We start from the raw sequence: 920,156 nt of genomic DNA on the forward strand, positions 1-920,156 counted from the left end.
ACGCGAAGACGGGCGTCTATGCGCCCGAATGGCTGGAGCAGGTCGAGCCGTCCGATTTCTCGCTCGTCGGCTACCGGCATCATGAGCCGCTGACCGCGCCGATGGCGGTCTGATCGCGCGGCCGGGGCCGCGCGGCTTCATCGATTCGCACCTGCAAAAAGGCTCGACCGGCTGATACCGGTCGAGCCTTTTTGTTTCATGTTTGCTGCACCTACTGACGATGCCGCTCCTCGTGGCCGCCCTGCGGCGGCGGATTGCCCGGACGCGGCGCCTCGACGTGCGGCGCCGGCTGTGGCCGTGGCTCCATCCGGGGCGCGGGCATCGACAGGCGCGGTTCCATCCGGGGCGCCGGCTGGGGTTGAGGTCGCGGCTCCATGCGCGGCGCCTGCGGCTGCGGGCGCGGCATGTCATGCACGGCGGGCGCCGGCGGGCGGTACTCGTTCACGCGCGGCGGCGCGACTTCGCGATGGGGCGCCGGTTGCGCGAAGTCCTGGCGCGGTTGCGGCGCGGGGGCGGCCCGTTCGGGCTGCGGCTGCGCTTGGCGGGCCGGCGTCGGGAGATCGGGGCGCGGACGCGGTTGCGGAATCTGCGCGACATGGTCCGACTGCGGTTGCGGTTGCTGCTGCGCGCGCGGCGTTTCGTTCCGGCCGCCGGGTTGCACACCCTGCGGTGTCGGCACGCCGTCCGGATGCGGTACCGCCGCGCTGCGCACGGGCGGCAGCGCATTCTGTCCTGCCGCGTGCAGCGCAGTAGGCGGCGCGGCGCGCTGACGCTCCATCGGCGTGTGCGGCTGCATCCACGCGGGCGACGACGGTGCGCCGGCTGCACGTGCATTGCCGATGCCCGACGGAGCGTTGTTCGCGCCCGGCGGATGCGGAACGCCGTTGCCGGGCGCGAACGCCTGATGCGGGATCGGGTTGCCGGGCGCCTGCGGCGGGCCGCCATTGGTGAAACGCGGTGCGTTGGGGTTTTCGCCGTTCGGCCGGGCGCCGTTCGGCATGCCCGGCGTCGGTACGCCCGGCGTCGGTACGCCCGGCCGGCCCGCCTGCTCGGCGGCCGGCTGGCCTTCACGCGGCGCGCGGCCCGGCTGCACGACGGGGCCGTGCGGGTTCACGAGCTGCACGTTGTGCATCGCCCAGGCGCCGCCGCCCGGCTTGCCCGGAACGCGGACCGGACGCGCCGCATAGTCGGCCGGCACATTCGTCTTCACGACCGGCGCGCCGGCGCCCGGTACGCGCCCGCCTTGCTGCGCGAGGTGGGCGGCGGCCTGGTCGCGATACGCGGGCGGCACGGCAGGATTGCGCGTCGCGACGTACGGGTGTTGCGCGATCGCCGCCGGCGGACGGTAGCTGGCAGTGCGCAGCCCGCCGGTGAAGCTCTGGCGGACCGGCGCGATGCCGGGCGTGCCCGGCGTGACGTGCGCGTTGCGCCATTGCTGCGGATCGACGTGTTGCGAGAAGTGCGCGACCGGCTGGCCGTGCACGAACGCGGCGGCCGGCACGGCCGTGATCGCATGCGGCGCGCGGAAGTTCACGTACGTCTTGTTGATGTTGGTGATATTGGTGATGTTCGTCACGTTCACGGTCTTGTTCACGTTGACGTTGTTCACCACGATGTTGCGGTTGACGCGGTCGTAGTAGTGCGGGCTCCAGCCGCCCCAGCCCGGATGCCACGGTTCGCCCGGACCGAGCGCGAACCACGCGCAGCCGGCCGCGGCAACGCCGCCGACCGTGAGCGCGACGCTCCAGTCGGAACCGCCGCCGCCCCCGCCGCCGACGAACGCGACGAGCGCCGGCGCATAGACGGGCGGCTGGCTGACGACCATCGGCCCCGGCACCCAGGCCCAGCTGTCGTCCAGGTACGCCCAGCGGCCGTAGTGATAGGGCGCGAAGCCCCACGGCGCGTCGTCGACCCAGGTCCAGCCCCACGGCGCCTGCCAGATCCAGTGGCCGTCGTGATACGGCGCCCAGTCGGCCGGCGTGTCGTTCGGCACCCATACCGCGCCGTAATTCGGGGTTTCGCGCCACGTGCCGTTCGCGTCGAGATCCTGGTAGCCGGGCATGTCGCGGGACACGTAGCGGGCCGACACCGAGCGCGCTTCGGCCGCGTCGCGGCTGGCGGCCCACTGGTCGAGCGCGTCGGGGCCCGGTGCGGCCGATTGCTGCGCGACCTGCAGGTCGGTGCCGGTGAATACGACCTGCTGCCCGGGCGACAGCGGATACTGCCCGTTGCTGCCGTAGACGGTCGCGCTGCCGCTGCGCACCGTCACCGTCGTGCTCGCGCCGTTCGGCGCGACATCGACGCGATAGTCGCCGGGGCCCGTGATGCCGAGCGCGAGGTTCGGCGTGTCGATTTCGTACGATCCGCCGGCCGGCAGACCGCGCACGTGCGTCGAGACGGTGCCGAGACCCACTTTCAACTGCGTCGTCGTGTCGTCGAGGTTCAGCACCGACAGGCTCGTCGATTCGCCGAGCCGCACCGCGGTCGAGCCGATGTGCAGTTCCGAGCGCGCGCCGGCATCGTTCCACAGCTGGTCGCCGGTCGTCAGCGGCCGGTTCACCGCCGCATACGACCAGGTATCGGTGCCGGCCGGTTCGGTCGTCACGGCCCCCGACAGGTAATTGAGCCGGGCGACGCGGCCGGGCGGATCGCCGCCGGGTTGCCGTGCCGCGGCTGCAGCCGGCGGCGCATCGGCAGATTGCGCGAAGGCGGGCGGCAGCGCCGCCAGTGCGGCGAATGCGAGCAGCGTGTAGCGGGCGGTGCGCTTGAGCGCGAACAGGGAGGCCATGGTGAGCGTCATCGTTGTGATCGCGGCGCGTCGATTCGTGCCGTCCCGTTCACGATATCCGCTTGGCCTGTTTCAAGGCACGGTGTTTTGTAAGTCGAATGGCACGCGGTGTAACAAAACCTGTCCATCGCGCGCCGTTGTCGTGCAGCTGCAATGCCGGCGTCAAGCAGACGTAAGCCACGCGTCGAAAACCTGCTGCCCGGGCACCGTGACGCGCAGCACGCGCGGTCGGGCCGCGCGCTCGATCCAGCCGTGTGCGCAGAAGCTGTCGAGCAGCGCCGCGCCGAGCGCGCCGCCGAGATGCGAACGCCGCTCGCTCCAGTCGAGACAGCCGCACGCGAAGCGGCGCCGGCGCGCGCGCTGCTGCGCGACGTCGATGCCCCATTGCGAGAGCGCCTGCGTGCCGCGCTCGGTGGTGTCGATCGCGTCGCCGTTGGCGAATAGCCAGCCGCGCGCGGTGAGGCCGTCGAAGATGCGCACCGCGAGCTCGCCGGCCATGTGGTCGTAGCAGGTGCGTGCATAGCGCAGTTCGGCCGGGACCGTGCGCGACGGCGGCGGAACCGGGCGATGCGGCGCGGCCGCGCGGGCGACGTTCGCGAGCGCTTCGAGCGACGCCGCGATGTCGGCCGACGCAATGCGGTAGTAGCGATGCCGGCCGCGCACGTCGAGGGCCAGCAGCCCGCCCTCGGTCAGGCGCGCGAGGTGCGCGCTGGCCGCGGACGGCGACAGCCCCGCGATCATCGTCAGTTCGCCGGCCGGTCGCGCGCTGCCGTCCATCAGCACCCACAGCATCGCGGCGCGGCCGGGATCGGCGATCAGTGCGCCGATGCGGCTCAGGCCCGGAAAATGGTGGTCGTCTTGATCGGTCATCGTCGTGTCTCGTCGAGCGGGTTGGAGGGCAGTGTAGTCCGCGCGCGCATTCGATGTTTCGTTTCCGGATGAAATGTCGGATACGGCGGTGGCGCGCTGGCGCGGACCGGACCGCGGCCCGTTGCAGGGCACGCGTAGAATGGCCGGACGCGGCGGCAGCGGGCCGCCGCATGTGACGCGATGCAACGATGAAGACGATTTTCTGTGTGTTGGCGGCCGCGCTCGTGTGCGCGGCCTGTGCGTCCGGCGGTGCGGGCGCGACCGGCGAGCGCAGCGGCAGTATCGAGATGTACGGGACGATCGACCAGGGCATCACGGTGCGCCGCTGACCGACGCCGGTCGGCGCGCGAGCCGGCATGGCCGCCGCAGCCCCGCTAGGCGGGGCTTGCCGCGACGCATTGCCGCAGTGCAACGTATAATGGCCCGATTACAGCGCCCCTGCCGCCTGGAGCCACAACAATGCCCCAACCGTCCCCCGTGCCGGCCGCTCTCGACCGCACCGAAACCGTATTCCGCTTCCTTGCCGAGCCTTCGTCCGTGAACTTCGGCGGCAAGGTGCATGGCGGCGCGCTGATGAAATGGATCGACGAGGTCGCGTATGCGTGCGCGGCCGTCTGGTCGAGCCGCTATTGCGTGACTGTCAGCGTCGGCAACATCCGTTTCCAGCGTCCGATCCTGGTCGGCAATCTGGTCGAGCTGAAGGCGCGCGTCGTCGCGACGGGCCGTACCAGCATGCACATCCACGTGTCGGTGCACGCCGGCGATCCGAAGGGCGGCGTGCTGCGCCAGACGACCGATTGCCTCGTCGTGTTCGTCGCGGTCGACGAGAACGGCAACCCGGTGCCGGTGCCGCCGTTCGTGCCCGAAACCGACGAGCAGAAGGTGCTCGCCAAATATGCGGCCGACGTGCGGGCCGCGCTCGACAAGATCGTCGAGATGAAGCCGGAAGAGGTCGCGAAGGGCACCGTCTGAGTGCCGCGGGCGCCGCGCTCGACGCGCCGCGCCCGTCGTCCTGCCGTTACCGCGTCCCGATCATCTGCTCGGGGCGTACCCATGCATCGAATTCCGCCTCGGTCAGGTAGCCGAGCGCGAGCGCGGCCGCCTTCAGCGTCGTGCCTTCCTTGTGCGCCTTCTTCGCGATCTGCGCGGACTTGTCGTAGCCGATGTGCGGATTGAGCGCCGTCACGAGCATCAGCGATTCGTTCAACAACAGGTCGATGCGCGAGCGGTTCGGCTCGATGCCCACCGCGCAGTGATCGTTGAAGCTCTGCGCGCCGTCGGCGAGCAGCCGCACCGACTGCAGCACGTTGTGCGCGATCATCGGCCGGAACACGTTCAGCTCGAAATTGCCGCTCGCGCCGCCGACGTTGACCGCGACGTCGTTGCCGAACACCTGGCAGCACAGCATCGTCACGGCTTCCGACTGCGTCGGGTTCACCTTGCCCGGCATGATCGAGCTGCCCGGCTCGTTTTCCGGGATCGACAGCTCACCGAGCCCGCAGCGCGGCCCGCTCGCGAGCCAGCGCACGTCGTTCGCGATCTTCATCAGGCTCGCCGCGACCGTCTTCAGCGCGCCGTGCGCGAAGACCAGCGCGTCGGCGGCCGCCATCACCTCGAACTTGCTCGGCGCCGTCACGAACGGCAGCTTCGCGAGCCGGCCGATCTCGTCGGCCACGCGCAACGCGAATTCCTGATGCGCATTCAGCCCGGTGCCGACCGCGGTGCCGCCGAGCGCGAGTTCGTACAGGTGCGGCAGTGCCGATTCGACGTGACGGATGCCCTGGTCGAGCTGCGCGACATAGCCGGAGAACTCCTGGCCGAGCGTGAGTGGCGTCGCGTCCTGCAGGTGCGTGCGGCCGATCTTCACGATGTCGGCGAACGCCTTCGACTTCGCGTCGAGCGTCGCGCGCAGCGTGCGCAGCGCCGGCAGCAGGTGGTTGACGATCGCATACGCGGCCGCGATGTGCATCGCGGTCGGGAACACGTCGTTCGACGACTGGCCGCGATTCACGTCGTCGTTCGGATGAACCTTGCGCGCTTCGCCGCGCTCGCCGCCCAGCAGCTCGCTCGCGCGGTTCGCGATCACCTCGTTGAGGTTCATGTTGGTCTGCGTGCCGGAGCCCGTCTGCCACACCGCGAGCGGGAATTCGCGCGGATGCTTGCCGGCGATGATCTCGTCGGCGGCTTCGATGATCGCGTGCGCCTTGTCGTCGGCGAGCACGCCGAGCGACTGGTTGACGGCCGCCGCGGCCCGCTTGACGATCGCGAGCGCGTGGATCAGCTCGGGCGACTGCTTCTCCGTCGAGATCCGGAAATTCTGCAGCGAGCGCTCGGTCTGCGCGCCCCAGAGCCGGTCGGCCGGCACGGCGATCTCGCCGAACGTGTCGCGTTCCATCCGAACTGCTTCATTCATGATGCACTCCTCCTGGAAAGGGGAAAGGCCGCGCGTCGTCGCGCGGCGTCAGGCGTAATCAGACGTATCGTGAGGCAGTCGCGCCGCTGGCGCGGCGTCTCGAGCGGTTCAGCCGACAAGCATAGCGCCGGCCGCGATTTCGCGTCGTGTCGTGCCCACGGCGCGTGACGCGCGCAAACCGGCGCTAGCGCGCCGCCGCGATCAGCGACGCGGTCTTGCGGTGGAAGCGCCATGCCATCAGCACGGCGACGCTCGCGAGGCCCGCCGCGAGCCCCCACCACAGGCCGCGCGCGCCCAGGCCCGCGTGGAAGGCGAACCAGTAGCCGGTCGGGAAGCCGATGCCCCAGTAGCCGAGGGTCGCGGCGAGCATCGGGATGCGCGTGTCCTTCAGGCCGCGCAGCGCACCGGACCCGACGGTCTGCATCCCGTCGACGATCTGGAACACCGCGGCGATGCCGAGCAGCGACGCGGCGAGCGACACCGTGGCCGCGTTGGCCGGGTCGTCGAGGTGCAGGTACAGGCCGACGATCGTATGCGGCGCGACGATCATCACGAGGCCGGACAGCGACATGAAGCCGACGCCGAGCGCGAGCGCGACGAAGCCCGCGTGCCGCGCGGCGACGGGCGAACCCGCGCCGATCCAGTAGCCGACGCGCACGTTGGCCGCCTGGCCGATCGCGAGCGGCACCATGAACGACACCGACGCGACGTTCAGCGCGATCTGGTGCGCGGCGAGCGACGTCGCGCCCAGCACGCCGACGGTGAGGCCGGTGGCGAGGAACAGCGTCGATTCGACGCCGTACGTGATCGCGACCGGCCAGCCGATGCCGATCAGTTCGCCCATCACGGGCAGCTTCGGGCGCGCGGCGGTCACGAAATGGCGAAAGCGCTGCCGGCCGTGCAGCAGCCAGATCAGCGCGAGCGCGGTGAGCCAGATCGTGATCGTCGTCGCGACGGCCGAGCCGAGAAAGCCGAGGCGCGGCAGTCCGAATGCGCCGTGGATCAGCCCGTAGTTCAGCACGCCGTTGACGCCGACGCCGCCGATCGATACCCACAACAGCCGCCGCGCGGCACCGATCGCTGGCAGGAACGCGCGCATCAGCCCGACGCCGATCAGGCTGCCGAGCGCCGCGAAGCGCAGGATGCCCGTGTATTCGCCGACGTGATGCGCGAGCAGCGGCGGCTCGTGGAACATCAGCAGGATCGGTTCGGCCAGCGACAGCGCGACGATCGCCGGAATCGCGAGCAGCACGGACAGCGCGAAGCCCGTCCAGTAGATGTGCGGCACGCGCTCCTCGGCCTGCGCGCCGCGCGCGTGCGCGACGCTCACGCTGACCGACGACAGCGCGCCTTGCAGGATCGTCACGATCACGAAGAAGAAGTTCGCGCCGAGCCCGCCCGCCGCGAGCGAATCGGGGCCGAGCGAACCGAGCAGCACCGTGTCGGTGACGCTCATCGCCATCTGGGACAGTTGCGCGATCGCGAGCGGCGCGGCGAGGCGCGCGGTATCGGCGGCATGACTGGACAGGGACGGCGGCGCGGCGGCCGTCCGCGTGAGACCGGAATGCGACATGGAATGGGCGCTCGCGCGGGTGCGGGCCCGCGCTGTATGTCGTTATTTTGAGAGACGGCTAGCTTACGGCTTTATTCGTACCGTGTCGAACGCGTGCGCCGATGGCCATGTCGCGGGCAGGGGAACGGCCAGGGCCTGCGCAAGCCCGTTATCAGCGTGAACGGGCGCTATGCCTCGCGTACCGCGATGCGCGTGTCGCCGAGCAGTACGACCTGGCCCGCGCGGATTTTGCAGGTCTTGCGCAGCTCGACCGCGCCGTCGACTTTCACCGCGCCGGACGCGACGATCAGTTTCGCGGTGCCGCCGCTGTCCGCGAGGCCGGTGATCTTGAGAAGGTTGTGCAGCTCGACGTATTCGCCGGTCAGCGTGAAATCCAGATTGGGCATGACGAGGAAGGTGCGCGGTGCGCGGGAGGAAACGCTCCGCATCATACGGCACCGCGGGCCGGCACGCGAGCGCGGGCCGCCGCCGCACGTTGTAAAGGACTGTGAGCGATTCGTCAGCAAATGAAACGGTGGGTAACAGTCTGAGAGATTCGCGAACCGGCCGCGTGGGCCGCGGGTCTTCTGTCGTACCTGCTGCGTGTTGCGGCGGGAACGCGACGGTCCGCATCGCTGCGGACCGGGCGCACAACTTCTTGAGGAGAATTGCCATGTCCAAGATTCGTACGATGCTGATCGGTGCCGCGCTGACGGCGTTCGCCACTTCGGCCGCATTCGCCCAGACGGGCACGACGGCGCAAGGCGCGGCGGGTGCCGGCGTACAGACGCAGGCTCCGGCGGCAGGTGTCGGCGCAGGCGTGCAGGGTGGTGCCGGCGCGAACGCGTCGGGCAATGCGACGGGCGGCGCGACCGATGCGGTCGGCGCGGCAGCCGATGGCGCGAAGGATACGACGTCGTCGGCCGTCCATTCGACCAAGAAGCACACGAAGCATGCGGCGAAGTCGGCCAAGAGCCATGCGGGCTCGGCCAAGAAGAAGGCCGACGACGCGACCGAAGGCGGCGCCTCGGTCGGCGCGCAGGGCGGCGCATCGGCCCAGGGCGCCACGCAGTAAGCAGTGTCCGGCGCCGTCGCGACGCGTGTTTTCGGACGGCGCGTCGCGACGGGCGATCGTCCGGCGGCCCGGTTCGCTTTGCGCGAATCGGGCCGTTTTCGTGGGGTAATAAGCGGGACGCGTACTTACGGCCGGCGCTGGCCTTGCCCCTGGCCCTGGGCCGGCCGCACCGCAGCCGGCGTGAATACGCTGCGCAGCCACGCGGCGAGGCGCGCGAAGACGTCGTACGGTTCCTCGACGAAGATCTCCGGCTTCAGCAGCCGCAGGTATTCCATGATCTGCTGCGCTTCCTGCTTCTGGAACGAGCCGTGCGCGAGCCCGAGCCGCAGCAGCCCGCGCAGTTCGCCGAGCTTGTCGCGCGCGGTGCTGCCGACGCTCATCTCGCATGCGAGCTTGGCCTCGTAGATCCGCTGCCGCAGCGATTCCGCGAGCCGCCACGCGGGCGTCTGCATCAGTTCCTCGAGCGTCTGGATGTCCTGCGCCGCCGCCTTGATCTGCGACGCGAGCGGGTCGATCAGCGACGCGTCGCCCTGTGCTTCGGCGACGATCGCCTTCGCCCAGTCGCGGCATGCCTTCGCGAGCTCGTCGGGTGTCCATTCGGAGCGCGACGCGAAGCCGAAGCCGAATTCGCCGGCCTGCCGCATCAGGATCGCGACGACGTCCGGAAATTCCTTGTCGAGCGTGCGCTTGGCCCATGCGTACTGGCCGCCCTGCAGCATCCGCTGCACGGCGTGCTCGGTCAGCGGCACCATGTTGTCGAGCAGCTTGGCGCGCAGGAAATCCTCGAACGACGGCGTCGCGAATTGCGGGTCGAGTTTCAGCGATACGCGCACGAACGCGTCGTAGTCCTTGCGCAGGGACTCGAGCGTGTCGTCCTTGAGGGAAAGGGTGATCTGGCCCATGAATCATCTCGATGACGGCCCGCGCAAGCCGGCGCCGGCGCGGCGCACCGGAGCGGGCGCCGCGTCGACTGACCGATGCGCGCCGGGGCCGGTGGCGGGTCTTCCTCTCCTATATCGGCGGGCCGCGCGGAAACTTGAGCGCGCGCGATGGAGCGTGCGCTCAGGCAGGCGGCCAGTGCGGGATGACGACCCCTTGCCACAGGAAGAACACCGCGAGCCCGGCCGCGATGGTGACGAGCGGCCGGCGGGTCGCGGCCGACACGAGCACGGCCGCGAGCGCGCCGACGAGCTGCGGATTGCGCCACGTCAGCTCGGCCGTGCCGCCGTGCGGCGAGACGGTCATCGGCACGATGATCGCGGTCAGCACGGTGACCGGCACGAAGCCGAGCGCGGTCCGCACGAGCGGCGGGAACGTCAGCCGCTCGCCGAACAGGAACAGCGTCGAGCGGATCGCATACGTGATGACGGCCATCCCGAGGATCAACAGCGCGTAGTTCACGATGCGGCCTCCGGGCGAGAGCGGGCCCGCGTGCGATCGTGCCGCAGCGTGAGCACGACGCCGATCGCGACGCCGGCGGCGACCGCGCCGAGCAGCCCGAGCTTGTACGGCCAGCCCTGCCAGAAGTACGCGAGCGTGCCGGCCGTCGCGGCCGCCGCGAAGTAGCGCAGCGTGCCGAGCTGCGGGACGACGATCGCGATGAAGGTCGCCGCCATCGCGAAGTCGAGGCCGAGCGACTGCAGGCCCGGGAACGCCGTGCCGAAGCCGATGCCCGCGAGCGTCCAGACCTGCCAGTTCAGGTACATCGCGAGCCCGGAGCCGAAAAAGTAGTGGGGGCCGATCGTGCCGGGCGGGTAGTGCCGGTAGTGCCCGTAGGCGACCGCGAACACTTCGTCGGTCATCAACGCGCCGAGCGTCGCGCGCCAGCGCAGCGGCAGGTGTGCGACATAGGGCGCGAGCGTCGCGCTGTACAGCAGGTGGCGCAGGTTCACGATCAGCGTCGTGGCGAGCACGACGGCGAAGCTCGCGCTGCCGGCGATCAGGCCGAGCGCGATGAACTGCGCGGACCCCGCGAACACGGCGAGCGACATCAGCGCGCCATGCCAGGCGGCAAGCGGGCCGCTGCCGACGAGCGTGCCGAAAATCACGCCGAACGGCGCGGCGCCGATCATCATCGGAATCGTGTCGCGCGCGCCATCGAGCCATTCGTTGAGCGGGCGGCGCGGGGGTGAGGCGGGTGTCTCGTTCAAGTAGCGCTCCTCCATGAGCTGGAGGATAGCGGGCCGGTGGCGGGCCGGCTTGTATGTTCTTGCGCTCGCGGGAGCGGGGTCGGTGCCCGAGTGTCGGCCGGCGCGGCGGGTCGCTGCGCGGTGCGGTCCGACCGACGACGGCGGGAAGCCGTGCGTCAGCTTGCCTGCCAGCGCCCGGGCGGCACGCCGAACATCCGTTTGAAATGCCGCGTGAAGTGGCTCTGGTCGACGAAGCCGCTGGCCGCGGCGACATCGGCGACCGGCACGCCCGCGCGTAACGGTGCCAGCGCGCGCTGCAGCCGCAGCTGGTTGCGCCACGCATGCGGCGGCATGCCGGTCGTACGCGTGAACAGACGCGCGGCGTGGAACGGCGACAGGCCGACCGCCTGCGCGACGTCGTCGAGCGTCACCGCGGACGTCAGATCGGCGGCGAGCCGCTCGCGCATCGCGTCGACGCGCGGTTCGTCGGCCGCGAGCGGCGCCGGTTGCGGCCGCACGTCGGCATGGCGCACGATCAGCGTCGACAGCCCGTCGAGCATCGCGGTTTCGGCGGCGAGCGGATCGTAGACGCGCGGCGCGTCGGTAGCCGGACCGTCGGCCGCATGCGACGACAGCGCGCGCTCGCTGCCGGCTTCCAGCATCCGATGCGCGAGCGTGAGCCGGGCCGCCAGATCGGCGTCGCGGATCACGCCGGGGGCGAACCATGGCGGATCCTGCGGGCGGCCCGCGACTGCACTCGCGAGTTCGCGGATGAATTCCACCGGCATGTAACTGACGCGATAGCACCAGCCCTCGTCGGCGGCACGCGACCCCGTATGCACTTCGCCGGGATTGATCACGGGCACGGTGCCCGTTTCGGCGACATAGCCGTTGCCGCGATAGGTGAAGCGTTCCGCGCCTTCGAGAATCACGGGGATCGTGTACGCATCGTGCCAGTGGGGCGCGAACGCGTGATCGCGATAGGTGGCCGTGAGCAGGTCCGCGTCCGGCACGAGCGGCGTGCGCCAGTAGCGTGCGGAATCGGGAAGGCGGGTGGCGGACATGATCGGGCGCGGGAGCGGTCGAACCGACAGTGTATCGCTCGCGCCCCCGGCGGGTGCGGGCTTACTTGACCGGAATCGTCGTGCCGGCCGGCATTGGCACCGCGGTGACGGCGTTCTTCGGGCTGCCGCTGACGATGCGGTCGCTGTAGGTCAGATAGACGATCGTGTTGCGTTTCTTGTCGACCACGCGCACGACGTGCAGCGTCTTGAAGATGAACGACATGCGTTCGCTGAATACGTCGGCCTGCTGCTTGAGCGGTTCCTTGAAGCTGATCGGGCCGACCTGCCGGCACGCGATCGACGCTTCGCTCGGATCCTCGGCGACGCCGAGCGTGCCCTTGATCCCGCCGGTGCGCGCGCGCGACACGTAGCAGGTCACGCCGTTCACGACCGGATCGTCATAGGCCTCGACGACCACGCGATCGGAACCCGTGACGCGGAAATGGGTGTTGACGCTGCCGACTTCCTCCGCGTGCGCGAGCGGTGCGGCGGCGACGGCGGAGAGCAGGAGGGCGGCGGGGGCGAAACGGAGGAGGCGATGCTTCATCGACGGAACCGGATGCGGATGCGGGACAGAGACTCTAGCATGCGCATGACCGGGTCACGCAACGCAGGAAGGCGGACAAGGGGGCCGGAAAAACAAAAGGCCCGTCGAATGACGGGCCTTTCGCTATTTGGCTCCCCGACCTGGGCTCGAACCAGGGACCTACGGATTAACAGTCCGGCGCTCTACCGACTGAGCTATCGGGGAATAAATCGGTACATCTGCGTGCTATGTTTTCCAACAAAAAACCCGTCCACTTTCAACGGGCTTTTGCGTTTTTGGCTCCCCGACCTGGGCTCGAACCAGGGACCTACGGATTAACAGTCCGGCGCTCTACCGACTGAGCTATCGGGGAACAAACAAGCAACAGCAGAGAAACGAGATTGTATGGAGTGTTCGCTAACCTGTCAACACTTCGAAGCCGCGACGCATGAAATTTTTTGCGGTCGCCGCCGTGCGATCAGCGCTCGAGCAGGTGCAGCTTGTCCTGCACGTCCTTCCATTCGTCCGCGTCGGCCGGCGCCGGCTTGGTCTTCGTGATCGACGGCCAGTTCTTCGCCAGCTCGGCGTTCAGCTCGGTGAACTGCTGCTGGTCGCCCGGAACGTCTTCTTCGGCATAGATCGCATTGGTCGGGCATTCGGCGACGCACACGGCGCAGTCGATGCACTCGTCCGGATCGATGGCGAGAAAGTTGGGACCTTCACGGAAGCAATCCACCGGGCACACATCCACGCAATCCGTGTATTTGCACTTGATGCAGCCTTCGGTCACAACGTGAGTCATTAAAACGCTCCTGCTTGGCGGTATATGGGGTGGCGTTTGCGCCAAAAGCGGCATTGTAACTGAAGCGCCAAACCCGCATGACGAGGTCGGCTATCCGGCTTATATCGTTTCGTGATTAGTTTATGGGGCGCGCGACACGGATACCCGTACGCCAGGCACCGGCACGATACGGCAAGGCGGCGGCCGGTTTCACGATGGTCGGGCCCGCATTCGGGTAACATGGCCGACAGACCGGGCGGCGCGCGGTGCGCCGGTGCCCTGTCACGATATTGGCGCTGCCGTCATCATGATCATCACTTCGCTGCTGGACACGGATCTCTACAAGTTCACGATGATGCAGGTCGTCCTGCATCACTTTCCCGCTGCAAACGTCGAATACCGGTTCCGCTGCCGCACGCCCGGCGTCGATCTCGTGCCGTACATCGACGAGATTCGCGACGAGGTGCGCGGCCTGTGCTCGCTGCGCTTTTCCGACGTCGAACTCGACTACCTGCGGCGGATGCGCTTCATCAAGAGCGACTTCGTCGACTTCCTCGCGTTGTTCCACCTGAACGAGAAGTACATCTCGATCACGCCGTCGCCGAAGGGCAACGGCGAGATCGACGTCGTGATCGAGGGGCCGTGGCTGCACACGATCCTGTTCGAGATCCCGGTGCTCGCGATCGTCAACGAAGTCTATTTCCGCAACACGCAGCGCGAGCCCGACTATCGCGAAGGGCGCGAGCGGCTGCGCGAGAAGATCAAGCTGCTCGGCGCGAAGCCCGAATTCGCCGACTGCAAGATCGCCGACTACGGCACGCGCCGGCGCTTCTCGAAGGTCTGGCACGAGGAAGTCGCGCTCACGCTGCGCGACGGGCTCGGCCCGCAGTTCGCGGGCACGAGCAACGTGCTGTACGCGATGAAGCACGACATCACGCCGCTCGGCACGATGGCGCACGAATACCTGCAGGCGTGCCAGGCGCTCGGCCCGCGGCTGCGCGATTCGCAGATCTACGGCTTCGAGATGTGGGCGAAGGAATATCGCGGCGACCTCGGGATCGCGCTGTCGGACGTCTACGGGATGGACGCGTTCCTGAACGACTTCGACATGTATTTCTGCAAGCTGTTCGACGGCGCGCGCCACGATTCGGGCGATCCGTTCGACTGGGGCGAGCGGATGCTGCGCCACTACGAGGCGAACCGCTGCGACCCGCGCACCAAGGTGCTCGTGTTCTCGGACGCGCTCGACATCCCGAAGGTCATGCAGCTGTACGAACGGTTCCGCGGCCGCTGCAAGCTCGCGTTCGGCGTCGGCACCAACCTCACCAACGATCTCGGCTACGTGCCGCTGCAGATCGTGATCAAGATGGTTCGCTGCAACGGCCAGCCGGTCGCGAAGCTGTCGGATTCGCCGGGCAAGAGCATGTGCGACGACAAGGCCTATCTCGCGTACCTGCGCCAGGTGTTCGGCATCGCGCAGCCGGTCGAGGAAGACGCGTCGAAGTAGGCGTTGGCCGTTCGGCCGAAGGTGTGTCGCGGCAGGGGGGGCCGGTATAATCCGACGTATTGCACGCCAACGTCACGAGGACCGTTCATGGACACTTCCGCCGCCCGTCGCCAGATCCTCGCGCGCATTCGCGCGGCGCAGGGGCGCGCGGCCGAACCCGATGCAGCGGAGCGCGACGGCGTCGCCGACTATCTCGCGCGGCATCCGCAGGGCCCGCGCCCGCCGGCGCCGGCCGACCTCGTCGCTGCTTTCGTCGACGAAGCGGGGCGCCTGTCGACCACGGTCGACGAAGTCGCGACGCTGGCCGACGTGCCTGCTGCTGCCGCCCGCTATCTTGCCGCTCAGGGTCTGCCGACGCAGGCCGTCGCATGGCGCACGCTGGCCGATTTCGACTGGGCCGGCGCCGGCCTGTCGGTCGAGTGCCGCAAGCCGCGCGACGGCGATCTCGTCGGCCTGACCGGCTGCTTCTGCGCGACCGCCGAAACGGGGTCGCTGGTGCTGCTGTCCGGTCCCGACACTTACGCATCGGCCGGTCTTTTGCCGGAAACCCACATCGCGATCGTGCCGGCGTCGCGCATCGTCGCCGGTCATGAAGACGCGTTCGCGCTGATTCGCGCGGAGCGCGGCGAGCTGCCGCGCGCGGTCAATTTCGTGTCGGGCCCATCGCGCACGGGCGACATCGAGCAAACGATCATTCTGGGCGCACACGGCCCGTACCGCGTGCACGCGATCGTCGTACGGGGCGCATGACGCGCCTGCCGCATTCACAGTCACTCGAACAAGGAAGTTCCGCATGAAACGACATGCCGCCTGGGCGGGCATGGCGTCGGGAATCGCGCTTGGCGCCACTCCCGCGCTCGCATCGGCCGCCACGCTCGACGGTGCCACGCTGTCCGCGCTCTGGGGCATCCCGTTCGCCGGGATCCTGCTGTCCATCGCGCTGTTCCCGCTCGTCGCCCCGGTGTTCTGGCATCACCACTTCGGCAAGATCGCGGCCGGCTGGGCGATCGTGTTTCTCGCGCCGTTCGCGGTCGCGTTCGGCGCCGGCGCCGCGTTCGGCACGCTCGTGCATGCGCTGCTCGAGGAATACATTCCGTTCATCGTGCTGCTCACCGCGCTCTATACGGTCGCGGGCGGCATCTGCGTGAACGGCAACCTGCACGGTTCGCCGAAGCTGAATACCGCGATCCTCGCGCTCGGCACGCTGCTCGCGAGCGTGATGGGCACGACGGGCGCCGCGATGCTGCTGATCCGGCCGCTGCTGCGCGCCAACGACAACCGCAAGCATGTCGTGCACGTCGTGATCTTCTTCATCTTCCTCGTCGCGAACGCGGGTGGCTCGCTGTCGCCGCTCGGCGATCCGCCGCTGTTCCTCGGCTTCCTGAACGGCGTGAGCTTCTTCTGGACGACCACCCATCTCGCGCTGCCGATGCTGTTCATCTGCGCGGTGCTGCTCGCGCTGTTCTTCGCGCTCGATACGTACTTCTACCGGAAGGGCGGCGAGGAGCGGCCGGCCGCGCTCGATCCGACGCCCGACGGCGCGGCGCTGTCGATCGACGGCAAGATCAACTTCGTGCTGCTGGCGGCCGTGATCGCGCTCGTGCTGATGAGCGGCGTGTGGAAGCCGGGCATCTCGTTCGACGTTTGGGGCACGCACGTCGCGCTGCAGAATCTCGTGCGCGACGTCGCGCTCGTGGTCGTGACGCTCGCGTCGCTCGCGCTGACGCCGCGTTCCGCGCGCGACGGCAACGCGTTCAACTGGGCGCCGATCGAGGAAGTCGCGAAGCTGTTCGCGGGCATCTTCGTGACGATCGCGCCGGTGATCGTGATCCTGCGCGCGGGTGCGGACGGCGCGTTCGCGCAGATCGTCCATCTCGTCACGGGCCCCGACGGCAAGCCGGTCGACGCAATGTACTTCTGGGCGACCGGCATCCTGTCGTCGTTCCTCGACAACGCGCCGACCTATCTCGTGTTCTTCAACCTCGCGGGCGGCGACGCGCAGACACTGATGACGACCGGCGCGTCGACGCTCGCCGCGATTTCCGCCGGCGCGGTGTTCATGGGCGCGAACAGCTATATCGGCAACGCGCCGAACTTCATGGTGAAGGCGATCGCCGAATCGCGCGGCGTGAAGATGCCGAGCTTCTTCGCGTACCTCGGCTGGGCGCTCGTCGTGCTGATACCGGTATTCCTGCTGACGTCCTGGCTTTTCTTCACGGCGTAAGCTGACGTTTTTCAACCCCGAGCGGGCGGCTCCGGCGGCGCATCGCGCGCCTCGATCCGTCCGCGGTATGCGGAGATGGCGATGCAGAAGATCCTGGTCGCGCGTCCGATCTTTCCGGACGTGATCGAACGGCTCAAGCAGTATTTCGACGTCGACTGGAACGACGGCGATGCGCTCGCGCCCGACGCGCTTGCCGCGCGTCTGGCCGACAAGGACGGCGCGCTGACGGCCGGCGACCCGGTCGGCGCGGCCACGCTCGCGGCGGCGCCGCGCCTGCGGGTCGTGGCGAACATGGCGGTCGGCTACAACAACTTCGACATGGCCGCGTTCAACGCGGCGAACGTGCTCGGCACCAACACGCCCGACGTGCTGAACGAGTCGACCGCCGATTTCGGCTGGGCGCTGATGATGGCCGCCGCACGCCGGATCGCCGAATCCGAACACTGGCTGCGCGCCGGTCACTGGCGGAAGTGGGCGTACGACGGCTTCCTCGGCACCGACATCTACGGCTCGACGCTCGGCGTGATCGGGATGGGCCGTATCGGCCAGGCGCTTGCGCGCCGCGCGCGCGGTTTCGGGATGCAGGTGATCTATCACAACCGGTCGCGCGTCGCGCCCGAGATCGAGGCCGAGCTGGATGCCGAATACGTGTCGAAGGATGCGCTGCTTGCGCGCGCCGATCATGTCGTGCTCGTGCTGCCGTACACGAAGGAGAACCATCACACGATCGGCGCGGCCGAGCTCGCGAAGATGAAACCCACCGCGACGCTGACCAACATCGCGCGCGGCGGGATCGTCGACGACGCGGCGCTGGCCGCCGCGCTGCGCGACGGGACGATCGCCGCGGCCGGCCTCGACGTGTACGAGGGCGAGCCGAGCGTGCATCCGGCGCTGCTCGAGGTGCCGAACGTCGTGCTGACGCCGCATATCGCGAGCGCGACCGAAAAGACTCGCCGCGCGATGGCCAATCTCGCCGCCGACAACCTGATCGCCGCACTGGGCGAAGGGCCGCGTGCGGGGCAGCCGCCGAATCCGATCAACCCTGACGTGATCGGGAAGCCGCGCGCATGACGACGACGTTGTTGCTTGCGGCGGTCGTCGTGCTGGCCGTCGCGCTCGCGGTGGCGATCGTCGCGCTCGTGCGCGGCGGCGGCCGCCACGACGACGCGGCCGTGCTCGGCGACCAGATCGAGGACGCCGCGCATGCGCAGGCGCGCGCGGTCGAGCGGCTCGAACGCGAATTGCGCGGCGAGATCGTCGAGACCGCACGCGGCTCGCGTACCGAGCTGGCCGGCAGCTTCGCCCAGTTGCAGCAGACACTCGCCGCGCAACTGACGAGCGTCGCGACCGTGCAGAACAACCAGATCGAGGGGTTCGCGCAGCAGCTCGGCAAGCTCGTCGCCGGCAACGCGCAGCAGTTCGACGCGATGCGCGAGAGCGTGCAGCGCCAGGCCCAGCAGGCACGCGAGGAGCAAACGGGCGCGCTGCGGCTGTTCGGCGACACGCTGAACCGGCAGCTCACGCAACTGACCGAGGCGAACGACCGCCGGATCGGCGAGGTGCGTGCGACGCTCGAACAGCGGCTGAAGGAAATCGAGACGAACAACGCGGCGAAGCTCGAGGAGATGCGCCGCACCGTCGACGAGAAGCTGCACGCGACGCTCGAGCAGCGGCTCGGCGAATCGTTCAAGCTCGTGTCGGACCGGCTCGAACAAGTGCATCGCGGGCTCGGCGAGATGCAGACGCTCGCGGCCGGCGTCGGCGATCTGAAGAAGGTGCTGACCAACGTGAAGACGCGCGGCACCTGGGGCGAAGTGCAGCTCGAGGCGCTGCTCGAACAGATGCTTACGCCCGACCAGTACGCGAAGAACGTCGTGACGGTGCCGAAGCGTACCGAGCGCGTCGAATTCGCGATCCGGCTGCCGGGGCGGGACGCCGGCACGCGCGACGCGTCGCCGGTGTGGCTGCCAATCGACGCGAAATTCCCGCGCGAAGACTACGAGCGGCTGATCGACGCGCAGGAGCGTGCCGACGCGGTGGCCGTCGAGGAGGCGGCGCGTGCGCTCGAGGCGCGGGTGCGGATGGAAGCGCGCACGATCGCCGAGAAGTACGTCGCGCCGCCGTACACGACCGATTTCGCGCTGCTGTTCCTGCCGACCGAGGGGCTCTATGCGGAGATCCTGCGCCGCCCGGGGCTGACCGACCTGCTGCAGCGCGACTATCGCGTGACGGTCGCGGGGCCGACCACGCTCACCGCGCTGCTCAACAGCCTGCAGATGGGGTTCCGCACGCTCGCGATCGAGCAGCGTTCGAGCGAGGTGTGGCAGGTGCTCGGCGCGGTCAAGACGGAGTTCGGCAAGTTCGGCGACGTGCTCGCGCGCACGAAGGCGCAGCTCGAAACGGTCACGCGCTCGATCGAGTCCGCCGAGCAGCGCACACGTGTGATGAACCGCAAGCTGAAGCAGGTCGAGGCGTTGCCGGGCGATACGGCGGCCGGGTTGCTCGGCGCGGAAGAGGCCGAAGGCGCCGACGCGGACGACGCGTGACGCGCGTTGCTGGCAACTGTCGGACAGAAGAAACGGGCGCCCGTTTTCCTTTGCAGCGGTCACCGGCGCAGCCGGCTCGCGTTCAATGCGCGGCGAGCGTGTCCAGCGCGTCGCCCGTCACGCGCACGATGCGCCACTCCGGCAGCACGGTCGCGCCCATCTTCTCGTAGAAGTCGATCGCCGGCTGATTCCAGTCGAGCACCGACCATTCGAAGCGCGCGCAACGGCGCTCGACGGCGAGCGCCGCGAGATGGCGCAGCATCGCGGTGCCCAGGCCCGTGCCGCGCTGCGACGGCTGCACGTACAGATCCTCGAGATAGAGCCCGCGGCGGCCGAGGAACGTCGAATAGTTGTGGAAGAACAGCGCGTACGCGACGATCGTGCCGTCTTGTTCGGCTACGCGTGCCTCGGCGGCAGGATGCTCGCCGAACAGCGCGTCGGCGAGATCGGCTTCGGTCGCGACGAACAGCTCGGTGAGCTTTTCGAACTCGGCCAGCTCGCGCATCAGCGCGAGGATCGCGCCGACGTCGCGCGTGTCGGCCGCGCGGATCAGCGGCGTGCCGCTCACGCTTCTTCCGGCGGATCGGACAGCACGATCTCGATGCCGCCGAAGCGCGATGCGACCCAGTTGTACGCATGGCACGCGATCCACAGCAGCACGAAACCGAGGATCGCGTTCAGCAGCAGTGCGCTCAGGATCGTGCTCAACTCGACCATCCCGTAACGGATATACGCAACGAGAATGCCGAGCAGCACGATCGGCACGCTGAACGTCAGGTAGACGAGGATCAGCGCCTTGGCGGTCTGCCCCGCGGCGATCGACGAGATTTGTTTCTTCATGTGCGGATTGCCCCCGTAGAAATATACCGATTGGAATTCAGATCAGGCCGTCGAGCGGCAGGATGTCGACCGGGGCGCCCGCGTCGACTGCCGCGGAATCGTGGCCCAGGACGATGAAACAGTTGGCGGCCGCGAGACCGCTCAGCGACGCCGAGCTTTGCGATCCGACCGGTACGACGTGCCATTGACCGTCGGCGGCGCGCGTCGCGATGCCGCGCAGGTAGTCGGTGCGGCCGGGGCGTTTCTTCAACGGTTGCGTGCTGAGCGCCGTGTACATGGCCGGCGGCGGCGTGCGCGCGCCGGCCAGCGTCAGCAGCGCGGGGCGCACGATCGCATGGAACGTCACGGCAGACGCGACCGGATTGCCGGGCAAGCCGAAGAACAGCGCGTGACCGGCGTCGTCGGCCGCGCGGGCGAGCGTACCGCACGCGAGCGGGCGGCCCGGTCGCAGCGCGAGGCTCGCGAACGTCACGTCGCCGAGCCGGGCCATCACGTCGCGCGTGAAATCGGCTTCGCCGACCGACACGCCGCCGGACGTGATCACCGCATCGGCCTGCGCGGCGATGGCGTCGCGCAATGCGGCTTCGAGCGCGGCCGGGTCGTCGCGGACGATCCCGAGATCGATCGCGTCCACGTGCAGCCGTTCGAGCATTGCGATCAGCATCCCGCGATTGCTGTCGTACAGCGCGCCGCGGCCGAGTGGTTCGCCGGGCTCGCGCAACTCGTCGCCGGTCGAGAACACGGCGACGCGCACGCGCCGGCGCACCGTGACGTCGACGATGCCGAACGACGCGAGCAGGCCGAGATCGGACGGCCGCAAAATGCGGCCCGCGGCGAGCGCACTGGTGCCGCGCGCGAGATCCTCGCCGGCCTTGCGGCAGTTCGCGCCGCGCGCGACGTCGTGCGCGGCGAAGCGAATCGCGTCGCCGTCGACGCGAACGCGTTCCTGCGGAATCACCGTGTCGCATCCGGCCGGCATCGGCGCGCCCGTCATGATGCGCACGCATGCACCGGCCGCCACGGCGCCGTCGAACGGATGGCCGGCGAACGCGGTGCCGACAACCGTCATCGCGACCTCGCCCTGCGCCGACGCGAGTGCCGCGGCTCCGCCGTCGAACGCATAGCCGTCCATCGCCGAGTTGTCGTACGCGGGAATGTCGAATGGCGCGCTCACGTCGGCCGCGAGCACGCGATCGAGCGCCTCGCGCAGCGCCACCGTATCGCACGCGTCGACGGGCACCGCGAAGCGGCACGCGAGTGCCTGCGCGTCGGCGAGCGACAGCGGGGCATCGGGGTCGGGTGCGGTTCGGGAGGCGGGCGAGGATTGCGTGATCATCAGTCGGACTGCGCCGCAAGGCGTATCGGGTTCGTGGCCGGTGGCGCGAGGAGGGTGCCGGGGCGCGGGTTTCGCGTGCGGCAGACGCCGGGCGGGAACGGCGCGGGGCCGTCAACGGCGGGCCAGCGCGGCCAGTTCCTGCCAGGAATTGGCATTGTAAAACGCACGCTCGTCGCGAAACTCGACTTCGACCGTCGTGTGGCGTGCGTACCACGCACGCATCTTGCGGTCGCCGGCCGCGAGTCGGGCGGCGAGGTCGTCCGCCAGCGACGTGCGCAGCAGCGCGAACGTCGGCTGCGGCGAGCGCATCTGCTGCGCGTCGACGGTGACCGCCATCGCGATATCGGCCTGTTGCGCGTCGAGCGCCGCATGCAGCCGTGCGACGAGGTCGGCGGGCAGATAGGGCGTATCGCACGGCGAGCACGCGACCAGCGGTGCGCGCGCCGCGCGCATGCCGGCAAGCAGGCCCGCGAGCGGCCCGGGGAAGTCGGGTGTTTCGTCGGCGACGATGCGCGCGTCGAACGGCGCACCGAGTTCGGCATAGCGATCGGCATGGCGATTCGCGCTGATCACCGTCTCGTCGACCTGCGGCGACAGCCGGCGCAGTACGTGCAGCGCGAGCGGCGTACCGTCGAGCAGTTGCAGGCCCTTGTCGACGCCGTCCATGCGCGTGGCGCGCCCGCCCGCGAGCAGCAGGCCGGCGATCGACGGGGAGGCGGGAGCGGGCATCGTGCGCGGATGGACAGAGCGGCGTGCGTCAGCCGCCGATATACGACATTTCGACGCGCTTGCCGGCGCCGTCGGGCGCGCCGTCGGCCAATGCGCTGCCGCGCAGTTGCGAATAGCGGTCGGTGCGCGCGTGCCAGATGCGGGCGATCGCGGTCGCGATCTCGGCATCGGTCGCGCCGCCGCGCACGAGCGCACGCAGATCGTGCCCCGTCGACGCGAACAGGCACAGGTACAGCTTGCCTTCGGTCGACAGCCGCGCGCGCGTGCAGTCGCCGCAGAAGGCCTGCGTGACGCTCGAGATCACGCCGATCTCGCCGCTGCCGTCCGCATAGCCCCAGCGCTGCGCGGTCTCGGCCGCCGTGTGCGGCTCGAGCGGCACGAGCGGGAAATGTTCGGCGATGCGCGCGACGACGTCCGCCGACGGCAGCACCTCGGTCATGTTCCAGCCGTTCGACGTGCCGACGTCCATGTATTCGATGAAGCGCAGGATCACGCCGGTGCCGCGAAAACGCTCGGCCATCGGCAGGATCTCGCTGTCGTTGGTGCCGCGCTTCACGACCATGTTGACCTTGACCGGCGCGAGGCCCGCGGCCTGTGCGGCGAAGATGCCGTCGAGCACGTCGGCGCTCGCGAACTCCGCATCGTTCATGCGCTTGAACAGCGTATCGTCGAGCGCATCGAGGCTGACCGTGACGCGCGTGAGCCCGGCGTCCTTCAGCGCGCGCGCCTTGCGCGCGAGCAGCGAGCCGTTGGTCGTCAGCGTCAGGTCGAGCGGGCGGCCTGCGTGCGTCGTCAGGCGCGCGAGCCGCTCGATCAGGAATTCGAGGTTCTTGCGAAGCAGCGGCTCGCCGCCCGTGATGCGGATCTTTTCGACGCCGTGTGCGACGAAGAGCCGCGCGACGCGCTCGATTTCCTCGTGCGTAAGCAGCGCGCTGTGCGGCAGGAACGGATAGTCCTTGTCGAAGACCGCGCGCGGCATGCAGTACACGCAACGGAAGTTGCAGCGATCCGTCACCGAAATGCGCAGGTCGCGCAGCGGCCGGGCGAACGTGTCGGCCAGCGTGCCGTCGGGGGCATGCGCGATGCCGGAGACGTCCGGCATCCCGCTGACGTCGGCGAGGGGAATGATGCGTCGGGACATGTTGGAAGAAGTGCGAACCAGACTGCTATTTTAGCCGCAACCGGCCGGCGGGGCCGGTGGGCGGAAACCCGCAGCGCGGACGTGAAAAAGCCCGCCGGAGGCGGGCTTTTCCTAGGTCGTGCGATGCGCCGTTCAGTGGTGCGTCGTTTCGACCTGCTGCATCGGGGCCGTATCGGCCGGCGGCAGCACCTTGCGTTCGCGCGGCACGCGGGCCGGGCGCGGGAGTCGCGATGCGGCTTCCTGCGCGGCCGCGAACTTGTCGGCGTCCGTGTTCACCCAGACGAGACCGGCCTGCTCCAGCACGACATCCAGGCTCGCCGAAGCGGGCGCGGCTGCCGGTTGTGCGGGAGCCGGCGTCGGTGCCGGTGCGGCGACGGCCTCGACCGGTGCTGCGTCGACAGGCGCTGCTTCGACCGGTGCCGGTTCGACTGCCACCGGAGCGGCTTCGATCGCGACGGCCGGTGCGGCTGGCTCGACCGGTGCGGCTTGCGGCGCCTCGACAGCGACCGGCGCGGCTTGCGGCGCGTCGACAGCGACCGGAGCGGCCGCCGGCACTTCGAACGCATCGGTCGGCGATACCGCGACCGGCGCCGGGCCCGCTTCCGCGACCGCCGGTGCGACCGGTGCCGGTTCTGCTGCCTGGACGGCGACGACGGGCTCGACCGGGGCGGCCGGAGCCGCTTCGGCGTGTGCCGGCGCCGGCTGCGCTTCGACAGCGGCTGGTGCGGCATGCTGCTCGGCGACGGCTTCCACGGCGACCGCGCTGGCCGCGGCCGCGACGACTACCGGTGCGGCAGTGTGGGCCGGTTCGGCCGCGACCGGCGTCACGGCTTGCGCCGCGACTTCGCCTTCGGCGCCTTGCTCGGCCTGGTCGACCGAGCCGTCTTCCTCGCGCTCGCGACGACCGCCGCGGCGGCCGCGACGGCGACGGCGGCGTTCTTCGCCGTCACGTGCGCCGGCTTCCGCATCGGCTGCCAGTTCCGCGCCGGGCAGGGCTTCTGCAACAGCCTTGTCGGTTTCCGGTTCCGGATGGTTTTCGCCGCGGGTGACGGTTTCGAGCGTGGCCGCATGCTGGGTCGGCTTGCGGCGTTCGCCGCGCTCGCGACGCTCGCCGCGTTCCTGGCGCTCGCCACGGCCGGCTGCTTCGACGCCTTCCGGCTGTTCGCCGCGCTCGCGCGGTTCGCGGTTTTCCCGCGGTTCGCGCGGCTCACGGGCTTCACGCGGCTCGCGACCTTCGCGCGGGCCACGGCCCTCGCGGCCTTCGCGACCCTCACGGTTTTCACGACCTTCGCGGTTTTCGCGACCCTCGCGGCCCTCACGCAGCTCACGACCCTCGCGCGGCTCACGGCCTTCACGCGGTTCGCGCACTTCCTTGCCTTCGCGCTCCTGGCGTTGCGGCTGGCCACGGCCGGCGGCTGCCTGGTCACGGCCGCCTTGCGCCTGCTGGGCGCCGCCGCGACGGTTGCGGTTGCGATCGCCGCCGCGCTGCTCTGTCTTTTCGTTGCGCTCGCGAGCCGGGCGGGCTGCCTGCTCCTTCGCCGGGGCTGGCGCGACCGGTGCGGGCGCCGGTGCCGGCGACACGCCGAACAGGCCCTTCAGCCAGCCGATGAAGCCGCCGCTTGCAGCGGCGACGGGCGCCGGGGCGGGGGCCGCAACGGGTTCGACCGGACGCTGCGGCGCCGGGCTCGGTGCCGGACGCTCGGGCGTGATGCCCTTGACCGCGGCTTCCTGCTTCGGCTTCACTTCGGCCGCACGCTTGCTGTAGCCGGTTTCCGACTCGAGCTCGCGGGCCGCTTCCTCGGCCATCTTCCAGGATGCGCGCGGATCGTCGAGGCGCGCGTCGTCGTGACGCAGGCGCTCGAGCTTGTAGTGCGGCGTATCGAGGTGCTTGTTCGGGATCAGCACGATGCCGACCTTGAAGCGCGACTCGATCTTGTTGATTTCCTGACGCTTTTCGTTCAGCAGGAAGGCGGTCACCTCGACCGGCACCTGGCAGTGGATCGCCGCGGTGTTTTCCTTCATCGCTTCTTCCTGAATGATCCGCAGGACCTGCAGCGCGGACGATTCGGTATCGCGGATGTGGCCGGTGCCGTTGCAGCGCGGGCACGTCACGTGGCTGCCTTCCGACAGCGCCGGGCGCAGGCGCTGGCGCGACAGCTCCATCAGGCCGAAGCGGGAGATCTTGCCCATCTGCACGCGCGCACGGTCGTGCTTGAGCGCGTCCTTCAGGCGCTGCTCGACTTCACGCTGGCTCTTCGCCGATTCCATGTCGATGAAATCGATCACGATCAGGCCGCCGAGGTCGCGCAGGCGCAGCTGGCGGGCGACTTCGTCGGCCGCTTCGAGGTTCGTGCGGGTGGCCGTTTCCTCGATGTCCGCGCCCTTGGTCGCGCGGGCCGAGTTCACGTCGATCGCGACGAGCGCTTCGGTGTGGTCGATCACGATCGCGCCACCGGACGGCAGCGGCACCGTGCGCGAGTACGCGGTTTCGATCTGGTGCTCGATCTGGAAACGCGAGAACAGCGGCACGTCGTCGTGGTAGCGCTTCACCTTCGCGACGTTGTCCGGCATCACGATGTCCATGAACGCACGGGCCTGATCGTGGATTTCGTTCGTGTCGATCAGGATTTCGCCGATATCGGGCTGGAAATAGTCCCGGATCGCGCGGATCACGAGGCTCGATTCCAGATAGATCAGCATCGGCTGGCCGGCGTTGCCGCTTTGCGACGCCGCTTCGATCGCGCGCCACAGTTGCAGCAGGTAATTCAGGTCCCATTGCAGTTCCTCGGCGCTGCGGCCGATGCCCGCGGTACGGGCGATCATGCTCATGCCGTCCGGAATCTGCAGTTGCGCCATCGTTTCGCGCAGTTCCTGGCGCTCGTCGCCTTCGATCCGGCGCGACACGCCGCCGCCGCGCGGATTGTTCGGCATCAGCACGAGGTAGCGGCCGGCGAGCGAGATGAAGGTGGTGAGGGCGGCGCCCTTGTTGCCACGCTCTTCCTTCTCGACCTGGACGATCAGCTCCTGGCCTTCGCGCAGCGCATCCTGAATGCGCGCGGAGCGCATGTCGATGCCGTCCTTGAAGTACTGGCGGGCGACTTCCTTGAACGGCAGGAAGCCGTGGCGGTCTTCGCCGTAGTTGACGAAGCACGCTTCGAGCGACGGCTCGATACGGGTGATGACACCTTTGTAGATATTGCCTTTGCGCTGTTCGCGCCCGGCGGTTTCGATGTCGATGTCGATGAGCTTTTGCCCATCGACGATGGCGACGCGCAGCTCCTCCTGCTGCGTCGCATTGAACAGCATGCGTTTCATGAACGACTCCAGGCGGCTCCGCTGCCGGCGCCTCGCGGTTGTCAGTCGCGAGGGCGGGAACGACGGCAGGCCGCACCTTGTTGTGTTGTCACGAGCACGCTGGAGCGGGAACGCTGGCGGGGAGAATTGCCTGAAGAGGCGCTTGGGCCCGAAAGACGGGGCCGGCGGCCATAGGGCACCTGCGAATACGGCTTCAAAGCACGGCGTTCACACACCGCACGCTGCAAAAGCGCGCTAAGCCTGTCCGGGCATTGCCACGGGCGCGCGCAATGCGTCGCGCGCGCCGACGGGCGGCAGATGCTGCGGCTTGGGCCGCAGCGGGGAGTATCGAATCCAGCCCGACTTTCCCGCTTGGGGTGTACTTCCCTGGTTTGACGTCGCCAAGCCCCGCACGCTTCGCGGGGCCAAATCGGGCGCAACGCCGTAATTTTCGCAACCGGCAGCCTGCGGACGCACTGCGCGCCGTCGGGCTGCCGATCAAATTCTTTTCAACCAACTTTCCGTTACCGCGGCGCCTTGCCGACCGAATCCGCCTGTGGGCGCGATCCTTGCCGACGGGCGGCGCCGTGCGTGCAACTTGCTGCATCTCTTTGATTAGGGGCGAGCAGCGGACCCCCGGCGCAAGTAAAATAGCGGTTTGCGCTTGCGCCTTGCCCAATTCAGCCGGGGCCGGCCGATCAGGCCACCCACAACGTCAGGCTGGGCAAAATTATATTCAGTATGAATGAGTTAGGCAAAATATCCCAGAATTCGGTCGCAAGCGGCCAGGTATCGATGATCGAGATCGACGAAAACTCGGCCGGTCAGCGTATCGACAATTTCCTGTTGCGCGTCTGTAAAGGCGTGCCGAAAAGCCATATTTACCGGATCCTGCGCAGCGGCGAAGTGCGCGTGAACAAGGGCCGGATCGACGCGCAGTACCGCCTGGAACTGGGCGACCTCGTCCGCGTGCCGCCGGTGCGCGTGGCCGCGGCCGACCTCGCACGCGCCGACACGCCGGTCGTGCCGCCCGCGAATTTCGACGTGCTGTACGAGGACGACGCGATGCTCGTGATCGACAAGCCGGCCGGGGTCGCGGTCCACGGTGGCAGCGGCGTCGCGTTCGGCGTGATCGAGCAGATGCGGCAGGCGCGCCCGCGCGCGAAATTCCTCGAACTGGTGCATCGGCTCGACCGCGAGACGTCCGGCATCCTGATGCTCGCGAAGAAGCGCACGGCGCTCGTCGCCCTGCACGAGCAGATCCGCGAGAACCGGATGGACAAGCGCTACTTCGCGTGCGCGCATGGCGAATGGCAATCCGACTGGGGCCGGCGCCGCGCGGTGAAGGCGCCGCTGTTCAAGTATTCGACCCCGGAAGGGGAGCGCCGCGTGCGCGTGCAGGACGATGGGCTGGCCTCGCATACGGTGTTCAACCTCGTCGACCGCTGGTCCGACTATGTGCTCGTCGAAGCGGAACTCAAAACGGGTCGGACCCATCAGATACGGGTGCACCTCGCGCATCTCGGCTTGCCGATCGCCGGCGACGCGAAGTATGGCGATTTCGCACTGAACAAGGCGCTGGCGCGCGCGAACGCGCAGCCGTCGCTGAAGCGGATGTTCCTGCATGCGCACCGCCTCAAGCTCGCGCATCCGCTGACCGGCGAGGCGCTGCAGTTCGATGCGCCGTTGCCGGCCGAATGCCGGCGCTTCCTCGATCAACTCAGCGCATTGCGCGATACCGCCTGAACCGCATGGCTCGACAGCAATTTGACCTGATCGTCTTCGACTGGGACGGCACGCTGATGGATTCGACTGCGCACATCGCGCACAGCATCCAGGCCGCATGCCGCGATCTCGGTCTGCCCACGCCGTCCGACGAGGCCTCCCGCTACGTGATCGGCCTCGGGCTGCGCGACGCGCTGCAGATCACGGCTCCGACCCTCGATCCGTCCGACTATGCGCGGCTGGCCGAACGCTACCGCTATCACTATCTGCTCGACGACCAGCGCATCCAACTGTTCGCCGGCGTGCGCGAGCTGCTCGCCGAACTGCGCGACACGGGCTACCTGCTCGCCGTCGCAACCGGCAAAGGGCGGGTCGGGCTGAACCGCGTGCTCGACCAGTCGAAACTGACGAGCTGGTTCGATGCGACGCGCTGCGCGGATGAGACGTTCTCGAAACCGCATCCGGCGATGCTGCACGAGTTGTCACGGGAATTGGGGCAGGACCTGTCGCGCACCGTGATGATCGGCGACACCACGCACGACCTGCAGATGGCCGCCAGCGCCGGCGCGGCCGGCGTCGGCGTCGCGTACGGCGCGCACCCGGCCGATGCGCTGGCGGCGCTCACGCCGCGCTTCGTCGCGCCGGACGTCGGCGCGCTGGCCGCCTGGCTGCGGGAGCACGCATGAGCGCGGCGCCGGACGCCGTGCGCGTATGCGCGTCCGACGCGCTGACCGACGGCGGCGTCGGCGTGCGCGTCGACGCGACGCTGCGCGGCGAGCAGGCCGTCGTGTTCTTCGTGCGTTACGACGGCCGCGCGTACGGCTACCTGAACCGCTGCGCGCACGTGCCGATGGAGCTTGACTGGGCCGAAGGGCAGTTCTTCGAGTCGTCGGGCCTCTATCTGATGTGCGCGACGCACGGCGCGATCTACGCGCCGGATACCGGCAAGTGCGTCGGCGGCCCGTGCCGCGGCGGCCGCCTGCGACCGGTCGAGGTCGACGAGCGCGACACGCCCGACGGCCGTGCGGTATTCTGGGTGCCCGATGCGGACCTGCATCCTGCCACTTCCGCCACGACCGATTGACGACACTACTGCATGGCCGACCAACCGAATTCCCCGGATTCCTCCTCCCGTCCCGACAGCCGTGAACCGAGCTGGGAGCGCGCGGCGCTCGAGCGGATCGCGCTCGCGGCCGTCAAGGAGCAGCGCGCGGCACGGCGCTGGAAGATCTTCTTCCGCTTCGCGTTTCTCGGCGTGTTCGTGCTGTTCGCGTTTGCGCTGATCGATTTCTCGAGCGATTCGAAGTTTTCGGCGAGCGGGCGGCATACGGCGCTCGTGACGATCGACGGCGAGATCGCGGCCGGCGTCAACGCGAACGCCGACGACATCAACACGGCGCTCGACGCCGCCTTCGACGACGACGGCACGGTCGGCGTCGTGCTGCGGATCAACAGCCCGGGCGGCAGCCCGGTGCAGGCCGGGATGGTCTACGACGAGATCCGGCGGTTGCGCGGCAAGTATCCGGACAAGCCGCTGTACGTCGTCGTGACCGACATGTGCGCGTCGGGCGGCTATTACATCGCGTCCGCCGCCGACAAGATCTTCGTCGACAAGGCGAGCATCGTCGGGTCGATCGGCGTGCTGATGGACGGGTTCGGCTTCACCGGGCTGATGGGCAAGCTCGGCGTCGAGCGGCGCCTGCATACGTCGGGCGAAAACAAGGGCTTCTACGATCCGTTCTCGCCGGAAACGCCGAAGATGGACGCGCACGCGCAGGCACTGCTCGACCAGGTGCATGCGCAGTTCATCAAGGCGGTGAAGGATGGCCGCGGCAAGCGGCTGCACGAGACGCCCGACATGTTCTCGGGCCTGTTCTGGACCGGCGAAAAGAGTGTCGAACTGGGCCTCGCCGACGGCTACGGCACGACCGACACGGTCGCACGCGACGTGCTGAAGGCGCCGGATCTGGTCGACTACACGGTGAAGGAAAGCCTGACGAATCGCGTCGCGCGCAAGTTCGGCGCGGCCGTCGGCGGCGCCGCGATGAAGGCGCTGACGGCCGGCGGCGCGTCGGTCAGCCTGCGCTGACGGCTGGCGGCAATCGGCGGGCCGCGACGGCCCGCCTTTCATCTGGCTGGCGGATCGCCGTTCGCGGCATCAATTCGCGAGCAGCAGGAAGATCGCGGGGCGCTTGTGCAGATTCGGCGCAGGCGCTTTTTTCCAGTCGGCCACCGTGCGGCTCGCGATCGTTTCGGTCGCGAGGGTCAGGTCGGCCGCGACGCAGATCTGCGTCGACGGCGCGCAGGTCGCGACCAGCGTGTCGAGCATCGCGTGATTCCGGTACGGCGTTTCGATGAATATCTGCGTCTGGCGCGCCTTGCGCGACAGTTGCTCGAGTTCGCGCAGCCGTTTCGCGCGCGCGGCCGCATCGACCGGCAGATAGCCGTTGAACGCGAAGCTCTGGCCGTTCAGGCCCGACGCCATCAGCGCGAGCAGGATCGAACTCGGCCCGACGAGCGGCACGACCTTCACGCCGCGCTCGTGCGCGCGGCGCACCAGCAGCGCGCCGGGGTCGGCGACGGCCGGGCAGCCGGCTTCCGACACGAGGCCCGCGTCCGCGCCGGCCAGCACGGGCGCGAGCAGCCGGTCGATGGCGCCGGCCGGCGTATTGACGTTCAGCTCGCTGATCTCGATTTCCTGGATCGGCCGCGTCGTGCCGATCTTCTTCAGAAACGCGCGCGTCGTTTTCGCGTTCTCGCCGATGTAATAGCCGAGCGTGCCGGCGCGCGCCTGCACGGCGGCGGGCAGCACGGCGGCGAGCATCGATTCGTCGCCTTCGCCGAGCGTGTTCGGGACCAGATAAAGCGTGCCGGCGGTCATGCGCGGTCTCCTCGGGTGGTGGCAAACAGCGGATAGTCGGCGGCGCGCAGCATCCGCGTGAGGGCGATCAGCGGCAGGCCGACGAGCGCGGTCGGGTCGTCCGAGTCGATCGCGTCGAGCAGCGCGATGCCGAGCCCTTCGGACTTCGCGCTGCCGGCCACGTCGTACGGTGTTTCCGCGCGCAGGTAGGCGTCGAGTTCGGCTTCGGGCAGCGAACGGAAGCGCACGTGCGTGACGATGTCCTCGACCTGCGCGTCGTCGGTGCGGCTGTCGTACAGGCAGAGCGCACTGTGGAATTCGACTTTGCGGCCCTGCATCGACATGAGCTGCGCGAGCGCGCGCTCGTGCGTGCCGGGCTTGCCGATCTGGTGCCCGTCGAAGGTCGCGACCTGGTCCGACCCGATCACGAGCACGCCGTCCGGCGCATCGATCGTCGCGGCCACGGCCCGCGCCTTCGCGCCGGCGAGGCGCAGCGCGGTCGCGGCCGGCGTTTCGCCGGCGAGCGGGGTTTCGTCGAGGTCGGGCGACACGACGTCGAAGGGCACGCCGAGGCGCTCGAGGAGCGCGCGGCGGTAGCGGGAACTGGAGGCAAGAATCAGCCGCGGCGGGCGGCAAACGGTATCCGGCATGGTCGGTTGGATCGGTGAGTCGTCAGGTGTGGCGCGGCGTTGCGCGGACGCAAGCTTAAGTGATTGACCGCAAAAGGTAAAACAGGTATGCTTTCCCGCTTTTCGTCGGCAGGCTTTCGTTGTGGTGGCGCCTGCCGGGTCTTCGGAAGTAAAGTACGTCATCCTTCGATGAGCCGTACGCGAGCGGTGCCAAGCCGGATCCGCAAGTCAGCCTGTAGGCAGGAGCGCACATGAACACTTCTTCTGGCAAACCTGCGGCGGCGCTCGATCCGCACGCGGTCGACCTGTTCGAGTTCGCCCGCAGCGGGCGGCAGGCAGCCGGGGCGGTGCGCCTCTCGCAACTGCCGCGCATGTTAAACGAAGTGCCGACGGACGCGCCAGATCGCGACACGGTCTTCACGTGGCAGGCGGAAGGGTTCACGCAGAAGGAGTTGCAGGACGACGGCGCCGACGGGCAGCAGCCGTATCTGCGCCTCGCGGTGCACGGCCATGCGTGGCTCACGTGCCAGCGCTGCGTGACGCCGTACGATCAGACGTTCAACGTCGACATGACGTACCGGGTCGTCGCGACCGAAGAAGAAGCTGAGGAATTTCCGCTCGACGACGATGAAGCCGATGTGATCGTGGGCTCACGCCAGTTCGATCTCGTCGACTTGATCGAAGAGGAATTGCTGCTTTCGTTGCCGCTCGTGCCCAAGCACGAGGTTTGCCCGGCAGTTCACGAAAGCCTCGTGTCGGGCGCGAGCGGTCCCGCGGAAGCGGCGGACGAGGAGTCCGACGAAGCCGGGGACGAAGGCAAACGGCCGAATCCGTTCGCAGCGCTGCAAGCGTTGAAGAAGGACGGTGACGGCACCAAGAAACACTAAGCAGTTGTGGCGCGGGAAGGCGTAGGGCTTTGGGCCAGGGTAGTTAAGCGCCGGATCGGGCTGTGTTAGAATCCGGAAAATTATTTAGGAGTTAGTCATGGCAGTCCAGCAAAACAAGAAGTCGCCGTCGAAGCGCGGCATGCATCGTTCGCACGATTTCCTGACGGCAGCGCCGCTGGCAGTCGAGCCGAGCACGGGTGAAGTGCATCTGCGTCACCACGTCAGCCCGAACGGCTACTATCGCGGCAAGAAAGTCGTCAAGACGAAGAACGACTAAGCGTCAAGTCACGCGTTGCGCGCTACGCTCGCCGTTCGCGTGACAACTGGTTCGCTTGACACTTTCCTGGCTCAACAAAAAGGCGGCATTCAACTGCCGCTTTTTTGTGCCTGAAATTCGTCGCATTCCATGACCGTAAAGCTCACAATCGATTGCATGGGAGGCGACCACGGCCCGTCCGTGACCGTTCCCGCGGCAGTCAAGTTCGTCCGCGCGCATCCCGATGCGCACCTGATGCTCGTCGGCATCGAAAGCGCGATTCGCGCTCAGCTGAAGAAGCTGAAAGCCCTCGACGATCCCGCGTTGACCATCGTGCCCGCCACCGAAGTCGTGGCGATGGACGATCCTGTCGAAGTGGCGCTGCGCAAGAAGAAGGATTCTTCGATGCGCGTCGCGCTCAACCACGTCAAGGAAGGCGCGGCGCAGGCCTGCATCTCGGCCGGCAATACCGGCGCGCTGATGGCCGTTTCCCGTTACGTGCTCAAGACGCTGCCCGGCATCGAGCGGCCCGCGATCGCGTCCGCGCTGCCGAACCCGACCGGCTACACGATGATGCTGGACCTCGGCGCGAACGTCGACTGCGAGCCGCAGCACCTGCTGCAGTTCGCGGAGATGGGGCACGCGCTCGTGGCCGCGCTCGAAGGCAAGGAGCGCCCGACGATCGGCCTGCTGAACATCGGCGAAGAGGTCATCAAGGGCAACGAGACGATCAAGCGCGCAGGCGAGCTGCTGCGCGCCAGCACGCTCAATTTCCGCGGCAACGTGGAAGGCAACGACATCTACAAGGGCACCGTCGACGTGATCGTGTGCGACGGCTTCGTTGGCAACGTCGCGCTGAAGACGTCCGAAGGGCTCGCGCAGATGCTGTCGAACATTATCCGCGAGGAGTTCGGCCGTTCGCTGATGTCGAGGCTGATGGCGTTGCTCGCGCTGCCGGTGCTGATGCGTTTCAAGAAGCGCGTCGACCACCGCCAGTACAACGGCGCGGCGCTGCTGGGGCTGAAGAGCCTCGTGATCAAGAGCCACGGTTCGGCCGACGCGTACGCGTTTGAGTGGGCGATCAAACGCGGGTATGATGCCGTCAAAAACGGGGTGCTGGAGCGCCTCGCGCGCGCGATGGCGGATAATTCAGTGTCGCTCGGCGATGGCGGACACAACGCGGGCGGCGCGGGCCAGGCAAGCCCGGCCGCAGGCCATCACGCCGAACCTTCCGCTGCGCAATCCTCTAAAGCATAAATGGCCCAATCGACTCTCTATTCCCGCGTGCTCGGCACGGGCAGCTACCTGCCGCCCGACCGCGTCACGAACCAGCAGTTGACCGATCGTCTTGCGAAGGAAGGCATCGAGACCAGCGACGAATGGATCGTCGCGCGCACGGGCATCCACGCGCGCCATTTCGCCGCACCCGACGTCACGACGAGCGATCTCGCGCTCGAGGCGTCGCGTCGTGCGATCGAAGCGGCCGGTATCGATCCGCAGTCGATCGACCTGATCATCGTCGCGACTTCGACCCCCGATTTCGTGTTCCCGAGCACCGCGTGCCTGCTGCAGAACAAGCTCGGCATCAAGAACGGCGGTGCGGCATTCGACGTGCAGGCCGTATGCTCGGGTTTCGCGTATGCGATGGCCACGGCCGACAGCTTCATCCGCAGCGGCCAGCACCGCACCGCGCTGATCGTCGGCGCGGAGACGTTCTCGCGCATTCTCGACTTCAAGGACCGCACGACCTGCGTGCTGTTCGGCGACGGCGCGGGCGCGGTGATCCTGTCCGCGTCGGAAGAACCGGGCGTGCTCGGCAGCGCGCTGCACGCGGACGGCAGCTACTCGAACATCCTGTGCACGCCGGGCAACGTCAATCGCGGCGTGATCGACGGCAGCGCATTCCTGCACATGGACGGGCAGGCCGTATTCAAGCTCGCGGTCAACGTGCTCGAAAAGGTCGCGATCGAAGCGCTCGCGAAGGCGAATCTCGCGCCCGAGCAAATCGACTGGCTGATTCCGCACCAGGCCAACATCCGCATCATGACCAGCACCTGCCGCAAGCTCGGCCTGCCGCAGGAGCGCATGGTCGTGACGGTCGACCAGCACGGCAACACGTCGGCGGCGTCGATCCCGCTGGCGCTCGACGCCGCGGTGCGTGACGGCCGCATCCAGCGTGGCCAACACGTGCTGATCGAAGGCGTCGGCGGCGGCTTCACCTGGGGCGCGTCGGTCTTTCGCTTCTGATCCGCGGCGCGCGACAAGCCGCGCGCGGATCCCGTCGGCGCGCCGTTCGTGCGCGCCGTCCGAATCGATTCAATTGGGGACGATATGAAATTTGCATTCGTTTTTCCGGGGCAGGGCTCGCAAGCGATCGGCATGCTCAACGCATTCGCCGATCTGGCCGTCGTGCGCGAGACGCTCCAGGAAGCGTCCGATGCGCTCAATCAGGATCTCGGCAAGCTGATCGCCGAAGGTCCGGCCGAAGAGCTGAACCTGACCACCAACACGCAGCCCGTGATGCTGACCGCCGCATACGCGTGCTACCGCGCGTGGCAGCAGGCAGGCGGCCCGGCGCCGTCGATCGTCGCCGGCCACAGCCTCGGCGAGTACACGGCGCTCGTCGCGGCCGGCGCGCTTGCGTTCAAGGACGCGGTGCCGCTCGTGCGCTTCCGTGCGCAGGCGATGCAGACGGCCGTGCCGGTCGGCCAGGGCGGCATGGCCGCGATCTTGGGCCTCGACGACGACACGGTGCGCGCGGTGTGCGCCGAAGCCGCGGAAGCGGGCGTCGTCGAAGCGGTGAACTTCAATGCGCCCGCGCAGGTCGTGATCGCCGGCAGCAAGGCCGCGGTCGAAAAGGCATGCGAGATCGCGAAGGCGAAGGGCGCGAAGCGCGCGCTGCCGCTGCCGGTGTCGGCGCCGTTCCATTCGTCGCTGCTCAAGCCGGCGTCGGACCAGCTGCGCGACTATCTCGCGAACGTCGACGTGAAGGCGCCGCAGATTCCGGTCGTCAACAACATCGACGTCGCCGTGGTCAGCGATCCGGCCGCGATCAAGGATGCGCTGGTGCGCCAGGCCGCAGGCCCGGTGCGCTGGGTCGAGTGCGTGCGGCACATCGCCGGCACGGGCGTCACGCACGTGATCGAATGCGGTCCGGGCAAGGTGCTGGCCGGCCTGACGAAGCGCATCGACGGCAACCTGACGGGTGCGTCGGTGTTCGATCCGGCTTCGCTCGACGAAGCGCTCAAGCTCGCGACCGCCTGACGCGACGCCTTTTCCCAAGCAACGGATATTCGATTCATGGACAAGACTCTCGATAAACAGGTTGCGATCGTGACCGGCGCGTCGCGCGGCATCGGCCGTTCGATCGCGCTCGAACTCGCGCGCCTGGGCGCGACGGTGATCGGCACGGCGACGAGCGAATCGGGCGCCGCCGCGATCACCGCGGCGTTCGCGGAAGCGGGCGTCACGGGCCGCGGCGCGGTGCTGAACGTCAACGACGCAGCCGCGGCCGAGGCACTGATCGATGCGACCGTGAAGGAATTCGGCGCGCTGAACGTGCTCGTCAACAACGCGGGCATCACGCAGGACCAGCTCGCGATGCGGATGAAGGACGAGGACTGGGACGCGGTGATCGACACCAACCTGAAGTCGGTGTTCCGCCTGTCGCGTGCGGTGCTGCGCCCGATGATGAAGGCGCGCGGCGGCCGTATCATCAACATCACGTCGGTGGTCGGCTCGGCCGGCAATCCGGGTCAGGTCAACTACGCGGCCGCGAAGGCCGGCGTCGCGGGCATGACGCGGGCGCTCGCGCGCGAGATCGGCAGCCGCGGCATCACCGTGAACTGCGTGGCGCCGGGCTTCATCGACACCGACATGACGAAGACGCTGCCGGAAGAACAGCAGGCCGCGCTCAAGACCCAGATTCCGCTCGGCCGCCTCGGCAGCCCGGAGGACATCGCCCATGCCGTCGCGTTCCTCGCATCGCCGCAGGCCGGTTACATCACCGGTACGACGCTGCACGTGAACGGCGGCATGTACATGTCGTAACGGTTTTCGTTTACCATCCGCGCCGTATCCCGTTTTTCAGGCGGACCGGCGCTTGATCGACCATCAAGCCAACGCGCGTTTTGCCGTCAGCAAACCTGATAAAATGCGCGCACTTGTAAATCTGAACTTTCCCTCGGAGGGGTAATGGACAACATCGAACAACGTGTCAAGAAGATCGTCGCTGAGCAACTGGGCGTCGCGGAAGCCGAGATCAAGAACGAAGCTTCGTTCGTGAACGACCTGGGCGCCGATTCGCTCGACACGGTCGAACTGGTGATGGCTCTGGAAGACGAGTTCGGCATGGAAATCCCGGACGAAGAAGCAGAGAAGATCACGACCGTTCAGCAAGCGATCGACTACGCTCGCGCAAACGTCAAGGCGTAAGCGCCTTTCGCGCTTGTCCGCCACGTCGCCGCGATCATCGCGATTGACGCGCCATCCTGCCGGCTCCGCGCCGGACGGACTAACAGCCACAGGGCTCGCAGGGCTGGTTCCTGTGGCCACTGTGGCTTTTGTTTTTGTCATCCAATAATGGAAAAGAGGTTACCGTGAGCCGCCGTCGTGTTGTCGTTACAGGCCTGGGGCTGATTTCGCCTGTTGGCAATAATGTTGCCGACGGCTGGGCCAATCTCGTCGCCGGCAAGTCCGGTATCGCCACCGTCACGAAGTTCGATGCGTCGAACCTCGCCTGCCATTTCGCGGGCGAAGTGAAGGGTTTCAGCGCCGAGGAGTACATCCCGGCGAAGGAAGCCCGGAACATGGATACGTTCATCCATTACGGCATCGCCGCCGGCGTCCAGGCCATCCGGGACAGCGGGCTGGAAGTGACCGAAGCCAACGCGGAACGCATCGGCGTGCTGGTCGGTTCCGGCATCGGCGGCCTGCCGATGATCGAGGATACGCACCAGACCTACGTCGATCGCGGCGCGCGCCGGATTTCGCCGTTCTTCGTGCCGGGTTCGATCATCAACATGATCTCGGGTCACCTGAGCATCATGTTCGGCCTGAAGGGCCCGAACCTCGCGGCCGTCACGGCCTGCACGACCGGCCTGCACTCCATCGGCCTCGCCGCGCGCCTGATCCAGGCCGGCGACGCCGACGTGATGGTCGCGGGCGGCGCCGAATCGACGGTCTCGCCGCTCGGCATCGGCGGTTTCGCGGCAGCACGCGCGCTGTCGACCCGCAACGACGATCCGGCGACCGCGTCGCGTCCGTGGGACAAGGACCGCGACGGCTTCGTGCTGGGCGAGGGTTCCGGCGTGATGGTGCTCGAAGAGTACGAGGCGGCGAAGGCGCGCGGCGCGAAGATCTATGCGGAAGTCGCAGGCTTCGGCATGACGGGCGACGCGTACCACATGACCGCGCCGAACATGGATGGTCCGCGCCGCTGCATGGTCGCGGCCCTGCGCGACGCCGGCATGAATGCCGACGAGGTCCAGTACCTGAACGCGCATGGCACGTCCACGCCGCTGGGCGACAAGAACGAGTCCGACGCGGTGAAGGCGGCGTTCGGCGAGCACGCGTACAAGCTCGTCGTGAACTCGACGAAGTCGATGACGGGCCACCTGCTGGGTGGCGCGGGCGGCCTCGAATCGGTGTTCACGGTGCTGGCGCTGCACAACAACGTGTCGCCGCCGACCATCAACATCTTCAACCAGGACCCCGAGTGCGATCTCGATTACTGCGCGAACACCGCGCGTGACATGAAGATCGACGTGGCCGTGAAGAACAACTTCGGCTTCGGCGGGACCAACGGCACGCTGGTGTTCAAGCGCGTCTGACGTCGAATCGCTTGACGAGTCCATTCGATGCTCCGGCCGGGCGTCCGCAGCGCTTTGCGTTGCGGGCCTCGGCCGTGTCGTATCTCGTGCTGGCCGCGTTCGTCGCGTCGGCTGCCGCATCGGCGTACCTGTTCTGGGCGCCGCGCGCGGGCGCTGCCGCCGGCGCAGGCGTGGCGGCTGTGACGGCGGCGCTGCTGGCCGTATGCGCGGCGCGGGCTTGCGCCCGCCGGCTGCCGGCCGAGCTGCAAATCGATGCGTTCGGGGAGATTGCGGCGTTTGGCCGCACCGGGCGCTTGCTGGCCCGCGGCCGTGTGACGGGCCATGCGCACTGGAGCAGCCTGCTGCTGGTGCTGTCGGTCGGGCAGGGTGCCCGGCGCGCGCGGCCGCTGCTGATTCCGGCCGACGCGCTCGATGCCGCGTCGTTCAGTGCGCTGTCGGTGCTGGCGAGAACGGCCGGGGCGGCGGCGCGGGCATGACGGCCGCGCGGTTACCGACCGTAACCAGCGGCCGGCGCCGGAACGCTACAATAACGCTCCGCGTTGCATCCCTAGTTAACGGATTTGTCAGGTGAGTGAAAAAGAAATCGATCAGGCTCTGGTCGAGCGCGTACAGAAGGGCGACAAGGCAGCGTTCGAACTCCTGGTCTCCAAATACCACCGCAAGATCATTCGGCTGATCTCGCGCCTCGTGCGGGATCCCGCCGAGGTCGAGGACGTGGCCCAGGACGCGTTCATCAAGGCGTATCGTGCGCTGCCGCAATTCCGCGGCGAATCGGCGTTCTATACGTGGTTGTACCGAATTGCCGTCAACACGGCGAAGAACTACCTTGCGACGCAAGGCCGCCGGGCGCCGACCTCGACCGAGGCCGATGCGGAGGAAGCGGAAACTTTCTCCGACGCAGACCAACTAAGGGATATCAACACGCCTGAGTCGATGTTGATGAGCAAGCAGATTGCCGAGACGGTCAACGCTGCAATGGCTCTGCTGCCCGAAGAACTGCGCCAGGCAATCACGCTGCGCGAGATCGAGGGCCTGAGCTACGAAGAGATCGCGGAAATGATGGGCTGTCCGATCGGGACGGTCCGGTCGCGGATCTTCCGCGCGCGCGAAGCAATCGCTGCCAAATTGCGTCCGCTGCTCGATACGCCCGAAGGCAAGCGCTGGTAAGCGCGACGGGCGGAACGACGCGGGTCGGGGTCTAGTTACGGATAGAGTCGTGAAGTCACGACGGGGTGTGCAAGATGGGGAGCATCATGGGGTCGGTCAATACGCAATCGCAAGCGTGCTCGCGCGGCGAGCGCCTTTCCGCGCTGGTCGACGGCGAAATGTTCGATGGCCCGGATCACGGGCAGTTTCTGGCTGAGCTCGACCGCGCGGATCGCGCCGTGTGGGCCCATTACCATCTGATTGGCGATGCGCTGCGCTCGGACGAGCTCGCGCTGCCGCCCGCGCTGAGCGTCGCGTTCACCGCGCGCATGTCGGCGGCGCTCGAAAGCGAGCCGCACCTGCTGGCGCCGGCGGCTGCACCGGTCGCGCGCAAGCTGCTGTCGCTGCGCCGCCGTGTCGTGCCCGCGTTCGCGGTGGCCGCCGCGGCCGCCACGCTGACGTGGATCGTCGTCCCGCAGATGCAGACGGCCGGTGCGCCGGGCGCCGTTCAGGTCGCGTCGGCAGGCGCGCCGCAGAGCGGCAACCTGCAGCGCGTGACGGTTGCGCAGGCATCGGCCCAGCCGGGCCTGCAGGACGTCAACATCATTCGCGACGCGAGCCTCGACCAATATCTTGAAGCGCACCAGCAATTCGCGCAGCAGCCCGTCGTCACGGGTTCGATGCCGCTGATCCGCGCTGCCGTGACCACCACGCCAGGCCAATAAACCCGATGCGGACATTGCAGTTGAATCACGCCATCTCCGGATGGAAGCGGCTGCCGGCCCTCCTGCTTTGCGCAGCCGCCCTGTTGTCCGTTCAATCCCTTCCCGCCAGCGCCCAGCAACCGGACGATCCCGTCGCGACCCGCAAGGGCGCCGCGGACTGGCTCGACCGCGTCCAGCAGGCCGCGCAGCAGCAGAGCTACGAAGGTACGTTCGTCTACCAGCGCGGCGGATACGTGCAGTCGTCGCGCATCGCGCACGTCTCGTCCCGCGACGGCGAGTTCGAGCGGATCGAAACGCTCGACGGCAAGCCGCGCAAACTGCTGCGGCACAACGACGAGTTGTACACGTTCGTGCCCGAGCGCAAGCTGTGCGTGGTCGAGCGCCGTCAGACGCGTGATTCGTTCCCCGCGCTGCTCGGCGCGAGCGGCGAGCACGTGATGTCCGTCTACGATGCGAAGTCGCTCGGCAAGGACCGCGTGGCCGGGATCGACGCACAAGTCGTCGAGCTCGTGCCGAAGGACGCGTACCGTTTCACGTACAAGCTGTGGGCCGACGCGCGCACCGGGCTGCTGCTGCGTTCGCAGACGCTCGACGCGAACGATCGCGTGCTCGAGCAGATCGCGTTCTCGCAAGTGCAGACGGGCGGCGCAAGTGGCGACAAGGCTGCGATCGCAGCGGGCATGCGCAACCTGGGCGGCTGGACGGTCGTGCGTCCGCCGGTCGCGACGGTCGACATGGAAGCGCAGGGCTGGCAGCTCGCGCCGAGCGTCGCCGGCTTCCAGAAGATTCGTGAAGTGCGCCGGCCGATGGCCGCGCGCGATGCGGGCGATCCGCCGATCCCGGTCGACCAGGCCGTCTTCACCGACGGCCTCGCGACGGTCTCGGTCTTCATCGAGCCGGCCGAGAAAAACACGCGCAAGGAAGGCGCGGGCAGCACCGGCGCCACGCACGTTCTCGTGAAGCGCCGCGGCGACTACTGGATCACCGTGCTCGGCGAAGTGCCGCCGGCAACGTTGCAGCAGTTCGCGTCTGCCATAGAATACAAGGCTTCCAAGTAACGCTACGGCTCCCGACATGACGAAACTCACGCTGCGCAAAGTGCTCGCGGCGGCGGCGCTGTGTGCCTGCCTGCCGCTCGTCCCGCAAACCGCTGTCGCTGTCACGCCTCCCGCTGCCAGCCTGCCCGATTTCGCCGACCTCGTCGAAAAGGTGGGCCCCGCGGTCGTGAACATCCGGACCACCGCGAACGTGCCGGTACCCGGCCCGCGCGGCGTGCTCCCGCCCGGCTTCGACAACGGCGACATGTCGGAATTCTTCCGGCGCTTCTTCGGCATTCCGCTGCCGCAGGCGCCCGGCAACGGCGGCGGCAACGGCAGCAACCCGAAGAACGCGCCGGCGCCGGACAATGGGCCCGACACCGAGCAGAACCGCGGCGTCGGCTCGGGCTTCATCGTGTCGGCCGACGGTTACGTGATGACCAATGCGCACGTCGTCGACGATGCGGACACCATCTACGTGACGCTGACCGACAAGCGCGAATTCAAGGCGAAGCTGATCGGCGTCGACGACCGCACGGACGTCGCGGTCGTCAAGATCCAGGCGTCGAACCTGCCGGTCGTCGCGATCGGCGATTCGAACAAGGTGCGCGTCGGCGAGTGGGTCGTCGCGATCGGTTCGCCGTTCGGCCTCGACAACACGGTCACGGCCGGCATCGTCAGCTCGAAGAGCCGCAACACGGGCGACTACCTGCCGTTCATCCAGACCGACGTCGCCGTGAACCCCGGCAACTCGGGCGGGCCGCTGATCAACATGCAGGGCGAGGTGATCGGCATCAACTCGCAGATCTACAGCCGCACTGGCGGCTTCATGGGCATTTCGTTCGCGATTCCGATCGACGAGGCGATGCGCGTGGCCGACCAGCTGAAGGCGACCGGCAAGGTCACGCGCGGCCGGATCGCGGTGGCGATCGGCGAGGTGACGAAGGACGTGGCCGACTCGATCGGGCTGCCGAAGGCCGAAGGCGCGCTCGTCAGCAGCGTCGAGCCGGGCGGCCCGGCCGACAAGGCCGGCATCCAGCCGGGCGACATTATCCTGAAGTTCAACGGTCGTCCGGTCGAGGCGGCGTCGGACCTGCCGCGCATGGTCGGCGACACGAAGCCCGGCACGAAGGCGACGGTCAGCGTGTGGCGCAAGGGTCAGGCACGCGATCTGCCGATCACGATCGCCGAGACGCCGGCCGAGTCGACGGCGAAGGCCGAGCAGCGCAAGAACGCGCCGCAGAAGCCGCGTCAGGCCAATTCGCTCGGCCTGACGGTCAGCGACCTGACGGCGGAGCAACTGAAGACGCTGAAGCTGAAGAACGGCGTGCAGATCGATGGCGTCGACGGCCCGGCCGCCCGTGCGGGCCTGCAGCGCGGCGACATCGTGCTGCGCGTCGGCGACATCGATATCGCGAACGCGAAGCAGTTCGCCGACGTGACCGCGCAGCTCGATCCGCAGAAGGCGGTCGCGGTGCTCGTGCGGCGCGGCGACAACACGCAGTTCGTGCCGGTGCGGCCGCGCGCGACCCAGAAGTAACGCGCCGATGTTCACGCTCTACGGCCGCGGCTGGTGCCACCTGTGCGACGACATGCGCGACGCACTGGCGCCGGTGGCGGCCGAATTCGGCGTCTCGGTCGACTACGTCGACATCGACACCGATGCGGCGCTCGTCGCGCGTTACGACGAGGACGTGCCGGTGCTGCTGCTGGACGGCGCGGAAGTGTGCCGCCACCGGTTCGACGACGCCCGGGTGCGCGGCGCGCTGGCGGCCCGGCGTTGAGCCTGGCTTGCCGCGGGCCCGTGCCGCTTCATACGGGGTTTGATCCGGCGGGCGCGCCGCCGGCTCCCGCGGGGCGGGCGTCCGAAATCCCGCCCGGCGTAAGCCTTTTCGGCTAAAATAAGCCGTTTTTTCACCGACTTACACAAGGCGTGCTCCGCAGTCGTCGAGCGCGCCTTTTTCGCTTGATCGGCACTGAATGGATCATATTCGCAATTTCTCGATCATCGCGCACATCGACCATGGCAAGTCGACACTCGCGGATCGCATCATCCAGGTATGCGGCGGCCTCGCCGACCGTGAAATGGAAGCGCAGGTGCTCGACTCGATGGACATCGAGCGCGAGCGCGGCATCACGATCAAGGCGCAGACGGCCGCGTTGTCCTATCGCGCACGCGACGGCAAGGTCTACAACCTGAACCTGATCGACACGCCGGGGCACGTCGACTTCTCGTACGAGGTCAGCCGTTCGCTGTCCGCGTGCGAAGGCGCGCTGCTGGTGGTCGACGCGAGCCAGGGTGTCGAGGCGCAGACGGTCGCGAACTGCTACACGGCGATCGAGCTCGGCGTCGAGGTCGTGCCGGTGCTGAACAAGATCGACCTGCCGGCCGCGAACCCCGAGAACGCGATCGAGGAGATCGAGGACGTGATCGGCATCGACGCGACCGACGCGACGCGCTGCAGCGCGAAGACGGGCCTCGGCGTCGAAGACGTGCTCGAGTCGCTGATCGCGAAGGTGCCGCCGCCGAAGGGCGATCCGGCCGCGCCGCTGCAGGCGCTGATCATCGATTCGTGGTTCGACAACTACGTCGGCGTCGTGATGCTCGTGCGCATCGTCAACGGCACGCTGCGCCCGAAGGACAAGATCAAGATGATGGCGACCGGCGCGCAGTATCCGGTCGAGCACGTCGGCGTGTTCACGCCGAAGTCGCGCAATCTCGAGTCGCTGTCGGCCGGGCAGGTGGGCTTCATCATCGCCGGCATCAAGGAACTGACGGCCGCGAAGGTCGGTGATACCGTCACGCACGCGACCAAGCCCGCCGCCGAGCCGCTGCCGGGCTTCAAGGAAGTGAAGCCGCAGGTGTTCGCGGGGCTGTATCCGGTCGAGGCGAACCAGTACGACGCGCTGCGCGAATCGCTCGAGAAGCTGAAGCTGAACGACGCCTCGCTGCAGTACGAGCCGGAAGTGTCGCAGGCGCTCGGCTTCGGTTTCCGCTGCGGCTTCCTCGGGCTGCTGCACATGGAAATCGTGCAGGAGCGGCTCGAGCGCGAATTCGACATGGATCTGATCACGACCGCGCCGACGGTCGTCTACGAGGTCGTGCAGAGCGACGGCTCGACGATCATGGTCGAGAACCCGGCGAAGATGCCGGAGCCCGGCCGCATCGGCGAAGTGCGCGAGCCGATCGTCACCGTGAACCTGTACATGCCGCAGGATTACGTCGGCTCGGTGATCACGCTGTGCGAGCAGAAGCGCGGCTCGCAGATCAACATGCAGTATCACGGCCGTCAGGTGCAGCTCACGTACGAGATCCCGATGGCCGAGATCGTGCTCGACTTCTTCGATCGCCTGAAGTCGGTGTCGCGCGGCTACGCGTCGATGGATTACGAGTTCAAGGAATACCGTTCGTCGGACGTCGTGAAGGTCGACATGCTGATCAACGGCGACAAGGTCGACGCGCTGTCGATCATCGTGCACCGGTCGCAGTCGCAATATCGCGGCCGCGAAGTCGCCGCGAAGATGCGCGAGATCATTCCGCGCCAGATGTACGACGTGGCGATCCAGGCCGCGATTGGCGCGCACATCGTTGCGCGCGAGAACATCAAGGCACTGCGCAAGAACGTGCTCGCGAAGTGCTACGGCGGCGACATCACGCGGAAGAAGAAACTGCTCGAGAAGCAGAAAGAAGGTAAGAAACGCATGAAGCAGGTGGGTTCGGTCGAGATCCCGCAGGAGGCGTTCCTCGCGATCTTGCGCGTCGAAGACAAATAACAGGACTGATCCTTTTATGAATTTTGCGCTGATTCTTTTTGTGCTCGTCGTCGTGACGGGCGTAGCGTGGGTGTTGGACAAACTGGTGTTCCTGCCGCGGCGTCGCAAGGCGGCCGACTCGGCGATCGAGGAGTTCGATCGCCAGCAGTCGCGCATCGACAAGCGTTTCGCGGACGAAAACGCGACGCAGACGCGGTCGAAGCTGCGTGACGAAAAGCTGCGCCAGCCGTGGTGGCTCGAGTACACGGCAAGCTTCTTCCCGGTGATCCTGGCTGTGTTCGTCGTGCGTTCGTTCATCGTCGAGCCGTTCAAGATTCCGTCGGGCTCGATGGTGCCGACGTTGCTCGTCGGCGACTTCATCCTCGTCAACAAGTTCGAGTACGGGCTGCGCCTGCCGGTCACCAACACGAAGATCACGCAGGGCAGCCCGCTGTCGCGCGGCGACGTCGTCGTGTTCCGCTATCCGAAGGACGAGTCGGTCGACTACATCAAGCGCGTGATCGGCCTGCCGGGCGACACGGTCGCGTACCAGGACAAGCAGCTGACGATCAACGGCCAGCCGGTGCCGGAAACGCCGCTGCCCGATTTCTTCGACGACGAGCGCCAGAATTACGCGAAGCAGTTCGAGGAAACGATCGGCACCAAGAAGAACGCGATCCTCAACAACCCGGCCGTGCCGCCGTTCGTGATGGGCGCATACGACTATCCGTATCGCGACAACTGCACGTACAACAGCCGCGGCGTGATCTGCAAGGTGCCGCCCGGTCATTACTTCATGATGGGCGACAACCGCGACAACAGCGCGGACAGCCGCTACTGGGGTTTCGTGCCCGACCAGAACATCGTCGGCCGCGCGTTCTTCATCTGGATGAACTTCGGCGACCTGAAGCGCATCGGTTCCTTCAACTGACCGCCTTCGATGTACACGCACGACGCGACGCACGGGCCGCGTCGCGTCGTGCCGAACGACTTTAAGAACCGGCGGTAACACCGCCTCGTCACGCCTTTTCGTGTCCGGCCGTGCCGTTTCGGCCCGACCGGGCGCCCGCGTTATACTCCTGCACATGCCCTCATCCCAGTTGGAAAGCCGGCTGCGCTACGAATTTCGCAATGCGGAATTGTTGCGCCAGGCTTTGACCCATCGCAGTCACAGTGCCACGCACAACGAACGGCTCGAGTTTCTCGGCGATTCCGTTCTGAATTGCGCGGTGGCCGCCCTTTTGTTCCAGCGGTTCGGCAAGCTGGACGAAGGTGACCTGTCGCGCGTACGCGCCAACCTCGTCAAACAGCAGTCGCTGTACGAAATTGCTCAGGCCCTGAATATTTCGGACGGCTTGCGGCTGGGCGAGGGCGAGTTGCGCAGCGGCGGGTTCCGCCGCCCGTCGATCCTCGCGGACGCGTTCGAAGCCATCATCGGGGCCGTATTCCTCGATGGCGGCTTCGAAGCCGCCCAAGGGGTCATCAAGCGCCTCTATATCCCGATTCTCGACCACATCGATCCGCGCACGCTCGGCAAGGACGCGAAGACGCTGCTGCAGGAATACCTGCAGGGGCACAAGATCGCGCTGCCCACCTATACGGTCGTCGCGACGCATGGTGCGGCGCACAATCAGCAGTTCGAGGTCGAGTGCACGGTGCCGAAGCTGGACGTGAAGGTATCGGGTTCCGGCGCGAGCCGGCGCGCGGCCGAGCAGGCCGCCGCGAAGAAGGCACTCGACGAAGTGATGGCGGCCGCGCCGATGCTGGCCGCGAAGCCGAAGCGCTCGAAAAACGCGCGTGGGTCCAAGCATGTCGAACCCGAGATCGTGCCGGGTGTGAAGGGCGTGCAGGAAGCGCTCGACCTGCGCTCGCCCGAGCGGAAGGAACGTGCGGCGGCGCGCGAGGCCCGGGCGGCCGGCGCGGTGCCGGCGGTAACCGTTGCGGCTGCTACTGCGGCTGCGGGCGTCGAGCCGGCCGTCGCGCCGATGGCCGCGATTCGCGCGGCGCATGTCGAGCCGGCAACGGACAAGGGCGAACGGGCGGCGAAGCCGGCGACCGACAAGGTGGCCGACAAACCGGCCGAGCGGGCCGACAAGGCCGCGGAAAAGCCCGCCGAGGCCGCGCCGCGCGCAGCCGACAAACCGGCCGGCCATGCGGCCGATCCGGCATCGTCGTCGGCCGACAAGCCTGCGGCGGGCGCCGATTCCGCCGCGCGCGCGCCGGCGCGCGCACGCGATGCCGCGGCGCCCGACGCCGACACGCCGCCCGGCGGCGCGAGCCTGGCTGCCGCGCAGGCGCGCGTGGCCGATGCCGACCACTGAATTGCCCATCGATCGTGCCGCGCGCCGCGCGGCCGTTTCCGAACCTGTCTCCCAAACGATATGAACACTCCCGCTCCTACCGGTTTCCGTTGCGGCATGATCGCGATCGTGGGCCGCCCGAACGTCGGCAAGTCGACGTTGATGAACGCACTCGTCGGCCAGAAGATCAGCATCACGTCGCGCAAGGCGCAGACGACCCGTCACCGCATCACCGGCATCAACACGTTCGACGACGCGCAATTCGTGTTCGTCGACACGCCCGGCTTCCAGACCCGTCACAGCACCGCGCTGAACCGTTCGCTGAACCGCGCGGTCACGTCGACGCTGACGTCGGTCGACGTGATCCTGTTCGTGATCGAGGCCGGCCGCTTCGGGCCCGACGACCAGAAGGTGCTCGACCTGATCCCGCCCGGCATGCCGACGCTGCTGATCGCGAACAAGATCGACCGCGTGAACGACAAGGCCACGCTGTTCCCGTTCATGCAGAAGGTGAGCGGGTTGCGCGAGTTCACCGAGCTCGTGCCGCTGTCCGCGCAGAAGCCGGAAGACATCAAGCGCCTGCTGGACACGATCAAGCCGTACCTGCCGGAAGGCGAGCCGATCTACGGCGAGGACGAGCTGACCGACCGCAGCTCGCGCTTTCTCGCGGCCGAAATCCTGCGCGAGAAGGTATTCCGCTGGACCGGCGACGAGCTGCCGTACACGAGCACCGTGCTGATCGACAAGTTCGAGGAGGAGGGCCGCCTGAAGCGCATCTTCGCGACGATCCTCGTCGAGCGCGATTCGCACAAGGCGATGGTGATCGGCAAGAAGGGCGAGAAGCTCAAGCAGATCAGCACCGAGGCGCGGATGGACATGGAGAAGCTGTTCGACGGCCCCGTGTACCTCGAGACCTTCGTGAAGGTGAAGAGCGGCTGGGCCGACAACGAGGCGGGGCTGCGTGCCTATGGGTACGAATGACGCGCTGACGTCGACCGAAGACGCGGTGACGGCCGGCGCGAACGACGCGCCGCTGCCGGCACCGCCCGAACCGCCGCGCAAGGCGCGGCGCGCGACGTCTCGCACGTCCGATTTCCGCGTCGCCGAGCAGCCGGCGTTCGTGCTGCACAGCTATCCGTATCGGGAAACGAGCCTGATCGTCGACGTGCTGACGCGCGACCACGGCCGGCTCGCGCTAGTCGCGAAGGGCGCGAAGCGCCCGCACTCCGCGTTGCGCGGCGTATTGCAGACCTTCCAGCCGCTGCTGCTGTCGTGGTCCGGCAAATCCGAGGTGCGCACGCTGACGGGCGCCGAGTGGGTCGGCGGGATGCTGCCGCTCGGCGGCGACGGGCTGTTGTGCGGTTTCTACGCGAACGAGTTGCTCGTGAAATTCTGCGCGCGCGAGGATCCGCAGCCGCCGCTGTTCAATCATTACGTGCTGACGCTCACGCGTCTCGCGCACGGCGAGCCCGCCGTGCAGGTGCTGCGCTCGTTCGAGCGCGTGCTGCTGCGCGAGACCGGCTATGCGATGGCGCTGAACCGCACGGTCGCGCGTCGCGCGGTCGAACCCGAGCGCCGCTACGTGTTCGATCCGGAGCGCGGCGTGCGCAATGCGGACGACGACGTGCCGTCGCACTGGCCGGTCATCACCGGGCAGACGTTGCTCGACATGGAGCAGGACGATTACCATCGAGCCCAGACGGTCGCGCAGAGCAAGACGCTGATGCGCTTCCTGCTGAACACCTATCTCGGCGGCACGCCGCTTGCCACGCGTCAGATCCTGATCGACCTGCAAAACCTATGAGCTTCTTCCTGACCACGCCCACCGCCATCGACCTCGGCGTGAACATCGACCACGTCGCGACGCTGCGCAATGCGCGCGGCACACGCTATCCCGATCCGATCCGCGCGGCGCTCGCCGCCGAAGAGGCCGGTGCGGATGCGATCACGCTGCATTTGCGCGAGGATCGTCGTCACATCGTCGACGCCGACGTGCGCGAACTGCGCCCGCTGCTGAAGACGCGCATGAATCTCGAATGCGCGGTGACGGCCGAGATGCTCGACATCGCGTGCGAAGTGCGTCCGCACGACGCGTGCCTCGTGCCGGAGAAGCGCGCGGAACTGACGACCGAAGGCGGTCTCGACGTGGCCGGCCACTTCGAGGCCGTGCGCGCGGCGTGCAAGCAGCTCGCCGACGTGGGCGTGCGCGTGTCGCTGTTCATCGACCCGGACGACACGCAGATCCGCGCCGCGCACGAAGCCGGCGCGCCGGTGATCGAGCTGCATACGGGCCGCTACGCCGAAGCGCACGACGAAGCGGAGCAGCAGCGCGAATACGAGCGTATCGTCGCGGGCGTGCAGGCCGGCGCGCGGCTGGGCCTGAAGGTCAATGCGGGCCACGGGTTGCACTACACGAACGTGCAGCAGATCGCCGCGATCGACGGCATCGTCGAACTGAACATCGGCCACGCGATCGTCGCGCACGCGATCTTCGCGGGCTGGGACAACGCGGTGCGCGAGATGAAGGCGATCATGGTCGCCGCACGCGTCGCCGCGCTGCACGGCGGCGCACGGTGACGATGCGAGGCTGCCGCGCCCCGCACGCCGTGTGCGACGCGCCTGACCCGGGCTCGCCGGGCCACTCCGGCGGAGACTGACATGGCGATCTACGGCATCGGTACCGACATCGCGCAGGTGAGCCGCGTCGCGGCCGTGCTCGAACGCACGGGCGGCCGGTTTGCCGAGAAGGTGCTCGGCCCCGACGAACTGCGCGTGTTCCACGCGCGGCGCGCACGCTCCGAGGCGCGCGGCATCGCGTTTCTCGCGACGCGCTTCTCCGCGAAGGAAGCGTTCTCGAAGGCGATCGGGCTCGGCATGCACTGGCCGATGACGTGGCGCGCGCTGCAGACGCTCAACCACCCGAGCGGCGAGCCGTACGTGGTCGCGTCGGGCGAGCTGGCCGACTGGCTGGCCGCGCGCGGCATCACGGCGCGCGTGACGGTCAGCGACGAACGCGACTACGCGGTGTCGTTCGTGGTCGCCGAGACGGACGCTGAAACGGCCGCTGAAACGGCCGCCGCGCGTGCCCCTGCACCTGTTTCCCGAACCTCCTCCTGACGGAATTCCCGATCTGATGAAAACGACTCCCGGCCCGGTCATGCTCGACGTCGTCGGCACGAGCCTGTCGCGCGACGATGCGCGGCGCCTCGCGCATCCGAATACCGGCGGCGTGATCCTGTTCGCGCGGCACTTCCAGAATCGTGCGCAACTGACCGCGCTGACCGACGCGATCCGCGCGGTGCGCGAAGACATCCTGATCGCCGTCGATCACGAGGGCGGGCGCGTGCAGCGGTTCCGCACCGACGGCTTCACGGTGCTGCCCGCGATGCGCCGCCTCGGCGAACTGTGGGATCGCGACGTGCTGCTCGCGACGAAGGTCGCGACCGCCGTTGGCTACATCCTCGCTGCCGAATTGCGCGCGTGCGGGATCGACATGAGCTTCACGCCCGTGCTCGACCTCGACTACCGGCACTCGAAGGTGATCGGCGATCGTGCGTTCCATCGCGATCCGCGCGTCGTCACGCTGCTCGCGAAGAGCCTGAACCACGGGCTGTCGCTCGCCGGCATGGCGAACTGCGGCAAGCATTTTCCCGGGCACGGTTTCGCGGAGGCCGATTCGCACGTCGCGCTGCCGACCGACGACCGCCCGCTCGATGCGATCATCGAACAGGACGTCGCGCCGTACGACTGGCTCGGGTTGTCGCTTGCCGCGGTGATTCCGGCGCACGTGATCTACACGCAGGTCGACAAGCGGCCGGCCGGATTCTCGCGCGTGTGGTTGCAGGACATCCTGCGCGGCAAGCTCGGCTTCACGGGCGCGATCTTCAGCGACGACCTGTCGATGGAGGCTGCCCGCGAAGGCGGCACGCTCACGCAGGCGGCCGACGCCGCGCTCGCCGCCGGTTGCGACATGGTGCTCGTGTGTAACCAGCCGGACGCGGCCGAAGTCGTGCTGAACGGATTGAAGGCGCGGGCTTCGGCCGAATCGGTGCGGCGCATCAAGCGGATGCGCGCGCGCGGCAAGGCGCTGAAATGGGACAAGCTGATCGCGCAGCCCGAGTATCTGCGGGCGCAGGCGCTGCTGAAGAGCGCGCTGGCGTAAGCGGACAGGGATGGCGCGCAGCGCCGTTCCGGTCGCCGGAATGAATTTGAACGCAACTAACGGTCAGATCCGACCAGCGCCCGTATTCAGGCGCCCGCCGCTCAGTTCACCTTCATCCGCTGCAACTTGTTGTACAGCGTCTTCGGGCTGATGCCGAGCAGCGTCGCCGCACGGTGGCGCGTCCCGCCGACCGCGTCGAGCGTCGCGCGGATCAGCAGATCCTCGACGTCCGACAGCGGCGTGCCGACCTTGATCTGCACGCTGCTGCCGTTCAGCGCGGCGCCGGCGGAGAAGCTGGCCTCGCCGGCACGCAGCGTCTCGATGAAGTCGCCCGATGCGTCGTACGCGAAACGCACGCGTTCCTGCAGTTCGCGCACGTTGCCCGGCCATTCGTACGACAGACAATCGCGCACGAAGCCTGGCGCCGCGCGCTTGTCGGTCGTGCTGCGGCCGGTCGCGCGCGCTTCGCGGTTCAGTTCGTCGATCTGCGCGTCCGCGATCGCGAGCGCATCGCCGTCGCGCTCGCGCAGCGGCGGCATCGTGATCGACGCCGCGTCGAGACGCAGCCACAGATCCTCGCGCAGCGTGCCGTTCGCCACCGCTTCGCGCGCCGGACGGCGCGTGGCCGCGATCAGCCGGAAATCGCTGGTGATCGAACTCGTGCCGCCGATCCGCATGAAGTTCTGCGAATCGAGCGCGTGCAGCAGCGCTTCCTGGAGCACGAGCGGCAATGCGGTGATTTCGTCGAGGAACAGCGTGCCGCCGCCGGCCTGCTCGAACAGGCCCGATTCGCGGCGTTCGGCGCCGTCGAACGCGCCGCGTTCATGGCCGAACAGCACGCTGTCGAGCGACGCGCCGTGCCGGCCGGCCTGCGCGAGCATCCGGCAGTCGAACGAGACGAACGGCCCCTTGCGGCGCCGGCTCAGTTCGTGCAGCGTGCGCGCGGCCAGCTTCTTGCCGGTGCCGGCTTCGCCCGAGAACAGCACGGCCGTTTCGGTGCGGGCGTTGTGCTCGATCATGTCGTACACGTGCTGCATCGCGTCGCTGCGACCGACGAGCGCACCGAAGCGGCCGAGATGGCGCAGCGACGCACGCAGCGACTGCACTTCGTCGATCAGTTCGTACGGGCGGGGAATCCGCGCGAGCAGGCTGCGCAGACGCGGGATGTTGATCGGCTTGAGCAGGTAGTCCCAGATGCCGTGACGCAGGCCCTCGATGGCGCTCTCGACCGTCGCGTTGCCGGTCAGCACGATTACGGGCAGCGAGCCGTTCGGCTGTTGCTGCGGCAGGTGCTGGAGCAGGTCGAACCCGCTGCCGTCCGGCAGGTTCAGGTCGACGAGCACGACGTCGGGGATCGAGCGGCCGAGCGCCGTGCGCGCTTCGGCGAGCGACGTGGCCGTGTCGACCGAGAAGCCGTCTGCGGCGAGCAGCGCGGTGAGGCCTGACAGGCTGTTGGGATCGTCTTCGACAATCAGGGCGTGTGGCATGGTGGACGCGAGTCGAGTCAAGAGAGGCGGGCTGTCGGCCAGCGGACCGCAGCCGCATGTCGGATTAAAGACTGATTTTATGCCCCACCGAACGCGTCACGCGCATTATTTCTCCGGCGCTATAAAACAGTTACCGATGATACAAATTGAATATCTTTACCGGTGGCTTTTGTGCTGCTTCCGGCGCCGAGTTGTGGCAGCTGTTGACGCCAGACAAACAAAAAGCGCCCCGAAGGGCGCTTTGTTCGATGCGGGTATCGCCGACGATTACGCGCGGCTGCGGTATTCGTTCGTGCGCGTATCGATTTCGATCTTGTCGCCGGTGTTGCAGAACAGCGGCACTTGCAGTTCGAAGCCGGTCGCCAGCTTCGCGTTCTTCAGCACCTTGCCCGACGACGTGTCGCCCTTCACGGCCGGTTCCGTGTAGGTGATTTCGCGAACGAGGATCGTCGGCAGTTCGACCGAGATCGCCTTCTCGTTGTAGAACACGACTTCGCAAGCCATGCCGTCTTCGAGGTAGTTCAGCGCTTCGCCCATCATTTCGGCTTCGACTTCGTACTGGTTGTAGTCGGCGTCCATGAACACGTACATCGGGTCGGCGAAGTACGAGTACGTCACTTCCTTGCGGTCGAGCACGACGACGTCGAACTTGTCGTCAGCCTTGTAGACCGATTCCTGACCTGCGTTCGTCAGCAGGTTCTTCATCTTCATCTTGACGACGGCCGAGTTACGGCCCGACTTGTTGTATTCCGCCTTTGCGATGACCCATGCTTCGCTGCCGATCTGCACGACGTTGCCTACGCGGAGTTCCTGTGCGGTCTTCATAAAAACTGTCCTGATCCAATCAAATAAATAGGTGCCTGAGCGTTGCGCAACGGCTGACGGCGCAAGCGGCGGGGCGTTCCGGGGGGCGCCAAGCGCCCAAACGCGAGCGCTTGCGTGGTCAGCCGTCGGATAACCGCTTATTTTAACTGAGATTTTGCGTATTCCGCCAGCTTTCCCGCGAGATCGCCGACGGCCGAGAGCGCGTCGGCCCAGCGGCGTGCATTGGCGTGCAGCGCGGCGCGATGTTGCCAGAAATCGGCCCAGTCGGGCGTGCCGGCGCCGTTCCATGCATGCCAGAACCGTTCGAGCGCCACGCGCGGCGCATCGGCGAGGCCGGCCGACAGGTGCGCGAGCGCGGCGTCGAGCTTGGGCAGGTGCACGTCGTCGGCCTGCGGGTAGATGTGCCACACGAACGGCTTGCGCGCCCATTGCGCGCGCACGAACGAATCCTCGCCGCGCACGAAATTGAGATCGGCGACCCACAGCAGCGGGTCGTAGTCGGCCTGCGGCACGAACGCGAGGCCATGGGCGGTCAGGTTGCCGCTGTGCACGTGGGCGCCCGCCTCGAACGCTTCGACCCCGAAAAACCGCGCGACGGCGGGCGACAGCCGCCCGACCGGCACGAGCGCAACGACCGTCGACGGACCGTCGCGCCACTGCGCGAGCAGTGCGTCGACGGCCGGGTTCTCGTAGGCGAACAGGCTGACGACCGTCGTGCCGGGCGCCGGCGGCGGGCCGCCGGTCGCGCGCTGCCACCACGCGGCGCGCGCTGACGGATCGGCGTCGAAGGCCGCGCGGCGCGTGTCGAGGTCGCGCTCCTTCGGCACGCCGCCGGTCCCGGCCGACAGGCCCGGGAAGAAGAACGTCTTCAGCAGCGGGTAGCGCGGATGCGGCGACGGCCGCAAATGGAAATCGGCGACCCAGTCCTCGGCGCTCAGGTACTCGAGGTTGATCCACACGGGGCGCCGCGCGCGCCGCGCCATCGCCGCGAGATACGGGCCGGGCAGTTCGCACGCGAACGCCTCGATCACGACATCGGCGATGTCCAGCGCGTCGCCGACTTCCGCGTGCCAGTGCTCGATCACGATCGCATCGACCGTTTGCCGCCCCGCGTCGGGATCGACTTCGGGCAGCAGGCGCGCGAACGTGTGCAGGTCGTCGACGAACAGCCGAACCTGCCAGCCGTGCTCGTGCGCGAGCTGGCGCGCGACGCGCCAGCACACGCCGATGTCGCCGAAATTGTCGATCACCGTGCAGAAGAGGTCGCAGGCGATCGGTTCGCCCGGCGCGAGCGGGACGGCGGAGAGGGGGGCAGCGGCGGGGTGTGGCATCGAAGCGGGCGGGTGAATGCTCTAAACTGGCGATTCTAATAGACCCGTTCCGCGTTACAAGGCGCCCGGATCACGCATGACATCCCCAGAAGCCTCCGATACTCCGTTCGAACCGAAGAAGATCCTTGCGCAGTTGCCGCACATGCCGGGCGTCTATCGCTATTACGACACGGCGGGCGCCGTGCTCTACGTCGGCAAGGCGCGCGACCTGAAAAAGCGCGTGTCGAGCTATTTCACGAAGACGCAACTGTCGCCGCGCATCGCGATGATGGTCACGCGCATCGCGCGCATCGAAACGACGGTCACGCGCTCGGAAGCCGAAGCGCTGCTGCTCGAGAACAACCTGATCAAGGCGCTCGCGCCGCGTTACAACATCCTGTTTCGCGACGACAAGTCGTATCCGTACCTGAAGCTCACCGCGCACCGTTTTCCGCGGATGGCGTACTACCGCGGCTCGGTCGACAAGCAGAACCAGTACTTCGGGCCGTTCCCGAGCGCATGGGCCGTGCGCGAGAGCATCCAGATCCTGCAGCGCGTGTTCCAGTTGCGCACCTGCGAGGATTCCGTCTTCAACAACCGCACGCGGCCGTGCCTGCTGCATCAGATCGGGCGTTGCACGGCGCCGTGCGTCGGCGCGATCTCCGGCGAGGATTACGCGGTCGACGTGTCGAACGCCGCGCGGTTCCTGCTCGGCCGGCAGTCCGAAGTGATGAAGGAACTCGAGCAGAAGATGCACGCGTTCGCGGCCGAGCTGAAATTCGAGCAGGCGGCGGCCGTGCGCAACCAGATGAGCTCGCTCGCGACGGTGCTGCACCAGCAGGCGATCGAGGTCGGCAGCGACAGCGACGTCGACATCCTGGCCGTCGTCGCGCTGGGCGGACGCGTGTGCGTGAACCTCGCGATGGTGCGCGGCGGCCGGCACCTCGGCGACAAGGCGTATTTCCCGACGCATGTCGAAAGCGCACTGACGCTCGCCGAGGGCGGTCTCGGCGAAGAGGCCGAACCGGTGGAGGCGGTCGGTGCGACGGTCGGCTCGACGGTCGATGCGGTGCCCGATCAGGCTGCGGAAGAGGCCGGCGGCGCGCGCGGCGCGGCCGCAGCGTCGGTCGAGGCCGAGGTGCTCGATGCGTTCATCGCGCAACACTATCTCGGCAACCGCGTGCCGCCCGTGCTCGTCGTCAGCCATGCGCCGGCGAGCCGCGACCTGCTGGAGCTGCTGTCCGAGCAGGCCGGCTACAAGGTGTCGCTGGTGCGGCAGCCGCAGGGACAGCGGCGCGCGTGGCTGTCGATGGCCGAGCAGAACGCGCGGCTCGCGCTCGCGCGGCTGCTGTCCGAGCAGGGCTCGCAACAGGCGCGCACACGCGCGCTGGCGGACACGCTCAGCTACGACAGCGACGATCTGGCGACGCTGCGGATCGAATGCTTCGACATCAGCCATACGATGGGCGAGGCGACGCAGGCGTCGTGCGTCGTCTATCACCATCACAAGATGCAGTCGAGCGAATACCGCCGCTACAACATCACGGGCATCACGCCGGGCGACGATTACGCGGCGATGCGGCAGGTGCTCACGCGCCGCTACGAGAAGATGGTCGAGCAGGCCGCGCAGGCGGCGGCCGCCGACGAAGCGGCCGGCATCGACGGCGAATCGACGCGCGAGGCCGAAGCGTCGAGCCTGCTGCCGAACATCGTGCTGATCGACGGTGGCAAGGGGCAGGTCGAGATCGCGCGGCAGGTGTTCACCGAGCTCGGCCTCGACACGTCGATGCTGGTCGGCGTCGCGAAAGGCGAGGGGCGCAAGGTCGGCCTCGAGACGCTCGTGTTCGCGGACGGCCGCGCGCCGCTCGAACTCGGCAAGGAGAGCGCCGCGCTGATGCTCGTCGCGCAGATCCGCGACGAGGCGCACCGCTTCGCGATCACCGGCATGCGGGCGAAGCGGGCGAAGGCGCGCCAGACGTCGCGGCTCGAGGAGCTCGAAGGCGTCGGCGCGAAGCGCCGGCAGCGGCTGCTCGCGCGCTTCGGCGGGCTGCGCGGCGTGGTGGCCGCGAGTGTCGAGGAACTGGCGAGCGTCGAAGGCATTTCGCGCGCGCTCGCCGAGCAGATCTACAAGCAGCTTCACTGACGCGGCCGTGCGGCCGGCGGCGTTGCCAGCGTTCTTGTGGCAGGCCGGTCGACACGGCACAATTGCGAATCCTTTACTGTCCCGCATGCCATGCCGTTCAATTTCCCGATTTTCCTGACGTGGGTACGGATCGTGCTGATTCCGCTCGTCGTCGGCGTGTTCTATCTGCCGGACACGGTGATGGGCGGCGCGCACCGCAATCTCGCGGCGGCGGCGATCTTCATCCTCGCCGCGCTGACCGACTGGTTCGACGGCTTCCTCGCGCGCAAGTGGAACCAGACGTCGTCGTTCGGCGCGTTTCTCGACCCGGTGGCGGACAAGCTGATGGTCACGGCCGCGCTGCTGATCCTCGTGCAGATTTCGCGGGTCGACGCGGCGATCGCGCTCGTGATCGTCGGTCGCGAGATCGCGATTTCGGCGCTGCGCGAATGGATGGCGCAGATCGGCGCGTCGAAGAGCGTCGCGGTGAACCAGCTCGGCAAGTTCAAGACCGCGTGCCAGATGGTCGCGATTCCGATGCTGCTGTTCTACGGGCCGCTGCCGCTCGGCATCGTGACGATCGATACGCGCGTGTGGGGCGAGTGGCTGATGTACCTGGCCGCGGTGCTGACCATCTGGTCGATGCTGTACTACATGAAGCTCGCATGGCCGCAGATTCGCGAGCGCGGCGGCGCGTGACCTGCTGCGCCGGTTCGGCAGCGGTTTTTGTAAAAAGGGTTGGAAAAGCCCTTGACACACGAATGTGCCTTCGACATAATCTCGCTTCTCCGCTGCACGACGAATTAAGTGTGTGACGGGGAAGCAGTAGCGCAGCAATACGCGGGAGTAGCTCAGTTGGTAGAGCGCAACCTTGCCAAGGTTGAGGTCGCGAGTTCGAGACTCGTCTCCCGCTCCAGATTTTTTTCTGGCAGCGTGTTGGTTGGCAAAGCGCTGCAGATGCAGGACACATGCGGGAGTAGCTCAGTTGGTAGAGCGCAACCTTGCCAAGGTTGAGGTCGCGAGTTCGAGACTCGTCTCCCGCTCCAGATTTTTCTGGCAGCGTGTTGGTCGGCGAAGCGCTGCAGGTGCAGGACAATGCGGGAGTAGCTCAGTTGGTAGAGCGCAACCTTGCCAAGGTTGAGGTCGCGAGTTCGAGACTCGTCTCCCGCTCCAGTAATGGGGAAGCCACGCTTCCCTTTTTATTTGATGGACTTCCGGTCCTCGAATAAAAATCTGCCGCTTGCCTCACGGCATCCGGACAGTCCGCTTTTGGCGCGATAGCAAAGCGGTTATGCAGCGGCCTGCAAAGCCGTTTAGGCCGGTTCGACTCCGGCTCGCGCCTCCAGGTAGAACGAGATAAAGCCCTGATTCGTCAGGGCTTTTCTTTTTTCTGCGGCGCTTTCATTCTCGTAAGTAAATCACCCGGAGCAATACAAAGCCGCCTCGAACCACTCAAGAGGCACGCGTAACCACGCCTGCAGGCGAAGCATCGGCTCGGGCATGGTCAGGAACGGGCACCGTTCTTCACCGCATCGGGTTTCAGGGTTACTGGGCGGACGTAGCGACACCAGTCGTCGCGTTACCCGAGCCGACGTCGGGACGACCAGGATGCGATCAGCGTCGCTCCGCACGCGGTTTTCATGCCATCGATGGCGATTTTTCGGCCGTCGAACGTGTGAGGGTAATACCGCCCCGTGGCCGCAGGATCGGAACGAGGGCTTCGTACTGCGGGGAGGAGTGGTACTTGCGGCCGCCGCCGGTAATGGGCTTTCCATCAATGGTGGCGGTCGCGCTGCCCTCCGGCTTCGGGCGCACATGCAGAGTTCCGGCACGAAGCGCTGTTCGAGCGTCATTTCTTGAAAGTGGCTGCGCTCCAGCCGCCGCGCAACTCGTCCAACCCGTTTGGAAGGTCTTTCTATGGCAGGGCCCGACCGTGCGACCGTAATATCGGAAGACACTAAAAAACCCCTGCCACAACGAGGGAAGTGGCAGGGGGCTGCGAGCGCACCGTTTAGGCACGAGATAAAGATGCGCCACAAATATAAAAGCAGTCGTTGGGATGTTAAATAACTACGCCATTCTTCCTGCTATTGCATCGTCCGGGCAGGCAGTGTGATTTTGAGGGGCGATTGACCGTCGATCTCGTCGCGATGGATTGCTACGTGTCAATCGACATAGGCGGTATCGACAGAAAATCTCCGAATAACCAGGGCGGTTCACAGGAGAATTCCTTTGCCGACGGGTTCGGTCCGGCAAAAATGTCGGCATCGTCGAAATTCGTGCAATCACGTCTGAAGTCGTCCCTCAATACCAAGGCCCGTCAATCGTTTACGTTCTCACAGCTCTTCGGGCCGTCGCCCCAGCTCTTTCCTCCACCGTTCGTGCACTGGCGCTTGGTATATTGCTCGGGCAATTGACCTTTCGGCAGTTTTCCGTCGGCAGGGCAATTGTGATGGTAATAGCAAAAGGATTTTTCGGCGGCGCCGGCTTCTCCGTTGAACACAAGGCAGGCCATCAAGGTCGGAAAGAGAATCTTGGCAATGGTTCGCATATCAATTGTCCACATCGGAAAATTTTGTGTAACAAGACAGGCGCCGTAACGGCGCCTGTCCCTCGCATGACAAGAGCACGTAGCCGTTTAGTTGCCGTACTCGAGCAAAATCCCTGATCGCGTCGGTTGCGCAGCAATGATTCTGTCCACCACACTATTTTCGACGGCCACTTGCTGGCCATATGTGACGTTGAGCTTGATCGTGTTGCCGTCCATGTATGCATTGACGGTTGCGAGGTTCTGCCCGCTGGGATAAGACAGCTGTAGCGGACCCACGACGACGTTGCTCGAGATCACTTCGCCGAGGACGAGTGAATTGAACAAGCCGACCCAATAAGTCGGTGTCACCTGGAACTGAGCCGATGCGCCGCTGACCACGCCCTTCTTGAACACGGATCCCTGACCGCTCATGCCGATACCAAGGTTCGCGAGATTGGTCGACTTGTTGTTGATCAGGACGGAATCCGGAGGTACGGAACCGGACCCCGGCACCAATTGCTGGACGTTGTCTTTAAAAATGCAGTCCCATGACGTCCCCAATTCCGTCGTCAGCGTCTGACTGGCTTTGTAGACTCCGATGCCGCCAATCTGCTGGTAATTGGCAATGGCGACGTTATAGAAAATATCCCACGTCACACCGCTGGCGCCACTTTGAGGAACGGTCGTTTGCTTCCACGACACGCTTTCCAATCCAATGGAACTCGGCAGGGTCTGATATACAGCCATGGTCCAGGTTTGCTTGGTGTCGTTGTTGAAGTCGACATAATAGGAAGTCATTTTCGGTCTCCACGATGAAAGATGGATTTGGTGTTTCGCCACACTCGGTTCATGGATGGCTTGATTTTTTACATAAACGCCTCCGCAATCTGCGATTGACGATCCGATACTCTTTGGCAGGCAAAATTCACGGCATCTGCGATTCGGGCTGTATATTTTCGGCAATGTTCAGCGTTCGCGCCCAGAAAATGTTTTTTCGTCGGCAATAGGTCTTTCTGCCCTGTCTGCGGCCGCCAGGGGTCTTGGTGAAATTTCCCGATAATTTTAAAAAAATGGTGCCGTAATGATTTTCATGTGGCAAGCAATAATCAGATCTGTAGATCCCCGTCAGATCATATTAGGAAATTTCCTTAAATAAGGTGTGACAAGCTATCTATCGTTTACCCCTAGTAGTTGATTTGATGATTTCATATCCAATTAAATTGAATGTTTCTCCATTGGGAATGAAGATTATTTTTGTCAGCACTGGGCGTTGTAGTTTCGGCTTCGAATTCAGGTGCAGATCACGATATCTGCATCAGACGTGCTTGCGTGGACGATCTCTATTGCGCATTTAAAGACGGTTGCCGCAGTAAATGCTAGCCGCCGCATCTTGCGTCGATTATATTTCCACGTAAAAGAAGGCGGCATTCAAGGTGAATGCCTGATAAATAAAAATACGGCTGCCGTTGCCGCTCTGCTGAAAATTGCCCGTGCCGCTCGCGCGTCGTTACATAGTGGGTCGAGAGACTGGTCGGAAGAGAGCGTCCGGTGGCAAAACGATGCGGGTAGGGTGGGGTAAGTCTTGGCGTCGATTTATGCGCCGGCCGCAAAGCAATTACCCATCCACCGGCTGCACCGGCGTCTCGAGCTTCAGTTGATAGAACGCCGCATCGAGCCAACGGCCGAATTTGAATCCGGCCTCCGCGATCGTGCCCGCGTGCTCGAACCCCAGTTTCGTATGCAGTGCGATGCTGCCGGCGTTGGCCGCGTCGATGCAGCCGACCAGCACGTGGACCTGCGCTTCGCGCGCACGCCGGACCACTTCGCGCAGCAGCAGTTCGCCGAGCCCGCGACCGCGCTGATCGTTGCGCACGTAGACGCTGTGCTCGACCGTGTACTTGAATGCCGGAAACGCGCGGAACGTACCCCAGCTCGCGAAGCCGAGCAGCGTGCCCGCCGCGTCGACGGCGCCGATGATCGGAAAGCCGCCCGCGCGCTTCGTCGCGAACCACGTGATCATCGCTTCCGGCGGGCGCGGCCGGTAGTCGTACAGCGCGGTCGAGTTCACGATCGCGTCGTTCAGGATCTCGAGAATGGCCGCCGCGTGTTCGGCCTCGCTGCAATCGATCAGGCGCACGTCGTCGCGCTGTGTCGGGGAATTCATACGTTTCCTTCCTGTTTGGCTAAACCGGTTGCACACACGGCGCGCGCATTACGCGCCGCGCATGCCGGCGGCGGATGCATCGCAAATCGCGACGATATAGCGCGCCGCATGCGGCGACGGATTGCTGAAAATCAGCGGCTGGTCGAGCCGCATCGCCAGGCAGTCGCCTTCGCGAAGTTCGTGAAGCGTATCGCCGAACGTGACGTCGACGCGGCCGCTGATGATCCACACCTGCTGATGCAGCGCGCTTTCGCGCCCGCCGCTGTCGTACGCGACGCGCGCGCCGGGCGGGAAATCGACCTCGACGAGCTGGATCGGCGACGGCCAGCCGGCCGGCGACAGGTTGCGTCGCACATAGCCGGACGCCGGATCGCGCCATTCGGCCTGCTGCGCACGCCGTGCGAGCGGCTGGGCGGGCGCGTCGTCCCGGTCACCGCCGAACAGCCCGGCCAGCGACACGCCGAGGCCGGCCGCGAGCTTGTCGAGCACGACGGCCGTCGGGCTGGCCGCCGCGCGTTCGATGAGCGAGATCATCGAACGGCTGACGCCGGAACGCGCGGCCAGCGCGTCGAGTGTGTAGCCTCGGACGGTGCGCAGGTCGCGCACGCGCCGGGCAATGCGCTCGTTGATGCCGGTATCGTCGGCCGCGGTGATCGTTGATTCTTTCATGATGGATTGATTTTCCAGCAAACTGGAATTTGATGTCAACGGCATTTCCGGCCGCAGGGCGGCGGGAGGCGGGCGCGAACGGCTTGCCCGGTCGTCGTGCACGGCGTAATATACAAAACAGCTACGTTTCGTTTAATTGGGGATATATGGGCATCATCAAGATTTCCGAGCACATGCATGAACGGCTGCGCTCGACGAGCACGGCGCTGAGCCGTTCGATCAATGCACAGGCCGAACACTGGCTGCGCGTCGGGATGCTGGCGGAACTCAATCCGGCGCTCTCCTACGGCGACATCTGCAAGATGTTGATCGAGGCCGAGGCGCGGGGCGGCGACGTGGGGCCGGCCGAGACGGTCGCGCAGAGCATCGAGCAGGTGGCGTAATGGCGAAACGCGAAATTCCGATCCGCGGTGCCGCGGAAATCGCCAAGTCGCGCGAAGCCGCGAAGCTCGCGTCGCAGGTGCTGACGATGATCACCGAGCACGTGAAGCCGGGCGTCACCACCGACGAGCTCGACGCGCGCTGCCGCGAATACATCGTCGACGAACTGGGCGCGATCCCCGCGAACATCGGCTACCACGGCTATCCGAAGACGCTGTGCACGTCGGTCAATCACGTGGTCTGTCACGGCATTCCGACGTCGCGGCCGATGCGTGACGGCGATATCGTGAACCTCGACATCGCGGTGATCAAGGACGGCTGGTTCGGCGATACGAGCCGCATGTATTTCGTCGGCGAACCGAACGAACTCGCGCGGCGGCTCGTCGCGTCGACCTACGAGGCGATGCATGCCGGCATCCGCGCGGTGCGTCCCGGCGCGACGCTCGGCGACGTCGGCTATGCGATCCAGCAGGTCGCCCATCGCGAAGGATTCAGCGTGGTGCGCGAGTATTGCGGACACGGGATCGGCGACGTCTATCACGACGAGCCGCAGGTGCTGCATTACGGTCGCCCGGGCACCGGCCTGCCGCTGCGGCCGGGGATGATTTTCACGATCGAGCCGATGCTGAACGCGGGCAAGCGCGACACGCGCATGCTGGCCGACGGCTGGACCGTCGTCACGGCGGACCATTCGCTGTCCGCGCAGTGGGAGCACATGGTCGTGGTGACGGAAACGGGCTTCGAGGTGTTGACCGAGGACGCGAAGCCGCAGGGGTTCGCCGCGCTTTCGGGCACGCACGCAGCCTGACGCCGGTCGTGCGCCGCAGACGGCGGCGCGGCATTGCAATGAAACGGGCCCCTTCGCGGGGCCCGTGTCGTTCGGCGGCCAGCGCCGCGGCGCCGCGACGCCTAACCGCGCGCCTTCTGCCACGCGTGTTCGACGAACACGCGGCACAGCGCTTCCATCCCTTGGCGGTCTTCGTCGTCGAAGCGCGCGGCGACCGGGCTGTCGACGTCCCATACGCCGATCAGCGTGCCGTCGGCGGCCACCAGCGGCACGACGATTTCCGATTCCGACGCCGCATCGCACGCGATATGGCCCGGGAAGTCGTGCACGTCGCGCACGACCTGCGTCTCGCGCGTTTGCGCGGCCGTGCCGCACACGCCCTTGCCGAGCGCGATCCGCACGCACGCGGGCTTGCCCTGGAACGGCCCGACCACGAGCTCGGTGCCGTCGAAGAAGTAGAAGCCCGCCCAGTTCAGGCGATCGAGCGAGTGATACACGAGCGCGGAGAAATTCGCGGCGTTCGCGGTCAGGTCGCGTTCGGATTCGACGAGCGCGCGTGCCTGCTCGACGAGCGTCGCGTATTGATCGGCCTTGGAGGCGGTAGGGTCGTTGGACAGCGTGAACATGGCGGGAAAGCGATAGGGGTTGTGAAAATGCGCATTGCGCGTACCGCAGTCTACGGCACGCGCGCGCGGTCTGCAGCGCACGGTTGTGCGTGATGCGGCGCGTTCAGTCGGGTTCGAGTTCGGCGAACCGCTCGGCCAGGAAATCGAGCAACGCCCGCACCGCGGGCAGCAGCCCGCGGCGCGACGCGAACACCGCGTGCACGATTTCGCGGCGCGGCGCCCAGTCGGGCAGCACGGTGACCAGTTCACCGCGCGACACCTCGTCGCGCACCATCATCGTCGGCAACTGCACGACGCCGACGCCCGCGGCGGCCGCCGCGCGCAGCGCGAGCATGCCGCCCGTCACGAAGCGCGGCTGGTGATGGATTTCCGCGTGCGCGCCGTCGGGCCCGCGCAGCCGCCACACGTGCGTGGACTGCGGCACGCCGTGATCGAGGCTCGGCAGGCGCGTCAGATCGGCGGGAACGGCCGGTACGCCATGCTCGCGCAGCAGCGCGGGGCTCGCGACGAGGCACTGGCCGCGCTCGGCGAGCACGCGCAGCGCGAGATCGCTGTCCTCGAGCGGCGGCGGCCGCACGCGGATCGCGACGTCGATCCCTTCGCCGACCACGTCGACGCGCCGGTTGGTAGCTTCCAGGTGAATCTCGACGCGCGGGCACGCGGCCATGAACGCGGCGATCATCGTGCCGACCAGCGAATCGAGCAGCACGATCGGGCAACTGACGCGCACGATGCCGCGCGGCTCCTCGTGCAGCAGCGCGATCGCCTCGTCGGCGGCATCGGCCTCGACGAGCATCGCGCGGCAATGCGCGTAATAGGTCTGCCCGACGTCGGTGACCGTGAAGCGGCGCGTCGAACGCTGGATCAGCCGCATCCCGAGCCGCGCCTCGAGCAGCGCGATACGGCGGCTCAGCTTCGATTTCGGCATGTCCAGCGCGCGCCCGGCCGGCGCGAAGCCACCATGTTCGACGACCTGCACGAAGTAGTAGAGATCGTTCAGATCCCGCGCTTTATCGTTCATGAAATGGAACGCTGAGTGCGATTTCGGCAGTCTACCGGATCGATCGTTCCATCTCTATATTGTCGCTCAAGGATGCGAAACACGGGTTTCGCCGCAATTCGGAGAAGGCAAATGAAGAAGATCCAGGGTGTGTACAGTGCGCCGCGCGGCCATTGGGTCGGCGACGGTTTCCCGGTGCGTTCGATGTTCAGCTACCAGTCTCACGGCACGCACCTGAGCCCATTCCTGCTGCTCGATTACGCCGGTCCGGCGACGTTCGAACCGGCGAGCGCGCCGCGCGGTGTCGGCCAGCATCCGCACCGCGGGTTCGAAACGGTGACGATCGTCTATGACGGCGAAGTCGCGCACCGCGACTCGACGGGCGCGGGCGGCACGATCGGCCCGGGCGACGTGCAGTGGATGACGGCCGCGAGCGGGATCCTGCACGAGGAATTCCACTCGGAGGCGTTCACGACGCGGGGCGGCCCGCTCGAGATGGTGCAGCTGTGGGTGAACCTGCCCGCCGCGGACAAGATGGGCGCGCCCGGCTACCAGACGCTGCTGAACGCCGATATCCCGGTGGTCGAGCTGCCGGACGGCGCGGGGCGCGCGCGGATCATCGCCGGTGAGTTCGACGGGCGGCGCGGCCCGGCCCGCACGCACACGCCGATCGACGTGTGGGACGTGCGGCTCGTGGCGGGCGGCCATGCGCGGTTCCCGGTCGCCGAAGGGCGCACGCTCGCGGTGGTCGTGCTGAGCGGCACCGTGCTGGTGAACGGCGAGACGGTGGCGCGCGAAGCGCAGTTCGTGCAACTCGGCCGCGACGGCAGCGACGTCGAGATCGAAGCGAACGGCGACGCGAAGCTGCTGATCCTGAGCGGCGAGCCGATCGACGAGCCGGTCGTCGGTTACGGCCCGTTCGTGATGAATTCGCAAGAGGAAATCCGGACCGCGATCGACGATTTCAACAGCGGCCGCTTCGGCCAGATGCCGGCATGACCGCATGACGAGCAGGCCCCGCGCGATGCGGGGCCTTTTTTTCGCGCGCGGGCAGGCGGTCGCGCGCGACGCGTGCTTCGAGGCATAATCGACGGTTGCCGCGCGCCGGCCGGCGCGCCCGAATCAGGACCGCACATGAACGCCTCCGCACCCGCCGCATCCCCGAGCGCCGCCGATCTCGACTGGCGCTGGAAACCCTTCGACGCGCTGACGGCACGCGAAATCTATTCGATCCTCGAAGCGCGCAGCGCCGTATTCGTCGTCGAACAGAACTGCGTGTATCGCGACATCGACGATGCGGACCAGGCCGCGTGGCACCTGGCCGCCTTCGATCCGGCCGGCCGCCTGGCCGGCTATCTGCGCGTGTTGCTGCCGGACGCGCAGCACACCGACGTGCGCATCGGCCGCGTGCTGACGACCGCCGCGTTTCGCGGCGCGGGCCTCGGCAACGGGCTGCTGTCGCGCGCGCTCGAGCATATCCGCGCGCAATGGCCGGATACGCCGGTGAGCCTGCATGCGCAGGCCCACTTGCAGCGTTTCTACGGGGCATTCGGCTTCACGCCGAGTTCGGACGTGCACGACGAGGACGGCATCCCGCACGTGTGGATGAGCAGCGCGCGAGCATGACGCGCGCCGCGCGCCGCGGCGGTCAGTGCGCGGTGCGTGCGACCGGCGGCTTGTCCGCGCGCTGCGCGACCCGTTCGCCGATCAGGCGCCCGCGCGCGGACAGCCGCAGCCAGTGCCGCAGTGCGATCAGCGCGCCGATCACGCTCATCATCGAGCCGGGAATCCACAGCAGCAGGCCGCCGATCTGCTGGTCGCGCAGCGGGCTCAGCCACGTGAACGCGCGGCCGCAGATCGAATAGATCGGATACAGCTCGTGCGGCGTGAAGAAGATCAGCGCGCCGAGCGCGATCTGCGGCGGGATTGCCGCGACGACGATCAGGATCCGGCGGCCCGGCGACAGTCGCGCGGGCGGCGCGGGGCGCGGATCGACGACGAGCCACCAGAACAGCAGCCCGTCGATCACCATGCTCCAGTTCATCACGCGATAGAGGCGCCAGTCGAGCATCGCGATGAAGTGGATCGGCGACAGCAGCCAGAAATAGATCAGCCCGACGAACAGCACGACTGCGACGACCGGATGGAACACCACGTCGAGCGTCGCCCGCACCGGCGCCCACGCGAGCGCGGGGCGCACGAAGCGCTGCCGCCAGCGGAACGGAATGCCCGCACGGATCGCCGCGCCCGGATAGGACAGCGCGATGAAGAACGGCCCGAGATGGTGCAGCACGAGGTGCTGCGCGCGGTGCAGGAAGAATTCGTGCTCGAAGAAGTAGTCGAGCCGCGTGTGCAGCGCGATGTAGAGCGCGGTCAGCCCGAACCAGAACGAGAACTGCCGCAGCGGCGACACCTTCGCCTTCCTCGCGCCGCGCACGAACAGCACGGCGGCCGTCAGCACCGCGATGACCACGGTCGGCGACGGTTCCCACGGATCGAGCCAGTACAGGACGTTCATCGCGCGCGCATCACTTCGTCTTGGCCGGCGATTTCACGGCGAACGGCGCATCGACCGTTTCGCCGTCGGAGAATTTCAGGCGCAGGTGCACGGTGTCGCCGGGCTTGATCGCGTGCTTCGGTTCCTCGAGCATGAAGTGATAGCCGCCCGGCGCGATGTCGACCTTGCCGCGCGCGGGGATCGTCAGCTTGTCGACCATTTCCATCTTCTGCGTCGAGCCGTTCGACACCGTCTGGTGCAGCATCGCCATCCCGTAGTCGGGGCTGTCGACGTCGACGAGGTCGATCGGCTTGTCGCCGGTGTTCACGAGCGTCACGTAGCCGCCCGCGGGCAGCTTGTTCGGCAGCCAGCGCACCCACGCGTTCTGCGCGCTGATCGCGCCGGCGGCATACGCGTGCGCGCCGGCGCACAGCGCGGCGACGAGGGCGAACGTCTTGAAGGTCGTTTTCGTGTTCATGGCGGAATTCAGGTCGTGGAGGCAGCGTCGATGATCCGGCGCACATCGGCGGCGATGGCGTCGGGCGAATCGCGATCGGTCGCGAGCAGGCGTGCGCGGCCGGTCGCGTCGAAGACGTAGACGGCCGAGCTGTGCGTCACTTCGTAGCCGCCGGACGGATCGCGTTTTTCCATCTGGTACGCGACGCGATAGCGCTTCGCGAGCGATTCGATCTGGCCGTCGGTGCCGGTCAGGCCGCGCGCATGCGCGGCGTCGAACGCGGCGACGTAGGACTGCATTGCCTGCGGCGTATCGCGCGCGGGGTCGACCGAGACGAACAGGATGCGCACGTTGTCCGCCTGCGGGCCGAGCTTCGCCAGCACTTCCATCAGCCGCGCCAGCGTTTCGGGGCAGACGTCGGGGCAGTGCGTGTAGCCGAAGTAGACGAGCGCGACGCGGCCGCGGAACGCGTCGGCGTCGACGGGACGGCCGTCGCCGCCCGTCAGCTCGAACGACAGGTCGGGCAGGTGGCCGGTGACGTTGGTCAGGTTCCAGCGCGGCTCGTCGTGCGTGCACGCGGCGAGCGCCACGGCGGCGGCGAGGGCCGCGGCCGTGCGGATGAGGCGGGAGAGGCGAGACGGCATCCTGGGGCTCGATCGGGCGAAATGGGTGACCGGCCGGCGCGATGCCATGCGTCGCGCGGCAGGCGGTTGCGACTGTAGCGCAATTCGCGCGCCTGCGTCCTTTTGAAACCGGTACGGGGCCGGCGAGCGGGGCAATATGTCGCAGTTGACGCGGCGGGCGGCGCGACGTCCGCGCTGCCCCGGTTTCGCCCATCTGGGGGCGCAGGCGCGGTAAGATGCGCACAACTCCATTCGCGCAGTGGCGGCCTGCGTTTTGCCGGCCGGCCCTCAGACTATCGAATCGATGCAATCCGTTCCGGCTTCCCTGTCCCTGACCGATACCGCGTTCTTCTTCGACTTCGACGGCACGCTCGTCGAGCTGGCGCCGACCCCCGACAGCATTCACGTTCCGCCGTCGCTGCTGACGCTGCTCGACGAGTTGTCGCGCCGCTCGCACGGCGCGGTCGCGATCGTGTCCGGACGCGGGATCGACAACCTCGACACGTTCCTGAAGATGCCCGGCCTGCCGATCGCCGGCCTGCACGGCGCGGAGCGCCGCGACGCGAACGGCGACACGCAGCGCATCGGCTTCAACGACGAGCGCCTGCTGCGCATCGAGCGCGAGCTCGCAGGCGTGGTCGATCGCCATCCGGGCATGCTGCTCGAAATCAAGGGTGCGGCCGTCGCGCTGCACTTTCGCAATGCGCCCGAGCGCGAGGCGGTGGCGCGCGAAGCGGCCGAGCGCCTCGTCGCCGACTATCCGGATGCGTACGTGCTGCAACCCGGCAAGATGGTGTTCGAGATCAAGCCGAAGGGCGTCGACAAGGGGCGCGCGCTGGCCGCCTTCCTCGACGAGCCGCCGTTTGCGGGCCGCGTGCCGCTGTTCGCGGGCGACGACCTGACCGACGAGAAGGGCTTCGCGGTGGTCAACGCGCGCGGCGGCCTGTCGATCAAGGTCGGCGCGGGCGAGACGTCCGCGCGGATGCGGCTCGATTCGGTCGACGCACTGCATGAGCAGATCGCACGCTGGCTCGGCGCGGGGCAACCGCACGCATGAGCCGGCTCATCATCGTTTCAAACCGCGTCGCACCGATTTCGGAAGGCGAACCGGCGGCGGGCGGCCTCGCGATCGGCGTCTACGACGCGCTGAAGGAAACCGGCGGCATGTGGTTCGGCTGGAGCGGCGAAGTGGTCGCGTCCGGCGCGCCGCAGCCGCAGATCCGCATCGAGGAGCGCGGGCCGGTGACGTTCGCGACCGTCGGGCTGTCGCGCCGCGATTACGACCAGTACTACCGCGGTTTCTCGAACGCGACGCTGTGGCCCGCGTTTCACTACCGCGCGGACCTGATCCAGTACGATCGCCACGAATTCGACGGCTACCGCCGCGTCAACGTGTGGCTCGCGCAGCAGCTCGTGCCGCTGCTGCAGGACGACGACGTGATCTGGGTGCACGACTATCACCTGATTCCGTTCGCGCGCGCGCTGCGCGACGCCGGCGTGAAGAACCGCATCGGCTTCTTCCTGCACATCCCGTTTCCGGCCGCGCAGGTGCTCGTCAACGTGCCGCCGCACCGCGAGCTCGTCGAGTCGCTGTGCGCGTTCGATCTGCTCGGCTTCCAGACCGAGCCCGATCTGCGCGCGTTCTGCGACTACATCGCGTTCGAGGCGGACGGCGAGGTCGAGCACGACGGGCACACGGCGCACGTGCGGGCGTTCGGCCAGACGCTGCGCGCGGCCGCCTATCCGATCGGCGTGTATCCGGACGAGATCGCGTCGCTCGCGCAGGCGGGCGAGCACGGCAAGGCGGTGCGCACGCTCGCGACGTCGCTGCGCGGGCGGCAACTGATCATGAGCGTCGACCGGCTCGATTATTCGAAGGGGCTCGTCGAGCGCTTCCGGGCGTTCGAGAAGCTGCTCGAGCATCAGGCGTCGATTCGCAACCGCGTGTCGTTCCTGCAGATCGCGCCGTCGACGCGCGCGGACCTGCGCGCGTATCAGGACATCCGGCTGCAGCTCGAAGCGGAGTCGGGGCGCATCAACGGGCGCTACGCGGAGCTCGACTGGGCGCCGATCCTCTACATTCACCGCCAGTACGACCGGCAGCTGCTGGCCGCGCTGTACCGGCTCGCGCGCGTGGGTTTCGTGACGCCGCTGCGCGACGGGATGAACCTCGTCGCGAAGGAGTACGTGTCCGCGCAGAATCCGGACGATCCGGGCGTGCTGGTGCTGTCGCGCTTCGCGGGCGCCGCGCGCGAGCTCACGGGCGCGCTGATCGTCAATCCGATCGATATCGACGGGATGGCCGATGCGCTGTCGCAGGCGCTGACGATGCCGCTCGCCGAACGGCGCGCACGCTATGCGGACATGATCGCGCAGCTTCGCGAGAACAACGTGTCGGTGTGGCGGGACAATTTTCTGCGCGATCTGCAGCAGGTCTGATCCCGATCCATTGCTGCCGCTGCAATTGAAAAAGCCGCCGTGCGAGCAAGCACGGCGGCTTTTTCGTTGGCCGGATGCCGACGCGCGTCAGGCCACGCGTTCGCCGGTCGGCGTGTTGCCGTCGGTGGCCGCATGATGGCGGCCGTGCTGCTTCGCGAGCAGATCGCGGTACAGGCCGGGGCGGCTGCGCAGCACCTCGGGCGGGCCGTCGTCGATCACCTTGCCGTTGCTCATCACGATGATGCGGTCGAAGTTGCGCAGCGTCGACAGGCGGTGCGCGATCGCGATCACCGTGCGGCCGACCATCAGTCGGTCGAGCGCGCTCTGGATCGCTTCCTCGGATGCGCTGTCGAGCGCCGACGTCGCTTCGTCGAGCAGCAGAATCGGCGCATTCTTCAGGATCGCGCGCGCGATCGCGATGCGCTGGCGCTGGCCGCCCGACAGCTTGACGCCGCGGTCGCCGACGATCGTGTCATAGCCTTCCGGCATCGCCTCGATGAACTCCGCGCAGCGCGCGTCGCGCGCTGCGGCGAGCACTTCGTCGCGGGTCGCGTCGGGGCGGCCGTACGCGATGTTGTCGTAGATGGTCCGGTGCAGCAGCGAGATGTCCTGCGGCACCAGCGCGATCGCGTGGCGCAGGCTGTCCTGCGTGATGGCCTTCACGTCCTGGCCGTCGACCTTCACGACGCCGTCCTGCGTGTCGTAGAAGCGCTGCAGCAGCGCGAGCACGGTCGATTTGCCCGCGCCCGACTTGCCGATCAGGCCGACGCGCTGGCCCGGCTCGATATGCAGGTCGAAGTGGTCGAGGATCGCGCGGCGGTGCGGGTACGCGAACGTCACGCGCTCGAAGTCGACGCGGCCGCCCGTGGCCGACAGCGGCTGCGCGTCCGAGCGGTCCGGCATCCCGTGCGGCTCGAGCAGCGTCTTCACCGCTTCGGACAGGCGCGCGACGTGCTGCGTGACGTCGACGAGCGCGACCGCGAGGTCGCGCGTGCCGTGCAGGATCGTGAAGCCGAGCGAGCTGACGAGCACGATGTCGCCCGACGTCGCGCGGCCCTGATCCCACAGCCACAGCGCCCAGCCAAGCAGGCCGGCGGACAGCATCGCGGTGATCACCGCGTGCAGGAGCCGCAGCTTTTCGAGATAGAGCAGGCTCTGCTGGCGTGCGTCCATCTCGGCCTTCACCGTCGCGCTGAAGCGCTTCTGTTCGCGCAGCGTCATCCCGAACGCGCGCACAAGGCCCATGTTGCCGATCACGTCGACGAGCTCGCCGTCGACCGCCGCGGCCTTCGCCGCGAACGCGTGATGGCGTGCGGAGCCGCGGCCGGCGAGCTTGAACAGGATGACGGACAGTACGGCCGAACAGCCGAGCAGGCCGGCCGCCATCAGCGGATTGACGACGATGATCATCAGGATCGCGCCCATCACCGCGATGCACGGCGGCAGCACGTTCCACGCCATCGTGTTCTCCGACGTGTAGACCGCGTTCGACGTGGCCGTGATGCGGCTGGCGAGCGTGCCGGGCTGCTTCTCCGAGTAATACGTCGGCGAATGGCCGATCAGGTACTGGAACAGGTCGCGCCGCAGGTCGCCGGTGACCGCGACGAACGTGTGCGCGGCGACCCAGCCGCCGACGCGCCACAGCAGGTTGTCGGCCGCGATCAGCCCGACGAGCAGCGCGAACGCGCTCCACAGCGGGCCCGGGTGATGGCGTCCGGTCGCGAGCACGTCGATCAGGTGCTTGATCGCATATTGCGAGCCGAGCGCGCAGCCGACGGCGGCCAGCACGCTGCAGAGCACGACCAGGTGCGCGACGGGGTGGAGGCGGATGTAGCGGAACAGGAACGCGATCGGCCGATGCGCGTAGCTCGACAGCTTCGCGTTGTGGGCGTTGCGCTGGGCGGGGGTGAGAGATTCCAAAATATGGGTGCGGTGATTCGGTGATTGAGCGGGGCGGCTGGGTCGCAGGCCGGCGTTCGCCCGGACTGAATAATCCGGCATTGTAAACAACGCCGCGCGTCGCGCTGCGCGAATCTTGCCTTGGCCAGGGGCTCGCGCTCGATTTTGAGATAAAATCCGGCATCCCGTCCTGCGTGCCGGAATCACGCTGCCGGCAGCTGCGGGTTAACAAGGATCGCCAAAACGGCCTTCCACTCTAGAACGGACGCCCGAGTCCGCGGGTTGCAAAGTGTTGCGCCTTTGTAACAAAGTAAAGTGTTTGAAATGTCGTGCGCCGTATCGGGAATAACCCTAGATAATCGGCTCCGGGTTCGATTCCAGGTTTTTTTACGAACCCCTGTCAACGGGTCTTCGTTTCAAACGTTCTATGCCTGTCGCGTCGCCGACGCTCCTTGAGCAGCGCGGGTTCGACGCCCCCGGCAGGCTGATTCGTCCGAGGTTCGGACGACATGTTTCCAGCCCGGACCACCGGCAGGTTGCCGACCCATACCTGGTTTTTTGCCGATTTTTTAGGAGTTACGCATGCGAATCGCCCAAATCGCTCCGTTGCATGAAGCGGTGCCCCCGAAACTGTACGGCGGTACCGAGCGAGTGGTGTCCTATCTCACCGAAGCACTCGTCGAGATGGGGCATGACGTCACGCTCTTCGCGAGCGGCGATTCGCAAACCTCCGCGAAGCTCGAAGCGTGCTGGCCGCAGGCGCTGCGCCTCGACCCGACGATCCGCGACGTGATGGCCCCGCACATGCTGCTCCTCGAGCAGGTGCGCCGTCGCGCGGAAGAGTTCGACGTCCTGCACTGCCATATCGACTACTACCCGTTCTCGCTGTTCTCGCGCCAGCCGGTCCCGCATCTGACGACGATGCACGGCCGTCTCGACCTGCCGGAACTGCAGCCGATCTTCAACGCGTTCAGCGACGTGCCGGTCGTGTCGATCTCCGACAACCAGCGCATCCCGCTGCCGCAGGCGAACTGGCTGTCGACCGTCTACCACGGCCTGCCGGAAAACCTGCTGACGCCGATCCCGAACGTGAAGCCGAGCTACCTCGCGTTCCTCGGCCGCATCTCGCCGGAGAAGCGCGTCGACACGGCGATCCGCATCGCCGAGCAGGCCGGCCTGCCGATCAAGATTGCCGCGAAGCTCGACAAGGCCGACCGCGCGTACTACGAAGAGAAGATCAAGCCGCTGTTCGCGCTGCCGCACGTCGAGTACATCGGCGAAATCAGCGAGTCGGAGAAGACCGAATTCCTCGGCAACGCGCATGCGCTGCTGTTCCCGATCGACTGGCCGGAGCCCTTCGGCCTGGTGATGATCGAGGCGATGGCCTGCGGCACGCCGGTGATCGCGTTCAAGCGCGGCTCGGTGCCGGAAGTGATCGACAACGGCGTGTCGGGCTTCGTCGTCGAAGACGAATTGTCGGCCGTCGCCGCGCTCAAGCGTCTCGATACGCTGCCGCGCGAGAAGGTTCGCGCCGCGTTCGAAGCCCGTTTCTCGTCGAAGGTGATGGCGCAGAACTACGTGAAGGGCTACGAGGAACTGCTGCGCCAGAAGCGCCGCACGGTGCTCCGCGAAGTCAACGCAAGCTGATTGCGGGCCGCCGCCGCGCGGCCGCCACGACGCCCCGTCCGGGTTTTCCGGCGGGGCGTTGTCACATCTGCGGCGCGGATCTGTTGTATTCTCGCCGCGCCCGACGCTGCGAACGGCCTCCGAAGCGGCCCGGCACACCATCCTGCCGTCTGTCCAGACGGTAATGTCCCTATAATGGCCGTGCCGTGAAATCCGGCCCGGTACGACTATCCAGAGGAGAGCAGTCTTGGCGAGAACGAAAACCACGCGCGCAGCGCCGGCCCCCGGCGCCGGCGTGATCTTCGCGTTGCGCGCGATCGGTCTCGTGCTGCTCGCGCGCTGGCTGTTCTCGATGTCCCAGATGGGCTATCGCTCGTCGCTGTCGGCGATGGTGTCGTCGCCGTGGGCATTCCTCTACCTCATCCTGATCTTCCTGCTGCTCGCGCTGCCGGGCGCCGCCGCGCGGGCCGAGCGGCCGTTCCATCCGCTGCCGCAGTGGCTGCGCCAGGCGCTGCGCGTGTTCGCGCTGATCGGTTTCCTGTTTGCCGCGTGGTCGATCGGCGCGTTCACGTGGGCGGCCGGCTGGCGCCGCGCGCTGCATGCGGTGACGGCGACCAACGGCTGGCTCGTCGCCGCGCCGGCGCTGTACGCGGCGATCGTCTGGATCTGCCGGCCGCGGCCGCTGTGGCGGACCAACGTGGCCGCGCGCCGCTTCGCGGTCGGCCGGTATGCGATCTCGCTCGACGTGCTGACGCGCACCGCGATCGTCTGGATGGAAAGCCGCAAGGTCGGCCAGTACGACGCGCGCGAACTGTCGGTGCGCTGGCCCGGCCGGGTCGCACCTGCCGCGCCCGCCGCGGGCGAGCAGGGCGCGCAGCAGGCGGTCGTGCCGCCGCGTCGCGGCAGCCTGTTCAATCGGCCGAGGGTGGAACTGCTGTGGGATTCGCCGGCGGCTGTCGGCCACAACCGGCAGGTCGTGATGCGCACGCCGCTCGCGACCGAAGGGGACCGCGTCGCGGTGCTCGCGCTCGACGCGGCGCTCAAGCAAATCGTCTGACAGGCTCGCGCACCGGGCGCGGGCGACAAGGAGGCGCGATGATCGTCCGTTGGTTGCTGGCTGCCATTCACCTGAGTGCGTTCGGCGTCGCGTTTGCCGCGATCGCGGCGCGTAACCGCGCGTTGCGCCGGCTCATCGCATCCGCGCAGGCGGTCGATTTGCCCGGCGTGTTCAAGGCCGATGCGGTCTGGGGCGTGTCGGCGCTCGTGCTGATCGCGACGGGCGTCGCACGCGCGTTCGGCGGTTTCGAGAAAGGCACCGCGTACTACCTGCACGAACCGCTCTTTCACCTGAAGATGACCGCGCTCGTGCTGATCCTGCTGCTCGAGGTCGTGCCGATGCTGGGGCTGATCCGCTGGCGTGTCGCCGCGCGGCGGCAGCAGATGCCCGATATCGGCCGTGCGCGCACCTATGTGCGGGTCGGTCACTGGCAGGCGGTGCTGGTGATCGTCATCGTGTTCGCCGCGTCGGGGATGGCGCGGGGGATTGGCGCAGGCGGCTAGGGACGCCCGGTTAGGGACGCCCGGTTAGGGGGCGGCAGGCCAGGGGATCCATCAGCGGGCGACAGGCTAGCCGCGCGCGCGAATCCCGCTTTTGCTTCGCCGGCCTTTCCCGGCCGGCGATCGCCAATCCACCGGCGAACCGCATCATTCCGTCCGACCGGGCGGACCTGCCGCCCGGTTCGTCGCCCCCTCAACGCACGAGGCACGGGCGCTTGTTGTTGAACGTCCAGCCCGGGATCAGATACTGCATCGCCGCCGCGTCGTCGCGGGCGCCGAGGCCGTGCTGCTTGTACAGCTCGTGCGCGAGCGCGACCGCATCCATGTCGATGTCGATACCGAGCCCCGGCCGCTTCGGCACTTCCACCAGCCCGTTCTCGATCTTCAGCGGCTCGCGCGTCAGCCGTTCGCCGTCCTGCCAGATCCAGTGCGTATCGATCGCGGTGACCTGGCCCGGCGCCGCGGCCGCGACGTGCGTGAACATCGCGAGCGACACGTCGAAGTGGTTGTTCGAATGCGAACCCCACGTGAGGCCCCAGTCGCGGCACATCTGCGCGACCCGCACCGAGCCCTGCATCGTCCAGAAATGCGGATCGGCGAGCGGGATGTCGACGGCGTGCAACTGCACCGCATGGCCCATCTGCCGCCAGTCGGTCGCGATCATGTTGGTGGCCGTCGGCAGCCCCGTCGCGCGGCGGAATTCGGCCATCACCTCGCGGCCCGAGTAACCGTTCTCCGCGCCGCACGGATCTTCCGCATACGCGAGCACGTGATGCTGATCGCGGCACAGTCGCACGGCCTCGTCGAGGGACCATGCGCCGTTCGGATCGAGCGTCACGCGCGCGTCGGGGAAGCGCTCGGCGAGCGCCGTCACGGCTTCGATCTCGCTCGCCCCGTCGAACACGCCACCCTTCAGCTTGAAGTCGTTGAAGCCGTAGCGCGCATGCGCGGCTTCGGCGAGCCGCACGACGGCTTCGGGCGTCAGCGCGGCGTCGTCGCGCACGCGGGTCCAGTCGTCGGTCGCGCCGCGGCCGTCGCGATAGGGGAGCGCCGTCTTCGTGCGATCGCCGACGTAGAACAGGTAGCCGAGCATTTCGACCCGCTCGCGCTGCTGGCCTTCGCCGAGCAGCGCGGCGACCGGCACGCCGAGATGCTGGCCGAGCAGGTCGAGCAGCGCGGCTTCGAGCGCGGTGACCGCGTGGATCGTCGTGCGCAGGTCGAAGGTCTGCAGCCCGCGGCCGCTCGCGTCGCGGTCGGCGAAGGTGCGGCGCACGTCGTTGAGCACCGCGTGATAGTTGCCGACCGGCTGGCCGACGACGAGCGCGCGCGCGTCGTCGAGCGTGCGGCGGATGCTCTCGCCGCCCGGCACTTCGCCGACGCCCGTGCGGCCCGCGCTGTCCTTCAGGATCACGAGGTTGCGGGTGAAGAACGGGCCGTGCGCGCCGCTCAGGTTGAGCAGCATGCTGTCGTGGCCGGCGACCGGAATCGCTTGCAGGTCGACGATGCGCGGCGTGTCGTGGGAAGGCGAGGCAGTGACGGCGTTCATGGGCGGCGATGGCGAAAAAGTAGGCGATGCCGTGCGGCAAAAGCTTTGCCGCGCGCGGCGTGAGGTGCGATCATTCGACAACCGACGTGCGCGGCGCGCAAGCCCCGCATGTCGACGCAACCCGAACACGGGGTGGAAGCGACAACCGGGCCCATGGAGCGCAGCGCGCGAACACGGGTCGATCGATCGTTACGCACGGGACCAGGCGGGACTGAACAGCCGACCTGAGTCGACAGGAGACTGTGCGCCGATCATCAGTCGTCGGATGACTTGTGACGCAGTATAATGAATCATCGGCTTTCGCTCAAACCCCGCGTAAACCCTCGGCTCACATTACGATCATTCAAAAAGGAACCGGCCACATGTCCGTGCCTACGCTTCCCGCAGCGCCGCGCCGTCGCGCACGCAGCCTCGCACAAGATGTCGTCGACGCGCTGACCGCGCAGATCGAAAACGGCACACTGCGTCCCGGCGACAAGCTGCCGACCGAAACCGAAGTCATGGCGGCGCAGGGCGTGAGCCGGACGGTCGTGCGCGAGGCGATCTCGCGGATGCAGGCGAGCGGCCTCGTCGAGACGCGCCACGGCATCGGCAGCTTCGTGCTCGAGCCGTCGCGCCGCCAGACGCTCGGCATCGATCCCGCGACGATCACGACGCTGCGCGACGTGCTCGCGGTGCTGGAGCTGCGCATCAGCCTCGAAAGCGAGTGCGCGAGCCTCGCCGCGCAGCGCGCGAACGATGCCGACCTCGCCGCGCTGCGGCGCGCGCTCGACGCGATCGCGACGGGCGCGGGCGGCGGCCGCGACACCGCGCAGCTCGACTTCCAGTTCCACCTGCAGATCGCGCAATCCACCGGCAACCGCTATTTCGTCGACATCATGACGCAGCTCGGCACGTCGATCATCCCGCGCACGCGCGTGAATTCGGCGCGCTTTGCCGGCGACGACCTCGAGCGCTACGTCGGCCGGCTGAATCACGAGCACGAGGACATCTACGAGGCAATCGCGCGCCACGACCCGGAAGCGGCCCGCGCCGCGATGCGCACGCATCTCACGAACAGCCGCGAGCGGCTGCGCCGCGCGCACGAGGCGGCGGAGGCCGAAGCCGGCTGACCGCCGGGTTGCGGAGCCCGCGCGGCTGCGCGCGGGTGAAATCGCTTTAACATCAGTCGTCATATGAGATCGGGGTGATTCCGCCGATCTTCACGGCCGGGCGGCGTGCCCGCCGCCGGCCGCCCGCCTCGCCGATCAGCCTCCCTTCGTCACGATCGTCTTCCACGCGCCGTTCTTCACCTGGTACAGCGTCGACATCCCGCTCTTCAGCGAGCCGTCGTTCGCGAACGAGATGCGGCCGGTCACGCCTTCGAAGTCGACTTTCTTGAGCGCCGGGCGATAGGCCTTCGGGTCGGTCGAACCGGCCGCCTGCATCGCCTTGATCGCCGCCCACGCCGCGTCATAGCCGAACTGCGCGTACGACAGCACGTCGACGCCGAAGCGCTTCTTGAAGCGCGCCTCGAAATCCTTGCCCTGCGGCAGCTCGTCGAGCGGCCGGCCGTATTCCCATGCCATCGCGCCTTCGGCGGCCGGGCCCGCGATCTTGATGAACTCGTTGTCCTTCACGCCGCCGCCGCCGACGAACTGCGCGTTCAGCCCGAGCTGACGCATCTGCTTGATGAAGTTCGCGGCGAGCGAATCGAGGCCGCCGAAGAAGATCAGGTCCGGGTTCTTGCCCTTGAGGCTCGTGATCTGCGCGCGGAAATCGACGGCCTGGTTGTTGGTGAACTCGCGTCCGATGATCGTGCCGCCGGCAGCCTTCACGGCCTTCTCGAATTCGTCGGCCTCGCCCTGGCCGAACGCGGTGCGGTCGTCGATGATCGCGATGCGCTTCGCCTTCGTCACGTCGACCGCGTACTTGCCCGCGTTGCCGGCGTTCTGGCCGTCGGTAGCGATCACCATGAACATGTTCGCGAGCCCGCGCGACGTGAGCGTCGGGTTGGTCGCGGCCGGGTCGATCACCGGAATGCCGGCCTTGTCGTAGACCACCGACGCCGGAATCGTCGTCCCCGAGTTGAAGTGGCCGACCACGACCGACACGTTCTGGTCGACCAGCGCCTGCGCGGCCTGCACGCCGATGCGCGGGTCGGCCTGGTCGTCCTGCACGACGAGATTGAAGCGGGCGGGCTTGCCGGCGATCTGCACCTTCTGCGCGACCGCATCGTCGAGCGCGAGCTGCACGCCGTTCTGCAGATCCTTGCCGTAGCCGGCGTTCACGCCCGTGAGCGGCGCGGCGAAGCCGACCTTCACGTCGGTTGCGTCGGCAGCGTGAGCAGCCTGTTGCGAGAGGAGGGCAAGCGCGGAGGCAATGGACACCGACAGCAGGGAATGACGGAATTTCATGTTGTTCCTCTTGTTCGACACCGGCGAGTGGGTACCGCGCGCGTCCGGGCGGGCCGGGCGCGTGCGACGGGCGGGCGGTTCGACCGCTTCTCGGAATCGGGCGGGGAGGTCGGCAGCGTGATCCTCGGAAACATCTCCCGTCAGGCTCCGTGAAGAGCCCCGATTGCTTCGATATATAGGTCGCCGATATGCGCGGGTCTTGGAAATTTGTCGCGCATTCGATGCGGATTTGCGCATAGCTTCCGCGCGAGCGCGGGCGGCCGGTATCGGGAGTTTCCCGTCGCGAACGGAACGGGCGCAGAGGGGGGAGTGCTGCGGGGCAAAGACGCGGCGCAGCCCGCCGGGGCCGCGCCGCGCGTGGGTCGACGTCAGTCGGACAGGGCGTCCGATACGGCTTCGGCGTCGTCGTGCGACGCGGTCGTGCGGATCAGCGGGTCGCTGGTGCTCGGGCGGCCCGTTTCGACGTGGCCCGCGAAGCGGCGCAGGAAGCCGAGCTGGCGGCCGTCGCTGACGGTCAGGTCATACCAGCCGTGGCTGCCGCGCAGTTCCCAGTAATCGTCGACGTGCGCGCCCGGCGCGAGGTCGAACGTGCGCGCGTGACCGTGGCCGTACGCGTTCGTGACCTTCAGCCGCACGGCCTTGTGGCCGCGGTTCATCAGGCGCAGCGTGATGTTGCCGTTCGCGACGTCGTAGCCGTAGATCACTTCGGGGTTCACGCTCGCGCTGCCGACGCCGGTCGCGAACGGGCCGCGGAAATGGCAGTAGAAGCCGTTCGGGCCGTACACGTCGAGGTCGTACAGGCCGAGCGACGCGGCGGCGCTCCACGTATCGGCGATGCGTTTGCCGGCTTCGACCGTGTACGCCCACGGGCCGTCGACGCGGTTGCGCGACTGGACCTGGAACGCGGCGCCTGCGCGGCCCGTGTTCGCGAAGGTCAGCCGGAACTGCCCGTTCGCGGCTTCGACGCGGCCGTGCACGAACAGCTCGTACGGCAGCGCGCGCGCCGGACGCAGCCCGGCTTCCTGTTTCGGCAGCTTCTGCAGCACCGGCGGCACCGGGATGTAGTCGGGATGGCGCACGCGGTCGGGCGGCGCGTAGCCGCTCGTGTCGGGCAGCGTCGGCCACGCGGCGTCCACGGTCGCGAACTCGAACGCCGACGTCAGGTCGCCGCACACCGCGCGGCGCCACGGCGACACGTTGGCGGCCGTGACCGGATACTGCGCGCCGAACCGCGCCTCGATGAATTGCAGCAGCGACGTGTGATCGAAGGTCTGCGAGCAGACCCAGCCGCCCTTGGTCCACGGCGACACGACCAGCATCGGCACGCGCGGCCCGAGCCCGTACGGACCGGCCATGTGCGACGCGTCGCCGGCATAGACCTCGTTGGTCGTCGCGACCGTCGACAACCCGTTGTCGCGCGACTGCGGCGCGAACGGCGGCGGCACGTGATCGAAGAAGCCGTCGTTTTCGTCATACGTGATGAAGAGCGCGGTCTTGCTCCACACGTCCGGATTCGACACGAGCGCCTTCAGCACCTGCTCGATGTACCACGCGCCGTAGTTGGCCGGCCAGTTCGGGTGCTCGGAATATGCTTCCGGCGCGCAGATCCACGATACCTGCGGCAGCGTGCCGTTCTTCACGTCCTGCTGCAGCACGTCGAACAGCGTGCCGCCGGCGCTGATGTTGGTGCCGGTGCGCGCCTTGTCGTACAGCGGCGTGCCCGGCAGCGCGGTGCGGTACTGGTTGAAGTAGAGCAGCGCGTTGTCGCCGTAGTTGCCGATGTACGGGTTGGACGTCCAGCCCCACGAACCCTTCGCGTCGAGCCCCGTGCCGACGTCCTGGTAGATCTTCCACGACACGCCGGCCTGTTCGAGCACTTCCGGATAGGTCGTCCAGCCGTAGCCCTTTTCATCGTTGCCGAGCACCGGGCCGCCGCCCGTGCCGTCGTTGCCGACGTAGCCGGTCCACATGTAATAGCGGTTCGGGTCGGTCGAGCCCGGGAACGCGCAGTGGTACGCGTCGCAGATCGTGAACGCGTCGGCGAGCTGGTAGTGGAACGGGATGTCGTCGCGCTTCAGGTACGCCATCGTCGTCGTGCCCTTGTTCGGCACCCACTGGTCGTAGCGGCCCTTGTTCCAGGCAGCGTGCATGTCCTGCCAGCCGTGCGGCAGGTCCTGCAGGAACTGCAGGCCGAGCTTGTCGGCGCCCGGGTGGAACGGCAGCAGTTCGGCCGGGCCGACCGGCTGGTGAAACACCGGCTTGCCGTTCGCGAGGCGCAGCGGGCGCGGGTCACCGAAGCCGCGGACACCGCGCATCGTGCCGAAGTAATGGTCGAACGAGCGGTTCTCCTGCATCAGGATCACGATGTGTTCGATATCGCGGATCGTGCCGGTACGGCGGTTCGCGGGAATCGCGAGCGCATCGCGGATCACGGGCGGAAACAGGTTCAGCGCGGCGGCGCCGGCAGTGCCGGCGGCGACGCGCAGGAAGTCACGACGGTTCGATCGGGTCATGGTCGTTATCGTGGGGTAAAGAGGGAGCCGATTGGCGGGACCTGCGGAAAGGGCGCACACCGGGTCGCAGGATGCGGCTGCGCCGATGCGTGCCGCCGCGAGCATAGCGAGGAATCGGTGTCATTCATGTGAAGTCCGGAAACGTTTGCACGCGTGGACCGGGTTGCAGCCGGCGGTGCGCCGCCGCACGGACTGCGGGGCAGCGGCAACGGGCGAGGCGGGTGCTGCGCGGCACGCGGACAGCGGGAACAGCGAGGGAGCCGCAGGACGGCCGAGGTGCGGCAGCAGGCAGCCGCGGCGAGCAGGGCGATGCGCACGCGTCAGGCGTCGGTCACCCACGCGCCGAACCATTCGCTCGGCCGTGCGATTTCATCCTGCGCGGCGACGAGCTCGAGCTCGTAGCGGCGTGCGTCGTAGGTGGCCTTCACGACCGCGTGCACGGCCGCGAGCGTGTGTTCGAACGCGGCGCGCACCGAGTCGCCGCGCAGCCGGCACGCGACGAAGATCGCGCTGGTCAGGTCGCCGACACCGACCGGATGGCGCGGAAACGCATACAGCGGCCGCTGGCCGATCCACGCTTCGGTTTCGGTGACGGCGAGCATGTTGAAGCGGTCGGCCGGGCTGTTGCGGTCGTGCAGGTGCTTGACGAGGATGATCTTCGGGCCGCGGCGGATCAGCGCGCGGCACGCGTCGACGGCTTCCGCGACGGTCTCGATGCGTCGCCCGGCGAGCTTCTGCAGTTCGGTATGGTTCGGCGACATGCCGTCCGCGAGCGCGGGCACCTCCTGCACGATGAATTCCTCGACGCCGGGCTCGGGCCGGACGCCGCCCGTCTGGCCCATCGCCGGATCGCAGAAGTACCACGCGTTCGGATTCATCGCCTTCACCGAGCGTACGATCTCGACCGCCGCGCGTGCCTGCGGCGGCGAGCCGAGGAAGCCGGACAGCACCGCGTCGCAACGCTTGAGCGCGCCGATGGCGGCGATGCCGTCGACGAGCTGTTCCATCTTCGCGGCGTCGATCGCGCTGCCGGCCCAGTGGCCGTACTGCATGTGATTCGACAACTGGACGGTGTTGAGCGGCCAGACGTTGACGCCGAGGCGCTGCATCGGGAACACGGCCGCGCTGTTGCCGGCATGGCCGTAGATGACGTGCGACTGAATGCTGAGGACGTTTTTCATGGGAATTCGCCTGCACGCGTTTCAGGGTCACGTCACACGATACCCGAGTTCGTCGTACGCGCGGAAGTCGCGCGGCGTTGGAGTGTTGCGCGCCGTCGTCACGCGACCGCGTAGAATCGCGGGGCGCGAGACAGCTCGAGACAGCCCGAGACAGCCCGAGACAGCCCGAGACAGCCCGAGACAGCCCGAGACAGCCCGAGACAGCCCGAGACAGCCCGAGACAGCCCGAGACAGCCCGAGACAGCCCGCGGCAACCCGGCAGCCCGCGCGCGTCCCCCCATCACCGTGACCGCCATGCTTTCGATTTGCAAGATCCTGTCCGCCGCGCGCGCCGCCGTGCTCGGCGCGAGCGCCGCCGCCGCGTGCGCGATGCCCGTTGCGAGCGTCGCCGCGACGCCCGCCGCCAACGACGGGCCCGCGTACGGCCCGCGTCTGGAAGGGTTCGCGTATCCGGCGCCCGTGCACGAATACGCGTTCGTGTCGCAGCGCGAAACCCTCGAGATGGCGTACCTCGACGTGCAGCCCGCGCATCCGAACGGCCGCACCGTCGTGCTGCTGCACGGCAAGAACTTCTGCGCGGCGACCTGGGAGGACACGATCGGCGTGCTGAGCCGCGCCGGCTATCGCGTGATCGCGCCCGACCAGATCGGCTTCTGCAAGTCGTCGAAGCCCGAGCGCTACCAGTACAGCTTCCAGCAACTCGCACGCAACACGCACGCGCTGCTCGAATCGGTCGGTGTGAAATCGGCGACGATCGTCGGCCACTCGACGGGCGGGATGCTCGCGATCCGCTACGCGCTGATGTATCCGAAGGCGACCGACCAGCTCGTGCTCGTGAACCCGATCGGCCTCGAGGACTGGAAGGCGCTCGGCGTGCCGCCGCTGTCGGTCGACTACTGGTATGCGCGCGAGCTGAAGACCAACGCCGACGGCATCCGCCGCTACGAGCAGGCGACCTACTACGCGGGCAAGTGGGCGCCGTCGTACGAGCGCTGGGTGCAGATGCTCGCCGGCATGTATCGCGGCGCCGGCCGCGACGCGGTCGCGTGGAACTCCGCGCTGATCTACGACATGATCCTCACGCAGCCGGTGGTCTACGAATTCGGCGCGATTCGCGTGCCGACGCTGCTGATGATCGGCGACAAGGACACGACCGCGATCGGCAAGGACGTCGCGCCGCCCGACGTGCACGCGAAGCTCGGCCGCTATCCGGAACTCGCGAAGCGCACGCAGGCCGCGATTCCCGGCGCGCAGCTCGTCGAATTCCCGGCGCTCGGCCACGCGCCGCAGATCCAGGACCCGGACGCGTTCCACAAGGCGCTGCTCGACGGGCTGGACGCCGTGCGCCCGCAGTGATGCGGCGCGGGCGGCCGGCCGCGCGCGGTCGTGCCGTCAGCTTGCCTCGTTCGCGAGTTCGTCGCGGATCTGCGCGGCCAGTTCGAACGAGCGCAGCCGCGCGGCATGATCGTAGATCTGCGCGGTGATGATCAGCTCGTCGGCGCCCGTCTGCGCGATACGGTCGCGCAGCTTGTCGCGCACCGTGTCGCGCGAGCCGACCGCCGCGAACGACAGCGAATGCGCGACGGTCGCGAGTTCGAGTTCGTTCGCCTCGAGCGCGTCGACGGGCGGCGGCAGCTTGCCCGGCGTGCCGCGCCGCAGGTTGATGAACTGCTGTTGCAGCGACGTGAACAGGCGCCGCGCCTCGTCGTCGGTCTCGGCCGCGAACACGTTGACGCCGACCATCGCATGCGGCTTCGGCCACGCGGCCGACGGCCGGTACTGCGCGCGATAGATCTCGAGCGCCCGCATCAGATAGTCGGGCGCGAAGTGCGACGCGAACGCGAACGGCAGCCCGAGCATCGCCGCGAGCTGCGCGCTGAACAGGCTCGAACCGAGCAGCCACACCGGGACGTCGAGCCCTGCGCCAGGCACCGCGCGCACGCGCTGGCCGGGGACCGGCTCCGCGAAGTAGCGCTGCAGCTCGGCGACGTCGTCCGGGAACGAGTCCGCACTGCCGATCAGGTCGCGGCGCAGCGCGCGCGACGTGGTCTGGTCAGTGCCGGGCGCGCGGCCGAGGCCGAGGTCGATGCGCCCCGGATACAGCGACGCGAGCGTGCCGAACTGCTCGGCGATCACGAGCGGCGCATGGTTCGGCAGCATGATGCCGCCCGAGCCGACCCGGATCGTCTGCGTGGCGCCCGCGACGTGGCCGATCACGACGGCGGTGGCCGCACTCGCGATCCCCGGCATGTTGTGATGCTCGGCCAGCCAGTAACGCCGGTAGCCCCAGCGCTCCGCGTGCTGCGCGAGATCGACGGTGTTGCGGAACGCCTGCGAGGCGTCGGCGCCGGCCGGAATGGGCGCGAGATCGAGTACGGAAAACGGTGTCATCGGAAGACCTTCGAAACGAGGTGGCGTGGTGATGCGCTGACGCAACAGACGCCAAGGATTTTGCCAAAGGGTTCCGGAACGTGCTGGCGGCGCGCGGATACCCATGCGCCTTACAGGGGCGCAGGGTTGCTTGCGACGATCGTTGCGAAAATCAATCTAATCGCTGATTAATTACCAAACTTTACGGCGATTGGAAGTGAAACCGCATCGACATACAAATTTGCACGAAACGTTTGATTTTAAAGACTGCAATACGCCTGCAAAGTGCTTACGCTAATGTGAACGTGGCCGGGCCGATCAGGCTCGTCGACCGCTCAGCTTTGCCGGAATTGCACTAGTCCGTTTCGCGTAGCACCGCGCGCGGGGGGGCGCAGACTGCTAAAATCCGCCGCCTGCCCATCTTGTGCCGATGGAGCCATTCGAGTCTTCCCGCATGCCGTCCGGGCGCTGCGCGGGGATACGCCACGCGAAGCCGGGCATGGCCGAACCCGAACAACGGGTCGCGCCTTCCCCTTACAGACGCTGCTGGAACAAGGAGTCGGGTCGTGCCCGCGTTCGTCGTTGTCGGAATACCGCATCACGCTCAATCACGCTCAAGCGTTTGCCATGGCGCCCACGTCGCCGGGAGGCATCGCACATGACGCCCACCGCCACGCTGCTCGACTGGCTCCTGATCGCGTTCACGCTGGCCGCGGCCGGCTATGCGCTCGTCGCGGCCTTCGCGCCGCGGCCGCGCACGCCGCGCACGACGGTGCGCGACGGCTTCGAGCCGGTCAGCGTGCTGAAGCCGCTGTGCGGCGCGGAGCCGCACCTGTATGAAAACCTCGCGACCTTCTGCGCGCAGCGCCATCCTCGCTACGAGGTGCTGTTCGGCGTCGCATCGTCGGCCGATCCGGCCGCGGCCGTCGTCGAGCGGCTGCGCGCCGATCATCCGGATTGCGACATCACGGTCGTGATCGACGCGCGTGTGCACGGCAAGAACCTGAAGGTCAGCAACCTGATCAATCTCGCCGAGCGCGCGAAATACGGCCGCATCGTGATCGCGGACAGCGACATCGCGGTGCAGCCCGACTATCTGGAGCGCGTGACGGCGCCGCTCGCGGACCCGTCGGTCGGGGTCGTCACGTGCCTGTATCATGCGCGCAGCGTCGGCGGCTTCTGGACGCGGATCGGCGCGCAGTTCGTCGACGCGTGGTTCGCGCCGTCGGTGCGGATCACCCACCTCGGCCGCTCGAGCCGCTTCGGCTTCGGCGCGACGCTCGCGCTCACGCGCGACACGCTCGACCGGATCGGCGGTCTCTTCGCGCTGAAGGACGAGCTGGCCGACGATTTCTGGCTGGCCGAGCTGCCGCGCCGCCTCGGGCGGCGCACCGTGCTGTCCGAGGTCGAGGTCGCGACCGACGTGATCGAACCGTCGTTCGGGCCGCTGTGGCACCGCGAGACGCGCTGGCTGCGCACGATTCGTTCGCTGAACCCGGCCGGCTTCGCGTTCCTGTTCATCACGTTTACCGCGCCGTGGCTCGCGATCGGCGCGGTGCTGGCATTGCGCCTCGACGGCACCTTCGCCGGCACGCTGGCGGGCGGGGCGGCCGCGGTCGGCGCATTCGGGCGGCTCGTGCTGCACGCGCGCGGCGAGGACGGCTGGCGCGCGTTCTGGCGCGACCTGCCGCTCGTCGCGGTGCGCGACACGCTGCTCGCGCTCGAGTGGCTCGCGGCCGTGTTCGGCACGCAGGTCGTGTGGCGCGGCGCCAGGATGACGGTCGTCGGCGGCGAACGCGCGACGGCGGCCGTGGAAGCAGTGGACGGCCGCTAGCGCCGTCGATCGAACCCGGCCCGCGGGCCGAGACGCGTCGCACGGCGAAGCCGCGCGGCGCGACATGACAGAGAGGCGGGCGCCGGCAGGGCGGCCCGCGGTTTTTTGACTGAATCGTTGTAACGAAACGAACTATGCAGGCTACCGGAGCATTCATGAAAACGCTGTTCTTGCAGGCCCCTTCGTATGACGGCTTCGACGGCGGAGCCGGTTCGCGCTATCAGGCGAAGCGCGAAATCCGTTCCTTCTGGTATCCGACCTGGCTCGCGCAGCCGGCCGCGCTCGTGCCGGGCAGCCGCGTCGTCGATGCGCCGGCCGACGGGCTGTCGGTCGAGGAAACGTTGAAGATCGCGAACGACTACGACCTCGTGATCATCCACACGAGCACGCCGTCGTTCCCGACCGACGCGATGTTCGCGCAGGACCTGAAGAAGATGAAGCCGTCGATGCGGGTCGGCATGGTCGGCGCGAAGGTGATGGTCGATCCGCACAACTCGCTGACGGCGAGCGACGCGATCGACTTCGTCTGTCGCGAGGAATTCGACTACACCTGCAAGGAAATCGCCGAAGGCAAGCCGTTCCCCGAAATCAAGGGTTTGAGCTGGCGCGCGAAGGACGGCTCGATCGAGCACAACGAAGCGCGTCCGATCCTGGAGAACATGGACGAGCTGCCGTTCGTCGCGCCCGTCTACAAGCGTGACCTGAAGATCGACAACTACTTCATCGGCTACCTGAACTATCCGTACGTGTCGATCTACACGGGCCGCGGCTGCAAGTCGCGCTGCACGTTCTGCCTGTGGCCGCAGACGGTCAGCGGCCATCGCTACCGCACGCGCTCGGTCGAGAACGTGCTCGCGGAAGCGAAGTGGATCCGCGACAACATGCCGGAAGTGAAGGAACTGATGTTCGACGACGACACCTTCACCGACGACCTGCCGCGCGCCGAAGCCATCGCCATCGGCCTGGGCAAGCTCGGCATCACGTGGTCGTGCAACGCGAAGGCCAACGTGCCGTACAAGTCGCTGAAGATCATGAAGGACAACGGCCTGCGCCTGCTGCTGGTCGGCTTCGAATCGGGCGACGACCAGATCCTCGTGAACATCAAGAAGGGCGTGCGCACCGATTTCGCGCGCCGCTTCAGCGCGGACTGCAAGAAGCTCGGCATCAAGATCCACGGCACCTTCATCCTCGGCCTGCCGGGCGAGACGCAGGAGACGATCAGGAAGACGATCGAGTACGCGAAGGAAATCAACCCGCACACGATCCAGGTGTCGCTCGCCGCGCCGTATCCGGGCACGACGTTGTACAAGCAGGCCGTCGAGAACGGCTGGATGGAAGAGAACAAGACCATCAACCTGGTCAGCAAGGAAGGCGTGCAGCTCGCGGCGATCGGCTATCCGCACCTGTCGCGCGACGAGATCTATCACCATCTCGAGCAGTTCTATCGCCAGTTCTACTTCCGCCCGTCGAAGATCTGGGAAATCGTGCGCGAGATGCTGACGAGCTGGGACATGATGAAGCGTCGCCTGCGCGAAGGCGTCGAGTTCTTCCGTTTCCTGCGCGCGCACGAGGCCTGATCCGTGACGACGCAGCGGGCGGCGCGGGCGCTGATCTTTACCGCGGACGACTTCGGGCTGCACCCGCGCGTCAACGCGGCGGTCGAGCGTGCGCATCGCGACGGCGTGCTGAACGCCGCCAGCCTGATGGTCGGTGCGCCTGCGGCGCAGGATGCGATCGAGCGCGCACGGCGGCTGCCGTCGCTCGCGGTCGGCCTGCATCTGGTGCTCGCGGACGGGCCGGCCACGCTGCCCGCGCACGAGATTCCCGCGCTCGTCGGCCTTGACGGGCGCTTCGGCGACGCGATGGCGAAGGACGGCTGTCGCTTCTTCTTCCTGCCGCACGTGCGCGCGCAACTGCGCCGCGAGATCCGTGCGCAGTTCGACGCGTTCGCGGCGAGCGGCCTGCCGCTCGATCACGTGAACGCGCACAAGCATTTCCACCTGCACCCGACCGTGCTGTCGATGATCGTCGAGATCGGCCGCGACTACGGGCTGCGCGCGGTGCGGCTGCCGTACGAAACGAGCGCGCCCGCGCTGCTCAAGCCGTGGATCGCGCTGGTGCGCGCGCGGCTCGACCGGGCCGGGCTCGCGCACAACGACTACGTGGTCGGCATCGAGCATACGGGTGCGATGGACGAGGCCGTGCTGCTCGACGCGCTCGCGAAGCTGCCGCCGGGCGTCGGCGAGATCTACTGCCATCCGGCCGAAGCCGGCGACGGTCCGATCACGCCGACGATGGCCGGCTACCGACCGGTCGACGAACTGGATGCGCTGCTGTCGCCGCGTGTCGCGGCCGCGCTGAAGGCGGCGGGCGTCGCGACCGGCGGCTTTGCCGACGTGTTCGGCGGGCCCGCGGCCCGGCGCGGCGCGCATGCGTCGCGCGCACCGGGAGCGCAGCCGTCATGAGCAAGTGGATCAAGTGGCTCGGCTGGCCGATCGGCATCGGCATCCTGCTCGCGCTGGGGCTGCACGAAGGCGTCGGCGACGTGTCGCAGATGCTCGCGCGCGCCGGTTACGCGCTGCTGTGGCTCGTGCCGTTCCACGCGCTGCCGCTGCTGCTCGATGCATACGCGTGGCACCAGTTGCTCGACCGGCGCGCGTCGCTGGCGTTCCTGTGGTGGATCGCGACCGTGCGCGAGGCCGTGAACCGGCTGCTGCCCGTGGTCGGGATCGGCGGCGAGATCGTCGGCATCCGGCTCGCGCGCTGGCAGGTGCCCGACGCGAGCCGCGTGACCGCGTCGGTGATCGTCGAGGTGCTCGTGACGATCGTCGTCCAGTATGCGTTCGCGGCGCTCGGCCTCGTGCTGCTGCTCGCGACGACCGACAACATGGGCGGCGGCACGATCGGCCTCGCGCTGCTGCTGACGCTGCCGTTGCCGGTGCTCGGCGTCGTGCTGATGCGGCGCGGCGGCATCTTCCATGCGATCGAGCGTTTCGCGGGCCGCCTGCTCGGCGATTCGCACCGGCTGCTGCAGGGCGTCGACGGCCGCCGGCTCGACGCCGACATCGATTCGCTGATGTCGCGCACGGGTCTGTTGTTCAGCGCGTTCTTCTGGCAATTGGCCGGCTACGTGCTCGGCGCGCTCGAGATCTACTGGGCGCTCGCGCTGCTCGGCCATCCGGTGTCGATCGGCCGCGCGATCGCGATCGAGGCGATGACGCAGGCCGTCCGGCATGCGGCGTTCATGGTGCCGGGCGGGCTCGGCGTGCAGGAGGCGACCGTCGTGCTGCTCGCGCAGATGTTCGGCGTCGACCGCGAGACGGCGCTGTCGCTCGCGGTGGTCAAGCGTGGCCGCGAAGTGCTGTTCGGCTGCCTCGCGCTCGGCTCGTGGCAGCTTGCCGAGCTGGTGCGCACGCGCGGCCGTCCGGGCGCGCCGCCGAGTGGGCCGCGCCCGGCGCCGCCGGCGAATCGGGCGTCCGAAGCCCGGACCGAAACCGAAACGACGCATTGAACCTCCGACAGGCCGCGCGGCCCGTCTCGCGCTTTCGGCGCCGCGCGGGTATCCTTGCCGCGTGTTTCTCCACGCGCCATTCTTCCGATGATTTTTCGTTTCCGGCTGCTTTCCGTGACGATGCTGGCCGCCGCGCTGGCGCTGACCGGTTGCGACGACCAAGGCCATCTCGACGTGCAACGTATCAGGGACTTCTTCAACGCGATCAAGCCCGCGCCGCTGCTGCTGAAGGGGCTGAAGGTCGGCGAATCGACCGAGGCCGACGTGCGCGGCACGATGGGCAAACCCGAGACCGAGCGCACGTTCACCGACGGCTCGAAGCGTCTCGAATATCCGCGCGGCCCGATGGGCAACCAGACGTGGTTCGTCGATCTCGACGCGAACGGGCGCTACACGGGCGCGACACAGGTGCTGACCGCCGAGAATTTCGCGAAAGTGCGCCCGGGGATGGACGAGGACGAGGTGCGGCGCCTGCTCGGCAAGCCCGGGGACGTCGCGCAGTATCCGCTGAAGCCCGAGACGGTCTGGAGCTGGCGCTGGCTCGAGGACGGCGTCAACACCGACGCATTCTTCAACGTCCATTTCGGCCCGGACGGGCTCGTCTATACGACATCGCGCTCCGATATCCTGAAAGGGCGGTGACGCTCACCCGCGGCGCTTCTTCAGCCAGCCCGCGCAGCGCGTCGCGGGCATGAGCGAGCAATTGTGTGGCGTCGGTCCGGATCTGCCCATTCGGCCTGACGGCCAAGCCGGCGCTATATCGAAAAAGCGACCGGAAAATTGCAAAAAGCCCGCTTCCCGGCGCGTCATCGGACTGTCAGGAAGCGGGCTTTTTCCTTTTGAAACAGCGACGTAGGCCGTGCGCATAAATGATGGGACGAATTGTTGCGACGCAGCAATCGCGCGCACGGTGATTTGAGGCAAATAATTTCGCTTGCGACTATCCGCGTCAGCCCGGCGCGGGACAGGCATACGCGTCGGCATTCATTCAACTCTGGAGACGCGCGTGTTCCTTTACGGCTTTGGTCCCGTCCTCTGGGCCGGCACCGTGCAGACCATCGAGCTGTCGGTGCTGTCGCTCGCCACTGCGGTGGCGCTGGGGCTGATCGGCGCGGTGGCGAAGCTGTCGCACAACCGGGTGCTGCGAGCGATCGCGACCGGTTATACGACGCTGATCCGCTCGGTGCCCGACCTTGTGCTGATGCTGCTGCTGTTCTACAGCATCCAGATCTGGCTGAATCAGTTCACCGACCTCGTCGGCTGGAACCAGATCGACATCGATCCGTTCGTGGCCGGCGTGCTGACGCTCGGCTTCATCTACGGCGCGTACTTCACCGAGACGTTTCGCGGCGCGTTCCTGTCGGTGCCGCGCGGCCAGCTCGAAGCCGGTTCGGCTTACGGGATGAGCGGCGCGCGCGTGTTCGCGCGGATCATGTTTCCGCAGATGATGCGCTTTGCGCTGCCGGGCATCGGCAACAACTGGCAGGTGCTCGTGAAGGCGACCGCGCTGGTGTCGATCATCGGTCTCGCGGACGTCGTGAAGGCCGCGCAGGACGCCGGCAAGAGCACGTTCAACATGTTCTTCTTCATCCTCGTCGCGGCGCTGATCTATCTCGCGATCACGACCGTCTCCAACCTCGTGCTGATCCAGCTCGAGAAGCGTTATTCCATGGGCGTGCGGCACGCAGAACTATGATCGAGATCCTCCAGGAATTCGGCAAGGCGTTCCTTTTCTGGGACGGCCAGCGCCTGTCCGGCCTCGCGGTGACGCTGTGGCTGCTCGTCGCGTCGATTTCGCTCGGCTTCGTGTGCGCGGTGCCGCTCGCGGTCGCGCGCGTGTCGAGGAACAAGTGGGTGTCGATGCCCGTGCGGTTCTACACGTACGTGTTCCGCGGCACGCCGCTCTACGTGCAGCTGCTGCTGATGTACACGGGCATGTACAGCCTCGAGTTCGTGCGCTCGCACTCGCTGCTCGACGCGTTTTTCCGCAGCGGTTTCAACTGCGCGATCCTCGCGTTCGCGCTGAACACCTGCGCGTACACCACCGAGATCTTCGCCGGCGCGATTCGTGCGATCCCGCACGGCGAGGTCGAGGCGGCGCGGGCCTACGGGATGTCGCCGTTCACGATGTACCGCCGCGTGATCCTGCCGTCGGCGCTGCGCCGCGCGCTGCCGCTGTACAGCAACGAGGTGATCCTGATGCTGCACGCGACGACCGTCGCGTTCACCGCGACCGTGCCGGACATCCTGAAGGTCGCGCGCGACGCCAATTCCGCGACCTACATGGCGTTCCAGTCGTTCGGGATCGCCGCGCTGATCTATCTTGCGGTATCGTTCGCACTCGTCGCGGCGTTTCGCCGCGCGGAGCGCCACTGGCTCGCGTATCTCGCGGCCGCCCGTCATTGAATTACTTCGAGGAGAGCCAGTTGGCCGAGATCACTCAAACGAGCGCGTCCGCTTCCGTCAAGCTTGCCGCGGTCGACATCCACAAGCGCTATGGCGACAACGAGGTGCTCAAGGGCGTGTCGCTGAACGCGAAGGCCGGCGACGTCATCAGCATCATCGGCGCGAGCGGCTCGGGCAAGAGCACGTTCCTGCGCTGCATCAATTTTCTCGAGCGGCCGAATGCGGGGCAGATCGTCGTCGACGGCGAGGCCGTGCGCACGAAGACCGACCGCGCCGGCGCGCTCGAAGTCGCCGATCACAAGCAGTTGCAGCGCATCCGCACGAAGCTCGCGATGGTGTTCCAGCACTTCAACCTGTGGGCGCACATGAACGTGCTCGAGAACGTGATGGAAGCGCCCGTGCACGTGCTCGGCATTTCGAAGAAGGAAGCCGAGGAGCGTGCGCGCGAGTACCTGGAGAAGGTCGGCCTGCCGCCGCGCGTCGAGAAGCAGTATCCGTCGCATCTGTCGGGCGGCCAGCAGCAGCGCGTGGCGATCGCGCGGGCGCTGGCGATGCATCCGGACGTGATGCTGTTCGACGAGCCGACCTCCGCGCTCGATCCGGAACTGGTGGGCGAAGTGCTGAAGGTGATGCAGAAGCTGGCCGAGGAAGGCCGCACGATGATCGTCGTCACGCACGAGATGGGTTTCGCGCGCAACGTGTCGAATCATGTGATGTTCCTGCATCAGGGGCGGACCGAGGAAGAGGGCGATCCGAAGGAGGTGCTGGTGCGCCCGCAGAGCGAGCGGCTCAAGCAGTTCCTGTCGGGCAGCCTCAAGTAACGCGACAGGGCAGGTTTCAACGTGGTACCGGTGTCTCGTCCCGCAGGCGCCACCCGCACGACGCAGGTGGCGATCGTTGCATTGCCGCCCGTGTCGATGTCGGGCGTGGGTCCGATCGTCGATGCGCTGAATCTCGCGAACGAGATCGACGGACGCCTGCTGTATCGCTGGCAGGTGTGTTCGTGGGACGGTCGGCCGGTGCCGCTCGCGGGCGGCGCGCAGTGGCATGCCGATGCGGCGTTCAACGATGCGATCGCGTGCGACTGGGTAATCGTCGTGTCCGAGCGGTTTCAGCAGTTTGCCGATTACCGGTTGTTTCTCGCGAGTCTCGCGCGGGTCGGGCAGCGTACGCCCGTTGTGACCGGCATTCATCACGGCGTGTGGTGGCTGGCGATGGCCGGGCAGCTTTCCGGGTATCGCGTGAGCGTGAACTGGGAGACGTATCAGCAGTTCGCCGAGCAGTTCGAGCGGTCGATCGTCACGCAGCAGATCTTCGAGATCGATCGCGATCGGGCCACCTGTGCCGGTGGGCAGGCGACCGTCGATTTCATGTTGGCCATGATTGGCCGGGAACATGGGGTGGATCTCGCGGAGCGGATTGCTGATGCGCTCGGGGCCGGGACGCTGCGGAGTGGTGAGGAGCGCCAACGGATTCCTTTTGTTACCGCGCCCGGTGAGCGACATCCTCGGTTGAATGATGCTTTGCTTTTGATGGAAGCCAATATCGAGGATCCTTTGACGACCGATGAGATCGCCGGGCTCGTGGGCGTTTCACGCCGGCAACTGGAGCGGCTCTTTCGTCAGTATCTCGGGGCAATGCCCTCGAAGTATTACCTCAATCTTCGGTTGCTCAAGGCAAGGACGCAGTTGCAGCGGACCAGCAAGTCTGTCGTTCAGGTTTCTCTCGCTTGTGGGTTCTCTTCTGCTGCGCACTTCTCTAACGCTTATCGCGAAAGGTTTGGTGTTACGCCTCGGGAGGATCGAAGAGCGTGGCTCGAGAAGCAGACCGGCGGCGGCAGCGAACCTCGGGGTGGGGCGCTCGTCGAGCGCGGGAAGGATTGAGATCCGGGTTTGACTTGGTTTGGTTGGCGGTCCGCCCGCGGTTGGCGTGAAGCACCTGTGATCGTGTCGGTCTATTAGCGTCGCCCCTCCGCGGGGCAGCGGTCACTTTTCTTTGTCTTGCCAAAGAAAAGTAACCAAAAGAAAGGCGCTCGGATAACGCATGACTTACCGGTGCCATCGCCAACAGAGTGGTCCGCACAAAAGTGTCCGCGCCAGTCAGGAATCCGGAGTGGTTCGAGCAATGGTTCTGACATCTCTCGCTACCCCACGGAGTGGTATACCGTCCGCTAGCTCCATCCTCGCTACGCTCGGCTGCAAGGTACTTCCGGGCGGGGGGCGTTCTTGCTTCCTGCATGAACTGTCGACTGCCAGGCACTTTTTCTGCTCTCCGCATTTGTATGTCCGGATCGTTTGACGATCGATGTCTGCGCGAGACGATGTATTTGTGTCCCCCATTTTTTTCACGGGCAGAGCAGCGAATTCCCGTTTATCGAAAGTAGAGCGAGTGCCTTGCAACGGGCGGAAGATGGCGGCATTGGCCGGGATGGACCTATCGGCCGAGCGAAGCGAGGACGGAGCTAGCGAGCGGTATACCGCTCCGTGGGGCAGGCAGTGGTGTCAGAACCATTGCTCGAACCACTCCGGATTCCTGACTGGCGCGGACACTTTTGTGCGGACCACTTTGTTGGCGATGGCACCGGGAGGTTATGCGATATCCGAGCGCCTTTCTTTTGGTTACTTTTCTTTGGCAAGACAAAGAAAAGTGACCGCTGCCCCGCGGAGGGGCGACGCTAATAGACCGACACGATCGCAGGTGCTTCACGACCCGGGGAAGCCGACCCCAGACGAGCGAGAAAAAGCCCCAAAATACCGACACGGCGTAGCCGCCCCGGCCAGCCCGAAAGGGCAAAACCAAAACCTTCCGATAGAACCCGTCGCAATTCCGCAAGACGCTTGCGTCACCCTTCCCTAAACTTGATCCTGTTGAACCCTCTTACGAAACCGAAAGGAACGACCATGACGACCTCGACCGTGACCCGCCAGACATTCGACGAAGTGATGGTGCCGGTATTCTCTCCCGCGCCGTTCGTGCCGGACCGTGCAGAGGGCTCCCGCGTGTGGGACACGGCCGGCCGCGAGTACGTGGATTTCGCGTGCGGCATCGCGGTCACGTCGCTGGGCCACGGCCACCCGGAACTGCTGAAGGTGCTGGACGAACAAGGCCGCAAGCTCTGGCACATCGGCAACGGCTACACGAACGAGCCGGTGCTGCGCCTCGCGAAGCGCCTCGAATCGCTGACCTTCGCCGACCGCGCATTCTTCGCGAACTCGGGCGCGGAAGCGAACGAAGCCGCACTGAAGCTCGCGCGCCGCGTCGCGTTCGACCGCCACGGCGCAGACAAATACGAAATCGTGTCGTTCGTGCAGTCGTTCCACGGCCGCACGTTCTTCACGGTCAGCGTCGGCGGCCAGCCGAAATACTCGGAAGGCTTCGGCCCGGTGCCGGAAGGCATCAAACACCTGCCGTTCAACGACATCGAAGCCGCGAAGGCCGCAATCGGCCCGAAAACCTGCGCCGTGATCGTCGAGCCGGTGCAAGGCGAAGGCGGCGTGATCCCCGCCGATCCGGCGTTCCTGAAGGCACTGCGCGAAGCGTGCGACGCCAACGGCGCACTGCTGATCTTCGACGAAGTGCAAACGGGCGTGGGCCGCACCGGCCAGTTCTACGCCTACATGGACACGGGCGTCACGCCGGACATCCTGACGACCGCCAAGGCGCTCGGCAACGGCTTCCCGATCGGCGCGATGCTGACGACGAACGAACTGGCCGCGCACTTCAAGGTCGGCGTGCACGGCACGACGTACGGCGGCAACCCGCTCGCATCGGCGATCGCGGACAAGGTCGTCGAACTGATCGGCGACCCGGCGCTGCTCGAAGGCGTGCGCGAACGCAGCGTGCGCCTGAAGGGCGCACTCGAACGCATCAACGCGCGCTTCGGCATCTTCAAGGACATCCGCGGCAAGGGCCTGCTGGTCGGCGCGGAACTCACCGCCGCATTCGACGGTCGCGCGAAGGATTTCGTCACCGCCGCCGCCGAGAACGGCCTGATCATGCTGATCGCCGGCCCGAACGTGCTGCGCTTCGTTCCGTCGCTGGTGATCCCGTTCGACCTGCTCGACGAAGGCGTGAAGCGCTTCGAGAAGGCGGTCGAACAAGTGCTTGCCGCACAGGAAGCCACCGCGCGCTGATCGGCGCCCCCATCGCAGACAGGAACGACGATGCTATTTGTTCGCCCCGGCAAACTCACGGATCTCGATGCGCTCGCGCACATGGCGCGCACCGCGCAGCCGGTCCTGCACTCGCTGCCGCACGACCGCGCGGCGCTCGAAGCGCGCGTGGCGCTCTCCGAGGATTCGTTTCGCGCGGACGTCGACTTCGCCGGCGAGGAGTTCTACCTCTTCGTGCTCGAGGATTCGACAACCGGCAAGCTGCTCGGCACGGCGAGCATCGTGGCCGCGGCCGGCTACTCGGAACCGTTCTACGCGTTCCGCAACGACGCGCTGATCCACGCGTCGCGCGAGCTGCACGTGAACCGCAAGATCCACGCGCTCACGATGTCGCACGAGCTGACCGGCAAGAGCCGGCTCGCGGGCTTCTACGTCGATCCGTCGCTGCGCGGCGACGCGGCCGCGCACCTGATCTCGCGTGCCCGGATGATGTATATCGCCGCGAACCGCCGCCGCTTCACGCCGGAAGTGTTCACGCTGCTGCTCGGCGTGAGCGACGGCAACGGCGCGTCGCCGTTCTGGGAAGCGGTGGGCCGCAAGTTCTTCGGCCGCGACTTCACCGACGTCGACATCGCATCGGGCGGTCGCAGCCGCACGTTCATCGCGGAAGTGATGCCGGCCTATCCGCTGTACGTGCCGCTGTTGCCGGAAGCTGCTCAGCGCGTGCTCGGCGAGCCGAACGAAACGGCATTGCTCGCGTACGACATCCATCTCGAGGAAGGCTTCGAGCCTGACCGCTTCGTCGACATCTTCGACGCGGGCCCGGTGCTGACCGCGCAGGTCGACCGCACCGCGTGCGTGAAGCAGGCGTCGGAGCGCGTCGTGCGCGAGGCCGCGCATCAGCAGGGCGACGTCGCGTACATGGTGTCGACGGGCAGCGGCGAATCGTTCCGCTGCGTGCTGGTCGACTTGCCGGGCGACACGGCCGATGCGCGGAGCACCGAGGCGCCGCTCGCCGGCGACGTGCGCGCGGCGCTCGATGTGAAGGAAGGCGATGTCGTGCGCTGCGTGCCGCTGCATCGCCGCGACGATGAAGATTTGAAGGGAGACGCAGCATGATCGTCGTTCGGGTCGTACAAACGGGCGACGTCGACGCGCTCGTGTCGCTCGCGCAGGAAACCGGGCCGGGCCTGACCACGTTCAAGCCCGACCGCGACGCGCTGGCCGCGCGCATCGAACGCTCGCGCCGCACGCTCGAAGGCCACGCGGCGCCCGGCGAGGCCGGCTACTTCTTCGTGATGGAAGATTCGAAGACGCGCGACATCGCAGGCGTGTGCGGAATCGAGACGCAGGTCGGCCTCGAACAACCGTTCTACAACTATCGCGTGAGCACGGTCGTGCATGCGAGCCAGGAGCTCGGCGTGTGGACGCGGATGTCCGCGCTGAACATCTCGCACGACCTGACGGGCTACGCGGAAGTGTGCTCGCTGTTCCTGAGCCCGCGCTATCGCACGGGCGGCGTCGGCGGCCTGCTGTCGCGCTCGCGCTTCATGTTCATCGCGCAGTTCCGCGACCGCTTTCCGGAACGCATCTGCGCGGAACTGCGCGGCCACTTCGACGAGGACGGCACGTCGCCGTTCTGGCGCGCGGTCGGTTCGCACTTCTACCAGATCGATTTCAACGCGGCCGATTACCTGAGCTCGCACGGCCGCAAGTCGTTCCTCGCGGAACTGATGCCGCGCTACCCGGTGTACGTCGACCTGCTGCCGCAGGACGCGCAGGACGCGGTCGGCCTCACGCATCGCGACACGCTGCCGGCCCGCAAGATGCTCGAAGCGGAAGGGCTGCGCTACCAGAATCACGTCGACATCTTCGACGCGGGCCCGGTGCTCGAATGCCATGTGAACGACCTGCGCACGGTGCGCGAGAGCGTCGTCGTGCCGGTTGCGATCGGTGTGCCCGACGCGCGGGACGACGCGCGGGGCGGCCATCCGCCGAAGTCGCTCGTGTCGAACACGTCGCTCGGCGATTTCCGCGTCGGCGTCGCGCCGGGCGTGGTTGAGAACGGCGCGTTCGTGTTGTCGGCCGACGATGCCGCCGCGCTCGACGTGAAGGCCGGCGATCCGGTCCGCGTGCTGCCGCTCAAAGTCAAACAGGGATAAACGAATCATGACGGAACTCTTCATCGACGGCGCCTGGGTCGCAGGCTCGGGCCCCGTCTTCGTGTCGCGCAACCCGGGTACCGATGAAATCGCATGGCAGGGCGGCAGCGCATCGGCAGCGGACGTCGACCGTGCGGTCGCGAGCGCACGCCGCGCATTCGCCGGCTGGTCGGCGCTTGACTTCGAAGCGCGCTGCGAAATCGTCAAGCGCTTTGCCGCGTTGCTCACCGAACGCAAGGAAGCGATCGCGACCGCGATCGGCCGCGAGACCGGCAAGCCGCTGTGGGAAGCGCGCACCGAAGTCGCGGCGATGGCCGCGAAGGTCGGCATCTCGATCCAGGCCTATCAGGAACGCACCGGCGAGAAGCGCCAGGACATGGCCGACGGCGTCGCGGTGCTGCGTCACCGCCCGCACGGCGTCGTCGCGGTGTTCGGCCCGTACAACTTCCCCGGCCACTTGCCGAACGGTCATATCGTGCCGGCGCTGATCGCCGGCAACACCGTGGTGTTCAAGCCGTCGGAGCTTGCCCCGGGCGTCGCGCGCGCGACGGTCGACGTGTGGCGCGAAGCCGGGCTGCCGGCCGGCGTGCTGAATCTCGTGCAGGGCGAGAAGGACACCGGCATCGCGCTCGCGAATCACCGCCAGATCGACGGGCTGTTCTTCACCGGCAGCTCGGATACCGGCACGCTGCTGCACAAGCAGTTCGGCGGCCGTCCGGAAATCGTGCTCGCGCTCGAGATGGGCGGCAACAACCCGCTCGTGATCGGCGAGGTCGAGGACATCGACGCCGCCGTGCATCACACGATCCAGTCGGCGTTCCTGTCGGCCGGCCAGCGCTGCACGTGCGCACGCCGCATCTTCGTGCCGCAGGGCGCGTTCGGCGATCGCTTCCTCGCACGCTTTGCCGACGTCACGTCGAAGATCACGGCCGACGTGTTCGACGCCGATCCGCAGCCGTTCATGGGCGCGGTGATCTCGGCGCGCGCGGCCGCGAAGCTGGTCGATGCGCAGGCGCGCCTGGTCGAGCAGGGCGCGAAGCCGATCATCGCGATGACGCAGCGCGATCCGCGCCTGGGTTTCGTGAACGCGTCGATCATCGACGTGACGGGTGTCGCGAACCTGCCCGACGAAGAACATTTCGGCCCGCTCGCGCAGATCGTCCGCTACGCGACGTTCGACGAAGCGATCGAGCGCGCGAACGACACGGCGTTCGGCCTGTCCGCGGGCTTGCTGGCCGATGACGCCAACGCATGGGATCACTTCCGCCGCACGATCCGCGCCGGGATCGTCAACTGGAACCGCCCGACCAACGGCGCATCGTCGGCCGCGCCGTTCGGTGGCACCGGCCGCTCGGGCAACCATCGGCCGAGCGCGTACTACGCGGCCGACTATTGCGCGTACCCGATGGCGTCGGTGGAAAGCACGCAACTGACTTTGCCCGCGAGCCTGTCGCCGGGCCTGCATTTCTGATCGAGGGAGCGACGATGAACGCACAAGAAGCCAATTTCGACGGGCTCGTCGGCCCGACCCACAACTACGCCGGGCTGTCGTTCGGCAACGTGGCGTCGCTGAACAACGAGAAGTCGGCCGCGAACCCGAAGGCCGCCGCGAAGCAGGGGCTGCGCAAGATGAAGCAGCTCGCGGACCTCGGTTTCGCGCAAGGCGTGCTGCCGCCGCAGGAGCGGCCGTCGCTGCGCCTGTTGCGCGAGCTCGGCTTCTCCGGCAAAGACGCGGACGTGATCGCGAAGGCGGCGAAGCAGGCGCCCGAACTGCTCGCCGCGGCGAGCTCGGCGTCGGCGATGTGGACCGCGAACGCGGCCACCGTCAGCCCGTCGGCCGACACGAGCGACGGCCGCGTGCATTTCACGCCGGCGAACCTGTGCAGCAAGCTGCATCGCGCGATCGAGCACGAAGCGACGCGCCGCACGCTGTCGACGCTGTTCGCGGACCCCACGCACTTCGCGGTGCACGAAGCATTGACGGGCACGCCGGCGCTCGGCGACGAAGGCGCGGCGAACCACACGCGCTTCTGCGCGGAATACGGCAAGCCGGGCGTCGAATTCTTCGTGTACGGCCGCGCCGAATACCGCCGCGGCCCCGAGCCGAAGCGCTTCCCGGCACGGCAGACCTTCGAGGCGAGCCGCGCAGTCGCGCATCGTCACGGGCTCGCCGAGGAAGCGACGGTCTACGCGCAACAGGATCCGGACGTGATCGACGCGGGCGTGTTCCACAACGACGTGATCTCGGTCGGCAACCGCGACACGCTGTTCACGCACGAACGCGCGTTCGTCAACAAGCAGGCGATCTACGACACGCTGACCGCCGCGCTCGACGCACGCGGGGCGCGCCTGAACGTGATCGAGGTGCCCGACGCAGCGGTGAGCGTGAACGATGCGGTCACGTCGTATCTGTTCAACAGCCAGCTGCTGTCGCGCGCGGACGGCTCGCAGGTGCTCGTCGTGCCGCAGGAATGCCGCGAGAACGCGAGGGTCGCCGCCTATCTCGATCAACTGGCTGCCGGCAACGGCCCGATTCACGACGTGCTCGTGTTCGACCTGCGCGAAAGCATGAAGAACGGCGGCGGCCCCGCGTGCCTGCGTCTGCGCGTCGTGCTGACCGAAGCCGAGCGCGCGGCCGTCACGTCGAACGTGTGGATCAACGACACGCTGTTCGCGTCGCTCGACGCGTGGATCGACACGCACTATCGCGATCGCCTCGCCCCGGAAGACCTCGCCGATCCGGCGCTGCTCGACGAATCGCGCACGGCGCTCGATGAGCTCACGCAGATCCTGCGCGTCGGTTCGCTGTATGACTTCCAGCGCTGAGGCACGGATGCCGGCCGCCGCGCTGCTCGACGACTTCCTCGCGTTCACGTTGGCCGGTGGCGCGCCGGCCGAACGGGACGGCGCGTGCGCGGGCGGCGCGGTGCGCTGGCGCTGGCTCGGCGACGGGCTGCTCGCGTTCGAACCGGCAGCCGCCGACACGGCGGCGCGCGCGAGCGTGCTCGTGTCGGCCGGCGTGCACGGCGACGAGACGGCGCCGATCGAGCTGCTGTCGATGCTGGTGCGCGATCTCGCGGCGGGCGCGCTGCCGCTCGCGTGCCGGCTGCTGGTCGTGCTCGGCAACGTGCCGGCGATGCGTGCGGGCGAACGCTATCTCGACGACGACCTGAACCGCCTGTTCAGCGGCCGTCACGCGCAGGTGAGCGCGAGCCGCGAAGCGCCGCGCGCCGCGCAGCTCGAGGCGGCGGCCGCCGCATTCTTCGCGGCCGCGCCGGCAGGCAGCGCGCGCTGGCACATCGACATGCACACGGCGATTCGCGCATCGGTCTTCGAGCAATTCGCGCTGCTGCCGCATACGGGCACGCCGCCGACGCGCGCGATGGTCGAATGGCTCGGGGATGCACGCATCGCGGCCGTGCTGCTGCATACCGCGAAGGGCAACACGTATTCGCATTTCACGGCTGAGCAGTGCGGCGCGCTCGCGTGCACGCTGGAACTCGGCAAGGTGCGGCCGTTCGGCCAGAACGACCTGACGCGCTTCGCGCCGGCCGACCGCGCGGTGCGCAAGCTTGTGTCGGGTGAGCGGCGTGACGTCGACGCCTCATTGCCGCGGGTGTTCACGGTGATCGATCAGATCACCAAGCAGAGCGATGCGCTGGAGCTGTTCGTCGCGGCCGACGTCGCGAACTTCACCGCGTTCGCGCGCGGCACGGTGCTCGCGCAGGACGGCGACTACCGCTATACGGTGAAGCACGACGAGGAACGCATCGTATTTCCGAACCCGACCGTGAAGCCGGGTTTGCGCGCGGGCCTGCTCGTCGTCGATACGACGCGCGACACGCTGGCGGCGCTCGTCTGATCGACGTGCAATCGTGCGGACCGCGCATCGTCCGGCAGTCGATTCATTTTTTGCGATGACGCCCGCCCGCTGCGCGGACGGCGCGCTTGCATATTTGCGACACCGTCTTGCAAGTTCGACGGGTCGCGCGGCGGCCGCCGTGCGCGCAGCGCAGCATCGCGCACCGGCGGCCGCTTTGCCGTATCGGGCCGCGCGGATTGGTACAATCGCGGCCTTGCGGCTGTTGCGCCGCATCACGGCGCCGCGTGGGCATTGTCGGTGGCATTCGACCCTGCAATGATGCATGCGTCCGTCGTTCCGGAACATTCGAGTATCGAGGAGAACACCTGATGAAGTTGGATTGGCGTAAAGTGGCCGCGCACGCGGTGGTAGCGGCATCGGCGGTGGCGGCAGGCAGCGCGTTTGCCGCGGATCTGAAGGAGATCCGGTTCGGCGTCGAGGCCTCGTACGCACCGTTCGAATACAAGACGCCCGACGGCAAGCTGACCGGCTTCGACATCGACATCGGCAACGCGGTGTGCGCGAAGCTGAAGACGAAGTGCGTGTGGGTCGAGAACGACTTCGACGGCCTGATCCCGGCGCTGCAGGCGCGCAAGTTCGACGCGATCAACTCGGACATGACGATCACCGACCAGCGCAAGCATGCGATCGCGTTCACCGATCCGATCTACACGATTCCGAACCAGCTGATCGCGAAGCAGGGCAGCGGCCTGCTGCCGACCCCGCAATCGCTGAAGGGCAAGCGCGTCGGCGTGCTGCAGGGCACGATCCAGGAAGCGTACGCGAAGAAGAAGTGGGCGCCGGCCGGCGTTGATGTCGTGCCGTATCAGACGCAGGATCTGGCGTATGCCGACCTGAAGTCGGGCCGTCTCGACGCGACGTTCCAGGATTCGGAAGCGGGCTCGAAGGGCTTCCTGACGAAGCCGCAAGGCCAGGGCTTCGCGTTCGCGGGCGGTACGGTCAGCGACGCCGAGATCCTCGGCTCGGGCGTCGGCTTCGGCCTGCGCAAGAACGACGCGGCGCTGAAGACCGCGCTCGATCAGGCGCTGAAGGACCTGAAGGCCGACGGCACGATCGACAACCTCGCGAAGAAGTACTTCAGCGTGCCTGTCACGCTCAAGTAAGCGCCTCGCTCGATCGCACGATGGTAAAAAACCGGCTGCTGATGCGGCCGGTTTGCTTTTGGGGAGCGAAAACGACGGGAGGCTGGCCCGCCGTCAGCCGGGCTGCGCGGCGAAGAACCGTCCCAGCTCGCGCGCGAGTTCGTTGAGCACGGCCATCTCCTGCTGCGAGATCTTGCGCGCGGGTTGCGCGCCGGCCCAGTCGCCGTACAGCAGCGCGACGCTCGTCGTGCCGACGCGCACGGGCAGCAGCACGAACGCACGCGCGTCGTCGAACGCGTCGAGATACCACGCGGGCAGGCGCTTCGTCATCTTCGGGTCCTGCGCCTGCTCGATGAAGATGCCGACCGAGTTCGAGATCGCGAGATGAAACACGTCCGGCTCGAAGCGTTCGTCGAAATGCAGCCGGTCGAGCGCCGTATCGACGCCGGGGCCGAAGCCCAGGCGCGCGGCGAAGGTGCCGTCGTCGTGCCGCACGAACATCACGGTGCGCGTGAACGCGAGGCCGGCCAGCAGGCTTTCCGACGCGAGCGCGAGCACCGGCGTCAGCACGTGCTCGGATGGCAGCGCGCGCAAGTCCGCGAGGCCGGCTTCGAGGCAGGCCTCGGGCGCGGCCTGCGCGCGCGCGATCGCATCGGCGTTCGCGCGCAGCTCGACGATCTCGCGCATCATGGTGTCGCTCGCTTCCTCGCGCGCGAGCCGATCGGCGATCTCGACGAGCGCGTCGGCCTCCATGTCGAGCTCGGCGCCGTAGTGCTGCGCGAGCGCCGCGATGCGCGCGTCGCGCTGCGGGCTCGCGGGCATGACGAGCGCGCCGGCGACGTCGGTCGAGCAGCGGCTCACCGCGCGCAGCCAGCGGATGCGATCGGCCGAGCCGTCGTCGCCAGCCGGGCCCGCGTGGCGGGCGTCACCGTCTTCGTTGTCGAACGCGTCGGCGCGGGTGGCGCGATCGTCGTCGGCCATCCCGCCGCAGATCACGTCGGGCAGCCTCCAGCGCGCGGCCGCTTCGACGCCGATCTCGTCGAAGCCGACGCCGAGCACGTCGACGCAGGCGGCCGCTTCGTCGCCGTTCAGCTCGGCCGCGCGGCGGCGGATGCGGTCCCATTCGCTGTCGAGATAGCAGACCACCAGCAGTTTGCCGACCTGGCGCATCAGTGTGCAGACGATGGCTTCCTCGCCGCCGCGCAGTTCGGCGTGCTCGGTGAGCTTGCGCGCGACGCAGCCGGACAGCAGCGCACGGTTCAGCTCAAGCTTCGCGTCGATGCGTCGCGGCGTGCTCTGATGGAAGTGGTCGACGAGCTTCAACCCGACCACGAGATGGCCGACGGCGTCCATGCCGAGCACCATCAGCGCGCGGGTCACGGTGGTGATGTTACCGCCGAACGCCATGTACATCGCGGAGTTCGCGAGCCGCAGCACTTTCTGCGTGAGCGCGAAGTCCGACAGCACGACGCGCACGAGCGCGGTGAAGTCGAGGTCGTCGTTCTTCATCGCGGCCATCGTCGCGCGCAGCGATTCCGACAGCAGCGGGAAATCGCCCCGCTCGTTCATCCGGGCCCACAGCTTGTCGAGCAGCGCGGTGCGGGGCAGGTATTCGGTGGTTGACATACGGATCTTTCGGTTCGCCGCGCGCGTCAGGCGGCGGCGTGCAGGTGCAGCTGCTGCGCCTCGAAGCGCCGCGCGAGCTCCTCGGACGGCAGCGCCTGGCAGACGAGCCAGCCCTGGATGTGATTGCAGCCCATCTCCGTCAGCAGCTCGCGCTGCGCCTCGGTCTCGACGCCTTCGGCGACGAGCTCGAGATCCAGTGTTTGCGCGAGGCCGACCACCGCCGACACGATCGCGCGGTCGTTGCGCGACGTCAGCAGGTTTTCGACGAAACTGCGGTCGATCTTCAGCTTCGCGAGCGGGAAGCGCTGCAGATAGGCCAGGCTCGAATAGCCGGTGCCGAAATCGTCGATCGCGAAGCGGATGCCGAGACCGGTCAGCTCCTCGAGCAGCATTTTCGCGTGCGCGGGATCGTGCATCAGCAGGCTTTCGGTGATTTCGAGCACGATGCGGCGCGGGTCGATGCCGGTCAGCGCGATCGCCTCGCGCACGCTCTGCGTGAAGCGCGGGTCGCGGAACTGCTGCGGCGACACGTTGACCGCCACGTATTGGAGCGCGAGGCCCTGGCCGTCCCACGCGACGAGCTGCATGCACGCGGCCTTGAGCACCCAGTTGCCGAGGTAGTTGATCAGGCCGATCGATTCGGCGAGCGGGATGAAGGTGGCCGGCGGCACGAGGCCATGCACCGGATGGCGCCAGCGGATCAGCGCCTCGACGCCGACCACCGCGCCCGACTGGCTGCGCGTGATCGGCTGGAAATGCAGCGAAAACTCGCCGTTGCGCACGCCGTCGTACAGGTCAGCTTCGAGCTTGAGCCGTTCGGCGTCGGCCGGATCGTCGACGGGCGCATGGAACGCGAGCGCGTTGCCGCCCGATGCCTTCGCCTGGGAGAGCGCGTGGTCGGCGCGGCGCAGCAGCGGGCTGTGATGCTGCGCGCGATGCGGCGCGGCGCGTTCGTCCGGATAGAGCGCGATGCCGATGCTCGCGGACAGGTGCACGGTCTGCCCCTGGAACACGTAGGGCTCGCGCACCGCGGCCTGCAGCCGGCGCGCGAGCGAATCGGCAGCATGGCTCGCCTGCGTGCGGTCCGGTGCGCCCAGCACGACCGCGAACTTGTCGCTCGCGACGCGCGCGAGCTGCTCGTCCGGCGTGACGAGCGCCTTCAGCCGCTGCGCGGTCTCGCGCAGCAGCATGTCGCCCGCGTCGTAGCCGAGCGCGCGGTTGATCCGCTGGTAGTCGTCGAGGTCGAGCAGCAGCAGCGCCGCGCAGGTGCCGTCCTCGTCGGCGGTCTGCTGCGCGCGCATCAGCGCCGGCACGAGCGCGGACAGGTTGTCGAGCCCCGTCATCGGGTCGTGGTGCATTTCGTAGGTCAGACGCGCCTCGAGCGCGCGCCACGACGACACGTCGAACGCCGCGATCGCGAAGCCGTCGACGCCGTGGTGGCGGCTCTTGAACGCGCGGACCTCGACGTCCAGCGGGTAGGTGAGCGACTTGACGATGCACATCGTCGCCTTCTCGACCTGGCCCGACCGCGCGGCGCGAGCGAGCAGGCCTTCGAGCGCCGCGGTATCCTGTTCGGCGATCAGGTCGCGCAGCGTCAGCGTATGCAGGTAGTCGCGGTGGTAGCCGATGAAGCGCAGGCTCGCGTCGGACACGTACAGAAAGCGCAACTCGCGGTCGACGTGGGCGAGGAAATCCACCGTGCCGACCGTCTGTTCCAGCCAGTTGCGCACGGAGTCGTCGCGTCGCGGCGCGACCGCGCGCGCGGGCATCAGCGCGCCGCCCGACCGAGCGAAGCGGCGCAGCGTATGCAAGGCGCTGCGCCAGGAGCCCTTGCGTGACGTCTGTTTCCTGTTGGCTTCCATGTTTCTCGCTGACGTGAAGGGCTGGAACCGGTTGTCCGGAAGGAATAACGGCAGACTGTGCGAAATCTTTAACGGACCGGCCCCAGGCGGCGCTGCCGCCGGCCGGATCTTCCACACGGATGTTCGGCAGGCGAACGCCCGCGTGGCCTGTATCGAGGCCGACTTTATAAGAAATGAGGACGCAGATGAAGCGAAAACTGTTGCTGGGCGCCATGGCGGCGCTGGTGGCCGGCCATGCGCTCGTGGCGCAGGCGGAACTGAAGCCGGGCGCGGCCGCGCCTAATTTCACGACGCAGGCGTCGCTGGGCGGCAAGACCTACACGTACGCGCTCGCGGACGCGCTGAAGCAGGGGCCGGTCGTGCTGTATTTCTATCCGGCGGCGTTCACGAAGGGCTGCACGATCGAGGCGCATGCGTTCGCGGACGCGGTCGACCGTTACAAGGCTTACGGCGCGACGGTGATCGGCGTGTCGGCCGACAACATCGACACGCTGACGAAGTTCTCGGTGAGCGAGTGTCGCAGCAAGTTCCCGGTGGCGGCCGACCCGGATGCAAAGATCATCCGCGAGTACGACGCGAAGTTGCCGGCGCTCGACCGGGCGAACCGCGTGTCCTACGTGATTTCGCCGGAAGGGAAGATTCTCTACGAATACACGAGCCTGTCGCCCGACAAGCACGTCGAGAACACGCTCGCCGCCGTGAAGGCGTGGGCCGACGCGCATCCGAAGCAGTAAAACGGCTGGCCCGCGCGTGAAAACGGCCCGTCGTGCGGGCCGCGGGCACGGGAACGCGCCGCCTCCCGGCGGCGCACAGCGGGCCGTTATGCGCGCAGCGCCTGTTCGATCGGCACGCTGCCGCCGACGAAGCCGACGACCTTGCGCGAGATGCCGAGCTTGATCGCCTCGATCGCGGCCCATGCCACATCCTGGCGTGACACGGGCGGCGCGGGCTCGAGCCACGTGTCGGTCAGCGCGATCTTGCCGACGCCCGGATCGTCCGTCAGCGGGCCCGGGCGCAGGATCACGTAGTCGACGCCCGACGCGATCACGCGATCGTCGCCTTCGCGCTTCATCCGTGAATAGTGGTGCAGCGCGTCGGGCCCGTGCTCGGGCCGGTAGGCGGACAGCGAGCTGACCACCACGAGCTTCTGCACGTTGAACGCGAGCGCGTAGTCGGCCGCGCGGGCGACCGCATCGCGGTCGACCTGCTCCTCTTCGGTCGCGCCGTCCGATTCGGCCGAGCCGGCCGCGTAGATCACGTGCGTGATGCCCTGGAAAGCGTGCGAGAAATCGTTCGTCAGATCGGCCTCGACGACCCGTGCGCCCGCCAGCGCATAGCCGTGCCGGCGCACGAGCGCCGTGACCTCGAACTCCGGCTGCTTGAGCAGCAGATCCGCGCAGGCCTGGCCCGTCCGGCCGGTCGCGCCAATCAGCAGTACCTTCGTCGTCATGAAACCGCTCCTTGCTCGATGCGTCATCCGTGCAGATAGGGACGGACGACCGATAACTCAAGTGTAATGTCGAATCGCCCCGACGGTGCGCACGTAATAAGGGGCGTACCGGCATCGGGCGTACCGGCATCGGGCGTACCGGCGTCGGGCGTACCGGCTTCGGCGTACCGGCTTCGGCGTACCGGTGCCGGGTACCGGCGTTCATTCGTTCACACGGATGCGGGAATGACGCGCCGACCGGCTATCATGTGCGCGATGCATTTTTCGCCGCTACGCGTGCATCACGCGTCGGCCCACCGGTTGGAGTACACATGGCATTACCCCTGGACAACGTCAGCATGGCCGTGTTCTGCGACTTCGAGAACGTCGCGCTCGGCGTGCGCGATGCGAAGTACGAGAAATTCGACATCAAGCCCGTGCTGGAGCGCCTGCTGCTGAAAGGCAGCATCGTCGTGAAGAAGGCCTATTGCGACTGGGATCGCTACAAGGGCTTCAAGGCGTCGATGCACGAAGCGAGCTTCGAGCTGATCGAGATTCCGCACGTGCGCCAGTCGGGCAAGAACTCGGCCGACATCCGGCTCGTCGTGGATGCCCTTGACCTCTGCTACACGAAGTCGCACGTCGATACGTTCGTGATCATCAGCGGCGACTCGGATTTTTCGCCGCTCGTGTCGAAGCTGCGCGAGAACGCGAAGAAGGTGATCGGCGTCGGCGTGAAGAAATCGACGTCGGATCTGCTGGTCGCGAACTGCGACGAATTCATCTTCTACGACGATCTGGTGCGCGAGCAGCAGCGTGCGCTCGCGAAGCGCGAACAGCAGCGCGCGGGCAACGGCGGCGCGAAGCGACCGGACGAGCCGTCGCGCAAGCACGACATGGATGCGCGCAAGGCCGAGGCGATCGCGCTGGCGGTCGAGACGTTCGACGCGCTCGCGTCGGAGCGTGACGACGTCGGCAAGATCTGGGCGTCGGTGCTCAAGAGCGCGATCAAGCGTCGCAAGCCGGACTTCAACGAGTCGTACTACGGGTTCCGCGCGTTCGGCAACCTGCTCGACGAGGCGCAGGCGCGCGGCCTGCTCGAAGTGGGGCGCGACGACAAGTCGGGCGCGTTCGTGTCGCGGGCCCGCCAGTCGGCCGCGGCCGAGCACGTCGCGGCGGGCGGTGACGGTGGCGCGGCGCACCACGGCGCGCGCGCGGCGGAGCCGGCACCGGCCGGCCGCGACGCGCACCGTCGCGGGCAGCGCGCGGAAGCGGTCGTTCACGAAAGCGTGCAGTTCGACGCGGAAGAAGCGGAGTTTGCCGAGGTCGCTGATGCGGCGCCGGCCGATACGGCCGACGCGCCCGATGTGACCGACGCGCACGACGACGCGAAGGATGGCCGCAAGCGCGCGCGCAAGAGCGCGGCCAAGAAGACCGCCGCGAAGAAGGGCGCGGCCGCGAAGGGCGCCGGTCGCCACGCGGCCGGCAAGCCGGACGCCGCCGTGCAGGGCGATACGACACACGGTGGCGAAGCGCACGTGCCCGGCCGGCATGCGGACGAACCGCACCGCGACGCGGCGCATGACGAGCGGCACGCGGCGGCGGCGGCCGAACCGGCGGCTCGCGCGTCCGACGCTCGGGACGAGGCCGTGCAACCGTCGCACGACGCGGCACTCCCCGAAGCGGCTGCCGAAGCCCCGGCCGCCGCCAAGCCGAAGAAACCGGCCCGCAAGGCGGCGCCGCGCTCGCGTCGTCCGCGCAAGACGACGGCTGCCGCCGAGTAACGGCAGCGGGCGACAGTCGGACAATCGGCCGGGTCTCGTCCGCAACCGGGCGACACCCGCGCCGCGCATGCCGGGCCGGCGCCCCGCCGGCCTGCCGCGCTACCCGTTCAGCACATACGGCTGCGTCATCACTTCGAGGAAGTGGCCGTCCGGATCGTCGAAGTACACGCCGCGTCCGCCGTTGTGGCGGTAGATGTCGCCGGCTTGCCGCTTCGCCGGATCGGCCCAGTGCGGCAACCCGCGTTCGCGAATGCGCGCGAGCACGCGGTCGAAGCCGGCTTCGTCGATCAGGAACGCGTAATGCTGCGACCGGATTTCCCCCGCCTGTTCGTAAAAATCGAGCGACACGCCGTTGTCGAGCGCGACGACCAGCATTGCGCCGAACGGCGTCGGCGGCGGCAATTCCAGCAGTTCGGTGACGAAGCGGCTCGACGCATGCTTGTCGCGGCACCAGACGATCGTGTGATTGAGCTGGACGTTCATGGCGGGTTCCCGGGAAGGCGCGGCGGTGGACATGGACACACGATAGCCGATCGCGGCCGGCAAACAAGCCCGGCAACCGAGCCCGCCAATCAAGCGCAAAAGACGGCTGCCCGAAGGGCAGCCGCTTTCCGTCACTCGCCGGCGACCGCCGGCCCGCCGGTATTGCCGCGGCGGTTGCGGCGCTTCTCGCCCCATACGCGGAACCGGTCCATGTACAGGTAGACGACGGGCGTCGTATAGAGCGTCAGCACCTGCGACATCACCAGGCCGCCGGCGATCGCGATCCCGAGCGGCGCGCGCAGCTCGGCGCCGTCGCCGCTGCCGAACGCGAGCGGCAGCGCGCCGAGCAGCGCCGCCATCGTCGTCATCATGATCGGGCGGAAGCGCAGCAGGCACGCCTCGTGGATCGCGTCGAACGACGACTTCCCGTTGTTGCGCGTCTGGTCGATCGCGAAGTCGACCATCATGATCGCGTTCTTCTTCACGATGCCGATCAGCAGGATCACGCCGATCAGCGCGATGATGCTGAACTCGGTCTTGAACAGCAGCAGCGCGAGCAGCGCGCCGACGCCGGCCGACGGCAGCGTCGACAGGATCGTGATCGGGTGGATGTAGCTCTCGTACAGGATCCCGAGCACGATGTAGACGGCCAGCAGCGCCGCGAGGATCAGGATCGGTTGATCGTTCATCGACTGCTGGAACGCCTGCGCGGTGCCCTGGAAGCTGCCGACGATCGTCGGCGGGACGCCGATCTGCGCCATCGTCTGATAGATGATCTGCGTCGCCTGCGACAGCGACACGCCCGGCGGCAGGTTGAACGAGATCGTCGTCGCGACGAACAGCCCCTGGTGGTTGACCGACAACGGCGTCGTGCTCGGCCCGAACGTCGCGATCGCCGACAGCGGGATCATCGTCGACTTCGACGTCGACACCGACGCGCCCGACGACGCGCTCGACTTGCCGCTCGCCGCGATCGCGTTGAGCGCCTGGTTGCGCGCGGAGTCGGACGCGATCGCCGCGGCGCTCTGCGCGGCCGTGCCGGCGCTCGACGTGCCGGCCGAGGTCGCGACGAAGGTGCCGGCGGCCGCGTTGGTGGTCTGCGAGCCGTTCGCGCTGCCGCCCGACGTGCTGATCCACACCTGGTTGAGCATCTCCGGGCTCTGCCAGTACTTCGGCGCGACCTCCATCACGACGTGGTACTGGTTCAGCGGGTTGTAGATCGTCGAGACCTGGCGCTGGCCGAACGCGTCGTACAGCGTGTTGTCGATCTGCGCGGGCTTGATGCCGAACCGCGCGGCCGTCGCGCGGTCGATCGTCACCATCGCCTCGAGGCCGCCTTGCTGCTGGTCGGAGTTCACGTCGGTCAGCTCGGGGCGCTTCTGCAGCGCTTCGGTCAGGATCGGCCCCCACTTGTACAGGTCGGCGCTCGAATCGCCGAGCAGCGTGAACTGGTACTGCGCGTTGCTCTGCCGGCCGCCGACGCGGATGTCCTGCGCCGCCTGCAGGAACGTGCGCGCGCCCGCCACGTCCGCCAGCCGCGGGCGCAGCTGCTGGATCACCTGGTCGGCCGACAGCTTGCGCTCGGTGCGGTCCTTCAGCGTGACGAACATGAAGCCCGAGTTGGTCTGCGTGCCGCCGGTGAAGCCCGCGACGCTCTTCACGTTCGGGTTGCCCTGCACGATCCGCATCATCTCGGAGAACTTCAGCTTCATCGCCTGGAACGACGTCGACTGGTCGGCCTGGATGCCGCCGATCATCAGCCCGGTGTCCTGCTGCGGGAAAAAGCCCTTCGGCACGACGACGTACAGGTAGAGGTTCAGCCCGATCGTCGCGAACAGCGTCAGCAGGATCAGCAGCGGCCGGCGCAGCGCCCACGACAGCGAACGCTCGTAGCCGCGCTGCATGCGCGCGAAGCCGCGTTCGAGGAAGCGCCCGAAGCGGCCCTCGCTTTGCGGGTCGTGTTGTTCCGGCAGCAGGCGCGCGCACATCATCGGCGTGAGCGTGAGCGACACCGCGAGCGACACGGCGATCGCGAGCGACAGCGTCAGCGCGAACTCGCGGAACAGGCGCCCGACGATCCCGCCCATCAGCAGGATCGGCAGGAACACCGCGACGAGCGAGATGCTCATCGACAGCACCGTGAAGCCGACTTCGCGGGCGCCGTCGAACGCCGCCTGCATCCGCGGCTTGCCGTTCTCGATGTGCCGCGAGATGTTCTCGAGCACGACGATCGCGTCGTCGACGACGAAGCCGGTCGCGACGATCAGCGCCATCAGCGACAGGTTGTCGATCGAGAAGCCGAGCAGGTACATCGCGCCGAACGTGCCGACGATCGAGATCGGCACCGCGACGCTCGGGATCAGCGTCGCGCGCCAGTTGCGCAGGAACAGGAACACGACCATCACGACGAGGCTGATCGCGATCAGCAGCGTGTGCTCGGTGTCCTTCAGCGACGCGCGGATGGTGGTCGAGCGGTCGAGCACCGGCGTGACCGTGATGTCGGCCGGCAGCGACGCGGTGAGCTGGGGCAGCGCCGCGCGCACGCGGTCGAGCGTCTCGATGATGTTCGCGCCGGGCGACCGGTAGAGGATCACGAGCACCGCGCGCTTGCCGTTCGACAAACCGAGGTTGCGCAGGTCCTCGACCGAATCGACGACGTCGGACAGGTCGGACAGCCGCACGGCCGAGCCGTTGCGGTACGCGACGACGAGGTCGCGGTATTGCGACGCCTGGGACGCCTGGTCGTTCGTATAGAGCTGGAAGCGCTGCGGGCCGAACTCGATCGCGCCCTTCGGCGCGTTGGCGTTCGCGGAGGCCAGTGCGGCGCGCACGTCCTCGAGGCCGATCCCGTAGTGGAACAGCGACTGCGGTTCGAGCTCGACGCGCACGGCCGGGTTCGCGGAGCCGCTCACGGTGACCTGGCCGATCCCGTCGATCTGCGACAGCGACTGCTGCAGCACCGTCGACGCGGCGTCGTACACCTTCGCCGGCGACGCCGTTTCCGAGGTCAGCGCGACGACCATGATCGGCGAATCGGCCGGGTTGACCTTGCGGTAGGTCGGGTTGCTCTTCAGCGCGGCGGGCAGATCGGCGCGCGCCGCGTTGATCGCGGCCTGCACGTCGCGCGCGGCGCCGTCGATGTCGCGGTTCAGGCCGAACTGCAGGATGATCCGTGCATTGCCGACCGTGCTCGTCGACGTCATTTCGGAGACGTCCGCGATCGAGCCGAGGTGCCGCTCCAGCGGGCTCGTCACGCTGGTCGCGACCGTTTCCGGGCTCGCGCCCGGCAGCGACGCCTGCACCGAGATCGTCGGGAAATCGACCTGCGGCAGCGGCGACACCGGCAGCTTGATGAACGCGAACAGGCCCGCGAGCGCGACGCCGAGCGCGAGCAGCGTCGTCGCGACGGGGCGGGTGATGAAGGGACGCGACAGGTTCATGTCGGCACTCGCTGGGCCGCCCCAAGGGTGCCGACCGCCCCCGTGGGGGGCAGCGAACGAAGTGAGCGTGGGGGTCGTTTCATTTACGCATCCGTGCGCGTGCCGGCTTGCGGGCCGTGGCGTTCGAACCAGCCGCGCACGCGGCGCGCGAGCGAGTCGAAGCCGAGATAGATCACGGGCGTCGTAAACAGCGTCAGCACCTGCGACACGATCAGGCCGCCGGCGATCGCGATCCCGAGCGGCTGGCGCAGCTCGGAGCCCGCGCCGGAGCCGACGATCAGCGGCACCGCGCCGAGCAGCGCGGCGAGCGTCGTCATCAGGATCGGCCGGAAGCGCAGCAGGCACGCCTGGTAGATCGCCTCGCGCGGCGGCTTGCCTTCGACGCGTTCGGCCTCGAGCGCGAAGTCGATCATCATGATCGCGTTCTTCTTTACGATGCCGATCAGCAGCACGATGCCGATGATCCCGATGATGTCGAGGTCGTGCCCGGTGATCATCAGCGCGAGCAGCGCGCCGACGCCGGCCGACGGCAGCGTCGACAGGATCGTGATCGGGTGGATGTAGCTCTCGTACAGCACGCCGAGCACGATGTACATCGTGACGACCGCCGCGAGGATCAGGAACAGCTGGTTCGACAGCGACGCCTGGAACGCGAGCGCCGCGCCCTGGAAGCGCGTCTGGAACGAGCCGGGCAGGCCGATGTCCTTCTCGGCGGCCTCGATCGCCTTGACGGCCTCGCCGAGCGACGCGCCCGGCGCGAGGTTGAACGAGATGGTCGTCGACGGGAACTGCGACAGGTGCGCGACCAGCAGCGGCGACGGCCGCTCGTGGAACGACGCGATCGACGACAGCGGCACCTGGCCGCCGCCGGCCGACGGCAGGTAGATGTCGTTCAGCGATTGCGCGTAGTGCTGCTCCTTCGGCTCCGATTCGAGAATCACGCGGTACTGGTTCGACTGCGTGAAGATCGTCGACACGATGCGCTGGCCGAACGCGTCGTACAGCGCGTTGTCGACGGTCGCCGGCGTGATGCCGAAGCGCGCGGCGCTCGCGCGGTCGATCTCGATGTACACCGACTGGCCGTTGCTCTGCAGGTCGGTCGCGACGTCGGCGAGCGACGGCTCCTGCTGCAGCCGCGCGACGAGCTTCGGCACCCAGGTCGCGAATTCTTCCGAGTTCGGGCTCGTCAGCATGAACTGGTACTGCGTCGGGCTGACCGTCGAATCGATCGTCAGGTCCTGCACCGGCTGCATGAACAGCGAAATGCCGGTGACGTTCGCGACGCGCTGCTGCAAGTCGCGGATGATCTGCGCGGCGGTTTCGGTGCGTTCGTCGCGTGCCTTCAGGTTGATCAGCATCCGGCCGCTGTTCAGCGTGATGTTGCTGCCGTCGACGCCGATGAACGACGTTAGGCTGTCGATGTTCGGGTCCTTCAGGATTTCGGCCGCGAGCGCCTGCTGGCGTTCGGCCATCGCGCCGTACGAGATCGACTGCGGCGCCTGCGTGATCGCCTGGATCACGCCGGTGTCCTGCGCGGGGAAGAAGCCCTTCGGCACGAACACATAGAGCAGGGCGGTCAGCCCGAGCGTCAGCAGCGCGACGACGAGCGTCGAGCGCTGGCGGTTCAGCACCCATTCGAGCGCGACCGCGTAGCGCGCGATCACCCAGTCGATCGCGCGGTGCACGCGCGCCTCGAAGCGGTGGCTCTCCGGCGGCGGCGAATGGCGCAGCAGCTTCGCGCACAGCATCGGCACGAGCGTGAGCGACACGATCGCCGAGATCACGATCGTCACCGCGAGCGTGATCGCGAATTCGTGGAAGAGGCGGCCGACCACGTCGCCCATGAACAGCAGCGGGATCAGCACCGCGATCAGCGACACCGTCAGCGAGATGATCGTGAAGCCGATCTGCCGCGAACCCTTCAGCGCGGCCTCGAGCCCCGTCTCGCCTTCCTCGACGTAGCGCGCGATGTTCTCGATCATCACGATCGCGTCGTCGACGACGAAGCCGGTCGCGATCGTGAGCGCCATCAGCGACAGGTTGTTCAGCGAGAAGCCGGCCATGTACATCACCGCGAGCGTGCCGATCAGCGACAGCGGCACCGACAGGCTCGGAATGATCGTCGCGTAGACGTTCGCGAGGAACAGGTACATCACCAGCACGACGAGCGCGACCGCGAGCAGCAGCTCGAACTGCACGTCGCGCACGGCCGCGCGGATCATCGTCGTGCGGTCGGTGACGATCTCGACGTCGAGCGCGGCCGGCAGCGTTTCCTGCAGCTTCGGCAACTGCGCCTTGATCGCGTCGACGGTCGCGATCACGTTCGCGCCCGGCTGGCGCTGCACGTTCAGGATGATCGCCGGGTCCGCATTCACCCATGCGCCGAGCTTGGTGTTCTCCGAGCCGGCGACGACCGTCGCGACGTCGGTCAGCATCACCGGGCGGCCGTTCTTGTACGCGACGACCGCGCTGTTGTACTGGTCGGCGCTCGTCAGCTGGTCGTTCGCGTTGATCGTATACGCGCGCGTCGGGCCGTCGAAGTTGCCCTTCGGCGTGTTGACGTTCAGGTTCGAGATCGTCGTGCGCAGGTCGTCGAGGTTCATCCCGTACTGCGCGAGCGCGGTCGGGTTCGCCTGGATCCGCACGGCCGGCCGGTTGCCGCCCGACAGGCTCACGAGGCCGACGCCGGCGATCTGCGAGATCTTCATCGCGAGGCGCGTGTCCGCGAGGTCCTGCACCTGCGTGAGCGGCAGCGTCTTCGACTTGACGGCGAGCGTCAGGACCGGCGCATCGGCCGGGTTCACCTTCGCGTAGATCGGCGGGGCGGGCAGGTCGGACGGCAGCAGGTTGCCGGCCGCGTTGATCGCGGCCTGCACTTCCTGTTCGGCGATGTCGAGCGGCAGGTCGAGCGAGAACTGCAGCGTGATCACCGACGCGCCGGCCGAGCTTTGCGACGACATCTGGTTCAGCGACGGCATCTGCCCGAACTGGCGTTCGAGCGGCGCGGTGACCGACGACGTCATCACCTCCGGGCTCGCGCCCGGATAGAAGGTCTGGACCTGGATCGTTGGATAGTCGACTTCGGGCAGCGCGGCGAGCGGCAGGAAGCGCAGCGCGACGAGACCGGCCAGCATGATCGCCGCCATCAGGAGAGCGGTGCCGACCGGCCGGAGAATGAAGAGGCGGGATGGATTCATCGAGCGGCCCGCGCGTTACTGGGCCGCGGGGGCCGCGGCCTGCGACGCGCCGTGCTTGTGTCCGCCGCGATGACCGGCCGCGCCCGAGGCCGCCGAGGCGCCCGACGCCGCGCCGGCGCCGTGCGCGCCCGACGCGCCTTTCGGCTTGTCGGCCGGAATCGAGATCTTCGCGCCTTCGCGCAGGCGGTCCGAGCCGTCGGTCACCACGCGCTCGCCGAGCGCGACGCCGCTGACGATGCTCGTGCGTTCGCCGTCGACCGGCCCGATCGTGACCTTGCGCACGGTCACCGTATCGTCGGGTTTGACGACGTAGACGAACTGGCCGATCGAGCCCGTCAGCACGGCGGAGGTCGGCACGATCGTCGCGTTGCGCATCACGTCGACGAGCAGCCGCGTGTTCACGAACTGATTCGGGAACAGCATGCCTGCCTTGTTATCGAAATTCGCGCGCAGCTTGACCGTGCCGGTGCTCGTGTCGATCTGGTTGTCGAGCGTCGCGAGCGCGCCCGTCTCGAGCGGCACCGTGTTGTTGCGGTTGTACGCGGTGACCGACAGCTTCTGGCCCGCGTTCACCTGCTTGAGGATTTGCGGCAGGTTGTCTTCCGACGTCGTGAAGATCACGCTCATCGGCTGCAACTGCGTGATCACGACGATGCCGTTGGTATCGCCCGGCGTCACGTAGTTGCCGGGGTCGACCTGGCGCAGGCCGACGCGGCCCGACACCGGCGCCGTGATGCGCGCATACGTGAGATTGAGTTTCGCGGAATCGATCGCGGCCTGGTCGGTCTTCACCGCGCCTTCGTACTGCTTGACGAGGGACGCCTGCGTATCGACGGTTTGCGACGCGATCGAGTCCTGCGACAGCAGCGTCTGGTAGCGCTTCAGGTCGAGGCGGGCGGTCGCGAGCAGCGCCGCGTCGCGCGCATGCGTGCCTTCGGCGTTCTCGAGCGCGACCTGGTACGGACGCGGGTCGATCTGCGCGAGCACGTCGCCCTTCTTGACGAGCTGGCCTTCCTGGAACGACACCGACTGCAGGTAGCCCGACAGCTGCGTCTTCACCGTCACGTTCGCGAGCGGCGTGACCGTGCCGAGCGCGGACAGCACGATCGGCATCTCGCCCTGCGTCGCGGTCGCGACCTGCACCGGCTGCGGCATGTTCGCCATCGCGGCGGGGCCGCCGCGGCCGCGATGGCTGCCCGCGGCGGCGCTGGCGCCCGCGCCTTTCGCGGTGCTGCCTGCCGCCGGCGTGCGGTTCCACGGGTGCCACCACAACAGGCCGCCGATCACGACGACCGCGGCGGTGCCGATCAGCAGCGTGCGGCGCGGGCGCCGGGCGACGGCGGGCGCGGGGTCTTTCGAAGGGGGCGTGGGCTTTTGTTCGTTATCCATCGTGTTCTGTCAGGAAGACGGCGCGGCGGGCCGGAAATCGGGCTGCTCGGCTGCGCGTGGGCGTGCGGGTGACGGGACGGGGCGGCCCGGCTCGGTCCGGGGCCCCGCCGATCCGCGCGGGAAAAGAGCGGTGCGCACCGCGAATGCGGCGCGACGATGGGCATGATCCTACGTGCCGTCCCCGTTACAGTCCAGCGGTCTATCTTTCAACGGGTTACGGTCGTTACACAACGCGACGGCGCGATGACGAAACGGTTACAGGCCGATGCGCCGGGCCGGCGCGCCGCCGATTTCGCGGGTGATTTTCGTGATGCATTCCTGCAGCGCGGGCACCACGTGCTGCTGCAGCCATTCGGGCGGACACTGGTGCGACGCGCCGCCGCAATTCACCGAATAGCGCTGGCCCGACGGGCCGACGAAACCGGCCGCGACCGCATTCAGGCCTTCGCGCCATTCGCCGATCGCGATCGCGTGGCCGTCGCGCATCGCTTCGTCGAGCGCGGGCGTCAGGCGGGCGGATACGTGCGGCCAGTCGTCGCCGGCCGTGGTGCGCAGCGACTCGAGCAGCTGGCGGCGCTCGTCGTCCTCGAGCGCGGCGAGATACGCGCGGCCCACGGCCGTACGCGCGATGTCCATCCGCGAGCCGATCTCGAGGCGCGTGACGAGCACGGCCGAGCGCGGGCGGATCACGTCGATCGCGACCATGTCGAGCCGGTCGCGCACCGCGAGGTGCACGGACAGCGACGTGCGCTCGGCCAGCTCGATCATGAACGGCCGCGAACGCGCGCGGATGTCGAAGTTGCGCAGGAAACCGTGGCTCAGTTCGAGCACCGACGCGGTCAGCACGAAGCGCTCGCTGTCGGGCAACTGGAACAGGAAGCCGGCGCTGACGAGCGTCGCGGTGATGCGCGAGACGGTCGGCTTCGGGATGCCGGTCAATTCGGTCAGTTCGCGGTTGCTGACGGGCGCGTCGGCAGCCGCGATGCGGCGCAGCACGGCGAGGCCGCGGGCAAGGGCGGTGATCTCGTCGGGCGACGATTCACGGTCCCGCGACGCGGGAGAGGTTACAGGTGTCGACACGAGGGATTCTCTCTAATTCCGAAACTCGATTTCAATTTTGTTGGTATTGTAGGACTATTGTCAAAGGATGCATGTTCCGCGGGCAAACCGGTCATTGGATGAGATTTTACGGGTTCACCCTTGGTTTATTAGGAAAACGCTCAAAGGAGCATTGCCGGAAAGTGCATGAACCGGTGCAAATACCGCTTGACTTGTCGGGCGGAAACGGAAAGAATGTCTCACGTTTTCGAAACATCGTTTCAAGAGTTTAACCGGCAACGATGTTTCGCGCAGTCTCTCAGGTTCTAGCACGGCCCTCGGAATGGCTAGAACTTTTTTAGCGCCACGGTCTCCGTGGCGCTTTTTTTTGCCTGTCTTTCCGACCGTCCGCCCGGACGCGTCAGGCCCGTATTATCCCCCGATCGCCGCAAACGCCCCGTCCTGGCGGTTTCGCGCCTGCTTGCGCGTGCCGTTTGCGCCGCTTGCACGATTCGCCCACGCAAAAAAAAGCGCGATGCCCGCAGTGGGCATCGCGCGTGAAACGGCGTGGAGCGCCGACGAATGAACGATGATGAAGAAAGGGGCCCGGTCGGGCGTGCCCGGCTGGCGAGCCACGCCCCTCGTGCGTGGCCGGTCAGCCCTTCGCGAGCTTGATGCTGGTCTGCTCGGCCGTCAGGTAGCCGACGCTGGCGCCGAAGCGATCCTTGTAGTTCGCGCGCACGAGCGGGTCGAGCGTCGGCTTGACCTTGTCGTGCAGCGGCGATTCCCAGTCGCCCACGTGCTGGAAGTTGCTCATGATGTACGTCCAGCCGTTGATTTCGTCGACCGCGTGCAGGCCCGTCGATTCGGCGCCGGCCGGGCACGACAGCACGCGCGCGAGCGACTTCGTGTCGACGTTGTAGGCCCACAGGAAGTTGTTCACGTGCATCCCCGAGTCTTCGCCGATGAACAGCGTGCGCAGCTTTTCGGAGAACTTCAGATTGTCCGGATTCGCGATCTTGTCCGGGTTCGCGAGGTTGCCGAGCGCGTCGGCCGCGGCGAGATCCTCGCCGACCAGCGCGGCCGGCGCGCCCATGTCGACCGGCACCCATTCGCTGTCGATCGCGGCGCCCGTCGTGTCGCGCTGGCCGGCCTTCAGGTTGAGTGCGTAGACGGCGCCCGCGGCGATCTTCTTGTCGACCGCGACGTCGCGCGACACCGCGTTGCCCTTGACCATCGACGTCTCGATCCGCGACATCGCCGTGTAGACGATCTTGTCCTTCGCGTTCACGGTCGTGCCTTCGAGCTTCGTGAACGCCATGCTGCCGCCGATGAGCGCCGCGTAGCGGTGCGTCTCGAGGAACGCGGCCGCCTTTTCCATCCCCGGCTTCACGCGCATCCAGTTGAACTTGCCGCCGAAATGGATCTTCGTGTAGCTCGCATCGTTCGGGTCGACGGTCGCGAGGTCCATGATGTCCGACGCCTTCAGCGTGTTCGCGAGCGCTTCGATCTCGCTGCTGGTCGCGTGGCCGATCCTGATCCACGTGAGCGTCGCGGTGCCCGCGCCGGCGGACGACGTCTGCGTCCACTTCGCGACGTACAGCGTGCCGGCCGACAGGTCGGCCGCCTTGTCCGCGACGAACATGAACAGGCCGCCGTTGGTCGCGTCGTCGCCCATCATCACGGTGCGCTGGTCCGGCATCACCTGGATCAGCTCGTGCGAGATGCGGCCGAGGCAGTAGTGCTTCTTCACGGTGCCGGTGCCGTCCGGATTCACGGTGATCTCGGGCAGGTGGCCGTAGTGGTAGGGGTTCGCCTTCGTCTCGTCGCCGAACGTGTTCTTGCTGAATGCCTTGAACTGCGCGTCGGTCGCGGCCTTCGTCGCGTCCGGCTCGTATTCCTCGCTCGACAGGTGCGTGCCCCACGGCGACAGGCTCGCGCCGCAGGTGATCCACAGGCCGTGCGCCTTCGACGTGTCGACGTTGTGGTACTTCACGACCTTCAGCGCGCCGGTGGCCGGGTCCTGGTCGAGCGTGATCACCGCGATCGGCGACGGCAGCTGGCCGTACTGCGATGCGCTCGCCTGGTCGCGCGTCGTGTATTCGAACTGCACGACCGCGAACACCGCGTTGCCCTTCACGCCGGGCACGGTGGCGTTCTTCAGCGTCAGCAGCGAGCTGCCGTCCGGGCAGTCGGAATAGAACTGGCGTTCCTTGCCGGCGACCGAGCGATCGATGATCGGCTGGTTGTTGATGTCGTAGTAGCCGCCCGCGAGCGTCGTGCCGCCGTTGCCGTCCGGCACCATGTCGCCGGTCACGAAGAACGGCTTGTACGCGAGCTTGAAGTTGCGCGACGAGCCGTCCGAGAACGACACCGCCAGCGTCGAGCCAACCGTCGTCGTGGCCATCGCGGCCGCGTTGTCGAGCGTCGGCGCGGCCATCGCCGAGAATGCCGCCGACGTATAGGCGGCGGCGACCGGCGTCGACGCGGGATCGTCGTCGCCGCCGCAACCCGTCAGCAGGGCCGGCAGCGCGAGGCCGGAAAGGGGAAGCATCGGCGCGCCGGCGAGGATCTTCAGGGCCTGACGACGGGAAGCATTGGGCAACGCGGGCATGTGGAGTCCAGTTTCGGTTGTTGGAAGCATGGCCTTCGCGAAGCAGGCGAGCGGCAAGCTTCGTGAAGGCGGATTGAAAACTGGACCGAAGTGTAAGGACGCTAGATGAAAGTTTTTTGAATCGGAAACGTAATGATGCGTCGGGCGTCCGTTCGGTGAGCTGACGGACGCCGGTCGCAAGCGTTTGCGCTCAGTCGCGCTCGGGCGTGGCCGAGATGCGGTGGATCGACAGGTCCGCGCCGTCGAATTCGGCTTCGCGATCGAGACGCAGGCCGACGGTCGCCTTCAGCACGCCGTAGACGAGCGTGCCGCCCGCGGTCGCGATCGCGATGCCGCCAAGCGTGCCGACGAGCTGCGACAGGAACGACACGCCGCCGAGACCGCCGAGCGCCGGCAGCCCGAACACGCCGGCCGCGAGGCCGCCGAGCGCGCCGCACATCCCGTGCAGCGGCCAGACGCCGAGCACGTCGTCGATGCGCCAGCGGTTCTGTACGCAGGTGAACATCGCGACGAACAGCGCCCCGGCCGCGGCGCCGGTGACGAGCGCGCCGATCGGGTGCATCACGTCGGAGCCCGCGCAGACCGCGACGAGGCCCGCGAGCGGCCCGTTGTACGTGAAGCCCGGGTCGTTGCGGCCGGCCATCCATGCCGCGAGCGTGCCGCCGACCATCGCCATCAGCGAGTTCACCGCGACGAGGCCGCTGATCTTGTCGAGCGTCTGCGCGCTCATCACGTTGAAACCGAACCACCCGACCGCGAGCACCCACGCGCCGAGCGCGAGGAACGGGATGTTCGACGGCGGATGCGCGGCGATCCGGCCGTCCTTCGCATAGCGGCCGTGGCGCGCGCCGAGCAGCAGCACGGCCGGCAGCGCGACCCAGCCGCCGAACGCATGCACGACGACCGAGCCCGCGAAGTCGTGGAACGGCGCGCCGAACGCGTGCGTGAGCCACGCTTGCACGCCGTAGCGCTCGTTCCACGCGACGCCTTCGAAGAACGGATAGATGAAACCGACGATGATCAGCGTCGCGACGAGCTGCGGATTGAACTTCGCGCGCTCGGCGATGCCGCCGGACACGATCGCCGGGATCGCCGCCGCGAACGTCAGCAGGAAGAAGAACCGCACGAGCGCGTAGCCGTTGTGCTGCGACAGCGTGCCGATGTCGTCGAAGAATTCGACGCCGTACGCGATCGTGTAGCCGATCAGGAAATACGCGAGCGTCGACACCGAGAAGTCGACCAGGATCTTCACGAGCGCGTTGACCTGGTTCTTCTTGCGAACCGTGCCGAGTTCGAGAAATGCGAAGCCCGCGTGCATTGCGAGCACCATGACGGCACCGATCAACAGGAACAGTGTGTCGACGCCGGATTTCAGACCATCCATGCCGTGGCTTCCTTGCGCAAAAAACGGGCGAGGAACGCAAGTATCGAGCCAACGTGGTGAACGGCTGCGTGGAATTGGTGCCGGGAGACCCGCGCGATGCGGCATTCCGGTGAATCGTGCACGGGATCGGGGCGTGACCGCCGCCGGCCGCGCAGCGCGTCGGGTGCACGTGCGTGGTGCGATGCGTGCCGAACTGGTGCGTATGACGAATGAAGCGGTGCGCGCCGGCGCGAGGCGCGCACCGATCTGGCGCGTCAGTGGCGCTCGAACAGCGTGGGCGGCCGGCGCAGCCGCAGCGCGCACGCGGACCAGTAGGCGGCGACGGTCGCCAGCCCGAGCGCGGCGAACGCGAGCGCGGCGAAGCTGGCGAGGGACTGCCCGTCGCCATCGGCGCCGAGGATGCCTTGCGCGACGATCAGCGCGGCCGTCCAGAAGCCGATCACGGCCTGCGCGAGCAGGCGCGCACAGGCGATGCGGCGCGGCCGCCCGGATGCGGCGAGGCGGCGCGCCGACGGCGCGCGCAGACACAGGAACAGGGTGGCCGCGAGCAGCGCGGCCAGGGCGATGAGCCAATCAACGAGGAAAGCCATGACGAGGGAAAGGGGCACGTACGAAGCGGATCGAAGCGTGCCCACTTTAGAGGCGTGGCGCGTGCGATTGAATCAGACGAGTCCGAAATTGAAAGGCATTTTTAATGGTGGGTCGTCATTGGGCCTGTTCCACAGGCGGTATCATCAACCCCGGTCCAACCACGAGGTCGCGCCATGCGCGGCCGGAGATTGCTGATGAACATGAAGACATCGCGGGCGCGTCGCGCGCCCGGGTTCGTGCTGGCGGCCGTGGCCGCCGGTGCGCTGCTGTTGCTCGCGGGCTGCGAGAAGTCCGGCACGCCGGCCGCCCAACCCGATACGGCCGCCAGCGCGGCGGCCGACGCCGCGAACCATGCGGCCAAGGCGCTCGACCAGGTGGCAAGCACCGTCAATCAACAGATCAACGCGGCGAAGGCCGGCCTCGCGTCCGCGGCGTCGGCCGTGCCGCCGTTGTCCGCCAGCGGCCTCGCGTCGGCCGCGCAGGCGCAGATCGACGCGGCGGCGTCCGCGGTCGTCGCGCATGCGGCTTCCGAAGCGGGCGCGAAGATCGCCGAAGCCGGCAAGAAACTCCAGCAGTGGAGCCAGCAGGGCGCCTCGGGGACGAAACCCGCGAGCGGCGAATGACGCGGGCTTGCATGATCCGCGAATTGTAATTATGATGGTTACATATGTCGCCGGTTGCGGGTCGGGCCGGCGTCGCCGAGTGAGTCACGAATGAATACCAGCAGCCGGTTCGCGTTTGCCGTCCACGTGCTCGCCTTGCTGTCGATGCAGGAAGGCGTGCCGTTGTCGTCCGACATCATCGCGGGCAGCGTGAATACGAATCCGGCGCTGATTCGCCGGTTGTTGTCGATGCTGGCGGCCGCAGGGCTGACGACGTCGCAGCTCGGCGCGGGCGGCGGTGCGCTGCTGGCGCGCGAGCCGAGCGAGATCACGCTGCTCGACGTGTATCGCGCGGTCGACGATGCGCAGCTGTTCGCGCTGCACCGCGAGGCGCCGAATCCGGCGTGTCTCGTCGGGCGGCACATCCAGGGCGTGCTGACGGGCTATATCGGCGACGCGCAGCGCGCGATGGAGGCGTCGCTCGCCATACGCACGCTCGTCGACGTGACGGCCGACATGCTGGATCGGGAGCAGCGCACGCAACGGGCGGCGCGCGCCGGCGGGTAATCGATGGCGGGTGCCGACGGCGATTGACCGTCGGCAGGCAGGGCAGGAAGCCGGACGGCGCGTACGCGCGGCGATCGGCGCAACGGGGGCTTCGCCCCGTTTTTTTTCGGTCTTATATGTAATTAATTGTGTTACATATTTTCAACTCTGGAGAATCGATATGACGCAACGTTCGTTGAATATCGCGCTGTTCGGCGCCACCGGCATGATCGGCTCGCGCATCGCGGCGGAAGCCGTGCGGCGTGGCCACCGTGTCACGGCGCTGTCGCGCCATCCGGGCGCATCCGGCGACGGCATCACTGCGAAGGCGGCCGACCTGTTCGATGCGGCCAGCATCGCGGCCGCGCTGCCGGGCCATGACGTCGTCGCAAGCGCGTACGGCCCGAAGCAGGACGACGCGGCGAAGGTCGTCGCGGTTGCGAAGGCGCTGGTCGCCGGCACGCGTCAGGCCGGTTTGAAGCGGCTCGTCGTGGTGGGCGGTGCAGGTTCGCTCGAAGTCGCGCCGGGCAAGCAGCTCGTCGACACCGAAGGTTTCCCCGAAGCGTACAAGGCGGTCGCGCTCGCGCACCGCGACGCGCTCGACTTCCTGAAGACGGTCGCCGATCTCGACTGGACCTTCTTCGCGCCGGCCGCGCTGATCGCGCCGGGCGAGCGCACGGGCACGTTCCGCACGGGCGTCGGCAAGCTGATCGTGGACGCGCAAGGCAACAGCAAGATCTCGGCGGAAGACTACGCGGTCGCGTTCGTCGACGCGCTCGAGCAGGACGGCTTCGTGCGCGAGATCGCGACGGTCGCGTATTGAGCAGTATTTGAGCGGCATGACGGCCGGCCGCGTGTGAGCGCCGGCCGGGGCGCGCGCGACGCGCAAGCCGCGACGCGCCGGCAAATTCAGGCGATTCCGCCCTGTCGGGTGGCGTCGCCTGTTTCTTTGGCGCGGCGACTGCGTGACGGATCGGTATTTACACCGGTCGACGCGCCAAGACAGTTTTCATATCGTTCCCCGTCGGGCAGGATGAATAGAATAAATTTCTATCGACGAGGGAATGGAGAAATGGACGCCATCGATCGCAAGCTGCTGGAGCTGCTGCAGGCGGATGCCACGCTGCCGATCGCGGAGCTGGCACAGCGCGTGAACCTGTCGCAGACGCCGTGCTGGAAGCGCGTGCAGCGGCTGAAGGAAACCGGCGCGATTCGCGCGCAGGTTGCGCTGTGCGATCCGCGCAAGCTCGGGGTCGGCACGACCGTGTTCGTCGCGATCCGCACGAACCAGCATACCGAGGAGTGGGCGCAGCGCTTCACGCAGGCGGTGCGCGACATGCCGGAAGTAGTCGAGGTCTACCGGATGAGCGGCGAGACCGATTACCTGCTGCGCGTCGTCGTGGCCGGCATCGACGACTACGACCGCGTGTACAAGCAACTGATTCGCACGGTGCCGCTGTTCGACGTCAGTTCGTCGTTCGCGATGGAGCAGATCAAGTATTCGACCGCGCTGCCCGTGCGCGATCTGGCCGAGCCGGCCTGACGGGCACGCCGCCGCGCCATCGCGTCGGCGGCGCGGCTTCAGCGGCCGCGCGCCAGCGCGCGTGCGCGTTCGTCGGCCAGCGCGTCGCGGCGCACGAAATCCGCGACGAACGGGCTGGCCGGATGATGATGCAGCGCGTGCGGCGTATCCCATTGCGCGAGTTGGCCGTCCTTCATCACGCCGATCCGGTCGGCGATCGCGAACGCTTCCGCCTGGTTGTGCGTGACGAGGATCGCGGTGTGGCCCGTACGCTTCAGGATGTCGCGCAGCTCGAACGCGAGCCGCTCGCGCGTATCGACGTCGAGGTTCGAGAACGGCTCGTCGAGCAGCAGCAATTCCGGCGACGGCGCGAGTGCGCGCGCGAGCGCGACGCGCTGCTGCTGGCCGCCCGACAGTTCGTGCGGATAGGCGTCGCCGGCATCGGCGAGGCCGACGAGGTCGAGCAACTCCGCGACGCGCAGGCGCCGTTCGGCCTTCGGCATGCGCCGCAGTCCGAACGCGACGTTGTCGGCCGCGCTCAGGTGCGGGAACAGCGCGTAATCCTGGAACATCAGGCCGATCCGCCGTCGCTCGGGCGGCACGTCGAGCGACGGCGCCGCGACCGGCGTGCCGTCCAGCACGATACGCCCCATGCGCACGGGCTCGAAGCCGGCGATCGCGCGCAGCACGGTGGTCTTGCCGCAGCCGGACGCGCCGAGCAGGCAGCCGATCTCGCCGCGCGGCAGCGCGAGGCTCAGGCCGTCGACCACGGTGCGGCGGCCGTGCGGCGTGTCGTAGGCGATGCAGAGGTCGTCGAGTTCGAGCAGGTTCACGGTGTCAGGCTCCGATCTTGTGGCGGGTGCGGGCGAGCAGGATCACGGGCACGAGCCCGGCCACCACGATCGCGAGCGCGGCGACCGCGCCTTCTTCATAGGTGCCGCGCGCGGCTTCCGCATACAGCCAGGTCGCGAGCGTGTCGAAGTTCAGCGGGCGCAGCAGCAGCGTGGCCGGCAATTCCTTCATCGCGTCGACGAACACCAGCAGCGCGCTCGTCGTGAGCGCGGGCCGCAACAGCGGCAGGTGGACGCGGCGCAGCGTGCCGCCGGCCGTCTCGCCGAGCGAGCGCGCGGCCTGTTCGAGCGACGGCGGAATGCGCGCGAGGCCGGCCTCGATGCCGCCGGCCGGGATCGCGAGAAAGCGCACCGTATAGGCGATCGCGAGCGCGGTGGCCGAGCCCATCAGCAGCAGCCCGTCGCGGCCGAGCGCCGCGCCGAACAGCCGGTCGGCCGCCGCGAACGGCATCAGCAGGCCGATCGCGAGCACGGTGCCCGGCACCGCGTAGCCGAGGCTCGCGATCCGCGCGCACAGGCGGGCAGGGCCCGCGCGGGCGCTGTCGCGTTGCGTGCGCGCGGCCCACGCGACGACGAGCCCGCACGCGAGCGTCGCGGCGGTAGCGGCGGTCGCGATCGTCAGCGTGTTCGCGAGCCCCGTCATCAGTTGCGCGGACACGCCGCCGACGACGTGCAGCCGCTTGGCCGTTTCGACCGCGAGGTATGCGGCCGGCGCGCCGAAACCGAGCAGGACGGGCAGCCAGCCGAGCACCGCGGCGCCCAGCGCGGCCGGGCCGGTCAGGCGGCGCGGCGCGATCGGACGCATGCGCCGGCCGTGCGCGTAGCGCTGGCGGCGGCGCCCGTAACGTTCGAGCGCGATCATGCCGACGACGATCGCGAGCATCGCGAGTGCGATCTGCGCGGCGCCGGCGAGATCGGAGCGCGTGATCCACGTCGTATAGACGGACACGGTCAGCGTCTGCACGCCGAGGAACTCCGACGCGCCGATATCGTTCAGCGTTTCGAGCAGCGCGAGGCTCACGCCGACCGCGATTGCCGGCCGGGCGAGCGGCACGACGACGCGCCAGAACGTCGCGACGCGGCCGGCGCCGAGCGTGCGCGCGGCTTCGAGCAGGCTTGCGGATTGGGTGACGAACATCGCGCGCGTGCTCAGATAGACGTACGGATACAGTACGAAGCCGAGCACGAAGATCGCGCCGGGCAGCGAGCGCAGGTCGGGCAGGCGGAACTGGCGCGGGCTGTCGAAGCCGAGCAGCCAGCGGATCGCGCCTTGCACCGGGCCGATCGGATGCAGCAGGTCGAGATACGCGAACGCGACGATGTAGGTGGGGACCGCGAGCGGCAGCAGCAGCGCCCAGGTCAGGATCCGGCGGCCGGGAAAATCGTACGCGGTGACGAGCCATGCGCAGCCGGTGCCGACGATCGACACGATGGTGCCGACCCCGGCGAGCAGCAGCAGCGTATTGACGAGCGCCTGCGGCAGCACGAATTCGGCGAGATGCCGCCAGTGCGCGAGATCGGCGTCGAACGCGGCGGCCACGAGCACCGCGAGCGGCGCCGCGACCGCCGCGGCGATCGTCAGCGCCGCGAGCAGCCACAGGCTGCCCGCGCGCGGTCGCACGCGCGGTCGCGGACCGCGCGGCTCGCGACAGGCGCGGGCAGCAGGCGATGCGTCAGTTGTCAAAGCCGACCTTGTCGACGAGCTGGCTCGCCTGCTTGCGATGCTTCGCGATATCCGCGAGCGGCAGCGGGTCGACCTTCAGCGTACCGAAGCTCGCGATCACCGGGTCGAGCTTCACGTTCGCGCGCACCGGATATTCGTAGTTCGCCTGTGCATACAGCGCCTGCGCCTCCGGCGACACCAGGTATTCGAGCAGCTTCACCGCATTGGCCTTGTGCGGCGCGTGCTTCGCCACCGTCGCGCCGCTGATGTTCACGTGCGTGCCGCCGCTTTTCGCGTTCGCGAACGTCGGGCGCACGACCTTGATCGCGTCGCCCCATTTGCGCGCATCGCTGCCGGCTTCCGCATTCTTCATATGGCCGACGTAGTAAGCGTTCGCGAGGCCGACGTCGCAGATGCCGCCGAGGATGTCGCGCGCGACGTCGCGGTCGCCGCCGGTCGCCTTGCGCGCGAGGTTGGCCTTCACGCCGCGCAGCCATGTCTCGGTCGCGGCCTCGCCGTCGTGCGCGATCATCGCCGCGACGAGCGCGGTGTTGTACGGATGCTGGCCCGAGCGGATGCAGACCTTGCCCTTCCATTTCGGATCGGCGAGATCCTCGTAGCGGAACGCATCGACCTTCAGGTCCTTTTCGACGTACAGCACGCGGTCGCGCAGCGACAGCGCGTACCAGTCGCCGTTCGCGCCGCGCAGGTTCGCGGGAATCGCGTCGTCGAGCGCCTTCGAGCGCACCGGTTGCGTGACGCCGCCGTCGACGAGGTCGAGCAGGTTGCCGACGTCGACCGTCATCAGCACGTCGGCCGGCGACTGCGCGCCTTCCGCCTTCACGCGCTCGAGCAGGCCGTCCTTCACGAACACCGTGTTGACCTTGACGCCGCTCTGCTTCGTGAACGCGTCGATGAGCGGCTGGATCAGCTTCGGCTCGCGGGTGGTGTACAGGCTCACTTCCTCGGCCGCGTGGGCAAGCGGCGCGAAGGCGGCCGCGGTCAGGGCGAGGGCGCCGGCGAGCGGCAGCAGGCGGGTGCGCGGATTCGACATGGAGACTCCGGTGCGGCAGGTGGACGAGGGAGCGTTCCGCGGCGCGCCTGCCGCCCGCGCGACCCGAAACATTACAAAATGAAAGACGCTGGATTCTAAATCGAAATGGGAATGATTAACAAACGAAAGCTTGCGGAAAGCCGGAGAGCGGCCGGCGGCGGGGACCGGCGAACGGGGCGGCGCAGCGCGGCGCCAGCGCGTAGAATGCCCGCTTCGACGAATTTGACGGAGCGGCACCGACCATGAACGATCAGCGCAAGAAGAACCCTGTCCGCAACGTGAGCATCATGATCGTCGTGGCCGTGCTGCTCGTGATCGGGACGATCCTGTACAACGCGATTTCGCAGAAGCACGCGTACGACGAGGCCCATCCGGCCGAGGCCGCGAGCGCGGCGTCGCACTGACGCGCCGGTGCGCGGCCCGGCGGGTCGCGTGCGGGGCATGTGAACGGAGTCGATCCGCGGTTGCCGGCGCGACGGGCGCCGCGCGGAACCGGGACGGCAGAAGACGCGCCGGAACCGGCGCGCCGCATCGGCAGCTCAGCCGTGCGTCAACGTGACGCAGCGGCGAATTTCGGGCGGATCCGTGCGTAGAACACGGCCGCGAGCAGCGCGAGCCACGCCGCGCCCACGTAGAGCGCGACGCGCGTATCGTCGAACCAGCCGAGCATCACGATCACGAAGCCCATGAAGGCGATCGTCAGCGCCGGCGCGACGGGCCACAGCGGCACCTTGAACTTCAGCGCGGCGACTTCGGCGTTCGACAGCCGGCGACGCATCGCCACCTGCGACAGCAGGATCATCAGCCAGACCCACACGGTCGCGAACGTCGCGATCGCGGCGACCACCAGGAAGACGTCCTTCGGCATCAGGTAGTTGAGCAGCACGCCGACCAGCAGCGCGCCGGCCATCACGAGCACCGTGACCCACGGCACGCCGTGGCGCGACGTCGTCGTCAGCACGCGCGGCGCCTGGCCTTGCCGCGCCATCCCGAACATCATCCGGCCCGCGCCGAAGATGTCGCTGTTGATCGCCGAGATCGCCGCGCTGATCACGACGAGATTCAGGATCGTCGCGGCCGACTTCACGCCGAGCGCCGAGAAGATCTGCACGAACGGGCTGCCGTCGCTGCCGACGCCGGTCCACGGGCTGATCGACATCAGCACGACCATCGTCAGTACGTAGAACAGCAGGATCCGCGCGGGCACCGCGTTGATCGCGCGCGGAATCACGCGTTCCGGGTCCTTCGCCTCGCCGGCGCTCATCCCGATCACCTCGATCCCGCCGTACGCGAAGATCACGACCGACAGCGACGCGATCAGCCCGCCGACGCCGTTCGGGAAGAAGCCGCCACGGTTCCACAGGTTGGCAAAGGTCGGCACGTCGGCCGAATGGCCGAAGTGCATGCCGGTCAGCAGGATCGCGACGCCGCCGCCGATCATCGCGACGATCGCGCCGACCTTGATGATCGACAGCCAGAATTCGAGCTCGCCGAACACCTTCACGTGGCACAGGTTCAGCCCGCAGATGACCGCGACGACGCCGAGCACCCAGATCCATTGCGGCACGTCCGGAAACCAGAAACCCATGTAGATGCCGAATGCGGTGATGTCGGCGATCGCGACGATCACCATTTCGAGCGTGTAGGTCCAGCCGGTGACAAAGCCCGCGAACGGGCCGAGGTTCTCGGTCGCGTAGTGGCCGAACGAGCCGGCGACGGGTTCGCGCACGGCCATCTCGCCGAGCGCGCGCATCACCATGTAGACGGCCGCGCCGCCCAGGATGTACGCGAGGATCACGGCCGGGCCCGCGAGCTGGATCGCGGACGCCGAACCGTAGAACAGGCCCGTGCCGATCGCCGAGCCCAGCGCGAGAAAGCGGATGTGCCGCGCGCTCAGGTGGCGCTGCAGGTTTTTCATCAGAATTTGCTCCGCGAAACTCCGCCATTGATGGCGGGAAGGAAAGGGGTGCTGTTGACAGGTAGCTTCTTCCACGGGTTAGGATCACCGGCATGATCCTTGTCTACCGCTACCGGGTGAAATCGCTCAACGGACTGCTTAACAAGCAGAGCCGCGCGGTGAACTACGTCTGGAACTTCTGCAACGACACGCAGAAGCACGCGCTCAAGTGGAGCAAGAAGTGGCCGACGGGATTCGACTTGAACGTGCTGACGACGGGGAGCAGCAAGGAATTCGGTATTCATTCCGGTACGGTCAACGCGACGTGCGAGCAATACGCGAAGTCGCGCAGCCAGCGCCGTCGGCCCTACCTGCGCTATCGCGGCAGGAAATCGCTGGGCTGGGTGCCGCTGAAGGGGCGTGACCTGAAGCGCGAGGGCGGCGCGTTTCGCTTTGCCGGAAATACTTTTCGGGTGTTCAACAGTCGACCGCTTCCCGAAGGCAAGATTAAGGATGGAACCAACTTTGCGCAGGATGCGCGCGGCAATTGGTTTCTCAACATCGTGATCGAGATGCCGGATGTTCAGGCTCGCCCGGTCCGTTCCGGTGTGGGCATTGATCTCGGCCTGAAAGACTTCGCCACACTTTCGACCGGCGAGAAACTGCCCAATGACCAGTTCGGTCGACGAGCGGCGGAAAAGCTGGCGAAAGCGCAACGGGCGCGAAAGCACAAGCGACATATCGCGAAGCTGCACGCCAAGATCGCGAATGCCCGAGCCGATTTCCAGCACAAGCTCGCGCTCGAGCTGGTGTGGCGTTTCGATTACATCGCGGTCGGCAACGTGTCGGCAACCAAACTCGCCAGGACCAGGATGGCGAAGAGCGTCTACGACGCATCCTGGTCGTCTTTCCGAAACAAGCTCCGCTACAAAGCGATCGCGCACGGGGCCACGTTCGAGGAAGTCGACGAAAGCGGTTCGACCCAGTCCTGTTCGTCGTGCGGGTCGAAAGACAGCACGACGCGGCCGAAAGGTATCGCGGGACTGCGAATAAGAGAGTGGGCCTGTAGTGACTGTGGTGTCGAACATGATCGAGATACCAACGCTGCGTTGAACATTCTCCGATGCGGACGTGCATCGCCAGGTGTGGGAATCTTCCGCCTTTAGGCGGGAGAGGGCGTCAAGGAGTCTCCGATATCGTTATGCGACGAACCTGGCGAGCGGGGCCGGTTCGAATGCGTCAAGTTGTCTATACAACTTGAATGTGAACGAATGATAACAAGCCGGAGCCGGTGACCGGAATCGGGTATTCCCTGACTGGCGCGGCGAGCAGAACGGGGCGTGGGGCGGTCGCGCGCTGAATGCGCGGTGGAGCATGCTTCGGGAGAGGGTTGAATCGAAGCGCGCCGGTGGCCGAGCCGCGGCGTGCGCGGGCCGGCCTGCCGGCGTGGACATACGGAGGTCAGGCAGGCAGGCGGATCACGCTCGCATCCTTGCGGATCAGCAGCGACGACGCGAGCATCTGCTTGCACTGGTGCGCGAGCACCTTCAGGTCGTGCGTGAGCTCGGCGCCGACCGCATCGGATTTTTCCGCGGACACGACCATCGTATCGAGATCGCGCGTGATCTGCTTCGACGCTTCGAGCTGGTCGGCGGGCGGCGGCTCGCCGGCCTCGGCCTTCTCGAGATTGTCGAGCACGGCGGCGAGGCCGCGCTGCAGCGCGTCGTCGTGAACGAGGCCGCCATCGGCCGCGCATGCGCTGCGGATCAGCGGCGCGGCGGCCGTGATCTGCGCGCCGAGCACGTGCGTCTGCACGAGCAGGTCGTTCAGTTCGGGCACGAAGCGCTGGTGCGCCTTCGGCTCGATCATCATCCGCTGGAACGCCTGCCCGAGGTTCGCGAACGCGATGTGCACGTCCTTGCGGGCGAGGCGGTAGCGGTAGTCGTCCTCGAGGCTGGCCGTCGGCGACTCGATCGCGGCCGCGACGCCCGCGACGACGGCAGCGCCGTCGGCGGTCGGCACCGGCGGCGGCGACATGCCGCGCCCGGCGCGCCATACGGCCTCGAAATACTTGCGGGTGGACGTCAGCATGTCGGTGACGAGCTTGCCCATCAACCGGTATTCCCAGTACGGGAACAGCCGGCTCGCCGCGATCGCGATCATGCAGCCGACCACCGTGTCGATCGCGCGCTCGCCGATGATCCGCATGCTGCCCGGCGCGAGCAGGTGGAACATCAGCAGCACGTATGACGACGTGAACACGACGCTCGCCGCATAGTTGAACAGCAGCAGGCTGTAGCTCATCACCATCGACCCGAACATGATCGCGATCAGCAGGTGCGTATCCTTGACCGTGTAGATCAGCGCGACGCTCGCCGCGCAGCCGATCAGCGTGCCGACGATACGCGCCGCGTTGCGCTGCTTGGTCAGCGAGTAGCCGGGCTTCAGGATGATGATGGTGGTCATCACGATCCAGTACGCGTTCGTGAGCGGCAGCAGCCGGCCGATCCAGAAGCCGACCGCGACGGCGATCGTCACGCGCAGCGCATGGCGAAAGCTCGGCGAGCGCATGTTCAGGTTCGAGAAGATCAGCAGCGGCGACATGCGGCGGCGCTGCAGGAAGCGCGTGAGCGCCTTGTCGATCTTCAGTTCGGTTTGCTGCGGATCGGCACGGCCCGACAGGTTGCGGCGCATCCGGTCGATCAGGCGCGTCGCGCTCCAGATGCGCCGGAACGTCGCGAGCACGGCCGCATACGCTTCCGGGTTGGTGGCCGCGAAGTTCTTCTTGCGCATCAGCTCGATCTCGTACTCGATCGCGCGCAGCTCGGCCTTCACGCTGATGTGCGAATGCGGCGCGCGGTTTTCGAGCACCGCGAGGCCGACCTCCTCGAGATCGGCGGCGGCCTTGCGGATCAGGTCGCGATAGAAAATGATCAGGTCCGTTCCGCCGAACGTGTTGCGCACGAGCGGATAATCGGTGTGCGCGCCGACGAACAGCTCGTGCAGGTCGACGCTGTTGATGAACAGGTTGTACATCGTCGTGCGGCCGGGATCGAGCTTGCCGCGCCGCAGTTTCGGCAGGTTGCGCAGCACGATGTCGCGCGCGGTTTCCTGCGTTTCGACCGCGGTGATCTGCTTCGCGACGAGATTGCGGTAGCACTCGTCGAGATCGGCGTCGAGATCGTAGAACTGCGCGCGCGCGAGCAGGTAGTCGGCACAGGCGAACAGGCTTTCGGCCAGCGCCTGCTGCTCGATCCGACGCGCCTGCCATTGCGACACGAGCGTGGCCCAGTACGTGTACCAGAGGCCGCCCGCGAGAATCCAGCCGGCGTTGACGAACGCCTGCAGCGGCGTGAATTTCTCCTCGAGCGTCATCACCATCATGAACAGCGTCGCGAAGCTGATCTGCGGCCAGCGGTTGCCGTAGACGACGATCAGCGACAGCACGAACGTGAGCGGCACGATCGTGAGCCACAGCGCGAAGATGTTCGGGGTCGCGAGGCCGGTGGCGAGCGCGGCGAGGAAGCCGATCACGCTGCACGCGAGCATTTCGTTGTGCTTGTACTTGAGCGGGCCCGGCATGTCGACGACGCACGCGCCGAGCGCGCCCGTCGAGATCGTGAAGCCGAGCTCCCGGTTGTGAAACACGATCAGGCACAACACGGCCGGCAGCGACACGCCGACCGCGATCCGCAGGCCGCCGAAAAAGTACTGGCTGTAGAAAAACTTTCTGATTTCGACCGAATAGCGCATCGATGAGCTGAATGACAGACGAAGACGCCCGGGGCGGCGTATTGACTGGCGACGAGTCTATCGTATTTCGCGTCTCGTAAAAGCTGGCTTTCCGGCCGAGGTTCGCGGCGGCGGCCCATTTGCTATCCTTGGTGATCCTGTTCGCCCGGCCCCGCCGGTGCGAGGTTCCGACGCCCGCTTCATGCTCCATCTTTTCTATTCGAACCGTCACGAAACGCTGGCCGACGCGCTGCTCGAGGATCTGGCCGCGTTCCCGGCCCGCAACGGCCCGTGGGCGCCGCAACAGGTCATCGTGCCGAGCGCGGCGCTGCGCCGCCGCCTCGAGCTCGACATCGCCGCGCGCAATGGCGTGTGCGCGAACGTCGAGTTCACCTATCTCGCGCAATGGCTGTGGGCGCAGATCGGCCGCGTGCTGACGGTGCCCGCGCGTTCGCCGTTCGCGCCCGACCGGCTCGTGTGGCGCTGCTACCGGCTGTTCGCGCAGCCGGCAGGCGACGCGCCGTGGCTCGCGTCGCCGCGGCTGGCCGCGTATCTGTCTGCCTCCGACGACGCGATGCGCTACGAACTGGCCCATCGCGTCGCGGCCGTGCTCGATCACTACCTGACCTATCGCCCCGAATGGCTGGCCGCGTGGCAGGCCGGCGAATCGGTGCTCGCGGGCGACGCCGCGCCGCGCGGGATCAGCGACGCCGCGCGCGACGACGAACGCTGGCAGGCCGCGCTGTGGCGTGCGCTGCTGGCCGAGCTGAGCGACAGCGGCACGCCGCCGGCGCACCGTTTCCTCGTCGAGGCGCGCCATCTCGATGCCGAGGCGGTCGCACGCGCCGACTGGCCCGAATCGGTCAGCGTGTTCGCGCTGCCGACGATGCCGCCGCTGCACGTCGCGCTGCTGCGCGAACTGTCGCGCTGGATCGACGTGCGTGTCTACGCGCTGAACCCGTGCCGCGAATTCTGGTTCGACATCGTGACCGCCGCGCACGCCGAGGCGCTCGATGCGGCCGGGCGGCGCGACTACCAGGAAGTCGGCCATCCGCTGCTCGCCGAATGGGGCAGGCAGACGCAAGCGCAATTGCACATGCTGCATGAGCTGACCGAAAGCGCCGCGTCGGGCGATGCGTCGCGTTTCGTCGAAAATCCCGCATCCACCTGGCTCGCGCGCGTGCAGAACGCGATCCTCGAGCTGCAGCCGGAAGCCGAAATCGGCGACACGCCGGTCGAGCGCGGAATCGAGGTGCACGTGTGCCACAGCCTCGCGCGCCAGCTCGAGGTGCTGCACGACCGGCTGCTCGCGTGGTTCGACGCCGATGCGAGCCTGCAGCCGTCCGACGTGCTCGTCGCGGTGGCCGATCTCGCCGCGGCCGGGCCGCTGATCGACGCGGTGTTCGGCACGGCCGGCGCCGGCGGCGCGCGGGTGCCTTACCGGATCACCGGCCTGCCGCCGTCGCAGGCGAACCCGGTCGCGCGCGTGCTGCTCGACTGGCTCGCGTTGCCGGAGCGGCAGGTCGGCGCGCCGGAGTTGGTCGAATGGCTGCGCGTGGATGCGGTGGCCGCGCGCTACGACATCGACGCGGCCGCGCTCGAAACGGTGCAGACCTGGCTCGCGGCCGCCGGCGCGCGGCGCGGGCTGTCGCCGCTCGCGAGCGACGACGCGGCCGTGCCCGCGCCGCGCCATACGTTCTCCGATGCGCTCGCGCGGCTCTTTCTCGGCTATGCGATGCCCGAAGGCGCGGCGCCGATCGGTGCATGGCTGCCGATCGAGGCGGCCACCGGCAGCGAGGCCGAACTGCTCGGCCGGCTCGCGCGCTTCACCGACGATCTCGACGGCTTCGCGCGGCGGCTCGCGGAATCGCACACGCCGCGCGGCTGGAGCGAACTGTTTGGCGACACGCTCGCGCGCTTCTTCGATTCGGGCGCCGCGTATGCCGACGCGCTGGCCGGTGTGCGCGACGCGCTCGACGCGATGCTGGCCGCGATGACGGAGGGCGCGCCCGACGAGGCGTTGCCGGCGGCCGTCGTCCGCGCGGGGCTCGCGGCGGCGCTCGACGATCCGGCCCGCGGCGGCGTGCCGTGGGGCGGCGTCACGTTCTCGTCGCTGACGAGCCTGCGCGGGCTGCCGTATCGCGTCGTCTGCCTGCTCGGGATGGACGACGGCGTGCTGCCGAGCCTCGCGCGCGCGGACGAATTCGACCTGATGGCCGTGCTGCCGAAGCTGGGCGACCGGCAGCGCCGCGACGACGAGCGCAATCTGTTTCTCGATTTGCTGCTGGCCGCACGCGACCGCTTGCTGATCGCCTATACGGGCCGCAGCATTCGCGACAATGCGCCGTTGCCGCCCGCGGCGCTCGTCGACGAACTGCTCGATCATCTGGCGGACGTCACGGCCGGGCCCGGCGCCGCACCGGACGCGGTCGACGCCGCGCGCCGCGCGTTCATCGTCGAGCATCCGCTGCAGCCGTTCGCGGCCGCGTATTTCCAGCCGGGCAGCGACCTCGTTTCGTACGACGCCGAGCGGGCGACGCTCGCGTCGCTGCTGGCTGCCGAAGCGTCGCGCGACGGGCCGCGCGAGCAAGCTTTCTTCGCGCAGCCGCTGCCGGCCGAGCCGGTCGAGCCCGTCGCGTTCGGCGAATTCGAACGTTTCTGGCGGCATCCGGCGCGTGCGTTGCTGCGCGGCCGGCTCGGCATCGTGCTGGCCGACGCGCAGGCCGAACTGCTCGATACCGAGCCGTTCGCGCTCGACTTTGCCGGCAGCGACGCGCTGGCCGAGCGCGTGCTGCCGCTGCTGATCGAAGCAGGCGACGGCGGCGTGCACGATCACGCGCTGCGCATTGCGGACGCGAGCCCGGAGTTGCCCGGCGGCGCGACGGGCGCGGTGTGGCGCGACCAGGCGCTCGGTTCGATGACGCAGCTTGCGTCGAACGTGCGCCGTGCGCTGGCCGACGGCATCGAGCGACGGCCGTTCTCGCTCATCGTCGTGCCGAAGTGGCCCGACACCGAGCAGGCGCTGTTCGGCGCCGACGACGCGATGCTGGCGGCCGATGCGGTGCGCGCACCATTCGAATTGCACGGCACGCTGAACCGGCTGACACCGGCCGGGCAGGTCATCTATCGCTATGCGCGGCCGAGCGCGCGCGACTACCTGTCCGCGTGGCTCGCACATCTCGTCTACTGCGCGATCGAGCCCGGCGGCCCGCGCCGCACGCTGTGGTTCGGCAGCGGCGGCGCGTTCGAGCTGACGCCGGTGGCGGCGCCGCTCGACCGGCTCGCGCCGCTGGCCGCGCTGTTTCGCGCGGGTCGACGCATGCCGCTGCGGTTTTTCCCGCGCAGTGCGTGGGCGAGGGTATCCGACGGCGAGGCCAAGGCCGCGAGCGTGTGGATCAACGAGCGGGTCGTGAGCGAAGCCGACGATCCGGCCATCGCGATCGCGTGGCGCGGTGCGCATCCGTCGCTCGACGAGCCGTTCGGCACGCTCGCGCGGCTCGTGTTCGAACCGCTCGTCGAGCATCTGAAGGAGGTCGCATGAGTGCCGTGTCGCAGCAACCGGCGCTCGAACTCGACGTGTTCGCGTGCCCGCTCGACGGCGTCAACCAGATCGAGGCGTCGGCCGGCACCGGCAAGACCTGGAACATCTGCGCGCTGTACGTGCGCCTGCTGCTCGAAAAGGATCTCGGCGCGGACGAAATCCTCGTCGTGACCTTCACGAAAGCGGCGACGGCCGAGCTGCACGAGCGGATTCGCAGCCGGCTCGCACAGCTTGCGCATGCGCTCGACACGGGCGACGACGGCGGCGATCCGTTCATCGCGCGCCTGCTGGAGACCACGCTCGGCGAAGGCGGCGCGCTCGACGCCGAGACGGCCGTGAAGCGGATCCGCCGCGCGCTGCGCGCGTTCGACCAGGCCGCGATCCATACGATCCACGCGTTTTGCCAGCGCGCGCTGCAGGAAGCGCCGTTCGCGGCGGCGATGCCGTTCGCGTTCGACATGGAGGCCGACGATGCGTCGCTGCGCTTCGAACTCGCGGCGGATTTCTGGCGCACGCGCGTCGAACCGGCGGCCGCGCGCTGGCCGGGCTTCGCGACCTGGCTCGTCGAATCGGGCGCCGGCCCGGCCGCGCTCGATGCGCAGCTCGCACGCCGGCTGAAGAAGCCGCTCGCCGCGCTGCGCTGGGACGGCGTGACCGAGCCGGACGAATCGGCGGAAGCGGCGGCGGCCGAATGCTTCGCCGAGGCGGCGCGGATGTGGGCGGCCGAGCGCGACGCGATCGATGCGTTGCTGCATGCCGCGCAGCCGGCGCTCAATCAGCGCTCGCACAAGCCCGATGCGGTCGCCGATGCGCTCGCCGCGTGGGCCGTGCATTTCGAGCAGGGCGACGCGACGGCCGCGCTGCCGAAAGCCGCGTTGAAGCTCACGCAAACCGCGCTGACCAAGGCGACCAAAAAAGGCGGCGCGATACCCGCCCACGCGTTCTTCGACGTGGCCGACGCGCTCGAAGCGGCGGTGGCCGCCGCCGAGGCCGCGCAGCGCGCGCGCTGGCTCGCGCTGATCGCCGAATGGCTCGACATGGCGCCGGGCGAGCTGGCCGAGCGCAAGCGCACGCGGCGCGTCGTGTCGTTCGACGATCTGCTCGCGAACCTGTATCACGCGCTGCACGCGCATCCGTGGCTCGCCGAGACGCTGCGCGCACGCTATCCGGCCGCGTTGATCGACGAGTTTCAGGATACCGATCCGTTGCAGTTCGCGATCTTCGACCGGATCTTCGCGCCGGGCGGCCCGCTGTTCCTCGTCGGCGATCCGAAACAGGCGATCTACAGTTTCCGCGCGGCCGATCTGCATACCTATCTCGCCGCGCGCGCGCGGGCGAGCGCGTGCTACACGCTCGCGGTGAACCAGCGCTCGACGCCCGCGATCGTCGACGCATGCAACCGTTTCTTCATGTCGAATCCGCGCGCGTTCGTGCTCGACGGGCTCGACTATTACGCGGTGCGCGCCGGCACGCGCGTGCGTGCGCCGTTCGTCGACGAAACCGATCCGGGTCCGGCCGGCGATTTCCGCGTATGGGCGCTGCCGGGCGGCGAGGGCACGCTGCACAAGCGCGATGCGCAAGCGCAGGCTGCCCAGGCTTGCGCGGCCGAGATCGCGCGGCTGATGCGCGGCGCGCGGGACGGGCGCGTGCGGCTGGGCGACACGCCGCTGTCGCCGGGCGACATCGCGGTGCTCGTGCAGACGCACCGGCAGGGCAGTCTCGTGAAGCGCGTGCTCGCGACGTGGGGCATCGGGAGCGTCGAGCTGGCGCAGGCGTCGGTGTTCTCGACCGGCGACGCCGAGCAGCTCGAACGCGTGCTGGCGGCGATCGATGCACCGGGCGACCTGCGGCGCCTGCGCGCGGCGCTCGCGTCCGACTGGTTCGGGCTCGATGCCGGCGCGCTGTGGCGCATGGAGCAAGGCGACGGCGATGCGCCACCCGGTGCATCGGCGGCCGACGGCGCCGACGCGATGAGCTGGGTCGAACGCTTCTCGCGGTATCGGCTGCTGTGGCGCGAACGCGGCTTCGCGGTGATGTGGCGCACGTTCACGCGCGAGCTGCGGATCGCCGAGCGGCTGATGGCCGGTGCGGACGGCGAGCGCCGCGTGACCGACATCAACCATCTGGCCGAGTTGACGCAGGCGCGTGCGTCCGCGCAGCCGGGCATCGCGCCGACGCTGCGCTGGCTCGCCGCGCAACGGCTCGACGGCGGCGGCGAGGAAGCGCAACTGCGGCTCGAATCCGATCGCAACCTCGTGCAGATCGTCACGGTGCACAAGTCGAAGGGGCTCGAATACGCGGTCGTGTTCTGTCCGTTCCTGAACGACGGCGGCCTGCGCGAGCCCCCGTCGTCCGCGCTGCCCGATGCGCGCGAGTATCACGACGACGCGGGCGATGCGGTGCTGCATTACGGATGCGACGACGAAGCGGCCGCGCACGCGGCGCGGCAGGCGTTGCGCGAGCAGGCCGCGGAGCGCGCGCGGCTCGTCTACGTGGCGCTCACGCGTGCGGTGTATCGCTGCTATGTCGTGGCCGGGCCCTACCTGTCGTCGCGCTCGACGCGCGAAGCGCGGCGTAGCGTGCTCAACTGGCTCGTCGCGGGCGCCGGCCTTGCGTTCGATGCGTGGCTCGACGAGCCGCCCGACGAAGCCGCGCTCGATGGGGCGTGGCGCGCGCTTGCGGGCGGCCCCGTGAGCGTCGCGCCGTTGCCCGTGCCTGCGCGCCGCGAGCGTCTCGCGGCCGGGCACGACGCGTCGCAGACGCTCGCGGCGCGTCATGCGACGCGCGTGCTGCGCGATGCGTGGCGAATGGCGAGCTTCAGCTCGCTGACCGCGTCGATGGCGCGCGAGGAGGCGGGCGTCGCGGCCGTGCCCGACGACGAACTGCGGCCCGATCACGATGCGCTGGCCGCGGTGACGCCGGACGGCGAACCGATGCTGGCCGATATGGTCGCGGCCGACCCGCCGGACGACGACATCCTCGCGTTCCCGCGCGGCGCGGCGGCCGGCGAATGCCTGCACCGCCTGTTCGAGCTCAGCCGGTTCACGGCGCCCGAAACGTGGCACAAGGCCGCGCTCGGCGCGCTGCACGACCGGCCGGTGGAGGCCGGGCCGGCGCTTGCGACGCGCCTGCCGGCGATGATGGTGCAGTTGGTCGACGACGTCGTTCACACCGAGCTCGTGCCGGGCATGCGGCTCGTCGATCTCGATCCGGCGAAGCGGCTCGACGAAATGGGCTTCCTGTTCCCGACGCCGTCGCTCGACCTGCTGGCGCTGCGCCGGCTGCTGGTCGCGCACGGCTATCCGGACGTTGCACTGGAGGCGGGTACGCTCGCCGGTTTCATCAAGGGTTTCATCGACATGATCGTCGAACACGACGGCCGTTTCTGGATCGTCGACTGGAAGTCGAACCACCTCGGCACGACGCCGGATGCCTATGGCCCGCGCGCGCTCGACGTCGCGATGGCCGATCACGCGTATCACCTTCAGGCGCTGCTCTATACGGTCGCGCTGCATCGTTACCTGCGCGGCCGGCTGCCCGATTACGACTACGACACGCACATCGCGGGCTACCTGTACCTGTTCGTGCGCGGCGTGCGGCCCGGCTGGCGCAGCGGCGGCGAGCCGGCCGGCGTGCATGCGCGGCGGCCCGCCCGCGCGCTCGTCGACGCACTCGACCGGATGATGGAAGGGGGCCGCGCATGACCGCGTCCGACGACATGCTCGAATTCACCGGCGGCCTCGTCGCGCGGCTGCCCGAGCCGGCCGATTTCGGCATCGCGCTCGCGGAGGGCTTTGCGCGCCGCATCGGCGACCTCGCGCGGCGAGCCGGTGCGCCGTCCGCGTCGGCGCGCTGGGCGGCGCGCGCCGCGTTCGCGACGAGCCGCGCGACCGCCGGCGGCCACGTGTGCGTCGCGCTTGGCGCGCTCGCGCAGCGCTACGAAGCACCGCTCGACGAAGTGCGCGCCGCGCTCGCCGCGAGCGGCGTGGTCGCGTTCGGCACGCTCGCGCGCGGCGACGAGCGGCCGCTGATCGTCGATCGGCTCGATCACCTGTACCTGTCGCGCTATTTCGATTACGAACGGCGGCTCGCCGATGCGCTCGTCGCGCAGGCCGGTGTCGCCGCGCCGGACGAAGGCCTGTCGCCCGACCGCTTGCGCGACAGTCTCGCCCGTTACTTCGGGCCGGCTACGGGCGAAGTCGACTGGCAGCGCGCGGCGGCGATCGTCGCGCTGACGGGCCGCGTGACGATCGTCAGCGGCGGGCCGGGCACGGGCAAGACGACGACCGTCGTCGGCGTGCTGGCCTGTCTGCTCGACGCCCATCCGGGGCTGCGCATCGCGCTGGCCGCACCGACCGGCAAGGCCGCGCAGCGGATGCAGGAGGCGCTGCACGCGCGCGCCGGCGATCTGCCGCCCGAGCTCGCGGCGCGCCTGCCCGACACGTCGTACACGCTGCATCGGCTGCTGGGCGGCGGCGGGGCGGCCGGTTTCCGGCATCATCGCGACAATCCTCTGCCGTACGATCTGATCGTCGTCGATGAGGCGTCGATGATCGACGTCGCGCTCGCCGCGCATCTGCTCGACGCGCTCGCGCCGGGCGCGCGGCTCGTGTTGCTGGGCGACAAGGATCAACTGGCCGCGGTCGAGGCCGGCGCCGTGTTCGCGGAGCTGAGCGCGCGGCCGGCGTTCACCGCCGCGGCGCGCACGCGCATCGCGCACGCGCTGGGTATCGACGAGGCGGCGTTCGTCGCGGCGTTGCCGATGCCGGACGAAGCTGCGCCGGCGGCGGCGATTTCGGCCGCGCATCCGGTTCCTGCTTCCGCACGTGCTCCGGCGTCGCCATCGGCGTCTGCTCCCGTTTCACGCAGATCGGCGCCTCGGTCGTCGAAAGTCGATGCGCGACAGGCGTCGCTCTTCGACGACGAACCGCAGGATGACGAAGTGTCGTCGACGGCCGACATCGCGCCGCCACAGCCCACCGAGTCGGCACCGGCCGATGCCGGCGCACCAGACAGCAATGCGCCGGCCTGGATCGAGGCCAACGACCTCGCATGGCTCGACGCCGTCGAGCTACCGCCGTTCGACGCGGACGACGCGGCACTTGCATCGGCAGTGGCGATGGCAGCCGCATCGCCATTGACCGGCGAAGCCGCTGCCGCGTCCGCCGGCACGCCCGCAGCGGCGTCGGCGCCGCTCGCGGACTGCGTCGTGTGGCTCGAACGCAATTACCGCTTCGGGCTCGATTCGCCGATCGGGCGGCTGTCGCTCGCGATCCGCCGCGGCGACGTGCAGGCGGCGCTCGATGCGCTGCCCGCCGACGACTCGGCAGCCGCATCGTTTCACGACGATGCGGGCGACACGCTGGCGTCATCGACGGTCGAGCGGCTCGCACGGCGCTTCGGCGCCTACCTCGACGCGTTGCGCGACGCGCTGGCCGCGCCGGCGCCCGATCCGCTGCCGCTGTTCGACGCGCTCAACCGGTTCCGGATCCTGTGCGCGACCCGCAGCGGTTCGCGCGGCGCGGAACACGTCAATGCGCTGGTGGCCGCGCACATGCGGCATGCAGCGCGCGTGCCGCTCGCGGTCGGCGCGCACTGGTTCACCGGGCGGCCGATCATGGTCACGCGCAACGACTATGCGCTGGGGCTGTTCAACGGCGACATCGGCATTGCGCTGCCCGACGCGCACGGCGTGCTGCGCGTGTGGTTCCGGCGCGCGGACGGCTCCGCGCGCGCGGTGTCGCCGGCTGCGCTGCCGCCGCACGAAACGGCGTTCGCGCTGACGGTGCACAAGTCGCAGGGCTCGGAATTCGACGAAGCGGCGCTCGTGCTGCCCGCGTCGTTCGGCCGGGTGCTGACGCGCGAGCTCGTTTATACGGCCGTCACGCGCGCGCGCACGCGCGTGCAGGTGATCGGGCCGCGGCGCGTGCTGGCGCAGGCGGTCGCGACGCGCACGCAGCGCGATTCGGGGCTCGCTGCCCGCGTCGACGAGGCGCTCGCGCGGCGCCGCATGGAGGCTTCGCGATGATGATCCGTTACACGCTCGATCCGGCCGACGTCGAATGGACGGCCGTGCGCGCGCAGGGCGCGGGCGGGCAGAACGTCAACAAGGTGTCGAGCGCGATTCATCTGCGCTTCGACATCCGCGCGTCGTCGCTGCCGCCGGTTCTCAAGGAGCGGCTGCTCGCGCTGTCCGACCAGCGCATCACGCGCGACGGCATCGTCGTGATCAAGTCGCAGGAATATCGGACGCAGGAGAAGAATCGCGAGGCCGCGCTCGCTCGTCTCGATGCGCTGATCGGCAGCGTCGCGTACACGCCGCGCGCCCGGGTCGCGACGCGGCCGACGCGCGCGTCGAAGGAGCGGCGGCTCGAGCACAAGTCGCGCCGCAGCGTGGTGAAGTCGGGGCGCGGGAAGGTGGTCGACTGACGAACGAAGGGTCGGTGCTTGTCGCAGGCGAGCGAACGTCCGCCGTGCGCGCCGGCTACCGCATCACGGTTCCGGCGCTGTCGAGCACGAAGTCGACGCAGAACACGACGAGCCGGCTCTGCGCGCGGATCGCGACGGCGGCCGTATAGCAGTCGCGGCCTTCCGTCAGCGAGAAGTGCGGGCCCATCAGCGCGACGCGGCCGGGGGCGGCGATCGCGCGCTGGAAATACGGGCGGCGCGACCAGTTGCTGTGGGTCTCCGGGAATAGCGGGGCGAGACGGGTGACGCTTGCCTGGCTGTCGTCGGGCGGTGCGCCGATCGACGGCAGGAACTGTTCGCCGGTCTCGTCCGTCACGAACACGCGACGCGCGGCCGGCACCGCGAACACGCGTTGCGCGGCGTCCTGCAGGTTGCCGCTCGCCGAAAACGCGGCCGCGCCACTGAGCACGAGCCGTTCGATCGCGTCGAAGCCCGGCTGCTCGGCGGCCACCGGCGTGTGCCGGCGGGCGATGAAGCGCCGCCATGCGGCGTCGAGCATCGCGGGCGCCGCCGCGCTCGCGTGCGCGATCGATGCGTCGGGCTGGCCGAACTGGAAACCCTGCACGAAATCGATGTCGGCTTCCATCAGCGCCTGCAGTGCGTCGTCGCTTTCGACGCCTTCGGCCAGCACCATCGCACCGGCCTGGTGCAGCATCGACACGAGGTGATGCATGATGCGGCGATCGTCGGCCGAGCCGGTCGAACGCTCGACGAGCGAGCGGTCGAGCTTCACGATGTCGGGCCGCGCCCGCCACACGCGGTCGAAGTTCGAGAAGCCGGTGCCGAAATCGTCGATCGCGATCAGGAAATCGCGATGCTGGATCATGTCGATCGTGCGGGCGAGCGCGGCTTCGTCGCGCGCCGGCTGTTCGATCACTTCCAGCACGATGCGGTTCGGCGGCAGTGCGAAATGCCGGCACAGCGCCTCGACGAACTCGCGCTGCACGAGGCCCGTGTCGAGCACGCGCGGCGTCACGTTCAGGAACAGCCAGCCGTCGCCGATGCCTTGCGTGACGAAGTTGGCAGTGTGCAGGCAGCGCGCGAGCCGGTCGAGCAGCAGCGCGTCGGCGTCGCCGCGCGTCTTGTCGAACAGGGCGGTGGGCGACACCAGCGCACCGTTCGCGTCGACGACGCGCAGCAGCGCCTCGTAGCCGACGACGCGCTTGTGCGTGATCGACAGCACGGGCTGGAACACGCTGCGCAGTGTCGTGGTGCGATAGGTGGCGAGCCAGCCGTGGGGTGTCGGCGTGAGGCGTTCGAGCAGGGCGTCGAGCGACAGGTCGCGAGCGGGCTTCATGTCAACGGTGCCCGGAAGCGGGCGGCGGGGCGCCGACGCCCCGCCACGCCGATGCAGCCGCATGCGCAGGCGGACGCGAAAGAACGTGGGGCATCGAAACGCCTTCTGCGGATAAGTTTTCCGAGTGTAACGGGATTGCCGCGGCGCGCGTATCAGGGTAACTCCAGACGCAAACGGTACACCGCGATTCCGCCCGTGCGCAGCGGTGCGTCGACTGGCGCCGCGTGCATGCGTCCGGTGCATGACCGTCGCGAAACGAAGCGTGTGACGGCGGAGATGACAATCCCGGCAGCGCGGCGGCATGACCGTGCGTCGATGCCGCCCGATGCGCAGGCGGGTACGGGAAATTCCGGCGGCCAACCGCCGCCGTCAGACGAATGAAACGAATGCCCGCGCACCGCGGTGCGATCGGTGGCGCATCGGCCAACCCGCGTCGCGTCGCCACCGGCAGCGCCGCGCGACCGGCGGCGGTCCGTGCGCGCCCCGCGCGCCGATCGTCAGGTCGCCTCGCCGCCGCGCGGTCGGACGCCCGGAATCCGCTTGATCACGCCGGTGGCGAGCGCGGTGCCGACGAGCACGATCACGCAGCCTTCGATCATTACGGCCGACACGTGTTCGCCGAGGAACAGCGCGCCCCACAGCAGCCCGAACACGGGAATCACGAACGTGACGGTAATCGCGCGGGCGGGCCCCACATGCGCGATCAGGTAGAAGAAGATGAAATACGCGATGCCGGTGCACGCGACGCCGAGCGCGAGCACCGCGCCCCATGCGTGCACGCCGACCGGCGCGGCCGGCCACGTCGCGATCGCGAACGGCAGCAGCAGCACGGTCGAGCCGATCATGCTGCCGGCTGCGTTGACGAGCGGATCGACGCCGCTGAGCTTGCGTTTCGTATAGTTGGCCGCGATGCCGTACAGCAGCGTCGCGCCGAGTGCGGCCGCCGCGGCGAGCGCGGTCGCGCTGGCGCCCGTGTCGCCATGCGCGTTCGCGACCTGGTTCCACACGAGCGTGAGCACGCCGGCAAACCCGATCACGAGGCCGAGCGCGCGTGGCAGCGACAGCTTGTCTTTCAGCCACAGGTAAGCGACGAGCGCGCCCCACAGCGGCGTCGTCGCGTTGATCACCGACGTCAACCCGGCCGACAGCGTCAGTTCGGCGAACGCGAACAGGCAGAACGGGATGCCCGAATTCAGTGCGCCGACGACGAACAGCGGCCACGCATGACGGCGCAGCCGGGCGCCGAGATCGGCGGGTTTGAAGCGCGTCAGCGCGAAGCCTGCGAGAAACAGCGCGCCGATGCCCACACGCAGCGCCATCAGCGGCGCGACGCCGAAATCGACGACGCCGACCCGGATGAACAGGAAGGATGCGCCCCACAGGGCGGCTAGCACGGTCAGCAGGAAAGCGTTCTTGGGCGACATCGATCGGCGAGGGCGGGGACGGGATGCGAGGAATCTTACACCGCGCGACCGCGCCGTCGTTTCATGATCGGATGAAACGACAAGAAACGGGAATTTCGCCGGTTTGCCGCCGGGCGGCGGCCGGCCGACCGCGTGCGGCGCGGCCGGTCGGATCAGTGATGACGCCAGCCGCCGCGTCCGCCGAAGCCGAAATTGAGCGACAGCGCCGGGCCCCAATAACCGCCCCATGCCGGCGCATACGCAGGCGCCGGATAGTAGTAGGCGGGGGCCGGTTCGACATACACGGGCGCGGGCTGTACCGGCACCGGCGCCGCCGTGTAATAGCCGCCCGGATAATAGCCGTACGGGTAATAGCAGCCGGCAAGCGTCGTGCAGGCAAGCGCCGCGGCGACGAAGGTCCTGTTCATGATGTGTCTCCGGCGGAGCCGGCTATCGGCAGATGCTTGTAGCTTAGGCCGAGTACCGATGACACGGCATGAAAAACGGTAACCGATCATTTCCGGGCGCAGCGGCCGCGCCGGTTCCGGCAGGACATACGAAAACGGCGCTTCCGCACCGCGGAAACGCCGTTGGACCGGCCGGCCTGCGGCTGGGCGACGACGCCCAACCGGCCGATGTCGGACTCGTTACTTGCCGACCTGGTTACCGATGATGCCGCCGGCCGCCGCGCCGCCCAGCGTCGACAGCGCGTTGCCGCCGATCGCCGCGCCGGCGACGCCGCCGACACCCGCACCGATTGCCGTATCACGCTGGCGTCGCGACATCGAATCGCAGGCCGACAGGCTGGCCACCGTCGCGACGAGGAGCGCGCATACCCCAAAACGCCGAATCGAGTTCATGATCGTTGTCCTTGTGGTAGTGAACGGAAGGCGCACGACCGGCTGGCGGCCGCGCATGTCCCCAATCTACGCGCCGCCCCGCGCTGCTGCTGTAAGGACTTGTTAAGGCTCTCGCGGTTTCGTAATCAATTGTTTCGGGTCCGCCGGCAGGCACACGGCATGCGCAAAAAAGCCCGCTCGAAAGCGGGCTTCAGGCATCGCCAAAGGGGCCGGTGCGGCCCGCTGCGCGCGCTTACTGACGGTGATAGATCTCGGCGCCCGTCTTCACGAACTCGACCGCCTTGACCTCCATCCCTTTCTTCAGCGCCTCGGTTTCCGACACGCCCTGCTGCGCCGCGAATTCGCGCACGTCCTGCGTGATCTTCATCGAGCAGAAATGCGGGCCGCACATCGAGCAGAAGTGTGCGACCTTCGCCGAATCCTTCGGCAGCGTTTCGTCGTGGAATTCGCGCGCCTTGTCCGGATCGAGACCGATGTTGAACTGGTCTTCCCAGCGGAACTCGAAGCGCGCCTTCGACAGCGCGTTGTCGCGCACCTGCGCGCCCGGGTGACCCTTGGCGAGGTCGGCCGCGTGCGCGGCGAGCTTGTACGTGATGATCCCTTCCTTCACGTCGTCCTTGTTCGGCAGCCCGAGGTGTTCCTTCGGCGTCACGTAGCACAGCATCGCGGTGCCGAACCAGCCGATCATCGCGGCGCCGATGCCCGACGTGATGTGGTCGTAGCCCGGCGCGATGTCGGTGGTCAGCGGCCCGAGCGTGTAGAACGGCGCTTCCTTGCACCAGTCGAGCTGGAGATCCATGTTCTCCTTGATCAACTGCATCGGCACGTGGCCGGGGCCTTCGATCATCACCTGCACGTCGTGCTTCCACGCGATCTGCGTGAGCTCGCCGAGCGTCTTCAGTTCGCCGAGCTGCGCTTCGTCGTTCGCGTCGTAGATCGAGCCGGGACGCAGGCCGTCGCCGAGCGAGAAGCTCACGTCGTACGCCTTCATGATCTCGCAGATCTCTTCGAAGTGTTCGTACAGGAAACTTTCCTTGTGATGCGCGAGGCACCACTTCGCCATGATCGAGCCGCCGCGCGACACGATGCCCGTCATCCGGTTCGCGGTGAGCGGCACGTACTGCAGGCGCACGCCCGCGTGGATCGTGAAGTAGTCGACGCCTTGTTCGGCCTGTTCGATCAGCGTGTCGCGGAAGATTTCCCAGGTCAGGTCCTCGGCCTTGCCGTTGACCTTTTCGAGCGCCTGGTAGATCGGCACCGTGCCGATCGGCACCGGGCTGTTGCGGATGATCCACTCGCGCGTTTCATGGATGTGCTTGCCGGTCGACAGGTCCATCACCGTGTCGCCGCCCCAGCGGATCGCCCACGTCATCTTGTCGACTTCCTCGCCGATCGACGACGTGACGGCCGAGTTGCCGATATTCGCGTTGATCTTCACGAGGAAGTTGCGGCCGATGATCATCGGCTCGGATTCCGGGTGGTTGATGTTGGCGGGGATGATCGCGCGGCCGCGTGCGATTTCGTCGCGCACGAATTCCGGCGTGATCTCGGCCAGCGCGTTCGCGCCGAAGGCCGCGGCGCCGAACGCCTGGCCCGGGTGCTGGCGGCCCATCATCGCGGCGAGCTTCGCGCCGTTCGGGCCGCTCGACTTCAGGCTCTCGATGTATTCGGCGCGGCGCTGGTTCTCGCGGATCGCGATGTATTCCATTTCCGGCGTGATGATGCCCTGGCGCGCGTAGTGCATTTGCGTGACGTTCTTGCCGGGCTGCGCGCGGCGCGGGTTGCGGTGCAGGCCCGGGAAACGCAGGTCCGCCGTGGCCGGATCGGCCGCGCGCTCGAGGCCGTACTGGCTCGACAGGCCGGGGAGCACCTCGGTGTCGCCGCGTGCTTCGATCCAGCGCTGGCGCAGTGCGGGCAGGCCCGCGCGGATGTCGATCTTCGCGTCCGGATCGGTGTACGGGCCCGACGTGTCGTACACGTAGATCGGCGGATTCTTCTCGCCGCCGAAGCCGGTCGGCGTGTCGGCCTGCGTGATCTCGCGCATCGGCACGCGGATATCGGGCTGCGAGCCGGTGACATAAACCTTTCGCGAATTGGGCAGCGGCGCGACGGCAGCGGCGTCGACGTGCGCGTCGGCAGACAGAAACTTCGGATTGGCGTTCATGCAATCTCCTGTGCGGGCGCCGGGCAGGCGCGTCGGCGCTTGCCCGGAGCCCTTGACGAATGTGGGGCTCGAGCTAAGCAGGAGACGAGGCTTGGTGAGGCGGCGGATTTCGTCAGAAGGATGGCGGCGAAATCCGTACGCTTCCCTGCGCTGGCATTATCCAGATCAGGTTCAAAGGGTATTTCTCACCCGCAATGCCGGTTGTTTGACCGAACGCATTGCAGGACCCCCGCGTTAGCAAGGGCACACGATACACCGGCTTGGCGGCGGTTTCAACCGGGTCCGAAGCCGATGTCGGCGGGCAGCGGGCGGGGCGCGGACGCCGACGCCGACGCCGACGCCGACGCGGTGCGCCGCAGCAGGCGCGGCCGTCTATCCGCCGTGGCGCCCGGAACAGAAGGAGCGGGCAGTGCAGCATTTCCGTCCGTTGTTTCCCGTTTCGAAAAAATTTTCGACATCGCTGTCATTTCCGGCGGCGTCCTCCGTCTATTCGGCTCCCAAACCCATGTATCGGAGAGATGTCATGAAAAACGTATTCCTTGCCGCCTGCGTCGCCGCACTTGCCACGATCGCAACGGGCGCCCATGCGCAGAACGATGCGATGTCGAAGGACGGCATGTCGATGTCGAAGGACGCGATGGGCCACGACGCGATGGCGAAGGACGGCATGAAGAAGGACGGCATGAAGAAGCATGCGATGAAGAAGGATGCGATGGGCCACGACGCGATGAAGAAGGGCGACGCGATGAAGAAGGACGCCATGAGCCCGTCGAACTGACGAATGCGTGCGGGGCGCGGGCGGCCGGTCATCGGCGCGCATCGCGTCCCCTCGCCTCATTCCGGGAGTCATCATCATGCAAACGGTTCCTGTCACCGATCGTGCGAGCGTGCCGCCGCCCGCGCCGACGACGATCCATCCGCGGTGGGTGCGCGCGAGCCACTGGCTCAACGCGCTCGCGGCGATCCTGATGGCGCTGTCCGGCTGGCGCATCTACGACGCGTCGCCGATCTATCCGTCGTTCACGTTCGCGCACGGCATCACGCTCGGCGGCTGGCTCGGCGGCGCGCTGCAATGGCATTTCGCGGCGATGTGGCTGCTGGTCGGCAACGGGCTGTTCTACCTCGCGATGTCGATCGCGACGGGGCGCTTCGCACGCAAGCTGCTGCCCGTGACGCCCGCGTCGGTGTGGCGCGACGTGCGCGCCGCGCTCGGCGGGCGGCTGTCGCACGACGACCTGAGCGTCTACAACGCGGTGCAGCGTGCCGCGTACCTGACCGCGATCGTCGATCTCGTCTTGTTGGTGCTGTCCGGGCTCACGATCTGGAAATCGGTGCAATTCCCGTTGCTGCGCGAGCTGTTCGGCGGCTACGACAACGCGCGTATCGTGCACTTCTGGGCGATGGCGCTGCTCGTCGCATTCGTCGTCGTTCACGTCGCGATGGCGTTGCTGGTGCCGCGCTCGCTGCTCGCGATGCTGCGCGGCCGCTGACCCGCTTCGCGGGCGAAGGAAATCATCATGTCGGAATCCGAAAAATCCCGCGGCGAGCCGCGCTGGACGCTCGACCGGAAGTCGCTCGAGCTTGACGTGCGCCGCGAACTCGAGATGCCGTCGCGACGGCTCTTCAACCGGCGCGTGCTGACGCTCGGCGGCCTTGCGATGCTGACCGGCTGCACGCTGCAGGATGATGCATCGGTCAACACGTTTCTCGAAAAAGTGTCGCGCATGAACGATCGCGTGCAGGCGTGGCTGTTCAACCCGAACCAGCTCGCGCCGACCTACACCGAAGCCGACATCACGCGGCCGTTTCCGTTCAACGCGTACTACGGGATCGACGAAGTGCGGCACGTCGACGCGTCGACGTACCGGCTGGTGCTGTCGGGCCGCGTGACCGGCAAGCGCGTGTGGACGCTCGACGAGTTGTATGCGCTGCCGCACGCGGAACAGATCACGCGGCACATCTGCGTGGAAGGGTGGAGTGCGATCGGCCGCTGGGGCGGCACGCCGTTCGGCGCGTTTCTGGCGCGCGCCGGTGCCGATACGCACGCGAAATACGTCGGCTTCAAATGTGCGGACGACTACTACGAGAGCATCGACATGCCGACCGCGCTGCATCCGCAGACGTTGCTCGCATTCGAGTACGACGGCCATCGTCTGCCGCCGGAATACGGCTTCCCGATGAAGCTGCGGATGCCGACCAAGCTCGGCTACAAGAACCCGAAGCACATCATGGAAATCTTCGTGACCGATACGTTTCCGGGTGGCTACTGGGTCGATCAGGGCTACAACTGGTTCGGCGGATCGTGAGCGATGCGCGGGGCATGCGCGTGCGTCATGCGGATTCGCGCACCTGCAGATCGACGCGCAGGCCGACGGCCGCGGCCATGTTCACGAGCGCGTCGAGCCCGAACAGGTTGATCTTGCCGCGCATCAGGTCGGACACGCGCGGCTGCGTGACGCCCAGCTGCTTCGCGGCTTCGGCCTGACTCAGTTCGAGCCGCGCGATGCGCTGCTTGAGCGCGATCATCAGTTCGGAGCGCAGCTTCATGTTCGCGGCCTCCGCTGGCTCGCTTTCGATTGCGTCCCAGACGTTCGCGTAACGTTCATTGGTCATTGTTTCAACTCCATCATCAACGACCGGTACCGGCGGGCGGCGAGGTCGATATCGGTCTTGTTCGTGCGCGACGATTGCTTGCGGAAGCAGTGCAGCACGTAGACGGCTTCGGCGAACGTCGCGACGTAGACGATCCGGAAGGCGCCGCTCGCATCGCGCAGGCGAATTTCCCGTACGCCGATGCCGATGGTGCGCATCGGTTTCCAGTCGTCGGGCGCGAGGCCACGCTGCACCTGGTCGATCTGGTGGCCGGCTTCGCGCCGCGCGGGCAGCGGAAAGTCGCGGAGATCGGCCAGCGCGGTGCCGACGAAAACGACCGGCTTCGGCGGAAGAATATCTGAATTATACAAAATCTTGTATGGCGGTGTGAGTATCGGAAAGAGGCTGCTCACGGCAATGCGCGAGCATGCCGTCCGTCACGATAGACGCGCCGCGAAGCGCCGGCGCACTTGACTGGTCGTCCGGCCGATGCTGGATCAACGGCTGCGAATGGCGACGAGGCGGGTCGCCCACGCGCCGGTTATCCGCCCTCGCGTATCCGGCCCCGCATTTCACCCGTCCTTCGCGCGAAAAATGTCGCGCCGAAACATCAGTCGATATCTTTCAGACAGGTCTGACGATGCTTTCGAATCCTTGATGCCATAATGCCGAGCGTGTGCAGCCGCGCGGTTGCGCACGTTTTTTTTGCCCCGTTTTTGCCCTTTTGCCGCCGCTTGCCGGTTCTCTTTCGTCGCCGTTCGCACTGCCATGTCGTCCCGCACGTTCGCTCTGCCTTCCCGGTCCCGCATGGACCGTTTGCCGGCATCGCCGGCGCCTTTCAGCGGAGCACGCGGCGTGACGTGCGAGCGGGTGACTCGATGACGCCGCTCGACCGCCTCCTCGATTTCCTCGCCCGTTTTTCGTTCCGGATCCGCCTGCCGCAAAGCCGCGGCGGCCGCGTGGCGCTCGCGCTCGTCTTCATCTATTTCGTCTGGGGTTCGACCTACAGCGGGCTGCATTTCGCGCTGCAGTCGTTCCCGCCGCTGCTGCTGTCGGGGTTGCGCAACCTGCTCGGCGGGATCGGCCTGTTCATCTTCGCGCTGCGGCGCAAGCCCGAGTGGCCGACGCTCGTGGAAATCCGCAACTCGGCGATCGTCGGCACGATGCTCGTCGCGCTGTCGTCCGGCACGATCGCGCTCGGCATGCGCACGGTCAGCAGCGGGTCGGCCGCGGTGATGGTCGCCACTGTGCCGCTGTTCGCGACCGTGATCGCGGCGGTGGCCGGGCGGCCGGTGACGAAGGGCGAATGGGCGGCCGTCGCGCTCGGGATGGTCGGCATCGTCGTGCTGAATTCGGGCGGCGCGCCCGCCGCGAACTCGGCGCTCGGCACGATCTGCGTGCTGGCCGGCGCGCTGTTCTGGGCGGGCGGCGCGCATCTCGCGACGCGGCTCAAGCTGCCGTCGGACCTGTTCCTGTCGACGTCGCTGCAGATCGGCCTCGGCGGCCTGATGTCGACGATCGTCGCGTGGCTGCTCGGCGAACGCGTCGAACAACTGGCCGTCGGGCCGGTGTTCGCGTTCGTGTACCTGATGGTGTTCTGCACGATGGCCGCGTACGTTGCGTACGGCTACCTGATCCGCCACACGAGCCCGATCATCGCGAGCAGCTGCATGTACGTGAACCCGATCGTCGCGGTCGCGCTCGGTGCGCTGCTGCTGGGCGAACCGGTGACGATGGCGACCGTCGTCGCGACCGTCGCGATCCTCGGCAGCGTCGGATTGTCGTTCGTGTTCGACCCGGCGCGCCGGCCCGCGGCGGCCGCTGCTGCCGGTTCGCCGGCCATGGCGGCCGAGCAGGCGGTGACGGCGGACGGTTCGCCTGTCGCCGAGCCGGTCGCCACGCAGGAGGCGGCGCCGATCCTCGCGCCTTCCGCCGTCCCGCTCGCGGTGCCAACGCCCGCGGCAGTGATGGATCCCGCCGCGGTGATCGACCCGGCCCCGGCGTTCGCGCCGCCGCCCGTCGCCGCGGAGCCGGCCGCGTCGCGCACCGACGCGTGACGCCGCGGTGGCCCGGTCGTGCTCAGCCGCGCCTGCCGCCGCGATGGTGGGACCAGCCGGCGAGCGCGGTAAACAGCAGGCCGGCTGCGCACATGCCGGTCCAGCCGAACGCGCGCCATGCGGCGACGCCGGCCGACGAGCCGAGCGCGCCGCCGATGAAATAGCACACCATGTACACCGTGTTCACGCGGCTGCGCGCGTCGGGCTTCAGCGCATAGATGCGCGACTGGTTCGAGATCTGCGCGGCCTGTACGCCCACGTCGAGCACGATCACGCCGATCACCAGCCCGACGAGGCTCGAACCCGACAGCGCGAAGATCACGAACGACAGCGCGAGCAGCGCGATCGCGAGCGAGATGATCGCGCGCGGGCCGCGGGTGTCCGCAAAGCGGCCTGCATACGGCGCGGCGAGCGCGCCCGCGGCCCCGACGATCCCGAACAGGCCGGCGGCCTGCGGGCCGAGATGGAACGGCGCGCCGGCGAGCAGCAGCGTGAGCACCGGCCAGAACGCGCTGAACGCCGCGAACAGCGCGGCGCCCGTCAGCGATGCCTCGCGCAGCCCGCGCAACTCGACGGCCAGATGCCACATCGAGCCGAGCAGCTTGCCGTATGACAGCGTCGACGTCGGCGAGCTGCGCGGCAGCCGCAGCACGATCACGATAGCGAGCGCGACGAGCGCCGCGACCGACGCGGCGAACACCGCGCGCCAGCCGAAATACTCGGCGACGAAGCCGGCGGCGGTACGCGCGAGCAGGATGCCGAGCAGCAGGCCGCTCATCACGGTGCCGACCGCGTGGCCGCGTTCGGCCGGCGGCGCGATTTCGGCGGCGAACGGCACGGCCTGCTGCGCGATGGTCGCGAGGATGCCGATCGCGAGGCTCGCGAGTGCGAGTACGACGAGCGACGGCGCGGCGGCCGCCGCGATCAGCGCGATCGACAGCGCGGCGATCTGCAGCAGGATCAGCCCGCGGCGATCGAAGCGATCGCCGAGCGGCGCGAGCAGGAACATGCCGGCCGCATAGCCGAGCTGCGTCGCGGTCGGCACCACGCCGATCCATGACGCGCTGTCGGGGAAGGACGAGCGGAAGCTGTCGAGCAGCGGCTGGTTGTAGTAGATGTTCGCGACCGATACGCCCGCGATCGTCGCAAGCAGCAACAGCAGGCCGCGCGAGTAGTGGGGCGAGGGGGCGTCGGTCGGACGGTCGGTCGAGGCAGTGGACATGGCGGCGGCGACGGAGTGGGGCGGCGCGGCAGCGGCGCACGCGTCGGGTGCGCAGTCAGGCCGGGCGCCGGTCGAGGCTGCCGATCATACCGGAGCGACGCGAATCCTGCCGGCCGCATAACCGGTATAACGGGCACAACCGGCCGGCCGGCCCCCGTCACGGCACGCGCTTCACGTCGTCAGTCGACCAGCTCGCCCGTCGGCTCGTAGAACGGATACGGTCCGGCGCCTTCGTCCACATAGACGTGATGCGACGTCATCCCCGTATCGGGCGCATGACGATGGACCGCGAACGCCGGCGGTTCGAGCCGGAATGCGGACGGCCCATCAACCCGCAAGTCGAAGGCGACCTGATGCGCGGGCGACGGCACCGCGCACGCGAGCGTGCCGCCGAAGCGCGTGAACATCGTGCGGTGCACGTGACCGCACAGCACGCGCTCGACGTTCGGATGGCCGCGCAGCAGCGCATCGAGTTTCGCGGCGGCGGCGGGCGCGAGACGCAGCTTGTCCATGTGCCCGATGCCGGACACAAACGGCGGGTGATGCAGCGCGACGATCACCGGCCGGTCGCGCGCGGCGTCGAGCTGCGCGGCGAGCCACGCGAGCCGGGCGTCGCACAGGTCGCCGTGGCTCGCGCCCGGCACCTGCGAATCGAGCGCGAGCACGCGCACCGCGCCGACGTCGAGCGCGTACTGCACGAATTCGCCGTCCTGCAACTCGGCGCGATCGGCGAATGCGCGGCGCAAACCGGCGCGGTCGTCGTGATTGCCGATCATCAGGTAATACGGAATCTCGAGCGCGTCGAGCAGCCCGCGCAGGTTGCCGTACTCTTCGTCGTGGCCGAAGTCGGTCAGGTCGCCGGTGACGAGCACGGCGTCGGGGCGCGGCACGAGCGCGTTCAGTTTCTCGATACAGCGCGCGAGCGCGGCCGCCGTGTCGACGCGCCGGTACGCGAGCTGGCCCGGCCGCTTGATGTGGAGATCGCTGATTTGAGCAAGCAGCATCGTCGTTCCTCGGAATCGTCTGGTTGTTGTCGCGGCGGCGGGCGCCGCGTGGGGTGCTGCGTGGATGATGCCCGATCGACGGCTTACGCGCCGAGCGCGATCAAGCCTTCCGGCGCGATCGTGAGGCCGACCGCCGTGCCGCGCGCAAGCGCGACGCGGCCCGGCACGTCGATCACGAGCGCGTCGGGCGCCGCATGCTCGATCGTGAGCCGCGTGCGTTCGCCGAGGAACGCGCACGCACCGACCGCACCGCGCAGCGATGCATGCACAGGATCGGCGAGCTGCGCATCCTCGGGGCGGAAGAACCATTCGTCGGCCGCATGCGGCGTGGCGATCGCGCCGCCCGTCGTTTCGAGCGCGCCGTTGCGCCACTGGCCCGCGAGCCGGTTCAGCGTGCCGATGAACTGCGCGACCGTGCGGTTCGCGGGCTGGTAGTAAATCTCGCGCGGCGTGCCGATCTGCTCGATGCGGCCCGCGCCCATCACGACGATCCGGTCGCCGAGCTCCATCGCTTCGGCCTGGTCGTGCGTCACGTAGACGGTCGTCACGCCGAGCTCGCGCAGCAGCGCGTTCATGTCGCGACGCAGCACGTCGCGCAGCTTCGCGTCGAGCGCGGTCAGCGGTTCGTCGAGCAGCAGCACGCGCGGGCGCACCGCGAGCGCACGCGCCAGCGCGACGCGCTGCCGCTGGCCGCCCGACAGTTGATCGACCGGCTTGTCCGCATGGGCATCGAGCCGCATCATCGCGAGCAGTTCGTCGACGCGCTCGCGCAGCGTACGCGGCTCGGTCTTGCGGATCTTCAGCCCGTAGCCGACGTTGCCGCGCACCGTCAGGTTCGGAAACAGCGCGTAGTTCTGGAACACCATGCCGACTTGCCGGCGTTCGATCGGCAGTGCGGTGACGTCGTCGTCGCCGAACGCGATCGTGCCGCCGGCGTCCGGCGTGTCGAGTCCCGCGATCAGGCGCAGCGTGGTCGTCTTGCCGCAGCCGGACGGCCCGAGCAGCACGAGCGTTTCGCCGGCGCCGATCGACAGGTCGAGCGGTTCGAGCACGCGTGTGCCGCGGAACGTCTTCGCGCAGCCGGTCAGGGTAATGGGAGTGGAATCGAGTTTCATCAGAATTTGCTCCGAGAAACCCCGCCATTGATGGCGGGAAGGAAAGGCGTGCTGTTGACAGGCAGCTTCTTCCACGGGTTAGGATCACCGGCATGATCCTTGTCTACCGCTACCGGGTGAAGTCGCTCAACGGACTGCTCAACAAGCAGAGCCGCGCGGTGAACTACGTCTGGAACTTCTGCAACGACACGCAGAAGCACGCGCTCAAGTGGAACAAGAAGTGGCCGACCGGTTTCGACCTGAACGTGCTGACAACCGGCAGCAGTAAGGAACTTGGCATCCACTCCGGCACGATCAACGCGACGTGCGAGCAATACGTGAAGTCTCGCAGTCAGCGCCGTCGGCCCTACCTGCGCTATCGCGGCAGGAAATCGCTCGGCTGGGTGCCGCTGAAGGGCCGCGACCTGAAGCGCGAGGGTGACGCGTTCCGTTTCGCCGGCAACACGTTTCGCGTGTTCAACAGCCGAGCGCTTCCCGAAGGCAAGATCAAGGACGGGACCAACTTTGCGCAAGATGCACGCGGCAACTGGTTTCTGAATATCGTGATCGAGATGCCGGATGTTCAGGCTCGTCCGATCCGTTCCGGTGTTGGCATCGATCTCGGCCTGAAAGACTTCGCCACACTTTCGACCGGCGAAAAACTGCCGAATGACCGGTTCGGCCGACGCGCGGCGGAAAAGCTCGCGAAAGCGCAACGGGCGCGAAAGCACAAGCGGCATATCGCGAAGCTGCATGCCAAGGTCGCGAATGCCCGTGCCGATTTCCAGCATAAGCTCGCGCTCGATCTGGTGCGGCGGTTCGATTACATCGTGGTCGGCAACGTGTCGGCCGCGAAGCTCGCCAGAACCAGGATGGCGAAGAGCGTCTACGACGCATCCTGGTCGTCCTTCCGGAACAAGCTCCGCTACAAAGCGATCGCGCACGGAGCCACGTTCGAGGAAGTCGACGAAAGCGGTTCTACCCAGTCCTGTTCGTCGTGTGGGTCGAAAGACAGCACGACGCGGCCGAAAGGTATCGCGGGACTGCGAATAAGAGAGTGGGCCTGCAGTGGATGTGGTGTCGTGCATGATCGTGATATCAACGCTGCGCTGAACATTTTCCGATGCGGACGTGCATCGCCAGGTGTGGGAATCCTCCGCCTTTAGGCGGACGAGGACGTCAAGTCTGCGAAAATTTCAGCGCGGGCGCTTCTTCAGCGCGCGCGTACCGGACGGATCGACGCCGAGCCACTGCATCGCGACGAGCAGCGGCAGCGTCATCAGCAGGAACAGGATCGTGTACGCGCTGCCGACTTCGAGGCGCAGCGATGCATAGGTATCGGCGAGCCCGACCGGCAGCGTCTTGGTGTCGGGCGTATGCAGCATCCACGTGAGGTTGAACTCGCCGATCGACAGCGTGAGCACCGCGAGCGCACCGGCGACGATGCCCGGCCGCAGGTTCGGCAGCACGATCGTGACGAAGCGCGTGACGAACGATGCGCCGAGGCTCGCCGCGCCTTCCTCGAGCGTGCGCAGGTCGGCGCCGGCCGCGACGGCCGCGACCGCGCGCACCATGAACGGCAGCGTGAACACGACGTGGCCGACGACGATGAACCACAGGCTCATCCGGAACGCGGTGAAGCCGCCGTACACGACCAGCAGCGCGAGCGCCGAAGCCAGCCCCGGCAGCGCGACCGGCAGCACGAGCGCTTCCTCGATCGCCCGAGCGATGCGACTCTTGCTGCGCGCGAGCGCATAGCCGGCCGGCACGCCGACCGCGAGCACGATCGCGAGCGTCGCGAACGCGACGTAGAGCGACAGCGCGACCGAGCCGTGATACTGCTGCCACACCTGCTCAAGCCAGCGCAGCGTGAGGCCGCTCGACAGGCCGCGGAAATAGTTGACGGTCAGCCCCGCGAGCACCGACGTCACGACGGGCACGATCAGGAACGCGCACAGCAGCAGCGTGACGCCCCATTGCAGCGCGGCGATCGCGCGCGCGCCGGCGACCCGCGGCGCATGCCGGGCGGCGCGTGTCGCGTGCAGCGGCGCTGGAGCGGGTGCCGGTGACGGCGTGGAAGAGCCGGAAAGCGATTGCATGCGTAAATCCTCAGGCCGCGGCGGCGGCGGTGTGACCGGTGAAGCGACGCGCGAGCGCGAGCACGGCCCAGGTGACGATGCCGAGCACGATCGACAGGCCGGCCGCCGTCGCGATGTTCGCGTTCAGCGTGAACTCGGTATAGATCGTCATCGGCAGCACGTTCAGGTCGGTGGCGAGCGTGAACGCGGTGCCGAACGCGCCCATCGCGGTCGCGAAGCAGATCGCGCCGGCCGCGACCAGGCCCGGCGCGAGCGCGGGCAGCACGATGTCGACGAAGATGCGCCATGGCGACGCGCCGAGCGAACGCGCGGCTTCCTCGAGCGACGCGTCGAGCTTCGACGCGGCCGCGATCACGGTGACGATCACGCGCGGAATCGAGAAGTACAGGTAGCCGATGAACAGGCCGGCCACCGAATACGCGAATACGAACTTGTCGCCGGTGAGTTTCGCCGACAGCATGCCGATCAGCCCCTGGCGCCCGGCGAGCATGATCACCATGAAGCCGACCACGACACCCGGGAACGCGAGCGGAAACGTGAGCAGCGCGAGCAGCACGCGCTTGCCGGCGAATTCGCGGCGCGCGAGCAGCAGGCCGGAGATCGTCGACAGCGCGAGCGTCGCGAGCGTGACGCCCGCGGACAGCGCAACCGTCTCGCCGAGGCTCTTCATGTAGCGCGCATTGCCGAGCAGCGCCGCGTAGTGCGAGAAGAAGGCGCCGTCCGCGGATACCTGCACGAGCGAAGCCATCGGCAGCAGCCAGAACGCGGCGAATACCGCCAGCGCCGGCGCGACGAGCGCAATGCGCCAGCGCAGCGGAAAAGTCAGGTCGAGCATCGGTTGCGTCCCGCGGCTTACTGCATGATCTGCAGGTACTGCTGGCCGAACGCCTGCTGGCCGGCCGCCATCTTGCCGAAGTCGACCGGTTTCGCCCGCGCGTATTCGCTCGCCGGCAGGAACTTCGCGGCGATGTCGGCGCCGAGCGTCTGCGCACGCACCGGGCGCAGGTAGGCATTGGCCCACAGCTTCTGGCCTTCGTCCGACAGCACGAAGTCGAGCACCTTCTTGCCGTTCGCGTCGTGCGGCGCGCCCTTCACGAGGCTCATCACGTACGGCACCGCGATCGTGCCTTCCTTCGGAATCACGAACTCGACGTTCGCGTTGTCCTTGTATTTCGCGCGATACGCGTCGAAGTCGTAGTCGAGCAGGATCGGAATCTCGCCGGACAGCACGCGTGCATAGGCCGTTTGCTTCGGCACGATCGGCGCGTTGGCCTTGAGCTTGCGGAACCAGTCGAGGCCCGGCTTGAAGTTGTCGAGGCTGCCGCCGAGCGCCTGGTTGACGGCGACCGCGCCCGCATAGCCGACGAACGCGCTCGACGGATCGAGATAGCCGACCATGCCCTTGTATTCGGGCTTCAGCAGGTCGGCCCACGAACGCGGCACCGGCTTGCCGTCGAGCGCGTCCTTGTTCACGAAGAAGCCGAGCGTGCCCGAGTGGATCGCGAACCAGTAGCCTTGCGGGTCCTTCAGGTTCGCGGGGATGTCGTTCCAGTGCGCGGGTTTGTACGGCGCGATCACGCCCTTGTCCTTCGCCTGGAATGCCGACGACACGCCGAGGTAGACGACGTCGGCCACCGGGCTCTTCTGCTCGGCGATCAACTGCGCGATCGCCTGGCCCGAGTTCTTGTTGTCGGACGGCACGCGGATGCCGGTCTTCTGCTTGATCGCGGCGATCTGCGCGGCCCAGTCGGCCCATTCGGGCGGGCAGTTGTAGCAGATCGCCGTTTCGTCGGCATGGGCGGCGGGAGCGCCGGCGACGAGCGCGGCGAAGGCGAGCGGCGCGGCAAGCGCGCGCAGCAGCGAGGTCAGGCGAAAGGACACGGTGAATCTCCGGGCGAGTGGTGTGGTACGGGGTGATCGGTTGCGTCGCGCGTGCGTGTTGCGATCAGGCGTTGCGCAGTTGCAGGTCGGTGGCGGGCGGAGCAATCGTCGCGCCGTCGCGCACCGCATGCGGCAGGATCGTCGACGTGCGGTCGATCGGCGCGCCGCCGATGCATTCGACGAGACGCTGCCACGCGTGGCGGCCGATGTCGCGGTTCGGCGTCGCGACGCTCGCGAGCGGCGGCGCAAGCAGCTCGCCGATCGCGATCCCGTCGAAGCCGAGCACCGACAGGTCGTCCGGAATCGAGAAACCCGCGCGGCGCAGGCCGCGCATCACGACCATCGCGAGCAGGTCGTTGCTGCAGAAGAGGGCGGTCGGGCGCGTGGCGTGCGCGGTGAGATGCACGAGCACCGCATCGGGCAGCTCGGGCGCGTTGAAGTCGACTTCGACGGGCGGCAGCGGCGCCACGCCGACTTCCTCGAGCGCCTGCGCATAACCGAGATGACGCTGGCGCGCGCGATCCGACGCGGCGAGCGAACCGGCCAGCATCAGCACGCGGCGATGGCCGTGCGCGGTCAGCCGTTGCACGCCGTCATACGCGGCGCGGCGGTTGTCGACCGACACCGACGGGCGGCGCTGCGTGTCGTTGTGCATCAGCACGTAATGCGGGCCGTCGCGGTCGAGCATGTCGAGCAGCGGGTGCGTGTCCGCATCGGCGACGGTGAGGATCAGCCCTTCGACGCGCTGCTCGCGCAGCGTCTCGATCGCATGACGCTCGCGCGCCGCGTCGTATTCGGTCGTCATCAGGATCAGCTTGAAACCGGCCGCGGTCGCGAGTTCGTCGATGCCTTGCAGGCAGTCGGCGAACACCGGGTTCGACAGCGTCGGCACGACGACGCCGACGAGCCGCGTGCGCTCGCCGCGCAATTGCCGGCCGAGCGGGCTCGGGCGGAACTGCAGCGTGTCGATGGCGGTGCGGATCGTCTGCAGCGTGGCGGGGCTGACGGTATGCGGCGCGTTGATCGCACGCGAAACGGTGGCGATCGAGAAGCCCGCGAGGGCGGCGACGTCCTTGATGGTCGAGGTCATGAAGTCATGCGATGTAAACGTTTTCGGCCGGGGAATTATCGAAAACGTTTGTGACTTCGCGATGACGCACGCGACGCTTGTTTCGCGAGAAGCACGATACAAACGTCAGACCGTTGGGGCCGTGGGACGACGCGCGGTCGATTGTATCGGGGCAGGTCGCGGGGCGGGACGAAATCGGCGGGCCGTGTGGAGTCGGTGTCGTATCGGCGTCGAACGCTGAGGAAGAAGCGATGCGATGACGGCCGGTGTCGCGATGCGGCACGGCGGAATAAGGGAACGCATGCGCCAAGCAATGGTAGAATCGCGTCCGCCCTCTTGCCGGGGTGATGAAATTGGTAAACATAGCGGACTTAAACGATTGAGTGCCCGGCCGGAAACGGTCGGTGCAGAACCCTTCAAATTCGGCGAAACCCCTGATGTGCGCATCGAGGCAACGCCGAGCCAAGCCTCGCGGCATCCGCGAGGAAGGTGTAGAGACTAGACGGGGGGCGCCTAAGGCGCATGGGCAGCGGTCATGCCCGCGCGCGACGGTGAAGGCATAGTCCAGCGCACGAACGGCTCGCGTACGCGACGCCGGCTTTGAAAGAAGCAGTGTGACGAAAATCCGCCGCCTTAACTGGCTTGCCGGTTCGAGTCCGGTCCCCGGCACCATCGATTGCGTCGACGCGATTCGATTCAACGAAGGCGTAAAAAACCCGCGAGAAATGCAGCGCTCGCGGGTTTTTTATTTGGCGCACGCACATGCAGCGGCGCGTCCGCGCCGCTCACGATGCGCTTCACTGCGCCGAAAACCGCGCCATGTGATACTGGTACGCACGTCGCACCGGACGCTTGCGTCGCCACCGGCCAACGCGTCCCGCCGACAGCCTTCACATCGTTTGCCTCTCGCAAGACCATCCGTCATGACCGAATCGACCCATCACTATTACGAGCCGTCGCAAGGCCACGGCCTGCCGCACGACCCGTTGAACGCGATCATCGGCCCACGCCCGATCGGCTGGATTTCATCCCGCGGCAGCGACGGCACGCTGAACCTCGCGCCGTACAGCTTCTTCAACGCGTTCAACTATCGGCCGCCGATCATCGGCTTTTCGAGCACCGCCGCGAAGGACAGCGTGCGCAACGTGCAGGAGACCGGCGAGTTCGTGTGGAACCTCGCGACGCGCGATCTGGCCGAGCGGATGAACCAGACCTGCGCCGCCGTGCCGTACGACGTGAACGAGTTCGAACTCGGCGGCTTGACCGCGGTGCCGTCGCGCCTCGTCGACGTGCCGCGCGTCGCGGAAAGCGGCGTGAACTTCGAATGCAAGGTGACCGACGTGATCCGGCTGCGCGATCACCACGGCGTCGAGACGCCGGCCACGCTGGTGCTGGGTGAGGTCGTCGCGGTCCATATCCGCCATGACCTGCTGAAGGACGGCATCTTCGACACGTTCGGCGCGGGCATCATTCTTCGTGCGGGCGGCCCGTCGGCCTATGTACACGTGACGCCCGACAGTCGCTTCGATCTGTTCCGTCCCGACGCGTGATCGATCGCACGCCGCAGTAAGCCGGCAACCGGGCGCACGAGCGCCCGCATCCGACGAAAGACCTCGCGACGATCCAGGATTTCGCGGGGTCTTTTGCTTCGTACCCTCACATGATCGGGACGACACCGATCCGTCCGTCCCTCGATGCCCGCTCGTCGTCGCCGCCAGCCCAGCGACGATGCGCTGCAGCAAACACGTCCTTCGCCGATCGCCACCATGGCAAATCTGCTCACCACGAACGAGCGGCTTGGGCATCGACGCCCGCCGCTGCCAGGCATAGATTTCCAAGGTTGACGTGCTTATCCGCGCGTCAGCTCGCGCGCAGGCCGGCAACCGGCCCGCGCGTTCCCAAACAGCGTGAGACACAATCGAGCGTGGAGACGACACGATGAGCCTGTCAGAGCCATTGCGTCTGCATGTGCCGGAGCCCACCGGGCGCCCGGGCTGCAAGACGGACTTTTCCTACCTGCATCTATCGCCGGCCGGCGCCGTCCGCCGCCCGCCGATCGACGTTGCCGCGGCGGACACCGCCAATCTCGCCCGCAGCCTCGTGCGCGTGCTCGACGACAGCGGCAAGGCCGTCGGCCCGTGGGCCCCCGATCTCGACGATGCACGGCTGATCGCCGGGCTGCGCGCGATGCTCAAGACCCGTATTTTCGACGCGCGCATGATGATCGCGCAGCGTCAGAAGAAAATCTCCTTTTACATGTTGAGCCTCGGCGAAGAGGCGATCGGCACCGCGCACGCGATGGCGCTGCGCGACGGCGACATGTGCTTTCCGACCTACCGGCAGCAAAGCATCCTGATCGCGCGCGACGTGCCGCTCGAGCGGATGATCTGCCAGCTGATGTCGAATGAAGGCGATCCGCTGAAGGGGCGCCAGCTTCCGGTGATGTACTCGGACCGCGAAGCCGGCTTCTTCTCCATTTCCGGCAACCTCGCGACGCAGTTCATCCAGGCGGTTGGCTGGGCGATGGCGTCGGCGATCAAGGGCGACACGAAGATCGCGTCCGCGTGGATCGGCGACGGCGCGACGGCCGAAGCCGATTTCCACACCGCGCTCACGTTCGCGCACGTGTACCGCGCGCCGGTCGTGCTGAACGTGGTCAACAACCAGTGGGCGATCTCGACGTTCCAGGCGATCGCGGGCGGCGAGGGCACGACGTTCGCCGGGCGCGGCGTCGGCTGCGGGATCGCGTCGCTGCGCGTCGACGGCAACGACTTCCTCGCGATCTACGCGGCCTCCAGCTGGGCCGCCGAACGCGCGCGTCGCAACCTCGGCCCGACGCTGATCGAGTGGGTGACCTACCGTGCGGGCGCGCATTCGACGTCGGACGATCCGACCAAGTACCGGCCGAGCGACGACTGGTCCCATTTCCCGCTCGGCGATCCGATCGAGCGCTTCAAGCGTCACCTGATCGTGAAGGGCATCTGGTCGGACGGCGCGCACGACGCGTTGACGGCCGAGCTCGAGGCCGAGGTGATCGCCGCGCAGAAGGAAGCGGAGAAATACGGGACGCTGGCCGACGACCGGATTCCGTCGCCGGCCTCGATGTTCGACGACGTCTACAAGGAGCTGCCCGCGCACCTGCGCCGTCAGCGCCAGGAACTGGGAGCGTGATCATGGCGCAACACGAGACAGGGACGGCCACGCAGCCGATGACGATGATCCAGGCGCTGCGCTCCGCGATGGACGTGATGCTCGGGCGCGACAGCGATGTGGTCGTGTTCGGGCAGGACGTCGGCTATTTCGGCGGCGTGTTCCGCTGTACCGAAGGACTGCAGAACAAATACGGGAAATCGCGCGTGTTCGATGCGCCGATCTCCGAAGGCGGGATCGTCGGCGCGGCGGTCGGGATGGGCGCGTACGGATTGCGGCCCGTCTGCGAGATCCAGTTCGCCGACTATTTCTACCCGGCATCCGACCAGATCGTGTCGGAAGGCGCGCGGCTGCGCTATCGCTCGGCCGGCCAGTTCACCGCGCCGATGACGATCCGGATGCCGTGCGGCGGCGGCATCTACGGCGGGCAGACGCACAGCCAGAGCCCGGAAGCGATGTTTACGCAGGTGTGCGGGCTGCGCACGGTGATGCCGTCGAATCCGTACGACGCGAAAGGGCTGCTGATCGCGTCGATCGAGAACGACGATCCGGTGATCTTCCTCGAACCGAAACGGCTGTACAACGGGCCGTTCGACGGCCATCACGAACGGCCCGTCACGTCGTGGCTCAAGCATCCGGCGAGCGCGGTGCCGGAAGGCTACTACACGGTGCCGCTCGATACGGCCGCCGTCGTGCGGCCCGGCAACGACGTGACGGTGCTGACGTACGGCACGACGGTGCACGTGTCGCTCGCCGCGGCCGAGGAGACGGGCATCGACGCGGAAGTGATCGATCTGCGCACGCTGTGGCCGCTCGATCTCGACACGGTCGTCGCGTCGGTGCGCAAGACCGGGCGTTGCGTCGTGGTGCACGAGGCGACGCGTACCTGCGGCTATGGCGCGGAGCTCGTGTCGCTGGTCCAGGAACACTGCTTCTACCACCTCGAAGCGCCGGTCGAGCGCACGACGGGCTGGGACACCCCGTATCCGCATGCGCAGGAATGGGCGTACTTTCCGGGGCCCACCCGGGTCGGTGAAGCGTTGCGACGCGTGATGGAGGCGTGAGATGGGGATTCATGTCATCAAGATGCCGGATATCGGCGAAGGGATCGCCGAGGTCGAGCTGGTGGCCTGGCATGTGGAAGTCGGGCAGACGATCAAGGAAGACCAGCCGCTCGCCGACGTGATGACCGACAAGGCGGCGGTCGAGATTCCGTCGCCGGTGACGGGCAAGGTGATCGAACTGGGCGGCCGGATCGGCGAGATGATGGCGGTCGGCAGCGAGCTGATTCGGCTGGAAGTCGAAGGCGACGGCAACCTGAAGGCCGCGGCACCGGTGCGGGAAACAAAGGTAGCAACCGCACCGGTCGCGGCGGCGGCGCCGGCGAAGCCGGTGGCGGACGTGCCGGCCGAGCCGCCGGTGCAGCCCGCCGCGCATCGCGCACCGGCGAAACCGCGCCGCGACGAACCGGCCGCGCAGCCGCGCGCGGCGCTTGCGCCGGGCGAACGGCCGCTCGCGTCGCCGGCCGTGCGCCAGCGTGCATGGGACATGGGCATCGAGCTGCGCTACGTGCGCGGCACCGGCGAAGCCGGGCGGATCCTGCATGAGGATCTCGATGCGTATGCGCGCACCGGCGGCGGTTCGGCGCGAGGGGCGCAACCGCGCGGTTACAACGAACGCCACGACGAAACCGAAGTGCCGGTGATCGGCTTGCGGCGCGCGATCGCGCGCAAGATGCAGGAAGCGAAGCGCCGCATTCCGCACTTCAGCTACGTCGAGGAAATCGACGTGACCGAACTCGAATCGTTGCGCACGGAACTGAACCGCCGCCACGGCGACACGCGCGGCAAGCTCACGCCGTTGCCGCTGCTGATCCGCGCGATGGTGATCGCGCTGCGCGACTTCCCGCAGATCAACGCGCGCTTCGACGACGAAGCGGGCGTCGTCACGCGCTACGGCGCGGTGCACATGGGTGTCGCGACGCAGACGGACGGCGGCCTTACGGTGCCCGTGCTGCGTCATGCGGAAGCGCGCGACGTGTGGTCGATCTCCGCCGAAATCGCGCGGCTCGCCGACGCGGTGCGCGCGAACCGCGCGCACCGCGACGAGCTGAGCGGGTCGACGATCACGATCTCGAGCCTCGGCGCGCTCGGCGGCATCGTGTCGACGCCTGTGATCAATCATCCGGAAGTGGGCATCGTCGGCGTGAACCGGATTGTCGAGCGGCCGATGATCCGCGACGGCGCGATCGTCGCGCGCAAGATGATGAACCTGTCGTCGTCGTTCGATCATCGCGTCGTCGACGGCGCGGACGCGGCCGAATTCATCCAGGCCGTGCGCGCGGTGCTCGAACGCCCGGCGCTGCTGTTCGTGGAGTGAGCCGATGAAGAACGAACACACCACACTGCTCGTCATCGGCGGCGGCCCGGGCGGCTACGTCGCCGCGATCCGCGCGGGTCAGCTCGGCATTCCGACCGTGCTCGTCGAGCGCGACCGGCTCGGCGGCACCTGCCTGAACATCGGCTGCATTCCGTCGAAGGCGCTGATCCACGTGGCCGACGCGTTCGAACAGGCGTGCGGTCATGCCGGCGAAGGCGCGCTCGGCATCCGCGTGCGCACGCCCGAGATCGACATCGCGAGAAGCGTCGCATGGAAGGATGGCATCGTCGATCGTCTGACGCGCGGCGTCGGCACGCTGCTCAAGAAGAACGGCGTGCGCGTGCTGCACGGCGAAGCGCGCGTGATCGACGGCAAGACCGTCGAAGTCGTCGGCGGCGGCCATACGGTGCGGATCGGTTGCGAACACCTGTTGCTCGCGACCGGTTCCGAACCGGTCGAGCTGCCGTCGATGCCGTTCGGCGGGCACGTCGTGTCGTCCACCGACGCGCTGTCGCCCGCGACGCTGCCGAAGCGGCTGGTCGTCGTCGGGGCCGGCTATATCGGGCTCGAACTCGGGACCGTCTATCGGAAGCTCGGCGTCGACGTCAGCGTCGTCGAAGCGGCCGAGCGCGTGCTGCCTGCGTACGATGCCGAACTCGTGCGGCCGGTGGCCGATTCGCTCGCGCGGCTCGGCGTGCGGCTGTGGCTCGGCCACAAGGTGCTCGGGCTGGACGCGCACGGCGCGGTGCGCGTGCAGGCAGCCGATGGCGCCGAGCAGACGTTGCCGGCCGACCGCGTGCTGGTCGCCGTGGGCCGTCGGCCGCGCGTCGACGGGTTCGGGCTCGAGACGCTGATGCTCGATCGCAACGGCCGCGCGCTGCGGATCGATGACGAATGCCGCACGTCGATGCGCAATGTCTGGGCGATCGGCGACGTCGCGGGCGAGCCGATGCTCGCGCATCGCGCGATGGCGCAAGGCGAGATGGTGGCCGAGCTGATCGCGGGCCGGCGTCGCGAATTCACGCCCGCGTCGATCCCGGCCGTGTGCTTCACCGATCCCGAGATCGTGACGGCCGGCTGGTCGCCGGACGATGCACACACGGCTGGCGTCGATTGCCTGAGCGCGTCGTTCCCGTTCGCCGCGAACGGGCGGGCGATGACGTTGCAGGCGACCGACGGATTCGTGCGCGTCGTCGCGCGGCGCGACAATCACCTGATCGTCGGCTGGCAGGCGGTCGGGCGCGGGGTGTCGGAGCTGGCCGCGGCGTTCTCGCAGTCGCTGGAGATGGGCGCGCGGCTGGAGGACATCGGCGACACGATTCACGCGCATCCGACGCTCGGCGAGGCGCTGCAGGAAGCGGCGTTGCGCGCGCTCGGACATGCGCTGCATGTCTGACGTAATTGCCTGACGGGGCGCCGCCGGTACGTCACGCACGTATCGGCGGCGCTTGCGGCGTCTGATGAACGTCATGTTGTTTCAGTCGACATTCGGTCGCGCGGGACCGCACCCGACAGCGCCGTAATTTTTCGAGACGAGCGGAGGGTTGTCGACGCCACGTCAGCCGACGATCATGTCGATAGCCGGAAACCGGGCCGCTTCGGGTCCGCCAACGCAGGCTCCACACGGAAGCACGAGACATGAAACTGCTGCTCGTCGGCGCGACCGGACTCGTCGGGCGCCACGTTCTCGACGTCGCGCTGGCCGATGCGCGGGTCGACCAGGTGATCGTCCTCGCGCGCCGGCCGTTGACGCCGCATCCGAAGATGCGCGCACTGGAGGTCGATTTCGACCATCTGCCCGACACGGGCGACTGGTGGCACGCGGATGCCGTGATCTGCACGCTCGGCACCACGATGCGGGCCGCCGGCTCGCAGGCGGCCTTCCGGCGCGTCGATCACGACTATCCGCTCGCGGTCGCGCGGCTCGCGCACCGGCACGGCACGTCGACCTACGTGCTGAATTCCGCACTCGGCGCCGATGCTGCGTCGCGCATCTTCTACAACCGCGTGAAGGGCGAGGTCGAGCAGGCGCTCGCCGGCGTCGGGTTCGATTCGCTCACTTACGTGCGGCCGGGCCTGATCGGCGGCAGCCGCGACGAATTCCGGTTCGGCGAGCGGCTGTTCGCGTTCGCGCTGAGCGCCGCCGCGCCGGTGCTGCCGGCGAAGTGGCGCGTGAATCCCGCGTCGCGGATTGCGCGCGCGTTGCTCGACGCGGCAATCGACGCACGGCCGGGCGTGCAGGTCGTCGCATCCGACCAACTGGTCTGATACGGCGCGGACGGGTGCGCCCGTCCGGCCATTCGTCTGCGTTTCCGTCGAGCGTGCCGAACTGCTCGGCGAGCGCGGCGTGCACGATGTCCATCCCGGCAGTCATTTCATCCAGCGCCTGACCTTTCATTTTTCCAACGCCAGACTTGCGGCGAAATCGCCCGGACGTGCACGGATCTCTCGGACGATTTCGAAAATCGATTGATTCCGGGTAATCACCGATATCTCGCAAGTTGTATATACAAGATCATCCGCTGGCAATGTCGGCACACGTCGTGCCGCTTGCGCGCCAGCGTGCAGATCGTGCGTGCGTGGCGCATGCCGGCGATCCACGGCGCCCCGCATCCGTCGAGCCGAAAGGGCGGCTCGCAGCTTCCTGTCCTGTTCAAACCCTGTGTGGTCCTGAGTATTTTGGAGATTGACCCGTGTCAACGAATTCCAGTGGAAAAGCCGGCGGACTGATCGAGGTACGCTCGATCGACTTCATTCCCGACGCCGAGCGCCACGGCGGCCTGCTGAGCCAGTTCACGCTGTGGCTGTCGGCGAACATGCAGATCACGGCTATCGTCACGGGCGCGCTCGCGGTCGTGCTCGGCGGCGACGTGTTCTGGTCGCTGGTCGCGCTGCTGCTCGGCCAGCTCGTCGGCGGCGCGGTGATGGCGCTGCACGGCGCGCAGGGGCCGCAGCTCGGGCTGCCGCAGATGATCTCGAGCCGCGTGCAGTTCGGCGTGTATGGCGCGATGATCCCGATCGTGCTCGTGTGCCTGATGTACATCGGCTTTTCCGCGAGCGGCTCGGTGCTGGCCGGGCAGGCCGTCGCGCAACTGCTGCACGTCGACGACGCGGCCGGCATCCTGCTGTTCGCGGCCGTGATCGTCGTGCTGACCGTGTTCGGCTATCGCGCGATCCACTTCGTCGGCCGGATCGCGAGCGTGGTCGGCATCGTCGCGTTCGTCTACATGTTCGCGCAGCTGTTCGCGAACCACGACGTCGGCGCGCTGCTCGCGAACAAGCATTTCTCGCTCGCGAGCTTCCTGCTCGCGATGTCGCTGTCCGCGTCGTGGCAGATCGCGTTCGGCCCGTACGTGGCCGACTATTCGCGCTACCTGCCGCGTTCGACGTCGTCGGTGGCGACGTTTCTCGCGGTCGGCCTCGGTTCGGTAATTGGCGCGCAGGCGGCGATGGTGTTCGGCGTGTTCGCGGCCGCGCTGGCCGGCAGCCAGTTCGCGCACCATGAGGTGTCGTACATCGTCGGCCTCGGCTCGACGGGCGCCGTGGCCGCGCTGCTGTACTTCAGCATCGCGTTCGGCAAGGTCACGGTGACTGCGCTCAACGCGTACGGCAGCTTCATGTCGATGGCGACGATCGTCAGCGGCTTTCGCGGCAAGGGCGCGGTATCGTCGAAGAGCCGCCTCGTGTACATCTTCGGGATGATCTGCGTATCGACGCTGATCGCGCTCGCGGGCCGTCATTCGTTCCTGAAGGAATTCACCGCGTTCATCCTGTTCCTGCTCGCGTTCTTCACGCCGTGGAGCGCGATCAACCTGGTCGATTACTACTGCTTCACGCGTTCGCGCTACGACGTGCCGGCGCTGTCCGATCCCGACGGCCGCTACGGTCGCTGGAACGTGATGGCGATCACGATCTACGTGGTCGGCATCCTGGTGCAACTGCCGTTCATGTCGACGCACATCTACACGGGGCCGCTCGTCGATGCGCTCGGCGGCACCGACATCTCGTGGATCCTCGGCCTCGTCGTGCCGGCCGTGCTGTATTACGTCGGCGCCCGCGCGTCGCGACGCAGCATTCCCGAACGCCTGATCCTGCCGCTCGAACGCGGCGAGGTCTGACACCGACGTATCACGTCGTTCGTCGGGCCGGTCTGCCGCCGGCCTGAGCGGCCCGACGCGCCGAACCGGCGCGACCGGCAACCGCACCGCACATCCTCTTCGTTATCCGCGATGCCGGCATGGTGGACCATCGTGCCCGGCGTCGTTCCATTCTCCTTTCATTGAATAGCAGGACTAATAAAATGAACGCACGAGGACATCGTTCCTGGGCGCGACCGGTGCATGCCGGTCTTCGGATGGCCGTCGCGGCCGCTTGCGTCGCCGGTTCGGACGCCGCGCTCGCGCAGGACGGCGTCACGCTGTACGGCGTGATCGACGAATTCGCGCAATACGTGAACACGGGCAACGGCTATACGGCCGCGATCAACTCGGGCGGCCAGTGGGGCAGCCGGTTCGGGCTGAAGGGCGGCGAAGAGATCGGCGGCGGCCAGAAGATCGAGTTCGCGCTGGAAAACGGCTTCAACCCGAACGACGGCTCGCTCGCGAGCGCCGGCACGATGTTCAACCGGCAGGCGTGGGTCGGCATCGCGGGGCAGTGGGGCAAGGTGCGCGCGGGCCGGCAGAATTCGCCGCTGTTCAACGACCAGGGCGGGCAGGATGCGTTCGGCGGCGTCACGCAGGCGTCCGGCATGGACAACCTGACCGTGTTCGCATTCCGCACGAGCAATACGCTGTCGTACCAGAGCCCGGAGATGGCCGGTTTCCAGGGCGGGCTGTACTTCGGGTTCGGCGACGCGGGCGGCGTGCGCTCGGCCGGCTCCAGCCGGCAGTTCGACCTGACCTACGAACACGGCCCGTTCGGCGCATTCGTCGCGGGCCAGTGGTTGAAGAACGCCGCGGCGACCACGACGGATCGCACGATCATGGCCGGCGCATCGTACGCAATCGGCAAGGCCACCGTTTACGGCGGGTTCTCCGCGGTGAAGTGGGCCGACCTCGGAATCGATTCGCGCGTGTACGGGCTGTCGGTCAAATATCAGATCAACCCGGCGAACGCTATCGCGCTCGGCTACGCGTACCTGCACGACCAGTCGTCGCAACGCAATAACGCGGACCAGCTCGGACTGATGTACGAGTACGACCTGTCGAAGCGCACGAGCTTCTACGGCGCGCTGTCGTACCTGCGCAACCGCAACCAGGCCGACTACACGCTTGCCGGCGCGGCAAACCCCGGCCTGCCGCTCGCGTACCCGGGCGCGAATGCGCGCGGCGTGCAACTCGGCATCGTGCATCGCTTCTGACGCACGCAATGCGCCGGGCCGCGTGCGCCCGGCGCGTGCATCGGGCGCACCCGCGTCATCATTTCCCCAGCCGCTCCGCGAGCGAGTAGCGCTGCATGCAGCGCTCCATCGCGTCGAGAAACGCATGCTCCGCCGCATTCATCTTGCGGTCGCGATGCCACAGCAGGAACACGTCGACATCGACGAGCCCGTCGTCGGGCGGCAACCGCCACAGCCGTTGCTGCGCGATGTCGTCACGTACGATGTGCTCGGGCAGGCAGCCGATGCCATAGCCCGCGAAGATCAGCCGCCGCACTTCGTCGAGGCTCGGCGACGACGCGACGATGCGCCCCGTGAAGCCCTTCTGGTCGCGAAACACGGTGAGCGGCGACAGGCTGTCGCCGATCTGGTCGCTCGTGAACGACACGAAATTCTCCGCGAGCAGATCGTCCATCCGCAATTGCGTCTGCCCGAACAGCCGGTGATGGCGGCCGCAGTAGATCGCATAGCGCTGGCGCAGGAAGCAGCGCATCTCCAGCTTGTCGTGCGGCGTGCGGCACAGGCCGAGCCCGGCCGTGGCCGTCTTCTGCAGCAGCGACGACAGGATGTCCGACGAACGCATCACTTCGATCTGCAGATCGATACGCGGATACGCGCGATGGAAATCCGCGAGGAATTCGTCGTAGACGGGCGATTCGATGCGGCTCACCGTCAGCAGCCGGATCGAGCCGGTCAGGTCGGCGGTGCTGTCGTCGATTTCGGTTTCGAGGCGCGAGATGCCGCCGTAGATGTCGCTCGCGATCCGGTACACGGCTTCGCCGGCCGGCGTCGGCGCGAAGTGCGCGCCGCGCCGCTCGATCAGCCGGCGCTCGAGCGTCTCCTCGAGCCGCCGCAGCGCCTGGCTCACGGCCGGCTGCGTGACGTGCAGGCGCGCGGCCGCGCGGCTCACGCTGCGCTCCTGCATGATCGCCAGATAGGTGCGCAGCAGGTTCCAGTCGAGGCGATCGTTGAGGAACGGGGCGAGGTCGGGGCGCATCGGGTCTCCGGGCGGGCGACGGGCAGGCATTAGTTGAATTTATATAGAGAATAATAACTTGAAATTTGACTAATGATTTGCGGCCACCGATAAAGGGGGGCGCCGCAGCGTGCGGCGCGAGGCCGCGACAGACGGCCGTCCTCACGATAGTGCGTGCCGCTCCGCCGCGGCGCGCGTCAGGAGCCCGCATGACTCAGTCCCTTCCTTCCGCCCGCCAGCCGGCACGCGCCGCGACGGCCGCGTTCATCGGCACGATGATCGAGTGGTACGACTTCTACATCTACGCGACCGCGGCCGCGCTCGTGTTCGGCGAACTCTATTTCCCGTCGCACGACCCGTTCGTCAGCACGATGGCGTCGTTCGCGACGTTCGCGGTCGGCTTCTTCGCGCGTCCGCTCGGCGGCGTGATCTTCGGCCATCTCGGCGACCGCATCGGCCGAAAGAAGGCGCTGATGACGACGTTGATGATGATGGGCGTCGCGACCGTCTGCGTCGGGCTGCTGCCCGCCTATTCGAAGGTCGGCGTCCTCGCGCCGGTGCTGCTCGTCGCGCTGCGGGTCGTGCAGGGGATCGCGGTCGGCGGCGAATGGGGTGGCGCGGTGCTGATGGCGGGCGAGCATGCGCCGCAGGGGCGCCGCACGTTTTTCGCATCGTTCGCGCAGCTCGGCAGCCCGGCCGGGCTGATCCTGTCGCTGATCGCATTCCGCGCGGTCACGTCGATGGACAAGGCCGACTTCCTCGCGTGGGGCTGGCGCCTGCCGTTTCTCGCGAGTTCGGTGCTGCTCGTGGTCGGCATCCTGATCCGGCTCGGCGTGAACGAGTCGCCGGAGTTCGCGCGGGTCAAGGAAGCGAACCGCACGGTGAAGCTGCCGGTCGCGGAAGTGTTCCGTTCCGCGTCGGGGCTCGTGCTGCTCTGCATCGGCGCGAACACGATCGGCATCGCGGGCGTCTATTTCACGAACACGTTCATGATTGCGTACACGACGCAGTACGTCGGCGTGTCGCGCTCGCTGATCCTCGACAGCCTGTTCGCGGTCGCGATCATCCAGTTCTTCGCGCAGCCGCTCGCCGCGTGGATCGCCGAGCGCATCGGCGGCGCACGCTTCCTGAAGCTCGCGGCGCTGCTCGCGATGCTGTCGCCGTATCCGATGTTCATGCTCGTGCAGGGTGGCACGTCGGCGTCGCTGATCGCCGGCATCGCGCTCGCCGTCGTCTGCATGGCCGGCTTCTATTCGGTGATCGCGGGCTTCGTCAGCGACGTGTTTCCCGCCCACGTGCGCTATTCGGCGATCTCGCTCGCTTACCAGATTTGCGGCGCGATCGCGGGCGGCCTGACGCCGCTCGTCGGCACGTGGCTCGCGCATCGCTTCACGGGCCAGTGGTGGCCGCTCGCGGTGTTCTACACGTGTCTCGCCGGCATCTCGCTGCTCTGCATCGTCGCGCTCGACGCGCGCCGCGCCGCGCAGCCGGCCGCCGCCGAAGCGCTCGGCTCGCATTGAACCTCAACGAACGAATCGATCCGGAATCCCAATGAACGACCTGCTGGAAATCGACGGCGCCCGCCTGTGGCAGAGCCTGGCCGACATGGCGCGCGTCGGCGCGACGCCGCGCGGCGGCGTGCGGCGTGTCGCGCTCACCGATGACGACCGGCGCGGGCGCGACCTGTTCGCGCAATGGTGCCGCGACGCGGGGCTGACGGTGAGCGTCGATGCGGTCGGCAACCTGTTCGCGCGTCGCGACGGCGCCGATGCGCAGGCGGCTCCCGTGCTGATCGGCAGCCATCTCGACACGCAGCCCGAAGGCGGCCGCTTCGACGGCGTCTACGGCGTGCTCGCCGCGCTCGAACTCGTGCGCACGCTGAACGACGCGGGCATCGCGACCGACAAGCCGCTCGAGATCGTGTCGTGGACCAACGAGGAAGGCGCGCGCTTCGCGCCGGCGATGCTCGGGTCGGCCGTGTTCACCGGCGCGCTGCCGCTCGACGACGCGCTCGCGAAGCGGGACGCCGACGGCGTCACGCTCGGTGCGGCGCTCGACGCATGCGGCTATCGCGGCACGCGCGCAACGGGCGGTGCGGTCGACGCGTATTTCGAGGCGCATATCGAACAAGGGCCCGTGCTCGAGGCGAACGGCACGACGATCGGCATCGTCACGGGCGGGCAGGCGATCCGCTGGCTCGACGTGACGGTGACGGGCGTGGCTGCGCACGCCGGCACGACGCCGATGCCGTATCGCAAGGACGCGTATTTCGCGAGTGCGCAGATCGCGCTCGAACTCGAACGGATCGTCGCCGCTTATGCACCGCGCGGGCTCGCGACGATCGGGCAGGTCGGCATCCGCCACGCATCGCGCAACACGATTGCCGGCGAGCTGACGTTCACGGTCGACCTGCGTCATCACGACGATGCCGAAGTCGATGCGATGGAGCGCGACCTGCGCGAGGCGTGCGCCCGCATCGCCGCCGCGCGCGGCGTGCAAGTGGCGATCGACACCTGCTGGCGCAGCCCGGCGACGCCGTTCGATCGCGATTGCGTGGGGCTGGTGGCGCAGGCCGCGGCTGCGTTCGGCTACACGCACGAGCGGATCGTGAGCGGCGCCGGCCACGATGCGATCCTGCTCGCGCGTCGTTTCCCGACCGCGATGGTGTTCATTCCGTGCGTCGACGGCCTGTCGCACAACGAAGCCGAGGATGCGTTGCCCGACGACGTGACGCGCGGCGCGAACGTGCTGCTCCATGCGGTGCTCGCGCGCGCGGGCATCGCGGCGCGCATCGACGCGGCTGCCGCCGCGCACGGCGCCTGATCCGGCTAATCGACGAGGACGACGATGAAAACCTATTTCCATCCCGAACAACTGCTGCACCATCCGCGCAGCTACCTGTCGCGCGGCCAGATGCGCGAACCGCAGGAAGTGCCCGAGCGCGCGGCGCGGCTCGTCGCGGCCGTCCGGTCGCTCGACTTCGACGTGCGCGAGCCGACCGACCGCGGCACCGCGCCGATCGCGGCCGTGCACGACATGAACTACCTGCGCTTTCTCGAGGATGCGCACCGCGACTGGAAGCAGATGCCCGACGACTGGGGCGACGAAGTGATGTCGAACGTGTTCGTGCGCGATCCGAACCCGTTGCGCGGCGTGCTCGCGAAAGCCGCGCGCTATCTCGCCGACGGCAGTTGCCCGGTCGGCGCGAACACGTGGCGCGCGGCGTACTGGTCCGCGCAGGGCGCGCTGGCCGCGGCGGCCGACGTCAACGACGGCGCACGCGAAGCCTACGCGCTGTGCCGGCCGCCCGGCCATCATGCGCGCCGCGACGCGGCGGGCGGCTTCTGCTACCTGAACAACGCGGCGATCGCCGCGCAGGCGCTGCTCGGCCGCCATCGCCGCGTCGCGATCCTCGATACCGACATGCATCACGGGCAGGGCGTGCAGGAGATTTTCTACGGCCGCGACGATGTGCTGTACGTATCGATTCACGGCGACCCGACCAACTTCTACCCGGTCGTCGCGGGCTACGAGGAAGAGACGGGCGCGGGCGCCGGCGACGGCTTCAACCTCAACCTGCCGATGCCGCACGGCGCGCCGGAGTCGACGTTCTTCGCGCGGCTCGACGACGCGCTGCGCGCGCTCGCGCGGTTCCAGCCCGATGCGCTCGTGCTCGCGCTCGGCTTCGACATCTACAAGGACGATCCGCAATCGCAGGTCGCGGTCACGACCGACGGGTTCGGCCGGCTCGGCCGCGCGATCGGCGCGCTCGGGTTGCCGACGGTGATCGTGCAGGAAGGCGGCTATCACCTCGAGAGTCTCGAGGCGAACGCGCGCGCGTTCTTCGGCAGGTTCGCCGCGGGACGCTGATCGGGCCGTCGGAACCGGACCGCGCGCCGGAAACGACAACGGCCGCATGGCGCGGCCGTAAAAATGCGTGCGGACGGTTCCCGGTAGTCCGGGCTTCCCCGCGCTTACGAATTCGCGGTGGCCGGCGAGCGGCGGCGCTGCGTGACCTGCAGCATGACGAGGGCGAGCCCGGCGGCGGCGATCAGCGCGCCGACGAGCGGCACCGCCGCGTAGCCGAACCCGGCCGAGATCGCCGCACCGCCGGCGGCGGCGCCGAACGCGTTGCCGAGGTTGAACGCGCCGATGTTGACGGCCGACGCGAGGCCCGGCGCTTCATGGGCCGCGCGCATCACGCGCATCTGCAGCGGCGGCACGACCGCGAACGTCGCGATCCCCCAGACCAGCAGCGTGACGGCGGCGCCCGCGTGGGTCGCGGCGAGCAGCGGGAACGCGGCCATCGTCGCGATCAGCAGCAACAGGAAGCCGATCAGCGTGCCGTCGAGCGAGCGGTCGGCGAGGCGCCCGCCCGCGATGTTGCCGATCGAGAAGCCGACGCCGATCAGCACGAGCATCGCGGTCACGAAGCCGGGCGTGGCGCCCGTCAGGTGGGCGAGCGTTGGCGCGACGTACGTATAGAGCGTGAACATCGCGCCGGCGCCGAGCACCGTCGTCGCGAGCGCGCCGAGCACGACCGGGCGCGTGAGCACGGAGAGTTCGGCGCGCAGGTCCGGCATCTTGCCGGCTTCGCCCTTCGGCAGCGCGGCGAACAGGCCGGCGATCGCGACCAGGCCGAGGCCCGCGGTCGCCGCGAACGACATGCGCCAGCCGATCATCTGGCCGAGCCAGGTCGCGGCCGGCACGCCGCCGACGTTCGCGATCGTCAGCCCCATGAACATCGTCGCGACCGCGCTGGCCTGCTTGTCGCGCGGCACGAGGCTCGCCGCGACCACCGAGCCGAGCCCGAAGAACGCGCCGTGGTTGAGGCTCGTCACGAGGCGGGCGAGCAGCAGCGTCGTGTAGTCCGGTGCGGCGGCCGACAGCAGGTTGCCGATCGTGAAGATCGACATCAGCGCGATCAGCGCGGAGCGGCGCGACCAGCGCGCGAGCAGCAGCGTCATCAGCGGCGCGCCGACCATCACGCCGATCGCATACGCGCTGATCAGCATGCCGGCTTGCGGAATCGACACGTGCACGCCGTCGGCGATCACGGGCAGCAGGCCCATCGGCGAGAACTCGGTGGTGCCGATGCCGAACGCGCCGGCGGCGAGCGCCAGCAGCGGCAGCGCGGCGCTGCCGCCCGGACGGGACGGAGAGGAAGTCGTGGGGTTCACGCGGCGGGCTCCTGTAAGCGGGGGACAACGGCACGAAGCCATTGAGGACAGCCCGAAGTGTGCCTGCATTACTTTTGCGGAAAAAGCCGCATCCGGACGAAATTATCTTGATTTCATGTCAATAATGCGGCGTGTGTGGGGCGTGACTCGACGCGCAACAGGAAAAAAGCCCCGACCACAGGGGGTCCGTGGCCGGGGCGGAAACGCATCCTCTCTTTGGCACGAGGAATTGGATGCGCGGGCAGTATATTTCGGGCCAGGACGATTCGAATCGGCGTTAAACGGCCGTTTTGGGTGTCAATTTGAAAATAGCGGCGTCGTGACGCCGTCCGTCGGCGTTCTGAAAGATTTTTCGGTGGCACGGCGGCGTCGTTCAGTGCTCAAAAACAGCGAAAACGGCGAAAGCGGCGAGATCGCGGAGGGCGATTCCGTCCAGCGGCCGGCGCTGCAAGTTGCATCGCCCGATCGCGCGGCGAGGCATCCGGCGTACGTTCAGCCCGGTTCGCCGGCCGCGTCGCGGACCGCCGCGAGAAACCGCGCCACGACGGGCGACGGGGCTGCCGCCGCGCCGTCGAACACGAACTCGATGTCGAAGCGGCTCGCGAGCGCGTCGAGCGCGACGAGCCGGACCGTGCGCGGGCAGGTCGGCGACGCGCTTTCCGGCACGAACGCGCAGCCCATGCCGGCCGCGACGAGGCCGATCAGCGTCGGGATGTCGCTGCCGACCTGCGCGATGCGCGGCGTGAAGCCGGCCTGCTCGCACTGCGTCATCAGGAACCGGTGGTGCGCGGCGGAGCGCTGCGCATCGAACCAGACGAACGGCTCGTTCGCGACGTCGGCCAGCGTGCGCGGCGCGACGAAGCGGCCGCCCGGCGGCGCGGGCATCGCGAGCACGAAGCGGTCGCTCAGCAGCCGCACGCCCGTCAGGTGCGGCGCTTCCTCGCGACGCCACGCCATGATCCCGGCGTCGAGCTGGCCGCGCATCAGCGCGCTCGCCTGTTCGGCCGACAGCATCGGCGCGATCGACAGTTTCACGTCCGGGCACGCATCGCGAAACGCCTTGAGGACGTTCGCGACGACCGGCAGCGGCAGGCAGTTCGGCAGCGCGCCGAGCCGCAGTTCGCCGAGCTGGCCGGCCGCGCTGCGCAGCGCGCGCTCGCGGCTGTCCTGCAGCATCGCGAGCAGGCCGGTCGCATCGTGCAGGAAGCTCGTGCCGGCCGCCGTGAGCGTGACGCCCGTCGCGCGACGAATCAGCAGCGGCGTGCCGATCGCGTCCTCGAGTTCGCGGATCTGTCGCGACAGCGCGGGTTGGACGATGCCGGCCGCACGGGCGCCGGCCATCACGCTGCCGGCCTGGGCGACGGCGACGAAGTAGCGCAGGTGACGCAGTTCGATCTGGCGCATGCGGTGTGGGGTCTGATGTGTGGATATGCCTGTGAAGCATAGCAAACGCCATTCGATGGTATTGGAAAGCATGGCAGGCCTGCCGTACGATGACCGTCATTGCCGAATGCGCGTCGTTGCGCGTCGTGTGCGTTTCCTCCGTCCTCATTGCGTTCCGTCCCATGCCGCTTCATATCCCGACTCCTTATATCCGCTCGCCGATCGCATCCCGCCGGCTCGGCACGACCATCCGGCTGAAGCTCGAGGCGCTGCAGCCGTCGGGTTCGTTCAAGCTGCGCGGCATCGGCGCCGTCTGCGAGGCGCGGCACGCCGCCGGCGCACGGCGATTCGTGTCGTCGTCGGGCGGCAACGCGGGCATCGCGGTCGCGTACTGCGGCCGCGAGCTCGGCGTGCCGGTGCGCGTCGTCGTGCCGGAAAGCACGTCGGCGCGGGCGCGCGAGTTGATCCGCGTCGAAGGCGCGGAACTCGTCGTGCACGGCGCGAGCTGGGCCGAGGCGAACGCGTTCGCGCAGTCGGCGCTCGACGCGCACGACGCGTTCGTGCATCCGTTCGACGATCGCGTGCTGTGGCAGGGCCACGCGACGATGATCGACGAGATGGCGGCGGCCGGCCCGAAGCCCGACGCGGTCGTGCTTGCTGTGGGCGGCGGCGGTCTGCTGTGCGGCGTGCTGGAAGGGCTGGCGCGCAACGGCTGGCACGACGTGCCGGTCGTCGCGGCCGAGACGGAAGGCGCCGACTGCTATGCGCGCTCGGTCGCGCAGGGGCGTCCGGTCGAACTGGCGGCCATCTCGAGCATCGCGACGACGCTCGGCGCGAAGCGGCCGTGCGACGCGGCGGTCGAATGGGCGACACGCCACGCGATCCATCCGGTCGTCGTGTCCGACGCCGACGCGGTGGCGGCGTCGCTGCGGTTTCTCGACGAACACAGGATCGTCGTCGAGCCCGCGTGCGGCGCGGCGCTGGCCGCGCTGGAGCGGCCGGTGCGGGTGCTCGCGTCGGCCGCGGACATCGCCGTGATCGTCTGCGGCGGGGTGGCCACGACCGCCGAGGATCTGCAGACGCTGCGCGCGACGTTGCGGTAGGCGAGTGCGCGGGTGAGCAGCGCACTCGCGAGACGGCGGATTGCTTGCGATTGTCGCGCGCGGTGACGGCGGGTCTGGCGCGTGCATGGCGAACCGCCACGCGTCGACGTTGCCTTACCGTCAATCCCGCGCGACCATGCGCGGTCGACGCACGGCCGGATGGGCGGAAACGACTTCAGGAACGTTGCGGAAGGGGGGCGTGTCGTCGCGCCGCGCCGCATGCGGCCGGGCGCGACGATACGGGAGCGCGATCAATTCGCGATGGGTGCGCTCGCGCCGGACGGCGTGGACGATGCGACGGGGTTGGCGGTAGCCGGCGCAGGCGATGCGCTTGACGGCGCCGATGCCGATGCGGGCGTGGATGCCGCTGACGAAGGCGCGGCCGAGGACGACGACGGCGTAGCGGTGGCCGCGGCTGTTGCCGGCTCCGACAGAGCCAGGGGCGGGGAAACCGGCGCGGCCGTCGAACCGGAGGTCGACGAAGGTGCCGGCGCGGTTGCCGGACCGGAAACCGGCTTAGGCGCCGAAGCTGGTGCAGCAGACGAAGCGGGAGCGGGAGCCGGGGTCGATGCAGGCGCCGGGCCGGCAGCCGAAGCCGGCGCAGGCGCAGGCGCAGAAGCGGCCGCGGGTGCCGCCCCCGAGGCCGGCACCGGCCCGGACGCCGCCGTCGGCGCCGCGGCGCGCATCGCAGCCGGCGCCGCGATGGCCGATGCCGCGGCCGGCACGGCATTCGCGCCCGACCCCGGCGCGACACCCGTCGCCGACAGCGGCACCGGCGCCGCGGGCGGCGTCGGCACGACCGGCGTCGTCATCTTCATCGGTTCGCCCTGCGGCGTCGGCGCGGGCTCGGGCAGCGGCGCGACGGGCTCCTTCTCCGCGGCCTTCACGGTCGCGCGGTCGCGGCGCGCCGGGTCGATCTTCAGGAAATGGTCGACGAGCGTGAAGAAGCGTTCATAGAACACGCCGGCGGGAATCGTCTCGCTCGCGGTCTTGACGAGCGCGTCGTCGCTCGACCCGATCGGCAGCGACAGCGAGCCGAACACGCTCAAGCCCACGCTGGCCGACGTATTCGATTTCTTCAGCGTATAGCGGTCCTGCACCGCGTTCACGTACGCGATGCTCGACGCGCCGTCCGCCGTCGCGTCCGCGCACACGACGTGAAACTCGATCACGACGTGCATGTCGTTGCTCGGCTGGAAATTCTTGCTGCCGTCGACCGCGTCGTTGCGCGACGACGACACCACGTAGCCCTGGCTCAGCAGCGCGCGCCGGGCGGCCTCGCAGGCCGCGTCGGATTTCGAGTGGAACGTATGCGCATACGGGCTGCTGGTCGCGTCGAACTGTTCCTGCTGGTAGATCGGCTTGGGCGGCGACGAGCATGCCGCCAGCACGGCCGCGGCCGCGAGCGCGCACGAAACGGAAAACAGGCGAAATCGGTTGTGCATGGCGTCTTTCAGAAGGCTCGGCGAGAGGCGGCGCAAGGGGAGTGCCCGGATTGATGCGGCGCACATCTCGTATGGCCGGGGCGACATTATAGTTTCGTTTGGTGTCGCGCTCGCTTCAGTCGGCCGGCGCGCCGCGCGCCGCGGCCAGCAATTGCGCCGTCAGCGGATGATGTTCGCCGCGCCGGGAGCGGATCGCGTGGATCTCCTCGGTCACGTCGCCCGCGCGCCCGAGCCGCCTGAGCCCGCGCAGCAGCGACGCATCGTTCGCGCCGAGTTCGCTCAGCGGAAACACGCCGAGGCCGCGCGCCGCGAACACGGCCATCAGCGCGCTGTCCTCGAACTCGCCGGCCACGCGCGGCACGATCCGCGCGCTTTCCAGCCACAGGTCGAGACGCGCGCGCAATGCCGAATGCGCAGTCGGCAGCAGCACCGGCAGCTCGGCCAGGCAGTGCGGATAGCGCTGCCGCGCGGCCGGCGTGACGAGCGCCGCGGGCCCGTACCAGTCGACCGGCGACGCGACGAGCCGCTCGCTCGTCACGCGCAGGTTCGACCCCGATGGCGCGCCTTGCCCGGCCAGCACGAGATCCAGGTGATGCAGCGCGAGTTCCGCGAGCAGCGCGTCGTGCTCGCCTTCGTGGCACAGCAGCCGCAGCGTGGGCGTGTCGAGCACCGGGGCCAGGATTGCGTGCGCGGCGAGCTTGGAGATGCCGTCCGCGAGGCCGACCGCGAGCCGCACGGTCGGCTGGCTGGCCGCCGCGCGCACGTCGTCGGGGATCAGCCGGCCCATCTCGAAGATGATTTCCGCGCGCGCAAAGGCGGCCTGCCCGGCGTCGGTCATCGCGACGCCGCGCCCGGCCGGGCGCAGCAACTGGTGGCCGAGCGCTTTCTCCAGCTCGCGCACCTGCGCGCTGATCGTCTGCACGGCCATGTCCAGCCGGCCGGCCGCGCGCGCGAAGCCGCCTTCCTTCACGACGACCCAGAAATAGTACAGATGGCGAAAATTCAGCATCGGCGCGCGATATATCGAAAAAACCGAACTCAAAGTCAGATTCTCGCTGATTTTTCCGAAGTACGGGGCGGCATATCATCGGGCTTTCCACTTTCGTATCGGCCCATCCCATGGACTACCTGCTGACGCTTGCCACCGACCCCGCCGTCTGGGCCGCGCTCCTGACGCTCGTCGTGATGGAAGTCGTGCTCGGCATCGACAACCTGATCTTCATCTCCATCCTCAGCAACAAGCTGCCCGAAGCGCAGCGCGCCCGCACGCAGCGCCTCGGCATCGCGCTCGCGCTGGTGATGCGCCTCGCGCTGCTCGGTAGCGTCGCGTGGATCGCGAGCCTGACCGAACCCGTGTTCACGCTGTTCGATCATGCGTTTTCGTGGCGCGACATGATCCTGCTGTCGGGCGGCCTGTTCCTCGTGTGGAAGGCGACCACCGAGATCCATCACCACGTGTCGCACGACGGTGACGGCGCGGGCGGCGCCGCCGGCGCGGCCGGCCTGACGATGTGGGCCGCGATCGGCCAGATCGTGATGCTCGACATCGTGTTCTCGATCGACAGCATCGTGACCGCGATCGGCATGACCGAGCACGTTCCGATCATGTTCGTCGCCGTGATCGTCGCCGTGAGCGTGATGCTGTTCGCCGCGCAGCCGCTCGCGCGTTTCATCGACCGCAACCCGACGATCGTGATGCTCGCGCTGTCGTTCCTGGTCGTGATCGGCATGACGCTGATCGCCGAAGGGTTCGGTTCGCACGTGCCGAAGGGGTACATCTATGCGGCGATGGCGTTCTCGGCGTTCGTCGAGGGCATGAACATGCTGGCGCGGCGCGCGAAGGCGAAGCGTGCGGCGCACGTGGCGCGCGACTGAGCCGGCGCGCGGGATGCCGGCCGCCGCGGCGGCCGGTTCGCGCGCCTCGTACGGAATCCGGATGAAATTCGCACGGAAAGGAGAAACGCGATGAAATGTCCTGTCTGCAAGACGCCCGACCTGCTGATGGCCGAGCGCCAGTCGATCGAGATCGACTACTGTCCGACCTGCCGCGGCGTGTGGCTCGATCGCGGCGAGCTCGACAAGCTGATCGCACGCGAGACCGGCGACGCGCCGGCTCGCCGCGATGCCGCGCCGGCGCAGCACGACGCGCACGCGTCGCGCGAGCGCGACGACGGCTGGGGCCGCGACGGCCGCTCGCACGACGATCGATACCGGCACGACGGCCGGCGCCGCAAGAAGTCGGTGTTCGACCTGTTCGATTTCGATTGAATCTGAAGTCCGTGCGTTTGAGCGCGCACGGCCCGATGCAAAAAAGCCCCGCCCGGCATCACGCCGGAGCGGGGCATTTTCATGCGCGTCGCGTCAGCACACGCGTCGACCCTTACGCATTGCCGGCCGTCACGTCGATGCGGCGCGGGCGCGTTTCCTCGCGGCGCGGGATCGTCAGCGTCAGCACGCCGTCGCGCAGGTTCGCGTCGATCCGCGACGTGTCGAGATCGGCGCTCAGCACGAACGACCGTGCATAGCGCGTCGCGCGCACTTCCGCGTGTCGCACGCGCAGGTCGGCCGGCGTGTCGAGTTGCGTCGCGGCTTCGATCGTCAGCGTCGTGTCGTGCACCTTCACGTCGAGGTTCTCGCGCGGCACGCCGGGCAGGTCGGCCCGCAGCGTGACGCCGCGCGCGTCCTCGACGATGTCGACGGACGGGGTGATCGCGGGCCGGCGCGCGGCTTCGGCGGCGGCAGCGTGAACGGTGCTCGGGTGGCGTTCGGCCAGGGTCGGGTTCGTGTTCATGTCGGTATCCTGAAGATTACTGAATGGTGATCGCACGCGGCTTCGATGCTTCGCGCCGACCGACGCGAATCAGCAGGCAGCCGTTCTCGTAGCGGGCGCTGACCTGCTCGGGGGCCGCGTCGCGCGGCAGTTCGACCACGCGGCGGAACGCGCCGTGAAAGCGCTCCTGCGCATACGTGCGCACGTCGTCGCCTTCGGTGCGCGGCGCCGGTTTGCGCTCGCCGCTGATCGTCAGCAGGTCCTTGTCGATCGACACGTCGAAGTCGGCCGCGGCCATGCCGGGTGCGAACGCGACGATCTCGATCGCATCGTCGGTGGCGCCGACGTTGAGCGCGGGAAACGCGCCGGCGCGCCCCGCACGGATGCCGGACGGCCGTTCGCCGAGCAGGCTCGCCATCTGCCGCTGCACGCGGGCGAATTCGTCGAACAAGTCGTAGCCGTGATGGATACCGCTCATGTTGGTCCTCCTGAACAGGGAACGCGGGAGACGTGACGGCGCGACGCCTGCGGCGGGCGCGACGGGTGGCTCCACGGGGTCGATAACGGGGGCGGTGCGTTGCATGCGGCACTGCCCGACGACGCTTAATTAGTGGCCGCCGCCGCGCATTTCAAGAGGGAATTTGCAATCGGCGTCGACGCGTGCGCAGGGGATTCGATGCGACAATCGCCGCGACATATCCGCAGACCAACCACACGGGACAACCATGGACATTCGACGTATCGCGATCGTCGGCGCCGGCGTGATCGGCGCGAGCTGGGCCGCTTTCTACCTGACGCAAGGCTTCGACGTCGTCGCGACCGACCCGGCGCCGCAAGCCGACGCGCGGCTGCGCGACGCGCTCGCCGCCTTCCTCGGCGAGCGGGCCGCCGAACCTTCCGCGCGGCTGTCGTTCGACGCCGATCTCGTGCGCGCGCTGGACGGCGTCGACTTCGTGCAGGAGAACGGCCCCGAGCGGCTCGACCTGAAGCGCGCGCTTTACCGCCAGATGGACGACGTGCTGCCCGCGCACGTGCCGATCGCATCGAGCTCGTCGGGCCTGAAGATGTCCGAGATCCAGACCGCGTGCGCGAAGCATCCGGAGCGCTGCCTGATTGCGCATCCGTTCAATCCGCCGCACCTGATTCCGCTCGTCGAGCTGGTCGGCGGCGACGCGACCGGCCAGGACGTGATCGCGCGCGTGAAGCAGTTCTACGATGCGCTCGGCAAGCAGACGATCGTGCTGAACAAGGAGATGACCGGCCACGTCGCCAACCGGCTCGCGGCCGCGCTGTTCCGCGAGGTGTATCACCTCGTCGGCGAAGGCGTCGTGAGCGTCGCCGATGCGGACAAGGCCGTCGCGTGGGGCCCCGGCCTGCGCTGGGGACTAATGGGGCAGTGTCTGACCTATCACCTTGGCGGCGGCGCGGGCGGGATCGCGCATTTCCTCGAACACCTGTCGGGGCCGATCACGAGCTGGTGGGACGACCTCGGCACGCCGTCGTTCGATCCGGAAGTCGATCGCAAGCTGACCGACGAGCTGCGCACGATCCAGGGCGAGCGCTCGATGCAGGAACTGGCGGCGGAGCGCGACCGGTTGCTCGTCGAGCTGATCGACGCGCGGCGCCGCAGCTTCCTGCCCTGATCCTCATCCGGTCGCGCCAGCGCAGTGGCGGCGCCGGTCATTGCTGCGACATCGCCTGGCTGGCGGGCGGCGTGTGAGCCAGCCACGTGGGGCTCACGGCCTGCACGAGTTCGCGGTTGCGCGCACGGGTCGCGGCGTTCGGCGGGTAGTTGCCGTCGTTGGTCGGCAGTTCGCCGTCGAGATAGGCCTGCTTGAGCTGGTCGATGACTTCCGCGCGTGTCAGGCCTTGTTGTGCGGGGGCCGACGCGTCGGTCTGGGCAAAGGCGGGGGACAGCAAGGCGGCTGCAGTGGTCGCGACGGCGAATCGCAGGACGTTCTTCATGGCGGGCTCCGATCAAGGGGACGGGGTGCCGGACTCGCGCGGCGATGCGCGGTGCGTTCGGATGGGGCCCATTGTCGCGAGCGGGTGCTGCGCGGACGATGACGCGTTCCGGGCAAAGCTGTCAGGTGCCGCTGGATGCGACCGCGCCCGCGTGCGGTGCCCGCCGTGCCGTTACAACTCGGCCGCCGCCGTGATCAGCGTGGCTTCGAGCGCGAGCGTCGAGCGCGACGCGGCCGCCGGGCGATCGATCACGTATTCGAGTTCGCCGAGTTCCGGCAGCCCCGCATCGAGCCGCGCGAGCCCGGCCGGGATCACGTAGCCGGCGAACGCGCTGACGCCGAGCCCCGCGCTCGCGGCCGCCCGCAGCACCGCGATGCTGCTGCTCACGACGGCGATCCGGTACGGCCGCCCGACGGCCTCGAGCGATTCGAGCACGCGGCGGCGCGACACGCTCGGCTCCGGATGCATCGCGAGCGGCAGCACGGCCTCGTGGCCGGTGATCCGCGAATCGGGGCCGGTGCACCAGTACAGCGGTTCGCTGCGGATCACGCGGCCGCGCCGGCTGCCGGCGATGCGCTTCGCGAACACGAGATCGTGCCGGCCCTCGTCGAGCGCGTCGAACAGGTCGCCCGACAGCCCGGTCGAGATCGCGAGCTCGACGTCCGGGTTGCGCTGCACGAAGCTCGCGAGCGCGGCCGTCAGGTGCGCCGACGCGAAATCCTCCGACATTGCGAGCCGCACCTTGCCCGACAGCGGCGGCCCGCAGACCGACGTGACGGCCTCGTCCATCAGTTCGAGGATGCGCACTGCGTAGCGGAACAGCGCGTCGCCGTGCTGCGACAGGTGCACGTTGCGCGTGTCGCGCTCGAACAGCGGCCGGTCGAGCAGCTCCTCGAGCCGGCGGATATGCTGGCTGACAGTCGACTGCGACAGGTTCACGCGCTCGGACGCGGCGGTGAAGCTGCCGGACTGGGCGACGGCGACGAAGCTGCGCAGCAATTCGGGCGGTAACGGACGCATTGCTAAATCCACTGAATCGGTTTCGACAACTTCATAAATGGCCGGATTTTGCGGCGCTAGTATCGGATCACGCGCCAGTGCGGCCTCCGCGAACGAGGGGCATCGGACGCGTAGCCCGTGTCGCGCCGCCGGCTGCACCAATCAGTCTAAGCCATCCGGCGTCCGGCCCGAACCCGCATCATCCCATCGACCCCCGAGAACGCGCTCGCACGACGAGCCGCCGGGCCGCGGCGCCCCGCCGCAGGAGACAGACAGTCCGCCCCGGGATCGGCGTGCGGGCCTGGCTCCCGCACGCGTCAGGCGCCCGTCACGAAGAGACTGGAGACGACTCATGATCATCTACGGAACCGCGCTGCTGGCGTTCTGCCACCTGGCCGGACTGTTCCTCGGCGACCTGCTCGGCAGCGCGATCGGCGTGAAAACCAACGTCGGCGGCGTCGGCATCGCGATGCTGCTGCTGATCTGCCTGCGCCTGTGGCTGCACCGGCGAGGCTGGCTGCCGAAGGAGACCGAGGCGGGCGTCGGTTTCTGGGGCGCGATGTACATCCCGGTCGTCGTCGCGATGGCCGCGAACCAGAACGTCGTCGCCGCGCTGAAGGGCGGGCCGGTCGCGCTGCTGGCCGCGGTCGGCGCGGTCGCGATCTGCGCATGCTGCATCGCGGTACTCGCGCGCACGGGCCGCGACGACACGGCCTTCGCGGGCGTGCCGCAATTCGAAGAACAATAACGGAGGCCGCCATGCTGCAGATGCTCGAAAAAACCGTCGCCCACAACGGGCTCGTCGCGTCGTTCGCGTTGGTCGGCCTGATCATGTGGCTGTCTTCGATCGCGTCGCGCAAGCTCACGTTCGGCCGCGTGCACGGCTCGGCGATCGCGATCGTGATCGGCCTCGTGCTCGCCTACGTCGGCGGCGCGTTCACCGGTGGCGAGAAGGGGCTGGCCGACGTCAAGCTGTTCGCCGGCATCGGCCTGATGGGCGGCGCGATGCTGCGCGATTTCGCGATCGTCGCGACCGCGTTCGAAGTGCAGCCGACCGAGGCGCGCAAGGCCGGGCTCGTCGGCGTCGTGTCGCTGCTGCTCGGCACCGTGCTGCCGTTCATCGTCGGCGCGTGCGTCGCGCGCGCGTTCGGCTATACCGATGCGGTCAGCATGACGACGATCGGGGCGGGCGCCGTCACCTACATCGTCGGGCCCGTCACGGGCGCGGCGATCGGTGCGAGCTCCGACGTGATCGCGCTCAGCATCGCGACGGGGCTCGTGAAGGCGATCATCGTGATGGTCGGCACGCCGGTCGCGGCCAACTTCATGGGACTGAAGACGCCGCGCTCGGCGATGATCTTCGGCGGGCTCGCGGGCACCGTCAGCGGCGTGAGCGCGGGCCTTGCCGCGACCGACCGCCGGCTCGTGCCGTACGGCGCGCTGGTCGCGACGTTCCATACCGGCGTCGGCTGCCTGCTCGGGCCGTCGCTGCTGTTCTTCACGACGCGCGCGCTGGTCGGCGCGTAGGGCGATGGATGCGGCCCGCGCGCGGGCCGCATCCATCGCGGCGTCCTCTGAGTCGCATTCTGCAACATCATCAATCGGCAGCGGCGCCAGGCTTAGAATGCCGCTGAACCCTCGAAGCGGAGAACTGTTCATGACCGGATGGAATCACGCGCGGCAGGCGCGCGATGCACGCGTCGCGGCCGGCGCGGCGTACGCGCAGGGCAAGCGGGTCGACGCGCGCGACACCGTCGCGTTGCTCGAAGCGGTGCTGCGGCCAGGCGACCGCGTGTGCCTCGAAGGCGACAACCAGAAGCAGGCCGATCTGCTCGCCACCGCGCTCGCCGACGTCGACAGCGCGAAGCTCCACGACCTGCACATGGTGCAGTCGGGCGTCGTGCTGCCCGAGCACCTCGACGTGTTCGAGCGCGGCATCGCGACGCGTCTCGACTTCGCGTATTCGGGCCCGCAGTCGCAGCGCATCGCGAAGCTGCTGTTCGGCGGCAAGATCGCGCTCGGCGCGGTGCATACCTATCTCGAACTGTTCGCCCGCTACTTCATCGACCTCACGCCGCAGGTCGCGCTGATCGCGGCCGTGAGCGCCGACGCCGACGGCAACCTGTACACGGGCCCGAACACCGAGGACACGCCGACCGTCGTCGAAGCCACCGCGTTCAAGGACGGCATCGTGATCGCGCAGGTCGACCGCATCGTCGACAAGGTGCCGCGCGTCGACATCCCGGGCGATCGCGTGCATTTCGTCGTCGAGGCCGGCCGGCCGTTCTACGTCGAGCCGCTGTTCACGCGCGATCCGGCCGCGATCACCGAGACGCAGATCCTCACCGCGATGCTCGCGATCAAGGGCATCTACGAGCCGTATGGGATCAAGCGCCTGAACCACGGGATCGGCTTCAACACGGCCGCGATCGAGCTCCTGCTACCCACCTACGGCGCGAAGCTCGGGCTGAAGGGCAAGGTCTGCACGCACTGGGCGCTCAATCCGCATCCGACGCTGATTCCCGCGATCGAATCGGGCTGGGTCGAGCAGATCCACTGCTTCGGCTCCGAAGTCGGGATGGACGACTACATCCGCGCGCGCTCCGACGTATGGTTCACGGGCCCCGACGGGTCGCTGCGCTCGAACCGCGCGTTCTGCCAGACGGCCGGGCTCTATGCGTGCGACATGTTCATCGGCTCGACGCTGCAGATCGACCTGTCCGGCCATTCGTCGACGGTCACCGCCGAGCGGATCGCCGGTTTCGGCGGCGCGCCGAACATGGGCAGCGACGCGCGCGGCCGGCGCCATCCGAGCGAACCGTGGTTGAAGGCGGGCGCGGAGGCCGATCCCGACACGCCGGCGGCGCTGCGGCGCGGGCGCAAGCTGGTCGTGCAGATCGGCGAGACGTTCGGCGACAAGAACGTGCCGATGTTCGTCGAGAAGCTCGATGCGCTGAAGCTCGCGGACAAGCTGCAGCTCGACCTCGCGCCGATCATGGTCTACGGCGACGACGTCACGCACATCGTCACCGAGGAGGGCATCGCGAACCTGCTGATGTGCCGCGACAAGGACGAACGCGAGCACGCGATCCGCGGCGTGGCCGGCTATACGGACGTCGGCCGCGGCCGCGACCGGAAGATGGTGGAGCGGCTGCGCGAGCGCGGCGTGATCCGCCGCCCGGAGGATCTCGGCATCGATCCGCTCGACGCCGACCGCCGCTGGCTCGCCGCGCGGTCGATCAAGGATCTCGTGCACTGGTCGGGCGGGCTTTATGCGCCGCCGGCCCGGTTTCGCAACTGGTGAGGAAGAGGGCATGGAACAGTTGAACTATCGCTTCACCGCGCGCGAACGCGCGAAGGGCGAGCAGGCCGCGGCGCTCGTCGGCGTGGTCGCGTCCGGCAATCTCGAGGTGCTCGTCGAGCGCGTGCTGCCGGGCAACGAATGCGAAATCGACATCCGCACCGCGGCGGTCGGGTTCGGCGCGGTGTGGCAGGCGGTCGTGTCGGATTTCGTCGAACGGCGCACGCCGGGCGGCCTGAAGCTGTCGATCAACGACGGCGGCGCGCGACCCGACATGGTGTCGCTGCGGCTCGCGCAGGCCGTGCGCGCGATCGAGGGAGATGCATGATGAGCGACGTGATCCACGACGCACCGGCGTTCGTCGCGAATGCGGCGAGCTGGTACGAAGCATCGGCGCGGCAGCGCATCGACGGGCTGCTCGACGCGGGCAGTTTCAGCGAATTCCTCGGGCCGGCCGAGCGCATGACGAGCCCGCACTTGCCGCTGTTCGGCCTGCCGCAGCAGTTCGACGACGGGATGGTGGTCGGCCACGGCCGGCTCGACGGCCGGCCGGTGTTCGTCGCCGCTCAGGAAGGCCGCTTCATGGGCGGCGCGTTCGGCGAAGTGCACGGCGCGAAGCTCACCGGGCTGCTGCGCGCCGCGCGCGAAGTCGGCAAGCCGGTGCTGATCCTGTTCGATACGGGCGGCGTGCGGCTGCAGGAAGCGAACGCGGGCGAGCTCGCGATCGCCGAGATCATGCGTGCGCTCGTCGAAGCGCGTGCGGCCGGCGTGCCGGTGATCGGGCTGATCGGCGGCCGCGCGGGCTGCTATGGCGGCGGCGGGTTGCTCGCCGCGTGCTGTTCGGCGCTCGCGGTGTCGGAGCAGGGGCGCATCAGCGTGTCGGGCCCCGAAGTGATCGAGACCAATCGCGGCGTCGAGGAATTCGACTCGAAGGATCGCGCGCTGATCTGGCGCACGATGGGCGGCAAGCACCGGCGCTTGATCGGCGGCGCCGATCGCTACGTGGCCGATACGCCCGACGCGTTCCGCGCGGCGGCGCTCGATCTGATCGGTCGCGCGCCGACGTTCGATGCGGCGATGCTGCGCGCGGAACAGGCGCGTCTCGAAGCGCGGGTCGAACGGTTCGGCGGCTGCAACGATGCGCTCGACGTGTGGCGCGCGCTCGGGGCCACCGAGCCGGAAGCGATCCCCGGCATGCCCGACGAAGCATTCGCGAAGCTCGCCGACCAGTTACAGGAGCCGCAGCATGACGCTCGATGAAGTACTGACCTCGCTGTTCCCCAACGGCCATTCGATCGTGCGCAATGGCGGCCTGCTGACGGGCCACGCGGAACTGGCCGGCACGCGCGTCGACGTGATCGGCGTTGCTGACCGCTTGCCGTTCGGCCTCGACGAGGCGCTGACGCTCGCGTCGCGCGTGCTCGACACGGTCGCGCGCGGCGGCGACACGCCGATCGTCGTGCTGGTCGACAGCGACAGCCAGCGGATGAGCAAGCGCGACGAACTGCTCGGCCTGAACGAAGGACTGTCGCATCTCGCGAAGTGCCTGATACACGCGGATCTCGCCGGACACCGGACGATCGGCGTGCTGTACGGCCACACGGCCGCGGGCGCGTTCATCGCGACCGCGCTCGCGACCCGCACGCTGCTCGCGGTGCCGGGTGCCGAGCCGGAGGTGATGGACCTGCCGTCGATGTCGCGCGTGACCAAGCTGCCGATCGACGTGCTGAAGGAGATGGCGCGTTCGACCCCGGTGTTCGCGCCGGGGCTCGACAACCTCGTGAAGATGGGCGCCGTCGACGCCGTGCTCGATCCGTCCCGCGCGCTCGACGCGCAGGTCGGCGAATGGCTCGGCAAGCCGGCCGAGCGCGTCGACCGGCGCGCGGCGCGCGGCCGGCCGGTCGCGACCGACGTCGCCGCCCGCGTCGAGGCCCTTGCGCGTGCCGCACGCTGAGCTGCCGCTGCGCCGCCACACGCTCGTCACGCTGACGGCGGGCGGGTGGGGCGCGGCCTTTGCCCACGACCCCGCGCTCGCGGGCGATCCGCTCGTGCGCGCATGGGCCGAACGCGGCTGGCCGCTGATCGTGCGTCGCGCGTCGCCGGATGAAGCCGATGCCGGCCGCGTGCCGCTCGGCCTGCCGTTGCCGCCGCCGGCGGGCAAGCGGCGCATCGCGCTGAACGTGGCCGCCCACGCGCTCGCGACGGTCGGCCCGCTGCCGGCGTTGGCGGACGTACGCTCCGGAGCGCCCGCCGCGTGGCATGCGCCGCTGCGCGAGCTCGATGCGCTCGGCGCGCGCTGCGGCGTGCAGGGCCGCGTGTTCGGCAGCCTCGCCTGGCAGGCGCTGACCGGCGAGCCGTACCTGAGCGCATCGTCCGATCTCGACATCGTGTTCCCGCTGCCGGACGCCGCGTCGCTCGCGCCGTTGCTCGACGGTCTCGCGACGATCGATGCGCGCGCGCCAATGCGCATCGACGGCGAACTGCTGCGCGACGACGGCGCGGGCGCCAACTGGCGCGAACTGCACGCGCGGTTGCCCGAAGTCGCGGTGAAGACCGCGACTACCGTCGAATTGATGTGCGCCGATGCGTTCATCGGGGGCACGCAATGAACGCCGCGGCTGCCTGCCGCGTCGCGGCGCCGTCCGAGGCCGAGCGCATCGCCGCGCTGGCCGAGCGCAGCCTCGTGCTCGAGATCGACACCTACCCGAAGCCGGGCCTCGTCAGTCACGTCGACACCGGCAGTCACGCGGACATGGATGCCGCGACGTTCACGCGCAGCGCCGTCGTGCTGCGGCCGTACTTCGCGGAACTCGCCGACGCGGGCGCCCGCGACGCCGACATGGCCGTGCTGCGCAAGATCGGCCTGCGTGCCGAGCACGCGATGCTCGCCGCGACCGGCGGCGTCAATACGCATCGTGGTGCGATCTTCGGGCTCGGGCTGCTGTGCGCGGCCGCCGGCCGGCGCACGATACCGGGCGCGCTGCCGGCCGGGACGACGCTCGGTGCGTTCGTGTCGCGCCGCTGGGGCGTCGAGATCCTCGGCGGTCCACGTGTGCCGGACAGTCACGGCGAGCGCGCGAGCCGCCGCTACGGTGTCGGCGGCGCGCGTCGCGAGGCGGCCGACGGCTTTCCGACCGTGTATGCGATCGGCTTGCCCGCGCTGCGCCGCGCGCGGCGCGACCTGCCGGGCGACCCGGAAGCCGCGCGCGTCGCCGCGTGCTTCGCGCTGATCGCCGCGCTCGACGACACGAATCTGCTGCACCGGGGCGGGCAGGACGGCCTCGATTTCGCCCGTGCGACCGCCCGTGCGTTCGTCGCGCGCGGCGGCGTGCGGGCGCGCGACTGGCGGCTGCGCGCGGCGGCCGCGCATCGTGCGTTCGTCGCGCGCCGGCTGAGTCCGGGCGGCGCGGCCGACCTGCTCGCGATGAGCGTCTTCGTCGATGCGCTCGAAGCCGAAGGGCACGCGCGATGACGCTGGCCATCCTGTGTTCGGGGCAAGGCGCGCAGCGCGCCGACATGTTCGATCTGACCGGATCGGCGCCGCAGGCCGACGCACTGTTCGCGCATGCGGGCCGGCTGCTCGGCGACGATCCGCGCACGTGGGTCCGACAGGCCGGCCCCGACGCGCTGCAGGAAAACCGGGCCGCGCAGATCCTCTGCACGGTCCAGGCGCTCGCGGCCGCCGCGCTGCTCGACGCTGTGTGGCCACGCCGGCGCTGCGTCGCGGGCTACAGCGTCGGCGAGGTCGGCTCGTGGAGCGTCGCGGGAAGGATCGACCCGCACGAGGCGCTCGATCTGGCCGATGCGCGTGCACGCGAGATGGATGCCGCGAGCGGCGGCGACGAGCGGATGGTGTTCGTGCGCGGCCTGACACGCGCGCAACTGGCGCAGTTCTGCGACGGTCGCGACGCGGCTATCGCGATCGCGAACCCCGGCGATGCGTTCGTGGTTGCGGGGCGGCACGCCGACGTCGATGCCGTGGCCGACGACGCGGCGCGCGCCGGCGCGCTGCGTGTCGCGCCCGTCTGCGTGCGGATCGCGTCGCATACGCGTCGGCTGGCGGCGGCCGTGCCGGCCTTCCGCGCGACGCTGGCCGCGACGCGCGTGCGCCGGCCGTTGCCCGGCACCCGGCTGTTCTCGGGGATCGATGGCGCGTCCGTGCTCGATGTCGACACGGGCCTCGACAAGCTCGCGCGGCAGATCGCGGAGCCGGTCGAATGGGCGGCCTGTCTCGCCGCGTGCGTGGAGGCCGGCGCGACCGCGTTTCTCGAACTCGGCCCCGGGCGCGCGCTGGCCGAGATGGCCGGTGGCGCGTATCCCGCGTTGCCCGCGCGCAGCCTCGCGGATTTCCGTTCCGTCGACGGCGTGACGCGTTGGCTCGCGCGCGTCGCGGCCGGCGGCTGATCGGCGGGGCGAAACCCGGCCCGAAACACAGCGGCCGGGCACCCGTTCCGCACTGTGTGTTGCGTCGGCGCAGCAGCGTCGCAGCCGCCTCTTGTCACGCGAATTGGCGTCGCTACAATGGCGCCCGCCATGAGACCAGCCGCCTTCCTCCTCGCCGCGTTCTGCTGCGCGACGAGCGTCCACGCCAGCCAGATTCCGTCCGACGCCGCATCGGTCGGCACGTACTTTTCGTATGACAACGCGGCGGCCGACGCGACCGTCGATCTGATCGAACAGGCGCAGCGCCGCGTGCTGCTGGCCGGCTATACGCAGGTGCCGCCGACGGTCGCGAGCGCGCTGCGGGCGGCCCGCGCGCGCGGGATCGAGGTGCGCGTCGTGCTCGTGCGTTCGCCGCGCGCGGGCAAGACCAGCGGCGCCGGCTATCTGAAGTCCGCAGGCATCGACGTCGCGATCGATTCGCGGCACGGCGGCCCCGCGTCGCGCTTCGCGATCGTCGACGACAGCGTCGCGCTGACGACGCTGTCCGACGGCGCGGCCGAGCACGCCGACACGGTGAACGTGTTCCGGCGCGCGCCCGAACTCGCGCAGTCCTACGCGCAGTCGTTCTGGCGGCTGTACCGGCAGGCCGCCGGCCTCTGACCCTTTCCCGCGGCGCGTCGCGCACCGGTATGACCCTGCTTGCATCGGCGCGACCGATGAACCATGCTCGTTGACAGGCGTCGGCGCGGGTTGCGCGCGCCCGGCGCAACGGCAGGGAGCCGATCGTGACCGAAAGCAGTTTTGCCGATCGCGCCGATGCCGGCCGCCAGCTGGCCGACGCGTTGCGCGAATACGCAGGGCGAACCGACGTCGTCGTGCTCGCGCTGCCGCGCGGCGGCGTGCCCGTCGCGTATCCGGTCGCGTGCGCACTGCGCGCGCCGCTCGACGTGCTGGTCGTGCGCAAGCTCGGCGTGCCGTTCGACCCCGAGCTCGCGATGGGCGCGATCGCGACGGGCGGCGCGACCCATCTGCAGCGTTCGGTGATCCGCGCGATGGACGTATCGGATGCGCAACTCGCCGACGTGATCGCGCGCGAGACGACCGAACTGCAACGCCGCGAGGCGCTGTATCGCGGCGCGGCGCCGCCGCTGGCGGTGGATGGACGCATCGCGATCGTCGTCGACGACGGTGTCGCGACCGGCGCATCGATGCGCGTCGCGCTGCAGGCGCTGCGCGAGCGCCGTCCGGCGCGCATCGTCGCGGCGGTGCCGGTCGCGCCGGCGGGCGCGGCGCATGCGTTCGACGGCCTGGCCGACGTATTCGTCGCGGTGTCGCAGCCGGCGCGGCTCTTCGGGATCAGCCAGTTCTACGCGCGCTTCGAGCAGACGAGCGACGACGAGGTGCGCGCGCTGCTCGACGCGGCGCGCCCCTGACGCTTCGTCACGTCCGACGGTTCCGGCGCGGGCGCGGTCGGCCGGCTTCCGCCAGCGCGAACACGCGTTGCATCGCCGGATGGACGTTGCCGTGCCAGCGTGGCCCCGTAAACAGTCCGTAGTGATCGCAATCGTCGACGTCGACGCGATGGCGCGCGTCGGCCGAGAGGCCGCTGCACAGGCCGAGCGCCGCATGCGTCTGGCCGGCGCCCGTGACTGTGTCGCGGGCGCCTTCGACGGTCAGCAGCGCGACGTCGCGCAACGCGGCCGGTTCGACGCGCCGGCCACGCACGCGCCACGCGCCGGTCGCGAGCAGCATGCGCTGGAACACGACGTCGACCGTATCGAGAAAATAATCGGCCGGCATGTCGAGCAGCGCGGTGTATTCGCGCAGCGCCCGCCGGGCGTCGGCAAGCCCGGCCATGTCGAAGCGGGAGGCTGCCAGCGCGTAGGTCTCGATCAGCGCCAGGAAGCGTTGCGGATACATCAGCGCGATCTCGCCCTGTTGCAGATAGGTCGGGAACACGCGGCGGCCATGCCCCGCGAACCCGGGCGGCACGATGTCGATCAGGTGGCGCCGGCACCAGTCGAGCGAATGGGCGGCCGCCGCGGCGCCGAGCGCGCTCGGGTTCAGCCGCGCATCGAGCGGGCCGCCGATCAGCGTGATGCTCGCGGGCGGAGCGAGGCCGCGCGCGGCCCGCAGCGCGAGTGCGCCGAGCGCGGGCACGGTCGCCTGGCACACGGCGACGACGTGCAGCGGCCGATCGTCGTGCTGGAGCGCGTCGACGAAGCCGTCGAGCATCGCGACGTACTCGTCTAGCCCGAAACGGCCTGCCGCGAGCGGCACGTCGCGCGCATTGCGCCAGTCGGTCACGCAAACGTCGCCATCGGCGAGCAGCGTTTCGGCGGTTTCCCGCATCATCACGGCCGCGTGCCCGACGAGCGGCGCGCACAGCAGCACGGTGCGGCGCGCGTCGGCGTGCGCGAAGCGCCGCAAGTCGCAAAACGGCGTGTGCGCGACCACCTGCTCGCCGACGTCGGGCCACGCGAGATCGAAGCCCGGCGGCGCGGCCTGCGGCCCGAGCAGCGGTTCGAACAGGTCGTCGTAGCACGACGACGCGGCATGCGGCAGCGACGCCGCGGGCCAGGCATCGAACGCGTACCGCGTCGCCGCGCGCCATGCGCGCATCCATTCCCGCTGCTGCTCGACGACGGCGTACCACATGGCGGACCCTGGGGCGGAAGGAGCGTGAATATTCATTATGGTCACTGTGGCCGCGCAGCGGGAGGCGGATGTGCGGGCGGCTGATCTGCATCACGCGCACGCTAGGCGCTGCCGCGCGACGCTGCTACAGTCGTCGGTCCCATTCCCTCGAAACGGAGCGTTTGCGATGAAACTGATCGGTATGCTGGATTCGCCGTTCGTGCGCCGGGTCGCCATTTCGGCGAAGCTGCTCGACCTGCCGTTCGAACACGAGTCGATCTCGGTATTCCGTCATGTCGAGCGGTTCAGGGCGCTCAACCCGGTCGTCAAGGCGCCGACGCTCGTGACCGACGGCGGCGCGACGCTGATCGATTCGTCGCTGATCGTCGACTATCTCGATCATCTCGCCGCGCAGGAGCGGCGCCTGCTGCCCGACGCCGTCGATGCCCGATTGCGCGCGCTGGTGCCGATCGGGTTCGCGCTGGCCGCCGCCGAGAAAACCGTGCAGTTCGTCTACGAGCAGGCACTGCGGCCGTCGGACAAGCAGCACGAACCGTGGGTCGAACGCGTGCTGAGCCAGCTCGAAGGCGCATACGGCGCACTGGAGCCGCTGGTCGCGGCCACGAACGGCTGGTTCGGCGGCGCGCGGCTGCTGCAGTCGGACGTGACGGTCGCGGTGGCGTGGCGCTTCACGCAGTTCATGGCGGCCGACTACCCGGCGCTGGCGCGGATCGATCCGGCCCGTTATCCGGCGCTCGCCGCCCATTCCGCGCGGGCGGAAGCGCTGCCGGCCTTCGTCGATACGCCGCTCGCGTAGCTTTTGAAGCGGTTCGCCGGGCTGCCGCACGCCGCTGTCAGGCGCCGCTCGCCGTTGTCCGGCAAGCCGCTGCCGATTGTTCTCGGCCGCTGACAAGTGACTTCGCATTCGCGCTGTTTATCCGGACGCGACCGATCCCTAGAATCCACTCCATCAAATCACGCATTGCCAGATGGAGCCGATGATGAAAGCCCTGATTGAATCGAGCCTGTACCACCCGTCCGTCGTGTTGGCGCTTGCCGGGCTCACGCAGCTGATGGTCGAGCGCGATTTCAATCTCGGCCAGGTCGGGATGATCGTCGCGGCGCGCGGTGCGCAGGCAGCCGTGTCACGGTCGCGCGCGCTGATCTTCTGCCGTCACTGCGAAGCGCACGCATGAACGCGCACGCCGACTGAATGAAAAAAGCCCGGCCGGCGCAAGCCGGTCGGGCGGATCGGGTTCGATCGGGCCCCGGCTTCGGCCGGGGCTTTTTCATTGGGCGACGCTCACGCGCGGGCGGGCGTCGCGACGCCGTAGATGTCCGATTCGTCGTCGTCCTCGCGCAACTGGCGCGCGAGCTGGTGCGCTTCGCGGCGCGTCGCGACGGCCGGCGGCGAGCCCTTCAGCGGCTGGCGCGCGGTTTCGGCGAGCGCGACGACCGACACGATGCCGATCAGCGCGGCGCCCATCATGTAGTACGCGGGCATCATCAGGTTGTGCGTCACGTCGACGAGCCATGCGGTCACCAGCGGCGTCGTGCCGCCGAACAGCGACACCGACACGTTGAAGCCGATCGCGAGCGCGCCGTAACGGATCTCGGTCGGGAACAGCGCGGGCAGCGCCGATGGCATCACGCCGGTGAAGCACGACAGCAGCACGCCGAGGATCAGCAGGCCGCCGAACACCGATGCCGTGGTGCCCGTGTGGATCAGCATCAGCGACGGGATCGACAGCACCAGCAGGCCCACGCAGCCGGCGAGCATCACCGGCTTGCGGCCGACCTTGTCGGACAGGCGGCCGGCGTACAGCGTCATCGGCATCATCAGCACCATCACGAGCAGCACCAGCACGAGGCTGTGCGATTCGTCGAAGTGCAGCGTCGACGACATGAAGCTCGGCAGGTACGACAGCACCATGTAGTCGGTCACGTTGAAGATCAGCACGAGGCCGACGCACAGCAGCAGTGCACGCCAGTTGCGCAGCAGCGTCTCGCGGAAGCGCGTCTTCGGCACGGCCTTGTCCTGCGCTTCGCGCGCTTCGGCCTGGCGCTTGAACGCGGGCGTTTCCTCGAGCTTCATCCGGATGTACAGTCCGATCAGGCCGAGCGGCCCGGCGATCAGGAACGGCACGCGCCAGCCCCACGACAGCAGCGCGTCCTGCGACAGCGACGCGGTGAGCAGCGCGACGACGCCCGCGCCCAGCACATAGCCGATCAGCGTGCCGAACTCGAGGAAGCTGCCCATGAAGCCGCGACGCTTGTCGGTCGAGAATTCGGCGATGAAGGTCGCCGCGCCGCCGTATTCGCCGCCGGTCGAGAACCCTTGCACGAGGCGGGCGACGAGCAGCAGGATCGGCGCCATGATGCCGATCGACGCATAGCTCGGGATCAGGCCGATCGCGAAGGTGCCGACGGCCATCATGATCATCGTCGCGGCGAGCACGCGCTGGCGGCCGATGCGGTCGCCGAGCGGCCCGAACACCATGCCGCCGAGCGGACGCACGAGAAACGCGGCCGCGAACGTGCCGAAGGTCGCGAGCAACTGCGCGGACGGGCTGCTGGACGGGAAGAACACCTTGCCGAGCGTGACGGCGATATAGCTGTAGACGCCGAAATCGAACCATTCCATCGCATTGCCGATGGCCATCGCGCTGACGGCGCGCTTGAGCAGGCTCTGGTCGACGACGGTGATGTCGTCCGCGGCGAGCGGGGCTTCGCCGGACGGCGAAGCGGTGGAAGAGACAGCGGTCGGGCTGACGTGTGTTGCGGTCAAGGTCATGCACTCCTTTGACAGCGCCGGAACGGGCAGGGCCGTCCGACACGGTTTGCCGGCGAGCGCGGTGTCGTGTGCTGCGCGTCGGGGCAGACCTTTAAGCACTTACTGCGCGGGGGGCAGCAAAGGGCCAAGGGGTTGCTTCGACGCGGGCCCGATGGGCCGTCGCGACAGTGCGCTCATGAAGAATGGGCCGCGTGATGCGAGCGGCAGATGCCGGTGCGGACGAGATGTCCGGTGTTCCGGCAACGCCCCGGAGGGGCAACGAAACGAGAAAAGCGGGCCTGTCGGGCGGGCTTTCCTGTGGATGCAATTTCGATCGAGGCACCGGCCCGCAGCGTGCGGACGGACTTCTCTCAAAATCGAAAAGACAGAGATTGAATGTTGAAACAGGCGACATGATAGCACGATGACTGACGATCGTGCAAATTGCGCGGAATCGCCCGCCTGGCGGGGCATCCGGCGCGGCCCGCTCGGGTATGATCGGCGGCGCGCGTCGCGGCCGAGCGTCCGCCGCGACGGGGCTGAATTCGTGAGGAACCGGATGACCGAACTGATCAGGATCGCGGCGCTGTTCGCCGCTACCGCGCTGGCCGAAATCGTCGGCTGCTATCTGCCGTGGCTCGTGCTGAAGGCCGGGCGCCCGGCCTGGCTGCTGGTGCCGGCCGCGCTGTCGCTCGCGCTGTTCGCGTGGCTGCTGACGTTGCACCCGAGCGCGGCGGGGCGCACGTATGCCGCGTACGGCGGTGTGTACATCGCGGTGGCGCTGATCTGGCTGCGGGTGATCGACGGCGTCGCGCTGACCCGCTGGGACGTGGCCGGTGCGGTGCTCGCGCTCGGCGGGATGGCCGTCATCGCGCTGCAGCCGCGCGCATGAGCGCGGCCGCGACGCGGGCCGCGGGTATTACGCTGCTTCGGCGGTATCTGTCTCGGCGGACTGGCGCCACACGCAGGTGCCCTTGACCGACTTGTCGAGCTCGTCGAGTTGAGCCTGGTGCGCGGCCAGCTCGTCGTCGCTCGCGACCACCACGGCGAGGTCGAGTGCGGCGAGCGACACGCGCTGGCCGTTCGCCGCACCGCCGCCGACGCCCGCGTCGTCGAGCATGTCGATCACGAGGCTGTCCTGGCCGCGCGTCATCGCGAGATACACCTCGGCGAGCAGCTCCGAGTCGAGCAGTGCGCCGTGCAGCGTGCGGTGCGCGTTGCTGATGCCGAAACGGTCGCACAGCGCGTCGAGCGAGTTGCGCTTGCCGGGGAACATCTGCTTGGCCTGCACCAGCGTGTCGATCACGCCGCCGCAATGCTCGGTGAACGGCGGCAGGCCGAGCCGTGCGAATTCGGCGTCGAGAAAGCCGAGGTCGAACGGCGCGTTGTGGATGATCAGCTCGGCGTCCTTCACGAAGTCGAGGATCTGATGGGCGACTTCCGCGAATTTCGGCTTGTCGCTCAAGAATTCGGTCGTGAGGCCGTGCACCGCCAGTGCGCCCGGATCGCTGTCGCGTTCGGGGTTCACGTAGAAGTGCAGGTTGTTGCCGGTGAGCCGCCGGTTCAGCAGCTCGACGCAGCCGATTTCGATGAGACGGTCGCCCGTGCGGGCGTTCAGGCCGGTGGTTTCGGTATCGAGAATGATCTGGCGCATGTCGGGAAAAGCAGGAAAAACGGGAGAGGGCGGCCGGTGTTCAGGCGGCCAGCGATTCGACGCCGCGGTTCGCGAGCGCGTCCGCGCGCTCGTTTTCGGGATGACCTGCATGGCCCTTGACCCAGCGCCATTCGATCTCGTGCTGCACGACGAGCGCGTCGAGCCGCTTCCACAGGTCGGCATTCTTCACCGGCGTCTTCGCCGCGGTGACCCAGCCTTTCTTCTTCCACCCGTGGATCCACTCGCTGATGCCCTTCTGCACGTATTGCGAGTCGGTATGCACGATCACCCGGCACGGCCGCTTCAGCGCTTCGAGCGCGGCGATCACGCCCATCAGCTCCATGCGGTTGTTGGTCGTGTTCGGCTCGCCGCCGAACAGTTCCTTTTCCTTGTCGCCGTAGCGCAGCAGCGCGCCCCAGCCGCCGGGGCCGGGGTTGCCCTTGCAGGCGCCGTCGGTATAGATGTCGATGGTGTCGATTGTCATGAACGTTCTTGGTGAGTGGTCGGGGAGGCCGCCGGCGTCAGGCCCGGTGCGAGCACGGGCTTCTTCATCTTGATCGGGCCGACGAGGCGCATGCCGCGCACGCGCTTGACGGCCGTCACCATGTAGACGGCGCCGAAGATCGGCCACCAGCGGTCGCCGGCGGCCTCCATGAAGCCGTAGCGGGCCAGCCACTGGTCGGTGGCGAGCGGCGGCCGGTAGCAGCCGAAGCGGCCGCGTTCGAGGTCGAAACCGAGCAGCTTGATCCAGTCCTTCAGCCGGATGAACGCGATCTGGTCGCGCGTGGCCGGCACGAACGGGCGGTTCGCCATGCGCCCGAACGACTGCCGCATGCCCCACAGGCTCAGCGAATTGAAGCCGGTGATCACGAGCTGGCCTTCCGGCATCAGCACGCGCTCGGCCTCGCGCAGCAGGCGGTGCGGGTCGGACGTGAATTCGAGCGTGTGCGGCATCACGATCAGGTCGACGCTCTGCGACTCGAACGGCAGGTCGAGCAGGTCGCACCAGGTCGTGCTGCGGTCGGCGGGCGCATGGCCCGCCGTGTGCGCTTCGCGCGCCCACGGATACTGATACGGCGCGCTCGCGCCGCTCGCCGGGTCGAGCACGAGGCCGCGATACGGCATGCGGTTCTCCCGCAGCGCGTCGAGCTGCGGCAGGCCGAGCTGCAGCGCGTGGAAGCCGAAGACGTCGGACACGATCCGGTCGAGCTGCGCCTGTTCCCAGCCCAGCACGTAGCGGCCGGGCGGCGAGTCGGTCCAGGCGGGCCAGTCTATAATTTGTGGATCGGACATAACGATGATTGCGCGCCCATGAACGAGCTGGAATACGTGCCGGTTCCGGCATTCGAAGACAACTATATCTGGCTCGTCTCGGACGGCCGCGATGCGATCGCCGTCGATCCGGGTGAAGCCGCGCCCGTACGCCGGGTTCTTGCCGAACGCGGATGGCGGTTGACCGCTATTTTACTCACGCACCACCACGCCGACCACGTCGGCGGTGTCGACGCGCTGCGTAATAGCCAACCGGACGATGCTCTCCTCCCCGTTTACGGTCCCGCCGCCGAAGCGATCGGCGTGGTCACGCGGCCGCTGGCGGGCGGCGATCGCGTGACGCTCGACGCGCCGACCGTCGCGTTCGACGTGCTCGACGTGCCGGGGCATACGCGCGGCCACATTGCGTATTTTCAGACGGCCGGTCAAGGCGCGGCCGGGCAGGGCAACGCGGAGCCGCACGTGTTCTGCGGCGACACGCTGTTCTCGTGCGGCTGCGGCCGCCTGTTCGAAGGCACGCCCGCGCAGATGCTCGCGTCGCTCGACGCGCTCGCGGCGCTGCCGGGCGACACGCGCGTGCATTGCGCACACGAATACACGCTGTCGAACATCCGCTTCGCGCTCGCGTGCGAGCCCGGCAATGCGGCGCTCGCCGCGTGGCGCGACGACGCGCAGGCGCTGCGTGCGCGCGGTGTGCCGACGCTGCCCACGACGATCGCGCACGAGCGCGCGGTCAACCCGTTCATGCGGGCCGACAGCGCGGCGATCCGCGCGACGCTCGAGGCCGAGCTGCACGAAACGGTGACGGATCGTCTGGCCGCGTTCACGCTGATGCGCGAATGGAAAAACCGGTTCCGGTAACGTTTTTCGGAGGACTCCAAAGCTCAAGCGGTGTCTGTAAAAATTGCTCCAAATGTAGGATTTCGCTGAGTTTTCGGTGTTTTTATTGACGTGAAGCACGCACTTCCGTAGTATCGCCTGCAATTTCCAGCCGTCGGAAGCAGAGATTTTCATGCGACTTATATTGAGTGCGATGGTGGTGCTGCTACTCGCCGCTTGTGCGAGCCAGCCCCCTGTCGCCAACACCGCCGCCGATCCGCAGGCGACGTCCAACTACCTCCGTAAATCAGCCACCGCCAAAGAAACTGTCGACGTCGACAAGCAATCCGTCGGCGACCTGACCACGGCAGACTCCGATCTCTGGGCGCGCATCCGCCGCGGCTTCCAGATGCCCGACCTGCAGAGCGATCTGGTCGACATGCAGACGACCTGGTATACGCAGCGTCCCGATTACGTGCAGCGCATGACCGAGCGCTCGCAGAAGTACCTGTACCACATCGTCGAGGAACTCGAGGCGCGTCACATGCCGACCGAGCTCGCGCTGCTGCCGTTCATCGAGTCCGCGTACAACCCGCAGGCGCTGTCGGTCGCGAAGGCGGCCGGCATGTGGCAGTTCATGCCCGGCACCGGCCGCACGTACAACCTGAAGCGCAACATGTGGCAGGACGAGCGCCGCGACGTGCTCGCGTCGACGAGCGCCGCGCTCGACTACCTGTCCCGCCTGCACGACATGTTCGGCGACTGGTATCTGGCGCTGGCCGCGTACAACTGGGGCGAAGGCAACGTGCAGCGCGCGATCGCGCGCAATCAGGCGGCCGGCCTGCCGACCGACTACCAGAGCCTGCGGATGCCGAACGAGACGCGCAACTACGTGCCGAAGCTGCAGGCGGTGAAGAACATCATCGCGAGCCCGCAGCAGTACGGCCTCGCGCTGCCCGATATCCCGAACCATCCGTATTTCGTGACGGTGACGACGTCGCGCGACATCGACGTGGCGGTGGCCGCGAAGCTCGCGAACCTGCCGCTCGACGAATTCCGCTCGCTGAACCCGTCGTTCTCGAAGCCCGTGATCCTCGGCGCGACCGAGCCGCAGATCCTGCTGCCGTTCGACAACGCGTCCGCGTTCGAGAAGAGCCTGAAAGCCTACAACGGCCAGCTGTCGTCGTGGACCACCTACACGGTCAGCGAGCGTGCACGCCCGGCCGCGATCGCCGAGAAGATCGGCGTCGACGCCGATACGCTGATGTCGGTCAACAAGATTCCGGCCGGCATGCGCCTGAAGCCGGGCTCGACGATCGTCGTGCCGCGCGGCGATGACGACGACGAGGACATCAGCGCCGACGTCGCCGAAAACGGCGCGCTCGCGATGGAGCCGGACGTTCCCGATACGCGCAAGATGCTGATCCGCGTGCGTCGCAAGCAGTCGATGGCGGCGCTCGCCGGCCGCTACGGCGTGTCGGTCGGCCAGTTGAAGGCGTGGAACCGTACGCACCGCGATCTCGTGATGCCGGGCCAGGCGCTCGTGCTGCACGTGCCGGTCGGCCGTTCGGTGCCGGCGGAACCCGGTCCGGAGCGGATCGCGACGTCAGCCGCCGGTGCGCACATCGAGCGCGCGAGCCTGGCGGTGGGCGGCAAGTCGCATGGTGGCAAGCGCAGCGTCGCCAAGTCGTCGGCGAAGTCGGCGAAGTCGGCGAAGGCTGCCGCTCCTGTGAAAGCCGCGCCGGCCAAGACTGCCGCGCACAAGGGCAAGAAGAAGTAAGCGCGGCCGTCGCGCGCGGCGCAGCGGCCGGTGAGGCCCGGACGATTGCGCTATCATCCGACGAATTCGACGAAACGCCGTCACCGAGGTGACGGCGTTTTCGTTTGTGCGCGGCGCGTCGGCGGCTGCGTCGCGCGTCTTCATCCAACAAGGAGAAGCGATGTCGTCGGTGCAGGTGAGGGTGCTCGCGCTGTTTTCGGTCGGGTATTTCGTGTCGTACGTGTTTCGCGGCGTCAATCTGGGCTTCGCGCCGTTCGTCACGCACGAGCTCGGGCTGTCGGCCGCCGATCTCGGCCTGCTCACCAGCCTGTATTTCCTCGGCTTCGCGGGCGCGCAGATTCCGGCCGGCGTGATGCTCGACCACTTCGGCCCGCGCCGTGTGACGGCCGGCATGCTGCTGTTCGCGGCGGCCGGCGCGGCCGTGTTCGGCGCGGCGCACGGCATCGGCATGATGATGGTCGGCCGGCTGCTGATTGGTGTCGGCGTGTCGGTGTGTCTCGGCGCGGCGTTCAAGGCGCTCGCGCAGCATTTCCCGGTCGGCCGGCTGCCGCTCGTCAATGGCCTCGTGATGGCCGTGGGCGGCCTCGGCGGCGTGATGGTCGGCTCGCCGCTGACCTGGCTGCTCGGCTGGGCGAGCTGGCGCGCGATCTGTTTCGGCCTCGCGGTGCTGACGGTGATCGTCGCGGCGTCGATCGGCTTCGGCGCGCCCGACGCGCAGCAGGCGCGCCACCAGGGCGGGCTCGTCAGCCAGTTCAAGGGCACGTGGCACATCCTGACGAGCCGCGCGTTCTGGAAGATTGCGTCGTTCTCCGTCGTCACGCAGGGCGTGTTCTACGCGATGCAATCGTTGTGGGTCGGGCCGTATCTGCGCGATGTCGGCGGGTTCGACACGCCGCATGCCGCGCGCCTCGTGTCGGTGCTCGGCTTCGCGATGATGGCCGGCTGCGTTGGCTTTGGCGCGGCGGCGCGCGTGCTCGAGCGGCGCGGCGTGTCGGTTTACGCCACCTGCGGCATCGGCATGGCGCTGTTCGTCGCGACGCAGCTCGCGATCGTCGCGCGCGTGCCGTTGTCGCCCGCGATGCTGTGGGCCGCGTACGGAATGTTTGGCGGCGTGGGCATCCTGACCTACGCGGTGATGGCCGGACATTTTCCCGCCCATCTGATCGGCCGCGCGAACACCACGCTCACGCTCGTGATCTTCCTGTTGATCTTTGCGTTCCAGATCGGCGTTGGCGCGGTGCTATCGCACTGGCCGGCGGTCGACGGCCGTTATCCGGCGGCCGCGCACTTCACCGCGTGGGGCGTGCTGCTCGCGCTGCAGCTTGCGAGCGCGGTGTGGTACGTGTGGCCCGCGCGCGGGACTGGTCAAGCGCACTGATCCGGCGGTACGCTGGCGGGTAGGGCGGCCGCGGAAACGGGGCCGTAGCACGGTGCGCTGCGCCGCCGGACGCGGCGCACACACGATCGGACGGCCATATCCATTGAAGATGGGCCCATTTTCAGGCTATAATTTGAAAGTTTGTGCTGATCAACCTCGCACCCTAGCGCCTACCTCATTCATCCCGTTCATCCGCCGCACGCCGCCTGCCGGGCGATGCCGCGAAGCCTCGTGCGCCACGCGCCGGGTTCGCGTCTCGACAACGCAGGCCGCGTCCAGCTAGCGACCGCGCGCGCCCACGCAGCGCGGCGCTTGCGCGGCAGGGTAAACAGGTCGGCAGCAGGGTGTTCCCCAAGGAGCCTCCCGTGTTGCCGTCTTTTTCTCCCGCCTTGCTTGCACTCGCCGACGGCACGGTCTTTCGTGGTTATTCGATCGGGGCCGAAGGCCATACGATCGGCGAAGTCGTGTTCAATACCGCGATCACCGGCTATCAGGAAATCCTGACTGATCCGAGCTACTCGCGCCAGATCGTCACGCTCACCTATCCGCATATCGGCAACGTCGGCGTCAACGCCGAAGACGTCGAAGCCACGAAAGTCCATGCCGCCGGCCTGATCATCCGCGATCTGCCGACGCTCGCATCGAACTTCCGCATGGACCGCACGCTCGGCGATTACCTGCGCGACGAAGGCGTCGTCGCGATCGCCGGCATCGACACCCGCAAGCTGACCCGCATCCTGCGCGACAAGGGCGCGCAGAGCGGCTGCATCCTGACGGGCTCCGACGACGAAGCGAAGGCGATCGAGCTCGCGCGCTCGTTCGAGGGCCTTGCCGGCATGGATCTCGCGAAGGTCGTGTCGACCACCAAGCCGTTCGAGTGGAAGCAGACGGAATGGCGTCTCGAAGGCGGCTACGGCATGCAGGAGTCGCCGAAGTACCGCGTCGTCGCGTACGACTTCGGCGTCAAGTACAACATCCTGCGCATGCTCGCGGAGCGCGGCTGCCACGTGACGGTGCTGCCGGCTCAAGCCAGTGCGGAAGATGCGCTCGCGCTGAATCCGGACGGCGTCTTTCTGTCGAACGGCCCCGGCGATCCGGAGCCGTGCGATTACGCGATCGCGGCCACCAAGGCATTCATCGAGCGCGGCGTGCCGACCTTCGGCATATGCCTCGGCCACCAGATCATGGGCCTCGCGGTCGGCGCGAAGACGCTGAAGATGAAGACGGGCCACCACGGCGCGAACCATCCGGTGAAGGATCTCGGCGACGGCCGTGTCGTGATCACGTCGCAGAACCACGGCTTCGCGGTCGATGCCGATTCGCTGCCGGCCAACGCGCGCGTGACGCACGTGTCGCTGTTCGACGGCACGCTGCAGGGCTTCGAGCTGACCGACAAGCCGGCGTTCTGCTTCCAGGGCCACCCGGAAGCGTCGCCCGGCCCGCACGACATCGGCTACCTGTTCGACCGTTTCACCGCGCTGATGGACGCGGCGAAGCAGCGCACCGCTTAACGTCATCGACGCAACCGAAGAACCGGAGATTCGCATCATGTTCGGCCACGCACTCGGCATCACGGATATCTGGACCTACGTGTTCGGCGTGATCTTCATCATCCTGCTGCCGGGGCCGAACTCGATGTACGTGCTGTCGCTCGCCGCGCAGCGCGGCGTGAAGGCCGGCTATCGCGCGGCCTGCGGCGTGTTCGTCGGCGATACCGTGCTGATGATACTGTCGGCCGCGGGCGTCGCGTCACTGCTGAAGGCGAACCCGCTGCTGTTCTCCGTCGTCAAGTACGGCGGCGCCGCGTACCTGCTGTACATCGGCACCGGGATGCTGCGCAGCGCGTGGAGCAAGCTGCGCGCGCGCGGCGATGCGCCGGTCGAGGCGCCGCAGGCGGTCGACGGCGAACGTCCGTTCCGCAAGGCGTTGATCGTGAGCCTGCTGAATCCGAAGGCCATCCTGTTCTTCATCTCGTTCTTCATCCAGTTCGTCGACCCGGCATTCCCGCATCCCGCGCTGTCGTTCGTCGTGCTCGGGGCGATCGCGCAATGCGCGAGCTTCCTGTACCTGAGCACGCTGATCTTCGCGGGCGCGCGGCTCGCCGAGCACTTCCGCCGCCGCCGCAAGCTCGCGGCAGGCGCGGCGAGCAGCGTGGGCGGCCTGTTCATCGGTTTCTCGGTGAAGCTGGCGCTCGCGACCCTGAGCTGAGCGCCGCCGGCCGACCCACGACAACGATTACTTATTGAATTCACAAGCCATGCCAAAACGCACAGACATCAAGAGCATCCTCATCATCGGCGCCGGCCCGATCATCATCGGCCAGGCGTGCGAGTTCGACTATTCGGGCGCGCAGGCTTGCAAGGCGTTGCGTGAGGAGGGCTACAAGGTCGTTCTCGTCAACAGCAACCCGGCGACGATCATGACCGACCCGAACACGGCCGACGTGACCTACATCGAGCCGATCACGTGGGAAGTCGTCGCACGCATCATCGAGAAGGAGCGCCCGGACGCGATCCTGCCGACGATGGGCGGCCAGACCGCGCTGAACTGCGCGCTCGACCTGCACCACCACGGCGTGCTCGAGAAGTTCGGCGTCGAGCTGATCGGCGCGTCGCCGGAAGCGATCGACAAGGCCGAAGACCGCCAGAAGTTCAAGGATGCGATGACCAAGATCGGTCTCGGCTCCGCGAAGTCGGGCGTCGCGCATTCGATGGAAGAGGCGACCCAGGTGCACGCCGAGATCATGGCGCTCACCGGCGGCAGCGGCTACCCGGTCGTGATCCGTCCGTCGTTCACGCTCGGCGGCTCGGGCGGCGGCATCGCGTACAACCGCGAAGAGTTCGAGGAGATCTGCAAGCGCGGTCTCGACCTGTCGCCCACGCGCGAGTTGCTGATCGAAGAGTCGCTGCTCGGCTGGAAGGAATACGAGATGGAAGTCGTGCGCGACCGCGCCGACAACTGCATCATCGTGTGCTCGATCGAAAACCTCGACCCGATGGGCGTGCACACCGGCGACTCGATCACGGTCGCGCCGGCACAGACGCTCACCGACAAGGAATACCAGATCCTGCGTAACGCGTCGCTCGCGGTGCTGCGCGAGATCGGCGTCGACACGGGCGGCTCGAACGTGCAGTTCTCGATCAACCCGAAGGACGGCCGCATGGTCGTCATCGAGATGAACCCGCGCGTGTCGCGTTCGTCGGCGCTCGCGTCGAAGGCCACCGGCTTCCCGATCGCGAAGGTCGCCGCGAAGCTGGCGGTCGGCTACACGCTCGACGAGCTGAAGAACGAAATCACCGGCGGCCAGACGCCGGCGTCGTTCGAGCCGACGATCGACTACGTCGTCACGAAGATCCCGCGATTCGCGTTCGAGAAGTTCCGCGAAGCCGATTCGCGCCTGACCACGCAGATGAAGTCGGTCGGTGAAGTGATGGCGATCGGCCGCACGTTCCAGGAATCGTTCCAGAAGGCGCTGCGCGGCCTCGAAGTCGGTGTCGACGGCCTCGACGAGAAGTCGACCAACCGCGACGAGATCGCGATCGAGATCCACGAGCCGGGCCCGGACCGCATCTGGTACGTCGGCGATGCGTTCCGCATCGGCATGACGGCCGAGGAAATCTTCGCGGAAACCGCGATCGACCCGTGGTTCCTCGAGCAGATCGAGCAGATCATCCTGAAAGAGAAGGCGCTGTCGGGCCGCACGCTCGCGTCGCTCACGTTCGACGAGCTGCGCTACCTGAAGCAGAGCGGCTTCTCCGACCGCCGCCTCGCGAAACTGCTCGGCGCGACGCCGGAAGACGTCCGCCGCCGCCGCGTGGAACTGAACGTGCGCCCGGTCTACAAGCGCGTCGACACCTGCGCGGCCGAATTCGCGACGAAAACCGCCTACATGTACTCGACCTACGAGGATGAGTGCGAGGCGCAGCCGACCACGAACAAGAAGATCATGGTGCTGGGCGGCGGCCCGAACCGGATCGGCCAGGGTATCGAATTCGACTACTGCTGCGTGCACGCGGCGCTCGCGATGCGCGAGGACGGCTATGAAACGATCATGGTCAACTGCAATCCGGAAACGGTGTCGACCGACTACGATACGTCCGATCGCCTGTACTTCGAGCCGCTGACGCTCGAGGACGTGCTCGAGATCGTCGACAAGGAAAAACCGGTCGGCGTGATCGTCCAGTACGGCGGCCAGACGCCGCTGAAGCTCGCGCTCGACCTCGAGGCGCACGGCGTGCCGATCGTCGGCACGTCGCCGGACATGATCGACGCGGCCGAAGACCGCGAACGGTTCCAGAAGCTGCTGCAGGACCTCGGCCTGCGCCAGCCGCCGAACCGCACCGCCCGCGCCGAAGACGAAGCGCTCGCGCTGGCCGACGAAATCGGCTACCCGCTGGTCGTGCGCCCGTCGTACGTGCTCGGCGGTCGCGCGATGGAAATCGTCCACGAGCCGCGCGACCTCGAGCGCTACATGCGCGAGGCCGTGAAGGTGTCGAACGATTCGCCGGTGCTGCTCGACCGCTTCCTGAACGACGCGATCGAGTGCGACGTCGACTGCATCTGCGACGGCGAAGCGGTGTTCATCGGCGGCGTGATGGAGCACATCGAACAGGCGGGCGTCCACTCGGGCGACTCGGCATGCTCGCTGCCGCCGTACTCGCTGTCGAAGGAAACCGTGGCCGAGCTGAAGCGCCAGACGGGCGCGATGGCGAAGGCGCTGAACGTGGTCGGCCTGATGAACGTGCAGTTCGCGATCCAGCAGGTGCCGCAGGCCGACGGTTCGAAGCAGGACATCATCTACGTGCTCGAAGTGAACCCGCGCGCATCGCGCACGGTGCCGTACGTGTCGAAGGCGACCAGCCTGCCGCTCGCGAAGATCGCGGCGCGCGCGATGGTCGGCCAGAAGCTCGCGCAGCAGGGCGTGACGAAGGAAGTCGAGCCGCCGTACTTCAGCGTGAAGGAAGCGGTGTTCCCGTTCGTCAAGTTCCCGACCGTCGATCCGGTCCTCGGGCCTGAAATGCGTTCGACCGGCGAAGTGATGGGCGTCGGCCAGACGTTCGGCGAAGCGCTGTTCAAGTCGCAGCTCGCGGCCGGTTCGCGCCTGCCGGAGTCGGGCACGGTGCTCTTGACCGTGATGGACGCCGACAAGCCGAAGGCCGTCGAAGTCGCGCGCATGCTGCACGACCTCGGCTACCCGATCGTCGCGACCAAGGGCACGGCTGCCGCGATCGAAGCGGCCGGCGTGCCGGTGAAGGTCGTGAACAAGGTGAAGGACGGCCGTCCGCACATCGTCGACATGATCAAGAACGGCGAGATCGCGCTCGTGTTCACGACGGTCGACGAGACGCGCCAGGCGATCGCCGATTCGCGTTCGATCCGCATGAGCGCGCAGGCGCACAAGGTCACGTACTACACGACGATGTCGGGCGCGCGCGCGGCCGTCGAAGGCTTGCGCTACCTGAAGGATCTGGAAGTCTATGATTTACAAGGTCTTCACGCTCGCCTAAACTAAGCAGTCAGTTACCTGTCGAAGCAACACGTGCCGCGATTAGGCGGTGTTTCCAGTGCATCGGAAGCGCGCTTAATCGCGGTGATTTTTTTTATAGCCGTTTTTAGCGATTGAGCCGTTTATGAGCACCATTCCGTTGACAAAGCGTGGCGCAGAGCAACTGCGCGATGAATTGCAGCGCCTCAAGTCCGTCGAGCGGCCGGCCGTGATCAACGCGATCGCGGAGGCCCGCGCACAGGGCGATCTGTCCGAAAACGCCGAATACGACGCCGCGAAGGAAAAGCAGGGCTTTATCGAGGGCCGCATCGCGGAACTCGAATCCAAGCTGTCCGCCGCGCAAATCATCGATCCCACGGTGCTCGACGCCGATGGCCGCGTGGTGTTCGCCGCGACGGTCGAACTCGAGGATCTCGAATCGGGCGACACCGTCAAGTATCAGATCGTCGGCGACGACGAAGCCGATATCGATCACGGCCTGATCTCGGTCAGCTCGCCGATCGCGCGCGCGCTGATCGGCAAGTCCGAAGGCGACGTCGCGGCCGTGCAGGCGCCGAGCGGCGTGCGCGAGTACGAGATCATCTCGGTCAGCTACATCTGAAGCGGGGCGACGTGATGCCGCATCGCGTGTTCCGTCTGCTGTCGGCCGTGTGGGTCGGCAGCCTGCTGACGATCGGGTATGCGGTCGCGCCTGTCCTGTTCAAGACGCTGGAGCGGATGACGGCCGGTTCGGTCGCCGCCCAGCTGTTCCGCATCGAGGCGATCCTCGGCGTCGTGTGCGGCGTGCTGCTGCTCGCATTGTCGAATCAGCAGGTGCGGCGCGGCAGCACCGAATATCGCCGCGTCCGCTGGATCGTCGCCGCGATGGTCGTGTGCGTGCTGGTCGGGTATTTTGCGCTGCAGCCGTTCATGAACGCGCTGCGGGTGGCCGCGATGGATGCGGGCACCGATATCGCGAATTCGCCGTATGCGAGCCGCTTCGGGATGCTGCACGGCGTGTCGAGCGTGTTCTATCTCGTCGAAAGCGTGCTGGGGCTGATGCTGGTCTGGCGTCTGCCGGCGCGCGACGCCTGAGCGCCGCGCCGCCGCGCGTTGCGCGACGACGGGCAGGGCGGCACGGGAATCCGTGCCGCACGGGCGTCTTACTTGTCCTGGAACGGCCGCTTCGTGCTGGCCTGGCGCTTTTTCGCGCGCTTCACGGTGCCGCCTGCCGTCACGCGTTCGTTGCCGCGCACCGTGACCTTGACCGGCCTCGGGCGGCGCACGGGGCTCGCGTTCGGCGACACCTTGACGACCTTGACGGTGCGCGGTGCACGGCCTTTCTTGTCGTCGACGGCTTCGGCCGCGCTCGGCAGCGCGCCGGCACGTCGGCCGCGGGACGGGGCCGCCGCCGCGGCCTCGGGCTTCCAGATCACCAGCAGCTTGCCGATGTGCTGGATCGGCGCCGCGTTCAGGCGGTCGCAGATCTCGTCGTAGATCGCGATGCGTTCGTCGCGTTCGTCGCCGAACACGCGGATCTTGATCAGCTGGTGCGCGTCGAGGTGCACCTTGATTTCCTTCAGCACGGCGTCGGTCAGCCCTTCGGCGCCGATCAGCACGACGGGCTTGAGCGCATGGGCCTGGGAGCGCAGCGCGGAGCGCTCGGCGGGAGAAAGCGAAAGGGCGGGCATGGAAATGTCGAAATCTAAATAAGGGCGCGCTGACTGAAAAGCGATCGCGGGACGTTACCGCGTCAGCCGTGCGCCGAAACCACGTAAAATCGCGGCTTGGGCCTGAAAAGGGGCCGCAGCCGCGCGAAGAAGACGCGTATTATCCGCTAAAAGCGCGGCTTCACGAAGCAATGGGCAGCAATCTCTCTCTCGAATGGCAAAAAACCGCTTCAACCAGCACTGGCTGCACGACCACATCAACGACCCGTACGTCAAAATGGCGCAGCGGGAGGGCTATCGCGCGCGCGCCGCGTACAAGCTGAAGGAAATCGACGAGCAGGACAAGCTGATCCGTCCGGGCCAGGTGATCGTCGATCTCGGCGCCACGCCGGGCAGCTGGAGCCAGTATGCCCGCAACAAGCTCGCGCAGGGCAGGAAGCGCGACGCGGAGCGCGAAGGCGGCATCGACGGCACGATCGTTGCGCTCGACATCCTGCCGATGGAGCCGATCGCCGACGTCCACTTCCTGCAGGGCGACTTCCGCGAGGACGACGTCCTCCACCAGCTCGAGGAAGTGCTCGAAGGCCGCGCGGTGGACCTTGTTATTTCGGACATGGCCCCCAACCTCTCCGGCGTGGCCTCGGCGGACGCGGCGCGCATCGAGCATCTCTGCGATCTGGCGCTCGAATTCGCGCAGAACCATCTGAAGCCGGACGGTGCGCTGCTCGTGAAGTGCTTTCACGGCAGCGGCTACAGCCAGATCGTCGAGAAGTTCAAACAGCAGTTTAAGGTTGTCGCGCCGCGCAAGCCCAAGGCATCCCGCGACAAATCGTCCGAAACGTTCATTTTGGGTCGGCAGCTGAAGCATCCGCGCTGATGCGGAACGCGATGCCGCAAACGGGCTCCGGCCCTTGCCGGACAAGCGAAGCGCTATCGCGGCGGTTGTCAATGCTTATGGCAGGGGTGGTCGGACTGGATTAGAATGACCGAGGGGCGCCGCAAGGAAAATGTAGGCGCTCGTCTACGAGTGAAGGAGTGGTGCTTTGAACAACAATATGTTTTCGAAGGCAGCGGTGTGGCTGGTGATCGCACTGGTGCTGTTTACGGTGTTCAAGCAGTTCGACAAGCCCCGCGTCCAGGAAGGCGTGTCCTATTCGCAGTTCATGGACGACGCCAAGAATGGCAAGGTCAAGAACGTCATCGTTCAGGGGCGCAACCTCACCGTCACTCCGGCTGATGGCCAGAAATACCAGATCGTGTCGCCCGGCGACATCTGGATGGTCGGCGATCTGATGAAGTACGGCGTGCAGGTCAGCGGCAAGGCCGACGACGAGCCGAACGCGCTGATGTCCGCGCTGTACTACCTCGGGCCGACGATCCTGATCATCGTGTTCTGGTTCTACATGATGAGGCAGATGCAGGGAGGCGGCAAAGGCGGCGCATTCTCGTTCGGGAAATCGCGTGCGCGGCTGATCGACGAGAACAACAACGCGGTGAACTTCTCCGACGTCGCGGGCTGCGACGAAGCGAAGGAAGAAGTGTCCGAGCTCGTCGACTTCCTGCGCGATCCGCAGAAATTCCAGAAACTGGGCGGCCGCATTCCGCGCGGCGTGCTGCTGGTCGGCCCGCCGGGTACCGGCAAGACGCTGCTGGCCCGCGCGATCGCGGGTGAAGCGAAGGTGCCGTTCTTCAGCATCTCGGGTTCGGACTTCGTCGAAATGTTCGTCGGCGTCGGCGCGGCCCGTGTGCGCGACATGTTCGAGCAGGCGAAGAAGCATGCGCCGTGCATCGTGTTCATCGACGAAATCGACGCGGTCGGCCGTCATCGCGGCGCCGGCATGGGCGGCGGCAACGACGAGCGCGAACAGACGCTGAACCAGATGCTGGTCGAGATGGACGGCTTCGAGGCGAACTCGGGCGTGATCGTGATCGCCGCCACCAACCGTTCCGACGTGCTCGACAAGGCGCTGCTGCGTCCGGGCCGTTTCGACCGCCAGGTCTATGTCGGCCTGCCGGACATCCGCGGCCGCGAGCAGATCATGCGCGTGCACCTGCGCAAGGTGCCGATCGCGAACGACGTCGACGCGGCGGTCATCGCACGCGGCACGCCGGGCTTCTCGGGCGCCGATCTCGCGAACCTCGTGAACGAAGCTGCGCTGTTCGCCGCCCGTCGCGGCAAGCGCATCGTCGAGATGCAGGATTTCGAGGACGCGAAGGACAAGATCTTCATGGGTCCGGAGCGCAAGTCGGCCGTGATCCGCGAGGAAGCGAAGCGTGCAACCGCATACCACGAGTCGGGTCACGCGGTGATCGCGAAGCTGCTGCCGAAGGCCGACCCGGTGCACAAGGTCACGATCATCCCGCGCGGTCGCGCACTGGGCGTCACGTGGCAGCTGCCGGAGCATGACAACGAGACGTATTCGAAGGATTACCTGCTCGACCGCCTCGCGATCCTGTTCGGTGGCCGGGTGGCCGAAGAGTTGTTCATGAACCTGGTCAGCACCGGCGCATCGGACGACTTCAACAAGGCCACGCAGACCGCGCGTGCGATGGTTGCGCGGTTCGGCATGACCGACGCGCTCGGGCCGATGGTTTACGTCGACGACGAGAACGATGCGTCGCCGTTCGGCCGCGGCTTCACGCGCACGATCTCGGAAGCGACGCAGCAGAAGGTTGACTCGGAAATCCGCCGCGTGCTGGACGATCAGTACAACCTCGCGCGTCGCCTGCTCGAGGAGAACCGCGACAAGGTCGAGGCGATGACGGCCGCGCTGATGGAGTGGGAGACGATCGACGCCGATCAGATCAACGACATCATGGAAGGCCGTCCGCCGCGCTCACCGAAGAGCTCGCCGGCTGTCGGCGGCGATTCGTCGGGCGGCGGCAGTGCCGAGGTCAAGCCCGGCAGCGCGCCGGCGCCGGCGACGCCGGCGGCATAATCTCCGCTTTAGCACCGTTCACGGGCTGGTGTGGCTTCACACCGGCCCGTTTTGCATTCATCCACGCCCGTTGCTCGTGTCCGATTCCGCAGTGTCCCCGTTCATTCCCGCGCCGCTCCAGTGCGGCCGCTTCGAACTGACGTTCGAACGTCCGCTCGTGATGGGCATCCTCAACGCCACGCCCGATTCGTTCTCCGACGGCGGCCGCTTCCTCGCGCGCGACGATGCGTTGCGCCAGGCCGAGCGGATGATCGCCGACGGTGTGGACCTCATCGACATCGGCGGCGAATCGACGCGCCCCGGCGCGCCGCCGGTGCCGCTCGACGAGGAGCTCGCGCGCGTGATTCCGCTCGTCGAGGCGCTGCGGCCGTTGAACGTGCCGCTGTCGATCGATACGTACAAGCCGGCCGTGATGCGCGCGGCGCTGGCCGCCGGCGCGGACCTGATCAACGATATCTGGGGGTTCCGCCAGCCGGGCGCGATCGACGCGGTGCGCGACGGCAACAGCGGTCTGTGCGCGATGCACATGCTCGGCGAGCCGCAGACGATGCAGGTCGGCGAGCCCGACTACGGCGACGTCGTGACCGACGTGCGCGATTTCCTCGCCGCGCGCGCGCAGGCGTTGCGCGACGCGGGGGTGGCGGCGGAGCGGATCTGCGTCGATCCCGGTTTCGGGTTCGGCAAGGCGGTCGTCGACGACAACTATGCGCTGCTGGCCGCGTTGCCGGACACGGCGCCCGCGCGGCCCGACGGGCGCGCTTATCCGATTCTCGCGGGCATGTCGCGCAAGTCGATGCTCGGCGCGGTGATCGGAGGCAAGCCGCCGATGGAGCGCGTCGCGGCGAGCGTGGCGGCCGCGTTGTGCGCGGTCGAGCGGGGCGCCGCGATCGTGCGCGTGCACGACGTCGCGGCGACGGTCGATGCGCTGAAAGTATGGAATGCCGTGCGCGCAGCCGCGCGGCAACGATAAGCAAGTCAGAAAGACGAAAGACGAAGGAGGAAGGACCCCATGGGACGTCGATATTTCGGCACGGACGGCATTCGCGGCACGGTGGGCGAAGCGCCCATCACGCCGGACTTCGTGTTGCGCCTCGGCTATGCGGCCGGCAAGGTACTGGCCGGCTCGGCCGACGTCGCGGCGGGCTCGCGTCCGACCGTGTTGATCGGCAAGGACACGCGCGTATCGGGCTACATGCTCGAAGCCGCGCTCGAGGCCGGATTCTCGGCGGCCGGCGTCGACGTGATGCTGGCCGGCCCGATGCCGACGCCCGGCGTCGCGTATCTGACGCGGGCGCTGCGTCTGTCGGCCGGTGTCGTGATCAGCGCGTCGCACAACCCGTATCACGACAACGGGATCAAGTTTTTCTCGGCCGACGGCAACAAGCTGCCCGACGACACCGAAGCCGCGATCGAAGCATGGCTCGACAAGCCGCTCGAATGCGCGGCGTCCGACGGGCTCGGCAAGGCGCGCCGCCTCGACGACGCCGCGGGCCGCTACATCGAATTCTGCAAGAGCACGTTCCCGGCTGCGTTCAACTTGCGCGGGCTGAAGCTCGTGATCGATTGTGCGCACGGCGCCGCGTACCAGATCGCGCCGCACGTGTTCCACGAGCTCGGCGCTGACGTCATTCCGATCGGCGTCGCGCCGAACGGCTTCAACATCAACGACGGCGTCGGCGCGACCGCGCCCGACGCGCTGGTGCGCGCGGTGCGGGCGAACCATGCCGATCTCGGCATCGCGCTCGACGGCGACGCCGATCGTCTGCAGGTCGTGGACGCGACCGGTCGCCTGTACAACGGCGACGAGCTGCTCTACGTGCTCGTGAAGGACCGGATCGCGACCGACGGCAAGGTCGAAGGCGCGGTCGGCACGCTGATGACGAACCTTGCCGTCGAAGTCGCGCTGCAGCGCGAGGGCGTGAAGTTCGTCCGTGCGGCGGTCGGCGACCGCTACGTGCTCGAGCAGTTGCGCGAGCACGGCTGGCAGCTCGGCGCGGAAGGGTCGGGCCACATCCTGTCGCTCGACCGGCACTCGACCGGCGACGGCATCGTGTCGGCGCTGCTCGTGCTGGCCGCGCTCAAGCGCAGCGGCCGCACCCTTGCGCAGGTGCTCGACGGCGTCACGCTGTTCCCGCAGAAGCTGATCAACGTGCGGATGAAACCCGGCGCCGACTGGAAGGGCAGCGCGTCGATTCGTGCGGCGATCGATGCCGCCGAAGCCGCGCTCGCCGGCAGCGGCCGCGTGCTGATCCGCGCATCGGGCACGGAGCCCGTGCTGCGCGTGATGGTCGAAGCACGGCAGGCGGCCGATGCGGTGCGCCATGCGGAGACGATCGCCGACGCGGTGCGCGCGGCGACGGCCTGACGGGGGGGCGCGCGCGGCGGTCCAACCGCCCGCGCGCTGGCTCCCGACGAATGTGTGTGCGGCGCCCTCGGGCGCCGTCGTTTTTGTCAGACGCAAAGGTTTGCGTTACCTAATAGAAGCAAGCTTCGGTAAACGCATCCCTTCCATCGAATCCGGCATCCGACCCCGAATCAGACTTCCGGCCGGACCGGGCTTCCCGTCCGTCCGACGCCGCGCTACGATGCGCTCGCCCGCCGTTGAAACGGCGTTCATCCCCTCCCTTCGAGCCAGGCAATTCTTGCCGCCAGCGCCGCTCCCGCGCCCCGACGCGCGACCCGATATTCCCTTTCAACCAGTCATGTTACTGTCACGCCAGTTTCATCGATTGTCACATTACCGTCATGAGCAGCCCCTAACCTTCGCGGTGCCGTAGTCATCCGCTCACACACTGGAGGTCTCATGAAATTGATGCAAACCGCGATTGCCGGCCTGGCTGGCGCGCTTTTCGCCGTCGCCGCTCAAGCTGCCGACATCACGGGCGCAGGCAGCACGTTCGCGATGCCGATCTATACGAAATGGGCTGCCGACTACCAGCAGTCCGGCGGCGCGAAGGTCAACTACCAAGGCATCGGCTCGTCGGGCGGCCTGAAGCAGATCAACGCGAAGACGGTCGATTTTGCCGGTTCGGACGCGCCGCTGAAGGACGAAGATCTCGCGAAGGAAGGCCTGTTCCAGTTCCCGACGGTGGTCGGCGGCGTGGTGCCGGTCGTCAACGTGCCGGGCGTGAAGGCCGGCGAACTGACGCTGTCGGGCCCGGTGCTCGGCGACATCTACCTCGGCAAGATCAAGAAGTGGAACGACCCGGCGATCGCCGCGCTGAACCCGAAGGTCAAGCTGCCGGATACGGACATCGCCGTGGTCCGCCGCGCCGACGGCTCGGGCACGAGCTTCATCTGGACGAACTACCTGTCGAAGGTCAACGACGAGTGGAAGTCGAAGATCGGCGAAGGCACGACGGTCAACTGGCCGACGGGCACGGGCGGCAAGGGCAACGACGGCGTCGCGGCCTTCGTGCAGCGCCTGCCGGGCGCGATCGGCTACGTCGAGTGGGCGTACGCGAAGAAGAACAACATGACCTACACTGCGCTGAAGAATTCGACGGGCACGGTGGTCGAGCCGAAGACGGAAACGTTCAAGGCCGCTGCAGCCGGCGCGAACTGGTCGAAGTCGTTCTACCAGATCCTGACGAACCAGCCGGGCAAGGACGCGTGGCCGGTCGTCGGCGCGACGTTCGTGCTGCTGCACGCGAAGCAGGACAAGCCGGAGCAGGGCGCGGAAACGCTGAAGTTCTTCAGCTGGGCGTTCAAGAACGGCGAGAAGGCTGCCGACAGCCTCGACTACATCTCGCTGCCGGCGACGGTCGAGACGGAAATCCGCAAGCAGTGGAAGACGAAGGTGACGGACGCTTCGGGCAAGCCGGTCGCCGCCGAGTAAGCCATCCAGCGGTTCGCTGCCCGGCCGTGCCGGTCGGGCAGTGTGTGCGGTAAAGCCGGGCGTTACGGCGCCCGGCGATCAAAAGCAGGCACCCATGTCTGATATTTCATACCCGTCCTCCCGATCGCCCGACCGTGCGCAGCAGCGCGCGCCGAGCCGTCTCGGGGATGTCCTGTTCGGCGGCCTTGCGCGGCTCGCCGCGATCGTGACCCTGCTGCTTCTCGGCGGGATCATCATTTCCCTGATCATTGCGTCGCTGCCGACCATCCAGAAGTTCGGCCTCGGCTTCCTGTGGCAATCCGAGTGGGATCCCAACTCGGACATCTACGGCGCACTCGTGCCGATCTACGGCACGATCGTGACGTCGATCATTGCACTCGTCATCGCGGTGCCGGTCAGTTTCGGCATCGCGCTGTTCCTCACCGAGCTCGCGCCCGTGTGGCTGCGCCGTCCGCTCGGCATCGCGATCGAGCTGCTCGCCGCGATTCCGTCGATCGTGTACGGCATGTGGGGGCTGCTCGTGTTCGCGCCGATCTTCGCCGAATACTTCCAGAAGCCCATCGGCCGGCTGCTCAAGGACGTGTGGGTGCTCGGCCCGCTGACGTCCGGCGCGCCGATCGGCATCGGCATCCTCGCGGCCGGCGTGATTCTCGCGATCATGATCATCCCGTACATCGCGTCGGTGATGCGCGACGTGTTCGAGGTCACGCCGGTGCTGCTGAAGGAATCGGCATACGGGATCGGCTGCACGACCTGGGAAGTGATGTGGAAGGTCGTGCTGCCCTATACGAAGACCGGCGTGATCGGCGGCGTGATGCTCGGCCTCGGCCGCGCGCTCGGCGAAACGATGGCCGTGACCTTCGTGATCGGCAACACGAACCTGCTCGACAGCGTGTCGCTGTTCGCGCCGGGCAACAGCATCACGTCGGCGCTCGCGAACGAATTCGCGGAAGCGCAGCCGGGCCTGCACACGTCCGCGCTGATGGAGCTCGGCCTGATCCTGTTCGTGATCACGTTCATCGTGCTGTCCATCTCCAAACTGCTGCTGCTTCGTCTCGAGAAGGGAGAGGGCAAGAAATGAGCGAGCCCATCATGAATTTCCCGGGGCCGAGCGGCGCCGCGCTCGACGCGATGCGCAACCGCCTGCAGCGCAAGCGCAAGGTCGTCAACGCGATCGCGCTCACCGCGTCGCTCGGCGCGATGGCCTTCGGCCTGCTGTGGCTCGTGTGGATTCTCTACACGACGGTGCACCTCGGCGTCGGCGGCCTGTCGCTGCAACTGTTCACCGAATCGACGCCGGCGCCGAACACGGAAGGCGGCGGTCTCGCGAACGCGATCGTCGGCAGCCTGCTGCTGTGCGGCTTCGGCACGCTGGTCGGCACGCCGATCGGCATCCTCGCGGGCGTCTATCTCGCCGAATACGGGCAGAAGAACCTGCTGGCGAGCACGATCCGCTTCATCAACGACATCCTGCTGTCCGCGCCGTCGATCGTGATCGGCCTGTTCGTGTACGCGATCGTCGTCGCGAAGTCGGGGCGCTTCTCCGGTTGGGCCGGCGTGATCGCGCTGGCGCTGCTGCAGATCCCGATCGTGATCCGCACGACCGAGAACATGCTGAAGCTCGTGCCGAACGCGCTGCGCGAAGCGGCCGTCGCGCTCGGCACGCCGAAGTGGCGCATGGTGCTGAAGATCACGCTGCGCGCGTCGGTCGGCGGGATCGTGACGGGCGTGCTGCTCGCGGTCGCGCGGATCGCCGGCGAAACGGCGCCGCTGCTGTTTACCGCGCTGTCGAACCAGTTCTTCTCGGTCGACATGAGCCAGCCGATGGCGAACCTGCCGGTCACGATCTACAAGTTCGCGATGAGCCCGTTCGCGGAATGGCAGTCGCTCGCATGGGCGGGCGTGTTCCTGATTACGCTCGGGGTGCTCGGACTGAACGTCCTGGCGCGCTCGATCTTCTCGAAAAAGTAACGGCGGAGCAATCCGATGAATATGGCAGAAAGCCACCTGAATCCCGTCGAGCGCACCGCTGCGCCCGCCGGCACGCAAGACGCGGCGCACGGCCGTCCGCTCGCGCCGCTGAACGCGAAGATCGAGGTCAACAACCTCAATTTCTTCTACAACAAGTTCCACGCGCTGAAGAACATCAACCTGCGCATTCCCGAAGGGAAGGTGACGGCGTTCATCGGCCCGTCGGGCTGCGGCAAGTCGACGCTGCTGCGCACGTTCAACAAGATGTTCGCGCTCTATCCGGAGCAGCGCGCCGAAGGCGAAATCCTGATGGACGGCGAGAACCTGCTGACGACGAAGCGCGACATCTCGCTGCTGCGCGCGCGGATCGGCATGGTGTTCCAGAAGCCGACCCCGTTCCCGATGTCGATCTACGACAACATCGCGTTCGGCGTGAAGATGTTCGAAAAGCTCACGCGCTCGGAAATGGACGACCGTGTCGAGTGGGCGCTCACGAAGGCCGCGCTGTGGAACGAAGTGAAGGACAAGCTGGGCCAGAGCGGCTACGGGCTGTCGGGCGGCCAGCAGCAGCGTCTGTGCATCGCGCGCGGCATCGCGATCCGTCCGGAAGTGCTGCTGCTCGACGAACCGTGCTCGGCGCTCGACCCGATCTCGACGGGCCGCATCGAAGAGCTGATCGCGGAGCTGAAGAGCGACTACACGGTCGTGATCGTCACGCACAACATGCAGCAGGCCGCACGCTGCTCGGATTACACGGCCTACATGTACCTGGGCGAGCTGATCGAGTTCGGCGACACCGAAAAGATCTTCATCAAGCCGGTGCGCAAGGAAACGGAAGACTACATCACCGGCCGCTTCGGCTGATGACGGAGAACAACAACCATGTCGGATAAACATCTGTCGAGCCAGTTCGACGCGGACCTGAATGCCGTGTCGTCGAAAGTGCTGGAAATGGGCGGACTCGTCGAATCGCAGATCGTCGGCGCGATGCGCGCGCTGAACGAGTTCGATCGCGATACGGCCGAGAAGGTGATCGCGGCCGAGGAAACGCTGAACGCGATGGAAGTGGACATCGACCAGGAATGCGGCAACATCATCGCGCGGAGGCAGCCTGCCGCGCGCGACCTGCGTCTTTTGATGTCGATTTCGAAAACGATTACGAACCTCGAGCGCGCCGGCGACGAAGCCGAGAAGATCGCCAAGCGTGTGCGCCGCCTGGTCGACGAGCCGGCCGCACGCGCGGTCAACATCGCCGAGATCAAGGTGTCGGGCGAGATGGCCGTGACGATCCTGCGCCGCGCGCTCGACGCGTTCGCGCGCCTCGACACGGTGGCTGCCGCGCAGATCGTCAAGGACGACAAGGAAATCGACATGGAATTCCGCGCGTTCGTGCGCAAGCTCGTGTCGTACATGCAGGAAGATCCGCGCACGATCTCGGTGGGCCTCGATTATCTCTTCATCGCGAAGGCGATCGAACGGATCGGCGACCACGCGAAGAACATCGCCGAATTCATCATCTACATCGTGAAGGGCACCGACGTGCGGCACCAGCCGCGCGACACGCTCGATCGCGAAGCCAACAGTTAATCGACTCCATAGGAAGAACAGAGGTGCCGATGCCCAGCAACATTCTCGTCGTTGAAGATGAGCCCGCGATTTCCGAACTGATCTCGGTGAATCTCCAGCACGCCGGTCACTGCCCGATCCGCGCGTACAACGCCGAACAGGCGCAGAACCTGATCAGCGACGTGCTGCCCGATCTCGTGCTGCTCGACTGGATGCTGCCGGGCAAGTCCGGCATCGCGTTCGCGCGCGACCTGCGCAACAACGAACGGACCAAGCACATCCCGATCATCATGCTCACCGCGCGCGGCGACGAGCAGGACAAGGTGCTCGGCCTCGAAATCGGCGCGGACGACTACGTGACGAAGCCGTTCTCGCCGAAGGAACTGATGGCGCGCATCAAGGCGGTGCTGCGCCGCCGCGCGCCGCAGCTGACCGAGGACGTCGTGTCGATCAACGGGCTGCGCCTCGACCCGGCCACGCATCGCGTCGCCGCACACGGGGACGGCAGCGAGATCAAGCTCGATCTCGGCCCGACCGAGTTTCGCCTGCTGCATTTCTTCATGACGCATCCGGAGCGCGTGCACAGCCGCACGCAACTGCTCGACCAGGTGTGGGGCGACCACGTGTTCGTCGAGGAGCGCACCGTCGACGTGCACATCAAACGATTGCGCGCGGCCTTGAAACCGGCCGGCTGCGATGCGATGATCGAAACCGTGCGCGGCAGCGGCTACCGCCTCGCCAAGCACGCGTAACGTATTCGGGCATGCCGCGTGCCGCGGCTGTCGCTCCTTCTTTCGGACGCTGAATCATGAACATCATCTGGGCGCGCTTCCTGGTGTCGCTCGTGCTGCTCGTGCTGATCGGCGTGCTGGTCGGCGTGTTCGCCGGCCCGACCGCGGGCCTTGTGTTCGTGGTCGTGATGCTGGTCGCGCAGGGCTTTTTCAGCACCTTCCATACGCAGCGTCTGTGGCGCCTGCTCGATGCGCCCGTCTACGGCGAAGTGCCGAGCGCGCCGGGCATCTGGGGCGAGATCTACTATCGGCTGCACAAGCTCGCGAAGCAGTGGCATGCGCAGGTGCGACAGGTCGAGCAGCAGCATTCGCGTTTCATCCAGGCGATCCAGGCCTCGCCGAACGGCGTCGCGATGCTCGACGACCACGACCAGATCGAGTGGTGCAACGCGATCGCCGAAGTCCATTTCGGCCTCGATGCGAAGCGCGACCTGCGCCAGCACATCACGAACCTGGTGCGTCATCCCGATTTCGTCCGCTACCTCAATGCGCAGCATTACGAGGACACGCTGCTGATGCGCGGCATGGGCGACTCGCGGCAGAACGTGCTGGCCGTGCAGGTGTTTCCGTACGGCGAGAACCGCAAGCTGCTGCTCACGCAGGACATCACCGAGCTCGAGCGCACCGACGCGATGCGGCGCGACTTCGTCGCGAACGTGTCGCACGAGCTGAAGACGCCGCTCACCGTGCTGTCGGGCTTCCTCGAGACGATGCGCGAGCTGCCGCTGAACGAGGAGGACCGCGCGCGCTATCTCGACATGATGGAGCAGCAGGCGTCGCGGATGCGGCACATCGTGACCGACCTGCTGGTGCTCGCGAAGCTGGAAGGCGAGAGCAAGCCGCCGGTCGATCACGCGATCGACATGCGTGCGGTGTTCGACCATCTGAAGGAAGATGCGCACACGCTGTCGAACGGGCATCACGACATCGCGTTCTCGATCGACGAGACGCTCGGCGTCACCGGTGCGCAGACGGAGTTGTTCAGCGCGTTCGCGAATCTCGTCACGAACGCGATCCGCTATACGCCGGACGGCGGCAAGATCGTCGTGTCGTGGCGGCGCGAGGGCGCACAGGGCGTGTTTTCCGTCACGGACAGCGGCTTCGGGATTCCGGCCGCCGATCTGCCACGGCTCACCGAGCGCTTCTACCGTGTCGATCGCAGCCGGTCGCGCGACACCGGCGGCACGGGCCTCGGGCTCGCGATCGTCAAGCACGTGCTGCAGCGGCACGATGCGCATCTGTACGTGCAGAGCGAGGAAGGGCGCGGCAGTACGTTCACCGCGCGGTTTCCGGGCTCGCGGGTCATCGCGATCCGGCCGGCCGCTTACGAAGCATGATCGCGTAGCGGTTCGGTGTTCAAAAAAAAGCGGCCCGAGGGCTGCTTTTTTCATGGCGAAGCGGCGGCGCGACTCGTATCGCGCCGACGGCTCACGAGCAGAACTTCGCGAGCAGCCCGAGCTGTGCGTTGCGGATCGTCTTGCCGGTGCGGCGCCGGCGATAGTGACCGTCGCTGTGCATCTGCCATGCCGACTGGTTGTCGCCGAGGCACACCGACAGCCCTTCGGCGATCACGCGCCGCTTGAGCTTGCGCTCGCGGATCGGGAACGCGACTTCGACCCGGCGGAACAGGTTGCGGTCCATCCAGTCGGCGCTCGACAGATAGACGTCCTCGGCGCCGCCCGCATGGAAATAGTAGATGCGGTGGTGTTCGAGGAAGCGGCCGACGATCGAGCGCACCGTGATGTTGTCCGACAGCCCCGGCACGCCGGGCTTCAGCGCGCAGACGCCGCGCACGATCAGGTCGACCTTGACGCCGGCCTGCGACGCTTCGTACAGCGCGGCGATCACCGACGGCTCCAGCAGCGCGTTCATTTTCGCGACGATGCGCGCGCGCTTGCCGGCCTGCGCATTGTCGATCTCCGCGCGGATCGAATCGATGATGCGCGGATGCAGCGTGAACGGCGACTGCCACAGCTCGTGCAGCGTCAGTTCGCCGCCGATGCCGGTCAGTTGCTGGAACACGTGATGCACGTCCTCGCAGATCTTCTGGTCGGCCGTCATCAGCCCGAAGTCGGTGTAGAGGCGCGCGGTGCGCGGATGGTAGTTGCCGGTGCCGAGGTGCACGTAGCGGCGCAGCGACGCCTTGCCGGCCTGCACGACGCGCCGCACGATCAGCATCATCTTCGCGTGGCACTTGTGGCCGACCACGCCGTACACGACATGCGCGCCGACGGCTTCGAGCTGCGACGCCCAGTTGATGTTGGTTTCCTCGTCGAAGCGCGCGAGCAGCTCGACGACGACGGTTACTTCCTTGCCGTTGCGCGCGGCTTCCATCAGCGCGTCCATCAGCGGCGAGTCGGTGCCGGTGCGGTAGATCGTCTGTTTGATCGCGACGACGCTCGGGTCTTTCGCGGCCTGCTGCAGCAGTTCGAGCACGGGCTGGAAGCTCTCGTACGGGTGGTGCAGCAGGATGTCGCCGGCGTCGATCGCGTCGAACATCGTCGGCGCGTTGGCGATTGTCGACGGCGTCGACGCGGTGAACGGCGCGAACTTCAAGTCGGGGCGATCGACGAGATCGGGAATCTGCATCAGCCGCACGAGGTTCACGGAGCCGGCCACGCGATAGCAGTCCTTGTCGCCGAGTTCGCTTTCCTCGAGCAGACGCCGCACGATGTGCAGCGGCGTGTCGGCCGACACTTCGAGGCGTACCGCGTTGCCGAGGTGGCGCGCGGGCAACTCGCCCTGCAGCGCGACACGCAGGTTGGTGATTTCGTCTTCGTCGACGAACAGCTCGCTGTTGCGCGTGATGCGGAACTGGTTGCAGCTCTTCACGACGAGTTGCGGGAAGAGTTCGCCGACGAAGCGCTGCATGAACGAGCTCAACAGCACGAAGCCGTGCTCGAAACCCGACAGCGCATGCGGCATGCGCACCACGCGCGGCAGTGCACGCGGCGCCTGCACGATCCCCATCACGGCCTGGCGGCCGAACGCGTCGCGGCCTTCGAGCTCGACGACGAAGTTCAGGCTCTTGTTCAGCACGCGCGGGAATGGGTGGGCCGGATCGAGGCCGATCGGCGTCAGCACGGGCAGCAGTTCGTCGAGGAAGTAGCGTCGCGCCCATTCGAGCTGCTCGTCGTTCCACGTGTCGCTCGCATGGAAGTAGATGCCTTCCTGTTCGAGCGCCGGCAGCACGGTTTCGTGCAGCATCGTGTACTGTCGATGCACGAGCCGCTGCGCGCGTTCGACGACGAGATCGTACGCGTGCTGCAACGACATGCCGTCGGGCGTCAGCGCGCCGGGGTTGTCGCGGATCTGCTCCTGCAGGCCGGCCATCCGGACTTCGAAGAATTCGTCGAGGTTGCTGCTGGTGATGCAGATGAAGCGCAGGCGCTCGAGCAACGGGACTTGCGGGTCGGCCGCCTGGGCCAGCACGCGCTCGTTGAAACCGAGGATGCCGAGTTCACGATTGAGAAGCGGGTAACGGACGGACATCGGCAGAGTAGGGGATGATTCAGGCGATGATTCGAAAGGACGCTCGGAAACTCTCACGGTACGATGACGTGCTGATGACAATCATGGTTTTATATCGGGAAATTCTACGCCCGAACCCTTTCGTCGCATAAATGTTTCGGCTATATGGAATGAAGCAGTGTGCATGCCCGTGAAGCGTGGCAACGGCAAGCGTTCCACGCTTAAAATGTCGCCTTTGATTGATCGCCCGCGGTTGCCGGCACGGCTGCCGCGAAAGAACGCGCACGGAGCCCCCTTCTGATGGTTACAACTCCCCACTTGCTGGCTGCCGTGGATCTCGGCTCGAACAGCTTCCGGCTGATCGTCGGGCGCGTCGAGGAAACGCCGGCGGGCAGCCAGATCTATCCCGTCGACGCGCTGCGCGAGCCGGTTCGGCTGGCGGCGGGGCTGTCGAGCGACAAGATGCTCGATCGCGCGTCGCAGGAGCGTGGCTGGGAGGCGCTCAAGCGGTTCGGCGAGCGCCTGCGCGACTTCCATCCCGATCATGTGCGCGCGGTGGCGACCAACACGCTGCGCGTCGCGAAGAACGCCCCCGAATTCCTCGGCGAGGCCGAGGCGGCGCTCGGGTTCCCGATCGAAGTGATCGCGGGCCGCGAAGAGGCGCGCCTCATCTATGCGGGCGCCGCGCACTCGGTGCCGGCGAGCGCCGGCAAGCGGCTCGTCGTCGACATCGGCGGCGGCTCGACCGAATTCATCATCGGCTCGCACTACACGCCGATCGTGATGGAGAGCCTCTATATCGGCTGCGTGAGCCATAGCCGCACCTTCTTCCCGGCCGGCAACGTCGACGAATACACGATGCGGCAGGCCGAGCTCGCGGCCAAGCGCGAGATCCAGATCATTTCGAGCGAATACAAGAAGGCCGGCTGGGACCAGGCGATCGGTTCGTCCGGCACCGCGCGCGCGCTCGCGGAGCTCGTCGAGGCGAACGGCTTCAACGATCCGGGCATCACGCACGGCATTTCGCGCGGCGGCCTCGAGCGGTTGAAGCGTGCGCTGATCAAGTCGGAGAACGTCAACCGGCTGAAGCTGATCGCGCTGAAGCCCGACCGCGTGCCGGTGCTCGCGGGCGGCCTCGCGATCATGCTGGCGGTGTTCGAGGAGCTGGGCGTCGACTACGTCGATACGACCGACGGCGCGCTGCGCCTCGGCGTGCTGTACGACTTGCTCGGCCGGACGCAGCACGAGGACATGCGCGCGGTGACCGTCGAGGGTTTCACGCGCCGCTACGGCGTCGATCGTGCGCAGGCCGGGCGGATCGGCGCGCTCGCGGTGCGTTTCTACGACGAGCTCGAGGAAGACGACGAGGAAGCGCGCGAGGAAGGGCGGATGTTTCTCGGCTGGGCGGCCGCGTTGCACGAAATCGGCCTGTCGATCTCGCACAGCGCATATCACAAGCATTCGGCCTATATCGCGAGCAACGCGGACATGCCGGGTTTCTCGCGCACCGACCAGGCGCGGCTCGCCGCGCTCGTGCTCGGCCATGCGGGCAAGCTCGGCAAGCTGTCGCAGGCGCGCGAGGTCGAGTGGCCGCTGCTGTTCTGCCTGCGGCTCGCGGCGCTACTGTGCCGGCGCCGGACCGATGCGGGGCTGCCCGATATTTCCGTTTCGCAGATGAAGAAGGGCGGGTACGAGGTGCGTCTGCCGAGCGCCTGGGTCGAGCAGAACCCGCTGACCGACTACAGCCTCAGTCAGGAGGCGGCGGAGTGGGAGAAGGTCGGTATCCCGTATCGCGTGGTTTATACCGGCGCGTGACAGGGCGATAGCGGGGCCGGGAGGGTGACTCGGGCCCGGCGGATACTTCGATGGTGGCGCTCGCTAGGCGTCGCCCCCCGTACGATCGTCAGCGGCCGCGCAGCGCGGGTGCTGACGGTCCGCTCAATCCGACGAGCAGACAATCGCGGTCAGGAACGGGAACGCCTGTTTGACGGTTGCGTCGCTGCCGGCCTTGCGCACGGCTTCCTCGACCGCGCTCTTCGTGCCACGCACGACGACACCGTACGCCCAGTCGCCGATCGGCTTGCCGTCGCCCGGACGGAAGATCGGGTCGCTCGCCTGGTAGCCGAGCACGACGTAGACGCCGAAGCCGTACGCCGTCAGCGCGCGGTTCGTGCGGAACGCATTGACCGAATTCGATTCGACGTGCATCGGCTCCGACTGGATGTCGCCGGCCGCGAGCAGCGGCGCGACGAACTTGTGGCCGGTCGAATGGCAATCGAGCGCGTCGTCGAGCGCTTTCGCCGACGCAGGGCCGGCGGTGGCGAGCACGAGCAGCGACGCGCAGAGGGCTGGCTTGAGAATGTTGTTTTTCATGCGCGGTTGCAGGTTGTTCACACGTATTATCGCGTGTTCCAGCAAGTTCCGTGCGCGAGGTGGACGATGGATGCGCGGCCGCGTGGACGCGACGGGTGATCCGGGCCCGGGCCGTGCCGCCGCTGGCCGGAAAACGGGTGGAGGATTCAACGGCCGGTAAAAAGCACCCGTAAACGGCACAGGGGTTACGGCGTTCAACCGCAGCCCTCCGTCCCAGCGCGCTGGGACCACATTCCGATTGGTGCTCGCGCACGCCCGCCAGCGGATGCGGGCGCCCTTGGGCGTCGACGCTGAACTGTCCGATCCGTGTGCTGCCAATGCCACACTGCCACGCATGGATTCCAATCGGTGGGGAAACCGGTAACTCGCGCCGTCAAGACGGTGTCGGCCCCACGCTGACTGCTTAGACTCTAGTTTCAAGTGCAACACCTTTGATGAGGTAGGGTGTTGCAATGACGAAATACCAGCATCTGAGCGCCGAAGAGCGCGCGGCGATCATGATCGAGAGGACCAGAAACACGAGCGTCAGGGCGATTGCAAGGCTGCTTGGTCGCAGCGCGTCGACGATCACGCGAGAACTGGCACGCAATCGTACCGTCTCGCTGTTATGACGCCACGAGCGCGGCGAGAAGCCTACCGGGCGCGCCGCGAGCGAAGTCGGCCTCAGGCGAAGCTGGCAACAGGAAGCGCGCTGTACTGGCAAGTGCATCACGATCTGGTTTATCGGCGCTGGTCGCCGCAGCAAATTGCTGCCAGACTTCGCGAGATGCATCCAGATAATCCCGAGCAACGCGTCAGTCATGAAACGATCTACGCGGCCATTTATACCCATCCCCGCGGCGGCTTGAAGCAGGCGATGATCGAGGCCCTGCGCCAGGAGAAGCCGGTGCGCGGCAACGCGCGCAAGACGTTGGCCCGCAAGAGCTTTGTACCGGAAGAACTGCGCATCATCCATCGACCCGAGGCAATCGAAACGCGCCAATGGCCCGGTCATTGGGAAGGCGATCTCATCAAAGGCGCCTTCAATCGCTCGTGCGTCGGTACCTTGGTCGAGCGCAAGACCCGGTTCGTCGTGCTGTGCCGCATGGATGGCTGTACGGCCCAGGACGCACTGGAGGGGTTCACGCGCCAGATGAAGAAGCTCCCGGCCTTTCTGCGCGAGAGCCTGACGTACGATCGCGGATCGGAAATGACTTGTCATGTCGAGTTGGCTGAACGACTGAATCTGGACATCTGGTTCGCAGATCCCTACGCCCCTTGGCAACGGGGCAGCAACGAAAATACCAACGGCCTGCTGCGCCAGTTTCTGCCCAAGGGGGCCGACCTGTCAGGCGTCACCCAGATGCAATTGAACGACATTGCCAAACTGATGAACGGCCGCCCTCGCCAAACCCTCAACTGGAAAACCCCTGAAGAGGCTATGGCGATGGAATTGGCTGCCGCCGGATTGGCTAAACGTTGCACTTGATTCTTGAGACCGCCCTGTAGCTGGCCGTGCTCAGTAGAGTGATATGTGGGTGAATCTTTTTAGAATCGATTGCAGCGGTCGAACCAGGGGGGCGCACAAGTAGGCGACCGATGTGGTGTGACACGAGATCGTACTCTTAATCCATGTGTTGTCGGCGCTGATGGGCAGTTGGATCGGGAGATTCGGGTGCGAATTCTGTGACGCTCCCGTGGTCCACGTGATATACACGGTCTGCGACATCCAATAGTGCCTCGCGGTGCGTGACTGCGATGATTGTACTTACGCGTCGACGTATTTGTTCGAACACTCTGATTTCACGAAGGGGATCAAGAGATGACGTGGGCTCATCAAGAACAATGATGGGTGTCTTGCGTGCAAGTGCCCGACCAAGTGCAACCCGCTGTTTTTCTCCCCCAGAAAGTTCTCTGCCTTGAACGCCGAGCGTGGCATCCAGTATATTGCTCGTGCTGCTTTTGGTTAAGCTTCGCAGTTCAAGTGCGTCGACTAGATCGAGCAACTGATCATCGCTCGGTGGTTCTTCGCAACCGAAGGCGAGATTATCCCGGAGCGTACCACTGACAACTAACGGGTTCTGCGGTGCCACAGCCACAATCTTAGATATTGCGGTTGGGGAGAGCGTTGAGATATCTACACCATTCAGCCGGACATGACCCTCGGACGGACGCAGTAGTCCTAGCATCAAATTAATGACGGTCGACTTGCCATTTCCTGACGGGCCTATTAGTACTGTCACTTCATTGTTGTAAGCATGGAGATTAACTTTGTGCAAAATCTCGCGACCTTCTAATGTCATGGTTACATCGTAGAACTCAAAAACAGGGCCCTTCTCCGTGCTTTCTGTTATCTCCGAAAAATCTGATTCTCGAGGAAGGGTGAGAATATCGAAGCCTTCACAAAGGGCGAGATGATTGCGACGTAGATCGGAGAGTGATGCGGCAAGATTGGTAAATGGTGCTGTAAGCGCAACAATATATCCGGTAACCATCACGAAATCACCGACGCTAAATTTACCCCGAGTCACTGCTGCTGCTGCGATCACGGTAAAGACCGTGAGAGCGATACCGGTGAGCAGAGCTTGTAAAGCTAGCAACAACGAGAGCCGTGCGTTACCTTGCGACACTTGAGTAATATATCTCCCTAGGATGCGATCTAATGAACGCTCTTCACGACCGTATGCGTCATTCACCTTAATGTCCGTCATGAAGCCGAGTTTTTCGATCAAGTGACTGGACAGAAGATTGGACGCACCAAATATTTCAGCGTGAGCGCTTTTGGTTCTTGCGGCCAAGGTCCATGTGGCTGCGAAGAGTACAAGCATTGAAATTACAAAGGCGAGCGCGAAAGATAGGCTTGTTAGTCGCCAAAGTACGGTCGTCGTAAGTGCGAGTTGAAAAATGGTCGGTGCAATGATCCAAAACAACGTAAAAGTGAGCGCGCTGAAGGCTGCGCGACTTCGGGATATTATTGACGCTATCGTGCCGGGGTCCAATTTTGATAATTTGGAATACTCTACACGAATCAGGTGTGAGTAGTAAGACTTCTGGAATGCTGCGTCGCATCTGGCTAGCATGGCTGCCGAAAAAGCTGTTTTGATCCATTCAGTGATTCGCGCGACTGTCCAAGAGGCCCCGTATGCAGCAGCGAAAATCAAGGCTGATTGTTTGGAAAATCCATAATCTTGATGAGAGAGGGCATTGGTGCTTTCTCGCAGGAAATATGGTATCGAAGTCCCGAGCGCGGAAATCGCTAGCATTCCGATCGTCGCAAAGATGAAGTGAATCGGAAGGGACTTGTAGCTGGAGATTGCGACACGGTATGCCGAAATATAATCTTTAGTTATTTCTCGCACAAACGACATTTTTCCCTCTTGAAAAATGGTGACCCGCTGATGCTCGCTCGTATCTCTACTGGAACGATTGAGCGGTACGCGCTATGTCTCTGTGTGCAGTGTGGTCCACCTTCTGCCGACTAAACATTCCCCGGACAAACGTTTCGGTCGCGTAGATGCGCGTGATTTCGGCAAGACCGACAGGAAACCCATCGGCGGCACGTTTAAGTAGCTTCTCTAGACCATCGCGGCGCACCATTCGTTCCGCTACACAAAATCCGTCCAGACAAACTTCTCGTACGTGGTCATAGTGCACGTAAAGACCTTGTAAGGCTGAGTGTGTTGTGTCGCCTTTGTCGGTCCGCCATAGATTTGGCAAATTCGACGAATCGAAGGCCGCTTGTCGGACGATTAGGCGGTTGTGATAACCCGTGAACAAGTCTTCCAAACTAGCTCCGAGGGCGAGTTCAACCATTGGCTGCGCGAGAAATGGCAAGATGGGACGGCGTATGGTGGGGCGGACCTGGACCGCAGTTTCGTCCAGAGTCGCCGCCAGTGCAGCCATTTGATATCTTCTTCCTGGCTGTACCAACAATCTCCAATTGGTTAGCAAGTCGTCGTATAGACCGGCAGGCATCGCCCTCGGGCACCCATGCACGACACTCGGATCAGCGCTTTGCCCAAGTCCGCCGCGAAAGTACTGGCGCGCGTCGTGCATTGATCGTTTGAGCGCGGCCCAAATCGGTATCCGATAGTAAATCGCGAGATCCCGCAAGGCGGTGATCGCGCGTACAAATCGAAGTTTGGCCATAGCATCGACAGGCACTCCGAAGGGCGGGGGGCCCAAGAAGAGTGCATCGCCGCCGTGCCCGTTTATGAGCGTGTCGTCCCGCCCTGGAACACCAGCGTGAGCCAAATTTGCAGTCTGGGCGAGGAAGCATAGTTGTGTCGATGGCCGCGCAGTCAATGGCACTTCGTGGGCCGGTGCGAATGGCAGTTGGCTTAGTAGTGGGTAAGTTTCATGTCGCAGCCGACATTTTTCTGCGACGATGCGAGCAACCGACACTTCGTTTGATGAAGCCCGATCAGGATCGAAATGGGTTACAGCCGTAATTTGCTCGGACAGTCCTGCGCGGTGTGCGGCGATTGCGAGGGCAGTGGACTCTAAACCGCCCGACAACTCGAGAACTGCTGGTCGGTCGGGCTCTATAAGCGAGTGCAGGACTGTCGACAATATCGCAATCGGATTATGATCGGTTGATCGTCTCCGCCGTACATTTGGAGCCCACATTCGGGACAGGGAAATACTCCCCTGTTGATAGGTAAGGAACATTCCTGGAGGCAAAAGGGAGACATTCTCGATTCCTGTCTCGTCTGCATTGCCATACCCATGTGCGAGGTAACAGTGAAGGTACGAATTATTCGGCTTCGCGTGGCCTTGCTCGATTGAGGGGAGGTCGTTCACGTCGGAAGCGATGTGAAGATCGCCAGATCGATCGAGGGAATAATAAATTGGAAATTGGCCGCAAGAATCGCAAAGAACAATAAAGGTCGAATTTCTCCGGTCAAATACAATTGCAGCAAAATGCCCCCAAAATTGGGCCGCCACCTCACTGATATCTCGCAGAAATGTCGCGACGAAATTGCCTAGCGGCGCTGCTTCGCCGCTGTCGCGACACAATACGCGACCTGCGATACACCATAGCGCAATGCTGTTCTCGCCGAATATAAGGGTGGGATTGGTAGCTTGGGAGGAAAGTTTGAACCTTGCGAGATAGCGAGAAGCGGTCCGCCAAAATTTTTCCCGAGCGAAGTCATGAGAATCACGTTGACAGGAATGGTTGAAGAGTGTTGCGTTAACCATTTTTAGGAAACTCGTAAATTACAGCGAGTTGCATACGGCGATCAGGGTGATCGCCCACGACAAATCCATTGGATTCGACCCATGCGTGTGCAAAGAAAGGGCGGCTTTGAACTCCAATGACGAGATTGAAATCAAATCCGTAGCGATAGCCGGCAATAATTAGAGTTGCGGCCCATTCCAGGCATTTTGTCTTTCGAATATATGCCATGCAGGCCAGGTTGACCGACGCGATAAGATCTTCTTTGCTCACATTTGTTTGGAGGGGCTTGATTTTGGATCGCTCGTTATTGATTGCTTCTATAAGGCCTAACATCCGCTTTTCTCTTGAGATGCGATGAACCTGGTGGAGTGTGGTGAGTAACTTAATCCAGTCAAAAGCCGGTATACCTAATCGCAACTGGCCCGGCGTGATTTTCCAGCAGTTAACCGGAACGCCAGTGTGTTTAAGGAGTGGGTGGCTGCACCCGTGGTCTTTTAGACTGTATTTTGAAACTGGTTCTAGTTTTTTGGATTGTGTCGGCGATAGTACGGTGTAGCGATCTGATGTGAGATCGAGCGCGATTATCTGATCGTCGAACCACGTTATGTGAGCTTGATTGTCTCGTGCGTGCATGGTCATTCCGCCCCGCTTTTTGACGGGGCGGTCATAAAGCTATCGATCTAGTCGATTATTCCATATAGACCCACGAAATTCCTTCGAGGATCGCGCCACCGGCGGCGCCCATCGTGCTGTCGGTTGCATTCACCGACTCAGCGTCAGTAATTTCCAGGATGTCGGTCAGATTGATTTCGAAACTCATCGGAATCTCCTTGATGTGCAGCGGAATTGCTGCCTCGTAAGGCTAGTAATTAAGAATTTAAAAATCAACATTCTTAAATGAAACGAAATGTAAAAAAGAGGGTCGTTAGCAATGTTGATAATTGTTTATTCGAATGAAATTATCGATTTTTTGTTTCGTCGAATAGTCTGGTGCGAGTCAGGCGGTGGCGAACTACTTCCCCAATTGAAATCAAGCAGTCACATGCGTTGGGATGGCGCTGGGGCGGTGCAGTCAGTCGGATTTGCGGAAGAACAGGATTTATCTATATCGAGGGCCCCTGTCTTCAATTCGAATGGCCGATGCCTGCGAGGGCGCATCTCGAACGACGGCGCATGTCCAGACGCGGTCCGTCAAGCTGAAGCGCGTGCAGCGCGTGACTGGGATAGGACGCATGAGCTCGCCATCCGTCGTTGAGCGAACAGCGAACCGAGATGCGATGAGCGTCGCGGCGGAAGTGCGGCGGCGGAGCGGCTGTAGTTGGCCGTGCTCGTGGAGGTGATATATAGGTGAATCCTTTTAGAATCGACCGCAGTGGTCGAACCTTAGGCCGCACGAGTTCGTTCTTGAACCTGATGCTCGCGTAGATAGATGCTATCGGGAATTCATTGCAGGGTGGCCACACAAAGTCACGGAATGGCCGATAGCTTTGTGGGGGCGAAGCCGGACGCAGCGACTCCTCGACGTTAAATTGCGACGGGTAGATACGTCGAGCGCGTTGGCGTGTGACTGTCTGACTTTGTAAGGGAGTGCCAACTCACCACGCTGATCTTAGTCAGCTTGTTGAAAGCAGCGTCTTTATAAGAAATGAACGCTTTTTCACTGACGTTTGCTATGCTCTAAGATTGAAATCGAATCGATATTTGTTTCAAGTCTCTTTCTGTAATTTTACATTAACATTATCGTCGAATTGTCTGAGAGCAATAGACGTGTTTCCCTAAACGGGGTTGTTGCATGGCATCGGACATGCTGGATAAGGCGCTGCGCGGCGGTTACGCGCAGTTCGATCGTATCGTCAAACTTGACACTCCACTCGGCGACAACTGGCTCACACCACTGTACGTCAAGATCAACGCGCGGCTCGGGCGCAATTTCGAGGTGACCGTCGACGCCTCATCCGTCATGGGCGACAAGATCAAGCTCGGTGCCCTGATGCTGCAGCCCGTCACACTCTGGATTCGCCAGACGGACGGTGGCTATCTGCCAATCCACGGCTACGTGCAACAGGCTCGTCGCTTGGGGAACGATGGCACTTTGTCATATTTTCAGCTCCATTTCGCTTCATGGTTGAGCTTCCTCAAGCTCAGCAGCGATCGGCGCGATTGGCAGGAAGCCAGCGGCTGGCAGATCCTCACCGACGTATTCGACAAACATCCGCAAGCCTCTGGCAACTACGGTCAGGAACTGCGCACGGCGATACGCTCATATTCGCACCGCGTGCAGTGGGAAACCGACTGGAATTTTGTCCACCGGAGTCTGGAGGAAATCGGCGTGTTCCCGCGCTTCGATTTCGCGAAGGACGGCAAGTCGCACAAGGTCGTCATGATGGACGACCTCTATTTTGGGCCGTCGCTACCGAATTCGGAGATGAAGTTCAGCCACGCGGGTACCGATGAGGATTTCGACGGACTCACCCAGTTGAGCGAACAGCAGGACGCCCAAAGTGCGACGCTGACGCTCGGCACCGCCGACTATAAGCGACCTGACCTCGATAAACAGGCGAGCACGCCAGCGGCTGATCTTGATGAGTTACCCGGTCAGGGCGAAGAGTATCTCTATACCGGCTCACAGACGTGGGCAGAATCTGATGCTGGACAACAACAGGCCCGCATCCGCACCGAGGAATGGGCTTCGCGAGCAAAACGCTATTTCGCGATCGGCAGTCCCCGTTATGCATTGCCCGGCTACTGGTTCAAGGTGTCGGGACATCCGCTCTTCGATGCATTGCCGGAAGAAGAACGCGAACTGTCGATCATCGCGAGCGACTGGCTGATCCAAAATAACTTGCCCGGCATGGATGCGCTCACGCGATTCCCGCGCAGCCTGCGCAGCGAGATCGAGCAGGTCCAGGCGGCTGGGACCGGTACGACCGTGAGCCACCGTGATGGCGGTGTCGGATTTTTTCACGTCGAGATCGAAGCACAACGCCGCAAGACGCCGTTTCGTAGTCCGTTCGAGCACGAGAAGCCCGAGATGCACTTGCAGACGGCGATTGTCGTAACCGACAGCGATGAAGAAATCGTCACGGACGATGGCAACCGTGTGCGGGTCAGGACATCGAACAGCCGAAAAGACCGCAATACGAAGTCGACGTCATGGATTCGCGCAGCGATGCCGGACGCAGGTTCAAAGCGCGGCGGTTACTTTCCGTTGCGCAAAGACGATCAGGTGCTCCTCGGATTCGTGAATGGCGACTGTGACCGGCCGGTAATCATCTCGCGACTGCACGGTGGCGCAACGATGCCGGTGTGGCACACGCACGGCCTGCTGTCCGGCTTCCGTTCTCGCGAATACGGCGGTGAAGGCTTCAACCAGCTCGTCATGGACGACGCTACCGGTCAGAACCGAGTCCACCTTTACTCGTCGAGCTACAGTTCTCACCTGCATTTGGGCTACCTGATCGAACAATCCGATAACACGCGCGGCTCGTTCCTCGGCAACGGATTCGACCTGAAGTCCGGCGCGTACGGCGCGGTACGCGCCGAGCAGGGGCTCTATGTATCGACGCAGCCAGCCACCGCCCAGCCGCTGAACGTAACGGCCGCCACCGATCCGCTTGCTGGCGCGGAAGCCGTGCTCGAGACCGTGTCGAAGGCCAGTGAAACGAACCGCGCCGAAAGCCTCCAGGACGGTCAGGCCGCGCTGAAGTCGTTCACCGACGCAACGCAGCGCACGGTCGCCGGTTCTGCCAGCGGCGGCCGTACAGCGGGCGGCGGCACGGGCAATGCGAACGGTTTTGCGAAGCCGGTGATGCTGCTGTCGAGCCCTGAAGGCATCGCCGCGTCGACGCAGCAGTCGATGCATGTCACGGCGAACCAGCACGCGAACGTCGTTGCAGGCAAGAACGTCAACTTGGCCGCCGGTAAAGCGTTGCTGGTCAGTGTGCTCGACAAGATCAGCCTGTTCGCGCAAAACCTCGGCATCAAGATTTTCGCGGCAAAGGGACCGGTAGACATTCAGGCGCAAAGCGGCTCGGCCTCGCTGGTGGGGCTGCAAGACGTGAAGATCGAAAGCGCGGACGGACGGCTGATTCTGACGGCCGCGAAGGAAGTGTGGATCGGGGCGGGCGGCTCATACATCAGCATCAAGGGCGGTTTGATCGAGAACGTGACGACCGGACAGATTCTGGAAAAATGCGGCAGTTGGGACAAACCGAGTGGTGGCAGCGGAATGAAGCTTGATCCGCTGAAGGCGACGCCGGTATCGACTGACGGTGGACGCGGTTCACTCTTCTCCGGCTGACACGGAAACGCAACACGAAAGCAAAAACGAGAGATTCCGAGAAACATGAGCACGAACCATCATTCCGCGAAAGGTCCCGCGCCCGCAAAACCGAAAGCTGCGCCAAACGCACCGGGGGCAACGCAGACTACCGCTGCACCGAGTTACAAGCCCCTGAAGTGGGCCTATCCGTTTACCCCGGTCGATACCGACGGGGCGGACAAACCAATGACGTACATGAAGGCGCTAGCGACGGCGGAGGACGGGTTCTATCCGCTCGGCGCAAACGGTATGTGGCACGGAGGCGTGCACTTTGACCAGAACACAGCCGTCCAACTGAAGCAAGATGAAGGCTTCCGCGCGATCGCCGATGGCGAAGTCGTCGCATACCGGCTCGACAGCAAGTATCCCGAACAAGATTATCAGGACGGCCGTCACGCGCTGTATTCGACCGGTTTCGTGCTGGTTCGCCACCGCCTGCAACTACCGCCGCCGCCATCTCCGTCGCAACCGTCGAAGACGGATGCGGCCACGAGCAAGAATTCGGCTGCCCAACCAGCATCCTCATCAAATTCTGCTCCGCCGCCGACGCCATCGCCAGTAGCGACTGCTCCAACGACCACAAATAAACCGGCACCAGGCGAAGTATTGACCTTCTTCAGCCTGTACATGCACACGATGGATCACGACAGCTATCTATCGGCTAAAGAACAAGCGAAGGTCGCCCAAGTCGATCCGTCGAAGCTGAACATGGACGCGATGCCGTATTGGGAAGGCGATCGGTACTATCGTGTCGGTGACAAAGCCAAGGATCCGCAAGGCGTTCCACTTCCGAAAATCCCGATGCCTTCGCTGAAAGACACGATCAGTGAGGATGTGTTGGGTGATTTCATCAAGAGCAATTTCAAAACGCCACCACAACTCAAACCAGATCCCAAGGATACTCCCACCCCGACGCCTCAGCCGGCCCCGATCGTTGGCCTGCGCATCCGAGATCTACCCAACGGCAAGATCATCGGCATCTTGCCGAGGGGAACAGAATTAACCGTCTCAGCTACGGATGAGAAGGCAAAAGCAAGTCCTGGCTGGGTCAAAATCAGCGCAATCAAGTCGGGGAAGCCGGTGGCAGCCGTCGTCGGTGATTCCGTATCCCCGCATGCACCCTTCGGATACGTATTTGAGAAGGAGCTTGACCTGATCGTCGATCCGAAGCCGCTGGATACGATCGTCGTGCTCAAAGAACCCAAGTGGGTGAACGCCGGCGATGTGATCGGCCAGTTGGGTCACTATCTGCGTTACCCAGACGCGAAGCTGTTGCCGGCGAAGCCAACGCGGCCGCTGCTGCATTTGGAGGTATTCGCGGGTCCTGAGCTCGAGGCATTCATCGATAAAAGCCGCGAACGCGCCAAGCAGCTACCCAAGTCCAAAGCGTTTCTAGAGATCTCACCAGGCGCTCGACTCATCGCAGACCTCCCCGATGCGGACCAAAAACTGCAGCCCGGCGTAAAGCTTGTCCCTCTCTCCCGCGACGCGAAGGGCAAATGGATCAAGGTGCAGCCTAAAACAGCAGCCCCCGTTCATGGCGGACGCCATACGAAACCCGTTTACAACGATGCCGGTGCCCCCGTTTGGGTCGAAAGTAATTTTGCCAACACGACGACCACGACAATCGTGCCTGGCTGGAAGGATTTCCCGCTGAGCTTCTCAAATGCCAAAGGGCCTGGTGCGGACTTTCGCGATGTGTTCCGCGTGAGCGAGTTGGATAAGAGCGGTGCAACCAACTTCGCGAAAGACGACAAGGATCGCCGTTGGTACTACGTGAAGATAGGGACGAAGGGCGGCAGCACTCGCGAAGGATGGGTATGTGAACAGGACCACCCGCTCGTGCAAATGTGCGGGCCGTGGGACTGGCCCGGCTTCGAACGTGTTGACAACAGCAGTATCAAGCCCGTGGACATGTTCAAACGTTACATCCACGTCGGAGAGCAATTTCTCGCCGATGAGAGCAAGACGGAATTCGAAACAAGCGCGGCAACGGTCAATGCGAGCCCACTTATCGCAAAGCTGGAGAAGGCCCTCGATGCAAACCACGACGGCAAGGTGACTGCACAAGAATTGAAACATGCGCAAGAAGTAGATTGGTCGGCGGAAGCGCTTTCCCACCTCATCGTGCGTTGTGAAAGTGAATGGGGCGGTGGCTTGGGGAAATGGGAGGAGTTATCGCCATTAATGAAGAAGCTACTGTGGTTGTGGAAGGCCGAAATCGAACGCATCGGGAAGCTCCAATGGTGGGAGGAGGTCGCTGCGAAAAAAGTGGACGGGTTTCCTGGTGATCCAAATCCGTGGCATTTCCATCCGATTGGGATTATAGGTAATTTCTGCGGCCTTAGCGGGATTGGCATTACTCTAGAAGAAGCTAGAGTGCGCGCATTCTTGCGAATGCTTCGAGTCGGGGAAGGCACCGAGGGGCCGGAAGGATATGAGAGACTATATGGCGGCCAATCTTTCATCAAAGATTATCATCGAGATTTTAGCGACCATCCGAAGATATATATCACCCGAGAACATAACGGAAAGAGCATAACGTCGTCGGCTGCCGGCGCCTATCAGATCATGGGGTATAACTGGTTCCCGGAAGAGGGGCAAACCTACAGAAGATTGGCAAAGGTCAAAGATTTCTCGCCAATTTCTCAAGATAGGTATATTGTTGCGATCATGAAATACAAACGAAATTGTCTCGATGATGTGAAAAATGCGGACTTGGAACGAGCAATTTTCACGCATCACGCCAATAATGAGTGGGCCAGTCTGCCAGGCGATCAGTATGGTCAAGGTGGCGTCAACATGAGATCGGTGAAGGAGCATTTTGAAAAATATGTGGCGGACGAGCTGGAGGGAAATAGTGATCTTGCAGTTCCTGTTGGCGGTCTTGATGATTTGATTAAATAAAAAACGAACAATGAAGAGCGATATTTTACTGAAATTTGCCATTGTGGTTGCAGCAATGAGCCATGCTCTGTGCTGGGGGCAGGATATCGATTTCGCAAATCATCCTTCCGCTCTTTATCGAGGTTCCCTGCATATACCAAAGTATTACAAAAAAACCGATTCCGGCTGGCGAGATGATGATGGCAAGCTAGTGGCGCCTCCTGTAATAAATTTCGCAGGAAAATATCACATCGGGGTCCATAGTTGCGGCATGGAGTGTCGTTACTACACTTTCTCAGACCTTTCAACGGGAAAGGATTTAAACTCCCTGGATATGTTTTCGTCAAACGGCAAGACGCCTAACAAAACCCGGGATGGCAGATCATATATCACCGAATTGCTAAGCAAGGCAGACAGCAAGATGCTTGTCGCAAAATACTATATCGATGCATCAAACGGAAAACCTGCCGAGTGCCGGGAGCGGAAATTCATTCTCGACGAAAATATTAAGATGGTCGCCATCCCAAATTCATTCTCCTCTTGTAAAACAGAAAATTAGGATCATTTTTTTGTCAAGACGAAATATCATGATAAATTTAATCCGCCTTCACGATGGCACTGACCACGAAGGCAAGGTGATTACGGCCTCTTCGACAATGTCTTTTGACGGCCGCTACGTCGCACGAAAAGGCGACTATGTGTCGTGCCCTCAGCATCCTGAAGTATCACCCAACGTCATCGAAGAGGGCGACGCATCGATGATGGATGACGGCCTTCCAATCGCGCGTCACGGCCATCGTGCCACATGTGGCTGTCACCTGATATCGAGTCTCGTATGATCGGATCAAGACACTGTATTTACTCGCATGTGGCTGGCACCCACCCCTCAGCAACGGAAAAGTTCGCCGTGAAGTTGCCCCTGATCATCCTCTCGTGCGTGGTGATGTTGATGCTCTCGGATGAAGCGCGGGCCCAAGCCAACGATGGCACGGATCCGGACGCACCCATCGTGGCGAAATTCCATCACATCCGGCCGTATGAAATCACGGAGGGCACTCCCATCGTTGTTGGCTTGGAAACGGGCGATCCCGGAATTGGCGGCATGATGATCGGCATCGTGTCGCTCAACGTCTATGACCGTTTTGGCAACGTTGCCATTCCGAAGGGAAGCAAGCTGATCGGACAAACGATCAGGCAGGTGAACGACCGCCGTGAGGTTCAGTGGAGCGGCTTGCAGCTGCGTGGCACAGCTACTTTGCAGTTTGATCCGCCGCTTGAGGGTTGTATGCCGGATGGTTCGGCCGGCATCACTGTTTCCGCTCTTCGACAGCCTGACTCTAGTGTCGCAGCCCTCGTGACGAAGGCTTTCATCGTTCCGCACTGAACGGATACGCTACGTCCCTTTCGTCGGATTTCCCAGCGGAGCGAACGGGACCGCTCGAACTTCACCGTTTGGCCTGTTGCTGTCGAGTGAGAAGGTCCAGATTGAGCTAGGCTAGATCGGGTTACATGGTGGTTACATGAGCCGAATAAAGAAAAAGGGGTTACACGCTTTTGGCATGTAACCCCTTGATTCCTTTGGTCGGAGCGATAGGATTCGAACCTACGACCCTCTGATCCCAAATCAGATGCGCTACCAGGCTGCGCTACGCTCCGACGAGCCAAAGATAATAACGTCGAATGGCCGATCCGGTCAATCACGATATGCGGGTAAATGTCGCGACCGCGAACCGCCCGCGATTTGCGACAATTCCCATGATGATCGGCCGGCCCGAGCGCATGCGCGCGCGGCCGCTCGCCGAAGCAAGGAGAACATCATGATGAATCTGATCCTGTGGCGCCACGCCGAAGCCGAAGACTACGCGGCGAGCGATCTCGCGCGCCAGCTGACCGTGCGCGGCCGCAAGGACGCGCAGGCAATGGCCAAATGGCTGCGCGGCCGGCTGGAGACGAATACCGTGATCCTCGCGAGCCCGGCGGCGCGCACCGTGCAGACCGTCGAGGCGCTGACCGACCAGTACCGGACCGTCGACGCACTCGCGCCGGGCGGCAGCGTCGACGATGTGCTCGCGGCGGCCGGCTGGCCGGAAGGCATCGCGCCGACGGTCGTGATCGTCGGCCACCAGCCGACGCTCGGCAGCGTCGCCGCGCAATTGATCGTCGGCGGCGACGACAGCTGGAGCGTCAAGAAGGGCGGAATCGTGTGGCTCGCGAGCCGCACGCGCGACGGCAGCCGGCAGGCCGTGCTGCGCGCGGTGCTGACGCCCGAACTGGTGTGAAGCGCGCCTGAATGGGTTTGAAGGGATTGATCGTACGGTTTCGCAAGCTTTCTGCTAAAGTCAATTCGGCGACACGTCATTGAAAAGACACGGTCGTGCCACATAACGGTCACGGCCGGTTACTACATTGGCGGGCATGTCGTCCTATTCCTTACGATCAGGAAAGCCTAATGCGAGAACTGCCGACGCCTACGCTCCCTTTTGCCTCGCTGCCCCTCGACATGTCGCGGCGCCACCTGCCGCGCGCCAGTGAAACCGTCACATCGGAGTATCGCCTGCGCGCCGCATGGGCGCGTACGGAAGACGAATTGCGCGAAGCCCAGCGCCTGCGCTACAGCGTGTTCGCCGAAGAGATGGGCGCGCAGGTCAGCGGCCCGTCCGGTCTCGATGTCGATCCGTTCGACGCGTATTGCGACCACCTGCTGGTCCGCGATCTCGACACGCTGAAAGTCGTCGGCACGTACCGCGTGCTGCCGCCGCACCAGGCGGCACGTGTCGGCCGCCTCTACGCCGAAGGCGAATTCGACCTGTCGCGCCTCACGCATCTGCGCGGCAAGATGGTCGAGGTCGGCCGCTCGTGCGTGCACAGCGACTACCGCAGCGGCGCCGTCATCATGGCGCTGTGGGGCGGCCTGGGCGCGTACATGATGCAGAACGGCTACGAAACGATGCTGGGCTGCGCGAGCGTGTCGATGGCCGACGGCGGCCACTACGCGGCCAACCTGTACCAGTCGCTGTCGGCCGGCTCGCTGACGGCGCCCGAGTATCGCGCGTTCCCGCACACGGCCCTGCCGGTCGACGAACTGCAGACGGGCACCGCCGTCGCGCCGCCGCCGCTGATCAAGGGTTACCTGCGTCTCGGTGCGAAGATTTGCGGCGCACCGGCCTGGGATCCCGACTTCAACTGCGCGGATTTCCTGACGCTGTTCCGCCTGTCGGACATCAACGCACGCTACGCACGCCACTTCCTGGGCTGAGCGGTCTGAACCGTATCGCGCCCCTGAGGCGCGGCGCACGCAAGCGAACGCCGTCGCGTGGCAAGTGCTGCGCGACGGCGTTCGTGTATCTGGCGCATGTATATGTATCGGCCCTGATAATTTCAGCGATACGCGACGCTCATCGTGCCGCGGTGCGGCACGTTCGCGACGGCCCGGGGAGCGCCGAGCAGCAGCGACGCGCTCAGTGCTTGCGCCGCCAGTCGAGCAGATGGTGTTCCGCCATCCAGTGGTGGATCATCCCTTCGCCTTCGTGGCTGCGCTTGTATTCGCGCGACTCGAAGTACGACAGTGCGACGAGCACCATCAGACCGATGAACAGGCCGATCAGGCCCGCAATTTCTTCAGACGACATGGCAGCCTCCTTTCAACGGCACAGCGCCATGCGTACATAGTAGGACATGTGCGGCGCAACCCCGAAACCGGATTTCCGCTAGACTCGGCGCGGTCCCGGCGTGCGATGGGCGCGCCGTTTTCCGGAGCTCTACCTGATGACCCGTTTCATGCTGGCCGTGCTGGCCGCATCCCTCCTTGCCGCCTGCAGCAGCGATCCTCGCCAGGCGCGCCGCGGCCACCCACCGGAAGATCCTGCCGACTATCACGGCGTGCCGACCGACATGACGCCGCCGTCGATGCTCGACGCGCCGTCGCCGAAGCCGGTGCAGTAACGCTCGGCCGCGCTCGCCGTCACGCGCGGGTCGCGGACGCGGCCTGCGGGTCCGCACCAATGCGCCGCAACAGCGCCGGCAGGTAGCGCGCGAGCGTCGCGCCGCGCGCGGCCATGAACAGGAGCAGCGCAAACCAGAGGCCGTGATTGCCGAATGTGCCGACGGCGGCGAGCGTGGCCGCGATGAAGATCGACAACGACACGACCATCGCGCGCATCAGCGATTGCGTCTGCGTCGCGCCGATGAACACGCCGTCGAGCAGGAAACCCCAGACCGACACGATCGGCGAGATCGCGGCCCACGGCAGGTAGCGCAGCGCGACGGCGCGGATCTCGACCTGATCGGTCAGGCGCGCGACGATCCAGCCGCCCGCCGCCCAGTAAACGAGCGCGAACAGCAGCGCGCCAAGTGCCGACCAGAACAGCGTGACGCGCACGGCTTGCCGGAATGCGCGGCGATCGCGCGCGCCGGCCGCCGCGCCGACGAGCGCCTCGGCCGCATGCGCGAAGCCGTCGAGGCCGTACGCCATGAAGGTCTGGAAATTCAGCAGCAGTGCATTCGCTGCGAGCGTCGCGTCGCCCTGTTTCGCGCCGAGATGCGCGAACCAGCCGAACGCGCCGAGCAGGCACAGCGTGCGCAGGAAGATGTCGCGATTGAGCGCGATCAGCCGCTTGAGCGCGACGCGGTCGGCAAGCGCACGTGCCGCGAGCGGGGCCAAGCCGCGCGGCCGCAGCCGCCACAGCATCCACGCGCCGAGCGCGAAGCCGCATGCGTCCGCGGTGGCGGTCGCCGCGCCGATACCCGCGATGCCCCAGCCGAAGCCGTACACGTAGAGCAGCACGGCGGCGATGTTCACCGCGTTGATGAACACCTGCGCGACGAGCGCGAGCCGGACGCGCTGCATGCCGAGCAGGTAGCCGAGCACCACGTAGTTCGCGAGCGCGAACGGTGCGCTCCAGATCCGTGCGTGGCTGTATGCGAGCGCCGTCGCGCGGACCGCATCGCTGCCGCCGAGCGCGGACAGCGCGAACGACAGCAGCGGCACCTGCAGCGCCAGCACCGCGGCGCCGAGCGCGAACGCGACGATCAGCGCGCGCAGCAGGTTCAGGCGGATCCCGGCGGCGTCGCCGGCACCATGCGCCTGCGCGACGAGCCCGGTCGTCCCCATCCGCAGGAAGCCGAAGCCCCAGAACACGAAATTGAAGAACAGCCCGCCGAGCGCGACGCCGCCGAGATATTGCGCGCCGTCGAGGTGGCCGGCGACGGCCGTGTCGACGGCGCCGAGGATCGGTTGGGTCAGGTTCGCGACGACGATCGGAAACGCGAGCGCGAGGACGCGCCGATGCGTGACGGCGGCCGCGGCGCCGCCGTCCCCGTGCGGTAACGCGGAGTCGGACATGGCGGACGCGTCAGGCGCGTTCCTGCACGCAGACCCACGGCGAGACGACGACCGCCCACAGCTCCGGATTGCGCGCCGCGTAGTCGGCGGCGGTCTCGGCCGGCATGCGCGCGACGAGGCCGGACGACAGCCAGCGCGTGACCTGTTCGGCGTCGTCGCTGGCGACGGCTTCCGCGACGCTGACGAGATCGAGGTCGCGTGAGATCGACAGCAGCTTGCCCTGCGCGAAGAAGCGCTCGAGATCGCACCAGTCGATCTTGGCGGTCTCGCCGAGGAGTTTGGCGTAGAGCGGGCTGTGCGACGCGCCCGCGGCGGCGTGTTGATCAGAGGACATCGGTTTCTTGGAAAGACTGCGTGGCGCCACTATAAACCATCCGGCCGGGCGGGCCGCTCACGCGTCGCGCAGCGCGCTCCATGCCCAGTCGGCGGGCGTCGCGCGCGAAAGGTACCGATCCGGTCGCCGCGCCGCAGGCCGGCACGCGCAAAGCTGTTCGCGAGCCGGTTAGAGGCATTCCTCAGGTCGTCGAGCGTGACGCGGAAAACGCCGCCTTGCGTCGTTTCGTGGATCAGCGCGAGGCGCGCGTTGCCGTCTGCCCATTTGTCGCACACGTCCGCGCCGATGTTGTAGCACGCCGGAATGCCCCACTGGAAGCGGGAGAGGCGCGCGTCGTAGCAGTCGGCGGCGGGCAGCATCGGGCGGTCTCCTGGTGTCGAGCGTGGCGTCGGGTGAACGGCTTACATCAGGAATTCACGCAGACGAATCCACAATGGTGTTTCCTGATAGGGAATGTTCGGACTCGTCCAATAGGCGAGGCTCAGTGCACGATTCCACAATGACGCATAAGATCAAGACAAAACAGTGGTGTGACCATGGATTTGCTTCTGATAGCTGCGGGGTTCAGCCTGATTGGAATCGGGGTGCTGGTGGTGTTTGCTCGTCACGTCGATCCGTTGTCCGGCCGTTTCACCGGACGTCTGCGCAAGCGCTGACTCGATTTTTTCCGTTTTCGACGCGACGGCACGCGATGCGCGCCGGCGTCGCGTGTCGTCTGTCGTGCGCTCAGCGCGCCGGCAGGTAGCGTGACGGATCGATCGAGCGGCCGCCATAGCGCAGCTCGAAATGCAGCGCGACGCGATCGCTGTCGCTGTTGCCCATCTCCGCGATCGATTGCCCTTGCGTGACCGACTGGCCTTCCTTCACCAGCAGCGCGCGGTTGTGCGCGTAGGCCGTCAGGTAATCGGCGTTGTGCTTCAGGATGATCAGGTTGCCGTAGCCGCGCAGCCCGTTACCGGCGTAGACCACGACACCCGGCGCGGCCGCGACCACCGGCGTGCCCGGCGAATTCGCGATGTCGATGCCCTTCGATTTCGAGCCGTCGAACGTGCGCACCACGTTGCCGGCCGCCGGCCAGATCAGCGCGATGCTCGTGGCCGGCTTCACGGCCGATTCGACCGGCGCGGAAGGGGCCGGCCGCGCGCGGCCCGCGCTGCCGGTGCCGGTGGTCGACGGCGTCGACGCGGTGGTCGTGCCGGGCGGCGGTGCGACGCGCAGCACCTGGCCGACTTCGATCGCGTCGGGGTTCGTCATCTGGTTCCAGCGCACGATGCTCTGTACCGACGTGCGGTTGTCGCGCGCGATCTTGTACAGCGTGTCGCCACGCTCGACGCGATAGAACCCGGGGCCGACGGGCGCGGAGCCGCACGCGACGAGCAGGGCGGCGCAGGCGGCTGCGAAGAGTCGCTTCGTTGTTGTTCCGAACATTGAACCTCGCAAAACCCCGCCGCGCATGACGCGGCAGGCAACACAAAACGTCAGATTTTAACGGGTTCGACCCGCGCACTGCAGTTTCGGTCGCGGGTGCGGCTGCCGCGCCCGGTTCGGTGCGTGTCGAATCAGCCGGCGAGCGGCGCGACGCGGATCCGCAGCGTGGCCGTTTCGGTCGCGCCCGGCCCGAGCATGCGCAGCCCGCGGCCGTTGTGGATCGCATCGGGCAGGCCGAGCCACGGTTCGACGCAATAGAAATCCGAATCCGGCTTTTCGGTCCACGTCGTGACCGCGTACCACGGGATCGAGCCCGGCACGTCCAGCGCGATCTCGATCGTGCGGCGGCGGCCCGGCATCACGATGCGCACCGGCGCCAACGGCTGGCCGTCGAGGCAGTGAAACCGATCGAGGATATCCGGATCGTCGAGGCGATAACGGGCCTGGCCCGGTTCGGGCTGGCTGATCGAGCCGTCCGCGCGCTGTTGGCAACGGTGCGTCGGCGGCAGCTCGAGGACGGTGTCGGCCCGCTCGCCGTGCGGCAGCGCGAAATAGAAATGGTGGCCGGCGTAATAGGGCAGCGGCGTGTCGCCGCGATTGGTCGTCGTCAGCGCGACGTCCAGCGTATGCGCGTCGGCTAGCCGGTAGGTCGTTTCGAAGCGGAAATCGAACGGGTAGCTCGCGCGTAGCGTATCGTTCGCGTCGAGCGTCATCGACAGCGCGGCGCCGTCGGCCGACGGGTGCGCGTCGAACGGCAGATCGCGCGCGAAACCGTGCATCGGCAGGTCGCGGACGACGCCGGCTGCGTCGCGCCAGCGGCCGATCTCGCCGTCGACGCGGTGGCGGCCGAGGAACGGGAACAGCAGCGGATTGCCGCCGCGCACGCGTGCGAGGTTGCTCCAGTCGGCGGTTTCCGGCCAGAAGATCACCGGTTCGCCATCGACGTGCCAGGACAGCAGGCGGCCGCCGAATTGCGGGGCGACCCGGACGAGCGACGGGCCGGCGTGAAGTTCGTGAATGTCGTGTTGCTGGAAGATCGGCATGGCGAATCGGGTTGGGCGGGGTGACGGGAGCAACGGGCGTTCCATTATCGGGCCGCGGCCGGTCGGGGAAAACCCTTCTCGGGAAATTGCGAGTTTTTAACACGGTCGACCGTCGGGATAATGCCTCTAAACCGGTGATGTTGCCGGGTCATGACACTTCGTGGAGGGGGCCATGGATCTGGCAATGGCAATGGGAATCGCACTGTTCGGCATGTTTACCGGCAGCACGGTATTATTTTTCTATCAGCTCGGCCGCTGACGGCAATTCCTGCCGAAGTCGACAGGCCCGCCATGCAAATGGCGGGCTTTTTGCTTTCTGCGCGCTTACAAATTGCAAGTGTTTGTGTGCAGCGCCGCAATATCCTGCCAAATGCCTTGGCGCAGTAATCCTGGCTCGGCATAATCGGGGCGCGTTTTTCAGGACGCGCATCGCGTCGTCCGCCTTCCTTCCCGCTTAATCTTCACTAAAAGGACCGACGCGTGAGCCTCTGGTTTCTGGTATTCCTGAGCGTCCTGCAGGGCGTTACCGAACTCTTCCCCGTCAGCAGCCTTGGCCATACGCTGCTCGTGCCGGCGCTGTTCGGCATGCACATCGACAAGCACGCGCCGCAACTGCTGCCATTCCTCGTCGCGCTCCATCTCGGCACCGCGCTGGCGCTGCTGTGGTACTTCCGCGCGCGCTGGATCGCGCTGATCGGCGGCTTCTTCGCGCAGCTCGGCGGCCGCAAGAACGACGACGGGCACCTGATGTGGGCGCTGATCATCGGCACGATCCCGACCGGCATCGTCGGGCTGCTGCTCGAGAAGCGAATCGAGCGCGTGTTTCACGATCTGCGGATCGTCGCGATCGCGTTGATCGTCAACGGCGTGTTGCTGTGGGTCGGCGATCGCATCCAGCGCAGCCGCGCGCATCAGCCGCCCGAGAAGATGACGTTCAAGCAGGCGTTCTTCGTGGGCCTCGCGCAGATCGGCGCGTTGATTCCGGGCTTCTCGCGCAGCGGGCTGACGATGATTGCCGGCAACGTGGCCGGGCTGACGGCGGAAAAGGCCGCGGAATTCTCGTTCCTGCTCGGCACGCCGATCATCTTTGCCGCGGGCGTGCTCGAATTGCCGAAGCTGTTCCATGCGCGCGACCAGCTCGCCGATGCGCTGCTCGGCGGCGTGCTGACGGCGATCGCCGCGTACCTGAGCGTGCGGTTCCTGATGCGCTATTTCGAAGGGCGCGGCCGGCTCGCGTCATTCGGCGTGTATTGCGTGATCGCCGGCGTGTTCTGCCTCGGCTGGTTCATGCTGCATCCGCAGCCGGTTTGATGCCGCGGGGGGCCGGTCTCGCGTGATCTGGTGCGATGATCGGGTATAATTTCGGGCTCGGCTTCGTGTCGGGCCCGTTTTGTTTCGGGGGTTTGAGTTTGGCGGTGCGGTCGCTGCCGTGCGTTACTCGAAAGCCCGATGCCGAATACGGTCCGCGAAAGGCCGTGTCTTTTCTCCCCGACCGCCCTTAGCTCAGTTGGATAGAGCAACGGCCTTCTAAGCCGTAGGTCACACGTTCGAATCGTGTAGGGCGGGCCAGTGAAATCTATGCATTGGCCGATATTTTCAATTTGCCTGTTTCCTTTATCGCGTTGCGTGTTCACGCAGCGTGTGGCTTTTATAGTCAACCCGGATCGTACCCAGTCCATGTGAGAACGGCGATGCGCGCATAGCGTGTCCAATTTGCACGGCAAGCAGAAAGGCGTTGCTTGTCCGAGCAGTATGTCGGCCGTAGCCGCGCTATCAATTTGTTTGGCAGTCCGTTGCTTATCCCTCGTCGAACCGGCTTGCGGCATTCAACCGACACACCAACAACGGGCGCGGCCAAGTTGCCGATCGACAAGATCGGCAACGCGCGGCCTGGCTACGCGACGCGTCGGCGTATCGCCGCATCGGCGCCGCCGCAAGTCCGCGCGCTGCGCATTCCCTCTTCCGAACGCCGGAATCGGCCGCGCGACATCGCACGGGCGTCCGGTTCTTGCGCACCAATTCCCGCAACAAACCGACGCACTGACGACCGTATCGAAATGCCGCACACGCGATCCCACACAGTCGCGCCCTCCCGCATTCGATCGCCGCAGCGCAACAATCCGCCACAACGGCGTGGCCCCGCGCCTCCCGCCTTGCAGTCCCAACGGATGCCACCTATATATATGACTAATCGACTCGTACCACGGTAGCGGTGCGGCACGCGGCGGGGCGCATCGTCAGATCAGAACAACCGGGTGCCGAACGGGAGCCCTACATGGACGAGAGTGTGTCAGTCGCACCAATGTGTTCCCGCACCTGGTCTTCGAACCTACTGCGCGCACTCGCGCGTCCCGGCGGCAGGCAGTCGCTGGCGCTGATCGCATGCTGCGCCGCACTGAGCGGCCAGAGCGCCGGATTCGCGGCGGAGCCCGGCGTGACCGGCGACACGATCCGCCTGGGCATGGTCAACGCGCAATCGGGCAATTCCGCAGGCCTCGGACATGGGCTGCTGATCGGCGCGCAAGCCGTATTCGACGACGCGAACGCTCGCGGCGGCGTGCACGGGCGAAAAATCGACCTCGTCGTCGCCGACGATCGCTACGAACCCGACCGGACGGTGGACAACACGCTGGACATGATCGAGCGGGGCAACGTGCTGGCGCTGTTCGGCTACGTCGGCACGCCGACGACCACCGCGGTGCTGCCGATGATCCGGGACGCTGGCATTCCGCTCGTCGGTACGTTCAGCGGCGCGATGGCGCTGCGCAAGCCGGTCACGCCGGAGGTCTTCAACATCCGGGCGAGCTATGACGACGAAACGCGCGCGCTGGTCGATCATTTGATCGCGCACGACCACGCGACGCGTTTCGCGGTGTTCTACCAGGACGACGGCTTCGGGCTCGCGGTGCTGGCGGGCACGCGGCTCGCGCTGCGCCGCCATGGCCTCGACGTCGTCGCCACCGGCACGTTCCGCCGCGGCACGACGGCGGTCGACACGGGTCTGGCGGCCGTACTCGAAGGGCGGCCCGACGTCGTCATCATGGTCGGCCCGTATACGCCGGTCGCCGCATTCGTTCGCGCCGCGCACCGCGAAGGCCTCACGGCCCATCTCGCGGCGGTGTCGTTCGTCGGCACCGACGACCTGTTGCGCCTCATCGGCGACGAAGGGAATGGCATGCTGATTTCGCAGGTCGTGCCGCTGCCGCAGAGCGATCGCCCGGTGATCCGGGACTGCGCGCGGCTCATCGCCCAGCGCTTTCCGGACGAGCACATCGGCGTGGTGCACATCGAGGGCTGCCTCGACGCGAAGGTCGCGCTGATCGGGCTGGAGCGTGCGGGGCCATCGCCCACGCGGGCAACGCTGAAGCAGGCGCTCGAATCGATCCGCCATCTCGACCTCGGCGGCCTGGTGGTCAACCTGAGCAGCGACGATCATCAGGCGCTGAACGACGTGTTCCTCACCGAAATCGCGCACGGGCACGTCACGCCGCTGGTCGTGCCGGCGCAATGAGCGGCGGATGGCCGTCAGGCCATTCCGATCCTGGAGGGCTGCATGGACATCAAGGCGAAGCTCGTCACCAGTACCAGCCTGATGCTGCTGGGCGCGGTGGCGATTTCGGTGACCAGCCTGATCGCGGTGCACGGCATTGCGTCCGGCGTGCGCACGCTGACGACGGAATCGCTGCCGCTGCAGGTGCGCAGCAACGAACTCCAGCGCGCGTATGCGGAACTCGCGGTGGAGTTCGGCCGGCTCGAGCACGCACAGGACGCATCGGAGCGGCAGCAGTCGTCGTCGCAGATCGAAACGCAATTGCAGCGGATCGCCGGCATCACGGCCGCCGTGCGCGCGATCGACCGGCACGGTATCGACGAACCGTCCACCGATCTGCGGACGATGCTCCGGTCGATGAACGAAGGCGTCGACAAGCGCCTGCGCGGCGAGGCGCAACTGGTCGCCGAGCGCCGGCTGATCGAACGCGTGCAGGCGCGGGGCGCCGCGCTGCTGACCGAGATCGGCAAGGAAACCGAGCGGCTGGACAACGACGCCGATGCGGCGGTGAGCGGCGCGCTCGCGGCCAACACCGCATACAACCGGACGATTCATGCGCTCGACCAGGTTCGCACCAACGTCAAGGACATCATCACCGTCGCCGGCCGCGTCGACGTCGCGCCGAACCGATACCGGCTCGCGCCGCTGCGCGAGCGCATGCAGGCGTCGATCGACGGCGCGCGCAATGCGCTCGCGCTCGCGGTGCCGAACCTCGATGCCGCCACCGCGCAGGGCGTGACGACCGCACTCGGGCGCGTGGCGGCCGACATCCTCGACGGCCACGAGGGCCTCGTCGCGCTGCGCGGCGTCATGTTCGCCGAGCCGTCCGTCGCGGCCCGCTACCGCGCGAAAGAGGGCAGTGTGCTGCAGTCGCTCGAGGCGCTGGACGCGAAGCTCGCGGAGATCGCGGATCCGTTCGCATTGCAGATCGTCAAGGCGCGACAGCGTCTCGACGAGGCGATCGAATTCCGGCGGCGAGCCGCGCGCGTCGCGTCGCTGTCGGCGATCGTGAACGGCGGCATCAGCGCTTTGGCGTTCGACCTGCGGATGATCGCGCAAAGCGACGGCAACGACCGTCTGGCGCGCGGCGACGACGAGCTGCACAAGAACATCGGTGCGCTCGCCACATCCGCCGGCGCACTGCGCGATGCGCTCGCCGCGGACGGCCCGGGCAACGTGAAGCGCGCCCAGGAGGTCGTCGGACTGACCACGGAGCTGGCCGGATCCGCGCGCCGCATCCTCGCGGTGAAGTCCGACATGCTGGCCAACGACGTGGCCATGCAGGGCATCGTCGCGGACGTCGATACGACGGCCAATCGCCTCGCGGCCTACACGGAGCAGGAGGCCGTGCGCGTCGACCTTCAGCAGCGCGGCATCGTATCGGACGTCTACCGGGCCGTGGCGACCGCGATCCTGATGATCGTGGGCGTATCGTTCCTGCTCGCGATCGGCGGGCTGCTGATCAGTCATCGGCTCGGCGCGTCGATCTCCGGGCCGCTGTCGCGCCTGACGCGCACGATGGCGCGCATTCGCAGCGGCAGCGACCTGTCGTTGCGCATGACGCACAAAGGCCGCGACGAAGTCGCGGCGCTGGTCGCCGGCTTCAACATGATGCTCGACGAAATCGAACGCCGCGACGTCGATTTGCAGGCGGCGATCGCCACGGCCGAAGCCGCGAATTCGGCGAAATCGGAGTTTCTCGCGCGGATGAGCCATGAGATCCGCACGCCGATGAACGGCGTGCTCGGCATGACCGAGCTGCTGCAGCGCACGCGGCTGACGTCGAAGCAGCGCAAGTTCGTCGACACCGTGTATCGATCCGGGCAGACGCTGCTCGTGCTGATCGACGACATTCTGGATTTCTCGAAGATCGAGGCGGGCAAGCTGACGCTGGAGCGCATCGATTTCAATCTGCATCAATTGCTCGACGATGTCGTCGCGCTGCTGGAGCCGAACGCGCAACGCAAGGCGCTTGCGCTCGTGTACCGGCGCGGCGACACCGTTGCCGAATGGATGCGCGGCGACCCGGTGCGGTTGCGCCAGGTGCTCACGAACCTGCTGGGCAATGCGATCAAGTTCACCGAGCACGGGCACGTCGCGCTCAGCGTGTCGTATGCGGACGACGGCCGCATCGTGTTCACGATCGCCGACACCGGCATCGGCATCGCGCCCGAGGTGGCCGCGCAGTTGTTCCGGCCGTTCCAGCAGGCCGACAACTCGACCGCGCGCAAATACGGCGGAACCGGGCTCGGCCTCGTGATTTCCCGGCAACTGGCCGAGATGATGGGCGGCGCGCTCACGCTCGAATCGACGCCCGGCCAGGGCTCGGTGTTCACCGTGACGACCCCGTTCGAGCCGGCGTCCGGGGAGGTCGGCGTCGCATCGGAGGCACGGCCGTCGCTCGCCGGCCTGAAGGTGCTGATCGTGGACGACAGCGAAACCGATCGCAGCGTGCTGCTCGAACATGCGATCGAATGGCAGCTGTGCGTCGCCACGGCGATCGGCGGCGACGACGCGCTGGCGCAGTTGCGCGCGGCGGTCGCCGACGGCGCGCCGTTCGATCTCGCGATCGTCGACGTGCGGATGCCGGGCATGGACGGCATCTCGCTCGTGCAGTACATCCGCCGCGATCCGTCGCTGCGTGCGCTCAGGATCATCACGCTGACCGCGTTCGAGATGATGGACAGCGTGCTGGTCGCGCACGAACTCGACATCGCCGCCCGGCTGACGAAGCCGCTCCATGGCGCCGATCTCCATGCGGCCATCGCCTCGGCGATGCACGTGATGCCGCCGCGGCTGACGTCTGCTGAGCCGGTGTCCGACGACGCCGCCGCGGGTCCGCGCCGGCCGCTCGACGAGATCGCGGCGCGCGTGCTGCTGGTGGAGGACAACGTCGTGAATCAGCAGATCGCGCTCGCGATGCTGGAGGACACCGCCTATCAGGTCGACGTGGCCGACGACGGCGAGCAGGCGCTGCAGCGGCTGGCGGACGACGGTTTCGACGTCGTCCTGATGGACTGCCAGATGCCGAAGCTCGACGGCTTCGAGGCGACGCGGCAACTGCGCCGTCGCGAAGCCGAAGCCGGCGCGCCGCGCATGCCGGTGATCGCACTGACGGCCAATGCGCTCAGCGGCGACCGCGAGCGCTGCCTGGCCGCCGGGATGGACGACTATCTCGGCAAGCCGTTTCGCCGCGATGCGCTGCTGCAGATGCTCGCGCGTCATGTCGGCGGCGCGGCGTGCGCGCCGGTAACCGGAAGCGATGCGGCGACGACGGGCGCCGACATCGATACGCGTCCGGAAGCGGGCGGTGGCGCGGCCCCCGATCCGGACGACGACGCCAGCGTGATCGACCAGAAGGCGCTCGATGCATTGCGCGCGCTTCAGCGGCCGGGCCGCCCGGATGTCCTGACGCGGATCATCGATCAATTCGCGGCGGACGCGCCGCGGCTGATCCGCGACATGCATGCGGCGGTCGAAGCGGGCGACGCCGATGCGCTGAAGCTGGCCGCCCATACGCTGAAATCGAGCAGCGCGAACGTCGGCGCGCACCTGCTGTCGGCGCGTTGTCGCGCGATCGAGCAGCTGGCGCGCGCAGCCGACGTCGGCGCGGCGGTGGAGCTGGTCGCCGGCACGGACGCGGAATTCGGGCACGCGCACGCGGCGCTGATCGCGGAGCGCGTCGAAGGTTGAACGGACGCCGGGCCGGCCGATCGCCATGGCGATTGCGCGGCGGCAAAACAGGAGGATGCTCGTGAACCAGGAACATGCCGATGTGCCGGCGATTCTGATCATCGACGACGACGCCATGACGCGCCTGCTGGTCGTGGAGACGCTCGAACCCGAAGGCTTTCGCGTCGAGGAAGCGACGGGGCCGCAGGAAGGCATCGACGCGTTCCTGCGTCATCGTCCGGTCGTCGTCCTGCTCGACGTCGAAATGCCCGGCGGCGACGGATTCGACTGTTGCCGCGCATTGCGCGCGTTGCCCGAGGGCCGCCGCGTGCCGATCGTCATGCTCACGGGCAACGACGACGACGCATCGATCGCCAGCGCGTTCGACGCCGGCGCGACCGACTTCGTGTCCAAGCCGATGCGGTGGAAACTGCTCGGGTATCGGGTCCGCTATCTGTTGCGCGCGGCCGCGGCGGTCGAAAAGCTGGCGACGACCGAGGTCAGCCTCACGCATGCGCAGGCGCTCGCGCACCTCGGCAACTGGGAATACCAGGCCGGGCGGACGGACGGCTACTGGTCGCCGGAGCTGTACCGGATTCTCGGGCTCGACGCCGCCCGCACGCCGCCGACGTTCGAGCGCCTCGTGCAGGCCGCGCCGCCAGACGAGCAGCCGCTCCTTGTGCAGTCCTACACGAGCCTGCGCACCGAAGGCGTCGCGTTCTCGATCGAGCATCGGCTGATCCATGCGGACGGCACCGAGCGCTGCGTGCTGCACCAGGCGGAGTCCGGCCGCGATCCGAACCACGCGATCATCCTGCGCGGCATCGTGCAGGACATCACCGAACGCAAGATGCAGCAGGGGCGTATCGAATACCTCGCCAATCACGACGCGCTGACAGGCCTGCCGAACCGCAACCTGCTCGGCGACCGGATGGAGCAGGCGATGTCGCAGGCGCGGCGCACCGGGCAGCTGATCGCGGTGATGGTGCTCGACCTGGACCGCTTCAAGCACATCAACGACAGCTTCGGTCACTCGGCCGGCGACGGGCTGCTGCGGGTCGTCGCCGCGCGCCTGAAGAGTTCGGTGCGCGACGGCGACACGGTCGCGCGGCTCGGCGGAGACGAGTTCGTCGTGATGCTGGTCAATCTCGCGACGGCGTCGGACGCGGACACGATCGCCCGCAAGATCCTGGACACCTTCATTGCGCCGTTCGTGCTCGACGGCCACGACCTGCACGTGACGACCAGCGTCGGCGTCAGCCTTTACCCGACCGACGGGACCGACGCGGAGACGCTGCTGAAGACGGCCGATGCCGCGCTGTATTGCGCGAAGGAACACGGGCGCAATTGCTACAGCTTCTATACGCGTGAACTGGGCGCGCGCGTCGAAGAGCAGACCATCCTCGAAAACGCGCTGCATCAGGCCGTCGCGAACGGTGAACTCGAGCTGTACTACCAGCCGAAGGTCGATCTCAAGACCGGCCAGATCAGCGGCGTCGAGGCGCTGATTCGCTGGCGACGTCCGGGCATCGGCGTGATTCCGCCCGACCGTTTCATCCCGATCGCCGAAGAAACCGGGTTGATTCTGCCGATCGGAGAGTGGGTGTTGCGCACCGCGTGCGCGCAGGCCGTCGCGTGGCGCCGGGAAGGACATCCGCCGATCCGGATCGCCGTCAACCTGTCCGCGCGCCAGTTCCGGCAGCAGGACGTGGCCCACCTGGTGCGCACGGCGCTCGCGGAAACCGGTCTCGAGCCGGACTCGCTCGAACTCGAGCTGACCGAAAGCGTGCTGATGGAGGACTCCAATGCGATCGCGCATACGCTGCGCGAACTGAAGGCGCTCGGCGTCGTGCTGTCGCTGGACGATTTCGGCACCGGCTATTCGAGCTTGTCGTACCTGAAGGACTTGCCGATCGACGTCGTCAAGATCGACCGTTCGTTCCTCAGCGACGTCACCACCAGCGCGGAAGGTGCGTCGTTGACGCGCTCGATCATCGCGATGGCCGAGTCGCTGCACATGGAGACGGTGGCCGAGGGCGTGGAGACGGAAGCTCAACTGTCGTTCCTGAACCGGCATCGCTGCCATGCGATGCAGGGCTACTACTTCAGCCATCCGGTCACCGGTGACGAGATCGCCGACATGTTGTCCGCCGGCTCGGAGTTGCCCGAGCACTGCCGGCAGCGCGAACTGCTGCACCGTACGCTGCTGCTGGTGGACGACGACCGCGCGGTCCTGCAGATGCTCAGGCAGGCGCTCGGCCGAGACGGCTACGAGATCCTCGCCACCACCGATCCCGACGAGGCGCTCGACCTGCTCGCGCAGCATCGCGTCGGCGTGATCGTGTCGGACTTCCGGATGCCGAGCGTGTCCGGGCTCGACCTGCTGCAGCGTGTCAAGGCGCTGTACCCGGACATCGTGCGCATCCTGCTGTCCAGCTACGGCGACGGCGCGTCGATCGCGGACGCGTCCGGCAACGGGTCCGTTCAGAAGGTGCTGATCAAGCCATGGGACGTCGCGCTGCTGCGCAAGCACATCACCGAGTCGTTCCAGCGGTTCGAGCACACGTCGATGAGCGGGGCCGATCTCGGCGTGGTCCGCCTCGGCATCCGCCCGTCTCCGCTGCGCTCGCTCGGCGGGGCGGAGCCGCGCGATCGCCGTTGACCGGAAGCCGCCGACGCGCTCGAAGCATGCACGGTGCGGAGGTGCGCATGGCGTCGACCGGCACGCTCGCGGAACGCGTTTCGCGCGACGCCGGGCGGCTGTCGGAATTCGATACCCGGGCAATAAAGAGGACTGCCCGGCAATCGAAAATTGAACAAATGCGCAAATTGTGCGCGATTCGGAAAATCATTCCGCCCGACGCCGTAAGACTATTAAAGTGGATAGCGACCACATAATGCGGAGGCACGATAATACGCCGACTGCCGGGATCTCGATTCACTTGTGAACGGGCTTTTCCATAAATACATTTCGACGCTAAATTATTTGAAAACGCCAAAAAAATTGTCTATACCCTAGACGAACCGGCTTGATCCGTATCGTGTGGATGCGGTCAGGCAACAAGCGAGCGCGGGTAATGGCGGATTCCATTGCCGCCGAACTCGCGTTGCAGCGATCGAAGGGATTCCGGGGGATGCGAACGGCCCGTTGCCAGGCCTGCTGCATGAGTCATGAATGGGCGAAACGCAGTGAACGCCACCGAAGCAACGCCGCGTCTTTACATTCAACGGTCGATCAACGACCCCGTCACACGGAGGTTGTCATGCTGCACTACGTCAAATCCCTGCTGCGCGATGAACGCGGCGTCAGCTCGCTCGAATACGCGGTCCTCGCCGGCATCGTCGTCGTCGCGCTGGCTGCGGTCGGGGTGATCCTGAGCAGCAACACCGGCGGCCTGCCGGCCGTGTTCACGTCGCTGATCAACAAGGTCACGGCGCTGATCTGATCCCCCTGAACCCGCGCGCCGCCGACGAATACACGGATCCGCAGCGGTACGACGTATCCAGCCGGGGCGCGCCGACGGACGGCTCTCCGATGCTCTATCTCGTACAGTCGGCGGCGACGCTCGTGCTGATGTCGCTCGTGCTGCAGGACGTGCGCACGCGGCGCCTGTCGAACCGCCCGGTACTCGCGTTCGCGATGCTGTATTTCGTCGCGGCCGCGCTCGCACGCGAAGGGCTCGCGCAGCTCGCCGCTCACGTCGCGACCGCCGCGGCGATGCTGCTGCTGTTCGCCGGACTGCGTCACGCCGGCTGGATCGGCGGCGGCGACGTGAAGCTGGCGGCGGCCGTCTTCCTGTGGGCCGGCCCGGCGCTCGCGTTCCCGGTGTTGACGATCGTCGGGGCGAGCGGCGTCGCATGCGGCCTCGCGATGCTCGCGGCCGTTGCGTGGCGGCGTCGCCGCATCGCGCCGGCGCGCGCGATCGACACGCGTGGCGTGCCGTACGGCATCGCGCTCTCGCTCGGCGGCGCACTGGCCGTCTGGGCGCCGTTTCCTCACGCGGTTTCGCTCACCTAGCGGGGACGCACGCCGCCATGCCCAAACCCCTGAGAATGGCCGTGCTGATCATCGCTGCCGCCATCGGTGCGTTCCTCTTGCGCCAGCTCTATGTCGCCGCGTCGACGCCGTCGGCGCCCGGCGCGGCGAGCGACGTCGACGTGCGCGTCGCGGCGGCCGACCTGCCCGAAGGGCTGCTGCTGCGCGACAACGATCTCGCGTGGAAGCGCATGCCGCGCGCGCAGGTGCCGGCCGGCGCATTCGTCGAGTCGCAGCCGGGCGCGGACCTCAAGGGCGCGCTGCTGCGCAACCGCGTGGACGCCGGTGCGCCGATTCGCGCGGACAACGTGATCCCGGCCGGCGCGCCGGATTTTCTCGCGGCCGCGCTGCAACCCGGCATGCGCGCGATCTCGGTGCCGGTCGACGACGTGTCGGGCAACGCGGGGCTGATCCAGCCGGGCGACTTCGTCGACGTCGTGCTCACGCAGCAGATCGGCGGTTCCGCGACGACGCCCGGCACGTTCGAAGCCGAGACGGTCGTGCGCCGCGCGCGCGTGCTCGCGGTCGGCTCGGAATTCCAGCGTGCGAAGACGGCCGCGAGCGCGCCCGACGCCCCGGTGCGCGCGCGCACGGTCACGCTCGAGGTCGCGCCGCGCACCGCGCAGGTCGTGCTGGTCGCGACGCGCCTCGGTTCGCTGTCGCTCGCGCTGCGCAGCTTCGCGACGAGCGATCGCCGCCACGCCGCGGGCGGCGACGAACAGGAGCCCGATACGCCGCCGGTGTGGGCCGGCGACGTATCGCGCGCGTTCCGGGACGCGACGCGTTCGTCGTCCGCGAAGCCCGACACGGGCATGCGGGCGGCACCGCAGGGCAACACGGTCGTGATCTATCGCGGCTCGTCGGTGGACGACGGCTCGCGTGGCACCGGCGGCGGTGGCGTCGGTGGCGTCGGCATGCCGGGCATCCCGCCGCTGCCGTCCGGCTGGCCGGGCACGCCGGTTGCGCCGGCGGCGCCCGCGATGGGCAATGCGGCTGCCGACACGACGGCGCAAGTGCCGCGGGCGGCGGTCGCGCAGTGACGCGAGGACGAGGTGTCGAGGTGTCGATTCGGAACCGGCCGCCCGGCGGCCGGCATTTGACGGGAACACGCATGGTGCGCATGGTTCGTTGGATCGCTTTCTGGTGCCTGGCCGCGCTCGTCGCGCCGGACGTCGCGTTCGCGCAGCGCGCGCACGCGGCGGACGCCGGCGCGGCGTTGTCGATCGCGACCGGCAAGGGCGAGATGCTGTCGCTGCCGGAACCGGCGACCGCGATGTTCGTCGCGGACCCGGGCATCGCCGACATCCAGGTGCCGTCGCCGCGCACCGTGTTCGTGTTCGGCAAGAAGGCCGGCACGACCACGCTGATCGCGCTCGGCGCGAATCATCGGCCGATCCTGCGCCGGACCGTGATCGTGCAGGTCGACACCGCGTCGCTGCAGACGGTGCTCGACGGCCGCTTTCCGCAATTGAAGCTGGCGGTGTCCGGCGCGCCGGGCTCGCTGATGGTGTCGGGCAAGGTGCCGAGCGCGGCCGACGCGGACGCCGTGATGCAGTCGCTCGCGCCGTATGTGAACGACAAGGAAAAGATCGTCAACCGGCTCACGCTGTCGCGCCCGATCCAGGTGAACCTGCGCGTGCGCGTGACGGAAGTGAGCCGCAACATCACGCAGCAGCTCGGCATCAACTGGAGTTCGCTCGGCGCGGCCGGCAACTTCATCGGCGGGCTGTTCAACGGGCGCACGTTGTTCGATTCGACGAACCGGTTGTTCAACCTGTCGCCGACGGGCGCGTATTCGGTGGTGGGCGGCTTCCATACGGGGCGCTGGTCGATCGACGTCGTGCTCGACGCGCTCGATCAGGAAGGGCTGATCACGATGCTCGCGGAGCCGAACCTCACCGCGATGTCCGGCCAGACCGCGAGCTTCCTCGCGGGCGGCGAGATCCCGATTCCGGTCGCGCAGGCCGGCAACACGACCGGCGCGATCACGGTCGAATTCAAGCCGTTCGGCGTATCGCTCGACTTCACGCCGACCGTGCTCGCCGACAACCGGATCAGCCTGAAGGTGCGCCCGGAGGTGAGCGAGGTCGATCCGAACAACAGCGTGACGACCGGCGGCGTCACGGTGCCGGGGCTCTCCGTGCGGCGCGTGGAGACGACGGTCGAGCTGTCGAGCGGGCAGAGCTTCGCGATCGGCGGGCTGCTGCAGAGCCAGACGGCCAATACCGTGTCGCAGATCCCGGGGCTCGGCCGGCTGCCGATCATCGGCCGGCTGTTTTCGTCGAAGAACTTCCAGGACAACAAGACCGAGGTCGTCGTGATCGTGACGCCGTACATCGTGCAGCCGACCGGGCCCGGCCAGCTCGAGCAGGCGCTCGACACCGTCGCGCGGCCGAGCAGCGACCTCGAGTTCGCGATCCAGCGCAACCTCGGGCTCGACCTGCTGACCGGCGACACGCCGCGTCTCGTCGGCGCCGCGGGCTTCGTGTACTGACCGGAGGAGCACGCATGCGACTTCGAACCCTGTTCACCGCGCCGTTGCCGTTGGCGCTCGCGGCCTGCCTGTCGACGCCGCCGCCGATCAACCTGCCCGATGCGCGCGCGATCGGCTTCGACGGCGTCCGTGCGGTGCCGCCCGACTGCGCGAAGCTGATGCAGCCGTCGCAGCTCGTCGACGCCGGCTTCGGGCGGCCCGGCGTGCCGTTCGGCTGCGCGACCTACACGAATCTCGCGACGATGCTCGCGCGGCCGGAAGACCTCGTCGCGCCCGTGCCGTACGGCGGCGCCGATGCGCAGGTCGCGGCCGACGCGGTACGCCGCTACGTCGAGGATCGCGTGAAGCAGCCCGCGCCGGGCAAGACGCTGACGACGACCGGCTCGCCCGGCCATTGACCCCCTTCCGATGCGATCGCGATGCCGCCCATGAACGTCCTCGACCGCCAGAACGCCAAGCACGCCGCCGCAGCCGGTGCGGCGGACCTCATCGCGGTCGTGTCCGACGCCGGCAGCGAGGATGTGATCCGCCGCGTCGCGCAGGACCTGTCGATCGCGCGCGCCCACGTGCAGCCGGGCAACTGCGACGACGCGATCCGGCTGCTGCAGCAGCACGAGCGCTCGCCGCGCCAGCTGATCGTCGACGTGTCGGATTCGGTGCTGCCGGTGTCGGACCTGATGCGGCTCGCGGACGTGTGCGAGCCGTCGGTGCGGGTCGTCGCGATCGGTACGCAGAACGACGTCGGGCTGTTCCGCAACCTGCTCGGCATCGGCGTGCAGGACTACATCGTGAAGCCGCTGACCGTCGAGCTGATGCGGCGCGCGCTGACGACGACCGAGGCGGTCGTGCAGGTGCGCACCGGCAAGATCGTCAGCTTCGTCGGCGCGCGCGGCGGCGTCGGCACGACGACGATCGCGGTCAGCCTCGCGCGCTGCCTGGCGGGCGAGAAGCGGCGGCGCGTCGCCTACGTCGACCTGAACCTGCACGGCGGCGGCGCGAACTCGATGCTCGGGCTGTCGAGCAACAACGGGCTGATCGAATTGCTGAACATGGAACTGCGCCCCGACGACGCGCTGTTCGACCGCATGTTCGTCACGAAGGGCGACCGCCTGCACGTGTTGTCCGCCGAACTCGCCTATGGCGAGGACGCGTTGCTGCGCGACGATGCGATCGCGCAGCTCGTCGACATGCTGAAGGACCGCTTCCATTACGTGCTGTTCGACGTGGGCGTGCGTGCCGGCAAGTTGTTCGAGGATGCGCTGACGGCGTCCGATCTCGTCTATATCGTCGCCGATCGGTCGGTGCACGCCGCGTACGAAGCCGCGCGGCTGGCGCGCTTCGTGAAGGAAATGCCGGGCGAGCGGATGCTGTCGATGGTGCTGAACAATCCGCTCGAGCCGGTCAAGGGGCGCGTCGCGCAGTCCGATTTCGAGGACGCGTTCGGCGGTGTGCGGCTGCGCGAGCTGCCGCACGACGCGCAGTCGCTCGCGATCGCCGAGAACCTCGGCGAGCCGATCGAAGGCACGAAACGGAGCGGCTTCCTCGACGAGATCCGGCTGCTCGCGAACGGCATCACCGGCGAATCGATGGCCGTCGCCGAGCCGTGGTATGCGCGCTTCGTCAAATGGAGGAAGGGATCGTGACGTTCGGTACCCGCAAGCGGCGGACGCCGGACCCCGCGCCGGCGGGCTCCCGTACCGCGCCGCGCGACGACGCGCCCGCGCCGGCCGCGAGCCCGGTGCCGGCGTCGCTGTCCACGTCCGCATCCGCAGCCGCGCGCGCGGCGGCGACGGCCGATACGCAGGAGGCCCTCATCCGTTCCGGCAAGTTCGACGCGATCCGCACCGCGGTGTTCGCGTCGATGAACATGTCGGCCGCGCTGATGAAGACGCGCGACGAAGTGCGCGCGGGCATCGAGCAGGTGGCCGCGCACACGGTCGAGCGCGAGCGCCTGAAGATCACCGCGGGCGAGCAGGTGCTGATCGTCGACGCGATCCTGAACGACATGTTCGGCGTCGGGCCGATCGAGCCGCTGCTCGCCGACGACACCGTGTCCGACATTCTCGTCAACGGTCCCGACCAGGTGTACGTCGAGCGCGCGGGCCGGCTCGAGCTCACGTCGCTGAAGTTTCGCGACAACGCGCACGTGACGAGCGTCGCGCAGCGGATCGCGGCGGCGGTCGGACGCCGCGTCGACGAGAGCAGCCCGATGGTCGATGCGCGCCTTGCAGACGGCAGCCGCGTGAACGTGGTGCTGCCGCCGATCGCGATGCGCGGCGCGTCGATCTCGATCCGCAAGTTCGCGAAGCGCGACATCACGCTCGCGCGGATGGCGCATCAGGGCAACATCTCGCACGGGATGCTGCAGGTGCTGAAGATCGCGTGCGCATGCCGGCTGAACATCGTGATCTCGGGCGGCACCGGGTCGGGCAAGACGACGCTGCTCAACGCGCTGTCGCAGCACATCGAGGAGCACGAACGGATCGTGACGATCGAGGACGCGGCCGAACTGCAACTGTTGCAGCCGCACGTGGTGAGCCTCGAAACCCGCCCGGAGAATACGGAAGGGCTCGGCGGCATCTCGCAGCGCGATCTCGTGCGCAACGCGCTGCGGATGCGGCCGGACCGCATCATCCTCGGCGAAATCCGCGGTGCGGAGGCGTTCGACGTGCTGCAGGCCATGAACACGGGCCACGACGGCTCGATGACGACGATCCACGCGAACTCGCCGCGCGACGCGATCAGCCGGCTCGAAAGCATGGTCATGATGGCGAACGCGAACCTGCAGCTGCTGTCGATCCGGCGTCAGATCGCGAGCGCCGTGCACCTGTTCGTGCAGGTCGAGCGGATGCGCGACGGCGTGCGCCGCGTGACGCGGATCACCGAGATCGTCGGGATGGAAGGCGAGGTGGTGATCACGCAGGACCTGTTCGCGTTCCGCCAGGAAGGCGACACGACGCGCGACGCGGTGAAGGGCGTGTTCGAGGCGTCGTCGTTGCGGCCCGCGTTCGCGCCGCGCGCCGCGTACTACGGCGTCGAGGACGCGCTTTCCGAGGTATTCCGGCAATGAGGGCTGCCGATCTCTTCACGCTCGGCGCGTTCGTCGCGATCCTCGCGGCGGGCCTCGGGCTGTCCGCGTTGCTCGAGCGTGCGCGCCATACGCCGGAGCAGCGCATTCGCGCGCGGCTGCAGCGCCTTGCACCGTCGCTCGCGGGCCGGGACGCCGGTGAGGCCGCCGGGTCCGGTGTCGCGCTGTTCAACCTGCCGCGCCGGCAAAGCCGCGTACGTGCGTGGATGCAGCGCTACGTGACGCGCGTGCGCGCGGTCGGCGGCGAGCGCGGGCTGCGGATCGTCGTCGCGAGCACGATCGCCGGCGCGATCGCCGGGATCGTCGCGGTGAAGCTCGTCGCGCTGCCGAGCGTCGTGCATCCGGCGATTTACGTCGGACTGCCGCTGATTGCGATGCGCGCGAGCTACCGCATGCTGGTCGAGCGTTTCCGGCTGCGCTTTCTGGAGGCGTTCCCCGACGCGATCGACCTGATCGTGCGGGCGGTGCGCGCGGGCATTCCGGTCACGCAGGCGATCAGCACGGTCGGCGACAGCGCGGCCGAGCCGGTGCGCTCGACCTTCCGCACGATGGGCGACAGCCTGCGCGTCGGCGCGGATCTGAAGGACGTGCTGACGCACGCGGCGGACCGGCTGATGATCGCGGACTTCTCGTTCTTCACCGTCTACCTGCTGCTGCAGCGCGAGACCGGCGGCAGCCTCGGCGAGACGCTCGACGAGCTGTCGAGCATCATCCGCACGCGTCGCGACATCCGCCTGAAGACACGCGCGCTGACGGCCGAAGGGCGGATCACGACGAAGATCATCTCGGCGGTGCCGTTCGTGATGATCGGCGCGCTGTTCCTCGTGAACCGCGCGTACGTGATGCTGTTGTTCGACACGCATGCCGGCCGCGTGATGCTGACGATCGCGGCGGGGCTGCTGACGATCGGCCTGCTGGCGATTCACAAGATTTCGAAACTGGATACCGCGCGATGACGATGTCGATGCTGGCCGCCCGCGGCCTCGAACTGTTGCTGCTGATCGCGTGCGTCGCGGCGGCGCTCGCGACGCCGGGCGGCGGCACGCGCAAGCGGATCGCCGTGCGCGTGCAGCAGGCCGCCGGGCAGCGGCCGCCGTCGCTGGGAGGCGGGCGTCTGCAGCCGGGCGACGTGCGTCAGGATCTGACGCGACGGCTCGCGCAGCTCGGCGAGCGGCTGCCCGTGCTCGATCCGATGCAGCGCGTGAAGCTCGGGCTGCAACTGACGCGCGCGGGCTTTCGCGAACGGCGCGCGGTGTCGTCGATGATCGGCATCAAGCTCAGCTGCGGCGTGCTGTTCGCCGGCGTCGCGATCGTGTTCAGCCCGTATATTCCGCGCTTCGGCGAATACTTCGTGATCCGGGCGGTCGCGATGATCGCCGCGTTCGTGATCGGCGTGATCGTGCCGGAATACGTGCTCGGCGCGATGATCCGGCGGCGCCGGCGCATCATCGCCGCATGCTTTCCGGATGCGCTCGACCTGCTCGTGATCTGCACGATGGCCGGCAACAGCCTCGTGTCGGGCGTGCGGCGCGTCGCACGCGAACTCGAGCGCATCTGCCCGCCGCTCGCCGACGAGCTGACGGTCTGCGCGGACGAGCTGACGCTGAGCGGCAACGTGTCCGAAGCGCTCGCGCATTTCGCGCTCCGCGTCGATTTCCCGTCGGCGCGCTCGCTCGCCACGACGCTCACGCAATCGCAGCGGTTCGGCACGCCGATCACGCAGGCGCTGCGAACGCTGTCGCGCAGCGAGCGCACCGAGCAGATCGTCGCGCTCGAGGAACAGGCCGCGAAGCTCGCGCCGAAGATCACGCTGCCGATGATGCTGTTCATCCTGCCGACGGTCGGGCTGATCGCGGCAGGCCCGGCGGCCATTCGTCTGCTCGAGGTGTTCAAATGAAAGGCTCCGCGCGACGCGCGTTCGCGTTCGCATTCGCGGCCGTGCTGCCGCTGCTGGCCGGCGGCTGCGCGCCGGGCATCCAGACGCGGCCGGCGCTGTCGCACAAGAGCGACGACCCGCAGGCCGAATTGCGCATTGCCGACAGCGCGCTGGTCGGCGGCAACGTCGATCTCGCGTCGACGCTGTACGGCAAGGTGCTCGCCCGGCATCCCGACTCGCTCGCGGCGCAACTGGGGCTCGCCGACGTCAACTACCGCGCCGGCGATCTGGAGCGCGCACGCGTGCTCTACGAGCAGGCGCGGCAGCAGGCGCCCGCGGAACTCGGGCCGCAGGTCGGGCTCGCGCGCGTCGCGTTGCGGCAGCGGCGGCTCGACGAGGCCGCCAGCCGCTATCGCGACTTGCTCGCCGCCCAGCCGAACCTTCCGCTTGCGGCGGAAGGGCTCGGCACGGTGCTCGACCTGCAGGGCCGCCACGAGGACGCGCAGGCCGTGTACCGGGACGCGCTTCGCGCCCATCCCGACGCGCAGGGGCTGCGCGTCGACCTCGGGCTGTCGCTCGTGCTGAGCAATCGTCCGCGCGAGGGCGTGAACGTGCTGCTCGACGTGGCCGGGCTGCCCGATGCGCCGTGGCAGGCGCGCCAGAATCTCGCGTTCGCGTATGGCGTGCTCGGCAACACCGATTCGGCGAAGAAGCTGCTGTCCGCGGATCTGCCGGCGTCGGCGGTGGCCGACAATCTGCGCGTGTACCAGGCGGTGCGTGCGCAGCTCGCGGCGCGCCCGGTCGCCGATGCGGCGCGGCCGTTGAAGGGCGCCGCGCTCGAGCCGCGTACGGTGCCACCCGCCGCGGGGGCCGCAAAATGACACGCGCGGCGATGCGCGGCCGCCACGCGCGCGGCGTCGTATCCCTCGAGTTCGTCTTGATGCTGCCGTTCCTGCTGATGGTGCTGATCGGCATCATCGACGTGAGCCTGCTGCTGTGCGACAAGGCCGTGATCACGAACGCGAGCCGCGAAGCCGCGCGCGCCGGTGTCGTGCTGCGCGTGCCGATGCTGACCCCGACGCAGATCGCCAACGTCGCGCTCAGCTATACGCAGAACAGCCTGATCACCGGCGGCACGCCGACGACGCCGACCGTGACCGTGACGCAGGCGAATGGCACGACGGCGGGCACCGCGCTGACGGTCACGGTGACCTACACGTATTCCGGGATGGTGCTCGGTTCGGCATTCAGCGCGCTGACCGGCCCGGTGACGCTCACGGCCAGCTCGGTGATGCTCTATGAATGACGCGGCCGGCAAGCCATCCGGCGGCACGGCGCGCGAACGCGGCTCCGTCGCGCTGTTCTTCCTGATGTTCCTGATTCCGCTGCTGTCGTTCGGCGCGCTGGCGATCGACATCGCATGGATCGCCACGGTGCGCAACCAGCTGCAGAATGCCGCGGATGCAGCCGCGCTCGCGGCGGCCGATGCGATGATGTCGCCGACCGGCGGGCCGCTGAACTGGTCGCAGGCCGCGCCGGCGGCGAACGGCGTGATCGCGCTGAACTCGGCGGCGGGCGCACCGCTGGCGACCGGCACGGTGACGACCGGCTACTGGAACGTGACGCGCACGCCGGCGTCGATGCAGCCGACCACGATCACGCCGGGCCCCTACGACGTGCCGGCCGTGCAGGTGACCGTGTCGCGCGCGCCGGGCATCAATGGCGGATCGATCCCGCTGCTGCTCGGCGGGCTGCTGGGCATCCCCGGCGCATCCGGCCGCGCGACCGCGATCGCGGTGCTCGCCGCGCCGGGTGGCGTCGCGGCGGGCGGGCTCTTTCCGATCGCGATCGACCAGTGCGTGTACAACCAGTATTGGAACGCGCAGACCAACCAGCCGCTGATCAATCCGCTGACGGGCTTGCCGTACGAGTTTTCGATCACGAACGGCCAGACGTATGGCGCGCTGTGCATGGGCGGCCAGTGGACGTCGTTCCAGTCGACCGCGACCGACACGACGACGATGGGCGGCCTGATGGTGACCGGCAACCCGACCACGCTCAATATCGGCGACAGCATCAATCTCGCGACCGGCGTGAAAGCGACGCTCTACACGTCGGTGCCGGTCGGCACGACGGTCGTGCTGCCGGTCGTCACGCAGACGTCGAGCAGCACCTCCGTGCCGATCGTCGCGTTCGCCGCGTTCCGCATCGACGTGTCGCTGGGCGGCACCTACAAGTACATCCAGGGGCACTTCGTCGCCGGCGTCAAGATGACCGGCGTCGCGACCGGCGTCGGGCCGTATTACGGCGTGTACGTGCCGCCGCGGCTTGCGCTGTGAGTGTTGCGCGCGTCGTGCCGCGCGCGGCGCAGCAGCATCAATAGCGCGAAGAGCGTCACGGCCGGGCCGATCTGCGGCAGCTGCAGCCACGGGTTCAGGTATTCGGCGATCGGCAGTGCCCACATCAGCGCGATCGCCGCCTGTTCGCCGCGCAGCCAGCCGTCGCGCCAGCCGATCGACAGCATGCAGGCGATCGCGATCGCGAGCCACGAGAGCTCGTAGTGCCACACGTACGGGTTCGCCACGAGCGTCGCGACCGCCAGTACGGCCGCGCGCACGCGGGTGTCGCGCGATTGCGTCCAGACGACGCAGGCCGCGGCGATCGCGATCGCCGCGATGCCGGCATGGGCGACATACGCGGCGCCGAGCGGCACGCCCGCGAGGCGGAGCGCCGCGAACGGCGTCGGCGACGCGAGCCAGAACCCGACGCCATGCTCGAGGATGATCGAGCGGACGAGGCCGGCGCTCGCGACGAACAGGCGCAGCGACGCGACGCCGCAGACGAGCACGCTCGATGCGACGAATGCGCCGGTCGCGAGCGCGGCCCACATGATCGTGCGCCATGCGCGCACGGCGACCAGCACGAACGGGAGCAGCAGCGCCATCTGCGGCTTGACCGACAGCAGCGCGATGCACAGGCCGGCCCACAGCGGTCGCCGGTCGGCCCAATGAACGGCGAGCGCCGCACACGATGCGGTCAGGCACGCGTTCTGCCCGAGCGTCGCGGTGACGAACACGCACGGCGCGGCGATCAGCGCGAAGGCGCCGGCGCGCGATGCGCCGGGAATCGCGCGGAGGCCGGATACGCGCCACGCGGCGAGGCCGAGCATCGACACGCCGAACGCGACGAACAGCGGATACCCGAGCGCGAACGGCAGCAGCGCCAGCGGCGTCACGAGCAGCAGATAGGTGGGCGGGTACAGCCACGGCGCGAAGACGTCGCGCGGAAGGTGCGGGAACAGCGCGGTCGTCAGCCGCGAGAAGGCGGAAAAATCGTACGCGTGCGACGGCGCGCCGTGCAGCATGACGTACGACGCGGACCAGAACACCGAGAAGTCGGCGCCGGGCCGCGGCATCACGCCGCCGGTGACGGACGCGTGACGCGCGACCGCCGTCCAGATCGCCATGAACACCGCGTACGACACCAGCATCAGCGCGCTGTACAGGACGACGCGTCGCGACGTGAGCCATGCGACGACCGGCCGCTCGGCCGGGCGGGTCGATTGCCGGAGGATGTCCAATTGACGCGGCCCGGTGCTACTTGAACGACGTCTTGCGGGCGGTGATGCTCGCGGCGGCCGGCGTCGCGGCCCGGCGGCGTGCCGAGTGCGCACGCTTGAGCGGAAACTGCAGCAGCTTCGATGCCGGTCGCGCGGCCGCATCGCGCTCGGCACGGTAGTGCCGCCTCACGAGATAGACGGGGCGTTGCTTCGATTCATGATAGATCCGGCCGAGGTATTCGCCGATCACGCCGATGCCGATCAACTGGATGCCGCCGACGAACAGCACGACGGAAATCAGCGACGGGTAGCCGTGCACCGGATTGCCGTACAGTAGCGTGCGCGCGACGATGAACGCGCCATACGCGAGCGACAGCATCGCGAACGTGAGGCCGACATAGGTCCACACGCGCAGCGGCACCGTGCTGAAGCTCGTGATGCCCTCGAGCGCGAAATTCCAGCGCCGCCATCCGGAGAATTTCGAGCGGCCGCCGCTACGCGCCGCACGCGTGTATTCGACGATCTCGGTCCGGTAGCCGACCCACGCGAACAGCCCTTTCATGAAGCGCCGCCGTTCCGGCAACGCACGCAGCGCGTCGACGACCTCGCGGTCCATCAGCCGGAAATCGCCGACGTTCTCCGGCATCTCGACTTCGGAGAGCCGGTTGTGCACGCGGTAGTAGAGCGCGGCGGCCACCCGCTGCATCAGCGGGTCGCACCGGCGGTCGGTGCGCTTCGCGGCGACGACCTCGGCGCCTGCGCGCCAGCGTTCGAGCATCGCGGGAATCAGCGCAGGCGGGTCCTGCAGGTCGGCGTCGATCAGGATCACGGCCGCGCCGGCCGCTTCGTCGAGGCCCGCGGTGAGCGCCGCTTCCTTGCCGAAGCGGCGTGTGAGGTCCAGGACGTGCACGCGCGGGTCGCCGGCGGCGACCGAGCGCAGCCGGTCCAGCGTGCGATCGCGGCTGCCGTCGTTGACGCAGACGATCTCGAAGCGTACCGACGCGACCGACTCGAGAACGGGCAGCGTTTCGGCAAAGAACGCGTCGATCGTTTCTTCTTCGTCGTGAAACGGCACGACGAGCGATATCAACGGCTTCCTGGCTTGCGTGGACATCCTGCGGTCTCCCGAGAGATCTGGCCTGCGCTGCACCGTATGGTTCCCGTTGTCGTTTGCCGCACGGGTCGGGCCTGGGTCGGCGCGAATTCGGTTCCGGGCTGCTCGTTTGCCCACGAGCACGCCGTGCGGTTCAAATATCGTACGAAGAACTCGAAGATTCAAGCACGATTTTTGACGGTGCATGCGACATCGTGCTTTTGCGATCAACCTGGTATCGAATTTCTTCAGAATGACCCATGACGCTCAGCGCGGAAGAAGGTCCGCGACCGCTCGCGAAGTCGCCGCGGCGACAGAGGCGAGACTTCGCGCCGTGCGCGATGTTACGGCGAATAAAGTAGGGAACAAGAGCGTACGAGCTGCCCGGATCGCGACATGCAGCCCTTCATATCGTCTGACGACCATCTATACTTTCCGTGGTCATGCCGGATCGCGGGCGCCAGCAATTTTTTGCTATTGCTCGATTCGTATCAGGCTTCACTCGTCACAACGGCGCTCGCCGATGCACGGCGCTGGCTCGAGCGCCCCTTTTGCCGCCGGAAGAAGAACGACAAGCACGCGCGGCCGCCTGGCAGGCGATCAAGTGTCCGGGGCTCAGGAGGTGGGTGATGAACTGGATTGGCACGTGGCGTAATCAATATGGCTCTACATTGACCATCGCGGACGACAAGGATGGCGTCATCCGTGGCGTATTCAGCACGGCGTTGCGGGACAGCGCGTTCTTTGGTCATGATCTGCCCGTCTCCGGCGTCGGGTATGGCGATTGCATCAACTTCGCTTTCGGCATGTCGAACGACCTGGTGTCGGCGATCTGTTCTTTCACCGGCATGCTGCGTGACGGCAAGCTGCAGACCGTATGGCATGTCGTGACCAGCAAGGTGCCACGGCAAGGCTCACGATCATCGGCGTTCGGCTGGGCACATGCCGTTCAGACCAATGCGGATACATTCGAGAGAGTCGCCGATTAACGTACCCGGAAGCGGATGGTTCGGGGCAGAAGGGCGGGCCGGTCAGCGGGATGTCCGGGCAACCGAGGGCCGTTCCCGTTGAAAGCGTCAATCGTCCCTGCTCGAATCGTGTACGGCGGGCCCGTTTGATCGCCAGGCGACCTCCGCGGGCCAGCCCTCGTCACGCAAACCCCTCGTCACGCAACCCCCTCACTCGACCGTCACCGATTTCGCCAGGTTCCTCGGCTTGTCGATATCCGCACCCCGCAAGCACGCCGCGTGATACGCGAGCAACTGCAACGGCACGACGTGCAGGATCGGCGACAACAACCCGTAGTAATCCGGCATGCGCAGCACCGACACGCCTTCGCCGTTGTCGATCCGCGTATCGGCGTCCGCGAACACGTAAAGCTGGCCGCCGCGCGCGCGCACTTCCTGCATGTTCGACTTGAGCTTTTCGAGCAGCGCATCGTTCGGCGCGATCGTCGCGACGGGCATCGTGTGCGTGACGAGCGCCAGCGGCCCGTGTTTCAGCTCGCCGGCCGGATACGCTTCCGCGTGGATATACGAAATCTCCTTCAGCTTCAACGCGCCCTCGAGCGCGATCGGGTAGTGCAGCCCGCGCCCGAGAAACAGCGCGTTTTCATGCTGCGAGAATTCCGCCGCCCAGCGCTCGATCTGCGGCTCCAGCCCCAGCACGTCTTCGAGCGCGCCAGGCAGCCGCCGCAACTGTGTCGTATAGCGCGCGAGTTGCGCATCGTCGACGTAGCCGCGCAGCCGCCCGAGCGTGACGGCGAGAATGAACAGCGCGGCGAGCTGCGTCGTGAACGCCTTGGTCGACGCGACGCCGATTTCCGGGCCGGCCCGCGTCAGGAAGCGCAGGCCGGTCTGGCGCATCATCGCGCTGGTCGGCACGTTGCAGATCGCCAGCGTGTCGATGTGGCCGAGCGCCTGCGCGTACTTGAGCGCGGCGAGCGTGTCGGCGGTCTCGCCGGATTGCGACACGCTGACCACCAGCGTATTCGGCATCGCGAGCGCGTCGCTGTAGCGGTATTCGCTCGCGATCTCGACCTGCGCAGGGAGGCGCGCGATCGTCTCGAGCCAGCGGCGGGCAGTCAGGCCCGCGTAGTGGCTCGTGCCGCATGCGAGGATCAGCACGTTGTCGATCTGCTCGAACGCGCGCGGGGCGTCGGGGCCGAATACGGCCGGATCGAACAGTCCGGCATCGGGGATCGTCGCGGCCACGGCCTGCGGTTGCTCGAAAATTTCCTTCTGCATGAAATGCCGGTACGGCCCGAGCTCGACCACGCCCTGCACGGACGGAATGGTTTGTATCGCGCGTTCGATCGGCGTGCCGGTGCGATCGAGCACCCGCACGCCGCCCGGCGTCAGTTCGACGATGTCGCCTTCCTCGAGAAAGATGAAGCGGTCGGTGATGCCGGCGAGCGCGAGCGCGTCGGACGCGAGAAAGCATTCGCCGTCCTTCACGCCGACGACGAGCGGCGAGCCGGCCCGCGCGCCGATCAGCCGCTGCGGCTCGCGCTTGCTGAACACCGCGATCGCATAGGCGCCGTGCAACTGCGAGGTCGCGTCGCGGACGGCGGCGAGCAGGTCTCCGCGATACTTGCTGTGGATCAGGTGCGCGACCACCTCGGTGTCGGTCTGGCCGTCGAACTCGTAGTGTTCGTCGGATAGTTGCTTGCGCAACGTTTCGTGGTTCTCGATGATGCCGTTGTGCACGAGCGCGATTTCGTCGCGCGAGAAGATCGGATGCGCGTTGCAGGTCGCCGGCGCGCCGTGGGTAGCCCAACGCGTGTGCGCGATGCCGGTGCTGCCGGCCAGGCCGGCGCTGCGCACGTGGGCGTCGAGATCGGCGACGCGCGACACGCTGCGCTCGCGGCGTGCCTGGCCGTTGACGACCGTTGCCACGCCGCATGAATCGTAGCCGCGATATTCAAGGCGGCGCAAACCTTCGATCAGAATCGGGACGATGTCCCGTTGCGCGACCGCGCCGACGATGCCACACATGACACGTCTCCTTCCCTGTAGATTCCCCCGGACCGTGCGCACGCGTGGATCAGCGTGACGCGGTCTCCGTTGTCGCCGCCGTCGTGAAGCCGCATTGCGCGGGCGCGACCGGGTCGGCCATCCGGCTTTCGAATGCCAGGTAAAGCGCTTCCTCCAGGACGTTCCAGTGTGCGCCGTGCCGGTACGGGCCCGATAGCGCATGCCAGCACGCGACCGTGTTCCGGTCGTTCATCTTGAATGCGACCAGTGCGATCAAGCCCCACGGATAATCGGAGCTGGCCAGTTGCAGCCAGGTCTTGCCGTACTTCTGCATCCACTGCGCGTAGAACACATCGTTCGATTGCTGTGGAACCTGAATGCCGGACAGGAGCGGAAAGATCTGCGCCACTTTCGCCGGATAGAAGGTCGTGTCGCTGATGCGCTGCGTGCTCGGGCGAAAGCCCGACTGCGTGCCGCGCCAGAACACCTTCAGGATCGCGGACGCGAGCCGGTCGGCGCGCTGGCTCCACGGGCCGGCGCGCGTGGCGTCGCCATGCCGCACGTAATACGCGGCGAGCGCCTGGAACGCGCTGTGTACCTCGACGTTGTCCATCAGCAGCGCGACATGCAGCGTCGACGAGATCTGATAGACGCCCGTGGGCTTGCTGAGCAGCGTATCCAGATGCGCACCGGCGCGATTCAGGCTGAGTTCCCATGCGGCGGGCATGCCGTCGGGCGGCGCGAAGCGGGCGAGCAGTTCGATCCAGGTCGCCATCATCGCGTCGTCGGCGTCGGCTTCGGCGCATGAACTGTACTGGCCGCTCTTCACGCAATAGCGATCGAAGCCGCCGTCCGGACGCTGGCGCGGCAACAGCCACGCGATCCAGGCGAGCGCGGCCTGATGGGCGTCGAGCCCCGCATCGGTGGCGCCGAGCAGGGCTTTCGCGGCGAAATACGGATCGATGCCGGCGCCGTTCAGACGCACGGTGATCGCGCCGTCGGGGCGTTGGTAGAGCCCGTTGAGCTGGAGTTCGGCGGCGCCCGCATGCGGTGCGACGCCGCGTGCGGCGATACAGCAGGCGACGCACCACAGGCGGCATAGCCGGGCGGTGGCCGCCACGCGTGCGCGTGCGGCCGGGAAAAGCGCGGGCCGGTTCATGATGGGGGGCTCCTGCGCGGTGGTCCTGCGCAAATTCCGCCGGGCGCGGCGTTGGCCGCGTCGCGCGCCGGCGGGTGGGTCGATGTCGCGGCTCAGTGCACCTTGGCGCTGGTGAACTTGAGACTGGTCCCGCTGTTCGCGGTCACGAGCCAGTACGTCGAGTCGGTGATGACGACGCTACCGAGGCCTTGCGTGATCAACGGCAGCGCGAAGGCCTTCTTCGGCAGCAGCCACGTCATGTTCGCGAGGCTGGTCGGGTGGCTGGCGGCGAACGCCCAGCCGCTGCCCGTATCGGTGGCCGACCATGTGACGTTCAGGCGTGCGCGGTCGAACACCGTGATGTCGGTCATCGTGTACCACTTGAACTGACCGAGCAGCTTCAGCGTGTTGGCTTGATTGAAGATCGCGGACAGCGTCGACGTGTAGGACGACGCGCCGAGCGGGTGCGCATAGATCAGCCGGCTCGTGCGGTTCGCGACGACGAAGTTCATCAGGGATGCGTACCAGTTGTTCACGTCGGCCGTCGGCACCGCGTATTGCTGGAACTCCTCGAACGTCGCGTACTTGCCGAACGGCATCACGGGGTACGCCCACAGGCCGGGGTTCAGCAACGCGCCGTTGCGGTAGGCGCGGGTCGGTGCCGAGCCGGTGTGGCCGGTGAAGTAGTAGCCGTTGAAGCCGTTGCTTTCGAGCCAGTTGACCGACCACGTCGGCGTGTTGCCTTCCGGCGCCGCGTACTCGACGTCGGGCAAGGCCGTCGTCGCCTGGACGGCCTGATGGTTCATCACCAGGTACTGCGTAAACGTGCTCGCGTTGGTTTCGCTCGCATTCGCCCCCCAGTAGTCGTGGATCCAGCCGCCGTGGCTGCCGACGCGATGGCCCTTGCTCACGAAATACTTGAGGAGATTCTGCGCGGACGGGTTGTTGGCGAGATTGATGCCGCCACCGTCGCCGAACGCCGCTTCATCGGGGCCGGCCGTGACCACGAGCGAGAACGGCCCGTTGTTCCACACGCCGAGGCTCTTCAGGTAGAGCGCCGGCTGGATCTGGTCGCCCGCGCAGAAGTGCCAGTTGAACACGAGCCCGGCCATCGCCTTCGGCAGCGGCGACAGCGACGGCAGGTTAAGCATCTGCGTGCCGAAATAATGCAGGTAGCCGTGAATCAGCATGCCGTCGGTCTGGCCGTCGAGGTAGGCGAGCGGCAGGTTGACGAACAGCACGCCGCCGTTGCCGTACGTGTTGTAGCCGGACACCAGCCCGAAGGTCGGCGAGGTCAGGATCGTCGTGCCGGTGTACGTCCCCTGCGTGACGAAGCTCGGATAGGTGAGGAAGCCGTACACGTAGCCGGAGATGCCTTCGAGCGTGTCGGTGGTGGTGGCCAGCGTCGACGCGAGCGCGGTGGCCGTCTTGCCGGTCGACGTGCTCAGCAGCGAATTGGCGGTATACGTCGTGGTTTTCTTCAGCTTGCCGGTCACGGTGCCGGTCAGCTTCGGGGCCGTCTGGTTCAGCACGCCGCTGCCGGTGGACGGCGTCGTGTACTGAAACCATGCGCCGTGGTTGTAGTTGGCGAGGCCGCCGGGGTTCGACGGGCTGGCGGCGAGAAACTGTGCGCTGCCCGACGTCGAATTGGTCGACGTGCCCGAGGTGCCCGACGTGCTCGTCGAGGCGAGGGCGCTGGCGGTCGTGGTGGTCGACGAAGTCGTGGTCCATGCCATCGACTTGCCGGGGGGCACCTGGAGCGTGCGCAGCCAGCTGCTCATGCCGGTTACATTGCCGAGACCGATCATGTTGCCGCCGTATTGGTCATACAGCACATAGTCCACACCGGCCATGCTGCTGAAGCGCGATTTCGGGCTGACGTAGAAGCCGGCCGAATTCAGTACGCCGAAATCGTAGACGAGCATCACCTTGCCGCCGTTCAGCGCGTAGTTCTGGATCGCGGTCACGAGCGCGTCGGCGGCCGTCGTATGCACCTGATCGGGCAGGATCAGGCCCGGATACTGCGACAGCGTCGCGCCGGCCGCCATGAACTGGCTGTCGGTCATCACCTTGATCTGCAGCCCTTCTTCCTGGGCACTGTCGAGCCATGCGGATACGCGCGAATCGGGCAGCGTCAGCGTATCGGGCACCAACAGCAGAAGCTGGTTGGTGGCCGCCTGAACGCCGCCCGGACTGAATGCGAACGCGAGCGCGAACAGCGCGAACAGGATCCGCAAGAACTTGCCTGACTTTGCCAACATGGTGTGCTCCTCGCTCAAGGAATGGGGGCGTGCGGCAGCCGGGATACGCGTGCCGCCAGGTCGAGCATTCCAGCCCCGTAGGTGTGTTGCGGCTGTCCGGTTCGTCGGGTATCGAGCGGTGCGTGTCACGGTGGTCCGACCGCGCCAATGCGCCGGTGCGCCGCGCTGCCTTCGCCGGTGAGAGGACTCGATGCGACGCATGGAAAGAAGCGAACAACGTGCCATTGGCGCAGGAGGCCCGGTCCTGCTGGCTTCCTGCACTGCCGGTCGCGCGGCACGGTCGCAAACCCGACGGATTCGTTTCATCGCTGATACGGCGCGTTGGGACGCGCTATCAGCAGACGGAATCGCGATCGCGCGTCAGCGCGCCGGGCCAGCTCGCGCAGTAGGTATAGAGCGTGACCAGCAGGGCGATCAGCAGCGGCCCGCCGAGCAGGAAATAGCAGAACGGCAAAAACAGCAGCGAGCCGTGATGGACGATCGTCGCGTGCAGCAGCATCACGAACGGCAGCGCGAACACGAAGTAGCCCAGCACCAGCAGCGACGCGAAGGCTTTTTGCAGCAGCGAGAAATCGAGCGGGTAGTACAGCGCGGCCATGACCAGCGGAATCAGCGCGATCGCCGCGCCGTGCAGCACGAACATGTCGCGCAGATGCAGTTGCGGGACGTACGGGAACGTGCCGGGCGCGAGCCAGAAGTACGCGCAAATCAGCAGCTGGGTGAAGCTCGCGATACGTAACAGATATGCAACGGGCAGCCACCGCGCGCGCCGGATGAACGATGCGGCGAAGCCGATCATGCAGAGCGCGGCGGTGGCGACCAGCAGCGTGCCGCCCGGCATGCGGGCCGCGACGTCGATCGACAGCAGCGGCACGCGCGGTGCGTCGGGCGGATAGCCGATCACGATCACGTGAAGCGCCGGATCGATCTGGCGCGCGCCCCACGCCATGACCGCGCGCCAGTAGCGCCACGCCATCGGCAATCCGAACCACAGCGACGCGTACAGCGCGGGCGTCAGCAGCGCGATCGACGACAGCCAGCGCTGCGGGTGCGCGTGGGTGCGCAGCGAACGGTCGACGGGAGGACGGACGGGATGCGTCTGCATGGCGCCCGCCCGCTTACCAGCGATAGAAGACGCTGAGCTCGCCGCCGATTCGTGAGTAATACGGGTTGTGGTAGTACGCGAATTCGAGTTGCGTCCCCCACTTGCGCGTGACCCAGTAGCGCCATTTCGCGGTGATCTCGTGGCTGCGGAAATCCGCGATCTGCGAGCCCGAGCCGGTGACCTGATACGCCTCGCGGCCGACGCCGCCGCGCAGCACGATCACGCTCTTGCCGACTTCGCCGTAGGTGACGGCGCCGTAGTAGGCGGGCGCCTTCACCGATCCGGGCGAATCGACCGTATAGTTCGCGCCCGCCTCGAAAATCCACTTCGGCAATGCGTACCAGATCACGCCGGCGTGATAGAGCTGGTCGCGGTGGCCGCTGCGGTTCCACGCGTAGCCGGCGCCGAGCGACACGACCAGCGAACGATCGGACAACAGCTTGCGGTTGATCGATACGTCGACGCGCGCACTCGGCAGGATCGTGCCTGACGTGGTGCCGGAAAAGCCGATCCCGCCGAACCAGTCGGGGCCGAGGTTCTGCACGTAGGTCAGCGCGCCGAGCTGCGTGTTCTCGCCGAAGCGGTGCAGTTGCGCCAGTTCGCCGAGCACGGTGCGACTGCCGTCCTGATAGACGCCGCGCAGGTGCACGCCGTACCAGTCGCCGTAGCCGTGCGTCAGATGTGCGCTCGAATAGCCGAGCGACAGTTCGGTGTGCGATTCCTGCGGCGCCTGCACATGGGTGACGACTGCATCGGGCAGCGGCGGCCGGTTCGTATCCTCGGGCGTGAACTCGGCGAGCGGCACGCCGTCCGGCAGGCCTTCGGCGTCGACGCGCACGAACATCGATTCGTCGCGCATCCGTGGCGTGATGACGGTCGTGGGCGGCGGCTGCACGGCGGGCGCGGCGGCGGCATCGTCCGGCTGCTCCGCCAGCGCCGCGGGCGCGCCGAAGGCGACGCCGCACAGCATCGCGAGGGTGGCAACCGGCACGCGCGGGCCGCGATGGCTGGGGCGATCGGACATGAGGCGCTCCTTAACGGGATGTGTGGAACCAGCCGCTGCGCCACGCGACGAGATCGCCATGCAGGCAGGCATGATCGACGATCGATACGTCGCGCGCACACGCGCTGACCGGATGACCGGCGACGCCGATGCGCGCACCCGTCAGTCGCAACAGGCCGCCGGCCGACACGACGCCGTCGATGCAGCTCGCGTGGGCGAGCAACACGTCGTCGCGCGCGAATACCGCGCCGTGCAGCAACGCGTGACGTTCGAGTTCGACGCGATGCGCCTTGACGCTGCCGCGCAGCACGCAGCCTTCGCCGAGGACGAGCGTTCCTTCGACGATCAGGTTGCCTTGCACGACCGTGTGCGCGGGCAGGCGAACGTCGCACGGCAGCAGGTAACGACCGTGCAGGAAGCGATGCGGCAGCGACGCGAAGTGGCGGGTGAGCGTGATCGCGCGGCGCGGAGCGGCCGGTATGTCCGCGGGCCGCGGGCCGGGCGCCGCGCCGAAGACGAGCGGCTCGCCATACAGGCATGCGAAGCCGCCGGCGCCGCGCAGGCGCACCGTGTCGCCGACCACGACGCCGCGCAGCACCGCATCGTCGACGTCGATCAGCGGCGCATGCGCGAGCGTGCCGATCGTCGCGCCGGCACGGATGTCGATGCGCTGGCCGGCGAACGCGTACGCGGCCCGCGCGCCGTCGTCGAGCGTGATCGAACGGTCGGCGTAGAGCACGTCGTCGCGATGCGCGTCGCGTGCGACATGGATCGTGTCCGCATGCTCGACGGCCAGTCCGAGCGTCTGCCACGGCGGCGCGCCCGATACATCCGGCGGCGGCGTGCCGGCCACGTGCGCGCGCAGCGCGTCGTGCCAGCGCGCGGCGAGCAGCGCCTGGTCGACGAACGGCCCGTCGCCGATCGGCAGCGCCGCGACGTCGCTGCGCCGGATCAGTTCATGCAGCATCGGCAGGAACGGCAGCGTGAGCACGCCGGCCACCGGCACCATCACGTTGAAGGTCGTCATCGCTCATCGCTCCGGTTTCAACTGCCGGCGAAAACGCTCGGTCTTGTCCCACTTCAGTTCGCGGCGGAACGCCGCGTCGAGCGCGAGTCCCCACAGCGCGGAGACGACCGCCGCGATCGTCACGCAAAAGCCGACGACGTTGACCGGCACGAGCCGCAGCCGCGTCGCGCGGCCGTCGAGCCGCGCGGCGACGACGATCTCGAAGAACACGCCGAAGTTGCCGAAGGTGCTGAACGAGAACAGCGCGAACAGCGACAGCAGCAGGCCGAGCGCGGTCGAGTTGACGCCGTTGAACAGGTAGAGCGCGAGCGCGGCGCTCCACGCGATCGCGAGCAGCGCGGGCATCGTGAATACGCCGAGCAGCAGCGCGCCGTCGAGCCGGCAGCGGCGCGAGATCAGCGGGTTGCGCAGCACCGGAACCAGATAGCGCAGCATCGTCTGGTTGTGGCCCTTCGCCCAGCGCGTCAGTTGCCGCGCGCGGACAGCCCAGCGCTCCGGTACTTCCTCGTAACATTCGGCGTGGTTCAGATAGACCGTGCGCCAGTCGCTCAGCAGCAGGCGGTAGGTCATGTCGGTATCTTCGGCGAGCGTGTCGTCGCACCAGCCGCCCACGGCGTCGAGCGCGCCCTTGCGGATGCCGCCGACCGTGCCGCCGTACTGCGGCACCAGGTTCAGATTGTTGCGGGCTTGCTGGTTGACCTGATAGCCGCCCGCGCGCTCGAGATCGAGTAGCCGTGCGAGCAGGTTGCTGTCGGCGTTCTGCGGCACGACACGGCCCATCACCGCGCCGACTTCCGGGTCGAAGAACGGCGCGACCAGTTCCTTCAGCAGCCCCGGGCGCGGCAGGTAGTCGGCATCGAATACCACCATGATGTCGCCGCGGATGAAGCGCAGCGCATCCTTCAGCGCGGCTGCCTTGCCCGGCTTGCCGGTCTCGCGGTGAAACGGCTGAATCAGCTCGGGCGCGAGTGCGCGGACTTCGTCGATCAATGCGCGCGTGTTGTCGGTCGAGCGGTCGTTGACCGGAATGATCGTCAGCCGGTCGCGCGGGTAGGTCGTCGCCAGCAGCGCCATCAGGCAATCGACGATGACGGTTTCCTCGTTGTGGGCGGCGACGAAGACGGTGAGCCGCGGCCAGTCGCCGTGGGTCATCGTCCGGTAGGGCGCGTGTTGCGGCTTGAACAGGCGGTCGAGGCTGAATACGTAATGCCGGGCGGCATACGCGCACGTCAACAGCGTGAACAGCCACAGGTACGCGACGCACGGTATCAGCAGCAGCTCGGGATCGAATGCGACGCCCGGCGTGGCGGCGGGCGGCGGCTCGAGCGACGCGTCCGGATCGGGCGAGGCCGGCGCGACGAGCGCGATGCGCTCCATCGCGATCCCGGTGGTTGCGGCCGTTGCGGCGGGCACGCCGAACCGGGCCGGTTCGGCGATCGCCTGCGAGGCGGTGTCGCGCACGATCAGCGAGCACGCAAGCACGATCAGCAGCAGGATGCCTTGCTCGCAGAATGACGCCGCCCGCGTTTTCTTCATGTCCCCATCCCCGTGCCCGCAACGACGACCGATGAGAGCTGAAGGCGCTCCGTGGATCGCGCGGACGTCAATGGGAAACGATGGCGCGTTCGTCGCGGGGCGGTTGTCGGCTGCCCCGGACGGATGCGTCGCATCGTCTCCCGGCTTCGTTGCTTTGGCGCCCCCATCTGTCTGCTGCGATGCGCGTGCTTCGGGACGCACCTGTCCGACATCAAGCAAGGGGTGAGCCATCTGCCGCGATGCCCCGCGCAGCAAGGAGGCCCGCGCGGGAAGCGGATGCGGCATGCGTGCAGCCGGCGTGTTTTGATTCACTGACGAATCAGCGTGCGCGCGTCGCATCCGACCCCGCACGGTCGGCCGCGCGGCTCGAGCGCGTCGCGCGGTGCCCGGACCGTCCCAGCTGCCGATGCCGCGTGGCCGGGTGCGGCTTGGCATGGCTGGCCGTCGCGTGTCGTTCGGCATGCACGCGTCGGCCCGCGATCGCTACGCGCGCTGCTTTCACATGAGACGAATGGACCGGACTCCGATGTATTCGCCGGTTTCGAATCCGCGTTACACATTCGCAACATTTCCCGAGCCCCGATTCGTGTGATTCAACGCGGCGTCGGATGTGGGCGAAATCCTGCGCGCGCCACGGCGGTCGACGCTCGCGTGCGCGCCGCGCACTGCACAGACGAAAGGGGCGAATCGAGGCGACGCAACGCGCGTCGAAAGGTCCGTGCGATTCGCTTCGTCACGAGGGCTCGACATGCATGCGCGATTCGTCGGACGACGTCGTCAGACGGATCGCGCGAGCGTCCGGCTGTTTATCGTTGCCGCGTCGATCCGGCGATGCGGGTGTCCGTAGCAGTTGTGAAACATTCCATGACGCACCGTTCGCGGGCAATGGCCGCGGAGCGAAGCGGGCCGCGACGCGAGCCGGCTGGTTTGAATATTGCTGGTGTGGGAGGACGTGACGCTCGACACAGCGAGGAACGACTCATGACGTGATTGATCCAGTGCAACGGGACGCCGGTAGTACGACGATTCGCGCGGCCTGGACCGCGCGGACGCGGCAGCGCGCTCGCCCCGCCACACCGCCGCATGTCGATCGCGTGCGTGTACGGGATGCGCCGCCCGAATACATGCTTCGCGCCGCGTGCAGGATCGCCGGGCGCGAAGCGGCTAAACGAGGATAACGATGAAGAAGATCTTGCTTGTGTTCGGGACTCGGCCGGAGGCCATCAAGATGGCGCCGCTGGTGCGTGCGCTGAAGGCGCAGACGGATGTCGACGCCCGCGTGTGCGTGACCGCGCAGCATCGGCAAATGCTCGATCAGGTGCTGACGCTGTTCGACATCAAGCCCGACTACGATCTCAACCTGATGCGGCAAGGCCAGACGCTGACCGACGTGACGACCGGCATTCTTCATGCGATCGGCGTCGTCTTCGACGATTTTCGGCCGGACGTCGTGCTGGTCCACGGCGATACGACGACCACGCTCGCGGTGAGCCTGGCGGCGTTCTATCGCTATCTGCCGGTCGGTCACGTGGAGGCCGGCCTGCGCAGCGGCGACATCTGGTCGCCGTGGCCGGAGGAGCTGAATCGCCGCGTGACCGATGCGGTGTCGTCATGGCATTTCGCGCCGACCGGGCAGGCCCGCGACAACCTGCTGAGCGAGGGCGTGCCGGGCGGGGGCGTCTCGCTGACGGGCAATACCGTGATCGATGCGTTGCACGAGGTCAAGCGCATGCTGGATCGCACCGCCGCGCTGTCGGACAAGATCGCCGCGTACTTCCCGTTTCTCGAACCGTCGCGGCGCGTCGTGCTGATCACCGGCCATCGCCGCGAAAGTTTCGGGGAACCGTTCCGGCATTTCTGCGACGCGCTGTGCACGCTGGCGAACCGCTATCGCGATGCGCAGTTCGTCTATCCGCTGCACCTGAACCCGAACGTGCAGGAGCCGGCGCGCGCGCGGCTCGGCGGCGTGCCCAACATCTACCTGATCGAGCCGCAGGAATACCTGTCGTTCGTATTCCTGATGTCGCGCGCGCATTTCATCATCACGGATTCGGGCGGCATTCAGGAAGAAGGGCCGGCGCTCGGCAAGCCGGTGCTCGTCACGCGCGAGACGACCGAGCGGCCCGAGGCGATTCAGGCCGGCACCGCGCGGCTCGTCGGCACCGATCAGGACCGGATCGTGTGGGAAGCGTCGCGGCTGTTCGACAGCGAGAGCGCGTACGAGGAAATGTCGCGCGCGAGCAATCCATACGGCGACGGCCATGCGAGCGAGCGGATCGTCCACGCGCTGATGCGTACGCCCGGCGTGCCCACGAAGACGACCAGTTTCTCGATGGGCGCCGCGGAGATGCCGTTCAACGCGCTCACGCTCGGGTTGCAGGCGTTGCGCTCGCCGTGAGGAAGACCGTGCGGTAGTGCGTGGCGTCGCGTTCGGCGCAACCATCAAGCATCCGGTCCGGCCGTGAGGTCGGCCGGATGTTTGCCTATGTGCGACCCGGAACGCGCGCTCGCGATGCACGCTAAAGCCCCGTCGATGACACGCGCCATCTCCGGCCGTGCGTTCTCCCCGCTTGCCTGAAACGCCCGAATCGCCGCGACCCGACGTGAAATCCGAAATGGTTCGATAATGCGGGCGGCGATCCATGCGGACGAGCGCCGGCCGGGCAAAGGCGAAAGGTTGCGCAGGCAACCGGCCGACGGCATCGTTCGCAGCATCCGCCCGACCGTGCGTGCACGCGACACGGTCGACGAAACGGCGCCACGCCTGCCTGATCGTTCGGAATGTGCGCCGCGCCGTTCGAATCCCCACTCGATGCCTGCCCGGCGGGCATCGCAACCAGGAGGTGAACGATGATCACGCTGACCGTCAACGGTAGCGAGCAGCACTTCGACGGCAATCCCGACATGCCGTTGCTCTGGTATCTGCGCGATGTGCTCGGCCACACCGGCACCAAGTTCGGCTGCGGGATGGCGCTGTGCGGTGCATGCACCGTGCATCTCGACGGCGTCGCGATCCGCGCGTGCATCACGCCGGTCGCGGCGGCGGCGTCCAGGCGCGTGACGACGATCGAGGGGCTGTCGACGGATCTCACGCACCCGCTGCAGCAGGCGTGGCAGGAACTGAACGTCGCGCAATGCGGCTACTGCCAGTCCGGGCAGATCATGCAGGCCGCGTCGCTGCTGAAGACGAATCCCCATCCGACCGATGCCGACATCGACGATGCGATGTCCGGCAACATCTGCCGCTGCGGCACCTATACGCGCATTCGCGCGGCGATCCGGCTGGCCGTGCGCCGCGGAGGTGACGCATGAGCGCGCCCGAACTCTCCGTCGACAACGAAAGCCGTCGCGCGCTGCTGCTCGGCTTCGCATCGGGCGGGCTGCTGCTCGCGTTCGGCGTGCCGTCGCTCGCGCAGACGGCCACGCCGGCGCAGCCGCCCGTCAGCGCGAATCCGCAGTATGGCGGCGCGGGGATGCCGCATGGCTTGCGCGACGATCCGAACCTGTTCGTTGCGATCGCACCGGACGGCACCGTCACGGTGACCTGCATCCGCTCCGAGATGGGCCAGGGCGTACGCACGAGCGTCGCGCTCGTGGTCGCCGACGAACTGGGCGCGGACTGGGCGCGCGTGAAGGTCGCGCAAGCGGTCGGCGACGAGCCGCGCTACGGCAACCAGAACACCGACGGTTCGCGCAGCCTGCGCCAGAGCTTCGCCGCGCTGCGCCGCGCGGGGGCGGCCGCGCGCACGATGCTCGCGCAGGCGGCCGCTGCCGTGTGGGGCGTCGACGTGCGCCAGGTGAAGGTGACGGTGCACGAGGTCGTCGACACGAAAACCGGACGCAAGCTCGGCTTCGGCGAACTGGCCGGGAAGGCGGCCGCGCTGCCGGTGCCCGATACGAAAAGCGTGGCGTTGAAGGCGCCGGCCGAATTCCGCTATATCGGCAAGGGCAAGACGGCGCTGATCGACGGACGCGACATCGTCGGCGGCCGCGCGCGGTACGGGATCGATACGCGCCTCGACGGCATGCTGTATGCGGTTGTTGCGCGACCGCCGGCCTACGGCGACACGGTCGCGTCGTTCGATGCGTCGGCCGCCGAGAAGCTGCCGGGTGTCGTCAAGGTCGTACAACTGGCGTCGACGCCGCTGCCGTCCGGCTTCCAGCCGCTCGGCGGCGTGGCCGTCATTGCGCGCGATACGTGGACGGCGATCCAGGCACGCGCGCAGTTGAAGATCGACTGGAAGCGCGGGCCGCATGCGGGCTACGACTCGGCCGCGTATCGCAAGACGCTCGAAGCGGCCGCCGCGCAGCCGGGCGACGTGATCCGCAACGACGGCGATGCGGCGGCCGCACTCGCCGGCGCCGCGAAACGCGTGCGCGCGACGTACTACGTTCCGCATCTCGCGCACGCGACGATGGAGCCGCCCGCGGCCGTCGCGCGGGTGGCCGACGGCCGCTGCGAAGTGTGGACCTGCACGCAGGCGCCGCAGACCACGCGCGACGAGATCGCGAAGGCGCTCGGCGTGCCGGCCGAGCGTGTGACGGTCAACGTGACGTTGCTCGGCGGCGGCTTCGGCCGCAAGTCGAAGCCCGATTACGTGGTGGAAGCCGCGCTGCTGTCGAAGGCGGTCGGCGCGCCCGTGAAGCTGACGTTCACGCGCGAGGACGACATCGCGCACGACTACTTCCACGCGGTGTCGCTCGAAGCGTTCGACGGCGGGATCGATGCGGCGGGGAAGGTGGTCGCGTGGCAGCATCGCACGGTCGCGCCGTCGATCCAGTCGACGTTCCGCGCCGGCGTCGTGCACGAGCAGCCGGGCGAGCTCGCGCAAGGCATCGCGGATCTGCCGTTCGCGATCCCGAACGTGCGGATCGAGAATCCGGCCGCGCAAGCGCATACGCGGATCGGCTGGTTTCGCTCGGTGTACAACATTCCGCATGCGTTCGGCATCCAGAGCTTCGTGTCGGAACTCGCGCATGCGGCCGGCCGCGATCCGAAGGATTTCCTGCTCGACCTGATCGGGCCCGCGCGGCGTTTCGAGCCGCACATCACGGTGAAAAACGTGAACTACGGCGAGGATCCCGCGCTGTATCCGGTCGATACGGGGCGGCTGCGACGCGTGGTCGAGACGGTCGCGCGCGAGGCCGGCTGGGGGCGCAAGCTGCCGAAGGGGCACGGGCTCGGGATCGCCGCGCATCGCAGCTTCGTGTCGTACACGGCGGTGGTGTGCGAGGTGCAGGTCGACGCGGACGGCAGGATCTCGGTGCCGCGCGTCGACATCGCGATCGACTGCGGGCCGCAGATCAATCCGGAACGGGTGCGCTCGCAACTGGAGGGCGCGGTGGTGATGGGGCTCGGCATCGCGCTGCACGGCGAGATCACGTTCAAGGACGGCCACCCCGAGCAGAGCAACTTCAACGGCTTCCAGGTGCTGCGGATGAACGAGGCGCCGCGCGACATCCGCGTGCATCTCGTCGCGCCGGACGACTACGCGACGCCGCTCGGCGGCGTCGGCGAACCGGGCCTGCCGCCCGTCGCGCCGGCGCTGACCAACGCGATCTTCGCGGCGACCGGCACGCGCATTCGCAGCCTGCCGATTGCGGATCAGCTTTCGAAGCCGCAGGCGGGTTGACGCGATAGCTGTCCCGCGCCGGGCCGCCTCGTGCGGCCCGGCCCACTTCCCGGATACGCATACTGGCTGGCGTGTGTATCGTTGTCGTTTGTGAACGACCGTGCTAAATTCCTGCCAGCACTTGGCGCCACCCAACCCTTCATTCGGCTGACACGGCCGGCACCCCGGGAGGCAGCACGATCAGCCTGTCGATGTCGCGACGCGATCTCGCGTTCTGACGATGTTGCCGATGCCGTAGGGCATCGCATATGCGTCGTGAACCGGCCACGGGGAGATGTCCCGCACACCGTACCGATGCCCGGCCACGCCGCGCAAGGAGACAGAAGCGCATGAAAGCCCTGTTGTGTACCGCATTCGGCCCGATCGACCGCTTGCGCATCGAGGACGTCGCGATTCCAGAACCGGCTGCCGGGCAAGTCCGGATCCAGGTGAAGGCGGCGTCGCTCAACTTCCCCGACGCGCTGATCGTCCAGGGGCTGTATCAGGTGAAACCGGCGCTGCCGTTTTCGCCGGGCGCCGAGTTTGCCGGCGTGATCGACGCGGTCGGCGACGGCGTCACCGCGTGGCGGCCCGGCGATTCGGTGATGGCGTTTACCGGCCACGGCGGGTTCGCGCAGCAGTGCGTGGCCGACGCGCACCAACTCGCCGCGCTGCCGCCGGGCATGACGTTCGAGCAGGGCGCCGCGCTCGTGCTTGCGTACGGTACGTCGCTGCATGCGTTGCAGCAGCGGGCGCGCCTGCAGGCGGGCGAGACGCTGCTCGTGCTCGGGGCGGCCGGCGGCGTCGGCATCGCCGCGATCGAGATCGCGAAAGCGCTCGGTGCGCGCGTGATCGCGGCGGCGTCGAGCGCGGACAAGCTCGCGCTGTGCCGCGAAGCGGGCGCCGACGAGACGATCGACTATGCGACCGAAGACCTGCGCCGCCGCGTCGACGAACTGACCGGCGGGCGCGGCGCCGACGTCGTCTACGATCCGGTGGGCGGCGCATACAGCGAGGCGGCGTTGCGTGCGACCGCATGGCGCGGCCGGTTCCTCGTGGTCGGCTTCGCGGCCGGCGAGATCCCGAAGCTCGCGCTGAACCTCGCGCTGCTGAAGGAGCGCGACATTCTCGGCGTGTTCTGGGGCGATGCGGTGCGTCGCGATCCGGCGCAGCATGCGGCGAACATGCGGCTGCTCGCCGAATGGTTCGCGGCCGGCAAGGTGCGGCCCACGATCACCGAACGCGTGTCGCTGGACGGCGCGGCCGATGCGATCGCGCGGATGGCGAACCGGCAGGTGAAGGGCAAGGTGGTGATTTTGCCGGATGCGTGATCCGGGTTCGCCGCGCGGCGATTCAACGCAGGCTGCGCGGCCTGTGCTTCACGAAAGCGGGCGCGGTGCGACCTGCTGTAAAGGCGTCGCGATTACGTAGTCGGGCGCACGAGGCCGAGCGGCGGTGAAACGACCGCCGGCCGGCCTTCGCCAGCGGCTTCAATCCTTCGGCAAACGCAGCGTGTCGAGCGCGTGCTGCGAAAACTCGACCCAGAACCGTTCGTTTGCGATCCCGGCCTGCAGCACCAGATGCTGCAGGCGCTTCGTGCGTGAATCGCCGTCCGCCGAATCGCCGTCCGCCAAAAAATCACGCGCCTCGATCTGCAAATACAAGTCCAGCTTTTCCTGATGCAGCGCGATGCGCCGCCGGATCTCGTGCTCGAGGCCGGCCGGCCCGAGCACGGCTTCCGCGCGCAGGCGCACCATCAACGCCTCGCGCAGCGGCGTCGGATCTTCCGGTTCGGCGATCCAGCGGCGCAATTCCTTCTTGCCGGCCGGCAGGATCCGGTACGCGCGCTTGCGGCCGCGGCCGGACTCGGCGGGCAGCGATTCGACCCAACCCATTTCCTCGAGACGCCCGAGTTCGCGATAGATCTGCTGATGCGTCGCCTGCCAGAAATAGCCGATCGAGCGATCGAAACGGTCGGCGAGCTCGGACCCCGAACCAGGGCGTTCGGCGAGGGCGGTGAGAAGCGCGTGAGGCAGGGACATGTCGGATCGAGGAAGGCTGCGCAATGAACCGAATCTTGCCATATCGGGGCCGCAGCACAAACGGCGCAGGTATGTTTGTGCAACATGTTGCACAAACGAAGTCGACGCGCTACCATCCGTGCAACTTGTTGCATAAAAGATGGAGACGCCCCGATGACCTCCCGTTATCCGCATTTGACGACCCCGCTCGAACTCGGCTTCACGTCGCTCAGGAACCGCGTGTTGATGGGCTCGATGCACGTCGGCCTCGAGGAAGCGCCGAACGGCTTCGAGCGGATGGCCGCGTTCTATGCGGAGCGCGCACGGGGCGAGGCCGGCCTGATCGTCACGGGCGGATTCGCGCCGAACGAGCGCGGCCGTCCGGCGCCGGGCGGCGCGATGCTGACGACCGAAGCGGAAGCCGAACGTCACCGCGTCGTGACGCGTGCGGTGCACGCGGAAGGCGGCAGGATCGCGTTGCAGATCCTGCATTTCGGGCGCTACGCGTATCACCCGGCGCTCGCGGCGCCCAGCGCGCTGCAGGCGCCGATCAACCGGTTCACGCCGCATGCGTTGACGAGCGACGAGGTCGACGAGACGATCGCCGATTTCGTGCGATGCGCGGCGCTCGCGCAGCATGCGGGCTACGACGGCGTCGAGATCATGGGGTCCGAGGGCTACCTGATCAACGAATTCATCGCCGCGCGCACGAACCATCGCGACGATGCGTGGGGCGGCGCGTACGAGAACCGCATCCGCTTCGCGGTCGAGATCGTGCGGCGCGTGCGCGAGCGTGTCGGCGCGAACTTCATCGTCGTCTACCGGCTGTCGATGCTCGATCTCGTCGAAGGCGGCTCGACGCTCGACGAGGTGATCCGGCTCGCGCAGGCGATCGAGGCGGCTGGCGCGACGATCCTCAATACCGGCATCGGCTGGCACGAGGCGCGCATTCCGACCATCGCGACCAAGGTGCCGCGCGCAGCATACGCGTGGGTGACGCGGGAACTGATGGGCAAGGTCGGCATCCCGCTCGTCGCGACCAACCGGATCAATACGCCGGAAGTCGCCGAGCAACTGCTCGCCGACGGCTATTGCGACATGGTGTCGATGGCGCGGCCGTTCCTCGCCGATGCCGAGTTCGTCCGCAAGGCGCGGGAAGGGCGCGCGGACGAAATCAACACGTGCATCGGCTGCAACCAGGCATGCCTCGACCATACGTTCGGCGGCCGGATCACGTCGTGCCTCGTGAATCCGCGTGCGTGTCATGAAACCGAGCTCGTGATCCAGCCGGCGCCGCGCCGCAAGCGGATCGCGGTGGTCGGCGCCGGGCCCGCGGGCCTCGGCTTCGCGGTCACGGCGGCCGAGCGCGGTCATGCGGTCACGTTATACGAAGCCGGCGCCGAGATCGGCGGCCAGTTCAATATCGCGAAGAAGGTGCCCGGCAAGGAAGAGTTCAACGAGACGCTGCGCTATTTCCGCCGGCAGATCGAATTGCGCGGCATCGCGCTGCACGTCAATACGCGTGCGACCGCCGAGATGCTGTTGCAGGAAGCATTCGATGAAGTGGTGATCGCGACGGGCGTCGTGCCGCGCACGCCGCCGATCGACGGCATCGGGCATCCGAAGGCGCTCGGCTATCTCGACGTGCTGCGCGACGACAAGGCGGTCGGTCGCAACGTCGCGATCGTCGGCGCGGGCGGCATCGGCTTCGACGTCGCCGAGTATCTCGTTCATCGCGACGGCGCCGAGCGTGTCGATGCGGACCGGTTCTTCAGCGAATGGGGCGTCGACCGGTCGTATGCGAATGCCGGCGGCCTGGGCCAAGCGCGGCCCGAACCGGCGGCGCGGCACGTGCATCTGCTGCAGCGCAAGGCCTCGAAGGTGGGCGACGGGCTCGGCAAGACCACCGGATGGATACACCGTACCGCGCTGAAGGCGCGCGGCGTCGGGATGTCGTCGTCGGTCACGTACCGGCGCATCGACGACGACGGCTTCCACGTGACGATCGACGGCGTCGACTGGACGTTGCCGGTGGACAACGTGGTGATCTGCGCGGGGCAGGAGCCGTCGCGCGAGCTGGCGGAACAACTGCAGGCCGCCGGATGCCGCGTGCACCTGATCGGCGGCGCGGACGAGGCCGCCGAACTCGATGCGAAGCGCGCGATTCACCAGGGCACGACGCTGGCCGCGACCCTTTGATACCGATTCGTTTCTGTTCCGTCCCACCACGATGCTGGAGACTTCGATGACACATTCCCCGCTGCATCTTCATCCCGCCGTCGCGAAATCGCTCGACGCATGGCATGCGATGGTCGAACGCAAGGATTTCGGCGCGCTGGAATCGATCGTCCATCCGGACGCCGTGTTCCGCTCGCCGATGGCGTTCAAGTCGTACGGGCCGGCGCCCGCGCTGCTGATGGCGCTGCGCACGGTGATCACGATCCTCGAGAATTTCACGTATCACCGCCAGTTCGCGGCCGACGACGGCAAGAGCGTCGTGCTGGAATTCGGCGCGACCATCGGCGACAAGGCGCTGAAGGGGATCGACATGATCCGCTTCGACGACGACGGGCGAATCGTCGAGTTCGAGGTGATGATCCGGCCGTTCAATGCGCTGCAGGCGCTCGGCGCGGAAATGGGCGCGCGGCTCGGGCAGCAGTTGCCGGCGTTCAAGACCGGCGGTTGAGCGCGGTGGCGGCTAGCATGCAACCGGCTTGCGGCCGCGTTGCGGGGCCCCGCGCGCGAGGGGGTGCGCAGCGTTGACGAGGCGCGCGGCAACGCAAGCTGTCAAAATCCTGACGGACCAAGTTGATATATTGTATCATCTGACGTTTTCGTCGCCGGTCGGCCGGCTGCCCGGGCCGCTCGCGTGCGACGACATTCAACGAAGATCGATACGACGTGACGAGAATCGGACCCACCCCGGCGCGCGGGGAGCGGCGCCATGCCGCGCCGCGCCGGCACGCGAGCGCCTGGCGCACGCGCGCGGCACGCAGTTGCACGACCCTGGTCGGCTGCGCGATCGCGACCACCGGCGCGCTGGCCGCCGAAGCCGTTGCATCGTCGCCGGACGACCGGCACGCGCTGCCGGCGATCAACGTCACGGCTTCGTCCGCACCGACCGACCCGCTGACGCAACCGCTCGAAACCGGCTCGCGGCTCGGGCTCGCGAGCCTCGACACGCCCGCGAGCGTCGAAGCCGTCACGGCCGATACGATAGACGCACGCGGCGATCGCACGGTGCTCGATGCGGTCACGCGCACCGCCGGCTTCGCGAGCGCGATCGCGCCGGGCACCGGCGGCACCGCGTTGAGCGTGCGCGGCTTCAGCGGGCAGGAATCGGTGATGACGCTGCTCGACGGCGTGCGGCTGATGCCGGCGGCCGGCACGAGCACGTTTCCGTTCGACACGTGGTCGGTCGAGCGCATCGAGGTGTTGCGCGGCCCGGCATCGGTGTTGTACGGCGAAGGGGCGATCGGCGGGGTCGTGAACGTGGTGCCGAAGCGGCCGCAGCGCACGCGCGAGACGACGCTGCAGGCCGGCATCGGCCCCGACGGCGCGAAGCGCTTCGCGTTCGATACGACGGGCGCGCTCGGCCCGCGGCTGTCGTACCGTTTTTATGCGAGCGATGCGCACGCGAACGGTCTCGCCGAGCGGGCCGATACGCATACGACGGCCATCGGCGGCGCGCTGACATTCGACGTGAGCCCACGACTCACGCTGACGCTCGACTACGACTACGGGCGCCAGATGCCCGCGACGTACTATGGCGTGCCCGCGCCGAACGGCGTGCTCGATTCGTCGCTGCGCAAGCTGAACTACACGGTCGGCGACGCGACGATTTCGTACTACGACCAGTGGACGCGCCTGTCGGCGCGCTACCGGCCCGCGTCCGGCGTGACGATTGACAATCAGCTCTACTACCTGACGTCGAACCGTCACTGGCGCAACGCCGAATCGTATGTGCTCGACCCCGCGACGGGACGCGTCACACGCGGTGACTATCTCGACATCGGCCACCACCAGCGGCAGATCGGCGACCGGTTGAGCGCGCGCTTCGACGGCACGCTGTTCGGCCGCGCGAACCGTTTCGTCGTCGGCACGGAATTCAGCCGGATCACGTTCAGCGGCATCAACAATTCGCCGTACGGCGGCGAAACGACGGTACCGGCGCACGGCTTCGATCCCGGCGTCTTCATGAGCCGCGACCCGACCGTGCCGCAGTTCAGCACGCGCGCGCGGCAGGTGGCGGTATTCGCGGAGAACCGGCTCGACGTGCTGCCGCGGCTCGCGTGGGTGAGCGGTCTGCGCTACGACCACATCGCGTTCAGCCGCGAGCAGGCGGCGACCGGCGCGGGTTTCGACAAGCGGTTCGCGAACGTCGGCTGGCGCACCGGTTTCGTGTTCGACATCGCGCCGACGTTCAGCGCGTATGCGCAGTACACGACGGGCGCGGAGGGCGTCGGCTCGCTCGTGACGCTGTCCGCGTCGCAGGCGGGCTACCGGCTCGCGACCGGCGAACAGTGGGAAGCCGGGCTCAAGCAGACGCTGCTCGACGGTCGCGCGTACTGGACGTTCGCGGTATACGACATCACGAAGCGCAACCTGCTCAGCGCCGACCCGTTCAATCCGGCGCTGCGCCAGCAGGTCGGCCGGCAGTCGTCGCGCGGCGTCGAGCTGACCGGCGGCGCGCGGCTGCCGCACGGCTGGACGATCGATGCGAACGTCGCGCTGCTGCGCGCACGCTACGACGCCTTCAACCAGACGGTCGGCGGCGCGACGGTGTCGCGGGCCGGCAACGTGCCGTCCGGCGTGCCGCAACAGACGGCAAACCTGTGGCTCGGCTGGGCGTTCGCCGAGCGCTGGCACGCGAATGCGGGCGTGCGCTACGTCGGCGCGACGTACGGCGACGACGCGAATCGCGTGCAGGTGCCGTCGTACACGGTGTTCGATGCGTCGCTGCGCTGGCAGCCGACGTCGCGCACCGAGCTCGCGCTGTATCTGCGCAATCTCGCGAACCGCACGTACGCGGTGACGACGTCGAACGGCGGCGAACAATGGCTGCTCGGCCCGTCGCGCTCGGCGGAGCTCGTCGCGACGATGCGCTTCTAGGGCGAGACGAAGTGCGCTCCATCACCCACATGCTCGACATCGAACGCGTGAGCTGGTCTCCCGGCGGCGCGGTGGACGTGCTCGATTCGGTGACGCTGACGGTGGCCGAAGGCGAATTCGTCGGGCTGGTCGGCCCGAACGGCAGCGGCAAGACGAGCCTGCTGCGCTGCGTGTTCCGCTACGCGCGGCCCGACGCCGGCCGCGTCGCGCTCGATGCGCAGGACGTGTGGCGGATGCGGCCGCGCGCGGTCGCGCAGCGCATCGCGGTGCTGCAGCAGGAAACGCCTGACGATTTCGGGTTGACCGTCGACGAACTGGTCGGCATGGGCCGCACGCCGCACAAGCGGCCGTTCGATGCGGAGTCGGCCGACGATCGCCGGATCGTCGAAGCCGCACTGCACGATGTCGGCCTCGTCGAGCGTCGCGCACAGCGCTTCGCATCGCTGTCGGGCGGCGAGAAACAGCGTGCGTTGCTGGCGCGTGCGCTCGCGCAACAGCCCGAACTGTTGCTGCTCGACGAACCAACCAACCATCTCGACCTGCGTCACCAGCTCGAACTGCTCGCGCGCGTGCGCCGCCTCGGCATCGCGACGCTCGCGACGATTCACGATCTCAATCTCGCGGCCGCATATTGCGACCGGCTTCATGTGCTCGCGCACGGCCGCGTCGTCGCGTCCGGCGCGCCGGACGACGTGCTGACCGAAGCGCTGCTGCGCGACGTGTTCGGCGTCGCCGCGCTCGTCGATCGCCATCCCGTCACGGGCCGCCCGCGCATCACGCCGCTTCATCCGGAATGACCGCCATGCCATTTGCTGATCTGTCCTCCGTCGTCCGCCGCCTGGTCGCCGCCGCCGTGCTCGGCGGCGCGGCCGTTCACGCGCTCGCCTATCCCGTCACCGTGCGCAGTTGCGATCGCGACGTGACGTTCGAACGCGCGCCGACGCGCGCGGTCAGCAACGACGTGAACCTCACCGAGATGATGCTCGCGCTCGGCCTGAAAGACCGGCTCGTCGGCTATACGGGCATCGGCGGCTGGAAGACGGGCACCGCGCGCGTGCGCGACGCATTGCGCGGCGTGCCCGAACTGGCGAGCCAGTATCCGTCGCTGGAAGTGCTGGCCGCCGCGCGCGCCGACTTCTATCTCGCGGGCTGGAACTACGGGATGCACGTCGGCGGGCCGGTGACGCCGGCGACGCTCGCGCCGTTCGGCATCCGCACGTACGAACTGACCGAATCGTGTTCGCACGTGATGAAGCAGTCGGCCGCGTCGTTCGACGACGTGTTCCGCGACCTGACCAATCTCGGCCGGATCTTCGGCGTCGATGCGCGCGCCGCGCAGGTCGTCGCCGGGATGCGCGCGCGGCTGGCGGCGGTGTCGCGCGCGATCGGGCGCCCGGCGCCGCTGCGCGTGTTCGTGTACGACAGCGGCACCGACAAGCCGATGACGGCGGGCGGCCTCGCGATGCCGACCGCGCTGCTCGCGGCGGCGGGCGCGCGCAACGTGATGGACGACCTGCCGCGCAGCTGGACGCAGGTGAGCTGGGAAAGCGTGGTCGCGCGCGATCCGCAGGTGATCGTGATCGTCGACTATTCGGCGGTCACGGCCGCGCAGAAGCAGCAGTTCCTGTCGAGCCAGCCGGCGCTCGCGCGCGTGGCCGCGATCCGCGACCGGCGCTTCGTCGTGATTCCGTACGATGCGGCGACGCCGGGCCCCGAGAACGTCGCGGCCGTCGAGACACTCGCCCGCGCGCTGTATCCGGCCGCATTCGCGGCAGCGGCACGATGAGCGTGCGCGGGCAGGCGGCGCGGCCCGGTATGCGCGTGGTGCTGCCGGGACTGGCCGTGCTGCTGATCGTGTCGATCGTCGCATCGGCCGCGTTCGGCCCCGCGCCGATCGCGATGCCGGCCGCGGTGCGGATCGTCGCCGCGCACGTCGCGTCGGCGGTCGGCGGCGGCGATGCGTTCGCGGCGGCCGCGGGCGACGACAGCATCGTGTGGCTGATCCGGATGCCGCGTGCGCTGCTGGCCGCGATCGTCGGCGCGACGCTGGCGGCGGTCGGCGTCGCGTTGCAGGCGGCGACCGCGAACCGCCTGGCCGATCCGCACCTGCTCGGCGTGAGCGCGGGCGCGATGCTCGGCGCGATCGCGGTCACGGTGGTGGCCGGCGCCGCGTTCGGCCCGTTCACGCTGTCGGCCGCCGCGTTCGCGGGCGCGCTTGCGGCGACCGCATGCGTGGTCGCGCTCGCTTACCGGAGCGGCCGGCTCGAATCGGACCGGCTGCTGCTCGCGGGCGTGTCGGTGTCGTTCATGATGGCCGCGTTCGGCAACCTGCTGCTGTATCTCGGCGATCAGCGCGCCGCGTCGTCGGTGCTGTTCTGGATGCTCGGCGGCGTCGGGCTCGCGCGCTGGGATCTGCTGCCGGTGCCGGCCGTGTGCGCGGTGCTTGCCGGCTGCGCGCTCCATGCGCGCCGGCGCGAACTGAATGCGCTGATGTCGGGCGACGTCGCCGCCGCGTCGCTCGGCGTGCCGAGCGCGCGGATGCGACGCGAGGTGTTCGTCGTCGCGTCGTTCGCGACGGGCGGGATGGTCGCGGTCAGCGGCGCGATCGGGTTCGTCGGGCTCGTGACGCCGCATCTGTGCCGTCGCGTGGTCGGCGCCGAGCACGGCCGGCTGCTGCCGGTCGCCGCGCTGACGGGCGCGATCCTGCTCGTGTGGGCCGATGTCGCCGCGCGCACGCTCGCGGCGCCGGAGGATCTGCCGATCGGCATCGTGACCGCGCTGTTCGGCAGCCTGTTCTTCGTCGCGCTGCTGCGCCGGCGCTGACGACGCGCGGCCGGCGACGGCGGGCGGGGCCCGCCGCCCGTTTCATCAAAGCGGGACGACGCTAGTCATGCCGCCGCGGCGGCGCGTATCGGCGTGCCGGTTCGCGACGTGCTGCGCGACGTCGAAGAGGCTGTCGGGCAGCGCGCGCACGGGCAGCGTGATCACGAAGCGCGCGCCGCCGAGCGGCGAATCCTCGAGCCGCACGTCGCCGCCGTGCACCTGCGCGACGCGCCGCACGATCGCGAGCCCGAGCCCGAAGCCGCCGGTCTGCCGGTCGCGGCTCGAGTCGAGTCGCTGGAACGGCTCGAACACGCGGGCGCGCTCGGCGGGCGGAATGCCGGGGCCATCGTCGTCGACGCTCAGCACGAGCGCGCCGGAGCGGTCGCGGGCGGCGGCCAGCACGACCTTGCGCGACGCATAGCGCGCGCCGTTGCGGATCAGGTTCAGCAGCGCGCGGGCGACGAGCTTCGGATCGCAGACGTGGGCCGCGGGCGCGTCGAGCGTCGACACGTCGAGCGCGATGCCGCGATCGGCGATGTCGTCCGCGACGTTGCCGGCGACGCTGTCGATCAGCGCGTCGACGACGACCTCCATCGGCGCGAGCTCGCTTGCCCCCTGTTCGAGCCGGCCGATCGTCAGCAGCTCGGTGACGAGCTCGTCGAGTTCGCGCACGTCGCGCCGCAGCGCGTCGCGGCGCTCGCGCATCCGGCCCGTTTCGTCCGCGTCGGCGAGCAGCGCGAGCCCGAACTCCAGCCGGGCGAGCGGCGTTTTCAGTTCATGCGAGATGCCGTGCATCATTTCGCGCTGCTGCTTGATCGACGCCTCGATGCGCGCGGCCATGTCGTTGAACTGCTGCGACAGCTCGTAGATGTTCGACTTGCCCGACACCTTCACGCGTGTCGACAGCATCCCGGCGCCGAACGCGCGCGCGGCGTCCTGCAGCCGGCGAATGTCGCGCCAGTGATAGTGAATCCACAGCACCACCGCGAACAGCGTCGCGAGCGCGAGCAGCATGTACGCATAGATGCGGATGTCGAGATCCGGCGCTTCGATCGGGCGCGCATGCAGCACCGAACCGTCCGCGAGCGGCATGTAGTAATCCTTGCCGTTGTAGCTGATCGCGATCCGGCCGGCATCGAGATCGCGCAGCGGCGCGCCGCTCAGTTGCGCGCGTGCGTCGGCCATCGACATGAAGCCGAACCCTTCGCGGCCATGCAGCGCGAGTTCGCGCAGTGCGAGCTCGCGCTGCGCGCCAGGATGGCGTTCGAGGTAGTCGTTCAGCACGAACGAATAGGTCGTCAGCGAGTCGCGTTGCGCCTGCGCGCCGCGCTCGTAGAAGATCCGGTCGAACGACAGCTGGATGAACATGATCGACGCGCCGACGCACAGGATCACGACGAGGTACAACCGAAGCAACGGGCGCAGCATTTATTCGTCCCACGCAGAAGGGCTGAAGAGGTAGCCGCGACCCCAGATCGTCTTGATCTTGTGCGGCTCCGATGACGCATCCTCGAAGCGGCGGCGCAGCTTCGAGATGCCTGAATCGACCGAGCGGTCGAGTCCGTCGAATTCGATCCCGCGCAACTGCTTCAGGATGTCGTCGCGGCTCAGCACGGTGCCGGCCGCGCGCGCGAGGATCAGCAGCAGATTGAATTCGGCGGTTTTCAGTTCGACCGGCTCGCCGCGCCACGTGACGGTGCGGTTCGGCGGCGAAATGGCGAGCTCGCCGAATACGAGCGCGTCGGGCGCGGCCGCGGGCGCTTCCGCCGCGGCCGGCTGCGCGCGGCGCAACAGCGCGCGGGCGCGCGCGACGAGCACGCGCGGCTCGATCGGCTTGGTGACGTAATCGTCGGCGCCCGTCTCGAGCCCGGCGACCTGGTCGTACACGTCCGCCCGCGCGGTCAGGATCAGCACGGGGACGTTGGTGAACGCGCGGATGCGCCGGCAAACCTCCATGCCGTCGAGATTCGGCAGCATCAGATCGAGTATCACGAGGGCCGGCTGGTGCTCGCGCACTGCCGCGACGGCAAGGTCGCCGCGCCGCACGACCGTCACCGCGAATTCATAGCCGTCGAGGTATTCGCGCACGAGCTGCGCGAGGCGGTCGTCGTCCTCGATCAGCAGCACGCGGTATTTGAGTGGAACTTCGTTCATGGTTTCCTCGGACGCACGCGCCATCTCGCACCCGGCAGACCGATGCGCGGCGCGGCACGCGAATTCTATCCGGCGGATCGACCGCCGGGGCAGCGGGGCGACAATCGCGAACAATCGAACACAATTGGGCACACATTTGCCGCACATTCAGGACAGTCTCGGTGCGGGGCGGCACCTAGACTGCGGGCTTCGCCACTCATATCTCAATATTGTGCGCCCATCCCTTCGCCGCTACCGCTATTGCATGCCGCTCGCCGGCCTGACCCTCGCCGCCGCCGCCCACGCGGAAAACCAGTATTCGTTGTCGCTCGGCGGCGGCGTCGCACCGCGCTACCCGGGCAGCAAACAGTATCGCGGCGTCGTTGCGCCGTCGTTTTCCGCCACGTTCGGCAATGGCTTCTTCGTCGACAGCACGCAGGGCGCGGGCTACAGGCTGGACCTGCCGCATGGGGCGTTCGTGTCGGCGGCGGTGAACTACGACGCGGGCCGCGCGGACGAGAACCGCTTCGACCTGCCGGGCTCCGACTACCTGAAAGGCATGGGCCGGATTCCGGGCTCGGTGCTCGTCGGCGTGCGCGCCGGCGTGACGCTCTTCGACACGGCGGAGCTGAGCGTCACGATCGATACGCCGGTGACGCATACGTCGCGCGGCGTGTCGGGGCACGTGGATCTCGCGGTGCCGGTGCTCAAGACGTCGCAGCACGAGATCATCGTGACGGGCACCGTGCACGCGGGTTCGGGCCGCTACATGCAGACCTTCTACGGCGTGACCGATGCACAGTCGATGACCAGCCGGTTCCGGCCGTATTCGGCGAGCGGCGGGATCGACAGCGCGTCGATGGCGGTTGCATGGAACTGGACGCTGTCGCGGCATTGGTCGGTGCTCGCGACCGGTGGCGTGACGCGGCTGCTCGGCCGCGCGGGCGACAGCCCGATCGTGCAGTCGCGCAGCAACTACTACGGCATCGCGGGCGTGACGTACAAGTTCTGAACGGATGGCCGACGCGGGCCGGCGCGCGCGGCGCGCCCACGATGCGTCGGCGTCGCGCCGTCGCCGCGAACCGCGTGCGGTAACATGCGGGCGGGTTCGGCGTCAGGCCGGCCTCCGACGCGGCGGCGCCGACGCGGCTCGGCCGGGTCGCAAAAGGCCGCCATGCGCGGGCCGGCTCCCGCAGGAAACGGCCGGCAGCGTGCGGAACCGATCACGCATGCGATGCCCGGTCGTGCACGAATGCCCCACATCGACCGCCGGGCCACGACACGGAGAAACCGATGAAGAACACGATCGCGATGCTCGTTGCACTCGTTGCGGGCGCAACCTTTACAGGATGTGCTGACATGGACACGAAGCACCGCAACGCCACCGCCGGTGGCGCGGCCAGGGCCCCGTTGCAGCCGGGCGCCGCGCAGGCATGCAAGGCGGACGCCGCGCCGGACGAAGCGCTGGTCGGCAAGAACGAGGCCGATGCGAGCGCGCTGCTCGACGGCTGCCTGTGGCGCGTGCTCGAGCGCGACGGCAAGTCGTTGCCGGGCACGATGGATTACCGGGAGGAGCGCCGCAATCTCGGCATTCGCGACGGGAAAGTGATCTGGGTGCGGCGCGGGTGACGGCGGTGTGACGATTCCGCCACCGGCGTCGTCGACGTCGCGCTATCTGCGCGCGTATTTCACGAAGCGCGGCACGGCCGCGCGCGAACTGCCCACGACCGCACGGAAATAATCGCCGCGATGCGCATGCGTTCGGACGTGCGTCACTTCGAGATGTACCACAGCGCGTCCGCGCTGGCGCGCGACGGCTGAGCGGCCGGTGCCTGAGCCGGCGCGGGCGGCGGCGTGTTCGACGTGATGGCCGTCGGCAGCGTGGCGGGAATATTCGCGGTCGAAGGCGAGGCCGTCGCCGTGCCCGACGTCGATGGCGTATTCACGTACCACAACGCATCGGCCGACGCGGTGCGTTTCGCTGGCGTATTGGCCGCCGTGTTCGTCGCCGCGTTCATTGCGGTTCCGGCCGACTTCTTCGATGCCGAGGCCGATGCCCCGGCCGTCGCCGTCCCCGCCTGCGCGGTCATGCCCGCGGCCGCCGCACTGCGCTGCGCCCGCGCTTCGAACGGTCCGAGCTGGAAGATCAACGTTTGCGCGGGACGCGTCACGACGGCATACGGAAACTGCAGCTCCCACGACATCAGCACGCGCCCGGCCGACGTCTCGGTGAAGATCGCCGGCACGTGCTTCATGTCGCTGAACTGCACGTAGACCCGCGCGCCGTCGTCGAACACCTGGGTCGGCTTGGCCTGGTCGGCGCCGGTGACCGTCCAGCCGAAGTTGTACGTGCCGGCCGGGCCGGCGGGGCCGCCCTGCGGCGCCGCAGGCGGCGAGCCAGGCGAGATCGTGCGGGCGCGCGCGACGGGCGGCGCCGACACGCTCAGGCTCGCGAACGGGTTGTACGTCTGTGCCTGTTGCGGCGGCGTAAAGGACGGTGGAAGGATGGGCATGGGAGTATCCGGCGAATCCGGCATGGTCCGGATTGCATCATAGACCTTGCGCGCATACGCGAGGCGCTTGTCGGGCGATGCGGAGTTGTACGCGCCGATCGCGTTCCAGTTGGGGCCGAGTTGGCGGATGTTCTGCGACAGAATCCACGCGCCGACATACGCGTTCGTGCAGGCATCGAACAGGCTTTCCCGCGTGATCCCTTCGCGCGCGAGCGTCGGCAGCCACGTGCTGTTGATCTGCATCAGCCCGATGTCGACCGTGCCGTTGGTATTCGTGTTCACCGCGTTCGGATTCATCCCCGACTCGACCTGCGCGATGCCGCGCATCAGCGCGACGCTCACGTGCTGGAACGCGGCCGCGTCGTCCAGGCAATCGGCCCGTGCGACGCCGGAGAGCGCGCACGAGAGCGCGATCGTCGAGGCGAGGGTCAGCGTGTGGCGGCTGAGCGGGCGAGTGGTATGACGCGACATGGCAGGATGGGGCGGAATCCGACCGCCCGGTGCAAGGAAATTACGCAGACGCGAAGTGTGCCATAGCAGGCGGGCAAATGGCTCGCGTCAAACTTTCCTTTGCATTTGCCCGTGCGTGCGCCGCGCACTTTTATTGCGCCGGATCACGGCCCCACGTGCTACGGGATCGGTAAAAATGGCCGAGATTGGTGCGAATGCAGGTGCAATGGCGACGACCCGAAAGCTGACGTATTACGTCACTCGAGCGGCGAAGCTGGCGATAAGCGGAGCGAAAGGGAAAATTCCCCGGCAGCGATTGGCGGGGCGAAAGAAAACGATAAAAAATCGGTGGCGAAGCCGCCGTCTGCGCAATGCGAATTCGGCCTGCCGCGCGGCGCGCGGCAAGCCATCCGCCGGTATCGCCGTCAGAAACGGTGGCGCAGCCCGAGGTTGACCATCGTCTGCGAACTCGTGCCCGCGTAACCGTACGAACCGATCGACGCCTGCGCGGCCATCGAGCCGCCGTTGCCGTCGCCGGTCTGGCCGCTCGCGTGCTGGTACGCGGCGGTCAGGTAGACGTCGGTGCGCTTGGACAGGTTGTAGTCGGCGCCGGCCGATACCTGGTGATAGGTCGCAGACGTGTCGCCGCCCGAGCGCGTGTAGCTGTAGCCGACGCCGACGAGCAGCGCGTTCGTCGCCTGGTAGTTCACGAAGCCTTGCCCCGTGTTGTAGTGCTCGTTCGAACCGAACACGGAGCTTGCGTCGCGGCGGTACTGCGCGTTGCTGTAGCCGACGCCGAACGTGAACGGGCCGGCGACGTACTGGCCCGCGATGCGTGCGATGCCGAACGCGTGCGCGCTCGCATAGCCGCTGTTGATCGGGCCGTCGAACGTGCCGTCCGACGAGCTGGTCCAGCCGTTGCGCACGCCGTTCGACGCGGGGCTGTTGGTCGCGTGGAAGTAGCCGCCCGCGACGCTGAACGGCCCGTTGTTGTACGACACGGCGGCCGAGTAAGACTGCGCGGCGCCGGTGCTGCCGGCGATGCCGCCGAACGAATACATCGCGGCGAACTGCAGGCCCGCATAGACGGCCGACGTGTACTTGACCGCGTTGTCGACGCGGAAGCTGTTGTCGTAGTTGTCGACGTCGCCCGGCGTCGCGAACGCGCTGCCCAGATAGTTGTCGGCGGTGATGCCCTGCACGAGGTCGACGAGCGGGTCGTACTGGCGGCCGAACGTGAGCGTGCCGTAGCGGTCGCTCGTCAGGCCGACGAAGGCCTGACGGCCGAACAGGCGGCCGCCCTGGCCTTGCCGGCCGTTGCTCGGGTCGAAGCCGTTCTCCAACTGGAACAGCGCCTTGAGCCCGCCGCCGAGATCCTCGGTGCCTTTCACGCCCCAGCGGCTGCCGGCGAGATTGCCCGCGCTGCTGTTGCCGAGCATCCACGCGTTGTCCTTGCCTTGGGCGTGGTTCACATAGGTGATCGACGTGTCGATCACGCCATACAGCGTGACGCTCGACTGCGCATGCGCGACGGACGTCGCCGCGAACGACGCGAGGGCGAACATTGAGAGGGCGAACATTGAGAGGGCCGTGCGTTTCATCAGTTGCTCCGAGAAACCCCGTCCTTCAGGACCGGGAGGAAAGGAGCGCCGTTGTTTGACAGCGGCATTCCCCCGTTAAAATGGCCGGCATGATCCTTGTCTATCGCTACCGGGTGAAATCGCTCAACGGACTGCTCAACAAGCAGAGCCGTGCGGTGAACTACGTCTGGAACTTCTGCAACGACACGCAGAAGCACGCGCTCAACTGGGGCAAGAAGTGGCCTACAGGATTCGACTTGAATGTGCTCACGACCGGCAGCAGCAAGGAACTCGGTATTCACTCCGGCACGGTCAACGCAACATGCGAGCAATATGCGAAGTCGCGCAGCCAGCACCGTCGGCCGTACCTGCGCTATCGCGGCAGGAAGTCGCTCGGCTGGGTGCCGCTGAAGGGCCGAGACCTGAAGCGCGAGGGCGAAGCGTTCCGCTTTGCCGGCAACACGTTTCGCGTGTTCAACAGTCGACCGCTTCCCGAAGGCAAGATCAAGGACGGGACCAACTTTGCGCAGGATGCACGCGGCAACTGGTTTCTCAACATCGTGATCGAGATGCCCGACGTGCAGGCCCGCCCGATTCGTTCCGGTGTGGGTATCGATCTCGGCCTGAAAGACTTCGCCACACTTTCGACCGGAGAAAAACTGCCGAATGACCGGTTCGGCCGACGCGCGGCGGAAAAGCTGGCGAAAGCGCAGCGGGCGCGAAAGCACAGGCGGCATATCGCGAAGCTGCACGCGAAGGCGGCGAATGCCCGCGCCGACTTCCAGCACAAGCTCGCGCTCGATCTGGTGCAGCGCTTCGATTACATCGCGGTTGGCAACGTGTCGGCTGTCAAACTCGCCAGAACCAGGATGGCGAAAAGCGTCTACGACGCATCCTGGTCGTCCTTCCGGAACAAGCTCCGCTACAAAGCGATCGCGCACGGAGCCACGTTCGAGGAAGTCGACGAAAGCGGTTCTACCCAGTCCTGTTCGTCGTGCGGGTCGCAAGCCAGCACGACGCGGCCGAAAGGTATCGCAGGGCTGCGAATAAGAGAATGGGCCTGCAGTGACTGTGGTGTCGAGCATGATCGAGATATCAACGCTGCGCTGAACATTCTCCGATGCGGACGTGCATCGCCAGGTGTGGGAATCCTCCGCCTTTAGGCTGGCGTAGGAGGACGTCAATTCATCTCCTTTGCGCATAGGTGTGGGTTCGTGATCCGGAAGAGCAGGAGACTACAGAGCCGCACTGAACGGCAAAAGTGGAATTCTTCGTTGTGGCCTGATGTAGACAGCGATGTTTCCCGGAATTCACCGTTGAGGGATCAGGATTATTGATAAGCGCGTATCAATGGGCTGCCATTCCACCGGTTTTTCATTGTGTTTTGCGCGTGTCGTGATAATTCGGCGTGATTTGCGGGTGAACTACCGCGATCTCGATATTGTTTTCGATCCGTCAAATCGTTATTTAACGAATTGAATCGGCTGCGCTGAAATGAATGTGATAAATGTGCGTCGCGCGTGAGCGGTGACGGCCTGTCGGTGCGTCGTAGCCGCCGCACGTTGAAACTCGGGCCGCGAACTCGCCTTGGCTCGTCAACGCGCCGCATCCGATCGCGGCCGGGCTGCCGGCCGGCACGACGAACGCGTACGGCAAGCAGGCGCCGATGAGCCGTGGCAAGCCGGGGCTCGGCGCGATCACGATCGCGACCGTGTACGGTCAACCCGACAACGCCGCGATCTTCGCGTACGAGAAAGGCGTGACGATGGACTACGAAACGCTCGCGCCCGCGCGCCGCCGCGACGCCGCCTCGATCAGTTGCGCCAGCGCTTGCGCGGGCTCCGACATCGTGCGCCGCGCACGATGCACGAGCCCGATGTCGCGATGAAACGTGTGATGCCCGAGGTCGATCGCGCGCACGCCGGCCGGCCAGCGGCGATACACGGCGGTCTGCGGCACGATCGCGACGCCGACGCCGTTCTCGACCAGCTTGACGATCGCGTCGAGCTCGTCGAGTTCGCAGGTGTCGCGCACCGCGATGTGCATCTTGCGCAGAAAGCGGTCGACCTGGCGGCCGCCGAACGACGCGCGGTCGTAGCGCACGAACGGTTCGTTCGCGAGCAGCGCGGCCCAGTCCTTGCCCTTCACGCCGCGCGGCACGATCAGCCGGAACGGTTCCTGTGCGAGCGTGGTCCAGTGCAGGTCGCTCTGCAGCGCAAAAGGCGGCCGGATGATCGCGGCCATGTCGATTTCGCCCGCGTCGACGCGGTTGACCAGCTCGATCGACAGCCCGGGTATCACGCGCGTGCGGCACCCGGGATGGCGGCGATGGAAATCGGCCAGCGCGGCCGGCAGCAGCGCGCTCTGCACCGATGCGATCGCGCCGATCGTCACGCGCACGGCGGCGGGCGAGCCCGGCGCGGCCGAGCTCAGGTTCTCGTACAGGCCGATCAGCGCCTGCGCCTGGTCGAGCACGTGATGGCCCCGCTCGTTGAGCCGCGCCGATCGCCCTTGCCGGTCGAACAGCGCGAAGCCGAGCTCGGCTTCGAGGCGCTGCATCTGTGCGCTGACGGCCGCCTGCGTGAGCCCGATACGGTTGCCGGCCGCGGCAAAGGTGCCTTCGCGGGCGACGGCGACGAGGGTTTTCAGTTCGCGGATCATTCATCAATTCCGTTTGTGAATCAGCCAATTTTATATTGATTTAATTTTTGCTCGGCGTTGTCTACCATGGTGCCGTCCTCGCGCCACGCGAGCGTTTCTTCACGAGGCCATCATCCATCATGAGTCTTTCCCCGTTTCACCTGGCGATTCCCGTCTACGACCTGCCGGCCGCGCGCGATTTCTACGGCCGCGTGTTCGGGCTGGAAGAGGGGCGTTCGAGTGCGCAGTGGGTCGACTTCAACTTTTACGGGCATCAGCTCGTGATCCACGAGCATCCGAAAACCGCGTCGCAGGAAGGCGCGCATACGAATGCGGTCGACGGTCACGACGTACCGGTGCCGCATTTCGGGATCGTGCTCGACTGGGCGAGCTGGGAAGCGCTGGCCGAGCGGCTGCGCGGGTTCGGCGTGACTTTCGTGATCGAGCCGTACGTGCGGTTCCAGGGGCAGGTCGGCGAACAGGCGACGATGTTCCTGTTCGATCCGTGCGGCAATGCGCTCGAATTCAAGGCGTTCCGCGACATCGGCCAGCTGTTCGCGAAGTGACCGGCCGGGGCGCCAGCGCCGATTGACGTTGGGTGCGAGAATGCGGCCTTCAGCCCGGCCGCGCGCAGGTGCGACGGCCGGCGCCGCGCCGCACGGCATCCGTCCGTGCGCGCCGTTCTCCAAGGAACCCGTATGGACAGTCACATCGCGCCGGTGGCGCTGAACAAGGCCTACCGTCTGCTCAATCACGGCCCGACCGTGCTCGTGTCGGCCCGCCACGACGGCGTCGACAACGTGATGGCCGCCGCGTGGGCGTGCGCGCTCGATTTCCTGCCGCCGAAGCTGACGGTCGTGCTCGACAAATCCGCGAAGACGCGCGAGCTCGTCGAGCGCAGCGGCACGTTCGTGATCCAGGTGCCGACGGCCGCGCAATTGCAGCTCACGCATGCGGTCGGCAGCCACAGCCTCGCGCAGCGGCCCGACAAGCTGCGCGAAGCGGGCGTCACGCTGTTCGACGTCGACGGTCACGACTTGCCGTTCGTCGCCGGCTGCTCGGGCTGGCTCGCGTGCCGGCTGATTCCGGAACCGCACAACCAGCAGACCTACGACCTGTTCATCGGCGAGGTGATCGGCGCATGGTCGGACACGCGCGTGTTTCGCGACGGCCACTGGTATTTCGAATCGGCCGATCCCGCGTTGCGCAGCCTGCACTACATCGCGGGCGGCAATTTCTACGCGATCGGCGAATCGCTGCACGTCGATCCGGACGCGCAGTAAGCGCCGCACGCCCTTTCCCGAATCGGGCGCGCTTCATGCGCGCTTTTTCAATTCCGCCAGCATGAGGTCGACGAACGCCTGCGCGACGCGCGGCAGCGTGCGCCCGCGCTTCGCGACGAGCGCGATCGGCCGCACGAACGCGGGATCGTCGATCGGCTTCGCGACCAGTTCGGGCTCGGCGCGCACCTCGCGGGCGGTCGCGGGCAGGATCGTCACGCCGAGGCCGCCGCGCACCATCGCGACGGCCGTCATCATGTAGGTCGGCTCGCACGCGATGTCGGGCGTGCAGCCGGCCGCGTCCAGCGCGGCATCGACGACGCTGCGCACGCTCGTGCCCTGCGCGGTGAGCACGAGCGGCACGCCGGCGACGTCGGCGGTGGTGACGCGGCGCTTGCGCGCGAGCGGATGATCCTGCGGGCACACGGCGACGAGCCGGTCGGCGCCCGCATACAGCACCTCCAGCGACGCATCGAACGTATCGCCGCCGGTCAGCCCGAGATCGGCATCCTCGTTGCGCACCAGCGCGGTGACGAGGCTCGCGACGCCGTCGCGGATCTCGAAGCCCGCGCGCGGCACGTCGCGCCGGAACGACTGGATCAGCTCCGGCAGCACACTCGACGCGAAGGTCGGCAGGCACGCGAGCCGCACCGTGCCGCTCGCGCCTTCGCCGAGCGCACGCGCATCGCGCAGCACGCGCTCCATGTCGTCGAGCGAGCGCTGCAACAGCGGCAGCAGTTCGCGCCCGGTCTGCGTGAGCGCGACGCTGCGGCTGTTGCGGTCGAACAGGCGCGCGCCGACGATGTCCTCGAGCCGGCGGATCTGCACGGTCAGCGCCGGCTGCGACAGGTGCAGCCGTGCGGCCGCGCGCGTGAAGTTGCCGGCGTGCGCGACGGTGACGAACGCGCGAATGTCGCGAAGATTCAGATCCATAACGGTTCGTGATTGCTGCGATCAAATCATTTCAATTGTGCTATCGCTGCGCCGACCTTACGCTCGTCTCCAACAAAAGACAAGGTAGGAGACACGGATGCTGCCGTTACTCGGGCTGGGCACGATCGTCGTGCTGCTGGCCGCCATTCTGTCGAAGCGGATGTCGCCGCTCGTCGCGCTGATCATCGTGCCGATCGCCGCGTCGCTGATCGGCGGCTTCGGGCTGCACACCAGCAAGTTCGTCATCGACGGGCTGAAGGGGCTCGCGCCCGTCGTCGGGATGTTCGTGTTCGCGATCCTCTATTTCGGGACGATCACCGACGCCGGCACGCTCGACCCGATCATCGACCGGATCCTGCGCGCGGTCGGCACGCGGCCGACACGCATCGTGATGGGTACGACGCTGCTCGCGCTGCTGATCCACCTCGACGGCTCGGGCGCCGTCTGCTTCCTCGTGACGATTCCGGCCGTGCTGCCGCTGTACGACCGGCTGAAGATGGACCGGCGCGTGCTGGCCGCCGCGGTGTCGATGGCCGCGGGCATCAACTTCCTGCCGTGGACGGGGCCGATGATCCGCGCGTCGGCGTCGCTGCACCTGCCGGTGTCGGCGCTGTTCAATCCGCTGATTCCGGTGCAGGCGATCGGGCTCGTGTTCGTGTTCGGCGTCGCGTACTGGCTCGGGCGGCGCGAGGAGAAGCGGCTCGGCCTGTCGCGCGACGATGCGTCGATCCCGCTGCCCCGGCGCGAACTGACGCCCGACGAGCAGGCGCTGCGCCGGCCGCACCTGTTCTGGTTCAACCTCGTGCTGACGCTCGTCGTGCTCGGCACGATGGTCGTGATGGGCGAGAAGATCCCGCCCGCGATCATGTTCATGGTCGGGCTGTGCATCGCGCTGATGGTGAACTACCCGGACGTCGACATGCAACGCAAGCGCATCGACGCGCATGCGCGCGCCGCGCTGATGATGGCCGGCATCCTGCTCGCGGCCGGCGTGTTCACGGGGATCATGCAGGGCAGCGGGATGCTGAAGGCGATGGCGCAGGCGGCGGTCGGCTTCGTGCCGCCGTCGATGGCAGGCCATATCCCGGTCGCGCTCGGCCTCGCGTCGATGCCGCTCAGCATGCTGTTCGATCCCGATTCGTTCTACTTCGGCGTGCTGCCCGTGATCGCGGAAGTGGCCGGCCAGCTCGGCGTGCCGGCGGTGCAGGTCGGACAGGCGGCGCTGCTCGGCCAGATGACGACGGGCTTTCCGGTCAGCCCGCTCACGCCAGCGACGTTTCTCGTCGTCGGGCTGTGCGGAATCGAGCTGGCCGAGCATCAGAAATTCACGTTTCCGCTGCTGTTCGGCGCGTCGATCGTGATGACGATCGCGTGCGTCGTGCTCGGCGTTTTTTGATATTTGCCGGCGATGCGCTCGCCGGACGACGGTACGGACATGACAGCAAAGCCATCACACGAACGGCGCGTGCGCATCGGCGCGGGCGCCGGCTACTCGGGCGACCGGATCGAGCCCGCGGTCGAGCTGGCCGAACACGGGCGGCTCGACTATCTGGTCTTCGAATGCCTGGCCGAGCGCACGATCGCGATTGCGCAGCAGGCGCGCCGCAAGGATCCGGCGCTCGGCTACGATCCGCTGCTCGACGCGCGGATGCACGCGGTGCTGCCGATTGCGGCGGCGAAGCGCGTGCGCATCGTGTCGAACATGGGCGCGGCGAACCCGCGCGCGGCCGCGCGGCGTACCGCGCAGATCGCGCAGTCGCTCGGCATCGCGGGGCTGAAAGTCGCGGCGGTCGAAGGCGACGACGTGCTCGACGTCGTGCTGCGCGGCGCGTTCCGCTTCGAGGAATCGGGCGACGACGTCGCCGCGTATCGCGACCGCATCGTGTCCGCGAACGCGTATCTCGGCGCCGCGCCGATCGTCGACGCGCTCGCGGCCGGCGCGGACGTCGTGATGACCGGGCGCGTCGCCGATCCGTCGCTGTTCGCCGCGCCGCTGATCCATGCGTTCGGCTGGCGGATGGACGACTGGGACGCGCTGGGGGCGGCGACCGTCGTCGGCCATCTGCTCGAATGCGCGGGGCAGGTGACGGGCGGCTATTTCGCCGATCCCGGCTACAAGGACGTGCCGAATCTGGCGCGGCTCGGCTTCCCGATCGGCGAGGTCGCGGCCGACGGCACGGTCGTGATCACGAAGGTGCCGCACGCGGGCGGCCGCGTGAGCGCGGCGAGCTGCAAGGAACAGCTGCTCTACGAGATTCACGACCCGGCGCGGTATCTGCAGCCGGACGTCGTGGCGGATTTCACGCGCGTGGCGGTCGCCGAGGAAGCGGCCGATCGCGTGCGCGTGACGGGCGGGCGCGGCACCGCGCGGCCCGATACGCTGAAGGTATCGGTCGCGTATGTCGACGGCTGGATCGGCGAAGGCCAGATCTCGTACGGCGGACCGGGCGCGCTCGCGCGTGCGCGTCTCGCGCTCGACATCGTGCGCGAGCGGCTCGCGCTGACCGGCATCGCGGCGAGCGAGCTGCGCTTCGACGTGATCGGCGTCGACGCGCTGTATGGCGACGCGACGCCGGCCGTGCGCGGCGAGCCGGCCGAGGTGCGCGTGCGGGTGGCCGGCCGCGCGGCGAACGCCGCCGAAGCCGCGCGGATCGGCAACGAAGTCGAGACGCTCTATACGAACGGGCCGGCCGGCGGCGGCGGCGCGTTCAAGTCGACGCGCGAGGTGATCGCGGTGCAGTCGGTGCTGCTGCCGCGCGCGGCCGTGACGCCGTCGTTTTCATTCGTGGAGGCCTGATGCAACTGCGTGAACTCGCGCATGCGCGCACCGGTGACAAGGGCAATACGCTGAACGTGTCGGTCATCTGCCGCGATCCGCGTCATTACGACCATCTGCGCACGCATCTGGATGCGCAAGCGGTGAAGAGATGGCTCGCGGGCATCGTGCACGGCGACGTCGTGCGCTACGAGTTGCCGGCGCTCGGCGCGTTCAACTTCGTGCTGCGCGATGCGCTCGGCGGCGGGGTGACGCGCTCGCTCGCGCTCGACGCGCACGGCAAGTCGGTCAGTTCGGCGCTGCTGGCGATCGAGGTGCCCGAGCCGGCGTGACGGCGCGACCGTGTGCGCGGCCAACCGGGCGCGCGCTCACGCTCACATTCGGACTCACGGGATCGGCAGTTCGCGACGCCCGTCCGCGCGCTCGATGCGCGCGCCGGCGACGTGCACGCGCTGATCCCGACGATGGTCGTGGATCGCGCGCTGCAGGTTGTCGTGCGTGTCGCCGTCGCGGCCGTCGAGCTGGACGATGTCGAGCTTCAGTGTCACGGGCGGTGTCGGTGGATGGTTCGTCGCGCGTGCGTGTACGCTAGGGCCTCGCGGGCCGATTCCCGCGCGCATCGAACGGATGCCTGGAATGAAGAACGAGATCGCGACGCCGGCCGGCGCGAAGGGCGCGGCGCGCGTCATGGTCCCGCATCAGGCCGCCGCGGCGCCACCGGTATCGCCGCGGCAACCTTGATCCGTCGAGTCTGCAACAATCCGCCACACATCCATCCGACCGAACCTCGTCATGACTGTCCAGAACCGGAACCGACGTCTGAAGCCGCTCGTCACCCTTGGCGCGTTCACGGCGCTCGCCGCGCTGTCGCCCGTTCATGCCGCCGAGCCGGCCCAACCCGACCGTCAACTGAAAACCTTCATCCACGACACGTACGGCGACTGGCGTGCGGACCGCAAGGGCTGGCAGGCGGAAGAGGGCGATTTCATCCATTCGCCGTGCGGCGTGCTGCGCGTGGCGACCGCGGACGGCCCGCGCATGCTGCTCGCGATGTGCGGCGAGACCGACGCGGCGGTGCAGAACGGGATGCCGGGCATGGATTCGGATGCGACGCCGGGCGCGATCGACCTGTACGTGCTGAAGCCTTCGCCGGACGGCAGGACGCTCGAGCCGGTCGCGAAGAAAACGGAGATCGCATCGGGCGAGCGCGGCGAACCGGGCACGGTGCGCATCGAGCGGCTTGGGCCGCACCTGTTCGGGTTCGTGATCGGCGAAAGCGATACGCGGCAGGGCTACACGCAACGCTTTCGTTCGATCTGGCTGCCGTACGGCAACGCGCTGGTGCATGCGGCGGCGCGCATCGACGAGGCGCTCGACAATGCCGAGTCGACGGAATGCGCGCATGCTCGCGCGCGTTGCGAGGAACGCCGCTTCGAGATCGCGCCGGACACGACCGGCTCGGGCGACGTCTACCCGCTGACGGTCACGGAAACGGGCACGCGCGGCGACAAGGCGATCCACGCACGCTACACGGTGAAGTTCGACGCCGCGCGTGGCCGCTACGTCGTGCCGAAGGCGCTGCGCGACGGATACTGATCCGCCGCGCGGGAACGGGCGGCATGGCGCCGCCCGCGCATCACACGTACAGGTAGCGCACCAGGTGGAAGAACACCGGCGCGGCGAAGCAGATCGAATCGACGCGATCGAGCATCCCGCCGTGGCCGGCGATCATCGAGCCCCAGTCCTTCGTGCCGAGCGAGCGCTTGACGGCCGACAGCACGAGGCCGCCGACGAAGCCCGCGATCACGATCGCGAGCGAGATCCCGAACGCCGCGCCGAAGCTGAACGGCGTCACGCGATACAGCGATGCGCCGCACAGCGTGGCGAGCAGGCCGCCGCCGATGAACCCCTCGATCGTCTTCGACGGCGACAGCTGCGGCGCGATCTTGCGGCGTCCGAACAGCTTGCCGACGACGTATTGCAGCACGTCGCTGATCTGCACGACGAACAGGAAGAAGAACAGCAGCAGCGCGTTCTGCCCCGCGTAGCGCGGAATGTCGAGGATCAGCACGGCCGGCGCATGGCTCAGCCCGTACACGCACACCATCAGCGCCCAGTTGATCTTCGCGTTGCGGCTCAGGAATTCGCGCGTGTCCTGCGTGAGCGCCGACACGAGCGACATCGCGAAGAACAGGTGCACGGGCACGAAGATCGAGTACATCCCGTACCAGTTGATGCCGAGCAGCAGGTACTGCACGGGGATCGCGACGAAGAACGCGATGAAGAGCGTCGTATGGTCGCTCGCGGTGGTCGGGGTGAGCGTGATGAACTCGCGCAGCGTCAGGTACGACAGCAGCGCGAATACCAGGTACGTGACGTTGTTGCCGAGGCCGATCGCGACGGCCATGATCGCGATCATCGCCCACCATGCGCGGATGCGCTGGTTCAGGTTGACGATGGTCGCGCTCGTGCCGCCGCTGCGCGCGCCGAGGATCGCGCCGATCACGGTCGCGACGACGAGCACGCCCGTGACGCCCGCGACCAGTTCCCAGAAGAGGGTTCGCATGGTTGGTATCCGGAAAAGGGAGAAGGGGCGCGCCGCGTTCAGCCGGCCGGCCGCTGCGGCGGCGCGAGCGCGATGACCGCGTCGCGCATGCGGGCGAGGAATGTCGGCTTGTCTTCCTGGGCGCCGAGCGCTTCGTTCGCGCCGAAATGCACCTTGCAGATCAGCGGCACGGGCCAGATCGCGCCCTTCGGCATGATGCGCTGCAGGTTCTCGAGATAGACGGGCGCGAGCGCGACGTCCGGGAACTCGGTCGCGAGATGGAACAGCCCGCTCTTGAACGGCTGCGGCAGCACGTCGGCGCCGCGCGTGCCTTCCGGGAAGATGATGATCGAATGACCCTGCCGCAGCGCATCGCGCACCGGGTCGAGCGGATCGCCGCCCGATTCGCGATGACGGTCGATCAGCACGACGTTCAGCAGCTTCTGCGCGATGTGGCGCTTCAGGTCGCTGCTGTCCCAGTAGTCGCGCGCGGCGACCGGCCGCACGACCGCGCGCACGTCGCGCGGCAGCGCGGCGAGGATCGCGAGCGTGTCGATGTGGCTCGTGTGGTTCGAGAAATAGATCTTCTGCGTCGGGGACGGCGGCGCCTGATGCCAGACCGGATACGCGCCGGCGACGAGCCGCACGATGGACAGCAGGAAGTCGCGCTGCCAGACGTTAAAGATGTTCATCGGCGCGCGGCCTCCTGCGTGCATGCCCGGCCCGCCGCGCACGCGCGGCGGACGGAACCCCGGAATGCCGGCGCGGCAGGATGCGCGCCGGACGGCTCTTGTTTAAATTTTTTCAAAGTTCGTGGCTGCCTGTCGCAGGTCCGCGATAATCGGACGATTCGCCGTCGCACGCGGTTGCGTCGCGGCGAATGCGCCGGTCGGCGGCGTGATAATCGGCTGTTGCACGAGTGCCCGTCTGCAGTTCGAATGGATCTCGCGGCGATCGGGCCAGCGGATTATCGCGAGTTTCGCCGAAAAACGCCAGATTGGCGCCACGCGGGCCGGCCGGGCCGCCTGCTTGACGCATCGGGGCGGCTCGGCGACGATGGGGGCCGTTCAATCCAGGCCGACGACGGCCGTTTCGCCGCCCGGGGCATGGCGGCGGGAAACGCATCCAACCGTGCCGCGCGAATAATACGAATACGAAACGATGAGCCTCTACGCACTCAAACCCAAATTCCAGAACCGTCTGCGCCCGTTCGCGAATTCGCTGGCCGAACGCGGCGTCACGGCCAACCAGGTCACGCTGTTCGCGGCCGGCGGCTCGATCGTCGTCGGCGCGCTCGCCGGGCTCGGCGTATTCGCCCGCGCGCTGTTCCTGCTGATTCCGCTGTGGCTGTTCGCGCGGATGGCGCTCAACGCGATCGACGGGATGCTCGCGCGCGAGCACGGGCAGAAGAGCACGCTCGGCGCGTACCTGAACGAGCTGGGCGACATCGTGTCCGACGTCGCGCTCGTGCTGCCGTTCCTCGCGATTCCCGCGTTCGCGCCGGCGGACGTCTGGCTGTTCGCGCTGACGGCGGTGATCGTCGAATGCGCGGGGCTGATCGGCCCGCTCGTCGGCGCGACGCGCCGCTACGACGGCCCGTTCGGCAAGAGCGACCGGGCGCTGGCCCTCGGCGCGTTCGCGCTGTGGATCGGCCTCGGCTTCCCGGTCGGCGGTGTCGCCGCGTGGCTGTGGCGGCTGTTGATCGTGCTGTCGATCGTGACGGCGGTGCGGCGCGTGCAGGCCGGCGTCGCCGAAGCGGGCCGCTGACGGGCCGCGCCGGAGGGCGGCGCCACATGATTCGAATAACGAAACGAGAGAGATCGCATGAACGCACGCACGGCCCGTGAGGCCGACTTCATCACGCACGACGGCGCAACGCTGTTCTATCGCCACTGGCCCGCGACGGGCCCGCGCTGCCGCGGCGCGATCGTGCTGCTGCATCGCGGCCACGAACACTCGGCGCGCGTCGCGCACCTCGTCGACGAGCTCGACCTGCCGGATTTCGCGTTTTTTGCGTGGGACGCACGCGGCCACGGCCGCTCGCCGGGCGCGCGCGGCTACAGCCCGAGCGCGGCCGCGTCGGTGCGCGACCTGCAGACCTTCGTCGAGCATATCCGCGACACGCACGGCATCGCGATCGAGGATGTCGCGGTGATTGGCCAGAGCGTCGGCGCGGTGCTCGCGGCGACCTGGGCGCACGATTACGCGCCGCCGATCCGCGCGCTCGTCGTCGCGTCGCCGGCCTTCCACATCAAGCTCTACGTACCGTTCGCGCGGCCAGGGCTGAGGCTGATGCACAAGCTGCGCGGGCTGTTCTACGTGAACAGCTACGTGAAGCCGACATTCCTCACGCACGACCCCGAGCGGATCGCGAGCTACGCGTCCGATCCGCTGATCACGCGGCCGATCGCGGTCAACATGCTGCTCGACCTGCACGATACCGCGCAGCGGATCGTCGCCGACGCGGCCGCGATCACCGTGCCGACCCAGTTGCTGATCTCGGGCGCCGACTGGGTCGTGCATCGCGGCCCGCAGGACCGTTTCTTCGAGCGGCTCGGCTCGGCGCGCAAGGAGCGCATCGTGCTGCCGGGCTTCTACCACGACACGCTCGGCGAGCGCGACCGCGCGCAGGCGCTCGCGCCGCTGCGTGCGTTCGTGCTGCGCGAGTTCGATGCGCCGAGCCCGCGCGTGTCGCTCGCCGATGCCGACCGCCGCGGCGCGTTCCACGACGAATACGCGGCGCTCGGCCGGCCGCCGGCCAACGTGTTCGCGCGGGCGTACTGGGCGCTCACGCGCGCCGGCCTGAAAGCCGGCGGCGCGCTGTCCGACGGCATCGCGCTCGGGTTGCGGCTCGGCTTCGATTCGGGCTCGACGCTCGACTACGTGTACCGCAATCGCGCGCAGGGGCGGTTCGGCATCGGCGCGCTGATCGACCGCACGTATCTCGATTCGCCGGGCTGGGTCGGCATCCGCCAGCGCAAGGTGCATCTGCAGGAACTGATCGGCACGGCGATCGGCCGCCTGCGCGGGAACGGCACGCCGGTGCGGATCGTCGACATCGCGGCCGGCCACGGGCGCTACGTGCTCGACGCGATCGCGATGGCCGCCGAGCGCGACGGCGCGGCGCCCGACGACATCACGCTGCGCGACTACAGCCCGCCGAACGTCGAGGCCGGCCGCGTGCTGATCGCGCAGCGCGGCCTCGAGCCGATCGCGCGCTTCGAGCGCGGCGATGCGTTCGACGAGGCGTCGCTCGCGACGCTCGAGCCGCGGCCGACGCTGGCGATCGTGTCGGGCCTGTACGAGCTGTTCGGCGAGAACGCGCTGATCGAGCGCTCGCTGCGCGGGCTCGCGCAGGCCGTGCCGCCGGGCGGCTATCTCGTCTATACGGGGCAGCCGTGGCATCCGCAGCTCGAATTCATCGCGCGCGCGCTGAACAATCACCGCGGCGAGTCGACCTGGGTGATGCGCCGTCGTTCGCAAGCCGAAATGGACGAGCTCGTTGCGCGGGCGGGTTTCCGCAAGCTCGACCAGCGCATCGACGAGATGGGCATCTTCACGGTCAGCCTTGCGCAGCGGGTCGACGCGTCATGAGCGCGCTCGGCGGCGGCGCGGGTGTGGATGCGGACGCGAGCGGCGGTCTGGCCGAGCCGGCAGCCGGCGCGCGCGCCGCGTCGTTCGCGCTGCGCTTGTGCTGGCTCGCGGCGATGGGCGCCGTGTTCTTCTCGACGTACGGCTTCGCGAACTGGCTCGCCGCGCGCCGCGCCGCGGTGCCGACGTTCGCGTTCGGCTGGGAGCATGCGATCCCGTTCGTGCCGTGGACGATCGTGCCTTACTGGTCGATCGACCTGCTGTATGCGCTGTCGTTCTTCTTCTGGACGCGCCGCGACGATCTGCTCGATCACGTGAAGCGGCTGCTGACCGTGCAACTGGTGTCGGTCGCGTGCTTCGTCGCGTGGCCGCTGCGCTTCGGCTTCGAGCGGCCCGACGCGGGCGGCGTGGCCGGCGCGCTGTTCACGCTGCTGATGGGCTTCGACAAGCCGTTCAACCAGGCGCCGTCGCTGCATATCGGGTTGCTCGTCGTGCTGTGGGCCGTCTATGCGAAGCACCTGCGCGGCACGTTCGCGCGCGTCGTGCTGCATCTGTGGTTCGCGGCGATCGGCGTGTCGGTGCTGACGACTTATCAGCATCATGCGATCGACGTGCCGACCGGGGCGGCCGTCGGCTGTCTCGCGCTGTTCCTGTTTCCGCTGCGCGATGCCGCAGGCCGCTTGCCGGGCGCCGATGCGTCGCCGTCCGCCGCCGGTCGCGCGCTCGCGCGCCGCTATGCGTTAGGCGCCGCGCTGGTCGCGCTCGCGGCGCTGGCGTGCGTGGCGCGCGCGCCGGGCTGGGCGCTGGCGGCAGGGTGGGCCGCGCTGGCGCTCGCCTGTGTCGCATGGGCCTACCGGCGCGGCGCGCCCGGCGCGTTCCAGAAGGATGCGGACGGGCGGTTTCCGGTCTTCATGGGCTGGCTGCTCGCGCCGACGATCGCCGGCGCGTTCGTCAATTCGCGGCTGTGGACGTTCCGGCAGCCGGCGCCGGTGCGGATCGACGAGCGCGTGTCGATCGGCCGGACGCCGACGACGCGCGAGATCCGGCGCCACGGCTTCACCGCGCTGGTCGACCTGACCGCCGAGATGCCGCGCTGGGCGGCGGCCGATGCGTCGCTCGCGTATGCGTGCGTGCCTCAGTTCGACCTCGTCGCGCCGACGGCGGCGCAGCTCGCGCAGGCCGTCGCGGCGCTCGATCGGCTGCACGGCGACGGGCGCGACGTGCTGGTCTGCTGCGCGCTCGGCTACGGACGCAGCGTGCTGTGCGCGGCCGCGTGGCTCGCGGCGCGGCGCGGGCTGACGGATGCGCGCGACGCGCTGGCCTCGGTGCGCGCGGTCCGGCCGCGCGCGGTGTGGTCGGATGACGGCGTGGCCGTGCTGCAGCAGTGGATCGATCGCCGTCGCGATGCGGGGCGCGTGTGATGCGCGATCCGTCCGGCCCGTTCAGGATCGCCGCCGCGCGCGGCGCGCTCGATGCGGGTGCGTGGGCGATCGCGGTCGCGCTGGCCGCGGCCGGCGCGGGCGGATGGCTCGCGGCGGGCTGGCCGCCGGCGACGCTTGCCCGCGTGCTGCTGGCCGTCGTCAGCACCGGATCGGGGATCGCGGCGCTGTGGTACGCGGTGCGCGTCGAGATCGATCGGCGGCTGTTTGCCGCGCTGGCGCGGGCGGTGGACGGCGACGGGTCGGTCGATGCCGGGCTGGAGGCGCTCGACCGCGCGCTCGCCGATCTGGGCTGGATCGATACGACGAAGGCCGGGCGCACGCTCGACGCGCGCGTGCGCGGCGCGGTCGGGCTGTGCCGGGCCGCCGTGCTCGTCGCGGTCGTGCAGTGGCTCGTCGTCGGTATCGCGATCGCGGTGTCGCCGATCGGCTAGCGATGCATGCGATGCGTCATGCGCGGGCCGTCCGTTGCGTCCGCGTGCGCTTGGCCTCGTACATCGCCTGGTCCGCATGCTCGATCAGCGCATTCATGTCGGTACCGTCCTCCGGCAGCATCGCGATGCCGACGCTGACGCCGAGCCGCAGCGGATGCCCGTCGAATTCGAACGGCTCGCCGACCTGCCGCGAGAGCCGCATGCTCTGCGTATGGGCATCGTCGCGGGTGCCGAGGTTCGGCAGGATCACCGCGAATTCGTCGCCGCCGACGCGCGCGACCGTATCCGAGCGACGCACCGCGGCCTGCATCCGCATGGCGACCTCGCGCAGCGCGGCGTCGCCCGCGCGGTGGCCGAATTCGTCGTTGATCGGTTTCAGTCCGTCCATGTCGATGTTGAGAATGCCGAGCCGGCCGCTCGCGCGCAGCGTCGTGTGCATCGACTGGCGCAGGCGGTCGTAGAACAGCGCGCGGTTCGGCAAGCCCGTCAGCGCGTCGTGCGTCGCGCGCAGATAGAGTTCGTTCGCTTCGTTGCGGGCCGCGTGGAACATCGCGGCGGCGATCAGGTCGGCCATCAGCCGCAGCGTGGCCGCGTCGGCCGGCGAAAAGCCGTCGACGTCCGGCGACATCACCTTCAGCACGCCGACCGTCGTGTCGGCGTGCGTGAGCGGCATCACGAGCATCGAGCGCAGGCCGACCCGGCGGCACGCATCGCGATCGACGCGCGGGTCGGCTTCCGAATCGACGCAGTGCAGCAACTTGCCCTGCTGCACGCACAGGCCCGACAGGCTGCCCGAGCGCCGCAACCGTAGCCCGAGCATCCCGGCGGCCGTGCCCGACGCGGCGCGGTACACCATGTCGTCGCCTTCGGCGAATTCGACCGCGGCGGCGCTCGCGCCGGTGAGCTGCGGCACCTGCTCGGCCACGTAGGCCATCACGCTGCCGAGGTCGAGGCCGAGTTTCGCGATTTCGGCTTGAGCGGCGATGATGCGCAGCAGCGTCCCGGCGGACGGGGTGGCGGCGTCGGCGATTTGATCCAAGTCAGTTTTCCGTGAAGAAAGTACGTCGCGCGGCGCGTACTTGCGGTAGCATACGCGCCGCTTGCGGCAGCGCATTCCGGGCGGTCCGCACGGAATGCAGGCGATGCCCGGCCAGCCGTATCGCGCCGGCAGTATGCCGTTCCAGCCGTCCGGCTGGCAACGGCGCAATTCTTGCCATTCACCCTTCCTGCTCGGCATTTCCGACCGAATTGAGATTTTTTCGCCTCTCAGTCGCGAATCACGGTAAGTTTTGTTCTATTTTTGAGATAGTGTGACGAATGATGGGCGCCGGTGCCAGGCGTCCCTCAGCGCGACGAACCGGTCATTGAAGCATCCGCCGCGTCGTCCCGATAAATGCAATCAAGCCAGATATGAGGGGAAGCAGAGGGGATGTGCACTCACGGGCATAGCTGCTTTGCGCGCGTCGGTTGCGACGCGCAGGATGACCGGACGATCGTGACGACGCGGGGCCGCGCATGAAGCCGGCCGTGTCGCTGTTCGTCCTGGCGGCCGCGATGACCGGCGCTTTCCATACGGCCGCGCTGTCGGCCGCGCCGCTGCCGGCGGTGCCGGCCGCTGCGTCGACGGCCGCGGCCGCTCACGCGGCGGCGCCCGATGCGGCGCCAATCGCGGTGCCCGCGGCCGCGCCGGCGGCGGCCAGCGTCCCGGCCGCCGGCCTGCCGGCGACGACCGTGCGTGTGCCGTTCGCGTCGCTCGGCGCGTTCGATCCGCTGCGCCTGCGCGGCGCCGACGACGCCCGCACGATCAACGCCGGCGTGCGGCTCGACCGCGTGATCACCGGCGCACGCTTGCGCCTGACCTACGCGTATTCGCCGTCGCTGGTCTTTGCGCTGTCGCACCTGAAGGTGTCGGTGAACGGCGAGGTGGTTGCGACCGTCCCGTTCGACGCCGCGCGCGCGGGCCGCACGGTCACGCAAGAGATCCCGATCGATCCGCGCTACTTTTCCGATTTCAACCAGATCGGCCTGCGCCTGATCGCGCATTACACGCTCGACCATTGCGAGGATCCGACGAACTCGGCGCTGTGGGCCGACGTGAGCCCGACGAGCGAGCTGATCCTCGACGAATCGCCGGTGCGCCTGCCGAACGATCTCGCGCTGCTGCCCGCGCCGTTCTTCGACCGGCGCGACAACGGCCGCGTGCGGCTGCCGTTCGTGCTGCCGGCCACGCCCGATTCGGCGACGCTGCGCAGCGCGGGCGTGCTCGCGTCGTGGTTCGGCGCGCTGGCCGACTACCGGCATGCGCGCTTCCCGGTGTCGACCGCGCTGCCGGCCGACGATCAGGCCGTCGTGGTCGGCACGGTCGCGACGCTGCCGGCCGGTCTCGCGCTGCCGCCCGTGAACGGCCCGCTGCTCGCGGTCGCCGACAACCCGGCCGCGCCGGGCCGCAAGCTGCTGGTCGTCACGGGCCGCACGGCGGCCGAGGTCGACGACGCGGTCGCGACGCTCGTGCTCGGCCGCGCGGCGCTGTCGGGGCCGGCGGCGGCGGTCGCGCACGTCGATCTCGGCGCGCCGCGCAAGCCGTACGACGCGCCGCGCTGGCTGCCGGTGAACCGGCCGATCGCGTTCCGCGAACTCGTGAACGACCCGCGCCAGCTGGAAGTGCGCGGCACGACGCCCGACGCGATCCGGCTGAACCTGCGCGTGCCGGCCGATCTGCATTCGTGGAACGGCGCGGGCGTGCCGATCACCTTGCGCTACCGCTACACGGCGCCGACCGTGCAGGACAATTCGACGCTCGCGGTCGAGATCAACGATCAGCTCGTGAAGTCGTACCGGCTCGGGCCGGCCCAGGCGGAGGACGCGCACGGCCGCATGCAGTTGCCGTTGCTGTCGGTGCCGGAAGGGCGCGTGACGAGCGACGTCGACATTCCCGCGTTCCGCGTCGGAAGCGGCAACCAGCTGCAGTTCCGCTTCACGCTCGATTCGCAGAAGACGGGCCTGTGTTCGAGCACGGCCACCGAGCCGCAGCGCGCGGCGATCGATCCCGATTCGACGATCGACTTCTCGCACTTCGTCCATTACGCGCAATTGCCGAACCTCGCGTTCTTCGCGAACAGCGGCTTCCCGTTCACCCGCTTCGCCGACCTGTCGCAGACGGCCGTCGTGATGCCCGACCGGCCGTCGCCGCAGGAGCTCGAGGCCTATCTGACGATGCTCGGCCACATGGGCGAATGGACCGGCTTCCCGGCGCTGCGCGTGCAGGTCGCGCGGCCCGGCGACGTCGCCGCGCTGTCCGGGCACAAGGACCTGCTCGTGATCGACGGCTCGCCCGCGTCGCCGCTGCTCGCGCAGTGGCGCACGGCGCTGCCGCTCGCGATCGGCGAGCAGGGCGCGGCCGGCGGCGCGGGCACGACGCGCGTCGCGTTCACGGTGAAGGAGCGCTGGCGCAACGGCGTGGGCGTCGCCGACGGCGGTGCGCACATCGAACAGGCGGGCCCGCTCGCGGCGCTCGCCGGTTTCGAGCTGCCGGGCAGCCGCGGTCGCAGCGTCGTCGCGCTGACCGCGACCGGCCAGCCGCGTCTCGGCGATCTGCTCGACGTGTTCGAGAACGCCGGGCTCGTGTCGCAACTGCAGGGCGACCTCGCGCTGGTGCGGCCGGGGCAGGTCGACAGCCTGCGGGTCGGCGAGCCTTACGTGGTCGGCTTCGTGCCGTGGTATGCGCGCGTATGGACGGAGGCGGCGCGGCATCCGGTCGTGCTCGGCGCGGTCGGCGTCGTCGCGGGGCTCTTGCTCGCGCTCGGCGTGTTCAGCGTGCTGCAGCGAATCGCCGCGCGTCGACGGGGGATGTAACGGATGGCGTGGGCAATGACGAAGCGACGGGCAACGCAGCCGGCGCGGCGTGTCGGCGCGATGCTCGCGCTGGCGGTTGCGGTGACGTGCGCGGCGGCCGGCATGGCTACGCGCGCGCACGCCGCGCCGGCCGGTGCGGCCGATGCGGCGGGCGCGGGATGCGGCGCGGCGTGGCCGCGCTGGGACGCGTTCAAGCGCGATTTCATCTCGGCCGACGGCCGCGTGATCGACGTCGGCTCGGCCGATTCGCGCACGGTATCGGAGGGGCAGGCGTATGGACTGTTCTTCGCGCTGGTCGCGAACGACCGGCGCATGTTCGACACGATCCTCGCATGGACCGAGAACAACCTCGCGCAGGGCGACCTGAGCGCGCACCTGCCCGCGTGGCTGTGGGGCCGTGCGCCCGACGGTGCGTGGCGCGTGCTCGACGCGAACGCGGCGTCGGACGCCGACCTGTGGATCGCGTATGCGCTCGTCGAGGCCGGGCGGCTGTGGCGCGAGCGCAGCTATACGGCGCGCGGTGCGCTGCTCGCGAAGCGCGTGCTCGACGACGAGACGGCGACCGTGCCGGGCCTCGGCCTCACGCTGCTGCCGGGGCCGACCGGGTTCAAGCTCGCGAACGGCCAATGGCGCGTGAATCCGAGCTATTCGCCGCCGCAGGTGATTCGCGCGCTCGGCGCGCGGCTGCCCGACGACCGGCGCTGGGCCGCGCTCGCCTCCAGCACCGCTCGCGTGCTGCTCGACACCGCGCCGAAGGGCTTCTCGCCCGACTGGGCGTTGTATCGCGCGGGCAAGGGCTTCGGGCCCGATCCCGACACGCACGCGGAGAGTGCGTACAACGCGATCCGCGTGTACCTGTGGGCCGGCACGCTCGACCGCGCCGATCCGCTTGCCGCGCCGCTGCTCGCGAAGTTCGCGCCGTTCGCCGACCATATCGCCGCGTATGGCGCGCCGCCGGAGAAGGTCGATACGACGACGGGCGTCGCGGGGCCGAACGACGGCAACGGCGGTTTCTCCGCGGCGGCCGTGCCGTTTCTCGACGCGCGCGGCCAGCATGCGCTCGCGGAGGCACAGGCGGCCCGCGTCGATACGCTCGCGCGCCAGTCGGCGCCCGGCTATTACACGAGCGTGCTGACGCTGTTCGGCCTCGGCTGGCGCGACGGCCGTTACCGGTTCGGGGCGGACGGCACGCTCGACACCCGCTGGGGAGGCCGTTCGTGCGCCGCCCGCTGAAGCGCGCCGCGCCGCACGTCGCGGGATTCGCGTGGCTCGCGTCGTCGGTGTGCGCGGCGGCGCCGGGCGCTGCGACGGGCACGGCGATCGCGAACCCCGCGACACCGGCGACCTCGGCCGCCGCCGATGCGCGGCGCGAGCTCGACACCGCGCGAATGTGGGGCACCAAGCATCGCGACGATCTCGCCAGCGATGCGTTGCGCAAGGGCCTGCTGATCGCGCCGGGCGACCCCGAACTGCTGGCCGAACAGGTGCGCGTGCTGCTGCGGCTCGGCGACGCGAAAGGCGCGCAGGCGTCGCTCGCGCGGCTGCAGGCGCAATCGCCGAATGCGCCTGCCACGCGGCGGGTGGCCGACGAATACCGCGTCGCGACGAGCGGGCGCGGCGAGATGGCGCAGATTCGACTGCTCGCGCGCAGCGGCCGCGCCGACGAGGCGGCCCGGCGCATCGTCGCGCTGTTTCCGAACGGCGCGCCGTCGGGCGCGCTCGGCGCCGAGTATTACCAGATCGTGTCGAACGCGCCGGGCGGGCGGGAGCCGGCGATCGCCGCGCTGCGCCGCGCGATCGCCGCCGATCCGCGGGACACGAGCGCGTCGGTCGCGCTCGCGCGGCTGTTGAACCAGCGCGACGACACGCGCGCGGAAGCGAACCGGATCGCGTCGTCGCTCGCGAAGCGCGCCGACGCGGACCATACGGAAGCGATGGCGCTGTGGCGGCGCGTGCTGCAGTCGGCCGGCAGCGATCCCGCGTATCTCGATGCGCTGCATGCGTATCTCGCGCTCGCGCCGGACGACACCGAATTCCGCGATCGTGCGGCCGGCCTCGACCGGCAGCGCGACGCGCAGCGCCGGCTCGAACGCGATCCCGACTACATCGCGCAGCAGCGCGGGCTGCAGGCGCTCGCGCGCGGCGACCTGGCCGCCGCCGATCCGCTGCTCGCGCGCGCCGCGAGGGCGCGCTCGGACGACGCCGATGCACTGGGCGGGCTCGGCCTGCTGCGTCTGCGCGAAGGGCGGCACGACGAAGCGCGCGCGCTGTTCGCGCGGGCCGCGGCGCGTGCGACCGACCAGCGCGGCAAATGGCAGGGCCTCGCGCGGACCGCGCAGTTCTGGGGGCTGCTCGCGCAAGGCCGCGAAGCGGCCAGCGCCGGGCGAGCGCAGGATGCCGAGCGCGCCGCGCGTGCGGCGCTCGCGATGCAGCCGGACAACCCCGACGCGAAGCTGCAGCTCGCCGATGCGCTGCTCGCGCAGCGCGACTGGGCGCAGGCGGAGCCGTTGCTGCGCGGCTTGCTGGCCGCGCGTTCGCCGAGCGTGTCGGCCGTGCGCGACACGGCCACGCTGTATGAAAACACCGGCCGCGCGGACCGGATCGGCCCGCTGCTCGACGCGCTGCAAGGGCGCGTGACGGGCGCCGACGATCGCCGTACGCTCGACGGCCTGCGCGGCGACGTGCTCGCGAACGAAGCGCGTGCGCTGGCCGACAAGGGCGCGCGCGGGCCGGCCGCGCAACGCTACGAGGCGGCCGTGCGCGCGGCGCCCGACGCGCCGTGGACGCGCTTCGCGCTCGCGCGCCTCTATCGCGACATGGGGCTGCCGCAGCTCGGCCGCACGGTGATGGACGACGGGCTCGCGCGCAGCGACACGCCCGAGATGCGCTACGCGAGCGCGCTGTACCGCAACTCGATCGACGATGTCGCGGGCGCGCAGGCCGCGCTGGCGCCGGTCGACGATGCGCACCGGTCGGACGGGATGCGGGCGCTGGCGCGCAAGCTCGATGCGCAAAGCGCGCTGGCCGACGCACGAAGCGCGCATGCACGCGGCGACCGCGCGGCCTTTGCCGCCACGCTCGCGCACGCGCAGGCGAGCGCGCCGGACGATCCCGACATGCTCGCGGCGATCGGCGCCCAGTGGATCGACGCGGGCGAACCGGAGCGCGGCCTCGCGCCGCTGCGCGACTGGATCGCCGCGCATCCGCGCGAAGCCGACGCGGACGTGCGCTTGCGCTACGGCGACCTGCTCGGCAGCGCGGGGCGCGACGAGGCGCTCGCCGCATGGCTCGACATGCTGCGTCGCGACCCGTCGCTGACGCCCGCGCAGACGGCGCGACTGGAGGACCAGTCGCTGCGGCTCGTGCTGCGGCAGACCGACGACGCGATCGCACGACAGGACTATGCACGGGCGCGCACGCTGCTCGATCGCGCGAGCCCGGCCGGCCGCGCGGACAAGCGTTACGCGCTCGAACGCGCCGATCTCGAACGCGCGCAGGGCCATTACGACGCGGCGCGCGACGCGCTCGCGCCGGTCGTCGCGCGTACGCCGGACGATGCCGATACGCAGCTCGCGCTCGCCCGGATCGACGAGGACAGCGGCAACCGAGCCGCCGCACGCGAGCGCGTGCAGGCCGTGCTGGCGCGCACGCCGGACGACGATGTCGACACGCAATTGTCGGCGGTGCGCCGCCTGAACGCGCTGCGCCGCCCGGACGAAGCCGCGCAGGTGACCGACCGGCTGCAGGCCGCGTATCCGGCGCGCGCCGACGTGACGGTTGCGGCCGGGCGCGTGGCCGAGGCGCAAGGCCGCTACGACGATGCGGCGTCGCTGTACCGGCTGTCGCAGTCGCAGGAACGCGCGACGGGCGTGAGCCCGGGCCGCGACGGGCTCACGCCCGCACAGGCCGCGTTCGCGGACCTCGCACAGCGACGCAATCCCGAGATCGAGACCGGCTGGATACCCGCGTACAAGTCGGGCGATGAAGGCATTTCGTCGTATCGCGCGCAGCAGGTGCCGATCTACATGCAGATGCCGATCCGCTACGACGGGCACGTGTTCGCGCAGATCGACACCGTGCATCTCGATCCGGGCACGCTCGATACGAGCGACCCGAACGCGTATTCGCTGAAGACGTTCGGCACGTACGCGGGGCTCAGGGCGCCGAACGGGCTGCCGCCGCCGTTCCAGCCGAATCCGCAGGCCGCCGCGCTGCTCGCGAATCCGTCGGGCTCGCTGCACCAGTCGACCACGGGCGTCGCGCTCGGCGCCGGTTACCTGTCCGATGCATGGCGCTTCGATCTCGGCACGTCGCCGCTCGGCTTCCCGGTGCATTACCTGGTCGGCGGCGTGCGCTACCGCTTCGACGCGGGCCCCGCGAGCTTCTCGGTGAACGCGTCGCGGCGGCCGGAAACGAGCAGCGTGCTGTCGTACGCGGGGATGCGCGACCCGTGGACCGGCGCGGTGTGGGGCGGCGTGCGCCGCGACGGCGTGAACCTGCGCGCGTCGGTCGACGTCGGCCGCACGAACCTGTTCGCGGAACTCGGCGCGGGCGTGCTGTCCGGCCGCAATGTCGAACGCAATGCGGAAGTCACGCTGCGCACCGGCTTCACGGTGCCCGTCTACGAGCGCGCGACGATGAAGGTCAGCACCGGGCTCGTCGGCAATGCGTGGCACTACGCGCAGAACCTGCGCTACTACACGTACGGGCAGGGCGGTTACTACAGCCCGCAGCGCTATCTGTCGCTCGGCGTGCCGATCGAATGGGCCGGGCGGCACGATGCGCTGTCGTGGGACCTGACCGTCACCGGCGGGATCTCCAACAGCTACGAGAAGGATTCGCTGTATTACCCGACGCTCTCCGGCCAGCGCGCCGCGCAGGTCGCGGCCGGGTTCGTGTACGCGGGCAGTTCGACGCGCGGCGTGTCGTTCTCGTACGGCGTGAACGGCATCGTCGAGTATCGCGTGAACCCGCACCTGAGCGTCGGCGCGCAGTTGCAGATCGACCGGTCGCACGACTATGCGCCGAGCTCGGCGCTCGTGTACCTGCGCTATGCGTTCGATGCGCGCGCGCCGCGCAACTGGCTCGTGACGCCGACGCCGGTGCGGCTTTATTCGGATTACTAGGGGACTGCCGTGAATACGGAATTCGATGCCACCCGCTCCGCGTCCGGCGCTGTCAGCCTGGTCGATCGCCTGCGCGCGCTGCTGCGTGTGGGGTCGGCGCGCGGCCGCGCCGGCGCATTGAGCCGGCTCGCGATCGACGGCCTGCCCGATACCTGGACGCAACTGGAGGCCGGCGGTCTTTACGCGATCTACGCGGCCGGCGGCACGCCGGGATGCGACGCGCTGGTGTGGGAAAGCGCGCGCCAGGCGCGCACGCGCGACGTCACGATCGTGCTCGCGCGCGATCCGGCGCGCGTCGCCGCGCAAATGGCATCGCTCGGCTTCGCGGGCGGCGCGCAGCCGGCCGGCTGGCCGCGCAACCTGAACGTGCTGGCGATGCCGCCGGCGGCAGAGCCGGCCGACGCCGGTGTGATCGCCGCTGCGCCGCGCGGCGTGGCGCCGGGCCCGTTCGCGCGGCTGACCGGCGGCTTGCGCGCGATGAAGCGCTACGGGCTGCATGCCCGTTCGCTGTATTTCGTCGAAGGTGCGCAGCGCTGGTTCAGTTGGGATGATCCGGTTGCGCTCGCGGATGAAGCGCACGCGCTGGCCGACTGGTGCCGCACGCGCCGGATCGCGCTCGTGCTGCTGCTCGATCCCGAAGCGACCCGGGCGGGCGACGACGCGCGCGCCGACGATGCGCCGCTCGTGCGCGACGCGGATCGTACGCCGCGCAGCGGCTTCCACGGGATCTGCTCGGGCGTCGCGCAGTTGCAGCGCACGCACGGCGAGCTGCTGTGGGTCGTCGATTTCTGGCGCGCGGGCGACACGCTCGCGGCCGGCGAGGTGCGCCCGCTGCGCTTTGCGCCGGGCGGCCGGCTGTCGGCGAGCGTCGATGGCGGCGCGACCGAACCGGCGCGCCGGATGAAGCTCGCGAGCGACGAGGATCGCGTGGTGGTCAGCCGCGCGGTGCTCGACGGCGCGAGCCGCGTGCCGGACGGCTGGGAGATCGTCGACGACAACGCGGCCGTCGTCGCCGCGTGCGCGGACGCGCAGGCCGCGACCGCGGTGCTCGTGTTCCGCTCGCATGCGCAGCTCGAAGCGCTGTGCGCGGACGTGCACGCGCTGCGCCGGCAGTGCGGCGGCGCGCTGAAGATCGCGGTCGTCGAGCGTGGCGAGGTGCTGCGCCACCAGTTCGAGGTGCTCGTGCTGAGCGTCGGCGCGAACCGCGTCGTCGCGCGCGACTTGCCCGTCTCGCGGATGCAGGCCGCCGTGCATGCGCTGCGCGGCCAGCTCTACGCGCGGCCCGTCGCGGCCGACTATCGCGCGGCGCTCGCGGCCGCGCTCGGCGATTCGGTGCTCGGCTATCTGCCGGTCGGCACGTTCTGCCAGCGGATTCGCGCGGTGCTCGACCGCGGCGCGGTGCTCGCGCTGCCGCACACGCTCGCGAAGCTCACGCTGCTGCCGGGCGTGTCGCACGTCGACGCGCTGCGGCACTGCCGGCCGCGCCGCGCGGGCGACGTCGTGACGGCCGATGCAGGGCATCTGTTCGTGTTCCTGTTCGCTTGCGAGCCAGTGGACGCCGACGATGCGCTCGCGCGGATCTTCGACGTGCCGGTCGATACGCTGTCCGATCGCGTCGTGTGCCTCGGCCAGGGCAGCATCGACACCGAGCTCGACGCGCTGAAGGCCGAGAACCGGCGCGCGCCGATCGCCGACTACAGCGACCTGTTCGCGGCGCCGCAACCGGCCGCCGCCGCGCGCGCGGCGCCTGCGCCGGCTGGTCCCGGCACGGCGTTGCCCGACGCGAGCGAGGTGAGCGACGCGATCGAGGCGATCGATACCGTCATCGCGCTCGACGCGATCGGCGTGCCGCAGGCATCCGCGTCCGGCGCCATCGACGCCGTCGACGCGTCGCCGCCGCAACCCGTCATTCCCGCCGCGCGTGCGCGCGGCGCCGTCCGCAGCGCGATGCCGCTGCGCAAGCAGGAGGACGCATGATCGCCGAACTCGTCATCGGCTTCATCGTCGGTGTCGCGATCGCGGTGCCGGTGTGGATCGTCGCGCAGCACCTGGGCATCGGCCGCGGCTTCCACGCGCCGCGCGGCATCGACCGGCGCGACGCGGTGCCGTGCGAACTCGTGCCGGTCGCGCTGCGCGGCCGCCTGCTGCCGGATGTCGGCGGCGAAGAAGCCGACGAACGCCACGAACGCCACGAACGCCACGAACGCGACAGCAAGGCGGCACGATGAAGACGATCGCCCTCACGTCGACGACGGGCGGCGCGGGCCGCACGACGCTGGCCGCCGCGCTCGCGGTGCTGCTCGCGCGCCGCGGCCGGCCGGTCGTCGCCGTCGAATTCGATGCACAGAACCTGATGGGCGCGACGCTCGGCCTCGATACGCTGGCCGAACACGGTCTCGCGCACGGCCTGCTCGGCGGCGCCGAACCGTGGCACGCGCACACGTGGCGCAACGCCGACGGCGTGCTGTTCGTGCCGTACGGGCAGGTCGATGCGGCCGGCGCCGCCGCGTGCGATGCGCGGCTCGCTGCCGATCCGGCCTGGCTGTCGCGCGCGCTCGACGAGATCGCGCTGCCGGCCGACGGCGTCGTGCTGGTCGACACCGCGCGCTATCCGTCGCCGCAGGCCGAGCAGGCGATTCGCCGCGCGGACCTGACGCTCGTCGTCGTGCCGCCGGAGCCGGTCGCGTGCGCGACGACGGCCGCGCGGCTCGGCGCGCTGCGGGCCGGCCGCGGCGAACTGCAGATCGTCGTGAACCGGCTGAACCCGGCGCGCGACATGCAGCGCGACGCGCTGGCGATGCTGCGCGCGGTCGCGGGGTCGGCGTCGATGCTCGAGCAGCGCATCCACGTCGACGCGGCGGTGCCCGAAGCGCTCGCGCGCGGCAGCTGGATCTTCGACGATGCGCCGTATTCGCAGGCGTCGCACGACCTGAACGGCGTCGCGAACTGGGTCGACACGTGGCTGACGGCGGCCGTCGCCGGCCGCGCGGGAGGCGTGCGATGAAGGCCGCGCTCGCGTCGCGACTGCGCGCGTTCGGCCGTCGCGCGGCCGACTGGTGCGCGCGCGGCATCGGGCTGCCGGCGGAACGCACGCGGGTGGACTGGTTCGTGCGGCTGTTCTTCCACGCACCGCCGCCCGGCCGCCCCGATCATGTGCGCCGCTGGGTGCGCGTCGCGTTCCTGCGGCTCGCGTACGACTGGGGCGTGCTGCAGCCGCTCAGCGTGCGCGAATGGCTGTGGCGCGCGATCGTGCGCGCGCCGCGTGCGGCCGACGGCCGGCCCGCGCGCGATCCGCTCGCGTGGTTCGATACGTTCGTCGTGCCCGTCTACGTGGCCGGCCGTGCGGTCGGCCGGCGCCTCAATGCGCTGCTCGAGCGCCTGCCGTGGGGGCGCTGGGGCGGCTGGCTCGATGCGCGCGCGAACGGCGTCGGCCGGCGCCCGTGGCTCGCGCCGCTGCTGCTCGTCGCCGGCGCGGTGCTGTGGGCCGCGGCCGGGATGTCGCCGCTGATGCCCGGCGCGCAGTTCGCGTTCTTCGCGATCGTCGCGGTGCTCGCGCTCGCGCTGCGCCGCCTGCCGGGCCATCTGCCGACCCTCGCGCTCGCGTCGCTCGCGCTGCTGGCCACGCTGCGCTACGTGTGGTGGCGCACGACGCAGACGCTCGACTTCCGCAGCCCGGTCGAAGCCGTCGCCGGCTACCTGCTGTACGGCGCCGAAGCCTATACGTGGATGATCCTGCTGCTCGGCTTCGTGCAGACCGCGTGGCCGCTCGACCGGCCGATCGTGCCGCTGCCCGACGATCCGGACACCTGGCCGACCGTCGACGTCTATATCCCGACCTACAACGAGCCGCTGTCGGTCGTGAAGCCGACCGTGTTCGCCGCGCAGAGCATCGACTGGCCGAGCGCGAAGCTGCGCGTGTACCTGCTCGACGACGGCCGGCGCCCCGAGTTCGCGGCATTCGCGGCCGAGGCCGGCATCGACTACCTGACGCGCGACGACAACCTGCACGCGAAGGCCGGCAACATCAACCGCGCGCTGCCGAAGACGCACGGCGACTACATCGCGATCTTCGACTGCGATCACGTGCCGACGCGCTCGTTCCTGCAGACGACGATGGGCGTGTTCCTGCGCGACCCGAAATGCGCGCTCGTGCAGACGCCGCACCATTTCTTCTCGCCCGATCCGTTCGAGCGCAATCTCGGCACGTTCCGCGAGGTCCCGAACGAGGGCAACCTGTTCTACGGCCTCGTGCAGTCGGGCAACGACCTGTGGAACGCGACGTTCTTCTGCGGCTCGTGCGCGGTGCTCAAGCGCAGCGCGCTGGAGGAGGTGGGCGGCGTCGCGGTCGAGACCGTGACCGAGGACGCGCACACCGCGCTCAAGCTGCATCGGCGCGGCTATACGTCGGCGTACCTGCCGACCGTGCAGGCGGCCGGCCTCGCGACCGAAAGCCTCGCCGGCCACGTGAAGCAGCGCACGCGCTGGGCGCGCGGGATGGCGCAGATCTTCCGGATCGACAACCCGTTCCTCGGGCGCGGGCTCGGCTTCATCCAGCGGATCTGCTACGGCAACGCGATGCTGCATTTCTTCTACGGGATTCCGCGGCTGGTATTCCTGACGATCCCGCTCGCGTACCTGTTCTTCCACCTGTACTTCATCAACGCGTCGTCGTTCGCGCTCGCGAGCTACGTGATCCCGTATCTCGTGCTCGCGAACGTCGCGAACTCGCGGATGCAGGGGCGCTACCGTCATTCGTTCTGGGCCGAGGTCTACGAATCGGTGCTCGCGTGGTACATCGCGCTGCCGACCACCGTCGCGTTCTTCAGCCCGAAGCACGGCAAGTTCAACGTGACCGACAAGGGCGGCAAGATCGACGAAGGCTACGTCGACTGGTCGACGTCGAAACCGTATCTCGTGCTGTTCGCGCTGAACGTGCTCGCGATCGTCGCCGGCCTGTGGCGGCTCGTGGCCGACCAGGGCGACGAGGCGTCGACGATCCTGATCACGCTCGGCTGGACCGTCTACAACCTCGCGATGCTCGGCGCGGCGCTGGCCGTCGCGCGCGAGACCAGGCAGGTGCGCGTCACGCACCGGATCGCGATGCGCGTGCCGGCGATGCTGCTGCTCGCCGACGGCTCGACCGCCGCGTGCTTCACGAGCGACTACTCGACCGGCGGCCTCGGGCTCGAAGCGGTGCCGGGGCTGCCGCTCGCCGTCGGCGACACGCTGACGGTGTGCGTGACGCGCGGCGACCGCGCGTTTCCGTTCCCGGTGCGCGTGACCCGTGCGACGCCGACCCATGTCGGCGTGAGCTTCGAGGAACTGACGCTCGAGCAGGAGCGCCAGCTCGTGCAATGCACGTTCGGCCGCGCGGATGCGTGGCTCGACTGGCACGAAAGCGCGCGGCCCGACACGCCGCTCGGCGGGCTCAAGGAAGTGCTGCGGATCGGGCTGGACGGTTATGTACGAATGTGGAAGGGTGCGGCGCGCGGCGTGCAGGCCATGCTCGCGCCGAAACTCGATCGCGCGCGCGACTGACGCGGCGCGCATCATGGAGTGGGTTAGATGACGTTCTGGAATCTGTATTTCATCCTGAAGTTCGCGCTGTTCGCGACCGGGCGCCTGCAGCCGTTCTGGCTCGCGAACCTCGCGTTCGCGGTGGCGCTCGTGGCGAGCGCGCCGATCCGGTCGCGCGCGTGGCGCATCGTCCGGCAGGTCGTGGCGATCGCGATCGCGGTGCCGCTGCTCGCGCGCGAGCTGCATGCGCCGCCGCTCGCCCGTCTCGCGGAGGCCGCGCGCGAGGTCAGCACGTTCCGTCTCGACTACTGGATGGAGCTGCTGCCGCGGCTGCTGCCGCCCGTGCTGGCGCTGACGATCGTCGGCGTGCTGATCGTCTATTTCATCGTCAATCGCTGGCTGCGCGTCGCGACGTTCGTGGTGGCCGTGCTGATCGTGATGCCGCTGTGGCAGGCCGGCAGCGGGCTGATGGCGCGCGTCGCCGCGCCGGCGCAGCCGCAGGCGAACGCGGCGGGCGCCACGCGCGTCGACCAGCCTGAGGATCACAACGCGGCGCTCGCGACATTCCGCGCGCAGGAGTCGCAGCGGCAGGTCGCGTTCGGCCATCTCGGCAGCGATCCGGCCGCGCAGTTCGACGTGATCGTGCTGCACATCTGCTCGCTATCGTGGGACGACCTCGATGCGGCGAAGGTGCGCAACCATCCGATGCTGAGCCACTTCGACTACCTGTTCACGAACTTCAGCACGGCCGCGAGCTACAGCGGCCCGGCGGCGATCCGCGTGCTGCGCGCGAGCTGCGGGCAGGAAGCGCATGCGGACCTGTACAAGAGCGCGCCGCAGCAGTGCCATCTGTTCTCGCAACTGGCGGGCGCCGGCTACACGGTGCAGTCGCTGCTGAACCACGACGGCCATTTCGACAATTTCCTGCAGGTGATCCACGACAACATCGGCGTGGCCGATGCGCCGATGATCTCGAACGCGGCCGCGCCGGTCGCGATGCATGCGTTCGACGGGTCGGCGATCAAGGACGACTACTCGACGCTCGCGAACTGGTACGCGCAGCGCGCGGCGGTGCCGGGGCCGGTCGCGCTGTACTACAACACGATCAGCCTGCACGACGGCAACCGTGTCGTCGGCAGCGCGCTGACGAGCATCGACTCGTACCCGCAGCGCGCGACGAAAATGATGACCGACTTCGACCGTCTCGCCGACCTGATCGCGCAATCGGGCCGCCGTGCGGTGATCGTGTTCGTGCCCGAGCACGGCGCCGCGTTGCGCGGCGACAAGAACCAGGTCGCGGGGCTGCGCGAGATTCCGACGCCGCGCATCGTGCACGGGCCGGTCGGCGTGCGGCTCGTCGGCTTCACGGGCAACCACGGCGCGACGACCGTGATCGACCAGCCGACCAGTTTCCTCGCGCTCGCGCAGTTGCTGTCGAATCTCGTGTCGAACAGCCCGTTCAAGCCGGGCGCGACGCTCGCGCAATACGCGGCCGATTTGCCGCGCACGCGGATGATCGGCGAGAACGAGGGCACGGTGACGATGCAGACGGCCGCGGGTTACGCGGTGAAAACTCCGGACGGCGTATGGATCGACGAACAGTGACGATTTCCGGCGAAGGCGACGACGATCGCCTGTCGCAACCGAACGACGTGATCGGCCTCGCGCGGCATCTGCCCGCGCTCGATCCCGAGCGCTACGTCGACGAACAGGCGCGTCGCGCGTTCGACGCGTCGCTCGATCGCTGGCCGACACTCGCGAAGCTGATGGGATTGAAGGCCTGAAGGAACAGCGGCCCGGCGGGAGATCCCCGATTTTAATCAGGCGTGGTTGACACGAAACTAGACCGGTCTATATCATTTGGCGCAGTCCATCGGGCATACGTTCCAGGCTGTTTCGGCTATTCCATCGAATAGCCGCGCGAGCAGCGCGTATGTTTATTCGATAAATGGACGATAAAAGTCAAATAATGGAGGGTTTATGCGTTCGGCAAGCGCTATTCTCGTCGGGCTGACGGTATTGCTGGTGTCCGGCTGCGCGGGTATCGCCGGCAGCACCAACATGCTGACCGACGACAAGATCAAGTCCAGTACGGCCGGCACGCTGGGGTACTCGCCCGATGAACTCGTCATCGTCAATCGCCGCACCGAAGGGACGAATACCTACGTCAACCTGAAAGCCAGGGACGGCAAGGAGTTCGCGTGCACGATCAACGGCGGCAATCTGCTGTCTTTCGGCATGACGAACCCGCCGGTTTGCAATCGCAAGGGGCAGCCGCGTCAGGGCGGCCCGTTCTCTTGAACGTAAAGGTCGTACGGTCGGGCTCTGACCGGCGCCGTCGCCAGGGCGGTCCGGCGATTCGCGTCGCAGCTGCCGGTGCCGGTCACCGCAGATTCATTGGGTGTTTGTCTCGTATCGGTTGGGGGCTGCCATGTCGTATCACATTCGGATCGCGTTTCGAACGGCAGGGCTGTGCGCGGCCATGGTCGCCGCGCTGTCGGGGTGCGCAGGGATGTTGAACGCATCGTCCGGCCCGCAGCCGGAACGCGTGGCGGCGCAGAAGGAAGACGGCGCACGCTATACCCAGACGCTGACGTCGTTCATCGCGCTGGTGTCGAGCGCCCAGGCCTCCACGCCCGACAGTCGCGCCAGAATACTCGACGCTTACCAGCGCGTCCTGTATCAATACTCGGTGGCTGCCGTGAGTTGGGTGCGGCTCGTCCATCCGTCGCTGCAGCCGCTGCCGCCGTCGCTGCAGCCGCTTCCCGCGCCGACGGGCACGCCCACGACGGCCGAGGTCGATCGCGGCTATGAACACGCGCTCGAGATGCGGGTGGCGATGTGGGATATCGGCGAGGCGGCGATCTGGGGGAAGACCTCGAAGATGTCGATCCCCCGCTACCGAGGCACCGCGCCTGCCGTGCCGGTGCCGCCGCCGCTGCCGCCATTCCAGGACGCGCGCGATCCCCGGTATGCGAGGCTGGTTGCGCTGACGAAGCAGGCGGACGACGCGCAGCGCGCGTCGATCGAGCAACAGCGGCAGGTAGAGTCCAAAGCGTTGGCCAACGCGCTTGCCATGGCGAGGGCCGTGCCGTACTCGCCGCCGCAAGCGCAGGCGCAGCCTCGGCAGGAACAGCGCTGGTGTACGCAGTCGGGTGGCGGGGTCGTGGGCCTCGTGCCATGCTGAGCGCGCATCGCCGGGCGGCCGTGGCCGCCCGTTGCGCGTGGCGTCATGCCTTGCGTTCCGGCTGCCGCGTCCATTCGTTTTCTTCGCCCGGCACCTTGCCGAACGTCTGATCGGCCCACGCGGCACGCGCCGCATCGATCTTCGCGCGTTCGCTCGACACGAAATTCCATTCGATGAAACGCTCGCCCGGCAGGTGCGCGCCGCCGAGCAGCATCACGCGTGCGCCGTTCGTGCTGGCCAGCGCGACGGTCGCGCCCGGTTCGAGCACGGCCATCGTCGCGGGGGCGAGCGGCGTGCCGTCGATGCCGAGGTCGCCGTCGACGAGATATACGCCGCGTTCGTCGTGCTCCGCATCGAGCGCGAGCTGCCCGCCCGGTGCGAATTCCGCATACGCATAGAGCGTCGGCGAGAACACGGCGACCGGCGACGCGTGCCCGAACGCGGTGCCCGCGATCACGCGCACGGTCACGCCGTCGCGCGTGAACGACGGCAGCGTGTCGGCCGCATGGTGAACGAACGCGGGCGTGGTGTCTTCGTGCTCGACCGGCAGCGCGACCCAGGTCTGGATCCCGTGCACCGGCTGCTCGCGCGGCCGATCCTCGTCGGGCGAGCGCTCCGAATGCACGATGCCGCGGCCGGCCGTCATCCAGTTCACGTCGCCCGGCACGATCTTCTGCCGGAAGCCGAGGCTGTCGTGATGCATCAGCGAGCCGTCGAACAGGTAGGTGACGGTCGCGAGCCCGATGTGCGGATGCGGCAGCACGTCGATGCCGCGGCCGGCCGGCAGCATGGCCGGGCCCATCTCGTCGAAGAAGATGAACGGGCCGACGAGGCGCGCGGCGCGCGCGGGCAGCACGCGGCGCACGACGAGGTTGCCGATGTCGCTTTCGCGCGGCGTGAGCAGGGTCTTGATCGAGGCGGACATGACGGGAATCTCGTGACGGGGGCGGTGGCGGTGACGGGAGGTACTCAGGCGATCGCCGTGTCGATCGCGATCGGGTGCGTGAGGATCTTGTGCACCGGGCACGCGTTCGCGATCTGCAGCAGGCGTTCACGCTGCTCGTCGGTCAGGTTGCCGTCGAGCGTGATGCGGCGCACGATCGTGCTGCCCGCGCTGCCCGATTCGTGCGCGAGCTTCACGTGCACTTCGGCGAGCGGCCAGCCTTTTCGTTGCGCAACCATCTTCAGCGTGATCGCCGTGCACGCGCCGAGGCTCGACAGCAGCAGGGCGACGGGCGTCGGCGCCGTATCGCCGCCGCCGAGCGACGCGGGTTCGTCGGCGCGCCACTGGTGGACGCCGTCGGTGAAGTGGACGAGGTAATCGACCGGGCCGATGCTCGCTTCGACGGTGAGTTCGCTCATTGAAATTCCAGGTGGGGAAAGGGGGCGGGCCTGCCGGCAGGCCGGACGTCAGGGTTCGAGCAGGCGCTGCAGCCGCAGCTCCTCGAAATCCAGTTCGGATTCTATGCGGTGCAGCACCGCGTCGTCGACCCGGCCGTCGCGATGCAGGCCGAGCAGCGCGTCGCGCGACACGCCGACGAGTTCGAGCTCGACGCGCAGCATCCGCGCGCGCACGTCCGCGGGCTCCGCGCCGTCGCGGTGCGCGCGTTCGTTGAACGCGACGCGGCTGCGGTATTCGGTCAGCAGCCGGTCGAGCGATGCGCGTTCGAGGCCGGCGCCGCGCTGCTCGCGCGCGTCGAGCTCGGCAAGCGCCGCGCCGAACGTGTGCGCGCGCACCGCGTGTTCGGACATCGTGCGGCGCGCGGCCGGGCGCAGTTTCAGCACGCGGATCAGCGGCGCGAGCGTGCCGCCCTGCACGACGAGCGTCGCGATGATCAGCAGGAACGTGCTGAACAGGATCAGGTCGCGGCCCGGGAAATTGGCCGGCAGCGCGATCGCGGCCGCGAGGCTCACGACGCCGCGCATGCCCGACCAGCCGAGCACGACGGCTTCGCGCCACGACCACGCCGCGCGGCCCGCGCGCCGCGCGCGCAGGCGGCCCGGCAGCCACATCGCGACGAACACCCACACGATGCGCGCGCCGATCGCGGCGGCCGTCGCCGGCAGCGCGACCCGCAGGCCGGCCATCAGCACCGCGCCTTCGTGGTTCACGCCCGCGAGGATCGCGTGCAGCGCGAGGCCGATCAGGATGAACACGAGCGCGTCGAGCACGAACACGATCGCCTCCCACGTCGCCTTCGCCTTGATCCGCATGTCGGCGCCGAACACGCGATGCTGGCGCACGCCGAGCACGAGGCCGCAGGTGACGACCGACAGCACGCCGGAGCCGTGGACGGCTTCCGCGATCCCGTAGCTGCCCCATGCCATCGCGAACGTCACGACGATGCCGAGCATCGGCTCGCGCAGGCGTTGCAGCACCCAGCACATCGCATGGCCGCACGCGAGGCCGACCGCGATGCCGATCAGCGTGAGCGAGAAGAACAGGCCGGTCGCGCTCGCCGCCGTGATCGATACGGCGAGCGCGGCCGACACGGCCATCTGGTACAGCAGCAGGCCCGATGCGTCGTTGACGAGGCTTTCGCCTTCCAGCACCGCGACGAGCCGCGCGGGCAGCGGGTGGCGCTGCAGGATCGCCTTCGCGGCGACCGCGTCGGGCGGCGACACGATCGCGCCGAGCGTGAAGCACGCGGCCCACGGCAGCGCGGGATTCGCCGCATGCACGGCGAGCGCGACCGCGACGGTCGTGAACGCCACGGCCCCGAGCGCGAGCGACGCGATCGAGGCGAGCTCCTGCCGGAATTCCTTCCAGGCGGTATAGAACCCGCTCGACATCAGCAGCGGCGGCAGCACGGCCGCGAGCAGCAGCGCCGGGTCCATGTCGGGCACGCGCTTGCCGGCGACGGCGACCACGCAGCCGCCGAGCAGCAGCACGACGGCCGGCGGAATCGAGATTCGCTCGGCGAGCCAGGTGAGGGCGCCCGCGCCGCAGATCAACAGCAACAGGTAATGGAACAGCTCGACGTTGGTCATGCGTGGCCGGCGGCGATGGGGTGGATCAAGAAGGCTTGCGGTCGTTCGCGGCGCCGCCCGGCAGCGCGCCGAACATGTGCTGGCTGCACTTCGCATCGCGCCATGCGGTGTTCAGCCGATGGCCGGACAGCATGCGCCGCGCGACGGGCAGGATCTGTTCGCCGGCCAGCATGCCGAGCAGGCCGACGAGCGCGATGACCGGCGGCGCGGGCGAGTTCACGCCGATCGCGCCGTAGATGACGCCGGCGAGGATGCCGGCGAGCAGCGACAGGACATACGGTTTCATGGTGGTGCGCCTCGTGATGGCCGAGCGGCACCGGAACGGCGCCGTCAGAGTCTTGAAAGCGTATCGGGTTTGCGTGAAGAAAAAAAGGGCGGGCGGCCCCGAACGGACATCCATTCGGGAATCGGATCGATTCCATTCCTTGGGTGTTCGCGCCGCGCGTTTGCGGCTTAAATGTGTCGGCCCGGATGATGACGATCCGGCGCCGACGCATTCCGGGCGCCTCCCGTTTTCACGGTCGAGGCGGGCCCCTTTTTCCGTTCACAGGACCCATCCGCCATGAGCAACCCGAAACTTGAGGTACTGACGCCGCAGAACAGCCAGCTGATCTTCATCGATCAGCAGCCACAGATGGCGTTCGGCGTGCAGTCGATCGATCGCCAGACGCTGAAGAACAACGTCGTCGGGCTCGCGAAGGCCGCGAAGGTCTTCAACATCCCCACCACGATCACGACGGTCGAAAGCGAGAGCTTCTCGGGCCCCACCTATCCCGAACTGCTCGACGTGTTCCCGAACCAGAAGACGCTCGAACGCACGTCGATGAATTCGTGGGACGACCAGAAGGTGCGCGACGCGCTCGCCGCGAACGGCCGCAAGAAGGTCGTCGTGTCGGGCCTGTGGACCGAAGTCTGCAACACGACGTTCGCGTTGTGCGCGATGCTCGAAGGCGACTACGAGATCTACATGGTCGCCGACGCATCGGGCGGCACGTCGCAGGCCGCGCACGACTTCGCGATGCAGCGCATGGTGCAGGCCGGCGTCGTGCCGGTCACATGGCAGCAGGTTCTGCTCGAATGGCAGCGCGACTGGGCGCGCCGTGACACCTACGATGCCGTGGTTGCGATCGCCAAGGAGCATTCCGGCGCATACGGGATGGGCATCGACTACGCGTACACGATGGTCCACAAGGCGCAGCAGCGTACCGCGACGCCGCACGAGTCGATTCCGGCCGTGCCGGCGAAGTAACGGGCCGCCGGCCGCGATCGCCGCGATCGCCGCGACGGTTACTGCGGCGATCGCGTGCCGTCGGCCGTCACGCGTTCAGGCGGCGGGCAGCGCCCACGGCGCGCGCGAGAAATGTTCGGCGAGGAAATCGAGCAGCACCGTCACGCGCGCGGCGCGCAGCATGCCGGGCGGCGTGACGAGGTTCACGTTGATGTCGGCGATCTTCCAGTCGCTCATCACTTCCTCGAGCGCGCCGCGCTGCAGTTCGTCCCACACCAGGAACTCGGGCTGCAGCGCGAGGCCGTGACCGCCGACGAGCGCGGGGAGGATCACGTCCGCATTGTTCGTGCGAATGCGACCATGCACGTTCACCCCGACATCCTCGCCGGATGCCGAATGGCGGAAGCGCCAGTGCTCGGGCGTCGGCAGGTTCGTATACGTGAGGCACACGTGCTGTTCGATGTCGCGCGGATGCGTGGGGCGGCCGCGCCGGTCGAGATACGCGGGCGACGCGACGAGCGGCCGGCGCACCGCGCAGAGGCGACGCGAGCGCAGCGTCGAATCGCTCAACTCGGCGATGCGGATCGCGACGTCGAAGCCGCCCGATACGATGTCGACGATGTGATCGGTGAGCACGAGATCGATGTCGACGCGCGGATAGCGCTCGAGAAACGCGGGCAGCACCGGCGACAGATGGTGCAGCCCGAACGACATCGGCGCGTTCACGCGCACGAGGCCGTGCGGTTCGAGCGCTTGCGCGGTGGCCTCGTTCTCGATCAGTTCCGCGTCGGCGAGCAGGCGGATCGCGCGGTCGCGCAGCAGTTCGCCGGTCGGCGTGAGCGACAGCTTGCGCGACGTGCGGTACAGCAGCATCGCGCCGAGGCGCTTTTCGAGGCGCGCGATCGCTTTCGACACGGTCGGTTGCGAGACGCCGAGCAGCTCGGCGGCTTTCGCGAACGAACCGGTCTCCGCGACGCGCGCGAAGATGGCCCAGGCCTCGAGATCAGGAAGGTGTTGCATGGTCGGAACGGATGGCAGGGAAGCGAAACGGATGCGAGGGGAGCGTAGCATGCGGCCGATGCGATGCGGATCATTCTAATCCGGCCGGGAGAAATCGTTATGGAATCTTATCTAGTTTCATTGGGCGCCGGCGTGCTGATCGGCGTCGTGTACAGCGTGATCAAGGTACGCTCGCCTGCGCCGCCGCTGATCGCGTTGGTGGGCCTCGCCGGCATGCTGGTCGGCGTGCAGGCCATCGCGCCGGTTCGTCACTGGCTCGGCTTCTGACCGCATCGAGGAGATGTCAATGAGCGCAACCGATACTCGACCCGATCTGATCCTGCACAACGGGCACATCACGACGCTCGACCGCGCGAACCCGGTCGCGACCGCCGTCGCGATCAAGGACGGCCGCTTCGTCGCCGTCGGCAGCGAAGCGGACGTGATGCCGCTCGCGGGCCGCGCGGCGAAGGTGGTCGATCTCGGCGGCCGCGGCGTGCTGCCGGGTCTGATCGACAACCACTGCCACGTGATTCGTGGCGGACTGAACTACAACATGGAACTGCGTTGGGACGGCGTGCCGTCGCTTGCGCTCGCGATGGAGATGCTCAAGCAGCAGGTCGCGATCACGCCCGCGCCGCAGTGGGTGCGCGTGGTCGGCGGCTTCACCGAACATCAGTTCGTGGAGAAGCGACTGCCGACGATCGACGAACTCAATGCGGTCGCGCCGGACACGCCGGTGTTCATCCTGCACCTGTACGATCGCGCGTTGCTGAACGCGGCGGCGCTGCGTGTCGTCGGCTACACGAAGGACACGCCGGAGCCGCCGGGCGGCACGATCCTGCGCGATGCCGCCGGCAACCCGACCGGCCTGCTGCTCGCGAACCCGAACGCGACGATCCTCTACGCGACGCTCGCGAAGGGGCCGAAGCTGCCGTTCGAGTATCAATACAACTCGACGCGCCATTTCATGCGAGAGCTGAACCGGCTCGGCGTGACGGGCGTGATCGACGCGGGCGGCGGTTCGCAGAATTACCCCGACGATTACGAAGTGATCCGCAAGCTGCACGACGCGGGCGAGATGACGATCCGGATCGCGTACAACCTGTTCACGCAGAAGCCGAACGCGGAGAAGGAAGACTTCGTGAACTGGACGAAGAGCGTCAAGTATCACGACGGCACCGACTACTTCCGCAACAACGGCGCCGGCGAGATGCTGGCGTTTTCCGCGGCCGACTTCGAGGATTTTCGCGTCGCGCGTCCGGACCTGCCCGCGCAGATGGAGGACGATCTCGAAGGCGTCGTGCGCGTGCTCGCGGAAAACCGCTGGCCGTGGCGCATGCACGCGACCTATGACGAAACGATCAGCCGCGCGCTCGACGTGTTCGAGAAGGTCAACGAGGACATTCCGCTCGAAGGGCTGAACTGGTTCTTCGATCACGCGGAAACGATCACCGAGCAATCGATGGACCGGATCGCCGCGCTCGGCGGCGGGATCGCGGTGCAGCACCGGATGGCGTACCAGGGCGAATACTTCGTCGAGCGCTACGGCGCGCAAGCCGCGGAGGCGACGCCGCCGGTCGCGAAGATGCTCGCGAAGGGGCTCAAGGTGTCGGCCGGCACGGACGCGACGCGCGTCGCGTCGTACAACCCGTGGGTATCGCTTGCGTGGCTCGTGACGGGCAAGACGGTCGGCGGCATGCGCATGTATCCGCAGCGCAACCTGCTCGATCGCGAAACCGCGCTGCGGATGTGGACCGAGTACGTGACGTGGTTCTCGAACGAGGAAGGCAAGAAAGGCCGGATCGCGGTGGGTCAGCTTGCCGACCTGGTGGTCCCCGATCGCGATTTCTTCGGGTGCGCGGAGGACGATATCGCCGCCACGACCGCATTGCTGACGGTGGTCGACGGGAAGATCGTGTGGGGCGCGGGGCCGTTCGCGTCGCACGACGCGCCGATTCCGCCGGCGATGCCGGACTGGTCGCCGGTGCGCGAGTTCGGCGGCTATGGCGGCTATGGCGGCTGGGGCGCGACGCAACGCAACGGCGCGCCGCTGCAACGTGCGGCAGCGGCCGCCGCGATGTGCGGCTGCGCGAACGAATGCAACCTTCACCAGCATGCGCACGCGAGCGCATGGGCGAGCACGTTGCCGACGTCGGATGCGAAGGGCTTCTGGGGCGCGTTCGGGTGTTCGTGCTGGGCGATCTGACATGACGACGCGCACCGTCTACCGCACCCCCGCGTGGATCCGCGCGCTGCTCGCGCAACCATGGGTCCTGCCGCTCGCGCGCGTCGCGCTGGTGTCCGCCTATCTGCTCGGCGGCGTCGCGAAGGCGCTCGACTTCTCCGCCGCGGTCGCGGAGCAGGCGCATTTCGGCCTGCAGCCGGCCGCACTGTGGGCGGCGCTCGCGATCGCGGTCGAGATCGCGGGCTCGCTGTGCGTGGTGTTTCGCCGTTTCACGTGGCTGGGCGCCGGCAGCCTCGGCATGCTGACGCTCGTCGCGATGGTCGTGGCGAACGATTTCTGGAACCGTTCGGGTGCCGAACACTTCATGGCGCTCAACAGCTTTTTCGAGCATCTCGGGCTGATCGCGGCACTCGTGCTCGCGACCGTGCTCGACGATGCGCGGCAATCGGCCGATGATGGCCGTTCCATTCGATGACGATGCAACAACCAGGAAACCCTGTGATGAAATCCGTTCGTTCCGTGCTGCTCGCCGCGATGCTCGCGGGCGGCCTGGCCGTCACCCCCGTGACGTTCGCGAAACCGCCGGCGCCGCCCGCGGTCGTGCCGACGGTGGCGGTCGGTCCGCAGTACGACACGACGCACGTGTGCGTCGCACCCGAAGACTTCGATCGCTTCACCGACAGCTTCGTCGCGACGTTCGGCGGCAAGAAGTCGAAGCAGGGCGTGTTCCAGGTCACGCCGACGCCGAGCCAGACGATGTCGCAACTCGTGCTGACGCCGGTCGGCACGATTTCGGTGTTCGGCTTCAAGACGCCGATCCCGTATCCGTTCTGCGAGGAACGCACCGGCTATCTCGTGACCGACATGGACGTCGCCGTGAAGTCCGCACGCGAGCACGGTGCCGATGTGATCGTCGACACGTTCCCCGATCCGATCGGTCGCGACGCGATCGTCACGTGGGCGGGCGGCGTGAACATGCAGCTGTACTGGCACACGCAGGCGCCGAATTACGACGCGCTGCAGACCGTCCCCGAGAATCGCGTGTACGTGTCGCCGCAAAGCGTCCGCAAATTCGTGCACGACTTCGTCAAGTTCTCGAAAGGCAAGGTGGTGTCCGACAACCTGAAGGCGCCGGGCATCGAGATCGGCCGGCCGGACGATACCTACCGCCGGATTCGCATCGAATCGGGCTTCGGCAAGATGACCGTGCTGGTGACCGACGGCCATCTGCCTTACCCGTTCGGGCGCGAAATGACCGGCTACGAAGTCGCCGATCTCGCGGCGACGCTGAAGCAGGCCGAAGGCGCGGGCGTGACGGTCCTCGTGCCGCCGTTCAAGTCGGACGGCCGCGACGCGGCGCTCGTGCAGTTCCCGGGCGGCTACGTCGCCGAAATCCACGCGAGCGTAGCGCGATGAAGCACGAGGACACGATTCTCGCCGCGGTGGCCGGCTTCGTCGACACGCTGAGCTTCGTCGCGCTGTTCGGGCTGTTCACCGCGCACGTGACCGGCAACTTCGTGCTGATCGGCGCGGGCCTCGCGGGCTTCGGGCAGGGCGTCATACTGAAGCTCAGCGTGTTTCCGGCGTTCGTATGCGGCGTGATCGCGAGCAGCCTGATCGCGCGGTCGATGGCCGCGCGGCCCGCGTGGCAGGGCACGCGCGTGCTGCACACGGTGCAGGCCGTGCTGCTGCTCGGCTTCTGCGCGGCCGGCGTGTGGGCGACGCCCGTCACGCAGCCCGACAGCGTGGCGGCGCTCGTGGCCGGCATCGTCGGCACGTTCGCGATGGGCGTGCAGAACGCGCATCCGCGCGTGATCGCGCGCACGGGCGGCGTGCCGAACACGGTGATGACCGGCAACGTCACGCAGGCGATTCTCGATGCCGTCGACATGCTGTCGCCCGGCACGGCGGACAGCGTGCGCGCCACCGCACGCGCACGCTTCGCGAAGATGCTGCCGGCGATCGTCGCGTTCGCGCTCGGCGCGGCGGGCGGTGCGCTCGGGTTCCGCTACGTCGGGTTCCTGGCGCTGCTGGCGCCCGTCGGCGCGCTCGCGACGCTTGCGCTGTGCGCCGCGCAAGCGGCCGGTACCCCGACGCAGGAGCGTGCATGATCGAGCGGCGCAGGCGACGCCACGGCCGCCGCTTCGAGCGGGCCGCGCGCGCGTCGATCGTCGCGGGCCTGCTGTGCGCGGGCGCCAACGCGGCGTTCGCGGAAACGGCGGCTGCGTCGACCTCGACTTCGACGCAAGAACCGGCGCCGGCCTCGACGTCCGCGGCGACCACCGCATCGACGTGCACCGCCAAACGCCCGACCGTCCTGTTCAATCGTTGGCAGGAAGACTGGTCGGTGCTCGCGAGTCCCTGCGTGCCGCAGGAGCCGCTCGACGGGCTCAAATACATCCCGCTCGGCCACGATCCGCAGTCCTATCTGTCGCTCGGCGTGAACCTGCGCGAGCGGCTCGAGACCAACGACGCGCCGCTGTTCGGCATCGGCGCCGCGCAATCGGATACGTACGTGATCCAGCGCGTCGAAGTGCACGCCGATGCGCATCTCGGCCCGCATTGGCAGTTCTTCGCGCAATTGCAGGACGCACGCGCGTTCGGCAAGAACACGGTGTCGCCGGTCGACAAGAACCCGCTCGATCTCGAACAGGCGTTCGCGACCTACACGGGCGCGCTCGGCGGTGGCACGGTCAAGTTCCGCGTTGGTCGGCAGGAAATGGCGTTCGATTTGCAGCGCTTCATCGCCGCGCGCGACGGCCCGAACGTGCGGCTGGCGTTCGATGCGGTGTGGGCCGATTACGAATACGGCAAGTGGCGCTTCATCGGCTATGCGACGCAGCCGGTGCAGAACCGCGACGCGTCCGATTTCGACGACGTGTCGAATCGCGACCTCACGTTCAGCGGCGTGCGCTTCGAGCGACAGTCGGTCGGGCCGGGCGACCTGTCCGGCTACTGGTCGCGCTACAACCGCAGCAGCGCGCGTTTCCTAGATGCGAGCGGCCCCGAGCATCGCGACGTATGGGACGTCCGCTACACGGGCACGCACGGGCGCTTCGACTGGGATCTCGAGACGATGCTTCAGACCGGCACGGTCGGCAACGCCACGATCGGCGCGTGGGCCGTCGGTTCGATCGCCGGCTACAGGCTCGACGCGCCGTGGTCGCCGCGCATCGCGCTGCAGGTCGACGCGGCGTCGGGCGACCGGCATCCGCACGACGGCCGCGTCGGCACCTTCAATCCGCTGTTTCCGAACGGCTATTACTTCACGCTGGCCGGCTATACGAGCTACGCGAACCTGATTCACGTGAAGCCGTCCGTGACGCTGAAACCGTCGGCGAACCTGTCGCTGCTCGGCGCGCTGGGCTTCCAGTGGCGCGAGACGACCGGCGACGCCGTCTATCAGCAGCCGAACATCCCGGTGCCGGGCACGGCGGGCAAGGGCGGGTTGTGGACGGGGATGTACGTGCAGTTGCGCGCGGACTGGACGATCGCCGCGAACCTGATCGGCGCGGTGGAGGCCGTGCACTTCCAGGTCGGCGACGCGATCCGGCAGGCGGGCGGGCACAACGCCGATTACGTCGGCGTCGAGCTGAAGTACGGCTGGTGACGGCGGCGCGCGGCCACCCGCACGCGGCATGAAAAAGGGCAGCCCCGTGAACTGCGGGGCTGCCCTTCGTTCGTCCGGGCCGGTAGCATGGGCCGGCCCGTTCGCGGTGACGGCGATGCCGTTACAGGTTCGGCGACAGCGCGAGCGCGTTCGTCAGGTCGCCCATCGGCTGCGCGCCGTTCGCCTTCAGCGCGTCGTCGCGCTGCTGCAGGCCCGCGAGGCGCGGCAGCGAGAAGCGGCGCGTGATGAAGCGCAGGATCGAGCCCGTGTCGTACTGCGTGTGGTCGACGAAGCCCTTCTTCGCATACGGCGACACGATCAGCGCCGGAATGCGCGTGCCCGGGCCCCAGCGATCGGCATTCGGCGGCGTCGCATGATCCCAGAAGCCGCCGTTTTCGTCGTACGTGACGACCACGACCATGTTCTTCCATTGCGGGCTGGCCTGCAGGTGCGCGATCACGTCGGCGATGTGCTGATCGCCGGACGTGACGTCCGTGTAGCCCGGGTGCTCGTTCAGGTTGCCTTGCGGCTTGTAGAACGTGACCTGCGGCAACGCGCCCGCATCGATCGCCTTGATGAACTCGGCGCCGTTCGCGCCGCCGTCGAGCAGGTGCTGCGCACGGCTCGCGGTGCCCGGCGCCTGGTTCGCGAAGTAGTTGAACGGCTGGTGGTGCGGCTGGAAGTTCGGCGTCGACAGGTCGGCGCCGTAGATCACGTTCGACGTGCCGTTCTGGCTCGCCTGCAGCGCCTGGCCCCACGCGCCGGAATACCACGCCCACGACACGCCCGCGTTGGTCATCAGGTCGCCGATGTTGGTCGCCGTCTGCGGCGGCATCGTCGACGGATTGGCCGGGTCTGCGAGCAGCGGGTCGCCGCCCGCGGCCGCCTTGTTGCCGCTCGGCTGATACGCCGGCTGCATCGTGTTGATGCCGTAGAAGTCGGGCGTCAGCGCGCCGTCGTTGACGAACTTCGGCGGGCCGCTCAGCGCGGAGGCCGGCGAGTTCGTCGCGACCTTCAGCGACTTGCCGTCGGCGTTCAGGACTGCGATCTTGCCGGCCGCCGGGCTCTTGTCGGCGTTCGGGTAGTACGGCGCGCACGCGCAGACCAGGTACTGGTGGTTCAGGAACGAACCGCCGAACGCGCCCATGAAGAAGTTGTCGGCGAGCACGTACTGCTGCGCGATCTTCCACAGCGGCAGCTTCGACGGATCGGCCGTGTAATGGCCCATCGTCAGGCCGCCGGCATCGGTCCATGCGGCGTACATGTCGTTCTTGCCGCCGTTGATCTGCATCTGGTCCTGGTAGAAGCGGTGCACGATGTCGCGCGTCGCGATGCTCATCGACTGGTTGAAGCCTTTCGGATCGTCGATCGCGAACGGCGCGTTCGGCAGGTTCGCCGTCATCGCCTCGGTCACCGCCGGCGTGATGCCGGTCGCGGTCAGGCCGCCCCAGATCTTCGGCAGCGTCGCCATCGTCGAGCCGTCGCGGTCCTTCTGCACCGAGTTCGCGGCCGTCGCGTTCTGCAGACCGTTCGCGCCCGGGAAGTTGCCGTACAGGTTGTCGAAGCTGCGGTTTTCCGCGTAGATCACGACGACGTTCTTGACGGCCGACAGGCCCTGTTGCGTAACGTCGTCGCCGCCGCAGGCGGTCAGGCTGAGCGCGGCCGCGAGGGCGATCGGCGTGTAGCGAATCCAGGCGTGCTTCTTCATGCGATGTTCTCTCTCATTCGTCGTTGGTCGCGTGTGGGAACCGGGTGGCGGAAGGGCCGGCGCACGAACCTCGCGGTACCGCCCGGCTGCGCGCATTATCTGGAACCGATTTGACAGCCGGGTGTAGGGGCGCTTTCAATTGACTGTCGGTGGAACGTCATTGAACGGTCACGGGACTGACATAAGCTCCGGCCGATTGCCCACCGCTACCCGAACAACGAATGCACACCCTGCTGAAATCCTTCGCGTTCGCGCGATCGCTGATCCCTGCCGCGGCGACGCTCGCGGTGGCCGGCGCGCTCGCGGCGCTCGCCGGTTGCGATGCGCAGCCCGGCACGACTGCATCGGCCGCGTCCGTCGTACCGGCGGCCCAGGCCGCGCCGGCCAGCCCGGCGGTCGCGCCGGCCGGCCAGCCGCAGACGCGCGCGCAGGTGTTCGAGGGCGTGAAGCAGATGACGGCGCTCGGCAAGCAGCTGTTCTTCGATCCGTCGCTGTCCGGGTCCGGCAAGCTCGCTTGCGCGTCGTGCCACAGCGCCGAGCATGCGTTCGGACCGCCGAACGCGCTGTCGGTGCAGCTCGGCGGCGACGACATGCACCGTACCGGCTTTCGCGCGGTGCCGTCGCTGAAGTACCTGCGCGGCATCCCGCCGTTCAGCGAGCACTTCCACGATTCGCCGGACGAAGGGGACGAAAGCATCGACGCGGGTCCGACCGGCGGATTGACCTGGGACGGTCGCGTCGATACGCGCGATGCGCAGGCGCGCATTCCGCTCACGTCGCCGTTCGAGATGAGCAGTTCGCCCGCACGGGTCGCGAAGGCGGTTCGCGCCGCGCCGTATGCCGATGCATTCCGCAAGGCGTTCGGCGAAACGGCGCTCGGCGATGACCAGGCGACGTTCGGTGCGGTGCTCCGCGCGCTCGACGCATTCCAGCAGCAGCCGGCGCTCTTCGATCCGTACACGAGCAAATACGACGCGTATCTGGCCGGCCACGCACAGCTCACGCCCGCGGAGCTGCACGGGCTGCAGCTGTTCAACGACGAGAAGAAGGGCAACTGCGCGAGCTGTCACATCAGCCAACGCACGCTCGAAGGCGGCCCGCCGCAGTTCAGCGATTTCGGGCTGATCGCGATCGCGGTGCCGCGCAACCGCGCGCTGCCCGTCAATCGCGACCCGCGCTTCCACGATCTCGGCGCCTGCGGCCCCGAACGCACCGACCTGAAGGGGCGCGACGAATTCTGCGGGCTGTTCCGCACGCCGTCGCTGCGCAACGTCGCGCTGCGCAAGACGTTCTTCCACAACGGCGTCTATCACTCGCTCGAGGACGTGATGCGCTTCTACGTCGAGCGCGACATCCATCCGGAGAAGTTCTACCCGGTCGTGCACGGCAAGGTGCAGATCTACGACGATTTGCCGAAGCGCTACTGGCCGAACATCAACCGCGAGCCGCCGTTCGACCGCAAGCGCGGCGACCCGCCGGCGCTGAACGCGGCCGAGATCAAGGATGTGATCGCGTTCCTCGGCACGCTGACTGACGGATATCAGCAAACGGCCGCGTTAGCCAAGCCGTAGAAGGCGTTCACTGCAGCACGCATGCTATGCTCGCTCGCTGACGGTCGTGGCGCGCGCCGGAGGGCCGGCCCCCGGTTCGCCGGCATGCGCCACGCCGTTCGATCGAACATCCAAGGAGAAAAAACATGTCGATGCGTGCATCCCTTTCCGTCGTCACGCGCGTGCTGGCCGGCGCCGCGTGCGCAGGCGCGATGCTGCCCGCCCATGCACAGAACAACCTGAACTTCCTGAACGACACGCCGATCAGCTATTTCAGCAAGACCGATCGCGCGTCGCTGTCCAAGGCGGTCGTGCAGGCGCGCGACGAAGGCAAGGACGGCGAAACCACGACATGGCAGAGCAGCGGCCGCGGCACGCAGATCGACGCGAAGCTCACGCCAAGCACGACCGAGACGGACGGCAAGACCTGCCGCGAAATCGCGACCGAAATCACCGCGAAGGGCCAGACGATGACGCTCAAGCCCGTCTACTGCAAGACGGCCGCGGGCAAGTGGCAGCTGCAGAAGCGCTGAGCACGCACGTGACGAAGCGGGGCGGCGCGCCGCGCACGGTGTCGTGCGGCGTCGTGATCCTCGATGCGGATGGCCGCGTGTTCCTCGCGCACGCGACGGACACCACGCACTGGGACATCCCGAAGGGGCAGGGCGAGCCGGGCGAGACGCCGGCCGACGCCGCGCTGCGCGAACTGCTCGAGGAAACCGGCATCGAGTTCGCGCCGGCGCGCTTGCTCGATCTGGGCCGCTTCGCGTACCGGCACGACAAGGATCTGCACCTGTTCGCGGTGCAGGTGGCCGACGGCGAGATCGATCCCGCGCAGTGCACGTGTACGTCGCTGTTTCCGAGCCGTCGCGACGGCTCGATGATTCCCGAGATGGACGCGTACCGCTGGACCGTGCCGGGCGACGTCGACACCTATGCGAGCCGCAGTCTCGCGCGGCTGTTTCGTACGAAGCTGTCGCTGGTGGAGTTGCATCGGCGATTGTCGGGTGCGTGAACGGGCGCCGCGGCTTCCACGCCTGCCGTCCTTCGGCGCACGCCCATGAAAAAACCGGCCCTCGAGCCGGTTTTTTTCATGGGCAGGCAGCGGGGCGACTTGCGAAGCCGCCCGCCGCCGCGCGGAGCAGGCCGTCAGGCCGGCTTGCCCCAGCTGTCGCGCAGCCCGACGATCCGGTTGAACACCGGCTTGCCCGGCTTCGAATCGACACGGTCTGCAACAAAGTAGCCGTGGCGCTCGAACTGCAGGCGCGTTTCCGGCGCGACATCGCCGTTGCCCGGCTCGACGTACGCCTGCACGATCTTCTTCGAATCGGGGTTCAGCGCCTCGAGGAAGTTCGAGCCGCCCGCGTCCGGGTGCGGCTCCTTGAACAGGCGGTCGTAGATCCGCACTTCGGCCGGCTGCGCGTGCTTCGCGCTGACCCAGTGGATGTTGCCCTTGACCTTGTACGTGTTCGCGCCTTCGGTGCCCGACTTGCTGTCCGGGAAGTAGTTGCAGTGCACGGCCGTCACGTTGCCGTCGGCGTCCTTGTCGAAGCCCGTGCATTCGATCACGTAGCCGTAGCGCAGGCGCACCTTGTTGCCCGGGAACAGCCGGAAATAGCCCTTCGGCGGATTCTCGACGAAATCCTCGCGCTCGATCCACAGCTCGCGCGAGATCGGGAACGTGCGCACGCCGCGGTCCGGATGGTGCGGATGCACGGGCGCCGTGCACGCTTCCTCGAGGTCTTCCGGATAGTTGTCGATCACGAGCTTCAGCGGATCGAGCACCGCGACCGTGCGCGCGGCCTTGTCGTCGAGGTCGTCGCGCAGCGCGCCTTCGAAGATGCTCATGTCGATCCACGAATCGATCTTCGTCACGCCGATCCGCTCGCAGAACAGGTGGATGCTCTCCGGCGTGAAGCCGCGGCGGCGCACGCCGACGATCGTCGGCATCCGCGGGTCGTCCCAGCCGTCGACGTGGCCTTCGGTGACGAGCTGCAGCAGCTTGCGCTTGCTGGTGATCGCGTACGTGAGATTCAGCCGCGAGAATTCGATTTGTTGCGGCAGCGGACGCGCGAACACGCCGGCTTCCGCGAGTTCGTTCAGCACCCAGTCGTACAGCGGGCGGTGATCCTCGAATTCGAGCGTGCACAGCGAGTGCGTGATGCCTTCGAGCGCATCCGAGATGCAGTGCGTGTAGTCGTACATCGGATACACGCACCAGGCGTCGCCGGTGCGGTAGTGGTGCGCGTAGCGGATCCGGTAGATCACCGGGTCGCGCATGTTCATGTTCGGCGACGCCATGTCGATCTTCGCGCGCAGCACGTGCTCGCCTTCCTTGAACTCGCCGGCCTTCATGCGGCGGAACAGGTCGAGGTTTTCCTCGGGCGAGCGGTCGCGGAACGGCGACGGCTTGCCGCCTTCGGTCAGCGAGCCGCGATTCGCGCGCATTTCGTCGGCGCTCTGGCTGTCGACGTACGCCTTGCCGCGCTGGATCAGCAACTCGGCGAACTCGTACAGCTTGTCGTAGTAGTCGCTCGCGAAATACTGGTGATCGACCGCGTCCTTGCGCCAGTCGAAGCCGAGCCAGCGCACCGCGTCGACGATCGAGTCGACGTATTCGACGCTTTCCTTTTCCGGGTTCGTGTCGTCGAAGCGCAGGTGGCACACGCCGCCGTAGTCGCGCGCGACGCTGAAGTTCAGGCAGATGCTCTTCGCGTGGCCGATGTGCAGATAGCCGTTCGGCTCGGGCGGGAAGCGCGTCTCGACGCGGCCGCCCCATTTGCCGGTGCGGTTGTCGTCGTCGATGATGTTGCGGATGAAATTGGAAGCCGCGGGGGCGTCGTTGCGTTCGGTGCTCATGCGGTTGGCGTCAGGGTTGTGTCGGCGCGTCGCGCCGGTTTAATCCTGTAATTCTACCTGACCGGGGTCCGTCCCGCGCGGGCTGCCGGTCGGGCGCCGTCGGTTCGCGATGCGTATCGCAATATATCGAGTGTGTGTCGGCTGTAACACGACGTAAATCGGATTGCGGGCGTCGTTCGGCTTTTCCTATGATGGCTTCACCGATTCAATGCCGCCAATCGCGATTTTTGCGAGGCGGGAGGAAGCCAACAATCATGATGAAGAAGACCACTTTTCTCGTTCGTACCGCGGTGATCGTCGCGGCCCTGTCGCAACTCGGCGCCTGCGCGATGACGCATACGCAGCGTAACGCCGGTATCGGCGCGGCCGCGGGTGGCGCGCTGGGCTACCTGATCACCGGCGGCCCGGTCGGCACGGTCGCCGGCGCGGCGGCAGGCGGCCTGGTCGGCGCCGGCGTACGCTGATTCACGCCGGCGGGCGTACCCGACCGCCGGCCCCTGGTCGTGACGCCTGGCTGAGTGCGTCACGACCGCTCGAAGGTCACGCACATCCCCCGGATTTTGACAGGCACCATCAGGGAGAGGCGGGTGTGCGACACTGCGTCGACGCTACAACACGATTCCATTCGTCGACGAATCCTTCCATGACCGACCCCGTCGTTTTCGTCTTGCCCGGCTACGCCAATTCGGGCCCGCTTCACTGGCAGAGCCGCTGGGAGCGCGCCGATCCGCGTTTCGTGCGGATTGCGATGCCGGACTGGAACCACGCGTTTCGCAACGGCTGGTGTCGCGCGCTCGACCGGGCGGTCGAAGCCGCGCGCGGGCCCGTGCTGATCGCCGGCCACAGCCTCGGTACGCTGACCACCGCATGGTGGGCGACCCGCTACGCGCGGCCGGCCGCGCTCGCGAAAGTGCGCGGCGCGCTGCTCGTCGCATTGCCCGATCCGGCCTGGCCCGTGTTTCCGGCTGACGCGCACGGCTTCGGCCCGGTGCCGCACGAGCGGTTGCCGTTTCCGACCTGCGTGGTTGCGAGCAGCGACGATCCGTACGGTTCGATCGCGTTCGCACGCGGCTGCGCGAACGCGTGGGGCAGCACGTTCCATAACGTCGGCCCGCGCGGCCACATCAACGCCGACAGCGGGCTCGGCGACTGGCCGCAAGCGCGCGGCTGGCTCGATGCGCTGGGGACCACGGACTGACCGCCGGTCGTGGTTCACCGAATCGGACACCTTTTTTAACAAAGCGCGAATCTCATGCGACGCGTCGCGGCGGTACGTGCGCCTTGCTGCCCGTACGATTGGCTTGGGCGCGACAGGCAACCGACTGCATTGTGTGACGAACCCCATGACTTCGTGATCGGCCGGGCCGATAAAGTGACGGTCTATTCAATTCGATCGGAAGGACGGGCCATGTCGAGCGGCGCAAGGCGGAATCAGCAGGTCGGTGGAATAAGATCGCCGGCGGCGAAACGAATCGTCGTTCACCTCTCGAGTCAGAGCGTGGAGGCGTTTGACGGGGCGGCGAGGGTGTTCCGCTTCGATTGTGTGACTGGAGATAGTGAGCATCCGACCGATCGTGGTGCCTTTCGCATCATGCAGAAATACCGGTTCTATCGCAGTCGTGCCTATAACGTGCAAATGGATTACGCGATGTTCTTCACGGGAGACGGCAAAGCGCTTCATCAATACCACGGGCCGATGCCGCTGTCGCTTGTGAGAATGGCGCGCAATACCGTCAGCGACTGGTTCGGATCGCACGGCTGCGTACGTCTGGCCGAGGCCGATGCGAAACGACTGTACGAGTGGGCTCCGATGGGAACCGTGGTGCAGGTATCGTGAAGAGCGCATTGGCAACGCGATTCGCGATCCCGTGTCTGGCGATGCTGGTCGGTCTGCTCGCCGGTTTCGGCTGGCGCAGCCTCGCCGACTGGACCGACAGCCGCATACGGATCGATCCCGGCACCGAGCTGTTCGGCGTGCTGCCCGACGAGGTGATGTCGCTGACCTATACGACCGCCGCGCTGACGCTGGCCGCGCAGCGCTCACAGCCCGCGGCGCGGTTCGCCGTGCAGGTGACTTATGCAGACGGCCGTGCCCCCCGGCAATGCATGGCGTCGGCGGATCTGGCCGGGCATCTTGGGTCCTTTTCGACGATCGTCGCGCAACGACAGGTCGATCTGGCCGACCTCGCGCGCGAATTTCCACGGCAGATCGGGCGGCTGGACATCCGTGATCGCATCGCGTCCGAGCCGCCGCTGTCGCTCGTCTTTCTGGCCGCGGCGGATTCGGACGCGGTCGCCGTTACCGTCGACAGTCTGTCGGTCGGGCACGGTGGTTACGCGGCCGTCGTGCGTTCGCCATCGCGCGCGGCGCTTGCGGCGCTGGCCGGCGGCTGCGAGACGCTGGCCCGGCGCTGACCGGCCGGGGTCCCCCCGTTCCGGCCCGCCGCTGCGCCGCGTCAAATCGCCTGCTTCGCCTTCAACGCGGCAATCCGCTCGTCGTCGTAGCCGAGCATGTCGCGCAACACGTCTTCCGTCTGCGCGCCGAGCAGCGGCGGGGCCGTGCGCGCGTCGGGCGGCGTCGCGCTCATCCGGATCGGGTTGCGCACGAGCTTCACGTCCGCGCCGCACGGATGCGGCAGCGAGACCTGCATCCCGCGCGCGACCACCTGCTCGTTGTCGAATACCTCGTCGAGATCGTTGATCGGCCCGCACGGCACGCCGGCCGCTTCGAGCGCGCCGATCCAGTCGGCCTTGTCGCGCGCCTTCACCATCTCCGCGAGGATCGGCACCAGCGTATCGCGGTGACGCACGCGCGACGGGTTCGTCGCGAAGCGCTCGTCGTCGGCCAGCTCGGGTTGGCCGCCGGCCTCGACGAACTTGCGGAACTGCCCGTCGTTGCCGACCGCCACGATGATCCAGCCGTCGCGCGTCTGGAACGTCTGGTACGGCACGATGTTCGGGTGCGCGTTGCCCCAGCGCACCGGCGGCTTGCCGCTCGCGAGGAAGTTGGTGTTCATGTTCGCGAGCAGCGCGACCTGCACGTCGAGCAGCGCCATGTCGATGTACTGGCCTTCGCCCGTGCGGTCGCGGTGCGCGAGCGCGGCGAGCACGGCGATCGTCGAATAGAGGCCGGTCGCGAGATCGGCGATCGCGACGCCGGCCTTCTGCGGGCCGCCGCCCGGCTCGCCGTCGCGTTCGCCGGTGATGCTCATGAAGCCGCCGATCCCCTGCACGATGAAGTCGTAGCCCGCGCGATGCGCGTACGGCCCGGTCTGGCCGAAGCCGGTGACCGAGCAGTAGACGAGATCGGGCTTCACCGCCCGCAGCGAGTCGTAATCGAGCCCGTACTTCTTCAATTGCCCGACCTTGTAGTTCTCGAGCACGACGTCGCTTTGCGCGGCAAGCTCGCGCACGATCTGCTGGCCTTCCGGCGTCGCGATGTCGACCGTCACCGAGCGTTTGTTGCGGTTCGCCGCGAGGTAGTACGCGGCCTCGGCGGTATCCGCGCCGTCCGCGTCCTTCAGGTACGGCGGCCCCCAGTGGCGCGTGTCGTCGCCGGCGCCCGGGCGCTCGACCTTGATCACGTCCGCGCCGAAATCGGCGAGGGTCTGCGCGCACCACGGGCCCGCGAGCACGCGGGTCAGGTCCAGCACGCGGATATGGCTCAGGGCACCCATCGTCGAATCGTCTCCTTTCATGGCGGGCCTGCGTTGTCGGCAAGGCCGATTGGCATGTCGAGCATCTTAAGGCGAATCGGCCGCGCGGGTGGCCCAGGCCGGTGGCCCAGGCCGGTCGCCCAGGCCGGTCGCCCGTCGCAGCGGGCCGCTGCCGCTTGGGCGGGCGGTCTGTATCGTATAATCGATCGTTTCCGAATCCATGCCGCCGCGCGCCCCGCCTTGGGGCGCCGGCGTTTGAAGCCGTCTTTGCCAGACTGTCCCCGCACGCCATGAAAGCTGCCGAAATCCGCGAGAAATTCCTCAAATTCTTCGAATCGAAGGGCCACACGATCGTCCGCTCGTCGAGCCTCGTGCCCGGTAACGACCCCACGCTGATGTTCACGAACTCGGGCATGGTCCAGTTCAAGGACGTCTTCCTCGGCACGGACCCGCGCCCGTACTCGCGCGCCACGACGGCGCAGCGCAGCGTGCGCGCGGGCGGCAAGCACAACGACCTCGAGAACGTCGGCTACACGGCGCGCCACCACACGTTCTTCGAGATGCTCGGCAACTTCTCGTTCGGCGACTACTTCAAGCACGACGCGATCAAGTTCGCGTGGGAGCTGCTGACCACGGTCTACCAGCTGCCGAAGGACAAGCTGTGGGTCACCGTCTACCAGGAAGACGACGAGGCGTACGACATCTGGGCGAAGGAAGTCGGCGTGCCGACCGAGCGGATCATCCGGATCGGCGACAACAAGGGCGCGCGCTACGCGTCGGACAACTTCTGGACGATGGGCGACACCGGCCCGTGCGGCCCGTGCACCGAAATCTTCTACGACCACGGCCCGGACGTGTGGGGCGGCCCGCCGGGGTCGCCTGAAGAAGACGGCGACCGCTACATCGAGATCTGGAACCTCGTGTTCATGCAGTTCAACCGCGACGCGCAGGGCAACATGACGCGCCTGCCGAAGCAGTCGGTCGACACCGGCATGGGCCTCGAGCGTCTCGCCGCGGTGCTGCAGCACGTGCACAGCAACTACGAGATCGACCTGTTCCAGAACCTGATCAAGGCCGCCGCGCGCGTGACCGAGATCAGCGACCTCACGAACAACTCGCTGAAGGTGATCGCCGATCACATCCGCGCGTGCTCGTTCCTGATCGTCGACGGCGTGATCCCCGGCAACGAAGGCCGCGGCTACGTGCTGCGCCGGATCGTGCGCCGCGCGATCCGCCACGGCTACAAGCTCGGCCGCAAGGGCGCGTTCTTCCACAAGCTGGTGGTCGACCTCGTCGCCGAGATGGGCACCGCCTATCCGGAGCTGAAGGAAGCCGAGCAGCGCGTGACCGACGTGCTGCGCCAGGAAGAGGAGCGCTTCTTCGAGACGATCGAGCACGGGATGTCGATCCTCGAAGCCGCGCTGGCGGATGTCGAAGCGAAGGGCGGCAAGGTGCTCGACGGCGAGCTCGCGTTCAAGCTGCACGATACCTACGGCTTCCCGCTGGACCTGACGGCCGACGTGTGCCGCGAGCGCGGGATGACGGTCGACGAGCCGGCCTTCGACGACGCGATGGCGCGCCAGCGCGAGCAGGCGCGCGCGGCCGGCAAGTTCAAGGCCACGCAGGGCCTCGAATACTCGGGCGCGAAGACCACCTTCCACGGTTACGAGGAAATCGCGTTCGACGACGCGAAGGTCGTCGCGCTGTACGTCGACGGCTCGGCCGTCAACGAAGTGAAGGCTGGCCAGGATGCGGTCGTCGTGCTCGACCACACGCCGTTCTACGCGGAATCGGGCGGCCAGGTCGGCGACCAGGGCGTGCTCGCGAACGCCGCGACGCGCTTCGCGGTGGCCGACACGCTGAAGGTGCAGGCCGACGTGATCGGCCATCACGGCACGCTGGAGCAGGGCCTGCTTAAGGTGGGCGACGTGCTGCGCGCGGAAATCGACGCGCATCGCCGCGCGCGCACGCAGCGCAACCACTCGGCCACCCACCTGATGCACAAGGCGCTGCGCGAGGTGCTCGGCGCGCACGTGCAGCAGAAGGGTTCGCTCGTCGACGCGGAAAAGACCCGTTTCGACTTCGCGCACAACGCACCGATGACCGACGACGAAATCCGTCGCGTCGAGCAGATCGTCAACAACGAAATCCTCGCGAACGCGCCGGGCATCGTGCGCGTGATGCCGTACGACGAAGCGGTGAAGGGCGGCGCGATGGCGCTGTTCGGCGAGAAGTACGGCGATGAAGTGCGCGTGCTCGATCTCGGCTTCTCGCGCGAACTGTGCGGCGGCACGCACGTGCACCGCACCGGCGACATCGGCCTGTTCAAGATCGTCGTCGAAGGCGGCGTCGCGGCCGGCATCCGCCGCGTCGAGGCGATCACCGGCGACAACGCGGTGCGCTACGTGCAGGAGCTCGACGCACGCGTGAACGAAGCCGCGGCCGCGCTGAAGGCGCAGCCGTCGGAACTCACGCAGCGCATCGCGCAGGTGCAAGAGCAGGTGAAATCGCTCGAGAAGGAGCTGGGCGCGCTGAAGTCGAAGCTCGCATCGAGCCAGGGCGACGAGCTCGCGCAGCAGGCCGTCGAAGTCGGCGGCGTGTACGTGCTGGCCGCGACGCTCGACGGCGCCGACGCGAAGACGCTGCGCGAAACGGTCGACAAGCTGAAGGACAAGCTGAAGCGCGCGGCGATCGTGCTGGCGGCCGTCGAAGGCGGCAAGGTCAGCCTGATCGCGGGCGTCACGCCGGACGCGAGCAAGAAGGTCAAGGCCGGCGAGCTCGTGAACTTCGTCGCGCAGCAGGTCGGCGGCAAGGGCGGCGGTCGTCCGGACATGGCGCAGGCGGGCGGCACCGAGCCGGCGAACCTGCCGGGCGCGCTGGCCGGCGTGAAGGGCTGGGTCGAAGAACGGCTCTGATCGTTGCACGAACGATGCGATGCCGCCCCACCGACGGTATCGCGTGAATCGAAAAACGACCCGATCGGCAGATGCCGGTCGGGTCGTTTTGTTTGTGCGGGCCGTGCAGGCTGTGCGCGTCGATCGCCACGGCGGCGCGCGAATCCAGGTCAGGCCGGCACGGTCGCGGCCGGCTTCGCCGCGTCGTCAGGCTGAGGCGTGGCTTCGGTGAGCGCATCGCGCAATGCTGCGAGCGCCGCCGACGCATAACCGCGCCGCCACCCGAGCAGCGTGTCGATGCCCGCGAGTTCGGGAATCGTGTGCGCGGCGACGTTGCCGGTTTCAGGCTGCAGATCGAGCACCGAGCGCGGCGCGACCGCGACGCCCGCGCCGGCCGCGACGCACGCGACGATCGCGTGATACGAGCCGAGTTCGAGCACGCGCGCGGGCTTCACGCCGTGCGCCGCATACCACTGCTCGACGTATTTGCGATAGGCGCAGCCACGCTCGAACGCGATCAGCGTCGGCAGGATCACGTCGCGCGGCGTGCGTACCGGCGGATGGCCGCGCGGCGTGAGCAGCACGAGATCCTCGCGAAAGATCGGCATCGTCTCGAACGTGTCGGGCAGCGCGTCCGGCTCGGGCGGGCGCGCGAACAGCGCGGCGTCGATCTCGAAGTCGCGTACGCGGTCGATCAGGCAGCCCGTCGTGCCCGTCAGCAGTTCGAGCGACACGTTCGGCCACGCATGGTGGTAGCGCGCGAGGAGGGCCGGCAGGCGGCTCGCGGCCGTGCTTTCCATCGTGCCGAGCCGCAGCCGGCCGCGCGGCGTGTCCTCGCGCACCGCGTCGCGCGCCTCGTCGGCGAGCGCGAGCAGGCGCTCCGCATACGGCAGCAGCGTATGCCCGGCCGGCGTCAGCACGAGCCGGCGGCCGTCGCGCACGAACAGCGCCGCGCCGAGTTCTTCCTCGAGCTGCTTGATGCGCGTCGTGACGTTCGACTGCACGCGATTGAGCTTGGCCGCCGCGCGCGTCACGCCGTTCTCGCGCACGACCGCCCGGAAGATCGCCAGCGCCGCCAGGTCCATGATTCTCTCCGAAGGATGGGTTGATTCTTAATTATTCATTTTTTGAGAACGGTCGGTCAAGCTAGGATGAACCCATTCCGATTTCCGATCCGGCCGGCGTGCGCGCAGCGCCGGCCTTTGCCGCCATGTCCCGCTTCGATGCCCTGACCGCCGCCGCCCGCGGCCTTTCGTCCGACCAGGCCGACCGCCGTGCCCGCGCGGCCGCGCTCGCCTGCATGGTCGGCCTGGCCGTCGTGCTCGGCGTCGGCCGTTTCGCGTTCACGCCGCTGTTGCCGCTGATGCTCGCGGACGGCTCGATCGGTCTGAAAGCCGGCAGCTGGCTCGCATCGGCGAACTATGCGGGGTACTTCGCCGGCGCGGTCAGTTGCGCGGCGCTGCGCGTCGCGCCGGCGCGGATGGTGCGCTTCGGGCTCGCGGCGACCGTGCTGCTGACCGCCGCGATGGGCGTCGGTCACGCGCTGCCGGTGTGGCTCGTCGTGCGTTTCGTCGCGGGCGTCGTCAGCGCATGGACGTTCGTGTTCGTGTCGCAATGGGGGCTGCGGCGGCTGGCCGAGCTGCATGCGCCCGAATGGAGCGGGGTGATCTATGCGGGGCCGGGCGTCGGCATCGTGGTGACGGGGCTGATCGGCAGCGCGCTGGCCGGCCGACACGCGGCGGTGGGCTGGCTCGGTTTCGCGGCGTTGTCGGCCGTGCTGTCAGTCGCGATCTGGCGCACGTTCGGTGCGGCGCCGGCTCCGACACCGGCGCACACGCAGGCGACGCCACCGGCCGCCGCGCCGCATACGGTCACGAGCGCGTCGGCGTCCCCGGCAGCACGGGCCGGCACGCGAAGCCGCCGCGCGGACGCCGCGTGGCTCGTCGCGCTGTACGGCGCACCGGGCTTCGGCTACATCATCACCGCGACGTTCCTGCCGGTGATCGCGCGCGCCGCGCTGCCGGCCGGCTCGCCGTGGCCCGACTTGTTCTGGCCGATGTTCGGTGCGGCGCTGATCGTCGGCGCGATCACCGCCGCGCGGCTGCCCGGGCACTGGGACAACCGGCTGCTGCTGGCGGCCGGCTGCGCGACGCAGGCGCTCGGTATCGCGGCCGGAATCGTGTGGCCGAACGCGGCCGGCTTCTCGATCGGCAGCGCGCTGCTCGGGTTGCCGTTTACCGCGATCACGCTGTTCGCGATGCGCGAGGCGCGGCGCCTGCACGGCGAGCGTGCGGCCGGACTGATGGGCTATGCGACCGCATCGTACGGCGTCGGGCAGATCCTCGGGCCGCTCGTCGCGGCGCCGCTGGCCGCGCGCTTCGGGTCGTTTACGCCGGCGCTGTGGGTCGCGGCGGCGGCGCTGCTGATCGGCGCCGCCGGCTTCGCGGCGACCGCCGCATGCGGGCGCGGGTCGCCCTGATGCCGGTGGGGCCGGATCGTCTCGGGCGCGGGCAAACTCGCTAGAATGAAGCCTTTTCCGCGCCGAGCGGACGCGCGACGCGGCCTTCAGGCCGAGGCCGGGCGCTCGCCAGATCCCCATCGATGACCACCGCCGACTACCGCTTTTGCCCGCGCTGCGCGAACCCGCTGACCGAGCGTGCCGATCCCGACCATGAGGGCGGCCGCATCCGCCAGGCCTGTCCCGACGACACCTGCGGCTACGTGCACTGGAACAACCCGCTGCCGGTCGTCGCCGCGATCGTCGAACTCGACGGCAAGATCCTGCTCGCGCGCAACGCCGCGTGGCCCGAAGGGATGTTCGCGCTGATCACCGGCTTCCTCGAAAACGGCGAGACGCCCGAGGACGGCATCGCGCGCGAGGTGTTCGAGGAAACCGCGCTGAAGGCCGAGCAGGTATCGCTCGTCGGCGTGTACGAATTCATCCGCAAGAACGAGCTGATCATCGCGTACCACGTGCGGGCGTCGGGCACGGTGTCGCTGTCGCCGGAACTGCTCGAATACAAGCTCGTCGATCCGCCGCTGCTGCGCCCGTGGCGCGCCGGCACGGGCATCGCGCTCGCCGACTGGATGCGCGCGCGCGGCCTCGATTTCGAATTCGTCGACCGGCCGGGGCAGTGACGGGCCTGCCTGCCCGCAGGGTGTCGTCCGCCGTGCCGCGCGCGATCGCGGCGCGGTGCTTCGCTGCTGGCCGGCGCGTCGCTTCATGCGGCCGCCGCGCGTCGTCCCGATCGTCTCTTTCGTTCCCTTCGCCTCCCTCGTCCTGAGCGCCATCGCCATGTCCGACAAGCCGCAGCCGCGTCCGCGCGACGCCTATCGCCACTTTCTGCCGATCACGACCCGCTGGATGGACAACGACGTCTACGGACACGTGAACAACGTCGTCTACTACAGCTACTTCGATACCGTGGTGAACGAGTACCTGATCCGCGCGGGCGTGCTCGACGTCGAGCACGGGCAGACGATCGGGCTCGTCGTCGAGACGCAGTGCAACTACTTCGCGCCGCTCGTGTTTCCGCAATCGGTCGACGCGGGGCTGCGCGTCGTGAAGCTCGGCACGTCGAGCGTGCGCTACGAAGTCGGGCTGTTCGCGCAAGGCGACGCGTCGCCCGCCGCGCAGGGGCATTTCGTGCACGTGTACGTCGATCGCGGCACGCGCCGCCCGGTGCCGCTGCCCGACGCGCTGCGCGCCGCGCTCGAACCGCTCGCCGCCTGACGCGACGCGGTGCACGCGTTCGCGCTCCAGGCCTTCAACGGCCTCAGCTATGGCTTGCTGCTGTTCATGCTGTCGGCCGGCCTCACGCTGATCTTCAGCGTGCAGGGCGTGCTCAACTTCGCGCATGCGAGCTTCTACATGCTCGGGGCTTATGTCGGCTACAGCATCGCGGCTCATGCGGGCTTCTGGCCCGCGCTCGTGCTCGCGCCGCTCGCGGTCGGGCTGCTCGGCGCCGGCTGCGAACGTGTGCTGCTGCGCCGCGTGCAGGCACGCGGCCATACGAGCGAACTGCTGCTGACCTTCGGGCTCGCGTACCTGATCGGCGAGGGCGCGAAACTCGTGTGGGGTCTCGCGCCGCTGCCGGCGCCCGTGCCGCCGCTGTTCGACGGCGCGCCCGCGACCGTGTTCGGTCTTGCGTTGCCGCGTTACCGGCTGTTCATGATGGCGATGTCCGCGACGATGCTGGTCGCGCTCGGCGTGCTGCTGCGTGCGTCGCGCATCGGGCTCGTCGTGCGCGCGGCGCTCACGCATCGTGCGGCGGTCGAGGCGCTCGGCTACGACGTGCCGCGCGTGATGACGGCGCTGTTCGGTGCGGGCACCGCGCTCGCGGCGCTGGCCGGCGTGATCGGCGCGCCGCTTGCGGTGATCGAGCCCGCGCTGGCCGAGACCGTCGGGTCGGTCGTGTTCGCGGTCGTCGTGATCGGTGGCCTGGGTTCGCTCGGCGGCGCATTCGTCGCGTCGCTCGCGGTCGGCTTCGCGCAGACCTTCGCGGCCGCGAGCGACACGTCGCTGCGCGATCTCGCGCAATGGACGGGTATCGCGCTGCCCGACAGCGTGGCCGCGGTGTCGATCGCGCAACTGGCGCCGCTGGTGCCGTACCTGCTGCTCGTCGCGGTGCTGTTCGCGCGGCCGCGCGGGTTGTTCGGCGAGCGTGTCGATGCGTAGCCGCGCACTCGCCGGATGCGTGCGCTGGGCGCTGTTCGCCGCCTGCTTCGCGCTGCCCGCGTGGCTGTGGCCGCACGGCGCGGTGCTCGGCTATCTGGCGCAGACGGCCGCGCTCGTCGTGCTCGCGCTGTCGTACAACCTGCAGCTCGGCACGACCGGGCTGCTGTCGTTCGGGCATGCGGCGTTCGCGGGCTTCGGCGCGTTCGCGGCCGCGCACTGGTTCAATCACGTCGGCGGCCCGCTGCCGCTGTTGCCGCTCGTCGGCGGCGTGGCCGGCGCGGGCTTCGGGTGCGTCGCCGGGCTGCTGGCGACGCGCCGTTCCGGTACCGCGTTCGCGATGATCACGCTCGGGCTCGGCGAATGCGTCGCGGCGGCTGCGTGGAGCGTGCCCGCGTGGTTCGGCGGGATCGGCGGCGTGCCGATCGACCGCGCGAGCGGCGCGCCGTGGGGCAACGCGCATTTCGGCGCGCCGGCGCACGCGTATGCGCTGATCGCCGCGTGGTGCGTCGTGTCGGCATGGGCGATGCATGCGCTGAGCCGCACGCCGCTCGCGCGGCTCGCGAACGCGGTGCGCGACAACCCGGCGCGCGTCGCGGCGCTCGGCACCGATCCGCGCCGCGTGCGGCTCGCGATGGTCGCCTGCGCATCGTTTTTCGCCGGCGTCGCCGGCACGCTGACGCTGATCGACGTCGAGATCGCGACGCCCGACAGCGTATCGATGGCGCGCTCGGCGACCGTGCTGATCGCCGCGGTGATCGGCGGCACCGGCGCATTCTTCGGGCCGGCGGCCGGCGCGGCCGTGCTGACCGCGCTGAGCATCGTCGTCGCGGGCGTGTCGCGCGCGTGGGCGCTGTATCTCGGCGTGCTGTTCGTCGCGATCGTCGTCGCCGCGCCGGGCGGGATCGCGGGCATCGCGCAGGCATTCGCGCATGCGCTGCGGCGCGAGGCCCCGGCGACCGAGCGGTGGCGGCTGCTGTGCGCCATCGGCGCGTGTGCGTTCTGGGGCGTCGCGATCGTCTGCGCGGCCGAGCTCGGCTATGCGTGGCGCTTCGCGCAGGACGACGGCACGGGCGTCGCGTTCGGCGCATGGGGCATCGACGCCGATACGCCGATCGGCTGGGCCGTCGCGGGTTCGGCGGCCGGCATCGGCATCCTGCTGTGGGGCTGGCGCGCGCGGCTCGGGCACGGCGCGGCGGCCGCCACGCGGGAGGACGCGCGATGAACGGCAACGCGATCGCGCTGCACGGCATCGTGCAGCGCTTCGGTGCGCAGACCGTGCTCGACGGTGTCGATCTGCGCATCGCAGCCGGCGAGCGCCACGCGCTGATCGGGCCGAACGGCGCGGGCAAGTCGACGCTGTTCGGCGTGATCGCCGGGGCGACGCGGCCGACGCGCGGGCGCGTCATGCTGCACGGCGTCGCGCTGCGCGGGCGCGGGCCGGTCGTCGCGAGCCGCCTCGGCATCGGCCGCAGTTTCCAGCAGACGAGCGCGTTCGCGCGCCTGAGCGTATTCGACAACCTGCGCTGCGCGGCGCTGCATGCGCCGGCCGAACGGCGGCGCTGGTGGAACCGGCTGCGCGACTCCGCGTCGGTCGATCTCGCGGCCGCGCGCGTGCTGCACGACATCGGCCTCGACGCGCGGCGCGACACGCCGGCCGGCGAACTCGGCTATGCGGAGCAGCGCGCGCTCGATCTCGGCATTGCGCTCGCGAGCGGCGCGCGGACGCTGCTGCTCGACGAGCCGACGGCCGGCATGAGCCGCGCGCAGGCCGCGCGGATGATCGCGTTGATCCGCGCGACGACGCAGGGCCGCACGGTCCTGATGATCGAGCACGACATGGACGCGGTGTTCGGTTTCGCCGAACGCATCACGGTGCTCGTGCGCGGCACGGTGGTCGCGACCGGCGCGCCCGACGCGATCCGCGCCGATCCGCGCGTGCGTGCCGCGTATCTGGGCGAGGGTGCGGCATGAGCGTGGTGCTCGACATTCGCGGGCTGCGCGCGTGGTACGGGATGCAGCCCGTACTCGATGGCGTCGATCTCGCGCTCGCGCCGGGCGAGACGCTCGCGCTGCTCGGCCGCAACGGCTCCGGGCGCTCGACGCTCGCGAAGGCCGTGATGGGGCTCGTGCGCACGGCCGGCTCGGTGCGCATCGCCGGCGCCGAATGCGCAGGGGCGCGCACGTTCGAGATCGCGCGGCGCGGCGTCGCTTACGTGGCCGAAAGCCGCGACGTGTTCCCGCTGCTGACCGTGCGCGACAACCTGCGACTCGGTTTGCGCGGCGTGAGCGGCGCAGCCGAACGGGCGGCGCTCGACCGCCTGTTCGACCGTTTTCCGCTGCTGGCCGCGCGCGCGGACGTGAAAGCCGGGCGGCTGTCGGGCGGGGAGCAGCAGGTGCTCGCGCTGGTGCGCGCACTCGCCGGCGGCCCGCGCGTGCTGATCGTCGACGAACCGGCCGAGGGGCTCGCGCCGCTCGCGGTCGACGAAGTCGGCGCGTGTCTCGCCGCGCTGCAGGCCGACGGCGTCGCGATCGCGCTGATCGAGCAGCGGCTGCAGCTCGCACCGCGGCTCGCGCGACGCGTCGCGGTGATGGGGCGGGGAAGGATCGTCTACGACGGCGGGCTCGACGGGCTGTACGGCGAGGTGGCCGACGCGTGGCTGAGCGCGGGCTGACCACGCCCGGTCGATTGTTCGGCAAACTCCGCCAGTCAATTCGCGTCGAGCCGCTTTATCGCTGCGGTGCCGCAACGTAAATTTCCAGTCAGGCCGATTGCCGCGGCAACATCGTCGCGGCAACCGGCGCCATCCATCGAAGGTCTTCTGACTGAGGAATGAAATCATGAGCAAGCTGGCAGGCAAGGTAGCGGTCGTCACGGGCGCCTCGAAGGGCATCGGCGCGGCGATCGCGAAGGCACTGGCCGACGAGGGCGCAGCGGTCGTCGTCAACTATGCGAGCAGCAAGGCGGGCGCGGATGCGGTCGTGAGCGCGATCACCGAAGCGGGCGGCCGCGCGGTCGCGGTCGGCGGCGACGTGTCGAAGGCCGCCGATGCGCAGCGCATCATCGATACCGCGGTCGACACGTACGGCCGTCTCGACGTGCTCGTCAACAACTCCGGCGTGTACGAATTCGCGCCGATCGAAGCGATCACCGAAGAACACTACCGCCGGCAGTTCGACACGAACGTGTTTGGCGTGCTGCTGACCACGCAGGCGGCCGCCAAGCATCTCGGCGAAGGCGCGAGCATCATCAACATCAGCTCGGTCGTGACCAGCATCACGCCGCCGGCCAGCGCCGTGTACAGCGGCACGAAGGGCGCGGTCGACGCGATCACCGGCGTGCTCGCGCTCGAGCTCGCTCCGCGCAAGATCCGCGTGAACGCGATCAACCCGGGGATGGTCGTGACCGAAGGCACGCACAGCGCGGGCATCATCGGCTCCGATCTCGAAGCGCAAGTGCTCGGCCAGACGCCGCTCGGCCGCCTCGGCGAGCCTAACGACATCGCGTCGGTCGCCGTGTTCCTCGCATCGGACGATGCACGCTGGCTGACCGGCGAGCGCCTCGTCGCGAGCGGCGGGCTGCGCTGAGTCGGCATGAGTGGGGCCTGCGCGAGGCAACGTGCCCCGCGATCACCGCGTCGCAGGCCCCGCCGTCGTGGCATCCCCGCAGCGCAGCTCGGTCGGGTTTGCGAAAACGCGAATTTCGATATTTAATTCCTCTGAAGTGATCCGGCAGGTTTGAACGGTTTGCGGCCGGATGCAAACGGCGCACGTCGCTGGCAGGTCGAGCGAACATCGGCGGTGCGGCGCTCGACATGCGGCCGACGCCGGCATGGTTCGTTTTCGGGGAAGCGGGACATGAGACGTGCGGTCATCACGGGGATCGGCATTGCGTCCAGCATCGGCAGCGATGTCCCGACCGTGCGCGACGCGCTGCGCGCGGGCCGCAGCGCCATCGTGTTTTCCGAATCATTCAGGGACGCGGGACTGCGCAGCCACGTCTGGGCGCCCGTCGAGGCGCCCGCGCCGGATCGCGTCGATCGCCGGCATCTCCGATGGATGACCCCTGCCGCGCTGCAAGCATTCGCATGCATGCAACAAGCGATCGACGACGCGCGGCTGCCCTCGCGCCTCGTGTCGAACGAGCGCGCCGGCGTGATCGTCGGCAACGCGTGCGGGGTGTCGCTCGGTTACGTCCATGCGGTCGATGCGATGCGCACGCGTGGGTTGCGCGGCGTCGGCGCGTACGACATCGTGCATTCGATGCCGTCTGTCCATGCCGCGTGCCTTGCCGTCGCGTTCGGCGTGCGCGGCGTGAGCTACGCAATCTGCGGTGCGTGCGCCGCATCGGCACAGTGCATCGGCCATGCCGTCGAATTGATCAGGGCCGGCACGCAGGACATCGTGTTCGCCGGCGGCGCCGAAGAACTGGGGTGGGAAGTCGCGTGCCAGTACGATGCAATCGGCGCGCTGTCGACCCGCTTCAACGATACGCCGGTGCGCGCGTCGCGCCCCTACGATGCGGACCGCGACGGCTTCGTGATTTCAGGCGGCGCAGGGATCGTCGTGGTCGAGGAAATGAATCATGCAATCGAGCGCGGCGCGCCCGTCTATGCGGAAGTGATCGGCTACGGCACGACGACCGACGGTATCGACATGGTCGTGCCGTCCGGCGAAGGCGCCGAGCGCAGCATGAGGCTCGCATTGCGCGGTATCGATTTGCCGATCGACTATCTGAACACGCACGGCACGTCCACGCCCGTCGGCGATATCCGCGAATTACGCGCGATCCGGAACGTGTTCGGCGAGGCCGCGCCGCCGGTGTCGTCGACCAAGTCGACGACCGGCCACGCGCAGGGTGCGGCCGGTGTGCACGAATTCATCTATGCGGTGCTGATGATGAACGACGGATTCATTGCGCCGAGCATGAACATCGGGCAGCTCGACGACGGCGCGTGCGGCTTCGACATCGTCACGGCGACCACGCAGCGGAAACTGACGACCGTGATGACGAACAGTTTCGGTTTCGGCGGGGTCAATGCGACGCTCGTCATGACGAACGCCTATCGCGCGCAGATGCAATAGCGCGCCGCCGCATGCGTTTCCCTGAACTGCCGATTTCTCCCGGAGGTGTCGACATGCAGGTTGCTCCCAGCCATCGCAGCCATCATTTTTCGTTGCGCGTGCCGTTCGTCGATGTCGATCTCGGCGGCGTCGTCTATCACGCGAACTACCTGCGCTGGTTCGATCAGGCCAGGATGGAATGGTATCGCGCCAACGGTATCGATCTCGCGCACATGATGGCCGAACTGCGAACCGGACTCATCGTCTGCCGCATCGAGACGGCGTTCCTGTCGCCGGCGCGTCACGACGAACCGCTGACGATCCGCACGACGCTGACCGAGCTCACGCGTGTGCGTATCGCGTTCCAGCAGGAGGTCTATCGCGACGATACGCTGCTGGCAAAAGGGCGAACGGGGCTCGCCGGCGTGAATCTCGACACGCTGCGGCCGGTTCGGATTCCGTTTGCGTTTCGCGTCGAATGAAAGACGCATGCCGTGGCGCTGCGCGACCCGTAGACCGCCGGCCGCGAGCGGCCGCTACGCGCTCATCGCCAGCGCATTCGCGCCGACGTGCCACCGCAGGCATTCGACGACGAGCGCGTGATTGGCTTCGGAGCCGAGCCCCGCGATCGTCATCGCGCCGACGATGCCGGCGCCGGCAATCCGCAGCGGCACGCCGCCGCCGTCGAGCGCGTAGTCGTCGTCCGACAGGCCGTGCGAGCGCAGCGACCAGCCGGCACGCCGAAAGCATGCGCCGACCGCGAGCGAACTCTGGCCGAAACGCAGCACCGTGTTCTGTCGGCGGCGGATCGCCTCGCTGTCGTGCGCGTCGCTGCCGTCGAGCGCGCAGTAGAACAGCGGCGCCTGCCCGCCGACGATGCCGACCGCGATCGGCAGCCCGCGGCGCGACGCGAGGTTGACCGCGATTTCTCCGATGCGGCGTGCGACGGCTGCATTGAAGTGCGGCAGCGCCGGGTTCGACGCATCGTCGTTGAAGGCGTGGGGTTCGAGGCGAAAGGGGGGCGTCACCATGGCGGCTCCGTCGCGTTGCCGGCACTGTACGCGCGTGCCGGGCGTCGCATCGTCACGGGCCGCGCGCGGGCCCGTCTTTCGTTCAGTGCTTCGGCGTTTCGGCACGTCGACGTTTCAGCGTTTCAGCGCTTCAACGTTTCGGCGCCGCGTCGAGCATCCACTCGTGCGCGGGATCGTTCCTGAACGCCCACGCGCGGCTCGGGCCCGCCATCACGTTCAGGTAGTACAGGTTGTAGCCGTGCGGTGCGACGACCGGGTGATAGCCGCGCGGCACCATCACGACGTCGTGGTTCTCGACCGCGCACGCCTCGTCGAGGCTGCGGTCGTCGGTGTATACGCGCTGGAACGCGAAGCCCTGCGGCGGATCGATCCGGTGGTAATAGGTTTCCTCGAGCGACGTCTCGTCGGGCGCCGCATCGCGGTCGTGCTTGTGCGGCGGATAGCTGCTCGAATGGCTGGCCGGCGTGACGACTTCGACGACGAGCAGCCGGTCGGCGGCCGGGTTGTCGCCCATCAGGATGTCGCATACGTAGCGCGTGTTGGTGCCTTGCCCGCGCACCGAGCGGCGCATCCGTTCGCCGTCGAGGCGCTGAACCCGCTTGTCGCCGCTCGCGTACGGCGCGGTGCACAGCGCGACTTCCGCATCGCGCGTCGCGACCAGCGTGACGGTCTTGCCGCCCGGCACGTACAGCGCGTCCGGCGACACGTCCTCGAACACACTGTCGCGCTTGCCGAGCGCGTCGTACGTCTCGCCGTCGACTTCGGCGCGCACCGTGCCCGTCAGCACGACCACACACAATTCGCGCGTGTCGGTGTCGAGCGTTTCGGTGTCGCCGGCCTTCAGGCGCAGCGCGCGAAAGCCGACGTGCTTCCAGCCGGCCGATTCGGGCGTGACGTTGCAGATTTCGCGGTCGGCGGATGCCTTGACCAGCAGGGGTGAAATCGTCATGAAATAAGTCTCCGCAATAGGGTAGGGCGCGAACGCTCAGGCGCTTGCGCGCGAACTCACGCGCTCAACCGGTCGACGATCGCGCGCAGCGATTCGTAGCCCTTCTTCGCATACGCATAGCTCGGCGCGACGGCCGGGTCCTGCTCGGCCTCGACGACGAGCCAGCCTTCGTAGCCGGCGTCCTTCAGCGTGCGCAGCGTCGCGTCGTAGTCGAGCGCGCCGTCGCCCGGCACCGTGAAGGTGCCGTTGATCACGCCGTTCAAAAAGCTCCAGCCGTCGTTGCGTGCCTTGCTGACGACCTGCGGCCGCACGTCCTTGCAATGCACGTGCGCGACGCGCGACACGTGCTTCTGCAGCAGCGCCACCGGGTCGGCCGCGCCGCCGAAATACGCGTGGCCGGTGTCGAACAGCAGGAACACCTTCGCGGGATCGGTCAGCGCCATCAGCCGGTCGACGTCGTCCGGCGACTCGACGTACGCGCCCATGTGGTGATGGTACGCAAGCTTGATGCCGTACGTGTCGAGCAGGTGCGCGCCGAACGCGTCGAGACGCGCCGCATAGCGCCGCCACGCTGCATCGTCGACGAAACGCGGCCGCTTCGCGACCGGCGTGTCGATGTTGCCCTGGATCGTGCCCGCGCATTCGCCGTACACGACGACCTTCACGTCGTTGTACTGCAGCTTCGTCATATGCGCGCGGCAGCGCTCGATTTCCGCCGCGACCGCATCGGCATCGGTCATGCCCGGCGCGACTTCCGCGAGGAAGCCCGAATACCAGCCCGACACGCACACGAGCCCGAATTCGGCGAGCTTCGCCTTCAGTTCGGGGCCCGTCTTCGGAAACTTGTTGCCGAGCTCGAAGCCCGCATAGCCGATTTCGGCGCCTTCCTTCAGCGCCGTCTCGAGCGGCGTCTCGCCGCCGAGCGACGGCAGGTCGTCGTTCATCCACGACAGGGGATTGATACCGATGCGGACGTTCCAGCTCATGACGGGTTTCCTGGGTTCGAATGTTGTTGTGTCGGCGCGGCCGATGGAAAGGGGCGCGGATCAGCGCCGCTGGCGGGTCTTCGCGTCGAGATACGCGCGGTGCGCCGCTTCGACGCCGGCGCGTTCGGACACCTGCGGCACCGCGACTTCCCACCACGCGCCGCCGTCGTCGGTCGTGCGCTGGTGCGTGGTGTCGATCACGAGCACCTGGCTCGTCGTCGCCGCCCGCGCGCGCTTCATTTCGTGGCGCAGCTCGCCGATGTCGCGCACGTGCACGGCTTCGGCGCCCATCGCGCGCGCATGCATCGCGAAGTCGATCGTCGAGCGTTCGCCGCCTTCGGGCACGCAGTCGTCGAGCATGTTGTTGAAGCTCGCGCCGCCGCAATTGAGTTGCAGCCGCTCGATGCAGCCGTAGCCGCGGTTGTCGAGGATCACGACGATGAGCTTGCGGCCGAGCATCACGGACGTCGCGAGTTCCGCGTTGAGCATCATGTACGAGCCGTCGCCGACGATCACGATCACTTCGCGCTCGGGCCGCGCGAGCTTCGCGCCGAGGCCGCCCGCGACCTCGTAGCCCATGCACGAATACGCATAATCCATGTGATAGTTGCCCGGCACGCCGCTGCGCCACAGCTTGTGCAACTCGGCCGGCAGCGTGCCGGCCGCGCAGACGACGAGATCGTCGCGCGCGCTGTCGCGTCCCGCGTCGGCCGCGGAGTCGCGCACCGCGCCGATCACTTCCGCGTCGTACGGCAGCGTGTCCTTCGGAATCCGTGTGGTCAGGTCCGTCACGCGCGCGTTCCATGCGGCGGCCTGGTCGCGGTTCGCGGCGGTCCACGCCGGGTCGGCGCGCCAGCCGGCCAGCGCGGCCGACAGCTGGCCGAGGCCCGTGCGCGCATCGGCCACCAGTTGCCGGCCGCGTTTCTTGCCCGCGTCGAACGGCTGCACGTTCAGGCTCAGCAGCGCCGCGTCGCCGTAGAGCGCGTGCGAACCGGTCGTGAAATCCTGCAGCCGCGTGCCGACCGCGAACACGACGTCGGCCTGCGCGGCCGCGCGGTTCGCGGCGGGCGAGCCCGTCACGCCGATCGAGCCGAGGTTCAGCGGGTGGTCCCACGCGAGGCTGCCCTTGCCGGCCTGCGATTCGGCGACCGGCACGCCGTGCGTGTCGGCGAACGTGCGCAGCGCATCCCACGCCTGGCTGTACAGCACGCCGCCGCCCGCGACGATCAACGGCTTCTTCGCGGCCTTCAGCACGTCGAGCGCATCGGCGAGCTCGAGTGCGTCGGCCGGCGGCCGGCGCATCCGGATCACCGGCGGCGCGAAGAAATCCTCGGGCCAGTCGTACGCGAAGGTCTGCACGTCCTGCGGCAGCGCGAGGCACACGGGCCCGCACTGCGCGGGATCGGTCATCACCTGGATCGCGCGCGGCAGCGCGACGAGCAATTGCTCGGGCGACGTGATGCGGTCGAAGTAGCGCGTGACGGGCCGGAAGCAGTCGTTCGCGCTGACGTCGCCCTGTTCGAAATCCTCGACCTGCTGCAGCACCGGGTCGGGCAGCCGCGACACGAACACGTCGCCGGGCAGCAACAGCAGCGGCAAGCGGCCGACGTGCGCGAGCGCGGCCGAGGTCAGCATGTTGGTCGCGCCGGGGCCGATGCTCGACGTCGCGGCCATCATCCGCTGGCGGAAATGCGCTTTCGCGAACGCGACGGCCGCGTTGGCCATCCCTTGCTCGTTGTGCGCGCGAAACGTCGGCAGCCGGTCCTTCTCCGCATGCAGCGCCTCGCCGAGCCCGGCCACGTTGCCGTGGCCGAAGATCGCGAACACGCCGCCGCAGTACGGCAGGATCTCGGTCCGGCCGTCGGGCTGGACGACTTCGGCGCGCAGGGCGGCCAGGTAGCGCACGAGCGCCTGGCTGACGGTCAGTCTTACGGTGGTGGTCATCGTCGGTCGATAGAGAGAGGTCGGGTGGTCGTCACGAACACGGGCATCAGGCCGCGGCGGCGCGCGCGGCGGCCCGGCGGCCCAGCCACGCGTCGACCAGTTGCGCGAAGTTGCCGGCCACTTCGTCGATCAGCGCCTGGTCGTCGATCCGGCCCGCGAACCAGTTCAGCGACGCATCGGCCCACAGCGTGCGCCCGACCATGAAGCCCTTGACGATCGGGTTGGTCGCCGAGCGGAAGCTGTCGACGAGGTATTGCAGCGGCTGGTTCAGCCCGAGGATCACCGCGCCGCGGCAGTACGGGTCGCGCTCGGCGATCAGCGCGGCGAGCCGCGCCCAGCCGTCGGCGGTGAGCGGCGTGAGCTTCCACCATTCGGGTTTCACGCCGAGGTTGTAGAAGCGCGCGACCGTGCGCAGCACCGCGTCGTCCTCGGTGCCGGCCGGCGTGACCGCGCGCGGCGGAATCATTTCCAGCAGCAGCTCATTGCCGCTCGCGCGCGTGGCTTCCCACAGCTCCAGCACGCGCTGCTCCTGTTCGACGCGCAGGTCGACGTGGTCGTCGGGGTGATAGTGGACGAGGCACTTCACGACCTGTTCGGTCGGCCAGTGCGTGAGCGACGAGCCGACCGAACGCGTGTCGTCGAACCGCAGCGGCCGCGAGCCCGGCAGTTCGACCGGACGGCCGACCCACCAGCCGCGCCCGGTGGCCGACGCGAGCGCGTCGCTGCCGTACGCACCGCCGTCGATCAGCACGCCGACGTGGCCGGCGATCCCGCGATCGCGCTCGACCTGTTCGACCGCGCGCACGAGCAGGCGCTTCAGCGTCTTGATCCGCGCTTCGTCGGCGCCGGCCTGCACCGCGAGCTCGTAGAACTGGCTGCGATGGTCGAATGCCATCACGCAGAGATCGTCCCATTCGCGGCGCGGCACCGTCACGCGATGCAGGTGCGCGAGCGTGCGGTCGGCGTCGACCTGCGGATTGCGGCTGCCGTCGAACCAGTGCGCGAGTTCGGCCGGCGTCGGCATCGCGGCCGAGCACGCGTGGCGCGACACGACGATCGCGCCGCACGCGTTCGCGATGCGCGTCGATTCGGCCCAGTCGCGCCCGCGCAGCAGCCCGGACAGCAGCCCCGACAGGAACGCGTCGCCCGCGCCGAGTACATTGAGCACGTCGACGCGCTCGCCGAGAAAGGTCGGCGCATCGTCGATGCGCGCGGGAACATCGCCTTCGATCACGCAGCAGCCGAGCGCGCCGCGCTTGACGACCAGCGTCGCGTTCGTGATCGCGCGCACCGCCTGCAACGACGCGATCAAATCATCCGGCACACCGCCCGCGATCAGGAATTCCTCCTCGGTGCCGACCAGCAGGTCGAATTCGCCGAGCACCTGCTGCAACTGCCGTGTCACCTGCGCGTCGGGCACGTAGCGGTTTTCGCCGGCGCCGCGCGCGGTCAGCCCCCACAGCACCGGCCGGTAGTCGATGTCGAGGATCCGCACGGCGCCGTGGCGGCGCGCATACGTCAACGCGGTCAGCGACGCCTCGCGCGTGCCCGGCGTCGACAGATGCGTGCCGGTGATCGCCAGCGCGCGGCAACCGGCGATGAAGTCCTCGCTGATCTCGTCGGCGCGCACGGCCATGTCCGCGCAGTTCTCGCGCACGAACAGCAGCGGGAACGTATCGCGATCCTTCAGCCCGAGCAGCACCAGCGCGGTGAGGCGCTCGCGGTCGGTCTGCAACTGGCTCGTGTCGCAGCCTTCGCGCTCGAGCGTCTCGCGCAGGAAGCGGCCCATCTGCTCGTCGCCGACGCGCGAAATCATCGCGGTCTTCAGCCCGAGCCGCGCGACGCCGAACGCGACGTTGCCGGACGAGCCGCCGAGATACATCTGGAAGCTGCGCGCGTCCTCGAGGCGGCTGCCGTACTGCTGCGCATAGAGATCCACGGCCACGCGGCCGAGGCAGGCGAGATCGATGGGGCGGTCACTCGGAAAGTTCAGCAGGCTCATATCACGTGTCACGCTCGCGGCCGGCGTTCGGCGCTGCCGGCAGATTAGGGGACCGAACCGGCGGCGGCTGTCGCGGCAGGTGCTGCACGACGCGAGGCGGCCTGTCGCCGGGATTCGGGCTACGGAACGGAGTCTAGACTTTTTGGAAATCTAGTTCCCTAGGTGAAATCACGTAGAAATAAATTTCCAAATTGTCGAGGAAGTGATCTACAGTTTCATCCGGATGCTTCAGTCCCGATCGGACCCGATGGGGCCCCGATCGGACTCGGCCCGGCGGCGCGCAACGCGCCGTCTTCCGCCCCCCGGAGATGAGGAGACAGATTGATCATGAAGACCAAGCTGATGGCCGTCGCGGCCGCCGCGATCCTGGCTGCGCCGCTCGCGCATGCCGAGAAGATCGGCGTGACGATGGCATCGTTCGACGACACATTCCTGACCATCCTGCGCAACAGCATCGCCGATTCGGCGAAGAAGGACGGCGCGACGGTGCAGATCGAGGACGGCGGCAACGACGTCGGCAAGCAGTTGAGCCAGGTCCAGAACATGATCGCGCAGAAGGTCGACGCGATCATCGTGAACGCGGTCGATACCGACGCGACGCCGAAGATCACGAAGATGGTGACCGCCGCGAAGATCCCGCTCGTCTACGTGAACCGCAAGCCGGTCGATTTCGACAAGCTGCCGGCCGGCGTCGCGGTCGTCGCGTCCGACGAAAAGCAGTCGGGCACGCTGCAGGCGCGCCAGGTGTGCAAGCTGCTCGGCGGCAAGGGCGACCTGCTGGTGCTGATGGGCGAGCTGTCCAACGAATCGGCGCGCGCCCGCACCAAGGACATCGAGGACGTGATCGCGACGAAGGATTGCGCGGGCATGAAGATCGTCGACAAGCGCGAAGGCAAGTGGAGCCGCACGCAGGGCCAGGACATCACGATGAACTGGCTGAGCTCCGGCACCAAGTTCGACGCGATCATCTCGAACAACGACGAAATGGCGATCGGCGCGATCAACGCGCTGAAGGCCGCACGCAAGCTGACGCCGAAGACGGTCGTCGCCGGCATCGACGCGACGCCGGACGGGCTCGCGGCGATGAAGGCCGGCGAGCTGAAGGTGTCGGTCTACCAGAACGCGACCGGGCAGGGCGCGCAGGCGGTAGCCGCGGCGCTCAAGCTCGCGAAGAAGCAGCCGGTCGATCGCTACGTGAACGTGCCGTTCGAACTCGTGACGCCGGAGAACATGAACCAGTACGCGAAGCACTGACCGGTTTTTCCGCTGAACTGCGCGGGCCCGGCGCGGCCGGGTTCGCGCGCGATTTTCGAGGTACGTCCATGTTTACAGCCAGGATCGCGCGCTCGACGGCCAGCGAAAGCGCACCGGCCGCTTCGTCCGTCGCGCCCGGTGCGCCCACGGCCGACTGCGTGCTCGAGGTGCGCGGCGTCGGCAAGTCCTTTCCCGGCGTCGTCGCGCTCGACGGCGTGCAGTTCCGCGTGCGCCGCGGCACCGTGCATGCGCTGATGGGCGAGAACGGCGCCGGCAAGTCCACGCTGATGAAGATCATCGCGGGCGTCTACACGCCCGACCAGGGCGAAATCCTGATCAACGGCGAACCGGTCGTGCTGAACGGCCCGCTCGATGCGCTCGATCGCGGGATCGCGATGATCCATCAGGAACTCAACCTGATGCCGTACATGACGGTCGCGGAGAACATCTGGATTCGCCGCGAACCGAAGAACCGCTTCGGCCTGATCGATCACGCGGCGCTGCGCCGCCGCACGGCCGCGCTGTTCGAGCGGCTGTCGATCGACATCGATCCGGAGACCGACGTGCGCACGCTGACGGTCGCGAGCCGGCAGATGGTCGAGATCGCGAAGGCCGTGTCGTTCGACTCGGACGTGCTGATCATGGACGAGCCGACCTCCGCGCTGACCGACAAGGAAGTCACGCACCTGTTCCGGATCATTCGCCAGCTCCGCGAGCAGGGCAAGGGCATCGTCTACATCACGCACAAGATGAACGAGCTGTTCGAGATCGCCGACGAGTTCTCGGTGTTCCGCGACGGCAAGTACATCGGCACGCATGCGTCGACCGACGTCACGCGCGACGACATCATCCGCATGATGGTCGGGCGCGAGATCACGCAGATGTTCCCGAAGGAAGAGGTGCCGATCGGCGACGTCGTGCTGTCGGTGAAGGATCTCTGCGTCGACGGCGTGTTCCGCGACGTGAGCTTCGAGCTGCGCGCGGGCGAGATTCTCGGCGTCGCGGGCCTCGTCGGCTCGGGGCGCTCGAACGTCGCGGAGGCGCTGTTCGGCGTCGTGCCGGCCACGTCGGGCGAGATCCGCATCGACGGCAAGCCGGTGCGGATCGCGACGCCCGCGCAGGCGATGAAGCACGGGATGGCGTTCCTCACCGAGGACCGCAAGGATTCCGGCTGCTTCCTGAATCTCGACCTGCTCGCGAACATGGAAGCGGCGGTGCTCAGCCGTCGCTACGTGAAGTTCAACTTCGTGCAGCAGGCGCAACTGAAGCGCGACTGCGAGGAAATGAGCCGGATGCTGCGCGTGAAGTCGCCCGGGCTGCACGAGGAAATCCAGAACCTGTCGGGCGGCAACCAGCAGAAGGTGCTGATCGGTCGATGGTTGCTCACGCAACCGCGCATCCTGATCCTCGACGAACCGACGCGCGGCATCGACGTCGGCGCGAAGGCCGAGATCCACCGGCTCGTCAGCGCGCTCGCCGGCAAGGGCGTCGCGGTGCTGATGATCTCGTCGGAAATGCCGGAAGTGCTGGGGATGAGCGATCGCGTGATGGTGATGCACGAAGGGCGCATGACCGGCATCGTCGATCGCAAGGACGCCGACCAGGTCCGCATCATGGATCTCGCGTCGCGCTGAGCCGAAACAAGATTGGAGACACTGAAATGGGCAACCTGAACCCGGTCGCGGATGCGCAGACCATGACCCTCAAGTCGCGGCATGCGAAGTGGCCGCCCGAACTGAGCATCTTCCTCGTGCTGGTCGGCATCAGCCTGTTCTTCGAGATCGTCGGCTGGGTCGTCGTCGGCCAGAGCTTCCTTTTCAATGCCGAGCGGCTCGAGATCATCGTGCTGCAGATGGCCGTGATCGGCATCATCGCGGTCGGCGTGAACCTCGTGATCATCACCAGCGGGATCGACCTGTCGTCGGGGTCGGTCGTCGCGGCGGCCGCCGTCGTATCGGCGAGCCTCGCGCAGGTGTCCGACTTCCCGCGCGCGGTGTTTCCGCACCTCACCGACCTGCCGATCATCTGGCCGGTGCTGGCCGGCGTGTGCGTCGGGCTGCTGGTCGGCCTGCTGAACGGCACGCTGATCGCGATGACGGGCATCCCGCCGTTCATCGCGACGCTCGGCACGATGGTCGCCGCGCGCGGCTTCGCGAAGTGGTTCACCAACGGGATGCCGGTGTCGATGCTGACCGACCCGTTCGCGGCGATCGGCGCGGGCGCCAACCCGGTGATCATCTTCGTCGTGATCGCCGCGATCTTCCACGTCGTGCTGCGCTACACGCGCTTCGGCAAGTACACCTATGCGATCGGCGCGAACCGCCATGCGGCCGTCGTGTCGGGCATCAACGTCACGCGGCACCTGATCTTCGTCTATGCGATCGCGGGCCTGTTGAGCGGCATCGCGGGGACCGTGACCGCCGCGCGTGCGATCTCCGGCCAGTCGGGCATGGGCGTGATGTACGAGCTCGATGCGATCGCGGCCGTCGTGATCGGCGGCACGTCGCTGTCGGGCGGCCTCGGCCGCGTGACGGGCACCGTGATCGGCGTGTTGATCCTCGGCGTGATGACGTCGGGCTTCACGTTCATTCGCATCGACGCGTATTACCAGGAGATGGTGAAGGGCGCGATCATCGTCGCGGCCGTGATCGCCGACCAGTACCGCAACAAGAAGTCGCGCCGCTGATCGATTCCACCGCTGCCGAAATCACGAAACTGCCCGGGAAGACGATGAAGATCGCGCTGGACCCCTACATGATTCGCCACCTGCCGCTCGACCGGCTGCCGCACGCGGTGGCCGAGCTCGGCTACGACCAGATCGAGCTGTCGCCGCGCGGCGACTTTCTCGACTGGTGGGTGATGCCGCGCGCGACCCGTGAGCGGATGGCCGCGTTCCGCCACGCGATGCGCGCGAGCGGCGTCGGTCTCGCGTCGCTGCAACCGATGTACCGCTGGGCGAGCCCGTTCGACGACGAGCGGCAATGGGCCGTGCGCTGCTGGAAGAAGGCGATCGAGGTGGCGGTCGAGATGGAGTGTCCGCTGATGGTGTCCGAGTTCGGGCGCGGCGCGTCGCCGGAGCGCTCGGTCGGCGAGCGGCCGGGCGCGAACCCTCAGGCGCTGTGCGAGGCCGCGTGGTTTCGGTCGATGGACGTGCTGCTGCCGATCCTCGAGCGCGAGCGCATCGTGCTGTCGGTCGAGCCGCATCCGGAGGACTGGATCGAGCAGTTGCAGCCTGCGATCGACATCGTCACGAACCTCGGTTCGCCGTCGCTGAAGCTGTCGTATATCGCGCCGCATACGTTCTACTACGGCGACGACATGGCCGCGATGATTGCGGCCGCCGCGCCGATCCTCGCGCACGTGCGCGTGGCCGATACCTTCGACCACCGCAAGAGCAGCCAGCTGCGCTACATCGTGAACCCGCCCGGCTCGAACCAGATCCGCGTGCACCAGCATCTCGACATCGGGCAGGGCGAGATCGACTGGGACGTGTTTTTCCGCGCACTCGGCGCCGCCGGCTTCGACGGCGTGCTGTCGTCGTGCGTGTTCGCGTGGGAGGATCGCGCGGAAGCGTCGTCGCGCTATATGCGCGACGCGATCCAGCGCTACGTCGATCGCCATTTCGATCGCGCGGCGCGTTGACCGATGACCGATTGTTGACCGGCGCGGCATGGGCCGCGCCGCTGATGAACGAACGAATGGAGAGAACTGCATGACCTTGCAAATCGGCGTGATCGGCTGCGGCGCGATCGGCCAGGACCACATCCGCAGACTGACCCGCACGCTGTCCGGTGCGCGCGTCGTGGCCGTCAACGACATCGATCCGCAGCAGGCGCGCGACGCGGTGACGAAGTACGGGCTCGACGCCGAGATCTACGGCGACGGCCACGAAGTGGTCGCGGCCGCCGACGTGCAGGCCGTGCTCGTCACGTCGTGGGGGCCGACCCACGAAGCGTTCGTGCTCGACGCGATCGCGCACGGCAAGCCGGTGTTCTGCGAGAAGCCGCTGGCCGTCACGGCCGACGGCTGCATGCGGATCGTCGAAGCCGAAGTCGCGCACGGCAAGCGGCTCGTGCAGGTCGGCTTCATGCGCCCGTACGACGAAGGCTATCGCGCGCTCAAGCGCGTGATCGACAGCGGCCAGATCGGCGCGCCGCTGATGCTGCATTGCGCGCACCGCAACCAGTCGGTCGGCGAGCGCTACACGACCGACATGGCGATCACCGACACGCTGATCCACGAACTCGACGTGCTGCGCTGGCTGCTCGGCGAGGATTACACGAGCGCGCAGGTCGTCTATCCGAAGAAGACGCGCCATGCGGGCGCGCATCTCGCCGATCCGCAGATCGTGCTGCTCGAAACCGCGAGCGGCGTGCGCATCGACGTCGAGATCTTCGTGAACTGCCAGTACGGCTACGACATCCAGTGCGAGGTGGTCGGCGAGCAGGGCATCGCGAAGCTGCCCGATCCGCCGGCCGTCGGGCTCAAGCATGCGGCGCGGCAGTCGGTCGAGATCATGACCGACTGGAAGGAGCGCTTCATCGCGTCGTACGACGTCGAGCTGCAGGCATTCATCGACGGCGTGCGGCAGGGCGCGCTCACTGGCCCGTCCGCATGGGACGGCTACGCGGCGGCGGTCGGGGCCGACGCGTGCGTGCGGGCGCAGCAGAGCGGCGCGGTCGAGCCGATCGCGATGGCCGACCGTCCCGCGTTCTATCGCGGCTGACCCGCGGCCGTTCGCCGCCTGCTTGCCGGACCGACCGACATGACGATGAAGATTGGCTGCGCGCCGTGCTGCTGGGGCGTCGACGACGTGAAGAACCCGCATCTGCCGCCATGGCGGCACGTGCTGGCCGAGGCCGCGCAGGCCGGCTACTCGGGCATCGAGCTCGGGCCGTACGGCTACATCCCGCTCGACCTCGACGTGGTGAGCGCCGAACTTGAGCGACAGCGCCTGAGCATCACGGCCGGCACGATCTTCGACGATCTCGTGTCGCCGGAGAAACTGCCGAACCTGCTGCGCCAGACCCGCGACATCTGCGCGCTGATTACGCGGCTGCCGAAGCTGCCGACGCAGGACGGCCAGCGCTACGCGGCGCCGTACCTGGTCGTGATGGACTGGGGCCACGAGGAGCGCGATTACGCGGCCGGCCACGGCGATCGCGCGCCGCGGCTGTCCGACGCGCGCTGGGCGCGGATGGTCGGCCATATCCGGCAGATCGCGACGATCGCGCGCGACGAGTTCGGCGTGCGCGCGGTGATCCATCCGCATGCGGGCGGGTACATCGAGTTCGCGGACGAGATCGACCGGATCGTCGCCGATATTCCGGCCGACACGGCGGGCCTGTGCCTCGACACCGGCCACCTGCATTACTCGGGCATGGACCCCGAAACGTGGTTGCGCCGCCACGCAGCGCGGCTCGACTACGTGCATTTCAAGGATATCGACGCGGCCGTGTACGACGCGGTGATGGGCGAGCACATCGCGTTTTTCGCGGCTTGCGCGCGCGGCGTGATGTGCCCGATCGGCACCGGCGTGCTCGACTACCCGGCGATCCGCCACGCGCTCGCCGACATCGGCTACGCCGGCACCATCACGATCGAACAGGAACGCGACCCGCGCAACGCCGGCACGAGCCTGCGCGACGTCGCCGCGAGCCGCGCGTTTCTCGCGTCGGCCGGTTTTGCATGACCCTCTGAACCCGCACCAGGAACACCATCATGATTGACGGACAGATTCTGCTTGGACATTCGATTCGCTGGGGCATGGTCGGCGGCGGGCTCGGCAGCCAGATCGGCTACAGCCACCGGTCGGCCGCGCTGCGCGACGGCAGCTTCCAGCTGGTTGCGGGCGCATTCGATATCGATCCCGAACGCGGCCGGCAGTTCGGCGTGAAGCTCGGCGTCGCGGCCGAGCGCTGCTATCCCGACTACGCGGCGATGTTCGACGCGGAGGCGCGGCGGCCGGACGGCATCCGCGCGGTATCGATCGCGACGCCGAACAACACGCACTTCGAGATCTGCCGCGCCGCGCTGAACGCGGGGCTGCACGTGGTCTGCGAGAAGCCGCTGTGCTTCACGACCGAGGAAGCCGAGGCGCTGCAGCGGCTGTCGGTCGAGAAGAACCGGATCGTCGGCGTCGCGTACGGTTATTCCGGACACCAGATGATCGAGCAGGCGCGCGAGATGATCGCGCGCGGCGACCTCGGCGAGATCCGCATCGTGCAGATGCAGTTCGCGCACGGCTTTCACAGCGAGGGCGTCGAGGCCGCGAGCGCGGCCGCGCGCTGGCGCGTCGATCCGAAGTTCGCGGGCCCGAGCTACGTGCTCGGCGACATCGGCACGCATCCGCTGTATATCTCCGAGGTGATGGCGCCGGAACTGAAGATCAAGCGGCTGATGTGTTCGCGGCAGAGTTTCGTGAAGAGCCGCGCGCCGCTCGAGGACAACGCGTTCACGATCATGGAATACGACACCGGCGCGATCGGCTACGTGTGGTCGAGCGCGGTGAACGCCGGCTCGATGCACGGGCAGAAGGTGCGCGTGATCGGTTCGAAGGCGAGCATCGAATGGTGGGATGAACACCCGAACCAGTTGCGCTACGAAGTCCAGGGGCAGCCGGCACAGGTGCTCGATCGCGGAATGCCGTACCTGCATCCGCACGCATTGCGCGAGGACCGCATCGGCGCCGGGCATCCGGAAGGGCTGTTCGACGCATGGTCGAATCTCTACGCGCGCTTCGCGCTCGCGATGGACGCGGCCGATCGCGGCGACGCCGCGGCGGTGAAGGCGATCCGTATTCCGGACGTGCACGCGGGCGTCGAAGGCGTGCGCTGGGTCGAGAACTGCGTGCGTTCGGCCGACGCGGGCGGCGTGTGGGTCGACTATCGCTGAACGGAGGCGGGCCGGCTGCGCCGCGCTTCGTCGCGACGGCCGGCCTCGGTACACACCCTGATCTTTACGCCGCCGCGAACGCGTTGGACAATCGCTCCCAGTCTTGCCGTGGAGCGTATGCAAGCGATGATCGAGCGCGTGGGAGCGAGCAGGCGGCGCGGGCCGTGCCGCAAACGTGATTAAATTCGCCCTTCATGCATGTATCCAGTCGAGCCCCGGGCCGCGCCGGCCAGCCACGCGCGCGCACCGGGGCCGTCAACTTCGCGCTATCCGATGAGTTCATCCGAGAAACCTCCCGCCACCGTCGAGGCGTTCCTGCAGCACCTGACGCAGGAGTACGACGGCCTCAGCAATCGCCTGAAGGTGATCGCGCGCCACGTGGAAACGCATCGGGACCAGCTTGGGCTGGAGGGCATCCAGTCGCTCGCGGAAGCCTGCGGCGTCCAGCCGTCGGCCGTCGTGCGCTTCGCGAAGCACTTCGGCTTCTCCGGGTTCTCCGAGATGCAGCGGCTGTTCCGCGAAGGGCTCGCGCAGCAGATCGCGCCGGGCCGTGCGTACAACCTGCGCGTGCGCGACGTGATCGAATCGGGTTCGTCGAGCCTGCAACCCGAACAGATCGCCGACGAATTCATCAAGGGCAGCATTGCCGGGATGCAGCAGTTGCGGCAGACGCTCGACTCGCAGGCGCTCGCGCAGGCGGTCGACCTGCTCGCCGATACGCAGGCGATCTGGATCGCCGGGTCGCGGCGCGCGTTTCCGATCGCCGTGTATCTGGACTATGCGCTGCAGCACACCGACAAGCGCATCGGGCTGTTCAGCGCGCTCGGCAGCATGCATCTCGGGCAGATCCGATCGGTGCGCGAAGGCGACGTGATGATCGTGATCTCGTTCATGCCGTACGCGGACGAGACGGTACAGGTCGCGCAGCAGGCCGCGCAGCGCGGTGCGCGGCTGATCGCGATCACCGACAGCCGGATGAGCCCGCTCGCGCGGGAGGCGGAAGTGACGCTGATGGTGCAGGACAGCGCGACGTTCGGCTTTCGCGCGCTGACGGCGACGATGGGCCTTGCGCAGAGCCTGTTCGTCGCGCTCGCGTACCGGCTCGAGCTGTCGTACCTGCCGACCGCCGACGGCGCGCACGGCACGAAGGCCGGTTGATCTCGGCTACCGGTGCGCCGCCCGCCGAACGGATCGACGGGCGGCGCACCGGCCGGCTTACTTCGCGGTCGGCATCGCGAATTCGGCGCCCTTGCCGATGCTCGACGACCAGCGCTGCATCACAGACTTCTGGCGCGTGTAGAAGCGCACGCCTTCCTCGCCGTACGCGTGCATGTCGCCGAACAGGCTCTTCTTCCAGCCGCCGAAGCCGTGCCATGCCATCGGTACCGGGATCGGCACGTTGATGCCGACCATCCCGACCTGGATGCGCCGCGCGAATTCGCGCGCGATCCCGCCGTCGCTCGTGAAGCACGACACGCCGTTGCCGAACTCGTGCGCATTGATCAGGTCGACCGCTTCGCCGAAATCCTTCACGCGCACGCAGCCGAGCACCGGCCCGAAGATTTCTTCCTTGTAGATCCGCATGTCGGGCGTGACGTGATCGAACAGCGTGCCGCCGGTGAAGAAGCCGGCCTCGCGGCCCGGCACGCGCAGCCCGCGGCCGTCGACCACCAGTTGCGCGCCTTCGTTCACGCCTTGCTCGATATAGCCTTCGATGCGCTTGAGCGCTTCGCCGGTGACGATCGGGCCCATCTCGACTTCCGGCGACATCCCGTCGCCGATCACCAGCTTGCGCGCGCGCTCGGCGACCGCCGGCACGATCCTGTCGGCCACGTCGCCGACCAGTACCGCGATGCTGATCGCCATGCAGCGCTCGCCGGCCGAGCCGTACGCGGCGCCAATCAGCGCATCGACCGCCTGCTCGATGTTCGCGTCGGGCATCACGACGAGATGGTTCTTCGCGCCGCCCAGCGCTTGCACGCGCTTGCCCGACTGCACCGCGCGCTGCTGCACGTAGGCCGCGATCGGCGTCGAGCCGACGAAGCTGACGGCCTGCACGTCCGGGTGGTCGAGCAGCGCATCGACCGCGCCCTTGTCGCCCTGCACGACGTTGAACACGCCGGCCGGGAGGCCGGCCTGCGTGAGCAGGTCGGCGATGAACAGCGCGGCCGACGGGTCGCGCTCGCTCGGCTTCAGCACGAACGTGTTGCCCGTCGCGATCGCGACCGGGAACATCCAGCACGGCACCATGCACGGGAAGTTGAACGGCGTGATGCCCGCGACGACGCCGAGCGGCTGGCGCATCGTCCAGTTGTCGATGCCGGTGCTGACCTGGTCGGTGAAGTCGCCCTTCAGCAGTTGCGGCACGCCGCACGCGAATTCGACGATGTCGATGCCGCGCGCGACTTCGCCCTGCGCGTCGGAGAACACCTTGCCGTGCTCGGCCGTGATGATCGCAGCCAGCGTGTCGCGGTGCTCGTTCATCAGTTGCAGGAAGCGGTGCAGCACGCGCGCGCGGCGGATCGGCGGCGTCGCGGCCCAGTCCGGGAACGCGGCGTGGGCGGACGCGACGGCCCGCTCGACTTCGTCGTTGCCGGCGAGCGCGACGCGGCGCACCGCGCGGCCGAGCGACGGGTTGAGCACGTCCTGGAAGCGGCCGCTGCGGCCGGCGACGGGCGCGCCGTCGATGTAGTGGCCGACGTCGGCGTCGGACGTATACGCGGGAACCGTGGTCATGCGTGTCTCCTGGGAGTAGGGGGGGAACGGAACCAAGTCTAGGCAAAGCGGCGGGGCGGGAGAAGACCGCGCAGCTTGATTCACTGTTCAGAATTCTGAATAATCACTGGATGAATCAGCAAAATGTCCAGGCGCTCTGGCCGCATATCCATTCGCTGACGGTGCTGGCCGCGGCCGGCAGTTTCACGGCCGCCGCGCAGCGGCTCGGCATCAGCAAGGCCGCGATGAGCCAGCGCATCGCCGATCTCGAAAAGGCGGCCGGCGTGCCGCTCGTGCGCCGCACCACGCGCAGCGTGCGGCTCACCGATGCGGGCCAGACGCTCGTCGACAGCACGCGCGATGCGTTCGAGTCGATCGGCCAGCATTTCGCGCGCGTGAAGGATCTCGCCGGCGAGCCGCGCGGGCTGCTGCGCCTGACGGTGCCGGTCGCGCTCGGGCGCCAGCAGGTCGTGCCGCACCTGCCCGATTTCCTGCGCCAGCATCCGGGCGTGCAGATCGAGCTCGACCTGTCGGACCGCCTGCATTCGCTGACGCAGGAGGGCTTCGATCTCGCGATCCGCCATACGACCACCGCGCCGCAGACCCACGTCGCGTGGAAGCTGTGCGACACGCGTTCGCTGCTGGTCGCGAGCCGCGACTATCTCGACGCGCGCGGCGCGCCGCGCCACCCGAGCGAGCTCGTCGATCACAGCTGCCTGTGCTATCTGCGCGAGCACGAGCCGGCCGCGTGGAGCTTCGAGCCGGACGGCCGCCGCCGCGAGCGCGTGAGCGTGCCGGTGCGCGGCAGTTTCGCGGCGAACAACAGCGAGGCGATGCGCGAGGCCGCGCTCGGCGGGCTCGGCATCGCGCTGCTGCCCGATTTCAGCGCGCGGCGCGATCTCGACGCCGGCCGGCTCGTCGCGCTGCTCGACGGCTGGCGGCCGTCGGGCGCGTTCGGCGACCACATTTTCGCGATCCGCCCGTACAGCCCGGTCGTCCCGAGTGCGGTGCGCGCGCTCGTGCGGCACCTGCGCGAACGGCTCGCGGGCGGCTTCTCCGGCGCGTGAGCCGGGTGCCGGCGGGCGCCTGGCCGTGGGCGGCCCGGGCAAGCGCGGCGGCGCTGCGGTAAAATCGCCGCTTCCTCCCGCGCCACGTATGGCGCGTCATTCGAAGGTCGACAGCCGATGCAGATTCACAAGGAAGTGGACGCGCGCGGGCTCAATTGCCCGTTGCCGATCCTGCGTGCCAAGAAAGCGCTTGCCGATATGGAAAGCGGGCAGATCCTCAAGGTGCTCGCGACCGATCCGGGCTCGCAGCGCGATTTCGCCGCGTTCGCGAAGCAGACGGGCAACGAGATCGTCGAATCGACGACCCAGGACAAGACCTTCGTATTCCTGATGCGCCGCCGCTGAAGGCGCGCATCACGTGTCCCGCCGCGCCGGGCGCCTCGCCGGCTGTCCCTGGCCCGGTGCCCTTGCCCAGGCTCCTGTTCCATTGGAAAGCGCTGGCCACACTTCTCTGACAATTCTTAAACCTCGTTGCGCGACCGGCTGCGTATACTGACCCGGCCGGTCGTCCGCTCCCAGCGGAGGCGCCGGCCACGGTACGTCGCACGGCGGGCTCGGGGGCCATGCCTGACGCTACCGTCGTACAACGGGGAGAGGACATGTCCTTCAGACCAGGGACCCTTCGAAGTCCGTCCGGAGCGGAAAGCATCGCGCCCGTGCGCACCTCGGAATTGAGCCGGATCGAGCTCGATCCGCAACAGGACCGCCACGCGCGTGCCGCGCTGGAGGCCTATGCGGATTCGGCCGCGGCCGAGATGCCGTGGCTGGCCGAATGGCTGGACGAACGGCTGCGCGACGCCGCGCGGGACGACGGCGCGGGCCCGACCTACTGCGGTGCGACGATCGAACGCGTGTTCGATCTGGCGCAGGCATGGGCGGCGGGCCAGCCCGACTACGCGGCCGGCGCGTGGGAGCGCGTGCGCGACCAGTTGCAGCGGATGCTGGGGCAGCCCGTGCTGGGGCAGCCCGTGCTGGGGCAGCCCGTGCTGGCGCAACCGCCGTTGCCGCAGCGGCCGTCGCCGCGCATGCCGACGGATGATTTCGCCGAGCCGGTGGCCGGCATCGCGGGCGCCGAATAGGCGTCCGGTTGCGCAAGAGAAAGGATTATTCGAAGAAAGGGCGATAGTCCGCGCAATTTCTTGGCGAATTTCATACTACTATGATGAAATCGCCGGTTCGTCCGTGCCCCGTTTTTGAGATATTTAGCCGGGGTCGCCGGCTTGCGCAGGAGGCGCGAGCGGCGAACGACGGCTCGCCGGCCGGTATCCGGACGCCGCGCACAGGTGGCGCGGCCGGGGCAGGCGCGGGAGCCGAGTGGACGAGTCGACTTCGATTTGCGGGGTGCTATGAGAATTGCTGTACTGGATGACGATCCGGCCCAGACGGATTTCGTCAGTCAAACGCTGACGGCCGTCGGCCATACGTGCTATGCGTTCAAGGAAGGCAAGGCCCTGAAGAAGCGCCTGCAGCGCGAGACGTTCGACCTGCTGGTGCTCGACTGGAACGTGCCCGACATGTCCGGCGAGGAAGTGCTCAAGTGGGTGCGGGCGAACCAGACCGAGCACAGCCTGCCGATCATCTTCATGACGAGCCGCGACGACGAGGCGGGAATCACGCAGATCCTCAACGCCGGCGCCGACGATTACGTGGTCAAGCCCGTGTCGGGCCCGATCCTGCGCGCACGTATCGGTTCGCTGCTGCGCCGCGCGTATCCGGTCAATGCCGAGGCCACCGTCCGCGAGTTCGACCAGTTCCGTTTCGACGTGAACCTGAAGCAGGCGTACGTCGGCGACAAGGCCGTGAGTCTCACGCAAAAGGAATTCGAGCTCGCGCTGCTGCTGTTCCAGCATCTCGACCGGCCGCTGTCGCGCGCGCACATTCTCGACCTCGTATGGAAGCAGGCGACCGACATTCCGTCGCGCACGATGGATACGCACATTTCGATGCTGCGCACCAAGCTCGGCCTGCGGCCCGAAAACGGCTACCGTCTCGCGCCGATCTACGGATACGGCTACCGGCTCGAACGGGTCGGCCAGGGGGAACCGGAGTGACCGCGCGCATCACGCGGCGCACGGCGGGCCTGTGCACGGCGGCGCTGCGCGCGGCCTGCGCGGTCGCATTCGCGTTCGCAGCGCAGCAGGCCGCGGCGCAGCCGCCCGCCGCCGCGGGCAAGACGGTCGTCTATCGCACGCAGGCGGGCGACACGCTGTACGACGTCGCCGCGCGCTACCTGCAGGGCGTGGACGACTGGCAACTGCTCCAGCAGATCAACGGCGTGCCGGCGCCGAAGCGCCTGCAGCCCGGCATCGCGCTGAAGCTGCCGGTCGCGCGCCTGCGCAAGGAAAAGCTCACCGCACGCGTGATCGCGGTGCAGGGCACGGCCGAGCGCGCGTCCGGCGCCGCCTTCGCGCCGCTCGCGAACGATGCGACGCTCGCCGAAGGCGACCGCGTGCGTACCGGTCCGAACGGCTTCGTGACGATCGAGCTGACCGACGGCACGCACATGAGCCTGCCGCCCGACAGCCAGCTCGACCTGAAGTCGCTGCGCCGCACGGTGCTGACCGGCACGCTCGATCGCGAGTTCGAACTCACGCGCGGCTCGGTCGACAGCGAAGTCACCCACCTGAAGAAACGCGACGACCGCTTCCAGATCCGCTCGCCGTCGGTCGTCGCCGGCGTGCGCGGCACGCGCTTTCGCGTGAACTACGACGCGGCCGGCACGGCGTCGACGCGCGTCGAAGTGCTCGACGGCACCGTCGGCGTCGCGGGCGGCCGCAAGCCGGCCGGCGCGACGCTCGTGCATGCGAACTTCGGCAGCGTCGCGACGTCGTCGGGTGCGGTCGGCGCGCCGATCGCGCTGCTGGGCGCACCCGCGCTCGAGCATCCCGACAAGGTGCAGGACGAGCCCGGCGTCGCGTTCGACATCGCGCCGCTCGAGCAAGCGCATGCGTACCGCGTGCAGCTCGCGCACGATGCGGGGCTGATGGACCTGTTCCGCGAGACACGCACCGATTCGCCGCGCGCGGTGTTCCGCGACGTGCCGAACGGCAACTACTTCGTGCGGATCGCCGCGATCGATGCGAACGGCCTCGAGGGGCTGCCGCGCACCTATGCGTTCGAACGCCGCGTGATGGGGCTCGACGCGAGCGCGTCGCCGGGCGCCGGCGGTTACGAGTTCCGCTGGTCGCCGAACGGGGCGGGCAAGAACGCGCGTTACCGGTTCGTGCTGTCGCGCTCGAAGGACCTGAGCGCGCCGGTCGTCGATCAGGTCGGCCTGCACGCGCGCCAGATCACCGTCGCGCACCTGCCGCCGGGCGACTATTTCTGGGCGGTGACCGTCGAGGAATTCGAAGGCGGCAAGTTCTACGAGAAGACCAGTCCGGTCAGCGCGTTCACGTTGTCGCGCTGACCCGCGGCGCATGAAACCCGATTCCGTTTCCACACGGCGGCACCTCGGCCGCCGCTTCCTGATCGAATGGATCGCGATCGGCTGCCTCGGGGTCGCGGTGATCCTCGCGTGCGCGCTCGGCCGCCTGTCGTCGAGCGTCGACGGGCTGATCTACGACCGGCTGCTGATGCTGCGCAGCCTGCCGCTGTCGCCCGACGTGGTGGTCGTCGACATCGACAACCAGAGCGTGTCCGCGCTCGGCCGCTGGCCGTGGCCGCGCGACGTGCATGCGCGGCTGCTCGACACGCTCGCGCGCGCGCAGCCGGCCGCCGTCGTCTACGACGTGCTGTTTACCGAACCGTCGCCCGAGGATCGCGCGTTCGCGGACGCGATGAGCCGCGTGCCGACCTTCCTGCCGGTGCTGCTGAGCCCCGAGCAGGCGGACGGCACGCGTTCCGTCGATCCGCCGGTCGCCGCGCTCGCGGCGCGCGCGACGGGGCTCGGCCATATCAATCTCGAAGTCGATCGCGACGGCATCGTGCGCAGCGTCGCGCTGTTCGAAAGCGACGGCCGCGTGCGCTGGCCGCAATTGATGGTGCCCGTCTATCGTGCGATCCAGGCCGGCCGGCTGCATCCGGTCGGCGGCGTGCCCGGCGCGAACGCGCACGACCTGTCGCGCGATGCGGCGGGCGACGGCCGCTACCTGATTCCGTTCAGCCGCAACACGCCCGCGTATCCGACGCTGTCGTTCGACGACGTGCTCGAAGGGCGCGTGAAGCCCGACGCGCTGCGCGGCAAGATCGTCGTCGTCGGCGTGACGGCGTCCGGGCTGTACGATCGCTTCGCGACGCCGGTGTCCGGCGAATTCGGCCCGCTCGCCGGCGTGTACATCCATGCGAACGTGCTCGACATGCTGGCGACCGGCAGTGCGATCTCGCCCGCGTCGCCCCTGGGGCTGTTCGTCGCGTCGCTGCTGCCGCTCGCCGTGTTGCTGGGCGGCTTCCTGATGCTGTCGCCGTGGCGTGCGCTGCTGCTGACGCTGAGCCTCGCCGCGCTCGCCGTCGTCGCGAGCCTGGCGCTGCTGTTTGAGGCGCGCATCTGGCTGACGCCGGCGCCCGCGATCTTCGGGCTGATCGCCGTCTACCCGATCTGGAACTGGCGGCGGCTGGAAATGACGATGTCGTACCTGCGCCGCGAGCTGCAGAAGCTCGCCGACGAGCCGCACCTGCTGCCCGAGGCGCCGCGTACGCGCAGCGTCGGCGGCGACGTGCTGGAGCGGCAGATGGCGCTGATGGCGCAGGCCGCGCAGCGCGTGCAGGATATGAAACGCTTCGTGTGGGACAGCCTCGACAGTATGCCCGAGCCGATCTTCGTGACCGATCTCGCCGGCACCGTGCTGATCGCGAACCACGCGGCGAAACGCTACGGGTCGCGGCTCGCGCTGCCGCTGCCGGAAGGGCGGCCGCTGCGCACGGCGCTCGGCGAGCTGACGTTCATGAAGACCGTCGACGGCAACGCCGAGCACGACGCGGCGATCCGCGAGCGCTGGCCGGCCGCGCTCGACCCGACGCTCGAGGCCGAGCACGACGCGATGGCGCGCGGTATCGAGGTGCGCGATCGCGACGGGCTCGACCATCTGCTACGCTACGCGGCGTGTACGAACGCGCAAGGGCGCGTGACGGGCTGGATCGCCGGCCTCGTCGACGTGACCGAGCTGCACGCGGCCGAACGGCATCGCGAGGAAGCGCTGCACCTGCTGTCGCACGACATGCGCTCGCCGCAGTCATCGATTCTCGCGCTGGTCGAGATCGAGCGCGACCGCGTCGACAGCGACGCGATGCGCGGGTTGCTCGCGCGGATCGAGCGCTATGCGCACCGCGCGCTGTCGCTCGCCGACGAGTTCGTGCAACTGGCGCGCGCGGAGTCGCAGGCGTACCAGCTCGAGGTGACGAGCCTCGTTGACGTGCTGATCGACGCGAGCGACGAGGTGTGGCCGCAGGCGCAGGCGAAGCACATCCGCGTCGAGACCGACGTGGGCGCCGACATGTGCTGGGTGCGCGCGGACCGCTCGCTGATCACGCGCGCATTCGTGAACCTGCTGAACAACGCGGTCAAATACAGTCCGTCCGACACGGTGATCACGTGTACGCTGACGGTCGAGCACGCATCGAAGCGGATGTTCTGTACGATTCGCGATCAGGGATACGGCATTGCGCCGGAAGATCAGCGGCATCTGTTCGAGCGTTTCAAGCGATTCCATGCCGGCGAGCGGCCCGAAATCTCGGGCTCCGGGCTCGGCATGGCATTCGTGAAGACGGTCGTCACGCGCCATGGGGGCAGCGTGTCGGTCGACAGCGAAGTGGGTGTCGGCACCGCGGTGACGGTGTCGCTGCCCGCGATCGACGAGCCGTCCGCCTGACAGGGCCGGGCGCGACGGCAGGTATTTGGGGAAAGCCATGAGAAAGCAATGGGCGGCGACCGTGCTGGCGGCGTCGCTGTTGACGGGTTGCGCGGGCGTGACGAGCGGCGTGAGTGCGCTCGGGCAGCCGAATGCATTTGCATCGGGGGCGCACGGCTACGATTTCGTGCGGACGGCTGCGCAGGCGGGCGACGCCGAGTATCGGCAGATCGAGACGCTCGTGCGCGACGAACTCGCGCGCCGCGGCTTCGATGCGCAGCCGCTCAAGGACGCGCGCTACCGGTTGTCGATCGCGTATGCGACGCAGCCGGCGGCGGTCGCGGCGAGCGCCGCCGGCTGCGGCGCGGCGAGCAGCGCATGCGTGACGGTCGACGGGCCCGCGCCGTTCGCGCTGCCGTTCATGGGCCGCGTGTACCGTCACGTGCTGACGCTGCGCTTCGTCGATGCGAAATCGGGCGCCGACGTCTATCGCGTGTCGGCGTCGCTGCGCGACCGCGATCCGGGCACGCAGCAGGCCGCGCCGGCGCTCGTGAAGAGCGCGCTGGCGAAGGTGCCGTTCGGCGACGGCAGCGGCTGGCTCGTCAAGACGAAAAAAGACGACGCGGGCGGCATGCCGGGCGTCGTCTCGGTGAAGCCGGCCGACGCGCACTGACAGCGCTGGCCGCGAGGTGAGGGCGGGCCCGCCGGGCGGGCCCTTGCCGCGTTCAGACGGTCGGTTGTCCGCCGTCGCGCGTGCGCAGGTACGTTTCGAACTCCGCACCGACTTCCGGGTGGCGCAGCGCGAATTCGACCGTCGCCTTCAGGTAGCCGAGCTTGCTGCCGCAGTCGTAGCGCGTGCCCTGATACTTGTAGGCCAGCACCTGTTCGTCGGCGAGCAGCGCCTGGATCGCGTCGGTGAGTTGCAGTTCGCCGCCCGCGCCCGGCTTCAGCGCACGCAGATGCTCGAAGATCCGCGGCTTCAGGATGTAGCGGCCGACCACGCCGAGGTTCGACGGCGCGACTTCCGGCGCCGGCTTCTCGACGATCGCCGACATCTTGACGATCGACTCTTCCCATTCCTTGCCGTCGACGATCCCGTACGACTTCGTCTCCGACGGCGGGATCTCTTCGACGCCGATCACCGAGCTGTGATAGTGGTCGAACACGTCGACCATCTGCTTCATCACCGGCGGGTTGCCGTCGAGCAGGTCGTCCGCGAGGATCACCGCGAACGGGTTGTCGGCGACCAGCTTTTCCGCACACAGCACCGCGTGGCCGAGGCCGAGCGCTTCCGGCTGGCGCACGTAGAAGCAGTCGACATGGCTCGGCTTGATGCTGCGCACGAGTTCGAGCAGCTTTTCCTTGCCGCGCGCCTCGAGTTCGGCCTCGACCTCGTACGACTTGTCGAAGTGATCCTCGATCGCGCGCTTGCTGCGCCCGGTGACGAAGATCATCTCGGTGATGCCCGCCGCGATCGCTTCCTCGACCGCGTACTGGATCAGCGGCTTGTCGACGACGGGCAGCATTTCCTTCGGGCTCGCCTTCGTTGCCGGCAGGAACCGCGTGCCGAGGCCGGCCACGGGGAATACCGCCTTGGTGACTTTCAACATGATCGAACCTTTATTCCTGTAATCGACTTGTCAGACGGTCTATGTTCACGTTCGCATTATATTGAACGCAAATGACCTTACCGTTTGTTACGCAGGCAACCGATCGAGCTGCGCACGCAGTTTGTCGAGCGTGCTCTGGAATTCCGCGACGCGTTTCTGCTCCTGTTCGACCACGGCCGGCGGCGCTTTCGCGACGAACGCCTCGTTGCCGAGCTTCGCGTTGCATTTGGCGATCTCGCCCGTCAGGCGCGTGATTTCCTTCGACAGGCGCTCGCGTTCGGCCGCGACGTCGATCTCCACCTTCAGCACCAGCTTGTTCGGGCCGACGATCGCGATCGGCGCGCCGTGCGCTTGCCGGTCGAGCGCCGCTTCGTCCGCGAGGATCTGCACGTCCGACAGGCGCGCGAGCGCCTGCACGTACGGCGCGAACGAGCGCAGGCGCTCGGCGTCGCCGGCGGCCAGCAGCGGCACCTTGGTGGCCGGCGACAGGTTCATCTCGCCGCGCAGGTTGCGGCACGCGTCGACGATCGCCTTCAGGTCGGCCGCCCACTGTTCGGACGCCTCGTCGAGCTTCTGCAGGTTCGCGACCGGATACGCCTGCGTCATCAGCGACGCTTCGCCCTCGGCCTTGCCTTGCGGATAGCGGCCGGCGAGCGGCGCGACCTTTTGCCAGAGCGCCTCGGTGATGAACGGGATGACCGGGTGTGCGAGGCGCAGCACCGTTTCGAGCACGCGCAGCAGCGTGCGGCGCGTCGCGCGCTGTTGTTCCGGCGTGCCGTTCTGGATCTGCACCTTCGCGAGCTCCAGATACCAGTCGCAGTACTCGTCCCACACGAACTTGTAGATGCTGCTCGCGATGTTGTCGAAGCGGTAATCGGCGAAACCCTTTGCGATGTCGGCTTCGGTGCGCTGCAAGAGCGACACGATCCAGCGATCGGCCGCCGAGAAGTCGAGGTAGCCGCCGGGGCCGCAGTCGCCCGCGCCGCACACTTCCGGCTTGTCGGCGCCGCAGTCGTGGCCTTCGCAGTTCATCAGCACGAAGCGCGTCGCGTTCCACAGCTTGTTGCAGAAGTTGCGATAGCCTTCGCAGCGCGCGAGGTCGAAGTTCACGTTGCGGCCGAGCGTTGCCATCGACGCCATCGTGAAGCGCAGCGCGTCGGTGCCGAACGCGGGGATGCCGTCCGGGAATTCCTTGCGCGTCTTCTTCTCGATCGTCGCGGCCTGCTTCGGGTTCATCAGGCCCGTCGTGCGCTTCGCGACCAGCGCCTCGAGGTCGATGCCGTCGACGATGTCGATCGGGTCGAGCGTGTTGCCCTTGCTCTTCGACATCTTCTGGCCTTCCGCGTCGCGCACGAGGCCGTGCATGTAGACGGTATGGAACGGCACCTTGCCGGTGAAGTGCGTGGTCATCATCACCATCCGGGCGACCCAGAAGAAGATGATGTCGAAGCCGGTGACCAGCACCGACGACGGCAGGAAGTGCTTCAGTTCGGGCGTTTCGTTCGGCCAGCCGAGCGACGAGAACGGCACGAGCGCCGACGAGAACCACGTGTCGAGCACGTCTTCGTCGCGCTTGAGCGCCCCCGTGTAGCCCTTTGCCGCGGCCTGCGCGCGTGCGTCTTCCTCGTTGCGGGCGACGAACACCTCGCCGTTCTCGCCGTACCACGCGGGGATCTGGTGGCCCCACCACAGCTGGCGCGAGATGCACCAGTCCTGGATGTTCTCGAGCCACTGGTAGTAGGTGGTCGTCCAGTTTTCCGGGACGAACTTGATCTGGCCGTCGCGCACGACGTCGAGCGATACCTCGGTGATCGACTTGCCAGGATGGAACGTGCCTTCCGGCGCCGGCTTCGTCATCGCGACGAACCACTGGTCGGTCAGCAGCGGCTCGATCACGACGCCCGTGCGGTCGCCGCGCGGCACCATCAGCTTGTGCGGCTTCACGGAGTCGAGGAAGCCTTGCGCGTCGAGGTCGGCGACGATCGCCTTGCGCGCGTCGAAGCGGTCAAGGCCGCGATACTGCTCGGGGCCGTTGTCGTTGATCTTCGCGTCGAGCGTCAGGATCTCGATCGGCGCGAGCTTGTGGCGCAGGCCGACCTGGTAGTCGTTGAAGTCGTGCGCGGGCGTGACCTTCACGACGCCGGTGCCGAATTCGCGGTCGACGTAGTCGTCGGCGATCACCGGAATCTCGCGGCCCGTCAGCGGCAGCGTGACGAGCTTGCCGATCAGGTGCGCGTAGCGTTCGTCTTCCGGATGGACCATCAGCGCGACGTCGCCGAGCATCGTCTCGGGACGCGTGGTGGCGACCGTCAGCGAGCCCGAGCCGTCGACGAGCGGGTAGCGGATGTGCCACAGGTGGCCGTTTTCTTCCTCGCTGACGACTTCGAGATCCGACACGGCGGTGAGCAGCACCGGATCCCAGTTGACGAGGCGCTTGCCGCGGTAGATCAGCCCTTGTTCATACAGCGTGACGAACACGTCGCGCACGGCGGCCGACATCTTGTCGTCCATCGTGAAGTATTCGCGCGACCAGTCGGTCGACGCGCCGAGGCGGCGCACCTGGTCCGTGATCGTCGAACCGGATTTCTGCTTCCATTCCCACACGCGCTCGACGAACTTCTCGCGGCCGAGGTCGTGGCGCGACACGCCCTGCGCGTCGAGCTGGCGCTCGACGACGATCTGCGTGGCGATCCCCGCGTGGTCGGTGCCGGGCACCCACAGCGTGTTCTCGCCGAGCATCCGGTGATAGCGGGCGAGGCCGTCCATGATCGTCTGGTTGAACGCGTGGCCCATGTGCAGCGTGCCCGTCACGTTCGGCGGCGGCAACTGGATCGCGAAATCGGGGCGGGACGGATCGAATGCCGGGGCGGCATAGCCGCGTTTTTCCCACTCCGGCCCCCATTGGGACTCGATGGTGTGGGGTTCGAAGCTCTTCGCCAGCGTGTTGTCGCTCATGGTTGGAAATTTGCCGAAAAATGCTTGTTGGAGACTTGAACCGCACATTATAAGTCGCCGGGCGTCGAGCGGAGCCGTTCGCGGCTTACAGTCAGGTTCGCACGTGTCCAATTGCTGACGCGTGTTGGGACGGTTAACTTGCGGGTCAGGCTGCGGGTTTGAGTCGGCGAGGGCTCGCTGCCGCATCGGTCCGCCGTCGTCACCCAGGAGAGTGGAGTGATACGACCGACATTTGCCGCCGCGTGGGCGGCGTCAACGAAGATCTACGATCCGGCCCGTTCGGGCGAGAGAGTGGCACAGGTGATCGGGGGCAGCGTCGCTGCGCATATCCGGGATAAAAAGAACCCTCGGCGGATGCCGGAGGCGAACCCTCGCACTAGCCGCGCTTATTTCCAGTCGCTCAAATGAATATTTTTCGGGTGGTCTGCGCCGTCGCGCTATGTTCGGCACTGTCTGCCGAAGCAGCCGGTTCCGTCATGGCCGTGCGGCGCACCAATGCGGAGAATTACAAGGACAGGGCGTTGGCGGCGTGCCTGTCGCTCGCTTACCGGGGATCGTCGGCAGGCAAGGATGCCGACGTCACCAAGAGTGCGTTCCTGGAATGGACTTATTACGATGAGGAAAAAGGCGATCGGGCGGTCGAGCGGCTTGCAGAACACTATTTGCGCCGCGATTACGGCAATCCCGTGGAAGGTTACGCCGGGGCAAAATTTGCTCTGCTGAAATGCCCGGACCTGCATCACGGCCCCGAACTCGCCGAACAAGTTCGCCGGTATGTCCCTCATCCCGACTGGATCGGCGACCAACCTGCTGCCCCGCGCAGAAAATAACGCTGGTCACGCGTGCCGAAGCCGTCGCCGGCGGGGAAGGCGGCCTGTTGGGCCGCGATGCCACATCGGTCGGTCACGGTATCGCGCACGACGGACTTATAATGTCGGGTCCGCATTTTTCTCGCCCGTTAGCCGCCGCTCCATGCCCGATCTGCTCGCCAATCTGAACCCCGAACAACTCGCCGCCGTCACGTTGCCGAACGAACCGGCGCTGATCCTCGCAGGGGCGGGCAGCGGCAAGACCCGCGTGCTGATCACGCGCATCGCGTGGCTGATCCAGCAGGGCTATGCATCGCCGCCCACCGTGCTCGCCGTCACCTTCACGAACAAGGCCGCGCGCGAGATGATGGCGCGCCTGTCGGCGATGATGCCGATCGACACGCGCGGGATGTGGATCGGCACGTTCCACGGCCTGTGCAACCGGATGCTGCGCACGCACTGGCGCGACGCGGGCCTGCCGCAGACTTTCCAGATCCTCGATACGGCCGACCAGCTGTCCGCGATCAAGCGACTGATGAAAGCGGCGAACGTCGACGACGAAAAGTACCCGCCGAAGAACGTCCAGTACTTCATCAACAACGCGAAGGAGCAGGGGCTGCGCCCGGACAAGGTCGACGCGACCGACAACTTCAACCGCAAGTTCGTCGAGCTGTACCAGGCGTACGACCAGCAGTGCCAGCGCGAAGGCGTCGTCGATTTCCCCGAGCTGCTGCTGCGCTGCTACGAATTGCTCGCGTACAACGCGCCGCTGCGCGCGCACTACCAGGCGCGCTTCCGGCACATCCTCGTCGACGAGTTCCAGGACACCAACAAGCTGCAGTACGCGTGGCTCAAGATGCTCGCGGGCGGCGAGAACGCGATCTTCGCGGTCGGCGACGACGACCAGTCGATCTACGCGTTCCGCGGCGCGAACGTCGGCAACATGCGCGACTTCGAGGACGAATTCCGCGTGCGCAACCTGATCAAGCTCGAGCAGAACTACCGGTCGCACGGCAACATCCTCGACGCGGCGAACCAGCTGATCTCGAACAACGCGCACCGCCTCGGCAAGAACCTGCGCACCGACGCCGGCCACGGCGAGCCCGTGCGCGTGTACGAAGCCAGCACCGATTCGCAGGAAGCCGGCTGGATCGTCGAGGAGATCCGCTCGCTGATCAATACCGGGATGGCGCGCAGCGAAGTGGCCGTCCTGTACCGCAGCAACGCGCAATCGCGCTCGATCGAGCACACGCTGATGTCGTCGGGCATTCCGTACCGCGTGTACGGCGGCCTGCGCTTTTTCGAGCGGCAGGAAGTGAAGCATGCGCTCGCGTACCTGCGCCTGATCGACAACCCGAACGACGACACGGCATTCGCGCGCGTCGTGAACTTCCCGACTCGCGGGATCGGCGCGCGCTCGGTCGAGCAACTGGCCGACGCCGCACGGCTGTACGGCTGCTCGATGGCCGCCGCGATTCCGTACGTGACCGGCAAGGCCGGCACGAGCCTCGGCGGGTTCGCGAACCTGATCGCGAAGATGCGCGCCGACACGCAGCACATGAACCTGCCCGACACCGTCGAGCACATCGTGCGCGCGAGCGGCCTCGCCGATTTCTACCAGGGCGAACGCGAAGGTCAGGATCGCCTCGAAAACCTGCAGGAACTCGTGAACGCGGCCACCGCGTTCATCGCCGAGGAAGGCTATGGGCTCGACACGCCGGCCCGCTCGATTCCGCTGCGCGCGGGCGCGATCGCGGCACCCGAACTCGGTACCGCGACCGACGATCCGGCGGTCGACGTGCTCGATCCGGCATCGCCCGCCGACCCTGCCCAGAACCCCGACACGATGACGCCGCTCGCCGGCTTTCTGTCGCACGCGTCGCTGGAAGCAGGCGACAACCAGGCGCAGGCCGGCCAGGACGCGGTGCAGCTGATGACCGTGCACGCGGCGAAGGGGCTCGAGTTCTCGGCCGTGTTCATCACGGGGCTCGAGGAGGGGCTGTTCCCGCACGAGAACAGCGTGCTCGAATCGGATGGCCTGGAGGAGGAGCGCCGGCTGATGTACGTCGCGATCACGCGTGCGAAGGAGCGGCTCTACCTGTCGTTCGCGCAAAGCCGGATGCTGCACGGCCAGACCCGCTACAACGTACGCTCGCGCTTCTTCGACGAACTGCCGGAGCACGTGCTGAAGTGGCTCACGCCGAAGGTCGAGGCCGGGTCGCGCTGGGGCGGGCGCTCCGACAACGCCGGCTACGGGCGCGACTGGTTCGCGCGGCCGGGCGGCGGCAGCCGAGAGCAGATCGTCGATGCGGCCGTGTCCGCGCCGCTGCCCGCGTTCGCGGACAAGCAGCGCGCGGCCGACACCGGCTTCCGGGTCGGCCAGCAGGTGTTCCATACCAAGTTCGGCGAAGGCACGGTCACCGCGCTCGAAGGCAACGGCACCGATGCGAAGGCGCAGGTGAAGTTCAAGCGCCACGGCGAGAAATGGCTTGCGCTCGCGGTCGCGAAACTGCAGGCGGTGGAATGATGGACGTCGACCTCGTCGTGGCGCCTGCCGCGCGTCGGCTCGGCATTCTGGCCGCGCTGCCCGAGGAACTCGGCGACCTGATCGCCGCGATGCGCGCCGACGGCGCGATGAAGACGGTCACGCTCGGCCGCCGTGATTATCACGTCGGCACCGTGCACGGCGCGGCCTGCGTCGTCACGCTCGCGCGGGTCGGCAAGGTCGCGGCCGCCGCGACGGTCAGCGCGCTGATCCACGTGTTCGGCGTGTCGGGCGTGGTGTTTACCGGTGTCGCGGGCGGCGTGTCGCGCACGGTGCGGGTCGGTGACGTCGTCGTGGCCGATACGCTGCTGCAGCACGATCTCGACGCATCGCCGCTCTTTCCGCGCTACGAGGTGCCGCTGCTCGGCATCACGCGTTTCGCGACCGACGCGGCGCTGACGGCCCGCTTGCGGGCCGCATGCGCGCTGTTCGTCGACGAAGAGGCCGCGCGGTTCGCCGAGCGCTTCGGGCTCGCCGGCGCGGCGCTGCACGCGGGGCTCGTCATCAGCGGCGACCGCTTCGTGTCGAGCGAGCGCGAAGTCGTCGCGCTGCGCGACGCGCTGCCGGACGCGCTCGCGGTCGAGATGGAAGGCGCCGCGATCGCCCAGGTATGTGCCGAACACGACGTGCCGTTCGCGCTCGTGCGCACGATCTCCGATACGGCCGACGATCACGCGACGCAGTCGTTCTCGCACTTCCTGTCGGCGATTGCGAGCAGCTATTCGTCGGGCATCCTCAAGCGTTTCCTGACGCTGCATGCGACGACGGCGGCCTAGCAGGCTGTTGAAATTCGGAACGGTGTAAACGGGCGTTGCGAGCGGTGCGTTAGAGATATCGTGTTCATGACCTTGGGCAGATAAGAGCGATGCGCGGAATGGACGAGATGCAGGAACCGCTGTTCACGACGGTGAAGCTGGAAGATTTCGTGCCGGCCGATCACCCGTTGCGGCCGCTCCGGCTGCTGGTCAATCAGGCACTGAAGCGGCTCAACGGGTTGTTCGGCACGATCTACGCGGACAGCGGCCGCGCGTCGATTGCACCGGAGAAGCTGTTGCGTGCGTTGTTGCTGCAGGTGTTCTACTCGGTACGCAGCGAGCGCATGCTGATGGAGCAGATGCGCTACAACCTGCTGTTCCGCTGGTTCGTCGGCTTGGCCATCGAAGACGCCGTGTGGGACCACTCGGTGTTCTCGAAGAACCGGGATCGACTGCTGGAGCACGACGTGGTCGAAGCGTTCTTTACCGAAGTCATGAGCCTGGCCGACAAGCAAGGGCTGCTGTCCAGAGAACACTTCTCGGTCGATGGCACGCTGATCCAGGCTTGGGCCAGCCACAAGAGCTTCCGGCCCAAGGACGGTTCGGACGATCCGCCAGCCGGCGGTGGCCGCAATGTCGACACCGACTGGAAGGGCAAGCGGCGCAGCAACGACACGCATGAATCGAGCACCGATCCGGATGCGCGCCTGTTCCGCAAGGGGCGGCAAAGCGGAGCCATCCTTTGTTATCAGGGGCACATCCTGATGGAGAACCGCTCGGGCTTGGTGGTCGGCGCAGTGGTCAGCCACGCTGATGGTTTCGGCGAACGCGCGAGTGCGTTGCGCCTGCTCGATTGCGTGCCGGGTCGTCACGCCAAGACGCTCGGCGCCGACAAGGGTTACGACATGCGCGACTTTGTGCGGGATTGCCGAGCGCGCAAAGTGACGCCACACGTCGCGCGCAACGACACGCATCAAGGCGGCAGTGCGATCGACGGCCGCACCTCGCGGCACGCCGGTTATGGCATTAGCCAAGTGATTCGCAAACGCATCGAAGAGCACTTCGGCTGGGGCAAGACCGTCGGCAGGATTCGACAGACCGCGTATCGCGGCCTCAAACGGGTCGACCAGCACTTCAAGCTGACGATGCTGGCGAGCAATCTGACTCGAATGGCGCGAATGCTGACGGTGGTGCCGCCGCAAGGAGCGGTGCAATGAGCCGCCCAAGCGCGGCCGTCGTACGGCAACGCGCCGGCTGGATCGCTCGCGAACGGTCCAGCTTCGGCGATTCGTTGGCAACTCGGCAGCCAAGCGCATACGAAATCCTTTTAAACAGTGCCCCAGTCATCAAAGCGAGGCGCTTTTCAACAGCCTGCTAGGGCCTGTTCACGCTAATAACGGGCTTGCGCTGGCCCCACGAATGAATTTTTCCAAACAGGGGAACGTGCCTTTCCGCCCACATTGCGGCGTCGTGCGTCGCTTGTTTGGCACGGCCAAACGGCGCTCCTTACTCCTTGCACTGCGGGCGGAAAGGCACGTTCGCAAGCCCGTTATTAGCGTGAACAGGCCCTAGCCGCCGTCTCGTCTTTTCCGTTCAAACCGCTCGACCGGCCACGGTGCGCACGCCGCGGCCGGTCGTTCGTCACGCCTTTTTGCGCCCGCTGCCTTCGAGGTTCGGCAGGAACACCGTCAGCACGCCGATCAGCGGCAGGAACGAGCACACCTTGTAGACGAACGGGATGCTCGTCGCGTCCGCGAGCTGGCCGAGCACGGCCGCGCCGACGCCGCCCAGCCCGAACGCGAAGCCGAAGAACAGGCCCGCGACCATCCCGACCTTGCCGGGCATCAGCTCCGTCGCATAGACGAGGATCGCGGCGAACGCCGACGCCAGCACGACGCCGATGATCACGGTCAGCACGCTCGTCCAGAACAGGTTCGCGTACGGCAGCAGCATCGTGAATGGCGCGACGCCGAGGATCGACACCCAGATCACGTACTTGCGGCCGATCCGGTCGCCGACGGGCCCGCCGATCAGCGTGCCGGCCGCCACCGCCGCGAGGAACACGAACAGGTGGATCTGCGCGGCCTGTACCGACAGGTGGAATTTGTCGATCAAATAGAACGTGAAATAGCTGTTGATGCTCGCGAGGTAGAAGTACTTCGAGAACACGAGCAGCACCAGCACGCCGATCGCGCCCATCACGCGGCCGCGCGACAGCGTCGGGTGGCCGGCCGCCACGGCCTTCTTCTTCATCGACGGATGCTTCTTGTACCAGTGGCCGATCTGCGTGAGCACGATCATCGCGACGAGCGCGGCCGCCGAGAACCACGCGATGCTGTGCTGGCCGTGCGGAATGATCACGAGCGCGGCGAGCAGCGGCCCGAGCGCGGAGCCGGCATTGCCGCCCACCTGGAACACCGACTGCGCGAGCCCGTGCTGGCCGCCCGACGCCATCCGCGCGACCCGCGACGATTCGGGATGGAACACCGACGAGCCGCAGCCGACGAGCGCCGCGGCCACCAGCAGCATCGGGAAACTCGACGCCGCCGACATCAGCAGCAGCCCCGCGAGCGTGAAGCCCATGCCGACCGGCAGCGAATACGGCTTCGGACGCTTGTCGGTATAGAGGCCGATGAGTGGCTGCAGCAGCGACGCGGTGATCTGGTAAGTGAGCGTGATCAGGCCGATCTGCGCGAACGACAGCGCGAACTGGCTCTTGAGCATCGGGTAGATCGCGAGGATCAGCGACTGGATCATGTCGTTGAGCATGTGCGAGAAGCTGATCGCGCCGAGCACCGGGTAGACGGTGCGGGCGACGGGCGGTGCGGACGGCTGAGCGACGGCTGGGCCGGCGCCGGAGTCGAGGCTGGTTTCCATGTGAGCTGAACGAGTTGAGGTGGCTGGCGCGCTCTGTTGGGGATCGGCGCGTGGTTGATTCGTTGATGCGTCAAAGAAGTGTAATGTGGCGTGTCACGAATGTCCTGCCAAGTTTTATCGCGAATCGGACATTCGTCGGACGGATCGGCCGATGCATGTTTTTTTGGACGGGTATAACGCTGGCGGCGCGGTCGCCGCTTCAGCGGGGCCGCGCCGGGGCCCGGTGCGTGTTTTTCCGGACTCAAGAAACGGCGGTGGCGGCCGTAGAACGACCCAATGACAACACGCGCGCCGCGCCTGGCCCCGGCTACCCGCCGGGCGGGCGCCGGACGCGCGGCATGGCCTGCCATCGCGGGACCGCCGGACCGACCTTTCCGGCAGCGTGATCCATACGGGGATAGTTCGATGAAAGCAGCATCTTTGCATCCACAGCCCGGTGCGGCGGCCGCCGCATCCGGTGTTGCCGCCGGTCGTGTCGCACGGCGTGCGCGCGCGGCGCGTCGCGAGCGTCGGCCGTGGACCGTCAAGGCGACGTTGCGCGCCGCATTCGCGATCCTGCTGGCGGGCACGCTCGCGATCGGCATGTTTTCGCTGTGGCAGATCAGCCGGCTGAACGCGTCGATCGCGTCGGTCTACGAACAGGGTCACGTCGCGAGCCGGGCGGCGGCTGAAGTCCGCGCCGAGGTGCTGCGCGCGAGCCGCGCGCAGAAGATGCTGCTGACCGCGACGACCGCGAAGGAGCGCGACGAACTCGGCGCCGAGGTGAGCGCGGGGCTCGCGTCGATCAGCCAGGCGCTCGGCACGCTGCAGCGCTATGCGGATCCGGCCGATACCGGCGATTCGGCGCGGCTGCACGCGTTCTCGACGGCGGTCGGCACGTGGAGCACGCATCTGCGCGATTTCGTCACGCTGGTGCGCGCGCAGCCGCTCGACCTGTCGCAGATGAACTGGCAGGTCGGCACGCAGGACGTGTCGCTGCTGGTCGAAACCGGCAAGCTCGAAAAACTCGTCGCCGAACTCGTGAAGACGCGCGGCGAGAAGTCGAAGGCGACGCTCGATGCGTCCGCCACCATTTTTTCGTCGTCGTTCGCGATGATCGCCGCGATGACGGCCGCATTGATCGTGCTGGCCGTCGTGATCGCCGAGCGCGTCGTGCGGCGTCTCGCGTCGCAGCTCGGCGGCGAGCCCGCGCTCGCGAAGGAGATCGCCGCGGACATCGCGCGCGGCGACCTGACGCGGCCGATCGCGCTCGGCCGGCACGATCGCGGCAGCATGGTGCGCGCGCTGGCCGAGATGCAGACGGGGCTCGCGGCCACCGTCGGCGAGATCGCGGTGAGCGCCGAGGCCATCGCGGCCGCGTCCGGCGAAATCTCGACCGGCAACCTCGACCTGTCGCGCCGCACCGAACAGCAGGCCGTCGCGCTCGAGCGCACCGCGGCCAGCATGGAGCAGCTCACGTCGACCGTGCGGCAGAACGCCGAGAATGCGCGTCAGGCGAGCTCGCTCGCGGCCAATGCGTCGGCGGTGGCGGAGACGGGCGGGGAGGTCGTCGGGCGCGTGGTCGCGACGATGAGCGAGATCGACGACAGCGCGAAGAACATCCGCGACATCATCGGCACGATCGAAGGGATCGCCTTCCAGACCAACATTCTCGCGTTGAACGCGGCGGTCGAGGCCGCGCGCGCCGGCGAGCAGGGGCGCGGTTTTTCGGTGGTCGCCGGCGAGGTGCGGCTGCTCGCGCAGCGCTCGGCGACCGCGGCCAAGGAGATCCGGGAGCTGATCGGCGCGTCGGTCGAGCGCGTGGCCAACGGCGCGGCGCTCGCGCACGACGCGGGCCGCACGATGGGCGACGTGGTGCGCGCGGTCAAGCGCGTGACCGACATCATCGGCGAGATTTCGGCGGCGTCGGACGAGCAGAGCGCGGGGATCGACGAAATCGGCCGCGCGGTCACGCAGATGGATGCCGGCACCCAGCAGAACGCGGCGCTCGTCGAACAGGCGGCGGCTGCCGCGAACGCGCTCGACGAGCAGGCTCAGGCGCTGAAGGCGCTGGTCGGGCGTTTCCGCATCGCACACTGAGCGTGCGGCGCGCTCCGGCGCTTACGACTTCTTCTGCTTGTCCGGATCGATGATGACCGTGCAGGTCGTGCCCGCCGACAGCACCACGTCGGCCGGCACTTCGTCGATCCGGATGCGCACCGGCACGCGCTGCGCGAGGCGCACCCAGTTGAAGGTCGGGTTCACGTCCGCGACGAGGTCGCGGCTTTGCGGGTTGTCGCGATCGTAGATGCCGCGCGAGATGCTTTCCACATGGCCCTTCATCACGCCGCCGCTCATCAGCCGCATTTCGGCCGGCGCGCCGATCTTCACGCGCGGCAGCTTGGTTTCCTCGAAGTAGCCGTAGACCCAGAACGAATGGCTGTCGACGATCGCGAGCTTCGCCTGGCCGGCCACCGCATAGTTGCCCTTGAACGTCTGAAGGTTCGTGATGTAGCCGTCGACCGGCGCGACGACGCGCGTGCGTTCGAGGTTGAGCTTCGCGGCGTCGAGCGCGGCGATCGCCTGCTGGTACTGCGCATCGGCGCTCGACGCGCTGTGCGCCGCGTTCTCGCGGTTTTCCTTCGACACGACGAGCGCATCGAGGTCCGCGCGGCGGGCCGCGTCGTCGCGGCGCATCTGCAGTTCCGCGCGACGGGCAGCGACCGCCGCCTGCGCCTGCTCGACCGCGATCCGGTAGTGCGACGGGTCGATCTGCATGATCAGGTCGCCTTTCTTCACGAGCTGGTTGTCATGCACGGGCAGCTCGACGATCGCGCCCGACACGTCCGGCGCGACGTTGACGATTTCGGCGCGCACGCGCCCGTCGCGCGTCCACGGATCGTCCATGTAGTGCACCCACAGCGAGCGCCCGATCAGGATCGCGACGAGAAGGATGACGGCGGTCGCGACGAAGCCGAAGAGTTTTCTGAGCATCATGATGGTTCGGAATCAACGGTAAACGGCAAGACTCAGTCCGCCGCAAATGCAGACGAGAAGGCAGGCCCGGAACAGCGATGGGTGCCAGACAAGGCGATAGAGGCCCGTATAGGCGAGCAGGCGGTCGACGGCCCAGGTCGCGATCGCGCCGAGGACGAACATCAGCACCACCGTCGGCATGTAGGCATCGAGAATGGCGATTTCACGCGGCATCATGACGAGGCTCCTGGTTGGGGACGCACGGGGCGGTTGCGGTTGAGCGGCTCGAGCGGCGATTCCGGGTCGAGCAGCGCGGTCCGCACGAAATGCAGATGGCTCAGGATGCGCTGCAGCCGGTGGCGTTCTTCGCGCGACGGCTCGACCGCATCGAGCGTCTGCCGGGTCGCGTCGATCGCCGCATTGGTCGCGGCGAGCGTCGCGTCGAAACGTGCTGCGCTCGGCTTCGAGAACAGCGCCGACAGCGCGCTGCGCATCGTCTCGATCGCGCGCCGCCACGGCATCGCGCTCGCATAGCGCGGGTCGGACGGCAGCGTTGCGAGCTCCTGGCGCAGGTCGATCGTCGCGTTGCCGGCTTCGAGCACCGCGAACATCCAGCGCAGCGCGTCGCGCTGCACGTCCGGCTGGTCGGCCGACAGCGTGTGCGCCTGGTACATCAGGTCGCGCGCGCCGCTTTCGAAGCGCGTGCGCAGGCCCACGAGCCGCGCGTGACCGGCCGCGACGGCCTGGTGGCGCAGGTCCGCGAAGAGGCGCTTCTTGAGCCACGGCGCGGTCGGCGGGAACAGCACCGCGAACGCGATCGCCGACGCCAGCATCGCCAGCACCAGCGCGAGCGAGTCGTTCATGAAGCTGGTCGGATCGTAGTGCGTGATGTTGTCCGGGCCGGCGAGGAAGCTGAAGAAGATCAGGTAGCCCATCCCGTAGCCGGCGAGCTTCGGCTTCAGCGTCATGAAGATGCCGATCGCGAGCAACGGCGCGAGCGCGACGCACAACAGCGGAAAACCGTCGATGTGCGGATAGATGCCGAACGTCAGCAGGAAGCCCGTGCAGATCGCGAGTGCGGTACCCATGCCCATCTGCGCGGACATCGCTGTCGGGCGCGGCGTCGACGACGCGAGCGCGCAGGTGGCCGCCGCCGTCAGCGTCATCGTCACGCCGCTCGGCCACGCGGTCTCGATCCAGAACCAGCCGAGCACGAGGATCACGGTCGCGGTGCGGATCGCCGCGATCACCATCGCCGTCGCATTGGTGCGCGGCTCGTAGCGCTCGATCCAGCGTTCGCGCTCGTGGGTCGCGGTCGACAGCGACGCGTAGGTGGCCGCGTACTCGTGCAGGTCGGTGATGAAGCGGTAAAGCAGTTCGGCGGCCGTATCGAAGTCGAGCAGCGGAAAGTCCGGCTGCGTCTCGAGCGCGGCGCGCGTCGCGCGGATGCGGCGCGGCAGCGCGTCGCGCCACGCGAGCAGTTGCGCGGCCGCGTGGCCGGCATCGGCCGACGTGCGCACCGGTTCGCCGGCGGGCGTCAGCAGCAGCGGCGCGATCTCGCGAAAGTACGGCTCGATCGCGTCGATCGCGGCCTGCGCGCCGGCCGCATGCAGCCGGTTCATCAACTGGTGCAGCGCATGGAAGCGGCTCGACGCGCTCATGAACTCGCTGTTCAGCCGCGCGAGGCGGCCGCTGCGCATCCGCGTGTCCGGATCCTCGAACACGGCCATGCTGCGCGCGGCCTCGAACCCGACCACGTCGGCGACGAAGCGCGTATGGATGGTTTCGATATGCGCGCGGTCGAGCTTGCCCGACAGCGCCGCCGCGACGTAGTCGACGAAGCTGCCGAAGCGCTTGCGCACCGTCGTGCGCATCTGCTCGCCGGTGGTCCGCGGAAACACGAGCGCGCTGACCACGCCGGCCGACACGATCCCGACCATGATTTCGGCCACGCGCGTCATCGCGCTCATGAATGCGCCGTCCGGGTGCTGCGACGCGGGCAGCCCGATCAGCGCGGTCGTGTAGCCGGCCAGCAGGAAGCCGTAGCTGCGGAAGTTGCGGTTGCGCGCGGCGCCGGCCGTGCACAGCGCGACCCACAGCGCGACCGCCAGCAGGAACAGTTGCGGCTGCTGCGGGAACAGCCCGACGAAGGTGAGCGTCGCGATCAGCCCGAAGATCGTGCCGGCGACCCGGTAGAAGCTTTTCGCGAGCACCGCGCCGCTTTGCGGCTGCATCACGATGAACACGGTCGTCATCGCCGTTTTCGGCGCGGGCAGGTCGAGCCGCATCGACACGCCGGTCGCGATGAACGCGGCGAGCAGCGCCTTGAACAGGTAGAGCCACGCGGCGCCGTCGGTGCGGGCCCAGTCGCCGAACGCGTCGGTCCAGGCCGCGAACGGGCCGTCGACGCGCGGGGAAGCGGGGGAGGAAGCTGACATGGCGGCGCTCCGCGTTACCGTGCGGCCGGCGCGGCGCCGCCGGCGGTTGCGACCTGCGCGGGCCGGGCGGCGGCTGCCGCGGGCTTCGCGGCCGATGCGGCGGCTGGCGCGGCTACACCGACGGTGGCCTCATCCTTCGGCGGTTGGCCGCCCCGGACATCCGTCCCCGTCTCGACCCCGCCGCCGAGCGCGGCCATCAGCTGCGCGTGTGCGGCGAGGCGTTCCGCGTCGATGCGGGCGGCCGTCTCCTGCGCACGCAGCAGTTGCTGTTGCGCGACCAGCACGTTCACGTAATCGGTCAGCCCGCGGCGGAAGCCTTCGCGGGACAGTTGATAGCTGCGATTGTTGGCCGCCACCGACCGCGCGGCGTCCTTCTTCTGCGTATCGAGCGAGCGGATCCGCACGACCTGGTCGGCGATGTCCTTGAGCGCGCCGACGATCGTCTGGTTGTAGCGCTCGACCGCCTGATCGTAGCCGGCATTCGCGGCGCCGAGCTGTGCGCGCAGCCGGCCGCCTTCGAAGATCGGCAGCGACAGCGCGGGACCGGCCGTCCAGCCGCCGTTCATCGCGCGCAGGAAGTCGGTGAACGGCGCGGTCACGCCGAAGCCGCCGACCGTCGCGAGCAGGTCGATGTTCGGGTAGAACGACGCCTTCGCGACGTCGATGCCGCGCGCCTGCGCGTCGACCGTCCAGCGCGCCGCGACGACGTCCGGGCGGCGGCCGAGCAGGTCGGCCGGCATGGCCGACGGCAGGCCGGCCGGCGCCTCGAGCGCCAGCTGCGGCCGCTTGATCGCGTCGCCGGCGCCGGGACCCTTGCCGGCCAGTGCGGCGAGCTGGTGGCGCGCGAGCTGGATCGCTTCCTCATAGCTGTCGATCTGGCGCTCGTAGTCGGGCAGCGTCGATTCCGCCTGGCTTACGTCGAGCTGCGTGCCGAGGCCGGCCTGCAGCCGCTTGCGCGCGAGATCGGCGAGCGAGCGCTGGCGTTCGTACGTTTCGTGCGCGAGGTCGAGCAGCGCGTAATTCATCGACATGCCGACATACGCGCGCACGACGTTGACTTCGAGTTCGAGCTTTGCCGCCCGCGCGTCGGCGGCGGTCGCATGCGCGGTGTCGAGCGCACGCTCGGTTGCGTTCTTGTCCTTGCCCCACAGATCGAGGTGATACGACAGGCCGAGCGTGCCGGTGTTGTTCCAGGTGTCGGTATCGGCGAGCGGCCCCGGGCCGTAGTACACGTTGTCCGGCCAGTGCTGACGCATCAGCGACAGGTTGCCGTTGATCTGCGGCAGCTCGGCCGAACGGGCGACGCGCGCCATCGCCTGCGCTTCCCGCACGCGGGCCTCGGCCGCCGCGAGGGTCGGGTTGCCGGCCTGGGCGGCGGCGATCCACGCATCGAGCTGCGGATCGCGGTACGCGCGCCACCAGTCGGCGGCGGGCCAGCCCGCGTCTCGGTCGGCCGCGCGGATGGCCGCGCCGGCGTCGAGCGCGTTCGCTTCGATGCGAGTGGACTGGGTTTTGTTGTCGCCCATGCTCGCGCAACCGGCCATTATTAATGAGACTGCAAGAACCGCCAGTGCGAGCGTCCCTTTTGTCGCCGGAGACTGCACGATTTTCTCCCTTTCGGATATAGATGAGTCGGAGGCGATTATATTTTTCAGCGATTCCTGAATAAACGGACAACGGTGCAAGTCATTTTTACGAATCCTGAGATAATATTTGTTGGACCCTGTGCAACAATCCTTGCGGATTCACACGGGTAATCGGATGGATACGTTACAAAACATGCGGGTATTCGTCCGCGTGGTGGACGCGGGAAGCTTTACCGCCGCCGCCCAGCAGATGAATTCGACCACCGCCTACGCATCGCGCGCGGTCTCGGATCTCGAGGCCCACCTGCGCACGCGCCTCCTGAACCGCACGACGCGCCGGATCGCGCTGACCGAAGCCGGCGAGCGCTATCTGCAACGCTGCGAACAGATCCTGGCCTATGTCGACCAGGCCGAAGCCGAGGCCGGCGACGCGCATGCGCGCCCGTCCGGCAAGCTGAAGGTCCATTGCTTCACGAGCCTCGGCCAGCACTACCTGGTGCCGGCCATCGCGCGCTACCGCGAGCGCTATCCGGACGTGCACGTCGAGCTGACGCTTGCGCAGCGGATGCCGGACCTGCTCGACGAGGGCTACGACGTCGCGATCGTCGTCGGCCGCGATCTGCCGGATTCGGGGCTCGTGTCGCAACGGCTCGGCGAGAGCTACAGCGTCGTGTGCGCGTCGCCCGGCTATATCGAGTCGCACGGCTTGCCGCAGCGGCCGGCCGATCTCGCGCAGCACGTGTGCCTCGGGATGGTCGCGCCGGGCTTTCACTTCGACGAATGGGCGCTGGCGGGGCCGAACGGCGACGAAGTCGTGCCGATCACGGCGCCGCCGTTCCGCGTGAACGTCGCCGAGGCGCTCGCGGTGGCCGTGCGGGAGGGGATGGGCATCGGCGGCCTGCCGCTCTATTCGGCGATCGGCTGGCTGCGCGGCGGGCACATCGTGCGCGTGATGCCCGAGTACCGCTCGCACGTGATGAACATCTACGCGCTGTATCCGTCGCGTCAGTACCTCGACGCGAAAATCCGGACCTGGGTCGATTTCCTGCGCGAAGAGGTGCCGCTCACGCTCCAAGCCGACGAAGCCGCGCTCGAACAGTTCACGCGTGCGACATGATCGCGCGGTCGACCGCGATCTGACGAGATTTGTCCTTCACGCAACATTTTTTTACGAACGTGTGTCAGACAGTTTGATACTGTTGGAATTAACGAGATACACCACACCGGAGTAGCGATGGATACGCACCTGATGATCGGCCTTGGCGTCCTGCTGGGCGCGGCTGCCGCCGCGGCGGCGACCCGCGACCTGCTGCGTGCGATGAAGGCGAAGGCGCAGCTCAAGCCCGTGCCGGTCCGCGTGCGCGAGCCGCGCCGCCCCGGCCGCTGATCCCGCGGGCGTCACGCTTCAGGTCGGGAAGGCCGTGCGACGCGGCCGCCCGGGCCGGCGCTCAGCCGAGCTCGACGACCTTGTCCCACGCGAACGCGGGGTTTTCCCATTCGCCGGTGCGCCGGTGAAAGTAGCCGCGCGGATTGCACACCACGCGCGTGCCGCCGTCCGCAACGTAGTCGAATGACGTATGCGTGTGACCGTGCAGCCACAGATCCACCGGCGGCCGCACCAGTTCCGCCATGTCCGTGACGAACCCCGCGGAAGCCAGATCTTTCGCATAGCGTTCCGCCAGCGAGCGCCGGTGCGGCGCATGATGGGTGACGACGATCGTCCTGCCCGCGAACGGCGCGGCCAGCTGCGCTTCCAGCCATGCGCGGCCTCGCCGGTGCAGCGCGATCGCGTCGGCCGGCGCGAAATCCCGTTCCGGCGCCGCGGCTGTCGTATGCACCGCCGCGTCGTGCGGCCAGGTCACCTGGATCAATCCCTTGAAATCGAGCATCACGCGCAGCCCGGCGTCGGTCGCGCGCGCGACGCTGGCTTCGTCCCGGCCGAACAGCGAAAAATCGGCCCACAGCGTCGTGCCCAGCACGCGGAAGCGTTGCGCGGGATCGACGTAGACGCCGTTGTTCAGGTAATGCACGTTGTCGAGCGCATGCGCCGCGTCGCGCATTGACGATTCCAGCGCGCCGAATTCCCCGTCGTAATACTCGTGGTTGCCGGGCACGTAGATCACCGGCACCGCCGGGTCGAACGTCTCGGCGGCCCAGCGCAGACCTTCCGCGTGATTGTGGATGTCGCCGGCCAGCACGACGAGATCCGCGTCGGCATGCGGGATCGCGTCGGGCAGGTTGTTTTCGAGATGCAGGTCGGACAGGACGCGGACTTTCACGGGCGTGGCTCCTGAGTGGGCGGCTTCAGCGCAGGACCTTGCCGGGATTCATCAGGCCGCGCGGGTCGAGCGCGGTCTTCAGCGTGCGCATCAGCGTCGTTTCGACCGGCGACTTGTAGCGCTGCGCGTCGTCGATCTTCAACTGGCCGATGCCGTGCTCCGCGCTGATGGTGCCGTGGTGACGGTGCACGTTGTCGTAGACGATCCGGTTGATCGGCGCCTGGAACGCTGCGAGGAACGCCTTCGGATCGCCGCCTTCGGGCATCTGCACGTTGTAGTGCAGGTTGCCGTCGCCGAGGTGGCCGAACGTGACCATGCGCGCGCCCGGCGCGGCCTGCTGGATCGCCGCGTCGGTCTCGTCGATGAAACGGGCGATCGACGAGATCGGCACCGCGATGTCGTGCTTGATGTTGAGCCCTTCGTCCGCCTGCGCGAGCGGGATGTGCTCGCGCAAGTCCCAGAACGCACGCGACTGCGCGAGGTTCTCCGCGACCACCGCGTCGACCACGAGCCCGGCCTCGAACGCTTCTTCCATCAGCTTTTCGAACAGCGCGCGCGCATGCGCTTCGCTTTCGTTGTCGGACAGCTCCAGCAGCACCGTTTGCGCATGCGTCTGCGCGAACGGGTAGCGCAGTTGCGGATAGTGCTTGCCGACCAGCTGCATGCAGAAATCCGACATCAGCTCGAAGCCGGTCAACAGCGGCCCGGCCGCGCGCTGCGCGAGTGCGAGGAAATCGAGCGCCGCGTGCGGCGATTCGAGCGCGGCCAGCGCGGTGACCTGCGCGGCCGGCAGCGGATGCAGCTTCATCACGGCCGCGGTGATGATCCCGAGCGTGCCTTCGGCGCCGATGAACAGGTCGCGCAGGTCGTAGCCGGTGTTGTCCTTGCGCAGGCCGCGCAGCCCGTCCCAGATCTCGCCCTGCGGCGTCACGACCTCGAGCCCAAGGCACAGCTCGCGCGCGTTGCCGTAGCGCAGCACTGCGGTGCCGCCCGCATTGGTCGACAGGTTGCCGCCGATCGTGCAGCTGCCTTCCGCCGCGAGGCTCAGCGCGAACAGCCGGCCGCCTTCGCGGGCGCGCGCCTGCACGTCGGCGAGGATCACGCCGGCTTCGACGGTAATCGTATTGTTGTGCGGATCGAGCGCGCGCACGCGGTTCAGGCGCGCGACGCTCAGCACGGCCTGGCTGCCGCTCGCGTCGGGCGTCGCGCCGCCGGCGAGCCCCGTGTTGCCGCCCTGCGGCACGAGCGCGACGCCGTGCGCGTTGGCGAGCTTCACGAGCGCGGCGACTTCGGCCGTGTTCGCGGGCCTCAGCACCGCGCACGCGGCGCCCTTGTAGCGGCGGCGCCAGTCGGTCAGGAACGGTTCGGTATCGTGCGGATCGGTCAGCACGTGGTCGGCGCCGATCGCGTCGCGGCACGCGGAAACGAAAGCTTCGGAGGACATCATCACCTTGTCGCGTAAGGGTCAGGACGCGGCGCGCGGTTTTTTCGCCGCGCGCTTGAACGGCGCGACGTAGGCCAGCGCCGCCACGAAGAAGCCGACGGCAAGCAGGGTCTCGCACCAGCCGAGCGTCGCGGACAGCCCGCGATCGGACATGCCGCGCACGATGCCTTCGGCCAGATAGACGAGGATCAGCATGCTCGCCCACTGCATCGTATAGATGTTACGCCGCCAGACGCCGGGCAGCGCGAGCGCGAGCGGCACGGCCTTGAGCATCAGCGCGGAGCCGCCGGGGCGCAGCGGCGCGAGCCACAGCTCCCATGCGAGCGACAGCGCGATCAGCGCGACGAGACACGCGGCGGCGGCCAGCGCGTAGCGCGGCCGGGCCGCGACGGCGGGGCGGGCGGGGGCGGTCATGCGGCTTCGGCGGCCTGCGCGGCGGAAAGGGCCGCGGCGGCGCGCGCGAGCCGTACGCCGAGCGCGGCGGCAAGCGCCTTCTCGTCCGCCGACAGCCCCCCGGGCGCCGCGCGGTCGTGCTGCGCGACGTGCGACGCGCCGTACGGCGTGCCGCCGGTACGTGTCGTGCTGAGGGCGGATTCGGTGTACGGGATCCCGACGATCATCATCCCGTGATGCAGCAGCGGCAGCATCATCGACAGCAGCGTCGACTCCTGGCCGCCGTGCAGGCTGCCCGTCGACGTGAACACGCTCGCGGGCTTGCCGGTCAGTGCGCCCGATAGCCATTGCGGCGTCGTGCCGTCGAGGAAATACTTGAGCGACGCGGCCATGTTGCCGAAGCGGGTGGGTGAGCCGAGCGCGAGGCCCGCGCATTCCTCGAGGTCGCGCAGCTCCGCGTACGGCGGGCCGTCGGCCGGGATGTCGGGGGCGGTGGCTTCGCAGACGGCCGACACGGGCGGCACGGTGCGGATGCGGGCCTGCATGCCCGGCACGCTGTCGATGCCGTTCGCGATCGCGAGCGCGAGATCGCGCGTGGCGCCGTGACGGCTGTAATAGAGGACGAGAATGTCTTTCATGGGCGACGGAGCCGCGTGCGGCCGCGCGCGTGCCCGGTGCAGTCGGCCCCTGCTGGGATCGAGCGGCTATTATAGGGGCTGAAGCCGTCGCGCAGCGCGGCGGCGGCGCGCCGTGACGCGCGCAGTTTCGAGAAGGAGAAGCCGTTTGCCGAAGTTGAGCGTCGATCTCGACACCATCAAGCGCCTCGCGCAGTTCGCGGCCCGGCGCAGCGCCGAGGATCGCATCCCGCAGGTGGCGGGGAGCCTGACCTTCACGACGATGCTGGCGCTCGTGCCGCTGCTGACGGTCGCGTTCGCGCTGTTCACAGCGTTCCCGATGTTCGCGTCGTTCCAGATCTCGCTGCAGGGGTTCCTCGCGGATCACCTGATGCCCGCGCAGTTCAACATCCAGATCTTCAAGTACCTGAACCAGTTCGCGTCGAAGGCCAAGGGGCTGACGACGGCCGGGCTGATCGTGCTCGTCGTCACGTCGGTGATGACCATGATGACGATCGAATCGGCGTTCAACCTGATCTGGCGCGTGCGCAAGCCGCGGCCGTTCGCGCAGCGCGTGCTCGCGTACTGGGCGCTGATCACGCTCGGGCCGTTGCTGTTCGGCGTGAGCCTGTCGATTTCGTCGTACCTGTTCACGCAATCGCTCGCGTTCACCGGCGCGGGGGCGTCGACGTCGATCGTCGAGTGGCTGCTTGCACTTGCGTCGCTGCCGTTGACGGTGCTCGCGTTCACGCTGCTGTACGTGTACCTGCCGAACTGCGCGGTCGCCTGGCGCGACGCGGTGATTGGCGGGCTGTTTGCGGCCATCGCGTTCGAACTCGCGAAGCGCGGCTTCGGCTACTACGTCCGGCGCATTCCGACCTATACGGCCGTCTATGGCGCGTTCGCGGCGCTGCCGGTGTTCCTGCTGTGGGTGTATCTGAGCTGGTTCATCGCGCTGCTCGGCGCGATGGTCGCGTCGGCGCTGCCGGCGATTCGCGTCGGCCAGTTTCACCGGATCCACTATCCGGGCAGCGACCTGCTCGACGCGCTCGAACTGCTCGCGCGGCTGGCCGAAGCGCGCGCGGCCGGCAAGCGCGGCTACACGGCGCTGCGGCTCGCGACGATGCTGCGCTGCGACATGGAAACCGCGCAGCGGCTGCTGACGACGATGGAGGAGCGGGAATGGGTCGCGCGGCTCGACGGCGGCGAAGAGGCCACGCCGCGCTATATCCTGCTCGCGAACCCGGAGCAGCTGACGCTCGCCCAACTGTTCGACGTGCTGGTGATCGATCGTACCGAGTTGACGTACCAGCTCGAGCGGCGCCGCAGCCACGTCGAAGGCGCGGCGCTGCTCGAGGTGCTGTCGAGCGACCGGTTCGACGTGACGCTCGCGTCGTTGATCGCCGCGCACCGGCTCGCGGGCGGGCAGCCGGCCGCGAGCGCCGGGCCGGCGCCGGGCGCGGCCGACCCGCACGCGCGGCCGCCGCGGCCGGCCTGAAGGCGGGCCGGCGGCTACAGCGGGATCTTGCCGGTACAGATATCCTTGAACATCACCCAGTCGCCCATCAGGCTGTAGATCGGGTGCCGGAACGTCGCCGGACGGTTCTTCTCGAAGAAGAAGTGGCCGACCCACGCGAACCCGTAGCCGCAGACGATCGCCGCCGGCAGCCACAGCCAGTGGCCGGTCGCGACCGCCATCGCGACGCAGCCGATCACGCCGAGCGAGCCGATGAAGTGCAGCCGCCGCGACGTCAGGTTCTGGTGCTCGTTCAGGTAATACGGGTAGAAATCAGCGAAGCGGGCGAATTGCTCCGTATGCGTATGCGCCATGGCCGTCTCCTCGGGCCGCTGTTCATGAGGTCATTGTGCGGCCGGCGGGCCGCGTCCGCAAGCGGCGGCGGCCCGCCGCGCCGGCCCGTGCTTTCCTTTTGACAGGCTTTCCGATAGGATCGAAAGAGATTTTGCATTCAAGCATGAGGGGACTACGATGCGCGTCAGCGATATTCTGAAAGTGAAGGGCAACACGCTGTTTACGGTGACGCCCGATAAGCCGCTGCGCGAAGCGGTCGATACGATGGCCGAGCACGACATCGGTTCGCTCGTCGTGATGGAGTACGGCGATCTCGTCGGGATGCTGACGTTTCGCGAGATCATCCTGCGCCTGCACGTGAACGGCGGCGCGATCGGCGACGTGCAGGTGCGCAAGGTGATGGACGAGCCGCTCACGTGCACGCCGGAAACGGACGTCAACGAAGTGCGCCGGATGATGCTCGAGCGTCACGCACGCTACATGCCCGTGCTCGACAAGAAGGTGCTGATGGGCGTCATTTCGTTCTACGACGTCGCGAAGACGGTCGTCGAGGCGCAGAGCTTCGAGAACCGGATGCTGAAGGCGTACATTCGCGACTGGCCGGAATCGGAAGCCGAAGCGCACAAGCCGTGAATCGCGCCGCGCCCGGCACGTCGATGCATGGGCGCCGCCATCCGGCACGCGGCGGCGCAGGCATGTCCTGCGCCGCCGTTTTTTCAACGACAACACGAGGCCCGCGCAGCATCGCCCAGACGATGCGCGCGTATTCCGCATGAGCGATCACACGCAAGCCACATCGGGGCGGCGCGACGAACGTCGCGCCCACGCATCGCAGTTCGACCTGCTGCGCGAGCGCCGCTTCGCGCCGTTTTTCACGACCCAGTTCCTCGGCGCGCTGAACGACAACGTCTTCAAGATCGGCTTCACGTCGCTCGTCACGTATCACACCGCGCGGTTCTCCGGCGTCGATGCGAAAACGGCCGCGTTCCTGATTTCCGCGATCTTCATCTTGCCGTTCGTGCTGTTCTCGGCCACCTCGGGCCAGATCGCCGACAAATACGACAAGGCGACCCTCACGCGCTTCGTGAAATCGTTCGAGATCGTGCTGATGCTGGTCGGCGCGGCCGGCTTCGTCACGCACAGCGCGACGCTGCTGTATCTGTGCACGTTCATGATGGGGATGCATTCGACGCTGTTCGGGCCCGTCAAGTATTCGTACCTGCCGCAGCATCTCGGCGAACATGAACTGGTCGGCGGCAACGGGCTCGTCGAGATGGGTACGTTCATCGCGATCCTGATCGGCACGATCATCGGCGGCGCGGCGGCCGGCATCGAAGGCAGCGGCGAGCGCGTGCTCGCGGTGAGCGTCGTCGTCATCGCGCTGGCCGGGCGGCTCGTCGCGCAGCGCGTGCCGTCGACGCCTGCGCCGCAGCCCGATCTCGTGATCAACTGGAACCCGGTCAGCGAGACCTGGCGCAACCTCAAGCTCGCGCGGCAGAACCGCACGGTGTTCCTGAGCCTGCTCGGCATCTCGTGGCTGTGGTTCGTCGGCGCGACGTTCCTCACGTCGTTCTTCAATTTCGCGAAGGACGTGCTGTCCGCGAGCCCCGACGTCGTCACGGTCCTGCTCGCGACGTTCTCGGTCGGCATCGGCCTCGGTTCGCTGCTGTGCGAGCGGCTGTCGCAGCGGCGCGTCGAGATCGGCCTCGTGCCGCTGGGCTCGATCGGCATCAGCGTGTTTGCGATCGAGCTGTATTTCGCAAGCCACGCGCTGCCGTCGCCCGGCCATCTGCTGTCGGTCGGCGAATTCCTCGGCGGCGCGCGCCACTGGCGCATCCTGGCCGACCTGTTCCTGCTCGCGATGTTCGGCGGCTTCTACAGCGTGCCGCTGTATGCGCTGATCCAGAGCCGCAGTGCGCCGACGCACCGCGCGCGGATCATCGCCGCGAACAACATCCTGAACGCGCTGTTCATGATCCTGTCGGCCGTGATGGCGATGGGGTTGACCAAGGCCGGCATCGACATCCCGGGGCTGTTCCTCGTCACCGCGCTGTTGAACGTCGTGGTCGCGACGTATATCTACCTGCTCGTGCCCGAGTTCCTGCTGCGCTTCGTCGCGTGGGTGCTCGTGCATACGTTCTACCGGATCCGCCTCGTGCACGCGGAGCGAATCCCGGCGGAAGGGGCGGCGGTGCTCGTGTGCAACCACGTCAGCTACGTCGATGCGCTCGTGCTGGCCGCCGCGAGCCCGCGTCCGATCCGTTTCGTGATGGATCACCGGATCTTCAAGACGCGTTTCGCGAGCTGGGTATTCCGGCATGCGAAGGCGATTCCGATCGCGCCGCGCCACGAGGATCCCGCGATGCTCGCGCGGGCGTACGACCTCTGCGAGGCCGCGCTGAAGGACGGCGAACTCGTGTGCATCTTCCCCGAGGGCAAGCTGACGAAGACCGGCGACATCAACACGTTCCATCACGGCATCACCGAGATCCTGAACCGCACGCCGGCGCCGGTGATCCCGATGGCGCTGCGCGGGCTGTGGGGCAGCTATTTTTCGCGGCATACCGATGCGCGGATGCCGCGCCCCATCAAGCGCGGCGTGATGAGCCGGCTGACGCTGGCGGTCGGCGAGCCGATTCCGGCGTCGGTGGCGACGCCCGAGGCGCTGCAGGTCGCGGTGACCGAGCTGCGCGGCGCGCGGAAGTAGGCGGGCGGGCGTCGGGTCCGGCGCGGGACGGTCGATCCGCGCACCGGGCCGGGATGGCGGCCCGGTTCGGCGGGTCCCGAGCGCAACGCCGAGGGCCTGCGATTGCCACACCTGCCTCGCATCCGCCCTTATCCGCGGCCGGCCCGTGTGGTCTGAACGGTTCACCCGGCCCGCGGGCCCGGGACGGCTGGCATAATAGCGGTTTACCTCTTTCTCGACCGGCAAACGATCGACCTGCCTGCGGCGCCGGCAGCGCATCGGTTTGACCATTTCTCTTTGGGCGGTTCCATCATGTCCGGCAATACCCTCGGCACGCTTTTCACTGTCACGACCTTCGGCGAATCGCACGGTCCCGCGATCGGCTGCGTGATCGACGGCTGCCCGCCGGGGATGGGGCTGACCGAAGCCGACATCCAGGTCGAGCTCGATCGCCGCAAGCCCGGCACGTCGCGGCACGTGACGCAACGACAGGAGGCCGACGAGGTCGAGATCCTGTCGGGCGTGTTCGAAGGCGTGACGACCGGCACGCCGATCGCGCTGCTGATCCGCAATACCGACCAGCGCAGCAAGGACTACGGCAACATCGTCGAGACGTTCCGTCCCGGTCACGCCGACTACACCTATTGGCAGAAATACGGCATCCGCGACTACCGCGGCGGCGGCCGCTCGTCCGCACGCCTGACCGCGCCGATCGTCGGCGCGGGCGCGGTCGCGAAGAAGTGGCTGCGCGAGCGCTTCGGGGTCGAGGTGCGCGGCTACATGAGCGGCCTCGGCGACATCGACGTGCCGTTCGTCGACTGGTCGTACGTGCACGAGAACCCGTTCTTCTCGCCGAACGCGGCGGTCGTGCCGGAGCTCGAGGCGTACATGGATGCGTTGCGCAAGGACGGCGATTCGATCGGCGCGCGCATCGACGTCGTCGCGTCCGGCGTGCCGGTCGGCTGGGGCGAGCCGGTATTCGACCGTCTCGATGCCGATATCGCGAAGGCGATGATGAGCATCAACGCGGTGAAGGGCGTCGAGATCGGCGCGGGCTTCGACAGCGTCGCGCAGCGCGGCTCGGTGCACGGCGACGAACTGACGCCGGCCGGCTTCGTCGGCAACCACGCGGGCGGCGTGCTCGGCGGGATTTCGACGGGGCAGGACATCACCGTGTCGATCGCGATCAAGCCGACGTCGAGCATCCGCACGCCGCGCCGCTCGATCACGAAGTCCGGCGAAGAGGCGACGGTGGAAACCTTCGGTCGCCACGATCCGTGCGTCGGCATTCGCGCGACGCCGATCGCCGAATCGATGCTCGCGCTGGTGCTGATCGACCATGCGCTGCGCCACCGCGCACAGTGCGGCGACGTCGAGACGGCCACGCCGAAGATCGCGGGCAGCGCGACCTGATAGAAGCGGGCGCGTCGCGTCGGCCGTCGAACGATGAATGCAAGCGGGGCGCTGCGTGATGCAGCGCCCCGTTTCGTTTGCGGCGGTGGTGTGCCGTGACCAAAAAACGCGCCGCTCGCGGCGGCGCGTTCCGGCAGCTTACATGTTCGGGTAGTTCGGCCCGCCGCCGCCTTCGGGCGTGACCCACACGATGTTCTGCGTCGGGTCCTTGATGTCGCAGGTCTTGCAGTGCACGCAGTTCTGCGCGTTGATCACGAGGCGCTCGCCGCCGTCGTCGTTCTTCACGAACTCGTACACGGCCGCCGGGCAGAAGCGCGCCTCCGGCCCCGCGTACGTGCGCAGGTTCACGTTCACCGGCACGCTCGCATCTTTCAGCGTCAGGTGCGCCGGCTGGTTCTCCTCGTGGTTCGTGTTCGAGATGAACACCGACGACAGCCGGTCGAACGTCAGCTTGCCGTCCGGCTTCGGATACGCGATCGGCTCGCACTGCGACGCCGGCTTCAGCATCTCGTGGTCCGCGTGCTGGTGATGCAGCGTCCACGGCACGTTGCCGCCCATCACCTTCTGCTCGAGCCCGACCATCAGCGTGCCCAGGTACAGGCCCTTCGCCATCCATTGCTTGAAGTTGCGCGCGCGGTACAGCTCCGTGTACAGCCACGATTGCTTGAACGCATCGGGGTACGCGTTCAGCTCGTCCGACTGACGGCCGGCCTGCACCGCGTCGAATGCGGCGTCGGCCGCGAGCATGCCGGTCTTGATCGCCGCGTGGCTGCCCTTGATCCGCGATGCGTTCAGGAAGCCCGCGTCGTCGCCGATCAGCGCGCCGCCCGGGAACACCGTCTTCGGCAGCGACAGCAGGCCGCCCGCGGTGATCGCCCGCGCGCCGTACGACACGCGCTTGCCACCTTCGAGGAACGCGCGGATCGACGGGTGCGTCTTGTAGCGCTGGAATTCCTCGAACGGCGACAGGTACGGGTTCGTGTAGCCCAGGCCCACCACGAAGCCGACCACGACCTGGTTGTTGTCCATGTGATACAGGAACGAGCCGCCGTACGTGTCGGACTTCAGCGGCCAGCCGGCCGTGTGGATCACGAGACCCGGTTTGTGCTTGGCCGGATCGATTTCCCACAGTTCCTTGATGCCGATCCCGTACGCTTGCGGATCGGCGTTCGCGTCGAGCTTGAACGTCGAGATCAGCTGGCGGCCGAGGTGGCCGCGGCAGCCTTCGGCGAACAGCGTGTACTTCGCGTGCAGCTCCATGCCGAGCTGGAAGTTCTCGGTCGGCTCGCCGTCCTTGCCCACGCCCATGTTCCCGGTGGCGACGCCCTTCACGGAACCGTCGTCGTTATAGAGAATCTCTGCAGCCGGGAAGCCGGGGAAGATCTCGACGCCCAGCGCCTCGGCCTGCTGGCCGAGCCAGCGGGTCACATTGCCCAGCGAAATCACGTAGTTGCCGTGATTCTTGAAGTTGTCCGGCAGCGCCCAGTTCGGCGTCGTGACGGCGCTCTTCTCGGACAGGAACAGGAAGCGGTCTTCGCTCACCTCGACGTCGAGTGGCGCACCGCGTTCCTTCCAGTCGGGAAACAGCTCGGTGATCGCGCGCGGGTCCATCACCGCGCCCGACAGGATGTGCGCGCCGATCTCGGAACCCTTCTCGAGCACGCACACGCCGATCTCGGTGCCTTTCTCGGCGGCCAGCTGCTTGAGCCGGATCGCGGCAGACAGCCCGGCGGGGCCGCCGCCGACGATCACGACGTCGTATTCCATCGATTCGCGCGGGCCGTATTGCTCGATGAGGCTTGCGGGGGTCATTGGCGTTCCTCTAACCGTTAGAATGCTTTTATTCGGGAGCGTATTGTCTGCGAAACGAAACGCTTGCCGCAACAGCATGCGGGTAGATTAGCACGATCGTTCTATTTTTTGTGCTAGGGTAATGCCGCCCGGGCTGTGCCGTCCGGGCTGGCGCAACGATATCGAAAGGGGATGTGCAAATGGGTCGATCGATCAATCTGGAGGGCAAGGTTGCGCTGGTCACGGGCGCGTCGAGCGGCCTCGGGCAGCGTTTTGCGCAGGTGCTGTCGCAGGCCGGCGCGAAGGTCGTGCTCGCGAGCCGCCGCGTCGAGCGCCTGAAGGAGCTGCGCGCGGAGATCGAGGCGGCGGGCGGCGCCGCGCATGTCGTGTCGCTCGACGTGACTGACGTCCAGAGCATCAAGGCGGCCGTCGCGCATGCGGAGACGGAAGCCGGCACGATCGACATCCTCGTGAACAATTCGGGCGTGTCGACGATGCAGAAGCTCGTCGACGTGACGCCGGCGGATTTCGAGTTCGTGTTCGATACGAACACGCGCGGCGCATTTTTCGTCGCGCAGGAAGTCGCGAAGCGGATGATCATGCGCGCGAACGGCGGCGGCAATGGCAAGCCGCCGTGCCGGATCATCAACATCGCGTCGGTGGCCGGGCTGCGCGTGTTCCCGCAGATCGGGCTGTACGCGATGAGCAAGGCCGCGGTCGTGCAGATGACGCGTGCGATGGCACTGGAGTGGGGCCGCCACGGGATCAACGTGAATGCGATCTGCCCCGGCTATATCGATACCGAAATCAATCATTACCTGTGGGAAACCGAGCAGGGCCAGAAGCTGCAGTCGATACTGCCGCGCCGGCGCGTCGGCAAGCCGCAGGATCTCGACGGGCTGTTGTTGCTGCTCGCGGCCGACGAGTCGCAGTTCATCAATGGCTCGATCATCTCCGCGGACGACGGCTTCGGCCTTGCGTGAGCGGATGACATTTCGCAACAAAGAAGACAGCAATGAGCGCAACAAGCGATTACTCCCCCGTTTTTGAGATGTCGATGCCGATCCGTTGGGGCGACATGGACGCGTTCGGCCATGTGAACAACACGGTCTATTTCCGCTACATGGAGCAGGCGCGGATCTCGTGGTTCGAGCAGCTCGGCATTGCGGGCGGCAACGGCGAGGGGCAGGGGCCCGTCATCGTCACCGCGTCGATGGAGTTCCTCAAGCAGCTGCACTATCCGGGCGACGTGATCGCGAGGATGTCGGCCGCGAAGCCCGGCCGAAGCAGCTTCGACACCGGCTTCGAGCTCACGCGCGCGGACGATCCGCAGCATGTCTATGCACGCGGCAACGCGCGCTGCGTGTGGGTCGATTACGCGCTCGGCAAGTCGGTGCCGCTGCCGCCGCTGCTGCGCGACACGATCGAGCACGCGCTCGCGACGAAAATCGGCTGAGCGCGCATATCGGCAGGCCGTGCGCACCGGGTCGCCGGTGGCGCGCCGTGCCCGTCGTTTCCGTCAATCGGCCGCCATGTGCGGCCGATCGTCATTCGCGCGCCGCGATGCAATGCGCGTTCACTGCCCGAGCAGGCGCTGCAGCAGCTCCGGCGTATTGTTCGTCCCGTATTTGCGCATCAGTCGCGCGCGGTAGATATCGACCGTGCGGGAGCTGATGTCGAGCACGCGCCCGATCTGCTTGCTGGTCTTGCCGGTCGCGAGCTGCGCGGCGATCTCGCGTTCGCGCGGGGTCAGCTCGACCGCGACGCGGCGCGTCGCGCTCAGATCCTCAAAGGTCCAGATGCCGGCCGCGAGCGGCGCGGTGCGGTCGAGCGCGCGGCCCGTCACGTGGCACCAGAACAGTTCGCCGTCCGCGCGCTTCATGATTCTGTCGTCCGAGTAGACGCCGTTCGCGACCATCACGCGTGCGATGCGCTCGCCGATTCGCTGGAATTCGTCCGTGGACGGGTAGAGCACCGCATACGATTTTCCGGTCAGGTCTGCCCGCGCGCAGCGGAAGATCGACGCGAGCGCGTCGTTGCAGTCCTCGATCACGCGGTCGCGCGACAGCACGAGGCCGAGCGGCGCGAGGTGGAAGGCGGTCTGGTAATCGAGATCGGGCATGGCGCGGGGGCGGAGGGAAATGCTTATGTATTTTTGCGTATTGTGCCGCATCCGCGCCGCATCGTACCCTTTCAGGCATCTCGCGGCGTTCGTCGCGACATAAAAAGCGTGCCTCGACGCAGGCATCGCCGCGCATGCATAGAATGGTGCGGCGGGCTTGCGCCACGTGGCGCATGAACCGGTTTTGCTGGTTTCCATAGAGGAAGGGACAACTGATGAACAAAGTCTATCCAAGCGCGGCTGCCGCGCTGGAGGGGATCGTCCGTGACGGACAGACCTTCGCGGTGGGCGGCTTCGGCCTGTGCGGTATTCCCGAGGCGCTGATCGCGGCGTTGCGCGATTCGGCCGTCAAGGGCATCACCTGCATCAGCAACAACGCGGGCGTCGACGGTTTCGGCCTCGGCCTGCTGCTGGAAACGCGCCAGATCAAGAAGATGATCTCGTCGTACGTCGGCGAGAACAAGGAGTTCGAGCGCCAGTACCTGGCCGGCGAACTCGAGCTCGAATTCACGCCGCAGGGTACGCTCGCCGAGAAGCTGCGCGCGGGCGGTGCGGGCATCCCCGCGTTCTTCACGAATACCGGCTACGGCACCGTGATCGCGGAAGGCAAGGAAACGCGCCAGTTCGGCGATCGCCACTACGTGCTCGAGCAGTCGCTGACGGCCGACGTCGCGCTCGTCAAGGCGTGGAAGGCCGACAAGTCCGGCAACCTGATCTATCGCCGCACCGCGCGCAACTTCAACCCGATGTGCGCGATGGCCGGCAAGATCACCGTGGTCGAGGTCGAGGAGATCGTCGAGAACGGCACGCTCGATCCGGATCAGGTTCATACGCCGGGAATCTTCGTGCAGCGCATCGTGCTGAACGCGACGCCGGAAAAACGCATCGAACAACGCGTCGTACGCGCGAAAGGAGACTGACATGGCCTGGAATCGTGACCAGATGGCTGCGCGTGCGGCGAAGGAACTGCAGGACGGCTTCTACGTGAACCTCGGTATCGGCCTGCCGACGCTCGTCGCGAACCACGTGCCGGAAGGCGTCGAGGTGTGGCTGCAGTCGGAGAACGGCCTGCTCGGCATCGGCCCGTCGCCGACCGAAGACGAAGTCGATGCCGATCTGATCAACGCCGGCAAGCAGACCGTCACGACGCTGCCCGGTTCGTCGATCTTCTCGTCGGCCGATTCGTTCGCGATGATTCGCGGCGGCCACATCAACCTCGCGATCCTCGGCGCGATGCAGGTCAGCAAGCAGGGCGACCTCGCGAACTGGATGATCCCCGGCAAGATGATCAAGGGGATGGGCGGCGCGATGGACCTCGTCGCGGGGGTGGGGCGTGTCGTCGTGCTGATGGAGCATGTCGCGAAGGGCGATCAGCACAAGATCCTCGACGAATGCAACTTGCCGCTCACGGGTGTCGGCGTGGTCGACCTGATCATCACCGATCTCGGCGTGATCGAAGTGACGCCGTCCGGGTTGAAGGTGCTCGAACTCGCCGACGGCGTGAGCGTCGACGAGATCCAGACGAAGACGGGCGCACCGCTCGACGTCAGCGCCGTGGCCTGAGCACGACCCTGGTGCGTGATCCTCGACGCCCCGCGTTCCCGACGGAGCGTGGGGCGTTTTGTCACGAACGCACGTACGCGTCACGCAATCGCGCCGCCGCCGTCGATCAGTACCGTCGAACCGGTTGCATAAGGCGTGGCCGCCAGATACAGGATCGCATTCGCGACATCCTCCGGCTGGCCGACCCTGCGTGCCGGAAGCCGTTGGGCGGCGCCCGCGTACATCGCGTCGCGTGCGTCGGGCGCGAGCTTATCCCACAGCGGCGTCGCGATCAGGCCCGGCGACACGGTGTTCACGCGAACCGGCGCCAGTTCGAGCGCCAGCCCTCGGGCGAGCGCCTCGAGCGCCGCGTTGATCGCGCCTTGCAGGACCGACGACGCGCTCGGCCGCACGCTGAGGAACCCCGACACGAACGTCAGCGAGCCGCCTGGCGCGATATCGATCGCGCGGGCGATGCGGTAGGCGCCCCAGAACTTGCTGTCCATCGCTGCCTGCGCGTCGGCGAGCGGCAGCGCACGGAGCGGGCCCGTGGCCGTCTTCGCGGCTGAAATCACGACGTGGTCGAACCGGCCGACGCGCGCGCAGAACGCATCGACGTCCGCCGTATCGGTGATGTCGAGCGCTTCGGTCCGCACCTGCGCGCCCGGTATGGCATCGATGCCGAACCTGGCCGGATCGCGCGACGCGATCGTCAGATGCGCACCGCGCCGCGCGAATGCCGTCGCGGTGGCGGCGCCGATGCCGGAGCTTCCGCCGACGACGAGTACGTTCTTTCCGTGGAGCGGATCGTTCATGAAAGTCTTTCCTGGGTAGTGAATTGAGCAGAGTTGAGCGGAATCCGGTCAGATCGTTTCGGCCTCGCGCAGCGTCGACGGGCTGTGCAGCGCGAAGCGCGCGATGTCGTCCTTGCGCATGAAAACGACCCCCGGGTGTGATCGAGCGTAGTGCAGGAAGGTGTCCCACGCGCGGACCATCTGCGGCGTGCCGCTGATCCGGTCGTGCGCGCTGATCGACATCAGTCTGCGCCGCTGTCCGGCTTCCGCGTACAGCTGGTCGAAATCCAGCTTGATCTGCTCGACGAACATCGTCGGCGAGTAGTTGCGGCCTTCGATCAGCAGGATGTCGTTGTTGCGCAGCGTGTACGGGACCACCGCGAAATCGCGGCCGCCGACGGTCTCGATGAACGGTTCGTCGCGGCTGACGTCGTCGATGTGATACACGTAGCCGAGTTCCTGCAGCAGCGATAGCGTATGCGGGCCGCGCCGCAGCCAGTTGCAGTTGTAGCCGGTGGGGCGCTGGCCGGTCACCGCCTCGACCATGTCACGCGCGTCGGTCAGGAAGCGGCGCTCGTCGTCGCGGCTCATCGCGAATTGCGCGCGCCACGTCGTGCCGTGCGCGGCGGCTTCGTGGCCGCGCGATACGATTTCGCGTGCCAGTTCGGGGTGCCGGCGCGCGGCTTCCCCGATCATGTGCGACGTCACTTTCACGCCGTGCCGGTCCCACAGATCGAGCAGGCGCGGAATGCCTTCCCGGTAGCCATACGCAAACCAGGTGGCCGACGCGAGATCGACCGGCACCGACGGCGGGAACGCGACGGCCGGAAACGGGCTGTCCGCGCCCGTGGGCGGTTGGCCGCCCGCCTCGAACTGCATCGAGATCGAGATCACGAGCCGCGCGCCGTCCGGCCAGAACGGCGTGGTGCCCGGTGCGGCAGGCATCGGCGTCGGCGCGGCGGTGGCGGGCACGGACGTGCCTGCGGCCAGCGCGACGCCGGCCGCGAGCCCGGCGCCGGCCTGGGCCAGGAACGTGCGGCGCGGCAGCGGCGTCGCGGAAGTGTCGTTACCGTGAGTCATCGTCCCCTCCGTCAACCGACGAGCCCAAGCTGACGCATCAGCGTCAGGTTGTCTTCGATGTGCCAGTTTTCCGCGATCCGGCCGTGGTCGATCCGATAGATATCGGTCGCGATGAAGTCGATCGCCTGTCCGCGCCCGGCCGTTCCGTTGAACGCCCCGGTGAAATGCCCGCGGAAATGCAGGTGCACGACGACCCGGTCGCCGGCGACGATCATCTGTTCGATGTCGCAGCGCAGGTCCGGGATCGCGCCGCGCATCGTGCTGGACGCCGCGAGCGGCCCCGGTAGGCCCTGTTCGCGGCCGGGCGGCAGCGTTCGGTCGGTGAAGTCGTCGGCGAGCGCCGCGCGGGCGAGCGCGGGGTCGCCGGTATTCCAGAAGCTGCCGTAGCGGCGCGCGGCCAGCACTTGCGCGCGGGCCTGCGCGGCCGGCAAGCCCGCCGCGATGGTCAGCGTGTGCGGCTCGACGAGATCGGCGGCATGGGCCGCGACGGGCCAGAGCGCCACGACGCAAGCGGCTGCCGCGAATGCGTGCGCGACGGGGCGGGTGGCCGAACGAAGGCGGATCGACATGGTTTCGAGGGTCCTGTGAAAGCGTCAGGCGACGACGCGGAACAGGTATGGTAGGTTTCCGTTCTGCATGCAAATACGGGCAAAAGACGAATGGATTATTCGAAAAAAGGAAAGGTTTGGGTGAGGCGGGCGCCATGACGCTGATCGACGATTTCCCGGCGCTCGATACCTTCGCGCGGATCGTGTCGGCCGGCAGCCTGTCGGCGGCGGCGCGCGAGCTCGACCTGTCGCTGTCCGTCGTCAGCAAGCGACTCGCGCATCTCGAGTCGCGGCTCGGCGTGCGCCTGCTGCACCGGACGACGCGGCAGCAAACGCTCACCGACGACGGCGCGCAGTTTCACGCGCAGGTGCTACGCATCCTCGCGGAGGTCGAGCAGGCGGAAACGCTGATGCGCGATCGCCGCGGCACGGTCAGCGGCGTGCTGCGCGTGACGGCGCCCGGCGAGCTCGGCCGCCTGCGAATCGCGCCGCTCGTGGCGGCCTTTCAGCAGCGACATCCGCAATTGACCGTACAGCTGATGCTGACCGATACGGTCGTCGATCTGCTCGCGTCCGACATTGACGTCGCCGTGCGGATCGGCAATCTTGCCGATTCGACGATGATCGCGCGCGAGCTGGCGCCGAATCATCGCGTGCTGTGCGCGTCGCCGGGTTATCTCGCGGCGCACGGGTCGCCGGCCCATCCGGTCGAGCTTCGTGCGCATCGATGCATCGTGATGGGCGACCAGCCGCGTGCCGAATGGCGGTTCGACGGCGCGCAAGGCGGCGTGGCGGTCGAGGTGACGGCCGCGCTGCTGACCAACGACGGCGGCGCGGCGCGCACGCTGGCGCTCGAGGGCGCGGGCATTGCGCTGAAGTCGATCTGGGACGTCGGCGCCGATCTCGACGCCGGCCGGCTCGTACGCGTGCTGCCGGCCTTCGCGGCGTCCGCCGCGCCGCTGCATGCCGTCTATCCCGGCGGCCGTCACGTGCCGCTGCGCGTGCGGACATTCGTCGATTTCCTGCGCGAGCAGTTGCGTCATGCGTGGCACCGCCACGACTGAACCCACCCCGGGTGGCGGGCCGGGCGCGTGGCGACCCGTCATTCCGAAGCGGTTTACAATCGTTTGCATCGGGCGTCGCAAGCGTTGCCCCGCGCGTCGCCCCCCGTTCGACAGGATGCCAACGATGCCAACGACCTCAGCGAATCCCCCGGTTCCCCGCCAGCGGCGCGTGCAGTGTGCGAGCACGGCCGGCCTTCACCACGTCGCCTATACCGAGTGGGGCGACCCCGCGAATTCGCGCGTGCTCGTCTGCGTGCACGGCCTGACCCGCTCCGGCCGCGATTTCGACCGGCTGGCCGCCGCGCTGTCCGATACGTATCGCGTCGTCTGCCCCGATGTCGCCGGGCGTGGCCGCTCGGACCGGCTGGCCGATCCGCGGCTCTATGCGATTCCGCAATACGTGGCCGACATGGTGACGCTGATTGCCCGGCTCGACGTCGAATCGGTCGACTGGTTCGGCACGTCGATGGGCGGCCTGATCGGCATGGCGCTTGCCGGGCTGCCCGGTTCGCCGCTGCGCCGGATGATCGTCAACGACGTCGGTCCGCGCATCGAGCCCGATTCGCTGACGCGTATCGGCGAGTACCTCGGCGTGCAGCCGCGCTTTGCGACCGAGCAGGAGGGAGTCGATTATCTGACGTCGCTGTCGCTGCCGTTCGGTGCGCTGAGCGCCGACGAGTGGCGCGAGATCAACGGGCCGCTGCTGCACGAACTGCCCGAAGGCGGCTGGACGATGCGCTACGATCCGCGCATCGCCGAGCCGTTCAAGGCGACGACGCCCGAACTGGCCGCGCTCGGCGAGGCCGCGCTGTGGCGCGCGATCGAGACGACGGACGCGACGCTGCTCGTCGTGCGCGGCGAGACGTCCGACCTGCTGTCGCGCGAGACGGCGGCCGAAATGGTCCGTCGCGGCCGGCATGTGACGCAGGTCGAGATTCCGGGGGCAGGGCACGCGCCGGCGTTCGTCAGCGCGGACCAGATTGCGCTCGCGCGGCGGTTTTTCGTCGAAGGCGACGCATAAACGCGTCATAATATGCGGTTCGGCGGCACGCGGGCCGTGCCGCCGCCCGAATCCCTACCCATCACGACCGGAACATTTCATGGCAGTCATTCGTCACCACGTCGGGGCCCGTCTCTCCGAAACCGCGATCCACAACGGTACCGTGTATCTGGCCGGCCAGATCGCCGAAGACACCACGCAGGACATCCGCGGCCAGACGCGCGAAGTGCTCGGCCACATCGACCGCCTGCTCGCCGAAGCGAACAGCGACAAGGCCCATCTGCTGTCGGTGCAGATCTACATCTCGGATCTCGCGAACTTCGAAGGCATGAATGCCGAGTGGGACGCATGGGTTGCGGAAGGCAACGCGCCGCCGCGCGCGACCGTCGAGGCGAAGCTTGCCGATCCGGCGCTGCTCGTCGAGATCGTGGTCGTCGCCGCGCAGCGGAGCTGAGCGTCAGCCAAAGATGACCGTATTCCGGCAGGCCGTGCAATGACCGAATCCGTTTCCGCTTCTCCCGTCGCGGCGCCGTCGTTCGACGACGTGCTCGCGTTCGTGCGCGAGCGGGCCGGCGACGCGCGCCTGTCGTCCGGCGAGCTGCTCGCCGATCACTCGGCCGGCACGGCGTCGATCATGCGCACGCTGAACGTCGATCCGCACGCGATGCAGGCCGCCGCGCTGTTCGTGCTGACGCCGCATCTGAGCGACCCCGAACGCGAGCTGACCGAGCGTTTCGGCGACGAAGTCGCGCGGCTCGTGGCCGACGTGCGCAAGCTGTTGCGGCTCGGCACCGTCAGCCTGCGCGCCGCGCAGAACGCGAAGCCCGACTCCGGGCGCGACGCGGCGGAAGAGCGGCGCACGCAGATCGAGGCGCTGCGCAAGATGCTGCTCGCGTTCGCGCAGGACATCCGCGTGGTGCTGATCCGCCTTGCTTCGCGCTTGCAGTCGCTGCGCTACTACGCGGCCGCGAAGCTCGATCCGCCGCCCGACGTCGCGCGCGAGACGCTCGAGATCTATGCGCCGCTCGCGAACCGTCTCGGTATCTGGCAACTGAAGTGGGAACTCGAGGATCTCGCGTTCCGCTTCGAGGATCCCGTCACCTACAAGCGGATCGCGAAGCTGCTCGACGAGAAGCGCATCGAGCGCGAGGCGTACGTCACGCAGGCGATCGCGCGGCTGCAGCACGAGCTCGCGCAAGCGCACATCCAGGCCGACGTCAGCGGCCGGCCGAAGCATATCTACAGCATCTGGCGCAAGATGCGCGGCAAGGAGCTCGATTTCTCCGAGCTGTACGACGTGCGCGCGTTTCGCGTGATCGTGCCCGACATCAAGGATTGCTACGCGGTGCTCGGCATCGTGCATCACCTGTGGCAGCCGGTGCCGAAGGAGTTCGACGACTACATCTCGCGGCCGAAGCCGAACGGCTACAAGTCGCTGCATACGGTCGTGATCGGCGACGACGGCCGTGCGTTCGAAGTGCAGATCCGCACGCAGGAGATGCATCGCTTCGCCGAGTACGGCGTCGCCGCGCACTGGCGCTACAAGGAGGCCGGCGCACGCGGCTATGGCGGCCAGTTCTCGGCGAGCGACAAGTACGACGAGAAGATCGCGTGGCTGCGTCAGTTGCTCGCGTGGAAGGACGACGTCGAGGACGGCACCGAGGTGTCGGGCGATCAGGCGTGGGCGCAACTGCGCGAGACGTCGCTCGACGACGACCACATCTACGTGCTGACGCCGCAGGCGCGCGTGATCGCGCTGCCGCAGGGCGCGACGCCGGTCGATTTCGCGTACCACCTGCACAGCGAGCTCGGCCATCGCTGCCGCGGCGCGCGCGTCGACGGCGTGATGGTGCCGCTGAACACGCCGCTTTCGAACGGCCAGACGGTCGAGATCGTCGCGGTGAAGGAAGGCGGGCCGTCGCGCGACTGGCTGAACCTGCAGCTCGGTTACCTGAAGAGCCCGCGTGCGCGGCAGAAGGTGCGTGCGTGGTTCAACTCGATCGAGCAGGAAGAAAACATCGCGCACGGCCGCGCGCTCGTCGAAAAGACGCTGCAGCGCGAGGGCAAGACGTCGGTCAGCCTGGACAACCTCGCCGCGAAGCTCGGCTTCAAGTCGCCCGAGGAGCTGTTCTCGGTCGTCGGCAAGGAAGAATTCAGCCTGCGCAACGTCGAGCACGCGCTGTCCGACGCGCCGCCGCCGGAACCGGCGCCCGAGGCGCCGGCCGATTTCGAGAAGCGCAGCAGCGGCGCGAGCGTCGCGCACGGTGCATCGACCGGCGTGCTGGTGGTGGGCGTCGACGCGCTGCTGACGCAGCTGGCGCGCTGCTGCCGTCCGGCGCCGCCCGATCCGATCAGCGGTTTCGTCACGCGCGGCAAGGGGATGTCGATCCACCGCACCGACTGCCCGACGTTTCGCCGGATGGTCGAGCGCGCGCCGGAACGCGTGCTGCAGACGACCTGGTCGGCCGACGTGCTGGGCGGGCGCGGCGCGTCCGTCTATCCGGTCGACCTGATGATCGAGGCGAGCGATCGGCAAGGGCTGCTGCGCGATATCTCCGAAGTGTTCGCGCGCGAAAAGATCAACGTCGTGGGCGTGAAGACGCAAAGCCGCCGCAATGCGGCCTTCATGCAGTTCACGGTCGAGGTCTCGAATTCGGCGCAGGTGCAGCGCGCGTGCACGCTGCTCGGCGAGGTGCAGGGCGTCGTGCGGGCAGGGCGGAAATCCTGATGGGGTTGGATCCGCGTTATTTTGCTGCGACCGCATAAAACACTTGCCAAGCCTGCAGCCACTCCATATAATCTTAGCTTCTCTAGGCTCGTAGCTCAGTTGGTTAGAGCACCACCTTGACATGGTGGGGGTCGTTGGTTCGAATCCAATCGAGCCTACCAACGAATTGAGAATGCCCGGCCTCCGGGTGTTCGAAGCAGTACACAACTCAACGCGAACAAGGCGAATACGGTTATGACACCGCGAACGTTGACCGAAACCACTTCGGAGCGACGCTAGTCGAGGAACGTTTTCGCCCTTTCAGTTTGAGTGAAGTATCGAATGCGGCCCCTCGAAAGCGGGGCCGCATTTTTTTTGTCGCGAATTTTCACGCGCGAGTTGATCTCGCGTACCTGGTCTGCCGCCCACTGTCGGCATCACGGAGAATGCTATGGTTTCGATACGCTTGCCTGACGGCTCAGTTCGACAATACGAGCATCCGGTGACAGTTGCCGAGGTTGCGGCCTCGATCGGTCCCGGCCTCGCCAAGGCTGCGCTGGGTGGCAAGCTCGATGGCGAGCTCGTGGATACGTCGACGCTGATCGACCGCGACGCGTCGCTCGCGATCGTCACGGACAAGGATGCCGACGGCCTCGACATCATCCGCCACTCGACCGCCCACTTGCTCGCGTATGCGGTGAAGGAGCTGTATCCGGACGCGCAGGTGACGATCGGCCCGGTGATCGACAACGGTTTCTATTACGACTTCTCGTACAACCGCCCGTTTACGCCGGAAGATCTGGAAAAGATCGAAAAGCGCATGCAGGAACTCGCGAAGAAGGACGAGCCGGTCACGCGCCGTGTCGTGTCGCGCGACGAGGCGGCCGGTTACTTCCGCAGCATCGGCGAGAAGTACAAGGCCGAGATCATCGAATCGATTCCGCAAAGCGACGAAATCAAGCTGTATTCGCACGGCGGCTTCACCGATCTGTGCCGCGGCCCGCACGTGCCGTCCACCGGCAAGCTGAAGATCTTCAAGCTGATGAAGGTCGCGGGCGCGTACTGGCGCGGCGATTCGAAGAACGAGCAGCTGCAGCGCATCTACGGCACGGCCTGGACGAAGAAGGAAGACCAGGACCAGTACCTGCACATGCTCGAGGAAGCGGAAAAGCGCGACCACCGCAAGCTCGGCAAGCAGCTCGACCTGTTCCACATGCAGGAAGAGTCGCCGGGGATGGTGTTCTGGCATCCGAAGGGCTGGGCGCTGTGGCAGCAGGTCGAGCAGTACATGCGCCGCCGCGTGAACGACGCCGGCTATCTCGAGATCAAGACGCCGATGATCATGGACCGCTCGCTGTGGGAAGCGTCGGGCCACTGGCAGAACTATCGCGAGAACATGTTCACGACGGAGTCGGAGAAGCGCGACTACGCGATCAAGCCGATGAACTGCCCGGGCCACGTCCAGGTGTTCAAGCACGGCCTGCGCTCGTACCGCGACCTGCCGCTGCGTTACGCGGAATTCGGCTCGTGCCACCGCAACGAGGCGTCGGGCGCGCTGCACGGCCTGATGCGCGTGCGCGGCTTCGTGCAGGACGACGCGCACATCTTCTGTACGGAAGATCAGTTCATCTCGGAATCGATCGCGTTCAACACGCTCGCGATGAGCGTGTACAAGGACTTCGGTTTCGATCACATCGACATCAAGCTGTCGCTGCGCCCCGACCAGCGTGCGGGGACGGACGAAACGTGGGATCGCGCCGAGCAGGGTTTGCGCGACGCGCTGACCGCCTGCGGCCTCACGTGGGAAGAGTTGCCGGGCGAGGGTGCGTTCTACGGCCCGAAGATCGAGTACCACATCAAGGACGCCCTCGGCCGCTCGTGGCAGTGCGGCACGCTGCAGCTCGACATGGTGCTGCCGGAGCGCCTGGGCGCCGAGTACGTCGCCGAGGACAACAGCCGTCGCCGGCCGGTGATGCTGCACCGCGCGATCGTCGGTTCGATGGAGCGTTTCCTCGGCATCTTGATCGAGCACCATGCTGGTGCAATGCCGGTCTGGCTCGCGCCGTACCAGGCAATTGTGCTCAATATCGCCGAAAGTCAGGCCGAATATGCGCACGCTCTGACCCAAACGTTGCAAAAACAAGGGGTTAGAGTGGCGGCCGATTTGCGCAACGAGAAGATTAGCTATAAAATACGCGAGCACACGCTGGAAAAGGTGCCTTATCTCCTCGTCGTGGGCGATAAGGAGCGTGATGCGCAAACGGTAGCCGTGCGTGCCCGTGGCGGCGTCGATCTTGGCGTTATGCCGGTCGAAGCCTTCGTTGAGCGTCTGCAGGAAGACCTGCGCTCGTTCAAGTAACCGCCCTGGCAGCGCGGCTCATTTTTTTAATTTTTAGAGGAAACGTAACATCGCTACTGATAAGTCGTCGCACCGCATCAACGGTGAAATCACTGCGCCGGAAGTGCGCCTGGTCGGGATCGAGAACGAACCGCTCGGTATCGTAAAACTCGCTGACGCTTTCCGTAAATCGGAAGAACTGGATGTTGACCTGGTGGAGATCGCGCCGCAAGCGGTGCCGCCGGTTTGCCGTCTGATGGATTACGGCAAGTTCAAGTACCAGGAATCGAAGAAGCAGCACGAAGCGAAGCTGAAGCAGAAGGTCATCCAGGTCAAGGAAGTCAAGTTCCGCCCGGGTACCGATGACGGGGATTACAACGTCAAGCTCCGCAATCTCGTGCGCTTCCTCGAAGAGGGCGACAAGACGAAGATCACGTTGCGTTTCCGCGGCCGCGAAATGGCTCACCAGGAAATCGGTATGCGGATGCTGGAGCGTCTGCGCACGGATCTCGAGGAAGTCGGCCAGGTCGAGCAGATGCCGAAGATGGAAGGGCGCCAGATGATCATGGTGCTCTCGCCGAAGAAAAAGAAGTAACGAGCCCGCGCGCATCGCGCGCAGGTTCGACAGTGGTTCGGCGCGTAGCCCGGTCAGGGCGGCGCGCCAACGATGACGGCGGCTGCGCAAGCGGTGCGCCGTACACAAGTGGACTGGGTTTCGAAGGGCGGGTCAAGGGCGCAAGCCAACCGCACACCCATCGCCATCTAATAAACTGGAGTTGTTCGTCATGCCTAAGATGAAGACCAAGAAGAGCGCTGCAAAGCGCTTCGTGGTGCGTCCGGGCGGTACCGTCAAGCGCGGTCAAGCCTTCAAGCGTCACATCCTGACCAAGAAAACCACGAAGAACAAGCGCCATCTGCGCGGCGCAACGGCAGTTCATGATTCCGATCTGAACTCCGTCCGCGCGATGCTCCCGTTCGCGTAACCCCTCAACTGATACTCCAAGGAGAGAAACATGCCTCGAGTCAAACGTGGGGTAACCGCACGGGCCCGCCACAAGAAGATCATCAACCTGGCCAAGGGTTATCGCGGCCGCCGCAATAACGTCTACCGCATCGCCAAGCAGGCGGTGATGCGCGCTGGTCAGTATGCGTATCGCGATCGCCGCAACAAGAAGCGTGTGTTCCGCGCACTGTGGATCACGCGTATCAACGCGGCAGTTCGCCAGCACGACATGACCTACAGCGTGTTCATCAACGGCCTGAAGAAGGCGTCGATCGAACTCGACCGTAAGGTGCTGGCCGACATGGCGGTGTTCGACAAGGCTGCTTTTGCTGCGATCGTCAAGCAGGTGAAAGCCGCCGTTGCAGCCTAATTGCGAAATTAGCACTGCGTGGTTAGTTGCAGCGAGGTTCCGGTAGTCTCGGCCGCTGCAGCGAAAACGGGGCTCTTCCGAGCCCCTTTTTTGTTTGGCGAGGCCATTTCGCTCGCCGAGACCGAATGACGTTGGAAATGATGGGATCTATGGATCTGGACCAGATTGTCGCCGACGCGCAGCAGTCCTTCGAACAGGCTGCCGACATCACCACGCTCGAAAACGAGAAAGCCCGATTTCTCGGCAAATCGGGTGCGCTGACCGAGTTGCTCAAGGGCCTCGGCAAGCTCGATCCCGAAGCACGCAAGACCGAAGGCGCACGCATCAACGTCGCGAAGCAGCAGGTCGAAGCCGCGCTCACCGCCCGTCGCCAGGCCCTGGCCGACGCGCTGCTGAATCAGCGCCTCACCGCCGAAGCGATCGACGTGACGTTGCCGGGCCGTGGCGCCGGTGCAGGCAGCCTGCACCCGGTGATGCGCACGTGGGAGCGTGTCGAACAGATTTTCGGCTCGATCGGTTTCGACGTGGCCGACGGCCCCGAAATCGAGACCGACTGGTACAACTTCACGTCGCTGAACAGCCCGGAGAACCATCCGGCGCGTTCGATGCAGGACACCTTCTACGTCGAAGGCAAGGATGCCGACGGCCGCCAGCTGCTGCTGCGCACGCACACGAGCCCGATGCAGGTGCGTTATGCGCGCATGAACCGTCCGCCGATCAAGGTGATCGCGCCGGGCCGCACGTATCGCGTCGACAGCGATGCGACCCACTCGCCGATGTTCAATCAGGTCGAGGGGCTGTGGATCGACGAAAACATCAGCTTCGCCGACCTCAAGGGCGTCTATACCGACTTCCTGAAAAAATTCTTCGAGCGCGACGACATCCTCGTGCGCTTCCGTCCGTCGTATTTCCCGTTCACGGAACCGTCGGCCGAGATCGACATGATGTTCGAGCACGGCAAGAACGCCGGCAAGTGGCTCGAAATTTCCGGCTCCGGGCAGGTGCATCCGACCGTGATCCGCAACATGGGCCTCGACCCCGAGCGCTACATCGGTTTCGCGTTCGGCAGCGGCCTCGAGCGCCTGACGATGCTGCGCTACGGCGTCCAGGATCTGCGGCTGTTCTTCGAGAACGACCTGCGTTTCCTGCGCCAGTTCGCATAACGCCGCTCGCCGCGCCGACCTGTGCCCGCGCATGCCCCGACGGACGTTTCCGACGGAGCCCGGGCGTCGATCTAACCTGTTTCGAACGTAGACATCCATGCAATTCCCTGAATCTTGGTTGAGAACCTTTGTCGACCCGCAGCTGACGACCGACGCCCTGTCGCACGCGCTGACGATGGCGGGGCTCGAAGTCGAATCGCTGAGCAAGGCTGCGCCGCCGACGTCGAAGATCGTCGTCGGCCGCGTGCTCGAAGTCGTCAAGCATCCGGATGCGGACAAGCTCAATGTCTGCCAGGTCGACGCCGGCACCGGCGCGACGCTGAACATCGTGTGCGGCGCCCCGAACGTGGTGCCCGGCATCAAGGTGCCGGTCGCGCTGGTCGGCGCGGAACTGCCGCCGGCGGAAGAGGGCGGCAAGCCGTTCGCGATCAAGCTGTCGAAGCTGCGCGGCGTGGAGAGCCAGGGGATGCTGTGCTCGGCGCGTGAGCTGAAATTGTCCGAGGATCACAGCGGGCTGCTGATCCTGCCGGAAGATACGCCGATCGGCCAGGACATCCGCGAGACGCTCAATCTCGACGACACGATCTTCGAAATCAAGCTGACGCCGAACAAGGCCGACTGCCTGTCAGTGTTCGGTATCGCGCGCGAGACGGCCGCGATCACCGGCGCACCGCTGACGCCGGTCGACATCCGCCCGGTGAACGTCGAGCTCGACGAGACGCTGCCGGTGCGCATCGCCGCGCCCGATCTGTGCGGCCGCTTCTCGGGTCGCGTGATCCGCGGCGTGAATGCGCACGCGAAGACGCCGCAGTGGATGGTCGAGCGCCTCGAGCGTTCGGGCCAGCGCAGCGTGTCCGCGCTCGTCGACATCTCGAACTACGTGATGTTCGAGCTCGGCCGCCCGTCGCACGTGTTCGATCTCGACAAGATCCACGGCGGCATCGAAGTGCGCTGGGGCAAGCGCGGCGAATCGCTGAAGCTGCTCAACGGCAACACGGTCGAACTCGACGAAACGGTCGGCGTGATCGCGGACGATCGTCAGGTCGAAAGCCTGGCCGGCATCATGGGCGGCGACAGCACGGCCGTCACGCTCGATACGACCAACATCTACCTCGAAGCCGCGTTCTGGTGGCCGGACAGCATCCGCGGCCGCGCGCGCAAGTACAACTTTTCGACCGATGCGGCCCATCGCTTCGAGCGCGGCGTCGATTACGCGACGACCGTCGAGCACGTCGAGCGCATCACGCAACTGATCCTCGAAATCTGCGGCGGCAAGGCCGGCCCGGTCGACGATCAGGCGGTGAACCTGCCGCAGCGTGTGCCGGTGAAGATGCGTGTGTCGCGCGCGAACCGCATCATCGGCGTGAAGATCGACGCCGACGAGATCGCGAACATCTTCACGCGCCTCGGCCTGCCGTTCGAGCGTGAAGACGACGCGTTCCTCGTCACGCCGCCGTCGCACCGCTTCGACATCGAGATCGAGGAAGACCTGATCGAGGAAGTGGCGCGCATCTACGGCTTCGAGAAGATTCCGGCGCGGCCGCCGGTCGCGACGAGCGAAATGCGTGCGACCCACGAGACGCGGCGTTCGATCCACGACATCCGTCACGCGCTCGCCGCGCGCGACTACGCGGAAACCGTCAACTTCAGCTTCGTCGATGCGGAGTGGGAGCAGGATTTCGCGGGCAACGACAACCCGATCCGTCTGCTGAACCCGATCGCCAGCCAGCTTTCGGTCATGCGCACGACGCTGTTCGGCAGCCTGATCTCGGTGCTGCGCCACAACCTGAACCGCCGCGCCGATCGCGTGCGCGTGTTCGAATCGGGGCGCGTATTCATTGCCGATCCGTCGGTGAAGGCCGGCGAATTGGCGGTCGAAGGTCATGCGCAGCCGAAGCGCGTCGGCGCGCTGGCGTACGGTCCGGCATTCGACGAGCAGTGGGGCGTCGCGACCCGCGCGGTCGATTTCTTCGACGTGAAGGGCGATCTCGAGGCGCTGCTCGCGCCGGCGGTCGCGCGCTTCGTGAAGGCCGAGCATCCGGCCCTTCATCCGGGCCGCAGCGCGCGCATCGAAGTCGATGGCCGTGCGGTCGGCTGGATCGGCGAGCTGCATCCGCGCCTGATGCAGAAGTACGAGCTGCCGCACGCGCCGGTGATGTTTGAAATCGACGCGGATGCGCTGACTGCACGTGCGCTGCCCGCGCCGACCGACGTGTCGAAATTCCCGCCGGTCCGTCGCGATATCGCCGTTGTCGTCGATCAGGCGGTCGAGGTTCAGGCACTTTTCGACGAAATGAAGAAGGCGCTTGCCGAAGACGCCTGCCGATTCGTTCAGAAGGTTGTACTCTTTGACGAATTTCGTGCAAAATCAAATACTTCCGGTGGTCTTGCCGCGAACGAGAAGAGCCTTGCCTTCCGCGTGACGCTGCAGGACGCGGCTGGCACGCTGCAGGACGAGGTCGTCGATCAGGCGATCCAGACGCTGGTCGAGCGAATGGCTCGTGCCGGTGCGCGCCTGCGCGGCTAAGGAGAGGGCCCGCCCGTTCGCGGGCGGCTTTTTCCATCGTAAGTTTTGATTCAACGCGCTGTATGGCAGATATGAACGACATGACCTCGAGTGAATTCGAAGCCCTCCTGACGGCGCAACGCAGCGCCATGAACCGCGACGCTTCGGCGCCGGCGTCCACGGAGACGCCGACGCTGACGAAGGCGGAACTGGCGGAGCTGCTGTTCGATAGCGTCGGGCTGAACAAGCGTGAAGCGAAGGACATGGTCGAGGCGTTTTTCGAAGTGATCCGCGATGCGCTCGAAAACGGCGAAAGCGTCAAGCTGTCGGGGTTCGGCAATTTCCAGTTGCGCGACAAGCCGCAGCGCCCGGGCCGCAACCCGAAGACGGGCGAGGCGATTCCGATCGCGGCCCGCCGGGTGGTAACTTTCCACGCGAGCCAGAAGCTGAAGGCGCTGGTCGAAAACGGCGCGGAGTAATACGCGCCCACGCCCCGCGCGGCCGCCGCGCACCCTTACCGACGGTTAACCGATGACCACCACGGTTGAGAAAGTCGTCTTGCCTCCGATTCCCGCGAAGCGCTACTTCACGATCGGCGAAGTCAGCGAACTGTGCGGGGTCAAACCACACGTGCTGCGTTACTGGGAACAGGAGTTCACTCAGCTGCGGCCGGTGAAGCGGCGTGGCAACCGGCGGTATTACCAGCATCACGAAGTGCTGCTGATCCGGCGGATTCGCGAGTTGCTGTACGAGCAGGGCTTCACGATCAACGGCGCGCGCAACCGGCTCGATTCGCCGGGCAGCGATCGGGCCGCGGCGGAGCCGGTCGAATCCGATGTGCAGGCCGCCGATGCGCGCGGGGCGGCCAACGCGGGCGCAAACGTCGATGTGACCGCGTTGCGGCAGGCGTTGCTGGACGTGATCGACGGACTGAAACACGACTGAGCGCACGGTGCGCAGGATGTATGGGAAAGCCCGGTTGGCGACCGCCACCGGGCTTTTTTCATGCGGGTCGCGCCTGCGGATCAGCGCGACGCGAGCGGATTCTTCCGGCCCATGTCGACGACCAGCGTGCCGTCCGGCAGCATCCGCACCGAGCCCTGCGCGACCTGGTTGCGGTACCCGTACAGGTCGAACCGCATCGGGCCGGCCTCGGCCGAATTCCGGATCAGCGCGCGCACGTTCAGTTCGAGCACGTTGAACATCTTCATGTCGCCGCCTTCCATCCACATGTAGCTCGGCGCATCGATCTGCGGCCGCTTCGGCGCGGGCGCGCCCGGTGCGCGCCGGAACGTCAGACGCAAGCCGTCGCGCTCGACCGTCGCCTGGCCGAGCTTGCCGTTCAGCACGGGCGGCGGGAACACGGTGTACTGGTCGAGCACGAGCGTGTCGCCGCGCAGTTCCGCGCCGCGCCGCTGCAGCGGCGTCAGCGACGACAGCTCGATGCCGAGCGAGCGCAGTAGCGTCGCCTGCGGGATGCCGAGCACCGACACCTGCGACGGCTTGAATGCGAGGTGGCGGTCGTCGAGCACCGTCAGCGAGCCCTTCATGTCGGTCGGCAGCCAGACGCCCGGCACGTGATTCCACAGCTTGATGCCGCCCTGGACGCGCAGGTTCTGCCCGTCCGCGCTCAGTTGCAGGCCGTTCAGCGAACGCGGCGAATAGTCGAGCAGGTAGTCGTTGAACAGCGCCGACATCGCCTTCCACGACTCGACGACCGTGCCGCCGAGAATGCGGATGTCGTACTGGTTCGGGTCGTCGAGATCGACGGGTTCGCCGGCGCGCTTCGACACGAGTTCCACGTCGAGATCTTCGACATGAAAACCGATATCGCCGGACAGGTTGAAGTCGACGTTGCGCAGATGGATCGTCGGGTTGCGGTTCGACACGTGCCGCTCGTTGAACGGCGTCGTCGACGTGCGCCGCATCGCGACCTTCTGCATGCCGGGCCGCGCGGCGTCCGCCGCGAGCGCGTACGCTTCCCAATGCTGGCGCACGTCGCGCAGCGCATTCTGCTGCGCGGCGAGGAAGCTGTCGTTCAGGCGCGCGGCCGCGTTGCCGAGCAGCGCGCCGCTGGCCGGGCCCGCATATGTAGGCATCCGGATCGCCATCGCGCCGCTTTCGTCGAAGTTGAAATAGCCGGCCGATACCTGGTCGCGATAGTGGTACAGGTCGAACACGAACGTCTGGTCGCGCTTCGACGCGTCGAGCGGAGCGATCAGGATGTCCGCGTTCATCGGCATCGAGCGCATGAATTTCACGTCGCCGCCGCGAATGTACATCGCCTGCTGCGGCGCGTTCGCGGGCATCGCGAAGCCCGCATGCGTGCCGTCGTCGAGCTTCAGGTCGAGGCCCGCCGGCGTCACGCGCAGCGCGGTGATCGTCAGCTTCAGGCGCGGCGGCGGCATCAGCTTGTCGACCGCCATCACGAGATCGTCGCCGGCGAGTTGCGCGATCGGCGTCTCCACCTTCAGCAGGTCGGCCATTTTCACGTTGGCCGCGCGCATCACCGGCTGCGCGTCGAGGCCCGACACGCGTACGCCGGTCGGGTGGAACACGAGCTGGCTGCCGTCGCGAATCGCGAGCGTGCCGGTCAGCGAGAACGGTACCCAGCCGTCGCGCTGCATCTCGCCTTGCAGATGGATCACGCCGTCGCCGGCCGATACCGCGAGCTTGCGCAGCGGCGCGTTGCGATAGCCGAAGATGTAGGTGTTGAAGAGGGCGGTCAGCTTCGCGTTGTCGAGCGTGACCGTGCCTTCGTGCACGTCGATCTCGAAGCTCGTCGGATCGTCGAATACGATCGGCGCGCCGGCCTGCGTGGGCACGAGCGTGGCCGACAACTGATGAATGAAGAAGCCGAGATTGTTGACGACGCGGAAATCGACGTCGCGCAGGAACGTCATCGCGCCGTTCTGGCCCGAGTCGCGCAGCGTGAACGGGCGCGGTTGCGTGAGGCTGATCGACGCGAGCGACGGCACGGTGCGCGCGATTTGCTGCTCGCGCGCGAGGCGCTCCGCCTTCGTGCGTTCTATCTTCGTCGATGCGATCGACGTGTTGCTGTCGCGCTGCGCGGCCGATTCCGCGCAGCCGGCGCAGAGCAGCGTGAGCGCCAGCGCGCCGCAGCCGAACACGCGGGATGTCGTGTGTGATCGCGGGGCGGCCGTGCGTCGCAGGCCGGCAACCCGGTCGAAAATTGCCAAAGGCGAGCGATGGCCGCGCCGGACCGCATTCCGCATCGTCTGTCTCCATGTCTTGTCTTGATCGACGGGGGCGCGCGCCACTGCACGGCGCGAGCGTCGATGCCGTGCAGTGTGTCATAGCGCGCTAGAGCGGCGTTACCAAACAACGGCCGCCCGGTTACGGCGCGCTGGCGGGCTGCCGGACAATGGTTTCGCGGTGGATGGACGGGCGGATCAAACGGTCGTTTGGTTTGTCCGGACCGTCGGCCGGCGTCTTTCGACGCGCCCCTGAAAACCCGCGGTCGACCATGACCGGCGCGGGTTTCACCGGATGCCGAAGTGGCGCGGCCCCGGGCATCGACGGATACGATCGGCGAGGGCGGCGAGGTAAGATCGGCTCAGTGGCGAATTCGACATCACAACACGGCAGCCATCACGGGGAAGCGCCATGGACCTGAAGGAAGTCGACGTACTGGGTGCGGGAGTGGGCGATCACTGGTACTACGCGTCGAAGGCGAGCGCCATTCGCCGGTTCCTGGGCGCGTCGGGCGTGAACCGGATACTCGACGTCGGTGCGGGCTCCGGCTTTTTCTCGAAGCATCTGCTCGAGCGCACGCCGGCGACGGAAGCATGGTGTGTCGACACGAGCTACGCCGACGACAGCGATGGCGAAGAGGCCGGCAAGCCCATCCACTTTCGGCGCTCCGTCGATCGATTCGATGCCGATCTCGTGTTGCTGATGGACGTGCTCGAGCATGTCGACGACGACGTCGGGCTGCTGACGCAGTATGTGAAGGGCGCGCCTGCGGGCAGCCGGTTCCTGATCACGGTTCCCGCGTTCCAGTTTCTTTGGAGCGGCCACGACGATTTTCTCGAGCACAAGCGCAGGTATACGCTCGGCGGCCTCGAGGACGTGGTCCGGCGCGCGGGGCTCGACGTCGAGCACGGCGCCTACTATTTCGGCCTGACGTTTCCGCTCGCGGCCGCACTGCGGCTGGGCGAGCGGGCGCGTTCGCATCCGCGCGAGCCTGCGTCGCAATTGCGCCGTCATCATCCGTTCGTCAACGGTTTGCTCAAGACGATCTGCCGCATCGAGTTGCCGATGTTCCGCTTCAACCGCATCGCCGGCCTGACGGTCATCTGTATCGCGCGCAAGCGGTGACGGTGACGGTGAAGGCGATGCGGGTTCGATGCCGCGGATTGCTTGCATCGGCACGATCGCGCCAAAAAATTTCACGAGGGCAGGCACAAAATGCATGCGACCCGTTCTAAATCGGGGAACTGTCTGTTATAATTTTTTTCTTTCGGGGCGTAGCGCAGCCTGGTAGCGTACCTGCATGGGGTGCAGGTGGTCGGAGGTTCAAATCCTCTCGCCCCGACCAGACAAGAACCCGCGTCAGTTCAAGCTGACGCGGGTTTTTTCTTGGCCGTCGCTTTTTTGCACATCGCGGCGCGGCCCCGGTAAAATGCACGGTTGATCCACGGAAAGCGCCGTGATTTAGCGGAAGAGGATTCCCCGAACATGACTGATCTTCGTCTTACCATGCGGTTCGCTGCAGTGCTCGCCACCGGCGCGCTCGTCGCCGGTTGCGGTACGTCGTCGCCCACGAAAGTGGACTACAAGAGCGATTCGAAATCGAAGGAAGCGTCGCTCGCAGTGCCGCCCAACATGCTCGACGAGACGGCCGATCAGCGTTCGCTGCCGCCCCAGGGCGGCGCGACTTCCCTGTCCGCGCTCAAGCAGGTCCAGCAAGCCGCGCCCGCGCTGGACACCGTCGCGCCGGCCGTGGCCGGCATGCATATCCAGCGCGACGGCACCGAAAGCTGGCTTGTGATCGACGGCAAGCAACCGGCCGCGATCTGGCCGCAGGTTCGCCGTTTCTGGCAGGAGCAGGGCTTCCTGCTCGTCGTCGACCAGCGCGACAAGGGCGTGATGGAAACCGATTGGAACGAAACCCATCCGCAGATCAACGACGGCCTGATCCGCAGCGTGATCTCGAAGGCGATGGGCAATTCGTACGTGACGGCCGAGCGCAACAAGTACCGTACGCGTCTCGATTCGGCGCCGAACGGCGGCACCTACGTGTTCATCAGCCAGAAGGGGATGCGCGAGGCGATCACCGGCGCGAACAACGATTCGAGCAAGTGGGAGCCGAAGCCGAACGATCCGGCGCTCGAGACGGAATACCTGAAGCGGCTGATGGCCGTGCTCGCGCAGAACGAGCAGCGCGCGAAGAACGGCGAACCGCCGATCGCGAACATCAAGGACGACGCAGTACCGAAAGACAAGAAGGCCGATGCCGACGCGTCGTCGAAGGCCGCTGCGGCAATCGCCGCGCAGAACGTGTCGCGCACGTCGGCGCAAGGCAGCGACGCGGCTGATGCGGCCGTGCCGTCCGAAGTCACGCTCGGCGAGCCGTACGACCGGTCGTGGCTGCACGTCGGTCTCGCGCTCGATCGCGCGAACTTCACGGTCGACGATCGCGATCGCTCGAAGGGGCTGTATTTCGTGCGCTATGTCGATCCGAAGGATCTGAGCTCGGCCGAGCAGGGCTTCTGGAGCCAGCTGTTCCACGGCAAGAAGGAAAAGCAGGCGAAGCAGTATCGCGTCAACGTGAAGGCGCTCACTGCCGATCAGACGCGTGTCGCGGTCGTCGACGATGCGGGCGCGATCGACACGTCGTCGCCGGCTCGGCAAATCATGGGATTGCTCGTGAATCAGCTCCGCTGATCCCGGCGTTTCCCGCACTCCTGAAAAGCCCGCCATCCGGCGGGCTTTTTTCATGGCTGCTCGCTGGCGCGTGCGATTGTTCTAGTGGTTCGGCCCGCCTCGTGACGTTACGTAACATTCGGGCGTTACGACGACAGAACACGTGTCACATTGTCGCCGATCCAAAAAATTGTCCTTACAAATCAAAGGAGTGTCGTGCATGTCGAGCTTGGCACGTAACCTGCTTTATAGGTTGGAATCGTTAGAACGGGGAGGCTGGCGTCAGCGTCCGGAGCGTGCGCCGCGTGCGCCGAACAACGGTCTCGATGCCTTCACATGCCGACGCGACAAGCGTCCGCACAACAGATGATGATCCGCACCCGCGTGCGGATCTCGATGGCCCCGTCGCCTATCCTCGTAGGGCGACGGTTTCGCCCGCGCTTCTCTGAAGCGCGGGCTATTTTTTTTGTGCCATCGTCATGCCGTATCGGCGTAGCCGATGCGCGCTGCGGGATTCGCGTATTCTCGGACTTTTTCGGACGAAGGAGGCGGGAATGGCGGAAATTGCAGTCGTGGCGCTGATCGTGGCGAAGCCGGGCGCGGAGGAAAAACTGCGCACCGTGCTCGAGGGTATCGTCGAGCCGACCCGCAACGAAGCCGGCGCATTGCAGTACGACTTGCACCGGGATCTGAAGGAGCCCGCGCGGTTCGTATTCGTCGAGCGTTGGGAGAGCGAGGAGGCGTTGGCTGCTCATGCGCGTTCCGCGCATATTCTCGCTTATCGCGAGGCGGCCGCGGACTGGATCGAGCGTTCCGAAATCCGCGTGCTGTCGAAGCTCCTCTGAACGCGAGCAGGCCAGGGCGACCGGACGTGTCCGGTCGCGGGCGGCGCGTCAGTGCGACGTGCCGGGTACGTCCAGGATCAGGATGATCGTCCAGTCGGCGTCGCCGTCATGGTGATACTGGCGCTCGGCAACGATGAACGGTTGCTGCTTGCCTTGCGGGCCGAGGAACAGCACGTCGCCTTCCATCGGCAGGCACTCGATCGGCGGTAGCGCGAGGAACGCGTCGGCCGAGCCGCGGGGCATCAGTTGCTTGATCTGGCGAGTGGCGGCTTCGGTCCACTCGATGTCGAGTTGAATGTTGCTCATGCTGTCCTCCGCACCGGGGTGCGCACGGGTGGAAAATTTCGGTGCGCGACTTTAGCACAGCGCGCAGGCGCCGCAACCAAAAAAGCCGAACCCGGCTGCCCGGATTCGGCTTTTCGCTGAAGCGGTGCCGCCGAACTTACTGGCTGGCAGCGTCTGCAGCCTTCGCCTTCTTGGCGGCCTTCTTGTGATGCGCAGCCTTCTTGCCGTGGTGATGCTCTTCCTGCGCCGCCGGCTGAGCCGCTTCGGCCGCTTGTTGCTGTTGCAGCGCTTGTGCACGCTGCTCGATCTCGGCGATCTTGGCCGGATCGGTGATGGTTTGAATCTGCGTGCTCTCTTGCGCGTACGCTGCGCCAGTCAGCGCCGACATCGCTACCAGGATAGCCAGGGACGTCTTCTTCATTGCTTTACCTCCGCTAAGTGGTGATGAACCCGAGTGTTGCCGTTTTGTCTGGCGACTGCCGTCGAGTGCGTGTCGAGTGTAACAAAAGTGACGGATCAATGTGCACCGGATCGTCGCACGACGCAAGACCTCGTTGAAGTCGCGCAACGCTTCGCGCACTTCGTCACGCGTCTGCCATCCGGGTGGCACCGCGATTTTCGCGCCGGGTTTCCCGGTGTCGTCAAAACCAGCCGAGCCAGCGATACACGTGGAATTGCGCGATTCCCACCAGCTCGTGCAGCGCCTGCGCGGCGTTGGCCACATTGCGCCAGCGCGGCAGCCAGCCAGTCTGCGCGCGGCGGAGATTCGCATAAACGGGCTGCGGATCGATGCCGAAACGGCGGAAATCGAGCAGGGCGCGGCGCATCTGATACGACGACGTGACGAGAATGCGCGCGTCGTCATACTGTGAGCGTAGTATAGACGCAGTGAATTTCGCGTTTTCGTAGGTCGTGCGGCTGTTCGGTTCGAGCACGAGGTCGGCGGGCGCCACGCCCTGCGCGACGAGCTGGCGTCCGTAGACGGCCGCCTCCGTGTCGCCGTGATGTTGCGGGTCGCCGCCCGACATCACGACGGTGCAGCGCTGGGCCTGCTGCCGGCACGTGCGATAGAGCGCCGCCACCTTGCGGATGCGCGCGACGCCGTCCGGCGGCGGCTGCAATCCGGTGTCGGTGCGGTGCGTGCCGGCGCCGATGAGGATCAGCGTGGTGCGCCCATGCATGTCGGGGCGCTCGACCGGCGTGACGCCGGCCTCGGTCCACGCGATCAGCGGCGCCGCGAGCCAGCCCGTCGCGAGCAGCCAGAACAGCGCGGCGGCGGCGATCGAAATGGTTCGACGCTGCTTGCGGCAGAGCATGAAACCGATGAAGAGAAGTACAAATGAATCGAACAGAATCAATTTGATTGGGGTATGGTGTCTTTTTATGGACGGCTGACGAGACGGCCCTGACGCGACGCCGAACAACGTTGGCCTCCAGAATCGGTGGCGGTTTCGGCGGGCGGAGACCCCGCCCGGTGCGCCGCTTCGCATTGTCGCTGCACTTTAAGAAAGAATCGAGATGGCCACGTATTCCAACGAAGCGGTGCTCGACGCATTGAGACGAGTGCAGTACCGCCAGGTACCGTGGGCACGCCGCCCGGGCGTGTTCGAGTATCTCCGTTCGCTCGGGCTGATGGACACGGTCAGGCAGAAGACCGTTGCCCCCGCACCGGGCTTTCATGCACCGGTCGACATTGCCGTACTGACCGACAGCGGTCGAGCCGAATTCTCGCGCCTCGAGCGCGCCGAAAAATTACTTTCCTGGACTGATCGCCGCATGGACGACTACGCATTGAGCGAAGCGGGCGCCGTGGCGATTCTCGAAAGCCGCCTGTAGCGGGCTTCATCCCGGCCCGTGCATCGCCGCGCAGGCCGGCGATGCAAAAAAAAGCCCGTATCGCGAGGATACGGGCGTACCGGATACTTTTGCTGCTGCCACGCTGTGCTCATGGCAACGATGTGACTCGCCGCATGCGGCGCAGTTCCCGGATCCGGGCATTTTCTTTGGCGAAATCTCGAAATCGACAGGACTACGGATGACGCGACATGCCGGGTGGCTGTGAGCCGATCCGCGCCCGAGCGTTGCTGGCGATATCGCCGCGCAAGTCGCCGCGCGGCACGGTTTGCCGGCTCGACGAGTTGGCGGCCGGCGGCTGGCGGAGGCTGTTGCGGTGGTCCTGCTGGCGATGGGGCGGCTTCGCGCGATCGTCGGCATGGGCCGGAGCGGCCAGCGCCACGGAAACGACAATGCCGCATGCAACGAGCAGTGACATTGTTTTCATGGCGGGGCTCCCTCTCAAGCCGTCCGTGCGGCCTGTTGATATGACGCTAAGGTAAGCGTGGGAGTGCAGGCTTGCTGTAAATATTGGTAAATAGATGTTTCGCGGCACGACAACGGTAATCGACGGCAAAGCGTGCGACGCAACGAAGTCGCGTCGCAGAAAGACACCGGGCGGCCGCAGCCGCCCGATCGAGCATTCGTTACGCCATCTTGACGGGGGCGCGCCAGGATTCCGGATTGGTCCAGAAGGCGCCGCGCAGCCGGTCGCGGCTCGGCGGGGCGGGCGGCTTCGCCGCGCTTGCGCCGATGCGTCCGCGCAGCGAGATTTGCCGGCCGCTCGTGCCGAGTCGTTTCACGATTTCGGCGAGCGTACCGTCCGCCTGCCATTCGTCGAAGCGGCGGCGGCAGGTCGGCGGGGACGGGTAGCGGCCCGGCAGTTTCGACCAGCCTTCACCCGTCGACAGCACCCACAGCACGGCGTTGACCACCGACCGGGCTTCCACGCGGGGACGGCCGCGCCGCTCGCTCCGCGCGGGCTCCGAGCAAAACAGACCCTCGACCAGCGCCCACTCGTTATCTCTCAAATCGTCGAACAGCATCATGTCCTCACCTCAGCGAAGCTAACTCCGGTGCGCTGCCCTGCGCCGCGCACTCTTCAAGCACTCGAGCGTCGAGTGCCGGGTGGGGGCGTCCGGTTGGCCGGCAGCGGCGTTTCTGCTCTTCCGTCCGACGAACCTGCACCCTGTGCGCAAGGTAATGCACGAAGCGTGCCATGTCGGAGGTGAATCCCTCGAGAGCCGCTTGGCAGCGAGCTAACGGCTAAGTCAGCTAGGGGCGTATAAGACGCCAAAATAACCCGTCAGCAAATCGGGACAATCACCAATCTTGTGCAATTCGCCCATGTCACGTGCGTTTGCGAATCTATTGCACCGCAGCGAAACATGGACGGCGGGGGCCAGATTCGCTCACCGCGGACGGCTTCGCACATTAGAATCACGCATCGATATCGGCGATTGATGAGGTCGGGACATGAACGTTACGCTGCGCCAGCTTCGCGTGTTCATCGAGGTCGCGCGGCTCAAGAGCTTCAGTCGGGCGGGTGACGAGATCGGGCTCACGCAGTCCGCGGTCAGCCGTTGCGTGCGTGAGCTCGAGGCCGAACTCGGGTTGAAGCTGATCGACCGGACGACGCGCGACGTGCAGCTGACCGACGTCGGCGGAAACCTGATCGCGAGCGTGTCGCGCCTGCTCGACGATCTCGACGACACGCTGCGCGAGATTCGCGAGATTGGCGAGCAGCGTCGCGGGCGCGTGATCGTCGCGGCAAGCCCGACGATCGCCTGCAGGCTGATGCCGCGCGTGGTGGCGTCGTGCGAGCGCCAGTTCCCGTTCGTGACGCTCGGCCTGCGCGACGACGTGCAGAGCGACGTGCTGCGCAAGGTGAAGTCGAGCGAAGTCGACTTCGGCGTCGTGATCGGGCCGCTGACGGTCGCCGATATCGTCTGCGAGCCGCTGATGACCGATTCGTTCTGCCTCGTCGCGCGCGCCGACCATCCGCTTGCGGCGCGGGCCGAGGTGCCGTGGACGGCGCTCGACGGCGAGCGCCTCGTGCTGCTCGATCATGCGTCGGGCAGTCGGCCGCTGATCGACGCGGCGCTGGCCACGCATCGCGTCAACGCGACGGTCATGCAGGAACTCGGGCATTCGGCGACCGTGTTCGGGCTGGTCGAGGCCGGTGTCGGCGTGAGCGTGCAGCCGTGGCTGTCGTTGCCGCTGCCTGCCGGCTCGACGCTGGTCGCGCGGCCGCTCACGCCGCGCACCGAACGCACCGTCGAGCTGGTGCGCCGCCGCGACCGGTCGTTGTCGCCCGCCGCGCAGGCGATCTGGGAGCTCGTGCGGCAGATGCCGGCAAGGGCCGAGGATCTCGACTGACGTGCGCCGCCGTGCGCCGGTCCGGCTTGCCGGCCGGTACACTACGCGGATCGTGTTCCTCCGCGGTGTTCTCGATGACGCATTCCGCAGGTTTTTTCCCGCCGCACGATGAGCCGGCGGCGCGCACCGCGGTGCATGCGCTGCGGCCGTCGCTGATCCGCGAGGTCGCGAACGCCGGTTTCGGCGTGCCGGACATGCTGCCGTTCTGGTTCGGCGAATCCGATCGCGTGACGCCGGACTTCATCCGCGACGCCGCGGCGGCGGCGCTGCGCGACGGCGCGACCTTCTACACGCACAATCTCGGCACGGCGCCGCTGCGCGACGCGATCGCGGCCTACGTCAGCGCGCGTCACGGTGCGACGGCGGCCGACACGGTCGCCGTGACGAGTTCGGGCGTGAGTGCGCTGATGCTGGCCGTCCAGATGCTGGTCGGGCCGGGCGAGCGTGTCGTCGCCGTCACGCCGCTGTGGCCGAATCTCGTCGAGATTCCGAAGATTCTGGGAGCGCAGGTCGATTGCGTGCCGCTCGGCTACGGCGACGCGGGCTGGCAGCTCGACGTCGGCCGGCTGCTCGCGGCGCTGACGCCCGATACGCGGATGCTGCTGATCAACTCGCCGAACAACCCGACCGGCTGGACGATGTCGCGCGACGATCAGCTGGCCGTGCTCGCCCATTGTCGTCGTCACGGCATCTGGCTGGTCGCCGACGAGGTGTACGAGCGGCTTGCCTTCGACGAGGGCGGCGCGCCGTCGTTTCTCGACATCGCGTCTCGCGACGAGCGCGTCGTGGTCGTGAATTCGTTCTCGAAGGCATGGGCGATGACGGGCTGGCGGCTCGGATGGCTGATTGCGCCGGCCTCGGTGATGGGCGACCTGTCGAAGCTCGTCGAATACAACACGTCGTGCGCGCCGGGCTTCGTGCAGGCCGCGGCCGAGGTCGCGTTGCGCGACGGCGAGCCGTTCGTGCGGTCGTTCGTCACGGCGCTGCGCGACGCGCGCGATCACCTGGTCGCCGCGCTGCGGACGCTGCCGGGCGTCGAGGTGCCGCCTCCGCCGGGCGCGATGTACCTGTTCCTGCGGCTGCCGGGGGCGGCCGACAGCCTGGCGTTCTGCAAGACGCTGGTGCGCGACGCGGGGCTCGGCCTGGCGCCCGGGCGTGCGTTCGGCCCGGAGGGGGAGGGGTTCGTGCGCTGGTGTTATGCGTGCGATCCGGCGCGGCTCGACGCGGGCGTCGAGCGGCTGCGCCGGTTCCTTGCGCATGGCGCGGGCGCCCGCTGAAGCGGGGACGGAGCGGGCGCGCCGCCCGGGCGGCGGCCTGTTCCACTCATCTTTACGCACCGGGCAATTTTGCGTAATATGGCGCTCAGTCACGCGGTTCCGTCGTTGAGCCGTGCTGTTCCGTCCGGTTTGGGCCTGGCCTGAAGTTGGTTCGCCGCCCCCGGTTCGTGCTCCCATCAATATGACCGATCAGAATCGGGCGAGCGCGTCTTCCGTTCCTTTCGTCTGTTTGTTGATCCGGTTCGTTTGACCACAGGGTCTGGCCTAGCTGCATGAATACCCAAGAGGCGAAGATCGTCCTCGAGACTGCTTTGATCTGTGCGCAGGAACCGCTGAAGCTTGGCGATTTGCGCAAGCTCTTTGCCGACGGCGTGTCGGCTGACACGGTCCGCACGTTGCTCGAAGACCTGAAACAGGATTGGTCCGGTCGCGGTGTCGAACTGGTGGCGCTGGCGACCGGGTGGCGCTTTCAGAGCAAGCCGGCGATGCGTCATTATCTGGATCGCCTGCATCCCGAGAAGCCGCCGAAATATTCGCGCGCGGTGCTCGAAACGCTCGCGATCATCGCGTACCGGCAGCCCGTCACGCGCGGCGACATTGAAGAGATTCGCGGCGTCACGGTCAATACGCAGGTGGTCAAGCAACTCGAGGACCGCGGCTGGATCGAGGTGATCGGTCATCGCGACGTGCCGGGGCGTCCGGCGCTGTATGCGACGACCAAGCAGTTCCTCGACGATCTCGGCCTGAAGGCGCTCGACGACCTGCCCGCGCTCGAAGAGCCGGCTGCGAACATCGAGGCCGCGCTGCTCGCGCAGCAGGCGATGGATTTCGACGGTGACATGCCGGCGGCCGACGCGCCGCAGGCGCTGGCGGATGAAGCAGTCGCCGGCGAGTCGACCGACGGGGCCGGCGATGCCGCGGCCGACGTCGCGTCGACGCAGGAAATTCCGGGTCGCGATACGCTCGATGCTGATCGCGGGCAAACGGAACAGATTGAACGGACGGAACAGGTTGGCGCCGAAGCAGTGCCGACCGATGTGCAGCCCGAGCCGCAGCGTGCGGATTGGAGCGAGGAAGATCGCAAGCCGGCCGCCGAAGCGGCTGCCGGAGACGGAGCGGAAGCGGCCGGCGGCATGCCCGGCGAGGCCGATCAGGCCGACGCATCCCGCCTCCGTCCTGCGGACGACGAGGCGCTGGACGACACGTCCGACAGTCTCGCGGATGCCGTGCGAAGCGCCAGTGCGCCCATCGGCGCCGACGCGCTGCCGGACGACGAAGCAGAACCCGAACAGCGTCGCGCCTGATCGCGGCCAACTTCTTGCCGCGCCCGCGCCGGGCGCGAGACCTGACATTTTGAGGTTGTTTTGACAGATATCCACGATATTGAATCGTCCGCGCCTGCCGTGCAGGCAGCGCGTGCCGACGATGCGCCGGAGCGGGATGCTTCGGCCGCGGGTGGCGACGAGCGTCCCCGCCGCGGTCTGCGGCGCGGCCCGCGCAGCCTGATCGCGCGGCGTCGCGCGGCGGCCAAGTCGAAGGGCGCCGAAGGCGAGCAGCCGGGTGCCGAGGGCGCGGATGCGCAGCCGGCCGACGCTGTCGACGCGCAGCCGGCGCGTGCGCCGCGCAAGGAAGGCGCGGCCAAGGGCGGTCGCAAGCCGGCCGCCAAGCGCGAAGGCGCACCCAAGGGTGGCCAGGGCGGCCAGGGCCGTCGCGGTGCGGCGAAGGCTGAAGGCGGCCCGGCGAAGGCGGCGGAAGGCGATGCGTCCCAGGACGAGCTGTTCGCATACGTGACGTCGCCCGCCTTCGACGCGGACAACTCCGCGGGCGGCAGCGGCGTGCGTGCGCCGATGCTGCGCCGCGGCCGCAGCCAGCCGGCGAACAAGCGCGTGCTGTCGCCGGACGACGACGCGCCGAAGCTCCACAAGGTGCTGGCGGAAGCAGGCATGGGTTCGCGCCGCGAAATGGAAGAGCTGATCGTCGCCGGCCGCGTGTCGGTGAACGGCGAGCCCGCGCACATCGGCCAGCGGATCATGCCGACCGACCAGGTGCGGATCAACGGCAAGCCGGTCAAGCGCAAGCTGCCGAACAAGCCGCCGCGCGTGCTGCTGTATCACAAGCCGACCGGCGAGATCGTCAGCCACGCGGATCCTGAAGGCCGTCCGTCGGTGTTCGACCGTCTGCCGCCGATGAAGACGGCGAAATGGCTCGCGGTGGGCCGCCTCGACTTCAATACCGAAGGTCTGCTGATGCTGACGACCTCCGGTGATCTCGCGAACCGCTTCATGCATCCGCGTTACAGCGTCGAGCGCGAGTACGCGGTACGCGTCGTCGGCGAGCTGGCCGAAGGGATGCGGCAGAAGCTGCTGCACGGCGTCGAGCTCGACGACGGTCCGGCGAATTTCCTGCGCATCCGCGACGGCGGCGGTGAAGGCACGAACCACTGGTATCACGTCGCGCTGGCCGAAGGCCGCAACCGCGAAGTGCGCCGGATGTTCGAGGCGGTCGGCCTGATGGTGAGTCGGTTGATCCGGACGCGTCACGGCCCGATTCCGCTGCCGCGCGGCCTGAAGCGCGGTCGTTGGGAAGAGCTCGACGACGCGCAGGTGCGCAAGCTGATGGCAACCGTCGGCCTGAAGGCGCCGGCCGAGGAGAAGGGCAAGCGCGGCAGTGCCGGTCCGGCCGAGCGTCGCCAGCCCGACCCGATGGAGACGTCGATGGGCTTCATCAGTCGCGAGCCGGTGCTGACGACGCACGGGCAACTCGACCAGCCGCGTCGCGGCGGTGGCCGACGCGGCGGCCCGGGTCTGCCGGGCCTGAGCGGCTACGGCAGCCTGCCGGTTGCGCCGTCGGGTTATGGCAACCGCGCGGGCGGCGGCCGTGATGGCAATCGCGCAGGCGGCGGCCGCGACGGCAATCGCACCGGCGGTGGTCGCGATGTCGACGGCAATCGCGCGTCGTATGGCGCGGGCCCGAAGCGCGGCGGCAGCAAGGGTGGCGGCAATCGCAATCCGAACGGCAATCGTGCGGACGGCGCCGGCAACGGCGGCGCGCGCGGTGGCCAGCGTCCGCAGCGCAGCCGCACGCGCGGCCGCTAAGCGTCTATTGGGGCACGGCGGCGTAGAGCCGCCGGCGTGCCGGCTCGATCGGCGTCCGGCCGATTTTTCCGGCACGACGCATCGCGTCGATGATCTTCGGCTGTATCCATGCCGCGTGCCGCGGCAATGCCGATCATCGGCGCGGCGGGATGCGCCGGTCGACCGGACAAGCCCGATTTCGCATTTTCGGTCCGTAAAGGCGGCCGACGCGCTGCTTTTACCGGCTGGCTTGGCGTTTGCGCCAAAAATCGCTATAATCGCGGAGTCGCTGGGCGTACGGATTCAATGTGCGGCTCAGGTGCGACCACCAGTAAGAAGATGGGCGTTCCGCCCATTTTTTTTTGCTGAAACGGTTAGGCATCTCGGGTAGCGCTTCCTGCGCCGGCTAAGGCGCGCGCCCGCGGGTGAATCGCGAGCGGCGGGCGCGAACACCTGAGAGGACACTGTGCAACTGACGGAACTGATAGAAACCACGGTCACCGGGCTCGGCTACGAGCTGGTGGAACTCGAGCGCACCGGGCGCGGCATGCTTTGCATCTATATCGATCAGCCTGCCGGCATCTCGCTCGAAGATTGCGAAAAGGTTACGCGTCAGCTCCAGCACGTCTTGACGGTCGAAAATATCGATTACGAACGGCTCGAAGTCTCGTCCCCGGGGCTCGACCGCCCGTTGAAGAAGCTGGCCGACTTCGAGCGCTTCGCCGGCAGCGAAGTTTCCGTGACCTTGAAAAAGCCGCTGGACGGGCGCAAGACGTACCGGGGCATTCTGCACGCGCCGAATGGCGAAACGATCGGTTTGGAATTTGAGGGGAAGAAGGGCGAGGCAGCCATGCTGGATTTCACGCTGGCCGATATCGATAAAGCCCGCCTGATTCCGCAAGTTGACTTTAGGAGCCGCAAATAATGAGTCGCGAAGTGTTGATGCTGGTGGATGCGCTGGCGCGCGAGAAAAACGTCGACAAGGATGTGGTGCTGGGCGCCCTCGAGGCTGCGCTCGCGTCCGCTTCCAAGAAGCTGTTCGACGAAGGCGCCGAAATCCGCGTCCATATCGATCGCGAAAGCGGCGAGCACGAAACCTTCCGTCGCTGGCTCGTCGTGCCCGACGAGGCAGGCTTGCAGGAGCCGGATCGCGAGATCCTGCTGTTCGAAGCACGTGAGCAGAAGCCCGACGTCGAAGTCGGCGAGTATGTCGAGGAACCCGTTCCGTCGATCGAATTCGGTCGGATCGGCGCGCAGGCCGCGAAGCAGGTGATCCTGCAGAAGGTGCGCGACGCGGAGCGCGAGCAGATCCTGAACGACTACCTCGAGCGTGGCGAAAAGATCATGACGGGTACGGTGAAGCGGCTCGACAAGGGCAACTTCATCGTCGAATCGGGCCGTGTCGAGGCGCTGCTGCGCCGCGATCAGCTGATCCCGAAGGAAAACCTGCGCGTGGGCGACCGCGTGCGGGCATACATCGCGAAGGTCGACCGCACCGCGCGCGGCCCGCAGATCGAGCTGTCGCGCACGGCGCCCGAATTCCTGATGAAGCTGTTCGAGATGGAAGTGCCGGAAATCGAGCAGGGCCTGCTCGAGATCAAGGCGGCCGCCCGCGACCCGGGCGTGCGCGCGAAGATCGGCGTGATCGCGTACGACAAGCGGATCGATCCGATCGGCACCTGCGTCGGCATCCGCGGTTCGCGCGTGCAGGCCGTGCGCAACGAGCTCGGTGGCGAAAACATCGACATCGTGCTATGGTCGGAAGATCCCGCCCAGTTCGTTATCGGCGCGCTCGCGCCGGCAGCCGTCCAGTCGATCGTCGTCGATGAAGAAAAGCATTCGATGGACGTCGTCGTCGACGAGAACGAACTGGCTGTCGCGATCGGCCGCAGCGGTCAGAACGTGCGCCTTGCCGGCGAACTGACCGGCTGGCAGATCAACATCATGACGCCGGACGAATCCGCGCTGAAGCAGGGCGAAGAGCGCGACCGGCTGCGTGCGCTGTTCATGGCGCGTCTCGACGTCGACGAAGAAGTTGCCGACATCCTGATCGACGAAGGCTTCACGAGCCTCGAGGAAATCGCGTACGTGCCGCTCAACGAAATGCTCGAAATCGAGGCGTTCGACGAGGACACCGTGCACGAACTGCGCAACCGCGCACGCGACGCGCTGTTGACGATGGCCATCGCGAACGAAGAAAAGGTCGAGAATGCAGCGCTGGATCTCAAGAGCCTCGACGGCATCACGCCGGAGCTGCTCGCGAAGCTGGCCGAACACGGCGTGCAGACGCGCGACGATCTCGCCGAACTGGCTGTAGATGAACTGGTCGACATGACCGGAATGGAAGAGGATGCCGCTAAGGCGTTGATCATGAAAGCACGTGAACATTGGTTCCAGTGAGAAATGACCATGGCGCACTGATTTGATGGCGGCCGTATGGCCTGACCCGATGCTAACCGCAAGGAATCGGTCCTTGCACTAAGAGGAATGAATGGCGAGTAACAACGTAGCCCAATTTGCCGCGGAACTGAAAATGCCTGCTGGTGTGCTGCTCGAACAGCTGCAGGCAGCGGGCGTCCAGAAAGCGAGTGAAGACGATGCGCTGTCCGAAGCGGACAAGGCGCGTCTGCTCGATCATTTGCGCAAGTCGCACGGCGCAACCGACGGCGACAAGCGCAAGATCACGCTGACCCGCAAGCATACGTCGGAGATCAAGCAATCTGACGCGACGGGCAAGGCTCGCACCATTCAGGTCGAGGTCCGCAAGAAGCGTACGTTCGTCAAGCGCGACGACGTGGCCGACGGCGCGGAACAGGGTCAGGCGCAGGTCGCCGAAGCGGACGACGATGCAGAACTGAAGCGTCGCGAGGAAGAGGCGCGCCGCGAGGCCGAGCTGCTCGAGAAGCAGGCGCAGGAGCTGCGCGAGCGTCAGGAGCGCCTCGAGCGCGAGGAAGCCGAACGTCGCGCCCGCGAGGAAGCGGCCGAGGCCGAGCGCCGTCGCGCCGAGGAAGAAGCGGCGACGAAGCGTGCCGCGGCGGAAGCCGCCGCAGCCCAGCAGCAGGCGGCAGCGCAGCAGGCTGCTGCTGCCGAGCAGGAAGCGACGCCGACGCAGTCCGCGCAGGACGAAGCACGCGCAGCCGCCGAACGCGCGGCGCAGCGCGAAGCGGCGAAGAAGGCCGAGGACGCTGCCCGCGAGGCAGCCGACAAGGCGCGCGCCGAGCAGGAAGAGATCAGCAAGCGTCGCGCGGCGGCAGAAGCCGAAGCACGCGCGATCCGCGAAATGATGAACACGCCGCGCAAGGCCGTGGTCAAGGCAGTCGAGCCGCCGAAGCCGGTCGAGCCGCCGAAGCCGGCTGAAGCGAAGGGCACGCTGCACAAGCCGGCGAAGCCGGAAGGCGCACAGGCGCGTCCGGCCGTGAAGAAGCCGGCGGGTGCGGCGGCTCCGGCCACCACGCAGGCGCCGGCAGGCGCGGGCGACCGCAACAAGAAGCCGGGCGCAGGCAAGGGCGGCTGGCAGGACGACGCATCGAAGCGTCGCGGCATCAAGACGCGCGGCGACTCGAGCGGCGGCGTCGACCGCGGCTGGCGCGGCGGCCCGAAGGGTCGCGGCCGTCACCAGGACAGTTCGACGTTCCAGGCGCCGACCGAACCGATCGTTCGCGAAGTGCATGTGCCGGAAACCGTGTCGGTTGCCGATCTCGCGCACAAGATGTCGATCAAGGCCTCCGAAGTCATCAAGGTGATGATGAAGATGGGCCAGATGGTCACGATCAACCAGGTGCTGGACCAGGAAACGGCGATGATCATCGTCGAGGAACTGGGCCACCGCGCGGTTGCCGCGAAGCTGGACGATCCGGAAGCGCTGCTCGTCGAAGGCGAAACCGGTACCGATGCGGAGCAACTGCCGCGTCCGCCGGTCGTCACGGTGATGGGTCACGTCGACCACGGCAAGACGTCGCTGCTCGACCACATCCGCCGCGCGAAGGTTGCAGCGGGCGAAGCGGGCGGCATTACGCAGCACATCGGCGCTTACCACGTCGAAACGCCGCGTGGCGTCATCACGTTCCTCGATACGCCGGGTCACGAAGCGTTCACGGCAATGCGTGCACGCGGCGCGAAGGCGACCGACATCGTGGTGCTGGTGGTGGCGGCCGACGACGGCGTGATGCCGCAGACGAAGGAAGCCATCGCCCACGCGAAGGCGGGCGGCGTGCCGATCGTCGTCGCGATCAACAAGATCGACAAGCCGGATGCGAACCCCGATCGCGTCAAGCAGGAGCTGGTCGCGGAAGGCGTCGTGCCGGAAGAATACGGTGGCGATTCGCCGTTCGTGCCGGTGTCGGCGAAGACGGGCGCGGGTATCGACGATCTGCTCGAGAACGTGCTGCTGCAGGCCGAAGTGCTGGAACTGAAGGCACCGGTCGAAGCGCCGGCCAAGGGCATCGTGATCGAAGCGAAGCTCGACAAGGGTAAAGGCCCGGTCGCGACGATCCTCGTGCAGTCCGGTACGCTGAACCGCGGCGACATCGTGCTGGCGGGTACGGCCTACGGCCGCGTCCGTGCGATGCTCGACGAGAACGGCAAGCCGACGAAGGAAGCCGGCCCGTCGATCCCGGTCGAAATCCAGGGTCTGTCGGAAGTGCCGGGTGCGGGCGAGGAAGTGATCGTGCTGCCGGACGAGCGCAAGGCACGTGAAATCGCGCTGTTCCGTCAGGGCAAGTTCCGCGACGTGAAGCTCGCGAAGCAGCAGGCCGCGAAGCTGGAAAGCATGCTCGAGCAGATGGGCGAGGGCGAAGTGCAGAACCTGCCGCTCATCATCAAGGCCGACGTGCAGGGTTCGCAGGAAGCGCTCGTGCAGTCGCTGCTCAAGCTGTCGACCGACGAAGTGCGCGTGCAGATCGTGCACAGCGCGGTGGGCGGCATCAGCGAAAACGACGTCAACCTCGCGACGGCATCGAAGGCGGTCATCATCGGCTTCAACACGCGTGCGGATGCTCAGGCACGCAAGCTGGCCGAGGCGAACGGCATCGATATCCGCTACTACAACATCATCTACGACGCAGTGGATGAGGTGAAGGCGGCGATGTCGGGCATGCTGGCGCCGGAGAAGCGCGAAGTCATCACCGGCATGGTCGAGGTGCGCCAGGTCTTCAAGGTACCGAAGATCGGCACGGTCGCCGGTTGTATGGTCACGGACGGTATCGTCAAGCGCTCGTCGTCGGTGCGCGTGCTGCGCAACAACGTCGTGATCTTCACGGGCGAACTCGAATCGCTGAAGCGCTTCAAGGACGACGTGAAGGAAGTGAAGCAAGGCTTCGAGTGCGGTATGTCGGTGAAGAACTTCAACGATATCGTCGAAGGCGACCAGTTCGAAGTCTTCGAAGTGACCGAAGTCGCGCGTACGCTGTAATCGTCGCGCATCGGCTCATGGGCGGGGCAGGCTTGGGCCTGTCCCGCCCATTTTCATGGTGGCGTGCCGAAAACGGCCGCCGCTTCATCCTGATAAACGGATCACGGATCGATCATGTCCAGGAAACGTACTTCCCCCAATCGCAACGTTCAGATCGCCGACCAGATTCAGCGCGATCTGTCCGAACTCATCATGCGCGAGGTCAAGGATCCGCGCGTCGGCATCGTGACCATCCAGAGCGTGGAACTCACGCCGGACTATGCGCACGCGAAGGTCTATTTCACGGCGCTCACCGGCGATCCGGACAAGACGCAGGAGGCGCTGAACCATGCGTCGGGTCACCTGCACAACCTGCTGTTCAAGCGCCTGCACATTCATACGGTGCCGACGCTGCATTTCCATTACGACCAGACGATCGAGAAGGCCGTCGAAATGTCGCGCCTGATCAAGGAAGCGAACTCGACCCGCGCGAAGGACGACGACGAGGCCGACGCGCCTGCCAAGGACGACTGAGCTCGACGGGCCTATGACGAATGCAGCACCCCAACGTCCGCGCGTGCCCCGGCGCGTGCTGGACGGCGTTCTCCTGCTGGACAAGCCGGTCGGCCTGTCCAGCAACGATGCGCTGATTCGCGCGAAGCGCCTGCTTCTCGCGAAGAAGGCCGGTCACACCGGCACGCTCGATCCGCTGGCTTCGGGCCTGCTGCCGTTGTGTTTCGGCGAAGCGACCAAGTTTTCGCAGGATTTGCTCGACGCCGACAAGACCTATGAAGCGACGATGCGTCTCGGCCAGCGCACGGCCACCGGCGACGCGGAAGGCGACGTGATCGACACGCGGCCGGTCGAATGCGATCGAGCGGCGGTGGAAGCCGCGCTCGTGCGCTTCACCGGCGACATCGTGCAGGTGCCGCCGATGTATTCGGCGCTCAAGCGCGACGGCAAGCCGCTGTATGAATATGCGCGCGCCGGTCAGACCGTCGAGCGGAAAGGCCGCAACGTGACGATCCACTTGCTCGAACTACTCGCGTGCGAGCTGCCCGACGTGACGTTTCGCGTGACCTGCAGCAAGGGCACGTATGTGCGCACGCTGGCGGAGGATATCGGCGAAGCGCTGGGTTGCGGCGCGCATTTGACGATGCTGCGTCGCACGGGCGTCGGTGCGCTGACGCTCGAGCATGCGGTGACGCTCGACGCGCTGTCGGACGCGGCCGAATCGGCGCGCGATGCATGGCTGCAGCCGGTTGATGCGCTGCTGTCGACGTTTCCGCTGGTGCGTCTCGACGAAGCCAGCGCGAAGCGGTTTCTGCACGGGCAGCGGCTACCGCTGTCGGCGCTCGAACCGATCGACGCGGGCGAGGGCGAGCGCGTGCGCGTGTACGACGCAACGCGGTTGCTCGGCGTGGCGCGCAAGGCGAATGGCGTGCTCGCGCCGGAGCGGCTGGTCGTGACGGCTGAGTGATGCGAGGCGCGCAAGCGCCATCGCCGGCACAAAAAACCCGGTCGAAATCGACCGGGTTTTTTGTTGGGTGCATTGCGTTGAACGTGGTGCTCAGTGCGCGGCCGACGCCGCCGCACCCGCATCGCCGCCGCCCGCGCGTTCGGGCTTCGTGATCCAGATCAGTCCGATCAGCAGCACGAAGATCGCCGCCGAAATGTAGAACAGATCGTTCACGCCCAGCTGCGCAGCCTGCTGCGTGGCCATGTTGTTGATCAGGCCGTGTGCCTGCTGCTGCGTAAGCCCGAGATTGCCCATCTGAGTGACGGCCTGATTGAACGTCGGGTTGTACGGATTCGTCTGCTCGACCAGCTGCGCGTGGTGGAAGTTGTTGCGGTGGTCCCACGCGGTCTGGAAGATCGACGTGCCGATGCCGCCGCACATGATCCGCACGAAGTTCGACAGGCCGGACGCCGCCGGAATGCGGTGGCCGGGCAGACCCGACAGCGTGATCGACACCAGCGGGATGAAGAAGCCCGCCATCGCGATGCCCTGCACGAGCGTCGGCAGCGTCAGCGACCATTCGTCGACGCCGGTCGTGTAGCGCGAACGCATCCAGAAGCACAGCGCGAACGTGAGGAACGCAGCGGTCGCGATGTAGCGCGGATCGGTGCGCGGCAGGAACTTGCCGGTCAGCGGCGACAGCAGGATCGCGAACAACCCCACGGGCGCCATCACGAGCCCCGCATCGGTGGCCGTATAGCCGATCTGGGTCTGCAGCCACAGCGGCAGCAGCACGAGATTGCCGAAGTAGAGCCCGTAGCCGACCGCAAGCGCGATCGTGCCGCCCGTGAAGTTGCGCATGCGGAACAGCGACAGGTCGACGACCGGATGTTCCGCGGTCAGCTCCCAGATCACGAAGAACGCGAACGAGATGACCGCGATCAACGCGAGCGCGACGATCGTGGTCGACGCGAACCAGTCGAGATCCTTGCCCTTGTCGAGCATGATCTGCAGCGAGCCGACCCACAGCACGAGCAGCGCGAGGCCGACGCCGTCGATCGGCGCGCGGCGCACCGTCGATTCGCGCGTACGGTAGATCGACCACGTGGCAAGCGCGGCGGCGATGCCGACGGGGATGTTCACGTAGAAGATCCAGGGCCACGAATAATTGTCCGAGATCCAGCCGCCGAGGATCGGCCCCGCGACCGGCGCGATCAGCGTCGTCATCGACCACAGGGCGAGCGCCATCGGCGCCTTCGCGCGTGGATAGCTCGACAGCAGCAGCGATTGCGACAGCGGAATCATCGGGCCCGCGACGGCACCCTGGAGCACGCGTGACGCGAGCAGGAATGGCAGGCTCGGCGCCAGCCCGCACATCCACGACGAGATGACGAACAGGATGATCGACGCGAGGAACAGGCGAACTTGCCCGAAACGGTCGGTCAGCCAGCCGGTCAGCGGCACCGAGATTGCGTTGGCGACCGCGAACGACGTGATGACCCACGTGCCCTGGTCGGACGACACGCCGAGGTCGCCCGAGATGGTCGGGATCGCGACGTTCGCGATGGACGTGTCGAGCACGTTCATGAACACCGCGAGCGACACCGCGATCGTGCCGAGCACGAGTTGCCCGCCCTGCAGGGGCGGGTAGGAGACAGGAGCCTGTGCCATGTCGGTTGTCTTTCCGGAGTCGGAACGGTTACATCATTTTCGCGGCGGCGTTCTGCTTCGCCGCGACCGGCGCCGACGCGTTGCCGCCTGCGTTCTCGGCGATGATGCGCGCGATTTCGGCGTCGGCTTCGTCGCCGTATTTCGCGAACACGTTGGTCTCGTAGACGGTGTTCGGCGCGTTGACGAGCTGGTCGCCGCGTTCGTCCTTGATGTCCACGTCGACCTGCATCGACAGGCCGATGCGCAGCGGATGCTTGTCGAGATCCTTCGGGTCGAGCTCGATACGCACCGGCAGGCGCTGCACGACCTTGATCCAGTTGCCGGTCGCGTTCTGCGCCGGCAGCAGCGAGAACGCCGAGCCCGTGCCGGCCGAGAAGCCGACGACCTTGCCGTGGTACGTGACCGACGAACCGTAGATGTCGGCCGTCATCTCGACCGGCTGGCCGATGCGCATGTGCTTCAACTGGACTTCCTTGAAGTTCGCGTCGACCCACACGGCATTGAGCGGCACCACCGACATCAGCGGGTTGCCGGGCGATACGCGCTGGCCGACCTGCACCGAGCGCTTTGCGACGTAGCCGGTGACCGGCGCCGGCAGCACGTTACGCGCGTTCGCGAGGTATGCGTCGCGCACCTTCGCGGCGGCGGCCATCACGTTCGGGTGCGATGCGATCGTCGTGTTCGCGGTCAATGCGCGATTCGATGCGAGCTGCTGCTGGGCGGCGTCGACCGATGCCTGCGCGGCCTTCACCGCGTCGCGGGCGTGCGAGATTTCTTCCTGCGACACGGCGCCCGTCTGCGCGACGGCGAGGCGGCGACGCAGGTCGTCCTGTGCCTTCGACAGGTCGGACTGGCGCAGCGCGACTTGTGCGCGGTACTGGTCGTCGTTGACGAACAGGCCGCGCACCTGGCGCACCGTCTGCGCGAGGTTGGCTTCCGCCTGCTGCAGTGCGACCTGCGAATCGGCCGGGTCGAGCACGACGAGCGGGTCGCCGGCCTTGACCGTTTGCGTGTCGTCCGCCTTCACGGCGATCACGGTGCCGGTGACCTGCGGCGTGATCTGCACGACGTTGCCGTTCACGTACGCATCGTCGGTGTCTTCATGGAAGCGGGCGACGAGGAAGTAGTACAGGCCGTATGCGATGGCCGCGATCACGATGACCGCGACGAGCAGCGTCATCATTCGTTTGCGCTTGCCGTTGTTCTGCAGCTGCGCGCTGGCGGCGTTTTGTTGGTCGCTCATGGCGATTTTCTCCGTCCGTTATTTCGAGTGTCTGCGTAGTGGTGGCGCCGGCTCAGTTGGCGGCTTGTTTGGTCGGCGTGGCCGCATCGGGCGCGGCGAGCGGCGTGCCCGTCGCGTCGAACCCGCCGCCGAGCGCCTTGATCAGCGCGAGCTGCATGTCGCGGCGACGCATCTTCAGGTTGGTCACCGTCTGCTCCGATGCGAGGCGGTTGCTGTCCGCCGTCAGCACTTGCAGTTGCGGCGACAGGCCGGCCTTGTAGCGGATGACCGCGAGATCGTACGCGCGCGTCGATGCGTCGAGCGCACGTTGGGCGTCGCCCATCTGGCGATCGACCGCGCGGATCGACGCGACCTGCGTCGCGACGTCGTTCAGCGCGCTGATCAGCGTCTGGTTGTAGTTCGCGACCGACAGGTCGAAATCGGCGTAGCGGCCCTTGAGCTGGGCGCGCAGCGCGCCGGCATCGAAGATCGGCAGGTGGATCGCCGGGCCGAACTGCGCCTGGCGGCTCGCGAAATTCAGGAATTTGCCCCAGCCGAATGCATCGAAGCCGAAGCCGGCCGCGAGGTTCACGTCGGGGTAGAACTCGGCCTTCGCTTCCTTCACGTCGTGCATCGCGGCTTCGACCTGCCAGCGCGCGGCGACGATGTCGGGGCGGCGCGACACGAGATCGGCCGGCAGGTTGCCGGGCAGCGTGACGTCGCCGCTCGGGTTCATCACGGGCGCCGCGATCTGCAGCCCGCGATCCGGGCCCTTGCCGAGCAGCGCGGCGAGCTGGTAGCGCACCGTCGTGATCTGGCCGTCGAGGTCCGACAGCGAAGCCTGCGTCGTCGCGATGTTGCCGCGGGCCGTCTGGCGTTCGACGTTGGTGTCGAGGCCGGCCGATACGCGGCCGTCGGTGATCTTGCCGACCGTCTCGCGGTTGCTGATCTCGCGCTGCGCGATGTCGCGCAGCGCATAGAGCTGCGCGAGCGAGTTGTAGGTGCGCGCGACCGACGACGCGAGCGTGATGCGCGCCTGCTGCATGTCGGCTTCGGCGGCCTTTTCCTGCGACACGGCCGTGTGCAGGCGTTCGCGGTTCTTGCCCCACAGGTCGAGTTCCCACGACGCGCTCGCGAGCGCGTTGTTCTCGCTGTACCACTGGCCGCCGTACGGAGGCGGGAACAGTGCGTTCGACGAATACAGCTCGCGCGTCCACGAATAGCTGGCTTCGGCCTTCGGCATCAGGTTCGAGCGGGACGATTCGATGTACGACGACGCCTTCGCGATGCGTGCCTGCGCCTGCGCGATCGACGGGTTGCCCTGCAGCGCTTCGTCGATCAGCTTCGGCAGTTGCGGATCGCCGAACTGGCTCGCCCAGTCGAGCGCCGGCCACTGGCCGCCCTGGGCCGGCAGGCTCTGGGCGGATTCGAATTGCGACGCGGGGGCGATCTGCTTGTCGCTCTTGATGCCGATGTAATTCGCGCAGCCCGCCAGCGCCAGCGCGGCGACCGCGGCGGCGACGGCGGCGCGGCACGACCCGGCGCGCACGGACAACGGGGAGGTTTTCATCGCGCTAACCCCTGACTCGGAATGAATGATGGACACTGCAAGGATTTCCTTACATTAATCTGTCAAAAGTAATTGTTATGGCAACTATTACGTGACGCTGCCGCCGGCCGTCTCGCAATAGTTGCTGAGAATGCGGCGCAGCATGCTCTTCAGGAACCCGACTTCTTCCGGCGTAAACCCGTCCAGCACCTGGTCGAGCACGCTGCGAAAAATGGGCGGCAGCCGTTCGGCTAGCGCACGGCCTTCGTCGGTGAGTTCGAGGCGCACGACGCGCCGGTCCTCGATGCTGCGCACGCGCGACAGCAGGCCGCGTTTCTCGACCCGGTCGAGCAGGCGCGTGACCGCGCTCGCGTCGATCCCGTATTCGCGCGCCAGTTCGGCGGCCGTCGAGCACTTGCCGACCGCGATCATGAACAGCATGCTCGCCTGCGTGCCGGTGATGCCGAGCTCTTCCTGCGTGCGCTGAGTGACGAGGTTGGTCATCACGGACTTCACGCGCGACATCAGATAGCCGACGCTGTCGTTCATCTGATACGTGGACAACGGCGAAACGGGCGGTGGGGTAGGAGAATCCGACATAAAACCCTGAAGCTGCAATAGTTGACTAGGCAGCAGTATAGGCACAATTGCTTGCCGCGGCAAATGTTAATCGAACGGCTAAGCGCGTGCTCGGCACGGCGAGAATCCCTTGTCTCGATAAGGTTTTTCGTCCGGGCGCGGTGGGGCGAAGCGGATTGGCGCAGCCTGTTTTGCTGCGTTGCAACGCGCGGGACAGCTGTCGACACGCACACGTGCTATAATTTGAGGCTCTCCAAGCTGCAACGCGCGCGCCCCGTGGAAAACGAGCGCGCGCGTTTGCGCGTTCAAACGATTTCCAGGTTTCTATGACCCGCGCCCTTCGCAATATCGCCATCATCGCCCACGTCGACCACGGCAAGACCACGCTCGTCGACCAGCTGCTCCGCCAGTCCGGCACCTTCCGCGACAACCAGCAGATTGCGGAGCGGGTGATGGACTCGAACGACATCGAAAAAGAGCGCGGGATCACGATTCTCGCGAAGAACTGCGCGGTCGAATACGAAGGCACGCACGTCAACATCGTCGACACCCCGGGGCACGCGGACTTCGGCGGCGAAGTCGAGCGCGTGCTGTCGATGGTCGACTCGGTGCTGCTGCTCGTCGACGCGGTCGAGGGCCCGATGCCGCAGACGCGCTTCGTCACGAAGAAGGCGCTCGCGCTCGGCCTGAAGCCGATCGTCGTCGTCAACAAGATCGACCGTCCGGGCGCGCGGATCGACTGGGTGATCAACCAGACCTTCGACCTGTTCGACAAGCTCGGCGCGACCGAAGAGCAGCTCGATTTCCCGATCGTCTACGCGTCGGGCCTGAACGGCTATGCGTCGCTCGACCCGGCCGCGCGCGAAGGCGACATGCGCCCGCTGTTCGAGGCGATCCTCGAGCACGTGCCGGTTCGCCCGGCCGATCCGGAAGCGCCGCTGCAGCTCCAGATCACGTCGCTCGACTATTCGACGTACGTCGGCCGGATCGGCGTCGGCCGCATCACGCGCGGCCGGATCAAGCCGGGCCAGCCGGTCGTGATGCGCTTCGGCCCGGAAGGCGACGTGCTGAACCGCAAGATCAATCAGGTGCTGTCGTTCAAGGGCCTGGAGCGCGTGCAGGTCGAATCGGCCGAAGCGGGCGACATCGTGCTGATCAACGGGATCGAAGACGTCGGCATCGGCGCGACGATCTGCGCGGTCGACACGCCGGAAGCGCTGCCGATGATCACCGTCGACGAACCGACGCTGACGATGAACTTCCTCGTCAACTCGTCGCCGCTCGCCGGCCGCGAAGGCAAGTTCGTGACGAGCCGCCAGATCCGCGACCGTCTGATGAAGGAACTGAACCACAACGTCGCGCTGCGCGTGAAGGATACCGGCGACGAAACGGTGTTCGAAGTGTCGGGCCGCGGCGAGCTGCACCTGACGATTCTCGTCGAGAACATGCGCCGCGAAGGCTACGAGCTGGCCGTGTCGCGTCCGCGCGTCGTGATGCAGGAAATCGACGGCGTGCGTCACGAGCCGTACGAGCTGCTGACGGTCGACGTCGAGGACGAGCACCAGGGCGGCGTGATGGAAGAGCTCGGCCGCCGCAAGGGCGAAATGCTCGACATGGCGTCGGACGGCCGCGGCCGTACGCGCCTGGAATACAAGATCTCGGCACGCGGCCTGATCGGCTTCCAGAGCGAATTCCTGACGCTCACGCGCGGCACGGGCCTGATGAGCCACATCTTCGACTCGTACGCACCGGTCAAGGACGGCTCGGTGTTCGAGCGCCGCAACGGCGTGCTGATCTCGCAGGACGACGGCGCGGCCGTGGCCTACGCACTGTGGAAGCTGCAGGATCGCGGCCGCATGTTCGTGAAGCCGGGCGACGCGCTGTATGAGGGCATGATCATCGGCATCCACAGCCGCGACAACGACCTCGTCGTGAACCCGATCAAGGGCAAGCAGCTGACCAACGTGCGCGCGTCGGGTACCGACGAAGCCGTGCGTCTGGTACCGCCGGTCCAGATGTCGCTGGAATACGCGGTCGAATTCATCGACGACGACGAGCTCGTCGAAGTGACGCCGCAGTCGATCCGCCTGCGCAAGCGCTTCCTGAAGGAGCACGAGCGTCGCCGCGCGAGCCGCGAAGGCGCGGTCGACTAAGCATCGACTGTTCCCGCGCACGACGAAAGAGGCTGCCTTCGGGCAGCCTTTTTTGCATTCGCGCATCGCACAACCGGAGTGCCTGCAAAACACTGTTCCGGCGGGTCGCGGCAATCCGGCAAAACCCCGCCACGCGGTGCTTTCGGGCACATTTCACCGTGAACTCCGGTATCGGTTCTGTGATATGCTGCGCGCACGCAAGTTTTAGGTCCTTCCAAGCAAGACTTGATTCGCAATCCGCTAAACGGTCAGGCCGTGTCGCGGAAGGTTGAGTAACCCGCTATTTCTCGAGAAGCTCGAAGAAAGGTGAGCGTAAAATGTCAGATGTAATGAAGCAGTTTCAGCTGAACTCCTATCTGTTCGGCGGCAATGCTTCGTACGTTGAAGAACTGTACGATGCATACCTCAACAATCCGGCGTCGGTGCCGGAGAACTGGCGAGAGTATTTCGACGCGCTGCAGAACGTGCCCGCGACGGACGGCTCCAACGCCAATGACGTCGCTCACTTCCCGATCGTCGAATCGTTCGCCGAGCGCGCGAAGGCCAATGCCTTCATCCCGCGCGAAAGCACCAGCAATCTGGCAACCGCGCGCAAGCAGGTGCACGTCCAGTCGCTGATCAGCGCCTACCGCTTCCTTGGCTCGCAATGGGCCAACCTCGATCCGCTGAAGCGTCGCGAACGTCCGGCCATTCCGGAACTCGAACCCGCGTTCTACGACTTCTCCGAAGGCGACCTCGACCAGACGTACAGCGCAAGCAACCTGTACTTCGGTTTCGACCAGGCTTCGCTGCGCGACATCGTCAAGGGCCTGCGCGACACGTACTGCGGCACGATCGGCGCCGAGTACATGTACATCAGCGACCCGGAACAGAAGCGCTGGTGGCAGGAGCGCCTGGAATCGACCCGCGCGACGCCGGCTTTCTCGGTCGACAAGAAGAAGCACATCCTGAATCGCCTGACGGCCGCCGAAGGCCTCGAGCGCTACCTGCACACCAAGTACGTCGGCCAGAAGCGCTTCTCGCTCGAAGGCGGCGAAAGCTTCATCGCGGCGATGGACGAAGTCGTCCAGCACGCGGGCAAGAGCGGCGTGCAGGAAATCATCATCGGCATGGCTCACCGCGGCCGTCTGAACGTGCTGGTCAACACGCTGGGCAAGATGCCGGCCGACCTGTTCGCCGAATTCGAAGGCAAGCACGTCGACGACCTGCCGGCCGGTGACGTGAAATACCACAAGGGCTTCTCGTCGGACGTGTCGACGGAAGGCGGCCCGGTCCACCTGTCGCTCGCGTTCAACCCGTCGCACCTCGAAATCGTGAACCCGGTGGTCGAAGGTTCCGCGAAGGCGCGGATGGACCGTCGCGGCGACGAAGACGGCCTGCAGGTGCTGCCGGTGCAGATCCACGGCGACGCGGCCTTCGCCGGCCAGGGCGTCGTGATGGAAACGCTGAACCTCGCGCAGACGCGCGGTTACGGCACGCACGGCACGCTGCACATCGTCATCAACAACCAGATCGGCTTCACGACGTCCGACCCGCGCGACGCGCGCTCGACGCTGTACTGTACCGACGTCGTCAAGATGATCGAAGCGCCGGTGCTGCACGTGAACGGCGACGATCCGGAAGCCGTCGTGCTCGCGATCCAGATCGCGATCGACTACCGGATGCAGTTCCACAAGGATGTCGTGATCGACATCGTCTGCTTCCGCAAGCTGGGTCACAACGAGCAGGACACGCCGGCGGTCACGCAGCCGCTGATGTACAAGAAGATCGCGCAGCACCCGGGCACCCGTGCGCTGTACGCCGAGAAGCTCGTGCAGCAGGGCGTGATCACCGCGGAAGACGCCGACAACTACGTGAAGGCGTACCGCAAGGCGATGGACGACGGTCACCACACCGTCGATCCGGTCCTGTCGAACTACAAGAGCAAGTACGCGGTCGACTGGGTTCCGTTCCTGAACCGCAAATGGACGGATGCAGCCGACACGGCCGTGCCGCTCGCCGAACTGAAGCGCCTGGGCGAACGCATCACCACGGTCCCGGAAAACTTCAAGGTTCACCCGCTCGTCGAGCGCGTGATCAACGACCGCCGCAACATGGCGCGCGGCGACCAGCCGCTCGACTGGGGCATGGGCGAACACCTCGCGTTCGCGTCGCTCGTCGCATCGGGCTACTCGGTGCGCCTGACGGGCCAGGACTCGGGCCGCGGCACGTTCACGCACCGTCACGCGGTGCTGCACGACCAGAACCGCGAGCGCTGGAACGACGGCACGTACGTGCCGCTGCAGAACATCGCCGACGGTCAGGCGAAGTTCACGGTGATCGACTCGGTGCTGTCGGAAGAAGCGGTGCTGGGCTTCGAATACGGTTACTCGACCGCCGAGCCGAACACGCTCGTGCTGTGGGAAGCGCAGTTCGGCGACTTCGTCAACGGCGCGCAGGTCGTGATCGACCAGTTCATCTCGTCGGGCGAAGTGAAGTGGGGCCGCGTGTCCGGTCTCACGATGCTGCTGCCGCACGGCTACGAAGGCCAGGGTCCGGAACACTCGTCCACGCGTATCGAGCGTTTCCTGCAACTGTGTGCCGACCACAACATGCAGGTCGTCCAGCCGACGACGCCGGCGCAGATCTTCCACCTGCTGCGTCGCCAGATGATCCGTCTGTTCCGCAAGCCGCTGATCGTCGCCACGCCGAAGTCGCTGCTGCGCCACAAGGAAGCGGTGTCGGATCTGTCGGAACTGGCGAAGGGTTCGTTCCAGCCGGTGCTGGGCGAAACCGATGGTGGCATCGACGCGAAGAAGGTCAAGCGCGTGCTGGCATGCTCGGGCCGCGTGTATTACGACCTCGTCGCGCATCGCCGTGAAGCGAAGGCGAACGACGTCGCGATCATCCGTATCGAGCAGCTGTATCCGTTCGCGCACAAGCAGTTCGAAGCCGAAATGAAGAAGTACGAGAACGCGACTGAAGTGGTCTGGGTGCAGGACGAGCCGCAGAACCAGGGCCCCTGGTTCTACGTCGAGCACCACCTGAAGGAAGGCATGAAGGAAGGGCAGAAGCTGGCATACAGCGGCCGTCCGGCTTCGGCCTCGCCGGCGGTTGGCTACTACGCGAAGCACTACGAGCAGCAGAAGGCCCTGATCGAAGGGGCATTCGGCCGCCTGAAGAGCGCATCGATCGCGAAATAACCGACGTCAAGCGACACGGGAAGGCGCGCGGCGCTTTCCCGTCCCTTTTGGCCCCCGCGCGCGTCGCGCGCCGCACCGGCCGAAGGAATCGCACGAACCTCGTCACACCCCAGATTAAGCATCCAGGAAAATCACATGGCTATCGTAGAAGTCAAAGTCCCCCAGCTGTCGGAGTCGGTGTCGGAAGCCACCATGCTGCAGTGGAAGAAGAAGCCGGGCGAAGCAGTCGCGCAGGACGAAATCCTGATCGAACTCGAGACCGACAAGGTCGTCCTCGAAGTGCCGGCGCCGGCAGCGGGCGTGCTCGCGCAAGTGCTGCAGAACGACGGTGACACGGTGGTCGCCGACCAGATCATCGCGACGATCGACACCGAAGCGAAGGCAGGTGCTGCCGAAGCAGCGGCAGGCGCCGCCGAAGTCAAGCCGGCCGCCGCGCCTGCAGCGGCCGCGCCGGCCGCCCAGCCGGCTGCCGCGACCGCATCGAGCTCGGCCGCCGCATCGCCGGCCGCCGCGAAGCTGCTGGCCGAGAAGGGCCTGTCGACGGGCGACGTCGCAGGGTCGGGCCGCGACGGCCGCGTCACGAAGGGCGACGCGCTGGCAGCAGGCAGCGCACCGAAGGCGGCTCCGGCCGCCGCACCGGCGAAGACCGCCGCCGCGAAGCCGGCGCTGCCGGAAGTGAAGGTGCCGGCGTCGGCAGCGACCTGGCTGAACGACCGTCCGGAACAGCGCGTGCCGATGTCGCGCCTGCGTGCGCGTATCGCCGAGCGTCTGCTCGAATCGCAGCAGACCAACGCGATCCTGACGACGTTCAACGAAGTGAACATGGCGCCGGTCATGGAGCTGCGTAACAAGTACAAGGACAAGTTCGAGAAGGAACACGGCGTGAAGCTCGGCTTCATGTCGTTCTTCGTGAAGGCGGCCGTGCATGCGCTGAAGAAGTTCCCGCTCGTGAACGCGTCGATCGACGGTAACGACATCGTCTATCACGGCTACTTCGACATCGGTATCGCGGTCGGTTCGCCGCGCGGCCTGGTCGTGCCGATCCTGCGCAACGCGGATCAGCTGAGCCTCGCCGAGATCGAGAAGAAGATCGCCGAATTCGGCCAGAAGGCGAAGGACGGCAAGCTGTCGATCGAGGAAATGACGGGCGGTACGTTCTCGATCTCGAACGGCGGCGTGTTCGGCTCGATGCTGTCGACCCCGATCATCAACCCGCCGCAGTCGGCCATCCTCGGCGTGCACGCGACGAAGGAGCGTCCGGTCGTCGAAAACGGCCAGATCGTGATCCGCCCGATCAACTACCTCGCGCTGTCGTACGACCACCGCATCATCGACGGCCGCGAAGCCGTGCTGTCGCTTGTCGCGATGAAGGATGCGCTGGAAGATCCGGCACGCCTGCTGCTCGACCTGTAAGCCGAGTCTCACCGCATCGACCCGGTCCGCGGGTTCGCGCCCACGCGCGAACCCACGGGCGTACAAGTAGAAAGGATTGTCATGTCCAAGGAATTTGACGTCGTCGTGATCGGCGCCGGCCCCGGCGGCTACATCGCCGCGATTCGCGCCGCGCAGCTCGGCAAGACCGTTGCCTGTATCGAGAAGTGGAAGAACCCGGCCGGCGCGCTGAAGCTCGGCGGCACTTGCCTGAACGTCGGCTGCATCCCGTCGAAGGCGCTGCTCGCGTCGTCGGAAGAGTTCGAGAACACGTCGCATCACCTGGCCGACCACGGCATCACGGTCGACGGCGTGAAGATCGACGTCGCGAAGATGCTCGGCCGCAAGGACGCGATCGTCGAGAAGATGACGAGCGGGATCGAGTTCCTGTTCAAGAAGAACAAGATCACTTGGCTGAAGGGCCATGGCAAGTTCACCGGCAAGACCGACGCCGGCGTGCAGATCGAAGTGAGCGGCGAGGGTGAAACCGAAGTCGTCACCGCGAAGAACGTGATCATCGCGACGGGCTCGAAGGCGCGTCACCTGCCGAACATCCCGGTCGACAACAAGATCGTGTCGGACAACGAAGGTGCGCTGACGTTCGACGCGGTGCCGAAGAAGCTCGCCGTGATCGGCGCGGGCGTGATCGGCCTCGAGCTCGGCTCGGTGTGGCGTCGCCTGGGTGCCGAAGTGACGGTGCTCGAAGCGCTGCCGGCGTTCCTCGGCGCAGCCGACGAAGCGCTCGCGAAGGAAGCGGCGAAGCTGTTCAAGAAGCAGGGCCTCGACATCCATCTCGGCGTGAAGATCGGCGACGTGAAGACGAGCGCCGACGGCGTGTCGATCGCGTACACGGACAAGGACGGTAACGCGCAGACGCTCGACGCAGACCGCCTGATCGTGTCGGTCGGCCGCGTGCCGAACACCGACAACCTCGGCCTCGAGGCCATCGGCCTGAAGGCCAACGAGCGCGGCTTCATCGACGTGGACGACCACTGCCGCACGGCGGTGCCGAACGTGTACGCGATCGGTGACGTGGTGCGCGGCCCGATGCTCGCACACAAGGCGGAAGACGAAGGCGTGCTGGTCGCGGAAGTGATCGACGGCCAGAAGCCGCACATCGACTACAACTGCATTCCTTGGGTGATCTACACGTACCCGGAAATCGCATGGGTCGGCAAGACGGAGCAGCAGCTGAAGGCCGAAGGCCGCGAGATCAAGTCGGGCAAGTTCCCGTTCTCGATCAACGGCCGCGCGCTCGGCATGAACGCGCCGGACGGTTTCGTGAAGATGATCGCGGACGCGAAGACCGACGAACTGCTCGGCGTGCATGTGATCGCGGCGAACGCGTCGGACCTGATCGCGGAAGCCGTGGTGGCGATGGAGTTCAAGGCGGCGTCGGAAGACATCGCCCGCATCTGCCATCCGCACCCGTCGATGTCGGAAGTGATGCGCGAAGCGGCGCTCGCGGTCGACAAGCGCTCGCTGAACAGCTGAGCGCGGTATAGCGCCGGCCGGCCACCGGCTGGCGCAACCGTCTCATGACGAGGGCGGGCGGGTTTTTCCCGCTCGCCTTTGTTTTTTCCGGTTTGCCCTGATGAACGTCACCGAATACTACACGCGCGAACTGACCACGCGCGGCTATCAGTCCGATCCCGCTCAGCGCGCGGCCGTCGATCGCCTGCAGCGCTGTTTCGACGAATGGGTCGACTACAAGGCGCGCCGCTCGAACGCGTTCAAGAAGCTCATCAATCACCCGGATCTCCCGCGCGGCGTCTACATGTGGGGCGGTGTCGGCCGTGGCAAGAGCTTCCTGATGGACAGCTTCTACGCGGTGGTGCCCGTGCAGCGCAAGACGCGCCTGCATTTCCACGAATTCATGCGCGAAGTGCACCGCGAGCTCGAGGAGCTGAAAGGGCAGGCCGATCCGCTCGACGAACTCGCACGACGCATCGCGAAGCGTTACCGGCTGATCTGCTTCGACGAGTTCCACGTGTCGGACATCGCCGACGCGATGATCCTATACCGCCTGCTCGACCGCCTGTTCAACAACGGCGTGCAGTTCGTGATGACGTCCAATTACGATCCCGACGACCTGTATCCGGATGGCCTGCATCGCGACCGCATGCTGCCGGCGATCGCGCTGATCAAGGAAAAGCTCGACGTGCTCAACGTCGACGCGGGGGTCGACTATCGCCAGCGCACGCTCGCGCAGGTGAAGATGTATCACACGCCGCTCGGCGCGGAGGCCGATCGCGAACTACGCCATGCATTCGGCAAGCTCGCGGCCGTGCCCGACGAGAGCCCGATCCTGCATATCGAGAAGCGCGAGCTGAAGGCGCTGCGCAAGGCGGACGGCGTCGTGTGGTTCGATTTCGCGACGCTGTGCGGTGGCCCGCGTTCGCAGAACGATTACCTCGAGCTGGCGAGCCGCTTCCATGCGATCGTGCTGTCCGAGGTGCCGCAGATGTCGCCGCGGATGGCGTCCGAAGCGCGCCGCTTCACGTGGCTCATCGACGTGCTGTACGACCACAAGGTCAAGCTGCTGATGTCCGCGGCGGTGCCGGCCGAGGCGTTGTACGTCGAAGGGCCGATGGCCAACGAATTCGCGCGTACGGTCTCGCGCATCGTCGAGATGCAGTCGAAGGAATATATCGAGACGCCGCGCCGCATCGTCGATACGTCGTTGACCTGAGCCGATTGCCGGCTCGGGTAATTGGCGACATTTAAACGTCAATTTCGGTTAAATTCAGCGAATCTCAGGGTATTTTCGGATTTGTCTTATATTCATCGTTGAGGTGAGCCGATATTGTGGTGTCATGGTTATTAAGGCTGGAGATGTCCATGACCCCGTATCGCGATTTGACCGACCACCAATGGCGCTGCGTCGCGCCGCTTCTGCCCGAAATGCAGCCGCGCACCGAATTGCGCGGCCGGCCGTTAGCCAATACGCGCGCCGTGCTGAACGGCGTGCTCTGGGTGATCTACAGTGGCGCGACATGGTCGGCCATGCCGCGCCGTTACCCGTCGTATCAAACATGCCATCGACGCTTCAAGGCGTGGCACGAAACGGGCACGCTGATGAACGTGATGCGTGAGCTCTATGGCGACGTCGGCATGAATCTCTGCAATGAGCTGTCCGCGCGGATGCGCAAGCACACGCAATCGAAGGCGGCGGAGGCGCGTAGCCACGCGGCACCCGCATATCGTGCGCCGGGCAGCTATCCATCGGATGCGATGAAGCACGCGGCGTGAAGCCCATCGGTTTTTCGTTGTGCGTGCACCAAAAGAAATCGGCCTGGCGACGTCGTCGCAGGCCGATTTTTCATTGAGCCGCGCGTACTCGCGCGTACGGCGTTATTGCTGGCGCACCCAGGTCTGCGACCGGCCCAGCAGCGACACGCCGATGTAGCCGCGCACCACGAGCTTCTGGCCGCCGTCTTCAAGCGTCATCTTGCACTTGTAGACCTTGCCGTTCTCCGGGTCGAGAATGTTGCCGCCGTCCCAGTGGTCGCCGTCCTTCTTCATCGCCTTGATGATCGTCATGCCCTTGATGAGCTGATCCTTGCGCTCGTCCGTGCATGCGGTGCAGCGGCGATCGGGCGTATCATTCGCGCCGAGGCCCTTGACGACCTTGCCCGTCAGCGCTCCGTCGCCGTCCTCGGCGATCTGCACGAGCGCCTTCGGTTGATGGGTGTTGTCGTCGATCGTTTGCCACATGCCGATGGGGCTGTCGGCTTGTGCGAGCGTGGGGGCTGCGCACGCGAGCAGGGCGCCGGCGATGGCGAGTGCACGCAACGGGCGAGTCAGTTGAATCATTGTCATCCTCCTTGTTTTGCATGTCTGTTCGATTCGCTCGCACGACCGTCTGCATGGGGCGGGCATGTTGCGAGCTTCGCCAGAATACGTGAAACCGCACGCCGCGTTTGATAGAGGGGACTCTAATCGAAACGGCCAGCATGACGCTCGCCGTTCGTGACTTTGGTGACCGATCAGTTGAGCTGATAAGAGAACGCCGCGTTGATGCGCGGGCTGCGTGACGCGCTTTCGACCGGCGCATCGCCGACCGGTTTGGCGACGTTCAGATCGAGGCTGTAGTAGCGGCTGTCCGTGAGTCGCACGCCGATGCCGACCGACGACATGCGATTCGGCGATGGCGTGCCCGCGTGCAGATACACGCGCGCCATGTCGTATGCGATGTACGGCGTGATCGATTTCAGATACGTCCAGCCCGGCGTGAAGCCGCGGTTGACTTCGAGCGACATCCCCCAGCCCGAGTCGCCCGACGTTTCACCCGGCTGATAGCCGAGCGCATAGCGGGTCGAGCCGAACGAGATCTGCTCGGACGTCGGCAGCGAATCGGGACTGTATTGCCCGGTCAGCGACACCGACGTGCCGATGCGGAACGGCCATTCGTTCGTCTGCGTGAAGGTCGCGCCGGTTCGAACGAAGGTCAGCGAGATCGGGCTGTCCGCCGAGATCGTCGTCGTACCGATAGTCGTGTCCTGCGCTTTCGACGCGCCGAGGATGTTGAAGCCCTTCGCGACGTTGACGCTCAGCTTCTGCACCTGTTTCGGCTGGACGCTCGTGTAGTCGAGCTGCATCTGCAGCACGCGGACTTGCGAGCGCGTATCGATGCTGTTGCCGTTGATTTTGCTCTGGTAACGGTCTTCGTTGTGCGACGCATAGCCAGACACGGTACCGAGCAGGCTACGCTGATTGTTCAGCAAGATCGGATAGGAGGCCGAAAGACCGAGCTTCTCGTTCTTGACCGTGCGCTCGACCGACGACGGCAGGCCGGGGTTGTCGGTCGGCTTGCCGCGATACGTGCTGGCATCGAGGCGCGTGATGAGGCCGTTGCTGCCGATCGGCACCGCGCCGCTGAACGCGAAGTAGGTCTGCTTGTCGCGTCCCGGCGGCGCGAGCGCCGAGATGCTCAACTGCTCGCCGAACCGCGTGAGGCCGTTTTCGGTCGCGGTGATGAGGCCCTGGACGCCCGGGTGGTTGAAGTCGATCCCCGTGCTGACGTTGAACGGCTTGCGATCGACCGCGAGTTCGAGCGTCGTCGCGCCGTCGGTGGTTTGCGGCGGCGGCACGTTCGCCTTCACCGTGAGGCCCGGCAACAGCCCGAACGTGTTCACGTAACGCTCGAACGTCGCGCGGCGCAGCGGGCGATCGTCCGTGATGTGGGCAGCAATCGCGCGAATCTTGGGTTCCATCGCGCCGGGTTTGCCGGTGACCTTGACGTCCGACACATAGCCTTCCACCACCGTGATGCGCACGACGCCGTTCTCGAACGTCTGCGCGGGAACGAACGCGAACGACAGCGCGTAGCCGCGTTCCTGATACAGCTTCGTCACGCCGTTGGCGGTTTCGATCAGCTCGCCGATCGTGATGTCCTTGCCGACGAGCGGTGTGAAGCGGCGCGTGATTTCCTCGAACGGTATCGACTTCACGCCTTCGACCTGGAACGTCTTCGGCGTCAGGTGCCGCGACAGCAGCTCCTGCAATTGCGGCGCCTGCGGCGCGACCTGAACGGTGACGTTCGGGCCCGTCTTCGGTGCGTTGATCTGGGGAAGGGAGTCGAGCGGGTTGCCGCCGACGCGCGTTTGCGCCTGTGCCGTGCCTGCTGCCGCGATGGCGAGCAGCATCATCCATCTGTCGAGTCTGGATTTCATTGTTCTTCCTCGTAGGCCTTGCTTTTCGTCTTCTTTGTAATGCCGGCGCGCGACACCCAGGTGTCGCGCGCCGCGTGCCGCCATGCCGGTTGTGTTCGTACGGCCGCGTCATTCGCTCCGGCTGCGATGACGCGACCGTCCTCCTTACTTGCCGACGCTACCCAGCGTACCCAGCAACCCCGTGACCGGTGCCAGCAGGCCCGTCGAACCGCTGCCCGACGATGCCGTACCCGACACGCTGCCGACCAGCGACGTGACCGGCGCGAGCGGGCTCGAGCCCCCGGACCCTGCTGCACCGCCCACTGCTCCGGTGACAGTATTCAGCAAACCGGTGACGGGCGCGAGAGGGTTTGCACTGCCTGCGCCGCCCGTCGCGCCGCCGAGCGCGCCGGTGACCGTCGAGACGAGGCCCGTGACCGGTGCGAGCGGGCCGCTGCCCGAGCCGCCCGTTGCGCCGGTGAGCGAGCCGAGCGGTGTCGAACCGAGACCCGACAGCAGGCCGCCGAGCGGATTCGTCGAAGCGGAACCCGACGACGAGCCGTTCTGGACGGTTGCCGTCGAGCCGCCGACGAGGCTTGTGATCAGGCCGGGGATCGGTGCTGCGCCGTTCGGGCCGTTCGGATTGACGAGGCCGCCCGCGTTGGTCACGGTATTGCCGACCGCGGTCACGAGCTGACCGACGTCGCCGACGAGCGGCTGGCTCGACGTCCCGCCGACCTGCTTGCCGGCCGAGCTGATCGCGCCGCCGATCTGGCCGAGCAGGCCCGACACGGGTTGGCCGAGACCGGTCGTCGTGCCGACCTGCTGCGTGACCTGGCCGGCCGTGATCACGAGCGGCGTGATCGCCGAGCTGATCGGTTGCGTGACCTGCTGCACGGCGCCCGACGACAGCGTCGAGCCGATCGTCGTGCCGGCGGCCGTCAGGCCGTTGGCGACCGTGTCGAGCACGGTGCCGACCGGCGTCGTGACCGGTGCGAGCGGCGCCAGCGGGCCCGCGCCCAGCGCCTTGACCGTCGAGCTCAGGCCGGACACCGTGTTGCTCGTCGCGCCGACGACGTTGCCGAGACCGGCGACCGTCGTGCCGACCGGATCTTTGATCGAGCCGGTCTGGCCGAGCCCGTTGCTCAACGCATCGGCGGCCGCGTCGATGATCGTGCCGGTGCTCGACACGGTGCTGCCGACGCCCTTCGTCACGCCGTCGCCGAGGCCCGGCAGGCTGACGTTCCCGATGGTGCTGCCAAGGTCGGTGGCGGTTTGGCCGAGCGTGCTGACGGCGCCCTTGGTACCGGTCGTCGTGCCGCTGGTGCCGCTCGTCCCGCTGGTACCGCTCGTGCCACTGGTGCCGCTCGTCCCGCTGGTGCTGCCGCTCGGCGGCGCGCTGACGCTGTTGCCGCCGCACGCGGCGAGCAGGCAGGCCGTCGCGAAAACGGTAAGGGGTACGCGCCATTGGCGCAGGGTGGTCGTCGTGTTGGAACGCTGGGACATGATGGACTCCTCGCTGTCTTGTCGATGAATGGATGTCGGATTACTTGTGCGTGCCGCCGAGCAAGCCGCCGATCAGCGACGTGACGGGTGCGAGCAGGTTCGTGCCGGAGCCGGAGCTCGTGACGGCACCCGTGCCGCCGCTCAGCGCCGGCGCGCCGACGGTGCTGGTGGCTGCGGGGACCGGCGCTGCAATCGGATTGCCGCCGCCCGTTACGCCGCCGAGTGCGCCGGTGACCGCGGAGACGAGGCCCGTCACCGGGGCGAGCGGGCTGCCGCTGCCGCCTGCCGCACCGCCGAGCGCGCCCGTCACGGTGGAGACCAAGCCGGTGACGGGTGCGAGCGGGCTGCCGCCCGCGCCGCCCGCCACACCGCCGAGCGCGCCGGTGACAGTGGAGACCAGGCCGGCGACCGGAGCCAGCGGGCCGCCACCTGCGCCGCCTGCGGCGCCGCCGAGCGCGCCGGTGACGGTGGAGACGAGGCCGGTGACCGGAGCCAGCGGGCCGCCGCCTGCGCCGCCTGCGGCGCCGCCGAGCGCGCCGGTGACGGTGGAGACGAGGCCGGTAACCGGAGCCAGCGGGCCGCCGCTCGTGCCGCCTGCTGCACCGCCCAGACCGCCGACGGTGCCGAGGAGGCCGGCGAGCGGCGCGAGCGGATTCGTCACGCCGCCCGTGCCACCTGTGAGCAGGCCGCCGACGGCCTTCACGGTGTTGCCCGTCGACGAGACGGTGCCGCCGAGGCCCGTGGTGACCGGGTTGCCGCCCGTCGATGCGATCAGCGCGCCGGCCTGGTTCAGCCCGTTGCCGATCGTGCCGAGCAGCGTGTTGACCGGTGCGCCGAGGCCGGTTGCCGCGCCGATCGTCTGCGTCGTCTGGCCGACCATCGTCGTGATCGGCGTGATGGCCGAGCTGACCGTTTGCGTGACTTGCTGGATCGGGCCGGTCGACAGCGCGTTGGTGAGCGTGGTGCCGCCGTTCGACACGGCGCCGCCGAGCGTCGATACGAGGCCGCCGACGGCGCCCGTGACCGGCGCGAGCGGCGACAGCGGGCCGCTGCCGAGGCTCGTGACCAGATTGCCGGTTTGCGTGACTGCGCCGCCGAGCTGATTGACCACGCCGCCGGTGCTGGCGACCGTGGTGCCGACCGGATCCTTCGTCGCGCCGAGCTGGCCGAGGCCGCTGCCGAGGCCATTGCCCAGCGCGGTGACCGCGCCGCCTACGCTTTGCACGATGCCGCCCGCGGCTTGCGTGGTGCCCGGATTGACGCCCGGCAGCGACTGGCCGGCGATGACGGTGCCGAGACCCGAGACGGCGCCGCCGAGCCCCGTGGGGATCGTGCTGGCTTGTGCGAGGACAGTTCCCACGGCGTTCGACGAGACACCCGAGGTGCCGGACGTACCGCTCGTACCCGAAGTTCCGCTGGTGCCGGACGTGCCGCTCGTACCCGAAGTTCCGCTGGTGCCGGAGGTACCGCTCGTGCCGCTCGTACCCGAGGTCCCGCTGGTGCCGGAGGTGCCGCTCGTACCCGAGGTGCCGCTCGTGCCGTTGCCGCCCGACGTGGAGATCGTATCGCCGCCGCCCGAGCTGGAACCGCCGCCGAGGCCCTGGCTGATGGAGCCGGAGCCGCCGCACGCGGAGAGGGAGAGCATGGCTGCAACGGTGGCCGCGATCAGAGTCGTCCGGAACACGCCATGAGGGATAACCTTAATGTCCATTTCTTCCTCGCATTAAAAATGTGTTGTGAACTGCGTTGTGTTGAGTGGTGCGAGGACTACTCTGCAACTGTCGTGCCATTTCGAGGCCCGACGGTTCGACAACCGGTTTTAAACGAGGCAATTCCTTGTCGGAAAAGGAAGTCGCGGGAATTGAAAGATTGTTGAATCTGTTTAAAAGCAGATGAATGAGAACGGTTTCGGCCGTTTCGTAACGTAACGTCACAACATTGGCGTTACGCGTGCGGCGTAACGTGGGCCCCGCGCAGGCTTGGTGGACACGGCAATGGTTTTACTGATGGATTAGGTGTGCACATCTAACCTATCGTAAATCCTATGTGTAAGTCGTACCGAAACGCCGTACAAATACGTCGTGCTCCTGGTCTTTTTTTCCGTCAGAGCGGTTAAAAGAGGTTGGAATTTAAATAGGAACGGATATAGAATCGGGAGCAGATGTAAGGAAATGTACGGTTCGGTACACTACGTTCGAGGAGGAGCGCTATCGCGAATGTTAACTTGCATCAAATCGTGAGCAATGCCCTTCGGGGCGACCTATAAAGAAAGCGCACCCGGTTGACGTTACAGCAGATGTGACGAACGGTTGGGGCAAACGGCCAGAATGCGGGGATGTATACGTATAAAGGCCAGAAAACGTAAATACAGGCACGAGGAATAAAATGAAAGCAATCATCAAGCGTTTCCTTAAGGAAGAAGACGGGGTTACCGCAGTCGAGTATGGCCTCATCGCAGGGCTGATCGCCGTTGCTCTCGTCACTGCCGTTGGCACGTTGACGGGCGGCATTTCCGGGGCGTTCAGCTACATCGCGAACCAGCTACCGAAGGCATAACGAACGAGCTTTTGCTCATTTCCCTGTTGTCAGGGGCGCGGATTGCTTCGGCAATCCGCGCGGTAAGTTTTGCCGTTCGGGGCGCAAATGATCCTGCTAACTGGCGTCGGGGTTTTCCTCGCGTGGGCGACGCTCGTCGCGCTTGAGGACATCCGGCATAGGCGCATACCGAATTCACTGGTGATCGGTGGGTTCGTATCCGCATTTGTGCTCGCCGGACATAATCCATTAGGCATATCCGTGAATCAGGCGCTCATTGGCGTACTGGTCGGCTTTCTCGGTCTTTTCCCGTTTTTCGTGCTGCGCGTCATGGGCGCAGCAGACGTCAAGGTATTCGCGGTGCTGGGCGCGTGGTGCGGCCCGCAAGCATTGCTGTGGCTCTGGATCGTCGCAAGCCTGCTGGCATTCGCGCATGCGGGCATGCTGGTCTTCTCCACCCGTACGCCGGTGTCGGCCCTGTGGCAGCGGCGTTCCCCGACGATGCAGATCGCCGGTTTCCGGGCCTCGCCGTATGCCGCGTTTCTCGTGATCCCCGCGGCCCTGTGGTGCCTGTACCGGATCGCGACCGGGGGAGTGCAATGACGGCGGTTCGTCCGGCATCCGGGACGCGGCGGCGCGAGCGTGGCGCGACGGCGATCGAATTTGCGCTGATGCTCCCGGTGTTTTTCCTGATCCTGTACGCGATCATCACGTACGGGATGATCTTCGCGGCCCAGCAAAATCTGACGCTTGCCGCAACGGAAGGCGCGCGCGCCGCGTTGAACTATCAGCAGGTCGGTGCGGCCGCATCGGTGCAGGCAGCGCAGCAAGCCGCGCTGGCGGCGCGGGCCCAGGCCGCATGCACGGCCGCGACGAACCTGACCACCTGGCTGAAAGGGTCGACATGCTCGCCCACGCAGCAAGGTAACTGTTCGTACGACGCGACGATGCTGTGCGTCCAGATCACGCTGACCTACCCGTACGCGCAGAGCCCGCTGATTCCGTCGTTCCCGCTGCTCGGTTCGCTGTTGCCGGTGCCGTCGACACTCACCGGAACCGCGATGGTGCAGATCAGCCCGGTCAACATCATATAGACGGCGGCGACGGCGCCGTGCCGGTCGAGGGCGCCCGGTCGGCGACGTCGCGCGGAGAATTCAATCGTGAGTAGCGGGGAAGCATAACAACACCATGGCCAACAACCTGACGAAGATCATCGCGGGCTTGCTGATCGCGATCGCGATCCTGCTCGGCATCTATGCGTGGATGCTCGGTCGCAAGCCGGCCGACGTCGCGCCGGTTGCGTCGACGGTCGCGACGCAGAGCGTGCCGGTCGTCGTGACGACGCGGCAACTGCAAGCCGGCCAGCCGATTCCGGCCGATGCGCTGAAGGTCCAGCAGTCGAGCGCCGCTCCGCAGGGGGCGTTCGCCGATCCGCTGCAACTGGTCGGCCGCATTCCGGCAGCGGACATTCCCGCGCAGGCGGCCGTCGTCGGGAGCGCATTGTCGTCCGGCCTCGCCGAGCAGATTGCACCGGGAGAGCGCGCCGTGGCGATCAAGGTCGACGAGACCAACGCGGTTGGCAACCGCGTGCGGCCGGGCAACTATGTCGACGTGTTCGTGAATCTGAAGCGCGACGGGACCGGCGTGGCGATCGGCGGGACGTCGACGGCCGAGATCGTGAATACTCAGGCGCGGCTGCTGATGTCGAAGGTCCGCGTGCTGTCGTTCGGCGATGCGACGACCGAGCGGGACAGCTCGAACGGCTCGGTGATCGGCACGCGGACCGCGGTGCTGGCCGTGCCCACGGCGCAGGTCGACGCGCTGACGCTCGCCGAGCAGAGCGGCCGGCTCGTGCTCGCGCTGCGTAGTCCGCGCGACGACGACGTCGCGGCGCAAACCGTCGCCGTTCGCGTCGGCGACGACAAGAGTCCGTCGGCGCTTGCCGCGGCCGGCATGGTGCTGGGCGAGTTGTCGAAGAGCGCGACGACGGCGCCGGCCCCGCGTGCGGCGCCACGGGTGGTCGCGCGGCATCCGAGCGGCGGCAGCATCGAAGTCATTCGGGGTGGGCGGACCGAAACGGTCGCTTATTGAGCGGGACGAAGACGGCAAAACAATGAAAAAGAAACTGGTTGGTTTGGCGATTGCATTGAGCGCACTGGCGATGCCGCCGCTGTCGGACGCGGCCGACACGAGTGGCACGATCAGCCTTGCGGTCGGCGCGCAGCGGCAGCTTGCGACGGGGCGCGCACTGCAGCGGGTCGCGGTCGGCGATCCGTCGGTGGCCGACGTGCTCGTCGTGAAGGGCGGGCGCGGCGGCGTGCTGCTGGTGGCGAAGAATGCCGGTGCGACGAACGTGATGATCTGGGAGCGCGGCCGCGACGAGCCGACCGCCTATAACGTGAACGTTACGAGCGGTGCGGCGCGGGCGCTGCTGGACGGCGCGTCGCCGAGCGTGAACACGTACGGCGGCGCGACGGTGATCGGCGGTGCGGCCGCAACGCTCGACGGACATCAGCGGGCAGTCCACGCAGCGAAGACGGTCGGCGGCAAGGACGGAACGACGCTCGATGCGTCGACGATCTCCGGCAAGAATGTCGTGCAGGTCGACGTACGTGTCGTCGAATTCAGCCGTTCGGTGCTGAAGCAGGCGGGCCTGAACTTCTTCAAGCAGAGCAACGGCTTTGCGTTCGGCGCCTTCGCGCCGACGGGGCTCACATCGATTACCGGTACGCCGGGCGGTTCGCTCACCTACAACACGAACGTGCCGATTTCGTCGGCGTTCAACCTCGTCGTCAATTCGGTGACGCACGGGTTGTTCGCCGACCTGTCGATTCTCGAGGCGAACAACCTGGCCCGCGTGCTCGCGCAGCCGACGCTCGTCGCGTTGTCCGGCCAGAGCGCGAACTTCCTCGCGGGCGGCGAGATTCCGGTGCCGGTGCCGCAATCGCTCGGCACGATTTCGATCGAATGGAAACCCTATGGCGTCGGGCTCACGGTCACGCCGACCGTGCTGAACCCGCGGCGGATCGCGCTGAAGGTCGCGCCCGAGTCGAGCCAGCTCGACTTCGTGCATTCGATCACGATCAACGGCGTGCAGGTACCCGCGCTGACGACGCGGCGCGCGGACACGACGGTCGAGCTCGGCGACGGCGAGAGCTTCGTGATCGGCGGCCTGATCGACCGCGAGACCACGTCCAACGTCAACAAGGTGCCGTTCCTGGGCGATCTGCCCATCATCGGTGCGTTTTTCAAGAATTTGAGCTACCAGCAGAACGACAAGGAACTCGTGATCATCGTGACGCCGCATCTCGTTGCCCCGATCGCGCAGGGTGCACCGCTGCCGGCGACGCCGGGCGAGCTGTCCGAGCAGCGCGACGGTCCGGTGTGGCGTTCGTATCTGGGCGGCATGGCATCGCCGGACGCGGGGCCGGGGTTCTCGAAATGAGCGCGCCGAATCGTTACCGGACCGCGCAGGCCGTCGCGTACGACGCGATGCCTTGCTTCATTGGGAGTATCCAAGATGAATGCGAGAACCTACTCTTTGGCTGAGCCCGCCGTCACCGACTACTTCGTCTGTGCATCCGCGCTCGCGGAGCATGTGCACTGGCTGTCGCAATCGCTCGTGTCCGCCGGCGCGGTCGAAGGGGTGCCGCTCGACGGCGCCGCGCTGTCGCAGCGTATCGGCGTGCTGAATCCGGCACTGGTGTTCATCGATTTTTCCGGTGACTGCGCGGCGGCAAGCACGGTGGTCGCCGCGGTACGCGCGGCGCATCCGGGCGTGCCGGTCGTCGCACTGGGCTCGCTCGCGCAACCGGAAGGGGCACTCGCCGCGCTGCGCGCGGGCGTGCGCGATTTCGTCGATTTTTCCGCGCCGGCCGATGAGGCGCTGCGGATCACGCGCGTATTGCTCGACAACGTCAGCGAGCCGGCCAACCGTCACGGGAAGGTCACCGCGTTGCTCGGCGCACGCGCCGGGATGGGCGTGAGCACGCTCGCCGCGAACCTGTCGGTGCTGATGCAGCGGCGGCCGGCCGACCCTGCGCGCACGGCGGCGCTGCTCGATCTCGGGCTGCCGGCCGGCGACGGCGCGTTGTTCCTGAACACGCGGTGCGAATTCCATTTCGTCGAGGCCGTGCGCAACCTGCGCCGGATCGACCGCACGTTCGTCACGACCGCGCTCGCACGTCATTCGAGCGGCGTCGCGTTGACGACGCTGCCACCGAATCTCGCGGAGTTGCGCGACGTGGCGACGGCGTCGTGCGCGGCGTTGCTGAACCGGCTGCGCGCGTTCTTCGATCACCAGATCGTCGATCTCGGCGGCTTCCCGAATCGCGAATTCATCGCGCAGGTCGTGAACCTGGCGGACGAAGCATGGCTGGTCTGCGACCAGGGCGTGGCATCGGTCGTGTCGGCGGTCGAGATGCTGGACGGGTTGCGCGAGGCAGGCGCGGCGACCGACCGGATCCGGCTCGTCGTCAACCAGTTCGACGCCGAGCTTGGGCTGATGCCCGCGCAGATCGCCGAACGGCTCGACCTGTCGCTGGTCGCGACGCTGCCGTCGCGGCGCGTGTCGATCGGGCATGCGGCGAACCAGGGCAAGCTGATCGCCGAGGTCGCGGAACGCGATCCGTACGTCCGCGCGCTCGGGCCGCTGGTCGAGCGCCTCGCGGGCGCGCCGGCGCCCGGAGCGACACAGCGTGCGGCCGGCGGCCTCTCGGCGCTCAGGCGAATCATTCAATCCTCAACGAAGCGGTCGTAAGCGATGGCACACGACATTCAATTTGCCGACGGCGCAGCGCCGTTCTCGCAAACGCAACAGTTTCACGACATCAAGAATGCCGCACACGAGCATCTGCTCACGCGGATCGAGGAACTGGGTGCCGAATTCGGCCGTTGGTCGCGACAGGCGATCAACCAGTTCGTCGATCTCGAAATCGACAGCTTCGTGCGGCTGCGGCGCATCCCGCTCAACGAGAGCGAGGTGCGCGCGGTGGCCGAGGCGCTGACGAAGGAGCTCGCCGGCTTCGGGCCGATCGAAGACCTGTTGGCGGACCCGCATGTCGAGGACATCCTGATCAACGGCTACAACGACATCTACGTGTCGCGCCACGGGATCCTGTCGAAGCTGCCGATCCGCTTCACCGACAACGCGCATCTGCTGCGGATCGTGCGGCGGATTCTCGCGCCGGTCGGCCGGCGGCTCGACGAATCGAACCCGATGGTCGATGCGCGGCTGCCCGACGGCGGGCGGGTCAACGTCGTGATCGAACCGCTGTCGATCGACGGCCCGGTCGTGTCGATCCGGAAGTTCCGCAAGGATCCGCTGAAGCCCGAGGACCTGCTGGGCAACGGCACCTACAACGAGGAAATCGGCCGGCTGCTCGAGGCTGCGGTCGATGCGCGCTGCAACGTCCTCGTGTCGGGCGGCACCAGCTCGGGCAAGACGTCGCTGCTGAACGCGCTGGCGTTCCACATCCCGATGGCGGAACGCGTCGTGACGATCGAGGATACGGCCGAACTGTCGTTGAATCACCCGCACGTCGTGCGGCTCGAGAGCCGTCCCGGCGGGTTCGACGGCAGCGGCATCGTGACGATTCGCGACCTGCTGCGGAACACGCTGCGGATGCGGCCGGACCGGATCATCGTCGGCGAAGTGCGCGGCGGCGAAGTGCTCGAAATGCTGCAGGCGATGAATACCGGCCACGACGGATCGATGGGCACCGTGCACGCCAGCTCGCCGCGCGAATGCCTGTACCGGCTCGAGATGCTGGCCGGTTTCGCCGGTTTTCAGGGCACCGAAGCAAGCCTGCGGCGGCAGATCGCCAACGCGATCGACTTCATCGTGCAGATCGGGCGGCTGTCCAACGGTCGCCGCCGCATCCTGTCGATCACCGAAGTCACCGGCATGTCGGACAACATCGTGTCGACGCAGGAGCTGTATCGTTACGAGGCGCGCGTCACCCCGGAGGGCGAAGAGATCGATCATTGGGAGTCGCTCGGCATTCATCCGCATTCGCCGAAGCTGGCACGTTTCCGCAGCACGCTGGTGTCGTCCGGCGGCGGCGGGTTCGGTGGCCACTTCGGGCGAGGCGGAGGCTTCAATGTCTAGCGCCACCTTGCTCGCGCTGATGTTCGCGCTGATCTGCGCGGCGGCCGGGTTGCTGCTGTGGCGTGCAAGCCAGGTGCGGGAAGGGCGTGCGCATGCGCAGCGGTTCTTCGACAGCCGGGTGGGACAGGGCGCGCGCGCCGCGGCCCCGGCCGGCGAGACGCGCACCGCACGCGCCCCGGCGGCCGGTACGGCCAACGCGCAGGAGCCCGAACAGGGGTTCGCGCGATGGCGCGCGTCGGCGTTCGGTGCATGGGCCGTGCTGTCCGACCGTGTGGGCCTCGACGAAGTGCGCACCGGCCTCGTGCTGGCGCTCGGGGTCCTTGTGATGCTCGCGCTGTGGGCCGGCATGGCTGGCGGCGTGCTCGCCGCGGCAGCGGCGGTCGTTGCCGGCAGTGTGCTCGTCGTGCTGTGGATCACGTCGCGCATCAGCCGGCGCCGCCTGAAGATCGTCCGTCAGTTGCCGTCGTTTCTCGACGGGATCGTGCGGCTCGTGACGCTCGGGAACAGCGTGCCGGCGGCGTTCCAGTCGGCGCTTCAGACGACCGAAATGCCGCTGCGCCGCTGCCTCGACGACGTGTCGCGGATGCTGCGCTCCGGTGTCGAGATCGATCGCGCGATGCTGCACATCGCGCACACCTATCGTATCCGCGAATTCGAACTGGTCGGTGCGGTGCTGCGTCTGTCGGTCCGCTACGGCGGGCGGGCGGACGTGATGCTCGACCGGATGTCGACGTTCATGCGCGATCTCGAGCAGGCGGAGCGCGAACTGTCCGCGATGTCGGCCGAAACGCGGCTGTCCGCATGGGTGCTGGCGCTGTTGCCGATCGCGGTCGGCAGCTTCGTCATCGCCACGAGCCCGCGCTATTTCACGACGATGTGGAGCGACGATAGCGGGCGTCAGATGATTTATCTGGCGTTCGTGCTGCAGGCGGTCGGCGGTTTCTGGCTGTACCGGCTCGCGCGGCTGAGGTGAATCGATGGATGCAAACCGTTTAGGCGCCCTTGCGCTGGTGCTCGGATCGGTCGGCGTGCTGCTGCTCGCCGCACTCGCGATCGTTCGCATCGTGCTCGTGCAGCGTGCCGAGCGCGCGCTGGTGGATGCGCTCGATCGCCGGACAGCGGCGATCGAAGCGGCCGCCGCGCGCGCCGGTGCCACCGAGCCCGCGCGCGACGCGGCGGCGCCTGCCGCGCCGCGCGTCCGTTTCGCGGGGCTGCGCGAACGCTTCGAAGACGTCGGGATGCGGTGGCTCGAGACCGGCTTCAGCCGGTATCTGATCGCCGACGAAGACCGCCAGTTGCTCGAGCAGTGCGGTTTCGTCGACGTGCGCGCCAGAGCGCTGTTCGTCGGCGCGCGCATCGTCTGCGCGATCCTGCTGCCTGCGCTCGCCGTGCTGGTCCTGATCGGCCGCGGGCAGCAGACGCGCTGGCCGTTGTGGATCTCCGTCGCGCTCGTGACCGGCTACATGCTGCCGAAAATCTACGTGCGCCGGCGCGCGACCGCGCGCCGGCAGAGCATCGGGGCCGAACTGCCGCTGCTCGTCGACATGTTGCGGCTGCTGCAGGGCGTCGGCCTGTCGCTCGACCAGAGCATCCAGGTCGTCACGCACGATTTTCAGACGATGCTGCCGGTGCTGTCGTGGGAGCTCGGCGTCGCGCAGCGGCAGTTCGCGGCCGGGCGCACGCGCGAGCAATCGCTGCAACGCCTGACGAACAGTTTCGACAACGAGGATCTGCGCGCGATCGTGCGTTTGCTGATTCAGGTCGACAAGCATGGCGGCGCGGTGCAAGAGCCGCTGAAGCAATTCGGCGATCGTCTGCGCGAAGGGCGTCGCGCGACGCTGCGCGAGCAGATCGGCCGCCTGACGGTGAAGATGACCGGCGTGATGATCGTCACGCTGTTGCCGGCACTGCTGATCGTGACCGCGGGGCCCGGGATCATGACCGTGCTGTCCGCGCTCGCTGCGTTTCAGCGCTGATGCGGCATGAGGGGAAGGAGCGACACAAGATGAATCGATTGGGGTGGGTTCGCACGATTGCAGGCGCGACGGCGTGCGCGTTGCTGGCCAGCGGGTGCGCGATGTTCAAGGAGTCCGGATACGGAATCGGTGCGCAGGCCGAACGTGGCGCGCTGATGCAGGCCGCCGCCGACAAGAATGCGACGCCCGATACGCCGGGCATGTATCTGGGCCTGATCGAGCGGATGCAGGCGCAGGGGCTGTATTTTGCGTCGCTCGCGCACATCGATCAGTACGAGAAGCAATATGGCGCATCGCCGGATACGATCCTGCTGCGCGCCGACGCATTGCGCGCGACCGGCCAATACGACGCCGGCGTGGCCGCCTATACCCAATTGCTGACGACGCCGCTCGCCGCGCGCGGCTATCGCGGGCTGGGCCTGACCGCCGGCGCCCGCGGCGATTTCGCGCTGGCCGCGCAGCGGCTCGAACAGGCGACGACGCTTGCGCCGACCGATGCGGCGACGTTGTCCGACCTCGCCTATTCGAAGATGCGCGAAGGCGATCTGGCGGGCGCGCGCGTGCCGCTGCTGAAGGCGGCCGAACTCGAGCAGAAGAACCCGAAGATTCTCAGCAACTTCGTGCTTTACCTGTTCGCGACCGGTCATGCGAAGGACGCGCGGCGGCTGATGGATCAGCAGAAGCTGTCGCCCGCGGTGCGCGGCCAGATTCGAGACGACGAGACGAAGGTCGCGGCCGCGATGCGCGCGAAGCAACGCGCCACCGCCTATGCGCCGGCCAATGTGTCCGTGCCGTCGGTGGCGAGCAGCGACAATCTGGATCTTGCCGTGCCGCTGCTGCAGCGTTTCGCGCGATAACGACGATATTCACGGAGGCCATCATGTTTCACCTTTCCTCAATCCGCGTGTGGGCCGTGGGCATCGCGTTCGCCTGCTCGCTGGGGGCGGGCGTCGCGCATGCGCAAGGCGACACGCCGGCGGCCGAAATCGGTCATGCGACGAGTGCGCTGCTCGACCTGCAGCGCTCGAACCGCGCGGCCGCCACGCCGCAACCGATCGATGGCGCCGCCGGTACGTTTGCCTATCAGCGCTATATCGACTCGTTCAAGACGCCGATTCCGCAGTGGTTCGGCACGATGTCGGCGTCGGGCGGCGGTAGCGGCGGCGGCAGCGGCGGACTGTCCGGTGGCGATCTCGCGCGCTGACGGAGCACCACGGTGACTATCCGGCACAGTGGCGGCACGATCCGTCGCGCGTCACGACAGCGCGGCGCGTTCTCGGTGATGGCGATCATCGCGACGCTGATCGCCATTACGACGCTTGGCGCCATTGGCGTCGGTAATCTCTTTTACCAGCGTCGGGACGTGCAGCGGATTGCCGACATGGCCGCGCTCGCGGCCGTGCAGAGGATGGACGACGCCTGTTCGCAGCCGACTGCCACCGCGACCAGCAACGCGCAGTCGAACGGGCTCAACGCGTCGAACGGCGACACGATCAACATCGAGTGCGGCCGTTGGGATACGTCGGTCAACCCGTCACCGAGCTACTACGCTGCCGCGACATCCGGGGCCACGCAGTTGAACGCGGCCAAGGTGATCGTCAGGCGTCAGGTGCCGTTCTTCTTCGTCGGACCCCCGCAGACGATATCCGCGGTATCGACCGCGCGTTCGACGAACATCGATACATTCTCGGTTGGTGCAACCTTGGCCGCGCTCGGCGGGGTCGGTTGCGCGGGCGGATCCGCGCCGGCGTCCGGCAATCCGGGGCTCGTCAACGGGCTGATCGGCGCGCTGCTGGGCGCCAACCTGAACCTGAACATCGCATCGTATCAAGCGCTGGCGTGCACGAACGTGACGGTCGGCGATCTCGTTGTGGCGGCGGGCGTCGGCACGGTCGATCAACTGCTCGCGCTGAAGCTCACGTTGCCGCAACTGATCCAGTTGATGGTGAACGCGGCCACGAAGACGGCCGTCGCGAACGCAAGCCTGCAGGCGAGCATTGCGACGCTGCAAGCGATTCTGAACGCGAACGTTCCGGGCACGTCGATCGGTCTCGGCGGCGCGGGCGGGTTGCTGAACGTCGCGCTCGCGGATACGCAGGCGGCGCTCAACGCGCAGGTGGATCTGCTTGATCTGCTGATGGTCGGTGCGGAGATCGCGGCAACGGGCAAGCCGGCGGTCGCGGTCAACGTGCCGTCGGTGAATCTCGGCGGGCTGACGGGGACGCAGTTGCAGGTGCAGATCATCAGCCCGCCGTCGATCGGTGTTGGCGAGGGTGGGAAGGATCCGGCGACGGGAACGTGGCGGACGAAGGCGTCGACGGCGGCGGTGGGTGTGTATCTGAATGTCTATCTTGGGACGGCGCAGTTGCCGCTGCTGGGCGCTTTGCTGGCGTTGCTGAACGTGAAGGTCGATGTCAATTTGCCGATTTATCTTCAGGCCGGTACCGGCACCGCCACATTGAACTCGACGCAATGCGCTTCCACGCAGGCGGCAAGCACGGCCGTCATTACCGCCCAACCGGGCGTGGCCAATCTGTGCATCGGCAAGCCGCCGCTCGATTCATCCGGCAAGATCAGCCTGTCGTCGAATTACAGCTGTACGTCGCCTGCACAGATCATCAACTCCAATGTTCTCGGGCTGGCCCAGTTGACAGTTTCCATGTCCAACATATCGGTTCAGGTCCAAGGCGCGTCCCAATCGCATACGTTCAGTGGCGTACCGGGGATCGATGCGAATTACTGGACGGTGAACTCGAATGCGCTCGGTTCGGCGCTTAGCTCGGCTTTGACGCAACTCGCGGCTGCGAATATCACCGTCAACCTCGGCCTGTTCGGCGCCAACGTCCTGACGGTCCCGGGGAACTTCGTCTCCACATTGCTCACGTTTTTGACCGGCCTGCTCGGCCCGCTCCTGTCGAGTCTCGACGCAGTCCTCGTTCCGCTGCTGAATCTCCTCGGCGTCCAGGTCGGTGCGGCGACGGTCCATCAGATCTCGCTCAATTGCGGGGTCGCCCAAACGGTTTACTGAAGAAGCAGATCAGATGAGAAATACGCCCGCAATCGAAGAGCTCGACCTGTACGTCTGGGAAGGCAAGGCGGACATCGTCGACCGCGTCGCCCGGTGCATGGCGAGCTTCGACGTCGAAGTGATCCGCGCCGACAACGCGACGGTCTCGCCCGAGCGCGCCGCGATGCGGCGGTCGCTCGCGATCATCAGCGTGACGATGATCGAAGGCGGCGCGGCATTCCTGCGCGACTGGCAGGCCAATATCGGCATGCCGGTCGTCTGGGTCGGCGCGGCGCGCGACCACGACGCGTCGCAGTATCCGCCCGAGTACTCGCACATCCTGCCGCTCGACTTCACGTGCGCGGAACTGCGCGGCATGATCGGCAAGCTCGTCACGCAACTGCGCGCGCACGCCGCCGAAACGTTGCAGCCGTCGGAACTCGTCGCGCACTCCGAATCGATGCAGGCGCTGCTGCACGAAGTCGATACGTTCGCCGACTGCGACACCAACGTGCTGCTGCACGGCGAAACCGGCGTCGGCAAGGAGCGCATCGCGCAACTGCTGCACGAAAAGCATTCCCGCTATCGGCACGGCGAGTTCGTGCCGGTGAACTGCGGCGCCATTCCGGATGGCCTGTTCGAATCGCTGTTCTTCGGCCATGCGAAAGGGTCGTTCACGGGCGCGGTTGTTGCGCATAAAGGCTATTTCGAGCAGGCGGCCGGCGGCACGCTGTTCCTCGACGAAGTCGGCGATCTGCCGCTGTACCAGCAGGTCAAGCTGCTGCGCGTGCTCGAGGATGGCGCGGTGCTGCGCGTCGGCGCGACGGCGCCGGTCAAGGTCGATTTCCGTCTGGTCGCGGCGAGCAACAAGAAGCTGCCGCAGCTCGTGAAGGAAGGGCTGTTCCGCGCGGACCTCTATTACCGGCTCGCGGTGATCGAGCTGAGCATTCCGTCGTTGGAAGAGCGCGGTGCGGTGGACAAGATCGCGCTGTTCAAGTCGTTCGTCGCGCAGGTGGTCGGCGAGGAGCGGCTCGCCGAGTTGTCGGACCTGCCGTACTGGCTCACGGATTCGGTGGCGGACAGCTATTTCCCCGGCAACGTGCGCGAACTGCGCAACCTTGCCGAGCGCGTCGGCGTGACGGTGCGGCAGACGGGCGGCTGGGATGCCGCGCGGCTGCAGCGGCTGATCGCGCACGCACGCAGCTCGGCCCAGCCGGTGCCGGCGGAGAGTGCGGCCGAGGTGTTCGTCGATCGCAGCAAGTGGGACATGAACGAGCGTAACCGTGTGATCGCGGCGCTCGACGCCAACGGTTGGCGGCGTCAGGACACGGCCCAGCAGCTCGGCATCAGCCGCAAGGTGTTGTGGGAAAAAATGCGCAAGTACCAGATCTTCGACGAAGAGCCCGAGACCCGCGAAAGCGAGTAATTAATGAGATAAAATCGCGTGGAATGACAACGATCCGCGCGGGAATAAAACTTCATGAGCCATATGACGGGGTTGGGGCGGGTGAGCGTATTGCTCGCCCTGGTAGGAGGCATGCAAGGCGCGTTCGCGCAGGGGCTGGCAGGCAGCGATCCGTCGGCGGTGCAGCCGGCGTCGGCGCCGGTGGCCGCGATTCCGGTGATCGATTCGCAGGCACCGACGTCGGTGCAGCCGCAGGCCGGCGAGTCGACGGGGCCGAGCACGGTCGACGATTTGCAGCGCCAGATCCAGGCGCATTCGCTGACGGAAATGCGCACGAGCTACAACGGCAGCTACGGCGCGAGCCTGCTGTTCAATGTCAAGGACGGTGCGTATTTCGTCGCGCTGTTTCAGCAAAAGGCGTTCTGGCGCGTGATCAAGACTTACAACGAAGCGCGGGCGGAAGCGATCTATCGCGATTTCTCGCACCAGGCCGAGCGGCTGGCCGTCGACGAACTGCGCGCGGCGAAGCTGGAATCGCAGAAGGCGCAGATGGACAAGCAGATCGAAGTCGTGCAGGACCGCGCGCGGCGTCTGCAGGCGGACATCTCGATCGCCCGCCAGCAGCAGGCGGCGGTGGCGGATCGCCAGAAGAGCGTGCGGAGCGAAACGGCGACGCTGCAGGCGCAACAGGCTCAACTTCAGTCGCAACTGCGGGCGTTGCAGCAGCAGGTGCGTTCGTTGCAGCGCGAGGCCAACGCGGGCCTGCCGACGACGGCACGCTGAACCCGGTCGCGGCGGCGGTGCGGCGACGTGCCGCGCCGGCCGTACCAGTGAAAAGGGCAAGCCGGTTGGCTTGCCCTTTTGTTTTACTGGCCGTCCGGCACGATTCGCCGGCGCCGCGTCACGATGACCGGCCCGTTGCCGCCGCGGGAATCCGACGGCGCGGCGTTGCCGGATGCGTCGCCGGTGTCGCGCGGCGCGCCGTAGCTTTCGCGGGGTTCACGCGGAGCGCCGTAGCCTTCGCGCGGCTCACGCGAGCCGTAACCCTCACGCGGTTCGCGCGAACCGTAGCCTTCACGCGGCTCGCGAGAGCCGTAGCCGCCGTCGCCGCGCGATTCGCGCGGGCCGCCGTGCGAGCCGTACGGGCTGTGACCGCCGCCTTCACGGCCGCCGGGGCGACCGCCGGTGCGCGGGCCGCGGGGGCCGCCGCCGCCGGGGCGCGAGCCGCCCGTATCGAGCTGGATCGTGGAAATCGCGCGCTTGTAGATGCCTTGCAGACCCACGGGGGTGCGCAGCATCACCAGATACTGGTCGAACGACTCGATACATCCCGTCAGACGAATGCCGTTGACGAGATAGATTTCAACACGCTTACGTTCCTTGCGCGCCGAATTGATGAAGTCGTTTTGCGGATGGGATTCTGCGGGATTGGCCATTGAGGTGCGGCAGGAGCCTGCGTCAGAGAATATGTTGTGCGTGTGTGTGGCGTGTTCGTCCACAAGGCGTTTGGCGGAATTCTACCCTGTTCGATAGGGGAGCGCGCAGTCGCGATTGTGTCGAACCGTAACCCACTATAGACGTTCCGGCGCATTTTCGCGATTAGGCCGAACGGCCGAAGCCGTTTCGTTACGCTGCGTTACGACTCTCGCAGCCCCGTATCACCTCGGTGCGCGCGCCGCGCTTACATTGGTCGCGCGAGCCGGGCGGGCCGGCTTATCAGGGATGCGGAGCATGAACAAGAGGCAAGTCGCAGTGGTGATCGGGAGCATGGCGTTGCTCGTTTCCGGCAGTGCAATGGCGGGGCGTGTGGATCTGTCGGTCGGCATCGGCGTACCGGTCGCGCCGGTAGCACCGGTCTATGTCGAGCCGGCGCCGGTCTATGTAGCGCCGCAGCCCGCCGTCGTCGCCTATCCGGGCTACGGGTATGGCTATTACGGCGATGACGACGACGACCGCTACCGCAAGTGGCGCAAGCACTATTACAAGCACTGGCATCGTCACCACGACGACGATGACGATTGAACCCGCGGTGAGCCGCGCCGACGCGCGTCAGAACGCGTAATCCGGGTTTTTCGGGTCGAATGCGGTGTCGTCGAGGGGCGTCGGCGCGATTTTCTCGATGACGATCCGCTCGAAGATCCTGCCGTCGTTGTCATAGGATTCGACGGTTCGGAAATAGGGGGCGTGCAGGTCGAGCCCCAGCACTTCCTTTTTCGCATAGAACTGCGGCCGGCCGGTCGGCGTTTCGTAGGTGAGCGCGACGACGCGCACGCCGTCGATCGTCCGGGCCTCCACGTCGGTCGGCCGCTGCACGCCGGCTTCCACGTATTTCTTCCCTTCGGTCAGGTACAGGTTCGCGATGAACTCGGTGCCGAGATCCTTCACCTGATGATTCGACTGGGCGCGCGCGAGCGCGCCGTCGATCGCCGTCCACAGCGGAATCTTGCCGAGCAGGCCGCCGAGGTGGCCGTACATCTCGTCCTTGCGCTGCGTCGTGTCGTAGATCGTCTCCTGTCCGGCATGCGCGCCGCCCGGCAGCCATTTCGCATACAGGCGCAGCGGCTCGCGGGTCGTCTTCACGAGCATGCGATCGGGCGTGTCGGGCCATTTTCCGCTGATGCGCTCCTGGCGCACCATCGTGAACTGGTAGGACGGATAGCCGTTCGGGCCGTGACGGATATAGAGCGGCACGGCGAGCGGATCGAGCGCCTTGAAGAGCGCGGTGAGCGTCGTGTCGTCGAGCTGAGCGAGCGTGCCGCGCTGGGCCGCCGTGCGCAGCCAGCGCGCCTGTTGCGCAACCGGCTCGTGCGTGACCTTCGCGAGCTCCGCCGGCAGCGCGGCCGCCGGCGCCGCGCTCGCGGCGCCGGCCGTTTCCTGCGCATGCAGCGCGGCTTGCGCGAGCGCCAGCGCGCACGCGACGGTCGCCACGGCGGCATGCCGCGCGCGGCGTTTCATTCGTTCGTTCATCGACGGCGTCTCCCGGAGCGATGGATCGTTCAGCCTTGCTTCGCGGCCTTGAGTTTGGCGAGTTCCTCGTCGCGCAGCGCGCGGCGCAGGATCTTGCCGACATTCGTCTGCGGCAGCGCGTCGCGGAACTCGACGAATTTCGGCATCTTGTAGCCGGTCAGGTTCTTGCGGCAGTGCGCGAGCACGTCCTCGGCCGTCAGCGACGGGTCGCGCCGCACGACGAACACCTTGATCCGTTCGCCCTGGACCTCGTCGGGAATGCCGATCGCCGCGGCTTCGCTGATGCCGGGATGCATCACGAGCACTTCCTCGATCTCGTTCGGATACACGTTGAAGCCCGACACGAGGATCATATCCTTCTTGCGGTCGATCAGGCGGATGAAGCCGCGCTCGTCCATCACGCCGATGTCGCCGGTGGCGAGCCAGCCGTCGGCGTCGATCACCTTCGCCGTCTCGTCGGGGCGCTGCCAGTAGCCGCGCATCACCTGCGGGCCGTGCACGCACAGCTCGCCCGGCTCGCCGATCGCGGCCCAGGTGCCGTCCTCGCGGCGAAAGCGCACGACGGTCGACGGCGCGGGCAGCCCGATCGAACCGCTGAACGCGGCCATGTCGTTCAGGTCCACGGGATTCATCGTGACGATCGGCGAGCACTCGGTGAGGCCGTAGCCTTCGACCACCGGCCGGCCCGTCACCTGCTGGAAGCGCTCGGCGACCGCGCGCTGCATCGCCATCCCGCCCGCCATCGCGAGCTTGAGCTTCGAGAAGTCGCGCTTGCGGAATTCCTCGTTGTCGAGGAACGCGTTGTACAGCGTGTTGATGCCGGTGATGCCCGTGAACGTCTCGTGGCGGATGATCTTCATCACCATCTTCATGTCGCGCGGGTTCGCGATCAGGATGTTGCGCCCGCCGAGCCCCATGAAGATGAACGCGTTCACCGTCAGCGAATAGATGTGATAGAGCGGCAGCGGCGTGAGCACGGTCTCGACGTCGCCCGACACCTGGTCGGCGATCCAGGCCTTCGCCTGCAGCAGGTTCGCGATCAGGTTGCCGTGCGTGAGCATCGCGCCTTTCGCGACGCCGGTCGTGCCGCCCGTGTACTGCAGGAACGCGAGATCGTCGCGCGTGATCTGCACCGGTTGCGGCTTGCCGCGCGCGCCGAGCGCGAGCGCGGAACGCAGCCGGATCGCCTGCGGCAGGTGGTAGTCCGGCACGAGCTTCTTCACGTGCTTCAGCACGAAATTGATCAGGCGGCCTTTCGCGTTGAGGCCGTCGGCGAGCAGGTCGCCGAGCGCGGTGACGACGATGTGCTTCACCTGCGTTTCCGGCAGCGCGTCCTGCAGCGTGCGCGCGAAGTTCTCGAACACGACGATCGTCTGCGCGCCGCTGTCCTTCAACTGATGCGCGAGTTCGCGCGCGGTGTAGAGCGGGTTCACGTTGACGACGATCGCGCCGGCCTTCAGCGTGCCGAACAGCGCGACCGGATACTGGAACGTGTTCGGCAGCATGATCGCGACACGGTCGCCGGGCTTCACGCCGACGCTTTGCAGATACGACGCGAATGCGTCGACCTTCTGCGCGAGCGTGCGGTAGGTCATCGACGCGCCGGCGCTCACGTAGGCGACGCGCTCGGCGAAGCGGGTCGTGCATTCGTCGAAGAACTGCACGAGCGACGCGTATTGCGTGACGTCGATCTCGTGCGGAACGCCGGGCGGGTACGACGCGTACCAGACGGCGTCGGTGTTCGGCGGAAGTTGGGCCGAGGTGGGTGCTGCGGAAGATGACATGACGTGTCTCCGGTCTTGGCTCTCGGCGAGGGCCCGCGCGTCAGCGCCTGCCCATGCCCCGTGCTTCGCGGCCGGCCGACGCGGGCGTCTCGACGCCGTGCCCGACCGCGCGTATCAATCAAATCGTGAACAGGAAGCCGCGCGTGGCCTCGCGCGCTCAGTTCGTGGAATGCAGTGTCGTAGCCTCGGCGGTCGTCGTCGGGCACGACTGCGGCAGCCCGAACGCTTCGCTTGCGCCCGCGTCGTCGAGTACGGCCGCGAAGATCGACAGTTGAGCGCTGTCGGGCATCGGCGCCTTCAGCGCGGCGACGATCAGCGACGACAGCCGCGCGATCATCTGCACGTCGTTCATCGTGCGGCCTTGCGAGAATTCGTCGATCAGGCTTTCCGTTTCGGCGCCCGCGAGCGCGCCGGACAGCGCGCCGATCGCGAAGTGCAGCCGCCAGCCGAGCTCGGTGCGCGGCAGGTGCGGCAGCGCGCGCTGGAACGCGTCGAAGAAGCGGCCCGCGACGCTCGCGTAATGCGCGGTCAGGAAGTTGCGCACGAACGGCGAAGGATCGGTGTACGCGCGGCCGATCAGCCGCAGGAACCCGGGCCCGCCGCGTTCGGGGTTGCGCGATGCCTTCAGCGCCGGAATGAACATCGCGCCGAGCACGTGCTCGCAGGTGATGTGCATGCCGAGCTGCGCATCGAAGCGGTCGAGGATGCCGAGGCGTTCCTGGTTCAGCTGGTCGAGCCGGCGCGACAGCATCGCGTGGATCAGCGCTTCCTTGCTGCCGAAGTGGTAGTTGACCGCGGCGAGATTGACCGTCGCGCGCGACGTGATCTGCCGCATCGACATCGCTTCGAAGCCATGTTCGATGAACAGGTCCTCGGCCGCATCGAGAATGCGCGCCTTCGTCCCGCCGGTCTGCCGCGTGCCGGATGACCGTGCCCCCGACGGCCGTCCCGCGGATGGCCGCCCCTCCTGACTTACTGCCATGTTCCGCCTCCCATGCCGGTTTCCCGGCCGCGAACTGGTGATTTGATTATCTGATTCAAACAGTCGTTTTTATTAAGATAAAAAATCGCGGGTGGACCGGGCAAGCGCGGAATCTGGATCAATTCCTCTAGTTCGATGTGCGGGTGCGGAAAGCACGGCGCCCGCGCCCGGCGGGGCGCGGCGCGCGCGATGACGCGGTGCCGCAACGTGCGGGGTCACCCGGTAGTGGTACGCGTATTGACCGATTGCGTCATGTCGATGCCGCGCCGCTCGCGGCTGAACAGGATCAGCACGGCGATCGCGACGGCGACGATGCCGGCCACGAGCGCGAGCGCGAAGCCGTAATTGTCGTGGTTCGACACGGCGAGCGACGCCTGCATCGTCGCGTTGCCCGACGCGAGCAGGTTGCCGAGCTGGTAGACGACGCCGGGGAAGGTCGCGCGGATCTCGTCGGGCGAGATCTCGTTCAGGTGAACCGGTATCACGCCCCATGCGCCCTGTACCGAGATCTGCATCAGGAACGCGCCGGCGGCGAGCGCGATCGCGCCGCTGGAGAACGCCCACAGCGGCAGCACGGGCAGCGCGATCAGCGCGGCGATGAAGATCGCGCGGCGCCGGCCGATCCGCTCCGAGATCGCGCCGAACGACAGCCCGCCGACGATCGCGCCGATGTTCAGCACGATCGTGATCCACGACACGGTATGGGGATCGAAGTGGTGCTGTTCGCGCAGGAAGGTCGGATAGAGATCCTGCGTGCCGTGCGAGAAGAAGTTGAACGCGGTCATCAGCACGATCGCGTAGATCGTGAGCTTCCAGTTCTGTTTCAGCGTGGCGCCGAGGCTCGGGCGCGCGCGCTTCTCCATCTGTTTCCAGGCCGGCGATTCGGGCACGTGTGCGCGGACGTACAGCACGAGCAGCGCGGGCAGCACGCCGACCATGAACATCCCGCGCCAGCCGATGTATTGGTAGAACAGGCCGAACACGACCGACGCGAGCAGATAGCCGCTCGGGTAGCCGGCCTGCAGTAGCCCGGACACGAGGCCGCGCGCGTGGGTCGGCACGGTTTCCATCGTCAGCGCGGAGCCGACGCCCCATTCACCGCCCATCGCGATGCCGAACAGCGCGCGCAGCACGAGCAGCGCCGTCAGGCTCGGCGCGAAACCCGACGCGAGTTCGAGTAGCGAATAGCATGCGATGTTGACCATCAGCGTCGGGCGGCGACCGAAGCGGTCGGCGAGCCGGCCGAAGATCAGCGCGCCGAGCGGGCGCATCGCGAGCGTCAGCGTGAGCGCGAACGCGACGGCGGGGATCGTCGACGCGAATTCCGCGGCGATGTCCTTCAGCACGAAAACCATCAGGAAAAAGTCGAACGCATCGAGCGTCCAGCCCAGATAGGCGGCGATCGTGACGTTGCGTTGCTCGCGGGTCCAGCTCATGTGCGGGTCTCCTCGTTGGCTTGCGCGCTCGCGATTCTGCATGCGGATGCCGGCCCGGCTCGCGCGCGGCTCGCGCGCGGCGCGGGGCACTGATCGAGTGTAGGCTTGCGCGCCGCGCGAGGTGGCGCGCGATAGCCGCGAATCGGGAATAATCCCTACGAAATGCACTGTTTCGGAAATGGAAACGGAGCCGCGCGAGGCGCGCGACCGGACTCTGTATCATTCCGGAAGGCTTTTTGTATCAGTTCTGTAATGCGCGCGCTGCGCATCGCCACCGAACCAGGAGTCCCGATGAACGACCGTTCCGCCACTGCATTGCCCGTGCTCGAAACCGCGCGGCTGTGGCTGCGTCCGCGCGTGCTGGCCGATCTCGATGCGTGCATCGAGATGGATCGCGATCCCGAGGTCACTCGCCACATCGCGGGCCCGTGGCACGACCCCGTCGAGCATCGCCGCTTCGTCACGCACCGGATCACGCGCGACTATCCGCCCGGTCTCGGCTACTGGTCGATCTTCGAGAAGGCCGCGCCCGAGGTGTTCATCGGCTGGATCCTGCTGATCCCCGACTACAAGGACGGGTCGCGCGACGTCGAGATCGGCTGGCGGCTCGTGCGTGCGACGTGGGGGCGCGGCATCGCGAGCGAAGCCGCGGCGGCCGTCGTGCGGCACGCGTTCGACACCGTGCGCCTGCCGCGCGTGATCGCCGATATCGCGGAGGCCAACAGCGGCTCGCTGAACGTGGCGCGCAAGCTCGGAATGCGGCGCGTGAGCATCGTGCACGACGGCATTCCCTACATCCGGCATCGTCTCGAACGCAACGATTTGCGCGCGTAGCGCGCCGTCGTGCAGGCAGCGGGCGTCGCGGATCGTCGACCGAACGCGGATCAAGACGATGACGGATTAACGGCGCGCGCGATCAGGAGTATCGTTGCCGGAATTTCGCTACATGGGGTACGACCATGGCACTCGGCAACGACGTTCATCTCATTCCCGTCAGGCTCGACGCGCTGCGTCCGACCCAGATGACGGTCGGCTATCGCGAAGTGAAGGCGAAGCGCAAGCACTGGAAGGCGCTGAACCGGCGCGCCCGCAAGGCCGCGATCGAATCGCACTGGTTCCCGGCCGTGCTCGGCCCGGGCGGGCTGCACTACATCACCGATCATCATCATCTCGGCCTCGCGCTGATCGAGGAGGGCGAGGCACGCGTGAACGCGATGCTGCTGAAGGATCTGTCGTGGCTCGACGACACGATCTTCTGGCGGATGATGGAACACAACCAGTGGGTGCATCCGTTCGGCCCGGACGGCTCGCGGCGCGACTATGCGCATTTGCCGAAGGCGCTGACGGGCCTCGAGGACGATCCGTACCGCAGCCTCGCCGGCGAGCTGCGCACGGCGGGCGGCTATGCGAAGGACGCGACGCCGTTCAGCGAATTCCTGTGGGCCGACTATCTGCGCCAGCACGTGACGCTCGACCAGATCCGCAAGAACTTCGCGAAGGCGCTCGACGTCGCGCTGCATCGCGCGCACGAGCAGGATGCGCGCTATCTGCCCGGCTGGTCGGGCGTGATTGCCGTCAAACCCTGACCGGCGCACGGCGCGCACCGCCTCATGACGATCGCCCCGATCCGCCCCGACGCCGGCCCGCAACATCCGGACCATTTCGCGACGCTCGACGCGCCGCCCGCGCCGCGCACGCGGCGCGTCGGCCTCGATGCGCTCGCCGGCCTGTCGATTGCCGGCCTGCTGATTCCCGAGGCGGTCGCGTATGCGGGGCTCGCCAATCTGCCGCCGCAGGCCGGCCTGATCGCGCTGCTGTCGGGGCTCGTCGTCTATGCGCTGACGGGCAGCAGCCGCTTCGCGATCGTGTCGTCGACGTCGTCGTCGGCCGCGGTGCTCGCCGCGACCGTGCTCGCCGAATCGGGGATGGCGCTGGCCGCGCAGCTCGCGCTGGCGGCGGCGCTCGTCGCGATGACGGGCGCGCTGTTCATCCTGGCCGGCGTCGCGCGGCTCGGCGGCATGTCGGATTTCGTCGCGCGGCCTGTGCTGCGCGGCTTCACGTTCGGTCTCGCGCTGACGATCGTTATCAAGCAGCTGCCGAAGATTCTCGCGATTGCCGTGCAGCACAGCGACGCGCCGCACGTCGCGCTCGACCTGCTCGCCGGCGCGCCGCACGCGAATCTCGCGAGCGTCGTGCTCGGCGCGACCGCGCTCGCGCTACTGTTCGTGCTCGGGCGCCGCTCGCGCGTGCCCGCGACGCTCGTCGTGATCGTGCTGTCGATCGCGGCGAGTTATGCGGTCGACTGGCAGCGGTACGGCATGGCGATCGTCGGCCATATCGACTTCCGGCACCTCGAATTCGGCTTGCCGCATCTCGATCGCAATGCGTGGATGCAGACGGTCGAGCTCGCATTCGCGCTGATGCTGATCCTGTACGCGGAATCGTACGGATCGATCCGCAATTTCGCGCTGAAGCACGGCGATACCGTATCGCCGAACCGCGACCTCGTCGCGCTCGGCTGCGCGAACCTCGTGTCGGGCCTGCTGCACGGGATGCCGGTCGGTGCCGGCTATTCGGCGACGTCGGCGAACGAGGCGGCCGGTGCGCAGTCGCGCGTGGCCGGCCTGTGGGCAGCCGGCGTGGTCGCGCTGATCGTCTGGCTGCTGCTGCCGCAGCTCGCGCGCACGCCCGAGCCGGTGCTCGCGGCGATCGTGATCTTCGCGGTCAGCCATTCGCTGCATCCGTCCGTGTTCCGGCCGTACTGGGCGTGGCATCGCGACCGGCTCGTCGTGATCGCGGCGCTGCTCGCGGTGCTCGTGCTCGGCGTGCTGCACGGGCTGCTCGCGGCCATCGGCGTGAGCCTGCTGCTGACGCTGCGCAAGCTGTCCGAGCCGAACGTCAGCGTGCTCGGCCGGCTGCGCGACAGCCACGATTTCGTCGACGTCGCGAGCCATGCCGAGGCGAAATCGGTGCCGGGCGTGCTGATCGTGCGGCCCGAGGCGCAGCTGTTCTTCGCGAACGCGGACCGAATGCTCAATCGCGTGCGGGCGCTGCTGAAGACCGCGCCGGACACGCATACCGTGATGGTGAGTCTCGAGGAAACGCCGGATGTCGACGGCACGACGATCGAATCGTTGCGCACGTTCGCGGCCGAATGCGCGGCGCGCGGGCTGCGGCTCGCGCTCGTGCGACTCAAGGTGCACGCACTGCATGCGCTGCGCCGCGCGGCGGACGGTACGCTGCACGCCGACGTGATGTCGGAGCTGAGCGTCGACGAGAGCCTGCAACTGTTGCAGGCGGGCAGGCCGCCGAACGGCAGCGGCGGCCGCGAAGGCACGAGCGCCGCGTGACGGCGCGGCGCGTCGGCGCCGTCTATGGCGAAAGCGCGGCGCCGGCGGCGGTGCGCTCGATCATGTCGGCCACTTCCGCGGCCGTCGGCGCATAGGCGCCCGCATGTTCACACGCCACGGCCGCGCACGCGGCCGCGTGGCGCAGATGCTCGGCGGCCGACGCATCGGGCCGCGCAAGCTGGCTCGCGAGCCAGCCGCCGATGCTCGCATCGCCGCAGCCGACCGTATCGGCGACTTCAGTCGGGAACGCAGGCTGGAACAGCACGGTATCGCGATGCAGCAGTTGCATGCCGGCCGCGCCGCGCGTGACGAGCATCGTCGCGTCGGGCGCCCACGTGCGCAGTTGCGCGAGCGCGGCTGCTTCGTCGAGTTCCGGAAACAGCCCGCGCAAATCCTCGTCGGATACCTTGATCCAGTCGGCGAGCGCGGTCAACCGGCGCAGCGTGTCGCGATACGACGGTGCGGCCATCGGCGCGCGGAAGTTCGGATCGAACGAGATGCGCTTGCCGGCCGCGCGCGCGGCCTGCGCGAGCGCGATCAGGCGCGACGCGAGCGGCTCGCGCACGACGCCGAGCGAGCCGACGTGCACGATGTCGGCCGCGTCGAACGCGCCGGCCGGCAAGTCGGCCGGATCGAACGCGAGATCGGCGCTGTTTTCGCCGATGAAGAAATAGTCGGGCGGCTGCTTCGATACGACCATCGCGAGCAGCGGCGCGCGGTCGACCTGCCGGATGAAGCGCATGTCGAGCCCCGCGTCGGCGCTCTTGCGCATCAGCTCGTCGCCGAAGGTGTCGCGGCTGACCGTGCCGGCGAAGGCCGTCGGCACGCCGAGTCGCGCGCCGACGCGCGCGACGTTCCAGCACGAGCCGCCGGCGATGCTGTGCCAGTGGTTTGCGTCGTCGCGGATGAAATCGGTCAGCGCTTCGCCGAACACGATCAGGCGGGGAAACGTCGTCGTCATGTTGAAACCTTGTGCCGCGGCGTCGCGCGCGGCCGTACGGCGGTTGATCTGAATCTGAACGGTCGGGCAGTACGGGCCGTCGCGCGCGGCGACGCGGCCCGCCACCGCCCGGCGTCGCGGGCGGGCGGCGCGCTCGCCGCGATCAGCGTGGGGCGCTCCAGCCCTTGTAGGTCTTCACGTTGTCGCGCGTGACGAGCGTCGGCTCGATCAGGATCATCGGGTTGGCCGGCTTCTGGCCGTTCATGATCCCGTAGCCGACGTTGACGGCCTGCTGCGCCATCGCCCACGGATCCTGGCTCGACGACGCCTGCACGAGCGTATTCGACTTGAGTGCGACCTCGATGTCGGGCGCGCCGTCGACCGACGTGATCACGATGTTCGGACGGTTCAGCTGTTTCGCCGCGAGATCGGTGCCGATCGCCTGCGGGTCGTTGATCGCGAACACGCCGTCGAGCTTCGGAAAGCGCGTCAGGTAGCCCTGCATCGCATTCATCCCGCCTTCGCGCGAGCCCTTGCCGTCCTGGTCGCTCGACAGCAGCTTGATGCCGGCGTTTTTCGCGAGCACGGCCTTGCAGCCGTTCACGCGATCGATCACGGCCGACACCTGCGGGCCGTTCTCGATGATCACGTTGCCCTTGCCGTTCAGCTTCTTCGCGAGGTAGTCGCACGCGAGTTCGCCGGCCTTCACGTTGTTGGTCTGCACGGTCGCATTCGCGCCGGCCGCCGCGACGTCCACCGCGACGACCGTGATGCCGGCTGCCTGCGCCTTCTTCACCGCCGGCTCGATCGCCTTCGGATCGGTCGCGTTGAGCAGGATCATGTCGACGTGCGCGGAGATGAAGTTGTCGATCTGCGTGAACTGCTTGTTCAGGTCGTAGTCGGCCGAGACGGCCGTGACCTTCGCATTCGGGTTGAGCTGCTTCGCGCGCGCTTCGGCGCCTTTCACGATCGTGACGAAGTACGGGTTGCCGAGCGAGCCGACCGTGACGCCGATCGATTTCAGCGGCTTGTCGGCTGCATGGGCGGCGGCGCTGAAGGCAAGTGCGCAGGCGACGGCGGTCAGGGCGGCGGTGTGCTTGAACATGTCGTTGTGTCTCCGAGAGGTCTGTTGGCGAACGGGCGCAGGAGGACCTGCCTGCACCTTGATGGTTGAATGGTAAGAGACGGGTATCAGGTACGGGCCGAGTCGCGCTGGCGGTAGCGGTCGAGCGCGACCGCGCCGATGATCACGAGCCCCTTGATGATGTACTGCCAGATGTCGGACACGCCGAGCAGCACGAGGCCGTTGGTCAGCACCGCGATGATCAGCGCGCCGATCAGCGTGCCGACGATCGAGCCGACGCCGCCGACGAAGCTCGTGCCGCCGAGGATCACCGCGGCGATCGCGTCGAGCTCGTACGACTGGCCGAGCTGCAGGCCGTTGGCCGCATACAGGCGCGCGGCCGACATCACCGCGCCGAGGCCGGCGAGCAGGCCCGACGCCGCATACACGAACAGCTGGATCGCCCGCACGTTGATGCCGGACAGGCGTGCGGCTTCCGGGTTGCCGCCGACCGAGTAGATCCGCATCCCGAGCACCGTGCGGCGCAGGATGAACCACGAGATCGCGATCACCGCGCACGCGATCACGACGAGCCACGGCACACCGAGGATCGAGCCGTTGCCGATGAATGCGAACGGCAGTTGCGGGTTGAACACGGTCGTGTCGTTGCCGATCAGCCGCGCGACGCCGCGCACGGCCGTCATCGCGCCGAGCGTGACGATGAACGGCGGCAGGCGCAGGAACGAGATCAGTCCGCCGTTGATCGCGCCGAACACGAGGCCGACGACGAGCGCGAACGGCACGCCGAGCCAGCCCCAGCCGGGAATGGTCGACGCGATCAGCGCCGCGACGGCCGCGGCGGCGAGCACCGAGCCGACCGACAGGTCGATGCCGCCCGTCAGGATCACGAAGGTCATGCCGGCGGCGAGCACGATGTTGATCGACGCCTGCTGCGTGACGATCGACAGGTTCTGCAGCGTGAAGAAACCGTCGGTCAGGAAGCCGAAGCCGACGCACAGGACCAGCAGCACCGGCAGCATGCCGGCCGTACGGATCAGCGATTGCATGCGGGCGCGATGATCGGCGCCGCGCATCAGGGGCGTGCGGTTGGTGACCGGATGGGCGGTCGCGGAAGCGAGGTTCCGCTGCTTGGTCGGGTTGATCATTTCGGTACCTTGAATGAAGAGGGAAATGAAGGGGCCGTGTCAGTGCGCGTCGGCCAGTTCGGCCTGCGAGCCGGTGGCGAGCGCGATGATCGCTTCCTGCGTGATCGGCGTATGCGTGTGCCCGCCGAGTTCGCCCGCGATCTCGCCTTCGCGCATCACGAGCACGCGGTCGGCGACGCCGATGATTTCCGGCAGTTCGCTCGAGATCACGATCACGCCCACGCCGGCACGGGCCAGTTCGTTGATGATCCGGTAGATCTCGGATTTCGCGCCGATGTCGACGCCGCGCGTCGGTTCGTCGAGGATCAGCACGCGCGGCTTCGTCTCGAGCAGGCGCGACAGCAGCACTTTCTGCTGGTTGCCGCCCGACAGCGCGCCGACGTTGACGTTCGCGTGCGGGACGCGGATCGACAGCGATGCAATCGCGTCGCGGGCGCGTTCGGCGCCGCGGGCGAGGTCGAGCGCGCCGAGCCGCGCATCGCGGTTGCATACCGAGATGTTGATGTTGTCGCGCACGCTCATGTCGAGGAACAGGCCCTGGCGCTTGCGGTCTTCCGTCAGGTAGACGAGGCCCGCGTCGATCGCGTCGCGCGGCGAGTGTGCGCCGAACGTGCGCTCGCCCAGCTTCACGTCGCCGCGCACGCGCGGCTCGGCCCCGAAGATCAGCCGCGCGAGCTCGGTGCGGCCCGCGCCGACGAGGCCCGCGATGCCGAGCACTTCGCCCGCGTGCAGGTCGAGGCTGCAGCCGCGCACGCGCGCGCCGTCGGCGATGTCGCGGACCGACAGCAGCAGGTGGCCGGGGTCGTACGGCGCGTGTTCCTTCTTGTAGAAACCGGAGATGTCGCGGCCGACCATCATCGCGACGAGCCGCTCGGCCGACAGCGCCTCGCGTTCGAGCGTGCCGACGTACGTGCCGTCGCGCAGCACCGACACGCGATCGGACAGCTCGTAGATCTCCGCCATCCGGTGGCTGATGTAGATGATCGCGAGGCCTTCCTCGCGCAACTGGCGGATCAGGCGGAACAGGTGTTCGGTTTCGCGCGACGACAGCGGCGTGGTCGGCTCGTCCATCACGAGGATGCGGGCGTGGGTGTGCACGGCGCGCGCGATTTCGACGAGCTGCTGTTCGGCGATCGACAGCGTGTCGACGAGCGTGTCGGGCCCGAACGGGGCGCCCAGGCGCGCGAGCACGTCCTGGCAGCCGCGCGCCATCGCCGCGCGATCGATCGTGCCCCAGCGCCGGTTGCCGCGGCGCAGTTCGCGGCCGACGTAGATGTTTTCCGCGACGGTCAGGTTCGGCGACAGGCACAGCTCCTGGTAGATCACCGCGACGCCGGCATCGCGCGCGGCGAGCGGGCCGTCGATGTCGACGCGTTGGCCGTCGATCAGGATCTCGCCGCCGGCGTCGGCGCGATAGGCGCCCGACAGGATCTTCATCAGCGTCGATTTGCCCGCGCCGTTCTCGCCCATCAGCGAGTGGATCTCGCCCGGATAGACGGTGAGGCTGACGTTGTCGAGCGCGCGCACGGCCGGGAACGTCTTGCTGATTCCGCGCATCTCGAGCAGCGGGCGGGGCGACTCAGAACGCGACATGGTGGACCTCCTGCGAATCGGTGCGGGCGCCCTTGAGGATGCCGGCCCGCGGGGAGAAGTTGAAAAACATAGGCAGCGTGGCGGCGCCGATCGCGCCGGCATCGGCGCCGAACGTGCCGCGCACGAGGACCGGCGTGCCGCGCGCCTCGGGCGCGGTGGCCACGAGCGCCGCGCGCAGGCGGGACGTGAGCGCGTCGAGCAGGCCCGCGTCGGTGTCGGCGTCGATCACGACCACCGGCGCGTCGATCACGCACAGCACCGCGCGCAACGCCGGCGCAAGCGCGTCGACGCAATCGTCGATCCATTCGTCGACGGCCGGCAGGCCGCGGGCGATGCAGGCTTCGAGATCGGCGCGGTTCTCGACCGTCTCGCCGTGATGGCGCAGGTGGCGCACGAGCGCATGCAGCGAGGCGCGTGCGAGCAGGATGTCCCACGGGCCGCGCGGCGGCGGCGCGGAGGCCAGCCGGCTCGGCGGCACCGGAATCACCGCGATGTCGCCGGCATTGCCGGTCACGCCGCGCAGGCAGTCGCCGTCGATCGCGATGCCGCCGCCGATCGCCGGCCCGATGAACAGGTAGACGAAGTCGTCGCACTGCCGGCCGTACCCGTAGAACAGTTCGGCGATCGCGGCCGCGTTGCCGTCGTTTTCGCCGAATACGGGCAGCGACAGCGTGCGGCCGAGGTCGGCCGCGAAATCGACGTCTTCCCACGCGCGGAACGTGTCGGGCGCGAGGCCGAGCTCGCGCATCCACGCGCCGAGGTTGTACGGCTGCGCGACGCCGACGCCGGTCAGGCGCGCGCGTTCATGGTCGGGGAGCAGGGCCTGCATCGCGTCGATGTCGTGACGCACGATCTCGAGCACGTCGGCGGGCGGGGGAAGCAGCGTGTCGTGCGAGCGGCGGCCGAGCACGTCGCCCGCGAAATTGACGAGCGCCGTCTCGATGCGCATCCGGTCGAGATGGACGCCGATGCCGAACGCGCCGCGCGGATCGAGGCGGATCAGCGACGCCGGCTGGCCGCGCTGGCCTTCGGTGCGGCCCGCGAATTCGATCAGCTTCGCGTCGGCGAGCGACGCGATGATGCTGCCGACCGCCGTCCCCGTCATGCTCGCGAGACGGGCGAGATCGGCCTTCGATGCACTGCCCGCACGGCGCAGCGTCTTCAGCAGCAGGCGCTCGTTGTAACGGCGCACGTTGGCCGAATTGCTTCCCTGGCCGAAGTGCGGGCTTCTCATGGCGTCTCCTTCCATGTCGCACCGCTCGGCGGCGCATTAAATAAATCACGTTGATTTATTTAACCGCGCGAACGGCGGTCTGTCAGCCTAGGGAAATCCCGGTCGTATCCGGGAACGGCAGCGTGGCTCGGGCGTCCGCGGCTCGTTTCGGGGCCGGGAATTTCGAATTCGTCTGATGGATTTGCTGCCGGCCGCGCGTCACGATTGCCGGCTCGGCTGCATGCGAAAGCACAGCCGGAAGAGGGCGATGTCTGCGGGCGCCGCGTGATGCGGGGCCGGCAGCGTCGGTCGTTCATCGTTTACTGGACGCGGGGCGGCGGGAGCCGTCCGGCGTCTGCACTCGGGAGAAACGCCATGCATCGTACGACGCGGCCGTCGGTATCGCTGCTCGATCCTTATACCGGCAGCGAACCGCTGCCGCTTTACACGACGACGGTGACGGTCACCGGCGGCGAAGCGGCCCACGGACGTTCGTCCGGCCACGCGCGTTCGACAACCGGCGAACTCGATGTGTCGTTGCGCCTGCCGGTCGAATTGGGCGGAGTGGGTGGCGGTACGAATCCGGAGCAGTTGTTCGCGGCCGGCTTCGCGGCATGCTTTCACGGCGCGTTGACGCTGGTGGCGATGCGGCGCCGGGTGCGCTTGCCGCCCGATCTCGCGATCACGGCCAGCGCAACGTTTCAGCGCGATCCGGTGGATGGCCTGTTTGCGATCGCGCTCGATCTCGAGGTCGGCATGCCGGGCGTCGGCGCAACTGCCGCGCGCGAGCTGGTCGCGGAGACGGAGGCGATTTGTCCGTACGCGAAGATGGCGAGGGACGGGATTCAGCATGTCGTGCGCGTCACCGGGACGGTGTAATCACGACGCCAGCCGGCTGCGCTTGCAAGCGCAGCCTTTCGAGCCCTCGCGCAAGGCGCACAGGCGCTTTGTTTCCTGGGCTTGAAATGAAAAAAGGCCGGCTAGAAGCCGACCTTTTTAGAAAACAGATGGTGCCCAGGAGAGGACTCGAACCTCCACGATGTTGCCACCGCTAGGACCTGAACCTAGTGCGTCTACCAATTCCGCCACCTGGGCACGTTTCGCTTGCTGCGATGCGAAGACCGCTATTTTAGCGTGCTGACGGAGTCTGTCAACACAATTTCATCCGGAGCGATAAAAATAATGCGCGCGTGGCGTGGCGCGATCGTCACGCGCCGATCGGTTCCGCGCGCTTCGCGGTGAAATTCCAGCGCTCCGCCTGGCTGGTATCGACGCGGGCGGGCAGCAGTCCGGCCGCCAGGAACGTATCGGCGATCTTCTGTTGTTCGCCGAAGTTTTGCGCGGCCACCGCGCGGACGAGGTAGCTGCGTCGCGCATTCGCCCGCGCGATCGTCGCAGCATCGAGCCCCCAGATCGGCGCGAGCGTGTTCGCGGCGTCCTGCGGATGGTCGCGCAGCCACGCGCCGGCCTGGGACAATTGGTCGAACAGAATCTGGACGACGTCGGGGCGCGCGGCGGCAAAGCTGCTCGATGCGAGGTAGTAGCGCTGGTACGACGCGAGTCCGCTGCCGTCGGCCAGGATCCGCACGTCGGGATTCCGGTCGACCGACGCGACATAGGGGTCCCACGTGATCCATGCGTCCACGCTGCCGCGCTCGAATGCGGCGCGGCCGTCCGCGGGCGTCAGGTAATGGATCGCCACATCGGCGGGCGCGAGCTTCGCGCGGGCGAGCGCGGCGAGCAGCAGGTAGTGGCTGCCGGCTGCCTTCGTGACCGCGATACGCCGGCCCTTGAGATCGGCGAGCGTGCGCAGCGCGCTGTCCTGCTTGACGACGATCGCCTGCGCCTTCGGCGAAGGCGCCTCCTGCGCGACATACACGAAACGCGCATGCGCGGCCTGCGCGAAGACCGGGACCGTATCGGCCACATCGGCGCTGAAGTCGACGGCGCCGACGTTGAGCGCTTCGGTCAGCGGCAATCCGCTCGCGAATTCATGCCATGACACGGTCACGCCGAGCGGCGTCAGCGCCTGCTCGAGCGTGCCGCGCGTCTTGAGCAGCGTGATCAGCGTCGACGACTTCTGGTAACCGATGCGCAGTGCGGCCGGCGCGTTCTCGGCGTGCGCGCGGACACCGGCGGCCGTGAGGCCCGCGGCCAGCATCGCGCGTGCGAATGTGCGGCGGTTCATCGACGTCATGAAGGGGACTCCTCGTTGGATGCGTTGAAAGCGAGGCGGCTAACGTAACAACGGGGAGGGGGATTGATAACCGATAAATTCTGCTATCGATCGGAGCGGCCGACATAAGGGGCGAAGACGGGCAGTCGCGATGGAAGTGCCGAAATGAAAAAGGCCGGCTGAAAGCCGACCTTTTTAAATACAGATGGTGCCCAGGAGAGGACTCGAACCTCCACGATGTTGCCACCGCTAGGACCTGAACCTAGTGCGTCTACCAATTCCGCCACCTGGGCACGTTTCGCTTGCTGCGATGCGAAAGACCGAAATTATAGCGGGTCCGAAGTGGCTGTCAACACAATTCCACTGGAACCCACCAAAAATATTCGTTCGCGCTCGATAGCCGCCGGCACCTCGACGGATCGGACCGCGCCGTTGCACGACGAAACTGCGGCGCGATGGCCCTGTATCGACGCGAACCGGCCCGCGACCCGTCGTCCCGTTGCGCAGACAACGGCGGAGCGTTGCCGTCCGTCCTCGTCGTGGGCAGCACGCTTGATTTCGAGGGATAAGACAAGTACTAAAGTGCGGATAAATCCTATGGGACAAGAGATAATTGAATCTGGAACTTGAAAAAAATCAAAGCGATTCGAGCAACATGTCGGTCTGGTAACCGGCAGCCGAATGCGGCGCGGTTGTGTGTTGAGGAACCCGAGCCCGCCTGCGCGGTAGTCGCGCGGCGGGATCGCCAGTGCGACGAAGAATGCGGACGATCCGCCGCAAGACAATTCAGGAAATGCGCACCATCGAACTCGGGCAAATAAAACAATAACGCGGAATGCCATCCCATGCCTGACTGGCTCAATCGAGTCTGGAGAATCGCGACGTCCGTGCGGCCCGCCGTCTGGCCGCTGTCGGCCGGCGTTGCATTGCTGGCGGTGCTCAGCTGTACGCCGGCGGCCGAGACCTTGCTGTCTCCGCTCGACCGTCTGTACTGGAATCTGGTCACGACCGGCGTCGATTACGGCGCGCGCGACGATGTCGTCGTCATCTCGATCGACAAGAAGACGGTCGCCGAACTGGGGGGCGATGCAAGTTATACGCGAGCCGCCTATGCGCAAGTGCTCGATCGTCTGGGCGGCGCATCGAGCGTCGTGCTCGACATGACGATGTTCGGCCCGGCGCGCGGCGACGACGCGCTCGCGGCTGCGCTGGCCCGGCACGGGCGCGTCGTGCTGCCCGCCCACGTGTCGCCGGAGGGCACGCGCGCCGACACCGTGCTGCTGCCCGCGCCGCGGTTGCGCGGCGCGGCGGCGGCCGTCGGCCAGCGCAGCGTCGTGCTCGGCAGCGACCATCTGGTGCAGGGCATCGTGCCGTACGTCCGGGCCGGCGATTCGGACCGCGAACTGTCGCATGTCGCGCTGGAGGCGATTCGTGTCGCGGGGAGGTCGCTGCCGGCCGGCGACGTGCGCCTTCACGTGCAGGATCACGTGTCCAGGATGGGCCATGTCGAAGCGAGCTCGCTCGCGTTGCTCCTGCCGGCGCGCTTCGATCTCGACCGCTATTCGTACGTCGATGTGCTGAAGGGGCGGATCCCCGAGTCGGCGTGGCGCGGCCGCATCGTCTTCGTCGGCGACGCGATGTCCGATCTCTCCGGCGTCTACGACCTGTCGACGTCGGCGGGCGGACGGCTGCGTCGCGTCGAGGTGGATGCGCTGGTGACGCAGGCGCTGGTCGACGGCCAGATCCTGTGGCGCGAGCCGATCGCGATCCAGATCGCCGTCAGCATCGCGGTCGCGACGGGGATGCTGCTGATCTGCCTGCTGGTGCCGGGCTGGCGCATGTATGCATTCGCGATCGGGTGGCTGGCCGCGTTCGTCGCCGCCGAAATGCTGCTGCTCGTACATGGGTCGTACTGGACGCCGATCGGACCGTTGCTTGCCGTGTGCGTATTGATTTTCGCGATATGCGGCTGGCGGCGCGCCGGCAGCCTGCGGGCGTTCCTGCTGAGCGAATACGGGATGCTGCGCGGGCTGGCCGGCCAGCACGCGTTCGTCGGCTTGCCGCCCGCGGCCGGCGCGGACAGCGGGCTGCCGACGACGGATGAAGTCGACCTCGCGATGCAGCGCATTCGCGAATGGCGGACGGCGTATGTCGACATGATCGAGACGCTGCCGTATCCGATCTTCGTCGAACAGCGTGGCGAGATGCTGATGTGCAACGCACGCGGCCGCGCGATGCTGGCGGCGCTCGACGCCGACGGCGACGCGGCGGTACGGCGCGTGCTGTCGATCGTGCGCGACGAAGTGCTGACCGCGAAGGCGAGCGGCAAGATCCATTCGGCCGAGCTGGCGCTGAACGGGCGCACGCAGATGGTGATGGTGACGCCGTTCGGCGATGGCGAACGGCACAGTTCGACCGCGAGCATGATCTGCCTCGTCGATATCCACAACATCAAGGCCGCGGTCGAAAGCGACCGGCGGACGCTGCGGCACATGGCGCACGATCTGCGCAACCCGCTGTCGACGGTGCTCTCGCTGCTCGAGGAGCGCAACCAGGCCGATGGCGCGAGCGACGAGGGTTTCCTGGCCGACCTGCACAAGCTCGTCGACTACAGCCTGCGCGTCGCCCAGGATTTCACGCAGTTGTCGCGCGCCGAGCACCTTGACACGCATGCCTACGTGCCGATGTCGGCGAGCGACCTCGCGACGGAAGCGGTCGATCATGTCTGGCACAGCGCGAACGGGAAGCGCATCCGCGTCGAGGGCCCGCATTACGAGGGTGACGACGCGTTCGTCCTCGGCAATCGCGACATGCTGCTGCGCGCGTTGACCAATCTGCTCGACAACGCGATCAAGTACTCGGCCGAGGACACGGTGGTCGACGTGTGGATCGATGCCGACGACCGGCAGGTTTCGGTCGCGGTGCAGGACCAGGGGATCGGCATTCCGGCCGACGCGATGCCGCGGCTGTTCGAACCGTTCTTTCAGGTCGACGGCATGTATCGCGACGCAAGTGGCGGTGTCGGCCTCGGGCTGCCGTTCGTGAAGGCAGTGATCGAGCGCCACGGGGGATCGGTCGAGGTGACGTCGGCGCCGGGGCAGGGCAGCCGCTTTACCGTACGCTTGCCGAGAACCGCAGCGCAAATGCTCGAAGACGCGTAACCGCCGGGTACCGGAACGGCAGCGCGGGCGTGCGCTTTGCCGAAGCCGGGCGAGGATTGAAACCCGATCGATGAAAGGCCGGATCCCGTGCCGCGCGGGTCCGGCCTTTTTGCGTTTCGGCGGGGCATTCGTCACGACGACGAATACCGAGGCCCGGACAGCGTGTCGAATGACGTCACGTGTGCCCGGCTCGGGCGGAAGGAAGCGTGAAAGGGTTGCGTGCGTCTTGCTGTCGTACCGCCTACCGCTTACCGCACGACGGCGAGGCCGCGAATGCCGCCAGGCGATGACGATCCGGCGGCCCGGCCCTGTCGGCCATCGCGCGCACCATCCGGCGCGTTTGCAGGCTGATCCTGCGGCGTACGGATGCACGCGCGGCGGCACGGCAAGCGCCGGAAGCCGACACGGGAGACCGACGCCTGAAACGGCCGCGCATCGCCCGGTCCCGAAACGAAAACGCCCCCGCACGAGGCGGGGGCGATTCAGGCATTTGCCGTTGTGCGTCGTTGGACGCGGGTTTCACATCGGCCGGGGCGCCGCGATGGCGCGGCCGGCCGGACCTGGCACGTCGTCGGTCTTACTCCTTGTGTTCCTCCCACGCCTGGTCCCATGCGGTGCCCTTGCCCGGCTCGTAAGCCCAGGCCGCCATCGAGCACCAGTTGGTGTACGGGAACGGCTTGCAGCGGTACAGCTTGCCGTTGTTGGAGACGACGTCGCCGGCGTTGTACTTCGTCCCTTCCTTGTACTGCGGGTGGTCGCCGCCGCCGTTGCCGCCGCCTTCGCCTCCGCCTTCGCCGCCACCGTTGCCGCCGCCTTCGCCTCCGCCTTCGCCGCCGCCGTTGCCGCCGTCACCATGGAGCGTCCACGCGTCGTTCCACGCGAAGCCCTTGCCCGGTTCGTATGCCGCCGGCGCGCCGGAGCACCAGCCGCTGTACGGGAACGGCTTGCACTGGTACAGCTTGCCGAGGTTCGACACGATGTCGCCAGCGTTGTATTGCGTACCGGCCTTGTATGCCGGGTACTCGCCGCCGCCATTGCCGCCGCCTTCGCCACCGCCGTTACCGCCACCCGCATCCTTCGCCTTCACGAGGACCGTATGTTTGGCGCTGCTCGACAGCTTGCCGTCGCTGACGGTGACCGAGAACGTGAACGACTGGTCCTTCGCGAGTTCGGGCGCGGAGAAGTTCAACGTCGCGCCGCTCGGCGTTGCGTTGATGCCGGTCGGGACGTTCCACTTGAAGCTCAGCTTGTCGCCGTCCGGGTCGGTCGACTTCGCGGCCGACAGCGTCACGGCCTGGCCGGCTTCAGCCGTTGCCGGGCCGCCGAGGTGCGCGACCGGCGGACGGTTCTCGGCGGGCGGCGGCTCGACCGTCGCGTCCGCCTGCGCGGTCACGACCACCTGCGCCGTATCCTTCAGCCCGGCCGGATCGGTGACCGTCACGCGGAACGTGTACTTCGTGTCCTGTTTGACCGACGGCACGTCGACGCTCGCGGTCGCGCTCGTCGCATTGACGAGCTTCAGCGGATCGCCGCCGACCTGTTCCCACTTGAAGCTCAGCTTGTCGCCGTCGGGGTCGCGCGACTTCGACGCATCGAGCGTCACCGTCTGCGGCCCGGTCACCGTCATGTCGGCGCCTGCGTTCGCGACCGGCGGATGGTTTTCGGCACCGCCGCCGCCTTCGTCGCCGTGGCCGAGGCCCTTGTGCATCGCGTTCAGGATGTCGCCGTTGTCCGCGTCGATTTCCCACGAGAACAGGCCGCCCAACTGATGCGCACGCACGTAGTCGCCCTTGGCGAGGACCGAACGCTCGTCGTCGAACGTGAGGAGTTCGCCGGTGCTCTTGTTGAACACGTACGGCGCTTCGGCCGTCTGGTCGTAGTGGTATTCGTAGCCGTTGATGCCGGCGTTGTTGGGCCCGATCATCTCCGCCTTGAGCTTCTTGTAGTCGAGGATGCCCGGCTCCCACTGGCCCTTGTGCGGGCCCGTCGCCGTGCCGGTGAACGGATTGCCGTCGGCATAGCCGTGCACGCCGTTCCAGCCGCGCGCATACGCCGCCGCGCCGACCACGAGCTTCTTCGGATCGACGCCCTGCGCGAGCAGCGCCTTGATCGAGTTGTGCGTCGTGTACGCGGTGTCGGGCTTCCAGTCCGGTGCGTACAGCGCGGTTTGATGGCCCAGCTCCGTCAGACTGAACGCACCGTAGAAGTCGTACGTCATGTCGAAGATGTAGTCCATGTACTTCGTGGCTTCCTTGTAGTTCACCACGTCGATCTTGTCCTTGCCCGCGCCGATCGCCGACGTCAGCTCGTAGGTCTTGCCGGTTTCCTGCGACAGCTTGTCGAGCATCTGCCGCAGTTCCTTCATCAGCGTCACATACAGCGGGCCGTCCTTCACCGGATCGCCGAGCGACGGATTCACGCCCTTGCCGCCGGGGAATTCCCAGTCGATGTCGACGCCGTCGAAGAACTTCCACGTGCGCAGCAGTTGTTCGGTCGAATCGACGAACACCTTGCGCTTCGCCGGATCGTGCATCTGGAAGAACGGGTCGGATAGCGTCCAGCCGCCGATCGACGGCAGGATCTTCAGGTTCGGGTTGCGCTTCTTCGCGGCCATCATCTGGCCGAGCACGCCCTTGAGCTTCGAATTCGCGGTCTGGCCCGGCAGCGCCTTGGCCATTTCGCCGTACGTGTCGTGGATCGCGACGCTGTAGTCGGGCAGGCCCTTGCAGCTTTGCATCAGCGTGTTGAACGAGCCCGGCAGGTCCTTCGCGAGCGACGCGTTCACGTCCGCGCCGCCGCAGATCGGGATGAAGCCGTACAGCATGTGCGTGAGGTTCTCGACCGGCACGTTGTCGACGTTGAACTTGCGATCGTAGATCGACCAGGTCGCGAAGTAGGTGCCGACCACCGAGCCGGACGTGTTCGCATACGGCTTGTGGGTCTTGCTCGCGTTGTTCGGCAGGTCGTCCGCCAGTTCGGGAATCGTGTCGAACACGACCACGTCGAGCGGCGCGCTGTCGGTCGAGGCGCCGTTGGCGTCGATCACGCGAACCTGCATCTTCTTTACGCCGGGCGTCTTCACGTTCGCGACGACCTGGCCGCTTTGCGTGCCGCCGGGCGTCATCCGGACCTCGGACGCCGGATCGACGACACCGTTGACCACCGCGACCGCCTTCACCGCGGTGCCGTTGCTCCAGATGTCGAACGGTAGCGGCACGTCGACCTTCTTGTTCAGCTTGACGATGTCCTTGTACGGCGCGACGCCGGCCTTCTGCATGTCGATCTCGACGAAGCCGTGCGGCTGCGACGTGATTTCGTACTGCTTCAGGCTGGGCTTGCCGGGCGCGGCCAGCGCGGCGTTCGCGAAGCTCAGCGCGCTGGCCGCGGCGAGCGCGGCATAGGCAACGTGCGCACGACGCAGGGAGCGGCGGCGGATCACGATGTCGGGAGTGCGTTTATGCGATTTCAATTTGATAACCATCCATCCGGGTGTTGAAAAAAAGTGCGGGAAAGCGAGCACATTCTTTTTCGAGGGCGGCATGGCGGCAACGATTCTCAACGCAATCTAAAAGCGGGCGGGCTGGGGGCGACGATTCTTTGAGAGATCGTTCAGGAAGGTACGCCGAAGCGCGGCGCCTGACGATACTGCACCCAGCGTTTCGTCAGCAGGACATACGTCACGCACATTCCGGCGGATCGTTCGCGATTCGCTTAACGAGGCAACTCCATTCAACGCTCAACCCAACGGAATCAGATGAGAACCCGATCAGCCAAAAAGACCCTCTTTACCCTGTCGCCGCTCGTAGCCTGCGCGTCGATGTTCTTCGCGCAAGCCGCGTTTGCCCACGGCTACCTGTCGGAGCCGCCGTCGCGCGGCCTGCTGTGCAGTTCGAAGGCGGGCAAGGTCGAAAACTTCAACTGCGGTTCGGTCACCTACGAACCGCAAAGCATCGAAGGCAAGCAGGGTTTCCCGGCAGCCGGCGCGCCGGACGGCGAGATCGCGAGCGGCGGCGTGACGCAGTTCAGCGAGCTCAACGAGCAGTCGGTCGATCGCTGGAAGATCACCGACATCAAGCCGGGCGCGCAGAAGTTCAAGTGGACGTTCACCGCGCCGCACGTGACGAAGGAATTCAAGTACTACCTGACGAAGCAGGGCTGGAATCCGAACGCGAAGCTCACGCGCGAGCAGTTCGACCTGGCGCCGTTCTGCACGATCGACGGCGGGATGAAAAAAGCCGACGAGATCGGCCCGCACGGCTGCACGATCCCGTCGGACAAGAAGGGCCATCACGTGATGCTGACGACGTGGCACGTCGGCGATACGGCCGGCATGTTCTATAACGTGGCCGACCTGAACATCACCGACGCCGGCGGCCCGACCGATCCGGGCAAGCCGAACTGGTCGAACGTCGGCAGCATCGCGCCGACGATGGACCTGAAGACTGGCGACAAGGTCACGAACCGCGTGTTCAAGTCGGGCGGCGAAGTGCCGTCGATGAAGACCACGGTGACGATCGGCTCCGCGCAGCAGGGCGAACGCAACATGTGGCCGATGCTGCTCGCGAAGGAAATCAACCGCACGCAGGCGGCGAACCTGATCGCCGGCGTCGAGCGCGACGGCCGCATCGAGCCCGCGCTTGGCAAGAACGACGTGTTCTCGAAGAGCACCAGCGGCATCGTGCGCACCGAGACGACGATCGATCACCAGCCGGAAGGCGGCCTCGACGAAGGCTTCAGCATTTCGAACAACGGCGAGTTCAAGATCCAGAACGGCAAGGCGACCGCGAAGTTCTTCCTGAAGTTCAATCACACGAAGGACACGAACGTCACGGTGAAGGTCTACGACGCGGCGAACTCGCTGGTCGGCTCGAAGTCGTCGACGATGCGCATGCAGGGCGACGTGAACGTCGATATCGCGAACGCGAAGGCGGGCGACCACACGGCCGTGGCGACGTCGCAGATCGAGGGCGGCACGCTGAAGCAGGAAACCACCACGTTCAAGCTGACCGGCGAATCGGGCGGCGAAGGCGCTCAGTGCCAGGCTGCATGGAAGCAGGGGACGGCCTACACGGGCGGTGCGAAGGTGCAGCACAACGGCCGCACGTACGAGGCGCGCTGGTGGACCCAGAACGAGGTCCCGGGCGATCCGGCATCGACGGGCGCCGACCATACCGGCAAGGTGTGGAAGGACCTGGGCGCCTGCAGCAAGTAACGACCTGACAAGGAGATGACGTGAGCCGCGCGCAGCCATGCGCGCGGCTTTTTTGCTGACGCGCGGTCGCGAGTCGGCCGATTCAAAACCGTTTTTGATATTTCGTTGATGAAGGTGGTGACGCTTCCCTTCCCCCGGGAAAATGACCTCATCGATCGGCGCTTTCCTTCAATCGAACCACCTCTCCGAAAGCGCCTCACTCACCTGCCGTCTGCAACACGACGGCCCCCGGCCGCGACGCCGTGCCGGGATCTCTACAGAGGGCAAACGACGTGAAACAGAACTACCGGAAATGGGCAACGCGCCGCGGCCAGCAGGGCTTTACGCTGCTGGAGCTGCTGGTCGTGCTGCTGATCATCGCGCTGCTGGCCGGCTATGTCGGTCCGAAGCTGTTCTCGCAGGTCGACAAGGCCAAGGTCAAGTCGACCGAAGCGCAGATGAAGACGCTGGGCGACGCGGTCACGCAATTCCGGCTCGACACGGGCCGCTATCCGACGGCCGACGAAGGGCTCGACTCGCTGGTCGCGCAGCCGCAAGGCAGCGACGGCTGGAACGGTCCGTACCTCGCGAAGGCGGTGCCGAAGGACGGCTGGGGCCGCGCCTACCAATGGAACGTGCCGGGCCGCGAAGGCGAGGCGGAGATCGTGTCGCTCGGACGGGACGGTCGTGTCGGCGGGAGTGGTCTCGATGCGGACCTCGTCTATGACATGTAAGGGTCCGCGCCGCTGGATCGCGGGGGTGGCGCTGTTCGCCGCCTGCGCGTCCGGCGCCGCGGCCAAGGATTGCTGGACCCGGGCGGGCGATCGTCACGGCATCGATCCGTTGCTGCTGGTCGCGATCGCGAAAGTGGAATCCGCGCTGAACCCGCGCGCGATGAACTGGAACCGGAACGGCACCTACGACATCGGGCTGATGCAGATCAACAGTTCGCATTTGCCGCGTCTCGTCAAGGTCGGCGTGACGCACAAGCGATTGATCGACGAGCCGTGCACGTCGATCGACACCGGCGCGTCGATTCTCGCCGGATTCATCGACCGGCACGGCTACACGTGGAACGCAGTCGGCGCGTACAACGCCGGGTCGTCGACGAAACGGGAACCCGCGCGCAAGGCTTATGCGACCAAGGTCTGGCGCGTGTACCACGCGCTGACGAGCGATCGCGACGCGAGCCTTGCGCTGCTCGACGACTGGCGGAGGTAGCGATGGACGCGTTTCGGGTACGCGTGCTTGCCGCCGGCAAGGTCACGCAGCAGGCGGTCGAAGCGGCAAGCGAGACGGACGTGCGGGCGCGCTTCGCGGCGCAGGGCGCGGTCGTGCTCGAGGTGCGGCGCGATGCCCGTTTCGGGCGTCGCAGACGGGCGCCGAAGTTCGCGCTCGCGCTGTTCCTGCAGGAATTGTCGACGCTGCTCGACGCGGGCCTCGTGCTGATCGAGGCGCTCGAGGCGCTGCGCGACAAGGCGGATTCGGGCCGGGATGCGAAGCACGTGATCGACCGGATCCTGGCGGTGATGGTCGAGGGGCAGCCGTTGTCGAAGGCGCTCGCGCAGCAGCCCGCCATTTTTCCGCCGCTGCTCGTCGCGACGATCGAATCGTCGGAGGGCAGCGGTCAGTTGCCGCTCGTCCTCAAGCGCTATCAGCAATACGAAGTGCGAATCGAACAGGTTCGCAAGCGCGTGATCGGCGCGCTGATCTATCCGGCGGTCGTGATCGGCGTGGGCATCGCGATCCTGCTGTTCATGGCGTTCTTCGTGATCCCGCGTTTCGCGGTGGTGTTCGAATCGCTCGCCACATTGCCTGCGACGGCCCGCGCGATGCTCTGGTGGGCGAACCTGCTGCGCGAGAACGGGATGGCGGTCGGGCTCGCGGTCGCTGCGTCGTTCGTCGGCGCGGCGCTGGGGCTCCGCTCGGCCGCGTTCAAGCGTGCGGTGCAGCGCCTGATGTGGCGCGCGCCGAAAGTGCGCGACATCTGCGCGCTGTTCGCGCTCACGCGGTTCTACCGGACCGTCGGCCTGCTGATCGCGGGCGGCACGCCGGCGATCGTGGCGCTGGAGCTGTCCGGCAAGGTGTTGCCCGAGCACTTTCGCGCGCGGCTCGCCGTCGCGCTGACCGAGATGCGCGCAGGGCGGCCGGTCGCGGCCGTGCTCGCCGCGCATGGATTGACGACGTCGGTCGCCGAGCGGCTGTTGCGCGTGGGCGAACAGAGCGGCGACCTCGGCGGGATGTGCGAGCACATCGCGCAGTTTCACGACGGCGCGCTCGACCGCGCGATCGAGATGCTCAGCAAGGTGTTCGAACCGGTCCTGATGCTCGCGGTGGGCGCGACGGTCGGCGCGGTGGTCCTGCTGCTCTACATGCCGATCTTCGAATTGGCCGGCAGCGTCGGATAGCCCGAGCGCCAACGCGTTCGCGATTCCACTGTCCAACTGGAGAAAATTCAATGAAAACGGAACACATCGTTCAACGCTGGCAGTCGGAATCCGACGCATCGGGCGTCGATTTCGCGCAGTACGTCGGCGGGTTGCTGGCCGCCGATGCGGCGCTGCTCGCACAGGCGGCCGCCTGCCTCGGCATCGGCGCAGTCGACGCGGATGCGCTGCGCGCGGCGCGCACGCGCTTCGACCTGCTGCCGCTGCACGACGCGCTGACCTGGCGCGTGCTGCCGGTCGAACTCGACGGCGCGCCGTGCGTGGTCGTCGCCGATCCGTTCGCCCGCCACGTGCGCGACGAACTGCTTGCGCGCTTCGGCACGCGGCCGATCGAACTGGCGATGAGCGCGCCGGGCGAGGTCGAGCGGCTGCTCGGCGACATCGAGTCGAGCGAGCGGCTGATGGATGACGTGACGATCGATACGCAGGGCGATTCGCTCGCGCAGGCGATCGAGTCGATCTCGCTCGCGAGCATCGCGAAGGACGAAAGCCCGATCATCCGGCTCGTCAACACGACGCTCTACGACGCGCTGCAGAGCCGCGCCAGCGACATTCATCTCGAAGCGGTGCCGGACGGCCTGTCGATCCGCTACCGGATCGACGGCGTGCTGCAGTCGATCCGCCATATTCCGGGGCTCGAGGCGGCCGCGCAGACGCTGTCGCGTCTCAAGGTGCTCGCCGCGCTCGACATCGCGGAGAAGCGCGTGCCGCAGGACGGCCGCTTCAAGGTCGTGATGCAGGGCCGCGAAATCGATTTCCGCGTGTCGATCATTCCCGGCACCCATGGCGAAAACGCGGTGATGCGCGTGCTCGACAAGTCGCAGCGCGGCGACAGCGTGAGCCTCGACGTGCTCGGCTTCGATGCGCCGACGGCGCGGCGCGTGCGCGCGCTCGCGCATCGTCCGTACGGGCTGATGCTCGTGACGGGGCCGACCGGCAGCGGCAAGTCGACGACGCTGTACGCGGTGCTGTCGGAGGTCAACACCGGCGACGACAAGATCATCACGATCGAGGACCCGGTCGAATACGAACTGCAGGGCGTGCTGCAGATTCCGGTCAACGAGCGCAAGGGGCTCACGTTCGCGCGCGGCCTGCGCTCGATCCTGCGTCACGATCCGGACACGGTCATGGTCGGCGAGATCCGCGACGAGGAGACCGCGTCGATCGCCGTGCAATCCGCGCTGACCGGCCACCGCGTGCTGTCGACCGTGCATGCGAACGACGGGTTCAGCGTGATCGACCGGTTCATCTACATGGGCGTGGAGCCATCGACGTTTCTCGAGGCGCTGAACGGCGTCGTGTCGCAGCGCCTGGTACGCCGGATCTGCGCGAACTGCGGCGACGCCGCGCACGGCGCCGACCTGCGCGACGCGCCGCTCGACGAACTGAAGCGCGTGGTCGCGCCCGGCGCGGGCTGCGAGACGTGCCGCGGCACCGGCTATCACGGCCGGATCGGGCTCGCGGAAGTGCTGACGCTCGACGCCGCGATGAAGGTCGCGTTGCTCGAACGCTCGATCGAGAAGCGGACGCGCGCGCTTGCGGACAACGCCGACTACCAGTCGATGCGCGACGCGGGGCTGGCGGCGATTCGCGCGAGGCTCACGACGTTCCAGGAGGTGCAGCGTGCGATCGCCGTGGAATAACGCCGTCGCGGTGCTCGACGCCGACACGCTGCGCGTGTGGACGAGCGACGGCTGGCGCGTGCGTCGCGCCGGTCCGCCGCAGATCGTCGTCGCGCACGACGGACTGCCGGCCGACGCGCTGGCGCGGGTGCTGGGCGACCTGCCGAAGCAGCGCCTGCCGATGTGCAACCGCCTGCGGATCGTCGTCGGCCATCCGTGGACGCATGGCGTCGTGCTGCCGTGGCAGGACGGGCTGGTGTCGGACGCCGCCTGGGACGGCTATGCGCGCGCGCTGTTCGCCGCCCGCGCGCAGCGCGGTGCGCTGCGCATCCGTATCGAAGCCGCGCGGCACGGCCGCGCACGTCTGGCGGTGGCGGCCTGCGACACGTTGCTCGCGTCGCTCGCGACCGTGAGCCGCGCCACCGGCTGGCGGCTCGTCAGCGTGCGCGATGCGCTGTCGGCGTCGCTCACGCTGCATGCGGGCCGCCTGAGCGCGGAAGACTGCCGCTACGCACTATTGCAGCCGCGCGTCGTCACCTGCGTGTTTCGCCGCGCTGGCGAGTGGGCCGACGTGGTCACGCTGCCGCGTGCGGGCGGCCGGCGGCTCGACGACTGGTTCGCCGCCGCCGCGCTGATGGCCGGGCAACCGCTGGCCGGCGCGGCGTTCGCGAGTGCGCTCGACGGCGCGCCGCCGGCCGCGGACGACGTCACGCTGCTCGACGACGGGTGGGGCGACGTACCCGTGTGCGCATCCGGAGAACCGGCATGACGCGCGTCGACGAACTGGATTTCGCGGCGCCTCGCACGCGCGTCACGCCGTGGGCGGCCGTCGCGCTGTGCTGCGCGTTGCTCACCGGTGCATTCGCCGCGAGCGAGTGGTCGCGCGTCGACCAGTTGCGCGACGACGTCGACCGCCTCGAAAGCCGTATCGACCAGCGCAAGCGCGCGATCGAGCGCGAGCAGCGCCGGCAGAAGAGCATGACGCCGGAGCAGCGCCGCATCGAGCGCGTGCTCGCCGAGCAGAAGACGAGCGCCGCGGGCTCCGGGCTGTCGGTGGTCGACTGGATCGAGCACGCATGGACGCCGCAAATCGCGCTGAAGTCGCTGACGGTCGACAAGGCCGGCCGCGAGGCGCGCATCGAAGGCGGCGCGGCGGAGTTGTCGCACATCTACATCTTCGTCGATCGTCTGAACGACCGTCACCCGGACCGCAAGATCGGCCTGCTGCAGCACCGCACGAAAGCGGAGGACGGCAAGAACATCTTTCACTTCAGCCTGAGCATCGAACACCCATGACGAACCTGAAAGCAATCGACACGACGGCGCTTGCCGCGCGGCTGCGCTGGGGCGCCTATGCGGCGACCGCCAAGCTCGGCGTGCCGGGGCTGCTCGCGGGCGGACTGGTCGTCGCGCTGATCGGCGCTCACGCGCTGCACCTGCAGCCGGACGACGAGCGGCTCGAGGCCGAGCGTTCGGCGCGCGTGGCGGAGCTGGCCGCGCTGCCGAAGCCGGGCAAGCAGGCCGGCGCCGGCGGCATGACGCTGCAGCAGGTGCAGCAACTGCGCAGCAGCGAGCAGGCGTACTCGATTTTCCAGATCCTGTCGCAGCGCGGCATGGATCGCAAGCACGCGACGTATCGCCGCGAAGTCGAGATGAAGGGCAAGCTGCGCCGGCTCACGATCAGCATCGCGCTGAGCGGCAGCTATGTCGGGCTGCGCGAAGCGATGCGCGAGATCGCGGACCAGCCGATGGTGCGCATCGAGGGCGTGTCGATCGAGCGCGACCGGATCGACAGCGCCACCGTCACCGCCGACCTGCGGGTCAGCCTGCTGGGGCCCGATACATGATGCGCACCGTCCTGATCCCGCTGGCGCTCGCAGTCGCCACCGCTTGCCTCTCCGGCGGCAGCGCCGCGCACGAGAGCGGCAGCCCGGCGCCGATCGTCGACGTCTTCCCGGCGCAGAGCTGGGCGTCGCTCGGCGCGGAGCCGGCGCGCGACGACCCGCCGCCGGTCGCGGCGCCCGAACCCGCACCCGAACCGGAACCGCCGTCGCTCGACACGCCGATCGACGCGCCGCCGGCCGCCGCCGTCCCGTTCGAGATCGCCGGGGAGTGGCGCGAGAGCGGCCAGCGCATCGTCGTGCTGGAAGGCATCGGCAAGACGTTCCTGCTGTGCGGATCGCGCTGCGACGTGCGCGACGCGGTACGGCCGGGCGACGAGATCGCCGAAGGCTACCGGCTGAAGAAACTGGGCGAACAGGGCACGGTGATCGTGACCCGCGGCAGTGCCGATGTCGAGTTGTCGCTGCCCGTCCCGATCCAATGAACCCCGAATCCAACCTCTGCCGAACACCATCATGAAACGTAAAGTCAGTCTGTTGCTCCTGATTTCGGCGCTTGCGCTGACAGGATGCGCAAGTACCCCGTTCAATCCCGCGCCCGATGCCGCCGCGACGCCCGCCGAACGACTCGGCACGCTGCAGCAACAGCAGGCCGCCGCGCCCGACGACATCGCCGTCGCGACCGCCGTCGAATTCAGCCGGCAAGCGTATGTGCGCGCGGAACTGAAGGAAGCCGACCGCCAAGTCGCGCAGGGCAACCATGCGGCCGCGATCGATCACCTGGAGAACGTGCTGGGCGAAGATCCGGGCAACCTGAAAGCCGCCCAGACGATCGAGCAGGTCAAGCGCCGCCAGCAAATGGCGGTCGACCTCGCGCGCGCGCAGCGCATCGGCGGCGAGAAACCGCAGGAGGCGCTCGAGATCGCGCGGCGCATCCTCGCCGAGCAACCGAACCACGCGGGCGCCAAACGCCTGCGCGACACGATGCTGCGCCAGTCGCAGGCCAGCCGCGCGGTGCGCCCGCAACTGTCCGACGCGCTGCGCAAGCCGGTGTCGCTCAATTTCAAGCAGCAGCCGCTGGCCAACATCTTCGACGTGATTTCGCGCGTGTCCGGCGTGAATTTCGTGTTCGACCGCGACGTGGACACCAGTCAGGCCGCGACGCTGCTCGCGGAGCGCACGACCGCCGAAGACGCGATCAACCTGCTGCTGCGTACCAACCAGCTCGAGAAGAAGGTGCTCGACAAGCACACGCTGCTCGTCTACCCGTCGCAGCCTGAGAAGGCCCGCAATTACACGGAGTTCGCGATTCGCACGTTCTTCCTGTCGCATGCGGACGCCAAATCGGTGATGGCCGCGCTGCGCCAGATGGTCAAGCCGAAGGACGTGTACGTGGACGAGCGGGTGAACGCGGTCGTCATGCGCGACACGCCGGAGACGATCCAGGTCGCGGAGCGCGTGGTGATGGGGCTCGACATCCCGCAATCGGAAGTGACGCTCGACGTGCAGGTGCTCGAGGTGAACATGAACGACAGCCTCGATCTCGGCGTCCAGTATCCGGGCAAGATCCAGTTCAACGCGCTCGGCGGCGTGGAAGGCGGTGCGCTGACGCTCGGCGACCTGCTGCGGCTGAATCGCGACCGCGTCGGCGTGTCGAGCGAATCGGGCGGCCTCGCGCTCGCGATCGATCTGCTGCAGAAGCAGGGCAAGACGAAGACGCTCGCCAATCCGAAGATCCGCGTGCGCAACATGGAGAAGGCGAACATCAAGATCGGCGAACGCGTGCCGATCGTCACGACCACCAACGCGAACGGCGTCGTGACCGAATCGGTCAGCTACCAGGACGTGGGCCTGATGCTCAAGGTCGAACCGCGCATCAGCCTGAACGAGGAGGTGAGCGTCAAGGTGAACATGGAGGTCAGCAGCATCCTGTCGAAGGAAACCACGAAGACCGGCCTGGTCGCGTATTCGCTCGGCACGCGCAACGCCGAGACGCTGATGACCGCGAAGAACGGTGAAACGCAGATCCTCGCCGGCCTCGTCAAGCGCAACGAAAGCGACAGCATCGCCGGGCTGCCGGGCGTATCGGGCCTGCCCGTGCTCGGCCGGCTGTTCGGCTCGAACGGCCGCAGCAACGAGCGCTCGGAGATCGTGCTGCTGATCACGCCGCATATCGAGCGCAATCTCGACCTGCCGATGTCGGCGGTGACGACCTTCCTGTCGGGCACCGAGTCGCGCGTGACCACCGAAGCGCTGACGCTCGAGTCCGCGCAGGCCGTGCCGGCGCGCCTGCCGTCGCCGAACGGCCCGGATCTGGACGCGCCGATCGAGCCGTCGCCGCCCGCGGGCAACCGTGCAGCCGCGGAGCGCGACACCGCCGACTCGGCAGAGTCGGCCGACGCGCAACCGCAGGCGCCCGCGGAGGCCCGGCAGGACGACGCGACGAGCCCTGCAGTCGAGCCCGGCGTGCGCGGCGCGGGAATGATGCGTACGCGTGCCGCGGCCGGGCAGCAGCCGGTTGCCGCCGTCAAGGTGGCCGCGCTCGCCCCGGCCGGCACGGCGGCGAACCGTCGGACGGTAGCGCCGCGAGAGGATGCGCCGCACGCGGCCGCCACGCCGGCGAAGCCTGCCGGCCTGCGCGCGGAAATCGCGATGGCGCGAATCGAGCTGGATCGCGCGAGCGACATCGACGGGGCGTCGCAGCGCGCGCGACCGGCCGCGCTCGAGCATGCCGGAGCACCGGCGCCGGACGCGCAGGCGAGCGCCGCCGCTGCGCCTGCGCGCGGCGAGCACCGGGTCGCTACCGCGGTGCGCTCGCTGATCGCCACGCTGCAGGCGTTCGTCGATCGCTTCGTGGGCGGGCCCGAACCGGCCGCGCCGCTGTACGCCGACGCGCCGATGCTGCTGTCCCGCACGCGGGGCTTCGCATGAGCGTCCGTCGACGTGCCCGTGCGCGCGGCTTTACGCTGATCGAGCTGATGGTGGCGATGTCGCTGCTGGCGTTGCTCGCGACCGTCGCGCTGCCGTTGACGGATCTCGTCAAGCGGCGCGCGGACGAGGCCGAGCTGCGCCGTACGCTGGTCGTGATCCGCTCGGCACTCGATGCATACAAGGAGGCGGCGAGCGACGGGCGGATCGAGCGCAGCGTCGACGCGAGCGGCTACCCGGCCGACCTGCGCGTGCTCGTCGACGGCGTCGTCGACAAGAAGTCGACGGACGGTGCGCGACTGTATTTCCTGCGCAAGATTCCCGCCGATCCGATGTGCGAATGCGACGGCAAGGCGCCCGAAGACACGTGGGAAACGCGCAGCTACGCGAGCGATCCCGATTCGTTTTCTTCCGGTGAGGACGTGTTCGACATCCGCTCGACCAACCGCAAGGAGGGCCTCAATGGCGTCCCGTACAACCAGTGGTAGTCGTGTGCGCCGCGCCGCCGGCTTTACGCTGATCGAGTTGCTCGTCGTGATGGCGATCATCGCGGCGCTCACCGCGTTCGTCGCGCCCGGCTACCTGAAGCAGAGCGACCGCGCGAAGGAAACGGTGCTGCGTCACAACCTGAACACGCTGCGCCAGTCGATCGACGACTATCGGGCGGATCACGGCCGCGATCCCGCCACGCTCGATGCGCTGGTCGAGCAGCGCTACCTGCGCGAGCTGCCGCTCGATCCGGTCACCGGCAAGCGCGGCTCGTGGCGGCCGCAGGCCGGCGAGACGGGTGGCATCGCGGACGTGAAGAGCGGGGCGAAAGGGCGTGCGCTCGACGGGAGCGACTATGCGACGTGGTGATCGGCGATGCGGCTTGCGCAGACAGCGCGGCATCGCGTATCTCGGCGTGCTGATGCTGGTCGCGGCGCTCGGGCTCGGCATGACGCAGGCGGCGCGGATCTGGACGACGGTGCAGCAGCGCGACCGCGAGGCGCAGCTCCTGTTCGTCGGCGACCAGTTTCGCGCGGCGATCGCAAGCTACTACAATGCGGCGGGAGGCGGCCGCTATCCGGCGTCGCTCGACGCGCTGCTCGAGGATCGTCGCGGGCTGCCGACGGTGCGTCACCTGCGGCGCCTGTACGCCGATCCGCTGACCGGGTCGACGCAGTGGGGGCTCGTGAAGGCGCCGGACGGCGGCATCATGGGCGTGTTCAGCGAGGCGCCCGGGCAACCGCTGAAGCGCCAGGGTTTCCCGGCGCGATACGACGCGTTCGGCGACAGCGGCGCGTACAGCGAATGGACTTTTGTTTATCTGCCGCCCGCTCCGGTCGACGCTGCGGCGAACGGGCCGGGAGACGGGGCGGCATACTGAGATCAGGACGAACATGATTGTCGCAATACTTGAAGACATCGTGACCCAGGCAGGCGTCGTGGCCGGCTGGCTCAACAAGGCCGGCTACGACACGGAGGTGCGGCACGACGGCGACGGCTTCATCGAACTGGTGCGCACCCAGCGCGTCGACGTGCTGCTGCTCGACTGGGACGTGCCGGGCAAGTCGGGGATCGAGGTGATGCGCTGGGCGCGCGAATCGTTCGCCGACGCGCTGCCGATCATCATGATGACGCAGCACGACGGCGAGAACGACATCGTGTTCGGTCTGAACAGCGGCGCCGACGATTACCTGATCAAGCCGCTGCGCGAGCGCGAGCTGGTTGCACGCGTGAACGCGCAGGCGCGCAAGTACTATCCCGAGACGCAGCGGGCGAAGGTCGTCGAGGTCGGCAAGTTCGCGCTCGACGTGAGCGCGCACGCCGCGACCGTGGACGGTGCGCCGGTCGAACTGTCTCTGCGCGAGTTCGAGGTCGCGCTGATGCTGTTCGAGAGCGTCGGGCGGATCGTGTCGAAGGACATGATGATCAAGCGCATCTGGGGCGTGGTCGACCGGAAGTACGACGCGACGCTTGCCACCTACGTGAGCAAGCTGCGCTCGAGTCTCGGGCTGCGCGCAAAAAATGGCCTCGTGATCACGACGGTCTACAACTACGGATACCGGCTCGAGCGGGCCTGAGCATCCGGCCGGATAGCGGCCGCTTCGTCTCCCGATCCGGCGACGCGGGGTGGCGCACCGCCTCGGCTCGCTGGCCTTCCGCCGCCGTTCGGCATTGCAACGATGCACGTCGCGACGCTGTCGTGATGCGCGGCGGCGCGCTTCGCGATCCATTCATCCACCTGTTCTTTCTCTGTCATTTTCCACCGGTTCGAACGGCACGTTCGGTCACGCCGGTGCGAGATCGCGCTCGCGCTCGGCGCGCGTGCGGCGCCTGTCGGGCGATCGTTGAGGATCTCTTCACATTTGTTGGGTGGCGGCGACCGGGCCGGAATAATGCCTGTGAACTCGACGGGTTCACGGTTCCGCTGTCCGGGACCGGCAGTGAAGCTCCTTACTTTTCCCCAAGACATTCGATGAAACAGTTCCAGAAACCTTTCGTGCTGCTCGCCCTGATGGCGGCATTCGGTTCGACGTCCGCGTTCGCGGCCGACGGCACGGTGAACTTCCACGGCAAGATCGTCGCGACGACCTGCAAGATCGACAACAGCAATATTCAGGTGCCGCTCGGCGCAATCGGTATCGACCAGCTCGCCGAAGCGGGCCGGGAAAGCCGTCGCGTGCCGTTCCAGATCGCGCTGAGCGAGTGCAATGAGCAGTTGAGCGGCGTGCGTGCGCAGTTCGAAGGGCTGTCGCACGGCGAAGATGCGACGCTGCTCGCGGTCGGCACCGGCAGCAAGGACGACGCGAAAGGCGTCGGTATCCAGTTGATGCACGAAGACGGCAAGCAGATCGGCATCAATACGGAGTCCGACACACTCCAGTTGACGCCGGGCAGCAACGTGCTGAACTTCGCCGCGAACTACGTTTCGACGTCGGACCAGACCGAGGCGGGCGAGGCGAACGGTACGGCGTCGTTCACGCTGAACTACCGTTGAGCCGAGGGGGCCAGCCGATGACGCATCGCTTCGTACCCCGCGTGCTTGCCTGCATGCTCGGGCTGTGCATGACTCACGGCGCGCTCGCGGGCATCGTGGTGGGCGCGACCCGCGTGATCCTGCAGGAAGACCGGCGCGAGGCCGTCGTGCCCGTGAAGAACACGGACGGCCAGCCGTATGTCGTGCAGGCGTGGATCGACGGCGGGCCCGCGCAGGCCGGCGCGAAAGCGCCGTTCTTCGTTACGCCGCCGCTGTCGCGGCTCGATCCCGGCAAGGAAAACCTGCTGCGCGTGATGCGCGTCAAGCACGCACTGCCGGCCGATCGCGAGTCGATGCTGTGGCTGAACGTGAAGGAAATACCGGTCGCGGCGAAGCAGGAGAACGTGTTGCAGATCGCGATCCAGACGCGGCTCAAGGCGTTCTACCGCCCGCAGGGCCTGACCGGCTCGGCGGCCGATGCACCGGCGGCGCTGACCTGGCGCATCGTGCCGTCGCGCGCCGGCGCGATGCTGGCGGTATTCAATCCGACGCCTTATCACGTCACGTTCGCGAAGATCGACGTCGATGCGGGGGCGACCGAGGATGTCGATCTCGAGACGGCGCCGCCGTTGCAGGCGACGACCTACCCGCTGCGCAACCTCCGTGCGCTGCCGGCGCAGCCGGTCGCGCTGCGGTTCAGCACGATCAACGACTACGGCGCCGTGACGCCGACCGTCACGGTGACGGTGCCGGCCGACGCCACCTGATGCGACGCGGTCGCGCAGCCGCGGCCGACGGGCGCTTCACGATCCGCTTTTACGACCTTTTCATCCTTCAGACCTCACGCGGCGCGCGTTCATCCGGCGCGCGCCGCGCCTTTCGTTCATGACACGACGCCTTCACCTGCTGCGCCGATGCGTGCTCGCGCTCGCCTCGACCCTCGCGATCGGATTGCCGATCGCGGGCGGCGGGTCCGCGCACGCGCAGACGGCATTCAATCCCGCGTTCCTCGCGTTCGGCAACACGCAGGCGGACGTGGACCTCGACGCGTTCGCCGAGGCGAACGTGCTGCTGCCCGGCATCCATCCGGTCGAGGTGGCGGTGAATGGCGAATCGTACGGCCTGAACGACATCCGCTTCGAGCGCGGCGCCCCCGACGAATCGGTACGGCCGTGCCTGAGCGCCGCGCAACTCGATGCGTTCGGCGTGAATCTCGCGGCGTTTCCGCGACTCGCGGATGCACAGGACAATGCGTCCGCTTGCATGAACCTGCGCGACGCGATGCCGGACGCGACCGTCACGGTAGACCCGGATCGCCAGGCGCTGTCGCTGACGGTCCCGCAGGCGAAGATGAAGCGGGTCCCGCGCGGCTCGGTCGATCCGTCGCGCTGGGACAACGGCATCGATGCGATGCGCATCGACTACCGTGTCAACGCCGCGCAGCGGCGCTACGGCGACCTGCCGTCGGGCCACGCGACGGAAGCCTACGGCAGCGTGCGCGCGGGCCTGAACCTCGGCGCGTGGCGCCTGCGCGGCAGCGCGATGGCGAACCGCAACGCGTCCGGTTTGCAGACGCAGTTCTCGAACGCCTATCTCGAACGCGACATCCCCGCGTGGCGCAGCCGCGTGACGCTCGGCGACAGCTTCACGTCCGGCAGCGTGTTCGACAGCGTGGCCTTCCAGGGCGTGCAGCTCGCGTCCGACGACACCATGCAGCCGGACAGCCAGCGCGGCTACGCGCCCGTCGTGCGCGGCATCGCGCAAAGCCACGCGAAGGTCGAGATCCGTCAGAACGGCTATCTGATCTACAACAGCTACGTACCGCCCGGCCCGTTCGAGATCGACGATCTGTATGCGGTCGCGTCGAACGCGGATCTCGAGGTGACGATCATCGAGGCCGACGGGCAGGCGCGCAGCTTCATTCAGTCGTCGGCGAGTATTCCGACCCTGCTGCGCCAGAACGCGTGGTCGTATCGCGCGGCCGCGGGCCGCCTGCGCGCCGATTCCGGCCGGCCGCAGTGGTTCGCGTCGGCGAGCGCCGCCTATGGCTTGCCGGGCGAGACGACGATCTACGGCGGCGCGACCTTCGCGAGCGGCTATGCGGCGCTGGCGGCCGGGGTCGCGCGCAACATGGCGCGCCTGGGCGCGGTGTCGGTCGACGTCACGCATGCGCGCCACCGGAACCACGCGGGGCAGGCGGGGGCCGGCAGCGCCGCGCGCCTGATGTTCGCGAAGGCGTTCGCGGCCACCGGCACCGAGCTGCGCGCCGCGCACCATCATTATTCAGACGGCTATCGCAGCCTGTCCGACGTCGCGGTGCGCTATGCGGCGTCGGTCGACCGGTGGGCGTATCGCGCCGGCAAGCGCAGCCGCAGCGAGCTGAGCGTGTCGCAGAACCTCGGACGCGCGGGCTCGCTGTACGTCAACGCGAGCCGGCGCACGTACCGCGACGGCGCGGGGGAAGACCGGCTGGTGCAGCTCGGCTATTCGGGTAGCGTATCGCGCGTGTCGTACAACGTGAGCGTCAGCCACGAGTCGCGCGCCCGCGGCGCGAGCAGCCGGCAGGTGTCGCTGAACCTGTCGCTTCCGATCGGCGGCGGGCGCACGGCGGCGCCTCGCGCGTACGGCAGCGCGACGCTGATCGCCGGCACTGCCGGCACGGAGCAGCGCGCGGGCGTGTTCGGCACGCTGCTCGCCGACGATAGCCTCAGCTATGGCGTCGACGCCGATCGATCGGCGAACGGCCTCGGCGGCGCCCTGAACCTGAACTATCGGGCGACGGCCGGCCAGTTCTCGGCCACCCACAACCAGGCGCGCGGCGGCTCGCAGACATCGGTCAGTGCCGCGGGCGGCGTGCTCGTGCACGGCGGCGGCGTGACGTTGTCGCAGCCGCTCGGCGAAACCGTCGCGCTCGTGCGCAGCGAGCGCGCGGCCGGCGTCGGCGTGGTGGCGCATGCCGGCGTGCGTACCGACCGCGCGGGTTATGCGGTCGTGCCGCATGTCACGCCGTACCGGCAGAACCGCATCGCATTGCGGACCGCGGAGCTCGATCGCCGGCTCGAGATCCGCAACGCGATCGTGCACGTCGTGCCGACGCGCGGGGCGGTCGTGCTGGCGCCGTTCGAGGTCGAGGCCGGGCGCCTGATGCTCGATCTGGTCGACGACGCGGGCAAGCCGGTGCCGTTCGGCGCGGCCGTGCTGACGGCGAACGGCAAGGCTGTCGGCATGGTCGGCCCGAACGGTCAGGGCTTCGTCACGGGGATCGACCGCGCCGGCGACCTGCTCGTGCGCTGGGGCATGCGTGCGGACGAACGCTGCGCGCTGTCGTACGACATCGGCGAATCGACCGCGCATCGCAATTTTCCCGAACTCGCGGCCGTCTGCTCGCGCGCGCATCCGGCGCTGCGGGCCGACGCCGCGTCAACCTCGTCATCCCGATCATGAAACCCTCGACTTTCCGATTTGCCGCGCGTCTGCGCCGCTGGGCGGCACTCGTCGCGCTGACGCTCGGTACGGCGCCCGCGTTCGCCACGTGCCTGAGCGCGCCCGAAGACTTCAATCCGCTCGAGTTCGGCCCGATCGCGGCCGACAGTGTCGACGCCGGCGGCATCGTCGCGTCGGCGCGTTTCACGCTGACCGTCACCTGCTCGCGCAACGGCCAGAACGTGCCCGAGCCACGCACGTTGCGGTATGCGAGCGAGTTCGGTCCGCTGCCGGGCATGAACCTCTGGGCGAGCAACCTGCCCGGGCTCGCGCTTCGCGTGGCGCGAGATGGCGAGGATCTCGGCGGCCAGACCGACGGGTTGCTCGGCGTGCATCCGGGCGATGGCACGGCGCGCGAGTACGTGATCGACGTGGAACTCGTCAAGACCGGGCCGGTGACGCCCGGCTTCCTGCAGGGGCAGGTGCTGAGCGTCGATGCATCGGCCGCGATTGGCGACCCCGACCACAACGTGGTGCACAAGCACATCACGAGCAGCTATGTGCGCGGTGTCGCCTGCACGGTCAATACCGATTCCAAGCATCTTGTCGTGCCGCTCGGCGCGGTGCCCGCGAACGCTTTCGATGGTCCGGGCTCGACCCGTGCGTCGCGGGAATTCGCGATCAACCTGACCTGCAGCCCGTATGGAGAAGCGCGGCCGACGCCGCTGTCGATCCAGTTGCTCGGCGAGACGGTGCCGGGCACGGCGGACGTGCTGAAGCTGCATGGCGACGCTGCCGCGCAAGGGGTGGGGATCCGCGTGCTGAAGGACGAAGCGCCGGTGGCGTTGAATGCGTGGCACAGCCTCGGCGATGCGACCGTCGGCGCGACCACGTTGCCGTTCACCGCGCAGTACTACCAGTACGGCGAGCGCGTGACGGCGGGTTCGGGCGACGGCGTGATGACATTCCTGATCGAGATGCGTTGACGCCGGCCGGCCACGCGGCGCTCGTCCGCGCGCCGGCCAGCGCCGGACCGGGCGTTTTGAAATCTTTGAGGATGCTTATCCATACCGGAATCGACGTCGATAATTTCATCCACTGTTCCAACACAACACTGCAATGGCAATCGATAAAGGATGAATCATGCATACGGTTTCTCAGACCAGTTTTCGGCAAGCGTCTTCGGATGACGGCCGCTACGATCGCTTTTCCCGCGCACTGCACTGGATCTTCGCGGTCGTGATCCTGTACACGATGGTGGCCGGATTCTCGCTGCACTTCATTACCCAGCCGGACGTCTGGCGTTTCGTGTCGACGCTCAACATGTCGCTCGCGAGCAGCCTGATCGTGCTGTTTCCGCTGCGCTACGTGTGGTCGTTCTTCCGTCGGACGCCGCCCGACATCGCGTCGATTCCTTCGAAGCAGCGGTCGATCGCGCATCTGGTGCACTCGCTGATTTACGCGCTCGTCGCGTTCGTGCTGTTCAGCGGCTTCGTGATGGTGCCGGACGGCTACTGGCTGTTCTGGGCGGTTTACGTGAATACGCCGTTCAGCGCGGGGCCGGTTACCGAGCACTGGTTCGTCCTGCACAAGATCGGCTGCTATCTGCTGGCATTGCTGGTGGTCGCGCACGCGGGCGCCGCGCTCAAGCACCATTTCGTGTCGAAGAACGGCGTGCTGAAGCGCATGCTTTGACGAGGCCGCCGCAGTGAGTCGATGAAAGGGAAGGCGGGCGCGCAGGCGCTTTACTTCCTGGGCCGAAAATGAAAAAAGGCCGGCTAGAAGCCGACCTTTTTAAATACAGATGGTGCCCAGGAGAGGACTCGAACCTCCACGATGTTGCCACCGCTAGGACCTGAACCTAGTGCGTCTACCAATTCCGCCACCTGGGCACGTTTTGCAGTAGCTGCTTGCTGCAAAGAAGCGAAATTATAGCGCCCCAATTATTCCTGTCAACACTTTTTTGCGATGCATCGCAAACCGGCCGTCGCCGCGCGCGCCGGCGGCATTCCCGTCTTTTGGCGACACGGGCGGGTGATAGAATGACCCGCCGCCGTCAATATAGAACTGTCAGACGGACACCTCTATGTTGATGCCGTGCACCATCAGTCAACGCAACGAGAACAATCATCGACAAACCCTTGAGCAAATATCCGTACCCCATTCCGAGCCGTGAAGAGATTCTCGGCGTGCTGCGTACGAGCGACGCGCCGCTGGCCGCCAACGACATCGCCGAAGCCCTGTCGATCAAGCGTCAGGAGCGCGAGGGGTTCTTCCGGCGTGTCGCCGCGATGGAGCGCGACGGCCAGATCCGCCTCGACAAGCGCGGCCACTACCAGTTGACCCATCCGTCGAATTTCGTCGCAGGGCGCGTGCAAGGGCATCGCGACGGCTACGGGTTCGTGATCCGCGACGACGGCCAGGACGACCTGTTCTTGCCGAACGGCGAAATGCAGAAGGTGATGCACAACGACCGCGTGCTCGCGCGGATCGTCGGCTACGATCGCCGCGGCCGGCCGGAAGGGCATGTCGTCGAAGTCACCGAGCGCGCGAACAAGCGTGTGATCGGCCGCCTGCTGAACGAGAACGGCGCGCTGATCGTCGCGCCGGAAGACAAGCGCATCGGCCACGACATCCTGATCACGCAGAACGTGAAGAAGGCGAAGGTCGGGCAGGTCGTCGTCGTCGAGCTGACCGATTTCCCGAGCCGTCATTCGCAGCCGCTCGGCCGTGTCGTCGAAGTGCTCGGCGACATCGACGATCCGGGCATGGAAATCGAAATCGCGGTGCGCAAGTACGGCGTGCCGCACGAATTCAGCCAGCCGGCGCTCGACGAAGCCGCCGCGCTGCCCGACAAGGTGCGCCCCGCCGACCTGCGTTTCCGCGTCGACCTGCGCGACGTGCCGCTCGTGACGATCGACGGCGAGGACGCCCGCGACTTCGACGATGCCGTCTACTGCGAGCCGGTCAAGGTCGGCCGCGGCGACGGCTACCGGCTGATCGTCGCGATCGCCGATGTGTCGCACTACGTGCAGCCGGGTAGCGGGCTCGACGCCGACGCGCTCGAGCGCAGCACGTCGGTCTACTTCCCGCGCCGCGTGATCCCGATGCTGCCGGAGAAGCTGTCGAACGGCCTCTGTTCGCTGAATCCGCAGGTTGATCGCTGCGTGCTCGCGTGCGACATGGTGATCACCGGGCGCGGCGAGATCAAGGCATACCAGTTCTATCCGGCCGTGATCCATTCGGCGGCGCGCCTCACGTACACGGAAGTCGCGGCCGTGCTGTCGAACACGAAGGGGCCGGAGGCCGCGCGCCGCGCCGACCTGCTGCCGCACCTGCAGGATCTGTACGGCGTCTACAAGTCGCTGTTCGCCGCCCGTCAAAAGCGCGGCGCGATCGACTTCGACACGACCGAGACCTACATCGTCTGCAATTCGCAGGGCAAGATCGAGCAGATCGTGCCGCGCCAGCGCAACGACGCGCACAAGCTGATCGAGGAATGCATGCTGGCCGCGAACGTCTGCGCGGCCGATTTCCTGAAGCGCAACAAGCATCCGGGCCTGTACCGCGTGCACGCGGGGCCGACGCCGGAGAAGCTCGAGAACCTGCGCGCGTTCCTGCGCGGCATGGGTCTGTCGCTCGGCGGCGGCGACAAGCCGCATGCGAGCGACTACGCGGCGCTGATGGCGCAGATCCGCGACCGGCCGGACGCGCAGATGCTGCAGCCGATGCTGCTGCGCTCGATGCAGCAGGCGGTCTACAGCCCCGACAACATCGGTCACTTCGGTCTCGCATACGAGGCGTACGCGCACTTCACGAGCCCGATCCGCCGCTATCCGGACCTGCTCACGCACCGCGCGATCTACGCGATCCTGTCGGGCAAGAAGTACGCGCCGAAGGCGCCGGAAGGCTTCGAGCTGAATACCGCGTTGTCGCCGCGCGCCCGCGCGATGCAGCAGGCCGACGACGAAGCGCGCGGCCGTTCGCGCTCGAACACGGCGATCTGGGAAGAGCTTGGCCTGCACTGCTCGGCGAACGAGCGCCGTGCGGACGAAGCGTCGCGCGACGTCGAGGCGTGGCTCAAGTGCTACTTCATGCGCGACAAGCTCGGCGAGGAGTACGGCGGGATGGTGAACGGCGTGACGTCGTTCGGCATCTTCGTGCAGCTCGACACGCTGTTCATCGAAGGGCTCGTGCACGTGACGGAGCTCGGCTCGGACTACTTCCAGTACGACGAGATCAAGAACGAGCTGCGCGGCGAACGCACGGGCATCCGCTATCGCCTGTCGGATCGCGTGCGCGTGCAGGTGAGCCGCGTCGATCTCGATGCGCGCAAGATCGATTTCCGCCTCGTGCGCGATACGCCGGTGAAGGCGCCGCGTCCGTCGCCCGCGCCGGCTGCCGGCGTCGATCGCAACGGCGGCGGCCCGCGCGTGCGTGCGCTGCCGCCGGTCGACGAAGCCGCGCCGCGTCGCAAGCCGGCCGCGAGCGCGCCGAGCGTCGCGGTGAAGGAAGCGCGCGCCGCGCGTGGCGCCGCGAAGAAGAAGGGCGGCGGCGGTGGCGGCGGCGCACCCGCGAAGCCGACCGCGAAGAAGGCCCGCGCCCGCAAGAAGTATTGAGCGTTCGGGGCGGCGTACGCGCACGCCCCGCAGTATCGAGAGACGCCGCGTCACCGGTCATCGGCCGGCCACGCGGCGCTTTCCTTTTCCATGGATCGCGGCCGCGCACGTCGCGCGGCCGCACGTTTGATCGAAGGTTGTTCCAGTCATGTCACGTCTGAAGGTTCTTTACGGTTTTCATGCGGTGACCGCACGTTTGCGGCACGATGCATCGACGGTGGCGGAGGTGCTGTACGACCAGACGCGCCGCGACCGCCGCATGCAGGACTTCCTGCACACCGCGAAGGAAGCGGGCGTGCGGCTGATCGCGGCCGACGAAACGCGCCTGTGGGGCCTCGCGCATACCGAGCGCCACCAGGGCGTCGTCGCGCGCGTCGAGGACATGCCGCTCGCGCAGAACCTGTCCGAGCTGCTCGACGGGATCAACGGGCCCGCGCTGCTGCTCGTGCTCGACGGCGTCACCGATCCGCACAACCTCGGCGCATGCCTGCGGGTCGCCGATTCGGCCGGCGCGCACGCGGTGATCGCGCCGCGCGACCGGGCGGTCGGCCTGAACGCGACCGCGGCCAAGGTGGCGAGCGGCGCGGCCGATACGGTGCCGTACATCACGGTGACGAACCTCGCCCGCGCGCTGCGCGAGCTGAAGGAGGCCGGCGTGTGGATCATCGGCACGTCGGACGAGGCGTCGGCGACGCTCTACGACACGAAGCTCGACGGCCCCGTCGCGCTCGTGATGGGCGCGGAAGGCGAAGGCATGCGCCGGCTCACGCGCGACACCTGCGACGAAGTGATGAGCATCCCGATGGCCGGCAGCGTCGAAAGCCTGAACGTGTCGGTCGCCAGCGGCGTGTGCCTGTACGAAGCCGTGCGCCAGCGGCGCGTGAAGGGCTGAGCCCGGGGCTGCCCCGTCCCGCGCGCGATGCGCGGGCGTCGAATGACCCGAACGACGCGCGCCGCGATGCAACGCGGCACGCGGCTCTGCGGAACCCGCGACCGATGACCCTGTTTCGTGTTGGCGTCTCCTGCGCCGTGCTCGGCCTGCTCGCAGCCTGCACGTCGCCGTCGCTCGTCGAACGCGGCACCTACTACGCCGACACGAGCCTGCACGCGCGCGGCGCCGATTCGCGGATCCGCTTTCTCGTGATGCATTACACCGAAAGCGACGAGACGAAATCGCTGCGCACGCTGACCGGCGAGTCGGTCAGCGTGCACTACGTCATCCCGCCGCAGCCGCGCACCGAGCGCGGGATGCCCGTCGTCTACCAGCTCGTTCCGGAAGCGCGGCGCGCGTGGCACGCGGGCGTCAGCGAGTGGCAGCGCACGACCGAGCTGAACGCGGTGTCGATCGGCATCGAGAACGTGAACCGCGGCCCGCTCGACGCGCAGCAGCGTACCTGGCAGCCGTATCCGCCCGAGCAGGTCGACGCGCTGATCCGTCTGTCGAAGGACATCGTCGCGCGCTACGGGATTGCGCCGACGCGCGTGGTCGGGCACAGCGACATCGCGCCGCAACGCAAGATCGATCCCGGTCCGCTGTTCCCGTGGCATGCGCTCGCGCAAGCCGGCGTCGGCGCATGGCCGGACGACGCGACCGTCGCCGCGCGGCTCGGCGGCCGCGACCCGCACGCGCCGGTCGACGTGCGCGACCTGCAGTTCAAGCTCGCGCGCTACGGCTACGACGTGCCGACCGACGGCGTGCTCGACACGCGCACGCAACGCGTGTTCGCGGCGTTCCAGATGCATTTCCGGCCGTCCGATTACGCGGGCAATCCGGACGCGGAAAGCGACGCGATCGCGCAGGCGCTGCTCGACAAGTACTTCCCCGGCACGCAAGCGGCGGCCCCCGCACCGGCGGCCGACACGCGCTGACTACGCGGCGTATCGCACGCCGAAAAACGCGGAGGCGTCCGCCGACTCCGGTAAACTGGCAGTTTTCCGCAATCCCGCAGCATTACCACGCCATGACTCAAGACGAACTCAAACGCCTCGTCGGCCAGGCCGCCGCCGATTACGTGATCCAGAACGTGCCGGAAGGCGCCGTGATCGGTGTCGGCACCGGCTCGACCGCCAACTGCTTCATCGACGCGCTCGCCGCCGTCAAATCGCGCTATCGCGGCGCCGTGTCGAGCTCGGTCGCCACGACCGAACGCCTGAAATCGCATGGCATCAAGGTGTTCGACCTGAACGAGATCGAGTCGCTTCAGGTGTACGTCGACGGCGCCGACGAAATCGACGCAGGCGGCGCGATGATCAAGGGCGGCGGCGGCGCGCTGACGCGCGAGAAGATCGTCGCGTCGGTGGCCGACACGTTCGTCTGCATCGCCGACGCCAGCAAGCGCGTGCCGGTGCTCGGCGCGTTCCCGCTGCCGATCGAGGTCGTGCCGATGGCGCGCACCGCGATCGGCCGGCGCGTGACCGCGCTCGGCGGCGTGCCCGTGCTGCGCGTGACGAAGGACGGCGCGCCCTACATCACCGATAACGGTAACGAGATCATCGACGTGAAGGGCCTGCAGATCGCCGATCCGCGCGGTTTCGAAGCGCAGCTGAACGCATGGCCGGGCGTCGTGACGGTTGGCCTGTTCGCCGAACGCGGCGCGAATCTGTGCTTGCTCGGCACGGAAAACGGCGTCGAAACGATCGTTTATCCGGCTGGCTGAAACTGAATGAGAAGCAGTCCGTAACGGTGCGGTATCGGCCGTCATGGATCGGATGGTTAAATCTTGTGGAAACCGGGGTCCGGCAGGCGCGGCGCGCTTCCCGGGCCTTTTTTTTAGCCGTATAAATCACCTCGTTCAAAAGAGGGATAACCCTGTCAGGTGTTTACCAGATAGCGAAATATCGTCGAACTCATCAACTTATAGATCATAAGAACAGAGTAGTAACCAGGGCCGGCGGAACTGCGGAGCAGGTGTTCGCAAATCGACGCACGGGGAGGTGTCATGGAGCAGGGCAAAGACCGGTCACTGGTCGCCAAAGTGATGGATGGGCTTGTCGCGGGTATCGTCGAGGACAAGTACGGCGGCATCTTGCCGCCGCAGGACGTGCTGTCGAAAGAGTTCGATGTGAGCCGCACGGTGATGCGGGAAGCGTTGTCGATGTTGCTTGCGCGCGACATGCTCGACGTGCGTCCGAAAGTCGGGACGCGCGTGCGGCCGATGCGCGACTGGCGGATGATCGACGAGGACGTTGTGAGCTGGCGCTTTCGGGCAAAACCCGATCCGCAGTTCATGCGCGACGTCATCGAATTCCGGATGCTGATCGAGCCACGTGCGACCGCGCAGGCGGCGGTGCGTGCGACGGCGGCCGACATCGCGGGCATTCGCGAAGCGTTCGATGCGTTCAAGGTGCTGCAGCCGGGCGACGCCGGCTACGACACGGCGGACGAGTTGCTGCATACGCGGATCGTCCAGGCGAGCGGCAACCAGTTCTTCCAGCAGATGGCGGCGATCGTGCGCGGCGCTGTGCGTCTCGTGAACCCGCGCGTCGTGCAGAAGGAGGGCGCGCACGACACCGCGGTGAAGGCGCATGCGCGCGTCGTCGATGCGATCGAGCGGCGCGACCCGCGCGAAGCCGAAGCGGCGTCGCTCGCGCTGATCGATTTCAGCGCGGACGAGATTTCGCGCGATTTCTCGGTCGACGTGCCGGTGCGCGCCTGACGCGGCGCATGTCGCTCATCCTCGTGCCGCCGGGCCGTTTATCATGACGGCCGGCCGGCAGCGTGCCGGCCACCGTCATACGACCGACACGGAAGATCAGGATGAACGACAACGACCATCGCCCGGTGCGCTTCGGCATCGTCGGTGCAGGCAGCATTGCGCGCCGCTTCGCGCAAAGCCTCGCACACGTGCCGGGCGCCACGCTCACCGGCGTCTGGGCGCGCCGCGCCGACGCGGCTGCCGCCTTCTGCGGGGCATACGGCGGCACGCCTGCCGCGCGCCTCGACGCGCTCCTCGCGAGCGACGAAATCGACGCGGTCTACATCGCGACGCTCCATGACAGTCACGCGCGGTACACGCTGGCCGCCCTGGCTGCCGGCAAGGCCGTGCTGTGCGAGAAACCCGCGGCGCTGAACGCCGCGCAACTCGACACGGTGCTGGACGCGGCGCGCGATGCCGGGCGGCTCTTCATGGAGGCGATGAAGCCGCCATTCTTCCCGCTGTATCGTCAACTGCGTGCGCACCTGCGTGACGATCCGATCGGCGAGATCCGGCTCGTGCGGGCGGGCTGCGCATCGTCGTCGGTGCCGGACGACCATTCCGTCTATCGGCTCGATCGCGCAGGCGGCGCGTTGCTCGACATCGGCATCTACGAGGCGTTTCTCGCTGTCGACTGGCTCGGCGCGGCGCGCGACGTACAGACGCTCGGCCGCGTCGGTGCGACCGGTGTCGACCTGTTCGCAAGCCTGAACAGCGTGCATGCGAACGGCGGGATCGCGCAGCTCTTTTGCGGGCTCGACGTGATGGGGCGCGGCGACGCGCTGATCGCCGCGGCCGGCGGCCACGTGACGATTCACGAGAAGTGGTGGAACCCCGAGCGTGCGACGATCCGCTATGCGGACGGGCGCACCGTCGAACTCGACGCACCGGCCGCGGGCGGCGGGCTGAACTACGAAACCGCGCATTTCTGCGACCTGCTGCGCGCGGGCGAGACCGAAAGCCCGATCATGACGCACGACCATTCGCGGCAGATGATTGCGATGACCGATGCGGCGCGCGCCGTGCTCGGCGTGCGTTATTCGGGCGAATAGGCGGAATGGACGAAACAGGCGGGAAGGAAGGCGCCGGGCCCGCGAGCGCGGCCCGGCGTAACTGCGCGGCTCAGTGCCGCGACGGCAGCGACAGGCGCTTTTCGTACCAGCGCTGCACCCATTCGAGAATCTGGCACAGGATCCAGTACACGGCCGCGGCGGCGAGATAGAGCGGCAGCGGCTGATAGGTCGCCGCGATCACTTCCTGCGCGCTGCGCAGCAGTTCGGTCACGGTGATCACCGACACGAGCGACGTGTCCTTGATCAGGCTGATCAGGCTGTTCGACAGGCTCGGCACCGCGATGCGCAGCGCCTGCGGGCCGATCACGTAGCGCAGCGTCTGGCCCCACGACAGCCCGAGGCTGTATGCGGCGAGCCATTGGCCGCGCGCGATCCCGTTGATCGCGCCGCGCATGCTTTCCGACATGTAGGCCGCGACGTTCGCGGACAGTGCGATCACGCCGGCCGGCGTCGGGTCGAGCGAGATGCCGAGGCTCGGCAGCCCGTAATAGATCACGAAGATCTGCACGAGCAGCGGCGTGCCGCGCATCAGGCTCACGTACGCGCGCGCCAGCCACGCGAGCGCGTTGACCCAGATGCGCTCGAAGCCGTCGAGCGCTTCGCTTTGCCGGATGCCCATCATCGCGAGCACGACGGCGCCAAGCAGGCCGAACACCATCGACAGCACGGCGAACTTGACGGTCAGTACGGCACCCTGGGCGAGCACCGGCAGCGATTGGACGAGCAGGGACGTTGTCGACATGGAATACGAAGCGAATGCGTGCGCGAAAGCGCAATCATAAACCGGACCGATAAAACAAAGGGCGGCATCGTTGCGGATGCCGCCCTTTCCGGCCCGCCGTCAGGCGGGAAATGCAGGCGTGCTTACTTGATCGGTTTCGTCACGTCGATGCCGAACCACTTGTCGGAGATCTTCGTGAACGTGCCGTCGGCCTCGAGCTGCGTCATCGCGTCGTCGATCGCCTTCTGGAGCTTCGGGTTGCCCTTCTTGAACGGGATACCCGACGGGTTCGCCGAACCGACGTTCGCGCCCGGGCGCAGCGGCAACTGCGAGTTCTTCGTCAGGTACGCGAGCATCAGGCGGTCGTTGAGCGCCGCGTCGAGGCGGCCGGCCGCGAGATCGCGCAGGTACTCGGGCGCGCCCGGGTACGTCTTCACGTCGATGCCGGGCACCGATTTCGCCATGTCCATGTAGTTGGTGCCGAGCGCGACGCCGAGCTTCTTGCCCTTCAGGTCTTCCAGCGACTTGAACTCGCGCGTGTCGTCCTTGCGCTGGATCAGCTGCGCGGACGAGAATGTGTATGCAGGCGAGAAGTCGAGCGTTTCCTTGCGCTTGTCGGTGATGCCGACCTGGTTGGCGATCACGTCGAACTTGCCCGCCTGCAGGCCCGCGATGATGCCGCTCCATTCGGTCGTCACGAACTCGGCCTTCACGCCGAGCTTCGCGGCGACGGCCTTCGCGATGTCGACGTCGAAGCCGACGAGTTCGCCTTGCGGGTTCTTCGAGTTGAACGGCGGGAACGTGCCTTCGAGGCCGACGCGCAGCGTGCCGCGCTGCTTGACCTGGTCGAGGAGGTCGGCCGCGTGGGCGGTTGCCACAGCGAACGACGTGCCGATCACGCCGGCAACCAGCAGCTTCTTCAACAGCGAAAATTTCATCGTGTGTGTCCTTGCCCTGTCCGGGTCAATGATTCTGATCGTGAAGCGATGATAGCAAAAATGCTATTGATATCTAAATAAAGTTTGTTTATGGCTATATTACGCGGTGCGTTCGCGGGCGATCGCCTTCACGCATTCGGACACGAGCGCCGGGCCGCGATAGATGAAGCCGGTATAGAGCTGGACGAGCGCCGCGCCGGCCGCGAGCTTCGCACGGGCATCCTCGCCCGAGAAAATGCCGCCGACGCCAATGATCGGCACGTCGTTGCCGACTTCGGCGTGCAGCTTGCGGATCACCTCGTTCGACGCGTCGAACACCGGGCGGCCCGACAGGCCGCCGGCTTCGTCCGCGTGCGGCAGGCCCTGGACCGCCGCGCGCGACAGCGTCGTATTGGTGGCGATCACCGCTTCGATCTTGTGGCGCAGCAGCGTGTCGCCGATTTCCTTGACCTGCTCGTCGTCGAGATCGGGCGCGATCTTCAGCGCGAGCGGCACGAGCTTGCCGTGCAGGTCGGCGAGGCGCTGCTGCTTGTCCTTCAGCGCGGCGAGCAGCGCGTCGAGCTCGCCCGCGCCCTGCAACTGGCGCAGGTTCTTCGTGTTCGGCGACGAGATGTTGATCGTCACGTAGCTCGCGAACGGGTACACGCGCTCGAGGCAGTACAGGTAATCCTCGGCCGCGCGTTCGATCGGCGTGTCGGCGTTCTTGCCGATGTTCAGGCCGAGGATGCCGCGATAGCGGGCGGCCTGCACGTTCTTCACGAACTGGTCGACGCCGTGGTTGTTGAAGCCCATTCGGTTGATCAGCGCTTCGGCCTGCGGCAGCCGGAACATCCGCGGGCGCGGGTTGCCGGGCTGCGGGCGCGGCGTGACCGTGCCGACCTCGATGAAGCCGAAGCCGAGCGCCGCGAGGCCGTCGATGGCCGCGCCGTCCTTGTCGAGGCCGGCCGCGAGGCCGACCGGGTTGCGGAACGTGAGCCCCATCACGGTGCGCGGCGCGTCGGGCACGCGGGCCGACAGCGCGCAGGCGAGGCCCGTGCGTCCGGCCGCGCCGAGCGCGCGCAGCGTAAGGTGGTGAGCGTCTTCCGCATCCATTTTGAACAGGGATGCGCGGGCCAGCGGGTAGAGGGAACTGAACACGGGAATGGGGCGGACGGCCGAAATGAATGACAACCCGCTATTTTACCGGGAGTTGCGCGGCACGGGCGTGCTTCGCTTCGTAGCCGCCGCGACGCGCGTCAGCCCGAGCCGGAATGTCCGCCCGGCAACGGCGCGCGCGCCAGCGCCGCGTCGACGGGCGGCAGGTCGATCCGTTCCGGATCGAGCGTCTTCCAGCGGCCGTCGATCAGCCCTTCGAGCGGATGGAAGTTCGCCTTATAGGCCATCTTCGGGCTCTCGCGGATCCAGTAGCCGAGGTACACGTAGGGCAGCCCGAGGCTCTTCGCCTGCTCGATCTGCCACAGGATGTTGTAGGTGCCGTAGCTCGTGTGCCGGTCGTCGGGCTCGAAGAACGTATAGACCGACGACAGCCCGTCGCCGAGGATGTCGATCATGCTGACCATCCGCAGCTTGCCGGGTTCGCCGCCCGGTGCGTCGAGGTCGCGGAATTCGACGAGGCGCGAGTTGATCCGGCTTTGCAGCAGGAACTGTTCGTACTGGTCGCGACTGTCGCGATCCATGCCGCCGCCCGCGTGGCGCGCGGACTGGTAGCGCATGTAGAGCGCGTAGTGCTCTTCGTCGTAGTGCAGCGGCGACACCGTCGCGACCAGCGTGCGGTGCCGCTTCCACATCCTGCGCTGCGTGCGCGTCGGCGCGAACTCGCCGACCGGCACGCGCACCGGCACGCATGCGCGGCAGCCGTCGCAGTACGGACGGTACGTGAAGACGCCCGAGCGGCGGAAGCCGGCCTTCACGAGTTCGGTGTAGATGTCGGAATTGATCAGGTGGCTCGGCGTCGCGACTTGCGAGCGTGCGATGCGACCGTCCAGATAGCTGCACGGATAGGGCGCCGTTGCATAGAATTGCAACGCCGAAAGCGGTGAAAGCGGCAGCTCAGTCGGGTGAGTCATGGGCAGCTCTCGATGCAGGGAAGGAGTGCCGCGCTAGCGCTCGCTCCCGGTGGGCGCCGCCGTTTCGGCGGGGCTCGTCAGCGCGGCGAGCACGCGCTTGTCGAACTGCCACGGAATCGGCGGTTCGGCTGCCGCGCGGCGCACGTGAGCGACAAAGGCCTGGCGTGCGATCTCGCGGCCGCCGAGCGACGCTAGATGCGACGTATTCTGCTGGCAGTCTATCATTTCCAACCCCTGCTCGCGAAGGTGCGCGACGAGCGCGGCCAGCGCGATTTTCGATGCATCGGTCACGTCCGCATACATCGATTCGCCGAAAAACATCCGGCCGAACGACACGCCATAGAGGCCGCCGACGCGGCGCCCGTCGTGCCACGTTTCGATGCTGTGCGCGTTGCCGGAGCGGTAGAGCGACGTATAGGCGTCGATGATCTCGGCGGTGATCCAGGTGCCGCGCTGCCCGCGGCGCGGCGCCTGCGCGCACGCGCGCATCACGCCGGGAAAGTCGTGATCGACGCGCACTTCCCATTCCGGCGTGCGCAGCACGCGCTTCAGCGTCTTGCGCAGCGACGGCGACACCTTGAATTCGGCCGGCACCAGGATCATGCGAGGGTCGGGGCTCCACCACAGCACCGGCTGGCCGTCCGAGTACCACGGGAAGATGCCGCGCCGGTACGCGTCGATGAGGCGCGACGGCAGCAGGTCGGCGCTCGCGGCGAGCAGCCCGGGCGCGCCGGTCGCGGGGCCGAGCGCGCGTTCGATGGACGGAAACGGATCGTCCGGGCCGAGCCAGGGAACCATGGGTGGGGGCTCAGCCGTTGCGCAGCGAGCGGAAGATATCGCCGGTGTGCACGCCGTAGTCGCCGGCTGCGCGATCGGCGAAGAAGAAGCGCAGCGTCTGGCTGACGGTCGGGAACGCGATCTCGTCCCACGGAATGTCGGCTTCGTCGAACAGTTTCACTTCGAGGCTTTCCTCGCCGGCTTCGAAACCCGGATCGGTGAGCCGCGCGAGGTAGAACAGATGGACTTGATGCACGTGCGGCACGTTGAGCAGCGTGAACAGGTTCTGCACCTCGACGCGCGCGCCGGCTTCCTCGAGCGTTTCGCGCGCGGCGGCTTCCGCGGTCGTCTCGCCCATTTCCATGAAACCCGCCGGCAGCGTCCAGAATCCGTAGCGCGGTTCGATCGCACGGCGGCACAGCAGGATCTGGTCGCCCCAGACCGGCACCGTGCCGACGACGTTGCGCGGATTCTGATAGTGGATCGTGCCGCAGTGATCGCAGACGAAGCGTTCACGGTTGTCGCCAGGCGGAATGCGCGCGAGGACTTCGTGACCGCAGACGGAGCAGAATTTCATGTCGAGTGGAAGGGACGAGGTGATGCGAGTGTATCACCGGCCCGCGGCATTCTTGAACGCCTGCGCATGCGGCGGCGTGTCGGGCGAAACGGCGCGCGCGTGCGCGAAGAGGGCGCGGCGTCCGGACGCGCGAAAACAAAAAGCCCGGCGCGAGGCCGGGCTTTTTGCGACATTCTGGACGGTTGGTTGCGGGGGTAGGATTTGAACCTACGACCTTCGGGTTATGAGCCCGACGAGCTGCCAGACTGCTCCACCCCGCGTCCGTCGAAGAAATGAATTATATGGGCTAACCCAGATGCGTGCAAGTGTTTTCTGACAACCGCATGGCAGGCGCTGGTGGGGCCGGTACGCGGTGGCACGTGCGCTAGAATCGAGCGGTTTGTGTCGCCATCCCGGCAGCGGCGCTGCGCGATCGCATCGGCGCCGCTGCAATTCTCATTACTGCATCGACGGATTCATGGATATCGCTCACGATCTGCAATCGATCGGCGCGCAGGAACAGGCGCTCGTGTTTCCCCATTTCGACCCGGCCCGCGCGTGGGCGCTCGGCAACCGGATGCACGCGCTCGCGACGTCGCGCGGCCATGCGATCGCGATCGACATCGTCACGTTCGGCCAGCCGCTGTTCTACGCGGCGCTCGCCGGCGCGACGCCCGACAACGCCGACTGGGTGCGCCGCAAGCGCAACGTCGTCGCGCATTTTCGCCGCAGTTCTTACGCGATCGGCCTGCGCATGCAGCAGGCCGGCGCGACGCTCGCGGACAAGCACGGGCTGCCGGCCGCCGACTATGCGTCGCACGGCGGTTCGTTTCCGCTGACCGTCGCCGGCGCCGGCGTGATCGGCTCGATCACCGCGTCCGGGCTGCCGCAGCGCGCGGACCACGAGTTCGTCGTCGAGGCGCTGTGTGCGGAACTCGGTCACGACTACGCGGTACTGGCCCTCGCAAGGAGCTGAGCGATGCAACTGCCCGGTTACGCATGGCTCGCGATCGCGATCGTCGCGGAAGTGATCGGCACGTCCGCGCTGCGCGCGGCGGACGGCTTCACGCGCCTCTGGCCGTCGGTGCTCGTCGTCGCCGGTTACGGCGTCGCGTTCTACTGCCTGTCGCTCACGTTGCGCACGATGCCCGTCGGCATCATCTATGCCGTCTGGTCGGGCGCCGGCATCGTGCTGATCACGCTCGTCGCGATGCTGCTCTATCGCCAGGTGCCGGACGTGCCGGCGGTGATCGGTCTCGGGCTGATCATCGCGGGCGTCGTGGTGCTGAACCTGTTCTCGAAGATGCAGGCGCACTGAGCGTGCGACTGCCGTTTGCCGGATGACCGTCATGACCGATTCCACTCCCGCCGCCGTTTCCGCCGAATCCGCCCAGCCCGACGTGCGCGCGTACGTCGCGAACCGCATCGGCTTTCTCGAACTGAACCGGCCGAAGGCGCTGAATGCGCTGTCGGTCGGCATGATCCGGCTGATGCAGCAGGCGCTCGACGCGTGGCGCGACGATCCCGACGTCGTCGCGGTCGTCGTGCACAGCCCGCATCCGCGCGCATTCTGCGCGGGCGGCGACGTGCGCTTCTTCCACGACGCGTGGCGGCGCGGCGACCGCGATGCGGTCGACACGTTCTTCATCGACGAATACACGCTGAACCATGCGATCTTCACGTATCCGAAGCCGTACATCGCGCTGATGCACGGCGTCGTGATGGGCGGCGGCATGGGGATATCGCAGGCGGCGCGGCATACGGGCGGCCTGCGCGTCGTGACCGACTCGACGAAGATGGCGATGCCCGAAACGCGCATCGGCCTGTTCCCGGACGTCGGGATGAGCTGGTTTCTCGCGCGCACGCCCGGCGCGATCGGCCGCTATCTCGCGGTGACCGGCGCGACGCTCGACGCGGCCGGTGCGCTGTACGCGCAACTCGCCGACGTCTATCTGCCCGACGCCGCGCTGCCGGCGCTGCTCGACACGCTGCGTACCGCGCGCATCGACAGCGGCGCGCAGGCCGTCGCATGCGTGAAACATGCGGCAGCCGCGCACAAGGTCGTGCCGACGCCCGACACGTCGGCGCTCGCCGATGCGCGTGCCGGGATCGACCGGCATTTCGCGCAGCCGGACATCAACGCGATCCTCGCGTCGCTCGACGCCGAGCAGGATTGCGCGGCGGTCGACGGGTGGGTCGAGAAGGCGACCCACGCGACGCGCGAGCAGTTGTCGCCGCTGTCGATGGCCGTGTCGCTCGAAGTCGTCGAACGCGCGCGCGGCGCGACGATGGCCGATTGCCTGCGGCGCGATCTCGATCTCACGCGCTCGACCTTCGCGCGCGGCGACGTGATCGAAGGCGTGCGCGCGCTGATCGTCGACAAGGATCACCAGCCCGTGTGGCGTTTCAAGTCGGCTGCCGACGTCCGGCGCGCCGACGTGCTCGCGATGTTCGACAGCCCGTGGGCGCCCGACGCGCATCCGCTGCGCGAGCTGAAGGACTGACGTCGATCAGGCTGACCCGCGCGAGCCGATCGACGCGCGACACGGAAACGAAAAGGCCGCGTGCACGATGCACGCGGCCTTTTTCATGGAAGTCGGCCGGTCCTGAAGGGCGCGTCGCCCGCGCCGCGGCGTTATTCGTCGCCCGCGTCGTCCGACATGAACGCGCGCATGAACACGAGCGCGCCGAAACCCCACACCGCATTGGCCGCGAAGCCGGCCGCGAGCACGGGCATCATGTTGCCCGACGGCCAGATGCCGCGCAGCGGATCGATCGCGAACACGCGAGCCGCCGTCAGCACGATGCCGCCGAACACGAGTGCGCCGATCCACGATGCTTCGCGTTCCGGCGACACGCGCAACAACCACGCCATCGGAATCGCGCAGCACGCGCTGATCAGCGCATTCGCGACAAATTCAGGAATGCCGAGCGGCGCGAACGGTTGTGTCGAGAAGCCGGTTGCGGCGATCAGGTCGGCCGTGTGAAGGAGGGCGAGCGTGGCCTCGCGGAAGAACAGTGCGGCCAGGAAGCCGGACAGGAAGGGCAGGATGACTTTCTGCATCGATGAGTGCACCGCAGGCGCGCACGGCCGGGGCCGGGCGCGCGGAGTTATTCGGATAGGTGCGCCATTATAGGGCCCGGCCGCGGCGATATTCGCTCCAGCGTCGTGCTAATCACGAAAGCGGAAAACCTAAGCTCAAAAAAATCGTTCCAAAGCCCTGTACCGGTCCCTAGACTGATTTCCCAGAAACAGCCGTGCAATCGCGTCCTCGTCCGCGGCACGGCCTGACCGGCGAGCCATCCCGATTCGAATGCACACCATGCATGCGTCGCTCATCCGCGACGCGAGCAGGGCGATGTCTTTTTCAAATTTCGGCAGTGACAGTCAAGCAGGAGCAGCAGATGAATGTGTTCTGGTTTATCCCCACGCATGGCGACAGCCGCTATCTCGGCACGGCCGAAGGCGCGCGAGCCGCGGACTACGATTACTTCAAGCAGGTCGCCGTGGCGGCCGACACGCTCGGCTACGACGGCGTGCTGCTGCCGACCGGCCGTTCCTGCGAGGATGCGTGGGTCGTCGCGTCGAGCCTGATTCCGGCGACGCAGCGTCTGAAGTTCCTGGTCGCCGTGCGTCCCGGCATCGCTTCGCCGGGGCTGGCCGCGCGGATGGCCGCGACGTTCGACCGCCTGTCGGGCGGCCGCCTGCTGATCAACGTCGTCACGGGCGGCGATGCGGCCGAGCTCGAAGGCGACGGCCTGTTCGCCGATCACGACACGCGCTACGAGATCACCGACGATTTCCTGAACATCTGGCGCGGGCTGCTGACCGCGTCGCACGACAACGGCGGATTCGACTACATCGGCAAGCACCTGCAGTCGAAAGGCGGCAAGGCGCTTTATCCGCCGGTGCAGCATCCGCATCCGCCGCTGTGGTTCGGCGGCTCGTCGCCGGCCGCTCACGCGATTGCCGCCGATCACATCGATACCTACCTGACCTGGGGCGAGCCGCCCGAGGCCGTCGCGAAGAAGATCGCCGACATCCGCGCCCGTGCCGACGCGCGCGGCCGCAAGATCAAGTTCGGCATCCGCCTGCACGTGATCGTGCGCGAGACCGAGGACGAAGCATGGCGCGACGCCGAGCGGCTGATCAGCCGGCTCGACGACGACACGATCGCGCGGGCGCAGAAGGCGTTCGCGAACATGGATTCGGAAGGCCAGCGCCGGATGGCCGCGCTGCACGGCGGCAAGCGCGGCGGCCGCGAGGCGCTCGAGGTCTATCCGAACCTGTGGGCCGGCGTGGGGCTGGTGCGCGGCGGCGCCGGCACGGCGCTCGTCGGCAATCCCGAGCAGGTCGCCGAACGCATGCGCGAATACGCGGATCTCGGTATCGAGACGTTCATCCTGTCCGGCTATCCGCACCTCGAGGAGTCGTATCGGTTCGCGGAACTCGTGTTCCCGCTGATCAAGGGCCAGGGTGTCGAGAAGGCGGCCGGTCCGTTGTCGGGGCCGTTCGGCGAGATCGTCGGCAACAACTATCTGCCGAAGACGAGCCAGAGCTGAGCGACGGAGGCTTGCGATGACAACGAAAACGTCGAAGACGGGCGTCGCCGTGGCCGCCCGCGCATGGCGCGGCGTCGCGCCGTGGCTCGTGCCGCTCGCGTTGCTGGTGGTGTGGGAAGTCGGTGCGCGCACCGGCTGGCTGTCGACCCGCGTGCTGCCCGAGCCGGTGGCGGTCGTGCGCGCGGCCTGGTCGCTCGTGACGTCGGGCGAAATGTGGGCGAACGTGAAAGTGAGCACGTGGCGCGCGCTGTTCGGCTTCGCGATCGGCGGCGGCGTCGGCCTCGCGCTGGGGCTTGCGACCGGGCTGTCGAAGGCCGCCGAGGTCGCGCTCGACTCGACGATCCAGATGATCCGCAACATCCCGGCGCTCGCGATGATTCCGCTCGTGATCCTGTGGTTCGGCATCGACGAGAAGGCGAAGCTGTTCCTCGTCGCGCTCGGCGTGTTCTTCCCCGTCTACATCAATACGTATCACGGGATCCGCTCGGTCGACGCGAACCTGATCGAGATGGCGAAGAGTTACGGCGTGCGCGGCTTCGCGCTGTACCGCGACGTGATCCTGCCGGGCGCGCTGCCGTCGATTCTCGTCGGCGTGCGTTTCGCGCTCGGGCTGATGTGGGTGATGCTGATCGTCGCGGAAACGATCTCCGCGCAGTCGGGCATCGGCTACATGACGATGAACGCGCGGGAATTCCTGCAAACCGACGTGGTGGTGGTCGGCATCCTGCTGTACGCGGTGCTCGGCAAGCTGGCCGATGTGCTGGCGAAATGGATCGAGCGCGTGACGCTGCGCTGGCACCCCGCCTATCAATCAGGAGCAAAGGCATGAATGCGACGACTTCGGCGGCCGCCTACGGCCCGCTCGCCGGCGCAGACCTCGAGGCCGAGCTGGCGCAGGCCCGCGTCGCGGACGGCGATGCGCGCGATGCGGCCATCCTCGAACGTGACGGCGGCGCATCGGTCGTGCCGCTCGCGCGGCGGCGCGCGGGCGGTCCGGCATCCGACGACGCGGTCACGCTGTCGGGCGTCAGCAAGCGCTTCGGCGCCCGCACGGTGCTCGACAACGTCGAGCTGAACATCGCGCGCGGCAGCTTCGTCGCGATCGTCGGCCGCAGCGGCTGCGGGAAATCGACGCTGCTGCGTCTCGTCGCGGGACTCGAGCAGCCGAGCAGCGGCGCGCTCGTGACGCACGGCGACGGCGGCGGCGCGCTCGATACGCGGATCATGTACCAGGACGCGCGCCTGCTGCCGTGGAAGACCGTGCTGCAGAACGTGATGCTGGGCCTCGGCCGCGGCGCGCGCGACCGGGCCCGCGCGGTGCTCGACGAAGTCGGGCTGCTGGAACGCGCGAACGACTGGCCCGCGCAACTGTCGGGCGGGCAGCGGCAGCGCGTCGCACTGGCCCGTGCGCTCGTGCACCGGCCGCAACTGCTGCTGCTCGACGAGCCGCTCGGCGCACTCGATGCGCTGACCCGCATCGAAATGCACGCGCTGATCGAGCGCCTGTGGCGCGAACATCGATTCACCGCGCTGCTCGTCACGCACGACGTGCAGGAAGCCGTCGCGCTCGGCGACCGCATCCTGCTGATCGAGCAGGGGCGGGTGGCGCTCGACCAGCCGGTGCCGCTCGACCGGCCGCGTGCCCGCGCGTCGGCGGCCTTCGCGGCACTCGAGGATCGCGTGCTGAAACGCGTGCTCGCCGGCGGCCCCGGCGCGGTCGATCAAGACACGCAGCATGAAGCAGACAAGGTTCGACCGGTCGGGCAGATCCGCTGGGCCGTTTAATGCCGGGCGGCTCCGGCCGCCCGTTCTGAGACTTTTTCTTCGGAGCGATCATCCCGATGAGCATCACCGCAATCAACGTACGTAACCAGTTCAAGGGCAAGGTCAAGGAGATCATTCGCGGGTCCGTGGTCTCCGAAGTCGACGTCGAGACGCCGTTCGGCATCGTCACGTCGGTGATCACCACCCGTTCGGTGGACGAACTCGAACTGAAGGTCGGCGCCGAAGTCGTCGCGCTCGTGAAGTCGACGGAAGTCTCGATCGCGCGTCTCTGAGCGCGTGGGTCGCGCGTCGGTGCGGCGCCGCCGGGCAGGCAACGTGCCCGGCGGCGCCGCATTGCATTCGTGGAGCGCGTTTGCCTCGGTATTCGACTGCCGGACGAAGTGCTAGGATGGAACGACACCGATGCCGGAGGCGAACGCATGACCCCCATCCTTTCCCCCGAAGCCATCGAGGCGCTGAAATGGATCGACCAGTTCGGCGACAGCCGGCCGGTTCCCGCCGCGTTCAATGACGTTATCTACGCATTGCTGAACGACGGGCTGATCTATCAGGCGACGGCCGACCGGGTCGACCTGACGGCCGATGGCCGGTCATTTTTGTCAGACGAATACGATTGAGCGCGCGATGGAACCGAGAGGCAGCGACCTCGGCGATTTCAGCGAGCCGTACCGCGGCTTCGAGATCGAGGTGAAGACCGAGCAGGTCTGGGACGGCGAGCATGCGCATTACCGCGTGCTGCGAGGCGATACCGTGCGGATCGACTGGCGGCTGGTCAAGGTCGACGGGATGCTGTTGACCGAGCGGCACGTGATCGAGCGCGTGTTCGACGAGGCGCGCCGGGCGGTCGATGCGGAGCTGGGCGACCGGTAGCGCGCGTGTCGGGCGGGCATGGCCGGGATTGCGGTAAAATACCCGGTTGTTTCCGCGCCGCCTGGCCTGTACCCGAATTCCATGTCCGTTTCGTCCTCGCTTCCTCCCCGCCGTGTATCGGTCGCGCCAATGCTCGACTGGACCGACCGCCATTGCCGGTCGTTCCACCGCACGCTGACGCGCAATACGTGGCTGTATACGGAGATGATCACGACGGGCGCGCTGCTGTTCGGCGATGCCCAGCGGCATCTTGCGTTCACGCCGAGCGAATCGCCGGTCGCGCTGCAACTCGGCGGCAGCGAGCGGGACGACCTCGCGCGCGCGGCGAAGCTCGGCGAGCAGTGGGGCTACGACGAAATCAACTTGAATTGCGGTTGCCCATCCGAGCGCGTGCAACGCGGCGCGTTCGGTGCATGCCTGATGAACGAGCCGCAGCTCGTCGCCGACTGCGTGAAGGCGATGCGCGATGCGGTGTCGGTGCCGGTCACGGTCAAGCACCGGATCGGCGTCGATGCGGTCGAGGACTACGCGTTCGTGCGCGACTTCGTCGGCACGGTGGCCGAGGCCGGTTGCGAAACGTTCGTCGTGCATGCCCGCAACGCGATCCTGAAGGGGCTGTCGCCGAAGGAGAATCGCGAGATCCCGCCGCTCAAGTACGACTATGCGTATCGGTTGAAGCGCGATTTTCCGTCGCTGGAGATCGTGATCAATGGTGGCATCACGACGCTCGATGAAGTCGCGCAGCATCTGGAGCATGTCGACGGCGTGATGCTCGGCCGCGAGGCGTATCACAACCCGTACGTGCTGGCGGAGGTCGATGCGCGCTTCTACGGATCGAGCGCGGCGGTGCCGACGCGCGAAGCGGCCGAAGCGCAACTGATCGCGTATTGCGCGGCCGAGCTGAAGCGCGGCACCTACCTCGGCGCGATCGTGCGGCACGCACTCGGGTTGTATCGCGGCATGCCGGGCGCGCGTGGCTGGCGTCGCGTGCTGTCCGACAACAAGAAGCTCGCACGCGGCGATCTGGCCGTGTTCGACGAGGCACGCGCGCATCTGAACGAAGCCGAAGAATTTTTTGAAAAAAAGGCTTTGCAAGATTCAAAAGTGTTCGTATAATCTTGTTCTTCGCTGCTGAAACAAAACAGCGAAACGAAGCAAGCAGTATCAGTGGTGGCTGTAGCTCAGTTGGTAGAGTCCAGGATTGTGATTCCTGTCGTCGTGGGTTCGAGTCCCATCAGCCACCCCAACAAATTCAAGCAAAAAGCCCGGTTCATTGAACCGGGCTTTTTGCTTTCTGGCGTTCGGACACAGCTAATGCGTGTCTTGGTCCCGGCTTCTTTAACGAAGTGGCATTCCCGTATTCAGCGAATCAACCACGGCGCCATTTCGGCCTCGCGCGCGTCAAAAGAGCGGTTGCATAAATCGAGTCGTCCCGGCGATATGACTTCGCTACCGAATATGAGACCTCGAATGAGACGACGCGGGCAGGTATCGGAATCGGGCGCGCGATCGTTCGTGGTATCGACGGATGGCCGCTTGTCCCGCATCGCCGATGTGGATGACGGAGATGGCGACGAGGCCCCCGGGCCTGCTTCGTATCGCGTTTCCTTGTCGTTGCGCTGACAACGTTCGTACCATGCTCGCGCCGTTTCCTTTCCCGCCTAAGGTTCCCGCGCGCCGTGCCGTTATCTTCTCTGGACAGCCCTCGTGCCTCGAATGCTGATCCGTTTTCTTGCCTGCTCGCGCTAAACGCGAGCGGGCTTTTTTCGTTTACGGCCGCTCGTAACCGGCTGATTGGCGGAATCGAACAAGGGCTTGGCGCAAACCGACAAAGCGCAACAGTCTTACATGCGTGTAATGTAGGACCTTCCTCGTGCCCTCATGCTTTGCAGGGCCGTTCGATCCCGACGACCGGAGAAGGTGTCGGGATTTTTTTTGGGCGCTCGCCGACGATCGCCGACAAGCCCTGCGAAATGCATCCCGCAAAGCGCGGTATATTTTGCGACGACACAGGCCGATCAAGAGAACCTACACGAGGAGTGGCTATCGATGCCGGACACGGTCACACTGCGCGCCGCGACGCGGCCCGACGCGAGCCACATTGCTCGCCTGCACACGCTGAGCTGGCAAACCGCCTATAGCCACATCCTTCCGGCCAGCTATCTGTCCGACGAGGTGCCGACGGAGCATGCGATCCGGTGGCGCAACTATTTCGATCGCAACGAGAGTGAGTGGGGTCTCGTGCTGATCGCCGAGTCGAACGGCGAGCCCGTCGGCTTCGTCAGCGCCGAGCGCCCCGTCGATCCGGCGCTGGGTGTGCTGCTCGACTGCCTGCACGTTCATCCTTCGCATCACGGCGGCGGCACGGGCAAGCGCATGATCGAAGCCGTTCGCGCATGGGCTCGCTCGATCGGCGTGGACAAGGTCCATCTGCAGGTACTCGAGGGCAACGTGCGTGCGATCGGGTTCTACGAACACAACGGCTGGCAATTGGCCGGTGTCGAAACGTGTCGCATCGGCCAGACGCAAGTCACCGACCGGATTTACGCAATCCACGCTTGAACGCCGGCCGGCATCGATGCGAGCGGCGGCAAGCGAGTGCAATTGCGCCTGGCTGCTAGGGAAGCGCCGGGTGAAAGCCGAACGGGCTTTGCCCTCACTCGCCGCAATACCGCACAAGCAAATCGGCTTCGGTCTCGTGAATTTCGACGGGCAAGATCGTCGCGCCGGCATAGGCGAGATAGCGCGCGCGATGCTGGCCGTTACGGAACGATGCGACGCCGATTTTCGACAGGCCGGGAATGCCGAGCAACGTTCGCGTTCTCGTCTCGCGAAACGTGATGAACGGCATGTCCGGAATCCGGTCCTGGCCCGGATCGAGAAATTCGCGAATGCCCGCGGCTTTTCCAGGGGCCCAGTACTGGACCGACGGCAACACATAGTCGGTGGTGTCCCGGTCGGCGCAGGCGAGCAGTTTACTCAGGTCGATCGTCACGACCCGATGGCGAGAGTCGTCGGACGAGAATACCCGCTTGAGGTGCGTGTAGGCATAGGGAACGTGCCCGGGAAGCTGGACGATCCAGACATCTACGCCGCTTTGTCGTGCGTGAGCGAGCGTCATTATTTCCTCTGGTAGCGCAAGCGGTCTTTGTGATCCGAGTTTAGCAGCGCGGACGGCTGCGCAGCAGGTCGAGACCAAAAATAGGAAAACAGAGCGACTTGCGGCTCAATCTGCAAAAGGAATGGGGGCGGCCATCCGTTGACGGCCCATATCGACGGGCCGCAACAATATCGCGATACGGCCAGCGAGAATGAAGCGCTGCGCGAAATTCTCGCAAGATTCATACTGTGTGGCGAAGCATGCGTCACGCACCGGGCATCACGAAAACTGAGAGGGCACATTGAACGGAGAGGCCAAGTCGTCGAAACTCGAGATCGACCATCTCGATTACCGCTTCACGGCAACGCTCGAAATCACGGAGTCCGGCCGTACCGCCGTTGTCGACAGGCAACTCGAGTCCGAGGTACGCAGCAAGACGCTCGGGTGGATCGTGTTCGATCGTTTTCTCGAGCGGAACGATTTCGCCGATGAGGCGGACGCGCGCGCCAATATCGTCGACTGGCTGGCGCGGCTGGCCGATCCGAGGTCCGTTGCCTCGGCCGAGATTGCGAAGGCGCGCGCGGTGGCAACCGGCGTGGTGGCGGCAGATCTGTCGACAGCCGAAATCGTCGGCGGCGTCGCTATTGAAATCGCCGGCAATCTCGACTGGATCGATAGGACGGTCGACTGGTTTTCCAGTGGTGCGTTGTAGCGACGAACGCGTGTTTTCGTGACGTAGATCATTGCGCGCAAGAAATTCCGCACATAAAAATGAGATGGAAATCGCATTGCGCAAAAAAATAGAATAATCCTGCTTTGACAATATCTGCGACTTACCGGAAACTGCCGCGGGTCTGAAAACGAGATTTGAATTAAAAAGAAATAAAAGGCTGGAATGAAAAACCGAACGCGGTCGGCCGGTTCCTCGCGCTTGAATCACGATGGTATTCGCCGGCACGCGCGCATGCCGGTTGCCGTCGCGTTGTCACTAAAGGGTGAGTTGCCGCACAGACCGTCGCGCAGCCCGCGATCACAATTTGACCGGTTGACCGTTCTTCCCCGGCCCGGTCAACCGTTTCCCCGCTCGCTCGTGCAGGAGCGGGGGCTTTTTGCCCCCCGACGCCGGAAGATTGCGTCGGCGGAATCGGACAGGCGTTCGGCGGGCTGCGCGACGGCACACGTTCGCCCCCGACATCCGTTCGCCCGATCCGGACGAATTGCTTTCCTCGTGCCTGAGCGAACCCTCAGGCCCATCGCCGGTCCTTGCCGGCGATGCCTTGTCCCGGCGGCGCGTCACAGCGCTGCCGGGATGTTTTTTGCGTCACGTCACATCGCGCGTCACGGGCATCGCGCTCCGCTCAGCCCGCCTGTTCGACGCTGGTTTCCCATCCGTCATAGTTGCCGCCGAGCGCGCGCACCTCGCGATTGAGCGCGACCGTGTGGCGCGTGACGTCGGCGAGCGCCATCGTGCCTTCGTGCGAAAACCGCACCGCCGACTTGCCGTCCTCGGTCGGCGCGACCGATTCGACCGGATAGCCTTTCGCTTCGGCCCAGTCCGCGAACTGGTGCGCGTCGCTCGGGTCGGGGAAGTACGCCCAGTGCATCACGCGCCGGCTCACGTCCGGCGCGTCGCCTTGCTGCCGCAGCGCGTCCAGCGTGCGCATGTCGCGCATGATCTGCCAGTCGTCGTCGGTCGGGTAGAGCGTCTGCCAGTATGTCGTCTTGTCGGGGTCGTCCTGATGGGCATACTGAAGCGCATAGGTCGTCTGGTCGGCCAGCGAGTCGACGATCTCCGCGGCCGCCTCTTCGTCGAACGGCACGTAGAAAAGAAAATCCCGGTTGCCGTCGACGGTGATGCGGCCGACCTGCACGCCGCCTTTCGCGACGATCGCGGCGTCGAGCAGATCCTCGATCTTCGCGAGATCGGCGAATTCGTCGCCGGTCGGCAGACCTTCGGGCGACGGATGTGCAAAGGGGACGCGCACGCTGAGCAGCGACGTGCGCGGATCGCCTTCGGCGATTTCCGCAAAGCCGTGATTGAAGCTGATGAAAGCCTGATGGTCGCCCATTCTGGCAGGGAAGGTTCCCCAGGCGTCGCTCATGTGTTTCTCCCGTACACGATTGTCTGTTGACGGTTGCAAAGCGTCCCAATGTATCATCGAAAATCGCGTTGGCCGGAGCCGCGCACCCGATCGCGGGCCGTGTGCGCCGCGCCCGCGGGATCCGGGCTGTTCGCAGCGCGCCGCATGCATGCGGCCGGCCGCAAAAATTCAAGGGAGATGCCGATGTCGACGTTCGCGGTGAATGGTGTCCGAATCGATCCGCTCAGCGCGCGCGTGACGCACGTGCGCTGGGCGGCCGTGAACCCGGCCGATCGCTCGTGGGCGGCGACGCCCCGCGAGGCACCGGTGGCGGACGTGGCGCGCGCGCTTGCGTCCGGTAACGATGTCCGCGCGATCTTCTCGGCCTCGGACACCACCGCAATCGGGCCCAGGCTGAAACGCGTGCTGTATCGCGATGCGTCGGAAGGCATCGAGCTCGACATCGATGCAACGAGCGAGTCGCGCACGTTGCGCGATCTGCCGCAGATCTGACCGCGAGCCGTTTCCCCAACCGAATCGCGCGAACGCGCCCACGACCATGTCCAGATTCGCCATTTTTCCGCTGGCATTCGCGCTTTGTCTGGCGCTTGCCGCCTGCCAGACCGCGTCCGGGCCGACGCCCGTGCACCCGTCGCCCGAAACCGCGTCGACGACCGTTCCCGCATCGTCGCCGCCGGCCGCGCCGATTCGCGGCATCGGCGTCGCGCCTCGTCTGGCCGGGCAGAGTCACGCGGCCGTCGGTCAATGCACGACCAGCGGTACCGTCAACGTATGCAATTGACCGGCGTCGGCGCGATGGCGCGTGATGCGTGCAAACGGAATCGGAATCCCGACATGTCGCCTGCGTCGATGGACGGGCGGCCGTCGACACGAGCCGGCGAGCAATGAACGACGAACGCGAAACGACGGATTCCGGCTGGCACGTCGATCCCGTTGCGGGAACGGTCACCGGCGCGTTGCCGGTGACGCTCGCGGTCGACAGCCGAAGCCTGAAAAGCAGGGCGGTCGTGTGTGCGGGGCTGGCCGCGGCGAGCCTGTGCGGTTACGTGGCCGCCTCGACGCTCTGGCCGCTAGCGGCGCTGGCCGCGTTGCTGGGGCTCGCCAGTGCCGCGTTGTTCGTCTCGTCGCGGCGCAAGCTGGCGCTGCAGGTCGACGAGACGGGCTTCCGGCTGATCGGTTCCGCCCGCGAAAAACCCGTCACGCCGTGGCGGGACGTCGCTGAATTCCGGATCGTCAGCGTCGCCGGTAATCGTTACATCGGCTACCAGTTCTCCGTACATTCTTCCCGTACGAAGGTGCCGGGCGGCGTAATGCTGCCGATCGCCCGGTTTGCCGATCTTCCGCTCGACGCGGTGGCCGCGTTGCTGGAGGCTTGCCGCCGGCAGTTCGGCTTGCCGGACCAACCGGCCGACCGAACGGGCCGGTAACGCCCGATGCGGCTTCCTGCGCGCCCCGTCACTCGAGCAAACAGAAAAATCCCGGGCGCCGTGTCGATTTCCGCGGGAGTCGTCCGTCGTAGCATCGGAGGCGTGCGCATCGCGCGTCCGTCCCGATTTTCGATACGACAACCGACTGAAGGAGCGACACCATGGCCACATCCGTCAAGCCGATCCCGGAAGGGATGCGCACGCTGACCCCGCACCTGATTTGTGCGGGCGCTACCGCCGCCATCGACTTCTACAAGCGCGCGTTCAATGCGACCGAACAGTTTCGCCTCGCGATGCCCGACGGCCGGCTCGCGCATGCGTGCCTGGCGATTGGCGATTCGACGCTGATGCTGGTCGATGAAATGCCCGAACACGGCGCGCTGGGGCCGAAGGCGCTGAAAGGCACGCCCGTCTGCCTGCATCTGTACGTGCCGGACACCGATGCGGCGATCGAGAGGGCGGTCGCGGCCGGTGCGACGGTCACGATTCCGGCGGCCGACATGTTCTGGGGCGATCGTTACGGGCAGGTCGAGGATCCGTTCGGGCATCGCTGGTCGCTGGCGACGCATCAGCGCGATCTGACACCCGAGCAGATCGCGGACGCCATGGCCAGCGCGCCGCCCTGCGGCAGTTGAATCGACACCGTCGCACGAGCGCGGCGACGGCGGCGACGGGCAGCGCGGCGGCTTGATCGCGCCGCGCCGGCCTGGCTCGTCGGCGGTCATGCGCGGGCCGTCCGGCCGCGCTGCTTGTGTTAGTCCATCCGCCGATCGGCCGAGCCAAGCAGGTCGGCGACGGTGCGATGGCGGGCGGGATCATAGGCAACGTGTCCGACCGGGCCGCCACGTCGGCCGGTTTCGGTGCGATTTGCGTGAGTCTTGTCTCGTGTCCCGACTGTCAGGTCGGTCATGGTTCGTCGAACAGTATTGCGCACGGTTCGATGCATCGCCACGCTGCAACTCCCGCCGCGGCGGCGATCGGGTTCGCGAGTGTCGGTGAAGATGCGGCGAGAAGCGAGGGGCATCGGCCCGCGTTCCGTCCCGATGCGGAATCGGACCCGCGATGCCTCAAGGGCGCGCGTCGCCCTGCCGTAAACAGGACGAGTCCAATCGTTCATCTCATCTCATCCGATCGCACCATGGTTCGAATTCTGTACGCGGGCTATCTCGCGTTTGCGCTGTATCTCCTTTACCCGCTGGTTCAGAACACGCTGATGTTCAGCACCGCGTGCGTGCGCAGCGTGCTGCCGATGGGCGACCACGGGCTGTCGGCGAATTCGGCCAGCGGCGCGGACGGGCACGCGAGCCGTTGTGTCGCGAGCGCGCCTGCCCGCGTCGCGACCGGGCGGGCGCCGGAAATCCATTGAACGCGGCGCGTCGCGCGTGAAGGGCGCTTCGCGACGCCGCGTGCTGGCCATTCGGCCGAATTGAACATCGCGCCATGCTCGCCGATCATCTGCAACGCGGCGGCAGAAATGCGAGGGGCGAGCGCCACGAGAAAGCGTGTGTCGGCGTCAGTAGCTGGAGCGATACGGCGTGCCCTGGTCGAAGCGGCTTTGCCAGTGCGTGAGGTAGCGTGACGCGAGTTGCGGGTTGTTCCAGACCACGACGACGTTCTCGGAATTGCGGCTGGCCGCCGACGCACTGTAGTTGAACGAACCCGTTTCGACGTGCTCGGCGTCGATCACGAGGTACTTGTCGTGATGGATCGCATAGGCATCGATCGTGCGCGTCGGGATGCCGGCGTTGACGAGCAGGTTCAATGCCTGCTTGCTGCTCTTCGCGCGATTGCCCTTGTCGTCGACGACCACCGCGACGTTGACGCCGCGGCGCTTGGCGGCAAGCAGCGCGCGCGCGACGGGCGGCGACGTGAACGAGTACGCGGCGACCCGGATCGAGGTGCGCGCCGCCCCAATCGCTTTCAGCACGAGCGCCTCGGCGCCGCCGTCGGGCGAGAATGCCGATTCGACGACCTGGGTCGCGGGGGCTTCGTGAGTGGGGGCCGGCAGCCATCGCGACACGAGGTCGATCGCTTGCTGGAGCAGCGATTCGCTTTGCGTCTTGCCGAAGGCGGCGAAGGGTGTGGCGAGCAGGGAAGCGGCGAGACAGGCGGCGGCGAGGCGATTGCGCGACAACATCTTGGACAGCGAATAATTTCGAGACAGCGGGCCGTGAGTGTAACGCACGCATGCCGGCCCGGTCACGCGCGGATGCGAAACGAGGGCGTGCGCAGTGATCGGCAGTGGTGGACAGGGTGACGCAAAGTTGCGTTATGCAGCCGGTGCGGGCGAGCGGGCGATCAACGCACAGCGATAGTGCCGGCGATGGCAGGCGATTGCGTTTGCCGTTGCGGCGCACCGGCGTGCGAACGATGCGTGCGCCGGCGGGCGGACTGCGACTCGATGCGGCCTGTGGCCCAAGCGTATGTCTAGCAGGCGCGTCGGAACGACATCCGTGCGCGACGTATCGTCAATCCGTGGATGCGGACGCCTCGGTCCCGTCGGACGCGATCCATCTGGGCCCCGGCTCGGGCTGCACGTCGCGTGCGTCGAGCGGTTCGCCGCACGCCGAGCATACGGTGACCGCGTGCATCAGTTGCCCGCAGGCCCGGTGGCGTAATTGCACCGGCGGCCCCTGGCCGTCGTCCTTCCAGCGATCGCCCCACACCATCAGCGCGAGCAGGGCCGGGTAGAGGGCGAGGCCCTTTTCCGTCAGCCGGTATTCGAAGCGCGGCGGGCGTTCCTGATACGCGCGCTTGACGAGCACGCCTTCGTCGACGAGCCGCGCGAGCCGTTCGGCCAGCACGTGGCGCGTCAGGCCAAGCTGGGCCTGGAACGCGTCGAAGCGGCGGCAGCCGAGGAATGCGTTGCGCAGGATCAGCATGGTCCAGCGGTCGCCGAGCACGGCGAGCGTGCGCGCGACCGAACAGTTCAGCGTGCCGATGTCATCCCATTTCATTGTCGAGTCTCGTGCCCGTTGCGGCAGTCTTGCGGCGGTTCAGCGAAATAGCGGGTTCGATTATAGAACCCGCCTTCGGTCGCAACGGGCGCAGCCGCGTTGACAACGGCCCGCCTCGTTGACAATAATGAGTTCCAATTTAGAACTTACGCGCGCGGCGACGCGCTTTCAACCCGGAGACAACCCGATGAACCCGCTTTCCCTGTCTGGCCTCGATCTGCTGCGTGCCGCCGCGTCCGGAGACGCGCCCCTTGCGTCGATTTCCGAGACGATTCCGATGCGCCCGCTCGACGTCGAGCTCGGTTACGTGAAGTTTTCGGCGCGGGCGGACGGCCGGCACCTGAACCCGCTGGGCGGCGTGCACGGCGGGTTCGCCGCGACGGTGCTCGATTCGGTCACCGGGTGCGCGGTACATTCGATGCTCGACGCGGGCGTCGGTTACGGCACCGTCGATCTGCACGTGAAGATGCTGCGGCCCGTGCCGCGCGACGTCGACCTGATCGCGGAAGGACGCGTGATTCACCTGTCGCGTTCGCTGGGCGTCGCGGAGGGCACGCTGAAGACGCCGGACGACAAGATCGTCGCGCATGCGTCGGCGACCTGCTTCATCCAGCGACCGCAGTGACGGAGCGCGGCCGCATCCGGGCGGGCGCGTGAACGCGCGGGGCAGCGCTGGAGGCCGCCTGTAAGCGTGCGCCGCGCCTGCCTGAAGCAGTTGCGTCAATGTGATAGCTTTCCTGCTTTCCACCGACGCGACAGGAACAGCATGGAATACCGCACACTCGGCGATTCGGGTCTCGAGGTCAGCCTGATCGGTCTCGGCACGATGACGTGGGGCGAGCAGAATTCGGAGCGCGACGCGCACGAGCAGATCGACTACGCGCTCGGGCAGGGCGTGACGCTGATCGACGCCGCGGAGATGTATCCGGTGCCGCCGAAGCCCGACACGCAGGGCCGCACCGAGCAATACATCGGCACCTGGATCGCGCAGCATCGCGCGCAGCGCGACCGTATCGTGCTCGCGACGAAGATCGCGGGCCCGGCGCGGCAGCCGCACAATCCGCGCCATATTCGCGGCGAGGGCAACCAGTTCGACCGCAAGAACCTGACCGAAGCGCTCGACGGCAGCCTCAAGCGCCTGCAGACCGACTATGTCGATCTCTACCAGTTGCACTGGCCCGATCGCAGCACGACCACGTTTGGCCGGCCCGCGTATCCGTGGGTCGACGACACATACACGGTGCCGATCGAGGAAACGCTCGGCGTGCTCGCGGAATTCGTGAAGGCCGGCAAGGTGCGCGCGATCGGCGTGTCGAACGAAACGCCGTGGGGTGTCGCGCAGTTCCTGCGCGCGGCCGAAAAGCTCGGGCTGCCGCGCATCGCGAGCATCCAGAATCCGTACAGCCTGCTGAACCGCACGTTCGAGAACGGGCTGTCGGAATTCACGCATCGCGACGGCGTCGGCCTGCTCGCGTATTCGCCGCTTGCGTTCGGCTGGCTGTCCGGCAAGTACGAGAACGGCGCGCGTCCGGCCGGTGCGCGCATCACGCTGTTCGAGCGTTTCCAGCGCTACAGCAAGCCGCAGGCCGTCGAGGCGACGTCGCGTTACGTCGCGCTCGCGCGGCGTCACGGGCTGTCGCCCGCGCAACTGGCGCTCGCGTTCGTCAACAGCCGCCCGTTCGTGCGCAGCAACCTGGTCGGCGCGACGTCGCTCGAGCAGTTGAAGGAGAACATCGGCAGCATCGACGTGGCGCTGTCCGACGAGATCCTCGCCGAGATCGACGCATTGCACGAACGGCAGCCGAACCCGGCGCCGTAAACGGCACGCGGCCCGCGCGGCAGCGATGCCGCGACGGGCCGAGTCGGGCGGTTGCGGCGGCGCCGCGCCGCGCCGTCGTTTCTCGCGTCAGCGCATCTTCAGCCGCGTGCGCGCGACGAACAACGCGGCGAGGCTCAGCAGCGCGCATCCCATCAGATAGAGCGCCGGCGACAGTCGGTTGCCGGTCGTGCTGATCAGCCAGGTGATGACGAACGGCGCGAAGCCGCCGAACAGCGTGACGCCGGTGTTGTAGCTGACCGCGAGCCCGGTGGCGCGTGTTTGCGACGGGAACAGTTCGGCCATCAGCGCCGGCAGCGCGCCGCAGTACATCGCCTTCAGCGCGCCGATCCAGATCAGTGCGGCGAGCATCGTCGCGAACGACGCGTGGCGCGTGAGCCACGCGAACGTCGGCCACACGGTCAGCAGCATCAGCACGGCCGCGACCGCCATCATGCGGATCCGCCCGGTGCGGTCGGACAGATGGCCGACGACCGGCGTGACGAGCGTCAGCACGAAACCGGTCGCGAGCGTCGCCGCGAAGCCCGTCGATGCCGGCAGCCCGAGCTGCTTGATCGCGTAGGTCGGCATGTACAGGATCATGTAGTTGACCGCGGTCGAGATCACGAGCGCGCCGATCGACAGCAGCAGCCGCACCTTCTGGTCCGCGAACAGCTCGCGAACCGGCGCCTCGGAGCGCGCCTGCGTCTTGAACTCGACGCCTTCGTCGACGTAGCGGCGGATATACAGCCCGACCGGGCCGATCGCGAGCCCGAACAGGAACGGCACGCGCCAGCCCCAGCTTTCGAGTTGCGCGGTGGTCAGCGTGGCCGTCAGCAGCGCGCCGAAGCCCGACGCGAGCAACGTCGCGAGGCCCTGGCTCGCGAACTGCCAGCTCGACATGAAACCGCGCCGCTGCGGCGCGTGTTCGACGAGAAATGCGGTCGAACTCGCGAATTCGCCGCCCGCGGAAAAGCCCTGCATCAGCCGCGACAGCATGATCCCGAGCGGCGCGAGCATGCCGATCGATGCGTAGGTCGGCATCAGCGCGATCAGCAGCGTGCCGACCATCATCATCGCGATCGACAATAGCAGCGACGCCTTGCGGCCCGCGCGGTCGGCATACGCGCCGAGCACGAAGCCGCCGATCGGCCGGATCAGGTAGGACAGCCCGAACGTGCCGAGCGTCAGCATCAGCGACGTCGCTTCGCTCGTGGCGGGGAAGAACAGCTTGGCGATCGTCACCGCGAAGAAGCCGTAGACGATCAGGTCGAACCATTCGAGCGCGTTGCCGATCGACGCGGCGAAGATGATGCGCCGGATTTTCGCGGCGCTCGGGCGCGCGGCGTCCTGCGCGGTGAGGGTGGTCGTATTCATCGTGTGTGCAGATCCCGTGAAAGGGGCGAAGCGCGTTACAGGGCGGCGCCGGCCGCGGCGGATGCCGCGCGGCGAACGGGCGGCGCGTCGTCGCCGAGATCCCAGAAGAGGCCGGCCATCATCTGCAGCCCCTCGCTGACGACGCTCGCGAGCAGATGCTCGTCGGGCGCGTGCTGCGCGCACGCCGGGTAAGAGTGCGGCACCCACAGCGTCGGCAGCCCGAGCGTGTCGGCAAACACCTCGTTCGGCAGCGTGCCGCCGAGATTCGGCAGGATCGCGGGCTTCTTGCCGGTGGTGCGCGCGAGCGACGCGACGGCCCAGCGCACCCACGGATCGTCCGGCGGCACGCGCGTCGCCGGTGCGCCGCGCTCGACGTCGATCTCGATGTCGGCGAAGCCGTGCGCATCGAGGTGCGCGCGCAGGTGCGCATGCAGTGCTTCCCAGTCGGTGCCGACGACGAAGCGCAACTGGCAGTGCGCATACGCGGCGGGCGGGATCGCGTTGACGGGGTGCTCCGGATTGCCGGCCTTGAACGCGAGGATCTCGAACGTGTTCCAGCCGAATACGCGTTCGGCCGCGGACAGGCCGGGCTCGCCCCAGTCGGCGTCGAGCGCCGGGTCGCCGGGGCCGCCGCCGACGGAAAGATCGGCGAGCGCGTCACGCACCGCGGCCGGGATCGGCGGCGGGCGCAGCCCCGCGACGCGAATCGCGCCGCGCGCGTCGACGAGGCTCGCGAGCGCATGCGCGAGCACGATCGCCGGATTGCGCAGCAGTCCGCCCCAGTTGCCGGAATGATGCGCACCGTCGCGGGCGCGCAGGCTCAGCTTGAAGTTGACCGCGCCGCGCGAGCCGAGGAAGACCGTCGGGCGCGCGGCGGCGATGCGTGGGCCGTCCGACGCGATCAGCACGTCGGCCGCCAGCGCGTCGCGCTCCTGGCGGCACAGCGCGTCGAGCCCCGGCGACCCGGTTTCCTCGCCCATTTCGATCAGCAGCTTCGCGTTGAAGCCGAGCCGGCCGCCGCGCGCATCGAGCACGCTCGCCAGCGCGGCGAGGTTGATCGTGTGCTGGCCCTTGTTGTCGGCGCTGCCGCGGCCATACCAGCGATCGCCGTCGGCCGTCAGCGTCCACGGCGACAGCGGCGCGCGCCACTGCGCGTCGTAGCCGCGCACGACGTCGCCGTGGCCGTAGATCAGCACGGTCGGCAGCGCGTCGTCTTCGTGGCGCGACGCGAGCAGGAACGGGCCGCCGCCGTCGACCGGGTTGTCGACGATCCGCGACGTGAAACCGAGGCGGGCGGCCTCGGGCGCGATCTCGTCGGTCAGATAGGCGCGCAGCGCGGCGCCGCTGCCGCATTCCTGGCTTTCGGTGCGCAGGCCGACGCGGCGGCTCAGGGTCGTGAAGAACGCGCCGGATTCGAACTGGTTCAGCGCATGCTGGATGGCGGCGGTACGGCTCAAATCGTGTCTCCTCGGTCGGGTTCGCCGTGCGCGGGCCGCGCAGGCAACGTGAAGTGCGATCGATTCTAGAAAGCCGCTTTTTTTGTCACAATGATCGAATTTCGAACCTTTCTTTGCCGAAAAGGCAAAGCAGCGCGGCCGGATGCGGCGCGGAGACAGAACGATGGCGGCTTTCCTGCATGGCCTGGGGTTGCGGTATTTCGTCGAGGTGGCGCGTACCGGCTCGATCAGCGACGCGTCCGCGCGGCTGCACGTGGCCGTGTCGGCGATCAGCCGCCAGATCGCGAAGCTGGAGAGCGAGCTCGGCGCGCCGCTGTTCGAGCGGCGGCCGCGCGGGATGGCGTTGTCGGAGGCGGGGGAGCGGTTGCTGGCGTTCGCGCAGCGCAGCCTGCTGGAGGCCGAGCACGTGATGAAGGACATCGGCGGGCTCGACGCGCTGCACGGCAGCCTGCTGAAGATCGCGTGCTCGGAAGGGTTCGCGATCGATTTCCTGCCCGGCGTGCTCGCGAGCTTCAAGGCGCGCCACCCGGGCGTCGATTTCACCGTATGGGTCGTATCGCCGGCGGACGCGACCCGGCGCGTGCGCGACGGCGATGCGGACATCGCATTGACGTTCAGCCTCGCGCCGGAGAAAGGCGTGCGCGTCGACCACACCGAGCGCGCGCCGGTCTTTGCGCTGGTCCGGCACGATCACCCGCTCGCGGCGCGCGATGCGGTGTCGCTTGCCGATGTCGCGCGGCACGCGCACGTGCTGCCCGAGGCCGGCACGACGGTGCGCCAGTTGATCGACATCGCGTGCGCGCTCGACGGGCTGCTGCTCGAGCCCGAACTGACCAGTAACAACACAGCGGCGATGTACGGCTACGCGCGCCGCACGGGTGCGGTGATGTTCACGGGGCTGTTGTCGGTGCGCGATCGCGCCGATGCGGACGGCTTCGTCGTCGTGCCGGTGACGAACCCGCAACTGCGCGAACGCAGCATCCAGGTGCAGACGATGGCCGGGCGCGATCTGCCCGCGTCGGTGCGCGCGTTCCGCGACCATCTGATCGACGCGATGCAGGCCGCGTCGTCGTCGCCGACTGCCGCACGAGGCCCGGGACGCCGGCCCGTGAGATAATCGTCAATCCGCCTTCCGTGCCCATGCGGCTCCCCGAGCCGCATCGCCCCTGTTCGACGCCAAATTGAAGAACCTGATTGTCACCCTCGATCGCGCCGGCGAGTTCGACGAGATCATCGACGTGCGCACGCCGCTCGAGTTCGCCGAGGACCATATCCCCGGCGCGCTGAACGCGCCCGTGCTCAGCAACGAAGAGCGCGTGCTCGTCGGCACGATGTACCGGCAGGTGTCGCCGTACGAGGCGACGCGCGTCGGCGCGGCGATCGTCGCGCGCAACATCGCACGCCATCTCGACACGACGTTTGCCGACCGGCCGCGCAACTGGCGACCGCTGATCTACTGCTGGCGCGGCGGCAAGCGTTCGGGCTCGATGACGACCTGGTTCAACCTGATCGGCTGGAAGGCGCGCCAGCTCGACGGCGGCTACAAGGCATACCGCCGGTCGGTGTGCGCGACGCTCGACTCGCTGCCGACGCGCTTTCGCTACATCGCGCTCGTCGGCCATACGGGCTGCGGCAAGACACGCCTGCTGAACGCGCTGCGCGACGTGGGCGCGCAGACGCTCGATCTCGAAGCACTCGCGTGCCATCGCGGCTCCCTGCTCGGCGCGCTGCCGGGCAAGCCGCAGCCCACGCAAAAGGGGTTCGATTCCGGGCTCGTCGAGACGCTCGGGCGTTTCAACTCCCAATGGCCAGTATTCGTCGAGTCGGAAAGCCGCAGGATCGGGCTCGTGCAGTTGCCGATCGCGCTGATCGAAGCGTTTCACGCGGGGCCGTGGGTGCAGGTCGAAGCGGCGCACGACGAGCGGATCGCGTTCCTGCTCGACGATTACGCGCACCTGTTCGACGAACCGGACGCATTCAAGGCGCAGCTTCATCGGCTGATCGGCCTGCACAGCCGCGAAGAGGTGATGCGCTGGAAGGCGCTGATCGATGCCGGCGCGCGGGCCGATCTGTTCACCGAACTGATCGACAGACATTACGATCCCGCCTACGCACGCACGTATCGCGCGACATACGACAAGCCGAACCGCGCGCTGACGTTCACGTTCCGGCCCAACGCGGACGACGTACGCGCTCAGGCGCGCACGCTGCTGGCCGAACTCGCGCAGGCCGGATTGCCCGCATCGGCCGCGCTTGCCGGCGGCACGACATCCGAAACCGACAAAAACCAATCGACGATCACCACACGATGACGACCACACGCACCCAACCGAACCCGGCCCTCGGCTGGATGACCTTCCTGCTGATCGCGGTCGCGGGACTGTTCTACGTAAAATGGTTCCCGTACTACAACAAGGCGTTCGTTGCCGCCGAGCACCATTCGATCGGCCAGTCGATCCTGATGGGCACGTCGGCGGCCGCACCCGAGCCGTCGCTGAAGGCGGCGCTCGACTACGCATGGGCATACGGCAAGGCGATCTGGCAGGCGATGGTGCTCGGCCTGCTGCTTGGCTCGGCCGTGCAGGCGCTGCTGCCCGCGCATTGGGTGGCGCGCGTGCTCGGCCGCACGGGCTTCGGCAGCGTCGCCGCGGGCGGGCTGCTGTCGCTGCCCGGGATGATGTGCACGTGCTGCGCGGCGCCGGTCGTCGCCGGCCTGCGTGCGCGCCATGCATCGCCGGGCGGCGCGGTCGCGTTCTGGCTCGGCAATACGGTGCTGAATCCGGCCGCGCTGGTGTTCATGGGCTTCGTGCTCGGCTGGCACTGGAGCGCGCTGCGCCTCGTGCTCGGCATCGCGATGGTGTTCGGGATCGGTTATCTGCTGAACCGCATCGCGCGCCCCGAAGACCGCAGCATCGACGATGCGCAGCTCGCCGCGCTGGCGGCCGAACAGGCCGCTGCCGGCAATCCGTTCGTCCGCTGGATGAAACTGCTCGCGCGCATGGCCGTGCGGCTCGTGCCCGAATACATCGTGCTCGTGCTGCTGCTCGGCGCCGCGCGCGCGTGGCTGTTTCCGCACATCGGCCCGGACATCGGCAATCATCTCGGCTGGATCGTCGCGTTCGCGGTCGCGGGCATGCTGTTCGTGATCCCGACGGCCGGCGAGGTGCCGATCATCCAGGCGATGCTGTCGCTCGGCATGGGCGTCGGTCCGGCCGCCGCGCTGCTGATGACGCTGCCGCCGATCAGCGTGCCGTCGCTCGCGATGCTCGCGCGTTCGTTCAAGCCCTACATGCTGGCGATCGTCGCGACGCTCGTCGTCGTATTCGGGATCGTGAGCGGCTTGCTCGCGATCGCGTTCGGGTTCTGACAACGCGGGCGACACGCCGGCCCGGCGCACGCGTCGCATTCGTATTCATCCGGCGCCGCCGCTTCACGCGTGCGGCGCCCTTTACAAGAAGCAAACAGGAAAACGCATGACCCAACCGAAGATCCATCCTCGACTCGAAAAGGCGCTGACGCGCGGCGATCTCGCGATCCGCCAGGCCAATTCCGCGCGGGCGACTGCCGTGCTGAACGCGCTCGGCACGATGATCATCGAGGCATCCGCAACGATCGGCGTCGAGGCCAGCATCGACATTCCGCAAGGCGATCGCATCTACGATCCGGTCAACGGCCTGTGGCCGCAGAAGATGCTGGTGTCGTTCGACGGCCCGGTGAACGAAGCCGACAAGGAAGAACTGCGCACGGTCTATCTGGTGGCCGACGATCCGGGCACGCAGTTCCGCGTCGAATGGCATCGCGCGGACGGCAAGCTCGGCCGCCAGGAAGGCGGCCCGCTCGCGACCGTCGCGTTCCTGACCGACGTCGAAATTCCGTGGAGCGACGACGACGAGTAACGTCGTCGCATGAAGCCGGCGCCCGGTGCCCGACGCCCGGTGCCCGGTGCCCGGTGCCCGACGCGCCGGCCGTCAGCGCATCATCCGCCGCCGGAACAGCCACGCGGACAGCAGGAACCCGCCGACCGCGTAGCCGGCGAGCACCACGACGTGCAACGCGATGTCGGTCGCCGGCCGACCGAGCATCGCAGGCCGGATCAGCTCGACCGCATTCGCGAGCGGCAGCGCCTGCGCCGCGTGCCGCGCGAGCGGCGGCAACTGCGTGATCGGGAAGAACACGCCCGACAGCAGCAGCATCGGCGTCAGCACGAGCGTCTGGTAGAACATGAAGAAATCGTAGGATGGCGCGAGCGCCGTGACGATCATCGCGAGGCTGGCGAACGCGAGGCCGGCCAGCGCGATCACGGGCAGCACCGCGAGCATCGACGGAAACGCCGCGTAGCCGAGCACGCCCGCGACGAGCATGATCGCGCTCCCCGACAGCATCGCCTTGCTGGCCGCCCAGACGATCTCGCCGAGCACGATGTCGCCGAGCGCGAGCGGCGTATGCATGATCGCTTCCCACGTGCGCTGCACGTGCATCCGCGAGAAACCCGAATACATCGATTCGAAGCTCGCGGACATCATCACGCTCGAGCCGACCGTGCCGGCCGCGAGGAACGCGATATACGACACGCCGTCGACATGGCCGAGCATCAGGCCGAGCCCGAAACCCAGCCCGAACAGATAGATCATCGGATCGGCGAGATTGCCGAACATCGACGCGAGCGCGAGCTTGCGCCACACGAGATAGTTGCGCCGCCAGACGGCGACCCAGTTGCTTGCGTTCGCCGGCATCGCGATCGCGAAGCGCGACGCGCGCGGCGGGGCCGATGGCGTGGTGGCGGAATAGTTGCGGACGTCCATGGTCGATCAGTCCTGCATCTCGCGGCCCGTGAGCCGCAGGAACACATCCTCCAGATTGGCCGGGCGATGCAGATAGCGCAACCCCGGGCGGCCCGTGAGTCGTGCGCTGACCGGTTCGGGGTCGGTCACGTAGCAGAACAGCGTCTCGCCGCTGATCTCGGTGTGCTTCGCGAATGCCGACAACTCGTCGCGCAGCGCGACCGGATCCGGCCCGTAGATCTCGATCACGTCGCAGCCGATCTCCGATTCGATCAGTGCATGCGGCGCACCTTCGGCGATCTTGCGGCCTTCCTCGATCACGCACAGCCGATCGCACAGGCGCTCGGCTTCTTCCATGAAATGCGTGGTGATCAGGATCGTCTTGCCGCGCGCGAGCAGCGAGCGCAGCCGCTCCCACATCAGGTGGCGCGCCTGCGGATCGAGGCCCGTCGTCGGCTCGTCGAGCACCAGCACGTCGGGATCGTTGACGAGCGCGCGGGCGAGCGTGAGGCGGCGTTTCATGCCGCCCGACAGTTCGCCGACTTTTGCATCGGCCTTGTTTTCCAGCTTCGCGAATTCGAGCAGGGGCGGCACGAGCGCGCGTGCGGCCTGCGCGGACATCCCGAAATAGCGGCTGAACACGAGCAGGTTTTCACGGACGGTGAAGTCGGGGTCGAGGTTGTCGAACTGCGGGACGACCCCGACTCGCCGGCGTGCATGTCGCGCACGCGATGGAACCGGTTCGCCGCACAGCGCGATCGTGCCTGCGTCGGGATGCGCGAGGCCGAGCAGCATCTTCAGCGTCGTGGTCTTGCCGGCGCCATTCGGCCCGAGCAGACCATAGCATTCGCCGGCCTTCACGTTGAAGGACAGGCCATTGACGACGAGCTTGTCGCCATAGCGCTTTTCGACGTTGCGGAAATCGATTGGTGCGACGGACATGGGCGTGTTGTCGTTGTAAGCGGGTGCGTTCCGCCGCCCGGCCCGCGGCCCGTGTGCGAACGGATCGCGCGAAGGCGTGTCACATGGGCATGGCCGAAGCATACGACGCCGGCGCGAGCTGGCCCGCCGGACGTGGAACGGGGCCATTCTAGTGCATCGCTGCATCGCTTGAGGGCATGCGCGCACGGTGCGATTCAAGCGCGCAGCGATCGTGCACCGCATCATCGCGCACGCGCCGAGCGGGGCGAATCAGCGTTTTCCATCCCTTGCGTCCTGAATTGCGGCGCACCATGATGAATGCGTAGGCTCGTTGTCGCGATAGGGAGGCTTCATGGCTAGCTACAACAAGATTTTGCTGTGTTACGACGGCACGCTCGAAGGGCGCAAGGCGCTGCGTTACGGCGCCAATCTCGCAATGGACCTGAAGGCCGAAACGCACTTGCTGTCGGTCGTGGACATGCGTTCGAGCATCGCGCAAAGCGCGGGTTTGCTGACCGACGTCGCATGCGGCCGCTTCGAGGAAACCGCGCGCGAAATCCTGCAGGAAGGCGTGAACTGGCTGCGCGAGCGCGGCGTCCAGGCCGAAGGCCATTTCGCATTCGGTTATCCGATCGACGAAATCGCGAATCTCGCGTCGGAGCTGAAGGTCGACCTCGTCGTCGTCGGCCACCGGTGCCGCAGCGGATTGTCGAGATGGTGGATGGGGTCGGGCAATACGCAACTGCTCGATCGCGTGAACTGCAGCATTCTGGTCGCGTGCTCGTCGGCGGAAGAGCAGAAGGCCGAAATCGCGCGCGAACGTGAAGCGGCCACGGCGAGCAGCCAATGACCTAAAGGCTGGATGACCCTGACAGCCCGACCGGCGATGCGGGCCGGTCAGGCGTCGCGCTGCATTGGCAGCGCGCGCACCGAGCGTGGCCTGTTATGCGTGCAGGTCGATTCCGGACAATTTCCACGAGAACAGCCCGAAGCGGTGGAAGATCGCCGCATAGCGCGTGCCGTCGGCGCTGCGCTGATATGTGACGACGAATTCATCGATATTCCGGTAGCCCGCGCTGGTTTGCTGCTGGCGCGGCGCTTGCGTTGCTTCGCTCGGGCTGGCTGGTGCGGCGGGCGCAGGTGCCGGCGACGATGCGGCCGAAGCGGCTGGGTTGCCGCCCGGTACCGCAGCACTTGCCGGCGCCGGATTGACGGGCGGTGCGGCAGGCGGGTTGCCGGACGCATTGCCTGCTGGCGGCTGATTCGACCACTCGGGCGGGCGCTCGCCGGGATTGCCGCGCGGCGGCAATCCGCTCATCAACGCGGCGACGCCTTCCGGGGTCGCGTACGCATCGACCAGCGGGCCGATCAGCGCCGACCCGATCAGCGCGCCAATCACCGCTAACGGATTGTTCTTCTTCACGGCGTCGATCCGGCGCATCAACTCTTCCGTGACCTGCTGCTTCAGGCTGATGCGCAGCGACGGAAAATCGACATACTCGCTGATCGCCTGCGCATCGCGCGCATCGATCGCCGATTTCAGGCGACCGAGCGCGACATACGGTGACGCGTACGCATAGCCGAGCGCCGCAATGAGGGCGACGACCAGCGCGACGATCAGCAGCGGCTTGATTCGCCAAGCGCGGCGCGACGATTCAGTCACGTTGCCTCCGGTGCGGGAAGGTTCCGCAATCAGAGACCGCCCGGCGTGGCCGATCGTTCCTCCGCGATGCAGCGATCGATCATCCGGCACACGGCATCGATCGTGCCCACCATGATCAGGCGCGAGCGGCCGTGATAGACGCGCACCGGCGCGCGGCGCGCGGGTTCCGCATGGTTCAGACCGGCGTTCAGCGACACCCGCGCGAACGCGGGGAGCGCTGACGGCAGCACGGACGCCTGCCGTTCGACTGCGATTTCTTCTTGCACAGGCGCCGCCGCGGACAGCGGTGCGCAGGGCGTGCGGCCGCGCAGATGACGCAGGCGACCGAATTGACGGAAAGGCAGCAGGCGGGAAAGGCGTTCCATGATGTTCTCCTAGCGAGACGGAATGTCAGAGTTCGCCCGAGCGGATCAGCCCGACGGCGATGCCTTCCAGCGCGAAATCCGCGCTGCCGGCCTTGACGAAGATGTTTTCGTAATCCGGGTTCTCCGCGATCAGCTCGAGGCCGCCGGGCCGGCGCATCAGGCGCTTGACCGTGACGTCGTCGCCCAGACGCGCGACGATGATCTGGCCGTCCTTCGCTTCCGTGCGCTTCTGCACGGCGAGGAGGTCGCCGTCGAGAATGCCGGCGTCGCGCATCGACAGGCCGCGCACCTTCAGCAGATAGTCGGGCTTGCTGGTGAACAGCGCGGGATCGCACGCGTAGTGCTGCGAGATGTGCTCCTGCGCGAGGATCGGGCTACCGGCCGCGACGCGGCCGACGAGCGGCAGCGACAGTTGCATCAGGCCGGCGTGCGGCAGCGTGAACTGATGTGGGGCGTCGTCGAGGCCGAGCAGCCGGATGCCGCGCGACGCGCCGGCCGCCAGCTCGATCACGCCCTTGCGCGCCAGCGCGCGCAGGTGCTCCTCGGCGGCATTCGGCGAACTGAAGCCCAGCTCGGCCGCGATCTCGGCACGGGTGGGCGGGAATCCGGAGCGCTCGATCGCGCGACGGATCAAGTCGAACACTTGCTGCTGACGGGCGGTGAGTTTGGTCATGGCTGAACTGTATGGATAGACAGTGAGCTGTATTTTTATACAGTACTTGGGGAATTTCAAGTGTTACTTGAGGTTCGACGCGATCGCGCCGGTTCCGGCGTGATTTCGCGACGTCCTGACGCCGGTTTGTCCGCCGCAACCGTCCATCCCGTCTGCGTTAGCACTTTTGAGTATTAAAAAATAAGGAACGATTATTTTTAATCATGTAACCCGTTCGATAGACTGGCCCGACATCGCAATACCGACAACACTGGAGAACCAAGGATGGCGAAGCGCAATACGGGGCTGGTGGGCGGAGTGGGTCGCCTGATCGCAACACTCGCGCTGGGCGCGGCGGCGGCGCTGGGCGTCGCGACGCATGCGCAGGCCGATACGACCTTCCTGAACGTGTCGTACGACCCGACGCGCGAGCTGTATCAGGATTTCAACCAGGCGTTCGGCAAGGAGTGGAAGGCGAAGACGGGCGAAACGGTCAACTTCAAGCAGTCGCACGGCGGTTCGGGCGCGCAGGCGCGCTCGGTGCTCGACGGGCTGCAGGCCGACGTCGTCACGCTGGCGCTCGCGTACGACATCGACGCGCTCGCGAACAAGGGGCTGGTGAACAAGGATTGGCAGAAGCGCCTGCCCGACAACGCGTCGCCGTACACGTCGACGATCGTGTTCCTCGTGCGCAAGGGCAATCCGAAGGGGATCAAGGACTGGGACGACCTGACCAAGCCGGGCATCTCGATCGTCACGCCGAACCCGAAGACCTCGGGCGGCGCGCGCTGGAACTACCTGGCCGCATGGGCGTACGCCCAGCACAAGCCGGGCGGCAACGAGCAGACCGCGAAGGAATTCGTCTCGAAGCTCTACAAGAACGCAGGCGTGCTCGATTCGGGCGCGCGGGGCGCGACGACGAGCTTCGTGCAGCGCGGGATCGGCGACGTGCTGATCGCATGGGAAAACGAGGCATTCCTGTCGGTCAAGGAATTCGGCACCGACAAGTTCGAGATCGTCGTGCCGTCGGTGAGCATCCTGGCCGAGCCGCCCGTCGCGGTGGTCGACAAGGTGGTCGACAAGAAGGGCACGCGCAAGCTGGCCGAGGCATACCTGAATTTTCTGTACAGCCCGCAGGGCCAGGAAATCGCGGCGCGCAACTACTACCGGCCGCGTTCGAAGAACGTACCGGCGGAGCTGACCAAGCAGTTCCCGAAGCTGAAGCTGTACACGGTCGACGACACGTTCGGCGGCTGGACCAATGCGCAGAAGACGCATTTCGCGGACGGCGGCGTGTTCGATTCGATCTACAAGCCGCAGTAACGCACGCAGTCACACCATAACGACAAGCGGCGCGCCACGACAGCGCGCCGCGTCCCCGACGGCTCGCCGGCGCGATTCACTGCGCCGGCGTTTGCGTCGGACCCGTGAGCAGCATCGACCCAGCAAGAGCATCCGATGACGACGTACACCTTTCGCAAGCCGAGCGCGCTGCCCGGTTTCGGCGTGACACTCGGCATCACGGTGGCCTATTTGAGCCTCGTGGTGCTGATTCCGCTCGCCGCCACGTTCCTGAAGACCGCGACGCTGTCGTGGGACCAGTTCGTCACCGCCGTCACGTCGCCGCGCGTGCTCGCGTCGTACCAGCTGACGTTCTCGGCCGCGCTCGGCGGCGCGCTGATCAACGCCGTGTTCGGCTTCCTCGTCGCATGGGTGCTGGTGCGCTACACGTTCCCGTTCAAGCGCCTCGTCGACGCGGTCGTCGACCTGCCGTTCGCGCTGCCGACGTCGGTGGCCGGCATCTCGCTCGCGGCCGTCTACGCGACCAACGGCTGGGTCGGCCAGTATCTGGCGCCGCTCGGCATCAAGATCGCGTTCACGCCGGCCGGCGTGCTGGTCGCGCTGACCTTCATCGGGCTGCCGTTCGTCGTGCGCACCGTGCAGCCGGTGCTCGAGGATTTCGAGCGCGAGCAGGAAGAAGCCGCCGCGTGCCTCGGCGCGTCGCGCTGGCTGACGTTCCGCCGCGTCGTGCTGCCGGCCGTGCTGCCGGCGCTGCTCACCGGTTTCGCGCTGTCGTTCGCGCGCGCGCTCGGCGAATACGGGTCGGTGATCTTCATCGCCGGCAACGTGCCGATGAAATCCGAGATCACGTCGCTGCTGATCATCACGAAGCTCGAGCAGTACGACTACGCGGGCGCGACCGCGCTGGCGGTCGTGATGCTGGTCGTGTCGTTCCTGATGCTGCTGCTGATCAACACGCTGCAGTGGTATCTGCAGCGTCGTACGAGCAAGGGGGCGAGCGGCCCGGCGCCCGCCACCGTCACCGCCGCTGCTGCCGCCGCAGGAGGCCAGCAATGAGCCAGGAGGCCACCGTCGTGCTGAAAACCCCGTCGCCGGCCGCGCGTGCCGCGAAGCGGCTCGACCCGGTCAGCGAGTCGCGCGTCGTGCGCTGGCTGCTCACCGGCATCGCGCTGGCGTTCCTCGCGTTCTTCCTCGTCGTGCCGCTCGCCGCGGTGTTCGTCGAGGCGTTGCGCAAGGGCGTCGGCTTCTATCTCGAATCGCTCGCCGATTCCGATGCGTGGTCGGCGATCAAGCTGACGCTGACCGTCGCCGTGATCGCGGTGCCGCTGAACCTCGTGTTCGGCGTGTGCGCATCGTGGGCGATCGCGAAATTCGAATTCCGCGGCAAGGCGCTGCTGACGACGCTGATCGACCTGCCGTTCTCGGTGTCGCCGGTGATCTCGGGCCTCGTGTACGTGCTGCTGTTCGGCGCGCAGGGCTGGTTCGGGCCGTGGCTGCAGGATCACGACGTGCAGATCATCTTCGCGGTGCCGGGCATCGTGCTCGCGACGATCTTCGTCACGTTCCCGTTCGTCGCGCGCGAGCTGATTCCGCTGATGCAGGCGCAAGGCACCGACGAGGAAGAAGCCGCGCGCGTGCTCGGCGCGTCGGGCTGGCAGATCTTCCGGCGCGTGACGCTGCCGAACGTGAGGTGGGGCCTGCTGTACGGCGTGATCCTGTGCAATGCGCGCGCGATGGGCGAGTTCGGCGCGGTGTCGGTCGTGTCCGGCCACATTCGCGGCGTGACCGACACGATGCCGCTGCACGTAGAGATCCTGTACAACGAATACAACTTCGCGGCGGCGTTCGCGGTGGCGTCGGTGCTGGCGCTGCTCGCGCTCGTCACGCTCGCGCTGAAGCTGATCGCCGAGCGTCATCTTGCGGCCGAACTGGCCGACGCGCACGACGCCGTTCCCGCACATGCCGGCCCCGTCGGCGCCGTTTCGTCGAAATCGTAAAGAGGCAACCAGAATGGGTATCACCGTCCGTCACCTTCAGAAGCGCTTCGGCGATTTCACGGCGCTCGACAACGTCTCGCTTGACTTCCCGCCCGGCGAACTGGTCGCGCTGCTCGGGCCGTCCGGCTGCGGCAAGACCACGCTGCTGCGCGTGATCGCGGGCCTCGAGCACGCGGACGCCGGCCAGGTCGTGCTGCAGGGGCTCGACGTCGCGTCGGTCGGCGCGCGCGAGCGGCAGGTCGGCTTCGTGTTCCAGCATTACGCGCTATTCCGCCACATGACGGTGTTCGAGAACGTCGCGTTCGGGCTGCGCGTGAAGCCGCGCCGCGAGCGGCCGTCCGAAGCCGCGATTCGCGAGAAGGTGCACGAGCTGCTCAAGCTCGTGCAGCTCGACTGGCTCGCGCAGCGCTATCCGTCCGAGCTGTCGGGCGGCCAGCGTCAGCGCATCGCGCTTGCCCGCGCGCTCGCGGTCGAGCCGAAGGTGCTGCTGCTCGACGAACCGTTCGGCGCGCTCGACGCGAAGGTCCGCAAGGAGCTGCGCGGCTGGCTGCGTCGCCTGCACGACGACCTGCACATCTCGACGATCTTCGTCACGCACGACCAGGAAGAGGCACTCGAAGTGGCCGATCGCATCGTCGTACTCAATCGCGGCCACGTCGAGCAGGTCGGCAGCCCGCAGGACGTCTACGACCATCCGCAAAGCGCGTTCGTGTACGAGTTTCTCGGCGCGGCGAACCGGCTGCCGGGCACGGTGGCCGGGCGCGGCTTCGTCGCCGAGGGCGCGGCGGCGCCGATCGAGGTCGACGCCGATTTCGCGGGCCCCGCGAACGCGTACGTGCGGCCGCACGATCTGCAGCTGTGGCCGGCGGGCGAAGGGCACAGCGACGGCATCGCGGTGGACGTACGGCGCGTGATTCCGCTCGGCGGTTCGGTGCGCGTGGAGCTCGAGGCGCGCGCGGGCGGCGCGCTCGAGGCGGAACTCGACCGCGACGCATGGCGCGCGCTTTCGCTGCAGGTCGGCGACGGCGCGACCGCCGTGCCGCGCGCCGTGCGGGTATTTCCCGCGCGTTGACGAGACAACGCAGGGCAGAGGGCGGGATTCGCGCCGATTCGACAATCAAACAACGACAGCCTAAGAGGCATACCCATGAATTTTCAGCAATTGCGGTTCGTGCGCGAAGCGGTGCGCCAGAACATGAACCTGACGGAAGTCGCGAACGTGCTGTACACGTCGCAGTCGGGCGTGTCGAAACAGATCAAGGATCTGGAAGATGAGCTGGGCGTCGACATCTTCATTCGGCGCGGCAAGCGGCTGACGGGGCTCACGGAGCCCGGCAAGGCGGTGCACCAGCTGATCGAGCGGATGCTGCTCGACGCCGAGAACCTGCGCCGCGTCGCACGCCAGTTCGCCGATCAGGACAGCGGCCACCTCGTCGTCGCGACGACGCACACGCAGGCGCGCTACGCGCTGCCGAAGGTGATCCGGCAGTTCACCGAGGTGTTCCCGAAGGTGCATCTCGCGCTGCGTCAGGGCAGCCCGCAGCAGATCGCGCAGATGATCCTGAACGGCGAGGCCGATCTCGGTATCTCGACCGAGGCGCTCGATCGCTATCCGGACATCGTCACGTTCCCGTGCTATTCGTGGCACCACACGGTCGTCGTGCCGAAGGGCCACCCGCTCGTCGGTCGCGAGAACCTGACGCTCGAGGAAATCGCCGAATACCCGATCATCACGTACGACCAGGACTTCACGGGCCGCTCGCACATCGACCAGGCGTTCACGCAGGCGGGCGCGGTGCCCGACGTCGTGCTGACCGCGATCGACGCGGACGTGATCAAGACCTACGTCGAGCTCGGGATGGGGATCGGCGTGGTCGCGGCGATGGCCTACGACCCGCAGCGCGACACGGGGCTCGTCGCGCTCGACACGCAGCACCTGTTCGAGGCGAGCACGACGCGGGTCGGGCTGCGCAAGGGCGCATTCCTGCGTGCGTATGCGTACCGGCTGATCGAAATGTTCGCGCCGCACCTGAACGAAGCGGAAATCGCGGGGCTGTTGCGCGAAGCCGTTTGATTCGCGCGTGTCGCGCGCTGTCCGGGCGGATCCCGCGGACGGCGCGCGACACGCATGACGCGCACCTTGCCGTACGCCGCACCGGGCGGCGGCGGGGGATGGCCGCCGTCACGCTTCAAGCATCGGCCGACGCTGCCGGTCCGGTCCGGTCCGGTGCGTCGCGTCAGCCGACGATCGACCTGCGTTCCCGTGCGGACAGAAAAACAAGAACAACCGGCAACGCAGAACCTGCATGCACCGCGCTTCGGCGAACCGCCGCCGGCATCGCGAGTGTCGTATTTGCGCGTCGCGAAGCGCGCTCGCGCGCTCCGAATAAACCCTTAAATATTGATTAGACAGGTTGCGCGCCGAAGCGAATCGGTACAGCATAGCCTTCACTCCGCCGGCGTCCCGCCGGCGGTGGCGCGTCAACGCCAGCACGCGCCAGGCAGTCGGCCGTCTGCCTCGCTTCCATTCCGTGGTACCGACAGCAACATCGATGGCCATTGCCCGGGTAGTGTGGCGCAAACGTTTGCTCACATTAAAACAACAACCGAACAACAATCGGCCTTCGGGCCAGTCGCCAGGAGATGTGTATGAATGTCCGCTTTCGCCGTCGCTTCCTGACCGCCGCGCTCGCCGCCGTCGCGGTGGCCGCTGCCCCGGCTGTCCACGCGCAGTCCGCGGCCAAGCCGAAGGTCGCGCTCGTGATGAAGTCGCTCGCCAACGAGTTCTTCCTGACCATGGAAACGGGCGCGAAGGAATACCAGAAGCACAACGCGAACCAGTTCGACCTGATCACCAACGGCATCAAGGACGAGACCGACACCGCGAACCAGATCCGCATCGTCGAGCAGATGATCGTGTCGAAGGTCGACGCGATCGTGCTCGCGCCGGCCGATTCGAAGGCGCTCGTGCCGGTCGTGAAGAAGGCCGTCGACGCCGGCATCGTCGTCGTGAACATCGACAACCGGCTCGATCCCGACGTGCTGAAGTCGAAGAACCTGAACGTGCCGTTCGTCGGCCCGGACAACCGCAAGGGCGCGCGCAAGATCGGCGACTACCTCGCGAAGCGGCTGAAGGCGGGCGACCAGGTCGGCATCGTCGAAGGCGTGTCGACGACGACCAACGCGCAGCAGCGCACGGCCGGCTTCCAGGACGCGATGAAGGCGGGCGGGATGAAGGTCGTGTCGGTGCAGTCGGGTGAATGGGAGATCGACAAGGGCAATGCGGTGGCCGCCGCGATGCTCAACGAATACCCGAACCTGAAGGCGCTGCTGTGCGGCAACGACAACATGGCGATCGGCGCCGTGTCGGCCGTGCGCGCGGCCGGCAAGCAGGGCAAGGTGCTCGTGGTCGGCTACGACAACATCAACGCGATCAAGCCGATGCTGAAGGACGGCCGCGTGCTCGCGACCGCCGACCAGTATGCGGCGAAGCAGGCCGTGTTCGGCATCGACACGGCGCTCAAGGCGATCGCCGAGCATCGCAAGCAGGCCGACCTGTCCGGCGTGGTCGAGACGCCGGTGGATCTCGTGACGAAGTAACGCCGCACCGGTCCGGCCGCCGCGCTCAAGAATCCGGCGCGGCGGCCGTTATCCGGTGTGAGCGCGATCACGGCCACTGCATGCACTTGTGAGCGTCATACCCGCGCGCCCCGTGCGCGCGGCCGCAACCAGGATCGCGATGGAACCGACCTTCCAACCCTCCCGTTCAGCCCACCCCGTGCTGTCCGTCTCCGGCATCGGCAAGACCTATGCCGAACCCGTGCTCGCCGACGTCACGCTGACGCTCGACGCGGGCCAGGCGCTCGCGCTGACCGGCGAGAACGGCGCCGGCAAGAGCACGCTGTCGAAAATCATCGGCGGGCTCGTCGACCCGACCACCGGCACGATGCAGCTCGGCGGCGAGGCCTATGCGCCGGCGAGCCGCACGCAGGCCGAGGCGCTCGGCGTGCGCATGGTGATGCAGGAGCTGAACCTGCTGCCGACGCTGAGCGTCGCCGAAAACCTGTTCCTGAACCGCCTGCCGCGGCGCTTCGGCATCATCGATCGCGCGCGGCTGCGCGACGACGCGCGCGCGGCGATGGCGCAGGTCGGGCTCGACGCGGTCGACCCCGATACGCCGGTCGGCGCGCTCGGTATCGGCCATCAGCAGATGGTCGAGATCGCGCGCAACCTGATCGGCGACTGCCGCGTGCTGATTCTCGACGAACCGACCGCGATGCTGACCGCGCGCGAAGTCGAGCTGCTGTTCGAGCAGATCGACCGGCTGAAGGCGCGCGGCGTCGCGATCGTCTACATCTCGCACCGGCTCGAAGAGCTCGCGCGCGTCGCCGAGCGCGTCGCGGTGCTGCGCGACGGCCGGCTCGTGCATGCGGGCGACATGGCGGCGACGACGTCCGACGGGCTCGTCACGCTGATGGTCGGGCGCGAGGTCGGCGAACACATCGATCTCGGCGAGCGCCGCTTCGGCGCGCCGCGGCTCGCCGTATCGGGCCTCACGCGCGGGACGGCGGTGCGCGACGTGTCGCTCGAGGTGCGCGCGGGCGAGATCTTCGGCATCTCGGGGCTGATCGGCGCGGGACGCACCGAGCTGCTGCGGCTGATCTACGGCGCCGATACGCCGGATGCCGGGACGATCGCCGTCGGTCAGCCGTTGAAGCCGGCGCGGATCGCGTCGCCCGTCGATGCGGTGAAGCTCGGTATCGCGCTGATCACCGAGGATCGCAAGGGCGAAGGGCTGCTGCTGTCGCAGTCGATCACCGCGAACGTGTCGCTCGGCCAGCTCGACCGGCTCGCGCGCGGCGGCATCGTCGATTCGGCCCGCGAAACGGCGCTCGCCGAGCAGCAGATCGATGCGCTGCGGATCCGTACGCACGGCGCGGCGCAGCCGGTCGGCGAGCTGTCGGGCGGCAACCAGCAGAAGGTCGTGATCGGCCGCTGGCTCGCGCGCGACATGGGCGTGCTGCTGTTCGACGAGCCGACCCGCGGGATCGACGTCGGCGCCAAATTCGAGATCTACACTTTGATGGGCGCGCTCGCGCGCGAAGGCCGCGCGCTGGTGGTCGTATCGAGCGACCTGCGCGAGCTGATGCTGATCTGCGACCGGATCGGCGTGATGTCGGCCGGGCGCATGACCGCCGTGTTCGAGCGCGGCAACTGGACCCAGGACGCGCTGCTGGCCGCGGCGTTCGCCGGCTTCGGCCGCGAGACGCCGGCGGCCGCCATGCAGCATCCGGACCCGGAGCACGCGCGCGGCGCCGCTCCGGGCACTTCGACGACAGGACGACAGCAATGACCCAGCCTCCCGTATCCCCGACCGACGCAGGCGCGCAGCAGGACGTGACGGGCCGCCGCGCGCGCACGCTGTCCGGCACGCGGCTCGGCCTGTCGAACTATCTCGGGCTCGCCGGCGCGCTGGCCGCGATGATCGCGCTGTTCTCGGTGCTGAGCTCGCATTTCCTGACCTACGACACGTTCAGCACGATCGCGAACCAGATTCCCGATCTCGTCGTGATGTCGGTCGGGATGACCTTCGTGCTGATCATTGCCGGGATCGACCTGTCGGTCGGCTCGGTGCTCGCGCTCGCCGCGTCGATGGTCAGCGTCGCCGCGCTGAAATGGCAGTGGGGGCCGCTGCCGGCCGCGCTGATCGGGATCGCGGTCGCGACCGCCACGGGCGCGCTGACGGGCGCGGTCACGGTCGGCTGGCGGATCCCGTCGTTCATCGTGTCGCTCGGCGTGCTGGAGGCCGCGCGCGGCCTCGCGTACCAGCTGACGAATTCGCGCACCGCGTATATCGGCGACGCGTTCGACTTCCTGTCGAACCCGATCGCGCTGGGCATCTCGCCGGCGTTCCTGATCGCGGTCGCGGTGATGATCGCGGCCCAGTTCGTGCTGACGCGCACGGTGTTCGGACGCTATCTGGTGGGCATCGGCACGAACGAGGAAGCGGTGCGACTTGCAGGGGTTAACCCGCGGCCGTATAAAATCCTCGTATTCGCACTGATGGGCGCGCTCGCGGGGCTCGCGTCGCTGTTCCAGATTTCGCGGCTCGAGGCGGCCGATCCGAACGCGGGCGCGGGCCTCGAACTGCAGGTCATCGCCGCCGTCGTGATCGGCGGCACGAGCCTGATGGGCGGGCGCGGCTCGGTGATCAGCACGTTCTTCGGCGTGTTGATCATCTCCGTGCTGGCCGCGGGGCTCGCGCAGATCGGTGCGAACGAGCCGACGAAACGGATCATCACGGGTGCGGTGATCGTGGTGGCGGTCGTGCTCGATACGTATCGCAGCCGGCGTACGCGCGTGCGGTAAAAAGACAGACAGAACAGACCAGAGAGAAACGGGAAATGGCGACGATCAAGGATGTGGCGGCCATGGCGGGCGTGTCGTTTACGACCGTCTCGCACGTGGTGAACAATTCGCGGCCGGTGTCCGCCGACGTGCGTGCGAAGGTCGAGGGCGCGATCCGCGAGCTGAATTACGTGCCATCGGCCGTGGCGCGCTCGCTGAAGGCGCGGGCGACGGCGACCATCGGCCTCGTCGTGCCGAACAGCACGAATCCGTACTTCGCCGAGCTGGCGCGCGGCATCGAGGATCAGTGCGCGGCCAACGGCTATTGCGTGTTCTTCTGCAATTCGGACGACGATCCCGTGAAGCAGCGCAACTACCTGCGCGTGCTGCAGGAAAAACGCATCGATGGGCTGATCGTCGCATCGGCCGGCGAGGACGCGGTGCTCGCGCAGACGCTCGCGGATATCCATGCGCCGCTCGTCGTCGTCGACCGCAACATCGAGGGGCTCGCGGCCGATCTCGTGCAGATCGACCACGAGCGCGGCGCATACCTGGCGACGCGCCACCTGCTCGAACTCGGACACGCGAAGATCGGCTGCATCACCGGGCCGACCGACACCGCGGTCAGCGCGATGCGCGTACACGGCTTCATCCGCGCGATGGCCGAGCGCGGCGTCGACATCGTGCCGGGCGCGATCGCCGAAAGCGATTTCTCATGCCTCGGCGGCTATCACGCGGCGTCGCGGTTGTTCGAATCGGTACGGCCGAGCGCGATCTTCGCGGGCAACGACCTGATGGGGGTCGGCGCGCTGCGCGCGGCGGCCGAGCGCGGGCTGCGCGTGCCCGACGACTGTTCGATCATCGGCTTCGACGACATCGAATTTTCCCGCTACACGTATCCGGCGCTGTCGACGGTCGGCCAGTCGGTGCGCGCGCTCGGCGAAATGGCCGCGCAGACGTTGATCGAACGGATCGGCGGCGGCTCGACCGCCGTGCCGAGCCGCCGCCGTGTCGTGTCGCCGCGCCTCGTGCTGCGCGAATCGACGGCCGTCTATCGCGAGCCGGCCGCGCCGGGTGCGCGCGCATGACGGCGAGCGCAACGGGCGCCGGCCGCGTGACGGTGGTCGGCAGCCTCAACATGGATCTCGTCGTGCGCGCGCCGCGGCTGCCGCTGCCGGGCGAAACGCTCGCCGGGCACGCGTTCGCGCAGGCGGCGGGCGGCAAGGGCGGCAACCAGGCCGTCGCCGCCGCCCGGCTCGGCGCGCAGGTCGCGATGATCGGCTGCGTCGGCGCGGATGCGCACGGCGCGGCACTGCGCGCGGGCCTCGAGGCCGAGGGAATCGACTGCACGGGGCTCGCGACGAGCGCGTCGGCGTCGACCGGCGTCGCGCTGATCGTCGTCGACGATGCGAGCCAGAACGCGATCGTGATCGTCGCGGGCGGCAACGGCGAGGTCACGACCGACACGATCGCACGGTACGAGGCCGCGCTGGCGACGGCCGACGTGCTGATCTGCCAGCTCGAGACGCCGCCGGCCGCGGTGTTCGCGGCGCTGTCGGCCGGACGCCGGCTCGGCCGCACGGTGGTGCTCAATCCGGCCCCGGCCGTCGCGCCGCTGCCGGACGGCTGGCTGCAGCTCGTCGATTACCTGATCCCGAACGAGGTCGAGGCGGCCGCGCTGACCGGGCTGCCGGTGCGCGACCCGGCCGACGCCGAAGCCGCCGCGCGGGCGCTCCAGGCCGGCGGCGCGCGCAACGTGCTGATCACCCTCGGCGCGCGCGGCGTGCTCGCGCTGACGGCCGACGGCGCCGCGCGGCACTATCCGGCGCCGGTCGTGCAGGCCATCGACACGACGGCGGCCGGCGACACCTTCATCGGCGGCTTCTCCGCACGGCTCGCGGCCGGCGCGGACGTCGATACCGCCATTCGCTTCGCGCAACGCGCGGCGGCGCTGTCGGTGACGCGCGCGGGCGCCCAGCCCTCGATCCCGACGCGGGCGGAACTGGCCGACTAGGGCCGGATCCCCGGTCTCGCGTTTTCGGTTCCCCACGCGCCCGGTCCGTCGCACGAGACGGCCGGGTGCGCTGCATTGGCGCGCCGACGCGCGTTCGCCCCCGTTTTCGCTCCGACCCGAATTGCGTCGATTATTCAGTCTTATTCAATAAACAGACGAATAATGCGAAATAAACACGGCAAAACCATCAAGTTATGCGCCGCGCGGTCGTAAATGCACCGAGTGAAGCAATGCTTCGAGCCAACGGGCCGGGCCCGTTCATGACGACGCAACACAGGGTGGATGATGGTGTTCAGGAACCTGACGATTCGTGCGCGCATCGGTTTGACGATGGCGTTTCTGGCGGTACTGCTGGCTGTCACCGGCGTGCTTGGTCTGCACGGGATGACGCGTTCGAACGAGTCGACGCGCGAGATTTACACGAACCAGATGCCGAGCGCGGTCGACGTCGCGGTCTCGGAAATGTTCGCCGCACGCGAGCGCCTCGCACTCGACCGTGCGGCGCTGCTGGCCGGCACGCCGGACTCGGCGGCGGCCATCGAGCGCAGCCGCGCGATGCGCACGCAGTCGGACGCGTGGTGGCAGAAATACCTTGCGCTGCCGCGCGACGCCGACGAGGACCGGCTCGCACAGGACGTCGCCGCCCGGCGCAAGGTGCTGCAGGCCAGTTGCGACGCGTTCGCGAGTGCGGTCGCGGCCGGCGATCATGACCGGATCGGCGACGGCGCGAAGCAGCTTCAGGCGCGCTATACCGAGCTGGCCGCGGCCGGCGAAGCGCTGCGCAACTTCCAGTTCACCAATGCGCAGGCGCACTTCGATCAGGCGGAATCGGTGTTCGAGACGATGCGCGTGCTGTCGATCGTCGTGCTGTTGGCCGGCATCGGCGCCGCGGTGCTGTCGTGGCTGACGCTGAGCCGCGCGATCGGCCGCCCGATCGCCGACGCGCTGTCGCATTTCGACGCGATCGCCGCGGGCGACCTGCGCCGGCCGATCGTCGTGGACCGGCGCGACGAGATGGGCCAGATGCTGGAGGGCCTCGCGAGGATGCAGCGCGGGCTCGTCGACACGGTGCGCACCGTGCGCGGCGGCAGCGAGTCGATCGCGACCGCGGCCCGCCAGATCGCGGCCGGCAACATCGACCTGTCGTCGCGTACCGAGGAACAGGCCGCCGCGCTGCAGGAAACCGCGTCGAGCATGGAGCAACTGACCGGCACCGTGAAGCAGAACGCGGACAATGCGCGTCAGGCAAGCTCGCTGGCCGCGAATGCGTCCGAGATTGCAAACAAGGGCAATACGGTGGTCGGCCAGGTGGTCGGCACGATGGGCGAAATCAACGACAGCTCGGCGAAAATCGCGGACATCATCGCGATCATCGAGGGAATCGCGTTCCAGACCAACATTCTTGCGCTGAATGCGGCCGTCGAAGCCGCGCGGGCCGGCGAGGAAGGCCGAGGCTTCGCGGTTGTCGCCGGCGAAGTGCGCAGCCTCGCGCAGCGTTCGTCGAGCGCGGCGAAGGAAATCAAGGCGCTGATCGACGCGTCGGTGGAGCGGATCCGGACCGGCTCGACGCTGGTCGACGAAGCCGGGCGCACGATGAGCGACGTGATCAGCGCGGTTCAGCGCGTGACGGACATCATGGGCGAGATCGCGGCGGCGTCCGAGGAGCAAAGCGGCGGGATCGACCAGGTGGCGCGCGCGGTCACGCAGATGGACGAGGTCACGCAGCAGAATGCCGCACTCGTCGAGGAAGCCGCGGCTGCCGCGCAGTCGCTCGAAGAACAGGCGGCCCGCCTGCGCGAAACGGCGGCGGTATTCCAGCTCGACGACGGAGCGGCACGCGCGGGCGCCGTCGTTGCGGTGGCGGCGCGTCCTGCTCCGCGTGCGCCTTCCGCTCCGGCGGCGGCCCCCGCACCGGCTGCCGCGCGCGTCGAACGCGACGCCGCGCCGAAACGTGCGGCCGCTGCAGCGACGGCGCCGGCGCGCAAGCCTGCCGCCGTCTCGGCTGCGCCCGCGCCCGCGCCGGCCGCCGCGACCGTCGGCGGCGACGACTGGGAGACGTTCTGATCGGCGCGCGCCGCGTATCGATCCCCATTTGGTGACCAACGACGCCCGCGATTGCGGGCGTCGTCGTTTCTGCGACAGTTGAATGTGACAGCGTGGACGATCGGTCGTGCATCGGCACGTGCGTTGCGCATCGTGCACCGACGGACCCTCGGCGATGCGCTGCATGCGCGTCATGTTCCCCCGTTCGTCGTACGGGTATGTCCGTAAGGGACTGCGAAAAAAATCTGTAACGGTGCGCGCGGCGTGTCATCGCACGCGACCGCTCGAACGTATAGGAATGAAGGGAGAGGCGACGACGTCGGAGGTGTCCAACGCACGAGACGTTTCGATGTTCGACGAGACGCGGCGGATGCAGTTTCTGCGGCTCGGGAGGTCGATTGTAAAACGACGAAATGCGTTGTCCAAGCGGTGTTGTCGAGAATGACGAACTTCATACGAAGAGTTCGTGAAAAAAAATAAGAAAGGGTTTAGGATGAATTCGAACGCGCTTGCTTCTGCGCAGTCAGACGAAGGCAGGCACGTCTTCAGACTCAGGCGAGGGAGGTAGCATGGATATTTACAGCAGCTTCGCGAACCGCTTCGAAAAAACGCGAGAGGAAGAGCTCTCGCTGGAGGAGTATCTCGCGCTCTGCAAGAACGATCCATCCGCGTACGCGACGGCTGGTGAACGCATGCTGGAAGCAATCGGGGAACCTGAACAGATCGATACCCGCAACGATCCGCGCCTGTCGCGGATCTTCGCGAACAAGGTCATCAAGGTGTATCCGGCATTCCGTGAGTTCTACGGAATGGAGGAGGTGATCGAGCAGGTGGTCGCATACTTCCGCCACGCTGCGCAAGGTCTTGAAGAGAAGAAGCAGATTCTCTATCTGCTGGGCCCGGTGGGCGGCGGCAAGTCGTCGATCGCCGAGCGCCTGAAGCAACTGATGGAGCGCGTGCCGTTCTATGCACTGAAGGGCTCGCCCGTCAACGAATCGCCGCTCGGGCTGTTCGACTACGACGAGGATGGTCCGATCCTCGAGGAACAGTACGGCATTCCGCGCCGCTACCTGAAAAGCATCCTGAGTCCGTGGGCCGTCAAGCGCCTGCACGAATACAACGGCGACATCCGCCAGTTCCGCGTGGTGCGCCGCTATCCGTCGATCCTGCGGCAGGTCGGCATCGCGAAGACCGAGCCGGGCGACGAGAACAACCAGGACATCTCGTCGCTGGTCGGCAAGGTCGATATCCGCAAGCTCGAACAGTACGCGCAGGACGATGCCGATGCGTACAGCTACTCGGGCGGCCTGTGCCTCGCGAACCAGGGCCTGCTCGAATTCGTCGAAATGTTCAAGGCGCCGATCAAGGTGCTGCACCCGCTGCTGACCGCCACGCAGGAAGGCAACTTCAAGGGCACCGAAGGTTTCGGCGCGATTCCGTTCGACGGCGTGATTCTTGCGCACTCGAACGAATCGGAGTGGAAGGCCTTCCGCAACAACCGCAACAACGAGGCACTGCTCGACCGGATCTTCGTCGTGAAGGTGCCGTACTGCCTGCGCGTGTCGGAAGAGATCAAGATCTACGAGAAGCTGATCCGAAATTCGTCGCTGGCCGAGGCCGTATGCGCGCCGGGCACGCTGAAGATGATGTCGCAGTTCTCGGTGCTGTCGCGCCTGCACGAGCCGGAGAATTCGAGCCTGTTCTCGAAGATGCAGGTGTACGACGGCGAAAACCTGAAGGACACCGATCCAAAGGCGAAGTCGTACCAGGAGTATCGCGACTACGCGGGCGTGGACGAAGGGATGACCGGCGTGTCGACACGGTTCGCGTTCAAGATCCTGTCTCGTGTGTTCAACTTCGATACGAGCGAGGTCGCGGCGAACCCGGTGCATTTGATGTACGTGCTCGAGCAGCAGATCGAACGCGAGCAGTTCCCGCCGGAAACCGAGCAGAAGTATCTGTCGTTCGTGAAGGACGTGCTCGCGTCGCGCTACGCGGAGTTCATCGGCAAGGAGATCCAGACCGCGTATCTCGAGTCGTATTCGGAGTACGGTCAGAACATCTTCGATCGCTACGTCACGTATGCGGACTTCTGGATCCAGGATCAGGAATTCCGCGATCACGACACGGGCGAGAGCTTCGACCGCGCCGCGCTGAACGCGGAACTGGAGAAGATCGAGAAGCCGGCCGGGATCAGCAATCCGAAGGATTTCCGCAACGAGATCGTGAACTTCGTGTTGCGTGCGCGGGCGGCGAACGCCGGCAAGAATCCCGTGTGGACGAGCTACGAGAAGTTGCGCGTCGTGATCGAGAAGAAGATGTTCTCGAACACCGAAGAACTGTTGCCGGTCATTTCATTCAACGCCAAGGGTTCGGCGGAGGAGCAGCGCAAGCATGAGGACTTTGTGAACCGGATGGTCGCGAAGGGCTATACGCCGAAGCAGGTGAGGCTGCTTTGCGACTGGTACCTGCGCGTGCGCAAGTCGTCATGACGCGCGCGGTATCGCGCCCGTACGGCGAGTCCGTACGGGCGCTTTCAGAGGCGCCGCCCGCATGACGGCAGACGGCATGCGCGGCGAGTGCCCCGGCAGATCGACTTTCGAGCGGGAGACCGGGAGTGCTTCATCAAATCATCGACCGCAGGCTGGCCGGCAAGAACAAGAGCATCGCCAATCGCGAACGCTTTCTGCGTCGCGTCAAGAACTACATTCGTCGTGCCGTGTCCGACGCGGTGCGCGACCGTAGCATCAAGGATATCCAGAGCACGCAGAGCATCACGATCCCGCGCAAGGACATCGCGGAGCCGAATTTCCGGCACGCGCCGGGCGGGCGTCGCGAATATGTGCACCCGGGTAATGAAGACTACGTGCGCGGCGACAAGATTCCGCGTCCGCAGGGCGGCTCGGGCGGCGGCGGCAGTCAGGCGAGCAACGAGGGCGAAGGGCAGGACGACTTCGTGTTCGAGCTGTCGCGCGACGAATTCATGCAGTACTTCTTCGACGATCTCGAACTGCCGCGCCTCGTGAAGACGCACCTGCTGACGGTGCCGAGCTGGAAGAACGTGCGCGCGGGCTGGTCGGCGGAAGGTACGCCGAACAACATCGACGTCGTGCGTTCGCTGCGCAGCGCGCTCGGCCGGCGCATCGCGCTCGGCTCGCCGCTCGTCAACGAGCTGCGCGAACTCGAGGCGCAGCTGGAGGCGCTGAAGAGCGACCCCGAAGACCGCCGCGCGGAAATCGCGACGCTCGAGGCCGAGATTCATCACCTGAAAGGGCGCATCTGGCGGATTCCGTTCATCGATCCGTTCGACCTGCGCTACATCAACCGAGTGAAGCAGCCGCAACCGTCGAGCCAGGCCGTGATGTTCTGCCTGATGGACGTGTCGGGCTCGATGGACGAGCAGCGCAAGGATCTCGCGAAGCGCTTCTTCATCCTGCTTTACCTGTTCCTCAAGCGCAACTACGAGCGCATCGAAGTCGTGTTCATCCGCCACCACACGCGCGCCGAGGAAGTCGACGAGGACACCTTCTTCCATTCGACCGAAAGCGGCGGCACGGTCGTGTCGAGCGCGCTCGAACTGATGCGCAAGGTGATGGACGAGCGCTACTCGCCGACCGAGTGGAACATCTACGGCGCGCAGGCATCCGACGGCGACAACTGGACTGACGATTCGCCCAAGTGTCGCAAAATCCTGGAAGAGGATATCCTCACCAAGACGCGTTACTTCGCGTATATCCAGGTCGCGCCGGAAGAGCAGAATCTGTGGCTGGAATACGCGCAACTGGCCCTGTCGCAACCGCATCTCGCGATGAAAAAAGTGGAATCGGCTGCGGACATTTACCCGGTGTTTCGCGAATTGTTCGAAAAGCAGGTGGAAATGTCATGACGACCCGCCATCTGCACAACGAGTCGCGCGGCTACGAGCCGCGCCCTTCCGGCGACGATACGGCCGGCCCTGCCGCACCGCAGCAACGCGCGCAGGCCGAACCGCCGCCGCCGGCCGCCGACTTGCCCGGTTCCGGGCAAAAGGAAGCGCGTATGAACGTGGCCGAACGCAAGCCGTTGCCGTGCCCGTCCGACTGGACGTTCGAATTGCTCGAGGAATACGACACGCACATCTCGCAGGTCGCCGAACAATACGAGCTCGACATCTACCCGATCCAGCTCGAACTGATCAGCGCCGAGCAGATGATGGATGCGTATGCGTCGGTCGGGATGCCCGTCAACTACCGTCACTGGTCGTTCGGCAAGCACTTCCTCGCGACCGAGAAGAGCTACCGCCGCGGCCAGATGGGCCTGGCCTACGAAATCGTCATCAATTCGAACCCGTGCATCGCGTATCTGATGGAAGAGAACACGATGACGATGCAGGCGCTCGTCATCGCGCACGCGGCGTACGGGCACAATTCGTTCTTCAAGGGCAATTACCTGTTCCGGCTGTGGACCGACGCGCACGCGATCATCGATTATCTCGTGTACGCGAAGAACTACGTCGCGGAATGCGAGGAGCGCTACGGCCTCGATCGCGTCGAGGAACTGCTCGACTCGTGCCACGCGCTGATGAATTACGGCGTCGACCGCTACAAGCGGCCGCAGAAACCGTCGCTGTCGAAGGAGGCGGCGCTGCGGCGCGAGCGCGAGGCGTACCTGCAGTCGCAGGTCAACGAGCTGTGGCGTACGCTGCCGGGCAAGAAACCGGAGCTGACGGAGGAGCAGGACGACCGCTATCCGTCCGAGCCGCAGGAGAACCTGTTGTATTTCGCGGAGAAGAATGCCCCGCTGCTCGAACCGTGGGAGCGGGAAGTGATCCGCATCGTGCGCAAGATCGGCCAGTATTTCTATCCGCAGCGGCAGACGCAGGTGATGAACGAAGGCTGGGCGACGTTCTGGCACTACACGTTGCTCAATACGCTGTACAACCAGGGGAAGCTGGAAGACGGCTTCATGATGGAGTTCCTGCATTCGCACAGCAACGTGGTCTACCAGCCGCCCGTCACGAAGCCGTACTACAGCGGGATCAACCCGTATGCGCTCGGTTTCTCGATGATGAGTGACATCCGACGGATCTGCGAAGCGCCGACGGAGGAAGACTACAAGTGGTTTCCGGAGATCGCGGGCACGCCGTGGCTGCCGGCGATGCACTACGCGATGCGCAACTTCAAGGACGAGAGCTTCATCGCGCAGTACCTGTCGCCGAACCTGATCCGCGAGATGCGGCTCTTCTCGGTGCTCGACGACGACATGCGCGATTCGCTCGAGGTATCGGCGATCCACGACGATTCCGGTTACCAGTACGTGCGGCAGGCGTTGTCGCGGCAGTACGACATCCATCACCGCGAGCCGAACATCCAGGTGTGGGCCGTCAATACGCGCGGCGACCGCAGCCTCACGCTGCGCCACTTCATGACCGACAACCGCCACCTGTCCAACGACAGCGACGAAGTGCTCAAGCACATGGCGCGGCTCTGGCAGTTCGACGTGTACCTGGAAAGCGTCGACGAGGCCGGCACCGTGCGCAAGCGCTACGAGTGCCGCTACGTGCCGCCGGAAGTGCGCGTGTGATTGTCGCCGCAGTCGGAAATGTTTGCATCGAACGCCAGCCTTCGGGCTGGCGTTTTCATATGACGAACGCGTGGCGGGAGAAAATTTTTCTACATCCGGACGAACCCGGAGCGCTTGTTACTTTACATTTCGCTAAAATCCCGTAGCGCCGTGCGCCGGAACCGGTGCCACGTGCGACCGCACGCGGCGGCCCCCAGCCGTCTCGCCCAGAAAGCACTAAAAGGAACAGACCAACCCATGGACGTCCAGACCGACCAAGCTGCGCTGTCCGCGCATGACACCCGGCGGCGCGTGTTCGCCATCGTCGGCGCCTCATCGGGCAACCTCGTCGAGTGGTTCGACTTCTACATCTACTCGTTCTGCGCGCTGTACTTCGCACCGGCGTTCTTCCCGAGCGGCAACACGACGACGCAGTTGCTGAACACGGCCGGCGTGTTCGCGGCTGGCTTCCTGATGCGTCCGATCGGCGGCTGGCTGTTCGGCCGCATCGCCGACCGTCACGGCCGTCGCGCGGCGATGATGATCTCGGTGCTGATGATGTGCGGCGGGTCGCTCGTGATCGCGGTGCTGCCGACCTATGCGCAGATCGGCGCGCTCGCGCCGGCGCTGCTGCTGGTCGCGCGCCTGTTCCAGGGCCTGTCGGTGGGCGGCGAGTACGGGACGAGCGCGACCTACATGAGTGAAGTCGCGCTGAAGGGCCGTCGCGGCTTCTTCGCGTCGTTCCAGTACGTGACGCTGATCGGCGGCCAGCTGTGCGCGCTGCTGGTACTCGTGATCCTGCAGCAGACGCTGTCCGCCGGCGAGCTGAAAGCATGGGGCTGGCGCATTCCGTTCGTGGTCGGCGCGGCGGCCGCGCTGATTTCGCTGTACCTGCGCAAGTCGCTCGACGAGACGTCGACGAGCGCATCGCGCGACAAGAAAGACGCCGGCACGATCCGCGGCGTGTGGCAGCACAAGGGCGCGTTCTTCACCGTGGTCGGCTTCACGGCCGGCGGCTCGCTGATCTTCTACACGTTCACGACGTACATGCAGAAGTACCTCGTGAACACGGCCGGCATGCACGCGAAGACGGCCAGCAACGTGATGACCGTCGCGCTGCTCGTCTACATGCTGATGCAGCCGGTGTTCGGCGCGCTGTCGGACAAGATCGGCCGCCGCACGTCGATGATCCTGTTCGGTTCGTTCGCGGTGATCGGCACGGTGCCGCTGATGCACGCGCTGAAGGACGTGACGAGCCCGGTGGCCGCATTCGTGCTGATCACGGTGGCGCTGGCGATCGTCAGTTTCTACACGTCGATCAGCGGCCTCATCAAGGCCGAGATGTTCCCGCCGGAAGTGCGCGCGATGGGCGTCGGCCTGTCGTATGCGGTGGCGAACGCGATCTTCGGCGGCTCGGCCGAGTACGTTGCGCTGTGGTTCAAGTCGATCGGCAGCGAGGAAACCTTCTACTGGTACGTGACCGTGCTGTGCGCGATCTCGCTGATCGTGTCGTGGCGGATGCGCGATCCGAGCAAGGAAGGGTATCTGCGTCACGAGCCGTGATCGGGCTGCGCGTCGCGCGTACTTGCATGATGACGAACGTCCCGCCGGTTGGCGGGACGTTTTTTTTGCGGCGTGCGATTCCGCACGCGCCGGCATGAGCGTGCCGCGTCATATCGATATGGAAATCGATTCGTTGTCCATGACGGGCGATTTCCTTAATCTGGCTGCGTAGTTCGTGTGACACCTCCTTGACTGGGATTCGCGCCCGCTGCTTGCAGCGGGCGTCTTTTTTTGTGTGACCGCGTGCGTGACCGCAGCCCATGTGCCTCATCACGAAACCCGCAGAGCAAAGCACCATTTGTTGGTTCGAATTCGCCGCACGCGCTGATACGTTAGCGGCTTCGCGACGACACACTTCGTCGCGATGTGTTTCGAACCGTGCCGCCGCGCGATCCGCGGCGGCCTCCATAACAAATCAGGTCGTGCTCATGAAAATCAACACGCTCGCTACGTGGCTCATCGGGGTCGCGCTCATCTCCGCAGGCACCGTCGCGCATGCGGACCGTCTCGACGACATCAAGAAGGCCGGCGTGCTGCGCGTCGCGACGTTCGACAGCAACCCGCCGTTCGGTTATGTCGACGCGAAAAGCAACCACATCGTCGGTCTCGACGTCGATTACGCGAAGGCGCTCGCCGACAAGCTCGGCGTGAAGCTGCAACTGCAACCGACCAACCCCGCGAACCGCATTCCGTTTTTGACGTCCGGCAAGGTCGACCTCGTGCTCGCGAACTTCACGATCACCGACGAGCGTGCGAAGCAGGTCGACTTCAGCATCCCGTATTTCTCGTCGGGCCAGCAGTTTCTCGCGAAGAAGGGCGTGCTGAAATCGGCCGACCAGCTGAACGCGCTGCGCGTCGGCGCGGACAAGGGCACGACGAACGAGATCACGCTGCGCGAGAAATTCCCGAAGGCGACGATCGTCGCGTACGACGACACGCCGTTCGCGTTCGCCGCGCTGCGGGCCGGCAACGTGCAGGCCATCACGCAGGACGGCCCGAAGCTGATCGGCCTGCTCGCGAACGTGCCGGACAAGCAGAACTACGAGATCCCGGCGTTCACGATCTCGAACGATTACATGGGCGTCGGCGTGCCGAAGGGCGAGACGCGCCTGCTCGGCTTCGTCAACGACACGCTGAAGGGGCTCGAGGCGAGCGGCCGCGCCACGCAGATCTACGACGCGTGGTTCGGGCCGACGACGAAGACGCCGCTCACGCGCATCTTCCGGATCGGCGACAAGACCTGACCTTCGCTGCACGCGCGCCGCGATCGGCCGGAACACCGGCCGCGCGGCGCTTTTCGTTTTCATCCGACCGCGCGCGTCGTGCGCGCTCTCCAGCATGCTCGGATTGGCTCCCAAATATCTGTCCTGGCTCTGGCAGGGCTTCCTGCTGACACTCGGCCTCGCGGCCGCGTCGGCGATTGCCGCGACCGTCGGCGGGCTGCTGCTCGCCGTGATGCGGCATGCGCGCGGCAGGGCGCCGCGCGCGGCCGCCGCCGCGTATGTCGTCGCGTTCCGCAACACGCCGCTGCTCGTGCAACTGCTGTTCTGGTATTTCGGCGTCGCGTCGTTGCTGCCCGATACGTGGATCGCGTGGCTCAATGCGCGTCATGCGGTGAGCGCCGGCCCGTTCACGATCGCGTGGCCGTCGTTCGAATTCGTCGCGGGCTGGGTGGGATTGAGCGCCTATACGGCTGCGTTCGTCGCCGAGGAATGCGAAGCCGGCCTGCGCGGCGTACGGCGTGCGCAACACGATGCGGCGGCCGCGCTCGGCCTCACGCCGACGCAGTCGCTGCGTTACGTGGTGCTGCCGCAGGCCGTGCGCATCGCGCTGCCGCCGCTGTTCGGCCAATACATGAATCTCGTGAAGAACTCGTCGCTCGCGATGGCGATCGGCGTGGCCGAGCTGTCGTATGCGTCGCGGCAGGTCGAGACCGAGACGTTCAAGACGTTCGCCGCGTTCGGCGTCGCGACGCTGCTGTACGTCGCGGCGGTGGCCGCGATCGAGGCCGGCGCGTATGCGGCCACGCAATGGCGCGACCGGCTCGGAGCGGGGCGCTGACGATGGACCTTTCGCTGCTGCTCTCGAATCTGCCGTACCTGTTGGTCGGTGCATTTCCGGACGGCCCGCTCGGCGGCGCCGCGCTGTCGCTGGTGCTTGCGCTTGCGTCCGCGCTCGCGTCGGCCGTGCTTGGCGTGGCGCTCGGTGTCGCGATGGCGCTCGCACGCGGTCCGGCGCGCGTGCTGCTGCTCGCGTTCATCGGCTTCTTCCGCGCGATTCCGGTGCTGATGCTGATCTTCTGGACGTATTTCCTGATGCCCGTGCTGCTGCACATGGACGTGCCGGGGCTCGCGACGGTCGTGTGCGCGCTGGCGCTGGTCGGCGGTGCGTATCTCGCGCATGCGGTGCATGCGGGGATCGTCGCGGCGGGCGACGGGCAATGGCAGGCGGGGCTCTCGCTCGGGCTCACGCGCTGGCAGACGGTGCGCTACGTGCTGCTGCCGCAGGCGATCCGGATCATGACGCCGTCGTTCGTCAACCAGTGGGTCGCGCTCGTGAAGGACACGTCGCTCGCGTATATCGTCGGCGTGCCGGAGCTGTCGTTCGTCGCAACGCAGGTGAACAACCGGCTGATGGTGTATCCGGCGCCGATCTTCCTGTTCGTCGCGGTGATCTACCTGGTGCTGTGCACGTCGCTCGATGGCGCGGCGCGGTGGTTGTTGTCGCGGGGCGCGCAGGCGCGGCGTGTCGAGAGCACGGCGGTCGAACGGATCAAATCCTTGCAATGATGTCATCCCGATAAGCAATTACAAGAGATCTGATTACAGGTCGCATGCCGATTCGACCTCGCAATTCTGTCAGGGATTTTTTTGAACTGACGGGTGAGGTAAGATTCGCCCGGATTGCCGTTAACAATACCGTCGATATTTGCAGTCGACGGAGTATTTCATTATATAAAATATCAAGATAGTCGGATTGGCATGGCAGTAATCGACCGATGTATCGAGTCGTCTCGTCCATCGCATCTCGGCGACGATTGACACTCGTTGACGGTGCCTTTCCACGATTTCAAATAGATTCCACGCGATGTCCGAGGCCGTCAGGGCGGATCGAACGAAAATCGCGAGTAGACCAAGAAGATGAACAAAAACCATTATCGGCTGGTATTCAGCCGCGTACGGGGTATGTTGGTTGCCGTCGAAGAAACGGCCAGCAGCACGGGGAAAACAAATACGGGCGAGACTCGCCGTTTCGCCAAGCGCGGCGCCGAGCATCCGGCAGCGAAGTTCGCATTACGGGTGACTGCATTCGGCGCGCTGGTCGCAGCCGGCGCGAATCCGATATGGGCGACTGCGCAGATCGTCGGCGGAGGGGCTCACGCGCCCGCGGTGCTGCAGACGCCCAACGGCCTGCCGCAAGTCAACATCAACACGCCGAGCGCTGCCGGCGTGTCGTTGAACACCTATAACCAGTTCGACGTTCAGAAGAACGGCGCGATCCTGAACAACGCGTCGACGATCGTCAACACGCAGCAGGCCGGCTATATCAACGGCAACCCGAACCTGAGCGCGGGGCAGGCGGCGCGCATCATCGTCAACCAGGTCAACAGCACCGCGGCCAGTCAGATCAAGGGGTATGTGGAGATCGCGGGCAGCCGCGCGGAGATCGTGCTGGCCAACCTGCCGGTATCGTCGTGGACGGTGGCGGGTTCATCAATACCTCGCGCGCGGTCTTGACAACCGGCGTGCCGCAGTTTGGCGCGGACGGGTCGTTGACGGGCTTCAATGTCAATCGCGGCCTCGTAACCGTGCAAGGCGCGGGCCTCGATACTTCGAATGTTGATCAGACCGACATCATCGCCCGTGCCGTACAGGCTAATGCCGCGATCTATGCGAAGAATCTCAATGTAATCGCCGGTGCGAACCAGGTTAATCACGACACGCTTGCCGCGACGCAGATCGCCGGTGACGGTCCTGCACCTGCTGTCGCGATTGACGTCGCTCAGTTAGGCGGCATGTATGCCAATAGGGTGTTTCTGGTTGGCAACTCCGCAGGCGTTGGTGTCGCGAACGCAGGGACGATCGCGGCGCAGGCAGGCGATTTGACGTTGCAATCGGACGGCCGGCTCGTGCTCGCGGGCAAGACCACGGCAAGCGGCAACCTCGCGATGTCGGCGTCGGGCGGCATCCAGAATAGCGGGACCACGTATGCGCAGCAATCGTTGTCGGCGAACACCGCAGCCGATCTGACGAACAGCGGGACGCTCGCGGCGCAGCAGAATGCGACGGTCAACGCCGGCAGCGTCAACTCGACCGGTACGCTCGGCGCGGGTGTGAACAACGACGGTTCCGTCGCGCACAGCGGCGACCTGAACTTGAGTGCGTCGGGCCAACTGACCGCGACCGGCCAGAATGTGGCGGGCGGTAACGCGTCGCTGACGGGCGGCAGTGTGAATCTCGCCGGCAGCCAGACCGCCGCGAACGGCAATCTGTCGCTGAACGCGACGGGCGGCGACGTGAATCTGTCGAACGCGACGACGAGCGCGCAAGGCGCCATTCAGGCGAACGCATCGGGCACCGTGATCAACGACCGCGGCAGCCTGTCGAGCGGCAACAGCATGACGCTGGCCGGCGGGAACCTGTCGAACCAGGGCGGCAAGGTGTCGTCTCAAGGCGCGCTGTCGGTGAATGTCGCCGGCCAGATCGCCAACCAATCCGGCGAACTGGTATCCGAAAGCACGGCGGACGTGCGTGGCGGCGCCATCGCGAACAACCAGGGCACCGTTCAAAGCGCGGCTGGCACGACGGTGGCCGGTGTGTCGCTGGACAACACGGCGGGTCGGATCACGTCGCTCAACAGCGACGGCCTCTCCGTGACGACCAGCGGCCAGTTGACCAACGCAGCGGGCAAGACTGCAAACGGCGCGCAGGGCGGCGTGATCGGTGGCAACGGCGACGTCACCGTGCATGGCGGCAACGTTGCCAACCACGGGACGATGACGTCCAGTACGAATCTGCATGTCTCGGGACAATCGGTCGACAATAGCAGTGGCGTTTTGCAGGCTAAGCAAAAGGTGGCGGTCGATGCGGGTGCGCGCCTGATCAACAGCGGCGGCTCGATTGTCGCTCAGACGGCGGCACTGACCGGCACGACCCTTGACAATAGCGCGGGCGCCGTGAAGGCCGACAAGGTGTCGTTGAACGCGACCGACCTCGTGAATCACGGCGGCACGATCACGCAGATCGGCACCGGCGCGATGAGTGTGAACTTGTCGGGCACGCTCGACAATTCCGGCGGCGGTACGTTGCAAACCAACAGTAGCGACCTGACGCTCGCTCCCGCGTCGCTGGTCAATGACGGCGGCAAGATCACGCACGCGGGCACCGGCACGCTTACGCTCGGCAACGGCACGGGATCAGTGTCGAACGTCGGCGGTACGATCGCGAGCAACGGGCACGTGGTGGCGCAATCGGCCACGCTGAACAACACGTCCGGCTCGATCAGCGGGCAAACCGGCCTGTCGGCCACGGTCGGTAGCGCGCTGAACAATACGAATGGCAAGCTGCTGTCCAATACGGACCTTGGCATCACCAGCGGCACGCTCGCGAACGACGGCGGTCAGATTAGCGCGACTACGAACGCGATGATCCACACAGGCTCGATGACGAACCTGAGTGGATCGGCCAGCGCGTCCAATCTGTCGGTGACGGCCGATTCGACGCTTAACAATAGCGGCGGCAAGCTCGAAGCCAACCAACTCGCGTTGACCACACCGAACCTGACGAACCATGGCGGCACGATCACGCAATACGGCTCGTCGACCATGGCTGTCAACGTCAGCGGCACGCTCGATAACGCGGCAGCCGGTGTGATTCAGACGAACAGCACCGACCTTACGCTGACTCCGGCTTCGCTCGTGAACGATGGCGGCACGATTACGCATGCAGGTACCGGCACGCTGACGATTGGCAACGGCACTGGTTCGATTTCGAACGCGGGCGGCTCGATCGCGAGCAATGGGCGAGTCGTCGCGCAAAGCGGTTCGCTGAACAACACGTCGGGGGCGATCAATGGCCAAGCCGGGGTGACGGCGACGATCGCCGGCGCATTGAACAACACGCGTGGCAAGCTATTGTCCAGTACGGACCTTGCCGTTTCCAGCGGCACGCTGACGAACGACGGCGGCCAAATTGGCGCAAGCGCGAACGCGATGATCCACACGGGCGCGATGTCGAACCTGAGCGGATCGATCGTTGCGCCTAACCTGTCGGTGATGGCCGACTCGACGCTTGACAACAATGACGGTTCGCTCGAAGCGAATCAGCTCGCGTTGAGCGCGTCGAATCTCACGAACCGCGGCGGCACGATTACGCAACTTGGTTCGTCGGCCATGGCTGTCAACGTCAGCGGCACGCTCGACAATTCGAATGGCGGCACGCTACAAACCAACAGTACGGACCTGACGCTTTCTCCTGCATCACTCGTGAACGATGGCGGCACGATCACGCATGCCGGCAGTGGCACGCTGACGCTTGGAAACGCGACGGGATCGGTATCGAACGTTGGTGGATCGATTGCAAGCAACGGTAGCGTCGTGGAGCACTCGGCCACGCTGAACAATACGTCGGGATTGATCAACGGCAAATCCGGATTGACGGCGACGGTCGGCAGCGCGCTGAACAATACGAACGGTAAGTTGCAGTCCCGTGCGGACCTTGGCATTTCCAGCAGCACGCTGACGAACGACGGCGGTCAGATTGGCTCGAGCACGAACGCGTCGATTCACACGGGCTCGATGACGAACCGGAGCGGATCGGTCAGTGCGTCCAACCTGTCCGTGACGGCCGATTCGACGATCGACAACAGCAGGGGCAAGCTCGAAGCCAACCAACTTGCGTTGACCGCGCCGAACCTGACGAACCACGGCGGGACGATCACGCAATATGGCTCGTCAGCCATGGCTGTCAACGTCAGTGGTTCGCTCGACAACTCCGCAGCGGGCGTGATTCAAACGAACAGTGCGGACCTGACGCTGGCCGCTAGCCAATTGAACAATGCAGGCGGCACGATCACGCATGCCGGTACCGGGACGCTGACCATCGCGCCGGGTAACGGCGCGAGTGCGCTGAACAATGCAGGCGGGACCATTGTCACCAAGGGGCAGGCGGTTGTCGACGCGGGCAGCTGGGACAACTCGAACGGCATTCTCGCGGCACAGGGCGGCGTGACGGCGACGGTCGCGGGCGACGTGAACAACGTACAAGGGCTGGTGCGTGCGGGCGCGTCTCTGTCGTTGACGAACGGCGGCGCGCTGGTGAACCGGGCCGGGCACGTTCAGGCCGGTCAGACGACGGCCGGCGACACGAGCACGATCGCTGTTCATTCCGGCTCGATCAATAACGCCGACGGGGCCATTACCGACCTCGGCACGGGCGCGATGACCGTGCAGGGCGGCAGCCAGATCACGAATAGCCGCGCGGGCAACGTGTCGGGCATGGGCGCGATCACCGGTAACGGCGACGTTACGATCAGCGCGACATCGATTTCGAACACGCAAGGCGGGCAGTTGAGCGGCGCGAGCCTCCATGTTCAAGGGGCGACCTTGGACAACAGCGGCGGGCAAATCGGCAGCGTTGCGAATTCGAGCGGCAACGTGGACATGACGGCGAGCGCCGCACTCACGAATACGAACGGGCAAATCAGCTCGACGCACGACCTGACGATCACGGCTCCGACACTGCAAGGCGGCGGCGCGTATAGCGCAGCGCACGATGTACACGTGAATCTGCAAGGTGATTACACGACAACGACGGATACGCAGTTCAACGTCGGCAACGACCTTACCTTTGCGCTGCCCGGCACGTTCACCAACAACGCGGGTTTCCAAACCATCAATGGCCTGAACATCAACGCGGCCAATATCGTCAATTCGGGCGCGTTGTCGGCCGGTGGACTGCTGCATACGCAATCGAGCAATCTGTCCAACACCGGGTCGCTGGTGGGAGGGAGCGTCTCGCTCAACGCAACCGGCACGGTGTCGAACGCTGGGTCGACGGCGTTGATTGGCGCATCGGACAGCAACGGCAAGCTTGAAATTCTCGCGCACGACATCGAAAACCGTGACGACACGACGGCGGCCGATTCAATGCCGACGACGGCGATTTTCGGGATGGGTAAGGTTGTGCTCGCGGGCGGCAAGGATGCGGGCGGCAATTACACGAATGCGGCACTGGTCAACAACGTATCAGCTCTGATTCAGTCCGGCGGTGATATGGAACTGCACGCCGACAAGGTGACGAGCACGCGTCGTGTGATGAGCACCTCGGGAAGCACGAGTAACGTTGATCCGGCGGCCCTCGCGCAATACGGCATTAGCCTGTCAGGTTGCGCATCGTACTTCGCGGTGAATTGCGCGGGAGGGGGACAGATGATCGCCGGTCTCGGGCCCTCCAACCTCACACCGGCCATAACAGCCGCCTTGATCGCCCAGCCGGGCGGTATGTACATTGACCCGCCGCACGGCGGCCAGTGGAACAGCGGGTACTTCTACACGACCTATACTGGAACGGCTGTGGGGAACACGGTCACGGCATTGAGCCCGACTGCGCAAATCGTGTCGGGCGGCAAGATCGATGCCTCATCGACCGGCAACGTACTCGGGCCAGTATCACTACAACAACTACGATAGCAGCGAATATAACTGGCAATTGCCGTTTGGCAACGCGCCATTTGTGACGGGCAATCCGGGGGGCTACACCCAAGCTGCGCCAGCGGACGTCAAGACCTACAAGCTGCCGGGCTACGATTCGACCTTGGGTTCGAATGGCACAATTTCCGGCACGGGCGTGAGCATCAACAATACTGCGAGCAACGCATCGCTTCCGTCCCTTGGCTTGTTGCCCGGTCAATCGGTTGCGGGGTTGACGCCTATTTCGCTTAATGGCGCTGCGACAGGGTCCGGCACGACCGTGACGCCTGCCACGCTCAACGGCAATGCGACGGCTTCGGCTACAACTGGCGGCGTCGTTCGAGGGACGGTCACGGGCGCGGGCGCGCAATCGACGGCGCCGGTGCACGGCGTGGGCTCAACACAGGTCGATCCGGTCATTGCAAGCGCGACTGCGTTGAACGTGCTGAACAACCTGACGATTCCGCAGGGGGGGTTGTATCGACCGAATCCGTCGCCGAGCGCGAGCTACGTGATCGAGACGAACCCGGCGTTCACGAACCAAAAGAGTTTCATTTCAAGTGACTATTTCTTCGGTCAGATTGGCGTCGACCTGACCCATATTCCGAAGCGACTGGGCGACGGGTTCTATGAGCAACAGCTTGTTCGTAATCAGGTGACGGCGCTGACCGGCCGCGCGGTATTGGGTCCATACGCGGACCTTCAGACGATGTATCAGCAGCTTATGGCGGCGGGTGCATCGTTGGAGAAGTCGCTTAATCTGCCGCTGGGCGCGAGCTTGTCTTCCGAGCAGGTATCGAAGCTGACCGGTAACGTGATCATGATGGAAACGCGCGTGGTCGACGGTCAGTCGGTGCTCGTGCCGGTCGTGTATCTGGCGCAGGCGAACCAGCAGAACGTCAATGGTCCGCTGATCACCGCCACCGACATCGATCTGAAGGACGCGCAGAACTTCACGAACAGCGGCACGTTGAAGGCGGACAATTCGTTGTCGATTCAAGGCAAGCAGATCGACAACGCGTTCGGTGCGCTGCAAAGCGGCGGCCTTATGTCGCTGAAGACGGATGGCAACGTCGATCTCACATCGGCGAAGGTCAAGGCGGGTAGCTTGAACCTGAACGCAGGCGGTGATCTCGTTCTCAATAGCGCTGTGAATACCGACACCCAGGTAAGCCGCGACGGTGCGACGAGCGTCAAGACGACGCTTGGGCCGATTGCGCAACTCGACGTCAAGGGCGACGCGGCGATCATCACCGGGGGCAACCTTGAACAGCATGCGGGTGCGCTGACAGTTGGTGGGAATCTCGGCCTGCTTGTTGGTGGGAACTACGACCTCGGTACGCAGCAAGTCGGCGAGCACAAGATCGTGCAGCGCGCGAATGGCGTATCGAATACCGACATCAATGACGTGGTTGGTAGCGCAGTGAATGTTGGTGGCGTGTCGATGATCGGAGTGAATGGTGATTTGACCGCGAGCGGCGCGCAAATCAACCTGCGCAACGGGGGAACGGTCGCTGCCAAGGGCAATATCACGCTCGGCGCTGCGAGTGCCACATCGACGGTCGACAGCAACAGTTCGGGCAGCGATCACCACGGCAGCTATTCGGAAACATTGCACACGTACGATCAGACAGTGGTTGGCACGACGGTGCATAGCGGCAATACCGTGAACGTTGCTTCGAGCAAGGACATCAACGTCATCGGAAGCACGATCTCGCTTGATCAGGGCAATGTGGGCCTCATGGCAGTCGGCAACGTGAACGTCGGCGCGGTGACCGAAACCCATGTGTCGAACATGGACGAATCGCACGACCACGGTGGCGTCGCAAGTCATGCGAGCGCGACAAACCGGGTTGATCAGACCACCACGTATGCCAATGGCAGCACGATCTCGGCCGACGGCGTAACGGTCGTAAGCGGGAAAGACATCAACGTCACCGGTAGCTCCATTGTCGGGACGCACGATGTGGCACTGTCGGCCAAGGACAATGTCAACATCACTGCAGCAACCAACACGTATCAGGACAACGAGTATCACCAAGAGAAGCATTCGGGCCTGTCCGGCTCGGGTGGTCTGGGTATCACGATCGGATCGAGCGAAAAGAGCGATCGATATAACGCAACTTCGACGACGCAAAGCCAATCGCGCAGTTCCGTCGGCAGCGTCGAAGGCAACGTGAAGGTGTCGGCCGGTAAGGACGTTCATATCGGCGGCAGCGATGTGGTCGCCGGCAAGGCGGTGGGCGACGTCAAGGGTGCGACGGGTAACATCAGCATTGCTGGCGAGAACGTCACGATCGACTCGGGACAGGACCGTGCGCAATCGCATGATCAGCAAGAAGCGCGTTCGAGCGGATTGACGGTGGCGGTCACTGGTACGCCGTTTGATACGGTGCGCAACCTGAAAGCGGATGCGTCCTCGGGCAACGGTTTCCAGCGAGGCCAATCGGTGCTGACCGAAATCGGCGCAGGTGCGGCCGATGTGCCGTCGATTTCGGTGACGTACGGTCGGAGCCGTAGCAGCAGTACGACCGACATGTCGAGTTTGACGAATGCGGGAAGCACGGTGCGTGGCGGCGGCAACGTGACCGTGAAAGCGACCGGCGGTGCGCAGAAAGATGCGAATGGGAACACTGTGGACGGCGATATTGCCGTGATTGGCTCCGCGATCAGCGCTGGCGGTACGGCGGCGCTGGATGCCAACCGCAACGTGACGTTGCAGGCGTCGACAGATCAGATTCGGCAGAGTACGTCGTCGAGCAGTTCCAGCACCAGCCTCGCGTTACTGTCGACGCCGAGCCTTGGAGACGTCGCTCGCTGGATCGGCGGCACGGCCAACAGTGGCGGGAACAGTCCGTCTCCGTACAACGCGAGCCGGGGCAATTCGGACGGCAGCCAGACGATGACCCAGCAAACGGCGTCGTCGGTCACTGGTAATAGCGTTGTCATCAAGAGCAAGACGGGCGACATTAACGTCGTCGGGTCGGGCATCAGCGGAACGCAGGGCGTCGATCTCGTCGCTACGCAGGGCGCGATCAATGTACTGGCGGGTCTCGACACCAACGTGACGCACCTGGAGTCGAGTAGCCGCCAGGTTGGCAGCCTTGGTAGCAACGGCACGGCGACCGGTTTTTCGGTCGGTGTGGCGAATAGCCATAGCGTGCAGGACACGTCGTCGCAAACGCAGAGCACGATGCGCAGCCAGATTGTGAGCGGCAAGGGCAACGTGACGCTCGATGCAAAGCAGGACATCACGGTCGCAGGCTCCGATCTGAGCGCGGGTAAGGATCTAACACTGATCGGTAAGAACCTGAATCTCGATCCGGGAACGGATGCGACGCAGAGTCGGATGAGTCAGGATTCCAGCCAGTTCGGCGTGAGCGTTGCGCTTGGTGGCGCAGTCGGTAATGCCATCGCGCAGGCCAATCAGGCATTTGCGCAGCCGGCGCGTGGCGGCGATTCGCGATTGGCGGCGCTGGATAAGGCTCAGGCCGGACTTGCGGCTTACAACGCGTATCAAGTTGGAAGCGCGTTGAGTGACGGAAAGCCGACGAATCAGGCACTGATCAAGGCGACGGTCAGTATCGGCGGTGGCACCAGCCATAGCGAAGCGCAATCCAGTTCCGTCGCCAACGACGGGAGCACTCTGCACGCAGGCGGTAAGGCAACGCTCATTGCAACAGGAAGCGGTGCCAAGGATGCGAACGGCGTTGCGACCGATGGCGATATAAACGCCAGTGGGACGCAAATTACCGCGCAGAACGTGGACTTGAACGCCGCACGCGATATCAACCTGACGAGCGCGAAGGATACGAGTCAGCAGTCGAGCAGCAATAGCAGCAGCGGCGGCAGTATCGGTGTTGGCGCAGCTATTGGCGGCCAGCAGAACGGTTTCACGCTTGAACTGGGCGCGAGCACGGCGCACGGCCATGCAAACGGTAGCAGCATCACGAATCGGGATACGCAGGTTACCGCAGGCAATGCGCTGTCGATAACGAGCGGACGCGATACGAATCTGCGCGGTGCGGAAGTGTCGGGCAATACCGTCAACGCGAGTGTTGGGCGCGACCTCAATATCGCGAGCCAGCAGGACACCAGCACGTACGACAGCAAGCAATCGAGCGCTGGTTTCCAGGCAAGCATTTGCGTGCCTCCGTTCTGCTACGGCCAAACGGTCAGCGGTAGCGCGAGCGCGAGCCAGCAGAACATTAACGCGAACTATCAGTCGGTGAACCAGCAAAGCGGGATCTATGCGGGCACGGGCGGGTACAACGTGAATGTCGGGAATCGTACGCAACTCGATGGTGGCTTGATTGCGAGCACGGCGACACCAGACAAGAACAGTTTGTCGACGCAGATGCTGGGCTTTACGAATCTGGAAAACCACGCCTCTTACTCCGGCGATACGGTCGGCTTCAGCGCGAGCGGTGGCTTCGGGAACAGCACACCGGCTGGTGTGAACCTCAATACGCCTGTCAAACAAGGCGCGAACAACGTACCGGGAGCGCAGAATTCGCAAGGCTTGGGACCGAGCGGGTTCTCGGCGGCGGGCACGAGCAGCGACGCGTCGGGAACAACCTACGCGGCCGTCGCTCCCGGAGCGATCACGGTACGCGGCGACGCGGGTACCGGGCATGACAGTACGGCGGACCTGAGCCGCGACACGGCGAATGCGAACGGCGCGGTGCAGAACACGTTCAATGCGCAGAACGTGCAGAACGACATGGCGGTTCAGCAGTCGGTCGGCCAAGTCGGTATGCAGGTGGTGGGGGATGTCGCGAACGCGCTGCAGAACAAGGCAATTGCAGACGAGGCCAAGGCCCGACTGGCATATGCCAACGCTAGCGCCGCCGGCGATACAGCCGGGATGGCACAGGCGCAGGCCGATTTCACGGCGGCGCAACAGCAGGAAGCTTTGTGGGGTAACGATGGCGCAGCTCGGATCGCATCACACGCCGGTATAGCGGCAATCGGTGCGGCGATGGGGGGCGGCAATGTCGCCGGGGCCGTCGCTGGCACGGTGGCCGGTGATATGGCGGGCAATGCCGTTGGGAAGGCGCTCGGCGATACACTGGGCGGCACGTTGTTGGCGAATGCGGCATCGGGGCTGGCTGGTGCGGCGGCGGGCGGCGCTTTAGGCGGTTCGGCTGGAGCGATGAGTGGCGCGAACGGTGCATTGAGTGCCGATCTGTTCAATCGTCAGCTCCATCCGCAAGAGCGTACGATGATTTCCACGGTGGCGAAGGGTATAGCAGCCGCCAACGGCAAGACTCCGGCTGATCAGGCGAAGCTGGCGGACTACTGGACCAATATGCTGACATTGGCTGCCGGCGCGAAGGTAGACGCTCAGGCACAGACGCAGCTCACGCAGTATGAAATTCAGTTAGTGCAGGCGGCTCAAGCGTCTGGTAACTCGCAAGCGCTCGATACGTTTATGCAGAATCTGAAGATTGCACAGAATGCGATCAATCAGATGTCCGGCTACACGATCTCGGGCACGACCGGCGCGATCGTAGCGGATGGCAGCACAGTCAAGACGTTCCAGTCGACGAGCGCTCAATTCAACGACTCGACGTTGTTTGGTACGCCGGGGGGAACAGCGCATGCACTCGCCCCGGGCCAAACGCCTCAGACGGCCGGGATCGGATCGCAGTATTACGTTGATCCGAACGGCCCGACCAACCAACAGGTGGCGGGGTTTGCGCAAGATCAGATTACAAAAGCGGGTACGTCCAGGGATGCAATCGCACCAGAACACACTGCCGAAGATATGATTGCGGCAACTATGGCTGGGGGATTGGCGACCGGAGCCGTTAAGGCGATCGTTGGGCGGGTCATCGGAGCCATCGCTGACGGAGCCGCCAGCAAGAGTCTTTCGGCTTTGGAGGGTGCCACGCCGGCAGTGCCATCCGCTTCCGGCTTTGTGAATGCAACGAAGGTTTGTGAAAGCGGTTGCGTGTTGAACGCTTCGACGCCCGAACAAAAAACCTTGGTTCAGACCATCATGCAGAAAGGAGACCCTTCAGGTCAGCTGACGGAAGACCTCATCAATTCGATCAGCAAGAGCGAAGGCTATAGTAGCCTAGCAGGTGGCAAGTACGGCGCGAACAACGGGTTCGATCACGTCCTTGAGGACGCTTCCGGAAACGTAACTTTGCTGATAGACAGTAAGCAAATCACCAACGGATCGTTTTCGTTGTCTGCAAGCGGTGCTGGCGGGAATATGCAGTTGTCGAACGGGTGGATTGATTCCGTTTTGAGTAGGCTAGACAGCACGTCTCCCGCATATCAAGCTATCGAACAAGCGCGAGCCACCGGCAAGTTAATTACCGCTGTGGCAGGTGTTGACAAGTCGACCGGACAGGTGGTTGCGGTTCCTGTAAAGATTAAATGAGTGTGATATGGCAAAAGAACTTGATTATTCGGATATTCAGAGTAAGGGGCTGGAGCATGTCGAAAAGCACCTTCTGGCCCTTTCTGATAAGGTGAAATTCTTTTTGGAGATTATCTCAAGCGGTAGCGGAGATCCTGATTTTTGTATGGTACGCCTTCGCTCTCACGCCATGGCTGCAGCCTTGGTATCATGGTTCAAGGGGCGTGACTTAATTTCCTTTAAGCAGTGGTGCTATGTATCTGGAAAACTGGAATCCATCACGTTTCAACGAGAGCCGAAAAGTTGGTACCCAGCGTATCTTCTATTGATGCCGTTGTTATCGGATCACGAGGGGTTGATTCAATGGTTCTCAAGCAATGATCAGCCGTTCGACATGATTCGAGCCAATGATCCGGCGACAGCGGAATTTCATGGATACCAGGCGCTTTTGGCTCTGCGCGGTGAGTGGAAGACGTTGGAGGAGCGTTGCCTCAAGATCATTGGAAATTCGTCGACAGAGATGAAAAAGTACGAAATAGATCATCGTTTCTATCTTGCATTGTCCCGTCGAGATGTGCCGAGCATGGAGGCGACGTTACAAGAGCTCACGTCGCCAAAAGTTGCTAAGGTGCGAAACGCCGAACACGCGTTCGGCTTTACTGAAAAACTCATTGGCACCCATGCGGTGATATACGCGAAAATCGCGTGGCGCCACGGATTGAGGGTGAGGGTTGACACGCCTTGGATTCCGGAGGAGTGGCTGCCGATTGAGCCGCTAGACAATTACCTCGATCCTTACGAGTTTATGGGGAATTTTAAAGTTTGATCGATTATTCTGCCCCTCGAATTTTTGCTCGAGCGTGGTGGTGATCATTTGTTGGGATCAGGCGGAATCAGGGATTTAAGAACAATGAAAATCAAGAAGCGGCTGGCGGCATTGCCGATCACAGCCTTAGTATCGCTCGGGGTGCAGGCGCAGCAAGCCCCCACGCCTGCCGATCAAGCCGCCGCAGCTCGCGCGAACGCCGAACAGGATCGGCAGGCGCAGCAGCAACGTGACGTGCAGCAGCGCGACGCGGCCGTACGTACTCCGTCCGTGCGTTCCGACGTGCCAAAGGTTGAAGCGTATCCGGCACTTCCCTCGGAGACGCCGTGCTTCCGCATCGATCGATTTACGCTCGATGTGCCGCCCTCATTGCCTGATGCAGCGAAGGCCCAAGGGGCATCCGCCTTGCCGATGGATCGTTTCGCGTTCGCGCGCGAATGGCTGAACCACTACGCAGGGCAATGCGTCGGTAAGCAAGGCGTAGACGTGTTAGTCAAAGGGCTGTCCCAGGCGATTCTGGCGCGCGGCTACGTCACGACGCGCGTGCTCGTTCCCGAGCAAGACCTATCGAACGGCACGCTCAGACTCTCGCTGATTCCCGGCACGATTCGCCATGTGCGCTTCGCTGATGAAAAACTGCGGGGTACATGGAAAACGGCTTTCCCCACCCGCGACGGTGAGGTGCTGAACCTGCGCGACCTCGAACAAGGCCTTGAGCAAATGAAACGCGTATCGAGTCAGGATGTTTCGATGCAACTTGTTCCGGGCGAGCTTCCCGGTGAAAGCGACGTCGTGCTCGACGTAAAGCGTGGCAAGCCGTGGACCGTCGTCGCATCGGTCGACAACGCCGGCACGCGCGCGACCGGCAAGCTGCAAGGCAACCTGTCGCTTGGCATCGACAACCCGCTCGGCCTGAACGACGTCTTCAACATCGGCGTGAGCCAGGACCTCGAATTCGGCGACAAGCGTCTCGGCTCGCACGGCTGGAACGGCTTCTACTCGATTCCGTGGGGCTACTGGACGGCCACGCTGTCCGCCTACACGAACACGTACTACCAGCAGATTGCCGGCGTGAACCAGACATTCGTCGCGAGCGGCAATTCGAAGACGGTCGATTTCAAGCTGGCCCGCGTGCTGTCGCGTAGTCAGAATGATGTATTCGGCGCATACGTTCGCCTGTCGCGCCGTTTCGGACAAAGCTTTATCGAAGACACCGAGATTTCGCAGCAGCGCCGCAATAACACGATGATCGAGCTCGGCCTGACCGATCGACACTATTTCGGCGGCGCGCAGTTCGATGGCTCACTTGCATATCGTCAAGGCGTCGGTGGGTTGGGTGCTCAGGACGATACGTTGGCGGCGGGTGGGGGGCCGACCTATCGGTTCAAGATGGCGGTGCTCGACGCGAACCTGGCGGTGCCTTTTGCGATCGGCAAGCAGCCATTCCGCTATGTCGGCACATTCCACGGTCAGTACACCGGGAACACGCTGTACTACATCGACGACTTGACGATTGGCAGTCGCTATACAGTGCGCGGCTTCGATGGCGAAACGATGCTCGCGTCGGCACGCGGCTTCTACTGGCGCAACGAACTGCAGGCGCCGATCGGGCAGACGGGGCAGGCAGTTTATGTGGGACTCGACTATGGTCGCGTATGGGGCCCGCAGCCTGTGGCCCTCGTCGGGACGCAGTTGGCCGGCGCCGTGATCGGCATAAAAGGCAGCATGGGCACGCGATTCGGAGCCTATGCGTACGATCTCTTCGCGGGTACGCCTGTCTACAAGCCGTCGGGTTTTCCGACTGCGCGAGTGACGCTCGGTTTTCAGGTGACCGCTCAGTTCTGAATAAACGCGGTCTTGTTTGTCATGAGGGAACCAACCTCGGTCGACTACGAGGGGCAAGCGCACACCGCCGACGGTATCGAGCGCAGTTCTACTTTTACCTCGCGCCAAAACATTGGCTCAAGCCCGTGACCAACTGACGGTGTAGAGAAGAGCGCGGGAGCATTCTGACAACCGTGCGCTCTTCTCCAACCACCACGATCGTGTGCCTCGGCGTCAGCCTCGTTCTGCCGAGTAGTGCGTATCGAAAACCGCCCGCAGCGTCGACGGACCGGTCGCGAAATCCCCCCACAGCGGCCCGTCGTTCTGCGCGAACGCGAACGGCGTCTTATTGATCGACGCGAGGCGGAAGCGCCATTGCGCGGCTTCCTGGCGGAATGCGGTGAGCTGCATGTCGGACAGCCCCGTCTGCGCGTTCGCGAGCGTGACGAGCGGATCGACCGGATCGTTCGCGACCCGCACCTCGAAATGCAGGTGCGGGCCGGTGGCCGCGCCCGTCATCCCGACCGAGCCGATGCGCTGGCCCTGCTTCACGGTTTCGCCGACCTTCAGCCCGCGAGCGTACGCGGACAGGTGCGCGTAGTACGTCGAATAGCCATCCGCATGATCGACGATCACATAGCGGCCGTAGCCGCCCGGATCGGTGCCGACGAACGACACGACCCCGTCGGCCGCCGCATCGACCGGCGTGCCGCTCGGCGCGGCGAGATCGACGCCCGTATGGAACGCCATCGCCTGCGACAACGGATGGACGCGCTCGCCGAAGAACGAACTGATGCGCGTCCACTTGACCGGCATCGTGAACGCGGCGGCTTCGAGCGGCGAACCGTCGAGCGTGTAGTACGCACCGTGCTCGGCGCCCGGCGCGCGGAACCAGATCGCGCCGAACGTGCGGCCGGCGACGCGCAGCTCGAGCGCGGTGAGCCGCGGCGTGCCGTCGTTCGTGTCGAACGCGACGCGGTAATAGTCGCCGCGCTGCGCACTCGCACGCATCGCGACCTTGCCGGTGACGAGGTCGCCGAGCTGGATGCGCACTTCGGGCGGCACGTCGAGACGGTTCAGCGTATCGGACAGCGTGAGCTCGATGTCGCCCGCGCGCATCCCTTGCGGGCGATCGGGCGACGCGAACTGAAACAGGCTCGCGTAGCCGAGCATGTCGTTGCGATGCGCGCTGAGCGGCGCGAACAGGCCCGGCTGCAGGCTGCGATCGTTGCGATCGACGTGTTCGTTGCGCTCGCCGATCGTGCGGGCGAGTTCGCTCGTCACGAAATGCTGCGCGGTGGGAAACGGCGTATCGGACAGCACGCGCTGCGGCAGCGCGGCCGTGCCCGAATCGACGGCGCCCGGCAATTGCGACACGGCCGGCAGCGCGGCGGCGAGGCCGAATGCGGCGAGGGCGCCGAGCACGGCGGCCGGCACGAGCGCGCGCACGGCGCGCTGCGCGCGACCGGGCGCGACGGCATCAGGGGTTGCGACAGACTTGACCAAGGTGTCCACATCCAGGAAAGCGGTTCAAAGGGGTGTGGGCGGGGGCCGCCGGCGGCACATCCGTCGAACGGCGACGGGGCGGGCGGCGGGCGTGCAACAAAACAGGCCCCGCCAGGGGCCTGTGTCGTTTCCGTTCGACCCAACCTGCGGGGCGGTGCCCGCTTCGAACGGCGGCGTGCATACCGGGTCGAACCCGGTTATCACGAAGACGCTAAAGAAAGATGACAGCGTCAGTCTACCGATGTTCCGCGAAACGTTAAAAATTTTAAAGAGGGTCGGCTCACTCGTTTCGCACTGCGGTAAATCGGGTTAAATCAGCATTTGTTACGACGATTTCCGTTAGTCCGGCAATTTTTGCGCGCGTCTGCGCAGGGCGGCGGACGTGCGCACGGCGTCGAAACCGGCGTCGAGCATCGCCTCGGCGTCGTTCCATAGGTTGCCGCGCAGCCGGTTGGTCCAGATCATCGACGCGAACACGCCTTCGAGCAGCGACACGAGGTAGACGGCGGCCAGATGCACGTCGAGATCGGCGGCCACTTCGCCGGCCGCGATCGCGCGACGCAGCAGCGCCTTGGTGATCCGCAGCATCTGCAGCTCGAGCAGCATGCGGCGCCGCTGCAGCGCGCCGTTTTCCTCGCTCTGCTCGCATTTCGTATAGAGGATCACGAGCACGCGCTGCATCGGGCCCGGCTCGCCGCATTCCTGCAAGTAGTGCGACGCGGCGCGCCGCAATGTAGCGAGCGGCGGCAGGCCGTCGCCCGCGTCGAACCCCTCGGACGTGCGCGCGAACGCGCGGTCGCACATCGCCAGACACACTTCCATCTTGTTGCGGTAGTGGCCGTAGACGGCGCCCCGCGACATCCCGGCGGCCTCGGCGAGGTCCGCCATCGCGGTTTGCGCGACGCCTCTTTCGAGCAGCACGAGCTCGGCGGCGTCGAGGATCCGGTGCTTGATGGCGAGCGATTCTTCCCGGGTCTTGCGGGCCATGTCGTGAAATTCCTTACAGTTCGCTGTCGTTTTATTGAGACAGTGCGTCAGCCGGATGGAAAGCGGATGTATTTAATCAGTCGTGACTGATTATAATCGGCCACCCTGAGCCGCCGCATTGTATCGGCGGCGAACGATCCGAGGTCAGAACATGAATAACAAACGCACCCTGTGGCGCCGCCTGCGGCTGGCGCCGTTCGCGCTCGCGGCGCTGCTGGCCGTGGCCGGATGCGGAAAGGGCGACAAGAACGCCGCGCCGGAGACCGCGAAGCAGGCCACCGTCGTGACGGTGCGCCCGACGGCCGTGCCGATGACGGTCGAACTGCCGGGCCGGCTCGATGCGTACCGGCAGGCGGAAGTCCGCGCACGGGTCGCGGGCATCGTCACCGCGCGCACCTACGAGGAAGGCCAGGAGGTGAAGCAGGGCGCGGTGCTGTTCCGCATCGATCCCGCGCCGCTGAAGGCCGCGCGCGACGCCGCGCAGGGTGCGCTCGCGAAGGCGCAGGCCGCCGCGCTCGCGGCGACCGACAAGCGCCGTCGTTACGACGATCTCGTGCGCGATCGCGCGGTGAGCGAGCGCGACCACACCGAAGCCGTCGCGGCCGATACGCAGGCGAAGGCCGAGGTCGCGTCCGCGAAGGCCGAACTCGCGCGCGCGCAACTGCAGCTGGACTACGCGACCGTCACCGCGCCGATCGCGGGCCGCGCACGGCGCGCGCTCGTGACCGAGGGCGCGCTCGTCGGCCAGGACCAGGCGACGCCGCTCACGACCGTCGAGCAGCTCGATCCGATCTACGTGAACTTCTCGCAGCCGGCCGCCGACGTCGACGCATTGCGTCGCGCGGTGAAGAGCGGGCGCGCAACGGGCATCGCGCAGCACGATGTCGCGGTGACGCTGCTGCGCGCCGACGGCACCGCATATCCGCTGAAGGGCAAGCTGCTGTTCAGCGATCTCGCGGTCGACCCGACCACCGACACCGTCGAGATGCGCGCGCTGTTCCCGAATCCGGAGCGCGAACTGCTGCCGGGCGCGTATGTGCGGATCGCGCTCGACACGGCGGTCGACCGGCGCGCGATCCTCGTGCCGCGCGACGCGCTGCTGCGCACGGCCGACCGTACGTCGGTGCGTGTCGTCGGCGCGAACGGCAAGGTCAAGGACGTCGAGGTCACGGCCGACCAGATGAGCGGCCATGACTGGCGCATCACGCGCGGCCTCGCGGGCGGCGAGCGCGTGATCGTCGACGACGTCGCGCAGTTCGCGCCCGATACGGCCGTCCAGCCCGTCGAAAAGGCGCCGCCGTCGAAGGCGGCGCCGGCAGCGGCCGCTTCGCAGGCGGCCGCCCGTCAAACCTGACCGGTTCAAACCAACATGGCACGTTTCTTCATCGATCGCCCCGTCTTCGCATGGGTGATCGCGATCTTCATCATGCTGGGTGGCCTGTTCGCGATTCGCGCGCTGCCCGTCGCGCAGTACCCGGACATCGCGCCGCCCGTCGTCAGCATTTATGCGACGTACCCGGGCGCGTCCGCGCAGGTCGTCGAGGAATCGGTGACCGCGCTGATCGAGCGCGAGATGAACGGCGCGCCGGGGCTGCTGTATACGTCCGCGACGAGCAGCGCCGGCGCGGCGTCGCTGTACCTGACGTTTAAGCAGGGCGTGAACGCCGATCTCGCGGCCGTCGAAGTGCAGAACCGGCTGAAGACGGTCGACGCGCGCCTGCCCGAGCCCGTGCGCCGCGACGGCATCCAGGTCGAGAAGGCCGCCGATAATATCCAGCTCGTCGTGTCGCTGACGTCCGACGACGGCCGGATGACCGACGTGCAGCTCGGCGAATACGCGTCGGCGAACGTCGTGCAGGCGCTGCGCCGCGTCGAGGGCGTCGGCAAGGTGCAGTTCTGGGGCGCCGAATATGCGATGCGGATCTGGCCCGACCCGGTGAAGCTGGCCGGGCACGGGCTCACCGCGTCGGACATCGCGTCGGCCGTGCGCGCGCACAACGCGCGCGTGACGATCGGCGACATCGGCCGCAGCGCGGTGCCGGACAGCGCGCCGATCGCGGCGACCGTGTTCGCGGACGCGCCGCTGAAGACGCCAGCCGATTTCGGCGCGATCGCGCTGCGCGCGCGGGCCGACGGCGCCGCGCTGTTCCTGCGCGACGTCGCGCGCGTCGAATTCGGCGGCAACGACTACAACTATCCGTCGTACGTGAACGGCAAGGTCGCGACCGGGATGGGCATCAAGCTCGCGCCGGGCTCGAACGCGGTGTCCACCGAGAAGCGCGTGCGCGCGACGATGGACGAGCTGTCCCGATACTTCCCGCCGGGCGTGAAATACCAGATTCCGTACGAGACGTCGTCGTTCGTGCGCGTGTCGATGAACAAGGTCGTCACGACGCTGATCGAGGCCGGCGTGCTGGTGTTCCTCGTGATGTTCCTGTTCATGCAGAACCTGCGCGCGACGCTGATCCCGACGCTCGTCGTGCCGGTCGCGCTCGCGGGCACGTTCGGCGTGATGTATGCGGCCGGCTTCTCGATCAACGTGCTGACGATGTTCGGGATGGTGCTCGCGATCGGCATCCTCGTCGACGACGCGATCGTCGTCGTCGAGAACGTCGAGCGGCTGATGGTCGAGGAGGGGCTCGCGCCGTACGACGCGACCGTCAAGGCGATGCAGCAGATCAGCGGCGCGATCGTCGGGATCACCGTGGTGCTGACGTCGGTGTTCGTGCCGATGGCGTTCTTCGGCGGTGCGGTGGGCAACATCTACCGGCAGTTCGCGCTGTCGCTCGCGGTGTCGATCGGCTTCTCGGCCTTCCTCGCGCTGTCGCTGACACCCGCGCTGTGCGCGACGCTGCTCAAGCCGGTGGCCGGCGACCATCACGAGAAGCGCGGCTTCTTCGGCGGGTTCAACCGCTTCGTCGCGCGCGCGACGCAGCGCTATGCGACGCGGGTCGGCACGATGCTGAAGAAGCCGCTGCGCTGGCTCGTCGTGTACGGCGCGCTGACCGCGGCCGCGGTGCTGATGCTCACGCAGTTGCCGACCGCATTCCTGCCGGACGAGGACCAGGGCAACTTCATGGTGATGGTGATCCGCCCGCAAGGCACGCCGCTCGCGGAAACGATGCAGAGCGTGCGCGCGGTCGAGTCGGCGATCCGCCGCGACGAGCCGACCGCCTATACGTATGCGCTCGGCGGCTTCAACCTGTACGGCGAAGGGCCGAACGGCGGGATGATCTTCGTCACGCTGAAGAACTGGAAGGAGCGCAAGGCCGTGCGCGATCACGTGCAGTCGATCGTCGCGCGCATCAACGAGCGCTTCGCGGGCACGCCGAACACGACGGTCTTCGCGATGAACTCGCCGGCGCTGCCCGATCTCGGCTCGTCGAGCGGCTTCGACTTCCGGCTGCAGAACCGCGGCGGGCTCGACTACGCGACGTTCAGCGCCGCGCGCGAGCAACTGCTCGCGGCGGGCGGCAAGGATCGCGCGCTCACCGACCTGATGTTCGCGGGCACGCAGGACGCGCCGCAACTGAAGCTCGACATCGATCGCGCGAAGGCGTCCGCGCTCGGCGTGTCGATGGACGAGATCAACACGACGCTCGCGGTGATGTTCGGCTCCGACTATATCGGCGACTTCATGCACGGCACGCAGGTGCGACGCGTGATGGTGCAGGCCGACGGGCGGCACCGGCTCGATCCGGACGACGTGAAGAAGCTGCGCGTGCGCAACGCGCGCGGCGAGATGGTGCCGCTCGCGGCGTTCACGACGCTGCACTGGACGATGGGGCCGCCGCAGCTCACGCGCTACAACGGCTATCCGTCGTTCACGATCAACGGCTCGGCCGCGGCCGGCCACAGCAGCGGCGACGCGATGGCCGCGATCGAGCGGATCGCCGCGAAGCTGCCGGCCGGCATCGGCCATGCGTGGTCGGGGCAGTCGTTCGAGGAGCGGCTGTCGGGCGCGCAGGCGCCGATGCTGTTCGCGCTGTCGGTGCTCGTCGTGTTCCTCGCGCTCGCGGCGCTCTACGAGAGCTGGTCGATTCCGTTCGCGGTGATGCTGGTCGTGCCGCTCGGCGTGATCGGCGCGGTGCTCGGCGTGACGCTGCGGATGATGCCGAACGACATCTATTTCAAGGTGGGGCTGATCGCGACGATCGGGCTGTCCGCGAAGAACGCGATCCTGATCGTCGAAGTCGCGAAGGATCTCGTCGCGCAGCGCATGTCGCTCGTCGACGCGGCGCTCGAGGCCGCGCGCCTGCGGCTGCGGCCGATCGTGATGACGTCGCTCGCGTTCGGCGTCGGCGTGCTGCCGCTCGCGTTCGCGTCGGGCGCCGCGTCCGGCGCGCAGACGGCGATCGGCACCGGCGTGCTCGGCGGCGTGATCACGGCGACCGTGCTCGCGGTGTTCCTCGTCCCGCTGTTTTTCGTGATCGTCGGCCGCCTGTTCGACGTCGGCCCGCGCCGGCGCGGCGGTGCGCAGCCGACGACGATGGAGGGTTCGCAACCATGATGTTCGCGCTGAATGCACGCGCCGCGCGGCGGGCGCCGGTCGCGCTGGCCGCCGCGCTCGCGCTCGCCGGGTGCTCGCTCGCGCCGCGTTACGAGCGCCCGGCGGCGCCGGTGCCGGCGTCCTATGCGCCGGTCGACGGCAGTACGGCGCCGGCGGCCCTACCGAGCGCGGCACGGGATGCCGCGCTGCTCGACGACTGGCATGCGTATTTCACCGATCCGGCGCTGCAGGCGTGGATCGACGCGGCGCTCGCGAACAATCGCGACCTGCGGATCGCGGCCGGCCGGCTCGAGGAAGCGCGCGCGCTGTACGGCGTGCAGCGCGCGGACCGGATGCCGTCGGTCGACGCGAATCTCGGCTACGAACGCGCGCGCCAGTACGACCCGGTCGTGCGCGAAAGCGCGATCAGCGGGCTGTATCGTGCGGGCGTCGGCGTCAGCGCATACGAGCTCGATCTGTTCGGCCGGGTGCGCAACCTGTCCGACGCGGCGCTCGCCGAGTATTTCGCGACTGCCGACGCGCAGCGCACGGTCCGTATCGGTGTGATCGCCGAGGTGGCGGGCGCGTACGTTTCCGAACGATCGTTGCACGAGCAACTGGCGCTCGCTGAGCGCACGCTCGAAGCCCGCGAACGGGTGGCCGCGCTCACGCAACGCCGCTATGCCGCCGGCACGAGCGACGCGATCGAGCTGCGTTCGGCCGAGATGCTGGTGGCGTCCGCGCGCGCATCGCAGGCCGCGCTGCAGCGCGAGCATGCGCAGGCCGTACGGGCGCTGCAACTGCTGGCGGGCGACTTCGCGCGCAACGTGCCCGACGACGCGACCGCGCTCGACACGCTGTCGATCGCGCCCGTGGCGCCGGGCGCGCCGAGCGAACTGCTCGAACGGCGGCCAGACATCCGGCAGGCCGAGGCGCGGCTGAAGGCCGCGAACGCGAACATCGGCGCGGCGCGCGCGGCGTTCTTCCCGCGCGTCGCGCTGACGACCGACTACGGCTCGGTGAGCGACGCGTTCTCGAGCCTGTTCGCGGCCGGCACCAGCGTGTGGACGTTCGCGCCGCGCATCACGCTGCCGATCTTCGCGGGCGGTCGCAATCGCGCGAACCTCGACGTCGCGCACGCGCGCAAGGACATCGCGGTCGCCGAATACGAGAAGGCGGTGCAGACCGCGTTTCGCGAAGTGGCCGATGCGTTCGCCGCGCGCGACTGGATCGACCGGCAGCTTGCCGCGCAGCAGGACGTATATGCGGCGGACGGCGCACGGCTGAGGCTCGCGGAGCGCCGCTATGCGGGCGGCGTCGCGACCTATCTCGAGCTGCTCGACGCGCAGCGCAGCACGTACGAGTCGGGGCAGGAGCTGATCCGGCTCAGGCAGCTCAGGCTCGCGAACGCGATCGCGCTGTATCGCGCGCTCGGCGGCGGCTGGGCGCCGGCAACGGCGGAGGCCGCGGCTTCCGCGTGACGTGCGACGCGTCGCCTGACGCGGCAGCGTGTCGGGCGACATGACGGCGGCCGTACGATTCAACGTGCGGCCGCTGCTTCGACAGCGCGTGATGCCCGTCGTTTCGCCGCGCGGCATCGGCGCTTCCTGGCGCTGTTCCGCGCCTCCTTTTCATCTCCCGGCAGGGCGGAGCGGTTGCTTCCCTGCCACCCGCATCCGGCGACCGGTCGTGCCGCTCCCCGGCGCAAACGTGTGCCGCGTTCTTTCCTTTTTCATCTCGTCCAATCCGGCAAGCGAGCCGCGTTCCAGCGGCCGCGCATGCATGCGATTCAAGATCGGCAATTGACGAATGGATTAATCAACATATCGGAATTAATGGTGGCGGCAAAGTGTCGCGGTAAAACGTTTGTATTCTTGCGCAATCGTTTGCGCGATAAATCCATATTGATGGAATGCCATCGTTAATTTCCTGTCAGTTGAAAATGATTAGATATTGGCGTTGTAATCGGACAACGATGGCGGTGTTGGACAATGTTTTGTCCTTTGAGTGGCGGTCCTGCTCAAGCCAGCGCCAGTAAGGAAGTGCGCGGCGTCGATGATTATCGGCAAGAAATTCCCTTAATCTTCAATCGGTTCCGGAAAATAAAAAAGGACTGCGGATAAAAAATCCGGGATTGAAAATGGAGGGGAAATAATGGGGTTTTAGAGGGGTAAATCGAACATTGTCAGATGCATTTGACAATGATTTACAGACATCTTTCGTGGTTATCTCGATAATGCCGCCTCGTGTCGGACGGGAGCCACCACGCGCTGTCGTTTGTGTCCGCCACGTCGTCCATTCCATTTGCACTCCTTACGGGAAACCTCATGAAAAAATCCATCCTGAGCGCTGTCGCACTCGCAGCCCTGTCCACCTCGGCCTTCGCAGCGGGCACCGGCACGATCAACTTCACGGGCGAGATCGTCGCGGGCGCATGCGGCATCGACTCGGGCTCGGTCAACCAGACCGTGAACCTCGGCAAGGTGCCGACCAACGTGTTCAAGCAAGCCGGCGACAAGTCCACGCCGACCAACTTCGACATCAAGCTGACCGATTGCGACACCAGCGTCGCGAAGAACGCGTACTTCACGTTCACGGGCACGTCGAGCGCGGGCCAGCCGAAGCTGCTCGCCACGATCGGTTCGGCAACCAACGTCGGCATCCGCCTGCAGGCCGCGTCGGGCGAATACCTCGACAACGGCGCCGAGCAGAAGGCGCCGACGCTGCTGCAGAACGGCACGAACATCGCGCGCTTCGCGGCGATGTACGAAGCGACGGCAGCCGGCGTGACGCCGGGTACCGCCGACGGCGTCGCGAACTTCACGGTCCGCTACCAGTAAGCATCCGTACCGGAGGAGGGATGCGTGCATCCCTTCCTCCTTCGTCCTTCCTCTCGTTTTCCTTCTCCTCGGACTCCCGGTAGCACCGCGTGCGAATCAGACATTCCTTCCTTTGCGTCTCCGTGCTGGTCGTCGGCAGCCAGAGCCAGGCGACGGAATTCAATTCGTCGTTCCTCGACATCGACGGAACGCGCAACGTCGACCTGTCGCAGTTCTCACAGGCCGACTTCACGCTGCCCGGCGAGTACATGCTCGACGTGCAGGTCAACGACCTGTACCTCGGATTGCAGCCGATCGAATTCGTGGCGGTCGATGCGACGGGCGCGGGCAAGCCGTGCCTGCGGCCGGAGCTCGTCGCGCGGTTCGGCCTGAAGCCGTCGCTGGTCAAGGACCTGCCGCGCTTCCGGGGCGGTAGCTGCGTCGACCTGGCCGCGATCGAAGGGGCGACCGTGCGTTACCTGAAAAGCGACGGGCGGCTCAAGATCACGATTCCGCAGGCGGCGCTCGAATTCACCGATTCGACCTACCTGCCGCCGGAGCACTGGTCCGAAGGGATTCCCGGCGCGATGCTCGACTATCGCGTGATCGCGAACACGAACCGCAACTTCGGTGCGGGCGGCGGGCAGACGAATGCGATCCAGGCGTACGGGACGGTCGGCGCGAACTGGGATGCGTGGCGTTTTCGCGGCGACTACCAGGCGCAATCGAACGTGGGCAACACCGCGTACGCGGACCGCACGTTCCGCTTCAGCCGGCTTTATGCGTTTCGCGCGCTGCCGTCGATCCAGTCGACGGTGACGTTCGGCGACGACTACCTGACCTCCGACATTTTCGACACGTTCGCGCTGACGGGTGCGTCGATCCGCAGTGACGACCGCATGCTGCCGCCGTCGCTGCGCGGCTATGCGCCGCTGATCTCGGGCGTCGCGCGCACCAACGCGACCGTGACCGTGTCGCAGGCCGGCCGCGTGCTGTACGTGACGCGCGTGTCGCCGGGCGCATTTGCGCTGCAGAACATCAACACGAGCGTGCAGGGCACGCTCGACGTCGCGGTCGAGGAAGAGGACGGCAGCGTGCAGCGCTTCCAGGTGACGACGGCCGCCGTGCCGTTCCTCGCGCGCACCGGCCAGTTGCGCTACAAGGCCGCGGTCGGCAAGCCGCGGCTGTTCGGCGGCGCCGGCATCACGCCGTTCTTCGGCTTCGGCGAAATCGCGTACGGCCTGCCGTTCGACGTCACCGCCTATGGCGGCTTCATCGCCGCGTCGGGCTATACGTCGATCGCGCTCGGCGTCGGCCGCGATTTCGGCGCGTTCGGCGCGGTGTCGGCCGACGTCACGCATGCGCGGGCGCGCTTGTGGTGGAACGGCGCGACACGCAACGGCAACTCGTATCGGATCAACTATTCGAAGCACTTCGACGGGCTCGATGCGGACGTGCGCTTCTTCGGCTACCGCTTCTCCGAGCGCGAGTACACCAGCTTCGCGCAGTTCTCCGGCGACCCGACCGCGTACGGCCTCGCCAACAGCAAGCAGCGCTATTCGGCGACGCTGTCGAAGCGCTTCGGCGACACGTCGACCTATTTCTCGTACGACCAGACGACCTACTGGGCGCGCGCGTCCGAGCAGCGCGTCGGCCTGACGCTCACGCGTGCATTCTCGATCGGCACGCTGCGCAACCTGAACGTCAGCGTGTCGGCATTCCGCACGCAAAGCGCCGGCGCGAGCGGCAACCAGTTCTCGGTCACCGCGACGCTGCCGATCGGCGGCCGCCACACCGTCACGTCGAACCTGACGACGGGCAACGGCAGCACCAGCGTGAACGCGGGCTACATCTACGACGATCCGGCCGGCCGCACCTATCAGGTCAATGCGGGCGAGACCGACGGCCGCGCGTCGGCGAACGCGAGCTTCCGGCAGCGCACGTCGGCGTACCAGCTCACCGCGCAGGCATCGACGCTCGCCAATGCGTATGCGGCCGCGTCGCTCGAAGTCGACGGCTCGTTCGTCGCGACGCAGTACGGCGTGTCCGCGCACGCGAACGGCAACGCGGGCGATACGCGGCTGCTGGTGTCGACCGACGGCGTGCCCGACGTGCCGCTGTCCGGCACGCTCACGCACACCGATTCGCGCGGCTACGCGGTCCTCGACGGCATCTCGCCTTACAACGTGTACGACGCGACCGTGAACGTCGAGAAGCTGCCGCTCGAAGTGCAGGTGACGAACCCGATCCAGCGCATGGTGCTGACCGACGGCGCGATCGGCTTCGTGAAGTTCTCCGCCGCGCGCGGCAGCAACCTGTACCTGACGCTGACCGACGCGGCCGGCCACGCGCTGCCGTTCGGCGCGTCGGTGCAGGACGCGGCGAACGGCAAGGAGCTCGGCATCGTCGGCGAGGGCGGCGCGGCGTTCCTGACCCAGGTTCAGCCGAAATCCGCGCTGGCGGTGCGGGCGGGCGAACGCACGCTGTGCACGATCGACGCGCTGCCGAATCAGCTCCAACTCGAAGGCACGCCGATTCCGGTGACGTGCCGGACACCGGGCGAGTCGCATGCGGCGGCCGCGCGGGTCGAACGATGATTTTCATGGATCCAGCGATGAAGAACGCTTTCTCCCTTTCTTTCCCGCGGCGCGCGCTGTGCGCGTTCGCGACCGTCGGCGCGATGCTGGCTGGCGCCGCGCAGGCGGCGATCGTGCCCGATCGCACGCGCGTGATCTTCAACGAAGGCGAGCAGGCCGCGATCGTGACGATCACCAACAAGAGCGCGACATATCCGTATCTCGTGCAGTCGTGGCTCGAGGACGCGAAGGGCAACAAGACCACATCGCCGCTGATGGTCGTGCCGCCGCTGCAGCGCATCGAGGCGAACGAGCGCAACGTGCTGCGGATCGCGAAGCTGCCGGGCACCGAGTTGCCGGCCGATCGCGAAACGGTGTTCTACCTGAACATCCGCGAAGTGCCGCCGAAGACCGATACGCCGAACACGCTGCAGATCGCGCTGCATACGCAGATGAAGCTGTTCTACCGGCCGAAGGCCGTGCAGCCCGCGCGCGACGAGGACTGGACGCTGCCGATGACGCTGCGGGTGGAGGCGGCCGCGCACAAGCTGGTGTTCGACAACCCGACGCCGTACCACGTGACGGTGGTCGACGTGAGCGCGGGCGCGCAGAAGACGCCGGTGCCGATCGAGCCGGTGATGGTGAGCCCGATGAGCACGGCCGACGTGCCGTTCAAGGCCGCGACGCCGGCGACGCTGTTCGTCACGCATATCGACGATTACGGCGGCCAGGTGGCGGTCGAGTATGCGTGCGACGCCGGTGTGTGCAAGAGCGTGAAGCAATGAGCGCGGGCATGCGTCATCGGGCGGCGCCGGCGGCATGGCTGCGCTGGGTCGTCCTCGCGCTGCTGATCGCGGCCGTGCAGCCGGCGTGGGCGCTGCGCTGCCTGACGAACAGCGGCGCGACGTCGTTGACCGAGCCGATCGGCGGCGTGGCGTCGTATCCGACCGACGCGCCGGACGGCTACGTGATCTGGGTGTCGCCGGTGCGCACGACGTCGGGGTATTGCTACAAGGACCTGGGGGACGCCGGCAGCCTGAAGGTCGTCGACAACATCTACTTCTACGCGAATCCGAATCGTACGGACCCTGCCGCATGGGGACTCGAGATCGGCATCCGCTACAAGGGCGTCGATTATTTCGACAAGACCAGCAATCGCGGCGGCGGGGTGTTTACCGGGTATTCGGTGCCGCCGTGCACCCGGTACGACTTCGACCGCGGGCGTTGTCAGCGCACGAACATCAGCATCGACTACCAGGTCGTCGTGCGCAAGAAGGGCAACTGGATCCAGCCGCCGAGCGATATCTACACGGTGTTCCAGTTCGACGGCGAGTTCGGGCTGAATGCGTTCGGCACGAGCTTCCAGTACCGGCTGAGCGGCCTGCGCAACCTCAAGCCGACACCGTGCTTCGTCGACGTCCTCGTGACGCCCGAACCGGGCATCGTCAATTTCGGGCAGGTGCAGGCGGCGGGTAACGGCTTCATGCCCGCGGTGCCCCGCAAGCGGTTCTCGTTGTCGCTGACCAAGAAATGCAACGTCGCGGTGCGGGTGGACGGGTATTTCGAAACGAGTTTTCCGGTCCAGAACGGTTTGCTGGTGCCGGCGCAGGACAGCAATTTCGGGATCGGCATCGAGGATAGCCAGGGCAAGGCCATTCCGTTCAACCAGCAGTTCACGCTGGCTCAGTTCGCGTCCAACGTAATGAATCAGAGCGTGCTGATGGACGCGGTGCTGAAGTCGTTCGGGCCGCCGAAGATCGGGCGGTTCGATGCGACGGCGACGATCCGGTTGTTCATCTACTGACGGCGGTGGGCGCGGCCGCGTCGTGAATCTCGGCCGTTTCGGTCACCGGGCAACTTCCTTCGGCCCGGAAAGCTTGCCGTGCTTCGTAGACCCGTCGCGTTCGTCCTGTCCGCCGAAGCAGGCATTCCGGCAATTGTTCAGACAAATCCCACTAACCTAAAGGGTTATCTCGTAATCGGATTGAGAATGATTTGCGTTTACGTTAAATTCCCTTATCTCGGAATTTGACGGAGCAGATCGATGGCGATGGCGGAAGTGCTCGACCGACCGGTAGCGGCAGCGGCAAACCCGTTCCTCGGCAGTTATCCGGACCTGCCGCCGCGCGCCGCGCCGCGTGCGCGCCGGGCGTCCGAGCCGCGTGCGCAGGGCGCGCTGCTCGATGTGCTGATCTCGCATCGCGCGATGCTCGTCAACGTCGCGCGCGGCTTCGTCGGCTGCGCGAGCCGCGCGGAGGACGTCGTGCACGACGTGTTCGTGAAACTCGTCGAGTTCCCCAATCAGGACGCGGTGCGCCAGCCGGTCGCGTACGTGACGCGGATGGTGCGCAACGCATCGATCGACGCGTGCCGCCGGCAAAGCCTCGAAAACGTCTATCACACCGAAGAGGACGACGGCTACGACGTGCCGTCGCCCGAGCCGACGCCGGAAGCCGCGTTGATGACGCGCGATACGCTGCGGCGCGTGTGCGCCGCGCTCGACGACCTGCCGGCGCGCAGCCGGGCGGCATTCGAGATGGTGCGGCTGCGCGAGGAGACGCTGCAGACCGCGGCGCGCGCGCTGAACGTGTCGCAGACGCTCGTGCATTTCATGGTGCGCGACGCGGAGCGCCACTGCGCGGAATGCCTCGACGCATGCCATCGCGGCGTCGCCTGCCCGGTGTTCCTGGGCGGCCGCGCACGGCGGCGGTAAAAAAACGCGCCGGCCAACCGTCTATCAGACAGGAGCGGCCGAATTCGCCGCTTCGCTTCCTTCAACCGCCCAGCGATTTCCGATCATGACGCAAGCCCCGACGCCTTCCGCCGACACCGACGATCTCGTCTATACGGTCGTCATCAACGACGAAGAACAGTATTCGATCTGGCCGACGTTCCGGCCCGTGCCCGCCGGCTGGCGCGAGATCGGCGTGAGCGGCCCGAAGGCCGACTGTCTCGCGCACATCGAAACCGTCTGGACCGACATGCGTCCCGCGAGCCTGCGCCGCGCGATGGACGGCGAGCGCGCGACGCGCGCGTCGTGACCCGTTGCGCCGCACGTGCGGCGCGTCACCTGAAGAGGACGTTGCATGACCCTGCTTTCGTTGCCGACGCTCGACGACCTGCGTATCGAGCCGGGACTGCCCACCGTCGTGTCGCCGCGCGGCAACGACGGGATGTCGATCGACGACGTCGCGCCGCTCGCGCGCGAGATCGCGGTCGACACGCTCGAACGGGCGGGCGGCGTGCTGTTCACGGGCTTTCGCGTGCCGTCGATCGACACGTTCCAGCAATTCGCGGCCTCGTTCGGCGATCCGCTGATCGGCTATGAATACGCGTCGACGCCGCGCAGCCAGGTCGAAGGCGCGGTCTACACGTCGACCGAATACCCGCCGCACCGCGCGATTCCGCTGCACAACGAGCAGTCGTACACGCGCGAATGGCCGCTGCGGATCTGGTTCCACTGCGCGCTCGCCGCGCCGAAGGGCGGCGCGACGCCGATCGCGGACAGCCGCGCCGTTTACCGCGCGCTCGATCCGGCGCTCGTCGCGCGCTTCGAGAAGCGCGAGCTGCTGTACGTGCGCAATTTCGGGCAGGGTCTCGATCTGCCGTGGCAGCAGTCGTTCGGCACCGACGAGCCGGCCGAGGTCGAGCGGATGTGCGCGGCGCGCGGCATCGAGTGCGCGTGGCGCACCGACGACGACGGCGAACTGCTGCTGCGCACGCGCGAGCGTTGCCAGGCCGTCGCGCGCCATCCGCGCACGGGGGACCGCGTATGGTTCAACCAGGCGAACCTGTTTCACCTGTCGGCGCTCGACGACGACATGCAGGAAGCGCTCGTCGACGCGGTCGGGCTCGAGAACGTGCCGCGCAACGTGTATTACGGCGACGGCGAACCGCTCGAGGCCGACGCGCTCGCGCAGATCCGCGGCGTGCTCGACCAGCAGCGCATCGTGTTCCCGTGGCGCACCGGCGACGTGCTGATGCTCGACAACATGCTGACCGCGCATGCGCGCGACCCGTTCGAGGGGCCGCGCAAGGTCGTCGTCGCGATGGCGCAGAGTTACACGGTCCCGCGCGACCGAACGGAGGATTGATGACGCGTAGTACCGCCGCGCTTGCCGCGCGCGGGCTGTCGGTGGGATATCGCGACCATGTCGTGATCGACGGGCTGGACCTGTCGATCGCGGCCGGTCGCGTAACCGCGCTGTGCGGACCGAACGGCTGCGGCAAGAGCACGCTGCTGCGCACGCTCGCGGGCCTGCAGCCCGCGCGTGCCGGCCACGTTGAAGTCAACGGCAAGCCGCTCGCATCGTTTCGCCGTCGCGCGCTCGCGCGCGAGCTGACGATGCTCGCGCAGTTCAACCAGATTCCGTCGGGCCTCACGGTGCGCGAACTCGTCGCGTACGGGCGCTATGCGTACGGCGGCTTCCTGCGCGGCCTGTCGCGCGCCGATCATGCGGCGATCGACGAGGCGCTCGACACGAGCGGCCTTGTGAACGATGCGGAGCGCGACGTCGGCGCGCTGTCGGGCGGCGAACGCCAGCGCGCGTGGATCGCGATGGCGCTCGCGCAGCAGGCGCCGATCGTGCTGCTCGACGAACCGACGACGTATCTCGACATTCATCACCAGCTCGACATCCTCGATGCGCTGCGTGCGCTGAACCGCGCGCGCGGGCTGACGATCGTCTGGGTGTTGCACGACCTGAACCAGGCGGCCGCGTACAGCGACGAGATCGTGCTGATGCGCGCGGGCCGTCTCGTCGCGCAGGGCACGCCCGACGCGATGCTCGAGCCGGCGCGGCTGCGCGCGGCGTTCGGCGTCGAGATGCTGAAGCTCGCGCATCCGCAGACGGGCGCGCCGATGTGCGTGCCGGCCTACGGGCCGTCGACCGACGGCGCGCCGCAGGCGGCCGGCGTCTTCGACCGGGATCTCGCCGTATGACGACGTTCGCGATGCGCAAGCGCCTCGCGGCGACGGGCAAGAGCGCGGCGAAGGGCCGGGCCGGCGCGATCGCGTTCGGTCTCGTCGCGCTGATCGCGCTGCTCGCGGCGCTGCGGATCGCCCCCGATCTGCGCGTGTGGTGGGACGCGGCGCCCGGCAGCGATGCCGCGTCGCTCGCGCACGTATTCCTGTTCGACCTCAATCTGCCGCGCGTCGCGGCCGCGCTCGTCGCGGGCGGCTGCCTCGGCATCGCCGGCGCACTGTTCCAGTCGCTCACGCGCAATCCGCTCGCGTCGCCCGACCTGCTCGGCGTGACGGGCGGCGCCCAGCTCGGCCTGCTCGCGGCGATGCTGGTGCCGGCGCTGGCGGGCGTCGCGTCGGTGCCGCTGCTGTTCGTGTGCGGGCTCGCGGCTGCCGCGTGCGCGATCGTCGCGGCGGGCGGCTGGCGCGCGACGCCGTTGCGGCTCGTACTCGCGGGCAGCGTGTGCATGCTGCTGTTCGCCGCGCTGTCGACGCTCGTGCTCGCGTTCTTCGAGCAAAACATCGCGGGCGCCGCGCTGTGGACCAACGGCAGCCTGTACCAGCCGGGCGCGGCGGGCCTCGCGCTCGCCGCGCGCTGGCTCGTCGTGCCGCTGGTCGCGCTGCCGTTCGTGATCCGGCCGCTGAATCCGCTCACGCTCGGCGACGATGCGGCGGCCGCGGCCGGCGTGCGCGTCGATGCGACGCGGCTTGCCGCGACGATCGTCGCGGTCGCGTTCACGAGCGTGGCGGTCAGCATCGCGGGCCCGCTGTCGTACGTCGGCCTCGTCGCGCCGAACCTGCTGCGCCAGGTGCGCGGCGCGCGCGCGGCGCGGCTCGGCGTGCTGGTGTCGCTGTCGGCGCTCGCCGGGGGCGCGCTCGTGCTCGTCACCGATAGCGCGGTGCTCGCATCGGGCCTCGACGCGACGCTGTCGACCGGCGTCGCGATCGCGCTGGTCGGCACGCCGCTGATGCTCGCGATGATCCGGCGCGGCGCCGCGTGGTCGGGCGTGCTGCACGCGGATGCCGAACGTGCGGCGGGCGGCGGCTCGACGCGGCTCGTCGGCTGGCTCGAACGGCTCGGCTGGCCGTTGCGCACCGTGCTGTTCGTCGTGGCGGGCCTGCTCGTGGTTTTTGTCGGCGTGTCGGCCGGCCCCGAATGGCTGTCGCCCGCGCGCTGGTCGGCCGCGCTGTCCGGTCACGATGCGCTCGCGCGGATGCTGATCGACCTGCGCCTGCCGCGCTTGCTGTGCGCGCTGCTCGCCGGCGCGTTGCTGGCGGTCAGCGGCGTCGCGATGCAGAGCGTCGTGCGCAATCCGCTCGCGGGCCCGGAAGTGCTCGGCGTCACGCAGGGCGCGGGGCTCGTCACGCTGTTCGCATTGTCGACGTGGCCGCTGATGGGCCACGTGACGCTGGCCGCCGCCGCGCTGATCGGCGGCGGGCTGTCGCTCGCGATCACGCTCGCGCTGAATCACCGGCATCGCTACGCGCCGCTCGCGGTCGCGCTGACCGGCATCGTGATCGGCGCGCTGTGGACCACGCTCGCGCAATGGCTGATCACGCAGGAAAGCGTGCAGCCCGCGCGCTTCGTCGTATGGCTCGTCGGCGGTACGTACGGCCGCAGCTGGGGCGAGGTGTCGATGCTGCTGCCGTGGTGCGTGCTCGCGGTGCCGGTGTTCGCGTGGCTCGCGAAACCGCTCGACATGCTCGCGCTCGGCGACGATCAGGCGGCCGCGCTCGGCCTGCCGGTGGCCGCGCTGCGGCCGCTCGCGCTGACGATCGCGACGCTCGCCGCGTGCGCGGCCGTCGCGGCGGTCGGGCCGGTCGGTTTCATCGGGCTGATGGCGCCGCACGTCGCGACGATGCTCGGCGCGCGCCGACATCGCACGCGGCTGTGGCTCGCGGCGGCGTGCGGCGCACTGATCCTCGGCGTCGCGGATCTCGCGGCGCGCACCGTCGTCGCGCCGCGCGAAGTGCCGGCCGGCGTGCTGACCGCGCTGATCGGCGCGCCGTACCTGCTCGGGCTGCTGATTCTCGAGGGGCGCCGCGCCCGGCGCGCCGGGCGATGACGCCGGCGCTCGACGGCGCGCGCGCCACGCGTTTTTCGGCGTTCGCGCCGGGACCGTTCGCCGAGCACCTCGACGCCGTGTGGCTCGGCATGCCCGACGATGGGCACGCGCCGGGCCGCATCGTCGTGCCCGTCAGCGCGTTGCCCGCGCACCGCGACGCCGTGCTCGCCGCGATGGTCGACCATTACGGCGGCGATCCGGCGCAGCATGCGCGTGCGCTGATGTCGCAATGGAGCAAATACTATTTCGGCCGCGCGGCGCCGGCCGGCGTCGTCGCCGCGCTGACGCTCGGCCGGCCGCTCGACATGACGCCCGAGCGCACGTTCGTCGCGCTCGACGACGGGATGCCGGCCGCACTGTATTTCGCGAGCGATGCGCTCGGCGCGCCGTGCGACGAACCTGAGCCGCGCTATGCGGGGCTCATCGCGCATCTCGGCGCGGTGATCGACCTGCTCGCCGCGATGGGCCGCGTCACGCCGCGCGTGCTGTGGAGCAACGCGGGCAACCTGCTCGACTATCTGCTCGATACGTACCGTTCGCTGCCGTGCGCGGCGGATCCCGTCCGCGATGCGGACTGGCTGTTCGGCTCGACCTGCGTGCGCGGCGAATCGAATCCGCTGCGCCAGCCCGTGCGCGATGCCGTGCCGCGCTCGCCGCTGCTGCCGACGCCGTTTCGCGCGCGCCGCGTGTGCTGCCTGCGCTACGAAATTCCTGGAGAAACGCAACTGTGTGGAAGCTGCCCACTGCTACTGACGATGGAGGACGCGGCGCTGGCCGAGCAGGACGCGATCCGGTGACGCATGCCGGCCGCCGGCATGTGCTTGGCACGCTCGCGGCCGCGCTCGGCGCCGCATGCTGCGGCGCGTTTTCCGCATCGGCCGCCGCAGCTTCCGTGGCCGGGAGCGCCGGCGGTACGCAAGGCGCCGTGTCGCTGGCCGGCAATCCCGTCGTGTCGCAGGCCAGCGCGAAGATGCCCATGCGGCCGCAGCGCGTGGTCGCGCTCGACTTCATGTTCGCGGAAAGCGTGATCGCGCTCGACCTCGTGCCGGTCGGGATGGCCGATACCGGGTTCTATCCGGGTTGGCTCGGTTATCGGAGCGAGCAGCTCGCGCACGTGACCGACATCGGCTCGCGGCAGGAGCCCGGGCTCGAGGCGATCGCGGCGGTCAAGCCGGACCTGATCATCGGCGTCGGGTTCCGGCATGCACCGATCTTCGACGCGCTCGACCGGATCGCGCCGACGATCCTGTTCCAGTTCAGCCCGAACGTGTCCGAAGGCGGCGTGCCCGTCACGCAGCTCGACTGGATGCGGCAGATCTTCCGGACGATCGGCGCGGTGACGGGGCGCGACGCGCGCGCGCAGGCGGTCGAAGCGCAACTCGACGCCGGCATCGCGCGCAATGCGGCGCGGCTCGCGGCCGCGGGCCGCCACGGCGAGCGCGTCGCGCTGCTGCAGGATCTCGGCTTGCCCGATCGTTACTGGGCCTATACCGGCAACAGCACGTCGGCCGGCCTCGCGCGGGCGCTCGGGCTCGATCCGTGGCCGAAGAAGCCGACGCGGGAAGGCACGCTGTACGTGACGTCGGCCGACCTGCTGCGGCAGCGCGACCTGGCCGTGCTGTTCGTGACCGCGTCGGGGATGGACGTGCCGTTGTCGACGAAACTCGATTCGCCGGTGTGGCGTTTCGTGCCCGCGCTGCGCGAGCATCGGATCGCGCTGATCGAGCGCAACATCTGGGGGTTCGGCGGGCCGATGTCGGCGCTGAAGCTGGCCGACGAGATGACCGATACGATGCTGAAGCTGCCGGCCGTGCGTTGAGCGTGCGGACGAGGCCGCGTGGACGGGCAGGGCGTGGCGACCGACTTGACGACGCGGGGCTTCCGCCTGTCCTTTCGCTACACGTCAGCCACATTCCCCGCTGAAACGACCATCGCCGACACACTGCCCATGCAGCATGTCGGCGATTTTTTCGATCGACTGTCGGTGTCGTGTTACGCGCTCAGCGCATCGACGCCATCCTGCGCGCGCAGGCGCGCCGGCTGCGTGTCGCTGACGATGCGCCCGTTGTCGAGCTTCAGCAGACGATCGGCGAGATCGAAATAGCGGTCGTCGTGCGTGATCACGATCACGGCCTTGCCGCGCGCGCGCAGCTCGGGCAGCAATTGTTCGTAGAACACGGCCTTGAACGACGGATCCTGGTCGGCCGCCCATTCGTCGAACAGGTAGAACGGGCGATCTTCCAGGTATGCGACGACGAGCGCGAGCCGCTTGCGCTGCCCGGTCGACAACGCGCGCGTCGAGAATGCGCCGTCGACCACCTTCACCTTGTGGTCGAGCGCGAGTTTCGCGACGAGCGCGTTCGCCCGCGCATCGGCCTGCGCACGCGACGGATCGTCGGGGTCGACGATGCCGAGCAGCGCATCGAACAGATGGAAATCGTTGAACACCGCGCTGAAGCGCTGCCGGTAGGCCGCGCGTTCGCGCCAGCCGATCGTGCGGCCGTCGACCTCGATCGTGCCTTGCTCCGGCTCGTACAACCCCGTCAACACCTTCGCGAGCGTCGTCTTGCCGCTGCCGTTGCCGCCGACGATGAACACGAGTTCGCCCGGCTTGATCGTCAGGTCGATCGGCCCGATGCTGAACATCCGTTCGTCGCGCTCGTGGAAATACGCATGCGTGACGCCGCGCAGCGTGACCGCGCCGGCCGGCGGCACGTCGGGCGCATCGGCCGCGGGCGGCACCGTGCGCAGCGCGCCGAACTCGGCCATCACGCCTTCGATCCGCGTGAGCGACACGCGCGCCGCGTTGACGGTCGGCAGGTTGTTCAGCAGGCCGTCGAGCGGCACGAGCATGAACAGGAACACGACGACGTAGCCGGCGGCCGCGGCCGGATCGGCATGCACGCCGAGCTGCGGCCAGAACGACGCGATGCCGAGGAACACGTAGAACAGGAAGATGATCCAGCCGACGCCGACCGCATACGCGCTGAACGCGCGGCGCCGATGGTCGCGCACTTCGCCGATCGCGGCGCCGAGCTGGCCGTCGACGAACTGGCGGGCGCGCGCATCGTGCAGCTTCAGCTCCTTCGCGCCGGAGAACAGCGAGCCGAGATAGCCGAACAGGCGGTCTTGCGCCTGGCCGGCCGCTTCGAGCGCCGCGATCGCGCGGCGGTCGCCGGTGTGATAGCCGAGCGAGCCGGCGACGATCGCGGCCAGCGCCAGCACGCACACGGGCCAGGACAGCCACGCGAGATAGCCGAGGCAGCCGAACACGATCGAGCCGTGCATGACCAGGTTCGGCAGCGCGAAGAACAGCATCGACACGTTGGTCGCATCGTCGGTCAGCACCGACTGCACGGGCGCCGCGCCGATCCGCTCGATGTCGCGCAGTTCGGCCGCGCCGACGCGCCGCGCCAGATGCACGCGCAGCCGCGCCATCGTGTCCTGCGACAGGCGGGCGAACAGCGTGCCCGACACGATCCGCGTGACGAGCGCGATCACCGCGCACAGCGCGAAGCGCCACGCGAGCGCGGCGTCGGCGGCGCCCGGTTGCGACAGCGCGCGGTTCAGCGTCGCGACGAGCAGCACGCTCGCGACGCCGTTCAGCACGCACGCGGTGAGCGCCAGCGTGAGCGACACGCGGCTTTCGCGCAGCAGCGCAAGGATCAGGCGCGCCGCGGGGCGGCCGGGGGAAGCGTCGAGGGACGGCGGGGAAGAAGGCTCGTGGGCGGCTGTCATCGGCAACGTCGGTAAAGGGAAGGCAGGCAATAACGCGAAAAACGGCAAATCTGACGCGAAAGCGGCGGGCGGGGCGCGCCCCGTTCCGGCTTTCCTTCCTGATAGACGAACGGGCCGCGCAAATATTTAGCGACATCGCCAAAAAAAGCGGTCGCACGCATTTTGCGCACAAAGCGGTAAAAAATCGGCCGCGTCGTTCGTCACACCAGTGAAGCCGCCCCAAGCGGCCCCGAGACTTGGCCGAAGCGGCCGGACCGAAGGATTTCACGCACATGACGAGTTTCCCGACTGCGCTGCATCACCGAATCCGCGAACTGGCGCGCATCGCGCCCGACGCGCCCGCCATCGCGGTGCCTTTCCAGAACGACCTGCGCCTGTCGCGCGGTGCGCTCGACGCACGTGCGTCGCAACTCGCCCGGCAACTGCGGGCGGCCGGCGTCGGCGCCGAAGTGCGGGTCGGCGTGTGCGTCGAGCGGTCGGGCGACCTGTTCGTCGCGCTGCTGGCCGTGCTGAAGGCCGGCGGCGTGTTCGTGCCGCTCGATCCGCGCCATCCGGCCGCGCGCCTCGACTGGATCGTGCAGGACGCGCAACTGCGGCACGGCATCGTCGACGCCGCCGGCCGCGCGGCGCTCGGCACGCCGTTCGAACACGCGTTCGACGCAGCGGTGGAAGCATCGGGCGTCGCGCAGGATCACGTGTTCGATGACGACATCGTGACCGTGCATCCGCGTTCGGCCGCTTACATGATCTATACGTCGGGCTCGACCGGCACGCCGAAGGCGGTGGTCGTCGAGCACGGGCCGCTCGCCGCGCATTGCGACGCGCTCGCGGCCGCGCTGCCGATCGAGGGCGGCGACCGTCTGCTGCATTTCGCGTCGGTCAACTTCGACGCCGCGCACGAATGCTGGCTCGCGCCGCTCGCGGTCGGCGCCGGCATCGTCGTGGCGCCGCCGCAGCCGTTCGCGCCGGTGGACGCGCATGCGCTGATGGTGCGCGAAGCCGTGAACGTCGCCGCGTTTCCGCCCGCGTACCTGCGTGAATTCGCGGCCGTCGCCGCGCGCGACGGCGTGCCGCCGGCCTTGCGCGTGCTCGCGTTCGGCGGCGAAGCGCTGCCGCAGCAGGCGTTCGAATTCGTGCGCCGCACGTTCCCGGCGGTGCGCCTGATCAACGGTTACGGGCCGACCGAAGCCGTGATCTCGCCGATGCTGTGGCCGGTCGAGCCGGGCGAGATGCCGGTGCTGGCCGCGGACGACGCGTATGCGTCGCTGCCGATCGGCCGCGTGATCGGCCCGCGGGTCGCGTGCATCGACGGCGCCGACGCCGATGGGGTGGGCGAACTGCTGCTCGGTGGCGTGTGCGTCGCACGCGGTTATCACGGTCGTCCGGCGCTCACGGCCGAGCGTTTCATTCCCGATGCGGACGGTGAACCCGGCGCGCGCGTCTATCGCACCGGCGACCTGGCACGCCTGCGCGACGACGGCGCATACGATTATTTGGGCCGCCTCGACGATCAGGTCCAGGTGCGCGGCGTGCGCGTGGAACCGGCGGAAATCGCCGCGTGCCTGCGCTCGCACCCGGCCGTGACCGACGCGGCCGTGATGGCCGACACCGCCAACGGGCCGACGCGCTTGATCGCGTGCGTCGCGCTGCGCGCGGCGGCCGACGATGCCGCATTGAAGGCGCATGTGGCCGCGCAATTGCCGGCCGCGTGGCAGCCGCACGGGTTCGTGCGGTGCGATGCGCTGCCTTACACGCTGAACGGCAAGCTCGACCGTGCCGCGCTGCGCGAGCGGATTGCCGCCCAGCGGATTGCCGCCCAGCGGATTGCCGCCGCGCGCGACACGACGCAAGCCGCGGGCGATGCGCCGCGCACACCGACCGAACAACAGATCGCGGGCCTCTGGCAGACGCTGCTGGGCCTCGACGCCACGCCGTCGCGCGACGATCGTTTCTTGGCGCTGGGCGCCGATTCGCTCGCCGCGATGCAGTTGCAGGCCGCGATCCGTGCCGCCATGCGCGTGAACCTGCGGCTCGACACGCTGTTCGCCGATCCGGCGCTCGCCGAACTGGCCGAAATCGTCGACCGCGCGGAACGCGAGACCGGCGAACCGCTGGCCGCGATTGCCGCGCGCCGCGCGCCGGCCGATGCGGCCGCGTCGGGTGCGACGTACGTCGATCGTGCGGCATCGCTCGCCCAGCAACGCTTCTGGGTGCTCGCGCAAACGCGCGACGCAAGCGCGGCGTATCACATCGCCGCGCACTGGACGATCGACGGCGTGCTCGACCGCGACGCGCTGCAGCGCGCGCTCGATCACGTGATCGGCCGACATGAAGCGTGGCGCACGACACTCGTGGACAACGACGACGGCGTCGTGATGCAGCGGATTCACGCGCATCTGCCGGTGTCGATCGCGTCGGTCGACCTGCGCGAGCAGCCGCCGGCTGCCCGCGACGCGCAAGCCGCGCGTCTTGCCGAGCGCGACGCGGCCGAACCGTTCGACCTCGCGCGCGGCCCGCTGCTGCGCGCGACGCTGGTCGTGCTCGCGGACGACCGTCACCGCCTGCTGCTGACCGCGCATCACGCGATCACCGATGGCTGGAGTTCGCGGTGCGCGTTCGACGAACTGTCGGCTGCGTACTGCGCGTATGCCGAAGGCCGCGAACCGTCGCTGCCCGGATTGCCGATCCAGTACGCGGACTACGCGGACTGGCAGCGCGACATGCTGGCCGGCGGCGAGGGCGAGCGCCAGCTCGACTACTGGCGCGGCGCGTTGTGCGACGTGCCGGGCCCGCTCGCGCTGCCGGTCGACCGCCAGCCGGGCGCCGCACGCACGCTGCACGGCGCGCGCGTATCGGTGCGCCTGCCCGATGCGGTCGCGGCCGACGTGCGGCAACTCGCGCGCGACGCGCAGGCGACCGTCTTCACGGTGCTGCTGGCTGCGCTCGACGCATGGCTGTCGCGACTGACCGGCGAAACCGACGTCGTCGTCGCGGTGCCGGTCGCGCATCGTCAGCGCCCCGAAACGCGTGCGTTGCTGGGTCTTTTCCTGAATACGGTCGCGCTGCGCGTCCGCGTGGCGCCGACGCTGCCGTTCCGTGCGCTCGTCGATGCGGCGCGTACCGCGGCGCTCGACGCGGTCGCGCACCAGGACGTGCCGTTCGAGCGCGTCGTCGACGCGGTGAAGCCGCCCGTCAAGCGCGGCGACGAATGGCTGCGCGTGAAGTTCGCGCAGCAGTTCGACGCACGGCACGACAGCGTGCTGCCGGGCGCCACGGCGGTCGCGACGCCGGGGCCCGATCTCGCCGCGCGCTTCGATTTCGCGCTGGATTTCACCGACGACGCGAACGGGATCGAACTGGTCGCGGCCTATGCGACCGACTGCATCGATGCCGATACCGCGCGTGCGTGGCTCGACAGCTATGCGGCGCTCGTCGCGTCCGCCGCGCATGAACCGCACGCGACGACGGCCGCGCTGCCGTGCGATGCATCGGTGGCGTCGCGCCAGCCGCGCGACGGCCGTGCGCTGCGCATCGAACATGCCGACATCGTCGCCGCGTTCGCGCGGCAGGCGGCTGCCTATCCGCATCGCGTCGCACTTTCTGACGCATCGACCTCGCTGACGTTCGCCGAACTCGACGACGCATCGAACCGCATCGCGCGGGCGCTGACGCAACGCGGCGTCGCCGCCGAAGCGGCGGTCGTCGTCTGCATCGAGCGTTCGGCACGGTTCGTCGTCGGCCTGCTCGGCGCGCTGAAAGCCGGCGCGCTGGCCGTGCTGCTCGACCCGGCGCAACCGTCCGCGCGCCTCGCCGCGGCGGCCGCCGACTGCGGCGCGCGCTGGGCGCTCGTCGCGGACCCGGCCGCGTGGCCGGCCGGCACCGACACGCAGCCGCTCGACGTCGACGCGCTCGCGCAGGACGCGACGCTCGCCCATGCGGCCGGCATGCGCGTCGCGCCGCACCCGGAACAGGGCGCGTACCTGATCTACACGTCGGGCTCGACCGGCACGCCGAAGGGCGTCGTCGTGTCGCACGGCGCGCTGGCCGACTACGTGCAGGGGATGCTCGACGAACTCGCGTTCGCGCCCGACGCGTCGTTCGCGATGGTGTCGACCGTCGCCGCGGACCTCGGCCACACGACGCTGTTCGGCGCGTTGTGCGCGGGCCGTACGCTGCACCTGCTGCCGGCCGCGTGCGCGTTCGATCCGGACCTGTTCGCCGACGAAATGCGCCGCCGCGACGTGGGCGTGCTGAAGATCGTGCCGAGCCACCTGCAGGCGCTGCTCGACGCGCGCGTGCCGGCCGACGTGCTGCCGCGCCACGCGCTCGTGACGGGCGGCGAAACGCTCACGTGGGCGCTCGTCGCACGGCTGGCCGCGCTCGCGCCGGCCTGCCGCGTGATCAACCATTACGGGCCGACCGAAGCGACGGTCGGCGCGATCGTGTGCGACACGGCGTCGATTGCCGCCGACGCGCGCGATCCGGCGAGCGGCGTGCCGCTCGGCCTGCCGCTGCCGAATGCGCGCGCGCTGGTGCTCGACGCGTTCGGCGCGTGCGTGCCGGCCGGCGCGACCGGCGAGCTGTATCTGGGCGGGCCGGGCGTCGCGCGCGGCTACCTCGGCCGGCCCGCGCAAACGGCGGAGCGCTTCGTGCCCGATCCTTTCACGCCGGGCGCGCGGCTGTATCGGACGGGCGACCGCGTGCGGTTGCGCACGGACGGCCGTCTGGCATTCCTCGGCCGCATCGACGACCAGGTGAAGATTCGCGGCTACCGCGTCGAGCCGGGCGAGGTGAGTGCGGCCGTGCGCACGACCGGCCCGATCGCGCAGGCCGAGACGCTCGCGATCGAGCACGATGGCCGCCTGCGGCTCGCGACGTTCGTCGTGATGCGCGACGGCGCGGCGTTCGACGAAGCCGCGGTGCGCGCCGCGCTGGCCGCGACGCTGCCCGACTACATGGTGCCCGCGCAGTTTGTCTCGCTCGCGCGTCTGCCGGTGACCGCGAACGGCAAGATCGATCGCGCGGCATTGCGCGAACTGGCCGCCGTGCCGGTTGTGGTCGCGTCCGGCGATGCACCGCAAGGCGCGGTCGAAACGGTGCTTGCCGATGTCTGGCAGGCCGTGCTGAAGGCGCCGAAGGTCGGCCGCGACGACAACTTCTTCGAACTGGGCGGCGACTCGATCCTCGTGCTGCAGGTGATCGCCCGGGCGCGCAAGCGCGGTGTCCGCTTCACGCCGAAGCAGCTGTTCGACGGGCCGACCGTCGCCGAACTCGCGCGCGTCGCGAAAACGGATGACACGGCCGTCACCGCGCAGCACCCTGCGGTTGCGCCTGCAACGGCCACGCCGGCTGCCAAGCCGATCCTGACGCCCGCACAACAGCGCTTCTTCGCGCTCGATATCCCGCACCGCGGCCACTGGAACCAGTCGGTGTCGTTCGACGTGCGCGGCGCGTTCGACGCGGACGCATTCGCGCGCGCATTCGACGCGTTGCTCACACATCACGACGCATTCCGCCAGCGCTTCGCATGCGCCGCCGACGGCACGTGGCACGCGAGCGATGCGGCGAAGCCGTACGACGCGCTGCCGTTCGTCGAAGTCGCCGCACGCGACGAAGCCGATGCACTGGCGCGCTTCGACGCGCTGCAACGCCGTCTCGATCTCGGCAACGGGCCGCTCGCCTGCGCATGCGCGGCACGGCTGCCGGACGGTTCGACGCGGCTCTATCTCGCGATTCACCATGCGATCGTCGACGGCGTGTCGTGGCGCATCCTGCTCGACGATCTCGACACCGCCTACCGCGCGGCATGCGAGCGCACGCCGGCCCGCCTGTCGCAGCCAGGCCTGCGCGCGGACGCCTGGGCCGCACGGCTCGCCCGCGCGGCAACGGAACCGGTGTCGCCGTTCGCAGCGGAAGCCGCCTACTGGGCCGGCACGGCGCAGGGCGACGACATCGCGCCCGATCACCCCGACGCAGCGGCGACGAACGCCGATGCGGCCGTCGTCGTGCAGACGATCGACGCGACATTGACCCGCGCCGCACTGACCGACGCGCACGCGGCCTATCGCACGCAGACGATCGAGCTGCTCGGCGCGGCGCTCGCACTCGCGCTGGCCGGCGCGCGCGGTGCCGCATCGTGCCGGGTCGAACTCGAGGGGCATGGCCGCGAAGCGCTGTTCGACGACGCGGATGCCAGCCGCACGATCGGCTGGCTGACGAGCCATTACCCGGTGACGCTGCCGGTCGCAGCCACGGCCCGCGACACGCTGTGCGCGGTCAAGGACACGCTGCGCGCGGTGCCGCACAAGGGGCTCGGCTTCGGCGTGCTCGCGCACTACGGCGATGCGGCCACGCGTGCGGCGCTGGCCGCCGTGCCGCGTCCGCGCGTCACGTTCAACTATCTCGGCCAGTTCGACGCGCCGCGCGACGCGACGCTCGTCCCGCGCTTCGGCGGCACCGGCGTCGAGCGCGATCCTCGAGGCCCGCTCGGCAATACGCTCGCGATCCATGCGTACCTCGACACGGACGGCGACGGCGCGCGCACGCTGAAGGTGCACTGGGTCTACGGTGCGCCGCAATTCGAACGCGCGACGATCGACGCATTCGCCGAACGCTTCGCGACCGCGCTGCGCGAACTCGTCGATGCATGCGTGTCGCGCGTCGCGCATCGCGGCGCCGGCGCGACGCCGGGCGATTTCCCGCTCGCGCAGGCCGCCGGCCTCACGCAGGCCGCGATCGAACGCGCGCCGCTCGACTGGCGCGCGATCGACGACGTGTATCCGTTGTCGCCGATGCAGCAGGGCATCCTGTTCCATGCGCTGTTCGCGCCCGGCCACGCGAGCTACGTGAACCAGCTCGTCGCGACCGCGACCGCGCTGGACGCCGACCGGCTCGCGGCCGCATTCGACGCGTCCGTCGCGCGTCACGACATCCTGCGCACGAGCGTGATGCCGGACGAAGCCGCGCCGCTGCAATGCGTGCATCGGCACGCACGCATGCCGGTCGAGCAACTCGACTGGCGCACGCGCGGCGACACGCTCGACGCCGATTTCGACGCATGGCTCGCGGCCGACCGCACGCGCGGCTTCGACTGGCGCGCGCCGCCGCTGATGCGGCTCACGCTGATCCGCGTGACGGACGATGCGTGGCGGGTCGTCTGGACGCGCCACCACGTGCTGCTCGACGGCTGGAGCACCGCGCGCCTGCTCGCCGACGTGCTGCGCGACTACCGCGACCCGGACGCCGTGTCGCCGTTCGCGAGCCGCCCGGCGCTGCGCTATCGCGATTTCATCGCATGGCTCGGCACGCGCGACCGCGACGCCGACGAGCACTTCTGGACCGACCGCCTGGCGCGGCTCGATGCACCGACGCTGATCGCGGAGCGCACGGCCGATCGCGCGGATGCCGAGATGGTCACGTGGCGCGCGACGCTCGACGCCGACACGACGGCGCGCGTCGCGCAAACCGCCCGCGCGCTGAAGCTGACCGTCAACACGCTGGTGCAGGGCGCATGGGCGCTCGCGCTGCAGCGGATGACGCACCAGCCGGCCGTCGCGTTCGGCGCGACCGTCGCCGGCCGCCCCGATGCGCTTGCGGACGTCGACTCGGTGCTCGGCCTCTTCATCAACACGCTGCCGGTCATCACCGCGCCGGCGCCGCAGCAACGTGCGGCCGACTGGCTGCAAGCGCTGCAACGCGAGAACGCGGCGGCCGCCGAACACGCACACACGCCGCTCGCCGACATCCAGCGCTGGGCGCGCGGGTCGGGCGGCGCGCTGTTCGACACGCTGGTCGTGTTCGAGAACTATCCGGTGGACGAGTCCGTGCGTGACGCCGATCCGCGCGCGCTGGCGTTGAGCGGCATACGCAGCATCGAAGCGACCGATTTCGCGCTGACGCTCGTCATCGAAAGCGGCGCCGAACTGACGATCGACTACGGCTACGACACCGCACGCGTCGACGCGCGTCAGGTCGAGACCTGGCATCGCGCGTTTGCCTGCGCGCTCGATGCGCTGGCCCGTACGCCGGACGCGCTGCTGGGCACGCTGTCGATCGCCGACGATGCGACCCGCGATACGCTCGTGCATGCGCAGCACACCGCACATGTCTGGCCGTCCGAACAGCGGCAGCCGCTGCACCTGCAATTCGCCGACGCGGCACGGGCGACACCCGACGCGACCGCGCTCGAATACGCGGACGCTCACGGCCGCGTGCAGCGCGCGACCTATCGCGAACTCGACGCCGCGACGTCGCGCATCGCCGCCGCACTGCGCCGGCGCGGCGTGCAGCCCGACACACCCGTCGCGCTGTGCGTCGAGCGCTCGTTCGACATGGTGATGGCGCTCGTCGGCGTGCTGAAGGCCGGCGCCGCGTACCTGCCGGTCGATCCCGACTATCCGGCCGAGCGCATTGCGTACCTGCTGCGCGACGCGCGGCCGGCCGTCGCGATCACGCAGGCGCATCTGCGCGAGCAGGTCGAGGCCGCGCTGGGCGAGGGCGCCGACACGCAATTGCTGACGGTCGCGGACTTGCTGGCCGACGAAGCGCGCGAAATCGACCACGAAGCCGCCGCGATCGACGACGCGCAGCTCGCGTACCTGATCTACACGTCCGGCTCGACCGGCAAGCCGAAGGGCGCCGGCAACACGCACGGCGCGCTTGCGAACCGGATCGCGTGGATGCAGCACGCGTACCGGCTGACGCACGACGACGTCGTGCTGCACAAGACCCCGTTCGGCTTCGACGTGTCGGTGTGGGAATTCGTGTGGCCGCTCGCGATCGGCGCGAAGCTCGCGATCGCCGCGCCGGGCGATCACCGCGACCCGGCGCGCCTGGCCGCCGCGATCCACGCGCACGGCGTGACGGTGCTGCATTTCGTGCCGTCGATGCTGGCCGCGTTCGCCGCGCATCTCGACGATTTCTCGGCCGCCGCGCAATGCGACAGCGTGCGCCTGATCGTCGCGAGCGGGGAGGCGCTGGCGCCCGAGCTCGTCGCGAAGATGGCGCGCCTGTTGCCGAACGCGACGCTCGTGAACCTGTACGGGCCGACCGAGGCCGCGATCGACGTATCGCACTGGACCTGCGGCCCCGACGACGCGCAGGCGGTCGCGGTGCCGATCGGCCATCCGATCGCGAACCTGCAACTGCACGTGCTCGATGCCGCGTGGCAGCCGGTGCCGGCCGGCGCGACCGGCGAACTGTATCTCGCGGGCGCGGGCCTTGCACGCGGCTATCTCGGCCGTCCGGCGCTGACTGCCGAGCGGTTCGTGCCCGATCCGTTCGTGCCAGGCGCCCGCATGTACCGCACCGGCGACCTCGCACGCCGGCGCGCGGACGGCGCGCTCGACTACCTCGGCCGCGTCGACACGCAGGTGAAGCTGCGCGGCCAGCGGATCGAGCCGGGCGAGATCGAGGCGCTGCTGCGCGCGGCGCCGGGCGTCAACGATGCGGTCGTGGTCGTGCGCGACGAGCAACTGATCGGCTATGTCGCGCGCGGCGACGCGGGCCCGCTCGACCGTGCGGCGCTGCTCGGTGCGTTGCGCGCGCAACTGCCGGCGTACATGGTGCCGTCGCAGTTGATCGAGCTCGATGCATTGCCGGTCACGCCGAACGGCAAATGCGACCGCCATGCGCTGCCCGCGCCGGTGCGCGAAGCGACCGAAGCCGTCGAACTCGCGACCGATACCGAGCGCGCGCTCGCCGACATCTGGCAGCGCGTGCTGCATGTGGACGCGATCGGCCGCGACGGCGATTTCTTCCTGCTCGGCGGCCACTCGCTGCTCGCGACGCAGGCCCACGCGCAGGCGAACCTGCACTGGGGGCTCGCGCTGCCGCTGCGCACGCTGTTCGACACGCGCACGCTGGCGCGCTGCGCGGAAGCGATCGACGTGGCCTGCGCGGCACGCGGCGCGACCGATGCGGCGAGCGCGATCGACGCGCTGCTCGGCGAACTGGAAACCCAATAAGGACGACGGATGACGAAGGTTCAACCCGACTGGCTCGCGCTCGCGACGCGTTTCGCGCAACTGCCCGACGCGCAGCGTGCGGTCTTCATCGACAAGCTCGGCGCGGCCGGCATCGACTTCCGCGTGCTGCCGATCCCGCCGCGCACGCCGCGCAGCGATCGCGTGCCGGCATCGTTCGCGCAGACGCGGCTGTGGCTGCACGCGCGGCTGATCGATGCGCCGGACGCGTATCACATCACCGAGCGCCTCGCGCTGACGGGGCCGCTCGACGTGCACGCGCTGCGTCTTGCATGCGACGCGTTGATTGCGCGCCATGAGGCGCTGCGCACGACCTTCGACGAAGCGCAGGACGGCGTCGCGCAGACGATCCACGCACCGCTGCGCTGCCCGTGGCGCGAAACCGATCTCGAAGCGTTGCCGGACGCGCAGCGCGCGGCACGCGCGGAAGCCGTCGCGACGGCCGACGAAGCCGAGCCGTTCGATCTCGGCACGGCGCCGCTCGTGCGCGCGCATCTGGTGCGCTTCGACGCGACGCATCACTGGCTCGCGCTGACCGTCCATCACATCGTGTCGGACGGCTGGTCGTCGGGCGTGATGCTGTTCGAGCTTGCGGCGTTCTATCGCGCGTATGCGTCGGGCGAACCGGTGACGCTCGCGCCGCTGCCGATTCAGTACGCCGACTACGCGCTGTGGCAGCGCCGCTGGCTCGATGCCGGCGAGCGCGACCGTCAGCTCGCGTTCTGGCGCGAACGGCTCGATCCGCAGCGCGGCGTGCTGACGCTGCCCGGCGCGACCGCACGGCCGGCCCGTCGCAGTGCGCGCGGCGCGCGCCATGTGTTTTCGCTCGACGCGCGCGTCGCTGCGCAGTTGCGCGCGTTCGCGGCCGCGTCCGGCGCGACGCCGTTCGCGGTGCTGCTCGCCGCGCTCGATGCGCTGCTGGCGCGCGCGACCGGCGACGCGCGGATCTGCGTCGGCGTGCCGGCCGCGAACCGCGAGCGCGCGGAAGTCGCCGGCTTGATCGGCTTCTTCGTCAATACGCTCGCGATCGACGTCGACGTGCCCGCGCACGGCGATTTCTCGTCGCTGGTCGCGCGTACGCAGCGTGCGCTCGTCGATGCGCAGATGCACCAGGACGTGCCGTTCGAGCAGGTGGTCGACGCGCTCGGCGTGCCGCGCAGCGCGAGCCACCATCCGCTGTTCCAGGTGATGGCCGCGTATGGCGAACGCCGCGCGCTGCCGCCGCTCGGCGCGGCGTCGGCCGCGCTGCTGCCGTCGGGTACGCCGTCCGCGAAATTCGACCTGACGCTGTCCGTCGAAGCGACGCCGGACGGCACGTTCGACGCCGCCTTCATCTACGCGCTCGACCTGTTCGACGCGGATGCGATCGCACGGCTGGCCGCGCGCTTCGTCACGCTGCTGACCGATGCGCTCGCGCGCCCCGATCTGCCGATCGGCGATCTCGACTGGCTGCCCGCCGACGAACGCGCGCAGCTCTTCGCGTGGAACGCGCCGGCCGGCGCGACCGCCGCCGAGCCGTTCGTACCGGTGCATGCACGCATCGCCGCCCATGCGCACGCGCGGCCCGACGCACGCGGTGTCGCCGATATCGATCGCGCGTTGACGCGCGGCGAGGTCGATGCCCGTGCCGCACGTTTGGCGCGCCATCTGGTGGCGGCCGGCGTGCGGCCCGAGATGCGCGTCGGCGTCGCGCTGCAGCGCTCGGTCGACCTGCTCGTCGCGCTGATCGCGGTGCTGAAGTCGGGCGCCGCGTTCGTGCCGCTCGATCCGGCTCATCCGCGCGAACGGCTCGCGCAGATCGTCGGCGATGCGGCCATTGCGCACGTGCTGACCGACGCCGCGAGCGCCGCGTCGCTGCCCGACTTGCCTGAATTGCGCATCTGGCGCGCGGACGAAATCGCTGCGCTCGACGAAGCCGCGCATGTCGCGCTGCCGGACGTGCTGCCCGGTCATGCGGCGTATGCGATCTACACGTCGGGTTCGACCGGCAAGCCGAAGGGCGTGATCGTCGACCACGCGTCGTTCGCGCTGCATTGCGCGGCGATCGCCGAGCGCTACGGCGCGGGCGAGCACGACGTGTTCCTGCTGTTCCAGTCGGTCAATTTCGACGGCGCGCACGAAGGCTGGTTTTCGCAATACATGTCGGGCGCCGCCGTGTCGGTGACGGCCGACGTGCTGTGGCCGCCCGCGCAGACCTGCGCGATGATGATCCGCGACGGCGTGACGATGACCTACGTGCCGCCCGGCTGCGCGGCCCAGCTCGCCGAATGGGCGCTCGCGCACGGCGCGCCGCCGACGCTGCGTTCGCTGACCGTCGGCGGCGAGGCGACGTCGCGCGAGGCGTTCGCGATGCTGCGCCGCGCGCTGCCGAACGTGCGCGTGGTCAACGGCTACGGCCCGACCGAAACGGTCATCACGCCGACGCTGTGGATGTTCCGTCCCGGCGACGATCTCGCGAAGCTCGGCGACGCCGCGTATCTGCCGATCGGTACGCTGGTCGGCGCGCGCACCGCGCACGTGCTCGATGCGCGGCTGCATCCGCTGCCGGTCGGCGTGATCGGCGAACTGTATCTGGGCGGCGAGGGCATCGGCGTCGCACGCGGCTACCTCGACCGGCCGGCGCTGACGGCCGAGCGTTTCGTGCCCGATCCGTATGGTGCGCCGGGCGCGCGGCTGTACCGGACCGGCGATCTCGTGCGGCGCCGCGCGGACGGCGTGTTCGATTTCATCGGCCGCGTCGATCATCAGGTGAAGCTGCGCGGCCTGCGCATCGAACTCGGCGAAATCGAAGCGCAGCTCGCCGCGCACGACGCGGTGCGCGAAGCCTGCGCGGTCGTGCACGGACAGGGCGCGCTCGCGCAACTCGTCGCGTATGTCGAGTTGACCGCCGAAGCGCAGGCGGCCGCGCAGCCGGTCGAAGCCGCGACGCTCGATGCGCACCTGCGCCGCACGCTGCCCGACTACATGGTGCCCGCGCAACTGATCGTGCTCGATGCGTTGCCGCGCAACGCGAACAGCAAGGTCGACCGCGCGCGGTTGCCGGCGCCGGTGCGGGTCGAACGTGCGTACGAGGCACCGCACGACGGCGACGAAGCCGCGCTCGCGGCGATCTGGTGCGACGTGCTGAACCTCGAACGCGTGGGCCGCGGCGATCACTTCTTCGACCTCGGCGGCCATTCGCTGGCAGCCGTGCGCGTCGCGACGCGCGTGGCCGAGCGGCTCGGCCGCGACGTGCCGGTGCGTGCGTTGTTCGAGGCGCCCGTGCTCGCGCCATACGCGCGGCAGGTGGCCGATGCGCCGCGCGCCGCGCATACCGGCGCCACGGCGCCGGGCGTCGCCATGGCCAAACCGGACGCGCACGGCGTGTGGCCGCTGTCGCCCGCGCAGCTCGGCCTGTGGTTCCTGTGGCGCGCGCAGCCGGACAGCGCCGCATACAACATTCCGGTCGCGCTGCGCGTGCGCGGCCCGCTCGACGTCGATGCGCTGCGCGCCGCGTTCGCGGATGCCGCCGCCGGGCATCCGGCGCTGCGCGCGCGGCTCGTCGTCCGCGACGGCGCGCTGCCGGGCCAGCGGATCGACGCAGACGTTGCCGTCGATCTGCCGGTGATCGACCTGTCGGCGCAAGCCGATGCGCTGGCTCGCGCGACCGCGCTGACCGACGCGGATGCGCTCGCCCCGTTCGACCTCGCGGCCGACGCGCCGCTGTGGCGCGCCCGCGTGTTGCGGCTCGGCGCGGACGATCACGTGCTGTCGGTGACGATCCACCACATCGTGTCGGATGGCGAATCGATCGAGCTGTGGCTCGACGCGGTGCGCGCCCGCTATGTCGCCCGCGTGCAGCGCAGCGCCGTGCCGGCCGGTGAAGCCGTCGAACCGGCCGCGCCACCGCTCGTGCTGCCCGCGCCGTGCCATCCGGCGCGCGTCGCGTACTGGTGCGATGCGCTCGCCGATCTGCCGTCGCGCATATTGCCGCAGCGCACCGATGCGCCGGCCGTGCCGCAATGGCGCGCGGCCCGCATCGCATTCGAATTCGATGCGCCACTGATTCGCGCCGCGCGCGACGCCGCGTCGGCCTCGCACGCGACGCTGCCGATGCTGCTGCACGCGGCGCTCAACACCGCGCTGTTCCGCGCGACGGGCGCGGCCGACCAGCCGGTCGGCGTGCTCGCGTCGACGCGCGAACTCACGGGCGACGCGGCCCGCGCCGCGCTGGGCCTGTTCATCAACTCGGTCGTCGTGCGCACGCGGATCGCCCCGTCCGCGCGCCGTGCGGACGTGCTCGCGCAAGTGCGCGACACGGCGCTTGCCGCATATGCGCATGCCGACGTGCCGTTCGCCGACGTCGTGGCCGCGCTGCGTGCGCCGCGCGCCGCGCAGGCCAATCCGCTGTTCCAGGTGATGTTCAACTACCTGCGCCCGACCGGCGCCGCCGCACGCGACTGGGCCGGTCTGTCGCTGGCCGGATTCGACGACGTGCGCCATCGCGTCGTGTTCACGCTGGAGCTGGACGTCGTCGAGCATCCGGATGGCCGCGTGAGCGCCGCGTTCTCGTATGCGGACGAACTGCTCGCGCGCGATTTCGTCGAGACGCTCGTCGATCTGTATCACGACGAAGTCGCGCGGTTCGCCGGCGCGTCGGAGGCGGCGCTCGGCGCACCTGATAAGCACGCAGCCGCGCACGCTGCGTCCGGCGCACGCGCCGGCGCCGCGACCCAGCCCCATGCAATGTCGTCCCATGCGGCCGCCGCGCTCGCCGCGCTGTGGTCGGACACGTTCGCGACGGCCGCACCCGAGGCCGATGCAGACCTGTTCGAAGCCGGCGCGACGTCGTTCGACGTCGTGCGCTTCGTCGACGTGGCCGGTCGTGCCGGTCATGCGCTGACGGTCGCCGACGTGTTCGCGGCGCCGACGCTCGCGGCGCTCGGCGCGCGGCTCGATGCGCAAGCGGAAACGGGACAGGAGGCGCGCCATGCTGGCTGAAGTGCGCCCGGACGGATTCACGATGCTCGATACCTACCGCCTCGCGTTCGCGGACGGCCTGTTCGCCGCGCGCGACGGCGCGGAGATCCGCGTCGCGCAGGGCGACGGTATCGGCGCGCAGTTGCTGCGCGCGCAGCTCGGCGACGACGGCGCGCTGCGCCTCGTCGCCTATAACCATCGCGCGGCGCCGGCCGATCAGCGGCGGGCGCTGCTGGCCGCACTCGCCGCGGCGTTCTCGGACAGCGCGCGCCACGCGGCGATTCGGCTCGACCCGGCCGCATGGCCGGCGGTCGCGCTCGACGCGCTGCGCGCGAGCGGCGTGCTGGCCGACGGCGGCCGCTGCCTGCGCGACGGCTGGGCGCAGCAGGCCGACCTGTGGCGCGTCGGCGCGGCGCTGCCGTGCGCGACGCTGCCGACGATCACCGACGGCCGGCGTCATCCGCGCCGTCCGCCCGCACCGCGCGGCGACGTCTATGCGCGCGACCTGCCGGCGCTCGGCGTGCGCTTCACGCTGCGCGGCTGGCAGCCGGCGGAAGACACCGAGCGGCTCGCGCGCTGGTTCGACGAGCCGCGTGTGCGCGACGGCTGGCCCGGCGCACAGCCCGCGCCACGCGGCGCGGAAGGCGCGCAGGAAACCGATCCGCACGTGACGCGGCTGGTCGGCTGTTTCGACGACGAGCCGTTCGCGTATTTCGAAGCGTTCTGGCTGAAGGAGGACGCGCTCGCGCCGCACGTCGCGGCGCGCGACTACGACCGCGGGCTGCGGATGCTGGTCGGCGAGCCGCGCTGGCGCGGTGCGCACCGCGTGGCCGGCTGGCTGCCGTCCGTCGTGCATTACCTGTTTCTCGACGACCTGCGTACCGAAGCGGTCGGCTGTGCCGTTCCGGCCGGCCACACGCGGGTTGCCGACCATCTCGCGCGGCATGGCTTCGCGCGGCAGCGCCGTCTCGCGCTGGCCGACGCGCAGCCGCTGTGGATGCGCACGCTGCGCGAGACGTTCTTCTCCGGCCGTCACGTCTGACGGGCCGGATTCACCGATAAAGGGAGCTGAGACATGCAGAGAGAAACCGTATTCGACCTGATCGGCGTCGGCTTCGGGCCGTCGAATCTGGCGCTGGCCGTGCGCCTCGCGGAGCGCGGCGGCGCGCACACGCTCGCCCATTGCTTCATCGAGCGCCAGCCGGAGTTCGGCTGGCATCGCGGGATGCTGCTCGACGACTGCCGGATGCAGATCTCGTTTCTGAAGGATCTCGTGACGATGCGCGATCCGAAAAGCCGCTACACGTTCATCAACTACCTGTTCGAACGCGGCCGGCTGAACGAATTCATCAACCTGAAGAACTTCTATCCGACCCGTGTCGAATTCCACGACTACCTGAGCTGGGTGGCCGACGCGTTCGACGATCGCGTCCATTACAGCGAGACCGTGCTCGGGATCGAACCCGTGCGCGGCGACGGCGCGAAGATCGACGCGCTGCGCGTGCTGTCGCGCGACGCGGCCGGCCACGAGCGCCAGCGCGTCACGCGCGCGCTGTCGGTGGGCGTCGGCGGCACGCCGGCGATTCCCGATGCGTTCGCCGCGCTCGGCCGCGACCGCGTGATCCATTCGTCGACGTATTTGGCCGACATCGACCGGCTCGTCGCGTCGCCCGACGGCGAGCGCCGCCGCGTCGCGGTGATCGGCGCGGGGCAAAGCGCGGCCGAGGTGTTCATCGACCTCGCGCGCCGCTTCCCGCACGTCGACGCGAGCCTCGTGATGCGCGCGGGCGCGCTGAAGCCGGCCGACGACAGCCCGTTCGTCAACGAAATCTTCAGCCCCGAATTCACCGACGTCGTCTATGCGCAGCCGCACGACGCGCGCCGCGCGCTGCTCGAGCGCTATCGCGACACGAACTACGCGGTGGTCGACCGGCCGCTGATCGAGCAGATCTACGAAATGCTCTATCTGCAGCGCATCGACGGCACGCCGCGTCATGCGCTGCTCGCGAACAGCGCGATCGAGGCCGCGGTGCGCACCGCCGACGGCCGCATCGAGCTGACGCTGCGCGACCGGATGAGCGGCGCCACGCGCGTCGAGCGTTTCGACGCACTCGTGCTCGCGACCGGCTACCGCCGCGACACGCATTCGGCGCTGCTCGAAGGGCTCGCGCCGCACCTGGGCGATGCGCTCACGCGCGGCGACGTCACGCGCGACTACCTGCTCGCGACGCCCGAGCACTTCGCGCCGCGCATCTACCTGCAAGGCTGCTGCGAAGACAGCCACGGCCTGTCCGACACGCTGCTGTCGGTACTGGCGCGCCGCGCCGACGAGATCTGCGCGTCGCTCGAGGACGGGATCGCACCCGCGCACGACGAAGGCGCGGCGCGGGCCACGCACGAAAAACGACCGAACAACGGGGTGAGCGCGGGCCGGATGGCTTTCGCTCTTTGACAAAGGCGCGGTCGGAGACCGCATGAAAAAAGTGGAGCAGAAGAAGATGGAGTGGGCAACAGGCACGCGTTTGCGTGCGATCGCAGCCGCGGCAAGCGTCGCGTTCGGTACGGCGGCGGCAGGGCACGCGTACGCGCAGACGGCGCCGGCCGTGAACGCGGGCGCCGCGGCGTCGGCCAGCAGTGCGCAAAGCGGCGCGACGACGTCAACGTCGAGCACCGCGCAGAACGGCACGCTGCCGGCGATCACCGTCAACGCGGCCTCGGCCGGCGACGGCACGGTCGGACTCGTCGCGAAGCGCAGCACGACCGGCACCAAGACCGACACGCCGCTCAACGAGATCCCGCAGACGATCAACGTCGTCACCGCGCAGCAGATCGAGATGACCGGCGCCACCGACGTGAACGCGGCGCTGCGCTACGTGCCGGGCTTCTCGTCGTACGGGTCGGACAACCGCTCCGACTGGTACGCTGCGCTGCGCGGCTTCACGCCGACCGCCTACGTGAACGGACTGCAGGTGCCGAACACGATCAACCTCGCGAGCTGGCGCGTCGACCCGTACATGATCGACAGCATCAGCGTGCTGCGCGGGCCGACCTCGGTGCTGTACGGCGCGGGCGATCCGGGCGCGATCATCGACGTGCACACCAAGCTCGCCGACGGCGAGCGCGTGCGCGAAGCCGGCGTGCAGATCGGCAACTACGCGCGCAAGCAGTTCATGATCGACGTCGGCGACAAGCTCGATCCGGACGGCAAGTATGCGTACCGCTTCGTCGGCGTCGCGCGCGACGGCAACGCCATGACGGGCCCGAACAACGACCAGCGCGTCGCGCTCGCGCCGTCGTTCCGCTGGCGCCCGGACGCGGATACGTCGCTGACGCTGTCCGCGACCTACCTGCAGGACTGGGGCGACATCTCGTCGAACTTCCTGCCCGCGCAGGGCACGGTGCTGCCGAACCCGAACGGCCAGATCAACAAGGACATCTACGAAGGCGACGGCAGCTTCAACTACTACCGCAAGAAGCAGTGGTCGGTCGGCTACCAGTTCGAGCGCAACCTGACGCCGGCCTGGACGTTCCGCCAGAATACGCGGCTGATGCACCTGTCGCTCGACAACGGCTCGGTGTTCGGCAACGGCTTCGTCGACGGCAGCACGACCGACGTGTCGCGCTGGGCCGGCGTGTTCCAGATGAACTACAGCCGCTTCGACATCGACAACAACCTCGAGGGCCGCTTCGCGACGGGCCCGCTGCAGCACACGCTGCTGCTCGGCTTCCAGTACAACCGGCAGACCGCGACCGACAGCGAGTGGCTCGCCGCCGCACCGCCGCTGAACATCTACAACCCGGTGTACCAGCCGGTCACGACGGCGGTGTTCACGCCCGACGCGACGTTCCGCACCAACACGTACACGACGCTGAACACGTTCGGCCTGTACGCGCAGGACCAGATCAAGTGGAACCGCTGGACGCTGACGCTCGGCGGCCGCGAGGACTGGGTCAACATGCGGCAGGACGACCGCGCGGCCGGCACGTCGACGAAGGCCGACGTGACGGCGTTCACGGGCCGCGTCGGCCTCACGTACCAGGGCGACTACGGGCTGTCGCCGTACGTCAGCTACGCGACGTCGTTCAATCCGCTGATCGGCGTGAACCTGGTCGGCGGCGGACTGCCGCAGCCCACGCGCGGCAAGCAGATCGAAGCCGGCCTGCGCTGGCAGCCGCCCGGCAAGAACCTGATGCTGAACGCGGCGATCTACCAGATCAACCAGACCAACGTGCTCACGTCGGCGCTGCCGAGCCAGGACCCGACCGGCACGAAGTCGGTGCAGACGGGCGAAGTGCGTTCGCGCGGGATCGAGTTGAGCGCGACCGGCAAGGTCACGCGCAACCTGTCGGTGATCGCGTCGTACGTCTATCAGGACGTGAAGAACGTGCAGGCCAACGACGTTTCGCTGAACAACTGGCCGGTCGACATTCCGCGTCCGCGCCAGATGGCGTCGCTGTGGACCGACTGGACCTGGTACACGGGGCCGCTCGCCGGCTTCGGCCTCGGCGGCGGCATTCGCTACCAGAGCGCGTCGGCCGGTGCGGCCGACAACTCGCTGACGGTATCGAGCGTCACGCTGTTCGACGCGGGCCTGCATTACGACATGCGCAACTGGCGCTTCGCGGTGAACGGGACGAACCTGTTCAACCGCCATTACATCAGCGGTTGCCAGTCGAACAACGTCTGCATCTTCGGGACCGACCGCACGGTGATCGCCACCGCGAAATACAACTGGTGACGTCGCGCGCCGCGGCTCGCCGGCCGGCCTTCGTAGCCGGGGCAGGCCGGCCGCGGCGCCTTCGTCCGCTTTTTTCCACGACGCCTCCATGCCGAAGAAAAATCTCGTCTACATCCAGTCGCTGCGCAACGGCGCGGCCGATCGCGCCGGCCAGCCGGTCGCTTATCGCGGCGGCACGCGCTACATGAAGGCGCCGCTCGAATTCCTCGTCGAGCGCCTGAACGATTCGCCGCTCGGCGAACGCTACACGCTCCAGGGCGTGATCGTCGACGACGACGAAAGCTCGCCGGCCGACCGCGCGAAAGTGGCCGATTACGGCTTCGCGCGCACGCCGGGCCGCCCGTGGATCCTGCCGGAAGGGCTGACGGTGCAGGGCCGGCCGGTCGACGAGCTGTTCTGTTCGATCCCGTCGACGTACCGGCGGCTGCCGCGCGACGCGCGCGAGCGCGTGGCCGGCAAACAGGCGTTCGAGCGCCGCCTGCTCGAGCGCCTGCTCGAACTCGACGCCGACGTCGTCGTGCTCGACGGGCTGCTCGTGATCCTCGACGAACTCGTGCGGCCGGGCGCGCGCTTTCACCGGCGCATCGCGAACATCCACCCGGGCATCACCGCCGACGATTCGCCGTACCAGCGGCGCGGCGCGTGGGCGACGCTCGACGCGCTGCACGGCGCGCGCGGCGAACGGGTCGACTGGGCCACCGGCGCGACGTCGTCCATCGAACCCGTGACGATGACGGGCGCGTCGTTCCACTACGTCGACAACGGTATCGATTCCGGCGAGGTGATCTGCGACGTGCTCGACACGCCGATCGCGCCGGACGACACGATTCTCGAACTGCGCTGGAACAACTTCCAGCGCAGCCTGTTTCCGGCGCTCGAGCGCGGGCTGCATGTGCTCGCCGATCGCCACGACGCGGGAGCATTGTGATGCAAGACACGCTGACGAAACCGGCCGGCGCCGCCGACGCCGTCGAAGGTGAAGTGGCCGCCGCACTCGACGGCGCCGCGCACGGGCAGGCGGCGGCGGTCGTCGAGCATGCGCTCGACGCATGGCGGCCCGACGACGCGCCCGACGCGCTGCTCCCGACGTTAGTGGCGCTGTTCAACACCGACACGCGGCACGACGCGGCGACGATCACGGTGCCGCTCGGCGGCGCCGATGCGGCGGCCGTGGCCTCGTACGTCGCGCGGGCGGTGCGCGAAGGCGTGATCGACGGCGCGCAGGTCGCGGGCGACGCGCTGCGGCTCACCGTGTCGCGCACGACGTTCTGGCAGAACCCGCGGCCGTGGCTGAAGGCGCCTGCGTCGGGCGGGATGCCGCTGCGCTACGCGATCACGAACGGCCACCGGCATCCGGTGCGGCCGCCGTCGCCGGCCGGCGAGATCTATGCGCGCGCGATGCCGCAGGTCGGGATGACGTTCAGCCTGCGCACCGTCGACATCGACGCGCACGCGGACCTGTTCAGCGGCTGGATGAACCTCGACCGCGTCGCGCATTTCTGGGACCAGCGCGGCACGCGCGACGAGCATGCGGCGTATCTCGCCGAACGGCTGGCCGATCCGCACATGCACCCGATGATCGGCTATTTCGACGACACGCCGTTCGGCTATTTCGAGTTCTACTGGGCGAAGGAGGACCGCCTCGCGCCGTTCTACGACGCGCACGACTACGATCGCGGGCTGCACCTGCTGATCGGCGACTCGCGGTTCCAGAGCGCCGGCAAGCTGCATGCGTGGTGGAGCGGGGTGCTGCACTACATGTTCGTCGACGAACCGCGTACGCAGCGGCTCGTCGGCGAGCCGCGCGTCGATCACGTGCGGCATATCGCGTACATGCATCGGCTCGGGTTCTACACGCTGAAGGAATTCGATTTCCCGCACAAGCGCGCGGCGCTCACGGTGATCGAGCGCGATACGTTCTTTGACACTTTCCGGTTGCCGTGACGAGGCGGGCGCGCGGCGTCGGTGCGACGGCCTGCGTAGCCTGGCGATGCGCATGCATCGGCCGTCCGGTATATGGACCGCGCGGCCTGCGTCGTGAAGAATGGATCGCTCCTCTCATCGACGACAGGCCGGCAGCATGAATCAGACATCCGCGACAACGTGGGACGCAACCGCGAATGCGCGTCCCGACAAATTGACATATGCCAGCATATGTTTAGAATGGGCGCATCGTACTCCCATGGAGTGGCTCATGCGCACTGTTTCCATTTTCAAGAACGCCCGTAACCAGGCAATCCGCATCCCGAAGGACATGGAGTTCGAGGGTGTCACGGAACTCGAGATCCGCCGCGAGGGCGACACGCTGCTGTTGCGGCCGGTACGTCCCACGTGGCTGTCGTTCGCGAACGAACCGCTGGCCGATGCCGATTTCCTGGCCGAACGCCCGGCCGTCATCGAGTCCGGTCGCTTCGACCTGTCCGGCGATGCCGACGCGCCGTCGGAGTCCAACCGGTGACCACGCTCTACATGCTCGATACGAATATCTGTTCGTTCATCATGCGCGAGCGGCCGCCCGTGGTGCTGTCGCGGTTGCAGTCGTGCGTCAACGCACAGCACCGGATCGTCGTGTCGGCCGTGACCTACGCCGAGATGCGCTTTGGCGCGGTGGGCAAGAAAGCGTCGCCGAAGCATGCGGAACTCGTGACGGCCTTCGTTTCGCGGTTGGATGGCGTGCTGTCGTGGGATTCGGCGGCAGTCGACGCCACCGCCGCGATTCGGGCGGATCTCGCCCTACGCGGCACGCCGATCGGCGCGAACGATGCGTCGATCGCCGGACACGCGATCGCGGCCGGCGCGGTGCTGGTCACGAACAACGGCCGCGAATTCAGTCGTGTCGCGGGGTTGCCCGTCGAAGACTGGGTGGCTTGACCCCGACGCGCGGCAGCGTCGTCCGCTTGCCGGGCTGCGTCACGTCACACGCGGCGGGCGGGTGGGCCGGCAAGAAAGGCGTCACGGAACGCGTCGAGATACCGGTCCGCGTCGTCGTCGAACTCACCCGGCAACAGCGCGAACGCACGTGCCAGCAGGTCCTGCCCGAGCATCGCGTACATCGTTTCGTCGGCTAGCAGCGCGTGAATGGCGTCGCGCGTATGCGGCAACGCAATCCGTTTCGCATCGCGCGCCAGCAACGCCGCCGCCGCCAGCTCCGGCTGGAAACCATGTCGTTCCACCAGATCGGGCGCGACGTCCCAGATGCGCTCGCGATTACCCGCGTCGTGAAAATGCGTGAGCAGGAACAGCAGGTCGTACGCGTCGCTGTTCTGGCGCGCGCGCCGGTCCTTCCACGCAAGCAGCTTCAGCAGCACGAGCGCCGGCAGGCTGGCCACCGGCACCACGACGCCCGCGCCGACCGACACGGGCAGTGCCGTATCGACCGCCTCCTGGAAACCCAGCACGTTCAGCACGAACTCGCCGCCGGGCGGCCACGCGATTTCCCCGGGCGGCGTTTCGAGCGGCCCGAACGGCACGAGATCGAGTTCGGTGCGAAAACCCGGCGTGCCGCTGTCGAACAGCAGCTTCTGCTGATGCTTCGGCGCGTGCGCGAATTGTCCGGTCGCGACGAGCGCATCGACGAGCTGCGCGTGAAACGGCCAGCTCACCGCGCATACGGCAACGTCGACATCCCGCGTCGCACGCACCGGACGGATGCCGTGCACGTGCCACATCAGAATGTCGCGCGCGGTCGCACCGGCCACGACGAAGGCCGCGTCGAGATGCGCGCAGGCCGCGCCGACCGCTTGCAGCAGCGCGACCGCCGCCGGCTCGAGCGGCCGGCTCGCATCGATTTCAAGCGGGCGGGTGGGCGAGGTATCGGTCATGGAGCTGCGCGGCGGCGGCAAGGTTGCGGCTGTCTCCGGACGAGACGAGATCCGCATAGATCAGAAGCGGCGGCACGAGCGGCACATCCTGCTCGCGCCAGTCGAGCGCCGGCGAGCGCGGCCAGAACGCTTCGAGGATTTCGACGTCGCCACGTTCGTCCGGACGCATGCGGCCTTGCAGCAGCAGGCGGTTCGGCACGGCGCCGTGCGTATAGATGGTGATCGTGGCCGGCTTCAGATCGTGAGTCAGCAGATCGGCCGCGGGTTCGCCGCCGAGTTGCGCATCGAAGGACGCGAAATCGAAGTCGCGCCACCAGTCTGGCGAGATCGCGGCAAACCGCCGGGCCGGCAACTTCGCGCGCAGGCGGCTCGGGTAGAGCGCGACCCACTCCTGTACGAAGCGCGGCCAGTCGGGAATCAGGCGCTCGCCGTTGCGCCGTTGCGCGACGAGGCCGCGCGCGATCAGATCGTCCATCGCAAGGTTGACCGTGCCGAGCGCGACGCCCGACGCGGCGGCAATCCCCCGATACGGCTGCGCGACGAGGCCCGACTGCGTCGCGAGTGCGAACATCACGGCGAGCCCCTTCGGCGTGGTCGCGCGTGACGCCTGACGGCGCGGCGTGCGGGCAGGTTTCGGCCGACCGGCGATCATCACGGTGGCCCCCGGCTGGATCAGGCTCGCATTGCCGGCGGTATCGAGAAACGGGATGTCGTGCTCGATCAGGCGGGCGGCCAGTTCGGCGGAAAAATAAGGCGCGACCAGCATCAGCGGCCGCTCGCCCGGCGCCGGCGTGCCGCCGCGGCGACGCAGCGCCGCGAGCGCGCCCTGCAGCGATTCGACGCCGATGCTCACGGCCGCCGGCATCTCGATAGTCTGCCCGGCGATGTCGAAGCGGATCATTGCGTCGGCGCGCGCCCGGTACGTCGCCGGCACGCGCACGGGCCGCGCAGCGAAGCGCCGGCTCGCGCGCGCGAACGCGGCACAGGCCTCATCGAGCACGTGCTGTTCCGATATCGGAAGAGGAGCGTTTGCGGGCATCACGGAGGATCGCTTGTTCACTGTTTTGTCAGCGTACACAAAAAATGTACATTCGTCAAAAAATGAACAAACGTTCCCAACCATTTGATGTAAATGGATTATTCCAGATTGTTGAGCGACACCCAACGATCCCCTCCGCATGAAAATTCGAACCTGAACACACAGTGTCGTGCGTGCCGATCGCCAGCGGCAGTCGTCCGGACGGCATAGCGCTCGCGAGGGCCACGCTTCGACCCCTGCGTGCGCGATCCGACCGGCAATCAGTGGTTGCCGCCACGACGACTTTCTGTCTGTCCGGTTGCTGCTCGACGCACTATCCTTGCCTGCACATTCCCCACTGCACAACAGGAGACGACACCGTGACGCACAGCGTGATCCCCGCAGGCCTCGCCGACGAAATGATCGAGATCCGGCACCGCATCCATGCGCATCCCGAACTGGGTTTCGAGGAATTCGCGACGAGCGAGCTCGTCGCCGAGCAGTTGCAGTCGTGGGGCTACGCCGTGCATCGCGGGCTCGGCGGCACCGGCGTCGTCGCGCAGTTGAAAGTGGGCGATGGCGCGCAGCGCCTCGGCCTGCGCGCCGACATGGACGCGCTGCCGATCCACGAAGCGACGGGCCTGCCGTACCAGAGCACGATCGCGGGCAAGATGCACGCGTGCGGCCACGACGGTCACACGGCGATGCTGCTCGCGGCCGCGAAGCACCTCGCGCGCGAACGCCGCTTCTCGGGCACGCTGAACCTGATTTTCCAGCCGGCCGAGGAAGGGCTCGGCGGTGCGAAGAAGATGCTCGACGAAGGGCTGTTCGAGCAATTTCCGTGTGACGCGATCTTCGCGATGCACAACATGCCGGGCTTCCCGACCGGCAAGTTCGGTTTCCTGCCGGGGCCGTTCATGGCGTCGTCGGATACCGTCGTCATCGACGTGCAGGGCCGCGGCGGCCACGGCGCGGTGCCGCACCGGGCGATCGATCCGGTGGTCGTGTGCGCGCAGATCGTGCTGGCGTTGCAGACGATCGTGTCGCGCAACGTGTCGCCGCTCGACATGGCGATCATCACGGTCGGCGCGATCCACGCGGGCGACGCGCCGAACGTGATTCCCGATCGCGCGCAGATGCGCCTGTCGGTGCGCGCGCTGAAGCCCGACGTGCGCGACCTGCTCGAAACGCGCATCAAGGAGGTCGTCCATGCGCAGGCGGCCGTGTTCGGCGCGACCGCGACGATCGACTACCAGCGCCGCTATCCGGTGCTCGTGAACGATGCGGAGATGACGGCGTTCGCGCGCGGCGTCGCACGCGAATGGGGCGGCGAAGCCAATCTGATCGACGGGATGGTGCCGCTCACCGGCAGCGAGGATTTCGCGTTCCTGCTCGAGAAACGGCCGGGCTGCTATCTGATCATCGGCAACGGCGACGGGGAGGGCGGCTGCATGGTGCATAACCCCGGCTACGACTTCAACGATGCGGTGCTGCCGACTGGCGCGTCGTACTGGGTGAAGTTGGCCGAGGCGTTTCTGGTGTGATGGAGGATGCGGTGCGAGGTTGGGGCCGGGCATTCACAATCCGCTCCCAGTCATGACAGACGACATGTACCTGGCCTTGATATATGCCCATCGTGCTCAAACGAAGTGAATCATGTCGAGAAAAGCGCCTGTTTCTCCAGACGATCACGTTGTCGAGTACGTCGACGCCGGCGGGCTGTCGGAGCGATGTTCCGATAGCGACACCATGCGAGCGAGATGGCGGCCGCCCGAATCATGCAACGCACAGGTGCGCGTGTTGCATGACGCGCTGGACGCCGGGGAGGCCTCCGGTCATCCCAAGACGTTCGACGGAGAAACCTTCCTGGCTCGCATGCGGGCGCAACGCGTTGCGGTCAAGGCCGGTCACGCCTGGTCACACGCTTCCTGTCCCGAATCCTGAAGAGCGTTGGCGTCGTACCGCCGAAGGCCGGCCGATCATGTCTCGAATGCTTCCCCACCGAACAGCGCCACGACCGCATCCGGATTCGACGGCCAGTACATGTGCATGTACGTCGCGACGATCGCACCCGCGCGATAAACGGCTTCGCCGCTGCCAGCCTCGCCATCGGGCCGGGCCGCGGTCGCGACCGGCGCCAGCGCCGTATCCAGCCGCGAATAATGAAACGTATGGCCGCGCATCGGCCCGGTGCGCGTATCGAGCTGCTGCATGCCGAGCGCCGCGAACCGGCGCTGCATCGTCGCATGCCCGGGCAGCAGGCCGAGCATCGGCGTCGTCGAGCCGTCCACGTCGGTCAGCGATTCGCACAGGTACACCATCCCCCCGCATTCCGCGACGATCGGCCGGCCGGCTGCCGCATGCGCGCGAATCGTTCGTGCGGTCAGGGCATTCCCGGCAAGCGTCGCCGCGTGCAGTTCCGGATAGCCGCCCGGCAAAAACAATGCATCGCAATCGTCGGGCACGGGTTCGTCGGCGAGCGGCGAGAAGAACCGCGGCTCGGCACCGAGCGTATCCAGCAACGCGAGATTGGCCGGATAGATGAACGAAAACGCCGCATCGCGCGCCACCGCGATCCGCTTGCCGGCCAGCGCGCGCGGCAGCGGCGCGGCCACGTCCGGTTCCGCGAACGTGACGGCAGCCGGCAACTCGACAAGCGCGGTTTGCGCGAGCACATCGGCCGCGCGCTCGAGCCGTGCATCGAGATCGTCGATATCGGCCGGCTGATGCAGCCCGAGATGCCGCTCCGGCAACGCGATGTCTGCATCGGCCGGCACGTGCCCGAGCCAGCGCAGGTCGTCGGGCAACGCCTGTTGCAGCAATTCCGCGTGCCGTGCCGAGCCGACGCGGTTCGCCAGCACGCCGTGAAACGGCACCTCGGGCCGGAACCGCGCGAGCCCGAACGCGATCGCCGCGAACGTCTGCGCCATCGCCTTCGCCGAAATCACCGCGACGACCGGCACGCCGAACGCGGCCGCGAGATCGGCGCTGCTCGGCGTGCCGTCGAATAGCCCCATCACGCCTTCGATCAGGATCAGGTCCGCGTCGTGCGCGGCGTCGGCGAGCAGCGCGCGGCAACCGGCCTCGCCGACCATCCCGAGATCGAGCGCATGCACGGGTGCGCCGCTCGCGCGTTCGAGCAGCATCGGATCGAGAAAATCCGGCCCGGTCTTGAACACGCGCACGCGACGGCCGAGCCGGCGGTGCAACCGCGCGAGGCCGGCCGTCACCGACGTCTTGCCCTGTCCGGACGCGGGCGCGCTGACGAACAGCGCGGGGCAGGCCGGCATGCTCAGAACTCCACGCCGCGCTGCGCCTTCACGCCTTGCTCCTTGTACGGATGCTTGACGAGCCGCATTTCGGTGACGAGATCGGCCGCATCGATCAGCGCATCGGGCGCGTGCCGCCCGGTGACGACGACGTGCACCAACTCCGGTCGAGCCGTGAGCGTCGCGAGCACTTCGTCGAGCGGCAGGTATTCGTACTTCAGCACGGTGTTCAGCTCGTCGAGGATCACCATCCGGTAATCGCCGCTTTCGATCATCCGGCGCGCCTCGTCCCAGCCCTTGCGCGCGGTCGCGATGTCGGCGTCGCGGTTTTGCGTGTTCCACGTATAGCCGTCGCCCATCGTCACGAAATCGCACTCCGCGACCGCGCCGAGGAAGTCGCGCTCGGACGTATGCAGCGCGCCCTTGATGAACTGCACGACACCGAGCCGCATCCCGTGGCCGAGCACGCGCACGGCCATCCCGAACGCGGCCGTGCTCTTGCCCTTGCCGTTGCCGGTGTGGACGATCAGCAGGCCCTTTTCCTGGGTGGCGGCGGCCTGTTTCTTTTCATGGCCGGCGCGGCGGCGTTCGGCCATCCGCTGATGGGATTCGGAATCGGTCTTCATCGGGAGTCGTCCTGTCGAAAGCGAAACAATGGGTTCAAAGCGGGCCGGCGAGCGCGACCGTCACGCCGTCCCGGATGGATTTGGGGCCGAGCAGCCGGCCGTGCGGCGCGGCGAGCTGCGCGCACGGCTCGGCTACGCCCGCGATGCCGAAGCGGGCGAGCGCGGCGCCGGACGGACCGCTCGCGGCCAGTTCCGGGCGGCTCGCGAGTTGCGCCGCGTCGAACGCGACGAGCGGCCAGCCGCGGCGCGCGCACAGCGTGCGCAGCGCACGGGCGCGCGCCTTGTCGGCGAGCGTCGCGACGAGCGCCGGTTCGGCGGCCGGGTAGCACGCGAGCGCGGCGCGGATCGCGGCATCGAGTTGCGCGGCCGTGACGCCCGCGCGGAAACCGACACCGAGCGCGACGCGCATCATGCGTGGCCGCCGAGCGCCGCACGCACCGCCGGATCGTCGGCGAGCGCCGCGACGCGGCCGATCACGACGATCGCCGGCGAGCCGATACCGGTTTCCGCGATGCGATCGACGAGCGTATCGAGCGTCGCGACGACGTGGCGCTGTTCGGGGCGCGTCGCGTTCTCGATCGCCGCGCACGGCGTGTCGGCTGGCAGCCCGCCGTCGCGCAACGCCGCGGCAATCGCGTCGAGCCGGCGGATGCCCATGTAGACCACGATCGTCATGCGGGTGGCCGCGAGTGCGCGCCAGTCGGGCTCGTCGGCCCCCGCGCCGTGGCCCGTGACGAAGATCACGCCTTGCGCGTCGCCGCGGTGCGTGACCGGGATGCCGAGCGCGGCCGGCGCGGCGATGCCCGCGGTGATCCCGTTGACGACTTCCACCGGACAACCCGCCGCACCGAGCGCGATCAGCTCCTCGCCGCCGCGGCCGAACACGAACGGATCGCCGCCCTTGAGCCGCGCGACGCTGCGGCCCGCGCGCAGGTGCGCGAGCATCGCGGCCACGATCGCCGCCTGCGGCGTCGACGCATGGCCGCCACGCTTGCCGACGTGCTCGATCAGCGCATCGGCGCGCGCATGGCGCAGCACCTCGGGGTTCACGAGATCGTCGACGAGCAGCACGTCGGCCGCGCCGATCGCGCGCACGGCCCTGAGCGTCAGCAGGTCGGCGTCGCCGGGGCCGGCGCCGATCAGCCACGCGCGGCTCATCGCGCGCGGCACGGCGCGCACCGTGTCGAAACAGTGGAACAGGGAAGGCGGGCGGCGCATCGGCGGCCGGCGGGCAGGCAGTGCATGTCGGATCGGGCGAAACCCGCGCGAACGCGGGTGGAATGCGCACCCCATCCGTTCCCCGCGGATCGGGCGTTCGGCGAGCATCGCGCTCGCCCCTTGCGTCGGCCGGTATCCGGGCTGGCCGCTTGCCAGGCCGCAGCCTTCCCGCCCGTCGAAGGGCAGTGGCATCGCGGGCGGCCTGGGCGCACGCGCGGGAAAGCGCGTTGCGCGGGCGGCGTACCGTTGCGGGGACAGCACAGGCCGGGCGGATGTCCGCCTCCTGTTTCCCGTTTAACTGCATGCGCGGAATGCGCATGCGAGCACCGAACGCGGCGCATACGATAGCACAGCGTGCGTCGGGCGCGAGGCCGGCGAACCGCGCCCGCATCCGTCCGGGACTCAATCCGGGGAAGAAGCATTGCGTACCCGCAATATTGGTGTGCAATCATCTGGTCGACATCGTAAGCAAGGCGCCGGCTTCGGGCTGCCAGTCGCACGAAGCTGACGAGACCCATACCAAAATCGGCTCGCTCTGCCGGACCTGCAGGGCGATGGCCACTACATCGCGAAGTGCCGCGCCTATGGCGAACGTACGCAGATGGACAACCTCCAGTGGGGCCGGTTATGCACTCGCGATCGGCATGCTGGTCGTTTCGGCAGGACTGGCGCTGAAAGCCTGGCCGCTTGTTACGAAGACCGTGCTGGCGCAATCGGTTGCGGGGCTGGGGGCGCAAGTCGTGCAGCAGATCGACCTTGTGTTCGATTCGGCGGCCAGGACGCTTGCCGACGTGGATGCCTCCCCGTACGCGGACTGCTCGCCGCGAGACCTGCGCCTGTTGCGATCGGCTTCCGTGCAGTCGAAGTACGTCAAGGACGTCGGACGCCTGTCGGGCACCGATCTGCTTTGCACGACGATGCTGGGCATGCTGCCCAGGCCCTTTTCTCCGAAGCGACAGCCATTCCGGCTGACCGACGCGATGTCGGCCTTCTGGACCGTGCCGTTGTTGTCGAGCCCCGACACGCTGGGGCTCGTGGTCGCGGGAAGGAGGGCGAACCTGCTGATGGATCTGGACGCATTCAGGGTACTGCCGCCGTCAGGTCTGCACTACGTGATCGGGCTCAAAGGCCACCCAACCGCGCTCGTCATCGGGCTCGACGCGCGCGGCGTCCCGGCGTACGTCGATGCCAGCCAGGTGCCGGGGTTTCGGGACGGCAAATCATTCTGCTCGGCCCGCGTGCCGGTGTGCACGATCGTCGTCGTGACACCGCAAGCACTGGCAAACGCCAGTCGGCACGCCGCCTGGCTGCTGGGGATCGCCGGTGGCGCGGCGGGCTGCTGTCTGGGGCTCGGGGCGCTGATGCTGCACCGACGGTGGACGGCGCTTCCCGCGCAGATACGTCGAGCGCTGGCAAACGGGCAATTTGTCCTGCGCTATCAGCCGATCGTCGCGCTGGGCGCGTCATCGCGGATCGTCTCCGCCGAGGCGCTGATCCGCTGGATCGACGGGCCAGCCGCACCCGACGTATTCATTGCCGACGCCGAACGCGCCGGCATGATCGCCGACGTCACGGCCTTCGTCGTGCGCACGGTCCTGCGGGAGATGCGCCTGCTGTTCGACAGCGAGCCGGACTTTCGCGTGACCATCAACGTCAGCGCTGACGAACTGCGGGACGGCAGCCTGATGGCGACGCTGGACCGTTGCTGGCCGGCCGGATTGTCGCGCAAGCATGTCGGCTTCGAACTGACCGAGCGGTCGACCGTGGAACTGCCGGAAATTGTGCCGGCGCTTCGGCAATTGCGCGATCTCGGGCATCCCGTCTACATGGACGATTTCGGCACGGGCTACTCCAGCCTGAGCCTGTTGCAGCATCTTCCGATCGACTACATCAAGGTCGACCGTTCGCTTCTGCCAGCCGCGCCGCAGCATGATGGCACCTCGATCATTCCGGAGATCCTCGCGATTGCCCGTCGGCTCGGGGTCGGCGTGGTCTTTGAGGGCGTCGAGACCCGTGAGCAGGCGCAGATGCTCGACATCCCGGGGCTGTCGATCGGCGCGCAGGGCTGGTATTTCGGGCGTCCCGATACAGTGCAAGCGCTGCAGGAAGCGATCGCGGAGCAGTCGCCGCGAACCGGCTGAGCATCCGGACCGAAACGCCGGTCGCGACGACCGCTCGTCTTGACGCCGTCCCCCGCGGGCCGGCCGTGCGGGGCGTCGGCGCGGCCCGCGCGGTCAGAACTTGTACGCCGCCGTCAGCGTGAACGTGCGTGGCGCACCGGGCATGATCTGCGCGAGGCCCGTCGCATTCGCGTAATAGTCGCGATCGGTCAGGTTGACGGCCGCCAGCGTGACCTCGAAGTCGCGCGTGCGATAGCCGGCCTTGCCGTCCCAGCGAACGTAGGCGGGTAGTTCGAGCAGGTTGTCGCGATCGGCGTAACGCGCACCTTCGTACACCAGCCCGAGTTCGGCGAAAAATCCGCGCAGCGGCGCATGGCTGACGAACAGGCTGCCGTTCGCCCCGGACACGCCCGCCGACCGCTTGCCCGCGTACTTCGGCTCGGCGTCGACCACCCGCGCGTGTTGCCAGCCGATGCCGCCGCGGACGAACCAGTCGCCCGTGAGCCGGCCGGCGACGCCCAGTTCCAGGCCGCGATTGCGTTCGAGGCCGGTGAGGTCGAAAAAGCCCGGCCGCACCGGGTCGGCGACGCGGCGGTTGTACAGATCGAGCTGAAACAGTGCGAGGGTCGTGGTGAGCGCGCCGCCGCGCCAGTCGCTTTTCACGCCGATCTCGTATTGGCGGTTGTATTGCGGGCCGAGATCGTTGGCGTTGCCGCGCGCGTCCGGCGTGATGCCGATCAGGTCGCCGCCGACCGGCGCGAAGCTCTTGCTGTACGACGCATACACGCTGTGCGCGCGGACCGGCGACCACACGACGCCGAGCCGCGGGCTCCATGCCGTCGTCGTGCGCCGCGAATGCAGATCGTTCAGCACGTTGGTCGAATCGACGTCGAAACGTTCGCCGCGCAGGCCGCCGAGCAACTTCCACGCTCGACCGAGGTCGATGCGGTCCTGCGCGAAGATCGCGTAGTCGCTCACGCGATGGCGGTTCATCGCATACGGGCGCGGCGCCGAACCGGCCAGAGCGAAACGATCCGGTCCGCTGATCGGGACCGGCGTCGCGTCGGCCTGCCAGAGCGTCGGGCTGCGTTTCTGCCAGCCGTATTCGATGCCGAACAGCAGATGATGCAGCGCCGGTCCGGTCGCGACCTTGCCGCCGAGTTCGACGCCGGTCTGCACGTTGAGATGCGTCATGTCTTGCAGGTAGCGTGCCCGTTGCACGCGCCGGTAGTCGCGCGGCTTCGTGACGTAGCTTTGCGTGACGTAGGTATTGTCGAAGGTGCTGCGCAAATCCAGCACGCCCAGCGTATGACGCAGTTCCCAGTCGCCGCCGAGCGCGTGCGTGAAGACCGAGCGCCAGTTCATGTTCTGGTCGCGGATGGTGTCGCGTCCCGCCGCGCCGAAGAAGGTCGCGCGCCGCTCGGACGGCAGTGAGTACGCAACGGGTTTGCCGGCCGCGTCGAGCGCGGCGACCGGCGCCGGGATGCCGCGATCGGGCACGCGTCGGTACGCGTCGTATTCGAACTGCAGCAGCCAGCTGCGCCGCGCGTCCCGCCATTTGATCGACGGCGCGATGGTCTGGCGCGTGCCGTCGACGTGGTCGCGGAAGCTGCCGGCGTGTTCGCGTCCGGCATTGAGCCGCACGCTCCATGCGCTCGACAGCATCCGGTTGAGATCGACCGATGCGCCGAGCCGTCCATCACTGCCGGTCGCCGCCGACAGATGGCCGAAGTTTTCCGGCAACGGCTGCTTGGTGATCCGGTTGATGACGCCGCCGCCGCTGCCGCGCCCGTACAGCGCCGCCGCCGGCCCCTTCAGCACTTCGACGCGTTCGATGTTGCCGAGACTGCGCACGTATTGCGCATCGTCGCGCATGCCGTCGAGCAACAGGTCGCCCGCGGCGGAAAAGCCGCGAATGCGGAACGAATCGAAGCGCGTATCCGACGTATTGGACACGCCCGGCACGCCGGCCAGCGCGTCGGCCAGCGTGCGGCCGCCGTAGGACAGCGTTTCGTCGACTGCGACGCTGTCGATGGTTTGCGGGACGTCGCGCGGATCGCTCGCGGTGCGGGTTGCCGTGCTCACGCTTTCGGCGCGCGGATCGTTCGGATGACGGCGGCTGCGCACCTCGAGCGCGGGCAGTTCGTCGTCGAACTCGGCCGCCGGCGCAGGGAAGGAGGCCACGCCGGCGAGCGAGCACAGCGACAGGGCCAGCACAGGAAAGCGCCGCCCGGATATCTGTCGTTTCGACATGAAAATTTAAGGATGACTGAGTGATTGCCTCACATTGCCGTTGCGCGATGGTTTGCGTTGTTGTCGGCGAAGTTTATCCCGATCAGTTGAAAACGACAATCATTCGCGTTCGCCGAGGGCCGCTCGCCTTGACGCTCCCGGCCCCGCCGCCTACACTCGCACGCGTTTTGGTGCTCGCGCGCGCCGCTCCGGCACGCGCAGTTAAACGGGAAACAGGGAGCCTGCCTGCACCGCAGTCGAGCCAACCTGTGCTGCCCCCGCAACGGTAAGCGAACGCGTCGCGCGAGAAGCGCCACGCAGCGCCGCTTCGCCGCATGCCATGCGCATGCGGACGACCGCCACTGGATGCCGCGCATCCGGGAAGGCGAAGCGGCGTGTTCGTCAGCCCGGATACCGGCCTAAACGTTGGGGTTCAGCGCCGCGGGGAGGCGGCGCATCGTCCACGGCCGCAGCCGTGTTGGCATTCACGATGTCGACCGTTCGCAAGGAAGCACCATGTCCGATTCGTTGTTCCGCCCGCCGTGCGACTGTCCGCGCGGATCACGCGGCGAGCTTCCCGCGCACCGCCCGCTGAATGGCCGCGCCGCCCCCGACGCGACGATCCCGTCCTGATTCCCTCTTCGACACCGGACCTACCATGACCCTACGCAAGCTGCCCGTCACGATCGTCACGGGCTTTCTCGGCAGCGGCAAGACGACGCTGATGCGCCATATCCTGCAGCACGCCGAAGGCCGCCGCATCGCGGTGATCGTCAACGAATTCGGCGAGCTCGGCATCGACGGCGAAATCCTCAAGGGCTGCGGCATCGGCTGCGACGATGCCGACGGCGCGCAGGGCGAAGCGCCGGGCCAGCTGTACGAACTCGCGAACGGCTGCCTGTGCTGCACCGTGCAGGAAGAGTTCTATCCGGTGATGGAAGCACTCGTCGAGCGCCGCGCGGACATCGACCACGTGCTGATCGAGACGTCGGGCCTCGCGCTGCCGAAGCCGCTCGTGCAGGCGTTCAACTGGCCGACGATCCGCAACAGCTTCACGGTCGACGCGGTCGTGACCGTCGTCGACGGGCCGGCCGCCGCGAGTGGCCAGTTCGCGGAAAACCCGCAGGCCGTCGACGCGCAGCGCCGCGCCGATCCGAACCTCGACCACGAATCGCCGCTGCACGAACTGTTCGCCGATCAACTGTCGTCAGCCGATCTCGTGATCGTGAACAAGGCCGACCTCGTCGGCGACGCCGAGTTCGCGCAGATCGAAACCGCGATCCGCGAAGAAATCCCGCCGCAGGTGAAGATCGTGCGTGCGACGCGCGGCGAGCTCGATCTCGCGATGCTGCTCGGCCTCGAATCGGCGTCGGAGGACACGATCCATCTGCGGCACGACCATCACGGCTCGGCCGACGACGGCGATCACGATCATCATCACGACGATTTCGATTCGGTGGTGGTGTCGGGCGACGCCGGCACGCGCGAAGCGACGATCGCCGCATTGCAGCGGGTGGTCGAAGCGCACACGATCTATCGCGCGAAAGGTTTCGCCGCGCTGCCCGGCGCGCCGATGCGGCTCGTGATCCAGGGCGTCGGCCGCCGCTTCGACAGCTATTTCGACCGCCGCTGGCAGGACGGCGAAACGCGCGCGAGCCGCTTCGTGCTGATCGGCGAGGATCTCGACGCGGCCGCGCTGCAACGCGCGTTCGACGCCGCGTGCGCGGCCGAGCCGCAGCAGGCGTAACGCACGATGCATCTGTTGCGCACCACGCCGGGCGGCTTCGTCGACGATACGCAGGGCGTCGTCCGGATCGACCAGCAGCCGGCCGACATCGTGATCCTGAGTTCGGCCGACACGACGCTGTCGCTGCTCGCGAGCGTCGTGCCGCACTTGCCGGCCGGGTTCCCGAGCGTGCGGCTCGCGAACGTCACGTTCCTGCGGCAGCCTGCGTCGGTCGATTTCTATGTCGACGACGTGCTGCGTCACGCGAAGACGGTCGTGATCGATCATCTCGGCGGCGAAGCGTACTGGCCGTACGGGATCGAGCAGGCCGTGTCGCTCGCGTCGAAGCGCGGGCAGCAGCTCGCGATGTTCTCGGGCGACCTGCAGGAGGACCCGAACCTCGTCGCGAAGAGCACGGTCGAGGCCGAGCTGTGCCGGCTGTGGTGGCGCTATCTGCGCGAAGGCGGCGTGCACAACGCCGACGCGCTGCTGCGCAGTATCGCGTTTCACACGCTCGGGTTCGGCGACGAGCCCGAACCGCCGCGCCCGCTGCCGGCCGCCGCGCTGTATCACCCGGCGCGCGACCGTGCGAGCGTCGACGACTGGCGGCCGCGCTGGACGCCGGGCGCGCCGGTCGTCGCGATCCTGTTCTATCGCGCGCACTGGCAGGCCGCGAACACGGCCGTGTTCGACGCGCTGGCCGATGCGTTGATCGACGAAGGATTGAATCCGCTGCCGATCGCGGTGACGTCGCTGAAGGACGCGGTGAGCCGCGAGGTCATCACGCAGCTGTGCGACACGCATGGCGTCGCGCTCGTGCTCAACACCACCGCGTTCGCGGCCGGCGCGATCGACAGCGCCGAGCCCGACGTGCTGGCCGGCGACGCGCCGGTGCTGCAGGTGATTCTGTCCGGCGGCAATCGCGACGCGTGGGTGGCCGACAACCAGGGGCTGCACGCCCGCGACATCGCGATGCATGTCGCGCTGCCCGAAGTCGATGGGCGCATCGTCACGCGCGCGGTGAGCTTCAAGGGGCTCGCGTATCGTTGCCCGCACACTGAAGTCGACGTCGTGCGCTACCAGCCGGATGCGGAGCGGATCGCGTTCGTCGCGGCGCTTGCGCGCGGCTGGTGCCGGCTGCGCACGCTGGATAACGCCGACAAGCGCATCGCGCTGATTCTCGCGAACTATCCGCAAAGCGAAGGGCGGATCGGCAACGGCGTCGGGCTCGACACGCCGGCATCCGCGCTGCGCGTGCTCGCGGCGCTGCGCGATGCGGGCTACACGGTGGCCGATCTGCCGTCTGACGGTGATGCGCTGATCGCGCAACTCACCGAAGGCGTGACCAACGATCCCGCCTTGCGCACGCTGCGTCCCGCGTTTCAGAGTTACGCGCTGGCCGACTACGTCGCGCGCTTCGCGCGACTGCCGGCGGCCGTGCGCGACGCGCTGAACGAACGCTGGGGGCCGCCCGAAGCGGACCCGACGCTGCGGCAGCAGCGCTTCACGATCGCCGGCTGGCGCGCGGGCAACGTGTTCGTCGGCATCCAGCCGTCGCGCTCGCGCGACGACAACGACTACGCGAGCTACCACGATGCGGATCTCGTGCCGCCGCACGCGTATCTCGCGTTCTATTTCTGGCTGCGCGATGCGTATCGCGTCGACGCGGTCATCCATCTCGGCAAGCACGGCAACCTCGAATGGCTGCCGGGCAAGAGCGTCGCGCTGTCCGACGCATGCTGGCCCGACCTGACGCTCGGGCCGCTGCCGCATCTGTATCCGTTCATCGTCAACGATCCGGGCGAGGGCAGCCAGGCGAAGCGCCGCGCGCAGGCGGTGATCGTCGATCACCTGATGCCGCCGCTCACGCGCGCGGAAAACTACGGCCCGCTGCAGGATCTCGAACGGCAGGTCGACGAATACTATGAAGCGCTGATGGTCGATGCGCGACGCGCGAAGCTGCTGCGCAAGACGATCCTCGCGACGATCGCCGAGCATCGTCTGCATGACGAACTGAGCGTGTCGCCGCCGCGCGATGCGGGCGACGAGGATGCGCTGCTCACGCGCGTCGATGCATGGCTGTGCGAATTGAAGGAAGCGCAGATCCGCGACGGGCTGCACGTGTTCGGCGCGTCGCCGGTCGAGCGCCAGCGGCGCGACACGCTGCTCGCATTGGCACGTTTTCCGGTCGGTGACGGCAAGGGCGAACGGGCTGGCCTGATCGGCGCGCTCGCGCACGATCTCGCGCTTGGCAGCGATTTCGACCCGCTTTCGGCCGACTGGGCCGCACCGTGGACCGGGCCGCGGCCGGCCGTGCTGCAAACGCTCGACGCGTCGCCGTGGCGGCATGCGGGCGATACGCGCGAACGGCTCGAACGGCTGGCGCAGCATTGGCTCAACGTCGTGTGCGGAACCGCTTCGGAGGATCCCGGCCTCGACATGCCGCCGCCCGGCGAATGGCCGCATACGCTCGCGGTGCTCGAACGCGTGCGTTCGACGCTGTTGCCTGCGCTCGACGCGTGCGGCGGCGAGGAAATGCGGCAGTTGCTGCGCGGGCTCGACGGCCGCTTCGTGCCGCCGGGGCCGAGCGGTTCGCCGTCGCGCGGCCGTCCCGACGTGCTGCCCACGGGCCGCAATTTCTACTCGGTCGACACGCGCGCGGTGCCGACGCAGGCCGCGTGGTCGCTCGGGCTGAAATCCGCGCAGCAACTGATCGAACGCCATCTGCAGGATCACGGCGACTATCCGCGCGCGATCGGACTGTCGGTCTGGGGAACGGCCACGATGCGCACCGGCGGCGACGACATCGCGCAGGCGTTCGCGCTGCTCGGCGTGCGACCGAAATGGGCGCACGGCAGCCACCGCGTGACCGACTTCGAGATTTTGCCGATCGAGATATTCGACCGGCCGCGCATCGACGTGACGCTGCGCGTGTCCGGTTTCTTCCGCGATGCATTCCCGAACCTGATGCATCTGTTCGACGCGGCCGTGCAGGCGGTTGCCGCACTCGACGAGCCCGAGGAACTGAACCCGATCCGCGCGCGCATCGAGCGCGAACGCGAGAAGTGGGTCGCGCAGGGCATGGCGCCCGACGAAGCGCGCCGCCGCGCCGGCTGGCGCGTGTTCGGCGCGCGGCCGGGCAGCTACGGCGCGGGCCTGCAGGACCTGATCGACCAGCGGCGCTGGCAGACCGACGCCGATCTCGCGGATGCCTACCGTCGATGGGGCGGCCATGCATACGCGCAGAACAGTGCGGGCGACGCCGCGCCCGACGTGTTCGGCGAGCGGCTCGCGACGATCGACGTCGTCGTGCAGAACCAGGACAGCCGCGAGCACGACATTCTCGATTCGAACGACTACTACCAGTTCCAGGGTGGAATGACGGCGGCGGTGCGGCACCTGTCCGGGCAGCAGCCGAGTATCTATCACGGCGACCATGCGAACCCGGTCGCGCCGAAGATGCGCACGCTGCGCGAGGAAATCGCGCGCGTGATCCGCTCGCGCGTCGTCAACCCGAAATGGCTCGACGGCGTGAAGCGTCACGGCTACAAGGGTGCGGCCGAACTCGCCGCGACCGTCGATTACCTGTACGGCTATGACGCGACCGCGCGCGTGCTGTCCGATCACCAGTACGCGCTCGTCGCCGACGCGTACCTGTTCGACGACGCCACCCGCGCGTTTCTCGAACGGCACAACCCGAACGCGCTGCACGGCATCTGCGAGCGCTTCGTCGAAGCGATGCAGCGCGGGCTGTGGCAGCAGCCGGGCCCTTATCGCGAGCGGATCGAGGCGATCTGGCTCGCCAGCGAACAACGTCAGGAAGGAGGACGGCGATGACCGATCCGACGACGCACCGCGCCCGCGCGGTTTTTCCGTTTGCGGCGCTCGTCGCGCAGGACGCGTTGCAGCAGGCGCTGCTGCTCGCCGCGATCGACCCGTCGCTCGGCGGCGTGCTCGTCAGCGGCCCGCGCGGCACCGCGAAATCGACCGCGGCGCGCGGCCTCGCGGAGCTGCTGCCGGAAGGGCAGTTCGTCACGCTGCCGCTGTCGGCAAGCGACGAGCAGGTGACGGGCACGCTCGATCTCGCGCACGCGCTGGCCGAAAACGGCGTGCGTTTCCGGCCGGGCCTGCTGGCGCGCGCGCATCGGGGCGTGTTGTATGTCGACGAAGTGAACCTGCTCGCCGACGGGCTCGTCGATACGCTGCTCGACGTCGCCGCGAGCGGCGTGAACATCGTCGAGCGCGATGGCGTGTCGCATGCGCACGACGCGCGCTTCGTGCTCGTCGGCACGATGAATCCCGAGGAAGGCGAGTTGCGTCCGCAACTGCTCGACCGCTTCGGGCTGATGGTCGAGCTGGAGAACTGCTTCGACGCCGCCCAGCGCGAGCGGATCGTGAAGGCGCGTCTCGCGTTCGATCTCGATCCGGATGCGTTTCGCGCGCGTCACGCGGCGGCCCAGCGGGCACTCGCGGACCGGATTGATGCGGCGCGTGCGCGGCTGGCGACGCTGGATTTCGATGATGCGGTCCATGCGCGCGTCAGCGCGCTGTGCATCGACGCGGCCGTCGACGGGTTGCGCGCCGATCTCGTGATGCTGCGCGCCGCGCGTGCGCTGGCCGCGCTGGAGCAGGCCGACGCGGTGACGGTGTCGCATGTGGCGCGCGTGGCCGAAGCCGTGCTGCGGCATCGGCGCCATGCGGGGCCGCCGCCGTCGCAGCAAGGTGGTGAGCACGACGATCGTTTGCGCTCGGATACACCACGGCAGCCCGACAAGCGACACGGCGGCACCGACGACACAGAGGCCGACGCGTCCGCATCGCAGGGCGACTGGGGCTACCTGCCGCCCGAACCGACCGGGCTGCGCGACGTGAAAAGCGTGGTGCCGCTGCCGCTAAAAAAACGCTGAGCCATCGAGCCGGCGCCGCCGCGAACGCGATTCGCGGTCCTCGATGGCAGACAGGCGCCGCCGCGCGCGTGCCGGGCACGGCGCGCGCCGGCACGGCCGTCGCGTGGCCGGCGACGCTCGCCGCGAAACGTGGCGGCCCGCTGCATCGCGATCATCTGCGCTACGGGAAACGCGCGGGCACGCCGCACGCGCTACATTGCTTCGTGCTCGACTGTTCGGCGTCGATGTTGTCGCATGAGCGGCTCGCGCTCGCGAAGGGGCTGATCGTCGCGTATTTCGATCAGGCTGCGCGCGCACGCGTCGAAACCGCGTTGATCTGCTTCGGCGGCAACGGCGCCGCGCGGCGCTTCGGCCCGGCCGTACCGCGCTGGTGGAACGCGCGCTGGCTCGAGCCGGTCGACGGCGGCGGCGGCACGCCGCTCGCGGACGGTATCGCGACCGCCGCGCAGTTGCTTGCCCGCGCCGCTCGCCGCGAGCCCGGCAAGCAGCGTTGGCTGTGGGTGCTGTCCGACGGCCGCACGCGCGAGATGCCGGCCAGACCCGCGGCGGCCGATCACGTCGTGTTCGTCGACTTCGACGATGCGGCCGTGCGAATCGGGCAGGGCGCGCGGCTCGCCGCGGCGTGGGGCGCGCGATGGATGACGGTCGACGCGCTTCGCACGGATCTCGCCGGCTGATGGCCGGTCGGCGGTGCGCTATGATCGGCGTTTGCGCTTCTGCCCACTGGACACTCCCGCCATGCAAGTACTGGTCGATGCCGACGCATGTCCCGCCGTCATCAAGGACATGCTGTTTCGCGCCGCGCGTCGCGCCGAAATCCACGTGACGCTGGTCGCGAACCAGTTTCTGCGTACGCCGCCGTCGCCGTTCATCAAGGCCGTGCAGGTGCCAGCCGGCTTCGACGTGGCCGACGCGCGCATCGTCGAGCTGGCGGAACCCGGCGACCTCGTGATCACCGCCGACATCCCGCTGGCCGCCGCCGTCCTCGACAAGGGCGCGCACGCGCTCGACCCGCGCGGCAACTGGTTCAGCCGCGAGAACATCGAGGAGCGCCTGTCGACGCGCGCGATGATGGACCAGTTGCGCAGCGCGGGCATCGACACCGGCGGGCCGGCGCCGTTCGGCGCGCGCGACGGCAAGACGTTCGCGTCGCAGTTCGACCGGTTCCTCGCGCGGCACGGCAAGCCGTAACGGCATGCGTTTGCGCCCGTCTGCGCCCGGCCGGGATGCAGGTTCGCGCCGACGCTGCTATCGTGTGGCGCGAACCCTCAGCACAGGAGCGCACGCGTGTCACCGACCCAACTTCTCGTTCCGACCTACGCCCAGATGCTGCGCGCCCAGTCAGCGTGGCTCGACAAGGCCGTCGCCCACCGGCAGGCCGCCGGTGACGAACCCGACGCGGCGATGACGCTGAGGCTCGCGCCCGACATGTGTCCGCTCGCCGCGCAGGTGCGCTTCTCGTGTTTCCAGGCGATGGAGCCGGTGCACCGGCTGCGCGGCGAACCGCTGCCGGCGGCATTGCTCGCGTTGCGCGAGGCGGGCTGGAATGCCGATGCGCAACCCGGCTCGCCGGCCGATGCGCAGGCGCTCATCTCCGGCACGCTCGCCTTTCTCGGCGAACTCGCACCGGATGCGCTCGATGGCGGCGCAGCGCTGCCGATCTCGCTCGAGATGCCGAACGGGATCGCGTTCGACATGACCGGCGAATAGTACGCGCGCGACTGGGCGCTGCCGCAGTTCTACTTTCACGCGATCGCCGCGTACGCGATCCTGCGCCATCACGGCGTCGAACTCGGCAAGGCCGATTACGTGCCGCACATGCTCGCCTACGTGCGGCCGGGCACGATTCCGCAGGGTTGAGCCGGCCTCCGGGCGGCCGCGAAGCGACATGGCACGTGCTCTGTTCCTCTGCAGCCGCAACCGGCTGCGCAGCCCGACGGCCGAAGCGGTGTTCGCCGCGTGGCCGGGCGTCGAAACCGACTCCGCGGGCCTCGCGCCCGACGCGGACGTGCGGCTGTCCGCCGAGCAGCTCGATTGGGCGGACATCGTGTTCGTGATGGAGCGCGCGCACAAAGCGCGACTGTCGGCGCAATTCGGTGCGCATCTGAAGCACCGGAAGATCGTCTGCCTCGATATCCCCGACCGCTACGCGTTCATGCAGCCCGAACTCGTCGCGCTGCTCGAACGCAAGGCTGGCCCATTCCTGCGCGCGTAATCGCCGCGAGCCGTGCCCAAGCCTGAGCCGGCATCGACCTTAGCGAAGCGGTTCGCTCACGAATGCAGAAAACAGTCGAGCCGCAGCAGCTCGATGATCTTGCGTGTCGGCACGCTCGCTCGCAGCGTGTCGAGCCGGTCGACCGCGAACCACTTGCAGTGGGCGATCTCGTTGCTCGCGCGCGGCATCAGGTGCACCGGCACGTCGGCCACGAACACGTGATGCAACTTCGTCAGCCCGCCGAACTGCACCGCGTAGTCGAGCGCGAGTCCCTCGAGCCGGGTTTCCTCCGCGAGTTCCCGCCGCGCGGCTTCGAGCGGCGTCTCGCCGCGCCGGATCGTGCCGCCCGGCAGCGACCAGCGCGCCGTGGTGCGCGCGACCAGCAGCACGCTGCTGCGCTGGCGGCACACGATCGTGGCGCGTTCCTTGATGACGGCGAGGGTATCCGGCCCGGTGCTCATGTTCTGGCAAGACAGGTGCTGAATCGTGGAGAGAAGTGCACGCCGGCTGCCGTCGTCCGACAGCAGGCGGCGACGGCATGCAAGCCGCCGCGCCGATGATACCGGCCGTTCGTGACAGTTCCGTGCACCGCGGTCGCACGGCGGAATGGACGAAAGCTCACGCGTGCGTGTAGATCCCGCTGCGCGTCGGCTTCGTGTGGCGCGAATGGCGGCGCTTGTGAACCGCACGCCGGTGATGGGGCGACGGCGCGGTCACGTGCCGACGTGCGGGCGCGGGCCGGGCCGCCGGCGCGGCGGCATGCGGCGCGGCGCCCGGCATCCCGGTTTGCCCTTCGCCGAAATGGAAAGTCTGGTTCTGCGCATGCGCGACGCCCAGCGTCGACGCCAGCACGAGGGCCGCCAGCCACAATCGTTTCATGGAGATTCCGTCTCGTGTCGTTCGGGATGAACGTGATCCGTCAGCTTAGCGAACGGCGGGGCGTCACCGCAACCGGCCTGCGTTCGGCGTCGTTCCCGCTTGCGCGCGACGACGCGATCCGCGCGGCAGCCGGGTCCCTCCGGGCTTGACAACATAATTCTCCAGTGTGAATATAAATTCACACACAAGAATTATTCGTCAAATCCGGAGAAGCCGCGCGCAAGCGCCCGGCCACCGGAACCGGCGGTCCGATCGACCGGAACCAGGAGCGAGACGCATGGCGGAACACGAGCAGCAGGGCGCGCTGGCGGGATTGCGCATCATCGATCTGTCGCGGGTGCTGGGCGGCCCGTACGCGACCCAGATCCTCGCCGACCACGGCGCGGAGGTGATCAAGGTCGAGCCGCCGTCCGGCGACGAGACGCGCACGTGGGGCCCGCCGTTCGACGGCGACACCGCGTCGTATTTCCTCGGCGTGAACCGCAACAAGCTCGGCATCGCGCTCGACCTGACGCAGCCGGCCGATCGCGAGCGGCTGCTCGGACTGCTCGAACGCGCGGACGCGCTGGTCGAGAACTTCAAGATCGGCACGATGGAGCGCTGGGGGCTCGGGTTCGACGCGCTGCATGCGCGGTTTCCGCGCCTCGTGTATTGCCGCGTGTCGGGTTTCGGCGCGGACGGCCCGCTCGGCGGGCTGCCGGGCTACGACGCGGCCGTGCAGGCGCTGGCCGGGCTGATGAGCGTCAACGGCGAAGCCGGCGGTGCCCCGCTGCGCGTCGGCGTGCCGATCGTCGATCTCGTCACGGGGCTGAACGCGGCGCTCGGCGTGCTGATGGCGCTGCGCGAGCGCGATGCGAGCGGGCGCGGCCAGTTCGTCGAATCGACGCTGTTCGACTGCGCGCTGTCGATCCTCCATCCGCATACGCCGAACTTCTTTCATTCGGGCAACGCGCCTGTGCGCACCGGCAACGCGCACCCGAACATCACGCCGTACGACAGCTTTCCGACGGCGGGCGCCGACATCTTCCTGGCGGTCGGCAACAACGGGCAGTTCGCCGCGCTGTGCGACGTGCTCGGCACGCGCGACTGGCTCGACGATCCGCGTTTCGCGGACAACCGCGCGCGCAGCCAGCACCGCGCCGCGCTGCGCACGCTGCTCGAAACGGCGCTGGCCGCGCACGACGGCGCGACGCTCGCCGAGCACCTGATGCGCCGCGGCGTGCCGTGCGCGCCCGTGCTCGGGCTCGACGCGGCGCTCGACCATCCGCATGTCGCGCACCGGCAGATGAAGGTCGAGCTGGGCCGGCACCGCGGCATCGCGTCGCCGATCAAGCTCGGCCGCACGCCGGCCACGTACCGGCGGCCGCCGCCCGCGCTGAACGAACATGCGGCGCAGGTGTTTGAGGACGACAACGGCAACGACGACCACGGCCGCACCTGACCGGCATCGCGGCGTCGGCCGTGCCGCACAGCGGCGCACGGCCGCGCGCCGCGCACACCCACATTCGGACATCACGTCGGCCCGCGCATCGACACGCCCGTCGATGCGCGCCGGCTGAAGAGGAGACGCATCATGCTCGCATGGATCGGCGCGGTCGCCATCGTCGCGCTGTTCGGCCTGATCATCACGAAGCGGCTGTCGCCGCTCGTCGCGCTGATCGTCGTGCCGGTGGCCGCGTCGCTCGCGGCCGGTTTCGGACTGCAGACCGGCAAGTTCGTCGTGCACGGCGTACAGAACATCGGCCCGATCGCCGGGATGTTCGTTTTTGCGATTCTATTTTTCGGAATCCTCACTGATGCGGGGATGCTGGACCCGATCATCGCGGGCGTGCTGCGCGTGATCGGCTGCCATCCGCCGCGCATCGTGATGGGCTCGGCGCTGCTCGCGCTGCTGATCCATCTCGACGGCTCGGGCGCGGTCACGTTTCTCGTCACGCTGCCCGCGATGATGCCGCTCTATACGCGGCTCGGGATGGATCGCCGTATCCTCGCGTGCGTCGCGTCGATGGCGGCCGGCGTCAACTTCCTGCCGTGGGTCGGCCCGATGCTGCGCGCGTCGGCCGCGCTGCACATTCCCGGTTCGGCGATCTTCACGCCGATGATCCCGGTGCAGATCGTCGGGCTCGTGTTCGTGTTCGGCACCGCGTACGTGCTCGGCGTGCGCGAGGCGAAACGGCTCGGGCTCGACCGCGCCGGCGCGGCCGCGCTCGCGATCGCGCCGCGCGAGCTGACCGACGCCGAACGCGCGTTGCGCCGCCCGGGACGCTTCGGGATCAACGTCGCGCTCACGCTCGTCGTGCTCGGCACGCTGGTGTCGGGCATCGTCGACCCGATGGTGATGTTCATGCTCGGCACGGTCGCCGCGCTGGTGATCAACTATCCGGACGTCCAGGCACAGCGCGAGCGGATCGACGCGCATGCGAAGGCCGCACTGATGATGGCGAGCGTGCTGCTCGCGGCCGGCGCGTTCACCGGCATCATGTCCGGCACAGGGATGCTGAAGGCGATGGCCGAGGTCGTCGTCGCGCACGTGCCCGTCGAGCATGCGCGCCACATGCCGTTCGTGCTCGGGCTGCTGTCGATGCCGCTCAGCCTGCTGTTCGATCCCGACTCGTTCTACTTCGGTGTGCTGCCGGTGCTCGCGGAGAGCGGCAAGCTGCTCGGCGTGCCGCCGATCCAGATGGCGCAGGCCGCATTGCTCGGCCAGATGACGACGGGCTTTCCGGTGAGCCCGCTCACGCCCGCGACGTTCCTGATCGTCGGCCTGACCGGCGTCGAGCTCGCCGAGCACCAGAAATTCACGATTCCGTTCCTGTTCGCCGCCACCGTGCTGATGGTCTTCGCCGCGGTCGCGACGGGCCTGTTTCCATTGTGAGCGGCGCGGCCGTTCACGCTTTCCGGGAGAGCAGTCCATGCAGTTCGACCTGACCGACGACCAGCGCGCGATCGAAAGCGCGATCGAGAAAATCTGCGAACGCTTCGGCGACGACTACTGGCTCGAACGCGATCGCGCCGGCGGGTTTCCCGCCGATTTCCACGCGGCGCTCGCCGACGCCGGCTGGCTCGGCATCGCGATGGACCCGGCCTACGGCGGCGCCGGGCTCGGGATGACAGAGGCGGCGCTGATGATGCGCACGATCAGCGCGTCGGGCGCGGGGCTGTCCGGCGCGTCGGCCGTCCACATGAACATCTTCGGGCTGAACCCGGTGCAGGTGTTCGGCAACGACGCGCAGAAGGCGCGCTTCCTGCCGCCGCTGATCGCCGGCCACGACAAGGCGTGTTTTGCAGTAACGGAACCCGATGCGGGGCTCGACACCACGCACCTGAGCACGCAGGCGCGCCGCGACGGCGATCACTACGTGCTGAGCGGACGCAAGATCTGGATCTCGACTGCGCAGGTCGCGAACAAGATGCTGATCATCGCGCGCACGACGCCGCTCGACCAGGTCGCGAAGCCGACCGACGGGCTGAGCCTGTTCTATACCGACCTCGACCGTTCGCATGTCGAAGTGCGCGAGATCGAGAAGATGGGCCGCAAGGCGGTCGATTCGAACATGCTGTTCATCGACAACCTGCGCGTGTCGCGCGACGACCTGATCGGCCACGAAGGCGACGGCTTCCGCTATCTGCTGCACGGGCTGAACCCCGAACGGATCCTGATCGCGGCCGAGGCGATCGGCCTCGGGCAGGCCGCGCTGCGCCGCGCGACGCAGTATGCGTGCGAGCGCGTCGTGTTCGGCCGGCCGATCGGGCAGAACCAGTCGATCCAGCATCCGCTCGCGCAGGCGTGGATGCAGCTCGAGGCCGCGTGGCTGATGGTGATGAAGGCCGCGACGCGCTACGACGCGGGCCAGTCGTGCGGCGCGGAGGCGAATGCGGCCAAATACCTCGGCGCGGAAGCCGCGTTCCACGCGTGCCAGACGGCGATCGCGACGCACGGCGGGATGGGGTACGCGAAGGAATATCACGTCGAGCGCTATCTGCGCGAGTGTATGATTCCGAGGCTCGCGCCCGTGAGTCCGCAACTGATCCTGTGCTACATCGCGGAGAAGGTGCTCGGGCTGCCGAAGTCATACTGACCGTAGCGACCCGGCGGCCCGCCCGGCGCGCGGTTTCCCGTTCCGAATCAAGCGCTCGTCATGGACGTCAAACTCGTTGCCCGCACGCTCGACCTGTTCGAGCTGTTCGCCGCCGAACGGCGGCCGCTGCCGCTCACCGAACTCGCGCGCCTGCTCAATGTGCCGGCGTCGAGTTGCCTCGCGATGGCGCGCACGCTCGTGAGCCGCGGCTATCTGTACGAAGTGCGCAAGCGCGGCGGCTACTATCCGACGCGACGCCTGCAGACGGTCGCCGCCGCGATCGACGCGACCGATCCGGTCGTCGACATCGTGCATCCGCACCTCGTCGCGCTGCGCGACGCGAGCCGCGAAACGGCGGTGCTCGGCAAGATCCAGGGTGCGTCGGTCACGTATCTCGACGTCGTCGAATCGGAACAGGCGATCCGCTATACGCGTCAGCCGGGCGAGCTGCGGCCGCTGCATGCGAACTCGATCGGCAAGGCGATTTTCGCGGAACTCGCGAGCGATGCGCAGCAGGCGCTCGGCGCGCAACTGCCGTTCGAACGCTTTACCGACGCGACGGTGGCCGACCTCCCGGCGCTCGTCGCGCAGACCGCGCGGTTTCGCGAACTCGGCTGGGCCGAGAATTTCGGCGAGAGCGCGCCGGAGCTATCGGCGATCGCGGTCGCGCTGACGCTCGACGGCGACTGGTACGGGCTGTCGGTCGTCGGGCCGACCGAGCGGATCCGCCAGCATCGCGACACGCATGCGGCGCTGCTCGTCGACGCGAAGGCGCGGCTGCAGGCCGAGCACGCGCGCGGGTAGGGCAGCGGCGCGCGACGGCGCGGGCAACGGGCCGTCGCCGGCGTGCGGTCCCGCCACGCCGGAAGCGGCCCGCCGCACGTCACGCGCGGGTGTGTCGCACCGTCACGACTTCACCCACACGCCGCCCGCGCTCGGGTTGTCGCCCTGCGTCCACCATTTCGCGCAATACTTCGCGCCCTGATACGTCACGCACGTGCCGCCCTGATACGCGGTCGTCGCCGACCACGCGGGCGTGCCGCCGCTTATCGGCTTCCACACGGCCGCCTGGCCCGGCACGTCGCCCTGCGTCCACCACTGCGCCTGATACGTGGTGCCCTGGTAGGTGACCGTCGCGCCGGCCGTATAGACCTGGCCGGCCGCCCACGGTGCGCCCGGCTGCGGCGTGCCGCCGTCCGAGCCGCCGCCGTAGTTCGGATCCTGCGTGACGCCCGCGCCCCACTTGCCGTCGAGCTTCTTGAAGATCGTCGCGAATGCGTACGGCTGCTGCGCGACGCCGGAGCAGGTCGGCGACGCATACGTGCCGCCCGACGGGCACGCCTGATCGCGGCCGACCGACCAGTTGCCGAAGAAACCGTAGCCGTTCGCGACGGCCGCGTTCAGCACGGTCTGCGCATTCGCGAGCGTGAAGGTTTCGCCCTGCACGTCGTTGACGCCGATCATCGGCGTGACGCCGACCATCTGCCACAGCTGCGCGTTGGTCTTCGGCTGGCCGGCCGACTTGAACGCGGTGTCGAGCTGCGAATAGAGCGCCTGCGCGGCGCTGATCGCGGCGGCGCCCATGTCGATGTTCGCGGGGCCGTAATCCATCGCCATCACGTTGACCGCGTCGAACGTGGTCTTGTTCGCGATGGCCGCGTTGACGACGTTCACGCCGTCCTGCGTGAGCCCGGTCGGCATCGTCGGCAGCGTCAGCGTCACGTGCAGCGGCTTGCCCTTCGCCGCATAGTCGGCTTGCAACTGCGCGACCGCCTGGAAGTTGCGCGTGACCGCCGCCGTGTCCTGCTGCGACGCGCCCTCGATGTCGAAGTCGATATGCGTGAGGCCGTACGTGTCGATCACCGTCTGGTACGCGGTCTTCAGCGCGGGAACCGTCGAGCACGCCTGCATCAGCGGCGTGCCGTTCGCGCCGCCGAACGACACGGCGACTTCGCCGCCTTTCGCGCGGTAGCTCGCGATCGACGTGGACAGCGCGGTCAGCAGCCCGCCGCTCGCGCCGTTGCCGATCGGCTGCACGCCGCCCCACGACGGCACGCAGCCGTTGCCCGCGACCACGAATGCGAGCGTGAACTGCTGGATGCCCTGGCGCACGCCGATCTGATCGACCAACGGCGTTGGATAAAGCGTCACGTCGACATACGGCGCATAGACGCCGGCACCGTGCGACACGCTCGCCATCGCGAGCAGACAACCCGCGGCAAACCCACGCGGAATGAAACGCGGCAACACATTGTTGTTCATTCTGTGTTCTCCAAGTGGAAGAGGGATACGCTGGCCTGCGTATCGTCGCCGGGGGGCAACGCACGTGTCCCGCCGGCGGCGTGCCTATCTTGGAGGATTCGCGTCGAATAGGAAACTTAGGTGTTCTTCTTTTTGTTATTCGATTTCCGATACGTAACGAACTTGCCGATTCGGTCGAATATCGAAACGCGCGGAGGGCACTTTTTCCGATCGATCGCGCGCCGCCGCGCGGATGGACCGGTTCCAGCGAACCGGCATGCCGATCAACGGCTCGCTCGCATGCGCATTCACATTCGTGCGAACCCCGCCGGGATGCGGTATGCGCAACCCGGCGGGCGCAGCGGCGTTCAACGATACCAGCGCGGCGTATAGACCCATTCGCGTGCGTTGCCGATCGCGAAACGCCGCGTCGTCGACGAGCCGACGATCACCATCGTGCGCATGTCGACCTGGTCGCTGCGCAGCGCGCCGAGGGTCGTGGTCGAAAGCGTCGCGCCCGGCCGGCCGATGTCGCGGCCGAGCACGACCACCGTGTCGGCCGCGCGATGCACGCGCACGATATCGAGCGCACGGTCGAGCTGCCACGGCCGCGCACGCGAGATCGGGTTGTAGAACGCCATCACGAGATCGGCTTGCGCCGCATGCCGCAGGCGCGTCTCGATCACCTCCCACGGCTTCAGGTTGTCCGACAGCGAGATCGCGCAGAAATCGTGGCCGAGCGGTGCGCCGGCCTGCGCGGCCGTCGCGAGCGACGCCGAGATGCCGGGCTCCACGCGCAGGTCGACCGCGGCCCATTGCGGGTCTCGGGCTTCATCGAGCGCTTCGAGCACGGCCGCGGCCATCGCGAATACGCCGGGGTCGCCCGACGACACGACCGCGACGCGCCGGCCCTCGGCCGCCAGTTCGAACGCATGGCGCGCACGCTGCATTTCCTCGCGATTGTCGGTGCCGTGCACGCGCTGGTCGGCCCGAAACGGGCCGGCCATGTTCACGTAGGTGGTATAGCCGAGGATGTCGGTCGCGTCCGCGAGCGCCGCGCGTGCGGCCGGCGTGAGCCAGGCGGCGCCGCCCGGGCCGAGGCCGAGCACCGTCAGGCGGCCGCGTGCGCGGCCGAGCGTGGCCGGATCGACCGGGTGCGATGCGATCGCGCACGCGAGGCCGTTCGATTCTTCACGTAGCGTGTGGGCGACGCGTAATGCGCGGCCGAGCAGCGTGGTGGCGTCGGCGGGCGCGTCGCGGTCACTATCGCTATCGACGAAACGCAGCGGCACGTCGAGCGTGTTCGCCGCTTCTTCCAGCGCGGGTTCGCCGATCGCCGATGCGGGCGCGACGAGGGCCGCGAGCGCCAGCCGCGCGAGGCCCTGTGCGTCGAGCAGGGCTTCGATGCGCGCAGCAAGCGCTTCGCCGGCATGCGCGGCATTCGCGGCGACGCCGACCACCACGCTGCGCGGATGAATCACGAGTTCGTCGCGCGCGCCGCGCCACGCATCGGGCGTCACGCGAATCGCGTGCGCGGCTGCGGCATCGCGCGGCAGCGCGACGTCGTCGAGCCACGGCGCGGCGCCGTCGATGCGCATCGACGCGCCCGCGAGCAGGTCGGACACGAAGCGCTTGCCCTGCGCGAGATCGGCGAGCGCATAGCCTTCCGGCGGATTGAGCACGCACGCGCCGAAGCGCAGTTCGCCGCTCGTCGTGATCGCCGGCGCGACGCCGACGCATTCGGCGATTTCGCGCGCGATCACGTTGACGCCGGTCAGCCCCCCGAGCAGCGGCACGACGGCCGAGCCGTCCTCCGCGACCGCGAGCACCGGCGGCTCGACGCCCTTGTCGGCGAGCGCGGGCGCGAGGCAGCGGATCACGATGCCGGCCGCGCACAGCGCGACGATCGGCAAGCCGCGCGCATAGAGTTCGCGCAGGTGAGGGCCGAGTTCGTCGAACGGCACGTCGGCGTCGACGCGCGACGCGAGACCGTGCACGAGGGCATCTGGATAACGCGCCTGGATACGTCGCGCGGTATCGAGCGCGCCCGCGCCGAGGATCACGATCGCGGGCGGCGTCGTCATCCTTGCCATTTTTCCCCCGGCACGACGAGCAGCGAGAAATACGGCGACGCCATCGGATCGACTTCGTCGAGCGGCACGATGCGCTGGTTCGCCATCGTCGCGCGCTCGACGTAGAGCGCGCGCTTCGCGAGCCCGAGTTCGTCGAGCACGCGCCGCACCTTGTCGAAATTGCGGCCGAGCTTCATCACGACGGCCGCGTCGGCCCGCGCGAGCCGCTCGCGCAGTTCGTGCTCGGGCAGCACGCCCGACAGCACCGACAGGCTCTGGTTGCGATAGACGAGCGGCTGGCCGAGCACGGCCGTGCCGCCGAGCATCGCGCACACGCCCGGGATCACCTCGGTGTCGTAGCGCGGCGCGAGACGGTCGTGCAGGTACATGTACGAGCCGTAGAAGAACGGGTCGCCTTCGCAGATCACCGCGACGTCGCGGCCTGCATCGAGGTGCGCGGCGACGATCTCGGCCGCGGTGTCGTAGAAATCTGCGATCACCGTCTCGTAGCACAGCGGCGGCGGCAGCGCCTCGGTCGTCACCGGATAGACGAGGGGCAGTTGCGTCTGTCCGTCGAGCAGGTGCGCTTCGACGATGCCGTACGCGTTGCCTTTCTTGCCCTTCGCGACGAAATACGCGACCACGGGCGCCGCCTGCAGCACGCGTAGCGCCTTGATCGTCATCAGTTCCGGATCGCCGGGGCCGACCCCGACCCCGAACAGCCGTCCGCGCGCGCGCGTCATTCGACCTCCGTCGCGAGCGCATTCACCGCGGCGGCGGCCATCGCGCTGCCGCCGCGCCGGCCGAGCAGCGTGACGTACGGCACGCCGCGGCTGTCGGCGTCGAGCGCCGCCTTCGATTCGGCCGCGCCGATGAAGCCGACCGGGAAACCGACGATCAGCGCGGGGCGCGGCGCGCCGGCGTCGATCATGTCGAGCAGGTGGAACAGCGCGGTCGGCGCATTGCCGATCACGACGACGCTGCCCGCGAGATGCGGACGCCACAGTTCGAGCGCGGCGGCCGAGCGCGTGTTGCCGAGGCGTTGCGCGAGATCGGGCACCTGCGGCTCGCCGAGCGTGCAGATCACGCGGTTGGCCGCGGGCAGCCGCGCGCGCGTGATGCCTTCGGCGACCATCCTCGCGTCGCACAGGATCGGTGCGCCGGTCGCGAGCGCGGTGCGGCCGGCCGTGCCGGCGCCGGCGGAAAAACGCAGGTCGTACACGACGTCGACCATCCCGCTCGCATGGATTACGCGTACCGCGAGTTTCTCGATATCGGGCGGCACCTGCGACAGGTCGGCCTCGGCGCGGATCGTCGCGAACGACTGACGGTAGATTTCCTGCCCGTCGCGAATGTAGTCAAGCATCGGTGGTGTCCTGGCTGTGCCGCGCGTCCATGAGGCGGACCGCGGCCTGGTCAATCGTCAGACGGCGCGCGAGCAGGGCGCCGAGGCCCGCGGCCGCGTCGCGCCGATAAAGGTCGTAGCGTTCGGGCGCCACCGCGACGAGCGTATGCACGGCAGCGTGCGGCAGCGCGCAGTGGCGTTCGCAACCGGTCAGATGCACGTCGAGCGGATGGCCGATGCGCGCGGCGAGTGCAAGCGCGTCGCGTTTCGTGTCGGCGTGCGCTTTCGCGCAGCCCGCGCTGCCGGTGCAGGCGACGAGCGTCGCCAGCGGGTCGGACGCCGCGCACACGAGGCCGAGCGACGCGAGTGCTTCGCGCGTCGCAGCCGCGTGTTGGTTCGATACGCCGTGCATGAACACGCCTTGCCACGGCGTCATCGACAGCGTGCCGTCGCCGTCGGCTTCGGCCAGCGCGGCGAGCCGCTCCAGTTGCGCCGCGTCAAGCCGCCCGAGCGCGAATTGCGCGCCGATGCTGCAGCGTGCCGCGTCGCGCGACGGGTATGCGCCGAAACGCAACGCGGCGTCCGCGGGCGTGCGCCGCCAGCCGGCGAGCGTCGGATCGGCCGCGAGCGGGAACGGCAGATAGTGTTGCGCGCGCTCGAGCAGCATGCGTTCGCCGCACATCGACAGCAACGCGCGCATCCGCGTGACGTCGGCCGGCGCGAGATCGAGGAACGCGAGCAGCAGTGCGCGGACCAGTGCGACGCCCTGATCGATCGACACGTCGACCGACGCGGGCCGGTCGTCGTGCGCAACCGGAGGGCAGCCGGCCAGCCCCGCCGCGAGACGTACCGCGCCGTCGCCGCGACGCCACGCGGCGAGCCAGACGTCGTGCGGATGATCGAGCGCCGCGACCGCTTCGCCGCCGTCGAGCTGGATCGAGAATTTCGGCGACAGTTCGCCGCGGCGCGGCTCGCTCGCGAGCATGTCGAGCAGCGGCATGGCGAGCGCACGGCTATCGACGAGCGCGGCCGGGTCGTGCCCGGCGAGCGGGCTCAGCATCACGTTGCGAACGTCGTCGCTCGCCGCGAGCGCGGCCGCATCGATGGCGGTGTTGCCGGCGCTTGTGCGCGGGCCGAGCCCTGCTTCGAGCAGCGCGCGCGCGAGCGCATCGGACGCACCGTCGCGAATGCCGCGCAACTGGAGATTCGCGCGATTGGTCGCATCGATCTCGCCGGAGCCGTGCAGGCGCGCGGCGGCGGCGATCGCACGCGCCTGGCGCGTGTCGAGCCGGCCGCCCGGCAGCTTGATCCGGCACAGCCCGCCGTCGGCGGCCGCGACCACGCGCACGAGCCCCGGGCAAGCCGACGGGCGCACGATGGGCGACGCAGGAATCGAATCGGGGGCGGAATTCAACGGGATACCGGAACAGTGTGGCGCCACGGCCAACGCATCGGTACACCCCGCCCGACGCCGACTGGCACGCACTTTCTGGCCGGCAGGTCTCCTGGCTGACAGGTCGGCGCCGCCTCCCGGCCTTCCCGGTGAAACCAGTGGCATGAGGGGGAGATCGGCTCGCTGTCTACAGTTGCGGGGGCAGCCACAGCGGCGCGCGGTGCGCCCTGTGTTCCCTCTTCGGCCCCGAAGGGCACCGGCGAACGAACGGCCGTAGGATACCCGATTTCGGCCGCGATTCGCGACCTGCCGGCCGTTCGAGGCCGGCGAAGCGGGCAACGGTCGGGAGCGGGCGAGCCGGCAGATGAAACGCCGGGTGGAACACGGTACCATGCCGTTTTTTGCAACGCGGACGGCGGCACCGGCGCTTTCACGGCCGCGCGGCGACACGATGGAATCGAACGATGGGGAAGGGGGCATGACGGCGTGGCTGACGGTAGTGGGCATCGGCGACGACGGTTACGCGGGGCTCGGACGCCACGCGCGGCGCGCGCTGCTCGACGCGACGCACGTGGTCGGCGCGAAACGGCATCTCGACATGCTGCCCGCGCGGCTGCGCGCCGCGCGCGAAGCATGGCCATCGCCGTTCGACCTGTCGGGGCTGCTCGCGCGCCGCGGCGCGCCCGTGTGCGTGCTCGCAAGCGGCGACCCGATGCTGTTCGGCGTCGGCGCGACGCTCGCCCGCGCGCTTTCCCCCGACGAATGGCGCGTGCTGCCCGCGCCGTCGTCGCTGTCGCTCGCGGCCGCGCGGCTCGGCTGGGCGCTGCAGGACGTCGGCGCGGTCTCGCTCGTCGGGCGTCCGCTCGCGACGCTGGGCCGCCACCTGCTGCCGGGCCGGCGGCTGTTCGTGCTGAGCGCCGACGGCCGTACGCCGGCCGCGGTCGCGGCCGAACTCGTCGCCCGCGGCTTCGGGCCGACGCGCATCAGCGTGTTCGAACATCTGGGCGGCCCGCTCGAACGGCGGATCGACGGCCTCGCGCACGACTGGAACATCGACGAAACCGCCGCACTCAATCTCGTCGCGCTCGACTGCCGGGCGGGCCCCGACGCGCCGCGCCGCGCGCTCACGCCCGGCCTGCCCGACGACGCGTACCGCCACGACGGCCAGCTCACCAAGCGCGACCTGCGCGCGATGACGCTCGGGCGCCTCGCGCCCGCGGCCGGCGAACTGCTGTGGGACGTCGGCGCCGGCAGCGGCTCGATCGGCATCGAATGGATGCGCGCGCATCCATCCTGCCAGGCGATCGCGATCGAAGCGCATGCGGAGCGGCAGCGCTTCATCGAACACAACCGCGATACGCTCGGCGTGCCGGGCCTGCAACTCGTCGCGGGCCGTGCGCCCGATGCGCTCGCGGGGCTCGCCGCGCCCGACGCGATCTTCATCGGCGGCGGCGCGACGGCGCCCGGCGTGCTCGACGCGTGCTGGGCGTCGCTGAAACCCGGCGGACGGCTGGTCGCGAACGCGGTCACGCTGCAAGGCGAGATGGCGCTCGCCGCGTGGCGCGATGCGCACGGCGGCACGCTCACGCGCGTGTCGCTCGCGCACGCCGAACCGCTCGGCCGCTTCGACACGTGGCGGCAGCCGCTGCCGGTCACGCTGTACGACGGGCGCAAGCCCGACGCGACAGACGCGACAGACGCGGCCGACGCGGCAGGTTCGTCGAATAGGGCGAACCCGTCGAACCCAGCGGACGCGTGATGCGCGACGAAACCCCCGAACAGCCCGCGCCGCTGCGCTTCGGCTACACGACCGGCAGCTGCGCGACCGCGACGTCGCTCGCGGCCGCGCGGCTGCTGCTCGCGGGTCACGCGGACGACGCGGTCGAGATCGTGCTGCCGAAGGGACAGCGCGTGATGATGCGGCTCGAATTCTGCCGCGTCACGGCCGACGGCGCCGAAGCCGGCACGATCAAGGATGCCGGCGACGATCCGGACGTCACGCACGGCGCGCTGATCTTCGCGCGCGTCGCGCTCGCGGGGGCGCCCGGCGTGCGTTTTCATGCGGGGCCGGGCGTCGGCACGGTCACGCGTGCGGGGCTCACGCTGCCGGTCGGCGAACCGGCGATCAACCCGGTGCCGCGCCAGATGATGACCACGCACCTCGAAGCGCTCGCCGCTGAACACGGCTACACGGGCGGTTTCGACGTGACGATCGGCGTCGAAGGCGGCGAGGCGCTCGCGCTGAAGACGATGAACCCGCGCCTGGGCATCGTCGGCGGGCTGTCGATCCTCGGCACGACCGGCATCGTGCGGCCATTTTCGTGCTCGGCCTATATCGCGTCGATTCATCAGGGCATCGACGTCGCGCGAGCGAATGGCATCGCGCACATCGCCGCCTGCACGGGCAACGCGAGCGAGGATGCGATGCGCGCGCACTACCATCTGCCCGACATGGCGCTGATCGAGATGGGCGATTTCGCGGGCGCGGTGCTCAAGCACCTGCGGCGCGCGCCGGTCGCGCGCCTGTCGATGTGCGGCGGCTTCGGCAAGCTCAGCAAGCTCGCGGCCGGCCATCTCGACCTGCACAGCCGCCATTCGAGCATCGATCTGCCGCTGCTCGCGCAGTGGGCGGCGCAAGCCGGCGCGAGCGATGCGCTGCAGGCCGCGATGCGCGCCGCGAACACGAGCCAGGAAGCGTTGAAGCTCGCGCAGGCCGACGGCGTGCCGCTCGGCGATCTGGTCTGCGCGCACGCGCTGCGGGTCGCGCGCGACATCGTGCCGCCGTCGGTCGCGGTCGAAATGTTCGCGATCGATCGACAGGGCCGCTTCGTCGGGGAGGCGCGATGAGCCCGCGCATCCTGCTGCTCGGGGGCACCGGCGATGCGCTGAAAATCGCGCGCGCGCTCGGCCCGCATCATGTCTATAGTCTCGCCGGCCTTGGCAAGACGCCCGACGATTTGCGCTGCGACGTGCGCGTCGGCGGTTTCGGCGGCGCAGCCGGGCTGACCGCGTATCTTCGCGACGCCGGCATCGGCCTCGTGATCGACGCGACCCATCCGTATGCCGCGCAAATCAGCGCGAACGCCGCGGCGGCGACGCGCGACGCGGGCGTGCCGCTATGGGCGCTGCGCCGCGCGCCGTGGACGCCGCAACCGGGCGACGACTGGCGGATGGTCGACGACTGGGCCGGCATCGAGGCCGCGCTCGCGCCGTTCAGGCGTCCGCTGTTCACGCTCGGCCGCGAGCCGCTCGCGCATCTCGACGCGATCCCGCCGCACCAGTTCTGGCTCGTGCGCTGCCTCGATGCGCACCCCGGCAACGCCCGCGCGCAGGTCATCGCCGCGCGCGGGCCGTTCACGCCCGACGGCGAGCGCGCGCTATTCGCGCTGGCCGGCATCGACGTCGTCGTCAGCAAGAACAGTGGCGGCGCGGCCACCGAGGCCAAGCTCGACGTCGCGCGCGAACGCAGGCTGCCGGTCGTGATGCTGCGTCGGCCGCCGCTGCCCGATGCCGACCGCGGGTTCGACTCGGTCACGGCGCTCATCGACGCACTCGATCCGGCCGCGCGCGCCTGACGCGACGCAGCGGTCACCCCACGAATTGACGGAGAATTTTCGATGACGGTGTACTTCATCGGCGCGGGCCCTGGCGACCCGGAGCTGATCACGGTGAAGGGCCAGCGCCTCGTGCGCATGTGCCCGGTGATCCTGTATGCGGGTTCGCTCGTGCCGGCCGCCGTGCTCGACGGTCATTGCGCGGAGCAGGTCGTCAACACGGCCGAGCTCGACCTCGATGCGATCGTCGCGCTGCTCGCCGCCGCGCACGCGAAAGGGCAGGACGTCGCGCGCGTGCATTCCGGCGACCCGTCGCTGTACGGCGCGATCGGCGAACAGATCCGCCGCCTGAAAGCGCTCGGGATTCCGTACGAAATCGTGCCGGGCGTGACGGCCACGGCTGCGTGCGCGGCGACGCTCGGTGTCGAGCTGACGCTGCCCGGCGTGGCGCAGACGGTGATCCTCACGCGCTTCGCGGGCAAGACGACGATGCCGGAAGGCGAAGCGCTCGGCGCGCTCGCCGCGCATCGCGCGACGCTCGCGATCCATCTCGGCGTGCGCCATCTCGCGCGTATCGTCGACGAAGTGCTGCCGCATTACGGCGCCGATTGCCCGGTGGCGGTGATCTATCGCGCTAGCTGGCCCGACGAGGAACGCGTGACGGGCACGCTGGCCGACATCGTCGACAAGGTGCAGGGCACGCAGATCGAGCGCACCGCGCTGATCCTGATCGGGCGCGTGCTCGACGCCGAAGGGTTCGCGGATTCGACGCTGTACGCGAGCGGGGGCTGAACGCACTCGCGCCCGCGCCGCTGGCCCGCGGCGTCGCTCAGGCCCGCGCCATGCGTCGCACCCGCTTCGGCGCAAACCCCGCCGCCAGCGCGAACAGCGCGACACAGAGGCACGCCATCGCGATCCACGCGGGCGTCAGGTCCGCAAGATGCTGGCGCACCAGGCCGGCCGCGAACGGAAACAAGCCTGCGACCAGGTAGCCGACGCCCTGCACGAACCCCGTCAGCGACGCGGCATCGGCCGGCGTCGCCGCATGGTCAACCGTGACGATCAACGACAGCGGAAACAGCGCGCCGATCCCCGCGCCGAGCAGCAGCGCGGCCGGCAACGCGAGCGCGTCGGGCGCGGCCAGCATCACCAGCAAGCCGACGAACAGCGACGCGATCGCCGCATGCAGCGCGGGCCGGCGATCGGGCAGGCGGTCGATCGTCGCGGAAATGGTCAGCCCCGCGACGACTTCCGCGAGCGTCACGCCGCCGAGCAAGCTGCCGGCCACGGTCGGCGACCAGCCAAGCCGCATGTAGTACGGCGGCAGCCACGCGAGCACGAGCGTGTAAGCGCCCGTCGCGATGCCGAAGAACAGCGCGAGCCGCCATGCGCGCGGCGAACGCGTCGGCCGTGCATTCGATACCGACGCCGGCCCGCCGGCCAGCGCGTCGCCACCGCGGCTGGCCAGCGGCCACGCCAGTGCGGCGAGCGCCGCAGGCAGCGCCCAGCCCGCGAGCGCGGCGAGCCAGCCCCAGCGCGCCGCGGCGAATGGCGCGACGACGCTCGCGAGCACCGCGCCGCCCATGATCGACGTCGAATAGACGCCCATCGCGCCGCCGATGCGCGTCGCGAAATGCGCCTTCACGAAGCCGGGCAACAACGCCTGCACCATCGCGATCCCGACGCCCGCGCAGCACGCGCTCGCGAGCAGCAGCCATGCGTGCTGCGCACCGACGCGCGACGCGCAGGCCAGCCCGATCAACGCGACGCCGAGCCACACGCCGCCCACGATCCCGGTGATGCGCTGTAGCCGCCGCGCGCTCAGCGCGCCGAGCCCCATCAGCAGGATCGGGATCGTCGTCAGCAGGCTGGCCGCGCCGTCGCCAATACCCGTCGCGCGCTGGATCATGTCGAGCAACGGGCCGACCGCGGCGAGCGCCGGCCGCAGGTTCAGCCCGACGAGCACGATCGCGGCGAGCCGCCATCCGGGGGAAGTGAAGCGATTCATTGCAAGGCCCTCGATATCGGTGCGCGGCTGTCAGCGAGACGCCGCGCGTTTTTCCGGCAAAGTATCTCGACATCAAGATATATGGCGAGTTATCTTGACGTCAAGATAACTGGTGAGCCGAGGAGGGTTAATGGATCGAGCCGAGCATGCGCTCGCGCAATGGCGCGCCGAGCGTCCGGATATCGACGCAACGTCGATGGTGGTGATGGGGCGGCTGCAGGAAGCCGCGCTCGTGATCGCGCGGGACCGTCTCAATCCGCTGTTCGCGCGCTACGGCATGCAGCCGGGCGAATTCGACGTGCTCGCGACGCTGCGGCGCAGTGGCGCGCCGTTCGCGCTGACGCCGACCGCGCTGTACGACGCGCTGATGATGTCGTCGGGCGGGATGACCGCGCGCATCGACCGGCTGCAGAAGGCGGGGTGGGTCGAGCGTCGGCCGAACCCGGCCGACGGGCGCGGCACGCTCGTCGCGCTGACGGATGCGGGGCGGGCGCTGATCGATGAGGCGGTTGGTGCGCATATCGATAATCAGCGCGAGGTGCTGGCTGTGTTGTCGGCGGCGGAGCAGGCGCAGTTGTCGGAACTGCTGGGGAAGTTGCTGGCGGGGCTGGAAGGTGGGGCGCCGGAAGGGGGGGAAGGGACGTCGCGTTGAAGAATGCGTGATGGAACGTACGCGGCGGGCAAAAAATTTCTTCGTGAATTTTCGTGGGCGTCGCTTGCCGACCCGAAGCGGACCTGGACGTCTTGGCAAAACGGACGTTTACCGTGGAATGAGCGGGACCGTGACCTGGGTGTAAATCTGCGTGGCCGAAATGCATCATGGGGGCGTCAAAAGCCCTGTGGTTGTCTGGATTTCCAACCTGTCATCGGCGGGGCCGTCATCAAGAAAACATCGTGCGGCGGGCTCTCCGATCTAATGAACTCGGCTGCCCTTTGATTATTTCGTTCCGCAGCGCTCAGATCAATAGGAGGATCAGCACCATCCCAAATGCAATCGACCCTCGCTTCGAATCCAGGAAAATGCCATATGCCGCCTTCGATTCGAGCGACAACCAAGCCGTGTTGGGCCGCCCGCTCACAAACTGCAATTGCCGCGTCGGTAGAAAGCTTCATCACGATGCTTCCATCGAGGGAAAAAAAGTCATCCGACGAATCGTAGACGCGAGAACGATCGATGTTCATAGGGTGGTTTCAATACAATCCGACTGTGAGAAGTTCATTTTCGATTGTTCTTCACGATTGCGGACGACGCCAATGGCCGCTTTGCGCAACGGTTGTCGACTAGTCCGCTCCTGGCCGAAGACCGACAGTCTTCCCAGCGTTCCCCGAAAATTCGCGATGACCCAAAAAAACCCTCCGCACAATGCGGCGGGCGTCGCAGGTCGCAGGGCGCGGGCCGCACGTGGTGCGCCCGCGTAACCGATCAACCCCGCGCCGGAATATTAAGCCCCCGCGCGACAGCCGGACGAGCAACAAACGCATCAAGCACCCGCTTGACGTTCCGGAATTCGCTGAACCCGACCAGATCGCCCGCCTCATAGAAACCGACCAGGTTGCGCACCCACGGGAAGATCGCGATATCGGCGATCGTGTACGTATCGCCCATCACCCACTGGCGGTTCGCGAGATGGGCGTCGAGCACGCCGAGCAGGCGCTTCGACTCGTCGACGTAGCGCTGACGCGGTCGCTTGTCCTCGTAATCGCGCCCGGCGAACTTGTGGAAGAAGCCGACCTGGCCGAACATCGGCCCGATGCCGCCCATCTGGAACATCACCCACTGGATCGTCTCGTAGCGGCCCGCGAGATCCTTCGGGATCAGCTGGCCCGTCTTGTCCGCGAGATAGATCAGGATCGCGCCCGATTCGAACAGCGGCAGCGGCTGGCCGTCCGGGCCGTTCGGATCGATGATCGCCGGGATCTTGTTGTTCGGGTTCAGCGACAGGAATTCGGGCGACAACTGGTCGTTCGTGTCGAAGCGCACGAGGTGCGGCTCGTACGGCAGGCCGGTTTCCTCGAGCATGATCGACACCTTGACGCCGTTCGGCGTCGGCAGCGAGTAGAGCTGGAGACGGTCGGGATGCTGGGCCGGCCACTTTTGCGTGATCGGGAAGGCGGACAGATCGGGCATGAAGGTTCGCTCGTCGAAGTGAATGATCCGCGCTCCGCCCGTGCCGTCGCGCTCGCGCACGGTTCACGGCTCGGCGGCGGGGCGGAGCGCGCCGAAAGCGCCCACTGTAGCCGATCCGGGAAATCGATGCAGGGGTCGGTCGGCCGCCGGTTGTTCGACACGGTAGCCGTGGCCGGCGTCGTTCACAGTGCCGCAAGACACGGCGAGCAACGCGTGTCCGTCGGCCGCCGGACCGCATACGGCTCGATGCCCGTCGCCTCCCCCCGAGATACGACGTCCTAACACACCGTGCCAGGCGACGGCACAACCGCCCACAAAATCAACCACCGCGCAATTCGTCAACAAACGGAAGGTTTTTGTCAGGGAAAGTCCCGCCCCGCATTCCGTGGTTTTTTGTTGACCGACATCGTATAACGCCGTCATGATTTCCTGACAAGAAAGGTCCCATCCACCGACCGAAGTGAGGAGACATGAACACCACCCCGATCGCTCGCCGTGTCCGCCGGATCGCACTCGCCCTGGGCTTCACGCTGTCGGCCGGCGCGGCCGTTGCGGCCCCCGTATCGCTGAACATCGTCGACGTCGCAGGCAACCTGCAGCTCACGCAGAAGGCCATCGAGGCGTTCAAGGAGAAGAACCCGACCCTCGTCGCGAACGTCACGTTCACAAACGCACCCGCGCCGCAGTTGCCGGGCAAGATCAAGGCGATGCAGGCGGCGGGGCGCTCCGACATCGACCTCGTGCTGACGGGCACCGACGCGCTGGCCGCCGGCATCGAACAGAACCTGTGGCAGAAGCTCCTGCCCGACAACGCAGCCGCGCTCCCCGGCGTGCTCGACAAGTACGCGCCCGGCCCGCGCAAGATGCAGGATCTGGCGCAGGGCTTCGGCCTCGAAGTCACCTACATGCCGGCCGGCCCGTTGCTCGAATACAACCCGGCGAAGGTCTCCGACCCGCCGAAGACGCCCGACCAGTTGCTCGCATGGTGCAAGGCGCACCCGAACAAGCTGATCTATGCGCGCCCGGCGAACTCGGGCCCCGGCCGTACGTTCCTGATGGGGCTGCCGTACGTGCTCGGCGACAAGAATCCGCAGGACCCGATCAACGGTTGGGACAAGACCTGGGCATTCCTGAAACAGTTGAACGACTGCGTGCCGTATTACCCGGGCGGCACGTCGGCGGTGATGAAGGAGCTCGGCGAGGGCACGCGCGACATGACCGTGACCGTCACCGGCTGGGATCTCAACCCGCGCGCGCTCGGCATCGTACCGGCCGAATTCAAAGTCCAGGCGTTCGACAACATGACGTGGGTCAACGACGCGCACTACATGGTGATCCCGAAGGGCGTGCCGAAGGAAAAGCTCGACGTGCTGTTCAAGCTGATGAATTTCCTGCTCGAGCCGGCGCAGCAGGCGACGACCTACGACGACGGCTACTTCTATCCGGGCCCGGCGGTGAAGGGCGTGACGCTCGAGATGGCGCCCGCGCACAGCCAGGAAGTGATCAGGAAATTCGGCCGTCCCGAATACGCGAAGCTGCTCGCCGATCGTCCGCACGTGCAGCCGCTCAGCGCGCAGGCGATGGTCGCCGCGTTCCAGAAGTGGGATCGCGAGATCGGTTCGCAGAAATCGAAATAACGCATGAACCCGCGGGCGCTCGGGCGCCCGCGTCGATGGAGTTCGCGTACATGAAGCACAGTTTCGAACGGTTGCGGCTCGACGGCGTGTGCCGCAGTTTCACCAATGCACAAGGCGCGCAGGTTGCCGCGCTGAACGGCCTCGACCTCGAGATCCGGCGCGGCGAATTCATCGCGCTGCTCGGCCCGTCCGGCTGCGGCAAATCGACCGCGCTGAACTGCATCGCCGGGCTGCAGCCGCTCACGCGCGGCGGCATCTGGCTCGACGACACGCGCATCGACGTGCTGCCGCCCGAGCGTCGCGGCTTCGGGATGGTGTTCCAGAACTACGCGTTGTTTCCGCACATGTCGGTGCTCGACAACGTCGGCTTCGGCCTCAAGATGCGCGGCGTGGCGAAGCAGGAAACGCGGCGGCGCGCGCAGCAGGCGCTCGAGCTCGTGCAGCTCGTCGGTCACGAAGGCAAGCTGCCCGGGCAACTGTCGGGCGGCCAGCAGCAGCGCGTCGCGATCGCGCGGGCGATCGTGATCGAGCCGCCGCTCGTGCTGATGGACGAGCCGTTGTCGAACCTCGACACCAAACTGCGCATCGAGATGCGCGCCGAGATCCGCCGCATCCACACGCAGCTCGAACGCGCGACGATCTACGTGACGCACGACCAGGACGAGGCGCTGTCGATGGCCGACCGCATCGTCGTGATGAAGGAGGGCGTCGTGCAGCAGGTCGCGTCGCCGAAGGACGTCTACACGCGTCCGCACAACCTGCACGTCGCGCGCTTCATGGGCTATCGCAACGTGCTGCCGTTCACGCTCGAAGGGATGGCCGGCGACTGCGTTCGGGTGACAGCCGGTGGCGTGCGCCTCCTCGGCGTGCCGATGGCCGGCTTCGACGCGAAGGACGTCGTGATCGCGCTGCGCCCCGACGACATCGAACGCGCGCAAGCGGGTGCCGACAATGCGTTCGACGCGACCGTCGAGACGGTCGAATACGGCGGCCGCGACTCGCTGATCCGCGCGATCACGCCGTTCGGCCCAATCTGGGCGCGCGTGGCCGGCGAGTTCGCGCAAGGCGAGGCGCTGCGGCTGCGCGTGGCGCCGGCGCGCGCGCTCGTCTATGCGGGAGACGTGCAATGAACGGGCTGCGCCAATCGGCATGCGCGGGGGTACCTCGCCCGGAGGCCGCATGAGCACGCTCGCGACCGGCGGCACGCCGCGCGATGCGAAGGCGTGGCTCGTCACGCCGGCGCTCGCGTTCATCGCCGCGCTGTTCATCTATCCGTTCGCGTACGGCCTCGTGCTGTCGTTCCAGCCGACGAACGGCGGCGGCGCGCTCGCGAACTACGTGCAGTTCTTCACCGACACCGCGATGTGGCCGACCGTGCTCGTCACGCTGAAGCTCGCGGTGCCGGCGACGCTGCTCAACGTCGGCATCGCGGTGCCCGTCGCGTTCGCGCTACGCCGCAGTTCGCGGTACCAGAAGTTCGTCACGACGCTGCTCGTGATTCCCGTCACGCTCGGCACGGTGCTCGTCGCCGACGGGATGCTCACGTATTTCGGGCCGAACGGCTGGTTTCCGCAGGCGCTGCAGGGGCTGCACCTGTACACCGACGAAGTGCGCCTCACGCATAACTACTGGGGCGTGCTGCTGTCGCTGATCGTGTCGGGCTTTCCGTTCGCGTTCCTGCTGATGCTGTCGTACATCAGCGGCATCGACCCGACGCTCGCGCGCGCGGCCGCGACGCTCGGCGCGAACCCGTGGCAGCAGTTTCGCCAGATCTACCTGCCGCTGCTCGTGCCGGGGCTCACGATGGCCGCGTGCCTGTCGTTCGTGCAGGCGTTCTCGGTGTTCCCGTCGGCCGTGCTGCTCGGCGCGCCGGCCGGCCCGACGCGCGTGATCTCGATCGCGGCGGCCGAAGCCGCGTTCGAGAGCTACGACTATTCGCTCGCGTCGGCGATCGCGATCGTGATGGGCTTCGTGCAGCTGCTGGTGGTCGCGTCGATGCTCGGCGCGCGCCGCTTCTTCTATACGGGTGCGGTCACGGGAGGCAAGGGCTGATGGCGACCGACAATCATGCCGCTCGCACGTGGCCGCCGAAGCACGACGCGCCCGATGCGCGACCCGTCGACGCAAGGGAACCGCACCGGATGAAAAGCAATCTCGCCGGCCGCGCATGGAAGGCGCTCGTCTGGGGGCTGATGGCGTTCTTCCTGCTGAACGTGATGCTGCTGATCGCGACCGTCGCGGTGAACTCGGTCGCGACGCGCTGGTTCGGCACGCCGCTGCCGCAGGGCTTCACGCTGCACTGGTATGCGAAGGCGTGGGAGGATTTCCAGCTTGCGAGCGTGCTGTGGGTGACCGTCGAGGTCGTCGGCGCGGTCGTGCTGCTGTCGATCGCGCTCGGCGTGCCGGCCGCGTATGCGCTCGCGCGCGTGCAGTTTCGCGGCAAGCGCTTCGCGCTGCTGGTGTTCCTGCTGCCGCTGATGGTGCCGCCCGTCACCTACGGGATTCCGATGGCGACCGTGATGTACAAGATCGGGCTGGCGGGCACGCTGCCGGGCGTGATCCTGGCGAACCTCGTGCCGGCGCTGCCGTTCGTGATCCTCGTGATGACGCCGTTCATCGAGCAGATCGATCCGAACCTCGAAGCCGCCGCGCGCATCTTCGGCGCGAACACGTCGCGCTATTTCCGCTACGTGCTGCTGCCGCTGCTCGTGCCCGGCATGCTCGCGGCCGGGTTGCTCGTGCTGGTGCGCACGATCGGGATGTTCGAACTGACGTTCTTCACCGCGGGGCCGAGCACGCAGACGCTCGTCGTCGCGCTGTATTACGCGGTGTTCTCGACCGGCGTGCGCGCGCCGCAGTCGATCGACGCGATGGCGATGATCTACATGGCCATCACGCTCGTGTGGGTCGTGATCGCGTTGCAGTTCGTCAGTCCGACCCAGCTCGTGAGCCGCGTGAAGCAGGAGCGGCAGTAGGCGAGGGCGGCAACGGACGCGCCGGGCCGCCGTGCAATTGGTTACAAATGGATACCGCGCACGATACGCGGACGTTGCAGACTACGCGGCGTTCACCCGATCGACGAATATCCATGAAGTTTCAAACGCTGCTGACACTCGCCGGCGCCTCGACGCTGCTGGCCGCCTGCAATCTGCTCCACGACGGTCCCGGATCGAGCGACGTCGACGCCGCCGTGCGCCGCGCGCTCGAGGCCGAAAACCACGGCGGGCTGAACGCGCTGTTCGGCCAGCCGTTGCCCGTGTCGGCCGACGTCGTGTCGGCGAAACCCGACGGCGACTGCAAGAAGCTCGGCGACCGCACGTACTCGTGCGACGTCGTGGTCACGTGGCGGAATGCCGATTACTCGCCGTCGCGCGCGAACCTGACCTTCGTGAAGGCGGCCGACGGCTCATGGCAGACGTCCGGCGTCGATGCGGCGCTCGTGACGGGCACCGCGAAGTCATTGATCGACCATATCGGCAAGGCTTGGCCGGGCAATGCGGCGAGCGGCGCGTCGGCGGCGAAGTGACGCGAGGGCGGCCAGCCTGGACCGCACTGCTGCTTTTTCCCGATAAAAAAGGGCGCGAGCATCGCGCCTATCTCGTTTGAACGCACCCTCGGTATGCAGCCAGGGTTATAGGGAAAACCCTTATCTCAAGGTATAATTCCGACCATGAGAGAAAGGTCATCCCATGCCTGAACGCTTCCAAACCCTTGAAAAATTTGTGTTTTCCCTCGTCGTGATGTCCGCCGTCGTGTGCTCGGCCTTCCTCGCGTACGAGCGTCACCCCGAGATCAGGATCGCACTGCACGAAGGCGAAGCGCTGATGCGCGAGAGCGCCAAGTACTCGGTCATCTGCTCGCCGTCCAAGGTCGACCCTTGCGTCGAGATGTCCGCGTACTGAGCCGGCTTTCCGCTTTTCGGGCTTGGGCGACGTCACTGCCGGTCTCAATGCCCTGAAGTCGTCTCGTCACGTATTCGGAAACCGGCCGCAAGACAGCGGCGAATGCACGAACCCGTTACGTGCCGAGTCGCCCGCATAAGCAGCCCCGCATCCGGTCGGCCCCGCTTCGAGCAATCGAGCGGGGCCGTTCTGTTTGTGCATGTCTGCGCGTATCACACGACATGCCGCGGCTCGCCACCGACGAACGCGGCGACGTTGTCCACGAGCTGATCGGCCAGCGCCTGCATCGCTTCGTCACTGGCCCATGCGACATGCGGTGTCAGGATGAACGCCGGATGCGACAGGATCGCGTGAAACGGATGCGCGGCCGGCAGCGGCTCCTGCGTAACCACGTCGAATCCCGCGCCCGCGATCTGCCCCGACTGCAACGCGTCGACGAGCGCGCTTTCGTCCACGAGCCCGCCGCGCGCGGTATTGATCAGCAGCGGCCGGCGCGCCATCCGCGCGAACGCATGTGCGTCGATCAGATGCCGCGTCGCGGGCGTGAGCGGACAGTGCAGCGTGATCACGTCGCTGACGCGCAGCAGCGTGTCGAGCGGCGCATAACCGTCGCCCGCTGCGTCGTCGTGCGCGGCGAACAACACGCGCATGTCGAGCGCCCGCGCGATGGCGGCCACCGCATGCCCGAGCACGCCGTCGCCGACGATCCCGAGCGTCGAACCGGCCAGGTCGCGAATCGGATGATCGAAGAAGCAGAACTGCCCGCTGTCGAGCCAGCGCCCACCACGTACCGCGTCGCGATACGCGACGAGGCTGCGGCGCAGCGCGAAGATCAGCGCGAACGTGTGCTCGGGCACCGTACGCATCGCATAGCCGCGAATATTGCTCACGACGATGCCGCGTGCCGCACATGTATCGAGATCGACGATATCGGTGCCGGTCGCGGCGATCGCGATCATCCGCAACCGCCGCGCGTCGGCGAGAGCCGTCGCGTCGAGCCGCACCTTGTTGGTCACGACGATGTCCGCATCGCGGATGCGCGCCGCGACTTCGTGCGCGGCCGTCCGGTCGAACGTCTGCACCACGTGCGGAAACGGAAACGGCTTCAGCACCGTCTGCGGCGACAGCGTCGCGCGATCGAGGAACACGATCTTCGCGGGAGAAGAAACGGAAAACATGGCAGGTCTCGCTGACAGGCGCCCGGCGGCGCGGAACGGATCCGATTTTGCGCGCGGCGCGCGCGCCGCCGTTTGACCGTTGCGGGAGCGTGCTTTCCCGGATGGAAAGGCTGGTGCGTCACACCTGGCCGATACCGCGCTCGCGCCGTCGTCCGCCTTTCCGTTTCGGAAAGTCTGGTTGACCATCGATCGATTTTCGCCACGCGCGAACGCCGTCATGATCGTCGTCATCGACAACACGATTTCATCGGAGACGGTCATGACACGCCCCCTGGACGGCATCCGCGTGCTGGAACTTGGCCAACTGATCGCCGGGCCGTTCGCGGGCCGGATGCTCGCCGAATTCGGCGCGGAGGTCATCAAGGTCGAGCCGCCCGGCGTCGGCGATCCGCTGCGCAAATGGCGGCTGCTGCACGACGGCACGTCGGTCTGGTGGGCCGCGCAGTCGCGCAACAAGACCTCGCTCACGCTCGACCTGCGCACGCCCGAAGGGCAGGACGTCGTGCGCCGCCTCGTCGCCGACACCGACGTGCTGATCGAAAACTTCCGGCCCGGCACGCTCGAAGGCTGGGGGCTCGGCTGGGACGCGCTGTCCGCGATCAACCCGGGGCTCGTGATGCTGCGCGTGTCGGGCTTCGGGCAGACGGGCCCGTATCGCGACCGCCCCGGCTTCGGCGTGATCGCCGAGGCGATGGGCGGCCTGCGCCACCTGACCGGCGAGCCGGGCCGCACGCCGGTACGCGTCGGCATCTCGCTCGGCGATTCGCTGTCCGCGCTGCACGGCGTGATCGGCGTGCTGCTCGCGTTGCGGCATCGCGAACAGCAGGGCGGCAAGGGGCAGGTCGTCGACGTCGCGCTGTACGAATCGGTGTTCAACATGATGGAAAGCCTGCTGCCCGAATATGCGGCGTTCGGCGCGGTGCGCGAGCCGGCCGGCAGCAGCCTGCCGGGCATCGCACCGACCAACGCGTACCGCTGCCGCGACGGCCGGTACGCGTTGATCGCCGGCAACGGCGACAGCATTTTCCGGCGCCTGATGGAACTGATCGGCCGGCCCGATCTCGGCAACGATCCGGCGCTCGCGCACAACGACGGGCGCGTCGCCCAGGTCGCGCGCATCGATGCGGCGATCGGCGAATGGAGCGCGCGTCACGACCTCGACGACGTGCTCGCCGCGCTGAACGACGCGCGCATTCCGTCCGGGCGCATCTACGACGTGGCCGACATCGCGGCCGATCCGCACTACCGTGCGCGCGACATGATCGTCGACGCCGCGCTGCCCGACGGCACCCCGGTGCTCGTGCCGGGCATCGTGCCGAAACTCGACGCGACGCCCGGGCGCATCGAGCGGCCGGCGCCCGCGCTCGGCGCGGATACCGATGCGGTGCTCGAATCGCTCGGCATCGACGCGGCGACCCGCGACGACTGGCGCACGCGCGGCGTGATCTGAAACGACCACCGGGACGAAGACATGACCCCCCATCCGCAACGACTCCATATTCACGAAGTCGCGACCCGCGACGGTTTCCAGAACGAAGCGGCGTTCGTCGACACCGACGACAAGATCGCGCTCGTCGACGCGCTGAGCGCCTGCGGCTACGCGAAGATCGAGGTCACGTCGTTCACGTCGCCGAAGGCGATTCCCGCGCTGCGCGACGCGGAAGCCGTGATGCACGGCATCGCGCGCGCGCCGGGCGTCGTCTATACGGTGCTCGTGCCGAACGTGCGCGGCGCCGAGCGCGCGCTGTCGTGCGGCGTCGACGAGGTCAACCTCGTGATGTCGATGAGCGAGAGCCACAACCGCGCGAACCTGCGGATGACGCGCGAGCAGTCGTTCGCGCAGTTGCGCGACGTGATCGACGCGGTGCGCGGCACGGGTGTCGCGATCAACGTGTCGCTGTCGACCGCGATGGGCTGCCCGATGGAAGGCGACGTGCCGGCCGAAACGGTGCTCGCGTGGATGCAGCGCTTCGCGGATCTCGGCGTGCACGGCTTCACGCTGTGCGACACGACGGGCATGGCGTTTCCGTCGCAGGTGCGCGACTTGTCGCGCCGCGCACGCGAGCGCTTCCTGGCGTCGCAGCTCACGCTGCACTTTCACAACACGCGCGGGATGGCGCTCGCGAACACGCTCGCGGCGCTCGACGCCGGCATCGACCGCTTCGATGCGTCGCTCGGCGGGCTCGGCGGCTGCCCGTATGCGCCGGGCGCGACCGGCAACGCGTGCACCGAGGAACTCGTGCACATGCTCGAACTCGACGGCTACGATACGGGCATCGACCTCGTGGCCGTGCTCGCCGCGTCGGCGCGGCTGCCCGCGCTGATCGGGCACGACGTGCCGAGCCAGATCTTGAAGGCCGGGCGCCGCTCGGACCTTCATCCGCCCCCGCGCGCCGATACCTGCGACATGCCCGCGCAACGCGCTTTCTCGTGAACGTCAACAGAAACAGGAGCGAATCCCATGGCGCTGATCGACCACCTCGATCATCTCGTGCTGACCTGCGTCGATCCGGAGCGGACGAAGCATTTCTACACCGAGGTGTTGCAGATGCAGCTCGACACCTTCGGCGCGGGCCGGCTCGCGTTCCGTTTCGGTAACCAGAAGATCAACCTGCACGTGCGCGGCGCGGAATTCGAGCCGAAAGCGCACGTACCGGTGCCGGGCGCGCTCGATCTGTGCTTCATCGCGTCGGTCCCGCTCGACGACGTGATCGCGCACCTGCGGCGCGTCGGCTGGCCGATCGTCGAAGGGCCCGTCGAACGCACGGGCGCGACGCAGAAGATCCGCTCGGTCTACGTGCGCGATCCCGACCTGAACCTGATCGAAATCTCCGAACCGATCTGACCGGCCGCGCGAGCACCGGCACGCTGCGCGCACGCCGCCACAATCCTTCGCCGAAAGCGGACACGCAGGCGCCGCGCCCGCCGATTCGGGATAGCCGTGCGCGGCCGCGCTGCGGATAATGGCGCCACGGCGTCGGCGCGGCCGCCGCCTTCGCCGCGCACGGAACCCACCGGCCGCGCGCATCCGCAACCCGATCCAGGCACTTTCCGAATGACGATCCTCTATCGCGGCATGGACCGCACGGCGCTCGACGCCGCGTACCTGAACACGAAGGCCGTTCCCGATTTCCCCGCGTTGCTGGCGTCATGCCAGACGCGCAGCGCGGCGCTGTACGCGGCAACGCCCGGCCGGCGCGACCTGCGTTACGGCGCGCAACCCGCGCAGCGCTTCGACTGGCTGCCGTGCGGACAGCCCGACGCGCCGCTGTTCGTGTTCATTCACGGCGGCTACTGGCAGCACTGCACGAAAGAGGATTTCGCGTATGCGGCGAGCGGGCCGCTCGCGCGTGGCTACGACGTCGTGCTCGCCGAATACACGCTCGCGCCGGTCGCGACGATGACCGATATCGTCGGCGAGATCGGCGCGCTGCTCGACCATCTCGCGGCCGACCGCGACGGCCTCGGCACCGCGGGGCGGCCGATCTACCTGAGCGGCCATTCGGCGGGTGGCCACCTGACGGCCATGCATCGCGCGCATCCGGCCGTCGTGTCGGCACTCGCGATCAGCCCGCTCGTCGATCTCGAACCGATCGCGCTGTGCTGCCTGAACGACAAGCTGCAGCTCACCGCGCGCGAAGTCGACGCATACAGTCCGCTGCATCACATCGGGCCCGGCGCCCCGACCGTCATTGCGGTCGGCGACGCCGAACTGCCCGAACTCATCCGGCAAGCAGACGTCTACGCGACGGCGTGCGAAGCCGCCGGCGAGCGGATCGTCCGCACATGGCTGCGCGGCATGCAGCACTTCGCGGTGCTCGACGATCTCGCGACGCCGGACGGCGCGATGCTCGACGCCTTGCATGCAATCGCGCCGCGCTAGCCGGGCCATATCCCGCCATATCGCACGCGCACGGCCCGGCGTATGATCGGCGTCAGGCCGGCGCGCTGACGGCATACCCCGGCACGGCCTTCCAGGATTCCACGACATGGTGAACCCGCTTCATTTCGATCTGCAGTCGCTGCGCGTGTTCGCGCTCGTCGCCGAGCACGGTAGCCTGACGAAGGCGGCCGAACACGGCCAGCTCACGCTGTCCGCGGTCAGCAAGCGCATCGCCGAACTCGAAAGCGTGACCGGCAGCGCGCTGTTCGTCCGGCATGCGCGCGGCGTCGAGCTGACGCCCGCGGGCCGCGCGCTGCTCGATCATGCGGCGAAGGTGATCGAGCAGGTGAACCGGATGGCGCACGAGATGAGCGACTACGTCGCCGGCGTGCGCGGCCATATCCACGTGTGGACCAATACGTCAGCGATCGTCCAGTTCCTGCCCGCCGATCTTGCCGCGTTCCTCACCGACCACCCCGGCATCAAGGTCAGTCTCGAGGAGCGGCTGAGCCACGAGATCGTCGACGCGCTCGCGTCGGGCAAGGCCGATCTCGGCGTATTCGCCGACAACGTGCCGGCGCCCGGCATCGACCGGCGGCTGTACCGGCGCGACGAACTCGTGCTGCTCGTGCCGCGCACGCACCGGTTCGCCGCGCGCGACAGCATCCGCTTCGCGGATACGCTCGACGAGGACTACGTAGGCTTGAGCGACGGCAGCTCGCTGCTCGCGCGGATGACCGACGCCGCGTTCGCGGCCGAGCGCTCGCTGAAGCTGCGGATCCAGGTATCGAATTTCGACGGTGTGAGCCGGATGATCGAGGCCGGCCTCGGCATCGGCGTGCTGCCGCGCGACGCGGTGACCGGCGAGCGCGCGGCGCGGCTCGGTGTCGTGAAGCTCGACGACGCGTGGGCAACGCGCACGCTGTGGGTCGGCGTGAAGGCCGACACGGTGCTGACGACCGACGTCGCGAAGCTGTTTGATTTCATGTCGGCGCGGTGAATGCGATGGTGCGATAGTGCGATGAAACGGCGACGCACGGGCATGCGCCCGTGCGCTCCGTGCCGACTGCCGCGTCAAACCGGATTGATCTCATCCTGGCTGCGCCGCGTGGTCAGCGGCCCCAGCACGCGCAGCGTGACGGCGACGACGCCGAGCGCGGCCGAGATCACGCCGAACATCGCGCCCGCGCCGTAGTTGACGAGCACCGGCAGCAACACGAACGGCAGCGCGCCGCTGACGATGCGCGACAGCGCATAGGTGCTCCCGATCGCCGTCGAGCGTACGCGTGCCGGGAAGATCTCGGCCTGATACACGTGATACGCGTTGCTGAACACGTTCGACGCGCACGTCGTCAGGAATCCGAAGCCGACGATCAGCACGGTATTGCCCGAATACGCGAAGCACAGCCCGAACACTGCGATCGACAGGATCGACACGATCACGAGCGTGCGGCGCTCGATCCAGTTGAGCAGCGGAATCGACAGCAGCGAGCCGATCGGATAGCCGATGAACGATAGCGCGATGAACAGCGTGCTGTCCGTCACGTCGAAACCGCGACTCTTCACGACCGTGCCGGCCAGCGTACCGAATCCGTAATAGCCGAAGCCCTGGAACAGGTGAAAGATCGCCAGCATCAGGTAGCGCGCGCCATACGGTTGGCGGCGCAGCAGCGCGATGCGCTCGCCGAGCCCGAGCGGCCGCTGCGGCTCGGCCGGTTCCGCGAAGTGTTCGGGCGCGCGCACGCCGGCGCTTTCCGCAAAGCGCCGCAGCGCCGCGTGCGCCTCGGCCGTGCGGCCTTGCGCGAGCAGCCAGCGCGGGCTTTCCGGCAGCCGGTGCTGGACGAACAGCACGTACACGGCGCCGAGGCCGCCGATCGCGAGAATGATGCGCCAGCCGGCGACGCCCGCCACATGCAGCGGGTTCAGCCACAGCGCGAGAAAGCCGACGAGCGGCACCGCGACATACGAAGTCGTATAGGCCCACGCGGCGAGCCGGCCGCGCTTGTCCTTCGGCAGGATTTCGGACAGGAAGCTGTCGGCAACCGGATAGATCGCGCCGACGCCGATGCCGGTCAGGAAACGGCAGGCCACGAGCATGTCGGCGTTCACCGAAAACGCGCCGACCAGCGAGAACGCGCTGTACCACCCGAGCGTGAGCAGGAACGCCTTGCGTCGGCCGATACGGTCGGCCAGGCTGCCCAGGCACATCGCGCCGACGAACATGCCGATGAACGCGGACGCCAGCAACAGCTTGAAATCGGCGCTTTGTCGGCTCAGCCCGTATTCGTGCTGCAACGCGGAGCCGATCGTACTGACGAGAAAGATCTCGTACATGTCGAAGAACAACCCGATGCCGATCACCCAGACGACGAATCGATGCAACGCACCGACCGGCAGATCGTCCATGAAATCGCCGAGCGTGACGCGGCGGCCGGGGAGGGTCGCCGTGTCGGCGCCTGCGGAGGCGGCCGGCGGGCGGGCGGACGCGGGTCCGCCCGCGTGGCCGTCGAGGTCGAGGGATTGGCTGTTCATCGTGTCTCCTGATTATCGATATGCGGTGTTGCGGGCTCTGGCCGTTCGCGACCCGCGTAACACGTCGGCCGCCCGGCGCGACGACAGGCATCGCCGGGCTCGCGCAAGCGTCTGCCATGCGGGTTGCGCCGATCGTCCGATACATGGTGGGCAAATCGGCGGCACGTGATAATTGAGGATGTCTCAAGCCTCCTTTCCTGAGCAGAAAGGGTGGGGCGCGGCGGTGGCCAGATTCGCGCGGCAGGCCGTTGCAGCCTGCGTGGCGGGCGGGTGCATATCGAAAACGATGCGCACCCGCGCGATCCCTTGGCCCGGGAAAACCATGACGCCGATTCTAGGGATGAAACCGGAAATGCGATACCTGTCGCCGGGGCGGTAGATTTGCAATGTCCTGTATCCGCGCCGACTACCGATACAGTGCGATACACCGCCCGCGCGCGGGTTCGCTATAAAGCAGGCATGACCTCTTCCGGAGTCCATCATGTCTGCAACCTGGTTCAAGGGGTCCTGCCATTGCGGGGCCGTCAAATTCGAAGTCACGACGGCGATTGCGCCGGCCATTCGCTGCAACTGCAGTCTGTGCCGCCGACGCGGCGCGTTGATGAGCCCGATGTTCGCCGCCGCCAATCTGAGCGTCATCGAAGGCGAGGACGCACTGACGTGCTATCGCTTCAACACGCACACCGCGCGTCACTACTTCTGCAGCGGCTGCGGCGTCTATCCGTTCCACCAGACCCGCAAGGATCCGGCCTGCTGGCGCGTGAATCTCGGTTGCCTCGACGGCGTCGATCCGTATGCGCTCGACGCGGCGGTCGCCGATGGCGCGAGCCTCTCGGTCGTGGAGGACGCATGAAACGCTGGCTGATGATCCTGCTGTTTGCCGCGGGCGGGCTCGCGACCGAAATCGCGCATCCGGTGCAGTGCACGTTGCTGTCGGTGAGCCGTCAGCAAACCGGCAAGCGCCGCAAGCCGGGCTGAGTGCGCGGCGCGTCGGCCGATCGCCCCCGATTATCATGCTTCCGATAAGATCGCATGCGATATATAATGCGATTGTCTGCGACCGTTCGTGTCGCTGGAGGAAGTCCATGAAACCGACCGAAACCCCGTCGCCTGCCGCGCCGAAGCTGTCCGAGTTCCTGTGCTTTGCGATCTACTCGGCGAACCTCGCGTTCGGCAAGGCGTACAAGCCGATCCTCGACGAGCTCGGCCTCACGTATACGCAATACATCACGATCATCGCGCTGTGGGAGCAGGACAACCAGACCGTCGGCCAACTCGGCGAGAAGCTGTTCCTCGAATCCAATACGCTGACGCCGATCCTGAAGAAGCTCGAGGCAATGGGCTATCTGGAGCGGCACCGCGATCCGTCCGACGAGCGCCAGGTGCTCGTCAGCCTGACGAAAAGCGGCCGCCGCGTGCGCGAGAAAGGGCTCGACATGAACCTGGTCGAAGCGACCGGGCTGAAGCCGGACGAGTTCGCAAAGGTGCAGAAGGCGATCGTCACGCTGCGCGGCAACCTGATCCGCTCGACCGACGCATAAAAACACTCAGGCGCGACAAGCGGCCGACGCGGGCATCGCGCCGGCCGCGCGGTCATGCGCGCGCATCGTCCAGCACCAGCAGGTGCATCTCGCGACGGGCGACGAAACCGAGCGCGAGATAGCGCTCGATCGCCACCTGGTTCGTCGTGAGGACGTGCAGGAAAGGCGTTTGCGAACGCGCACCGATCGTCGCGATCAGCGACCGGATCAGCCGCGCCGCCAGCCCTTGCCGCCGAAACGCGGCATCCACGCAGACGGCGCTGATCTCGGTATATCCGTCCACCTGCATCCGCTCGCCGGCCATCGCGGCCAGCCGGCCGTCACGGCGCACGCCGATGTAGTGGCCGAGCTCGAACGTGCGCGGGCCGAACGGGCCCGGCTGCGCGGCGGCGGTCAGCGCGAGCATGTCCGGCACGTCGGCTTCGCCGAGCGGAACATGCTCCGATTCGGGGGCCGGCTCGAACGTCCGTTCGCAAGTCATCTGAAGCAACGTCGCGCGCCGGATCACCGACAATCCCGCCGGCGGCTCGATTTCGTTCGGCGTAACGAGCGCCGCCGGCCCGTGTGCGGCGATCAGCGCGCGCAGTGCGTCCAACGACGCCGGGCTCGTGTCGTCGATCGCGGCGAACGGCGCGATGGCCGTCGGGAACCGCAGCGCACGGCCGTCGCCGAGCGCAAAACGGCGCTGCCTGCCCGTGAGCGCATTCCAGACGACCCGGTCGAGCACGTGCGCATCGCCTGTCGTGTTTGCGGTCATCGCGTCCGGCATCGGCGGCTCCTTGATGGAAGATGGGGGCCGCACAGAATAATCCTGGATGGGCCGGGCAGGTAGCTCCGTCAACGCAGATCCGCGCAACATGAAAAAAGCGCATGCGATTACATCGCATGCGCTTTATATGGGGGACTTCGGCGACCGAATTCGCCGTACCGCGCTCAATGTCCGAAATAGATCGAGCGCTCGGCGGTGCGCAGCGTGTTTCGGCTGCCGGACTGCGAGGCGCCGCCGGCGTCGTTGCCGTAACCGGCTGTCTTCGTGTCGGCCGCGACGGCGCCGTCGTCCCGAATCCGTTTCAGCGCCGCCTGGATATTGTCCGGGTAGTTCGGATCGTTGGGGCGATTCGGCTGGTAGCCGGCTTGCTGCAACGCGGCCAGTTCCGCACGCACCTGCGCACGGGTGACGGTGCTTTCGCTTGCAAAAACCGGCGCGACGACGGTGGCCGACACGGCAACGAGAAGGGCGGCAATCAGTGGGGTTTTCATTTTTCACCTCGATAGAAAAGGAATTCGGGAAGCGCACCGCACGCCGGCCATCGGCGTCGTTCGCGTGTTCGTTCAATGGCCGAAGTAGATCGAGCGTTCGGCAATACGCGTCGCCGGCTGGCTGCCCGACTGCGTCGCGGCTGCGGCATCGATGCCGTAACCGGATGCCGACGTATCGGCCGCCACCGCATCGTTCGCATGAATGCGCGTCAACGCGGCCTGCAGGTCGGCCGGGTAATGCGGATCGTTCGCGCGGCCCGGCCGATAGCCGGCTTGTTCAAGCTGGACGAGCTCGGCGCGTACTTGCGCGCGGGACACGACGCCTGCGTCGGCAAACGCCGGTGCGGCGACGGAAGCGGAAACGGCGACGAGAAGGGCAGCGATCAATGGGGTTTTCATCATTCACCTCGAAAAAATGGCATCAGGAATAAAAGGACTCGCGGTTCACGTACCGGTGGGGTACTCAGTGACCGAAGTACACGGAGCGCTCGGCCACGCTGGCGACATAGCGGCGGCCGGATTGCGTCGCGGTGTCGCCGTTGCTGCCGTAGCCGGCAGCCTGTGCGTTGGCCGCGACGGCATCGTCGGCGTGGATCTGCGTCAGCGCGGCCTGCAGATCGTTCGGGTAGGTGGCGTCGGTCGCGCGGTTCAGCGGATAGCCGACGTGTTGAAGCTGCGCGAGTTCGGCGCGCACCTGCGCACGCGTCACGGCGGACTCATTGGCAAACGCCGGAGCGGCAACGGCAGACGAAACAGCGACGAGCAGCGCAGCGATCAATTGAGTCTTCATTTTTCACCTCGATAGAAAAGGAATCGGGAATTCGAGAAGGCGGCGTTCGGCCGCCCGATGCAACGTTCAGGCGATCCGGATCTCGACGTCGATGTTGCCGCGCGTCGCCTTCGAATACGGGCAGGTCTGGTGTGCGGTGTCGACGATGCGTTGCGCGACGTCGCGTTCGAGCCCCGGCACGCTCACGTTCAACCGGGCCTGCAGGAAGTACGCGTTGCCCGCCGTGCCAAGATCGACTTCGGCGTCGACCGCGAGATCGGCCGGCAGCGTCACCTTCTCGGCACGCGCCGCAAGCTGCATCGCGCCGATGAAGCAGGCCGACCAGCCGGCCGCGAACAGCTGTTCCGGGTTGGTGCCGGTGCCGGCGCTGCCCGGCGACGACAACTGGATGTCGAGGCGGCCGTCGGAGCTGCGCGCCGCGCCGTCGCGGCCGCCGGAAGTCGTATGCGTCTTGCCCGTGTACAGCACTTTGTCGATCTTGCTCATCATTTGCTCCGTCAGTTGAGGTTTGTGTCAGATGCGATTCGATCGCATGCGACGCAGTTTCCGCCTGGCTGCCGCTTGCGTCAAGCGTATTCGATTAAATCGTATGCGATATTTTGTATTTCAATGTATCTGAAACGGCCAGCGCCTTTCCTGGCAAGGCTTTCAGGCGATTTCGCCCCCAATGAACCACGGCCGCCAGGTAGACGATGCGGTTTCGCCGCTCTGGTTCTTGGCCGATAGGGTTCGGACGCTCGGCAAGGTGATCGCCGCGCGCGAATGTCGAAACGTGGCGAGCGCTCGCGAGGGAACCGATTTTCCGGTGGTTTGACGACCTGAACCTTCTGTCGCGGAACATGCAGTTGGATAAAACAATGCATCTATCCGGATAACTTTTCTTATCACAATAGCACTGTTGGCAAACCAAACTCGCCGTTTCAAAAACGCGCGGGCCACCGAACGTGCGCTCGATTCGAAGGGCAGGGAACTGAATGCGCCATCACGCCGGCGCGCTCATCCGCGCAAACAGCACCGTCAACACCTCCGCCGTTGCGCGCGAGACGTCGTGTGCGGTCGTGTCCACCAGCGCGTGCGCGCATTCGCGATACAGCGGGTCACGCATCCGGTACAGCGCGGCGAGCGTCTGCCGCGGCTCGCCCGCCTGCAGCAGCGGCCGACACCGCGCGTCGTCGCGCGTACGCCGCCACAGCACATCGGGGTCCGCATGCAGATAGATCACGCTGCCGCGTTCGCTCAGGCGTGCGCGGGTGCGCGGATTCAGAACCGCGCCTCCGCCGGTCGCCACGACCACGTTCGCGCGCTGCGTCAGCTCGTCGACGATCTGCGCTTCGAGCAGCCGAAAGCCGCCTTCGCCCACCCGGTCGAACAGCGCGGCGACCGAGCGCCCCATGCGCCGCTCGATCTCGTCGTCGCTGTCGGCGAACGACCAGCCGAGCGATGCCGCGAGCGCGCGGCCAAGCGTCGACTTGCCCGCGCCCATCATGCCGACCAGAAACGCGCGCCCGCCGGCCGTCGCTACGGCGGTGTTCATAACCGTCGCGCGAGCGGCCAGCGCGCCCGCGTCGCCAGACAGATCCGTCGCGCGCGCACTGCGTCCGACAGCGTGTCGAGCGCCGCGCCGGTCGACGCGTCATCGACGTCGAGCAGCGCGCCGAGTATCGGCTCGTCCGGATCGCCGGCCGCGATGTGTTCGGCCGCATCCGCCGCAATGGTTCGCGGCGTGCGTTCGGGCCCCGCGTCGCGGTCGGGCCGTCGCCACCTGTCGTGCAGATCGCGCCATCGCACGACCAGCCCGGAGAGCAGCGCACCGCCCGGCACGGCCGCGTCGTCGGGTGCCATCGCCGAGCCGTCGGGCGTCGTCGTACACCGTGTGACCCAGCTCGCGAATTCGAGCAGCGACGCATCGTGCGTGATCGTCGCCGCGTCGAGCGCGACGGCCACGCCGGCGTCCCGCAGCCGACCGAGCAGCGTCCGTACGCCGTCGTGCGCGCCACCGCACGGCTGCAGCAGCACCTCCAGCTCGTCCTCGTGGCGATACGCGAGCGCACGGTGCCGTTCGAGCGCAGCCGGCCCGAGCAAGGCCTGCGCCGCATGCCGGACGATCACGATCGCGCGATCGTCCCGCCGCTCCACGATCGCGCCGATCCGGCGCCGGGCGCGCGCCACCGCGCAGCTCACGCGTCGCTCCCGAATGGGTGCGCACGCATCACAGCGACCCCTGGAATTCGAGCACGCGCGTCTTGAATTCGTCGGGCACGGGCAGCGTCGTGTTGTTCGCGTAATCGAACATCACGTGCGTCGACACGCCGCGCGCGACGATGGTCTGGTCGTCGCGCTCCATCAGGTGTTCGAGATCGAAGCTCTTGCTGCCGAAGCGCACGATGCTCGAGCGGATGGTCAGGTTGTCGCCGAATTGCGCGGGCGCGAGGTACTCGCACTGCGTCTTCACCATGATGTGCGGCAGTTTCTCGCTGCGGGGCAGGCCGAGCAGGTCGAACATGTAGCAGAGATACGAATGCTGCAGGTAGTCGTAATAGACGGGGCTGCTCACATGCCCCATCGAATCCGTATCGCGATACTTGACGTGAATAGGGCTTTCGTAATGTCGTTTCGACATGGTGACTCTCCGCAATGACTGGGTTGATTTATATTTTCGAGCCCGAATGGCCCTCGGGCATCCGAAAATTAATCGAACGACTATCGGGCCGCCACTATCAGAACGAATAGCGACGCGCGGCGGAAAGTCGCATCAGCCTGCAGTCCCCTCTGCGAAATCACATCCCCATTTTCGAATGAAACCCAATGAATACGCGGTTCCACACGCCGCAAACGTACACGCACCGGGTTCCTCGATTATCGAATCCGACTCTTATTCTTCTCATTCATAAAGTTATGAATTAGAAACTGATAAATATGTTAGTTGCGCGTAGAAAGCGCCATTCAATACAGTCGCGCTGTAGTGAAAAAATCCCGTTCATTATCGACAGGAGGGCAGTCCCCATGCATGCAAACGCCTGGACGACAAACCGCGACGCCGTGTCGCGCTTGCCGTCCCCTGCGGATCTGGCCGGCGCACTGCCGCCGGCGTGGCGCGCGTCGCGCACCGTTCACACGACCCGCCGCGCGATCGTCGACGTGCTCGATGGCGCGGACGACCGGCTCGTGGTCATCGCCGGCCCGTGCTCGATACACGATCCCGACGCCGCACGCGACTACGCGGCACGGCTCGCGCTGCAACGCGCGCGCTTCGCGGACGAGCTGGAAATCGTGATGCGCGTGTACTTCGAGAAGCCGCGCACGACGGTCGGCTGGAAGGGGCTGATCAACGATCCGCTGCTCGACGGCAGCGACCGGATCGACGTCGGGCTGCAGACGGCCCGCGCGCTGCTGTGCGACCTCAACGGCGCGGAGATGCCGGCCGCGACCGAGTTTCTCGATCCGCTGTCGCCGCGCTACCTGGCCGATCTGGTCGCCTGGGGCGCGATCGGGGCGCGCACCGTGGAGTCGCAGGTGCATCGCGAGCTGGCGTCGTCGCTGCCGATTCCGATCGGCTTCAAGAACGGCACCGACGGCAATGTCCAGGTCGCCGTCGATGCGATGCGCGCGGCGGCGCACGCGCACCGATTCCTGTCGATCGATGCCGACGGCCGGCTATGCGCGAGCGCGTCGCCCGGCAATCCGCATACGCACGTCGTGCTGCGCGGCGGGCGCGAGCCGAACTTCGACGCGGCCGCCGTGCATGCCGCCTGCGAGCGGATGACGGCCGCGCACGTCGCCCCGCGCGTGATGATCGACGTCAGTCACGGCAACAGCCGACGCCAGTACCGGAACCAGCTCGCCGTCGGCGCGGAAGTCGCCGCGCAGGTGGCGGCCGGCGATACGCGCATCGTCGGCGTGCTGATCGAGTCGCACCTGATCGAAGGGCGGCAGGATCTCGTGCCGGGCGTGCCGCTGCGCTACGGGCAGAGCATCACGGACGCGTGCCTGTCGTTCGCCGATACCGCGCAGCTGTTCGAGACGCTCGCGCACGCCGTGCGTACCCGGCGACGCGGCCATGCGCTGCCGCTCGGCGCCGAGTTCGCGCACGAGCCGCTGCTTGCCTGCTGCGCGTGAGCGGCCCGGCGCGACGCGCTCAGATGGCGGCTTCGTCATGGATCCGCGTCGCGTCGCCGGCCCACGCATCGCGATAGCGGGCCAGCCAGTGTTCGGCCTGGGTCGGCGCGCCGGCGACGATTTCGTCGAGCGGCGCGAGATACATCGATTCGTCGCGTCCGGCCGCATCGTTGCGCGCCCGCGCGCGCAGGCCGCGATGCGCGATCGCGAGCGCATCGGCCGCCACCGCGCGTAACGACCGGCCGTCGGCCGGCGTGTCGAGCCCGGTACGCGGCACGTCGCGACGCAGCGCGAGCAGCGTGCCGCGATCGATCTCGGCAGCCAGCGTCTCGGCTTCCGACAGCGCGGCCGGATCGTACAGCAGGCCGGTCCAGAACGCGGACAGCGCGACCATCATGTCCGGCGAGCCGGCATCGGCGCCGCGCATCTCGAGATAGCGCTTCAGCCGCACCTCGGTGAACACCGTGGTCAGATGGTCCGCGAAATCGCCCAGCGTCGGCATCTCGCCTTCGAGATGCGGAATGCGCCGCCGCAGAAAATCGCGGAACGTGTGCCCGGTCGCGTCCGCATAGCGATCGCCGCGCCGTACGAAGTACATCGGCACGTTGTCGAGCAGCCAGCTCACGTAGCGCTCGAAGCCGAAGCTGCGCGACAGGAACAGCGCCGGCACGCCGCAGCGATCCGCGTCGGTATCGAGCCACGTGTCGGCGCGCGTCGACAGCAAGCCCGACGGGCGGCCGTCGCGGAACGGCGAATTCGCGAACAGCGCGGTCGCGACCGGCTGCAACGCGAGCGACACGCGCAGCTTGCGCGCCATGTCGCTTTCCGACGCGAAATCGAGGTTGACCTGCACGGTGCACGTGCGCTGCATCATGTCGAGCCCGCGCGTGCCGACGCGCGGCATGTAGCGCCGCATGATCGCGTAGCGCTGCTTCGGCATCCACGGCAGCGCGTCGCGCGACAGGTGAGGGTGAAAACCGAGCGGCACGCAGCGCAGGCCGAGCGGATCGCATGCCGCACGGGCCGCGGCGAGGTGCGCATGCAGTTCGGTGTGCGTATCGTGCAGCGTATCGAGCGGCGCACCCGACAGTTCGAGCTGGCCGGCCGGTTCGAGCGAGATCGCGGCGCCGTCGCGCTGGATCACGCCGACGGTCTGCCCGGCATCGACGATCGGCGTCCCGTCGCCGCGCAGCCGCGCCAGCACCTCGGCGATGCCGGACGGTCCTTCATAACGCGCAGCCGCGTGCGTCGCGTGGGAAACGACGAATTTCTCGTGCTCGGTACCGATCCGGAACTGCGCGGCCGGCTTGCAGCCGGCGGCCAGATGATCGGCGAGCTGCTGCTCGGAGACGATCGGCGTGTTGTCCGATCCGACGGCGTTCGACATCGACATCCTCCACAGGTCACATTGGGCGACCGACCGGCCGGTCGCACGGCGACTATAGCGACGTCGATGCGCGCGCAGTACTGGCAGGGGTGATAGGGGGCCGGGCGATGCCGCACGGCATTACGGCTGCTTGCGCTTCGCGAAGTAATGCGCGGGCGAATCGCCGAACGCGCGGCGGAACATCGCGATGAAATTGCTCGGCGTCGCATAGCCGAGCGCGTCCGCGATGTTGGCGACGCTGTCGCCGTTCGCCAGACGTTCGAGCGCATGCGTGAGCCGCGCCTGCTGCCGCCACTGCGCGAAGCTCGTGCCGGTTTCCGCGACGAACAGCCGGCTCAGCGTGCGGGCGGACAGCCCGGCCCATTCGGCCCACGCGTCGAGCGTCCGGCTGTCGTGCGGCTGCCCGAGGATCGCGTTGGCGATCCGCAGCAACCGCCGGTCGCGCGGCATCGGCAAGTGCAGCGGTTCGTGCGGCGCGCGGCGCATCTCGTCGAGCAGCACGACGCTCATGCGCGCCTGCTCGAGGTCGAGCCGGTCCTGGTCGGCCCACGACACCGCGCGCCGCACGAGCGCGCGCATCAGTTCGCTGATCGCGATCACGCACGGCTGGTCGGGCATCCGGCGGCTCGCGGCCGGTGCGATCACGACGCTCCAGCCGCTCAGCGCACCGCTGATGCTGACCTTGTGCTGCTCGCCCGGCGGAATCCAGCCCGCGCGATGCGGCGGCAGCAGCCACGAACCGTGCGGCGTGCGCACGTGCGCGAACCCGCTTTCGACGCAGAACACCTGACCGCGCAGATGGCTGTGCCAGTCGACCTCGCGCGTGCCGAGCTGGTAGGTGTTGCTGCCGTCGTCCTCGCCCCAGACGGCGATCAGCGATGGGCCGTCCGCGCGTTCGCTCGGATCGGCGTCGGCGCGTTGCGCCGCGCGGGCGGGAGAGGTGTCTCGGATGGGCATGGCCGGATTTCATTATTTTTTGTCTAAACAACATTATCAGCTTTGCCGGGGAGCGTCCAACAATGCGTGTCGTATTCAAACTCAAACGAATCCGAGGAATGCGATGCATGCAGTACTTGCTCCGCCGCCGCGCGATGCCGTCGCGCCGCGCGTCCTGTCGCGAATGGCCGTCGCCGTCGTGCTCGCCATGCTCGGCGCCTGCGCGAGCCGCGACGGGCTCACGCCCGCCGGCACGCTGCGCGGCGCCGATACGCTCGCCGCATCGCGCAGCCTCGCGCATGCGCCGGTCGCCGACTGGCCAGCCGCCGACTGGTGGGCTGCGCTGAACGATGCGCAGCTGAATGCGCTGATCGACGAAGCGCTTGCCGGCAATCCCGATCTCGCGACCGCCGATGCGCGTGCGCGCGAAGCGCAGGCGCTCGTGATCGAAGCGCAGGCCGCCCGGCTGCCGCACCTCGTCGGCCGCGCCGGCGCGAAAGGGGAACGCACGTCCGCCACGCAGTTCTCGCCGGGCGAGGGCGGCGGTGTCTTCAGCCACACGCGCGAGATCAATCTCGGCCTGAGCTGGGATCTCGATCTGTGGGGTGGCCGCCGCGCCGCGTGGGAAGCCGCGCTCGGCGAAGCACGGGCCGCGCAGATCGATGCACGGGCCGCGCGCGTGCTGCTGTCCGTCAACGTCGCGCGCGCCTACGTGAATCTCGCCTATGCGTTCGATCAGCAGGACGTCGCGCGCGCCGAATACGATCGCGCCGACGAAGCGCTGTCGCTGACGCGTCAGCGTGTCACGAAAGGCATCGACAACGTCGCGCAGCAGCGCCAGGCCGAAAGCGAAGTCGCGGCCGCGATGCGCGAGCAGGCACGCGCGGCGCAGGCGATCGACAGCGCGCGCATCGCGCTCGCGATCCTGCTCGGCGCAGGCCCCGATCGCGGCCTCGCGCTCGTGCGGCCCGCGCCGCTGCCCACCGCCGCGCTCGCGGTGCCGGCCGACCTGCCGGCCGCGCTGCTCGGCCGGCGCGCCGATCTCGTCGCCGCACGCTGGCGGGTGGAAGCCGCGAGCCGCAACGTCGCGGCCGCCCGCGCGGACTTCCTGCCCGACGTGAGTCTCACCGCGCTGATCGGTCTCGCGACGCGCGGCGGCGCATCGCTGTTCCAGGCCGCCTCGCGCACCTACAACGTCAGCCCGGCCGTGAGCCTGCCGATCTTCGACGGCGGCGAACGGCGCGGCGTGCTGCGCAAGCGCGACGCGCAATACGACGTCGCGGTCGCCGGCTACAACAAGACGCTGATCGGCGCGATCGGCGAGGTGGCCGACGATCTGCACCGGCTGCATTCGCTCGCGGCGCAGGCCGATGCGCAGCAGCGCGCGTTCGACGCCGCCACCGATGCATGGCGGCTCGCGGACGCGCGCTACCGGGCCGGCGTCGGCAGCTACCTCGACGCGCTCGTCGTGCGCCAGCAGCTGTTGATCGCGAGTCGCGAAGTCGCCGCGTTGCGCGCCCAGCGCGCGGACCAGTCGCTGCAGCTCGTCGCCGCGCTCGGCGGCGGCTTCCATGCCGAGCCGGACGACGTCGCGCTCGCCGCCACTCCTTCCCACCGTCCTTGACATCGAACCATGAGCAGCGACAACACCCTGCAGACTCCCGCGCGGCCCGCAACCGCCGATCCCGCCAGCGCCCGCCAGCCCCCGTCGGCCGACCACACCGGTGCGCCGCGCGCGCCGGGCGGGTCGGACGCCCGCACGCAACCGGCGCCGGGCGGCGCCGCACCGGCCACGCCGCCGCCCGCACGACGCAAGCACCTCGTGCGCGCGCTCGTCGCCGTGTTCGCGCTCGGCATCGTCGGCTGGGGCATCTGGTACGGGATCGTCGGCCGCTGGTACGAGTCCACCGACAACGCGTACGCGCAAGGCAACGTCGTCGAATTGACGCCGCAGGTGACGGGCACCGTCGTGTCGATCGACGCGGACGACGGCAACCTCGTTCGCGCCGGCACGCCGCTCGTCCGTCTCGACGCGAGCGACGCGCAGATCGCGCTCGCGGCCGCGCAGGCCGACCTCGCGGCCACGGTGCGCAAGGTGCGCGGCCTGTACAGCAACGAGCGCGGGCTCGCGAACAGCATCGACGGCGCGCGCGCCGACCTCGACGCACGGCGCACCGCGCTCGACAAGGCGAAAGCCGACTATCGGCGCCGCGAGGATCTCGGCCGCTCCGGCGCGATCTCGCGCGAGGAGCTCGCGCATGCGCTCGACACGCTGACGTCCGCGCAAAGCGCGTACGCCGCCGCGCAAAGCGCGCTCGCGACGTTGACCGAACAGCACCAGACGAGCAAGGCGCTCGTCGACGACACCGCGGTCGCGTCGCATCCCGACGTCCAGGCCGCGGCGTCGCGGCTGCGCGCCGCCTACCTGGCCCGTGCGCGCACCGACATCGTCGCGCCCGTCACCGGCTATGTCGCGAAGCGCACGGTGCAGGTCGGGCAGCGCGTGTCGCCGGGCGTGCCGCTGCTCGCGGTCGTGCCGCTGCGCGAGCTGTGGGTCGACGCGAACTTCACCGAAAAGCAGCTCGAACACATGCGGATCGGCCAACCGGTCGAGCTGACCGCCGACCTGTACGGCGACGCCGTGCGTTATACGGGCCGCGTGCAGAGCCTCGGCGTCGGCACCGGCAGCGCGTTCTCGCTGATGCCCGCGCAGAACGCGACCGGCAACTGGATCAAGATCGTGCAGCGCTTGCCGGTGCGCATCGAACTGACGGACCCGTCGCAACTCGACGCGCATCCGCTGCGCATCGGCCTGTCGATGCATGCGCGCGTCGACCAGCACGACCGCAGCGGTGCGATGCTGTCGCATCGCGCGCAGGATGCGCCGGTGTTCCGGACCGACGTGTACCGCGACGAGCTCGCGCGCGCCGACAGCCTGATCGCCGACGTCGTGCATGCGAACCTGCCGGCGGCCGTGCATGCGGAGCGTGTGCGATGAGCGGCCCGATGCCGGCCGCCGACGCCGGCTTTCGTCCGTCGAGCGTCGCGCTGACGACGTTCGGCCTCGCCCTCGCGGTGTTCATGCAGGTGCTCGACGGCACCGTCGCGAACGTGTCGCTGCCGACGATCGCCGGCAACTTCGGCGTCAGCACGACGCAGAGCGCATGGGTCGTCACGACGTTCTCGGTCAGCAATGCGATCGCGTTGCCGCTGACCGGGTTTCTCGTGAAGCGCGTCGGGCAGGTCCGGCTGTTCGTATGGGCGACGCTGGCGTTCACGTTCGCGTCGCTGCTGTGCGGCCTTGCGCAAAACCTGCCGCAGCTCGTCGCGTTCCGCGCGCTGCAGGGCCTCGTGGCCGGGCCGATGATCCCGACCACCCAGGCGTTGATGCTGTCGATCTACCCGCCGCAGCGGCGCGGCTTCGCGCTGTCGATGATCGCGATGGTGACCGTCGTCGCGCCGATCGCGGGCCCCGTGTTCGGCGGCTGGGTGACGGAACATTACTCGTGGCGCTGGGCGTTCCTGATCAATCTGCCGATCGGCGTGTTCGCCGCGATGTGCGTGTTCGCGCAGATGCGCGCGCGCGTCGAGACGACGGTTGCCGCGCGCGTCGACTATGTCGGTCTCGCGGCGCTCGTGGTCGGCGTCGGCGCGCTGCAGATCGTGCTCGACAAGGGCAACGAAGCCGACTGGTTCAACTCGACGTTCATCGTCGTGATGTCGGTGGTCGCCGCGTTCGGGATCGCGCTGTTCCTGATCTGGGAGCTCAACGAGCCGAACCCGATCGTGAACCTGCGGCTGTTCAAGCATCGCAACTTCGCGGCCGGCACGCTGACGCTCGTGCTCGCGTACTCGGCGTTCTTCGCGGTCAACGTGATCGTGCCGCAGTGGTTGCAGCGCACGCTCGGCTATACGGCGTTCTGGGCGGGGCTGGCCGTCGCGCCGATGGGCGTGATCCCCGTGCTGATGACGCCGTTCATGGGCAAGTACGCACCGCGCTTCAACATGCGCGTGCTCGTGTGCTGCGCGTTCGCGATCCTCGGCACGTCGTCGTTCCTGCGCGCGGGCTTCGTGCCCGACGTCGACTTCACGCACATCGCGCTGATCCAGCTGCTGCAGGGCCTTGGCCTCGCGCTGTTCATCATGCCGATCAACAGCATCCTGCTGTCCGACCTGAAGCCGGACGAGATCGCCGCGGGCTCCGGCTTGTCCACGTTCCTGCGCACGCTCGGCGCGAGCTTCGCCGTGTCGATCACGTCGTTCCTGTGGGACCGGCGCGCGATCCTGCATCACGCGCAGCTCAGCGAGCACCTGAGCAAGTTCGATCCGGCCGTTCGCGCCGAACTCGCGCAACTCGGCGGCGGCGATCCGCAACGCGCGGCGACGCTGCTCGGCAACCTGGTCGACGCTCAGGCCTACCAGATTTCGTTCAACGACGTGTCGTTCGCGCTCGGCTGCGTGTATCTCGCGGTGATCGCGGTGGTATGGCTCGCCCGCCCGCCATTCGGCCCCGGCGCCGCCGCGAAACGATGAAACGGGCGCCGCGCGGCCCGTTCCAACCCATGCTGTTCAATTCGATGGAGATTGACCCGATGCCTACCCACCACGCTGAAAACGCGCCGTCCGCACTGGCGGCGCTCGCCGTGTTCGACGTCACGGAATTTCCGCTCGTCGTCGTGCGCAACGATGCAATCGCATCCGCCGGCTACGCGCAGCGCTGGCTCGACGACATGCACGCGCTGATGCGGCACGGCGAGCCGTTTGTCATGATCTTTCCGCCGGCCCGGCCCGACGAGCAGCACGACGACCGCAAGGAACGCGGCATGTGGCTCAAGCAGAACCGCGCCGCGCTCGCCGCGGTCTGCCGCGCGCTCGTGTCGGTCGAACCGGACCCGCGCGAGCGCGAAGCGGCCATCGCCAACGCGGCCGGCATCGAAAAGGCGTTCGGGATTCCGTTCGACGTGACGGCTTCGCTCGACGACGCGAAGCAGGCCGGTCGGCGACGCTTGACGGAGGCGGTCTAGCGCGGCCCGTTCGCGCGCAACGCCTCGAACCGGTTGCGCAAGTCCGCCTGATTGCAGATTCCAACAATTAAACGGGGTGGCCTGTATGAAAGGACTGGATTGTCTGAAATGGTTGGTACCCGGCGACACGGACGCGTCATGGCAGCGAATGACCGACGCGGCCGCCGGCATGGGGTTCGACAAGGTCGTGCTGATCGTGTTGCCGTTCGCCGGCGCGTCGTTCGATCTCGCGCGCAAGTGGAGCAGCGGCGTGCCGGGCTGGACGGCGCTGTACCGGCAGCGGCAGTTCGACCGCATCGACCCGATGCTGCAGCATTGCTTCCGTTCGGCGCTGCCGCTCGTCTGGGACGGCGCGCTGTTCGGGCTGCCCGAGCAACGGCCATGCTACGAAGCGGCGGCCGCGTACGGCATGCGCAGCGGCGTCGTGCTGCCCGTGCGCGGCCCGAAGGGGGAGGTCGGCATGCTGTCGTGCGCGAGCGCGGACGATCTCGCCGCCACGTGCGAGCGCTGCGACCGGCATCTGGCGGCGCTCACGCTGTTGCGCGACATCGCCTGCGAAGCGATCGCCGGCACACGCTGCCACGCACCGCCCGACAGCGTGCCGCGCCTCAGCCGGCGGGAGGTCGAGTGCCTGCGCTGGCATGCGGCCGGCAAGACCTCGTGGGAAATCGGCCACATCCTGAACGTGACCGAGTCGTGCATCAACTTCCACTTCATGAACATCCGCCGCAAGTTCAACGTGTCACGTCGGCACGAAGCCGTGCTGCGCGCGGTCGAGTGGGGGCTGATCAGCATCTCCGACGTGACGGTGCCGACCTGACGCCGGCGTCTCGTCGAGCCAGCGGTCGAGAAACGCGCTGAGCCACGCGGCCGTCGCGCGGTCGTGCCGGCAGCCTTCGCTGGCCTGCGTCGCCAGGTCCTGCGCGCCGGGCACCGTCAGCTTGTGCGCGGCCGCCGTGCTCCAGCGCCGCATCATCGAATAGCTCACTTCCGGATGGAACTGGACACCGTACGCGCGCGGCCCGTAACGGACGGCCTGGTTCTCGAAATGCTCGCCGGTCGCGAGGATCTCGAGCCCGGCCACGCGCTCGAAGCCTTCGCGATGCCACTGGTACACGTGCGACGGCCATGAACCGAGCCGACGGCCGGCCGGCGTCGCGGCGATCGGCCAGTAGCCGATTTCCGCGCGCCCGTCGCGATGCGTATTCACGCGCCCCCCCAGATGGCGAATCATCATCTGCGCGCCGAGGCAGACGCCGAGAAACGGCGCCGCCTCGCGCAGCGGCACACCGATCCAGTCGATCTCGTCGCGGATCCAGCGATCGCCGTCGTTGGCGCTCATCGGCCCGCCGAACACCACGGCGCCCGCATGGTCGGCGAGCGTCGCCGGCAACGGATCGCCGAGCGGCGGGCGGCGGATGTCGAGTGGATGGCCGCGGGCGGCGAGCAGCCGGCCGATCCGGCCGGGGCTCGACTGTTCGCGATGCAGCACGATCAGGATCGGACGAAGGGCTAAGTGCGTCATGTCGGGTGGTCGGTAGAAGGTCAGCCCGGCTGGCCGCGCAACGCGTCGAACGACACCATCACCTGTTCGCGATAGGCGGGCCGTCGGCACAGGCGGGCGTACCAGGCCTCGACGTGCGGCAACGGCGGCCGCTCGACGTCGAGCGAGAAATAGCGGAACAGCGTCGCACCGGCCGGAATGTCGGCCAGGCCCGGCGACGCGCCACCGAGAAACGGCTGGGTCGACAGCAGCCGGTCGAGCAGCCGGTAATGCGTCGCGCTGCGCGCGGCCTTGTCGAGCACGATCGCCTCGTCGCGCCGCTCCGGCGGCGTTCGCACGAGCGCCCAGAACAAGCCGGTCATCACGTCGGGCTCGAGCGCGGTCTGCGACCAGTCCATCCAGCGCTCCGCGCGCGAGCGGGCGAACGTGTCGCGGCACCAGAACGGATTGTTCGGCACGCGCGCGGCAAGATAGCGCAGGATCGTGTGCGACTCCCACACGACGTCGCCGTCCCAGTCGATCACCGGAATTCGGCAGGTCGGATTCAGCGCCGCGAACGCGGGCGTCTGCAGCGAGCCATGCTCGCCGCCGACCGCAATATGCCGGTACGGCAGGCCGAGCTCGCCGATGAGCCACAACACCTTCTGCACGTTGAACGACGTGCGGCGGCCCCAGACGGTCAGCATCGCGCGGCATCCTCGCAAGCGGCGATCGACGCGCATGCCGCATAGCGGTCGAGGCCCGCCGCAAGATCGGCGATCAGGTCGTCCGCATCCTCGAGCCCGATGTGCAGGCGCACGCCGCGGCTACCGGACGGCCAGCGCGCCGCGAGGCCGTGCGCGTCCAGCTCGAACGGCAGCGCGAGGCTCTCGTAGCCGCCCCACGAATAGCCGAGCCCGAACAGCGTCAGGTGATCGAGAAACGCGTCGATCGCATGCGCGGGCGCGGGCTGCAGCACGATCGAGAACAGCGCCGACGCGCCGCGGAAATCGCGGCGCCACAGCGCGTGGCCGTCGTCGCCCGGCAATGCCGGATACAGCACCCGCTGCACCTCGGGACGCCGCTCGAGCCAGCTCGCGACGGCGAGCGCGTTGCGCTGGTGCTGCCGCAGCCGCACGCCGAGCGTGCGCAATCCGCGCAGCGCGAGATAGACGTCGTCGGGGCCCGCGCACAGTCCGAGATCACCGTGCAGTTGCTTCAGCGCGGGCCACGCGCGCGCGTTGGCCGACACCGTGCCGAGCATCGCATCCGAGTGCCCGACCAGATACTTGGTGCCGGCCTGGATCGACACGTCGATCCCGAACGCATGCGGCTGAAAGAACAGCGGCGTGGCCCAGCTATTGTCCGCGATGACCTGCGCGCCGTGCGCGTGCGCGAGCCGCACGAGGGCAGGGATGTCGTGCATGTCGAACGTGTAGGAGCCGGGCACCTCGACGTACAGTGCGCGCGTGTTCGGACGAAACACGGCCGCGACGGGCGTGCTGCCGTCGTACCACGTCGTCTCGACGCCGAGCCGCGCCAGCACGCCTTCGCATGCGTGACGCACCGGGCCGTAGACCGATGCGGTCATCAGCAGATGGTCGCCGGGTGTCAGGCACGACAGCAGCGCGAGCGTGCACGCGGACAGGCCCGACGGGCACAGCACCGCGCCGGCGCCGCCTTCGAGGCTCGTCACCGCGCGCTCGAGCGCGTCCGTCGTCGGCGTGCCGCGACGGCCGTAGATATACGGCTGCGTGCGGTTCAGCAGATCCGACACCGTCGGGCTGAGCACGGTCGACGCATGGTAGACGGGCGGATTGACGAAGCCGTGCCATGCGGCGCTGTCGCGGCCGGCGTGCGCGAGCCGCGTGTCGTCGTGCAGGCGGTCATGCATGCCGTCGCGCGGCAGCGACGGCGGTTCGTCACGCTTCACGGCCATAGCGCGCACCGCTCCCAGCGCTCGCCGGCGCGGCGATACGCCTGCCGCGCGAAACGGCGCGAACTGTCGGCCCGCCAGAACTCGACGTCGTCCGGCGCCAGCGTATACAGGTGCCAGTCGTCCGACACGAGCGCCGGATCGGCGGCCAGCCGTTCGAGCTGCGCGTCGATCGCACGCGCCAGGTCGGCCGGATCGTCGAGCCGTTCGCTTTGCCGTCCGGCCAGGATGCTCGCGCGCGACCGCTCGGGGCGGCTCGCGAAATCGGCATGGCCTTCGGCGTCCGGCAAGCGCTCGACCGGGCCGCTCAGCCGGATCTGGCTCGCGATCGCGGGCCAGTAGAACGTCAGCGCCGCGAACGGCAGGTTCGCGAGCTGGCGCCCCTTCGGACTGCGTGCGTTCGCCGCGAAATGCCAGCCGCGCGCGTCGAGGTTCAGCAGCACGACGGAACGTGCATCGGGCCGTCCGTCCGGGCGGACCGTCGACAGCGTCGTCACCTGCGGTTCGAGCGCGCCCGCGGTCACGGCCTCGTCGAGCCAGCGTTCGAACTGCGCGTGCGGCGTATCGGCCCAGTGGTCGGCCGGCACGTGCGGCGCGGCATGCGCGAGGGTTTTCAGCGCCTTCAGGCGCGTGGCGATCGTATCCATGGCGACACTCATGCGATGCCGAATTGCGTCGCGCGGGCGATCAGCCGATGCGCGGCGAGATAGTCGGGGACTTCCGCGAGGAAGCCGTCGACGACGGCGGCGGCTACACGACGGCCGCCGGAGGTACGCCGCGCGTGATCGAACGCGTCGATCACGCGGCGGGCGAGAGCGACTTCATCGGCCGTCGGCGTCAGCACGCGATTGACGGCCGGCACGAACTGCGCGTTGACGATCGCTTTCGCCTGGTAGCCGAGGTCGCGCGACACGCGCATGTCGAGCTCCGCGCCTTCGTTGTCGGCATAGCTGTACGGGCAGTCGATCGCAGTCACGCCGACCGCCGCGCATTCGACGCGAAAACGCGAGCGCACGTAGTCGAGCTCGCGGCCCGCACGGGTGCGCTCGGCACCCATGTCGGCCACCATGTCCTCGGTCGCGACGAGCACGGCCGACACGCGCGGGCTCGAGCGTGCGATCGCCATCGTGTTCACGAGGCCGAGCGTCGTCTCGACGTTCGGCACCAGTTCGGTCGAGCCCGGCGCGATGTCGTATTCCCGCTCGAAACGCGTGACGGCTTCGTCGAGCGCGACGACCTGCTCGGGCGTCGCGACGTACGACATCATCACGATGTCCGGGCGGCCGCGCATCGCGGCGCGCAGGTCGTCGATGCCGCCCGCGTCGAGCGGATTCACGCGTACGGACGCCAGCACGCCGGCGTCGCGCCAGCCGGCGAGCACCCGCTCGCTCAGTTCGCGCGCGGCCGGGCGCCGGTCGGGAGGCGTAAAGGTTTCGAGTTCCTGGATCAGCACATCCGCGCCGCTCGCGGTGCCGTCAACGAGCGCATCGTGATCGGCGCCGGCGAGAAACAGCCAGGAGCGGCGCAGGCGGGAAGGGCGTCGGTTCGTCGGTGTCATGCGTGGTTTCCTGTAGGGCGCGGGGTGCGCGTGGCGATGGCGCGGGCACTCAGCCGGCGCGCATCATCTGGTTGAAGATGTTCTTGCGATGCATTTCCTCGGTGCCGCCGACGCTCATGAAGCCCAGCGCGTCCGCCGCGAACGCGGCCACGGGCCCGGCCTGATAGCCGAGGCTGCCGTACAGCCGCACGAGACCGATCGCGCCGTCGACGAGATCCTGTGCGCCGACCAGCTTCGCGATCGAGCACGTCATCAACGCCTGCGGGTGATCCGTCAGCAACTGCGCGAGCGCGCCACGCGCGAGCCACGTGCCGCGCTCGATGCCGATCTGCAGGTCGACGAGGCGGCGCTGCACGTACTGGTGGGCATCGATCGTGCTGTCGAAGCTGCGTCGCTCGCGGCAATAGCCGATCGCATCGCGCAGATAGGGCGTCGTCACCTGCGCCGCGACGAGGCCGTAATAGAGACGGCCGAGCGAGATGATGTCGATCAGGTTGCCGAGCCCGGCACCCGGTTCGCCGAGCAACTGGCCGCGCGTGATCGGACAGTCGTCGAAATGCAGCGCGCCGGTGGGCAGGTCTTCGAGGCCGAGCTTGCGGTCGGGCGGGGACACCGTCATGCCCGGCTGATCGCGATCGACGATGACGAGCGCGGTGTTGCGCCGGCCCGGCGTTTCGATGCGCGTGACGACGAGAATGAAGCGCGCGAGCGGCGCATGCGCGATATTGAATTTGCTGCCGGTCAGCCGGTAGCCGTCGCCGTGCTCGGCGAGCGTCGTCGCGATGCTGCGCACGTCGGTGCCGGTGCCCGGCTCGGCAATCGCGGTCGCGCTCAGTTCGCCACGCAGGATCGCGCCGAAATAGCGGTCCTGCTGCGCCGCCGTGCCGTGGCGCTCGAGTGCGCGCACCATGCCGGCCTGCGCGATCACCGACAGCAGCAGCGCAGGGCGGCGGATCGACGACGCAAGCCCTTCGAGCGCCGCGGAAAAATGCCACCAGCCGTGACCGTCGCCGCCATACGTGTCGGGCACGATCATGTCCCACAGTCCTTCGTGCCCAAGCCGCGTCCAGCCGGCCTCGTCGAATTCGGCCGGCGTGCGGCCGTCCTGCTCCACGGCCGCGGCGATCTCCGCGCCGATATCGCGAAAGCGCGCACGTGTCGCGTACTGTTCCTGTGTCCAGTCGAATGGCATCTGTCGTGTCTCCGGTCGAAGCGGCGCGGCCGTCGACGGCGCGCCAGCGATGACGACAAGGTTAAGGGGGCAGGGACAGCGCAGGTACTGGCAGTAGTGGTAGTTGCAGGGTGAATGAGCGGTTTGGCGGGATCGGGAGAGGGCGACACGAGCCTGATCTATGTAGACAAAAACGGGGCGTCGCGTTGCGGCGGGGATCAACGACATGTCGCATTTCAGCCGCACGTTCTGCGAACGGTTTGCGACATCGTCGCGCGGCTCGCGGGAACGACGGGCGAGCAGGCGAGCGGTTGCATCGTCGATGGCTTCGTCGTCGATGCGCCTGCCCGATGTCGGCATGCGATGCACGTCAGCCGTCTGACCGGACGCCGCCTATAATCGCTATCAACTTCTCCACGAAATCGCGGTGACCAAGGTGAGGGGGTGTCCAAATGGGACCGTGCCGTCGCATCCGTTCGCGCTTCGTCCTCGCAAGCTCGATCGCTGGTCTGACAATACTGGCGTGCCCGGTACACGCGCACGCCGAGGACGGTCCTTCGAGCTCGCCGAGCGGGCCCAAATCATCGGAGAGAACGCTCAACGCCTATGCGGTGTATGGCGACGGACGCGCGACCGAAGGCGGCGACATGCATTGGCGTGCGTACGAAGTCGGCTTCGGCGACGTCTTGAATGACTACCTCTCCGTCTATCTTGCCTATTTGAACGAGGGGCATCCGCTGGATCACCACCGTGACGGTTTCGCCGCGTTGGGTTCGTTTCGTTGGCCGCTCGGCAGTCGTATGGCACTCGAATTTTCGGCGGGCCCGTATTTCAGCATGGACACGACACATGTCGACGACCAGCCACGCAATGAAAAGCGCTGGGGCGTGCGTGCGTCGGCAGCGGTGCGGTATTACGTCGTTCCCAACCGCTTCTTCCTCAAGCTGCAGTACAACCACGTCCAGATGATTGGCGGATTCAATTCCGACGCGGTGCTCTTCGGTATCGGCTCGGATTTCGGCGGCGCTCCTGGCCCGGTGTTTTCGGACGGCAAGACGCAGGTCGGCGTTTGGGCCGGGACGTCGCAGACGAACCGCCCTCGAGTGCCGATCGAAAAAGGATACATGGTCGAAGTCAAGCGGCCGCTCGGCAATGCGTGGGCCTATTCGGCGAGCTTCATCTATGAAGGCAACAATGGCGTGGCCGGCCGACGAGGCGTGGCCGCGCAATTCTGGTACGTCGCGCCGGTCACGAGCAAATGGACGCTTTCGGCCGGCGTCGGTCCGTATCTCTCGCGGGATCGGAACGACGTTTCCGGCACGACACGACTCAATGCGTTGCTCAGCGCGCAAGTGGCCTATCGGATCACGAACGAGTGGGCGGCGAGCTTGCGCTTCAATCGTGTCGCAACCGGCAACGACAAGGACCAGGACATGTTCATGGTCGGCGTGGCGCGCAATTTCTAGTGATGGTGGAATGTCATTGGCGTAATGACAACCATCAATCGTGAGTCAATGCGCGACGATATCGGGCGACGTATTTCGCCTGAGCGATGACTTTCCCGTGCATCTGATAGGCGACGAGTGCAGGACTCGCCGCCGGCGCCACGTCAATTTTTTCCACGTCCAAGGCCGACGCCGTCACGACATATCGATGCGACGCCCCCGGAGGCGGGCAGGGCCCACCGTATCCGGATTCGCCAAAGTCCGTCAACGTCTCGACAGCGCCCGCCGGCAGGAATTTCGGATTGCCGGAAGCGCCTTTTTCGATCGACGACTCCGAAGGTGGAATATTGACGATCTCCCAGTGGGTCCAGCCGAGCCCGCCGGTCGGCGCATCGGGGTCGAAAATTGTGACGACGATGCTCTTCGTGCCGCGCGGAACGTGAGTCCACGAAATTCGCGGCGAAACGTTCTGACCGCGACAGCCAAAGCCTCCGTACACGTGTTCGTTCGTAAAATGCCCGTGACTGAGGTCATCGACCATGATGGTGAACGGCGCCGCGCTGGCGATCGCCGGGATGACCGCTAGTGCCGCTGAAGTGCATAGAATCGCGGAAAATAAAATCCTCGATCGCATGATGTGCTCCGTTGAAGGGTAAGCGTTCAGTACAACGGTAACAACGGTATCGTGTAGCGATTCGTCCCGGAAGCCAGATTCGCGAACCACGGTGTTGCCTTCGCTGCAACGTCGTTGGCAGGACGTTCAGTCGATTCGATCGTCGCTCGTGCCGGCGAGGTCGAATCCGGCTGGCTGCATGGTCGGCTCCCGGGCTTACTCAACGAGCCGTCCAGCATGCCAGCAGTCAAAAACACGACATCTGTAAATAGCCAGAACACGACATTAGGATATGGCCGCTACAACAAAAAATGTTGATAATGTTGATTATGTCAAATTGGATGAAAAGGCTACGCCGTTGGCTGAACGCAGCCTATGCAACATGTATCCCGACACTGCCTCGCCCGGCAACACGCTAGAAAATCCAAAACTTCACGCTTCGAGACGCCTGCCACGAGCAGGCGTTTTTTTTGAACCGCGATTTGACGATACACGCGCCGACGACGTGCGTCATGCAGCCCTCGACGCGTGTTGCGAATATGCCAGTACAAATTCCGTATCTCGCCGACCACCACCGCCAACTGAGCCCCAGACAACGGCTCACGTTCCCACAATTCCAATTGAACCATAGCTAGGCGACACGCCTCGCGCTACCCGTCGCCAACGCCACCAGCGACTCGAAATCGCGTCGCAAAACGGCCGCGTCCGTACCAACACTCCGATATCGCACCACACGCAAACCAGCAGCAGCCGCAATATCGTCCTTAACCGAGTCACGACGACGTGCGCTCCCCGACGCATGCGACTTGTCATCCAACTCGATTACGTACAGTACGTCCCCGTCCGCGCGACATACCACGAAATCGAAAATCTTTCGGTCGAACGAATTCCGCGCCGAGCGGTTCGCCCCCTCAACATCAATAAGCGCAGCCATAGCCACCTGCGAATGAATCACCGCATCAGGAAGCGCCGCCCGTAACGCGCCAAAAAACTGAAATTCCCGAGCCGTCATGAGCCGACGGCGAACGTAACGCACAGAACCGCCGCGTCTAGGGGCGCTGGCACCTTTCTTAGCGCCACCAGTCATTAGAAGAATCGCAACCAGACCGACAGCTAAAATCGGAAGCAATCCGTGCATACCCACCCCGACAAAAAACACGAATGTCCGCTATTTAAGCAAACACTGACTACAATCTGTTGCAATCTGTTACGTTGGCTTCGAATACATTACCGACGCATTCAAAATCATTACGTCCCGTTGCCCGTCGCCATCCAGAAAACACCTATTCCCTGATTCCAGTAAAACTGCGCCCCGTCGCACGAGGAGCCGGCCGACAGCACCGCGCGATGCGCCTCGACAATGGCATCCTTCGCGCCAAACTCCGGTCCCAGATGCGCGTACGGCTCGACCTCGGGCACCACAATGCCCCGGCTCGTCCAATACCGTTTCTTGTTGAACGTCGATGCGTCGGCATCCTTGCCGATGTATTTCGCGATATACGTCGCGATCCGATGGCGCATCGCACGCCCCTTGCCGCCCATCCGGCGCACCAGCGCACGCCATTTCTTGTTGCCGGTGCTGTCATTGACCGCACCATCGGTGCCCGCCTTGCTGACGACCGACAGCCAGATCGAACGCAGCAGTTTCCAGTTTTGCCGGCCGCTCACCGCCACATGGATATGCCACGCACCGCGCTGCTGTCGCTCGAGCACCGCCACGTAGTGGAAATCATGGATACGATTCAGCCGGCGCCGAAACTCGTCCCACCACTTTGCCCACACCTCGACTCGAGTCTCGTTCTCACGCGTTGAGAGCGTCAGCATGCGGTCGGCGCCGATCGCCTTGCACCTCAACCGCACCATGCGCTTTGATCGCTCGATAGACGTTTGCAACGACTTCGACGCCCTCGCCGTAACCTGCTCATCAGTCTCACCGTCAGCTTTTTCGCGCTCGCCCCTTGCTGCCCTGGGACGTAACCTGATCTCTTGAAAGTGTCGCCGGATGCGCGCAGCAAAAGACACGACCTCTTGCTGGCCATCGGCAAAGCGCCGCGTGCGGACGATGTACTCGTCACTGAACGGCGAAAACTGCATCAAGCCATCGCCGTACTCGCGCCCACCATCGACTACAATATCGTTGCTCACGTTGGATAGCCCTTTATCCGATGTTTGCCACCGCCCGGGATCGTTGCCGCGATCGCCGGGTTTTTCTTTTACTGCCGCCTGTCTCCGCCTTGCTGCCAGCGCCCTGCTGTAGGCCGTTTCCGTTAAGTGTTAGAGGTACAAGTTTAGGCGCGCTGCGCGCGCCGGCCTTCGCGGCCTGCGGCTCGCGGGAGGCCCGCGCGCGCCCCGCCAGCATGTTCCCCTACACAACCATCGGCCGGCTCGCGAGAGCGCCCTACGCCGGCCCCTATAGCGCGGTAGACGCCCCGGAAAATCGGCTTAGCAATGAGGGGTGCCCCGGCATTGACGCACCGCCTACGTTCACGGCCTGCGCCGATACCCGCTACTCGGTCCCGCGAGGGGCCTTGAGAGGCCGCAGCCGCCCCGACTTCGCACAACCGCCGAGGCGGTACGTCGCTTCGAACACGGCGGGACACTCCTAACGCTAGACGCCCCGCCCGCACGCCGGCACTTACACCTTTTGCACTTGCAGCACGAGCACAACTTCGGTTCGTCCCTTCGAACGCGTATGCCCGTGCAGGAACGACGGCAACCAACGCTGACCGCTATGCGTCTCGCTGTCTTGATCCTGAATCAGCCCGCCGAGAACGATCACCTCGCCATCCTTGAGCGCCGCGACGGTTTGCAGTGACCTAGTGCTTTTCGTCGGCGAGCCGTTCACGCCCGTCGTCGTCGCCGCAAAGCTGGAAATTTCTTCATCGATGCTCAACTGGATCGTGTCTTGAAGCACGGTCGGCGTCACGTTGAAGATAACGCCGGCATCCTGGTATTCGATGGACTGCACAGGCGTGCCGCTCGTCCCTTGGTAACTGATGCTCGACACCGTCGGCACCCGTTGTCCGACATTGAGCTTGACCTGCTGCCCCGACACGCACCGCACGTTCGGCGACGACACCTCATGAAAGCGGGAATCGGTACTGAGTGCGGATATCGCGAAACCCAGCCGGCCGGCGCCAAATTGCAGGGCCGTTGTGTCGATGGCCGTCGAGCCACCACCGACTTGCACCCCCACGCCGAGCAGCCGGGAGACGATGCTAAAACCCGTATTCCCCCCGTCCGTATCGTCAACCTCATACGCCCATCCCCGTACGACGACCTCGCCCACCACCGTATCCAGTTCGGGCAACAGCGCCTTGACTTGCTTCACGTCGCTTGGCGCACCGACGAAAACGAGCTGATCACCGGCCGCTGCCATCGGCCCGTCATTACTCGGCATGGCCGCGCTCGGCACAGCCGCGGGAACGCCGGACGCCGAAGCGGGTACAGCCGCGGCGACCGACTGCACCGGCGGTACTTGCGCGACACTCGCAAGCCGACTCCCGAAAAGCGGCTGCACGAGTTTCAGCAGGTAGCCCGCGCTGCGATGGCGCGGCGTATAGACGAAGGTCTCGCGTTGAGCCGGACTCGCGTCACGCTTCTTCCCGACGAAATCCACGCCGTTACGCGTCACCACTTCGAAGCCTTGCGAATCGAGGAACGCCTTGAAGAAATCGTGCAAATCGCCCTTGCTGCTATCGAACTGAAACGACACGAGCCGGGTATCTTCGAGCACGTCCGACGAAATCACGTGCGGCACCTTGAGCGCGTCGCCATATACGAGATCGACCACTTGACCGACGTTCACGAATCGCAGGTCGAACGCTCCATTGCGAACCGGCGGCAGCGGCTTCAACGCGACCGCAGACATAGGCGCAGACGCGAGCGACGGCGGCAACGGAGGCAAACCCGGCACGTCCGCCCAAACCGCACCGCAAACCATCAACAGCGCAACACCTAACGCACGCATCATTTCTCTGCTCCCCGTAGCTTGCCCGACCACATCCCGACGCGTTGCCCGTCAACGGTCCCGACCGTCGCCAACCCTTCGCCCACGAAACGCGCGGAATCCTCGACCCGCAGCGCACCGCGTTCATTCGCGAGGACTACGAACGCGCGGCTACCCAACGCATAGCGGCCGACGACTCGCCAACTTTCCGAGGAACTATCCGATGCTGACGAAACGCTCGGTATCCCTGCGGCGGCCAAAGGTGCCGGGGCGGTGGCCGATGCTTGACCGCCCGATTTATTCGTCGCACCGAAGCCGCTATGAATCGACTTCAAACCGGCGTATGCCGCGACGACCGCGACGACAGCAGCAATCGGAATCAGAAACAGCGACTTTGGAATGACCGCCTTTGGTTTGGTATGGACCTCGGCGCTTGTGTATAGCCTGAACACCTCGCGCGGATATGCCCACACCGTCTTTACCGCGTCCTTAAGGCTCGCGACGTTATGGCAATGGTCCCACTCGTAGAGCATCGCCCGATTGAGCCCGAACAGCTTGCGCACGTGCACATGCCGGCCGACCAGATCGCGCACGGTCTTATTGATTCGCTGTGGGTGTTGCGTGATCAGGATGAAATCGACGCCCATATGGCGATGCACATGCAGCTTTTCGATATCCTCGCCCGGCTTCACGCTCACGGACGTAGGCGGCCAAATCCGCTGAGCCTCATCGACGACGATCAGGTCCTGCGCCTGCGCGTGCTCGAACCACTTGCGCAACCACGGCTCATCGACCATGACATGATCGAGCGCCAAGTCTTTGATGCCATCGACCATGAGCCGCCGACCGGCCTTAACCTCGCGCGACATTTCGAACACGGCCCGCAACGACTTGCCGCTACCGGGCACCCCCGTTATGAGCGTAATCATTTCAGGAAGAACCGTTTAGCAGCCGACAGGCCGAACATCGTCACGCGCGCAGTAAAGGCCCCGACGATGTACGAGACGCCTTGAAAAACGCCGCCGAGCGCCAGCACATTCGCCATGTCGCTCGGCAGCCCACCGACGCCGCTCGTAATCCATCCGATGGCCTGATTCAACGCCACATCGGTTCCAGCGACGGTCAAGACGCCGACGCCGAGCGCAATCAGCGCCTGAATCAGCATCGGCCCGACCAAAGACATTAACCACGCGGCAATCGTCATGATCGAAGCCCCGCAACAAAAATCCCCGCCGCGACGATCCCGCACATCGCCACGATAAATGGCCTAACGCGGACCATGAAATCGCACTCGGGTTGATACTGGATCACCAGTTGGCTACCGAATACATCAACGCTGACAGGTGCGGGGCAGACCGGATTCGACGGGCCACCCACCGAGACCGGCGACAATGAAACGGATGCGCTGCTCGACGGCAACGTCGGCGCCGACGCAGAGCCCAACTGCTGACACGCAACAATTGATGGGTTCAATCGGCAAAGGTCCGACGTGTCGGACGATCCGCCGGACGTACCACCACCTGTGCCCGTTCCCGTTCCTGTTCCCGGATCCGTTCCGCTACCGGTACCTGTTCCCGTGCCGGTACCGGTACCCGTTCCAGTGCCCGTACCTGTTCCCGTGCCCGTACCTGTCCCGGTGCCGGTACCCGTCGACGGACTCGGAATCACGTACGGATTACCACCGCCCGAAGGTGCCGCAACCGGTGCAGCCGCACCGCCCACTGTCGGCCATGCCGAAGGATTCGACTGCTGAACCGCGCCCGCATCCGATGACGTAACCGGGTTATCAACCGGATACGGAATGCCCTGATAGCCAGACTGTTGCGACGCATCCTGCCAAAGCGCATCAACAACGTCCGCGAGAACCTCGGGGTTCAGCGGTTGACTTAATTCGTCGCTCGATAAACCGCTAATAGCCTGAGGCAAGGACTCCGTCACCGGGGCCGGCGTCGTTGGCTTCGCCGGCACGTAAGCCGTACAAGTGCCGGTCTTATCGAGCATCCCGCTCGCACATGCCCCGCCGCCATACGTGCCATTTCTGTTTGCGATAAAGCCATCCTGCGTATAGTGGGAACCATCGCGCACTTCATCGATTTCGACAGTGCACGTTACTGACGTACTGCTCGTACCGGAACAACTCACCACGTGCTCAGACTTCCCATCTGAAGCGATGATCCCGCTGTTGTACTGCGAAAAAGACTGTACAGCGGCCTCGCCAGACGAACCGCACCACGAGTAATAGCACCACACGGCAACGCCCGGATTCAACGGCGGATAAGGACTTGAAACCGTTGCCCCCGATCCGTGCGCAAGCGTTACCGTCCCGTCCTTATTGAATTGCCACGTCGTCAACGTATCGTTACCCAACGATGTAGGGGTCGCCATTAGTCCCGCCCCTACAACCGCCTGTAACCCTACCAACAGCCAGGACGCCCCCGCCGCTGCGGCCGCCTCAGCTTGCGCGGCAGCCGACATTGCCTTTTCCGTCGCCACAACGATCTCATCCAACGCCGTGCCGGTGTAGCCGAGTTGCCCCGCCTTGTTCGCAATCAACTGCGCAATCGCACGCGGCACCGACGTTGAATCCGGCGACACCTGCGCATAAGCCACGTCGTGCGGCATCGTCACAAAGATGCCGTACAGCAGAACAGCACACGACGCAACGAAGTGAGAAAACCGCATAACGCCCCCGCGTATCGCTTCAGAGAAAGAGAATCAAGCCGACCGACCAGCACGTCCCCACGATGAGCGCCACTTCGAACCAGAAGCCGATATGCATCGCTTACCCCTCGGACGATGAATTGATCCAATTACGCACCACGCGAAACCCGTACGCCACCGCCAGCACGCCAAGGACCGCAGCGCCAATCGCCGAGCCGACCGCAACGCCGCCGTCATCGGTCGTATCGTTCGCGTTCAAGGCGACCAATTGCGTACTCATCTGCAGAACCAGTGCATTGCCGTTCGCGTCGGTGCCGCACGATACCGACTGACCCGCAGCACTCACATACGTGACACCCGCCAAGCCTTGCGGGCCGCAGACAACAATGTTTGCCGCCAACGCCGAGGACTGAGCACGCGCGCCGGTAGCGGCGAGCGCAACGACGAGCACGGCCAGCACGCGCCACGCACCGCACCACCGCCGCACACCGAAACCCGCCCTCATCGATCCGCCCATGCTCACGCCCTCGCCAACAAAAAGGGCGACGCCCTGGACACCAGAACGCCGCCCCAACACCACCGCTCCCGATCAGCGACCCACGAACGAGCGCACCATCTTGATACCCCATGCCACCGCGACGACACCCAACACCGCGCCACCAACGGAAACCACAGCGGGCACGACCGAGTTGATCGAGTTGACGATCGGCGTAACGTCGAACGACGAACCCGTCGTGCCGCCGCTCGACTGCGCAAACGCGCCCACCGAAGCGACCGCAGCCACCACGCCGACAGCCGCACGCTTCGAACCAGCCATCACTTTCTTGATTTGAAACATTGCTTTCTCCCTGATTCAGCCCACCGATTAGGAACCGTCCGATTGGGCCAGCTTCGAACGATTCAACTTCTTCGGCGGATCGCGCCGACCGATGACGGCCGACGCGTACCCGACACCCTTGCAGACGAGATACACACACAGAAGCACGTTCAACAACGCCAACTGCAATGCGATCCGATCCAACGCATCTATCGGAAGACTCTCCATTCACCACACTCCACACAGCCCGCCGAGCATCGCAAGGCTCGACGCCGCCAACCCGTGATCGCCTGCCGACAGCGCGTCAAGCAACCGAGCGCGCCATAGGTGTACCCACGTGCACGCCGAGCAGCCGCATCGAGCCACCACGGCCTTACGCCGTCGCTCCCACGCCCGCGCCCGGCTTAGGCTTTGCAACAGGCATGCCGAACGGCACCAGCGACGTGATACGCGGTTCGAGCCGGCCCTCCATCGACTGGAAGAACCCAAAGTCAGCCAAGTACTCACCCGGCTCCACGGCCTTGAGGTGGTCCGGCAAGTTGATCGTGCCAACGAGCAGTTGCTTTTGACCATCGACGTCCTGCTCCAAGACGCATTGCGCCGAATGAATCGCCCACGGCCGGCCCGTTTTTTGGGACACGCCGTCGCGCTTGATGACTTGAAGAATGGACAACTTTTGCTTGTTCATATCTATCTCCATTAGGACTACCAATCAGACGAAATAAGCCCATGTCGGGCGACAAAATGCGCTCTCAGCGCTCAACGACTCTCAGATCACTACAGGCACCACAACCACCAACACGGTCAACGCCGCACCAGCCGCAAATCTCATCCGCGACCTCGACCGGAACCGTCCGCACATCGCGACGCCGTACGTCCAGCGGCATCCGACGCGGCGGCACCGACGTGCGACCGTCGAACAGATCAGGCGTGACGTAATCGGTCGGGCTCTTTGCCACGACTCACACTCGGAAAGGATTGAACGTCGCGCCGACTTCAACAGGCACGAGCGTTAGGGAATTCGGTTGACGGCCCTGCCGATGCAACTCGGCACGGGCTTTCTGACGCGCGCTCTCGCCATCACGAGCGCGGACTTCGACCGTCGCGACACGCGTATGCGCGTGCGGCGTATAGGCATGGACTCGATATGCAGCCACGGAGACCCCCCGTCCGTTAACTTACAAAACCCCGACCAACGGGGTTTACCTTTCCCACCAGACTGCTAGACTGCGGTCTTGACTGATACGGCAAAAATTTGCCGGTTCGTCTAAATCTGAGTGGGATTATTTGTACGAACTGGCAAAACTGTCAAGGGGATATTTATGACGATTAGCGAATTACTCGACGCAGCCAAGCGAAAGCAAGGCTCACTCGGCGCTGTCGCCGACCAACTTGGCATAGAGCAGTCACGCCTTTCGAACTGGCGGAAAGGGACACGCCGACCAGACCCAGCCCAAATCATGCGGCTGGCTGAAATGGCGGGATTACCGCCGTTCGAGACACTCGCCGAAGTTGAGCAAGAGATCGACGAGAAGAACGCATCGGTATGGGCACGAGCCTTGGGAAACCTACGCGCGGCCGGGGTAGCCGCGACCGTGACCCTTGGACTGGCGATCTATTCGACGACGCCTAACGAGGCAGACGCCGCTGTCACAAATTTTGTGACACCTACCCCCGCGCAACCCGCGCCAGCGGAAGGAAATGGGGTCGGGGCGGTGTTGATTATGTCAAATAACAAAGATCGACTGCACGAGGTGCTGCTGGCCGAGCGCCTTCGCATTCAAACCCTCCACCTCTGATCCTCGTAGGAGTCGATGTGCTCATTCTTCGTCGTCCCGGCGCGGGCCGCGCGCCGGGACCGGTTGCCGCCTGGCGGCCTCCTCGCCGTCAGAACCGGTACGTCGCCCCGATCTGGAAGAAGCGGCCGAGATCCGTGTAGAGCGACTGGTCATAGCCAGTGATGTCGGGCACGGCTTGCCACTCGACGTCGAACGGCGGTTTCTTGTCGAAGAGGTTCGTGATGCCGCCGTAAATCGTCCAATGCTTGAAGCCGCGATAGTTGAACATCAGGTTGAACTGGCTGTACGACGCCACCGATCCCGTACCGCCGTCGCCGAATTCCGCGGCCACGGCGTTCGTATATGGCCCGGTGTATTGCCAGGTCAGCGTGGTAGTCAGCTGCCGGTAGTCCCAGCTCAGGCTCGTATTGCCCTTCCAGCGCGGGTTGCTCGCGCCGAACGGCTGCAGCAGCGCAAGGTTGTTGCCGGCGAAGTCCTGCGGTGCGGTTCCGGGGCTGTGCAGCTTGAAGTGCCACACATAAGTCCAGTCGCCTGCGAGCGTGAACGTGCCGTACTTGGTGCGCAGCGCTTTGCGGAAGTTGAGATCGAAGCCATCGGTATCGAGCGCACCGAGGTTCACGAAATGCTGAACGAGGTAACGCACCGACCCGTCAGCGTTGCGCACGACGCGCGAGGGATCGTTGGCGACGAGCACCGCGTTCGGATCGTCCGTGCCGATGACGCCGTCGATGCGGACCTTGTAGAACGCCGCGCCGATATCGGTCATCGCATCGGGTGAAAGCTGGAAGCCGATGTTGTAGTTCTTCGTGTGCTCCGGCTGAAGATTCGGATTGCCCGCGACTTGCTCCGTCGTGAAGTGCTTGGTCGGCACACCGCTCGGATCGTTCGGATCGACGAGGTTCTGGTGAGAGAGATAGACGGCCTGCGAGTTTTCGACGAGGGTCGGCGCGCGGAAGCCGCGACTGTACGATGCATACGTCGTCAGCATTTGCACCGGCTGGAAACGCAGCGCAAAGCTCGGCGAAAACGCCCCACCGAAGTCGCTGTAGTGATCGTAGCGGCCCGCCTGCGTGAACGTCAGATTGCGCAGGATCGGAATGTCGACCTGGTAGAACGCGGCGGCGACGTTGCGCGAACCCTCCACCGTCTGCACGTTCGCCGGTGCGGATACGCCCTGCGACGCGAGCGTCTGGGGGTTGATCGTCGACGATTCGTGGCGGAACTCGGTGCCCAGGCCCAGGCCGACCGGGCCCCCGGGCAGCGTGAAGAGATTCGACGTCGAGGCCTTGGCCGTCACGCTGTCGACCTTCGAGATGGCCTGCTGATCGTCGTCCGTGAAAACGCCGTTCAGGCCGTTTGGCGTGGAGGCCGGGTTCGAGAAGTTATAGGTGCCGTTCGCGAGCATGTTCTCGAGGCCCGCGGCGTTGATCCGGTTGCGATACGTCGTATCGACGGTGCTCTGCGAGTGGCCGTAATCGGCCGACCAGTCCCACGCGCCGAATCTGCCCGCGTCGAGCGAGCCTTTGACGCCCGTGTTCGCCATCCAGAACGTCGATACCGTGTCCGCCCTCACGACGTTGCCCGGGAAAGTCAAGTTGATCGCCGTCGGCACGCCGAACGGGTTATAAGGATTGCTCACCGGTACGGTGCGCGGCAGCGGCGAAACGGACCCGGTCGAAGGGTTGTAGACGTTCGTCGTGCTCGAGATCGACGCCGGTCCCTGCAACTGGACGGTTTCATCGCGGCTCACCCAGAAGCCCGCATAGGCCTGCGTGTTGTCGTCGATCTTGAAGGTGGCGCGCACCTTCGCGTTCAGGCGCGTCGTGGACGGAACGAGCGACGTCGACGCGGCCGGGTTATACGTGCAATTGGTCGCGCTCGTCTTGCTGCCGGGCGGGCACGGCGAAAGCGGCACCTTGGAGCCGTCCGCCAGCGACCAGTACGATTGCTGGTTCGGCCCGAGCGGCGCTGCCAGTCCGCCGGGATATTGCGTGAAGTCTTGCGCCGACGTCATGTCTCGATCGCCGAGCGTCGAACCCGAATCGCGGTAATAGCTGGCGGCCGCGGTGACGTTGAAGCGATCCGAATTCAGGTCGCCGAAGCCGGCCAGTACGCTGAAGTTGCCCTGCCCGTCGCCCGGATGCTGCGCCTTGCCGAGTTGGCCGTCGATCTGCAGGCCCTGAAAGTTCTTCTTCGTAATGATGTTGACGACGCCCGCGATCGCGTCCGAGCCGTAGACGGATACCGCGCCGGTCTTGACGATCTCGACGCGCTCCACCATGTTCAGCGGGATCGCGTTGACATCGAAGAACGTGTCGGTGAAGTTCACCGACTGCGCATAGTTCGCGACGCGCTGGCCATCGACGAGCACGAGCGTGTATTTCTCGCTGAGCCCGCGCAACGCCATGCCGGCGCCGCCGGGTGCCGAGCTGTTCATCGTCGTCTGGCCCCAGCTGCTTGCGGAATTGGCCGAGGTCGAACGCAGGAAATCGGCGACCGTCGTGTATCCGCTTTGCTGGATTTCCTTCGCGGTGATGACCTGCACTTCGGTGTGGCCGACCTTATCCGATGTGCGGATCAGCGAGCCCGTCACTTCGAACTTGTCGAGCTTTTTCACGGTCTGCCCGCCCGCAGCGGCGCCGGACGCCGGCGCGGGCGCGGCGGCGGCCGTGCTGCCGGTTTGCTCGGCGGCGACGCTCCCGTCGACAGGCGTTGTCTGCGCGTAAGCGGAGGTACCCAAAGCCGCCGTCAACGCGACTTCAGCCCATGCGATGCTGCGTATTGCCGATCCCAAAGCCGTTGGTTTCATAACACCCCTTTCCCTTTGTCGTCGCAAGGCCTGACCTTTTTGTATGCACGGAGACTCGCCGGCCTTTAAATAGCGTTGCCCCGCGTTCCTGATTCGTCATCTGACGATCACAACCATTCCGTCCACCTTCCCATTTATTTCAAAATTATTTCCTCCGCTTATGAGTGGAATGAATTTGAAATACAAGAAGCTGAATTTCTATAGAATTAGGAAGCCTAATTACATGGATCGGTATTTCCGCGTATCGAAAGGCTGCATACGCGCTACGCCCTGGAACATTCTCACCATGGCGCTTCGTCAATCAGTGCGTACGGGTTGCCAGGAAGGCAGTCTCCCGTTGAAAGGCTTCTTTACGTATTCACTTTGAAAGCATTAATTCACGGAACATGAATTACCGTTTACTACCAAGTTTTACATTGGACGCGAACATAGCAGGACAGAATCGACGCGTCAAAAAATATTTGATGCCACATAACTTTGTTTAGGTGCAATAGATGCACTCGGTTGGTGCCGAATAAAAATCGATATGGTTCATCAGCCGCTACCGTTGTCTTGTCTTCCTTGTTCGGCTGCTTTTTCACCCGTTCGCGCATGCGCCGCAATGGAGCATGCGGCCGGTACTCGCCAGTCCGAACTTTTTTGTTTACCAGAGGGAAGACGCGAATCCTTGGCATGGAAACAGTCCGAACGCGTGGTCGATGAATCCCCATCACTACCATCAATCGATCTCCAGATTCCCGGCCGTTTCCACGCGCGGCGCCTCGCGCTTCGTCACCGCTGCATGCCGCCCGCGCCGGCCTATGGACACGACTACCCGAAACGCCACCGGCGCGAACACCAGCCCGAATATCGTCGCCGCCAGCACGCCCCCGAACGCGCCGGTCCCGATCGAACGCCGGCTTTCCGCACCCGCGCCGGTCGCCAGCACCAACGGCACGACGCCGAGCAGGAACGCCATCGACGTCATCACGATCGGCCGAAACCGCACGGCCGCGGCCTCCACCACAGCCTGCCGCAGCGGCACGCCGCGCCCGACGAGTTCGCGTGCGAACTGCACGATCAGAATCGCATTCTTCGCCGACAATCCGATCACCGTAATCATCCCGACCTTGAAGTACACGTCGTTCGGCATCCCGCGAGCGAACGCCGCCGCCAACGCGCCCACGATGCCGAGCGGCACGATCGTCAGCACCGACAGCGGAATCGTCCAGCTTTCATACAAGGCGGCGAGCGCCATGAACACCGCGAGCACCGACAACCCGACCAGCAGCGGCGTCTGCCGCTCGGCAATCCGCTCCTCGCGCGCCGCGGCGACCCAGTCGTAACCGATCCCGGCCGGCAGCATGGCGGCCAGCCGCTCCATCTCCGCCATCGCCGCACCCGAACTGGTGTGGGTCGCCGCCCGGCCGCTGACGTCGAGCGACGGATAGCCGTCGTAGCGATTCAGCATCACGGGCCCGACCGTCCAGTGCGGCGCGGCGATGGCCGACAGCGGCACCATGTCCCCCGTCCGGTTCGGTACCGTCAGCGCCATCAGTTGCGCGTCGGTCGCACGCGCGGCCGGGTCGGCCTCGACGATCACGCGGCGCATCCGGCCCGACGCCGGAAAATCGTTGATGTAGTTCGAGCCGAACGTGCCGCCGAGCAGCCCCGCGATGCGCTCGAACGGCACGCCGAGCGCATATGCTTTCGCGCGATCGACGTCGAGCTCGATGCGCGGCGCGTCCGGCAAGTCCTCGAAATGCACGGACGCGAGCGCCGGGTCCGCCTTTGCACGCGCGGCCAACTGCTCGCGGGCGGCCTTCAGCGCGTCGAGCCCGACCCCGCCGCGATCCTCGAGACGGAACGTGAAGCCGTCCGCGTGACCGATGCCGGGCACCGACGGCGGCAGCGTCGCCTGTACGTCGCCGTCGAGAATCGCGTCGAAACGCCGGTTGAGGCGATCGCGCAACGTCATCGCATCGACGTCGCGCTGCGCCCAGTCCTTCAGGTCGACGAATGCCATCCCGACGTTCTGCCCGCTGCCCGCGAAACTCCAGCCGATCACGCTCGTCACGTTCGCGACGGCCGGCTCCGCGCGCAGGATCGCCTCGACGCGCTGGACGACCGCGAGCGTGCGCGCCTGCGTGGCACCGGCCGGCAACTGGATCATCACCTGCAGCTGCCCCTGGTCCTCGGTCGGCAGGAAGCCGCCCGGCATCGTCCAGTACAGCAGCCCGCACACGGCCAAGAGTGCGACATAGATGCCGACGACCGCACCCGTGCGGCGTACCGCCGACACGGTGACGCGCCGATAGCTGGCCTCGGCGCGCGCGAACGCGACGCCGAAGCGGTCGGCCACGCGCGCGCCGAGGCTGCGGCGCGGCACGCCCCCGCCCCCGCCTTCGTGACGGACGACCGGTTTCAGCAAATTCGCGCACAGCGCCGGCGTGAGCGACAGCGCCATGAACGACGACACGAGCATCGACGCGATCATCGACACCGCGAACTGCCGGTAGATGCCGCCGACGCTGCCCGGGAAGAACGCCATCGGCACGAACACGGCGGTCAGCACCGCGGTCACGCCGACGATCGCCCCGCCGATCCGCTTCATCGCGTGCCGCGTCGCATCGCGCGGCGACACGCCCGCCTCCATCACCCGGTGCACGCTCTCGACGACGACGATCGCATCGTCCACGAGAATGCCGATCGCCAGCACGAGGCCGAACATCGTGAACACGTTGATCGACAGCCGGAACACCCACATCGCGACGAACGCGCCCATCAGCGTGACCGGAATCACGACGGTCGGCACGAGCGTGTAGCGCAGCTCGCGCAGGAACAGCCACATCACGCAGAACACCAGCACGACGGCCTCGACGAGCGTCAGCACGACTTCCCGGATGGCGATCTTCACGAAATGCGCGCCGTCGAACGGAATCTCGACCGCGACGCCCGGCGGCAGCGTCTTCGACAGCTCGGCAAGCCGGGCGCGGATCGCGTTCGACGTTTCGAGCGCGTTGCCGCGCGGGCCGAGCTGGATGCCGACGGTGGCCGCCGGACGGCCGTTCAGCCGCGAATAGAACGAATAGTCGTCGCGGCCGATTTCGATGCGGGCGACATCGGCGACGCGCACGACCGAACCATCCTGCTTCGACTTCAGCACGATCCGGCCGAACTCCTCCGGCGACGTCAGCTGTCCCTTGACGACGATCGTCGCGGTGAGCTGCTGGCCGCGCACGAACGGCGCATCGCCGATCGCGCCGGCCGTCACCGTCGCGTTCTGCACGCCGATCGCCGCGATCACGTCGTCGGCGCCGAGGTCGTATTCGCGCAACTTGCTGGGATCGAGCCAGACCCGCAGCGCCTCGTCGGCGTCCCACAACTGGGCCGCGCCGACCCCGGGCGCGCGCTTCAGCTCGCGCAGCACGTAACGGTTCAGATAGTCGCCGAGCTGGGCGGAGTCGCGCGTGCCGTCGGTCGACGTCAGCGTGACGAGCATCAGGAACGTGTTGGCCGCCTTGAACACGCCGATGCCCTGCTGCACGACCTGCTGCGGCAGCCGCGGCTCGACCTGCTTCAGCCGGTTGTTGACGTCGACGAGCGCGATGTCCGGATCGGTGCCGGGCGCGAACGTCACGTCGATCTCGAGATTGCCGTGACCGTCGCTGCTCGTCTCGTAGTACTGCAGCCCGTCGGCACCGTCGAGGCTTTCCTCGATGATGCTGCCGACGTCGGCGTCGACCGTCTCGGTCGACGCGCCCGGATAGGTCGCGGTGATCACGACGCGCGGCGGCGCAAGGCGCGGATACTGCGCGATCGGCAATTGCGGAATGGCGAGCACGCCCGCGACGACGATCGCGAGCGCGACGATCCACGCGAACACCGGGCGGTCGATGAAGAACGATGGCATCGGCGTGCGTCAGCGAACGGTGCAGGCGCGCCGCGCCCGCTTCACGTCACTCATCCGCGCCCCCTTCCCGCTGCAGCGGACCCGGTTCCGGTGCGAGCATCGACGACGCGAGCAGCGCCTGCGTATACGGGTGGGACGGCGCGTGCAACACGTCGAGCGTATCGCCCTCCTCGACCACGCGCCCCGCCTTCATCACGATGACCCGATGGGCCATCGCGCGCATCACCGCGAGATCGTGCGTGATGAACAGGTAGCTCAGTTGATACTTCTTTTGCAGGTTCGTCAGCAGATTCAGCACCTGCTTCTGGATCGACACGTCGAGCGCGCTCGTCGGCTCGTCCAGCACCAGCAGCTCCGGCTCGACGGCCAGCGCGCGCGCAATCGCGATGCGCTGACGCTGGCCGCCGGAAAATTCGTGCGGATAGCGAAGCATCGCGTCGGCCGGCAGGCCGACCTCCTGCAGCAAGGCAGCGACCCGCGTGCGCCGCGTGGCGCCGGCCACCTCCGGCCGGTGCACGGCAAGCCCCTCGCCGACGATCTGCTCGACCGTCATGCGCGGCGACAGCGAGCCGAACGGATCCTGGAACACGACCTGCATGCGGCCGTACAGCGCGCGCCGGCCGCGTGTCGTGCGCAGCGACGCCAGCGGCATGCCGTCGATCTCGATGCCGCCCGACGCCGGCCGCTGCAGGCCGAGCACGGCCGCCGCCAGCGTCGATTTCCCCGACCCGGATTCGCCGACGATCCCGAGCGTCTCGCCGCGCCGCAGGCTCAGCTTCACGTCGTGCACGGCCCGGAACGCCGTCTTGCCGAACACCGCGCGCCAGCCCTTCGTCGCGATGCGGTAATCGACGGCGAGTTGCCGCACGTCGAGGATCGTCTGCGCACCGGCCGCGACCGGTTCGACCGCACGTTGCGGCGCGCTGTCGAGCAGCCGGCGCGTGTACGCGTGTTGCGGCGCGGCGAACAGCGCGCCGGTCGTGTTCGTTTCGACGAGCACGCCCTGCTCCATCACGGCCACGCGCTCCGCGAAGCGCCGCACGAGATTCAGGTCGTGCGTGATCAGCAGCACGGCCATCCCGCGCGCGGCGGCCTCCTGTTCCTGTAGTTCGATCAGCAGGTCGACGATCTGCTGGCGCACCGTCACGTCGAGCGCCGTCGTCGGCTCGTCCGCGAGCAACAGCCGCGGCCGGCACGCGAGCGCCATCGCGATCATCGCGCGTTGCCGCTGGCCGCCCGACAACTGGTGCGGAAAACTGTCGATGCGCCGCTCCGGCTCCGGAATCCCGGTGCGCCGCAGCAGCGCGATGCCGCGCTCGCGCGCGTCGCCCGGCCGCAGTCCCTCGTGCAGCCGCAGGCTCTCGGCGATCTGCTTGCCGATCGTATACAGCGGATTGAGCGCCGTCATCGGCTCCTGGAACACCATCGCGATATCGGCGCCGCGGATGCCGCGCATCTGCTGCTCGGTCTTCGCGAGCAGATCCTCGCCGTCGAACAGCATCTGTCCCGACAGCGTCGCCTGCTGCGCGAGCCGCAGGATCGACAGCGCCGTCACGCTCTTGCCCGAGCCCGACTCGCCGACGAGCGCCACGCGCTCGCCGCGCCCGACCGCGAGGCTCAGGTCCTGCACGGCGGCTTTCGCGCCGAAGTGCGCGGAAAACCGTCGAATGTCCAGCAAAGGAGTCGTCATCGTTGCTCCCCGCCGAAGGCCGAGCCGCGCGCGCGCGTGTCGAGCGCATTGCGCAGCGCGTCGCCCATGAACGTGAGCAGCAGCAGCGTGACGACCAGCGCCGAGAACGCGGAGATCGAGATCCACCACGCGTCGAGGTAGTTCTTGCCTTCCTGCAGTAGTTCGCCGAGGCTCGGCGTCGGCGGCTGCACGCCGAGGCCGAGGAAGTCGAGGCTCGTCAGCGACAGGATCGCCGCACTCATCCGGAACGGCAGGAACGTGATCACCGGCGTCAGGCTGTTCGGCAGCACGTGCCGCCACATGATCTGCCAGTTCGACAGTCCCATCGTGCGTGCGGCCTTCACGTAGTCGAGCGCGCGGTTGCGCAGGAACTCCGCGCGCACGTAGTCGGACAGCACGAGCCAGCCGAACATCGACAGCAGGACGAACAGCAGCCACAGCGACGGCTCGAAGATCGACGCGAAGATGATCAGCAGGTACAGGTCGGGCAGCGCGCTCCAGATCTCGATCAGGCGCTGCCCGACGAGATCGGTGCGCCCGCCGTAGAAGCCCTGCAGCGCGCCCGTCAGCACGCCGATCGCGACGCCCGAAACCGTCAGCGCGAACGCCATCAGCACCGACAGCCGAAATCCGTACAGCAGCCGCGCGAGCACGTCGCGGCCGAACTGGTCGGTGCCGAGCCAGTTGCTCGCGGACGGCGGCGCCGGATACGGCCGCGACGCGAAATAGTCGATCGTGTCGTAGCGGTAGCGGTTCGGCGGGTAGATCGCGAAGTTGTCGTGCGACTCGATCTTCGCGCGGATGTATGGATCGAGATAGTTGGTCTTCGCCGGGAAATCGCCGCCGAACTGCGTCTCCGGATAGTCCTTCACGATCGGGAAATAGAAATGCCCGTCGTAGCGCACCACCAGCGGCCGGTCGTTCGACAGTCCTTCGGCCAGCAGGCTGAGCGCGAACAGCGTGGCAAAGATCACGAGGCTCCAGTAGCCGAGCCGCTGCGCGCGAAACCGCCGCCACGTGCGTCGCCATGGCGACGGCGACGCCGCGCATGCGACGGCGGCCGGATCAGTGGTCCAGGCGGTTGAACTGGATACGGGGGTCGACGAGGACATAGCAGACGTCAGCAATGAGTTTGGTCAGAAGGCCGATGAGCGTGAACAGGAACAGCGAACCGAGCACCACCGGATAGTCGCGGCGAATCACCGAGTCGTACGAGAGCTGCCCCATCCCGTCGAGCGAGAACAGCGTCTCGATCAGCAGGTTGCCGTTCAGGAAGGCGCCGACGAACGCGGCCGGCAACCCGGTGAGCAGCGGGATCGCCGCATTGCGCAGTACGTGCTTCCACAGCACGTCGCGCTCCGGCGCGCCCTTCGCGCGTGCGGTCAGCACGTATTGCCGGCCGATTTCATCGAGGAACGTGTTCTTCGTGAGAATCGTGACGATCGCGAAATTGCCGACCACCGACGCCGTCACCGGCAACGCGATATGCCACAGATAGTCGAGAGCCTTGCCGATCAGCGTCAGCTCGTCGAAGTCGTCCGAGGTCAGGCCGCGCATCGGAAACACCTGCCAGAACGTGCCGCCGCCGAACAGCATCAGCAGCAGCACGCCGAGCACGAAGCCCGGAATCGCGTAGCCGGCGAGCACGAGCACGCTCGTTACCGTGTCGAAACGCGAGCCGTTGCGCACGGCCTTCGCGATGCCGAGCGGCACCGACACGAAGTACGTGAGGATCACCGTCCACAAGCCCAGCGTGATCGACACCGGCAGCTTCGAGCGGATCACGGCCCATACGCTGCGGTGCGCGAAATAGGACTGCCCGAGGTCGAACGTCGCATAGCTTTTCAGCATCAGCGCGTAGCGTTCGAGCGGCGGTTTGTCGAAGCCGAACTGCTTGCGGATCTGCGCGATCTGCTGCGGATCGACGCCCTGGCTGCCGTGGTAGCCGCCCCCGCCTCCGCCCGCCTCGCCTCCACGCGCGCTGCCGTGGCGCAATTGCGTGAGCACCTGCTCGACCGGGCCGCCCGGCACGAATTGCGTAACCGCGAACGTGATCGTCACGACGCCGATCAGCGTCGGGATCATCAGCAGCAGGCGCCTCAATATGTATGCAAGCATCGTCGCTCCCTCGTCAGGCCGCGGCGGCGGGTTGTGGCCGTGCTGCCGGCTTCTTCACGTACCAGTAGTCGATGATCCAGTCCTCGTACTGATAGGAAGCCGGCACGACCGGCGGATGGCCGAGCGTCGTCTTGTACGCGATCCGCGCGTTCGGCATGTAGTACTGCGGAACGAGCACGTACAGGTTGATCAGCACGCGGTCGAGCGCGTGCGTGGCCGTCTCGAGATCGTCGAGCGTATTGGCCGCAAGCGCCGCGCGGATCAGCGCATCGACGGCCTTCGACTTCACGCCCGGATAGTTCTCCGAGCCCGGCTGCGATGCGGCCTCGCTGCCGAAACGACGCGTCAGTTCCGCGCCCGGGATCGTCACGGGCGAGTAGATATACGTCGTCATGTCGTACTCGAAATTGTCGAGCCGCTTCTGGTAGAGCGCGCTGTCGATCTCGTGCAGGTACGCATGGATGCCGAGCGTCGCGAGCGCCTGCGTGTACGGCAGGATCAGGCGATCCATGCCGGGCTGGTCGTCGATGATCTCGATCGACATCGGCGTGCCGTTCGCGTCGCGCAGCGCGCCGTCCCGGTAGTGCCAGCCAGCCTGAGCGAGCAGGTCGCGCGCTTGCTTGAGGTTCGCGCGCAGCGAGCCCGGCGGCAACGTCGACGGCTGCTTGACCATCGGGCCGAACACCTCCGGCGGCAGCGTCGAGCGGTACGGTTCGAGCAGCGCGAGTTCCTTCGCGCTCGGCATGCCCGACGCGGCGAACGGGCTCGCGTCCCAGAAGCTGTTGGTGCGGCGGTACTGCCCGTAGAACATCATCCGGCTCATCCAGTCGAAGTCGAATGCCAGCGCAAGCGCGTGCCGCACGCGCACGTCCTGGAACATCGGTTTGCGCAGGTTCATCAGGAAGCCCTGCATCTGCGCGGGGCCGTCCGGGAACTCGCCCCTCTTCAGCATGCCGTTGCCGAAATTCTTGCCGACGTACTTGCGCGCCCACTGCGTCGAGCTGTACTCCATTCGCGCATCGACATCGCCGGCCTTGAACGCCTCGAGCGCCGTGTACTGGTCGAGATACAGCTTGAACGACACGCGTGCGAAACGGAACATCCCGCGCCGCGACGGCAGGTTCGCGGCCCAGTAGTGCGGGTTGCGCACGTACGCGATCTGCTTGTCGTTCCTGCGCTGCTCGATCAGGTACGCGCCGCTCGCGATCGGCGGCTCGTTCGCGATCTGGTCGAACGGCGGCCGCGTACCGTCCGCGTGTTGCCCCCACTTCGGCGAGAACACCGGCAGGTCGCCCGCGATCAGCGCGGCGTCGCGCTCCGCGTGCCTGAACTCGAAGCGGATCGTGTGGCCGTCGACGACCACTGCGCGCCGGATGATCGAGAACTGCGCGTTGTACAGCGGCGACGCCTGCGGGCTCGTCAGCGTATCGAACGAATACTTGACGTCGGCCGCGGTGATCGGGTCGCCGTTCGAGAAGCGCGCGGCCGGGTTGATGTGGAACGTGGCCGACTGCCCGTCGGGCGCCACCTCGACGTCGTCGGCAATCAACGCGTATTCGGACGCGAGTTCGTCCCAGCTGCGCTGCATCAGCGTGTCGAACATCAGGTTCTTGATGTCCGGTGCGGGCGAGCCGCGCACGAGGAACGGGTTCAGCGAGTCGTAGCTCTGCGCTTCGTCGTAGTTTTCGAAGTTGAGCGCGCCGGTGTCCGGCGCCTGTGGGTCCGCATAATCGAAATGCGCAAAGTCCGGCGGGTATTTCGGCTGGTCGTATTGCGCGATCGCCGACACCGCGAGCGCCGCACGTGGCATGGCGCTACCCGACACGAGCAGCACGGCGCATGCGAACAGCGCCGCGCGCGGCACGCCTGCCCATCGCCATTTCAACAGTTTCATGGTCGGTCTGTCCGAAAGCGTGCGGGCGCGAGGCCTGCGCGCGGTAGATTCCTGTGCAGGTTGCCGCGTGCCACCTGCATCCCACTGGTTGTTCGTGCTGAAAACGATCCTGCGAACTGCATCGCCGCACGTCCCGGTTGCAGGCCGTCGTGGCGCCAGGCGAAAAAGGGCCGCTCCAAAAAATGGGGAGGTGGACGTGGAGCGGCCGGTCTAAAGCCTATCGGTGCATCGCAATCGCCATCAGAACTTGTAGGTCGCGCCAACCTGCGCGAATCGACCGACATACGTGTACAGCGACGTGTCGTAGCCCGTCTGGTAGCTCGCGTTCATATAAACCGGGTCGAACGGCGGCGCACGATTGAAGATGTTGTCGATGCCCGCATAGATCGTCCAATGCTTGAAGCCGGTGTAGCTGACCATCAGATTGAACTGGCTGTACGAAGCCACGCTGTCCTGCATGTTCGGATATTGGCCCGGCGACAGGATGGCCTGGCTGTACGGTCCCGTGAACATCCACGTCAACGTCGCGTTCCATTGGTTGTGGTAGTTCCAGTTCAGACTCGTGTTGCCCTTCCAGCGCGGGAAGCTGCCGCCGAACGGCTCGTTCAGCGAACCGTTGTTGCCCGCGAAGTCGGTCGTCTCGCCGCCCACCGGCATCTTGAAGTGCCACACGTAGGCCCAGTCACCCGACAGCGTGAACGTACCGATCTTGGTCGACACCGACTGGCGGAAGGTGGTCTCGAAGCCGTCCGTATCGAGCGACGAGAGGTTCATATACGGCAGCAGCACATACGCGATCGAGCCGTTCGGGTTACGGATCACCTTCGACGGATCGTTCTGGTCGACCACCGTCTGGATGTCTTCCGTGCCAATCACGTTGTCGATGTGGATCTTGTACCAGTCGAAGCCGAAATCGGTATTGCGGGTGGGCGACAGCTGGAAGCCGATGTTGTAGTTCTTGGTCCGCTCCGGCTGCAGCTTGCTGTTACCGGTCTGCACTTCCTCGACGAGGTTGTATGCGTTCGGGTTGTTAGGATCGTTCGCGTCGACCGCGCCCTGCGCGCCGTAGGTCCTCGACGAGGTGTTTTCGATCAGCGTCGGTGCGCGGAAGCCACGGTTGTACGAACCGTACATCGTCAGCTCGCGGATCGGCTGGAAGCGCAACGCGAAGCGCGGCGAGAACGCGCCACCGAAGTCGCTGTAGTGGTCGTAGCGCCCCGACTGGCTGAACGTCAGGTTCTTCAGGATAGGAATGTCGATCTGGTAGTAGACCGCCGCGACGTTGCGCTCCCCGTTGACCGACTGCAGCGACGGCTGGATGAGCGTGCCATTCGCGTAGTCCGCGCCCGTACCGATGTACTGGCTCTGGTGCGTGAATTGCGTACCGAGACCCAGGCCGACGTTACCCGTGGGCAACGTGAACAGGTTCGGCGTCGACAGCGTCGCGTCGACAGCATCGAGCTTCGTGATGGCCTGTGTCGACGTGCTTCCGTACAGTCCGTTCAACCCGTTCGGTGTCGACGATGGATTGGCGAAGTCGAACACGCCGTTCTGGACGATATTTTCCAGTGCGGCCGCGTTGATCAGGTTCGAATAGTTGTTCGACACCGTGTCCTGCGAATGCGTGTAGGACGCCGTCCAGTCCCAATCCCCCACGCGTGGCGTGCTGAACGAGCCTTTCACGCCCGTCGCGGCACGCCAGAAGTTGGAACTCGTATGCACGGCCTGCGCGGCCGGGAATGCGTAGACCAGTTTGGCCGGCACGCCAAACGGGTTATACGGGTTGCTGCCCGGCACAAGGTTCGAAATCGGCGCGAGACCGCCCGTTGCCGGATCATAGGTCTGCGTGCTGTTGCCGAGGCGGCCGACGAAGTTGTTCGTGACCGTCGTATTGTTGCTTTCCCAGAGATCGGCGAACGCCTGCATCGCGTCGTTGATCTTGAAGTCGGCGTGCACCTTCGCGCTCAGGCGTTCAGTCCACGGCGACAGCGACGATGCGTACGCGGTGTTGTTTGCGCAGACCGTGCCGGGACCGTTGACCTGCGCGACGGAGGTGCCCGGCACGGCCTGGCCTCCGTTCGGACACGGGCTCAGCGGCACCTTCGCGCCGGTGGTCGGATTGCGCCAGTAGGAGACGCTCTGGTTCGACAAGCCGCCCGGGAAATTGGAGAAGTTCTGGTTCTGCGTCGTGTCGCGATCGGCGATCGAGATGCCGTTCGACTTGTAGTAGCTGGCCGCCGCCGTCACGTTGAAGCGGTCGGCGTTCAGGTCACCGAAGCCGCCGAGGATGCTGAACTTCGTCGTGCCCTGGCCGCCTTCACCGTTCGTTGCGCCACCGTAGCTGCCCCCCAATTCAAGACCCTGAAAGTTTTTCTTCGTGATGATGTTGACCACGCCCGCGATTGCGTCGGAACCATACTGAGACACCGCGCCTGTCTTGACAATTTCGATACGGTCGATGATGTTGAGCGGCAGCGTGTTCAGGTCGAAGAATTGATCGCTGCCGTTCACTGCGAACGCATACGGCGACACCCGCATGCCGTCGATCAGCACCAGCGTGTATTTCTCGCTGAGGCCGCGCAGCGCGATACCTGCGCCGCCCGGCGCGAAGCTGTTCGTCGAGCCCTCGCTCCAGCTGCTTGCCGAGTTGGCCGAGGTGCTGCGCAGGTAGTCAGCGACGCTGGTCTGGCCGCTGTTCTCGATGTCCTTGCTCGTGACGGTCTGAACCTGGTTGAAGCCGACCTTGTCGGCCTGCCGGATCAGCGAACCGGTCACTTCGAACCGCTTGATCTGCGCTACCTTGCCCTGTCCGTTCGCGCCGGGCGTGGCAGGCGTCGCCTCGGCTGCCGCACCGGACGCCGAGGCGCCCGTGGCAGCGACAGCGCTCGTCGCACCGTCCGCCTGTGCAACGGTCATCGGTGCGCCGTTCGCGACCGCATCCGCGATCGATGCGGCGCCCGGCGCCGGCTGGCTCTGGGCGAACGCCGGCGGCACCAGCGCGGCCGTCAGCGCCAGTTCCGCCCAGACTATCCTCTTGATGGCCAACGCCAAAACTCTCTGCTTCATCTTGTTCCCTCTCGCTCGTAGTAAGACCCCGCCTGCTGCGTGCCGGAACCTTGTGAATTCCTTGCGCGTCCTGGGTGCCCGTCTAACGGAACCCGCGATAGCCACTCTTCCGACTGCCGTGACTCGAACGGATCGGCCTCAGGGCACCCGTGCCACTCGGCATCACCATCTCGTTATATTTCGATTCGTGATACTTACTACATGTCCTGAGCGCGCTTCCTGCCACTTCCGATTCGAGGGATGGCGAGCCCAGCCCCGCCGTCGACGAAAATGCTCGCGCGCCATACTGCGTGCTGCCTTCCATCGATCGGGTACTTCTCCTGCATCGCGGCGTGCAGCACCTGCCGCCTCCGCTAGAACAGCCGCGGCGTACCGACCCAGACGATCACCGCCTCTTCGTCGGCCGTGTTGTGCCACGCATGCGGCAGCGTCGACTCGTAGTGCGCGGTGTCGCCCGCGCTCAACACGAACGTGCAATCCTCCAGCGTGAGCACGACCCTTCCGCGCATCACGTAGAGAAACTCCTCCCCGGCATGCGTCGTCACTTCAGACGGCGACTGCCCCGCCGGTATCCTGACGAGAATCGCGTCGAGCTTGCGACCGTCCACGAGATTCGTCAGCCGCGCAAAGGAGCTCGCCGAGTTCGCGAACTGGAAATACTGCAATGCGTCGCCGCGGCACACCGAGCGCGCCTCGGTCGGCGTGTCGATGAAGTACTGCATCGTCACACCGAGCGCCTTAGCGATTCGGACCAGCGACGTGATCGACGGCGTCGCGCGTCCGCGCTCGACCTGCGACAGGAATGGCTTCGAGATCCCTGCCGTCGTGGCCGCTTCGTCGAGCGTGAGTTTCAGCCGCTGCCGAAGCGCGCGGATCTTGTTGCCGAGCGAAACCGCAACGAGCACCGATTCATCGGGAGGCAAGACCATGGAAGAACGGAACCTCTCAATCGAAATCGGTTTGATGTCGGCAGGCCTTTCCCGGTGCCATGAGACTGCCGCCGCGGCGCGAAACTCCGGTCCCCTTCGCCGCCGGGCGCACGTCGCACGTGCCGCGAAACGGGATTCCCGCTTCGTGGCCGTGCGATTCACGCTCATTTCATTCGGTTTACTAATTAACAAGACTGCCCCTTTTCTTCACCTAGACAGACTTCCCCGCCTTCAGGTCGCCGCGGTACCACGTGTATGCGGCACGGCGCCCATCCCGCATCGCGCGCCTGCTTCCCCCTCCGTCGTTACCGCGACGCGACGGCCGTCCAGAGCTTCGCCAGATCCCCTGATCCGTCGTTACCCTTCACCGTGCGCAGTACCTGAACCGCGTGCGCCTTCTCGCCCGCCACGTAGTACGCCTCGCCAAGCCGCAGCCGCGCCGCATCGGGATGCTCGAGCCCGCCCTTCGCGATCGCCTGCTCCATCATCGACAGCCCCTGCGCCGCGTGGCCCGCGAACACCAGATTCATGCCGACGTCGATCGGGGCCACCGGATTGGCAGCGTCCGCGCCCGACTGCGCGCGCCTGGCGGCCAGCGCCTGCAGCCGTTTCTCGCGGTCCGCCTGCGCATCCTTGCCCAGCACGCCGGATGCGAAACCCTGGTCGATCACCTGCCGGCCTTCGGCCGGCGTGCCCGCCACCAGCGCGAGCTGCGTCATCTCCATATAGGCGTCGGCCGTCGTCAGCGAGCCCGTCGCCCTGCGCAGCCGGTAGATGTCGAGGTCGAGCGACGACAGGTAACCGGGGCTGCCGCGAATCGCCGAGACCATTTCCTCCCAGTACGCGGGGCTCGGATGATAAGCCACCAGCATGGCGAGCGCGCTGCGATACGCGCCGGCATCCTTGCTCTTTTGCGCGCAGGTCGCGAGCATCTGCAACTGCCCTTCGTCGGGCGCGCGGCCGGCCTTCACCTGTGCGTCCGCGCTTGCCTTCAACTGGCTCACGACCTGGCCGCAATCGTTCGACAGGTAATACGATTGCGTGAGCAGCGTACGCATTTCCGGATCCGTGCCGCCCGCCTTCAGGTAGCGCTGCGCGATTCGGATCGCCTGCGGATAGTTCTTCTGCTGGAAGTAGATCCCCGCGAGCGCCGCCGTCGTCCGCTGCTCGTCCTCGCCCGACAGGCGCCCCGAATTCAGCACGGTTTCGTACGCCTGCGCGGCCACGCCCGTATCGCCGGCCGCCATCGCCGCTGCGCCGCGCGTCGCTTCAACCATATAGGTTTCATACGGCGTGCGGTTGGGCACGGCGGCCGCCTGCGCGATCTTGCCGAGCGCGTCGCGATACTTGTGCGCGCGATACAGGTCCTGTGCCGCCGCCAACGGCTTCGCCACATCGGGCCGCAACGCGTCGGCCGCCCACGCCGGCCGGCCAAGCAAGCAGGCCGCACCGAGCGCCGTCAGCGCCATCATCCGTTTCCATCGTCGCTGGTTCATCGGTCGACCTGTCCCGTCATTGCATGAACTGCTCGTTTCCGATCAGGCCGATCTTCGTCGCGCCCACGCGCTGCGCGGACGCCAGTACGGCCGCCACGTCCTTGTACGGCGCCAGCTTGTTCGGCCGCAGATGGATCTCCGCCTGCACGGGCTCGTGCGCGACCTGCGTCAGCTTCGCCTCGAGTACCGCTCGGTCCGGCACCGGCGCACCGTTCCACGTCGTCGTGCCGTCGAAGTCGATGTCGATCTGCACGACTTCCGGCTGTGTGGCGGGCGGCGGCGGATTGCCCACCGGCAGGTCCATCTTCACCGAATGCATCTGGATCGGGATCGTGATGATCAGCATGATCAGCAGCACCAGCATCACGTCGATCAGCGGCGTGGTGTTGATGTCGACCATCACGTCCGGCTCGCTGCCGCCCCCGCCCGAAGGCACGTTCATTCCCATCGTCTGCTCCTGTCGATGCCTGCTCCGATCCGCTGCGTCGCCGTCGATCGGCAGCGGTGCGTATGCCGTTTCCAGGCAACGTTAGCCACCACGCGCCGGCGGTTCCGTAATGAACGACACCTTCGCGATACCCGCGCGCTCGCACATCGTGATGACCCGGCCGATGAACTCGTAGCGCGTGTTCTGGTCGCCGCGCACGTGCACGCTCGGCTGCGGCTGCTGCTGCGACACCCCCTTCAGCTTCGCGAGCAACGCCGACGTGTCCACCCGTTGCTCGCCCCAGAAGAAATCGCCGTCGCGGTTCACCGCGATCTCGACGCTCTTCGGCGTGGTCTGCAGCGGCTGCACGACCTCTTTCGGCAACTGCAGCTGGATCGTGTGCGTGACGACCGGAATCGTGATCAGGAAGATGATCAGCAACACCAGCATCACGTCGACGAGCGGCGTCGTGTTGATGTTCGCGATCACCTCGTCGCTTTCGTCCTGCCCGACGTTCATGCCCATCGCGCGCCTCCGTCAGCCGGTCAGTTCACGAGCGACGCGGCGGCCGACGGCACGCGAGCGGGACGCTTGCTGCCGGCCAGCAGCACGGTATGCAGCTGGGCGCCGAAGTTGCGCACCCGCTCCATCACCGACTTGTTGCGCCGGACCAGGAAGTTGTAGCCGAGTACGGCAGGCACCGCGACCGCGAGGCCGATCGCCGTCATGATGAGCGCCTCGCCCACCGGGCCGGCGACCTTGTCGATCGACGCCTGCCCCGCGATGCCGATCGCCGTCAGCGCGTGATAGATCCCCCAGACCGTGCCGAACAGCCCGACGAACGGCGCGGTCGAGCCGACCGTCGCGAGGAACGCGAGCCCGTCCTGCATGCGGTTCGACACGTTCGTGATCGAGCGTTCGACGGACACGTCGATCCACGTGTTGCGGTCCACTGCTTCGAGCAGCGCCTCGTCGTGATGCTCGCCCGCCTCGATCGCCGTTTCGGCGATGAAGCGGAACGGCGACGCCTCGTCGAGCAGCTTCGCGCCCTCGGCCAGCGACGGTGCGCTCCAGAGCTGCGCGTCGGCGAGTTTCGCGCGGCGGTTAGCCCGCAACTGCTCGACGAACTTCGTGATCATGATGTACCAGCTCCCCATCGACATGATCACGAGCAGGATCAGCACGAAGCGCGCGACGAAGTCGCCGTTCTTCCAGAGCGCGCCGAGCCCGTACGGATTCTCGACCGCTTCGGTCGCGGCCGGCGCCGGCGGCGGGGCCGACTCGGCGGCGGCGGGCGCCTGCGTCGACGCCGCGGCCTGTGTCGACGCGTCGGATGTCGCCGTGGCTCCGCTCGCTTGCGCGTAAGCGAGTTGCGGCGCAACGAGCCCGTCGATCGCAGCGACGGACATCAACAGGCTTGCCGCCAGCGCGGCCAGAGAACGTTTCGTCATACCCCACTCCAATTCTTTCGTTAAACTTACGATTTGAGTTCAAGCCGGTTTTCCCCGGTCCGGCTCCCGCCGGACCGCCCACTGCATCAATTCAGATTGAACGAGAACGGCACCTGGACCCGCACCGCCTGGCCTTGCGCCACGCATTTGAAGCGCTTCACGGTGTTGTAGGCCGCACGATCGAGCACCGGGTCGGCCGACTGGGCCACGCGTTCGTTCGTGATGTTCCCTTCCGCATCCACGACGAACTCGATCGTCACGTCGCCCGTGATGTTGTTTTCCTGCGCTTCCTTCGGGTACTGCATCGACGCGCGAATCGAGTCCGAATTCGGGCAGACGACCCCGACTTCGTGACTGACCGGCTTGGCCGGCGCGGGCGGTGCGATGACCGGCGCCTGCACGGCCGGCGCGGACGGCGCCGGGGCCGACTGGTGCGTGATCGTTGCCTGCTGCGGGGGCGCCTGCACCGGCACTTCGGGCGGCGGCACGAACGGCGGCGGCGGCGGCGCGAACTTCGGCGGCGGAAGCTTGACGACCGGCATCGGCGGGGGCGGCGGCGGCTTCACCGGCTCGATGATGCGGGTTTCGATCGGATGCTGGATCACCTGCACGACCTTGGTCGCGAGGCCGTTGAGCAATGCGTAGATCAGCACTGCATGCAACAGGAGGACGACTGCGATGCCGCCGAAACGGCGCACCGGATTCTGCTGCTTCGTGCCGAATTCCCGCGGACGGCCCAGCGTGGCCAGTCCGCTGTTCGAAGCAACCAGATGCTCTTCGACTTTCATGCCCACTATCCTTCCCCCAAGCGAATCGCCCAGTTTCGCGATGATGGCCGGCGCCGGAACCGGATCGGTTCCGTCTCCGCCTCAACCCGAAATTTCATTTTTAATTCAATTTGCAATCCGAATTGAAAGCATCGAATCCGGATCCTGATTTGTGCAATTTCAAGGAATCGTTTCAACCGCAACGGGATAGCCGCCCTATCCGGCGTCTACCCCGAACCAGCGCATTCAGGCAATTGTCAGCTGCGTCGACATAGTCACACTTTTCGCATGACGACTGGATCGTCGTTACACGCCGATGTCAGCCAAGCCGTTCGTCTTGGGTGCAGAAGATAGCAAGGAAAAAATTTGGGCGTCAAACTTTATTTGATAGCCGAATACAAAGTTTGGAGGCATTGCTCGAATAACGAGTTAGTAAACTTCATGAATCATTTTTCATTGATTTAGTAATTGATTTGTATGGTATCGCACTCATTTAGTGACTTGAGCATAAATAATCACCAGTTTAGTGCGGCGCACCGAATTGGCCCGCTCGGTGCGCGTGTTGCCGGATGTGTTTCGTGGGCGCGCCCGGCGACGGCAGCCGATGAACCACTGCCGCGCATGCATACCGTGCGAGGCCACAGCTCACGCATGCCGGGAACGGGCTTGCATCCGCGCGAACAGGCTCTAGCCGATTCCACGGCGGCTCGGCGATGCTCGGATGGCGCTCGCATCGACCATATATCAAGGATTCCAAATCAAAATCAATAGATCTCTCTGCTCGTCCGGTTTCCATTAAATGATTCGCACAACCAATCTAATTTTCGACTCAGGACTCCGCCGTATCAGCATGAACTCATTCCCCGCCCTCAGCGCGCACCGGCATCTCCCCCTCACCGAACCGGTGGAAAATGCCCGCGCGCATCCTTCCTCGACGAACGCCCGGCATCGCTCAGGACAGCATCATCCCCTGCATCCGGTGCGAGAAATGCGCGCGCTCGGCCGTCTCCATCAGCATCAGGAATTCGTCCTGCGTCATGTGAATCAGCGCCTCATGATCGCCGGCCTCGAAATAGACTTCCGGCTGCTGCGCGAGGTGCTCCTCGAGGAACGTTTTCATCCCGTACGCCATGCACACCGGCGGCAGCGCGCCCATGTCGCAATCCTTGAACAGCTCGCGCAATTCGACCTCGCGAGCGAGCACGAGATGGCGTCCCGTCTTCACCCAGAGATCCGACAGACGCACGGCGTGCGTCGTCGGCAGCACGGCGGCGACGTAACCCTCGGCGTCCTCGAGGAGCACGGTTTTCGCGAGGCGATCGCCGGGAATATGCGCGGCGGCGGCCGTCTCCATGCTCGTATGGCTATAGGGGTGGTACACGACTTCGTACCGCGATGACTTCTGGCGCAGGCAATCCTGCAGGGTGGCTGAGACCGGCATGGCGCACCTCGTCTGGGCGAATCGGGTCAATCGGGCGAACGGCGTTCGCTCTTGATTCGTTCAGCATAGGTCGCATTTCGGCCCAATGGAAACGCTCGTGTGCGACGCCAGTCCACCCGGCCCGGCAGCCGCCGCCCTCAGCTTCCGTCCGGGCCGCCCGCCCTCGCCGGCATGTGAAATCGGGCCCCGGAATACGTTTCGCAGCCCCTCACTTCCGCAGACAGATTTTGGGCAGTGCGCACGTAGATGCGGTCGCGCCCGGCAATTAGCCGATGTACAGACACTAGACCGTTAGTTGCATTCGAGGAAGAACACCAGGATACCTGCGGGCACGCATTGTTCCGAAGCGTGCACCCCAAGGCACGCCAGCCAACCCCGTCGCCAACGGCTTTCCCGGTGCCCTATACTGAGCCGGCCGCCCACCCTCCCGCGGCGGAAACCGACTCCTGGAGCGATCATGCATTACCAGTTGATCTACGAACTCGTCGACGATTACCTGTCGCGGCGCGACGCGTTCCGTGCGGAGCATCTCGCGCTCGCGCAGGCCGCGACCGAGCGCGGCGAACTCGTGCTCGCCGGCGCGCTGGCGGAGCCGGCCGATCAGGCCGTGCTCGTGTTCGAAGGCGATTCGCCGGAAGCGGCCGAATCGTTCGCGCGCGCCGATCCGTACGTGCAGAACGGCCTCGTGAAGTCGTGGCGCGTGCGGCCGTGGCGCGTCGTGGTCGGCAAGCACGCGCCGCGTCCCGCGTGAAATCGGGCCTGCGCAAGCCCGTTATTAGCGTGAACAGGCCCTACAGCCACCCTGCCCGCTTGAAGCGCCACCACAGCGCGAGATCGGCGATGGCCATCACCGCGATGCAGCCGTAGAACCCGTATTTCAGGTGCAGCTCGGGCATGTTCGCGAAGTTCATCCCGTAGATGCCGGCGATCATCGTCGGTATCGCGAACAGCGCGGCGAACGAGCCGAGCCGCTTGGTCACCTCGTTCTCCGCGAGCGAAATCATCCCGAGGTTGACCTGGATCGCGGTGACGACCATCTCGCGGCGCCCTTCGATCGTCTTCACGATCCGCTGCAGATGGTCGTACACATCGCGGAAATAGGCCGCCATCCCGCTGCAGACCTGCGGCACGCGCCCGCCGGTGAGCTTCGCGAGCGGCTCCATCAGCGGCGCCGTGTGCTGGTACAGCAGCACGAGCCGGCGCTTCAGCGAATAGAGATCCTCGATGATCGCGCGCGACGACGCAGGCGTCGCCTTCGCGAAGATGCGATCCTCGAGTTCCTCGAGTTCGGCTCCGAGCGTTTCGAGGATCGGGAAATACCGGTCGACGACCTGGTCCATCAACGCGTAGAACACAAACGCCGACCCCTCCCGCAGCAGATGCGGCTCCCGCTCGCAGCGCTTGCGCACGTCGCGGAAATCGTGCTCGGTATGGTTGCGGATCGACAGCACGTAATTCGGACCGACGAACACGTTCAGTTCGCCGACCTTGAATTCGCCGTCATCCTCGAGTTCGACGGTATGCAGCACCGCGAACAGCGAATCGCCGTATTCCTCGATCTTTGGCCGCTGATGTCCCTTGCGGGCGTCCTCGAGCGCCAGCTCGTGCAACCCGAATTCCTCGCCCATCAGGTCGATTTCCTCGGGCGTCGGATCCTTCAGCGCGACCCATACGAAGCATTCGGGCTTCGACACGTAATCGCTGATGGCGTCGATGTCGATGTCGGCCAGCTTGCGGCCGTCCTGGTAAGCAGCGCAGTTGATCAGCATGTTGTCCACGATGTTGCGGTTTGCGCATCAGTTTACCGGTTTGCTGCACGGACGGCCCGGCTTGCGCGGTACGCCGATATTGGTCATGATCGTGCTGCGTGCGCCGCAGCACGCGCGTCGGGGCACGTCGACAGGCCCGCCGGGCCTGCGTTGCGCAATGCACAACGACCGTGCGACCCCACCGTCAAGGAGACAGACCTATGTGGTATTTCTCGTGGATACTCGGCATCGGCGTGGCGCTCGGCTTCGGCATCATCAACGCGATGTGGCTGGAAGCGGAAGTGTTCTCGCGCGGCGACAAGCGCAGCGACACATCGCGCCAGGAGGCGGGGAGCCGGTATTCGTGACGCATCTCGTGTTCTTCTGCGGTCACGCCGGCACCGGCAAGACCACGCTCGCGAAGCGGCTCATCGGGCCGCTGATGCGCGCGACCGGCGAGGCGTTCTGCCTGCTCGACAAGGACACGCTGTACGGCCGCTACAGCGCGGCCGCGATGGGCGCGCTCACGGACGATCCGAACGACCGCGACAGCCCGCTCTACCTGAAACATCTTCGCGATCCCGAATACCAGGGCCTGCTCGACACGGCCCGTGAAAATCTCGCGCTCGGCATCGGCGCGCTGGTCGTCGGCCCGCTGTCGCGCGAAGTGCGCGACCGGCGCATCCTCGATCGCGCATGGCTCGGCATCGCGCCCGACGTCACGCTGACGGTCGTCTGGGTCCACACGTCGGAAGACGTCGCGCACCAGCGGATCGTCGCGCGCGCCAATCCGAACGATGCGTACAAGCTCGCGCATTGGGACGAATACCGGCAGCGCCGCTTCGTGCCGACCGGCCGCGAATGCGACGGCATCGTGATGTTCGACAACACCGCGCCGTCCGACGCAGACATCGACGCGCTGCTGCACCGCATCGTGCCGCCGCCGCAACCGGCGACGATCGTCCCGCCGCTGCCGGCCTGAGCGCGCCGCCCGGCGCCGTTCCCGCTTCTCCCAAAAAACAACGCCGGAAGCGCTGCTGCGCTCCCGGCGTCGTACGGCCCTCGTGCCGGAGATGGGCTGGCGAATCGTCTGATAACGACGGTCAGGCGACCGCGTGCACGCGCTCCATCGTGCCGCCTTCGTACAGTTTGCCGAAGCGGTTCGACAGGAACGCCTTCAACGACACCTTTTCCTGCGGGATGAAACCGCTCTGCGGCAGCTTCTTTTCGCGGAACAGATCGAGCACCGCGCACATCGCGCCGGCCGTCGTGATCTGGATCGCGCTCATGTGCATCCCGCACACGTCCTTCGCGAAGATCTTGCGCGTGAACACGTCCTGCACCAGCTGGCCGTCCTTCACGCCCGTCACCGTGACGAACACGAGCACGACGTCCTGCTTCGTCGACGGCACCGCGCGGCGCATGATCGACTTCAGCGTGTCGCGATCGGTCGACAGGCGCAGGTCTTCCAGCAGGAACTGCACGAGTTCGCGGTGGCCCGGGTAGCGCACCGACTTGTAGTCGAGCGTCTCGACCTTGCCCGACAGCGTCTCGCACAGCGTGCCGAGGCCGCCCGACGTGTTGAACGCTTCGTATTCGGTGCCGTCGAGCGAGAAGTGCTCGAGGCCTTCGAGCGGCTGCACCCACTGCTTGCGGCCGTCGCGGATCGCTTCGCACGGCTGGCAGTATTCGTTGATCAGGCCGTCGACGCTCCACGTCAGGTTGTACTTCAGCGCGTTGGTCGGATATTCGGGCAGCGCGCCGACGCGCATCTTCACGTCGCGCACTTCGCTGAAGCCGTTCACGAGCTCGTGCGCGGCGATGCCGATGAAGCCCGGCGCGAGGCCGCATTGCGGCATGAACGCGCGGTCGGAGCCGTCGGCCAGTTCGCGGATCGCATGGGTGGCGCGCACGTCTTCGGTCAGGTCGAAGTAATGAACGCCCGCGGCCTTCGCAGCGGCGGCCACGTTGACAGCGAGGTAGTAAGGCAGCGCGTTGACGAGCGCATCGAAGCCCTTCACCGCTTCGCGAATCGCATTCGCGTCGGCCGAGTCGACCCGTTGCGTCGCGATGCCTTCGCGCGACAGCTTCGCGAGCGCATCCGCGTCGCGGTCGAACGCGACAACTTCGTAGTCGCCCGTTTCGCGCAGCATGTGAGCAATGGTGTGGCCGATCAGACCTGCGCCGACGATGGCGATTTTCATGCGCTTATCTCCTGATGATGGGTTGGTGTTGTGGACGGCGTTGAGCCATGGACACAGTGTAGGGACGCTCAAAATCAGTTCCAAGATGAAGAATGATGCGAAACGACCTGTAGTTTCGACGTTATGACGATATATTTCGTCTAAACGACCAAATCATCTAAAAATCGCGTAGAGGCACTGCCGCAAACCGGCCGTTGGCGGTTGCGCATTGCGAGGACGAAAACGAGGACACACCGCGTGACATCGGACGCACGCACTGACCGTGCGTCAAGATGCAACACGCCGGTCAAAGCGGAATACGAAAGGAGATTCGGGAGAGATGCGCGAAGGGACGACCGCGGTCATCCGTGTCGATCATGAAGTACGACGAAGGCCAATACGAATGCGAGCGCAGACGTACCCGTCGTCAAGTCGAGCACCTGTGATGCACCGCTCCCTGCGCGGTGCATGCACGCGCGCCGTCATGCACGCGCCGCGTGCAGCAACAAGTCAGCCGCCGATCGTCCCGCGATCGATCTTGCGCGACAGGATGATCGACGTCGTCGTGCGCTCGACGCCTTCGAGCGTGCCGATCTGGTCGAGCAGATCGTTGAGCCGTTCGGGCGAATCGGCGCGCAGCCAGGCGACGTAGTCATACTCGCCGCTCACCGCGCACAGCAGCTGGACTTCCGGCATCCGGTCTAGCTTGCGCAATACGTCCTTGCCGAACTTCGGCGTGAGGATGATGCCGACGTACGCATAGATGCTCGCATCGAGCACGTCCTGCCCGAGCCGCACGCTGTACCCGGCGATCACGTTGGTGCGTTCGAGCCGCGCGATGCGCGCGACGACCGTCGTGCGCGCCACGTCGAGCTGGCGCGCGAGATCCGCGACGCTCGCGCGCGCATCGGCTTGCAGCAGCGCGACGAGCTGCCGGTCGAGATCGTCGAGTTGGTCGAGGCGGGGTGGACGCATGACGCTGGGCCGGCACGCACGTGCCGGCGGAGTGGAAAGTGACGCGATGATAGCGCCGAACGCCGGCGCGCCCAACCGGCATGGCCCGGATACGAACCGTCGATTTCGATTCGTATCGGATGTAAGCAAGTGTCGCATTCACTGCCGCCCCGCAGGCAACGTGCTACTAATAACGGCGACGCGAGAGGCGCGCCGGCGGCGATGGCCGCCGCGCCCGCTCGCAAGACACCACCCCGGAGAGCCAACCATGAAGAAAATCTCGCTCACCCTCGCTACGCTCGTCGTTGCAGCCAGCGCATTCGCGCAAACCCCGGCGCAGCCGCAAGCACCGGCCCAGGCGCCGGCCACGACGGCCGCGGCATCGGCCCCGAGCGCCGAGCAGCGCGCGGCACGCCACGAAGCGCGCACCGAGCAGCGCATCAAGTACCTGCACGACCAGTTGAAGATCACGTCGGCGCAGGAGCCGCAATGGAAGACGTTCGCCGATACGATGCGCGACAACGGCGCCACGATGGGCCGCCTCTACAGCGAACGGATGGCCAAGCACGACGTGTCCGCGCTCGACGACATCAAGCAGTATGCGGAGCTGTCGCAGGCGAATGCCGACGGCGCGAAGAAGCTCGCCGACGCGTTCGCGCCGCTCTATGAGAGCTTCCCGGCCGAGCAGAAGGCGCTGGCCGACACGACCTTCCGCAGCTGGCTGCACCACGGCGGCGAGCACCACGGCAAGGGCAGGACGAAGGGCAAGGAAGGCAAGGCGGCCGCCGCGCCGGCCGCGAGCGCGCCGGCGCAGCCCTGACGCGCCCCGCCGGCGCCGTGCCGGCCCGCTCGGGCCGAACGGCGCCGCGCCGCGATCGGCGACGGCGCGTCACACGGCGCGCCGAATTCGGGATAAGCTCCCGGCTTTTCCCGCTTTCCCGCCCTTCCCCGCCCTTCCCCGCCATGCTCGAACTCAAGCAACTCGATCTGCGTACCGATCCGCAGGCCCGTCGTGTCGTCAAGGACGAAACCGTCGCCGTGTCCTTCGCGGACGCCGACGGCGAACTGATGAGCCTCGAAGGCCCGAACCGTTATGTGACGGGCGACGCGCTGATCACCGGCTCGACCGGCGACCGCTGGGCCGTGTCGCGCGCGCGCTTCGACGCCAAATACCTGCCCGCCGACCCGGCGCTCGCGCACGGCGCAGCGGGCGCCTACCGCAACCGGCCGGCCGTCGTGCTCGCGCGCCGGATGGACGAACCGTTTACGATCGCCCGCTCGGAAAACGGCGACACGCTGCGCGGCGTGGCCGGCGACTGGGTGATGCAATACGCGCCCGGCGACTACGGCGTCGTGCAGGCGCAGCGCTTCGCGCAGGTCTACCGCGACGCGTAACGCGTCACGCGCCGGCACGCGGCCGGCGCCACCGCTCACGCAAAGTCTTCGTCGAGCTCGAGTTCCGCGTCGCGCTCGACGGCCTCGCCGGCCGCGTGCCGTTCTTCGAGCGACCCGAGCATCGCTTCCGTATACGCATGCAGCACCGCATGGCTGCGCGCGCGCTGCATCGGCTTGAGCGCCAGATAGCGCGCGAGCGCGGCCGGCACGATCCGGATGTCGAGCGTCATCCGCTTCGGCGTCGCGCCGAACCGCATCGCCAGCCAGTGCACGGACAGGAAGCGCCCGCGCGCGTCGCTGCTTTCGGCGAAGCGCGTCTGCTCCGGAAACAGATCGCAGATCACGCGCGCGAGCGCGTCGAATTCCGCGCTCTGGCATTCGATCAGGTAGTCGTCCATTCCGTCTCTCCCGTCAGGCCGCCGCACGCGACGGCCGGCACGTCTTCACCAGCACGACCACCAGCACCGCGGTCAGCACGAAATACGCGGCCTCGACCCACGCGGCCGGCAGCACGCGCACCTGGTACAGCAGCGTCGGCGTCGCCGCGAGCGCATGCAGCACGATCGCGAGCGGCAACACGGCGATTCGGCCGGCCCGCACGCCGCGCCACACCAGCACCGACAGCGCCAGTTGCACCGCGAATGCCGCGCAGCGTTCGAGCAGCAACAGCAGGATCGACTGGGCCGACAGCGTCGCGAGCATCATGTGCAGCCGCACCACGGTGTCCACCGGCAGGTCGGCCAGCTGCGTCTCGAGCTGGCCGCGGCTCGCGAGCCACGCGAGATACGACCACTGGCCCCACACGAGCACGCCGACGAACCACGCTTCGGCGCCGCCGTGACCGATCCCGTAGCCGATCCCGCGACCGTCGCCGGCCGATGCGCCGTAGCGGCGCTCCAGAAAACGCATCCCGAGATAGCGGCCGACTTCCTCGAATACGGCGGTCGCGAGCGCGCCGTATGCGACGAATGCGAGCGGCTGCGTCAGCCAGCCGTCCTCGGGCGTGTGGCTCAGCACGAGACCGTGGAACGCGCGCTCGAGAATCATCGCGAACAACGTGAAGACGGCGACGCCGACGATCGTGTCGCGGCGGTTGAGCGCAAGCGGCTTGCGCAGGATGCGGTAAAGGACGAGCGGCAGCAGCGCGATGATCAGCGTGGCGGCGATCAGCGCCGCCAGCGTGACGGGAGCGACAGTCATGTATTTCCTTGGTTCGGGGCAGCGCACCTGACGCGCCGCGTGCCCCGAATGATACTCAGCTTGCGGTCGACGCGCGCGCGATCAGCTCGCCGGGCAGCATCGCGACGCGCACGTCGCCCGCCGCGCCGTCGATCCGCTCGTGCACGAATTCGACGGCCTTGTAGCCGATTTCGTAGGTCGGCTGACGGATCGTCGTGATGCCGATCAGCTCGGCCCATTCCGGATCGTCGATCGACAGCAGCGCCGCCTGCTGCTGCCACGCGGCGCCGAAACGCGCGCGCAGATGGCGCGCGATCGCCAGCGCGACCGGTGCATTCGCGGCGAACAGTGCGGCGCGCACGCCGCGCCGGGCCGCATCGTCGAGGCGGGCATCGACGTCGGCGAGCGCCGCCGCGGCCGCGTCGGGTTCGTTCAGGTCGAGCACGATCGTCGGCGGCACCGGCAACCCGCGCGCCGCCAGCGCCGCGCGGAACGCGGTCTCGCGCACGCGCCGCGAGCTGACCCGCTCGAACGGCTGCACGACGAAATGGATCGCGTCGAAGCCGTGTTCGACCAGGTGCGCGAGCGCCGTCTCGATCGCGTCGGTATTGTCGAGGCCGATCAGGTCGGCCTCGAAGCCCTCGACCGTGCGGTCGACGAGCACGGCCGGAATGCCTGCGCCGCGCAGCGGGCGCAGCACGTCTTCGTCGGCGCCGAGCGCGTTGACGATCAGCCCTTCGACGCGGTAAGTCGTGAGCAGTTGCAGGAAGCGGCGCTCCATCTCGACTTCGTTCGCCGCGTGACAGATGAGCGGCATGTAGCCGAGCGCATGGCACGCGGCCTCGACGCCCTGCAGCACTTCGACGGTATAAGGATTGGTCAGGTCGGCGGCGAGCATGCCGAGCAGCCGGTTACGGCCGCGCTTGAGCCCGCGCGCCATCTGGTTCGGCCGGTAGTTGAGCCGCGCGATGGCCGCCTCGATCCGCTGGCGCAGATCGACGGACAGCACATGCGTCTCGCCGTTCAGATAGCGCGAAACGCTGGTCTTGCCCGTGCCGGCCTCGCGCGCGACGTCGCTGATCGTCGCCGGACGCGTCGTGGAAGGTTGCGAATCGGTCACTGTCGTGCCTCGCGACGTACGATCCGCGCCGCTTCGTGAGCAGACGGACCATTGTTGTTGGAAACGTAAGCCAACCGGCGGCCTCCCCTGTCGTGGCGCGTGGGCGCCTGCGCTGGCCCGGTGCGCTGTCGAGCCGCGCCCGCCAGCAGCGTGCTATGGCAGTCGGCCGCACCGGACCTGGCGCGGATGCCCGTCGCGCGACACCGCCGGCCGCGTGGCCGGCCGTCGATACGACGAGCGCGGGCGATCATAACGCAGCCGGCCCTCTCGCACCAAGATCATCGACTCTAATGGCGCCGGGCGGTTATCGCAGGCGGCTCAGGCATGCGCCAGCGCATCCGGATTGACGAGATTCGTGCGCAGCGTGCCGGCCAGCGCGCCGACCAGGTTCTCCGCGGCGCAACGCGCCATCGCATCGCGCGTCTCGTGCGTCGCCGAGCCGATATGCGGCAGCGCGACGACGTTCTTCATCTGCAGCAGCGGCGAATCCGCCGGCAGCGGCTCCTTCTCGAATACGTCGAGCCCCGCGCCGCGGATCGTCCCCGCGCGCAGCGCGTCGACCAGCGCGGCTTCGTCGACGACCGGCCCGCGCGACGCGTTGATCAGGATCGCGCCGCGCTTCATCTTCGCGAATTCGGGCGCGCCGATCAGGTGGCGCGTGTCGGGCGACAGCGGCACCTGCAGGCACACGAAATCCGACTGCGCGAGCAATTCGTCGAGCGTCACGCGCCGCGCGCCGTACTGCGTCTCGGCCTCCGCATGCGCGGACCGGTTCGCGTACAGCACCTGCATCCGGAAGCCGAGCGCCGCGCGGCGCGCGACCGCGCCGCCGATCCGCCCGAGCCCGACGATGCCGAGCGTCTTGCCCTGCACGTCGGTGCCGTACAGGTCCGGGCCGATGCTGCGATGCCAGTGGCCGGCCTTCACCCACTCGGCCAGCTCGACCACGCGGCGAGCGGAGGCCAGGATCAGCGAAAACACCGTATCGGCCGTCGACTCGGTCAGCACGTCCGGCGTATGCGCGAGCACGATGCCGCGCCGCGTGAGATCGGCGACGTCGAAGTTGTCGTAGCCGACCGAGATCGTCGACCACGCCTTCAGCCGCGGCGCGCGATCGAGCATCTGCGGCGTGACCTTCAGGCTCGCGCCGATCGCGCCGTCTGCGTCGCCCAGCGCGGCGGCGAGTGCGTCGGCGCCGTCGGCCTGCACGACGTCCGCATGCTCGCGCAGGTACGCGAGAACGTCATCGGGCAGCGGCTTGTACGCGACGATACGGGGCTTCATCGTTTCATTTTCCTTGCAGCGGCGCGGCGAGCGGATGCGCATCGCGCGCCTGGGGTTTGACGGACAGCGTGAGGATCACCGCGGCGACGAGCGCGGCGCTCATGAATGCGTACGACGCGACGGGCGACCCGGTCGCGCCGTTCAGGTAGCCGACGAAATACGAGCCGACGAACGAGCCGAGCGCGCCCATGCTGTTGATCAGCGCCATCGCGCCGCCGGCGACGTTCCTCGGCAGCAGTTCCGGCACGATCGCGAAGAACGGGCCGTACGGCGCATACATCGCGGCGCCCGCGACGACCAGCAGCGCATACGAGATCCAGAAATGCGACGAGCCGAGCGCGTACGACGCGGCGAACGCGGCCGCGCCGACCAGCAGGAACGGCCACACGAAACCACGACGCGAACCGACCTTGTCGGACGCCCACGACGCGGCGAGCATCGCGATCGTCGCCGCGAGGTACGGCAGCGCGGACAGCCAGCCGGTCGCGACCATCCCGAGGTCGGAGCCGTTCTTCACGATCGACGGCAGCCACAGCACGAAGCCGTACACGCCGATGCTCCAGCAGAAATACTGCGCGCACAGCTTGATCACGGCCGGCGAGCGGAACGCCTCGCCATAGTTGCGCACCGGCTTGATCGCCGCCTGCTCGGCCGCGAGCGCGGCGTCGAGATCGCGCTTTTCCTGGGCGCTGAGCCACGGCGAATCGGCCGGCTTGTCCTGCACGAGCACCCACCAGCACACGGCCCAGATGATGGCCGGCACGCCTTCGGCGATGAACATGTGGCGCCAGCCGAATTCATGCACGAGATAACCGGACACGATCGACATCCACAGCACGGTGACCGGGTTGCCGAGGATCAGGAACGTGTTCGCGCGCGAGCGCTCGTTCTTCGTGAACCAGTTGCTGATGTAGATCAGCATCGCCGGCATCACGGCCGCCTCGACGATGCCGAGCACGAAGCGGATCGCCATCAGCGACGGAATGTTGCTGACCACGCCGGTCAGCGCCGCGCAGCCGCCCCACAGCACGAGGCTGACGAACACGAGCTTCTTCACGCTGCGGCGTTCCGCGTAGATCGCGCCGGGGATCTGGAAGAAGAAATAGCCGAGGAAGAACAGCGCGCCGATCAGCGACGACAGGCCCTTGCTGATGCCGAGATCCTGGTTGATGCCGGCTGCGGCCGCGAACCCGTAGTTCGCGCGATCGAGGTAGGCGAGGCTGTACGTGATGAAGACGATCGGCATGATCGTCCACCAGCGTCGAGCTGCGAGATTGGCTGCCATCAGAGTGTCTCCTGAGTAGACCGGCATCGGCGCATCGTTGCGTCGTCCGGTCTCATGCAAAACCGTGCATGAAGCACGAAATGGATCCGCGGATTGTGCCGTGTCCGGCCTCTCATTGCGCGGTGACGGTTTCCTCTAAGCGATCGGCGCGATTGCTGACCTTTTCGAGCCGGTCGAGCGCATCGCGCGTCGGCAATCCTTCCGAATCGCCGATCACCTGGATCGCGAGCGCACCGATCCGGTTGCCGCGCGCGACCGCCTGCTCGACGCTGCGCCCTTCGAGCAGCGCGCTGACCACGCCGACCGCGAAGCCGTCGCCGGCGCCGACCGTATCGACGACCTTCTCGACGCGCTCGCCGGCGACCGTGCCTTCGCGGCCGTCGGCCGTGCGGAAATACGCGCCTTGTTCGCCGAGCTTGATCACGACGCCGCGCGCGCCCTGCGCGAGATAGAAGCCCGCGATGTCGGCCGGCGTGTCGTGCCCGGTGAGCTGCCGCCCTTCGGCGAGGCCCGGCAGCACCCAGTCGGCGAGCGTCGCGAGCGCATTCAGCGTCTTCGCCATCACGTCGGCGGACGGCCACAGCGTCGGGCGCAGGTTCGGGTCGAACGAGATCGTCTTGCCGGCCGCCCGCATTTCGCGCGCGAGCCGGAACGCGAGTTCGCACGACGTCGCCGAGATCGCCGGCGCGACGCCGGTCAGATGCAGGTGGCGCGCGCCGAGCACGTAGTCGGCCACGTAGTCGTCGCACGACAGGTGGCTCGCCGCCGAACCCTTGCGGAAATATTCGACGGTCGGGTCGCTGCCGTCGTCGTTGCGCGACTTCAGCTGGAAACCGGTCGGGTAGCGCGGGTCGACGGTCACGCACGACGCGTCGATGCCCTCGCGCGCCAGCGTGTCGAGCACGTAGCGGCCGAACGAATCGCTACCGACCCGGCTCATCCAGCCGACCCGGAAGCCGAGCCGCGACAGCCCGATCGCGACATTGAGATCGGCGCCGGCGATCCGCTTCGCGAATTGCCCGGCGTGCGCGAGGTGGCCGGGCTCCGTCGCGACGAACATCGCCATCGCTTCGCCATAGGTCACGACATCGAGTGCTGCTTTCATGACTGAACTCCTCAGGATCCTTCCGCGGTCACGCGGTTGCAAGCCACGCGACGCGCCGGCACGCATCGCCGGCCAGGTCGGCCGCGTCGAACGGAAACTCGATGCCGCGCGGCGCATGCTGCGGCAGCGCCGCGAGCACGCCGGTCACGAGCGGATCGTTCGGCGCCGGCGCGACGGCGAACCGGCGCGCGCCCTCGCCTTCGGTGGCCTTGCAATGAATGTATTCCACATGCGGCGCGAGCACCTGTGCGCAGTCGAGCGGCGCTTCGCCGCGCCACTGCCAGTTGCCGATGTCGAACGTCATGCCGAGCGCATCGCGCATGCCGGCATCGGCGAGCGCATCGAACAGCCCACGGAACTGCGCGAACGCGCCGCCGACCTCGAGCTGGCCGTTCTCGACCACCACGCGGGCCTGCGCGCCGCGCGACAGCGCGACGATTTCGGCCGCGTGCGCGTCGCCGGCGAAGCCCCCGAGCTGGAATTTCACGAAGCGTGCGCCGAGCGCATCGGCTTGCGCGAGCCCGTCGCGCAATGCGTCGGCATCGAGCGCGCCCGTTTCCGTATACAGCGAGTCCGGCGTCGAATAGACCGACCACAGCCCGTGGCCGGCGATCTGCGCGCCGAGCGCGGCCAGCGCACCGGGCGCCGTGTCGTCGTCCGACGCGAACAGTTCGCGCCGTACCTCGAAACCGGTCGCGCCGGATGCCGCCACGGTCGCGATGAATGCACTGTGGCCCTCCTGGCGCACCCGGTCCATCCCGAATGCACTCGCCACGATCACGATGTCTGCCATGTTGCCCTTTTTCACCGGAATGGAACCGGTTCCATTTGCTTGAGACGGATGGTGCGCTTCGCCTCGGACGCACGCCATAGAGGAAATCCCTAACGCTCCGTTATCGCACGAATGCGCGCCGCGCCCGCGTGCAACGCATGTTCCCGGCGCAACTTCGGTCGACTACGCGAGGCGCTGCGCGAGACTCATTTCGAGGAATTGCGCGGCGAGCCGCGACGGCGCGCCGCCATGCGGGACGAGAATGGAGAAATGCCGCGTGAGCGGTGCGGGCGCCAGCGAGCGCAGCACGAGCGCCGCATCGTCGTGACGCAGCGACATCGCGGACACGAACCCGACGCCCATCCCCGCGCGCACGGCCTCCTTCACGGCCTCGACCCCGGCGATCTCGAACGCGACGCGCATCGGCGCGCCGCCATGTGCGAACGCGCGCTCGACGAGCTGCCGTACGGCGGAGCCCGCCTCGCGCAGCACGAGCGGATGCGCGGCGAGCGCGTCGAGCGTCACGCCCGCGTCGTAGCCGGGCGCCGCGAGCGGATGGCCGGCCGGCACGATCGCGACGATCTCGTCCTCGTGCCACGCGTGCACGGCCGTACCGGGCGGCAGCGCCTCGCCGGGCGGCCCTTCGATCAGCGCGAGGTCGAGCGACGGCAGCGCCGCGACCACGTCGGCCGTGTTGCCGCTCATCGTCTGGATCGCCACGCGCGGCGCGCGCGGCTGGAACGCCGCGATCAGGTACGGCAGCAGGTAGCTCGCGGGCGTCGTGCTCGCGCCGATGCGCAGCGTGCCGGCTTCCAGCCCGCGCACCGCGTCGCGAAACGCACGCGCCTGCGCGAACGTGTCGCGCTGCGCGTTCGCGTACTGCGCGAGCTGTTCGCCGACCGGCGTCAGGCGGATGCCGCGGCCGTCGCGCTGGTACAGCGGCTCGCCGAACTCGTCCTGCAGCAGCCGCAACTGGCCCGATACGGCCGGCTGCGACAGATGCAGCGCCACGGCGGCGCGGCTGATGTTCAGATGCTCGGCGACGGCGGCGAACGTTATCAGTTGATCCGGGGTCATGGGAACGAATTATCGGCTTTCCGGATAGTTTACGTCACAAATCACAATTTTTCATATCGATATAACGAAATTAGGATTACACCATCGCCACACGCTCCATCACGGTGCTTCCATGTCCACTGCTCCGACTCCCTCTCTCAGCCACGCCGCGCCGTCGATGCGCGGCCAGTTGAACGGCGTGCTGTTCGTCGCGCTGTTCGCCGCCGCCGTCACGAGCCTGTCCGAGCTTCCCGCGATCGCGGGGCTCGGCCTGTCGCCGCTGATCGTCGGCATCGTCGCCGGCGCGTTGTACGGCAACGCGCTGCGCGACGGCATGCCGGCCAGCTGGGCGGCCGGCGTCAATTTCTCCGCCCGCAAGCTGCTGCGCATCGCGGTCGCGTTCTTCGGCTTGCGCGTGAGCCTGCAGGAAATCGCGCAGGTCGGGCTGCCGGGCCTCGCGGTATCGGTGCTGGTCGTCGTCAGCACGCTCGCGATCGGCACCTGGGTCGGCATGAAGCTGATGAAGCTCGACCGCGACGCCGCGCTGCTGACCGCCGCCGGCAGCGCGATCTGCGGCGCGGCCGCCGTGCTCGCGTTCGAATCGACGCTGCAGTCGAAACCGCACCAGAGCGCGATGGCCGTGGGCAGCGTCGTGCTGTTCGGCACGCTGTCGATGTTCCTGTATCCGCTCGCCTATCACGCCGGGCTGCTGAACCTCGATCCGGCCGGCCTCGGTCTGTTCTTCGGCGGCACGATCCACGAAGTCGCGCAGGTGGTCGGCGCGGCGAGCGACATCAGCCCGCAGGTCGTGCACGTCGCGACGATCGTGAAGATGACGCGCGTGATGCTGCTGGTGCCGGTGCTGCTGGCGCTCGGCTGGTGGCTCGCCCGTTCGGCGCGCTCGGCGCACGACGCGGCCGGCGGCACGCACGGCAAGCGCAAGGTGGCGGTGCCGTGGTTCGCGCTCGGTTTCCTCGGCTTCGTGATCGTCAATTCGCTGAACGTGCTGCCCGCGGACGTCACGCATACGCTGAACGTGCTCGACACCTTCGCGCTGACGATGGCCATGACCGCACTCGGCATCGAGACGCGCGTCGCGCAGATCCGCGCGGCCGGCCCGCGCGCGCTGATGACCGGCCTGATCCTGTACGTGTGGCTGATCGCCGGCGGCTACGCGATCACCTGGGCCGTGCAGCACTGGCTTGGCTGAGCCGCACGTCCGCGACGGCTCGCGCGCCGCGCCCTACGGGAAGCCCGACGGGGAAGTCCCGCGGGCGCGGCGCAGTGCTATGCTTCGCGTCGTTTTCCATCGCCCCCTTTCAGCCGTGCTCTCGTTCCTGCTGAAGCTGCGCACTCGCGCGCGAACGCTGCTCCGCCTGTCGGACGCCCATACGATGCTGATCTGGTCGGCCATCGTCGGCGTCGGCGGCGCCTTTGCCACGATGGCGTTCCGCGAAGGCATCGACCTGATGCAGCGCCTGATCTCGGGGCACAGCGGCAGCTTCGTGCAGATGGCGAAGAGCCTGCCGTGGTACGTGCGATTCTGGATGCCGGCCGCGGGCGGCTTCCTCGCCGGCTGCGTGCTGCTGCTCGCGACGCGCGGCGACAAGGCGGCCGCCAAGACCGACTACATGGAATCGGTCGCGCTCGGCAACGGCGTCGTGCCGGTGCGGCAGAGCCTGTGGCGCAGCGTGTCGTCGCTGCTGACGATCGGCAGCGGCGGCTCGATCGGCCGCGAAGGCCCGATGGTGCAGCTCGCGGCGCTCGCCGCGTCGCTCGTCGGCCGCTTCGCGCACTTCGACCCGCCGCGCCTGCGTCTGCTGGTCGCGTGCGGGGCCGCGGCCGGCATTACGTCCGCGTACAACGCGCCGATCGCCGGCGCGTTCTTCGTGTCGGAGATCGTGCTCGGCACGATCGCGATGGAGAGCTTCGGGCCGATGGTCGTCGCGTCGGTCGTCGCGAACATCGTGATGCGCGAATTCGCCGGCTACCGGCCGCCGTACGAGATGCCGGTGTTTCCGGCCGTGACGGGCGCCGAGGTGCTGCCGTTCGTCGTGCTCGGCGCGCTGTGCGGCGTGCTCGCGCCGCAGTTCCTGCATCTGCTCGACGCGTCGAAGACGCAGTTCAAGCGACTGCCGGTGCCGCTGCCCGTGCGGCTCGCGCTCGGCGGCCTCGTGGTCGGCGTGATCTCGGTATGGATTCCGGACGTGTGGGGCAACGGCTACAGCGTCGTGAACCACATCCTCCATTCGCCGTGGACCTGGCAGGCGCTCGTCGCGGTCCTCGTGTTCAAGGTGATCGCGACCGCCGCGACGGCCGGCTCGGGCGCGATCGGCGGCGTGTTCACGCCGACGCTGTTCGTCGGCGCGGTGTTCGGCTCGCTGTTCGGGCTCGCGATGGACGCGCTGTGGCCGGGCCATACGTCCGCGTATTTCGCGTACGCGATCGTCGGGATGGGCGCGTTCATGGCGGGCGCCACGCAGGCGCCGCTGATGGCGATCCTGATGATCTTCGAGATGACGCTGAGTTATCAGGTCGTGCTGCCGCTGCTGGTGTCGTGCGTGTTCGCGTATTTCGTCGCGCGCGCGACGGGCACGACGTCGATGTACGAGATCACGCAGCACCACTACCAGGACGCGCAGGAGCGGCAGCGGCTGCGCACCACGCAGATGCGCGAGCTGATCCAGCCCGCGCAGACCGTCGTGCCGCTCACCGCCAGCGTCGCCGACATGACGCGCGTGTTTCTCGAATATCCGGTGAAATATCTGTACGTGACCGACGACGCCGGGCGCTTTCGCGGCGCGGTCGCGCTGAAGGACATCACGTCCGATTTGCTCGACAAGCGCGACACGACCGACAAGACAGCCGCGCACTACGCGCATACGCCGTTTCCGCTGCTCACGCCCGACATGCCGCTCGCGACCGCGCTCGAGCGCTTCATGGCGTTCCAGGGCGAGCGGCTGCCGGTGATCGAGAGCGAAGCCGAGCCGACGCTCGCGGGCGTCGTCTACAAGACGTCGCTGCTCGACGCGTACCGGCGGATGACCGGCGAGCGCTGACGCGCACCGCCCGCGCCGCCTGCCGTGTTCAGTCCGGCGCGCGCCCCAGCACGACCCGCGCGAAGAACCCCGCGAGCACCGATTCGGCCACGTCGACCGATACGTGCTGCGGATCGGCCGTGTAGTACGACTGCACGCCGTCGCACAGGCACATCAGCCCGAACGCGAGCGTGTCGGCCGGCAGCAGCAGCGGCGTGCCCGAACGCTCGGCGAAGCGCTCGATGAATTCGGCCATCTGCACGCGCTTGCCGTGCAGGAACTGGTTGAAGCGCACGCGGAACTTCGCGTCGCGCGCCGCCTGCAGCTTCGCCTCGCCCCACAGCAGCGAGTATTCGTCGTCGCGAAACAGCGTCCGGTAATACGCGAGCGCCATCGATTCCATCTGCTCGCGCGTGCCGCCCCCTTCGAAAATCGCCTCGAAGTCGGCCCGCACCTCCTCGTGATTGCGCTCCAGCAGTTCCAGCAGCAGGTCGGACTTGCTGCGGAAATTCGAGTAGAACGCGCCGCGCGTATAGCCGGCCGCCGCTGCGATGTCCTCGACGCTCGCGGCCACATAGCCTTTCTTCAGAAAAATGCGATGCGCGGCTTTCAGCAGACGCTCGCGCGTCTGGTCCCTGCTCTGCTCGCGAGTTAAGCGCTGTGGTTTCATGCCGCGCAGTCTAGCATCTCTTCCCTTTCGGATTCATCTTTGCATTCAGATACAGGTGTGTATTAGAATCCGCCACAGTTTCCGAAGATGTCGTTCGTCTGTCCGTGTGCGCCGCTGCCGGCGCCACTTGGGGCAAGCGCCCGCCGCGCTTGCCGGCCTCGTTCCGCTCCACCTCACCTGGGGGTTTCGTGAATCGCTCCGGTTCCCGCGCCGCGCTGCTGATCGGCGCCGCGCTCGTCCTTGCCGCCTGTCATCCGAAAGAATCCGCGCCGCCCGCCCCGCGCCCCGTCGTCGCGCTGCCCGCGCGGGCCGACACCGTCGCGGCCGCACGCACGCTGCCCGGCGACATCCAGCCGCGCTATGCGACCCCGCTGTCGTTCCGCATCGCCGGCAAGATCATCGAGCGCCGGGTGCGGCTCGGCGATACGGTGAAGGTCGGCCAGGTCGTCGCGCTGCTCGATCCGTCCGACGTCGAGAAGAACGCGGCAAGCGCGCAGGCGCAATTCGATGCCGCGTCGCACAGCCTCGCGTTCGCGAAACAGCAGCTCGACCGCGATCGCGCGCAGGCCCGCGAAAACCTGATCGCGACCGCGCAGCTCGAGCAGACGCAGAACAGCTACACGTCGGCGCTCGCGCAGCGCGACCAGGCGCAGCAGCAGCTCGCGCTCGCGAAGAACCAGCTCCGCTACGCGACGCTCGTCGCCGACCATGCGGGCACCATCACGGCCGAACAGGCCGACACCGGCCAGAACGTGTCGGCCGGCCAGCCGGTCTACCAGCTCGCGTGGTCGGGCGACGTCGACGTCGTCAGCGACGTGCCCGAGGCCGCGCTCGCGTCGCTCGCGCCCGGTCATGCCGCCACCGTCACGCTGCCGTCGCTGCCGGGCCGCCAGTTCGCCGCGAAGGTGCGCGAAATCGCGCCGGCCGCCGATCCGCAAAGCCGCACCTACCGCGTGAAGCTCACGCTCGGCGCGCCCGATCCGGCGATCCGGCTCGGGATGACCGCGGACGTCGCGTTCGACGGCGCGCCGGCCGCGGGCGATACGCAGCCGATCACGCTGCCCGCGACCGCGCTGTTCCACGACGGCGCGCAACCGGCCGTGTGGGTCGTGCGCACCAAGGACGACACGCTCGAACTGCGCCGCGTCGACGTCGCGCGCTTCAACGAGCGCACGGTCACCGTGTCGCACGGGCTGCAGCCGGGCGAGCGCGTCGTGCTGCAGGGCGTGCATACGGTCAGCGCGGGCGAGAAGGTGCGCGCGATCGCGCCGCTGCATCCGGAGGACTTCGCATCGTGAGCGTCTCCCACGAAGAAGGCCGCTTCAACTTGTCCGCATGGGCGCTGCGCCACCAGGCGCTGGTCGTCTACCTGATCGCGCTCGCGACGCTCGCGGGCATCCTCGCTTACACGCGGCTCGCGCAATCCGAAGACCCGCCGTTCACGTTCCGCGTGATGGTGATCCGCACCTTCTGGCCGGGCGCGAGCGCGCGGCAGGTGCAGGAACAGGTGACCGACCGGATCGGCCGCAAGCTGCAGGAAACGCCGGCCATCGACTTCCTGCGCAGCTATTCGCGCCCCGGCGAATCGCTGATTTTCTTCACGATGAAGGATTCGGCGCCCGTGAAGGACGTGCCCGAAACCTGGTACCAGATCCGCAAGAAAGTCGGCGACATCGGCTATACGCTGCCGCCCGGCGTGCAGGGCCCGTTCTTCAACGACGAATTCGGCGACGTCTACACCAACATCTGGACGCTCGAGGGCGACGGCTTCACGCCCGCGCAACTGCACGACTACGCGGACCAGTTGCGCACCGTGCTGCTGCGCGTGCCGGGCGTCGGCAAGGTCGATTATTTCGGCGACCCCGACCAGCGGATCTTCATCGAGGTCAACAACGCGCAGCTCACGCGCCTCGGCATCTCGCCCCAGCAGCTCGGCCAGGCGATCAACGCGCAGAACGACATCTCGTCGACCGGCGTGCTGACGACCGCGGACGATCGCGTGTTCGTGCGGCCGAGCGGCCAGTTCGACAACGTCGACGCGATCGCGAATACGCTGATCCGCATCAACGGCCGCACGTTCCGGCTCGGCGATCTCGCGACCGTGAAACGCGGGTACGACGATCCGCAAGTCACGCAGATGCGTACGGCCGGTCCAGGCACCAACGGCCATGCCGTGCTCGGCATCGGCGTGACGATGCAGCCGGGCGGCGACGTGATCCGGCTCGGCAAGGCGCTCGACGCCGAATCGAAGGATTTGCAGGCGCAACTGCCGGCCGGACTGAAGCTGACCGAGGTGTCGAGCATGCCGCACGCGGTCTCGCATTCGGTCGACGACTTCCTCGAAGCCGTCGCCGAAGCGGTCGCGATCGTGCTGGTCGTGAGCCTCGTGTCGCTCGGGCTGCGCACCGGGATGGTCGTCGTGATCTCGATCCCGGTCGTGCTCGCGGTCACCGCGCTGTTCATGTACCTGTTCGACATCGGGCTGCACAAGGTGTCGCTCGGCACGCTCGTGCTCGCGCTCGGGCTGCTCGTCGACGACGCGATCATCGCGGTCGAGATGATGGCCGTGAAGCTCGAACAGGGCTACACCCGCGCGCGCGCCGCCGCGTTCGCGTACACGAGCACCGCGTTCCCGATGCTGACCGGTACGCTCGTCACGGTGTCGGGCTTCCTGCCGATCGCGCTCGCGAAATCGAGCACCGGCGAATACACGCGCTCGATCTTCGAGGTGTCGGCGATCGCGCTGATCGCGTCGTGGTTCGCGGCCGTCGTGCTGATCCCGCTGCTGGGCTTCCACATGCTGCCCGAGCGCAAGCGGCACGCGCACGAGGCGCACCTGCCCGATGATCACGAGCACGACATCTACGACACCCGCTTCTACCGGCGGCTGCGCGGCTGGATCGACTGGTGCATCGAGCGGCGCTTCGTCGTGCTGCTGATCACGGGCGTGCTGTTCGTCGTCGCGATGATGGGCTTCTCGCTCGTGCCGCAGCAGTTCTTCCCGAGCTCCGACCGGCCCGAGCTGCTGGTCGACCTGCGGCTGCCCGAAGGCGCGTCGTTCGCGGCGACGCTGCGCGAAACGGAGCGCCTCGAGAAAGCGATCGACAAGCGGCCCGAGATCGACCATGCGGTGAACTTCGTCGGCAGCGGCGCGCCGCGCTTCTATTTGCCGCTCGACCAGCAGTTGCAACTGCCGAACTTCGCGCAGTTCGTGATCACCGCGAAATCGGTCGAGGATCGCGAGAAGCTCGCGACCTGGCTCGAAACCACGCTGCGCGACACATTTCCTGCCGTGCGCTGGCGCCTGTCGCGGCTCGAGAACGGCCCGCCGGTCGGCTATCCGGTGCAGTTCCGCGTGAGCGGCGACAGCATCGCGACGGTCCGCTCGATCGCCGAGAAGGTCGCGGCGACGATGCGCGGCGATGCGCGCACGGTCAACGTGCAGTTCGACTGGGACGAGCCGGCCGAGCGCTCGGTGCGCTTCGAGCTCGACCAGAAGAAGGCGCGCGAGCTGAACGTCACGTCGCAGGACGTGTCGAGCTTCCTCGCGATGACGCTGTCCGGCACGACCGTCACGCAGTATCGCGAGCGCGACAAGCTGATCGCCGTCGACCTGCGCGCGCCGCGCGCCGACCGCGTCGATCCGGCGAAGCTCGCGGGCCTCGCGCTGCCGACGCCGAACGGCCCCGTGCCGCTCGGCTCGCTCGGCCGCTTCACGCCGACGCTCGAATACGGCGTCGTGTGGGAGCGCGACCGTCAGCCGACCATCACCGTGCAGTCGGACGTGCGCGCCGGCGCCCAGGGCATCGACGTCACGCATGCGGTCGACGCGAAGCTGAACCCGCTGCGCGCGCAACTGCCGGTCGGCTATCAGATCAACATCGGCGGCTCGGTCGAGGAAAGCGCGAAGGCGCAGGCGTCGATCAACGCGCAGATGCCGCTGATGGCGATCGCCGTGTTCACGCTGCTGATGATCCAGTTGCAGAGCTTCTCGCGCGTGCTGATGGTCGTGCTGACCGCGCCGCTCGGGCTGATCGGCGTGGTCGCGACGCTGCTGCTGTTCGGCCAGCCGTTCGGCTTCGTCGCGATGCTCGGCGTGATCGCGATGTTCGGGATCATCATGCGCAACTCGGTGATCCTGGTCGACCAGATCGAGCAGGACATCGCGGCCGGCCACGGCCGCGTCGACGCGATCATCGGCGCGACCGTGCGGCGCTTCCGCCCGATCACGCTGACGGCCGCGGCCGCGGTGCTCGCGCTGATCCCGCTGCTGCGCTCGAACTTCTTCGGGCCGATGGCGACCGCGCTGATGGGCGGCATCACGAGCGCGACCGTGCTGACGCTGTTCTACCTGCCTGCGCTGTACGCGACGTGGTTCCGCGTGAAGCGCGCCGAACGCGACCCGCAGGACGGCCCGCCGCCAGGCGGCACGCCTGCCGCGCCGTCGGGAGCCTGACCATGGATCGATCGATGACCCTGAAAAAGAAAGCCGTGCGGGTGCTCGCCGCGGCGAGCGTCGCCGGCCCGCTCGCGGGCTGCGCGTGGTTCGCGCCGAGCGGCGAGCCGCCCGCGATGCCGTCGCCCGCGCACTACGGCGCCGCGCCGCAAGTCCAGCAGACGGTGTCCGCACAAGGCGTCGCGCAACAGTTCGAGGTCGGCGCGCAGCCGGTGCCGGACTGGTGGAAACAGTACCGTTCCGATGCGCTGAACGCGCTCGTCGACGAAGGGCTGCGCAACAGCCCGACGCTGAGCGCGGCGTCGCATTCGCTGGATGCGGCGCGCGAGCAGTTGCGCGGGCAGATCGGCAGCTCGATGCTGCCGTCGATCGACGCGGTCGGCCAGGCCACGCGCCAGCGCGCGCTCGGCGTGCCGATTCCCGCGCTCGGCGCACCGACGCTGCTGTACGACACGTTCGTCGGGCAACTGCAGGCGAGCTACACGGTCGACCTGTTCGGCGTGTCGCGCTTCGCGAACCGCGCGCTCGCGAAACGCGTCGACGTCAGCGCGTTCCAGCTCGAATCCGCGCGGCGCGCGCTGGCCGCGAACATCGTGACCGCGTCGATCACCGTATCGGTGCTCAATGCGCAGATCGACACGACCGAGCGGCTCGTCGCGCTCGCGAACGACCAGGCGCACGACGCCGAGCGCCGCCATGCGCTCGGTTCGGCCTCGCGCAGCGACGCGCTGAACGCCCGGCAAAGCGCCGACACGTTCGCGGCAAGCCTGCCCGCGCTGCGCCAGCAGCGCGACTCGGCGCGCCACGCGCTCGCCGTGCTGGTCGGCCGTACGCCCGACCGGCCGCCGACCGATCTCGCGCTCGCCGATCTGCATCTGCCCGAGCAGGTGCCCGTCGTCGTGCCGTCGGACCTGCTGCAAAGCCGCCCGGACATCCAGGCCGCCGACGCGGGGCTGAAGGCCGCCGCCGCCGAAGTGGGCCTCGCGACCGCGCAAATGTTTCCGCAACTGTCGCTGTCGGCGGCGATGGGCAAAGGTGGCTTCAGCTGGCCGGCGATGCTGTCGGGCGCCGGCGCGATCTGGAACGTCGGCGCGTCGCTGAGCCAGCCGATCTTCCACGGCGGCGCGCTGCTCGCGCAACGCCGCGCGGCGAAGGCAACCTACGAGGCCGCGGTCGACCAGTACAAGCAGGCGGTGCTCGGCGCGTTCCAGAACGTCGCCGATTCGCTCGCGGCGCTCGAGCACGACGCCCAGGCGCTCGATGCGACGTCGCGCGCCGCGCTGTCCGCGCGTGGCGCGTACGACGACGCGGCCGCCCGCGTGCGGCTCGGCGCGCTGCCGCCGTCGGCCGCGCGCGCGAGCGAGTTGCAGTACCGCAATGCGCGGCTCGACGAGATTCGCGCGACCGGCGCACGGTTCGCGGATACCGCGCGGCTTTACCAGGCGATGGGCACGCCGCCGGCCGACAACGGCGACACGTCCGGTAAAAGCGGCCACGCCGCCGGCGACGGCACGACCGGCACGCAAGCACGCGCCGCCGCGCCCGACCCCGCTCCTTCGGCGCAATAACCGCCATACCCCCCCTCCGATCGAACGTGCGTGCGGCGCCCCGCCACGCGCGTTCGATCGCCGATCTTCCGCTTGACCCTCACGTAGCGTAACGTTCGAGACTCCAGTGTGCGTACCGAACGGAGGAACGAATGCGACTGAAAGTGGGAGAACTGGCGAAACGCAGCGGGCTGACCGTCCGCACGCTTCATCACTATCACGCGATCGGTCTGCTGACGCCTTCGGCGCGCGCCGACAACGGCTACCGGCTGTACGACCGCGACGACATCGCCCGGCTCCACCAGATCCAGGCCCTGCGTCGCTTCGGACTGTCGCTCGCCGAAATCGGCGACCACCTGAACCAGCCCGGCACGCCGCTCGTCGATCTCGTCGCGAAGCAGATCGCGTCGCTCGACCGCCAGCTCGCGCAAACCGCGCAGCTGCGCGAGCGGCTCGCGAGCCTGCATGCGCAGCTCGCGGCGGGCACCGAGCCGGAACTGGCCGATTGGCTCACCACACTGGAGTTGATGACCGTGTACGACAAATATTTCTCCGAGGAAGAACTCGCGCGCCTGCCGATGTACCAGAAGAGCCAGGCCGGCGACGCGGAATGGATCGCGCTCGTCGACGAGGTCCGTACGCTGCACGAGGCGGGTGTGCCCGCCGAGGACGAGCGCGTACGTGCGCTTGCCGCGCGCTGGATGGCGCTGCTGGTACGCGACACGAACAACGATCCGCGGTTGCTCGCGAAGCTGAATCTGATGCATGAGCAGGAGCCGTCGATGCAGTCGAAGATCGGCATCTCGACGGCGTTGCGCGACTATGTGCTGCGGGCCTCGTCGGAAACGAAGATGCGGCTCTTCGAGAAGTACCTCACGCCGGACGAGAGCCGCTTCATGCGCGCGCACTACCGTCAACGGGCGATGGAATGGCCGCAACTGATGGCCGACGTGCGCGACGCGATCGATGCGGGCACGCGGCCCGATTCGCCGCAAGGCCGCGCGCTCGCGCAGCGCTGGCTCGAGCTGTTCTGCAGCTACGCGGGCCACGATCCGGCCACGCACGCGAAATTCCGCCACGCGCTGATGAACGAGCCGGCGCTGACGAAGGATTCGTGGACCGACGACACGCTGCTCGGTTTCATGCGCGAGGCGACGGCGCAGCTGGCGCCGGCGCGCTGATCGCGTGATTCGCGGGCGGCAAGCGGGGTTCCCGTGTGCCGCCCGTTTCACCATTGGCAGCCGGTATCGCGAACCGCATCCAGCGCGAGCATCGGCAACGCGAGCAGGCCGGCACCCGCGTACGCGTTGCGACAATCGGCGCGACGCGCGCCCGACATGCCGTCGGCCAGCCTGGCGTCGATGGCGCGACGATGCGCAGATGTGTCGCCGGACGATGCGCCCAGCGCGCCGACGGCCGCCTGCGCGGGGCTGCGCGCTGTGCGTGGCTGTGCACCGATTGCATCCAGATCGCGACGCCAGTCGAGATCGGGGCTCGCAGCGGTCGCCGGCTCGTTGGCACTTGCACTGGCCGTCGTCTGGCCTTGCCTGTGCGATGCATCCGGCATATCCGCAGACGAACGCGCGGCCCTTTGCGCGTTCGCCACCACCGCAGAACGTTTCGCCGATTGCACGTTGCCGCGCCCGCCTGCATTCGGGCCGACCCGCTCGATCTCGCGTGCGATCACCTCTGGCGTCGGCCGCGCGGGAATCAACTCGACGCGCAGCGCGGTGCGCGGCCGCTCGACGGATTTCGGGCTACCCGCTGGCGGCACTCGTTGCATCAGCAACCATCCGAGCAGGTGGAGCGATACGGACACCACGACCGCGAGCGCGACGACGCGCGACCGACGGCGCCCCGCCGCATCGGCACGCCGCGAGCGCGCTGCGTCAGTCGGGCGTGCCGCCGCCGTCATCGCTGAACGCGAGCAGGTCGCCCGGCTGGCAGTCGAGATAACGGCAGATCGCGTCGAGCGTCGCGAAGCGGATGCCCTTCACCTTCCCCTGCTTGAGCAGCGACAGATTCTGTTCGGTGATGCCGACGGCGGCCGCCAGATCCTTCGAGCGGACCTTGCGCATCGCGAGCATCACGTCGAGCTTGACTACGATCGTCATCGCGCGCCTCAGACGAACTGCCGATGCTCGGCATCGAGCTCGCTCGCCTGCCGGAGAATGTGCGCGATGATCGCGATGCAGGCCGCGGTGAACAACGCGACCACGTACGGCATGGTGAAGCCGAGGCTGACCACCCGATGGCCGACCGGTTCGCGCAGCGTCGCCCACACGCTCAGCAGCGGCTCGCACAGCAGGCTCAGCAGCACCCACAGGCCGATCGCCCGCCCCGTCTTGCCGAGATGGCCGGCCGCCTGTGCGGAGAAATAGTCGCGCCGCGCATACGTGCGGAACAGCGCGCGCAGATGCCGCAGGCCATTCGCGAGCGCGACGAGCGGCACGCTCGACAGCAGGATGCCGACCGCCTTCTGCCACCACGGGAACGCGGCAACGTCCACGTGCAGGTTGGTGAGTACCGAATCCGTGAGGCCGAATACGAAGCCGGGCCCCGAGGCTGCGCTCAGCGACGGAAACAGCCAGCACGCAGCGTTGAGCACCAGCATGCAGACGATGAACCCCAGCGTGACGGTGGCCATCTGCTGGCTGATACGGGCAATGCGATCGGAATGCATGGCGTCTCCTCGACGACGATTGAACGAGCGTCGATTGTACGTCGATAATTATCGTAAAACGATAATTAATTGTCGTCTTGTTGTGATTTTTTATTGCGTGGCAGGCTCAACCCGTATCGACCCGCCCGTACCGCACGCAACGGCCGGGCATCCGCCTAGGGCGTGTTCACGCCCTAGTCGTTGCGCATGCTGATCCCGCGCCAATGCTTCGTCATATAGCGTAGAAACGCGGGCTGCGCCTTCAGGTCTGCGTTCGGCACGGGCGCCGCGCCCCCGTCGACGAACTTGCCGTTGACCGTGACGATCTCCTCGCCACGAAGCACGTATTTCGTCCCTGCGTCGATCAGGAAGTACTTGACCTGATCGGCACTCACGTCGCCGCGGCAACCGATCTTGTACGCGAACAGGAACTGCTTGCGGCCGTTGCCGAGCAGGTCGCGCATTTCGATCGACTTCGGCACGACGTCGAGAATCACGTCGACCGGGCATGCCTTCACGTAGTCGCGCACTGCCCAGTCGGGGCGGCCGTCGAGCGTCGCGGACACCTTGAGTTCGACGTCGTCGCCGGACGCGGTTCTGGCGAGCGTCACCGCGTGCGCGCCGGCCGCATCGGTCCACGTGTAATCGGCGGCGTGCGCCGGGCTGGCCAGCGCTGCGACTGTGAGCAACAGACAACTCGAAAGAACATGTCTTTTCATCGGAGATGGAGAGAGAGCCGGAATCGAACGCGCCATTATCGACAAAGCCGCGTGCCGCTGCCAGCGGCACGCACCACGCCCGTTCAGCGCTCGCGCGTGCCGAGCCCGAGCGCCTTCATCCGGCGGTACAGCGTCCGTTCGCTCAATCCGAGCTGCGCGGCGAGCGCCTTGCGCGTGCCGTCGAACGCGCGCGCGATCCGGACGAGCTCCGCATCCGACACGCCGCCCGCATCCGCCGCCTGCGCATGCGGCGCCGCCGCCGCCACGACGAGCTCGGCCGGCAGATGTTCGACGCGGATCGTCCCGTCGTCTGCGAACAGGCACGCGCGTTCGAGCACGTTGCGCAGCTCGCGGATGTTGCCGGGCCACGCATACGCATCGAGGCACGCGCGCGCACGCTCGGTCAGCGTGAACGGTCGCGCATTCGCGTCGCCCGCGTTGCCGCGCGCGTTCGCGATCCGCCGCAGGATCGATTCGGCCAGCAGCGCGACGTCGCCCTGCCGTTCGCGCAGCGCCGGCAGCGGAATCGGAAACGCGTTGATCCGGTAGTAAAGATCCTGCCGGAACCGGCCGTCGTCGATCATCTCGCGCAGCGGCTTGTGCGTGGCCGCGACGAGCCGGAAATCGGCGCGCAGCGCCTCGACGCCGCCCACGCGCCGGAACGTACCCGATTCGATCAGCCGCAGCAGCTTCACCTGCATCGGCAGCGGCACGTCGCCGATCTCGTCGAGAAACAGCGTGCCGCCCTGCGCGGTCTCGACGAGGCCCGGCTTGCGCTGGTTCGCGCCCGTGAACGCGCCTTTCTCGTAGCCGAACAGTTCGCTCTCGAACAGCGTCTCGGCGATCCCCGAGCAATCGACGACGACGAACGGCCCCATCGCGCGATCGCTCGCCTCGTGCAGCGCGCGGGCGAACAGCTCCTTGCCGGTGCCCGATTCGCCGAGCAGCAGTACCGGCAGCGTCGACGGCGCCACGCGCTGCAGCGCGCCGAGCGCCGCGTTGAACGCGTCCGAGCCGCCGACGAGCCCTTCCGCGCTCGGCTGCGCGGACGCGCTGCGCACCGTCGTCAGCCGCTCGACGTACGCGATCACGTTGCCGTCCGCGTCGAAGATCGGCCGCAACTCGACGTCGACATGCTCGGGGCCGCGCGGCGTGTGATGGATGTGCAGCACGCGGTTGAGCCCGCGCGATTCGAGCGCCTGCTTCATCGGGCAATGCTCGCCGGCCTGGTCGCACGGCACGTTGTAATGATGCGACACCTGAAAACAGTGCCGGCCCACATGCTCGACGCCGGCCACGCCGAACTGGCGCCGGTACGCATCGTTCGCCGCGAGGATCCGGTAGTCGGGGTCGACGACGATCATCGGCTGCGGGTCCTGCTCGAGATATGCGACGAGCGCGCGTACGTCGGGCATCGCGTCGTGACGCGCGGAGGGGACGATCGGAATGGTGTCGTGCGGATTCATGCGGCGGCTCGCTCGGCGAAGGGGCGCCCGGATGGACTGCCAGGCTGACTGCCAATTCTGCCACGACACTGCCAGATGTGGCAGTTCTCGTCCGCCATCGGCTGTCGTTGACATCTCCACAGGGCCGCCGACGTCCCGAAAATCCGAGCCGAATCAAGCCCCTGCCACATTGGCCGGTACCGCGCCGCAGGTTGGCATGCTTCTTGAGATAAAGATCGCGATTGCAGATGCAGCACCCGATCGAGGACACCCCGTGAGCAACGCCCCCGCCCTGTCGGTCGAAGGCTTTTTCGACCCGGCGACCCACACCGTCAGCTATCTCCTGCTCGATACGACAAGCCGCGCATGCGCGCTGATCGACAGCGTGCTCGACTACGACCCGAAATCCGGCCGCACGCGCACCGCCAGCGCCGACCGGCTGATCGCGCGCGTCGCCGAACTCGGTGCGACCGTGCACTGGCTGCTGGAGACGCACGTGCACGCCGACCACCTGTCGGCCGCGCCCTACCTCAAAGCGCAGGTCGGCGGCCAGATTGCGATCGGTTCGCACGTGCGCCGCGTGCAGCACGTGTTCGGCACGCTGTTTAACGCAGGCCCCGGCTTCGCGGAAGACGGCCGCCAGTTCGACCGGCTCGTCGACGACGGCGACACGCTCGCACTCGCCGCGCTGACGATCCGCGCGCTGCACACGCCGGGCCACACGCCCGCGTGCATGACCTACTGCGTGGACGACGCGACGCAGCGCGCGGCGTTCGTCGGCGACACGCTGTTCATGCCCGACTACGGCACGGCCCGCTGTGACTTCCCCGGCGGCGATGCGCGCACGCTGTACCGCTCGATCATGCGCGTGCTCGCGCTGCCGCCCGACACGCGCCTGTACCTGTGCCACGACTACCAGCCGGGCGGCCGCGACGTGCAGTTCGTGACGACCGTCGCCGAGCAGCGCCGCGCGAACGTGCACGTGAGGGATGGCGTGAGCGAGGACGATTTCGTCGCGATGCGCACCGCGCGCGACGCGACGCTCGACATGCCGGTGCTGATGCTGCCGTCGGTGCAGGTCAACATGCGCGCCGGCCACCTGCCCGAACCCGAGAACAACGGCGTGCGCTACCTGAAGATCCCGCTCGACGCGATCTGAGCCGCGCGCCCCCAAACGGAGCCCCCCCAATATGACCATCCGCAAGCTGACCGACACGCTGTCGGTCTCGCCGCAGATCGCGGCGGCCGACCTGCCCGCGCTTCACGCAGCGGGCATTCGCGCGATCATCTGCAACCGGCCCGACGGCGAAGGCGCCGACCAGCCGACCGTCACCGAGATCCGCGCGGCCGCCGCGCCGCTCGGCATCGACGTGCACTACCTGCCGGTCGATACCGGCAAGGTGACCGACGACCAGGCCGCGCAGTTCGGCGCGCTCGTCGCGTCGCTGAATGGGCCCGTGCTCGCGTACTGCCGCAGCGGCACGCGGTCGGCCACGCTGTGGGCGCTGTCGCAGGCGGGGCTGCGCCCGCTGGACGACCTCATCGCCACCGCCGGCGCGGCCGGCTACGACCTGAGCGCGCTCGCCTCGCGTATCGCGCAGGACGGCCGCCAGAGCGCGCCGGCCGTGGACGCGCGACACGACATCGTGATCGTCGGCGCGGGCGCGGCCGGCATCGCGGTCGCGTCGAGCCTGCTCGCGCGCGACGCGTCGCTCGACATCGCGGTGATCGATCCCGCCGACGTTCACTACTACCAACCCGGCTGGACGATGGTCGGCGCGGGCGTGTTCTGCCCCGAGACGACCGCGCGCAGGATGACCGACGTACTGCCGCGCGGCGTGCAGCGGATCCAGGCCGCGGTCGCCGGCTTCGAACCCGACGCGCACGTGGTGGTGCTCGACGGTTGCCGGCGCATCGGCTATCGCCGGCTCGTCGTGTGTCCGGGGCTCAAGCTCGACTGGCATGCGATCGACGGCCTCGCCGACACGCTCGGCCGCAACGGCGTCACGTCGAACTACCGCTACGATCTCGCGCCGTATACGTGGGAGCTGGTGCGCGCATTCCGCGGCGGCAATGCACTCTTCACGCAACCGCCGATGCCGATCAAGTGCGCGGGCGCGCCGCAAAAGGCGATGTACCTGTCGTGCGATCACTGGCGGCGCACGGGGCGCCTCGACGCCGCGAACGTCGAATTCCTGAATGCGGGCGGCGCGCTGTTCGGCGTCGCCGATTACGTGCCCGCGCTGATGGAGTACGTGAAAAGCTATGACATCGCGCTGTCGTTCGGCCACAACCTCGTCGCGATCGACGGGCCCGCGCGCCGTGCGACGTTCTCGCGCGCGCTGCCGGACGGCGGCAAGGAAACCGTCGAGCGGCCGTTCGACATGATCCACGTGGTGCCGCCGCAGAAGGCGCCCGACTTCGTGCGCGCGAGCCCGCTCGCCGACGCGGCCGGCTGGATCGACGTCGATCCGGCGACGCTGCGCCACAAGCAGTTTCCGGACATCTACGCGCTCGGCGACGTCACCAACACGACCAATGCGAAAACGGCCGCGGCCGCCCGCAAGCAGGCGCCCGTCGTCGCGCACAACCTGCTCGCGTCGCTCGGCCGCGCACAGGGCGACGCCGCGTACGACGGCTACGGCTCGTGCCCGCTCACCGTCGAGCGCGGCAAGATCGTGCTCGCCGAATTCCTGTACGGCGGCAAGGTCGCGCCGACCTTCCCCGCCTGGCTGATCGACGGCAAACGGCCATCGCGGCTCGCGTGGCTGCTGAAGGAACGCATGCTGCCGCCGCTCTACTGGAAGGCGATGCTCAAGGGCCGCGAATGGCTCGCGAAGCCCGCGATCGCCCGTTGACCGGAGCGCGATGACGTCATGCTGATTTCCCTCGTACTCGGCGGCTTCGTCGGTGCCGTGCTCGGCCTGACCGGCGCCGGCGGCGGCATTCTCGCGGTGCCGGCCCTCGTCGTCGGGATGAGCTGGCCGATGCAGCAAGCGACGCCCGTTGCGCTCGTCGCGGTAGCCGGCAGCGCCGCGCTCGGCGCGCTCGAAGGCTTCCGCCGCGGGCTCGTGCGCTATCGCGCGGCGCTGCTGATGGCCGTGGCCGGCGTGCCGCTGACCACGCTCGGCGTGCGACTCGCGCACGTACTGCCGCAGCGCCTGCTGCTCACGTTGTTCGCGCTGACGATGCTGGTCGTCGCCAGCCGCCTGCTACGACAGGCGCTGCGGCGGCAGGCGACCGACGCGGACGCGTCGCCGCTGTGCGTCGGCCGCGTGAATCCCGATACGGGCCGGCTCGTGTGGTCGTGGCCCGTGGGCATCGCGCTGGCGTCGACCGGCGCGGTCACGGGCTTGATGACGGGATTGCTCGGTGTCGGCGGCGGCTTCGTGATCGTGCCGATGCTGCGCAAGTTCACGAACGTGTCGATGCATGGGGTGGTCGCGACGTCGCTGATGGTGATCGCGCTGGTCGGTACCGGCGGCGTGTTCGCGACGCTCGTGTCGGGCACGCGCGCGCCGCTCGACGTGACGCTGTGGTTCAGCGTCGCGACCGCGCTCGGCATGGCCGCCGGCCGCGGCGCGTCGCGCCACCTCGCCGCGCGGCACGTGCAGGCCGGGTTCGCGGCCGTGCTCGTCTGCGTCGCGCTGGGATTGCTGGCGAAGGCGGCGCTCGGCGCATAAACGCCGGCGATGGGCCGGCGATCGTTACGCGCCGCCAAACAAAACGCCCGGGCCGACTCGTCGTCGGCACCGGGCGTTTTTCTTGAAGGCCACAACCGCCGTATCAGGCCGCAAACCCCGCCATCCGCTTGCGTTCCTGACGCAGCATCACGAAGTTCGCGATCACGACGCCGGCCGTCACCGCGATGATGAACAGCGTCGCGAGCGCGTTCATCTCCGGGTTCAGCCCGAGGCGCACGCGCGAGAACACGACGAGCGGCAGCGTCGTCGAGCCGGGGCCCGACAGGAACGCCGACAGCACGAGGTCGTCGATCGACAGCGTGAACGACAGCAGCCAGCCCGCGATCAGCGCCTGCGAGATCAGCGGCAGCGTAATCGTGAAGAACACCTTCAGCGGCGTCGCGCCGAGATCGAGCGCGGCTTCTTCCAGCGACGGATTCAGCTCGCGCACGCGCGACTGCACGATGATCGCGACGTACGAGATGCACAGCATCACGTGGCCGAGCCAGATCGTGAACACGCCGCGCTCGGCCGGCCAGCCGATCCACTTCGCGAGCTCGATGAACAGCAGCAGCAGCGAGATCCCCTGGATCACCTCGGGGATCACGAGCGGCGCGTTGATCATCCCGCTGAACAGCGCGAAGCCGCGAAAGCGGCCCATCCGCGCGAGCACGAAGCCGGCCCACGTGCCGATGAACACCGACGCGAACGCGGTCAGCACGCCGATCTTCAGCGACAGCCACGCGGCCGTCAGCAACTCGTCGTCCTCGACGAGCGCCTCATACCAGCGGAACGAGAAACCCGACCACACGGTGACGAGCTTCGACTCGTTGAACGAATAGACGATCAGGCTGATGATCGGGATGTACAGGAACGCGAAGCCGACGAACAACGCCGCGAACTGCAGGTAGCGATTCGGCTTCATCGACGGCCTCCCTGTTCCTTCGCCTGGAAGTGCTGGAACATCGCCATCGGCACGAGCAGCAGCAGCACCATCGCGCAGGTCACGGCAGACGCCATCGGCCAGTCCGCGTTGTTGAAGAACTCGTTCCACATCACGCGGCCGATCATCAGCGTATTCGCGCCGCCGAGCAGCTCCGGAATCACGTACTCGCCGACCGCCGGGATGAACACCAGCAGGCAGCCCGCGATGATCCCGTTCTTCGACAGCGGCAGCGTGATCTGCACGAACGCCTTCCACGGCTTCGCGCCGAGGTCGTACGCGGCTTCGAGCAGGCGCAGGTCCATCTTCACGAGGTGCGCGTAGAGCGGCATCACGAGGAACGGCAGGTACGAATACACCATCCCGATGTACACCGCATAGTTCGTGCGGTACAGCTCGATCGGCGTATGCGTGAGCCCGATCCACATCAGGAAGTTGTTCAGGAGCCCGTTGTTCTTCAGGATCCCGATCCAGGCATACACGCGGATCAGGAACGACGTCCAGAACGGCAGCATCACGCCCATCATCAGCAGGTTGCGGGTGGCCGGGTTCGAGCGCGCGATGTAATACGCCATCGGATAGCCGAGCAGCAAACACAGCAGCGTCGTGATCGCGGCGACCCACACCGAGTTCACGTAGGTCGCGAAATACAGGCTGTCCGTGAACAGGAACGCGTAGTGCGACAGGTTCAGCGCGACGTGCACGACGCCGTCGGCGTACGACGCGAGCTCCGTATACGGCGGGATGCCGAGCTGCAGCTCCGCGAAGCTGATCTTCACGACCAGCACGAACGGCACGAGGAAGAACAGCACGAGCCACGTGAACGGCCCGGCCACGACCGCCGTGGCGCCCGTCAGGTTGAAGCGCCGCACCGGCCACTCGAGCAGGGACTTGAACGCGTTCATGACGTCAGCACCACGCCGGCGGTCGCGCTCCAGCGCACGTAGATCTCGTCGGCGAGCACCGGCGTGTCGAGTTCGGAAATCGCGAGGCTCGACACGTTCGCGATCACCGTCTTGCCCCCGTCGAGCTTCACGTGATACAGCGAATAACCGCCCATGTACGCGACGTTGCTGATCCGGCCGCGCGCCCAGTTGAACGCGCCTTCGGGCGGCTTGCGCGTGAGCGCGATCCGCTCGGGGCGCACCGACACCGTGACCGGCATCCCGAGCGGGCCCGAGATCCCGTGGCTCACGTACAGCCGGCTCGGCAGTTCCGGCGATTCGATGTACACGTGATCGGGTTCGTCCTCGACCGTCACGCCGTCGAACAGGTTCGTCGAGCCGATGAATTCGGCCGAGAAGCGGCTGTTCGGGTATTCGTACACTTCGTTCGGCGAGCCGATCTGCACGATCTGCCCTTCGCTCATCACCGCGAGGCGGTTCGCCATCGTCATCGCCTCTTCCTGATCGTGCGTGACCATGATGCAGGTGACGCCGACCTTGTTCAGGATGTTGACGAGCTCGATCTGCGTACGCTGGCGGATCTGCTTGTCGAGCGCGGACATCGGCTCGTCGAGCAGCAGCAGCTTCGGGCGCTTGACCAGCGAACGCGCAAGCGCAACGCGCTGCTGCTGGCCGCCGGAAAGTTGATGCGGCTTGCGCTTCGCATACTTGCCCATCTGCACGAGTTCGAGCGCGGACGCGACGCGCGCCTTCAGCTCGGCCTTCGGCGTGCCTTCCTGCTTCAGCCCGAACGCGACGTTCGACTCGACCGACATGTGCGGGAACAGCGCATACGACTGGAACATCATGTTCACGGGCCGCTTGTACGGCGGCATCTGCGCGAGGTCCTCGCCGTCGATCAGGATCTTGCCCGACGTGACCGTCTCGAGGCCCGCGAGCATCCGCAGCAACGTCGACTTGCCGCAGCCCGAGCTGCCGAGCAGCGCGAACAGCTCGCCCTGGCGCACGGTCAGGTTGACGCTGCGCACGGCTTCGGTGTCGCCGAATTTCTTGACGACGTCGACGATCTGGACAAAGTTCTCGGCGCGCGCATCGGCGCCGGAGGAGGAAACGGAGAACGGCGCGCCCGCGACCGGCGCGCCCGACTGGCTATTCATGATGTGCTGCTTCTCTCCTGCGTTAGACGAACAAAGCCCCCGGGGGCACCAGGGGCTTCATGACTGCGGGTTCACTTCGGCTCGCGTCAGCGGCCCGACTTCAGCTCGGTCCACAGACGCGTCTGCAGACGCTGGATTTCAGGCGGCAGCGGCTTGAGCAGGAACAGCGTCTTCACGACGTCGGCCGGCGGATACACGGCCGGGTCGTTCGCGACGTCGGGCCGCACGTACTTGCGTGCCTCGGCGTTCGCGCTCGGGTAGTACACCGCGTTCGTGATCGCCGCATGCACCTTCGGATCCTCGATGTAGTTGATCCACTGCAGCGCGGCTTCCTTGTTCTTCGCATCCTTCGGGATCGCCATCACGTCGAACCACACCGGCGCGCCGCCCTTCGGAATGTAGTACTCGACCTTGTACGGCTTCTTCGCCTCGATCGCACGATGCTTCGCGATCACGACGTCGCCCGACCAGCCGAACGCGAAGCAGATGTCGCCGCCGACCAGGTCGTTGATGTAGCCCGACGAGTTGAATTGCGTGATGTACGGACGGATCTTCTTCAGCACGTCCATCGCGGCCTTGTAGTCGGCCGGGTTCGTGCTCATCGGGTCCTTGCCGATGTAGTGCAGCGTCGCCGCGAACATCTGGTCGGGTGCGTCGAGCACCGACACGCCGCAGGTCTTCAGCTTCGCGAGGTTTTCCGGCTTGAACAGGATGTCCCAGTTGTCGAGCGGTACCTTGCCGAGCGCCTGCTGCGCCTTCGTCAGGTTGTATGCGAGGCCGGTCGTGCCATATGCCCAGGGCACCGAATACTTGTTGCCCGGGTCCGCGCCGGCGACGAGCGCCATCAGTTGCGGATCGAGGTACTTGAGGTTCGGCAGCTTCGACTTGTCGAGCGGCGCGAAGATGCCGGCGGCGATCTGCTTGCCCGCGTAGTTGCTGGTGGGCACGACGATGTCGTAGCCCGAGCTGCCGGTCAGCAGCTTCGCCTGCAGCGTGTCGTCGCTGTCGTAGTTGTCGTAGCGAACCTTGACGCCCGCCTGCTTCTCGAAGTTCGGGATCGTGTCCTTCGCAATGTAGTCCGACCAGTTATAGACATTGAGCTGCGTATCCTTCGCCGCTGCCGCCGACGCCCCCACGCACAGCGCGAGCGCTGCGAACCGGCCCACTACCTTTGCTTTCATCCCGTTCTCCCTTCGGCCGGACGCGTTGCCCGGCTGCCGTCTGCCTCGTCATGGCGGCGCATTCTGGCGCGCCGCCCCTCGAAAACCCCGAAAACTACCATCATTCGCGCCCCGTCACAAAAAAATCATGCCGGTGTCGCGCAAACGGAACAGATTCCCGCCGCCGGTCGGTCGAACCGCCCGTGCGGCGGGGCGTTCCGGGGGAATTCTATCGGGTAATCGGCGGCTGTCCACCGGGAAAAACGGGCAGCGGCGAAGCGGCGTTCGGATGGCGGGCGCGTGCGCCCGGCGCCGGCGGCCGGCCGGGCCGTCGCGATGCATTAAAATGGCGGCTGACGATTCAACTGCGCGAACCCTCCCGATGGCCTCCAATCTTCACGACCTCCCCGACAGCCCCTGCATCGGCGTGTGCTCGACGCTCTTCGACGAAGTCTGCAAGGGCTGCGGCCGCACGGCCGCCGAAGTGTCGAACTGGGTGTTCCTGAGCGACGACGAAAAGCGCGCGGTGTGGGAGCGCATCACGCGCGAAGGCACCGCGATGCGTTTCCAGTACGACAAGCTGTAAATCCACTGCACAAAAAAAGAGCGGCATGCCGACCGCCATGCCGCCAACCCCAACTCTGTTCCTTTCGCGCGAGCGCGTCGTGTCTAGAACTTCATCCCGACGCCGATGCCGACGATCAGCGGATCGATGTGCAGCGTGCCGATGCCCTTGTCGCCGAGCGTCGCATCGGTGCTCATCCAGATCTTCTTCACGTCGACGTTCATGAACACCTTCTTCGTCAACTGCACGTCCACGCCGAACTGCAGTGCCGGACCGAAGCTGCTCTTGTTGATCGACACGCCCTCGCCGCCGACGTTGAGCCCGTTGTTGTAGAAGTACGTGTAGTTCAACCCGGCGCCGACGTACGGACGCACCTTGCCCGCATGGTTGAAGTGATACTGCAGCAGCAGCGTCGGCGGCAGCACGCCCACGCCGCCGAGATTGCCGAGGCTCGACGTCATTTGATGCCGCGACGTGCCGAGGATCAGCTCGACGCCGAGGTAGTCGCGGATCATGTACGTGAAGTCGAGCTCGGGCACGATCGCGTTGTTCACGCCGGTGTTGATCGCGCCGAGCGTGTCGCTCGCGCGCTCGTTCGGCTGGATGCTGATCGCGCGCAGCCGGACCAGTACGTCACCCTGATTGATGCCGTCGCCCGGCGACGCCGCGTGCGACAGCGACGGCATCGCGACGAGGCTGGCCGCGACGGCGGCTGCGGTGACACATGTTCGAATCGTTTTATGCATGGTACGGACCCCCAAAGAATGGTTTCCATTCTCCCTGTAGGGTCTTTTCGTCATCTTGATATTGGTCAAGCCAGCGTAAACGTGGGACGGTTTGCCGCAGGCTCGGTCGCACTGCCCGTCAGCAGCAGGTCGAGCAGATCGCGCACGCTGCGGATCGCGCGGCCGAACGGCAATGCTTCGCGGCCGCGGAAGAACAGCCCGTTCGAGACGTCGCCGCGCAGCGCGGCCGCAAGCCGCGTGTCGATGCAGAAGTGGCCGAATTTCTCGATGCCGTCGCGCAGCCCGCATACGCTCAGGCATTCGAGCGCGGTCGGGCAGCGCTGCTTGAACGCGCCGAGCTTGTTGCGAATGCGCGTCTCGTTGCGCAGGTAACGATCGAGCCACGGCGTCTTCACCGCGCGTGCCGGCAGCCCCGTCACGCTGACGAATTCGACGATGTCGTCGGGCAGCGCATCGGCCAGCACACGCTTGAAGTTCGGGTGCGCGTCGCCTTCTTCCGTCACCGCGAACGGCGTGCCCACCTGCACACCGTTCGCGCCGGCCGCGAGCGCCGCGCGCACCGTGTCGTGACTGTTGATCCCGCCGGCCACGATCAGCGGGATCGTATCGCGCGCGAGGCCGAGCGACGCCATCACCTGCGCGGTCTCGTCGAGCACGCGCGCGAAATCGAAGCGCGCATCGTGCATGTCGTCGATCTGCGTGACGCCGAGGTGGCCGCCCGCGTGCGCCGGATGCTCGATCACGATCGCATCGGGCAGCCGCCCCTTCTTCATCCACTTCTTCAGCACCAGCGCGATCCCGCGGCTGTCCGACAGGATCGGAATCAGCGCGATGTCGTGCCCTTGCGTGAGATCGGGCAGATCGAGCGGCAGGCCCGCGCCCATCACGATCGCGTCCGCGCCCTCGTCGCACGCGACCCGCACGTAGTCCGCATGCGCGCTCACCGCCTTCATCACGTTGACCGCGATCATCCCGCGCCCTTCGCTGTACGTCTTCGCGAGACGGATCTCGCGCGCGAGCGCGTCGAGGTTCGCCGCCTCGAGCGTCGCGCGATCGGGGTGCGCGCGGCAACGCGCGAGCAGGTCCGCATGATGGTGGCGCAGGTCGATGCTCGCGATCGTGCCGACCGCGCCTTCGCGCGCGACGCTGCCCGCCAGCCGGTGCGCGGAGATGCCGACGCCCATGCCGCCCTGCACGACGGGCAGCAAGGTGCGACCGCGGATCGTCAGCGGCGGAAAGGAAGTGCGTACGGTCATCTGAAACCTCGTCGGAACATCGAAATCGCGATGATCGACGATCCACCGCCGCGCACCTTGACGGCCGTCAATAAAAAACGGCACGCGAGCGTGCCGTTGCGCGGTCATGCGGGATGAAACGCTCAGGCCGGCTTCGCCGGCCTCAGCTGCATCGACTTGTATTCGAGGTATTCCTCGAGCCCGTACACGCCGTTCTCGCGGCCATGCCCCGACTGCTTGAAGCCGCCGAACGGCGCGGCGGCGTTCCACGTGCCGCCGTTGATGTCGACCTGCCCCGTGCGGATGCGGCGTGCGACGCGCATCGCGCGTTCGTCGCTGCCGGCCCACACCGCGCCGCCGAGCCCGTACGGCGAATCGTTCGCGATCCGCACGGCCTCGTCTTCGTCGCGATACGTGATGATCGACAGCACCGGCCCGAAGATCTCTTCCTGCGCGATCGTCGCTTTCGGATCGACGCGGCCAAACACGGTCGGTTTCACGAAGAAGCCCTTCGCGAGCCCTTCCGGCAAACCGGTGCCGCCCGTCACGAGTTCCGCGCCTTCGTCGATGCCTCGCTGGATGTACGCCTGCACGCGCTGCTGCTGCGCGGCCGACGCCAGCGCGCCGAGGCGCGTCGTCTCCTGCCGAGGGTCGCCCGCGACGTACGTTTCGGCCGCGGCCTTCGCGATCTCGCGCGCTTCGTCGTAGCGGGCTTCCGGCACCAGCATCCGCGTATGCGCGGAGCAGGTCTGGCCCGCGTTCAGGTAGCACGCGTTGACCGTGCCCTTCACCGCCGTCGCGAAATCGGCATCGTCGAGGATCACCGACGCCGACTTGCCGCCCAGCTCCAGCGCGACGCGCTTGACGCCCGCGGCCGCCAGCTCGGCCACGCGCTTGCCCGCGCGCGTCGAGCCGGTGAACGACACCATGTCGACGTCCGGATCGGTGACCAGCACCTCGCCGACGACCGGGCCATACCCGCACACGAGGTTGAACACGCCGGCCGGCAGCCCGGCTTCGTGGATCGCTTCGGCGAGCATGAACGCGTTGAGCGGCGCGACTTCAGACGGCTTCAGCACCACCGTGCAGCCGGCCGCGAGCGCCGGCGCGACCTTCAGCGTGATCTGGTTGAGCGGATAGTTCCACGGCGTGATCGCCGCGACGACGCCGACCGGCTCGCGCACCACCAGCGAATTGCCGACCCGCGCCTCGAATTCGAACGATTCGGCGAGCTTCGCGTACGCCTTCCAGTTGTAGACCGGGCCGCCGACCTGGATTGCGCGCGACAGCTTGATCGGCATGCCGACTTCGCCGGTGATCGACTGCGCGAGTTCCTCGCTGCGTGCCTGCAGATGCTCGACGATCTTGCGCAAGTAGCCCGCGCGCGTCGCGGCCGGCGTGGCCGCCCACGCGTCGAAGGCCGCGCGCGCCGCGCGGATCGCGTCCTGCGCGTCGGACGCGACGCCCTCGGGAATCCGGCCGATCACGGCTTCGGTGCCCGAATCGATCACGTCGATCGTGCCGGCGCCGGCCGGTTTGCGCCACGCGCCGTCGATGTAGAACTGGTCGTAGATTTTCATCGTGTTCCGCCTCCAGGGAAGCCGCCATTCTAGCGAGCGTTTCGGTGGCTGGTGTGACGAATGACAGCCATTCGAAAGGACCGGCGCGCCCTAGCGCCGGTGCTCCGCCGCGCGCCGCGCACGGCAGGCGCCGCACGCTTCGGGCCGCCGTCACGTCGGCATCCGCCCGGGTGCGCGGCCGGGCCCGCATCGTGCTATGTTTTTAATATCGGCATCGGCCCGTTGCGGCCGGCGCCGCCCGGAATCGACGCACTTCGTGAGCGCTGCCATGTCCGACGCATCCCATACCCTCGGCTCGCAAGACCGCCTGGAGCTGCTTTGCTGGCTCACCTGCGGCAACCTCGGCGCGTTTTACCTGAACGAATCCTGGCCGGACGCCGCGTTCCAGGTCCAGGCCGCGCACCGCTGGCTCGACCGCCATCACCGCCAGGCCGACTGGCTCTCGGTCGCCCGGCTCGCGGCGCTCGCGCAGGACATCGCGAAGCGGCATGCGGGCTTCGTCGACGCGTCGTGGGCGCGCGACGCGGTCGAGGAAATCGTCGATACCGACGATCTCGACTATCGGGCCAAACTCGTGCAGTGGGTGTACGAGGACTGCTGCAAGGCGCTCGCCGACAAGCGGCTGGCCGATTGAGCGGCGCCGGCGCCGCCCGGTGCGCGAGTCGCGGTGTCGCCGGGCGCGACGCCCTTTCGCCGTGACGACCGTCACGGCCGGAACGATTGTCGGGGTACGGTGCATGCGCGCTGCCCCGGCGCCCGCACGCGCGAAGCGTCATACAATCGTCGCCGCCGGCCATTCGGCCGCCGCGGCCCGACCTCGATCTCGACCATGAAAGACACTCGCGTGGCGCTCGCCCATCGACTTCTGCTGATCGCCGGCGCATCGGCCGCACTGACGGCCGGCGCCACCGGTGCTGCGCCCGCAGCCACGGCGGCCGCGGCCTGTGCATCGCCTGCGTTCGACCGTTACCCGGCACCGGCCGCCGCCGCCCGCGCGCCGCGCAAACCGGCTGCCGCGCCTCGGCTCACCAGCCACGAAGCGCGCCTCTATCGCACCGTTATTCGTGACGCGTTCGCGCAACCGGCCAACTTTGCCGGTCACTACCGCGTCGCGATCTGGGGTTGCGGAACGGATTGCCGAAATTTCGCGATCGTCGACAAGGACACGGGCGCGACGTACACGATGCCCGGCGTGACGGCCGTCTCGGGCGTGATGGGCAACGACGACGAGCGCGTCGACTTCCGTGCCGGCAGCAGGCTGCTGATCGTCGCCGGCTGCTTCAACGACGATTGCGGCGACGGCAATGCGAAAGCGGCCCGATTCTTCTACGAATGGACCGGCACCCGGCTGCGTCCGGTCGGCACGTGCCCGCTGGCCATCGAGCCAGTTCAGTGAGCGGCCCGGGCAACCGATGATATCCATTCATTTCAGTTTCGACGACGGCCCCGGGCCCTCGACGCCCGCGCTGCTCGACGTGCTGCGCGATGCGTCGTGCACGGCGACCTTCTTCGTGCTCGGCAAGCATCTGGCGGGCGCGCTCGGCGTCGCAACGAGCATCGCGCGCGAAGGCCACCGGCTCGGCAATCACACCTATTCGCACGCGAAGCCGGGCGCGCTCGCGGACGCCGCACTGATCGACGAAATCGACATGACCGATGCGCTGATTCGCGATGTGTATCGCCGCGCCGGCGTTGCCGCGCCGCACGCGATCCCGCTGCGGCTGCCGTACGGGTTGATGCCGCACGACGATCGCGCCGCCGTGCTCGCGCGCCTGCAACGCGAACACACGGGCTGGACCGCGATACTGGACGACTGGCAACGGCCGGCGCCCTCGTCGCAAGCGCTGTTCGACGCGATGTGCGCGCATGTCGACGCGTGCACGGCGCAGCATCGCGACGTGCTGTTCTGCCTGCACGACGGGTCGCGGCACGGCGACGCGCGGCCCAACACGGTCGAAGCCGTGCGCCTGTTCCTGAACCGGCAGCGCGCCGACGCGACGCCCCGCTAACCCGCGGGCACCGCCCCGTCCAGCAACCGGCGCCAGCCGCCGAGGAACCCGATGCCGGGCCCCGGCATCCATAGGCCGCGCTGCGCGGCTTCGAGATGGATCAGCGACTGGTCCGCGCAGAACAGCGTCGTCAGCGTGTCGTGGTTGTCGCGCAGCCAATCGGGCGCCGCATCCGGCCGCGTCGCCATATAAGTGTGCAAGCAGGCCGTCCATCGCCCGCGGTCGAATACGAAGCCGTCGTCCCGGCCCGCATCGCGCGACAGCGCGAACGACGCGAAGGCCGCCTCGAGCCATTGCGCGCCCTGCCCCACATCGTCGAAATCGAGCACGCCGTTCACCGCGTTGCCCACATACAGCAGGTTGCCCGCGTGATAGTCGCCGTGCAGCCACTGCACGGGCCCCGTGAGCCACGACGACGCCGCGTCGAGATGCGCGCCGATCCGCCGGATCACCGTGTCGTAGTCGTCGTGCAAGTCGGCCGGCAACGACGGCATCGCGCGCGCCGCCACGCGTGCATGACGTGCGGACAGCCATGCGAGCGGCGCCGCTTCGCTCGCGGGGATCGCGGCCAGCGCCGTATGCAGATGCGCGAGCATGCGCATCGCATCGATCGCTCCCGCGTGCCGGTCGTCCGGCAGGCCGGGACGGCCGTCGATATGCTCGAACAGATGCAACCAGCTTCCGTCGGGCGTCTGCACGCCGGTTTGCGCGTCGACGGTCGGCCGCAGCCGCGGCAGCGCGGGCAGCGTCGAGGCCATGCGCGCCTCGCCAAGACGCGCGAGTATCGACGCCTCGCGCCGCATCTGCGCGACCGGCTTGCCGGCCCACGACACGCGCAACACCGTCCGCCCCGCATCGCACTCGACGAGATAGGTTTTGTTAGTATGGCCCGACGCCAGCGCCTGCAGGCGCGCCGGGCCGATGTCCCAGTACCGGTGAAGCCACGGTTCCAGCGTTTTCACGTCACTCCTACTCGTTGCATCGACCATGTCAGAGCGTCCTTCGGCCCGCATGCGGGACATCAACATCGAATGGCTGACGCGCGCCGGCGAATTCGGCCATCTGTTCCAGACCCGCTGGCTCGGCGAGCGCTTCTTCCATCTACCCGGCGACATGCTCGCGCTCCAGGAACTGATCTGGCGCGAGCGCCCCGACTGCATCGTGCAGACCGGCATCGCGGCAGGCGGCGGCGTGGTGTTCACCGCGTCGATGCTGGAACTGGCGGGCACCGAGGGCCGCGTCGTCGCGATCGAACCGCGCCTGCGCGACGAGGTTCGCCAGCGCCTGCAATCTCACCGGCTCGCCCATCGCATGATGCTGATCGAAGGCGAATCGTGCGCGGCCGACACGCTCGCCTCGGTGCGGGCGCAGATCCACGACGGCGCGCGCATGATGGCGATCCTCGATCTCACTCATACGCACGCGCACGTGCTGCGCGAACTCGAATGCTATGCGCCGTTCGTGACGCCCGGCAGCTACGCGATCGTGATGGACACCATCATGGAGTACCTGCCCGAGTCGATGTTCGACGGCAAGCCGTACGGCCGCGGCAACAACCCGGCCACCGCCACACGCGAATTTCTCGCCCGCGACGACCGGTTCGAAATCGATCACGACATCGAGGACCGCGTGCTCATGACGCTGTCGCCAGGCGGCTTCCTGAAGCGAGTGCGCTGACCAGGCGGGCCGCTTGCGCGGAGCCGTCGCACGCGGCATAGCTGTCGCGGATCCGCGCCGCGTGCTCGCGCAACGATCCCGCACGCAACAGGCGTTCGAGCGCGCCGGTAATGGCCGCGATACCGGCCTGCCGCAGATCGAGCACGCAACCCGCGCCGGCCCGCTCGACGAAGTGCGCCGAATGGAACTGGTCGTTGCAGAACGGCGACAGCAGCATCGGCACGCCGCACGCGAGCGACTCCATCACCGAATTCGCGCCGCCGTGGCTGACGAACGCATGCGTGCGCCGCAGCAGCGCCAGTTGCGGTGCGTAACGCACCGCGATCACGCGTTCGTCGCCGGCCGGCAGCAGATCCGAATCGACCAGTTCGCCGACCGACAGCACCAGTTGCGCGGCGCTCGCGCGCGTCGCGTCGATGACCTTCGCGAACACCTCCGGGTGGTAGTAAAGCTGGCTGCCGAGCGACATGTAGACGAGCGGACGATCCGCGTCCAGGCGCTCCCATGGAAATGCCGTCTCGTCGCCGCGCGGGCCCGACGGCATCGCGGGGCCGACCAGATCGACACCGCGCGGCGGCGCGCCGACCAGCGCGTCGGTCGTGAACGCGAGCGTCAGGTGCGGCGACAGCACGTCGCAACCGCGAAAGCGTGCGTCGAGGCCGTAGCGCGCGAACAGGCGCGTGCGTTCCGGTGCGAGCCATCGCACCGTGCGCAGCAGTTCCGAATCGAGATCGTCGGGCAGCACCGGATTCAGCGAATTCGACATCGATACCCACGGCAGCCCTTCCAACTGGGCCGCAATCGCCGCCGCATACAGCAGCGGGTCGATCACGACCACGTCGGGCTGCCATTCGCGCAGCACCGCGCGGATGCCGTCCACCTGCGCGGGCGCCAGATCGATCAGCAGCGTGCGGATCCAGTGCCGCAGCCAGTCGGCGTCGCGAATGTTCGCGGCGAAGCTCGCGCCGCGCGACAGGTCGTGGCGCTCGGGCGTCTCGCGCGGCCCGACGAACGCGAAGTCGCCAGCGCCGTCGAGCTGTGCGCTGATGTCGGCCGGCGCATAGAACGCGACGTCGCAGCCGGCCGCGCGCAAATGCTGGGCCGGGCCGATGCACGGATTGACGTGGCCCTTCTCGGGCACCACGCAGAACAGGATGCGTTTCATGAGCGGCTCAGGTTGGGCGATGCGCGGCATCGGGATGAAGGCGACCGAGATGATCGAGGATCAGTGTCAGCGTCGTCCACAGCACGCGTTCGGTATCTGTCTGCAAAGTGGGCGTGGCAAGGCCGAGCGTGTCGGCCAGCGCATGCGTGCGGTCGCGATCGAGCAGCGGCGCCAGATTCATCGCCGGCGCGAGCCGCCCGCGCTTCGGGCCGTGCACGAGACGCTCCGGCAGGTTCAGGCGCGCGCCGAGATCGCGCAGGCACTGCTTGTCCGGGTCGGGCGCGATGCTCGTCAGATGCGCGACGACGGCGGCGTCGACGAACGGCGGATGCAAATCGACCGACGCGGCGTCGAACAACGCATGGCACAGCGGCAGATAGTTGGCCGACCGGTCGCGGCGCAACACCTGGTCCGCGCCGTCGCCGGTAATCGCCACCTCGACGCCGTCCACCGCCATCGCATCGGCCAGCAGCAGCTTCGCGACCGGATGCAGGTTGAACATCGGCTCCTCGACCGCGTGGGTCGTCCTCGGCAGCGCCGCGACGAAATCGGCCTCGTTCGCGCGCACGATCTTCACGTTCGCCTGCATCTGCGCGGCGAGTTCGAGCGCCGCGTCGCGTTCGCAGTAATCGGGCATGTCGGTCGCGAGGATGTAGGCCATCACGTGCCGCAGCGCGCCGAGTTCGCGCAGCAACGCGAGCAGCAGCGCCGAATCGAGCCCGCCGCTCAGCGCCAGCGCGACGCGCTTGCCGCTGTCGAGCGCGCGGTGCAGCGACGCGCGCAGCGCGGTGTCGAGATCGGCTGGCTGCGGCCGCTCGGGCGCCGGCTGTACCGTCAACCCTTGCGGCGACCGGATCAATGCATGACCGGGCGGCACCGCGAGCACGTCGCGCAGCACGGTACGGCCGATGAGGCGCTCGCCGCTCAGGTAGCCAGCGATGGCCGCCGTGTCCGGCGCGCCGGCCGGTTGCCCCGACGCCCGCAATACCGCGCGGATGCCGGACGCCGACACGCCGCTGCGCGGATGGTAGTGCAGACGATCGAAACCGAACGAGTCGCGCGTGCCGACGATCATGGATAACGAGCCTTCAAGGTGTTCACTTCAATGCGTTTCAGGATGCGATGCGGCGCCACCGGCGCGCTGCCGCCCTGGCAATGCAGGCAGGCTTCGAGCGGCGTCTCGCGTTGCAGATAGGCAAGCATCGCGTCGAGCATGCCCGCGTCGTCGCGCAGTGCCAGGCCGTCGGCCTGAAAATCCTTCTCGCCCTTGTACAGCGTGTGGAAGTGCGCGGGACGCGTGCACGTGTAGAACATGCCGTCGCGAATCATATGGCAGCGCTCGCGGATCCAGCAATCGTGATACAGGCGTCGGGCTTCATCGCGATCCGTGCCGGGCCGCGCACGGTTCATCGTCGTGAACACGTTCTGCACCTTCCAGTTCAGCCGCACGTCGAAGCGCGCGGCCTGATGCTCGACATGCGCGATCAGGTCGGCGGAAAGCGCGGGTTTCGGATAGCGCGAGATCGTCAGCGCATCCACTGCCTGCCAGAACGCGTCGGGCATCTCGCCGAGCTTCAGGCCGTTCGTCGTGACCGAGATCACGGGCGCGATGCCGGTGCCACGCACGCGCTCGACGAGTTCGACGAGCGCCGGATGCAGCAACGGTTCGCCGCCGACCAGCTTGAACATGTGCGGACGCAACACCTTCGCGGCCTTGCGCAGATCGGCTTCGATCGATTCGGGGCTCGCGTACCACTCGGGCAGCAGCGGCGACAGCGAGCAGCATTCCGCACAGGTCAGGTTGCAGTGATCGACGATATGTGCTTCCAGCGAACGGGTCTGGACGCGCCCGTCCTCGACGCGGTAATCGCGATCCAGCGGCGGCGGAAACACATGCTGCCGCTCGCCGGCGCGCAGCGGATTCGGGGTCTCGTTCGGATTCGCACTCACATCAGCTTCCTGCTTCCACGCAACGGGAAAAGAAATCGATCAGACGGTCGCGCGCGTCCACCATCGCGGACGCCATCGTCATCGCGCCGTTCAGGTGCGACGCGAAGCGCGACGGATCGTCGAGCCAGCCTTGTACGATCCACAGCTTGAGCGCGTGCTGCACGCATGCGGCATCGACCGCCCACGCGATGTACGCCGGGTTTGCCGGCCGCACGCGCAGGTACGCACGCACGAACGCTTGCGCGAGGTGCGGTGCCTCCAGCGGCAAATGATTCAGGCAGCGCACCAGTTCGTATTCGCGCGGCGCGCCGATCGACGCTTCCCAGTCGACGATCAACGGCGGCAGCGTGCCCGTGAACAGATAGTTGAACTGGTTGTAGTCGTTGTGGATCGGGTGCTGCGGATCATCGGCCGGGAACGCATCGACGCTGCCCGGATAGTAGCGGTCGAGCATGCGTAGCGCGAGATCGACGTAGCGGCGCAGGTTCGTGGCGTCGGCGGCGTTCGCATCGGCTCGATCGAGCGCGTCCAGCAGGCTGCGGCGCACCGCATCCGCGTCGATCGCGGTCAGCCGCGCGCGGATCGTATCGAGCGACGGCAGAGGCAATTGTTCGAGACTCAGGTGCAACGCGGCCAGGCTCGCGCCGAGCGCACCCCATTCGGCTGGCGAAAACGTATCGTAGGTTTTGAATTGCCCGGCTTCCCAGCGCGTCAGCATCGCATGGGAATGTTGTCCCGACCAAAGCGATTCGCCGGACGTCGTGCGCTTCAGCGTCTGCACGTGGAAGCGAGTATCGCCGTGCGTTTCGAGATGCGTGAGGACGGCGGTTTCCTTGAGTGCGCGCGCATGGTGTTCGGGCGCATAGCGTTTGACCGCCACGCCCGCGCCGCTGCTGGTCGGCAGATGCCACACCCGCTCGCTGACCTGCGTCGGCGGGCCGCCGCGACCGAGCCCATAGGCATCGCGAATCTCGTCGAAGGTGACGGCGAGCGAATCCATTCAGATGTGCTCGGCCGGCCCGTGCCGATACGGATGACCGGTCAGGAACGTGTTGTGTCCGACGTAGCGCAGCTTGTACATCGCCGGCCGGAACAACACCGACGGATCGTTGTTCGCGATGCCGAGCAGCGGGTACAGGTCGTGTCGCACGAAGAACGCGTTGTTGCCCATGTCGTCGCAGCAGACGAGTTCATAGCCTTTCTGGCGGCCGAGGTGCACGAGCGATTCGAGGCTCGCGCCGTAATAGGTCGAGCCGTCCCATTCGTGGTCCGGATTGAAGCACATGACCCAGCGCTCGGGCGGCGTGTAGTACGGGTTGTATTCGATCACGACGATGCGCGGCTGGAACGCTTGCAGGCCGCGCCACACCCAGTAATCGTTGCCGTCGATGTCGATCGACAGCAGATCGAAGTCGGTCGGTACGTTCGCATCGGCGAGCAGTTGATCGACCGTATCGGGCTGCACGCGATCGTGGTGCAGGCGGACGCGCTCCGCGCCCGCGTAGTGGGCGGCAAGCTTGCCGAACCGGTATGCGCTGCCTTCCACGAGTACGCCGGCCCAATCCTGTTCGCGCAGCAACCGCGCGGTGTTGCTGTTGCGCAGGCCGTCGCTTGCGCCGATATCGACGCAGAAGCGGTTGGTCGGTGTGAGGCGCTCCATCAGGCGCGACAGGATGCCCTCCTCGGCGCCCTGCGCGTACAGGCTGGGCGCAAGGCCGGACAGGTCGAGCGGGAGAGGATGGTCCTGCATCGAGGGCGGCTCCGGGGTGAAATGGGGAATGATGGGGGCGTTGGGTGGGTAATTTACCTGAAGTCGATTACGCGGAGGAAACTGGAAAGCGCCGCGTGGCGGGGTTTGGCCGCGGGGAAATGAAAAAGCCCGCATCGACATTGCTGTCGATGCGGGCCTGTAGCGCTTCTGGCGGCTCGCTCCGTGTGGTGATGCTTAAGCTCGACTCACGACCGGAGGAAACCTCAGGACACTTACTCCTGCCCCTGACTCGTCAGGAACTCCTCGTAATTCCCGCCGAAGTCGAACAGCGTGCCATCCGTCTTCACTTCGATGATCCGGTTCGCCAGCCCGCTCACGAACTCACGGTCGTGCGACACGAAAATCAGCGTGCCTTCGAACTGCTCGAGCGCGATCTGCAGCGACTCGATCGACTCCATGTCCATGTGGTTGGTCGGCTCGTCCATCAGCAGCACGTTGTGGCGGCCGAGCATCAGCTTGCCCCAGATCATGCGGCCCTTCTCGCCGCCCGACAGCACCTTCACCGACTTCCTGATGTCGTCCGACGAGAACAGCAGGCGGCCCAGCGTGCCGCGCACCATCGTTTCGTCGTCGCCGTCCTTGCGGTACTGGTCGATCCAGTCCATCAGCGTGATGTCGTTCGGGAATTCCTCGTACGTGTCCTGCGGCATGTAGCCGACGTTCGCGTTCTCGGACCACTTCACCGTGCCGTGATCGAGCGGCAGCGCGCCGAGCAGCGAACGCAGCAGCGTCGTCTTGCCCGCGCCGTTCTCGCCGATGATCGCGATGCGCTCGCCCGGCTGCACCGACAGGTTGAAGTTCTGGAAGATCGTGCGCTCGTACTTCTTCGTGATCTCTTCGGCGACCACCGCGACGTTGTGCAGCTTCTTCTCGAACTCGAAACGGATGAACGGATTCTGGCGCGACGACGGCTTGAATTCCTCGATCTTGATCTTGTCGATCTGCTTCGCGCGGCTGGTGGCCTGGCGCGCCTTCGACTTGTTCGCCGAGAAGCGGCGCACGAAGTCCTGCAGTTCGGCCACGCGTTCCTTCGCACGCGTATTCGCCGCGGCCTGGCGCTCGCGCGCCTGTGCCGATGCGAGCATGTAGTCGTCGTAGTTGCCCGGCCAGACCTTCAGCGTGCCGAAGTCCATGTCGGCCATGTGCGTGCACACCGAGTTCAGGAAGTGACGATCGTGCGAGATGATGATCATCGTCGAGTTGTACTCGTTGAGCGTCTGCTCGAGCCAACGGATCGAGTTGATGTCGAGGTTGTTGGTCGGTTCGTCGAGCAGCAGCACGTCCGGCTTCGAGAACAGCGCCTGCGCGAGCAGCACGCGCAGCTTCCAGCCCGGCGCGACGTCGGCCATCGTGCCGTTGTGGAACTTCTCCTCGATGCCGATGCCGAGCAGCAGCGCACCCGCGCGTGCTTCGGCGTCGTAGCCGCCGTATTCGGCGAACTTGCCTTCGAGCTCGGCCGCGTGCATGTAGTCGTCGTCGGTGGCGTCCGGGTTCGCGTAGATCGCGTCACGCTCGGTCATCGCGGCCCACATCTCGGTGTGGCCCATCATCACGACGTCGAGCACGCGCACGTCTTCGTACGCGAACTGGTCCTGGCGCAGCTTGCCGAGGCGGACGTTCGGCTCCAGCGCGACGTTGCCGGCGCTCGGCTCGAGGTCGCCGCCGAGGATCTTCATGAAGGTCGACTTGCCACAGCCGTTCGCGCCGATCAGACCGTAGCGGTTGCCCTCGCCGAATTTGACCGAGATATTCTCGAACAAGGGCTTCGGCCCGAATTGCATCGTGATGTTGGCAGTAGAAAGCACGGCAGGTCCCGTTAAGAGAGAAATCGACGGAAAACCGTGTATTTTAGCAGGTGTCGGAGAAACTGCCGACCGCCCCGCCCCGGCAGCGTATTCCCGGCCCTCCCGCCGGCCCGTCAACATGACGGCACGCGCGTCACCGCCGTCTCACCGGAATCCCGCATGCTCGCCAGCCAGCTTCGCGAACAACTCGTCGGCGCATGGCGCCTCGTGTCGTACGAAATCCGCCCGCGCGACGGGAGCACCGTCACCTATCCGCTCGGCCGCGACGCGCGCGGCTGGATCCTGTACACGCCCGACGGCTACATGTCCGCGCAACTGATGGCGGCCGGCCGCCCGCCCTACGCGGACGGCGACCTGCAAGGCGGGAGCGTCGAGGAGCGCGCGGCCGCGGCGCACGGCTACATCGCGTATTCAGGCCCCTTTAGCGTCGACGACGACGGCACGTTGACCCATGAAATGGACGTCAGCCTGTATCCGAACTGGATCGGCAACGTCCAGCAGCGTGTCGTGAGCCTGGACGGCGACCGGCTGCAGCTCGGCACCGCCGGACCGGTGCGGATCCGCGGCCGGGAGGTCGACCCGGTGCTCGTCTGGGCACGCGCCCGCCGTTGAGCGCGCTGGCCGCGCAGCACGGCCGGCGCTCAGCCAGGCGCGGCAACGACGCCGAGGCCGCACGGTGGCGCATGCCGCGCCCGTGGCCGCGCGTCACTTGCCGGCCTTCGCCGCCCCCTTCTGCGCCGCCTTGGCCTTCAGCTGCCCGAACAGTTCCGAGCACGGCACGTCGCGATTGTTGCTCGGCGCGATCAGCGGGATCAGCGCCGCGAACGGGTTGAGCAGCCCGAGCCCGACCATCGCACCGGCGCGCAGCGCGAGCGCGCCCGCATCGACGCCGACCTTCGGGTTCTTGAACGTGCCCTTCGCATACAACGGCGAGCGCAGCGAGAAGATCCGGAAGCCCTTCGTGTGCGGATGGATCTTCAGGTCGATCGATTCGTCGCGCAGGTTGATCGGGCCGTCGACGTTGATCAGCGCATCGTCGGTATCGAGCGCGAACACCTTCGGGTCGAGCATGCCGTCGGTCGCCACGAAGTCGATCGCCGCGCAGTTGATGTTGACGTCGCGGTTGCCGAACAGCTTCTCGTAGACCACGTTCGCGACGTTCAACCCCGCGGCCTCCATCAGCAAGCGACTGATGCGGCCGTTGGTGATCAGCGCCTTCACTTCGCCGGTCGACGTCGCCGCGAGCGCGGCCGGCGAATTGCCCGTTGCCGACAGCGACGCATCGCCGTTGATTTCGCCGAGGGCCGTCTGCATCACCTTCTGCGTCGGGAACAGCTGCTTGAGCTTCAGATGCCGCGCGGCCAGCGTGAAGCGGCCCTTCAGCGGCGTACGGCTGCCGTCGAGATGCGCATTCGTCGCGAGCGTGCCGCCCGCGACGCCGAACTGCAGCGGCTCGAGCGTCAGCACGCCGTCCTGCAGCAGGATATGCGTGTACAGGTCGGTGATCGGCAACTGCGGGCTCTTGATCAGCTTGCGGCCGGTGAACTTCACGTCCGCATCGATCGCGCTCCACCGTTCGGTGCGGAACGCCGCGACCGGCAGCACGCGGTCCGGCGGCTGGCGCGTCGTGTCGCCGCGCTTCTTCTTGCTGGCAGCCGAGTCGGCGCCGATCACCGGCGCGAGGTCGGAGAACTGCAGCAGGTTCGACACGAGCTCACCCGACAGCTTCGGACGCGGCTCGCGCTGCGCCCACGTCAGCGTGCCGTGCAGATCGCTGCCGCCGACGCGCCCGTTGAAGTTCTCGTAGCGGAACGTGCTCGCGTCCTGCTTGATGTTGCCGATGAGGTGCCCCTCGGTCGCATACGGCGGCGTGTCGGGCAGCGTGATCCCGGTGAGCTGGTAGAGATGCGACATCGACGTGCCCTGCAGCCACAGTCGCAGGTCGAGCGCCGCCAGATGCATCGGATCGGTCAGCGTGCCGACGATCGCGAGCCGCGTGTCGCCGGCCTTCACGTCGGCCTGCAGCGGGAACGGCTGCGTCGCGTTCTCGATCGCCAGCACGCCGCCCACCTTGCCGGTGCCGGTGACCGGCACGTTCTTGTAGCGGCCGTCGAACTTCAGGCCGAACGCATAGGTCGGCCCGGACGGCTTCGCGGGCACGGTGGCGCCGGAGGTGGCCGATGCGCCGCTCGCGCCGGATGCCGACGCAACCGTCGATGCGGACGAAGCCGTATTCACCACGGACGCAGGCAGCACACCCGATGCGGACCCGGACGTCGATGCCGCGCTCGGGACCTGCGCCGCCGATGCGCGGGATGCATCCGACGCAGCCTCGGCGTTCGCCTTCGCGCTCAATTGCGCGGCGCCGCGCTTGCCGACGCGCTGGGCGGACGCCGCGCGCGACTTCTGTTCCTGCTCCTTCAGCACGTCGCCGAGCGGGACCGGCTGGCCGAGCGTATCGATCCCGATCGTCAGATCGGCCTGGGTGATCGCATCGCGATAGACGACGGTACCCTTCGCGAACCCGAAGCTGTCGAGCCGCACTTTCCACTTGTTCGGTTGCCCCGATTGCTTGAACTGGAAGGTCCACGTATTGCTGCCGTCCGCGCGCCGTTCGAGATCGACGGCAGGATTGACGACGTCGATCGAAGGGATGACGATTTCATGCGCCAGCAGCGGCAAGAGCGCGAGATCGAAGTGCGCGGCATCGAGCGTGACGAACTTGGGCGCCTGCGCCCAGTCGGGATTGCCGATCTCGAGTTGCGTGGCCGAGAAGCTCGGCCAGGGTATCCATGCACGCCAGCCGGTCTCGCCATCGGGACGGCGCCAGCCGACCTTGATGTCGCCGTTGATCGCAAACGGGCGGCCGAGCGCGGTACTCACGTGTTCGTTGACCCACGGTTTCGCGCGGTTCCAGTCGAACGTGAAAATAAAGATGCCGGCCGCCGCGATGAGCACCGCGACGATACCGACGATCCATGCAGCCGATTTGCCGATGGTTCGGGCTAGCGTCATGGCGGTTCCGTTGTTGTTCTGAAGCGTTGCCGCACGATGCCGGGCCGCTTGCGTGGACGAACGGCGCACGACAACGGCGGCTTTTCAATGGGTATTATGGCGCACGACATGGCGGCCTTTCGGCGCCATTAACGCTTTTTTTCATTTGTGACATGACCTCCCCCACCGGCCTCATCGACGCGCAGCACATCACGCGGCGCGACGCCCGCAGCGGCAAGACGCTGCTCGCTCCGACCGATTTCAGCCTCGCCGCGGGATCGCGAATTGCTATCACCGGACCATCCGGGTCGGGCAAGAGCGTGCTGCTGCGCGCGCTCGCGCTGCTCGATCCGCTCGACGGCGGCCACCTCCTGTGGCGCGGCCGCCGGATCCGGCGCAGCGCGATTCCGCGCTATCGGCGCAGCATCGCCTATGTCCGCCAGCGCCCCGCGCAGATGGACGGCACCGTCGAATCGCAGTTGCGCTACCCGTACTCGCTCGCGATCTATCGCGACGTCGCGTTCGATCGCGCCCGCGCAGAAGCACTCGCCGCGCAGGCCGGCCGCGGCGCCGATTTTCTCGACCAGCGCGCAAGCGACCTGTCCGGCGGCGAAGCGCAGATCACCGCGCTGCTGCGCGTGCTCCAGCTCGATCCCGACGTGCTGCTGCTCGACGAGCCGACCTCCGCGCTCGATCCCGAATCGGCGCGCGCCATCGAAGCGCTCGTCGGCGCGTGGTTCGACGCGGCGCCCGACGCCCGCGCGTACATGTGGATCTCGCACGATCCGGCCCAGGCCGCGCGGATCGGCACGATGCGGCTCGTGATGCAGGCGGGCGTGCTGCACGCGGCCGACCCGACGGAGGCCGCGCAATGAGCCCCACCTTGCAGGACTTGAGCCTCGTCGACGTCGGCATCGCGGCCGCGCTCGTCGCCGTCAACGGCGCGATCTCGGCGGCGCTGTCGCTTGGCCTCGGCCGCAAGCTCGCGCTCGCGGCGGTACGCACCGTCGTGCAATTGCTCGCGATCGGCTACGTGCTCGGCTGGGTGTTCGGCCATCCGCACTGGTACGTCGTGCTGCCGCTCACCGCGCTGATGACGCTGATCGCCGGGTTCGCCGGCGCGGGGCGCGGCAAGCGCACATACCGCGGCCAGCGGATCGACAGCATCGCGTCGATCTGGTTCAGCAGCTGGTTCGTCGCGGTGGTCGGGCTGTTCGTCGTGATCCGCATCCATCCGTGGTTCGCGCCGCAATACGCGATCCCGATTCTCGGGATGATTCTCGGCAATACGCTGACGGGCGTGTCGCTCGGCGTCGAGCGGATGATGGAAGAACTCACCGCGCGCCGCGATCGCGTCGAGACCGCGCTCGCGCTGGGCGCGACGCGCTGGGAAGCCGCGCAGCACGCCGCGCGCCAGGCCGTGCGCGCCGGCATGCTGCCGACGCTGAACCAGATGGCGGTGGTCGGCGTCGTGAGCCTGCCGGGGATGATGACGGGCCAGGTGCTGGCCGGCCAGTCGCCGCTGCAGGCCGTGCGCTACCAGATCGTGATCATGTTCCTGATTGCCGCGGCGTCCGCGCTCGGCACCGTCGGCGCGGTGCTGATGACCTATCGCCGGCTGTTCTCGGCCGATCACCGCTTTCTCGCGTCGCGGCTCGAAGAGCGAACGCACTGACGCGCGGCGGCGGCACATCGTGCGATCGGCGCGATCAGTGCGCGCCGCGTCGCTTGCCGATTGCCTGCCGAAGGGCGGCCGCGATATCCGCGTCGGGCGCGAGCCCGTCGACCGATGCGACGAGCCGCACCGCACGCGGCGTCGTCACATACGCCTGCGCGCCGACGTAGCCGCCGCTGCCGGCCGAGCGCGTGGTCACGACGAGCGCCTGCGGCGCGCGTGCGCCGAGGTCGGCCGTGTACGCATCGGCGACCGTGCCGTCGCGCGCGTGCAACGTGCCGGTCACGTAATCGTCGGTATCGAAGCCCGGGGCGGCATGCGCGGTCGAATACACGCGCACCGCGTAGCTGCCGGTCGAGCACGCTTCGAGTGCGCCGCTGGATACCACCGCCACCTGCTGTCGCGACGGCAGCTCTACCTTCTTCACGAAACTGCACTCGTCGGCCGCATGAGCGTGCGCGGCGACGAACGCAATGGCGGACAGCAGCGCACGCATTCGAAGTTTCATCGTGGTGTCGTGACGGAAAGGAAAGAATGCGGGCGAGCATAACGTGACATCCGCATGACGTCACGCATCGCCGTTGCACGGTCGGCGCGCCGTACCGCGAAGCAGGTTGAGGAAACGCATGGCAACGGCGACGCGGCGCGATCTGCTCGCGTGCCGCCCTGCTCGTTCCGCCAATCGAACCGGTTGCGCGCGCACCGGACGAAACGCCGGCCCACGCGCGCCGCTCAATGCTTGATCGACACCGTCACCTTGGTGCCGTCGCTCATCGTCACGGCCTTCGACCCGCCGTTGGTCGGCAGCGACACCCACTTCACCTGGCTCACCGACACGACGTCCGGACACTGCAGCGACTTGCCGCCGGCCGTCACGCTGCGCGTGCCCTTCGGCGCGGCCGCCTGGAAGCTCAACTGCACGTTCGCGACACCCTTCGCGTCGACCGACGGCGCGAGCCGCACCTGGGTCTGCCGCACCATCGCGCCGTTCGCGTCGCGCGGCAGGTTGTCGGCGTTCGGGCAGCCGTCCGGCATCGCGACCGCGCCGCTCGGCGGCACCGACTTCCAGTTGAAATCGTCCGTCTCGCCCGAGCGGATCTTGCGGGTCTCCTGCGTATTGCCGAAGGTCTTCGAGTCGACCTTGACGGTGTATTCGAGTTGCCCCGTCCCGCCGCCCTTCAGGCTGCCCTTGACCGGCGGCGCCGCGAATACGCTCGCGCTGGCGCACACCGCCGCGAACACGACCGACCACGATGCGGCGACCGACAAGCTGCGTTGGCTCATGCTGACCTCCTTGTCATGCGGCGGCACGCGCGTGCCGCGCGGTTTTAGATGCATGATGCGTTGCCAGTCTACCGCCAAGCGCGATGCAATGCGCCGCGAACGCATCGGGTGTTACCCCGCTTGCGTTCGCGGCGCCGTCACCTTATTGGCGCGCGCTGCCGGCTCAGAAGCCGCTCAGCACGAGCTTGCCGATCGCGCGCCCGCCCTCGAGCATCCGGTGCGCGCGCCGCACGTTCTCGGCATTGATCGCGCCGAGCCGTTCGCCGAGCGTCGTACGCAGCGTGCCGCCGTCGACGAGCCGCGCGACCTCGCTCAGGATCTTGTGCTGCTCGATCATGTCCGGCGTCTCGAACATCGCGCGCGTGAACATGAACTCCCAGTGAAACGCGGCGCTCTTCGCCTTCAGCAATTCGACCGGCACCGGCTTCGCGTTCTCGACGATCGTGCAAATGCCGCCCTGCGGCCGGATGACTTCCGCCGCGGCCGGGAAATGATGGTCGGTATCGTTGAAGATCAGCACGTAGTCGACGCTCGGATGCCCGGCCTCGCGCAATTGCGCCGGCAAATCGCCGAAATGGTCGACCACCGCATCCGCGCCGAGCGTGCGCACCCATTCGGCCGATGCCGGCCGCGACGCGGTCGCGATCACGTGCAGCTTGCCGAGCGTCTTCGCGAGCTGGATCGCGATCGAGCCCACGCCGCCCGCGCCGCCGATGATCAACACGGACTTGCCGGCGTCCGCGCCCTGCGGCGACACGCGCAACCGGTCGAACAGCGCTTCCCACGCGGTCAGCGCGGTGAGCGGCAGCGCGGCCGCCGCCGCGAAGTCGAGCGTGCGCGGCTTCAGCGCGGCGATCCGCTCGTCGACCGCGTGGAATTCGCTGTTCGCGCCGGGCCGCGTGATGCTGCCCGCGTAGAACACTTCGTCGCCGGGCCGGAACAGCGTGACGTCGGCGCCGACCGCGACGACCGTGCCGGCCGCATCCCAGCCGAGCACGCGCGGCGTCTCCTCGACCTGCGGCTTCGGCGCACGCACCTTGGTGTCGACCGGGTTCACGGAAATCGCATCGACTCTCACGAGCAGGTCGCGCGGGCCCGGCACGGGCTGCGGCAGTTCGACGTCGAGCAACGCTTGCGGGTCGTCGATCGGCAGATAACGGGTCAATCCAACGGCTTTCATCTCGATACTCCTTTCAGGGGATCCGGCAGGCTGCGGCGCAACCTCCATGCGTGCCATCGTAGGCAACCCGATCATTCGAGAAAACCGCTATATTTCCTGAAACATTTTCAGGAATTTCAGAATAATGTCGTCTGATCCGACGCCTGCTCCCATTCCCGCGCCCGACAAGCCGCTCGACCTGCTCGACGTCGCGCTGTTCGTGCGCGCGGCGCTGCTCGCGAACGTCAGCGCGGCCGGTCGCGAATTCGGCGTGTCGGCCGCGGTCGCGAGCGCGCGCATCGCCCAGCTCGAACGCCAGCTCGGCGCGCGGCTGCTGCACCGCACCACGCGCCGCATCAGCCTCACGCAGGACGGCGAAATCTTCATGGCGCGCGCCGACGCGCTGCTCGCGGCGGCCGACGCCGCGCGCGCGTCGGTCGGCCGCGGCCGCAGCGAGCCGTACGGGCGGCTGAAGGTGTCGATGTCGTCGTCGTTCGGCCGCCAGCACGTCGCGCCGGTGATCCCGGCGTTCCTGCGCCGCTACCCGTCCGTGTCGCTCGATTTGCGCCTGTCCGACGAGATCGTCGATCTGGTCGACGACGGCTACGACGTCGCGATCCGCCTCGGCGCACTGAAGGATTCGACGCTCGTCGCCCGCAAGCTCGCCACCAACCGCCGCGTGCTGTGCTGCTCGCCCGCCTATCTCGCCGAACGCGGCATGCCGCGGCACCCGGCCGATCTGACGCAGCACGAGTGCGTGATCCTCGGCGACCAGCGCGACTGGTCGTTCGCGACGCCGCAGGGCCCGCTCACGGTGCGGGTCGGCGGCCGGCTCGTCGCGAGCAACGGCGAGGCGATCCGCGAAGCGCTCGTCGACGGCTTCGGGATCGCGATCAAATCGACCTGGGACGTCGGCCCGCTGCTCGCGAACGGCGCGCTCGTCACCGTGCTCGACGACTATCCGTTCGCGGACGACGTCGCGATCTGGGCCGTCTATCCGAGCCGCGCCCACGTGCCGCTGAAAACGCTCGCGTTCATCGCGTTCCTGGCCGAGCATTTCGGCGATCCGCCGTACTGGGATCGCGCAAACGGGTGACCGCCGCCGTACCGCGCCCGGTTTCGCGCCGGCACCGGCCGCCACGCGCGACCAACCGGCTACAATGGCGCGTTCGCGACGCACGGGCCCGCAGCCGCACGGGGCCCGCGCGCGCAGGCGGCCACCCGTGGGCCGCGCACGTCATTCATTCGCTTCCCAACCACTCGTCATGACCCACAATCTCGTCATCCAGAGTCTTGCGCCGCTGTCGGACGCCCATCACAAACCGCTGCTCGCGCTGTCGCGCGGCACCCGCGTCGTGCAGACCGACGATCACGCGCTGCGCATCGAAAACGCGAGCCCGGCGCAACGCCTCGACATCGACGCGTACTGCGGCACGCATGCGCTCGACTTCGGCTTCGTCGAGGCCGGCCGCACGCTCGGCGATTTCGGGCTCGCGGTGATGGACATGGATTCGACGCTGATCACGATCGAATGCATCGACGAGATCGCCGATTTCTGCGGGCTGAAAACGCAGGTCGCGGAGATCACCGAAGCGGCGATGCGCGGCGAGATCCGCGATTTCAACGAAAGCCTCACGCGCCGCGTCGCGCTGCTGGCCGGGCTCGACGCGCACGCACTCGAGCGCGTGTACGAAGAACGGCTGCAACTGTCGCCGGGCGCCGAGACGATGCTGGCCGGCGTGAAGGCCGCCGGCCTGAAGACGCTGCTCGTGTCGGGCGGCTTCACGTTCTTCACCGAGCGGCTGAAAGCCCGCCTCGGCCTCGACTACGCGCATGCGAACACGCTCGAGATCGTCGACGGCAAGCTGACCGGCAAGGTGCTCGGCGAGATCGTCAACGCCGACGTGAAGGCGCGCCTGCTGCGCGACACGTGCGCGTCGCTCGGCCTCGAGCCGAGCCGCGCGATCGCGATGGGCGACGGGTCGAACGACCTGAAGATGATGGCCGAAGCCGGGCTGTCGGTCGCGTTCCACGCGAAGCCCGTCGTGCGCGATGCGGCCACCGTCGCATTCGACCATGTCGGCCTCGACGGGCTGCTGCGCCTGTTCTGATCCCGCGGCACCGTCAATGAAAAACGCCGGCGCGATGCGATATCGCGCCGGCGTTTCGCTTTTCTGCCGGACGTTGCCGGCGCGCAATCAGCCGAGCGTGGCCTGCATCGCCCGCTCGATGTCGGCGCGCAAATCCGCTTCGTCTTCCAGACCGACGTAGAAACGCACCAGCGTGCCGCGATGCGGCCAGTCCGGGCGCATCGACGCGACGTCGTAAGGCATCGCGAGGCTGCACGCGCCGCCCCAGCTCCAGCCGATCGCGAACAGCTCGAGCGACTCGACGAAACGGTCGATCTGCTCCGCGCTGTAGCGTGCGTCGAACACCACCGAGAACAGCCCGCCCGCGCCCGTGAAATCGCGCATGAACGACGCATGCCCCGGGCAGTCGGCGATCTGCGGGTGCAGCACCGTCGCGATCTCCGGCCGCGCCTTCAGCCACTGCGCGAGCGCGAGCGCGCTCTTGCTGTGCGCATCGAAGCGCACCTGCATGCTCGGCAGGCTGCGCAGCACGAGCGAGCAATCGTCGACCGATACGCCGATCCCGCAGCGCATCCGCGCGAGCTTCAGCTTCGCGTGCAGTTCCGCATTCGCGGTGATCGTCGCGCCCATCAGCACGTCGCTGCCGCCCGACTGATACTTGGTCAGCGCCTGCACCGAAATGTCGACGCCATGCGCGAACGGCTTGAACGCGAGCCCCGCCGAAAAGGTGTTGTCGATCGCGGTGACGATGCCGCGCGCCTTCGCGGCGGCCGCGATCGCCTGCACGTCGGGCACCTCCATCGTCACCGAGCCCGGCGCCTCGAGCCAGATCAGTCGCGTGTTCGGCTGGATCAGCTCGGCGATGCCGGCGCCGATCAACGGATCGTAACCGCGCACGGTGATGCCGAAATCGTTCGCGAGCCAGTTGCCGAAATCGGCGTTCGGGCCGTACACGTTATGCGGAATCAGCACGTCGTCGCCCGCTTTCACGATCCCGAAGTAGACGTTCATGATCGCCGCGAGGCCCGACGGTTGCAGCAGCGCATGCGTGCCGCCTTCGATCTCGGCGAGCCGCTGCGCGAGCGCGAGCGACGTCGGCGTCGCGTGCAGCCCGTAGCGCCACTGGTTGTCGTCGTGCCAGACCAGCGCGCGCATCGTCGCGAGATCGGGGAACACGACCGTCGACGCGCGCGCGACCGGCGGCACGAACGAACGGAAGCCTTCCGGAATGACGTCGTCGGGTTGAACGATGCGGGTTTGCAGCGCGCGCTTGGGAGTGGATGCAGTCATGACTGGGGGCCGGGCACGAGGCCGTTCGGTTGCGGAATATGTCGTTAGAGTAGCCAAAATCGGCGCGCTTGGCCCGGTACAATGCGCGCCGCGCGCACCGAGCCAGCACGTGCTCAGTCGTCGGTACGCAGGTTGACGACGCCGCCCACCGTCTCGATTTCCTGCACCCGGCCGTCGCGCACCTGCAGCGCCGCGCGCTTGCCCGGCGCCAGATGCAGCACGACCGGCTGCGGGTCCGATTCGTCCGAGTTCATCCGGTCGGCCTTCAGGTCGCCCGTCGCGTCGAAGCGGCCGATCCACACGCCGGTGATGTTCGTGCCGTCGTTCGACTCTTCGATCTCGAGCGTATCGCCGTCCCGGTCGCCCGCGAGCAGCACGACTTCGCCCGTGTCGGCGAACTGGTATTCGCCGTGCACGCCTTCCTCGTCCGTCTTCGGGCCGAGATGCACGACGATCGGCCGATCGCCGAGCGTGCCTTCGTAGCGCGGCAGGCCGGCGAACTCGGGATTCGGCTTCAGCGGCCGCGCGGGCGCCGGTTCATCCTGCTGCACGGCCGGTGCGACCGCCTGCGCGGCGACCACCGTCGGCATCGCGATGCCCGCTGCCAGCGCACCCGCGACGACGAGCGCCCGTTGCCATTCCGAATATCGACCCACCTTGTGTTACTCCTTGCTTCAGATTCGCCCGACCATCGCGGACCGTGCCGGGCCGCGACCCGGTTCCTGCATGACCACGCAAGCCTGCGCCGCGAATGCGCGGGCAGGCGCGTGTCGCGTCAGCCCTGCATCAGGCGTTCCACCGCGTCGCGATGCGGAATCGGCGCGACCGCACCGTAACCGGTCGTCGACAGCGCCGCCGCCGCGTTCGCATAACGCGCGGCCGCGAACGGATCGTCGCCCGCGACGATCCGCGCGACGAACGCGCCGCCGAAACAGTCGCCCGCGCCGGTCGCGTCGACGGCCTCGACCGCGAAGCCCGGCACGACGCGCCGTTCGTGCGGCGTCGCGACATACGCGCCTTCCTTGCCGAGTTTCAACGCGACGACCTGCGGCCCGTGTTCGAGCATCGCGTCGACGATCGCGTCGCGATCGTTCGCGCCCGTGAGCGCCGTGACGTCGTCCCAGCTCGGCAGGCAGATGTCCGTCTGCCGCAGCGCCTCGCGCATCACCGCACGGGCACGCGGCAGCGGCCACAGCTTCAGGCGCAGGTTCGTGTCGAAGCTGACCTTCGCGCCGCTGCGACGCGCATGGTCGATCGCCGCGAACGCCGCGTCGCACGCGGCCGTGCTGATCGCGAGACTGATGCCCGACAGGTGCACGGCCTTCGCGGCCGCGAGCGCGTCGAGCGGCAGGTCGGCCGTCGCGTAGCGGCTCGCCGCCGACCCCGCGCGCAGATAGTCGAACTGATGGCCGTCGGCGCCGTGCGTGACGAAATACACGCCGGTCGGTGCCGAGCGGTCGATCCGCACGTACGTCGTGTCGACCTGCTCCGACGCCCACATGTCGGCCAGCAGGCGGCCGAACGGATCGTCGCCGATCGCCGACACGAAGCCCGTCGATGCGCGCTGGCGCGCCGCCGCGATGCAGAAGTTCGACGTGTCGCCGCCGAAGCCCTGCAGGAATTCAGGACGCCCCGGCTGCGACTGGTTGAATTCGATCATCGCCTCGCCGAGCGCGAGGATCTCCGGGAATGCGGCGGCCATCGCTTACACCTCGCCCCACAGATCGTGGCCGTCGGCGCCCGTGATCTTCACGGACACGAAATCGCCGACCTTGTAGCGCTTCGATGCCTTCGCCGCCGGCTCGACGTAGACGACGCCGTCGATCTCCGGCGCATCGGCTGCCGTACGGCCGATGCCGCCTTCCGCGCTGACTTCGTCGATCAACACCTTGAGCGTCTTGCCGACCTTGCGCTGCATGCGCTTCGCCGACACTTCCTCCGCCACTTCCATGAAACGCGCGCGACGTTCCTCGCGAACCTCGTCCGGCAGCGCGCCATCCAGGTCGTTCGCGGTCGCGCCTTCGACCGGCGAATACGCGAAACAGCCGACGCGATCGAGTTCCGCTTCGCGGATGAAGTCGAGCAGCGTTTCGAACTGTGCTTCCGTCTCGCCGGGGAAGCCGGCGATGAAGGTGCTGCGGATCGTCAGGTCCGGGCAGATCTCGCGCCACTTCTGCACGCGCTCGAGCACCTTCTCGGCGTTCGCCGGCCGCTTCATGCGCTTCAGCACGTCCGGATGCGCGTGCTGGAACGGCACGTCGAGATACGGCAGCACGTGGCCCTTGAACGGGCCTTCGGCCATCAGCGGGATCACCTCGTCGACGCTCGGATACGGATACACGTAGTGCAGGCGCACCCACGCGCCGTACTGCGCGGCGAGTTCGCCGAGCGCGGCGACCAGGTCGGTCATCCGCGTCTTGATCGGCTTGCCGTTCCAGAAGCCGGTGCGGTACTTCACGTCGACGCCGTATGCGCTCGTGTCCTGCGAGATCACGAGCAGTTCCTTCACGCCCGACTTGAACAGGTTCTCGGCTTCCAGCATCACTTCGGCGACCGGCCGCGACACGAGGTCGCCGCGCATCGACGGGATGATGCAGAACGTGCAACGGTGGTTGCAGCCTTCGGAGATCTTCAGGTACGCGTAGTGACGCGGCGTGAGCTTGATGCCGGCCGCGGGCACGAGATCGACGAACGGGTCGTGCGGCTTCGGCAGGTGCGAATGCACGGCCTGCATCACCTCGCCCACCGCGTGGGGGCCGGTGACGGCGAGCACCTTCGGGTGGACTTCCTCGATCAGGTTCGAGCCGCTCGCGCTCGACTTCGCGCCGAGGCAGCCGGTGACGATCACCTTGCCGTTCTCGGTCAGCGCTTCGCCGATCGCGTCGAGGCTTTCCTGCACGGCTTCGTCGATGAAGCCGCAGGTGTTCACGACGACGAGGTCGGCGCCGTCGTAGCTGCCGGAGATTTCATAACCTTCGGCGCGCAGCTGCGTGATGATTTGTTCGGAATCGACGAGCGCCTTCGGGCACCCGAGGGATACGAACCCTACTTTGGGGGATTGGGACATCTGGAATGGGGGGCGTGGCAGCAAAAGCGTGAGTTTACAGCGATTTAGGGTCCAGCGAGCCAAAATGAGCGGTTGGCGGCAGCACCCATCGGCAGTTCGAGCACGCTGCCCGCTGGGGGCCGACAACGAGATGGAGTTTTATATGACCCTATCACTTCGGGGAATCGGACACGAAGAGCAAGCGCGTGAAGGCGGCGACCCGCCGGCACTGCCAGAGCTGGATCGCGGGGACGTGGCGCGCGCCGATCCGCGTCAGAGGAGATCCGCATGGGGTAGAGCCGACAGTGGCGTCGGTCGCGCGCGCGAAATCCAGCCTGGGCCTTTCGCGAAGCTGCTCGGCGTGGGGTTGCGCACGTTCCGGCAGTACGAGCAGAGAGACCGCAACCTAACCGAACCTTCAGCGGTTTGATGTCTATGGGTGTCGGTGCAGTCGTCAGGGCATGGCTCCGCGCGAAATCGACAAGATCTTTCGTGCGCGGCTGCTCCGCTCGCGTCAGGCCCCGCGTCAGGGCTCAACCCTGATCAGCGGGGTTGTAACTCCAGATCACGAGTCCCCAATTCGTCGACTTGATGTCGGGAAATTTCTCCCCCTCCTTAAAATAGCGCCGCCCCTGTTCACTCCCGAGTGCCGGGCTAGTCCACCATCCACTCTGCGGTACCACGTCGCCGGGCCGGCCCTTCAGTCTCGACGAGGCGACCTTCTGGGCAGGCTCGCTCGAACCGATCACAACGGGACACCATTCGATGGCGCGCCCATTCTCCGCACTGCCCGCGGCAACCGCACGGCGGGCTTCCGGTATATCGTCGAACCGAGTCCGGTAGGTCGTCTCACCCTGCAGCACGTCACCGAATGTGCCACCAAGAAAGCGCACACCCGTCAGGTCCGCGCCCCTGAAGTCAACACCGCTCAGATCGCAATTCTCGAACGTGGCATCGATCAGCCGTGCGCCATCGAGCCGGGTTGCCGTCAGTCTGCACTCGACGAAACGGGCCGCCACGAAAGCGCATCGCGTCGTCGTGTTCCAGCGCCATTCGCTCTGCTCAGCGAGCATGCCGGAAAAATTGCATTCGATGAGCTCCGAAAAATTCAAACTGCTGTCGGACAGCGTCACGCCGGAGAGATCGCTATTGCTCAACTTGGCATACTCGATGAACGATTGCCGGAATCGAGCATGGCGAAAATCAGCACCGTTTCCGTAGACAGGCAGCATCTGTGCCAAATGAAACCCGCATTCCTTGAAAGAGACACCGTCCAGGATCGCGTGTTGAAACCCTACTTCCTCGAACTGCGAGGCATCGAACACAGCAAAGCCGAGATGGCTGTAGCTCAGGTCCAGGTTCTCGAGTTTGCCGCCCGGCAACGGCGCCCCGCGCAGGTCGATCGTCGGCGAGCCATCCAGCATATGTGGCAGGGAGTCGCACAAAGGCACCCATTCATCCTCTGGCAACGCTTCCTTGATTGCGTCGAGCAGTTCTTTGTACTTCCCGATTTTCCATCGATCGCGCAATTCCCGCACGTCGGTGTCGTTCGTCAACATGCAATTTCTCCGGGCAAATATGTGATTACCGTGGCAGTTTACGCGCCATCAATCTTCCGCTTCGGCTCATCACCACTTCATACACCGCCTCCACCTGTTCCGGCTTGACTCTTCCCGGCACTGCAATTTCCACCTCGCCGTGCACGGCGTTACCGCCGAAACTGCCGTCGGGCTTACGCACCCGCCCCTCGAGTACGGCATTCACGTCGTAGCCCTTCACGTTCTTCAGTTCGATCACAAATCCGCCTTCGTCGGCCCACAAGATCGCGCCGGCCTGACCGTCGGGCGTCATCATCATGACCGTTGTGCCGCGAAACGCGCGATCGTGTGCGCCGCCGGCGTGTTCAACCAGATCGATATTGTTGCCTCGTCCCGGCAGACCTTCCGTATATATCTTTGCCGCGACCTCCTTGGCCGACAGCTGCGTATCGACGCCGAGCGTGGCTCGGTCGGCCCCGTGATACAACTTGTCGTAAAGCAGAGGCTTGATCTTGACACCGTTTACCACTGCATACTGCTCACCCGGCGTATGCACCTCCTCGATCTTCACATTCGGCTGACCAGTCGGCGGCGGCGGCACGTTCGGCTTCTCTTTGCGGGCCGGCGCGGAACCCGTCCTCGCGCTTCCATTGGTGCCGTCGGCACCGTGCGCCGCCGGATCACGAAGCGTCGCCCCTGGCGTGTCGTGGATCTCCTGCTTGGGCGGCGCGACGGCTTGTGGCTTCGTCGCTGTCACCCCTGCGGAGACCACGTGGCTGTCCTTTGGTGCCTCCTGCGCCAGCAACCGGTCGAGGCGCTGCTGCAACTCTGCCACGGCCCTCGGAATCTGCTGGATGCCTTCCTGCTGTACCGCGTAGAACCGCTGTTCCCACGTCGACAGCTTCTGGACCAGATTCTGGACCGACTCGAAATGATCCGCGATCTTGACATGAAACACTCGGGCTTCCAGAAGCTTGCCGCGTACTTCCTGCACGATGCCGATCAGCTTGCCCGTAGTCTGCTGAAGAATTTCGAGCAGCGACTTTTCATAGTTGGCAAACTTCACTCCCTTCAGAAACTCAAGAATGTTGCCTTTGATGAATTTGTTGAGAAAGCGGATCATTTCGGCTAGCTTTCCCGACTTCTCGATCAGCATCAGCATCACGGCGCGCAGCGCAGCCGCGAGTTCGTCACCCATGACGCCGGTGACCACCGCGCCGACGCCCGCGGCGACCGCACCGGCGGCGGCCATCACCAGCGGCAAGGCCAGGGCGATTAAGCACGCGCACAGCAGAATCCACTCGGACACTTCCTTGCGCCGCTCAGGGTGCGTGGAAAGACGGACTATGATGGCGACCGCATCGCGCGCGCTCGTGACGATAATGACGCCCGGCACGAAGTTCGCGAGCATTTCGGCAACGATCACGGAGAACGGTCGGTCTGGAACGAACTCGCCCAGCAGGAAATCCTTCAGCCAGTTGAAGGTGGTCGCCGCGTCGCCGAGCACTTCCTTCCAGATTGCGTCCAACAGGCCGCTGCTTGACGATTCGCTCATACTGTCCCGCTCCGATCAGGATCGTTGGAATTGCCTGCGTCGGCCACAGGCTTGGCCGTAACCTTTATCGACTGAAACAGACTCCAGTCGGAATCAGTCTTGATACCAACCTCCGACTTGGGTGGACTCTTGTCCGTCAGGTATTGGACTTTCGCGCTGGTGCCGGCAGGTACGCCACTGATCTTCGCGTAACCATCCGCATCCAGTACGCCGTGTTTGACAGAGCCGTCACTGAGCGTCGTTTTGTATTCCACGCCGGGACTGGGGCGCCCGTAGGGATCGACCAGGCGGAATTCCAAGTCGGTCGGGGCCGCTACGCCCTGGGGCAAGTGCGGCATGACGAAATTTGTGCTCGCTGGCCCCGCGAACGTATGTGACGCGCCCTTGATATCGATTTTTCCGGGAGCATGAACTTCGACATTTCCATCTTTGATCAGGATGTAGGCGCCACCGCTCGTCAGCAGAATTCCTTGGTCGGCCGCGATCTCGATCCGGTCCGTCGCCGATACAACCTTCACTGCTTTCTGCGCGGTCACCTCGATGTTGTCCGACTGCGCCTGGATCTCGACCTTGCCCTTGCCCGCAAACAGTTTTATTCCCGCGTTCTGCACGAAGAGGCTCAGTTTTTGCCCGACGCTCGCCAGTAGCGATTTGCCTATGGCGATGTGGGTACTCTGCCCGCTAACCAAGTTGACATGCTGGTCCGCACTCACGTGAACGGATTGATGTGTCGAGAGGCCGATGCTGGCCGGGCTGCCGAACAACATCACCGACTCTTTGAATGCACTCGCCGAGCCAGTGCCACCGCCCGCCGTGCGCCCGCCCGACGTTGCGCCCGACACACTGTCCTGAGTCGCATCGGTGAACGCACGCATGGCATCGCGGCCCGGTTTAAGCGATTCCGCCTGGTGCAGTTCGCTGGTGCCCGACAGCGATTCGAGCAGGCTTTCCGCGTTCACAAGTTGCTGCTGCGTCTCACACACGTCGAGCGGCTGGCTCGTCGGCGATTTCGGATGCGTGGTCACGTATAGGCCACGGGTCGCGCGCACCGCACCATACGCGTCCGTGCGCAAGTCGAAGCCACTGCCGAGGTAGGCCCCGCGCGTGTTGCCCTCCTGATCGATTAGGTAACCCAGGTGCAGAATGCTGTTGCTAGAACTGCTCATCAACCGCACACGATTCTGCGAAGTGGCATCGTCCAGCGCCAGTTCGTTGAAACCGCTGCCGGCATACTCCTTCGAGCGGTACCCGGACAGAAGCCCGTTGCTGTGCCACTGCGGCTGGGTCACCCCGTTGTAAACGCGGCCCACGACCAGGGGCCGATCGCAATCACCGCCGACGTGATCGATCAGCACTTCTTCGCCGATCCGTGGGACATGGACACCCCCGTAACCGCCCCCGGTGTCGGACTGAACGACGCGCACCCAGCACGACGCGCTCTCGTCACCCTCGTTCACGCGATCCCAGACGAAGTGAACGCGGATCCGGTTCAACTCGTCGGTGTAAACCTCCTCGCCCGATGGGCCAACGACGACGGCCGTCTCCAGATGCATCTTCGGCTTCTCGTGCTCAAACAGGCTGCGGTACGGCACACTCGCGCGTTGCGCTTCGACCTCGACGAGGTAAAAGCCGACGGAACCGTCGGCATGCGGCACCTGCAACGACGCATCGCCCGGGTGACTAGCTCGTGCGTCGGCGATATCGTCATGCAGGCTATACGGAAAATTCGACTCAAGAGTGATCGGCAGGTTGTTCTCGATCCACCAGGATGACTTGATCGTCGCGAACTCGCGCTGATCGACAGGATCGGTGTCGTGCACCGGATGGTCTGTCAGCACGAAACGCCGGCCCGCTTCAATTGCACGGAGTCCTCCTATACCGTGAAAGCGCTTCGCGCGCGACTCCCATTCCTCCATCCGAAAGCGAGATTGTGCGTCTCCGCGCTGCTGTTGCAGGTACGTGTATGCACCCGTGTATTCGTAGACTTCGAGTTGGTCCGGGACATTGCCTTGGCTCTCGATTGTCGGCACCGTCGTGCCCTTGGGGTTCGAGGGATCGGACGGGTTCTTGTAGTCGAAGGTTCGAGTAGTAAGGGTGACGCTTTGGAGCGTGCGCGTACCGGCCCACTGCGTGAGCGCGTCGACCTCGGTCTTTGCGCCCCCGCGGTAAAACGAAATGCTCTTGGGCGACAGGTCCGGAAACGTATCCGGTCTATCGGTGATCACCAAGGTGTGCGATTTTCCGTCGTCGGCCTGCTCCCAGTAGCCGAACAGCCCCTCGCTCTCGAGCAGACGGTGCACGAAGTTCCAGTCGGTCTCGCTCTGCCGGGTGTATGAGCGGTTTGGTAACGACTGGGATAGCGTGAATCGAAACCGGCCACGAGCCTCGGGGTGCTGTTTCAGGACATCGGAAACGATGTCCTCGACCGTCTTGTCGATCCAGATCCTTTGGTCCCGCCGGAACTTCAGTATGTGCATCCACGCTTGCAGCGTGATTTGATACGTTGTGAGACCACCGTCGGCGCCCAGCCGGCGCGCGGTATAAACATAACCGTTGATTGGGCGATAGTCGCCACTCGCTTGCTGGATCCACAGGGTAACCGGTTGGGCGATGAGCCTCTTCAGCTCGATCGCGCTGTCAGTCGACACCACGTCCAGCGTAAAAATGTAGTCCCGGCCGACCGTCGAATGACCGATGGCCCGCTGCACCACAAGGGAGTTCGGTCCCAGAGGCGTATCGAGTTTCAACAACCGGCCCTGCTGAATCAGGCCACCGCGCAATGCAGCAGCCAAGTTCTGCACGTTCATTGTTAGCCTTTCATTATTATTACAGCGCTCTCGGATAGCGTCTGATTAATGCTTGCTCAATTTTACCCGAGCCAAGGACGACCTTCATGTCGCGAGGTACCGTTGTGGGAGGGAACCAGTATCGAAGCCCATGAAATCGAGAACGGGTTAAATGCGGTCGGTTATTCCAAGCCCCGCTCGACCGCCATGAGCAGCCGATGCCAGCATACAGCCAGCGCCTCAACACTTCGCCAAACGGCCCGAGCCGCAACTCGATCACCGGCGCGCGCCTAGGCAAGCGCCAGTGCGGCCCCTTTCTCGGCAACCGGATGAAGTGACGGGGATCCAGCCGCACGCGTCGCTTCCCGACAATTCCGCCGGATCCGCCCTGTCGCTATGCGAAAATCGCAGCGTCCACTCTCTTCCATCTCTTCCATTACCCAACGGGACTCGCATGACCACCCACCTCACGATCGAATTCACCGAACACGCCGCAGAAGCCATCGGTGAGCAGACCAACACCAGCTTCTCCTACGACCAGGGCGCGCATGTCCCGCAGCCGGGCGACTTCGTCGAGCTCGAAAATTCGCGGCAGACGTTTCTCGTGATCGGCCGCGTGTTTTCGCTCAAGGCCAACTACAGCGCGGTCAAGCTCGTTCTCGATCTACCCCCGTCGGATGGCGAAGACTGACTCGATCCGACGCTTATCGCTGCCGTCGGGCACCGTTTGAACCGGACCGCATCGTCGCCATCGCCGATCGGCCACAGCTCCGTACGGAGTTGCGGCCGACCGGTTGTCGGCGCAGGCGCGTGACTATCGCTATCGCCGCCCCCCACGCACCTCACCCAGCCTGCGCGCCATCGTCATCGCACCCGGCGCCAGCGCCTCGCAGAGCGCCATCGGGCGAATCTTCCCGCCATCGGCCACAGTCATCGCGCGATACTGACAAACGCACCGGTGGCCCAATCCTCGCTCCGGCTGCAGACACGCGCACGATGCTGCACGTGTAGCGCACCGAAACACGGATACGAAACGTGTGCGCCCCGCGCATCGCCCGGAACGAAATCGCAGCTCGCTTCGAAGCCCGCCAACGGGCCGCCCGTCTATTCCGCGAGCACTGGCGCTCGGCCCGCGCCAGCGCGATCAGCCCTTTGCCCGTCCGATCGGCCCGCACGGCGGCACGCTCGCCGATGGCCTTGCGCATTTCAGCGGTGATCATTCAAAAAATCCGGCCGCGCAAATAAAAAATAGAGAAATAAATTAAAAAAAACCACAAACCAAACCACAACCAAAAATCGTCGATAAATTTATTTTGTTGCAACCGTCCAATTACCACCAGCCCTTATTCGACCTCACAACACACAATTCACAAGAATAGTTTGAAACGCTCAACAATCCACAAAAATCATTTCCAAATCCGCCACCCCCATTCAACGCCCGATTAATCTCCGATACATTTCACATCGATCAGACATCGGCACCTATTCGGCCAGCCAATACTGAACCGTGCATGACCCGCATCACAACCCCAGCAATCCACTCATTCACCAAGGAAAGACCATGAGAAAACTCGCGGCCACCCTCGTTTGCGCCATGACGCTTGCAGCATCCTCGTACGCGTCCGCGGAATCGCTTTGCAAGGCAGGCAAGATCGACAAGATCGAAACCGATACGAGCGGCAACCTCCTCGTATCCATCAACGATGGCATTTACTCGTTCAGCGCCAAGGAAGTTTTCCCGATCATCTACTCGGCATTTTCCGAAAACAGAAATCTCTTTATTTACGGAAATAACTGCGCGAACGGATCGGCGGCAAGCCGCTTCGCGGTTCGATAAGCCGGCCGAAAATCCGGCCATCGGCATCTTTTACAATCAGCGCTTTATCTGATATTCGGCCGACCGGGCTTTGCCGGTCGGCCTTGTTCGTTTTATTTGCACTGAGGCGCTACGGCACGACGACGCCCATGCACGCGCGTGCGATGTCGCCGTGCGAACAATCGTTCCGCGACGCGGCCCGTTGCCGTCCCGAATGGGTCGTCCCAAACGACCGTCCCGCACGATGCCGGCGCGACACTTTGCGCGTCCACGCCGGCTCGCCGCTTACTTCTTTTCGGGCTCCGGCGCGCCCGGCTGCTTGAACGGGAACGTGCTGAACATCGACTTCGCCTGGTTCTGCATCTGCTCCTGCATCTGCACGAACATGTTCTTCGACTGCTCGATGTAGCTCGTCATCATCCCTTGCATCATCGGCGCCTGCATGTTCATGAACTGCGACCAGACTTCCGGATTCATCGCGTTACCTTCGTAGAGGTTCTTCGATTGATCCGCGAGCTTGTTCTGGATGTCGATGAATGCCTGGATGTTCTTTTCCAGGTACGTGCCCATCATGCCCTGCATCGCATGACCGTAGAAACGGATGATCTGCGACAGCATCGACGACGAGAACATCGGCACGCCACCGCTTTCCTCTTCGAGGATGATCTGCAAGAGGATGCTGCGCGTCAGGTCTTCATTGGATTTCGCATCGACGACCTTGAAATCCTCCTGCTCCAGCACGAGTTGCTTCACGTCGGTCAGCGTAATGTACGTGCTTGTCTCGGTATCGTAGAGCCGGCGGTTCGGGTATTTCTTGATGAGCCGTTCGGCCGTCTTCTTTGTAGTAGTCATGTAACGCCTTTGAGTGCAGCGTAGCGCAAGTGACGAATCCCCGCCGCCCGAATCCGGGAGGCGGGGGCCTTCGGAAAACGCCCGGCTGCGCGGCCGTCCGGCTCGCGCAGCCCGGACGCTCAGCCCATGTGCAGGCCGCCGTTCAGCGAGAAGTCGGCGCCCGTCGCGAAGCCGGAATCGTTCGACGCGAGCCACGCGACGATCGAGCCGATTTCCTCCGGCCCGCCGAGACGCCGCACCGGAATCGTCGCGACGATCTTCTCCAGCACGTCCGGACGGATCGCCTTCACCATGTCGGTGCCGATGTAGCCCGGCGACACGGTGTTGACCGTCACGCCCTTCGTCGCGACTTCCTGCGCGAGCGACATCGTGAAGCCGTGAATGCCGGCCTTCGCGGTCGAGTAGTTGGTCTGGCCGAATTGCCCCTTCTGGCCGTTCACCGACGAAATGTTGATGATGCGGCCCCAGCCACGTTCGACCATCCCGTCGATCACCTGCTTCGTCACGTTGAACAGGCTCGTCAGGTTGGTGTCGATCACGGCCGTCCAGTCTTCATGCGTCATCTTGCGGAACACGACGTCGCGCGTGATGCCCGCATTGTTGACCAGCACGTCGATCTCGCCGACTTCGGCCTTGACCTTGTCGAACGCTTCCTTGGTCGAGTCCCAGTCGCCGACGTTGCCTTCCGACGCGATGAAGTCGTACCCGAGCGCCTTCTGGTCCTCGAGCCATTTCACCCGGCGCGGCGAGTTCGGGCCGCAACCTGCGACCACCTTGAAGCCGTCTTTCGACAGGCGCTGGCAGATGCTGGTGCCGATGCCGCCCATCCCGCCCGTTACGTACGCAATTCGCTGAGACATAAATCTCACTCCATTTTTTGGTTTCGAGAGCTGCCGGAGCCCCCTCTGACTTCACGTGACGCCGGCCGAAGCCGCAATCGGCCGGCGCACGAATTCGGTTCGCCAGTGGCGAACGGCCGGTGACGGAAGGCAGGTTACGGACGCTCGACCGCGAGCGCGACGCCCATCCCGCCGCCGATGCACAGCGACGCCAGCCCGCGCTTCGCGTCGCGCTTGACCATCTCGTGCAGCAGCGTCACCAGGATCCGGCAGCCCGACGCGCCGATCGGGTGGCCGATCGCGATCGCCCCGCCGTTCACGTTCACCTTCGACGTGTCCCAGCCCATCTGCTTGTGCACCGCCAGCGCCTGCGCCGCGAACGCTTCGTTGATCTCCATCAGGTCCAGGTCGCCCGGCGTCCAGCCCGCGCGCTCCAGCGCCCGGCGCGACGCCGGCACCGGCCCCATGCCCATCACGCTCGGATCCACGCCCGCGTTCGCATACGCCTTGATCCGCGCCAGCGGCGTCAGGCCCAGCGCCGCCGCCTTCTGCGCCGACATCACCAGCACCGCCGCCGCACCGTCGTTCAGCCCCGACGCGTTCGCCGCCGTCACCGAGCCGTCCTTCGCGAACGCCGGCTTCAGCCCGGCCAGCGACTCCGCCGTCACGCCGTGACGCACGAACTCGTCGGTCGCGAACTGCAGCGGCTCGCCCTTGCGTTGCGGGATCGACACCGGCACGATCTCGTCGTTGAAACGGCCCGCCTTCTGCGCGGCTTCCGCCTTGTTCTGCGACAGCGCCGCGAACGCATCCTGCTCTTCGCGCGTGATCCCGTATTCCTTCGCGACGTTCTCCGCCGTGATGCCCATGTGGTACTGGTTGTACACGTCCCACAGCCCGTCGACGATCATCGTGTCGACCAGCTTCGCGTCGCCCATCCGGAACCCGTCGCGCGAGCCCGGCAGCACGTGCGGCGCCGCGCTCATGTTCTCCTGGCCGCCCGCGATCACGATCTCCGCGTCGCCCGCGACGATCGCATTCGCCGCCAGCATCACGGCCTTCAGGCCCGAGCCGCACACCTTGTTGATCGTCATGCCCGGCACCGCGCTCGGCAGCCCCGCCTTGATCACCGACTGCCGCGCCGGGTTCTGCCCGGAGCCGGCCGTCAGCACCTGGCCCATGATCACTTCGCTGACCTGGTCGGGCTTCACGCCCGCACGCTCCAGCACCGCGCGGATCACCGTCGCGCCCAGTTCCGGCGCCGCAATCTTCGCGAGCGAGCCGCCGAATTTGCCGACCGCGGTCCGCGCGGCCGATACGATCACTACATCCGTCATTTCCCTTTCCTCCAGGCCCGCACGACACGGCGCATCGTTACCGGCCCTGTTAAAAAAACTGCGGTGCGCCGGACAGCGTGCGCCGCTGTCCGGTTTTCGTCAATCGCGCTGCAATACGTAGCGCCCGGGCGCCGGCTCGATCACCGGGAATTGCGCGGAACCCGGCTGGGCCGGCGGCGCGACCTTGCGGCCGCCGTACGCGTCGAGCCACTCGACCCACGTCGTCCACCAGCTTCCCGGCTGCTCGGTCGCCGCGGCGAACCAGTCGTCCGCGGATTCGGGCAGGTCGCCATCGTTGACCCAGTAGCTGCGCTTCTTCTTCGCCGGCGGATTGATCACGCCCGCGATGTGTCCCGACGCGCCGAGCACGAACTTCAGCGGCCCCGACAGGATCGACGTCGACGCGTAGGCCGTCTGCCACGGCACGATGTGATCCTCGCGCGAACCGTAGATGAAGGTCGGCACGTCGATCAGTGACAGGTCGACCGATTCGCCGCATACGGTCAGCGCGCCCGGTTCGCGCAGCTTGTTTTCGAGATAGGTATGGCGCAGGTACCACGCGTACATCGGGCCCGGCAGGCTCGTCGAGTCGCTGTTCCAGTACAGCAGGTCGAACGGCGCGGGCGTGCGGCCCTTCAGGTAGTTGTCGACGACGTAGTTCCACACGAGATCGTTCGGCCGCAGGAACGAGAACGTGTTCGCGAACTCGACGCCGCGCATCAGCCCCGGTTGCGCCCCGTTCTTGCCGCCGATGGTCTGCTCGCGCATCTGCACGTGCGCCTCGTCGACGAACACGTCGAGGATGCCCGTATCGGTGAAGTCGAGCATCGCGGTGAGCAGCGTCATCGATGCGGCCGGATGTTCGCCGCGCGCGGCGAGCACCGCGAGCGCGGTCGCGAGCATCGTGCCGCCGACGCAGAAGCCGAGCGTGTTGATCTGTTCGCGGCCGCTGACCTGCTGCACCGCGTCGATCGCCGCGAGCAGCCCTTCGTTCATGTAGTCGTCCCACGTCTTGTGCGCGACCGATGCGTCCGCATTGCGCCACGACACGAGGAACACCTGATGGCCGCTCGACAGCGCGTGCGCGACGAGCGAATTCTCGGGTTGCAGGTCGAGGATGTAGAACTTGTTGATGCACGGCGGGACGATCAGCAGCGGCCGCTCGAACACCTTGTCCGTCTTCGGCGTGTACTGGATCAGCTGGATCAGGTCGTTCTCGTACACGACCGCGCCTTCGGTACACCCGAGGTTCTTGCCGACCACGAACTGCGATTCGTCGGTCTGCGAAATCTTGCCGCGCTGCAAGTCGCCGAGCAGATTCATCATCCCCTGCCGCAGGCTTTCGCCGTGCGTTTCGAGGATCGATTTCTGTGCGTCGGGATTGAGTGCGAGGAAGTTGCTCGGCGCGGCGGCGGCCGTCCATTGCTGGACCGTGAAACGGATGCGCTCGCGCGTCTTCGGATCGGTCTGCAGCGCGTCGGCCAGTTCTTGCAGATAGCGCGCGTTGAGCAGATACCAGGCGGCCGCGAACGCATGCGCGGGCGACGCCTTCCACGCGTCGCCGCTGAAGCGGCGGTCTTTCAATTCCGGCGACTCGATCTTCGCGGCGGCCGCCTGCTGCATCAGCGTCATGCAGTCGCGCGCGTAATCGGCCTGCAATGCCTGGAGCCGTTCGGGCGGAATCGCGGCCACCGGCAGCTTCAGCCCCGCGAACGGCGACGCCATCGCGCCGAAGTCGGGCATCGACGGCATCTGGAACGGAAACGACGTCGGAAACTGGAATGTCGCGAATGGATTGACCGAGGCCGATACCGTCGCGGCACGCGCCGGATCGGCAAAACCGCGCCACGCGTTCAACCACGACTCGAACATCTGCTGCATCGGCTGGGCGGCCGGATCGACACCGGCGCTGCCCGCGGAAGTGCCCGCATGCGCGGACGTCGACGAATTTTTCGATGCTGTCATTACCTGCCTTACCGGTGATTCGTGAGCGTCAATCGTGAAATCCTGCTCGCGCGCGGCGTGCCGGCTGCGAGCCGGGCCGTCATGCTCTGGAGAGGCGTCTCCAGATTCTGCCGCAGTGCGGTATTTTTATCATTATCGTTTTCCCCATGTGAAGCGCGAGATCAAACCACTGAACATTTCTGCACGGAGATAATCCACGCGCAACAGACGGGACAAGGGTTCCGGCGAAACATAAAACATTTTTTCCGGCTTGACCTCGGGATTTTTCATTCAGTCGCGCATGCAACGCCGCATTGCCGCCTCAATATCGAGATAACCCGATTTCGCGGCGCAACAAAACCACGCGCGCATGCGCATGCCATCAATCGGCCAGCCAGATTGCCGCGGCCATGCGGCCCGTCACGCGGTCGCGCCGGTACGAATAGAAGCGCGCGCGTTCGGCGACCGTGCACGCCGTCCCGCCGCTCACGTGCGCCACGCCCACACGCGCGAGGCGCAGGCGCGCAAGCGCGTAGAGGTCGGCCAGAAACTTGCCGGGCGCGCCGTCGATCGCGACGAACGCATGACGGGTTTCATCATGCTCCGACTGCGGAGCCGTGTCGAGAAACGCGTCGCGCACGTCGGCGCCGACCTCGAACGCCTGCGGGCCGATCGCCGGACCGAGATACGCATGCAGCGCGTCGATCGCGCCGCCCGCGAGCGCCGCGACGCGCGCGGCCGTCTGCTCGACGATGCCCGCCGCAAGCCCGCGCCAGCCTGCATGCGCGGCGCCGACCGCGCGGCCCTGCACGTCGCACAGCAGCACGGGCAGGCAATCGGCCACCATCACCACGCAGACGGCGCCTGGTCGGTTCGTGACGCTCGCGTCGGCCCGCACCGGCGCCGTTGCAGCGGGCGCCGCGGCGATCACCTCGTCCGCCTGCACGATCTGCGCGCCGTGAACCTGCTCGAGCCACGCGGCGCCCGACTGGCCCGCGAGGGCGAGCACGCGCGCGCGATTGACGGCGACATGGTCGGGATCGTCACCGGTATGCAGGCCGAGATTCATTCCGCCCGGCAGCGCGGCACCGTCCCGCCAACGCCCGTACGGGCCTTCGCTCACACCGCCGTCGCGCGTCGTGATCAGCGCGCGCACGCGCGGCGATACCCGCCAGTCGGGCCGCACGCAGTCCTGCCACGTCAACGGCGCCAGGTTCGTCATCGACACTCATTCCTCCTCATCGTCCAGGTACGGCTCGTCGTCGCGATACTCGCCGCCGAAATCGTCATCGTCGTAGACGCCGTCGTCGTCGTCGAATTCCTCGTCGCCCTGCCCGAAGCCGAGCGCCGCGACCAGTGCGTTCATGTCGTCCGGCAGCGGGCAGCGCCACTGCATCGCCTTGCCCGTGACCGGATGCACGAGGCCGAGCCGCCACGCATGCAGCGCCTGTCGCGCGAACCCGTCCGGCAGCGGCGCGACCGAGCGCTTGCCGCGCGCGCGCCCGTAGACGGGATCGCCGAGCAGCGGGTGCCCGGCGTGCGCGCAGTGCACGCGGATCTGGTGCGTGCGGCCGGTCTCGAGATCGCACTGAATCGCCGATACCGGCTGACGTTGCCACAGGCATGTGTCAACCGTTCGGAAATGCGTACGCGCGGGCTTGCCCGACGCGCCGGTGACGACAGCCATGCGCGTGCGCTCGCGCGGGTCGCGGCCGATCGGCGCGTCGATCGTGCCCTCCTCGGGCATCGTGCCCCACACCAGCGCGAAATAACGGCGCTTCACCGTGCGGGCCTGCAGTTGGCGCACGAGATCCGTCTGCGCGGCCAGCGTGCGGGCGACCACCATCAGGCCGGAGGTTTCCTTGTCGAGCCGGTGGACGATCCCCGCGCGCGGCAGGCCGGCCGCCGCGTCGCCGTAACGATGCAGCAGACCGTTGAGGATCGTGCCGCTCCAGTTGCCGGCGGCCGGATGGACGACGAGGCCGGCCGGCTTGTTGATGACGACGAGCGCGTCGTCCTCGTAGATCACGTCGAGCGGCACTGGCTCCGGCGTGAACGCGAGCTGCTCGGGCAGCAGATCGGGCACGAGCTGGATCTTCGCGCCCAGCGGCACCGGCTGGCGGATCTTCGCCGGCGCGCCGTCGACGAGCACGCGCTGCGCCTCGATCCAGCTCTGCAGGCGGCTGCGCGAGAATTCGGGGAACAGTTGGGCAAGCGCCTTGTCGAGGCGTTCGCCCGCGAGCGACAGCGGCACTTCGACGATACGCGGCGCGTCGTCGCGCGCCGCGGACGGCACCACGGGCGGCGGCAATGCGTCGCCGGCCAGATCGTCATCGAGGGAATCCCCCGACGCAGCGTCGGCGGGCCGATCGCTTGGGCTATAATCTTCGCGATTTGGTGTGCCCGGCTGGGCATTCTGCGAACTTGAACGGGTCATTTAGACTGGGTCACCGAGACTTGAAGCTAGGACATGCGAGCATGATGAATTCGACCAAACGCACGGCCAGAACCGTCGCCGCCCGGGCTGCGGCGGTAGCGGCCGCGGCCCTCATCGCCGGCTGCCACGGCTTGCCGCAGAAGCAGGACGAGACGGCTACCTGGTCGAACAACAAATTATACTCAGAGGCCCAGGACGCACTGTCCGGCGGCGACTGGGGCAAGTGCGCGAAATATTTCGAATCGCTGCAAGGCCGCGATCCGTTCGGCCATTTCGCGCAACAGGCGCAGATCAACGTTGCATACTGCAACTGGAAGGACAACGAAGCGGCAGCCGCCGACCAGGCCGTCGATCGCTTCATCCAGCTCCACCCCGATCATCCGGACATCCCGTACGCGTACTACCTGAAGGGGATGATCCACTTCAACGACGATCTCGGCCTGTTCGGGCGCTTCTCCGGCCAGGACATGAGCGAGCGCGATCCGCAGGCGCTGCGCGAATCGTACGATGCGTTCAAGGTCGTCGTCGACCGCTTCCCGAAGAGCAAGTACGCGCCCGACGCGGCTGCACGGATGCGCTACATCGTCAACGCGCTCGCATCGCACGAAGTGCACGCGGCCGACTACTACTACCGGCGTGGCGCGTATGTCGCGGCCATCAACCGCGCGCAGCTCGCGATCAAGGACTACAAGGGCGCCCCGGCGATCGAGGATGCGCTGCACATCATGATCCTGTCGTACGGCAAGCTGAACCAGCCGGAACTCGCCGAGGACACCAAGCGCGTGCTCGCCGGCACGTTCCCCGACAGCCCGTACGTGACCGGCCATTCGCGCCCCGGTACGAAGAAGTCGTGGTGGCAGTTCTGACGCACGGCGCGATGTAACACCCGTTGCGCACGCAAAAAACCCGGCCATCGAGCCGGGTTTTTTATTGGCGCCGCATTCGGGCGGCGTCGGGGCGTTCACGCGGCATGCGCCGCGCGTGCGGTCACGCACCCTTGTCGGAGCGGCGCTCGTCGAAGAAATCCTGCACGACCGCGATCTCGCGCGTGCGCTTGAACGGCGGCAGGCTTTGCCAGATCCGGCGCCCGTAAGGCTTGTCGACGAGCCGCGTGTCGCAGATCATCAGCACGCCGCGATCCGTCTCCGCACGAATCAGCCGGCCCGCGCCCTGCTTCAGCGTGATCACGGCCTGCGGCAACTGGTGCACGGCGAACGGGCTCAGCCCCTTCTTCGTCAATGCATCGAGCCGCGCGGCCAGCACCGGATCGTCCGGCGGCGCGAACGGCAGCTTGTCGATCACGACCAGCGACAACGCATCGCCGCGCACGTCGACGCCTTCCCAGAAACTCTGACTGCCGACCAGGATCGCATTGCCGTACGCGCGAAAGCGGTCGAGCAGCTCGGTGCGGCTGGCGTCGCCCTGCACGAGCAGCGGCGTGTTCCAGCCGCGCGATTCGATCACGTCGCGCAGCTTCGACGCGATCCGGTCGACCGCGCGCAGCGTCGTGCACAGCATGAACACGCCGCCGCCGGATGCGTCGATCGCCGGCAGCGCGGCATCGAAGACGGCATCGGTAAACGCCGGCGACGACGGCTGCGGCAGGTTGCGCGGCACATACAGCAGCCCCTGCGACTGGTAATCGAACGGGCTGGCGAGCGTCATCGAACGACGCGAACTGAGGCCCATCTGCGCCGCGTAGTGCGTGAAATCGCCGCGCACCGACAACGTGGCCGACGTAAACACCCATGCGCGCGGCACGCCCGCCCGCTGCTTCGCGAAAATCGGCGCGACCGACAGCGGCGTTTCGTGCAGCTGCACGGTATGCGCGAACACCTCGACCCAGCGCACCTTCTCGTTCGGATCGCCCTCGGCTGCCGCCTTGTCGCCGGCTGCCGCCGCATCGGCCTGCGCGGCTGCTTCCGTCGCGCCGGGCGCGACCCAGCCGGCCAGCAGGTCCTGCAGCTCGCGCGCGCGCCGCAGGCACGCACCGAGCGATTCCGCGCGCTCGGCCTGGCCCGCGAGCGCCGATGCGAGCGCATCGAGCGCAGCGTCGAGCGCGTCGAGCGCGCCGAACATCGGGTGATCGTCGCCGAGCTGCGCGAGCGACATGCGAACGATCTGGTCGTTCGCGAACGCGAGGCGCAAGTCGCGCGCCGCGCGCTCGAGATCGCCGCCGAGCTTCACCCATTCGACCGCGTCGCGCGCATGGCTCAGGCCTTCGGCCACCGTGTCGCGCGCGAGCTCGAGGATCTGCGTCGTCGACAGCGTCTCGCCGAAGAACAGCGTCGCCGTCTCCGGCAACTGGTGCGCTTCGTCGAAGATGATCGTGTTCGCGTTCGGCAGCAGTTCGGCCATCCCCGTGTCGCGCAGCATGATGTCCGCGAAGAACAGGTGATGGTTGACGACGACGACGTCGGCCTGCTGGGCCTCGCGCCGCGCCTGCATCACGAAGCATTCCTTGTAGTGCGGGCATTCCTGGCCAAGGCAGTTGTCGCGCGTCGACGTGACCATCGACCACACGGGCGCGTTTTCCGGCACGCTCGCGAGCTCGGCCTTGTCGCCGCTCTTCGTGATTTTCGCGAAGCGGACGATTTCCTGCAGATAAGCGGTGTCCTGCCGCGACGGCAGCCGGCCGTTGTCGGCCGTGCGCTGCAGGTAGTAGTGGCACAGGTAGTTGGCGCGGCCCTTGAGCATCGCGACCGTCACCGGCACCGCGAGCGCGTTGCGCACGGTGGGGATATCGCGCTGGAACAGCTGGTCCTGCAGGTGCTTCGTGCCGGTCGACACAATCACCTTGCCGCCCCACAGCATCGCGGGCACCAGATACGCATAGGTCTTGCCGGTACCCGTGCCGGCCTCGACGATCAGCGTGTTGTCGCCGGCGTCGCTGTCGGATTCGGTTGCCGCGGCATCCTCCGCGGCCGGCCCGCCCGGCTTGTCGGCGTCGCCCAGGCGGCGCGCCGGCCGCTTGCGGGTTTCGAAGATCTCGGGCTCGGGCATCCGGCGCGCCGACGCTTCCATCGCGGACGCGACCGCGCGCGCCATCTCGATCTGCGACGTACGCGGCCGATAGCCGTCGAGCGCGCGCGCCAGCAACCCGCCAACGCCAAAGATCGTGTCGAGTTCGTCGACGCGTTTGCGGCTCAGCTCGAAGGTGCCTTCGGGCGCACGAGCGCGCCCGGCGGACGTCGTGTCACGCCGGGCATCGGGGGTGGCTTCAAGCGGTGAATTCAAGGCAAGCGTTCCTGTGTCCAGCGCCCGGGCGGCGCCGGCGCTTGCCAGGCCGCGCTCAGGCGCGCTTATCCGGTTCGAGCTGCGATTGCAGCAAAATGATTTTGTCCTTGGCCGCCAGCTTTTCCTTCTTCAGCCGGTGCAGCGTGATGTCGTCGATGTCGGAGTGTCCTTCCTTCAGCTCGATCTCCCGAGCGAGCTGCTGGTGCTGCTCCTGCAATGCAGCCAAACGGTTGTGCAATTCCTGCTGCTGTTCCGTGTGACGGTTTTGCATACTTGCCTCCTCATCGAAGCAGCGCGACGACTGGCGTGCCGACGCGCCCGAGACTGATCCCGATCAATTCAACACGTTACTGCCCCTGCTGTTGCTGCTGCTTGGCCTTCTGGGCCGCTTCCTGCTGACGCCGCTCGACATCGGCCTTGTGCTGCGCGGCTTCCTTCTGCTTCTGCTCGTAACGCGTGGCGTTGTCCGCCCGCTCCTGCGCCTTCTGCGCGGCCTGCTGGTGCGCCTGGTCGAGCTTGCGCTGGAAATCCGCCTGCTTCTGGTCGTACGCCTGCTTGCTCGCCGCGCGTTGCGGCCCTTCCGCGCCGCGCTGCGCCTGCTTCAGTGCATTCTGCTCCTGCTTGTCGCGGAATGCAGCCGCGTTGGCCGCGTCGTTCGCCGCCCGCTGCGGCGCTTCCGCCGCGTTCTGGGCCTGCTTCAGCGCCTGCTGCTGGTCGCGCTGCTGCGCCCGCACCGCGCGCTGCTCGTCGTTGAGCGCGAGCTGCTCCTGGCGGATGCTCGCGCGCTCCTCGCGCATCTGGTCACGCGCCTTGCCCAGACAGTGATTGACGAAGAATTTGTTGTAGCAATCGTGCTCCGCCACCGCATAACGATAATCGTTTTCCGCGGAGCGTTGATTGAGCACTTTTTGACGGGCGTCGAAATCCGGGGCGGCGGAGGCGGCAACGGACGCGGACGCGGACGCGGCGGCGTCCGAGGCCTGCGCGAATGCGCCGGAAGGCCCGGCAGACAAAGCCGCGGCGAGCGCTGCGCCGAGCGCGACGAGAGAAATACGGGAAGTTGGCAACGTCGTAGGAAAGCTGCGGGACATGTGTCAAATTCTATCACCCCCGGCTGGACGCTCCGCCATTTATGGCAAAATGCCCCGCTTCATTCACCCGCGGCCTCTGGCCCGCCGGGCCCGCCGGGCAGCCCGCCGCTTCGGGCCTGCCGGCCCGCGCCGCGATTTCAGCAGGCAGACAGACCATCCACGACATGACGGAAACCGTAGCATTCAAGATCGTACAGCGCATCGCCACCGAACTGTCCGTCCAGCCGCGCCAGGTCGCGGCGGCCGTGCAACTCCTCGACGAAGGCTCGACCGTTCCGTTCATTGCCCGGTACCGCAAGGAAGTGACCGGCAACCTGGACGACACGCAGCTGCGCAACCTCGAGGAACGCCTCCTGTACCTGCGCGAACTCGAGGATCGCCGCGCCGCGATCCTGTCGAGCATCGACGAACAGGGCAAGCTGACCGACGAACTGCGTGCCGCGATCGACGCGGCCGACAGCAAACAGGTGCTCGAGGACCTTTATCTGCCGTACAAGCCGAAGCGCCGCACGCGTGCACAGATCGCCCGCGAAGCCGGCCTCGAGCCGCTCGCGCACGCGCTGCTCGCGAACCCGCTGCTCGACCCGCAGGCCGAGGCGGCCGCGTATGTCGACGCCGACAAGGGCGTCGCCGACGTGAAAGCGGCGCTCGACGGCGCGCGCGACATCCTGTCCGAGCAGTTCGGCGAGACGGCGGAGCTGCTCGGCAAGCTGCGCGACTACCTGCACAGCCAGGGCGTCGTGTCGTCGGCCGTCGTCGAGGGCAAGGAAAACGAGGAAGGCGAGAAATTCCGCGACTATTACGACTACGCGGAAACGATCAAGACCGTGCCGTCGCACCGCGCGCTCGCGCTGTTCCGCGGCCGCAACGCGGGCGTGCTGACGATCAAGCTCGGCCTCGGCGAGGAACTCGACGCGCAGGTGCCGCATCCCGGCGAGGCGATGATCGCGCGCCATTTCGGCATCGCGAACCAGAACCGTCCGGCCGACAAATGGCTGTCCGACGTCTGCCGCTGGTGCTGGCGCGTGAAGGTGCAGCCGCATATCGAAAACGAATTGCTCACGCAGCTGCGCGAAACGGCCGAAACCGAAGCGATCCGCGTGTTCGCACGCAACCTGAACGACCTGCTGCTGGCCGCGCCGGCCGGCCCGAAGGCCGTGATCGGCCTCGACCCGGGCCTGCGCACGGGCGTGAAGGTCGCGGTCGTCGACCGCACCGGGAAGGTGCTCGCGACCGATACGATCTACCCGCACGAGCCGCGCCGCGACTGGGACGGCTCGATCGCGAAACTCGCGCGCATCGCCGCGCAGACGCAGGCCGAACTGATCAGCATCGGCAACGGCACCGCATCGCGCGAAACCGACAAGCTCGCGAGCGAACTGATCGCGAAACACCCGGAGCTGCGGCTGCAGAAGATCGTCGTGTCCGAAGCCGGCGCGTCGGTCTACTCGGCGTCCGAGCTCGCCGCGAAGGAATTCCCGGACCTCGACGTGTCGCTGCGCGGCGCGGTGTCGATCGCCCGCCGCCTGCAGGACCCGCTCGCCGAGCTCGTGAAGATCGAACCGAAGGCGATCGGCGTCGGCCAGTACCAGCACGACGTGAACCAGCGCGAACTCGCCCGCTCGCTCGACGCGGTCGTCGAGGATTGCGTGAACGCGGTCGGCGTCGACGCGAACACCGCGTCGGCCCCGCTGCTCGCCCGCGTGTCGGGCCTGAACGCGACGCTCGCGCGCAACATCGTCGACTACCGCGATGCGAACGGCCCGTTCCCGTCGCGCGAGCATCTGCGCAAGGTGCCGCGCCTCGGCGACAAGACCTTCGAGCAGGCCGCCGGCTTCCTGCGCATCAACGGCGGCGAGAATCCGCTCGACCGCTCGTCGGTGCACCCGGAAGCGTATCCGGTCGTCGAACGGATGCTCGCGAAGATCAACAAGCGCATCGACGACGTGCTCGGCAACCGCGAAGCGCTGTCGGGCCTGTCCCCGACGGAATTTGTTGACGAACGTTTCGGCCTGCCGACCGTGCGCGACATCCTGGCCGAACTGGAGAAGCCGGGCCGCGATCCGCGCCCGGAATTCAAGACGGCCACGTTCCGCGAAGGCGTCGAGAAGGTATCGGATCTCGTGCCGGGCATGACGCTCGAAGGCGTCGTGACGAACGTCGCCGCGTTCGGCGCGTTCGTGGATATCGGCGTGCACCAGGACGGCCTCGTCCACGTGTCCGCGATGTCGACGAAGTTCGTCAAGGACCCGCACGAAGTCGTGAAGGCCGGCCAGGTCGTCAAGGTGAAGGTGATCGACGTCGACGTGAAGCGCCAGCGCATTGCGCTGACGATGCGCCTCGACGACGACGCGGCAGCGCCCGGCATGACGTCGCGCGGCGGCCAGGATCGCGGCAACGCGGGCCGCGGCGCCGCCCGCCCGCAGCGTTCGCGCGAGCCGGAACCGGCCGGCGCGATGGCCGCTGCATTCGCGAAGCTGAAGCGCTGAGCACGCGAAGCGTCGACGCACAAAAAACCCGCCGAAAGGCGGGTTTTTTATTGCTTCGGCGACACGCGCCGCCTGCTCGGCATGGTCCGCCGCATGGGCGGCCCCATCGCGCCCGTCAGATCTCGATCTTGGTGCCGAGCTCGACGACGCGGTTCGCCGGAATCGAGAAGAAGTCGGTCGGCTTCGCCGCGTTCTGATGCATCCACGCGAACACGCGCTCGCGCCAGATCGACATCCCCGGCAGATGCGTCGGCACCACCGTTTCGCGCGCGAGGAAGAACGACGTGTCCATCAGTTCGAACGTCATGTCGTGCGTGCGGCCGAATTCCTCGAGCACGGCCTTCACGTCCGGCGTCTCGTTGAAGCCGTACTCGGCCTTGACGATGTACAGCCCGCCGCTCGCATCGCGCGAACTCAGGCGCTTGTCGTCGCGCACGTACGGAATGTCGCGCGTGACGAACGTCAGGAAAATGGTCCGCTCGTGCAGCACCTTGTTGTGCTTCAGGTTGTGCAGCAGGCTGACGGGCACGAGCTTGTCGTTGCCGGTCAGGTAGATCGCGGTGCCCGACACGCGGTGCGGCGGATGCGCGAGCAGCCCCTGCAGGAACGGCTCGAGCGGGATACCGTCGGCCGCCGTGCGTTCCTTGACGATGTGACGCCCCTTGTACCAGGTCATCAACAGGAAGAACAGCAAGGCGCCGATGCCGAGCGGCAGCCAGCCGCCCTGCGCGACCTTCAGCAGGTTCGCGCCGAAAAAGCCGAGGTCGATCGCGAGGAACACGGTGATGATCGCACCGACCAGCAGCCGGTTCCAGTTCCACACCTTGACCATCACGACGCACGCGAGCACGGTCGTGATCACCATCGTCGCCGTCACCGCGATGCCGTACGCGGCCGCGAGGTTGTCGGAGCTCTTGAAGCCGACGACGATACAGAGGATCACGGCCAGCAGCAGCCAGTTCACGACCGGCACGTAGATCTGGCCGATCGCGAGCTCGGACGTATGCAGTACCTTCATGCGCGGCACGTAGCCGAGCTGGATCGCCTGCGACGTCAGCGAATACGCGCCCGAGATCACCGCTTGCGACGCGATCACGGTCGCGACCGTCGACAGCACGACGAGCGGCAGCAGCCCCCATTCGGGCGCCAGCAGGAAGAACGGGTTTTCGATCGCCTTCGGATTCTGGATCAGCAGCGCGCCCTGACCGAAGTAGTTCAGCACGAGCGACGGCATCACGAGCCCGTACGCGGCGTACCGGATCGGCTTTGCGCCGAAGTGCCCCATGTCCGCGTAGAGCGCTTCCGCGCCGGTCAGCACCAGCACGACCGAGCCGAGCACGACGTACGCCTGCAGCAGGTGGTCGGCCATGAACGACGCCGCGTAATACGGATTGATTGCCGCGATGATGCCCGGCACGCGCACGATGTGGTACACGCCGAGCGCCGCGATCACGACGAACCACAGCACCATGATCGGGCCGAACAGCTTGCCGACCAGCGCGGTGCCGTGCCGCTGGATCCAGAACAGCGCGATCAGGATCACGATCGTGATCGGCAGCACGAGATGGGACAGGTGCGGCGTCGCGATCTCCAGACCTTCGACGGCCGACATCACCGAGATCGCCGGCGTGATCACCGCGTCCCCGTAGAACATGCACGCGCCGAATATCCCGAGCGCCATCAGCGCGCCCGCGACCCGGGTTTTGGAATCGAGCGGCCGCAGCGACAGCGCCATCAGCGCGAGCACGCCACCTTCGCCGTTGTTGTCCGCCCGCATCACGAATAGCAGGTACTTGACGCCGACCACCAGCACGATCGCCCAGAACAGCAGCGAGATCACGCCGAGAATCGACCCTTCGGTCAGCGGGATGCCGTGCGCGGGGCTGAACGCCTCCTTGAGCGAATACAACGGGCTGGTGCCGATGTCGCCGAACACGACGCCGATGGCTGCTATCGCTAGCGCCCGCATCGAGTGTTGTTGCGTCGAATGCGGCGCGTGTGCGGCGTCGGTCGCGTGAGTCGTGTCGTTCATATGAAGCGTAATAATCGGGTCCGGGTCGGACAAAACGAGCGCTATTCTACTCGCGCCCCCGTGAAACACCGCCCTGCCGTGTTGCCGTGGAACCACGCGATCCACGCTGCGCATGCAATCCGGCGCGAGCTGTGGCAGGGCTGCCATCATAGCCGGGGCCGCGCCGCCTGCCTATCGGGTACGCAACGCGCACCGCGTGACGCACCGCGCGCGCCAACGAAAAAACGGCGCCGCAAGCGGCGCCGTACAAGGCTTTCCTTCGATCGGCCGGCCGCTTACGCGCCCGAACCGTCGCGCTGCGCGCGACCGCGCTTGATCCACGCCTCGAGGTTGTGCGGACGCACCGTGTCCCACTCCTCGAACGGCTGATGAATCCACGGATTCGTCGGCAGGAACTGCGTGTGATAGTCCGGCTTGACCTTCGAGCAACCCTTGTACCAGAGCACAGCCGAACGCACGGCCGTGACCGCCGGATAGCGCTCCTTCAGGTGCTCCTGCACGCGCGCGAGCGTGACGCCCGAATCGACGAGGTCGTCGACCAGCAGCACGTTGCCCGCGAGATGGCCGCGCGTCATCGTGATGTACTGCGCGATGTCGAGCTCGCCCTGCTCGGTGCCGGCCGCTTCCCGGTACGAGCTCGTCGCGAGGATCGCGAGCGGCACGTCATAGATACGCGACAGCTGGTCGCCGACGCGCAGGCCGCCGCGCGCGAGGCACAGGATCTGGTCGAACTTCCAGCCCGACGCATGCACCTGGAGCGCGAGCAGCTCGATCAGACGGTGATACTCGTCCCAGCCTACCCACAGATTCTTGTCGTCGTTGCGCGGATCGGTCATCAAGTCTGCCGCCGTCATCGTGATTTGCTGCGTCATCTGGCAATTACACCTTGAACGGATGGCGGAGCAGGATCGTTTCGTCGCGGTCCGGGCCCGTCGACACCATGTCGACCGGCACGCCAGCCACTTCCTGGACGCGGGCGAGGTAGGCCTGCGCATTCGCCGGGAGCGCGTCCCACGTATTGATCCCGACGGTGCTTTCCTTCCAGCCGGGGAACGTCTCGTACACCGGCTCGCAACGCGCGACGTCAACCGCGCCGCGCGGCAGGATGTCCACGTCCTTGCCGTCGACCCGGTAGCCGACGCACAGCTTCACTTCGTCGAGGCCGTCGAGCACGTCGAGCTTCGTCATGCACAGGCCCGACACGCCGTTGATCTGGATCGAGCGACGCAGTGCAGCCGCATCGAGCCAGCCGGTGCGGCGCGGACGGCCGGTGACTGACCCGAATTCCTTGCCGACGTTCGCGAGCGTGACGCCGATCTGGTCCTGACGCTGCGGGTTGTCCGCATCGTACAGCTCGCTCGGGAACGGGCCCGAGCCGACGCGCGTGCAATACGCCTTCGTGATGCCGAGGATGTAGTTGAGCTTCTGCGGACCGACGCCCGCGCCGGCCGACGCCGCACCCGCGACGCAGTTGCTCGACGTGACGAACGGATAGGTGCCGTGGTCGATGTCGAGCAGCGTGCCTTGCGCGCCTTCGAACAGCAGGTTCTGGCCCGCGTTGTTCGCGTCGTACAGACGGCGCGACACATCGGCCACCATCGGCTTCAGGCGGTCGGCATAGCCGAGCATCGTGTCGAGCGTGGCCTGAAAATCGACGGCCGCGCCGCCCAGATACTGGGTCAGCACGAAATTGTGGAAATCGAGATTTTCGCGCAGGCGATCGGCGAACGTCTTCGCGTCGAACAGGTCCTGCACGCGCAATGCGCGGCGGCCGACCTTGTCTTCGTACGCGGGGCCGATGCCGCGGCCGGTCGTGCCGATCTTGCCCGCGCCCTTGCGCGCTTCGCGCGCCTGGTCGATCGCGATGTGGTACGGCAGGATCAGCGTCGTGGCTTCGGAGATGAACAGACGGTCGCGCACGTTCACGCCGGCTTCTTCAAGCTCGCCGATTTCCTTGAACAGTGCTTCGGGGGACAGCACGACGCCGTTGCCGATGTAGCAGGCGACGCCTTCACGCATGATGCCCGACGGAATGAGGCGCAAGATCGTTTTCTTGCCGCCGATGATGAGGGTGTGGCCGGCGTTGTGACCGCCCTGGAAACGCACGACGCCCTGAGCGTGGTCCGTCAGCCAGTCGACGATCTTGCCCTTGCCTTCATCACCCCATTGCGTTCCCACGACGACGACATTGCGCCCGGGAGTCACGTTCACTGCGCTGGCAGACATGTTGATTCGTTAGCTGGTTAAAAACGTATTCTACCTATGTTCGCGGGCGTTTCCGAATTTTTCCGTTTCGCTTCAACGATATGCACGCCGAAGCACGGCCCGCGAACACCTCTTTATCGGGGTTCGACCACCCATGCGCCGTTACGCTCGACGAGCGAGCGATCGCACGCGAACTCGTCGAGTACGTGGTCATGGCCCGGCAGCGCCTGGATCACGACCTCGCCCGCATCGCGCAGCGCCGCGACGGCCGCGCCCAGCGCGTCGTCCTGCGCCCACGGCGCGAGAATCGCGGTGCCGCGCGCCTCGACCGGCGAGATCCGCGCGAGCTCGCGCAGGTCCAGCGAGAAGCCGGTCGCCGGACGGGCACGACCATAGGCCTGCCCCACGTGGTCGTAACGGCCGCCGCGCGCGATCGCGTTCGGCACGCCGTCGACGTAGGCGCTGAACATCGCGCCGCTGTGGTACGCGTAGCCGCGCAGGTCGGCGAGATCGATCGCGACTTCGACGCCCTTCGCCTGCGACGCAAGCTGCGCGAGATCGTCGAGCGCCCGCGTGATTTCGGGCAGCACCGGCAGGCGCGTGCGCGCCTCGGCGAGCACGCTCGCGTCGCCGTACAGATTCGGCAGCGCGCGCAGCGCGGCGCGCGTATCGGCGCCGAGATCGTCGGTGAGTTCGTTCAGCAGCGGCACGTCCTTGCCCGACAGCGCGTCGTACAGCGACTCGCCGCGCTCGGCAGCCTGCGCGTCGCGCGCCAGCAGCGCCGCGAGCACGCCCGCGTGACCGAGGTCGAGACGGATGCGCGACAGGCCCGCCAGATGCAGCGCATCGAGCATCAGTTGCTGGATCTCGAGATCGGCTTCGAGCCCGGCGTGCCCGTAGATTTCGGCGCCGATCTGGATCTGCTCGCGCGTCGCGTGCAGACCGCGCGGACGCGTATGCATCACGTGGCCCGCGTAGCAGAGGCGCGTCACGCCCTGACGGTTCAACAGGTGCGCGTCGATCCGCGCGACCTGCGGCGTGATGTCCGCGCGCAGGCCGAGCGTGCGGCCCGACAGCTGATCGACCAGCTTGAAGGTGCGCAGGCGCAGATCGGCGCCGCCGCTCGTCAGCAGCGACTCGAGATATTCGAGCAGCGGCGGCATCACCATTTCGTAGCCGTACGAACGGAAGCGGTCGAGCAGCCTGCGGCGCAGCTCCTCGATCTTGCGCGCTTCCGACGGCAGTACGTCGGCGATATTCTCGGGAAGTAACCAGGTCGACATCGGTACGGTCCTACGACGGGAAATGGCGCGCGTCACGCGCGCCGCGAGTTGAATCGGAACTTCGAAATCGGGCGGAACGAACGGCGGATGCGCCGTCCGGATCAGGGTGCCGGTCAGGTCGCGAGCAACAGCAGCACGAGCCCGAGCACCATCACGATCAGCCCGCCGATCCGGATATGATGCGGCGGTCGCTCCGCTATTCTACGAAACGTGTCGCGCCATGCGGACGGAAACACGAAGGGGAATGCACCCTCGATAATCAGCATCAGCGCTACTGCGAGCAACAACGAGCCAGCCAGGTCCATGCGAGCGACGGCGCCGCTCGACGCGGCGCCCCAAGGTCAATGTTTGCGGGGAGCAGGCGCCGCCGGTGCGGCACCGCCCGTCGGGCTGCGCATGAAGCGGAAGAACTCGCTGTCGGGATCGACGACGATGATGTCGTTGCGCTTGAACGTGTTCCGGTACGCCTGCAGGCTCGCGTAGAACTGATAGAACTGCGGATCGCGGCCGAACGCGTCGGCGGCGATCGTCGCGGCCTTCGCATCGCCCTCGCCCTTGATCGTCTGCGCGGACTTGTACGCGTTCGCGAGCACGGCCTGCTGCTCGCGTTCGGCGTCGGCCTTGATCTGCTCGACGTCGGCCGCGCCTTGCGCACGCACCTGGGCCGCCTGATCGCGCAACGCGCCGATCATCCGCTGATAGACGGCGTCCGTCTGCGCGGCCGGCAGGTCGACACGTGTCAGCTGCACGTCGACCACGTCGACGCCGAAACCGGACGCTTGCGCCTTCGCCGCATCGCGCGCCGCATCGGCGATCGCGCGCTGACCGCCGAGGGCGTCGTCGAGCGCGCGCTTGCCGAATGCGTCGCCGAGCGCGCCCTTCAGCGCGCCGGACAGCCGGTCGGCCGCCGCCGCCGGATCGCCGCCCGTCGCGGTGAAATATTTCATCGGATCGCTGATCCGGTACTTCACCGCATACGCGACGAGCAGGTCGTGCTTGTCCTCGGTCGCCAGCTGCAGCGGATCGGACGACTCGAGCGACTGCACGCGCGTGTCGATCAGCGTGGCCGTCTGCAACGGCGGCGGCAGCTTGAAATGGACGCCGGGGCCCGCGAGCTCGGGCTGCGCGCCGTCGCGACCCGACAGCACGGCCGCATGGCGCGGATCGACGGTGAGGACCGTCGACGACGCCGCGAAGGCAACGATCACGATTGCGACGACGAGCGCAATGATTCGGTTCATGTTCTGCGCTCCCCGTTACTTCGTATCGTCTTCACGCGACCGGCTGCGAAACGCTTCACGCGATCGCAGCACGTCGACACCCGACGCCGTGGCGGCCGGTGCGGCGCTCGCCGGCGCGGCTGCGGCCGGCGCCGTGGCCGCCGGTGCCGACGCCGCATCGGGCGCGGACGCGCCGGTCGACGCCGCGGCGTTTTGCCGCCCCTGCTCGACGAGCTTGTCGAGCGGCAGGTACACGACGCTGTTGCCGCCCTTGTTGCCGACGAACACCTTCGTCGCGTTCGAATAGATTTCCTGCATCGTCTCGAGGTACATCCGCTCGCGGATGACCGCGGGCGCCTTCGAGTACTGCGCATAGACCTGCTTGAAGCGGTCCGCGTCGCCCTCGGCTTCCGTGACCACGCGATCGGCATACGCCTTCGCTTCGTCGACGAGCTTCGCCGCATCGCCCTGCGCCTTCGGCAGCAGGTCGCTCGCATACGCCTGCGCGGCGCGCTTCGCGGCCTCGCGCTCGTCGCGCGCCTTCGCGACTTCGGCGTACGCGGCCTGGGTCTGCTCGGGCGCCGCGACGCTCTGCATCGTGACGGCCGTCACCTCGAGCCCCGACTGGTAGCGGTCGAGATCGCGCTGGATCGCGGTGGAAAGCTGCTCGCGCAGCGCATCGCGATCCTGATTCAGCATGTCGGCCGCGCTGCGCGTGCCGACGATCGCGCGCACCGCGGCCTGCGCGGCCTGCGACACGCTGCGCTCGGGATCGACGCTGCGGAACAGGTAATCGGTGGCGGAACGGATCCGGTACTGGACGATGAAGCGCACGTCGACGATATCGGCATCGCGCGTCAGCATCGCGGCTTCCTTCACGTTCGCGAGGCGCACGACGTTGTTGCGGCCGATCTCGATCGAGCGGACCTGCGACGTGTCGACGATCTCATGCGACGCGAACGGATACGGCGCGCGCCAGTGCACGCCCTGGCCGACCGTGCCCGACAGCTTGCCGAACTGCAGCACGACGCCCGTCTGGCCGCCCTGCACGACGAACAGCCCGCTGCCCGCATACACCGCGACCAGCACGCCGATCACGATGCCGACGCCGACCCGGGCGGCCCGGCCGTTGTCGGGACGGAAGCCGTTGCCGCCCTTGCCGCCGAACAGGCCGCTCAGGCGCCGGTTGAAGTTGCGCCACATCTCGTCGAGATCGGGCGGACCGTCGCCGTCGCCGCCTTGCGGACGCTTCGATTCGTTCGCGCGGGGGCGGGATCCGTCCTTGCCATTGCCTTCGCCGCGTCCCCAGCGGGGATCGTTGATCGACAGCAAGGCGCGCATCCGCCGCCAGGTACTCCGCTCGTTGTATTCGTTCACCAGAGTTTGTTCACCAGATTGGACGCCGGCGAACCGGCCGGGACCGGTTAGCGCCCGTGTTCGGAAATCGTGTGGTCTTCGTGCGGTTCAGCGGACGTGCCATCGAGCGCGTCGGACAACGTCGCGCTGGAGAGATGTTCCGCGGAGGCGATTTCGGCGATGGCGGCACGCAACGTATCGAGACCCTGACCGGTGCGCGCGCTCAAAAAGACGCGCGAAATATTACCATACTCGTCCCGCTCGACCGCGTCGCCGCGGGCCGCCAGCTCGGGCACGGCGTCGATCTTGTTGAACACCAGCACCTGGCGGATCGTGTCCGCGCCGATCTCGTGCAGCACGCCGTTGACCTGCTCGATCTGCTCGAGCCGGACCGCGCTCGACGCATCGACCACATGCAGCAGCAGATCCGCGTGGATCGTTTCCTCGAGGGTCGCGCGGAACGCCGCGACGAGCTGGTGAGGCAGCTCACGAATGAACCCGACCGTATCGGACACGACGATCTGGCCGACCTCGTCGCCGAGGTACACGCGCCGCGACGTCGTATCGAGCGTCGCGAACAGTTGGTCGGCCGCGTACGCCTGCGCTTTCGTCAGCGCATTGAACAGCGTCGACTTGCCCGCGTTCGTATAGCCGACGAGCGACACCGACATCGTGCCGCTGCGCGCGCGCTGCCGGCGCTGCGTGCTGTGCTGGCGACGCAGCCGGTCGAGCCGCGACTTCAGCATCTTGATGCGTTCGCCGATCAGCCGGCGGTCGGTTTCGAGCTGGGTTTCGCCGGGGCCGCGCAGGCCGATACCGCCCTTTTGCCGCTCGAGGTGGGTCCACGCGCGAATGAGCCGGGTCGACAGGTATTGAAGCTGCGCGAGCTCGACCTGCAGCTTGCCTTCGTGGCTGCGGGCGCGCTGCGCGAAGATGTCGAGGATGAGGCTCGTGCGATCGACCACGCGCCTGTTAAGTGCCTGCTCCAGATTACGTTGCTGGGCGGGCGCCAACGCGTGGTTGAAGATGACGATTTCGACGTTGTGCGCGTCGCAGGCAAGCCGCAGTTCTTCGGCTTTGCCGCTGCCGATGAACATCTTGGCATCGGGACTGGCGCGACGACCGGTGAGGGTGACGGCGGGACGGGCCCCCGCACTGGAGGCGAGAAGACTGAGTTCTTCGAGACTGGCTTCGAAATCGGTCTTGCCGAAATCGATGCCGACGAGCGCTGCGTTGATCAAATTATCGGGTGTCAAGATAAGGCGGCTGGCATCGGTCGCTCGCGGCGACCGGATGCCGGCCGCTGCGATAGGTTAGGACGAGGCTTCCGCGTCCGGGTGGAAATTCACCGGGCGCGCCGGCACGACCGTCGAGATGGCGTGCTTGTAAACCATCTGGGTCACCGTATTACGGAGCAACACGACGTACTGGTCGAACGATTCAATGTTCCCTTGAAGCTTGATGCCGTTGACGAGGTAGATCGAAACGGGAACGTGCTCTTTGCGCAGTGCGTTCAAAAACGGGTCTTGTAACAATTGCCCTTTGTTGCTCATGGCGTACTCCATCTTTTTTTGCAGGTTGATCTGGATTGGCGGCGAAGAAAAAGAGATCCGGCGCCAATCGCTACACTATAGCTGATTTTGCCTGCCCCGCCCGGCCACTGGCCATGCGGCCGATGCCTTGCGCGGCGTGCTTCAGCCCTTGTCCGCGTACGGGTTGTTCGACGAACGGAACTCTATGCGCAATGGAGTCCCGGTCAGCGAGAAAGTTTCGCGGAATCGGTTTTCGAGGTAACGCTTGTAGGTTTCCGTCACCGCGTCGAGCGCGTTGCCGTGGATCACGATGATCGGCGGATTCTGGCCGCCCTGGTGCGCATAGCGCAGCTTCGGACGCACCGGGCCGCGACGGCGCGGCTGCTGGAATTCGACGGCGTCGATCAGCGCGCGCGTGAGCTTCGGCGTCGGCAGCTTCGCCATCGCCGCCGCGTACGCGTCGTCGACCGAGCGCATCAGCGTGCCGATACCCGTTTTCTTCGCGGCCGAAATGAAGTGCGATTTCGCGAAGTCGAGGAATTTCAGCTTGCGGGTCAAATCCGCTTTCGCACGGTCGCGCGCGTGATCGTCGAGGCCGTCCCACTTGTTGACGCCGATCACGAGCGCGCGGCCCTGCTCGACGACGAAGCCGGCGATGTGCGCGTCCTGGTCGGAAATGTCCTGCTGCGCATCCAGCAGAAGAATGACGACGTTCGCGTCGGAGATCGACTGCAGCGTCTTCACGACCGAGAACTTCTCGATCGCCTCGAACACCTTGCCGCGGCGTCGCAGGCCGGCCGTGTCGATCAGCGTGTATTTCTTGCCGTTACGCTCGAAGTCGACGTAGATCGAGTCGCGCGTCGTGCCCGGCATGTCGAACGCGATCACGCGGTCCTCGCCGATCAGCGCGTTGACGAGCGTCGACTTGCCGACGTTCGGGCGGCCGACAATCGCGATCTTGATGCCGCGCGACGGATCGTCCTCGTCCGCTTCCTCGGGCTGGCCCGCATACGCGACTTCCAGCGCCTCGTTGATCATGTCGGTCACGCCGTCGCCGTGCGCGGCCGAGATCGCGCGCGGGTCGCCGAGCCCGAGCTCGTAGAAGTCCGTCGCGACCGCGGTGTACTTCATCCCCTCGGCCTTGTTGACGACGAGGAAGATCGGCCGGCCGGTCTTGCGCAGGTAGTCGGCGATCGACTTGTCCTGCGGCGCGAGTCCGTTACGGCCGTCGACGATGAACACGACGACGTCGGCTTCCTCGACGGCCTGCCGCGTCTGGCGCGCCATTTCGTGCAGGATGCCGTCCTTCGCGACGGGCTCGAAGCCGCCGGTATCGACGACCAGGTACGGTCGTTCGCCGACGCGCCCTTCGCCGTAATGGCGATCGCGCGTGAGGCCCGGCAAGTCGGCGACCAGCGCATCGCGCGAGCGCGTGAGCCGGTTGAACAGCGTGGATTTCCCCACATTGGGGCGCCCAACGAGGGCAATGACCGGTTTCATCTGTGTTTTCTACGGTGATGCGCAGCAGCGGGAGGCCCGCTGCTGCGGGCGGCTGCGCTGAATGAAAATATCACGAATTCGCGCCGCGCCGGATGCGCGCGCCCGGCGCGCGTTGCGCGCCGTCGTCTTTCGTCTCGTACTGCCTTTCAAATACCGAGCGGCCGGGAACGCCGGCCGCCTTCAAGTCGCGCGACCGCGGCGCGCGGGACCTGCCCGCCGCGCCACGGCCGCACCGGTTTCCTGCGTGTCAGCGCGGGCGGAACCCGTACAGGCCGCCGTCCTTCGTCTGCACGACGAGCGTATTGCCCGCGAGGACCGGCGCCGCCGTGATCGCGCTGCCGTCGGTCTTCATCCGCGCGATGAAGCTGCCGTCTTCGCGCGACAGGAAGTGCACGAAGCCCTGGTAATCGCCCATCACGACCGCGTGCCCGAGCAGGTACGGCACGCCGACGTCACGGCTCTTCAGCTTGTCGTTGCGCCAGAGCTGGTTGCCCGTGGCCGCGTCGTACGCAGTGACGACCGACCAGTCGTCACCGCCGGCGACCACCGAATCGTCCTGCGCGAGGCCGCTGCGGCTCGAGAACGGCTTTTCCCACAGCGGCCGGCCCGAGTTCGCATCGAAGCAGCCAAGCTGACCCTGGAACGTCACCGCGCAGGCTTGCGCGCCCACGAGCGTCGGCGGACCGCTGACGTCGTTGATGCGCTCGACTTCGGTCACGCCCTTCGGGAACGACACCGGGGTCTGCCAGAACGGCTCGCCCGTCTGCAGGTTGATCGCGACCAGACCGCCGCCCGGGAAGCCCGCGAGCACGGCCGCGTCGCCCGCGAACGTCATGCCGGCCGACACGCGCAGGTTCAGCGGCACCGCACGGTTGCGGTAGTTCCACTTCTGCTCGCCCGTCTGCGCGTTGAACGCGATCACCTGGCCGTCGATCGTGCGGACGACCACGAGGCCGTTGCCGACGAGCGGCGGCGAGAAGATCTCGCCCTGCACGCTGGTCTTCCACAGCTGCTTGCCGTCCGGGCCCAGCACGAACACGCCGCCCTTCAGCGCACCGACCGCGGTCAGGTTGCCGTCGCTGCCGACACCGGCCGACAGGTCGGAACCGACCTTCGAACGCCACAGCGTCTGGCCCGTCTTCGCGTCGATCTTCTCGACCGAACCGTTTTCGCCCGCCGCATAGACGGCGTCGCCCACGGCCACCGGCGAAAACAGGTAGCGTCCGCCCTTGCCGACGCTCGCCTTCCAGACCTGTTGCACGTCCATGACGGGCTTGAACTCGGTGAGCGGCGTCGGCACGCGGCGCGCGTCCTTCGACGACGAGCAAGCCGCCAAAGCGAGGACAGCCGCCGCGCAGGCAACGGGCACAGCGTAACGTTTCAGCAAATTCATCGGTTAGCGAAGCAGAGTTAAGAGGTTGAGGGGACCGGGATTCAGCCGCCGAGCGCGTCCAGCTTGAACTGCACGAGCTGGCGCGCGGACTGGTCGTCCTTCGACAGGCCGTCGAGCGCGAGCTTGTAAGCCGCGCGCGCATCGTCGGTCTTGCCTTGCGCGGCAAGCAGATCGCCGCGACGATCGGCCACGAGGCCCTTGAATGCATCGACCGGCGTACCCGACAGCAGCGCGAGGCCCGCATCGTACGCCTTCTCGTCGAGCAGCAGCGACGCGAGACGCAGCTTCGCGATCTGCTTGTACTCGTCGTCCTTGGCGTGATCGACGGCCCATTGCAGCTGCGCCTTCGCGCCTGCCGCGTCGCCGGCCGCGTACAGCGTCTTCGCGGCCGCGAGCGCCGTCATCTGCGCATACGGCGTGCTGCCGAACTTGTCTTCCATGTCAGCGGCCGCGCGGGCCATCGTCGCCTTGTCGTTCGCGGCGGCGGCCTTCTGGACCTGCTCGTACAGCCCGGACGCCTCGGCAGCCTGACGGCGCTGCCAGTAGTTCCAGCCGTTGAAACCGGCCGCGACGACAAGCGCCGCGAGCACGATCCACGTGGTGAGGTTACCCCAGCGGGCCCACCACGCCTTGAGACTTTCAATCGATTCTTGTTCGTCGTGATAACTCATCGGCGAGCGATTCCTTCTTCCTGTTCAGGCTTTTCTTGTCGAGCGGATGCCAGCGCGATCAGTCGTCGCCGTCTTCGGCGGATGCAACCATCGCATTGATTAGGAATTCGGTCAAGCTTTCGACCGGTACGGTCTGCTGAACGTTCTTTTCCCCTTCCGCACCCACGCCGCGCAACGCTTTCACGCCCACCGTGCCGTTCGCGACCTCTTCTTCGCCGAAGATCACCGCGAACGCGGCGCCGCTCGCATCGGCCCGCTTCATCTGCGACTTGAAGCTCGCCGGCGCGCCGTCGGCGCTGCAGTGGAAGATCACGTCGAGGCCCGTGTCGCGCAGGCGCTCGGCCGCGATGAACGCCTGTTCGCGCGCGGTCTCGCCCTGGTGCACGACGTACACGTCGACGCCTTCCTGCTCGGGCGCGAGATCTTCTTCCTTCAGCAGCTCGAGGATCCGCTCGATGCCCATCGCCCAGCCGCACGCGGCGGTCGGCTTGCCGCCGAGCTGCTCGATCAGCGGATCGTAGCGGCCGCCAGCCGCGACCGTGCCCTGCGCGCCGAGCTTGTCGGTCACCCACTCGAACACGGTCAGGTTGTAGTAATCGAGGCCGCGCACGAGACGCGGATTGATCTTGAACGGAATGTTGTTCGCGAGCAGCAGGCGCTGCAGCCCTTCGAAGTGCGCGCGCGATTCGTCGCCGAGGAAGTCGATCAGCTTCGGTGCGTTCTGCGCGATGTCCTGCAGCGCGGGATTCTTCGTGTCGAGCACGCGCAGCGGGTTCGTATACAGGCGGCGCTTCGCGTCCTCGTCGAGCACGTCGGCGAACTGCTCGAGGTACTTGATCAACTCGACGCGGTGCGCGGCGCGCTCCTCGGCGAGGCCGAGCGAGTTGATCTCGAGCTTGATGCCGGTCAGGCCGAGGTCGTCCCACAGGCGCTGGCACATCATGATGATCTCGGCATCCGCATCGGGGCCCGCGAAGCCGAGCGCCTCGACGCCGACCTGGTGGAACTGGCGATAGCGGCCGCGCTGCGGACGCTCGTGACGGAACATCGGGCCGATGTACCACAGGCGCTTCGGGCCGTCGTACAGCATGTTGTGCTCGATCGACGCACGCACGACGGCCGCGGTGTTTTCCGGACGCATCGTCAGGTTCTCGCCGTTCAGCGCGTCGGTGAAGCTGTACATCTCCTTCTCGACGATGTCCGTGACTTCGCCGATGCCGCGCGTGAACAGCTGCGTGTGTTCGACGATCGGCGTGCGGATGTTCTGGTAGCCGTACGCGCGCAGCAGCGATTTCACGGTAGCTTCGAAGAATTCCCACAGGCCGGCATCCTGCGGAAGGATGTCGTTCATGCCTTTGACGCCGGTGAGCTTCTCGATCTTGCGTTTCTGTTCAGTCATCGTTCGTGTGTGTGGACGAATTAGTTCAGGGCCTCGGTGCGGCCGTAATTGCGTGCGACGTAGTCGCTGACGATCTGCTGGAATTCCTCGGCGATCCGCTCGCCGCGCAGCGTCTTGACCTTCTCGCCGTCGATGAAGACGGGCGCGGCCGGGTTCTCGCCCGAACCCGGCAGGCTGATGCCGATGTTCGCGTGCTTCGATTCGCCCGGGCCGTTGACGATGCAGCCCATCACCGCGACGTTCATCTTCTCGACGCCCGGATATTCCTTGCGCCACGCCGGCATCTGCTCGCGCAGATACGTCTGGATCTGCATCGCGAGTTCCTGGAACAGCGTGCTCGTCGTGCGGCCGCAGCCCGGGCACGCGATCACCATCGGCGCGAACGAGCGCAGGCCCATCGTCTGCAGGATTTCCTGGCCGACGATCACCTCGCCCGTGCGCGACGCGCCCGGTTCCGGCGTCAGCGAGATGCGGATCGTGTCGCCGATCCCTTCCTGCAGCAGCACGCCAAGCGCCGCCGTCGACGCGACGATGCCCTTCGAGCCCATGCCGGCCTCGGTCAGCCCGAGGTGCAGCGCGAAGCCGCAGCGGCGGCCGAGTTCGCGATACACGGCGATCAGGTCCTGCACGCCGCTGACCTTGCACGACAGCACGATGCGGTCGCGGCCGAGGCCGAGCTCGACCGCGCGTTCCGCCGAGCCGATCGCCGACTGAATCAGCGCCTCGTACATCACGCTCTGCGCGTCCCACGGCTGCGCACGCGCGCCGTTCTCGTCCATCATGCGCGCGAGCAGGTCCTGGTCGAGGCTGCCCCAGTTCACGCCGATCCGCACCGGCTTGTCGTACTTCGCCGCGGCCTCGATCATCTGCGCGAACTGCGTGTCGCGCTTCGCGCCCTGGCCGACGTTACCGGGGTTGATCCGGTACTTCGACAGCGACTCCGCGCAGCCCGGGTAGTCGCGCAGCAGCAGGTGGCCGTTGTAGTGGAAATCGCCGACGAGCGGCACGGTCACGCCCATCCGGTCGAGCTGCTCGCGAATCGCCGGCACGGCGGCCGCGGCTTCGGGCGTGTTGACCGTGATGCGCACCAGTTCGGAGCCCGCGTTCGCGAGTTCCTTGATCTGGATCGCCGTGCCGATCGCATCGGCCGTATCGGTATTCGTCATCGACTGCACGCGCACCGGCGCGTCGCCGCCGATCGTCACGAGTTGCCCGCCCCAGCGGACATCCACCGCATGCGATACGCGGCGCGGCTGATGCCCGCCGAACACCGGCTCGGTTGAACAAATCTGACTGCTGCGTGGGGATTGAGCTTCGGATTGCATCGATAGATCCATTTACGCGGAATGCGCCGCGACGCGGCGCATGAATTGAAAAAGCGCCGTGCCCTCACGGCCTGCCGGTATCGACGGCAAGCCTTCGCCACGGCGCTTGACGTCAGGGCAACGTGAACCGCGCCACGTTACCCCGCGCTGCCGAATATTTTGCCGGATCGACCGGTTTTCCGTCGAACGCAACCGCGTCGAGGCCGGCCTTGTTGCCGATCGTGACCTTGAACGGCCCGTCACCGGCAACCTGCTTCGTTTCGCCGGCGCGCACCAGCGCCGAGAACAGCTCCTTGCCGTTCTTGTCGCGCACGCTGAACCAGCAATCCTGCTTGACCTTCAGTTCGACCATCGACTGGCCTGCCGCCACCACGACGCTCGCCGGCTGGGCCGGCGCCGCCGTGCTTGCCGCCGCCGTTGCCGCAACGGGCTGCGACGCAGCCGCCGTCGCGACCGGGGCCGCCGGCGCCGGAACGGCCGATGCGATTGTCTGCGCCGGTGCAGCCGATGCAGCGGCCGGGGCCGGAACCTCATTCGCGACCGCCGTCGACGCGCCGTTCGTCGCCGCTTCTTCGGCGGACGACGATGCCGCCGCGCTCGCCGCCGACGCATGTCCGGCGTCGCCGCCCTTGAAGCGCGCGAGCAGGCCCGACGAATCGCCGCCAGTGTGCCACATCAGTACGGCGACCACCGCGACGATGACGATCCCCGTTCCCCACAGCCACGGATGGTGGCGCGACGAACCGCCGAGCGGAATCGACACGCGGCCGCGCGGCAGATCCGTGCCCGACGACGCCGGCATCGACAGGTCGACTTCCGGCACCCCGCGCTCGCGGCGCAGCGCCTGCGCGAACGGTTCCGGATCGACGCCGAGCATCTTCGCGTAGCTGCGCACGACACCGAGCGCGAACGTCACGCCGGGCAAATGGCTGATGTCGCCGGCCTCGAGCGCCCGGAGCTTTTGCGGTGCGACCTTGAGTCGCGCCGACACGTCGTCGACCGACCAGCCCTTCGTCTCCCGAAGCTGCGCCAGGCGGCTGCCGACCGCGGCCAGCGTTTCCAGTCCCGCCGGTGCCGGCTTCGCGGCATTCGTCTCTGCGCCGTTAGACGGCTGCGGCTCACTCATCCTTGTCCTCGCGTCGATTCTTCTTCACTGGCGGCTGCCGCCGGCTCCTGCCGGCCGGCACCCGCTACGGTTCATACCATGCGCGGCGCCGAGGCGCCGCGACCGATCGCTATTCGCGTGTTGCACCGCCAAAGGGTTCGGGCACCCCGGCCAACTGCCCCCAACTTGGCGTCCCCGACTTGGCGTCCCCGACTCGGCGTCCCCGTCAAACTGCCCGAACTTCGATGATTTTTCCTGCTGCGCCCGTCCGCTCCGCGAGGCGCGTGCGATCCTTCACCGCGCCGGCCAGCTGTCCGCACGCGGCATCGATGTCGTCGCCGCGCGTCTTGCGCACGGTCGTGACGACACCCGCATCGATGAGGATCTGCGCGAAGCGCTTGATCTGCTCTGGCTTCGAGCGGATGAGGCCCGATTCCGGAAACGGATTGAACGGGATCAGGTTGAACTTGCACGGCACGTCGCGCGTGACGGCCAGCAGTTCGCGCGCATGCGCTTCGGTGTCGTTGACGCCGTCGAGCATGCAGTATTCGAATGTAATGAAGTCGCGCGGCGCGACTTTCAGATAACGCTGGCACGCGGCCATCAGCTCGCGCAGCGGATACTTCTTGTTGAGCGGCACCAGCTCGTCGCGCAGCGCATCGTTCGGCGCGTGCAGCGAAACGGCCAGCGCGACAGGCAACTCGGCGCCGAGGCGGTCCATCATCGGCACCACGCCGGACGTCGACAGCGTGACGCGACGGCGCGACAGGCCGTATGCGTTGTCGTCGAGCATCAGCCGCATCGCGGGCACGACCGCGCTGTAATTCAGCAGCGGCTCGCCCATGCCCATCATCACCACGTTGGTGACGACCCGTTCGGCCTTGCCGTTCGGTCCGGGCGCCCGGCCCAGCGACGCTCGCAATGCAAATTCAGCCATCCGGAGCTGGCCGATGATTTCGGCTGTCGACAGGTTGCGGGAGAAGCCCTGCTTGCCCGTCGAACAGAAGCGGCAGTTCACCGCACACCCGGCCTGCGACGACACGCACAGCGTGCCGCGCGTCTCTTCCGGGATGAACACGGTTTCGACCGCATTGCCGTTTCCGACGTCGATCAGCCACTTGCGCGTGCCGTCGGCGGAAACGTGATCGCTGGCGATGTCCGGCATCACGATCGATGCGCGGCCCTTGAGTTTTTCCCTCAGGGACTTCGCGAGATCGGTCATGCCGTCGAAATCGCCGGCGTTGTATTGGTGGATCCAGCGCTGCAACTGCTTGGCGCGGAACGGCTTCTCACCCAGGCTGCCGCAGTACGCGACAAGACCCTCGGCGTCGAAGTCGAGAAGATTGACGGAAGTTTCGCTCGTCATGATGTGCTGCCTTGCCGCGTGCGCTGAATCCTGCCTACTTGCTGTCAGCCAGGGCTTAACGCGAGTAAACGTTCATTTCCGGGAAGAAGAACGCGATTTCGACCGCTGCCGTTTCCGCAGCGTCCGAGCCGTGCACGGCGTTCGCGTCGATGCTGTCGGCGAAGTCGGCGCGGATCGTGCCCTTTTCCGCCTTCTTCGGATCCGTCGCGCCCATCAGGTCGCGGTTCTTCAGGATCGCGCCTTCGCCTTCCAGAACCTGGATCATCACCGGGCCCGAGATCATGAAATCGACGAGATCCTTGAAGAACGGACGCGCTGCGTGAACTGCGTAGAACTTCTCTGCGTCAGCACGCGACAGGTGCGCCATGCGCGATGCGACGATCTTCAGGCCGGCGCCTTCGAAACGGCTGTAGATCTGGCCGATCACGTTCTTTGCCACCGCATCCGGCTTGATGATCGACAGGGTGCGCTCGATTGCCATAAAAACTCCAAAAAATTAAGAAGTTACAGGTTCAAATGAATCCGCTATTGTAGCACGATCCCGTGTATCATTGCGATTGAACCCTTACACGCATGAAAGGTTCAGAATCCGTATGTTTAGTTCCGCCGGGCCATTGAAACCTCCGGGCACGGAACGTATCTTAGCCATAGCTGCCCCGGTTTGCTGCGCCGCACATCGCGTGCGCCGAACCGGCCCCGGACGCCCACGCGTTCAATGTTAGGAGAAACCATGAACGACTATCCGTACAATTTCGGCCGCGGCGGTTCCGTCAGCACCGCCGAGGTTCGCAACCGCGTGCTGCGGAACACGTACTGGCTGCTCGCGCTGTCGATGGTGCCGACCGTGCTGGGCGCCTGGGTCGGCGTCGCGACGGGCTTCTCGCTGTTCGCGGCCACGAGCCCGATGATGAGCCTGCTCGCGTTCTTCGCGATCGCGTTCGGCTTCATGTTCGCGATCGAGCGGACCAAGAACAGCGCGGCCGGCGTGTTCGTGCTGCTCGGCTTCACGTTCTTCATGGGCCTGATGCTGTCGCGGCTGCTGAGCTTCATCCTCGGCTTCTCGAACGGCCCGTCGCTGATCATGCTCGCGTTCGGCGGCACCGGCATCATCTTCGCCACGATGGCGACGATCGCCACCGTCAGCAAGCGCGACTTTTCCGGGCTCGGCAAGTGGCTGTTCATGGGCGTGATCGTGATCCTGCTCGCGTCGGTCGCGAACATCTTCCTGCAACTGCCGGCGCTGATGCTCACCGTGTCGGTGCTCGCGATCGCGATCTTCTCGGCCTACATGCTGTTCGACGTCCAGCGCGTCGTGAACGGCGGCGAGACGAACTACATCTCGGCCACGCTCGCGATCTACCTCGACCTGTACAACGTGTTCACGAACCTGCTCGCGCTGCTCGGCATCTTCGGCGGCAACCGCAACTGACGTTCGGCACGCACCATGAAAAACCGGCCCGCGGGCCGGTTTTTTTACGTCCGCCGCCCGGCTCAGTCGCGCTCGAACAGCGCGATCGATTCGACGTGCGACGTATTCGGGAACATGTTCACGACCCCGGCGCCCTTCAGCCGATAACCGGCTTCGTGCACGAGCAGCCCCGCATCGCGCGCGAGCGTCGACGGGTTGCACGACACGTAGACGATGCGCTTCGGCAGCGGACCTTCACCGCTCTGCGCGATCTCGGCCAGCGCCTTCGACACCGCGAGCGCGCCTTCGCGCGGCGGGTCGATCAGGAACTTGTCGAATGCGCCGAGCGCGCGCAGATCGTCGCCCGTCACCTCGAACAGGTTCCGGCACGCGAACGTCGTGTGGCCGTCGACACCGTTCTCGCGGGCGTTCGCGAGCGCACGCGTGGTCAGCGTGTCGCTGCCCTCGATGCCCATCACTTCGCGCGACAGCCGCGCGAGCGGCAGCGTGAAGTTGCCGATCCCGCAGAACAGGTCGAGCACGCGATCGTCGCGCGACGGCGCGAGCAGACGCAGCGCACGACCCACCAGCACACGGTTGATCTGGTGATTGACCTGCGTGAAGTCGGTCGGCTTGAACGGCATGCGGATGCCGAATTCCGGCAGCGTGTAATCGAGCGATACGTCGAGCGGGTAGAACGGCGTCACCGTGTCCGGCCCCTTCGGCTGCAGCCAGAACTGCACGTTGTGCTCGTCCGCGAACGCGCGCAGCAGCGCTTCGTCGTCCGCGTTGATCGGCTCCAGCACGCGCAGCACGAGCGCGGTGACGGCCGAGCCGACCGCGAGTTCGATCTGCGGCATCCGGTCGCGAATCGACAGCCCTTCGACGAGCCGGCGCAGCGGCACGAGCATCGCCGACACGTGCGGCGGCAGCACTTCGCAGCTCGTCATGTCGGCGACGTAGCTGCTCTTCTTCTCATGGAAGCCGACGAGCACGCCGCCTTTCTTCGCGACGTTGCGCACAGTCAGGCGCGCGCGGTAGCGATAGCCCCACGACGGGCCGTGGATCGGCGCGAACATCGTTTCCGCGCGCAGCTTCGCCAGGTGCCACAGATTGTCTTCCAGCACGCGTTGCTTGACCGCCACCTGCGCACGCATGTCGAGATGCTGCATCGAGCAGCCGCCGCAGGTGCCGAAGAATGCGCACTTCGGCTGCGTGCGCATCACGCTCGGGCGCAGAATGTCGACAACCGTCGCCTGCTCGTAGCTCGGCTTGCGGCGATAGCTCGAATAGGTCACGCGCTCGCCCGGCAGCGCGCCTTCGACGAAGATCACCTTGCCCGGCTGACCGTCCTCGGTCATCGTGCGGCCGACACCGCGCGCTTCCATGTCGAGCGATTCGATCTCGAGAACCGGGGCGGGCCCGGGCGCGACGGGCGCGTTTTTCGATTTGCGCGCAGAAGTGGGGACGGCTTCGGACACCAGCTTTTCCTGACAAACGTTGAAGAAGGCGAGATTGTAGACGACGAAGGCTCCCGTCGCGCGCTTTCGTCACGCAAGCGCCGATGCACGTGGCGCGATGCGTGGCGCGTGAGCGGCTGACAACCGCGCGCCCGTTGCGCGCCGACCTGCCGCGCGCAATGCGTGGCGCGGCCCCACCGCGGCACGGGTTCTGCTCGCAGCACCGAGCCAAGGAGACTCGACCATGCGATTGATCGACTGGAACATCCAATGGGGTCGGGATGCGGACGGCATCGTCGACCTCCCGCGCACGATCGCCGCCGCCCGGCAGTTGAGCGATTTCGACGTGCTGTGCGTGCAGGAAGTCACGCGCGGCTTCGACGCACTGCCCGGCCGGCCAGGGCCGGACCAGTTCGCCGAACTCGCGGCGCTGCTGCCTGGCTATACGATCGTCGACGCCATCGGCGCCGATCTGCCGGCCATCCGGCCGGGCGCACCGCGCCGCCAGTTCGGCAACGCGATCGCGACGCGGCTGCCGGTCGGGCGCGTGCTGCGCCAATCGCTGCCGTGGCCAGCCGACGCCGGCGCGCCGTCGATGCCGCGCGTCGCGCTCGATATCGCGTTGCGGGCGCCCCTCGGGTGGTTGCGCGTGGTCACCACGCATCTGGAGTATTACTCGGCGCGCCAGCGGCTGGCGCAGGTCGATGCGCTACGCGACCGGCATCGCGAAGCCTGCGCGCATGCTGACCATCCCGCTCCCGCCGAAACCGCCGACGGGCCGTTCAGCGCGACCGGACAACCGCGCGGTGCGATCGTCTGCGGCGATTTCAACAGTGCATTCGGCGCCGATGCGTACCGGCGCTTCCTGGAGCCGATTGCCGACGCACCGGGTTTCGTGGACGCGTGGGTCGCACGGCATCCCGGTCGTACGCCGCCGCCGACCGCTGGCGTCTACGACACTGTGCAATGGTCGGACGGCCCGCTCGCGTGCGACTTCGTGTTCGTGACCGACACGCTGTTGCCGCGCGTCATCCGCTGCGAGATCGACGGCGACGTACGCGCGTCCGATCACCAGCCGGTGCTGCTCGAACTCGGCTGATCGCGCCGGCTACGGCGCGGCCTGCCCGCACTACGCGTCGAAGCCGGCCAGGTATTCAGCCCAGTGCGGCGCCGGCTCCAGCGCGAGCGCGTTCTTCACGAGCAGGATCTCGTCCGCGTACTCGCTCGGCGTCAGGCCGCCGCGCATCAACTGGAACCGGCAATACAGCAGGTACGTATTGACGACGTCGGTTTCGCAATAGTTGCGGATTTCGTCGATCCGGCCGTCGCGGAACGCCGGCCATACCTGGCTGCCGTCCATCCCGAGCTTGCCCGGGAAACCGCACAGCTTCGCCAGCGCGTCGAGCGGCGCGTTCGCGCGCGCCTGATACATCGCGAGCACGTCCATCAGGTCGGTATGCCGCGAGTGATAGCGCGCGATGTAGTTGTTCCACTTGAATTCGCGGTCGTCCTCGCCGAGATCCCAGTAGCGGGTGGCGGGAATGCCGTGCACGAGCGCGCGGTAATGGAGGACCGGCAGATCGAAACCGCCGCCGTTCCACGACACGAGCTGCGGCGTGTATTTCTCGATCACGCGGTAGAACGACTGGATCAACGTCGCTTCGTTGTCCTGCGGCGTCCCGAGCGAGCGCACGCGAAAACCGTTGTTGTCGCGAAACACGCACGAGATCGCCGCGATTCGCTGCAGATGATGCGGCAGGAAATCGCCGCCGGTCTTCTCGCGGCGTGCGGCAAACGCATGTTCGGCCACCGCCGCATCGTCGAGCGTCGCGGGCAGGTCTTCCAGACGGCGAATGCCGTCGACATCGGGAATCGTCTCGATGTCAAAAACAAGGATTGGGGTCATCGGTTACAGAACGGCGTCCTTGCGCACGCCGTTGGAGGCGAAGAACCGCTTGAGGCGCACCAGCGCCTCCTGCTGGATCTGCCGCACGCGCTCGCGCGTGAGCCCCATCTCGTCGGCGAGCTCCTCGAGCGTCGCCGGTTCGATGTGGTTCAGGCCGAAGCGGCGCTCGATCACATGCCGGTGCTTGTCGGACAGCCGCGACAGCCACGCGCGCGTCAGCGTTTCGAGCTCGCGGTGCTGCACTTCGGCGTCGGGCGACTGGCTCTGGTCGTCGGGCAGCAGGTCGAGCAGGCTGCTCGCGGGATCAAGATCGAGCGGCGCGTCGAGCGACGCCGTGTGTTCGTTGAGCGCGAGGATATCGGTGACTTCCTCGGCGGTCTTGCCGGTGAGATAGGCGATGTCGTCGATGCTGGCTTCGCGGCGCTCGGCCGCCTCGCCCGTCGACATCGAATTCTTTTCGAGATGGCGCTTCGCGCGCAGCACCTGGTTCAGTTCGCGGATCACGTGCACGGGCAGGCGCACCGTGCGGGCCTGGTTCATGATCGCCCGCTCGATGCTCTGCCGGATCCACCACGTCGCGTAGGTCGAGAAGCGGAAACCGCGCGTCGGGTCGAATTTCTCGATCGCGTGCATCAGGCCGAGATTGCCTTCCTCGATCAGGTCGAGCAGCGGCACGCCGCGGTTCAGGTACCCCTTCGCGATACTGACGACGAGACGCAGATTGCGCTCGATCATCACCTGCCGCGCCTCGAATTCGCCGGCCTTCGCCAGACGAGAATAGCGCTGCTCTTCCTCGACGGTCAGCAGCGGCTTCACGCTGATGCGGTTCAGGTAATGCTGGATCGTGTCGGCCGTGAGCTCGGCCTGCAGCAGCGTGCGGAAATCGTCGACGTCGGGCGCGGCTTCCTGGCGGCCTTCGCGCTCGTCGTCGCCGCCGTCCGTGTCGGCGTCGCGCGCCTCGAGATCGCGTTCGTTTTCCGCGACGTCGTCCTCGTCGTCCGTCGAAGCACCTACTCGCCCCACCGATGCTTGCGTGGCACGACTGATCTTCTCAGACTCGGCTTGCGGCTCGTGGCGCTTCGATTTCGGCATGGTCGTCTCGGTTATTGAGGCGGCAAATACTTCAGCGGATCGACAGGCTTACCCTGCCGGCGAACCTCGAAATGCAGCATCACGCGGTCGGCATCGCTGTTACCCATCTCGGCGATCTTCTGCCCCTTCGTTACCGCGTCCCCCTCTTTTACCATCAAAGAGCGATTGTGTGCATACGCCGTGAGGTAAGTTGCATCGTGTTTGATGATAATGAGGTTGCCGTAGCCACGCAGACCGTTGCCGGAGTAAACGACGCGGCCGTCCGCCGCCGCCTTCACGGCCTCGCCGGCCGTCCCGCCGATATTGACACCCTTGTTCTTCGCATCGTCGAACCCGTTCAGCACGGGGCCGCGCGCGGGCCACGCGAACGTCACGGGGCCGCTCGGAGCAGCCGCCGTATCGCTCGACGCGGCTGCCGCGGCAGGCGCCGTCGCGCTCGACGACGACGTACCGGCAGCCGGCGTCGCGGGGCCGCTGCTGAGCGGCGCGGTCGCAACGGCGGCGCCTCCGATCGGCGCGGCGACCTGCGTACCCGCGACCGCGGCACCGGCCTGCGGCGACACGCGCAGCAGTTGGTCGACTTCGATCTGATTCGGGTTCGCCAGATTGTTCCACGCCGCGATGTCGCGATAGTTCTGCCCGTTTTCGAGTGCGATCCGGTACAGCGTGTCGCCCGGCTTCACCCGGTAGTAACCCGGCGGCGCCGGCGGAAGCGGCGCCGCGGGCTGCGCGGCGGCGGTCGTACCGAGCGACCCGGAGCGGTCGACGACGGGCGCGTTGTCGAGCCGCGTCGCACAGGCGGCCAGTAGCGTAGAGAACGCAGCCACACAGATCGCGCGCTGGGCGAGCGTGAGCGGTTCCCTGGATCGGTTGTTTTGCATCGCGCGCAACATACTCATCGGTTTCAAATCACTCCGGATTTTAAAGGGACAAAGAAAACGCGATCAAGCCGGGACTCTCGCCATTGCGCGTGCGCGACGCGCTCGACGAGCGTGAGCACCTGGTGCTGTCCGCTCTGCGCGCCGACCGGCGCGACGAGCCGCCCGCCGATCGCGAGCTGCTCGAGCAGCGCCTGCGGCACGTCGAGCCCGGCCGCCGCGATCACGATCGCGTCGAACGGGGCCGCGGACGGCAGGCCGACACGCCCGTCGCCGTAATGCAGACGGATGTTCGGCACGCGCAGCGGCCGCAGGTTCAGCTTCGCGCGCTCGTAGAGCGGCTTGATGCGTTCAATCGAATACACGTCGCGTGCCACGTGGCTCAGCACGGCGGCCTGATAGCCGCAACCCGTGCCGATCTCGAGCACGCGCTCGAGCGTGCGGCCGGCCATCGCGAGCTCGATCATGCGCGCGACGACCGACGGCTTTGAAATGGTCTGCTGGTGGCCGATCGGCAACGCCGAATCCTCGTAGGCCTGCGTCGCGAGCCCGGGATCCACGAACAGGTGGCGCGGCACCGCGGCCATCGCGTCCAGCACGCGCGCATCGGTCACGCCGTTCGCGCGCAGCCGTTCGACCATCCGCTCGCGCACACGTTCCGACGTGAGCGCGAACGCGCCGGCCGGCGCGATGCTCGGCGCAGCCGGCTTCGGCAGCGCGGGTTTCAGCGCGGTCGGCTTCGGTGCGGTCGCCGGCTTCGCGGCGGCGATACCCGGCAGCGGCGCCCGCGCGGCGGCCGGCTTCACCGCAACCGGTTTCAGTACGGCTGCGGGTTTGTCGGCGGCCTTAGGCACCGCACCCGCCGCTTGGCGTTCGCCGGGCCGACCTTCCGATTTGCGTGGCGCTCGTTTGAGATCTTCGAGCGCGAGCGGGAACCGCTTCGCGCGCTCGCCGCTCATGAAGCCCGCCCTCCGGCGCGCGCCCATTCGCGCGTCGCGGGCAGCATCTGCGTATGCGTGAGATCGAGCTGCAGCGGCGTGATCGATACGAAACCGTTTGCGACGGCGTGAAAATCGGTGCCTTCGCTGGCGTCCAGCGCGTCGCCCGCGGCGCCGATCCAGTAGATCGGCTCGCCGCGCGGGTCGGTCTGGCGAATCACCGGCTGCGACGGATGACGCTTGCCGAGGCGCGTGACCTGCCAGCCCTTCAGTTGGTCGTACGGCAGGTTCGGAATATTGACGTTCAGCAACGGGTTGCCCGGCAGCGGATGCGCGAGGTAGTGCTCGACGATTTCCGCGGCGACGCGCGCGGCGTCGGCCAGATGGGCCCAGCCCTTGTCGACCAGCGAGAACGCGATGGCCGGCACGCCGAACATGATGCCTTCGGTGGCGGCCGCAACTGTCCCCGAATAGAGCGTGTCTTCGCCCATGTTCTGGCCATTGTTGATGCCGGACACGACGATGTCCGGCCGCGCGTCGGCCATCCCCGTCAGCGCGACGTGCACCGAATCGGTCGGCGTGCCGTTCACGTAGAAGAAACCCGTACCCGCTGCGCGCTGCACCGACAGCGGCCGCGACAACGTGAGGGAATTCGACGCGCCGCTGCAGTTCTGCTCGGGCGCGATCACCGTAAGCTCGGCCAGCGGCTGCAGCGCTTCGCTGAGCGCGGCGAGACCGGGGGCGAGATAGCCGTCGTCGTTGCTGAGTAGGATTCGCATCCGGCGATTGTAACCGAGGAAAGATGGCGCGAGAGCGACAGTCCGGCCGCCGTGGACGGGCGGGTATACGCATGGGCACGCGATGCGCCGCCGCACTGCGCGGCGGCGTTCCGCGCGTTGGGGAAAACACCGGGCCGCCGGGTTTTCCGCCCGCCGAAAATCTCGTCGGGGAACCCTTCGTCGAGCGGCCCGGCGCAAAGCGCTACGCCGGCTGCGCTCAGATCGCGCCCGCCTCGCGCAGCGCGGCAATCGCGTGCGCGTCGTAGCCGAGGCCGCGCAGCACCTCGTCGGTATGCTCGCCCAGCTCGGGACCGAGCCAGCGCGTTTCGCCCGGCGTGTCCGACAGCTTCGGCGTGATGTTCGGCAGCGGAATGTCCGTACCGTCGGCCAGCTTGAAACGCTGGATCATCTGGCGCGCGACGAACTGCGGATCGGTGAACATGTCGGCCGCGCTGTAGATGCGCCCGGCCGGCACGTCGGCCGCATTGAGCACGACGAGCGCCTCGTCGATCGTGCGCGGCGCGAGCCACGCGGCGATCGCGTCGTCGATTTCCTGCGTGCGCGGCACCCGCCCGTCGTTTTGCGCGAGCGCGGGATCGTCGGCGAGGTCGTCGCGCTCGATCGCCTTCATCAGCCGCTTGAAGATCGGATCGCTGTTGCCGCCGATCACGATGCTGCCGTCGCGGCACGCGTACGTATTCGACGGCACGATGCCCGGCAGCGACGCGCCGGTGCGCTCGCGCACCATCCCGTACACGCCGTACTCGGGCACCACGCTTTCCATCATGTTGAAGACGGCTTCATAGAGTGCAACGTCGACCACCTGCCCCGCGCCGCCGTTGACCTTGCGGTGATGGAGCGCCATCAGCGCGCCGATCACGCCGTGCAGCGCGGCGATCGAATCGCCGATCGAGATCCCGATGCGCGGCGGCGGCAGATCCGGATAGCCGGTGATGTGGCGCAGCCCGCCCATCGATTCGGCTATCGCGCCGAAGCCGGGGCGGTCGCGGTACGGGCCCGTCTGCCCGTAGCCGGACAGGCGCACCATCACGAGGCCCGGATTGTCGGCCGACAGCACGTCGTAGCCGAGCCCGAGCTTTTCGAGCAGGCCCGGACGGAAATTCTCGATCACGATGTCGGCCTCGCTCGCGAGCTGCCGCGCGATCGCCTTGCCGGCGTCGGCTTTCAGATTGAGCGTGACCGATTTCTTGTTGCGCGCCTGCACCGACCACCACAGCGACGTGCCGCCCTGCTCCGGATGGAGCTTGCGCCACTTGCGCAGCGGGTCGCCGCCGTTCGGATCCTCGATCTTGATCACTTCCGCGCCGAATTCGGCGAACAGCCGCGACGCGAACGGTCCCGCGATCAGCGTTCCGAATTCGAGCACTTTGACGCCCGCGAGCGGGCCCTGGCTGGTGCTCATGTGTCTCCTAGGGTCTGTTTACATCTGGCACGTGCATGCGTTGCCACGAGAAACGGCGCCGCCGGCAGGCGGCGCCCGGCTTACATCGTGCGGCGGTCGAGCATCGCGCGGGCGATGGTGCCCGCGTCGACGTACTCGAGCTCGCCGCCCACCGGCACGCCGCGCGCAAGGCGCGTGACGGCCAGCCCGCGCGCCTTGAGCGTCTGGCCGAGGTAGTGGGCGGTGGCTTCGCCTTCGTTCGTGAAGTTGGTCGCGAGCACGACTTCCTTGACGACGCCGTCGGATGCGCGCCGCACGAGGCGGTCGAAATGGATTTCCTTCGGGCCGATTCCGTCGAGCGGGCTCAGTCGCCCCATCAGCACGAAATACAGCCCGCGGTAGGTCATCGTCTGCTCGAGCATGATCTGGTCGGCAGGCGTCTCGACGACGCACAGCAGCGTCGGATCACGCTCCTCGTCGCTGCAGACCTCGCAGATCTGCGCTTCGGTGAACGTGTTGCACTTCTCGCAGTGCTGCAGGTGCTCGGTTGCGAACAGCAGTGACCGGCCGAGCCGCTCCGCGCCCTCGCGGTCGTGCTGCATCAGGTGAACCGCCATGCGCTGCGCGGATTTCGGCCCGACGCCGGGCAGCACGCGCAACGCTTCGACGAGAGCGGACAAGGCGGACGGCTGTTTCATACGGCGGCAAACGGTGGCAAGGACGCGGCGCTCAGAACGGCAGCTTGAAGCCCGGGGGCAGCGGCAGGCCCGACGTCATGCCGCTCATCTTTTCCTGCGACGTGGCTTCGGCCTTGCGCACCGCGTCGTTGAACGCAGCGGCGACGAGATCCTCGAGCATGTCCTTGTCGTCCGCGAGCAGGCTCGGGTCGATCGACACGCGGCGCACTTCGTTGCGGCACGTCATCGTCACCTTGACGAGGCCGGCGCCCGACTGCCCTTCGACCTCGATCAGCGCAAGCTGCTCCTGCATCTTCTTCATGTTTTCCTGCATTTGCTGCGCTTGCTTCATCAGTCCGGCGAGGTTGCCTTTCAACATGGGAATACTCCTTCTTGATCGTGTGAAAACCGGCACGCGGCGCGTGCCGGCCAATGTGTGCGGGGCGTGATTGTGCCTGTCGCGGGGCGGTCAGTTCAATGCAGCGTAGGCGGCGCGCCGTCCGGCGCCGAATCGGCGAGCGGGCGCACCGAGCCCTCGACGATGCGCGCACCGAAGTCGCGCACGAGCTGCTGGACGAACGGATCGCCGTGAATCTCCTGCTCGGCTTCGCGCTGGCGTGCCGCGCGCGCGGCCGCATCGAGCGCCGCCGCGGTGCGCCGGGCGGGCCCGACCTCGACGCTCACCTCGACCGGCTTGCCGAGCGCATCGGCCAGTGCGGCCTTCAGCTTCGCCACCTGCGCGGCGTCCGCATACTGCGGCACCGGCACCGACAATTTCAATGCGCTCGCATCGACGGCCGTCAGTTCGCTGTTGAACGCAAGCTGGTACGCGACGCCCTTCAGCGGCAGCCGCGCGGCGAGCGCCGGCCATTCGCCGTCGAAGCCGATCGCATCGAGCGCGATCGCCGGCGGCAACGGGCGCGTGTCGATCGGCGCGGCCGGACGGGCTTCCGCCTGCTTCGGCGTCACGCGCACATCGTCGGGACCGCTGTCGAACACCGGCACGAAGCCGTCGTCGGAACCGCCGAACATCTCGTCGGCGCTGAGCGGTACGTAGTCGTCCGGCGGGATGTCTTCCCACGGCGGCGACGGCTGGCGCGAATCGGCTGCTTGCGGCGCACGCGCAGCGGCACGCGGCGTCGGCACCTGAACGGCGGGACGCGGCGCGGCCGGTTTTTCGGCGGCCGGCTGGGCCGCCGCCGGCTTCGCTGCCGCGCCTGCGCGCCCGCGGTCCGACGACACGCGCATCCCTGCATTGCGCAGCACGTCGAGCGCGGCGGCGGCACCGCCCGCGCGCGCCGCCGGACGGGCGGCGGCCGGCTCGGGCGACGCGGCGCGCGGCGCCGGTGCGGGCTGCGGCACCGGTTCGTCGTTTCGCTGCGCGGCGGCAACGGCAGGCGGCTCGGGTTCCTTGCGGGCGGGAGGCGGCGCGTCGCCGGCGGGCGCAGCCTTCTCCTCCGGCTGCGGCGGCTCGATCGCTTGAACGTCGGCCGCGACCGGTGCCGGAGCTGCCTTTTCGGGCGCCGAAACGGGTGCTTCCGCCGGTGCCGAAACGACCGCCGGCTTGGTGACCGGCCGGGCGGCTTCGTCACTGGACTGCGCCGGCCCCGAACGCGCGACCGGCGCAACAGGCGCAACAGGCGCAGCCGGCGCCGCGGCTTGCGGCCGTGCTGCGGCAGCTACCGGCTTCGCCGCAGCAGCGCGCGGAGCCGGCACCGCACGCGGCGGCACGGACGGCTGACCGGCCGACGCACTGCCGGCGCCAGCGGCCGGCTCGAACGCGAGCATCCGCAGCAGCGTCATCGTGAAGCCGGCGTATTCGTCCGGCGCCAGGCCGAGCTCGGCGCGCCCAACCGTCGCGATCTGATAGAACAATTGCACCTGCTCGGGGCTCAGCGTCTCCGCGAAACGGCGCAGGTCGGCCGCTTCCGGCCATTCGTCGAGCACCGAGCCCGGCGCGAACTGCGCCCACGCGATCCGGTGCAGCAGGCTCGCGAGATCCTGCAGCGCGGTCGAGAACGACAGGCTGCGCAGCGACATCTCGTCGGCAATCGCGAGGATTTCCGGGCCGTTGCCGGCCGCGAGCGCGTCGAGCAGGCGCACCATGTAAGTCTGGTCGAGCGCGCCAAGCATGCCCGACACCGCCGACTCGGTCACCTCGTTCGCCGAATAGGCGATCGCCTGGTCGGTCAGCGACAGCGCGTCGCGCATGCTGCCCTGCGCGGCGCGCGCGAGCAGGCGCAGCGCCTGCAGCTCGAACGTGATCTGCTCTTCGCCGAGGATCCGCTCGAGATGCGACACGATGTGCCCGGCCGGCATCTGCTTCAGGTTGAACTGCAGGCAGCGCGACAGCACGGTGACGGGGATTTTCTGCGGATCGGTCGTCGCGAGGATGAACTTGACGTGCGGCGGCGGCTCTTCGAGCGTCTTCAGCATCGCGTTGAACGCGTGGTTCGTCAGCATGTGCACTTCGTCGATCATGTAGACCTTGAAGCGCGCATCGACGGGCGCGTACACCGCGCGCTCGAGCAGCGCGGCCATCTCGTCGACGCCGCGGTTGCTCGCCGCGTCCATCTCGACGTAATCGACGAAACGGCCCTCGTCGATCTCGCGACAGGCGCGACACACGCCGCACGGCTGCGACGTGACGCCGGTTTCACAGTTGAGCGCCTTCGCGAAGATCCGCGACAGCGTCGTCTTGCCGACACCGCGGGTTCCGGTAAACAGATAGGCGTGATGGAGACGCCCGCCGTCGAGCGCGTGCGTAAGCGCCCTGACGACGTGCTCCTGGCCGACGAGCGAAGCGAAATCCTTCGGACGCCACTTGCGTGCGAGAACTTGATAGGTCATCGGGAAATTGTATCAGTAACGCTGCGTCGCGCCGACACGCGAAACGGTGCGGAACACGGGCAAGGCGCAGGTCGAACGGAGTGTAATGCAGAAATAAAAAACGCCCTGCGAACGGGGCGAGAAGGAAGGTGACGAGCCCAACCCTCGGCACTGGCGGAAAACGATTGTGGCTGCTTCGTTCCCGACCTGACCAGGTTCACCGCCCCACCATGCGAGGAGGCCCGTCACGGCATATTCTATCACCGCTTCCGGACGAATGCGACCGTTTGTTCGCATCAATGCGAATCTCGCCGGGCAAACCGGCGCGTCGTCCATTCGGACACGCCGCATGCGGCCCGCCCCTTGTAATTGGCGGACCGGCCTCCACCTGCATGGCACAACGGTCGAACGTCGCGTCGTACCCCTACTCGCGTAGCGGCTACTATCGCCGCCCGCAGCAGATAGCAATTTAGGCTAATATGACGCCCGAACGACCCGCGAGCCGCGGATGCAGCGCTTACGCCCCTCCTTTCCGGAAAGGCGGAGTGACCTGCCGCAGCGGCCGGCAGCCTACGGCGGCCGGTACGCCGCAACGCGCAAGCAGGCAGTCCCCGAACCGTAAGAGGTATTGACCCAATGAGCGAACAGATCAAACACATCAGCGACGCATCGTTCGAACAGGACGTCGTCAAGTCCGACAAGCCCGTGCTCGTCGATTTCTGGGCCGAATGGTGCGGCCCGTGCAAGATGATCGCCCCGATCCTCGACGAAGTCGCGAAGGACTACGGCGACAAGCTGCAGATCGCGAAGATCAACGTCGACGACAACCAGGCCACGCCCGCGAAATTCGGCGTGCGCGGCATCCCGACGCTGATCCTGTTCAAGAACGGCGCGGCCGCCGCACAGAAGGTCGGCGCGCTGTCGAAGTCGCAGCTCACCGCGTTCCTGGACAGCCACCTGTAATACCGGCAGTTCCGCGGACGTGTTGTCAGTCGGCAACACGTCCGTTGTCAAGCCGCCGATCGCTCGCTCAAGCGCGAATCGGGCTATGCTAGAATTAAAAAACGTCGACAAGACGCATTTAAGTCTCTGAGCGCTTCCGCTCGCCCTCCTCCCTTATTTTCTTTCGTCGCATCTCCTCCCTGGCGGGTTCTCCGTATGCATTTATCCGAGCTCAAGTCTCTGCACGTCTCCGAACTGATCGAAATGGCCAATGGCCTGGAGATCGAAAACGCGAACCGCCTGCGCAAGCAGGAGCTGATGTTCGCCATTCTCAAAAAGCGCGCCAAGACGGGAGAGACGATCTTCGGCGACGGTACGCTCGAAGTGCTGCCGGACGGCTTCGGCTTCCTGCGCTCGCCGGAAATGTCGTACCTCGCGAGCACCGACGACATCTATATCAGCCCGTCGCAGATCCGCCGCTTCAACCTGCACACCGGCGACACCATCGAAGGTGAAGTCCGCACGCCGAAGGACGGCGAGCGCTACTTCGCGCTGGTGAAGGTCGACAAAGTCAACGGGCAGCCGCCCGAGGCCTCGAAACACAAGATCATGTTCGAGAACCTCACGCCGCTGCACCCGAACAAGCCGCTCTCGCTCGAACGCGAAATGCGCGGCGAGGAAAACGTCACGGGCCGCATCATCGACATGATCGCGCCGATCGGCAAGGGCCAGCGCGGCCTGCTCGTCGCGTCGCCGAAGTCGGGCAAGACCGTGATGCTCCAGCACATCGCGCACGCGATCAAGCAGAACCACCCGGACGTGATCCTGTTCGTGCTGCTGATCGACGAGCGTCCGGAAGAAGTGACCGAAATGCAGCGCTCGGTCGCCGGCGAAGTGATCGCGTCGACGTTCGACGAACCGGCCACGCGCCACGTCCAGGTCGCCGAAATGGTGATCGAGAAGGCGAAGCGCCTCGTCGAAATGAAGCACGACGTCGTGATTCTGCTCGACTCGATCACGCGTCTCGCGCGTGCGTACAACACCGTGATCCCGGCGTCGGGCAAGGTGCTGACGGGCGGTGTCGACGCGAACGCGCTGCAGCGTCCGAAGCGCTTCTTCGGCGCGGCGCGCAACATCGAGGAAGGCGGCTCGCTGACGATCATCGGCACCGCGCTGATCGAAACCGGCAGCCGCATGGACGACGTGATCTACGAAGAGTTCAAGGGCACCGGCAACATGGAAGTGCACCTCGAACGCCGTCTCGCGGAAAAGCGCGTGTACCCGTCGATCAACCTGAACAAATCGGGCACGCGTCGCGAGGAAATGCTGATCAAGCCCGAGATCCTTCAGAAGATCTGGGTGCTGCGCAAGTTCATCCACGACATGGACGAAGTCGAGGCGATGGAATTCCTGCTCGACAAGATCCGCCAGACGAAGAGCAATTCCGAGTTCTTCGACCTGATGCGCCGCGGCGGCTGATCGCCGTCCCGCTCCGCAACACGGCCGCCCGCGCATCCTGCCCGGCGGCCGTTTTTCGATCCCAACCTGAACGTGAACGTACAGGTTGATCTATAATCGCGTCATTGTCCCGCCGAATTCCCCACCTCCGATGCCGAACGACGCCGCCACCCCGCTATTGACCGTCGGCGACGCCGCGTCGCGGCTCGGCGTGACGCCACGCACGCTCAAATACTACGAAGAGCGCGGGCTCGTCACGCCATCGCGCAGCGAAGGCCGCTACCGCCTCTACGACGAAGCCGACCTCGAGCGCTTCGCGCGAATCCTGCGGCTGCGCGCGCTCGGCTTCTCGCTGCACGGCATCACCGAAATGCTCAAGCGCCCGCTGGAAGAAACCGGCGACGGCCGGCGCCGCTATTCGGATGCGTCGCTGCGCGACATCCGCGCCGGCCTCGCCGAGCAGATCGACACGCTCGATCGGCGGATCACGGCCGTCCAGCGCGAGCTGAAGGAAGCCGTTTCGCTGCGCAAGGAACTGCAGCACGACATCGACTACGTCGAGCGGCGCCTCGCCGGCGAGAACGCCGATGCGCTGATCGCGCAGCGGCGGGCCGAGGCCGGCACGCGGCGCGCACGCAAGGATCGCGAATGAACACGGTGCCGGGCCGGCCGCTGTGGAGCCGCGCGAACCTGCGTGCGGACCTGTTTCCATGGGCGCTCGCGCTCGTCACCGGCATCGACTACTTCGACAACGCCGTCTTCTCGTTCTTCGCGAGCTACATCGCGGGCGGCATCAACGCGTCGCCCGACGAACTCGTGTGGTCGTCGAGCGCCTACGCGGTCACGGCCGTGCTCGGCATCCTGCAGCAGCAATGGTGGGTCGACCGGCTCGGCCATCGCCGCTACGTCGCGGGCTGCATGCTGATGTTCTCGTTCGGCGCGATCGCGGCGGCACTGGCCGACACGTCGCTGACGCTGGCGTTCGCGCGCGGCTTCCAGGGCTATTTCATCGGCCCGATGATGGGCGCGTGCCGGATCCTGATCCAGAGCAGCTTCAAGCCGCAGGCACGGCCGCCCGCGACGCGCGCGTTCCTGGTCATGATCCTGCTCGGCAGCGCGCTCGCGCCGATCGTCGGCGGGCTGCTGGTCGCGCATTCGACGTGGCGCGCACTGTTCGCGTGCACGGCGCCGGCCGGCATCGCGTTCGCGATCCTCGCGTTGCTCACGCTGCCCGATTCGGGCCACACGCCGGACGACGAACGCGGCTCCGGCCATTTCTGGCCGTACGTCGTGTTCGCACTCGCGCAAGGCGCGCTGCAGATCGTGCTGCAGCGGGTGCATTACCAGCTCTACAGCGGCTCGCCGATGCTGATCGTGCTGACGATCGCGGGGCTCGGCGCGCTCGCATGGTTCGCGTATCACCAATGGCATCATCCGACGCCGCTCGTGCGGCTGCACGCGTTTCGCGAGCGGACGTTCCAGGTCGGGCTGCTGCTCTACATGTTCTATTACTACGAGACGACGGGCTTCAGCTACCTGACGGCGCGGTTGCTCGAGGGCGGCCTCGGCTATCCGGTCGAGAATGCCGGGCGCCTGGTCGGCACGACGTCGCTGCTTTCGGCCACCGCGCTGTTCGCCTACCTGCGCTACGCGAAATTCGTCACGCACAAGAAGTGGTTCGTCGTACCGGGGTTCGCGATCGCCGTCACGGCCGCGCTATCGATGACGCGGATGACGCCGCAGGTCGGCGAAGCGGCGCTGGTCGTCCCGCTGCTGCTGCGCGGATTGTTGCTGCTGTTCATCGTGCTGCCGGTCGCGAACCTCACGTTCCGGATCTTCGCGATCGACGAATACTCGCATGGCTATCGGGTGAAGAACATCGTGCGGCAACTGACGATCTCGTTCGCGACGTCCTCGGTGATCATCGTCGAGCAGCACCGGCTGGCCATGCATCAGACGCGGCTCGTCGAGCGCGCGAACGTGTTCGATCCGCTGTTCCAGCAGACCGCCGACGCACTGACGCGCGGCTATGCGGCTGCGGGCCACGCGCTGAACGACGCGCATGGCCTCGCGATCGCGTCGATCGCGCGGATGGTCGCGCAACAGGCGTCGTTCCTCGCATCGCTCGACGGTTTTTACTTCCTCGCGGGCGTCGCGCTCGTCGGCGGCCTCTTCGCGGCATGGCAAAAACAGATCGATTGAGTTAAAAGACAGGCTTTGGATTTTCGTCCGAAGCCTCCATGCTCTCGAAACTGACCCGCTGGTTCGACGACCGCCGCCGCGACCGCGCGCTGCGCAGCCATCCGATTCCGGACGCGCTGTGGCAAGAAACCGTCGAGCGCCTGCCGTTCCTCGCCGCCCTGCCGCCCGACGCGCTCGGCCGGCTGCGCGAACTGACGAGCCTGTTCGTCGCGAAAAAATCGTTTTCGACCGCGCACGGGCTCGAGCTGACCGACGCGATGATCGTCGCGATCGCCGCGCAGGCCTGCCTGCCCGTGCTGAATCTCGACCTGTCGCTGTACGACGGCTGGGTCGGCGTCGTCGTGTATCCGGGCGAATTCTTGATCCGCAAGACCGTGCAGGACGAGGACGGCGTCGTCCACGAAGTCGAGCAGGACGCGAGCGGCGAGGCATGGGAAGGCGGCCCGGTGATCCTGTCGTGGGAAGACGCGCAGATGACGGACGGCCGCGACGCGTACAACGTCGTGATCCACGAGTTCGCGCACAAGATCGACATGGTCAACGGCGCTGCCGACGGCTATCCCCCCCTTTTTCGCCGCTGGCATGCGCCGCACCTGGACGCACAGGCGTGGGCCGACGTGTTCGAACCCGCCTACGACCAGTTCTGCGCGCGCGTCGACGCGGTGCCGGACCGCGCATGGGCGCGCTTCGAGCGGGATTCGCTGATCGATCCCTATGCGGCCGACCACCCGTCGGAATTCTTCGCGGTGTGCAGCGAGGCGCTGTTCGTCCGGCCGAAGCCGTTCGAGTCCGAATTTCCGGAGCTGTACCGGCTGCTCGCGCGCTACTATCGGCAGGATCCGGCCGGCACCGGCGCGCTCGACGCGCCGTGAAAATTATTCGTCAACCGTCTGATTTTCTGGCATAATCGCCGTTTTTCGACCTTAGGCAAGTGGCTCGCGCCGGGCTTGGCGTCGTCTGGTGATACGCAAATGGGCGTACCCGGCACGGCAAGCGGCGGGTTGGCTACCGCTCTCACCAAGGAAAGACCATGAAAGAAGGCATCCACCCGAATTACCGCGAAGTCGTCTTCCAAGACATGTCGAACGGCTTCAAGTTCATCACGCGCTCGACGATCCAGACGCGCGAAAACATCGAACTCGACGGCAAGACCTACCCGCTCGCCAAGATCGAAGTGTCGTCGGAATCGCACTCGTTCTACACGGGTCAGCAAAAGATCATGGACACGGCAGGCCGTGTCGAGAAGTTCAAGAACAAGTTCGGCGCACGCGCCAACGGCAAGGCTGCAGCAAAGTAAGCCTTGCACCGATCCGGCGGCGGCAACGCACCGGTACCGCACGAAAGGGCAGCCCAGGCTGCCCTTTTTTGTCTCTGCTCGCCCGGAAGACACCGGCCGGCGCCCGGGAAACGACCTGACGCACAACAGCGGGCGCGACTACAATGCCGGATGCTCGAAACCGGCTCGGCCGCGCGCGATCGCGCCGGCTGCCCGCCCATAACAAATCGCTCATCTGCATGAAGCCTGTCGTCCGTCTCACCGCCTCCGCCACGCGTGCGCTGCCGCGCTGGCTGCTGCTCACGCTCTGCTTCGTCTACGCGGCGTTCGGCCTGTTCGGCCGCGACCCGTGGAAAAACGAGGACGCGGCGGGCTTCGGCGTGATGTGGACGATGGCCAAGGGCGGCTGGCACGACTGGCTGCTGCCGAACCTGGTCGGCAAGTTCATCACGACCGACGGGCCGCTCGGCTACTGGCTCGGCGCGCTGTCGATCCGCGGCCTCGGCCCGTGGGTCGACGCGAGCAACGCGTCGCGCGTCGATACCGGCGTGCTGTTCTGCGTCGCGTGCGCGTTCGTCTGGTACGCGGCCTACCTGCTCGGCCGGCGCGCCGAGGTTCAACCGTTCAAATACGCATTCGGCGGCGAACCCGAGCCGCGCGACTACGGCCGCACGCTCGCGGACGGCGCGCTGCTGGTGCTCGTCGCCTGCTTCGGTCTCGCGGAACGCGGGCACGAAACGACGCCGCAGCTCGCGCAGTTCGCGTGGATCGCGATGCTCGTGTACGGGATCGTGCGCGGCATCGACAAGCCGCTGCAGGGCGCACTGTGGTGGGGCCTCGCGATGGGCCTCGTCGCGCTGTCCGGCAATCCGGTGCTGGTCGTCGCGCTGCTCGCCGGCACGGCCGCGCTGTGGCTCGTCACGCCCGAGATGCGCAACCTGCGCCTGCCGCTGGTCGGCCTGCCGCTCGCGGCCGCGATCTCCGCGCTGTGGCCGCTCGCCGCGTACGTCGCGGCGCCCGACGACGCCGCGTGGTTCTTCAACCAGTGGATCCACGGCAGCCTGATGCGCTTTTCGGGCCCGCCGACGGCCGTGCTCGGCTATGCGGCGAAGAACCTGCCGCTGTTTACGTGGCCCGCGTGGCCGCTCGCGATCTGGGCGTGGTGGAGCTGGGCCGGCATGCGCCGCCGTGCGCACATCGCGATTCCGCTGTCGGTCGCCGTGCCGCTCGTCGCGCTCGTGATCCTGCAAAGCCAGCAGTCGAACCGTATGTACATGCTGCTGCTGCCGCCGCTCGCGGTGCTCGCGACGTTCGCGCTGCCGACCCTCAAGCGCGGCGCGATCAACGCGATCGACTGGTTCGCGGTGCTGAGCTTCACGATCCTCGGCACCTTCGTGTGGCTGGTGTGGCTCGCGTCGCTCACCGGCTTCCCGCATCCGCTCGCGCGCAACCTCGCGCGCCTCGTGCCCGGCTACGAGCCGCATTTCAAGATTCTGTCGTTCATCTGCGCGGTGATCGTCACCGTGTGCTGGTGCTTCATCGTGCGCTGGCGCGTGTCGCGACAGCCGAAGGTGCTGTGGCGCAGCGTCGTGCTGTCGGGCGCGGGCACCACGCTGATGTGGGTGCTGCTGATGACGCTGTGGCTGCCGATCGTCAACTACGGCCGGACCTATCGCGACGTCGCGCAACAGATCGCCGTGCACCTGCCGTCCGACTACGAGTGCATCTCGCCGGTGCGGCTCGGCGACGCGCAGATCGCGACCTTCGCATACTTCGGCAACATGCACTTCGATTTCTCCGGCGACTGCGACGTGATCCTGCGTCAGGACCGCGCGGACTTCGGCGAGCCGAGTTCGATGTCGCAATACGTGTGGCGTCTCGTCTGGGAAGGCCGCCGCGTCGCCGACCGCGACGAGCGCTTCCGCCTGTACGAGCGCATCGAACGGCCGAAGACGCCCGTCAAGCGACGTCCGCCGCGCCGCCAGGCGGCCGATTGACGATGTTCGGCGACATCCGCCGGATCGTCGGTCTCGCGTGGCCGGTGCTGGTCGGCCAGCTCGCGATCATCGCGTTCGGCGTGATCGACACCGCGATGGTCGGCCGCTACTCGGCCGTCGATCTCGCCGCGCTCGGGCTTGGCTCGTCGATCTACGTATCGATCTATATCGGCCTGACCGGCATCCTGTCCGCGCTGCAGCCGATCACCGGGCAACTGTACGGCGCGCGGCGCCATGCGGAGATCGGCGAGGAAGTGCGCCAGGCGCTGTGGCTTGCGCTGCTGCTCTCGATTCCGGGCTTCCTGCTGCTGCATTTTCCGGAACCGCTGCTGCGCGTCGCGCACGCACCCGCCGCGCTGCACGAGCGCACCGTCGACTACCTGCGCATCCTGTCGTACGGGCTGCCCGCCAGCCTCGTATTCCGGATCTACAACGCGCTGACCAACGCGGCCGGCAAGCCGCGGCTCGCGATGATCCTCCAGATCGGCGCGCTGCTGCTCAAGTTTCCGCTGAACGTGTGGTTCATCTTCGGCGGCTTCGGCGTACCGGCGCTCGGCGGCCCCGGCTGCGGGCTGGCCAGCACGCTGATCAACTGGGCGCTCGCGTTGATCGGCTACACGCTGCTCGCGAAGCTCGACGTGTTCGCGCCGCTCGCGATCTTCTCGCGCTTCTGCTGGCCCGTGTGGGAACGGCAGAAGGCCATCCTGAAGCTCGGCGTGCCGATGGGCCTGTCGTATCTGATCGAGGTGACGTCGTACACGTGCATGGCGCTGTTCATCGCGCAGTTCGGCACGACGACGCTCGCCGGCCACCAGATCGCCGGCAACATCGGCGCGGTGCTGTACATGACGCCGCTGTCGATCGGCGTAGCGGCGTCGACGCTGGTCGCACGCGCGCTCGGCGCCGGACGCGCGGACGAAGCCCGGCTGCTCGGCCGGCACAGCGTGATGTTCGCGTGCGGGGTTGCCGCCGCGTACGGCGTGCTCGTGTTCGCGCTGCGCCCGCTGATCATCGGCGGCTATACGCCGAACCCGGCCGTCGCCGCGGCCGCGATGCCGCTCGTCGCGATCGTCGCGTGCTACCACGTGTTCGATGCGCTGCAGGTCACGTCGGCGTTCGTGCTGCGCGCGTACAAGGTGGCGGTCGTGCCGACCGTGATCTACGCGGTCGCGCTGTGGGGCGTCGGCCTCAGCGGCGGCTACGTGCTCGGCTTCGACGTCGGCGGCATCGCGCCCGCGTGGCTGACGGGCGCGCGCGGCTTCTGGTTCGCGAACACGGTCAGCCTGATGCTGGCGGGCGCGGGGCTCGTGCTGTACCTGCGCCGCATCAGTCGCGCGCACGCCGCCGTGGCCGCCGCCTGACGCGCGGGTGCGCTACGCGTCCTCCAGCACGTCGGCTGCGTGATATGACGACCGCACGAGCGGGCCGGCGACGACTTCCCTGAAACCGAGCGCGAGCGCCTCGTCGCGCCACGCGGCGAACGCGTCCGGGCTCACGTAGCGCCGCACCGGCAAATGGTGCGCCGACGGCGCGAGATACTGGCCGAGCGTCAGCACGTCGACCTCGTGCGCGCGCAGGTCGCGCAACGTGTCGCGCACCTCGTCGTCGCGTTCGCCGAGCCCGAGCATCAATCCCGATTTCGTCACGAGCGTCGGCCGCGCGGCCTTCGCCTGCGCGAGCAGTTCGAGCGAGCCGCGATAGTCGGCGCCCGGCCGCGCCGCCCGGTACAGCGACGGCACCGTCTCGATGTTGTGGTTGAACACGTCGGGCCACGCCGACGACAGCGCGTCGAGCGCACGCGCCGCGCGGCCGCGGAAGTCCGGCGTCAGCACCTCGACGCCGATGCCCGGCACGCTCGCGCGCACCGCCGCGATGCAAGCGGCGAAATGCGCGGCGCCGCCGTCGCGCAGATCGTCGCGGTCGACCGACGTGATCACGACGTAGCGCAATCCGAGCGCCGCCGCCGCGTCGGCCAGCCGCGCGGGCTCGGCGGGATCGAGCGGCTCGGGACGGCCGTGCGCGACGTCGCAGAACGGACAGCGCCGCGTACACAGCCCACCCATGATCATGAAGGTCGCGGTGCGCTGCGCGAAGCATTCGCCGATGTTCGGACACATCGCCTCCTCGCAGACGGAATGCAGCCGATGCTCGCGCAGCACGGCGGCCATGTCGGCCACCGCCGCGCTCATCATCGGCCGCGCGCGCAGCCACGGCGGCTTCGGCAACGCCGCGGCGGCCGCGGGCTCGATGCGCACCGGAATGCGCGCAAGCTTGTCGCGACTTCTCGCGCCGGGCTGGCCGAGCGCCGTGAGGCTGGGTCGTTCGAGCGCGGCGGCCATCGTCAGTCTCCGAGGAATGCGACGATCAGGCGGTTCACGTCGGCGGCCGACTCCATCTGCACCATGTGCCCGCTGCCGGCGATCACCTCGGCGCGCACGCCGCCCGGCAAGTCCTGCGCATGCTGCGCCGGAATCACCTGGTCGCGCTCGCCCCAGATCACGAGCGTGCGCGGCGCCAGCGACGCGAGCCGGTCGCGGAACACGCGCCGCTGCGCGGCGCCGTCGAACGCGGCATGCGCGATCTTCTCCAGCGCGGCCTGCACGCCTTCGAGCCGCTTGTACTTGACGAGATCGTCGACCAGTTGCCGCGTGACCAGCGCGTCGTCCGCGAACAGCGCGCCGAGGTGCGGCTTCAGCGTGTTGCGGCTGTTGCCGGCGACGAAGCCGTCGATGTACGCTCGGTTGATGTCGGCGCCGAGCCCGGCGCTCGCGATCAGCGTGAGCGACGCCACGCGCGCCGGCGCGCTGTCGGCCAACGTCATCGCCACTGCGCCGCCCATCGAATGGCCGATCAGGTGCGCGCGCTCGATGTGCTGCGCATCGAGCAGCGCGAGCACCGCGTCGGCCAGTTCGTCGAGGGTGCCGCTCTCGACCGCCTTGCCCGATTCGCCGTGGCCGGGCAGATCGAGCGCCCACACCGGCCGGTGCGCGGCGAGCTCCGCGTGATTGAACAGCCAGTTGTTCAGGTCGCCGCCGAAGCCGTGGATCAGCACGGCCGGCGTGCCCGACCCGTCGCCCAGCTTCAGGAAGCGGATCATACGGCCGCCGATCTGCGCCTTCTCCGGCTGCGGGCCGGCCGCCTCGTCGGACGCCGCGCTCGGCACGAAATCGCGCTGGAACTCGGCGATCGCCGCATCGATGTCGGCGTCGCTCGCATCGGCGGCCGC

The 920,156-nt window shown here is 67.3% G+C and carries 801 protein-coding genes, 15 tRNA genes, 1 other RNA gene, 8 pseudogenes and 4 riboswitches (2 of these 829 running past the window's edge); of the genes and pseudogenes, 482 read left to right on the plus strand and 343 right to left on the minus strand.

Features of this window, described 5'->3' with window-relative positions; translation table 11 throughout:
• Window positions 1-113, plus strand: partial view of a thymidylate synthase gene (locus GJG85_RS05350; protein ID WP_089488266.1) — the end only. 859 nt of this gene lie to the left of the window's left edge; the window shows 113 of its 972 coding nt (coding positions 860-972); its start codon lies beyond the left edge, outside the window; its stop codon occupies window positions 111-113.
• Between the two features lie 98 nt (window positions 114-211).
• On the opposite strand, the gene GJG85_RS05355 is transcribed toward GJG85_RS05350, so the two are convergent.
• Together GJG85_RS05355 and GJG85_RS05360 are read right to left on the minus strand one after the other, a co-directional pair.
• A complete protein-coding gene (locus GJG85_RS05355) occupies window positions 212-2,800 on the minus strand; it encodes a DUF6600 domain-containing protein (RefSeq protein ID WP_239468931.1) in 2,589 nt (862 codons plus the stop codon).
• A 150-nt stretch (window positions 2,801-2,950) separates the two neighbouring features.
• Window positions 2,951-3,658 (minus strand): helix-turn-helix transcriptional regulator, encoded by a 708-nt coding sequence (locus GJG85_RS05360; RefSeq protein ID WP_050011501.1) that lies wholly within the window; start codon window positions 3,656-3,658, stop codon window positions 2,951-2,953.
• A 188-nt stretch (window positions 3,659-3,846) separates the two neighbouring features.
• Between GJG85_RS05360 and GJG85_RS05365 the strand changes: the two genes are divergently transcribed.
• Entirely contained in the window at window positions 3,847-3,987 is a 141-nt protein-coding gene (locus GJG85_RS05365) for a hypothetical protein (protein ID WP_162838111.1), read from the plus strand.
• Between the two features lie 130 nt (window positions 3,988-4,117).
• Window positions 4,118-4,630: an acyl-CoA thioesterase gene (locus GJG85_RS05370; RefSeq protein WP_027811985.1), complete on the plus strand. Its 513-nt coding sequence runs from the start codon at window positions 4,118-4,120 to the stop codon at window positions 4,628-4,630.
• A gap of 46 nt (window positions 4,631-4,676) precedes the next feature.
• On the opposite strand, the gene fumC is transcribed toward GJG85_RS05370, so the two are convergent.
• The 3 genes from fumC to GJG85_RS05385 form a co-directional block, all read right to left on the minus strand.
• Window positions 4,677-6,071, minus strand: a complete 1,395-nt coding sequence (gene fumC / locus GJG85_RS05375) for a class II fumarate hydratase (RefSeq protein ID WP_204383727.1) — start codon at window positions 6,069-6,071, stop codon at window positions 4,677-4,679.
• Window positions 6,072-6,255: 184 nt separating this feature from the next.
• A complete protein-coding gene (gene norM / locus GJG85_RS05380) occupies window positions 6,256-7,644 on the minus strand; it encodes a multidrug efflux MATE transporter NorM (protein WP_050011499.1) in 1,389 nt (462 codons plus the stop codon).
• Window positions 7,645-7,811: 167 nt separating this feature from the next.
• Window positions 7,812-8,030 carry an RNA-binding S4 domain-containing protein gene (locus GJG85_RS05385; protein ID WP_006486208.1) on the minus strand — a complete coding sequence of 73 codons (219 nt, stop codon included), beginning with the start codon at window positions 8,028-8,030 and terminating at the stop codon, window positions 7,812-7,814.
• Between the two features lie 266 nt (window positions 8,031-8,296).
• On the opposite strand from GJG85_RS05385, the gene GJG85_RS05390 reads away from it, so the two are divergent.
• Entirely contained in the window at window positions 8,297-8,698 is a 402-nt protein-coding gene (locus GJG85_RS05390; protein WP_050011498.1) for a hypothetical protein, read from the plus strand.
• A gap of 125 nt (window positions 8,699-8,823) precedes the next feature.
• Here GJG85_RS05390 and GJG85_RS05395 read toward each other — a convergent pair whose 3' ends face one another.
• From GJG85_RS05395 to fdxA, 8 genes are all read right to left on the minus strand, one after another.
• Window positions 8,824-9,600: a DUF4088 family protein gene (locus GJG85_RS05395; RefSeq protein WP_050011497.1), complete on the minus strand. Its 777-nt coding sequence runs from the start codon at window positions 9,598-9,600 to the stop codon at window positions 8,824-8,826.
• A 160-nt stretch (window positions 9,601-9,760) separates the two neighbouring features.
• Window positions 9,761-10,099 carry an AzlD domain-containing protein gene (locus tag GJG85_RS05400; RefSeq protein ID WP_050011496.1) on the minus strand — a complete coding sequence of 113 codons (339 nt, stop codon included), beginning with the start codon at window positions 10,097-10,099 and terminating at the stop codon, window positions 9,761-9,763.
• A complete protein-coding gene (locus GJG85_RS05405; RefSeq protein ID WP_050011495.1) occupies window positions 10,096-10,863 on the minus strand; it encodes an AzlC family ABC transporter permease in 768 nt (255 codons plus the stop codon). Before GJG85_RS05405 ends, GJG85_RS05400 begins: the two co-directional genes overlap by 4 nt.
• Window positions 10,864-11,003: 140 nt before the next feature.
• A complete protein-coding gene (locus tag GJG85_RS05410; protein ID WP_050011494.1) occupies window positions 11,004-11,891 on the minus strand; it encodes an AraC family transcriptional regulator in 888 nt (295 codons plus the stop codon).
• A gap of 61 nt (window positions 11,892-11,952) precedes the next feature.
• Window positions 11,953-12,438, minus strand: coding sequence for a CreA family protein (locus GJG85_RS05415; RefSeq protein WP_050011493.1), 486 nt, complete (start codon window positions 12,436-12,438; stop codon window positions 11,953-11,955).
• Window positions 12,439-12,566: 128 nt separating this feature from the next.
• Window positions 12,567-12,642 (minus strand) — tRNA-Asn (locus tag GJG85_RS05420).
• Between the two features lie 72 nt (window positions 12,643-12,714).
• Window positions 12,715-12,790 (minus strand) — tRNA-Asn (locus GJG85_RS05425).
• Between the two features lie 105 nt (window positions 12,791-12,895).
• The gene (gene fdxA, locus GJG85_RS05430; protein ID WP_011544919.1) at window positions 12,896-13,219 is read right to left on the minus strand and encodes a ferredoxin FdxA; all 324 of its coding nucleotides are present in this window, start codon (window positions 13,217-13,219) and stop codon (window positions 12,896-12,898) included.
• 286 nt (window positions 13,220-13,505) lie between these two features.
• Here fdxA and pncB point away from each other — a divergent pair, with 286 nt between their 5' ends.
• The 5 genes from pncB to rmuC all read left to right on the plus strand — a co-directional run bounded on the left by pncB (window position 13,506) and on the right by rmuC (window position 19,475).
• Window positions 13,506-14,705, plus strand: coding sequence for a nicotinate phosphoribosyltransferase (gene pncB / locus GJG85_RS05435; protein WP_050011492.1), 1,200 nt, complete (start codon window positions 13,506-13,508; stop codon window positions 14,703-14,705).
• Window positions 14,706-14,792: 87 nt separating this feature from the next.
• Window positions 14,793-15,455 (plus strand): lactate utilization protein C, encoded by a 663-nt coding sequence (locus GJG85_RS05440; protein ID WP_050011491.1) that lies wholly within the window; start codon window positions 14,793-14,795, stop codon window positions 15,453-15,455.
• A gap of 43 nt (window positions 15,456-15,498) precedes the next feature.
• On the plus strand, window positions 15,499-16,929 hold the full coding sequence (locus GJG85_RS05445; protein ID WP_204383728.1) for a sodium:proton antiporter: 1,431 nt from the start codon (window positions 15,499-15,501) through the stop codon (window positions 16,927-16,929).
• Window positions 16,930-17,010: 81 nt separating this feature from the next.
• Entirely contained in the window at window positions 17,011-18,000 is a 990-nt protein-coding gene (locus GJG85_RS05450; protein WP_050011803.1) for a D-glycerate dehydrogenase, read from the plus strand.
• Window positions 17,997-19,475: a DNA recombination protein RmuC gene (rmuC, locus tag GJG85_RS05455; protein WP_050011489.1), complete on the plus strand. Its 1,479-nt coding sequence runs from the start codon at window positions 17,997-17,999 to the stop codon at window positions 19,473-19,475. Before GJG85_RS05450 ends, rmuC begins: the two co-directional genes overlap by 4 nt.
• Window positions 19,476-19,557: 82 nt before the next feature.
• Here the strand turns inward: rmuC and GJG85_RS05460 are convergent, their stop codons facing one another.
• The 6 genes from GJG85_RS05460 to GJG85_RS05485 all read right to left on the minus strand — a co-directional run bounded on the left by GJG85_RS05460 (window position 19,558) and on the right by GJG85_RS05485 (window position 26,836).
• Window positions 19,558-20,043, minus strand: coding sequence for a GNAT family N-acetyltransferase (locus tag GJG85_RS05460; RefSeq protein ID WP_089488268.1), 486 nt, complete (start codon window positions 20,041-20,043; stop codon window positions 19,558-19,560).
• A complete protein-coding gene (locus GJG85_RS05465) occupies window positions 20,040-20,315 on the minus strand; it encodes a hypothetical protein (protein ID WP_006476519.1) in 276 nt (91 codons plus the stop codon). The genes GJG85_RS05460 and GJG85_RS05465 overlap by 4 nt, the downstream gene beginning before the upstream one ends.
• Before the next feature lie 37 nt (window positions 20,316-20,352).
• Window positions 20,353-21,651, minus strand: coding sequence for a gephyrin-like molybdotransferase Glp (gene glp, locus GJG85_RS05470; protein WP_050011487.1), 1,299 nt, complete (start codon window positions 21,649-21,651; stop codon window positions 20,353-20,355).
• Window positions 21,652-21,762: 111 nt separating this feature from the next.
• Window positions 21,763-22,380 carry a molybdenum cofactor guanylyltransferase MobA gene (mobA, locus tag GJG85_RS05475; RefSeq protein WP_050011486.1) on the minus strand — a complete coding sequence of 206 codons (618 nt, stop codon included), beginning with the start codon at window positions 22,378-22,380 and terminating at the stop codon, window positions 21,763-21,765.
• A gap of 28 nt (window positions 22,381-22,408) precedes the next feature.
• Complete coding sequence (gene moaA / locus GJG85_RS05480; RefSeq protein WP_050011485.1) at window positions 22,409-23,521, minus strand: GTP 3',8-cyclase MoaA; 1,113 nt, start codon at window positions 23,519-23,521, stop codon at window positions 22,409-22,411.
• A 132-nt stretch (window positions 23,522-23,653) separates the two neighbouring features.
• Complete coding sequence (locus tag GJG85_RS05485; RefSeq protein WP_050011484.1) at window positions 23,654-26,836, minus strand: Rne/Rng family ribonuclease; 3,183 nt, start codon at window positions 26,834-26,836, stop codon at window positions 23,654-23,656.
• Between the two features lie 720 nt (window positions 26,837-27,556).
• Here GJG85_RS05485 and GJG85_RS05490 point away from each other — a divergent pair.
• Genes GJG85_RS05490 through GJG85_RS05505 form a run of 4 tightly spaced genes read left to right on the plus strand, consistent with a single transcriptional unit; the run spans window position 27,557 to window position 30,629 of the window.
• Entirely contained in the window at window positions 27,557-28,561 is a 1,005-nt protein-coding gene (locus tag GJG85_RS05490) for an RluA family pseudouridine synthase (RefSeq protein ID WP_050011483.1), read from the plus strand.
• A gap of 5 nt (window positions 28,562-28,566) precedes the next feature.
• Entirely contained in the window at window positions 28,567-29,226 is a 660-nt protein-coding gene (locus GJG85_RS05495; protein ID WP_050011482.1) for an HAD-IA family hydrolase, read from the plus strand.
• Window positions 29,223-29,624 carry a Rieske 2Fe-2S domain-containing protein gene (locus GJG85_RS05500; protein WP_050011481.1) on the plus strand — a complete coding sequence of 134 codons (402 nt, stop codon included), beginning with the start codon at window positions 29,223-29,225 and terminating at the stop codon, window positions 29,622-29,624. The genes GJG85_RS05495 and GJG85_RS05500 overlap by 4 nt, the downstream gene beginning before the upstream one ends.
• A 12-nt stretch (window positions 29,625-29,636) precedes the next feature.
• The gene (locus GJG85_RS05505; RefSeq protein ID WP_050011480.1) at window positions 29,637-30,629 is read left to right on the plus strand and encodes a S49 family peptidase; all 993 of its coding nucleotides are present in this window, start codon (window positions 29,637-29,639) and stop codon (window positions 30,627-30,629) included.
• A gap of 69 nt (window positions 30,630-30,698) precedes the next feature.
• On the opposite strand, the gene GJG85_RS05510 is transcribed toward GJG85_RS05505, so the two are convergent.
• Together GJG85_RS05510 and GJG85_RS05515 are read right to left on the minus strand one after the other, a co-directional pair.
• A complete protein-coding gene (locus tag GJG85_RS05510; protein ID WP_011544932.1) occupies window positions 30,699-31,421 on the minus strand; it encodes an SAM-dependent methyltransferase in 723 nt (240 codons plus the stop codon).
• On the minus strand, window positions 31,418-32,050 hold the full coding sequence (locus tag GJG85_RS05515; protein ID WP_050011479.1) for a Maf-like protein: 633 nt from the start codon (window positions 32,048-32,050) through the stop codon (window positions 31,418-31,420). Before GJG85_RS05515 ends, GJG85_RS05510 begins: the two co-directional genes overlap by 4 nt.
• Window positions 32,051-32,280: 230 nt before the next feature.
• On the opposite strand from GJG85_RS05515, the gene GJG85_RS05520 reads away from it, so the two are divergent.
• The 22 genes from GJG85_RS05520 to nagZ all read left to right on the plus strand — a co-directional run bounded on the left by GJG85_RS05520 (window position 32,281) and on the right by nagZ (window position 52,126).
• Entirely contained in the window at window positions 32,281-32,916 is a 636-nt protein-coding gene (locus GJG85_RS05520; protein ID WP_089488270.1) for a DUF177 domain-containing protein, read from the plus strand.
• Window positions 32,917-33,013: 97 nt separating this feature from the next.
• Window positions 33,014-33,193: a 50S ribosomal protein L32 gene (gene rpmF / locus GJG85_RS05525; RefSeq protein WP_006051932.1), complete on the plus strand. Its 180-nt coding sequence runs from the start codon at window positions 33,014-33,016 to the stop codon at window positions 33,191-33,193.
• A 129-nt stretch (window positions 33,194-33,322) separates the two neighbouring features.
• Window positions 33,323-34,429: a phosphate acyltransferase PlsX gene (gene plsX / locus GJG85_RS05530; protein ID WP_050011476.1), complete on the plus strand. Its 1,107-nt coding sequence runs from the start codon at window positions 33,323-33,325 to the stop codon at window positions 34,427-34,429.
• Window positions 34,430-35,419, plus strand: coding sequence for a beta-ketoacyl-ACP synthase III (locus GJG85_RS05535; RefSeq protein ID WP_050011475.1), 990 nt, complete (start codon window positions 34,430-34,432; stop codon window positions 35,417-35,419).
• Window positions 35,420-35,503: 84 nt separating this feature from the next.
• Window positions 35,504-36,436 (plus strand): ACP S-malonyltransferase, encoded by a 933-nt coding sequence (gene fabD / locus GJG85_RS05540; RefSeq protein ID WP_012492432.1) that lies wholly within the window; start codon window positions 35,504-35,506, stop codon window positions 36,434-36,436.
• 36 nt (window positions 36,437-36,472) lie between these two features.
• Entirely contained in the window at window positions 36,473-37,222 is a 750-nt protein-coding gene (gene fabG, locus GJG85_RS05545) for a 3-oxoacyl-ACP reductase FabG (protein ID WP_006476504.1), read from the plus strand.
• 144 nt (window positions 37,223-37,366) lie between these two features.
• Window positions 37,367-37,606 carry an acyl carrier protein gene (acpP, locus tag GJG85_RS05550; protein ID WP_004197638.1) on the plus strand — a complete coding sequence of 80 codons (240 nt, stop codon included), beginning with the start codon at window positions 37,367-37,369 and terminating at the stop codon, window positions 37,604-37,606.
• Between the two features lie 164 nt (window positions 37,607-37,770).
• Window positions 37,771-39,003: a beta-ketoacyl-ACP synthase II gene (gene fabF, locus GJG85_RS05555; protein ID WP_050011474.1), complete on the plus strand. Its 1,233-nt coding sequence runs from the start codon at window positions 37,771-37,773 to the stop codon at window positions 39,001-39,003.
• 11 nt (window positions 39,004-39,014) lie between these two features.
• Window positions 39,015-39,479: a hypothetical protein gene (locus tag GJG85_RS05560; RefSeq protein ID WP_050011473.1), complete on the plus strand. Its 465-nt coding sequence runs from the start codon at window positions 39,015-39,017 to the stop codon at window positions 39,477-39,479.
• Between the two features lie 91 nt (window positions 39,480-39,570).
• Window positions 39,571-40,170: an RNA polymerase sigma factor RpoE gene (gene rpoE, locus GJG85_RS05565; protein WP_006490873.1), complete on the plus strand. Its 600-nt coding sequence runs from the start codon at window positions 39,571-39,573 to the stop codon at window positions 40,168-40,170.
• 86 nt (window positions 40,171-40,256) lie between these two features.
• Window positions 40,257-40,874: an RseA family anti-sigma factor gene (locus tag GJG85_RS05570; RefSeq protein WP_050011802.1), complete on the plus strand. Its 618-nt coding sequence runs from the start codon at window positions 40,257-40,259 to the stop codon at window positions 40,872-40,874.
• 5 nt (window positions 40,875-40,879) lie between these two features.
• Window positions 40,880-41,932: a MucB/RseB C-terminal domain-containing protein gene (locus tag GJG85_RS05575; protein ID WP_050011471.1), complete on the plus strand. Its 1,053-nt coding sequence runs from the start codon at window positions 40,880-40,882 to the stop codon at window positions 41,930-41,932.
• Between the two features lie 16 nt (window positions 41,933-41,948).
• Entirely contained in the window at window positions 41,949-43,451 is a 1,503-nt protein-coding gene (locus tag GJG85_RS05580) for a DegQ family serine endoprotease (RefSeq protein WP_050011470.1), read from the plus strand.
• 7 nt (window positions 43,452-43,458) lie between these two features.
• Window positions 43,459-43,695 (plus strand): glutaredoxin family protein, encoded by a 237-nt coding sequence (locus GJG85_RS05585; RefSeq protein WP_050011469.1) that lies wholly within the window; start codon window positions 43,459-43,461, stop codon window positions 43,693-43,695.
• Between the two features lie 196 nt (window positions 43,696-43,891).
• On the plus strand, window positions 43,892-45,685 hold the full coding sequence (lepA, locus tag GJG85_RS05590) for a translation elongation factor 4 (RefSeq protein ID WP_089488272.1): 1,794 nt from the start codon (window positions 43,892-43,894) through the stop codon (window positions 45,683-45,685).
• 16 nt (window positions 45,686-45,701) lie between these two features.
• On the plus strand, window positions 45,702-46,595 hold the full coding sequence (gene lepB / locus GJG85_RS05595) for a signal peptidase I (RefSeq protein ID WP_050011465.1): 894 nt from the start codon (window positions 45,702-45,704) through the stop codon (window positions 46,593-46,595).
• A 154-nt stretch (window positions 46,596-46,749) separates the two neighbouring features.
• On the plus strand, window positions 46,750-47,985 hold the full coding sequence (gene rnc / locus GJG85_RS05600; RefSeq protein WP_050011464.1) for a ribonuclease III: 1,236 nt from the start codon (window positions 46,750-46,752) through the stop codon (window positions 47,983-47,985).
• Window positions 47,986-48,045: 60 nt separating this feature from the next.
• A complete protein-coding gene (gene era / locus GJG85_RS05605) occupies window positions 48,046-48,945 on the plus strand; it encodes a GTPase Era (protein WP_050011463.1) in 900 nt (299 codons plus the stop codon).
• Entirely contained in the window at window positions 48,932-49,768 is an 837-nt protein-coding gene (gene recO, locus GJG85_RS05610) for a DNA repair protein RecO (RefSeq protein ID WP_006476492.1), read from the plus strand. The genes era and recO overlap by 14 nt, the downstream gene beginning before the upstream one ends.
• On the plus strand, window positions 49,765-50,541 hold the full coding sequence (gene pdxJ, locus GJG85_RS05615) for a pyridoxine 5'-phosphate synthase (protein ID WP_050011462.1): 777 nt from the start codon (window positions 49,765-49,767) through the stop codon (window positions 50,539-50,541). Before recO ends, pdxJ begins: the two co-directional genes overlap by 4 nt.
• An 81-nt stretch (window positions 50,542-50,622) precedes the next feature.
• Window positions 50,623-51,081, plus strand: coding sequence for a holo-ACP synthase (gene acpS, locus GJG85_RS05620; RefSeq protein ID WP_050011461.1), 459 nt, complete (start codon window positions 50,623-50,625; stop codon window positions 51,079-51,081).
• A 16-nt stretch (window positions 51,082-51,097) separates the two neighbouring features.
• Window positions 51,098-52,126 carry a beta-N-acetylhexosaminidase gene (gene nagZ, locus GJG85_RS05625; protein ID WP_050011459.1) on the plus strand — a complete coding sequence of 343 codons (1,029 nt, stop codon included), beginning with the start codon at window positions 51,098-51,100 and terminating at the stop codon, window positions 52,124-52,126.
• A gap of 101 nt (window positions 52,127-52,227) precedes the next feature.
• Here the strand turns inward: nagZ and GJG85_RS05630 are convergent, their stop codons facing one another.
• From GJG85_RS05630 to earP, 3 genes are all read right to left on the minus strand, one after another.
• Window positions 52,228-53,613 (minus strand): sigma-54 dependent transcriptional regulator, encoded by a 1,386-nt coding sequence (locus GJG85_RS05630; protein ID WP_050011458.1) that lies wholly within the window; start codon window positions 53,611-53,613, stop codon window positions 52,228-52,230.
• Between the two features lie 267 nt (window positions 53,614-53,880).
• Complete coding sequence (efp, locus tag GJG85_RS05635; protein WP_044844759.1) at window positions 53,881-54,438, minus strand: elongation factor P; 558 nt, start codon at window positions 54,436-54,438, stop codon at window positions 53,881-53,883.
• Window positions 54,439-54,575: 137 nt separating this feature from the next.
• Complete coding sequence (gene earP, locus GJG85_RS05640; protein ID WP_050011456.1) at window positions 54,576-55,769, minus strand: elongation factor P maturation arginine rhamnosyltransferase EarP; 1,194 nt, start codon at window positions 55,767-55,769, stop codon at window positions 54,576-54,578.
• 76 nt (window positions 55,770-55,845) lie between these two features.
• On the opposite strand from earP, the gene uvrC reads away from it, so the two are divergent.
• The 6 genes from uvrC (at window position 55,846) to GJG85_RS05670 (ending at window position 59,215) form a co-directional block, all read left to right on the plus strand.
• Window positions 55,846-57,891 carry an excinuclease ABC subunit UvrC gene (gene uvrC / locus GJG85_RS05645; protein WP_050011454.1) on the plus strand — a complete coding sequence of 682 codons (2,046 nt, stop codon included), beginning with the start codon at window positions 55,846-55,848 and terminating at the stop codon, window positions 57,889-57,891.
• A 90-nt stretch (window positions 57,892-57,981) separates the two neighbouring features.
• On the plus strand, window positions 57,982-58,569 hold the full coding sequence (pgsA, locus tag GJG85_RS05650; protein ID WP_006482193.1) for a CDP-diacylglycerol--glycerol-3-phosphate 3-phosphatidyltransferase: 588 nt from the start codon (window positions 57,982-57,984) through the stop codon (window positions 58,567-58,569).
• Between the two features lie 141 nt (window positions 58,570-58,710).
• Window positions 58,711-58,786: transfer RNA gene (locus tag GJG85_RS05655), tRNA-Gly, on the plus strand.
• Between the two features lie 54 nt (window positions 58,787-58,840).
• Window positions 58,841-58,916, plus strand: a tRNA-Gly gene (locus GJG85_RS05660).
• 51 nt (window positions 58,917-58,967) lie between these two features.
• Window positions 58,968-59,043 (plus strand) — tRNA-Gly (locus tag GJG85_RS05665).
• Window positions 59,044-59,141: 98 nt separating this feature from the next.
• Window positions 59,142-59,215, plus strand: a tRNA-Cys gene (locus tag GJG85_RS05670).
• A 975-nt stretch (window positions 59,216-60,190) separates the two neighbouring features.
• Here GJG85_RS05670 and GJG85_RS05675 read toward each other — a convergent pair.
• The 4 genes from GJG85_RS05675 to GJG85_RS05690 all read right to left on the minus strand — a co-directional run bounded on the left by GJG85_RS05675 (window position 60,191) and on the right by GJG85_RS05690 (window position 63,233).
• Window positions 60,191-60,421 carry a hypothetical protein gene (locus GJG85_RS05675; RefSeq protein ID WP_080334137.1) on the minus strand — a complete coding sequence of 77 codons (231 nt, stop codon included), beginning with the start codon at window positions 60,419-60,421 and terminating at the stop codon, window positions 60,191-60,193.
• Window positions 60,422-60,508: 87 nt separating this feature from the next.
• On the minus strand, window positions 60,509-61,198 hold the full coding sequence (locus GJG85_RS05680; RefSeq protein WP_050011453.1) for a hypothetical protein: 690 nt from the start codon (window positions 61,196-61,198) through the stop codon (window positions 60,509-60,511).
• Between the two features lie 817 nt (window positions 61,199-62,015).
• On the minus strand, window positions 62,016-62,564 hold the full coding sequence (locus GJG85_RS05685; protein ID WP_050011451.1) for a GNAT family N-acetyltransferase: 549 nt from the start codon (window positions 62,562-62,564) through the stop codon (window positions 62,016-62,018).
• Between the two features lie 48 nt (window positions 62,565-62,612).
• Window positions 62,613-63,233: a helix-turn-helix domain-containing protein gene (locus GJG85_RS05690; protein WP_050011450.1), complete on the minus strand. Its 621-nt coding sequence runs from the start codon at window positions 63,231-63,233 to the stop codon at window positions 62,613-62,615.
• Between the two features lie 146 nt (window positions 63,234-63,379).
• Between GJG85_RS05690 and GJG85_RS05695 the strand changes: the two genes are divergently transcribed.
• Together GJG85_RS05695 and map are read left to right on the plus strand one after the other, a co-directional pair.
• Window positions 63,380-63,616 (plus strand): ParD-like family protein, encoded by a 237-nt coding sequence (locus tag GJG85_RS05695; RefSeq protein WP_050011449.1) that lies wholly within the window; start codon window positions 63,380-63,382, stop codon window positions 63,614-63,616.
• Window positions 63,616-64,422, plus strand: coding sequence for a type I methionyl aminopeptidase (map, locus tag GJG85_RS05700; protein ID WP_089488275.1), 807 nt, complete (start codon window positions 63,616-63,618; stop codon window positions 64,420-64,422). The genes GJG85_RS05695 and map overlap by 1 nt, the downstream gene beginning before the upstream one ends.
• Before the next feature lie 101 nt (window positions 64,423-64,523).
• Here the strand turns inward: map and GJG85_RS05705 are convergent, their stop codons facing one another.
• Complete coding sequence (locus tag GJG85_RS05705; protein WP_089488276.1) at window positions 64,524-65,027, minus strand: GAF domain-containing protein; 504 nt, start codon at window positions 65,025-65,027, stop codon at window positions 64,524-64,526.
• A 103-nt stretch (window positions 65,028-65,130) separates the two neighbouring features.
• Window positions 65,131-66,048, minus strand: a complete 918-nt coding sequence (locus GJG85_RS05710) for a LysR family transcriptional regulator (protein WP_050011446.1) — start codon at window positions 66,046-66,048, stop codon at window positions 65,131-65,133.
• A 111-nt stretch (window positions 66,049-66,159) separates the two neighbouring features.
• Here GJG85_RS05710 and GJG85_RS05715 point away from each other — a divergent pair, with 111 nt between their 5' ends.
• Window positions 66,160-67,026, plus strand: coding sequence for a pirin family protein (locus GJG85_RS05715; protein ID WP_050011444.1), 867 nt, complete (start codon window positions 66,160-66,162; stop codon window positions 67,024-67,026).
• 135 nt (window positions 67,027-67,161) lie between these two features.
• Complete coding sequence (locus GJG85_RS05720; protein ID WP_089488277.1) at window positions 67,162-67,653, plus strand: GNAT family N-acetyltransferase; 492 nt, start codon at window positions 67,162-67,164, stop codon at window positions 67,651-67,653.
• 22 nt (window positions 67,654-67,675) lie between these two features.
• Here GJG85_RS05720 and GJG85_RS05725 read toward each other — a convergent pair whose 3' ends face one another.
• The 3 genes from GJG85_RS05725 to GJG85_RS05735 are packed head-to-tail and all read right to left on the minus strand — an operon-like array spanning window position 67,676 to window position 69,625.
• The gene (locus GJG85_RS05725; RefSeq protein WP_089488278.1) at window positions 67,676-68,545 is read right to left on the minus strand and encodes a cytochrome c oxidase assembly protein; all 870 of its coding nucleotides are present in this window, start codon (window positions 68,543-68,545) and stop codon (window positions 67,676-67,678) included.
• A gap of 10 nt (window positions 68,546-68,555) precedes the next feature.
• Window positions 68,556-69,002, minus strand: coding sequence for a copper chaperone PCu(A)C (locus tag GJG85_RS05730; protein WP_050011440.1), 447 nt, complete (start codon window positions 69,000-69,002; stop codon window positions 68,556-68,558).
• A gap of 8 nt (window positions 69,003-69,010) precedes the next feature.
• On the minus strand, window positions 69,011-69,625 hold the full coding sequence (locus GJG85_RS05735; RefSeq protein ID WP_124629905.1) for an SCO family protein: 615 nt from the start codon (window positions 69,623-69,625) through the stop codon (window positions 69,011-69,013).
• Window positions 69,626-69,908: 283 nt separating this feature from the next.
• Between GJG85_RS05735 and otsB the strand changes: the two genes are divergently transcribed.
• Window positions 69,909-70,661, plus strand: a complete 753-nt coding sequence (otsB, locus tag GJG85_RS05740; protein WP_050011438.1) for a trehalose-phosphatase — start codon at window positions 69,909-69,911, stop codon at window positions 70,659-70,661.
• The gene (otsA, locus tag GJG85_RS05745) at window positions 70,658-72,043 is read left to right on the plus strand and encodes an alpha,alpha-trehalose-phosphate synthase (UDP-forming) (RefSeq protein WP_204383729.1); all 1,386 of its coding nucleotides are present in this window, start codon (window positions 70,658-70,660) and stop codon (window positions 72,041-72,043) included. Before otsB ends, otsA begins: the two co-directional genes overlap by 4 nt.
• A gap of 87 nt (window positions 72,044-72,130) precedes the next feature.
• On the opposite strand, the gene GJG85_RS05750 is transcribed toward otsA, so the two are convergent.
• Window positions 72,131-73,963, minus strand: coding sequence for an ABC transporter ATP-binding protein (locus GJG85_RS05750; RefSeq protein ID WP_204383731.1), 1,833 nt, complete (start codon window positions 73,961-73,963; stop codon window positions 72,131-72,133).
• Between the two features lie 561 nt (window positions 73,964-74,524).
• Between GJG85_RS05750 and GJG85_RS05755 the strand changes: the two genes are divergently transcribed.
• From GJG85_RS05755 to GJG85_RS05765, 3 genes are all read left to right on the plus strand, one after another.
• Window positions 74,525-75,589, plus strand: a complete 1,065-nt coding sequence (locus GJG85_RS05755; protein WP_006476459.1) for a glycosyltransferase family 4 protein — start codon at window positions 74,525-74,527, stop codon at window positions 75,587-75,589.
• A gap of 226 nt (window positions 75,590-75,815) precedes the next feature.
• On the plus strand, window positions 75,816-76,625 hold the full coding sequence (locus tag GJG85_RS05760; protein ID WP_204383732.1) for a hypothetical protein: 810 nt from the start codon (window positions 75,816-75,818) through the stop codon (window positions 76,623-76,625).
• A gap of 38 nt (window positions 76,626-76,663) precedes the next feature.
• Window positions 76,664-77,128 (plus strand): DUF2214 family protein, encoded by a 465-nt coding sequence (locus tag GJG85_RS05765; RefSeq protein WP_050011432.1) that lies wholly within the window; start codon window positions 76,664-76,666, stop codon window positions 77,126-77,128.
• A gap of 190 nt (window positions 77,129-77,318) precedes the next feature.
• Here GJG85_RS05765 and gudD read toward each other — a convergent pair whose 3' ends face one another.
• Complete coding sequence (gene gudD / locus GJG85_RS05770) at window positions 77,319-78,671, minus strand: glucarate dehydratase (protein ID WP_050011431.1); 1,353 nt, start codon at window positions 78,669-78,671, stop codon at window positions 77,319-77,321.
• A 362-nt stretch (window positions 78,672-79,033) separates the two neighbouring features.
• Between gudD and GJG85_RS05775 the strand changes: the two genes are divergently transcribed.
• Window positions 79,034-79,783, plus strand: a complete 750-nt coding sequence (locus GJG85_RS05775; RefSeq protein ID WP_011544971.1) for a FadR/GntR family transcriptional regulator — start codon at window positions 79,034-79,036, stop codon at window positions 79,781-79,783.
• 135 nt (window positions 79,784-79,918) lie between these two features.
• Here GJG85_RS05775 and GJG85_RS05780 read toward each other — a convergent pair whose 3' ends face one another.
• The 3 genes from GJG85_RS05780 to pdxY form a co-directional block, all read right to left on the minus strand.
• Window positions 79,919-81,067 carry a branched-chain amino acid ABC transporter substrate-binding protein gene (locus GJG85_RS05780; protein WP_089488281.1) on the minus strand — a complete coding sequence of 383 codons (1,149 nt, stop codon included), beginning with the start codon at window positions 81,065-81,067 and terminating at the stop codon, window positions 79,919-79,921.
• A gap of 368 nt (window positions 81,068-81,435) precedes the next feature.
• The gene (locus GJG85_RS05785; RefSeq protein WP_089488282.1) at window positions 81,436-83,580 is read right to left on the minus strand and encodes a phospholipase C, phosphocholine-specific; all 2,145 of its coding nucleotides are present in this window, start codon (window positions 83,578-83,580) and stop codon (window positions 81,436-81,438) included.
• 320 nt (window positions 83,581-83,900) lie between these two features.
• Entirely contained in the window at window positions 83,901-84,761 is an 861-nt protein-coding gene (gene pdxY, locus GJG85_RS05790) for a pyridoxal kinase PdxY (RefSeq protein WP_050011428.1), read from the minus strand.
• 294 nt (window positions 84,762-85,055) lie between these two features.
• Between pdxY and GJG85_RS05795 the strand changes: the two genes are divergently transcribed.
• Window positions 85,056-86,117 (plus strand): alpha/beta hydrolase, encoded by a 1,062-nt coding sequence (locus GJG85_RS05795; RefSeq protein ID WP_124629910.1) that lies wholly within the window; start codon window positions 85,056-85,058, stop codon window positions 86,115-86,117.
• Between the two features lie 36 nt (window positions 86,118-86,153).
• On the opposite strand, the gene GJG85_RS05800 is transcribed toward GJG85_RS05795, so the two are convergent.
• A complete protein-coding gene (locus GJG85_RS05800) occupies window positions 86,154-87,152 on the minus strand; it encodes an LLM class flavin-dependent oxidoreductase (protein ID WP_050011426.1) in 999 nt (332 codons plus the stop codon).
• Window positions 87,153-87,789: 637 nt separating this feature from the next.
• Here GJG85_RS05800 and hpnI point away from each other — a divergent pair.
• The 16 genes from hpnI (at window position 87,790) to GJG85_RS05880 (ending at window position 106,142) form a co-directional block, all read left to right on the plus strand.
• The gene (gene hpnI / locus GJG85_RS05805; RefSeq protein ID WP_050011425.1) at window positions 87,790-88,965 is read left to right on the plus strand and encodes a bacteriohopanetetrol glucosamine biosynthesis glycosyltransferase HpnI; all 1,176 of its coding nucleotides are present in this window, start codon (window positions 87,790-87,792) and stop codon (window positions 88,963-88,965) included.
• A 155-nt stretch (window positions 88,966-89,120) separates the two neighbouring features.
• Window positions 89,121-90,542: a hopanoid biosynthesis associated radical SAM protein HpnJ gene (hpnJ, locus tag GJG85_RS05810; RefSeq protein WP_050011424.1), complete on the plus strand. Its 1,422-nt coding sequence runs from the start codon at window positions 89,121-89,123 to the stop codon at window positions 90,540-90,542.
• Window positions 90,543-90,545: 3 nt separating this feature from the next.
• The gene (hpnK, locus tag GJG85_RS05815; RefSeq protein WP_050011423.1) at window positions 90,546-91,430 is read left to right on the plus strand and encodes a hopanoid biosynthesis-associated protein HpnK; all 885 of its coding nucleotides are present in this window, start codon (window positions 90,546-90,548) and stop codon (window positions 91,428-91,430) included.
• Window positions 91,427-92,476 carry a lysylphosphatidylglycerol synthase domain-containing protein gene (locus GJG85_RS05820; protein ID WP_204383735.1) on the plus strand — a complete coding sequence of 350 codons (1,050 nt, stop codon included), beginning with the start codon at window positions 91,427-91,429 and terminating at the stop codon, window positions 92,474-92,476. The genes hpnK and GJG85_RS05820 overlap by 4 nt, the downstream gene beginning before the upstream one ends.
• A gap of 87 nt (window positions 92,477-92,563) precedes the next feature.
• Window positions 92,564-93,118, plus strand: coding sequence for a hypothetical protein (locus GJG85_RS05825; RefSeq protein ID WP_050011421.1), 555 nt, complete (start codon window positions 92,564-92,566; stop codon window positions 93,116-93,118).
• 364 nt (window positions 93,119-93,482) lie between these two features.
• A complete protein-coding gene (gene hisQ / locus GJG85_RS05830; protein WP_012328180.1) occupies window positions 93,483-94,172 on the plus strand; it encodes a histidine ABC transporter permease HisQ in 690 nt (229 codons plus the stop codon).
• On the plus strand, window positions 94,169-94,882 hold the full coding sequence (locus tag GJG85_RS05835; RefSeq protein WP_006476443.1) for an ABC transporter permease: 714 nt from the start codon (window positions 94,169-94,171) through the stop codon (window positions 94,880-94,882). Before hisQ ends, GJG85_RS05835 begins: the two co-directional genes overlap by 4 nt.
• A 20-nt stretch (window positions 94,883-94,902) precedes the next feature.
• A complete protein-coding gene (locus GJG85_RS05840; RefSeq protein ID WP_006488736.1) occupies window positions 94,903-95,703 on the plus strand; it encodes an ATP-binding cassette domain-containing protein in 801 nt (266 codons plus the stop codon).
• Between the two features lie 21 nt (window positions 95,704-95,724).
• Window positions 95,725-96,765, plus strand: coding sequence for a GlxA family transcriptional regulator (locus tag GJG85_RS05845; protein WP_089488286.1), 1,041 nt, complete (start codon window positions 95,725-95,727; stop codon window positions 96,763-96,765).
• Window positions 96,766-97,782: 1,017 nt separating this feature from the next.
• The gene (locus GJG85_RS05850; RefSeq protein WP_050011418.1) at window positions 97,783-99,015 is read left to right on the plus strand and encodes an aspartate aminotransferase family protein; all 1,233 of its coding nucleotides are present in this window, start codon (window positions 97,783-97,785) and stop codon (window positions 99,013-99,015) included.
• 30 nt (window positions 99,016-99,045) lie between these two features.
• Window positions 99,046-100,113 carry an arginine/ornithine succinyltransferase subunit alpha gene (gene aruF, locus GJG85_RS05855; protein ID WP_050011417.1) on the plus strand — a complete coding sequence of 356 codons (1,068 nt, stop codon included), beginning with the start codon at window positions 99,046-99,048 and terminating at the stop codon, window positions 100,111-100,113.
• Window positions 100,110-101,156, plus strand: coding sequence for an arginine N-succinyltransferase (astA, locus tag GJG85_RS05860; protein ID WP_089488287.1), 1,047 nt, complete (start codon window positions 100,110-100,112; stop codon window positions 101,154-101,156). Before aruF ends, astA begins: the two co-directional genes overlap by 4 nt.
• A 7-nt stretch (window positions 101,157-101,163) precedes the next feature.
• Window positions 101,164-102,627, plus strand: coding sequence for a succinylglutamate-semialdehyde dehydrogenase (gene astD, locus GJG85_RS05865; RefSeq protein WP_204383737.1), 1,464 nt, complete (start codon window positions 101,164-101,166; stop codon window positions 102,625-102,627).
• 14 nt (window positions 102,628-102,641) lie between these two features.
• Window positions 102,642-103,982 carry an N-succinylarginine dihydrolase gene (gene astB / locus GJG85_RS05870; protein ID WP_050011414.1) on the plus strand — a complete coding sequence of 447 codons (1,341 nt, stop codon included), beginning with the start codon at window positions 102,642-102,644 and terminating at the stop codon, window positions 103,980-103,982.
• A 7-nt stretch (window positions 103,983-103,989) separates the two neighbouring features.
• Complete coding sequence (gene astE / locus GJG85_RS05875) at window positions 103,990-105,018, plus strand: succinylglutamate desuccinylase (RefSeq protein ID WP_185731843.1); 1,029 nt, start codon at window positions 103,990-103,992, stop codon at window positions 105,016-105,018.
• 329 nt (window positions 105,019-105,347) lie between these two features.
• Entirely contained in the window at window positions 105,348-106,142 is a 795-nt protein-coding gene (locus GJG85_RS05880) for an ABC transporter substrate-binding protein (protein WP_050011412.1), read from the plus strand.
• A gap of 93 nt (window positions 106,143-106,235) precedes the next feature.
• Here the strand turns inward: GJG85_RS05880 and GJG85_RS05885 are convergent, their stop codons facing one another.
• Together GJG85_RS05885 and cdpA are read right to left on the minus strand one after the other, a co-directional pair.
• Entirely contained in the window at window positions 106,236-107,747 is a 1,512-nt protein-coding gene (locus tag GJG85_RS05885; RefSeq protein ID WP_089488290.1) for an HDOD domain-containing protein, read from the minus strand.
• A 26-nt stretch (window positions 107,748-107,773) separates the two neighbouring features.
• Complete coding sequence (cdpA, locus tag GJG85_RS05890; RefSeq protein WP_200891613.1) at window positions 107,774-109,516, minus strand: cyclic di-GMP phosphodiesterase CdpA; 1,743 nt, start codon at window positions 109,514-109,516, stop codon at window positions 107,774-107,776.
• A gap of 278 nt (window positions 109,517-109,794) precedes the next feature.
• Here cdpA and GJG85_RS05895 point away from each other — a divergent pair, with 278 nt between their 5' ends.
• A complete protein-coding gene (locus tag GJG85_RS05895) occupies window positions 109,795-110,343 on the plus strand; it encodes a peroxiredoxin (RefSeq protein ID WP_050011409.1) in 549 nt (182 codons plus the stop codon).
• Between the two features lie 86 nt (window positions 110,344-110,429).
• On the opposite strand, the gene GJG85_RS05900 is transcribed toward GJG85_RS05895, so the two are convergent.
• Window positions 110,430-111,059, minus strand: a complete 630-nt coding sequence (locus GJG85_RS05900) for an SDR family oxidoreductase (RefSeq protein ID WP_050011408.1) — start codon at window positions 111,057-111,059, stop codon at window positions 110,430-110,432.
• A gap of 311 nt (window positions 111,060-111,370) precedes the next feature.
• Here GJG85_RS05900 and GJG85_RS05905 point away from each other — a divergent pair, with 311 nt between their 5' ends.
• A complete protein-coding gene (locus tag GJG85_RS05905) occupies window positions 111,371-112,822 on the plus strand; it encodes an NYN domain-containing protein (protein ID WP_204383739.1) in 1,452 nt (483 codons plus the stop codon).
• 99 nt (window positions 112,823-112,921) lie between these two features.
• On the opposite strand, the gene GJG85_RS05910 is transcribed toward GJG85_RS05905, so the two are convergent.
• The 8 genes from GJG85_RS05910 to GJG85_RS05945 form a co-directional block, all read right to left on the minus strand.
• Window positions 112,922-113,305, minus strand: a complete 384-nt coding sequence (locus tag GJG85_RS05910; protein WP_050011373.1) for a VOC family protein — start codon at window positions 113,303-113,305, stop codon at window positions 112,922-112,924.
• Window positions 113,306-113,436: 131 nt separating this feature from the next.
• On the minus strand, window positions 113,437-116,745 hold the full coding sequence (locus tag GJG85_RS05915) for an efflux RND transporter permease subunit (protein WP_050011372.1): 3,309 nt from the start codon (window positions 116,743-116,745) through the stop codon (window positions 113,437-113,439).
• Window positions 116,746-116,828: 83 nt separating this feature from the next.
• The gene (locus tag GJG85_RS05920; RefSeq protein ID WP_204383741.1) at window positions 116,829-119,942 is read right to left on the minus strand and encodes an MdtB/MuxB family multidrug efflux RND transporter permease subunit; all 3,114 of its coding nucleotides are present in this window, start codon (window positions 119,940-119,942) and stop codon (window positions 116,829-116,831) included.
• A gap of 15 nt (window positions 119,943-119,957) precedes the next feature.
• Window positions 119,958-121,331, minus strand: a complete 1,374-nt coding sequence (locus GJG85_RS05925; protein ID WP_050011370.1) for an MdtA/MuxA family multidrug efflux RND transporter periplasmic adaptor subunit — start codon at window positions 121,329-121,331, stop codon at window positions 119,958-119,960.
• A 255-nt stretch (window positions 121,332-121,586) separates the two neighbouring features.
• Window positions 121,587-122,411: an IclR family transcriptional regulator gene (locus GJG85_RS05930; RefSeq protein ID WP_176016606.1), complete on the minus strand. Its 825-nt coding sequence runs from the start codon at window positions 122,409-122,411 to the stop codon at window positions 121,587-121,589.
• 613 nt (window positions 122,412-123,024) lie between these two features.
• Window positions 123,025-124,983 (minus strand): alkaline phosphatase PhoX, encoded by a 1,959-nt coding sequence (locus GJG85_RS05935; RefSeq protein ID WP_050011368.1) that lies wholly within the window; start codon window positions 124,981-124,983, stop codon window positions 123,025-123,027.
• Window positions 124,984-125,173: 190 nt separating this feature from the next.
• Window positions 125,174-126,367, minus strand: coding sequence for an ammonium transporter (locus GJG85_RS05940; protein WP_050011367.1), 1,194 nt, complete (start codon window positions 126,365-126,367; stop codon window positions 125,174-125,176).
• Between the two features lie 254 nt (window positions 126,368-126,621).
• Window positions 126,622-126,957, minus strand: a complete 336-nt coding sequence (locus GJG85_RS05945; protein WP_050011366.1) for a hypothetical protein — start codon at window positions 126,955-126,957, stop codon at window positions 126,622-126,624.
• 195 nt (window positions 126,958-127,152) lie between these two features.
• On the opposite strand from GJG85_RS05945, the gene GJG85_RS05950 reads away from it, so the two are divergent.
• The 4 genes from GJG85_RS05950 to GJG85_RS05965 all read left to right on the plus strand — a co-directional run bounded on the left by GJG85_RS05950 (window position 127,153) and on the right by GJG85_RS05965 (window position 129,649).
• Complete coding sequence (locus tag GJG85_RS05950; RefSeq protein WP_050011365.1) at window positions 127,153-127,581, plus strand: hypothetical protein; 429 nt, start codon at window positions 127,153-127,155, stop codon at window positions 127,579-127,581.
• Window positions 127,582-127,671: 90 nt separating this feature from the next.
• On the plus strand, window positions 127,672-128,127 hold the full coding sequence (locus GJG85_RS05955) for an Rrf2 family transcriptional regulator (RefSeq protein ID WP_204383743.1): 456 nt from the start codon (window positions 127,672-127,674) through the stop codon (window positions 128,125-128,127).
• Window positions 128,128-128,287: 160 nt separating this feature from the next.
• Window positions 128,288-128,929, plus strand: coding sequence for an NAD(P)H-binding protein (locus GJG85_RS05960; RefSeq protein WP_050011363.1), 642 nt, complete (start codon window positions 128,288-128,290; stop codon window positions 128,927-128,929).
• 249 nt (window positions 128,930-129,178) lie between these two features.
• Window positions 129,179-129,649, plus strand: a complete 471-nt coding sequence (locus tag GJG85_RS05965; protein ID WP_006484401.1) for an Lrp/AsnC family transcriptional regulator — start codon at window positions 129,179-129,181, stop codon at window positions 129,647-129,649.
• Window positions 129,650-129,687: 38 nt separating this feature from the next.
• Here GJG85_RS05965 and GJG85_RS05970 read toward each other — a convergent pair whose 3' ends face one another.
• The 3 genes from GJG85_RS05970 to GJG85_RS05980 are packed head-to-tail and all read right to left on the minus strand — an operon-like array spanning window position 129,688 to window position 133,196.
• Window positions 129,688-130,461, minus strand: coding sequence for an ABC transporter ATP-binding protein (locus tag GJG85_RS05970; RefSeq protein ID WP_124629973.1), 774 nt, complete (start codon window positions 130,459-130,461; stop codon window positions 129,688-129,690).
• Between the two features lie 4 nt (window positions 130,462-130,465).
• Window positions 130,466-132,100 carry an iron ABC transporter permease gene (locus GJG85_RS05975; RefSeq protein WP_239468932.1) on the minus strand — a complete coding sequence of 545 codons (1,635 nt, stop codon included), beginning with the start codon at window positions 132,098-132,100 and terminating at the stop codon, window positions 130,466-130,468.
• Window positions 132,101-132,152: 52 nt separating this feature from the next.
• Window positions 132,153-133,196 (minus strand): Fe(3+) ABC transporter substrate-binding protein, encoded by a 1,044-nt coding sequence (locus tag GJG85_RS05980; RefSeq protein ID WP_050011360.1) that lies wholly within the window; start codon window positions 133,194-133,196, stop codon window positions 132,153-132,155.
• Between the two features lie 242 nt (window positions 133,197-133,438).
• On the opposite strand from GJG85_RS05980, the gene GJG85_RS05985 reads away from it, so the two are divergent.
• Window positions 133,439-133,600, plus strand: coding sequence for a hypothetical protein (locus GJG85_RS05985; RefSeq protein WP_204383745.1), 162 nt, complete (start codon window positions 133,439-133,441; stop codon window positions 133,598-133,600).
• A gap of 146 nt (window positions 133,601-133,746) precedes the next feature.
• Here GJG85_RS05985 and GJG85_RS05990 read toward each other — a convergent pair whose 3' ends face one another.
• Complete coding sequence (locus GJG85_RS05990; RefSeq protein ID WP_050011359.1) at window positions 133,747-135,114, minus strand: amino acid permease; 1,368 nt, start codon at window positions 135,112-135,114, stop codon at window positions 133,747-133,749.
• 92 nt (window positions 135,115-135,206) lie between these two features.
• Between GJG85_RS05990 and GJG85_RS05995 the strand changes: the two genes are divergently transcribed.
• Complete coding sequence (locus GJG85_RS05995) at window positions 135,207-136,259, plus strand: RNA-guided endonuclease TnpB family protein (protein WP_204383747.1); 1,053 nt, start codon at window positions 135,207-135,209, stop codon at window positions 136,257-136,259.
• Between the two features lie 295 nt (window positions 136,260-136,554).
• Here GJG85_RS05995 and GJG85_RS06000 read toward each other — a convergent pair whose 3' ends face one another.
• Window positions 136,555-138,846: an FUSC family membrane protein gene (locus GJG85_RS06000; RefSeq protein ID WP_204383749.1), complete on the minus strand. Its 2,292-nt coding sequence runs from the start codon at window positions 138,844-138,846 to the stop codon at window positions 136,555-136,557.
• Between the two features lie 181 nt (window positions 138,847-139,027).
• On the opposite strand from GJG85_RS06000, the gene recC reads away from it, so the two are divergent.
• The 4 genes from recC to arfB are packed head-to-tail and all read left to right on the plus strand — an operon-like array spanning window position 139,028 to window position 148,795.
• Entirely contained in the window at window positions 139,028-142,366 is a 3,339-nt protein-coding gene (gene recC, locus GJG85_RS06005; protein ID WP_089488296.1) for an exodeoxyribonuclease V subunit gamma, read from the plus strand.
• Complete coding sequence (gene recB, locus GJG85_RS06010) at window positions 142,363-146,070, plus strand: exodeoxyribonuclease V subunit beta (RefSeq protein WP_204383751.1); 3,708 nt, start codon at window positions 142,363-142,365, stop codon at window positions 146,068-146,070. Before recC ends, recB begins: the two co-directional genes overlap by 4 nt.
• Window positions 146,067-148,394 (plus strand): AAA family ATPase, encoded by a 2,328-nt coding sequence (locus tag GJG85_RS06015; RefSeq protein ID WP_204383753.1) that lies wholly within the window; start codon window positions 146,067-146,069, stop codon window positions 148,392-148,394. The genes recB and GJG85_RS06015 overlap by 4 nt, the downstream gene beginning before the upstream one ends.
• A complete protein-coding gene (gene arfB / locus GJG85_RS06020; RefSeq protein ID WP_050015102.1) occupies window positions 148,391-148,795 on the plus strand; it encodes an alternative ribosome rescue aminoacyl-tRNA hydrolase ArfB in 405 nt (134 codons plus the stop codon). The genes GJG85_RS06015 and arfB overlap by 4 nt, the downstream gene beginning before the upstream one ends.
• 55 nt (window positions 148,796-148,850) lie before the next feature.
• Here arfB and GJG85_RS06025 read toward each other — a convergent pair whose 3' ends face one another.
• The 5 genes from GJG85_RS06025 to thiC all read right to left on the minus strand — a co-directional run bounded on the left by GJG85_RS06025 (window position 148,851) and on the right by thiC (window position 154,558).
• Complete coding sequence (locus tag GJG85_RS06025; RefSeq protein WP_050015104.1) at window positions 148,851-150,131, minus strand: EAL domain-containing protein; 1,281 nt, start codon at window positions 150,129-150,131, stop codon at window positions 148,851-148,853.
• A 497-nt stretch (window positions 150,132-150,628) separates the two neighbouring features.
• Window positions 150,629-151,555 carry a DMT family transporter gene (locus tag GJG85_RS06030; protein WP_089488300.1) on the minus strand — a complete coding sequence of 309 codons (927 nt, stop codon included), beginning with the start codon at window positions 151,553-151,555 and terminating at the stop codon, window positions 150,629-150,631.
• 152 nt (window positions 151,556-151,707) lie between these two features.
• The gene (locus GJG85_RS06035) at window positions 151,708-151,962 is read right to left on the minus strand and encodes a hypothetical protein (protein WP_124680222.1); all 255 of its coding nucleotides are present in this window, start codon (window positions 151,960-151,962) and stop codon (window positions 151,708-151,710) included.
• A 219-nt stretch (window positions 151,963-152,181) separates the two neighbouring features.
• A complete protein-coding gene (locus tag GJG85_RS06040; protein ID WP_011545020.1) occupies window positions 152,182-152,394 on the minus strand; it encodes a glycine zipper 2TM domain-containing protein in 213 nt (70 codons plus the stop codon).
• 232 nt (window positions 152,395-152,626) lie between these two features.
• Entirely contained in the window at window positions 152,627-154,558 is a 1,932-nt protein-coding gene (gene thiC, locus GJG85_RS06045) for a phosphomethylpyrimidine synthase ThiC (protein WP_050015108.1), read from the minus strand.
• Between the two features lie 124 nt (window positions 154,559-154,682).
• Window positions 154,683-154,799: riboswitch (TPP riboswitch) on the minus strand.
• A 282-nt stretch (window positions 154,800-155,081) separates the two neighbouring features.
• Between thiC and GJG85_RS06050 the strand changes: the two genes are divergently transcribed.
• From GJG85_RS06050 to GJG85_RS06060, 3 genes are all read left to right on the plus strand, one after another.
• The gene (locus GJG85_RS06050; protein ID WP_050015110.1) at window positions 155,082-155,336 is read left to right on the plus strand and encodes a pentapeptide MXKDX repeat protein; all 255 of its coding nucleotides are present in this window, start codon (window positions 155,082-155,084) and stop codon (window positions 155,334-155,336) included.
• 76 nt (window positions 155,337-155,412) lie between these two features.
• Window positions 155,413-156,048 (plus strand): cytochrome b/b6 domain-containing protein, encoded by a 636-nt coding sequence (locus GJG85_RS06055; RefSeq protein ID WP_089488301.1) that lies wholly within the window; start codon window positions 155,413-155,415, stop codon window positions 156,046-156,048.
• A gap of 27 nt (window positions 156,049-156,075) precedes the next feature.
• Window positions 156,076-156,864 carry a molybdopterin-dependent oxidoreductase gene (locus tag GJG85_RS06060; RefSeq protein ID WP_124629981.1) on the plus strand — a complete coding sequence of 263 codons (789 nt, stop codon included), beginning with the start codon at window positions 156,076-156,078 and terminating at the stop codon, window positions 156,862-156,864.
• 25 nt (window positions 156,865-156,889) lie between these two features.
• On the opposite strand, the gene GJG85_RS06065 is transcribed toward GJG85_RS06060, so the two are convergent.
• The 3 genes from GJG85_RS06065 to GJG85_RS06075 all read right to left on the minus strand — a co-directional run bounded on the left by GJG85_RS06065 (window position 156,890) and on the right by GJG85_RS06075 (window position 157,920).
• Window positions 156,890-157,171: an XRE family transcriptional regulator gene (locus tag GJG85_RS06065; RefSeq protein ID WP_050015116.1), complete on the minus strand. Its 282-nt coding sequence runs from the start codon at window positions 157,169-157,171 to the stop codon at window positions 156,890-156,892.
• Window positions 157,168-157,521 carry a type II toxin-antitoxin system RelE/ParE family toxin gene (locus GJG85_RS06070; protein ID WP_050015118.1) on the minus strand — a complete coding sequence of 118 codons (354 nt, stop codon included), beginning with the start codon at window positions 157,519-157,521 and terminating at the stop codon, window positions 157,168-157,170. Before GJG85_RS06070 ends, GJG85_RS06065 begins: the two co-directional genes overlap by 4 nt.
• A gap of 201 nt (window positions 157,522-157,722) precedes the next feature.
• Complete coding sequence (locus GJG85_RS06075; protein ID WP_176016593.1) at window positions 157,723-157,920, minus strand: hypothetical protein; 198 nt, start codon at window positions 157,918-157,920, stop codon at window positions 157,723-157,725.
• Window positions 157,921-158,028: 108 nt separating this feature from the next.
• On the opposite strand from GJG85_RS06075, the gene GJG85_RS06080 reads away from it, so the two are divergent.
• Window positions 158,029-159,207 carry an EamA family transporter gene (locus GJG85_RS06080; RefSeq protein WP_050015120.1) on the plus strand — a complete coding sequence of 393 codons (1,179 nt, stop codon included), beginning with the start codon at window positions 158,029-158,031 and terminating at the stop codon, window positions 159,205-159,207.
• 22 nt (window positions 159,208-159,229) lie between these two features.
• On the opposite strand, the gene GJG85_RS06085 is transcribed toward GJG85_RS06080, so the two are convergent.
• The 3 genes from GJG85_RS06085 to GJG85_RS06095 all read right to left on the minus strand — a co-directional run bounded on the left by GJG85_RS06085 (window position 159,230) and on the right by GJG85_RS06095 (window position 162,548).
• The gene (locus GJG85_RS06085; protein WP_050015122.1) at window positions 159,230-160,429 is read right to left on the minus strand and encodes an MFS transporter; all 1,200 of its coding nucleotides are present in this window, start codon (window positions 160,427-160,429) and stop codon (window positions 159,230-159,232) included.
• Between the two features lie 179 nt (window positions 160,430-160,608).
• Entirely contained in the window at window positions 160,609-161,433 is an 825-nt protein-coding gene (locus GJG85_RS06090) for a phosphodiesterase (RefSeq protein ID WP_204383755.1), read from the minus strand.
• A gap of 83 nt (window positions 161,434-161,516) precedes the next feature.
• On the minus strand, window positions 161,517-162,548 hold the full coding sequence (locus GJG85_RS06095) for an ABC transporter ATP-binding protein (RefSeq protein WP_204383758.1): 1,032 nt from the start codon (window positions 162,546-162,548) through the stop codon (window positions 161,517-161,519).
• Window positions 162,549-162,640: 92 nt separating this feature from the next.
• Here GJG85_RS06095 and GJG85_RS06100 point away from each other — a divergent pair, with 92 nt between their 5' ends.
• Entirely contained in the window at window positions 162,641-163,693 is a 1,053-nt protein-coding gene (locus tag GJG85_RS06100; protein WP_050015125.1) for an RNA-guided endonuclease TnpB family protein, read from the plus strand.
• A 30-nt stretch (window positions 163,694-163,723) separates the two neighbouring features.
• On the opposite strand, the gene GJG85_RS06105 is transcribed toward GJG85_RS06100, so the two are convergent.
• The 4 genes from GJG85_RS06105 to GJG85_RS06120 all read right to left on the minus strand — a co-directional run bounded on the left by GJG85_RS06105 (window position 163,724) and on the right by GJG85_RS06120 (window position 167,597).
• Window positions 163,724-164,626, minus strand: a complete 903-nt coding sequence (locus GJG85_RS06105) for an ABC transporter permease subunit (protein ID WP_089488303.1) — start codon at window positions 164,624-164,626, stop codon at window positions 163,724-163,726.
• Between the two features lie 10 nt (window positions 164,627-164,636).
• On the minus strand, window positions 164,637-165,461 hold the full coding sequence (locus tag GJG85_RS06110) for an ABC transporter permease (RefSeq protein ID WP_050015128.1): 825 nt from the start codon (window positions 165,459-165,461) through the stop codon (window positions 164,637-164,639).
• Between the two features lie 17 nt (window positions 165,462-165,478).
• Window positions 165,479-166,507 (minus strand): ABC transporter substrate-binding protein, encoded by a 1,029-nt coding sequence (locus GJG85_RS06115; RefSeq protein WP_069617064.1) that lies wholly within the window; start codon window positions 166,505-166,507, stop codon window positions 165,479-165,481.
• A 64-nt stretch (window positions 166,508-166,571) separates the two neighbouring features.
• Window positions 166,572-167,597, minus strand: coding sequence for a substrate-binding domain-containing protein (locus GJG85_RS06120; protein ID WP_204383762.1), 1,026 nt, complete (start codon window positions 167,595-167,597; stop codon window positions 166,572-166,574).
• Window positions 167,598-168,499: 902 nt separating this feature from the next.
• Between GJG85_RS06120 and GJG85_RS06125 the strand changes: the two genes are divergently transcribed.
• The 8 genes from GJG85_RS06125 to GJG85_RS06160 all read left to right on the plus strand — a co-directional run bounded on the left by GJG85_RS06125 (window position 168,500) and on the right by GJG85_RS06160 (window position 178,464).
• Window positions 168,500-169,126 (plus strand): flavin reductase family protein, encoded by a 627-nt coding sequence (locus GJG85_RS06125; RefSeq protein ID WP_050015133.1) that lies wholly within the window; start codon window positions 168,500-168,502, stop codon window positions 169,124-169,126.
• A gap of 388 nt (window positions 169,127-169,514) precedes the next feature.
• Complete coding sequence (locus GJG85_RS06130) at window positions 169,515-170,747, plus strand: 3-methyl-2-oxobutanoate dehydrogenase (2-methylpropanoyl-transferring) subunit alpha (protein ID WP_050015135.1); 1,233 nt, start codon at window positions 169,515-169,517, stop codon at window positions 170,745-170,747.
• Window positions 170,748-170,749: 2 nt separating this feature from the next.
• Window positions 170,750-171,790, plus strand: coding sequence for an alpha-ketoacid dehydrogenase subunit beta (locus GJG85_RS06135; protein ID WP_050015137.1), 1,041 nt, complete (start codon window positions 170,750-170,752; stop codon window positions 171,788-171,790).
• Window position 171,791: 1 nt separating this feature from the next.
• Window positions 171,792-173,105, plus strand: a complete 1,314-nt coding sequence (locus GJG85_RS06140) for a dihydrolipoamide acetyltransferase family protein (RefSeq protein ID WP_204383763.1) — start codon at window positions 171,792-171,794, stop codon at window positions 173,103-173,105.
• A gap of 4 nt (window positions 173,106-173,109) precedes the next feature.
• Entirely contained in the window at window positions 173,110-174,501 is a 1,392-nt protein-coding gene (gene lpdA, locus GJG85_RS06145) for a dihydrolipoyl dehydrogenase (protein ID WP_050015140.1), read from the plus strand.
• A gap of 242 nt (window positions 174,502-174,743) precedes the next feature.
• A complete protein-coding gene (locus tag GJG85_RS06150) occupies window positions 174,744-175,373 on the plus strand; it encodes an NAD(P)H-binding protein (RefSeq protein WP_050015142.1) in 630 nt (209 codons plus the stop codon).
• 425 nt (window positions 175,374-175,798) lie between these two features.
• Window positions 175,799-177,223 carry a cytosine permease gene (locus tag GJG85_RS06155; RefSeq protein ID WP_050015144.1) on the plus strand — a complete coding sequence of 475 codons (1,425 nt, stop codon included), beginning with the start codon at window positions 175,799-175,801 and terminating at the stop codon, window positions 177,221-177,223.
• Window positions 177,224-177,405: 182 nt separating this feature from the next.
• On the plus strand, window positions 177,406-178,464 hold the full coding sequence (locus GJG85_RS06160) for a porin (RefSeq protein WP_050015145.1): 1,059 nt from the start codon (window positions 177,406-177,408) through the stop codon (window positions 178,462-178,464).
• Window positions 178,465-178,522: 58 nt separating this feature from the next.
• On the opposite strand, the gene GJG85_RS06165 is transcribed toward GJG85_RS06160, so the two are convergent.
• Complete coding sequence (locus GJG85_RS06165) at window positions 178,523-179,479, minus strand: LysR family transcriptional regulator (RefSeq protein ID WP_204383766.1); 957 nt, start codon at window positions 179,477-179,479, stop codon at window positions 178,523-178,525.
• A 188-nt stretch (window positions 179,480-179,667) separates the two neighbouring features.
• On the opposite strand from GJG85_RS06165, the gene GJG85_RS06170 reads away from it, so the two are divergent.
• Genes GJG85_RS06170 through GJG85_RS06180 form a run of 3 tightly spaced genes read left to right on the plus strand, consistent with a single transcriptional unit; the run spans window position 179,668 to window position 183,328 of the window.
• The gene (locus GJG85_RS06170; protein WP_050015149.1) at window positions 179,668-180,978 is read left to right on the plus strand and encodes an MFS transporter; all 1,311 of its coding nucleotides are present in this window, start codon (window positions 179,668-179,670) and stop codon (window positions 180,976-180,978) included.
• A gap of 31 nt (window positions 180,979-181,009) precedes the next feature.
• The gene (locus GJG85_RS06175) at window positions 181,010-182,281 is read left to right on the plus strand and encodes a Zn-dependent hydrolase (RefSeq protein ID WP_050015150.1); all 1,272 of its coding nucleotides are present in this window, start codon (window positions 181,010-181,012) and stop codon (window positions 182,279-182,281) included.
• Between the two features lie 24 nt (window positions 182,282-182,305).
• Window positions 182,306-183,328: a histone deacetylase family protein gene (locus GJG85_RS06180; protein WP_050015152.1), complete on the plus strand. Its 1,023-nt coding sequence runs from the start codon at window positions 182,306-182,308 to the stop codon at window positions 183,326-183,328.
• 104 nt (window positions 183,329-183,432) lie between these two features.
• Here the strand turns inward: GJG85_RS06180 and GJG85_RS06185 are convergent, their stop codons facing one another.
• Together GJG85_RS06185 and GJG85_RS06190 are read right to left on the minus strand one after the other, a co-directional pair.
• Window positions 183,433-184,638 (minus strand): MFS transporter, encoded by a 1,206-nt coding sequence (locus tag GJG85_RS06185; protein WP_089488309.1) that lies wholly within the window; start codon window positions 184,636-184,638, stop codon window positions 183,433-183,435.
• Between the two features lie 492 nt (window positions 184,639-185,130).
• Window positions 185,131-186,042 carry a LysR family transcriptional regulator gene (locus GJG85_RS06190; RefSeq protein ID WP_050015155.1) on the minus strand — a complete coding sequence of 304 codons (912 nt, stop codon included), beginning with the start codon at window positions 186,040-186,042 and terminating at the stop codon, window positions 185,131-185,133.
• A 161-nt stretch (window positions 186,043-186,203) separates the two neighbouring features.
• Between GJG85_RS06190 and GJG85_RS06195 the strand changes: the two genes are divergently transcribed.
• Window positions 186,204-187,124: a pyridoxal-phosphate dependent enzyme gene (locus GJG85_RS06195; protein WP_089488628.1), complete on the plus strand. Its 921-nt coding sequence runs from the start codon at window positions 186,204-186,206 to the stop codon at window positions 187,122-187,124.
• A 251-nt stretch (window positions 187,125-187,375) separates the two neighbouring features.
• Here the strand turns inward: GJG85_RS06195 and GJG85_RS06200 are convergent, their stop codons facing one another.
• Both GJG85_RS06200 and GJG85_RS06205 read right to left on the minus strand, forming a co-directional pair.
• Window positions 187,376-188,569, minus strand: coding sequence for a DUF2242 domain-containing protein (locus GJG85_RS06200; RefSeq protein WP_089488629.1), 1,194 nt, complete (start codon window positions 188,567-188,569; stop codon window positions 187,376-187,378).
• Between the two features lie 115 nt (window positions 188,570-188,684).
• Entirely contained in the window at window positions 188,685-189,578 is an 894-nt protein-coding gene (locus GJG85_RS06205; protein ID WP_089488310.1) for a LysR family transcriptional regulator, read from the minus strand.
• Window positions 189,579-189,688: 110 nt separating this feature from the next.
• Between GJG85_RS06205 and GJG85_RS06210 the strand changes: the two genes are divergently transcribed.
• Both GJG85_RS06210 and GJG85_RS06215 read left to right on the plus strand, forming a co-directional pair.
• Window positions 189,689-190,444 (plus strand): TerC family protein, encoded by a 756-nt coding sequence (locus tag GJG85_RS06210; protein ID WP_089488311.1) that lies wholly within the window; start codon window positions 189,689-189,691, stop codon window positions 190,442-190,444.
• Between the two features lie 90 nt (window positions 190,445-190,534).
• Complete coding sequence (locus GJG85_RS06215; protein WP_089488312.1) at window positions 190,535-190,837, plus strand: zf-TFIIB domain-containing protein; 303 nt, start codon at window positions 190,535-190,537, stop codon at window positions 190,835-190,837.
• 112 nt (window positions 190,838-190,949) lie between these two features.
• Here the strand turns inward: GJG85_RS06215 and GJG85_RS06220 are convergent, their stop codons facing one another.
• Window positions 190,950-191,360: an Hsp20/alpha crystallin family protein gene (locus GJG85_RS06220; RefSeq protein WP_089488313.1), complete on the minus strand. Its 411-nt coding sequence runs from the start codon at window positions 191,358-191,360 to the stop codon at window positions 190,950-190,952.
• 16 nt (window positions 191,361-191,376) lie between these two features.
• Window positions 191,377-191,817: an Hsp20/alpha crystallin family protein gene (locus tag GJG85_RS06225; protein WP_050015166.1), complete on the minus strand. Its 441-nt coding sequence runs from the start codon at window positions 191,815-191,817 to the stop codon at window positions 191,377-191,379.
• Window positions 191,818-192,064: 247 nt separating this feature from the next.
• On the opposite strand from GJG85_RS06225, the gene GJG85_RS06230 reads away from it, so the two are divergent.
• On the plus strand, window positions 192,065-192,982 hold the full coding sequence (locus GJG85_RS06230; protein ID WP_050015168.1) for a 3-hydroxyacyl-CoA dehydrogenase NAD-binding domain-containing protein: 918 nt from the start codon (window positions 192,065-192,067) through the stop codon (window positions 192,980-192,982).
• A gap of 37 nt (window positions 192,983-193,019) precedes the next feature.
• Here the strand turns inward: GJG85_RS06230 and GJG85_RS06235 are convergent, their stop codons facing one another.
• Complete coding sequence (locus tag GJG85_RS06235; RefSeq protein WP_050015169.1) at window positions 193,020-193,304, minus strand: DUF4148 domain-containing protein; 285 nt, start codon at window positions 193,302-193,304, stop codon at window positions 193,020-193,022.
• A 171-nt stretch (window positions 193,305-193,475) separates the two neighbouring features.
• Window positions 193,476-194,324: a LysR substrate-binding domain-containing protein gene (locus tag GJG85_RS06240; protein WP_012328224.1), complete on the minus strand. Its 849-nt coding sequence runs from the start codon at window positions 194,322-194,324 to the stop codon at window positions 193,476-193,478.
• Between the two features lie 331 nt (window positions 194,325-194,655).
• Between GJG85_RS06240 and madL the strand changes: the two genes are divergently transcribed.
• The 11 genes from madL to GJG85_RS06295 all read left to right on the plus strand — a co-directional run bounded on the left by madL (window position 194,656) and on the right by GJG85_RS06295 (window position 203,420).
• Window positions 194,656-195,051, plus strand: a complete 396-nt coding sequence (gene madL / locus GJG85_RS06245; protein WP_006485307.1) for a malonate transporter subunit MadL — start codon at window positions 194,656-194,658, stop codon at window positions 195,049-195,051.
• Window positions 195,052-195,062: 11 nt separating this feature from the next.
• Window positions 195,063-195,830 (plus strand): malonate transporter subunit MadM, encoded by a 768-nt coding sequence (gene madM / locus GJG85_RS06250; protein ID WP_027808885.1) that lies wholly within the window; start codon window positions 195,063-195,065, stop codon window positions 195,828-195,830.
• A gap of 130 nt (window positions 195,831-195,960) precedes the next feature.
• Window positions 195,961-197,607, plus strand: a complete 1,647-nt coding sequence (gene mdcA, locus GJG85_RS06255; protein WP_050015171.1) for a malonate decarboxylase subunit alpha — start codon at window positions 195,961-195,963, stop codon at window positions 197,605-197,607.
• A gap of 10 nt (window positions 197,608-197,617) precedes the next feature.
• Window positions 197,618-197,932: a malonate decarboxylase acyl carrier protein gene (mdcC, locus tag GJG85_RS06260; RefSeq protein WP_006485317.1), complete on the plus strand. Its 315-nt coding sequence runs from the start codon at window positions 197,618-197,620 to the stop codon at window positions 197,930-197,932.
• Window positions 197,929-198,864 carry a biotin-independent malonate decarboxylase subunit beta gene (locus tag GJG85_RS06265; RefSeq protein ID WP_050015173.1) on the plus strand — a complete coding sequence of 312 codons (936 nt, stop codon included), beginning with the start codon at window positions 197,929-197,931 and terminating at the stop codon, window positions 198,862-198,864. Before mdcC ends, GJG85_RS06265 begins: the two co-directional genes overlap by 4 nt.
• Entirely contained in the window at window positions 198,851-199,558 is a 708-nt protein-coding gene (mdcE, locus tag GJG85_RS06270; RefSeq protein WP_050015174.1) for a biotin-independent malonate decarboxylase subunit gamma, read from the plus strand. Before GJG85_RS06265 ends, mdcE begins: the two co-directional genes overlap by 14 nt.
• Window positions 199,545-200,213 (plus strand): malonate decarboxylase holo-[acyl-carrier-protein] synthase, encoded by a 669-nt coding sequence (gene mdcG / locus GJG85_RS06275; RefSeq protein ID WP_089488631.1) that lies wholly within the window; start codon window positions 199,545-199,547, stop codon window positions 200,211-200,213. The genes mdcE and mdcG overlap by 14 nt, the downstream gene beginning before the upstream one ends.
• Window positions 200,210-201,076: a triphosphoribosyl-dephospho-CoA synthase MdcB gene (mdcB, locus tag GJG85_RS06280; protein WP_050015176.1), complete on the plus strand. Its 867-nt coding sequence runs from the start codon at window positions 200,210-200,212 to the stop codon at window positions 201,074-201,076. The genes mdcG and mdcB overlap by 4 nt, the downstream gene beginning before the upstream one ends.
• Entirely contained in the window at window positions 201,073-202,008 is a 936-nt protein-coding gene (locus GJG85_RS06285) for an acyltransferase domain-containing protein (protein WP_089488314.1), read from the plus strand. Before mdcB ends, GJG85_RS06285 begins: the two co-directional genes overlap by 4 nt.
• A 117-nt stretch (window positions 202,009-202,125) precedes the next feature.
• On the plus strand, window positions 202,126-202,647 hold the full coding sequence (locus GJG85_RS06290; RefSeq protein ID WP_050015179.1) for a phospholipase D-like domain-containing protein: 522 nt from the start codon (window positions 202,126-202,128) through the stop codon (window positions 202,645-202,647).
• A 125-nt stretch (window positions 202,648-202,772) separates the two neighbouring features.
• Window positions 202,773-203,420 (plus strand): phosphoribosyltransferase family protein, encoded by a 648-nt coding sequence (locus GJG85_RS06295; RefSeq protein WP_050015181.1) that lies wholly within the window; start codon window positions 202,773-202,775, stop codon window positions 203,418-203,420.
• Between the two features lie 7 nt (window positions 203,421-203,427).
• Here the strand turns inward: GJG85_RS06295 and GJG85_RS06300 are convergent, their stop codons facing one another.
• A complete protein-coding gene (locus GJG85_RS06300) occupies window positions 203,428-204,645 on the minus strand; it encodes a polyhydroxyalkanoate depolymerase (protein ID WP_050015183.1) in 1,218 nt (405 codons plus the stop codon).
• 166 nt (window positions 204,646-204,811) lie between these two features.
• On the opposite strand from GJG85_RS06300, the gene GJG85_RS06305 reads away from it, so the two are divergent.
• Both GJG85_RS06305 and GJG85_RS06310 read left to right on the plus strand, forming a co-directional pair.
• Complete coding sequence (locus GJG85_RS06305; RefSeq protein ID WP_050015185.1) at window positions 204,812-205,441, plus strand: glutathione S-transferase; 630 nt, start codon at window positions 204,812-204,814, stop codon at window positions 205,439-205,441.
• 181 nt (window positions 205,442-205,622) lie between these two features.
• Window positions 205,623-205,820 carry a hypothetical protein gene (locus GJG85_RS06310; RefSeq protein WP_050015242.1) on the plus strand — a complete coding sequence of 66 codons (198 nt, stop codon included), beginning with the start codon at window positions 205,623-205,625 and terminating at the stop codon, window positions 205,818-205,820.
• Window positions 205,821-205,927: 107 nt separating this feature from the next.
• On the opposite strand, the gene proP is transcribed toward GJG85_RS06310, so the two are convergent.
• Window positions 205,928-207,418, minus strand: a complete 1,491-nt coding sequence (proP, locus tag GJG85_RS06315; protein WP_050015187.1) for a glycine betaine/L-proline transporter ProP — start codon at window positions 207,416-207,418, stop codon at window positions 205,928-205,930.
• Between the two features lie 538 nt (window positions 207,419-207,956).
• Between proP and GJG85_RS06320 the strand changes: the two genes are divergently transcribed.
• A complete protein-coding gene (locus GJG85_RS06320; protein ID WP_050015244.1) occupies window positions 207,957-208,289 on the plus strand; it encodes a YnfA family protein in 333 nt (110 codons plus the stop codon).
• Between the two features lie 27 nt (window positions 208,290-208,316).
• Here GJG85_RS06320 and dnaQ read toward each other — a convergent pair whose 3' ends face one another.
• The 3 genes from dnaQ to GJG85_RS06335 are packed head-to-tail and all read right to left on the minus strand — an operon-like array spanning window position 208,317 to window position 210,344.
• Complete coding sequence (gene dnaQ, locus GJG85_RS06325; RefSeq protein ID WP_050015188.1) at window positions 208,317-209,051, minus strand: DNA polymerase III subunit epsilon; 735 nt, start codon at window positions 209,049-209,051, stop codon at window positions 208,317-208,319.
• Between the two features lie 40 nt (window positions 209,052-209,091).
• Window positions 209,092-209,535, minus strand: a complete 444-nt coding sequence (gene rnhA / locus GJG85_RS06330) for a ribonuclease HI (protein ID WP_050015189.1) — start codon at window positions 209,533-209,535, stop codon at window positions 209,092-209,094.
• Window positions 209,532-210,344: a class I SAM-dependent methyltransferase gene (locus GJG85_RS06335; protein WP_050015191.1), complete on the minus strand. Its 813-nt coding sequence runs from the start codon at window positions 210,342-210,344 to the stop codon at window positions 209,532-209,534. The genes rnhA and GJG85_RS06335 overlap by 4 nt, the downstream gene beginning before the upstream one ends.
• Window positions 210,345-210,362: 18 nt before the next feature.
• Between GJG85_RS06335 and gloB the strand changes: the two genes are divergently transcribed.
• The 8 genes from gloB to GJG85_RS06375 all read left to right on the plus strand — a co-directional run bounded on the left by gloB (window position 210,363) and on the right by GJG85_RS06375 (window position 220,880).
• Window positions 210,363-211,184, plus strand: a complete 822-nt coding sequence (gene gloB / locus GJG85_RS06340) for a hydroxyacylglutathione hydrolase (protein ID WP_089488316.1) — start codon at window positions 210,363-210,365, stop codon at window positions 211,182-211,184.
• A 151-nt stretch (window positions 211,185-211,335) separates the two neighbouring features.
• A complete protein-coding gene (locus GJG85_RS06345) occupies window positions 211,336-212,922 on the plus strand; it encodes a transglycosylase SLT domain-containing protein (RefSeq protein ID WP_204383768.1) in 1,587 nt (528 codons plus the stop codon).
• 160 nt (window positions 212,923-213,082) lie between these two features.
• Window positions 213,083-214,300 carry an MFS transporter gene (locus GJG85_RS06350; protein WP_124630004.1) on the plus strand — a complete coding sequence of 406 codons (1,218 nt, stop codon included), beginning with the start codon at window positions 213,083-213,085 and terminating at the stop codon, window positions 214,298-214,300.
• Between the two features lie 365 nt (window positions 214,301-214,665).
• Entirely contained in the window at window positions 214,666-215,811 is a 1,146-nt protein-coding gene (carA, locus tag GJG85_RS06355) for a glutamine-hydrolyzing carbamoyl-phosphate synthase small subunit (RefSeq protein ID WP_050015197.1), read from the plus strand.
• 37 nt (window positions 215,812-215,848) lie between these two features.
• Window positions 215,849-216,508, plus strand: coding sequence for a leucine efflux protein LeuE (gene leuE / locus GJG85_RS06360; RefSeq protein ID WP_176016675.1), 660 nt, complete (start codon window positions 215,849-215,851; stop codon window positions 216,506-216,508).
• Between the two features lie 49 nt (window positions 216,509-216,557).
• Complete coding sequence (gene carB / locus GJG85_RS06365) at window positions 216,558-219,812, plus strand: carbamoyl-phosphate synthase large subunit (RefSeq protein ID WP_050015201.1); 3,255 nt, start codon at window positions 216,558-216,560, stop codon at window positions 219,810-219,812.
• A gap of 118 nt (window positions 219,813-219,930) precedes the next feature.
• A complete protein-coding gene (gene greA / locus GJG85_RS06370) occupies window positions 219,931-220,407 on the plus strand; it encodes a transcription elongation factor GreA (RefSeq protein ID WP_006476345.1) in 477 nt (158 codons plus the stop codon).
• Window positions 220,408-220,421: 14 nt separating this feature from the next.
• On the plus strand, window positions 220,422-220,880 hold the full coding sequence (locus GJG85_RS06375; RefSeq protein WP_050015203.1) for a DUF4149 domain-containing protein: 459 nt from the start codon (window positions 220,422-220,424) through the stop codon (window positions 220,878-220,880).
• Window positions 220,881-220,948: 68 nt separating this feature from the next.
• On the opposite strand, the gene GJG85_RS06380 is transcribed toward GJG85_RS06375, so the two are convergent.
• Window positions 220,949-221,476 (minus strand): YhbY family RNA-binding protein, encoded by a 528-nt coding sequence (locus tag GJG85_RS06380; protein ID WP_050015205.1) that lies wholly within the window; start codon window positions 221,474-221,476, stop codon window positions 220,949-220,951.
• A 193-nt stretch (window positions 221,477-221,669) separates the two neighbouring features.
• Between GJG85_RS06380 and GJG85_RS06385 the strand changes: the two genes are divergently transcribed.
• The 11 genes from GJG85_RS06385 to phoR all read left to right on the plus strand — a co-directional run bounded on the left by GJG85_RS06385 (window position 221,670) and on the right by phoR (window position 233,897).
• Window positions 221,670-222,332, plus strand: a complete 663-nt coding sequence (locus GJG85_RS06385; RefSeq protein ID WP_050015207.1) for an RlmE family RNA methyltransferase — start codon at window positions 221,670-221,672, stop codon at window positions 222,330-222,332.
• Between the two features lie 166 nt (window positions 222,333-222,498).
• Entirely contained in the window at window positions 222,499-224,394 is a 1,896-nt protein-coding gene (ftsH, locus tag GJG85_RS06390) for an ATP-dependent zinc metalloprotease FtsH (protein ID WP_050015209.1), read from the plus strand.
• Window positions 224,395-224,422: 28 nt separating this feature from the next.
• On the plus strand, window positions 224,423-225,364 hold the full coding sequence (gene folP, locus GJG85_RS06395; RefSeq protein WP_050015211.1) for a dihydropteroate synthase: 942 nt from the start codon (window positions 224,423-224,425) through the stop codon (window positions 225,362-225,364).
• Between the two features lie 39 nt (window positions 225,365-225,403).
• The gene (gene glmM / locus GJG85_RS06400; protein WP_050015213.1) at window positions 225,404-226,759 is read left to right on the plus strand and encodes a phosphoglucosamine mutase; all 1,356 of its coding nucleotides are present in this window, start codon (window positions 225,404-225,406) and stop codon (window positions 226,757-226,759) included.
• A 438-nt stretch (window positions 226,760-227,197) separates the two neighbouring features.
• On the plus strand, window positions 227,198-228,232 hold the full coding sequence (gene pstS / locus GJG85_RS06405; RefSeq protein ID WP_050015215.1) for a phosphate ABC transporter substrate-binding protein PstS: 1,035 nt from the start codon (window positions 227,198-227,200) through the stop codon (window positions 228,230-228,232).
• Window positions 228,233-228,326: 94 nt separating this feature from the next.
• Window positions 228,327-229,313 (plus strand): phosphate ABC transporter permease PstC, encoded by a 987-nt coding sequence (gene pstC, locus GJG85_RS06410; RefSeq protein WP_050015217.1) that lies wholly within the window; start codon window positions 228,327-228,329, stop codon window positions 229,311-229,313.
• Window positions 229,310-230,203, plus strand: a complete 894-nt coding sequence (gene pstA, locus GJG85_RS06415) for a phosphate ABC transporter permease PstA (protein WP_050015219.1) — start codon at window positions 229,310-229,312, stop codon at window positions 230,201-230,203. The genes pstC and pstA overlap by 4 nt, the downstream gene beginning before the upstream one ends.
• Before the next feature lie 15 nt (window positions 230,204-230,218).
• The gene (gene pstB / locus GJG85_RS06420; protein ID WP_050015221.1) at window positions 230,219-231,067 is read left to right on the plus strand and encodes a phosphate ABC transporter ATP-binding protein PstB; all 849 of its coding nucleotides are present in this window, start codon (window positions 230,219-230,221) and stop codon (window positions 231,065-231,067) included.
• An 18-nt stretch (window positions 231,068-231,085) separates the two neighbouring features.
• On the plus strand, window positions 231,086-231,790 hold the full coding sequence (gene phoU, locus GJG85_RS06425) for a phosphate signaling complex protein PhoU (protein WP_006476334.1): 705 nt from the start codon (window positions 231,086-231,088) through the stop codon (window positions 231,788-231,790).
• A 29-nt stretch (window positions 231,791-231,819) separates the two neighbouring features.
• Window positions 231,820-232,521 carry a phosphate regulon transcriptional regulator PhoB gene (phoB, locus tag GJG85_RS06430; protein WP_006750313.1) on the plus strand — a complete coding sequence of 234 codons (702 nt, stop codon included), beginning with the start codon at window positions 231,820-231,822 and terminating at the stop codon, window positions 232,519-232,521.
• Between the two features lie 56 nt (window positions 232,522-232,577).
• Window positions 232,578-233,897: a phosphate regulon sensor histidine kinase PhoR gene (gene phoR, locus GJG85_RS06435; protein ID WP_050015223.1), complete on the plus strand. Its 1,320-nt coding sequence runs from the start codon at window positions 232,578-232,580 to the stop codon at window positions 233,895-233,897.
• A gap of 91 nt (window positions 233,898-233,988) precedes the next feature.
• Here phoR and ppk1 read toward each other — a convergent pair whose 3' ends face one another.
• On the minus strand, window positions 233,989-236,052 hold the full coding sequence (ppk1, locus tag GJG85_RS06440) for a polyphosphate kinase 1 (RefSeq protein WP_204383770.1): 2,064 nt from the start codon (window positions 236,050-236,052) through the stop codon (window positions 233,989-233,991).
• Window positions 236,053-236,331: 279 nt separating this feature from the next.
• Here ppk1 and ppx point away from each other — a divergent pair, with 279 nt between their 5' ends.
• Window positions 236,332-237,846, plus strand: a complete 1,515-nt coding sequence (gene ppx / locus GJG85_RS06445) for an exopolyphosphatase (RefSeq protein WP_050015227.1) — start codon at window positions 236,332-236,334, stop codon at window positions 237,844-237,846.
• Window positions 237,847-237,969: 123 nt separating this feature from the next.
• Here ppx and GJG85_RS06450 read toward each other — a convergent pair whose 3' ends face one another.
• A complete protein-coding gene (locus GJG85_RS06450) occupies window positions 237,970-238,404 on the minus strand; it encodes a hypothetical protein (RefSeq protein WP_050015246.1) in 435 nt (144 codons plus the stop codon).
• 274 nt (window positions 238,405-238,678) lie between these two features.
• Here GJG85_RS06450 and GJG85_RS35275 point away from each other — a divergent pair.
• The 3 genes and pseudogenes from GJG85_RS35275 to GJG85_RS06455 all read left to right on the plus strand — a co-directional run.
• A pseudogene (locus tag GJG85_RS35275) lies at window positions 238,679-238,768 on the plus strand (plasmid pRiA4b ORF-3 family protein); the annotation flags it as partial.
• Window positions 238,769-238,856: 88 nt separating this feature from the next.
• Window positions 238,857-239,015, plus strand: a complete 159-nt coding sequence (locus GJG85_RS34945; RefSeq protein ID WP_080334305.1) for a helix-turn-helix domain-containing protein — start codon at window positions 238,857-238,859, stop codon at window positions 239,013-239,015.
• Window positions 239,012-239,872 (plus strand): IS30 family transposase, encoded by an 861-nt coding sequence (locus GJG85_RS06455; protein WP_050015228.1) that lies wholly within the window; start codon window positions 239,012-239,014, stop codon window positions 239,870-239,872. Before GJG85_RS34945 ends, GJG85_RS06455 begins: the two co-directional genes overlap by 4 nt.
• A 136-nt stretch (window positions 239,873-240,008) precedes the next feature.
• Here GJG85_RS06455 and GJG85_RS06460 read toward each other — a convergent pair whose 3' ends face one another.
• From GJG85_RS06460 to GJG85_RS35205, 4 genes are read right to left on the minus strand one after another with little or no spacing between them, the layout of a single operon-like run.
• A complete protein-coding gene (locus GJG85_RS06460; protein WP_050015230.1) occupies window positions 240,009-241,751 on the minus strand; it encodes an ABC transporter ATP-binding protein in 1,743 nt (580 codons plus the stop codon).
• Window positions 241,752-241,797: 46 nt separating this feature from the next.
• Window positions 241,798-243,585 (minus strand): asparagine synthase C-terminal domain-containing protein, encoded by a 1,788-nt coding sequence (locus GJG85_RS06465; RefSeq protein WP_204383771.1) that lies wholly within the window; start codon window positions 243,583-243,585, stop codon window positions 241,798-241,800.
• Window positions 243,578-244,198 (minus strand): lasso peptide biosynthesis B2 protein, encoded by a 621-nt coding sequence (locus GJG85_RS06470; RefSeq protein WP_160300518.1) that lies wholly within the window; start codon window positions 244,196-244,198, stop codon window positions 243,578-243,580. Before GJG85_RS06470 ends, GJG85_RS06465 begins: the two co-directional genes overlap by 8 nt.
• 55 nt (window positions 244,199-244,253) lie before the next feature.
• On the minus strand, window positions 244,254-244,385 hold the full coding sequence (locus GJG85_RS35205) for a hypothetical protein (protein ID WP_256975452.1): 132 nt from the start codon (window positions 244,383-244,385) through the stop codon (window positions 244,254-244,256).
• Between the two features lie 972 nt (window positions 244,386-245,357).
• Between GJG85_RS35205 and GJG85_RS06475 the strand changes: the two genes are divergently transcribed.
• The 5 genes from GJG85_RS06475 to GJG85_RS06495 all read left to right on the plus strand — a co-directional run bounded on the left by GJG85_RS06475 (window position 245,358) and on the right by GJG85_RS06495 (window position 252,156).
• Window positions 245,358-247,865, plus strand: coding sequence for a type VI secretion system Vgr family protein (locus tag GJG85_RS06475; RefSeq protein ID WP_050015232.1), 2,508 nt, complete (start codon window positions 245,358-245,360; stop codon window positions 247,863-247,865).
• Between the two features lie 45 nt (window positions 247,866-247,910).
• Complete coding sequence (locus GJG85_RS06480) at window positions 247,911-250,793, plus strand: glycoside hydrolase family 104 protein (RefSeq protein WP_204383772.1); 2,883 nt, start codon at window positions 247,911-247,913, stop codon at window positions 250,791-250,793.
• Window positions 250,794-250,803: 10 nt separating this feature from the next.
• Window positions 250,804-251,331: a hypothetical protein gene (locus GJG85_RS06485; RefSeq protein ID WP_235356246.1), complete on the plus strand. Its 528-nt coding sequence runs from the start codon at window positions 250,804-250,806 to the stop codon at window positions 251,329-251,331.
• Between the two features lie 28 nt (window positions 251,332-251,359).
• Window positions 251,360-251,611 (plus strand): PAAR domain-containing protein, encoded by a 252-nt coding sequence (locus tag GJG85_RS06490; protein WP_080334308.1) that lies wholly within the window; start codon window positions 251,360-251,362, stop codon window positions 251,609-251,611.
• Between the two features lie 68 nt (window positions 251,612-251,679).
• Window positions 251,680-252,156: a conjugal transfer protein gene (locus tag GJG85_RS06495; RefSeq protein WP_179233128.1), complete on the plus strand. Its 477-nt coding sequence runs from the start codon at window positions 251,680-251,682 to the stop codon at window positions 252,154-252,156.
• Window positions 252,157-252,351: 195 nt separating this feature from the next.
• Here GJG85_RS06495 and GJG85_RS06500 read toward each other — a convergent pair.
• A tRNA-Pro gene (locus GJG85_RS06500) sits at window positions 252,352-252,428 on the minus strand.
• Between the two features lie 161 nt (window positions 252,429-252,589).
• On the opposite strand from GJG85_RS06500, the gene sixA reads away from it, so the two are divergent.
• Complete coding sequence (gene sixA, locus GJG85_RS06505) at window positions 252,590-253,051, plus strand: phosphohistidine phosphatase SixA (protein WP_050013658.1); 462 nt, start codon at window positions 252,590-252,592, stop codon at window positions 253,049-253,051.
• A gap of 170 nt (window positions 253,052-253,221) precedes the next feature.
• Window positions 253,222-254,028, plus strand: coding sequence for a GNAT family N-acyltransferase (locus tag GJG85_RS06515; protein WP_050013659.1), 807 nt, complete (start codon window positions 253,222-253,224; stop codon window positions 254,026-254,028).
• 202 nt (window positions 254,029-254,230) lie between these two features.
• Here the strand turns inward: GJG85_RS06515 and GJG85_RS06520 are convergent, their stop codons facing one another.
• The gene (locus GJG85_RS06520) at window positions 254,231-254,401 is read right to left on the minus strand and encodes a hypothetical protein (RefSeq protein WP_006476323.1); all 171 of its coding nucleotides are present in this window, start codon (window positions 254,399-254,401) and stop codon (window positions 254,231-254,233) included.
• A 136-nt stretch (window positions 254,402-254,537) separates the two neighbouring features.
• On the opposite strand from GJG85_RS06520, the gene GJG85_RS06525 reads away from it, so the two are divergent.
• Complete coding sequence (locus GJG85_RS06525) at window positions 254,538-254,714, plus strand: hypothetical protein (RefSeq protein WP_089467143.1); 177 nt, start codon at window positions 254,538-254,540, stop codon at window positions 254,712-254,714.
• 19 nt (window positions 254,715-254,733) lie between these two features.
• Here GJG85_RS06525 and GJG85_RS06530 read toward each other — a convergent pair whose 3' ends face one another.
• The 5 genes and pseudogenes from GJG85_RS06530 to GJG85_RS06550 all read right to left on the minus strand — a co-directional run bounded on the left by GJG85_RS06530 (window position 254,734) and on the right by GJG85_RS06550 (window position 258,918).
• A complete protein-coding gene (locus tag GJG85_RS06530) occupies window positions 254,734-256,113 on the minus strand; it encodes an MATE family efflux transporter (protein WP_124640438.1) in 1,380 nt (459 codons plus the stop codon).
• A 10-nt stretch (window positions 256,114-256,123) separates the two neighbouring features.
• Window positions 256,124-256,447 carry a DUF2288 domain-containing protein gene (locus GJG85_RS06535; protein WP_124630008.1) on the minus strand — a complete coding sequence of 108 codons (324 nt, stop codon included), beginning with the start codon at window positions 256,445-256,447 and terminating at the stop codon, window positions 256,124-256,126.
• Window positions 256,448-256,533: 86 nt separating this feature from the next.
• Window positions 256,534-256,806 (minus strand): annotated as a pseudogene (locus GJG85_RS06540) (AMP-dependent synthetase); the annotation flags it as partial.
• Window positions 256,807-257,173: 367 nt separating this feature from the next.
• Window positions 257,174-257,875 (minus strand): peptidoglycan DD-metalloendopeptidase family protein, encoded by a 702-nt coding sequence (locus tag GJG85_RS06545; RefSeq protein WP_006476318.1) that lies wholly within the window; start codon window positions 257,873-257,875, stop codon window positions 257,174-257,176.
• A gap of 131 nt (window positions 257,876-258,006) precedes the next feature.
• Window positions 258,007-258,918 (minus strand): aldose epimerase, encoded by a 912-nt coding sequence (locus tag GJG85_RS06550; RefSeq protein ID WP_124630009.1) that lies wholly within the window; start codon window positions 258,916-258,918, stop codon window positions 258,007-258,009.
• A 480-nt stretch (window positions 258,919-259,398) separates the two neighbouring features.
• Between GJG85_RS06550 and GJG85_RS06555 the strand changes: the two genes are divergently transcribed.
• The 17 genes from GJG85_RS06555 to GJG85_RS06635 all read left to right on the plus strand — a co-directional run bounded on the left by GJG85_RS06555 (window position 259,399) and on the right by GJG85_RS06635 (window position 279,973).
• The gene (locus tag GJG85_RS06555; RefSeq protein ID WP_050013665.1) at window positions 259,399-260,229 is read left to right on the plus strand and encodes an undecaprenyl-diphosphate phosphatase; all 831 of its coding nucleotides are present in this window, start codon (window positions 259,399-259,401) and stop codon (window positions 260,227-260,229) included.
• Window positions 260,230-260,410: 181 nt separating this feature from the next.
• Window positions 260,411-260,487 (plus strand) — tRNA-Arg (locus GJG85_RS06560).
• 865 nt (window positions 260,488-261,352) lie between these two features.
• Window positions 261,353-262,429, plus strand: coding sequence for an ABC transporter substrate-binding protein (locus GJG85_RS06565; RefSeq protein ID WP_239468933.1), 1,077 nt, complete (start codon window positions 261,353-261,355; stop codon window positions 262,427-262,429).
• Between the two features lie 42 nt (window positions 262,430-262,471).
• Window positions 262,472-266,161, plus strand: coding sequence for a response regulator (locus GJG85_RS06570; protein WP_204383774.1), 3,690 nt, complete (start codon window positions 262,472-262,474; stop codon window positions 266,159-266,161).
• Window positions 266,162-266,222: 61 nt separating this feature from the next.
• Entirely contained in the window at window positions 266,223-268,802 is a 2,580-nt protein-coding gene (locus GJG85_RS06575; protein ID WP_204383776.1) for an EAL domain-containing protein, read from the plus strand.
• A 601-nt stretch (window positions 268,803-269,403) separates the two neighbouring features.
• Window positions 269,404-269,586: a Flp family type IVb pilin gene (locus GJG85_RS06580; protein WP_050013708.1), complete on the plus strand. Its 183-nt coding sequence runs from the start codon at window positions 269,404-269,406 to the stop codon at window positions 269,584-269,586.
• Between the two features lie 89 nt (window positions 269,587-269,675).
• Window positions 269,676-270,158, plus strand: a complete 483-nt coding sequence (locus tag GJG85_RS06585; RefSeq protein ID WP_050013709.1) for a prepilin peptidase — start codon at window positions 269,676-269,678, stop codon at window positions 270,156-270,158.
• 17 nt (window positions 270,159-270,175) lie between these two features.
• A complete protein-coding gene (gene cpaB, locus GJG85_RS06590; RefSeq protein WP_089488323.1) occupies window positions 270,176-271,216 on the plus strand; it encodes a Flp pilus assembly protein CpaB in 1,041 nt (346 codons plus the stop codon).
• Between the two features lie 71 nt (window positions 271,217-271,287).
• Window positions 271,288-272,670, plus strand: a complete 1,383-nt coding sequence (locus tag GJG85_RS06595) for a type II and III secretion system protein family protein (protein WP_050013711.1) — start codon at window positions 271,288-271,290, stop codon at window positions 272,668-272,670.
• A 14-nt stretch (window positions 272,671-272,684) separates the two neighbouring features.
• Window positions 272,685-273,068, plus strand: a complete 384-nt coding sequence (locus tag GJG85_RS06600; protein ID WP_050013712.1) for a CpaD family pilus assembly lipoprotein — start codon at window positions 272,685-272,687, stop codon at window positions 273,066-273,068.
• 21 nt (window positions 273,069-273,089) lie between these two features.
• Window positions 273,090-274,313: an AAA family ATPase gene (locus GJG85_RS06605; RefSeq protein WP_050013713.1), complete on the plus strand. Its 1,224-nt coding sequence runs from the start codon at window positions 273,090-273,092 to the stop codon at window positions 274,311-274,313.
• Complete coding sequence (locus tag GJG85_RS06610) at window positions 274,310-275,740, plus strand: CpaF family protein (RefSeq protein ID WP_204383778.1); 1,431 nt, start codon at window positions 274,310-274,312, stop codon at window positions 275,738-275,740. Before GJG85_RS06605 ends, GJG85_RS06610 begins: the two co-directional genes overlap by 4 nt.
• The gene (locus tag GJG85_RS06615; RefSeq protein WP_089488324.1) at window positions 275,737-276,714 is read left to right on the plus strand and encodes a type II secretion system F family protein; all 978 of its coding nucleotides are present in this window, start codon (window positions 275,737-275,739) and stop codon (window positions 276,712-276,714) included. The genes GJG85_RS06610 and GJG85_RS06615 overlap by 4 nt, the downstream gene beginning before the upstream one ends.
• Window positions 276,711-277,655, plus strand: a complete 945-nt coding sequence (locus GJG85_RS06620; RefSeq protein ID WP_050013715.1) for a type II secretion system F family protein — start codon at window positions 276,711-276,713, stop codon at window positions 277,653-277,655. The genes GJG85_RS06615 and GJG85_RS06620 overlap by 4 nt, the downstream gene beginning before the upstream one ends.
• Window positions 277,652-278,515: a tetratricopeptide repeat protein gene (locus tag GJG85_RS06625; RefSeq protein ID WP_050013716.1), complete on the plus strand. Its 864-nt coding sequence runs from the start codon at window positions 277,652-277,654 to the stop codon at window positions 278,513-278,515. The genes GJG85_RS06620 and GJG85_RS06625 overlap by 4 nt, the downstream gene beginning before the upstream one ends.
• On the plus strand, window positions 278,512-278,940 hold the full coding sequence (locus GJG85_RS06630; RefSeq protein WP_050013717.1) for a TadE family protein: 429 nt from the start codon (window positions 278,512-278,514) through the stop codon (window positions 278,938-278,940). Before GJG85_RS06625 ends, GJG85_RS06630 begins: the two co-directional genes overlap by 4 nt.
• Entirely contained in the window at window positions 278,933-279,973 is a 1,041-nt protein-coding gene (locus GJG85_RS06635; protein WP_050013718.1) for a TadG family pilus assembly protein, read from the plus strand. The genes GJG85_RS06630 and GJG85_RS06635 overlap by 8 nt, the downstream gene beginning before the upstream one ends.
• Here the strand turns inward: GJG85_RS06635 and GJG85_RS06640 are convergent.
• Both GJG85_RS06640 and GJG85_RS06645 read right to left on the minus strand, forming a co-directional pair.
• Window positions 279,937-281,124, minus strand: coding sequence for a glycosyltransferase family 87 protein (locus tag GJG85_RS06640; protein ID WP_204383854.1), 1,188 nt, complete (start codon window positions 281,122-281,124; stop codon window positions 279,937-279,939). The genes GJG85_RS06635 and GJG85_RS06640 overlap by 37 nt on opposite strands.
• Before the next feature lie 106 nt (window positions 281,125-281,230).
• Window positions 281,231-282,307 carry a glycosyltransferase family 2 protein gene (locus GJG85_RS06645; RefSeq protein ID WP_050013720.1) on the minus strand — a complete coding sequence of 359 codons (1,077 nt, stop codon included), beginning with the start codon at window positions 282,305-282,307 and terminating at the stop codon, window positions 281,231-281,233.
• A gap of 608 nt (window positions 282,308-282,915) precedes the next feature.
• Here GJG85_RS06645 and GJG85_RS06650 point away from each other — a divergent pair.
• A complete protein-coding gene (locus GJG85_RS06650) occupies window positions 282,916-283,275 on the plus strand; it encodes an avidin/streptavidin family protein (RefSeq protein ID WP_204383780.1) in 360 nt (119 codons plus the stop codon).
• 189 nt (window positions 283,276-283,464) lie between these two features.
• Here the strand turns inward: GJG85_RS06650 and glmS are convergent, their stop codons facing one another.
• The 7 genes from glmS to GJG85_RS06685 all read right to left on the minus strand — a co-directional run bounded on the left by glmS (window position 283,465) and on the right by GJG85_RS06685 (window position 293,331).
• Window positions 283,465-285,282 carry a glutamine--fructose-6-phosphate transaminase (isomerizing) gene (gene glmS, locus GJG85_RS06655; RefSeq protein ID WP_124556675.1) on the minus strand — a complete coding sequence of 606 codons (1,818 nt, stop codon included), beginning with the start codon at window positions 285,280-285,282 and terminating at the stop codon, window positions 283,465-283,467.
• Window positions 285,283-285,331: 49 nt separating this feature from the next.
• Window positions 285,332-286,420 (minus strand): hypothetical protein, encoded by a 1,089-nt coding sequence (locus GJG85_RS06660; RefSeq protein WP_204383782.1) that lies wholly within the window; start codon window positions 286,418-286,420, stop codon window positions 285,332-285,334.
• A gap of 92 nt (window positions 286,421-286,512) precedes the next feature.
• Window positions 286,513-288,660 (minus strand): hypothetical protein, encoded by a 2,148-nt coding sequence (locus tag GJG85_RS06665; RefSeq protein WP_050013724.1) that lies wholly within the window; start codon window positions 288,658-288,660, stop codon window positions 286,513-286,515.
• 334 nt (window positions 288,661-288,994) lie between these two features.
• A complete protein-coding gene (locus GJG85_RS06670; protein WP_089488329.1) occupies window positions 288,995-289,765 on the minus strand; it encodes a hypothetical protein in 771 nt (256 codons plus the stop codon).
• A 13-nt stretch (window positions 289,766-289,778) separates the two neighbouring features.
• Complete coding sequence (locus GJG85_RS06675) at window positions 289,779-290,789, minus strand: YaiO family outer membrane beta-barrel protein (RefSeq protein WP_050013726.1); 1,011 nt, start codon at window positions 290,787-290,789, stop codon at window positions 289,779-289,781.
• 10 nt (window positions 290,790-290,799) lie between these two features.
• Complete coding sequence (locus tag GJG85_RS06680; protein ID WP_204383784.1) at window positions 290,800-291,795, minus strand: polymer-forming cytoskeletal protein; 996 nt, start codon at window positions 291,793-291,795, stop codon at window positions 290,800-290,802.
• A gap of 3 nt (window positions 291,796-291,798) precedes the next feature.
• On the minus strand, window positions 291,799-293,331 hold the full coding sequence (locus GJG85_RS06685; protein ID WP_204383786.1) for a glycosyltransferase: 1,533 nt from the start codon (window positions 293,329-293,331) through the stop codon (window positions 291,799-291,801).
• 1,180 nt (window positions 293,332-294,511) lie between these two features.
• Here GJG85_RS06685 and wecB point away from each other — a divergent pair.
• The 4 genes from wecB (at window position 294,512) to GJG85_RS06705 (ending at window position 300,274) form a co-directional block, all read left to right on the plus strand.
• Complete coding sequence (gene wecB, locus GJG85_RS06690) at window positions 294,512-295,729, plus strand: UDP-N-acetylglucosamine 2-epimerase (non-hydrolyzing) (RefSeq protein WP_050013729.1); 1,218 nt, start codon at window positions 294,512-294,514, stop codon at window positions 295,727-295,729.
• Between the two features lie 452 nt (window positions 295,730-296,181).
• Window positions 296,182-296,643: a (2Fe-2S)-binding protein gene (locus GJG85_RS06695; RefSeq protein WP_050013730.1), complete on the plus strand. Its 462-nt coding sequence runs from the start codon at window positions 296,182-296,184 to the stop codon at window positions 296,641-296,643.
• Window positions 296,640-298,964 carry a xanthine dehydrogenase family protein molybdopterin-binding subunit gene (locus GJG85_RS06700; protein WP_050013731.1) on the plus strand — a complete coding sequence of 775 codons (2,325 nt, stop codon included), beginning with the start codon at window positions 296,640-296,642 and terminating at the stop codon, window positions 298,962-298,964. Before GJG85_RS06695 ends, GJG85_RS06700 begins: the two co-directional genes overlap by 4 nt.
• Before the next feature lie 329 nt (window positions 298,965-299,293).
• Window positions 299,294-300,274: an NADPH:quinone oxidoreductase family protein gene (locus GJG85_RS06705; protein ID WP_050013732.1), complete on the plus strand. Its 981-nt coding sequence runs from the start codon at window positions 299,294-299,296 to the stop codon at window positions 300,272-300,274.
• Window positions 300,275-300,433: 159 nt separating this feature from the next.
• Here GJG85_RS06705 and GJG85_RS06710 read toward each other — a convergent pair whose 3' ends face one another.
• Complete coding sequence (locus tag GJG85_RS06710) at window positions 300,434-300,985, minus strand: PadR family transcriptional regulator (protein WP_179233129.1); 552 nt, start codon at window positions 300,983-300,985, stop codon at window positions 300,434-300,436.
• A gap of 153 nt (window positions 300,986-301,138) precedes the next feature.
• On the opposite strand from GJG85_RS06710, the gene GJG85_RS06715 reads away from it, so the two are divergent.
• The 6 genes from GJG85_RS06715 (at window position 301,139) to GJG85_RS06740 (ending at window position 308,899) form a co-directional block, all read left to right on the plus strand.
• Entirely contained in the window at window positions 301,139-303,163 is a 2,025-nt protein-coding gene (locus tag GJG85_RS06715) for an NADPH-dependent 2,4-dienoyl-CoA reductase (RefSeq protein WP_050013734.1), read from the plus strand.
• Window positions 303,164-303,209: 46 nt separating this feature from the next.
• The gene (locus tag GJG85_RS06720; protein WP_050013735.1) at window positions 303,210-303,650 is read left to right on the plus strand and encodes a nuclear transport factor 2 family protein; all 441 of its coding nucleotides are present in this window, start codon (window positions 303,210-303,212) and stop codon (window positions 303,648-303,650) included.
• A gap of 335 nt (window positions 303,651-303,985) precedes the next feature.
• Window positions 303,986-306,076, plus strand: a complete 2,091-nt coding sequence (locus tag GJG85_RS06725) for a TonB-dependent receptor (protein WP_204383856.1) — start codon at window positions 303,986-303,988, stop codon at window positions 306,074-306,076.
• 20 nt (window positions 306,077-306,096) lie between these two features.
• Complete coding sequence (locus GJG85_RS06730) at window positions 306,097-306,873, plus strand: ABC transporter ATP-binding protein (RefSeq protein ID WP_050013788.1); 777 nt, start codon at window positions 306,097-306,099, stop codon at window positions 306,871-306,873.
• A complete protein-coding gene (locus GJG85_RS06735) occupies window positions 306,870-307,862 on the plus strand; it encodes an ABC transporter substrate-binding protein (protein ID WP_050013736.1) in 993 nt (330 codons plus the stop codon). Before GJG85_RS06730 ends, GJG85_RS06735 begins: the two co-directional genes overlap by 4 nt.
• Window positions 307,859-308,899: an iron ABC transporter permease gene (locus tag GJG85_RS06740; RefSeq protein WP_050013737.1), complete on the plus strand. Its 1,041-nt coding sequence runs from the start codon at window positions 307,859-307,861 to the stop codon at window positions 308,897-308,899. The genes GJG85_RS06735 and GJG85_RS06740 overlap by 4 nt, the downstream gene beginning before the upstream one ends.
• Before the next feature lie 45 nt (window positions 308,900-308,944).
• Here the strand turns inward: GJG85_RS06740 and GJG85_RS06745 are convergent, their stop codons facing one another.
• Window positions 308,945-310,327: an ATP-binding protein gene (locus GJG85_RS06745; protein WP_124630023.1), complete on the minus strand. Its 1,383-nt coding sequence runs from the start codon at window positions 310,325-310,327 to the stop codon at window positions 308,945-308,947.
• Window positions 310,328-311,053 (minus strand): response regulator, encoded by a 726-nt coding sequence (locus GJG85_RS06750; RefSeq protein ID WP_089488636.1) that lies wholly within the window; start codon window positions 311,051-311,053, stop codon window positions 310,328-310,330.
• A 244-nt stretch (window positions 311,054-311,297) separates the two neighbouring features.
• Between GJG85_RS06750 and GJG85_RS06755 the strand changes: the two genes are divergently transcribed.
• Both GJG85_RS06755 and GJG85_RS06760 read left to right on the plus strand, forming a co-directional pair.
• Window positions 311,298-312,044 carry a MipA/OmpV family protein gene (locus GJG85_RS06755; protein WP_050013740.1) on the plus strand — a complete coding sequence of 249 codons (747 nt, stop codon included), beginning with the start codon at window positions 311,298-311,300 and terminating at the stop codon, window positions 312,042-312,044.
• 281 nt (window positions 312,045-312,325) lie between these two features.
• A complete protein-coding gene (locus tag GJG85_RS06760; RefSeq protein ID WP_050013741.1) occupies window positions 312,326-312,661 on the plus strand; it encodes a hypothetical protein in 336 nt (111 codons plus the stop codon).
• A 143-nt stretch (window positions 312,662-312,804) separates the two neighbouring features.
• Here GJG85_RS06760 and GJG85_RS06765 read toward each other — a convergent pair whose 3' ends face one another.
• Entirely contained in the window at window positions 312,805-314,016 is a 1,212-nt protein-coding gene (locus GJG85_RS06765; RefSeq protein ID WP_050013742.1) for a transglycosylase SLT domain-containing protein, read from the minus strand.
• A 404-nt stretch (window positions 314,017-314,420) separates the two neighbouring features.
• The gene (locus GJG85_RS06770) at window positions 314,421-315,596 is read right to left on the minus strand and encodes a porin (RefSeq protein ID WP_204383788.1); all 1,176 of its coding nucleotides are present in this window, start codon (window positions 315,594-315,596) and stop codon (window positions 314,421-314,423) included.
• A gap of 89 nt (window positions 315,597-315,685) precedes the next feature.
• Here GJG85_RS06770 and GJG85_RS06775 point away from each other — a divergent pair, with 89 nt between their 5' ends.
• Both GJG85_RS06775 and GJG85_RS34950 read left to right on the plus strand, forming a co-directional pair.
• Window positions 315,686-316,738 carry an RNA-guided endonuclease TnpB family protein gene (locus GJG85_RS06775; RefSeq protein ID WP_060733587.1) on the plus strand — a complete coding sequence of 351 codons (1,053 nt, stop codon included), beginning with the start codon at window positions 315,686-315,688 and terminating at the stop codon, window positions 316,736-316,738.
• A 425-nt stretch (window positions 316,739-317,163) separates the two neighbouring features.
• A pseudogene (locus GJG85_RS34950) lies at window positions 317,164-317,373 on the plus strand (hypothetical protein); the annotation flags it as partial.
• Here the strand turns inward: GJG85_RS34950 and GJG85_RS06780 are convergent.
• Window positions 317,346-318,236: a LysR family transcriptional regulator gene (locus tag GJG85_RS06780; RefSeq protein ID WP_050018260.1), complete on the minus strand. Its 891-nt coding sequence runs from the start codon at window positions 318,234-318,236 to the stop codon at window positions 317,346-317,348. The pseudogene GJG85_RS34950 and the gene GJG85_RS06780 overlap by 28 nt on opposite strands.
• 119 nt (window positions 318,237-318,355) lie before the next feature.
• On the opposite strand from GJG85_RS06780, the gene GJG85_RS06785 reads away from it, so the two are divergent.
• Both GJG85_RS06785 and GJG85_RS06790 read left to right on the plus strand, forming a co-directional pair.
• Window positions 318,356-318,781: a VOC family protein gene (locus tag GJG85_RS06785; RefSeq protein WP_006481570.1), complete on the plus strand. Its 426-nt coding sequence runs from the start codon at window positions 318,356-318,358 to the stop codon at window positions 318,779-318,781.
• 132 nt (window positions 318,782-318,913) lie between these two features.
• A complete protein-coding gene (locus tag GJG85_RS06790; RefSeq protein WP_050018259.1) occupies window positions 318,914-319,498 on the plus strand; it encodes a flavin reductase family protein in 585 nt (194 codons plus the stop codon).
• 33 nt (window positions 319,499-319,531) lie between these two features.
• On the opposite strand, the gene GJG85_RS06795 is transcribed toward GJG85_RS06790, so the two are convergent.
• Window positions 319,532-320,428 carry a LysR family transcriptional regulator gene (locus GJG85_RS06795; RefSeq protein ID WP_050018258.1) on the minus strand — a complete coding sequence of 299 codons (897 nt, stop codon included), beginning with the start codon at window positions 320,426-320,428 and terminating at the stop codon, window positions 319,532-319,534.
• A 97-nt stretch (window positions 320,429-320,525) separates the two neighbouring features.
• Here GJG85_RS06795 and GJG85_RS06800 point away from each other — a divergent pair, with 97 nt between their 5' ends.
• Genes GJG85_RS06800 through GJG85_RS06810 form a run of 3 tightly spaced genes read left to right on the plus strand, consistent with a single transcriptional unit; the run spans window position 320,526 to window position 323,536 of the window.
• The gene (locus tag GJG85_RS06800; RefSeq protein ID WP_089488337.1) at window positions 320,526-321,824 is read left to right on the plus strand and encodes a citrate:proton symporter; all 1,299 of its coding nucleotides are present in this window, start codon (window positions 320,526-320,528) and stop codon (window positions 321,822-321,824) included.
• Between the two features lie 39 nt (window positions 321,825-321,863).
• Window positions 321,864-323,225 carry an acyclic terpene utilization AtuA family protein gene (locus GJG85_RS06805; protein WP_089488637.1) on the plus strand — a complete coding sequence of 454 codons (1,362 nt, stop codon included), beginning with the start codon at window positions 321,864-321,866 and terminating at the stop codon, window positions 323,223-323,225.
• The gene (locus tag GJG85_RS06810) at window positions 323,225-323,536 is read left to right on the plus strand and encodes a hypothetical protein (protein ID WP_050018256.1); all 312 of its coding nucleotides are present in this window, start codon (window positions 323,225-323,227) and stop codon (window positions 323,534-323,536) included. The genes GJG85_RS06805 and GJG85_RS06810 overlap by 1 nt, the downstream gene beginning before the upstream one ends.
• A 54-nt stretch (window positions 323,537-323,590) precedes the next feature.
• On the opposite strand, the gene GJG85_RS06815 is transcribed toward GJG85_RS06810, so the two are convergent.
• Window positions 323,591-323,752, minus strand: coding sequence for a hypothetical protein (locus GJG85_RS06815; RefSeq protein ID WP_160300540.1), 162 nt, complete (start codon window positions 323,750-323,752; stop codon window positions 323,591-323,593).
• 244 nt (window positions 323,753-323,996) lie between these two features.
• Here GJG85_RS06815 and GJG85_RS06820 point away from each other — a divergent pair, with 244 nt between their 5' ends.
• A complete protein-coding gene (locus GJG85_RS06820; protein WP_050018035.1) occupies window positions 323,997-324,800 on the plus strand; it encodes a hypothetical protein in 804 nt (267 codons plus the stop codon).
• Window positions 324,801-324,840: 40 nt separating this feature from the next.
• Here GJG85_RS06820 and GJG85_RS06825 read toward each other — a convergent pair whose 3' ends face one another.
• The 3 genes from GJG85_RS06825 to GJG85_RS34955 form a co-directional block, all read right to left on the minus strand.
• Window positions 324,841-325,770, minus strand: coding sequence for a phosphatidate cytidylyltransferase (locus GJG85_RS06825; RefSeq protein ID WP_050018036.1), 930 nt, complete (start codon window positions 325,768-325,770; stop codon window positions 324,841-324,843).
• 38 nt (window positions 325,771-325,808) lie between these two features.
• On the minus strand, window positions 325,809-326,441 hold the full coding sequence (locus GJG85_RS06830; protein ID WP_089488638.1) for a lysophospholipid acyltransferase family protein: 633 nt from the start codon (window positions 326,439-326,441) through the stop codon (window positions 325,809-325,811).
• A gap of 112 nt (window positions 326,442-326,553) precedes the next feature.
• Window positions 326,554-326,787 carry a hypothetical protein gene (locus GJG85_RS34955; RefSeq protein ID WP_235356322.1) on the minus strand — a complete coding sequence of 78 codons (234 nt, stop codon included), beginning with the start codon at window positions 326,785-326,787 and terminating at the stop codon, window positions 326,554-326,556.
• 123 nt (window positions 326,788-326,910) lie between these two features.
• Between GJG85_RS34955 and GJG85_RS06840 the strand changes: the two genes are divergently transcribed.
• Genes GJG85_RS06840 through GJG85_RS06855 form a run of 4 tightly spaced genes read left to right on the plus strand, consistent with a single transcriptional unit; the run spans window position 326,911 to window position 331,213 of the window.
• Window positions 326,911-327,516, plus strand: a complete 606-nt coding sequence (locus GJG85_RS06840; RefSeq protein ID WP_050018037.1) for a CDP-alcohol phosphatidyltransferase family protein — start codon at window positions 326,911-326,913, stop codon at window positions 327,514-327,516.
• Window positions 327,517-327,573: 57 nt separating this feature from the next.
• The gene (locus tag GJG85_RS06845; protein WP_050018038.1) at window positions 327,574-329,343 is read left to right on the plus strand and encodes a bifunctional alpha/beta hydrolase/class I SAM-dependent methyltransferase; all 1,770 of its coding nucleotides are present in this window, start codon (window positions 327,574-327,576) and stop codon (window positions 329,341-329,343) included.
• The gene (locus GJG85_RS06850; RefSeq protein WP_089488339.1) at window positions 329,340-330,761 is read left to right on the plus strand and encodes a phosphatase PAP2/dual specificity phosphatase family protein; all 1,422 of its coding nucleotides are present in this window, start codon (window positions 329,340-329,342) and stop codon (window positions 330,759-330,761) included. Before GJG85_RS06845 ends, GJG85_RS06850 begins: the two co-directional genes overlap by 4 nt.
• On the plus strand, window positions 330,761-331,213 hold the full coding sequence (locus GJG85_RS06855; protein ID WP_050018040.1) for a hypothetical protein: 453 nt from the start codon (window positions 330,761-330,763) through the stop codon (window positions 331,211-331,213). Before GJG85_RS06850 ends, GJG85_RS06855 begins: the two co-directional genes overlap by 1 nt.
• A 16-nt stretch (window positions 331,214-331,229) precedes the next feature.
• Here GJG85_RS06855 and GJG85_RS06860 read toward each other — a convergent pair whose 3' ends face one another.
• Window positions 331,230-332,252 carry a sensor domain-containing diguanylate cyclase gene (locus GJG85_RS06860; RefSeq protein WP_050018041.1) on the minus strand — a complete coding sequence of 341 codons (1,023 nt, stop codon included), beginning with the start codon at window positions 332,250-332,252 and terminating at the stop codon, window positions 331,230-331,232.
• Between the two features lie 476 nt (window positions 332,253-332,728).
• Between GJG85_RS06860 and bcsB the strand changes: the two genes are divergently transcribed.
• The 11 genes from bcsB to GJG85_RS06915 all read left to right on the plus strand — a co-directional run bounded on the left by bcsB (window position 332,729) and on the right by GJG85_RS06915 (window position 348,895).
• The gene (bcsB, locus tag GJG85_RS06865) at window positions 332,729-335,065 is read left to right on the plus strand and encodes a cellulose biosynthesis cyclic di-GMP-binding regulatory protein BcsB (protein ID WP_204383790.1); all 2,337 of its coding nucleotides are present in this window, start codon (window positions 332,729-332,731) and stop codon (window positions 335,063-335,065) included.
• Window positions 335,066-335,068: 3 nt separating this feature from the next.
• Window positions 335,069-336,298 carry a cellulose synthase complex periplasmic endoglucanase BcsZ gene (bcsZ, locus tag GJG85_RS06870; RefSeq protein ID WP_204383792.1) on the plus strand — a complete coding sequence of 410 codons (1,230 nt, stop codon included), beginning with the start codon at window positions 335,069-335,071 and terminating at the stop codon, window positions 336,296-336,298.
• Window positions 336,283-340,191, plus strand: a complete 3,909-nt coding sequence (locus GJG85_RS06875) for a cellulose synthase subunit BcsC-related outer membrane protein (protein WP_050018044.1) — start codon at window positions 336,283-336,285, stop codon at window positions 340,189-340,191. The genes bcsZ and GJG85_RS06875 overlap by 16 nt, the downstream gene beginning before the upstream one ends.
• 9 nt (window positions 340,192-340,200) lie before the next feature.
• Window positions 340,201-342,168, plus strand: a complete 1,968-nt coding sequence (bcsE, locus tag GJG85_RS06880; RefSeq protein WP_050018045.1) for a cellulose biosynthesis protein BcsE — start codon at window positions 340,201-340,203, stop codon at window positions 342,166-342,168.
• Window positions 342,165-342,419, plus strand: coding sequence for a hypothetical protein (locus GJG85_RS06885; protein WP_050018046.1), 255 nt, complete (start codon window positions 342,165-342,167; stop codon window positions 342,417-342,419). Before bcsE ends, GJG85_RS06885 begins: the two co-directional genes overlap by 4 nt.
• Complete coding sequence (gene bcsQ / locus GJG85_RS06890) at window positions 342,416-343,195, plus strand: cellulose biosynthesis protein BcsQ (protein ID WP_050018047.1); 780 nt, start codon at window positions 342,416-342,418, stop codon at window positions 343,193-343,195. Before GJG85_RS06885 ends, bcsQ begins: the two co-directional genes overlap by 4 nt.
• Window positions 343,192-345,729 (plus strand): UDP-forming cellulose synthase catalytic subunit, encoded by a 2,538-nt coding sequence (bcsA, locus tag GJG85_RS06895; protein WP_050018048.1) that lies wholly within the window; start codon window positions 343,192-343,194, stop codon window positions 345,727-345,729. The genes bcsQ and bcsA overlap by 4 nt, the downstream gene beginning before the upstream one ends.
• Window positions 345,730-345,756: 27 nt before the next feature.
• On the plus strand, window positions 345,757-347,313 hold the full coding sequence (gene bcsG, locus GJG85_RS06900; RefSeq protein ID WP_050018049.1) for a cellulose biosynthesis protein BcsG: 1,557 nt from the start codon (window positions 345,757-345,759) through the stop codon (window positions 347,311-347,313).
• Window positions 347,295-347,492 carry a hypothetical protein gene (locus GJG85_RS06905; protein WP_050018050.1) on the plus strand — a complete coding sequence of 66 codons (198 nt, stop codon included), beginning with the start codon at window positions 347,295-347,297 and terminating at the stop codon, window positions 347,490-347,492. The genes bcsG and GJG85_RS06905 overlap by 19 nt, the downstream gene beginning before the upstream one ends.
• Before the next feature lie 196 nt (window positions 347,493-347,688).
• Window positions 347,689-348,009 (plus strand): hypothetical protein, encoded by a 321-nt coding sequence (locus tag GJG85_RS06910; RefSeq protein ID WP_050018051.1) that lies wholly within the window; start codon window positions 347,689-347,691, stop codon window positions 348,007-348,009.
• A gap of 211 nt (window positions 348,010-348,220) precedes the next feature.
• Entirely contained in the window at window positions 348,221-348,895 is a 675-nt protein-coding gene (locus GJG85_RS06915; protein ID WP_235356323.1) for a hypothetical protein, read from the plus strand.
• Between the two features lie 43 nt (window positions 348,896-348,938).
• On the opposite strand, the gene GJG85_RS06920 is transcribed toward GJG85_RS06915, so the two are convergent.
• The 4 genes from GJG85_RS06920 to GJG85_RS06935 are packed head-to-tail and all read right to left on the minus strand — an operon-like array spanning window position 348,939 to window position 352,172.
• On the minus strand, window positions 348,939-349,820 hold the full coding sequence (locus GJG85_RS06920; RefSeq protein WP_124631955.1) for a pirin family protein: 882 nt from the start codon (window positions 349,818-349,820) through the stop codon (window positions 348,939-348,941).
• 44 nt (window positions 349,821-349,864) lie between these two features.
• Complete coding sequence (locus GJG85_RS06925) at window positions 349,865-350,257, minus strand: OsmC family protein (protein WP_050018054.1); 393 nt, start codon at window positions 350,255-350,257, stop codon at window positions 349,865-349,867.
• A 48-nt stretch (window positions 350,258-350,305) separates the two neighbouring features.
• Entirely contained in the window at window positions 350,306-351,886 is a 1,581-nt protein-coding gene (locus GJG85_RS06930) for a sodium:proton antiporter (protein ID WP_089488347.1), read from the minus strand.
• Window positions 351,887-351,911: 25 nt separating this feature from the next.
• The gene (locus GJG85_RS06935) at window positions 351,912-352,172 is read right to left on the minus strand and encodes a XapX domain-containing protein (RefSeq protein ID WP_050018056.1); all 261 of its coding nucleotides are present in this window, start codon (window positions 352,170-352,172) and stop codon (window positions 351,912-351,914) included.
• 276 nt (window positions 352,173-352,448) lie between these two features.
• On the opposite strand from GJG85_RS06935, the gene GJG85_RS06940 reads away from it, so the two are divergent.
• Window positions 352,449-353,135 (plus strand): hydrolase, encoded by a 687-nt coding sequence (locus GJG85_RS06940; RefSeq protein ID WP_050018057.1) that lies wholly within the window; start codon window positions 352,449-352,451, stop codon window positions 353,133-353,135.
• 75 nt (window positions 353,136-353,210) lie between these two features.
• On the opposite strand, the gene GJG85_RS06945 is transcribed toward GJG85_RS06940, so the two are convergent.
• A complete protein-coding gene (locus GJG85_RS06945) occupies window positions 353,211-354,134 on the minus strand; it encodes a LysR family transcriptional regulator (RefSeq protein ID WP_050018058.1) in 924 nt (307 codons plus the stop codon).
• A gap of 99 nt (window positions 354,135-354,233) precedes the next feature.
• On the opposite strand from GJG85_RS06945, the gene GJG85_RS06950 reads away from it, so the two are divergent.
• From GJG85_RS06950 to GJG85_RS06975, 6 genes are read left to right on the plus strand one after another with little or no spacing between them, the layout of a single operon-like run.
• On the plus strand, window positions 354,234-354,401 hold the full coding sequence (locus GJG85_RS06950) for a DUF1427 family protein (RefSeq protein WP_050018059.1): 168 nt from the start codon (window positions 354,234-354,236) through the stop codon (window positions 354,399-354,401).
• A 19-nt stretch (window positions 354,402-354,420) separates the two neighbouring features.
• A complete protein-coding gene (locus GJG85_RS06955) occupies window positions 354,421-356,322 on the plus strand; it encodes an amidohydrolase (RefSeq protein ID WP_204383794.1) in 1,902 nt (633 codons plus the stop codon).
• 1 nt (window position 356,323) lies between these two features.
• On the plus strand, window positions 356,324-356,776 hold the full coding sequence (locus tag GJG85_RS06960) for a DoxX family protein (protein ID WP_089488351.1): 453 nt from the start codon (window positions 356,324-356,326) through the stop codon (window positions 356,774-356,776).
• A gap of 26 nt (window positions 356,777-356,802) precedes the next feature.
• Window positions 356,803-357,717 carry a glyoxalase gene (locus GJG85_RS06965; RefSeq protein ID WP_089488352.1) on the plus strand — a complete coding sequence of 305 codons (915 nt, stop codon included), beginning with the start codon at window positions 356,803-356,805 and terminating at the stop codon, window positions 357,715-357,717.
• Window positions 357,714-358,412, plus strand: coding sequence for a YoaK family protein (locus tag GJG85_RS06970; protein ID WP_050017613.1), 699 nt, complete (start codon window positions 357,714-357,716; stop codon window positions 358,410-358,412). The genes GJG85_RS06965 and GJG85_RS06970 overlap by 4 nt, the downstream gene beginning before the upstream one ends.
• On the plus strand, window positions 358,409-359,911 hold the full coding sequence (locus GJG85_RS06975) for an alginate export family protein (RefSeq protein ID WP_204383796.1): 1,503 nt from the start codon (window positions 358,409-358,411) through the stop codon (window positions 359,909-359,911). Before GJG85_RS06970 ends, GJG85_RS06975 begins: the two co-directional genes overlap by 4 nt.
• A 121-nt stretch (window positions 359,912-360,032) precedes the next feature.
• On the opposite strand, the gene GJG85_RS06980 is transcribed toward GJG85_RS06975, so the two are convergent.
• Window positions 360,033-361,619, minus strand: a complete 1,587-nt coding sequence (locus GJG85_RS06980) for an acid phosphatase (RefSeq protein WP_050017611.1) — start codon at window positions 361,617-361,619, stop codon at window positions 360,033-360,035.
• Between the two features lie 221 nt (window positions 361,620-361,840).
• Between GJG85_RS06980 and GJG85_RS06985 the strand changes: the two genes are divergently transcribed.
• From GJG85_RS06985 to GJG85_RS06995, 3 genes are all read left to right on the plus strand, one after another.
• Entirely contained in the window at window positions 361,841-363,190 is a 1,350-nt protein-coding gene (locus GJG85_RS06985) for a cytochrome c peroxidase (RefSeq protein ID WP_204383798.1), read from the plus strand.
• Between the two features lie 125 nt (window positions 363,191-363,315).
• Entirely contained in the window at window positions 363,316-363,702 is a 387-nt protein-coding gene (locus GJG85_RS06990; protein WP_204383800.1) for a hypothetical protein, read from the plus strand.
• 8 nt (window positions 363,703-363,710) lie between these two features.
• Window positions 363,711-364,184, plus strand: coding sequence for an NUDIX hydrolase (locus tag GJG85_RS06995; RefSeq protein WP_204383858.1), 474 nt, complete (start codon window positions 363,711-363,713; stop codon window positions 364,182-364,184).
• Between the two features lie 134 nt (window positions 364,185-364,318).
• On the opposite strand, the gene GJG85_RS07000 is transcribed toward GJG85_RS06995, so the two are convergent.
• Window positions 364,319-366,028 (minus strand): glutamine--tRNA ligase/YqeY domain fusion protein, encoded by a 1,710-nt coding sequence (locus GJG85_RS07000; protein ID WP_204383802.1) that lies wholly within the window; start codon window positions 366,026-366,028, stop codon window positions 364,319-364,321.
• A 254-nt stretch (window positions 366,029-366,282) separates the two neighbouring features.
• Between GJG85_RS07000 and GJG85_RS07005 the strand changes: the two genes are divergently transcribed.
• The 4 genes from GJG85_RS07005 (at window position 366,283) to GJG85_RS07020 (ending at window position 368,443) form a co-directional block, all read left to right on the plus strand.
• Window positions 366,283-366,492 carry an ornithine acetyltransferase gene (locus GJG85_RS07005; protein WP_006497729.1) on the plus strand — a complete coding sequence of 70 codons (210 nt, stop codon included), beginning with the start codon at window positions 366,283-366,285 and terminating at the stop codon, window positions 366,490-366,492.
• Window positions 366,493-366,671: 179 nt separating this feature from the next.
• Entirely contained in the window at window positions 366,672-367,226 is a 555-nt protein-coding gene (locus GJG85_RS07010) for an alpha/beta hydrolase (RefSeq protein WP_204383804.1), read from the plus strand.
• A 54-nt stretch (window positions 367,227-367,280) separates the two neighbouring features.
• On the plus strand, window positions 367,281-367,865 hold the full coding sequence (locus tag GJG85_RS07015; protein ID WP_235356308.1) for a L,D-transpeptidase: 585 nt from the start codon (window positions 367,281-367,283) through the stop codon (window positions 367,863-367,865).
• A 41-nt stretch (window positions 367,866-367,906) separates the two neighbouring features.
• Window positions 367,907-368,443 carry a hypothetical protein gene (locus GJG85_RS07020; protein ID WP_050017639.1) on the plus strand — a complete coding sequence of 179 codons (537 nt, stop codon included), beginning with the start codon at window positions 367,907-367,909 and terminating at the stop codon, window positions 368,441-368,443.
• A gap of 41 nt (window positions 368,444-368,484) precedes the next feature.
• Here GJG85_RS07020 and GJG85_RS07025 read toward each other — a convergent pair whose 3' ends face one another.
• Window positions 368,485-369,705: a CaiB/BaiF CoA-transferase family protein gene (locus tag GJG85_RS07025; RefSeq protein WP_050017604.1), complete on the minus strand. Its 1,221-nt coding sequence runs from the start codon at window positions 369,703-369,705 to the stop codon at window positions 368,485-368,487.
• Window positions 369,706-369,974: 269 nt separating this feature from the next.
• Here GJG85_RS07025 and alaS point away from each other — a divergent pair, with 269 nt between their 5' ends.
• Window positions 369,975-372,599 (plus strand): alanine--tRNA ligase, encoded by a 2,625-nt coding sequence (alaS, locus tag GJG85_RS07030; RefSeq protein WP_089488356.1) that lies wholly within the window; start codon window positions 369,975-369,977, stop codon window positions 372,597-372,599.
• A gap of 149 nt (window positions 372,600-372,748) precedes the next feature.
• On the opposite strand, the gene GJG85_RS07035 is transcribed toward alaS, so the two are convergent.
• Entirely contained in the window at window positions 372,749-373,663 is a 915-nt protein-coding gene (locus GJG85_RS07035) for a LysR family transcriptional regulator (protein WP_089488357.1), read from the minus strand.
• 125 nt (window positions 373,664-373,788) lie between these two features.
• Here GJG85_RS07035 and GJG85_RS07040 point away from each other — a divergent pair, with 125 nt between their 5' ends.
• The 10 genes from GJG85_RS07040 to GJG85_RS07085 all read left to right on the plus strand — a co-directional run bounded on the left by GJG85_RS07040 (window position 373,789) and on the right by GJG85_RS07085 (window position 382,799).
• Window positions 373,789-375,057, plus strand: a complete 1,269-nt coding sequence (locus GJG85_RS07040) for a YbfB/YjiJ family MFS transporter (RefSeq protein ID WP_204383806.1) — start codon at window positions 373,789-373,791, stop codon at window positions 375,055-375,057.
• A 122-nt stretch (window positions 375,058-375,179) separates the two neighbouring features.
• Complete coding sequence (locus GJG85_RS07045; protein ID WP_124595257.1) at window positions 375,180-375,716, plus strand: NUDIX domain-containing protein; 537 nt, start codon at window positions 375,180-375,182, stop codon at window positions 375,714-375,716.
• A gap of 157 nt (window positions 375,717-375,873) precedes the next feature.
• Entirely contained in the window at window positions 375,874-376,311 is a 438-nt protein-coding gene (locus GJG85_RS07050) for a thioesterase family protein (protein ID WP_027787751.1), read from the plus strand.
• A gap of 9 nt (window positions 376,312-376,320) precedes the next feature.
• Window positions 376,321-377,256 (plus strand): branched-chain amino acid ABC transporter permease, encoded by a 936-nt coding sequence (locus GJG85_RS07055; RefSeq protein ID WP_124631701.1) that lies wholly within the window; start codon window positions 376,321-376,323, stop codon window positions 377,254-377,256.
• Entirely contained in the window at window positions 377,249-378,478 is a 1,230-nt protein-coding gene (locus GJG85_RS07060; protein WP_089488360.1) for a branched-chain amino acid ABC transporter permease, read from the plus strand. The genes GJG85_RS07055 and GJG85_RS07060 overlap by 8 nt, the downstream gene beginning before the upstream one ends.
• On the plus strand, window positions 378,475-379,227 hold the full coding sequence (locus GJG85_RS07065) for an ABC transporter ATP-binding protein (RefSeq protein WP_050017593.1): 753 nt from the start codon (window positions 378,475-378,477) through the stop codon (window positions 379,225-379,227). Before GJG85_RS07060 ends, GJG85_RS07065 begins: the two co-directional genes overlap by 4 nt.
• Window positions 379,224-379,928 (plus strand): ABC transporter ATP-binding protein, encoded by a 705-nt coding sequence (locus tag GJG85_RS07070; protein ID WP_089488361.1) that lies wholly within the window; start codon window positions 379,224-379,226, stop codon window positions 379,926-379,928. Before GJG85_RS07065 ends, GJG85_RS07070 begins: the two co-directional genes overlap by 4 nt.
• 166 nt (window positions 379,929-380,094) lie before the next feature.
• Window positions 380,095-380,841: a glucose 1-dehydrogenase gene (locus GJG85_RS07075; protein ID WP_050017591.1), complete on the plus strand. Its 747-nt coding sequence runs from the start codon at window positions 380,095-380,097 to the stop codon at window positions 380,839-380,841.
• Between the two features lie 270 nt (window positions 380,842-381,111).
• The gene (locus GJG85_RS07080) at window positions 381,112-382,338 is read left to right on the plus strand and encodes a beta-ketoacyl synthase N-terminal-like domain-containing protein (RefSeq protein ID WP_089488362.1); all 1,227 of its coding nucleotides are present in this window, start codon (window positions 381,112-381,114) and stop codon (window positions 382,336-382,338) included.
• Window positions 382,339-382,391: 53 nt separating this feature from the next.
• Window positions 382,392-382,799, plus strand: coding sequence for a YbgC/FadM family acyl-CoA thioesterase (locus tag GJG85_RS07085; RefSeq protein ID WP_050017589.1), 408 nt, complete (start codon window positions 382,392-382,394; stop codon window positions 382,797-382,799).
• A gap of 54 nt (window positions 382,800-382,853) precedes the next feature.
• Here GJG85_RS07085 and GJG85_RS07090 read toward each other — a convergent pair whose 3' ends face one another.
• From GJG85_RS07090 to iolC, 5 genes are all read right to left on the minus strand, one after another.
• Window positions 382,854-383,348: a heme-degrading domain-containing protein gene (locus GJG85_RS07090; protein WP_204383808.1), complete on the minus strand. Its 495-nt coding sequence runs from the start codon at window positions 383,346-383,348 to the stop codon at window positions 382,854-382,856.
• Window positions 383,349-383,478: 130 nt separating this feature from the next.
• Window positions 383,479-384,297, minus strand: a complete 819-nt coding sequence (iolB, locus tag GJG85_RS07095) for a 5-deoxy-glucuronate isomerase (RefSeq protein ID WP_089488363.1) — start codon at window positions 384,295-384,297, stop codon at window positions 383,479-383,481.
• A 56-nt stretch (window positions 384,298-384,353) separates the two neighbouring features.
• Window positions 384,354-385,283, minus strand: coding sequence for a myo-inosose-2 dehydratase (iolE, locus tag GJG85_RS07100; protein WP_050017585.1), 930 nt, complete (start codon window positions 385,281-385,283; stop codon window positions 384,354-384,356).
• A 60-nt stretch (window positions 385,284-385,343) separates the two neighbouring features.
• Window positions 385,344-387,227, minus strand: coding sequence for a 3D-(3,5/4)-trihydroxycyclohexane-1,2-dione acylhydrolase (decyclizing) (gene iolD / locus GJG85_RS07105; protein WP_089488365.1), 1,884 nt, complete (start codon window positions 387,225-387,227; stop codon window positions 385,344-385,346).
• 46 nt (window positions 387,228-387,273) lie between these two features.
• Entirely contained in the window at window positions 387,274-389,229 is a 1,956-nt protein-coding gene (gene iolC / locus GJG85_RS07110; RefSeq protein ID WP_050017583.1) for a 5-dehydro-2-deoxygluconokinase, read from the minus strand.
• A 327-nt stretch (window positions 389,230-389,556) separates the two neighbouring features.
• Here iolC and GJG85_RS07115 point away from each other — a divergent pair, with 327 nt between their 5' ends.
• From GJG85_RS07115 to GJG85_RS07150, 8 genes are all read left to right on the plus strand, one after another.
• On the plus strand, window positions 389,557-390,483 hold the full coding sequence (locus GJG85_RS07115; RefSeq protein WP_050017638.1) for a sugar ABC transporter substrate-binding protein: 927 nt from the start codon (window positions 389,557-389,559) through the stop codon (window positions 390,481-390,483).
• Between the two features lie 68 nt (window positions 390,484-390,551).
• Window positions 390,552-392,117 (plus strand): sugar ABC transporter ATP-binding protein, encoded by a 1,566-nt coding sequence (locus GJG85_RS07120; protein ID WP_089488367.1) that lies wholly within the window; start codon window positions 390,552-390,554, stop codon window positions 392,115-392,117.
• Between the two features lie 26 nt (window positions 392,118-392,143).
• A complete protein-coding gene (locus GJG85_RS07125) occupies window positions 392,144-393,169 on the plus strand; it encodes an ABC transporter permease (RefSeq protein WP_050017580.1) in 1,026 nt (341 codons plus the stop codon).
• Window positions 393,170-393,213: 44 nt separating this feature from the next.
• Window positions 393,214-394,125, plus strand: a complete 912-nt coding sequence (locus tag GJG85_RS07130) for a sugar phosphate isomerase/epimerase (protein ID WP_050017577.1) — start codon at window positions 393,214-393,216, stop codon at window positions 394,123-394,125.
• A 70-nt stretch (window positions 394,126-394,195) separates the two neighbouring features.
• A complete protein-coding gene (locus tag GJG85_RS07135; RefSeq protein WP_124631708.1) occupies window positions 394,196-395,209 on the plus strand; it encodes a Gfo/Idh/MocA family oxidoreductase in 1,014 nt (337 codons plus the stop codon).
• Window positions 395,210-395,248: 39 nt separating this feature from the next.
• Window positions 395,249-396,175, plus strand: coding sequence for a TIM barrel protein (locus GJG85_RS07140; protein WP_124631709.1), 927 nt, complete (start codon window positions 395,249-395,251; stop codon window positions 396,173-396,175).
• 29 nt (window positions 396,176-396,204) lie between these two features.
• Window positions 396,205-397,377 (plus strand): Gfo/Idh/MocA family oxidoreductase, encoded by a 1,173-nt coding sequence (locus GJG85_RS07145; protein ID WP_124631710.1) that lies wholly within the window; start codon window positions 396,205-396,207, stop codon window positions 397,375-397,377.
• Window positions 397,378-397,650: 273 nt separating this feature from the next.
• Window positions 397,651-398,535 carry a MurR/RpiR family transcriptional regulator gene (locus GJG85_RS07150; RefSeq protein WP_050017572.1) on the plus strand — a complete coding sequence of 295 codons (885 nt, stop codon included), beginning with the start codon at window positions 397,651-397,653 and terminating at the stop codon, window positions 398,533-398,535.
• Between the two features lie 57 nt (window positions 398,536-398,592).
• Here the strand turns inward: GJG85_RS07150 and GJG85_RS07155 are convergent, their stop codons facing one another.
• Window positions 398,593-400,113 carry a CoA-acylating methylmalonate-semialdehyde dehydrogenase gene (locus GJG85_RS07155; RefSeq protein WP_050017570.1) on the minus strand — a complete coding sequence of 507 codons (1,521 nt, stop codon included), beginning with the start codon at window positions 400,111-400,113 and terminating at the stop codon, window positions 398,593-398,595.
• A gap of 110 nt (window positions 400,114-400,223) precedes the next feature.
• Between GJG85_RS07155 and GJG85_RS07160 the strand changes: the two genes are divergently transcribed.
• The 7 genes from GJG85_RS07160 to GJG85_RS07190 all read left to right on the plus strand — a co-directional run bounded on the left by GJG85_RS07160 (window position 400,224) and on the right by GJG85_RS07190 (window position 407,618).
• Window positions 400,224-401,159 carry a LysR family transcriptional regulator gene (locus GJG85_RS07160; protein ID WP_050017569.1) on the plus strand — a complete coding sequence of 312 codons (936 nt, stop codon included), beginning with the start codon at window positions 400,224-400,226 and terminating at the stop codon, window positions 401,157-401,159.
• A 117-nt stretch (window positions 401,160-401,276) separates the two neighbouring features.
• Window positions 401,277-401,504, plus strand: a complete 228-nt coding sequence (locus GJG85_RS07165; RefSeq protein WP_006402122.1) for a sulfurtransferase TusA family protein — start codon at window positions 401,277-401,279, stop codon at window positions 401,502-401,504.
• 254 nt (window positions 401,505-401,758) lie between these two features.
• The gene (locus GJG85_RS07170) at window positions 401,759-402,238 is read left to right on the plus strand and encodes a peptidase (protein ID WP_204383810.1); all 480 of its coding nucleotides are present in this window, start codon (window positions 401,759-401,761) and stop codon (window positions 402,236-402,238) included.
• A gap of 267 nt (window positions 402,239-402,505) precedes the next feature.
• Window positions 402,506-403,210 carry a response regulator transcription factor gene (locus GJG85_RS07175; RefSeq protein ID WP_006490421.1) on the plus strand — a complete coding sequence of 235 codons (705 nt, stop codon included), beginning with the start codon at window positions 402,506-402,508 and terminating at the stop codon, window positions 403,208-403,210.
• The gene (locus tag GJG85_RS07180) at window positions 403,207-404,568 is read left to right on the plus strand and encodes a FecR domain-containing protein (RefSeq protein WP_050017565.1); all 1,362 of its coding nucleotides are present in this window, start codon (window positions 403,207-403,209) and stop codon (window positions 404,566-404,568) included. The genes GJG85_RS07175 and GJG85_RS07180 overlap by 4 nt, the downstream gene beginning before the upstream one ends.
• A gap of 10 nt (window positions 404,569-404,578) precedes the next feature.
• Entirely contained in the window at window positions 404,579-406,966 is a 2,388-nt protein-coding gene (locus GJG85_RS07185) for a CHASE2 domain-containing protein (RefSeq protein WP_050017564.1), read from the plus strand.
• A 37-nt stretch (window positions 406,967-407,003) separates the two neighbouring features.
• Window positions 407,004-407,618, plus strand: coding sequence for a DUF4136 domain-containing protein (locus GJG85_RS07190; RefSeq protein WP_050017562.1), 615 nt, complete (start codon window positions 407,004-407,006; stop codon window positions 407,616-407,618).
• A 52-nt stretch (window positions 407,619-407,670) separates the two neighbouring features.
• On the opposite strand, the gene galU is transcribed toward GJG85_RS07190, so the two are convergent.
• Together galU and GJG85_RS07200 are read right to left on the minus strand one after the other, a co-directional pair.
• Window positions 407,671-408,555 (minus strand): UTP--glucose-1-phosphate uridylyltransferase GalU, encoded by an 885-nt coding sequence (galU, locus tag GJG85_RS07195; RefSeq protein WP_050017561.1) that lies wholly within the window; start codon window positions 408,553-408,555, stop codon window positions 407,671-407,673.
• Between the two features lie 87 nt (window positions 408,556-408,642).
• Window positions 408,643-411,510, minus strand: a complete 2,868-nt coding sequence (locus GJG85_RS07200; protein ID WP_050017560.1) for a valine--tRNA ligase — start codon at window positions 411,508-411,510, stop codon at window positions 408,643-408,645.
• Window positions 411,511-411,914: 404 nt separating this feature from the next.
• On the opposite strand from GJG85_RS07200, the gene GJG85_RS07205 reads away from it, so the two are divergent.
• From GJG85_RS07205 to GJG85_RS07220, 4 genes are all read left to right on the plus strand, one after another.
• Complete coding sequence (locus GJG85_RS07205) at window positions 411,915-412,340, plus strand: type VI secretion system amidase immunity protein Tai4 (RefSeq protein ID WP_089488371.1); 426 nt, start codon at window positions 411,915-411,917, stop codon at window positions 412,338-412,340.
• A 142-nt stretch (window positions 412,341-412,482) separates the two neighbouring features.
• On the plus strand, window positions 412,483-414,846 hold the full coding sequence (locus tag GJG85_RS07210; protein WP_050017558.1) for a UvrD-helicase domain-containing protein: 2,364 nt from the start codon (window positions 412,483-412,485) through the stop codon (window positions 414,844-414,846).
• Window positions 414,843-415,640 carry a 5'-methylthioadenosine/adenosylhomocysteine nucleosidase gene (locus tag GJG85_RS07215; RefSeq protein WP_050017557.1) on the plus strand — a complete coding sequence of 266 codons (798 nt, stop codon included), beginning with the start codon at window positions 414,843-414,845 and terminating at the stop codon, window positions 415,638-415,640. The genes GJG85_RS07210 and GJG85_RS07215 overlap by 4 nt, the downstream gene beginning before the upstream one ends.
• A gap of 98 nt (window positions 415,641-415,738) precedes the next feature.
• On the plus strand, window positions 415,739-416,836 hold the full coding sequence (locus GJG85_RS07220; protein WP_080334439.1) for an IS5-like element ISButh6 family transposase: 1,098 nt from the start codon (window positions 415,739-415,741) through the stop codon (window positions 416,834-416,836).
• A 424-nt stretch (window positions 416,837-417,260) separates the two neighbouring features.
• On the opposite strand, the gene GJG85_RS07225 is transcribed toward GJG85_RS07220, so the two are convergent.
• A complete protein-coding gene (locus GJG85_RS07225) occupies window positions 417,261-418,496 on the minus strand; it encodes an MFS transporter (RefSeq protein WP_089488372.1) in 1,236 nt (411 codons plus the stop codon).
• Between the two features lie 405 nt (window positions 418,497-418,901).
• On the opposite strand from GJG85_RS07225, the gene GJG85_RS07230 reads away from it, so the two are divergent.
• The gene (locus tag GJG85_RS07230) at window positions 418,902-420,575 is read left to right on the plus strand and encodes a methyl-accepting chemotaxis protein (protein WP_089488373.1); all 1,674 of its coding nucleotides are present in this window, start codon (window positions 418,902-418,904) and stop codon (window positions 420,573-420,575) included.
• 21 nt (window positions 420,576-420,596) lie between these two features.
• Here GJG85_RS07230 and GJG85_RS07235 read toward each other — a convergent pair whose 3' ends face one another.
• From GJG85_RS07235 to GJG85_RS07250, 4 genes are read right to left on the minus strand one after another with little or no spacing between them, the layout of a single operon-like run.
• Window positions 420,597-421,472: an HlyD family secretion protein gene (locus GJG85_RS07235; protein ID WP_050018179.1), complete on the minus strand. Its 876-nt coding sequence runs from the start codon at window positions 421,470-421,472 to the stop codon at window positions 420,597-420,599.
• 12 nt (window positions 421,473-421,484) lie between these two features.
• Window positions 421,485-421,688, minus strand: coding sequence for a DUF1656 domain-containing protein (locus GJG85_RS07240; protein ID WP_006476212.1), 204 nt, complete (start codon window positions 421,686-421,688; stop codon window positions 421,485-421,487).
• Window positions 421,685-423,889: an FUSC family protein gene (locus tag GJG85_RS07245; protein WP_089488374.1), complete on the minus strand. Its 2,205-nt coding sequence runs from the start codon at window positions 423,887-423,889 to the stop codon at window positions 421,685-421,687. Before GJG85_RS07245 ends, GJG85_RS07240 begins: the two co-directional genes overlap by 4 nt.
• A gap of 14 nt (window positions 423,890-423,903) precedes the next feature.
• Window positions 423,904-425,493 carry an efflux transporter outer membrane subunit gene (locus GJG85_RS07250; protein ID WP_080334427.1) on the minus strand — a complete coding sequence of 530 codons (1,590 nt, stop codon included), beginning with the start codon at window positions 425,491-425,493 and terminating at the stop codon, window positions 423,904-423,906.
• Between the two features lie 157 nt (window positions 425,494-425,650).
• Between GJG85_RS07250 and GJG85_RS07255 the strand changes: the two genes are divergently transcribed.
• Both GJG85_RS07255 and GJG85_RS07260 read left to right on the plus strand, forming a co-directional pair.
• On the plus strand, window positions 425,651-426,592 hold the full coding sequence (locus GJG85_RS07255; protein WP_050018176.1) for a LysR family transcriptional regulator: 942 nt from the start codon (window positions 425,651-425,653) through the stop codon (window positions 426,590-426,592).
• A 117-nt stretch (window positions 426,593-426,709) separates the two neighbouring features.
• On the plus strand, window positions 426,710-426,862 hold the full coding sequence (locus GJG85_RS07260) for a hypothetical protein (protein WP_162838134.1): 153 nt from the start codon (window positions 426,710-426,712) through the stop codon (window positions 426,860-426,862).
• A 61-nt stretch (window positions 426,863-426,923) separates the two neighbouring features.
• Here GJG85_RS07260 and GJG85_RS07265 read toward each other — a convergent pair whose 3' ends face one another.
• The 4 genes from GJG85_RS07265 to wrbA are packed head-to-tail and all read right to left on the minus strand — an operon-like array spanning window position 426,924 to window position 430,229.
• The gene (locus tag GJG85_RS07265) at window positions 426,924-427,754 is read right to left on the minus strand and encodes a metallophosphoesterase (protein WP_089488376.1); all 831 of its coding nucleotides are present in this window, start codon (window positions 427,752-427,754) and stop codon (window positions 426,924-426,926) included.
• Window positions 427,755-427,779: 25 nt separating this feature from the next.
• Complete coding sequence (locus GJG85_RS07270) at window positions 427,780-429,201, minus strand: FAD-binding oxidoreductase (protein WP_050018174.1); 1,422 nt, start codon at window positions 429,199-429,201, stop codon at window positions 427,780-427,782.
• Between the two features lie 18 nt (window positions 429,202-429,219).
• Window positions 429,220-429,612, minus strand: a complete 393-nt coding sequence (locus GJG85_RS07275) for a DUF2069 domain-containing protein (RefSeq protein ID WP_050018173.1) — start codon at window positions 429,610-429,612, stop codon at window positions 429,220-429,222.
• Window positions 429,609-430,229 (minus strand): NAD(P)H:quinone oxidoreductase, encoded by a 621-nt coding sequence (wrbA, locus tag GJG85_RS07280; protein ID WP_050018172.1) that lies wholly within the window; start codon window positions 430,227-430,229, stop codon window positions 429,609-429,611. Before wrbA ends, GJG85_RS07275 begins: the two co-directional genes overlap by 4 nt.
• 145 nt (window positions 430,230-430,374) lie before the next feature.
• On the opposite strand from wrbA, the gene GJG85_RS07285 reads away from it, so the two are divergent.
• Window positions 430,375-431,703 carry a YihY family inner membrane protein gene (locus GJG85_RS07285; RefSeq protein WP_089488378.1) on the plus strand — a complete coding sequence of 443 codons (1,329 nt, stop codon included), beginning with the start codon at window positions 430,375-430,377 and terminating at the stop codon, window positions 431,701-431,703.
• A gap of 14 nt (window positions 431,704-431,717) precedes the next feature.
• Here the strand turns inward: GJG85_RS07285 and GJG85_RS07290 are convergent, their stop codons facing one another.
• On the minus strand, window positions 431,718-432,035 hold the full coding sequence (locus GJG85_RS07290; RefSeq protein ID WP_050018170.1) for an Mpo1-like protein: 318 nt from the start codon (window positions 432,033-432,035) through the stop codon (window positions 431,718-431,720).
• 157 nt (window positions 432,036-432,192) lie between these two features.
• Here GJG85_RS07290 and GJG85_RS07295 point away from each other — a divergent pair, with 157 nt between their 5' ends.
• From GJG85_RS07295 to aroC, 3 genes are all read left to right on the plus strand, one after another.
• Complete coding sequence (locus GJG85_RS07295) at window positions 432,193-432,648, plus strand: CBS domain-containing protein (protein ID WP_006488504.1); 456 nt, start codon at window positions 432,193-432,195, stop codon at window positions 432,646-432,648.
• 139 nt (window positions 432,649-432,787) lie between these two features.
• Complete coding sequence (locus tag GJG85_RS07300; protein WP_050018169.1) at window positions 432,788-434,722, plus strand: MFS transporter; 1,935 nt, start codon at window positions 432,788-432,790, stop codon at window positions 434,720-434,722.
• Window positions 434,723-435,013: 291 nt separating this feature from the next.
• The gene (gene aroC / locus GJG85_RS07305; protein WP_050018168.1) at window positions 435,014-436,114 is read left to right on the plus strand and encodes a chorismate synthase; all 1,101 of its coding nucleotides are present in this window, start codon (window positions 435,014-435,016) and stop codon (window positions 436,112-436,114) included.
• A 138-nt stretch (window positions 436,115-436,252) separates the two neighbouring features.
• Here aroC and GJG85_RS07310 read toward each other — a convergent pair whose 3' ends face one another.
• Window positions 436,253-437,926, minus strand: a complete 1,674-nt coding sequence (locus GJG85_RS07310; RefSeq protein WP_176015712.1) for an electron transfer flavoprotein-ubiquinone oxidoreductase — start codon at window positions 437,924-437,926, stop codon at window positions 436,253-436,255.
• Between the two features lie 179 nt (window positions 437,927-438,105).
• On the opposite strand from GJG85_RS07310, the gene GJG85_RS07315 reads away from it, so the two are divergent.
• Window positions 438,106-438,888, plus strand: a complete 783-nt coding sequence (locus GJG85_RS07315; protein WP_050012456.1) for an SDR family oxidoreductase — start codon at window positions 438,106-438,108, stop codon at window positions 438,886-438,888.
• Window positions 438,889-438,920: 32 nt separating this feature from the next.
• Window positions 438,921-439,361, plus strand: a complete 441-nt coding sequence (locus GJG85_RS07320) for a thioesterase family protein (protein WP_050012457.1) — start codon at window positions 438,921-438,923, stop codon at window positions 439,359-439,361.
• A 120-nt stretch (window positions 439,362-439,481) separates the two neighbouring features.
• Here GJG85_RS07320 and GJG85_RS07325 read toward each other — a convergent pair whose 3' ends face one another.
• On the minus strand, window positions 439,482-440,027 hold the full coding sequence (locus GJG85_RS07325; RefSeq protein ID WP_050012458.1) for a LuxR C-terminal-related transcriptional regulator: 546 nt from the start codon (window positions 440,025-440,027) through the stop codon (window positions 439,482-439,484).
• Window positions 440,028-440,242: 215 nt separating this feature from the next.
• On the opposite strand from GJG85_RS07325, the gene GJG85_RS07330 reads away from it, so the two are divergent.
• On the plus strand, window positions 440,243-440,947 hold the full coding sequence (locus tag GJG85_RS07330) for a CoA transferase subunit A (RefSeq protein ID WP_050012459.1): 705 nt from the start codon (window positions 440,243-440,245) through the stop codon (window positions 440,945-440,947).
• Window position 440,948: 1 nt separating this feature from the next.
• Window positions 440,949-441,590 (plus strand): CoA transferase subunit B, encoded by a 642-nt coding sequence (locus GJG85_RS07335; RefSeq protein WP_050012460.1) that lies wholly within the window; start codon window positions 440,949-440,951, stop codon window positions 441,588-441,590.
• 80 nt (window positions 441,591-441,670) lie between these two features.
• On the opposite strand, the gene GJG85_RS07340 is transcribed toward GJG85_RS07335, so the two are convergent.
• From GJG85_RS07340 to GJG85_RS07350, 3 genes are read right to left on the minus strand one after another with little or no spacing between them, the layout of a single operon-like run.
• Window positions 441,671-442,384, minus strand: a complete 714-nt coding sequence (locus GJG85_RS07340) for an SDR family oxidoreductase (protein WP_050012461.1) — start codon at window positions 442,382-442,384, stop codon at window positions 441,671-441,673.
• Window positions 442,385-442,432: 48 nt separating this feature from the next.
• Window positions 442,433-443,443, minus strand: coding sequence for a polysaccharide deacetylase family protein (locus tag GJG85_RS07345; RefSeq protein WP_204383812.1), 1,011 nt, complete (start codon window positions 443,441-443,443; stop codon window positions 442,433-442,435).
• 11 nt (window positions 443,444-443,454) lie between these two features.
• Window positions 443,455-444,012, minus strand: a complete 558-nt coding sequence (locus tag GJG85_RS07350) for an ester cyclase (RefSeq protein ID WP_124593186.1) — start codon at window positions 444,010-444,012, stop codon at window positions 443,455-443,457.
• Between the two features lie 134 nt (window positions 444,013-444,146).
• On the opposite strand from GJG85_RS07350, the gene GJG85_RS07355 reads away from it, so the two are divergent.
• From GJG85_RS07355 to GJG85_RS07415, 13 genes are all read left to right on the plus strand, one after another.
• Window positions 444,147-445,055, plus strand: coding sequence for a LysR family transcriptional regulator (locus GJG85_RS07355; protein WP_050012464.1), 909 nt, complete (start codon window positions 444,147-444,149; stop codon window positions 445,053-445,055).
• Between the two features lie 124 nt (window positions 445,056-445,179).
• Window positions 445,180-446,076 (plus strand): alpha/beta hydrolase, encoded by an 897-nt coding sequence (locus tag GJG85_RS07360; protein WP_089488380.1) that lies wholly within the window; start codon window positions 445,180-445,182, stop codon window positions 446,074-446,076.
• A 79-nt stretch (window positions 446,077-446,155) separates the two neighbouring features.
• The gene (locus GJG85_RS07365; RefSeq protein ID WP_050012466.1) at window positions 446,156-446,509 is read left to right on the plus strand and encodes a RidA family protein; all 354 of its coding nucleotides are present in this window, start codon (window positions 446,156-446,158) and stop codon (window positions 446,507-446,509) included.
• A gap of 39 nt (window positions 446,510-446,548) precedes the next feature.
• Complete coding sequence (locus GJG85_RS07370; RefSeq protein WP_089488381.1) at window positions 446,549-448,783, plus strand: bifunctional (p)ppGpp synthetase/guanosine-3',5'-bis(diphosphate) 3'-pyrophosphohydrolase; 2,235 nt, start codon at window positions 446,549-446,551, stop codon at window positions 448,781-448,783.
• Window positions 448,784-448,867: 84 nt separating this feature from the next.
• Window positions 448,868-448,944: transfer RNA gene (locus GJG85_RS07375), tRNA-Val, on the plus strand.
• Between the two features lie 269 nt (window positions 448,945-449,213).
• On the plus strand, window positions 449,214-451,121 hold the full coding sequence (gene thrS, locus GJG85_RS07380; RefSeq protein WP_089488382.1) for a threonine--tRNA ligase: 1,908 nt from the start codon (window positions 449,214-449,216) through the stop codon (window positions 451,119-451,121).
• Between the two features lie 49 nt (window positions 451,122-451,170).
• Window positions 451,171-451,695, plus strand: a complete 525-nt coding sequence (gene infC, locus GJG85_RS07385; protein ID WP_071734130.1) for a translation initiation factor IF-3 — start codon at window positions 451,171-451,173, stop codon at window positions 451,693-451,695.
• Window positions 451,696-451,885: 190 nt separating this feature from the next.
• A complete protein-coding gene (gene rpmI, locus GJG85_RS07390) occupies window positions 451,886-452,083 on the plus strand; it encodes a 50S ribosomal protein L35 (protein WP_004191477.1) in 198 nt (65 codons plus the stop codon).
• Between the two features lie 30 nt (window positions 452,084-452,113).
• Window positions 452,114-452,473 (plus strand): 50S ribosomal protein L20, encoded by a 360-nt coding sequence (gene rplT / locus GJG85_RS07395; RefSeq protein WP_004192938.1) that lies wholly within the window; start codon window positions 452,114-452,116, stop codon window positions 452,471-452,473.
• Window positions 452,474-452,622: 149 nt separating this feature from the next.
• The gene (gene pheS / locus GJG85_RS07400) at window positions 452,623-453,636 is read left to right on the plus strand and encodes a phenylalanine--tRNA ligase subunit alpha (RefSeq protein WP_050012469.1); all 1,014 of its coding nucleotides are present in this window, start codon (window positions 452,623-452,625) and stop codon (window positions 453,634-453,636) included.
• A gap of 97 nt (window positions 453,637-453,733) precedes the next feature.
• The gene (gene pheT, locus GJG85_RS07405) at window positions 453,734-456,163 is read left to right on the plus strand and encodes a phenylalanine--tRNA ligase subunit beta (protein ID WP_089488383.1); all 2,430 of its coding nucleotides are present in this window, start codon (window positions 453,734-453,736) and stop codon (window positions 456,161-456,163) included.
• A gap of 71 nt (window positions 456,164-456,234) precedes the next feature.
• On the plus strand, window positions 456,235-456,621 hold the full coding sequence (locus GJG85_RS07410; protein ID WP_006486093.1) for an integration host factor subunit alpha: 387 nt from the start codon (window positions 456,235-456,237) through the stop codon (window positions 456,619-456,621).
• A gap of 52 nt (window positions 456,622-456,673) precedes the next feature.
• Window positions 456,674-457,087, plus strand: coding sequence for a MerR family transcriptional regulator (locus tag GJG85_RS07415; RefSeq protein WP_050012471.1), 414 nt, complete (start codon window positions 456,674-456,676; stop codon window positions 457,085-457,087).
• Between the two features lie 80 nt (window positions 457,088-457,167).
• Here the strand turns inward: GJG85_RS07415 and GJG85_RS07420 are convergent, their stop codons facing one another.
• On the minus strand, window positions 457,168-459,378 hold the full coding sequence (locus tag GJG85_RS07420; RefSeq protein WP_050012472.1) for a hypothetical protein: 2,211 nt from the start codon (window positions 459,376-459,378) through the stop codon (window positions 457,168-457,170).
• 391 nt (window positions 459,379-459,769) lie between these two features.
• On the opposite strand from GJG85_RS07420, the gene GJG85_RS07425 reads away from it, so the two are divergent.
• The 4 genes from GJG85_RS07425 (at window position 459,770) to GJG85_RS07440 (ending at window position 462,876) form a co-directional block, all read left to right on the plus strand.
• Complete coding sequence (locus tag GJG85_RS07425) at window positions 459,770-460,483, plus strand: methyltransferase domain-containing protein (RefSeq protein WP_050012473.1); 714 nt, start codon at window positions 459,770-459,772, stop codon at window positions 460,481-460,483.
• 143 nt (window positions 460,484-460,626) lie between these two features.
• Window positions 460,627-460,703, plus strand: a tRNA-Pro gene (locus GJG85_RS07430).
• A gap of 140 nt (window positions 460,704-460,843) precedes the next feature.
• The gene (bamC, locus tag GJG85_RS07435) at window positions 460,844-462,052 is read left to right on the plus strand and encodes an outer membrane protein assembly factor BamC (protein ID WP_050012474.1); all 1,209 of its coding nucleotides are present in this window, start codon (window positions 460,844-460,846) and stop codon (window positions 462,050-462,052) included.
• Between the two features lie 533 nt (window positions 462,053-462,585).
• Entirely contained in the window at window positions 462,586-462,876 is a 291-nt protein-coding gene (locus GJG85_RS07440) for a putative quinol monooxygenase (RefSeq protein WP_050012475.1), read from the plus strand.
• A 48-nt stretch (window positions 462,877-462,924) separates the two neighbouring features.
• On the opposite strand, the gene GJG85_RS07445 is transcribed toward GJG85_RS07440, so the two are convergent.
• The 3 genes from GJG85_RS07445 to GJG85_RS07455 form a co-directional block, all read right to left on the minus strand.
• Window positions 462,925-463,182: a hypothetical protein gene (locus GJG85_RS07445; protein ID WP_034184019.1), complete on the minus strand. Its 258-nt coding sequence runs from the start codon at window positions 463,180-463,182 to the stop codon at window positions 462,925-462,927.
• Window positions 463,183-463,318: 136 nt separating this feature from the next.
• Window positions 463,319-463,582, minus strand: a complete 264-nt coding sequence (locus tag GJG85_RS07450; protein WP_050012476.1) for a hypothetical protein — start codon at window positions 463,580-463,582, stop codon at window positions 463,319-463,321.
• Between the two features lie 220 nt (window positions 463,583-463,802).
• Window positions 463,803-464,519, minus strand: a complete 717-nt coding sequence (locus GJG85_RS07455) for a YdcF family protein (protein WP_050012477.1) — start codon at window positions 464,517-464,519, stop codon at window positions 463,803-463,805.
• A 160-nt stretch (window positions 464,520-464,679) separates the two neighbouring features.
• Here GJG85_RS07455 and GJG85_RS07460 point away from each other — a divergent pair, with 160 nt between their 5' ends.
• Window positions 464,680-464,997 (plus strand): hypothetical protein, encoded by a 318-nt coding sequence (locus GJG85_RS07460; protein WP_050012478.1) that lies wholly within the window; start codon window positions 464,680-464,682, stop codon window positions 464,995-464,997.
• 193 nt (window positions 464,998-465,190) lie between these two features.
• Here GJG85_RS07460 and GJG85_RS07465 read toward each other — a convergent pair whose 3' ends face one another.
• Window positions 465,191-465,442 (minus strand): hypothetical protein, encoded by a 252-nt coding sequence (locus GJG85_RS07465; protein WP_050012479.1) that lies wholly within the window; start codon window positions 465,440-465,442, stop codon window positions 465,191-465,193.
• 211 nt (window positions 465,443-465,653) lie between these two features.
• Window positions 465,654-466,040 (minus strand): annotated as a pseudogene (locus GJG85_RS07470) (transposase); the annotation flags it as partial.
• Window positions 466,041-466,470: 430 nt separating this feature from the next.
• Between GJG85_RS07470 and GJG85_RS07475 the strand changes: the two are divergent.
• The 9 genes from GJG85_RS07475 to truB all read left to right on the plus strand — a co-directional run bounded on the left by GJG85_RS07475 (window position 466,471) and on the right by truB (window position 478,593).
• Window positions 466,471-467,373 carry a LysR family transcriptional regulator gene (locus GJG85_RS07475; RefSeq protein WP_089488385.1) on the plus strand — a complete coding sequence of 301 codons (903 nt, stop codon included), beginning with the start codon at window positions 466,471-466,473 and terminating at the stop codon, window positions 467,371-467,373.
• 74 nt (window positions 467,374-467,447) lie between these two features.
• On the plus strand, window positions 467,448-468,650 hold the full coding sequence (locus GJG85_RS07480) for a pyridoxal phosphate-dependent aminotransferase (protein ID WP_204383814.1): 1,203 nt from the start codon (window positions 467,448-467,450) through the stop codon (window positions 468,648-468,650).
• 272 nt (window positions 468,651-468,922) lie between these two features.
• Window positions 468,923-469,954, plus strand: a complete 1,032-nt coding sequence (gene scpB, locus GJG85_RS07485) for an SMC-Scp complex subunit ScpB (protein WP_050012481.1) — start codon at window positions 468,923-468,925, stop codon at window positions 469,952-469,954.
• 60 nt (window positions 469,955-470,014) lie between these two features.
• Window positions 470,015-471,745, plus strand: a complete 1,731-nt coding sequence (rluB, locus tag GJG85_RS07490) for a 23S rRNA pseudouridine(2605) synthase RluB (RefSeq protein ID WP_089488386.1) — start codon at window positions 470,015-470,017, stop codon at window positions 471,743-471,745.
• Window positions 471,746-472,190: 445 nt separating this feature from the next.
• Window positions 472,191-472,649 (plus strand): ribosome maturation factor RimP, encoded by a 459-nt coding sequence (gene rimP / locus GJG85_RS07495; RefSeq protein ID WP_006476167.1) that lies wholly within the window; start codon window positions 472,191-472,193, stop codon window positions 472,647-472,649.
• Window positions 472,649-474,124: a transcription termination factor NusA gene (nusA, locus tag GJG85_RS07500; RefSeq protein WP_006476166.1), complete on the plus strand. Its 1,476-nt coding sequence runs from the start codon at window positions 472,649-472,651 to the stop codon at window positions 474,122-474,124. The genes rimP and nusA overlap by 1 nt, the downstream gene beginning before the upstream one ends.
• Window positions 474,125-474,215: 91 nt before the next feature.
• Complete coding sequence (gene infB / locus GJG85_RS07505; RefSeq protein WP_050012483.1) at window positions 474,216-477,134, plus strand: translation initiation factor IF-2; 2,919 nt, start codon at window positions 474,216-474,218, stop codon at window positions 477,132-477,134.
• Window positions 477,135-477,248: 114 nt separating this feature from the next.
• Window positions 477,249-477,647 (plus strand): 30S ribosome-binding factor RbfA, encoded by a 399-nt coding sequence (rbfA, locus tag GJG85_RS07510; RefSeq protein ID WP_050012484.1) that lies wholly within the window; start codon window positions 477,249-477,251, stop codon window positions 477,645-477,647.
• 13 nt (window positions 477,648-477,660) lie between these two features.
• Window positions 477,661-478,593: a tRNA pseudouridine(55) synthase TruB gene (gene truB / locus GJG85_RS07515; protein WP_050012485.1), complete on the plus strand. Its 933-nt coding sequence runs from the start codon at window positions 477,661-477,663 to the stop codon at window positions 478,591-478,593.
• A 90-nt stretch (window positions 478,594-478,683) separates the two neighbouring features.
• Here the strand turns inward: truB and GJG85_RS07520 are convergent, their stop codons facing one another.
• The 4 genes from GJG85_RS07520 to GJG85_RS07535 all read right to left on the minus strand — a co-directional run bounded on the left by GJG85_RS07520 (window position 478,684) and on the right by GJG85_RS07535 (window position 483,614).
• Entirely contained in the window at window positions 478,684-480,243 is a 1,560-nt protein-coding gene (locus tag GJG85_RS07520; RefSeq protein WP_050012486.1) for a DHA2 family efflux MFS transporter permease subunit, read from the minus strand.
• A gap of 28 nt (window positions 480,244-480,271) precedes the next feature.
• On the minus strand, window positions 480,272-481,486 hold the full coding sequence (locus GJG85_RS07525) for an HlyD family secretion protein (RefSeq protein WP_204383821.1): 1,215 nt from the start codon (window positions 481,484-481,486) through the stop codon (window positions 480,272-480,274).
• Window positions 481,487-481,538: 52 nt separating this feature from the next.
• On the minus strand, window positions 481,539-483,035 hold the full coding sequence (locus GJG85_RS07530) for an efflux transporter outer membrane subunit (protein ID WP_050012488.1): 1,497 nt from the start codon (window positions 483,033-483,035) through the stop codon (window positions 481,539-481,541).
• An 87-nt stretch (window positions 483,036-483,122) separates the two neighbouring features.
• Window positions 483,123-483,614: a MarR family transcriptional regulator gene (locus GJG85_RS07535; protein ID WP_050012489.1), complete on the minus strand. Its 492-nt coding sequence runs from the start codon at window positions 483,612-483,614 to the stop codon at window positions 483,123-483,125.
• 305 nt (window positions 483,615-483,919) lie between these two features.
• On the opposite strand from GJG85_RS07535, the gene typA reads away from it, so the two are divergent.
• From typA to GJG85_RS07565, 6 genes are all read left to right on the plus strand, one after another.
• Complete coding sequence (gene typA / locus GJG85_RS07540; RefSeq protein ID WP_006476159.1) at window positions 483,920-485,746, plus strand: translational GTPase TypA; 1,827 nt, start codon at window positions 483,920-483,922, stop codon at window positions 485,744-485,746.
• 317 nt (window positions 485,747-486,063) lie between these two features.
• Window positions 486,064-488,928, plus strand: coding sequence for a 2-oxoglutarate dehydrogenase E1 component (locus GJG85_RS07545; RefSeq protein WP_050012490.1), 2,865 nt, complete (start codon window positions 486,064-486,066; stop codon window positions 488,926-488,928).
• Between the two features lie 135 nt (window positions 488,929-489,063).
• Window positions 489,064-490,341: a 2-oxoglutarate dehydrogenase complex dihydrolipoyllysine-residue succinyltransferase gene (gene odhB, locus GJG85_RS07550; RefSeq protein WP_050012491.1), complete on the plus strand. Its 1,278-nt coding sequence runs from the start codon at window positions 489,064-489,066 to the stop codon at window positions 490,339-490,341.
• Window positions 490,342-490,422: 81 nt separating this feature from the next.
• Window positions 490,423-491,853: a dihydrolipoyl dehydrogenase gene (lpdA, locus tag GJG85_RS07555; protein WP_050012492.1), complete on the plus strand. Its 1,431-nt coding sequence runs from the start codon at window positions 490,423-490,425 to the stop codon at window positions 491,851-491,853.
• A gap of 100 nt (window positions 491,854-491,953) precedes the next feature.
• Window positions 491,954-493,051 carry a cell division protein ZapE gene (gene zapE / locus GJG85_RS07560; RefSeq protein ID WP_027811308.1) on the plus strand — a complete coding sequence of 366 codons (1,098 nt, stop codon included), beginning with the start codon at window positions 491,954-491,956 and terminating at the stop codon, window positions 493,049-493,051.
• 119 nt (window positions 493,052-493,170) lie between these two features.
• On the plus strand, window positions 493,171-493,611 hold the full coding sequence (locus GJG85_RS07565) for a transposase (RefSeq protein ID WP_124556363.1): 441 nt from the start codon (window positions 493,171-493,173) through the stop codon (window positions 493,609-493,611).
• Window positions 493,612-493,713: 102 nt separating this feature from the next.
• Here the strand turns inward: GJG85_RS07565 and GJG85_RS07570 are convergent, their stop codons facing one another.
• From GJG85_RS07570 to GJG85_RS07585, 4 genes are all read right to left on the minus strand, one after another.
• Window positions 493,714-494,175, minus strand: a complete 462-nt coding sequence (locus GJG85_RS07570) for a DUF2147 domain-containing protein (RefSeq protein WP_204383822.1) — start codon at window positions 494,173-494,175, stop codon at window positions 493,714-493,716.
• A gap of 173 nt (window positions 494,176-494,348) precedes the next feature.
• Complete coding sequence (locus GJG85_RS07575; RefSeq protein WP_050012495.1) at window positions 494,349-496,034, minus strand: ShlB/FhaC/HecB family hemolysin secretion/activation protein; 1,686 nt, start codon at window positions 496,032-496,034, stop codon at window positions 494,349-494,351.
• A gap of 144 nt (window positions 496,035-496,178) precedes the next feature.
• Window positions 496,179-497,522 carry a collagen-like triple helix repeat-containing protein gene (locus GJG85_RS07580; protein ID WP_124556364.1) on the minus strand — a complete coding sequence of 448 codons (1,344 nt, stop codon included), beginning with the start codon at window positions 497,520-497,522 and terminating at the stop codon, window positions 496,179-496,181.
• Between the two features lie 37 nt (window positions 497,523-497,559).
• Window positions 497,560-499,230 (minus strand): collagen-like triple helix repeat-containing protein, encoded by a 1,671-nt coding sequence (locus GJG85_RS07585; protein WP_089488389.1) that lies wholly within the window; start codon window positions 499,228-499,230, stop codon window positions 497,560-497,562.
• 674 nt (window positions 499,231-499,904) lie between these two features.
• On the opposite strand from GJG85_RS07585, the gene GJG85_RS07590 reads away from it, so the two are divergent.
• The 14 genes from GJG85_RS07590 (at window position 499,905) to GJG85_RS07655 (ending at window position 513,334) form a co-directional block, all read left to right on the plus strand.
• Window positions 499,905-500,075 carry a Flp family type IVb pilin gene (locus GJG85_RS07590; protein WP_050012498.1) on the plus strand — a complete coding sequence of 57 codons (171 nt, stop codon included), beginning with the start codon at window positions 499,905-499,907 and terminating at the stop codon, window positions 500,073-500,075.
• 87 nt (window positions 500,076-500,162) lie between these two features.
• A complete protein-coding gene (locus GJG85_RS07595) occupies window positions 500,163-500,657 on the plus strand; it encodes an A24 family peptidase (protein WP_050012684.1) in 495 nt (164 codons plus the stop codon).
• The gene (locus GJG85_RS07600; protein ID WP_050012499.1) at window positions 500,654-501,148 is read left to right on the plus strand and encodes a TadE family protein; all 495 of its coding nucleotides are present in this window, start codon (window positions 500,654-500,656) and stop codon (window positions 501,146-501,148) included. Before GJG85_RS07595 ends, GJG85_RS07600 begins: the two co-directional genes overlap by 4 nt.
• Window positions 501,149-501,242: 94 nt before the next feature.
• Window positions 501,243-502,145 carry a Flp pilus assembly protein CpaB gene (gene cpaB / locus GJG85_RS07605; RefSeq protein ID WP_089488390.1) on the plus strand — a complete coding sequence of 301 codons (903 nt, stop codon included), beginning with the start codon at window positions 501,243-501,245 and terminating at the stop codon, window positions 502,143-502,145.
• Window positions 502,146-502,167: 22 nt separating this feature from the next.
• On the plus strand, window positions 502,168-503,499 hold the full coding sequence (locus GJG85_RS07610) for a type II and III secretion system protein family protein (protein WP_050012501.1): 1,332 nt from the start codon (window positions 502,168-502,170) through the stop codon (window positions 503,497-503,499).
• Window positions 503,500-503,574: 75 nt separating this feature from the next.
• Entirely contained in the window at window positions 503,575-504,813 is a 1,239-nt protein-coding gene (locus GJG85_RS07615; RefSeq protein WP_050012502.1) for a fimbrial protein, read from the plus strand.
• Between the two features lie 3 nt (window positions 504,814-504,816).
• Window positions 504,817-506,163, plus strand: a complete 1,347-nt coding sequence (locus tag GJG85_RS07620) for a CpaF family protein (protein WP_050012503.1) — start codon at window positions 504,817-504,819, stop codon at window positions 506,161-506,163.
• Complete coding sequence (locus tag GJG85_RS07625) at window positions 506,156-507,136, plus strand: type II secretion system F family protein (RefSeq protein ID WP_050012504.1); 981 nt, start codon at window positions 506,156-506,158, stop codon at window positions 507,134-507,136. Before GJG85_RS07620 ends, GJG85_RS07625 begins: the two co-directional genes overlap by 8 nt.
• A gap of 4 nt (window positions 507,137-507,140) precedes the next feature.
• The gene (locus GJG85_RS07630; RefSeq protein WP_050012505.1) at window positions 507,141-508,139 is read left to right on the plus strand and encodes a type II secretion system F family protein; all 999 of its coding nucleotides are present in this window, start codon (window positions 507,141-507,143) and stop codon (window positions 508,137-508,139) included.
• A gap of 29 nt (window positions 508,140-508,168) precedes the next feature.
• Entirely contained in the window at window positions 508,169-508,996 is an 828-nt protein-coding gene (locus tag GJG85_RS07635) for a pilus assembly protein (RefSeq protein ID WP_050012506.1), read from the plus strand.
• Window positions 508,997-509,019: 23 nt separating this feature from the next.
• Window positions 509,020-509,343 (plus strand): DUF3613 domain-containing protein, encoded by a 324-nt coding sequence (locus tag GJG85_RS07640; protein WP_050012507.1) that lies wholly within the window; start codon window positions 509,020-509,022, stop codon window positions 509,341-509,343.
• 12 nt (window positions 509,344-509,355) lie between these two features.
• Complete coding sequence (locus GJG85_RS07645; RefSeq protein ID WP_050012508.1) at window positions 509,356-511,167, plus strand: TadG family pilus assembly protein; 1,812 nt, start codon at window positions 509,356-509,358, stop codon at window positions 511,165-511,167.
• Window positions 511,168-511,180: 13 nt separating this feature from the next.
• Window positions 511,181-512,572, plus strand: a complete 1,392-nt coding sequence (locus GJG85_RS07650; protein WP_050012509.1) for a sigma-54 dependent transcriptional regulator — start codon at window positions 511,181-511,183, stop codon at window positions 512,570-512,572.
• A gap of 54 nt (window positions 512,573-512,626) precedes the next feature.
• Window positions 512,627-513,334 (plus strand): DUF2968 domain-containing protein, encoded by a 708-nt coding sequence (locus GJG85_RS07655; protein ID WP_050012510.1) that lies wholly within the window; start codon window positions 512,627-512,629, stop codon window positions 513,332-513,334.
• Window positions 513,335-513,417: 83 nt separating this feature from the next.
• On the opposite strand, the gene hfq (GJG85_RS07660) is transcribed toward GJG85_RS07655, so the two are convergent.
• The gene (hfq, locus tag GJG85_RS07660; RefSeq protein ID WP_006495323.1) at window positions 513,418-513,987 is read right to left on the minus strand and encodes an RNA chaperone Hfq; all 570 of its coding nucleotides are present in this window, start codon (window positions 513,985-513,987) and stop codon (window positions 513,418-513,420) included.
• A gap of 295 nt (window positions 513,988-514,282) precedes the next feature.
• Between hfq (GJG85_RS07660) and GJG85_RS07665 the strand changes: the two genes are divergently transcribed.
• On the plus strand, window positions 514,283-514,573 hold the full coding sequence (locus GJG85_RS07665; RefSeq protein ID WP_089488641.1) for a hypothetical protein: 291 nt from the start codon (window positions 514,283-514,285) through the stop codon (window positions 514,571-514,573).
• A 27-nt stretch (window positions 514,574-514,600) separates the two neighbouring features.
• Here GJG85_RS07665 and GJG85_RS07670 read toward each other — a convergent pair whose 3' ends face one another.
• The 4 genes from GJG85_RS07670 to GJG85_RS07685 all read right to left on the minus strand — a co-directional run bounded on the left by GJG85_RS07670 (window position 514,601) and on the right by GJG85_RS07685 (window position 519,720).
• Entirely contained in the window at window positions 514,601-515,518 is a 918-nt protein-coding gene (locus GJG85_RS07670; protein ID WP_124630429.1) for a DUF1571 domain-containing protein, read from the minus strand.
• Between the two features lie 29 nt (window positions 515,519-515,547).
• Window positions 515,548-517,302 carry an AMP-binding protein gene (locus GJG85_RS07675; protein ID WP_050012513.1) on the minus strand — a complete coding sequence of 585 codons (1,755 nt, stop codon included), beginning with the start codon at window positions 517,300-517,302 and terminating at the stop codon, window positions 515,548-515,550.
• 157 nt (window positions 517,303-517,459) lie between these two features.
• Complete coding sequence (locus GJG85_RS07680; RefSeq protein WP_124637881.1) at window positions 517,460-518,284, minus strand: TetR/AcrR family transcriptional regulator; 825 nt, start codon at window positions 518,282-518,284, stop codon at window positions 517,460-517,462.
• Window positions 518,285-518,499: 215 nt separating this feature from the next.
• Window positions 518,500-519,720 carry an MFS transporter gene (locus tag GJG85_RS07685; protein WP_089488394.1) on the minus strand — a complete coding sequence of 407 codons (1,221 nt, stop codon included), beginning with the start codon at window positions 519,718-519,720 and terminating at the stop codon, window positions 518,500-518,502.
• 291 nt (window positions 519,721-520,011) lie between these two features.
• Here GJG85_RS07685 and GJG85_RS07690 point away from each other — a divergent pair, with 291 nt between their 5' ends.
• The 3 genes from GJG85_RS07690 (at window position 520,012) to GJG85_RS07700 (ending at window position 523,070) form a co-directional block, all read left to right on the plus strand.
• On the plus strand, window positions 520,012-520,554 hold the full coding sequence (locus GJG85_RS07690) for a GNAT family N-acetyltransferase (protein ID WP_050012685.1): 543 nt from the start codon (window positions 520,012-520,014) through the stop codon (window positions 520,552-520,554).
• A gap of 125 nt (window positions 520,555-520,679) precedes the next feature.
• Window positions 520,680-521,306, plus strand: a complete 627-nt coding sequence (locus GJG85_RS07695) for a ParB-like protein (RefSeq protein WP_050012516.1) — start codon at window positions 520,680-520,682, stop codon at window positions 521,304-521,306.
• 24 nt (window positions 521,307-521,330) lie between these two features.
• Window positions 521,331-523,070 carry a SulP family inorganic anion transporter gene (locus GJG85_RS07700; RefSeq protein WP_204383825.1) on the plus strand — a complete coding sequence of 580 codons (1,740 nt, stop codon included), beginning with the start codon at window positions 521,331-521,333 and terminating at the stop codon, window positions 523,068-523,070.
• A 22-nt stretch (window positions 523,071-523,092) separates the two neighbouring features.
• Here GJG85_RS07700 and GJG85_RS07705 read toward each other — a convergent pair whose 3' ends face one another.
• The 5 genes from GJG85_RS07705 to GJG85_RS07725 form a co-directional block, all read right to left on the minus strand.
• Window positions 523,093-524,031: a carbohydrate kinase gene (locus GJG85_RS07705; RefSeq protein ID WP_050012686.1), complete on the minus strand. Its 939-nt coding sequence runs from the start codon at window positions 524,029-524,031 to the stop codon at window positions 523,093-523,095.
• Window positions 524,032-524,173: 142 nt separating this feature from the next.
• Window positions 524,174-525,115, minus strand: coding sequence for an ABC transporter substrate-binding protein (locus tag GJG85_RS07710; protein ID WP_050012518.1), 942 nt, complete (start codon window positions 525,113-525,115; stop codon window positions 524,174-524,176).
• An 86-nt stretch (window positions 525,116-525,201) separates the two neighbouring features.
• Window positions 525,202-526,239, minus strand: a complete 1,038-nt coding sequence (locus GJG85_RS07715) for a ribose ABC transporter permease (protein ID WP_050012519.1) — start codon at window positions 526,237-526,239, stop codon at window positions 525,202-525,204.
• Between the two features lie 39 nt (window positions 526,240-526,278).
• Window positions 526,279-527,832, minus strand: coding sequence for a sugar ABC transporter ATP-binding protein (locus GJG85_RS07720; protein WP_204383826.1), 1,554 nt, complete (start codon window positions 527,830-527,832; stop codon window positions 526,279-526,281).
• A complete protein-coding gene (locus GJG85_RS07725) occupies window positions 527,819-529,066 on the minus strand; it encodes an ROK family protein (protein WP_124556385.1) in 1,248 nt (415 codons plus the stop codon). The genes GJG85_RS07720 and GJG85_RS07725 overlap by 14 nt, the downstream gene beginning before the upstream one ends.
• Before the next feature lie 354 nt (window positions 529,067-529,420).
• Between GJG85_RS07725 and GJG85_RS07730 the strand changes: the two genes are divergently transcribed.
• A complete protein-coding gene (locus GJG85_RS07730; protein WP_050012522.1) occupies window positions 529,421-529,924 on the plus strand; it encodes an Ohr family peroxiredoxin in 504 nt (167 codons plus the stop codon).
• A 129-nt stretch (window positions 529,925-530,053) separates the two neighbouring features.
• On the opposite strand, the gene GJG85_RS07735 is transcribed toward GJG85_RS07730, so the two are convergent.
• From GJG85_RS07735 to GJG85_RS07745, 3 genes are all read right to left on the minus strand, one after another.
• Window positions 530,054-530,140 (minus strand) — tRNA-Leu (locus GJG85_RS07735).
• A gap of 112 nt (window positions 530,141-530,252) precedes the next feature.
• Window positions 530,253-531,242, minus strand: coding sequence for an aliphatic sulfonate ABC transporter substrate-binding protein (locus GJG85_RS07740; protein ID WP_089488397.1), 990 nt, complete (start codon window positions 531,240-531,242; stop codon window positions 530,253-530,255).
• Window positions 531,243-531,427: 185 nt separating this feature from the next.
• Window positions 531,428-531,514 (minus strand) — tRNA-Leu (locus GJG85_RS07745).
• 552 nt (window positions 531,515-532,066) lie between these two features.
• Between GJG85_RS07745 and GJG85_RS07750 the strand changes: the two genes are divergently transcribed.
• Window positions 532,067-534,382, plus strand: a complete 2,316-nt coding sequence (locus GJG85_RS07750) for an ATP-binding protein (RefSeq protein ID WP_050012524.1) — start codon at window positions 532,067-532,069, stop codon at window positions 534,380-534,382.
• A gap of 577 nt (window positions 534,383-534,959) precedes the next feature.
• Here the strand turns inward: GJG85_RS07750 and GJG85_RS07755 are convergent.
• On the minus strand, window positions 534,960-537,851 hold the full coding sequence (locus GJG85_RS07755) for a glycosyl hydrolase family 18 protein (protein ID WP_239468934.1): 2,892 nt from the start codon (window positions 537,849-537,851) through the stop codon (window positions 534,960-534,962).
• A 285-nt stretch (window positions 537,852-538,136) separates the two neighbouring features.
• Here GJG85_RS07755 and gbpA point away from each other — a divergent pair, with 285 nt between their 5' ends.
• The 19 genes from gbpA (at window position 538,137) to GJG85_RS07850 (ending at window position 556,491) form a co-directional block, all read left to right on the plus strand.
• Complete coding sequence (gbpA, locus tag GJG85_RS07760; protein ID WP_176015701.1) at window positions 538,137-539,594, plus strand: N-acetylglucosamine-binding protein GbpA; 1,458 nt, start codon at window positions 538,137-538,139, stop codon at window positions 539,592-539,594.
• 272 nt (window positions 539,595-539,866) lie between these two features.
• Window positions 539,867-540,307, plus strand: coding sequence for a type II secretion system major pseudopilin GspG (gspG, locus tag GJG85_RS07765; protein WP_050012527.1), 441 nt, complete (start codon window positions 539,867-539,869; stop codon window positions 540,305-540,307).
• Entirely contained in the window at window positions 540,282-540,794 is a 513-nt protein-coding gene (locus GJG85_RS07770; RefSeq protein ID WP_089488644.1) for a lytic transglycosylase domain-containing protein, read from the plus strand. The genes gspG and GJG85_RS07770 overlap by 26 nt, the downstream gene beginning before the upstream one ends.
• A gap of 2 nt (window positions 540,795-540,796) precedes the next feature.
• On the plus strand, window positions 540,797-541,981 hold the full coding sequence (locus tag GJG85_RS07775) for a type II secretion system F family protein (protein ID WP_089488399.1): 1,185 nt from the start codon (window positions 540,797-540,799) through the stop codon (window positions 541,979-541,981).
• Between the two features lie 50 nt (window positions 541,982-542,031).
• Window positions 542,032-543,663: a GspE/PulE family protein gene (locus GJG85_RS07780; RefSeq protein WP_050012529.1), complete on the plus strand. Its 1,632-nt coding sequence runs from the start codon at window positions 542,032-542,034 to the stop codon at window positions 543,661-543,663.
• Window positions 543,644-544,411 carry a hypothetical protein gene (locus tag GJG85_RS07785; protein ID WP_235356171.1) on the plus strand — a complete coding sequence of 256 codons (768 nt, stop codon included), beginning with the start codon at window positions 543,644-543,646 and terminating at the stop codon, window positions 544,409-544,411. The genes GJG85_RS07780 and GJG85_RS07785 overlap by 20 nt, the downstream gene beginning before the upstream one ends.
• Window positions 544,408-544,938: a hypothetical protein gene (locus GJG85_RS07790; protein ID WP_050012530.1), complete on the plus strand. Its 531-nt coding sequence runs from the start codon at window positions 544,408-544,410 to the stop codon at window positions 544,936-544,938. The genes GJG85_RS07785 and GJG85_RS07790 overlap by 4 nt, the downstream gene beginning before the upstream one ends.
• The gene (locus GJG85_RS07795) at window positions 544,935-545,489 is read left to right on the plus strand and encodes a hypothetical protein (RefSeq protein WP_050012531.1); all 555 of its coding nucleotides are present in this window, start codon (window positions 544,935-544,937) and stop codon (window positions 545,487-545,489) included. The genes GJG85_RS07790 and GJG85_RS07795 overlap by 4 nt, the downstream gene beginning before the upstream one ends.
• Window positions 545,486-545,968: a hypothetical protein gene (locus tag GJG85_RS07800; RefSeq protein ID WP_050012532.1), complete on the plus strand. Its 483-nt coding sequence runs from the start codon at window positions 545,486-545,488 to the stop codon at window positions 545,966-545,968. The genes GJG85_RS07795 and GJG85_RS07800 overlap by 4 nt, the downstream gene beginning before the upstream one ends.
• Before the next feature lie 31 nt (window positions 545,969-545,999).
• On the plus strand, window positions 546,000-548,414 hold the full coding sequence (locus tag GJG85_RS07805; RefSeq protein WP_204383828.1) for a secretin N-terminal domain-containing protein: 2,415 nt from the start codon (window positions 546,000-546,002) through the stop codon (window positions 548,412-548,414).
• A complete protein-coding gene (locus GJG85_RS07810) occupies window positions 548,411-548,899 on the plus strand; it encodes a type II secretion system protein (RefSeq protein WP_089488401.1) in 489 nt (162 codons plus the stop codon). Before GJG85_RS07805 ends, GJG85_RS07810 begins: the two co-directional genes overlap by 4 nt.
• Window positions 548,874-549,269, plus strand: coding sequence for a prepilin-type N-terminal cleavage/methylation domain-containing protein (locus tag GJG85_RS07815; protein WP_050012535.1), 396 nt, complete (start codon window positions 548,874-548,876; stop codon window positions 549,267-549,269). The genes GJG85_RS07810 and GJG85_RS07815 overlap by 26 nt, the downstream gene beginning before the upstream one ends.
• A 13-nt stretch (window positions 549,270-549,282) precedes the next feature.
• A complete protein-coding gene (locus tag GJG85_RS07820; RefSeq protein WP_235356172.1) occupies window positions 549,283-549,780 on the plus strand; it encodes a type II secretion system protein in 498 nt (165 codons plus the stop codon).
• Between the two features lie 13 nt (window positions 549,781-549,793).
• The gene (locus GJG85_RS07825) at window positions 549,794-550,477 is read left to right on the plus strand and encodes a response regulator transcription factor (RefSeq protein WP_050012537.1); all 684 of its coding nucleotides are present in this window, start codon (window positions 549,794-549,796) and stop codon (window positions 550,475-550,477) included.
• 395 nt (window positions 550,478-550,872) lie between these two features.
• Window positions 550,873-551,394 (plus strand): fimbrial protein, encoded by a 522-nt coding sequence (locus GJG85_RS07830; protein WP_050012538.1) that lies wholly within the window; start codon window positions 550,873-550,875, stop codon window positions 551,392-551,394.
• Window positions 551,395-551,411: 17 nt separating this feature from the next.
• Window positions 551,412-552,140 carry a molecular chaperone gene (locus GJG85_RS07835; protein ID WP_124637893.1) on the plus strand — a complete coding sequence of 243 codons (729 nt, stop codon included), beginning with the start codon at window positions 551,412-551,414 and terminating at the stop codon, window positions 552,138-552,140.
• A 118-nt stretch (window positions 552,141-552,258) separates the two neighbouring features.
• Window positions 552,259-554,817: a fimbria/pilus outer membrane usher protein gene (locus GJG85_RS07840; protein ID WP_060733861.1), complete on the plus strand. Its 2,559-nt coding sequence runs from the start codon at window positions 552,259-552,261 to the stop codon at window positions 554,815-554,817.
• Entirely contained in the window at window positions 554,814-555,782 is a 969-nt protein-coding gene (locus tag GJG85_RS07845) for a fimbrial protein (protein WP_124630421.1), read from the plus strand. Before GJG85_RS07840 ends, GJG85_RS07845 begins: the two co-directional genes overlap by 4 nt.
• A gap of 157 nt (window positions 555,783-555,939) precedes the next feature.
• Entirely contained in the window at window positions 555,940-556,491 is a 552-nt protein-coding gene (locus GJG85_RS07850) for a cytochrome b/b6 domain-containing protein (RefSeq protein ID WP_050012542.1), read from the plus strand.
• Between the two features lie 110 nt (window positions 556,492-556,601).
• Here GJG85_RS07850 and GJG85_RS07855 read toward each other — a convergent pair.
• A tRNA-Leu gene (locus tag GJG85_RS07855) sits at window positions 556,602-556,688 on the minus strand.
• A 249-nt stretch (window positions 556,689-556,937) separates the two neighbouring features.
• Here GJG85_RS07855 and rnr point away from each other — a divergent pair.
• From rnr to GJG85_RS07885, 6 genes are all read left to right on the plus strand, one after another.
• Window positions 556,938-559,415 carry a ribonuclease R gene (gene rnr / locus GJG85_RS07860; protein ID WP_050012543.1) on the plus strand — a complete coding sequence of 826 codons (2,478 nt, stop codon included), beginning with the start codon at window positions 556,938-556,940 and terminating at the stop codon, window positions 559,413-559,415.
• A gap of 148 nt (window positions 559,416-559,563) precedes the next feature.
• Window positions 559,564-560,307, plus strand: coding sequence for a 23S rRNA (guanosine(2251)-2'-O)-methyltransferase RlmB (gene rlmB, locus GJG85_RS07865; protein WP_050012544.1), 744 nt, complete (start codon window positions 559,564-559,566; stop codon window positions 560,305-560,307).
• A 104-nt stretch (window positions 560,308-560,411) separates the two neighbouring features.
• Window positions 560,412-561,284, plus strand: coding sequence for an N-acetylmuramoyl-L-alanine amidase (locus tag GJG85_RS07870; RefSeq protein WP_050012545.1), 873 nt, complete (start codon window positions 560,412-560,414; stop codon window positions 561,282-561,284).
• Window positions 561,285-561,376: 92 nt separating this feature from the next.
• Window positions 561,377-562,072, plus strand: a complete 696-nt coding sequence (gene rpiA / locus GJG85_RS07875) for a ribose-5-phosphate isomerase RpiA (RefSeq protein WP_050012546.1) — start codon at window positions 561,377-561,379, stop codon at window positions 562,070-562,072.
• A 282-nt stretch (window positions 562,073-562,354) separates the two neighbouring features.
• The gene (locus GJG85_RS07880; protein WP_050012547.1) at window positions 562,355-563,071 is read left to right on the plus strand and encodes an FCD domain-containing protein; all 717 of its coding nucleotides are present in this window, start codon (window positions 562,355-562,357) and stop codon (window positions 563,069-563,071) included.
• Between the two features lie 101 nt (window positions 563,072-563,172).
• Complete coding sequence (locus GJG85_RS07885; protein ID WP_089488405.1) at window positions 563,173-564,162, plus strand: Gfo/Idh/MocA family oxidoreductase; 990 nt, start codon at window positions 563,173-563,175, stop codon at window positions 564,160-564,162.
• A 70-nt stretch (window positions 564,163-564,232) separates the two neighbouring features.
• Here the strand turns inward: GJG85_RS07885 and GJG85_RS07890 are convergent, their stop codons facing one another.
• The 7 genes from GJG85_RS07890 to GJG85_RS07920 all read right to left on the minus strand — a co-directional run bounded on the left by GJG85_RS07890 (window position 564,233) and on the right by GJG85_RS07920 (window position 569,522).
• Complete coding sequence (locus GJG85_RS07890; protein ID WP_006484207.1) at window positions 564,233-564,925, minus strand: amino acid ABC transporter permease; 693 nt, start codon at window positions 564,923-564,925, stop codon at window positions 564,233-564,235.
• Between the two features lie 122 nt (window positions 564,926-565,047).
• Complete coding sequence (locus tag GJG85_RS07895; protein ID WP_204383829.1) at window positions 565,048-565,842, minus strand: cystine ABC transporter substrate-binding protein; 795 nt, start codon at window positions 565,840-565,842, stop codon at window positions 565,048-565,050.
• Between the two features lie 99 nt (window positions 565,843-565,941).
• Window positions 565,942-566,979 carry a quinone-dependent dihydroorotate dehydrogenase gene (locus GJG85_RS07900; RefSeq protein ID WP_012492588.1) on the minus strand — a complete coding sequence of 346 codons (1,038 nt, stop codon included), beginning with the start codon at window positions 566,977-566,979 and terminating at the stop codon, window positions 565,942-565,944.
• A gap of 98 nt (window positions 566,980-567,077) precedes the next feature.
• Window positions 567,078-567,908 (minus strand): arginyltransferase, encoded by an 831-nt coding sequence (locus GJG85_RS07905; RefSeq protein WP_050012550.1) that lies wholly within the window; start codon window positions 567,906-567,908, stop codon window positions 567,078-567,080.
• A gap of 33 nt (window positions 567,909-567,941) precedes the next feature.
• The gene (gene aat / locus GJG85_RS07910; protein WP_050012551.1) at window positions 567,942-568,706 is read right to left on the minus strand and encodes a leucyl/phenylalanyl-tRNA--protein transferase; all 765 of its coding nucleotides are present in this window, start codon (window positions 568,704-568,706) and stop codon (window positions 567,942-567,944) included.
• Window positions 568,707-568,716: 10 nt separating this feature from the next.
• Window positions 568,717-569,262, minus strand: coding sequence for an NUDIX hydrolase (locus GJG85_RS07915; protein WP_006476111.1), 546 nt, complete (start codon window positions 569,260-569,262; stop codon window positions 568,717-568,719).
• 183 nt (window positions 569,263-569,445) lie between these two features.
• Window positions 569,446-569,522 (minus strand) — tRNA-Met (locus GJG85_RS07920).
• Between the two features lie 197 nt (window positions 569,523-569,719).
• Here GJG85_RS07920 and GJG85_RS07925 point away from each other — a divergent pair.
• The 3 genes from GJG85_RS07925 to GJG85_RS07935 are packed head-to-tail and all read left to right on the plus strand — an operon-like array spanning window position 569,720 to window position 571,745.
• Window positions 569,720-570,217: a heme-degrading domain-containing protein gene (locus tag GJG85_RS07925; protein ID WP_069621415.1), complete on the plus strand. Its 498-nt coding sequence runs from the start codon at window positions 569,720-569,722 to the stop codon at window positions 570,215-570,217.
• 3 nt (window positions 570,218-570,220) lie between these two features.
• Window positions 570,221-570,559: a multidrug efflux SMR transporter gene (locus GJG85_RS07930; RefSeq protein WP_011545307.1), complete on the plus strand. Its 339-nt coding sequence runs from the start codon at window positions 570,221-570,223 to the stop codon at window positions 570,557-570,559.
• A 31-nt stretch (window positions 570,560-570,590) separates the two neighbouring features.
• Window positions 570,591-571,745, plus strand: a complete 1,155-nt coding sequence (locus tag GJG85_RS07935; protein WP_050012689.1) for an enoyl-CoA hydratase/isomerase family protein — start codon at window positions 570,591-570,593, stop codon at window positions 571,743-571,745.
• 131 nt (window positions 571,746-571,876) lie between these two features.
• On the opposite strand, the gene GJG85_RS07940 is transcribed toward GJG85_RS07935, so the two are convergent.
• Window positions 571,877-572,305 (minus strand): hypothetical protein, encoded by a 429-nt coding sequence (locus GJG85_RS07940; RefSeq protein WP_006484223.1) that lies wholly within the window; start codon window positions 572,303-572,305, stop codon window positions 571,877-571,879.
• A 341-nt stretch (window positions 572,306-572,646) separates the two neighbouring features.
• Here GJG85_RS07940 and ssuD point away from each other — a divergent pair, with 341 nt between their 5' ends.
• From ssuD to GJG85_RS07985, 9 genes are all read left to right on the plus strand, one after another.
• A complete protein-coding gene (gene ssuD / locus GJG85_RS07945) occupies window positions 572,647-573,804 on the plus strand; it encodes an FMNH2-dependent alkanesulfonate monooxygenase (RefSeq protein ID WP_050012553.1) in 1,158 nt (385 codons plus the stop codon).
• 16 nt (window positions 573,805-573,820) lie between these two features.
• Window positions 573,821-574,633 (plus strand): aliphatic sulfonate ABC transporter permease SsuC, encoded by an 813-nt coding sequence (gene ssuC, locus GJG85_RS07950; RefSeq protein ID WP_050012554.1) that lies wholly within the window; start codon window positions 573,821-573,823, stop codon window positions 574,631-574,633.
• Window positions 574,630-575,589, plus strand: coding sequence for an ATP-binding cassette domain-containing protein (locus GJG85_RS07955; RefSeq protein ID WP_050012555.1), 960 nt, complete (start codon window positions 574,630-574,632; stop codon window positions 575,587-575,589). The genes ssuC and GJG85_RS07955 overlap by 4 nt, the downstream gene beginning before the upstream one ends.
• A 56-nt stretch (window positions 575,590-575,645) precedes the next feature.
• On the plus strand, window positions 575,646-575,861 hold the full coding sequence (locus GJG85_RS07960; protein WP_006476104.1) for a TOBE domain-containing protein: 216 nt from the start codon (window positions 575,646-575,648) through the stop codon (window positions 575,859-575,861).
• 147 nt (window positions 575,862-576,008) lie between these two features.
• Window positions 576,009-576,206, plus strand: a complete 198-nt coding sequence (locus tag GJG85_RS07965; RefSeq protein WP_050012556.1) for a hypothetical protein — start codon at window positions 576,009-576,011, stop codon at window positions 576,204-576,206.
• 7 nt (window positions 576,207-576,213) lie between these two features.
• Window positions 576,214-576,459 (plus strand): hypothetical protein, encoded by a 246-nt coding sequence (locus tag GJG85_RS07970; protein ID WP_050012557.1) that lies wholly within the window; start codon window positions 576,214-576,216, stop codon window positions 576,457-576,459.
• Between the two features lie 129 nt (window positions 576,460-576,588).
• The gene (dusA, locus tag GJG85_RS07975) at window positions 576,589-577,575 is read left to right on the plus strand and encodes a tRNA dihydrouridine(20/20a) synthase DusA (RefSeq protein WP_239468935.1); all 987 of its coding nucleotides are present in this window, start codon (window positions 576,589-576,591) and stop codon (window positions 577,573-577,575) included.
• Window positions 577,576-577,629: 54 nt separating this feature from the next.
• Window positions 577,630-577,705: transfer RNA gene (locus tag GJG85_RS07980), tRNA-His, on the plus strand.
• Window positions 577,706-578,508: 803 nt separating this feature from the next.
• Window positions 578,509-579,021 carry a GNAT family N-acetyltransferase gene (locus tag GJG85_RS07985; protein WP_050012559.1) on the plus strand — a complete coding sequence of 171 codons (513 nt, stop codon included), beginning with the start codon at window positions 578,509-578,511 and terminating at the stop codon, window positions 579,019-579,021.
• A gap of 94 nt (window positions 579,022-579,115) precedes the next feature.
• On the opposite strand, the gene GJG85_RS07990 is transcribed toward GJG85_RS07985, so the two are convergent.
• Entirely contained in the window at window positions 579,116-579,580 is a 465-nt protein-coding gene (locus GJG85_RS07990) for a hypothetical protein (protein ID WP_050012560.1), read from the minus strand.
• A gap of 280 nt (window positions 579,581-579,860) precedes the next feature.
• Here GJG85_RS07990 and GJG85_RS07995 point away from each other — a divergent pair, with 280 nt between their 5' ends.
• Entirely contained in the window at window positions 579,861-580,271 is a 411-nt protein-coding gene (locus GJG85_RS07995; RefSeq protein WP_050012561.1) for a hypothetical protein, read from the plus strand.
• 646 nt (window positions 580,272-580,917) lie between these two features.
• Here GJG85_RS07995 and GJG85_RS08000 read toward each other — a convergent pair.
• On the minus strand, window positions 580,918-581,661 hold the full coding sequence (locus tag GJG85_RS08000) for a DUF695 domain-containing protein (protein WP_050012562.1): 744 nt from the start codon (window positions 581,659-581,661) through the stop codon (window positions 580,918-580,920).
• 183 nt (window positions 581,662-581,844) lie between these two features.
• Between GJG85_RS08000 and GJG85_RS08005 the strand changes: the two genes are divergently transcribed.
• The 4 genes from GJG85_RS08005 to GJG85_RS08020 all read left to right on the plus strand — a co-directional run bounded on the left by GJG85_RS08005 (window position 581,845) and on the right by GJG85_RS08020 (window position 583,723).
• Window positions 581,845-582,153: a hypothetical protein gene (locus GJG85_RS08005; protein ID WP_011545327.1), complete on the plus strand. Its 309-nt coding sequence runs from the start codon at window positions 581,845-581,847 to the stop codon at window positions 582,151-582,153.
• Between the two features lie 46 nt (window positions 582,154-582,199).
• Window positions 582,200-582,442 carry a hypothetical protein gene (locus GJG85_RS08010; RefSeq protein ID WP_089488407.1) on the plus strand — a complete coding sequence of 81 codons (243 nt, stop codon included), beginning with the start codon at window positions 582,200-582,202 and terminating at the stop codon, window positions 582,440-582,442.
• Between the two features lie 103 nt (window positions 582,443-582,545).
• Entirely contained in the window at window positions 582,546-583,088 is a 543-nt protein-coding gene (locus GJG85_RS08015) for an aspartyl-tRNA synthetase (RefSeq protein ID WP_089488408.1), read from the plus strand.
• Between the two features lie 161 nt (window positions 583,089-583,249).
• Window positions 583,250-583,723, plus strand: a complete 474-nt coding sequence (locus GJG85_RS08020; RefSeq protein ID WP_089488409.1) for a VOC family protein — start codon at window positions 583,250-583,252, stop codon at window positions 583,721-583,723.
• A gap of 119 nt (window positions 583,724-583,842) precedes the next feature.
• Here GJG85_RS08020 and GJG85_RS08025 read toward each other — a convergent pair whose 3' ends face one another.
• A complete protein-coding gene (locus tag GJG85_RS08025; RefSeq protein WP_124630406.1) occupies window positions 583,843-584,205 on the minus strand; it encodes a hypothetical protein in 363 nt (120 codons plus the stop codon).
• Window positions 584,206-584,226: 21 nt separating this feature from the next.
• Between GJG85_RS08025 and GJG85_RS08030 the strand changes: the two genes are divergently transcribed.
• On the plus strand, window positions 584,227-584,454 hold the full coding sequence (locus GJG85_RS08030; RefSeq protein ID WP_080334187.1) for a hypothetical protein: 228 nt from the start codon (window positions 584,227-584,229) through the stop codon (window positions 584,452-584,454).
• A 147-nt stretch (window positions 584,455-584,601) separates the two neighbouring features.
• On the opposite strand, the gene GJG85_RS08035 is transcribed toward GJG85_RS08030, so the two are convergent.
• Together GJG85_RS08035 and GJG85_RS08040 are read right to left on the minus strand one after the other, a co-directional pair.
• Window positions 584,602-585,225: a phospholipase D family protein gene (locus GJG85_RS08035; protein WP_050012566.1), complete on the minus strand. Its 624-nt coding sequence runs from the start codon at window positions 585,223-585,225 to the stop codon at window positions 584,602-584,604.
• Between the two features lie 331 nt (window positions 585,226-585,556).
• Window positions 585,557-586,045, minus strand: coding sequence for a helix-turn-helix domain-containing protein (locus GJG85_RS08040; protein WP_204383830.1), 489 nt, complete (start codon window positions 586,043-586,045; stop codon window positions 585,557-585,559).
• Window positions 586,046-586,232: 187 nt separating this feature from the next.
• Between GJG85_RS08040 and GJG85_RS08045 the strand changes: the two genes are divergently transcribed.
• Together GJG85_RS08045 and GJG85_RS08050 are read left to right on the plus strand one after the other, a co-directional pair.
• Window positions 586,233-586,670, plus strand: a complete 438-nt coding sequence (locus GJG85_RS08045) for a PaaI family thioesterase (RefSeq protein ID WP_050012568.1) — start codon at window positions 586,233-586,235, stop codon at window positions 586,668-586,670.
• Window positions 586,671-586,811: 141 nt separating this feature from the next.
• Window positions 586,812-587,864, plus strand: coding sequence for an NADP(H)-dependent aldo-keto reductase (locus GJG85_RS08050; RefSeq protein WP_050012569.1), 1,053 nt, complete (start codon window positions 586,812-586,814; stop codon window positions 587,862-587,864).
• Window positions 587,865-587,951: 87 nt separating this feature from the next.
• Here the strand turns inward: GJG85_RS08050 and GJG85_RS08055 are convergent, their stop codons facing one another.
• Together GJG85_RS08055 and GJG85_RS08060 are read right to left on the minus strand one after the other, a co-directional pair.
• Window positions 587,952-589,238, minus strand: coding sequence for an MFS transporter (locus GJG85_RS08055; protein WP_089488411.1), 1,287 nt, complete (start codon window positions 589,236-589,238; stop codon window positions 587,952-587,954).
• A gap of 35 nt (window positions 589,239-589,273) precedes the next feature.
• On the minus strand, window positions 589,274-590,695 hold the full coding sequence (locus tag GJG85_RS08060; RefSeq protein WP_124556404.1) for a M20 family metallopeptidase: 1,422 nt from the start codon (window positions 590,693-590,695) through the stop codon (window positions 589,274-589,276).
• Window positions 590,696-590,858: 163 nt separating this feature from the next.
• Between GJG85_RS08060 and GJG85_RS08065 the strand changes: the two genes are divergently transcribed.
• From GJG85_RS08065 to GJG85_RS08080, 4 genes are all read left to right on the plus strand, one after another.
• A complete protein-coding gene (locus GJG85_RS08065; RefSeq protein ID WP_050012572.1) occupies window positions 590,859-591,812 on the plus strand; it encodes a LysR substrate-binding domain-containing protein in 954 nt (317 codons plus the stop codon).
• Between the two features lie 64 nt (window positions 591,813-591,876).
• Window positions 591,877-593,007, plus strand: coding sequence for a tRNA 2-selenouridine(34) synthase MnmH (gene mnmH, locus GJG85_RS08070; RefSeq protein ID WP_050012573.1), 1,131 nt, complete (start codon window positions 591,877-591,879; stop codon window positions 593,005-593,007).
• Window positions 593,004-594,062: a permease gene (locus GJG85_RS08075; protein WP_027809855.1), complete on the plus strand. Its 1,059-nt coding sequence runs from the start codon at window positions 593,004-593,006 to the stop codon at window positions 594,060-594,062. Before mnmH ends, GJG85_RS08075 begins: the two co-directional genes overlap by 4 nt.
• 106 nt (window positions 594,063-594,168) lie before the next feature.
• A complete protein-coding gene (locus GJG85_RS08080) occupies window positions 594,169-594,591 on the plus strand; it encodes a hypothetical protein (RefSeq protein ID WP_050012574.1) in 423 nt (140 codons plus the stop codon).
• Window positions 594,592-594,663: 72 nt separating this feature from the next.
• Here the strand turns inward: GJG85_RS08080 and GJG85_RS08085 are convergent, their stop codons facing one another.
• Both GJG85_RS08085 and nodI read right to left on the minus strand, forming a co-directional pair.
• Window positions 594,664-595,497: an ABC transporter permease gene (locus tag GJG85_RS08085; protein WP_050012575.1), complete on the minus strand. Its 834-nt coding sequence runs from the start codon at window positions 595,495-595,497 to the stop codon at window positions 594,664-594,666.
• A gap of 6 nt (window positions 595,498-595,503) precedes the next feature.
• A complete protein-coding gene (gene nodI, locus GJG85_RS08090) occupies window positions 595,504-596,418 on the minus strand; it encodes a nodulation factor ABC transporter ATP-binding protein NodI (RefSeq protein WP_050012576.1) in 915 nt (304 codons plus the stop codon).
• Between the two features lie 331 nt (window positions 596,419-596,749).
• On the opposite strand from nodI, the gene GJG85_RS08095 reads away from it, so the two are divergent.
• Window positions 596,750-597,247 carry a universal stress protein gene (locus tag GJG85_RS08095; RefSeq protein WP_089467374.1) on the plus strand — a complete coding sequence of 166 codons (498 nt, stop codon included), beginning with the start codon at window positions 596,750-596,752 and terminating at the stop codon, window positions 597,245-597,247.
• 93 nt (window positions 597,248-597,340) lie between these two features.
• On the opposite strand, the gene GJG85_RS08100 is transcribed toward GJG85_RS08095, so the two are convergent.
• From GJG85_RS08100 to lexA, 3 genes are read right to left on the minus strand one after another with little or no spacing between them, the layout of a single operon-like run.
• Window positions 597,341-598,060 carry a DUF2939 domain-containing protein gene (locus GJG85_RS08100; protein WP_050012578.1) on the minus strand — a complete coding sequence of 240 codons (720 nt, stop codon included), beginning with the start codon at window positions 598,058-598,060 and terminating at the stop codon, window positions 597,341-597,343.
• Window positions 598,061-598,089: 29 nt separating this feature from the next.
• Window positions 598,090-598,425, minus strand: a complete 336-nt coding sequence (locus tag GJG85_RS08105) for a hypothetical protein (RefSeq protein WP_050012579.1) — start codon at window positions 598,423-598,425, stop codon at window positions 598,090-598,092.
• A gap of 25 nt (window positions 598,426-598,450) precedes the next feature.
• A complete protein-coding gene (gene lexA / locus GJG85_RS08110; RefSeq protein WP_050012580.1) occupies window positions 598,451-599,098 on the minus strand; it encodes a transcriptional repressor LexA in 648 nt (215 codons plus the stop codon).
• Between lexA and GJG85_RS35280 the strand changes: the two are divergent.
• The 22 genes and pseudogenes from GJG85_RS35280 to GJG85_RS08220 form a co-directional block, all read left to right on the plus strand.
• Window positions 599,069-599,185: pseudogene (locus GJG85_RS35280) on the plus strand (sodium:proton symporter); the annotation flags it as partial. The gene lexA and the pseudogene GJG85_RS35280 overlap by 30 nt on opposite strands.
• Before the next feature lie 177 nt (window positions 599,186-599,362).
• A complete protein-coding gene (locus tag GJG85_RS08115) occupies window positions 599,363-600,400 on the plus strand; it encodes a sulfate ABC transporter substrate-binding protein (protein WP_050012581.1) in 1,038 nt (345 codons plus the stop codon).
• Window positions 600,401-600,535: 135 nt separating this feature from the next.
• Window positions 600,536-601,435 carry a sulfate ABC transporter permease subunit CysT gene (cysT, locus tag GJG85_RS08120; RefSeq protein WP_204383832.1) on the plus strand — a complete coding sequence of 300 codons (900 nt, stop codon included), beginning with the start codon at window positions 600,536-600,538 and terminating at the stop codon, window positions 601,433-601,435.
• Window positions 601,432-602,376, plus strand: coding sequence for a sulfate ABC transporter permease subunit CysW (gene cysW, locus GJG85_RS08125; RefSeq protein ID WP_050012583.1), 945 nt, complete (start codon window positions 601,432-601,434; stop codon window positions 602,374-602,376). The genes cysT and cysW overlap by 4 nt, the downstream gene beginning before the upstream one ends.
• A 13-nt stretch (window positions 602,377-602,389) precedes the next feature.
• Window positions 602,390-603,448 (plus strand): sulfate ABC transporter ATP-binding protein, encoded by a 1,059-nt coding sequence (locus tag GJG85_RS08130; protein ID WP_050012584.1) that lies wholly within the window; start codon window positions 602,390-602,392, stop codon window positions 603,446-603,448.
• 75 nt (window positions 603,449-603,523) lie between these two features.
• The gene (locus GJG85_RS08135) at window positions 603,524-604,450 is read left to right on the plus strand and encodes a CysB family HTH-type transcriptional regulator (protein ID WP_034186954.1); all 927 of its coding nucleotides are present in this window, start codon (window positions 603,524-603,526) and stop codon (window positions 604,448-604,450) included.
• A 575-nt stretch (window positions 604,451-605,025) separates the two neighbouring features.
• On the plus strand, window positions 605,026-605,976 hold the full coding sequence (locus GJG85_RS08140) for a sugar ABC transporter substrate-binding protein (protein ID WP_050012585.1): 951 nt from the start codon (window positions 605,026-605,028) through the stop codon (window positions 605,974-605,976).
• Between the two features lie 139 nt (window positions 605,977-606,115).
• Window positions 606,116-607,729 (plus strand): sugar ABC transporter ATP-binding protein, encoded by a 1,614-nt coding sequence (locus tag GJG85_RS08145; RefSeq protein WP_089488415.1) that lies wholly within the window; start codon window positions 606,116-606,118, stop codon window positions 607,727-607,729.
• Window positions 607,726-608,745 (plus strand): ABC transporter permease, encoded by a 1,020-nt coding sequence (locus tag GJG85_RS08150; protein WP_006476069.1) that lies wholly within the window; start codon window positions 607,726-607,728, stop codon window positions 608,743-608,745. Before GJG85_RS08145 ends, GJG85_RS08150 begins: the two co-directional genes overlap by 4 nt.
• Window positions 608,746-608,780: 35 nt before the next feature.
• Window positions 608,781-609,812, plus strand: a complete 1,032-nt coding sequence (locus GJG85_RS08155; RefSeq protein WP_050012587.1) for a LacI family DNA-binding transcriptional regulator — start codon at window positions 608,781-608,783, stop codon at window positions 609,810-609,812.
• Complete coding sequence (rbsK, locus tag GJG85_RS08160) at window positions 609,809-610,738, plus strand: ribokinase (RefSeq protein WP_204383834.1); 930 nt, start codon at window positions 609,809-609,811, stop codon at window positions 610,736-610,738. Before GJG85_RS08155 ends, rbsK begins: the two co-directional genes overlap by 4 nt.
• Before the next feature lie 285 nt (window positions 610,739-611,023).
• Window positions 611,024-612,802 (plus strand): methyl-accepting chemotaxis protein, encoded by a 1,779-nt coding sequence (locus tag GJG85_RS08165; protein ID WP_204383860.1) that lies wholly within the window; start codon window positions 611,024-611,026, stop codon window positions 612,800-612,802.
• A 548-nt stretch (window positions 612,803-613,350) separates the two neighbouring features.
• Window positions 613,351-615,273, plus strand: a complete 1,923-nt coding sequence (locus GJG85_RS08170; RefSeq protein ID WP_027784391.1) for a PrkA family serine protein kinase — start codon at window positions 613,351-613,353, stop codon at window positions 615,271-615,273.
• Between the two features lie 125 nt (window positions 615,274-615,398).
• A complete protein-coding gene (locus GJG85_RS08175) occupies window positions 615,399-616,667 on the plus strand; it encodes a YeaH/YhbH family protein (RefSeq protein WP_006476064.1) in 1,269 nt (422 codons plus the stop codon).
• Window positions 616,664-618,343, plus strand: coding sequence for a SpoVR family protein (locus GJG85_RS08180; RefSeq protein ID WP_089488418.1), 1,680 nt, complete (start codon window positions 616,664-616,666; stop codon window positions 618,341-618,343). Before GJG85_RS08175 ends, GJG85_RS08180 begins: the two co-directional genes overlap by 4 nt.
• 237 nt (window positions 618,344-618,580) lie before the next feature.
• On the plus strand, window positions 618,581-619,885 hold the full coding sequence (locus GJG85_RS08185; RefSeq protein WP_050012591.1) for an MFS family transporter: 1,305 nt from the start codon (window positions 618,581-618,583) through the stop codon (window positions 619,883-619,885).
• A 428-nt stretch (window positions 619,886-620,313) separates the two neighbouring features.
• Complete coding sequence (locus GJG85_RS08190; protein WP_124556421.1) at window positions 620,314-621,129, plus strand: ABC transporter substrate-binding protein; 816 nt, start codon at window positions 620,314-620,316, stop codon at window positions 621,127-621,129.
• A gap of 94 nt (window positions 621,130-621,223) precedes the next feature.
• Entirely contained in the window at window positions 621,224-621,946 is a 723-nt protein-coding gene (locus GJG85_RS08195) for an amino acid ABC transporter permease (protein ID WP_204383836.1), read from the plus strand.
• A gap of 2 nt (window positions 621,947-621,948) precedes the next feature.
• A complete protein-coding gene (locus tag GJG85_RS08200; RefSeq protein ID WP_089488647.1) occupies window positions 621,949-622,674 on the plus strand; it encodes an amino acid ABC transporter permease in 726 nt (241 codons plus the stop codon).
• Window positions 622,675-623,025: 351 nt separating this feature from the next.
• Window positions 623,026-633,795 (plus strand): annotated as a pseudogene (locus GJG85_RS35210) (hemagglutinin repeat-containing protein); the annotation flags it as partial.
• A 1,180-nt stretch (window positions 633,796-634,975) separates the two neighbouring features.
• The gene (locus GJG85_RS08215; protein ID WP_050012595.1) at window positions 634,976-635,773 is read left to right on the plus strand and encodes an Imm49 family immunity protein; all 798 of its coding nucleotides are present in this window, start codon (window positions 634,976-634,978) and stop codon (window positions 635,771-635,773) included.
• 84 nt (window positions 635,774-635,857) lie between these two features.
• The gene (locus GJG85_RS08220) at window positions 635,858-637,618 is read left to right on the plus strand and encodes a ShlB/FhaC/HecB family hemolysin secretion/activation protein (RefSeq protein ID WP_050012596.1); all 1,761 of its coding nucleotides are present in this window, start codon (window positions 635,858-635,860) and stop codon (window positions 637,616-637,618) included.
• Window positions 637,619-637,831: 213 nt separating this feature from the next.
• Here the strand turns inward: GJG85_RS08220 and GJG85_RS08225 are convergent, their stop codons facing one another.
• Together GJG85_RS08225 and GJG85_RS08230 are read right to left on the minus strand one after the other, a co-directional pair.
• The gene (locus GJG85_RS08225) at window positions 637,832-639,103 is read right to left on the minus strand and encodes a M23 family metallopeptidase (RefSeq protein ID WP_204383838.1); all 1,272 of its coding nucleotides are present in this window, start codon (window positions 639,101-639,103) and stop codon (window positions 637,832-637,834) included.
• A gap of 339 nt (window positions 639,104-639,442) precedes the next feature.
• A complete protein-coding gene (locus GJG85_RS08230; protein ID WP_050012598.1) occupies window positions 639,443-640,090 on the minus strand; it encodes a TetR family transcriptional regulator in 648 nt (215 codons plus the stop codon).
• A 151-nt stretch (window positions 640,091-640,241) separates the two neighbouring features.
• Here GJG85_RS08230 and GJG85_RS08235 point away from each other — a divergent pair, with 151 nt between their 5' ends.
• Genes GJG85_RS08235 through GJG85_RS08245 form a run of 3 tightly spaced genes read left to right on the plus strand, consistent with a single transcriptional unit; the run spans window position 640,242 to window position 646,060 of the window.
• On the plus strand, window positions 640,242-641,444 hold the full coding sequence (locus GJG85_RS08235; RefSeq protein WP_204383839.1) for a MexX/AxyX family multidrug efflux RND transporter periplasmic adaptor subunit: 1,203 nt from the start codon (window positions 640,242-640,244) through the stop codon (window positions 641,442-641,444).
• A gap of 15 nt (window positions 641,445-641,459) precedes the next feature.
• Window positions 641,460-644,600 carry a multidrug efflux RND transporter permease subunit gene (locus GJG85_RS08240; protein WP_124556427.1) on the plus strand — a complete coding sequence of 1,047 codons (3,141 nt, stop codon included), beginning with the start codon at window positions 641,460-641,462 and terminating at the stop codon, window positions 644,598-644,600.
• The gene (locus GJG85_RS08245) at window positions 644,600-646,060 is read left to right on the plus strand and encodes an efflux transporter outer membrane subunit (RefSeq protein ID WP_050012690.1); all 1,461 of its coding nucleotides are present in this window, start codon (window positions 644,600-644,602) and stop codon (window positions 646,058-646,060) included. Before GJG85_RS08240 ends, GJG85_RS08245 begins: the two co-directional genes overlap by 1 nt.
• 604 nt (window positions 646,061-646,664) lie before the next feature.
• On the opposite strand, the gene GJG85_RS08250 is transcribed toward GJG85_RS08245, so the two are convergent.
• Window positions 646,665-646,883, minus strand: a complete 219-nt coding sequence (locus GJG85_RS08250) for a hypothetical protein (protein ID WP_124630392.1) — start codon at window positions 646,881-646,883, stop codon at window positions 646,665-646,667.
• Between the two features lie 23 nt (window positions 646,884-646,906).
• Here GJG85_RS08250 and GJG85_RS08255 point away from each other — a divergent pair, with 23 nt between their 5' ends.
• From GJG85_RS08255 to GJG85_RS08305, 11 genes are all read left to right on the plus strand, one after another.
• Window positions 646,907-647,419 carry a fimbrial protein gene (locus GJG85_RS08255; protein ID WP_050012601.1) on the plus strand — a complete coding sequence of 171 codons (513 nt, stop codon included), beginning with the start codon at window positions 646,907-646,909 and terminating at the stop codon, window positions 647,417-647,419.
• Window positions 647,420-647,541: 122 nt separating this feature from the next.
• On the plus strand, window positions 647,542-649,995 hold the full coding sequence (locus GJG85_RS08260) for a fimbria/pilus outer membrane usher protein (RefSeq protein ID WP_050012602.1): 2,454 nt from the start codon (window positions 647,542-647,544) through the stop codon (window positions 649,993-649,995).
• A gap of 17 nt (window positions 649,996-650,012) precedes the next feature.
• A complete protein-coding gene (locus GJG85_RS08265; RefSeq protein ID WP_050012603.1) occupies window positions 650,013-650,759 on the plus strand; it encodes a molecular chaperone in 747 nt (248 codons plus the stop codon).
• Entirely contained in the window at window positions 650,756-651,778 is a 1,023-nt protein-coding gene (locus GJG85_RS08270; RefSeq protein ID WP_050012604.1) for a fimbrial protein, read from the plus strand. Before GJG85_RS08265 ends, GJG85_RS08270 begins: the two co-directional genes overlap by 4 nt.
• Window positions 651,779-652,018: 240 nt before the next feature.
• Window positions 652,019-652,687, plus strand: coding sequence for an RNA polymerase factor sigma-70 (locus GJG85_RS08275; RefSeq protein WP_050012605.1), 669 nt, complete (start codon window positions 652,019-652,021; stop codon window positions 652,685-652,687).
• Between the two features lie 85 nt (window positions 652,688-652,772).
• The gene (locus GJG85_RS08280) at window positions 652,773-653,015 is read left to right on the plus strand and encodes an MbtH family NRPS accessory protein (RefSeq protein WP_050012606.1); all 243 of its coding nucleotides are present in this window, start codon (window positions 652,773-652,775) and stop codon (window positions 653,013-653,015) included.
• Between the two features lie 45 nt (window positions 653,016-653,060).
• Window positions 653,061-654,068, plus strand: coding sequence for a TauD/TfdA family dioxygenase (locus GJG85_RS08285; RefSeq protein WP_050012607.1), 1,008 nt, complete (start codon window positions 653,061-653,063; stop codon window positions 654,066-654,068).
• The gene (locus tag GJG85_RS08290; RefSeq protein ID WP_050012608.1) at window positions 654,068-654,916 is read left to right on the plus strand and encodes an ABC transporter ATP-binding protein; all 849 of its coding nucleotides are present in this window, start codon (window positions 654,068-654,070) and stop codon (window positions 654,914-654,916) included. The genes GJG85_RS08285 and GJG85_RS08290 overlap by 1 nt, the downstream gene beginning before the upstream one ends.
• Complete coding sequence (gene fhuB, locus GJG85_RS08295; protein WP_050012609.1) at window positions 654,913-657,003, plus strand: Fe(3+)-hydroxamate ABC transporter permease FhuB; 2,091 nt, start codon at window positions 654,913-654,915, stop codon at window positions 657,001-657,003. The genes GJG85_RS08290 and fhuB overlap by 4 nt, the downstream gene beginning before the upstream one ends.
• Complete coding sequence (fhuF, locus tag GJG85_RS08300; RefSeq protein WP_204383227.1) at window positions 657,000-657,800, plus strand: siderophore-iron reductase FhuF; 801 nt, start codon at window positions 657,000-657,002, stop codon at window positions 657,798-657,800. Before fhuB ends, fhuF begins: the two co-directional genes overlap by 4 nt.
• On the plus strand, window positions 657,797-658,822 hold the full coding sequence (locus GJG85_RS08305; protein ID WP_204383228.1) for an iron-siderophore ABC transporter substrate-binding protein: 1,026 nt from the start codon (window positions 657,797-657,799) through the stop codon (window positions 658,820-658,822). The genes fhuF and GJG85_RS08305 overlap by 4 nt, the downstream gene beginning before the upstream one ends.
• 173 nt (window positions 658,823-658,995) lie before the next feature.
• On the opposite strand, the gene GJG85_RS08310 is transcribed toward GJG85_RS08305, so the two are convergent.
• Window positions 658,996-660,741: a cyclic peptide export ABC transporter gene (locus GJG85_RS08310; RefSeq protein ID WP_050012612.1), complete on the minus strand. Its 1,746-nt coding sequence runs from the start codon at window positions 660,739-660,741 to the stop codon at window positions 658,996-658,998.
• Between the two features lie 272 nt (window positions 660,742-661,013).
• Here GJG85_RS08310 and GJG85_RS08315 point away from each other — a divergent pair, with 272 nt between their 5' ends.
• The 9 genes from GJG85_RS08315 to GJG85_RS08355 all read left to right on the plus strand — a co-directional run bounded on the left by GJG85_RS08315 (window position 661,014) and on the right by GJG85_RS08355 (window position 683,293).
• Complete coding sequence (locus GJG85_RS08315) at window positions 661,014-670,706, plus strand: non-ribosomal peptide synthetase (RefSeq protein ID WP_204383229.1); 9,693 nt, start codon at window positions 661,014-661,016, stop codon at window positions 670,704-670,706.
• A gap of 9 nt (window positions 670,707-670,715) precedes the next feature.
• Entirely contained in the window at window positions 670,716-675,704 is a 4,989-nt protein-coding gene (locus GJG85_RS08320) for a non-ribosomal peptide synthetase (RefSeq protein ID WP_050012613.1), read from the plus strand.
• Window positions 675,694-676,725, plus strand: coding sequence for a GNAT family N-acetyltransferase (locus GJG85_RS08325; protein ID WP_050012614.1), 1,032 nt, complete (start codon window positions 675,694-675,696; stop codon window positions 676,723-676,725). The genes GJG85_RS08320 and GJG85_RS08325 overlap by 11 nt, the downstream gene beginning before the upstream one ends.
• Window positions 676,726-676,758: 33 nt before the next feature.
• Window positions 676,759-678,135: a lysine N(6)-hydroxylase/L-ornithine N(5)-oxygenase family protein gene (locus tag GJG85_RS08330; RefSeq protein WP_124556438.1), complete on the plus strand. Its 1,377-nt coding sequence runs from the start codon at window positions 676,759-676,761 to the stop codon at window positions 678,133-678,135.
• 22 nt (window positions 678,136-678,157) lie between these two features.
• Window positions 678,158-680,422: a TonB-dependent siderophore receptor gene (locus GJG85_RS08335; RefSeq protein WP_089488426.1), complete on the plus strand. Its 2,265-nt coding sequence runs from the start codon at window positions 678,158-678,160 to the stop codon at window positions 680,420-680,422.
• A gap of 88 nt (window positions 680,423-680,510) precedes the next feature.
• Complete coding sequence (locus GJG85_RS08340; protein ID WP_089488427.1) at window positions 680,511-681,350, plus strand: formyltransferase family protein; 840 nt, start codon at window positions 680,511-680,513, stop codon at window positions 681,348-681,350.
• A complete protein-coding gene (locus tag GJG85_RS08345) occupies window positions 681,350-682,366 on the plus strand; it encodes a GNAT family N-acetyltransferase (RefSeq protein WP_089488428.1) in 1,017 nt (338 codons plus the stop codon). The genes GJG85_RS08340 and GJG85_RS08345 overlap by 1 nt, the downstream gene beginning before the upstream one ends.
• Before the next feature lie 250 nt (window positions 682,367-682,616).
• Entirely contained in the window at window positions 682,617-682,880 is a 264-nt protein-coding gene (vapB, locus tag GJG85_RS08350) for a type II toxin-antitoxin system VapB family antitoxin (RefSeq protein ID WP_050012619.1), read from the plus strand.
• The gene (locus GJG85_RS08355; protein WP_089488429.1) at window positions 682,877-683,293 is read left to right on the plus strand and encodes a PIN domain-containing protein; all 417 of its coding nucleotides are present in this window, start codon (window positions 682,877-682,879) and stop codon (window positions 683,291-683,293) included. The genes vapB and GJG85_RS08355 overlap by 4 nt, the downstream gene beginning before the upstream one ends.
• 44 nt (window positions 683,294-683,337) lie before the next feature.
• Here the strand turns inward: GJG85_RS08355 and GJG85_RS08360 are convergent, their stop codons facing one another.
• On the minus strand, window positions 683,338-684,243 hold the full coding sequence (locus tag GJG85_RS08360; RefSeq protein WP_050012620.1) for a nucleotidyl transferase AbiEii/AbiGii toxin family protein: 906 nt from the start codon (window positions 684,241-684,243) through the stop codon (window positions 683,338-683,340).
• On the minus strand, window positions 684,212-685,282 hold the full coding sequence (locus tag GJG85_RS08365) for a type IV toxin-antitoxin system AbiEi family antitoxin (RefSeq protein ID WP_050012621.1): 1,071 nt from the start codon (window positions 685,280-685,282) through the stop codon (window positions 684,212-684,214). The genes GJG85_RS08360 and GJG85_RS08365 overlap by 32 nt, the downstream gene beginning before the upstream one ends.
• Before the next feature lie 359 nt (window positions 685,283-685,641).
• Between GJG85_RS08365 and GJG85_RS08370 the strand changes: the two genes are divergently transcribed.
• Window positions 685,642-686,805 (plus strand): M20 aminoacylase family protein, encoded by a 1,164-nt coding sequence (locus GJG85_RS08370; protein ID WP_050012622.1) that lies wholly within the window; start codon window positions 685,642-685,644, stop codon window positions 686,803-686,805.
• A gap of 112 nt (window positions 686,806-686,917) precedes the next feature.
• On the plus strand, window positions 686,918-687,205 hold the full coding sequence (locus GJG85_RS08375) for a type II toxin-antitoxin system ParD family antitoxin (RefSeq protein ID WP_089488431.1): 288 nt from the start codon (window positions 686,918-686,920) through the stop codon (window positions 687,203-687,205).
• A 35-nt stretch (window positions 687,206-687,240) separates the two neighbouring features.
• Here the strand turns inward: GJG85_RS08375 and GJG85_RS08380 are convergent, their stop codons facing one another.
• From GJG85_RS08380 to cobA, 4 genes are read right to left on the minus strand one after another with little or no spacing between them, the layout of a single operon-like run.
• Window positions 687,241-688,551, minus strand: coding sequence for a cobyrinate a,c-diamide synthase (locus GJG85_RS08380; protein WP_204383230.1), 1,311 nt, complete (start codon window positions 688,549-688,551; stop codon window positions 687,241-687,243).
• 2 nt (window positions 688,552-688,553) lie between these two features.
• Window positions 688,554-689,156 carry a cob(I)yrinic acid a,c-diamide adenosyltransferase gene (gene cobO, locus GJG85_RS08385; RefSeq protein WP_089488432.1) on the minus strand — a complete coding sequence of 201 codons (603 nt, stop codon included), beginning with the start codon at window positions 689,154-689,156 and terminating at the stop codon, window positions 688,554-688,556.
• A gap of 34 nt (window positions 689,157-689,190) precedes the next feature.
• Window positions 689,191-689,568 (minus strand): cobalamin biosynthesis protein, encoded by a 378-nt coding sequence (locus GJG85_RS08390; protein ID WP_050012625.1) that lies wholly within the window; start codon window positions 689,566-689,568, stop codon window positions 689,191-689,193.
• Window positions 689,565-690,374: a uroporphyrinogen-III C-methyltransferase gene (gene cobA / locus GJG85_RS08395; RefSeq protein WP_235356174.1), complete on the minus strand. Its 810-nt coding sequence runs from the start codon at window positions 690,372-690,374 to the stop codon at window positions 689,565-689,567. Before cobA ends, GJG85_RS08390 begins: the two co-directional genes overlap by 4 nt.
• A gap of 109 nt (window positions 690,375-690,483) precedes the next feature.
• Window positions 690,484-690,720: riboswitch (cobalamin riboswitch) on the minus strand.
• A gap of 298 nt (window positions 690,721-691,018) precedes the next feature.
• Between cobA and GJG85_RS08400 the strand changes: the two genes are divergently transcribed.
• The gene (locus GJG85_RS08400; protein WP_176015671.1) at window positions 691,019-692,515 is read left to right on the plus strand and encodes an EAL domain-containing protein; all 1,497 of its coding nucleotides are present in this window, start codon (window positions 691,019-691,021) and stop codon (window positions 692,513-692,515) included.
• Window positions 692,516-692,608: 93 nt separating this feature from the next.
• On the opposite strand, the gene GJG85_RS08405 is transcribed toward GJG85_RS08400, so the two are convergent.
• Window positions 692,609-694,747 carry a TonB-dependent siderophore receptor gene (locus GJG85_RS08405; protein ID WP_089488433.1) on the minus strand — a complete coding sequence of 713 codons (2,139 nt, stop codon included), beginning with the start codon at window positions 694,745-694,747 and terminating at the stop codon, window positions 692,609-692,611.
• A gap of 151 nt (window positions 694,748-694,898) precedes the next feature.
• Window positions 694,899-695,164: riboswitch (cobalamin riboswitch) on the plus strand.
• Window positions 695,165-695,384: 220 nt separating this feature from the next.
• On the opposite strand from GJG85_RS08405, the gene cobW reads away from it, so the two are divergent.
• The 7 genes and pseudogenes from cobW (at window position 695,385) to GJG85_RS08440 (ending at window position 703,574) form a co-directional block, all read left to right on the plus strand.
• A complete protein-coding gene (gene cobW, locus GJG85_RS08410; RefSeq protein WP_050012628.1) occupies window positions 695,385-696,473 on the plus strand; it encodes a cobalamin biosynthesis protein CobW in 1,089 nt (362 codons plus the stop codon).
• Window positions 696,474-696,479: 6 nt separating this feature from the next.
• Window positions 696,480-700,289: a cobaltochelatase subunit CobN gene (cobN, locus tag GJG85_RS08415; RefSeq protein ID WP_050012629.1), complete on the plus strand. Its 3,810-nt coding sequence runs from the start codon at window positions 696,480-696,482 to the stop codon at window positions 700,287-700,289.
• On the plus strand, window positions 700,286-701,359 hold the full coding sequence (locus GJG85_RS08420; protein ID WP_050012630.1) for an ATP-binding protein: 1,074 nt from the start codon (window positions 700,286-700,288) through the stop codon (window positions 701,357-701,359). Before cobN ends, GJG85_RS08420 begins: the two co-directional genes overlap by 4 nt.
• Window positions 701,360-701,427: 68 nt before the next feature.
• Window positions 701,428-702,036: a VWA domain-containing protein gene (locus tag GJG85_RS08425; protein WP_050012631.1), complete on the plus strand. Its 609-nt coding sequence runs from the start codon at window positions 701,428-701,430 to the stop codon at window positions 702,034-702,036.
• A 61-nt stretch (window positions 702,037-702,097) separates the two neighbouring features.
• The gene (locus GJG85_RS08430; RefSeq protein WP_089488434.1) at window positions 702,098-702,550 is read left to right on the plus strand and encodes a YaiI/YqxD family protein; all 453 of its coding nucleotides are present in this window, start codon (window positions 702,098-702,100) and stop codon (window positions 702,548-702,550) included.
• 96 nt (window positions 702,551-702,646) lie between these two features.
• Window positions 702,647-703,219, plus strand: a pseudogene (locus GJG85_RS08435) (DUF1993 domain-containing protein).
• A 28-nt stretch (window positions 703,220-703,247) separates the two neighbouring features.
• A complete protein-coding gene (locus GJG85_RS08440) occupies window positions 703,248-703,574 on the plus strand; it encodes a low molecular weight protein tyrosine phosphatase family protein (protein ID WP_050012634.1) in 327 nt (108 codons plus the stop codon).
• Window positions 703,575-703,630: 56 nt separating this feature from the next.
• Here the strand turns inward: GJG85_RS08440 and GJG85_RS08445 are convergent, their stop codons facing one another.
• Window positions 703,631-704,035 (minus strand): NUDIX hydrolase, encoded by a 405-nt coding sequence (locus tag GJG85_RS08445; protein ID WP_204383231.1) that lies wholly within the window; start codon window positions 704,033-704,035, stop codon window positions 703,631-703,633.
• Window positions 704,036-704,192: 157 nt separating this feature from the next.
• Window positions 704,193-704,453, minus strand: a complete 261-nt coding sequence (locus tag GJG85_RS08450; RefSeq protein ID WP_050012636.1) for a hypothetical protein — start codon at window positions 704,451-704,453, stop codon at window positions 704,193-704,195.
• A 277-nt stretch (window positions 704,454-704,730) separates the two neighbouring features.
• Here GJG85_RS08450 and GJG85_RS08455 point away from each other — a divergent pair, with 277 nt between their 5' ends.
• The 4 genes from GJG85_RS08455 to GJG85_RS08470 all read left to right on the plus strand — a co-directional run bounded on the left by GJG85_RS08455 (window position 704,731) and on the right by GJG85_RS08470 (window position 709,336).
• Window positions 704,731-705,894, plus strand: coding sequence for a CoA transferase (locus tag GJG85_RS08455; protein WP_204383232.1), 1,164 nt, complete (start codon window positions 704,731-704,733; stop codon window positions 705,892-705,894).
• A 132-nt stretch (window positions 705,895-706,026) separates the two neighbouring features.
• Window positions 706,027-707,328 (plus strand): citrate:proton symporter, encoded by a 1,302-nt coding sequence (locus tag GJG85_RS08460; RefSeq protein WP_124593113.1) that lies wholly within the window; start codon window positions 706,027-706,029, stop codon window positions 707,326-707,328.
• 37 nt (window positions 707,329-707,365) lie between these two features.
• Complete coding sequence (locus tag GJG85_RS08465) at window positions 707,366-708,532, plus strand: acyl-CoA dehydrogenase family protein (protein ID WP_050012639.1); 1,167 nt, start codon at window positions 707,366-707,368, stop codon at window positions 708,530-708,532.
• A 60-nt stretch (window positions 708,533-708,592) separates the two neighbouring features.
• The gene (locus GJG85_RS08470; RefSeq protein WP_050012640.1) at window positions 708,593-709,336 is read left to right on the plus strand and encodes an IclR family transcriptional regulator; all 744 of its coding nucleotides are present in this window, start codon (window positions 708,593-708,595) and stop codon (window positions 709,334-709,336) included.
• Window positions 709,337-709,438: 102 nt separating this feature from the next.
• On the opposite strand, the gene GJG85_RS08475 is transcribed toward GJG85_RS08470, so the two are convergent.
• The 5 genes from GJG85_RS08475 to cobG form a co-directional block, all read right to left on the minus strand.
• A complete protein-coding gene (locus GJG85_RS08475; RefSeq protein WP_050012641.1) occupies window positions 709,439-710,794 on the minus strand; it encodes a chitinase in 1,356 nt (451 codons plus the stop codon).
• Window positions 710,795-711,141: 347 nt separating this feature from the next.
• Complete coding sequence (gene cobJ / locus GJG85_RS08480) at window positions 711,142-712,857, minus strand: precorrin-3B C(17)-methyltransferase (RefSeq protein WP_204383234.1); 1,716 nt, start codon at window positions 712,855-712,857, stop codon at window positions 711,142-711,144.
• Window positions 712,854-713,588, minus strand: a complete 735-nt coding sequence (locus tag GJG85_RS08485; protein WP_050012643.1) for a precorrin-2 C(20)-methyltransferase — start codon at window positions 713,586-713,588, stop codon at window positions 712,854-712,856. The genes cobJ and GJG85_RS08485 overlap by 4 nt, the downstream gene beginning before the upstream one ends.
• Window positions 713,585-714,211, minus strand: a complete 627-nt coding sequence (locus tag GJG85_RS08490; protein WP_089488437.1) for a precorrin-8X methylmutase — start codon at window positions 714,209-714,211, stop codon at window positions 713,585-713,587. Before GJG85_RS08490 ends, GJG85_RS08485 begins: the two co-directional genes overlap by 4 nt.
• A complete protein-coding gene (gene cobG, locus GJG85_RS08495; RefSeq protein WP_279612889.1) occupies window positions 714,204-715,565 on the minus strand; it encodes a precorrin-3B synthase in 1,362 nt (453 codons plus the stop codon). The genes GJG85_RS08490 and cobG overlap by 8 nt, the downstream gene beginning before the upstream one ends.
• Window positions 715,566-715,667: 102 nt before the next feature.
• A riboswitch (cobalamin riboswitch) is annotated at window positions 715,668-715,859 on the minus strand.
• Between the two features lie 202 nt (window positions 715,860-716,061).
• On the opposite strand from cobG, the gene cbiE reads away from it, so the two are divergent.
• From cbiE to cobM, 4 genes are read left to right on the plus strand one after another with little or no spacing between them, the layout of a single operon-like run.
• On the plus strand, window positions 716,062-717,342 hold the full coding sequence (gene cbiE, locus GJG85_RS08500) for a precorrin-6y C5,15-methyltransferase (decarboxylating) subunit CbiE (protein WP_089488439.1): 1,281 nt from the start codon (window positions 716,062-716,064) through the stop codon (window positions 717,340-717,342).
• Window positions 717,342-718,430 (plus strand): cobalt-precorrin-5B (C(1))-methyltransferase, encoded by a 1,089-nt coding sequence (locus GJG85_RS08505; protein WP_124630384.1) that lies wholly within the window; start codon window positions 717,342-717,344, stop codon window positions 718,428-718,430. Before cbiE ends, GJG85_RS08505 begins: the two co-directional genes overlap by 1 nt.
• Window positions 718,427-719,158 (plus strand): cobalt-precorrin-6A reductase, encoded by a 732-nt coding sequence (locus tag GJG85_RS08510; protein WP_204383236.1) that lies wholly within the window; start codon window positions 718,427-718,429, stop codon window positions 719,156-719,158. Before GJG85_RS08505 ends, GJG85_RS08510 begins: the two co-directional genes overlap by 4 nt.
• Window positions 719,159-719,200: 42 nt before the next feature.
• Window positions 719,201-719,929 (plus strand): precorrin-4 C(11)-methyltransferase, encoded by a 729-nt coding sequence (gene cobM / locus GJG85_RS08515; protein WP_089488441.1) that lies wholly within the window; start codon window positions 719,201-719,203, stop codon window positions 719,927-719,929.
• A gap of 37 nt (window positions 719,930-719,966) precedes the next feature.
• On the opposite strand, the gene GJG85_RS08520 is transcribed toward cobM, so the two are convergent.
• The gene (locus tag GJG85_RS08520) at window positions 719,967-721,145 is read right to left on the minus strand and encodes an MFS transporter (protein WP_089488442.1); all 1,179 of its coding nucleotides are present in this window, start codon (window positions 721,143-721,145) and stop codon (window positions 719,967-719,969) included.
• Between the two features lie 130 nt (window positions 721,146-721,275).
• Between GJG85_RS08520 and GJG85_RS08525 the strand changes: the two genes are divergently transcribed.
• A complete protein-coding gene (locus GJG85_RS08525; RefSeq protein WP_050012651.1) occupies window positions 721,276-721,797 on the plus strand; it encodes a MarR family transcriptional regulator in 522 nt (173 codons plus the stop codon).
• Window positions 721,798-721,973: 176 nt separating this feature from the next.
• On the opposite strand, the gene GJG85_RS08530 is transcribed toward GJG85_RS08525, so the two are convergent.
• Window positions 721,974-722,327, minus strand: coding sequence for a colicin immunity protein (locus tag GJG85_RS08530; protein ID WP_080334192.1), 354 nt, complete (start codon window positions 722,325-722,327; stop codon window positions 721,974-721,976).
• 241 nt (window positions 722,328-722,568) lie between these two features.
• A complete protein-coding gene (locus GJG85_RS08535) occupies window positions 722,569-723,273 on the minus strand; it encodes a glutathione S-transferase N-terminal domain-containing protein (protein WP_050012694.1) in 705 nt (234 codons plus the stop codon).
• 470 nt (window positions 723,274-723,743) lie between these two features.
• Here GJG85_RS08535 and GJG85_RS08540 point away from each other — a divergent pair, with 470 nt between their 5' ends.
• The 6 genes from GJG85_RS08540 to GJG85_RS08565 all read left to right on the plus strand — a co-directional run bounded on the left by GJG85_RS08540 (window position 723,744) and on the right by GJG85_RS08565 (window position 728,812).
• The gene (locus GJG85_RS08540; RefSeq protein ID WP_050012652.1) at window positions 723,744-724,910 is read left to right on the plus strand and encodes an extracellular solute-binding protein; all 1,167 of its coding nucleotides are present in this window, start codon (window positions 723,744-723,746) and stop codon (window positions 724,908-724,910) included.
• 50 nt (window positions 724,911-724,960) lie between these two features.
• Window positions 724,961-726,040, plus strand: a complete 1,080-nt coding sequence (locus GJG85_RS08545) for an ABC transporter ATP-binding protein (RefSeq protein WP_089488650.1) — start codon at window positions 724,961-724,963, stop codon at window positions 726,038-726,040.
• Window positions 726,041-726,089: 49 nt separating this feature from the next.
• A complete protein-coding gene (locus GJG85_RS08550; protein WP_204383239.1) occupies window positions 726,090-726,962 on the plus strand; it encodes a sugar ABC transporter permease in 873 nt (290 codons plus the stop codon).
• On the plus strand, window positions 726,962-727,885 hold the full coding sequence (locus GJG85_RS08555) for an ABC transporter permease (protein WP_089488443.1): 924 nt from the start codon (window positions 726,962-726,964) through the stop codon (window positions 727,883-727,885). Before GJG85_RS08550 ends, GJG85_RS08555 begins: the two co-directional genes overlap by 1 nt.
• A 113-nt stretch (window positions 727,886-727,998) precedes the next feature.
• Window positions 727,999-728,436 (plus strand): hypothetical protein, encoded by a 438-nt coding sequence (locus GJG85_RS08560; protein WP_050012655.1) that lies wholly within the window; start codon window positions 727,999-728,001, stop codon window positions 728,434-728,436.
• 163 nt (window positions 728,437-728,599) lie between these two features.
• Entirely contained in the window at window positions 728,600-728,812 is a 213-nt protein-coding gene (locus GJG85_RS08565; RefSeq protein WP_046545736.1) for a hypothetical protein, read from the plus strand.
• Window positions 728,813-729,024: 212 nt separating this feature from the next.
• On the opposite strand, the gene GJG85_RS08570 is transcribed toward GJG85_RS08565, so the two are convergent.
• The gene (locus GJG85_RS08570) at window positions 729,025-729,990 is read right to left on the minus strand and encodes a D-2-hydroxyacid dehydrogenase (RefSeq protein ID WP_050012657.1); all 966 of its coding nucleotides are present in this window, start codon (window positions 729,988-729,990) and stop codon (window positions 729,025-729,027) included.
• Window positions 729,991-730,249: 259 nt separating this feature from the next.
• Here GJG85_RS08570 and GJG85_RS08575 point away from each other — a divergent pair, with 259 nt between their 5' ends.
• The 5 genes from GJG85_RS08575 (at window position 730,250) to GJG85_RS08595 (ending at window position 734,873) form a co-directional block, all read left to right on the plus strand.
• On the plus strand, window positions 730,250-731,440 hold the full coding sequence (locus tag GJG85_RS08575; RefSeq protein ID WP_089488651.1) for a CaiB/BaiF CoA-transferase family protein: 1,191 nt from the start codon (window positions 730,250-730,252) through the stop codon (window positions 731,438-731,440).
• A 21-nt stretch (window positions 731,441-731,461) separates the two neighbouring features.
• The gene (locus GJG85_RS08580) at window positions 731,462-732,424 is read left to right on the plus strand and encodes a hydroxymethylglutaryl-CoA lyase (RefSeq protein ID WP_124679777.1); all 963 of its coding nucleotides are present in this window, start codon (window positions 731,462-731,464) and stop codon (window positions 732,422-732,424) included.
• A 27-nt stretch (window positions 732,425-732,451) separates the two neighbouring features.
• Entirely contained in the window at window positions 732,452-732,835 is a 384-nt protein-coding gene (locus GJG85_RS08585; RefSeq protein ID WP_089488445.1) for a VOC family protein, read from the plus strand.
• A 210-nt stretch (window positions 732,836-733,045) separates the two neighbouring features.
• The gene (locus tag GJG85_RS08590) at window positions 733,046-733,873 is read left to right on the plus strand and encodes an alpha/beta hydrolase (protein WP_050012660.1); all 828 of its coding nucleotides are present in this window, start codon (window positions 733,046-733,048) and stop codon (window positions 733,871-733,873) included.
• 106 nt (window positions 733,874-733,979) lie between these two features.
• On the plus strand, window positions 733,980-734,873 hold the full coding sequence (locus GJG85_RS08595; RefSeq protein WP_089488446.1) for a LysR family transcriptional regulator: 894 nt from the start codon (window positions 733,980-733,982) through the stop codon (window positions 734,871-734,873).
• Between the two features lie 74 nt (window positions 734,874-734,947).
• Here the strand turns inward: GJG85_RS08595 and GJG85_RS08600 are convergent, their stop codons facing one another.
• Entirely contained in the window at window positions 734,948-736,405 is a 1,458-nt protein-coding gene (locus tag GJG85_RS08600; RefSeq protein ID WP_204383240.1) for an MFS transporter, read from the minus strand.
• Window positions 736,406-736,886: 481 nt separating this feature from the next.
• On the opposite strand from GJG85_RS08600, the gene GJG85_RS08605 reads away from it, so the two are divergent.
• The 3 genes from GJG85_RS08605 to GJG85_RS08610 all read left to right on the plus strand — a co-directional run bounded on the left by GJG85_RS08605 (window position 736,887) and on the right by GJG85_RS08610 (window position 737,946).
• On the plus strand, window positions 736,887-737,258 hold the full coding sequence (locus tag GJG85_RS08605; RefSeq protein ID WP_050012663.1) for a GFA family protein: 372 nt from the start codon (window positions 736,887-736,889) through the stop codon (window positions 737,256-737,258).
• A complete protein-coding gene (locus GJG85_RS35215) occupies window positions 737,255-737,383 on the plus strand; it encodes a hypothetical protein (RefSeq protein WP_256122098.1) in 129 nt (42 codons plus the stop codon). The genes GJG85_RS08605 and GJG85_RS35215 overlap by 4 nt, the downstream gene beginning before the upstream one ends.
• Window positions 737,384-737,490: 107 nt before the next feature.
• Complete coding sequence (locus GJG85_RS08610; protein WP_050012664.1) at window positions 737,491-737,946, plus strand: MarR family transcriptional regulator; 456 nt, start codon at window positions 737,491-737,493, stop codon at window positions 737,944-737,946.
• Window positions 737,947-737,998: 52 nt separating this feature from the next.
• Here GJG85_RS08610 and GJG85_RS08615 read toward each other — a convergent pair whose 3' ends face one another.
• The 8 genes from GJG85_RS08615 to GJG85_RS08650 form a co-directional block, all read right to left on the minus strand.
• Window positions 737,999-738,715: a GNAT family N-acetyltransferase gene (locus GJG85_RS08615; RefSeq protein ID WP_089488448.1), complete on the minus strand. Its 717-nt coding sequence runs from the start codon at window positions 738,713-738,715 to the stop codon at window positions 737,999-738,001.
• Window positions 738,716-738,879: 164 nt separating this feature from the next.
• Window positions 738,880-739,206, minus strand: coding sequence for a DUF4148 domain-containing protein (locus GJG85_RS08620; RefSeq protein ID WP_204383241.1), 327 nt, complete (start codon window positions 739,204-739,206; stop codon window positions 738,880-738,882).
• Between the two features lie 72 nt (window positions 739,207-739,278).
• Window positions 739,279-739,605 (minus strand): DUF4148 domain-containing protein, encoded by a 327-nt coding sequence (locus GJG85_RS08625; protein ID WP_204383243.1) that lies wholly within the window; start codon window positions 739,603-739,605, stop codon window positions 739,279-739,281.
• A 64-nt stretch (window positions 739,606-739,669) separates the two neighbouring features.
• On the minus strand, window positions 739,670-739,996 hold the full coding sequence (locus GJG85_RS08630) for a DUF4148 domain-containing protein (protein ID WP_089488450.1): 327 nt from the start codon (window positions 739,994-739,996) through the stop codon (window positions 739,670-739,672).
• A 66-nt stretch (window positions 739,997-740,062) separates the two neighbouring features.
• Complete coding sequence (locus GJG85_RS08635; protein WP_050012697.1) at window positions 740,063-740,482, minus strand: organic hydroperoxide resistance protein; 420 nt, start codon at window positions 740,480-740,482, stop codon at window positions 740,063-740,065.
• Window positions 740,483-740,978: 496 nt separating this feature from the next.
• Window positions 740,979-741,530 carry a shikimate kinase gene (locus GJG85_RS08640; RefSeq protein ID WP_050012670.1) on the minus strand — a complete coding sequence of 184 codons (552 nt, stop codon included), beginning with the start codon at window positions 741,528-741,530 and terminating at the stop codon, window positions 740,979-740,981.
• Window positions 741,527-742,177, minus strand: a complete 651-nt coding sequence (locus GJG85_RS08645) for a hypothetical protein (protein ID WP_204383244.1) — start codon at window positions 742,175-742,177, stop codon at window positions 741,527-741,529. Before GJG85_RS08645 ends, GJG85_RS08640 begins: the two co-directional genes overlap by 4 nt.
• Before the next feature lie 28 nt (window positions 742,178-742,205).
• Window positions 742,206-742,616, minus strand: a complete 411-nt coding sequence (locus GJG85_RS08650) for an acyl-CoA thioesterase (protein WP_204383245.1) — start codon at window positions 742,614-742,616, stop codon at window positions 742,206-742,208.
• A 383-nt stretch (window positions 742,617-742,999) separates the two neighbouring features.
• On the opposite strand from GJG85_RS08650, the gene GJG85_RS08655 reads away from it, so the two are divergent.
• Window positions 743,000-744,112: a 3-deoxy-7-phosphoheptulonate synthase gene (locus GJG85_RS08655; RefSeq protein ID WP_060733859.1), complete on the plus strand. Its 1,113-nt coding sequence runs from the start codon at window positions 743,000-743,002 to the stop codon at window positions 744,110-744,112.
• A 19-nt stretch (window positions 744,113-744,131) separates the two neighbouring features.
• On the opposite strand, the gene GJG85_RS08660 is transcribed toward GJG85_RS08655, so the two are convergent.
• Window positions 744,132-745,499, minus strand: coding sequence for a glutamate--cysteine ligase (locus tag GJG85_RS08660; protein WP_089488653.1), 1,368 nt, complete (start codon window positions 745,497-745,499; stop codon window positions 744,132-744,134).
• Between the two features lie 120 nt (window positions 745,500-745,619).
• On the minus strand, window positions 745,620-746,456 hold the full coding sequence (locus tag GJG85_RS08665; protein ID WP_050012673.1) for a helix-turn-helix transcriptional regulator: 837 nt from the start codon (window positions 746,454-746,456) through the stop codon (window positions 745,620-745,622).
• A 103-nt stretch (window positions 746,457-746,559) separates the two neighbouring features.
• Between GJG85_RS08665 and GJG85_RS08670 the strand changes: the two genes are divergently transcribed.
• The 5 genes from GJG85_RS08670 (at window position 746,560) to GJG85_RS08690 (ending at window position 752,279) form a co-directional block, all read left to right on the plus strand.
• Complete coding sequence (locus GJG85_RS08670; protein ID WP_176015662.1) at window positions 746,560-748,059, plus strand: efflux transporter outer membrane subunit; 1,500 nt, start codon at window positions 746,560-746,562, stop codon at window positions 748,057-748,059.
• 9 nt (window positions 748,060-748,068) lie between these two features.
• Window positions 748,069-749,433, plus strand: coding sequence for an HlyD family efflux transporter periplasmic adaptor subunit (locus GJG85_RS08675; RefSeq protein ID WP_124630375.1), 1,365 nt, complete (start codon window positions 748,069-748,071; stop codon window positions 749,431-749,433).
• Complete coding sequence (locus GJG85_RS08680; protein WP_089488453.1) at window positions 749,430-750,968, plus strand: DHA2 family efflux MFS transporter permease subunit; 1,539 nt, start codon at window positions 749,430-749,432, stop codon at window positions 750,966-750,968. Before GJG85_RS08675 ends, GJG85_RS08680 begins: the two co-directional genes overlap by 4 nt.
• A 59-nt stretch (window positions 750,969-751,027) precedes the next feature.
• Window positions 751,028-751,459: a hypothetical protein gene (locus GJG85_RS08685; protein WP_050012700.1), complete on the plus strand. Its 432-nt coding sequence runs from the start codon at window positions 751,028-751,030 to the stop codon at window positions 751,457-751,459.
• A gap of 148 nt (window positions 751,460-751,607) precedes the next feature.
• Window positions 751,608-752,279, plus strand: a complete 672-nt coding sequence (locus GJG85_RS08690; RefSeq protein WP_185641082.1) for an autoinducer binding domain-containing protein — start codon at window positions 751,608-751,610, stop codon at window positions 752,277-752,279.
• Here GJG85_RS08690 and GJG85_RS08695 read toward each other — a convergent pair.
• The 6 genes from GJG85_RS08695 to GJG85_RS08720 are packed head-to-tail and all read right to left on the minus strand — an operon-like array spanning window position 752,202 to window position 757,628.
• Window positions 752,202-752,984: a glutamine amidotransferase gene (locus GJG85_RS08695; protein ID WP_124640231.1), complete on the minus strand. Its 783-nt coding sequence runs from the start codon at window positions 752,982-752,984 to the stop codon at window positions 752,202-752,204. The two genes, GJG85_RS08690 and GJG85_RS08695, sit on opposite strands and share 78 nt — an antisense overlap.
• Window positions 752,985-753,004: 20 nt before the next feature.
• On the minus strand, window positions 753,005-753,649 hold the full coding sequence (locus GJG85_RS08700; protein ID WP_050012677.1) for a glutathione S-transferase: 645 nt from the start codon (window positions 753,647-753,649) through the stop codon (window positions 753,005-753,007).
• Window positions 753,643-754,881 (minus strand): cystathionine beta-lyase, encoded by a 1,239-nt coding sequence (gene metC, locus GJG85_RS08705; protein ID WP_239468895.1) that lies wholly within the window; start codon window positions 754,879-754,881, stop codon window positions 753,643-753,645. The genes GJG85_RS08700 and metC overlap by 7 nt, the downstream gene beginning before the upstream one ends.
• Window positions 754,872-755,525 carry a pyridoxal 5'-phosphate synthase gene (locus GJG85_RS08710; RefSeq protein WP_050012679.1) on the minus strand — a complete coding sequence of 218 codons (654 nt, stop codon included), beginning with the start codon at window positions 755,523-755,525 and terminating at the stop codon, window positions 754,872-754,874. The genes metC and GJG85_RS08710 overlap by 10 nt, the downstream gene beginning before the upstream one ends.
• Before the next feature lie 8 nt (window positions 755,526-755,533).
• The gene (locus tag GJG85_RS08715; protein WP_050012680.1) at window positions 755,534-756,436 is read right to left on the minus strand and encodes a CoA ester lyase; all 903 of its coding nucleotides are present in this window, start codon (window positions 756,434-756,436) and stop codon (window positions 755,534-755,536) included.
• Between the two features lie 49 nt (window positions 756,437-756,485).
• The gene (locus tag GJG85_RS08720) at window positions 756,486-757,628 is read right to left on the minus strand and encodes an acyl-CoA dehydrogenase family protein (RefSeq protein ID WP_050012681.1); all 1,143 of its coding nucleotides are present in this window, start codon (window positions 757,626-757,628) and stop codon (window positions 756,486-756,488) included.
• A gap of 114 nt (window positions 757,629-757,742) precedes the next feature.
• On the opposite strand from GJG85_RS08720, the gene GJG85_RS08725 reads away from it, so the two are divergent.
• Together GJG85_RS08725 and GJG85_RS08730 are read left to right on the plus strand one after the other, a co-directional pair.
• On the plus strand, window positions 757,743-758,006 hold the full coding sequence (locus tag GJG85_RS08725) for a hypothetical protein (RefSeq protein WP_124630372.1): 264 nt from the start codon (window positions 757,743-757,745) through the stop codon (window positions 758,004-758,006).
• A 53-nt stretch (window positions 758,007-758,059) separates the two neighbouring features.
• Complete coding sequence (locus GJG85_RS08730) at window positions 758,060-759,073, plus strand: hypothetical protein (protein WP_089488454.1); 1,014 nt, start codon at window positions 758,060-758,062, stop codon at window positions 759,071-759,073.
• A gap of 34 nt (window positions 759,074-759,107) precedes the next feature.
• Here GJG85_RS08730 and GJG85_RS08735 read toward each other — a convergent pair whose 3' ends face one another.
• The 9 genes from GJG85_RS08735 to GJG85_RS08780 form a co-directional block, all read right to left on the minus strand.
• The gene (locus tag GJG85_RS08735) at window positions 759,108-759,686 is read right to left on the minus strand and encodes a YbhB/YbcL family Raf kinase inhibitor-like protein (RefSeq protein ID WP_060733857.1); all 579 of its coding nucleotides are present in this window, start codon (window positions 759,684-759,686) and stop codon (window positions 759,108-759,110) included.
• A 1,227-nt stretch (window positions 759,687-760,913) separates the two neighbouring features.
• Window positions 760,914-761,759, minus strand: coding sequence for a hypothetical protein (locus tag GJG85_RS08745; protein ID WP_089491448.1), 846 nt, complete (start codon window positions 761,757-761,759; stop codon window positions 760,914-760,916).
• Window positions 761,760-762,300: 541 nt separating this feature from the next.
• Window positions 762,301-763,638 carry a type II secretory pathway protein gene (locus GJG85_RS08750; protein WP_176015658.1) on the minus strand — a complete coding sequence of 446 codons (1,338 nt, stop codon included), beginning with the start codon at window positions 763,636-763,638 and terminating at the stop codon, window positions 762,301-762,303.
• Complete coding sequence (locus GJG85_RS08755) at window positions 763,635-764,543, minus strand: zonular occludens toxin domain-containing protein (protein ID WP_204383246.1); 909 nt, start codon at window positions 764,541-764,543, stop codon at window positions 763,635-763,637. The genes GJG85_RS08750 and GJG85_RS08755 overlap by 4 nt, the downstream gene beginning before the upstream one ends.
• Window positions 764,540-764,818, minus strand: a complete 279-nt coding sequence (locus GJG85_RS08760) for a DUF2523 family protein (RefSeq protein ID WP_059608835.1) — start codon at window positions 764,816-764,818, stop codon at window positions 764,540-764,542. The genes GJG85_RS08755 and GJG85_RS08760 overlap by 4 nt, the downstream gene beginning before the upstream one ends.
• Window positions 764,815-766,296: a virulence factor TspB C-terminal domain-related protein gene (locus GJG85_RS08765; protein WP_204383247.1), complete on the minus strand. Its 1,482-nt coding sequence runs from the start codon at window positions 766,294-766,296 to the stop codon at window positions 764,815-764,817. The genes GJG85_RS08760 and GJG85_RS08765 overlap by 4 nt, the downstream gene beginning before the upstream one ends.
• Window positions 766,297-766,396: 100 nt before the next feature.
• Window positions 766,397-766,735 (minus strand): major capsid protein, encoded by a 339-nt coding sequence (locus GJG85_RS08770; protein ID WP_176015655.1) that lies wholly within the window; start codon window positions 766,733-766,735, stop codon window positions 766,397-766,399.
• A 129-nt stretch (window positions 766,736-766,864) separates the two neighbouring features.
• Window positions 766,865-767,113, minus strand: a complete 249-nt coding sequence (locus GJG85_RS08775) for a major capsid protein (RefSeq protein ID WP_230955184.1) — start codon at window positions 767,111-767,113, stop codon at window positions 766,865-766,867.
• Between the two features lie 352 nt (window positions 767,114-767,465).
• Window positions 767,466-767,780, minus strand: coding sequence for a cellulose synthase (locus GJG85_RS08780; RefSeq protein WP_089491450.1), 315 nt, complete (start codon window positions 767,778-767,780; stop codon window positions 767,466-767,468).
• Window positions 767,781-768,414: 634 nt separating this feature from the next.
• On the opposite strand from GJG85_RS08780, the gene GJG85_RS08785 reads away from it, so the two are divergent.
• The gene (locus tag GJG85_RS08785; protein WP_204383248.1) at window positions 768,415-768,891 is read left to right on the plus strand and encodes a helix-turn-helix transcriptional regulator; all 477 of its coding nucleotides are present in this window, start codon (window positions 768,415-768,417) and stop codon (window positions 768,889-768,891) included.
• 88 nt (window positions 768,892-768,979) lie between these two features.
• Here the strand turns inward: GJG85_RS08785 and GJG85_RS08790 are convergent, their stop codons facing one another.
• The 14 genes from GJG85_RS08790 to GJG85_RS08855 all read right to left on the minus strand — a co-directional run bounded on the left by GJG85_RS08790 (window position 768,980) and on the right by GJG85_RS08855 (window position 790,871).
• The gene (locus GJG85_RS08790; RefSeq protein WP_050015431.1) at window positions 768,980-771,700 is read right to left on the minus strand and encodes a TonB-dependent receptor; all 2,721 of its coding nucleotides are present in this window, start codon (window positions 771,698-771,700) and stop codon (window positions 768,980-768,982) included.
• Window positions 771,701-772,418: 718 nt separating this feature from the next.
• Window positions 772,419-775,592, minus strand: a complete 3,174-nt coding sequence (locus GJG85_RS08795) for a multidrug efflux RND transporter permease subunit (protein ID WP_050015432.1) — start codon at window positions 775,590-775,592, stop codon at window positions 772,419-772,421.
• Window positions 775,593-775,638: 46 nt separating this feature from the next.
• The gene (locus GJG85_RS08800; RefSeq protein ID WP_204383249.1) at window positions 775,639-777,282 is read right to left on the minus strand and encodes a dipeptide ABC transporter ATP-binding protein; all 1,644 of its coding nucleotides are present in this window, start codon (window positions 777,280-777,282) and stop codon (window positions 775,639-775,641) included.
• Entirely contained in the window at window positions 777,279-778,394 is a 1,116-nt protein-coding gene (locus tag GJG85_RS08805) for an ABC transporter permease (RefSeq protein WP_050015436.1), read from the minus strand. Before GJG85_RS08805 ends, GJG85_RS08800 begins: the two co-directional genes overlap by 4 nt.
• A complete protein-coding gene (locus tag GJG85_RS08810) occupies window positions 778,348-779,400 on the minus strand; it encodes an ABC transporter permease subunit (RefSeq protein WP_050015437.1) in 1,053 nt (350 codons plus the stop codon). The genes GJG85_RS08805 and GJG85_RS08810 overlap by 47 nt, the downstream gene beginning before the upstream one ends.
• Before the next feature lie 13 nt (window positions 779,401-779,413).
• Entirely contained in the window at window positions 779,414-781,294 is a 1,881-nt protein-coding gene (locus GJG85_RS08815; protein ID WP_204383250.1) for an extracellular solute-binding protein, read from the minus strand.
• A gap of 240 nt (window positions 781,295-781,534) precedes the next feature.
• Entirely contained in the window at window positions 781,535-784,360 is a 2,826-nt protein-coding gene (locus GJG85_RS08820; RefSeq protein ID WP_050015441.1) for a TonB-dependent receptor, read from the minus strand.
• Between the two features lie 353 nt (window positions 784,361-784,713).
• Window positions 784,714-785,289 carry a cupin domain-containing protein gene (locus tag GJG85_RS08825; protein WP_050015443.1) on the minus strand — a complete coding sequence of 192 codons (576 nt, stop codon included), beginning with the start codon at window positions 785,287-785,289 and terminating at the stop codon, window positions 784,714-784,716.
• A 305-nt stretch (window positions 785,290-785,594) separates the two neighbouring features.
• Entirely contained in the window at window positions 785,595-786,785 is a 1,191-nt protein-coding gene (locus tag GJG85_RS08830) for a tetratricopeptide repeat protein (protein ID WP_050015445.1), read from the minus strand.
• A 16-nt stretch (window positions 786,786-786,801) separates the two neighbouring features.
• Window positions 786,802-787,233, minus strand: coding sequence for a biopolymer transporter ExbD (locus tag GJG85_RS08835; protein WP_050015447.1), 432 nt, complete (start codon window positions 787,231-787,233; stop codon window positions 786,802-786,804).
• A gap of 81 nt (window positions 787,234-787,314) precedes the next feature.
• Window positions 787,315-787,737 (minus strand): biopolymer transporter ExbD, encoded by a 423-nt coding sequence (locus tag GJG85_RS08840; protein ID WP_204383252.1) that lies wholly within the window; start codon window positions 787,735-787,737, stop codon window positions 787,315-787,317.
• A gap of 20 nt (window positions 787,738-787,757) precedes the next feature.
• Window positions 787,758-788,663 carry a MotA/TolQ/ExbB proton channel family protein gene (locus tag GJG85_RS08845; RefSeq protein ID WP_124640114.1) on the minus strand — a complete coding sequence of 302 codons (906 nt, stop codon included), beginning with the start codon at window positions 788,661-788,663 and terminating at the stop codon, window positions 787,758-787,760.
• Between the two features lie 86 nt (window positions 788,664-788,749).
• Complete coding sequence (locus GJG85_RS08850; RefSeq protein WP_204383254.1) at window positions 788,750-789,451, minus strand: energy transducer TonB; 702 nt, start codon at window positions 789,449-789,451, stop codon at window positions 788,750-788,752.
• A 931-nt stretch (window positions 789,452-790,382) separates the two neighbouring features.
• The gene (locus GJG85_RS08855) at window positions 790,383-790,871 is read right to left on the minus strand and encodes a YbaK/EbsC family protein (RefSeq protein WP_050015455.1); all 489 of its coding nucleotides are present in this window, start codon (window positions 790,869-790,871) and stop codon (window positions 790,383-790,385) included.
• Between the two features lie 457 nt (window positions 790,872-791,328).
• Between GJG85_RS08855 and GJG85_RS08860 the strand changes: the two genes are divergently transcribed.
• Window positions 791,329-791,622 carry a YciI-like protein gene (locus GJG85_RS08860; protein WP_050015457.1) on the plus strand — a complete coding sequence of 98 codons (294 nt, stop codon included), beginning with the start codon at window positions 791,329-791,331 and terminating at the stop codon, window positions 791,620-791,622.
• 40 nt (window positions 791,623-791,662) lie between these two features.
• On the opposite strand, the gene corA is transcribed toward GJG85_RS08860, so the two are convergent.
• Window positions 791,663-792,640: a magnesium/cobalt transporter CorA gene (gene corA, locus GJG85_RS08865; RefSeq protein ID WP_050015565.1), complete on the minus strand. Its 978-nt coding sequence runs from the start codon at window positions 792,638-792,640 to the stop codon at window positions 791,663-791,665.
• 200 nt (window positions 792,641-792,840) lie between these two features.
• Between corA and cydX the strand changes: the two genes are divergently transcribed.
• Both cydX and GJG85_RS08875 read left to right on the plus strand, forming a co-directional pair.
• Window positions 792,841-792,987 (plus strand): cytochrome bd-I oxidase subunit CydX, encoded by a 147-nt coding sequence (gene cydX / locus GJG85_RS08870; RefSeq protein ID WP_063772904.1) that lies wholly within the window; start codon window positions 792,841-792,843, stop codon window positions 792,985-792,987.
• On the plus strand, window positions 792,984-793,601 hold the full coding sequence (locus GJG85_RS08875) for an ATP-binding protein (RefSeq protein ID WP_050015459.1): 618 nt from the start codon (window positions 792,984-792,986) through the stop codon (window positions 793,599-793,601). The genes cydX and GJG85_RS08875 overlap by 4 nt, the downstream gene beginning before the upstream one ends.
• Window positions 793,602-793,722: 121 nt before the next feature.
• On the opposite strand, the gene GJG85_RS08880 is transcribed toward GJG85_RS08875, so the two are convergent.
• Together GJG85_RS08880 and GJG85_RS08885 are read right to left on the minus strand one after the other, a co-directional pair.
• Window positions 793,723-794,823 (minus strand): saccharopine dehydrogenase C-terminal domain-containing protein, encoded by a 1,101-nt coding sequence (locus GJG85_RS08880; protein ID WP_034181371.1) that lies wholly within the window; start codon window positions 794,821-794,823, stop codon window positions 793,723-793,725.
• Between the two features lie 489 nt (window positions 794,824-795,312).
• Window positions 795,313-795,777 (minus strand): Lrp/AsnC family transcriptional regulator, encoded by a 465-nt coding sequence (locus GJG85_RS08885; protein ID WP_006481526.1) that lies wholly within the window; start codon window positions 795,775-795,777, stop codon window positions 795,313-795,315.
• 247 nt (window positions 795,778-796,024) lie between these two features.
• Here GJG85_RS08885 and GJG85_RS08890 point away from each other — a divergent pair, with 247 nt between their 5' ends.
• Both GJG85_RS08890 and GJG85_RS08895 read left to right on the plus strand, forming a co-directional pair.
• Window positions 796,025-796,576, plus strand: coding sequence for a Spy/CpxP family protein refolding chaperone (locus GJG85_RS08890; protein WP_050015462.1), 552 nt, complete (start codon window positions 796,025-796,027; stop codon window positions 796,574-796,576).
• 143 nt (window positions 796,577-796,719) lie between these two features.
• Entirely contained in the window at window positions 796,720-797,151 is a 432-nt protein-coding gene (locus GJG85_RS08895; protein ID WP_050015464.1) for a PGDYG domain-containing protein, read from the plus strand.
• 35 nt (window positions 797,152-797,186) lie between these two features.
• Here GJG85_RS08895 and GJG85_RS08900 read toward each other — a convergent pair whose 3' ends face one another.
• The 8 genes from GJG85_RS08900 to GJG85_RS08935 all read right to left on the minus strand — a co-directional run bounded on the left by GJG85_RS08900 (window position 797,187) and on the right by GJG85_RS08935 (window position 804,973).
• Window positions 797,187-797,549 carry a DUF3022 domain-containing protein gene (locus GJG85_RS08900; protein WP_050015466.1) on the minus strand — a complete coding sequence of 121 codons (363 nt, stop codon included), beginning with the start codon at window positions 797,547-797,549 and terminating at the stop codon, window positions 797,187-797,189.
• 13 nt (window positions 797,550-797,562) lie between these two features.
• The gene (locus tag GJG85_RS08905) at window positions 797,563-798,351 is read right to left on the minus strand and encodes a YhfC family glutamic-type intramembrane protease (RefSeq protein WP_050015468.1); all 789 of its coding nucleotides are present in this window, start codon (window positions 798,349-798,351) and stop codon (window positions 797,563-797,565) included.
• A gap of 55 nt (window positions 798,352-798,406) precedes the next feature.
• Window positions 798,407-799,450: a LacI family DNA-binding transcriptional regulator gene (locus tag GJG85_RS08910; protein ID WP_050015470.1), complete on the minus strand. Its 1,044-nt coding sequence runs from the start codon at window positions 799,448-799,450 to the stop codon at window positions 798,407-798,409.
• Between the two features lie 318 nt (window positions 799,451-799,768).
• A complete protein-coding gene (locus GJG85_RS08915) occupies window positions 799,769-800,734 on the minus strand; it encodes a D-glycerate dehydrogenase (protein WP_089488654.1) in 966 nt (321 codons plus the stop codon).
• A gap of 4 nt (window positions 800,735-800,738) precedes the next feature.
• Window positions 800,739-802,019: an MFS transporter gene (locus GJG85_RS08920; RefSeq protein ID WP_050015472.1), complete on the minus strand. Its 1,281-nt coding sequence runs from the start codon at window positions 802,017-802,019 to the stop codon at window positions 800,739-800,741.
• A gap of 112 nt (window positions 802,020-802,131) precedes the next feature.
• A complete protein-coding gene (locus tag GJG85_RS08925; RefSeq protein ID WP_089488460.1) occupies window positions 802,132-803,124 on the minus strand; it encodes a sugar kinase in 993 nt (330 codons plus the stop codon).
• 28 nt (window positions 803,125-803,152) lie between these two features.
• Window positions 803,153-803,917 (minus strand): TIM barrel protein, encoded by a 765-nt coding sequence (locus GJG85_RS08930; RefSeq protein ID WP_050015475.1) that lies wholly within the window; start codon window positions 803,915-803,917, stop codon window positions 803,153-803,155.
• 162 nt (window positions 803,918-804,079) lie between these two features.
• The gene (locus GJG85_RS08935; protein ID WP_050015477.1) at window positions 804,080-804,973 is read right to left on the minus strand and encodes a LysR family transcriptional regulator; all 894 of its coding nucleotides are present in this window, start codon (window positions 804,971-804,973) and stop codon (window positions 804,080-804,082) included.
• A 112-nt stretch (window positions 804,974-805,085) separates the two neighbouring features.
• Between GJG85_RS08935 and GJG85_RS08940 the strand changes: the two genes are divergently transcribed.
• Together GJG85_RS08940 and GJG85_RS08945 are read left to right on the plus strand one after the other, a co-directional pair.
• A complete protein-coding gene (locus GJG85_RS08940; protein WP_050015479.1) occupies window positions 805,086-806,162 on the plus strand; it encodes a YeiH family protein in 1,077 nt (358 codons plus the stop codon).
• Between the two features lie 115 nt (window positions 806,163-806,277).
• Window positions 806,278-808,011: a ClcB-like voltage-gated chloride channel protein gene (locus GJG85_RS08945; RefSeq protein ID WP_204383864.1), complete on the plus strand. Its 1,734-nt coding sequence runs from the start codon at window positions 806,278-806,280 to the stop codon at window positions 808,009-808,011.
• A 28-nt stretch (window positions 808,012-808,039) separates the two neighbouring features.
• Here the strand turns inward: GJG85_RS08945 and GJG85_RS08950 are convergent, their stop codons facing one another.
• On the minus strand, window positions 808,040-808,660 hold the full coding sequence (locus tag GJG85_RS08950; protein WP_050015483.1) for a TetR/AcrR family transcriptional regulator: 621 nt from the start codon (window positions 808,658-808,660) through the stop codon (window positions 808,040-808,042).
• Window positions 808,661-808,848: 188 nt separating this feature from the next.
• On the opposite strand from GJG85_RS08950, the gene GJG85_RS08955 reads away from it, so the two are divergent.
• The 4 genes from GJG85_RS08955 to GJG85_RS08970 all read left to right on the plus strand — a co-directional run bounded on the left by GJG85_RS08955 (window position 808,849) and on the right by GJG85_RS08970 (window position 815,844).
• Complete coding sequence (locus GJG85_RS08955) at window positions 808,849-809,958, plus strand: efflux RND transporter periplasmic adaptor subunit (protein ID WP_050015485.1); 1,110 nt, start codon at window positions 808,849-808,851, stop codon at window positions 809,956-809,958.
• On the plus strand, window positions 809,955-813,116 hold the full coding sequence (locus tag GJG85_RS08960; protein WP_204383256.1) for an efflux RND transporter permease subunit: 3,162 nt from the start codon (window positions 809,955-809,957) through the stop codon (window positions 813,114-813,116). The genes GJG85_RS08955 and GJG85_RS08960 overlap by 4 nt, the downstream gene beginning before the upstream one ends.
• A gap of 2 nt (window positions 813,117-813,118) precedes the next feature.
• Window positions 813,119-814,684, plus strand: coding sequence for an efflux transporter outer membrane subunit (locus GJG85_RS08965; RefSeq protein ID WP_204383258.1), 1,566 nt, complete (start codon window positions 813,119-813,121; stop codon window positions 814,682-814,684).
• Window positions 814,685-814,815: 131 nt separating this feature from the next.
• Window positions 814,816-815,844, plus strand: coding sequence for a MerR family transcriptional regulator (locus GJG85_RS08970; protein WP_204383259.1), 1,029 nt, complete (start codon window positions 814,816-814,818; stop codon window positions 815,842-815,844).
• Between the two features lie 47 nt (window positions 815,845-815,891).
• Here GJG85_RS08970 and GJG85_RS08975 read toward each other — a convergent pair whose 3' ends face one another.
• The 5 genes from GJG85_RS08975 to GJG85_RS08995 all read right to left on the minus strand — a co-directional run bounded on the left by GJG85_RS08975 (window position 815,892) and on the right by GJG85_RS08995 (window position 819,510).
• Window positions 815,892-816,578, minus strand: coding sequence for a hypothetical protein (locus GJG85_RS08975; RefSeq protein ID WP_050015492.1), 687 nt, complete (start codon window positions 816,576-816,578; stop codon window positions 815,892-815,894).
• The gene (locus GJG85_RS08980) at window positions 816,553-816,777 is read right to left on the minus strand and encodes a helix-turn-helix transcriptional regulator (RefSeq protein WP_050015494.1); all 225 of its coding nucleotides are present in this window, start codon (window positions 816,775-816,777) and stop codon (window positions 816,553-816,555) included. Before GJG85_RS08980 ends, GJG85_RS08975 begins: the two co-directional genes overlap by 26 nt.
• A gap of 8 nt (window positions 816,778-816,785) precedes the next feature.
• The gene (locus GJG85_RS08985) at window positions 816,786-817,346 is read right to left on the minus strand and encodes a DUF2975 domain-containing protein (RefSeq protein ID WP_050015496.1); all 561 of its coding nucleotides are present in this window, start codon (window positions 817,344-817,346) and stop codon (window positions 816,786-816,788) included.
• 173 nt (window positions 817,347-817,519) lie between these two features.
• The gene (locus tag GJG85_RS08990; protein ID WP_050015498.1) at window positions 817,520-818,044 is read right to left on the minus strand and encodes a hypothetical protein; all 525 of its coding nucleotides are present in this window, start codon (window positions 818,042-818,044) and stop codon (window positions 817,520-817,522) included.
• A gap of 83 nt (window positions 818,045-818,127) precedes the next feature.
• A complete protein-coding gene (locus GJG85_RS08995; RefSeq protein WP_050015499.1) occupies window positions 818,128-819,510 on the minus strand; it encodes a sigma 54-interacting transcriptional regulator in 1,383 nt (460 codons plus the stop codon).
• 253 nt (window positions 819,511-819,763) lie between these two features.
• Here GJG85_RS08995 and GJG85_RS09000 point away from each other — a divergent pair, with 253 nt between their 5' ends.
• From GJG85_RS09000 to GJG85_RS09010, 3 genes are read left to right on the plus strand one after another with little or no spacing between them, the layout of a single operon-like run.
• Entirely contained in the window at window positions 819,764-820,648 is an 885-nt protein-coding gene (locus GJG85_RS09000) for an MBL fold metallo-hydrolase (RefSeq protein ID WP_204383260.1), read from the plus strand.
• 31 nt (window positions 820,649-820,679) lie between these two features.
• Entirely contained in the window at window positions 820,680-822,347 is a 1,668-nt protein-coding gene (locus tag GJG85_RS09005) for a bifunctional protein tyrosine phosphatase family protein/NAD(P)/FAD-dependent oxidoreductase (RefSeq protein ID WP_204383263.1), read from the plus strand.
• An 18-nt stretch (window positions 822,348-822,365) separates the two neighbouring features.
• Entirely contained in the window at window positions 822,366-823,172 is an 807-nt protein-coding gene (locus GJG85_RS09010) for a sulfite exporter TauE/SafE family protein (protein ID WP_050015504.1), read from the plus strand.
• 103 nt (window positions 823,173-823,275) lie between these two features.
• Here GJG85_RS09010 and GJG85_RS09015 read toward each other — a convergent pair whose 3' ends face one another.
• From GJG85_RS09015 to GJG85_RS09030, 4 genes are all read right to left on the minus strand, one after another.
• Entirely contained in the window at window positions 823,276-824,097 is an 822-nt protein-coding gene (locus GJG85_RS09015) for an ABC transporter permease subunit (RefSeq protein WP_089435094.1), read from the minus strand.
• Complete coding sequence (locus tag GJG85_RS09020; protein WP_050015507.1) at window positions 824,094-825,020, minus strand: ABC transporter permease subunit; 927 nt, start codon at window positions 825,018-825,020, stop codon at window positions 824,094-824,096. The genes GJG85_RS09015 and GJG85_RS09020 overlap by 4 nt, the downstream gene beginning before the upstream one ends.
• On the minus strand, window positions 825,017-826,177 hold the full coding sequence (potA, locus tag GJG85_RS09025) for a polyamine ABC transporter ATP-binding protein (protein WP_050015509.1): 1,161 nt from the start codon (window positions 826,175-826,177) through the stop codon (window positions 825,017-825,019). Before potA ends, GJG85_RS09020 begins: the two co-directional genes overlap by 4 nt.
• A gap of 86 nt (window positions 826,178-826,263) precedes the next feature.
• Window positions 826,264-827,358 (minus strand): polyamine ABC transporter substrate-binding protein, encoded by a 1,095-nt coding sequence (locus tag GJG85_RS09030; protein WP_050015511.1) that lies wholly within the window; start codon window positions 827,356-827,358, stop codon window positions 826,264-826,266.
• Window positions 827,359-827,719: 361 nt separating this feature from the next.
• On the opposite strand from GJG85_RS09030, the gene GJG85_RS09035 reads away from it, so the two are divergent.
• Complete coding sequence (locus GJG85_RS09035) at window positions 827,720-827,923, plus strand: DUF1289 domain-containing protein (protein ID WP_006493160.1); 204 nt, start codon at window positions 827,720-827,722, stop codon at window positions 827,921-827,923.
• Between the two features lie 83 nt (window positions 827,924-828,006).
• Here the strand turns inward: GJG85_RS09035 and GJG85_RS09040 are convergent, their stop codons facing one another.
• The 3 genes from GJG85_RS09040 to GJG85_RS09050 all read right to left on the minus strand — a co-directional run bounded on the left by GJG85_RS09040 (window position 828,007) and on the right by GJG85_RS09050 (window position 831,463).
• Entirely contained in the window at window positions 828,007-828,648 is a 642-nt protein-coding gene (locus GJG85_RS09040; RefSeq protein WP_050015514.1) for an OmpW family outer membrane protein, read from the minus strand.
• Between the two features lie 65 nt (window positions 828,649-828,713).
• Window positions 828,714-829,904, minus strand: a complete 1,191-nt coding sequence (locus GJG85_RS09045) for a nitronate monooxygenase family protein (RefSeq protein ID WP_050015568.1) — start codon at window positions 829,902-829,904, stop codon at window positions 828,714-828,716.
• Between the two features lie 122 nt (window positions 829,905-830,026).
• Window positions 830,027-831,463 carry an aldehyde dehydrogenase family protein gene (locus GJG85_RS09050; protein WP_050015516.1) on the minus strand — a complete coding sequence of 479 codons (1,437 nt, stop codon included), beginning with the start codon at window positions 831,461-831,463 and terminating at the stop codon, window positions 830,027-830,029.
• A gap of 268 nt (window positions 831,464-831,731) precedes the next feature.
• Here GJG85_RS09050 and GJG85_RS09055 point away from each other — a divergent pair, with 268 nt between their 5' ends.
• From GJG85_RS09055 to GJG85_RS09065, 3 genes are all read left to right on the plus strand, one after another.
• Window positions 831,732-832,097, plus strand: coding sequence for a hypothetical protein (locus GJG85_RS09055; RefSeq protein WP_006488152.1), 366 nt, complete (start codon window positions 831,732-831,734; stop codon window positions 832,095-832,097).
• A 210-nt stretch (window positions 832,098-832,307) separates the two neighbouring features.
• Window positions 832,308-832,859, plus strand: a complete 552-nt coding sequence (locus GJG85_RS09060) for a hypothetical protein (RefSeq protein WP_050015518.1) — start codon at window positions 832,308-832,310, stop codon at window positions 832,857-832,859.
• A gap of 16 nt (window positions 832,860-832,875) precedes the next feature.
• Complete coding sequence (locus tag GJG85_RS09065) at window positions 832,876-833,472, plus strand: polysaccharide deacetylase family protein (protein WP_050015520.1); 597 nt, start codon at window positions 832,876-832,878, stop codon at window positions 833,470-833,472.
• Here GJG85_RS09065 and GJG85_RS09070 read toward each other — a convergent pair.
• Complete coding sequence (locus GJG85_RS09070; protein WP_089488468.1) at window positions 833,469-834,434, minus strand: phosphotransferase; 966 nt, start codon at window positions 834,432-834,434, stop codon at window positions 833,469-833,471. The genes GJG85_RS09065 and GJG85_RS09070 overlap by 4 nt on opposite strands.
• Window positions 834,435-834,459: 25 nt before the next feature.
• On the opposite strand from GJG85_RS09070, the gene GJG85_RS09075 reads away from it, so the two are divergent.
• Window positions 834,460-835,149 carry a CmcI family methyltransferase gene (locus GJG85_RS09075; RefSeq protein ID WP_089488469.1) on the plus strand — a complete coding sequence of 230 codons (690 nt, stop codon included), beginning with the start codon at window positions 834,460-834,462 and terminating at the stop codon, window positions 835,147-835,149.
• Here GJG85_RS09075 and GJG85_RS09080 read toward each other — a convergent pair.
• The 6 genes from GJG85_RS09080 to GJG85_RS09105 all read right to left on the minus strand — a co-directional run bounded on the left by GJG85_RS09080 (window position 835,106) and on the right by GJG85_RS09105 (window position 841,840).
• A complete protein-coding gene (locus tag GJG85_RS09080) occupies window positions 835,106-836,314 on the minus strand; it encodes a glycosyltransferase (protein ID WP_050015526.1) in 1,209 nt (402 codons plus the stop codon). The genes GJG85_RS09075 and GJG85_RS09080 overlap by 44 nt on opposite strands.
• A gap of 7 nt (window positions 836,315-836,321) precedes the next feature.
• Window positions 836,322-837,389, minus strand: a complete 1,068-nt coding sequence (locus GJG85_RS09085; protein WP_204383264.1) for an asparagine synthase-related protein — start codon at window positions 837,387-837,389, stop codon at window positions 836,322-836,324.
• Window positions 837,386-838,264: a 4Fe-4S cluster-binding domain-containing protein gene (locus tag GJG85_RS09090; RefSeq protein WP_050015528.1), complete on the minus strand. Its 879-nt coding sequence runs from the start codon at window positions 838,262-838,264 to the stop codon at window positions 837,386-837,388. The genes GJG85_RS09085 and GJG85_RS09090 overlap by 4 nt, the downstream gene beginning before the upstream one ends.
• A gap of 1 nt (window position 838,265) precedes the next feature.
• Window positions 838,266-839,264, minus strand: a complete 999-nt coding sequence (locus tag GJG85_RS09095; RefSeq protein ID WP_089488472.1) for a phosphotransferase — start codon at window positions 839,262-839,264, stop codon at window positions 838,266-838,268.
• Window positions 839,265-840,014 carry an FkbM family methyltransferase gene (locus GJG85_RS09100; protein ID WP_050015530.1) on the minus strand — a complete coding sequence of 250 codons (750 nt, stop codon included), beginning with the start codon at window positions 840,012-840,014 and terminating at the stop codon, window positions 839,265-839,267.
• A 233-nt stretch (window positions 840,015-840,247) separates the two neighbouring features.
• Window positions 840,248-841,840 carry an ABC-F family ATPase gene (locus tag GJG85_RS09105; RefSeq protein WP_050015532.1) on the minus strand — a complete coding sequence of 531 codons (1,593 nt, stop codon included), beginning with the start codon at window positions 841,838-841,840 and terminating at the stop codon, window positions 840,248-840,250.
• Between the two features lie 159 nt (window positions 841,841-841,999).
• On the opposite strand from GJG85_RS09105, the gene GJG85_RS09110 reads away from it, so the two are divergent.
• A complete protein-coding gene (locus tag GJG85_RS09110) occupies window positions 842,000-842,452 on the plus strand; it encodes a lipocalin-like domain-containing protein (RefSeq protein WP_050015533.1) in 453 nt (150 codons plus the stop codon).
• A 93-nt stretch (window positions 842,453-842,545) separates the two neighbouring features.
• Here the strand turns inward: GJG85_RS09110 and GJG85_RS09115 are convergent, their stop codons facing one another.
• The gene (locus GJG85_RS09115; RefSeq protein ID WP_050015535.1) at window positions 842,546-844,855 is read right to left on the minus strand and encodes an AsmA family protein; all 2,310 of its coding nucleotides are present in this window, start codon (window positions 844,853-844,855) and stop codon (window positions 842,546-842,548) included.
• A 152-nt stretch (window positions 844,856-845,007) separates the two neighbouring features.
• Between GJG85_RS09115 and GJG85_RS09120 the strand changes: the two genes are divergently transcribed.
• Both GJG85_RS09120 and fetB read left to right on the plus strand, forming a co-directional pair.
• On the plus strand, window positions 845,008-845,709 hold the full coding sequence (locus tag GJG85_RS09120; RefSeq protein WP_089488474.1) for an ATP-binding cassette domain-containing protein: 702 nt from the start codon (window positions 845,008-845,010) through the stop codon (window positions 845,707-845,709).
• Window positions 845,706-846,509 carry an iron export ABC transporter permease subunit FetB gene (gene fetB / locus GJG85_RS09125; protein WP_089488475.1) on the plus strand — a complete coding sequence of 268 codons (804 nt, stop codon included), beginning with the start codon at window positions 845,706-845,708 and terminating at the stop codon, window positions 846,507-846,509. Before GJG85_RS09120 ends, fetB begins: the two co-directional genes overlap by 4 nt.
• A gap of 34 nt (window positions 846,510-846,543) precedes the next feature.
• On the opposite strand, the gene GJG85_RS09130 is transcribed toward fetB, so the two are convergent.
• The 3 genes from GJG85_RS09130 to GJG85_RS09140 form a co-directional block, all read right to left on the minus strand.
• Complete coding sequence (locus tag GJG85_RS09130; protein WP_124640172.1) at window positions 846,544-847,017, minus strand: PliI family lysozyme inhibitor of I-type lysozyme; 474 nt, start codon at window positions 847,015-847,017, stop codon at window positions 846,544-846,546.
• A 224-nt stretch (window positions 847,018-847,241) separates the two neighbouring features.
• Window positions 847,242-847,793: a DUF6013 family protein gene (locus GJG85_RS09135; RefSeq protein WP_050015570.1), complete on the minus strand. Its 552-nt coding sequence runs from the start codon at window positions 847,791-847,793 to the stop codon at window positions 847,242-847,244.
• A 163-nt stretch (window positions 847,794-847,956) separates the two neighbouring features.
• The gene (locus GJG85_RS09140) at window positions 847,957-848,973 is read right to left on the minus strand and encodes a zinc-binding alcohol dehydrogenase family protein (RefSeq protein WP_050015543.1); all 1,017 of its coding nucleotides are present in this window, start codon (window positions 848,971-848,973) and stop codon (window positions 847,957-847,959) included.
• A 124-nt stretch (window positions 848,974-849,097) separates the two neighbouring features.
• Between GJG85_RS09140 and GJG85_RS09145 the strand changes: the two genes are divergently transcribed.
• Together GJG85_RS09145 and serB are read left to right on the plus strand one after the other, a co-directional pair.
• Window positions 849,098-850,048 carry a LysR family transcriptional regulator gene (locus GJG85_RS09145; protein WP_204383265.1) on the plus strand — a complete coding sequence of 317 codons (951 nt, stop codon included), beginning with the start codon at window positions 849,098-849,100 and terminating at the stop codon, window positions 850,046-850,048.
• A 169-nt stretch (window positions 850,049-850,217) separates the two neighbouring features.
• Window positions 850,218-851,063 carry a phosphoserine phosphatase SerB gene (serB, locus tag GJG85_RS09150; RefSeq protein ID WP_050015547.1) on the plus strand — a complete coding sequence of 282 codons (846 nt, stop codon included), beginning with the start codon at window positions 850,218-850,220 and terminating at the stop codon, window positions 851,061-851,063.
• A gap of 87 nt (window positions 851,064-851,150) precedes the next feature.
• Here the strand turns inward: serB and GJG85_RS09155 are convergent, their stop codons facing one another.
• From GJG85_RS09155 to rimO, 4 genes are all read right to left on the minus strand, one after another.
• Complete coding sequence (locus GJG85_RS09155) at window positions 851,151-852,332, minus strand: cystathionine beta-lyase (RefSeq protein WP_050015549.1); 1,182 nt, start codon at window positions 852,330-852,332, stop codon at window positions 851,151-851,153.
• A gap of 113 nt (window positions 852,333-852,445) precedes the next feature.
• Window positions 852,446-852,988: a hypothetical protein gene (locus GJG85_RS09160; RefSeq protein WP_050015551.1), complete on the minus strand. Its 543-nt coding sequence runs from the start codon at window positions 852,986-852,988 to the stop codon at window positions 852,446-852,448.
• Window positions 852,989-853,107: 119 nt separating this feature from the next.
• Entirely contained in the window at window positions 853,108-854,034 is a 927-nt protein-coding gene (locus GJG85_RS09165) for a sugar kinase (protein ID WP_050015553.1), read from the minus strand.
• A gap of 3 nt (window positions 854,035-854,037) precedes the next feature.
• Window positions 854,038-855,399, minus strand: a complete 1,362-nt coding sequence (gene rimO, locus GJG85_RS09170; protein ID WP_050015555.1) for a 30S ribosomal protein S12 methylthiotransferase RimO — start codon at window positions 855,397-855,399, stop codon at window positions 854,038-854,040.
• Window positions 855,400-855,404: 5 nt separating this feature from the next.
• On the opposite strand from rimO, the pseudogene GJG85_RS34960 reads away from it, so the two are divergent.
• Window positions 855,405-855,668 (plus strand): annotated as a pseudogene (locus tag GJG85_RS34960) (hypothetical protein); the annotation flags it as partial.
• A gap of 243 nt (window positions 855,669-855,911) precedes the next feature.
• Here the strand turns inward: GJG85_RS34960 and GJG85_RS09175 are convergent.
• The 3 genes from GJG85_RS09175 to GJG85_RS09185 are packed head-to-tail and all read right to left on the minus strand — an operon-like array spanning window position 855,912 to window position 861,278.
• Window positions 855,912-856,937 (minus strand): pentapeptide repeat-containing protein, encoded by a 1,026-nt coding sequence (locus GJG85_RS09175; protein WP_050015557.1) that lies wholly within the window; start codon window positions 856,935-856,937, stop codon window positions 855,912-855,914.
• A gap of 25 nt (window positions 856,938-856,962) precedes the next feature.
• Entirely contained in the window at window positions 856,963-858,471 is a 1,509-nt protein-coding gene (locus tag GJG85_RS09180) for a hypothetical protein (protein ID WP_050015559.1), read from the minus strand.
• Window positions 858,468-861,278, minus strand: coding sequence for a type VI secretion system Vgr family protein (locus tag GJG85_RS09185; RefSeq protein WP_204383267.1), 2,811 nt, complete (start codon window positions 861,276-861,278; stop codon window positions 858,468-858,470). The genes GJG85_RS09180 and GJG85_RS09185 overlap by 4 nt, the downstream gene beginning before the upstream one ends.
• A 433-nt stretch (window positions 861,279-861,711) precedes the next feature.
• Here GJG85_RS09185 and GJG85_RS09190 point away from each other — a divergent pair, with 433 nt between their 5' ends.
• The gene (locus GJG85_RS09190; protein WP_050014911.1) at window positions 861,712-861,948 is read left to right on the plus strand and encodes a hypothetical protein; all 237 of its coding nucleotides are present in this window, start codon (window positions 861,712-861,714) and stop codon (window positions 861,946-861,948) included.
• Window positions 861,949-862,818: 870 nt separating this feature from the next.
• Window positions 862,819-863,094 carry a hypothetical protein gene (locus GJG85_RS09195; protein WP_050014909.1) on the plus strand — a complete coding sequence of 92 codons (276 nt, stop codon included), beginning with the start codon at window positions 862,819-862,821 and terminating at the stop codon, window positions 863,092-863,094.
• A gap of 264 nt (window positions 863,095-863,358) precedes the next feature.
• Here GJG85_RS09195 and phaR read toward each other — a convergent pair whose 3' ends face one another.
• From phaR to GJG85_RS09225, 6 genes are all read right to left on the minus strand, one after another.
• Window positions 863,359-863,925: a polyhydroxyalkanoate synthesis repressor PhaR gene (gene phaR, locus GJG85_RS09200; protein WP_011549704.1), complete on the minus strand. Its 567-nt coding sequence runs from the start codon at window positions 863,923-863,925 to the stop codon at window positions 863,359-863,361.
• Between the two features lie 119 nt (window positions 863,926-864,044).
• A complete protein-coding gene (locus tag GJG85_RS09205) occupies window positions 864,045-864,785 on the minus strand; it encodes a 3-ketoacyl-ACP reductase (RefSeq protein WP_006491801.1) in 741 nt (246 codons plus the stop codon).
• Between the two features lie 134 nt (window positions 864,786-864,919).
• Window positions 864,920-866,101 carry an acetyl-CoA C-acetyltransferase gene (locus tag GJG85_RS09210; RefSeq protein WP_089488484.1) on the minus strand — a complete coding sequence of 394 codons (1,182 nt, stop codon included), beginning with the start codon at window positions 866,099-866,101 and terminating at the stop codon, window positions 864,920-864,922.
• Between the two features lie 99 nt (window positions 866,102-866,200).
• Window positions 866,201-868,066 carry a class I poly(R)-hydroxyalkanoic acid synthase gene (gene phaC / locus GJG85_RS09215; RefSeq protein ID WP_204383269.1) on the minus strand — a complete coding sequence of 622 codons (1,866 nt, stop codon included), beginning with the start codon at window positions 868,064-868,066 and terminating at the stop codon, window positions 866,201-866,203.
• 361 nt (window positions 868,067-868,427) lie between these two features.
• Window positions 868,428-869,267 carry a peptidoglycan editing factor PgeF gene (pgeF, locus tag GJG85_RS09220; RefSeq protein WP_089488655.1) on the minus strand — a complete coding sequence of 280 codons (840 nt, stop codon included), beginning with the start codon at window positions 869,265-869,267 and terminating at the stop codon, window positions 868,428-868,430.
• A gap of 6 nt (window positions 869,268-869,273) precedes the next feature.
• Entirely contained in the window at window positions 869,274-870,482 is a 1,209-nt protein-coding gene (locus tag GJG85_RS09225) for an RluA family pseudouridine synthase (RefSeq protein WP_089488486.1), read from the minus strand.
• A gap of 41 nt (window positions 870,483-870,523) precedes the next feature.
• Here GJG85_RS09225 and GJG85_RS09230 point away from each other — a divergent pair, with 41 nt between their 5' ends.
• Window positions 870,524-871,348: an outer membrane protein assembly factor BamD gene (locus GJG85_RS09230; protein WP_046545840.1), complete on the plus strand. Its 825-nt coding sequence runs from the start codon at window positions 870,524-870,526 to the stop codon at window positions 871,346-871,348.
• A gap of 121 nt (window positions 871,349-871,469) precedes the next feature.
• Here the strand turns inward: GJG85_RS09230 and GJG85_RS09235 are convergent, their stop codons facing one another.
• The 3 genes from GJG85_RS09235 to GJG85_RS09245 all read right to left on the minus strand — a co-directional run bounded on the left by GJG85_RS09235 (window position 871,470) and on the right by GJG85_RS09245 (window position 874,810).
• Window positions 871,470-873,719, minus strand: coding sequence for an ATP-dependent DNA helicase (locus GJG85_RS09235; protein WP_204383271.1), 2,250 nt, complete (start codon window positions 873,717-873,719; stop codon window positions 871,470-871,472).
• Window positions 873,720-873,774: 55 nt separating this feature from the next.
• Window positions 873,775-873,990 (minus strand): YdcH family protein, encoded by a 216-nt coding sequence (locus tag GJG85_RS09240; RefSeq protein ID WP_006478692.1) that lies wholly within the window; start codon window positions 873,988-873,990, stop codon window positions 873,775-873,777.
• 76 nt (window positions 873,991-874,066) lie between these two features.
• The gene (locus GJG85_RS09245) at window positions 874,067-874,810 is read right to left on the minus strand and encodes a hypothetical protein (RefSeq protein WP_089488488.1); all 744 of its coding nucleotides are present in this window, start codon (window positions 874,808-874,810) and stop codon (window positions 874,067-874,069) included.
• Between the two features lie 164 nt (window positions 874,811-874,974).
• Here GJG85_RS09245 and GJG85_RS09250 point away from each other — a divergent pair, with 164 nt between their 5' ends.
• Window positions 874,975-877,299, plus strand: coding sequence for a Tex family protein (locus GJG85_RS09250; RefSeq protein ID WP_050013184.1), 2,325 nt, complete (start codon window positions 874,975-874,977; stop codon window positions 877,297-877,299).
• A gap of 115 nt (window positions 877,300-877,414) precedes the next feature.
• Here the strand turns inward: GJG85_RS09250 and GJG85_RS09255 are convergent, their stop codons facing one another.
• The 17 genes from GJG85_RS09255 to ndk form a co-directional block, all read right to left on the minus strand.
• Window positions 877,415-879,331, minus strand: a complete 1,917-nt coding sequence (locus GJG85_RS09255; protein WP_050013185.1) for a potassium transporter Kup — start codon at window positions 879,329-879,331, stop codon at window positions 877,415-877,417.
• Window positions 879,332-879,606: 275 nt separating this feature from the next.
• Complete coding sequence (locus GJG85_RS09260; protein ID WP_006478688.1) at window positions 879,607-880,203, minus strand: phosphoribosyltransferase; 597 nt, start codon at window positions 880,201-880,203, stop codon at window positions 879,607-879,609.
• Between the two features lie 7 nt (window positions 880,204-880,210).
• Window positions 880,211-881,557: an adenylosuccinate synthase gene (locus GJG85_RS09265; RefSeq protein ID WP_050013186.1), complete on the minus strand. Its 1,347-nt coding sequence runs from the start codon at window positions 881,555-881,557 to the stop codon at window positions 880,211-880,213.
• 113 nt (window positions 881,558-881,670) lie between these two features.
• Window positions 881,671-882,819, minus strand: a complete 1,149-nt coding sequence (locus GJG85_RS09270) for an ATP phosphoribosyltransferase regulatory subunit (RefSeq protein ID WP_069620837.1) — start codon at window positions 882,817-882,819, stop codon at window positions 881,671-881,673.
• A gap of 113 nt (window positions 882,820-882,932) precedes the next feature.
• Complete coding sequence (locus GJG85_RS09275) at window positions 882,933-883,124, minus strand: DUF2065 domain-containing protein (protein ID WP_012328623.1); 192 nt, start codon at window positions 883,122-883,124, stop codon at window positions 882,933-882,935.
• A gap of 36 nt (window positions 883,125-883,160) precedes the next feature.
• Window positions 883,161-884,060 carry a protease modulator HflC gene (gene hflC, locus GJG85_RS09280; protein ID WP_050013188.1) on the minus strand — a complete coding sequence of 300 codons (900 nt, stop codon included), beginning with the start codon at window positions 884,058-884,060 and terminating at the stop codon, window positions 883,161-883,163.
• Between the two features lie 15 nt (window positions 884,061-884,075).
• Window positions 884,076-885,416: an FtsH protease activity modulator HflK gene (hflK, locus tag GJG85_RS09285; protein WP_050013189.1), complete on the minus strand. Its 1,341-nt coding sequence runs from the start codon at window positions 885,414-885,416 to the stop codon at window positions 884,076-884,078.
• 47 nt (window positions 885,417-885,463) lie between these two features.
• The gene (hflX, locus tag GJG85_RS09290) at window positions 885,464-886,636 is read right to left on the minus strand and encodes a GTPase HflX (RefSeq protein ID WP_175975584.1); all 1,173 of its coding nucleotides are present in this window, start codon (window positions 886,634-886,636) and stop codon (window positions 885,464-885,466) included.
• 72 nt (window positions 886,637-886,708) lie between these two features.
• Complete coding sequence (hfq, locus tag GJG85_RS09295; protein ID WP_006399927.1) at window positions 886,709-886,948, minus strand: RNA chaperone Hfq; 240 nt, start codon at window positions 886,946-886,948, stop codon at window positions 886,709-886,711.
• Between the two features lie 141 nt (window positions 886,949-887,089).
• Window positions 887,090-888,427: a ribosome biogenesis GTPase Der gene (gene der / locus GJG85_RS09300; protein WP_050013191.1), complete on the minus strand. Its 1,338-nt coding sequence runs from the start codon at window positions 888,425-888,427 to the stop codon at window positions 887,090-887,092.
• 247 nt (window positions 888,428-888,674) lie between these two features.
• Window positions 888,675-889,820 carry an outer membrane protein assembly factor BamB gene (gene bamB, locus GJG85_RS09305; RefSeq protein WP_050013192.1) on the minus strand — a complete coding sequence of 382 codons (1,146 nt, stop codon included), beginning with the start codon at window positions 889,818-889,820 and terminating at the stop codon, window positions 888,675-888,677.
• Window positions 889,821-889,861: 41 nt separating this feature from the next.
• Window positions 889,862-890,491 (minus strand): tetratricopeptide repeat protein, encoded by a 630-nt coding sequence (locus GJG85_RS09310; protein ID WP_006478678.1) that lies wholly within the window; start codon window positions 890,489-890,491, stop codon window positions 889,862-889,864.
• A 58-nt stretch (window positions 890,492-890,549) separates the two neighbouring features.
• Window positions 890,550-891,890 carry a histidine--tRNA ligase gene (gene hisS / locus GJG85_RS09315; RefSeq protein ID WP_089488490.1) on the minus strand — a complete coding sequence of 447 codons (1,341 nt, stop codon included), beginning with the start codon at window positions 891,888-891,890 and terminating at the stop codon, window positions 890,550-890,552.
• Window positions 891,891-891,910: 20 nt separating this feature from the next.
• On the minus strand, window positions 891,911-893,215 hold the full coding sequence (gene ispG / locus GJG85_RS09320; RefSeq protein ID WP_027806072.1) for a flavodoxin-dependent (E)-4-hydroxy-3-methylbut-2-enyl-diphosphate synthase: 1,305 nt from the start codon (window positions 893,213-893,215) through the stop codon (window positions 891,911-891,913).
• A 112-nt stretch (window positions 893,216-893,327) separates the two neighbouring features.
• Window positions 893,328-894,341, minus strand: a complete 1,014-nt coding sequence (locus tag GJG85_RS09325) for a helix-turn-helix domain-containing protein (protein ID WP_204383273.1) — start codon at window positions 894,339-894,341, stop codon at window positions 893,328-893,330.
• A gap of 205 nt (window positions 894,342-894,546) precedes the next feature.
• Window positions 894,547-895,686 (minus strand): 23S rRNA (adenine(2503)-C(2))-methyltransferase RlmN, encoded by a 1,140-nt coding sequence (gene rlmN, locus GJG85_RS09330; RefSeq protein ID WP_050013195.1) that lies wholly within the window; start codon window positions 895,684-895,686, stop codon window positions 894,547-894,549.
• A gap of 55 nt (window positions 895,687-895,741) precedes the next feature.
• Complete coding sequence (gene ndk / locus GJG85_RS09335; RefSeq protein WP_006478674.1) at window positions 895,742-896,167, minus strand: nucleoside-diphosphate kinase; 426 nt, start codon at window positions 896,165-896,167, stop codon at window positions 895,742-895,744.
• 249 nt (window positions 896,168-896,416) lie between these two features.
• Here ndk and GJG85_RS09340 point away from each other — a divergent pair, with 249 nt between their 5' ends.
• Window positions 896,417-897,115, plus strand: coding sequence for a Bax inhibitor-1/YccA family protein (locus tag GJG85_RS09340; protein WP_006484459.1), 699 nt, complete (start codon window positions 896,417-896,419; stop codon window positions 897,113-897,115).
• 62 nt (window positions 897,116-897,177) lie between these two features.
• On the opposite strand, the gene rlmD is transcribed toward GJG85_RS09340, so the two are convergent.
• A complete protein-coding gene (gene rlmD, locus GJG85_RS09345) occupies window positions 897,178-898,482 on the minus strand; it encodes a 23S rRNA (uracil(1939)-C(5))-methyltransferase RlmD (RefSeq protein ID WP_245170362.1) in 1,305 nt (434 codons plus the stop codon).
• A gap of 316 nt (window positions 898,483-898,798) precedes the next feature.
• Here rlmD and GJG85_RS09350 point away from each other — a divergent pair, with 316 nt between their 5' ends.
• The gene (locus tag GJG85_RS09350; protein WP_204383275.1) at window positions 898,799-899,653 is read left to right on the plus strand and encodes an endonuclease/exonuclease/phosphatase family protein; all 855 of its coding nucleotides are present in this window, start codon (window positions 898,799-898,801) and stop codon (window positions 899,651-899,653) included.
• 30 nt (window positions 899,654-899,683) lie between these two features.
• Here GJG85_RS09350 and GJG85_RS09355 read toward each other — a convergent pair whose 3' ends face one another.
• The 10 genes from GJG85_RS09355 to ffs form a co-directional block, all read right to left on the minus strand.
• Entirely contained in the window at window positions 899,684-900,460 is a 777-nt protein-coding gene (locus GJG85_RS09355) for a 3'-5' exonuclease (protein WP_050013198.1), read from the minus strand.
• A 3-nt stretch (window positions 900,461-900,463) separates the two neighbouring features.
• Entirely contained in the window at window positions 900,464-901,552 is a 1,089-nt protein-coding gene (gene rpoS / locus GJG85_RS09360; RefSeq protein ID WP_050013199.1) for an RNA polymerase sigma factor RpoS, read from the minus strand.
• Between the two features lie 11 nt (window positions 901,553-901,563).
• Entirely contained in the window at window positions 901,564-902,451 is an 888-nt protein-coding gene (locus GJG85_RS09365; protein ID WP_204383277.1) for a peptidoglycan DD-metalloendopeptidase family protein, read from the minus strand.
• Between the two features lie 5 nt (window positions 902,452-902,456).
• Window positions 902,457-903,389, minus strand: a complete 933-nt coding sequence (locus GJG85_RS09370) for a protein-L-isoaspartate(D-aspartate) O-methyltransferase (protein WP_050013201.1) — start codon at window positions 903,387-903,389, stop codon at window positions 902,457-902,459.
• Window positions 903,386-904,147, minus strand: coding sequence for a 5'/3'-nucleotidase SurE (surE, locus tag GJG85_RS09375; RefSeq protein ID WP_050013202.1), 762 nt, complete (start codon window positions 904,145-904,147; stop codon window positions 903,386-903,388). Before surE ends, GJG85_RS09370 begins: the two co-directional genes overlap by 4 nt.
• A gap of 217 nt (window positions 904,148-904,364) precedes the next feature.
• Window positions 904,365-905,570 (minus strand): CaiB/BaiF CoA-transferase family protein, encoded by a 1,206-nt coding sequence (locus GJG85_RS09380; protein WP_050013203.1) that lies wholly within the window; start codon window positions 905,568-905,570, stop codon window positions 904,365-904,367.
• An 80-nt stretch (window positions 905,571-905,650) separates the two neighbouring features.
• Entirely contained in the window at window positions 905,651-906,247 is a 597-nt protein-coding gene (gene recR / locus GJG85_RS09385) for a recombination mediator RecR (RefSeq protein WP_006478665.1), read from the minus strand.
• 31 nt (window positions 906,248-906,278) lie between these two features.
• Complete coding sequence (locus tag GJG85_RS09390) at window positions 906,279-906,605, minus strand: YbaB/EbfC family nucleoid-associated protein (protein ID WP_006482124.1); 327 nt, start codon at window positions 906,603-906,605, stop codon at window positions 906,279-906,281.
• A gap of 95 nt (window positions 906,606-906,700) precedes the next feature.
• Window positions 906,701-909,076 carry a DNA polymerase III subunit gamma/tau gene (locus tag GJG85_RS09395; protein WP_089488494.1) on the minus strand — a complete coding sequence of 792 codons (2,376 nt, stop codon included), beginning with the start codon at window positions 909,074-909,076 and terminating at the stop codon, window positions 906,701-906,703.
• Window positions 909,077-909,203: 127 nt separating this feature from the next.
• Window positions 909,204-909,302, minus strand: an RNA gene (gene ffs, locus GJG85_RS09400) — signal recognition particle sRNA small type.
• Between the two features lie 389 nt (window positions 909,303-909,691).
• Here ffs and trxA point away from each other — a divergent pair.
• From trxA to GJG85_RS09440, 8 genes are all read left to right on the plus strand, one after another.
• The gene (gene trxA, locus GJG85_RS09405) at window positions 909,692-910,018 is read left to right on the plus strand and encodes a thioredoxin TrxA (protein WP_006402348.1); all 327 of its coding nucleotides are present in this window, start codon (window positions 909,692-909,694) and stop codon (window positions 910,016-910,018) included.
• A 195-nt stretch (window positions 910,019-910,213) separates the two neighbouring features.
• Window positions 910,214-911,476: a transcription termination factor Rho gene (rho, locus tag GJG85_RS09410; RefSeq protein WP_006478662.1), complete on the plus strand. Its 1,263-nt coding sequence runs from the start codon at window positions 910,214-910,216 to the stop codon at window positions 911,474-911,476.
• 130 nt (window positions 911,477-911,606) lie between these two features.
• The gene (locus tag GJG85_RS09415) at window positions 911,607-912,107 is read left to right on the plus strand and encodes a MerR family transcriptional regulator (RefSeq protein WP_089488495.1); all 501 of its coding nucleotides are present in this window, start codon (window positions 911,607-911,609) and stop codon (window positions 912,105-912,107) included.
• Window positions 912,104-913,657, plus strand: coding sequence for an MFS transporter (locus GJG85_RS09420; RefSeq protein WP_204383279.1), 1,554 nt, complete (start codon window positions 912,104-912,106; stop codon window positions 913,655-913,657). The genes GJG85_RS09415 and GJG85_RS09420 overlap by 4 nt, the downstream gene beginning before the upstream one ends.
• Window positions 913,658-913,695: 38 nt before the next feature.
• Window positions 913,696-914,529, plus strand: a complete 834-nt coding sequence (locus GJG85_RS09425) for a M90 family metallopeptidase (RefSeq protein WP_089488497.1) — start codon at window positions 913,696-913,698, stop codon at window positions 914,527-914,529.
• Between the two features lie 158 nt (window positions 914,530-914,687).
• On the plus strand, window positions 914,688-914,954 hold the full coding sequence (locus GJG85_RS09430; RefSeq protein ID WP_050013208.1) for a type B 50S ribosomal protein L31: 267 nt from the start codon (window positions 914,688-914,690) through the stop codon (window positions 914,952-914,954).
• Window positions 914,955-915,097: 143 nt separating this feature from the next.
• A complete protein-coding gene (locus GJG85_RS09435; RefSeq protein ID WP_089488498.1) occupies window positions 915,098-916,930 on the plus strand; it encodes a UDP phosphate-alpha-4-amino-4-deoxy-L-arabinose arabinosyl transferase in 1,833 nt (610 codons plus the stop codon).
• A 2-nt stretch (window positions 916,931-916,932) separates the two neighbouring features.
• On the plus strand, window positions 916,933-918,291 hold the full coding sequence (locus GJG85_RS09440) for an MATE family efflux transporter (protein ID WP_050013210.1): 1,359 nt from the start codon (window positions 916,933-916,935) through the stop codon (window positions 918,289-918,291).
• A gap of 12 nt (window positions 918,292-918,303) precedes the next feature.
• On the opposite strand, the gene lipA is transcribed toward GJG85_RS09440, so the two are convergent.
• Complete coding sequence (lipA, locus tag GJG85_RS09445) at window positions 918,304-919,269, minus strand: lipoyl synthase (protein ID WP_050013211.1); 966 nt, start codon at window positions 919,267-919,269, stop codon at window positions 918,304-918,306.
• A gap of 2 nt (window positions 919,270-919,271) precedes the next feature.
• Window positions 919,272-920,156, minus strand: partial view of an acetoin dehydrogenase dihydrolipoyllysine-residue acetyltransferase subunit gene (locus tag GJG85_RS09450; RefSeq protein WP_050013212.1) — the 3' portion only. The gene runs 231 nt beyond the window's last position; only the last 885 of its 1,116 coding nucleotides appear in the window; its start codon lies beyond the right edge, outside the window; it ends in the stop codon at window positions 919,272-919,274.

The organism is Burkholderia sp. MS389 (genome assembly GCF_016899425.1).
In the GTDB taxonomy this organism is placed as follows: Bacteria; Pseudomonadota; Gammaproteobacteria; order Burkholderiales; family Burkholderiaceae; genus Burkholderia; species Burkholderia sola.

Bases quoted from the DNA above. Each gene is read 5' to 3' on its own strand.
- GJG85_RS05355 (WP_239468931.1), bottom strand. From the start codon at position 2,800: ATGACGCTCACCATGGCCTCCCTGTTCGCGCTCAAGCGCACCGCCCGC.
- GJG85_RS05360 (WP_050011501.1), bottom strand. From the start codon at position 3,658: ATGACCGATCAAGACGACCACCATTTTCCGGGCCTGAGCCGCATCGGC.
- GJG85_RS05365 (WP_162838111.1), top strand. From the start codon at position 3,847: ATGAAGACGATTTTCTGTGTGTTGGCGGCCGCGCTCGTGTGCGCGGCC.
- GJG85_RS05370 (WP_027811985.1), top strand. From the start codon at position 4,118: ATGCCCCAACCGTCCCCCGTGCCGGCCGCTCTCGACCGCACCGAAACC.
- fumC (WP_204383727.1), bottom strand. From the start codon at position 6,071: ATGAATGAAGCAGTTCGGATGGAACGCGACACGTTCGGCGAGATCGCC.
- norM (WP_050011499.1), bottom strand. From the start codon at position 7,644: ATGTCGCATTCCGGTCTCACGCGGACGGCCGCCGCGCCGCCGTCCCTG.
- GJG85_RS05385 (WP_006486208.1), bottom strand. From the start codon at position 8,030: ATGCCCAATCTGGATTTCACGCTGACCGGCGAATACGTCGAGCTGCAC.
- GJG85_RS05390 (WP_050011498.1), top strand. From the start codon at position 8,297: ATGTCCAAGATTCGTACGATGCTGATCGGTGCCGCGCTGACGGCGTTC.
- GJG85_RS05395 (WP_050011497.1), bottom strand. From the start codon at position 9,600: ATGGGCCAGATCACCCTTTCCCTCAAGGACGACACGCTCGAGTCCCTG.
- GJG85_RS05405 (WP_050011495.1), bottom strand. From the start codon at position 10,863: ATGGAGGAGCGCTACTTGAACGAGACACCCGCCTCACCCCCGCGCCGC.
- GJG85_RS05410 (WP_050011494.1), bottom strand. From the start codon at position 11,891: ATGTCCGCCACCCGCCTTCCCGATTCCGCACGCTACTGGCGCACGCCG.
- GJG85_RS05415 (WP_050011493.1), bottom strand. From the start codon at position 12,438: ATGAAGCATCGCCTCCTCCGTTTCGCCCCCGCCGCCCTCCTGCTCTCC.
- fdxA (WP_011544919.1), bottom strand. From the start codon at position 13,219: ATGACTCACGTTGTGACCGAAGGCTGCATCAAGTGCAAATACACGGAT.
- pncB (WP_050011492.1), top strand. From the start codon at position 13,506: ATGATCATCACTTCGCTGCTGGACACGGATCTCTACAAGTTCACGATG.
- GJG85_RS05440 (WP_050011491.1), top strand. From the start codon at position 14,793: ATGGACACTTCCGCCGCCCGTCGCCAGATCCTCGCGCGCATTCGCGCG.
- GJG85_RS05445 (WP_204383728.1), top strand. From the start codon at position 15,499: ATGAAACGACATGCCGCCTGGGCGGGCATGGCGTCGGGAATCGCGCTT.
- GJG85_RS05450 (WP_050011803.1), top strand. From the start codon at position 17,011: ATGCAGAAGATCCTGGTCGCGCGTCCGATCTTTCCGGACGTGATCGAA.
- rmuC (WP_050011489.1), top strand. From the start codon at position 17,997: ATGACGACGACGTTGTTGCTTGCGGCGGTCGTCGTGCTGGCCGTCGCG.
- GJG85_RS05465 (WP_006476519.1), bottom strand. From the start codon at position 20,315: ATGAAGAAACAAATCTCGTCGATCGCCGCGGGGCAGACCGCCAAGGCG.
- glp (WP_050011487.1), bottom strand. From the start codon at position 21,651: ATGATCACGCAATCCTCGCCCGCCTCCCGAACCGCACCCGACCCCGAT.
- mobA (WP_050011486.1), bottom strand. From the start codon at position 22,380: ATGCCCGCTCCCGCCTCCCCGTCGATCGCCGGCCTGCTGCTCGCGGGC.
- moaA (WP_050011485.1), bottom strand. From the start codon at position 23,521: ATGTCCCGACGCATCATTCCCCTCGCCGACGTCAGCGGGATGCCGGAC.
- GJG85_RS05485 (WP_050011484.1), bottom strand. From the start codon at position 26,836: ATGAAACGCATGCTGTTCAATGCGACGCAGCAGGAGGAGCTGCGCGTC.
- GJG85_RS05490 (WP_050011483.1), top strand. From the start codon at position 27,557: ATGAATGAGTTAGGCAAAATATCCCAGAATTCGGTCGCAAGCGGCCAG.
- GJG85_RS05495 (WP_050011482.1), top strand. From the start codon at position 28,567: ATGGCTCGACAGCAATTTGACCTGATCGTCTTCGACTGGGACGGCACG.
- GJG85_RS05500 (WP_050011481.1), top strand. From the start codon at position 29,223: ATGAGCGCGGCGCCGGACGCCGTGCGCGTATGCGCGTCCGACGCGCTG.
- GJG85_RS05505 (WP_050011480.1), top strand. From the start codon at position 29,637: ATGGCCGACCAACCGAATTCCCCGGATTCCTCCTCCCGTCCCGACAGC.
- GJG85_RS05510 (WP_011544932.1), bottom strand. From the start codon at position 31,421: ATGACCGCCGGCACGCTTTATCTGGTCCCGAACACGCTCGGCGAAGGC.
- GJG85_RS05515 (WP_050011479.1), bottom strand. From the start codon at position 32,050: ATGCCGGATACCGTTTGCCGCCCGCCGCGGCTGATTCTTGCCTCCAGT.
- GJG85_RS05520 (WP_089488270.1), top strand. From the start codon at position 32,281: ATGAACACTTCTTCTGGCAAACCTGCGGCGGCGCTCGATCCGCACGCG.
- rpmF (WP_006051932.1), top strand. From the start codon at position 33,014: ATGGCAGTCCAGCAAAACAAGAAGTCGCCGTCGAAGCGCGGCATGCAT.
- plsX (WP_050011476.1), top strand. From the start codon at position 33,323: ATGACCGTAAAGCTCACAATCGATTGCATGGGAGGCGACCACGGCCCG.
- GJG85_RS05535 (WP_050011475.1), top strand. From the start codon at position 34,430: ATGGCCCAATCGACTCTCTATTCCCGCGTGCTCGGCACGGGCAGCTAC.
- fabD (WP_012492432.1), top strand. From the start codon at position 35,504: ATGAAATTTGCATTCGTTTTTCCGGGGCAGGGCTCGCAAGCGATCGGC.
- fabG (WP_006476504.1), top strand. From the start codon at position 36,473: ATGGACAAGACTCTCGATAAACAGGTTGCGATCGTGACCGGCGCGTCG.
- acpP (WP_004197638.1), top strand. From the start codon at position 37,367: ATGGACAACATCGAACAACGTGTCAAGAAGATCGTCGCTGAGCAACTG.
- GJG85_RS05570 (WP_050011802.1), top strand. From the start codon at position 40,257: ATGGGGTCGGTCAATACGCAATCGCAAGCGTGCTCGCGCGGCGAGCGC.
- GJG85_RS05575 (WP_050011471.1), top strand. From the start codon at position 40,880: ATGCGGACATTGCAGTTGAATCACGCCATCTCCGGATGGAAGCGGCTG.
- GJG85_RS05580 (WP_050011470.1), top strand. From the start codon at position 41,949: ATGACGAAACTCACGCTGCGCAAAGTGCTCGCGGCGGCGGCGCTGTGT.
- GJG85_RS05585 (WP_050011469.1), top strand. From the start codon at position 43,459: ATGTTCACGCTCTACGGCCGCGGCTGGTGCCACCTGTGCGACGACATG.
- lepA (WP_089488272.1), top strand. From the start codon at position 43,892: ATGGATCATATTCGCAATTTCTCGATCATCGCGCACATCGACCATGGC.
- lepB (WP_050011465.1), top strand. From the start codon at position 45,702: ATGAATTTTGCGCTGATTCTTTTTGTGCTCGTCGTCGTGACGGGCGTA.
- rnc (WP_050011464.1), top strand. From the start codon at position 46,750: ATGCCCTCATCCCAGTTGGAAAGCCGGCTGCGCTACGAATTTCGCAAT.
- era (WP_050011463.1), top strand. From the start codon at position 48,046: ATGAACACTCCCGCTCCTACCGGTTTCCGTTGCGGCATGATCGCGATC.
- recO (WP_006476492.1), top strand. From the start codon at position 48,932: ATGGGTACGAATGACGCGCTGACGTCGACCGAAGACGCGGTGACGGCC.
- pdxJ (WP_050011462.1), top strand. From the start codon at position 49,765: ATGAGCTTCTTCCTGACCACGCCCACCGCCATCGACCTCGGCGTGAAC.
- acpS (WP_050011461.1), top strand. From the start codon at position 50,623: ATGGCGATCTACGGCATCGGTACCGACATCGCGCAGGTGAGCCGCGTC.
- nagZ (WP_050011459.1), top strand. From the start codon at position 51,098: ATGAAAACGACTCCCGGCCCGGTCATGCTCGACGTCGTCGGCACGAGC.
- GJG85_RS05630 (WP_050011458.1), bottom strand. From the start codon at position 53,613: ATGCCACACGCCCTGATTGTCGAAGACGATCCCAACAGCCTGTCAGGC.
- efp (WP_044844759.1), bottom strand. From the start codon at position 54,438: ATGAAGACCGCACAGGAACTCCGCGTAGGCAACGTCGTGCAGATCGGC.
- earP (WP_050011456.1), bottom strand. From the start codon at position 55,769: ATGCCACACCCCGCCGCTGCCCCCCTCTCCGCCGTCCCGCTCGCGCCG.
- uvrC (WP_050011454.1), top strand. From the start codon at position 55,846: ATGACATCCCCAGAAGCCTCCGATACTCCGTTCGAACCGAAGAAGATC.
- pgsA (WP_006482193.1), top strand. From the start codon at position 57,982: ATGCCGTTCAATTTCCCGATTTTCCTGACGTGGGTACGGATCGTGCTG.
- GJG85_RS05675 (WP_080334137.1), bottom strand. From the start codon at position 60,421: ATGCGAACCATTGCCAAGATTCTCTTTCCGACCTTGATGGCCTGCCTT.
- GJG85_RS05680 (WP_050011453.1), bottom strand. From the start codon at position 61,198: ATGACTTCCTATTATGTCGACTTCAACAACGACACCAAGCAAACCTGG.
- GJG85_RS05685 (WP_050011451.1), bottom strand. From the start codon at position 62,564: ATGAATTCCCCGACACAGCGCGACGACGTGCGCCTGATCGATTGCAGC.
- GJG85_RS05690 (WP_050011450.1), bottom strand. From the start codon at position 63,233: ATGAAAGAATCAACGATCACCGCGGCCGACGATACCGGCATCAACGAG.
- GJG85_RS05695 (WP_050011449.1), top strand. From the start codon at position 63,380: ATGGGCATCATCAAGATTTCCGAGCACATGCATGAACGGCTGCGCTCG.
- map (WP_089488275.1), top strand. From the start codon at position 63,616: ATGGCGAAACGCGAAATTCCGATCCGCGGTGCCGCGGAAATCGCCAAG.
- GJG85_RS05705 (WP_089488276.1), bottom strand. From the start codon at position 65,027: ATGTTCACGCTGTCCAACGACCCTACCGCCTCCAAGGCCGATCAATAC.
- GJG85_RS05710 (WP_050011446.1), bottom strand. From the start codon at position 66,048: ATGAACGATAAAGCGCGGGATCTGAACGATCTCTACTACTTCGTGCAG.
- GJG85_RS05715 (WP_050011444.1), top strand. From the start codon at position 66,160: ATGAAGAAGATCCAGGGTGTGTACAGTGCGCCGCGCGGCCATTGGGTC.
- GJG85_RS05720 (WP_089488277.1), top strand. From the start codon at position 67,162: ATGAACGCCTCCGCACCCGCCGCATCCCCGAGCGCCGCCGATCTCGAC.
- GJG85_RS05725 (WP_089488278.1), bottom strand. From the start codon at position 68,545: ATGAACGTCCTGTACTGGCTCGATCCGTGGGAACCGTCGCCGACCGTG.
- GJG85_RS05730 (WP_050011440.1), bottom strand. From the start codon at position 69,002: ATGAACACGAAAACGACCTTCAAGACGTTCGCCCTCGTCGCCGCGCTG.
- GJG85_RS05735 (WP_124629905.1), bottom strand. From the start codon at position 69,625: ATGCCGTCTCGCCTCTCCCGCCTCATCCGCACGGCCGCGGCCCTCGCC.
- otsB (WP_050011438.1), top strand. From the start codon at position 69,909: ATGCAATCCGTTCCGGCTTCCCTGTCCCTGACCGATACCGCGTTCTTC.
- otsA (WP_204383729.1), top strand. From the start codon at position 70,658: ATGAGCCGGCTCATCATCGTTTCAAACCGCGTCGCACCGATTTCGGAA.
- GJG85_RS05755 (WP_006476459.1), top strand. From the start codon at position 74,525: ATGCGAATCGCCCAAATCGCTCCGTTGCATGAAGCGGTGCCCCCGAAA.
- GJG85_RS05765 (WP_050011432.1), top strand. From the start codon at position 76,664: ATGATCGTCCGTTGGTTGCTGGCTGCCATTCACCTGAGTGCGTTCGGC.
- gudD (WP_050011431.1), bottom strand. From the start codon at position 78,671: ATGAACGCCGTCACTGCCTCGCCTTCCCACGACACGCCGCGCATCGTC.
- GJG85_RS05775 (WP_011544971.1), top strand. From the start codon at position 79,034: ATGTCCGTGCCTACGCTTCCCGCAGCGCCGCGCCGTCGCGCACGCAGC.
- GJG85_RS05780 (WP_089488281.1), bottom strand. From the start codon at position 81,067: ATGAAATTCCGTCATTCCCTGCTGTCGGTGTCCATTGCCTCCGCGCTT.
- GJG85_RS05785 (WP_089488282.1), bottom strand. From the start codon at position 83,580: ATGACCCGATCGAACCGTCGTGACTTCCTGCGCGTCGCCGCCGGCACT.
- pdxY (WP_050011428.1), bottom strand. From the start codon at position 84,761: ATGAAAAACGTCCTCAGCATTCAGTCGCACGTCATCTACGGCCATGCC.
- GJG85_RS05795 (WP_124629910.1), top strand. From the start codon at position 85,056: ATGCTTTCGATTTGCAAGATCCTGTCCGCCGCGCGCGCCGCCGTGCTC.
- GJG85_RS05800 (WP_050011426.1), bottom strand. From the start codon at position 87,152: ATGACACCGTTTTCCGTACTCGATCTCGCGCCCATTCCGGCCGGCGCC.
- hpnI (WP_050011425.1), top strand. From the start codon at position 87,790: ATGACGCCCACCGCCACGCTGCTCGACTGGCTCCTGATCGCGTTCACG.
- hpnJ (WP_050011424.1), top strand. From the start codon at position 89,121: ATGAAAACGCTGTTCTTGCAGGCCCCTTCGTATGACGGCTTCGACGGC.
- GJG85_RS05820 (WP_204383735.1), top strand. From the start codon at position 91,427: ATGAGCAAGTGGATCAAGTGGCTCGGCTGGCCGATCGGCATCGGCATC.
- GJG85_RS05825 (WP_050011421.1), top strand. From the start codon at position 92,564: ATGATTTTTCGTTTCCGGCTGCTTTCCGTGACGATGCTGGCCGCCGCG.
- GJG85_RS05835 (WP_006476443.1), top strand. From the start codon at position 94,169: ATGATCGAGATCCTCCAGGAATTCGGCAAGGCGTTCCTTTTCTGGGAC.
- GJG85_RS05850 (WP_050011418.1), top strand. From the start codon at position 97,783: ATGACGACCTCGACCGTGACCCGCCAGACATTCGACGAAGTGATGGTG.
- aruF (WP_050011417.1), top strand. From the start codon at position 99,046: ATGCTATTTGTTCGCCCCGGCAAACTCACGGATCTCGATGCGCTCGCG.
- astA (WP_089488287.1), top strand. From the start codon at position 100,110: ATGATCGTCGTTCGGGTCGTACAAACGGGCGACGTCGACGCGCTCGTG.
- astD (WP_204383737.1), top strand. From the start codon at position 101,164: ATGACGGAACTCTTCATCGACGGCGCCTGGGTCGCAGGCTCGGGCCCC.
- astB (WP_050011414.1), top strand. From the start codon at position 102,642: ATGAACGCACAAGAAGCCAATTTCGACGGGCTCGTCGGCCCGACCCAC.
- astE (WP_185731843.1), top strand. From the start codon at position 103,990: ATGCCGGCCGCCGCGCTGCTCGACGACTTCCTCGCGTTCACGTTGGCC.
- GJG85_RS05880 (WP_050011412.1), top strand. From the start codon at position 105,348: ATGAAGTTGGATTGGCGTAAAGTGGCCGCGCACGCGGTGGTAGCGGCA.
- GJG85_RS05885 (WP_089488290.1), bottom strand. From the start codon at position 107,747: ATGTCAACCACCGAATACCTGCCCCGCACCGCGCTGCTCGACAAGCTG.
- cdpA (WP_200891613.1), bottom strand. From the start codon at position 109,516: ATGCCCGCGCGCGCGGTCGCGCCGCGACGCGACGACTCCGTGCGCAAC.
- GJG85_RS05895 (WP_050011409.1), top strand. From the start codon at position 109,795: ATGAAGCGAAAACTGTTGCTGGGCGCCATGGCGGCGCTGGTGGCCGGC.
- GJG85_RS05900 (WP_050011408.1), bottom strand. From the start codon at position 111,059: ATGACGACGAAGGTACTGCTGATTGGCGCGACCGGCCGGACGGGCCAG.
- GJG85_RS05905 (WP_204383739.1), top strand. From the start codon at position 111,371: ATGGCATTACCCCTGGACAACGTCAGCATGGCCGTGTTCTGCGACTTC.
- GJG85_RS05910 (WP_050011373.1), bottom strand. From the start codon at position 113,305: ATGAACGTCCAGCTCAATCACACGATCGTCTGGTGCCGCGACAAGCAT.
- GJG85_RS05915 (WP_050011372.1), bottom strand. From the start codon at position 116,745: ATGAACCTGTCGCGTCCCTTCATCACCCGCCCCGTCGCGACGACGCTG.
- GJG85_RS05920 (WP_204383741.1), bottom strand. From the start codon at position 119,942: ATGAATCCATCCCGCCTCTTCATTCTCCGGCCGGTCGGCACCGCTCTC.
- GJG85_RS05925 (WP_050011370.1), bottom strand. From the start codon at position 121,331: ATGGATAACGAACAAAAGCCCACGCCCCCTTCGAAAGACCCCGCGCCC.
- GJG85_RS05935 (WP_050011368.1), bottom strand. From the start codon at position 124,983: ATGCCCGCGTTGCCCAATGCTTCCCGTCGTCAGGCCCTGAAGATCCTC.
- GJG85_RS05940 (WP_050011367.1), bottom strand. From the start codon at position 126,367: ATGGATGGTCTGAAATCCGGCGTCGACACACTGTTCCTGTTGATCGGT.
- GJG85_RS05945 (WP_050011366.1), bottom strand. From the start codon at position 126,957: ATGGCTTTCCTCGTTGATTGGCTCATCGCCCTGGCCGCGCTGCTCGCG.
- GJG85_RS05950 (WP_050011365.1), top strand. From the start codon at position 127,153: ATGAACATGAAGACATCGCGGGCGCGTCGCGCGCCCGGGTTCGTGCTG.
- GJG85_RS05955 (WP_204383743.1), top strand. From the start codon at position 127,672: ATGAATACCAGCAGCCGGTTCGCGTTTGCCGTCCACGTGCTCGCCTTG.
- GJG85_RS05960 (WP_050011363.1), top strand. From the start codon at position 128,288: ATGACGCAACGTTCGTTGAATATCGCGCTGTTCGGCGCCACCGGCATG.
- GJG85_RS05965 (WP_006484401.1), top strand. From the start codon at position 129,179: ATGGACGCCATCGATCGCAAGCTGCTGGAGCTGCTGCAGGCGGATGCC.
- GJG85_RS05980 (WP_050011360.1), bottom strand. From the start codon at position 133,196: ATGTCGAATCCGCGCACCCGCCTGCTGCCGCTCGCCGGCGCCCTCGCC.
- GJG85_RS05985 (WP_204383745.1), top strand. From the start codon at position 133,439: ATGAACGATCAGCGCAAGAAGAACCCTGTCCGCAACGTGAGCATCATG.
- GJG85_RS05990 (WP_050011359.1), bottom strand. From the start codon at position 135,114: ATGAAAAACCTGCAGCGCCACCTGAGCGCGCGGCACATCCGCTTTCTC.
- GJG85_RS05995 (WP_204383747.1), top strand. From the start codon at position 135,207: ATGATCCTTGTCTACCGCTACCGGGTGAAATCGCTCAACGGACTGCTT.
- GJG85_RS06000 (WP_204383749.1), bottom strand. From the start codon at position 138,846: ATGCGCTATTCGGTCGAAATCAGAAAGTTTTTCTACAGCCAGTACTTT.
- recC (WP_089488296.1), top strand. From the start codon at position 139,028: ATGCTCCATCTTTTCTATTCGAACCGTCACGAAACGCTGGCCGACGCG.
- recB (WP_204383751.1), top strand. From the start codon at position 142,363: ATGAGTGCCGTGTCGCAGCAACCGGCGCTCGAACTCGACGTGTTCGCG.
- GJG85_RS06015 (WP_204383753.1), top strand. From the start codon at position 146,067: ATGACCGCGTCCGACGACATGCTCGAATTCACCGGCGGCCTCGTCGCG.
- arfB (WP_050015102.1), top strand. From the start codon at position 148,391: ATGATGATCCGTTACACGCTCGATCCGGCCGACGTCGAATGGACGGCC.
- GJG85_RS06025 (WP_050015104.1), bottom strand. From the start codon at position 150,131: ATGAAGCCCGCTCGCGACCTGTCGCTCGACGCCCTGCTCGAACGCCTC.
- GJG85_RS06030 (WP_089488300.1), bottom strand. From the start codon at position 151,555: ATGTCGCCCAAGAACGCTTTCCTGCTGACCGTGCTAGCCGCCCTGTGG.
- GJG85_RS06035 (WP_124680222.1), bottom strand. From the start codon at position 151,962: ATGAACAGGACCTTCGTCGCCGCGGCGCTTGCCTGCACGACGCTTGCC.
- GJG85_RS06040 (WP_011545020.1), bottom strand. From the start codon at position 152,394: ATGAACTCGATTCGGCGTTTTGGGGTATGCGCGCTCCTCGTCGCGACG.
- thiC (WP_050015108.1), bottom strand. From the start codon at position 154,558: ATGAACGCCAATCCGAAGTTTCTGTCTGCCGACGCGCACGTCGACGCC.
- GJG85_RS06050 (WP_050015110.1), top strand. From the start codon at position 155,082: ATGAAAAACGTATTCCTTGCCGCCTGCGTCGCCGCACTTGCCACGATC.
- GJG85_RS06055 (WP_089488301.1), top strand. From the start codon at position 155,413: ATGCAAACGGTTCCTGTCACCGATCGTGCGAGCGTGCCGCCGCCCGCG.
- GJG85_RS06060 (WP_124629981.1), top strand. From the start codon at position 156,076: ATGTCGGAATCCGAAAAATCCCGCGGCGAGCCGCGCTGGACGCTCGAC.
- GJG85_RS06065 (WP_050015116.1), bottom strand. From the start codon at position 157,171: ATGACCAATGAACGTTACGCGAACGTCTGGGACGCAATCGAAAGCGAG.
- GJG85_RS06075 (WP_176016593.1), bottom strand. From the start codon at position 157,920: ATGGCAGTGCGAACGGCGACGAAAGAGAACCGGCAAGCGGCGGCAAAA.
- GJG85_RS06080 (WP_050015120.1), top strand. From the start codon at position 158,029: ATGACGCCGCTCGACCGCCTCCTCGATTTCCTCGCCCGTTTTTCGTTC.
- GJG85_RS06085 (WP_050015122.1), bottom strand. From the start codon at position 160,429: ATGTCCACTGCCTCGACCGACCGTCCGACCGACGCCCCCTCGCCCCAC.
- GJG85_RS06090 (WP_204383755.1), bottom strand. From the start codon at position 161,433: ATGCTGCTTGCTCAAATCAGCGATCTCCACATCAAGCGGCCGGGCCAG.
- GJG85_RS06095 (WP_204383758.1), bottom strand. From the start codon at position 162,548: ATGAAACTCGATTCCACTCCCATTACCCTGACCGGCTGCGCGAAGACG.
- GJG85_RS06100 (WP_050015125.1), top strand. From the start codon at position 162,641: ATGATCCTTGTCTACCGCTACCGGGTGAAGTCGCTCAACGGACTGCTC.
- GJG85_RS06105 (WP_089488303.1), bottom strand. From the start codon at position 164,626: ATGCAATCGCTTTCCGGCTCTTCCACGCCGTCACCGGCACCCGCTCCA.
- GJG85_RS06110 (WP_050015128.1), bottom strand. From the start codon at position 165,461: ATGCTCGACCTGACTTTTCCGCTGCGCTGGCGCATTGCGCTCGTCGCG.
- GJG85_RS06120 (WP_204383762.1), bottom strand. From the start codon at position 167,597: ATGACCTCGACCATCAAGGACGTCGCCGCCCTCGCGGGCTTCTCGATC.
- GJG85_RS06125 (WP_050015133.1), top strand. From the start codon at position 168,500: ATGACCGAATCGACCCATCACTATTACGAGCCGTCGCAAGGCCACGGC.
- GJG85_RS06130 (WP_050015135.1), top strand. From the start codon at position 169,515: ATGAGCCTGTCAGAGCCATTGCGTCTGCATGTGCCGGAGCCCACCGGG.
- GJG85_RS06135 (WP_050015137.1), top strand. From the start codon at position 170,750: ATGGCGCAACACGAGACAGGGACGGCCACGCAGCCGATGACGATGATC.
- GJG85_RS06140 (WP_204383763.1), top strand. From the start codon at position 171,792: ATGGGGATTCATGTCATCAAGATGCCGGATATCGGCGAAGGGATCGCC.
- lpdA (WP_050015140.1), top strand. From the start codon at position 173,110: ATGAAGAACGAACACACCACACTGCTCGTCATCGGCGGCGGCCCGGGC.
- GJG85_RS06150 (WP_050015142.1), top strand. From the start codon at position 174,744: ATGAAACTGCTGCTCGTCGGCGCGACCGGACTCGTCGGGCGCCACGTT.
- GJG85_RS06160 (WP_050015145.1), top strand. From the start codon at position 177,406: ATGAACGCACGAGGACATCGTTCCTGGGCGCGACCGGTGCATGCCGGT.
- GJG85_RS06165 (WP_204383766.1), bottom strand. From the start codon at position 179,479: ATGCGCCCCGACCTCGCCCCGTTCCTCAACGATCGCCTCGACTGGAAC.
- GJG85_RS06170 (WP_050015149.1), top strand. From the start codon at position 179,668: ATGACTCAGTCCCTTCCTTCCGCCCGCCAGCCGGCACGCGCCGCGACG.
- GJG85_RS06175 (WP_050015150.1), top strand. From the start codon at position 181,010: ATGAACGACCTGCTGGAAATCGACGGCGCCCGCCTGTGGCAGAGCCTG.
- GJG85_RS06180 (WP_050015152.1), top strand. From the start codon at position 182,306: ATGAAAACCTATTTCCATCCCGAACAACTGCTGCACCATCCGCGCAGC.
- GJG85_RS06190 (WP_050015155.1), bottom strand. From the start codon at position 186,042: ATGCGCCAGATCGAACTGCGTCACCTGCGCTACTTCGTCGCCGTCGCC.
- GJG85_RS06195 (WP_089488628.1), top strand. From the start codon at position 186,204: ATGCCGCTTCATATCCCGACTCCTTATATCCGCTCGCCGATCGCATCC.
- GJG85_RS06200 (WP_089488629.1), bottom strand. From the start codon at position 188,569: ATGCACAACCGATTTCGCCTGTTTTCCGTTTCGTGCGCGCTCGCGGCC.
- GJG85_RS06205 (WP_089488310.1), bottom strand. From the start codon at position 189,578: ATGCTGAATTTTCGCCATCTGTACTATTTCTGGGTCGTCGTGAAGGAA.
- GJG85_RS06210 (WP_089488311.1), top strand. From the start codon at position 189,689: ATGGACTACCTGCTGACGCTTGCCACCGACCCCGCCGTCTGGGCCGCG.
- GJG85_RS06215 (WP_089488312.1), top strand. From the start codon at position 190,535: ATGAAATGTCCTGTCTGCAAGACGCCCGACCTGCTGATGGCCGAGCGC.
- GJG85_RS06220 (WP_089488313.1), bottom strand. From the start codon at position 191,360: ATGAACACGAACCCGACCCTGGCCGAACGCCACCCGAGCACCGTTCAC.
- GJG85_RS06225 (WP_050015166.1), bottom strand. From the start codon at position 191,817: ATGAGCGGTATCCATCACGGCTACGACTTGTTCGACGAATTCGCCCGC.
- GJG85_RS06230 (WP_050015168.1), top strand. From the start codon at position 192,065: ATGGACATTCGACGTATCGCGATCGTCGGCGCCGGCGTGATCGGCGCG.
- GJG85_RS06235 (WP_050015169.1), bottom strand. From the start codon at position 193,304: ATGAAGAACGTCCTGCGATTCGCCGTCGCGACCACTGCAGCCGCCTTG.
- GJG85_RS06240 (WP_012328224.1), bottom strand. From the start codon at position 194,324: ATGCGTCCGTTACCGCCCGAATTGCTGCGCAGCTTCGTCGCCGTCGCC.
- madL (WP_006485307.1), top strand. From the start codon at position 194,656: ATGATCATCTACGGAACCGCGCTGCTGGCGTTCTGCCACCTGGCCGGA.
- madM (WP_027808885.1), top strand. From the start codon at position 195,063: ATGCTGCAGATGCTCGAAAAAACCGTCGCCCACAACGGGCTCGTCGCG.
- mdcA (WP_050015171.1), top strand. From the start codon at position 195,961: ATGACCGGATGGAATCACGCGCGGCAGGCGCGCGATGCACGCGTCGCG.
- mdcC (WP_006485317.1), top strand. From the start codon at position 197,618: ATGGAACAGTTGAACTATCGCTTCACCGCGCGCGAACGCGCGAAGGGC.
- GJG85_RS06265 (WP_050015173.1), top strand. From the start codon at position 197,929: ATGATGAGCGACGTGATCCACGACGCACCGGCGTTCGTCGCGAATGCG.
- mdcE (WP_050015174.1), top strand. From the start codon at position 198,851: ATGACGCTCGATGAAGTACTGACCTCGCTGTTCCCCAACGGCCATTCG.
- mdcB (WP_050015176.1), top strand. From the start codon at position 200,210: ATGAACGCCGCGGCTGCCTGCCGCGTCGCGGCGCCGTCCGAGGCCGAG.
- GJG85_RS06285 (WP_089488314.1), top strand. From the start codon at position 201,073: ATGACGCTGGCCATCCTGTGTTCGGGGCAAGGCGCGCAGCGCGCCGAC.
- GJG85_RS06290 (WP_050015179.1), top strand. From the start codon at position 202,126: ATGGCGCCCGCCATGAGACCAGCCGCCTTCCTCCTCGCCGCGTTCTGC.
- GJG85_RS06300 (WP_050015183.1), bottom strand. From the start codon at position 204,645: ATGTGGTACGCCGTCGTCGAGCAGCAGCGGGAATGGATGCGCGCATGG.
- GJG85_RS06305 (WP_050015185.1), top strand. From the start codon at position 204,812: ATGAAACTGATCGGTATGCTGGATTCGCCGTTCGTGCGCCGGGTCGCC.
- GJG85_RS06310 (WP_050015242.1), top strand. From the start codon at position 205,623: ATGATGAAAGCCCTGATTGAATCGAGCCTGTACCACCCGTCCGTCGTG.
- proP (WP_050015187.1), bottom strand. From the start codon at position 207,418: ATGACCTTGACCGCAACACACGTCAGCCCGACCGCTGTCTCTTCCACC.
- GJG85_RS06320 (WP_050015244.1), top strand. From the start codon at position 207,957: ATGACCGAACTGATCAGGATCGCGGCGCTGTTCGCCGCTACCGCGCTG.
- dnaQ (WP_050015188.1), bottom strand. From the start codon at position 209,051: ATGCGCCAGATCATTCTCGATACCGAAACCACCGGCCTGAACGCCCGC.
- rnhA (WP_050015189.1), bottom strand. From the start codon at position 209,535: ATGACAATCGACACCATCGACATCTATACCGACGGCGCCTGCAAGGGC.
- GJG85_RS06335 (WP_050015191.1), bottom strand. From the start codon at position 210,344: ATGTCCGATCCACAAATTATAGACTGGCCCGCCTGGACCGACTCGCCG.
- gloB (WP_089488316.1), top strand. From the start codon at position 210,363: ATGAACGAGCTGGAATACGTGCCGGTTCCGGCATTCGAAGACAACTAT.
- GJG85_RS06345 (WP_204383768.1), top strand. From the start codon at position 211,336: ATGCGACTTATATTGAGTGCGATGGTGGTGCTGCTACTCGCCGCTTGT.
- GJG85_RS06350 (WP_124630004.1), top strand. From the start codon at position 213,083: ATGTCGTCGGTGCAGGTGAGGGTGCTCGCGCTGTTTTCGGTCGGGTAT.
- leuE (WP_176016675.1), top strand. From the start codon at position 215,849: ATGTTCGGCCACGCACTCGGCATCACGGATATCTGGACCTACGTGTTC.
- carB (WP_050015201.1), top strand. From the start codon at position 216,558: ATGCCAAAACGCACAGACATCAAGAGCATCCTCATCATCGGCGCCGGC.
- greA (WP_006476345.1), top strand. From the start codon at position 219,931: ATGAGCACCATTCCGTTGACAAAGCGTGGCGCAGAGCAACTGCGCGAT.
- GJG85_RS06375 (WP_050015203.1), top strand. From the start codon at position 220,422: ATGCCGCATCGCGTGTTCCGTCTGCTGTCGGCCGTGTGGGTCGGCAGC.
- GJG85_RS06380 (WP_050015205.1), bottom strand. From the start codon at position 221,476: ATGCCCGCCCTTTCGCTTTCTCCCGCCGAGCGCTCCGCGCTGCGCTCC.
- GJG85_RS06385 (WP_050015207.1), top strand. From the start codon at position 221,670: ATGGCAAAAAACCGCTTCAACCAGCACTGGCTGCACGACCACATCAAC.
- glmM (WP_050015213.1), top strand. From the start codon at position 225,404: ATGGGACGTCGATATTTCGGCACGGACGGCATTCGCGGCACGGTGGGC.
- pstS (WP_050015215.1), top strand. From the start codon at position 227,198: ATGAAATTGATGCAAACCGCGATTGCCGGCCTGGCTGGCGCGCTTTTC.
- pstC (WP_050015217.1), top strand. From the start codon at position 228,327: ATGTCTGATATTTCATACCCGTCCTCCCGATCGCCCGACCGTGCGCAG.
- pstA (WP_050015219.1), top strand. From the start codon at position 229,310: ATGAGCGAGCCCATCATGAATTTCCCGGGGCCGAGCGGCGCCGCGCTC.
- pstB (WP_050015221.1), top strand. From the start codon at position 230,219: ATGAATATGGCAGAAAGCCACCTGAATCCCGTCGAGCGCACCGCTGCG.
- phoU (WP_006476334.1), top strand. From the start codon at position 231,086: ATGTCGGATAAACATCTGTCGAGCCAGTTCGACGCGGACCTGAATGCC.
- phoB (WP_006750313.1), top strand. From the start codon at position 231,820: ATGCCCAGCAACATTCTCGTCGTTGAAGATGAGCCCGCGATTTCCGAA.
- phoR (WP_050015223.1), top strand. From the start codon at position 232,578: ATGAACATCATCTGGGCGCGCTTCCTGGTGTCGCTCGTGCTGCTCGTG.
- ppk1 (WP_204383770.1), bottom strand. From the start codon at position 236,052: ATGTCCGTCCGTTACCCGCTTCTCAATCGTGAACTCGGCATCCTCGGT.
- ppx (WP_050015227.1), top strand. From the start codon at position 236,332: ATGGTTACAACTCCCCACTTGCTGGCTGCCGTGGATCTCGGCTCGAAC.
- GJG85_RS06450 (WP_050015246.1), bottom strand. From the start codon at position 238,404: ATGAAAAACAACATTCTCAAGCCAGCCCTCTGCGCGTCGCTGCTCGTG.
- GJG85_RS34945 (WP_080334305.1), top strand. From the start codon at position 238,857: ATGACGAAATACCAGCATCTGAGCGCCGAAGAGCGCGCGGCGATCATG.
- GJG85_RS06455 (WP_050015228.1), top strand. From the start codon at position 239,012: ATGACGCCACGAGCGCGGCGAGAAGCCTACCGGGCGCGCCGCGAGCGA.
- GJG85_RS06460 (WP_050015230.1), bottom strand. From the start codon at position 241,751: ATGTCGTTTGTGCGAGAAATAACTAAAGATTATATTTCGGCATACCGT.
- GJG85_RS06465 (WP_204383771.1), bottom strand. From the start codon at position 243,585: ATGGTTAACGCAACACTCTTCAACCATTCCTGTCAACGTGATTCTCAT.
- GJG85_RS06470 (WP_160300518.1), bottom strand. From the start codon at position 244,198: ATGCACGCACGAGACAATCAAGCTCACATAACGTGGTTCGACGATCAG.
- GJG85_RS35205 (WP_256975452.1), bottom strand. From the start codon at position 244,385: ATGAGTTTCGAAATCAATCTGACCGACATCCTGGAAATTACTGACGCT.
- GJG85_RS06475 (WP_050015232.1), top strand. From the start codon at position 245,358: ATGGCATCGGACATGCTGGATAAGGCGCTGCGCGGCGGTTACGCGCAG.
- GJG85_RS06480 (WP_204383772.1), top strand. From the start codon at position 247,911: ATGAGCACGAACCATCATTCCGCGAAAGGTCCCGCGCCCGCAAAACCG.
- GJG85_RS06485 (WP_235356246.1), top strand. From the start codon at position 250,804: ATGAAGAGCGATATTTTACTGAAATTTGCCATTGTGGTTGCAGCAATG.
- GJG85_RS06490 (WP_080334308.1), top strand. From the start codon at position 251,360: ATGATAAATTTAATCCGCCTTCACGATGGCACTGACCACGAAGGCAAG.
- sixA (WP_050013658.1), top strand. From the start codon at position 252,590: ATGATGAATCTGATCCTGTGGCGCCACGCCGAAGCCGAAGACTACGCG.
- GJG85_RS06515 (WP_050013659.1), top strand. From the start codon at position 253,222: ATGCGAGAACTGCCGACGCCTACGCTCCCTTTTGCCTCGCTGCCCCTC.
- GJG85_RS06520 (WP_006476323.1), bottom strand. From the start codon at position 254,401: ATGTCGTCTGAAGAAATTGCGGGCCTGATCGGCCTGTTCATCGGTCTG.
- GJG85_RS06525 (WP_089467143.1), top strand. From the start codon at position 254,538: ATGACCCGTTTCATGCTGGCCGTGCTGGCCGCATCCCTCCTTGCCGCC.
- GJG85_RS06530 (WP_124640438.1), bottom strand. From the start codon at position 256,113: ATGTCCGACTCCGCGTTACCGCACGGGGACGGCGGCGCCGCGGCCGCC.
- GJG85_RS06535 (WP_124630008.1), bottom strand. From the start codon at position 256,447: ATGTCCTCTGATCAACACGCCGCCGCGGGCGCGTCGCACAGCCCGCTC.
- GJG85_RS06545 (WP_006476318.1), bottom strand. From the start codon at position 257,875: ATGTTCGGAACAACAACGAAGCGACTCTTCGCAGCCGCCTGCGCCGCC.
- GJG85_RS06550 (WP_124630009.1), bottom strand. From the start codon at position 258,918: ATGCCGATCTTCCAGCAACACGACATTCACGAACTTCACGCCGGCCCG.
- GJG85_RS06570 (WP_204383774.1), top strand. From the start codon at position 262,472: ATGGACATCAAGGCGAAGCTCGTCACCAGTACCAGCCTGATGCTGCTG.
- GJG85_RS06580 (WP_050013708.1), top strand. From the start codon at position 269,404: ATGCTGCACTACGTCAAATCCCTGCTGCGCGATGAACGCGGCGTCAGC.
- GJG85_RS06585 (WP_050013709.1), top strand. From the start codon at position 269,676: ATGCTCTATCTCGTACAGTCGGCGGCGACGCTCGTGCTGATGTCGCTC.
- cpaB (WP_089488323.1), top strand. From the start codon at position 270,176: ATGCCCAAACCCCTGAGAATGGCCGTGCTGATCATCGCTGCCGCCATC.
- GJG85_RS06595 (WP_050013711.1), top strand. From the start codon at position 271,288: ATGGTGCGCATGGTTCGTTGGATCGCTTTCTGGTGCCTGGCCGCGCTC.
- GJG85_RS06600 (WP_050013712.1), top strand. From the start codon at position 272,685: ATGCGACTTCGAACCCTGTTCACCGCGCCGTTGCCGTTGGCGCTCGCG.
- GJG85_RS06605 (WP_050013713.1), top strand. From the start codon at position 273,090: ATGCCGCCCATGAACGTCCTCGACCGCCAGAACGCCAAGCACGCCGCC.
- GJG85_RS06615 (WP_089488324.1), top strand. From the start codon at position 275,737: ATGAGGGCTGCCGATCTCTTCACGCTCGGCGCGTTCGTCGCGATCCTC.
- GJG85_RS06620 (WP_050013715.1), top strand. From the start codon at position 276,711: ATGACGATGTCGATGCTGGCCGCCCGCGGCCTCGAACTGTTGCTGCTG.
- GJG85_RS06625 (WP_050013716.1), top strand. From the start codon at position 277,652: ATGAAAGGCTCCGCGCGACGCGCGTTCGCGTTCGCATTCGCGGCCGTG.
- GJG85_RS06630 (WP_050013717.1), top strand. From the start codon at position 278,512: ATGACACGCGCGGCGATGCGCGGCCGCCACGCGCGCGGCGTCGTATCC.
- GJG85_RS06635 (WP_050013718.1), top strand. From the start codon at position 278,933: ATGAATGACGCGGCCGGCAAGCCATCCGGCGGCACGGCGCGCGAACGC.
- GJG85_RS06640 (WP_204383854.1), bottom strand. From the start codon at position 281,124: ATGCTGGTGTCGTACGCGGTGTTCATGGCGATCTGGACGGCGGTCGCG.
- GJG85_RS06645 (WP_050013720.1), bottom strand. From the start codon at position 282,307: ATGTCCACGCAAGCCAGGAAGCCGTTGATATCGCTCGTCGTGCCGTTT.
- GJG85_RS06650 (WP_204383780.1), top strand. From the start codon at position 282,916: ATGAACTGGATTGGCACGTGGCGTAATCAATATGGCTCTACATTGACC.
- glmS (WP_124556675.1), bottom strand. From the start codon at position 285,282: ATGTGTGGCATCGTCGGCGCGGTCGCGCAACGGGACATCGTCCCGATT.
- GJG85_RS06660 (WP_204383782.1), bottom strand. From the start codon at position 286,420: ATGAACCGGCCCGCGCTTTTCCCGGCCGCACGCGCACGCGTGGCGGCC.
- GJG85_RS06665 (WP_050013724.1), bottom strand. From the start codon at position 288,660: ATGTTGGCAAAGTCAGGCAAGTTCTTGCGGATCCTGTTCGCGCTGTTC.
- GJG85_RS06670 (WP_089488329.1), bottom strand. From the start codon at position 289,765: ATGCAGACGCATCCCGTCCGTCCTCCCGTCGACCGTTCGCTGCGCACC.
- GJG85_RS06675 (WP_050013726.1), bottom strand. From the start codon at position 290,789: ATGTCCGATCGCCCCAGCCATCGCGGCCCGCGCGTGCCGGTTGCCACC.
- GJG85_RS06680 (WP_204383784.1), bottom strand. From the start codon at position 291,795: ATGACGACCTTCAACGTGATGGTGCCGGTGGCCGGCGTGCTCACGCTG.
- GJG85_RS06685 (WP_204383786.1), bottom strand. From the start codon at position 293,331: ATGAAGAAAACGCGGGCGGCGTCATTCTGCGAGCAAGGCATCCTGCTG.
- wecB (WP_050013729.1), top strand. From the start codon at position 294,512: ATGAAGAAGATCTTGCTTGTGTTCGGGACTCGGCCGGAGGCCATCAAG.
- GJG85_RS06695 (WP_050013730.1), top strand. From the start codon at position 296,182: ATGATCACGCTGACCGTCAACGGTAGCGAGCAGCACTTCGACGGCAAT.
- GJG85_RS06700 (WP_050013731.1), top strand. From the start codon at position 296,640: ATGAGCGCGCCCGAACTCTCCGTCGACAACGAAAGCCGTCGCGCGCTG.
- GJG85_RS06705 (WP_050013732.1), top strand. From the start codon at position 299,294: ATGAAAGCCCTGTTGTGTACCGCATTCGGCCCGATCGACCGCTTGCGC.
- GJG85_RS06710 (WP_179233129.1), bottom strand. From the start codon at position 300,985: ATGTCCCTGCCTCACGCGCTTCTCACCGCCCTCGCCGAACGCCCTGGT.
- GJG85_RS06715 (WP_050013734.1), top strand. From the start codon at position 301,139: ATGACCTCCCGTTATCCGCATTTGACGACCCCGCTCGAACTCGGCTTC.
- GJG85_RS06720 (WP_050013735.1), top strand. From the start codon at position 303,210: ATGACACATTCCCCGCTGCATCTTCATCCCGCCGTCGCGAAATCGCTC.
- GJG85_RS06735 (WP_050013736.1), top strand. From the start codon at position 306,870: ATGACCGCCATGCCATTTGCTGATCTGTCCTCCGTCGTCCGCCGCCTG.
- GJG85_RS06740 (WP_050013737.1), top strand. From the start codon at position 307,859: ATGAGCGTGCGCGGGCAGGCGGCGCGGCCCGGTATGCGCGTGGTGCTG.
- GJG85_RS06745 (WP_124630023.1), bottom strand. From the start codon at position 310,327: ATGCTGCGCCCGTTGCTTCGGTTGTACCTCGTCGTGATCCTGTGCGTC.
- GJG85_RS06750 (WP_089488636.1), bottom strand. From the start codon at position 311,053: ATGAACGAAGTTCCACTCAAATACCGCGTGCTGCTGATCGAGGACGAC.
- GJG85_RS06755 (WP_050013740.1), top strand. From the start codon at position 311,298: ATGCCGCTCGCCGGCCTGACCCTCGCCGCCGCCGCCCACGCGGAAAAC.
- GJG85_RS06760 (WP_050013741.1), top strand. From the start codon at position 312,326: ATGAAGAACACGATCGCGATGCTCGTTGCACTCGTTGCGGGCGCAACC.
- GJG85_RS06765 (WP_050013742.1), bottom strand. From the start codon at position 314,016: ATGTCGCGTCATACCACTCGCCCGCTCAGCCGCCACACGCTGACCCTC.
- GJG85_RS06770 (WP_204383788.1), bottom strand. From the start codon at position 315,596: ATGAAACGCACGGCCCTCTCAATGTTCGCCCTCTCAATGTTCGCCCTC.
- GJG85_RS06775 (WP_060733587.1), top strand. From the start codon at position 315,686: ATGATCCTTGTCTATCGCTACCGGGTGAAATCGCTCAACGGACTGCTC.
- GJG85_RS06780 (WP_050018260.1), bottom strand. From the start codon at position 318,236: ATGATCCGCGAACTGAAAACCCTCGTCGCCGTCGCCCGCGAAGGCACC.
- GJG85_RS06785 (WP_006481570.1), top strand. From the start codon at position 318,356: ATGAGTCTTTCCCCGTTTCACCTGGCGATTCCCGTCTACGACCTGCCG.
- GJG85_RS06790 (WP_050018259.1), top strand. From the start codon at position 318,914: ATGGACAGTCACATCGCGCCGGTGGCGCTGAACAAGGCCTACCGTCTG.
- GJG85_RS06795 (WP_050018258.1), bottom strand. From the start codon at position 320,428: ATGGATCTGAATCTTCGCGACATTCGCGCGTTCGTCACCGTCGCGCAC.
- GJG85_RS06800 (WP_089488337.1), top strand. From the start codon at position 320,526: ATGCTGCCGTTACTCGGGCTGGGCACGATCGTCGTGCTGCTGGCCGCC.
- GJG85_RS06805 (WP_089488637.1), top strand. From the start codon at position 321,864: ATGACAGCAAAGCCATCACACGAACGGCGCGTGCGCATCGGCGCGGGC.
- GJG85_RS06810 (WP_050018256.1), top strand. From the start codon at position 323,225: ATGCAACTGCGTGAACTCGCGCATGCGCGCACCGGTGACAAGGGCAAT.
- GJG85_RS06820 (WP_050018035.1), top strand. From the start codon at position 323,997: ATGACTGTCCAGAACCGGAACCGACGTCTGAAGCCGCTCGTCACCCTT.
- GJG85_RS06825 (WP_050018036.1), bottom strand. From the start codon at position 325,770: ATGCGAACCCTCTTCTGGGAACTGGTCGCGGGCGTCACGGGCGTGCTC.
- GJG85_RS06830 (WP_089488638.1), bottom strand. From the start codon at position 326,441: ATGAACATCTTTAACGTCTGGCAGCGCGACTTCCTGCTGTCCATCGTG.
- GJG85_RS34955 (WP_235356322.1), bottom strand. From the start codon at position 326,787: ATGCGTCAAGCAGGCGGCCCGGCCGGCCCGCGTGGCGCCAATCTGGCG.
- GJG85_RS06840 (WP_050018037.1), top strand. From the start codon at position 326,911: ATGAGCCTCTACGCACTCAAACCCAAATTCCAGAACCGTCTGCGCCCG.
- GJG85_RS06845 (WP_050018038.1), top strand. From the start codon at position 327,574: ATGAACGCACGCACGGCCCGTGAGGCCGACTTCATCACGCACGACGGC.
- GJG85_RS06850 (WP_089488339.1), top strand. From the start codon at position 329,340: ATGAGCGCGCTCGGCGGCGGCGCGGGTGTGGATGCGGACGCGAGCGGC.
- GJG85_RS06855 (WP_050018040.1), top strand. From the start codon at position 330,761: ATGCGCGATCCGTCCGGCCCGTTCAGGATCGCCGCCGCGCGCGGCGCG.
- bcsB (WP_204383790.1), top strand. From the start codon at position 332,729: ATGAAGCCGGCCGTGTCGCTGTTCGTCCTGGCGGCCGCGATGACCGGC.
- bcsZ (WP_204383792.1), top strand. From the start codon at position 335,069: ATGGCGTGGGCAATGACGAAGCGACGGGCAACGCAGCCGGCGCGGCGT.
- GJG85_RS06885 (WP_050018046.1), top strand. From the start codon at position 342,165: ATGATCGCCGAACTCGTCATCGGCTTCATCGTCGGTGTCGCGATCGCG.
- bcsQ (WP_050018047.1), top strand. From the start codon at position 342,416: ATGAAGACGATCGCCCTCACGTCGACGACGGGCGGCGCGGGCCGCACG.
- bcsA (WP_050018048.1), top strand. From the start codon at position 343,192: ATGAAGGCCGCGCTCGCGTCGCGACTGCGCGCGTTCGGCCGTCGCGCG.
- bcsG (WP_050018049.1), top strand. From the start codon at position 345,757: ATGACGTTCTGGAATCTGTATTTCATCCTGAAGTTCGCGCTGTTCGCG.
- GJG85_RS06905 (WP_050018050.1), top strand. From the start codon at position 347,295: ATGGATCGACGAACAGTGACGATTTCCGGCGAAGGCGACGACGATCGC.
- GJG85_RS06910 (WP_050018051.1), top strand. From the start codon at position 347,689: ATGCGTTCGGCAAGCGCTATTCTCGTCGGGCTGACGGTATTGCTGGTG.
- GJG85_RS06915 (WP_235356323.1), top strand. From the start codon at position 348,221: ATGTTGAACGCATCGTCCGGCCCGCAGCCGGAACGCGTGGCGGCGCAG.
- GJG85_RS06920 (WP_124631955.1), bottom strand. From the start codon at position 349,820: ATGTCCGCCTCGATCAAGACCCTGCTCACGCCGCGCGAAAGCGACATC.
- GJG85_RS06925 (WP_050018054.1), bottom strand. From the start codon at position 350,257: ATGAGCGAACTCACCGTCGAAGCGAGCATCGGCCCGGTCGATTACCTC.
- GJG85_RS06930 (WP_089488347.1), bottom strand. From the start codon at position 351,886: ATGACCAACGTCGAGCTGTTCCATTACCTGTTGCTGTTGATCTGCGGC.
- GJG85_RS06935 (WP_050018056.1), bottom strand. From the start codon at position 352,172: ATGAAACCGTATGTCCTGTCGCTGCTCGCCGGCATCCTCGCCGGCGTC.
- GJG85_RS06940 (WP_050018057.1), top strand. From the start codon at position 352,449: ATGAGCAACCCGAAACTTGAGGTACTGACGCCGCAGAACAGCCAGCTG.
- GJG85_RS06945 (WP_050018058.1), bottom strand. From the start codon at position 354,134: ATGCAACACCTTCCTGATCTCGAGGCCTGGGCCATCTTCGCGCGCGTC.
- GJG85_RS06950 (WP_050018059.1), top strand. From the start codon at position 354,234: ATGGAATCTTATCTAGTTTCATTGGGCGCCGGCGTGCTGATCGGCGTC.
- GJG85_RS06955 (WP_204383794.1), top strand. From the start codon at position 354,421: ATGAGCGCAACCGATACTCGACCCGATCTGATCCTGCACAACGGGCAC.
- GJG85_RS06960 (WP_089488351.1), top strand. From the start codon at position 356,324: ATGACGACGCGCACCGTCTACCGCACCCCCGCGTGGATCCGCGCGCTG.
- GJG85_RS06965 (WP_089488352.1), top strand. From the start codon at position 356,803: ATGAAATCCGTTCGTTCCGTGCTGCTCGCCGCGATGCTCGCGGGCGGC.
- GJG85_RS06970 (WP_050017613.1), top strand. From the start codon at position 357,714: ATGAAGCACGAGGACACGATTCTCGCCGCGGTGGCCGGCTTCGTCGAC.
- GJG85_RS06975 (WP_204383796.1), top strand. From the start codon at position 358,409: ATGATCGAGCGGCGCAGGCGACGCCACGGCCGCCGCTTCGAGCGGGCC.
- GJG85_RS06980 (WP_050017611.1), bottom strand. From the start codon at position 361,619: ATGAAGAAGCACGCCTGGATTCGCTACACGCCGATCGCCCTCGCGGCC.
- GJG85_RS06985 (WP_204383798.1), top strand. From the start codon at position 361,841: ATGCACACCCTGCTGAAATCCTTCGCGTTCGCGCGATCGCTGATCCCT.
- GJG85_RS06990 (WP_204383800.1), top strand. From the start codon at position 363,316: ATGTCGATGCGTGCATCCCTTTCCGTCGTCACGCGCGTGCTGGCCGGC.
- GJG85_RS07000 (WP_204383802.1), bottom strand. From the start codon at position 366,028: ATGAGCACCGAACGCAACGACGCCCCCGCGGCTTCCAATTTCATCCGC.
- GJG85_RS07005 (WP_006497729.1), top strand. From the start codon at position 366,283: ATGATGAAGAAGACCACTTTTCTCGTTCGTACCGCGGTGATCGTCGCG.
- GJG85_RS07010 (WP_204383804.1), top strand. From the start codon at position 366,672: ATGACCGACCCCGTCGTTTTCGTCTTGCCCGGCTACGCCAATTCGGGC.
- GJG85_RS07015 (WP_235356308.1), top strand. From the start codon at position 367,281: ATGCGACGCGTCGCGGCGGTACGTGCGCCTTGCTGCCCGTACGATTGG.
- GJG85_RS07020 (WP_050017639.1), top strand. From the start codon at position 367,907: ATGCTGGTCGGTCTGCTCGCCGGTTTCGGCTGGCGCAGCCTCGCCGAC.
- GJG85_RS07025 (WP_050017604.1), bottom strand. From the start codon at position 369,705: ATGGGTGCCCTGAGCCATATCCGCGTGCTGGACCTGACCCGCGTGCTC.
- alaS (WP_089488356.1), top strand. From the start codon at position 369,975: ATGAAAGCTGCCGAAATCCGCGAGAAATTCCTCAAATTCTTCGAATCG.
- GJG85_RS07035 (WP_089488357.1), bottom strand. From the start codon at position 373,663: ATGGACCTGGCGGCGCTGGCGATCTTCCGGGCGGTCGTGCGCGAGAAC.
- GJG85_RS07040 (WP_204383806.1), top strand. From the start codon at position 373,789: ATGTCCCGCTTCGATGCCCTGACCGCCGCCGCCCGCGGCCTTTCGTCC.
- GJG85_RS07045 (WP_124595257.1), top strand. From the start codon at position 375,180: ATGACCACCGCCGACTACCGCTTTTGCCCGCGCTGCGCGAACCCGCTG.
- GJG85_RS07050 (WP_027787751.1), top strand. From the start codon at position 375,874: ATGTCCGACAAGCCGCAGCCGCGTCCGCGCGACGCCTATCGCCACTTT.
- GJG85_RS07060 (WP_089488360.1), top strand. From the start codon at position 377,249: ATGCGTAGCCGCGCACTCGCCGGATGCGTGCGCTGGGCGCTGTTCGCC.
- GJG85_RS07065 (WP_050017593.1), top strand. From the start codon at position 378,475: ATGAACGGCAACGCGATCGCGCTGCACGGCATCGTGCAGCGCTTCGGT.
- GJG85_RS07070 (WP_089488361.1), top strand. From the start codon at position 379,224: ATGAGCGTGGTGCTCGACATTCGCGGGCTGCGCGCGTGGTACGGGATG.
- GJG85_RS07075 (WP_050017591.1), top strand. From the start codon at position 380,095: ATGAGCAAGCTGGCAGGCAAGGTAGCGGTCGTCACGGGCGCCTCGAAG.
- GJG85_RS07080 (WP_089488362.1), top strand. From the start codon at position 381,112: ATGAGACGTGCGGTCATCACGGGGATCGGCATTGCGTCCAGCATCGGC.
- GJG85_RS07085 (WP_050017589.1), top strand. From the start codon at position 382,392: ATGCAGGTTGCTCCCAGCCATCGCAGCCATCATTTTTCGTTGCGCGTG.
- GJG85_RS07090 (WP_204383808.1), bottom strand. From the start codon at position 383,348: ATGGTGACGCCCCCCTTTCGCCTCGAACCCCACGCCTTCAACGACGAT.
- iolB (WP_089488363.1), bottom strand. From the start codon at position 384,297: ATGACGATTTCACCCCTGCTGGTCAAGGCATCCGCCGACCGCGAAATC.
- iolE (WP_050017585.1), bottom strand. From the start codon at position 385,283: ATGAGCTGGAACGTCCGCATCGGTATCAATCCCCTGTCGTGGATGAAC.
- iolD (WP_089488365.1), bottom strand. From the start codon at position 387,227: ATGACCACCACCGTAAGACTGACCGTCAGCCAGGCGCTCGTGCGCTAC.
- iolC (WP_050017583.1), bottom strand. From the start codon at position 389,229: ATGAGCCTGCTGAACTTTCCGAGTGACCGCCCCATCGATCTCGCCTGC.
- GJG85_RS07115 (WP_050017638.1), top strand. From the start codon at position 389,557: ATGAAGACCAAGCTGATGGCCGTCGCGGCCGCCGCGATCCTGGCTGCG.
- GJG85_RS07120 (WP_089488367.1), top strand. From the start codon at position 390,552: ATGTTTACAGCCAGGATCGCGCGCTCGACGGCCAGCGAAAGCGCACCG.
- GJG85_RS07125 (WP_050017580.1), top strand. From the start codon at position 392,144: ATGGGCAACCTGAACCCGGTCGCGGATGCGCAGACCATGACCCTCAAG.
- GJG85_RS07130 (WP_050017577.1), top strand. From the start codon at position 393,214: ATGAAGATCGCGCTGGACCCCTACATGATTCGCCACCTGCCGCTCGAC.
- GJG85_RS07135 (WP_124631708.1), top strand. From the start codon at position 394,196: ATGACCTTGCAAATCGGCGTGATCGGCTGCGGCGCGATCGGCCAGGAC.
- GJG85_RS07140 (WP_124631709.1), top strand. From the start codon at position 395,249: ATGACGATGAAGATTGGCTGCGCGCCGTGCTGCTGGGGCGTCGACGAC.
- GJG85_RS07145 (WP_124631710.1), top strand. From the start codon at position 396,205: ATGATTGACGGACAGATTCTGCTTGGACATTCGATTCGCTGGGGCATG.
- GJG85_RS07150 (WP_050017572.1), top strand. From the start codon at position 397,651: ATGAGTTCATCCGAGAAACCTCCCGCCACCGTCGAGGCGTTCCTGCAG.
- GJG85_RS07155 (WP_050017570.1), bottom strand. From the start codon at position 400,113: ATGACCACGGTTCCCGCGTATACGTCCGACGCCGACGTCGGCCACTAC.
- GJG85_RS07160 (WP_050017569.1), top strand. From the start codon at position 400,224: ATGAATCAGCAAAATGTCCAGGCGCTCTGGCCGCATATCCATTCGCTG.
- GJG85_RS07165 (WP_006402122.1), top strand. From the start codon at position 401,277: ATGCAGATTCACAAGGAAGTGGACGCGCGCGGGCTCAATTGCCCGTTG.
- GJG85_RS07170 (WP_204383810.1), top strand. From the start codon at position 401,759: ATGTCCTTCAGACCAGGGACCCTTCGAAGTCCGTCCGGAGCGGAAAGC.
- GJG85_RS07175 (WP_006490421.1), top strand. From the start codon at position 402,506: ATGAGAATTGCTGTACTGGATGACGATCCGGCCCAGACGGATTTCGTC.
- GJG85_RS07185 (WP_050017564.1), top strand. From the start codon at position 404,579: ATGAAACCCGATTCCGTTTCCACACGGCGGCACCTCGGCCGCCGCTTC.
- GJG85_RS07190 (WP_050017562.1), top strand. From the start codon at position 407,004: ATGAGAAAGCAATGGGCGGCGACCGTGCTGGCGGCGTCGCTGTTGACG.
- galU (WP_050017561.1), bottom strand. From the start codon at position 408,555: ATGTTGAAAGTCACCAAGGCGGTATTCCCCGTGGCCGGCCTCGGCACG.
- GJG85_RS07200 (WP_050017560.1), bottom strand. From the start codon at position 411,510: ATGAGCGACAACACGCTGGCGAAGAGCTTCGAACCCCACACCATCGAG.
- GJG85_RS07205 (WP_089488371.1), top strand. From the start codon at position 411,915: ATGAATATTTTTCGGGTGGTCTGCGCCGTCGCGCTATGTTCGGCACTG.
- GJG85_RS07210 (WP_050017558.1), top strand. From the start codon at position 412,483: ATGCCCGATCTGCTCGCCAATCTGAACCCCGAACAACTCGCCGCCGTC.
- GJG85_RS07215 (WP_050017557.1), top strand. From the start codon at position 414,843: ATGATGGACGTCGACCTCGTCGTGGCGCCTGCCGCGCGTCGGCTCGGC.
- GJG85_RS07220 (WP_080334439.1), top strand. From the start codon at position 415,739: ATGGACGAGATGCAGGAACCGCTGTTCACGACGGTGAAGCTGGAAGAT.
- GJG85_RS07225 (WP_089488372.1), bottom strand. From the start codon at position 418,496: ATGGAAACCAGCCTCGACTCCGGCGCCGGCCCAGCCGTCGCTCAGCCG.
- GJG85_RS07230 (WP_089488373.1), top strand. From the start codon at position 418,902: ATGAAAGCAGCATCTTTGCATCCACAGCCCGGTGCGGCGGCCGCCGCA.
- GJG85_RS07235 (WP_050018179.1), bottom strand. From the start codon at position 421,472: ATGATGCTCAGAAAACTCTTCGGCTTCGTCGCGACCGCCGTCATCCTT.
- GJG85_RS07240 (WP_006476212.1), bottom strand. From the start codon at position 421,688: ATGATGCCGCGTGAAATCGCCATTCTCGATGCCTACATGCCGACGGTG.
- GJG85_RS07245 (WP_089488374.1), bottom strand. From the start codon at position 423,889: ATGTCAGCTTCCTCCCCCGCTTCCCCGCGCGTCGACGGCCCGTTCGCG.
- GJG85_RS07255 (WP_050018176.1), top strand. From the start codon at position 425,651: ATGGATACGTTACAAAACATGCGGGTATTCGTCCGCGTGGTGGACGCG.
- GJG85_RS07260 (WP_162838134.1), top strand. From the start codon at position 426,710: ATGGATACGCACCTGATGATCGGCCTTGGCGTCCTGCTGGGCGCGGCT.
- GJG85_RS07270 (WP_050018174.1), bottom strand. From the start codon at position 429,201: ATGATGTCCTCCGAAGCTTTCGTTTCCGCGTGCCGCGACGCGATCGGC.
- GJG85_RS07275 (WP_050018173.1), bottom strand. From the start codon at position 429,612: ATGACCGCCCCCGCCCGCCCCGCCGTCGCGGCCCGGCCGCGCTACGCG.
- wrbA (WP_050018172.1), bottom strand. From the start codon at position 430,229: ATGAAAGACATTCTCGTCCTCTATTACAGCCGTCACGGCGCCACGCGC.
- GJG85_RS07290 (WP_050018170.1), bottom strand. From the start codon at position 432,035: ATGGCGCATACGCATACGGAGCAATTCGCCCGCTTCGCTGATTTCTAC.
- GJG85_RS07295 (WP_006488504.1), top strand. From the start codon at position 432,193: ATGCGCGTCAGCGATATTCTGAAAGTGAAGGGCAACACGCTGTTTACG.
- GJG85_RS07300 (WP_050018169.1), top strand. From the start codon at position 432,788: ATGAGCGATCACACGCAAGCCACATCGGGGCGGCGCGACGAACGTCGC.
- aroC (WP_050018168.1), top strand. From the start codon at position 435,014: ATGTCCGGCAATACCCTCGGCACGCTTTTCACTGTCACGACCTTCGGC.
- GJG85_RS07310 (WP_176015712.1), bottom strand. From the start codon at position 437,926: ATGACCCCCGCAAGCCTCATCGAGCAATACGGCCCGCGCGAATCGATG.
- GJG85_RS07315 (WP_050012456.1), top strand. From the start codon at position 438,106: ATGGGTCGATCGATCAATCTGGAGGGCAAGGTTGCGCTGGTCACGGGC.
- GJG85_RS07320 (WP_050012457.1), top strand. From the start codon at position 438,921: ATGAGCGCAACAAGCGATTACTCCCCCGTTTTTGAGATGTCGATGCCG.
- GJG85_RS07325 (WP_050012458.1), bottom strand. From the start codon at position 440,027: ATGCCCGATCTCGATTACCAGACCGCCTTCCACCTCGCGCCGCTCGGC.
- GJG85_RS07330 (WP_050012459.1), top strand. From the start codon at position 440,243: ATGAACAAAGTCTATCCAAGCGCGGCTGCCGCGCTGGAGGGGATCGTC.
- GJG85_RS07335 (WP_050012460.1), top strand. From the start codon at position 440,949: ATGGCCTGGAATCGTGACCAGATGGCTGCGCGTGCGGCGAAGGAACTG.
- GJG85_RS07340 (WP_050012461.1), bottom strand. From the start codon at position 442,384: ATGAACGATCCGCTCCACGGAAAGAACGTACTCGTCGTCGGCGGAAGC.
- GJG85_RS07345 (WP_204383812.1), bottom strand. From the start codon at position 443,443: ATGACTCACGGTAACGACACTTCCGCGACGCCGCTGCCGCGCCGCACG.
- GJG85_RS07350 (WP_124593186.1), bottom strand. From the start codon at position 444,012: ATGTCGATCCGCCTTCGTTCGGCCACCCGCCCCGTCGCGCACGCATTC.
- GJG85_RS07355 (WP_050012464.1), top strand. From the start codon at position 444,147: ATGACGCTGATCGACGATTTCCCGGCGCTCGATACCTTCGCGCGGATC.
- GJG85_RS07360 (WP_089488380.1), top strand. From the start codon at position 445,180: ATGCCAACGACCTCAGCGAATCCCCCGGTTCCCCGCCAGCGGCGCGTG.
- GJG85_RS07365 (WP_050012466.1), top strand. From the start codon at position 446,156: ATGGCAGTCATTCGTCACCACGTCGGGGCCCGTCTCTCCGAAACCGCG.
- GJG85_RS07370 (WP_089488381.1), top strand. From the start codon at position 446,549: ATGACCGAATCCGTTTCCGCTTCTCCCGTCGCGGCGCCGTCGTTCGAC.
- thrS (WP_089488382.1), top strand. From the start codon at position 449,214: ATGGTTTCGATACGCTTGCCTGACGGCTCAGTTCGACAATACGAGCAT.
- rpmI (WP_004191477.1), top strand. From the start codon at position 451,886: ATGCCTAAGATGAAGACCAAGAAGAGCGCTGCAAAGCGCTTCGTGGTG.
- rplT (WP_004192938.1), top strand. From the start codon at position 452,114: ATGCCTCGAGTCAAACGTGGGGTAACCGCACGGGCCCGCCACAAGAAG.
- pheS (WP_050012469.1), top strand. From the start codon at position 452,623: ATGGATCTGGACCAGATTGTCGCCGACGCGCAGCAGTCCTTCGAACAG.
- pheT (WP_089488383.1), top strand. From the start codon at position 453,734: ATGCAATTCCCTGAATCTTGGTTGAGAACCTTTGTCGACCCGCAGCTG.
- GJG85_RS07410 (WP_006486093.1), top strand. From the start codon at position 456,235: ATGAACGACATGACCTCGAGTGAATTCGAAGCCCTCCTGACGGCGCAA.
- GJG85_RS07415 (WP_050012471.1), top strand. From the start codon at position 456,674: ATGACCACCACGGTTGAGAAAGTCGTCTTGCCTCCGATTCCCGCGAAG.
- GJG85_RS07420 (WP_050012472.1), bottom strand. From the start codon at position 459,378: ATGCGGAATGCGGTCCGGCGCGGCCATCGCTCGCCTTTGGCAATTTTC.
- GJG85_RS07425 (WP_050012473.1), top strand. From the start codon at position 459,770: ATGGACCTGAAGGAAGTCGACGTACTGGGTGCGGGAGTGGGCGATCAC.
- bamC (WP_050012474.1), top strand. From the start codon at position 460,844: ATGACTGATCTTCGTCTTACCATGCGGTTCGCTGCAGTGCTCGCCACC.
- GJG85_RS07440 (WP_050012475.1), top strand. From the start codon at position 462,586: ATGGCGGAAATTGCAGTCGTGGCGCTGATCGTGGCGAAGCCGGGCGCG.
- GJG85_RS07445 (WP_034184019.1), bottom strand. From the start codon at position 463,182: ATGAGCAACATTCAACTCGACATCGAGTGGACCGAAGCCGCCACTCGC.
- GJG85_RS07450 (WP_050012476.1), bottom strand. From the start codon at position 463,582: ATGAAGAAGACGTCCCTGGCTATCCTGGTAGCGATGTCGGCGCTGACT.
- GJG85_RS07460 (WP_050012478.1), top strand. From the start codon at position 464,680: ATGGCCACGTATTCCAACGAAGCGGTGCTCGACGCATTGAGACGAGTG.
- GJG85_RS07465 (WP_050012479.1), bottom strand. From the start codon at position 465,442: ATGAAAACAATGTCACTGCTCGTTGCATGCGGCATTGTCGTTTCCGTG.
- GJG85_RS07475 (WP_089488385.1), top strand. From the start codon at position 466,471: ATGAACGTTACGCTGCGCCAGCTTCGCGTGTTCATCGAGGTCGCGCGG.
- GJG85_RS07480 (WP_204383814.1), top strand. From the start codon at position 467,448: ATGACGCATTCCGCAGGTTTTTTCCCGCCGCACGATGAGCCGGCGGCG.
- scpB (WP_050012481.1), top strand. From the start codon at position 468,923: ATGAATACCCAAGAGGCGAAGATCGTCCTCGAGACTGCTTTGATCTGT.
- nusA (WP_006476166.1), top strand. From the start codon at position 472,649: ATGAGTCGCGAAGTGTTGATGCTGGTGGATGCGCTGGCGCGCGAGAAA.
- infB (WP_050012483.1), top strand. From the start codon at position 474,216: ATGGCGAGTAACAACGTAGCCCAATTTGCCGCGGAACTGAAAATGCCT.
- rbfA (WP_050012484.1), top strand. From the start codon at position 477,249: ATGTCCAGGAAACGTACTTCCCCCAATCGCAACGTTCAGATCGCCGAC.
- truB (WP_050012485.1), top strand. From the start codon at position 477,661: ATGACGAATGCAGCACCCCAACGTCCGCGCGTGCCCCGGCGCGTGCTG.
- GJG85_RS07520 (WP_050012486.1), bottom strand. From the start codon at position 480,243: ATGGCACAGGCTCCTGTCTCCTACCCGCCCCTGCAGGGCGGGCAACTC.
- GJG85_RS07525 (WP_204383821.1), bottom strand. From the start codon at position 481,486: ATGAGCGACCAACAAAACGCCGCCAGCGCGCAGCTGCAGAACAACGGC.
- GJG85_RS07530 (WP_050012488.1), bottom strand. From the start codon at position 483,035: ATGAAAACCTCCCCGTTGTCCGTGCGCGCCGGGTCGTGCCGCGCCGCC.
- GJG85_RS07535 (WP_050012489.1), bottom strand. From the start codon at position 483,614: ATGTCGGATTCTCCTACCCCACCGCCCGTTTCGCCGTTGTCCACGTAT.
- typA (WP_006476159.1), top strand. From the start codon at position 483,920: ATGACCCGCGCCCTTCGCAATATCGCCATCATCGCCCACGTCGACCAC.
- GJG85_RS07545 (WP_050012490.1), top strand. From the start codon at position 486,064: ATGTCAGATGTAATGAAGCAGTTTCAGCTGAACTCCTATCTGTTCGGC.
- odhB (WP_050012491.1), top strand. From the start codon at position 489,064: ATGGCTATCGTAGAAGTCAAAGTCCCCCAGCTGTCGGAGTCGGTGTCG.
- lpdA (WP_050012492.1), top strand. From the start codon at position 490,423: ATGTCCAAGGAATTTGACGTCGTCGTGATCGGCGCCGGCCCCGGCGGC.
- zapE (WP_027811308.1), top strand. From the start codon at position 491,954: ATGAACGTCACCGAATACTACACGCGCGAACTGACCACGCGCGGCTAT.
- GJG85_RS07570 (WP_204383822.1), bottom strand. From the start codon at position 494,175: ATGATTCAACTGACTCGCCCGTTGCGTGCACTCGCCATCGCCGGCGCC.
- GJG85_RS07575 (WP_050012495.1), bottom strand. From the start codon at position 496,034: ATGAAATCCAGACTCGACAGATGGATGATGCTGCTCGCCATCGCGGCA.
- GJG85_RS07585 (WP_089488389.1), bottom strand. From the start codon at position 499,230: ATGGACATTAAGGTTATCCCTCATGGCGTGTTCCGGACGACTCTGATC.
- GJG85_RS07590 (WP_050012498.1), top strand. From the start codon at position 499,905: ATGAAAGCAATCATCAAGCGTTTCCTTAAGGAAGAAGACGGGGTTACC.
- GJG85_RS07595 (WP_050012684.1), top strand. From the start codon at position 500,163: ATGATCCTGCTAACTGGCGTCGGGGTTTTCCTCGCGTGGGCGACGCTC.
- GJG85_RS07600 (WP_050012499.1), top strand. From the start codon at position 500,654: ATGACGGCGGTTCGTCCGGCATCCGGGACGCGGCGGCGCGAGCGTGGC.
- cpaB (WP_089488390.1), top strand. From the start codon at position 501,243: ATGGCCAACAACCTGACGAAGATCATCGCGGGCTTGCTGATCGCGATC.
- GJG85_RS07610 (WP_050012501.1), top strand. From the start codon at position 502,168: ATGAAAAAGAAACTGGTTGGTTTGGCGATTGCATTGAGCGCACTGGCG.
- GJG85_RS07615 (WP_050012502.1), top strand. From the start codon at position 503,575: ATGAATGCGAGAACCTACTCTTTGGCTGAGCCCGCCGTCACCGACTAC.
- GJG85_RS07620 (WP_050012503.1), top strand. From the start codon at position 504,817: ATGGCACACGACATTCAATTTGCCGACGGCGCAGCGCCGTTCTCGCAA.
- GJG85_RS07625 (WP_050012504.1), top strand. From the start codon at position 506,156: ATGTCTAGCGCCACCTTGCTCGCGCTGATGTTCGCGCTGATCTGCGCG.
- GJG85_RS07630 (WP_050012505.1), top strand. From the start codon at position 507,141: ATGGATGCAAACCGTTTAGGCGCCCTTGCGCTGGTGCTCGGATCGGTC.
- GJG85_RS07635 (WP_050012506.1), top strand. From the start codon at position 508,169: ATGAATCGATTGGGGTGGGTTCGCACGATTGCAGGCGCGACGGCGTGC.
- GJG85_RS07640 (WP_050012507.1), top strand. From the start codon at position 509,020: ATGTTTCACCTTTCCTCAATCCGCGTGTGGGCCGTGGGCATCGCGTTC.
- GJG85_RS07650 (WP_050012509.1), top strand. From the start codon at position 511,181: ATGAGAAATACGCCCGCAATCGAAGAGCTCGACCTGTACGTCTGGGAA.
- GJG85_RS07655 (WP_050012510.1), top strand. From the start codon at position 512,627: ATGAGCCATATGACGGGGTTGGGGCGGGTGAGCGTATTGCTCGCCCTG.
- hfq (WP_006495323.1), bottom strand. From the start codon at position 513,987: ATGGCCAATCCCGCAGAATCCCATCCGCAAAACGACTTCATCAATTCG.
- GJG85_RS07665 (WP_089488641.1), top strand. From the start codon at position 514,283: ATGAACAAGAGGCAAGTCGCAGTGGTGATCGGGAGCATGGCGTTGCTC.
- GJG85_RS07670 (WP_124630429.1), bottom strand. From the start codon at position 515,518: ATGAACGAACGAATGAAACGCCGCGCGCGGCATGCCGCCGTGGCGACC.
- GJG85_RS07675 (WP_050012513.1), bottom strand. From the start codon at position 517,302: ATGTCATCTTCCGCAGCACCCACCTCGGCCCAACTTCCGCCGAACACC.
- GJG85_RS07680 (WP_124637881.1), bottom strand. From the start codon at position 518,284: ATGGCAGTAAGTCAGGAGGGGCGGCCATCCGCGGGACGGCCGTCGGGG.
- GJG85_RS07685 (WP_089488394.1), bottom strand. From the start codon at position 519,720: ATGAGCTGGACCCGCGAGCAACGCAACGTCACGATCGCCGCCTATCTG.
- GJG85_RS07690 (WP_050012685.1), top strand. From the start codon at position 520,012: ATGAACGACCGTTCCGCCACTGCATTGCCCGTGCTCGAAACCGCGCGG.
- GJG85_RS07695 (WP_050012516.1), top strand. From the start codon at position 520,680: ATGGCACTCGGCAACGACGTTCATCTCATTCCCGTCAGGCTCGACGCG.
- GJG85_RS07700 (WP_204383825.1), top strand. From the start codon at position 521,331: ATGACGATCGCCCCGATCCGCCCCGACGCCGGCCCGCAACATCCGGAC.
- GJG85_RS07705 (WP_050012686.1), bottom strand. From the start codon at position 524,031: ATGACGACGACGTTTCCCCGCCTGATCGTGTTCGGCGAAGCGCTGACC.
- GJG85_RS07710 (WP_050012518.1), bottom strand. From the start codon at position 525,115: ATGTTCAAGCACACCGCCGCCCTGACCGCCGTCGCCTGCGCACTTGCC.
- GJG85_RS07715 (WP_050012519.1), bottom strand. From the start codon at position 526,239: ATGATCAACCCGACCAAGCAGCGGAACCTCGCTTCCGCGACCGCCCAT.
- GJG85_RS07720 (WP_204383826.1), bottom strand. From the start codon at position 527,832: ATGTCGCGTTCTGAGTCGCCCCGCCCGCTGCTCGAGATGCGCGGAATC.
- GJG85_RS07725 (WP_124556385.1), bottom strand. From the start codon at position 529,066: ATGAGAAGCCCGCACTTCGGCCAGGGAAGCAATTCGGCCAACGTGCGC.
- GJG85_RS07730 (WP_050012522.1), top strand. From the start codon at position 529,421: ATGCATCGTACGACGCGGCCGTCGGTATCGCTGCTCGATCCTTATACC.
- GJG85_RS07740 (WP_089488397.1), bottom strand. From the start codon at position 531,242: ATGACGTCGATGAACCGCCGCACATTCGCACGCGCGATGCTGGCCGCG.
- GJG85_RS07750 (WP_050012524.1), top strand. From the start codon at position 532,067: ATGCCTGACTGGCTCAATCGAGTCTGGAGAATCGCGACGTCCGTGCGG.
- gbpA (WP_176015701.1), top strand. From the start codon at position 538,137: ATGAGAACCCGATCAGCCAAAAAGACCCTCTTTACCCTGTCGCCGCTC.
- GJG85_RS07770 (WP_089488644.1), top strand. From the start codon at position 540,282: ATGCGGACCTCGTCTATGACATGTAAGGGTCCGCGCCGCTGGATCGCG.
- GJG85_RS07775 (WP_089488399.1), top strand. From the start codon at position 540,797: ATGGACGCGTTTCGGGTACGCGTGCTTGCCGCCGGCAAGGTCACGCAG.
- GJG85_RS07780 (WP_050012529.1), top strand. From the start codon at position 542,032: ATGAAAACGGAACACATCGTTCAACGCTGGCAGTCGGAATCCGACGCA.
- GJG85_RS07790 (WP_050012530.1), top strand. From the start codon at position 544,408: ATGACGCGCGTCGACGAACTGGATTTCGCGGCGCCTCGCACGCGCGTC.
- GJG85_RS07795 (WP_050012531.1), top strand. From the start codon at position 544,935: ATGACGAACCTGAAAGCAATCGACACGACGGCGCTTGCCGCGCGGCTG.
- GJG85_RS07800 (WP_050012532.1), top strand. From the start codon at position 545,486: ATGATGCGCACCGTCCTGATCCCGCTGGCGCTCGCAGTCGCCACCGCT.
- GJG85_RS07805 (WP_204383828.1), top strand. From the start codon at position 546,000: ATGAAACGTAAAGTCAGTCTGTTGCTCCTGATTTCGGCGCTTGCGCTG.
- GJG85_RS07810 (WP_089488401.1), top strand. From the start codon at position 548,411: ATGAGCGTCCGTCGACGTGCCCGTGCGCGCGGCTTTACGCTGATCGAG.
- GJG85_RS07815 (WP_050012535.1), top strand. From the start codon at position 548,874: ATGGCGTCCCGTACAACCAGTGGTAGTCGTGTGCGCCGCGCCGCCGGC.
- GJG85_RS07825 (WP_050012537.1), top strand. From the start codon at position 549,794: ATGATTGTCGCAATACTTGAAGACATCGTGACCCAGGCAGGCGTCGTG.
- GJG85_RS07830 (WP_050012538.1), top strand. From the start codon at position 550,873: ATGAAACAGTTCCAGAAACCTTTCGTGCTGCTCGCCCTGATGGCGGCA.
- GJG85_RS07835 (WP_124637893.1), top strand. From the start codon at position 551,412: ATGACGCATCGCTTCGTACCCCGCGTGCTTGCCTGCATGCTCGGGCTG.
- GJG85_RS07840 (WP_060733861.1), top strand. From the start codon at position 552,259: ATGACACGACGCCTTCACCTGCTGCGCCGATGCGTGCTCGCGCTCGCC.
- GJG85_RS07845 (WP_124630421.1), top strand. From the start codon at position 554,814: ATGAAACCCTCGACTTTCCGATTTGCCGCGCGTCTGCGCCGCTGGGCG.
- GJG85_RS07850 (WP_050012542.1), top strand. From the start codon at position 555,940: ATGCATACGGTTTCTCAGACCAGTTTTCGGCAAGCGTCTTCGGATGAC.
- rlmB (WP_050012544.1), top strand. From the start codon at position 559,564: ATGTCACGTCTGAAGGTTCTTTACGGTTTTCATGCGGTGACCGCACGT.
- GJG85_RS07870 (WP_050012545.1), top strand. From the start codon at position 560,412: ATGACCCTGTTTCGTGTTGGCGTCTCCTGCGCCGTGCTCGGCCTGCTC.
- rpiA (WP_050012546.1), top strand. From the start codon at position 561,377: ATGACTCAAGACGAACTCAAACGCCTCGTCGGCCAGGCCGCCGCCGAT.
- GJG85_RS07880 (WP_050012547.1), top strand. From the start codon at position 562,355: ATGGAGCAGGGCAAAGACCGGTCACTGGTCGCCAAAGTGATGGATGGG.
- GJG85_RS07885 (WP_089488405.1), top strand. From the start codon at position 563,173: ATGAACGACAACGACCATCGCCCGGTGCGCTTCGGCATCGTCGGTGCA.
- GJG85_RS07890 (WP_006484207.1), bottom strand. From the start codon at position 564,925: ATGTCGACAACGTCCCTGCTCGTCCAATCGCTGCCGGTGCTCGCCCAG.
- GJG85_RS07895 (WP_204383829.1), bottom strand. From the start codon at position 565,842: ATGAAATTTTCGCTGTTGAAGAAGCTGCTGGTTGCCGGCGTGATCGGC.
- GJG85_RS07905 (WP_050012550.1), bottom strand. From the start codon at position 567,908: ATGACTCACCCGACTGAGCTGCCGCTTTCACCGCTTTCGGCGTTGCAA.
- aat (WP_050012551.1), bottom strand. From the start codon at position 568,706: ATGGTTCCCTGGCTCGGCCCGGACGATCCGTTTCCGTCCATCGAACGC.
- GJG85_RS07915 (WP_006476111.1), bottom strand. From the start codon at position 569,262: ATGAAATTCTGCTCCGTCTGCGGTCACGAAGTCCTCGCGCGCATTCCG.
- GJG85_RS07925 (WP_069621415.1), top strand. From the start codon at position 569,720: ATGGATATCGCTCACGATCTGCAATCGATCGGCGCGCAGGAACAGGCG.
- GJG85_RS07930 (WP_011545307.1), top strand. From the start codon at position 570,221: ATGCAACTGCCCGGTTACGCATGGCTCGCGATCGCGATCGTCGCGGAA.
- GJG85_RS07935 (WP_050012689.1), top strand. From the start codon at position 570,591: ATGACCGATTCCACTCCCGCCGCCGTTTCCGCCGAATCCGCCCAGCCC.
- GJG85_RS07940 (WP_006484223.1), bottom strand. From the start codon at position 572,305: ATGCAGAAAGTCATCCTGCCCTTCCTGTCCGGCTTCCTGGCCGCACTG.
- ssuD (WP_050012553.1), top strand. From the start codon at position 572,647: ATGAATGTGTTCTGGTTTATCCCCACGCATGGCGACAGCCGCTATCTC.
- ssuC (WP_050012554.1), top strand. From the start codon at position 573,821: ATGACAACGAAAACGTCGAAGACGGGCGTCGCCGTGGCCGCCCGCGCA.
- GJG85_RS07955 (WP_050012555.1), top strand. From the start codon at position 574,630: ATGAATGCGACGACTTCGGCGGCCGCCTACGGCCCGCTCGCCGGCGCA.
- GJG85_RS07960 (WP_006476104.1), top strand. From the start codon at position 575,646: ATGAGCATCACCGCAATCAACGTACGTAACCAGTTCAAGGGCAAGGTC.
- GJG85_RS07965 (WP_050012556.1), top strand. From the start codon at position 576,009: ATGACCCCCATCCTTTCCCCCGAAGCCATCGAGGCGCTGAAATGGATC.
- GJG85_RS07970 (WP_050012557.1), top strand. From the start codon at position 576,214: ATGGAACCGAGAGGCAGCGACCTCGGCGATTTCAGCGAGCCGTACCGC.
- dusA (WP_239468935.1), top strand. From the start codon at position 576,589: ATGCTCGACTGGACCGACCGCCATTGCCGGTCGTTCCACCGCACGCTG.
- GJG85_RS07985 (WP_050012559.1), top strand. From the start codon at position 578,509: ATGCCGGACACGGTCACACTGCGCGCCGCGACGCGGCCCGACGCGAGC.
- GJG85_RS07990 (WP_050012560.1), bottom strand. From the start codon at position 579,580: ATGACGCTCGCTCACGCACGACAAAGCGGCGTAGATGTCTGGATCGTC.
- GJG85_RS08000 (WP_050012562.1), bottom strand. From the start codon at position 581,661: ATGAGCGACGCCTGGGGAACCTTCCCTGCCAGAATGGGCGACCATCAG.
- GJG85_RS08005 (WP_011545327.1), top strand. From the start codon at position 581,845: ATGTCGACGTTCGCGGTGAATGGTGTCCGAATCGATCCGCTCAGCGCG.
- GJG85_RS08010 (WP_089488407.1), top strand. From the start codon at position 582,200: ATGTCCAGATTCGCCATTTTTCCGCTGGCATTCGCGCTTTGTCTGGCG.
- GJG85_RS08015 (WP_089488408.1), top strand. From the start codon at position 582,546: ATGAACGACGAACGCGAAACGACGGATTCCGGCTGGCACGTCGATCCC.
- GJG85_RS08020 (WP_089488409.1), top strand. From the start codon at position 583,250: ATGGCCACATCCGTCAAGCCGATCCCGGAAGGGATGCGCACGCTGACC.
- GJG85_RS08025 (WP_124630406.1), bottom strand. From the start codon at position 584,205: ATGAACGATTGGACTCGTCCTGTTTACGGCAGGGCGACGCGCGCCCTT.
- GJG85_RS08030 (WP_080334187.1), top strand. From the start codon at position 584,227: ATGGTTCGAATTCTGTACGCGGGCTATCTCGCGTTTGCGCTGTATCTC.
- GJG85_RS08035 (WP_050012566.1), bottom strand. From the start codon at position 585,225: ATGTTGTCGCGCAATCGCCTCGCCGCCGCCTGTCTCGCCGCTTCCCTG.
- GJG85_RS08040 (WP_204383830.1), bottom strand. From the start codon at position 586,045: ATGAAATGGGATGACATCGGCACGCTGAACTGTTCGGTCGCGCGCACG.
- GJG85_RS08045 (WP_050012568.1), top strand. From the start codon at position 586,233: ATGAACCCGCTTTCCCTGTCTGGCCTCGATCTGCTGCGTGCCGCCGCG.
- GJG85_RS08050 (WP_050012569.1), top strand. From the start codon at position 586,812: ATGGAATACCGCACACTCGGCGATTCGGGTCTCGAGGTCAGCCTGATC.
- GJG85_RS08055 (WP_089488411.1), bottom strand. From the start codon at position 589,238: ATGAATACGACCACCCTCACCGCGCAGGACGCCGCGCGCCCGAGCGCC.
- GJG85_RS08065 (WP_050012572.1), top strand. From the start codon at position 590,859: ATGGCGGCTTTCCTGCATGGCCTGGGGTTGCGGTATTTCGTCGAGGTG.
- GJG85_RS08075 (WP_027809855.1), top strand. From the start codon at position 593,004: ATGACGACCACACGCACCCAACCGAACCCGGCCCTCGGCTGGATGACC.
- GJG85_RS08080 (WP_050012574.1), top strand. From the start codon at position 594,169: ATGACCCAACCGAAGATCCATCCTCGACTCGAAAAGGCGCTGACGCGC.
- GJG85_RS08085 (WP_050012575.1), bottom strand. From the start codon at position 595,497: ATGGACGTCCGCAACTATTCCGCCACCACGCCATCGGCCCCGCCGCGC.
- nodI (WP_050012576.1), bottom strand. From the start codon at position 596,418: ATGTCCGTCGCACCAATCGATTTCCGCAACGTCGAAAAGCGCTATGGC.
- GJG85_RS08095 (WP_089467374.1), top strand. From the start codon at position 596,750: ATGGCTAGCTACAACAAGATTTTGCTGTGTTACGACGGCACGCTCGAA.
- GJG85_RS08105 (WP_050012579.1), bottom strand. From the start codon at position 598,425: ATGGAACGCCTTTCCCGCCTGCTGCCTTTCCGTCAATTCGGTCGCCTG.
- lexA (WP_050012580.1), bottom strand. From the start codon at position 599,098: ATGACCAAACTCACCGCCCGTCAGCAGCAAGTGTTCGACTTGATCCGT.
- GJG85_RS08115 (WP_050012581.1), top strand. From the start codon at position 599,363: ATGGCGAAGCGCAATACGGGGCTGGTGGGCGGAGTGGGTCGCCTGATC.
- cysT (WP_204383832.1), top strand. From the start codon at position 600,536: ATGACGACGTACACCTTTCGCAAGCCGAGCGCGCTGCCCGGTTTCGGC.
- cysW (WP_050012583.1), top strand. From the start codon at position 601,432: ATGAGCCAGGAGGCCACCGTCGTGCTGAAAACCCCGTCGCCGGCCGCG.
- GJG85_RS08130 (WP_050012584.1), top strand. From the start codon at position 602,390: ATGGGTATCACCGTCCGTCACCTTCAGAAGCGCTTCGGCGATTTCACG.
- GJG85_RS08135 (WP_034186954.1), top strand. From the start codon at position 603,524: ATGAATTTTCAGCAATTGCGGTTCGTGCGCGAAGCGGTGCGCCAGAAC.
- GJG85_RS08140 (WP_050012585.1), top strand. From the start codon at position 605,026: ATGAATGTCCGCTTTCGCCGTCGCTTCCTGACCGCCGCGCTCGCCGCC.
- GJG85_RS08145 (WP_089488415.1), top strand. From the start codon at position 606,116: ATGGAACCGACCTTCCAACCCTCCCGTTCAGCCCACCCCGTGCTGTCC.
- GJG85_RS08150 (WP_006476069.1), top strand. From the start codon at position 607,726: ATGACCCAGCCTCCCGTATCCCCGACCGACGCAGGCGCGCAGCAGGAC.
- GJG85_RS08155 (WP_050012587.1), top strand. From the start codon at position 608,781: ATGGCGACGATCAAGGATGTGGCGGCCATGGCGGGCGTGTCGTTTACG.
- rbsK (WP_204383834.1), top strand. From the start codon at position 609,809: ATGACGGCGAGCGCAACGGGCGCCGGCCGCGTGACGGTGGTCGGCAGC.
- GJG85_RS08165 (WP_204383860.1), top strand. From the start codon at position 611,024: ATGGTGTTCAGGAACCTGACGATTCGTGCGCGCATCGGTTTGACGATG.
- GJG85_RS08170 (WP_027784391.1), top strand. From the start codon at position 613,351: ATGGATATTTACAGCAGCTTCGCGAACCGCTTCGAAAAAACGCGAGAG.
- GJG85_RS08180 (WP_089488418.1), top strand. From the start codon at position 616,664: ATGACGACCCGCCATCTGCACAACGAGTCGCGCGGCTACGAGCCGCGC.
- GJG85_RS08185 (WP_050012591.1), top strand. From the start codon at position 618,581: ATGGACGTCCAGACCGACCAAGCTGCGCTGTCCGCGCATGACACCCGG.
- GJG85_RS08190 (WP_124556421.1), top strand. From the start codon at position 620,314: ATGAAAATCAACACGCTCGCTACGTGGCTCATCGGGGTCGCGCTCATC.
- GJG85_RS08195 (WP_204383836.1), top strand. From the start codon at position 621,224: ATGCTCGGATTGGCTCCCAAATATCTGTCCTGGCTCTGGCAGGGCTTC.
- GJG85_RS08200 (WP_089488647.1), top strand. From the start codon at position 621,949: ATGGACCTTTCGCTGCTGCTCTCGAATCTGCCGTACCTGTTGGTCGGT.
- GJG85_RS08215 (WP_050012595.1), top strand. From the start codon at position 634,976: ATGGCAAAAGAACTTGATTATTCGGATATTCAGAGTAAGGGGCTGGAG.
- GJG85_RS08220 (WP_050012596.1), top strand. From the start codon at position 635,858: ATGAAAATCAAGAAGCGGCTGGCGGCATTGCCGATCACAGCCTTAGTA.
- GJG85_RS08230 (WP_050012598.1), bottom strand. From the start codon at position 640,090: ATGGCCCGCAAGACCCGGGAAGAATCGCTCGCCATCAAGCACCGGATC.
- GJG85_RS08235 (WP_204383839.1), top strand. From the start codon at position 640,242: ATGAATAACAAACGCACCCTGTGGCGCCGCCTGCGGCTGGCGCCGTTC.
- GJG85_RS08240 (WP_124556427.1), top strand. From the start codon at position 641,460: ATGGCACGTTTCTTCATCGATCGCCCCGTCTTCGCATGGGTGATCGCG.
- GJG85_RS08245 (WP_050012690.1), top strand. From the start codon at position 644,600: ATGTTCGCGCTGAATGCACGCGCCGCGCGGCGGGCGCCGGTCGCGCTG.
- GJG85_RS08250 (WP_124630392.1), bottom strand. From the start codon at position 646,883: ATGGAATGGACGACGTGGCGGACACAAACGACAGCGCGTGGTGGCTCC.
- GJG85_RS08255 (WP_050012601.1), top strand. From the start codon at position 646,907: ATGAAAAAATCCATCCTGAGCGCTGTCGCACTCGCAGCCCTGTCCACC.
- GJG85_RS08265 (WP_050012603.1), top strand. From the start codon at position 650,013: ATGAAGAACGCTTTCTCCCTTTCTTTCCCGCGGCGCGCGCTGTGCGCG.
- GJG85_RS08270 (WP_050012604.1), top strand. From the start codon at position 650,756: ATGAGCGCGGGCATGCGTCATCGGGCGGCGCCGGCGGCATGGCTGCGC.
- GJG85_RS08275 (WP_050012605.1), top strand. From the start codon at position 652,019: ATGGCGATGGCGGAAGTGCTCGACCGACCGGTAGCGGCAGCGGCAAAC.
- GJG85_RS08280 (WP_050012606.1), top strand. From the start codon at position 652,773: ATGACGCAAGCCCCGACGCCTTCCGCCGACACCGACGATCTCGTCTAT.
- GJG85_RS08285 (WP_050012607.1), top strand. From the start codon at position 653,061: ATGACCCTGCTTTCGTTGCCGACGCTCGACGACCTGCGTATCGAGCCG.
- GJG85_RS08290 (WP_050012608.1), top strand. From the start codon at position 654,068: ATGACGCGTAGTACCGCCGCGCTTGCCGCGCGCGGGCTGTCGGTGGGA.
- fhuB (WP_050012609.1), top strand. From the start codon at position 654,913: ATGACGACGTTCGCGATGCGCAAGCGCCTCGCGGCGACGGGCAAGAGC.
- fhuF (WP_204383227.1), top strand. From the start codon at position 657,000: ATGACGCCGGCGCTCGACGGCGCGCGCGCCACGCGTTTTTCGGCGTTC.
- GJG85_RS08310 (WP_050012612.1), bottom strand. From the start codon at position 660,741: ATGACAGCCGCCCACGAGCCTTCTTCCCCGCCGTCCCTCGACGCTTCC.
- GJG85_RS08315 (WP_204383229.1), top strand. From the start codon at position 661,014: ATGACGAGTTTCCCGACTGCGCTGCATCACCGAATCCGCGAACTGGCG.
- GJG85_RS08320 (WP_050012613.1), top strand. From the start codon at position 670,716: ATGACGAAGGTTCAACCCGACTGGCTCGCGCTCGCGACGCGTTTCGCG.
- GJG85_RS08325 (WP_050012614.1), top strand. From the start codon at position 675,694: ATGCTGGCTGAAGTGCGCCCGGACGGATTCACGATGCTCGATACCTAC.
- GJG85_RS08330 (WP_124556438.1), top strand. From the start codon at position 676,759: ATGCAGAGAGAAACCGTATTCGACCTGATCGGCGTCGGCTTCGGGCCG.
- GJG85_RS08335 (WP_089488426.1), top strand. From the start codon at position 678,158: ATGAAAAAAGTGGAGCAGAAGAAGATGGAGTGGGCAACAGGCACGCGT.
- GJG85_RS08340 (WP_089488427.1), top strand. From the start codon at position 680,511: ATGCCGAAGAAAAATCTCGTCTACATCCAGTCGCTGCGCAACGGCGCG.
- GJG85_RS08345 (WP_089488428.1), top strand. From the start codon at position 681,350: ATGCAAGACACGCTGACGAAACCGGCCGGCGCCGCCGACGCCGTCGAA.
- vapB (WP_050012619.1), top strand. From the start codon at position 682,617: ATGCGCACTGTTTCCATTTTCAAGAACGCCCGTAACCAGGCAATCCGC.
- GJG85_RS08360 (WP_050012620.1), bottom strand. From the start codon at position 684,243: ATGACCGATACCTCGCCCACCCGCCCGCTTGAAATCGATGCGAGCCGG.
- GJG85_RS08365 (WP_050012621.1), bottom strand. From the start codon at position 685,282: ATGCCCGCAAACGCTCCTCTTCCGATATCGGAACAGCACGTGCTCGAT.
- GJG85_RS08375 (WP_089488431.1), top strand. From the start codon at position 686,918: ATGTCGAGAAAAGCGCCTGTTTCTCCAGACGATCACGTTGTCGAGTAC.
- GJG85_RS08380 (WP_204383230.1), bottom strand. From the start codon at position 688,551: ATGCCGGCCTGCCCCGCGCTGTTCGTCAGCGCGCCCGCGTCCGGACAG.
- cobO (WP_089488432.1), bottom strand. From the start codon at position 689,156: ATGAAGACCGATTCCGAATCCCATCAGCGGATGGCCGAACGCCGCCGC.
- GJG85_RS08390 (WP_050012625.1), bottom strand. From the start codon at position 689,568: ATGATGCGCGTCGCGCTCGGTGTCGGTTTCCGCGCGGGCGTCACGGCC.
- cobA (WP_235356174.1), bottom strand. From the start codon at position 690,374: ATGCGCCGCCCGCCTTCCCTGTTCCACTGTTTCGACACGGTGCGCGCC.
- GJG85_RS08400 (WP_176015671.1), top strand. From the start codon at position 691,019: ATGCTGGTCGTTTCGGCAGGACTGGCGCTGAAAGCCTGGCCGCTTGTT.
- GJG85_RS08405 (WP_089488433.1), bottom strand. From the start codon at position 694,747: ATGTCGAAACGACAGATATCCGGGCGGCGCTTTCCTGTGCTGGCCCTG.
- cobW (WP_050012628.1), top strand. From the start codon at position 695,385: ATGACCCTACGCAAGCTGCCCGTCACGATCGTCACGGGCTTTCTCGGC.
- cobN (WP_050012629.1), top strand. From the start codon at position 696,480: ATGCATCTGTTGCGCACCACGCCGGGCGGCTTCGTCGACGATACGCAG.
- GJG85_RS08420 (WP_050012630.1), top strand. From the start codon at position 700,286: ATGACCGATCCGACGACGCACCGCGCCCGCGCGGTTTTTCCGTTTGCG.
- GJG85_RS08430 (WP_089488434.1), top strand. From the start codon at position 702,098: ATGCAAGTACTGGTCGATGCCGACGCATGTCCCGCCGTCATCAAGGAC.
- GJG85_RS08440 (WP_050012634.1), top strand. From the start codon at position 703,248: ATGGCACGTGCTCTGTTCCTCTGCAGCCGCAACCGGCTGCGCAGCCCG.
- GJG85_RS08445 (WP_204383231.1), bottom strand. From the start codon at position 704,035: ATGAGCACCGGGCCGGATACCCTCGCCGTCATCAAGGAACGCGCCACG.
- GJG85_RS08450 (WP_050012636.1), bottom strand. From the start codon at position 704,453: ATGAAACGATTGTGGCTGGCGGCCCTCGTGCTGGCGTCGACGCTGGGC.
- GJG85_RS08455 (WP_204383232.1), top strand. From the start codon at position 704,731: ATGGCGGAACACGAGCAGCAGGGCGCGCTGGCGGGATTGCGCATCATC.
- GJG85_RS08460 (WP_124593113.1), top strand. From the start codon at position 706,027: ATGCTCGCATGGATCGGCGCGGTCGCCATCGTCGCGCTGTTCGGCCTG.
- GJG85_RS08465 (WP_050012639.1), top strand. From the start codon at position 707,366: ATGCAGTTCGACCTGACCGACGACCAGCGCGCGATCGAAAGCGCGATC.
- GJG85_RS08470 (WP_050012640.1), top strand. From the start codon at position 708,593: ATGGACGTCAAACTCGTTGCCCGCACGCTCGACCTGTTCGAGCTGTTC.
- GJG85_RS08475 (WP_050012641.1), bottom strand. From the start codon at position 710,794: ATGAACAACAATGTGTTGCCGCGTTTCATTCCGCGTGGGTTTGCCGCG.
- cobJ (WP_204383234.1), bottom strand. From the start codon at position 712,857: ATGACGACGCCGCCCGCGATCGTGATCCTCGGCGCGGGCGCGCTCGAT.
- GJG85_RS08485 (WP_050012643.1), bottom strand. From the start codon at position 713,588: ATGACGCGCGCGCGCGGACGGCTGTTCGGGGTCGGGGTCGGCCCCGGC.
- GJG85_RS08490 (WP_089488437.1), bottom strand. From the start codon at position 714,211: ATGCTTGACTACATTCGCGACGGGCAGGAAATCTACCGTCAGTCGTTC.
- cbiE (WP_089488439.1), top strand. From the start codon at position 716,062: ATGACGGCGTGGCTGACGGTAGTGGGCATCGGCGACGACGGTTACGCG.
- GJG85_RS08505 (WP_124630384.1), top strand. From the start codon at position 717,342: ATGCGCGACGAAACCCCCGAACAGCCCGCGCCGCTGCGCTTCGGCTAC.
- GJG85_RS08510 (WP_204383236.1), top strand. From the start codon at position 718,427: ATGAGCCCGCGCATCCTGCTGCTCGGGGGCACCGGCGATGCGCTGAAA.
- cobM (WP_089488441.1), top strand. From the start codon at position 719,201: ATGACGGTGTACTTCATCGGCGCGGGCCCTGGCGACCCGGAGCTGATC.
- GJG85_RS08520 (WP_089488442.1), bottom strand. From the start codon at position 721,145: ATGAATCGCTTCACTTCCCCCGGATGGCGGCTCGCCGCGATCGTGCTC.
- GJG85_RS08525 (WP_050012651.1), top strand. From the start codon at position 721,276: ATGGATCGAGCCGAGCATGCGCTCGCGCAATGGCGCGCCGAGCGTCCG.
- GJG85_RS08530 (WP_080334192.1), bottom strand. From the start codon at position 722,327: ATGAACATCGATCGTTCTCGCGTCTACGATTCGTCGGATGACTTTTTT.
- GJG85_RS08535 (WP_050012694.1), bottom strand. From the start codon at position 723,273: ATGCCCGATCTGTCCGCCTTCCCGATCACGCAAAAGTGGCCGGCCCAG.
- GJG85_RS08540 (WP_050012652.1), top strand. From the start codon at position 723,744: ATGAACACCACCCCGATCGCTCGCCGTGTCCGCCGGATCGCACTCGCC.
- GJG85_RS08545 (WP_089488650.1), top strand. From the start codon at position 724,961: ATGAAGCACAGTTTCGAACGGTTGCGGCTCGACGGCGTGTGCCGCAGT.
- GJG85_RS08550 (WP_204383239.1), top strand. From the start codon at position 726,090: ATGAGCACGCTCGCGACCGGCGGCACGCCGCGCGATGCGAAGGCGTGG.
- GJG85_RS08555 (WP_089488443.1), top strand. From the start codon at position 726,962: ATGGCGACCGACAATCATGCCGCTCGCACGTGGCCGCCGAAGCACGAC.
- GJG85_RS08560 (WP_050012655.1), top strand. From the start codon at position 727,999: ATGAAGTTTCAAACGCTGCTGACACTCGCCGGCGCCTCGACGCTGCTG.
- GJG85_RS08565 (WP_046545736.1), top strand. From the start codon at position 728,600: ATGCCTGAACGCTTCCAAACCCTTGAAAAATTTGTGTTTTCCCTCGTC.
- GJG85_RS08570 (WP_050012657.1), bottom strand. From the start codon at position 729,990: ATGTTTTCCGTTTCTTCTCCCGCGAAGATCGTGTTCCTCGATCGCGCG.
- GJG85_RS08575 (WP_089488651.1), top strand. From the start codon at position 730,250: ATGACACGCCCCCTGGACGGCATCCGCGTGCTGGAACTTGGCCAACTG.
- GJG85_RS08580 (WP_124679777.1), top strand. From the start codon at position 731,462: ATGACCCCCCATCCGCAACGACTCCATATTCACGAAGTCGCGACCCGC.
- GJG85_RS08585 (WP_089488445.1), top strand. From the start codon at position 732,452: ATGGCGCTGATCGACCACCTCGATCATCTCGTGCTGACCTGCGTCGAT.
- GJG85_RS08590 (WP_050012660.1), top strand. From the start codon at position 733,046: ATGACGATCCTCTATCGCGGCATGGACCGCACGGCGCTCGACGCCGCG.
- GJG85_RS08595 (WP_089488446.1), top strand. From the start codon at position 733,980: ATGGTGAACCCGCTTCATTTCGATCTGCAGTCGCTGCGCGTGTTCGCG.
- GJG85_RS08600 (WP_204383240.1), bottom strand. From the start codon at position 736,405: ATGAACAGCCAATCCCTCGACCTCGACGGCCACGCGGGCGGACCCGCG.
- GJG85_RS08605 (WP_050012663.1), top strand. From the start codon at position 736,887: ATGTCTGCAACCTGGTTCAAGGGGTCCTGCCATTGCGGGGCCGTCAAA.
- GJG85_RS35215 (WP_256122098.1), top strand. From the start codon at position 737,255: ATGAAACGCTGGCTGATGATCCTGCTGTTTGCCGCGGGCGGGCTCGCG.
- GJG85_RS08610 (WP_050012664.1), top strand. From the start codon at position 737,491: ATGAAACCGACCGAAACCCCGTCGCCTGCCGCGCCGAAGCTGTCCGAG.
- GJG85_RS08615 (WP_089488448.1), bottom strand. From the start codon at position 738,715: ATGCCGGACGCGATGACCGCAAACACGACAGGCGATGCGCACGTGCTC.
- GJG85_RS08620 (WP_204383241.1), bottom strand. From the start codon at position 739,206: ATGAAAACCCCACTGATTGCCGCCCTTCTCGTTGCCGTGTCGGCCACC.
- GJG85_RS08625 (WP_204383243.1), bottom strand. From the start codon at position 739,605: ATGAAAACCCCATTGATCGCTGCCCTTCTCGTCGCCGTTTCCGCTTCC.
- GJG85_RS08630 (WP_089488450.1), bottom strand. From the start codon at position 739,996: ATGAAGACTCAATTGATCGCTGCGCTGCTCGTCGCTGTTTCGTCTGCC.
- GJG85_RS08635 (WP_050012697.1), bottom strand. From the start codon at position 740,482: ATGAGCAAGATCGACAAAGTGCTGTACACGGGCAAGACGCATACGACT.
- GJG85_RS08640 (WP_050012670.1), bottom strand. From the start codon at position 741,530: ATGAACACCGCCGTAGCGACGGCCGGCGGGCGCGCGTTTCTGGTCGGC.
- GJG85_RS08650 (WP_204383245.1), bottom strand. From the start codon at position 742,616: ATGTCGAAACGACATTACGAAAGCCCTATTCACGTCAAGTATCGCGAT.
- GJG85_RS08655 (WP_060733859.1), top strand. From the start codon at position 743,000: ATGCATGCAAACGCCTGGACGACAAACCGCGACGCCGTGTCGCGCTTG.
- GJG85_RS08660 (WP_089488653.1), bottom strand. From the start codon at position 745,499: ATGTCGAACGCCGTCGGATCGGACAACACGCCGATCGTCTCCGAGCAG.
- GJG85_RS08665 (WP_050012673.1), bottom strand. From the start codon at position 746,456: ATGCCCATCCGAGACACCTCTCCCGCCCGCGCGGCGCAACGCGCCGAC.
- GJG85_RS08670 (WP_176015662.1), top strand. From the start codon at position 746,560: ATGCATGCAGTACTTGCTCCGCCGCCGCGCGATGCCGTCGCGCCGCGC.
- GJG85_RS08675 (WP_124630375.1), top strand. From the start codon at position 748,069: ATGAGCAGCGACAACACCCTGCAGACTCCCGCGCGGCCCGCAACCGCC.
- GJG85_RS08680 (WP_089488453.1), top strand. From the start codon at position 749,430: ATGAGCGGCCCGATGCCGGCCGCCGACGCCGGCTTTCGTCCGTCGAGC.
- GJG85_RS08685 (WP_050012700.1), top strand. From the start codon at position 751,028: ATGCCTACCCACCACGCTGAAAACGCGCCGTCCGCACTGGCGGCGCTC.
- GJG85_RS08690 (WP_185641082.1), top strand. From the start codon at position 751,608: ATGACCGACGCGGCCGCCGGCATGGGGTTCGACAAGGTCGTGCTGATC.
- GJG85_RS08695 (WP_124640231.1), bottom strand. From the start codon at position 752,984: ATGACGCACTTAGCCCTTCGTCCGATCCTGATCGTGCTGCATCGCGAA.
- GJG85_RS08700 (WP_050012677.1), bottom strand. From the start codon at position 753,649: ATGCTGACCGTCTGGGGCCGCCGCACGTCGTTCAACGTGCAGAAGGTG.
- metC (WP_239468895.1), bottom strand. From the start codon at position 754,881: ATGGCCGTGAAGCGTGACGAACCGCCGTCGCTGCCGCGCGACGGCATG.
- GJG85_RS08710 (WP_050012679.1), bottom strand. From the start codon at position 755,525: ATGGATACGATCGCCACGCGCCTGAAGGCGCTGAAAACCCTCGCGCAT.
- GJG85_RS08715 (WP_050012680.1), bottom strand. From the start codon at position 756,436: ATGACACCGACGAACCGACGCCCTTCCCGCCTGCGCCGCTCCTGGCTG.
- GJG85_RS08720 (WP_050012681.1), bottom strand. From the start codon at position 757,628: ATGCCATTCGACTGGACACAGGAACAGTACGCGACACGTGCGCGCTTT.
- GJG85_RS08725 (WP_124630372.1), top strand. From the start codon at position 757,743: ATGAGCGGTTTGGCGGGATCGGGAGAGGGCGACACGAGCCTGATCTAT.
- GJG85_RS08730 (WP_089488454.1), top strand. From the start codon at position 758,060: ATGGGACCGTGCCGTCGCATCCGTTCGCGCTTCGTCCTCGCAAGCTCG.
- GJG85_RS08735 (WP_060733857.1), bottom strand. From the start codon at position 759,686: ATGCGATCGAGGATTTTATTTTCCGCGATTCTATGCACTTCAGCGGCA.
- GJG85_RS08745 (WP_089491448.1), bottom strand. From the start codon at position 761,759: ATGCAGTTTTCGCCGTTCAGTGACGAGTACATCGTCCGCACGCGGCGC.
- GJG85_RS08750 (WP_176015658.1), bottom strand. From the start codon at position 763,638: ATGATGCGTGCGTTAGGTGTTGCGCTGTTGATGGTTTGCGGTGCGGTT.
- GJG85_RS08755 (WP_204383246.1), bottom strand. From the start codon at position 764,543: ATGATTACGCTCATAACGGGGGTGCCCGGTAGCGGCAAGTCGTTGCGG.
- GJG85_RS08760 (WP_059608835.1), bottom strand. From the start codon at position 764,818: ATGACGATTGCCGCGTGGTTAATGTCTTTGGTCGGGCCGATGCTGATT.
- GJG85_RS08765 (WP_204383247.1), bottom strand. From the start codon at position 766,296: ATGCGGTTTTCTCACTTCGTTGCGTCGTGTGCTGTTCTGCTGTACGGC.
- GJG85_RS08775 (WP_230955184.1), bottom strand. From the start codon at position 767,113: ATGTTTCAAATCAAGAAAGTGATGGCTGGTTCGAAGCGTGCGGCTGTC.
- GJG85_RS08780 (WP_089491450.1), bottom strand. From the start codon at position 767,780: ATGAACAAGCAAAAGTTGTCCATTCTTCAAGTCATCAAGCGCGACGGC.
- GJG85_RS08785 (WP_204383248.1), top strand. From the start codon at position 768,415: ATGACGATTAGCGAATTACTCGACGCAGCCAAGCGAAAGCAAGGCTCA.
- GJG85_RS08790 (WP_050015431.1), bottom strand. From the start codon at position 771,700: ATGAAACCAACGGCTTTGGGATCGGCAATACGCAGCATCGCATGGGCT.
- GJG85_RS08795 (WP_050015432.1), bottom strand. From the start codon at position 775,592: ATGCCATCGTTCTTCATCGACCGCCCGGTGTTCGCGTGGATCGTCGCG.
- GJG85_RS08800 (WP_204383249.1), bottom strand. From the start codon at position 777,282: ATGACGACTCCTTTGCTGGACATTCGACGGTTTTCCGCGCACTTCGGC.
- GJG85_RS08805 (WP_050015436.1), bottom strand. From the start codon at position 778,394: ATGTCCTCGTCGACCCCCGTATCCAGTTCAACCGCCTGGACCACTGAT.
- GJG85_RS08810 (WP_050015437.1), bottom strand. From the start codon at position 779,400: ATGCTTGCATACATATTGAGGCGCCTGCTGCTGATGATCCCGACGCTG.
- GJG85_RS08815 (WP_204383250.1), bottom strand. From the start codon at position 781,294: ATGAAACTGTTGAAATGGCGATGGGCAGGCGTGCCGCGCGCGGCGCTG.
- GJG85_RS08820 (WP_050015441.1), bottom strand. From the start codon at position 784,360: ATGAAGCAGAGAGTTTTGGCGTTGGCCATCAAGAGGATAGTCTGGGCG.
- GJG85_RS08825 (WP_050015443.1), bottom strand. From the start codon at position 785,289: ATGGTCTTGCCTCCCGATGAATCGGTGCTCGTTGCGGTTTCGCTCGGC.
- GJG85_RS08830 (WP_050015445.1), bottom strand. From the start codon at position 786,785: ATGAACCAGCGACGATGGAAACGGATGATGGCGCTGACGGCGCTCGGT.
- GJG85_RS08835 (WP_050015447.1), bottom strand. From the start codon at position 787,233: ATGGGAATGAACGTGCCTTCGGGCGGGGGCGGCAGCGAGCCGGACGTG.
- GJG85_RS08840 (WP_204383252.1), bottom strand. From the start codon at position 787,737: ATGGGCATGAACGTCGGGCAGGACGAAAGCGACGAGGTGATCGCGAAC.
- GJG85_RS08845 (WP_124640114.1), bottom strand. From the start codon at position 788,663: ATGACGAAACGTTCTCTGGCCGCGCTGGCGGCAAGCCTGTTGATGTCC.
- GJG85_RS08850 (WP_204383254.1), bottom strand. From the start codon at position 789,451: ATGAAAGTCGAAGAGCATCTGGTTGCTTCGAACAGCGGACTGGCCACG.
- GJG85_RS08855 (WP_050015455.1), bottom strand. From the start codon at position 790,871: ATGCCGGTCTCAGCCACCCTGCAGGATTGCCTGCGCCAGAAGTCATCG.
- GJG85_RS08860 (WP_050015457.1), top strand. From the start codon at position 791,329: ATGCATTACCAGTTGATCTACGAACTCGTCGACGATTACCTGTCGCGG.
- corA (WP_050015565.1), bottom strand. From the start codon at position 792,640: ATGCTGATCAACTGCGCTGCTTACCAGGACGGCCGCAAGCTGGCCGAC.
- cydX (WP_063772904.1), top strand. From the start codon at position 792,841: ATGTGGTATTTCTCGTGGATACTCGGCATCGGCGTGGCGCTCGGCTTC.
- GJG85_RS08880 (WP_034181371.1), bottom strand. From the start codon at position 794,823: ATGAAAATCGCCATCGTCGGCGCAGGTCTGATCGGCCACACCATTGCT.
- GJG85_RS08885 (WP_006481526.1), bottom strand. From the start codon at position 795,777: ATGCGTCCACCCCGCCTCGACCAACTCGACGATCTCGACCGGCAGCTC.
- GJG85_RS08890 (WP_050015462.1), top strand. From the start codon at position 796,025: ATGAAGAAAATCTCGCTCACCCTCGCTACGCTCGTCGTTGCAGCCAGC.
- GJG85_RS08895 (WP_050015464.1), top strand. From the start codon at position 796,720: ATGCTCGAACTCAAGCAACTCGATCTGCGTACCGATCCGCAGGCCCGT.
- GJG85_RS08900 (WP_050015466.1), bottom strand. From the start codon at position 797,549: ATGGACGACTACCTGATCGAATGCCAGAGCGCGGAATTCGACGCGCTC.
- GJG85_RS08905 (WP_050015468.1), bottom strand. From the start codon at position 798,351: ATGACTGTCGCTCCCGTCACGCTGGCGGCGCTGATCGCCGCCACGCTG.
- GJG85_RS08915 (WP_089488654.1), bottom strand. From the start codon at position 800,734: ATGAAGCCCCGTATCGTCGCGTACAAGCCGCTGCCCGATGACGTTCTC.
- GJG85_RS08920 (WP_050015472.1), bottom strand. From the start codon at position 802,019: ATGGCAGCCAATCTCGCAGCTCGACGCTGGTGGACGATCATGCCGATC.
- GJG85_RS08925 (WP_089488460.1), bottom strand. From the start codon at position 803,124: ATGAAAGCAGCACTCGATGTCGTGACCTATGGCGAAGCGATGGCGATG.
- GJG85_RS08930 (WP_050015475.1), bottom strand. From the start codon at position 803,917: ATGGCAGACATCGTGATCGTGGCGAGTGCATTCGGGATGGACCGGGTG.
- GJG85_RS08935 (WP_050015477.1), bottom strand. From the start codon at position 804,973: ATGACCCCGGATCAACTGATAACGTTCGCCGCCGTCGCCGAGCATCTG.
- GJG85_RS08940 (WP_050015479.1), top strand. From the start codon at position 805,086: ATGTCCACTGCTCCGACTCCCTCTCTCAGCCACGCCGCGCCGTCGATG.
- GJG85_RS08950 (WP_050015483.1), bottom strand. From the start codon at position 808,660: ATGAAACCACAGCGCTTAACTCGCGAGCAGAGCAGGGACCAGACGCGC.
- GJG85_RS08965 (WP_204383258.1), top strand. From the start codon at position 813,119: ATGGATCGATCGATGACCCTGAAAAAGAAAGCCGTGCGGGTGCTCGCC.
- GJG85_RS08970 (WP_204383259.1), top strand. From the start codon at position 814,816: ATGCGACTGAAAGTGGGAGAACTGGCGAAACGCAGCGGGCTGACCGTC.
- GJG85_RS08975 (WP_050015492.1), bottom strand. From the start codon at position 816,578: ATGACGGCGGCGGCACGCCCGACTGACGCAGCGCGCTCGCGGCGTGCC.
- GJG85_RS08980 (WP_050015494.1), bottom strand. From the start codon at position 816,777: ATGACGATCGTAGTCAAGCTCGACGTGATGCTCGCGATGCGCAAGGTC.
- GJG85_RS08985 (WP_050015496.1), bottom strand. From the start codon at position 817,346: ATGCATTCCGATCGCATTGCCCGTATCAGCCAGCAGATGGCCACCGTC.
- GJG85_RS08990 (WP_050015498.1), bottom strand. From the start codon at position 818,044: ATGAAAAGACATGTTCTTTCGAGTTGTCTGTTGCTCACAGTCGCAGCG.
- GJG85_RS08995 (WP_050015499.1), bottom strand. From the start codon at position 819,510: ATGAATCCGCACGACACCATTCCGATCGTCCCCTCCGCGCGTCACGAC.
- GJG85_RS09005 (WP_204383263.1), top strand. From the start codon at position 820,680: ATGACCATCCGCAAGCTGACCGACACGCTGTCGGTCTCGCCGCAGATC.
- GJG85_RS09010 (WP_050015504.1), top strand. From the start codon at position 822,366: ATGCTGATTTCCCTCGTACTCGGCGGCTTCGTCGGTGCCGTGCTCGGC.
- GJG85_RS09015 (WP_089435094.1), bottom strand. From the start codon at position 824,097: ATGAAGCCGAATCGCTACCTGCAGTTCGCGGCGTTGTTCGTCGGCTTC.
- GJG85_RS09020 (WP_050015507.1), bottom strand. From the start codon at position 825,020: ATGAACGCGTTCAAGTCCCTGCTCGAGTGGCCGGTGCGGCGCTTCAAC.
- potA (WP_050015509.1), bottom strand. From the start codon at position 826,177: ATGAATAGCCAGTCGGGCGCGCCGGTCGCGGGCGCGCCGTTCTCCGTT.
- GJG85_RS09030 (WP_050015511.1), bottom strand. From the start codon at position 827,358: ATGAAAGCAAAGGTAGTGGGCCGGTTCGCAGCGCTCGCGCTGTGCGTG.
- GJG85_RS09035 (WP_006493160.1), top strand. From the start codon at position 827,720: ATGGCCTCCAATCTTCACGACCTCCCCGACAGCCCCTGCATCGGCGTG.
- GJG85_RS09040 (WP_050015514.1), bottom strand. From the start codon at position 828,648: ATGCATAAAACGATTCGAACATGTGTCACCGCAGCCGCCGTCGCGGCC.
- GJG85_RS09045 (WP_050015568.1), bottom strand. From the start codon at position 829,904: ATGACCGTACGCACTTCCTTTCCGCCGCTGACGATCCGCGGTCGCACC.
- GJG85_RS09050 (WP_050015516.1), bottom strand. From the start codon at position 831,463: ATGAAAATCTACGACCAGTTCTACATCGACGGCGCGTGGCGCAAACCG.
- GJG85_RS09055 (WP_006488152.1), top strand. From the start codon at position 831,732: ATGTCCGACGCATCCCATACCCTCGGCTCGCAAGACCGCCTGGAGCTG.
- GJG85_RS09065 (WP_050015520.1), top strand. From the start codon at position 832,876: ATGATATCCATTCATTTCAGTTTCGACGACGGCCCCGGGCCCTCGACG.
- GJG85_RS09075 (WP_089488469.1), top strand. From the start codon at position 834,460: ATGTCAGAGCGTCCTTCGGCCCGCATGCGGGACATCAACATCGAATGG.
- GJG85_RS09080 (WP_050015526.1), bottom strand. From the start codon at position 836,314: ATGAAACGCATCCTGTTCTGCGTGGTGCCCGAGAAGGGCCACGTCAAT.
- GJG85_RS09085 (WP_204383264.1), bottom strand. From the start codon at position 837,389: ATGATCGTCGGCACGCGCGACTCGTTCGGTTTCGATCGTCTGCACTAC.
- GJG85_RS09095 (WP_089488472.1), bottom strand. From the start codon at position 839,264: ATGGATTCGCTCGCCGTCACCTTCGACGAGATTCGCGATGCCTATGGG.
- GJG85_RS09100 (WP_050015530.1), bottom strand. From the start codon at position 840,014: ATGCAGGACCATCCTCTCCCGCTCGACCTGTCCGGCCTTGCGCCCAGC.
- GJG85_RS09110 (WP_050015533.1), top strand. From the start codon at position 842,000: ATGCTCGCCAGCCAGCTTCGCGAACAACTCGTCGGCGCATGGCGCCTC.
- GJG85_RS09115 (WP_050015535.1), bottom strand. From the start codon at position 844,855: ATGACGCTAGCCCGAACCATCGGCAAATCGGCTGCATGGATCGTCGGT.
- GJG85_RS09120 (WP_089488474.1), top strand. From the start codon at position 845,008: ATGACCTCCCCCACCGGCCTCATCGACGCGCAGCACATCACGCGGCGC.
- fetB (WP_089488475.1), top strand. From the start codon at position 845,706: ATGAGCCCCACCTTGCAGGACTTGAGCCTCGTCGACGTCGGCATCGCG.
- GJG85_RS09130 (WP_124640172.1), bottom strand. From the start codon at position 847,017: ATGAAACTTCGAATGCGTGCGCTGCTGTCCGCCATTGCGTTCGTCGCC.
- GJG85_RS09135 (WP_050015570.1), bottom strand. From the start codon at position 847,793: ATGAGCCAACGCAGCTTGTCGGTCGCCGCATCGTGGTCGGTCGTGTTC.
- GJG85_RS09140 (WP_050015543.1), bottom strand. From the start codon at position 848,973: ATGAAAGCCGTTGGATTGACCCGTTATCTGCCGATCGACGACCCGCAA.
- GJG85_RS09145 (WP_204383265.1), top strand. From the start codon at position 849,098: ATGTCGTCTGATCCGACGCCTGCTCCCATTCCCGCGCCCGACAAGCCG.
- serB (WP_050015547.1), top strand. From the start codon at position 850,218: ATGACCCACAATCTCGTCATCCAGAGTCTTGCGCCGCTGTCGGACGCC.
- GJG85_RS09155 (WP_050015549.1), bottom strand. From the start codon at position 852,332: ATGACTGCATCCACTCCCAAGCGCGCGCTGCAAACCCGCATCGTTCAA.
- GJG85_RS09165 (WP_050015553.1), bottom strand. From the start codon at position 854,034: ATGGCCGCCGCATTCCCGGAGATCCTCGCGCTCGGCGAGGCGATGATC.
- rimO (WP_050015555.1), bottom strand. From the start codon at position 855,399: ATGTCCCAATCCCCCAAAGTAGGGTTCGTATCCCTCGGGTGCCCGAAG.
- GJG85_RS09175 (WP_050015557.1), bottom strand. From the start codon at position 856,937: ATGTTGACGAACGACACCGACGTGCGGGAATTGCGCGATCGATGGAAA.
- GJG85_RS09180 (WP_050015559.1), bottom strand. From the start codon at position 858,471: ATGAGCGAATCGTCAAGCAGCGGCCTGTTGGACGCAATCTGGAAGGAA.
- GJG85_RS09185 (WP_204383267.1), bottom strand. From the start codon at position 861,278: ATGAACGTGCAGAACTTGGCTGCTGCATTGCGCGGTGGCCTGATTCAG.
- GJG85_RS09190 (WP_050014911.1), top strand. From the start codon at position 861,712: ATGACCACCCACCTCACGATCGAATTCACCGAACACGCCGCAGAAGCC.
- GJG85_RS09195 (WP_050014909.1), top strand. From the start codon at position 862,819: ATGAGAAAACTCGCGGCCACCCTCGTTTGCGCCATGACGCTTGCAGCA.
- phaR (WP_011549704.1), bottom strand. From the start codon at position 863,925: ATGACTACTACAAAGAAGACGGCCGAACGGCTCATCAAGAAATACCCG.
- GJG85_RS09205 (WP_006491801.1), bottom strand. From the start codon at position 864,785: ATGTCTCAGCGAATTGCGTACGTAACGGGCGGGATGGGCGGCATCGGC.
- GJG85_RS09210 (WP_089488484.1), bottom strand. From the start codon at position 866,101: ATGACGGATGTAGTGATCGTATCGGCCGCGCGGACCGCGGTCGGCAAA.
- phaC (WP_204383269.1), bottom strand. From the start codon at position 868,066: ATGACAGCATCGAAAAATTCGTCGACGTCCGCGCATGCGGGCACTTCC.
- pgeF (WP_089488655.1), bottom strand. From the start codon at position 869,267: ATGACGAACCTGGCGCCGTTGACGTGGCAGGACTGCGTGCGGCCCGAC.
- GJG85_RS09225 (WP_089488486.1), bottom strand. From the start codon at position 870,482: ATGACCCGTTCAAGTTCGCAGAATGCCCAGCCGGGCACACCAAATCGC.
- GJG85_RS09230 (WP_046545840.1), top strand. From the start codon at position 870,524: ATGATGAATTCGACCAAACGCACGGCCAGAACCGTCGCCGCCCGGGCT.
- GJG85_RS09240 (WP_006478692.1), bottom strand. From the start codon at position 873,990: ATGCAAAACCGTCACACGGAACAGCAGCAGGAATTGCACAACCGTTTG.
- GJG85_RS09245 (WP_089488488.1), bottom strand. From the start codon at position 874,810: ATGTCCCGCAGCTTTCCTACGACGTTGCCAACTTCCCGTATTTCTCTC.
- GJG85_RS09250 (WP_050013184.1), top strand. From the start codon at position 874,975: ATGACGGAAACCGTAGCATTCAAGATCGTACAGCGCATCGCCACCGAA.
- GJG85_RS09255 (WP_050013185.1), bottom strand. From the start codon at position 879,331: ATGAACGACACGACTCACGCGACCGACGCCGCACACGCGCCGCATTCG.
- GJG85_RS09260 (WP_006478688.1), bottom strand. From the start codon at position 880,203: ATGACGCAGCAAATCACGATGACGGCGGCAGACTTGATGACCGATCCG.
- GJG85_RS09265 (WP_050013186.1), bottom strand. From the start codon at position 881,557: ATGTCTGCCAGCGCAGTGAACGTGACTCCCGGGCGCAATGTCGTCGTC.
- GJG85_RS09270 (WP_069620837.1), bottom strand. From the start codon at position 882,819: ATGTCGACCTGGTTACTTCCCGAGAATATCGCCGACGTACTGCCGTCG.
- GJG85_RS09275 (WP_012328623.1), bottom strand. From the start codon at position 883,124: ATGGACCTGGCTGGCTCGTTGTTGCTCGCAGTAGCGCTGATGCTGATT.
- hflC (WP_050013188.1), bottom strand. From the start codon at position 884,060: ATGAACCGAATCATTGCGCTCGTCGTCGCAATCGTGATCGTTGCCTTC.
- hfq (WP_006399927.1), bottom strand. From the start codon at position 886,948: ATGAGCAACAAAGGGCAATTGTTACAAGACCCGTTTTTGAACGCACTG.
- der (WP_050013191.1), bottom strand. From the start codon at position 888,427: ATGAAACCGGTCATTGCCCTCGTTGGGCGCCCCAATGTGGGGAAATCC.
- bamB (WP_050013192.1), bottom strand. From the start codon at position 889,820: ATGAATTTGCTGAAACGTTACGCTGTGCCCGTTGCCTGCGCGGCGGCT.
- GJG85_RS09310 (WP_006478678.1), bottom strand. From the start codon at position 890,491: ATGAGTTATCACGACGAACAAGAATCGATTGAAAGTCTCAAGGCGTGG.
- hisS (WP_089488490.1), bottom strand. From the start codon at position 891,890: ATGACTGAACAGAAACGCAAGATCGAGAAGCTCACCGGCGTCAAAGGC.
- ispG (WP_027806072.1), bottom strand. From the start codon at position 893,215: ATGCAATCCGAAGCTCAATCCCCACGCAGCAGTCAGATTTGTTCAACC.
- GJG85_RS09325 (WP_204383273.1), bottom strand. From the start codon at position 894,341: ATGAGTGAGCCGCAGCCGTCTAACGGCGCAGAGACGAATGCCGCGAAG.
- rlmN (WP_050013195.1), bottom strand. From the start codon at position 895,686: ATGACGAGCGAAACTTCCGTCAATCTTCTCGACTTCGACGCCGAGGGT.
- ndk (WP_006478674.1), bottom strand. From the start codon at position 896,167: ATGGCAATCGAGCGCACCCTGTCGATCATCAAGCCGGATGCGGTGGCA.
- GJG85_RS09340 (WP_006484459.1), top strand. From the start codon at position 896,417: ATGAACGACTATCCGTACAATTTCGGCCGCGGCGGTTCCGTCAGCACC.
- rlmD (WP_245170362.1), bottom strand. From the start codon at position 898,482: ATGGAAGCGCGCGGTGTCGGCCGCACGATGACCGAGGACGGTCAGCCG.
- GJG85_RS09350 (WP_204383275.1), top strand. From the start codon at position 898,799: ATGCGATTGATCGACTGGAACATCCAATGGGGTCGGGATGCGGACGGC.
- GJG85_RS09355 (WP_050013198.1), bottom strand. From the start codon at position 900,460: ATGACCCCAATCCTTGTTTTTGACATCGAGACGATTCCCGATGTCGAC.
- rpoS (WP_050013199.1), bottom strand. From the start codon at position 901,552: ATGCCGAAATCGAAGCGCCACGAGCCGCAAGCCGAGTCTGAGAAGATC.
- GJG85_RS09365 (WP_204383277.1), bottom strand. From the start codon at position 902,451: ATGAGTATGTTGCGCGCGATGCAAAACAACCGATCCAGGGAACCGCTC.
- GJG85_RS09370 (WP_050013201.1), bottom strand. From the start codon at position 903,389: ATGAGCGGCGAGCGCGCGAAGCGGTTCCCGCTCGCGCTCGAAGATCTC.
- surE (WP_050013202.1), bottom strand. From the start codon at position 904,147: ATGCGAATCCTACTCAGCAACGACGACGGCTATCTCGCCCCCGGTCTC.
- GJG85_RS09380 (WP_050013203.1), bottom strand. From the start codon at position 905,570: ATGAGCACCAGCCAGGGCCCGCTCGCGGGCGTCAAAGTGCTCGAATTC.
- recR (WP_006478665.1), bottom strand. From the start codon at position 906,247: ATGAAACAGCCGTCCGCCTTGTCCGCTCTCGTCGAAGCGTTGCGCGTG.
- GJG85_RS09390 (WP_006482124.1), bottom strand. From the start codon at position 906,605: ATGTTGAAAGGCAACCTCGCCGGACTGATGAAGCAAGCGCAGCAAATG.
- GJG85_RS09395 (WP_089488494.1), bottom strand. From the start codon at position 909,076: ATGACCTATCAAGTTCTCGCACGCAAGTGGCGTCCGAAGGATTTCGCT.
- trxA (WP_006402348.1), top strand. From the start codon at position 909,692: ATGAGCGAACAGATCAAACACATCAGCGACGCATCGTTCGAACAGGAC.
- rho (WP_006478662.1), top strand. From the start codon at position 910,214: ATGCATTTATCCGAGCTCAAGTCTCTGCACGTCTCCGAACTGATCGAA.
- GJG85_RS09415 (WP_089488495.1), top strand. From the start codon at position 911,607: ATGCCGAACGACGCCGCCACCCCGCTATTGACCGTCGGCGACGCCGCG.
- GJG85_RS09420 (WP_204383279.1), top strand. From the start codon at position 912,104: ATGAACACGGTGCCGGGCCGGCCGCTGTGGAGCCGCGCGAACCTGCGT.
- GJG85_RS09425 (WP_089488497.1), top strand. From the start codon at position 913,696: ATGCTCTCGAAACTGACCCGCTGGTTCGACGACCGCCGCCGCGACCGC.
- GJG85_RS09430 (WP_050013208.1), top strand. From the start codon at position 914,688: ATGAAAGAAGGCATCCACCCGAATTACCGCGAAGTCGTCTTCCAAGAC.
- GJG85_RS09435 (WP_089488498.1), top strand. From the start codon at position 915,098: ATGCCGGATGCTCGAAACCGGCTCGGCCGCGCGCGATCGCGCCGGCTG.
- GJG85_RS09440 (WP_050013210.1), top strand. From the start codon at position 916,933: ATGTTCGGCGACATCCGCCGGATCGTCGGTCTCGCGTGGCCGGTGCTG.
- lipA (WP_050013211.1), bottom strand. From the start codon at position 919,269: ATGGCCGCCGCGCTCGAACGACCCAGCCTCACGGCGCTCGGCCAGCCC.